Source organism: Lentibacillus sp. CBA3610 (assembly GCF_013373365.1).
Classification (GTDB): domain Bacteria; phylum Bacillota; class Bacilli; order Bacillales; family Amphibacillaceae; genus Lentibacillus.
The window spans coordinates 1-922,746 of record NZ_CP035925.1; the positions used below are offsets into that span (position 1 = coordinate 1).

The following is a 922,746-nucleotide window of genomic DNA, read 5'->3' on the forward strand; positions in this document are numbered from 1 at the left end:
TGGAGTGTAACATATATGAGAAAAGTCTTGCAGTCGGTGTGTATAAATAAATCCTAGCCGTTATATTTTTTGGGTGTTAGGCCCGCCTTGGCACGCTATATAATATCTCAGGGGAAGAATAGCAGTGGAGTAAGAATGATTCTCACGATTTCTAACACCAATTTCAATAATATGGGGTTGGTCAAAATCAGCATTCCAGGAGCAGGTGACTCGTTGTTAGGATACGAGGTTTCTGGAACACACTTATTGCCGATCTTATTATTTTGAAGGTGATGAGGAAAATGAAGATGCCCTAACTGGTTTATGAGGTGGAAGTGGCCCGTAAAATTGCAGAACGTTTAAATCTCGATATAACATTTGAAATTATCGGCTTCGATAGTGTATTAGCCGCCGTTGAAAGCGGACGAATTGATATGGCAGGTATGGGTATTACGGACAAACGGGAAGAGAAATTCAATTTCAGCAGTCCATTTAAACACTCATATTCGACAATGGTTGTCAGGGAGGATGACCACTCAGGTGTTGAGAAATTGGAGGATTTGGAGGGAAAAGATGCCGGTGGTGCTGCTTCCACTGTCTACAGTGAAATCGCGCGCAAATTCGGAGCAGAAGTCGTTACATATGGGAATGCCCCAAATGAGGCTTATCTTCGCGATGTAAATAATGGCAGGACTGATGTTGTGATAAATGACTACTATCTATCAAAATTCGGTGTTGCTGCGTTTCCGGAGTTTGATATCACCCTTCATCCGGAATTGAAGTTTCACCCGACACGAAAAGGAATGATTATGGCGGAGGGCGCCGACAAATTGCAGACTGAAGTTAATCAGGCTTTGGAAGATATGCGGGAAGATGGTACATAACCCATGACCACTCAGGTGTTGAGAAATTGGAGGATTTGGAGGGAAAAGATGCCGGTGGTGCTGCTTCCACTGTCTACAGTGAAATCGCGCGCAAATTCGGAGCAGAAGTCGTTACATATGGGAATGCCCAAATGAGGCTTATCTTCGCGATGTAAATAATGGCAGGACTGATGTTGTATAAATGACTACTATCTATCAAAATTCGGTGTTGCTGCGTTTCCGGAGTTTGATATCACCCTTCATCCGGAATTGAAGTTTCACCCGACACGAAAAGGAATGATTATGGCGGAGGGCGCCGACAAATTGCAGACTGAAGTTAATCAGGCTTTGGAAGATATGCGGGAAGATGGTACACTAACGGCACTCGCTGAGGAATTCTATGAAGAAGATGCCTCCCGGAACCGGAAGAAGATATTCGTGAAATTGAAGGATTGGATTTTTAAAAGATGAACGGATTTGATTTTGGCGGTATTTTTGATGTGAAGCTGGCACTGGAAAGTCTGCCGTTTGTGCTTGGCGGACTTCCTGCCACGATTGGCGTCGCATTAGCTGGTATGGCAATCGGGATGATACTGGGTCTGTTTCTCGCATTGGCACGCTCCTCAGACAGGATCATATTGAGGTGGCCTTCAAGGGTTTATATTTCCTTTATGCGCGGGACGCCCATTCTCGTCTTTCTATTTATTTTATATTTTGGCCTGCCGTATATTGGATTGGAACTGACTGCATTTGTCGCTGCATCTGTTGGGTTTGGATTGAACAGTGCTGCTTATATAGCGGAAATAAATCGCTCTTCACTGAACAGCGTTGATATTGGACAATGGGAAACAGCCAAGTCACTAAATATAGGGTACTGGAAAACGTTGCAAATCATTATTTTACCGCAAGCGACCAGGATTGCAATACCACCGCTCACGAACGTATTTATGGATATTGTGAAAGCAACATCTTTGGCAGCTGTTATTACGGTCCCGGAATTGTTTCAGCGAACACAAATCGTCGTTGGCAGGGAATTTGATGCGATGACATTGTATATATTGGTTGCCTTGATCTATTGGCCTGTTTGTGTGCTTATTTCGTTCATGCAGGACCGGCTGGAAGCAAGGTTCAGCAGGTTTTTATAAAAGAGAAATCCGAACTAAACCGAAGTCTATCCGAAGAATTTCGGCTCATTGTTCGGATTTTTCTTTTGATTTATACCTTATCCCACCCGTGTTTGTAAATTATTTGAAAAAAACCGCTGTAAACTGAGCCGGAACCGCTGTAGATTACAGCGGTGCGCCATAGATCATGCCCTAATCGCTGTAGTTTAATTGATAATTGCTATAGCTTCGGGTGAAGTCGCTGAAGATTGAGCGGAAATCGCTGTAAATCATTATACAGAGTTTTTACGAATTAGAGCGACTTCCCTGTATCTTTTTTGAAAAAGATGGTTGCCAGCATAAGTATCAGCACAGCAATAATCATATAGAAAAAAGAGACCCCGGGAAAGTATTCGATAAATAGTCCTCCTAAATAAGGTCCCATCAGGCTTCCCAGACTGAATGAAATGCCTGTCATCAGATTTCCCGCCGGTAAGAGTGAGGTTGGCACCAGGTCGGTCATATAGGCAATACTTAATGAATATAACGAACCGACGAGCATACCTGAGGCGGCAAACGAAATAAACAGTGCCGCGGTGGATGTCTCAAATGACGCTGCAAACAGAAAACAAATAATTCCGCCCGCTATGACCGTCATTAAAATTCTTCGTCTTCCCACCCGGTCACTTAACATGCCTAAAGGAATTTGTGTAATAATGCTTGCACCTGCAAAAAATGGGATGATTAACGACAGGATGTTCACATCATGCCCGATCCGCAACCCATATATCGGGAATATACCGTGCAAGGTTGCTTCTAAAAAACCATAGCCGAATGCCGGTAGCATTGCAACCCAGGCAATTTTGCCGGTTTGGATAAACCGCTGTATTGAACTGGAACTGCTGGTGGTATGGATGTCCCCATTATCAGGCATTCTGTTTCGGACAAAAAACATTGATGACCAGACAATCATGCTAAGCAATGCAGAAATGAGAAACGGCAAAGCCTCGTTTATTTCCAGGAGCCGGGTCATCAGCGGTCCCACTGCAAACCCTAACCCAAATGATAAGCCGTAAAATGAAATGTTTTTCCCGCGTATTTCTTTGGGGCTGGTTGTTGTGATCCACGTTTGGGTACCGAAATGGAGCATATTATCACCAATCCCGATCATGACACGCAGGATAAACCAAAACCATAAAGCCTTCCAAAAAGGGAATAACGCTAATGAAATGAATACAAGCATACCGCCTATCATAATAACCGGTTTGAAACCAAATCGGCGCATTGGTTTTTCCATAAAAGGCGATGCGATCAGGATACCAATATACAATCCCGTCGCGTGGAGTCCGTTGACAGAAGAGGGGACACCATTTTGCTCAAGAATAATGGATAATAATGGGAGGATCATTCCTTGTGAGAATCCTGATATGAATACGAGCGCAATTAATATCCAAAATCTTGTTTGTGCTGATACCATTGTTTGTCCCCTCCCCCGTTCATGTTGCTGCATTTAATGTAATTCTTTTCAGAACCAAGGTCAATTCAAAACATTTCATTCAAAAGGGCGTTATGATATAAGATTAAGGGTAAATAATAATAAAGGATTATGATGAGGGAGTGACAATTATAATGGAATTTCATTTAAAAGAAGAAGGTATACGTATTGATTTAGATTATGGTCAGCTGGATATATCGGGGAACGAGGAATTTGGTTTCCGTCCGTTTCAATTAATGGTTGCCTCTATTGCAGGCTGCAGCGCGTCAGTCTTTCGCAAAATTTTAAAGAAACAGCGGACAGATGTATCGGATATGACCATAACAACAAACGTCGAGCGCAACCCTGACGATGCAAATCGGATTGAACGGATTGATTTGCATTATATCATCAAAGGTTATCGTTTAGATGATGAGAAATTGTATAAAAATCTTGCAGTGGCCAGAAAAAATTGTTCCATGGTCCGTTCGGTTGAAGACAGTATTACGATTGAGGAGACACTGGAAACAGTGGAACTGAGCCGTTAAAAAGAGGGTATAATATTCATGTGTCCGAAAAAACTACACTTAAACGGTGAAAAGCAATTGGTTTAAGCAGAATGAAAGGAATGGGACACATGAATAAACGAATTTACATCAGCGTATTAATGGTATTTGTTTTACTGATTCCCGTTAGCGGCCTGGCTGAGGAAAATGAAGACACGGAATCAGAGGAAAAGGATGAATATGAGGTACCGAGTCATGTCTTGAACATATCAAAAGAAAACACTTACCCTAACTCGACGGAGGATCAGGAAGTTGTTGAGCCGAGTGAATTGACTGAGGAATTGATTAACGATGTCGAAATTACAATCGAGAATCCCGACCTGATTAAAATGCTCAACGAAACATCCATTAACCCCTCACCGATTTCGTTTGGCTACCGTGGCATGGTGTTCTTAGGCAGATGGCCGCTGAACTACAAATCAGATGAAACAAATATCAATTGGGAGTATCAGAACATTAATACAAATGAGCTGAATAATATCGGCGGCGACTCAGAGAAGAAAATGCAATATAATCAGCAGGAGCAGAAGGAGATTAAAGGCGCATTAACGAACAAAATCACAAACCCCGATGATGTTAAAAAAATGATGCTGCTGCAGGCAAAGGATAAACTTGAATTGCCATTGGCCTATACGAGTGTGATCGGTCAAAACACAGAAAAAGACAACACGTATAGTGTACCGGCGAAAAAATACGGGGAGCTCGAAGCATATGCACCGGCAGTAAATGAGCGTGGACAAGTGACTTTTGGCGAAGTGTATGTTCAACTGAAAGGCAACAGTAAATCGATTGTGGTCAAGAATGTTACCAAACAAGGAATAGGTGCCTGGATACCAGTACAGGACCACGTATCATTTTCCTTCCAATTGAAATAGGAATAACTGGTGATACCCCCTCCGGAAATCTTTCCGGAGGGGGTATTAATCAGATCACGAAAAGGTGCCCTCGTTCGGCCAAACATGGGCTCGAGAATCAAAACATGTTCCCGAGCGGCACAAACATGGGCTCAAAATCGTAAACATGGGCTCGAGAGCGCAAACATGGGCTCAAAATCGTAAACATGGGCTCGAAATCACAAATATGGGCACGAGAGCGCAAACATGGGCGCAAAAACGGAAATATGGGCTCGGAATCACAAATATGGGCTCGAGATCGCAAACATGGGCTCAAAATCGGAAACATGGGCTCGAAATCACAAATATGGGCTCGAGGGCACAAACATGGGCTCGAAATCACAAACATGGGCCCGAGCGGCACAAACATGGGCGCAAAATCGTAAACATGGCTCGAGAGCGCAAACATGGGCGCGAAAATCCAAACATGCTCCCGAACAGCCCCCAAGCAGCAAACCATGACGAACCTTCAACTGTATTACCCAAGGACATCCCCTTATTTATCAGCCCGATTGACATTAGAATAATTTCCCAGATCAAAAATAGGGTTGATTTTTCAGCTTTAATGCTTTATCATAATAAAGTGTTAAAGCTGAACGAAAGAGATAGAAATGGAGAGGGGAAACGAAAATGGAATGGGTTGTGATCGTATCTGTATTAGTATTGACCATTCTTAGTTTGTTAAAGGTCAATGTCATTATTGCCATCATTGCAGCAGCTCTTACAGCAGGACTGATGTCCGGACTGTCTGTTATTGAATCAATTGAATTGATGGTCAGCGGGATGGGTGGTCAGGCAAACACGGCATTAAGTTATATTTTGCTTGGTGCTTTTGCTGTTGCCATTAGTTATACCGGAATTACGTCCATTCTCGTAAACTTTTTAATCAAAGTACTAACCGGCAGAAAAACGATGATGGTGCTGGCAATTGCCGGTGTGGCATCTCTATCACAAAATGCGGTGCCGGTTCATATAGCATTTGTACCAATCTTGATTCCACCATTACTCAAATTGTTTGATGAAATGAAGGTGGACCGCCGTGGTGTGGCAGCTGCATTGACATTTGGGTTAAAAGCGCCATATGTCATGATTCCAGCCGGATTTGGTCTGCTTTTTCACAACACGATTGTGGATGGGATGGCCGAAAGTGGCATTGATGTCACGACCGGGCAGACGGCAATGGCGATGTTGATACCAGGTGCAGGGATGGTTATTGGTTTGTTAATTGCTGTCTTATTCACTTACCGTAAAGATCGTGAATCCATTCCAGGGGCAGGCGGCAGCGAGGCCAATTTTACAGCGCCGCCATCGGAAAACGTCAGATTTAATCAGAAACACGCCCTGACATTAGTTGCGATTGCAGGCGCATTAATTGTTCAGATCATCACCCAAAACCTGATTGCCGGGGCGTTAACAGGCCTGGTTCTAATGTTTGCACTTGTCGTTGTTCCATTTAAAAAAGGTGATCAAATAATGGCAAACGGTATTGCGATGATGGGACAAATTGCGTTTGTTATGCTGGTTGCCTCCGGGTTCGGCAGGGTTTTGGAAGATACTGGAGCCGTGAATGCTCTCGTGGAAATGTCATCCGGATTTCTTGACGATAACCAGGCATTAATTGCTCTCATATTGTTGCTTGTCGGGCTGATTGTCACAATGGGCATTGGCTCCTCGTTTGGAACCATTCCGATACTGGCAGCGCTGTTTGTTCCAATTTGTCTGTCAGCAGGCTTTTCAACGCTGGCAACCGCTTCACTGATCGGGACTGCGGGTGCATTGGGTGATGCAGGGTCACCGGCATCAGACAGTACACTCGGTACCACTTCCGGATTGAACGCTGACGGCAAACACCATCATATTTGGGATACTTGTGTTCCGACATTCATTCACTTTAATATCCCACTGATTGTGTTTGGATGGATTGCCGCGATGGTACTTTAGGTGTTATGAATAAATGAATAGGATTATGGAAAAAGTAAGGAAAAAAATAGGTGGGGTATGCTATGCGAAAATACATTGCTGCAGCCTTGGCGGTTATCCTGTTTTTCCTTACTTATATGCCTTATCAGGATATCGCCCATGCTGCCAGTGGCTATGGATGGGGATTCAAAAAAAATGATGAACATGAAATTCCGGATGTCGGTAAGTATAAGCAAATTCTCGAGGAACATGGCGCCTACTACGCAGATCATTCCGGAGAAAAAGTAGTATACCTGACGTTTGACAACGGGTATGAGGGTGGCTATACCGATGATGTTCTCGATGTTTTAAAGAAGCATGATGTTCCGGCTGCTTTTTTCCTGACGGGCCATTATGTGAGAAGTGAGCCTGACCTTGTCAACCGGATGGCTGATGAAGGGCATATTATCGGCAATCACTCCTACCATCACCCCGATTTCACCATTGTCACGAAAGATACGATGCAGGAAGAATTGGAGACATTGGAGGAAGCCGTTGCAGAAGTATCCGACCAGGAGGATATCAAGTATGTGCGTCCGCCAAAGGGTATGTTCAGCGAAAAAACATTGGATTGGGCGAATGAACTGGGTTATATCCATATATTCTGGTCTTCGGCGTTCGTTGATTGGGAAACACAGCAAGGCTGGGAGCACGCGTATGAAAATATTATGGACAATATCCATCCGGGAGCGATTATCCTGCTTCACACTGTTTCGTCCGATAATGCCAAAGCACTGGATAAAATGATAGAGGAAATGAAAAATCAAGGTTACCAATTCAGAAGCCTGGACCATCTTGTCATGAAAAACAAATTGCCGGAGCCGATTTATGGCTATTGATAATTACACTGGTTATGATGCATACGAAAGCTGTCTTTCAATATGAAAGGCAGCTTTTTAAATGGAAATGGACAAGAAACCAATAACTTATACAAATTTTATATAAATTCTGATATAATGAACGAACATCCTAGTATTGGAGTTGATTTAATGAACAAAGAAGATTTAATTGCTCCGAAAGACTATAATATTGTAATGGAGATGGAGCACTTTGCATCAAAAAACCCGACGAGGAATGCGATTGTCTGGAAAGATGACAATGGACAGGCAAAAGAAATCACCTATGATCAATTGCTTAACAATGTAAATAGAATTGGTAACGCTTTCAAAGGGACTGGCCTGGAAAAGGGCGATAAAATTCTCGTTATGATTCCGCGATTAATCGAAGCGTATGAAACATATCTGGCGGCGTTGAAGACCGGAATTATTGTTATACCGGGATCGGAAATGCTGAAGACAAAGGATCTGCAGTATCGGATCAGCCACGGTGAAGTCAGCGCGGTCGTCAGCTATTACCCGTTCGTTGATCAATTTGAAGGCATCAAGGAATTTGATCAGCTGACCTTATTTTCAGTAGGCGATTCCGTCGATGGCTGGCACAACCTGGATGAGTTGAAGGAACAAGCATCAGGTGATTTGGGTATGGCTGCCACCACAAAAGACGATATTGCCTTTTTATCGTATACATCGGGCACAACCGGTAATCCCAAAGCGGTCGTACATACACATGGCTGGGGGTATGCCCACCTGAAGACAGCGCCTGAAAATTGGCTTAGTATAAATGAAGGTGATAAGGTTTGGGCAACAGCGGGTCCGGGCTGGCAAAAATGGATCTGGAGTCCTTTCTTATCGGTGCTTGGTTCAGGCGCCACCGGGTTTGTCTATCAAGGCAAATTTGATCCGAATACCTATCTCGGACTGCTGCAGGATGAAGATATTAATGTGTTATGCTGCACACCAACCGAGTATCGTTTGATGGCTAAAGTCGACAATCTCGAGGACTATCAATTACCTGCGCTCCATAGTGCTGTCTCGGCGGGTGAGCCGCTTAATCGGGAAGTCATTGATACATTCCGGGAATATTTTGATTTGACAGTTCGTGATGGCTATGGACAAACAGAAAATACATTATTGCTCGGGTTTATGAAAAACACAAAAGTGAAGCCCGGGTCGATGGGAAAACCAACGCCGGGTAACGATGTGGAAATAATTGATGAAGACGGGCAGCCGCTTCCTGCGAATGAGATTGGTGATATTGCGGTCAAGCTGGACAGTCCGGCATTATTCCGTGAATATTATAAGGATCCGGAGCGCACGAAAATGTCCCACCGCGGTGATTATTATGTAACAGGTGATCAGGCATCAAAGGATGAGGAAGGCTATTTCTGGTTTGAAGGGCGCAGTGATGATATTATTATCAGTTCCGGCTATACGATCGGACCATTCGAAGTAGAGGATGCATTGGTCAAACATCCATTTGTCAAGGAATGTGCTGTCGTGGCAAGCCCTGATGAAGTGCGTGGTAATATTGTCAAAGCTTTTATCGTTCTTCAGGATGTAGCAGATCCCGATGATCCTGATTTAATCAGACATTTGCAGGATCATGTTAAAGAACTAACGGCTCCGTATAAATATCCGAGGAAAATTGAATTTATTGATGAACTGCCAAAGACAACCTCAGGAAAGATCAGAAGAATTGAATTGAGGGAAAAGGAAAAGGTCAAAAATTAAAAACGTATATTTTCGAAAGGGCTGCTCTATGTTTAGGGTAGCCCTTTTGACGTGAAAATGAATAAGTGGAAGGTTTTATTAAAATGATGAAGTACAGCAACGGCCGCATGCGATGGTCTTTCAGGAAAAATAATTTTTCCATAAAAATTGAGCAAAACCACTTGAAAGTCAAAGAAGGTCAGAGTATAATAAGAATCAGAAAGGTCAAAGATAGTCAAAGTCAAACCTTTTAAAAATACATTTGTTATTAAACAAGGAGGATTCACATTATGCAATGTCAAAATTGTGGTATTCGTCCAGCAGCAATAAACGTCTCAATGCAAATCAACAATGAACGTATGAATATGCACCTATGTAATCAATGCTTCCGGGAAGTTCAGGGAAGTATGATGAATGGCGACTTTAATCAAGGTCAGCAAGGCGATTTTGCCAATAAATTTTTCCAGGGTAATAGTCAGCAAGGTCAAGGATTCACCGGAACCAAAACACAGCAAGGATCCGGTAACAATGGCTTGCTTGATCAACTTGGCAAAAACGTAACAAATGCAGCACGTGCCGGACTGGTAGATCCGATTATCGGACGTGATAACGAAGTGAAGCGCACCATTGAAACGCTGAACCGCCGGAACAAAAACAACCCGGTGCTGATAGGTGAAGCCGGTGTCGGTAAAACGGCCATTGCAGAAGGTCTTGCACTGAAAATTACGGAAGGCAAAGTACCGGCAAAACTGATGGATAAAGAAATTTATCTGTTGGATGTCGCATCCCTCGTTGCCAACACCAGCATGCGCGGTCAGTTTGAAGAACGCATGAAACAACTCGTACAGGAATTGCAGGAACGTCAAAATGTCATCCTGTTCGTTGACGAAATACATCTTTTAGTTGGCGCAGGTACTGCAGAAAGCTCACAAATGGATGCGGGCAATATTTTGAAACCTGCACTGGCTCGTGGTGAACTGCAATTGATCGGTGCCACAACACTGAAAGAATATCGTCAAATCGAGAAGGATGCCGCATTGGAGCGTCGTTTCCAGCCAATCATGGTTCAGGAGCCGTCACTGGAAGATGCTGTAAAGATTCTTGACGGTATTAAAGACCGTTATGAAAAATTCCATGAAGTCCGTTATTCCGATGAAGCTATCCGAGCGTTCGTCACATTGTCACAACGCTACATTCAGGACCGCTTTCTGCCGGACAAAGCGATTGACCTGATGGACGAGGTTGGTTCACGCTTGAATCTCGACAATGCGGAAAAAGACTCGGATTCAATTCAAAACCGTCTGGATGAAATTGTCCGTGAAAAAGAAGCAGCCGCTGAAAAAGAAGATTATGAACAAGCGGCACACTTGCGTTATCAGGAAATCCAGCTGCAAAAACAACTGGAAAAAGCCAAAGACGAAGAACAAATTGTCGATGTGGCTATTTCCGATATTCAATTGATTGTTGAAGAAAAAACCGGTATTCCGGTTACCAAACTGCAGGCTGATGAGCAAAAACAAATGCGTGACCTGGGTGAGAATCTTGAGAAGAAAGTCATCGGTCAGGACGAAGCAGTGCAAAAAGTTGCCAAAGCCGTCCGCCGCAGCCGTGCAGGACTGAAATCCAAATATCGTCCAATCGGATCATTCCTGTTTGTCGGGCCGACCGGTGTCGGTAAAACAGAACTGACAAAAGCACTTGCTGAAGAATTGTTCGGTTCACGTGACAGCTTAATCCGACTTGACATGAGTGAATATATGGAAAAACATTCGACTTCCAAAATTATTGGTTCACCACCGGGATATGTCGGCCACGAAGAAGCAGGCCAGCTAACGGAAAAAGTCCGCCGCAATCCTTATTCCATCCTATTGCTGGATGAAATCGAAAAAGCACACCCTGATGTGCAGAACATGTTCCTGCAAATCATGGAAGACGGACAACTGACCGATTCGCACGGCCGTACCGTAAGCTTTAAAGAAACGGTTATCATCATGACAAGTAACGCCGGAACCGGTGAAAAGCAAATTAATGTCGGTTTCAACCGGGATGAACATGAATCGGTGCAAAATCTTGAAAACCTGAGCGCCTATTTCAAACCTGAGTTTCTGAACCGTTTTGACAGCATTATCACATTCAATGAGCTGACTGAAGATAGTCTTCTGCAAATTGTTGATCTGATGCTGACAGAACTGGAAGAAACGATTGAAGAAAATGACATCGCCATCTCTGTTACCGACGAAGCGAAACATGAGCTTGTCCAGCTTGGATACGACCGCCGCTTTGGCGCACGACCATTACGCCGCGTTATCCAGGACAAAATAGAAGATCAACTGACCGATCTGATTCTTGAAGAAGAAACAATTGGTGCTGTTCAAGTAGCCGTTCAAGATGGCGAAATTGTTGTTGGAAAAAGTGAATAAACATTGTGCTGGTAAAACGGAAAGCCGCTGACTTTGTTCAGCGGCTTTTTGTTTGCTTGAAATTTTAGTGTGGAATTTTAGCAAACAAACATGAGCGAGAGGGGAAATATTTGCACGAAACCGAAACATGGGCCGGAGAATCGAAACATGGGCCAGAAAACCGAAACATGTGCCGGAGAACCGAAACATGGGCCAGAAAACCGAAACATGGCCGGAGAACCGAAACATGTGCCGGAGAACCGAAACATGTGCCGGAGAACCGAAACATGTGCCGGAGAACCGAAACATGGGCCGGAGAACCGAAACATGGGCCAGAAAACCGAAACATGTGCCGGAGAACCGAAACATGGGCCAGAAAACCGAAACATGGGCCAGAAAACCGAAACATGGGCCGGAGAACCGAAACATGGGCCAGAAAACCGAAACATGTGCCGGAGAACCGAAACATGTGCCGGAGAATCGAAACATGTGCCGGAGAACCGAAACATGGGCCAGAGAACCGAGAACATGGCCGGAGAACCCGAAAATATGAGCGTGAGACTCCCAAAACAAATCAATTCCCGACATGCACTACCGCGTTATTTCCACCAATCATGTCGCATAATAGTGCCCTCAATTTGAACAAACTATAAGCACTCACAGCTAAGAGGATGTTTATTATGCAACGGCAAAGAAGTATTTGGTTTATATCTGTCATCATATCCGTTTTTATAATCGCACCAGGTGTTTATAATGCTGAACAGCAGCCTGACATGGATGTTCATTTTATCGACGTAGGTCAGGGGGATAGTATTCTGGTTCAAACGCCTTCCGGTAAAAACATTCTTATCGATGGCGGGCCCCCCAGCGCAGGCAAGAAAGTTGTTTCCTTTCTTAAAGAGCAGGATGTAAAGAAACTCGATTTAGTGATTGCGACACACCCGGACATTGACCATATAGGCGGGCTGACAGAGGTTATGAAATCGTTTGAAGTGGATAGAATTATGGATACAGGTAAAATTCATTCAACGAGAACGTATGCACATTATATCAGCCAGGTTTTAAGGCGGAATATACCGATTGAAATTGCTGGCCGGAATGAACTGATTAACATTGATCCATTATTAAACGTACGGATTTTAAACACACATAACGGATCCAAAACGAATAATCAATCATCCATTGTTCTGAAAATCAGTTTTAAAGACATGGATTTTTTACTAATGAGTGATGTTGAAAAAGAACAGGAGAAAAAATTGGCCGAAAAGTATGATCTGGATTCGGAAATAGTGAAAGTTGCCCATCACGGGTCACATACAAGTACATCACTGGAATTTTTGGAAGAGGTCAGTCCGAATGCCGCAATTCTGACATATGGACAGGAAAATGAATACGGCCATCCGGTTGACCGGGTCATGGAAAATTTGCACAAAGTTGATACAGCCATTTATCCGACAGCAACGTTTGGTGATATAACGGTTCGCACAAATGGAAAAGGATTTGTCCTTTTCCATGAGAAAAGACCTGAAAGTCGGTTAAAAGCAGGATAATGTTTTACAAAAATATACAATGATGATATCATAATAATATAAAATTGAAATCGGGGAAGGTGTGTCAATGTGATTCGTGAAAAAGATGCATGGATGATGAATGGGTATGTCGGGATTCTTGCTATTGCTGTGTTGGTGGCCGTTACTGTTATGAGCTTCATGGAAAGTCATTTTATTATCGGTGGCATTGCATTGGTGATTGCTATTGTACTGGGAAGCGGTATTACGATTGTCCAGCCGAATCAGGCAGCGGTTGTGATTTTTCTGGGAAAATATATGGGCAGCATCCGCAAAGAAGGGGTCGTCATAACCATTCCATTTTCAAGCAGAAGGATGGTCTCATTACGCGTCCGGAATTTTAACAGCAGCCAGCTGAAGGTGAACGATGTCAACGGAAATCCGATTGAAATTGCGGCTGTTATTGTATTTAGAGTGGTCGATGCCGCTAAAGCGGTATTTGAAGTGGATCGTTATGAAAAATATGTGGAGATCCAGAGTGAAACGGCTATCCGCGCTGTCGCCACTCAGTATCCGTATGATACATTTACAGCCGATGAAATGACGCTGCGCGGGAATGCAGAAGAAGTATCGGCACAATTGGCGAAGGATCTTCAGGAACGGCTGACAGTTGCGGGTGTAGAGGTTCTGGAAACACGCTTGACACATCTTGCCTATTCGACTGAAGTTGCCCAAGCAATGTTGCAGCGTCAGCAGGCAAGTGCCATCATTGCTGCACGTAAACAAATTGTCGAAGGAGCTGTCGGAATGGTCGAGGATGCCATCGCCCAGCTGGAAAAAGACGGCATCGTTGAATTGGATGAAGAGCGGCGTGCCACCATGGTCAATAATCTGATGGTGTCAATTGTGTCTGAAAATGGTTCACAGCCGGTCGTCAATACCGGATCACTTTATCAGTAAAAAGAGGGTTTCGATGGCTAAAAAAAAGAATTTCCCATTGAGGATAGACCCGAAACTATATGAGATTTTACAAGTCTGGGCCAAGGATGAATTCCGAAGCGTCAATAGTCATGTGGAATTTTTGCTCAGGGAATCAGCCAAGAAAGCAGGTCGATTACCGAAATCACAGGATAAAAAAATAGGGGAAGATTGATATAGGCTCCGCACTTTAGTTAAGGTGCGGAGCTTTTTTGCTTTTACATAAAAATCAGGTCGCGCCACATGTATTTAGAACCGGTGGAAATGTGACAATTTAAGCGGAAAAATCGTGAACTTGGGCCGAAATTGTGACAACTTGAGCCGATTCTATGTGAACTTGGGCCAACTCTGTGACATCTTGGGCCAATTTACAAATTACAGTTTCATTTGACCATGCACAAATTAATTTTTCAAAAAATGATTGACAATCAGCACTTTTAGTTATATGGTTAGTTACATAAGTAATTAACCAATTAGCTAAGGAGCCTCATTATGAAAATGCAATTGGATGAAAATAAGCCCATCTTTATGCAAATTAAAGAACAGCTGGAAGATTCAATTATTAATGGAACGGTTAAACCGGGTGAACGTGTCCCGTCTACAAATGAGTTTGCCAAGCACTTTCAAATCAACCCGGCAACGGCAGCGAAAGGGACCAATGAGCTGGTGGATGAAGGTATTTTAGTCAAGCGGAGGGGTGTCGGCATGTTTGTGACCGAAGAAGCCGAATCAATTTTAATAGAGAAGCGGAAGCAGACGTTTTATGAACATTACGTATTGCCATTAAAAGATGAGGCGGCTAAATTAAAAATTAATAAAGATGAACTGATGGAAATGGTGAACAGGGAGGAGAAAAGCGATGAAAATTGAAGTCAAAAATGTTTCGAAAAACTACAAGGAAACAAAAGCGCTGGATGATGTATCGTTTACGTTATCAGAACCGAAAATCTATGGGCTTCTCGGACGTAATGGGGCAGGGAAAACGACCTTTATGGAAATTCTATCGGGCCACATTTTAGCCTCTGAAGGCGAAATTCTGATCGACGGTGAAAATCCGTTTGACAATCAGCGCCTGACTGAATCGATTTGTCTGATTAAAGAAGGAGATAATTTCAAAAAGGATTTGAAAGTAAAAAATGTGCTGCGCATTTATGCTTATTTTTACCCGACTTGGGATCAGAAACTGGCTGATGAGCTAATACGCGAGTATAATCTGAATCTCAATGCGAAAGTCAAAACATTATCAAAAGGGATGGCATCAGCACTCGGTATTATCGTCGGGCTGGCAAGCAAGGCACCCATCACGATTTTTGATGAACCGTATATCGGACTTGATGCAGCCGCACGCAAGAAGTTTTACGATATTTTACTGGAGGAATATGAAGCTGAAAAACGGACGATTATTTTTTCCACACACCTGATTGATGAAGTGAGCCTGATGTTTGAGGAAGTTCTCATTTTACAGGACGGGAAGCTTGTATTAAAAGAGGAAGCGGAAGTTCTGCGCGATAATGCTTATGGGGTTTCCGGACCTGTTCAGGATGTTGAGGGGTTTATCAAAGACAAGGAAGTCATCCAGAGCAAACAGTTTGCCGGCATGATGACAGCATACGTCTATGGCAATATAGACCAGGCCAAATCAGCTGGTCTGTCTGCTGAAGGCATACCGATTCAGGAACTGATGATTTATTTGACGGAAAAGAAGGGGGCGTAGCGGATGGGCAGACAAATGAAAGGCCTGCTTTATTTTTACGGATCGGATCTGCGTTACTCACTCATGATTTTTTGGACGATTTTACTGGCAATCTTAGCCGTTTCGCTGGCTTTTGCGTACTTCCTGGAAGGATTGAATGACGGCGACACATTTTTCACTTTCAGCCTGACAGGACCCATGTATGTCTTTTGCGCCATCGTAGGATTTTTGTCAGTGAAGGATTCTGTGCCGTTTGCCATTAAAATGGGAGCAACACGCAAAAATTTATTTATCAGTCTGGGAATATTTTTTCTCATTCTGTCAATGGCACTGGCACTGGCCGCGACGATGCTGCAGGAGCTAGTGCTGGCATTGTTGAATGCAACAGGGATCGATCTGTTCTACTTTCTCCATCCGGCATATTTTGTGGATGATACCTGGTACACACGCATTCTCATTGATACGTCGGTTATGTTCTTCTTTTTTGCGGTTATGTTTATTATCGGCTTGATGTTTTATAAATATGGTCTGGCAGGCGGAGGCAGTTTCCTTGGTGCCCTGGTGGTTGTTGGTTTGTTAGGAATCGCACAGGGCTGGATCATTGATTTCGTTACAGACTTAGTGGCGGGAATTGATCTTGAATTCTTTTATCAGCTGTTGGGAATCGGCTTGGTGATTTATGCTTTATCTTATCTGTTTTTGCGAAGAATTACGACGGTCAAAGTTAGATAACAAAAGGACTGGGGCTCCCAGTCCTTTTCTACTCCGCCATATCTTTTGTTTTAAATATAAAGACTGAACCTCCAACCAGCAGCACAATCATGATAAGTGTAACGAGGCTTGCCCCAATTAAATCAGATGGCACACTTCCGGTTACGAGCATTTGCTGAATATAGTTTGATATATTGTTCGGGCTCCATTCGAGTACATGGGCAAAAATAGACGTGATGACACCCATCAGGATGACGGTTGCAAACGTTAAAAACGCTACAAGACCGGGTATCTTAAATAGCGTATTATAAAAAATCGAGATGGATACGACCAGTAGTATCCACAATCCATAAAAGAATACGACCTGCAGCAGTGCTCCAAATGATAAGTCACCGAATAATAAATTGATATAGTACCAGCTGGCAATCATGCCGAGTGTAATGGAAGTTAAAGTCAGCAACGATAATGATGCCCATTTGGCTGTTATGTAGTTTGTATAGGAGACGGGTTTAACCAGAATTAATTCGGCGACACCGCTTTTGCGTTCACCGGCAATCGTGCCCATCGACATGAGTGCAATGACTAATACACCGAGGCTATTAAATTGACCAAGACTCATCATGACGACATCACTCGGCTGATATTCCGGCAGCTGGATTTCAGTCCCGTCAGGCATTCCGCCGGCAGCGTCAATGATTTGCGGCAAAAAATAATTGGTGAGTGGATCCACGATGGCAAGCAGTATCATGACCAAAGGCACCCATATCCATTTAATGTTCCGGACATTTTCAATCAGTTCTTTTTGAAAAAGCGTCCACCATTGCATCAGCTATTCACCGCCTTCATGAACATGTCTTCCAATGATGCGCGATTAATGGAAAAAGATGTAAGTGGCCATTCTTCAGCTGAAGCAGCAGCTAAAATATGACGCCGCGCTTCAGCCATATCTTCTACCGTCACATGCAGGCGACTCTGGTCAGTATAACATGCTGTGACAGCTGACAAGGCTTCCACTTTCTTTTGGTAATCACGTAAATTCCCGTCAAAACTGAGCTCAATTTTGGCGATTTGGTATTTTTCACGAAGCGCTTCCATCGAGCCCGACTCAATAATCCTGCCTTCATGCAAAAGAAGCAGTTCATCACTGACTTCATCGGCATCACCTAAAATATGGGTGGAAAATAATAGCGTTATATCTTCTTTCAGCTCTTCCATTAATGTCAGCACTTCACGACGGCCAATTGGATCCAATGATGATACCGGTTCATCAAGGATCAGCAATTTTGGCTGGTGAATCATGGCCTGGGCTATCCCGAGCCGCTGTTTCATCCCACCGGAGTACTTACCGATTCGCTGATTTGCAGCATCGGTAAGTCCAATGCGTTCCAACAGTTTTTTGGCACGTTTTGTTGCTTCTGATTTTGAGAGATGCGCCAGCCGCCCGACATGAACAAGAAACTCCTGTCCGGTCATCCATTTATAGAAGACAGGGTGCTGCGGCAGATAGCCAATTGACTTGCGTATATCACGATTTTCTTTCATATCGGTAAATGAAATGGTCCCGCTTGTCGGTTTTAACAGTCCGGAAAGCATACGTAATGTTGTCGTTTTGCCGGCACCGTTTGGACCAATCAGGGCAATACATTTTCCGGATTCAAATTGGAAACTGACGTGATCGACGGCAGGGTTGCCACCGTATTTTTTACTTTAATTGTCTGCGCTAAGCAATGCCATTTAGTCGTTTCTCCTTCCGAAAATGAAATATATAATAGGGCCAATAATATTAATGAAAACAATAACAAGTGCCCACGCCCATTTTGGTCCGTTCGTTCGCTCAATTCGGATCAGGTCAATAATGGCTGCGATCAGCAAAATAGCTTGGATGACAAGCATTGGCACAATCACAGTCAACATATCAGTCCAGTCGATTTCATTGATTGAGTTGATTTCCTCCATTATGATTCCTCCATCGTAATGTATAGTCATTATACGGAATCAGTTATAAGAAGGTTTCATTAACAACAAAACACTGGCACTTGTCATATAGTTCAATAATCAAGTGCCAGTGTTTTAGCTATCCATGATTTTATTAAGGTCAGTACAATAAACAATTCCGCTTATAGTTGATCGTCAATGATATCAATAAAGTGTTCCAGCATATCATGTACGGCCTGCTGCTTCCGGACGGGGATATTTCGCAGGCGGAAAATCTGCTTTTTGAGAGAGGGGTTTTCCATCAGATATTGAACAAGCTCTACAGCTTCCTCGTCAAATGACGTCGTGTTGGAACTGTAAATCCGTTTGAAATCTTTCAGCAAGTCTTCCCGGAAAGTATGATTACCAACAATATGATCAATGGTCACGTCGAAAAGTTCGCTTAATTTGATCAATGATTCCAAATCCGGGGTCACTCTATTTGTTTCCCAGCGGATGACCACATAGCGGGAGATGTTTAATTGATATGCCAGCTTTTCTTGTGTCCAGTTATGCTGCTCACGCAAAAATTTAATATTGTAAGCAATCTTTTCCAAATTCATGATTATCACACTCTGTCTTGTAATGGACAAATTATCCGGATTTTTGATCGATATTTAAATCCTACCATGATTCAGAGTGTGAAAAGGGTTTATTGTTGTGCTCTATATGCACATATTGTATGATGTTTTAAAATAGAACATGTAGGGAGATGGTCCCATGATGGGATGCTTGGTTTTGTATCATAGAACTATCACAAGTTTGACAAAAATTATGATACTGAGGGCAATGTTTCATGAAGAGGATTTTGAAATACATGTTGTTGAAGCGGCTACAGTGATTATGTACTTGTGGAATGTGGATAAAGAAAGTATTTTGCAGGCAGCACTCATTTTTGAAACGGAAAACATCAATACAGGTTTTGGGTTTGGCGATTGTAAAATGGATGCACTGGACGAAGCACGCATGATACTATCTCAATCAACAAAATTATCAACAACCTCATGGGCCGCCGCAAAGTAATCAACAAGATTATCCCCATTATCCACAGCCGATCAGGAGATTATCCACTGATCAGCTGTGAATAAAAGGGCCTTTAGTGGCAGGGGTTCACAGACTTATCAACACCGTAAATGATTTTTGTGGATAAGTGAAGAGGAAATCGCCATATTAACTGCGATTTCCTCTTTGGGTTAACCGGTTGTACTCCCGATCAGCTTTTCTGAATTCTTTTTGATAAAGGACTTCCTGTGTTTTGGACAAAAATTTTTCCTGCTCAATGGGTTTTTTCGGCATAGATAATCCCTCACTTTAGAAAGGTCGTTCAAAAGTCAGGTACATGACACATCCTTTTGAACGATTTTTTAATAGGATTAACCTAATCTGAGAAAATATACAAAGGCTGTTTTCTAAAAGATGTGTTTTGGATTAGATTTAAGGATATATTACCTTACTAGCAACCCGAATACACGTAGACTCCTGGGGGAGCAGAGGCATCGGTGAGACCCCGGAGCGACGAAGCGAAACTTCCACCGATCAGCTGCGAGTTGCGAGAACGTAGGCTTCGCCGAAATGACTTGCAACGTGACGAGCACGTGTATTCGGGTTGCGGGGTCCATAGCAACAATAATGTGAAGACAGCCTATACAAAATCGCCCTAACCTCTGTTTCCTGCAATGCCTCCTGCAGATACGGGTAGACAAAGGAAAAATCATTCTCTTTGGCCTTTTGCGGAAACGCGTATTGTCCCTCCAGGATTAACAGGCTCATTTGGCCGAGAACTGTACGAATCGGCAAGGAAGGCGCAGGAATCCAGTCGGGGCGGCGCAAGACTTTTGCCAGTACGTGGGTAAAATCCTTGTTCCGCTTCGGATGTGGTGCGGTTACATTCACAGGTCCATTGATATGCTGATTAAACAGACAAAACTGAATTAGTCCGACGACATCTTCTACATGGATCCAGGAAATCCATTGTTCACCATTACCGATTCTTCCGCCTGCGAACATTTTAACCGGCAGCTTCATCAGAGGCAGCGCGCCTTCTTTTCCCAGTATGATTCCAAACCGCATGAAAACGGTCCGGATGCCAAGCTCCTCCGCCTGTTTTGCCGTTTGCTCCCATTCCATGACAATTTCCGCCAGAAAGTCGTCACCAGACTGTGTCGTGTTTTCGGTGAATATAAGATCTTCGGACGTTCCATAAAATCCTACCGCCGAGCCGCTTATGAAGACGTCGGGCTTCGTCTCCATTTGGTCCATCATCTGGACAACCTGCCGGGTGGTGTTAATCCGGCTTGTGCGGATGGATTCTTTTTTCTTTTCAGTCCAGTAACCGAATAATGATTCCCCGGCCAAATTAATGACCGCTTGTATGGCCGGCATGCCTTCAACGGAATGGTTATAGCTGATGAAAGTTTTTTTCTCGGTGTTCGTATGCTTTTCCGGGGAGCGTGTCAGTATGTAAACATGATGGTCTTCTTCGGTCAGCGCTTTGGTCAGATGCCTGCCGACAAATCCGGTCCCGCCGGTTATCATAATATTCATGCCAATCACTCCAATCATTAACTCTCAACTATCAGCAGTGCTGTCTTTGAGTTTATTCTACTATTTTTCACTAAGTATTTCATTCTTCGGTCCGCTATCATGTTATAATCGTCTAAAAAGGGGGAAGTCATGTTGTCGAAAATTTCCCGGATTACAACACAAAAGAAACATAAAGACCGTTACAATATCTTTCTGGATGACGGGCAAGGAGAGAAGTATGGTTTCAGTGTTGATGAAGCCGTATTAGTCGAGTACCGTTTGCGTAAAAATATGGAACTCGATGACGCAACCATTACGGCACTCATCCAAAAAGATACGTTACATAAATCATATACACTCGCGATCAATTTTCTAAGCTACCGAATGCGCACAAAAAAAGAAATCCATGGTTATTTGCTCAAAAAAGAAGTAGATGAGGAGCATATCGCTAAAATAATGGACAAATTATCGGAGGAAGGGCTGGTTAACGACAACGAATTTGCACAAGCGTTTGTCAGAACACGTATTCAAACGGCAGAGAAAGGGCCAATGCTTGTTAAACAAGAGCTGATGCAAAAAGGCGTTGATAACGCGATTGCCAGTGAAGCGGTGGATATGTACACATTTGATGTTCAATTTGACAAAGCCATGAAGCTGGCGGCGAAAAAACTGAGAACTGACAATAATAAATCCTTCCAGAAGCAAATCCAGCAACTGCAGGGCACATTGATGCAAAAAGGGTTCTCCGGCGAAGTTGTCCAAGCTGTCACCGCAGAGTTCCGGAATGAAAAAGATGATGATGCTGAATGGGCAGCACTCGTAAAACAGGGTGAAAAATTGCTGCGGAAACATCAGCCGAAATACAGCGGTTTTGAGCTTGAGCAAAAAATAAAAGAAGCCTTATATCGCAAAGGCTTCACAATTGAATTAATCACAATCTTTTTGGATGAGAAACGTGAAGAGTAGAAGTTGACTTTGAAATGCAATCAGTTACCGATCGATAACAATTTCATTTCGCCCATCATCTTCATTAAAAATCTGTTCAGCCACAACTTCCGGTCCCTTTAAAACCGATGGGTCATCCACATGTGTCGAATGATCCCAGAAAGGCGTGTTCATGCCACCCATGTAGACAGCTGTTATCGCAATCGGCTCATTTTCCCATTCCTTTTGTAAACTTTCCGTAAAACCTTTAATGGCAAACTTGCTGGCACTATAGATGGATTCATGCACTTTTCCGCGCAGGCCGGCAGTGGAAATGATGGTTAAAATACGCCCATTGCTTTCGCGGATCAGTGGGAGTGCTGACTGAACGCTTAATATAGTCCCTTTGACATTAGTATGGAGTGTTTGATCGATATCACTGCTGGTATAATCCTCCAGCGGCCCAAAGATCCCTATTCCGGCGTTATTGATGAAAACATCCAGCTCGCCAATTTGCTGAAAGGCGATACTGACCGAAGCCGGCTCCTGGACATCACAAAGGATGACTTCGGCTTGTCCATTATTTTTCTGAATTTTCTTTTGGACGAGGTGAAGTTTCGTATCGTCACGCCCCAATAAAAATACTTTATAGCCATTGTCGGCATATCCCAGTGCCAGTGCACGTCCCAGACCACTTCCTGCACCTGTGATTGCAACCGTAGACATTCTGTATCCCTCCAAAAATAGGTTATGGTTATTTCTATTTTGCTAAACTATTGGTAAAATGTAAACTGATAGAGAAGGGAGCATTAAAAGATGGATTTCAGATATAGTGATTATACAGTTGAGCAATTGCGGGAAGAAGTGGGAAAGCTAAAGGAAAAAGCCCAAAAAGCGGAGCAGCTGGGGAATATCAGCGAAGTGGCGATTAATGAGCGTAAAATGCAAGTCGCTATTGCCTACATGATGAATCCGGACGACTTCTCAGCACAGGATATACATGAATTGAATGGTGACCCCGGCTATAAATTTAAAATTAATTATATCAACGGTGTGTTTGCCTGGGGCCATCGTGTTAATTTATTGGATGAAGTGCATGAAAAAGAAGAAGCCCTTCCGATTTCACTGCTGGGGGATAAGGCCTGAGTATGAATAGAAATGGCGGCTGACGTTTCAGATGCCAGATCAGCTTGAAATAAATCGACAAGGTAACCGATTTTCATATCGAAAACGTTATCCGAAATTTTTTTGATTAAAAAACAACAGCCGGGTAAGTCCCGTGCTGTTGTTTAAACCGGATTGTCACCGACCTCAAGCTTATGCTGCAGCTTTTGTTCGGAAAAAATCCAGCCCGTATAAGACGTTAAAATACGCATATTATCATCAATTTGCACGACCGCAACAAACGGGTAGCGCTCATTTGACCGGTACCGTAAATCAATAAATCGAATCTCGGTAAAATCATCAAAGTCATGTACTTCCCAGCGGTAAACCGGGGAGAATGACAAAAATGCATCGATATTTTTATCCTGTTGTGCCAGGTGAAAAAGTTTGTTATCCGGCAAAGGGATTTTCTCAAATTGGTCGACAATATCAATATGGCCATCTTTTACCGATCCGACATAAAAGTAATCTGTTGTCGTAATAGCTACACGCCAGCGATTTTGCTTAATGGTTGGCGAGGTTGCAATCTGTTCGGTATTCGGATAAAATTCCTTGATCGTCCGCACAATCTCCCGTTTATCTATATACCGTTTTACATAATAAAGTGCAATGACGGCATAAATGATCAAGAACGTATAGCCCGGATTCGCTCCAAGCAGCCAGGCGACAATCCCGCCGATATGGAGCATGAAAATATACGGATCAAACGTATTAATCACCCCGTGCGCAACCCATTTATTGAAAAACGGCCGGTATGCTTGAGTGCCATAAGCATTGGGAATGTCAACAAGAACGTGGATAATCACCGCGAGAGCAGTCCATGCCCATAAATGCAGAAAATTGGCCTCTGGCACGATTGCATGAATCACACCAGCTATCAAAATTCCCCACATAAGAACAGCGGGGATGGAGTGGGTAGCTCCACGATGATGCCGTATATAAACAGCATTATTACGCAATTTTAAAAGGGTATCAAAATCCGGCGCATGCGAACCTATAACTGTACCGGCCAATACAGCGGCAAACAAACCAGGATCATTGTGCACAACGGGATCCAATGTTGACAGTCCGCCGATTGCAACCCCCATAACAATATGGGTGCCTGTATCCATAAGTTAGGTTCCTCCTAATATTAAGTTATGGTATATAGTGAATGTAAAGAGCGATAAGCTCCGCGTATTTATTCCGTTTGTAATTTTTCGTAACCCCGCTTCAAAACGATGAGATAATTGATCAGGGGATTAAACAAAAAGTCATAAGTCAATACAAGTGTAACATAAAGGATGTAGCAAAATGACTGATAAAATTTTACAGAGTTTTGACATTCACGGTTTTCAAAAACAATTAATCGAATGGTATCAAAACAATAAACGGGATCTGCCGTGGCGTCATGATCAGGATCCCTATAAAGTCTGGGTTTCTGAAATCATGCTGCAGCAGACCCAGGTTGATACCGTTATTCCGTACTTTCAACGGTTTATGTCAAAATATCCAACTTTATATGATTTAGCATATGCAGACCAGCAGGATGTATTAAAAACGTGGGAGGGACTTGGCTACTATTCCCGTGCACGGAATCTGCAAAACGCTGTTCGCGAAGTTGTTTCTGACTATAATGGTGAAGTGCCGGATAATCCAAAGCAATTAGGGAAACTTAAAGGAATTGGCCCATATACGAAAGGTGCCATATTATCGATTGCATTTGATCGGCCACAACCGGCTGTTGATGGTAATGTGATGCGGGTGCTTTCGCGCGTTTTAAGAATTGAGGATGATATTGCACAGCCTAAGGTAAAAAAACAATTTGAACGTTTTGCTGAAGCTCTCATTTCACATGAAGATCCTTCTTCATTCAATCAGGGCGTCATGGAGCTTGGTGCGCTGATATGTACGCCGAAAGAGCCGATGTGCATGTTTTGTCCGGTTCAGGAATATTGCCGTGCGTTTCAGGCGGGAATGGAACAGGAGCTTCCGGTCAAGTCAAAAGCGAAAAAACAGAAGAAAATCGCCTACACTGTCCTTTTAATTCGCAATGACAATGATGAATATGTGATCGAAAAACGGCCTGAAAATGGTTTGCTCGCAAATATGTGGCAATTTCCGATGGCTCCGGTTGACGAAATCGGGAAAGATCATATAAAAAATTGGGTACAATTGGAATACGGTATCGATGTTGAATTATCATCCAAGCAGGGTGATCTGAAACATGTATTCTCCCACATTATCTGGCAATTGGAAGTCGTGGCCGCAACCTCAACAAGTGATGAAGCAGCAGATGACCGTTTGCGCTTTGTGAGACGTGATGAATTGGAAAACTATCCCTTCCCGGTTTCCCATCAAAAAATGATGCAGTATCTTTCATGAAATGGAGGACTTGTCCTTATTGTATGCAGGAATCGACTGTTATATTTTTCGAAAAGCCATGACATTTCGGATGATGTTTTTAATACGGAAATTAGCTGTTACGCCGATTTCTTCCAATCTGACCTCTGATATCTAAAAAGACGCGGCAGTTTTTTCTTATTCCCATTATATACCTCTGGCAGTTAATTTTAACTCCGCATATGGCGGATAACTGTTTTTAAAATGGAAAAAGTAATGACTGCGGAGGTGATAGTGATGGGCTACAGAAAGCAGAATCAAAAGTCAAAGCAAAATAAGAAATCGTAACCACCCCCAATGTTAGAAATGAAAGAGCTCCCTTCCCCAGGGAGCTCTTTTTAAGTGCGTTGGAAATGTGCCAAAAATGCCGTGAAAATGGACCGAGAGAGTGTTCAAGTCACGTAAAGTAAGCGCTAAAAGAAAGCTTTCAAACCACGAAGAGAGAGCCTGTCACGATCAAAGCGGTACGCCCAAACACAGGCTTCAACCCGCACGAGAGGATGTCCATCACGATCAAAAGTGAGCACGACAAGCTTCAACCGCACGAGAGACTGTGCATCACGTTCAAAATGCAAACCAAACACATCTCAACCGCACGAGAGACTGTGCATCACGTTCAAAATGCAAACCAAACACATCTCAACCGCACGAGAGACTGTGCATCACGTTCAAAATGCAAACCAACCATCTCAACCGCACGAGACTGTGCAACGTTCAAATGCAAACCAAACACACCTCAACCGCACGAGAGAATGTCTGTTACGTTCAAATTACGTTAAAAAAGCCGCAAAAAACACGAGATACTCTTCACTTCAAGACGATAACCTGAAACAAAGAGGGAAAGAAGTTTTAAATCCGTCTCCAGCCCTTTTCTTTTGTAAATTCTGTCATGGCACTTATAATGAAATAGTAGGGTTTCAATATAAGTGTACGCTGGCGACATAAAGATAATCTTGGTTAGGAGAGATTGGATGACTGCTCCAAGTGCCGGGTCAACCATACAAATACATAGTTATAAACATAATGGCAGCCTGCACCGCGTGTGGGAAAATACGTTAGTGCTGAAAGGAACCGAGATGGTCGTTATCGGCGCGAATGATAAGACACAGGTAAATGAAAGCAATGGCCGCAGCTGGATAACAAGAGAACCCGCCATCTGTTATTTCCATGCAGAGTATTGGTTTAAATGTTTTTTGCATGCTGCGAATGATGGGATTTATTATATAGTATATCAGCTCACCCTTTGTTTTTATGACGGAAGAGCATTTAAAATTATATCGATTAACGATCTCGATGTCAAAGTATAATCCGGATATGACATTTGATCTGCTTGATGAGATGATATGACGAGCATAAAAAGCAAATGAATTACCCCAGTTCGCTGGATCGCATATTATACCGCCACATCGATTATTTGCTGGACTGGGTCAGGCAGCGGAAGGGACCTTTTTCAGGCGAATTTATCGACCAGTGGTATGAACGGTATTTAACGTATTAAGAAAAAACGCTGACACGTTTTTTCAGATGCCAGAGGCCGGAAGTCGGATTGGAAGAAATCGGCGAATTAGCCGATTTCAAGATTGAAAGTGTCCCTCTGAAGTGATATACCTTCTTAACTTCTAAGAAAAATTTCGGCTGCCACCTCGTCTTTCCAGAGGCCGGAAGTAAGAGGTCGGATTGGGTGAGATCGACGAGTCAGCCGATTTCTGTATTGAAGACGTCATTTAAAATTTGAAGCATAAATCAATTGATTGCTTAACAACACGGAATCGTTTTATAATCAAATGAGTGTGGCTTTATAGATCCTTGTTACAACCCGTAGCAAGGCTTTTGTTTTTAAGTATGATATAAGGAAGCGAAGATAATGAGCAGTATTAGACAATATTTACAGTTTGTTAAACCGTATAAATGGAAAATTTTAATAACCGTTTGTATCGGAATCCTGAAATTCGGTATCCCGCTCCTGATCCCATTGATTTTAAAGTATGTTATCGACAACATCATTAATGCTGATGATCTGGGCGATGCAGCTAAGGTTGAGCAATTACTCTGGCTGATGGGCGGAGCGTTTGTCATCTTTTTGATTTTGCGTCCGCCGATTGAATACTTTCGACAATATCTGGCTCAATGGGTAGGGAACACAATTCTGTATGATGTCAGGGATAAGCTGTTTGATCACATCCAAAAGCTGAGTTTGCGATTTTATTCTCAGACAAAAACCGGGGAAATTATTTCCCGGGTAATACATGATGTCGAACAAACGAAAAACTTTGTTGTGACAGGTTTAATGAATATTTGGCTCGATATGATTACGATATTGATTGCAATCGGCATTATGCTGACAATGGATGTCGGTCTGACAATTGTCGCCATCATTTTATTCCCGATATTTGGATTCTGTGTGAAGTATTTTTATGGCAGACTCAGAAAACTGACACGGGAGCGTTCGCAAGCACTTGCTGAAGTGCAGGGGCATTTGCACGAGCGGGTTCAGGGTATTCCGGTGACGAGAAGCTTTGCATTGGAAGACTACGAACAAGGGCAATTTGATTCCCGCAATGCCAACTTTTTGCACAAAGCGCTTAATCATACTGACTGGAATGCCAAGACATTTGCTGTCATGAATACTATCACCGACTTAGCACCGCTATTGGTGATTGCCGTTGCCGGGTATCTGGTCATTCAAGGTGATGTCACAGTTGGAACGATGGTTGCTTTTTCCGGCTATATGGAACGAGTCTACAGTCCATTACGCCGACTGATCAGTTCCTCGACTGTTTTGATTCAGTCAATTGCGTCGATTGACCGTGTGTTTGAATTGATGAATGAACAATACGACATTACTGATAATCAGGATGCCAAACAGCTTGGACGTGTCAACGGAAAAATCGACATCGACCATGTATCATTTAAGTATGAAGATGAGGAAGCGCAAGTATTAAACGATGTCTCGCTTCATGTTGAAAGCGGTGAAACAATCGCTTTTGTTGGTATGAGCGGCGGTGGTAAGTCAACATTGATCAGCCTGATTCCGCGATTTTATGATGTAACAGGCGGGTCAATCAAAGTGGACGGCACCGATATCCGTGATGTGAAAGCTCGCTCATTGCGTGATAATATCGGCATGGTTTTACAGGATAATATATTGTTCAGTGAATCAATTGCCATGAATATCCGAATGGGCAATCCTGATGCGACAGATGAAGAAGTGGTTGCTGCTGCTGAAGCGGCAAATGCCCACGACTTTATTCAGGGGTTGCAGGATGGTTACGATACATTAGTCGGCGAACGCGGTGTCAAACTTTCCGGCGGGCAAAAACAGCGTATCGCCATTGCCAGGGTATTTTTGAAAAACCCGCCTATTTTGGTTTTCGACGAAGCAACTTCAGCACTCGACCTGGAAAGTGAACATATTATTCAGGAAGCTATGGAGCGGCTTGCTTCTGATCGGACGACATTTATCGTCGCTCACCGTCTGGCAACCATCACACATGCTGACCGCATTGTTCATATTGAAGATGGCGAGATTAAGGAAATTGGTTCACATGCTGAATTAATGGCACGAAAAGGGCATTATTACGATCTTTATCAAGTGCAAAATTTGGATGATTCATGATGTTGCACTGCGGGGTCTTATCTACACTGGTTATAACACTTTAATAGAAAAATCCGAACTGGTTCGAAATTTATCTGAAGAATTTTGGATCACTGTTCGGATTTTCTTTTTGATTCCATCCTTTTGTCTCAGCCTTATTCACTCATTTGGAAATTACTTGAAAAAAGCCGCTGTAAATTAAGCTGAATTCGCTGTAGTTTATAGCGGTGCGCTATAGATCATGCCATAATCGCTGTAGTTTGATCAATAATCGCTATAGATTTGGATGAAATCGCTGTAGTTTAGGCGAAAATCGCTGTAGATCATTATTCAGAGATTCTGCGAGTTAATAAGAGAGCTATCAGGACGGCCTCCCTGCCGACAAATATCGGCTCGCTGCACTAAGGGACTTATCTTGCCCCCCTGGCATAAAATTGCTCAAACTCATACCGGGGGCGTCACCTAGTCGGGCAGCCTCAGGTCCAATACCCCCTTCTCACTACTACAATCGTGCCGAAACCTGAAAAAGGGGCATGATAGTCAAAAAATTTTTTTGAAAACATGCCCCTTTTTTGGGATAACTTTCGATTGTAATTAAAAGAAGGGATAATGCACTCTTCCATAATGTGTGGGATACCGTAAGCTGCTTATCTTGATCAGCCGGTCAGCAGCGCATCAGCAAATATGGGATCCACAGCAATTCTAGTTTGTCTCATCTTTCGAAATGGCAGCAAATGCTTTGCCGGCGGCTTCAATGGTTGTATCAATATCGGCTTCAGTGTGTTCGGTTGTCAAAAACCATGCTTCAAACTTGGATGGGGCTAAATTAATCCCTTGTTTGAGCATCAGATGGAAAAACCGGGCGAATGCGTCATGATCACTGGCTTCAGCCTGTTCATAATTTTCAACAGTGTCATCGCCAAAGAAAACAGTGAGAGCACCGCATACGCGATTGATTGAAACTGGAATACCCGTTTCGGATGCTTTAGCCAGGATACCATTTTCGAGACGCTCACCCAGCTGGTCCAGTTTGTCATAAACACCGTCTTCCTGCAGCACTTCCAGACAAGCGATCCCTGCTGCCATTGATGCAGGGTTCCCGGACATGGTGCCGGCTTGATAGGCGGGTCCGAGTGGTGCAACATGCTCCATAATATCCTGACGTCCGCCGTATGCACCGATTGGCAGCCCGCCGCCGATGATTTTGCCCATTGCGGTCATATCCGGTTCGACGCCATAAATTTGCTGTGCGCTGCCATATGTAAAACGGAATGCAGTAATCACTTCATCATAGATAACGAGCGCGCCGGCATCATGCGAAATATCTTTAACGGATTGCAAAAACCCTTCATGCGGTTTGACAATCCCAAAGTTGCCGACAATTGGTTCAACCAAAACAGCTGCAACTTGATCACCCCAGCGGTCGATTGCTTGCCGGAATGTGTCCAGGTTATTAAATGGGACGGTAATCACGTCTTCTGCGGTTGATTGCGGAATACCTGCTGAATCGGGCGTTCCCAATGTCGCCGGTCCTGATCCCGCTTCGACCAGTACGGAATCAAAATGGCCGTGATAGCTGCCGGAGAATTTAATGATTTTATTCCGGCCAGTGTAGGCGCGTGCTACCCGGACTGTTGTCATGACAGCTTCTGTGCCGGAATTGACAAACCGCACTTTCTCCAGCGATGGGATGGCTGTTTTAAGGGTTTTGGCGAATTGATTTTCAAGCTTGGTCGGTGTACCATACAAGACGCCGTTGTTAGCGGCATATGTAATCGCCTCTGCGATATGCGGGTGAGCGTGGCCGGTAATGATTGGTCCAAACGCTCCCAGGTAATCAATATACTTATTGCCGTCGACATCCCAGAAATAGGCGCCTTTTGCATGGTCCATATAGACGGGTGCACCACCGCCGACACCTTTGTAGGCACGTGATGGTGAGTTTATGCCGCCAACGATATGATCCAGCGCTTCTTCATGCAAAGCTTTTGATGTAGAAAAATCCATAAAAAATGCCTCCTATAATGATTACGCTCTGTACAAAAAATATAAATATCCATTCTGATTATACCGCATCGGGCGGGTCACGAAAAATAAATGGCAATTAACCGGATGGATAAGCATATGATGAGTGTAGAGCGAGGGATATTATGGACTTTATTTCGTTGATTGTCATCGTCGGAATTGCTGCGGTTCTCATCACCAGTATTATCGACTTCATTCGTGGCGGAAAACTTCGCGAACGCATGCATATGCGGGAAAGACGGTTTTCTGCTGAAATTTTTTATACATTATTAATGTTATACCTGATCGTCATTCTGGGTTTCGGATTTATCTATTTTATGCTCTCAATGAATGATGTTTTATTAGTTGAAGATGGTGAACTGCGGGAAGTAAGTGTTATCGGTTCAATGATCCATTCGTTTTACTTCAGCGGTGTAACCATGCTCACGGTTGGCTACGGGGATATTACACCGATTGGAATCGGCAGGCTGATTGCACTTGTGCAGGCGCTGATTGGTTATATTTTGCCGACAGCCTTTGTATTAAAGCTTGTACAAAACAATCAGGAGAATAGAGATAGGGAAAAGGATATGCTATAGTGGACATATCAGGTGTTTGAGAAGATTGGTTTATCTTTTTTGAATCGAAAAGATAGTATAAATGTTTTCAATACAGAAATCGGTTAACTCACCGATTTCTTCCAATCCGACTTCTGACTTCCGGCATCTGAAAAAACGCATCACCGTTTTTTCTCAACACAACACAATCGATTAATTAAATGGAGGGATATCAATGCGTGCTGAAGTAGGTAAACAAGCACCCGATTTCACATTGCAAAACCAGGACGGCGAACAAGTAAGCCTGTCAGACTATAAGGGTAAGAATGTCGTTCTCTATTTTTATCCGAAAGATATGACGCCGGGCTGTACTAACGAAGCTTGTGACTTCCGGGATAATAAAGAGAAATTCAGTGATCTTGACGCGGTCATTATCGGTGTAAGTCCGGATCCGGTCGAAAGTCATCAGAAGTTTATTGACAAACATGACTTACCATTTATGCTTTTGGCGGATGTGGATAACAAAGCTGCAGAAGACTACGGTGTCTGGAATGGCGGCATTGAACGCTCCACTTTCATCATTGACAAAGAAGGCAATCTGCAGAAAGAATTCCGCAAAGTGAAAGTCGACGGGCATGTGGAAGAAGCCCTCGGTTATTTGCGGGAAGCCAGTTAACGAATGAAACAACAGTCCATCTAGAGGTGGGCTGTTTTTAATTGGAAAACGTATAGAATTTCGGATGACGTTTTCAATCCTGAAATCGGCTAATGCGCCGATTTCCCCAAATCTGATTTCCGGCATCTGACCTCTGGAAAAACGAGGCCAGGCCTGAGTTTTTCTAATATTACAGTTTTATTATATTTATGTTTTCTGCGTTATATAGGCTCATCCCCAGGAATAAAATTTATTAACTAAAACATTAAAGGGGTGTGCTTTTATGGAGGCGCGTCAACATATCCGTTTGCAATCTGTTTCCGTTCGCCATAAGCAGCTGTTTTTAATCGTCAAAAGGTTATTCGATATCATAATCAGTCTGGTATGTCTGATTGTTTTGGCACCGGTATTGCTTTGGATCAGTTATCGGCTATTGAAAAAGGAAGGGCGGCCGGTATTTTTCCGGGAGGCACGCGCTGGAAGAGATAAACGTCTATTTATCAGATGGCGGTTTCGTACGATGACAAATGCTTCGAAAGTTATTCGTGCCCTGCCGCCGCATCCTTTCCCTAAAAGCTGGTCTAATGGTGTGCCGGATGCCTTTCACTTTAATCGTGAATCACAGCGGACGGTTACCCCAACAGGGAAATGGATTCAAAAGTATCGTCTGGACCGGATATCGGAACTTTTTAATGTATTAAAAGGCGATATGTCTCTTGTCGGGCCAAAGCCGGAGATTCCGGATATTGCGGATTATTACAATCAATATCAAAAGCAGCGTCTGCAGGTGCGGCCGGGGCTAACATGTTTCGCCCAACTGAATGGCCGCACAAATAAAAACCATGCCAAAAAAATCAGGGATGATCTTTCCTATATCCGGAATTGTTCCATGAAATGGGATATTATCATCATGTTTCGTACACTGAAACAGGGCATTCGTAATGGAAATTTCAGCCGTAAACGGTTACGATAGAGGTAAGAAAAAGCCAGGGAGGCATTAGATTGATTACCCTTTTTTCAGCAAAAATTTCAGAAAAACACCAAACAAGACTGCGTGAACGCTATCCTGATGTTACCTTTATTTTTTGCAAAAATATGGACGAGGCTGAGCAGCATATAGACAAAGCGGGCACTTTAGTCACTTATGGCGAGGATCTGACTGCCGGTTTGATTGGCTGGGCCTCCCAATTGAAATGGATTATGGTATTGTCTGCCGGTATTGACCGTATGCCGTTTGAAGCAATCAGCACACGCGAGATTCTGGTAACCAATGCGAGGGGAATCCATAAGTACCCAATGGCGGAGTATGCGTTTGCCATGCTGCTGCAGGTCAACCGCCAGGCTAAACAATTGATGGCGAATGAAACGGCAAAAAATTGGGACCGTTCTGTACGGATGGAAGAATTGACGGGGAAAACCATGCTTATTGCCGGAACCGGGGCAATTGGCCAGGAAGTGGCACGGCTGGCAAAGGCTTTTCGAATGACTGTATATGGTGTTTCCAGAAGTGGACGGCCGGTGGGTTATTTTGACTGGAACGTTAAACAGGACGATTTGGAGAACCTTTTGCCTGAAGCGGATTATATCGTGTCTGTCCTGCCGAGCACACCGGAGACGAAAGGATTTTTCACCACTGATGATTTTCGGAAAATGCCTTCTCATGCTGTGTTTTTAAATATGGGCAGAGGTGATGCAGTCAGTGATGAAACCATTTTAAATGCCGTTCGCAAAGGCGAAATTGTCCATGCAGTACTGGATGTCTTTGAAGAAGAGCCGCTTCCGGAAGAGCATCCGTTTTGGACAGAAGAAAATATCACGGTAACACCGCATTTGTCAGGTGTTTCATCGCACTATCAGCGTCGTGCGCTTGATATTTTTGATCAGAACCTGCAAATATATTTGAATAACGGAACAGATTACGTGAACAAAATTGATGTAACCAGGGGGTATTAACGATGCGAATTTATACGAGAAAAGGTGACAAAGGGGAGACATCATTAATCTCCGGAAAACGTGTACCGAAAAATGACCTGCGTGTGGAAGCTTATGGTACGTGCGACGAGGCCAATTCATTCATTGGTCTGGCTTTGAGTTTCCTTGATCAGGAAGAATTACCGGAAAAGGAAGCGTTCTCAGAGCAAATGCACCGCGTTCAGACGATTTTATTTCATGTGGGAGCAGAGCTTGCTACGCCAAATGATAAGGAAGTAGCCTGGAAACTGAAGCAGGCGCACATTGATGAACTCGAGGAAACAATGGATGCGTGGGATAAAAATCTGGAAATGCTGCGGAACTTTATCCTGCCATCGGGACATTCCGCATCAAGTGCCCTGCACACAGCACGAACAATAGCAAGACGTGCAGAGCGAACGGCTATCGCTCTGAATGAACAGGAAGAGGTCAATCCGCTGGTCATATCCTATTTGAACCGTCTGTCCGATTTCCTGTTTGTAGCTGCGAGATATATCAACCAGGCTTTGAAGGGGACGGAAATACCATTAAAAGCGGATATTTAATTAAGTCAAATGAGCGATTATCAAAGAATGGTATCGCTCATTTTTTATCACTAAGATTCCCCCCCCCCGATTGAAGGGCCATTATATGCAGACTGTGGCTTTGAAAGTAACAAATTTTGCAAAAGGTTAATAATATAAACAAGTTGGCAATATACTTATATTGACAGAACACAGTAAAACCGAGTACACTTTAATTAGAAGAATTATAATATAATAATACAACTGGATTGAATATACTATTGAAAGTGGGGTGCATGGCGGTGTCTGATCAGAAACTGCAGGAAGCGATCAACACACTCAGAGATTCTGGCGTACGCATAACACCACAACGTCATGCGGTTCTTGAGTATCTTCTAAACGCAATGGTTCACCCGACAGCTGATGAGATTTATAAAGCGCTTGAGGGAAAGTTTCCAAACATGAGCGTTGCAACGGTGTACAATAATTTACGTGTGCTCCGCCAAATCGGCCTTGTCCGGGAATTGACCTATGGTGATTCATCAAGCCGTTTTGATTATAACTCAAGTGAACATTATCATATTATTTGTGAGGAATGTGGTAAAATTGTGGATTTCCATTATCCGATATTAGATGAGGTTGAATCATTAGCCGAACAAGTGACAGGTTTTGATGTCAGCCATCACCGGATGGAAATTTACGGGAGATGTGAAGACTGCCAGCAAGTGGAAGCAAAGCAACAACATTAATGTAGCTTAATGTTGTCATTCGGGAATTAATTAATCCATCATTTTTCTTATAATAAAAACGTCAGCTGGTAAAGCAGCTGGCGTTTTTATCATAGGTCGTTATTCATCTTTTATTTGAGCTTTTGCCTCTCTCCGGTATTTTCGCTTATTGTATTTCTCATCGAATTCCATGCCTTCCAGATCTTTATCAAGTGTCAGCGGTTGTTTGCAGTGCATGCAGGCATCAACATGCCCGAGCATTTTTGTTGGCTTTTCGCAGGTAGGACACATGATTGGAACAGCTTTTGTTGAGAGCATTCCTATCCAGAAATAAATAACACAGCTTAAAATGATAAACAAAAGGCCAAATAAAAATAACGTCAGCATGAGCCATTCAATATTTCTGGACAACAAACCTCCGTACATAACAGCAAATCCGACAAAAATCAGGATGAGAGCAAATGAACGGATTTTATTTATTTTACTGGTATAGACCAACTTGTCAGCCATGAATAGTCCTCCTTATGATGTTACAGAGCCAGTATAGCATATTTTATGTCGTCATAAAGTATAAAACGACGTGAGTATAGGGCTGATGTCACTTTATATGAATATTTCGTGACAAGTAAAGTTTTTCCAAAAAGGTTTTTTGACTTTGGAAGAGGATTTCATAATAATGATAACGAATTATATAGTATTGAAGCTATATGGAGGATTTGAAAAATGGAAGATTTATTAAGACCGATTTATCAGGAATATACAAGTGACTCTGATACATTAGGGGCTATTTTAATTGAAAAGAAGAAACCGGACAGCCCAATAACCGATAACTTTGATGTGATCTTACTGATTATTGTTAACAACCTCGAGACGAATTGGCAGGAAAAACATTATGAATTTAACGGAAAAACAGCCGTCATGCATGCAGTAACTGAAAACTTATTATTGAAATGGATTGACACAAATGGCTATCGGAAAGCACTCGAATGGATCATGGCGGGGAAAACTATTTTTGACCGTGATCAGTATGTAGCCCGGTTAAAAGAACAATTAAGAAGTTTTCCCCATGATAGAAGGGATTTACGTAAAGTAATTGAATTCGGGAAGCTGCTGAAAAGTTATACGGAAGTAAAAGATCTGTATGGCACCGAACAGTATAAGGATGCTTTCAGCCGGATGGTTCATTCGCTTCATTATTTAGCAAGACTTGCGGTCATCGAAAGAGGGTATTATCCGGAAGTGACATTATGGAACCAGGTCAAGAAAATCGACCCAGAGGTGTACAAACTTTATGAAGAATTGATTGAAAGCAATGAGGATGTAGCTAAACGGGTACACCTGATGATACTGGCTGCGGATTTTGCGATTAGCCGAAGAGCAAAGGTTTCCGCAAAGCATTTACTGGATATTATGGCCACAAAACAAGATGCCTGGTCATTCGAGGAAATTAAGCAGCACCCCGGTGTTAAGCCATATGAATTAGACCTGGCTGCAATATTGAATTATTTGATCGAAAAAAGAATCATAACCACCGAAAAAATTGAAACAAAAGCTGAAAGTGTGTATAAGCGAAAGTATAAGATGAATACAGAAGAACGTTAGGTATTTAGAGGCATGTCATCAGTAATTGATCGACTGGCAAGAAGCGATGACTGTCCATTTTGTATGGCAGCAGGAACCTGCTTTTAGCTGATGCGGTGAAATAGTGGAGGGTAAAACCGCCCGCATCTATTTGATTCCGATCAACTAATCAACCAAGGGAAGTGAAAAACCTCCTGCTGATTGAATAATAGTGACTTATATATGGAAGCTTTTCGGACAAAGATGTGAATCATCATTATTTAAACACTATAAGCTGAATCAGTATTAGGTTGGTATAGAGGACATGTTTTCAATATGCTGTTAGACGAATTTCAAGCTGATTGTTTTTGTTGTTTACGTAGTCAGCCATTCAAGTGATTTGTTGATCAGTCTATATTATCGAAAAGACTAACTATGATAGGAGGTTTAAGATAGCGGATTATTTGTTCATCAGTATGCAGGCTGCCATTTTACTCTTTTGGAAAAACTTATTGACTTTCATTATGATGCATGGTACATTTGAATGCGTCGCAAAAATTCATACCGAATTTGGCCGGCGAAACATTATAAATTTCCTCTTGATAAACATGAGGATATCATGTTATCTTAAATATCGTCGCCTTAACGGCGCGATTCACTTCTTTAAAAAATCAATTAAAAAAACCATTGATTAAAGTGAAGAATCATGATAAAGTATTAAAGGTCGCGAAAAGAGATGCGAGCAAACAACGAAATCAATTTAAAAACTTATTGACTTTGCTGTTTGAAGGTGATATACTAATTAAGTCGCTTTTTGAGCGCGACATTGAATTTGCTCTTTGAAAACTGAACAAAACAACCTGTATGAAACAGATGTCAGAGGTAAGAGGTCGGAAGTCGGATTGTTTTAATCCGAATGATGACACTTTAACCCCTGGAATCAATTTTTGAAGCTAAGACACTTATAAGGTTGATCGGTGTCGACCTTATGGCAAACTTTTATTGGAGAGTTTGATCTTGGCTCAGGACGAACGCTGGCGGCGTGCCTAATACATGCAAGTCGTGCGCGGGAAGCAGGTGAACGCCCTTCGGGGCGCTTCACCTGTGGAACGAGCGGCGGACGGGTGAGTAACACGTGGGCAACCTGCCTGTGAGACCGGGATAACTCGCGGAAACGCGAGCTAATACCGGATGACACTTTCGGTCGCATGACCGGCAGTTGAAAGACGGCATTAAGCTGTCACTACAGATGGGCCCGCGGTGGCATTAGTTAGTTGGTGAGGTAAGAGCTCACCAAGGCGACCGATGCGTAGCCACCTGAGAGGGTGATCGGCCACACTGGGACTGAGAACACGGCCCCAGACTCCTACGGAGGCAGCAGTAGGAATCATCCGCAATGGACGAAAGTCTGACGGTGCAACGCCGCGTGAGTGAAGAAGGTTTTCGGATCGTAAAACTCTGTTGTCAGGGAAGAACACGTTCTGTTCGAACAGGGCAGGACATTGACGGTACCTGACCAGAAAGCCCCGGCTAACTACGTGCCAGCAGCCGCGGTAATACGTAGGGGGCAAGCGTTGGTCCGGAATTATTGGGCCGTAAAGGGCACGCAGGGGTCTTTTAAGTCTGATGTGAAATCCCGCAGCTTAACTGCGGGTGGTCATTGGAAACTGGAGGACTTGAGTACAGAAGAGGAGAGTGGAATTCCACGTGTAGCGGTGAAATGCGTAGAGATGTGGAGGAACACAGTGGCGAAGGCGACTCTCTGGTCTGTCACTGACGCTGAGGTGCGAAAGCGTGGGTAGCGAACAGGGATAGATAACCCTGGTAGTCCCACGCCGTAAACGTTGAGTGCTAGTGTTAGGGGGTTTCCACCCTTAGTGCTGAAGTTAACGCAATAAGCACTCCGCCTGGGGATTACGGCCGCAAGGCTGAAACTCAAAAGAATTGACGGGGGCCCGCACAAGCGGTGGAGCATGTGGTTTAATTCGAAGCAACGCGAAGAACCTTACCAGGTCTTGACATCCTCTGATGGCGGTAGAGATACCGTGTTCCCTTCGGGGACAGAGTGACAGGTGGTGCATGGTTGTCGTCAGCTCGTGTCGTGAGATGTTGGGTTAAGTCCCGTAACGAGCGCAACCCTTGATCTTAGTTGCCAGCATTAAGTTGGGCACTCTAAGGTGACTGCCGGTGACAAACCGGAGGAAGGCGGGGATGACGTCAAATCATCATGCCCCTTATGACCTGGGCTACACACGTGCTACAATGGATGGAACAAAGGGCAGCGAAGCCGTGAGGTGAAGCAATCCAATAAAAACCATTCCAGTTTCGGATTGCAGGCTGCAACTCGCCTGTATGAAGCCGGAATCGCTAGTAATCGCGGATCAGCATGCCGCGGTGAATACGTTCCCGGGCCTTGTACACACCGCCCGTCACACCACGAGAGTTGGCAACACCCGAAGTCGGTGAGGTAACCTTTCGGAGCCAGCCGCCGAAGGTGGGGCCAATGATTGGGGTGAAGTCGTAACAAGGTAGCCGTATCGGAAGGTGCGGCTGGATCACCTCCTTTCTAAGGATTTTCAAGGAAGTCATACATGGTTGTTTGGTTCAGTTTTGAGGGAGCAAAATCCCTCGTGTGGAAGCGAAGTTTGGACCTTGAAAACTAAATAAGAGCAAGACATTCAACGACATTGATTTAAAAACGTTCGTCAAACGAACGCACGTATTAGTTAAGTGAACGATGGCGCACGGTGAATGCCTTGGCACTAGGAGCCGACGAAGGACGGGACTAACACCGATATGCCCCGGTGAGTCGTAAGTAGACTGCGACCCGGGGATTTCCGAATGGGGCAACCCGCTGTCCGTAATGGGGCAGTACTTGTGTCTGAATTCATAGGGCACAAGAGGCACAACCGGGAAACTGAAACATCTCAGTACCCGGAGGAAGAGAAAGCAAACGCGATTTCCCGAGTAGCGGCGAGCGAAACGGAAACAGCCCAAACCGGAAAGCGATGCTTTCCGGGGTAGAAGGACACGCCATGGGAGTTATCAAGAAATGGCTTAGACGAATCGATCTGGAATGATCAGCCGAAGAAGGTAAGAGCCCTGTAGTCGAAAAGCCATTTCCTCCGGCGTGGATCCTGAGTACGGCGGAACACGGGAAATTCCGTCGGAATCCGGGAGGACCATCTCCCAAGGCTAAATACTCCCTGGTGACCGATAGTGAACCAGTACCGTGAGGGAAAGGTTGAAAGCACCCGGAAGGGAGGTGAAACAGAACCTGAAACCGTGTGCCTGCAAGTAGTTCGAAGCCCGTTTAATGTGACGGCGTACCTTTTTGTAGATGGACCGGCGAGTTTGCGATTGTATGCAAGGTTAAGTGGCAAACACGGAGCCGAAGCGAAAGCGAGTCTGAATAGGGCGTAAACAGTATACGGTCGCAGACCCGAAACCGTGTGATCTACCCATGTCCAGGGTGAAGGTCAGGTAACACTGACTGGAGGCCCGAACCCACGTATGCTGAAAAATGCGGGGATGAGGTGTGGGTAGGGGTGAAATGCCAATCGAACACGGAGATAGCTGGTTCTCTCCGAAATAGCTTTAGGGCTAGCCTCAGGGAGAAGCGTTCTGGAGGTAGAGCACTGATTGGACTAGGGGCCCTCACCGGGTTACCGATTCAGTCAAACTCCGAATGCCAGTAACGCAACCCTGGAGTCAGAACTATGGGTGATAAAGGTTCATAGTCGAAGGGAAACAGCCCGGACCGCCCAGCTAAAGGTCCTAGTATACGTTAAGTTGGAAAAGGATGTGGAGTTGCCCAGACAACCAGTATGTTGGCTTAGAAGCAGCCATCATTTAAAGAGTGCGTAATAGCTCACTGGTCGAGTGACTCTGCGCCGAAAATGTACCGGGGCTAAACGTATCACCGAAGCTGCGGATTGTTCGTCGAACAATGGTAGGAGAGCGTTCCAAATGCTGTGAAGTCAGACCGTGAGGACTGGTGGAGCGTTTGGAAGTGAGAATGCCGGTATGAGTAGCGAAAAAGAGTGGAGAATCTCTTTCACCGAAAGCCTAGGTTTCCTGAGGAAGGCTCGTCCACTCAGGGTTAGTTCGGGACTAAGCCGAGGCGAAAGGCGTAGGCGATGGCCAACAGGCAGATATTCCTGGTACACCTCGTGAGCGTTTGAACGATGGGGGACGCAAGCAGGATAGGGAAAGCGCACTGTCGGAATTTGTGCGCCCAGCAGTGAGGAGTTGGACAGGTAAAATCCGTCTGACAATCCCAAGCTGTGACGGGGAGGGAAATTGAAGTAACCGAAGTCCTGATTCCACAACTGCCAAGAAAAGCCTCTAGTGAGTTCACAGGTGCCCGTACCGCAACCGACACAGGTAGGCGAGGAGAGAATCCTAAGGTGATCGGAGAACTCTCGTTAAGGAACTCGGCAAAATGACCCCGTACTTCGGGAGAAGGGGTGCTCCCGAGGAGAGCCGCAGTGAATAGCCCAAGCGACTGTTTACCAAAACACAGGTCTCCTGCGAAGCCGAAAGGCGAAAGTATAGGGCTGACACCTGCCCGGTGCCTGGAGGTTTAAGGGACGCGTTAGCGTGCTTGTCACGCGAAGCGCCAAACCGAAGCCCAGTAAACGGCGGCCGTAACTATAACGTCCTAAGGTAGCGAATTCCTTGTCGGGTAAGTTCGACCGCACGAAAGGTGCAACGACTTGGGCACTGTCTCAAACGAGAGACCGGTGAAATATACTATGCGTGAGATGCCATTTACCCGCGACTGGACGGAAAGACCCGTGGAGCTTTAACTGCACCTTGATATTGAATGTTGGTACAGCTTTGTACAGGATAGGTGGGAGCCGTCGAAACGTGAGCGCCAGCTTACGTGGAGGCCACCGTGGGATACACCTGGCTGTACGAACATTCTAACCCAGGGACGTGATCCGGTCCCGGAGACAGTGTCAGGCAGGCAGTTTGACTGGGGCGGTCCGCCTCCCAAAGGTACGGAGGCGCCAAAGGTTCCCTCAGAATGGTTGGAAATCATTCGCAGAAGTGGCAAAGGCAGAAGGGAGCTTGACTGCGGAGACCTACAAGGTCGAGCAGGGACGAAGTCGGCTTAGTGATCCGGTGGTCCCGCATGGAAGGGCCATCGCTCAACGGATAAAAGCTACCCCGGGGATAACAGGCTTATCTCCCCCAAGAGTTCACATCGACGGGGAGGTTTGGCACCTCGATGTCGGCTCATCGCATCCTGGGGCTGTAGTCCGGTCCAGGGTTGGGCTGTTCGCCCATTAAAGCGGTACGCGAGCTGGGTTCAGAACGTCCGTGAGACAGTTCGGTCCCTATCCGTCGTGGCGTTTGGAAGTCTGAGAGGAGCTGTCCTTAGTACGAGAGGAACCGGGATGGACACCGCTGGTGTAACCAGTTTGTTCCGCCAAGGAGCACAGCTGGGGTAGCTACGTGTGGCAAGGATAAGTGCTGAAAGCATCTAAGCATGAAGCCCCCTCAAGATGAAACTTCCCATCACTTTAAGTGAGTAAGATCCCTCAGAGACGATGAGTGGATAGGTCCGAGGTGGAAGCGTGGCGACACGTGGAGCTGACGGATACTAATCGATCGAGGACTTAACTAAACCATATGTGGTTGAATGGAACTCTTATTTAGTTTTCAGGGTGCAAAATTTTAATATAATCCTTGATTTTTTCACAAAAACAATTATAATATTTGCTGGTATAAAAATTATGCGATCACTTGGTTTTGCTTAGAATATATTGTTGAAGTATTCACGGGATGTGAATGACATTTTACAACATGCATTCTAAAGGTCTGGTGGCAATAGCGGAGAGGTCACACCTGTTCCCATGCCGAACACAGCAGTTAAGCTCTCCAGCGCCGATGGTAGTTGGGGTTTAACCCCTGCAAGAGTAGGACGCCGCCAGGCAAATCCATTCCACAGCAGCTGGCCGCAAGCAGTGCAACCGCATCGAAACGGCTTGCAATACGACGGGCACAATTATATTGGGCTATACTGCAATGAAATTCATTTTGGATTATTCCACAGTAGCTCAGTGGTAGAGCTATCGGCTGTTAACCGATCGGTCGCAGGTTCGAATCCTGCCTGTGGAGCCTTGGAGAGCTGTCCGAGTTGGTCGAAGGAGCACGATTGGAAATCGTGTAGGCCGCTATCGCGGTCTCGAGGGTTCGAATCCCTCGCTCTCCGCCATTTTCACAGATTGGCCCGTTGGTCAAGTGGTTAAGACACCGCCCTTTCACGGCGGTAACACGGGTTCGAATCCCGTACGGGTCACCAGTTTTATTTTAAGAGATATTAATTAAACCATGTTAAATTCACATTGAATTTATCGCAACACATGCATTAACCCATCTCATTCTTGGAGGATTAGCTCAGCTGGGAGAGCACTTGCCTTACAAGCAAGGGGTCGCTGGTTCGAGCCCAGCATCCTCCACCATTAAAATAAATTAATATTTACCTCACATCGCGGGGTGGAGCAAGCCGTAATCACCATTGAAATTGCTCCTATGTGCAGGCTTGCGAGGAGTGCATCTCCATCGAAATAGCTTGCAACACGACGAGCAGTTGGGTTAAAATGTCTAAGGAATTATGAACAATTTTATATTTCATTTATATCGCGGGGTGGAGCAGTCTGGTAGCTCGTCGGGCTCATAACCCGAAGGTCGCAAGTTCGAATTTGCCCCGCAATCAAATTGGTCGGTAAGTTCAGTTGGTTAGAATGCCTTGCCTGTCACGCAGGGAGGTCGCGGGTTCGAGTCCCGTCCGGGACCGCCCACTTTAAATATAGTATATAGTACACAGCTGGCTCGGTAGCCTCAGTCGGTAGAGCAAGCCGCTTGCATCATCGAATAATCATCTATGTGCAGGCTTGCGAGGAGTGCTGCTTCACCGAAATTACTTGCAACACGACGAGGATTGAAAATTAGAAGCTAGCATTGAATTGGAGTTATAAACTTTTTGCGGCTCGGTAGCTCAGTCGGTAGAGCAACGGACTGAAAATCCGTGTGTCGGCGGTTCGATTCCGTCCCGAGCCACCACTTTGGATGAATTTAATATGGAGGGGTAGCGAAGTGGCTAAACGCGGCGGACTGTAAATCCGCTCCCTCAGGGTTCGGGGGTTCGAATCCCTCCCCCTCCACCATTTTAAAAGTAGGGGTATAGTTTAATGGCAAAACGAAGGTCTCCAAAACCTTTGATGTGGGTTCGATTCCTACTACCCCTGCCATAATTTTATTATGGCGGTCGTGGCGAAGTGGTTAACGCACCGGATTGTGGCTCCGGCATTCGTGGGTTCGATCCCCACCGGTCGCCCCATATCATTATTGAGATGTTATTGGGCTATAGCCAAGCGGTAAGGCATCGGGTTTTGATCCCGTGATTCGCTGGTTCGAATCCAGCTAGCCCAGCCATTAAAAGCGGAAGTAGTTCAGTGGTAGAACACCACCTTGCCAAGGTGGGGGTCGCGGGTTCGAATCCCGTCTTCCGCTCCATTTTCTTTCCTATTGGCGGTGGCGGTATAGCCAAGTGGTAAGGCAGAGGTCTGCAAAACCTTTATCACCGGTTCGAATCCGGTTACCGCCTCCAAAGTTAACGAATATGCCGGTGTGGCGGAATTGGCAGACGCGCACGACTCAAAATCGTGTTCCTACGGGAGTGTGGGTTCGAGCCCCACCACCGGTATCGACATAGAACGTGAAAAAATTTTAGACTGAAGGGTTCTCACAGTTGTGAGGACTCTTTTTTTATTATCCATTTTTTGGGATTCAGGCAGAAAAATCGTGTGCATCAAGTCGTGTACAGTGAGGTAGACAAAAAAGGCCAGAAGGAAAATTAATAAACTGCAGAAAATAGCAAGAAGGTGGATTTTGAGTGGTAGATTAGTTTAATTATACAAATGCGTCAAAGGTTCCCTGGTTAAATACACTTTCTTAAAACTCGATGTCGTGAAAACGACTAATCCCGATTTCTAACTCTTTTTATACGTCGTTATAGAGAAATAGGTTATATTATCATTATTTCGCAGCTTCACCAGCAGATCCGTAATAATTCATCAATTGCCATATGGTAGAGGCCTTTCCTATCAGAACAGTATTCGCATACATTGTCAATATATCAGGAAAGGAGAAATGTGATATGTGGAAGAAATATGATGATAAAGGAAATCAGGAGGTCAGTTTTTCAAAGGCTAAGGCGAAATCTGATGCCGATTTAAAGTCAAAAGTTGATTTCGACAGCGATATAAAATTTGATAATGAATTTGAAAATGACAACGAAAACGATCTGAAAAACAGAAACCGGAATATCAATATCGCTAGAGTCGTCAACAGTGGAAACTCTTATGTGGATATGGAAGTTGATGTTGAGTGCGAAACTGAATTCGGCGAAGACTTTCAAGATGACGACGAAGTAGCCGGCGTACAGGACGATGAGAACGGTCGGTGCAATTGCAAAAAACGGAAAAAGCATAAAAAAGGTAAACATTAAAACAACCATTATCAAAGTGGGATGGTTTATCCCACTTTGATTCTGAAAGTGAGGCAATAATTATGGAAAGCCTGGATAATTTGTATTCGTTGGATGAGAGGAGAAAAGCCGAGGTTGAAAAATCAGTTGAATCCATTATCAAGGACAGTGGCAATTCTGATGTTGATATAAGCATACTGATTGATACGACACCCATGGCATATGCAATGCTATGCTCATTACTATCCACTCAACAACTAACAAACCATGAATTTGATAAAGCTGTTCGGAAATTAGAGGATTTAACGAAAAATAATGATCACCATTTTAAAGGAAAAAACGATGTTTCGACAGTAAGACTAATGGAGAGGGGGATGAGAAGGTAACCACTTACCTTCTCATTCTACATAACATCAATGAAGAGGTGATTTAAAAGGCCACAAATGTCAGTAACTCCACGTTTGTGAGCATTTTATGATTCGTGTATACCCTGTGATTTTCGACAGACTTTTTCTTATTCCGATATGATATAATTAGTTCTGATTTAATTTGACTTATTAATGGAGCTTGCAGCAGATTTTATTGGCTATCACATCAAGGGTGGAATAACATTGGAACTTAAACCCGTACTCCCCATTCTTTTTACGATAATGTTTCTGGTCATGGTTGGATTTGGGATCATTATACCAGTGCTTCCTTTCTATGCAGAGGAACTGGGAGCGTCGCCAGTTGAACTTGGATTATTAATGGCTGTTTATTCATTAATGCAGTTTCTATTTGCGCCAATGTGGGGGCGGATTTCTGACAAAATCGGTCGAAAGCCGGTGATTATGGTTGGTATTTTTGGCCTTTCATTGTCTTTTTTCATGTTGGCACTTTCTGCAAATTTATGGATGTTGTTTGCCGCTCGTGTCATTGGCGGTGTATATCAGCCGCCAACATGCCAACAGTCCCAGGCTTACGTGCAGATTATAACGACAGAAGGAAGAGCGCGGTAAGGGAATGGGATCATAGGAGCGGCTACCGGACTTGGTTTTATTTGTGGACCGGCAATTGGCGGTATTTTTACAAATATTAACTTACAAGCACCTTTTTATATTTCAGGGATTTTATCATTCCTCACGCTGATTCTCGTATTTTTTGTGCTGAGAGAATCGATACAACTGGCTTCAACTAAAGCTGTTTCAAAACAAAAAATTCTCATGGCGAAACGTTGCAGGCGGACCATTAGCGATGCTGTATTTTCTGCAATTGTTTATTTCACTGTCGTTATCCGGCCTGGAAGCAACATTCGCTTATTTTGCCGCAGCAACGGCTGGGTTGGATGCTGTTTCATTAGGTTATATTTTTATAATTATGGGACTGGCCAGTGCAGCTGTCCAAGGATCGATGGGAAAATTGACAAAAAATATGGGGAAGCCGCTATCATTCAAGCAGGTATTGTCATGTCAGCGATTAGGTTTTGGACTTATTTCTTTTACACAAGACTTTACACGCCGCTATTTTTCTTTGCTGTTTTCGGTGTCGGTAACGGTGTTATCAGGCCAAGTGTGTCCCTATTATTAACGAAAAAATCTAATACAGGTTACGGCATTGTGACAGGATACTTATCGTCATTTGATTCATTGGGGAGAATTATTGGACCGGTACTGGGAGGTTTCCTGTATTCCATCAGCATTGGCCTGCCTTATATTTCAGGTATTTTCTTATCCATGCTGGCATATATGCTGTTTCGGGTTTATGCGTCAAGATCAGATTTCGGAAGGTATCAAATATCCTCGAAAAATTAAGCAGAGTATTAACGATCACTTTTTAAACATGGATATGCTCTAATTATGAACTTATAGAAGCAACATAATGAAACAACTCCCTTCACGAGAAAGGGAGTTGCTGCAACATTAATGTCTTATAAATAATCTCTTCTTAATTCCTCTGCTGATTTTGGTGAAATATAGCCTGGTGCAATATCATAAACCGTTTTGGCACCATATTGCTTTTCCTGGCTTAATCTGTAGGCTGCTCTCGCATATGCGACTAATACACTTGCGGTGAATTCAGGGTTACTGTCTAATGTGAGCGAGAACTCATAAATTTGTTTGTTATCGTGACCTGTATTTCCGCTTTGTATAACGAAACCGCCATGAGGTGCTTTTGAATGGTCGCGTTCCAGATCTTCCTCTGAAATGAAATTTACTTCGGTATCATAATCAGCGAAATAGTTCGGCATGGTTTTGATTTCATTTTCAATGGCTGCTTTGTCAGCACCCTCTTCAGCTACAATATAGCAAACGCGGCGATGTTTATCTGCTTTGGTTAATTCCGGATTAAGACCATTGCGTACTTTTTCAATTGCTTCCTCAGATGGAATAGTGTATTGCACACCACTTTTTACACCTTCGACCCTTCTGACGGCATCAGAGTGTCCCTGGCTGAGTCCTTTACCCCAGAATGAATAGTTTCCGCCATTAGGCAAAATCGCTTCACCCATAACACGATTAATGGAGAATAAGCCCGGATCCCAGCCAACTGAAATAACAGCGGTTGTATTATGTTTTGTTGCTGCTTCATTAACCGATTGATAAAACTCAGGAATTTTAGCATGTGTATCGTAGCTGTCCACAGTATTGAACATGCTTGCAAAGTGCGGGGTTTGTTCAGGTAAGTCTGTTGCAGAACCCCCGCAAAGCAGCATCACGTCAATATCATTTTGGTAGTCACTTGCTTTATCAATATGTACAGCTTTAACACTTGAGTCATCAAGGTCGAGTGTTTGCGGATCTCTTCTGGTGAAAACGGCAACTAACTCCAAGTCAGCAGTCTCTTTGATAGCTTTTGCGGCACCTTTCCCGAGATTACCGTAACCAACGATTCCGAGTTTGATGTTTTGGCTCATATACAAATCTCCTTAAGTCATGAAAATATATTACCTTCTCATACTACCTTAAATAATTTTAAAAGGAAAATCAAATGTAGAGCAATGGCTGATTTCTAAAGCTGTCCCGGTAGATAAGATAGAAAAGCAGTGGGTCTGAATGGAAAGTACCATTATGGCCCCACTGCTTTTTCTTGTAAGAAGGGTTATTCATTCAAAATAGCAGATACCCGGATCACCGGTATTGAATTGTCTCGGAAAAAGAAATCCTTCTGTGTATGGTGATGATTGACCCATTTTGAGATACATATAGGCTGTATCTGACAGAAATGCTTTGGCACTCTGCACATCACAACGTCCCATGACGATATCGTTCATGATATTTATAGACAACAGGTTCATCGCTTCCTGGTCACACATGGAGGTAACCTCACCTTTTGTACGGTCAATGGTCAGACTGCCATCAAATATGACAATATCGTCATACAATTGTGGTGGGACCTGATAGTCAATCGTTTGTTCCAAAAAGTCAGGATGCGGGTGGGGAAAATTATGCGGAACCGTCTCCCGGTGCACGATTGTGCGTTTCCACGCCCCGTTATGATGCCAGACCAGTTTGCTCTCTGTCGCTTCTTGAGGATAACCATCCTTTTGGATGATTTCTTTTGCTCCCTTTAGAGGGTTGCCTTCCCAATTCTTCAAAATTTGCTCTGGGTGTTTATCCATTTCATCGCCTCCAAGCCATTTGCCTAGAGGTATTGTATGGTTTCGCCTAATCTTATGTGACTGGTTTAAATAGGAGAAGTTTTTAATGGAATTTAAAAATAATGTTACCGGAGTTCATTGATGGTCCGGTCTTTTTATAATACGATGAGGGAATAGATAATTAGAAAGGCAACGTTACACAACAAACGAAGGGGGATGGCGTTTCAATGATCGTATTATTTCAGGTAGTCATCCCGATTTTTGCGATCATTTTATGTGGCTTTTTGGCTGGAAGGCTTTCATTATTGTCATTTAACAGCACATCATCGTTAAACAATTTTGTGTATTATTTTGCACTGCCGGCACTATTGTTCTTTTCGCTGGCCACTGCACCGGTGGATCGAATTTTAAATGTGAAATTTATTCTGGCTAATCTATGCATCATTTTTAGCTGCTTTGCTTTAACAGTCCTGATATTTAAATACATATTTAAAAAAACATTTCCCGAAGTCAGCATGTACGGAATGGTTACTACATATGGCAATACCGGTTTTATGGGCATCCCGCTGTTGGTTGCAGCATTTGGGCAGGAAGCCGCTGTGCCGGCAGCGATTGTTACGTTTATTTATGATCTGACCATCATCACGCTGGTTGTCGGATCATTTGAAGCAGCCAAAGCGATGAATAAAAAACATGACGGACAGACAAGCTTTTTATCACTGTCCGGAATGATCGCAAAATCGGTACTACTGAATCCGATTAATGCGTCACTGTTATTAGGGATTATTGTCGCTGTTTCACAAATCCCGCTTCCCGATCCGGTTTATGTATTTACAGATACATTAGGCCCTGCAGCAGGTCCGACTGCCTTATTTGCATTGGGATTGGGGTTAACCGGCCAGCGAAGTGTATTGAAAAACAAAACTTACCAGTTGCCTGAGATGCTTACATTAATTGGCTTAAAATTAATCGCTTTGCCTTTATTCGCGATTTTATTTGTCTATGTTGTGTTCCCGCTGGATGATGACTTATGGGCAACGTCCGTTGTCATACTGTCAGCTCTGCCAACCGGTGCGATTGTTTACGTATTTGCTGAAAAATACCAGACACTCGTGAAGCAAATTCCTTTGTACATATTGGCGACAACCGTCGTTTCGGTTATGACCATCTCGATTTTTCTTGTTGTAATGATTGGATGAGCGTAAACTTTTAACAATCAAGGAAAATCCAAGTCCGGATTTCCTTGATTATTAAAATCTGTCATCCTCTAAGAACGATTACGGCGATGTCTTTCTTTACCGCCTTTCATAGCATTTAATTCTTCTTTGTTTTTGTTCTTTTTCTTTTTCCCTTTATCAGTGCTCATTGGAAACCTCCTTTTCCCATAGTTTGAGCTAATCAAGATAAATCATGTGAAGAATGGTATAGTTGCTTGTATTTCCATGCTGATATTCCCACAGCTAAAGCAGTGGGGTTCTGAATCTATTGTCCTTCTTCGGCCGCGGCCAGCCACAGACACATTTGCATGTGCTCGACATTTAGGCTGTTCAGATACTTGGGACCTTTCCTTCAGAAACTTTCACGCAAAGCAGCCTTCTGCTGCATTAACGACCGCATTTTTGACTTTCGCAAGCCGGTGGTATCACACCGCTGTATGTGTGCATTAGTTTTTTTACACTGATTCCCGAATTTTAAAATCATCTTTTGTCCTTTACAATGTTTGTATTGCTTGGTCATGGCAACTTTAAACAATGGAAAGTGCCTTACATTTGCTTCGATTTGGTTTGGTCCCGATTCATTGGCATTCATCATAAATAAAAAGGCTGAATATAAAGTGAAACTTCATTCAGCGGTGCGGTTCTTACGCTGAATGTTAGTTGAACAGATCGGACCTTTACGGGCAGCTGGCCCCACAAGTCTTTCTTAATTTAATTGTAATATTGAAGTGGGGTCTTGCTGCCCGTTAAGGCGGGGATAAATCACGCTGCAAGCTTTGTATGTCATCAATCACATGCCAGCGCTGTGACAATGGCTTTTTGCTGTATAATATTTTTAAACATGGCAGTACTGGCTGGCTTTTGAACTTCTGAGTATGTACCTCTACAAAAGTACCGCCAAGGCGTATCACTTTTTCGCGCAGTATGGTGATAAACATAGCAGGTGCCCGATGGCCGAATGTTTTTCCAAAACGTTTTTTACGTACATTTTTTTTCCTGTTTTCCCGGATATTTTCGGTTTTCTGTTTTCGTTTTTTGCAGGGCTTTAAAATGCATGGTTTCCGTATAAAAGTGATCACCCAAGCGTGAGAAGTTCATTTGCTAAAGCACGGTGGATAATTTCCGAATCACTGCTGTTTGCGATGCAATTCTTTTAATCTTACACGATGTTTCCGATAACGATTGGAAAATACCCAGGTTTTCTTGCCTTGTTTGATCGTGCCATCTCTATTGAAATTTGCGGGTTTGTCGCGCGTCTTGAAACGGTCCATTTTGCGTTGACCAATCGAATATCACGTGATATTTCTTGAACCTGTTCCGCTAAATTGAATAAGGCAGTTTTTGCTAATGATGAGACAGCCAGGGTTGATGTGCCAATATCCAATCCAACATCTCCTTTTCCAAGCTTTCTGTTTTTGGATGGTGGATACCCGCTGATAACCAAATCAGCAAAATAGCGTATGCGCCCTACTTCTTTTTGAACAATCCGCACAAATTTTAACCCTGTAATTGATCATGTACCGTTTTCTCTTTTCCGTCTGATATGATTGTATAGGAGAATGGTGTCTGTTGATCCAAGTGATGAGGATTTAAGAAAGCATAGGCATCGTTCTTTTTGATTTTCAGTGGCGTTGTCAAATCTTATAAACGAGAATCCATCTATAAACCGCCCAGCCTGTCGTGTTCGTTTTCCCTTCAAACTCTCCATGTCTTTTCGAACAAAGCGGAACATGCTTAGCTTTGCCGAATAGTTTTTTTACTGAATGTCAGCCAGGCGCGGAGGGCTATTTTTTGCGCAAACAGCTGCATCACTTTATTATATGAAAGTGCTGACGAACAGGCTTTACCCACGCGTGTGAAGCAAACTCGGTCAGTCCATATTTTTTTTCTTAAAAGATGAAGCTTTGATTGATTATTTTCTTTTCCTGATAGCGAGGCATCATGGTCATCTTTTGCCAATTTCTTATTAAGGCCCTGCAGTTGCCGAATTAATCGCTTGTATGCCTTTTCCGCTTCATTTGTTTTTCACGTTTCAAGTATTCCAGAACGGTATTATATATGATGCGGCAAATTTCCAATTCATCAGTGATGGCAGCAAATATTCTGTGTTATAGTCTAATTCAAGGGTTACACAAACGTTGGGATGTTGTTTTAGCCAATGTGAACACCTCTTTAAAGGGAACGTATGTTTCATTTTTAGTATACCTATGACAATCAGAAAGCAAGAAATCGGTTACTAAATACACTTAATCTTTTTAAACTTAATTCATTTCAGATACTTCAAGTACACAATCCTTCTTTTTGTGGTGCTCCGTATCTGACCTCACTTTCATCCCATGTCTCAAGACGATGGGCTTTCTCGTTTGGAGAATCTGTAAATTGTACAATAATCAGAAGAAAGAGGACAGGAGGGGATGACATGACCATTCAAACAATATTAGATGAAGTCAGCCATGAAATAAGTAATGTTCCGGGAGTTGTTGGCGTTGTTTTAGGCGGCTCACGGGCAAGAGGGACTCATCATGAAACGTCGGATATTGATATCGGCATCTATTATGATGAAGCAACTGGTTTTGATGTGAAGGCAGTTGAAAAAATAGCTCAACAATTGGATGACAAACATCGGGAAAATCTGGTCAGTTCATTAGGAGAGTGGGGGCCATGGATTAACGGCGGCGGATGGCTTGGTGTTGAGGGATATCATGTTGATTTGATTTTCGGGACATTCACAGGGTCTCACAAGTTATTGATGATTGTTTATCAGGCAATGTTTCATCGCACTATCCACACTGGACATCCACATGCGTTCCTGAATGTCATGTATATGGGCGAAATTGCGATTTGTGAATTTTTAACTGACCCAGAAAAACAAATCGCAGACCTGAAAGCCAAAACGATGCCTTACCCAAGGCATTAAAGATGCGATTACCGGTTATTTCCTGTTTGAAGCGATTTTTTCCCTCATGTTCGCGAAAGATAATGCGGGAAAAGATGATATGACATATGTGGCCGGTCACTGTTTTCGAAGCATAGCCTGCCTGAATCAGGTGTTGTTCGCCTGGAACAAAACCTATTGCATCAATGAGAAAAAAGCAGTACGCATGATTGAAGGATTTCCTGACAAGCCAGAAAATTATAAGAAAAGGACAGATGAGATCTTTTCGCTGATTTCGACCAATCCGGAGAGTACACGCAGCGCTGTAAGCATACTTCAGGAGCTGATTCGTGAAACGGAAGGCTTGGTTGATCGTTCAATTGTTTAACTAAAATTTGATAAATTGGGCGAAGGGATCAACATTTAGCCGAAACTTTACAAGCAGACAAATTTCGGCAGCAGTAAAGAGCGAATTTATGCACGAGAGAGTTGTTCTCACGATTGATCATAGCAAAAAGAAGCGCATTATGCACGAGACAGTTGTTCTCACGAATGATCACAGCAAAAAAGAAGCGAATTATGCACGAGACAGTTGTTCTCACGATTGCTCACAGCAAAAAAGAAGCGCATTATGCACGAGATAGTTGTTCTCGCGATTGATTACAGCAAAAAAGAAGCGCACTTTGCACGAGACGGTTGTTCTCACGATTGATTACAGCGAAAAAGAAGCGCATTATGCACGAGACAGTTGTTCTCACGATTGATTACAGCAAAAAAGAAGCGCACTTTGCACGAGAGAGTTGTTCTCACGATTGTTCACAGCAAAAAAGAAGCGCATTATGCACGAGATAGTTGTTTCTCCGCGATTGATTACAGCAAAAAGAAGCGCACTTTGCACGAGACAGTTGTTCTCTCACGATTGCTCACAGCAATGAAGAAGCGCATTATGCACGAGACGGTTGTTTCCGATTGATCACAGCAATGAGGAAGCGCATTTGCACGAGAGGTTGTTCTCACGATTGATCACACAATGAGGAAGCGCATTATGCACGAGACAGTTGTTCTCACGATTGCTCACAGCAATGAGGAAGCGCATTATGCACGAGAGAGTTGTTCTCACGATTGATCACAGCAATGAAGAAGCGCATTATGCACGAGAGAGTTGTTCTCATGATTGCTCACAGCAAAAAAGAAGCGCACTTTACACGAGACAGGCCTTCTCTCGATCAAAAGTCGCAAATTTAGAGCACAATTTGAACGTGACGAATCTTTATGCTCCCGTTATGAACATAAAAGCTAATAATATATTGCCGCATGCAACTGACAGGCCGACAAAACGCTATGTAGGTCGGATTGTCGGCACTAGATACCCTGTTTTTGGAATCCCCCACCTCAAGACGATAAGGTAAATCCAAGAAGAAAAGAGGGATCCAACTGCCACTCAATCTGTTCTGACATGTACAATGCACTCACAAGCCCGGTAAAAATTAGAATGCAGCAGTCCACCCGCCGTCAGCTGTCAGAACTGTTCCGTTTAGAAAGCTTGAATCCTCGGATGCCAGAATAATGCTGCTTTGCAACTTCCTCGGTTGTTCCGACTCTCGGCATCAACAGCCTGTACTGGTTTGGTACGCTCCATTCCAAACTGACTGACATTTTCCATCGATGATGAAATATTCGTTGCGACACCGCCTGGCGCGATGGCATTACAACGTATACCTTTCTGTGCATACATATAACCCGTGTTTTTCGTGAGACCAATGACTGCATGTTTTTGATGCACCATATGCTGCGCCTGCATGAGCCCCGTTGAATCCGCCGGTTGAAGCAGTATTCACGATAACGCCCTTTCGTTTTCCAGGAAAATGGGCAGGGCTTTACGTATAGCTCTCATAACGCCTTTTGTATTCACATCAAAATGAGACCCCCAGCGTTCATCAAAGAACTTCCCTGCTGGTTCAAACCGTCCATGATCCCTGCATTATTTACTAAAATATCCAACGTGCCAAAATTTTATTCACGGCAGTATCGACCATGTTATCAAATATCTTTGTTTCGCAACATTCACTTGAACAGCCGTAGCTTGTCCATTATTTTTGTTCAATTTCTTTAACGACTGCTTCTGCACCTTCTATGTTAAGGTCAGCAGCCACTACTTTTGCGCCTTCCTTAGCATACAAACCGGCAATTGCTTTTCCCATACCCGAAGCTGCACCTGTTACAACTGCAACTTTGTCTTTTAACTTCATCCTTTTCCCTCCTGAAATGATGATAAATATTGAACATTGTGTACAATAAAATTATACTCGAGGAGGAAAAGAAGCACAAACAACGAAAAATGCGATAAACGTTCAGTAATTGACTTATTTATAAAAATGTTCAGCAATGGAGTGAAAAAATTTGAAACAGGATCTGCGGGTTATTAAAACGCAGGAAAATTTACGCCACGCTTTATTGACCCTATTAAAATCGAAGCCTTGGATCTATAACAAGTAGCCGAACTATGCCGCACTGCAACATCAATCGTGGCACATTTTTATTTACACTACAAAGACGTTCATGGCGTTTTTACACTATTAGTAGGGAATTGTGGAAGATTTAAGACAATCTATGAGGGACCTTATTATAAAGACGAACTTTGCGATTCAGGATATTGAGGCAGATATGATTAAAATATTTCATCATGTCAAGAAATATCAAGGTTTCTATCGGATCGTCTTTGATGAACGTATACCAATGGTGTACTATCATTTGCTATTTGATACCGTGCGCTCAATTATGAAAAAGTCCGTGGATGAAAGGGAATTGGAGGCAAATCAGGATATAAATACGGATTATCTTGTCAGCTACCAGACGAATGCCATTCTCGGTATTTTGATTGAATGGCATCGTGAAGGCTATAAGACTTCAGCCGAGGAACTAAATGAGCAACTCATAGCTATTTTATCTATCAATAGCCCTTTTCGAAAGGATGACAATAGATATTACCCAAAAAAGCAAAGCCGCCCAGTCTGGCGGCTTTACTTTTCGAGTATTATGCACTATGAAATAAATTCTGATTATTTCTTGTTTAATGTCATCGGTCGACGTCTCGAGCACGATGGACAGTTCTTTAAACAAAATGGTTTGTATGTTTGTTAAAAGTTTACTGTCCTGTTCAAAAAACTTTCGGCCTTCTGCTTGATAGACATGTTTTTTCCGTATCAGGGTGTTGGCTGTTTTGGCAATCTCCATCCGGTCTCCGGAGTTGAGAGCAGCATTATAGGTCTTAATCCGGGAATTGCTATTGTCAATCCAGTCAACACCCTTCGATTGGAACGATTCCAGGATTTTTTTTGCTTCATCCTTGTTCATCAATTTCCGCATCATAACGTTTTTGTTTTCTGCAGGGGCGTTTATCGTTAACTGGTGCTGGTTATCTTCAATCGGATGCAGCACATAATAAGTTTTGACAGCTCCATTCACTTCCTTATCAGAGATGTCCTCCACCCGGCATATGCCGTGTCCGGAATAGATAATCAAATCGCCAATATCATGCATTTAGGTATCTCCTTTTAACCACTATTGTAAACCAAGTTGACTATTTCCGTTATATATCTTTTTTGGAAAAATGTCAACTTAATTGACAATGAGGGATGGATTGTATATATTACCAATAGTTAAGGAGTGTTAAAAATGAATTTGGAAAGTCTGAATTTAATTGATATGATCAGCGAACGTCATCTTCAGCTTCGGAAATTATCTGAGAGTCTTTGGGATGAGAGAAGTGACATTTATCTGGCAAAATCAGAGCGGTTTATTCTGGCAAGAATTTATCAGAAGGGAGAGACAACCATTTCTTCGGTGACCAAAAATGTGGATATCTCCCGCCAGGCGACACATAAATTCATTAAGCAGCTTGAGCAAAAAGGGCTGGTGCATATAAAAGCCATGGAACATAATAAAAAAGAACGATCCATCACATTAACGAATTTTGGGAAAGAATGCTATAGAAAAAATGAATCACTGGAGTCAATGCTTGAAAAACAAATTGCCGAAAATATCGGTACCGAAAAAGTGACACAGTTGAAAGAGATTTTAAAATTGGACTGGGGGTTATAATATAGGGCTCAACAAACTTTTGGCATAGGTACGTTTGCTTCGGGGTGTTGCAATCTTGATTTGATGACTTAGTCTATCATCACTAAGTTCTAAAATCAGAATAGTTGTTATTTTATACCAAAAGCGTGAAAATAGACAATATAAGAATAGACAAGGAGGAATGACATTGGCTGGCAGTTTTTATGAGACAAGTCAGGCGCAGCATTTAAGTAAATTGAAAGATCTTGCGCCGGAGCAGACGAAGGCTTTTGCAGCGTTTAACGATGGTGTTTTCAAGGACGGTGCCCTGACCAAAAAGGAAAAGGAAATCATCGCGGTTACAGTTGCACATGTCACCGAATGTCCGTATTGCATTGATTCGCACACTAAAAAAGCGAAAAAAGAAGGAGCAACACTTGAAGAATTGGTTGAAGGCGTTTATGTGACAACAGCCGTTGAAGCAGGCGGTGCCGTTACACACAGCACCAATATGCATAACACGCTGTCGGATGATGCGGGTGATGTATTGTACGAGCGTTCCAACCTGAAGAATCTCAATCAGCTGGGCAAGCATGCGAAAGATGCATTTCAAGGCTATTCCGGATTCAATGAAGCAGCAATGAAAGAAGGGGAATTGAGTACGAAATTCAAGGAAATCGTCGCAGTGGCTGTCGGTCACGCAACCCTTTGCCCTTATTGCATCGATGTTCATACAAAAAATGCCGATAAGCTGGGCGTATCGAGAGAAGAGCTCAGTGAAGCCGTGTTGGTTGCTTCCGCGATGTTGGCAGGCGGTTCATATGCCCATATGGCGAATATGATTGAGAGTTATGGTGAAGCATAAAGGGGTTTTAACTTGTCAGATGCTGATTGGATGATTCAAAACAGTTATCGGACTTTTAACATAAATAAGTCAACTTTGACCCCGATTTAAAAGCAGAATAGTTGTTTATCAATTTTGAATGGATGACAATGTAAGTAAGAAAAGTATATGATTTAGACAGAAAGGATGGATTGCATGAAAGTTCTTGTCGCTGGGGCGAACGGTCAAATTGGAAAACATCTCGTGACATTTATTCAGAACAGCGATGGTCTGAATGCGAAGGCAATGATTCGCAATGAAGAGCAGGCGTCCTTTTTTGAAGACTTGGGTGCGGAAACGGCTATCGTGGATCTCGAAAAAGATATCGACGCGATTGCGGAAGCTGCTGAAGGCGTCGATGCGATTGTATTCACTGCAGGTTCCGGGGGACATACAGGAAAAGACAAAACGATTATGGTGGATTTGGATGGGGCTGTTAAAACAATTAAAGCGGCAAAAACTGCCGGTGTGAAGCGGTTTGTTATGATCAGCTCATTTGATACCACACGTGAAGCGATCCAGGAAGCTCCAGAGTCCTTTGCACCGTATGTGGCAGCCAAGCATTATGCGGATGAATGGCTGAAAGACTCTGATTTGAATTATACGATTATCCATCCAGGCCTGTTAACAAATGAAAAAGGGACTGGTCAAGTCAATGCAGGAACCAAAGTTGAAAGGGATGAGATTCCACGGGAGGATATCGCCAGTGTCATCCTTGCAAGTCTGGAAAATAATTCAACGATTGGAAAGGAATTTCAGGTAGTAGGTGGAACGACAGCTATTAAGGAAGCGATTAATTCAATTTAAGTGAAGGGAATAGCTGTTTGACTTGATGGACACTTCACTAATGAGGTGAAGTGTCTTTTTTGTGCCGGTATGTGTTGCAAGTTTTGTGCCTAATCGGAAGTTAAATGAACTTTTTGCCAAACGGTGGGTGCATATATCCAAGGGATTTTGTGCAAGAATTACGGGTTGGGCTGTTTTTAAAATAGAATACGATAATATTGTTAACATGTGGTATAATTAAATATAAGAATTTGTTCATACATAAGGATTGATATAAAATCGAACAGCAAATAATAGAATTGGCAAAATACTATTCTGCCAAACTAGATCAACAGGTTCTCAAAAGAATAAAAGAAATGAAAGATGATAATAAAGTCATTATTTTAGTATATCAGGCTTTAAAGGGTTACAGAAGAAGAAGGTGAAGCAATCGATATATACCCAGAATAAAGGGCGTTTCCTGTATAAATGTGGCTCTTTTCTTGAAGAAGCAACGATTCTTTGTTTTGAACATAAATATGGCGAACGTGCTGAAAAAAAGGTTAGGATACCAAATACGATCGGACAACGGCCAAAAAAGTTCGAGATAGATTGTTTGGTCGGTCAAGATGCCTATGAAATTAAATGGCGTGATGCTACACAGATGGAGACATATACGAAAGGAACATACAAGATTCAGGTCAATCAAAGATAAAGGATATACACACATAGACTAATGTTTTACTATCCAAATCGTAAAACAGGCCGTCAAAATACAACAGGAATTGGAAGCCCTTTACAACGGTGTGGACGGACATTATCATCATGGTGATGGGGCGTGGGATTTTGTTCATAAGGAAACCGGAGTTGATTTAAAAGGAATCCTTTTAAAAATAGTTGGGGAAAATTCGGGATAAAGGAGCGATTTTTTAAATGTCAATATTACTGGGACTGTAAAAAACAAAAATGTCGAAACTGGCAGTGTTGATCTCATTTATTTGGATCCGCCATTACCCAAAAACCAGAAACTGAAAACAGAGATAATGCAAAGGAATATTCATTTAAGATAGCTGGGAGTCGATGAATGATTACTATGTGTTTATTAAGGACAGGCTAATTGAGTGCCATAGGGTCTTAAAAGCAAAGGCAGTCTTTTTACATTGTGACAAGTATGCCTCCCATTATTTAAGAATGGCACTTGATGAAGTTTTCGGGATGGAAAATTTTCAAAGTGAAATCGTATGGTCCTACAAAAGATGGTCTAATTCAAAATCCGGCCTGTTGAATAATCACCAGACCATTTATTTTTATAGTAAAACAAGAAATTTTAAATTTAATAGAATCTATACGAGTTATTCGGAGACAACAAACGTCGATCAAATTCTACAGGAACGTGTCAGAGATGAAAAATAACAGAGTCCAGATACCAAGCAGGATGAAAATGGAAATATACTGTTACTGGGTAAGCAAAAAAGGTGTCCCCTTGTCAGACGTATGGGAAATACATTTTTAAATCCCAAGGCTAAAGAACGTACCGGTTACCCACGCAAAAACAATCCTGTTTGCTGGAACAAATCATCAGAATAGCAAGTGATGAAGGTGATTTGGTATTAGATCCTTTCTGCGAGGGGCGAAACGACTGCAGTAGCGGCTGAATTAATGAATAGACGGTCTATTGGCATTGACGTTTCAACAGGATGCTGTTGAATTAACGAAACAGCGTCTTGAAAATCCGGTTAAAACGTCATCGCATTTGCTGCAAAAAGGTAAAGAGAAATATATCAATAAAACAGATAGGGAACTAGCATTACTAAAGTCAATAGATGCTGTCCCTGTTCAAAGGAATAGCGGAATTGATGGCTTTTTAAGTGAATACTATGAGGATAAACCAGTACCTGTCAAAATACAGTCAGACAATGAAAGTTTGGACGAAGCGATCGAAAAATTACGGCATGCAAGCAAAAAACGAGGTTGTCTTTTAAGTGTCCTGGTCCGGACGAAACATGACCACACACTCTTCATTGATGATATAAAACAAAATAATCATAACAATATCTTAGTTGTCGATAGTTACGACTTGCAGATAAATGACTGGATAGCTGATAATAGGAATACAATCTCTTTTAAATAATGGATGTTCGAAATATAATTGCCGGTAATATTAAGAGTAACCCGAGTCAGCTGGATCATTTTCCACATGACGAACACTCTTTACTTCTGATCCCATTTTAGGCATCTATCGAGGCCTTCCAGCCATCACTATAAAGATGACATCCTGGAATGAACCAGGATGTCATCTAGTTTGGCAATCAAACAGTACTTCTTTTAGCCGATAACCATTTTTCTTTCGTATAGGCCATCTCCCAAAATGCCAGCTCGTATTCTTTCGCCATAACAAATTGCTCCTTGATCTTTTCTTTCTCTTTGTCACTTGCTTCCTCAGCTATCTGGTCCAGCAAATCGATTTGCTCCTGTGTTGATGTTTGGAACCAATCATCAGCATACATGTTGATCCAATTTTGATAGATGGTTTCCCCGGGCTTTGCATCCTGGTTTTTCTTTCCGATATCAGCGTATAGCCAGTAGCACGGAAGCATCGCGGCAACCGTCTGGCCGGTTTGGCCGGAAAGTGCTGCCCTGTACAGATGTGATGTATAGGCATAGGCTGTCGGTGCCGGTTTGAAGTTGTTCATGTCATCCTCGGTGATGTTCAGCAATTCCGCATGTTCGCGGTGAACAGTCAATTCTGCTTCAGCCGTCATTTTGGCTTTTTCCGTAAGCATCGCTGTCACTTGAAAATCATTCGACTGGGCAGCGGCGATGGCATGCACTTTGCCAAAATGCTTCAGATAGTAGATGTCCTGCAGAATATAATACTTAAACGTATCAAGCGGCAGGTCTCCCCGGACAATCCCCTGGACAAACGGATGATTCAGACTCTGTTCCCAGCTTTCTGTCGTTGTTTCACGCAATGACTCCGTAAAACGCATAAAAAATCCTCCCCTTCTTGATTAATGTTGACCCGACACGGGCGCACACGAAGAAAAGGGAGGTCATTAAAAGATAGATCGAACATTTGCACATGCCTAATACTTATGGTTGAATTCGCCTATTTTAAATAATGCTATAATGTCCACTTTCCTCCGCTGGCGCTAACCAGGTCAGGTTCAAAGGGTCTTAGAGTACACTCTAATCTCAGCCTTTAAAAGGCACCCCTAGTGAAATAATGTTGTATTTATATGGTAGCATAACTTATGATGAAAGAAAACAGCCGGCAAAAATAAGGATTAACTTAAAATTTGCAAACGGTATTATTCTTAATAAAATATATCTTGTATTGTATAATTATTAAGTAGGAATTTCTTTATGAAAGAGATTATTTTGCAGAGGGGTGTGCCATACGGTTGGTACGAGTCATTTGTTAAAACTGGGCTTTCACTGATGTGAATTATTTTCTCTTACGTTTAGCTATGCCGGGATTAGTGGAAACTTAATATATATAGAAATTTAAGTAACGATACCTTGAAATACAATCATTGTTGGCATATAATGAAAGTAGAAAGCATAATACTAAAAAGAACCCCGACAGTGGGAGTCGGAGTTCTCTAAGCTACGCCGCAAGAAGTTGCGGTGGAGTGGGTTAGAGGTAGTCCCAACGTGTCCATTTTTTACAGGTGGGATTACTTTCTTAAATCAAAACAATTTAGCGTCATGACCAGCATGAGTAATGACCAAAGCTGATCATGAGCATGATGCCTTGATAAAGCGTAATCAATATAATATATCACTCCTCTCGTTTTGACATATTCCATTGTCAAAGTGACGAGCAGCAAAGGCTCCACCGCCAACTGCTTATGTAGCTCAGTTTTTATTATAGCAAATTATGAATCCTTTTGTAGTTAAAATAGAAGTTAAGGTGAACTTCAACCGCCAAAATAAGGCTACCCAACTATCAATAATGGCTGGCAGCCTTATTGTCATTTAACAAAGCTCAATTATTTAACAAACTCTACAAAAGTTGTATTAATACCAGTGTAGCTTTCTCTTATCTCACCGTCATATTCGACTTTAAATCTTGTCACCGATTTGCCATGCTATATCGCCGGCAACTGAAAGATTCACAGTTGCTTCGCCTCCTGATTTAAGTATATTCACCCTCATCTATTGTAACAAGAGCATTCTGACCATTTATTTCTTCAATGGTTCCTGTGAAAGTTGCTTTGGTTTCACTGTTATCCGTTTTGTCAATATTAGAGGAATCAGAGGAATTACATGCAAATATAAACCGATTAATAAAATTGTGCATAACGCGATAAATGTTTTTCCTCAAGATACACCCCTACAATCATAACCATTCGATCACCGACTTGCCCTGCAGACAAATTGAGGTTTCTCTTTATTTTAAAAACTTGCCAGCATTTCATTAAATTGATCCGCATGCTCCCAGAACATCATATGTCCGCCGAGCACTTCGATTTTTGATTCAGGCGAAACCTTTTTTATATAAGAAGAAGCTGTATCTGCCCAATGTTCTGCAACAACTGTTAAGGTTGGAACGGAATTGCTTAGGGAATGCGTTTCATCTCGGTAATCGGAAAACATACCTGATGCAAAAACGTTCGCCGCAATATAGTATGGTGTTTTGAGCAATTGTTCAACAAGCCAATTCAGTTCTTCTTGCTTTACTTCCCGCTGGATCATGACTTGATTAATATAGTCTGTGATGAATGCCCGCTGACCTTGTGGGTTCCGCAAATGTGACGTATAAATCGCCGCAATATCGTCCAGTGTTCCTTCTACCCAATCATCGCTATGGACAGATAATGATTTCGGCGGCATATCAACTAAAACAGCTGATTTGATATTCTCGTATCCATATTGTTTGAAATACTCCCAGACCGTCAAGCAGCCAAAGGACCACCCGACAAGTGTGACGTTCTCCACATCTAATTGCTTCAAAACTTGGCCAAATCCGTACCATGTGTCACATAATCATTGCCATGTACGGTCAATGTGGATCTCACGTGGCTCCTGGGGTCAAGGACAATGACGTGATTCGTTTTTGAGAAATAGTCCACCTGTTTTGAAATACCTCAGTTGTGAATGTAAAATCCCGGAATAAAAACAATTGGTTCACCCTGTCCAACATCCTGAACGAATAATTCGATTCCAGAATCGATTTCAATGTACTTTCCGTTTACTGACATGACTATCAGCCCCTTAGAGTTATAGTAAGTTGGTACTTATCAGTTTAATCTATTTCCGAAAAGTCCGCAAAATAACAACTCCCGCCACTTGGTTTTCACGTTCACCTGTATAACTACTGCTATCATTTCATCCCAACGTATCAAAAAGCACCTTTCTCACTCCTATAATCGAAACGAACCCGGGAAAAGTGGCATCTTTCGGTTAAAAAAATAAAAAATATTTTTCATTTTGGTGCCCCCAAATGCTAAAATGTTTCGATTAAAGAGGTAAAGGGGGGGCTATTAAGATTTGCTTATGGACATTGTGTGGAATGAGAATGGAAAAGGAAAGATCATAAACAGACAAGCAGTATTGTAAATGCTAAACTAAAATAGACGGTTTTCGCTAAATAAAAATGAACACTTTGGGGCAGTCTTCGTATTGATATTAAAAATGAGTCATTAAGCTGCAGTCGATTTGTCTATCTTGCATATTACAACAACCCACAATCAATAAACCACTCTATACAACCGATCCACTGCCTCAGCGATGTCTTCTTGTTTAATACTGGCAAAGCCAATGACGAGCTGAATATTGCTCGATCTTTTAACCTCACCTTCCAGCATAAACCGTTTTATTGTATAGATTTCCAGTTTCTCTTCTTGTGCTTTTTCATTGATTTTTTCATAGCTTTTTTCTGCATTGAATGTCGCAAGAAAATGGAGACCAGCTGGTACATCTTTTATGTGTATGTTACCTTGAAATTTTAATCGAAGTGCATTAATTAGGTGTTTACGTTTCTTATTATAATGTTGATTCATTCGTTTAATGTGCCTGGCATATTCACCCCTTTGTATAAAGTCATGTAACGTATATAAATGGAGCGAGTTACTTCCCTGAATCCAATCCGAATAATGGTATTTATACTTCTCCAGTAATTTAGGTGGCAATACCATGTAACTGATTCGGAAGCTCGGTAACAGTGTCTTAGAAAAAGTTCCAACATAGATAACACGACGATTTTGATCAAGACTTTGTAAGGAAGGAATGTTATCTGTACCATATTTAAATTCGCTGTCGTAATCATCTTCTATAATATATCGATCTTCTTTCATAGTAGCCCAACTCAATAGTTCAACTCTTCTGGATATTGGCATAATCGCTCCAGTCGGAAATTGATGTGACGGTGTAACAAACAAAAAATCAGGCTTCGTTCTTTTTAGTTCTCCAATATCAATACCTTCTTTGTCTAATTCAATAGGAAGTACATTAAGATTCAAGGTCTTCAGCAATTGAAAAATACGTGAATAGCCCGGGTTTTCGACAGCTATTTTTATGTTTGAAGATTGCATAGCCATTAACTGATGAACTAAAGGCTGAGTGCCGGAGCCGATAACAATTTGCTCAGGTTCACAAGTTACACCGCGCGTTAAAGCAATCATATCCGAAATTGCCCTCCTTACGGTAAAAGGGCCTTGAGGATGTGTGATTTCAGCAAACTCCCTTTTATGCTCCTTGATCGCTTTCTGTTGACTTTTCATCCATTCGTTAAAAGGAAACCTAGAACTATCCGTTGCGATATGAGAGAAAGACAGCCAACCTTTTTTATGGTTGGAAGTTTCTTTTAAATACTTTGGTAATTTATATTCCTTCAGGGAGGGAACGTTAATAAAATGACCAACAGTTTCAACGAAATATCCTTTTCGTTCAATTGTATAAATGTATCCTTCTGCAAGTAATTGATCGTAAGCAGTTGCAACTGAATTGATACTTACCCCCAATTCATTTGCAAGTTGTCTTTTTGATGGCAACTTATCACCTGCAGTAATTTTATGTTCTAAAATGAATCCTTTCAGTCTTTCATAAATTTGCTGATAAATATAATTGGCGTTTTCACTTTGATTGATGTGGAATTTGATCATTTGATTGCCCCCTGGTACCTAAATTTTTTCAATTCTGGTACTTTTCATTATAAAAAGAATATATCATACTAGTCTATAAATTCACAGTATATAGTAAAATGGGGTTCCATTTTGGGAGCCGTTACCACTGATTCAAATCAGTTGCAGGTGAAAAGGTAGAAGTATCTACTTAAGGCTGCCTGTCAGTAATGGTAATTTAAACTTAGCAAAGAGAGCAAAAGAAACCACGATTAAAGATGTAGATTAGAAGTAATGGACCAGTTCTTCAAGTGTAACCGCCGTAGCATCTATCAACCATGGTCTAATAAAAATTGTGTGTATGGATCTTACGAAAGGATTTCAAACATAGATTTTTATTGATCATTAGATTTGGAACAAAATGATGAAAGTTTAAAGTAGCCTTAATTGAAAGAAGGAGGGATATGGAGAAATTGGTACATCAGAAAATGATATCGGTTACATTTGTGGTTTCTAAAATAATAAAAAGGGGAGATATTTGGTGAGTATTGTAAAGAAAGGGCTTATTCTTTTTAGTTTTGTATTTATCGTGTTGATTATCTCAGGGTGCAATTCAGAAAATGCTTCATCTGAAGGTGACACCATTAAAATTGGTGCAGTACTACCAATGACGGGTGGTAATGCAGTGTTTGGGGAAAAATTTGAACAAGCTTATACTATGGCTGCTGAAGAAATTAATGAGGCTGGTGGGGTTAATGGTAAGGAGATAGAGATTGTAATTGAAGATTCTGAGGGAGACGCACAAAATGCTAGGTCTGCGACTGAAAAATTGGTTTCGGACGATGGGATTCTAGCTTTAACAGGTGGACGTTCTTCGGGGGTTACTTTAGTTGAAGCGCAGGTAGCAGAGGAAAATCAAATCCCATACTTAATTGATCATGGATCCAGTGATTTGGCAACTATGGAAGGGTACACATATGTTTATCGTTTAAATCCAACGGCAGGCATGTATCCAAATGCATTATTAGATTATTTTAATGAGAATCCTCCAGAATCTATTGCTCATATCAACGTTGATAATGCTTTTGGAGAAGCAGTTTATGACTATGGTTTACAGGGTTATGTAGAGAACTCGGATGTTGAGTATGAAATGTTCGAATACACTGCAGGGGAATTAGACTTGAAACCGATTATGGAACAGGCAAAAGGTTTGAATCCAGAGGTGGTTTTGATGACTTCAGGGAATGATAATGATGCTGCACAGTTGATGATGGCTGCAAACGAAGCATCCCTCTCACCAGAGTTATTTGTTGGGACAGGTGCTGGGCATTCTATTATGGGGTTTGCAGAGCAGGCAGGTGATTTATCTGAAACGGTTTTAACAGCAGGGCCATGGCACGGTGATAAAAACGACGAAGAGTACCAAGCTTTTTTCGATAAATTTACTGAAACTTATGGTAATGAACCGGGAGAACATGAAATTGAGGGTTATACAGCAATATATGTCTTAGCCGATGCTTTTGAAAGAGCGGAAGAGCTTAACAGAGAAAGTGTGTTATCTGCTTTGGATAGTACAGATTTGGATACAATTTTTGGACCAATTAAATTTGAGGATTTTGACGGCTATACAAATCAAAACAGAGCCATTACGGATGTTTCACAGTGGATTAATGGAAAAATGGTTACAGTTTACCCGGAAGATCAGGCACAGCAAGAATTAGTACCATTTCAAGGTTGGGATTAAAAACAAAACTGGAGAAGGCGAATCCTTCTCCAGTTTATAGCAAATTATTCTAGGAGGACCATTATGGTACAAACATTATTTGACGGACTAATGATTGGTGGAGTATATGCCATAATAGCACTTGGCTTGACTCTAATATTTGGAGTTATGCGTGTGATTAATATGGCACATGGTGAATTTGTAATGATAGGTATGTTTGTAAGCTACTTTCTCTTTACCAGTATAGGATTGGATCCATTTATAAGTATTATTATTTCTGCACCTGCTTGTTTTCTTGTAGGTTATCTCTTATACCGGTTTTTTGTAGAAAAAGCTAAAGAGGGTGGAGAGGAGAATACCCTTTTATTGACCGCTGGCGCAAGTATTTTTTTAATTAACTTTATGGCACTTCCATTTCTTTTGGGACCGAATTTCTCTAGGTTAACAGGAGATAATTTGTTCTGGCAAAACAACGTGCTTAATATAGGGAGTGTTTCATTTAATTCTGCTTTATTAATGGGATTTTTTGTTACAGGTATATTAATATGTCTCCTACACTTATTTTTAACTAAAACAGATATAGGACTGGCAATGAGAGCTTCGGCACAAGAGCCACAAGCGGCACAAATCGTTGGTATAAATGTTTCATCTATTTCAGGTTTAACATTTGGCTTAGGTGCAGCTTTTGCGGGGGTTGCAGGAAGTATCCTGGCTACAACATACCCTATTTATGCTAGTATTGGATCACTTTATCTAGTGAAATCGTTTATCATTGTTGTTTTGGGAGGGATGGGTAGCATTCCTGGAGCTGCTATTGGAGGATTAATACTAGGGGTAACTGAAAGTTTTGGAGCTACTTATATTCCTGGGGGGACGGGTTATAGAGATGTGTTTGGGCTCATAATATTTTTAATAGTTCTATTATACAGGCCCCAAGGATTATTTGGGAAAGGAGTGTAATTGATGAAACCTGTCATTTATGTAATGATCGTAACCGGTATAATTGCTGTTATTGTTCCTTTATTTGCAGATTTATATTTGTATTCTATATTAACAACCGTCTTAATTTGGATTATGCTCGGGCAGGCATGGAATCTTCTAGGTGGATTCACGGGGCAAATCTCCTTTGGTCATGCGATGTTTCTAGCAATTGGAGCATATAGTTCTATGATTATCACCAATAGCCTTAATTTAGATATGATTCTAACTTTGTTGGTTGGAGGTTTATTTGCTGGGCTATTTTCTTTTCCATTAGGTTTATTGATCTTTAGATTAAAAGGGCCATACTTTGCACTTGCTACATTGGCGTTTGCTGAAATACTACATATTGTTGCAAGAAATTGGAAAGGGCTTACTAATGGTGGAGAGGGAATGATGCTTTCGAATAATGCAACTTTCTTAGGGATTGAAATATTCTCAAATGACGAATATTTCTTTGTAGCTTTGTTATTAGCTGCTATAGTATCTTTGTCCTGTTATTATCTTATGAAAACTAAAGCAGGTTACAGTTTTATTGCAATTCGGGAGAATCAGGATGCAGCAGAAGCAATGGGCATTAACTCAACTAGGACTAAGAGTACAGCTCTTTTTTTCAGTGCATTTTTAGCTGGAGTTGCTGGAGGATTCTATGGGCTTTATAACAAATTTATTGATCCTGAAATGACATTAACCGTTCATATGTCAGCAGAAATGATATTTGTAACTGTATTGGGTGGGATTGGAACAATACTCGGTCCTGTTATAGGGTCCACAATTTTAATTACTCTTCAGGAATATTTAAAAGAAGTGCCAATGTTCCAATCTTTTTCATCTCTTTATTTAGTAATCTATGGATTATTTATTATGATTATCATTGTATACCTTCCTGGTGGTATTATAGATGGAATCAAAAAAATACGTCAATATTTTTCGAAAGGAGGAGATGAGAGTGACTATTCTAAAAGTGGATAATTTGAGTAAAAAATTCGGTGGATTAAATGCTGTTAAAAATGTCTCTTTTTCAGTTGGAAAAGGAGAGATTTTGGGATTAATTGGGCCGAATGGAGCTGGAAAAACAACATGTTTTAATATGATTGCTGGGGTATTCTCTCAATCAGAAGGAAAAATTATTTTTGAAGGGAAGGAAATTAACGGAAATCCACCTTATGTTTTAAATAATCGTGGTCTTGCCCGTACTTTTCAGATTGTAAAACCTCTTGCAAAATTAAGTGTTTTCGATAACCTTATGGTTGCATGTCTTTCGAAAAGTAAAAATATAAAGGATGCCAGAAAAAAGGCGAAGGAAGTCATAACAAAAACTAATCTCGAGGAATTAAAAAATACTACGGCAGGATCACTTTCTATTGGAAACCTGAAGCGTCTTGAAGTTGCACGTGCACTCGCAACTGATCCGACACTTTTGTTAATGGATGAACCAATGGGTGGTTTAACACCTTCTGAAGTGGATGGATCTATTCAACTGATCAAAGATATAAATAAAGAAGGCGTTACTATTGTACTGGTTGAACATATTATGAAAGCAGTAATGGCGGTATCAGATTCTATAATCGTCCTTCAAAATGGTAGTCTGATTTCTAAAGGTGAACCTAATGATGTAGTAAATGATAAAAATGTTATAAAAGCGTATTTGGGGGATGAGTATGTTAAAAGTTAAACAATTAAACAGTTTTTATGGAAAAATACAAACAGTCTGGAACTTGTCATTAGAGATTGACGAAGGAGAAATTATTGCCATTATAGGGGCAAATGGAGCAGGAAAAACAACAATTTTAAAATCAATTGTGGGATTAGTCGAAAAAACAGGCGCCATTGAATTTGAAGGAAAAAACATTTCATCAGTTTCTGCGCATAAAATGGTACAAATGGGGATATCGTATGTTCCAGAAGGAAGAAAAGTTTTCCCAGAAATGTCCGTTCGGGAAAATCTAATCTTAGGTAGTTATAACAAAAGGGCAAAATTAGAGAGAAGTAATTCTCTTGAATATGTACTTGATATTTTTCCAAGATTAAAAGAAAGAATTGACCATTTGGCCGGGAATTTATCTGGTGGAGAACAACAAATGCTAGCTATTGGGAGGGGGTTGATGGCTAGGCCTAAACTAATTCTATTAGATGAACCATCCTTAGGTATAGCGCCCGTTTTAACCGATGAAATTTTTAGAAATATAGAGGAGATAAAAAAGGAAACAACAATTGTACTTGTTGAACAACATGTTCACAGGGCATTAGCAATCTGCGACAGGGGATATGTAGTAGAAACAGGTCAAATTCATCTTACTGGTACAAGAGATGAATTAGAAACAAGTGAAGATATTAAAGAGGCTTATCTGGGAATATAAATAGCTTAATTGAAATCAAGAATAAAGTTTTATGGCTCAACACCAAAATCTATGGTTGAAGCAGTCTCTTGCATGTAAGCTAAGTTACACTCGACTAAGATACGATCTTTGTATACATTCCGATTACGAGTGAAACAATGGCGCCGTTGTAAAGCTTTTATTTTATTATGGCGTCCTTTCACAACCGCATTTATAAATCGCAGTCGATGATAGTTGATAATTTCTGTCTCCCAGTTCTGAATGGTTTTGATACAGGTTCAACGGCTGCATGGTTATTGTAACGAATTGATCTTTTGTATTTTCTTTAAATATAAGGGTTTATGCTTTTTCGCAGAGTAAATAACATCGTAATTATTACCATTTTTAACAAAAGGACATTCATTTATGAACTAGAAAAATTTACTATGCTTTAAAAGGCCTCGATACTTTATATCGCTTAAATTAAAATATAAGGTGTCTTTTTGGAAAACATGATGGATACGTCAATAATTTTTGTATTACTCAAATTAGATTTAATTCCATGAATTATTTATATTTTAAGGTAATTTTGGTAGTGTGGGAGACAGGATAAGAGTTAAAATAGAAATAGTGAAAGCTGGGAGGTGATAACATTGGTAAAATGAAATAGTCCACTTCCAAATGAACGATTCGTCTTTTTACCATGTCGGATACCTTGATTTATGATACAAATCCAGGTGACGGCCAAAATTGATCCACATCAGCATTATTACGCAAATTACTAGCTATTAACATAAGGAGGATTTAACCATAATGAGCATGTCATTGAAAATAGGTGACACAACTGAGCAAATTCGTGAACGGTTGAATAATGACGCTGAGTTTGCCTTAAAAGCACGGAAGTGGGAAGGTAGCTTCAAAATTATCATTGGTGAAGAAACCTACGTATTTCAAATGCATGAGGGTGATATTGAGCGCATCAAACACAACCCTCCCTTGTTTACTGAATGTGATTTCTTGATTTACGCCCCAACTGAGGATTGGGATAAGATTTTAGGAGATAACCCTCCACCATTCTATCAAGATATTTTTTCAGCATGGCTTCATCACGATGTAACAATTGAGGGAGACTTAGAACAGTTCTTTGGTTTTCACATGGCGCTTCGTCGTCTGTTTCAAATGGCTCGCAACAGCAAATAATAAAGAAAGGGGATAATATCATGTCAAAGAAAACCAACATAACCGGAAGATATGTATTCATAGAAGTCGAAGGAATTGAATATAGGGTTTACTTCGAAGAAAGTGGCGAAGGAATACCAATATTATGTCAACATACTGCCGGATCTGACGGTCGTCAATATCGTCATATCTTAGATGACCCTGACGTTACTAAGAACTTCCGGGTCATTGCCTATGATCTTCCCTATCATGGAAAATCACTTCCCCCTGAAGGAGTAGAATGGTGGAAAGAAGAATATAAGCTTACCGAAAGCTTTTTCAGGGAATTCGTAATTAATTTAAGTCATGAATTAGGACTTGACGAACCTGTGTTCATGGGGTGTTCGATGGGCGGTCATTTAGCCGCTGATCTTGCCTTAAACCATCCTGATGAATTTAGAGCTTGTATTGCCCTTGAAGGTGCTATGGAAAGCCACGATATACAGGATATTATGCCGTGGTGGCATCATCCTCGTCTTAGCAATGACTCAAAACCCAGCTTGATGTACACGATGATGGCTCCACAGAGTCCAGATGCAAACAAGAACGAAACTATTTGGATGTATAGTCAAGGCGCTCCTCCAGTATTTTACGGTGATCTCAACTATTACGGAATTGACTACGACACTACGGAGACCGCCAGAAACATCGATACTAATAAGGTTGCCCTTCATATTTTGAGTGGGGAATACGATTGGTCGGCCACCCCTGAGAAGTGTAAATTACTGCATGAGCAAGTTCCAGGATCAACTTATACACAGATGGATGAGGTTGGGCATTTTCCGATGTCTGAAAACCCAGCAAAGTTCAAGACCTATTTGCTACCGGTATTGGATAAATTACTAAACGAATCATAATTGCGATAGAGAACGGCGATTCCATTTATACTCCTTTTAAATTTATTCAAGTATACAGTTTAGTAGGCAGACGAGATCCCGCAAGCTCCTTTGCGGGATTTTTGTGTACAGGTAATGTTATCTTAACCGCAATCGGTTCATTATGTCGTTGAAGAAACATATTGAATTCTTAAAGCTTACATACCACGTTATTTTTGATTATCTCTTTCAGAATGGTTTAACTGATAAATTAGAGTAAATAGTTCCTTGAAGAAGTCTGATTGGCATTTTTTGTTAACCCGCCTGGAATGACAAAAAATTTTTTCATTATTTAAACACCCTTTGTTCCCCTTAAATAAAATGTTTCAGGATGGAGGAGCTAAAAGAAGATTAATATAAGGTAAGAGTTGGTAAGATATTATTTATTTAAATTACTGACTCATTCAAATAATTAGAATAAAATTGGATATAGGATAAAAATATACATTTAGACTACGGTAAAAGTCAAGTAGTTGGTGTTAAAAATTTATGAACCGTAATTTGCATTTTGGGGTATATGAAAACCGGCTCTACCTAAAAGGCAGGAATCATATGGAAAACCTTAAATTTATGGAACAAATTACTGTATCAACACGTCTTCATTTGTATAATAATTTATAAACAGCCAGATGTGAACTGAGCGTCATAAAGAACTATTATATGACAGAGCTGGTATTGAAGGACTCCCATAGATTTTACGCAGATTCTGTTGTATATTGATCATATACATGTAAGGGGTAACATACGTTCAAAAATCTGGTTTAATGCCAAAGTCATGGCATAAAACTTCAAGGTAAGGTTGTTTTCTACGAAATTTGATTTTATACATAATTAAATTTTGTGGAAAAGCAATAGTGACATTGAATACTTTTATTTTGACATGGTTAACAAGACGAAATAATTCACTACGCTTAAACATATTATGAATACACGTAGGAAATGCATAGACTTTTGGACTCATACTTTTGTATCCTATTTTTCTCGGAAACATTCAGAGATTTACTGATTCAGAAAATACATAATAAAAAATTAAATTTTAATATTGGGTTTACAAACTTTCTGAAGTTTGCTAAAATAAATTGTATCCAATCTACAAAATCCAAGAATTATGAAATCGCTTTCGTAAATTGAGTATTGAAAGTAGAGGTGATATTATGAGTGATTTTGGCAGTTGATATCGGGTAAAGAAACTATTAAAAACTTATATGGAAAGATGACAGTTTTGATGTAGCTAAATTGACTGACGAGCAAAGAAAAAGCAGTTAAGGGAGAATCCAATGAAATATCTGACGGAATTGATAACGGAGTTCATGCCTTAAGAATAATCTTCGGTGGTGTATCAGGTGTAAATAATATCTTTATTTTGCCCTTGATTGTTGAGCATGCTCTTAAGATTCTGGATTTTATTAGTTAATTATTAAGTACACCGTTTTGGTGGAAAAACAGTTTGGAGTGAAAATAGTGTTGGAATTAAAAATGTTTATAAATGGTGAATGGGTAGATAGTGAATCAAACGATATAATAAAATCTGTTAATCCTGCAAATATGAGGGAAATTGCTAATTTCCCCCGAGGTAATGAGCAAGATATAAATAAAGCTGTCAAGTCTGCCAAAGAGGCTTTTGAATCAGTTGAATGGAAAGAGATGGTGTATGCTGAGCGGGGAAGAAAGTTACTTCATATGGCTGATCTTATTAGGGAAAATAAAGAGCACTTAGCTGAACTAGAGACTGAAGATATGGGGAAACCGTTGACCCAAGCCAGAACCGATGTTGAAGTGGCTGCCAGATATTTCGAGTATTTTGGGGGTGCAGCTGATAAAATTTTGGGTGAAACAATTCCCATCAACCCTGAAATGTTAGATTATACAGTACGTGAACCGTTTGGGGTTACCGCACATATAGTGCCTTGGAATTATCCGATTCAAATGACAGCACGGAGTCTAGCTCCAGCATTGGCTGCTGGGAATACAGCTGTGGTTAAACCCGCTGAAGATACATCTGTTACATCGCTTCATCTCGCAAAACTCAGTGAAAAAGCGGGTTTTCCTAAAGGGGTTATTAATATAATAACAGGTTATGGGGGAGAAGCTGGTTCGGCTTTGTCATCACATACGGATATTGATCATATAACGTTCACGGGTTCAGTTCCTACTGGTTCTTCAGTGATGAAAAATGCAGCTGAAAATATAAAATCTTTAACATTGGAGTTGGGTGGCAAATCGCCAAACATTGTATTTGAGGATGCAGAATTTGAAGAGACAGCTCAATGGGTAGTCAAAACCTTGATTCAAAATGGTGGTCAAACATGTACAGCGGGTACAAGGTTAATTATCGAGGAAGGTATAAAGAATAAGTTCTTAGATAGAGTAAGTGAAATAATGAAAAATATCACTGTAGGCCCTGGTTTGGATGATTATGATATGGGCCCTATTGTTTCTGAAAAACAAATTAAAAATTTAGAGAAATATATGGATATTGCAAAAGAAGAGGGAACTAAAATTCTACAAGGCGGTAACCGTAAAAAAAATATGCCAAGCAATCTATTTTTTGAACCTACGATTGTGGTGCCGGATTCTGAAAAAAGTCGATTAGCTCAGGAAGAACTGTTCGGTCCGATAGTCACTGTTTTAACATTTGAGTCTAAGGAGGAGGCATTGGCATTGGCTAACAGTACTGAGTACGGACTAGTTACCGGTATTTGGACAAAGAATATAGATAAAGCACTTTGGTTATCTTCCAGAGTAAAATCAGGCCAAGTTTTCATTAATAATTATGGAGCTGGTGGTGGAGTAGAAATGCCATTTGGTGGTCAAGGTAAGAGCGGTTTTGGAAGGGAGAAAGGCCTTGAGTCGCTTAAGCATTATACACAAGTCAAGAATGTAGCAATAAAGATTAAAAATTAATGAAATAATCGAATGATTTTTTCGGAAAAAATGCCAAGCTTGTATCAATATGATAGGAACATTGTTGTTAAAGGTTATTGAAAGCGCATTCCTAGTAAGTGCGAATATTATAGAGGGAGGAAATAAATATGCAAGGAAAAGTAGCGGAAATGAAACAACCCGAAGTAATGGCCTTTGAAAATTATGAATTACCCACTCCTGAAAAGGGATCAATCCTGCTAAAGGTTAGACGATCAAATGTGTGTGGTTCCGAGATACACATATGGAGAGGGGAGCATCCTACAAAGAAAGCAGGAGTACTTGGTCATGAAATGGTAGGAGAAGTAATAAGTGTAGGAGAAGGCGTAGATACTGACTTTGCAGGAGCCAAACTGGATATTGGTGATAGGGTCGCATCAACATATTTCCAGGTATGCCGAAAATGTAAGATGTGTCAAAAGGGTGCATTTAATTTATGTGAAAATGCGTATGAGTTCTGGAATAAACCGGCTGAAGAATCACCACATTTTCATGGTAGTTTCGCTACTCATTATTATGTTCATCCTGATTTCTATTTTTATAAAGTTCCTGAAAATGTGCCAGATGTTATTGCAGCCAGTGCTAACTGTGCGTTGTCACAAGTCTATTTTGGAATTGAACAGGCTAATCTGCAATATGGCGAAACAATAGTGATTCAAGGGGCTGGCGGCTTAGGATTGAATGCTGCAGCAATTTCAAAAGAAAAAGGGGCAACAGTAATTGTAATTGATGGGGTGGATAATAGGTTGAAGAATGCTTATAAATTTGGTGCAGACTATACTATCGATTTTAAAGAGTATGAAACAGTAGAGAAACGGTCGGAAAGAGTTTATGACCTAACGAATCAAAAAGGTGCTGACGTTGGTATGGAATTAAGCGGAGTCCCCGATGCCTTCAGTGAAGGTGTTCAGTTGGTTGCTGGTAGTGGTAGGTATGTCTCTATTGGTAATGTTTCGCCAGGTAAGTCAACTTCTTTTGACCCAGGCTTACTTACTAGAAAGTCAATCAATATTATCCCAATTGTTCGATATCATCCATGGTACTTGAAGAAATCGTTAGATTTTGTTTCAGACAATATTAATAAATACCCATTCGCAGATATGATTGATGGAGAATTCACATTTGAAGAAATAGAAGCGGCTCTGGATAGCTCTGTTAAAAGAGAAGTCAACCGAGCCTCTATTGTGTTTTAAGGTGAGTACTTAAATGATAATAAATACAATTATGGCTGAACACAAAGAAGGTTTATTTAATTGTTATTATCCTAAATATTATGCGGAATGGTTCATTAAATTTCGTACTCTTTTTGGGATAAGAAGAGAGAAAATCCTTACGTTAGGAGATGGTGTCACAAACCACTCGAGTATAATTGACACAGTACCAGTTTGTGAATCCAAGGAAGTGAAAAATGAGGAATTGATTGCTTATAAAATTGATGAAAATGAGTTTTATAAAAGCAGTTTTGAAGCTTTGAAAAAGTATTTCATTTATCGTCGGAGATCCTGGAAAATCCCAGAATTAAAATGTACAAATATTTCTAAAGTATACATCCCATATCAAATTGAAAACAAAAGACAGACTTTCGGTAAAAAGGAAGTGAGTTATCTATATGAGCCTAGTTCTCAAAGTTATGATAAGTTGAAGAATTATGTTATTATACAAAGTTTTTATAGAGAAAGGGGGGATATAAGTTGAATTTCTTACTCATTATGGCCGTTTGTATACTTGGTACTTGGGTTGGCATGGCAGTCGTTCTTTTTAAAACAAATCTCCTCAAAGATTAACCTTATCTATTTTTGGAATTTTGGTTATGAAGATTTAACTAGCTGATGAAGACTGACAGATGGCATAGAAAAAAGGTTCTTCACTGTCTGGATTTAAAATGGTACAAGGCTGATTTTTTGTAAACTAAGGAGGGAAAGAAAAGGTGGATGCTCAAATTGTAACTTATTCATGGATCTTTATGGGATTATTTATCTTTGGTATGTTATTTTTTGGTTGGATAGGAATGAAGCGAACGAAAACTGCCGATGATTTTGCAACTGCGAGATCAAGCTATTCTCCTATTGTAATAGCTTTAGTTATCTCAGCTGGTATGGCAAGTGGTTCAACTTTTATGGGAATGCCTGGTCTTGCTTATGATATAGGGACCCCTAGTCTTTGGTACCCATTATTATATCCAATTGCGACTGTGATAGGTATGTTATTTATAGCAAAAGTTATTAAAAAATACGGGGATGAGTTTGGAACCAGAACTATTCCTGAGTTCATTGGAGAACGATATAAGAGTGAGTTTTTAAGAATTGCATTAACTGTCATTTCAGTTCTCCTTATTTTTTATGTCATATCACAGTTTGTAGCTGCTGCAACAATGTTCCAAACAATGATGGGAATTGATTATGAACTAGGCTTGATTCTTACAGCTGTTGTTATCGGGATTTATGTATTTATGGGTGGTTCACATTCAGATATTATTACTGATGGCTTTCAAGGTCTGTTAATGCTGTTAGTGGCTATTACTGTTTTTCTTTGTTTTGTCGTAGGTGCCGGAGTAAACGGCGGATTTTCAGCAATGTTAGAAACCATTAGTGCGGAGAAGCCACAAGGGGATTTTAACCATCTGTTTCTTCCTGGAGACGATACCTATGGATCATTTTGGTTGGTGGCCTTATTATTTATCGCCCATTTGCCATTTGCTATTCAGCCTCATTTGGGTAATAAGTTCATGGCTGTTAAAGGTGGAAAAGATATTCGTAAGTTAATAATGTACTGCACTATTTTTGCTACAACACTACCATTAATGGCTTTGGGAGGAATGTTGGGAATCGCTGTGATAGGTAGTGATGCGGGCATTCATCCAGACCAAATTATTCCGGTTCTTTTCAGTGAAGTCTTTCCTCCGATTATTGCGGCGTTTTTCTCAGTCGCGGTGTTGTCTGCTGTTATGTCAACTTCAGATGGGTTGGTGGTTTCACTATCACAACTGTTAGCTAATGATTTATATAGAAAAACTATTGTTCCACGAATAAATGTTTCAAAAGAAAAAGCGGAACGTAATGAATTGATTATCAGTAGATATAGTACAATCGTTGTGCTTATTGTTGCAGTATTGCTAGCATTGTCCCCCCCCGAATCTTTGTCGGTTTTCTTATGGATTGGGATAGGTGGAATAATGGCCGCCACCGCTGGACCAATATTATTAGGTGCTTTGTGGGAGAGAGCTACCAAAAAAGCTGCAATTTGTTCGCTTTTGGCAGGGAGTATCGTGTATTGGGTAGTTTATTTACCATTTGGTTTTGATTTCTCTAATCCTTTTGGGGCTTCAGGTATCAGTGTTTTAGTTGGTTTATTTGTCATGTACGTAGTCACAATAACTACTACAGATTCTTATGGTGATATTAAGAAGGATGATTGGTTTGAGTCAAATAAAACAGAAAATCCTTTGTAAGATTTTTATATGCTTATGAGTATTGTCCATTTATAAACCGTCGAAATCCCCATCTGTTTTCAGAAGGGGGTTTGCGCCATTTATTTTTGAAGGGTATTAGAGAAAACTGAAGAAACATATTTATAATGGTGACACAAATTGGCGAGAGTGAGTCAACTGTTATTATTCGGACTTTCTTATATATAGGGATTGGACGTTTTTTTGATAATACTAACCAGTTATAGCAAATTTCAGGCTTCAACTAAATCTATCGCAGAGGGGAGCAACATATTTGCCAATATTTTAGCGGAAGTACTGAGAATTTCAACAATATATATTTTGAACATTATGGTTGTGTACTTGAAAAATAAACAATAATGAGAAGAAGGGTTAATAATGGAAATATTGAATTACTTAAATAAAAATCAGAGAGCAATTGTAAAAGATATAGAGGATGTAGTTATTCATGATTCGCCATCTTTACATAAAGAGATGGTTGATGAATGTGGACAATATTTGAAACAACTTATCTCTGAACGTTTGGGCTCTGTGTCAAAGGAATATCCGAACAGAGATGTCGGTAACCACTTAAAATTTGACTTTGGAGAAGGGGCCGAACAAATTTTAATTCTTACCCATTATGATACTGTATGGGAGAAAGGCACACTAAGTTTTCAAATCGAAGGCTCACGTGCATATGGACCAGGTATTCATGACATGAAAGGAGGAATCATCCAGGGTATATGGGCGTTGAAAGCAATTAAAGATTTACAGTTAAGCACAAACAAAAAAATTGCGTTTTTATTAACTGCTGATGAAGAGCTATTTAGTCCAACATCAAGAGAATTAATTGAGAAGGAAGCAAAAAAAAGTGCAGCAGTTTTGGTGCTAGAACCGCCAAATGCAAAAACAGGAGCATTGAAAATAGCCAGAAAGGGAGCGGCCAAGTTTAAAATGTCTGTGAAAGGCATTTCCTCTCATGCTGGGAATAATCCAGACGTAAACGCCAGTGCTATCCATGAAATCGCTCACCAAATAAGAATTTTGGAAGGGTTTTCTGATCTGGACCAAGGTACTACAGTTAATGTTGGGGTAGTAAAAGGCGGAACAATGAGTAACGTTGTGTCTGACAATGCTGAAGCAGAAATAGATGTTCGTTTTTTTACAAAAAGTGAGGGAGAAAGAATTGAACAGGAAATATTGAATTTGCAGCCGAAATTCTCCAAAACAAGAGTGCAAATTGAAGGTGGAATTAATAGGCCTCCTATGGAAGGAAATGAGGAATCAGCACGTTTATTTGAACTCGCCAGTAAGAGCGCTAACGAATTAGGCTTTAACATAACTGGTGAATCGGTCGGAGGAATTAGTGACGGAAACTTAACTGCAGCTATAGGCGTAGCGACCTTGGATGGATTAGGTTCAGTTGGAGAGGGTCCACATGCTTTCCATGAACATATTAAGATTGATGAAATTCCTAATAGAACGGCCTTATTAGCACGCTTACTATTGAAGTTATAAGAATTAAAAACGAAAAAAACACCAAATGTGCTTTTTTTTGCCTTTTTAAAGGATTTGAAAAGTAATTACAGCATGTAGTTGATCTACGCTATCAAAGTCATATCGACCATGGGGTGCGATATCCTTCATGATTATCTTGAAAAATGCTTGTGATTTGGAAAGTATGCGTACGGTAACCTAAAAATTATTGTCAATATTAAAAAGGTGTGGTATTAATGTCTCTTGACAATGAGTTTTTCGTTAGGCAAACCAATATTTAAATATTTTAACTACTCCGCAAGCAACACTCATTTACGAAGCTATGTCCTTCACCTCCTATTAAAGGAAGGGTGAGCTTATATTCAATTTTCAAGGTTCAAATCTAGCTTTTAGAGACCTGAAAATTAGGTCTAAACATAATATACAAGGAGGTAAGTAGTATGAAAAAAAAACAAACAAAAACTGGTTTAAAAAAACGCTTTACTATGCCTGATGCATTTATAATTATTTTTGGGATCGTGTTACTGGCATCTATTGCCACTTATTTAGTTCCTGCCGGTTCTTATGAAAGAGAGACGGTCGATAATATTACACAGGTAGTTCCTGACAGTTATTCATCTACCGAATCAAACCCTACTAATTTAGTGGAACTATTTCGTTCTATACCAGTCGGGATGGTCGAATCAGCAAATATTATATTTTTAATCTTTATAATAGGTGGGGTTGTGGCCTTAATTGAATCAACGGGTGCTATTAATTCAAGTATCAATACGTTAATTGACAAAGCAAAAGGTCGATATATGCTGCTGATTACAACTGTCTCCGGTATATTTGGCGTAATGGCTTCTCTTGGCATTGCACCAAATGCTGTCATTGCTTTCATACCCATAGGCATAGCGTTGGCACGTTCGCTTAACTTAGATGCAATAACTGGTGTGGCAACTGTGTATTTAGGTTATTACGCAGGTATGATTGCCGGGATTTTTGATCCGACTATACTTGGTCTGGCTCAAACTATTGCAGAATTACCACTTTTTTCCGGAATTTCCCTCCGTATCTTTATGTTTTTAGCCCTTATTACAGTAACTATTATTTACATTAACTTTTATGCTAAGAAGGTTAAAAATGATCCGGCGAAATCTCTAATGGGGCCGCAATTATTTGCAGATAGCGTAGAAGAAGAGTCCGTTGAGAATGTTGATACAGTTTTAACAGGAAAACAAAAGCTCATTATATTAGTTTTCTTTGTATTTATAGCCTTCTTTGTATTTGGTGCTTTTAATTATGGCTGGAGTATAAATGAATTATCAGCGATTTTTATAATGATGGGTGTAGTGGTTGCTTTTATTGCCAGAATAACGCCCAATCAATTCATTAGCACATTTATGGACGGGGCAAGATCGCTTGTTTATGGTGCTTTGGTCGTTGGAATTGCGCGAGCAGTAATTGTTGTTTTAGAAGAAGGAGCGATAATTGATACAATTGTTCATGCTGCTATTGGTCCACTGGAAGCGACATCCGTATTTATTGGTGGCCAGTTGCTATTCGCATTTAATTTAATCTTTAATCTATTGGTCACTTCAGGTAGCGGACAAGCGTCAATAGTGATGCCATTGATGGTCCCACTGCTTGACTTATTAGGTTTAACAAGACAGACAGGTGTCCTGATATTTAAATTGGGGGATGGATTTACTAATATTATAACGCCTACCTCAGGTGTACTTATGGCAGTTTTAGCTGTGGGTAAAGTACAGTGGATAAAATGGGTGAGATTTGTCTTTCCATTATTACTAATGTGGGTGGTTATTGGTGTCCTAGCTATTAGTTATGCAATATTTAGTAATTATGGTCCTTTTTAGAAATTTTAAGTGTCTGCCAAACTATACTGGTTTCCTTTAAGAAAACCTTTACTTTCTTTTGTTCACTTCGTGCCAACATAATGAACCGTACATGACATCCAAGTTATGACATCCTTGCAATGTATATGAAAATTAATATCCCCTTTTCAAGTGTAATCAAATAAGAATAAAAAGGATGTGAAATAATTGGAACAGAAAATCCAACAGACAGTAGATAAAATGGATAACGAAATTATTAACTTTCTTCAAAGGTTAGTTCAAATTCAAAGTGTAAACCCACCAGGTAATTATGATGAAATAAGTGATTTTTTAGAAAAAGAATTAACAGAACTGGGATTTGAAGTGAATGTTATAGATGTTCCTGATGAATTGATTCAGAAGGTGGGTAAAACTACAGCCCGCAGGAATGTAATAGCTACCTTAAAGGGAACTGGCAATGGTAAAAATTTAATACTAAATGCACATCTGGATACAGTTCCTGCTGGTGATCCGAATAAAGTGGATCTATCCTCCTTTCTCGGGCCGGATAGAAAATGGGCGTATCTATGGAAGGGGTGCGTTTGATTCGAAAGGACGGATCGCCTCGTACGTTATGGCGGCACTGGCATTAAAAAGATCGGGAATCCCTTTCCGGGGTGACATTTCTATTGTTTTGACTTGTGATGAAGAAACGGGAGGAATGCTTGGCGCTGGGTATATTTTGGAGAATAAGTTTATTTCAGGAGATATGGTTGTCGTAGAAGGTTATAGTGATCAAATTGTACGTGCAATGCCTGGAGTTCTTCAACTTAAAATTATTTCTAAAGGGATTTCCTCACATTCGGCATGGAAATGGAAAGGGGTAAACTCTGTTGAAAAAATGGCTAAGGTGATAAATGGCTTATCAGGACTGCAAAAAGAGTTGGAAAAAGAAACATACACCTTTCCAGGAATGGATTATACGACTGTTAATATTGGTATGATTGAAGGAGGGACAAAAATAAATGTTGTACCCGATTTGTGCGAGATTGAGGTAGATTTTCGAGTCACTCCTGAACATACAATTGAAGAAATTTACAACCGGGTTGAAAACTTGATAAACCAATTAGAAAAAGAGGACGAACAAATGGAAATAGTCATTGAAAATATACCAGAAATGCAAACAGAACCTACGATCATTGATGACAAATCGCCTTTTATTTTAGAAATCCAAAAAGCATGTAATGAAGTAATCGGTCAATCGCTCCCGGTAGTAGGTATGCTCGGTCAAACAGATCTTCGTTGGTTTATCAAAAATGGAATTCCGGGGATTAATTTTGGACCTGGTAATCCTGAAAAAAACAACCCTCATAATTATGATGAGAATATGGGAATTGATGATCTTATACAAACAACGAAAGTTCTAGCTACTTTTGCCAGAAATTATTTGAGTGGATATTGACAACGCGTATAGGGCAAGTTACTGAGTCCTAACTCAATGACATTTAGAGCTTGGCAGCTATAAAAAATTCCAAGTCTGTATATTTGGTTAGATGAGTGGACGAAAGGGTTCAGGAAAGGATAAGTGAAAAGGAGATATTATGATGAGGGAATATATAGAAAAAGATTTTGATGCTATGTTAGGTATGTTAGAAGAATTGGTGAATATCGATAGTGGTTCTTATAATAAAGAAGGAATTGATCAAGTCGGCCATGTTTTAAAAAATAAATACGAAGAGCTTGGGTATTTAATAACAGAAAAAGAGATTCAAAGCTTCGGGAATAATTTAGTTATTCGTCACAAAGAGGCTGTGAAACCTGAAATCTTAATTGTAGCTCATATGGACACTGTTTTCCCGGAGGGCACAGCAAAAGAGAGACCTTTTACAATTGCCGACGGGAAAGCATATGGTCCTGGTGTCATTGATATGAAATCCAGTCTGGTCATGCTGTATTTTAGTCTGAAAGCGTTAATAGAAAATAATATTTCAGGTTATGAGAATGTAGAAATTGTGTTAAATAGTGATGAAGAAATTGGTACCGAGTCATCACGAGAGTTAATTGAAAATGCAGCTGAAGACAAAAAATGTGTTCTCGTTCTGGAACCAGCTCGAGAGGATGGTTCGATTGTTAGTGCAAGAAGAGGGATGGGATACTATTCGCTTAAAGTTAAAGGGAAAGGCGCGCATTCTGGTATTGACCCGGAAAGTGGAATTAGTGCAATAGAAGAATTGGCACATAAAATAATTGATTTACAAGCGTTGTCAGAACCTGAAGAGAATTTAAATGTTAACGTTGGTTTAATTAAAGGTGGAACTTCAGTGAATACCGTCGCTCCAGCTGCAGAAGCAGAAATCGACGTTAGAATTAGCACTGTAAATCAAGGCAAAATTATTGATGAAAAAATCAAAAAAATCGGCAGTAAAACAACTATTAAAGGAACCATTTTGGATTTAACAGGGGGAATCAATAGACCGCCAATGGAGTTCAATGAAGGGGTACAAACGTTAGTTAAGATAATACAACATGAAGGGAAAAAACTTGGGTTAGACATAAAACACACAGCAACTGGAGGGGGATCTGATGCGTCATTTACAGCAGCTATGAATGTTCCAACTGTTGATGGTATGGGTCCAGTTGGTGGAAAACAGCATAGTAAAGATGAATATTTACTAGTAGATAGCTTTAAAGAGAGAACCATATTATTTATTAATGTTTTAAAATATTTAAGTAAGCCAACAAAGTAAAATATGAAAATAGATAATCTATGGTGCATCTGGTAACGATATTTGATTTAAGTGAATGATCTCTGCTGTTCTCATGTTGATCAATTGCCATAAAAACGTTAGATCGACAATGACGACAAGTTCAGCGTTTTGTATACGTCTTATTCGAGTTTGCGACTTACGTGTGTGACCTTTTTTGCTTCTAAAATAAGCGTGGCACCCTCACCAGTTCATAATGGTGGGCACCACGCTTGTTTTTTTAAATTTACTGGGGTTTTATCCCAGCCCCTTTTACATCACAATTCAAATTGATTAGTGAGCATATACTTAAGTGTCTCCATGCTCATCATTTGCAGCACGTACCGCTTCGTATACATCAGAGCCGATTTCATCTTCATATTCATCCCAAATTGGCTCGAGGTAATCACGGAATTCTTGAACTTGCTCAGAACTTAATTCTGTAATTTCTACATTGCCCCGTTCTTTGATGATTTCGAATCCTTCATCATTCAAAGCTTTCGCTTGTTCCCGGGCAACCTCGGTTGCTTCTTCGACACCGGCTTGGACAATTTCTTTAGTAGGTTCGTTCAAGCCGTCCCAAAACTCTGTATTGGTGAAGAGTCCATAATCCACACGTGTATGATTCATCACCGTCAAGTGTTGTTGAACCTCGTCGAACTTCTTGGATTCAATATTGCTGAAAGTATTTTCTTGTCCTTCTACAACACCTTGGTCAAGGGCATTATACAATTCGCCGAATGGGATTGATTCAGACCCAGCTCCCATTTCATTGTAAATGGATTCAAGCACTTGACCTCCTTGTGTACGGAATTTCAATCCTTCAAGGTCCTCTGGTGAATCAATCTTGACCTCGTTATTCGTGAGATGTTTTCCGCCGTTTGGCCATACATAGAGACCGAGAACTCCGTCATCGGTAAGACTGGACATGATCTCTTGACCTTTTTCCCCATCCCAAAATGCTAACGCTGCAGCATCGTTGTCAAATGCGAAAGGCAAAGAAGGTACGTTGAATTGTGGGTTATTACCGACAAACTTGGAAATATCGGGTGCAATAAACTGCACATTGTTTGAAGCTAAGTTTTGATACTCATCCTGGTCACCAAAAAGTGAGCTGTTCGGATAAATTTCCACCGTGATTTTACCGTCGGATTCTTCCTCAATATACTCTTTCATAGCTAAAGCACCTTGGTGTTTAGGTGTATTCTCGGCAACCACATGGGAGAATTTGATTGTTGTTTCTTGAATTTCTTCACCGCCGTTATCATCACTTTCACCAGATGCGCTATCATTACCACCACATGCTGCTAAAACCAATACAAACATCAAGAATAATAAACCAAACTGTGTTTTCTTCATGAACTTTCTACCCCCTATGATTTGTAAAGTTACTTTGGAAAATTTACTCATTGTAGATTACCTAATCAATCCCATTTATCACCTCCCATAAAAATTTAGTTGAAAGGGTTTTCAATTCATGGCAACTTCACCTCCAGGATTCTGGATACAATTGATTGTAACTAAATTATCATAGTTCACAACCAAAGTAAAGAATAATTAATAAATTTTCACATTTCATAAATTTGCACTTGTCATAATTATTAAATTGTATTATCATATCCTTACTCAGTATCCAAAAAGTTTGTATCCAAAATACAAGAAAGGGGAATGATTATTGACATTTTAAAAATTTGTTGCAATAAGCATCTATTAGAGAAGTTAATTTTGGTAGTAAAGAAAGGGGTTCTCAATGAAAATACTGGATAAGATTGAAAATACCATTTCTATTATTTTTTTCCTTGTCGGGATTTCAATCAGTTTATACGCTGTTTTCATGCGTTACGTGATGAACAGTTCACAGTCCTGGGCAACTGAATTTTTCACCATGTTTCTTGTGTGGGCGATATTTATCGGCTTTTCAACCGCTTTACGCGATGATAAGCATATTACGATAGACATACTTTATGAACGGTTTAATCCCGTTATGAAAAAAATCTCGGAATTACTTACGCTCATTGTTGGAATCGCTTTCAGTCTTTTTTTCATATGGACAGGGACCGATATGGTTCTTACAGCATATGAACAGGAAATCACGACACTCGATGCTGAGTTTCCGATTTGGATCAATTATTTGATTATGCCGATAGGCGGCTCACTACTACTCATCCGCTTTGTCGAAAAGGCCTTTCGCTTTTTTGTTAAAAAAGAGGAACTGCATGAAGGGGGTAATACAGAATGGAAACAATAATTTTGATCGTATTATTATTCGTATTAGCTTTCCTACGGGTCCCTATTGCAATAAGTTTAGGGGTTTCCAGTATTGTCGCCTTATGGTTAGTTGGTTTTTCGTTAGATACAGTTATCCAAAAAATGTTCACAGGTGTCAACAATACGACCCTTATGGCGATTCCTGGCTTTGTGTTTGCGGGGTTATTAATGGCTCAAGGTGGTATATCCAAATACTTGATAGAGTGTATTAGAGCTTGGATTGGTCATACGAAGGGTGGGCTTTCTGTTGTAACAATCGTCGCTTGTATGATTTTCGCGGCAATTTCCGGTTCAAGCCCGGCTACTGCTGCAGCTATTGGGGCAATCATGATACCGATGATGGTGAACGCGGGATATGATAAAAAATACTCGATGGGTCTTGTTGCTACGGCAGGGACATTAGGGATTTTAATGCCACCATCAATTCCGTTGATACTTTATGGATCGGTTGCTGAGATATCGACAGGTCAATTATTCACTGCGGGCATTTTACCCGCACTTGTGCTGGTTACTGTGCTGATAATTGCAGCTATAATTGTTGCCAATAAAAATAATTACGGAGGATTGGAAAAGGTCCCGATGTCCAATCGTTGGAAACCTACCCTTGAAGCAATATGGGGTCTCGTCATGCCAATCCTCATACTTGGAAGCATTTATATGGGAGTTGTCACTCCGACCGAAGCTTCGTTTTTGGCTGTATTATATTCGATTATCATTTCAGTTTTTTGTTTATCGCGAAATGAACTGGAAAAATTTCATCAGTATTACGAAACAATCAATAAATACGACAGCAATGATTTTTCTGGTGATCGCTGCTGCGCTTGTTTTTGGTATGTTCCTGACGACAGAGCAAGTACCGCAAGCTTTTGCACAATGGGTGACTGACAGCGGATTTAACAAGTGGACATTCTTGCTGATTGTAAGTATTCTATTTTTTATGCTTGGGATGTTCCTGGAGCCGACTGCGATCATTCTGATAACATTGCCGATCTTCCTACCAATATTACAAACGTTGGATATTAATGTGTTTCATTTTGCAATCATTATGGTTGTGAATATGGAACTTGGTATGATTACACCGCCGGTCGGGTTAAATCTATTTGTGGTAAGCGGGATTGCTAAAGAAAGAGTCGAACAAGTTATACGAGGGGTTGTACCTTTTTTTGGGATATTCGTTATAGTCTTGATTATCATCGTCGTATTCCCGCAAATCTCATTGTTTCTTATTGAATGATCATTAGTTTAGATAGGGGGATGTTTGCAAATGAATGTTTGGCGTTCTTATTTATTTGTGCCTGCCAAAAAGCAGTCCATGATAGGTAAGGCTGTAAAATCTGATGCCGACAGTATTATCGTAGATCTTGAAGACGCGGTAGCTCATTCAGAAAAAGATACTGTCAGAGAATCATTAGAGGAAGCTTTGAATGAATTTGCAGGTGGGAAACCAATTTATGTGAGAATCAATGATACGTCCACGTCGTACTGGAAAAAAGATTTATACACAGCGGTAGAAAGTGGCGTGGATGGTATTATCATTCCAAAATCCGAAAGTAAAGAAGAAGTTGCCCAAGTTTGCGACGAAGCAAAAAATATTTTTGAAAAAACAGCGTCGAATGAGAATGAAATGGATCTTAAGGTCATTCCGCTGTTGGAAACTGCAAAGGGAATTGAGTTTGCATATGAAATTGCTAATTCGCACACTTTTGTATCTAATCTTGCTTTAGGCTCTATTGATTTATCTCTGGATATAGGTTGTGAGCTGACTGCAAGCGGTAATGAACTCCTTTATGCTCGTTCCAGAATCGTAATTGCTTCCAGAGCGGCAGGGATAGGTAAGCCTATTGACACTGTTTATATTGATTTGAACAATCCAGAAGGACTAAGTAATGAGGCGATGATGGCCAAAAGAGTTGGTTTTGGAGGGAAACTGATTATCCATCCAAAGCAGATCGAAGACGTACACCAGGTCTTCACACCCAAGGAAGAAGAGTTACATGAAGCAAAACAAATCGTTGAGGAATTTGAAAAAGCCGAACGGCAAGGCTTAGCCTCCATCTCTGTCAATAATAAACTTGTGGATTATCCTGTATATAAAAAGGCTAAAGAAATGTTGGACTTGGTTAGAAAAAGCTAATTCGCTGGCATATAAGTCAATCACAACACTATTTTGGTTTTTTTAGTAAATGTTTGTTTCACTGGAGAGGACAGAATATGAGTGATGTTTCTCAGAAAGAAAGCGTGTACACTGGCGAAAAAACCAATTATTCGAATAAAAGAAGATGGCTAAGGCAAAAAAAGCAGATAATAGGGATAGTGGGAGCGGTTGCAGCTTTTTTATCAGTTTATTACGGATTGCCGGGTTCATTTGATGTAGATTCAAGAAAAATGGTAGCAATTGTTACCGGGTGCCTTGTGCTTTGGGTGACTGAAACAATACCGATAGGATTAACGGCTGTATTGGTACTCTTGTTGATGTTGTTACTTAATCCCGTATCTGTTGAGGTTGTCTATAGTGGGTTTGCTTCGCCTGCTGTATTTTTGATTATCGGTGGAATGATGCTTGCTCAAGCTGTAAATGAAACAAGGTTGGCACAACGTATCACCTATCTTATATTGTCTAGGTGGGGAGGGAATGCAAAGGGCCTGCTTGGGAGTGTTTTGGTCATCCCCCAAGTACAGGCATTCTTCATTCCTGCTACCGCCGTCCGGACTAGTCTGCTACTTCCTATAGCAATCAATGTGCTTGATACGGTTGGGGCAAAAAGGGATAGTCCCTTGAGGAAAATGATCTTACTTGCAGTCGCTTACGGATGTACAATCAGCGGCACTGCTGTTATGACAGCTGCAATCGGAAACATTTTAGCAGTGGACATACTTAATCAAATACTTCAAGTCAATATCACTTATTTTGAATGGTTCATTTATTCATTACCACTGTGGCTAGCATTGATCCCGGGCAGTTGGTTTCTGTTATTGAAAAGCTTTCCTTTAGGAGAAAGGGAGTCCTCCTTTCCACATTTGAAACAGGAAATGCAACAGAAAATAAAACAATTCGGCCCGCTGGACAATAAAGAAATAAAGTGCTTGGTTATTCTATCGTTCACGGTTATGATGTGGATGTCTGAGCCACTTCACGGACTACATCCGAGTATTCCTGCTTTAATTGGTGTGTTTCTGATGACGTTTCCTGGAATTGGTTGTGCTGATTGGGCAAGTGTTGTAAAGATAAACTTTAATACCGTTTTATTGTTGGGTGCAACACTCTCGATGGGCTACGCCTTGAATGATTCGGGTGCTGCAGAACAAATTGGTGAGGTGCTTGGGGATGCCTCCTGGATTTTATATTTAATGCAAGAGCCATTATTGGCATTGATTTTTGTATTGGTTGCTACGCAGGTCATTCACTTGTTGATTTCAAACGTCTCCACAGCTGTCGTCACGTTGATACCGATTTATATTGGCCTTTCCATCGAGGCAGGAGTTAATCCGGTTTTAATTGCTTATACAGCAGCCATTACTTGTTTACACGGTTATATCCTTATTGTGGAAACCATGACGAACATGATTGTATATAGTTCAGGACAAATATCCCAACGTGATTACTTAAAGCCTGGGGTTTATATGACACTATTAATGATAGGGTTGACCATTTTGATAGGGCTGACCTGGTGGAGATGGTTAGGCCTTGTTTCATAATAAAAAATGGGGGATTAAATATGGGTAAAATATTGGAGCATTTCGGTAAAAGCTTACTCCGGGAAAATGGTGTGAAAACCCCGGATAATTGGGTTGTTGATACTGGTATTAAATCCAGAAAAATAGCTGATAGACAAAGAGTCGTATTAAAAGCTCTGATCCCTGCTGGAAAACGGGGGAAGGCCGGTGCTGTTAAATTTCCTGGAACGGCTGCGGAAGCTCACCGGAAAACTGAGGAACTCTTAGGAATGACTGTTTATAATTTCCCAGTAAAGCAGGTGTTAGTTGAAGAAAAACTTGAAATTAAGGAAGAATGGTACGTTTCCATTAGTATTGATAACCAAAAGCAAAAGCCTGTTATTATGGTCTCAACACACGGGGGTGTTGATATTGAACATTCAGCGAAAAACGACCCGGAAAAAATGGCCATTATTCATGCTGATCCTTTTGAAGGGGTACAGCCGTTTCAAATCAAGGAATTGTGGAGTTCCCTTGGTGTTACGGGAAAAGCACTTGTGCGTGCCACACAGACGCTTTCCAAGCTCTACGGCGTCTTTTTAAAATATGATTGTTACCTTCTTGAAATTAATCCTTTAGCCCTCACAAAAGACGAAGACCTTGTTGTGGCCGATTCGGTTATGGGGGTGGACGACACAGCCCTTCGCCGTCAACAAGAATTAGCAGGGATGGTCGAAGTGGGTAGTGAAAGGTCATGGCGGCCATTGACAGAATTGGAAAAACAAATGATTGAAGTCAATGATGCAGATTACCGTGGGACTGCACGTTATACCGAAATGGAGGGAGGAGAAATCGGATTCATGTGTGGAGGTGGCGGTGGGAGTCTTTTAAGTTTTGACGCCCTGACGCGTCACGGGGGTAGACCTGCGAATTATACCGAAACAGGTGGTAACCCCCCGGTTGAAAAAGTATACGGGTTGACAAAAGGGATACTGTCGAAAGAAGGAGTTAAAGGGTTATACGTGGCTCATAACATTTCTAACAACACGCAAATTGATGTGATGGCCACAGGGGTCGTCAAAGCATTGAAAGAGTTGAAAATCGATCTCGACACATTCCCGGTGATTGTAAGGGAAGCAGGTGTGAACGATGAGGAAGGGAGAAAAATTTTCGAGGATGCCAATGTGACATACTACGGTGAGGAAATAACAATTGAGCAAGCTGCTTTAAAGATGGTTAAGCGTATGGAGGAGGTATATGGATGGCGATCTTGATCGGAAAACATTCAAGAATTGTTGTTCAGGGGATCACTGGACGGGAAGCGGCTATGATTGTCGATCACACCATTAACTATGGAACAGATATCCTTGCTGGTGTCACTCCCGGTAAAAAGGGGCAGATTGTAAGCGGTGTCCCTGTTTATGACACAATGAAAGAGGCGGTGGAGATGCATCAAGTGAACACAAGCCTAATTGTCGTCCCACCATTCTTTGCACTTGATGCAGTGCTTGAAGCAATTCATAACGGGATCAAGGTTCTGGTGGTGACTACAGAAAATATTCCGCAAACAGATGTTTTAAAAATGCTTGCAGCCGCAAAAAAACATGGGGTTTACATTATTGGTCCAAATACCGCTGGCATGGTGAATCCTGATGACCGAATCAAATTGGGATCGATCGGAGGGGAATTCCCCGAACGTACCTTTGCTCCTGGTAATGTAGGTGTCATATCCAGAAGCGGGGGGATGGCCAATGAAACATCATGGATGGTCAAACGGGCCGGATATGGTGTCTCAACGACCATCGGTATTGGTGGGGATAGTTTAATAGGTACCAACATCAAAGATTTACTCTGCTTATTTGAACAAGATGATGATACAGAGGCGGTTGTCACTTTTTCAGAACCCGGTACATCTTTTGAAGAAGATGCAGCAGAGTTCATAAAAAGTGGAGGATTCACAAAACCAGTCATTTCATACGTTGCCGGACGCTTTACGGAATCGATGCCGGAAGGGACAGTATTCGGGCATGCCGGGGCCATGATTTCGGGTGATTTTGGTAGGCCATCCATAAAAATGAAAAAATTAAGAGAAGCCGGCGCGTCCGTTCTGGAAAATTATGATGATATGATCGATGTTTTGCAACAAGCTTTAGGTTCTGACAAGAGGGTAAATCAGCAACAATAAGGTATTGATTGAATTTGAACCCAATAACACTTGATTTTTTGAAAGAAATCTATTGGAAAAGGAAGGGTTGTCATATGAAAATAGTGAATATTAAAGAAAAAGTGGTTCCTATCAAATCAAGCATAAGCAACGCCTATATTGATTTCAGCAAAATGACTGCCTCGGTTGTAGCTATCACCACGGATGTGGAAAAGAACGGAAAACGGGTGGTTGGTTACGGTTTTAATTCAAACGGCCGCTATGCACCTAGTGGTTTATTGCATGACCGCTTCATCCCCCGGTTGCTTGAAGCAGAATCAAAGGAATACTTAAATGATGATGGGTCAAACCTTGATCCCCATAAAATTTGGGGTATTTTGATGACAGGAGAAAAACCGGGAGGCCATGGTGAACGTTCGGTGGCTGTGGGTACACTTGATATGGCTGTTTGGGATGCTGTCGCAAAAATTGAAGATAAGCCTTTATATCAATTGCTCTCCGATCGATATGGCGATGGGAACCCAGATGACAAGGTCTTTGTTTATGCGGCAGGCGGATATTATCAACCAGGGAAAGGGCTTGTCAAGCTACAAGATGAGATGCGCAGCTATCTGAACGAAGGCTATTCGGTCGTAAAAATGAAAATAGGGAACTCGTTGGAGGAAGACCTACGCCGAATCGAAGCGGTGCTGGAAATCGTTCCGGATGGAAAGTCACTCGCTGTCGATGCCAATGGACGATTTGATTTGGATACAGCTATCAAATATGCTGAGAAATTGGAACCCTATGATCTATTTTGGTACGAGGAAGCGGGAGATCCGCTTGATTATGAACTCCAATCGGAATTGTCAAAACACTATAAAAATCCGATGGCAACCGGGGAGAATCTTTTCTCAATGCAGGATGCACGTAATTTGATTCGATATGGTGGTATGCGGAAGGACCGTGATTACCTGCAGTTCGACTGCGCTTTAAGTTATGGCCTTGTTGAGTATATGCGCACTTTGGATATGCTGAAGGAATATGGATGGTCCTCCCGCCGCTGTATCCCGCACGGCGGCCATCAAATGTCCCTTAATATTGCCGCTGGTCTGGGATTGGGCGGTAATGAATCATACCCAGGTGTCTTTGAGCCGTTCGGGGGATTTGCGGATGATGTACCGGTCGAATCCGGTTATGTTCGTATGCCTGAAGTTCCTGGGGTCGGATTCGAAGCAAAATCGGATTTGATTCAGTTACTTCGTTCTGTGGCTGAATAACGGCCGAAAACTAAGTCAATTGAATTACTGTTATCAATAAAATTAATTTTTGAAAGGGGAATAATGATGGATAATAAAAAATTTGATGCTGGTTTAGAGGTTCGTCGGGATGTTTTGGGGGCAGAGTATGTTGATAAATCGCTTGCAAATGCGGATGAATTCATACAACCCATGCAGGAGTTGGTTACTGAGTACTGCTGGGGTGAAATCTGGACAAGAGAGGGGCTGCCGAAAAAGACACGCAGTATCATTAATCTTGCCATGTTGACGGCTTTGAATCGTCCGAATGAACTAAAACTTCATTTGCGTGGAGCACTCCGGAACGGGGTTACAAAAGAAGAAATCCAGGAAATCTTCTTACAGACTGCAATTTATTGTGGTGTTCCTGCGGCCTTGGACAGCTTCAAGACCGCTCAACAAGTTTTTGCGGAAGAGGATGAATAAGACAGCATTTTAAGGAGTGTACGAGATGAAAATCGGTTTGATCGGTTTAGGAAATATGGGAGGACGTGTGGCTAAACGGTTGATGAGGCAAGGACATCAACTATCCGTTTATGATATTAACCCCGAACTGCTTTCGGAATTTGCCAAATTAGGCGCGAAAACGGCAGATTCACCACTTGATCTCGCGAAGAGCTGCCATTATATTGTAACGGTCTTGCCAAATGCTGATGTGGTAAAAAACGTTGTGCTGGGAAAAGAAGGTCTTATTACCGTAATGGAACCTGGGAGTGTGTTGATTGACGCCACAAGTTCTGTTCCAGACGTTACAACAGAAATTGGTGCAGCATTGGACAAGCAGGGAATCAGAATGCTGGATGCTCCAATAAGTGGTGGCTTGCAGAGGGCCGAGGAAGGGGATTTAGCTGTGATGGTTGGTGGAGATGAGGCTACCTTCACGGAATGTATGGTGATTTTCAATGATATTGGATCGACGATCACCCATGTTGGAAAACTAGGATCCGGACATACCATAAAGGTGTTGAATAATCTGATTTCTGCGACAACATTTGCCATTACTGCAGAAGCACTTTCCATTGGCATTAAAAAAGGACTTATCCCGAGTAAAATGCTGGAAGTCATCAATCATAGTACCGGGAGAAACAACTCAAGTGAAAATAAATTTCCGCAGCACGTATTGACGAGAAAGTTTGACGTCGGCTTTACAATGGATTTGATGTGTAAAGATTTGACGATTGCAACAGATATCATTCGGAATGAAAAATCGCCAGCCTTTATATCGAATACAGTTTATCAGTTGTGGCAATATGCCCAGTCGAGAAGTGAGGAGGGCGCGGATCATTCCGAGTATGCAAAACTGATAGAAGAAATGTATGGTTCTGAGATTACAGATTAGAATAGTGTTATGGAATTATCCCTATTGGTCAGGCTTTGATCAATAGGGATAATTTAATTTCCTCAATTCTGCTGAGTGAATTCATTCAAGAATCGCATTTAAAAGCTCAAATGCTCAGTTTTCCTACATCTAAAGATAATTGCTGTTCTAACACATATCCTATTTGGTAAAGTTTTGCCTCTTCCATTTCCCTCCCTATAAGTTGAACACCAATCGGCATATCCTCCGAGGAAAAACTACATGGTAATGTTAAACTTGGAAAACCATTCAAGTTGGTTGGTGCAGTAAGTTTAATGTTGGCCCAACGGATATGGTCATCATCCGTTTTATTATGACTTAAATACCGTTCATTGATTTTTGGTGGTAATATTGACATGGTGGGAGTGACCAATGCATCAACGTTTTCCAAAGCGTCATTGAACACCTTTTTTGCTGAATCCCGCAATCTCAATGCATTGGCATACTCAAAACCTCTGTCTTGAAGAGCAGTCATCAACCTTTCTTTTACCTCATCATCCCAGAGGTCCGGAAAATCATTCAAGTTCTTTTCGTGTGTAGCGTATGCTTCACTACGCAATATGATTTTTTGGGCATCTGAAAGTTTTTCCATGTTTAATAGATTGACTTCTTTCATCTCTGCCCCTGACTCTTTAAGGTGAGAGATTGTTTTATTGAACGCTACTTTAACTTCTTCATTAAGTTTATCAAGATAAAACTGTTTCGGTATACCAATTCTTACTTTATTGATGTTTTTTCCTATAAGACGTGAATAGTCTTCATTTTTTCTGCTCAGCGCATCGCAATCTTTTCTATCATACTCTTGCAATATATTCATCAAGATGGCATTATCTTTAATTGTCCGTGTCATTGGTCCAACGTGATCCAATGTCCAAGATAATGGATAAACCCCATGCTTACTTACTGTACCATATGTTGGTTTCATGCCTACAATCCCACAAAATGACGCCGGGATTCGAACAGAGCCGCTTGTATCTGTTCCTAATGCACCGTAACATAAACAGGCCGCAACAGCAGCACCTGATCCACTACTAGAACCTCCAGTCATTTTTGACAGATCATGTGGATTTCGCACAGGTCCATAATACGAGCGATCGCCGGTCGGCCCATATGCCATCTGATGTGTATTCAGCTTTCCGATAATGATGGCACCTGATTTTTTCAATTGTTCAACAACTGTTGCATCTTCACTTGGTATATTGTTTTTGTATATTCCGGAGCCCATGGTCGTTTTAATGCTTTTCGTGTCAATCAGATCTTTCAAACCAATTGGGATTCCATGAAGCGGCCCTCTATATTTACCGAGGCCAATTTCCTCATCCGCTTTTTCTGCCATTTCCAATGCTTCAGGGTTAATGGTTATAAAAGTGTTAAGATGTTTATCCAACCTGTTTATTCTGTCAAGCAGCCCACTGACAATTTCAAAAACTGACAACCTTTTATTTCTAATTTCATTTCCTATTTCAGATATACTTTTTGACAAAAAGTTTTCCAGAGGTTCCATCCAATCCCTCCATTTAAATTTGTTGATAGTCTATGAATCATAATTATTTTCATGACACCACAATATACAAATATTTTTTGTTTCAATACATATTTATGTTTTTGACTAATAAGATTATAGAAAATTTAAAATTAATCAAGGAGGAGGAGGAGATTGGTCAACATTTACCTTTGGGTATTATTTTCCATTTTCTTGTTAGCCATGATAGGTGTGAGTTATTATGCAGCAAGAAAAACAAAGACAATCGAAGACTTTGCCATCAGTGGTGCAAAATTGGGTCCTTACGTTCTAGGTTTATCATTGGCAGCCACCCTATTCAGTGCGGCCACATTTATGGGATATCCGGGATACTCTTATGCATGGGGATTCAGTAATTTATGGCTTTATTTATCACTTATGGTTGCTGCGCCACTTGGTGTTATTACGATAGCAAAAGCGGTTAGAAAAAGAAATGCGATTCAAAAATCATTGTCTTTGCCGGATTGGCTAGGTGACTATTATAATAGTGATTTTCTCCGTGTGGGCTCTGGGCTTATCATGTTATTCAACCTTTTTTATATCGCTGCACAATTTTCGGCAGGTGCACAAATCTTCCAGACGATGCTTGGATTAAGTTATTCAACAGGGCTTATAGTGATTGCCGGAATCGTCATCATTTATGTGTTTGTTGGCGGATCCTATGCCGATGTTTACACAGATGCTATACAAGCAGTTCTAATGGTGGCAACTGGAATTTTCGTCTTCATCTCAGGTATTTACTTTTTCGGTGATGGAAATATTAATACTGCCTTCAACAATATATCAGAGAATCTAAGTTCACAAGATGGTGCTTTAGTTGCAATTCTAAACCCTGATTCAAACTACTATGCTGTTTCTGCTGTTATTGGTTTAATGATTATTCAATTTGCATTTGCAGCACAACCACAACTGTTTAATAAAGTTTTATCGTTAGAAAAACAAAAAGATTTAAGAAAAATGATTATTGTCTATATTGTAGCTTCTGCATTGTGTTTACTAGTTTTATTCGGTGGACTTTATGCTCGGATGGCAGTACCTGGTCTAGATAATCCTGATCTTGCTTTAATTGAATATGTGACGTGGGGACTTCCTGCTATTCTTGCAGCGTTTGTCGCGGTCGTTATTTTAGCCGCCGCTTTATCAACGACAGATGGGCTATTTGTAGTGATGTCAACAGTTTTTGCAAACGATATCTTTAGAAAGGTTCTAGTAAAACGTGGGATTGTAAATGTAAAAGAAGCAGATGTTAATAAAATTGCTTTGCGTATAAGCCGGATTGCAGTTATTGGTGTGGGTATCGCTGCGTCATTACTTGTTCTTAACCCACCTCCTTTTCTGGGTGATCTGATGTGGATTGGAATCTCAGGTGTTTCGGCTGGAACACTTGGACCAATCATGTATGCAATATTTGGCCGCAAAAAAGCTTCGCCACGTTCTGCAGAGGCATCAATGGTCATTGGTTTGATTTCTTATTTGATTATCGTCTTTACCGGGATTGAATCAAGTCCTTTGGCGGCCGGGGGATGGGCTACTTTGGTCGGGATAGTTACGATGTGGATTTTGGCTTATACAATAAAAATCCCATCCCATCACTAGTTGGATGATAATTAGAAATTCAGTATGAAACTGGAAGGAGGGTTTTATTTGTGGATTAATCCAATGCTGTCCATTTGGCTATATTCAACACTTGGATCTTTTATAGTATTTGGCTTTTTATTGTGGAAGTATTACTCTGGCGATCAGGAAAATGATGAATGATTGGATCATATAAAAACGAAGATGAAAAAAGAAGTGAGGTTGATCGTACCTCATTTCTTTTTTCAAGATGTAATTATCCATCATCAGTGTCTTTATCTTTATCCCCACGTGAGAAATCTGCTAAGTAATCGATGTGTGCTACATAATTTTAGAAAGTTAGAAAAAACTTGACTTTTTATAAAATATGAAATAAACTTATATTGATATTGGATACAATATTCACTATTCTTTATGCAGAGTATATTTTGGATATGGCAAATGATGCCCAATTATAAATCATCAGTAATCATGAAAGTGTGTAAGCGCTTAATAAAATGCGAGGTGTTATCTGATGGAGTACAGAATAGAGCAGGACACCCTTGGTGAGATGCAAGTACCTTCTGAAATGTTTTGGGGCGCTCAAACCCAAAGAAGTCTGGAGAATTTTAAAATTGGCACCGAGCGGATGCCGGAAGAGATAATCAGGGCATTTGCAATTTTGAAAAAGGGTGCAGCTCTTGCGAATCAAGAAATTGGTCAATTGAGTGCTGCAAAGGCTAGAGCGATTTCTGATGCAACAGATGAAATTATTGAAGGGAAACTGGACCGACATTTTCCATTATTGGTATGGCAAACTGGAAGTGGGACTCAAACCCATATGAACATCAATGAAGTGATTGCAAACAGAGGAAATCGTGTTTTGAAGGAAAAAGGGAGTTCGGAATGGATTCATCCCAATGATGACGTGAACATTTCACAAAGCTCAAACTGTAATTACCCAACTGCGATGTATATTGCAGCCGTGACCGTCATCGAGGATCATGTGCTTCCTGCCCTTTCCAAATTAAAAGAAACATTTTCAAAAAAATCAGCAGACTTCGATCAGGTTTTGAAGGTTGGGCGTACGCATTTACAGGACGCTGTTCCCATTACATTGGGCCAGGAAATCAGCGGCTGGCATCGGATGCTTGAGAAATCAGAGATGATGATTAAAGAAAGTTACAGGAAGATGGAAGAATTGGCTTTTGCAGGAACAGCTGTTGGAACAGGGTTGAATACATACAAAGGGTTTGCCGAGGTGGCATTGGAGAAGATTAAATCCTTTACCGGGAAATCGTTTATCCCCGCTTCCAATAAATTTCATGCTCTTACCAGTTATGATGAAGTTGTCTATACACATGGTGGATTGAAAGCATTGGCTGCGGATCTGATGAAAATTGCCAATGATATACGTTGGATGGCGAGTGGCCCCAGAAGTGGCATCGGTGAAATCACCATTCCGGTTAATGAGCCAGGGAGTTCAATGATGCCGGGTAAAGTCAATCCTACACAGTGTGAAGCGTTAACAATGGTCACTACCCAAGTGATGGGAAATGATACCACGATAGGCATTGCTGCAAGTCAAGGTAACTTTGAAGTCAATGTGTTCAAACCAGTGATAGCTTATAATTTTTTACAATCGGCAAGGCTATTGGCCGATGGTATGAATTCATTTAACGATAACTGTGCAATAGGCATTGAGCCGAATCATGAAGTGATTGAACGAAACTTGGAAAATTCTTTGATGCTTGTCACTGCTTTAAATCCGCATATCGGGTATGAAAATGCAGCTAAAATCGCTAAAAAAGCACACGATGAAGGACTGACATTAAAAGAATCAGCTTTAAATTTAAATATGCTTGATAAAGATGAGTTTGAAAGGATTGTCAATCCATCAAACATGGTACACCCAATCAGCTGAGTTTCCTATTAAAGTAAAAGCACTCACTTAATATTTTATTTTCAAAAGCCTATATCAGTAAAAGTTTTATACACTCAATTCATTAATTAACCACCACTAAAAGGAGGATGTTCATATGACTGTAAGCGCTGATGAAGAAATTAATTTGATCCGCCAAAGTGTCCGTTCACTTTGTGCGGAATTCCCTGAATCGTATTGGAGAGAGACAGACGAAAAGAACGCTTATCCGGAGGAATTCATCCAAACATTGACAGAAGAAGGATGGCTGTCTGTACTCATTCCGGAAGAATACGGTGGGGCGGGACTTGGCATGTATGAGGCGAGTGTCATATTGGAGGAAATCAATCGCTCCGGGGGGAATGCCGGTGCTGGGCATGCACAGATGTATACAATGGGTGCGATATTAAGACATGGCAGTGAGGAGCAGAAACAGCGATATCTCCCAAAAATTGCCAGTGGCGAATTGCGGCTGCAGGCTTTCGGCATTACAGAACCAACAGCAGGTAGTGACACAACGAGTATAGAAACGACAGCAGTCAGAGAGGGGAATAAATACATTATTAATGGCCAAAAAATCTGGATATCCCGTACGCAATATTCGGATTTGATGCTTCTGTTGGCACGTACAACACCAAAGGATCAGGTAGCGAAGAAAACAGACGGGTTGAGTTTGTTCATTTTAGATATGAAAGACCAGAAAAATAATATCGCAATCCGGCCGATAGACACTATGATCAACCACGCCACTACGGAAGTGTTTTTTGAGAATGCGGAAATTCCCGCAGAAAATTTGATCGGCAAGGAGGACAAGGGCTTTAAACAGGTACTCAGCGGGATGAATGCCGAACGTATTTTAATTGCCTCTGAAAGTATTGGAGATGGAAAGTATTTTATTGACAAAGCTGTCCAATATGCCAATGAACGTGAAGTGTTTAACCGTCCCATCGGTCAGAATCAGGGTGTCCAATTTCCCATCTCACAATCGTACATGGAAATTGAGTCAGCAGCGCTGATGAGAGATAGGGCAGCAAATTTGTTTGATGCCGGAGAAAATTGTGGCGCAGAGGCTAATATGGCTAAATACCTTTCAACGGAGTCGACCTGGAAAGCTGCTAACGCAGCGATGACCACATTTGGAGGATATGGATTTGCTTCTGAATACAACATAGAACGAAAATTCAGGGAAGCCCGCTTATACATTGTTGCTCCTGTAACCAATAATTTGGTTACAACTTATATAGGACAGCACGTCTTAGGTCTCCCGAGATCTTTTTAATATTTTTTAAAGGAGAGGTTTCATGGAATTAAGTGAAAAGCTGGCCAACTATGTCATAGATACAGATTATGATGATTTGCCTGAGGAAGTTGTGGATTTCACGAAACTATGCATTTTGGATTATTTCGCCTCAGCCATAGCGGGATCCAAAACGGAACCGATTCAGAAAATTGATGAATTGGTCAGGGAAATGGGAGGCGAGTCACAGGCATCCTTGATTACCGGAGGCCATTCCTCAGTACCCCAGACAGCATTGCTTAATGGCGCATCGAGTCATATTGTTGAACAGGACGATATCCATAAGGGATCAATCATTCATGCGGCCACAGTTGTGATTCCAGCAGCTTTGGCTGTTGCTGAATGGAAAGACCTGTCCGGTAAAGAATTGATTAATGCAGTTGTGATTGGGTATGAGGTTTGTTACCGAATCGGTGAAGCGGTATCGCCATCACACTACTATTATTGGCATAACACTGCAACTTGCGGCACTTTTGGAGCGGCGGCTGCAGTGGCTAAATTGTTGAAGTTAAATGAAAATCAAATCATCAATACACTGGGAAGTGCTGGAACCCAGGCTGCGGGTCTATGGGAATTCATTGAGGACGGAGCGATGTCAAAACAATTGCATCCAGGGAAAGCGGCGATGAACGGTGTCATTAGTGCATTATTAGGAAAAAAAGATTTTACTGGCGCTAAAAAAATACTTGAAGGGGACCGTGGCTTTTTTGAATCCATGAGTGAGAATTATAAGATATCTAAAATCACAGATGGTTTGGGTGAAGAATATAAGATCTTGGAAAACTCCTTTAAAGTACATGCTTCCTGCCGTCACACGCATTCGGCCATGGATCTTATGATCGATTTGGCAAACGAAAGGGACATAGATATCAAGGATATTGATCGTATTAGTGTGAAAACCTATCAGGTCGCTATAAATATTACTGACAATAATAAGCCGGTTACTCAATATCAGTCAAAATTTAGTCAACAATTTTGCACTGCACTAGCCTTGTTGAAGGGACATGGGAATCTGGAAATCTTTAATGAAGATACTTTGTGGGATGAGAATATACGTGAATTGATGAAGCGCGTAGACGTAGTAACAGATCAAGAGATTGATGCCCAGTATCCATCGAAGTGGGGGGCAATTGTAGAAGTATATATGAAATCGGGAGAGGTCATAAGAAAAGAGACAGATTCTCCACGTGGCGACCCGGAAAATGCTGTTTCAAATAATGAACTTCGGCAAAAGTTTATGAGTCTTACAAAAATATGGTCTGAGGAAGACCGTGAAATATTATCAGAAAGGATTCTGGACTTAGAAAAACAGGAGACTGCAAGAAATCTTCTTGGTTTAAGCAAAATATCTCTGGATTAAATCAATTTGAGAAGTTTAAAGTATGAAAATCATTGTGATGTACCCCTTCAATTTAAACCAGTCATACGATATAATAAAGTATACAATATCCACTTATAATGAAATGGAGACTGAATTATGACTGAGAAAATAGATTTAAGGATAGGCGACCGTGAAATGCTTCATAATCAAGTATGCAGTGTGCTGAGAAGCGCAATTTTGAGAGGTGATTTTGAGCCGGGTCAGCGATTAGTGCAAACAGAGCTGGCTGAAATGACTGGTGTCAGCCGAATGCCCATTCGAGAAGCCTTGAGGACACTCGAAACAGAGGGATTAGTTAAAATGGAACCACACAGAGGGGCAGTGGTCCGACCGATACAAAAAAAGAAGGACATTCAGGGAAATTTTATGAACTGCGATCGGTTTAGAACCATTGGCTCTGAGAAAAGTATGAAAACTTTAACTGAAGATGACAATTGAAGCATTGAAGTCTTATCATAAATCCATGAAGGAGGGTACAAACGGGGAAGAATACGTGGAGTGGAATGCAATGTTTCATCAGCTGCTTTCCAGCCGTTTGTCAAAGTCCCCGGCTTCTTGGATTTTATCGGACCGTTTCACGCGGGTTTGCCGCAGGACCATCCCGCAAGTTATTCCCGGGCAAATCCAAAGAATAAGGAGATGAAAGATATTTTTAAATGCCGTTTTAAATGGAGATGAGGAAAAAGCGGTGGAATTTTTGACCACCATAATCAGCAGGACCGGCGAAGAATTGCTCATTTCCTTGATAATAAAGATTTTAAATGAATTCGTAGATGTAATCAGACTCTTTCTAATTTTCCCTGAGGGTCTGATTTATTTTTTAAAAGTAGTGGCTTACATATGGTTAAATGTCAAAAAAATATTAAAATTGGGTTTACAAACAATGTTAAATACACTAAAATATATTGTATCCAATATTACAATATCCAATAAATATCACTTTATTCTCAGCACTTTCTGCAAAGTTTTAAAATTTAGGAGGAATAGAATGTTACCATTAGAAGGTGTTACTGTCATTGCCTTGGAACAAGCAATTGCCGTCCCATTTGCAACTCGGCAATTGGCTGATATGGGAGCACGTGTCATAAAGGTAGAAAGGCCGGGCGCGGGAGATTTTGCCCGTAATTATGATACGACAGTTAAGGGCATGTCCAGTCATTTTGTCTGGTGTAATCGCTCGAAGGAATCTATTGAACTTGACCTGAAATCAGAGCAAGGAAAAGAGGCACTCAGTCGTTTGCTTGAAAAAGCTGATGTTCTTGTACAGAATCTGGCGCCTGGTGCTTTGGAACGCATGGGTTTTGACCCACAGGAACTTACCCAAAAAAACCAGGAATTGATTGTTTGCAGTTTATCTGGATATGGAAATAATGGGCCTTATGAGGAAAAAAAAGCATATGATTTATTGGTCCAGTGTGAAGCGGGACTTGTTTCCGTAACTGGAAGTGAAGAGACACCTTCTAAAGCTGGCATTTCCATTGCCGATATAGCTGCTGGTATGTATGCCTATACCGGGATTTTAACAGCGTTGCTAAATCGGACGAAAACGGGAGAAGGTACAATTATTGAAGTCTCTATGTTGGAAGCACTCGGAGAATGGATGGGATACCCGGCTTACTATGCTGCGTACGGAGGGACGGAGCCTAAACGGACCGGTGCAAGTCATTCAACTATTTATCCATATGGCCCGTTCAAATGTGGTGATAACAAAACTGTATTTATCGGATTACAAAATGAGCGTGAGTGGAAGGATTTTTGTGAACGTGTACTGAAAAATCCAGAGCTTGCTGAGGACGCAAAGTTTGAAAACAATTCACAACGATCTGCCAATCGGACAGAATTGAAAGCACTGATAGAAGATAGTTTTAAAGATTTAAGTTCTGATGATGTTATTGAACGTGTGGAGGACGCAAAAATTGCAAACGCGCGTCTAAATAATATGAAGAATTTTTTTGATCATCCGCAATTGTCTGCACGGAATCGTTGGCAAGAGGTACAAACACCTGAGGGAGCGATTAACGCCCTTATACCGCCGGTTACGATGAAGGGGGTTGAATCAGTTATGAAACCGGTTCCTGCTCTTGGTGAGCATACCGACGACATTTTAGACGAAATAGGCATGAGAAAGGTTAATAAATAATTTGTCCAAAATGAGGAGGTACATTCAATGAGTGTAAAAGAAGGCTGGAATGGGCGTTTTTATGAGGATTTTGAAATTGGGGACATTTATTCACACCCACTCGGAAGAACTGCAACAAAAACAGATAACATTTATATCACGTTGCTGACTCAAAATACGAATCCCATTCATTTCGATAGTCATTATTCAGAACAGACCGAGTTTGGGGAGCCGCTGGTTGATTCAACGTTCACAATTGCTTTAGTGACAGGCCAGTCTGTCACAGATCTATCCCAGAATGCCATGGCCAACTTGGGGTGGGATGAGGTTCGCCTGCCGAATCCGGTGTTCGAAGGGGATACCATTTATTCCTTTTCGGAAGTACTGAATAAACGGGAATCCAAATCAAGACCGAATGTCGGTATTGTGAATGTCAAAACAAGCGGTTATAACCAAAGAGGCGAAATTGTGATCACATTTAAGCGGACTTTCATGATTTACAAAAAGGATTATGCACCTAAAAAAGAGAATAAGTTATTAAACAAAGTCCTGGAAAAAAGTAAGCCACAAGACTGAAAAAAACAGGAGGGTGGTTCGAATGAAAGAGATTCATTATAATGATATTGTTCAGAATGTGGCACGTCTGTGCGAAGAGGCAAATTATGACTTGGGGGAGGATGTTGTAACAGCATTTGAGCAAGCAGTTCAAACAGAGTCTTCTGAAGCCGGTAAAGAAGTGCTGAACCAATTGATCGACAACGCCAATATTGCAATTCAGGACCGGGTTCCAATGTGTCAGGATACCGGTGTATCCGTTTTCATTGTGAAACTGGGACAGGATTGTCATATCACCGGTGGCAGCTTGCAGGAAGCAATCAATGAAGGTGTTCGTACTGGATACGAGGATGGTTACTTGCGTTATTCAATCGTGGATGATCCTATTAATCGAAAAAATACGGGAGATAATACGCCTTCTGTCATTCATACAGAAATAGTATCGGGAGATCGTCTTGAAATATATATGACCGCAAAAGGCGGCGGGCGGAAACATGAGTGCTCTCAAAATGCTTAAACCGAGTGACGGACTTGAAGGTGTGAAAAAATTCATTTTGGATACAGTTCGGGAAGCAGGTCCAATGCTTGTCCTCCACTTGTAGTCGGCAAGGATAAGGCGGCAATTTTTGATTCTTGTGCCTACTTGGCCCAAGAAATCACTTTTTTCAGACCGGTTGGGGAACGACATGCTAATGAGGAGATTGCTAATCTTGAGAAAGAATTGACCCAAGAGATTAATAAATTGGGGATCGGGCCGCAGGGATGGGGGGAAGCACCACGGCACTTGATATAAAAATAGAAATTTCCCCATGTCATATTGCTGCCCTACCAGTGGCAGTCAACTTAAATTGCCATGCGAGCCGGCATAAACATGTCATACTTTAACCTAGTTTTTTTTGGAGGGATTACATGGCTCAAATAAAATTAAATGTGCCGTTTGAGGACGAAGCAACTGTTAGATCATTAAGGGCAGGGAACCAAATCCTATTGACAGGAACTTTGTATACTGCCAGGGACGCAGCTCATAAAAGAATGGTAGAACAGATAGAAAATGGCGAAGAACTTCCATTTGAATTAAAAAATCAAATCATCTATTATGTGGGGCCGACACCTGCCAAACCCGGGGAAGTGATTGGCTCGGCAGGCCCGACGACAAGCATCAGAATGGATAAATATACGCCCACTTTACTTGAACGGGGATTAAAAGGAATGATAGGTAAAGGTTACAGGGTCAAGAAGAGTCATTCAGTTGCTGAGATAAGTGCCGTTTATTTTGGCAAGCCATTGGTGATCGGGAGCGCTATTGGGCGAAAAAAATTAAATCGGTGGAGTTAATGGCATAAAATCTGAGCACTGAGGCCATACGAAAATTAACAGTTGAAGAGTTCCCTTGTATGGTGATTAATGATTCAGAAGGCAGAGACTGGTATAAGGAATCCCAGAAAAAATTTAAATAGCCTTAATATTGAAAAACAAACGGCTATAAATAAGGAAATACAAAAAGGGGAATGGTAATGGTTCAGACAATTGATGAGAAGACACCAATTAAGTTAAGTGAACAAGAAAGAAATGAACTTCGGCAGGGTGTTCGTGAATTATGTGCTTCATTTGGTAATGAATATTGGAGAAAACTAGATCCCCCAAGAGAATACCCTCATGACTTTGTGGACGCTTTAACCGAAGCAGGTTATTTATCTGTGCTGATACCAAAAGAATATGGTGGCAAAGGGTACGGTTTGGTGGAAGCAACCATAATCCTGGAAGAGATCCACCGCGCCGGTGGCCATGCAGCTGCTTGCCATGCCCAAATGTATACGATGGGTTCGTTGCTTAGACACGGAACCGAAGAGCAAAAGAAAAAATATCTTCCCGGGATTGCTGAAGGAAAAATCCGTTTGCAGGCTTTTTCCATCACCGAGCCTGAAGCGGGATCAAACACGACATCAATTACAACGTTTGCGGAAAAAACAGAAGACGGCTATATCATCAATGGCCATAAGAACTGGACCAGTCGTATTCTACAGTCAGATTTACTCCTTCTTTTGGCACGAACGAAGCCTTTAGAGGAAGTTACCAAAAAATCAGATGGGATCAGCCTGTTTTTGGTAGATCTGCGGGAAATCAGAGTAAGCCAACCTGATTCACTGGAAGTTGAACCGGTCCGTACAATGTTTAATTATGCAACGAATAAAGTGTGGTATAAAGATATGAAAATACCACTTGATAGTGTTATAGGAGAAGAAGGGAAAGGTTTTAAGTATGTTTTAGATGGTATGAATGCTGAAAGAATTTTGCTCGCTTCAGAAACGATTGGGGATGGATACTTTTTTATTGATAAAGCAACAAAATATGCAAGCGAACGGGAGGTATTTAACCGTAAAATTGGGGAGAATCAAGGAGTGCAATTTCCAATCTCACACGCTTATGCTTCCATAAAAGCTGCAGATTTATTGCGCTACGAAGCTGCAGAAAAGTTTGATGCAAATGAAAAGTGCGGTGAAGAAGCAAATATGACGAAGCTTTTATCAAGTGAAGCCAGCTGGGAAGCCGGAAATATCTGCATTAACACATTCGGTGGGAATGGATTTGTAGATGAATATGATGTAGAACGTAAATTCAGGGAAACACGCATGTATCAAGTGGCGCCAGTGAATAACAATATGATTCTATCCTACATTGGCCAGCATGTTTTAGGTATGCCGAGATCTTATTAATGTTATGATTCAATTGTTTTGTTGTTTTTGTGTTATAAATATTGAGCTGATGCAAGATTCAAGATCCTAAGGCTGCCAACCACCAACAAAAACGGTGGAAAGCAGCCTTTTGTTTTAAATAACGCATTTAAAACTCCTCATAAACCGCCGGATCCTGATCCTTCATACGCCCATCCGTCCTACTCAACTCATCTATTGCCTCTATATCTTCATCATCCAGCACAAAATCAAAAATCGAAATGTTTTCCAGTTGACGCACAGGTGATGCTGATTTCGGAATGGCAACAGCATCGTGCTGATAATGCCAGCGCAAAATTATCTGTGAAGCCGTTTTGCTGTGTTTGTCCGCAATGTCTTTAATCGTATCATTAGTGAAAACATCACTGGCACGGGTTAAAGGGCTCCAGGATTCAGTGACAACACCATGCTCTTCATGCCATTTGCGCTGTTCTGCCTGGTTAAAGAATGGATGAAGCTCGACTTGATTGATGCTTGGCAAGACACCCGTTTCTTTTTCCAGACGTTCCAGATGCTCGGGCAGGAAATTGCAAACACCGATTGAGCGGATCAATCCCCATTTTTTTGCATCAATTAAAGCCTGCCAAGCTTCCATATAGATATCCTGTTTCGGGTTTGGCCAGTGGATTAAGTATAAATCATAATAGTCCAAATCGGCGCGATAGAGTGATTCCTGAATGGTTTTCACTGCCTTGTCGTACGTATGGTAACGGCCGGGAAGCTTTGATGTGATGCGCAATTCCTCACGTGGTACGGATGTCCGCTTCAATGCGGCTCCGACTGTTCCTTCATTTTCATAGTTGTAGGCTGAGTCAATCAAGCGGTAGCCATGATCAATGGCACTTGCGATGGCTGCTGCACCGTCATTTCCCCACAGTTTGTATGTCCCAAAGCCGATTGCCGGGATGTTTGTCCCGTCATTCAGTGTGATTTCGGGTATTTGGTTCGTCATCGTGTCACTCCTTTTATATTTTTGTTTTATTTAATCCATTAAGCTATTCGTATTTAATAGTAGTTTATCATAATCTATCACTGCACATCATGGGATAGCGTTTTCCACTGTCAAAACTAATCAGCAAATAACACGATACAACCGGTCAATCGCCTCAGCTATTTCATCTTCCTTAATACTTGCAAAGCCAATAACGATTTCAATATTTTTCGGTTTGCTATCATCATCCCCCAGTAAAAAATGTTTCATTGTATAGATTTCCAGCTTTTCCTGTTTGGCTTTTTCTTTTACCTCTTCATAGCTTTTGTCTGTATCAAATTCCGCAAGAAAATGGAGTCCGGCCGGGGCATCTTTAATTTTTATCCTGTTCTGAAACCTTACAGCGAGTTCCTTTATTAATTGTTTCCGTTTCTTATCATAATGCTGATTCATTCGTTTAATGTGTTTGGCGTAATCCCCATTTTGAATAAAATAATGTAACGCATATAATTGAAGCGAACTGCAGCCCTGTATCCGGTCAGAATAATGAAATTGATATCTTTCAAGTAACTTAGGCGGCAATACCATATAACTAATCCGGAAACTTGGCAGTAAAGTTTTAGAAAAGGTGCCGAAATAGATGACGCGCTGATTTCGATCAAAACTCTGCAGGGAAGGGATATTATCCGTACCATACTTGAACTCGCTGTCATAATCATCTTCTATAATATATCGATCGTCGCCGGTTGCAGCCCAATTCAACAGCTCAACACGTCTGGAAATCGGCATTATCGTTCCAGTTGGAAACTGGTGCGAAGGTGTCATAAACAAAAAGTCAGGATTGGTTGATTTGATTCCGTTAATATCGATCCCATCCCTGTCCAACCCAATAGGCAATACGTCCAGTTTCAGGCTTTTTAGTATTTGGAAAATCCGTGAGTATCCCGGGTTTTCGATAGCTATTTTGGTATTTGAGCCTTGTATTGCCATTAATTGATGAATTAATGGATGTATACCGGTACCTATAATGATTTGTTCAGGCTCACATGTTACACCGCGTGTTAAGCCTATCATATCGGAAATCGTCTTTCTTACGGTAAATGGGCCTTGTGGATGGGCGATCTCGGAAAGTTCTGTTGTATGTTGGGATATCGCATTTTGTTGACTCTTCATCCATTCATAAAAAGGAAACATGGAATGGTCTATTTTGATATGTGAAAAGGAAAGCCAACCTTTTTCATCACTGGGAGTTTCCTTTAAATGTTTAGGCAGTTCACGTTCTTTAGCAGAATTGCCATTAACAAAATGCGCAATATCTTCAACGAAATATCCTTTACGTTCCACCGTATAAATGTACCCTTCCGCAAGCAATTGTTCATATGCCGTTGCGACTGAATTGATGCTTACTCCCAATTCATTGGACATTTCTCTTTTTGAAGGGAGTTTGTTGTTTGCAAGAATTTTGTGATCCAGTATGAATTCCTTGAGTCTTTCATAAATTTGTTTATAAATATAATTTGATTTTTGTCTTTTATCGATATGGAATTTAATCATCTGCCTTCACCCTGGTCCCATAATTTTCTTAATTCTGGTACTTTTCATTATACCAACAAAGTATCATACTAGTCTATAAATTCACAGTAAACAGTTAAACAAGGGGGTTATGCAACATAAAGCTGAGATTATGATTTTTACGAGAATTTGAAAGCGATTACCTATAGAAAGGATGATTCCATTGTCAAAAAACTTATCCGAATTGGATCAGAAACATTTTATTCACCCGACATCATCCATCCAACAGCAGCAGGAGCATGGGCCGGCTTATATTTTTGAAAAAGGTGAGGGCATTTATTTAACCGATATCAAGGGAGAAACTTACATTGATGCGATGTCGTCGTTATGGAATGTCAATATCGGTCATGGGCGCAGTGAGTTGGCAGAGGTTGCTAAAGAGCAAATGGAGAAACTGGCATTCAGCTCTGCATTCTCAACGTTCAGTCACGAACCGGCCATACTGCTCGCAGAAAAAATAGCCTCTATAGCGCCAAAAGGATTAAATGCTGTGTTTTTCACGTCAGGTGGTTCTGAATCGAATGATACAGCCTTTAAACTGGCACGGCATTACTGGAAGCTGAAGGGTGAACCGGAGCGCCGGAAAATCATTTCCCGTAAAAAGGCTTATCACGGTGTTGCTGCAGCTTCAACAAGCGCAACGGGTATTCCGCAATTTTGGGATATGGCCGGAACATTTATGCCTGATTTCGTTCATGCGGATACACCATATGAAAAAGACACAGCAGAGGCAATCGAATCGATACGCCAGGTGATTGAGCAGGAAGGACCGGAAACGATTGCGGCATTTATTGCAGAACCTGTACAAGGTGCTGGCGGGGTCATCATTCCACCTGATGATTACTTCCAGGAGATCCGCAAGCTTTGTGATGAATACGGGATTTTGTTCATCGCCGACGAGATTATTACCGGTTTTGGACGGACTGGGAAAATGTTCGGCATGGAAAATTGGAATGTTGAGCCTGACTTGATGACGTTTGCCAAAGGTGTCACAAGCGGCTATCTCCCATTTGGCGGGGTAGTTGTTTCCGATGAAATCCACGACATGCTGAAAGAACGTTCAAGCGGCACATTGTTCCATGGATTCACGTATAGCGGGCATCCAACGGCCAGTGCGGTCGCGTTGAAAAACATTGAAATTATGGAAAATGAAAATCTCGCAGCAAATGCACAAAAAATGGGTGAACGGCTGCTGAAAGGTTTCAAACAGATCAAAAAAGACACGCAAATTGTTGGTGACGTCAGGGCACTCGGTCTTCTTGGGGCTGTGGAACTCGTCAAAGATCCGGACACCAATGAACGTTTTCCTGCTGAATGGAAGGTGGCTGGAAAAGCAATCAATGCACTATACGACCGTGGTGTTATTTGCCGGCCTGTAACATTCGACAGCACGGACATTATTTGTTTTTCACCGCCATTAATTATCAATGAAGAACAGATTGATAACCTGGTTGAAAAAGTGCATGATGCTGTGCTGGCGGTAGAAAAAGAGATAGGTATAGGAAGTCAAAATATCTACTAAAATTACAATAATTGATTACAAGTAATTTAAAGGGAGTGGAATCATATGAGCCAATATCGTGTAGCCGTGGATGCCGGTGGTACATTTACAGATGTGTTTGTATTCAATGAACAGACGAATGAAATCGAAGTCGCGAAAACACCTTCAATGCCTGAAAACCCTGAAAGAGGGGTCGTTAATGGTGTTGATGCTGCAAATGTATCAGGTAAAGATATAAGTCTGTTATCACACGGAACAACAGTCGGAACAAATGCATTAATTGAAAGAAAATTACCTAAAACCGCTTTGATTGCGACGAAGGGTTTTCGGGATGTAACAGAAATTCGCAGGGGGACTAAATCGGATCTGTGGGATGCTTATAAGGACGTTGCCCCGCCTTATATTGAAAGAAGAAACCGTTTTGAAGTTAATGAGCGGGTTGATTATAAGGGAAATGTCTTAACAGAGATACAGGAGGAAGAGGTTAAGGCGTTGGCGAAAACGTTAAAACAAAAAGGAATAGAATCAGTTGCTATTTGTTTTATGAATGCCTATGTAAATGGCGAAAATGAAAGAAAAGTTAAAGCTGTATTAGAAGAAGAATTAGATGACGTATATGTGTGTACATCCAGTCAGGTTTTGCCGGAAATATTCGAACATGAAAGAACGAGTACCACAATTATTAATGCAGTTCTTGGTCCAATTATGAGCCAGTATATGGGACGACTAGAAGATCACATGAAGACAAGAGGATACAAGGATGATATTTTGGTGCTTCATTCAGGGGGCGGTGTCATGACATCAGAAATGGTTCCGCGTCTGGCTGCAAGGGTTGCAAGTTCAGGCATCGCAGCAGGAGCAATCGCTAGTAAACATATTGCCCAGCTATGCGGTTTTAATAATGCTATAGGACTGGACATGGGTGGAACAAGCTGCGATATATCACTTATGTATGAAGGTGACCTTCCAGTAACGAAAGATTGGTATATTGAGTATGGCTATCCGATTGGCTTCCCTAGTGTGGAAGTACGGACTATTGGGGCAGGTGGAGGAAGCTTAGCTCGTATTGATGATGGCGGCTCACTGCGAAATGGCCCCGAAAGTGCAGGAGCGGACCCAGGCCCGGCTTGTTATGGCTTGGGAGGCGAAGAACCAACAAACACCGATGCCAACCTTATATTAGGGCGTTTAAATGATAAGTTATTAGATGGACAATTGACATTGGAAAGGGAAGCTGCTGTAAAATCAGTTCAATCTATTTGCGAGAACTTTGGCTTTAATGAATATGAAGCGGCTAATGCTATATTGAAAGTAGCTAATGCAAATATGTCTGATGCCCTGCGCTTAATATCCGTACAAAAGGGATATGATCCGAGAGACTTTGCATTAGTGGCGTTTGGAGGTGCTGGTGCCTTACAAAGTGCATATCTAGCCAAAGAATTAGAAATCCCAAGTGTCATTGTTCCAAAATATCCGGGAGTTTCTGCAGCACTAGGGTGTTTGCTTGTGGATGTCCGACATGATATTACACAGACCTTTGTCGCCAACCTAGATGATATAAAAGATGATGAATTGGAAGAAAAATATATCGAAATGGAGAAAGAGGCTATTGGACTTTTGGAAAAAGAAAAGATAAAATCTGAAAACATGACGCTTATTCGACACTTGGAAATGCGCTATAGTGGCCAATGGCGGTCATTAGAGGTGACTATCAATCGGCCTTTGGATTCCTTGGACCAAGCCGTTGCTAAATTTCACCAGGAGCATGAACGGGCATACGCATTTTCGGATATTGATAAAAGTATAGAGATTTATGGTTTGAGAGTGGAAGCTGTTGGGAGCGTATCAAAACCTCAGCTGCCTAAGGAAGAACCGCAAGGCACTCTAGAGGATGCTTTGAAAGAATACAGGGATGTTTACTTTGAGGAATCAAATGGAATTGTTCAAACGCCAATCTATAATCGTGCAGATGTGCCAGTTGATTCCAGGATTAATGGTCCTGCGGTTGTTGAACAATTAGATTCAACGGTTGTTATTCCTCCTGAATTTCAGGCTTATATAGACAAATATAAAAATATTATAATTTCTTTAGTAAAATGAGGTGATTTCTGTGGAAAAAACGTTTGAAAGTAAACTGGATCCAGTAACATTTGAGGTTTTGAAGAATGGATTCTCGAATTTAGTCGATCAAATGGCGGAGCAAATTTTAAGGACTTGCTATTCGTTTGTTATTTATAATCGTGATTTCAGCAATGCTTTGTGCGATGCGGAAGGAAACACGATTATGCAGGGAACACAGGATATCGCGGTTCATGTCGGAACATTGCATTTCACAGCAAAAGCAGTACTCGAAGATTTTAAGGATGACATACATCCAGGCGATGTATTTTTAATCAATGACCCTTATCGTGGTGGGACGCATTTTAATGATGTCCGTGTTTTGCGACCTGTATTTTATAATGGAGAGATGATAGCAATTATGCAATCCTGTGGCCATTGGGCAGATATGGGAGGTTCTGTGCCCGGATCCTTTGATGTAAGTTCCAAGGATCATTATGGGGAAGGAGTGCTTATCCCGCCAACGCGCATATGGCATAAAGGCGAGTACTTAGAGGATGTAGCTAATTTGCTGGTCTCTAATATGCGTGTACCTGAAGAGCGTCTAGGAGATTTGCGAGCACAGGCCGAGGCAACGAAAGTGTCAGAAAAGGAACTACTAAGATTGGTCGAAAAGTACGGGGTTGACACAGTTTTAACAGCTTTTGATGAAGTGCAGGATTATGTTGAGAAACTTGCAAGAGCTAAGCTGAGGGATCTTCCTAATGGTACGTGGGAAACGGTTGATTATATTGATATGGATCCGGAAGTGGGGGATGGCTTGATCCCAATTAACGTTAAAATGACAATAGAGGATGATCAGATCTATTATGACCTTGAAGGGACACATGATGCTATAGGATGTTTTTTGAATTCTTCGTTTGGATCAGCCTATTCAGGGTTGTTTGCCGGAACGAAAACTCTCTTCCCTGATATCCCATTAAATTCAGGTTTTTACCGTGTAATTAAAGCTAAATTGCCTGAAGGTTCAGTTGTCAATGCAAAGTGGCCTGTAGCTGTAACTGGCTTTTGTTCAGGACCTTATGAAAAAATTATGAATGCATGTTTCGAGTTATGGTCGCATGTTCTGCCTGAACGGCTTGCTTTAATCTGGAATACTTATTAATAGGAGGGGAAGATAAGCGGAGTAAAGAGGATAGCTTTTTTATGTGGTATGACTGGATGGCAGGAGGACATGGCGGTCGCATTGACCGGGATGGAGCTAATGCCATTTCGCCGGTATTTGGTATAGGTTTAAGTGTTCAGCCATGCGAAGGTCAAGAACGATTAACTCCCGTAGTGACTTCTAAACATGAAATAATTACAGATTCAGGAGGGCCTGGAAAATACCGTGGTGGATGTGGCATAGAAAAAGGTGGTACATTAACCAATGTTGATAATAGCGTCATATCCGTTTGTTGTGATCGGTCACGTTCAGTTCCATGGGGTCTCTTTGGTGGATTGCCTTCATACCCACACGGTACTTGGCTAAAACCTACAGGAGACGATGAACGTTTCTTAGGAGCCTTTTTTTCTGGTGTTGTCATTAAAGAAGGAGATTCATTCACACGGCCTTCTGCCGGAGGAGGCGGACTAGGCGACCCGCTCGATCGCGAACCAAAAAAAGTATTGCATGATGTTATCAATCGATATGTATCTATTGAACGAGCCATAAAAGATTATGGTGTAGTTATTAATGAAGTTAACGCGGAGCTAGATCAATATATCATTGATGATGCAGCAACAGAAGAAATGAGACAATACATTCGTAATCATAGAAAACAATGGCTTCAGAAAGATATGCACTACGTTGGTAATCTGTTTGAAAAAGGTGAGATCAATCAGTTGGATTTAATTCGTCAATATGGCGTGCTGGTTGATTTATCCACAGGTGAAGTGTTGGAAAAATCAACGCAACAATTCCGTGACATGCTCCAAAAACGGTCTGTCACCTACTGGGACTGAAAACTTAACAATAACCAGTTATAAATTTCAAAAAGGATTGTTGATTTCGATGCTTAGCAAAGAGAAGTCGTGAGGATTAAATATCAAAAATTACAGCCAAACCAGATAATTCATAGTCCAGCAAGCGTACTTCCTACATTGCTATCATCTCTGTTCTTTATGAACAGGTTATGTCGACAGTGAAAGTACACAAAACAGCCGTACGAGTTTCAGAAAGTGGTTGTGTGTATTATCTTTAAAATTAAATCATATTTGTGTAGTGAGCTTATATAGTTATGAAGCAGATTATGAAGTGATTGTAGTCGTTCGCAATTAATAAATAAAGATATATTGATAGGTGTATTGAAGAAAATAATGAACTTATGAAAGTAATATTCTATATGAAAATTTGGAAGCGATTACTTATCAAGAACTTAGCTGAATTGGATCAGAAACATTTTATTAACCCGACATCCTCCATCCAACAGGTGAGGGCATTTATTTGACCGACACTTATATCGATCTGTGATGGCAGCGGAAAAGCAAATTGGCTAAAGAAATGTGAATCCTGAATATTACCATAAAATGAACAATATAATCTGATAAACCTTCTATGTCAAAACCAAAACAAGGAGGATAACAATGCGTGACCGCAAACTATTAAAGATTTTGGGCAATAAAGATGTTATCGCACTTGCATTTGGCGCCATGATTGGCTGGGGCTGGGTTGTCACAGCCGGATTATGGGTGACTGAAGCTGGGTCATTGGGAGCGATTCTGGCATTCCTGATCGGCGGTTTACTTGTGGTTCTGGTCGGGCTCACGTACGCAGAATTGGCCTCTGCTCTGCCGCTTGCTGGTGGTGAGCTTGTCTATTCATTTAAAGCGATGGGACGAACAGTTTCGTTTATCGCCACATGGGCAGTTATACTTGGCTATGTGTCGGTTATTGCATTCGAAGCCGTTGCGCTGCCAACAGTCTTTGAGTATCTGATACCGAATTACAGCCAAGGCTATTTATACACGTTGGCCGGCTGGGACGTTACCATGACATGGGCAGGAATTGGCATCATAGGATCAATCATCGTTGCCTGGGTCAATTACCGCGGCATTAAATTAACGTCCTCGATTACGGTTATTTTGACCGGGCTGATTCTTGCGGCAGGCGTTTTACTGATCACCGGTGGAACGGCCAGTGGCAGTGTTGAAACAATGGAACCGTTTTTTGCAGCGGGTTCTGCAGGCATTATGTCAGTCATTATTATGACACCATTCATGTTTGTCGGCTTTGACGTCATCCCGCAGGCAGCAGAAGAAATCAATGTTCCGCAAAAGCGAATTGGCCAGCTGCTGATTGTATCAGTTCTTCTCGCTGTACTTTGGTATGTGGCCATCATCTTTGGTGTTTCCAGGATGTTGAGCCCGGCCGAACTGAATGAATCAAATCTTGTAACCGCAGACGCAATGGCAAAAGCGTTTGGTGATAGCAGGCTGATGGGGAACTTCCTCGTTCTGGGCGGTATTGGCGGTATTTTAACGAGTTGGCTTGGCTTTTACGTTGGTGGCAGCCGTGCCATTTACGCTATGGCCAGAGCAGGTATGCTTCCTAAATCATTGGGAGAACTGCATCCAAAATATAATACACCACATAAAGCCATTTTGCTGATTGCTGTTTTGTCCACTGCTGCACCGTTGTTGGGCCGCCCTGCACTTCAATGGTTTGTCAATGCGGGCGGACTTGGTCTTGTCGTTGCATGGCTGATGGTGGCGATTTCCTTCATTATTCTCCGTAAAAAAGAACCGGAGATGAAGCGCCCGTTTAAGCTTTCCGGCGGTACTGTCATTGGCTGGATTGCCGTCGTTATGTCAATAGGTATTGGGATTTTGTATTTGCCGGGCATGTCCTCAGCACTTGTTTGGCCGTATGAATGGGCTATCATTGGGATATGGGCTATACTTGGCTTTGTTTTGTATAAAGTGTCAATGAAAAAATATGGCACGGCATATGCCGATAAACGGATGAAAGAAGAAATAGACCGGATTGCATAGGCAGACTGAAAAATCTATTTTTGATACTGGAAACAGCGTTAACCTAAAAAGGAAATGCTGTTTCTTTTGTTTGCGGACATGTCTCAGGAAACGGAAAAAGCGGTAGCCCTCTACGGTAAAATACTTCTCCCTGAAAAACCGTAAAGTTATACAGCCTCTGCCACTCGCTTAACATGTTTTCTGGCCTTTCAAGATTGGGAATAATATCAAATACAAGACGCTATTATTATCCAAACAACATAGAAAGGAAATGATTATGCTGACATTTGATGCCATCGTAATTGGATTTGGAAAAGCCGGGAAGACCATTGCCGGTGATTTGGCAAACAAAGACTGGCAAGTGGCGATGATTGAAAAAGATCCCAACATGTATGGCGGAACGTGTATTAACATTGCCTGCATTCCCACAAAAATGCTGGTCCACGACGGGATGCAAAATGTACCGTATGGCGAGGCAATTGAGCGAAAAGATGACGTTGTTGATAAACTGAACGAAAAAAATTATAAACAGCTTGCTGATCATGATAATGTCACGATTTTCGATTCGGGGGCCACATTTCGCTCGGATAAAGAAGTGGCGGTTGAAACAAACGGGAAAAAGGAAATTCTGACAGCTGAGCACATATTTATCAATACTGGTGCTGTCAGTAATATCCCGCCAATGGAAGGGGACATTAACTCGGATAAAGTCTATACCAGCACCACATTGATTAACCGGAAGCAGCTGCCGAAGAAACTTGCGATCGTAGGCGGCGGCTATATCGGTTTGGAATATGCCTCGATGTATCGCAATTTCGGATCGGACGTAACCGTCATAACACCTGAAGAGAAGCTCCTTTCAGATGAAGATTCGGATATTGCCGAAGAAATCGAAAAGGAGTTTCAAAATAAAGGCATTAATATAATCAATGGGACGAAAGCTGAGAAAATTGAAGAGAACAATGAAGATGACGTGACGCTAACGTTATCCAATAACGACCAGGTGACAGCAAATGCCGTCCTGCTTGCAACCGGCCGCAAACCGAATACGGAAAGCCTCGGTCTGGAAAACACCTCGATTGAGTTGACGGAAGATGGCGCCATTAAAGTTGGCGATAATCTTGAAACTACCACTGATAACGTTTGGGCTCTTGGTGATGTCAGAGGCGGTTTTCAATTCACGTATATTTCGCTTGATGATTACCGGATTGTCATGAGTCACTTACTCGGTGACAAAAGCTATTCGCTGAAGACGCGTGAAAATGTGCCGTATACCATGTTTGTTGAACCGCCTTTTTCCAGAGTTGGCTTGACCAAGGAAGAGGCTGACAAGGAAGGGTTTGAAGCTGCTGAAGGTAAAATGGCGGTTGCATCACACCCCCGTGCCCACGTGCTTAATGATCTTCGCGGGCTGTTTAAAGTCGTCGTTGATAAGCAAACAGACAAGATTTTAGGAGCCAGCCTGTTCGGTCCGGTATCAGAAGAATTAATCAACCTGGTCAAGCTTGCCATGGACTTGGACGCGCCTTATACGTATTTGAGAGATCAGATGTATAATCACCCGGTTATGAGCGAATCGTTCAATGGGTTGTTTGCGGTTGAGGATTAATTGGGGTGGAATGTTATTGTAAACTAGCGTCATATAGAGACTGTTCATTGAGTTCATATACTTAATGGACAATCGTTTATTTTTTCGGGGAAAACTAGGGATATCACAGCTTTGCCGTACCAAAAATCACCGCGATTTGGTACAATAGTCATAGTGATTATTTAGGTAGCGAGGTGGCAAAGCATGGGGCAAAATCTATCAGAACGTGATGTCTGCAGTAAATTTATCACGCCTGCCGTTATAGATGCCGGCTGGGATTTACATAAACAAATTCGTGAGGAAGTCAGTTTTACGGCAGGTCGTATTATTGCACGCCATAACGGCTATATTCGCAAACAAGGGAAACGAGCCGATTATATCCTTTATTATAAACCGAATATTCCCCTTGCCATTATCGAAGCCAAGGATCAAAATCATTCGGTCGGGGCCGGTATGCAGCAGGCCTTGGATTATGCTGAGATATTAGATATTCCGTTTGTTTACAGTTCAAATGGAAATGGATTTGTTGAACATGACCGGACGGGTTCCGGTGAGCAAATTTCACGGGAATTGCCGCTTGAAGAATTCCCATATCCTGCAGAACTGTGGAATCGATATCGGAAATCTCAGGGTTTTACCGAAGAAGAAGAAAAGATTGTTGCTCAGGATTACTTTATGGAACCGGGTGGTAAGACCCCTCGCTACTATCAGCGAATTGCCATTAATCGAACAGTAGAAGCCGTTGCGAAAGGCGGGGACCGTAATTTATTAGTCTGCGCAACTGGTACAGGCAAAACGATGATTGCGTTTAACATTATTCATCGACTCTGGAAATCCCGTGCGAAAAAACGTATCTTATTTTTGGCGGATCGGAATATTTTAGTAGATCAGACAATGGCCAATGACTTCAAACATTTTGGCGATAAGATGACCAAAATTACCAATCGAACCGTTGATAAATCTTATGAAATTTATTTAGCTCTTTATCAGGGCGTATCAGGTGCTGAAGACTGGAAAAATATTTATAAAGAATTTTCCCCTGATTTCTTTGATTTAATCGTGATTGATGAGTGCCATCGCGGCTCAGCACGGGAAGATTCCGCATGGCGGGAGATACTGGAATATTTCAGTGATGCGACACATATCGGACTGACCGCAACACCGAAAGAGACAGAAGACGTTTCGAACATCCACTACTTTGGCGAACCAATTTATACATATTCACTCAAGCAGGGTATCAATGACGGTTTCTTAGCGCCTTATCGTGTAATTCGTTATACGTTTGACCGTGATGTGGAAGGCTGGCGTCCGCGGAAAGGTGAAAAAGATCGTTTTGGTAATTTAATAGAAGACCGGATGTATAACAAGAAAGATTTCGACAAAGGCTTGGTCCTGGAAAACAGGACGGTTCAAGTTGCTAAAAAAGTAGCTGAATATATGGCGCATACGGATCGTTTCCAAAAAGCGATCATCTTTTGTGTAAATGTTGACCATGCCGAGCGAATGCGTCAGGCAATTGCCAATGAAAATCCGGATTTGGTGACGGAGAATCACAAGTATGTTATGCGCATTACTGGGGATAACGAGGAAGGGAAAATGGAGCTGGATAACTTTATTGACCCTGAATCTGTGTATCCGGTTGTGACAACGACATCTAAGTTAATGACAACAGGCGTTGATGCGCAAACATGCAAGTTAATCGTTTTAGATTCGAACATTAATAGTATGACCGAATTCAAGCAAATCATTGGGCGGGGAACGCGAATCAATGAAGAATATGGCAAGTATTCATTTACGATCCTTGATTTTCGAGGTGTCACTGATTTGTTTGCTGATCCGGACTTTGACGGTGATCCTGTCCAAATCTATGAACCAAAAGACGGTGACCCTACTGTGCCGCCAGAGCAAGACGGAGAGGATGAACCGGTATATCCTGATTTCCAGGATGATGGCTATCCGGAAAGAGGCCCGGGTGGTGAGGACATTTTTATTGATGACAAAGATGATGAGAACAAAACTTATTATGTGAAAGACGCGAAAGTCAAAGTTGTTTCTGAAAAAGTTCAATACTACGGTGAAGATGGTAAATTAATTACCGAGTCACTCAAAGACTATACAAAGAAAACGGTCCGGAATGAATATCAGACATTAGATGAATTTCTGAACAAATGGAATGAATCGGAGCGGAAAGAAGCCATTATTCAGGAATTGCTGGAACAGGGTGTCATGCTGGACGAACTGGAGCGGACAGTCGGGCGTGATTATGATCCGTTTGATTTAATTCTTCATGTGGCATATGATCAAAAACCTTTAACACGACAAGAACGAGCGAATAATGTTAAAAAGCGGGATTACTTTACCAAGTATGGTGACAAAGCCCGTGCCGTGTTGGAAAAGCTTCTGGATAAATATGCGGATGATGGCGTTGAAAATATTGAAAGCATGGAAGTGTTGAAATTAGATACCTTCAGCGAGCATGGATCGGTTATTGAAATCATAAAAGAATTCGGCGGAAAAAATAACTATTTAATGGCCGTACAGGAATTAGAACAGGAAATTTATGCGTCTTAATTAGTATAGGGAGAGGTAACAAGCATGAGTATTACGTCTGTGATTAAAAGTATTCAGGATATTATGCGCCAGGACGTTGGTGTTGATGGGGATGCCCAGCGAATTGGCCAGTTAGTCTGGATGATTTTTCTAAAAATATTCGACGATAAAGAAATAGAACTGGAGCTGCTGGATGATAGCTACCAATCCCCGATCCCGGAACACATCAGGTGGCGAAATTGGGCAGCAGATGATGAGGGGATGACGGGAGATGAATTACTGGCGTTTGTAAATGATGAATTATTCCCAGCATTAAAAGAATTGGAAGTAACCGAAGTCCATTCACGTGCCAATATGGTTCGTTCGGTCTTTGATGATGCTTATAACTATATGAAATCAGGGACGTTGATTCGTCAAGTTGTGAATAAAATTAACGAAATAGATTTTAATAGCTCTGAAGATCGTCATCTGTTCAACGATTTCTATGAAACATTCCTAAAAGACCTGCAAAGCGCCGGCAACAGTGGCGAGTACTACACACCACGTGCCGTAACCCAATTTGCCGTGGATATGGTCAATCCGAAATTAGGTGAAAAGATACTTGATCCTGCCTGCGGGACAGGTGGTTTTTTAACCAGTTCAATCGATCACTTGAGAAAACAGGCCCAAACAGTCGACGAACGCCAAACCTTTCAAGATACAGTCTTGGGAATTGAAAAGAAACCATTGCCGCATTTGCTCGGTGTTACGAACTTGATATTGAATGATATTGAAGTGCCTAAAATACGTCGTGATAATTCTTTAGCGCAGCCATTACGTAATTATTCCAGAAAAGATAAAGTCGATATTGTCGTCACTAATCCCCCATTTGGCGGGACAGAAGAAGACGGCATTCAAGCGAACTTCCCAAATAATTTTCGAACCAAGGAAACAGCCGATTTATTCATGGTGTTGATTATGACGTTGTTAAAAGATAATGGACGTGGCGCCATTGTTTTACCTGATGGCTTTTTGTTTGGCGATGACGGTGTTAAGTATCGGATAAAGGAAAGGTTGCTGACAGAATTTAACCTGCACACGATTGTCCGATTACCGCATAACGTATTTTCACCGTACACAAATATTCGTACGAATGTGTTGTTTTTTGAAAAAGGGAAACCGACAGAGGAAGTTTGGTATTATGAACATCCTTATCCTGAAGGGCAAAAAAGCTATTCCAAAACTAAGCCGATTCGTATCGAGGAATTTGACCGTGAAAAAGCCTGGTGGAATAACCGCGAAGAAAATGAATACGCCTGGAAAGTGTCAATCGACGGAATAAAAGAACGTGATTATAACCTGGATATCAAAAATCCTTATACGGAAGAAGAGGAATATTTAGATCCGGAAGAAGCTTTAGCACGTTATCAGAAAGCGAAAGCGGATGTGAAAGAAACCAAGCAAAAATTGGCAGATGAACTCGCTTCCATCATGAAAGAGGTGTTTTGATGGAACTTCTTTTAAAACACTTTGAAGAGATGGTTCAGACGGAAAAAGATGTGGAAGAATTGAAACAGAAAATTTTGGACTTAGCGATAAGAGGGAAATTAGTTCCACAGAATAAAAATGAAATGCTTGCTTTAAAGCAATTGGAAAATGAGGAAAAACTCAGTGAAAAAGTACTTCAAATAACAGAAAAGCCTTTTGATTTACCAAGTAACTGGACTTGGGTACACATGGGAGACATAATGAATATTGGTTCTTCAAAAAGAGTTAGACAAGCTGATTGGAGAAATTCAGGGATACCTTTCTACCGGGCTCGAGAGATTGTGAAATTATCAAAAAATGGCTTTGTTGACAATGAATTATTTATTTCTAAGGATCATTATCTTAAATTAAAAGACACTTTTGGAGTACCAATGAAAAATGATTTAATGGTAACTGGAGTAGGTACAATAGGGGTTACCTATGTAGTAAAAGAGCCTGATGAATTCTACTATAAGGATGCAAGTGTACTATGCTTTAGTAATATTTATAATATTAATCCAGAGTTTGTAAAATTATTTATGCATTCAAACTTTGCTAAAAACCAGATAACCAAGGATGCAATGGGAACAACTGTTAGTACTCTAACAATTAAAAGAGCAAAAAATTTAGCTTTTCCTTTGCCACCATTCAATGAACAAAATCGTATAGTTAATAGGGTAAACCAATTGTTTGCTATTTGTGATCAACTGCATACACAAATAGAATTGGAAAAACAATCATCAGACAAATTTAATACTAATCTTTTTTCACGTATACAAGATGCATCCAATCCTTCTCAAAAAGAAGATTTGGCTTTTGCGATTGAACATATGGATGATTTGTGTCAAACAAAAGAAGACGTCGATTTGTTACGACAGAGTCTGTTGAGTTTGGCCGTTCAAGGTAAATTGGTTAAGCAAGATCCAAACGATGAACCGACATCTGTATTGCTTGAAAATATTGAAGGCGAAAAAGAACGTTTAGTGGTAGAAGGCAAGATTCGAAAACCGAAGAAATTACACGATATTACAGCAGAAGAAGAGCCATATGAGTTACCACAGGGATGGGAATGGATCAGGTTAGGAACTATATCGAATAAAATTCATTATGGCTATACAGCTTCTGCAAAAGATACAGATACAGGTACAAAGTTACTTAGAATCAGCGATATACAAAAAAATAAAGTGAATTGGAATACTGTCCCCTACTGTGATATTGATGATGACAATTATAAAAAGAATTCGCTGCAAGAGCGAGATATACTTATAGCTCGAACGGGTGGAACAATTGGAAAATCCTTTTTAATTGAAAATATATTATATCCTTCTGTATTTGCATCTTATTTAATTAGAGTTCAGTTGAATAAAACATTAAATGAAAAGTTCTTTAAATATTTTTTAGAAAGTAGTTTATATTGGAATCAATTAAAATCTTCTTCAAAAGGGACAGGTCAGCCTAACGTTAATGCAACTTCATTAAGTAAACTAATAACACCTTTGCCACCTCTGAAGGAGCAAGCTCGAATAGTAAATAAGATTGAGCAAATCTTTGATAAATGTGATGCATTAGAACACAACATTGAATTAAAGTCGAATTATGTAGTGAAATTCCGTAATTCTGTTTTAAATGGTTTAACCGATAATAAGAAGTTACATGAGGATTATTAAAAATCAAGATGATGACGTCGATGATGAGGTTCGGAATCAAGATGATTAAATACAGACAACCGTAATATCATAATAGATACACATAACATTCCAAGGAGAATCAATATGGCAAACAACAAGAAATTGATATTAGATTGTGACCCGGGTCATGATGACGCAATTTCAATTATATTAGCAGCCTCAAAAATAAGTAACCTCAACATCGAAGCCATTACGACCGTTGCGGGAAATGTTGAAGTAGAAAAAAATACAGTCAATGCGCTCAGAGTGTGTGACATTGCAGGATTAGAAGATGTCCCGGTAGCTCAAGGTGCTTCCAAGGCATTGTTCCGAAAACCGGAAATTGCCGAAGAGATTCACGGTGAAACAGGATTGGGTGGACCTGAGCTGCCTGATGAACCGAATACAAAACCGGTTGATCAGCACGCTGTCGATCTGATCATCAATAAAGTTATGGCCTCAAACGATGATATAACGTTGGTCCCGACTGGCCCACTAACGAATATTGGATTAGCCATGATCAAAGAACCAAAAATCATACCCAAAATAAAAGAGGTTGTTTTAATGGGCGGCGGCACATTCGGCAATTGGACACCGGCTGCCGAATTTAACATTTATGTGGACGCAGAAGCTGCAAAAGTTGTATTTGAGAGCGGCGTGCCTATTACCATGTTTGGCTTGGATGTGACGCATCAGGCTATTGCAACCAGGGAAACGGTAGAAAGGCTTTCCGAAATCGATAATCATGTTTCCAATTTTGTTGTTGAACTGCTCAAGTTTTTTATCAAAACAAATGAGGATGTTTTCGATATGGATGGCGGCCCGGTTCATGATGCGTGCACCGCTCTTTACTTAATGGACCCCACAATTTTTGGTGTCAAACATGTACGCGTCGATATTGAAACAAAAGGAGAGTTCACTTACGGCATGACGTGTGTGGATACACTTGGCGTAACCAATCGAGAACCGAATGTGAACTTCGCCTATCAATTGGACCATGAAAAATTTTGGGGATTGTTTGAAGACGCATTATCCTCCTATTCAGATTGACTATAGAGGCACATCCTTTGAGAAACCTCTATAATTCTGGTGTTGAATGATAATAAAGATGTTTTTACTTCAATAAAGTCGTTTCTTTTACAATATAGTTGTTCCAGAAAAGGGCCAGATTGTGGAATAAAATAATTTATCTAAATTATTTTTTTATCTGGTCATTATGTTAGATTCCCATTTTTAGTATCTGAGAAAATATGATCTTCCTCAAACCGGCGCTTTTCTTTAATAAGGATTTGCGCCAATATTTATTATGAAGTTCTATGGTGAATGTCAAAATAGTGATATAATAATGTTAAATGAAAGGGGCGGTAAAATTGAAATGGCCAGAAGTTAGAAATATGTACCCGGATCAATTTGTTAAACTGAAAGTACTATCGTCTCATATTGAAAACTATCGAGAAATCATTGAAGATATGGCTGTTATAAGACCGGTGCCGGACGAATCAGCAACAAAAGAACTTTTAAAATCAAAAGATGAAGATTTAGTTTATCACACTTCCCATGAAAATATTGTACTTGAAGTCCGGCAAGATGTAGGGTTGAGGAGATTCTACTAACATGGAAATAAAATACAAACATGGATTGCTACTAGTGGATATGACGCTGGGGTATAATGGGAAAAATAAAGTGATCAAAAATTTGGTGGTGGATACAGGGGCTGCTCGGACACTTATTTCTCAAAATGCAGTAGATGATATTGGTATGCAGGTTGATTTACATGATAAGATTGTCACTTATTATGGAATTGGTGGAAAAGAGTATGCATTTAGAAAAAATGTAGACAGTATCCAAATCAGTGATTATACGATTGAAAACATAGAAGTCGATTTTAATGATTTTGGATATGAGGATATTAACGGATTGCTTGGATTAGATTTGTTAATGCAAGCTGGATTTACTATAGACTTATTACAGCTTGAAATGAATAGAAAGAGTTGAGGGGAATCCTAAAGGGTTCCTTTTATCTTTATAAGTGATGATTATTACAGATTAAAGTAAATAACTTTATTTGCCCTAATCATCTGGAGCTTATTTAACATTAATATGCGCCCCAATCTGAATATTGCTTATGTTAAAATGAAAATAGATATTTTGACGCAGGGAAGTGTCTTAAAAGGAGAGACGGGCGCATGTTATTGAAAAAGAAATCCTCAATGAATGAAGCCAGTGATGTTCAATTGGTAAATGGGTCGGTGTCATTCAGGAATGTTAAGATGAATGTTTATTGTTTTGCGGTTGATGGTGTGTTAATCGATACCGGTTCCAAGTCATTGTTAAAAGCGTTTAAACCATTTTTTGCACAAGCGGATGTTGACCAGGTTATGATTCCCCACTTTCATGAAGACCATACAGGTGGGGCAGGGTATTTACAAACAGAATACGGTCTGCCTGTCTATATGAACGCCATGACAATCAACGAATGTATGGAAAAGGCGGATTACCCATTATACCGCCAAGTATTCTGGGGAAGAAGACGCCCTTTTCAAGCACAGCCAATCGGGGAATCATTTATAGATTTTCCGAACAGGAAAGCCCACTACGGTGCGTTAGCGCCCCCTTTAGGGGTGGGATGAGAGTGAGGTCGGATACAGAGTGCCACTGAAAATCGTAAGGTTTGTGGCGCTTCAAGTATCCGAAAACCGCACTCTTTTAGTTGTATATCTGTTGTAGTTTGTTAATAAAACTGACACAATAATATATGACCGATATAGAAGAAACAAGACAACCGTATCCTTAATCAACTATCATTTCGTTTTTTGCCCTCGATATAGAAGGAAGATATTCCTTCGCGGTGATATAGAAGAACGCTTAAGCAGTTGGTACAAGAAATATGTGAAGGTTTAGAAATTGCCATTCTTGCTTTAGAATGTGACAAAGACCATACACATATGTTTCTAAATGCATCGCCAACACTTAGTCCTGCTAATATTATAAAAAAATCAAAAGAGTGACTTCTAAAAAGTTGCGAGAGGAATTTCCTCATCTCGGGCATTTGCCAAGTCTTTGGACACGTCCCTATTTTGTATCAACCGCATGAAATGTATCACGTACAACGATTAAACGCTATGTTGAACAGCAAAAAACAAGGGGGTGAGGATTATGTCGCAAACGATAACCGTTAAAATCAAACTACTTCCAACAAAAGAACAGGCTTCTATTTTGTATGAGATGAGCCAAACATACATCTCTGTCATCAATACACTTGTATCTGAAATGGTTGCTGAAAAGAAAAGTACAAAGAAATCAAGCAAGGATATTCCTGTTCATTTGCCAAGTGCAGTTAAAAACCAAGCCATCAAAGATGCTAAAAGTGTATTTAAGAAAACAAGGAAAAACCAATTCACTTCTGTGCCTGTTCTGAAAAAGCCTGTCTGTATATGGAACAATCAAAACTATTCGTTTGATTACACTCATATTTCGATGCCAATTATGGTTAATGGGAAAGCGACCAAAATACCTATTTGTGCTTTATTGGCTGATAAGGACAATCGTAATTTTGACCTTCTTACGTACAAACTAGGTACGCTTCGTATCACAAAGAAATCGAACAAATGGATTGCTCAAATTTCTGTCACTATCCCTACTACTCGAGGAACGGGATTAAAAATCATGGGAGTAGACTTAGGCTTAAAAGTACCTGCTGTTGCTGTAACAGATGATGAAAAGGTATGCTTTTTTGGTAATGGTAGACAAAACAAGTTTAAAAAGAGAAAATTTCGTTCTGATCGCAAAGCTTTAGGTAAAAAGAAAAAGCTAAATGCTATTCGTCGTTCAAAAGACAAGGAACAGCGTTGGATGAAAGACCAAGATCATAAAACCAGTCGTGCGATTGTTAATTTTGCTAAAGGAAATAAAATTTCTGTTATTCGCTTAGAACAATTAGCGAAGATTAGACAGACGACAAGAACCAGTCGTAAAAACGAAAAGAACTTGCACACATGGTCATTCTATCGTCTATCGCAATTCATTGAATACAAAGCAAATTTAGAAGGTATCAACGTTGAATATGTGAACCCTGCATACACAAGTCAAACATGTCCGAAGTGTTCTGAAAAGAATAAGGCACAAGGTCGAAAATACAAGTGTAAATGCGGCTTCGAGAAACACAGGGATATAATCGGTGCTATGAATATTCGCTATGCACCTGTGGTTGATGGTAAAAGTCAATCAGCCTAAGATGCTATAAGCACTGTCTTAGGAGGGGTAATGAGATACCCTCATCTTGAAGGCTGTTCAAAACAGAAATGGATTGCGAACGTGTAGTCATTCAAGAATCCCACCCGTCACATCGTAAGGTGTAGGGCTTGCGGCTTTAGCCGTGGGAGTCTCAAATCGCGGAATGCCACCTGGGATGTGATTCAGACACCCGGGCATGCAAAAGATCATTTATCATTTCTGAATCGCCAAGCGGGACAACTCTTTTCAGGAGATCTGTACGACAGCCCAAAATCAAAGTTATATTGCGGGAAGAAAATGTCCCCATGATCATTCATTCCATCAAAAGACTATTGAACTATGATTTTGGCGAATTATTCTGCTACCATGCGGGTTATATGAAAGACGGCCGTCAAGCCAAGTAAATAAATCTTAATTCAGCTGATTTAAAAATAGCCGCGGGTTGGTGTTCCCGGCTATTTTTTGTATAGTTAACTAATTTGGTTAAGCTTCTCCGGCGTTTTATTTATCACAATCCAGCGATTATATATATCGATTAGAAGCCCCATTCCAAACATAAACATCAATGTTCCTGGGCCGATACCGTTTATACTTTGCCGATAAATAATAATGATAATACTTATCGACAGCGGAATTGCCGTACACAAAATGGTGCCTGTTGTATAATTGTTCATCAGTTTCCCAAATGCCTTCAACAAATAATCACTTGGTAAGTATATTGAACTTGCTTGGAAATAAATGCATATAGCGACTGCAATTAAGTTGAGTCCAATGAATAAGTATATATAACGAATGCCTAAATCATTTGGTACATAAACCATTTGATGCAGGTACAAAAACAAATCAATGAAAACCCCAAAAATGACAGAAAGCGCAATGGTTTTGACAATCATTCCCACGGTGAATTTTATTTTCATAAAATAGCTGAGCAACATCGCAAAGAAATACAAAATAATGATGCAAACACCAACGCTAAACGGTAATAAATATTCAAGATTTTCCGCAGCAGATGTCCAGGGTGCACTCCCTAAGTTACTGATTATCATAAAACTATTGCCTAAAGCATTTAAAGTAATAGCTATTACAAACCATAATGAATTTAAAGATAGTACTCTCATCCAGACCTCCAATTACTCCTGCTCGCTAAAATAGACTGCCACTCACCTAATGAGACAGTCAAATACTTCTGCCAATCGTTTGGCCCAGTCTACTTAAATGTTAATACCTGAATCTGATTAAATCAATTGTATTCATATAAGTTTCCAGACTTCTATCCAGTTGATTTTCGGCAGTGGCCGAAAATCTTTTGATTGAACAAAGGTAGACAAAACGACACGCCTGGCTGAAGTTTCTATTCGCGCGATAATGACTCAATTTCGCGCGACGCTCCCTTGAATTCGCGCGGCACTGCCCCGAAATCGCGCGGCGATCCTTGAATTCGCGCGACACTACTTCAAAATCGCGCGACGGTCCTCTGAATTCGCGCGGCACCACCCCGAAATCGCGCGACGGTCCTCTGAATTCGCGCAACACTACTGCAAAATCGCGCGACGATCCTTGTTTTTGCGTGACACTATCCCATTTCGCGCAACCCTCAGCCAATACCGAGCGCCCCCTTACCCTAATTTCTGCGACTAAGAATCTGGAGAATGGAAACGGGATGTAATGAAACAAAAAAAGTTAAATTTTCCCTTTTGCAACACGATACGTTTTCCAAACATAATAAAATGTCACGACAATCGTGAGGAAGATAAAAAACATAAAGCCTGACGACAGACCATTCGCCTGCTCCACAGCGGTTTGAATCATGCCAAAGAGTATCCAGCTGAACATGATACTCATAAACAGATTGATCATCGCCATCATTCTGACCGTATTCTGCTTAATCAGCTGCACCTGTTCTTCCGTCAACTCTTCTTTTTTGATGGTGGGAAAATTAACAAAGTGCAAGGCTTCTTTTGCATCCTGTTTGATAAATAAAAAGTAATTAAGAACGAATACCTGGATTAAAATAAAGCCGTATAAAATGAGCAAACCGATGAGCAGCCCTTTTCCTCCCCAAGCGTCAGGCTCGCCGCTTGCATTGAAATGCTGAGGAATTTCATCCGGCAGCTGGCCGTACTGGAGCAGGACATAAATTGCTGTCAGAACCAGGAGAGTAAAGGAAAGTACATCCACAAATGGGGAGTAATATTTACTGATTTTTTTCCACAAACTTTTTCACCTCCAATTATTAAAAGACAGTGAATTTCATCAATACCATTATACAATAATGACTGTCATTATGGAGGTATATTTTTCTGCATTGCAAACATCTTTCATCGTCAACTGCCGAAATCCTATCAAGAAAAAGCAGACGGATGAAAAACTAAAAGTAATTAATCGGCAATCCTCGTTAAACAAGCTCCGTCCTGTGATATAATAAGATAATAAATATATAAATGGAGGCGATTGGCATGAGTCTTCCCGAGGAAAAGAAAGTAAGTATCGAAACGTTTTATAAAATGCGCGAAGAAACTGATCACTTATTGGAGTATGACGATGGGATTGTTTTGATGTCGCCATCCCCATCGACTCGGCACCAACAGGTTTCTGCCAGGCTGCAGGCAAAATTATTTAACTTCCTTGATGGCGGAAAATGCCAAGTGTTTAGTGCCCCTTATGATGTTCATTTGTACAGAGATGATCTTGACGATGCAAAAATATTCATGCCGGATTTATCTGTTATCTGTGATGTTGAAGGGCTGGAAGAAAATAAATTTGTAGGTGTTCCTGAAATGATTGTTGAAATTCTCAGTCCTTCCAATCAAAGTCATGATCTTGTAACAAAAATGGAAGCTTACATGAAATATGGTGTTAAAGAATACTGGGTTGTCAACCCCATGCTGAATGCGATTCAAGTATATGCATTAACGGATAAACAAGTATACCAGCAAGTTGATATACTGAAGGGTGAAGGTATTGCGAAATCAATTGTATTGACAGGGTTTCAGGTTGATCTGGAAGAAATTCTTTGGTGATTCTCAATCCTTTGTGAATCTATATGAATGCGAGTCCACAATAAATACCCTTTCTCATCCCTACAATCGAAACAAATCCGTAAAAAGAGGCATCTTCAGGCAAAAATAATTTTAAAATATTTTCATTTACATGCCCCCAAATGATGCATACTTTCGATTATAGGAGTGAAAGGGGGCTTCTGTAATAAGCCTTATCATACCATTCTTGGATAGGAAGTTCTCTAAAAAGATCGACAGTTTTATGAAACGATTCTCGAATGAATAACGTATATCATGTATAACCAAAAAGGGGAGAGGATTCGGATGAAACGTGTCACGAAAAAGCGGACGAAGGCTTTCTTGATTGATGCGGCAATCTCGGCTGCGGTTACATATGGGGTGGAGTATTTTCTGAGAAGAAGAGTGAAGAATGAAACAGTCCATGCAGTGGTCACGCCGACAGTCGTTTTGTGGACGCTGGAATACGCTCAAATGCGCCGGAGCGGTCAAACCCTCGGCTATAAGCAGCAAAAGCTCATCCTGGAAGATGAAAACGGTTCAGACCCATCGACGTCGCAAATTTTCAAACGGATGGCACACCGGGATACAATTGCCGGCTTCAGTTATCTGAAAAACCCTAAAGGCTTTACTGAAGAGGAAGGGGCGGTTATGCCGCACGATCGTTATTCGGGTACGCGGGTGAGGGAAAGTTAATTATGCAGGTCAACGTTTTTGGGAATAAAACAGCACGCTGCCCATTTTTGGTAAACTTGGCCGGCGTGCTGTTTCACTTTTCTGCTGACAATCTGCTGATATTAGCAACTACAGCGATTTTACTCCAAACTACAGCGGTTTTGGCTTCAACTACAGCGAATTTTTCTCAATTTACAGTGATTATTAGCCAATCTACAGCGCCGCGCTGCAAACTACAGCGATTTTGCCGGAATCTGCAGCGCGTATTTTTACAAGTATTACCACTGCGCACGAATTCAGAAAGGTTCAGGTAGCTTTACGTGTTCCTTTCATAATCAGACTGATGATGAAAATCAGGATAATCGCGCCGATCAAAGCTGGGATGATGGCAAAACCGCCAATGACGGGTCCAAATTCACCGAAAAGCCCGGAACCGATCCATGCACCGATAATACCGGCGACGATGTTACCAATGATTCCGCCTGGCACATCTTTTCCTACAATTAAGCTGGCTAGCCAGCCTAAGATACCTCCGACAATGAGACTCCAAATGAAACTCATATGATTTATTCCTCCTATTTTAAACCTATTATGGCGTTTCGGTATGAATCATAACCTGATAATCCAGTTGTTAAACAACGCTTATAATTGTCCTCCCAAAAAGACTGAATTTATGCACGAAATGTGCTAAAATAGATATTTCGCATCTGTACACAGAAAGAAGGGCAAAACGTAATGGCTCATGTATTTCGCTGGTTCATTTATTTTATTGGGATTATGATTTTCAGTATGGGGATCACGATTACGGTCAATGTGCAGCATTTGGGAATTCACCCATGGGACGTATTGAATGTGGCTTTATTCGATTTAGTCGGGTTGTCCGTTGGCTCATGGGCAATGATCATTTCATTTTTGCTGATTATTGTTTCCTGGATTCTCGACAAATCCTATATTAAAATCGGCACATTCTTGAATGCGGTGCTGGTCGGTGCGTTTGTCGATTTATATATGTGGCTTGATTTTCTTCCGCATGCGACAAACACTTGGATTGATATCGTCATTATTATGGCCGGTATTGTCGTCATGGGATTGGGCGGCGGCATTTATAATGCGGGCGGTGTTGGATCGGGCCCGCGCGATGGCTTTATGCTGTCAATTTCGGATAAAACCGGTGCGTCAATTGGCAAGGTGCGGATTATTGTTGAAAGCGGCGTATTAGTGATTGGACTTATTTTAGGCGGACCTGTCTTTATTTTTACATTTATTTTCACATTTATTCAAAGTCCGATATTCCAATATACGTATTTGCGAATGGGCCGGTTGGTGAAACAAGTTACAACTCCACGGATGAAAAACTATCGTTCGGATTCCGGTCATACCGGCTGAGTTTTCTAATTTCGGATGACGTTTTCAATTCGGAAATCGGCTAACTCGCCGATTTCTTCAAGTCTGACTTCCGGCATCTGACCTCTGAAAAGACGAGGCTAGGCCTGAGTTTTTCTCAAGGCTTAAATCAGTATTCATATATGTTACAATGGACAAAAAGGCTAGGGGGACTAACCTATGAATTCAGATCAGTTTCACATTTACGGAAGCGGTCAAAAGCCAATTAAATTGCGTGCCGGCAGAATTGCACTGTATCTTGGTGCCGGGATTATAGAAGCCTGGAATAAAAAGAATGAAGCGTATTACTTATTCTTTTACAAACATGACTTCCTCACCGCTGCAAAAGCCAAAAAGCTCAGACGCCATTCATTCATCGAGTCAGCCTTTAAACAAGGGCTGGTGTTCAGTGCACCGCATCCGTTTATTGATGAATTGTTATCTGCAAACCGTCAATGTCGCATCACCCAATTCGACCCGCTCTTAAAAAAGCTTGATAAGCAATATACCCCTCATGAAAAAGCATTTATCTTAACATTTTTTGAATCATTCATTTCCAAAAAACGTTTATTCAATGAAATCAAATCGATCTTTTATGTTTATCGCCGGAATGGGCAGAACTTTTTAGGCTACAAGATTGTCCGGATTCTAATGGACTTTGCACCAGACAACAGTTTAGTCAGACAACTTGCCAGTGATTGGAATTTCAGGCAATATGCCGATTGGTATCGCGATCAATCTGAAAACGTGATGGCGAAAGATTTCATTTTTGCCGAGAAAGTGCTCTATTTTGAGAAGGATAAGGACAACTGTTTCTGGCAGCTGCTAACCTTGCTGCATGAACAATCGCGCTGGATGGATAGGATGGCCTTGTATGGCGACAGGCTAATTGAAAGCCCGTCAGATGACAGGTATGATTCCCTTTTTAAACTTCTGAACCGGTATTTTAACAACGAGCAAATCATGCGTTACCTCGAGAGTATTTACCGCCAACTGCCCCGCTATGCACCACTCAAACAGGATCTTTTGCAGAAATATATTGAAATGAATAACATGGAAGATGTATTGAATATGTACAGTGATTCCGATATCAGTCTCACGATTCAAGATACTGAATCAATGGCCGAAATGCTTGAGCACTTAGATCCGGAGTCCCGATCATTTTCCCCGGAACAGTTGCATACCTTAATTGAAGTAGTCATCGATGTGAATCCGAAAACAGCTGAAAGTCTTATACATCAATACACTGCTGCACTTCTGAACACACACGAGCCATCGTTTATCAAAGAGCTGCTGACGCCCTTTATAGAGTCCCGCGCAGTCCACCCGGTCTATTTAAAAATTGATGCGCTTGTGAAATTCAATGATGACCTTGATCAAATGCAGTTGCTTGGGGAGTTGTATTATGAATTCAGACAGTTTAATCAAGCGATCGAGTGTTTCAGTTGGGAGACCGAATTGAAACCCGAGGATCCGAAACCAATCAAATGGCTGTCGAAAACCTATCAGGAGCTGGGAATGAAACAGGAGTCAGAGGCCTATCGGCAATTGCTTGTTAACCTGCAAAAAAAAGCGTAATATGAATTGTAAAGGATACGAGCGATGGACAACCTTCGGGGAAGCGTCCAATAGCGCCTGTACATACATACTTATGCGATTGAAGAAAATGGATTGAACAATTACATAATGTAAAAATGACATAAAGAAATATCGATTGGTATGGAAAAAGAGGTGAACATTCTATTATAATGATTCGTATAGACTGGAAAATTCGCTTGCTTCATTTGTAAACAGGCGAATAACATGATAATTTTTAATATGGATATATATTCGTTAATGGAGTGTGTCATTATACTCCTTTGTGAAATCAAGATAGAAATCCGAATATAAAATCCCGTAAATTGGAGGTAAATAACGTGAAAATTATAGTAGCTGGTGGAGACGGCTTTTGTGGCTGGCCGACAGCCCTTTATTTATCAAAACAAGGCCATGATGTCGCAATCATCGATAATATGGTCAGACGAAAAATCGATAATGAACTGCATTCAAATTCGATTACACCGATTGCCACACTGGAAGAGCGGGTGGCGAAGTGGAAGGAACTGACTGGAAACGAAATCCGTACTTATGATGGGGATTTGACCCATTACGATTTTCTCCGTGAAGTTTTGAAACAGGAGATGCCTGATGCGTTTGTGCATTTTGCTGAACAGCGCTCGGCTCCATATTCGATGATTGACCGGGAACATGCGGTTTATACCCAGGAGAATAATGTTTCCGGCACATTGAATGTTCTTTACGGCATTAAAGAATTCGTGCCGGATTGCCATTTAATTAAGCTGGGAACGATGGGCGAATACGGAACCCCGAATATTCCGATTGAAGAAGGGTATATTGAGATTGAGCACAAAGGCAGAAAAGATGTCCTGCCATTTCCAAAACAGCCGGGTTCTTTCTATCACCTTTCCAAAGTGCATGACAGCCACAATATCACATTTGCATGCAAAATCTGGGGTATCAGGGCAACTGATTTAAATCAGGGTGTTGTATACGGATTGGATACTGATGAAACGCAAATGGATCCGGTGCTTACTAATCGTTTGGACTATGATGATGTATTTGGCACAGCACTGAATCGGTTCATTATCCCAGTCTGCAATCGGCCATGATGTGACAGTATATGGAAAAGGCGGCCAGACACGCGGGTTCCTGAACATTCAGGACACGGTGCGCTGTATTGAAATTGCAGCAGAAAATCCGGCAGATAAAGGTGAATTCCGGGTATTCAACCAATTTACCGAGCAGTTTTCTGTCGGCGAGCTTGCAGAAAAAGTGAAAAAGGTCGCACAAGAAGAAGGCTATGAAACGACCATTGCCAACCTTGATAATCCAAGGGTCGAGCAGGAAGAACACTTTTTCCAGGCAGAAAACACCAAACTGCGAGATCTTGGGCTTGAGCCGCACTTGCTTGATGATGATGTCATTCGTGAAATCTTCCGGACGGTTGTCAATCATAAAGACCGGGTCATCACAGAAAACGTGCTGCCTCAAGTGTCGTGGAAGTAACAAGAGTGCCTTTCACATGTTGATTTTTACTAATTGAGGAAGTGTCGTCATTGAAAATTGCCATAATAACAGAAACATTCGTACCTTCAACAGATGGCGTTGTTACAAGACTGAAAGCATGCATCCGCTATTTTAAACGCAATGGGCATGATGTTCGGGTCATCGCACCGGATCTTGGTGTGGATGAGTTTGAGGGGGCGAAAATAGAAGGAGTTCCAGCTCGGACTCTCCCCCTTTATCGTTCTAAAAAATTCTCATTGCCGACCCGGAAAGTCAAAAAAATGCTTGAAGCCTATAATCCCGATGTTGTGCATGTTGTGAATCCGGCGCTGGTGGGAGCAACGGGCGTTTATTATGCGAATAAACTCGGGATTCCGATGCTGGCTTCATATCATACACAAATTCCGAAATATGCGGATTATTACAATCTCCCCATGTTTAAAGGATTTTTGTGGTGGTATTTCCGCAAACTCCATAATCAGGCGGAATTGAATCTTTGCACATCCGAGGCTGTGAAGGAAGAACTGCTAGAACAGAATTTTCATAATGTCCATGTCTGGAAGCGTGGTGTGGATACGGAATTGTTCCACCCGGATAAGTATGATGAAAAAATGCGCGAGAAGCTTTCAGACGGCCGGACGGATAAAAAGCTGCTGTTGTTTGTCGGCAGACTGGCACCGGAGAAAGAGATTGAAAAAATCAAATCCGTCCTGGATGCATCGGATGAATTCGCGCTGGCTATCGTTGGTGATGGACCGCACCGCCAGACCCTTGAGAAGCATTTTGCCGGGACCAATACCGTGTTTACCGGATTCATGCACGGCGAAGAGCTCGCCAAAGCATATGCATCCTCGGACGTTTTTGTTTTCCCGTCAACAACGGAAACACTTGGTCTTGTCATAACAGAAGCGATGGCATCGGGATTGCCGCTGGTTGCAGCTGAAAGTGGCCCAACGTGCGAACAGATTGAGGACAATCGCACCGGTTTGCTTTATGACAAGGACAAGCAGGGTGATTTCACACAGACTGTTTTACGTTTTGCGGATGAAACATTGCGAAAACGGTTAGCCAAAGATGCGCGTCATGATATAGCCGAAATGAGCTGGGATACCCAATCAAAGCAGGTGCTTGATTATTACAAGGAAATCGCGGGAGTAGAAGAAAACGTGTTAAGCCATAATAATGTTAAATCATCCAGTCTAAGAACGGAAAATAAATAATCGCTATTTCGGATATTAAGAAAGACAGGAAACACTAGAGGCGTTCTATGGCACAGCAAAAACAAAAAAGAGGTCCTTTGCAATTTCTGCAGTTCGGTGTGATCGGCTTTGCCAACGCAGCGATTGATATTGGGACACTCAACGTATTACTCATATTATTTCATACTGATGACAGAATGCTGCTTTTATTATATAACTCACTTGCTTATATGCTGGCTGTGGGCAATAGTTATTTTTGGAATACAAATATTACGTTTAAACGCTCGGCGAAAGGGAGCAACCGTCAGCGCATTTTGTTTATCGTCCAGGGTCTGATCAGTCTGGGTGTAAGCAACCTTGTTTTCCTGGGCATAAGTGATTTGCTGGGTTTCATCACTATTCCAAATTGGCTGCGTTTTAATATAGCAAAAGGATTGGCCATGTTTTTATCATTCCTCGCCAGCTTTTTCATGGTGAAGTATTTTGTGTTCAGGGATTACGGAAGACGATTTATTAAGGATAAATCGTAACGGAAAAAGCTTGGATGATTCCAAGCTTTTTTCGATTCAATGACGTTTCACCTATACGCTTATTTCAATACTGTGATTGATTTCGGGCTGTCCAAACTCGGATGTATCGCGGTCCACATCAAAATTGTTCATGACATTTTGTAAAAAGTACCAGCCAAAGATTAAAACGGCGATTGTTAAAGCAACAACGAGCAGAACAACTTTTTTACCCATAGCGTTTATCCCCCTTATTATCCCGCATGTAAGGGCCAGTAACCCGGCAAAGAGCGGCGGCTAACTGTCCCTATGAAGTTTCACTTTATCCCTGCTATAAGATTAGCAAAACCCTTTGCAGCTGTAAATGGAGGATTGGTTTCAACTGCTCACTGCACCGGAAACACTGTAGTCAGCCAAGTCAATTTCTAATTCCTTTCCAAGGGCCAATTTCGCCAGCTGGTCACCGACAAATGGACCTGTTGTCAGACCTGAGGAACCAAGACCGTTGCCAATCAGAAGTCCTTCATAGCCCGGGAACGGCCCAATGACCGGCAGGAAACCGGGGGTATGCGGGCGAAAACCAACGCGGGCCTCCATCGCGGTACTATTCGCCAAACCCGGGGCAACCTCCAATGCTTTGGATAAAATTTCGCTAAGTCCGCCGGCTGTAACGCGGGTGTCAAAGCCCCCATCATCTTCGTGGGTGGCGCCAATAATAACCCGGTCGTCCCACGTTAACATGAATTGATCGTTAGGCGGCATAACAACAGGCCAATCGGACGTGTCTACGCCAGGTGAATGCAAATGCAGAATTTGTGCTTTTTGTGATGTGTTATGAAAATGAACGTTTAGAGGCTTTAGCAGTTCATGCATCCAGGCACCGCATGCGGCAATAACCTGATCAGCTTCAATCGTTTGGCCGTTAACTGTCACCCCTGTTATACGGGAATCTTCATGGATAAGGTCAGCACTGCCTTGGATTACGGTTGCACCATGTTTTTGTGCGCCACGTATAAACGCATTCCGTAATGCACGCCCATTAATGCGAGAAGCACCGCTTACATGAACAGACGCATAATGATCAGCGAGGTGGGGGAATAATGTTTTCGTCTGTTTCGTATCCAGAAGTGTAACCTCACCAATCTCCGGCGCATCTTCACGGCGTTTCAGGGCCCGGTCTTTCATGGTTTTAAGTTTTTGCTCATCGGTATGAATGCTGATTGCTCCGGTTTGCGCATAGCCTGTTTCGGTTTCACCATCGTCAGCCAGCTCCCGGATTAAATCCCGATAAATGCGTGCACCGCCTTTTGCCAGCTTGTACCATGCTTTATTCCTGCGCTGGGAAAGCCAAGGACATATAATCCCGGCAGCTGCATCGGTCGCTTGTCCACTATCATGCCGGTCAACAATAATAACTTCCACGCCGGATTTGGCTAGTTTATAAGCAGTGGAAGCCCCCAATATACCGGCTCCAATAATAATAGATCGATTCATATAAAAACCCTTTCTGATTCTCTTCATCAACTATAAGAGAAATAAAGCGAAACTTCAATCAGTGGGGAGAGAAAAGATTAGCTGCATTTTTCAGGTAAAGGGTGCGATTGCGTCATTAACGAGTAAGTTTTAGAAAAATACAACCCTGTTTTAAGCGTAATAAAAATTAAAGTAAGAGGAAGGTTAAAGATGAAGCTGTTTGACATTAGGAGGATTTAATCCATGACGACTTCAGACAATCTGTCAATTTCAGGGGCAGAATTAGGAACACTTTGGATGGGGTATCAAAATAAGACGATGAATATGCGGTTTTTGGAATATTACATTGAAAAAGCAGAGGATCCGGAAGCCAAAGATATTTTAGAATCCTACTACAACAAGGAAAATGAACATGTCGAGACACTGATAAAAATATTTCAGGACGAGGGGGCTGTGTTGCCTGTAGGGTTTACTGGAAAAGATGTTACACCGGGAGCACCGCGTCTGTATGATGAAATGTTTGATATCATGCACTTGCGTTTGATTGCAGCTATCAATATGGGGCTTTTCACAGTACATCTATCCATGGCTTATCGAGATGACATAAGAGAATTGTACCAGCGTTTTACGGTTGATGCGCAAGAAACATATGACCAAACAACAAGTTTTCTGTTAAAACATTCGGCGATCCCTCGCCCCCCATATATCACGATGCCAAAGGATGTTGAGTTTGCAAAAAATAAACAATATTTGTCCGGATTTAATCTGTTATCTCATAAACGACCTTTAAATGCGGTTGAATTGATGTTCTATCATAAGCACCGTTGCCTTTGTTTAGATAGATCTATAGGTTATACTAAAGGAAACAGATTTATTTCTACCCTTTTCCAATTGTTTTGAAATCACCATAGACATGCATTTGATCATAGCTGGAAGAAATAATAAAGATTAACAAGGGGGGTAATTAGAAATGAATGAAAATGTAATTGCTAAAATACTATTTATTATAGGCGTTGCACAAATGGCAGCTGGATTGATTATCGGTCTGATAACAGTGACCGCCAATTTTTATATGATGAACTGGCAGGTATTTTTCGCATGGACGCTCGGCGGTTTTGTATCCGGCATGTTATTCATCGGATTTGCCGAAAACATTCGCCTGCTGCACAGCATTAATGAAAAAATGCGACCAGCTGGTAAAAAACGTGGTCCTGACCTGCAGCAGAGCCAAACAATGGAAGATTCACAGCCAGGATGGGTATTGGGCGAAGATGAAATGGCAAAAATTCATGACCGCTATTCAGAAGAAACGATTGTTGAGATTGTTCCCTCACCCAAGGAAGACTACTGTTTGGTGAGATTTAAAAGTGGCAATGAATATTATGTAAGAGTTGTTTATATTGGCGGATTTGGCGTACAGGAAACAAACGATGCAACGATCAGACAATCTGTGATCCAGTGGTACAATAAAAATAATTAACAGATGTTTTAGTACATAAAAATGTACAACCTTTGTTTTAACATATAATGACAAGATTCGATGTTAGGGGTGTCTTTTTGGCTAATCGGAAGTTTTTGAAGATGGGCAGGTTTGGATGGACTCTCATAAGTACTGTGACTGTTGTGTTAGTGGCTTCGGCATTATTCTTTTTTAATTTATTTGATTTGAATCCGCTCGCCTTATTTGGCGGCGATGACAGCAACGCAACAGAAGCAGACGATATGTCAGAGGAAACCGCCCAACAGGTAGAAGAAGTGCGGGAAACCGTTGGAGAGGAGAATCAGGATCTGGGACAGTTTGTCTCGGACACTCATGATTTCTATAATGAAACAACCGGCTATGGCGGTATATCATCACTTGATTGGGACCGGCAAAGGGAAGAGGCCAACTTAATCCTGAATACGCTGGAGGACAAATTGCCGGAAGTGGAAGATAATGTACTGCAAGCTGATTTGGAACGGATTCGGGAATTGGCGAATGGTGTGATAAATGAAAAGGAGTCAGGTCATGTACGCACGTTACACCGCATGTTTCATGACCTTGATATTGCCATGAATGACTATAACACCTATGATAAAATTTGGAATGCGACCTGAGACGGTTAACAGACAACAAATAGTATTCATAATCGACATAATTTATGGTCCTGCAGATTTGAAAAACGCACTTGGTGTGGAAGCGACTCCGGCAAGACTTGGTGAAGTGAATAAAGAAACACAGTATGCGCTTGATTATTTTGGCGTCGAAGCACCGGAGCTTATCGCGAAAGTGGACGACGATTGTTAGTATTTTTTTTGTATGCCAGCAAAGTGTCGATAATATTGAAGATGTGCGGATTACAGAGGTTATCGACCCATCATAAGGTTTCCAATTTTGAAACAAAAGAACCGCTCTATTTCCGTGCAGAGCCTGTCGGATGCACAGCGACAATATTAAATAAAATGCACAAAGAACATGGTGTCGTTCTTACTAAGGAAAACGCCGGATTGCTGTTGTCGGCAATTATTTCCGATTCATTGCTATTGAAATCACCGACATGTACAGCGGAAGACACAGAAGCGGCCTATGAACTGGCTGAAATTGCCGGGGTGGACCTTGACACATACGGTCTTGATATGCTGAAAGCTGGTGCTGACTTGAGTGATACAACAGCACTTGAACTGGTTACAATGGATGCGAAAGAATTTACCATGGGCGATGCAAAAGTACAAATTGCACAGGTCAATGCGGTGGACACCGATCAGATTTATGAATCACAGGACGCAATTGAAAAAGAAATGGAACAGTTAATCAGCGATAATAATCTGGAATTATTCCTGTTTGTTGCGACTGATATTTTAGAGAATGACTCGGACGTTCTGGCACTGGGCAATGCGAAAGACAATGTTGAACAAGCATTTGATGTTAAACTGGATGACCGCAACCGCGCACTGCTGAAGGGCGTTGTCTCCCGTAAGAAACAGATTGTTACGAATCTGACAGAAGCATTTACCAAATAATGGACGTGAAAAAATCCCTGCAAGCGTGATTAGTGCAGGGATTTTGTTTAAGAGAGACAAGTATGAAATTCAGAGAAGTTTTGAAGGCAGAAATCGGCTGTCTCGCCGATTTCATCCAATTCGACCTCTTATTTCTGACTTCTGGAAAGACGAGGCTGGGCCTGAGTTTTTCTAACATAAATAAAAAGTCTCTTTGCTTATCGTAAATCTCTCCAATGCCTCATCATCGATTTCAAAGCCGATACCAGGTTTGTCGGGAACGGTAATCATACCGTCATTAACAACGACTTCAGGTTTGATGATGTCTTTTTCCCAATACTGCGATGAGCCGGCTGTATCACCGGGCAGTACAAATTGCGGCAATGTTGTTAGTGCAATATTATGAGCCCGGCCGACACCTGCTTCGAGCATACCGCCGCACCAGATGTCAATGGTGTTTTCCCGGCATAGGTCGTGAATTTGTTTGGCTTCAGAAAGACCGCCGACACGTCCGATTTTGACATTAATGATCCTGCAGCTATTTAATTCAATCGCTTTTTGGACATCTTCAAGTGAATGAATGCTTTCGTCCAGGCAAATCGGTGTCTGAATCGCAGCCTGAAGTTTGGCGTGATCGACAATGTCATCATGTGCCAGGGGCTGTTCAATCATCATCAGATCAAGCTCATCCAATTTTTGCAGTTGGTCAATATCTTGAAGCGTGTAGGCTGAATTGGCATCGGCCATAATCGGTGTATCGGGAAAATGCTGCCGGACTTGACGAAGCATTTCATAGTCATGCCCCGGCTTAATTTTGAGTTTGATTCGTTTGAAGCCCTGGTTAATATGATGGTCAATTTTTTGCAGCAGATCGTCAATGGTCGGCTGGATTCCAATGCTGATGCCAACATCAATTTCCTTTTTATTGCCTCCGAGCGCTTCCGAAAGTGTGATAGTTTCCGATTTAGCGTAAAGATCCCATATGGCGCCTTCCAATGCAGCTTTCGCCATATTATTGCGTTTAACCGGTTTGAATACTTCTTTGACATCATTCGGATGCTGGATGTCATTTTCCCGCAGCAATGGTATTAAAAAATCTTTTATCATATGGTGGGTTGTTTCAACGGTTTCCTCGGTATACCAAGGGCTGATGAAAGCAACTGATTCGCCAAACCCGCGAATTCCGTTGGCGTCAATGGCTTCAGTGATGAAGAATTCTTTTTCCTGCATTGATCCGAAACTGGTCGTGAAGGGATTATTCAGCATCATTTTCAGTCGGTGGAGTTTGATTTGCCTGATTTGTAATGTCATCATTTCTGCCTCCGTTAAAGAATGATGTATGTTTTCAGTTTACTATATAACCATCTGTTTTTCATGGTATCAGAACAAGGCCGATTTGTATTATTTATTTTCTATCAGGCATAAAATCAGTACAAACCCTGCAAAAAGGATGGTATACATGTGGGCGGATTTTAAAGCATTCGCGCTGAAAGGAAATGTTCTGGATCTTGCAGTTGCGGTCGTTGTCGGGTCAGCTTTCGGAAAAATTGTCACATCGCTTGTCGAAAACATTATCACGCCATTGGCAAGTGTTTTGGGGAGCGGGGTGGACTTTACGAATTTAACGTATACAGTCCGGAATGTGGACGTGCTATATGGTGAATTCTTGCAATCTGTATTTGATTTTGCGGTTATTTCAGTATCCATCTTTATTTTCATACGTTTAGTCGGAAAGGTAAGACGTGAGGAGGATTCGAAAAAGACACCCAAACCGGATGAAAAAGAAAAATTGCTCTCAGAAATCCATGATCTGTTAAAAAATGGTAATCAACAAAAAGCTAAAAAGAAAATGGTCGTTAATGTAGGCACAAGGAAAGACAGGGAAGAGTAGTTTTTGATAAATGTCTGTGCATCACGTAATATGATATTGAGTGATAAATTGGGGGAGGGGATCGAATGGCTAAAAAGATAGCTCTATCATTCAGCGGCGGGAAGGACAGCTGCCTGGCGCTTTATTACTTGCTTGAGCAGGGCGTTGATGTGCGCTGCCTGCTGACGACTGTATGGAAGGGGAAGGGCGAAACGGTTGCACACGAGGAAAGGCGCGATCGTGTTGAGAAACAGGCTGAGCGGCTGGATATTCCTGTTCATTTTATCGAGACGGATTTTAATGCATACACGAATGATTTTATTTTTCATATAAACGAGATGAAGCAGCATTATGGCATTGATGGGATGGCGTTTGGTGATATTTATCTTGAGGGGCACCGCAAGTGGGGTGAACAGGTCGCAAAAGAAGCAGGCGTTGAGGCTGTCTATCCACTGTGGTCAGATCAACAGGAAGTGGTCCGCTTGCTGCGCGAATTTATAGCGCTTGGTTTTGAGGCGGAAATAATCAAGGTTGATGCAGCGAAATTACCGGATAGCTGGGTTAGCCGGATTGTTGATGATGGATTTGTGGAAGATATTTTAGGGTATGATGATGTTTGTCCAATGGGTGAATCCGGTGAATACCATACATATGTGCACGATGGACCGATTTTTCGGGCGGTACCAGACAGATGATAAGGAATGGAGGCGGCGAGCGCTTTGAAAGTATTGGCAGTGACAGGCTATAAACCAATGGAGATTAACATATTCAAGCCGGATGACGAGCGGATTCAATTTATAAAAGCAGCAATCGAGAAGCGGCTGATCGGATTTGTTGAGGAGGGCCTGGAGTGGGTGATTATTTCCGGCAAAATGGGCGTTGAGCTGTGGGCCGGTGAAGCAGTACTGGAACTGCGTGAACAATATGGGCTTAAACTTGCTGTGATTCCGCCATTTGAAAACCAGGAAGAACGCTGGCCCGAACCAATACAGCAGGTTTATCAGGAATTGACGGCAGCAGCGGACTTTTTTCGACCGCTTTATAAAGGTGGCTACAGCGGTCCCTATCAGTATCAGGCTAACAACAAATGGCTGATTGACAAAAGTGACGGTTGCCTACTGCTTTTGGATGAGGCGTTTCCCGCGAGCAATCGTTATTTTCATCAGGAGGCACAGCAGGCTGCAAAGACAGGCGATTATCCGGTTTATTTGATTACCCCGGCTGATCTCGAGGACACGGTGGAAGAAATGCGGATGATGGACCCGGATTATTGGATGTAGCGTGGTGGAATTGCCTGATTGCGGTGGTGAAATTGGCTGTTTGGCTGAAGTTGTCACACAATTGGCTCAAGTTTACGAGATATCGGCTCAAACTGTCACAATTCCGGCTCAAGTTCACATTTATTTGGCTCAAATTGTCACATATTCTTTTCAGCACACATGAACGGGGCACTAATTCTATCTGAAAATCATACGCAACATTATTTTAAAAATTACAGCGATTATGCAGGATTTTCATGAATCGTGTCGAAATAAGGTAAGAGAATGAAAAACTAAATAAGAAAGGCTGTGCTCCATGTTTATTAAACCTCTTGAAATCCCCGAGCATATACTGTTTGCAAAGTCAATGGACCGCCGAACTCCCGCCAGCCATTCCTCCAAGAAAACCATCAGTAATCGGGCTGTGAATCTTCTCTCAGGCTACAAAGGCGAAAGCTCCATGAAATATCATCTCCAATTTCTTCCGGAAGACGAATTTCACATCCTTCATTATGTGAGAATTCCCGATCTCTATGGACATTTTCAAATTGATTTTCTTATATTATCCCGCTGGTTTCATCTGATAATGGAAGTGAAAAATATTTATGACAATATGAATTTTGACGATATGGGGCAGACTTACCGGGAAATTGATGGGAAAGTGGACGTTTTTGCCAACCCCGTTGAACAGATAAACATGCAGCAGAGAAGGTATCTGGATTGGCTCCGCAAGCATGGTTTTCCGCTTCTCCCAATCGAAAAAATTGTCGTCTACAGCCGTGATGACACCTACCTCCGAAACCTCACCAACGATAAAATCATTTCTGATATCGTGATGCATCGCGACAAAGTACTCTCCAAAATTGAAACATTGATGAATAAACATCAATCTCCACTGATTTCTGAGGACCATTTAATGGAGATTTCCTGGCGGCTTCTTAATGAGCATGTACCTGAAGACGCTGATGGGATGGAGAAATTTGGTATTGACTATAGCGATCTGATAAAAGGTGTTATCTGTCCAGCATGCAGTGCGGTACCAATGCGTTGGAAGAGCGGGAAATGGTGGTGTCCGTCGTGCAGTTGTGTTTCTAAAACGGCGCACCGGCCAGCTTTGGCTGACTACGCGCTGTTGGCCGGAGATTATATTAATAATCGGCAGGCGAGGGATTTTTTGCAGTTGAAATCCATCCATACAGCTAAGCGATTAATTCAGCAAGAAAATTTTCAGGAATTTGGAAAAACAAGTGGGAGAAGGTATAAAATTGACATTGATAAACTGGTGAATGATAAAGTTCACAATGAAAACGCTAAAGTTCATACTTAAAATGCTGAAGTTCACAGTAAATCCGCTAAAGTTCACAATTAAAATGATAAAGTTCACAAATTCCAAGCGTGTCTGGCGCCATGATCATAACCTGTTGCTTCATTGAAATGATTGTAAATAACTAAGATGCGTACATCATTGTCATGCAGAAGATTGACTTCGTTCGTATCCATTCCGGCTGAAACACCTTCTTTATCCCCGAGGTACCGTCCCCAGACTTCCGGCTCACCGAAGTTTTCATTGACACACTGGTATATGTTTTCATCGGTATAACTGGCAGAGTCGACACCCCAGTAAATTTCCTGCTCATTGTCACCGTTCTGACCGTTTTCGTCTCCGTTTGATGGTGAATCAGGCTGGTCGGATGAAATGTTCAATAATAAGGCCAAAATTAAAGGCGCTGCAATCAAAAGTCCTAATCCAATGATATAATAAATTTGGGATCTCCCCATATAAGACCTCCCTTAAAGCTCTATAGCAGTGTATTAATGAAAAGAAAAATTTGTATAGGCTTGAGAGAAGTCTATGTCGAAAAAAGGCACGTGTCAGTCCGTGCTGTCATTAAGAGCAATTTTGCGACATTTATAGAAGAGTTAAAACGTTTCTTCTTTTGATAACCTTTGTTACACTACAAGAACGGTCTTAAATTTGAGGCAGTTAAATAAAGTTTTTGCCGGTACACACAGGCTGAAATTTAATTTTAATATAGATGTTTAGACGCTAAATAGGAAGGGAGTGGTATCATGCGGCTGATTCGTGCAGGCGTACATTTTTATCTTACAGGGCTTATTATTCTGACGTTTGGCATTGCATTGACCATCGAATCAACAATGGGCGCTTCGCCGTTTGATGCGCTTCTGGTCGGGCTGCACCGTACGTTTGGGCTGACGGTTGGCAGTTTTGAAATAATTGTTGGTTTGACGATGATTTTGTGTAATGCCCTGGCAGCGAAAAAAAGGCCGGAATTCTTTGCCCTGATTACGTCCTTTGTGACCGGAATCGGCATTGATACATGGCTTTTCTTGCTTGGCGACATTGTGACACCTGTCACGTGGTATGGGGAATGGGCAGCGCTTTTAATTGGGACGATTTTAATGGCACTTGGCGTAGCATTTTATCTGCAGTCAACTATTGCTCCAAACCCGATGGACCGCTCCATGCTTGTCATATCAAATCTGACCGGCTGGAATGTGTCCTATTCGCGCGCAGCCATTAGCATCGTGCTTGTCATTCTGGCTGTCAGTTTTGGAGGAGCAGTTGGCATCGGCACATTAATCAACGCATTATTTTCCGGGGTCATTATCAGTTTCTTTTTACCATATGTGAACATGTTAAAAAGAGGTAATCGGAAGCGCGGTGAAAATTTGGTTTCCTGATTGCGGCAAGTTTTTCGCTGCGGTATAGAATTCTTTTTCTCGTCAAAACCTATGCGTGAAATCGCAAAGGAGGAAAAGATTATGGGCGGAAAACCCAAAGGACCAAAACAGCAGGAAAAACCAAATCTGCCAAAAAGCCCGAAACAGCCATATGGCGAACCGATGCAGGGCTCCCACAAAGTGAAACAGCGGAACCATTCACGGCAAAAACACAATCCGCATCATGATATGTAGCACGCTGATAAAAATAGCACGCAAATTTATTTGTGTGCTATTTTTAATGTGGTAGGATAATGTCAACAGTCATATGTTTAAATGAGGGTGTGGTACGATTGAAAAAACTTTTTATAATGATGGTTGTCGGATTAATTTTAGCAGGCTGCGGAAATGCGGATTCAGAGCACAACTCAGGATCGGCTGTTAAACAGACAGAAGCAAAGTCTGACGTAGCGGATCGGGAGTTTATTATTCGGGATTCTGTTGATGAACCACTCCCACCGGAAGCACAGGAGATCGAAGCAATGCCGGAAAAATTCGAACCGCAGCAAATACCAAACGCGAATTTGAACGATCCGATTGTGATAACAAAAATGCCATATGGTGACGAAGAAAAACCCTGAAATGTTTGCGGCAATTTATGCGCTAGCGTTTCAGGGCTTTTTAGTACGAACTTAGGTACGGGATAGCGAATATTTTGGACAATCTGTGATAGAGAAGATTTACTGGCGTTTTCATGAGAGAATTATGTTAAAAATTACAGGATGCGCTGTAGTTTATTCCAAAAACGCTGTAGTTTGCAGCTCCCCGCTGTAGATTGGAGTGTATTCGCTGTAGATGGACCGGAAAACGCTGTAGTTTGAAAGAAATGCGCTGTAGTTGGAGGGAAAATCGCTGTAGATCATCATTACACCTGTTACAGTATAATGGGAAGAATCTTGTTAGATGTCATATAAGTGGGGTATTCCCGATTTAGAATACCCCATTAAATGTTTCAATAAACAATCCGGTTATTCTTTTGCTCATTAGCCCGCTCTATCTCACATATTTTCGTCGGAATCCAGACCGTCCTTTTAAACGTAAGAACATGCAGCAGCTTAAATAAATAAAGATCGAACCTGGATGCTCTATCTATAGTTTCATTACTGGCGATGAACCGCATGACATCACGCCTTACCATTATTTTACCCCGTCAGTCCCATTATGACAATCATTCCGACAAAAAACACCGCTATCATGAGCCAAAATTTAATATGTTCTTTTTTGTTAGTTTCTTTAAAGTTAATCGAATTTTCTGTTATTTAGCTTGACACCCTAAACGTCACTTTTAAAAATCGGGGCATTAACAACCGTAAATCTCTGCTATAATGAACGCAGGATCTGTATCACAAGTTACGGACAATAAACTCTCAAAAAACGGGGGTTACCAATCCGCGATACTGTTTAACTAGCATTAAGCGCGGAAATACGCCTCGCTGAATGAAGTGTTGCTGACTATATGAGGGGGAAGACGATGGAAGGCGAATCAATCAAATTAACTAATCTGACAAAATCATATCGAAAACATGAAGCAGCCAAAAGTCTTAATCTTGAAGTAAATAAAGGCGAACTATTCGGGTTTCTTGGGCCAAACGGGGCAGGGAAAACGACGACGATTAAAATGCTTACCGGGCTGCTGGAGCCGACGAGCGGATCTGCTGAAATCAACGGCATCGATATTTGGCAACATCCGCTCAAAGCGAAAGAAAAAATTGCTTACGTGCCTGACCAGCCGAATCTTTACCCCAAATTGACGGGATGGGATTATCTCGAGTTCGTTGGGTCGGTTTTCCGGCTGCCAAAAGATCAATTCCAAGCTAAAGCAAATGAGCTTTTACAGATTTTCAGCTTGACTGAACAGGCGAATGATTTAATTGAAAGCTATTCACATGGAATGAAGCAAAAAATCGCCATTTGCGGTGCACTGGTGCATGAACCGGATGTATTGTTCATGGATGAGCCGACAGTCGGACTGGATCCGAAGAGCGCACGCAATCTGAAAAATCTGCTTCGTGAGTTTTGTGATAATGGCATGACAGTCTTTCTCTCCACGCATATTCTCGAGATTGCTGAGCAAATGTGTGACCGGGTGGGTATTATTTTCGAAGGTGACATTATAGCACTTGGAACTATGGATGAATTGAAAGCAGGAGAGGACGCTGAACAAAGTCTGGAGGATATCTTCCTTGAGTTGACCGGCGGCGAGGATCAGCAGGCCATCATCAATGAAATGTCCGACGATGACGGTGATGCCAAATGATGAAGGCTCTGTTGCGAAATCAGTGGAAAATTTTCATCAACACGCTGAAATCACAGCCAGGCAAAAATTATTTCGGTTATTTTGTGATGTTTGCGGTATTCGGGATTCTGCTTTATTGGTTTTCGGCAGGGATCTGGGCGCTTAGTGATGTCATAACAGAACCGGTATTTGCCGGTATACTGACATACGGATTTTTAATCGTTATTGGATTTATCATTCTGCTTGGACTGCCGCAAGTGTTCAAGCATCTGTATTCGGCGACCGATCTTAATTTGCTGTTTACGATGCCGATTCCGACACGCCATATTTTCTGGGTCAAATATTTGCAGAGCTTCGTTGGCATTCCGTTATTGGTATTCGTTCTTTATATCGTTCCATTATTCGTTTATGGTGCTTTTATCGGTGCAAATTTGCTGTATTACCCGGTCGTTTTGATTGTCCTTTTGTCTGTCATCGTCATCGGGCTTTCGATCGCTTATTTATTTAACCTGCTGCTTGTGCAGGTCGTTCCGGCAAGCAAAGTAAATGAATTCATGACGGTCATGAGTTTCTTATCCGGTATTTTTGTCTATTTATTATTCATGATGCCGACCATGGTAAATGATCGTCCGTTATCTGAAATGATTTTAGCTGGATTACCGCTGTTTCCGGAATGGGTACCGGTCACATGGGCGAGTGATGCCATTATTGGTGCTGTTTCGGGATCGATTGGTTTCCTGCTGCCGCTAGTCATGATTGTGGTGCTGGCAGTCATCTTCTTCATTTTGACATCAACACTGGTAGAACGTGGTTTCCGGACCGGCTGGGTAAAATTGAGTGAAGGTGGCGGGAAGAAGCGAAAGAAAGGTGCCGTAAAAAAATCGGGTCCAAAACTGAATCATCCGGTCATCGCTGTCGGAAAAAAAGAATGGTATGCGATCAAACGCGACGTACGGGAATGGCTCGTGTTCATGCCGCTAATTTTCTTTTTTATATTCGGGTTTGCCGGGTTCCTTGCAAGTGGTGGCGGCCTCAGTGATTTGCGCGGCCCGAGTGAAGTGACCTGGCCGATCACGCAGGCAATTCTGTTATTCATCTATGCCATGTTCAATGGGCAGATTGCCAGTTCAACCATCGCCAGGGAGGCAAGGTCAGTCTGGATTTTGCACATCCTGCCATTATCCGGAAAAGATATCGCATTCGGCAAACTATGGATCAGCTGGCTGCTTCCGTTTGTCATTTTGACTGTTGTTGAGATCGTGATTGGCCTGTTCTTCGGATGGTCAGCAGTTCAATTTATGGCCGGTATCGCCATGAAAGCTGTTATCACGGTTGGTATCAGTGGAATTGGGATGTGGCTTGGTACACTTGGTGCAAAATATAACCCGGATAATCCGCAAAACAGACTGAAATTCGGCACAGCTTTCATTCTCATGATTGCTTCCTATGTGTATCTGTTCTTTGCGTTGATTCCGTTTGTGATGCTTTTGATTCCGGTTGAGGTAATGGATTTTGCACAAATCCTCAGCCAGGATATTGATGGTTTCTTTGGCTCTGTAGCCGGGTTTGTTTATACAGTGTTGAGCTGGAAGGCTGCCAGTCCGGTCATGGTCTCCATTGCCGGTATTCTGCTCATGCTCATTTTTTCATTAGGTATTTCGTATCTATTCACCATGATGAGCGCCCGTAAAATTGATCAGGGAATCGAAATTGAAATGGTACAGAGTACGAAATCAAAACCGTCACTAAAAAATAGGGGGGGTCTGTCCCCTACCATGCTAAAGCGTTAATGTGGTGAGGGACAGACCCCTTTTAAAATAAAAAAGAGGGGGATTTTATATGTCTACTATTTCCGGAATCGGGATACTTTTTACTGTACTTATATACGCTCTCGCTTTATACATCGCCTACCTTGTCATTACTGTTGCAGTCAGGCATGGAATCGATAATTCAGAAGTGGGGAAGATGCTGAAGAAGAAGCATAGGGAAAAATCTAACACTAAGGATGATTTGGATGAAAATTAGAGGCATGGAAAGGCGAGTGGCATGAAACGCGTTCAGAAAAAGGATTAACAGCAATTGTCACTGAAGGAAACGCGCTGGATCCATCCACGTATATGAATCATTCTGTAAAGGAGGCTTCCGATCAATGAAAATCAGAAAAGCAACCCGGCAGGACGCACCAAGTATTGCCAAAGTCCACGTCGACAGCTGGCGGACGACCTATAAAAACATTGTTCCTGATGCGTTTTTGAACAGTTTAAACTACGAGGATCGCACAAAACTTTGGGAGCGAAATGTGACGCAAATGAGTGTCTTTGTCGCAGAAACCGAAGACGGAGAAGTTATCGGATTTTCAACAGGCGGCAAGGAGCGAGAAGGAAAATATGATGAATACGAAGGGGAACTTTATGCGATTTATATTTTTGAGGGATATCAGGGTAAAGGAATCGGTAAAAAACTGGTTAAGCCAGTAGCTGAGGAACTTTTACAGAATGGGATCAATTCCATGCTGGTATGGGTGCTGGAAGATAATGATGCCACATACTTTTATGAAAAGCTTGGCGGGAAATATGTTGATACATCGGACATGACGATTGCCGGTGTGAAGTTGAAAGAGATTGCATATGGCTGGCAGGATCTTGATAAACTTGCGAAAGAGGGCTAACATGAATTTCAAGGAATTTGGAACGATTCGTTGTAGTTGAAAGAAGCGGTAAGCACCTGGAAAGTCGTGGTGCTCATTTTATTGAAAAACGTCTCGAATTTGATTGGGGTATCATAGCGGTTTTACTGGATACGGATGGCAATCAGACTGAGTTAGGTGAAATATGGTAGCGCAAATTCAAGTGGTACTTGTCGAGGGAGTCCTTAATTATGTGAAGGGGGCATATAATGTTATTTTCGGTTAGTATGTTTCACGTCCCTGATTGGTATTTAGCACTGATGGTGATAGTCGTAGCTTTATTTATAGCAATCGGTTCATGGTGGCTGAAGTAACATAATTGTTCCCATACATAAATGATACAAAATGCTGCCCTGCCATTCAGATGCGAGAACACTTTTATTGACAACATTGTATAAGTCGTACCAGTTGATAAAAAATTGCATCACATCATGGTAAAATGAAGTCAGGAGGCGGTTTTGCATGAAAAAGATTGATGCCCAAACGGCTAAGGTATTGGAAGATATTATTCAAGATAACGATGAGTTATTTGAATTTAATGGACGCCAATATAAAATTGTAGCATTAGATAATAAAGACGATACGGAAACAACTGTAGCAGAAGATGTTGAGAAATATCCTGAGTTAAAACAAAAATTGCGGCAGGCTAAAAAAGATATAGAAGAAGAAAACTACTTTACTTCAGATGAAATGAAAGAAAAGATTCGGAATGGCCAAGTATAATGAAGTTTAAAACTATATCACTACATCGGAAATATGAAAAGACCTCTTAAATAAAATCATGATTAATCACCGTGTGAAGATCAATCAGAGTGATCGCCATAAGGTAAAACGTTAGGAGCTGATTTGTTATGTGTGGGATTTGATTCAAAACACAAAAATAGAGATCTCGAAATTCCGAAGCATCGCCAGGCATTAATAAATGCAATTGAAAGAGACCTGATCAATGATGAAGCTGTTTTGGCTGTTTTTACGGAGGTTCAATAGGAGAAGAAAATACCGATTTGTATTCTGATATTGACCTACGTATAGTGGTTAAAGATGAAATGTATGAAGAATACAGGTTGAATAAAAAACAAAGGGCCAGAAACTGGGGCCGAGTTTTGTTTTTCGAGGACCTTCCATGGACATCATTTAGTATTGCTCACTTCGACACCTTTATAAAAGTGGATACTTTTTATTACACAACGAAGGATATTCAGCCATCAATTTGGCTTCAAAATATCAAGGTTGTCCACGATCCTGCCGGCTTTGTCAATGAAGTGAAACAACAGTCACTGAATTTATCCTACTTCCCAAGTGTTCAAGAGGTTGAGTTGTGGAGAGCAAATTTTTTTGCTAATTTTCACGAGGCTTATAGAAGAATAATGCGGGAAGAGATTTATTATGCTTTGCATTGTTTGGATAATTTACGAATGTCAATGGCGATCGCTTGGTATATGAAATCAGAAATTCAACCCAATACCTTTGGCGATTGGGCGAAAATTGAGGGTAAAAGAAGTGAACTGAAGGATTGGCAATTATCTCTTCTTGCGCAATGGCACAGCAGCAGAGATCCAAACGAAATTTTAAATGTTATAAAGGAGATTGTTCCTGAATTTAAGAAAGTTCATAAGTATTTATGTGAAAAGGTCGAGATTGAAGAACAGCCTCAATGGGTGGAAGAGATTTTAAAAATGGTTCTGTGATGATGGGATGCTTTGGAAAGCAGGAAAATTTCATAAATTGATTTTCCATAAAAGGATGCCATTCTGGAATAAAAGGCAGGGTTATTTCTTAGTCAGTCGACGTGAAAAGAAAACCCGGCGATAAGGGGGTAAAACATTTGGCTCAATTTGTCATATTCATCATATTTGTTTTCCCAATTGTTTCGCTGATATTAGGCGTTCTTGGGTATTATATCTTTAAAAACATTTATCTAACACCAATAATAATCGCGATTATAGCAGTTATTGCAACCTTTACAGTATATAACACCTCATTTTGGTTTTGGGCAGTCCTGTATACATTGTTGTCATTTTTATCCGGCTTCTTAGTTAAGTCGTTATCTTCAAAAAAGCAAGGTAAGAATAATGGCATTCACTTATCCAGGTAACTGACAGGAATAGTTTAATCGGATTCATAAAAAAGCATTAGTAAACTAAACAATGGAGGAATCACAGTGAAAGTCAAAATATTGGACGCGATGACGTCAGGCGGATTGGAAAAGAAAATCAATCGTTTCATTGAAGAAGAATATGTTACGATTATCGACATTCAAATTGCTGCCGGGTTTGGAAGTGTTGTGGCTATGATTCAGTATGAGGAATAGTGGAAGGTCAAAACTGTATTAACTACAGCGGATTTATAATAATTTATGGAATACGGCTTATCTGCACTCCATGTCGGAAGAATAATTGGGGTTCAGCAGTGAGTCTTAGTAGGCGGACACGATTCGTTGCTGATCTACAGCGATTTTATTCCAATCTATAGCGAATTTCACGCAAACTATAGCGATTTACGCCTAAGTTATAGCGGAATTAGAGCAATCTATAGCGGCCCCGCTGCAAACTACAGCGGATCATTCCATAAAATGACAAATCAAAAGTCGTTCGTTCTTAGCTAAATCATCAAATTTGTCAAGTCCTGGGTTGGGAGCGTTGGCAGCATTCGGGAATAATGGCTAGTTATTTTTACCTTATGGATTTGTCAGTAGATTGATTATCACTCGGACCAAGGAAAAGGTGGTTATTATGCGCATCATCCTCGAACTCTTACGGATCATTCTAATATTTGCACTATTTGGGGGCTTGTTATGGTTAATACTCAATAATATTTACGATGGTATAGCCGCAGAGCAGTATCAATGGATCGGCGGCCTGGGTATATATGTGTTTCTTTTTATACTGTACCGGAATCGCTGGCAGTTTTCCGGCTGGTATACGGGTGAAGGGCGTCAAAAGCTTCCAAAAAAAGCAGTACAAACACTGTCAGCCACAGCCCTATTATTGTTAGCTATACCCTTCATTTTAAGTATGATCGATTAATTTCTCTATCTTGTTTTAATTCTAAATCAATAAGGAATAATACGTTTAAACGATCATGTAAGTGGAGGAGATCTTGTGAAGAAGCTGATTAAGCGGCTAATCAAATATGGGCCAATTATCTATCCGATGATTAAAAAGTTTATCGACAAGCGGAGAAATGATCGAAATTATCGTTGAATTTGTTGAGCTGCCTGAATACGGGTGGCTTTTCTACCCGGAAAGTGAAACGGATTCATAAGCGCCGCAATCTTAACCAAACCTCCTTTCACTCCTACAATCGAAAGAAGCAGCAAAAAAGGGGCATGTATTTAAAAAAATTTATACCAATTACGACACTTTTTTTAATTGCATTTCGATAGTAGTAAAAAGAAGGTTTATCAAAAAAGCTTCATTCCAAAAAATGCCAAAGATTGGGAGGGGTACAATGCAAATCAACCATTTGCTATTCTCTGTGTCAGATTTGGAAAAATCGATTGAATTTTACCAGGAAGTTTTTGGTGCGAGGTTATTGGTCAAGGGAAGAAGTACAGCATATTTCGATTTGGATGGTTTGTGGCTGGCGTTGAATGTGGAAAAAGATATTCCGCGGAATGACATACATGAGTCCTATACACATACGGCTTTTTCGATTGATGAGGCGGAATTTGATGATATGTATGACAAATTGGAGCGGCTTGATGTGACTATTTTAACCGGCCGGCCGAGGGATGAGCGGGACAGGCAATCAATCTACTTCACGGATCCGGATGGACATAAATTCGAGTTTCATACAGGGACATTGCAGGAGCGGCTGGAATATTATAAAGCGGACAAGCCGCATATGGAATTTTTCAAATAAACGGATGGATTCCGAAGTTTGGCTAGAATTTCCCAAGGTCTACATTAAGAATCCCGAAATTCACAATTTATATACTGGAGTTCACAATGAAAATCCCGAATTCAAACTGCATCTGCATAAAAATGCACACGTAAATCGGTATATACAGTTTTCAACCGACGTGATACTATAAACCTATCATGTAAGCAGAGGTGACACACATGCTCAAAGCAATTATGTTCGACTTGGATGATACGTTGATTTGGGATGAGAAAAGTGTTGATGAAGCATTTGCAGCAACTTGCCTTCTGGCGGCACAAAAATCGGATGTACGTCCGGATTTGCTGGAAGAAAAGATCCGAAAAAATGCGCAGGAACTGTTTGCCACTTATGATACGTACGAGTTTACTGAAATGATCGGAATCAGTCCGTTTGAAGGTTTGTGGGCTGATTTTGATGATGAAGGGAAGTCATTCGAGCGATTGAGAGCAATTGCTCCGGAATACCGGAAACAAGCCTGGACAAGGTCACTAAAGGAAGCGGGTGTCGATGATCCGGAACTGGCAATCGAGCTAGCGGAAAAATTTCAGGCCGAGCGCAATAAAAGTCAGTTTGTTTATGAGGAAACATTTGATGTGTTGGATACATTAAGTGATAACTATCGGCTGCTTATGCTGACAAATGGATCGCCTGATCTGCAGCAGACAAAATTAAATATAACACCGGAATTAACCCCCTATTTTGATCAAATTGTCATCTCGGGCGCATTTGGAAAAGGGAAACCGGATCCATCGATTTTTGAGCACGCGCTCATGCTATTATCTGCCCGGAAAGATGAAGCACTCATGGTGGGTGACAATCCGAATTCGGATATATTGGGAGCATCGAGAGCAGGGGTTTCATCGGTCTGGATTAACCATCATAACGTTGAAGCTCATGATATCAGCCCGACATATGAAATATCACGGTTAAAAGAACTTTTGAACGTATTGAAACGAATCGATTGATAGATGCCAAAATTTGTTCAGTACAGTAAAGATTCAAAAGGAATTTCAGTTTTGAGAAAATTAATGATACAGGGGCGGGAATGGGGAAGGTTATGAACAGATTTTTGTTGCATATTGAAGGGTTTATGGTCTTATTGCTGACACTTTCCTTATATGCATTTTTTGAATTCAGCTGGCTGTTATTTTTCGTTTTACTATTGGCACCGGATATCTCAATGCTGGGTTATCTGATCAGTAACAAAGCTGGGGCATGGATATACAATTTATTCCATACGTATAGCATGGCAATAGCGGTCGTGCTTTGCGGCTTACTGTTTGTAAACGCAATTGTGCTGGCGATAGGTCTGATATGGACTGCCCATATTGGTATGGACAGGATGATTGGCTACGGCCTGAAGTACCCATCCGGCTTTAACGAAAACCATTTAAATCGGCTGTGAAGCCAAGAAAATCATCCAGAAAAGTTAAAAACGCTTGGGTTTATTCGTTAATCCAAGCGTTTTATGCGTTCATTCGATTGTTATGTCTTTTTAAATCTAATCATTTTTCAGGCAGTATCCAATCCATTACATTATCCTTCATGTCCTTCTCACAAATCCATAGCTGTCACGGCGTTAATTTCCTCGAGCTCTTTCAAAGCTTCCAATTCCTGTTGTTCCGCATATTTATCAATGGTCAAAATCATAATGGCATCACCGCCGATATTGGAGCGGTCAACTTGCATGGTGGCAATGTTGATGTCGTGTTCGGCCAGAAGACTTCCCATTTTGCCGATGACACCGGGCAGGTCTTTATGGTGGATGATGACAATGTGTCCCTCTGGCATAACGTCCACGCTGTAGTGGTCAACCCGGACAATACGGGCTCCCAATCCATTCAGCAGCGTTCCGGAAACACTGCGCACACCTGATTTTGTTTTCACTTCAACTGTCATTAAGTTGGTAAAACCCTTCGTGGTTGAGGTCCGGTTCTCATGGATACTGATATCTTTCTTCTCGGCAAGATACAGGGCATTTACATCATTCACACGACTGCCGAGGTGCCGCTGCAGCAAGCCTTTGACAGCATTTCTTGTAATCGGTGCTATTTTCACGTCTGAGAGAGCACCGGAATAATAGATGTTCACTTCTTCCGGAACATCATCTGTCAATCGGATCAGGAACATGCCCAGTTTTTCAGCCAAATTAAAATAAGGCTCGATCTGACTGAGAACATCACTCGGAACAGCCGGCAAGTTGACCGGGTTTTTGACCATGTCACCTGTCAAATGCCTTAAGACGTCATGGCAGACATCAATGGCGACATTTTCCTGTGCTTCAACGGTGCTGGCGCCTAAATGCGGTGTGGCAACCACTTGCGGCAATTCAAGCAGTTTATGATCCTGGAATGGTTCTTCTTCCAGCACATCAATTGCAGCGCCGGCTACCTTTCCGGAGCTAAGCGCATCATATAAAGCATCCTCGTCAATAATTCCGCCGCGTGCACAGTTGATGATATATACGCTATTTTTCATAAGGTCAAACGCTTCCGGTCCGATCATGTGCCGTGTTTCTTTCATGAGTGGGGTGTGGACGGTAATGTAATCAGCTTCTTTTAAAACATTTTCAAGTTCACCGTATTCAATGCCCATCGTGTCGGCTTTTTCTTCGGTCAAAAATGGATCATAAGCGATGACATTCATCCGCTGTCCCTTGGCTCTGTAAGCGACTTCCGTACCAATACGGCCGAGGCCGACAATACCGAGTGTTTTATTTTTAAGTTCAACACCGACATGCTCCGACCGTTCCCACTTGCCATTTTTCAACGCCAAATGGGCCTGGGGGATTTTCCGGGAAAGGGCCATAATCATCGCCATGGTATGTTCTGCCGCCGAATTGGTGTTGCCGTTCGGTGCATTAACGACAATAATCCCATTTTCAGTGGCTGCATCGAGATCGATGTTATCGACACCGACACCGGCACGTCCGATGATTTTCAGGTTTTCAGCTTTTTCAATTATACTGCGTGTTACTTTGGTCTGGCTCCGCACCAATAATGCATCGAATTCCGGAATCCGGCTTTCCAATTCGTCCGGTTTCAAGCCGGTATCTTTGACGACTGTTACATTTTCGTTGGTATACAAAACATCGAGGCCTTCATCACTGATGGGGTCTGCTATTAATATATGAAACATTTACGAACCTCCTGAAAGCATAATTTCCTGGGCTGCCCGTGTCCCTTTTCCAAGCTCAATGGGTTTGCCGATTTTATTTAACGCGATTTCAATGATGCTGATTGTCTGCAAAATATCGGCAGGTGAACAATAGCCCATATGACCGATTCGGAATATCCTGCCTTTCAGATGCTTCTGCCCGCCGGCTGTTAACAGGCCAAATTCATTTTTGAGAACGTTCCGGAGTGTATCCGGGTCAAAATCATCCGCCTTGATAGCAGTCACTGTGGGTGAAGCGGCTTGAGCATTCGTTAAAAGCGGAATACTGAGTGCCTGAAAAGCCGCTCTTGTCATGTTCATCATTTGCCGGTGTCTGGAAAAAGTTGTTTCAAGGCCTTCCTGGTCCAGAAGTTCAAGCACCTGTTTCAAGCCAAACAACAGCGATAAAGCAGGTGTGAACGGTGTTGAGTCATTCGCCAGCTGATCGCGATATTTCGTTAAATCAAAATAAAAGGATGGACGGTCATTTTTTTCAATAACATTCCAGGCGCGTTCACTCACAGCCATAAATGTCAATCCTGGCGGGAGCATCAGGGCTTTTTGCGAACCGGTTATGAGGATGTCAATTCCCCAGGCATCCATTTCCATGTTCACACCGCCAATACCGGAAACACCATCGACAATAAATAAGGCATCTGAATGCTGCTGGATAACCTGGCCAACCTCCTGAACAGGATTCAACACGCCAGTGGATGTTTCACAAAATGTAGCAAAAACCGCTTTAATGTCAGGGTGCTTTTTCAGGTATTCCTGAATTGATTCCGGTTCTATGGCTTCCCCCCATTCAATATCAATACGGTGGGTGGCAATCCCGTATTCCGTACAAATTTGGGCAAAGCGGTCACCAAATGCACCTGTCACAATAACGAGCACTTCATCACCCGGCTGGACGGCATTGACGACTGCAGCCTCCAAGCCAGCCGTTCCGCTCCCTGAGATAATCAGGACATCCTGATCTGTACCAAATACAGGTTTTAATTTTGGTTTTATGGTATGTAATAAATCGTTTGTTTCCTGATCGCGGTGACCAATCATCGGCTGGCTCATCGCGCCGTTGACACTTGGTGGAATCGGGGTAGGGCCAGGAATGCGCAAAAATTGTTGATCCGGCAGCATGCTATATCTCCTTTCTATCATGAATACGGTTGTTTGATTTATCTATCATAGCAAATATGCCGTTATTGTCAATCAGTTTAATTAATTCCGATAATTCGGTTCTACCGGATAGACATATTACGCAATTAGGCGTATTCTTAAAATTAACAACTGACCATATAGAGGAGAGGGATTATTTTGCGTATTGTGGTATTGGGTGCCGGTGCTTTAGGTGTTTATTTTGGCGGGCGCTGGATTGAAGCCGGAGAGGATGTAACATTTTTAGTCAGGGAGAAACGAGCGGCCGAAATTAAAGAAAACGGATTGAAGATTAATAGTACACACGGCGATTACGAACTGAAAAATCCACAAGTCGTGACGGATGTCAATGAGATTCAGTCTGCAGATGTTGTGCTTGTCAGTGTAAAGGGATTTCATTTGGAGGGCACACTGGACGCTTTGAAATCATTAAGGGCTAAAGGTGCCTATGTGCTCCCGGTATTAAACGGCATCGAACATATCAGGATTTTGCAGGAAAAACTGGGCAAGGAATATATACTTGGTGGTCTGTCATATATTTTTGCCACGCTGAACGATAAAGGCCACGCAGAACAGTCAGGGGATATGCATCAGTTGATTTTTGGCGAGCTTGAACCTTCTCAGGATAAAATCTGCAAGAAGCTGGCGGAAATCTCCGAGAATGCCGGATTTATCTCCAAACATAGTTCCGACATTACGTTGGAGCTCTGGAAAAAATATATGTTCATCACAGCCTTGTCAGGGGTGACGACAGCTGCCAACCTGCCAATAGGTCCAGTCCGTGAGCATCCCGAAACACTTCATATTGGCGAAATGATGCTTCGTGAAATGCAAAACCTGGCAAAAAAATATGGAGCAGATATTACTGACTCCGATGTTGAAGCGGCTCTTCAAAATGTACATTCACTGGATCCTGAAGCGACTTCATCCATGCATAAAGATCGAAGGAAAGGACTGCAGCTTGAGGCAGATCATTTACAGGGTGGTGCGGTACGTTTAGCCGAGGAAGTGAACTTGAATGTGCCGTATACCAGGGCTGTTTTAGGGATGATCAAACCATTTGAACAGGGCTTATAGGATTTAATTTTTCAGATCAGTTATATGCATCATTTTTTTGGATATAATTTTAGATTGAAGTCCGAGAGAACGCTTATCACTGACAAAACGAAGGGAAAAACCAGCCGAAACGTCCGAGAGAACGCTTATCACTGACAAAACGAAGAGAAAAACCGGCCGAAAAGTCCGAGAGAATGCTTATCACTGACAAAATGAAGGGATAAACCAGCCGAGATGTCCGAGAAAGCGCTTATCACTGACAAAACGAAGGGATAAAACCAACCGAAATGTCAGAGAGAATACATCATTCGGCAGCCGAGTAGTTTTTTCTAAGTAACACCATTACGCTGACATAAATGAACGATGTGATATGTGCCCGCTAAAGATTAACGCAATTTCTTGGAGCCAGTTTTGATTAATAGTTTTTAAAAACAGACTCTGACCTTTTTACTGTTTTAGAATCCCATTTTTACCCCCTGCACCCAGCATGCAGGGGGATTTTGTTCATAAAAATTTTCCTATTCCCGTCCTTTGATGATCCGAGATTCCTTGTCCAATGCCTTAAACAACGCAATGACCATGAGTATCATCACAAACGAGAAAGGAAGTGCCGCGACAATAATCGTGTTCTGAATGGCTTGCAGTCCGCCGACATAAAGTAAAATCAGTGCAACAGAGGATTGTGCGATCCCCCACGCAATTTTCACCTTGTTTGGCGGCTCCAATGAACCATGTGTCGATTGGATCCCGAGAACGAATGTTGCCGAGTCTGCCGATGTAATAAAGAATGACCCAATCAGCAGAATCGCGACAATCGATAGGATGATCCCCAACGGTAATTGATCAAACATATTAAACAATACCAGTTCGGTCGTAAATTGTGTCAGCTCAATGCCACTGTTTTGCACGTCACCGGCTGTCGTACCGAATGCTGCATACCAGATGGAAACAAGCAGTGTCGGTAAAATCAGGACACCGGTCAAAAATTGGCGGATTGTACGTCCGCGTGATACCCGGGCGATAAACATACCGACAAACGGTGCCCACGATATCCACCATGCCCAGTAGAAAATGGTCCATGCATCCAGCCAGCCGCGATTATCGCTTTCAAGTGGTGCGGTCATAAAACTTGTTTGTATCAGGTTTTGCATATACATACCGAATGTCTCAGTGAACATATTCAAGATGAGCAATGTCGGTCCTACAATCAACACGGCAATCAGCAGTATAATGGCAAGTACCATATTCGTATTGGATAAATATTTGATGCCTTTGCTCAAACCGGACCATGCTGAGATGAGAAACAGCAGTGTCACAATAGAAATAATAACGAATTGTGAGTTGAAACCAACGTCAATACCGAACAGGTGAGACAGTCCGCCGTTAATTTGCACGGCGCCAAAGCCGAGTGATGTAGCCACACCAAACACTGTTGCGAAGACGGCAAGCACATCGATCAATGTACCAAGCGGCCCATTCATTTTTTTGCCGAACAATGGCTTCAATGTTGAAGAAATCAATCCGGGTTCACCTTTACGGAACTGGAAAAATGCCAGTGCCAGTGCGACAATACTGTACATGGCCCAAACGTGAAGACCCCAGTGGAAATAGGCATAGGACAGCCCTTCCTTGAATGCTTGATCGGATCCTGCTTCAGCGGTCGGCGCATCTGACATATAATGGGATAATGGTTCAGCTGCACCATAAAATACAAGCCCGATACCCATACCAGCCGAAAACAGCATGGCAACCCATGTTGGTGTAGAGAAATCCGGTTTGTCAGTATCTTTGCCGAGCCGGATTTGCCCATATGGACTTATAGCGATAAAAATGGAAAAGATGACAAGTGCGGACATGAGGAGCATATAATACCATCCAAATGTTGTAGCAACAAAGGATTGGATGTTTCCGGTTATTTGTTCAAATTGAGCCGGGAATAACGCCCCGAATATGACGGTTATGATGACTAAAGCGACAGTGATGTAAAAAACACGTGATACTTTCTTCATGAAGCCCCCTAAAATTTTTTGACGTAATGACGATTACAATATCAACTAATCCAAAAACCTGAGATTCTCCCCCTTTGTTAAATAATGCTATTTTATTATTATACGGAATTCTACAGGAATTACAAATATTATTCTTAGGACAATGCCACACATAAATGGTATATTAACAAAAAAGCGGCCATTCCAAATTGAATTGGGAACGGCCGCTTAATATGGAGTACCAAGGGTTTTTCCGGCGTCAGATTTTGTATATAAATTAAAATTGAGACACCATCATAAGGGGACCTCCAGTTACGTTCAGTTATCCATCATCTTTTTCCGTCGCTGTTCTTCTGACAGGAAGTTAAAAAAGGTCTGCAAGCTGAATTTTGGTTTGGCTTTAACGTTATTGATGTACTCATTTTTCTTATAATCATTCACATGCTCGCTGTCCTTAATCCGTTTAATAATATGATCCATGCCGATTTGTCGGATTTCTTTATTTACATGCCTGGATTCTTTAAACAGCGCAGCTCCAATGGCACCTAATAGTGCGTAGACACCGAGTGCGATCAACATATCCTGATTGTAACCCGTAATGACCAGCATGAAAAATAGATTGATAATCGAAATGCTCAGTAATGGAATGGCGATGAACATATATTTGGAACTTTTCTTAAGTTTTGGTTTCACCAGTTCATCAATAATTTCGAGTTCTCTCTCAATAAATGTTGGCATACCTTTTGACATAAATTGGTTCATACGTGATATCCGCTCCTCAAAAATTTATGAATCAAGTTTATCGTGAATCAACTGTCCAGTAAGTTGATCAAAATGATTGAATTGGTATGAAAAAAGACCTGACCACTTTGGCAAGGCCTGCTAACAACTATTCGCTGCCAGCAAAGCCGAAAATATAAAACTGTTTCGACATGACGACTTTGCTGAATAAGAACATTCTGAAGACTATTCCTTATCTTTATTATATAATGATAACCACTATTTGTCATATTAAAAGCTTGGAATAAGAGATTTTTGCATTAAAAGTGAAAAGGCAGGATTACGCGCATCATTTGGCGAAATAATAATTTGTATACACTTTTAGCTTTTGTTTTAAACGGCCATATTGAAAGATAGATCATTACAAAATATTGGAGGGAGTTAAATTGGCAACCATTGAAGACTTTATGGAACTGGATATGCGTGTCGGAACGGTTATGAAGGCTGAGCCATTTCCGGAAGCTAAAAAGCCGGCCTTTAAATTAGAGATTGATTTTGGCAAAGAGATAGGTATGAAGCAGTCCTCAGCACAAATTACGAAACGTTATGAACCTGATCAGCTTATTGGCAGGCAGGTGGTTGGCGTGATCAATTTTCCGCCGATGCGGATAGCCGGTTATAAATCAGAAGTACTCGTGATTGGCGGTGTTCAGGAAGAAAACGATGTCGTATTATTGAGCCCGGATGAACCGGTGAAGAATGGCACACGGATTTCATAGGAGATGATGAAATAGAAGAGGGGGAGGAGAATGCCTGCATGTCAGAATTGCGGGAAAGAATGGTCCTGGGGAACAACATTTAGAGGTCTGATACGAGTCAGTATGGCGATGAAATGTCCGTATTGCGGGGAAAGACAATATGGAACAGCCTCATCGGGAAGAAGAATGATGGTAATCGGTCTGATTCCGATACCGCTTGTTTTCATCATTCCATATATCAGTGGTATGACGGTTTGGATCGCTCTTGCCCTGGCAATCGTGATAAGTGTCGTTTTGATCATTATCATGCCCTTTTTTCTGAAACTATCAAATGAACAAGAGCCATATTGGTAGGGGGAGTATTATGCGGAAAGTTGACGTGGTTCCTTATGACGCGCTTTGGCCGCTGCTGTTTGATATTGAAGCGGGAAAGCTGCAAGAGATTTTTGGAGGCAGGGTGCTTGAAATCCACCATATTGGCAGTACATCTGTGGAAGGAATGCATGCCAAACCGGTTATCGATATAATGCCGGTCGTCAGGGATATCGGCATGATCGATCGATTGAACGTCAGCATGGAACGAATCGGTTATGAAGCAAAAAGGGAACATGGGATACCTGGGCGCCGCTTTTTCCAGAAAGGCGGGGACGACCGTACGCATCATGTTCATGTGTTTGAAGCAGGTAGTGTCCATATTGAGCGGCATTTGGCGTTTCGGGACTATTTGCGTAATCATCCCGATGAAGCGTCCAGCTACAGCCGGCTGAAATTGGGTTTAGCTGCACGTTTTCCTGCTTATATGGATGCCTATATTGAGCGAAAGAACCAGTTTGTCGAGGAAACTGAGCGGAAGGCACTGGCGTGGCATCGGGGAAAAAGCATTGGCTAAGGGGGTGGCGTTTTTTGGCAAAAATGTTAACACTTCAGCCGGAAGCAGAACTAGCCCGGATGCTGGAAAACCGGGCAGAATAACTACCCTGAGATTCGCTCCTGCTCTTGCGGCTGCTTCATAATCGATGCCATGAGCAGAACACCAACCATTCCCAGCACCAGAAATCCTAAACTCATCATGTAGCCCGGCACGATTCCCCCGATTGTAATGGCGGCACCACCAATGATCATCATGCCCTGCTCCATGAAACTGTCAATGGCCAGGTAGGAACTGCGCTGTGAATCGGGTGTGAGCTCTGCCAATAAGCTTTGCCTAACAGGTATCAGGATGAGTTCACCGAGGGAAATCAGCACCATAAACCCGACCAGAAGTGATGGCGAGACAGTATAACTGAGCAATGCATAACTGACGACATAGACCGTCATCCCGTAAATCAGTCTGCTGTAATCAGATGTCCTTCGAATGAACCATGTGACAACCCCCACCGCAAACACCACAATTAATGTGTTTTCTGCTTGCAGGATGCCTGTCATATTGATACCGCTAATTGTAAATGAACCGAACCAAGTCGTTTCTGCCATATTTCGTTCCAGGTTAACCGCAATATAATTGGTCAAATGACTTTCAAGCGACAGGACAAGCATTGAAGCGATCATAAACATCATGAACGTCCGGTCTTTAAAAACAGCTCGATAATTGGCGAATATGGAAGCAGGTTTCATGGTATTCCCGGTATCGACTGCTACAAATGTCTCACTGATGAAGAAATAGGTGATGACTCCGGATATGATGGTGACCGCTGCGACTGTCAGAAACAGATAAAAAAGATAGTCTTCAAACAGGAATGCTCCGGTTATGCTACCGATTGCAATGGCCAAGTTGGAAATCCAGTACTGGGCAGTAAAAACAAAATTCCGCTCATTTTTACCGACAAGATCGAAAATCATTGCTGTCGACACAGGAATGTACAGACCGCTAAAAAACATGTTGATCATGAAAAGCACAAAGCTGACATATGGCATGACGGTCCAGGGGGAGTTAAAGAAAGCAATTGCCAGATATGAAAGCCCCATTGCCGTTTCGGACAGCACCAGCAGTTTTTTGCGGCCAATCCGGTCAGACACGTAACCGCCGAAGAAACCGCCAACAATTCCCGAACCAATGACCAGGATGACGAGAATACCGGTAATGGCTGCTCCGACGAGCTGACTGAAATAGATGGCAATAAACGGCATGATCGCCATCGTTGCCATCGTGGTGACGAATTGCAGATAAAGACGTATTCTGATGGAGCGATGGAGCTGCCTGAATTTTTTCATTGATGTACCTCCTGGATCCCAAATAGGCGAAGTGCCTGATTCTTAAATGTACTGGTTTGATGGGACTTGGAGTGGTCGGTGAAACTCAGGCGCATGCCCATAAGAAACGCCAGATACCCGTAGCTTACCTCTTCTGGATTACTTTCCGGTAAAAACCCCTTATCCATCCCGGTTTCAACAATACTTTTAGTGAAAGAACGGAACTCATCTGCAAATTCGTCCAGTACTTCCATTTCATCAAAGCGTTCCGGCTGGCCGATAACATACTGGACGACCCGTAAGTATTGCTCTTTTTCCATAAAGAGTCCAATATGCCGGTCTACCAGATTGTTAAAAGTTTCAAACGTCATAGATTCAAGCTCTTCGCGTGCGGCTAGCATATGTTGTCTAAATTCCTGAAGCGGTTCGGTTACACATGCCCGGAGTAGTGCTGCTTTGTTTTCGTAATAGGTAAAAACTGTCCCAAAGCTGACACCGGCCTCTTGGGCAATGTCTTTAATCGTCGTTTTGGAATAACCGTTTTCTGCAAAAAGCTTTAATCCGGTCTGGAAAATTGCTTCACGTTTTTCATTGGATTTTGGTTTCGCCATTTAAAGGGCTCCTTTAAATGATTGATTAATCAATTATTTATTATAGTTAAATTATTTCGTATTTGCAATAAAGGATTTATTAAAGTGGATATCGAAGTGAAGAAAGAGGAGGAGAACATCATGCAGTTTAAATTATTGACTCAGAAGCAGGCTGAATCTACAGCTTTCCGCTAAAGTCATTCGGAAGACCGAAAAGGTAAGTGAACAATCTTATTAAGCTATCCCATATGAAAAGGAGTCTGAAAATATGGCATTGGTCCTTAAAGAAAGAAACAACATAAACCCGGATCAATTGAAATACTTATATAGCAGTGTTCAGTGGACAGCCTATACAAACGATATGCCGCGATTGGTAGAGTCGATAAAAAACTCACTGAAAGTCATCACTGCCTGGGATGGTGATCAGCTTATTGGATTGATCCGGGCTGTCGGTGACGGGTGTACGATTATCTATATTCAGGACATACTGGTTTTACCGGATTATCAAAATACTGGTGTCGGCTCACAATTAATGGAAAAACTCCTGCTGGAATATCAGAATGTGCGGCAGAAGGTTCTTTTGACACATGATGAATCGGTTACAAGAGCCTTCTATGAAAAGCACGGATTCGAATCATGCGATCAGGGGGATGCGGTTGCCTTTGCCAGGTTGGAATGAGGCAGTTTTCAAATTGAATTGAAAACGATATATTTAAAATTTCTGCCGAGTATGTTGTCCTTTTCAGACATATATAACACAATACATTAAAATAACCCATCATTCCTGCTATAATAGACGTAACAGAATGGAGGATTACAATGCGGATTAAAATCACGAGTGTATTCGTAGACGACCAGGATAAAGCGCTTCAATTTTACACGGAAGTTCTTGGCTTTCAGAAAAAAATGGATATGCCGGCAGGGGATTTCAAATGGGTGACCGTTGTATCACCGGAAGAGCCGGATGGTGTGGAGCTGCTGTTGGAGCCAAATAATAACGATGCGGCGAAAAATTACCAGGAGGCCATTTATGAAGAAGGGATTCCAATAACATCTTTTGTCGTGGATGACATCCAAGCGGAATATGACCGTTTAACGAAACACGGCGTCGAATTTTCGGTGGAACCGACAGAAGCAGGTCCGGTAACATTTGCGATTTTTGATGATACGTGCGGGAACCTGATTCAGATTTCACAAGCAAGATAAAGAGGGAGGACGTTTTATATGGAGGGGACACAAACGAAAACGAAACTGGTGGAGGAACTGCGGGAAGTGTTGGCAAACGAACGTGTGACGACAAATGAAACCATATTGGAGCAGCACAGTTCGGATGAATCGTACCACACACCACAGTTGCCGGACATTGTCGTGTTTCCGGAAAATGCCGATGAAGTGAGTAAGATAATGAAATTGGCAAACGCGTACGATGCACCTGTTGTGCCATATGGTTACGGATCCAGTCTTGAGGCGAATGTTATTCCGGAGCAGGGCGGCATTGTGATTGATTTTGCCAACATGAACAAGATTTTGGAAGTACGGGAAGATGATTTTCTTGTCAAAGTGCAGCCAGGTGTTACCCGTTCACAGCTGGAAAAAGAGTTGAAAAAGTACGGACTGTTTTTCACGGTTGATCCTGGTGCGGATGCGACACTTGGCGGAATGGCGTCAACAAATGCCAGTGGCACAACGTCAGTAAAATACGGCATCATGCGTGATAATGTGCGTGATATGGAAGTTGTGATGGCGGACGGTTCGATTATACATACCGGCAGCATGGCAGCTAAGTCATCGTCCGGTTATAATCTGAATGGACTGTTCATCGGTTCAGAAGGGACATTGGGCTGTTTCACTGAGCTGACATTGAAAGTCATTGGCATTCCTGAGCACATTATGGCTGCAAGAGCTGAGTTTGATAGTGTTGATGATGCCGTAAATGCAGTGATTGCTGTTATGCAGGCTGGAATTCCGATTGCCCGCGTGGAGCTGGTGGATCAGGAAGCCATTAAACAGATGAATTTATATAGTGAAACCGGTTATCATGAAGTGCCAACATTGTTTCTTGAACTGCACGGGAATGAGGCGGGCTTGAAGCATGATATCGAGTTTATGGAAGAAATTGTGAATGATATGCACTGCAGGCAAATTGAATTTGAAACGGAGACTGCCGGGCGCAATAAGCTGTGGGAAGCACGTCACAATGCAGCATACGCATTCATTCACAATCATCCGGGCAGAAAGCAGATGGTCACAGATGTTTGTGTGCCGATTTCCGAACTGGCCGGTGCTGTGAAAGACGCGCGGGTTGCTATTGGTGAATCCGGGCTTTCCGGCGGTATTGTCGGGCATGTCGGGGACGGCAATTATCATATTTTATTGATGCTTGATCCAGGCAATCCGGATGATATTGAGCGTGCGGACCAAGTGAACGAGCGAATTGTCAGCTATGCACTTGAACGTGGCGGTACATGTACAGGTGAACATGGCGTCGGAACAGGAAAACAAAAATACCAGGAACGCGAACATGGCGAGGCGCTCAGTGTCATGCGCAAAATCAAGCATGCTCTTGATCCTGATGACATGCTGAATCCAGGAAAAATTATAAATTAAGTGAAGCGCTGATATTCGGGTCGAAACGCATGATAAGCTCATTCTGTATAAATTTTCTGCATCATTTGGTAAACTATAAGAAATACAAGCCTAATGGCGGCAGAATGGTGGTGATTCAGAATGAGTTCTTTGTTAGCTGATCATGCATGGTATGAATTGGTGGGCCCCGTTACGCTGGCGGCAGCAGTGCTTCTCTGTTATTGGTATATTCAAAACCATTATCAAATCACCCTATTATAATGTAACAAACACACAAATGATGTATTTTTTCATAGCGGTCAGTTTGTTTGTTTTGGTAAAAGGGACGCCTTTTGCTGTCATTGCCGGCAACTATTTGTTCAGTGCGCTTATACTGCAGCTTTCCGTCACGTTTTTTATGACAGTGCCGTTGTTCATCCTTAGTTTGCCGGAGCAATATCTGGCAGTCTTTTTCTGGCGCCACAGACGGTCAAAAATAGCAAAAATGCTATTTAAGTACCCTTGGCCACTGGCGATCATGTTTAATGGACTTGTCACACTATTTTTTGTCCCGTCAGTTTTTAATTTCATTCACGGGAATATACTGCAGTTTTTCTATGAGGTGCTGCTGGTTACGTTTGCTTTTCTTACATGGTGGGTCATTATCGAGCCTTCGGAGGAAGTGGCTGATCATAGTTATTTCAAGCGACTCGTTTATGTATTTTTTATGGCGTTGTTCCTCATGCCGATCGGAATCTTTCTTTTGGTTTTGCAGGATCCGGTCTACACCTCGTATACGGCGGTCTCAGGTGAACTGATTCCTGCGTTGACGGCTGTTTATGATCAGCATCTTGCAGGCGGGGTACTGAAATTCATGCAGTTGACAAGCTATTCGTTCGCCCTGTTTTACCTGCTGAAAATGTGGGGATTGCGTGAGGAGGAAAACGAAGGGAAAGTCGATGATGACACAGTCGTTGTTCAAGGCATTCCCATCAAATTGAATGAACACAACAAGCGAAATAGATGGAAAAAACGATAAAGAAAAACTCAGGCCCAGCCTCTTCTTTCCAGAGGTCAGAGGCCGGAAGTCAGACTTGAAGAAATCGCTGAATTAGCCGATTTCAAAGTTGGAAACTTCTCCTGAAATTAAATTTAAATAAAACAGCTTGCGGCATCAATGGCTGCAAGCTGTTTTTTTAGTTGTTTGCTATCCCCAAACTTCTTCAGCTACGTCCACGATAAATTTCAGCTTGGCCCACTGCTCTTCCTCGGTCAGTTCATTGCCATGGTGTGTTGAAGCAAATCCGCATTGCGGGCTTAAACAGAGCTGTTCCAGTGGCACGATGTCAGATGCACGTTTAATTCGCTCAACAACGTCCTGTTTGTCTTCCAGTTCGCCCGACTTCGATGTCACGATACCAAGCACAACGCGTGGTCCATTTTCCGGAATGTATTTAAGGGGATTGAAGCTTCCAGAGCGTTCATCATCATACTCAAGGAAAAACCCATCGACGTTGCCTTTTGCAAACAGCTTAGGCGCTATGCGGTCATATCCGCCCTCGAACGCCCATGTAGAGCGATAATTGCCCCGGCATAAATGCACGGTCACCGTTAAGTCATCCGGTTTTGTCGCCAGACTTTCATTCAGGACACGGACTGCCAGGTTTATCCGATAATCACGTTCTTCACCCGGATCCTCGTTCCATGGTACGTTGTCAGAACCCAGACCGGCAATATAAACATCATCAAACTGCAGGTAGCGCAGGCCGGCATCGTAAAAAGCCTGGACTGCATCCTGATAAGTTTTGATGATATTTTCCGCATACGTCTCCAAATCCGGATATATGTCCGGGTTACGGATGCCATCATTGAAGAACATATTCGGACTAGGGATGGCAAATTTCACATCCGCCCTGGCGTCAACAGTGTCAATCAGATATTTGACATCCTGCAAAAACGGGTGGTCCGGATTAAAGGAAATGTTACCGGTGTTCCACACATTGCGTTTTTCCGATTCCTCACCTTTAAACGCATAACCTTGTTCAGGAACGTAGCCTTCAAATCCGTTTAAATGCTCCATGAAATCAAGATGAAAAAATGTGCGGCGAAACTCGCCATCGGTTACAGCCTGTAAGCCGGACTCAATTTGCTTTTCGACGACGCGTTTAATCTCTGTATTTTCCGCCTCTCGTAACTGATCAGCGGTAATATTGCCCTTTTTGAATTCACTTCTTGCTTCGTGCAGGCGATCAGGGCGCAGCAGGCTGCCGACGTGGTCTGCACGGAATGGTGCTTTTGTGAGTGTTTTAGTCATTTTAATCCTTCTTTCTGTGTGTATAGTTTTCATAAATATTTTAAGGCAAAATAGCAAAGGAACGTACCGGAAATCCGGTTGCACCTTTTGCTTTTGGCACAATGTTGAAAATTATGGCACCTTTAGCGGGGACTTTATCAAGATTGGTCATGACTTCCACCTGGAACGTGTCCTGGTCGAGCACATAATATTCGGCTACGAGTGCGCCGTTTTTCTGGAAATCAACGGCTGAGTCGGTATCGAATGTTTCGTGACCGATTGCCTTGATATTCCGCTGTTCAAATAAGAATTGCAGTGCTTCCACCGACCAGCCGGGTGCGTGACTGTTACCTTCATCATCTTTGTTGTCGAATGATTCCTGATTCGGCCACCGTTTGCTCCAGTCAGTACGCAGCGCAACAAACGAACCCGATTCAATCTCGCCGTGTTCTTCCTCGAATTTCAGAATATCATCTGAATCGAGTGTGAAATCATGGTTTTCGGCGGCTTCTTTTGATTTGTCAATAACGATCAGCGGCAGCACTAACTCCTGAAGCTCTAATTCATGCACATAACGTTGATCACCAGGGACAAAGTGAATGGGGGCATCGATATGTGTCCCATATTGCCCCGGAAACGTAAATTGCTGGGCAAAAAACCCGTCATCATGGTCGAAAAGTGTCTTGAAATCTGCCGGATCAAAAGCTGAAAAATGGGGTGAATCTGGTCCGAATGCATGCGTTAAATCAACCCATTCCTTTTCCTTTAATAAATTGATTGCTTCGATCAATGTGTTGCTCATATTCCCACCTCATCTAAATATTTATTGAATTCATAACGAACATGACAATGCAAAAAGCCCCTTCCTATAAGAAGAGGCTTGAATTCATAGTCATTCACTCTTCTTATCTGTAAGCATAACGCTTTCTGGAATTAGCACAGTCATAGACCGATGCTGAGGCTTCAAAGGGCCAGTCCCTCCACCTCTCTGGATAAGAACGATTTATTCAGTTATGTATTAATGAACAGATTACACCCGTTATGGTTGAATGTCAAGAACAATCTTCAAAAGGAGTGTGTGAGCTCTATTATGTTAAAATATTTATAAGCTAATGACAAAGACGGGGAGGACAATAATTGAGCGGGGAAGCAAAATTTGAGATTGGTTTTCATATTTTCATATTACTGGTTTCAGTCGGAATCGTTTTTTCATACGCCATGAGTGACTTCCAGGTTTTTTATATGACTCTCGGTGTCATTATTGGGGCGATTAGTCTTATTCGACTTGTGAAGCTGCTGAAAAAACCGGAAACGAAGAAATAAAGTAAACCCATACATTTTTGTGTATACCCTCCTTGTTAAGATTAGAAATGTAAGAACTTATTAAAACAAGGGGAGGAAATCCGAATGAAAAAGCCGTGGTATAAGAAGATTTGGGTTTGGGTGGTTGCTGTTATTATCATAATAGCAATTGGGACAGTAAATTCTGATGATGTAGAGGAAGATGAGGCTGCCGCGGAAACAGATGCAACGGAAACAACAGAAGATAATGATACAGATACGTCAGGGAATACCGATGAAACAGATACAACAGAAACAAATACATCTGAAGCAGATACAGAAGTGGAAGAAACTGACGAGTCAACAGAAGAGAATGTCGAGGAAGAAACTGTTGAAGAAACACCTCAGGAAAAAGCACTCAGAGAAGTTGTTGAGCTGATGGATGAAGGATTAGCTTTTGATACGGGCTCTTACGTTGAAGGCGACATTCCAGAAGGGGAATATGCGTTCATTCCATTTGATGGCAGCGGCAAATATTATAGCGAAACGGACAGTGCCGGTAACATTATCGATAATGAAAATTTTGATAGCTTCGGATACGTATATGTGCATGGCGCTGCGAATTTGGAAACACATGGCGTATTAGTCAGTGTCGATGCATTTGAAGAGTTGAATGTCAGCGGGGCCAAAGAACTCTATGAACAGATGAATGGTGCTGAAGACTATAAGGAATCCGGAATGTATAAAATTGGCGATGATATCGAACCAAACCAATATACGATTGAAAGCATGGGTGAAGGCTATACAGCCATATTATCCGGTCCTGTCGGCGATAATGAAATTGTTGACAATAACATTTTCAATGGAAAATATAATGTTAATGTCTCAGATGGCCAGTATTTAAAAGTTTCGAAAGGCAAACTTGCTGATTAAGTGAAAAGATAATTGTGAAGAGATTGGGACAAAAGCGCTTTTACTAGAGGAAAATCCGAACTTAAGTTGGTGCATATATACCGCTACGGAAATATACTTAGTGCTCGTCGTGTTGCAAGGGAGGTCGGAGAAGCAGCACTCCTCGCAACTCGTAGCTTACTCGGTGGGTGTTTCGCTCGTCGCTTTCCGCGGGCGGCTGGTGAGCCTCCTCGTGCTCGTCGCGTTGCAAGTAATCTCGGCGAGGCATACGCTCCTCGCAGAAAAGATTGCTTGCGCACTGCGGGGTCTCACCTATGCCTATCCTCCCGCTGGAGTCTCCGTATATTTCCTCCGCTAAAGTAATTTATTGTTCATCTTTAGAATTGATCATTTTGGTTATGTCCCAACCTCTTTTAATACCCTAACCAGTGTGCAGTTCTGATTTTTTCTGTTAAGTTGAAGGAGAGGGTTTTCAAATATTTTTAACAGATTTGCCAGGAAGTCCCCTTCACTGTGATTTAGGTGGAGGGTTCACAAGGATGAGCATTGCTGTTGCTGTATAAAGGGTGAATTCCATGGTCCATGCGTATATCATGATGTTTTTTGTTGTGATTTTTTATGCAGGCAATATACTGACTGGAAGAGCTATTAACGAGCTGCCGCCATTTACGATTGCATTTTTCCGTTTGGTGGTTGCGTTTATTGTTATGTTGCCATTTGGCCTTCGCAGTGCTTGGGAATATCGGCATAAATTTTTCGACTATAAGAAGCCATTTTTGATCATGACACTGACAGGTATCACGTTTTTTAACACGTTCATCTACGGGGCACTGCAGTTTACAACATCCACGAATGTATCCGTGCTGGAGACTGTCATACCTGTCGTGACTATTGTGCTAAGTGCAGTCCTGTTAAAAGAAAGACTGCGGAATGTGCAAATCATCGGGGTGTTGGTGTCGCTTATCGGTGCTGTTTGGGTTGTATTGGATGGCAATATTTTTTCGATTACCAATATGAACTGGAACATAGGTGATGCGATTATGATTGGTGCCATTGGCTCATGGGCAGCCTACTCCATTTGGGTCAAAAAATATATGCCTTTATTCCCGCAGTTTGGTGCACTCTTGACGATGAGCGGGATTTCCATCATTGTGCTTCTGCCGATTGTCGTTGTGGAATGGCTTATTGTCGGAATACCGGGTGAATTAACAGCGCCATCGAACATCACGGGGTTAGCTTATCTCGGTATTTTTCCATCGTTCATTGCATTAATTTTTTACAATCGCGCTGTCGGCATTTTGGGTGCTTCACAGGCGCCGGTATTTTTAAACTTCCTGCCGATCGTTACGATGATTGGAGCGTACCTTTGGCTGGGCGAAATGATCACGCAAATGAAGGTTATTGGCGCTTTGGCGGTCATTTTTGGTGTTATGCTGACGACAAAACAAAGCAGCAAAACGGGAAAATCAGCAGTTCGGAAAAAGGCAAATTGACGCTTGCATATGGCGCGTGCCAGTCAAAACTGAAGGTAAAATCTCAGCTGAAAAACTTTTAATATAACCGCATATTTTGGGTAAACTAATAAGACCCATTTAAATATTCAGGAGTGAAATCATGTCATTAAGCGGAGAGATAATATCCGGTGAATTCGATCAACAGACTGAGGAATTTATACTACAACAAGTAAAACATCTTTCAACAGAAACAACCCTTAATGAAAAACAGTTGACGAACCTGTCTGATTATCTGAGTAAAAAAAAACATGACCCTGATGGTCAAGTTCTTACCTTGTATGATCAAATACTTATCCGTTTAAACCAGGAAGAAGTTGAACAGTTTTTAACTGATTTGGATACTATTAAATCCCTTTATTATTAATCCTGATTCCAGCAATTTTTTTATGATGTAACATCCTTCATCGATATCATCCAGTTGGTTCAAGTTTGTTCTCTTTACTATATAAGTTCAATAGATAATCGAGCTGCTGACTGCATTGTATCGTTCTTTGGTCAGTTAAGCCATACTTCATCCCCAAATCAATCATCTCTCTCTTTTTGCAGAGGATTTGGAATTTTAATATTTTCCGAAATGGCTTTGGTTCGAAAGCTTGCATGTTAACCTTCCTTTCAAGATATGTAAAATGACTAGGACCTTTGCCTTAATCGCACAAAATCTATTATGCCATTAGTGAAATAAAATGCAATAGATTCTGCAAAGAAAGTCAAAACCTTACAAAAAACGACATACACCTTCATTTTAAGATAAAATGCAGCGTTAGATTAGATCATGATATGTCATAAAAAGACCGGCGGAAATAGCAAAAAAGACTGTCTTTTAAATAAAAGTTATATAACAGTTGGAAATGATTTAAAATTACGAATAATTCATAATATAATGGAAATATATTTGTATAAAGGAGGCGTTTTGATCGATGTCCAATTTTGGTAACCAAGTGCAGTTTCAAATCTACCAAACGATGCAAAATCCTAATCCTGACAGGCTTCCCGTCGTCTATGAAGAGTGGGAGGCGTTCAACAAGTGCTGCAAAATATGATTGCCGATATGGATCTGACAATGGGACTGGCCGGCCAAAAATCGGCCGCAGAATTTGACCGGTCAATGGTGCAAAAAGCAACCTGAACATCGATGTGCGGCAGTCCGTTTTCTCTGGAGAACTGCCGCATGCCACGTTAACTGTTCCATTCCGCGAGCACCTTACCAATTTCCCGGCCGTGAATGACGTGATCTGCGTACCTGTCAAGCTCAGTCGGTTCCCGGTTGACAATGACCAGCCGGGCGCCATTTTCCTTGGCAATGAGCGGGAATTGGTTGGCCGGTGTTACACTAAGTGAAGAACCCAGTACGATAAACAAGTCGGCTTTTTCCGCTTCAGACAATGCAAATTGAAACGTTTCCTGTGGCAGCATTTCCCCGAATAAAACGATAGAAGGGCGCAATATACCACCACATTCACAATAAAATTCCTTGTTGACGTATTCCTCACTATTATATTCTTTGCCGCATGATTGGCAGTGCAATTTTGTTAAAGTTCCATGAAGCTCAGCAACATTATGACTGCCAGCTTTCTGATGAAAACCGTCAACATTTTGTGTGATGATTGACTTGATCAGGCCCTGTTTTTCCCAATCCGCTAAAATATGGTGCCCTTTATGCGGCTTGTAATCCTTTACGCTGAGTACCCGTGTCCGGTAAAAATCGATAAACGCATCTACATTGTTGTTCAAAGCGTCAGTACTGGCGATTTTGCTTGGATCCTCCTGCTGCCACAATCCGCTGCCAGAGGAACGGAAATCAGGCAGGCCGCTTTCGGTTGACATGCCGGCACCGGTATAAATGACCGTATGATTGGATTCGTTTAACCAATTTCGCATACTGGTGCATACCTCCTTAATTTTAAGCTCTCCTCGTTAATGAAGCTGTGATCAAAGGGAACTTGTTGACATAATTTTTATGAGGAACATTGGCGTTCTCGCATGAAACTTTGGCGAAATCATAGGATACTTTGGTGTTTTCACAACAAACTTTAGCGTTTCAGGCAACGAAGGTTCGGTAAACGCTATGATTCCATCCAGTGAAGTCTGAACTCAGATGCTGAGCATGCACAGTTGAGTTAATCTCTTCCAGCAACAGTATCCTGCCGTCATAGTTATCACCTTTACTGAGCAGTTTAAAAGAATCATAGCCTGTATGCAAATTTTGGTGGGTGCAGAAAAATTTTCTCAAAAACGGTACCTGCTTTAAAAAAGTTCACCCACGCAATTTTTAAACAGATTTGCCGTAAAAGATTCACAATGGTCAGTTTATAAAGTTTATTGCTGTTCTCATCTCTACAATCGCAATGAATTGCATTTAGGGGGCGGGAAAAAAATAAATTTTTTCATATGGCCCCTTTTTAAGTTTCGTTTCGATTGTAATAATAGAAGAAGCACTAAATATTACGGAAGGGACGACATAGCAAATGAAGCGATTATTGAATTGTACGGCATCAGATTTTGATGAAATGAACGGGGACCAGCTGCGACAAGCGATTGCGGCTTCTGAGGGGAGGGTCATGCTGTCGGAGGTGATCTGTGCGACAACGCCACTTTATCCCGGTTTAACCAATGCGGAATACGCTGCTGCTTTCGGGGCAGATATGATTTTATTGAATGTATTTGATGTTGATCAACCGACTATCGAAGGGCTGACTGTTGAAAATCCAAAAAATGTCATCACTGAGTTAAAAAAGTTAGTTGGCAGGCCGGTAGGGATTAATCTGGAACCTGTTGATCCTGATGCAGATAATACAGAAACACTGGTTAACTTACCAAAAGGGCGTACCGCTATCACTTCATCATTGGAAAAAGCTAAAGAGCTGGGTGTGGATTTTGTTTGCTTCACAGGCAACCCGCAAACCGGTGTGACGAACACGGCTATCTTAAAATCAGTGAAACAGGCAAAAACTATTTTTCAGGATGAGATTATGATTATCGCGGGAAAAATGCATGGGGCAGGTGTCAGGAATGAAGCAGGCAGCACGATTGTAAGTCAAGACTTCGTATCGGAATTTGCTCGGGCCGGAAGTGATGTTGTTTTACTTCCGGCGGTCGGCAGTATTCCAGGTACGACACCTGCCAAAACGGAGCAACTGATTCAAGCCGTTCACGAACAAGGCGCCCTGGCATTAACGGCAATCGGCACAAGCCAGGAAGGAGCGCGTGCAGAAACCATTCAACAAATGGCTTTGCAGAATAAAATGGCCGGCGCGGATATTCACCATATTGGTGACGCTGGAGAACACGGTATTGCTGTCGTGGAAAATATTATGGATTATTCGATTGCCATACGCGGCAAGCGGCATACGTATATCAGAATGGCGGCGTCAATTAACCGGTGAAAAAATGCCCAGCTTTGAACTCACAGCATGTTTGGCTGGCTGAGGCACATGCCAACTCATCAAGTTATCAATCATTTTCCCTTTTATTCAATAATTTGTGTAACCTTTTCCACTAAATTCCGTCTGTATTTAAAAACAGAGGAAGGCAGGGGGTCATGATGGCAAAAAGGTTATGTGTTTTAATGATTGTATGTGTTGGGATTGTGGTGACGGCTTGCAGCAATGAAACGGAGGACAATAAGTCAACTGCTGATCAGGCTGATATAAGTACAGAGGAAAAGGCAACAGAGAACAGCAGAACACTTACTGATGCAGACGATGCAGGCAGTGGGCAGGATATGGCCTCGACTGAACAGCAGGAAGATAATGCCGGTGGAGAAGAAGCCGCATCCCAAGCAGATGAAAGTACACAGGCTGATCGGAAAGTCATTTATAACGCTAATCTTCGTATTGAAGTGACGGATTATCAGGAAACGGTTGATAGTATACAAGCTGAAGTATCAGAACGCGGCGGGTATATCGTGGACTCGAATATGCATGAAGATGATGAGGAAGGGTCGATTAGCGGTAGAGTCACCGCACGGATTCCTCAGGGAGAGTTTGAAGAATTTGTTCAAATAGTGGAAGACGGCAGCAGCACTGTTATGGAGAGTTCCGTCTCAGGACAGGATGTGACAGAAGAATACGTTGATCTGGAATCACGCCTCGAATCGAAACGTGTGGTGGAAGAACGACTTCTTTCATTTATGGAAGAAGCGGACAAGACGGAAGATCTGCTCAACATTTCTGATGATCTTGCTACCGTTCAGCAGGAGATAGAGGAAATAACCGGACGAATGACTTATTTGGAAAACAAGGTCGATCTGGCTACTGTGACGATCAATATCCAGGAAAACAATGTAGCCATAGCCGGTGAGGAAGATTTAAATACGTGGGAAAAAACAAAACAGCAGTTCATGCAAAGTATTAACTTTTTGCTCTCTGCGTTTTCAGGGTTGTTTGTTTTTATAATCGGAAATTTGCCGGTTCTGATCATCTTAGCGGTTATTGCTGTTATTCTGTTTTGGGTGATAAATAAGCGAATCCGCGGAAAATGGAGAAATGAATGACGGACGGTTTCGCGGTGGTATGTTGCCCAAAGAAATAGAAAAAAGCTGGCTGACAATAAGCAGCCACAGGTCTGACCAGGTTGCTTATTCATGTGATTTACCCGGAAAATTTATTTTGCCAGCCATTTCGACAGTGGTGAAACACCAAGACTCTGGATAATTAGTGAAACCAGAACTGTGGCAAAAGCCAATGATAAAATCATATCATTGTCACCCGAATTCTTCGCTTGGAGCTCGAGATGAGGTAAACCGACATGGAACCTTTTAAGCCCGACCATGTAATCAAGGTCGATTCCCGCCAGCTCATTCTTTTTCGCCAGTCCGTGAAGATTCGTGTTGTTCCCGAAATGATGACAAAACGTACCAATAACGAAGCAGCGAAAATGATGAACACGAAACCCCAGGCATTGAATTGCAGAAACTCAGCACCTTCAATGCCAATTAACAAAAAAAGCAGTGATAAAACAGATACTTCAGCGATATTCCAAAAACTGTTCAATGTTTCCCGTAAATCATTTTCTTTAATGATGCGGCCGTATTCAAACGAAAGCATGATCCCGGAGAATACGGCGGCCAGTACGCCTGATACCCCTATGAACTCGGCAAGGTTGAACGATCCGTATGCAATCATGATGCTAAGCATAATCTGGTATTCGCGGTTAAAGGTATAATGGACTGCTTTACTCAACAGCCAGCCGAATACAACGCCAAGAAGCGCACCACCAATTGATACAAACAGAAAATCACTGAAAAAATTCATGACCGTGAATGATTTGCCCTGCGCCAGCATACCTGCAAGAAACGAAAAAATAACAATGCTCGTCCCATCATTGATCAGCGACTCCCCTTCAACAACCGAAGAAATTTTCTTGCTGTCTGCGGACTTCTCCAATATGGACACGACTGAAACGGGGTCTGTCGGTGTCAAAATTGATGCGATAACGAGCGCACCAATGAATGAAAGTGAGACAAAGGGACCGCTCAGGGCGTAGATGACCGAACCAAGAATGGCGACGGTTGCCATAATGCCAATGGTGGCGAGAAATGTAATGATGCCGGCATTCTTTTTGAAACTATCTGATGAAAAACGATAAGCGGACGTAAACAGAATCGCCGGCAAAAAGACGTGATAAAGCATTTTAGCAGTCACATTGATAGATGAGAAGTAAGGAATGAACGACAAACCAAGACCCAGCAGCACCAGTATAACGGGGACAGGGAAGTAGGTTTGTTTTTTATCCAATATAAAAATAAGATAACCGAACAAGAGTAATATAATCACGTGTAATGACGTCATGGTGATTCTCCTCTGCGTTTAAATACTCCTTGGCGATTCCCTGTGTGTGTCATACTAAACGATGTGTTGGATTCCTGAAAGAAGTACGTATACATTTATCATCTGTGTGACGCAGAAAGCTTTCACGAGACAGGTGAATTATTTGTTTCGGTGCCCTAACAAAACTGGAACAAAAGATTGTAGAAGTTTAAAGCAGAAAAACCGTTTCCCGATTGTAACGGGAAACGGTCATACAGTATTGTATGTCTGGTTTTTGTCAGAATCTCCCACTACAAACAGCCTCTAAGGATGTTAAGCAGCGAAGAGTTACTGGCTTTCGTTTTGTCCTTGCTGATCCTGGTCCTGATTTTGACCTTGTTCCATTTGCTGCAGCTCTTCTAAGCTGATGACTTGAGCATTATTTTTAACGTCATCCGGAACGGTAATTTCCTCTTCAACTTTGCCGGCGATTTCCGTTGTCATATCCATATCAATGCTCATCGTCACATCTTCAATTGGCATCTCAATTTCCATTTGTTGCTCAATTTTTGATTGTTCGAAGGATTCCTTGTCAACATAGTATGTTTGGTTCATGTTCTTGATTTGCATATCCTGCAGTGCATTTTCAGCACCCATTTGCTGTAATTGCTGCCCCATGGTTCCTTCAAGTTGTTCCATGGCTATATCCATAATTTCAGCGGAAGCTTCCTCATTCAGATTTAGTTCGACAACATACTCGTTATTTTCTTCTGTCATAGAGATATAGTCACTGTCGTCTTCACTTTCCGGGAGCTCCTCAAAAATAGCCATCATTTGTTCCATTTGCTGAGCCGGATTTTGGCCCTGGCTTTGTTCGGTGAACTGATCGAGATTCATCCCTTCAATACCAATCCATTGGCCTTGAGTTTGAGAGTACATCACATCATCAACATAATAGGTTTCGAGCGGCATTTGCATATCCTGCATCGTGGTTTCGCCTGACATTTCCATGGTCATAGGATCAAGCGTCATGCGTGCATCCATAGTCATTTCCTGATCAAAGGATTCTTCCTGGTCACCTTGTGTTACCGTCATATTTTGCTGGGTATTGGATGAGTACTCCATTCCCGGCCAATCTTGCATGGCTTCGCTGGAGTTAATGATGACATCCTCAGGTGCCAGTTTTTCCTCTTCTTGTTCCGTTTCTTCTGTTGCCTCAGCACTTTCATTTGAATCACCACTTCCGGATGATTCAGAGTCTGATTGTCCGCATCCGGCTGCCACCAGCATGATTGAAAACATAACTAATAATATGTACAGACTTTTTCTCAATGTACAAAACCCCTCTCCGAAATAATTTATGCAACGCCGCTTCAATGTACAAGGAAAGACATGTATAGCGGTTATTGCCAGTGCTGAATTGCATTATACAATAAAGTGCTGTCATTTCATATGAACCTTAAATTTTTCTTTTAAAATAATACGTTTGAACTAGTATTTTAGAATGATAAAAATAAGCCTCTGCACAACCAGTAAAACCATATCACTGTGGTTTATTTTATTCTTCAGCTTTCTGAGGCAGGTGGATAAATATTAAGTCTTAAGTCCTAACCATGAAGTGAAGAGGAGTCCAGCTCATTCTATTGTCTTTCCACTGTGCTAAGTTTAAAATGGATAATAGATTTTATTTGAGAGGACTGTAACAATGGATTTGACCACAAGAGGTCTGCGGTTTTCCATCCTTTTATATGCCCTGCTGCATTTCACAACCTATTTTTGGAATATCGAAATGTTGGCAGGTTTGCATGCCATCATTGGTTTCATCATGGTTGTTTTAGCCTTTGTACATCTGAAAATACATCGTTTCAAGCTGCCGCTGTTTCTTTTTTTGACGGGGCTCACAATTATAATCATGACAGGCGGATCATTCCTGGAAAATATGCAAAACGGCATAAGGCAAATGAGCAATATCGTCGGATTGTTGGCTGTCGTTCCGGTTATCGGCTGGGTGCTAAGGTCAGAACCGTATATTGATGACCTTATTGGTCTTGCTCACAAAATGCTTAATACCAGCCGCAAGTTTTTTTCTGGTGTGATGATGTTTACACACCTCATTTCTTATTTCCTGCTGTTCGGCTCAATTCCGCTGATGTACGGGTTCGTCAATGACCTGTTGCAACACCAGAAAGGCGAGGTATGGGAAAGATATAAAGCGACGGCGCTGTTGCGTGCGTTTGCGCTCTCAAGTTTATGGGTTATCAGTATTCCCAGTTTTGCGTTCGCAGTAGAGGTGCTTGATGCCTCACTATCCGTTGCCATCTTTCAAGGTTTTATAGTTACTGCGGTTGCAATGATTGTTGCTATTATTTTTTCTTATTTTGAAGAAAGACGTCATGATATTGATATGACAGCCGAAATAAAAACGGAAATCGATTCGGTGCTTGAAAAGGCCACGGATAAAAAGCTGCAAAAGCGCCGGACGTGGGAATTTGCTGTTTTGTTCATCACGCTGTTCGGTTCTATTTTTCTGATGTATGAAGTGCTCGGCCTTGAACTGATGGTGCTGATTCCTATCATGATTATCATTTGGGCTGGTCTTTATTTTCTGGTCAAGAAAAAACCGTATAAACTGCTGTTGGAAATAAAAGATTATTATATAAACGGCCTTGCAGGGCAATCCTATCAATTCAGCGTTCTGACCTCGGCCGGTGTCATGATATACGGCTTGAATCAGACCGGGCTCGGGGAAGCGATGGTTAACGGCGTTTATTCGCTTCAGGAAGTTTTCCCGTTTATTAATATATTATACTTTCTGCCGCTAATCGTTATCGTGCTTGGCTTTATGGGGCTTGGACCGCTGACAGTCATGGTTTTGGTTGCCGGTATACTCGAGAGCATTTCATTGCCTTATCCGCCTGAATTGGTTGTCCTGGCGGTCACGTCCGGAAGTGCCATATCCATTCTGTTGTCACCGCTAATCATGCCGGTTATTGTGCTGAGCGGCACGAATGGCTTAAGTCCGTTAAAAAACGGACTCAAATTCAACTATAAATATGCGATTGTCCTGTATGTGATGGTTCAGGTGTATGTGCAGTGGATGGTGTACCTTTGAAATGGGACACAGGGTCAGACCCCTTGTCCCGACTTATGCTACATTTAAAGGAGTCTTACCATGAAAATCGTCGTAACAGCGGATACTCATTTAAAAGAAGCAGGAAAACTCCCTTCACGCCTCATCACAGAACTTCAATCAGCTGATGTAATCGTGCATGCAGGAGACTGGAAATCATACGATGTCTATGAAGAGCTTTCCCGATATGGTGATGTAATAGGCGTCTACGGCAATATCGATGGTGATGATATAAGGGAACATTTGCCGGCGAAACAAGTTTTTGAGATAAAGGGTTTCAGAATCGGCGTTATCCATGGTCACGGGGACAAAAAGACTACCGAAAAGCGGGCTCTTGAGGCGTTTGCTGATGATCAGCCGGATGTCATCATTTTCGGTCATTCACATATTCCCTTGATCCGGTATTTCAAGAAACAGCTGCTGCTCAATCCGGGATCACCAACGGATAAGCGGACGCTGCCATATTATTCATTTGCCATCCTTGAAATCACCGGGGAGATTCATGCGGAGCTTATCTTTTTTGACGATAAAAACTGATGTGATTCAGAAAAAATCTTTTAATAAAATATGAACGTTGTGTGACAAAAACGCGAATAATTTGTTAAAATAATATTAAGAATCCGCTTACACATTTTATAGGAGATGATCAAAATGGGTGTTACGTTAATGTTTATGGTTTTGGGAACTGCGACACCATTCATTTTCCTGTATTTGAACAAAAAAACGCTTGCGATTGTGCAATCAATTCTGCTTGCAGGCATGTGGGTTTATTTTATCCAAGTGATGTTTCTGGCTGTGGTTCCCGCCGTATTCTCCATTACGTGGATAATGTTCTACACAAGCATGATGCTATCCGCGGTAGGCTGGGTGATGTTCATTATCGACATGATCAACACGTCAGAAAAATACGGTGGACTCACCATTAAAGAAATCCGTGAATTATAAAACCTCTTTCCGCTATTGGGAAAGAGGTTTTTTTGCAGTGTTTAAAATCATGTTCTTACATAAAGCCGAATGACATCGTGAACAATGAACCTGCAATGAGTATGGCAAAGATGATGGTGCCATGGAACATCATATTCCATGGTGCGTTGCCCATTCCACGTTCAATCAAATGCATGAACAAAAAGAGCTGAATGGCTGCCTGGATAATCGCCAGTAAAAAGATTGAAATAATAATCCACATGACCGGCAAATTAGAACCCAGCGCCGCCCATATTGCCACAAATGTTAATATAACAGATGTCACGTACCCAATGATGTGTTTAATTGGAAGTTTTTTGGATTGCTTTTCCATACTAAATCACCATCCCTAACAGGTAAACACCTGTAAAAATGAAAATCCAAATGACGTCTAAATAGTGCCAATACAGCCCGAAAATAAATAATTTATTGCTCGTGACAGATGTTATGCCTCTTTTTGCAAGCTGTATCAGCAGCAGGATCAGCCAGCCGATTCCGAATGTCACGTGCAGGCCGTGTGTGCCCGTGAGCACGAAAAACGCTGACCAGTATGCGCTGGACTGAAGGGTAGCACCTTCCGTGGCGTAATGGTAAAATTCATATATCTCAAACCCCAGAAAGGTTAAGCCGAGAGCCAATGTGATCAGCAGCCACGTCATCATACCTTTGACTGAACCACGCCGCATGTCATTAATGGCAAGCCCACCTGTAAAACTGCTCGTCAGCAGAATGAGCGTCATCACAATTGCGATTCCCGGTTCAAACAGCTCCCCGGGGGCAGGGGAATCTGCCGTTCGGCCAAAAAGCACAGCGTACGTCGCAAATAATGTTCCGAACAGCGCCATTTCTGCAGCCAGAAAGATCCAAAAGCCAACAATATTCATTTGGCCTTGTTCGGTCTGATATTCAAGTGGTTTGCTGTTTTCTTCAGATGCATTCATGCTATAACCCCCTTGCCGAGCGTTCGGTCCGCTTGATTTCGTCTGCGTCAATGTGGTGACCTTTATTGTAGTCAAATGAACGGATGATCATCATCACGATTGTACCGATTAGTCCGGCGACTGCCAGCCAAATCCACTCGAAAACTAAAGCAAAACAGGCAAAGAACATGATGGCTGACATGATAAACGGTTGTCCTGTGCTGTTCGGCATATGAATTGGTTCTACTTTTGACTCATCGTAGACCGTTTCACCTTTTTGCTTCATGTTCCAGTAAGCGTCGTGTGACGTTACATGCGGCACAACGGCAAAATTGTATTCCGGTACCGGTGTCGGGGTTGCCCATTCAAGCGTTCGGCCGTCCCAAGAGTCACCGGTTTGCTCACGTTCGCTGTGCCGGTAGCTGTAATAAATGTTATACACAAATACGGCGAAACCGAGTCCCATGCTGAATGCACCGACTGTTGAAATTGGGTTTAATGGCAGCCATTCCGGAACGATATGGAAAACTCTTCGCGGCATGCCGTCGAGTCCCAAAAAGTACTGTGGCAGGAAGGTGATGTGGAAACCAATGACAAACAGCCAGAAACTCCACTTTCCAATCCGTTCGTTAAGCTTGTGGCCGAACATTTTCGGATACCAATACACAAGTCCGGCAAAACAACCGAAAACGGTTCCTGCAATCAGGACATAATGGAAGTGTGCAATCAGGAAATACGAATTGTGGAACTGGTAATCGGCGGCAGCCATGCCAAGCATAACCCCTGTTATACCGCCAATTGTAAAACTTGGGATAAACGCCAGTGCCCACATCATCGCTGTTGTTGTTCTGATTCTGGATTTATATAAGGTTGCCAGCCAATTGAATATTTTCACGCCGGTCGGTACAGCAATCGCCATCGTTGTAACCGAGAATATGGAATTGACAAATGCTCCCGCGCCCATTGTAAAGAAATGGTGCACCCATACAAGGAAACTCAGTCCGGCAATGATAATAATCGACCAGACCATGACGGTGTAACCGAATAATTGCTTCTTGGCAAATGTGGCAATAACCTCGGAAAAGATACCGAAAGCCGGAAGTATTACAATATAGACTTCCGGATGGCCCCACATCCAGAACAGGTTTGCCCACATCATCGGCAGCCCTTCACCGGCCAGTGTAAAGAAGTGTGATCCGAAAATCCGGTCAATCGTCATGAGTGCCAGCGCAACGGTCAGAATCGGAAAGGCAAATACGATAATGAACGATGTAATAAACGTGGACCAGGTAAAAATAGGCATTTTAAACATGGTCATACCCGGTGCACGCATTTTCAGGATTGTCACCATCAAATTAATGCCTGTTGCCAGTGTTCCAATCCCTGACAGCTGCAGTGCGAGCAGGTAAAAGTTCTGTCCCGGATCAGGACTCATCACATCACCGGCAAGCGGTGTATAACTTGTCCAGCCGGCATCAGGTGCGCCGCCAATGACAAATGATACGTTGAACAGCATGGCCCCGAAGAAAAAGGACCAGAAACTCAATGCGTTCACATAAGGAAAAGCAAAGTCACGCGCTCCGATTTGCAGCGGCACGACAATGTTCATCAAACCAATCAAAAACGGCATTGCCATGAAAAAGATCATGATCGTTCCGTGTGTGGTAAAAATTTCATTGTAATGCTGGGCGTTCAGGAAGTTCATATCCGGAAAGGCCAGCTGTGTCCGCATCATCAGTGCATCAGTACCTGCGCGGAACAACATTGCGAGCGCACTTAAGATATACATGATGCCGATTTTTTTATGGTCGACGGTCGTCAGCCACTCGCGCCAGAGCCATTTCCATTTTTTAAAATAAGTTAGCAGGAAGATGATGGCGCCTGTAACAAGTGTAATGGCAACCATCCCGGCATATATAAGCGGTTCGCCCGTTACAAAAAATTCATCAAGCTGCATTACTGTCCACCTTCTTTCTCCGATGGTCCATGTTCATGATTTTCGCCGTTTTCAAGATGCAGCTGCTCTGCAAATTCAGCCCGATGGCGTTCAATGGAATAGTCCATGCCTTCTTTTGTGCCATGGTCGACCCACTCAAGGTGTGTCGATGAAAATGCCATCGTATCCACGATTCCAGGTTCCAGCAATGCATCATATTGATCCTGCGTCAATTCAGGCGCTGTGTTTTGTGTTGATTCCACCCAGTCCTGGAAGTCACTGCTGTTTTCGGCATGTACTTTAAACGTCTGTTCAGCAAAGCCTTCACCGTTAAAATTGGAATTGCGGCCCTGGTATACACCGGGTTCATCAGCCTGCAGATAAAGCGTGGTGTGCATGCCGGCCATATTATATTTTTGACCGCCTAAAGCAGGAATCCACAAGGCCTGCATTGAATCAGCCGAGGATAACCGGAATTCAATGGCTCGGTCTGTTGGGATGTGCAGGTAATTGACCGTTTCAATACCCTGCTCCGGATAACTGAAAAACCACTTCCAATCAGCAGCCGTCGCATGAATGACAAGCGGGCCTTGTTCAGCTGAAGGTTCCGGCGGTTTTTCCAAATCAAATATTGTTGAGATGGTTGGTATGGACAGGGCAGTTACGATCATAACCGGTATGATCGTCCATATCGTTTCCAGTTTACGATTACCGTGAAGATCCGGTTTATATTCGGCCTTCCGGTTGGGTTTATCCCTGTATTTCACAACCATGATGGTGAAGAGTGTGAATACGACCACCACAATCCCCAGCATGAATATGAGTGCATAGAGAATCAGATCCCGCTGACTTTCCGCAACCGGACCTTTGGGATCCAATACAGTCAGCTCACTGCATCCACTGAGCAATAATGTAAGGCCAATGAGCATAAAGGCAACCCATTTGTTCAGATGCTTCAGTCTATGTCTCATGAAATAACACCTCTGCAATTCGTTGGAGATATGTTTTTCACTATGAATCTAGTGTTAACCTATGAACAATTTTATTAGACGCCTTCCCGTTTTTGTTGACAGTCAATCATTCGTTGATAATTGGTCATGAAATTGTGATATATTTTATTAAAAATGCTTTTGTGAAAGTGGGGATGAGAGGAAGCCTGTGTGCGTATTGTGTGGGTGGGGGTCGGACATGGGTGCGAGAGACGAAGCATGGGCGTGAACTCCGGAACATGGGCCAGAAAATGAAAACATGGGCCGTAGAGTCAAAATATGGGCGTGAGAATTGGAACATGGGCCGGAAATCCGAAATATGGGCCGGTAACTCGTGAACGTGGGCGCAAAACTGACAACAAGTGTGGGCGGAAGTAGTGATAGCTCGGCTTAAAAGTATCAAAAGCGTAACCTTCCACACGACAAGAAAACTCCCTGTACTTAAATAGGACATTAAAACAGTCGCATTCTCATCCGAAAATGCGACTGTTATCCAGATTAATCATCTGTCACTGTCCTTTTAAAACAAATGAACATAAATAGTGCTGCGGCAGCGACCCAAAGTGTTATGATGCCGATGGGTGCCCATGAGCTGTTTTCGTGCGCCTCGATCGCCTGCATGACTGGAAATGTATCGAAAATGGTCATGACGATACCGTCTTCAGAAAATCCGAGCTGTCCAACCATCGGTGTAAAGCCGAACAAAAACATAACCGGCATTAGATAGACAGATGTGGATGCAATCGATTTTGAAAATAGGCCGATACCGATACCGAGGAACAGGAAGAATAGGAATTGCAATATTAATCCACTGATGGGTATGGTGTTCAAAAACGGGTCAATGCCAAGGATCATCAGTGATACAACGAGTGATACGAGTGTTATAAGGCCTGTCACAAGACTTTTTCCGATAATGATATCTACAAAAGAGGCTGGTGACAATATCAGTCCGCGCAATGTTTTCTTTTCATTTTCCTCTGCCATCATTGTCATCATAGTGCTTGATGTGACCGCCGAAAAAGTCACCCCGACAATTAAATAGAGCAGCGTAAGTGGAAATTCCTCTGTGCCCATCCGGTCATAAATTAAAGCAAGTACGACAGGAATCAGCGGCATCGTCAGCAGCATCATATTTTTCATGAAGTCTTTGATATCTTTTTCAAAAATGGCACTTATGCGCTGAACGTTCATTATACCAGCTCCTTTCCGGTCACTTTTAAAAAGATTTGACCAAGTGTTGGATTATCCGTATGCATTGTCTTTACTTGTCCGTTTGCAATTAGTTCCCTGATTTGATCAGCATTACCGCGCTTGTTTTCAATGACTAATTTGTCACCGGTAAATGTTTCCACATGAAATGCATGTGTCGAGTATTTGTAGCGGAGTGCATTCGGGCTGTCCAATTCCTGCAGCTCGCCGTTATGCAAAAAGGCAACCCGGTCACATAATACATTTGCCTCTTCCATATTATGGGTTGTCAGGAAGATTGTTGTCCCGGCTTCATTCAGCTTTTGCAGTCCGCGATGAATTTGTGCCATATTACCCGGGTCCAAAGCAGACGTCGGTTCATCAAGAAAAACCAGCTTCGGTTTATGAATGAGTGCTTTTGCAAGTAACACACGCTGCTTCATACCTTTGGACAGCTTTGAGACCGTTTTTGTCCGCTCGTCTTCCAAATTGACTTCCCTTAATATCACATCAATTTCTTTGAGCGGGGCATGGTATAATTTACAAAATAATTTCAGGTTATCATAAACGGTCAGCCGCTCATACAGCGAACTGTTATCGGACAAAATACCGATTTTGGATTTGAAATCAGCCGTTCCGAATTGTTTCGCATCAATCCCGAGCACGTTCACGTTACCCGAGGTCTGACCGAGCTCTCCGGTCAAAATTTTAATCGTCGTGGTCTTGCCTGATCCGCTTGGTCCAAGCAGTCCGAAAATCTCTCCCTCTTCCACATTAAAACTGAGTTGTTTGATGGCCGTTTTTTGGCCAAACACTTTTCGCATTCCGTTTACTTCAATTGCATTTTCCAACTGAAAACCTCCTTCGATGTGCTGCTTCAATCATAGCGGATAGAGGCTGCGGGCGCAGTCAAATCCGAATGGAATGTACCAGAAGAAGAGTGAATTGTACCGGATTCAGATTTAAAAAAAGCATTTTTAAACCGTATGTGTCCGCTGACGGGATGAACTGTACCGATTCCGGGGGGATGTCCGGAATACTGGAAGAGCAGGTCTCGAGCGGAAAATTCCGTGAACTGTACCTATTTCAGGCTGAATTTCTCCTGGATATCCTGAATTTTCGTCCTGGACAGAGGGATGGTCGATTGTATTTTATTGTCAATTTTAAGTGAATAGGTGTTTTTCGACCATGTGATGATCTCACGTACTTTTTGCAGATTCACAATATAAGAGCGGTGGCAGCGGTAAAAACCGTAAACCTCCAATTTCTTTTCGATTTCAGCGAGCGTGGAATCTAATGTATATGATTCATCATTAATTACAATCATAGCTTTTCCGTCCTGACTTTCAATGTAGTCGATTTCAGGCGGATCAAATAAAATCATTTTATCTTCCACTTTAGCCGGGATCTTGAATAGGTTGGTGGTCACCGGCACATCAGAACGCTCAGCTTCGGCAGTATTAGCGTCTTCCTCATCAACCTCAATTGGCTGCATACCGTGTTCCTGCAGTTTGTATGCTGCGTCACCCAAGAGCAGCGCGTGCTCCATATTAGATACCAGGACAAGTACAGGTATGCCGTCGTCCTTGATCTTTTCAAGCATATTGATGAACGTGTTGATTGTCTTGATATCCACGCCATGAATCGGCTCCCGGAATACGATTGGCTCGGTACCACTCATATAGTACTTGGCAAAGTAAACCCGGCGGATTTCCGAGTGCGAGCACTTTGAAAGTGGGGTTTTGGCACAACTGTGCAGTTCAAATAGAACAAGAATTTCCGGCAGCGGTTTCCGGCATCCGAACCACTTACGGAAAAAGGCGATATTATCTTCCACTGTCAGACGGTCATATAGCCCTTCCTGTTGATCAAAAACCGTCATTTTGGCATCACTGCGGAGAACCTCTACCAGCTCAGCCTGCCTGTCGGTATCACTGTAAACCGCCGTGACATACGAATCATTGATGGTAAGGGAAAATGAAGGAAGTGATTCATTGTTGGTAAAGTCGTGATCAATTTTGAAATGTGCCATTCATACAAACTCCTGTTTGAAAAATCATTTATAGGTTTGTCCCGCATGTAACGGACAGTAACCCGCCAAAAATACGGCGGCTAACTGCCCGTAAATTTCCGATTCGGCTCGGGCTAACATTCAGCGGAAAAAGGCACTCCGCTGAATGAAGTTTCGCTTTATCCCGCATGTAACGGACAGTAACCCGCCAAAAATACGGCGGCTAACTGCCCGTAAATGTCCGATTCGGCTCGGGCTAACATTCAGTGGAGAAAAGCACTCCACTGAAGTGAAGTTTCGCTTTATCCAGTATAACATTAAGAGGTTTCGGCAGGAGTTGATATTTAAAAAATTAAATGTATGCTGATCCTTTAATTATTAACCGCCATCCGGCCAAGCGGCCCATCTTCATTGATGATATCCATAATGGCATAGACCGATATCGGAAACATCGGGAACCCGAAAACATATGGCGTTATGTCATAAAGCTGAAAATAGATGACAAGTGTTTTGTCAGCAATATAAAAATCCTGTTCAGGCCGGACTTCAACATGCTCATTAAATGTTTGAATATCACGCTGTTCAATCTGCTCATTAACCAGTTCTGTCAATCGCGCAACATAATTGCTTCCCGGCTTAAACAAATCGCTCAAACGGCATTGTCTCCGTTCCTCGAGATCAAATGTCAATGATTCAATATAAGTCATGCCATGTGCAGCCTGATAATGGTAGGCATAGTTGTTCAGCAATAAACTGAGAACGTTCCGCTGATTATTTTTGATTTCAAAAGACCCATCCATTTCTATGATGGGTGTTGCCATTTCGTCAGCTTGTTGATCGATAAGTCCCTGCGTTTCATCAATGATTTGCTGGTTGATAGATCTTTCCATTTCTTTGTCACGCATATCGAATACTCTCGGGTAAATGACATTTTTCTGTTCTCCACTGCTGATTCTGACCGGTTTAACACGAACAGGTAATGATTTTGGCATTTTAGTCACCTTCTTCTGGTTTTATGCCTAATATATTCGATCGACGCGGAATTTGTGCGTTATGAAACGGTATTGAAAGGAAGTTTCATATATTAAAAGGCAAAACATTCAACCGAAGTGCAGAAAAGCTTATCGATCGACAACAATTGTCTATTTTTGTTTTAGTTTGACTGTTATGTTAATATCATAGGAATACATCGTATGGCATTACATAGTAATCTAATGATCTATTTCTTTAGAAGGGAGGTTTTGTTATGCAATGGTACACAAAGGTTTTGAGAAATTATGTTACATTTACCGGCCGTGCACGACGTACAGAATACTGGATGTTCGTCCTTTTTAACTTTATTATTTTGTTATTGATATCCATTCTGGAGGCTATAATGGCACTCCCTGGCGTATTATCAACACTGTATTCGTTAGCTGTTTTCTTACCGGGATTGGCAGTTGTGGTTCGCAGGCTGCATGATTCCGGACAATCCGGCTTGTGGGTTTTGATAGGGTTTGTACCGGTTGCCGGGGCTATTGTCCTATTAGTATTTATGTGCCTTGACAGTGATTCAGGCCAAAATAGGTATGGTCCCAACCCAAAAGCAAGTATCTAAAGTTCACATAAAAGTGGTGCATCTGATTAGGTGCACCATTTTTGTATGTCCTTCATAATTTCTTACAATGTATATTCCTGACGTTTGTATGATTTAGCCTTATCGGTGTCAAAATAAAGTCAATCCATACTAAGGAAATTATAAGGTTAACGAGCCTTGATTTTAGAAAGGAAGATTTTTCAATGGCAGATGAAGTTGTAATTGATGCAATTATCAATGGTGAAAAATACAAAGCTGAAAAACAGGAACCAAGGGAAAACCCGACATACCCTGATGAAGTCGTCGGCTATGCACCGGTTAATACGAAAGAAGATACAATCAAGGCGATTGATGCAGCAGACAACGCATTTCCTGAATGGCGGCGGTCATCGATTGATGAGCGTGTGGAACGCATGAGAAAAGCGATTCAAGTCATTAAGGATAAGACGCCAGAGATTGCAGAACTCCTTTCCAAAGAACATGGCAAACCGCTTTATGATTCGGAGGGCGAAATTGGAGTCTCCCTGGCCTGGATGGAATTTGCTTGCGATAATGTTAAAGATGTTTTAGACAATGAGATCCAGGAACATGATGACGGCGGAAGGACAATTATTGCAAGGGATGCGATCGGAGTTGTTTCCGCGATTTCCCCGTGGAATTATCCCATTTCGCTGTCAACGATAAAAATGGCACCAGCACTATTGGCCGGCAACACTATGGTGCTCAAGCCAAGCCCACTAGCACCACTAGCTGTCAGTAAAGTGGCCGGGATTATTGCTGATGAATTTCCGCCCGGTGTCCTGAATGTGGTGCACGGGGATGCAGATGTTGGCGTTGAACTGACTTCCAATGAAAAAGTGGCTAAAATTGCGTTCACAGGCGGGACCGAAACTGCGAAAGACATCATGAAGTCCGCTGCGGAAACCATCAAGAACATGACGCTGGAATTAGGCGGAAATGATGCTGCTGTCGTGTTAGATGATTTCGATGTTGATGACAAAGAGGCGATGCGCCGGTTAGTCATCTCAAACTTTCTGACAGCCGGGCAGATTTGTATGATTGCCAAGCGCATTTATGTTGACCGTAAGATATACGATAGGTTTGTGGAAAAGTATATTGAAGCAGCGAATAAATGGATTCGTGTTGGTGATCCATTTGATGAAAACGTCACGATTGGCGCTGTCAACAACAAAAAGCAAATTGAGGTTGTTCAAGATTTGGTTGACGATGCCGAAAGTAAAGGTGCAGAGGTTGTGAAGCTTGGAAAAGTGCTTGATCAGGATTTATATGACGAAGGTTATTTTATGCAGCCAACCGTTGTATTAGGCGCTGATTATAAAGACCCGATTGTTGTGGAAGAGCAATTCGGACCAACCGTACCTATTTTGCCATTTGACGATGATGAACACGCTCTTGAATTGGCCAATGATAGTATTTATGGCTTAACAAGCTCTGTCTGGGGGAAGGAAGAGCATGCTGTTAGAGTTGCGGAGCGTATACAAGCTGGTACTACCATGATTAACACAGCAGCTGTTCAAGGTCTGGATGTCCGCTTTCCGTTCGGTGGAGTAAAGCAATCCGGTACTGGACGTGAATATGGCAAAGAAGGATTGCTGGCCTATACTGAAACGCATGTGATCAATTTACCGGATGAATTAGATTTACCTTATATTCCAAAGGGCGATTAAGGCGGATAATGGCAAAGGGACTGGCTGGAGGACAGCGTGTGAAGATCTGACTTGGCAGGGAATACCCTTCCTGTCAAGCCAGATACATACTGATCCCAAATGGTTAAATTAATTAACCTCAATCTCATGTTCTTCATGCTCATGCAGACCGTCATCATTTTTAACATGAATTGTCATGTTATACGTTCCGGCTTCCTCAAACGAATAAGAGCCAGTGTATTCACCAGCTTCAGTTTCGTCTGTTTCAGCCCATTCATGAATATCCAAATCATCATTTGTTATTTCATACTGGACATTGGCTTCTTCAAGCGGTTCATTATCCATTTGCAGTTGAACTGTCAAGTCGGTTTCCTTACCTGAACTGACATTCTCGGACTGGGCAAAATCCATACTGAATCCGTCCGCATGATCACCATGTTCATGACCGCTCGCATCCTGGCTTTCGTCACCGTTTTCCGATTCCTGACTGCCCCCGTCACCTATGGTTATAGACTTTTTGGGCATTGTATGCATTTCCCGTGCAGTGGTGTGGGCATACATTTCATATACACCATCTTCATCAAATGAAACGTCAGCGGTGTATGTTCCGTCCTCATTGTTGGTGGCTTCAACCATTGTACTGTCGTCTTCATTTCCTTGTTCCCAGTGTTCAAACACGACTTCATCGGCGTCCTCGACCAGCTCATCACCGTACGTAACGGTTGCTTTTAGTTCAACTGTTTCACCCGCTTCAGCTGATTCAGGCAAATCAAATTCAACTTCAAGGACGGCTGGTTCCTCATTTTCGGCGTTCTCGTCTGCAGTGCCACCATTGCTATTGTCACCGCATGCACTGATAAATAGCAGTATGGCGGTTCCGATCAAAACTGTCCAAATACATTTTTTCATTGTCATTCCTCCATATATTGGAAAATCGTCCATTATTATTTCTATATCATTCCATTTATATAAACTAATTCAGCATATACTCTCATCGTATAGAATGACAGACTGTTTATCAACGGGTATTATGTGAAATAAAAGTGAATTATTTGTGAATGATTGCATATAAATTATATGAAGCTTATACCTCTTTGAATGAAACATTCATGAAGGGAGCGATCACTTGCTTTATGGCGCGTTATTTGGAAATTTAGAGGCTTGGAATATTTCTTTATTAGCAGGACTCGTTTTTACAGCTGTTTTATATGCATGCTTGATTAAACATTTTGGAAAATTGAGGGATTATTCCAAACAAATTCTTCTGTTTTTTCTGGCTTTAGGGTTATTTTATGTTGTCGTGGGAACCCCCTTATCAACCATCAGTCATTTTTCCTTCAGCTTACATATGATGCAAATGAGTATTCTTTATTTTATTATCCCGCCGCTATTACTGTTGGGAATTCCATATCGATTGTATCAGCAAGCATGGAAAAATACGGTTCTAAAAAGATTCAGTAAACTGAACTTTTCCCCGAAACTGTCGCTGTTTATCTTTTCCTTATTATTCCTGTTATATCATCTACCGGTAACGTTAAATATCCTTGCACAAAATACATATAGTCACAATATCTATTTACTTCTTCTGTTTGTGTTAGCTTTTTTCATGTGGTTACCCATTGCATCGCCAAATCCGAAGCAACGATTTAGCAGATGGCATATGAAACGTTACACTTTCCTGAGCGGGGTTGTTATTATGCCGGCTTGTATGTTATTCATCGTGAATGCGTTTATCGACGGAATGAACAATCCCTTTGCCAGCCAACTCACGGCTCAACTTTGCGTTCCCCCTCAAACCGGTTCTGTCAATATATTGCTTCCTTACCCTTTCAATACCGAATATGATCAGATTGCGGCTGGAATATTAATGTTGGGTGTGCATAAATTTGGCCTTAAGCTTTCGTTTCGCCTCGGAAATGAAGAAAGGTGGAGCTAGTATGTAAAGAGGTTTTGATTGTTCTAAACCGATTCATTTTTAAATAAAATGGATTAAAAAGAACGAAGGTGGTGACAATTAAAATGAATGAAACAAATGATTTGGCTATTAAAGGTATGCACTGTTCCAACTGTCCAACGAAAATTGAAAAAGCCGTCTCGGAAATGCCGGGTGTAAAAGACATAAACGTCAATTTATCAACCGAAAATGGTCGTGTAACATTTAATAACAATCTGACAAAAATCACTGATATTATTGATAAAATTAATTACGTCGGATTTGAAGCGAAAAAAATTTAAGAAATAAATAAACATCATAGAGTATATGAAGTAATCGCCATCTGTTGATCGGAGCGGTTACTTTTTTATTTGCTGGATCCGATCGCATAAGCCTGGCAATTTTTAAAGATTTGTTAGAATAGAAGTGATAGTTTTCCAAAGAGAATTCCAGGTAATAGTCTAACTAAAATGTTTCCAGAAAGGAGCAATTTTATTTATGGATACGTTTCAAGCGTTGGTGCTTGATGAAAAGGATGAGCAAACGAATTTGGACATCAAACAATTACACAAGGATGACTTGCCGGAAGGGGAATTAACCATTCGTGTTGCTTATTCGAGTGTGAATTTCAAAGACGGGATGGTGGCCATCAATCAGCAGCTTGCCGAATCCTATCCGTTAATTCCGGGAATTGACTTAGCCGGCGCGGTTGTTGATTCCAAGGATGGCCGGTTTAATGCAGGCGATGAGATGATTGTGACCAGCTATCAGCTAGGCACAGGACATTCCGGTGGGTTCAGCGAAGTGGCACGCGTGCCCGCAGACTGGGCGTACCCCTTCCAGAAGGCTTGTCCCTTAAAGAAGCAATGATTATTGGAACAGCAGGCTTTACAGCAGGATTGTCCGTGCAAAGGCTTGAAGATAACGGTTTGACAGTTGATCAGGGTCCTGTCCTGGTGGCCGGTGCTACTGGCGGTGTGGGCAGTCTTGCTGTCAATATACTGGTTAAGCGGGGTTATGACGTTACAGCCAGTACGGGTAAAGCTAATGAAGCAGATTATTTAAAAACGTTAGGTGCCAAAGATGTCATTGACCGTCATGAGGTTGAGGACACCGAGCAAAAACCAGTGCGCGGTAAAAGGTGGGCCGGTGCTGTTGATCCCGTTGGAGGTCAAACACTTCAGTATATTCTGAGCACATTGAATTATGATGGGTCTGTCGCGACAAGTGGTCTGACAGGAGGGACAGAGGTTTACATCCGTGCTTCCTTTCATTTCAAGGGGAATTAACTGGCTTGGTATCGACTCAGTCAAGTGCCCAATGGAAAAACGCGTGAAAATCTGGGAACGTCTGGCGGATGATTTCAAACCGGACATGCATGAAGAAATGGTTAATGAGATATCGTTGGAAGAGCTGCCGGATGTCCTGAGGAATATCCTGGATGGCAATGTGCGCGGCAGGACGATTGTAAAATTGTCGTAGTACATGTCATTAGCAAAGCATTGTGATTAAAAGAGGCTGGGACATAAAAACACTTTTGTCCCAGCCTCTTTGATCCCATTTCAGTGTTACCGTTAAGTTATGAAGATCAAACATAACACCTTGTTTTATACGCCATTTCACATTATTTGTTCTCTGCTGCCTTCCATTCACAAACGATGGCTAATTGCCCATCTTTCAGGTTGGCCGTAACAGTCCCATTCATTTTATCCATAAAGCTTTTCACAATCGACAGGCCTAGCCCGGTGCTTTTTCCTGACCGGGATCTGTCCGCCATATAAAATCGGTCAAAAAGGTGGACAGCATCATTTTCGGTTAATGTATGCGCATCATTTTTCACAACCAGTCTAACCGTTGAATCTGCTTCCTCAAGGCTTATCATGATATTTCCGTTTGAATGGGAAACGGCGTTGGAACACAGATTCTCTATAATTCGTGTTATTGCAGATTCGTCAGCGATAATGTACACATCATTCTCAGGCATAGTGATGATGGGTTCGATGTTTCGCTCGTTAAAATGACCATAAAAATGCATTAAGCCATCGATTGTTAAATTCCTTATATTGATTCGCTCGAATGTCAGGTGATGATCCGTGGATTCAATCACACTCAGCTCAAAGAAGTCATTCAACAATGATTCCAGTCTCTTGGCTTTTTTGGAGGCAATGCTTAAATACGCGTTTTGCTCTTCTGTAACACTATCTGATTCAGCCATCTGAATATAGCCCAAAATAGAAGTCAGTGGTGTTCGAAGGTCGTGGGACATATTGGCAATTGTCTGTTTTTGGTCTTTTTCAAAACGTATTTTTTCCCGGCTTTCTTTCACATGCAAGTCAATAAGCTTATTGATTTCGAGACTCAGATTTTCAATATCTTTATCCAGCAGGGCCCCATTTATTTTTTTATTCGTTTTTCGGTTGTTATACGTCTGCAGCTGCTTACTGATTTTTCTTACTTCTTTTTTAAACGATAATAAGCGGGTGAGAAGGAAAACAGCTGCTATGGTCATGACAATTGCTAGATAAAGCATTTTTCTCACCCGCTTCTGATTGTTAAATTTCTTTCCTATTAAAAACCAAAATGCCACAAATGGAGATGATGATGAATGTCAGTGATCCAATTAGAATGGATTCTATCATTTCACCGCTCGTCATGGTATGGTTGAATACTTCACTAAATTGAAAGAAGACTGAATGCTCGTTTAATAGCCTTACAAATGGTGCGGTGATAAGATTTTCGATGGCAAACATCACAATCGAGAGTAAAAGCGTGAAAAGAATGGTCTTCCCGCTGTCTTCTGTTACAATAGCAATCAATAATACGATCGTTGCAAAACCCAAAAATTGTAATGTGAATAAACTATATGCTCTGCCTAAATACGTTAGATTGGAAGTTGTCAATAGATCCCCTTGCCCGTACAGGAAGGCGGCGATAATTGCTGTCAGCAAGGGAATGACAATCGTGACAAAACCCGCGCCAAGCGAAAAAACAAGCAACTTCGCCATAAAAATATAAGACCGTTTATGGCCGCTGATTACCTGATTTTTGATGACACCGCTATCTGAAAACTCATTGGCGATAAAAAAGGCGGCAGGCGTACTGACAATTAAGTTAAACAGTAATGGTATGGTGAACGCTGATAAAGCATTCAATTCGCTTAATCCGGCACTGTCAAATGGTGTTCCGCTCACTTGCCACCATCCAATCATAATGAGGTAATGCAATAGCGCACTTAATCCGGTAATCGTTACTATCAATACCCAAAATGTCTTGTTCCGTCGTAATTTAAACGCTTCTGCTTGGACGAGATTATTCATTGTTGGCACCTCCTACAAGCTTTGAAAAATAGCTTTCGAGGCTGTCACCATTTTGGGCGAGATGCTCAATCACAAGACCGTTGTCGGTTAAAGTTTTCGATACATAATGAACTCTATCAAGGTAACTGTAAAGTTTAATCGTGCCATCCGGTAACACCTCAAAATCGGCAGTGCCCAGCTTTTCTTCCAGTAATGTTGCTCCCATCGCCGGGTTATCGACTTTTATCCGTAAGTGCTGTCTGCATTTTTCATTCAGTTCCTTTGACGAGATTTTTCCAGCAGCTCCCCTTTATGGATGATGCCGTATTTGGTTGCAAGCTGGTGAAGTTCACTTAATATATGGCTTGATATTAAAACCGTGAGTCCTTTTTCCTGATTCAGTTTTTTAATCAGCTCCCTGAGTTCAACGATGCCCATTGGATCCAAGCCATTTGTTGGTTCATCAAGAATCAGGAATTCCGGATCACTTAACAGCGCAATTGCCAGTCCAAGACGTTGTTTCATACCGAGTAATTTTAGCCTCCTTATTTCGTCATACCTTAGTATGGGACATGAATCATAAGAAAGGCTTAAGCGAAAACTTAAGAAAACCTTAAGATTTCATACGATACCCCATCCCCCAAACAGTATCTATATAGTCTTCACCTGGATTTGCTCCTGCGAGTTTATGCCGCAAATTGCTCATATGAACATTTACCGTATTATCATCCCCGTGGAAAGGTTCATGCCATACACTTTCGAATAGATTGGATTTTGAGAAGACTTTTTTGGGTGATGACACAAGAAGGACCAGTATAGCGTATTCGCGGCTTGTCAGTGTAAGCTCTGAACTATTCACATAAACGCTTTTTGCATCCAAATCAATATGAATATCTTTATACGTTAACTGATTTATCTTCGCAGGTTCATGGCTGCGTTTGTATCGTCTTAGAAGGGAATCAATATGTGCAGAAACCTCTTCCACGTCAAAAGGCTTTGAAATAAAGTCATCAGCGCCTGATCGTAAATTATCAATTTTTGTCTGTTGTTCGTTTTTGGCCGAAATAATAATGACTGGAATAGAGCCTTTCGAAGTAACTTCCGCAAGAATTTCCTCTCCATTCTTGCCTGGCAAAACCAAGTCCCACATCTGCTTTTCCAAATAAATGAGTGCTTCTGTTCCGGAATAGGCAGGCTGTGGGATGTAGTCGCTCTTTTTAAGGATTCTGCATAACAATTGATTAATATCATCGTCATCTTCAATGACTAAAATATTTATTGGCTGTTCCACTTTGTTTACTCCCTTTCAAAGGAACCTATTTATAGTAAAAGGATAAAGAAACGTGAATCACATTTCAACAGGGCAATGAAGGATGTCATTGGCGGAACAATATTACTTAGGAAGAGAATTATTTTTGTGTGCAAATTTATTATTGACTTTGTCTTTCACGGCCCCTAAAATTTATCGGGTGTTTACTTATATTAACGTCCGGATTGGAGGGGCATGCAATGTATCATCTATATAAATATGCTGTACTTTTTGTGTTTTCAATTGTTTTAGGGTTCGCGTTCAATATGTTTCTGCTTCCCCATGAAGTCTTATCGGGTGGTGTAACAGGGATTGCTATGATATTCGGCCTGCTTTCACCCATAAATTCCGGTATTTGGCTTGTCATATTAAATATCCCGGTTTTCATGATTGGATGGATGAAACTGGGTAAGGAATTCATAGCGAACAGTGTCTTTTCAGTATTCGTCACGTCGATGTCGATGCAGTATATCCCCGTCATGAAGGTAACCGATGATGCATTGCTGTCTGCCGTCTTTGGCGGTGTTATTGTTGGTGTTTCCATCGGGTTTATTGTCAGGTTTTACGGTTCAACCGGGGGAGCTGATATTATTGGTCTTGTTGTGACCAAAAAATATGATATGCCTTTGGGTGTCTTAATTTTTGTGATTAATAGTGTCGTTGTCTTTATATCCGGCTTTTTCTTCTCCTGGGAGCTGGCACTCTATACGATGGCTTCGATTTATATTACCGGTGTTGTGATCGATCGTGTCCATACCCGCCATGTGAAGTTAAGTCTGATGGTGGTTACGAATAAAGGTGAAGAGCTTAAAGATGAGCTGATTGCAAATTTGATCCGGGGTATCACCGTTATGAACGGCTATGGTGCTTATTCAAATAATGAAAATAAAGTGCTGTATACTGTCATCACCCGCTATGAATTGGCATTAGCGATTATCGATCAGTGTCAGTGAAACGGCTGAAGTGGTGGGGAATTTCAGGAAATCGTAATGATGATTATCAGTGAAACACGTAAGGAGAGCAGGGTTATCAACCGAACCCTGCTCTTTTTGCATTGTTTGCTACTTTCCCGGGCTGTGGTTTGGTGTTTTTGTGATTATTCCATTACTATTTATACAGTTTGCGCAGTTCCTGACGGGAAGCCTCAGAAAGCGAACCGCCGATATCCATTAATTCAACAATGTCTTTAAAGGCTCTTTCGGGAATTGCCAAATCGGCCAGCTCTTCCGGAGAAAACCCTAAGTTAATTGCATCTTCCCGGCCTTCTTTTAATTTGGTAACAAAGTCAGGTTCAGTCACGAAAGGTGTCGACATACCAACCATGTCGGAAAATTGGAGCGCTTCCTGTGCTTTTTCGGGTGAGTTGATGCCACCGGTGGCCATAATCGGAACACGTCCGGCGATATGGTCGTACACAACGTGATTCATGAATTCATCTTTAAATTTACCCTGGCGAATCGTTTGTTTATAAATATTCTTTCCCCAGCTTGCAGTCGCTAAATATTGGATATTTGCCACTTCCATGGTCCGATCCATGAAATAAAGGAAGTCCTCTGCACTGTAGCCAATTTGATCGCCACGCGTCTCTTCCGGCGTGCCTCTAAACCCGAGAATAAAGTCAGCAGGTGCTTCTTCATCGATAACATTCTGAACGGCTTCCATCACTTCGATGCCAAAACGTGCACGGTTTTCAATATTTTCCGCACCATATTCATCATCACGCTTATTTGAAAAAGTGGATAAGAACGTTTGAATTAATAAGCGCTGAGCACTTGAAATTTCAACGCCATCAAAACCGGCTTTAATCGCACGGCGAGTAGCGTCAGCATATTGGGTAATGACATGCCGTATTTTGCGTTTGGTCATCGGTATGACGGTATGCTCAACGGGTGTTTTCAAGTGCATTTCACTTGGGCCATAAACGACACCAAAATCCTTAAGCGATATTTTGGAAAAACGTCCGGCATGCGTTAATTGAATGATAGCCTTAGCGCCGTCTTTTTTCATTGCCTGTGCAAGTTTTTTGAGCCCCGGGATGCTGCGGTCATCATCGATACTAAAGCCGTATTCAAATAATTGTCCGTATGCTTCAATGTAGGCAGCGCCTGTAATTTGCAGCGGTGCTGAAGGAGCACGCCGCTTTGCATAAGCCAAATCTTCCTGTGTAACATAGCCTTCACTGGTTGAAGAATTCGTAATCATCGGGGACAGGACAAAACGATTATCCAGTTCAATACCATTTGGCAGGATGAGCGGTTTAAACAATGGTCTGTATTGTTCTGTTGTTTTCATTTGTATAGTATCCAATCCCTCCATAGTATTATAGTTGTTGATAACTAAAAGCTACCAACTATGGTGGGGAGTGTCAATTTAAGAGAGTCGTTGTGGTGCAACTTAACAGTTTTATTAATAAATAAGCTACTCCGTTGGCGGTGTTGCTGATAGATGATATACTTAAATTTATTACGATAATATTTAGAGAAGAAAGAAGGGTTAGTTATGAAAAAACGCGCAAATTTCTTATTCATCGAAAAAAATGATGATGTTTATACCGTAAGCATGACACCGGAATTGCAGGATGATATTGGGACAGTTGGATTTGTGGAATTCACTGTTGGGGATGTGCTGAACGCAGATGATGCCATTTTAAACCTGGAAGCTTCAAAGACTGTTTTTGAAATGGCTTCTCCGGTAGCCGGTAAAGTTGTTGAGCGCAATGAAGCAGCAATCAGTGAACCAGGCCTTCTGAACTCAGCCAAAACCGAAGAAAATTGGGTCGTTAAATTAACAGAAGTAGATGAAGATGCATTTAATCAATTAGAAGATGCTTAATGAATGAATCGTCGAGGGACCTATTCATTTCTGTTTATCAGCGTGCTGATTAACAGTCGTAATAGATCTGTTTTCATTAGTATATATCGCAAGGAGCAGCTTATGGATCAAGAAGCCAGATTGGATTATCTCATTGATTATTTATTGAACGAGAACCCAAATGCTGACAAACAAATGATTCTGGACAAAACGGATACCCTGGAAGAAAAAACAGCGTTGTTTCGGGGGCTGTGTAATATCCGGCAGCCTGAACCGGTCCCAAAAAAATTTCTTGAGGTTCAGGATGCTTTCTTAACACAGTGGAATAACGAACGAAATATAACCTCTTTGCATGATTTACAACCTGTTCAGCAGCAGCTTTATTTATGGCAGGGTGATATTACTACCCTTGCAGTTGATGCAATCGTTAATGCAGCCAACAGTGAGTTACTGGGCTGCACCCAAGCAAATCATGATTGTATTGACAACAGTATTCATACGCGTGCGGGTGTAGAGTTGCGGTTAGCCTGTAATGAGCTGATAAAAGCACAAGACCGCAAAGAGCCGATGGGAAAAGCAAAAATCACGGAAGCTTACAATTTACCGTCGAGTTTTTGTATCCATACCGTTGGGCCATTTATCGACGAACGCGGTGTCTCACCGTTAAAAGAACATTTATTGGCTTCGTCCTATTATTCATGTTTAGCATTAGCGGATAAGTATCAACTGGACACCATTGCATTCTGTTGCATTTCGACAGGTGAATTTAACTTTCCGAATCAGCGGGCAGCTGAAATTGCGGTTCAAACGGTGGAAAAATATATACGAAATACGCAAACAAACCTTCATATTATTTTCAATGTGTTTAAAGATGAGGATTTACAAATTTACCAGTCATTATTAGCGGGAAAAGAATAGGGGATTATTATGCAGCAATTTAATAGACCATGGCAAACCTTGAGGATGGAATCATCTTTGTCACAAGCCGATTTATTAAACCAGCTAATAGAAGAAGCTGAAGCAATTGTGATTGGGATTGGTGCAGGCATGTCTGCAGCAGCCGGATTTACATATGTGGGTAAGCGATTCACGAATGCTTTTGGTGATTTTATTGCAAAGTATCGCTTCTTCGATATGCTGCAGGCAAGTCTTTTCGATTTTGAAGATGAGCAGGAATATTGGGCCTTCCAGAGCCGCTTTAGTTTGCTTAATTATTTTGACCAGCCAGTTGGACAGGCGTATGTTGATTTGCGGCAGATGCTGGCTGGTAAAAATTATCATGTGATAACAACGAATGCCGATAATGCGTTTTATGCAGCGGATTTCGATATGGATAAAGTATTTCGCATTCAAGGCGAATACGGCCTGTGGCAATGTTCTGAACACTGCCATCAAAAGACGTATCAAGATGAAGCCTTGATTCGCCAAATGGCCCGAGAACAATCGGATATGAAGATACCTGCCGATCTGGTTCCGTATTGTCCGAAATGCGGAGCCGGTTTGGAAGTAAATAAACGCAATGAAGAAAAAGGTATGGTTGAAGATGCCCATTTCCATGAACAGAAAGAACGCTATGAACAATTTCTAAAAGAAAATCAGGATAAGAAAGTACTATTTTGGGAGATTGGTGTAGGACATACCACCCCGCAGTTTATTAAACATCCTTTTCAGCAAATGACGGAAGAAAATGCGAAAGCACTGTTTGTGACCATGAATCAAAAAGAATATTTCATTCCACATGCAATTCGGCCGCAAACAGTGCAGATTGATGAAGATATTGCTGACGTGTTACGTGTCATGCAAGTGAATAATGGGGGACATTAAATGTATTTAATAGATTCGAAGCGAAATGGCGAATGGATTTATGACCCGGGAATGACAATGGCTTTGCAGGAATTTGTGAAAGACCATATTTTCCTGGATGACGATGTTTTGTTCCCATACATGATGCACCCGGTTGTTCAAATCGGGAAATTTCAGAATGCATACGAGGAAATCAACCAGCCTTATATGGATGAACATGATATTAAAATCCTCCGCCGGGAATCGGGAGGTGGTGCGATTTATCTTGATGACCGCAATATGAGCTTTTGTTTCTTATTTGATGGGAGTAACGACATTTTTGGGAATTTTGCACGTTTGTACGAACCGGCGATTAAAGCACTTGAAAAGTTAGGAGTGGATAATCCGGAATATCAAGGCCGCAATGATCTGGTTTTAGATGGGAAGAAAATTTCCGGTGCAGCAATGACCATGCAGCAAGGGCGCGTTTATGCCGGGTATTCGCTGCTGCTTGATCCGGATTATGAAGCTATTGCTTCTGTTCTGAATCCAAACCAGAAAAAAATTGAATCACATGGCATCGGGTCCGTCCGCAGCCGGGTGGGTGCAATCCGACCTCATTTAGCACCTGAATACCAGGATATGACGGTGTGGGAATTCACGGATTATATGATTTGTGAATTGCTGGGCGTCAATGACATCAGTGAAGCAAAGCGTTATGAATTAACACCGGAAGATTGGGCGGGTGTCGATAAAATTGCTGCTGAGAAATACCATAATTGGGACTGGAACTATGGCCGCTTTAATCAGTTTGAATATCGGCTGACAGAACGGTTTCCAATTGGAACGATTAATGCCGGTCTTACGATTGAGCATGCCAGAATTGCTGAAATCCAGATTACGGGTGACTTCTTCGGAACAAACGATATAAAGGAAATAGAAAAGGCCCTTACCGGCGTGCGGTTAAGAAAAGATGACTTATTAAACGCGATGAAGCGGTATGATTTAACTGGTTATTTTGGAAATCTCACGAAGGAAGAATTTGTAAGCTTTATTTTAAGTGAAAATGCATAAGCGCGATGGGGGACATAGAAAGAAGGCTGAAATTGGTTAAATTAGTGATTTTGGATTACATAATAAGTAAACGAGGAAAGAAACACAAATAGCAGGATACGGCGGGTCTCCCTGCTCTAAAAAATTAGTTTCCCCATTTAAGTGTCATCGTCAAAGTACAACAATTAGCGCCTTGACTTGCAGCAGGTGATTCAAGGTCAAAGATAACCCCTGATGGCGTATAGGTTGTTTGAACAGGTACGTATAATCCCTCGATTGAATAAATTAAACGGTCCACTTCAGACTGGTTTCCATGCTGTGCAGCCTGCATGAGAAGTCGGGCAAATTCGGTGTCATTTAATCTTTCCAGTAAAATTTCCTCTTGCCGGATTAAAATCTGAAATTCATGGATTGATTGAGTAAGTATTTCTGTATCCACGGGCGGATATTGACGAGCAGGCGGAAAATGGTTGTAAACGGCATTTGGATGATACTGTCCTTGATGATATGGAGGATGGTTATATGGGGGATAGTACATCACTAGCACCCTTTCTTTTATTGTATCGATTTCATATCATCGTATGCCTAAGGGCCTGCCATGGTTACGGGATTTTGCTGGACCTGGATCCAAGGGCTGGAGGAATTACCACCGCGGTCGGAATACCAAAAACTATACAAAAGAACTTTACTGAAGCCAGCCTTTTTCCTTCGCTTTGGATATGGCTTCAATCCGGTTCGTCACTTCCAGTTTATCGAGGACCACGGAGATATAGTTACGGACCGTGCCATTTGTCAAATACAGCTGACTGGCAATTTCCTTGGTGCTTTTGCCGTCAGCAATCAGCTTGATGACCTGTTCTTCCCGATCGGTCAGCGGATTATCATGATCGTATGCCATATCAACCAGTTCCGGAGCATAAATCCGGTTTCCGTTCATAATCAGACGTATCGAGTTGGCTAAATCTTCGCTCGGACTGTCTTTCAGTAAATAACCGCTCACACCGGCTTTTCTCGCGCGTTGGAAATACCCTGTTCGCGCGAAGGTTGTTAATACAATTATTTTACAATGGTCATCCTTCAATTCTTCGGCTGCATCCAGGCCGCTTTTGATCGGCATTTCAATATCCATAATGCAAATATCCGGCTGATGCTGCCTGACAAGCGATAATGCTTCTTCACCATTCCCGGCTTTACCGACAACTTCCATATCATCTTCCAAATCAAGCAGCGATCTCAGTGCCCCTAGCAGCATGCGCTGGTCTTCTGCTATCACAATACGTATCACATCAAGCCCTCCTGTTTTGTTCGCTGAATGACTTTTGGCACCCGAATCGTCAGTGTTGTACCGCTCTCTGAATTAATAGCCATGCTGCCATTGACAAATTCCAGGCGCTCTCTCATCCCCTGAAGTCCGTTTTCTGTGTATGTACCATGTTTATTCACCATACCGATCCCATTATCCTGTACTTCAATAACTATCTCTTCTGCTGATGGTGTAATGATGACAGTACAGGAAGACGCCTCACTATGCTTGACGACATTGGTGACAGCCTCTTTCAAGCACATGCTGAGGACATTTTCAACAAATAAAGGTGTATTGGTGAGCTCCGGATTCCCTACCACATGAAAATCAATCCGGGCAGTTTTCAGCATTTCCCGGACACGGGTGATTTCGTCTTCCAGTTTTGCACCTTTCATACTCGAGACCATCTCCCGCACTTCTTTTAACGCCATTCGTGCTGTTTGCTGGATATCATTTATTTCATTTTTTGCCTTATCAGGTTTTAAATCCACCAGTTTCCCTGCCAGATCACTTTTAAGACCAATCATAGACAGTTTTTGTCCAAGTGTATCATGCAAATCACGGGCGATCCGCTGACGTTCTTCCAGGACAACTAACTGGGAAATCTTTTGATTGGCAGCGTGTAATTGGTTTTCCAATGCTTCTCGCTTGTTCCGAAAATAAATCGTTAGCGGCAGCAGGATAACGCCAATTACGCTAAAGACGATAAATGGCAGCTGGGACAGGAAAATTTCATTCTGGGTAAAAAAACCGATCGTGACTGCAGCAATCGTTGTAACCAGATGGACCACGTACAGTGTTATAAACCCGGCTTTATGCTGAATATTACCGATGTAAAACGCCAAAAACAGCGCGAAATAAACATACCCGATAAGCACTGTCATGACAAGGCTTATGATCATTTCGGTTCCCACTGACAGGTAAACCGTCCAATCTTTTGACAGAAAAGATACGCGATATGCAGTGAAAAACAGGAATATCATTAAAATACCGAAAATAATTTCCCATGTTCCAGCTGTCCGGAATATGAAATAAAAGGGGAGAATACAAAAAATAATCCACGCATAAATACTAAGCCCTGTGTTTTTGGGGATAATGTGATACCATTTTTGCATACCGGGCCTCCTCACTGCTTTCGTTAAGTATAACAAAAAATTAAACCCTCCAATACAATCGTTGGAAGGTTTTTAAAATTAGCGTCCTTATTTTTCTTGCACAGATGATTGTCCCGGGTTCACCTGGATGCCATATTTCCTCTTTCGCAACAGTGCTTTAACTTCTTTAAAACTGACAAACGACTTGCTCGCTTCATCATACAGCCGGAAGCGGATCGACTTCAGGCTGGAGAATAGCGTTATCGTTGTGGCCTGTTGTAATGGCGGTGTCGATTCATGGGCTTTTTCCAAATGATAATTCGGTACTCTTGGGCTTAAATGATGCACATGATGGAAGCCAATGCTGCCTGTCAGCCATTGCATAACTTTTGGCAGTTTGTAATAGGAGCTTCCGTCAACAGCAGCTTTGACAAAATCCCACTCGTCTTCATTTTCGAAATAAGAATCCTCAAACTGGTGCTGCACATAAAACAGCCAAATCCCCGCTGAACCTGCCATAAAGATAACGGGCGCCTGGATCATGAGAAACGCCTGCCAGCCGATTGCCCAGATTAACAGGCTATAGATGGCTGCAACAGAAGCATTGATAACGTACGTGTTCAGCCGTTCCTTCCGTTTGGCGCCTTTTCGGTTAAAACGATTGGATAGGAGAAACAGATAAAACGGGCCTAATCCGAACATTACAATCGGATTGCGGTAAAGCCGGTAACCCAGCCTGCCCCAAAAGGAAGCATCAGCATATTCATCAACCGTCATCACCCACACATCACCTGTTCCACGCTTATCGAGGTTACTGCTTGTCGCGTGATGAATCGCATGACTTCGTTTCCATTTTTCAAAAGCAAACAGCGTGATGATTCCCGTTATCGTTCCAATAGTCCGATTAGCTTTGCCATTTTTAAAAAATGATCCGTGTGTACAGTCATGGAAAATGATAAAGATCCGAACGACAAACCCTGATGCCACCACCAAGAGTGGGAGTGTCAGCCAGATAGAGACAGATAAGCTTTGATAGGCCAGAAACCAAATCAGGAAAAATGGCGGAATCGTGTTTATGAGCTGTATTATGCTAGCTTTTGTATCTGATTTAGCAAAGGCCGCGACGCTTTTTTTCAACTGTGCTTGTTTTTGTCTGCTCATAAAATCACTCCTGCAAAAATTATTTTCGTTAATATGTCTAATTTATATGCTAGAGAAAACCTATGAGCAATAAAAGTCATAAACGTCAAGTGGTGGGTATGACAAATGTCATATATGTTGGAATATGCCTTAGGATGCAGGATTTTGAAGCTGTTTCTCTACTTCTTTGGTATTATCGCTCGTATATATTAAAGTGGTGTATGCGTTTAATGATTTGGCTCAGCAATTTTCGGTCGCTCTCCAACTAATGATTTATGGCTCGGCCGGCCTGATTTTCTGATGGAGGTGCTCTTTGATCAAAAACTGGACACTTAATGAGACTTGTTATTGGTGAAATGAAAAACACGGCCAGTTGAGTATATGCTATGACCGGATTGGAAGACCTTCTGGATTATGTGCACTTTGTGAAGGATCTGAGGGAAGAGTATATGCTTCGGACAAACATAATAAAGCGCAGAATGAAATCAATCATCCTGCACTTTAGAAATTCTGCCGGACTAATCCTCAATATAAAATATTCGCGTCTCTCTTGTGACTTTGCCTGCCCTGTTCTTTGCTTCAAAGGTCACAACATGGAAACGTTCTTGGAGTTCTTCTTCAAGCTGCAGTGATAATGTTGATGTTTCGTTATCATAGCTAGGTTCGTAGGTAATACCATCTACAATAACTTTAAAACTGTCCTTATCAACAGGCGCTCCTCTTTTTGTTTCAATTTCCGCCTCAAGCAGTGGTGTTCTGCTATCAATAATTTCACCCATTTCGTCGGATAAGGGACCTATGTCAACTTATTTCAACTATGTGATCCGCAATCGCTTGATTGACTTGATTCGCAAAGAGACGAAAGAGCAGGAAAAGCAGAGGATGAGTTTGCAGAAACACCAAGCAGAACTGGAAGATGGGAATTATTATCGGGGCGGCAGCACGACTGATCGTAATAAGCTGACGCGAGTTGCTGAAGATAATGGGATGTATCATAGTGATTTTTGGGAGGATGTAAAGAAGGACTTGTCGGAGAAGCAGTGGAAATGGGTGAAGTATTTCATTATTGAGGACATGTCTGTTCAGGAGATTGCTGAGCAGGAGGGTGTTTCGGTGGAAGCGGTGAAGAGCTGGGGTAAGGCGGCAAGGCGGAAATTGCGTTGGGAAGTGGCTGAGGATAAGCTGGAATTCAGCTGATAGGCCATCCAATGAAGTTTATTGATACACGAAAGCATTAAAATTCTTAAAGGCAGGCGATGACCATCCTGCCTAAGCATTCGTATTTATGAGTAGAAGAAAATAATTCAATATTCAAAATGTAATAGACCCTATAATATGTTAAAATAGAAAAGTGAAGAGAGAATGAAAAAATGATTGTGATACTATTAATGATAAGTTAGTAGATTGCTATTTTAGAAAAGTGGAACGAGAGGAAATAATAGAAAAGAAATACAATCCTGAGGGTGGCTGGAGTTTTCACTGGCTAAAGCCTGTAACTCATTTTTTTAACGTTTATGGATTAGTAACTGCAGAATATCCTAATTCAGTTCAAGGGTTGATTGCTCTAAAACCAAATTATGATGATGCCTTTCGATGTGTAGATATAGATATTATTGAATCATCACCACACAATAAAAAAATGGTTCACGGTGTCAATAATGAAAAGAGGAAGTATGTTGGAATAGGAAGGTGCTTAGTTGCATTTGCTTGTGAATACAGCATAAATCAAGGATTAGAAGGAATTAACATCAAAGACATCTAAAATAGAGTATTATCCGGGTTTAGGTGCCTTTTCAACATATGGTCATAACATGATGATTACGGAGAAGGCAGCTGTAAAGTTGGCATTAGAGAAAAAATAGGGGGCCCTTCTTGAGTTTTGGGTCTGTTGCTACCGGCTTTAATCTATTTGTCGGATGAAATAATTATACAGAGGCTGCTGGTTTGAATAACTGGTGTTTTTCTCGAGGAAGCCCTCGGTGTTTTCCATGAAGATGATATTAAAGGGGCCATGCATGAGATTAACGAGGAGATACCACGGCTTGAAACCCGTCATCGTCAGGCAATGCGATTTTTTGACTATATCAATAAGGAAAATCTGGAAGTGTGTTTGAAGGTGCTGGAACCGGAAGCAAAAGCTGCTGAAATGGAACATGCGATCAAGCATGAAATACGGGTGAAGCTGGATGAAAATCCGGTGTTGTACACGTCATTGAAAGAGCGGCTGGAAGAGCTGATTGAGAAACGCAAAGAGCGCCAAATGACGATTGAGGAACTGCTGGAGGAATATCATGATATAATTGATAGGATGCGCAGCAACGCCGAGGAAAGTGCGGCACATGGTTTTGAACCGGAACAGTATCCATTTTATCAGATGCTTGCAAGTGAACTGGACGGTTTTGAAGAAGATAATGTGAAGGAATTGACGCACATTATCACAGAGATTATTCAGGAAAATGCGGTCATCGATTGGACATTCAAGGATGATGTGAAGCGCGAAATGCGCAAACGAATTAAACGACAGCTCCGCACAAACGACTGCCCGTCGAAGGAGGTGGAAAATCTCGCGCGGCAGCTAATGGAACTGGCGGAAGCGCATTATAAGCAGATAGCGTATTAATGGTGAGAGCATGGCATCGAGTAAAGATGTTATGTTCTTTTTTGTGTGAGAATACTGCAAACAGAGTTGAAATGAAAACAGTGTTTCATCACTCATATTTTTTACATCTATTACATATTTTTTCCGAATTCATTTTTTATCATGAGGATGAAAGGTATAAATGGAAAAGGGAGACGATGAAACATTGGAATTTTTTAGTATAGAGAGTTTGAGTCATATTATCGGGGTTCACAAATACACGCTGAAAAAATGGACTCAGGATTTTAATGTTTATATCCCGAAAACAAAACTGAACAACGTCACCTGTTATCGTCCGGATGGAATCGATGTGTTGACGTATATTAAGCAATGCAGCGATCAAGGTTATGACAGGATGCAGATCAAGGAAATGCTGGCAAAGAGTACCTTTCCCGTAAGATTGGAGAATATGCAAAGTGCTTCTCATCAATCCAACGATGGAGGCTACAAAGAAAATGTGGTGACAATGATGCAGACGATTGGAAAAGTTGTCAGCAATGTTGATCATCAGCAGCGCATGGTGGAAATCATTAAAGAAAAGCAAAAAAATCAAAACAAATTAATCAAGGATATAAAGAAACAGACAGATGAAATCGATCACTTGAAACGGGAAATTGAAACGTTAAAGCAAGCTTGCTTCTTTAACAGAACGTGATTTACAACAGAAAGCAAATCCATGAAGTACAAATAATTGGCGCATAACATCAACATTCAGATGTTATGCGCCAATTTTTCTTCAATAATAACCGATACAGTGAAGCCCCATACCGTTAACCCGCAGCCATTCTTTTCGTTCTTCAAAGTCCGGCAGAATGGATTTGACGATTTTCCAGAATGCCGGTGAATGATCTTTAATTTTCAAATGTGTGAGTTCGTGTACAATCACATAATCAAATACCCTTAATGGCGCCATAATCAGCCGCCAGTTGATGTATATATACCCATCAGGGGTGCACGTGCCCCAGCGTTTATGCTGTGTTCGGATATTTGCGGATGCTGGATTGGTGTTTATGAGTTCTTAATAACGCTGAATACGTTCGTGCAGTTTTCTGGCAGCCTGCTGTCGGTACCATTGCACAAGTCGCTCTTCAAGTGCTTCCGCCGTTTGTTTTTGCGTCCTTTTTTTCGGGACGGTTGCGATGAATTTGGCCTTGGTAAAACGTTAATGTTGGGCGATCGACAGGTTCACGATGAATTTTTAGGCGATAGTTACGGCCAAGGTATGGCAACTTTTCACCACTTACAAATTCCTTTGGCTGAATGGATGCTTCAACCTGATTGAGTTCGTTTAGTTTATTGATAATCCAGGGCGCTTTCTTTTTAAGTTCCGTACTGATTTTGGCATCTTCAGCTGTAAATGGTGCATAAACTTCAACGCCATTTACCAATGTGACGGTTATTTTTAAATCTTTTCGTTGTTGTTTGTAAAGTATGTATTCGATGGTTGTGTTCCCGTATTCAAGTTTTGGCATTGCGTTCACGTACCTTTAATCGGATTGTAGATTAATGATAGCACGACGGGTAATGATTGGGAAGGTCTGAATCGTTTCCTGAAGTTTGGGTTTATTTACGCGGGCTGACTTTTTTCAAAATCACACGCTCGATCCATCTCCATGGCAGCAAATTTTTCAGCCGAGTCATGGTTTTGACGTTTTTACCGACGGGGTAGCGGAGATCGGGCTTTTCTGCTTGAGTGACTTTGACAATCAGGCGTGCCACTTCTTCGGGGGCGTCGGCTGTTTTAGCGATGTGATTCACGATTTTCATTAAGGTTTCGGTTTTCTCGTTATATGGCGATTCTGGAGCGACATTAATATTGTCCATTCCTTTTTCCCAAATATCTGTCTGATAAGAGCCCGGTTCAACCAATACGACATGAACTCCATAAGGCAGCATTTCGAGCCTGAGCGCTTCACTGAAGCCTTCGACAGCATGTTTGGATGCGGAATATGGAGCGAGACCGGGAAGTGCCATTCTGCCGCTGATACTGGACAGGTTAATGATCGTACCGCGCTGCTTGTTTCGCATATGGGGAAGAACAGCTTTGGTTACAGCAATCAAGCCAAAGACATTCGTTTCAAATTGCTGCCGCCACTCCTCAAGTGGCAGTTCTTCCGTAAACCCGCCGGCGGCATAGCCTGCGTTGTTGATCAATACATCAATGCTCCCGAAACGTTCGATGACATCCGGTATTGTGGAATCAACATCATTCTGTTTAGTAACGTCCAAGCCAATGCATTCGATGTTGGTTTCAATACCCTGTTCATGAGCTTTTTTCAGCAATGTTTCTTTTTTTGATAAATCCCGCATGGACGCCAGAACAATATAACCGGATTCAGCAAATGCGAGGCTGATTAACAGGCCGAATCCACCTGATGCCCCTGTAATGAAAACAACCGGCCGGTGCTGATCGGAGACTTTCATGTGCCGTCACCCCTCTCGTGTCCATTCTAGCAATCACTTAAGGAGCAAGCAATGGGACAAAGGGTCTGACCCTTTGTCCCCCTTATCCTAAATATTTCTTTGTAATTTGTTTATAGAGTTGAATGCTGTTGAAGAATTCATCGACTTCAACATATTCGTCGGGCTGGTGGGCGACGGATGTGTCTCCGGGTCCCAGTACAATAACTGGAAATGTCTTGTTCGCTTGTGTGAATTGTGAGCTGTCCGTATAGCCGGTCATCCCTTCAAGTGTTGCTTGGCCATCTAAAGATTCAACAGTGTCTTGAACAAGTTTGACAAAAGGATCTTCACTTGAAGTCTTTACAGGGTTCTGATCGTTCAATATACGGATATCCGCTTTTAGTTCAGGATATTTTTCTGTCGCAGATTGTATGACCTGTTCAATTTGCTCGGTGATTTGTTTGTGATCTTGAGAAGGGACCGTTCGAATGTCGATATTCACGAAACATCGATCAGGTACAACGTTCGTATTGGATCCACCCTTGATGACGTTGATGCTGTATGTGGCGCCACCAAGCAGGTCATCTTCCTCATAGTTTAATTCAAATTCTTCTCCTGATATTCGATGGATAATTTCATTCATATGCGCAACAGCATTCGTTCCCTTATCCGGCATTGAGCCATGCGCGGTTTTTCCGTATGTGATAATTTGTGGCCACAATGCTCCTTTGTGAGCGATTTTAATCTGGTTTTGCGTTGGTTCTGCGACGATCAGGGAATCTAACGGCTCGGCATAGTCTTTTTCCGTCAGCTGACGGGCACCAACAGCTCCTGCTTCTTCACCAACCGTTGCCAAAAGGGTGACCTCGCCTTTTTTCGGCAGGCCTTCTTCTTTAAGTGAAATCATAGCTAACACACAGGCAACAAGACCACTTTTCATGTCACACGCCCCGCGCCCATAAATTTTGCCATCTTCTTCTTCGGCTCCAAACGGGTCATGCTCCCATTCGATTTCACCGGGAGGGACAACATCCATGTGCCCCGTTAGTCCAAGAATGGGTCCATCTTCTTCACCTTTTAAACGAGCAATTAAATTGGCCCGGTTGTCATCGTATTCCACAAGTTCGGTCTCGATGCCATGCTTATCAAAAAGGGCTTTTAATTTTTCAGCGACTGCTGTTTCATTTCCGGGTGGATTGACACTTTTAATTTGAATGATGTCTTTTAAGAATGATTTGGCTTGTTCTTGATTCATATTATCACCTCTGATTTCAGTTTACCCTTTTTTCGTGTTAATCAGCAACATAATCCCATTAAAGTATAACATGCGGTGGTTGGTTGGAATCTAAACTTGCTATTCAGATCGAGGTGTGAGGTTGTAATAAAAGGAATAAAAAAGAGCTGGTTTCTTCCAAGTTAAAAAGGATAAGAAACAGCTCTCATCGGAAGCATAATTTATAAAGGTATTTTCGTTAGAGCTAATGAATATATCAATAACAGGCCGTTTTTTCATGATATTTTTGCAGTTGACGGCTCATCCATTTTTGCCTTTATCGAATGTTTCATGAAGCGTTTCAATAACATCCTCATCCTTGTCATTTCGGTTTATCATGTTAAGGCTAACCATTTTCATCATCCTTTATTTGTTTGACATTAGTCTTGTCCATTCTTGAGGTGATTTATACATGAAGGAAATAACCATTCAGATCAAAGATGACACGTATGAACAGCTAAAAGAACTGACTGAACTTGAGAATTTAATTAACCGTCATCGGGATACAAACCGGGATGACAACTACCGGATTGAAGATTTTGTCGTTGGCTCCATCATCGACAAAATGGAGCAGATTAACCATTTCAATCAGATTAATCCTTCTATTGAAAATGATCAGCAACCGGTTATTAAGAATCGTTTTAAAGAAATTGCAAAGCAGAAAGGTATTTACATCAAAGATATTGCCGATCAACTGAATATGAAGCCGCCTAATATCAGTAAAATATTCAATAACGCTTCACAGCCCAGATTGGAATTGTTCGTCAAAATCTGGATGGTGCTCGGTTGTCCGCCATTGCATCAGTGCCTGTACCTGGAAGAGGATTAAGTTTCGCTTGATCCTCTTTTTTGAGAAAAGAGTATAAAAATTCTTTCCGGCGCAATATACGGTACTAATAAGCTTAATTTATTGTCTTTTTCGGAAAACAGCGTAGAAAGCGGATGAACCGCACGAGAAAGAGGTTGTCACGTTTGGAAGGCTTCATATAATCGCTTGAACCGCACGAGAGAGCATCTGTCACGATTGGAACGACGGCTCATAATCGCTTGTACCGCACGAGAAAGAGGTTGTCACGTTCGGAAGGCATCACATAATCGCTTGAACCACACGAGAGAACAGCTGTCACGATTGGAAGACAGCTCATAATCGCTTGAATCGCATGAGAAAGAGGTTGTCACGTACGGAAGGCTGCACATTAGTGCTTGAACCGCACGAGAGAGCAACTGTCACGATTGGAAGACAGCTCATAATCACTTGAACCGCATGAGAAAGAGGTTGTCACGTACGGAAGGCTGCACATTAGTGCTTGAACCGCACGAGAGAGCAACTGTCACGATTGGAAGACAGCTCATAATCACTTGAACCGCACGAGAAAGAGGTTGTCACGTTCGGAAGGCATCACATAATCGCTTGAACCACACGAGAGAACAGCTGTCACGATTGGAAGACAGCTCATAATCGCTTGAACCGCACGAGAAAGAGGTTGTCACGTTCGGAAGGCATCACATAATCGCTTGAACCGCACGAGAGAGCATCTGTCACGATTGGAAGACAGCTCATAAGCGGATGAACCACACGAGAGGTGGCAACTTTACGGCAAATATTAGAATTAGAACACTTAAATAGTCGGTTTGACAAATGACATATGCTAAATTTTTCTTTCCTGGTCATAGGACAAGCCGTGTCTCACATATTCTTAATTATAATAAAATGAAGAATCAGTTATCAAAAACCATTATGGCTTAGTCTCAGAGGTTGATTCTGCGAGTTGACTTGGTATAGAGTTCGCAGCGGGAGATGTGAAATTCCTGATTCAAAAGGAAGGATGACGCTATATGACAGTGTTTGAGTCACTGATTCTGATGCTTACGTTCGGATCATTGGTGGCTGCGATTGTGTCAGATCATAAAAAATAAAGATAACAGGGTGACGGTACAGATCGCAGTTAAAGTGCTGCCGGTAAGTTTGAGTCAACAGTTCGAGCATCATCGGTCGGCTGAGGAAGAATAAGTCCTATGGAAAGTGTTAGAGACGTTAAATGTAGTATCATGTTTGTAGGAAAAAATATTTATTATACAGCACTGATTGGAGAGTAGACATGGAAAATGATTGGACCAAAGCGCATGATTCACTTTCCCGAATAACTGTTTTTTCAAATCCAAATAATGAACCTGTGACAATATCCGGCCATTCAGATGATTTGAAGTGTGTTGGTGTCGGTACGGATGCGGCTGTTTTCCATTATCGGTACGCCTCTTCTTATGCATTTAAAATCTATGCGGAGGACAAAACAGACAAAATCCAAACTGAGCGAAATATTTATAATCTGTTGGGGGATTCCGCTTGTTTCCCGGTATGTTTTGCTGCTGATGCTCATTATCTTGTTTTAAGTTATGAGTATGGCGTAACCCTTCAGGACTGTCTCCTGCAAGGCATCCATATTCCTGAACAGGTTGTATGGGACGTGGAGGTTGCGAGAGAGCACGTGCGCGAAAAAGGATTGAATCCGCGTGATATGCATTTGAAAAATATTTTGCTGCAGAATGGCAGAGCAAAAATAATTGATGTATCTGAATATATGCAGCCGGGGAATGACTTGCGGTGGGAGCATTTAAAAAGTGCGTATGAAGCATATTACCATTTAATTGATGGAAGGGTTGTTCCGTTTTGGCTGCTGGAAACGGTTCGAAAGTGGTACAATCAGCGCAAAAAAGACTTTTCATCATTCGATGAATTTATGAAATCCGTTTTGAAGCTCTTCACATTCAGGAAGTAGGTGAGAAATGGGACAGAGAGCCCAGCCCTCTCTGTCCCCCGTTATTTTTCTGGGTGTGGTGTGCCAGGAGGCTGGTAATAGGGTGGGGTGATAAGCCACCCTTTCTGCTTCATTAGATCTTTGGCCTTGTAACCTAAGGATAACTTTTCAGTCTGGAATTTGATAAACATTAATCCGAGATCTGTGCGAAGACACTGACTAGCAGCTGCTGCACACATATCGGCTGCTGCCACAAAGTTGATATTAATCGTATTTGCCAGTTCGAAATCTGTGAATTTCGTGCCGATTGGTATTGCACTCGGATCGGAATATGGTTTGCTTTCCGGGGAAGATGGCATGCCCACGCCTTCTTCCTGCATCAGTTTTTTTAATTGTTTTTTGTGGTCATTTGCCATTTTTAATCCGTCCTGATAGAGTTCTTTCACACCAGGGTCTGTTGTTGTATTAAGGCCTATTTCTTCATATGTTATGATATTATTCACGAATGCAAGGTATGTCCAGCAAGCCATGGCTTCACCAATGTGTAATGGGTCTTTTTTGTTATCTGTCAGTGATTGAAGTAATTTTGATGAAGCTTCAAAGAGCTGTGCAAAATTAGGCACTATTTAACCTCCGTTAAGTCTTGTTGTTTGTAACTATTTTGGTTAAATTGCAGCGAAATATGCATAAAAAAGCCTTTATCCTGCATATAACTGGCAGATATTCGTAAATCGGGAGCAGCAATTAGATTGAAAAACAGTTTTTCATGGGATTAAGACCTTCACTGATGGAAGTGTCGCTGTATGTTAGGATAAGGGGAGAAATGGCATATGAATTGGCTATCAAGCTTTTTGTATAAATTCACATGGCCAACCTAAGTTTATAAATGAAATCACGTGGTAATAGATACAATATATTTCCTTCTATATTATTAAAAACGGGTTAAAGGGGGAGGGTTAATGACTCATGCAGGACTGGGACAAGAAACCCGACCCCCTGTCCCTGATTGGAGGTTTCACAATGAAGGGAAATGGTAGTAGAGGGTTAAGCAGCAGGTTAATTGACCATAGGATTTTTGCGCCGTCCTTAATTATTATTATTTTAATTTGTATTCCATTTGCGATGTATGAGGATGAATCGCTGGAACTCTTGAATAGCATTTTTGATCGGATTGTTGGAATGTTCACCTGGGGCTACATATGGTACGCGATTATTCTGGTCGCGGCTGGTTTATACCTATCATTTTCCAAATATGGAAATGTTGTGTTGGGTGATCCGTTAGAAAAACCACGCTTTAATTTATTTGAATATGCTTCCATTTTAATTGCCATGGGGCTTGGCTCAACAATCATGCGAACGGGTATGACCGAATGGGCGAATGTGGCGGTTGATCCGCCGTTCGGTGCTGAGGCCGGGTCAGCTGAAGCACTGCTTTGGGGAAATGCCTACAGTATGTTCATGTGGAGCGTACAGGTATTTGCTATCTTTGTTATGGCGGCGCCTGCAATGGGTTATATTTTGCACGTACGAAAGAAACCATTTATGCGAATATCCGAAGCATGCCGCGATATTTTTGGTGATAAGTTCGTGGATGGTCTTGGCGGCAAAATATTGGATATTATCTTTCTCGTCAGTATACTTGCAGGCGCAGCGGTCACATTAGGTCTAGGCGCACCGATTGTTACTTACAACCTGGCTGAACTGTTAAACATTGAGCAGTCCTTCACTTTAACGCTGATTGTGACGATTGTCTGGGTCTTTTTATTCTCGATAAGTGCCTATTTGGGCATTGAAAAAGGAATTAAACGCTTAAGTACCCTGAATATGTACTTGGCTGGCGCATTTGCCATATTTATTATGATTATAGGACCTGGTATTTTTATTCTTAACTTTTTTACAGACAGTGTCGGTCATTTACTGGCAAATTATATCGATATATCCATCTACACGGATTCGACCAATATGGAGGGCTCCACATATATTGTCAGCAATACGGTCTTCTGGTTTGCCTACAGTGCTACATGGGCGATGCTGCATAGTGTGTTTGCTGCCAAGATTTCAAAGGGCAGAACCATTCGAGAAATGATTTTAACGTACCTATTAGCGCCTACGCTCCTATCCTGGGTAGCAACAGGTGTCTTAGGAGGTCTTGGTGTACACCAATATCTCACTGGCGAAGTTCCTGTTCTGGATATTGTGGAGGAAGATGCGATGGCGGTCATACCGGCAATTCTATCTTCATTGCCTTTAGCGCCTATTGTGCTTATTATCTTTATCATCATTGCAACAATCTTTTTAACGACGACATTGGATTCGACAACGTATACCATTGCATCGTACACAGGCACACGAAACATGAGTCAGGCAGAACCGTCAAGGGCATTAAGAATAATTGTAGCAGCAATCATAACAGTGCTGGCACTGCTCCTGATGCGGATAGGTGGTTTGCCGCCTCTGGAAGTTCTGTCAGGACTTATGGGCATACCGATCATCCTCATACAGTTCTTGACCATTTACGCTGCCAAGAAAATGATGGATAACGACAGAGCCTGGATTCATAATGTACGCGGAAGAAAAGGGCGACAAGTTAAACTGAAAGGTAAGCGGCTTAGGGATTAATGAACCTGAATAACAGGAGAAATGTGGATACAATTTTTATAAAAAAGAGCATGGCCTTTTATAAGGTTCATGCTCTTTTTATTCTGTATCCATGTGTAAGGGCGTGGTTTATTCTTTCTTTTTTCCGAAGTACAACAAGCCCACAAGTAAACCAGCTGCCAGCATCACGGTTGCAAAAATGAGGAATGGTACCGGACCAAATTGGAATACGAGTGGGGCGGATAATGCTGTAACGAGACCGCCACCTAAAAATGGTTCAAAGACGAGCTGTTTATAGCCGAAACCTTCATATGCAGGTGATTTCATTTCCGGGTCTGCCACACGCATCAATAGTAAACCGGTGGCCGTAATACCCATTGATTGGCCAAAATCACCGATACCTCTTTCCAACCAGTATGTCGGTATCATGCGTGGTGCCAAAACAAAGAAACCAATGACATTCCAGGCAATCCCAACAATGGATAAGAGCAGGAACGGCACGATATATTCACCAATGACATCGAGTGAAACGGTACCAATAGCGGTTATAATTAGGATATCAAGTGCAAACCCTTGTATTCTCATGACCATTTGCCTGTCCAGAAGATTTGCTTTATCAACCTTGCTGGCAATGAGCTGAACAATTATTCCGCCGATCATAGCTAATGGGAACAACGGAATATAGGTCATAAAATCGGATCCGATGATGGCACCTTCCAGCCAGGTGATTCCCTGCAATAGGATGTAACCGGTCAGAACGGCAAGGCCAACCATTCCAAAATGAAAGGACAGCGGTTCGATTGATTCCGGTCTGACGGTCATTTTCGCTGCTTTGTCACGATTTTCAAATTCGACAATGCCTGCTTTCTTCACCGACGACATCTCTTCTGTATCGGTTATCACGTCTGTTTTTTTCTTCCGTATACCCCAGTTGATAGCTGCAATACCAATAATTACACCAGATAAAATACCAACCGTGGCTAATCCGATAGCGAGATCGTAAGCACCGGCAAATCCAAGTTCTTCAAATGTTCCCTGCAGACCGCCAGCTGTTCCGTGTCCGCCTTCAAAGCCTATTTCAATGAGGGCGCCGACAAATGGCGGCATGTCATAGAATGGTACGAGTACGAACAGAGCCAGCAACAGACCAACAACATATTGGCCCCAGCCGAGCGTCCACCCGAATGAAAGCTGTGGACCACCGACGTGCCAGACTTTTGATAAGCTTGGGAGCACCGTGCCTAAAAACAATGTGGCAAAGACAACATTAATCATTAATCCTGGAAGGGGCTCCCAGACGTTCATTACCTCAGGAGACAAAAGCCCCGTGGCCCAAAACGAATCTCCTCCCGTGTAAGGTTCCAATAGTCGTCCAAGTACTTGCGGGCCTAAAAAAAGAGCGAAGAACCCGCCAATAACAGAGGAAGGCAGAAATAAATTCTGCATCCATTTTACACGTACCCGAATCCACTTTCCGATTAATAGAAATAATCCCAGATATAATAATGCAAAACCTATTTGGTCAGGTGTCATGTTAGGTCTCCTTTCCGTCTTAGTTTAAATAAGTTATTCTTTTCTATTCCCCTTTGTCCAAGGGTGTAAACAGTTGCTATAACATTATCCTTTCACTATTTCTAACATTACTTTTGAAAATTCACAGTATGTTTGGAAGTGTTCCGGGATGCGCGACATATCAATGATATAATAGAAGCAGGAAAAGCGTTATTGTTTTCCGAATCTAAAAAGGGAGTGCTTATGATGAAACGAAAAATTCTCGTGGCTTATGACGGATCGGATTTGAGTAAAGAAGCGCTTCAGGAGGCTAAATTTCAGGCTAGAGGGATTCCGGAAACAGAAGTATATGTGGTGTCGGTTGTGACTCAAGCTGGACCAAGCACCAATACGGCGGTCGCACGAAGCATTCAGTGGGAGCTGGCGGAAAAAATCAAGCCTGATATGGAAGTAATCGAGGAAGATTTTAAACAAGAAGATATCACGATAAATACAGATATTATCATCGATGCCGTAAATCGAAATGCAGGAACCAGGATTTGTAATCATGCTGATGCGTATGATATAGACTTAATCATTGTAGGGAGCAGGGGTCTCGGTGGCGTGAAAAAAATGATTTTGGGCAGTGTCAGTAACCGGGTCGTGCAGGAATCTGACTGTCCGGTATTGGTCATTAAATAAATACTTAAGCTCTTATTAGAAGGAGCCGGTCCATAATGGATCGGCTATTTTTAATAAGATAAAAAAGTATAAATTTCGGATGACGTTTTCAATTCGGAAATCGGCTAACTCACCGATTTCTTCAAGTCTGACTTCCGGCATCTGACCTCTGGAAGGACGAGGCTAAGCCTGAGTTTTTCCTATGTTTCTGCATATCGTTCTATCTTTCGGTAAAAATATGCGTATTGATGTGTTAGGAGGTGCAGGACGTGAATATGGAGAACCAATCACTGACATCAGCAGAAATAACACAGCTTTGGGCAGCTTACATGAATGACAATGCGCTGGAATGTCAATTGCAATATTTTTTGATGAAAGTTAATGATGAAGACATTCAGCTGATTTTACAAAAATCTCTAAATGTAGTCCAATCGCATATATTGCAAATCACCGAAATATTTAATAAAGAGAGTTATCCAATTCCATATGGATTTAGTTTAGATGACGATGTGGATGTCAATGCGCCGAAATTGTTTTCCGATGCTTATATTCTGAATTACCTCCAGCAAGGGTTCAAAACAGCTTTAGAGGCATTCAGTATCAGTTTGTCATTGGCTGGAAGGGAGGATGTCTATAACTTCTTTTCGGAGTGTCTGCGGGAACAGGACGAACTGCTTAAAATGAGTAATTCAACTTTGCAATCCAAGGGTCTATATTCGGCACTTCCACAGCTTCCAACACCGGAAAGCTATGATTTCGTGAAGAATCAAAGCTTTTTGACGGGGTACTTTGGGGAGAGACGTCCATTAGCAGGTTCGGAAATTAATAATTTATTTGGAAATTATCACCGAAATGCTTTGGGATCGGCTACGTTGGTCGGATACAGTCAAGTGGCCAAAAACACGGATGTTCGAAAGTTTTTGGTCAGAGGAAAGGAAATCGCACAAAAGCATTGTGAAGTTTTTGGTTCGATCTTGCATGAGGACGATATCCCCGCTCCGACAAAGATGGAAGATTCCGTAACGAATTCTACGACCTATACATTTTCCGATAAGTTAATGATGTTTTACAGTACTGGACTCATTGCATTGAGTGTCGGTTACTATGGAGCAAGCATGTCTATGAGCCCAAGACGAGACATTGGAACAGCTTATAACAGGTTATTGAACGAAATTCTGAAGTATGCAGAGGATGGCGCCAATATTATGATCAAGCATGGCTGGATGGAAGAACCGCCACGAGCACTTGATCGTGATGAACTGGCCAAGAAGAAAAACTGAGAGTGGGACAAAGGGTCAGACCCTTTGTCCCAGCTTACAGAATGTTTACAGGCATACCGCAAATTTTCCACCAATTTCTCAGTGATTTCTAATGATTCTCCAACCTATTTTTCAAAAAGTTTCATTATGCTAAGGCTAGCCCGAAAATAGAAAGGGGTATCAAAATGAAATCAATGTTTGTGAATAAATTGGCTAAGACGATGGCTTCTGCATCAGCAGCCTATGCCGAATCAACTAATTTTACAGGCTCAGCAGCGGGATATCGGACAAAGGCAAAGGCAAAGATGACACAGAAGAATAAGAAGACACAAAACATTTCAAATGACGATGTCACTGCCGGTATGTACCCTGAAAGTGACATATTGGATGAGCAGGTGGACGCTGATAGTTATCAGATGCAGGTCGTTGAGAACAGTCATAACATACGGATTATTATTTTGAAAGATGAAAGTGGATATGCGCAATATAAAAGTGTTTTTGAAAAGGATAAAAGTATGATTGAGGTCATCGATTTTGACCAGGGGATGGTTTTTAAAGGTGTGATTGACGTTTGATGCATGTGTACAGCAAAAAGATACTGTGCACATTTGCGTAAATATTAAAATCAGAATAAATGTTTCTTGAGTCTATAAAACTCATCATTTTTGAAAGATAATGTTTATGAAAAGTGAATTAGCAAGGATTTATGCGTCCTTTTGCGGTTTGACAGCGAGGAAAAATTAAATTTTAGCCATTTCACCATTCTAGCTGCCCTGTGCTATAATTCTATTAGAATGCAAAGGGTGGTGATATGGTGGATATGGATGAACTGGCGGGGATTGTTCAGCAGGGGTTCAAGGAGATGCATGAAGAATTCGCAGCAGTAAATGGACGAATCGACAAGCTTGAAATTCGAATGGACAATCTTGAACACCGCATGGACGGTCTGGAACACCGCATGGACGGTCTGGAACATCGAATGGACGGCCTGGAACACCGCATGGGCGGTCTCGAACAACGTGTTGGCGGGTTGGAAACGCGAATGGACAGGATGGAAGAACGGATTATTAATATCGAAAATGATGTTGGCTTTCTTTCTCAGAAATATGGTGAACATAGTGTCATGCTGAATAGACTTATTAATTAGTTATATGAATAGCCGGTGTGTGAGTCCTTACTGACAAGCAGGGTCATCAAGCATCGGTTTTTTGTTGGAATCGTATAAATTGACATACATAAGGTGGTTGTATTATATTTATTTTGAATTCAAATTAAATTAATTCAGATTAATTATTTTAATAAAGTATGGAGGAATTTTTATGAATGGTATAAAGGGAATGCATCACGTTACTGCCATCACAAGCAGTGCAGAAAAGAATTATGAATTTTTCACGTATGTACTGGGCATGCGATTGGTCAAAAAAACGGTCAACCAGGATGATATCCGGACATATCATTTGTTTTTTGCGGATGATGAAGGCAATCCAGGAACAGATATGACATTTTTTGATTTTCCCGGAATTCCACAGGGAACGCATGGCACGAATGAAATTGCCAAAACGGCATTTCGCGTACCAAGCGATGAGGCGCTGGAGTACTGGGTAAAACGTTTTGACCGGCTTGAAATTCAGCACGATGGCATCAAAGAAGAATTCGGGGTTAAAACACTTTCGTTTTCAGATTTTGATGATCAGAAATATCAATTAGTCTCGGATGAAAATTTGGATGGTGTGGCACCGGGAACACCATGGCAGGATGGCCCGATTCCATTGGCGTATGCGATCACCGGACTTGGCCCGATTCATGTACGTATCGCCAATTTTGACTATTTCAAAGAAGTGATGGAAAAAGTTCTGCAGTTCAAAGAGATTGACCAGGAAGGCGATCGCCATCTGTTTGAAGTGGGTGAAGGCGGAAATGGCGCACGGGTTGTTGTTGAGTATAACACCGTCATGCCAAACGCACAGCAAGGTTATGGAACAGTTCATCATTCAGCATTCCGTGTTGAAGACCGTTCTGTTCTGGAAGAGTGGATTAAACGAATGGACGATTTCGGATTCCGCACATCCGGTTATGTCAATCGTTTCTATTTTGAATCATTATACGCACCAGTGGCTCCGCAAATTTTATTCGAATTCGCAACAGATGGTCCTGGATTTATGGATGACGAGCCGTATGAAACATTAGGTGAGAAATTAGCATTGCCGCCGATGCTTGAGGCGAAGCGTGAGCAGATTGAACAATTTGTCCGTCCGATTGATACAGTGAGAAGTACGAAGGCGTTTGGGAAGGAGTATGAGTAGAAAGTTATGAACAGAGTGATCTAGAGAGGCCAACCAATGTTGGTCTTTTTTATTTTGCATGGAAAATTGTTGCATCTACACGTATAATAGAATAAAACTCTAGGGAACTGACCAGTCCTTTATGACACAACTTGCTGAACATCAAAACTAGGGGAGTGCCAATAGATTTTCCTGATACCTTATATCATAACCCATACCAGCCGACATCATACAGAGCGCGGGATGCGTTATTTCAGGGTTATCATTTGAAAACCGGTAATCAGGTTATTGATTTTGGCTACGGAAAAGGACGGTTGAGCTTTTATATTTATTATTTCACAATGTTGCTGTAACCGGTGTCGAAATGAATAGATCACCCTATGATGAAGCTGTCAGAAATCGCATGCGGTATTTGAATCAGACACAGAAGCAAATGAACAAGATTCATTTTCATCACTGTATGACGGAGGACTATCAGATCAATCAATTTGATAACCAGTTCTATTTTTTCAATCCCTTTTCGATTAAGACATTTATGAGCGTCATTCACAACATCCTGCTTTCGGCAAAGCAATATAAGCGAGGTATTGAACTACATTGTCTATTATGGATCGGATAATTATATTCATTTTTTGGAAAATGAAACCCCTTTTGAACTAAAAAAAGAAATCACCCTGTCACATATATTTGATGGTGATCCATATGACCGGTTTTTGATTTACAGGCTGGAAGGTTAATCTATTTGAGATTCTCAAAACGATATGTGCTGATGTCTGCCTCCGTTAATAATATGAATCCTGTTATATTATGTTAAAAAAATTGATTGCTTGAATTAGTTATATTTATTGATGCGAGGGGAGGTATATACACTGTTAAAACGTTTAACCAATGTATCTTTGCAAACGAAAATAACCGGATTGTTATTAGGCGTCATAATAAGTCTCATACTTATTCTTTCCGGATTCTTTACCTATTCTAACATTCAACAAATTATTTCAAATAAATATACATTAAGCCTGCAAACTGCAAGGACTGTATCTGCACTCCCTTCAATAACAGAAGGGTTAAATGAAAATCAAACCAGACAGTCATTACAATTTCTGACTGATCAATTCAGTTTGGAAAATGATGCAGATTTTATAATTGTACAAGATAAATATGGCAGGGTTTTAACTCATCCCGATGATGAGTATCTTGGCAGGATCCACAAATTTTCGTGATGGGTACAAGGCTCGCGTTTTTGGAGGGTATTATAATTTGGAAACAGATGAATTTACTGGTCCTGCTATAGTCGGTATTGCCCCGGTCCTATCATCGTCCGAAAACGTCCTGGGAGTAGTAACAGTCGGTTATTTAAAAAAGGAGCTATGGTCTTTAATTTTTGAACGAATAAGGATTATTATGTATTTCTCGATTATTGTCATTGTTATAGGAATAGGATTGGGCTATTTATTAGCTCGTCACATAAGAAAAGAAACATTGGGCTATGAACCGCGGGAAATTGCTGAATTGTACAGAAATAGAGATGCATTGCTTACTTCTTTAAATGAGGGTGTCGTTGCAACAAACGAAGATAGGATGGTAACACTTATTAATAAGTCAGCCAAGAAGCTGCTTGGTATAAATAATTCTTATACTAAGAGGCATATTACTACCTTATTGCCAAACTTAGATTATCAAAAAGTATATGAGGATAGGAAAGGAAAACTAAACCAGGAAACAGTGATCAATAATAAGACGTTAATTGTTAACCTGGTCCCTACACTAACAGATCAAAATACTACAGGGTTAGTAGCAACACTAAGAGATAAAACCGAAATCACAGAATTGATAAACACGTTATCCGAGGTTAAAAGGTATTCTGATGATTTGCGTGCTCAGACACATGAACACTCCAATCAAATGCACCTTATATATGGTATGTTACAGTTGGGGAAATATGATGAGGTGCTGAGTTTGATTGATAAAGAGATAAGTAATCTTGAGATGATAAATCGAAGCATTTTTGAACAAATAAAAGATTCAAATGTTCAAGCTGTCTTAATAGGAAAAATAGGAAAAGCCTCAGAAAAAAAGATTGATTTAATTATTGATCAGGAAAGCTATCTAAGCCCATTACCACCCCATATTGAATCCAGTGATTTGGTGACAATTATTGGTAATTTAATAGATAATGCTTTGGATGCTGTGGTTTCTCAGCAGAACCCAAGTGTATCCTTCTCTGCAATTGATATAGGGAACGATATAATATTTGAGATCGCCGATAATGGAAACGGTATTGAAGAACAGAAAATAAAGAAAATTTTTCAGTCCGGCTATTCAACTAAAAAGCAAGGTGAAGAGAAAAGAGGTTTCGGTTTGGCAAACGTTAAATCAACTGTAGAGAAATTGAACGGGGTAATTCAAGTTGATTCAACCTCACAAGGGACAACAGTTACAGTATATATCCCTAAAAATGAAAGGAGGCATATCTATGATTAATATTGTTATTGCAGAGGATGATTTTAGAATAGCAAATATACATGAAGAGTTTATTAAGGAAATTGAAGGAGTAAGTGTGATAGGAAAAGCAATAAATGGTGAACAAACATTATCCTTAATCAAAGAATGGAAACCAGAGTTATTGCTTTTGGACCTTTACTTGCCTGATTATCTTGGAACAGACCTAATTCAAGATTCCAGAAAAATACACCCTGATCTGGATGTCGTTATCATTACTGCCGCAACGGAAAAAGAACTGCTCGAGAATAGTTTGCGTAAGGGTATTACAAATTATTTAATCAAACCAGTTAGTATGGAAAAGTTCAACATAGTAATCAATGAATATAAACAAAAGAAAAACTTGTTGCAATATAAAGAACATATTAATCAGGATGTTGTGGATGAATTATTACTCTCTTCCCGGTTAAATAAGCGAGTAACAGAAGAATCATTGCCTAAAGGTATAGACAAGATCACCCTTTCAAAAGTTAAATACAATATGGAAAAAAATAAAAAATCATGGTCAGCTGAAGAAATGGGAGAGAAAATAGGTTCATCCAGAACTACAGCCCGCCGTTATTTAGAGTATTTGGTTCAATTAGGCTTAGTAAACGTTGAACAGGAGTACGGTATCATAGGAAGACCTGAACGTAGGTATTATCTTGGTTAAATTTCGTGAACAAAATGAACACAACTAATTTAAGATACTTTATGTGACTTATTATGAAAACGTATACATTAGGGAAAATTCAGTATATTGTATTAACCAAATCTATAGCAAGGAGGAGAACTATGAAAAAGCTATTCGGAGTAGTGTTGGTCCTTTTGGCACTAATTATGGCTGGTTGTTCTAGTGAAAGTGATGGAGAAGCGCAAAATTTTCCTGATGGGGATATTGAAATTGTCGCACCTGCCTCTCCTGGTGGAGGATGGGATGCAACAGCAAGGGCTATGCAAAATATTTTTGATGAAGAGGGACTCATAGAAGAAAACATGAATGTGACGAATCAACCAGGCGGTGGAGGTGAAGTAGGCTGGCAATATTTGAAAGACCAGGATGCACATACTATTTCAATTAATTCCAGTTTGGTGATTACGAATAACCTGCTGGGACAGAGTGATTTAACTTATGAGGAATTTACGCCGTTAGCCATTTTAAGTACTGAATGGATTTCAGTTGCAGTTCCGCCTGATTCTTCTTTTGAAACAGGTGCTGAAATAATGGAGCAACTTGAAGAAGATCCTACCTCGTTGACAATCGGCGTAGGACCTGCTCTGGGAAATAACGACCATTTATCTTTTGTTCAGGCGGCTCATGAATTTGGCGTAGATGTATCACAAGTTGAGTTTTTGGTTTATGAAAGTGGAGGGGACGTACTGACAGCATTATTAGGTGGTCATGTTGATGTTGCGACTATGTCAGTCTCCGAATCTAAAGAACAGCACGTTGCTGATGAGATAGAAATTGTAGCGGTGAGCTCGGAGGAAAGAATAGAAGGACTGGATGAAGTAAGTACCTGGCAGGAGCAAGGTGTCGACATGGTCTTCCCGCATTGGCGAGGGGTGATGGGACCTCCTGATATGACTGAACAAGAAGTTAATTATTGGAATGAAAAAATAAGTGAGATGGTGGAAACAGATGCATGGCAAGAGGTTATGGCAAATAATGAGTGGCAGCCATTTTATCATAATAGTCAAGAATCAGAAGAATTTTTAGCAGAGCAGACCGAAATGTACGATGAGTTGATACAACAAGCAGGACTGGTAGATTAGGAAATATAGGGGGTATTTAATGATGCCCCCGGCCTCATCATCTTATTTTAGGGAGGAATGATACATGGCTAGATTGGTTGTACCCTCAATCTGTATAGTGGCAGGAATAATATATCTGGTACTGACTTTCAATTTAACACGCTCCAATGTAGGGGATCCAAATGGTCCACTCTACTTTCCGATTTTGATTGGAGTAGTATTAATGGTATTCAGTATAGTTTATTTTCTGCAGGAATGGAAAAAACGGGGAGAGAAATTTGAGGAGTTTAAAGCACTATTTATAGGGAGAACTCCTTTTTTAATTGTTTCAACATTAATCATGATTTTTGTATATACAATCCTATTTGAGAGGATAGGCTTTTTATTTTCAACTATGATTTTTTTATCAGGGTTGTTATTTATTGTTAATGGAAGGAAGTCTTGGATTAAGAATATAGTAATAGCCGTTTTATTTTCAGTCGTTGCTTGGTATTCATTTTCCGAGTTATTAAACGTAAGTCTTCCATAGAAAGGAGAGAAGAATATGGGGGTGGATTTTCAAAGCTTTATATCAGGTCTGACAACAGCATTCCAGCCTATGAATTTATTGTGGGTTTTCATTGGCGGATTTCTTGGTACAGTTGTTGGAATGTTGCCAGGTTTGGGTCCGGCGACTGCAGTTGCAGTATTAATACCGATTACTTTTGGAATGGACTCAACCAGTGCATTAGTTCTTATGGCGGCTATTTACTACGGGGCTATGTACGGAGGTTCAAGAAGTTCCATTTTACTTAATACGCCTGGTGATGGGTCAGCTATTGCAGCTACATTTGATGGATATCCGATGACACAAAAAGGGCAGGCTGGACAGGCGTTAACAGTAGCAGTTATTGCCTCACTTATTGGCGGAACAATAGCGATTGCAGGGTTTATTCTGCTTGCTAAACCTCTGGCATCCTTTGCACTTAATTTCGGTCCGGCTGAATACTTTCTTCTGTTTTTATTTACTTTGTCGGCAATTGTATCTTTGTCAAGAGGAAATATGGTAAAAGGCTTTATTTCCATGAGTGTTGGCCTAATATTAAGTACTGTCGGTATTGATACTCAGACTGGGGTGTATCGTTTTACGTTTGATATTCCACAATTAAGTGAAGGTATCGATTTCTTGTAATCATATAGGGGTTTATGCAGCAAGTAATACAACCTATTAATTGATGATTAGTAAAAAAGAAAAAAAGAAAGTTGGCAAAAAAAGTATTACAAAAGAACAATGGAAGACAACAAAGTGGCCAATAATTAGGCAGGCACCTATTGGATTTTTGATAGGTATTCTTCCTGGGGCTGGTGGTTCTATTGCTTCAATGCTCAGTTACACAACAGAACAGCAAATCTCGAAACAACCTCAAAGATTTGGTAAAGGGGCAATTGAAGGAGTGGCTGTTCCGGAATCATCAAATAATGCTGCATCAGTTGGTGCGTTTATCCCTCTTCTTACAATGGGGATCCCTGGTTCGGGAACAACGGCAGTTATTTTAGGTGCACTAATAATGCTGGGGTTACAGCCAGGTCCGCTGTTATTTGAGAATGACCCAGAAACAGTATGGACGTTGGTTAACAGTATGTTCATAGGAAATTTATTTCTGGTGATCATTAATATTCTTATGATTGGTCTGTTGATTAGGATTTTGGATACTCCACCCAAGATTCTTTATCCATTAATTTTAGTACTGGCGTTCATTGGGACCTATACACTAAGTTATAGTGTTATCGATTTCTATATTTTAGTCATTTTTGGACTGATTGGCTTGGTAATGAAGCTTCTCAAATTTCCTGTTGCACCTTTAATTCTTGCAGTTATAGTGGGTTCAGATATGGAACAGAACTTCAGGAAAAGTATAGTTGCACATGACAATTTCTTTAATGTCCTATTTGCTTCCCCTATTACGATTACCTTGCTTGTTCTAACGGTTTTATCCATTGCTTATCCATTTATAGTCGGATGGATAAAAAATGCTAAACAGGGGAGAGCATAACCGGTCCTTTCCTATTTATGGGAGGGAAATTTAATGAAAAAAAAGATATTGTTAGGTATAGCATTTACTCTATACATTTTGTTTTTTTGGGTAGGAGACTCAGAACCGGAGCTGAAAGCTGGGGGAACACTGCTTATTATTCAGATACTTTGGATAGGAAGGGTGTTCCCACTTGCCTATAGTTCTGTCCTTCTTGTGTTGATTCTTTCCTTCCACCTTTCTTCTTATGAGGAGGTTTTGAGTTATCTAGGAGCCTTGGACAGAAGTATGCCGTAATTTATGTAAAATAATGTATATTCGATATTGATTAAAAATTGCTTTAAATATGCTTTGGATGAAATCGCCTAATACCCTTTCAATGCAGGGTTTATAAGGTTTTAACCATAGAAAAAGCACTCTTTTAATGGTACAATGTTTTTTGAGAGAAAAACAAACCAACGAAGAGTGCTTTGATTTCATTGTACCTTATTTTGTTTAAAAACGCCACAGTTTAGCCACTCTTCGTTGGAATCTCAAAAACGAGGAGAGATTAAATGGCACAACGAAACCCTGATGCCCCTAATCAGATTGTTCTTTTCCAGGAATTATTACAGGACAAGATTGAACATAAGCCACATGCTTGCCCGTTCTTTTCGTACTTGGCAGAGGAGTTGGATCTGACCTACTATGAACGCTACGAAATGGGGGCGCCACCTTACACCGCCGTTATCGTAACGGCTGTTATTTTTTTACGCCATGTACCATGGACATATGCAGCTCAGAAGAATCTGTCGGGTTTGCCGAGGACAGTATTGGCGCACAGTGGATATTATCCGGCATGCGTATGCCAAGTTTAATAAACAGTAGAACGAACGATAGATGCTCTTTTGGCTGAAGTGGACCGCCTTTTCATTCAAGTCATTGGAATCTGGTGAAAGGGTTGTCCCTGATTGGCCGACAACGCATGCATTATTTGATGTACAAAAGTCAAAGCCAATGCCTCGAAGCACAAAGCGATGAGTTATGAGCACCTGACAAAGAAAATCGATCGCCAAACAAACGATATGGAAGCATTATATGACGTTATTAAACCATACATAGATGAAGTGGAGCAGATGCCGGACCATAAGCTGAAGGCTTGTATACATGAACAGGCGGAGCAAGTGGCAGCGTCTTTTTGCGGAAACAGCATCAATCAGAATTACAACAAAAGGACAGCAGGTATTCAACCTCGATTCAGAGGTAGAGGAAACCGAAAACGAAGCATGGTTACGATGAAGAAGTGTTAAATCCAGTTGCCCTGTTTAAATGATGTGCCAGCGGAATCATTTGACTGACAGTGGATGTCTTGAACGACGTCGCATTTACACAGGATCGAATTTCACACGATGGACAGGCAAAAACAACACTGGAGCAAAAGTGGCAAAGAGGAAAATGGGAATAAAAAGATCCCACCAGGAAAACAAATCATTTTACCAGATCCAGATTCAAGTATCATGCTTACGAAACACCCATGGTGTGCAAGCAATGTTACAACCATCTCGCCTGGGTTGATGTCAAAGCGGCATATATCCTTGGTGCACATACAAGCAACAATGCTTCCGATCAACTTGGTTACAACCAACGTTGGAACATGCGGAAAAAAATGTGCGGCTCGTTAAAAACATACAAGCCGGCGCCCGATGGCCGTTTTTCTCAGCCAATAATATTGCTTTCATGAGAAGGAAAGGGACGGACTTTTATGCCTCGTACGCCGTAGCGAAATCCCCCGTATGCCAAGGATAAGTTTGCGTATGAATGCACAGAGTGATACCTACACATGCCCAGAGGGCCAAGTGCTTTCACGGCAGAAAACAAAGAAATCAGGAAGATTGGAGAATACAGCAATAAAGAAGCCTGCCAGTCCTGGCCCGCTAGCCCGCACTGTACGAAAGCAAAATGACCCTATTCAGGGAGAAGCGAAAAGCGAAGGCTGACAGTGAGAAAGGTAAAGAAATTCTGAAACAGAGAAAAAGCGTCCCGGAACCTGTATGGGGCAACATTCAAGTGCAGGATGAGTGGAAACAGATGCATGGACGTGGGATGGACAATGCTTCACGTGAATTCAAATTGCACTGCGTCATGCACAATATCCGGAAATCGTGAAAGTCTACTTTAACAGTCGTCGTATCATGAAAACCGTCCACCAGAAAGGAACAATTATAACAAGGGATACCGGCTAATAAAGCAGAACTTAATGAGAGGAGGTGAAATAACGTTTCGCTCAGAAATAAAAAATAACATAGTGAAGCTTATTTGGTGTGCCTTTTTTAAATGTCCTCTAATTCTTACATTAAACAAGCCAAAATGAAAACCCGGGCGTTTTTTTAAAGAAAACTTTTGTCCAAGACTCCTAGGCTTCTATATTAAATCTTGCAAAAGGATCAGGGAGATTGTTGCTCTTCCTATCCTTTATTATGATGTTTGTGTTAACAGTATTTATACCTTCAAATATTGGAAAAGGGAAATTGATTAGCGATATATTGGATAATCTAATAACAAAATTACAGGCCATTCAAACTACATTTCTTTTTTTTTATCATTTTTTATGGATTGCTTTATCAGTGCAATTCTGCAGCCTTGTCCCAACTGGAGCTAGTCAACTATTTATGCATTCGTATGTTTCTCTGTCTCTGATGAAATGAGTTATATAAAATGGTAATAATACTTTAGTTTTCCGATGTTTACTTTTGTGTTAGTACTTTGGATCATTTTTTATATAATCTTTCCCAGTGAAAAGGTTAACCGAAAAATGGTGAAGGATCTTATATTTTCAGAGAAAGAGAAGCTGGGAAATTGGAGCTCAAAAGAAATAAAAATGACCGTTATTATAACTATTACATTGAGCTTATGGGTAACCCAACCGTGGCATGGTTATTCTATACCTTTAATTGGTATGTTAGGGGCTGCTATGGTTATATTCCCGTATGTTGGTGTAATGGATTGGGACAAAGCAAGAGTAGGCGTGGATTGGGATATGATGATTTTTTTCGCAGCTACCTTAATGTTATCAAATATTTTAATTGATACCGGAGCAATGGATGTCGTTGCAGGTTGGCTAATCAATTCAACTGAAAATCTTCATCCAATAATGGTTGTAATCACTTTATGTTTGATTATAGCAGTAGCTAGAGTCTTATTTGTTAATGTCCTGGGTTTCTTAACAATTGTATTGCCTTTAGCTCTTATTTTAGGAGAACGAATATTAATGTTCAGTTCATTAGAGTTGGCAATGTCTGTTTACTTGATAGGGGTTCCCGGATTTTTATTAATTACGCAGTCTCCGGTACATTTGATTACCTATGCGTATGGTTATTATAATCAGCGTGACTTATTTCGTGTGGGGATTATCTCGATGGCGGCTTGGCTCGCTATTGTTTTTCTAAGCATCTTTTTTTATTGGAAAATCGTAATCTAAGAGGAGGGTGTAGTTTATGATGGAACAGAAAGCAGATGAATTGTTTCAAAACATAAGTGACTATACATCAAATAGCGCTATCGGCGATGAGGAGTCATGCGGAGTAGCAACTGAAGTTTTAATGGACAGTTTAGGCTGTGCGATGCTTTCGCTAAGGTATCCGGCCTGTACGAAGCTTCTTGGTCCATTATTACACGGTCAGTCGACAAGTGAAGGAAGTTGTGTGCCAGGAACGGATTACTATTTGGATCCAGTTCAGGCAGCGTTTAACCTTGGTACCATGATCCGCTGGCTGGATTATAATGACTGTTGGCTTGCCAAGGAATGGGGTCATCCATCCGATAATTTGGGAGGAATCCTGGCTGTTGCTGATTATGTCAGCAGAAAAAATAAACGGGAAAGAAAAGCTGCATTAACCATTAAGGATGTCCTGCAGGCTACAATTAAAGCACATGAAATTCAAGGCATCCTTTCCCTAGACAATAGTTTGAACCGTCAAGGACTTGACCATGTCCTTTTTGTTAAAGTTGCCACAGCAGCTGTTACGACGTATTTACTGGGAGGGAAAAATGAAGAAATTGTGAATGCGGTATCCAATGCTTGGATAGATAATGTTAGCTTAAGGACATATCGCCATTTTCCCAATGCAGGTTCCCGAAAATCATGGGCGGCAGGAGACGCAACGAGCAGAGGGGTATGGCTGGCTATTATTGCATTGAAAGGTGAAATGGGCTATCCCACTGCGCTAACCGCACCAGAGTGGGGGTTCGAAGATGTTTTGATGAATGGACAAAGACTTACTTTATCCCAGCCGTTAAACGATTACGTCATGAAACATATTTTATTTAAAATCTCATTTCCAGCAGAATATCATGCGCAAACAGCCGCAGAATGTGCGTTTGATTTGCATATGGAAGTTGTTGATAGATTGGATGAGATAGAGGAAATTATCATTGATACCCATGAATCTGCCATCCGTATTATCGATAAGGAAGGGCCGCTAAAGAATCCTGCAGATCGGGATCATAGTTTACAGTATATTACGGCTATCGGGTTAATCTATGGAAAAATTACCGCTGATTATTATGAGGATGAAATTGCTGCTAACCCGCTAATCGACAAGCTGCGTTACAAAATGACCGTTCGTGAGGAACCAAAGTACTCCCGCGACTATTTAGATCCAACAAAACGCTCGATTCCCAATGCAGTACAGGTGATTTTTAAAGGCGGTGATTATACAAAAAAAATTGAGAGGGAATACCCAATAGGACACCGCTTCCGTCGAGGTGAAGGTCGACCTTTGCTTTATAGAAAGTTTGAAGCGAATATTAAAACTCAATTTTCCGAAAAGAAAAGTAAGAAATTAATGGCATTGTTTGATGATAAAGAACAACTGTATCAAATGGACGTAGACGAATTCTTAGATCATTGGCGAAAATAAAAGATTCTTCAGCGAAATTCGGTAGCGGTAAAATGGTCAATGTAAAGGAGGACTGACAATGAGCTGGATAGCAGATCAACAATTATCACAAAAGGAATTAGCACAACATTTTCGCACAAAAATGACTGAAGAAAAAATTTTGAAAATACCTGGAACGCACGATGGCATGGCAGCACTTATGGCTAAACAGACAGGTTTTGACATTCTTTATTTATCAGGTGCCGCTTATACGGCAAGTCGAGGGCTGCCTGATTTAGGGATTATTACATCCGCGGAGATGGCAGCCCGCGCCAAAGCTATTGTTCGTGCAGTAAATTTGCCAATTCTTGTGGATATAGATACTGGATATGGCGGGATTTTAAACGTTGCCAGAACTGCCAGGGAAATGATGGAGGCACGAGTTGCCGCCATTCAAATTGAGGACCAGGATTTACCAAAGAAATGCGGGCACTTAAACGGTAAAAAACTTGTCAGCAAGGAGGAAATGGGACAAAAAATCAAAACGATTCGAGAGGTAGCGCCGTCAATGGTCGTAATCGCCAGAACAGATGCAGCCGGTGTTGAAGGACTTGACGAAGCAGTCGAACGTGCCAAATTATATATAAATGCAGGTGCTGACGCTATTTTTCCAGAAGCATTAAGATCGGAAAGTGATTTTAAAACGTTTAGTTATCAGCTTGATGCACCACTTTTAGCCAATATGACTGAATTTGGGAAAACACCATATTACACAGCAGATGAATTTGAATCATTCGGGTTTAATATGGTGATATATCCAGTGACATCATTACGTGTGGCGGCCAAAGCATATGAGCAAGTTTTTCAGGAAATAGCGAACAAGGGGACGCAACGGGATTATTTAGACCAAATGCAGACGAGAGAAGAACTATACGATACTATCAGTTATTACGATTATGAAGATTTAGACAAGAAAATAGCAAAAACTATTTTACCGGAAATAGATAAGAAGAATGCGAGCAATGAAAAAAAATAATCTGCTTGTAACGAATTAAAGAGAGCTACTCACATAGTTCGTGTATTTCTTGAAGGGTGGATTATATGTGGAAGGGCGGATCACAGGGAATCATTTTCTTAACAAAAAGTGGTTACAATTATTTTTGGTCGTTATTTTATTCGCAACAGGTTTATTTATTCCTGCACCGGTCTCCGGTTTGGATGATCAACAGTGGAAAACACTTCTGCTGTTAATCGTATCTATTTTTCTATGGTCAACCAAACTCCTTCCGTTGGGCGTTAGTTCACTGTTTATTATTGCTGTTATGATGACTTTCAACCTTGCAGATTCCTTTTCATCAGCCATATCAGGGTTTATTGCATCTGCTCTTTATTTTGTTTTAATCGTTTCGATGATTAGCAAGGTGATGGTGAAAGTCGGGTTGGATCAAAAGATTGCCGGCTTTATCCTGCGTCTTTCATCAGGCAATATCGTAAGGGTGCTGTTCGGATTTATATTGGCGGCAATGGTATTACCTATACTGATGCCATCCGCTGTAGCCCGGTATCGAATGTTTCATCCTTTAATTGACTCTGTTAATCTTTTTTATGAATTGTCGGAACAGAGCGCATTCAGACGCTTTTGTAATTGGCTGTTCAGCGGGGTCAATCAATTTTTAACGATGATCGTTTTAACAGGTGGCGGTTACCCCATATTGGCATCGGAGTTACTGGCTGAGGCCGGTTATACACTGACCTGGGTGTCCTGGTTTTTGTACATGATGCCACCTGTTTATATCGCGACGGTCATCGTCATTATATACGCATTTTTTTATTTTCGTGTTGGAGATGAGTTGCGTCAAATATCCTATCAACAAAAAGCGCCATCTGAGCTGTCCGATACAATCAGGCGTGAGTTTGCTGACCTTGATGTTGATAAGCGGGAAATGTGGATTGTATTAATCCTGATGATTTCGATGTTAGTGGCATGGCTTTTGGGGAGCGGGACCGGCTTGCCAACCATTTTGCCTCCAATTATTGTACTGACAATTCTTTCATTGCCAGGAATCCGATTATTTTCGGATCTGGATTTTCGGAATTTCGAGTGGGAGACATTTTTGTTAATCGGTTCAGCGATATCTTTGTCTAATATTGTACAGACAACCGGAACAGCAGACTGGTTGGCCAATTTATTATTCGGCTGGATTTCTCCGGATTACCCAAGTTTCCTGGCTTTGTTTCTATTAATGGCCATGGTTTTATTATTGAGAATGTTTTTCACAAGTCCGACCGGTGCAATTGCGGTCATACTGCCGTTAGCGGTTTCCTTTGGCCATTCTTTAGGACTGCCCGTTTTATCTGTTGCGCTCTTGACGATTCTTGTGATTGGAACTTTCATGGTATTGCCGATTTATTCCAATACCACGATTATTGCTAATCAGTCCGGTGTTTTGGTAATGAAGGATTATGCTGTATTGGGGACTGTATTAATGATTGCGATTATGGTTAGTGGATTATTAGCTGCATATTTTTTATGGTAATATTATATTACAGATTTTCCGAACGAGAAAGCCCATCGTCTTGCATAAAATGAAGCAAATACACTTGCGGCTTCGGCTTATCGGCGAGGCTGCTTTGGCCGTGAAAGTTCTGAAGGAAATGGTCCCAGTATCCTGAACAGCCCTAAATGCCGAGCACATGCAAATGTGTCTGTGACTGCCGGCCGGAAGAAGGACAATAGATTCAGAACCCCACTGCTTTAGCTGTGGGAGTATCAGGTTAAAGGTCTAAGCTATAGTGTGGGAGTGTACATAAATGAAAAGCAACAAGCTGGAGAGTCGAACAGCAGGGGACAGACCCAATTGCTGAATACCCGAATCTCATCCAATGTGTGCTTTTGCTTGCTATACATGAGCAGCATCATTTTAAGATTACAAAAAGGTATTTGACATTATAATAACGTGTTCAAATCTAAGAGGTGCGCGTGTTAAGGAGCATCCCCATGAAAGAATACTATTATGACAAACTCTTGAATATTAAAACCCGGGGGACGCAAAGGACCTTTCCCGACTCGTCACATCATAACCCTTATCAGCCGACTTCATATCGAGCGCTGGAGGCGTTGTTTCAGGCGTATCATTTGAAACCAAGTGATCATGTTGTTGATTTTGGCTGTGGGAAAGGCCGGTTAAGTTTTTATATCTATTATTTTTATCACGTGACTGTTACCGGAGTTGAAATGAACCGCTCACTCTATAATGAAGCCATCAGAAATCGCAGGCGTTATCTGGATCAGACACAGGAGCATACGGACAAGATTCATTTTCAGCACGGAATGGCGGAAGCGTATCGGGTTGATCCATCAGATAACCGTTTCTATTTTTTTAATCCGTTTTCGGTCGAGATATTTATGAAAGTCATTCACAACATCCTGCATTCGGCAGCGGAATATAAGAGAGATATCGAGTTGATTGTCTATTACGGGTCAGATGAGTATGTTGACTATTTGGAAAACAACACTGCTTTTGAATTGAAAAAGGAAATCACCCTGTCCCACATATTTAATGGCGACCCATATGACCGGTTTCTGATTTATCGGCTGGGTACTGAGATGGATCCTTGGTCCGACCGGTTGAGATGATAAAAAGGGTACATGGGCGCGAAGGCTGGAACATGGGCGGGGGAGCCGGAACATGGGCTGGAGAATGGAAACATGGGCCGGAGAAACAAAATATGGGTGCGAAGAAGTGGAACATGGGCCGGAGAACAAAAACATGGGCTCAAAATTCAAAGTATCTTCAGGAGATGGCCGCTTCAGCCCAGTTACAAAAACCTCATCCCAACGGCATAAGTTCCATCTCGAAAACCGACTCCAGTCCGAGAACCAATCTTCAGCCTAAATTCAACATATCTTTCTTCGCCTTTTTTTACTACATCGTGCGTGAAAAAGACGACAAAAATTAAGGATAGGTTTACTTACCCTGACTCGGGGAACCCTTACACGGCAGCGGAATCCTTATTTCAACCCAAACAGGATTCCGCTACCCTTACACTATCACTTAAATACCGTGTTAAACGTCTGGAACAATCGCTCAAACTGATTCAGAATATCGAGTGCGACAACGCCATTTCCTTCTGCCGATTTTGGATAGCCGAGTGGAACAGTGCGTCTTACCAATTGTGCATATAGTTCCGCTTCGGTCAGTTTCCGGTCAAATTGTTCTTCTGCTACATTGCTAACTAACGCCAGTGCTCCGGATACGTGTGGTGTTGCCATTGATGTGCCGGACAGCCTCGCATATTTCTGATCTGTGTAAGCTGACAGAATATCCACGCCCGGCGCAACGATATCAATTTCGTTGTTTGTGTTACTGAAATGGGCGATTTCCCGGTCAAAATTAATAGCACCGACCTGTACAACTTCATTATAAGCACCTGGAAAAGCATATTCGTCTGTTTCGTGACGGTCATCGCCTTCATTGCCGGCAGCACAAACAACCGGAATACCTGCATCAATCGCTCGTTTAACAGCATGGTATAATTCCTGAACATCTTCCGGGCCGCCGAGGGACATCGAAATTGCCCGCACCTTTTCACCATTTGGACCTTCCCAGTCCGTTGCATAGTTGATACCGTCAATAATCCACTGATAGTCGCCACTGCCATTACTATCCAGCACTTTAACAATTAGCAGCTTGGCCTTTGGTGCAACACCTGCAATACCTTCATCGCCCGCAGCTGCAGCGGCTGTTCCTGCGACATGAGTGCCATGTCCGTTCTCATCACCGTATTCCGCTTCATCACCATCATTCGTGAAGTTTCTGCCATCAATGATTTGACCTTCCAAGTCGGGATGGTTCATATCACAGCCAGTATCAATGATTGCAATCACATTGCCGCTGCCTTCATCGGATTGTTCCCATATGTCCGGAGCCTGTATCATTTGAACGCCTTGGGGAATGTCGGTTGACGTATCCTCAATTTCGTTCACCTGATAAGGAATTAAATGCATTTTTGCCACTGTTTCTCCCTCCTATAATGAAACATCTATTTTCATTATAGTTTAAATCTTTTATATATGGAGGGGCTTTGACACAAAACAGGTCAAATTTCCTGAAAAATCAGGCGGAAGGGACTAGTCTCTGCTGACTTATTTGATTACTTATGTATGAGCATTTAATTTATTGTTTTTTAGGTTTAAGGCGTGGTATACTGGCGTAGATAAAAGATGAATAAGCATTACATGTTACTGACATGATCAGGCATGGTGGTATATTAAAAAGGGGCAACTAGCCTCTTTATACCGCCATGCCTTTTTATCTGGCAGTCTTTTGTGCATACTATCGCATGCAGCATGTCCACAACATCAAAAAGGAGTTTTATTATAATGTTCAAAAATTTATTTAAAAAAGGCAGTTCCAAAACAGAGATATATGCACCGGTGAGTGGCGGGATTGTGCCGCTCGAGGAGGTGCCTGACCCGGTATTCAGTCAAAAAATGATGGGCGATGGCATCGCAATCAAGCCGTCGGAAAGTAATATTTATGCACCGCTTGATGCGGAAGTTGTTCAATTGCCGGACACGAAACATGCCATCGGACTGCGAACAGACAACGGCATTGAAATCCTGATTCATATCGGACTTGAAACCGTTTCGCTTGAAGGTAAAGGCTTCACCGTTCATGTCAATACAGGTGATAAAGTTTCACAGGGTCAGCAATTGATGGAATGTGACTTTGATTATATTCGTAACAATGCATCAAGTGATGTGACGCCGATTGTGATCACAAATGGGCAGGAGACCGGTAAAACGTTTACGATGACAGACGAAAAAGAAGGCAAAGCGGGCGAAACAGTTGTGATTACAGCTTCAGATAAGTGATTTTTCTTAAGTGAAGGGGAGAGGTCCCGGATGAAAATCAGAAAAATATTAAATAATAATGCTGTCATTATTGTTGATGATGGTGAAGAAAAAATAGCGATCGGTTCAGGCGTGGGTTTTGAGAAGCAAAAAAATGACGTGATAAATCCAAAAAAAATTGAAAAACTGTTTGTCTTAAAGGAAAATGAAAAACTGCAGCAGCTTTTATTGCGAATACCGGAAGAACATTTTACCCTATCCGAAGAAATTATCACTTATGCCGAGCAGCAGCTTAATACTGAATTGAATGAACATATCCGGGTACAGATTGCCGATCATATTTCGTTCGCTATTGAACGGGAACAGAGCGGGATTCAGCTGAAAAATGCTTTACTGCGGGAAATTAAAGTACTATACAGGCAAGAGTTTGAAATAGGTTTGTGGGCAATAGAGCGGATTAAGGATGTCATCGGTATTGAGATGCCTGTGGATGAAGCAGCGTTTATTGCCCTATACATTCATACGATGAAAGTTCAAGGGGGTGATATACACGAAACAGTCAGACAGACGACAATGGTGCAGAAAATGGTGCAGCGAATCAGGGACTATTTGAACATTTCGATTGGTGAGGCAGATATATCCTATGAACGGCTGGTAACACACCTGCGATTTACCTTAACACGGGCCAGGTACCACGACAGTCATGTAATGGATAAAGACATGTTTGACATGATCAAGCAGAAATATGACGTTTCATATCAATGTGCTAAACAAGTAGCAGAAGAAGCATCTGCCTCGTATGGCATTAATTTGCCAGAGGAAGAACTGGGATACATTACGCTTCATATTGAGCGATTGCGGACACATTCATAGGACATGCCTAGTAATGAGCAATATGAACTTATTTTGTAATCGAATTCAGGATGTTCCTGGCTCGCCTTATGAAAATAATGGATTCCGGAAAAAATTTTGACTTGGAGGGAAACACTATGATGAAATATTTACAGGATCTTGGCCGCTCCTTAATGCTGCCGGTTGCAGTGCTGCCGGCTGCGGCGATTCTGATGGGTATTGGGAATTGGATTCTTAACCTTATTAGTGAAGACAGTGTCATCGGCAATTATCTCACAAGTGGCGGCGATGCCATCCTCAGTAATCTTGGCGTACTGTTTGCGGTTGGTGTTGCCATCGGGATGTCAAAAGAGCAGGATGGTGCTGCCGGATTAAGTGGTCTTGTTTCCTGGCTGGTGGCAACCACTGTTCTCAATGTCAGTGGTGTTGCCGGGCTTCAGGGTATTGAAGAAAGCGCGGTTGATGGTGCTTTTGGAAATATTGAAAACGTGTTTATCGGTATCATTTCAGGTATTGTTGCGTCGATTATGTACAATCGATTCAGTCATGTGAAATTACCTGATGCTTTAGCTTTCTTTAGTGGTAAACGGCTGGTTCCTATTATGAGTGCAGCAGCCATGATGGTTGTTTCAGCTGTTCTGTTCTTCGTTTGGCCTCTTGTCTATAATGCGCTGGTCTCATTCGGTGAAGCCATTGTCGGTTTGGAAGCTATTGGTGCCGGTTTATACGGCTTTTTTAACCGTTTGCTTATTCCAACCGGTTTGCATCATGCGTTGAACAATGTTTTCTGGTTTGATCTTGCCGGAATTAATGATATTGCCAAGTTCTGGGCAAGTGAAGGCGAACAGGGCGTTACCGGCCGTTATCAGGCAGGTTTCTTCCCGATTATGATGTTTGGATTGCCTGCAGCAGCTCTAGCGATGTATCATACGGCCAAAACAAAACGGAAAAAGCAAGCTGCATCGCTCTTGATGGCAGCCGCTTTCGCATCATTCTTCACCGGTGTAACGGAAGCACTTGAATTCTCATTCATGTTCCTGGCACCTGTACTATATGTTGTCCATGCAGCATTGACAGGACTATCACTTTTCATTGCTGCTACATTTGAATGGACAGCCGGTTTCAGTTTCAGTGCCGGTCTGGTTGACTATACCTTGAGTCTTCCTGTGCCAATTGCCAATCAGCCACTCATGCTGATTTTGCAAGGACTTGTATTTGCGGTTATCTATTATTTCGTGTTCCGCTTCCTGATCGTGAAACTTAACCTGAAAACACCAGGCCGGGAGGAAGATGAACCGGGTGAAGGTGAAGTTGATGAAAGCTATGCTATGGAAGAGAGGACACCTGCCGACGAAGATGAAACAACCGTTATGGCAAAGGAAATTTATGCAGGCCTTGGCGGAGATGAAAACGTTCGGACAGTCGACAATTGTGTATCCCGTCTAAGACTTGAAGTCGACGATATGGATAAAGTTGACCAGAATAAAATTAAAGCAACAGGCGTTCCGGGCGTCAACGTTGTCGGAAAGCATAGTATCCAGGTTGTTGTCGGTACTCAAGTACAATTTGTAGCTGATGAAATGCGAAAGATGCATAAAAAAGATGATTAAACAAATGAAAGGCGACCGGCACCCATAAAGTGCCGGTCGCCTATTTCATTATGTCATAACCGGTGTTCAAACAATGTTAAACGAAAAGCGGTTTTCATCCTCAAACTTACCTTTATTAAACCGCCGTTCCACAAATGTCACCTGGTCATGCCTGTCTACCAGAAGAACGGTGGAGCAGCGGGTGCCATATTCCGGCGTTTTGATGAATAAGGGTGACAGTTTCCGTTCAAAATCCAGACCAACCCCGGTGTCAGGCAACTCCTCATCTGGTGCTTCTTCCGCGTCCGTGATGATATCAAATAGCGGCTCGGTTTCAATGGTGGCGTTCTGACGGACATAAGCAGCTAAGCGTTGTTTACCTTTGACGACTTTAGGCCATGGTGTGTCCAGGAATTCGTTGCTTAATCCGTGAGTTCCCATGGAGACTTTAGAAATGTTGTCCTGGATGTTGCTGTAATAATATAACGCTTCCGGAGTCCCGGCGATGAAATTGAAGCCCGAATAGGCATCTTTGTGGTTCTTCAGCTGGTTGAAAAAGTCTTTTGCAGGCACGTCAGATTCCAGGAAACCTTTCACAATTTGGCCGCGTGAATGTTTATTGCTGCTGCCTTCCTCCGGGTCCCGGTAGTTCGTCAAAGCTGCCATCCGTCCGCTTTTCGTAATGCCGAGCCATGTACCCATACCAACCAGGTCCCTGCCTGCAAGGATCTCAGGGTTGTCCTCCCAAAACCCGGCAGGTGCAGTCGGACGTTTATAAAATTCATCCCGATTGGCAGCAATGATCAATTTGTAATTTGGGTGATTATGGAAATGAAAGTTAATCAGACACATGATGATTTTCAGTCCTTTTTAGTTCCATTATACGCTGTGACTATATCAGCTTCCAATTAGGCGACTTATTTGACGAATTGGCGGGAGACAGCCAAAAGAGCAGTCAGTTTCAAAGAGAAAAAGGAAACATTCATCTTCTGAATAATAAAGTAATCGGCGTGATTGCCGATTACTCTAAGGTGGCGTATTCGTTTTTTTAGTGGTTCATATGGTTAACGCGTTCACCAAAGGTATCCAGGTCTTCTGCAGCATCGTTGCCCATTTTTAATCCCTTGCTAACTGTTACAAGGAGTTGGCCGGATTTTATTTCTTCAGCATATTTGGCTGCCTGTTTCTCTGACAGTCCTTTTTCTTGCAGCTGTTCAGTAAGATTTGTTGTTTCCTCAACACCGTTGAAAATGATTGCAGAGATTTTATCACGGATTGTCCCCTCACGTTTTTGGGATGTTTCAGTACTTGTGACACTGGCATCTGTTCTATTATTTATGTCATCCGCATATTCGCCATGTGAGAAAATTGTTATCGACGAATTACCATATCCTTCCAATTCGAGGACATCAACTGTCTTTACGGTTTCTTCAACTGAGGCAAATGGTCCATAGACTTCTTCTGCCAATTAAAGCACCTCCATAATAAAAATCTATCTAATTTTCTTTTCCCTTTGAATATAATCTGAAACTTGCGGGATAAAATTATGTTTGCAGGGTTTTATTGTATATTTGTCGAATATTGAAGGGGGAAATTAATAGATTGAATGATGAGATTGAACGGCCTCAATACTGCTGTGACAGGGGATTGTTAATCAAGCAAATAAGATTTAATAAAATTTTGCTGAATGATTCCATAACCGGATAATATATGGTAAACTATAAGAATATGTCTAAGAAAAGGTAAGCCCTTTATATTTGGCGGGGCTCTTTTTCATTAAACGGAAAGTAGGATCATTAGATGACTGAGAATCACGATTATCAACATACAGAAAATAAAGCTAAACGGACAACACTCATGCTCGTATTGATATCAGGGGCGTTTGTTGCGATTTTGAATCAAACCTTATTGGCAACCGCATTGCCGAAAATAATGGAAGACATGAATCTTGGAGAAAGTACGGCTCAATGGCTGACATCCATTTTCATGCTGGTTAATGGAATTATGATACCGATAACTGCCTTGCTGATTAATCGTTTTACAACCAGAGGGCTATTCCTCACCGCGATGGGATTGTTTGGAGCAGGGACCGTCATTTGTGCATTCGCACCGACTTTTCCGGTGCTGATGACGGGTAGAGTCATCCAGGCTTCCGGCGCCGGGATTATCATGCCGCTGATGCAGACAATATTGATGCTTGTTTATCCAATCGAAAAACGCGGCTCTGCCATGGGCATGTTTGGCCTGGTTATTGCCTTTGCCCCGGCGATTGGGCCAACATTATCCGGCTATCTGGTTGAGCATTTTCCTTGGAGAAGCCTGTTTTACGTCGTCTTTCCGATCGTTGTCATCGATATCGTCATTGCGTACTTTTTGCTGCGGAATGTTACTGAGCGCACGTTCCCGAAAGTGGATGTGCTGTCAATTATTTTGTCGACATTCGGTTTTGGCGGTCTCTTATATGGATTCAGTGTCGCTGGATCAGCTCAGGAAGGTTGGGGCAGCTCTCAAGTGATGATTTCGATGGTTGTAGGTGCCATCTCGCTGACGTTCTTTATTCTAAGACAGCTGAGCCTTGAACAGCCGATTCTGGAATTCCGGATTTTCAAGTATAAAATGTTTACGCTGGCTACAGTGCTGGGTATGGTCGTCTTTATTGCCATGATTGGTGCAGCGACTGTTTTGCCTATTCTGATGCAGGATTACCTTGGGTTCAGTGCGCTTGAATCAGGCTTGGCGCTGATGCCTGGTGCAGCCGTCATGGGAATTATGAGTCCAATAACAGGCAGATTATTTGATAGATTCGGTGCCAGATACCTGGCGATTACCGGTCTGACAATCGTTACCGTCACAACATTTATGCTCGCTGTTCTGACAACGGAAACAACATTTGCCTACATTGCGACGGTGAATGCTGTTCGGATGTTTGGTGTAGCAATGGTCATGATGCCGATAACGACAGCTGGTCTGAATGAATTGCCGAACAAAATGATGCCGCATGGCACGGCTATGAATAACACCATGCGTCAGGTAGCCGGTGCTATGGGTACAGCTTTGCTTGTAACGGTTATGTCCAATGCCGCCATTCCTGAACAAGGCCAGCAGGGTCTCGTCCATGGTTCCAACATGTCATTTGTTGTGGCTGGTATTACAGCGGTTATCGGCATTGTTCTCGCCTTTTTCGTAAAAAATCCCAGGCATAACAGAAATGCTGTTTAGAATAGGTAAGGGGGCTTTCGTCAGTTCGGATGGCGACGGCCTCTTTTTTTCTGTCAACAGGAGGATTTTGTGTCCAAAACAAAAAAATCTTTAAAGACACAGATACGAAAAAAGTGAAACGCCGTGCTTCATTTATCCGTATTATTATTCGAAATGGGGGAAGCTGCATGCAGTTTGTATCAATAGATTTCGAAACCGCGAATGAAAAACGGAGCAGTCCGTGTGCAGTCGGCATTGCTGTTGTGGACGGAGAGAAAATAGTAGATGCGTATTATAGCCTGATCAATCCGATGGCGTATTTCAGCCCGTTTAACAGATTCGCCGAGAAGTCCCCTTCAAAACCTGTGATTTAGTGGGGGATGAATCGACGCTTTATGGTTATAAAAAAATAAAAATCCTAGACACGGGAACGTTTGTTTGGTATAATATGAATTAAGCAAACGTTCGGATGGTGACAACAAATGCTGGTTCGCATGAATTATAAATATGAGATGTATCCAAACGAAGAACAGACGCAAACATTGGATAGCTGGCTATCCATTTGCCGTCAGCAGTACAATTCCGCCCTTCTGGATAAACAGCGTTTTTACCAAAAGAACCAGACAGGATTATCCCGAACTCAATTACAAAAACAGCAAAAGGCGGATAAACAAAAGATCCCGTTTCTTAAAACGATACCGTCGCAGCCTTTTCAGGAAGTGTTCTTTCCTCTGGAACGAGCGTATAAGAACTTTTTTGAAGGACGTGCACGTTATCCAAAACTCAAAAAACACAAAGATTATAACTCACTGACATTTACACAATTTGGAGTCGACAAACGACATGTGAAAAACAAGAAAACCGGTGAAGTCAAACGGCGTGATGTGCGTTATGCTGCTTCGCTAGACGACAATAATCATCTTCTTATTTCAAAGCTCGGGGCAGTGTATGTGAATTTTCATCGTCCATTGGAAGGCAAAGTGAAACAAGTCACCATCAAACGTCAGGGCAGCCGTTGGTTTGCGATATTCAGCGTCGAAAGACACGTAAACGAAACGGTTGATTTCCCTGTTCAATCAACAGGCATTGATGTTGGTATTCAAAAGTTTGCCGTCTTATCCGATGGGACGACAGTCGATAATCCAAAGTTCCTCCTGAAAGAAGAAAAGAAACTGCATCGAGCGCAAAAGAAACTTTCCCTCATGAAAAAAGGCTCAAACAACTGGAAGAAACAGCTTCAAAAGGTGCAGCAGCTGCACATAAAAATTGCGAACCAGCGCCGTGATTTTCTCCATAAGCTAAGTTACCGGCTTTCGAAAACTTATAAATTTGTTTTTGTGGAAGACCTGATCATCCGAAATATGGTGAAAAATCGTAATTTGGCAAAGTCAATTCATGAGGCTGGCTGGGGTACTTTTAGTAATATGCTCACATATAAATGTAACAATAATGGTGGAAAGCTTGTAAAAATTAAACCGCATTATACCAGTCAAGACTGTTCCGGCTGTATGGCTCGTGTGAAAAAATCTCTGTCTGTTCGCACGCATGTATGCAAGTCATGCGGAACTATTCTTGACCGCGACCATAATGCTGCCATCAATATTGAAAAAGCTGGATTGGCCCTTTTGAATCTCAGTCCAACGGCGTAAATAAATGGTTCCAACTGTAGGGCAAGGTCCTGTCCGAACAGTATAAACAAAGCCCTTGGAGATGATGTAAGTCTCGGTTCAATAGAACAAAGCAATCGTCTGTGAATAGGGAAGCTCCATCAAAATCCTGATTTAGGTGGAGAGGTTCACTTCAGGCATTTGGGACATATGGTACGGATCAAATGGATATATTTTTAAAGAAGTGTCATATATCAAAAGGCAGAATTTATAATCATGGTTATGTTCCACCGAAAATGAAACGTAGAAAACAAAGCAGGAAAATTTATTTTTAAATGTTGACTGGCCTTTTGATGTTTTAGAAAAAATAAAAAAAAGGGAGATGAGTGCGTGCGAATACTATTGTTGGGCAAGTGAACGATCGGAAGTGAAGTGCGAAAAGCATTGGAGACGGATCATGAGGTATACGTGCGGGAGAAACGGGGCGGATGTTTCAATTGATATAACATCGCCGGGAGTATAACAGCTATGTAATGAAACGACTGGTCGTGGATGCTGTCCGTGAACGTCCGGGGAGCAAATTTCAAAGCAGTTCCGGAGCTGACACCAGAGCTGAACGAAAAAGGAATCGAGAGTAAGCTGAAAGGGCAAATCAACCTGGTGCTGTTGGGGCAGGAATATATGAACGATGGCGGCAGTTTCACACTGACAACGGGTGTCATGATGGATGATCCCATACCAATGGGCGCCTCAGCTGCCATGGCGAACGGTGGTGTCAAAGCGTTTGTGAAAGCAGCGTCGATTGAAATGCCAAGGGGAATCAGGATAAATTGCGTCAGTCCTAATATCGTACAGGAATCCTGGACAAGATAGGTAACCTTGCCGTTTACACCTGTGCCGGCCGAGCGTGTGGCAAGGTCTTATATTAAGAGTGTAGAAGGTGCACAAACCGGGCAAAATTATAATGTTTACTGAAGTTTATGGCATGCTGCGGCGCACTCTATAAATTTTATAGAGGCGCTGCTTCAGCCTTAATATTTTCATAGGGAGAATTGTGTGGCTGATATAAAATACGAAAATTATCGAACATATTGCAGTACTGTCCGATCACCAAAAAAGGTTGGACAAAAGAGCTGAATCTGGTCAGCTGGAATGGACGTGATCCCAAGTATGATCTTCGGGACTGGTCTCCGGATAAGGCGAAAATGGGAAAAGGTGTCACGTTGACGGACGCAGATCTGACTAATCTGAAAACTGCTTTGGACAAGCTGGATCTTTAATATAGTGTTTACCCGCCTCTCGTTTAAGATTTGTCAAAAAATGTAGTATCATGGGCGTATACATATAACATTAAACTGAATGGAGGACATCGAATTGAATAGAAAACGTTGGTTCGCATTAGGGATTGCGGTCATATTATTTGCAGTTTCCATCGGTTTCAGATTTATGAGCTCGTTGTTTGCAACCGATGTGGAGGCTTTGTTTGATGCACCGCAGCAGCAATATCAACAGGAAGTTATCGAACAAGGTACCGGAAATAAAATTGCCGTTGTTGAGCTTGACGGGGTAATCCAGGATATTTCCACGTCTTCCATGCTTAATTCGGGCGGCTACAACCACGACCGGTTTTTGAAAAAATTGGAGGATGTCGGTGAAAATCGTACGGTGGACGGGATTATTTTACGTGTCAATACACCTGGTGGTGGTGTTGTCGAAAGTGACGAAATCCATGACAAAATTGTTGAAATACAAGAAGAACAGGATAAACCCGTATACGTTTCAATGGGTAACCAGGCGGCATCCGGCGGTTATTATGTTTCCGCACCTGCCGATAAAATCGTTGCTCATCCGGCAACATTGACCGGCTCAATTGGTGTGATCATGCAAAGCATTAACTTTGCCGAGCTTGCTGAAGATATCGGAATTGATTTCAATACGATTACGAGTGGTGAGTTTAAGGACATTATGTCCCAGACAAGGGAAATGACTGATGAGGAGCAGGATATTCTGCAAAACATGATTGACGATATGTACGCTGATTTTGTCCAGGTCATTGTCGACGGCCGGGATATGTCCGAGTCTGAAGTGCGTGACCTTGGTGACGGACGGGTTTATACCGGAAGACAGGCGGCTGACAATGGGCTTGTCGATGAACTTGGCTCATTGGAAGAAACAGCTCAGGTCATGAAGGAAGATTTTGACTGGCCAAATGCACAGGTTGTTGAGTACAAATCCGGCTTTGAATTTAACAACTTCTTAGGCGGTTGGGCACAAAGCATGTTTAAAAATGAAGAAGCTGATCTCACAGCAATTCAGGAACTGATTCAGCAATCAGATGGGCCACGTGCCATGTATCTATATACGAAGTAGGGGGTGCTGTTATGAACGAAATTCCGGAAACATATTCAGAAACAATCAATGACCGACGATTTGCCGGATTCTGGATGCGCTTTTGGGCGTACCTGGCCGATTTAGTTATCGTATTCAGTATTAACGGCATCCTTCTCAGTCCATTTAAATTTATTAACGATGGCGACCCGACCGATATCGGATTTTGGACGGTGACCGGTATTATTGGAGCGATTGTGTTTTATCTGTACTTTTTGCTCATGACAAAATATTATGGGAAGACACTGGGCAAGATGATTTTGGGCTTGAGGGTAGTCCGTGAAGATATGGAGCCGCTGCAATGGAGTGATCTGATTTTCCGGGAAGTGGTTGGACGCTTTATTCACCGTGTGTTTTGGTTTACAAACGTGTTATATTTATTTGTGGCGTTCGATACACAAAAACGAGGAATCCATGACATGTTTGCCGGCACACGGGTTGTGTTTGACAGATGATGATAGAAGGTGGCGCTGTTTACAGTGCCATCTTTTTTTTGAAAAAAACTCATTCATATATAATCCAAACTGTATATTTCCGAAAAACTGTACTATCGTCCCAATTATCTTCAGGCGAACATAGGATAACTTCATAGAAGACGTTTAATGCTTGGAGGTTTCGTTATGTTAAATTTGGATTACGGTGTACCGGAAATTTATGAGAAAGAGGCAAAAGAAAGTCTGGGAATGCTATATCAGGATATACAGACGGTTTTAAAGGTGCCAATTGTTAATTTTATGTTTAGAACACTGGCGCTATATGAAACATTTTTAGGCGCAGCATGGACTCAGGTTCGTCCAAATATGCTGACGGTTGAGATGGAAAAAGCTGCTGATAAACTCAGATATCCGGATATCAGTGTGGATGTTCCAGGGATGAATTGGGATACAATTTATGATGTGTCAACGATTGAGAAAATTAAACGCGTCATTTTTACTTTCAATTATGTCAATCCAAAATTATTACTAATTGCCAGCGCATGGGCGGAAAGTTTAGGTAATCGGCCAATTCAAGGTACGCAGCATTCTAATGGATATATAGCTCCTGGCGTTTTTCCAGGATTGGAAGCCATTCACTTAGTGGATATATGTCATACAACACCTGATGTAGAAAACTTACTCTTAAATATTATTAGAAAGCATCGTGCCTATGACGCTGCAAGTGATTACCGTGCACTTGCTAATTACCCGATCTTTTTGGAAAAAAGCTGGGGGAGCCTGAAATACTATGTCGGATCGGATGATTATAATCTGCTGAAAGCTAATCTTAAGAAGAAGTCCATTAAACTGGTTCATGAACGCATGCCTTTTCCGGTTACAATAAATACTGATTTTTTATATGAGGTTTATAACCCAAGAGATATTGCAGGCATGATGGGGATTATTTCCATGTTCCAGAATATACTTCCCGAACTAATCATTGAGGGTGAGTTTTTCAAACGGATGATTGATTGATGGAACGTGGGACAATAACTTATTTATCCCTTAAGCTTAAAAAAGTGTTATAACGACTGAGTCATATTAAAAAAGGATCCATCTTCATTTTGAGGGTGGATTTTTTGTAACGTCAGAAAGTATAACATTTCAGATGAAGACTTCAATCTTGAAATCGGCTGATTCGCCGATTTCCACAAGTCTGACTTTCGGCCTCTGACCTTTGGGAAGGCGAGGCTAGCCTGAGTTTTTCTAGTGTTATTCAGTTATGATCAGCCATTTAGACAAACTGCGATGATTGCAGCTATTTTTCGGCAAAAGAAGACATTTTTCACACTTGTTATAATATTATATCTGAATTAAACTAAAACAAAGAAGATTCAGTATAAACCATCGAAAATTCATTTAAGGAGTGGCGTTATGAGTGTTGAAACAAATGTATCGGGTGATCTTGGCAGAATGTTGGACAGGGCGCGGCGGAATACGTTAGGGGATTTACTGGCACGTACGCGTGACCGGATGCCTGAAAAATTTGCATTTGTCTATGATGGACAGCGGCTGAATTATGCAGAATTGGATGACTTAGTAAATCAGACAGCACGTGCGTTTCTGAAAGACGGTATGAAAAAAGGTGACATGGTAACGGTGATGTCCAGGAACAGTTTGGATTTTGTTGTCGTCAATTTTGCTTTGGCACGTATGGGCGCGGTCATGATCCCCATCAATTATATGCTGTCGGGTGAGGATGTACAGTATATTCTGGAACATGCAGAAGTCAGTGCGTTCATTGCTTCAGAGGAATATGCGTCAGTATTGGATGAGTCAGCAGGGAACTTGGACATCAGGCAGCGTTACTTAATGGATACATTGGGGACGTTTGATGGCGTTCTTGCAGAGTGGGTATCGTTATCTGATGCGCGTGAAGGACAGGCATCTGACCTCGTTGATGTTGCCACCAGCGATGATGACCTTGCGCATGTGCTGTATACGAGTGGAACGGAATCACGGCCAAAAGGGGTTATGCTTTCTCATAAAAGTCTTATAAGTGAATATGTGAGCTGTATCGTTGATGGGAAAATGGCAGCAGAAGATGTACTCGTGCATGCCTTGCCGTTTTATCACAGTGCACAGCTGCATGTGTTTTTAGGGCCGAGTGTTTATGTCGGGGCTAGTGGTATTATTCTAGGAGGAGCAAGTCCGGAAGTTATTTTAAAAACAATTGAAGAGGAAGGTGCAACCCAATTATTTGCACCGCCGACGGTCTGGATTGCACTGTTAAGGAATCCTGATTTTGATAAGCGGGATTTGTCAACACTGAGAAAATGCTATTATGGTGCCGCTATCATGCCCCGGGAGATTTTAAAAGAGCTTGCGGAGCGTCTTCCGAATGCACAATTCTGGAATTTCTACGGGCAGACAGAGGTGGCACCGCTCGCCACAGCATTGCAGCCGGAAGATCAGCTGCGTAAGCTTGGCTCTGCCGGAGTACCGACACTTAACGTGCAGACGAAAATTATGGATGATGCTGGCAATGAAGTGCAGCGCGGTGAAGTCGGCGAGATTGTTCACCGGACACCGCACACAATGAAAGGTTATTTGCATGATCCGGAAAAAACGGCTGAAGTGTTCAAGAACGGATGGTTTCACAGCGGAGATTTGGGTGTGATGGACGAAGAAGGGTATGTTACGATTATTGACCGCAAAAAAGATATGATCAACACAGGCGGGGTTAACGTATCGAGCCGTGAAGTCGAGGAAACGATTTATCAGATGGATGCGGTGTCCGAAGTTGCAGTCATCGGGATTCCGGATGCCTATTGGATTGAAGCCGTTACCGCTGTCATTGTGCGGAAAGACGGAGCGGAATTGACTGAGAAGACTGTTATTGAATTTTGCCGGGAGCGGCTGTCAAATTTCAAAGTTCCGAAGTATGTGGAATTTTCGAATGAGCTGCCCAAAAATCCGAGTGGTAAAGTTCTGAAACGTTCTTTGCGGGATCAGTATGAAAATCCGGGAGAGGTGTAGGCCACTTAATGAAAAACGCCAAAGATTAGGAGAAAAACGCCAAAGTTAACATCGGAAACGCCAAACATTGATATAAAATCGCCAAAATCAGGGTTGAAAACGCCAAAGTTTCCCCATCGGTATTCAGCATAAAACACTTCCATCTTGAAATAATAAAGCTTGGAGGTGGTTTTATGGCTGAGAAAAAAGATAAGAATCAAGTCAAAACAAGTGTTAACAAGCAAGGGCTGAGTGAAGATGTGGCGGACCAGCAGCCGGACAGTCAGCTTGAACAGCGTGCGAAAAAGAAAAACACAAAAATTTAAACGTGCTATCTGATGAAAGGACGAAGGTGAGAATCATCGATAATACATTGAGCTACTTGCGTGAATCACTTGTGAACCATCAAGAAAATGATATGACCAAACAAATTGCCGATAAGCTTGAGCGAAATGGTTATAAGAATGAAGAGGAATTTGTCAGAAACCTGAACGAAGAAGAAATGGAATATCTGGATCAGGTAGTCAAGAAGGAATTGAATTATGCCAGAAATGCAGAAGATGAAGTGCGAGCCGGGCAATTAAGAGAAATTTATGAATTACTTTTTTAATTAGGCAAAAAATACCATTGATTTTATTACCCTCAAGATGTATTATAAATTTACAAGCTGCGATGTTCGTATTTAAATTAAGTTTTAACCTCTAACAGATGAATAGGGAGTTTTATATCGGGACTCAAATGTCGTGCCTCCAACGAGTGGAAGACAGGAAGGTTCCTGCAAACACCCACTTGGTGAAGTGGTGGTTTTAAAACTTTTTATTTAAGAAATACGGCACTTGTGGCTGCTAATTAATTAAGTGATAAGCCAGTTTCCTTCAGGGAGCTGGTTTTTTGTGTTTTTCAGGGATCTATAGTAGTACCGGTATAGAACAAGAATAGATGAGCTGGCAGGTATTGCACGAAAAATATGCGCTTCAATCTTCACGATATTATGGAAATTTTTCGTAATATCGTCTATAATTTGTGTATCGAGGAGGAGCGTTCTGTTATGAAAACAAGCCGGTTTATGAAATTTATTGGCGGCCGTGATTTGTTTTACGGTTTGATCTTATTAATACTGATTGGAATCGCCATCTTCATCTATACGGAAGTATCGTTTATTTTTAATCCGATTATTACCATTATTTCAACCGTATTGCCGCCGGTTATATTAGCCTTTATTGCTTTTTATTTACTGAATCCGATTGTTGACCTTTTGGAGCGGGTACATATTAATCGCATATGGGGGATTGTCATCATTATCCTCGGCATCAGTGGCTTATTGACCGGATTGATTTTACTGACGGCACCGGCGATTGAGTCGCAGGTGAAGGATTTGGCCGCCAGATTCCCGAATTATTTGCAGCAAATGGGTGAAGGGATTGAAAACTGGATTCAAACTTCTTTCCTGGCCCCATATTATGAACAGGGTTACGAATGGTTTACATCGAATTTAAGTGATATAACGAGCAGAGTAGGCGAATACCTGGGTGGTGCCGTTGAAGGTGTACAAAACGTTGCCAGCACCATTACAAGCGTTGTGGTCGCCATTATTACTTTCCCGATTATTTTGTTCTTCTTGTTAAAGGACGGAGACCGTTTCAAGCAATTTTTCCTGAAATTGCTGCCGCCTAAATACAGAAATGAAGTTAATCAAATACTGCACAATATGGATGTTCAAGTCGGCTCTTATATTCAGGGTCAGATTATTGTCGCAACGTGCATTGGTATTATGCTGTATATCGGCTATTTGATTATTGGTCTGGATTATGCCATCACACTGGCTATTATTGCTGCCGTAACGAGTGTCGTGCCATATATAGGGCCAACGATTGCCATCATTCCGGCCATTATCATTGCGATTGTTGATTCGCCGGTTATGCTGCTGAAATTGGGAATTGTCTGGGCTGCGGTACAGTTTCTCGAGGGAAATTTTGTTTCGCCGAACGTTATGGGAAAGACAATGCAGGTCCACCCACTTACGATCATTATCATATTATTGGTCGCAGGGAATCTGTTCGGTGTCGTCGGTGTCATCCTTGGTATCCCCGGATATGCCATTTTGAAGGTGCTTACCGTTTATTTGTTTCAAAAATTCAAGGCACGTTACAACCGATTTTACGGTGAAGACGATGGCGCTTATGAAGAATAGAATACTGTCTAAGCTGGATAAAACTGCTATTCTTTAGGAAATAGCAGTTTTTCCATCATATCCTCATGAAATGAATCATGTCGTTCATATAATGATGGCAAGGACAACCCTTTTGACAAATGGCCAGAAAAAGGAGATGGTGATGATCGATATCCGTTTGCTGGAACCGGGGGATGCAGAGGTATATAAAAAATTGCGGCTGGAGGCACTCTTGAATAGTCCCGAAGCATTTTCAGCGAGTTATGAGGAAGTACAGGCTGACTCGATTGGTGAGTATCAAGCAATATTTCAGTCGCAAAACATTCATACGTTTGGTGCTTTTGAATCGAATGAATTATTTGGCGTGGTGACACTCATCAGGGAAACAAAAATGAAAGCCGAACACCGTACTACGATCTCCGGGCTTTATGTAACACCGTATAAGCGGGAAAACGGAACAGGCAAGACATTAATGCACACAGCAATTGATTGTGCAAAGTCATTGGATGGTGTGGAGCAGGTTTGTCTATCCGTCATCATTAAACGCGATACTGTAAAAAGCCTCTATTATGCACTGGGGTTTGTTCCGTTTGGTGTACATAAACAGGCCGTCAAGTTAGGTGATACTTATTTCGACGAGGAGTATATGGTTATGACTCTGGGATAGTTCAGGTATTCAGGGACACTGATGAATGACGTTACATGTTGGAGGCATCAGATATTGCATATAAATGTAAAACACTCACTAATCGATCCGGAAACAATCAAGCAAATGATGGCAGATTATGATATGGAGGGGGATTGTCACTGTGATTTCTTAGCCCGTGGATTGAATGATACGTATTACATAACGGATGATAAGGATCATCAATATATTTTCAGGGTTTATCGGTCAGGCTGGCGTGATAAACAGGCCATTTCATTTGAATTGGACAGCCTTCTTCATTTGTATGAACAGGATTTTCGTATATCCTATCCGATTAAAAAAAGGGATGGGCTATTTTTGAATGAAATAGAAGCCCCTGAAGGTTTGCGTTATGGTGTGCTGTTTTCCTATTCGGCAGGGGTGCGTCCGCTGATTAATGTGGACAATTCGGAGGAAATCGGTGCAGCGCTTGGACGTATGCATGAATTGACATCTGGATTCTTCCCGATACATGAACGCGGATTTCAGCTGGATACAACGCACTTACTTGATGAACCGGCAGCTGTTATATCCCCGGTCATTGAAAGATATATTGGTCATGAGGCCGTCGAAGTTTTTCAAACAGTCGTGGAAAATACGAAGGCTGACCTATGGGAACTCGATCTCGAAAAGGGCTTTTGCCATGGTGATTTCCATAACCATAATATGCATATTCATGATGGTAAATTAGAAGTGTTTGACTTTGACTGCTGTGCTATCGGGTATCGCGGCTATGATATTGCAGTGTCCTGGTGGAATTTGAAAAATAACTATCGAAATATGGAGGAAGAATGCTGGGATGCATTTTTGAAAGGCTATTTAGCTGAGCGTGATTTATCAGGAGCCGAGATGAAGAGCTTGCCGCTGTTTATTACTGCCAGGAGGATTTGGCTGATGGGAACCATGATCGCCAATGATGATGTGTGGGGAACGAATTGGATTAACGAGCAGACATTAAAGTTATTTATAGGGCAGTTAAGGACAGACAGACTGGGCGATGAAAATCTTAGAGAGATGGATGACTACACCAGAATAAATGGTTAGTGCAAATAAACCGCTCCGGAAATATACTTGGTGCTCGTCGTGTTGCAAGTTATTTCGATGAAGTCGCACTCCTCGCAGAAAAGCATTGCTCGTCGTGTTGCAAGTGAATTCGGGGGAGCAGCACTCCTCGCAACTCGTAGCTAATTCGGTAGATGTTTTGCTCGTCACTGCGGGGTCTCACCTATGCCTCTTTTCCCGCAGGAGTCTACGTATATTTCCTTCGCTAAATCTGGGCATTGTTCGTCTTTAGAGTTGATAATTATAGACATGTCCCAGCCACTTTAAACTAAGCTGATTTTATTTAAACGTTTATCAGTGGGGAAAACACATCTGATACTCCCACAGCTAAAGCAGTAGGGTTCTGAATCCATTGTCCTTCTTCCGGCCGGCAGCCACAGACACATTTTCATGTGCTCGGCATTTAGGGTTGTTCAGGATACTGGGACCATTTCCTTCAGAACTTTCACGGCCAAAGCAGCCTCTGCTGCCATTAACGACCGCATCTTTGACTTTCACAAGCCCGGTGGTATCACACCGCTGTATGTATTGCATTAGTTTTTTACAATAATTCCCGAATTTAATATCATTCTTTTGCTATTTACAATGGCTCTTATTACCTGGTCATGCAACTTTTTAAACAATGGAAAGGCTGCCTCACATTGGCTTCGATTTGGTTTGGTTCCTGACCTATTGGCATTCATCAATAAGAAGGCTGAATACAGATCACGCTGCAGCTTCGTATTGTCATCAATCACATGCCAGCGCTGTGACAACGGCTTTTTGCTGTATATATTTTTAACATGACAGTACTGGCTGGCTTTGAACTTCTGAGTATTCACTTCTGCAAAGGTGCCGCCGAGGCGTATCACTTTTTCACGCAGTATGGTGATAAACATGGCCGGTGCCCGATGGCCGAGTGTTTTTCCAAAACGTTTTTTGCGTATATACTTTCCTGTTTTCCCGGATGTTTCAGTATTCTGCTTTCGTTTTTGCAGGGCTTTAAAATGCATGGTCTCCGTACAAAAGTGATCACCAAGCGTGAGAAGTTCATTTGCTAAAGTACGGTGGGATAATTTTCGAATCACTGCTTGTTTGCGATGCAATTCTTTTAATCTTACACGATACTTCCGATAATGATTGGAAAATACCCAGGTTTTCTTGCCTTGTTTGATTGTGCCATCTCTATTGAAATTTTGCGGGTTTGTCGCCCGTTTCGAACGGTCCATTTTACGTTGAATCAATCGAATATCACGTGATATTTCTTGAACCTGTTCCGCTAAATTGAATAAGGCAGCTTTTGTTAATGATGAAACAGCCAGGCTTGATGTGCCAATATCCAATCCAACATCTCCTTTTCCAAGCTTTCTGTTCTTGGATGGCGGATACCCGCTGATAACCAAATCAGCAAAATAGCGTATGCGCCCTCTTACTTCTTTTTGAACAATCCGCACAAATTTTACCCTGTATTGATCATGTACCGTTTTCTCTTTTCCGTCTGATATGATTGTATAGGAGAAGGTGTTTGCTTATCTAAATGGTGAAGGATTTCAGAAGTATAGGCATCGTTCTTTTTGATTTCAGTGGTGTAGTAAATTCTTTATAGACGATCAATCCGTCTCTAAAACGCCACGCCAGCGGTCGTGTTGGTTTTCCTTCAAAACTTCCATTTTCTCTTTCGAACAAAGCGGGACATGTTTGGCCTTCCAAATAAGTTTTTTTGCTGAATGCCAGCCAGGCGCGGGAGGCTGTTTTTTGCGCAACAGCTTGCATCACTTTATATGGAAGTGCTGACGAATAGGTTTTACCACACGTGTGAAAGCAAATTCTGTCAGTTCATATTTTTTTTCTTTAAAAGATGAAGCTTTTGATTGATCATTTTCTTTTCATGAATAAGCGAGGCATCATGGTCATCTTTTGCCAATTTCTTATTGACGCTATGCAGTTGGCGGATTAACCGCTTTATATGCCTTTTCCCGTTTTTGTTTTTTCACGTTTCAGTACTCACAAGACGGTATTATATATGATGCGGCAAATTTCCAATTCATCAGTGATGACAGCAAACATTCTTGGTGTTATAATCTATTCAAGTTAACACAAACGTTGGGGATGTTGTTTTAGCCAATGTGAACACCTTTTTAGAAGGGAACGTATGTTTCACTTTTATTATATCCTATTGACTATCAGAAAGCAAGAAATCGTTTACTAAACACACTTAATCTTTTTAACTTAATTCATTTCAGATACGGAGCACCACAAAACCTTCTTTTGTGGCGCTCCGTATCTGACCTCACTTTCATCCCAAGTCTAAAGACGATGGGCTTTCTCGTTCGGAGAATCTGTAATCAACATTGATGTCATTAAATTGCCATCCATCAGTCCAATTCCGGGACGTTATACGAAGAGTTTTAACGGGAAGGTAGAAGAGTGGAGCGAAATTTAGAGGTACCTTTGATGGATTTTGGGTATTAAGAATGGTATAATATGATTGAGTCAAAAGTATGATAACCATGCAAAGCATTACCCCACATGCAACGGGTTTCAGAGAGCGAAAAGAATCAAATATTTAATGAATAATTGGTGTTAAGGTTAAATAGAATGGAATTGGTTGTTTTTTCGAAAGAACGCAAACGAGCCGCAAGCTGCAACTTGCGACTCGTGACAGTTATTGAAAGGAATGGCGGCTTTTAACCAGAAACCGAAAAAAAGTAATGCCCCTGACTTATTTAATTTTGGCTGGGTATTACTTATTTTTCATTCGAGCCAGAAATTAACAATACGAGCGTCCCAAACATCAACATCAGCTCGAGCGTCTTGTCAATTGGGATCACTTACTTCAGCCCCTTTCATATAAAGGAGTGAAGCCGCCAGCCGGAGAAATGATTCTCCTGCCACTCTAATGCAAAGCGTTCCCACAATAAGCTGTCCCATTCATTATACTATAAAGATGCTGGAAAAGCTTGTCATTTTCAAAAAATAGTAAAATATTCTTATAACTTTGCTGATTAAAGGTTATACAATTGATATATGTTTGCTGCTGTCGTGTTTATATTTCCGATAAAATTGTATCATTGAATGGATGCTGTCTTTAAAATCAGGACAGGTGATTTTTGATTCGGCCAGATCCGCTGCTGCAATTGAATTATCGAAACTTGCATCGATTATAAAATAATCCATCGCTTCCTGTTCAGCGTGCAGCCATTTGCGCAGTGGTGCAGAAGATAAGGAACGTTTTGGCCATGACAATGGGATAGTGCCCTTAGGTGTTTTCCCCAGATATTCTTCTGCAATCATCCGGTACAATTCACGCATTGTATAAGGACTTGGATCTGTGAGATGGTATGTTTTTCCTTCACCGATTGGTTCCATCCCGAGGTAACTTGCGGCTTGCAGCAGGTAATCATATGGTATGAAATTCCCCTCTGGTTTGCCCTCACCGATATATGGAATAACCGGTAACCAGGCTAACCGGTCAAACATATTCAGCATTGAAAATAAAATACCGTCGAATTTGAGTGTTTCCAGTAGTGGAATGGCCCTTGTTACGCCGGGACGGATAATTGGTTATTGGAACTTCTTTTTCAAAATCATCCACTAAATACTTCCGCATGATATTTGTCTCTTCATAATGGTCTGAATGACTGTCCTCTGATAGCTCAGTTTCGTAAATTTTACCTCGCGTTTCCGGATACATAGGCGGTACTGGAAATAGACGTAGCGTCAAGTTTTGTTAATTCTTTGACCCAGTCATTCATATTGCGGGTTCCGTTGACATTGACTTTGAATGCGGAATCTTTCGGAACAGCCAGGTCATAAATAGCTGCTAAGTGAAAGACGTGCGTGACTGCTGATTTTAGTTGTTGATTCATGTCTTTTTCAATCGAGAGTTCATGCTTTGTGATATCACCTGAAACAATGGTAAAAGTGGCCGGATCAATAGCGTTGTTTTCCGCAAGCAGGCTGATTTCCCGGGAGGCTGTCTCATGGAGGCTGGGCAGTACCAGTACATAAATATGATCTATATGTTGCCTATGGTCATGGATGAGCTGTGATATGAGATTTGTTGCAAGAAATCCCGGATAGCCAGTCAGAAAATAGATGTGACGCATTCAACTTCCTCCTTTTTTAAATCTTATAAACTATTATATTATAAAGCGCTTTCAAAAAGAAGGTGTATTTAGATGTCTGTTTATTAAATAATTATTGTTCTTGTCACAAAAATTGATAAACTGCGACATAGAGTGCTTTGTTGATTTCCGTTTCGGGCAGTCACACCTTAGGGCAACGCTTCAGCCTCCTCGGAAGAAAACCGCTTCCTGCTCAGGTCTAGCTGCCCGCTTTCCCGCAGGAGTCTCCTGCCCTCCACTCCAATCAACAACCACAAGAGAGGTTTGATTACACGATAAATGAATTTGATTTAAAGCACCAAACAGCGGAGCGTATTTCCGGAGCGATGTCATAGCACACAAATTTTTCATTGTGTCAATTTGTATCGGCTGCGAGGTTAATCAATGTGGATTTTATTTCCCGATTCTTTATATTTTCCAGATTTAGGTCATTTCTAAGAAGTACCATTAAATAAAAGGCCAAAGCATACGTGATTTTGTATAATGGGGGAAGAGAAATAGATTTGGAGAGGAGATATGATGTGAAACGAAGACATGGCTAAAAATTTGGTATCGGGATTCTAGGCATCCTGTTTATAAATATTATCGCCAGTTTTATTTTTACAACCTGGCAATTGACCGCGGCGAAAAAGATTTTCTGCAGGGGAATGAGGACCTGGAAGTATCCGCTGAAACAATGGAAGAATTGCTGGAAGGTGACTGGCGGACATGGGTTGACAACCAGGAATTTGATGAATGGACGAATGTATCCGATGATGGGATGAATTGACAGCTACACTTTTAGAACGAAGAACATCCAATAAAGTCGTGGTGATGGCACATGGCTATCCGGCAATTGCGATGGATATGGGCTGTTGGGTGAATATTTATGAAACAAAAAGGCTACAACATATTTACGGCCGATTGCACGCGGACACGGTGCAAGCGGCGGTGACTACATCGGTTTCGGCTGGCATGACGCCTGGATTATTGGGACTGATTGACCAAATCATAGAAAGATATGGAGCAGATACAGAGATTCATTTACATGTATTTCAATGGAGCCGGCTGCTTGTTTAATGACTGCCGGTGAAAACTCCGGATAACGTGAAAGCCGTTGTTGCAGACAGTCCATATACAAGTTGAACGATTGTTCGCCTATCAGATGGACGGCATGTTTAACTCCCGTCATTCCCGTTCTTGCCATCAACGAGTGTTGTGACGCAATTAAGAGCAGGTTATCGCTGACAGAGCTTCAGCGCTGATCAGTGAAAAAGGCGGAGGTACCGATACTGTATTTTCATGGAATTGCTGATACGTTCGTCCTTGCCAGCATGTCACAAACATATGAAAATACGAAAAGTGAAGCAGAACTCATTGACTGTGATAATGCTGATCATTGGTGAGCCTTATGTGGTAGCGAAAGATAAATAATTTTGATAAAGTCAATGCATTTCTGAGAGAACACGCTGGATGAAAAAGGGACACCTATAGCCAGCGGTGTCCATTTGTGTTTATCGAAAAGAAAGAATAAAATTTCGGATGACGTTTTCAATTCGGAAATCGGCTAACTCGCCGATTTCTACCAATCCGACCTCCGACCTCTGGCATCTGAAAGACGCGTCAGCGTTTTTCTTACAGGTGTCGTCAAACCAGCGTGTAAAAATGGTTTAATCGTTCGATGCGCATTTCCGGTTTGCCGCTCCGGCTTAATTCATGGTTGGCGTCAGGGAAGCGGACAAATTCAACATCTTTTTGTAAATGCTTCAAAGTCACAAACAGTTGCTCACCTTGTTCAATCGGACAGCGGAAGTCTTTTTCGCCGTGAACAATCAATAATGGCGTTTCAATATTTTCAGCATACTTTAATGGGGAAAAATCCCACAGTTTTGCTGGATCTTCCAGCAAGTTTTTGCCAAGTTCCCATTTGGTGAAGAAATAACCAATATCACTGACACCATAAAAGCTAAGCCAGTTACTGATGCAACGCTGCGTGACGGCTGCTTTAAATCGATTGGTATGGCCGACAATCCAGTTTGTCATGAAACCGCCATAACTCCCGCCGGTTACACCAAGCCGGTCTTTGTCAATAAACTCAAATTCGTCCAGTGCATAATCGACGGCACGCATCAAATCGGTGTAATCCTTGCCGCCATAATCCCCGCGGCAAGCATCCACAAAAGCTTGACCGTATCCATGGCTCCCCCGCGGATTGGTATACAAAACGACATAGCCTTTGGCAGCGAGGAGCTGCATTTCATGGAAAAATGTCTGACCGTACATCATATGCGGGCCACCGTGTATTTCTAAAATGAACGGGTATTTTTTATCTTTCTCAAACCCGTATGGACGGAGCAGCCACCCCTGAATCTCCCCCAGCCGTCTTCTGCTTTAATTGTCAGTGTTTCCGGCTCGCTTAATGCGACATCATCTAAAAATTCCTGATTGGCATTGGTTAGTTGGTTTACTTGTCCGCCATTAGCCAACTGATAGAAATTGCAAGGATTTGTTGGCGTGCTTATACCAAGAATAAAATCACCGCCGCGATAGGAAAATCCAAAAACGTGGTTGTCCTCTTTGTACAGCACAGTCAGTTCGCCGTTCAGGTCTGTCTGGTATAAACCGGTTGCCCCAAAATCAGTGCCAATGAAAAATAAATACTTTTCGTCGTCACTCCAGACAGGACCATTTTCAGACTGTCCCATTTTTGTATCACCAACCATAGCATCTCCTAATTGGAAGTCCCATTGATCGCTAAGACAAAACCTTTCACCAGAGGCAGCATCAAATACGTATAAGTCATTAAATGTTGCGCCCTGGTAGGCAAATTCATGACCGAAACAGGCAATTTTTGCTCCGCTTGGTGAAAAACGTGCATTGCCATATTGGCCTTTTCCATCCGTCAATGGTGTTATGTTTTTTGTAGACAGATTCAATAAATGAAGATCGTTCGTCAGTTCATAATCACTGTCTTCGTTTAGATTGGCGCTGAATAAGAGATATTTCCCGTCCGGTGATACGTCTTCAAAATTGTGATTTTGATCAGCAGACGTCAACTGTTCAAATGTGTTGTTCCCGACATCATACAGGACGATTTGTGTGCGTTTATCGTCATGGAACCCGTTTACGTCTGACTTATACTTTAAACGGTTGATGGTGAGTGGTTGTTTGTTTTTTTCGTCTTGCTCTTTTTGCCGTTGTTCCTTGGATGCTTCATGTTGATTGGTTACATCATCGCCTTGTTCCAGCGGTGCACTGAAAATGATATATTTTCCGTTTTTGGTCCATTCAGGGTTGACAGCACCATGTTTGAATGTTGTCAGTTGTTTCGCTTCACCGCCATCAGTATGTATGAGCCATAATTGCGGAACACCGCTTCTGGTTGATTGGAAAACGATTCTTTTGCCATCAGGTGAAAAACGCGGATGACTGTTTTTTGCTTCGTCAAATGTCCACTGTCTCGGCTTTTGTTCATTTAAAGACTGAAATAAAAGCTGTGATACATAATCGTTATCATCGCTGGCCCTGGTGGACACAAATACGTAGGCCTTTCCGTCAGGTGTGAATTGCGGATCGCTGTAAACACTAATATGTTTCAGGTCTTCTGCAGTCAATGGACGAGCTGTTTCATTGTTCATAGTGGTTCCTCCTTAATTAATTCCGAAAATATAAGTTATGGTCAATTTATGGATATCCCGGTTTTCATTATATGAAGGCCACGTTATTTTTATATTAAACTATTTCGTATCACGAATCAAAGAGGCACTTAACCAAATACCCTTCTCACTACTACAATCGTATTCAGGACCTGAAAAAGGGGCATGAAAAAAATAAAAATTCATGCCCCTTTTTTACGATTTATTTCGATTGTAGTTAAAACAGGGGGGTGCTACATTCAAGTGTGTGTCAATGATTTACCGGCGCCTATGGTTTTTGAAAATGTTATAATGGCTGTTATCTCAGGAAGCTAGGTTACGATTTTGTTGATGTTGGCATCTTTTTCATAGGCTTCCTGCAACTGTCTGGTGACTTTTCCGGGTTTTCCATCGGCAATCATCTTTCCATCGACTTCAACGATCGGCATCACTTCAGAAGTGCTGCTCGACAGGAATAGTTCATCAGCAGCGAAAATATCTTCAACGGCAAAAGCCTCTTCGACAAACGGGATATTGTCATTGCCGGCAAATTGTTCCACCCGCATACGGACACAGCCGTGAAGTATAGTCTTTGTGGCAGGGTGAGTATATATGTTATCGTTTTTTACAAGATAGATGTTGGATGAACTGCACTCGGTTACTATCCCGTCACGCTCTAGTATTGCCTCATAACTGCCGTTTTCTTGTGCTGCTTGTTTTGCCAGTACATTCGGAAGCAGGTTTAAGCTTTTAATATAGCAGTTTTCCCAGCGGGTATCCCGTTGTGTAATGGCTGAAACACCGTTTATCAGGTTATTCGTTTTACGTGGCATATCTCGAATGTAGGCATAGACGTTTGCCTGAGTATCTGTTGGAAAGGCATGGTTACGTGGTGCTGAGCCACGTGTTGCTTGCAGATATACAATGCCGTCGGAAACCATTTCATTTTGTTCCAACAGATCGAGCAGTCGTTTCGTAATGTCCTGGTTGGAAAAAGGCAGTGACAGTTTAATTGCCTCTGCAGAACGGAATAATCGTTCAACATGTTCAGTGAGCAGATAATATTTACCACCATAAATACGAATCACTTCATAGACACCATCGCCAAATTGCAGCCCCCGTTCTTCAAAAGGGTATGTCAATTCGTCACGATGGGCGAAACCTGTTTGTGAAAGAATAATAGGATAAACAGACACCTTATACGCCTCCTTGAGATGCTATTTTATAATGATATTCCTATTCTGTAAAGTGTGATACAAAAGTGACAAATATCACAGAATAATAGTTTAAACCCTATTATAATGTGATATATAATGGTTAAAGGGGAGGAATATGACATGGAACCAATTTTGGAACGAGTAAGTGCTCAGGACAGAGATAAACTCATGGATGTTTCAAAGAAGCTGTATATCCCTAAAAATTCTCTTATCTTTGAAGGTGGCAGGCCGGCAGAATACTTGTACTTGATACATAAAGGAAAAGTACGTATTTTTAAACAAATTGAACCGAACAAAGACTTAACGATTTTCACGCGCGGTGTTATGGATGGTTTCGGTGAGATTGGCGTCTTTGGGGCCAGGTATTATTCAAATTCAGCAAGAGCCATGGAGGATAGTGTTCTGTATGCGGTGAAACGCGAAACGATAGAAGAAACATTAGCACAAGATGGCCGGTTGAGTCTTCATTTCACACGCTGGTTAGCTGAGTCACTGGAAGCAAGCAAAGCAAAAATGCGGGATTATATCGCTTTTGGTTCAGAGGGCGCGGTTGCTTCTATATTTGTGCGTTATTCAAACATGCATGGTGTGGTAACCCCCGAAGGCATACGTATTACCGAACCGATTATGATTCAGGATGTCAGCAGGCACATTGCGATTTCCAGGGAAACGGTCAGCCGGATTGTAAACAAGTGGAAAGAACAAGGGGTTATCGCGAAGAAAAATAAATATTTTTTGATTAAAGACATGAATTACTTTAGAAAAATGCTCGCCTGTGAACAATGCAACGTTGAAAATTGTGTGTTGTAGCCTTGCTTTACTTCTATAATTGTATGCAAACAGATAAAGGTGGGGTGGCATGAAATATTTTTTCTGTGATGCCCCTTTTTTCGGTCTTGGGTTTGATTGCCGCAAAAAAAGTGACTTAATTCCTTCTGTAAGGGTTGAATTCATTTTGCAGTGTTGGTATAATACATACTGTTGCAAAAAAAGACATCACATTACATATTTTGCAGGTGCGGATGCAGAAAGAATAACGCGGGTGTAGTTTAGTGGTAAAACCTCAGCCTTCCAAGCTGATGTCGTGGGTTCGATTCCCATCACCCGCTCCATACATATGTCACAACGCAGTGTTTCGCTATATCACGAAGCATTGCGTTTTTTCTTGTATGCCCCCGCTGTATACTTGAATGTGTCTATTCTTCCATGTATTCTGAAATTAAAACTACAACATTTGAGGGATTTTTTATGAAGGAACTGATGCAGACACTGAAACAGATCGATGGAAAAGGGTATAAAGCCTATAAAAGTGTGCAGGGTCACTACACATTTTCTGATTTTGATTTATATATAGATTATGTCCAGGGTGATCCGTTTGCAGCACCCTCAAAAATCCGGGCAGTTGTACCGGCAGGGAAGCGAGCTTTGAAAGATAGCTGGCTTGAGTCATACCGGCGCAGAGTAGCAACCGAGGACATTCTTGCCCGTAAAGTTGGTGCCGCGATTGCAACTGGCAATTTTTCCATTAAAGGATCGGGGAAAAGTGGCAATATCCAATTTGACCGTCCGGGACAGGAAGTACTCGAGCGGAGTGCCGTGCAAGCTGACTCCAATTCGATTACGGTATGCATTTCGGTCGGACTGCCGGCAAATGGGCGTAAAATAAATGGCAGAGAGGCAGAAAAGTTATTTATCAACGCTGTTCCCGCTATTCTCAGGAATTCCATTTTCCTGGTAACCGATAATGAAATTGAACAAGCTGTCCAATTGGCGGATCAGCAGGAAGCCATTAGGAAAGAAATGCGTAAAAATAACTGGATTTCCTTTGTCGCCAACGGATCTGTACTGCCGAGGGCAAGCGGTATCAGCAACCGGCCACTGAAAGATGCTGTACCGTTTCAAAGCCCACAGGAAAATGAAGTGGAAATTGAGATTCCGCATCGAAGCGAGCCGGTCAAAGGTATGGCGATCAAGAAGGGTATCACGTTGATTGTTGGCGGTGGCTATCACGGCAAAAGCACGATTTTGGAGGCAATTGAACGCGGTGTCTACTCCCATACAAACGGCGACGGTCGTGAATATGTAGTGACGGATCAGGATGCCGTGAAAATCCGTGCTGAAGATGGCCGCAAAGTAACAGGTGTTAATATTTCACCGTTTATCAATAACTTGCCGCACAAACAGGATACGACCTATTTTTCAACAGAAAATGCCAGCGGGAGTACATCACAGGCAGCGAACGTGATGGAAGCCCTGGAAGCTGGTGCCGGAACATTACTGATTGATGAGGATACCAGTGCCACTAATTTCATGATTCGGGATTACCGGATGCAGAAGCTGGTTCATCGCGATAAAGAACCGATCACACCATTCATTGATAAAATCAAACAAATGCGTGATCAGCTTGAAGTGTCAACCATTTTAGTCATGGGCGGCTCCGGTGATTATTTTGATGTTGCCGACTCAGTGATTATGATGGAAGCCTATGAACCCTATAATGTGACGGGCGAGGCCAGAGCGATTATGTCGGATCACCCGATCAATCGCGAAACGTCAGATGAATCTTTTGGTCATGTCAGCGGACGTAGCTTCCAGCAGAATTCATTGCAGACCCAAAAAGGGAAAAAATCCAAAACACAGGCTAAAGGATTGACAACCATTTTAATGGGGCGTACGGATATCACCTTTGCTGAGACAGAGCAGCTTGTTGATACGTCCCAGACACGGATGATTGCCGAAATAATCCAGCATTTGGACCGGACAAACGCGCTTGGCGATAAATCACTGTATAAGCTGCTCGATGATATTGAGGCGCAAATGGACCAAAAAGGATTGGCTTCCTTTACTGTGTTTAAGGATCATCATCCTGGTGATATTGCCCGGCCAAGACGATACGAGATTGCTGCAGTGCTGAATAGAATGCGCACGGCAAAAGTCAATCAAACGTAAAACAAGAGAGGAGGCAGACCGGATGAATACAGATCAGCTGAGACAGGAATTAATCGATTACAGCAAGGAAATCGGCATTGATAAAATCGGGTTTGCTTCTGCAGATGTATTTGAAGGGTTGAAAGAACGACTGAAACGACAGCAGGGACTCGGGTTTCAGTCAGGTTTTGAAAAAGGATCGATTGAAGAACGGACGGAACCGGATCGGCTGGTACCGGAAGCTAAATCAATCATTTCAATCGCCTTAGCCTATCCATCCCGTATCAAAGATGGCCCGAAAAGCACCAAAGAAGAACGGCGGGGCGTGTTCTGCCGTGCTTCATGGGGAACTGACTATCATGAGGTTCTGAGGGAAAAGCTGGGTAAACTTGGTGAATTCATCAAGGAACGAATACCAGAAGCAACCACCAAAGTGATGGTCGATACAGGTGAGTTGTCTGATCGGGCTGTAGCTGAACGGGCCGGAATTGGATTCAGCGGAAAAAACACAGCTATTATTACACCTGAGTTCGGTTCATATGTTTACCTTGGGGAGTTGATAACGAATCTTCCTTTTGTTCCGGATACACCACTTGAAGATGGCTGCGGTTCCTGCACCAGATGTCTTGACGCCTGTCCGACCGGTGCACTCGTTCAAGGCGGGCAGCTGAATGCACAGCGCTGCCTGGCGTTTTTAACGCAGACGAAAGATTTTATGCCGGATGAATTCCGCTCGAAAATTGGTAACTTTATCTATGGATTTGATACGTGCCAGGTAGTTTGTCCGTACAATAAACATGTTGATTTTCATAATCATCCGGAATTCGAACCGGAACCTGATGTGGCCAAGCCGAAGCTGAAGCCACTTCTCAGAATCTCTAACCGCGAATTTAAAAATACATTCGGGCATATTGCCGGATCATGGCGGGGCAAAAAACCGCTGCAGCGCAATGCATTAATTGCCCTTGGTCATTATAGGGATGCGACAGCTGTTGACGAAATAATTGCCGTCATGAACAACGATCCAAGACCGGTTATTCGCGGGACAGCAGCCTGGTCACTCGGGAAAATCGGTACAGAGGAATCCTTTGCAGCCATCAAAGATGCAATGGAGAAAGAAAATGATGAACAAGTACTGGCTGAGATGGAAAAAGGCCTGGCGTTTCAGGAGACTGTTTTCTAGAAGGTTTATGTTTTGATACAAAAACCATAAACTGCGAAACAGTGAAAATTCTCATTAGTGAGGCTTCCTCCTGTTCTAATTAGCGTTGAGTGCTTAGCGACGCTCCGGCAATATACTTCGCTTTCCATGGGCACGGCCTTAGCCTCCTCGGAAAGCAAAGACCGCTTTCCTCCGGGGTCTTCGGACACGTGCTTTTCCCATAGGAGTCTTCGTATATTGCCTCCGCTGTCAGGGACTTTCTGCATTTCGAAAGGATGAAGTCCGAGAAAAAAAATTGTTTAGCAGTTTTCTCTCACTTGGACTGAACACGACACTAAGCTGCGGAAAAATGCGAGACTCCTGCGGGAAAGGAACAGTCTGAAGACCCCGCAGCGAGCGGTTTTTGCGAGCGAGGAGGCTGAAGCGTTCCCCGCGGAAAGCGAGTATTTTTCCGCAGCGACGAACTAGCACTCAGATCCGATAGAATTGGAGTAAGACATTCCAAAAGTTACCTCGCATTTTATATCAACTACGAATAAAATTCACGAAAAGGAACTCTTTAAAGAAACATCTGTCAATTGATTGAAAACTAATTGAAAAGAGGCGTTGATGATGGATCTGTATTACGATGAAATGGAATCCCCGGTTGGTCCGCTTACGATTGTGAGTGATGGGAAAAGGGTGATCAGGATCGATTATGGAACGTTTACTGATGTCGAAATGAAGTTACAAAAGTTGTGTGTGCGTTATTTTAATCAGTCCGCATTTATTCAAAAGCCCAATAAAGTTGCTCATGCTGTAACGGAACTGCGTGAATATTTTCAGGGAAAACGCCGGGAATTCACATTTGACGTTGCATTTAACGGCACACCTTTTCAGCAGAAGGTCTGGCAGGCGTTGAACGATATTCCATATGGTGATACCAAAACCTATAAAGATGTTGCACAAGCTATAAACAACCCAAAAGCTGTTCGTGCAGTTGGCGGGGCGGTTAATAAAAACCCATTTTCGATTGTTGTGCCGTGTCATCGGGTCATTGGGGCGAACGGAAAAATGGTCGGCTATGGCGGCGGTCTGGATAAAAAAGAATTCCTGCTGGCTCACGAGGCTAATTGAATAGGATTTGGACAGGTATTCTCTCCATACACTAGTGATGGAGGGGATTTTTTATGGAAAAATTAAAAAATAACTGGCTTCATTTTTTTCGGTCTGGTCGAGAGGAGGATAATTGGTGGGAACGAAAAAAGGATTTATACCGTGCACGGGAAGCTGAAATTGTCCGGATCAGCGGGGAAGGCCATCTATTTGAGGAGCTCAGGTACTCCGGTCAAACGATTCATCAGTATTTATTACACCTATCTTTTTTAGTCAGGCAGCGTGATCAGTTGTTTAGGGAGGAACAGGTCATCCCATTTCAATTCAAATTGGAAAATGACGAAATAGTCGAGCACAAAATGGTGGAAAGACCGTTGCCAATGGAAGAGAAACCAGCAATCGAAACAGCGTCACTGCGAGGATCGACTAAGGAGCGCTTTTCCTACGACAGGCGTTCAGCTGTGCAATATGCAGAGCGGTGGTGGAACAGTTACAATCCGGATTACCGGAAATTCGATGTGGATTGCACCAATTATGTCTCACAGTGTATGCGGGCCGGTGGAGCACCAATGCGAGGGATGCCTGAGCGGGAAAATGGATGGTGGTACCAGCAGGATAATTGGAGTTATAGCTGGGCAGTTGCCCATTCATTACGCTGGTATTTAAGCGGCTCAACTTCGGGTTTAAAAGGGAAAGAGGTGGACTCGGCCCGTGAGCTTATGCCGGGGGATATTATTTGTTATGATTTTGAAGGTGACGGCAAATGGGATCATAATACGATTGTCGTTGCCAAGGATGCGGGTGGGATGCCGCTTGTAAATGCCCATACCGATAACAGCCGTAACCGTTACTGGTCGTATGAAGATTCAACTGCATGGACACCCGAAATTCAGTATAAGTTTTTCCGAATTGGGGAGTAGTGGTATAATAGTTAAGTTGTAAAAGAGTTTGTTCAAAAAGTCCGGTAAAAATGACACGTCGACAGAGGAACTTCTGCTAAAACCGCCCACGTCCTGTGGGCAACGCAGAAGTCACCACATCCTGTGGAAGCTCGTTGGCTTGTTTCTCCGCTGCTCATGTATCTAAATGCATACATTCCGCTGCTCGAAACGACGCCGCCTCGAACTTCTTGGTCCTTTTTATCCTCCTTTTTGAACACCTTGTAAAATGTAAATTTGGAAGAGGAGAATGGAACAGTGAGTCTGCATGTCGTATTATATCAACCTGAAATTCCTGCAAATACAGGTAATATTGCCAGAACATGTCTATCAGCAAATGCAACATTGCATTTAATTCGTCCACTTGGATTTTCTACTGATGATAAAATGGTGCGCCGGGCTGGTCTGGATTATTGGCCTTACGTGGATGTCCGGGAATATGACGCCATAGAAGAGCTGTATAGGTCTTATCCGGATGGTTCGTATTATTATATTGAAAATGTCGGTTCCAATTATTATACAGATTATGATTTTACGGATATGGATCAGGATTTATTGTTTGTATTTGGCCGTGAAGGAAGCGGCTTTCCTGCCAATTTTTTGGAGGGAAAAGAAGACCGGTGTCTGCGGGTTCATATGGGTGATATGGTACGGTCACTGAATTTAGCAAACACAACAGCGATTATTATTTATGAGGTATTAAGACAGCAAGGTTTCCCGGGTATGAGATAATAAGAAAAAACGCTGACGCGTCTTTTCGGATGCCAGAGGTCAGAGGTCGGATTGGAAGAAATCGGCGAATCACCGATTTCAAGATTGTCATCGTTCGTTGAAATGATGGGTTCTTAACGGTTAAAAAAGCCGCCATGCACGAGCATGACGGCTTTTTACCCGGGAAGTCTTATTACTGATCGTTTTTCGGTACGCCGGGTTTAGCATCATATCCAGAAGTAAAGCAGGAAACTAAAAAGGTTACAGAAACGCCTAATATCAATGCCAGTTTCATCGGACTTCCTCCTTATATTATATGTATACCACTTTTTCAATTTATTATGCCTCTATTATATCGAATAATCCTACCGTTGTGAACTGTAAACCCAATTAAACATTCCCCTTTGTTTTAATCGAATTATTTTAGTTTTCAAACAGTAGTCTCTCTTATTGTATCGAGTGATAAAATAGAGTATATTAGTTGATGAAGCGAACGCTAAAGTTCTATAATGAAACCAGAGTGTAAAGAGCCGTTATAGTCATGTTAAGAAAGAGGTGGATTTCTGAATTGCCTCTTATTATAACGGGGTAAAGTTGACTACTAATGGGGGTATAAGACGTGGCACAAAATGAAGAATCTCATGAAAGATTCTGGAGAAGTTTTCATGGGCCGAACATGGGGTATATTGAAGAGCAATATGAATTATACAAGGAAAACCATGAGGCAGTTGATCCTTCTTTAAAAGAACTTTTTGATCAATATGGCGCCCCTGACTGGGTACGTTCACCACAAGGAGCCAGCACGGAAACGGCTCAATCGGCATCTTCAATAGGTGATGTTAAAAAGTTAACCTCAGCAATGAAACTTGTTGAGGCAATTCGTCGTTTTGGTCATCTTCAAGCGGATATCTATCCGGTAGGGTATACCAATGAGCGTGAAACAAACCTGGTCAATCCGGAGACATACGAATTAACCGAAGAGGATTTACGGAGTATACCTGCTTCATGGCTATGGGAACAAGCACCTGCTGGAGTAGATGATGGATTTGAAGTTGTCCGGGAATTGAAGAAGTTATATTCCGGCACCATCACGTTTGAATATGATCATGTCAACAATGAAGATGAGCGTTTATGGCTGCTGGAATACATTGAATCCGGTAAATACGATACAGCGTTTTATGATGAAAATAAAAAGAAGTTACTCGAGCGTCTTGCACAGGTGGAAGGGTTTGAAGAATTTCTTCAGAAAACGTTTGTCGGACAGAAACGGTTTTCCATTGAAGGTTTGGAATCCATGATACCGATGCTCGATCGTATTGTTACAAATTCAATCAAGGATAGAATCGAACACATCATGATAGGAATGGCTCACCGCGGCCGTCTTAGTGTGCTGTCACATGTTCTGGGGAAACCATTTGAAAATATATTCTCCGAGTTTCATCATTCACCGGATAAAGAATTAATTCCGTCTGAAGGTTCGACGGGAATTAACTATGGCTGGACAGGAGATGTTAAGTATCACTTTGGTGCGACGAAAGATGTCAGAGAAGGTGATGAGACGACAACACGCATTACCCTTGCCAACAACCCGTCCCATTTGGAATTTGTAAATCCGGTTGTAGAAGGATTTGCACGTGCAGGCCAGGATGACCGGTCGCAAAAAGGCTATCCTGAGCAGGATTTCAGCAAAGCGTTGCCTGTATTGATTCATGGTGATGCGGCATTCATCGGAGAGGGTGTCGTTGCTGAAACATTGAATTTTAAAGGGCTGCCGGGTTATCAAACAGGCGGAACCCTTCATATCATCGCGAATAACTTGCTCGGTTATACGACCAATCAGGAAGATGGCAGATCAACACGTTATGCCAGTGATTTAGCAAAAGGATTTGAAATTCCGATTATTCATGTCAATGCAGATGATCCAATTGCGTGTGTTTCTGCTATTAAAATGGCCTATGAATACCGCCAGAAATTCCAAAAAGACTTTTTGGTTGATTTGGTCGGTTATCGCCGTTACGGTCACAATGAAATGGATGAGCCCAGGGCAACACAGCCTTCCTTGTATCGGGGTATTGATAACCACCCTACTACTGCGAATGTTTATGCTGAAAGATTGCAAAAAGAGGGTATTGTCGAAAAAGATGCACTGGAAACTTTTAAAGATCGAAACGAGTCAAATCTGCGGGAAATATTTGAAAACATGAAAGAAAATGAATCAGGCGAGGCGGAAGCCAAACGAATGCCTGAAGCTTTAACAAATGGTCTTGATAAATTTGAAACGGCTGTACCGCTGGAAACATTGAAAAACTTGAATGAAGGACTGCAATCACGTCCGGAAGGGTTTACTGTTTTCCGGAAGTTGAAACGGATTTTGAGCCGACGGGAAAATGTCCTGGAAGAAGGGAATAAAGCTGACTGGGGTGCAGGAGAAGCCCTGACATATGCATCGATTTTAAATGATGGTATCCCGATTCGCTTAACAGGTCAGGACACTGAACGCGGAACGTTTGCTCACAGGCACTTGGTTCTGCATGATGCCGAAACCGGTGAAACGTATTGCCCAATGCACGGACTTGAAGGTGTGGAAGCATCGTTTGATATTCGAAACAGCCCGCTCTCAGAAGCTGGTGTATTAGGTTTTGAATATGGTTATAGTGTTCAGGCACCGAATACGCTCGTTATTTGGGAAGCACAATTTGGTGATTTTTCGAATGCGGCTCAGGTTATATTTGACCAGTTCATCTCAGCGGCACGCGCTAAATGGGGCGATAAATCCAATATGGTTATGCTGTTGCCGCATGGGTACGAAGGCCAGGGACCTGAACACTCCAGTGCACGTCTCGAACGCTTTTTACAGCTTGCAGCAGAGAACAACTGGATTGTTGCCAATGTGACATCGTCTGCCCAATACTTTCATTTACTCCGCCGGCAGGCAGCTATGCGCGGAAAAGGAGAGGCACGTCCACTGATTTTGATGTCACCTAAGAGTTTGCTCCGTAACCAGCGGGTTGCTTCAAGTCCGGAAGAATTCTCAGAGGGCAAGTTCGAGCCGTTAAAACAGCAGCCTAACCTGAAAGTAAGCAAGAAAAACGCAACACGATTATTAATCGGAAGCGGTAAAGTTATGGTGGATATTGAAGAAGAAATTGTTAATTCAGAGGAGAAGTTTGATTGGCTTCGCGCATTACGACTGGAACAAATTTATCCATTCCCGGCTAAACAGCTTGAAAAGGAATTGAAAGAGCTGCCGAACCTGAAAGAAATTGTTTGGGTGCAGGAAGAACCACAAAACATGGGCAGCTGGGATTTCGTGGATGATTATTTAAGGGAATTATTAACAGAAGGTCAGACGTTAAGATATATTGGTCGTCCGCACCGTGCATCACCAGCTGTAGGCGAACCAAACGTGGACAAAACAGAACAGCGGCAAATTATTGAACAAGCGATTAACCCGTCAGAAGGAGGAGATTCCAGTGAGTGAAATTAAAATCCCGGAACTCGCAGAATCGATTACAGAAGGAACGATTTCCGAATGGCTCGTAGGTAAAGGTGACAAAGTTGAAAAAGGCGATGCAGTCGTTGAATTGGAAACGGACAAAGTAAACGTTGAAGTTAATTCGGATTATGCAGGCGTTATAACCGAGATTATTCAAGAGGAAGGCGCTGATGTTGAAGTCGGCGATGTCATTGCCAAAGTGGATGAAAACGCTGAGGCAGGCGGAAGTGCGTCCGGTGAGGAAGAAAAAGAAGAACCTGCTTCGGATTCAAAAGAAGAGAAAGCATCTGAACCGGATTCTTCCAAAGAAGCAGAAAAAGAAGAAAAACCAGAGAAACAAGATGATTCCTCTGAGAGCAGTCAGGATGTCATTGCATCCCCGGCAGCCCGTAAGCGTGCCCGTGAACTTGGCATTGACTTGAGCGACGTGCAGGCACGTGATCCGTTAGGCCGTATTCGTCCGGAAGATGTCGATTCCGCAGCTAAGGGCGGAAGTGAACAGAAGGAATCCAAGCCAGCTAAAAAAGAAGAGCCAAAACAATCTGAGAAAACCGAGTTCGATAAGCCGGTCGAAAGAATTAAGATGTCCCGCCGCCGCCAGACAATTGCCAGGAACCTTGTAGAAGTACAGCAGGAATCCGCTATGCTGACGACCTTTAACGAAGTCGACATGTCAGCTGTTATGGAATTGCGTAATAAGCGGAAAGAGGACTTCAAAGAAAAACACGGCGTCAAATTAGGTTTCATGTCCTTCTTTACTAAAGCCGTTATCGGTGCGTTAAAAGACTTCCCGCTTCTGAATGCGGAAATACAGGGCAAAGAAATTGTCAAGAAACATTTCTATGATATCGGTATTGCTGTTTCAACCGATGAGGGACTTGTTGTACCGGTTGTACGAGATGCAGACAAGCTGGATTTTGCCGGAGTTGAAAAGGAAATTGGAAATCTCGGTCAAAAGGCAATCAATAAGGAATTATCCTTGAAAGACTTACAGGGCGGTTCATTTACCATCACAAACGGCGGAACATTTGGATCAATGTTGTCAACACCAATTCTGAATTCGCCTCAGGTCGGAATACTTGGTATGCACAATATTCAAAAACGTCCTATGGTTATGCCGGATGATTCGATAGAAGTACGCCCAATGATGTATCTTGCTGTATCATATGACCACCGGATTGTTGACGGTAAGGAAGCAGTCCAATTCCTTGTACGGATTAAAGAACTGCTGGAAGATCCATATGATTTATTGCTGGAAGGCTAATAGATAGGATAAATTAAAAACCCTCGCTGTGACTCCGTTATCATGGCGGGGGTCTTTTAAAGAGAAAATGAATTGGAAAGTTTTGACATGTTGTGGGTATTAAATGAATTCGTTTCAGTGGATGACTGCTTTCTTTAACAGTTTGATGTCTGATTCCATCTCCATTACTTTATCATTAAATGTACGCTCTATTGCAGTCTGAAACTCATAATTTTTAGCAGTTTGCTCTCTGACAATACGCAGCTGGTCCTCGAGGTTCATGAGTTTATCATCCATCTCATCGAACCGCTCGTCTATAGCAACGAATCTGTTGTCAATCTCATTGAACCGCTCGTCTATAGCAACAAATCTGTTGTCAATCCCATCGAATCGTCTATCGAAATCCTCCTGCATTGTATCTAGTCGATTGTTCATTTTTTGAATTTCAGTTAAGATTACCTTCATTTCCTCACTCATCATCTCACCTCCCTTATGGGTATTATATCATGTTTTTTGAAAAAATCATCTGTTGAAAAAGTAACTTTGAGATGAGAAAGAATGGCAAAAATTCAAAGCTTCCCCTTTAAAAAATGCAGGTTACAAGGCTTCTTATGTTAAATTTTGATTTTACAGGGAAGTACTAATATAGCTTTATATTTAATGGAAAAAATTTGGATTGCCAGACGTCTGATGACTTGTTAAAATCGAATTTGGTAAAAGTGGTGATGAAAGCGGTTATACCCGAAACTGCTGTGTACACTCCTGCCTCGAAACATGAAGTAAAAGAAATATCAGGCAGGGAATAGCGGACGCTAACAACTGATTCATGTACCTAATCATCAGTTGGGATGAAAAGAACCCGCTGATGGAAGTTTTACTGTAATTTTACTTTAACATCATAAGGGAGGCTTCATAAGTGGGTATTCTACTGGGGATTTTAGCAATTATTATCGTATTAGGTCTGGCATACTTGATGTCAAATGATAAGAAAAACATTAATTTTAAAGGCATTGGCATCATGATTGCTGCTCAGCTTGTTATTACATGGTTTATGTTTAATACCGATATAGGCCGTGCCATTATTAATGGTATTTCAGCCGGGTTTAATAAATTAATTGAATTCGGTACAGAAGGTGTTAATTTTGTCGTCGGCGGTATTCTAGTGGAAGAAGGAGGAGATGTCTTCTTTTTCAATGTGCTGCTGCTGATCATCTTTTTCTCAACATTACTTTCTGTTCTGACATATTTACGGATTTTGCCACCGGTTATTAAATATTTTGGCGGATTATTATCGAAAATAACTGGACTGCCAAAAGTGGAATCGTTTAATGCTGTTAACAGTATGTTTTTTGGTCAGTCAGAGGCGTTATTGGCTGTCAAAACGCAATTTCATCATTTGAATAACAACCGGCTGTATATTGTGAGTGCGTCGGCTATGGGGTCTGTTTCAGCGTCAATTGTTGGTGCGTATCTGCAAATCCTGCCACCGGAATATGTACTGGCTGCCCTGCCTCTTAACATGTTCAGTGCGTTAATTCTTGCATCGGTGATTGCGCCTGTTAATGTATCAAAAGAAGAAGATCAGGTTGATGTTCAAGAAGTTTCGAATGACAAGAGTATTTTCGAAGCGATGGGTAACGGAGCTTTAGAAGGCGGGAAAATCGCTCTTATCGTCGCGGCAATGCTCATCGCATTTATTGCTTCGCTGGAACTTGTTAATTGGCTGATTCAGCTTATATTTGCCGGTGTCACCTTAGAGGACATTCTCGGGTATATTATTGCACCAATCGGTATTCTAATGGGTATTGCACCAGGTGAAGTTATTGAAGCTGGCGGCGTCATGGGAACGAAAATTGTAACCAACGAGTTTGTCGCTATGCTGGAATTTGAACAGAAGCTTAGCTACATGTCGGAAAAAACAATCGGCATTGTTTCCGTGTTCCTGACAAGCTTTGCCAACTTCTCGTCGATTGGTATCATCGCAGGAACGGTACAAGGAATTGACAGCAAAAAAGCTGTACAAGTCTCCGGTTTCGGTATGAAACTGCTGATCGGAGCGACGCTGGCTTCCATTCTGTCCGCTACGATTGCGGGCCTGTTCCTTTAAACTTATTTAAGCATAATATGTCCTGCGGGAAGAACAAATACAAAAACAGGCGTTAATCTGAGGACGATTTCTGCCTGTTTTTGTTTTGCCCGCATCTCTTTACTTGTTTGTAGAAAGGTCAGAGAGAAGGCGTTTCAGAGCCAAAATGGAGCATGAAGGCAGCAAAAAGGTCAGAGAGAACGGTTCTCTCTTCCAAAATGAAGCATGAAAGCAGCAAAAAGGTCAGAGAGAGCGGTTCTCTCTTCCAAAATGGAGCATGAAAGCAGCAAAAAGGTCGGAGAGAGAGGTTCTCTCTTCCAAAACGAAGCATGAAGGCAGCAAAGAGGTCAGAGAGAGCGGTTCTCTCTTCCAAAACGAAGCATGAAGGCAGCAAAAAGGTCAGAGAGAGCGGTTCTCTCTTCCAAAATGAAGCATGAAATCAGCAAAAAGGTCAGAGAGAGCGGTTCTCTCTTCCAAAATGAAGCATGAAATCAGCAAAAAGGTCAGAGAGAGCGGTTCTCTCTTCCAAAATGAAGTATGAAAGCAGTAAAAAGGTCAGAGAGAAGTCTTTTCAGCAGATATAACAGGCAAGTTAGCAATGCAACAGTACCGGCACCCAAGCCAACGGGGTGATACCGTCCAAATAGACAAACGGTTCCAGAACTGTATAATTTGCTAAAGTGCAGCTGCTCAGAAGACCAGTCACCCATCCATTTTCCAAATATAAAAATCTAGTTGAAAAAGATATTTAATGGTAATGTAGTTATATAATTAACGGGTAATCCGGTCTCACGCTAGCGAATCAATGAAACTGTGCAATGTATTAACAGTGGGATGAGGGAAGCTCAACTAATTAAAGATTCATTTTATACATATGAGTCATTTTATCGTTAGGATTGAAGAAGGCGTTATACATGTAAGAATCATGATACCTATTTATTTCATGCAGCAAAAAAGGAGTGCTTCATTTATGAGTGCAGATCGAATTTTATTTACAGGCGGTGGTACTGCCGGTCATGTGATTGTTAACCTTGCTTTAATTCCTGTTTTTCAGCAGGAAGGCTGGGAAATTGATTATATCGGTTCTAAAAATGGGATTGAGCGTAAGTTGATTGAATCAATTGATGGGGTGACGTATCATCCTATTTCCACCGGTAAACTGCGCCGTTATATATCAAAAGAAAATGTTAAGGATCCGTTTAAAGTGCTGAAAGGAACGATGCAGACATGGCGTATTATCGGTAAACGAAAGCCGGCTGTCGTCTTTTCCAAAGGTGGCTTTGTTTCCGTTCCGGTTGTGATGGCGGCAAAACTGCGCGGGGTGCCGGCAGTTATTCATGAATCGGACTTCACACCAGGTCTCGCCAACAGACTTTCAATCCCGTTTGCAAAAAAAGTCCTGGCAACCTTTCCAGAGACCATCGACTATCTGCCGGAAAAGAAAGCGGAGTATGTTGGTGCAGTGATTCGTGATGAACTTTTCAAAGGTAATAAGGAAAAAGGACTGGAAATGTGCGGTTTTACAAAAGAAAAGCCGGTTTTGCTTATTATGGGCGGAAGCGGCGGATCCGAAAAAATAAATCAAACGGTGCGGGAAAGTCTTGAAGCGCTTTTATCCGAATTTCAGATTGTTCATATTTGCGGTCAGGGAAAAACAGATCCGTCAGTTGAGCAAAAAGGCTATACACAATTTGAATATGTCAATGAAGAATTGAAAGATTTATTCGCATCTGCTGATTTTGTACTATCAAGGGCGGGCGCAAATGCGATTTTTGAATTTCTGGCACTTCAGAAACCGATGCTGCTGATTCCATTGTCGAAATCAGCCAGCAGGGGAGACCAAATCCTTAACGCTAATTCGTTTAAGGAAAAAAACTATGCCCGTGTTATGGAGGAAGAAGCCGTAACAGCGGAATCATTAGCAGAGGAACTGTATAATTTGAAAAAACAAGCACCGGTTATGATTGACCATATGAAAAATTACCAGAGTGAAAAAGCACGCGACCGGGTAATTGAGATTATCAAGGATGCAGGGAATTCCGAATAATGAAGACGTCAATAGACTTGAAAAGTACCCGGGAGATCTCTGTTTAGACTGACTAATCAAAAATCCGAGCCGGCGTATACTGTGGCTAAAAAATGTCGAAAACGGGCGAATAAAAAACTGTCTCCAATTTTTAGGGGGGGGAGTTTTTCATTCTCCGCATAATACATAGAAAATCATAGTTAATGGATATAAGAAAACTGGCGGCAGCAACCGCCAGTTTGTCTTTTCTCAGTATCTTTAGCCTGGACTTTCACCATAACTTAGCCGTTTGTCACCAGGTCCACCTTGCCTGTCTCCGGGTCAATGACTAAGCCATGAACATCGGCATATGATGGCAGAAGCGGGTGGTTGCGAATAACGGAAGCACTGTCCCTGACAGAATCCTCCACGTCATCAAACCCTTTGAACTCGTTTTCCAGGTCGACTCCGGCATTTGCCAGTGTCGCGAGCGTTTCTTCTGCAACCCCTTTTTCCAAAAGGCTTTGTTTAAATGCTGCAGGATCCGCATGTGACATCCCGCAATCATGGTGACCGATAACCATCACCTGTTCTGCCTTTAATTCATAAATCGCAACGAGAATACTCTTCATAACGCTGTCAAACGGATCACGAAGAATCGCACCGGCATTTTTGACCATTTTGACATCACCGTTTTGGATGTTCAATGCTTTTGGCAGCAGTTCAACCAATCGGGTATCCATACAGGTAAAAATGACAGTCCGTTTATTGGGGATGTTATTTGTTTGATAAGGTTCGTATTTTTTTCCGTTAACAAATTTTTTATTGTATTCAAGCATGTCATCAAGAAGCATTTTCACTCATCCTTCCTTTCGGGGTATATCATGAATGATAAGTTTTTCGTTATATAATTCGATAAGCCTTGCCTTAATAAAGATGGCAATCTCCCAAAGTATGGCTATCAGAACAACCCATGCCCAATAGTCCATGAACGTCCGCTGCAGATTATAGAGTGACTCTGAAATTGGATAAAAGGGATTTTGCTGCATAACCAATGTAAATGTATAGAACATGCCAAATGTAAAGATTCGGGACCATTGCGTAACATCGTATGTAAAGATCGCCTTATTCCAGCCGTATTGCTTGATGCGCTTTACGGCCCGGGCAACTTCAACTATCTCAACAATGATTAGTAATGCGAACACTAATAACCAAAAATAAGTGACAAAGCCCGGTGCAAAAGTGTTTGTTGTGACAATTGCCAGCCCCGTAATCGACAGCGCGCCATGAATAATACAGTTCGTATTTGCCCAATCGTCAGCAAGGGTCCAGTTATTGTGTCTTATATACCTGTTAAAAAGCAATATGATTCCGGCCAGATAAAAAATGATTCCTAATATGATGATACCTCGTGAAAAATAAACCGGAAACTGAAAAAAGACGTTGTTCAATAAAACAATAATCGACTGTGTGCCGACGGTTGACAGTAATATGGCTCCATGAACCGGAAAGTCTCTGTGGTCAACTAGTAATTGTTTAAAATTATACAAGCAATTGGCCAGAAAGAAAAGCCATAAAAACGTATTAAAAATCGCCATGGCCTGTGTCAATAATAAAATTTCCGGGAAATATCTCAGGAATACATTACACAGTACCGACACACCTGCAATCCATGTTCCAATAACAAATGAATTGACCGGGTTTTGGATGAACGGAATCAGAAAATCCCGATGAAAAAACTGGATTGATAAATCTTTGTAAATAATCACCCAGGCTACAAGCAGAAAAAATGCCAAATATCTCCCGTATTCAACATCGAGAACCGGGAATGCCTCAACTGCCCCGATCAGAAAAATTCCACCGCCCATAATGATGGCACCGGATGCGGGTTCGATTTTTTTGTAGTATCCTTTAAGTAACATAACTATCCACGTCCATATTAGATTAAGCTCCACTGAAGATTCATTATTCACTTAGCATTATATCATTTTTTTGTAATTTTTCATTTTGATGTTAAGTAAAACGTGATAAGTATCACAAAAAAGTGTGGCGATTTTATGGACAATAGTTGTGTTTAATTCTATGTATGACCGGAATGGCATAATTGCAGCCAACGGATCAAATTTCTTCAAGTAAATGGTACAATATAAAGACAACATCATCGTTATTCTTTCTTAAATGAAATATAATCAAAAACAGGCAGCTGTATTTTGCCATATAGGCGGTGACTTATGAATAACGATAGGAGAAATCATGACATTATTGATGACGATTTATATGAAGAGCTCGATGAGGAAGAGTTGTATGAGCTTGTTGAACAAGAACGGCAAAAAGCGCTGGCAAGGTCAAGGGAGGAAAAAAATAACCCAAGACCTAAGCGTCCATTCCCCAAATGGCTGTTTTGGCTGATTGCGGCTGTTATGGTGTTAAATGTTGTATCGCTTATTCCACGAACATTTTCTATTCCGGCGATTGATTTTTTAATGACTTCCACCAAGCTCTCGACTCAGGAAAACATTCAGACTTACAAGGAAGCTGTTGTCGTTATCGAAACAGATGACTCCAGGGGGACCGGATTCGCCATATCACGTGACGGTACGATCATAACCAATCACCATGTCGTTGAAGGCGAAGATGAGGTGACTGTGGGCTTCCCTGAGGAAGGGCTGTTTTCCGGAAATGTTGTTGAGACATATCCATCCGTTGATCTGGCCGTATTGGAAATCAGCGGAAATAGTCTGCCTCATCTTGAGCTTGCGGATGAAACCGCGTTTGAATCTGGTGAAGAACAGGTTTATTTCATCGGTAATCCAACCAATTTCAACGGCATAGCGAATGAGGGAAGCGTTATTGATGAGATTCGTTTAAATGGTTGGGAAGAGCCGGTTATTATGATGGACGCACCAGTCTTCCGTGGCAATAGCGGAAGTCCGGTCATTAATATGGATGGAGAAGTTATCGGTATTGTGTTCGCCACGCTTCATCATGATACCCATGGCCGTGTTGGTCTGTTTATCCCAATCGACTATTATTATGATTACCATCATAACTGACCTTGTTGTTTAGCCCGCATAACCACAGGGAATAGCATTGTAAAATCCACGAAACGCAGGAGGTGCTTGACAATGCTGTTTTTCGCATCAGATCTCAATGAATATAATATTGATGCTTCCGATGGTCAAATGGGAAAAATACAGGATTTATATTTTGATGATGACAAATGGGTTGTGCGTTATGCCGTATTGGATGTCAGAAAGTGGCTGCCATCAAGACGGATTTTGCTCTCACTAGGATCGTTCCAGTCGATTGATAGTCAAAATCAGCGTATCAATGTTGAACATGATAAAGAAACTGTCCGGAACAGTCCGTCCATACCTGCTGATGCACCATTTTCCAAAGATTTGGAAATAGCATTGACAGGATATTACGGCTGGAGCAGGTATTGGCTCGGTGGTATGCTGTGGGGCACGGAAGATATACCCGGAACCAATACTGATGAACAGCTGTCAGATGAGGACAGGTTTATGCAGGAGTCAGAGCATTATTTGCGAAGTGAAGTGGAGACAAGGGCGTTCAGAGTACATGCAAATGATGGCAAGGCCGGTGCTGTAGCGGATTTCCTGATCGATGATGTCTACTGGAAAATCCGTTATGTTGCCGTTCAAAAAGGTGATTTTGCTGCCGATGATAAATTGCTCCTGATAGAACCCGGAGAAATACAATCAGTTGATTGGATGGACGGGCATATATACATTAATAGCTCTCTTAAAGAGTTGAATGAACTAACAAGTTACGGATCAAAAGATGAAGTTACCCATGCATCGTGACAAATTATGACACGTGATAAAAGATGTCTGAAACAGGGCATCTTTTTTGACTGGCTGTTTTCTCAAAGGTTGTTGTTTTGCCACAAAACCGATAAACTGCGAAACAACTTTTGGAATGTGTTTCTCCAATTCTATCGGCATTGGGTACTCGTCCGTCCACTGCGGAAAATACTCCCTTTCGCGGGAACGCCTCAGCCTCCTCGCTCGCGGCCAACACGATTGTTGGTCGCGGAGGCGTTGGCTATTGACGTGGCGATTTAGCCTTTGTTCCTTGAACGCTCGCTGCCGGGGTCTTCAGACGTTCCTTTTCCCGCAGGAGTGTCGCATTTTTCCGCAGCTTCGAGTCGTGTTTCTGTTCTAGTGGAGAAGATTCAATCTACAGAAAGTCACACGAGCGGAGGAAATACACGGAGACTCCTGCGGGAAAAAAAGTGATCAATGTGAGACCCCGCAGCGACGAGCAAAACATCACGAGTAGGCTGCGAGTTTGCGAGGAGTGCTTGCTTCGCCGACACACTTTGCAACACGACGAGCACACAGGAACGAGCGAGGAGGCTCACGGGTCACCCGCGGAAAGCGACGAGCAAACATCCACCGAGTAAGCTACGAGTTTGCGAGGAGTTGCTGGCTCCGCCGAATTCTCTTGCAACACGACGAGCACCAAGTGTATTTCCGGAGCGGTGTCATTGCACACAAATTTTTCAGTGTGTCGCATTTTATATCGACTACGAAAATATAATCGAAAAGTAATGGTTTTTTAAATGAAATGTAATGAACCTGTGATAGCAACACATGACATGGTGCGTTACGATTGGTGATATCAGTCAGATTATCATATAAAGATGGTGAATATAGTGTATATTAACGATTTAACCATAAATGTGTCAATAGATTGCGATTCACTGAAACCCACACCCAAAAAATGCTTTTTGAGAACGAACGTTGTATTGGCTGGGGGTGTTGCATGTTGATGAGCGATCAGCCATTAACAGAGATACCTCTTGAAGATATGATCGTCTCGGCACAGGAGGGCGATTATATGATTCAAAATTATCTCTTGAAAAGCTATCAGCCATTTATCGCTAAAAGCGTTTCAGAAGTGTGTAAACGTTATATTGATCCTAAAACAGATGATGAATTCAGTGTTGGATTAAATGCCTTTAATGAGGCTATCATGTCGTATTGCCCCGGAAAGGGAAGTTCCTTTTTGGCATTTGCTAAACTGGTTGTGAAGCGGAAAGTCATTGATTATATCCGCTATGTTCAGAAAACACCAGTTGCCGTATCTTTGGATGAGAACTATGATGAGGAACAGATGGAAAATCCGGTGGAAGTTGTTGCGGTAAAGGCATATTACCGTGAGGCACAGAATACTTGGAATCTCAGGGAAGAAATCCTCGATTTTAAAGAAAAACTGCGGAGCTATAAATTGTCATTAATTGAGCTGACAGAGGTTTCACCTAAACATAAAGATGCTCGGGAAACAGCCATTTCAGTGGCGAGAATCCTGCATAATGATGAAAAATTAAGAGCATTTGTACAAAAAAAGAAAAAGTTACCGTTGAAGAACTTAGCTAATCAGGTTAATGTCAGCAAAAAAACGCTGGAAAGAAATCGTAAGTTTATTCTGGCGATTTTCATTATCCTGGAAGAAGATTACACATATTTAAAGGAGTATCTTAAGGGGGTGGGTTAGTGAAAAAAGGAATTGTGATGGAAAAGCATCGTGATTTCATCATTGTTATGCGAAAAGATGGTGCATTCCAAAAAGCATCTCCGCTGGAAAACGAAGATGCATCCGTTGGCATGGAAGTCAGTTATAAGCCCTTCGCCGGTAAACGCCGCCCCCTGTTTTACTACATAACCAAAAAGAAGTTTATCTCGTTTCAAATAGCAGCCATCTTCTGCCTGTTATTATTATTAATGCCATTTTATTTTATGGTGGACGAGAATCAAACATATGCATATGTTAATATTACCGTCAATCCAAATTTGGAATTAGAAATTGACGATGAATTAAATGTAAAATCGATTTCTCCCTTAAATGATGATGCAGAGGATGTTTTACAGAAGCTGGCAGGTTTTGAAGGTGATCATTTGGAGAACGTCATTCAGCAAATTATGAACGAAAGTGAAGAAACGAACCTGTTACAAAATGGAAAAAGCTTGCTTGCAGGCGTAAGTTATATCCAGGATACACATACTCTTTCAGTTACCCAAGCGATTGATGATTACTTTATGGAGCAAGATGAAGGATGGCGCATCGTAACATTTCAGATTCCAAAAGACATTCGGAAGGCTTCCCGGGATAATGAGCAATCGATGAATGAATTGATGGCAGTAAATCTCATTGAAACCGATGCTTACGCAGAGAGTGCAGACGCGGATATATCTGTTGATGATAACGAAAAAGAAATTATACATTCATTTTATAACAATCATCACAGTGATTCGGAGTCTGCCGCCAAAGAAAAAGTGACACAAAACAATGGTAAAGCGCCAAAATAATATATGAAGAATGCACCGGACAATGGTGCATTCTTCATATTTCAGGTTGATGGTATATCCTGCAAGGTGTTTTGTGCTTTATTTACACTTCCATAGCAACCGGTGGGGTGTATTTCATGGCATGGTCAATATAATACAGTAACTCATCATGTGTTTCGATAATTTTAACTTGTTCAGGTGAGTAGTGGTAAGCATGCAGGAAGAGCTGGATTTTTTTGGACAGCATGTCATCATTTGTGCGGACCATCAGCACAAGCAGTTCATCCCACTGTCCCCATAGCGTATAATATAGCGCTTTGTCGTAATCAGGAATTTCCATTTTTTGCCCTCCTTCATGTTGAAAAGGATTCAGTTATAGTCTCCCCAAATATTATTTATATTGTCTGCAAGAAAAATGGTGTCTCTGCTATTTTTTGTAAAACGTATAAATTCATCTTACTGTTACATACTAACCCCAAAACAGTAAGGAGGATTTAAATAATGAAATGGAAACTTTTTAGCATGATGCTGGCAGCGACACTTGCTCTTGCTGCTTGTGGCACGGGCAATGACGGGAACAATGGAACCGACGAAGGGCAAAATAATAATGACAATGTTGAACAAACACGTTTTGGTAATGATGACCAGGGAACAGATAACATGAACAACCGGAATAACAACAATGAGTTCAACAATGGCAATCGTACACGGAACACGGATGAACAGGGAAACAATCAAAACAATAATAATGAGAATCAATATGAATTGGCCGATGAAGCTGCAGAGAGAATCAGCGATCAAGTGGACGGTATTGACAATGCCTATGTGGTAAAAACAGATAATAATGCATATGTAGCTGCCGAATTGGACCAGGATAACAACAATGGCAACAATAACAACAATACGAACAACAATAACAACGCGAACATTAATGGAACAACCAACAATAATGACAATAACAATGAAGGCGGCGAATTAACGGACGCCGTAAAAGAGGAAATCTCCGGAATTGTGAGAACGGTTGATCCGGATGTTGACAATGTATATGTTTCAACAAACCCTGATTTCTTTGATTTAGCGAACAATTATGCTGATGATGCCGATAGTGGTGAGCCGGTTGAAGGGTTATTCGATCAAATGGGTAATATGATTGAACGCATTTTCCCGCAGCAAGGAAATAATAATTAAACAACAAACAGCTTATTAAATGAATGGGTGGCACACATGATGTGTACACCCAATTTTTTTGCGATTTTATTCAACATTTGCTATTCTATACATAGAATCCATATTAAACATAGTCGTATACTATGAAATAATAACCATTGGGGATGACAATAGATGGGACGTGAGTTTTTAGACTTATTTGATGATTGGGCAGACTCATATGAAGACAGTGTCGCAGGGGTTGATCCGCAATATAGAGCTGTTTTCAAAAATTATGATATCATTCTAAGTGAAGTGGCAAAATGTGCTTTCGGAAATACACTGGAATTTGGTGTCGGAACCGGGAATTTAACAAAAAAGCTGCTGGATTCCGGGTGCCAGGTGACAGGAATAGAGCCATCTTCGGCTATGCGGGAAAAAGCTTCGGCCAAACTTCCGTCTCTTTCCCTGGTTGAAGGTGATTTCATTGATTATCCGACACCCGTTGAACCTGTTCACACGATTGCAAGTTCTTTTGCCTTCCATCATCTGACAGATATTGAAAAGAATGAGGCTGTTATGCAATATGCTGAGCTTCTGCAGCCTATGGGAAAAATTGTGTTTGCAGACACGGTATTTGAAACAGATGAACATAAGGAACGGGCGATACACAAAGCACGGAATCAAGGGTTTACGGATTTAGTGGAGGATTTGCAGCGCGAGTATTATACGACATTGCCAGAAATGAGGCGCATTTTTACAGCGAACGGCTTTCATGTTACGTTTGAACAAATGAATGATTTCGCCTGGTTGATAATGGCAGTGAAAAAATAAAAATAACTTTAAAGAGGGAGCGATTGACGATGGCAGAGAAAAATGAATGTGGAGAGTTTTAACCTGGACCATACAAAAGTTGCAGCACCATATGTTCGTCTTGTTGGGGTGACAACGGGGTCAAGCGGTGACAAAGTGTACAAATATGATATTCGCTTTAAACAGCCGAATAAAGAGCATATGGATATGCCTGGATTGCATTCAATTGAGCATCTGATGGCCGAAAACATCCGGAATCATATGGATAATGTGCTGGACATCGGCCCAATGGGATGCCAGACAGGATTTTATTTGTCCATCCTGAATAATGACAGTTATGACGATGTACTGGAAGCACTCGAAAAAACGCTTCAGGACGTAATGGAAGCAGATGAAGTGCCGGCATGCAATGAAGTCCAGTGCGGCTGGGCAGCCAACCACAGTCTTGAAGGCGCACAATCAATCGCAAAAGATATGCTGGATAAAAAAGATGAGTGGCAGCAAGTCTTTGCAGAGTAAGAGGTGCCTGAGACGATGGCGATATATCATTCTACTAAAGCGTTAATTGGGGACACACCGTTATTAGAGATAACCCATTTCTCCCTTCCAGAGGGCGTTCGTTTGTATGCGAAGCTGGAATTTTATAATCCGGGCGGCAGTGTGAAAGATCGCTTGGGGCTTGAATTAATTAATAATGCATTGTCCAGCGGGAAGATCGAACCCGGTGGAACAATTATTGAGCCGACTGCTGGAAATACAGGTATTGGGATGGCACTGGCAGCAATGAATCAGGATTTATCGGTTATCTTTTGTGTTCCGGAGCAATTTAGTATTGAGAAACAGCAGCTTATGACAGCGTTGGGCGCAACGATTGTTCATACACCGAGTGATCAGGGTATGGCGGGTGCGATTGAGAAGACTGAGCAGCTGCTGGATGACATTCCAAACAGTTTTTCACCACAGCAATTTGCAAACCCGGCAAATCCGTACGCATATTATAAAACAATCGCACCTGAATTATGGCATGACCTTGATGGTGAGATTGATGTTTTTGTGGCAGGCGCAGGATCCGGGGGTACTTTTATGGGAACATCCAAATATCTGAAGGAGCAAAAACCGGATATCCGGTCTGTGATTGTGGAGCCCGAGGGATCAATTATTGCCGGTGGAGAGCCTGGTTCACATAAAACAGAAGGAATAGGCATGGAATTTTTGCCTGATTTTTTTGACCATTCATTGGTCGATGACGTTTATACGGTAACAGACCGGGATGCATTTTCACTGACGGCACAATTGGCGAAAGAAGAAGGGTTGCTTGTCGGAAGTTCATCCGGATCAGCAATGTATGCTGCCCTGGAGGAGGCCAGACATGCAAAACCGGGAACAACTATTGTCACCATTTTTCCGGATGGCAGTGATCGTTACTTGAGTAAGGGTATTTATTCTGATGGGCAGTAGAAATCTCACAGTTCGAATTTCACTTTATCCCAATTAGGGTGAATGGAAGGGAGAATGGCATATGCGTGCGAAAACGAAGATGATTCATGGTGGTGTAACAGGGGACGACAAAACAGGTGCTGTATCTGTTCCAATATACCAGGTCAGCACATATAAGCAAGATTCAGCAGGAAATCCGGGAGATTATGAATATTCCAGGACCGGCAATCCAACCCGTCATGCGCTGGAAAACGTTATTGCTGAATTGGAAAACGGCGAGTCAGGTTTTGCATTCGGTTCCGGAATGGCTGCCATTACATCGGTCATGATGCTATTTGAAGCGGGTGACCATGTTGTTATGACTGACGATGTCTATGGCGGCACCTATCGCCTGATGACCAACGTATTGAACCGATTTAATCTGAGCCATTCCTATGTGGATACAAGTTATCCGGACGATGTCGAAGCAGCCATTCAAGAAAATACGAAGGCACTGTTTATTGAAACGCCGACAAATCCACTGTTAAAAATCACGGATATTGCAAAAATGAAGGAAATCGCCAAAAAGCATAACTTGCTGCTGATTGTTGACAATACCTTTGCAACACCGTATTGGCAGCAGCCGCTGAATCTGGGTGCAGACATTGTACTGCACAGTGCAACGAAGTATATAGGTGGTCACAGTGATGTTGTGGCAGGGCTTTTAGCAGTGAATTCCGATGATTTGGCAGAAGAGATCCATTTTATTCAAAATTCAGCCGGAGGAGTACTAGGACCACAAGATTCATGGCTCCTTATGCGTGGTATCAAAACGCTGGGCATTCGAATGGAAGCCATTGAACGGAATACAGTGAAACTGGTGGAATTTCTGCAAGGACATGAGAAGGTAAGCACCATCTACTATCCTGGGCTTGAATCACATAGAGGCCATGATATTGCTAAAAATCAGGCAGCTGGTTTTGGCGGGATGGTCTCATTCGATGCAGGAAGCGGAGATGAAGCCGAAAAGGTTTTGAGCCGTGTGCACTATTACACACTTGCCGAGAGTCTGGGAGCGGTTGAAAGTCTTATCTCGGTTCCGGCAAAAATGACACATACTTCGATCCCAGCAGGAAGACGCGCGGAACTGGGGATTACGGACGGGTTGATTCGTATATCAGTCGGGATTGAAGATGCGGATGATCTGATTGAAGATTTGGCACAAGCGTTGGCATAATATTTTGCGGGCAGTCTTTTGAAAGGCTGTCTTTTTTCTGGTGAAAAGTTAAGATATGAGCAGAAGAGAGGGAAATATCACCAGAAAAAAAGCGATATCGACAGAAGAAGGAAAATATCAGCAGAACAGAGACTATATCGACAGAAGAAAAGAATTATCAGCAGAACTCCGATTCGTTTTTATTCTAAAATTTATGCTAAAATGGAACAAAACGAATGGGAGGAATGAGTCGATGAGTAAGCAGGCACTACAGTATTTATCCGAAAACCGTGAACAGCTGCTGGACAAGCTAAATCAGTTTTTATCGATTCCAAGCGTCAGCACGGATAGTGTACATAAAAATGATATTAAAGAAGCGGCAAACTTTTTGGAATCCTATCTGAATGATATCGGATTTGATCAAGTTGAACAGCAGGATACTGGCGGTCATCCGCTGGTATATGCTGAATATAACCAGGCTGGCCCTGAAGCACCGACTGTATTATTTTACGGTCATTATGATGTGCAACCTGTCGACCCGATCGATCAATGGAAGAGTGACCCGTTTAAACCCGAAGTCCGGGATGGGCGTTTATATGCTCGTGGTGCAAGTGATGACAAAGGACAGGTATTCATGCATCTGGCTGTTTTTGAGGCTTATATGAATACGGAGGGAAAACTGCCGTTAAATGTAAAAGTCTGTATTGAAGGTGAAGAAGAGATCGGCAGTGAAAACCTTTACGATGTGCTGCATGATAAAAAAGAACAGTTTCATGCTGATTTTGCCGTCATTTCAGATTCAGGGATGGTTGCCGAAAATCAGCCGACGATTCTATATGGACTGAAAGGATTCACAGGCATCGAAATCAGTGTGACCGGACCTGATCATGATTTGCATTCAGGCATGTATGGCGGTGCAGTCCGCAACCCAATCATGGCACTGAATCACATTTTGGCATCCATGAAGAACGAGGAAGAAGTTGTTACGGTTGATGGTTTTTACGATAGTGTTGAACCGCTTTCCGATGATGAACGGGATTTGATCAGAAATGTAGAGGGCGAGGATTATCCGAAAGCAACAGGCGTAACGGAAACCGCCTCTGAAAAAGGCTACACGGCGAAAGAACACACCATGGGCCGGCCGACATTTGAAATAAACGGCATGTACGGTGGGTATCAAGGAGAAGGGACAAAGACGATTATCCCGTCAACTGCAACCGCAAAAATCACCTGCCGGCTCGTTCCCGGTCAGGACCCGGAAAAAATTCAGGAACTGCTGGAAAAACATGTCCATAAGGTTGCGCCATCCGGTATAACGGTTGATGTCAAGAAAGAAAAATTGTCAGCTAAAGCGTATAAGGTTGAACCTGATAATCCGCTAATCAAAAAAGCTGCCAAAAGTTATACTGAATCATTTGGAAAAGAGACGGTCTATGTTCGAATGGGAGGGTCTATCCCGGTTGTTGAATGGATCGAGGGTATTTACGATATTCCGATTGTTTTACTCGGATTCGGTACACCGGATGACCGACTGCATTCACCAAATGAAAGTTTCCCTTTGGACAGTTTTGATAAAGGTATGGAAACACTGGTACGCTACTGGGCAGAAGTCAATGCATAATGTTATTGTTTTTATCCTGCATCGCGGATTGAATGGTTATTGTAAATATAAGCTGTTTTGATGTAAAAAAATCGGGTAACACACAATTAGATACGAAAGTGTAGGGGGTTATTATATGCGATATGCAGTCGTTACCGGTGTCTCGAAAGGGTTAGGGGAATCCCTTGCTAAGCTATTGATGGACTCAGGCATTCATGTAGTGGGGGTCTCCCGCAGCAAGAATGACAAACTGACGGCATTTGCAACTGAAAATAATGTTACTTACCAGCATTATTCCGTTGATTTGGGTGATCTGGAAACAGCAGAGCAAACCTTTCAGGAAATCAGCGAGGATATATTTTCCCGGCAGCCTGATACGGTTTATTTAATAAACAATGCAGCGGTGGTGGAACCGATTGATAAATCCATGAATACAAAAAGTGCTGATGTAGCACATCACATCCAGGTGAATACGACCGTGCCAATCATATTAACGAATTTATTTCTGAAACAAGCTGCCGAGCAGGATGTCAGATTTATTGGGACAACCATTTCCTCAGGTGCAGCGGAAAGACCTGTATATGGCTGGAGTGCCTATTGTTCCTCGAAGGCCAGTATTAATATGTATACGAAAACGGCAGCGTTGGAACAGGATCAATTGAAAACCCAAAGTAAAGTTATCGCATTCAGTCCTGGGATTATGGACACCCAAATGCAGGAGAGAATTCGTCAGAGCGATGAGGATGCATTTAGAGATGTTGATCAGTTCCGTGGTTATAAGGAAAATAATAAGCTGAAGGATACTGATACAGTAGGTGGCGTGCTCGTTGATACTTTGACAGATGAGACCAGTATCGTTAATGGAAAAATCTATAACGTCGCCGACTATTTTTAAATATTGGGTGAAATGATTACTCGGTCTCAATTGCTTGGTGGCTCAGTTGTTCTTATTCCTCTTTATCATGAGCACAACCAGGAAATGCAAAGTAATCATATAGCAGCCGAAATGATATGCAGCTGTTTGCACTGCAGGCGCTCAAATTTGAGGAAGTCCGCTGAACTGAGCAAAAACGCCCGGCACAAGCTGCTGTTTGGCGTTTTTGCTCTGAATTTCACCGATTCCCTGTCGTTGCGTTTAGCTCTCTAAACTTCGGTGATTCCTTGTCAACGTTCGGCATTTTTGTTCAGAACTTTGGCGTTTTCACTCTGAACTTCGGCGTTTTTGCAAGATTGTTTGGCGTTTCCAGCTAAAACTTTGGCGTTTCATTGAAAAGAGTTCGTAACTGACCCTAAATCCCCGATTCTGTTCAACTAACATTCAGTGGGTTAAAAGCGCCCCACTGAATGAAGTTTCACTTTTCCCCGGATATAAAGGTCAGTAATCCGCCAAAATACGGCGGCCAACTGACCCTAAATCCCCGATTCTGTTCAACTAACATTCAGCGGAGAGACCCGTTCCGCTGAATGAAGTTTCACTTTATGGTACAATTGTTGAAGTGAATTGGATGGAACGTGCAATTTTTGCATATTCATATCATAAGAAGATTTTGCAGAAGGGGACGAAAGATATGATTACACGTAAAAGTCAACGCGAAATTGAGAAAATGCAGGCTGCGGGTGACATACTTGTCAAATGTCATAAGGAAATAGCTAACATAATTAAACCGGGAATCACCACAATGGAGATTGACACGTTTGTAGAAAATTTCCTGGCTGATCATGGCGCAACACCTGAACAGAAAGGCTTTAGCGGTTATCCATATGCTACATGCGCCTCGGTGAATGATGAAATATGCCATGGCTTTCCCCGGCAGGAAAAGCTCGTTGACGGCGATATTGTCACGATTGATATGGTTGTCAACATGAACGGGGGACTGGCCGACTCTGCTTGGACGTATAAAGTTGGAGCACTTGATGAAGCAGGCGAAAAACTTTTGGATGTTACGAAAACGTCACTATACAAAGGGATTGAGCAGGCCCAGTCAGGCAATCGAATCGGGGATATCGGGCATGCAATTCAGACATATGCTGAAGGAGAAGGCTTTTCGGTTGTACGTGATTTTACCGGACATGGTATTGGACCGACTTTGCATGAAGAACCGCATATTCCTCATTTTGGGCTGCCAAATAAAGGAACACGGCTTAAAGAAGGTATGGTCATTACAATCGAACCGATGATTAATGAAGGCAGCTGGCAAAGCAAAATGGATTCCAATAATTGGACAGCTCGCACAGTTGATCAAGGACGCTCAGCACAATATGAACATACGGTAGTTATTACAAAAGATGGCCCGTTATTGACAACGGATCAGGATAAGTGAGTTTAAGGTTTGGGGAAATGTATTCAATTTTCTTTAGTGTTTTATCTTAGGTAATATTATGCTGAATACTCAGCTTTTGCAGGAAGGGGAGCTGCAAGTGCGTGTCGTTTCAATTTGCCCGAGTAACACGGAAGTAGTGGAATATCTTGGTAAGACTGATTTGCTGGTTGGTGTTGATAATTATTCCGACTGGCCCTCAGACGTTCTCGAATTATCGAAAGTCGGCCCGGATCTCTCAATTGATATGGATAAGGTGGAAGCATTAAATCCTGATTTAGTACTGGCATCACTGAGCGTTCCTGGCATGGAAAAAAATATTGAAGCCCTCGATGAACGGAAATTGCCTTATATTATATTAAACCCCAGTTCATTGAATGATATTGCTGATGATATCGAGACAGTCGGTATTGCATTAGGTGAAAAAGAACGAGGTAAAAAGAAGGCGGCTGCTTTTCGTGAAGAAATTGAACGCTTACGTGAACAGGCTGCAATGAGGAAACAAAAACCTTCTTTATATTGGGAGTGGTGGCCAAAGCCAATATTCACCCCGGGTAATAGTAATTGGCTGACTGAAATCAGCCGTTTGGCAGGCGGCAGAAATATCTTTGATACGGAAGATGAAGCGAGCGTTCAGACAGGTTGGGATGATGTAAAAGAACGGGATCCCGACCATATTTGTATGGTGTGGGTAGGTGTGAAAGAGTCGAAAATGCGGCCGGAGCTTGTACGAAGGAGGCCTGGTTGGGAGGATATGAAAGCTATTCAGGAGGATAATATTCATGTTCTCGAAGAATCGCTTTTTTGCAGACCGTCACCAAGACTGCTGGAAGGGCTCCATAAATTGATAGCCATATTGGACTAAAAACCCCTGAACTTGGGGTTTTTTAAATTTTTTCCGAGATATTGGCAGAGGTATAGTAATATCACCGGAAGAGCTGGGGTATCGGCAGAAGAGAGAAAGAATCAGCACAAAGGGAGAAGCATCTCCCTTTGATTGTTCTAATTACTTTTTCAATGCTCTTCCGCTAAAAACCATCGTAATGAGCGGACTCAGCAGGCAGAAGAATGCAAACGGCAAGTAGGTCAGTACCGGGACCCCCAGAACGTCAGCGATAAAGACGCCACAGACACTCCAGGGGACGAGCGGGTTGATAACTGTTCCGGCATCCTCCAATGTTCGGGAAAGAACTTTATTGGATAGACCTGCTTTCTGATAAACGCCTTTAAATGTTTCACCGGTTAACATAACAGAGAGATATTGTTCACCAATCAACACGTTGACACCAATGGCTGTTCCGGCTGTTGATATAACAATTGTCCGTACTTTTTGCAGTTTTTCCTGGAATGAAGACAAAATGGATGGGATGATGCCGGTCACGAATAATAATCCGCCAAACCCAAGTGCCAAAATGACAAGTGAAATCGTGAACAGCATGCTGTTGATGCCGCCTTTTGTTAACAAGCTGTCAACAGGTTCAAAGCCGGTTGCAGCTGTATAGCCGTTGAACCAGATAGCCCAAATATCCGTCCAGGAAAGTCCGCTCGTTATACTTGCAATTAACGTCGCTATCACACTGCTGATAGCCAGCGAAATGAATGCCGGAATACGAAAAATAGTTGCCATAACCAGGATGATGAGCGGTATCCATGATGTCCAGTGTATTAATCCGGTTGTTTCAAGGCCTGCCATATACATATCAAGATTTCTCACTGATATAGCTTCGTCAGGTGAAAGAATGGCAAACAATATAAATGAAATTAAGAATGCCGGGATTGTTGTCAGGCTCATATGCTTAATGTGGTCGAATAAATCGACTCTCACAATCGTAGAAGCCAGGTTGGTTGTATCCGATAATGGCGACATTTTATCACCGAAAAATGCTCCGGAAACGATTGCGCCGGCCGTGATCGCCATCGAGGCATCCATGGCGCTCCCCATTCCGATAAATGCAACCCCGATTGTTGCGGTAGTTGTCAGTGAGCTGCCCAGTGAGACCCCAATGACTGCTGTAACAGCAAATGTAATCGCATAAAACCATGTTCCGCCAATTAACGTAAAGCCGGTACTGATCAGGACAGGTATTGTTCCACTGATCATCCAGCTGCTGATTAAAATCCCGATTAATAAAAAGAGGAAAACGGCAGCCATACCTGATCTGGCACCAGCAATCATCCCCTCTTCAAGATCTTTGTACGAAATACGCCGGAAAAGCCCGTACGCAACTGTCAGCAACAAGGCAATCAAGATTGGAACATGCGGCTCTGTTCCTAAGCCAATAAGAAAATAACTGATAAGACCTACTGTTAAAATAAAGAATAAAATCGATTCACTTAGAGCTGGATGATATTTTGGCTGTATTGGAAACATGATGAAACCCCCCTTTAGTGTTAAGAAAAACTCGAGTGCCGCCCCGTCTTTCCAGAGGTCAGATGCCGGAAGTCAAACTTGAAGAAATCGGCTCCTGAAATAATAAACTTTCCTGACTTTTAAAAATAAAAAGCTTCATCCCCAAGTAGGGACGAAGCTTTACTCCGCGTTACCACCCTGATTGATGAGTATCACAACACAGTGCCAAAAACGCCTGATCTGTATTGGAGAAGCCGGGTTTTGCACACTGATTAAAGGAACTCATCCACTCAAAAAATATCCGCCAAGCCTGAATGTGTAATTCGAATCAAATCCTGCCGGGCCTTTCACCAGCCGCCCCGTCTCTTGTAACTGCCAGGCAATGACTCTACTTCGCATTCACGGATTTATATTCAGCTAAATGATTAATAATGACTATACATGTTATGATAATGATTTGTCAATGTGAAAATTTTTTCTGAAATCAATTACTTTTTCTTCAATATAAGTTAAGTTATAATGGTCTAAATCTTACTTGGGGGGACGGGAATGGATACTGAAATACTGGATAAACAAAAATCATCCCCAGCAATACAAATGGTTCGGAGGGGAATTGCAGTTGGTTTTCCGATCATGCTTGGTTATTTGCCGATTTCGATTACATATGGCGTGCTGGCAAAACAGGCAGGAATGTCAGTGACGGAATTAACATCAATGAGTGTGATGGTGTTTGCCGGTGCCAGTCAATTGATGGCTGCGAATATGATTGCGGTAGGTGCGGGAGCTGTCGAAATTGTCGTTGCAACTTTTGTCCTTAATTTCCGCCATTTTGTCATGAGTCTATCATTTATGAATCGCTTACGGGGTTTTGGAATCAAATGGAAATTGCCTTTATCGATGGGATTAACAGACGAAACGTTTGCCGTATCGTCTTTACATAAAAATGAGGCAAAAATGGAGAAAGGTGCTTATTTTTATTTAGCACTTATACTGACAGCCTATTTCGCCTGGGTAGCCGGCTCCTTTTTAGGAGGAATTCTTGGAGAAGTTATTCCGGAACAATTAAGTCAAAGTATGGGTATCGCTTTATATGCGATGTTTATTGGATTGCTTATCCCGTCGGTGAAAAAGGAATGGCGTGTTGGGGTAGTTGCCGTTATCGCCATGTTAATTAATCTCATGTGCAGTCAGTTTATGAGTGAAGGATGGGCAATTGTGTTTGGAACGGTGCTGGGCGGATTAAGTGGGGTATTTTTACTTAAGGGGGAAGAGTCATGATTATTGCAATTATTATAGGTATGGCGCTTGTAACGATGATTCCCCGAGTCATTCCGGCATTCATTGTTGATAAAATGCAGTTTCGCGATTGGATAAATCGCTGGTTAAATGCGATTCCATTTGCAGCACTTGGGGCGCTGATTTTTCCAGGGGTTTTAAGTGTGATTCCTGATCAGCCGCTAATAGGCCTCCTTGGAGGGGCCGTTGCTGTTGTTCTCGCATACTTTGGCCTGAATGTCATTTTAGTCGTTATCGGAGCTATTTTGACAGTTTTTTTGCTGACTATGTAACAAAGGTCCTCACTTAAGTGGGGACCGAAATGCTAAAAACCGCACTGAATGAAGTTTCACCTTATTCATAGGGTTCGATATGGATGTGTGCGTACGTTATGTTGTGTTGTTCCCGGAGAAATGTCTCAATGTTTTCTGTTATGGCATGGCTTTCTTTGACATTTAAATCGGGGTTAACGCGGATTGTAATATCGATAAATGCCTGATTGCCATGTCTTCTTCCCTTTATATCCACTACTTCCTTGACCTCAGGCACCTTGCCAATGCTCGTCTTTATTGTCTTGATTTGGTGTTCATCAAATCCATCCGTTAAGTTGTGTGTTGCATCTCTAAAAATATCCCATGCTGTTTTACAAATAATAATGCCGACAACTAATCCGGCAAATGGGTCAAGCCAGAAAAGCCCGAATTGTGCACCAATGATGCCGATAAACGCTCCAATACTGACATAGGCATCTGAGCGGTTATCCTGGGCGGCGGCATAGAGTGAGCTGCTGCCAATTTTTTCCGAAAGTGACAGATTATAGCGATATACGCAAAACATCACAACAGCTCCTCCAAGTGCGGTCCAGGCGGTAAGCATGCCTGGCTGGGCACTTTCACCAGCAATTAATTGTTCAAATGTGTTTATAATGACTTGGATACCGACCGTTACGATAATAAATGCTGCAAACAGAGACGCAATCGTTTCTGCTCTATAGTGACCATAGTGATGATCGGCATCAGGAGGTTTCCGTGAAATTTTAAGACCGACTAATACCGCAACGGAGGCGACGATGTCAGTTATGTTGTTTAACCCGTCTGCCCACAAGCTTTGAGAGTTTCCAACCGAGGCAATGATCAATTTCACTGCTGCCAAAACAACATAAGCACAGATGCTGAGCCAGGCACCTTTTTCTCCTTTTTTTAAATTATCTGCCTGTTCCATGAAATAGCCTCCATCTGAACAACTATTTTAACTGGCAAGTCAAGCTAGAGTCTAACAGAGTTATAACTGATGAGTCCAGAAAAACGTTAAGGTTCCCGTCTATATATTGTGCCTGATTTTCTTTTCCGCTTATTAAAAGACAGGAATAAATTTGGCGCACAAGTAAATAGTAATTTTAGGATTATATATAAGAAGGAGAAAGATTATGGTCGACCATCAAGAAGAGCAGGAAAAACGTTGGGCAGTTATATCTTTGGCATCAATACCACTGATTATGACACTGGGAAATTCAATGCTCATTCCTATTTTGCCGGTTATGGAGCAGGAACTGGGTATTTCGAAACTTCAATCAAGCTACATTATTACGGCCTACTCAGTAGTGGCCATTTTTTTAATTCCAGTAGCAGGATTTTTATCGGATCGGTTTGGGCGGAAAAAAATCATCATTCCTTCTTTAATTATTACTGGTGTGGGAGGATTGGTCGCCGGATTGGCATCACAAATGATGGATGATCCATTTTTGCTTATTTTGGCCGGAAGAATATTGCAAGGTATAGGGTCATCAGGTGCTTTTCCAATTGTGATTCCATTTGTTGGCGATCTATTCAAAGATGATAAGGAAGCGAGCACAACACTTGGTATAATTGAAACCTCTAATACAGTGGGGAAAGTGTTAAGTCCAATACTCGGGGCAGCACTCGCGGCGATTATTTGGTATCTGCCATTTTATGCGATTCCGGTGTTTTGTACAATCTCTGTTTTACTGGTCATTTTTCTTATTAAAAATAAATCCGGTGAAAAAAGTGAAACCCGCTTCAAGGAATACATAGGTCTTGCAAAAGATACTCTGAAACAGCATGGCAAGTGGCTGGTTGCTGTATTTATCATCGGTGCGGTATTAATGTTTATTTTGTTTGGATTTCTTTTTTATTTGTCCAGTATTCTGGAAGAGAAATATGACTATGAGGGTGTTTGGAAAGGGATACTTCTTGCTATACCGTTACTGGCATTGTCGGTCGCTTCATTTATTACCGGCAGGAAGATAAAAGATAATCTGAACGTCATGAAGTGGGTGACATTTACAGGCATTATGCTGACTGGTGCTTCGGTAGCTGTTATTCCATTTATGGACCATCCTGTCTATTTGTTATCCATCTTCTTTGTATGTGGAACCGGTATAGGTATGGCACTCCCATGTTTGGATGCGATGATTACGGAAAGCATGGATAAAACTGTACGCGGTGTGATGACGTCAATATACAGTGCCATGCGGTTTATCGGCGTTGCAGCAGGGCCTCCTGTTATTGCAATTTTGATGAAGGGCAATATTAGCTGGATGGCGAGTGTTTTGGCTATATTTGCGTTAGTTGCCGGATTTTTGGGATATCGTAATATAAAACCCTAGCTGAAAGAACCATTCAACTATCATTAGGAAGTGCTCCACTGATTTAAAATTCATTTTCCAAAAAGTTTTCCTTGCAAATATTTAAATAATTTAGGATAATGGAAAAAAGGAACAAGGGGGAATGTTCCATTGAAGAAACAAAAAATGGTCTACCAGCTTTACCGTTATGCTGGAGCAGTTATTGAAGCAAAACGCGAAGTCCCATTTGAATTGAAGCTATCAGCACAATTAATGTTGGATGAAATATGCTTTAGCTGGAATAAACAGCAACTGGAATCTGCTATAAATCATGCGATTGATACAGGCGATAAAGAAAAATTCGGACAGCTATGTGAGGAATACAGAAATTACATCTGGGAATAACCCGGACTCAACAAGAATGCCTTGCCGATGTTTGGTAAGGCTTTTTTCATGTGATGTTACAGAATTTCCCGAACTATTATTTAGAACTGAGCTCTATAATATTTATTTAAAAAGCCATAATTCTTAACAAAAAATTAAACTTAGCAAATCGAATATCTGATATGCTGTAGGAAAAGGGGGGGAGGACCCATGAATAAAAAGACGAATTTAAGCTGGATGCTATATGACTTTGGGAATTCTGCATTTGCAACGACGATTATGGCTGCCGTTCTTCCGGTTTTTTATTACGATGTGGCTGCTGTCGGTCTGGACGAAAGTTTGGCGGAAAGTTATTGGGGATATTCACAGTCGATTGCGGTTTTAATTGTTGCTATTTTAGCACCGATACTGGGGGCAATCAGTGACTTTTCTGCGGCAAAAAAGAAATTCCTGCGTTTTTTTGCCTATATGGGAATCATTGCAAGTGTCTTGCTGGCATTTGTCGGTGAAGGTGATTATCTGTTTGCTTCTCTTTTGCTCATTATCGGTAATATTGGCTTTTCGGGTGCGAATGTGTTTTACGATGCGTTTTTGCCGGAGATTGCCAAAAATGAAGACGAGATGGATAAATTATCATCCGGCGGTTTTGCATATGGTTACATAGGCGGCGGCGTATTACTGGCGATTAACATTTTGATGATTACGAATTATTCCTGGTTTGGCATACCGGATGTCACGACGGCCAGCCAGCTTTCATTTGCATCTGTTGGCGTATGGTGGTTCATTTTCTCGATCCCGCTTTTTAAGAATATCCAGGAAGAGAAAAAAACAATGGTTAAACGGGACAAACCTTATGTAGCAATCGGTTTCTCCAGAGTGGTCAATACATTTAAAGAAATAAAGCAGTTTAAGTATTTATTGATTTTTCTTATTGCATTTTGGCTTTATAATGATGGTATATCAACGATTATCAGAATGGCGACAATCTATGGCCGCGGTATTGGCATTGATTCTAATTCGTTGATTATTGCCCTCTTAGTCACACAATTTGTCGGTATTCCGTTTACGTTCTTCTTTGGGTGGCTGGCGACAAAAATAACAGCGAAAAGAGCGCTGTATATAACGTTATATATTTATCTTGGCGTTGTTATTCTCGGTTATTTCATGGCGACTGCTCTGCATTTTTATTTACTGGCTATTTGTGTCGGAATGGTACAGGGCGGGGCACAATCGCTCAGCAGATCGATTTACGGACGGATGGTGCCGGTCAACAAAAAAGCAGAGTTTTTCGGCTTTTATGGTATTTCGTCAAAATTTGCAGCTGTCTTTGGACCATTCCTTTTTGGGATTGTTGGCCAGCTGACTGGATCAAGCAGACTTGGTATCATATCATTACTTGTATTTTTTATAGCAGGTATCATTTTACTAAGATTTGTGAATATCGAAAAAGGTGTCCAGCAGGCGAAAGAGTATGCTAAATAATGGTTGAAATCAATGGGATCTTCCTGCCAGTTACATACGAGAGGGTGAGGTAAATGCGAATTAATAATATACGAAAAGCATTATATACGATTTCCAAAATTCTGGGTGATGTCAATGCAGTCAAAAGAGGGAGGGTCGGCAGAAGAGTCGGCCGCAGAGTTGCTGGCAAAGGAACAGGGAAATTACTTGGCAAATTGTTTAAATAGTTTTAACCAACGAAAGCTTTCACCGTATGATTTCAGGGTGAAAGCTTTCGTTTTTTTGTGGCTAAACAATCGGCTCGCTGTATCTGTTCTCAAGGTTCAGTGTAAGTGGTTTACCGGTATCATATGAGATATGGCCTATCAAATCAGGCAATCTGGTTTTTTGAATCGAATCCGCTTTATTCCAATAACGAATCACTTCTGTCATGGTTTCGATACCTTCTGTCCAAGCCTGATTGTATAAATCGACAAAACTTTTTGAACTGGGTTCCTTAGTAGCTGGATGATACCAGGTTGTATGATCCAGGTTCAAATAATCAACGTCATCATTGATGGGCTGGTGTGAAAAGGGTGAAATTAATTGCTTGAACAGTGCATTTTTCCAGCCGTAAGGATCAGAAAGCAATTTTAAAGCTAATTTCATATCACGATAAGCTTTTTGAATATATGCTGAGGTTTCCTGATCCACCTCGGGATAATGGTCTGCGATTGTTTTGTGCAGTGATTCAGCGGTATCCTTATCGAGCCTGCTGCCAACATCAATCTCGTTGAATACATGTCCTTTCCATGTCTTTAAATGATGGTATTTTGACATCATCAATGTATCAATTATAGTTTCCAATTTTTGGTGTTTACTGCCTTCGTATCCGGCCCTATAATGAATATAGGGATGAGCATTGCGATCAAGTATATGGTGGGTCACGAATCCGAACACATACGCCTGCACAATATCGTTCATATTCCTGGCTTTTTCAATGATATCCAGCAGGAATTCACCGCATTTCTCCCGATGCAATTTTAATCCGATATCATTTACGGGCTCATGTTTAATCCATGGCCAAAAATTATAATAAAAAAGAGGATCCGGTCCTTGAGCTCCCAATTTCATGTCTGCTTCATAATGTAAAAACGAATTAGGGTTTTCAATTGAATCCACCACATTTTCACAAAAAAGTATATGTGTCCAAATATTTGGCATGATGAGAATCCCCCCTGCCTATACGATCCTTTATCCCGCATGAAATGGTCAGTAACCCGCCAAAACACGGCGGCTAACTGACCGTAAATGTCCGATTCGGCTCAACTAACATTAAGCGAATAAAACCACTCCGCTAAATGAAGTTTCGCTTTTCATATAGTATAAAAGAAAATGGGTGAGAAAACATCCCGTAATACTTACTATTTTGTGACCAAAATTCATCACTTCTATTAAAAAACACAAACATTGCAATCGAGGTAACTTGCTCTGAAGACTTAAAGCAAAATATCTTTAAAATGTTATAATCATACCAAAACATAGTGTGAAATGAGGGTTGGTCGTGGAAAAAATTATGATTGTTGAAGATGACCCAAAATTAGCCGGTTATTTGTATGATTTTATCGAAAAATACGGATATGATGTTTTCACCGTTGATGATTTTGAAAATCTTATGCGTGATTTTAACCAATTTTGGCCGGATTTGGTGCTTCTTGACATCAATCTGCCCCGCTTTGACGGTTTTTACTGGTGCCGGCAAATTCGTCGTGAATCGATTTGTCCGGTCATTTTTATCTCCGCCAGAACCGGAGAGATGGATCAGGTGATGGCGTTGGAGAATGGAGGGGATGATTTTATCACCAAACCATTCCATCCGGATGTGGTTATGGCAAAAATCCGCAGTCAATTACGGCGGGCTTATGGAGAATATGCTGCGGGATCAAAAGAACGGATCATACAAAAGAATGGACTGAAGTTATTTCCGGAACGTATGGAGCTCAGATTTGGAACGGCTGCGGTATCGCTTACCAAAAACGAAGCGGATGTTATTGAAAGTCTAATGGATAGATACCCTCGTGTGGCTGGTCGTGAGGATCTTTTAGAGAAGTTATGGGATGAACATACATATGTGGATGAAAACACGCTTAACGTTAATATGACACGTGTTCGGAAAAAGTTTCAGGAGCTTGGAATTACTGACGCTGTGGAAACAGTCCGGGGAGCAGGCTACCGGCTTCATGTGACATGGGACGGGGCGGAGCATGCATGAAGCTTTTCCTGAAAGATCACCAATTACTTATCGGGTTACAAGTTGTTCAGTTTGGCCTCATTTTGTTAATACTTTGGCTGAATGGCTACCAGGATATCAGCATTGTGCTCTATGCTATTTTTCTGGGGTTCTTTTTATTGGGCGGTTATCTTGTTTACCGTTATGTGTCAGGGCGCAATTTTTATAAAAGACTTGAGAGACCAATGGCAACACTTGATGAATCATTGCAGGAAACGGATCAGTTACCGATTGCTGAAGCACTTAATCGATTACTGAAGTCGCAGTACAGGTTGTACGAGCAGCGGATTGGTGAAACAGAAATACAGAAGGAAGAGCATATGACGTTCATTGATCGCTGGGTTCACCAAATGAAAACACCGCTGTCGGTCATCGAGCTGACTGCCCAGGATTTTGATGAACCCGATTCATCGAACATTCGTGAAGAAACAGAGCGTATCAAGACGGGGTTGAATACCGTACTGTACATGGCACGTCTTCGTACGATTGAGCAGGATTTCCGAATCAAGCCGGTCGTATTGGAAAACCTGATCCATGATGTTAACCAGGACAACAAACGTTTCTTCATTCGCAATGAAGTATACCCGAAACTGGAAAAGGAGCAAGACGGTATTACAGTTGAATCGGATGAGAAGTGGCTGTTATTCATGATGACACAGATCATTCAAAATGCTGTAAAATATTCAGCCGGAAAAAGTAAACAAATTATGATTTCCTTGTACGAACGACATGGAGCGGCTATTTTTGAAGTGAATGATTTTGGCATCGGTATCCCCGAAGAAGACAGGAATCGGATTTTCAATGCGTTTTATACCGGTGAAAATGGACGCAATTATCGGGAATCCACTGGTATGGGTCTGTTTCTCGTTAAAGAGGTGGCTGGTTACTTGGGGCACGGCGTCGAAATGGAAAGCAATGCCGGTAAGGGAACAACATTCCGTATTATTTTTTCACCGGCCCAAAACATTACAAAAATGTAAGCTAAATGAAAGACCAATCGATCGTTTGTAAGGGTAGTGAGCGATACACTAAAGTCAGATATAATCCGGGTGTTGCTGGAGACCCGGTGAAAGGGGTATGAACATGCTTCAAGTTAAAAATGTAAGTAAAGTATATGAAGGCAAAGTAGCGTATCGCGCCCTGTCAAACATCGATTTGTTCATTCGTAAAGGAGAGTTTGTCGCCATCATGGGGCCATCGGGGAGCGGAAAAACAACACTTCTGAATATGGTGGCCACAATTGATGAACCGACAACTGGTGAAGTGCTGATAGAAGATGACAATCCGCATACCCTCAGCCGGAATGAACTGGCGAAGTTCCGCCGGCGTGAACTTGGGTTTGTCTTTCAGGAATTTAATCTTCTTCATACATTGACCGTGGAGGAAAACATGGTCCTCCCACTGACATTGGACGGTAAGCGTGTAAAGGAGATGAAACAGAAAGCTGAGGATATTGCTGAGAAACTGAGCATTCCCGATATCATGGGCAAGCGAGTTCATGAGATTTCCGGCGGGCAGGCACAGCGGGCAGCAATTGCCAGAGCGATGATTCATCAGCCCAAATTGCTTCTTGCTGATGAGCCGACAGGAAACCTTGATTCCAAGGCATCCAAAGATGTCATGGGTATGCTTGAGACGCTGAATAAAAAAGAAAATACAACGATGATGCTTGTCACGCATGATCCGCAGGCGGCAAGTTATGCGGACCGGGTTGTATTTATCCGGGATGGAAAATTTTATTCGGAGATTCACCGCGGGGAAAGCCGGCAGACGTTTTTTCAGAGCATCATTGATACGCTTTCCTTGATGGGAGGGGATGACAGTGACTTTTCGTCAGTTCGCGATTAATAATGTCATTCGCAATAAGCGTCTGTATGCTGCTTATTTTTTTAGCAGTCTGTTTACAGTGATGGTTTTCTTTACATTTGCCATTTTTGCTTTTCATCCTGCGTTCTTTGAAGGATTCTCTGAAGGATCGATCAGGTTCGAAGTATTGTATGGCATGTCAATCGCAGGCGGGATCATTTATGTTTTTTCCTTTTTCTTTGTGCTGTATTCGATGAGCTCATTTTTACAATCCCGGAAAAAGGAATTTGGTCTCTTGATGATGCAGGGGATGTCCACAAGGCAGATTCGTTTGATGGTATTTATGGAAAATATGCTGATCGGCTTTTTCGCGACCTTAAGCGGGATTTTGCTGGGCCTTGTGTTTGCTAAGGCAATTCTTCTGCTTGCGGAAAATGTACTGGTGATTGATGAAACACTAAATTTCTATTTTCCATTGTGGGCCATTGTCGTAACGTTTGTGTCGTTTATTGTGCTTTTCTTGTTCATTTCGCTGTTTGTCTCATTTATTCTCCGGACCCGGAAATTAGTCGATTTGATCAAGGGGGACAAACAGTCGAAAGGTGAACCGAAAGCGTCTGTCACGCTGGGGATTGTGGCTGCGGTGCTGCTTGCTGCCGGTTACGCTACGGCTCTGTATGTGAGAGGTCAGGGCGTTATCATTGCCATGCTGCCGGTTATTGTCGTGGTGGTAATTGGAACGTATTTATTGTTCACCCAGCTGAGTGTTTACGTGATCCGGCGGCTGAAGAGCAGCAAGGGTGTTTTTTGGCGGAAAACCAATATGGTGCTTTTCTCGGATCTGTCATTTCGGATGAAGGACAATGCCCGGACATTTTTCATGGTGGCGATTATTTCTACTGTTGCGTTTAGTGCGATTGGGTCGTTGTATGGGTTTCAGTCGTATTTGACCAAAGAAGTCAAAGACATGAATCCATATACGTATACGTACTCACCTTTTAAAGCGGATGAATCCCAGTTGCAGAAACATAGCGAGACGGTTGATGAAACACTGAACAACTATGATGTTCAGGCTGAAAAGGCTTCAGTTGAATTGGATTATTTTGAAGTGGACAACAGCGGACGGCCACAAGTTTTGATTGCCAAAGAATCGGATTTTAATCGTTTTGCCGGGCTTCTTGGTGAGGAGAAAGTTGATGCAGGTGAAGGTGAAGCGATTGTCGTCTCGGATAGTTCAAAGATTTGGATAGGTGCATCACCAAAGGAACGACTGATGGATGTTCCGATTGGACTGGCGGGTGGACGGAACATTCAGCCGGAACGATTGATATCGACGGTTGTAATGCCTGAAATGTATTCCTATTATATTGTTGATGATGACACATTCGAATCGTTACCGGCACCAGTTGAAACAAAAACGCACATAGTCTGGCAGGCGACGGAAGGATCCGAGGATGCGATCATCGAAGCCGGGGGAATATTGCAGAATAAGTTCCAGCCAGGTTTATTCCAAGCGATTGATTATCAAATTTATACCATCAATAAGAGTTTTGGACCTGTATTGTTTATCGGTCTGTTTATCGGGATTGTGTTTTTTGTATCGGCCGGAAGCTTCCTGTATTTCCGGTTATACTCAGATCTTGACCAGGATAGGGCGAAGTTTAAGACGATTGCCAAAATGGGCTTAACCGAAAATGAACTGAAAAAAGTGATCAACCGTCAGACAGCGCTTCTGTTTTTTGCACCGATTGTTGTCGCTTTGATTCACGGAGCCGTTGCCCTGACCGCGCTGTCAAATTTATTTGATTACAATCTTGTCACCGAATCGGCGATGGTGCTTGGTTCGTTTACACTGATCCAGATCACCTATTTCCTTGTTGTACGCTATTATTATACGAAGCAGATAAGAAGAGCAGTGTTATAGTGCTCCTTTGCATTATATAGCTCATTTGAAACGGATATCATAAAGGAAGGTTATTTTGTTGGAACAAGCTGCGTTGATTATCGCTATGCGTCTTTTTTCTTAGCGGTTGTCATTTTGATAGGGAGTGTACTGAAGTTTGGATTTAATGGTTTTTCAATTAAAATAAGAGTTGCTAAAATATAGCTTAGTTTAATGGGGGTTTATGCACTTTTTATATAATATTTTTGGTGTTAGCAAATTAACTAAATATAGTGTTGGTGGGACATGGGTCTGCCCCCGAGAGAACCCCTCTCTGACGTTCCAGCTGATTATGCACCGCGTTATGGCAGAGAAAACCCCTCTCTCTGACGTTCTAGCTAATTATGTGTTGCGTTATGGCAGAGAGAAGGCCCCTCTCTGACGTACCAGCTAATTATGTGTTGCGTTATGGCAGAGAGAAGGCCCCTCTCTGCCGTTTTAACTGATTATGTGCTGCGTTATGGCAGAGAGAAGGCCCCTCTCTGACGTTCTAGCTGATTATGTACCGCATTTGGTCAGAGAGAAGGCCTCTCTCTGCCGTTTTAGCTGATTATGTGCTGCATTTTGGCAGAGAGAAGGCCCCTCTCTGCCGTTTTAGCTGATTATGTGCTGCATTTTGGCAGAGAGAAGGCCCCTCTCTGACGTTCTAGCTAATTATGTACCGCATTTGGTCAGAGAGAAGGCCTCTCTCTGCCGTTTTAGCTGATTATGTGCTGCATTTTGGCAGAGAGAAGCCCTCTCTCTGCCGTTTTAACTGATTATGTGCTGCGTTATGGCAGAGAGAAGGCCCCTCTCTGACGTTCTAGCTGATTATGTACCGCATTTGGTCAGAGAGAAGGCCTCTCTCTGCCGTTTTAGCTGATTATGTGCTGCATTTTGGCAGAGAGAAGGCCTCTCTCTGCCGTTTTAACTGATTATGTGCTGCGTTATGGCAGAGAGAAGGCCCCTCTCTGACGTTCTAGCTGATTATGTACCGCATTTGGTCAGAGAGAAGGCCTCTCTCTGCCGTTTTAGCTGATTATGTGCTGCATTTTGGCAGAGAGAAGCCTTTTCTCTGACGTTTTAGCTGATTTCGTACTGCATTTGGGCAGAGAGAAATCCGGACCTGCCCATTTGCCCCACTTTTTGTTACAATAAGGTCAGTTAGTTTATATTTATACATAGGGAGGCAACAGATATGGACTACCGGATTGAAAAAGATACACTAGGTGAAATGAAAGTTCCTGCCGATAAGTACTGGGGGGCACAGACACAGCGAAGCAAACAGAATTTCCCGATTGGCGGCGAAAAGATGCCAATTGAAGTTATCAGGGCATTTGCAATTCTTAAAAAAAGTGCTGCCAAGGCGAACAGCGATCTCGGCTTATTGGACAAGAAGAAAGCAGAGGCAATTGCTTATGCCGCTGATCAGATAGTTGACGGTAAGCTTGACGAACACTTTCCGTTGGTTGTTTGGCAGACCGGAAGCGGAACCCAGTCCAATATGAATGTGAATGAAGTTATTGCATATGTCGGTACAGAATGGCTGAAAGAGCAGGGCAGTGAGGTGACGCTGCATCCGAATGATGATGTCAATAAATCCCAAAGCTCTAACGACACCTATCCGACAGCTATGCATATTGCTTTCGTTTTAAAATTGGAAGATCATGTTCTGCCTGCTGTAAAAACACTCAAAAATACCATGAATGAAAAGATGGAAGCCTTTCAGGAAGTGGTCAAAATTGGCCGCACACACTTACAGGATGCGACACCTCTGACATTGGGGCAGGAAATCAGCGGCTGGCATCGCATGCTGGAAAAATCAGAGACGATGATTTCTGAAAGCCTTGACTATGTCAGGGACTTGGCGATCGGCGGTACTGCTGTCGGGACAGGCCTGAATGCCCATCCTGATTTTTCAGAAGCCGTGACAAAAGCCATCATTGAAGAAACCGGCAAAACCTTTAAATCCGCACCGAATAAATTTCATGCCTTAACAAGCCATGACGATGCGGTTCATGTTCATGGTGCGTTGAAAGGCCTTGCAGCTGATTTGATGAAAATTGCCAATGATGTGCGCTGGCTGGCAAGTGGCCCACGCTCAGGCATTGGTGAAATCACCATACCGGCAAATGAGCCTGGAAGTTCGATTATGCCCGGAAAAGTCAATCCGACACAGCCTGAAGCAGTTACGATGGCAACAACACAAGTGATGGGAAATGATGCGGCAATCGGATTTGCGGCCAGTCAGGGTAATTTTGAACTGAATGTGTTCAAACCGGTTATTGCCTATAACTTCCTGCAATCATGTCAATTGCTGGAAGACGCTATGCTTTCATTTGATGAGCGTTGTGTAAAAGGCATCGAACCAAACCTTGAACAAATTGAAAAATACTTACGTGATTCGTTAATGCTGGTCACTGCTTTAAATCCGCATATTGGTTATGAAAATGCAGCCAAAATTGCTAAAAAAGCATTTGAGGACGATACGACCCTTAAAGAAGCTGCCATTGAACTTGAATTGCTGAGCGAAGAGGAATTTGAAAAATACGTGAATCCGAAAGAAATGACATATCCGAAATAATACTAAAAAGCTCACTATCTGATTAGGTAGTGAGCTTTTTTATCAACCAACCAGTTAACGTTGCTAATGCTGCCGCTTCCCGTATATAAGCAACAATTACCAGCGATATTTCATGATAAGTTTTCGGGATCTGTTCACAATAATGCGTACAGGAGGTGATAGACATGGCAAATAACAATAGCGGAAACTCAAACCAGCTAGTTGTTCCTGGCGCAGAACAAGCTCTAAACCAAATGAAAACTGAAATTGCATCAGAGTTTGGTGTTAACTTGGGCGCTGACACGACTTCCCGTGCAAACGGTTCTGTCGGTGGTGAAATTACCAAACGACTTGTTCAATCAGCTCAATCTCAATTCAGTGGACAACAATAATAATGAATGGCCTCACGAGGGGATAAACCCCCATTACTAAAGAGTAGAGGGAAGTTTCAAAGCTTCCCTCTATTTTAATATCCAAATACATTGGTATTTTTTGCATTTAATTGGATTTTATACTAAATCAATGTTCTTCGTTACCTGATTCTTTTTTCTGTTTCCGGATCAAAGAAAAGTGCTTTGTTCATGTCAAAGGCAAGCTCGATTTGTTCGCCGCCGGTAATATCAGAGCGTGAATCAACGCGTGCAACAAAGTCTTGTTCATTGAATTTCGAGTAAAGGTAGGACTCAGCACCCATAAGCTCTGCAACTTCGATCATTGCGGTTATTTTTGTATCAGGTGATGCTTCAATGAAAGCAGGCTCATCATGAATATCTTCAGGACGTATCCCCAAGGTCAGGTCCTTATCGACATATCCTTGATCGCGAAGTGTCTTCATTTTGCCTTCAGGAACTTTTATCTTCGTTTCGTCACTTACAAAGAAGCCATCTTCCAATGTTCCGGTTATGAAGTTCATCGATGGTGAGCCGATAAAACCGCCTACGAAAATATTTTCCGGTTGGTCATATACTTCTTTTGGAGCACCTACTTGCTGAATAATACCATCTTTCATGACGACCAGCCGTGTCGCCATTGTCATTGCTTCTGTCTGATCGTGTGTAACATAAATCGTTGTTGTTTGCAGCCGCTGATGCAGTTTCTGAATTTCCGCACGCATTTGTACACGCAGTTTGGCATCGAGATTGGATAGTGGTTCGTCCATTAAGAAGACTTTTGCGTCACGGACAATTGCCCGGCCTAAAGCAACACGTTGCCGCTGCCCGCCGGATAATGCTTTTGGTTTGCGATCCAAATAGCCTTCCAAGCCTAAAATATTAGCAGCGTTTTGAACCCGCTGTTCAATTTCGTCTTTTTTGAATTTCCGGAGTTTTCAATCCAAAGCCATGTTTGTCATAAACATTCATGTGCGGATAGGAGGGCATAGTTTGAAAACCATTGCGATATCACGGTCTTTTGTGCGATATCATTCATTCGTTTGTCGTCAATGTATATCCCATCAGTTATTTCTCCAATTCCTGCCAATTCATCCCGTAAAAGTGGTTGATTTCCACAGCCGGATGGACCGACAAAAACAATGAATTCCTTGTCAGTAATATCCAAATTAAAGTCATCAACGGCAGGGACGTTTTTGTCGTATACTTTTTGGATACTTTCCATTCGCATTTCAGCCATTTTTTCTCTCCTCTCAATATGTAAGCGGTTTATAAGTTCATTTTAGTTAATTGGAGGAGGCTTCGTAAATGGTAATCATGCACAAAGAAAACAAGCCATTTTGTGCACATTGTTATTTTTCAAAAAAATGATGAGTCAGTATCACGGTGAAAAGCCGGATCTTAACTGGCGCAAATATCCGATTCTGTTCAACTAACATTCAGCGGAAAAAACCGCTCCACTGAATGAAGTTTCACTTTATCATCCGTAAGGCCAGGTAAACAGTCACTGCCTGGTGGAATTCGCGTATTTCGATACCTGTTTTTCCTTGAATTTGTTCAAGGCGGTATTGCAGGCTTGTTCCGGTGGAGATATAGCTCTTTGGCGGTGACGGATACATTTATTACACGTGATAAAACGTTTCAATTGTTTGAGAAGTTCATCATCATCTGCCGTATCGGCTAGAACAGTCTGAACAAAGTCAGCCCGAAAATCATTTTCCGCTTGGTCAATAAGTATATAGGGGAGAGCTTCAAGATAGTTGACGACAGCCTTATCGGAATATTTGCCAGCGATTTCGGCACCTTTTATCAGTGTTTGATACCCTTTTCCTGCTTCTGATAATGACGTTAAAAAAGGTCCAACGAAAAAGTGCAGATTAACGGACAGATCACTCATAAAGACGTCAATAATCGCTTCATATGAAATAGGGTCATCAGGGTTTTCCTCAACAATAACCCCTTCATGATCATTTTCCCACAGTACGGGCACCTGTTTTGCGAAAAATTCATTTACTGCCTCTTTAAATAATGATGGTTTAATCTGATCCGGTTGAAAAGAAAAGTAAATAAAGCGTATGTATCGGCTTGTCATCACTGTTGTGTTTCGTTGCCGATGTTATGTATGCCAAGCTTTTTCCTCAGGTGTGATTGCCGGCGTAAATATATTATGAGGCCGCAAAAACGTACTTAACAACTGGACATCTTTGCCTGTCAGTTCTTTTTGATGGACGCCAATCAGCTCACTATCCATTGTCATAAACCACCTGTAGTTATCTTTCTCATTTTCAGTTATATCTTGATATAAAATTAGTGTAGAAAAAATTTTGCGCAATTGGTCTATCATAAAAATGCCTCTTTTCCTGGTACTTTTTTCATTATACCAGTGTATAGGAGGTGAAAACATCAATTTTTGCATTTTCTGGCCTTTTTCCTAAAGGTATACAGTGGTTGAAACGTCTGTTATAGTAAGTTTAGACGAAAATGAAGGAGGATCTATCGTGTCTAATATTTATGATAGTGCATATGATTTAGAAAAAGCAATTCGCAGCAGTGATGAATTCAAAGGCTTAAAAGAAGCGTATGATGCCGTAATGGCTGATGAATCCACAAAGAAAATGTTTGATAACTTCCGGAATACACAAATGCAATTACAGGAAAAACAAATGCAAGGTCAGGAAATTTCCGAAGAAGAAGTTGAAGAAGCCCGCAATGTTGTTGAGCTAGTGCAGCAGCAGGAGGATATCTCCAAATTAATGGAAGAAGAACAGCGTCTGAATGTTGTCATTAATGACGTGAGCCGTATTATTACAAAACCGTTAGAAGAGTTATATGGTAATCCGGAAGAAGAATCAAATGAATAAATACTAACACGCTCCCGCAGTCTCATGTACTGCGGGAGTTTTACTTATTGGGAAATATAGTGGTATTTTTAGTAAGATAAGTAAGTATAAATTTCGTATGGCATTTTCAATCCGGAAATCGGCTAACTCGCCGATTTCTACCAATCCGACCTCCGACCTCTGGCATCTGAAAAGACGCGTCAGCGTTTTTTCTAGGATAACTTAGGAACAAAAGAAGGATTTTTAACAAGAATCGCGAATTATGTCATGTATAAATTATTGGAAGAGGTTGATATGATGAGTACTGTATTACTGGAGAGCAAAAATAATGTCTCTTATATTTATTTAAACCGGCCTGGTCGGTATAACGCCATGGACGGGGACATGCTGAAGGAATTGAGTAATGTGTTGGATCAAGTCGAGCAAAACGATGATAAAGTTGTCATTTTAAGCGGAAAAGGAAAGGCGTTTTCCGCAGGCGGTGATATTGGTATGATGACTGATTTAGCAGGAAATGATTATTATAAAGAGGTCATGGAGCAAATTGAAAACGCTGTCCTGAAATTATATACGATGCCTAAAATTGTAATTTCAGCCATTCACGGGTCTGCTGCCGGATTGGGGTTAAGTCTTGCGCTAACAGCCGACTATGTTGCAGCTCATCAGGAAGCCAAATTAGGCATGCTGTTTATTGGTATTGGACTGGCACCGGATGGCGGCGGACATTTTTGGGTGCGTGAGCGTCTGGGGACACAGCGCGCAAAGCAGTTCATTTGGGGTAAACAGCAAGTTAAGGGAACGGAAGCTGAAACAATGGGGCTTGTCGATTTCCTGAGTGAAACGGACGTTACAGAACAGGCCGCACAAATGGCTGAGCAAATACTGGCTTCACCAATTAATTCCATGCTAAAAACGAAAAAAATTTATCATGATCATAATATCGACACACTTAAATCCTATTTAAAAGCAGAACGGCAAACACAGTGGGAGCTTCTGCAGACCAAAGATCATCGGGAAGGTGTGCAGGCGTTCCGGGAAAAGCGTCAACCCGTGTTTAAGGGTATATAGTAAGCCCTCTCACTATTAATATCGAATATGGCGTTAAAAAGGTGGCTTTAATTTAAAATTTTATCATACATGTATGGCAATTAGTCCCACACTTCAAAACGTTAAGATTATATAAAAAAGAAAAAGTGGGACAGCTGCCAAGCCGATCATTCAGTTGAGAAAACCATTCCGCTGAATGCTTTTCGCTGACTGTACGCCCCTGTTGTCTGTTTCGTTTCGATTATATTAGTGAGAGACCGTTTTACTAGCGATGAAACAAGACCAGTTTTGCTTCCGGTGAGACACAGCGGTGGGTATACTCACCGTATCCTTCTTCGTCGAGTCGCGCTTGACCAACTTTTTCCGCTTCATGATTGTCACTTGCTTCAAAAGACTCGTTAAGCAATCTTTCTCCGGTTTTATCAAAAACAGTTAAAAAATACGTTTTCATAAGTGTGAGTCCCCCTTAAGATAATTTTAGCTGTATTTTGATTCAAACATATCATAAAAGCGGAACCAAGAGAAGGATTTCCTGTAAACATATATTCGCTTAAGGAGTTTGTTATAATGGTGACAGGTAAGAATGAATTCAAAGAAGCTGCAGGTCATGTTATTTCAACAGAATCAGCAAATTCTGTTCGCATTCCGTAAATATTAATGATAAACTATTTTCAGGTTAGAACAAAGGCGTAGATGCTGTATATACAAAGGACGGCCGGCTAAAACGACACACTCTGTGCCAACACCGGCATAATCTGTGTGCCGAAGTCCCGGGAATCAGCGAATCGATGCTGCCTTATCGTATTGTGGTAAGGAAGATTTCACCGGTTGCCGGGCGTTAGAGCCGGACTTCGTTTAGTTCACTTTGTAACCATGGTAAATACTGCTTTAATTCTAAACTTTTTACCTCGTTTGGTAAAAACCAACCTCTTATAAAAGTGTATGGAGGGATTCCATTGCCTAACGATAAACACACATCAAATGAAGAAGAAAAATATGAAGAAACGATTGAAAAATTCATCCAAGTAATTGCTAAAAATATGAGCCTATATGGTATTACATCCTCTGTAGGTCGGTTATATGGTGTCCTGTACTTTTCAGATGAACCGATGACACTTGATGGTATGCGTGATGCCCTGGAAATGAGTAAAACCAGTATGTCAACAGGTGTACGGTCTTTATCGGATATGAAAATGGTCGAATCGACTTTTAAAAGAGGCATCCGAAAAGATTTGTATCGATCAGAGGAGGACTGGTATAAATCATTCACATCATTGTTTGGAAACCGTTGGCGCCACCATACTGAGACGAACATTGAAGAGGCTGAAGAAACCATCATGGAACTCAGAAAAATAGCTCAGGAAACGAGTGATGAGAACCTGAAAAACAGAATTGGCCGGGACATTGATCGTCTCCGTTATGCCAAGGATTATTACAAGTGGCTGATGAAGTTTATTCAGGTGGTTGAGTCGGGCGAAATATTTGAATATGTACCAAGAAACGATATAGAGACAGGTGATGAGAAGTATCGAAGGGATAACCGATCATGATAAAAAAGGGGGAGGAAGCGATTTGAAACAGGGGATAGGACATTACACTATTGGTGATGCATTCGACAGTTTTATTTTGATCAAAACAGCCACAAGGGGAGTTGCCAGCAATGGAAAGCCATTTTTAACACTAATATTGCGCGATGCGACAGGTGAAATCGAAGCAAAATTGTGGGATGCGACGAAAGAAGATGAGGAAATATTTGTTCCCGAGCAGATTGTGAAGCTTTCCGGGGAAGTTAATCAGTTCAGGGGAAAGCCACAACTGAAAATCTTTTCCATTCGCCCCTCCCAAACAACAGATGGTGTCCAGGTTTCCGATTTTGTTGAGAAAGCCCCCATTGATAAAGACGTGCTGATGGAAAAGTTAACGGAAGCCATTTTTGAGATGGAGAACCCGTCATTACAGCGAATTGTACGAGCTCTCATCAAAAAGTATCAGGAAGCTCTGCTGACTTACCCTGCAGCAACGAAAAACCATCACGAATATGTATCAGGGCTGGCACACCATATTGTCAGCATGCTTGCGTTGGCTAAAGAACTGCATCAACTCTATCCGAATACGAATAAGGATTTATTATATGCAGGCGTCATTTTGCACGACCTTGGGAAAGTTAAAGAGCTATCAGGTGTTGTAACGACATCGTATACATTGGAAGGAAAATTGGTTGGACATATTCCAATCATGGTTGAGGAGATTGGAAATATGGCTGAAGAACTGCAAATTGATGGTGAGGAAGTATTGATTTTACAGCATTTGATTCTATCCCATCATGGTAAAGCAGAATGGGGAAGTCCCAAGCCGCCATTAATCCGGGAAGCAGAATTACTGCATTTGATTGATTTGATTGATGCACGGATGAATATGCTGAACCGTGCACTGGATAAGGTCAAGCCCGGAGAATTTACAGAACGGTTATTTGCACTTGATAATCGGTCATTTTATAAACCGCTCTTTGAAGAGAATTAGGCTGATTTCTTTAAAAGGTTATTTTCCCCCTTTTTTAGTCATATATATGAAGCAGATTCATTCATGGACAAGGGGGGCATAGCATGATTCTTGGAGTGCCTTGGTGGGTTTTTATGATGATCCTTTTCATTTTTTTGAGCGGTTACATGGCTTTTAGAGCAATGAGAGCAGAACGCCGGATCGAACAGCAATATATTGAGCAGGAAGGTAAAGTATACATCGATCGAATGGAAAAGGAACGCCAGCAAAAACAGCAACGGAGACAGCAATTGTCACATTAAAAATGATTAATAAAAACTGCTGATCCGTTTTATGCGGATCAGCAGCTTTTTTTAACCTTGAGGCTGCCCTTGAGATTGCCCTGGATTTGTTTGTTCAAAGATATCTTCCAGACCTTCTGCTTGAATGTTGTAGTCAGAATCCTCAATCAGGCCGTTAACTTTTTCCTGAAGTGCTTGAATATCGACACGATCATTTATAATATTCCGGCGTATGGTATCTTGATTGTCTTCAAATGAACCGATATCCTCTTCAGTTTCACGCTTGTCCGTTACTTGAATAACGTGAAAGCCATGTTGGGATTCAACGGGATCGCTGATTTCATCTACTTCCATATCATAGGCTGTATCCTCAAAAGCCGGTACCATGTCACCAACAGAGAAGTAGCCTAAGTCGCCGCCATTCTGGGCAGATGCATTATCATTTGAATATTCTTCTGCGAGGTCGGCGAAATCATCACCGTCATCAAGTCTGCTTTTCACTTCATTAGCCGTTTCCTCATCATCGACTAAAATGTGCCGTGCCTCAATTTCTGTTTGCATGCGGTCGTATCTATCCTGCAAATCCTCTTCGGTAATGTCCATATCCTCAGCTGCTGCTTCCAGCTGGAGAAGACTGAGATGGATTGTGTTGCGGTACGCTTCTTCGCTCTGGATTCCCTGCTGCTGCAGGAACATTTCAAATTGTTCACCCAGTTGGTCCTTTGTATTTTGCACTTCCTGATCCACTTGTTCCTCTGTTACCTCATAGTTATCGCTCAGTACCTCAATCGTAATAAGCTCACGAAGGACACCTTCACCAGCACGATTTTTCATCTCCTGATAAAATTCTTCCTTGGTGATATCACCGGCATTTGTTTCGGCTACGACCTCCGAGTCACCATCATCCGTACAGGCTGATAATGTCAAAACACCGGCAGTTAAGGTTGCAGCGATTGCCAATTTTTTCATTTGTGCACACTCCTAATCGATTTGTCGCTTTAGCAATTAGTCAGCTTACTAATATAGCATATATTTTATTTGTTTCAGTTTAAAGAATCCCTGAAAAGTCGGAATATACTTCCTAAACGGTAGCATTTAATACTTTCACATAAGAGGATATGAGTAAGACCAGCACCATAATATTAATAACACGAAACATGGACGACTGTTTTTTCTCCTTCATTTCCATTTTCGTGCAAAACTGCTGTGTTAATGAATTAAATATCAGTAAGACAAAAATTGCATAAAACGCAAAAATAAACCCCATTTAAAAACCCCCTTAAAAAAGGATACCACATCATCCATATTTAATACTTTATCAAAAGATTCCTGTCATGAACAGTATAAATTTAATTTTTCGATGTTGGAAATCCGGTTTCATTTATAAAATCAGGAACGTTTAAATCCGTAAAGAATTTGGTTACGTCATCGCTGCATGAACAGATAGCCAGTTATGAAACTTTTTCAGTTAACTGCTTTTTTTAGTATAATAATTTAAAATAGGGAACATGAATAAATCGGTTCGGGGGGGGTTATGTTGTTGAGGAATAGAGAGCAGAATGAAACATTGCGTTTTTATTTTCAACTGTTATCGAAAACAATCGATGTAAATCAATATCCATTCACAAAAATGATTATTGAAAACAGCATAACAAAGGCTGAATATGAGAGGATTTTGCAATTGCTGGAAAAATTGCATCATCAATACATGAACCAAAAAGATGATGGCTTTCTGGATTTTTCGTCACTTTTAGTACAGTTTGCCGGTATGCTTAACGAAAAATTGGATCCGAATACAACGGTTTATGCATTAAAAAAAGAAGGATATTATCCCTCTTTAATGCAAGAATTCATAAAAATTTTGGAAAGGTGAAACCAGGCTATCACGAGAAAACACCAAGCATCAGGTCGAAAAACCAGGTTTCGGTCTTAATCAGACTCTAAATGGTGAAACGAGGATTCAATTTGCTTGTGGAAATCAATAATTTTATTTAGGTTGTTCAAAAGTTCGGAAGGTTGTTCTGTTCCCTGATTTTCAAGGTCTTGCTGTAATTTCTGCAGCGATTCTTTTTGGTGGATGGATGCGTCAATCCACTTATTAACATAATTATTCATAAATGTTTTAAATAATTGATTGTTAGCTTCATATAAATCTTTCCTTACACCTTTTCTCCATACAAGTGTCACCAGGCTGCTATCGGATAAACTGCGTATACTTGTACTCATCGATGTTTTACTTTTTCCCAGTGCTTCACTCATGTCATCTAACGTCTTTGGCTGATCCTGCAAATATAAATAAACAAATAACCGTGCTTCCAAGGGGCTTAAGCCGAACATTTCAAGTGTTTTTGCAAATTCTGAAATAATTTTATATGTAACATCTTCTGTCGTTGACTTGTACATGAAATCCTCCTAAAAAGGCTGCTAAATAAAGGTTACATGAAAATTAAGCAAAATAAAAATTTGGAGTATACAAGTAAATCAAAGAAAATGAGAGGAAATTAAAGAATGTGTCTATATAACTTTGTACAGAATAAACTGTACAAAAAATATGTACAAAATTACCGGTATTTAATGTTTGAAATTTAAATGTAATAGTCTTATAGTATTAAGAGTGAACGAGATGAGGTCAGTTAAATTTAAGCTCAACCGAACCAAATCGTTTTGGTGTCGTTTTATAAATTTAATCTGATAAAGAAGTTGCAGGACTTTTATCCTTGTCATTCATATTTGATTTGAAAAAGGACAATAGAAACGTGATGGAATGCTCACTGATTATGGGCAATTCAATCAAGTTGTTCTGAATCAACACTAAAAAATTAAAGGACTATCGTTAAGTGAGGTGAAAAAATGAGTAAAATTAAAGTCGATAGATTAACAAAAATATTCGGCAGGCGACCGAAACAAGCTGTCAAATATCTCGAGGAAAATAAATCAAAAGATGAAATTCTGGACTTAACGGGTATGACAGTGGGTGTTAATCAGGCTACATTCGAAGTAGATGATGGCGAAGTCTTTGTTATCATGGGTTTATCCGGAAGTGGTAAATCAACACTCGTTCGTATGCTGAATCGCTTGATTGAACCAACCTCAGGCGATGTATGGCTCGACGATGAAAATATAACAGAGATGGATAAGGACGATTTGCGAAATTTGCGCAGGAAAAAAATGAGCATGGTTTTCCAAAATTTCGCATTGCTGCCACATAAGACAATTCTCAAAAATGCCGAATACGGCTTGGAAATTCAAGGCATTGACAAAGAAGAACGGGAAAGAAGAGCGGGTGAAGCATTGGAACTCGTTGGTTTAGGCGGCTATTTTGAAAAATATCCAAGTGAACTATCCGGCGGTATGCAACAGCGCGTCGGCTTGGCCAGAGCGCTCACCAACGACCCGGAGATTCTCTTGATGGATGAGGCGTTTAGTGCACTGGATCCATTGATTCGTAAAGATATGCAGGATGAACTCATGGATTTGCAGCAGCGGGTACATAAAACGATTATCTTCATCACACATGATTTGGACGAGGCCCTCCGAATTGGTGACAGGATTGCACTGATGAAGGATGGCAGTATCGTGCAAGTCGGGACAGCTGAAGATATCCTGATGGATCCCGCCAATAATTATGTTGAGCGTTTCGTTGAAGATGTCGATCTTGCCAAGGTTCTCACAGCTGGACATGTCATGAAACGTGCTGAAACGGTGACGGTCGATCGGGGTGCCAATGTTGCGCTAAGGTTAATGAAGGAAAATGGGGTTTCAACCATTTATGTGGTTGACAAAAAACAAAAATTACTCGGCTATGTAACGGCAGATCAGGCAGCAGAAGCCGCTAGGGAAAATAAGGCACTTGAAGATGTTCTGGTAACTGATATTCCGACGGTTCATCCTGATACATTGCTGTCTGAACTATTCGAGCCAATGGCTGATGACAAGGCGCCACTGTCTGTTGTGGACGAATCAGGTAAGCTGGTCGGCATTGTTGTCAGAGGATCCATTATCGGAGCACTTGCAGGTAACGATAAAGTGCTGAATGGAAATGGGGGTGACGAAGCAAATGGATGAGAATACAGGATTTTTCCCCGCCATTCCATTGGCTGAGTGGGTTGAATCGTTTGTTGATTTTTTGACAAATTATTTCTCGATTGTGTTTGATACGATTTCGAACGTCGTTGCATTCATTACAGAGAATTTTGTGTTATTAATGGAATTTGTACCCCCACTTTTGCTGATTGTCATAATAGCTCTCTTGGCATGGTGGGTAGTCAATTGGAAAATTGGTCTGTTTGCTCTCCTGGGTCTTGGACTTATTAATAACCTCGGGTACTGGACGGAGACTATTGAAACGATATCCCTTGTTTTAGTTTCAGTTGTTATTGCGATGATAATCGGGATTCCGATTGGGATTTGGATGTCGCAAAAAAACACTGTCCAGACGGTTATTACGCCGGTACTTGACTTTATGCAGACGATGCCGGCATTTGTTTATTTGATTCCGGCGGTTGTGTTTTTCAGCCTTGGAATGGTCCCTGGTGTTATTGCAACCATCATTTTTGCCATGCCGCCGACTGTCAGGCTGACAAACCTTGGCATACGGCAGGTTGACCAGGAACTGATTGAAGCATCCAACGCCTTTGGTTCCACTACTGGGCAAAGGCTGGCAAAAGTTCAGATACCACTGGGAATGCCGTCCATCATGGCAGGTATTAACCAGACGATTATGCTGTCCTTGTCAATGGTTGTCATCGCGTCCATGGTCGGGGCGCCTGGTCTTGGTACAGTTGTTTACCGGGCTGTTACACAGGTTGATATCGGATCAGGATTTGAAGGTGGTTTATCACTTGTTATCCTTGCGATGCTGCTTGACAGGATTACACAGGGGGCAAGTAAAAATTAAGGATGTTCACGGGTTATCTGCATCATACATGATGCAGAGATCCGAACATATATATATTATTATTTTAAGGAGGGTCATTTCTTATGTTTAAGAAATTTAGATTATTAGGCTTAGCTGCAGCTCTTATGCTGGCTATAACACTCGCTGCATGTGGCGGCGGTGGCGATAGTGAAGGCGACGGCGGTGAATCCGCTGACGACGGCAGTAATGGTAATGGCGGTGAAGCTAGTGGTGACACCATTGAACTTGGTGAAACTGATCTGACTGTCCCATATGTTGCTTGGGCAGGTGCACTCGTACGTACACCACTATTACAAATAGCACTGGAAGAAGCGGGCTATAACGTTGAGGCAACTCAAGTTGATGCGGGTCCGATGTGGACGAGTGTCGCTGATGGTTCGGCTGATTTCATGACAGCTTCCTGGTTGCCGGCGACTCACCAAAACTATTGGGAAGAATACCAGGATGATGTTGAAGTGATCGGTGAGTTTGTAGCGCAGGCGCCGCTTGGATTAACCGTTCCATCTTATATGGATGTCGAGTCAATTGAAGACCTGAAAGGCAATGAGGAACTGGGTGAAGAAGTCGATTGGACCATTACTGGTATCGACCCAGGTGCAGGTGTTATGGCGAGCACGGAAGAAGCAATTGAGAACTATGGACTTGAGAATTGGGAACTGTCATCAAGCTCTGAAGGGGCCATGCTGTCAGAACTGCAGACTAAAATCGATAATGAAGAACCAATTCTTGTTCCGGGTTGGAAACCACATTGGAAATTTGCCGAATTGGATCTGAAAATGCTGGAAGATCCTGACGAGTTTACGGCGGTGAAGGGTGACCGTATCGAAGCTGTTTGCCAACCCTGACTTCGAGGAAAATTCTCCAGGCGCTTTTGAAAATCGTACAACGCTTCACAGAAGATTATGTGGTGAAGAAATGGAAAATGGAGTTGCTGGTAGCGTTAACGACGGTGCAAGTGAAGAAGAAGCAGCACAGCAATTCATTGAAGACAATCCGGATCTTCTGGAAAGCTGGACAGAAGGTATTGGTGAATAAATCTCGAGCCTATTAATAAAAGCTGTCTCATGACAATGAGGCAGCTTTTTTATTGCCGGATGGAAACAAAAAACCCCCGTATCAGCGTGCAGCAGATACGGGGCGATTCATGATTGTATTTAATTTTTTGCTTTATCTTCCAATTCTTTCAAACTTACTTCGATTTGCTCAAGATAGTCATGAATGTTTTCCTGGTGTGGTTCCACTGTTTTCTTCCATTCTTCTACAGAGTTTTTCATCTCCTGTGTCAATTCCTTAACGAGGACGGCGCCTTCTTTGGATGTTTCAGTAATTTGATTTTTTAACTGTAAACCATCTGTTTTCAACTTATTCAACAGGCCATTTAGTTCGATGCTTTGTTCTTTAACACGGTTTCGGATGCTGCTGCCTGATTCAGGTGTGCTTAATAAGGCCACGGCAGCACTTACTGTTCCTCCTGCCAAAATTCCAAGAACGAGTGATTTCCCTTTACCCATAGTGGTAAACGCTCCTTTCGAATTCTCCATTATATCTTTTACCTGTGTCGCACTCAGAAAAACATCATTTCATAACATTTCATTTTAAAAAACCCTCTGACAACTAATTGTGCCAGAGGATTGTCGATACAAGTCGTCATATGTCACACGGTTGATAGTGGACGTGTCTGTTTAAAAATGTTTTGGACGATTGGGTAAACAATAATCATAAATGCTGTATTCAATGCAGTTGCCGGCAACACGATTGTTCCGAATAATATCAAAAATGCGCCTTCCATCAGTCCGACAATATAAAGCGCTATGGTAATAAATATTGAGCCGCTGATCATAGTACCAACAGCCGTTAATACCGGAACATTTATTTTAACATCCAGCCTGTCTTTAACGAGTAATAACAATCCGAAAAACAGTATACCAGTGATTGGTTTATCAATCATGTTGGCGATTTGTCCTCCGGGTGTTTGGGTCGTTAAAGCCGAAATAACACCGGCTGCCAGTGATAACACCATGACATATTTCGTTTTCGGAAACAGCATGATGCCTAAAAACATCATGGACAGCAGCATGTCTGGTTTCATTCCGTAAATAAAAGGCGGGATGATAAAATGCAGTACAGCACCAATCCCCAATAACAGTGATAAAAGTACTAAAACCCTCGTATTCATTTTTACCTCTCCTCTTCTCGGCTAAGCTATTTGAGTTTCCAGTTGTGCACTGATTGCCGACTGCGAAACGTAACTTAATTATAACAGAAAAACACCTGAATAAAAAGTATTAATTTTCTGACCCTTTCTGGAGAAGTCAGATGAAAGTCAGTTAAAATGCTTCATTAATTTCTTTTGCGATTTGCTGCAAATCATCTTGTGAATAATCATCAGTATGCACCTGCCAGTTAAATGAGAAACCGTCATCCTCGCCATAACGTGGCAGAAGGTGAATATGTAAATGGAATACTGACTGATCAGCGAGCTTTTCATTGTTATTCAACAAGTTCATTCCAGCCGGCTGATATGCTTTTTTGATTGCATTAGCGATGGTCGGGATACGTTCAAATAGCTTGCTTGCAACTTCTGGTGGTGTTTCATAAATATTTTTTGTATGCGTCTTCGGGATAACCAAAGTGTGCCCTTTCGTTACTTGGCTGATATCCAGGAATGCGTAAACAGCTTCATCTTCATAAACTTTTGCTGATGGAAGTTCACCATCAATAATTTTGCAAAAAATGCAATCTTCATGAGCCATACCAATCACTCCTATACGTGTTTACATTCATTGTATATAGAAATGGGGTGGAAAGTAAAGCCAGGAGCATAAGTATCCTGTAAAGAAAAATTGAAATTAATTGTGGGGAAAAATCACCAAAAATAAAAACAGGTCAGGCTCACGTTTTAAGTGAACCTGCCTGCTGTGTGAAGCAAGAGGATGACAAAACATCTAACGTTGGGGACTTTGTAATTTTAGTTAAACCGCATATTGCTTTTTAACGCGATTACAAAAACCGGTTTGTCAGCATCCCAAATCATTGGGGTGATCTGGCAAAAGGGTTTAAAGCATTAGATGGTCAAATACAGATCGGTGCTTTAGCATCAATAGACGCGTGTTGATCTATATCTTGTCAATCACCTAATTATCGATCGCAAACACCTCATTTGTGTCTAAGACGTAATTACATGATTTTGTTCATCCTCTTAACTTCATTTCCTAGTCTGTAACGGCGAGTCATTTTTTATACAATTTTTGATTATAATTTCGTGTGATAGCGGAAAGTTCCCATTTATAAAGAGAACTATAGGTCATTTCACTGAATCAATATGACTGTGCAAGGTGCTTCGTTTTATGGTGATGTTTAATACGGAAATCGGCTTACTCGCCGATTTCTGCCAATCCGACCTCTGGTATCTGAAAAAACGTGTCAGCGTTTTTTCTTACGGCTGTTGTCGAATTCGGGCGATGAGTTTACTTTGGCTTCACGTCTTAAACATGGTAAAATTTTAAATAAGTGAAAATTGGGAGGAACGCTTGTGGAACCTTTGTTACATATAGATGATTTGTATGGTGGTTATACGCACAAAAATGTGCTGCACGGTATTTCGTTTGATGTTTTTCCAGGTGAGATTGTCGGCCTTATCGGATTGAATGGCGCCGGAAAAAGTACAACAATTAAACACGTTATCGGACTGATGCAAGCCAAGAAAGGTACGGTTGCAGTAAATGGGAAAACATTTGAAAATAATCCGGATACGTATCGAAAACAGATCGGATATATTCCGGAGATGCCGATATTATATGATGAGTTGACACTGTATGAGCATCTCCGTCTGACGGCGATGGCTTATGATATTTCAGAGGAAGCATTTGAAAAAAGGCTTCCGCCGCTGCTCAAAGAATTTCGGATGGATAAACGGCTTAAGTGGTTTCCAACACATTTTTCCAAAGGGATGCGGCAAAAGGTTATGATTATGTGTGCATTTTTGATCGAACCACCGCTATACATTGTGGACGAGCCATTTGTTGGCCTTGATCCGCTTGGGATAAAATCATATTTAGAGCGCATGGATGATATGAAGGCGGGCGGATCAGGCGTTTTAATGTCTACCCATATTCTTGCGACAGCTGAGCGCAATTGTGATCGATTTGTCATTTTACATGAAAGGTCAAATCCGGGCAGTAGGTACATTGGAAGAACTGCGGAAGAACTTTGATATGCCTGATGCAACCCTTGATGATTTATATGTGGAATTGACGAAGGAAGATAGCCATGTTTGACGCGCATAAGTTTTTTAAACAGCGCTTTGCTGCTCATATAAAGGAGACAAGCCGTTATCTGCGCTATATTTTTAATGGGCATATTGCTTTTGCGATGCTGTTTTTTATTTCAGCGGGGGCGTATTATTATCAGCAGTGGCTTGAGGGACTTCCGGAAGATTTTCCGACAGCATTGATTATTGGCGTGACATTTGGTCTTCTGGTCAGTTACAGTCCCGCCAGAACCCTTTTGAAAGAGCCGGATTTGGTATTTCTGATTGCCGCGGAGAATAAAATGTGGCCTTATTTCAGAAACGGACTGGTCTATAGCTTTGTTATTCAACTTTATATTATCCTGCTTGCCGGCGCCGCGTTTGGTCCGCTTTATTTTGAATCTTATCCGGACCGTGCGGGGAATGTTTATTTATTGACACTGCTGGTTGTTCTGATATTTAAAGCGGGTAATTTGATCGCCAACTGGTGGATACTTAAAATCAGGGAGCCCGGATTGCGCGGGATTGATCAGACTGTACGGGTATTGCTCAATTTAGCTGTGTTTTATTTTATTGTTCAAGGTGAAATGGTCTGGGCCGGCGTTACGACTGTTTTGTTTACGCTCGTATTTTTATACGATCTGAATGTTTCCCGAAAACAGCCGGGTATCATTTGGGATCTTCTGGTGGAAAAAGATCGAAACCGGATGCAGACGTTTTACCGTATTGCTAACATGTTCACGGATGTGCCGCACTTGAAAAATCGGGTAAAAAGCAGACATTGGCTTGTATCGCTCATCAGCAGGGTGCCATTTGCCAATAAACATACGTTTGATTATTTGTACCGCATTTCCTTTGTCCGCAGTGGAGATTATTTGGGAATGTATGTCAGACTTATCGTAATTGGTGGGTTATTCATCTATTTTATCCCAAACATATGGATGAAATTACTTTTTGCATTGCTGTTTTTGTACATGAGCGTCTTTCAGATGATGACATTGTACCATCATCACCGGACTGTCATGTGGCTTGATTTGTATCCGATTGCTATTGAGGTAAGACAAAGATCATTGTTTAAGCTGCTGTTTCAGCTGACACTGATTCAAACCATCATTTTTGCATTGCTGTTCACAGGGATGCAGGAGTGGATTTGGTATGGCAGTCGTACTCGTGGGTGGTACGCTGTTTAATTATTTGTTTATTCAAGGTTATGTGAAGAAAAAGATAGAGGGGTAAACAAACGGCTGATCTTTTCTGAGATCAGCCGTTTTCACGCTGGTTAATTCTGATATTCAAAATAGGCTGAGATAAGGGTTTTGGCTGCAACGGGCAATGCACGCTCATCGATATCAAATTTCGGATGGTGGTGCGGGATACGTGCTTCCGTCTTTCTGTGCTCCGGTGAAAAAGTATGCACCAGGCTTTTTGAGCGTGTAATAAGCAAAATCCTCGCCGCCCATAACCGGTCTGACAACCTCAGTTGTATGAATTTCGTCAACCTCACTGCCTGCCTTCATGACAAGTTCCGCTTCTTCAGCATGGTTAACCAATGGTGGATAGCCTTTTACATAATCGAACGTGTAAGAAGCACTGTTGGTGACACAGACACCTTGAATAACTTTTTCCATTTCTTCAATAATTTGATCTTGAATATCCGGGTTTAAGAATCTTACGGTGCCGACTAATCTTGCTGTATCAGCAATGACGTTAAATGTCGTCCCTGCTTCAAAAAGACCAATTGTCACGACTGCTGTTTCCAAGGGATCCAGCCGTCTGCTTACAATTTGCTGCAGCTGCGATACGACTTCAGAACCGAGTACAATGGCATCTTTTGTTTCATGCGGGTATGCACCATGGCCGCCCTGCCCCTGAATGTTAACTTCAAAACGGTCTGTTCCTGCCATGAAAACATCTTTTGTTGTTTGCAGCACACCAAATGGGGTAGTGGCCCATAGATGTGTTCCGAAAACAGCATCGACATGGTCAAGCGCACCGGATTCTACAATCGGTTTTGCCCCGCCTGGTGCATATTCCTCTGCGTGCTGATGGACAAATACAATGGTGCCAGGCAAATCATCCTGGAAAGAATTCATCGTTTTAGCGAGTGTCAGCAGTGAGGCAGTATGACCGTCATGGCCGCATGCATGCATAACACCCGCCACTTTTGATTTATAGGGAACTTCTTTTTCATCCTGGATCGGCAGTGCATCAAAGTCAGCCCTGAGTGCAACGGTTTTGCCCGGTTTGCCGCCTTTTAACGTGGCAATCACACCATTGCCGCCGACATTTTTTTGATATGGAATCCCCAGATTGTCGTAAAAGTCAGCGATATATTGTGCTGTCTTCGTTTCCTGAAAAGACAGTTCCGGATATTGGTGCAAATAGCGCCGGATTTCAACCATTTCAGGGTACAGTTCATCAAGCTGTTTATGTATAGCTTGTAACAACGAAAGACCTCCTTTAACTTGAACATTTTCTAACTATTATAACATTTTTTGAGATAGCCGTGTTGGTTTGAATGTATAAAGGTTCAACATCGGCAAGGCGGGAGACAGACGGAAAAGAGCAGGGAAATCAGCAGAAGAAGAGAAATATCAGCAGAAGGGAAGGCGTCCTAACAAAAGAATGGAAGATTTTCATGGAGGGGTGTGCACATATGCTGACTCCCGGTTATTCCTCAAAGACAGAAAAAAGACTATTCCAATCTAAATGCAGGAACAGTCTTTTAACCATAACATTTTGATTTATCCAGTACTGTCCGATTCTGTTCAACTAACATTCTGCAGAGAAAACCACTCTGCAGAATGAAGTTTCACTTTACCCCGCATATAAAGGACAGTATACCGCCAAAGAACGGCGGCTGACTGTCCTTAAATGTCCGATTCGGCTCAACTAACATTCAGTGAAGAAAACCGCTTCACTGAATGAAGTTTCACTTTATTGCACTCTTGGATCTGTGAGGAGGCGTTGAATTTCTTCTTTATGGCCTGTTTCATCTGCAATAAAGTCTTCAAGTTTCACGACCAGTTCAGTGTGGCCTAATTGTTCAGCCTGTTGTTTGCGTTCTTCATACCGGTTAATCGTTTCAATTTCAGCTTCCAGGGTAGCTTCCAGCAAATCTTTGACCTCTGTCGGTTGTGGAACACCAGCGGATTCTGTAGTCGGTGTTCCGCCTAATGATTTGATTTTTTCGGATAGATAGAGTGCATGACCCATTTCGTCGTTGATTTCTTCTTCAAAAAAAGGCTTTAACGCTGAACGGTACAATCCCGAAACGACTGAGGCGCTATAGGTGTATTGAATCGCTGCAGCATATTCATTGGGACAAATCGAGATTTAATCCGTCAACCAGATTTTTGGAGATTTGTTCCATATATCCCAACCTTTCTATTATAATAGAGCACATAATTTATTCCCTGGTTTATTATTTGAAAAACATAAAAGTATAAAGGTTTCACGTTTTCCGGAACTTTAAAAATGGGAAAAAATTATGCCTGTTATGGCAGAATCAAATAGGGTAGGATGGAAGTGGGAGGTTTTGAACGTGATAAATAAACGCAATTCTATCATATTGCTGTTATTATCGCTGGTCGGATTTTATTTTTAACATGCCTGATTTATTTGTATGAATGGCTACAGTCGTTGAGGGGGGACTCTTCGTCTTAAAGCTGATATGAGAAGTTTTATATTTTAAAAACGTTTCAAAAAAGCTATCAGCAGACGTCTTTTTTGATTTTTTGATGCGTTTACTTGTATAATACATTAAGAAATAAAATGAGAGGACGACCATATGGAAAACACAAAAACAAATGAAACATTGCTTATGGTCATATGGACTCAGTCACTTATAGCTACATTGGGGAGCTTGTTTTTTTCGGAAATAATGGGCTACGTACCGTGTGAACTGTGCTGGATACAGCGGATTTTCATGTATCCGTTAGTGATTATTTACGGGACCGCCCTGATTAAAAAAGATATGTCGATTGCATTGCCGGGCTTAATATTAAGCGGAATCGGAATGTTTGTTTCCATTTATCATTATTTGGTGCAAAAAATAGCTGCGTTACAGAATGCCGGTGATGCGTGTGGCGTTGTTCCATGTAATACGGAATATGTGAACTATTTCGGCTTTGTGACCATTCCTTTTTTGGCGGGTATAGCATTTATGATTATAGTCGTATTGCATATTATGATATTAAAATGGGGGAGAAATTAATCTATGCGAAAGAAAATGCTGCTAATTATCGGTTCGATTGTTGTGCTGTTTGCTGCTCTTTATTTTGTGATTGATTATAAAAACCAGCAAGCGATTGGCGATAATGAAAATCCATACGGTAAAGACGACTTGCATCAGGCAACGGTTGATCAGCTGGATGATGAGAACTACCAGAATCAGATTTTGCCGGATGAATTGGAATCACTGCTGAACGATGGCGAGGATATGGTTGTTTATTTCTATGATCCGACATGCCATCACTGTCAGGAGTTAACACCAAGATTGGTTCCAATTGCTGAAGAAATGGGTGTTGATATGAAAAAACTGAACCTGCTGGAATTCGAGAGCGCTTGGGGACAGTATGGTATCCAAAGCACACCGACACTCGTTTACTTTGAAAATGGTGAAGAAGTTGATCGGGTTAATGGCGCGCAGCAGAATGAATTATTCAGAGCCTTTTTCAATGAATATGTCGTTAATGATACAGACAATGAACAAGCAAGCTAGGGAGGTCATCCCGGCTTGCTTGGTTTTTATAAATGTAAAGTTGTCCATGAATCAATGATCCATCAAATGGGGTATGTTTTTTATTCTTCAAATTCAACCATATGGTAGCTGTTCACGAAAGGTCTGTCCAAAAAGTAGGCAGGCAGTTTCACGTCGCTGCTGTCTTGATGTGCTTTGTTTAAATTGATCCGAGTTTTTCCAGTTTTCAAAAGTCGGCTTCTGAAGCCCATTGCGTCATGACGATATAAGTGTTTTCCTTGTTTTGGTCTTAATAAGCGGAATGCCTGAAATCCTGGCATTGATTCAACACTTTGCTGACGCTGTTTGAATTTATTCTCAAACGTTGCTTTTAGCTTCATCAGCTACCGGATGTTATTATGACCGATAAAGCCATTTTTCCCCGAATCTGGCCATTTTCAGTAATGATTCAAAACCCCTTCCGGGAGCAAAGATGTTTTTCTTGTTTCCTTCATAATAAACAGTGTGTTTGAGCTTGCCTGCATAAAATAAAAATCAATATCCGGATGCTTATCCGGGAGCTTGCTCAAGAAGTCGAGTGTTCCATTTGTCATGTAGGCATTCATATCTTTCACCCCAATTTATTGCTTTTCTCTCAGTTTAACATACCCGTTCCGTCTGAGTGTTACTCTTTTACCACTTCTTAGCAAGCTGTTCCCTTGTGAACCACTATTTAGAACAATTATCATATAACATTGTGTATTATTCTTTCGTCACTGCAAAAATTGTCGTATACTATTACTTGAGGTGAATTTATTACACGATGAAGAAACTAAAATGGCTGTTGCTTTCATTTGTCTTTGTTCTGGCATTGGGAGCAATCGGATATGGTGTTATTTTATTCGGTGGTGCGTTGATTGTTGATGAAGAAGGACTGACTCTTGATGTCACAACAACAATCGAAACAAGTGATGGAACGGTCATCGGAAAATTATATGAAGAGAATCGCATACCAATCGCGCTTGAAGCTATTCCTGAGCATGTCCAGGAAGCTTTTATAGCTGTAGAGGACAGGCGTTTCTATGATCATTCAGGCGTTGATTTTATCTCGGTGGTCCGTGCCGTTTATCGAGACATTATTGCTATGGCTAAAGTGGAAGGTGCCAGTACAATAACCCAGCAGCTGGCCAAAAATCTATTTCTGACGAATGATAAAACATGGCTGCGCAAAACGAAAGAGGTTATGGCTGCGATTCATTTGGAGCGCAATTTATCAAAAAATGAAATACTTGAATTGTATTTAAACGAAATCTATTTTGGACAAGGTGTATATGGGCTTGAAGCTGCTTCCCAAAAGTTTTTTAACAAATCAGCTGAAGATTTGACACTTTCTGAGGGGACTCTCTTGGCAGGGATGGCAAAAGCTCCGAATGGCTATTCACCGATTGACCATCCTGAAAAAGCAGAGAACCGGAGAAATGTCGTGTTGCAAGTAATGGAGGATACAGGCAATATCTCTGCAGAGGAACGATTAGAGGCACAAGGCAAAACGCTTGGTCTGGATGTGCAGGAATATGAACCAAAACCGTGGGCTGCGAGTTATATTGATCTTGTTTTGAAAGAAGCAGAGGATAAGTACCATATATCAGTCGATGAACTGCAGCGCGGTGGCTATCGGTTAGAAGTTAACATTAATCCCCGCATCCAACAAATTGCCTATGATAAATTTCAGAATGAGGATTATTTCCCGGGTAATACCGAGGGTGCTGAGGGTGCCTTTGTGATGCTGGAACAAAATTCGGGAAAGGTTGCTGCTGCACTTGGCGGCAGAGATTACAAAATAGGTGATTTGAATCGTGTGATGGTAAAGCGTCAGCCAGGTTCAACCATAAAGCCTGTTGCTGTGTATGGTCCTGCCATGATGCAGGAAGCCTACCAGCCCTATACACTGATTCCCGATCAGGAAATGGAGATTGATGGCTATACGACCACGAACTATGATGATCAGTATAACGGAGCAGTCACCATTTATGACGCGCTGGTGGAGTCGAAAAATGCGCCAACAGTATGGCTTTTGAATGACATAGGCATCCCTTATGCAAAGGATTATTTAAATAAATTAAATTTGCCGGTTGAGGATGAAGGTCTGGCTATAGGTTTAGGCGGGTTGTCAGAAGGTTTAACACCTTTGCAAATGGCAGAAAGTTACCGGCCGTTTGCAAATGGTGGTAAAACAATCGAGGCGTTGACAATCGATCAAATCTATAATCGGGAAGATGAGGTTATTCATGAAGGAGAAACAAATACTGCTGATGTCTTCAGTCCGCAAGTAGCCTGGAACATGACAACCATATTGTCGGATGCTGTCACAGAAGGTACAGGGGGTGCAGGTGATTATACAAAAGCATTGGCAGGTAAGACGGGCACCACCCAGCATCCGCATGTTGATGGTGTGGCGAAAGATGCCTGGTTTATAGGGTTTACGCCGGAATATGTGAGTGCTGCATGGATAGGCTATGATACATCAGATGAAAATCATTATTTAACAGCTGGAAGTGAGATGCCGACCCGGCTGACAAAGAATATTTTATCGGAAATTGATAAACAAAAATCACTCGCATCATCATTTGATAAGCCGAAAAATGTTACGGCATTGCCGGAACCGATTGACCTTCCCGAAAATATAACATTGCATGGAAGTTATTCGTTTGCCGGCTTTTCCCTGTTCAACGGAAAACTTGAATGGACCGAGGCAGAAGATGATCGGATTGTTTATCGCATTTATCGGGAAGAAGAAGGCATTGATGAGCGGATAGGTGAAGTGGAAGGAGAGAATGAATTTACAATTGACCGCCTCCAAATATTCGGTTCATCCAGTTATTATGTTGTACCATACGACCCACTGACTAAGTTAGAGGGACAGAGGTCAAATACGGTTGAACTTCCCACGTAATGTCAATGCTTGAATTAAACGGAAATTGATGGAATCACATTGTAATTGAGACAAATTGATGACAATCGCTAATGGTTTCTATACAACGGAAATGAAATTCGCTATAGTAAAGAAGAGACTAATACGATAGAAGTTGGAATAAAGGGTGAAGTAAGTGACAGAACATTTTAATGATACAATTTTGAAAGCATACAATGGAGAGCAAATTAACTATACACCTGCATGGTTCATGCGCCAGGCAGGCAGGTCACAGAAAGAGTATCGTAAGCTGAAGGAAAAATACTCGTTATTTGAAATTACCCATCAGCCTGAGTTGTGCGCTTATGTCACGCGCCTGCCTGTTGAGCATTACGGTGTGGATGCGGCTATTTTGTACAAAGACATTATGTCGCCGCTTCCGGCCCTCGGTGTCAATGTAGAAATTAAAAAAGGTGTCGGACCGGTCATTGACAATCCAATCACCAATTTTCAGGACGTTGAACAATTGGGAATGATCAATCCGAAAACGGACGTACCATATGTGCTCGATACCATCCGCCTGCTGACAGAGGAACAGCTGAATGTACCACTTATTGGATTCAGTGGCGCGCCGTTCACATTGGCAAGTTATATGATTGAAGGCGGACCTTCAAAGAACTACAGTAAAACAAAAGCACTCATGTACAGTCAACCGGACGTATGGTTTGCGTTAATGGACAAACTGGCAGATATGACAATCACGTATGTGAAGGCCCAGATTGATGCCGGTGCGAGGGCTATACAAGTTTTTGACTCATGGGTAGGGGCCTTGAATGTTGAGGACTACAGGTATTATATCAAGCCGGTCATGAAGCGGATTTTTTCTGAACTACAGACGAAAAATGTTCCATTGATTGTTTTTGGCGTTGGTGCACGGCATCTGCTGCTGGAATGGAACGATTTGCCTGTGGATGTCATTGGTCTTGACTGGCGGACGTCGATTACCGAGGCACGGCAAATGGGCGTGACGAAAGTATTGCAGGGTAATCTTGATCCGACAGTACTGCTCGCCGACTGGAGTACGATTGAAACAAAAACAAAGGCGATTCTCGATGAAAGCATACAGCATGGAGGACATGTTTTTAACCTTGGTCACGGTGTCACACCGGACATAAAGCCGGAGACACTTAAAAAATTGACCGAGCTTATCCATACCTATTCGAAACGATAATTTGAAACTGATGAGGTGTTACAAATGGGAAAGAAAACATTAGGATTACTGGTAATGGCGTATGGAACGCCATACAAAGAAGAAGACATTGAACCATACTATACGGATATCCGCCATGGGAGAAAGCCGTCTGAAGAAGCACTCCAGGATTTGAAAGACCGTTATAAAGCGATTGGCGGCATTTCACCTCTGGCAAGAATTACTGAAGAACAGACGAAGGCATTGGAAGAAAAAGTGAATGCTGAACAGGATGACGTTGAGTTCAAAGCTTATATCGGCCTGAAGCATATTCATCCATTTATTGAGGATGCGGTTCAGCAAATGGCGGAAGATGGCATCGAGGAAGCTGTTTCAATCGTCCTCGCACCACACTATTCAACGTTCAGTGTCAAATCGTATAACAAGCGTGCCAATGATACTGCAGCAAAATACGGTATTTCCATTGAATCGGTGGAAAGCTGGTATGATGAACCAGGCTTTATCACGTATTGGTCCGATCAAATCAGTGCCGTATATGATGAGATGCCTGCAGACGAACGGGAAAAAGCTGTTTTGGTCGTTTCCGCGCACAGTCTGCCGGAAAAGATTTTACAGGACGGGGACCCATATGTTGACCAGTTGAAAGAAACAGCGCGTTTGATTTCCGAGCAGACAGGCATCAAGAACTATGCGATTGGCTGGCAGAGTGAAGGCAATACACCTGATCCATGGCTCGGCCCGGACGTGCAGGATTTGACACGTGATTTGTATGAACAGAAAGGCTATCGTTCTTTCGTTTATGCACCGGTCGGCTTTATTGCTGATCATCTGGAAGTGTTGTATGACAATGACTACGAATGTAAAGTCGTTTGTGATGAACTCGGTGCGAATTATCATCGTCCGGAAATGCCGAATGCCCATCCGCAATTCATCGCAACGCTTGCTGATGTTGTTTTGAACAAAGTAAAGCGTGAAGCACAATGAGCGAAACGAAAAAGATTCTGATAGCGGGCGGTGGCATAACCGGTTTAGCTGCTGCCTACTATTTGCAAAAAGAAATAGACGAAAAAGGTTTACCGTATGAAATCAAGCTTGTCGAGGCAGGCAGTCGCCTTGGTGGTAAAATCAAAACAACAAGACGCAATGGATACATTATTGAGCAAGGCCCGGATTCATTTCTATCGCGGAAGGAACCTGGTGTTAAATTGGTCAGGGAATTGGGGTTAAGTGATCAACTGGTTCGTAACGGTACCGGCCAATCCTATATTCTGGTCAATAATAAACTGCATAAAATCCCTCAAGGGTCCTATATGGGAGTTCCGATACGTGTTCGACCATTCCTGTTTTCCGGTATTTTTTCACCCCTAGGGAAGCTTCGAGCAGGAATGGATTTGGCCATGCCAAAAGGAAAGACTGGGGATCAGTCACTGGGCAGCTTTTTCCGCCGGCGCTTTGGCAATGAATTAGTGGAGAATTTGATTGAACCACTCTTGTCCGGAATTTACGCCGGTGATATCGATCATATGAGCATTCAGGCGACATTCCCAAATTTTTATCGTCTTGAACAGGAGCACCGCAGTCTGATCAAAGGTCTGCGAAGAACAATGCCGGATAAATCGAAGCCAAAATCCGGTGGTAAAAAACAGGGTGTGTTTTTCTCGTTAGAAAATGGACTGGAATCGTTGGTTGAGCGGCTTGAGTCCGTTCTCGGTGATGTTGTTTCACGGGGTGTCGGGGTTGATCATGTTGAGAAGAAAGAACAAGGCTACCATGTTTTGCTGAGTAATGGTGACGTGTACAAGGCAGATGCCATGGTGATGGCGACACCACACAATACATTGCCGAAAATGTTCAGCCAATTCGATGTGTTTGACGACTTCAGAGACATCCCGGCCACATCTGTTGCAAATGTTGCGATGGCGTTTGACCAGTCAGCCATTAAACAGGATATTGACGGAACAGGATTCGTTGTGTCACGAAACAGTAACTTCCGGATTACAGCATGTACTTGGACGCATAAAAAATGGCCAAATGCCGTGCCTGATGGAAAAGCGCTGGTGCGATGCTACGTCGGGAAACCAAGTGACCAATCAGTGGTGGATTTAACGGATGACGAAATCACTGAAATCGTCATGAACGATCTGAACAAAACGATGAATATTACAGATAAACCTGAATTCAGTGTCATCAGCCGCTGGAAAAATGCCATGCCGCAATACACGGTCGGACATACCGAGCGGGTGTCAAACGTACGTGAAAATATGCAGAACGAACTTCCTGGCGTGGTTTTTGGCAGGCAGTTCGTATGAAGGCGTTGGCATCCGGACTGTATCGGGTCAAGGTGAAAAGGCGGTTTGTAGACGTCCTTGAAGTTTTTGGGATGATTAAAGTTTTGGACGGCATCAAGACTGTGAGTTGGTGCCGTTTTTTTCGTTTTGACGAGATGAAGAGAGAACATCGCGTAAGATAGGGAGATCATCAGAAGTACGGAAATATCAGCAGAAGCGGGAAATAATCAGCGGAAGGGCGAAAATATCAGCAGAAGCGGGAAAGAATCATCGGAAGAGCAGGAATATCTGCGGAAGCGTGAAAGAATCATCAGAAGAGCAGTGAATATCTGCGGAAGCGGGAAAGAATCATCGGAAGAGCAGGAATATCTGCGGAAGCGGGAAAGAATCATCAGAAGAGCAGTGAATATCTGCGGAAGCGGGAAAGAATCATCAGAAGAGCAGGAATATCTGCGGAATCGGGAAAGAATCATCAGAAGAGCAGTGAATGTCTGCGGAAGCGGGAAAGAATCATCGGAAGAGCAGGAATATCTTCGGAAGAGAGAAAGAATCATCAGAAGAGCAGGAATATCTGCGGAAGAGAGAAAGAATCATCAGAACAGCAGGAATATCTGCGGAAGCGGGAAGAATCATCAGAACAGCAGAAATATCAGCAGAAGCGGGAAAGAATCATCAGAAGAATAGGAATATCTGCGGAAGCGGGAAAGAATCATCAGAACAGCAGGAATATCAATAAAAAAGACTGCAGACGTTTAGAAACATCTGCAGATAAATCGGTCTATTTTAGTCAAACTGTAGTATGTGTTTTGAAGTATTTTTATAGGGAAATTTTGAATGCTGTGGAAAATCGTTAATGTTTGGCGATAAGTATTTTCTTGCTCTATTCTGTCCTTTATGTTGCAGATGCATGCTATTCAAAAGGGTATGAGCCGTTTTTGGTGAAGCAATCTGGAGCAGGTTCCGGCATTCCTTATTTGTAATGGTTGGCCCATTGAGGAGAAAATAGTCCAGAATCATCCGTTCATGAATTTTAAAGGATGCAGCAGCATGAATGAGGGGTGTCTGCCTGCAAGTAAAGGTTGGAGAATAATTTCTTTAAACTGGGGGCATTCGTGAATATATTTTGCGAGTAGTTATGATTTTAGTCTGTCTAAATGGCTTGTTGCAGGTTAGTTATTATAATTTTATAAGAATCTGGAATTTTTCCAAACATTTTTTCAATATAGTTGGAGGGGTAAGCGACAACAAACTAGAGTCGATCGGGGATATTAAAAAAAATCCGTGTTTCTTAGCCATATTTGCAAATGCGGCTTTTTGTGCCCTCGGCTTGCAAAATTGGATCTTTGAATGACTTTATTTGTCCGTCAACTTCCTGGGTTAACTGTCTTTGTTTTGAGTCATACTTAAATGTTCCCTGTTTGTTTTTAACTTCAAGTATGAAAATGACCTTTTTTGATAGGATGAGCGTGTCAATCTGAAAATAAAATGGAGGATTTTGCAGTCGGATGCCTTGAAATACGAAGAAATCTTTTTGCGGGTATGTGGAAAGTTTGTAGTCAACATTTTTCTCACCATCATAACCTGCCTTTTCCCGTTTGTACTCTGAAACGATGGCTTCATGCTGCCGGTATTGCGCTAATAGCCATCTGAACAGTGCTTCATACGAATAACAGTTTCGTGTGATTTTTTTCTGTGCTTTATAGTCGTTGGACTCATGTTTGAACCAACTCCTTTTATATTTTTATCTTATAAAATTCGACAAAAGGATTCATTTCCTGCTGAAAATCATGAAAAATTAGTGAATTAAATAGATGGTTTGTGACATTCAAAATCCGAAAAAGTGGATACGGAAGAAAGAATCAGCAGAAGGGCAGAAATATCTGCGGAAGAGAGAAAGAATCAGCGGAAGCGTGGAAATATCTGCAGAAGCGGGAAAGAATCAGCAGAAGGGCAGAAATATCTGCAGAAGCGGGAAAGAATCATCGGAAGGGCAGAAATATCTGCAGAAGCGGGAAAGAATCATCGGAAGGGCAGAAATATCTGCGGAAGAGGGAAAGAATCAGCGGAAGAATAGAAATATCTGCAGAAGATAAGCAGAATCTGCAGAAGATTATAACCATCATTCCGATTCTGTTTTTTGTAGTTGAAAATCAATAAAAAAGCGCCGCGGCTAAGGCCGGGGCGCACTGATTGCTAGTCATAACTTTTTTCTAGTTCATCAACGAGTTCACCGACGTAGGCAACAGCTTCCTTAATGGCATCGGGCTGCGACATGTCTACACCGGCCTTCCGGGCAAGATCCAGTGGTTTCATTGTTCCGCCGGCTTTTAACACGGATAGCCAGCGATCTACGGCTGGTTGTCCTTCTTTGCGGATCATTCCTGCCATAGCAGTGGAAATCGTCAGACCGGCTGAATAGGTATATGGGTATAAGCCCATATAATAGTGCGGCTGCCGCATCCATGTCAGACCTGCTCCGTCATCGATGGATGCTGCGTCACCCCAAAAGTTTTCAAGTGCTTGCTTTTTTTGCTTGGTCAGTACATTTGCTGTCAGCGGTGTTCCTTCTTCCGCCAGTGCATACACACGGCGCTGGAATTCACCTTCAAGCAGGTGCGTCACAAAGTTATGGTAATAGGTACCGAGCAACGAGCTGATGACCCAGCGTTTCATCCGTTTATCGTCCGTTTTGGACATCATATGATCTGCCAGCAATAACTCGTTCAAGGTTGACGGCGCTTCGATGAAATAAGTTGATGGCCGCGTGTTGACGAGTGACTGATTTTCACCGGCAAGATAAAAATGGCCTGCATGTCCCAGTTCATGCGCCAGTACAAATGCTCCTCTCATCGTGTCTGTCCATGTTATTAAAATGTATGGATGGACATCATATGGCGGTGAGCAAAATGCCCCGGTCTGTTTTCCGACATTGTCAGCCCGGTCAACCCAGCGATTATTAATCCCTTTTCGCATAATCTCACTGTATTCCGGTCCCATGACCTGAAGCGCCTCGAGAATTGTGTCGGTTGCTTCTTTGTATGTTGTCGCCGGATTAAATTCCGGATCAAGTGGTGCTTTCAAATCGGCGAAGTGCATCTTTTCAAGTCCGAGTTTTTCCTGTTTCAGCTTGGCATACCGGCGCATATGCGGTGCCAGTTCCTTTTGAATCACATCAAGCTGGTTATGATACATATCTTTTGTAACCTGTTGTGGCTGCAGCAGCATATCCGTAACGGAATCATAGGTACGCAAGCGGGACGTCGTGACCTGTTTTGTCACTTCGGTAGCATATATTGCTGCATAAGTGTTTTGATACTGATTCAATGTTTTTATAAACGAGTCGTATGCGTTTCTGCGTATAGCTGTATCAGACGACAGTTCATAGCTGTCCTCATAAAGCGCGGCTGACATAGGCAATTCTTCACCATTGCTGCCTTCAATTGATTCAAATTGCATATCGGATGATTTGCTCCGTTGATAAATCATATATGGCGCACTATGTACCTCATCAAGCGCTGCAAGAGTCTCTTCAATTTCAGGTGCCAACGTAAACGGTTTTTTCTCCAAAACGTCATCAAGCATTTTCCGGTATGTTTCCAATTCAGGTTCTTCACTCATAAAATACTCAATGGCATCGTTTGATAGTTGCAGCAGTTCATTTTCAACAAAGGCTAATTTCGCACCAATCTCAGCCAGAACGGATGATACTTTGGCAGAATCGGCTTGGTTTTGCGAATCTGAACCATCAGCGCTCGATTTCAGGTTGGCATATGTCGCGACACGAATCAGCCGTTTTTCAAAATTCTCCTGTGCCTGCAAACCATTTAACAGATTTTCGGTACTGGATGTCAGTCTTCCTTTATATTGGGTAACATCACTGACATTTGCCTGAATGGCGCTTAATTCATTCTCCCATTCTTCTTTGGTTGCAAATAGATCGGTTAAGTCCCACGCCTGTTCTTCCGGTACTTCAGAACGTGTGAGACGTTTTGCTTTTGTGGCCATTGCAATATTCCCTCCCATGTTGTTTCGTTTCTCTAATTAATTATAAAACAAACATCTCTGAAATAACATCATTTTCGGATATTGTTTAAAAAGTAATGATGTGGTCTATAACTGACATGTTCAGTTATACAGGGGAAAACTACAAATAACACGATAACTAAGAGTACAAAAATCATTTTGGTTTTATTGCTATCTTTAAAGATACGGAAAAAATGCACTTGCAATTTTAGCAATAATCATATGACCCCGTTACAATTTAGGCGTTGCTCTTTCTACTAAATTAAATGGAGGCAGAACTTATTCCCAATTCCAAAATTCAACTTCATCCACTTTCAGCCCTTCTACCGATGATTCATCCTGCAGCTTCAATATTTCCTTTGTGGGCCCGGTAATAACTGCACCATAATGCAGTATTCCGTTATTTTCGAGATAGTCAATTCGATCTTCGAGGTGTAAGTCTCCAAAGGACAATTGATCAGCTTTATTCCCGTGGCCCTGCAGGAAGTGTAATGTTTTCATAAATTGGTCATGGAGCATGTCTTGATCACCTTCAGTATAGCCTGGTGATGAAGAACTTTCTGACACCGTTTTGCTGCCAAACAATCCTTCCTCCTCTTTACGCGATTGTGTAATCATGTCATCTTCATGCCATATAGGTTGACTTGGAAAACCTATAGGGTCAAAAAACATGCCATGATTCTTATCTGATTCGATGCCGGTATCAACAGCAAACCATAAAAGGCGCATATCCTTCTCAGAAAACAGTTGTTCCACATCTTTTGATTCCATCAATTCATCAAATGATACATAAGCAGAAACGACTGTTCCTTCTGGAAGTTTCTCTAATTTATCCCAATCTGAGTTAAACCTTACGTCAGATTTAGGATGGGAAAAAAAGGCCGGCTGGTTTTGTGATTTATTTCCCATATATGATTGTTCTGGAAACGTCATAAAGGAGAATAGAAAATTTACTTCTAAATCGCCAACTTTTATTGTTTCATTGCCAATTTTCTTCTTAATATCTCTTGTTGCTTCTAACCCAAAATAGGGTTTAGTATTTGTGCTTGTTCCACCGAGATAACCATAAGGATTTGTAATTGTTAACGTGTGATCAATAACCTCTCTAAATTCATTCACTCGGTCCGGATTGCCCCACGAATAATATGCTGCAGTTATTGCACTGGATAAAATCGTAATAATAATAAATATTCCAATGGCGGTAAATGCTGTTTGCACTCGTGCCTTCCATTTGCCTTTTCTGACAATTCTTTTTTGCCTTTTGTTGCTTATAGTAGATCCCGGTTGTTCATCCGGTTTATCTTCCAATATTTTTTGGTAGTTTTCCAGTTTTTCTAATTCCTTTTCAAATTCTTCTAATTCCTGATCAGTAAGTTCTCCTTTTTCATATGCTTCCAGTTTTCTGCTAAATTCATCGCTCACTTTTCTCCCGCCTTTCTATTTCTTATCGCCTGTCTGCCACGGAATAGTAGAACCTTAAAATAGGGTTGCCTTACATTCATGACGAGGGCCGCTTCATGATAGGATAATCCGTGAAAATCATGTAGGAGTACAGCATATTTATGTTTTTCTGGTAAGTCTTTCAGCATCTCGATAATTTCCTGTATTTCATCATGAATAACGACCGTTTCTTCCGTTGTTCTTTTCCTATCAAATAGAGATGTGAAGAAGTTTTGTTCTTTAACATTTGTTCGCTTATGCTTTCGGTAATAATCAATGAAAGCATTATGTGCTACGGTAAAAAGCCATGTTTTTATGTTCTCCCCTTCATAGTTCTCAATGTTAAGGTGAGCACGAAAGAAGGTTTCCTGTACAAGGTCCTCTGCCGTATGATGATTGTGACAAAGGGAAAGAAGGAAGCGATATAGGTCATGAAAATACATATTATAAATGCCGTCTAAATTATTTCCCACGATGTTTCTTCCCCCTCCACACATAACACGGATAAGAAATAAAAAGGTTACAGTGTTTTAATTATAAATTTTATTTGCTATTGTATCAGAATGAAGCGATTCAATTGATGATTAATCGAATCATTAGGATTATGGAGGTTTCAATGATAAAAGAATATTTCTACTGTTATTAGTCTTTTTCTCTCCCAAAACTGCCCCCCGTTAGTATCAAATGCTCTTTTAAACAAAAAAATACAGCTGTATGCATAGCTGTATCAATGGAAAGGAAGTATAGACTTAGCGTACAATGAAAATGATGCGGTAACTATCTGGCCGGATGGTCACATTCGTCACATAGATTACCGTAACAATCGGCTTTCTCATACATTTCGTGACCACAATTGTGGCATTTTTTCCGTGGCAGATTTCTGAAAAAACTCAACAACGTTCATCATCATGTTAACATCCCCTTTGAGTTATTAATAATATTGTATTATAACAGTATGTCGTGTGTCAATGCTGTGTTACAACATATTTTAAAATTGAGGTGATTTATTTATGAAGTTAACGATAATCGGTTATTGGGGCGGTTATCCTGCCCCGGGTGGTGCAACGTCGTCATATATGGTGGAAAAAGACGGTTTCACCTTGCTGATGGATGCAGGCAGTGGGTCGTTATCAAAATTGCAAAACACAAAACCTGTGATGGATTTGGATGCGGTCATTCTTTCCCACTATCATAATGATCATGTGGCAGATATTGGTGTTTTGCAGTATGCATGGCTGGTTCAGTCTTATGTCAAGGATCGACAGGAAATATTGCCGATTTATGGTCATCAGGAAGATCAGGACGGATTCAAGTCATTGACGCATAAAAATACAGAAGGCGTCGCGTATGATCCCGATGCAACATTGGAGGTTGGACCATTCTCAATCACCTTTTTGAAGACTGCCCATCCGGTTCCATGCTATGGTATGCGGATTACCGATGGGGAGACGTCAATTGTCTATACGGCTGATACTGCTTTTAAGGAAGCATGGTATGATTTTGCAAAAGACGCTGATCTTTTGATTACGGACTGTAATTTCTATGAAGATCAGGATGGTTCATCAGCTGGCCATATGACAAGTAAAGAAGGGGCTACGATTGCTGACAAAGCAAATGTTAAAGAACTGATCCTCAGCCACCTTCCGCAATACGGAGATATTCAGACCCTAGTCAAAGAAGCTGAGCAATATTTTACCGGGAATATTCAGCTGGCCAAAGACGGTCTTACTTGGGAAAAAAGTCGTAATTTTTGATAGCTTACGGTATTTCATTTAGACTAAAAGATGGCAAATATTATTCTATGGGGGGGCCTATTTCATGAAATTCATTGATAATCAGGGCATTACCGATCCGGCGATTAATTTGGCAATTGAAGAGTATATATTGCAGAATTTCGGGGAAAAAGATACATATTTATTATTTTATATCAATAAACCCTCGATTATTGTCGGCCGGAATCAGAACTCAGTTGAAGAAATTAACACCGAATATGTGGACGAGAACGGTATCAAAGTTATCCGGCGTCTGTCCGGCGGTGGCGCGGTGTACCATGATGAACAAAATCTCAACTTCAGCTTTATCACAAAAGATGACGGCAATAGTTTCCAGGATTTTGAAAAGTTCACCCAGCCTATTGTTGACGCACTGAATGAAGTGGGAGTACCCGCTGAAATGAAAGGTCGAAATGACTTGGCGGTTGAGGGCCGGAAAATTTCCGGGAATGCTATGTTTTCAACAAAAGGCCGTATGTTCAGTCATGGAACACTAATGCTTGATTCCGAAATTGAAAATGTTGTGTCAGCATTGAATGTCAACAAAGAAAAAATCGAATCGAAAGGTATCAAATCGATTCGCAGCCGGGTTGCCAACATTTCCGAGTACTTGGATGAAAAAATTTCGATGGATGCGTTTAAAGAAATGATCCTGAAACATGTTTTTGATGTGGAAGATGTCAAAGATGTACCACGTTACGACTTGACTGAAGCGGATTGGGAAGAAATTCACAAGATTTCCGAGACCCGTTATCAAAAATGGGAATGGAATTATGGCAAATCGCCTAAATTTAATGTGCAGCAATCACATAAATTTGACGCAGGGTTAGTTGATGTTCGTCTGGACGTCAACAACGGCACTATTGAAAACTGCAAAATTTATGGAGACTTTTTTGGTATGGGAGAAATTAGTGATCTTGAAAATGCGTTGACAGATGTACGCCATGAGCGCAAAGCAATTGAGGAAGCATTGGCGGATGTTGATGTGCCGCATTACCTCGGCAAGATTCCAAAAGATGAATTTATTAAGTTGCTGTATTAATACAGTAAAAGAGCCGGCTGACTTAAATAAGACAGCCGGTTTATTAATAAGTTCTGAGTATAACATTTTAGATGAAGACTTCAATCTTGAAATCGGCTAGTTCGCCGATTTCTTCCAATCCGACCTCCTCTGGAAAGACGAGGCGGGAGCCGAGTTTTTCTCATGTATCGTTTGGCATCGCTTTCACTTGAATTTTTTAATTTTTTCCTCTATAATAAATGAATGATTATTCATTCAATAGATAGGGGGAAAGTATGGATATAACAAAACAGCTGTCGATTACTGCCAGGAAGAACCGCGATAAAACGGCATACATTTTTCAGGATAAAGAAACAAGCTATATGGAACTGGAAAATGCTGTAACGAAATTTGCTTCCCGTTTGCAGAAGCTTGGGTATAAGAAAGGCGACCACATAGCACTCGTCGTGGGAAACAGTCCATATTATATTATCGGGTTATATGGGGCATTACGAATGGGGGCAGTGGTTATTCCGATTAATCCATTGTACACATCACATGAATTGTCTTATATTTTGAAAAATGGTGATGTGAAAGGGGTTATCACCATGGATGTATTATTGGAAAAGTTTGAAGCGATTCAAAATCAGCTGCCGGATGTGCAACATTACATATCGTGTGAAAGCGGGGCTGATATAGCACTGGAAGAAAGCCCATTATCAGCAAAATTGAAATCGTTTACGCAAATGGTGTCAGGAGAAGACAGCCTGGGGTTTAATGACCCGGGCACAAATGATGAGGATACGGCCATTATCCTATATACTTCCGGAACAACAGGCAAACCAAAGGGTGCCATGCTGTCTCATAAAAACATTTTTTCGAATGCGAAAGATGTTGCCGATTATTTGACGATCGGCGCTGACGACCGTGTGATTGCTGCATTACCGATGTTCCATGTATTCTGTCTGACGGTTGCGCTGAATGCACCACTGATGAATGGCGGAACAGTATTGATTATGCCAAAATTTTCACCGCAGGAAGTTTTCCGGATGGCACCGGAGCATAAAGCGACAGTTTTTGCGGGCGTCCCGACCATGTACAATTATCTGCTGCAAAGTGCTGACGGTAATAAAGGGAGTTTTGGCGGGGTTCGTTTATGTATCTCCGGCGGATCAGCGATGCCTGTTTCATTGTTAAACGAATTTGAAAGGGCTTTCGATGTGACACTCTCTGAGGGATACGGCTTGTCAGAAGCCTCACCAGTCACATGCTTCAATCCGCTTGATCAACCACGGAAAGCGGGTTCAATCGGGACGAATATTGTCAACGTGGAAAACAAAGTTGTCGATGAGTTTGGCGAGGAAGTTTCGCCCGGTGAAGTCGGTGAATTGGCCGTTCGCGGGCCGAATGTCATGAAGGGCTATTATAAATCAGAGGAAGAAACAGCCGTTGCCCTAAGAGGCGGTTGGCTTCACACCGGTGATATGGCACGAATGGACGACGAAGGGTACTTTTATATTGTTGACCGGAAAAAAGATATGATTCTTGTGGGTGGTTATAATGTTTATCCCCGCGAGGTAGAAGAAGTGCTGTATGACCACCCTGCCATAGCGGAAGCAGCCGTAATTGGGACCCCGCACCCGGAATCAGGCGAATCCGTTTTTGCTTTTGTCGTAGCAAACGATTCCTCATTGGATGAAACAGCTTTATTGGAATTTTGTAAAGGACATTTGGCCAAATACAAAGTTCCATCGAAAATTGAGTTTCTGGATGAACTGCCGAAAAACACAACCGGGAAAATATTGCGCAAAAACTTGCGTGAACAGGTAGCACAATAGAAAAAACGTGTTCCGGTATTCCGGGACACGTTTTTCCTTAAAGGCTCTTTTCGTAGATTTTGTTACACTTTAACCCTCTCAGTAGATACAAACTACGACGTAAGTGCTTTGTTGATTTCCGTTCCGGGCAGTCGCGCACCTTAGGGCAACGCTTCAGCCTCCTCGGAAGAAAACCACTTCCTGCGGGGTCTTCAGCTGTTGCTTTTCCCGCAGGAGTCGACTGGCCTCCACTCCAATCAACAATCACAGGAGTGGTTTTATTTGAAGTGAGCACAAACCAGCGGAGGAAATATGCGGAGACTCCTGCGGGATGAGAGGCATAGGTGAGACCCCGGAGCGCGTCAGCGCGAGGAGGCTCACCAGCCGCCCGCGGAAAGCGAAGCGTATTTCCGGAGCGGTGTCATTCCACTCAACTCTTAGCTCTTTACGTTACAGTTTATCCTGCATCTAATGGTCAGTAGCCTGCCAAAATATGGCGACTAACTAACCCTAAATGCCGATTCTGTTCAACTAACATTCAGCGGAAAATGCGCTCCGCTGAATGAAGTTTCACTTTATGGATTTTGTGTCAAATTTAGAAAATATGCTTCATAAAATTTTAAAAAAACAAAAATTATGTTGCTTTTTTCCTAATAAATTGGTAATTTATACATATGCCTCTTTCTTTTCATGTTTACATGAAAGGATGAAAACGAATGATAGACAATTTTTACTCTCCATCATATGAAGTGACTCCCCTGACAATGGCGGTTATCGCACAGCAAGATGAAAATGGAAATACCAGCTCACGTGTGTTGGAAGAACAGGAAGAATATGTTATTCTTCATTCCCCAAGTAAAATGATTGATAACGCATGCAAGTTCTTCGGAAGCAGCCTTCGCGGCAGACAGGATGGCACACGTGATATTTGCGGTATTACACATAAAGCCCCCATTTCCATTGATCCAACCAGCGGCATGTATTTTTTCCCGACAACTTCCCCAACCAACGCTAAATGTTCGTGGATTGCCCATTCGCATATCGACCAGGTAACCCAGGGACCGGGAAGGCAGGCGGAAGTTATCTTCAAAAACAAGAAGTCCGTTCTTCTTTCCGTTTCATTTGGCTCGATGCTTAATCAGGTGCAGCGGACTGCCCAGTACCGATATTTACTGGACAACCGTATCAAGTATCTGCAGAGGCATAATTCGGATATGGTGGCAGAGCCTTTTGCATAAGTTCCCGCATAATCGTCTCCACTTTTTTACGGATCGCGGGGTTGAAATAATTACGTTTTTCTTCACGTCCCCTGCAAACAAATAAGTAGGATGAAAATGAATCATTTTTATTCAATGTAACAACTTGAATCTTTTTATCTTTCATCGCCTTTCGCAGCTCTTTTCGTTCATTTGCAGCTTCGGTATTCATTTTTTCCAAAAGTTTTATATAAGGTTCCTTAATTTTAAATGTTCCTTGCCGGATGTTCTGGATATCCTGCTGAATAACGACCATTGCCATTGAAAGAAACAGAAAGCGTGAGGCCAGTTGTAATTCATCGTCGTTCAGATAACGCATATAATCTCCTCCATTAACGAACATTTGTTCCATGACTATTATATGATAAATTGATTAAAAATACACTAAAAAAATTAATTTGAGGTAAAATGATAAGAAAGAGGCTCATGTTATTTTACTCCACAGAAATCGAAAATGGAGGAATTTTTCTGAATAGGCTCTGCTATGCATATCCGTATGATTCCTTTAAAATAAAGTTATACTATATAGCATATGCAGAAAACGATCGATGAGTAAGGGGACAATGAACACATGAAATTGCTTAACACCAGCATTATGGATTGGCGAATGTGGTTTGAACAGGACAAAATGGATGAATTTATTCTGGAATTACTGAATGAATATGAAAGTCTTGGACCGCTTCCAGGCATTTTATTACCATTTATAGAAGCATTTCTCCCATTTTTGCCATTAATTGTATTTGTGTTTGCCAATGCAGCAGCATATGGCTTATGGGAAGGATTCATATTATCGTGGATAGGAGCTTGTGTTGGCGCGGTACTGGTCTTTTTGCTCATCCGGAAGTTGGGGGACAAGCGTATATTTAAGGCAATCCGCCGGAATAAACAAGTGAGCCGGGTAACCAAATGGGTCGAACGGCATGGCTTCGGTCCGCTTTTCCTATTAATGTGTTTCCCGTTTTCCCCGTCCTCGGTGATTAATGTGGTGGCAGGGCTTTCGAAAATAAGTATTCAGCAATTCATCTTGGCCGTACTCATGGGTAAGTCGGTCATGATCTTTTCGATAGCTTTTGTAGGGTCAAGTATCTTTGAATTTGCTCAAAACCCGGTAAGAACAATTGTTGTCGGGGTTTGTATCGTATTATTCTGGTTGTTTGGAAAATATATCGAACGACGGCTGCAGCGAAAAATGATCATAGAGGAGATTTCCGACAGAGAACAGGTTAAAAAATAGATAATCAGGGTATGCTAGTAAAGCGAAACGTCATTCAGTGAAGTGCTTTATTTCACTGATGATAGTGAGACTTATCGGACATTTATGGACAGTTTACCCCCGTTTTTCGAGGTTTTACTGACCATTACATGCGGGATAAGACAGAAATCAGAGGTCAGATGCCGGAAGCCGGATTTGAGGAAATCGGTGAAATAGCCGATTTTTCCTATGTTTCTGATACTGGTAAAAAGTCATCGCTAAGCAAATTACCCTGGAGGAAACCTGGAATGAAAAAAAGATATATTCGCACATTAACCCCAGTCATAATAGTCGCTGTTGTGCTGGCAATTATTTTCCGAACCCATTTATTTGCCAGTTACGTTGTGAACGGAGAATCGATGGAACCAACCCTGTATGACGGGAATCTGTTAATGGTCAATAAAGTGGTTTATAATCTGACAGATATTGATCGCTTTGATATTATTGTGTTTCATGCGAATCAACAAAATGATTATGTGAAACGTGTTGTCGGCCTGCCTGGAGATGAACTAGTTTACGAAAATGATAAACTGTATGTTAATGGTGAATACGTGCCGGAAGAATTTTTGGAGCCGTTTCAAAACGTAAACGAACATCAGCCATACACAGAGGATTTCACCCTGGAGGGCATTACGGGCTCAGCGAAAGTCCCTGAAGGAAAACTGTTCGTATTGGGAGACAATCGCGGCGATAGTCTCGACAGCCGTAATATCGGTTTCATTAATATTGAACAACTTGTCGGGAAAGTAGATATCAAATACTGGCCATTTTCTGAAGTTTCGGCTAACAGTTAGCATACATTTGGAAAGTGTATAAAACCTATTTCTCTGGTAAAATGAGAAATAGGTTTTATTTTTGATATTAGCTTTGAAATTATAAATCAGGGAATAAATTTAGGTTCTTTTGTGAGGCTGTTTTCTAAAAGATTGTTGTTCTTGCCATAAAATCCATATACTGCGACGCAACCAATGTCTTCCTTCAATCCATCGGGGACGTGTGCTCGTACATCGTTGCGGAAAAATACTCGCTTTCCGCGGGGAACACTTCAGCCTCCTCGCTCGCGGGCCAACACGATGTTGGTCACAAAGGCGTTGCCACAGGACGTGGCGTTCTTAGCCTTTGTTCCTTAGCGCTCGCTGCGGGGTCTTCAGACTGTTCCTTTCCCGCAGGAGTCTCGCATTTTTCCGCAGCTAGTGTTGTGTTTTGTCCTAGTGAAAGAACATTTAATGTACAGAAAGTCAAGAACAGCGGAGGAAATACACGGAGACTCCAGCGGGAGAATAGGCATAGGTGAGACCCCGCAGTGCGCCAGCGCGAGGAGGCTCACCAGCCGCCCGCGGAAAGCGGAGTGTATTTCCGGAGCGGTGTTATTGCACACAATTTTTCCAATGTGTGTCGCAGTTCATATCGACTACGAGGTTGGAAACAAACATTTTTCCTCAGGGGGGGTAATCTAATGGGCGTGCAATTTTTATTAGGAAGAGCCGGAACCGGTAAAAGTGAGTGGATTTTAAATGAGATCCGGAATAAGTTGACCGATAACCCGCAAGGACCGCCAATCTTTTATATCGTTCCGGAGCAAATGACGTTTCAGCAGGAATATGCATTATTTCAGGATGAGATCAAAGGAAGTATCCGTGCTCAGGTTGTCAGTTTTTCACGTTTGTCATGGCGCGTGCTGCAAGAAACCGGTGGTGCTACAAGGCAATTTATCACCTCGGTCGGTACCCAGATGATGCTTCGTAAAATTATTGCGGAGAAAGAAAGTGAATGGAATATTTTTCAAAAGGCTTTGGAGAAGCAAGGGTTTCTGGAACAGCTCGAGAGCATGATCACTGAGTTCAAACGTTACCTTATCACCCCGGAAATGCTCTATATGCAAATCGACCAAATGGAGCAATTTGTACATAAAGAGCCTGGTGAAGAAGCATTAACGGGTAAATTAAATGATCTGGCTTATATCTATGAAAATTTAATGCGTGTTCTGGAAGGTAACTATATTGATAGTGAAGATCAGCTGCAGATGCTTGCTGATAAAATAAAGGATGCGCCATTGTTAAAGGATGCGGCTATTTATCTGGACGGGTTTCACCGGTTTTCCCCGAAGGAACGCCTTGTTGTCGAGGAGCTGATGAAAAAATGTCATTCAGTGACGGTTGCATTGACAACAGATATTCCGGATGACGATGCGCTTTCCGAACTGGATTTGTTTTACCAGACAAAAGAAACCTATTATGCATTGCAAACAATCGCTAAGGATCATGGTATCCCAATCAATGAACCAGTTCTATTGAACCCGGAAGATGGCAGGCTGGGTGATCGGCCGTATTTTGCACATTTGGAAAAGCATTTTGATGTTAGACCTGCCCCTGTGTATAACGGTGAAGTCCCTATCCAAATAGCTGAAGCAGTCCACCCGCGTGCAGAAGTGGAAGGAGTGGCTCAGGAAATACTCCGATTGGTGAGAGAAGAGCATTACCGTTTTCAGGATATAGCTGTATTCATCCGGCAGACCGATGTCTATCATGATTTGATCGATACGATTTTCAATGATTATGATATCCCGGTTTTTATCGATGAAAAACGCAGTATGCTGAACCATTCACTGATCGAATTTATTCGTTCCGTCATGGATATCGTCGCGGGAAATTGGCGTTATGATGCGGTGTTTCGCGTATTAAAGACCGGATTTATCCCGGTGTCTGACTCAAAGTATCCGCTCAACGATGATGCGATTGATGAGCTCGAGAATTATGTACTTGAGTATGGGATTCGGTCACGTACGCAGTGGCTCAGTGATGACGAATGGGTGTTCCAGCGGTTTCTCGGTTTTGACCGATCAGGACAGACGGATGCAGAAAAAGAAACCCAAAAACGGATCAATGCGTACCGATATCAAGTTGCGAAGGGCTTAAAGGCATTTGATGAAGATATCAGACAGGCCGAAACGGTGCGTGAACGATGCGAAATCATTTATATGCTGCTGGAGGAGCTCGATGTACCCGGCAGGCTCGAGAAAATGCGGGAAACATACGATAACCAAGGTCAACTGGAAAAGGCACGGGAACAGGAACAAGTGTGGAATGCCGTCATTCAGTTGTTTGATGAGATGGTTGAAATGGCCGGAGACGAGACGATGACGATGGAAACATTCCGCGCTGCCATTGATGCCGGTTTCGAGTCGATGACATTTGCACATGTACCGCCAAGCATTGATCATGTGATTGTCGGTACGATTGATCGCTCCCGGATAAGCGGCGTGAAGTGTTCGTTTTTACTTGGTGTGAATGAAGGCACATGGCCGATGAATCAGGCAGAAGATGGCATGATCAATGAACAAGAACGAAACACCCTGGCAGAGCATGGGATCCAGCTGGCCGAAAGCAGCAAGCGACAGCTTTTGGATGACTGGTTTTATATGTATCTCGCGTTTACCTCGGCAAATGACTATTTATGGGTCAGTTACCCGTTGAGTGATGAAGAAGGCAAATCAAAAATGCCATCACAGCTCATTAAGCGAATGGAGGACTTATTCCCTGAATGCTCTGATCATATGTTATTGCAGGAACCTGATGAGCTGGTTGATGCTGAGCGGTTCATTACCACGCCAATCAAGACAAGGGCAGCGCTGACGGCCCAGTTGGCGCGCCACCGGAAAGGGTATCCGATTAAGAAGGTCTGGTGGTATGTCCTGGATTGGTATATTCATAACCATCCAAAATACAGCACGACTTATACCATTTTGCAAAGCCTGTATTATCAGAATCAGCCGGTTAACCTGACAAAACAAACAACTGAAGAGCTTTACCCGAAACAGGTTAAAGCAAGTGTATCAAGGCTTGAGTCCTATTATCGCTGTTCCTATCAGCATTTTGCCCAGTATAGTCTGCAGCTTCAGGAACGAAAAACGTACAAGCTTGATGCACCGGATATTGGTCAGCTTTTTCATGAAGCATTGAAAAAAATCACCGAATGGATCCAAGCGGAGGGCCGGGATTTTTCCCACTTAACAAAACAGGAAAGTGCAGGTTATGCCCGGCAGGCTGTGGAGAATCTTGCCCCTGTTCTGCAGCACCAAATCCTGCACAGTTCCAACCGTTATAAATATATTCAGCAAAAATTGCAGGATGTTATAACAAGAGCAACCTATATTCTAAGTGAACAGGCCCGAAAGAGTGACTTCTCACCGGTTGGACTCGAACTTGGATTTGGTGATAAACAGACGCTTAATCCGGTTACACTGCAGCTGCCAAATGGGTATGAACTGATGCTCAGGGGACGGATTGACCGTGTCGATAAAGCGGAAAGTGCCGAGGGGTTATTTTTACGGATCATTGACTATAAATCGAGTGAAAAAGGACTCGATCTTTTGGAAGTGTATTACGGGCTGGCACTTCAGATGCTGACGTACTTGGATGTCGTGCTCTCCCAGTCTGAACAATGGCTCGGAGTGAAGGCAACCCCGGCCGGTGTCCTTTATTTTCATGTGCACAATCCGATGATTTCAGGAAACATGAACATGTCTGATGATGAGATTGAAAAAGAATTATTTAAAAAGTATAAGATGCAGGGGATGCTGCTGTCGGATGAAGAGATTGTCAAACTGATGGATACATCGCTCGAATCAGGCAGGAGTCAAATTATCCCTGCCGGTGTGAAAAAGAATGGGGGATTCTATAGCGGCTCCAGGATTGCTGACCAGGAAACATTCCAAAGCCTGCAAAATCACATTCACCACTTAATGATGCAAGCGGGAATCGATATGACATCGGGTGGTGTGCATTTGAATCCATTTCAGCATAAACAGCAAACGGCGTGCACCTTCTGCCCGTTTCGATCCGTTTGTCAGTTTGACCCGAGTCTTGAGGAGAATAACTACCGCAAGCTGACAGATATGAAAGATGAGGAAATTCTGGAAAAGCTCCGTATAAGGGAGGAATCATAATGGTCAACTGGACAAGAGAACAGGAAGAAGCCATTTTCACGGATGGCCGTGATGTGCTGGTTGCCGCTGCGGCCGGATCAGGTAAAACAGCTGTCCTTGTGGAGCGGATTATCCAAAAACTCGTACGGAAAGAAAATCCGGTTGACATCGATTCGCTGCTCGTTGTGACCTTTACAAATGCAGCGGCACAGGAAATGCGCAATCGTGTCGGGGAGGCATTGGAGGAAAAACTGGCGGAACAACCTGCCTCCATCCATTTGAAAAAGCAGTTATCACTGCTGCAGCGTGCTTCCATCTCAACATTGCATTCCTTTTGCCTTGATATCATCAGACGTTATGCCTATTTGCTTGATATGGATCCCGGCTTTCGAATCGCTGATGATATGGAAGCTGACTTAATCAAACAGGAGGTTATTGATGATCTGTTTGAAGAATGGTATGGAAAGGAAGGCGAAGAACAGCAAAACTTCTTTTCGGTAGTTGATCGCTTTTCCAGTGACCGCAGTGATACAGATGTCGAAAGTCTTGTGCTTGATTTATATACATTTGCGATGCAAAACCCTTGGCCGGATGAATGGCTTGATGGGCTCGCGCGTGTGTATGACGTCCCGGAAGACTGGCAGGAGAGCGATTTAGGCTGGCTTAAAATCATTAAAAAAGAAGTAACAAGTGAGCTTGATGCCATCAGCCAGGAAATGAACCTGGCGATGGATTTGATACGGGAAAATGATGGCCCCTATCATTATGCCGATACAATTGAATCCGACTTTGCCAATTTGCATGAAGCACAGGCACATCAGGATTCATGGGATGATTTACAGGCGTTTATGGCAGCCAGCTCATTCGCTCGGTTATCCGGCAAAAAAATTGATTGTGATGAAGCGAAAAAAGATAAAGTGAAAAATCTGCGTGACAGTTATAAAAAACGCTGGAACGATATGAAAGAAGGATGGTTCAGCCGTAATCTGGAGAGTCATATTGCCGATATGCAGGAATTGGCTCCTGTCATCAGACAGCTGACAGAGTTAGTAAAGCAGTTCAAAGCGCGTTTTGCCGAACAAAAACGGGAACGGGCAATTGTTGATTTTTCCGACCTCGAACATTACTGTCTGCAGCTGTTAATGGATGAAACGACAGAGGAAAAGACAGTGAAACCATCCGATGTGGCGGTCAACCTGAGGGAGCAATTCACTGAGTTGCTGGTTGATGAATACCAGGATACCAACCTTGTCCAGGAAACCATTCTGACATTAATAAGTGATCAGGATGGCCCCGGCAATATGTTTATGGTGGGTGACGTGAAACAAAGCATATACCGGTTCCGTCATGCTGAGCCATCCTTATTTATCGACAAATACAAACGGTTTACGAGTGATGCACTGTCGGCGAAACGGATTGATTTGGCAAGCAACTTCCGCAGCAGGGAGCACATCCTCACAGGCACCAACTATGTCTTCCGGCAGATTTTGGACGAGGATTTAGGTGAAATCAGCTATGATGCAGATGCTGAATTAATCTATGCCAATAACAGATATGATACACTACCGCATTCGGAACCAGAGCCGGAGCTTGTTATTATCGACCGTGAATCACCGGAAGAAAAAGAGGACCTTTCACCGGAAGAAGAGGATTATCAGGATTTGGAGAAGGCACAGCTTGAAGCACGGGCATACGCCGAGAAAATCAAAGGCTGGATTGGACAGAAGGATGATGTCCCGCTGCAGGTTTATGACAAAACAACCGATACACAACGGGATATGCAGTACCGCGATGTGGTGATTTTACTCCGGTCAATGACATGGGCCCCGACCATTATGGATGAACTGAAAAAACAGGGGATTCCTGTTTATGCCGAACTTTCAACCGGTTATTTTGAAGCGATCGAGGTCAAAATTATGATCAACCTGCTGAAAGTGATTGATAACCCAAGGCAGGATATCCCACTGGCTTCTGTTCTAAAATCCCCGATTGTCGGATTGAATGAAGAAGAACTGGGGCAAGTACGCTTGGCTGATAAACGCGGCGGTTATTATGACGCGTTGAAAGCTTTTCATCAGCGCAATACCGGTGATACGGCGATTAAAGCTGCCAACTTCCTGGAAAAGCTGGAGCGCTACCGTCTTGCTTCACGCCAAGGGGCTTTATCAGAACTGATTTGGCAAATTTATCGGGAAACCGGCTACTATGATTTTGTTGGTGGCATGCCGGGTGGCCGGCAGCGGCAGGCTAACCTGAGAGCACTTTATGATCGTGCCCGGGGCTATGAAACAACCTCATTCAGGGGATTATTCCGCTTCCTGCGATTTATCGAACGAATGGAAGAGCGCGGTGATGATTTAGGAGCTGCGCGGGCACTCAGTGAACAGGAAGATGTTGTCCGGATTATGACCATTCATAAAAGTAAGGGGCTGGAGTTTCCGGTCGTTATTCTCGGTGCCATGGATAAACAGTTTAATATGCAGGATTTGAATCAGCGTTATTTGCTGCATAAAGATCTTGGTTTTGCCAGCAAATATATTGATCCCATTAAGCGTGTTATGTACCCGACACTCTTTTATCATGCTTTAAAACAGGAAAAACGACGTGAATTACTGGCAGAAGAAATGCGTGTTTTATACGTTGCATTAACACGAGCAAAGGAAAAATTGCTGATGGTCGCGAGTGTGCCATCCTTTGCCAAAAAACAGGAAAAGTGGGAGCAAATCATTGATCATTCCGACTGGGTATTACCGGCTCATTATCGTGTGAAGTCGAAAACATACCTGGATTGGATCGGGCCTGCGTTAATACGTCATCAGACAAATGATGCATTGCGCACGGTGGAAGTGACCGATCAAGTACTTGAAGCCATCCGTATTGATCCATCTGAATGGAACGTGTCTGTTGTACATGGAAGCTCTTATACGAATTTGGATGAAACGTCTCTGAGCGAAGCGGATGAACTGAAGGAAAGCATTGTGAACTGGGAGGCACTCGACATAGACGATAATGCCTATCATCAAGCTATCGACAATCGGTTATCATATAGCTATCCATACCAGGAAGCTGCCCGTTCCCGTGCTAAACAAACCGTTACAGAAATTAAACGTCAGCGTGAAATAAAGGATGAATATAGTGGTGATCAGTTTGTACAGACGTTTCAGCCACCCATTGTAAAACGTCCGGCCTTTATGCAAAAACAGCAGACAATTTCGGCTGCGGAGCGTGGTACCGCCATGCATACCGTGATGCAGCACATACCACTTGCAAAACCGTTGCTTCGTGAGGAGATTGCGGAATTTGTGGAGTCCTTGGTCGAACGTGAATTGCTTACGAGACAGGGGGCAGACGTTATTGATTTAACTGCTGTTGAAGCATTTTACAAAACAGCTGTCGGTCAATCGGTCATGAATGCACCAGTTGTCTATCGTGAAGTGCCGTTCAGTTTAACATTGCCGGCATCAGAAATTTACGCCGATTGGACGAGTGAAACAGAGGAACTCGTGCTGATTCAAGGGGTTATCGATTGCGTTATCCCAAAGGATGAAGGCTGGCTTATTTTGGACTACAAGACAGATACGATTACAAAAGACGTGACTGAAACGGTAAAAAACGACCTGCGTAAGCGTTATGACGTGCAAATGAAACTTTATAAAGAAGCTCTGCAACATATCTGGAAAGAACCGGTGACAACAGCTCATCTTTATTTCTTCTCCAGACAGCTGGAATTGGAAATTTGATTAAACAAATATGGCAAAATTGTTACAGAATACAGCGTGGCACTTTATCGGCCAAACCCTTTTATATCAAGGGGTTTGGCATTTTTTTATGCTGAAAAAATGTGGCTTGATAAAAAATGTAATAAAAATCACATTTACCTGTGATACAGTTCACTTTGGTGAGAGCCTTTCTCAAATAGGATATAAGTAAGAAATCCAAAGGGAGGTTGATTTTCATGAAAATGGATAACGTTAATCCTGAAGAAAAGGAAGATAACCTTGAAGTTGAAGAGCGGGAGCATTCTGAAAAAGGTGCATTTGCTTCTTCGATGATCTTTGTTGGCGGATTTATTTTTGCGCTGTATATAGCGATCTACTGGTTATATATGTTCCGGGTTGACATTTAATAAGGGAGGTAAATGTGATGCATAAACATGAAAAAATATGGCTGACAATAAGCAGTATTATGATTATTGGTTTTATGTTATTCACAGGTTATCAGACGTTTGCATTAGAGATGGGACCACCAAGTAATACGGAAACCCTCGATCCGCAAAAAGTGGATGAAACCGAGCCATTTGACGAACCTGGTGTTTATGAAGTGGGTGAAAATCAATATGAAGTGGTCATGACACTTGAAGCGTTCATGTTCACACCGGCTGATATTGAAATTCCGGCAGGTTCTGAAGTGACTTTCATTATGACGTCAAAAGATGTGACACACGGGTTTCAAATTGCTGGAACGAATGTGAACGCCATGGTCATGCCAGGATATGTTCAAACGATCACGCAAGCATTTGATGAACCGGGCGAGTATTTGATTTTATGTAATGAATATTGTGGTGCCGGTCACCAAATGATGTCCACTACAATCACTGTTAAATAAAGGAGGGAAGGTCAATGGCATTAGCTGAAAAGATTAAAGATAAAGCGAATCAGGCGATGGGATTAAACGAAGAAGATGCTCGAATATCAAAGTCATATTTTACCGTTTCGTTTATTGCCTTGTTATTTGGAGGAGTCTTTGGCTTGCTGCAGGGTTTAAATCGTGCAGGACTTCTGGAACTTCCATCATGGTATGATTATTATCAAGTATTGACATCACACGGCCTATTATTAGTTCTTGTATTTACATCATTTTTTGCCATTGGTTACTTTTATGCGGGTATGTCCCACACATTAGGGGGCTTGATTCCAAAAGTCAGGAAGATGGTATGGATCGGCTTTGGCATGAAGCTGGTAGGTTTTGTGTTTTCTGCAGTTCCAATTGTGATGGGTGAAGCAAGCGTCATGTACACATTTTACCCGCCACTGCAGGCATCACCATGGTTTTATATCGGATTGGTATTAATTGTGTTAGGTGTATGGATGGCTGCATTTGGCGCATTTATCCAAGTGGCAAATTGGCGTAAAAATCACAAAGGCCAACATTTGCCAATTCTATCATTCTTTGCAACAGGTGTTTTTGTTCTATTATTCTTTGGCAGTATTCCAGTAGCCATTGAGGTGTTCATGATTATCCCGTGGGCATTCGGCTGGGTGGAAACGATTAATGTCATGCTGAGCCGGACCTTATTCTGGGCATTCGGCCACACATTAGTCAACATTTGGTATTTAACAGCCCTATCAGCATGGTATGTCATTGTACCAAAAGTCATTGGCGGCCGTCGTTTCAGTGATACGTTAACACGCGTTGTCATTATTCTGCTGGTTATCCTGAATATCCCCGGCGGATTCCACCACCAAATCGTTGACCCGGGTATTACCGAATCGGTTAAATATCTGCATGTATTCATGAGTTTGGCCATCGGATTCCCATCATTAATGACAGCATATGCCATGTTCAGTGTATTTGAACGTACAGGCAGGGCAAAAGGTGCGAAAGGGTTATTCGGTTTCTTTAAAAAGCTGCCATGGGGAGATGCACGTTTCCTGGCACCAATGATTGCCATGATTGCATTTATACCAGCCGGTGCTGGCGGAATTGTACAAACAACAAACCAGTTAAACCAGGTTGTCCATAACTCACTGTGGGTCGTCGGACACTTCCACTTAACATTAGGAATGACTGTAGCCTTAACCTTCTTTGGAGTCAGCTACTGGTTGGTGCCATATATTTCAAAACGTGTGTTAACGCCGGCCATGAACAAATTTGGCGTCATTACTACAATTCTTTGGACAATTGGTATGTCGTTGATGTCGATTTCGATGCACCTGGTCGGATTACTGGGATCACCAAGAAGAACATCCTACTCAACATATGGCGACAACGCTACCGCATTAGGCTGGGACCCATATTTAATCTTCCTGGGAATTGGGGGAACCATCCTGATTATTGCAGTCATCATGCAAGTGTATGCGGTATTCCATCTGATGTTCCGTGCTCCTAAGGGTGAGGAAGAATTCCCGATTGGCGAAGTAGAAGACAAAGCAAGTAAAACACCATTCTGGACCGAACGCTGGAGCCGCACTATTCTTATCATGCTGGTGGTTGTGGCGATGGGATATGTTATTCCACTGGTTGACTTTATCGGCTATGCACCACCGGGATCACCACCATTCCAATTGTGGTAAGAGTGGGTTAAATAGGGATAGCTTTTCTGATTGGCTATCCCTTTCCAATTATAAAAAGGCTGATTGACCCGGAAATATTCTTAAATGATAAAGATTTGACGTCGATATCAGGTGATAAAATTTAGGATGATGTATAATGAAGTCGGCTAATTCGCTGATTTACACAAATCTGACCTCTTACCTCTGGAAAGACGAGACAGAGGCCGAGTCTTTCATAAGGCGTGATTGTGATGAGGAAAAATAACACAATAGCGACAACTGTTGTTATCCTGTTTGGCATTCTACTATTTGCTGTTGGCACAGATGGTTTCACTGCTTTCACAGCTGAAACAGCAAGAACAAACGATTTACTTGAAGCTCAGCCACAGTTTCCCGAAGTAACATTAGAGGATAGCAAAGAACGTGTATATCCTATTTCTGATTTTGAAGGAAACTACTTGTTTATTACGTTCATGTATACGTCCTGTGAGGATGTCTGTCCTGAACTGGAGATGAATATGCTGCAAGTTTATAAGCAACTTCCTGAAGAATATATAGGAGAGGATATAACATTTTTAAGTATTAGTTTTGACCCAGAACGGGATGATCCGGAGACCCTGACAAAATATAGGGGTTATTTTGAAAGTGATGGTGAAACATGGCGCATGGCACGGATTCCGGACCAGGCTGAATTGGATGCATTGCTGGAGGAATTTGGCGTCATTGTTATTCCGGATGATCATGGAAACTTCACTCATAACTCTGCATTCTATTTAGTCGACCCGGACGGCTATTTAATTGATGTGATGGATTATACTCAGCCGGATGCAGCTGCTGATCGGGTCAATTCGATTTTAGATCAGGAAGTGGGGGGCTAACGAATGACTCAGGTAATCGCTGGACTTGTTTTCTATCTATTTCTCATGCTCCCTCCCGTCGTTGAACTGTTAGAATCAATCATGATTATTCATATGCATATGCAAATGCCATTGCTTGTTGTTGCTGGATTTTTAATGGCGCCTCTTTTCCAAAAAAAATTCCCATCGTTTTTTGCGAAATATAACATGAACGGGATTCCCGGAATTTTGCTGTTTATGATCATTATGTTTTTTTGGAATATCCCGCGAGCGATGGATGAGGCACTGACAATACCACTTGTTGAAATCTTCAAGTTTATCAGTCTGCCATTTTTGGCTGGTGTGCCACTACGGGATAGCTGGAACAAACTGACGACAAAATGGAAAAACGGAACATTGCTCATGTTCTTGATTGTTTATACGGGAACGGGTATATTATATATTGCATCCCCGGTTCAATTATGCAATAACTATCTGGTCAAAGAACAAATAACCCTTGGATGGGGTTTTATTACGGTCGCTGCAGCCATTTTAATTTATTTAATTCAATTATTTTTCGTTAACCCGTCTGATTATGAATAGCAAGGTATATACCCAATGGGAAGTATCACTGCCGCAGTGCCCGACGCTGTGGTATTTTTTTGTTTTACGCTTATATGAACTGGAAAGGCGTATCAAGAATTTGCGTGAACTGGTCAAGAGAGGATCTGTCACGATCGTAATGTGCTATAAAAAAGGATGAACCAATCGAGAAAGGGTCTGTCACGATCGTAATGTGCTATAAAAAAGAATGAACCAATCGAGAGAGGATCTGTCACGTTCATAATGTGCTATAAAAAAGGGTGAACCAATCGAGAGAGGGTCTGTCACGATCGTAATGTGCTATAAAAAAGAATGAACCAATCGAGAGAGGATCTGTCACGTTCATAATGTGCTATAAAAAAGGGTGAACCAATCGAGAGAGGATCTGTCACGATCGTAATGCGCTATAAAAAAGGTTGAACCAATCGAGAGAGGGTCTGTCACGATCGTAATGCGCTATAAAAAAGGGTGAACCAATCGAGAGAGGGTCTGTCACGATCGTAATGCGCTATAAAAAAGGGTGAACTGATCGAGAGAGGATCTATCACGTTCGTAATAAGCTATAAAAAAGGATGAACCGATCAAGAGCAGATCTGTCACGATCGTAATGCGCTACAAAAAAGGATGAACCGATCAAGAGCAGATCTGTCACGATCGTAATGCGCTACAAAAAAGAATCAACCGATCGAGAGGAGATCTATTACGATTAAAAAAAAATCCGGCCGTCTTACCATGATGACGGCTGGATTTTTGTAAGAGAGGGAGTATTGTATGAGAGATCTTTATTTGTTGTCCTGGATAAATCCTTTTACAGGACTGGTTCACACCGTCTGTAGAAAATTTCTAAGCGTTTGCGGAGAGATTTTGGTCGTTTATATCAGGGTCGACCGGATTGGTTGAATTGACACCGCTATTGGTGTTCAGGAAGTCACCGGTATTAAATGAACCCGAACCGGAACTTGTTTTTGACGTGCTTTTAGGTGATAGGTAAAAGGAGTCACCAAAGTTTATGACGCCTCCATCCACACTATTTATTTTAATGGGTCCTACAATTGATGGCATGAAAACACCTTCTTCGGATAGTTGGTTATGATAGTTTATGAACATCATGTGTTTTTGTGTGAAATCAAGCGTTTAAATATCTGCGAAGATGCTTAATTCTCGCTTCACTATCGACTTTGTCAATACTGCCAACCTGAAAAATGGCCGTTTGGCTGACACCAATCATTCTCACGCTGTCCACTTGAATGGTATCACGGTGATGAACCGTATTTTTTTCTACAGTCGGAGCGATTGGCGGCCAATTTGCTTCCCGATGAAACAGCGAATAATCCTTAAAATAAATCCCATCATCCTCATGAAAAGCTGCACCTTCCTTTTGTACAGCAATCCCTTTTGATTGTGGTCCGGCATATGTCGTATCGCCTATATTGAAAACAGCAGAGTATGTTAAGCCGTTAAGGTTGATTTTACTGACAGCAGCTGTTCGTTTTTGCATGATTAACCACCTGCTAATGGTACAATCGATCCTAAAGCAGCGGCTTCAGGTGGGGTATCAAAAAAAGATGACAAGACAAATGCATCATTATCACCGATTAAAAAGACAGATGATGCTGTGACCGTCGTGACTTCAATGTTGCTGACATGCAAACCCCAATTATGAACTTCCATATTCATTGGATTGATCATTCCCCTCCATGTATTTAGTTAATGAGTGATAAATTTCATGTTTAATTTGCTCACCTATATGAAATGTTAACTGTTCCTGGCTAAATTCCTGCCTATTTTGTCCGGCCTCCGCTTCGTAATGTGCAATTCGTTCAGGCAGCTGTTTTGCCATATCTTCTATCAGCAAATTCGAATCGATATGATCCATTGGGACATGATGCTGAACGGCAAGATCACGAATAAGCTGTTCGCCATTTTCCCGTAAATATGTGTCCAGTTCAGGCAGTAATTGTTGTTTGACCATTGAATTATTGGCCTCCGGGACAGAAAAATCGTCTATGTTGTTCAAATCTTCCGGTGTTAAACCGATGTGCAGGGTTCCGTTAAGGTTTTCGATTTTCAGTTGATCGAAGTGATATTCAACTTTTTCCAAACCTTGGTGACTTTGCTGATTTGTATGGTTTTCGAGCTGCTGTATTCGCGTTTCCAGTGACCGGATGGTTCGATCCTGTTCATCGATACGCTGATAGAGGTTGTAAACATATTGATTCCAGCCATTCATATAAGTGTGCCCTCCTTACGATTCGTAAGTTGTCATTTTCACCGCATTTTTTGAACACCATTATTAGGCAAAGACCTATACATAATATATGCACATCGTGTTCAGGTTGTGATACTAACCGGGCTGCCGGAGTCTGATTACCGTATGTTCACCCACAGGTTCAGCAGGTTCAGCGGGTTCAGTAAAGCCACCCGTATTATGAATATCTGATTGCGCCTGAATGCTTCCGGTGCTGCCTATCTGAAAAACAGATGAGTTGGATATCGCTTCTACTCTGATTGAATGGATGGCTATTGACTGATGAACGATCAAATTCATACGAAACACTCCATATTACGTTATAGTTTGGTCAAATTTGTCTTTGTCCGACACGTATGTCATCGACTGACCCAGTCTGATGCGGGTTCTGTCTCCAGTGTTGAAAGAACCGCCGCCAGCATAGGTTTTTGCAGTGCTTTCCGGGCACATGGAATAGACATCCCCGATATTGAAGATGCTTGAATTATCGATTGTATTCACTTTTACTGCACCCACTTTTGCTGGCATTGTAACGTCCTCCTTCTCTATAATTTATGTATGAATACGGATTTGTGAAACCAGTGAACAGGAGTGGTCGTATGTATAGAACAGTATGGTGGGAAGCTGGTCTAACGGAAAGGTTGTTATATTCATGAACACTACTGTACCTTTACAAAAATCTGAACGCATGATGTGGATTGACGCAGCCAGAGGGTTTGCGATTCTGGGAATTTTCGTTGTCAATATCGGGGCATTCTCTGCACCGTATTTTTTATATGGCGGGGAAATGGATGCATGGCCATCAGAACTTGATCAATTTATACAAATAGTGATTGATATTTTCTTTCAGGCAAGTTTCTACACATTGTTTTCGATTCTGTTCGGTTTTGGTTTGCAAATTTTAAAAGAACGACTTGAGGAAAAAGATATTGCAGTTATTCCATTTTTATTTCGAAGACTTGTTATATTAATCGGATTTGGCTTGGTCCATGCATTTTTAATATGGCATGGTGATATTTTATTATCATATGGAATGATCGGTTTATTTCTATTGGCGTTTATCAATAGCAGTGATCGCGTGATTTTAACTTGGGGATCGCTCATGCTCGGTATCAGTGTCTTTTTGTATACTGCAATGTTATACAATGTTAGAGATTTCCTCGGGACTTCTGATGCGGCGGGAATTTCGCTTGCAAAAGAGAATTATAACAGTGATGATTTGTCTGTTATTTTAGGACAGAATTTGAATGACTGGCTCTATTCCAATGGTCTGTTTTCTTATGTACTCCTGGGAACTACTTTATTGCCCTTATTTCTGTTTGGAGCGTATCTTGGACGGAAACGCTGGCTGCATAAACCGACGGAGCACAGACAAAAGTTAGTGGCAGGGTGGATCATTAGTTTGATTTTTTTCATTGTGCTGAAAGCGGGGCCATATTTATACGGTAATCCGGAATGGTTTTCGTACGCGCAGGATAATGTCGGCGGAGCTGCCTCGGCATTGTTTTACCTATTTTCAATTACATTACTTGGGCAAAGCCGGTTTGGCAAAAAGGTTCTGAAGCCGTTCAGCTATGTTGGGCGCATGTCGCTGAGCAACTATATACTGCAATCGGTCATCTGCTTTGTGTTATTTTATGGTATCGGATTCGGCCTGTATGGTTCAGTGAGGCCGATTGAAGCAATGGGGATCGTTCTGATTGTTTACAGTCTGCAGATTGTCTTGAGTAAATGGTGGACGGCCCGGTTCCGTTATGGTCCGCTTGAATGGGCCTGGCGCAGTCTGACATATAAGAAAAGGCAGCCGTTGCGAGAAAAAGGATGACTCGGTATAAGGTTATGATTGTAAATACTTTTTAATTTAAATGCAATTTTAGTGTGTAGCAGTAGGTATTGGATATATATTACCCTTTATATTTGGGTCAACACTAAAATCTATGGTTGATATTAGTGGATAACTATGGTAAAAAGACTGACTAGCGGAGGAATATGAACGAAACTGTCAAGGACCTCCGCACAATTTTTTTGAATGTGATTTTTGGACAACTTTAAGCGAAGGGTCTGAATTGGGCCCTTTGTTCAGATATAGGAGATACTCATACAAAGCTAAGAAGAATGGAAGTTCCTCCTCTTCATAGGTTGTGAAGAAGAGAAATACACGGCATGAAGGCAAAAATCTCTGCTCCGGTTAAGAGACTGATATCCGTGGGTTCTCACATTATATCTTTCCGTATAAGGATCTGTCACGAACTCCTGGCGTGCGTTCACCAATGGCTGGCTAGCACAAGTCTCCGTCGTGCGTTATTCCTTTTACGGTTTATCTTTGCCTCCAAGCCCTATATTCCTTTCCTTTTCCCATTATCCTGCAGTTCAGTTTCCGAATAATATGCCTTTATACGTAACTTAATGCGCTTGAGTTTCAGTATCCGATTCATTGGCTATGGCCCAAATGAATCCTGCCAGTTCTCTTGCAACGGCCGTGATGGCTTTTCCGCTTTCCTTCCCACGTCCTAATAGGCGGAAGTAATTTTTGTGCAGGCGGTTTTGTGCTTTCCATGAAATATTCAGGATATTCGTTGGCTGTCCTTGTTGCCTCTTTTTTAGCTCACCTTTCACGGCAGGCTGGTAACGATAGCTCCACGCCGCCTCTATTAATAATTTCCGTACATGACGATTTCCTGCCTTGGTGATATTTCCTAATCTGCGTAAGTCACCACTGGAACTTTCACTGGGGACCAGTCCATTGTAGGCCATAAATTGGTTAGGCGTTTGAAACCGTTCAAATGACATGATTTCCGCAACCAAACTGGTAGCTGTAATGACTGCCACACCTCGTAAAGTCATGAGTTTTTGAATCATTGGCGCATGGACGCCTTCGTTGGCTTGTTCCTTAATCTCCTGTTCTAACACTTTCAATCGTTGCTGACATTCCTTCACCTGCTGCAAATATTCTTGGAATGCCACGCGAGAGGCAGAGCGGTTCCAATTTTTTAAACTATCCAGCCAATCCCAATACTTTACTGTCCACCTTTTCGTACCTTGAGGCGTTTTAATCTCTTTTCTGAGAAGAAATTTGATCAATCGCTGTTTAGCTCTTAATTCATCTTCCTTCACATCCTCACGTGCCCGAACCAGGTCGCGCAAAGCTTCATCATCTTCTGTTGGTACATAGATAGGTGTTAACTCTCCCGAACGATAAAGCGTCGCTAAGTTCAAGGCATCCCGCTTGTCTGTCTTAACACGATCACCGGGCTTCTGAGGAATTAACGATGGTGCAACCACGTCACATTCAATATCCATACTCTTCAGGAGACGATAAAGTCCATACCCGGTTGGGCCAGCTTCATAACAAAATTGAAGTTGTTCCGGCATCCCTAATTTGCTTATTAATTTCCTGATTGCCTCTACTGTATAAGGAATCATTCCAATATACCTTGCCTTTGAGCGCCCTTCTTCCGCAACACCGACTGCAATTTTTTCCTTTGACACGTCTAATCCCACATATTTTGTGATATACTCCATCATACTAGCTCCTTTCGTATTATAGCTCTGATTTGGTTTGGCTTTACTAGTAATACAGTATGACCAAATTAATCTACGTTCTTACGATTAAGGGGCTAGTTTCGTTCATGATAACTCCTGCGGGAAAGCGTAGTGTTTTTCCGCAGCGGTCACTTAAATTCATAATTACAACTAGTTTGTCAACCATAGGTTTTGGTGAAGAGCCTTATATTTATATTACTTTTTTTATGGGTTTGCCCCATAATAAGACGCTTTCTTAACTGATTCAATCATATAGGTAGTAATTAATAAACTTTGCCATTAACGAGGCGCAGTTACGGAATAAAGGGGGAAATGATTAGATGCCAACCTTGCCAAATTGCGGGTGAAAAGTGGACTTGGAAACAGAGACTATCAAAAACAACTACATGGATCAGGCAAATGACTTGTCCTATTGCGGAGAAAACCCAATATCAAACACAAAAAAATCAAGAATGAAAACGGTGCTTTGACATTGTCATCTTACTGGCCACTTTATCTTTGATATCCAGGGTATCTCTTGCTTAGCTTATTCTCTATTTTATTTGTTTTCATTATGTCACTTTTCCATTTGTAGTGGAGGTAAAGCAGGGAAGATTATATAAACTTTTTAAATCTTAAACAGTGTTTATTTATACAGCTATAAATAATAGTGTTTAGCAAATCTAAGGTAAGCAACAATCGGCGCCTATCCGGAACAATGCAGTAGAGGGAGGGTTTGTGTGGATCAACAAGTCTGTCTCAAAGTTTTAAAAAATTTGCTGAGAAGAGAATGCAAAGTACAAGGTATGTATGAAATTTCTATCCTTAACAAGTAGCTTCCTTGATTGAGCAACTACTTGAAGTTATCCACTTATGTAAGAGAAGGACAGCCAGACCAAACATGTTATTTGGGGCTGTTCCATACTTTAACTATTACAAGGATTAAAATCATGAGTTGAAATATTATTATCCAAGTATAACTAATCCGCCAAAAAATAAGAAAGACGCTTTTCCTTTATTCAAAAGATTTTGCCTTAAAATAGGGACAAATTATAGACATTCTAAAAGTTAAATTAAGTGCAGACAATGAAGTGGAGACGGTGCGCTTACCTTTGCCCCAAATTTTGTTATGCTATAAGCAAGTGAACAAACCCCCTGGCTAATGATCGAAAATCGGCACAAGTGCAGGTTTACAATTTGATGTGGGATCAATATAGCTATTCATATGGGACTGACAAGGTATTCGGAGATGTTAATTCAAAAGTACATATCACTTCAGAAGTTAAAGGTGAACTACCGGAAATCCCAAGTTCAGCCCCTCCTGTCACTCACAAAGCAGGTTTAGACTTAAATATCCCTAATCTTAATGATAATGAAGAATATAGATGGCTGAAATCACTCATTTGGCCAGAACATAAGGAAAGATTAAGGCTTTTTGATGATGCGGTTGAACTTTTTAAAAAACAACCACCAAATCTTATAGAAGGTGATGGCGTTTCATTGATTGAGGGAATCGCAAAGGAAATACCTTCTGATCAAGCAATATGTATTTTCCATAACGCATGTAGCGAACACATAAGATGTGAAATTAGATTTATTAAATAAAATCGAGGTCATAGGTAAAGAAAGAGACGTTATTCACGTCTACAATAATATCTGGGATAAAGCATTACACCTTGATTATTGGATTGATGGTAAAGAAACCAAGTTAATAATTGGCGATACGGATGGTCATGGACGGTGGTTCCAATGGAATCTAGTCGATCCCCTCATGTCTTACTAAAGTTTTCTGTACAAACTTTGATTTGACTATGCCGTTAACGGGCGGGCGCAGTAGTTGCTGTATTAACACGTGTAAAGTGGTGGTATTAAAAAGAAATGAGGGATTTCAAGAAGTGGCTCAAATTAAAGAAATAGGATCTTTATGCTCTGTAGACAAAACAAGAGATTTATACCCGGCATGTAAACTTTTTTTAAAGGATTATCCCGAAAAACAATGAAGAACTGCGCTTTGGTAAGCAATCAATCCTATCGGATCCAGAAAGAATATTGGACTTCCTGGACTACTTTGGGAGTTGGATGAAGGAAGAAGCAGAGAATTGGCTTAAGGTTTATAATCCCAAAAAAGAAGTACATCTACCACTATAAAGACAGTTCCGCAAACGGGTGCACTTCTGGAATAAGATTCGCGCTACATTTACTTTAATATGATGGGCCATTTTGTCGAAAAAATTCTCCAAAAACAATTGGATATTTATGATAAAGTAGATATAAATGATAGTGAGAATGTTTTATATTGGAGGTAAAATGGAACGGGTATATTAGGAATATTTGTTTTTTTTCTATCGGCGCGCCCGTTACATAACATATCAAAAGAAAAACTGAAACACTTATTTTTGGAGAAGAGCAAAATTGTTTTATAAATGTAATACATTACCCAACTAGGAGGATTTTTATGCCAAAACGTATTTTTCTTTTGTGTTTAACGTTCATTTTCACAGTATCTGTCGCTGTTGCTTGCAGCAGTCAAAGTAATGAAAATGATGCACAAAATAATGGAGAGGAATCAGCTCAATCCAATGAAGATGAAAATGAGATGCGTAATCAAGATAACGAGGGAACTGAGGGAAATTCAGGTGACACACAGAATGATGATGAAACGGGTCCTGGTGACGATCAAAGTGCAAATGAAACAAATGACGCTAGCGAACAACAATCAAGCTCTTCTGATGATAATGCGTCCGCAAATAGCAATGAGCTGCCGAAAACTATTGAAATAGGTGAACAAATTCAGCACGAAGATGGTGTTACTCTGACGCTTGAGCAAATCTCTTTTGAAGAAGATCATATTACAGTAGATTTTAATGCCGAGAATCATTCTGGTTTCAGCGAGTATCTGGCGAGTGGAGGCAGAGCAAAAGGTTCAAATTTAGGTGGTATCACGTTACAGGATGATACGGGTTATGATTATCGATATGTTGCTGATGACGACTCTGATAGAATAAAGCTTGAGGATCAGGAAAAAGTTACTGGGACGGTTAGTTTTGCGGGAAGAATTCAAGATGACGCCCAATCACTGACGTTAATATTTAATCCTGATAATGTAGAACCTCAATTTAATTTTGAAGATATTGAGATAGAATGGTAGTAATTAATTCATATGTGGAGAGGAGTATCCTCATTGCATTCCATTTATAAAAAGATTAATTTAAGTTTTATTCTTATTGTATGTGTGATATTTTTTTCCGCTTGTATGAACGCTGAAGAAAATAATCATGAATCAGCGAATGAGAAGGCTGCAACAAACGATGAAAATGATACGGCAATGGTTGACAATGCAGAGATTGACAAAAACGATTCTGATCAGGAAGAGAATGTACCGAAGTCGGAATTTAATATAACGCAAATGTCATTTGGATCCATTTTTTTCAAAAGCAGCATGGATATTGACTCCAGTTTTGAAAAAGAAGTGATGGAAACGTTAACGGAATTTAATGCTGTGGGAACGGAGGATGGCGCAAAGTTAACGTTGCCTGAAGATATTTTGTTTGCTTTTGATTCGAGTGAATTACGTTCTGAAGCTGATGAAGCGATTGGTCAACTCGTGCAGGTGATAGACACAACCGATGATGAAGTAATAATCGTTGGACATACAGACAGTAAAGGCGAGGATAGCTATAACCAGGAACTGTCCGAGGATCGGGCGAATGCTGTTCTTGACGCATTAGCCGACAAAGGCGTTGAAGAGGGACGTATGACCGCTGAAGGAAAAGGTGCATCAGAACCAATTGCCCAAAATACAAATAATGATGGTTCGGATAACCCTGAAGGCAGACAGAAAAATCGCCGGGTAGAAGTGACCGTCCATGGCTTTAATCAATGATATTTCAAAGTTTAAAGTGATATTTATTATGAGGTGAATGCCAAAAAGTCACGGAGTTTATTTGACAAGTAAAAAATATGTGTAATGACAATTAAAATTTAAATAAGTACAATGATAATCAGAAGGTTTTATAATCCGATAGGGTGCCATTCTTGAGCAATTTTGGCGCCCATTCCATACATAAGTGCAATTCTGTTTAGCAAAATTGATTTAATTGGAGTTGGGTATAAAGAATAGGTAATATACTGTTTTTTTGCGGGGCTATTATTGCTTATAGTAGGTAAATATTTGTTTACGCATTGGATAGTTACTGGAACTTTTATGGCAGCAATATTTGGCATTCCGAGTTCATTTCTTATCAATAGGATATATTAGCGACTTTAGAAAAGCTGCCAGAAGAAGAAAAAAGCCGATTAAGATTGAAGATTTCTGCATTCGGGCGCAGTTCCTGAATAAGTATTATACTTCTCCCGTTTTCGTACGAGTGGTTTTTATTTTATTTCAGCCAGTATTTCTTTGGATCTATATTATTCTGGCTTGGCTATTAAAAAGCATTCCTGTAATGAAAAAATTTGAGGAAAAATGGACGTAGAATCGATTGTACAAAAAAAGAGCCCTCTTGGTACGATAGAGAGTGTCATCGATGACCTCGAATTAAGTACCTAAGGAGGACTCCTACAATGGATTTTACACAAAATGGAACGCTTAGCAACAAATCAACAGAAAAACACTTATTATCGTATCGATGTGGCTAAAAAGAAACATGTAGCTCGTGCCATTGACGACCGCGGTCGTGATTTAGCGAAACGTTTGGTGTTTGAGAATACCTTTACAGGATTTAAACAATTGCTTAAATGGGCTCAGAACCTTGCTGATGAAACGAATAAATCCAACTTTATTTTTGGAATGGAGCCAACAGGCCATTATTGGCTGAATCTAGCTTATTATTTAAGGGCTCAGGAGCTACATGCCGTCGTCGTTAATCCCATGAAGGTGAAACGCACGAAGGAATTGGATGATGATTCACCAACCAAAAATGATACAAAAGAATGCGAAAGTTATCGCTCAGGTAATGAGAGCTGTCGATATCATGAACCAATCTTACTTGAAGGCATCTAATGCTGAACTTGCGGGAAGGCATGAAGCTTCATGACATGATGCAGGAGGATTTTGTCCTCTATCAAAGCACCAAATGCATAATGCGTTAGACCGCTATTTTCCAGAGTTTCTAACCGTATTTAAAGATTGGACCGGAAAAGCTGCTCTTCACTTTCTCAAAGAGGGCTATCTTCCAGAGGACATCCAATCAAGTTCGGAAGAGGAACTGATGGGTGAAGTAAAACAGGCAACTAAGCGTGGCGTTGGAAATCAAGCGCATCCAAGAGCTTAAACACGCAGCTGAAACAAGTGTAGGGCTAACAGTTGGTTTGACGATGGCACGTCAGGAGATTCGTTATTTATCGATCAATATCAGCTATACAGGAGCGCATCCAGGCCTCACGAAGCACGACTCGAAGAACTTGTTCTTCAGGTTCCTGGAGCCAGTCAAATGATAGCGATCAAGGGCGTTAGTACGATTACAGTCGCTGGTCTTTTCGCGGAAGTCGGGGATTTATCCAACTATCGAGATCCACGCCAAATTATTAAGTTAGCGGGACTCAACCTTCAGATGAACCAATCCGGATATTTCAAAGGACAGACGACGATCACGAAGCGTGGCCGCCGTCGGTTAAGATCCCTGTTATACCAAGTTGCGCGCCCTTTATCGATTCATAATGAAGGATTTAAAGAACTGCATCATTATTATAAAAACCGAGCAAACAATCCACTTACAGGGAAGCAATCCTACGTGGCTCTTAGTCGGAAGTTGATCAAGATATTTTTTGTGATAGGTACACGCAATTGCTCATTTGATGAAACACGTATGTTGAGGGACATCCCTCAATTGAAACCTTTACAGGAAGTCGCTTAATAAACACACAGAAATATAATACGTTGTCAATTACCCAGATTTATGTCTATTACAATCGAAGCACGGATTAGCCGGTCGATATTACCTCCATTAGGGCATAGACCCACTTAAAAAGCATTTCCGGCATCCACACATGGTAAGGTCGAACGAAGGAATGTACGCGCACATGACGCCGAGATAAATGGGAGGGTCCACCACCATGTTCAATGTGGAGATCCAAAGTGCGATTATATTATTTCCTATTTTTGGAAAATAAGGTACCAAGCTTATTAGGCTAAATGGTATACTTCCATATTAATCCAATATTGGCGGTATTTTCCTTGACTTTACCGAATAGCTTCGATATCAGTAAGAGGAAATCGGAGAAAAACAACGATATTTTAAGATAATCGAAATATATTGAGGGAGTCAGGAGACTAAAAATTTCAGTAATGTTACTTGATAGGTCGAACTTCATTACCACAGTGATTACTGATTTATATGATGAATAACGGCTGAATTTATTCTTTCCGCAATACGAACGGGCGCAGGAACTGAATAATGAATGCGGCTTTTCTTGGTTAAGAGATCCATATTATCGCGTAAGATAGAGGTGTTAATGTGTTTAAGTTTTTATTACAGGCAGGTATTGCATCTATATTGCTGCTGTTTTCTACTGTTGCGGCTTGGTACGAAGGGAGCGCGATTTTAACTGACCCTTGGGAATGGAAACATTCAACACCATTTTCCCAATTGCTCTATGATGAAATCCAAAGCAGTAACCAAATTTTACAACTTGACCATTTTATATACGCTGCGAAATTTCAGCCAACTTTTCCAGTCATTATGATAATAAGTAGTTTATATTTGTTAATTCTTACTGGGTATCGCTTCTTAAGGAGACAGCATAAATTGTTTACGTATTATCTTTCATTTCTAGGTGGAGGATTATTTCTGCTAAGCTATTTCAGCTTTAATTCCCCTGCGCCAGGAGGCCAAATCTTATTTTACATTTGGTTATTAAGTGGTGGGTTTTGCACTATAACTGCCATACTTTTTTACTTTCAAATTTTAAACCGGCATTCTAATGAAGTTGTAAGCTAATTTTCAAACAATCAGGCGTAACTCCAGAATAGAGGTTGCGTCCTTAATTAAGGGGTATAGTAATATCCTCTGAGGGGAGTATGTTCGAGAAATGGTTAGGTAATCAATTAAGAAGACCAAGTGGATTTTTATCACGATGGGTAAGTAGGTCTATGGAAAAAGGAAATTATGAAATAAATGACTGGACTATAAATTTATTGAAAATTAAGGGTGGTGAAGAAATATTAGAAATTGGAATTGGAAATGGCTCTATCTTAAACAAAATATCACGAAGAAATATGAATGGAAGAAATATTGGAATTGATATTTCAAAAGATATGATTAAGGAAGCAAAAAAGTATAATGAGAAACTCATTAATAACGGTGTTGTTGATATACAAGAGGCAGGGATCGAGTCATTGCCATTTGATGGTGAATACGTTGATAAATTATTCACAGTTCACACAATATATTTCTGGAAAAGTATGGATCAAGGCTTTCACAAATCATATAGGGTCTTAAAACCAGGTGGAATGTTATATGTCTCCATTATGAATAAATCGACTATGCAAAAGATGAAACGAAGGATTTACTCAACTTTATCCGACATTTTCATCAATATCCATGAAAAGAGCATGGATATTAAATGACTTGTATATAGATGTATAAGCAAGAAAACAAGGAATAGGAGCAATGCTCTTAAATAAAGCAAAGGATTTTGCTATTGAAACAGGTGCTAAAAGTATTAGTTTGGAAACAGCACCCGATAATTATGCTTCTCAAAGATTATATGAAAAAGATGGATATATCCGAGACTCGCAATTTTATCATTATGAATTAAATTTGACTTAATAATGTTTGATTCAGTATTCAATTATAGGGCGCCTTTCTGGAATAAGTGTTGACACAAGGAGGGATAAATTAATTGAAGATATCGTGGATTTTCTGGTGGATAATAAATATTTTTTGGATGATTCTTTTTGTTGTGGGTACAGTTTTTGTTTGGACGAGAGAAGTAGATGGTTCGGGTGCTGTTCAAACGCCCGAGACTAAACTACTATCATTTATTGTTTTATTGTTTGCATTTACATTCCCAGCAATAATTCAAGGTATATGGCTAATCAATCATTAATTTGGTAATCAACCATAACAAAAAAACTAGTATTCAACAGTAAGCAAAAAGTATTTACAAAGTATAAATTTTAAGTTGCCGCAATCTGGCGCTATTCCCTAATAAGGATTAGCGCCAATATTGCATCAATACGAAGGGCATAATTTCTTATTCAATTGAAGAAGGAGTAATACTGTGAAAAACAAAGAAAATGTAATGAAATATTTATATTTCTTAGCTTATGTCATCCTAATTGGTATAGTTATACTACTGATAATGGATATTACCCTTAACCGTTTTTTCGTATTGGTTTTATTAATATTTTCAATAACAATTATATATATGTCACTTATTAGAGAACACTTAAAGTTTAACTTGAAAATTATAATAGAGTTATTATTCTTTATTACTATATTTCTGTTGTTTTTAAATGTGCATTTTGAATACAGTAGATTAGTTTTCATTTTTGCCGCGGTTGTAAATTACTTCATTTTTAGAAAAATCAATTCATATCTGAGACTAAGCTAAATGGTACTATTCCTCAATAAGATTAACATTGGTGTCATATATAAAGGACAAATTATGGGATAATTGGGGACAAGGGCGTCAGGGTTTGGAGGTAGTCCTACTTTTCTTTTAATGAGCAGATTCTAGAAAAGAGGATGAACAACAAAGAAAGATAGATAGTAAAATTCAAAAATACATTTTTAAAGAACACGGAGAAGATCTTCTTTTGTATTTACGTCAATTAGACTATTAAGCAACGGGCGCAGTTGTTGAAGAAGCATTGCGCCTGAATCGGGCCATTTAATTGAGTAAATTCACACTTTAGGGGGGATCAAAATTAAAGGAATTGGAATGTTAAAACAAAGCAGAGCATTTTTATATTAACTTTATTAGTTCTGAATATAGGTTATGTATCAATAGAAATTAATCAATCCTTTTTGAGCCTTTAATAGGACAATCCAATATAACTCAATCAGAGTTTTCCAGTATAAAGACATTATCTAATTATGTGTATTTTTTTGAAGTTGCCTTTCTAATTGCATCCATTATTTGGACTTTATTGTTGTTCTCAAGAAAATACAGACCTCAATTTAAAAAATCAATCACCATTCAGTTATCATTGCTAATATTTGTATTTATTCTTAACGGCACTTTAAGTTGGGTTTTTGATGCTACTATTGGGAATTTAACACAGTTGTTGTTAGGTCCTTTAGTAATTTGTGATTGGAGCAATTATTTATTTTTTAATGCAAAATAAAAATAGGGATAACAAAACAAATTATTAAAATTGTTCCTTTAACGGGCGCTTTTCCCTAATAAGGAATGGCGCCAATATTGCATCATAGATTCATTATCCGGAATTATCATAGCATTAATTGTAAAATTTAACTTATTATAGTGGCGAGGAGGAGTTTGATGGAAAATTCATTGTTAATGAAAACAGAGGCATCCTCTGCTTTGAACTTTTTGGTTTATATCCAAAATATATTTCTTAATCAAAATAGAAGTGAAGAAGAGTACAGATTTCCTTATATCCCTTCAAAGTACATAGTGAAGGAAGAATTTGAATTACGGTTTAAAGAATTATGGGATGAAGTTATACAAAGAGTATCTGAACATCCTAAGAATGATATGAAAATTTTCTATGAAGAAAAAGATTTATTTCACCAACGATTGTTCGTGGATGGTAACGACAGCTTAAAGGAATATAGTGAAATTCATCAAACATTTAAGGTGTGGTGGGACAGCTTTGCGGGGCGATTCTCAGTAGAAAGAGCTATCGATGAGAAAGGTCAAAAATTATATGAGGAATTGGCAAACTTTCTTACACAAAGGGAAATTGCACCTCAAAAAGAGTTAAATATAGGTTTAGTTTATGATGAATTTCCATTAGGTAATTTCGAGGTGTCTTCTTATTTTGCTGTCGTATCCATAAAAGAGGTTTTTGTTAAATACAAAGAATTAATGGCCAAATTACAAAAAAGTATTTATTAAATAATCGGTCGCTTTATCAGGAACAAAAATCCTCCTATTACTGGCTCAAGGGCCATACCACGGATAACGGAAGGTATTTTCATTTGTATTTTATTAAATAATGGGTGTTATTAATTGTCATGAGATAATTAACAAATTGGTAATCAGTTATGAGGTGTTTAATGAATCAAATAAAAGAAATGGGCTATTTATGTCATATTGATGACAATGGATATATTACGAATGAATCTGATTTGAAGAATGTAGGTACTGAATTTAGAAGAGCGCTCCACTCCATTCAAGACTACCTCTTGTCTTTTTTGCCAAAGGAGATTCACAGCATCTATATCAGAGGATCAGTTCCCAGAGGATTAGGAATTGAAGGTGTATCCGATATTGATGTATTGGTTATTACTCATTTCAAGCCTGAGAATTTAACTTTGGATTGGGTGGAGAAAGCAGAAAAAGAAATCAATAAGGAAAACAGTTCTCTAAATGGGGTTGAGCTAGGTTTTTATCATTTAAATGAGGTCATGGAATCAAAATACTTTTTCATCATTTCTTTTATGCTGAAAACCCACAGTATTTGTATTTACGGCAAAGATCTGAGACCCAGTCTTCCTAACTATAAAGCTGGTCATGCATTAGCTAATGATCACATTATCAAAATAAGAAGCCAAATCGACAGTGCAAAAAGTGATTTGGAAGGAAATGAAGACGTTGAAGACATTAAGGACTGTTGTATCTGGATTATGAAACTCATAGTCCGATGCGGATTGGCATTGGTCATTATTGATGAAGGGACATATACAAGGGATCTTTATCCAGCTTACAAATTATTTTCAAGGCATTATCCTCAAAAGAAGAAGGAGATGCGACAAGCGCTTGAATTTGCGATTAACCCGTCTTTAAATCCAAGGGAACTATTGCCGTTTCTAGATACTTTCGGAGGGTGGATGGTTCGGAAAGCTGATGATTGGCTAAATGTTCATAATCCAACTGAAATTAAAAACCTACCAGTTGTATGACTCTTAAGTAAACGGGCACTTTAACGGAATAAAAAGCGTCCAAATCTGCATTATCGGGCCAGTTTGTGGAGGGATAAAATGGGCAGTGTAACGAAACTCCTGAAGAAAGAAGAGAAAGACTAAGGCAAGAAGAATGGAAAAACAATAACCCAGGTGGTGTTTTGAATGATGCAACAAATAGGGCAAGTAATGGAAGTCTTGTTGATTTAGTTGGAGGACTTGGTTGGAAAGGGACTTGAATACTAATCCTTATACTCATTGTAGGTTTAATAATATATGCTGTTTTCTTTTGCTAACGGGCGCAAATCAGGAATAAGGATTCGGTCTTTATTGGCGTATCAGCTCGGATAATTAGGGGGTCATAAATGAATGGTTTTTGGAAATTAAATGTTATAAGTATCTTGTATGCTATTATGATTTTTATACCTATTGAGCTTTACTTAAATGTTTCAGATTAATTAGGTTTAACGGGATGGAATTGTGGTCATTGGCATGTAATAGGTGTTTATCACAATCATTTCCGTTATTCTTCTTTCTGCGGCCATTATCTATCTAACAAATAAATGGTTGAAGAATCGTAAATCATCTTTTTGGACTGTTCTTCTTTGGCTACCATATGTGATTCTTTTCAGTTTTATATTTGTTTCTTTATTTCCTATTATCCACCCAGCAGATGAAGGCGGGCCTGGGGACGGCCTGATAATTTTGGGATTTTTATTTTTTTATCCTTTATTTGTTTTATTACTAAACTCATTTAGCATATTATACAACAAGAATAAATCATATAAGTCAATGATTATTCAATGTTTTTTGACGATACTCAGGGATTGTCACATTGCCTGTTTAGGTTTATTCATAATAGGACGGCCTTTTATATGCCAAACAGTTAAAAATCTCAAATGAAGAAGAATCTTGAATTAACGGGCACAGTATCTAATAGATGACGTCATTCTGAAAGGGATAGGTTAGTTGAATAGAATGAATCAGACATAGTTTCTGGGAGAGTTGGAGGTGGAGAGTTGAGTTTTTGGTTTTATATAACAATTATTATAGGCTTTTCTCTTATTTATTATGGATATGATAAAAAGAAAAGCTACGAATTAAAGGGAAAAGAGATAGAGTTGGAACAAAAAAAGCTAGATTTAGAAATAAAAAAATTTGATTGTGGTATAACTGAAGATAAAAATGAATAGCTGAAACAGTAAAGGGATAAATCTTCTTTGGATTTTAAAGAACATATGGTTAATGGGAATGTTCAAGAACGAATTGATTATATCAAAAGACAGAAACATTAAGACGACGATATACAGCAGACCTTTCAGCGATCGGGCGCGTTAGTTGAGCATCTTAAGCAGGGAGCCAATATAATTGAATGAAGTTTATTTATACTTAGTCATTTGTATTTGATAATGCTTTATTCTTATTTATAATGTAGATAAGGAGGGATACAAAATGAAATGGAAAGAAGCTCGTGAACTATTTCCTAATCAATTTCTTTTGGTTTCCATTTTGGATTATCATTACGAAGGTGACAAGAAGATAGTTGATGAAGTAGCCCCAATACGCCCAATCAAAGATGAAGATGCAAATAAAGCGTTTTTTAGTGCAGAAGAGGGAACAATGGTTTATCATACGGGAAATAAAAATTTTGTTATCCATATACGTAAAGATCCCTTAATGAAAGTGAGAAGGATCTAATGAATCTGTTTTATGATGGACAACTTATTACGACCAGTTTAACCGTCATATTCCGTGGAAAAGCAATAAATATAGACGATGTCGTTGTGGATACTGGGTCATCCCATACTGTTATTTCACCAGATATTTTAGAATCAATTGGAGTTAGATATGAAAATGGCGACGCAATTTACGAAGCGTATGGGATTGGTGGTAGTGTTCCATTTTACACAAAAAATATGGATCAAATACAGATAAACTCATTTACCATAAAAGACTTCCAAGTAGATGTAGGAATGTTACCCCAAGAACATAGTGCATTGCTAGGATTAGATATTTTAAAACAATATAATTTCATCATTGATTTGGATAAGTTAGAATTGTATCCATCAATGCGAAAAAAGGGGGACTAGCACATCATATTTTACTAGTCCTCTTTTTGTATTAGTTAAAGTCACTAAATAGTGTTTCGTTTAAAAGGGAGGATTAGTTCAATTAGCTATTGCAGTAGTATACTCCAGAATACGAACGGGCGCTGTAACTGAATAAGGTGAACTCCTTTTGAACTGGTCCTTTGAGGAATGAAGGAATCCAACAATGGAATGTCGAATAGGACAATGAGTTGTAATAATTAAAAAAGGAGTTTGGCAATGAATACTTTAACTATCAAAGAACTTCGATCCCGGGAGGAATTCCTTGAAGCATTTCCAATAATGAATCAATTACGAACTCATCTTGATGAAGCTACTTATCTTGATTTAGTGACAGAAGCTAAAGAAAAGGATATGTACAGGTTATTTGCTTTGTATGATCAAGAAGAAATTGTTGCAGTTACTGGGTTTAAGCCTATGATAACTCTTTATTATGGGCATTTTGTTTGGGTGTGTGATTTAGTTACTGATAGCAGTCAACGTTCAAACGGATATGGTGAACGACTCCTTTCTTATGTACATAAATGGGCAAAAGAAAGTGGCTATGAAAGTGTCGCTTTATCATCAGGATTAAAACGTATAGATGCTCATCGTTTTTATGAAGAAAGAATGGATTATGACAAGGTGAGTTATGTGTTTAAGAAACCATTGGATTCATAATAAATTCCGCAATAGGGCGCTTTCGCGGAATAAGAAATGCGTCCACTATTGCTGTCTTTGGCCAGTTAACGTAAAAAAACAAAGAATTTAAAAACAGGTGGGGTTATGGAAAAACAAAATCAAAATTATGAAAAGCTAATCAAAAAAGTGACCGCATGGTGTAAAAATCAAGATGATATCCGCATCGTAATAATCGTAGGGTCGAGGGCTAATGATTGAAAGACCCGGATGAATGGTCAGATTTGGACATAGAGTACTTGATGAATTAAGCAATATACTTGCATATCCTCCAGAAGTTAAGGACGCATATATTTGGATGCTTATAAACGATTGTCATATATGTCTGTTTTGACTGCAAAACAAATACCCTATGGGAAATGATATTCTTTTAATAAAGGCAGTTAGCAAAAATTAAAGAACGGTGATGACCTTTTCGTGTTATTCAATCTTCTGTAATCGGGGCGCGATTATTGAATAATTTTAAAAAAAGAAACAGCTCAGTAACTTATTCACAGAGCTGTTTCTTCTTTCATACCAAAAGCCTTTAAAAAGCAATGTTTTTTTTGCATAATTGTCCTGTTAATTAACCTGTTAATAACAGTCTAAAAGCGTTGCTATTTCATAAGAAAATCATTCTGATACTTTAAATTTTTTCCATGGTAAGTGAACTACTTACCCACACTGGTGCAGCCTGCAATTCAACTATGCTTTCAATACGTCTTTAAGATGGTCTATAGCCCAGTCAAGATCTTCTTTCTCGATAATCAGCGGCGGGGCGAAGCGGATGACATTGTCATGGGTTTCTTTGCAAAGCAGGCCTTTTTCTTTAAGCTCTTCACAATAAGGGCGTGCTGCTTCAGTCAGTTCAACTCCAATGAACAAGCCTTTGCCGCGCACTTCTTTAATTTTTGCGTTGCTGATTTTTTTCAATTCATCCATCATGTAATTGCCGAGTTCAAGTGAGCGATCAGCCAGCTTTTCTTCTTCAAGGACTTCCAGTGCTGCTGTAGAGACCGCGCATGCGAGCGGATTTCCGCCAAACGTTGACCCGTGTGAGCCCGGATTGAACACACCGAGAATATCTTTATTAGCTACAACACAGGAAATTGGCATGACACCACCGCCTAGTGCCTTACCTAGAATCAGTACATCCGGGGTGACATCTTCCCAATCGCAGGCAAACATTTTGCCGGTACGTCCAAGTCCGGCTTGGATTTCATCAGCCATATAGAGGACATTATTTTCAGAACAAACATCGTATGCCTCTCTCAAAAATCCTTCAGGCGGTATGTTGATGCCAGCCTCACCCTGGATTGGCTCAAATAGAAAGGCGGCTGTGTTTTCGTTAATGGCTTCTTTTAGCGCATCAATATCGCCGTATGGCACTATTTTGATGCCAGGGAGAAGTGGGCCATATCCGCGTTGATATTCCGCTTCTGATGACAGGGATACAGCTGTCATGGTACGGCCGTGGAAGTTGCCTTCAGCTACAATGATTTCAGCTTTGTCTTCCTGAACACCCTTGACATCATATGCCCAGCGACGGGCGGCTTTGATTGCTGTTTCGACAGCTTCTGCACCGCTATTCATCGGAAGTGCCATTTCTTTGTTGGTCAGTTTGCATACTTTTTCATACCAAGGACCGAGCTGATCATTGTGAAACGCTCGAGACGTTAATGTGACAGCATCAGCCTGCTGTTTCAATGCGTCAATGATTTTGGGGTGGCGGTGTCCCTGGTTGAGGGCAGAATATGAACTAAGCATATCCATGTACCGATTGCCCTCGGGATCCTCGACCCACACACCCTCTGCCTGGGATATCACGACAGGAAGCGGATGATAGTTTTTGGCACCATATTCCTGTGTCTGATCAATAATTTGCTGGCTTGATTTAGTCATACAATCCCTCCGAATTAAAAAATGCAACTCATCATCAGTATAACAGTTTTTATTTTAGTTTTCTTCCTTAAACCTGTTCAATAAATTATCAAATGATTTTCCTTGCAGGACATGTTAAGATAGGTACTATGAAAATAGGTAAAAGATGTTTCAAGGAGGAACGATAGAAAAATGAATACACATTTGCACGTAACCTCATGGGTTCTGGCATTCATCCTTTTTGTTGTTGTTGTCGCCCTCAATAAATCAGGTAAAGCAAAAGCCGCTAAAATCGTTCAAATGATTCTCAGGCTGGATTATTTATTGATATTATATTCCGGCGGTGACTTGCTAGTGGCCTATTTTAATGGTCCACAAATGGGCGAAGCTATCTTTAAAGGGCTCGCAGGTATTTGGGCTATATTCGCCATGGAAATGATCAGTTTGAAATCAGGCAGAGAAGAGCCGACGAAAAGCTGGTGGATCCAGCTTGTCATTGCTGTACTGCTGACACTGATTTTAGGCTTTGGCCGGTTAGGTTTAGGGTTTTTGCCATAAGCTATGTGATACAGAGACTTCTCCGCGGGGGAGTCTTTTTTATAAGATCAGAAATATAACATTTCAGATGATGACTTCAATCTTGAAATCGGGTAACTCACCGATTTCTTCCAATCCGACCTCTGACCTCTGGAAAAACGAGGCTGGGCCTGAGTTTTTCTGAGCTCAAATTGTCACAAATGCTGAAAAGAAAACCTTCTCAATTATATTAAGACAAAAAGCGCCATGAAATTTCAAATAAATACATGGCACTTTTTACGCGACTTATAATACCACCACTATTCAGTCAGTGTTTCAAGTACGTCATCAATTGTTTTTTCAAATGCAATCAAGCCCTTGTTTGTCCAGTGACTTGGATCATTCATTGTATAGACATTGCCGTTTTGAGCCGCGGGTGTGTTTTGCCAGACCGAACTGTCCTCCAGTGTCTCGAGTCCCTGTTCATTCTCCTGGGCCAGCAGGAATACATGGTCCGCTTTTAATTCGGAAAGCTTTTCAAGCGAAATCGGATTCCACTGCGGCTTGGCTTCACCAAGTTCGCTGACTAATTCAGGCTGATTGATTCCCAGTTGAGAATAGAGTACTTTTGCACTGTGCCGATTGTTTTCAAACAGATAGAATTGATCGCCCTGTGCCCAAATCAGTGCAACTGTTTCTTCTCCGATTGCATTGTTCAGTGTTTCTTTTGCATTTGCTGTCTTTTCGTCAAACTGATTGAGCACTTCTTCAGCTTTGGCTTCCTTGCCAAGCATTTCACCGAATGTTTCGATCTGCTTACGCCAATTATTTGTCGTTTCCTCAGTCATGACATAGGTTGTGGCGATTTTTTGATAGTCTTCGTACGAGCCTTCATAACTGTCAATGGCATTTTCCAGAATGATTAAATCCGGCTCATGATTCAGGACCTGTTCCAGTGGAAGGTTCCATTCAATTTTTGGGACATCCTGCAGGTCATCAGCAAGGTAATCCTGTACTGTTTCACCGATTGCCCATTTTGCTGTTGGTGTAACGCCTAAAGCTAGCAATGCATCCTCATGGTATGGTGCGATGATACGCTCGGTGTCAGCGGGAATGGTCACCTCGCCCATTTCACTGTCCAGTGTCACGTCGGAATCCTGACTGCCAGCCTGTTCACCGGAAGACGATTCTTCATCCGAATCACTGCCGCCGCATGCGGTCATTAAAAGTATTAAAGCGATTAAGAGAGTAATGACCAGGCTGTATGGTCTGTTCAGCTTACGCATATGTAAAACTCCTCTATCTGTAAAATGAACTTCCTGCCGATAATGATAATCATTTTCAATTAAAATGTCAATTTATTTCTAAAAATATTGCAGTGTACGTTATAAGCTATTATACTTTTTTATGGATTAATTTGTTTTGACAGGAGTAATATATGCTATCCACTATTCAGCATTCCAAGCTATGGAGAATAGCAATCATTATGTTAACGGTAGTCGCACTGGCTGTTTCGATGGGGTTTTCGGTTGCCTTTGGGGCAGTTGATATTAATCTGTCAACTGTTTGGCAGGCAATTGTTCATTTTAATGAAAATCTTACATCCCATCAGGTCATTCAGGAGTTGCGGCTGCCGAGAGCTACGGCTGCGGCGATGGTTGGCGCCTCTTTGGCAGTATCCGGTGCTATTATGCAGGGAATGACGCGCAACCCGCTGGCATCACCGTCCATTATGGGGGTTACACAAGGTGCGGCATTTGCCCTTGTTATCACAATGGCTTTTTTCCCAGCGGCATCCAGCCTTGCTATGACGTTCGCTTCATTTGCGGGTGCCGGTATGGCCGTTGTACTTGTTTTTATGGTTGGTTCATTTTCGAAAAGTGGATTGACACCAGTTAAACTTGCGCTCGCCGGTGTTGCAATTGGTACATTATTAACGTCGCTTTCATCGGTTATTGCCCTCTATTTTCAGCTGGAAAAGCAGCTGGGTTTCTGGCAGGCCGGTGGATTAGCAGGAGCAGATTGGACGTCAAATAAAGTTCTGCTCATTTCCGGCGCTGTCGGGATAATCATCGCATTAATGATTTCCAAATCCATAACCGTCATTAATTTAGGTGAAGATGTGGCAGCAGGGCTTGGACAAAATAACGTCCTGGTAAAAGCCCTCGGTATTCTGGCAGTCCTCATATTGACCGGAGCGGCCGTATCAGTAGCGGGTGCTATTGGTTTCCTTGGTCTCATTATTCCACATATCACACGATTTATAATGGGAACGGATTACCGTTGGATCATTCCTGTATCGGCCTTGTTCGGTGCATTATTGCTTGTTTTGTCCGATATTGTTTCAAGGCTGGTCAATGCACCGTTTGAAACCCCTGTGGGCGCTATCACATCATTGATTGGCGTCCCGTTCTTTCTTTATCTTGCACGTGGCGGGGGTGGCCAAACATGAATCAGACTGAAAACCATCGGACAGGACGATTTGTGTCTGTCTCGGTATTGCTGATCGTGCTGATTGTGGTCATGTTCTTTATAGCCTTGGCCACAGGTGTTGTTTCCATATCGCCTTTGGGAGTGATCCAAACGATCTTTGGACAGGGAACCGACAGACAGGAACTGGTACTTTTAGATTTCCGGCTGCCGCGTATCGTACTGGCATTGCTTGTAGGTGCCGGGCTTGCGGTTTCCGGCGCTATCCTGCAGGGCGTGACCCAAAATGAGCTGGCTGAACCGGGTATTTTGGGTATTAATACCGGAGCCGGCTTTGCTGTTGTATTGTTTATATTCTTTATTCAGGATTCACTCAATGGCACGTTTTCCATTTTTATGATGCCCTTATTTGCGTTACTCGGAGCGTTATTGGCAGCATTTCTTGTCTATACCCTGGCATGGAAAAACGGGGTGAATCCGATACGGCTCGTTCTTGTGGGAATCGGTATCAACGCAGGCTTCAGTGCGGCATTGATTATCCTCCAGCTGAAAATGAACCCACAGGACTTCCGGCAGGTGACAGTATGGCTGTCCGGTGATATTTGGAGCGCCAGCTGGCCATTTGTTTTGTCGCTATTGCCATGGATACTAATACTGATCCCTTTGGCACTTGTGAAGGCGAATGCTTTAAATGTATTAAATCTCGGTGACGATATAGCAGGAGGACTGGGTTCAAAAGTTGAAGGCAGTCGTCTTGTGCTATTACTAATCGCTGTTGCACTGGCAGGTGCAAGTGTTGCTGCCGGTGGTGCGATTGCCTTTCTTGGACTTGTTGTACCACATCTGGCACGAAAGATTATTGGCCCAATGCATCAATATACCATACCAATATCAGCGCTGATTGGTGCATTGCTTTTGATGGTTGCTGATATGATTGGAAAAAATGTATTGGCACCAATGGAAATACCAGTTGGGGTGGTTGTTTCCATTCTCAGTGCACCTTATTTTATCTATTTGCTGATCAAAGCCAATTAATCGGAAGGCAAGTTTCCCAAGACTTCAGGACTTTCCCGTCATGGAGGAGTCCAACTGGCACTGGCAGTTCGTAACGTATAAACCTTCTTTCATATCTATAATCGAAAGAAATCACAAAAAGGGGGCGTGATTTTTTAAAAAAATTCATGCCCCCTTTTGCCTGTTGGTTTCGATTATAGGAGTAAGAAGGGGAGATTTTGAAGTATTTTCGACAAATTAACGTTTTGTATTGACTGCAGGTGTGTAGTGTTAATAATAGAGAGAGATGATTTTATCCCGCATGTAACGGTCAGTAACCTGCCAAGGAACGGCGGCTAACTGACCCTAAATGTCCGATAAGTTTCACTACCATTCAGTGAAGAAAGGCACTTCACTGAATGAAGTTTCACTTTATAATTGGAGGAGCGCACATATGAAACGCTTATTATTATCGATCATATTCGTTATGATACTATTCGTGAGTTTTTCACAAACGGCTTTTGCAGCTGAACAGGAAACGGCAATCAATAGTGAAATTGGTTATCATATATTAGTTGACCGCTTCAACAATGGTGATTCGTCACGAGATGAGCAGGTAGACCTTGAGGATCCATTTGCTTATCATGGCGGTGATTTACAAGGTGTTACCGACCAGCTGGATCATTTACAGGATTTTGGTTACACGACCCTTGTTTTATCACCAATTATGGAAAACGCCCCTAATGGCTATCACGGCTATTGGATTGAGGATTTTTATCAAGTGGACGACCAATTTGGAACGATGGAAGATTTGCAGGAACTTGTGGACGAAGCGCACAGCCGTGATATGAAAGTTGTACTGGAGTTTGTAACGAATTATGTTTCAGAGACGCATCCGATAACAAAGGATCCGGATAGAAATGACTGGCTGAAGGAAAATGATGGACCGGAGTCTTTGCAGTGGATGAATAGCACGGTTATGCTGGATCAAACAAATTCGGATGTCCAAAACTTTATCAAAGATGTGGCTGATTATTGGATCGATGAAACCAATATAGATGGCTTTAAACTTCACGCAGCCGATCAGGCCAATCAGGAATTTTTAGATGAATTAACAGCTGATATACACGAAAATAACCCGGATTTTTACTTACTGGGCGATATTTTAGATGGTGAATCGTACACGGGTGATCTCACAGAAGATACTGCTATACAGGCAGCGGACAGTAATGAACTATACACCCCGATGACCGAAGTATTCGCGGAGGCAGGTACACCGCTCACACAAATTCATGAAACGCTGCAAAATAATGATATGCAAGGCGGATTAAATTATCTGGATAATCCGTATACAGAGCGATTTACCAATAAGCTTCTGGAAAATGGACGAAAACCATTAACGGGGTGGCAATTGGCATTAACCTATTTATATACCGCACCTGGTGCACCAATGATTTATCAGGGATCCGAAATTCCAATGGGTGGTGGAAGCTTTCCGGAAAATCAGCAGTTAGTTAATTGGAATAGTGGAGACGAGGAACTTGAAGAATTCACGAATCGGATGGCAGCACTCCGAGCGGAATTTCCGGTATTACAGCATGGCGATTATGCATTGGTGGATTCAAGTGGTGCCATGAGCTTATTTAAGCGTTCTTATGATGGTAACGCCATGTATATTGCAATTAACAATGACACACAATCACAAGTTACACAGGTTGATGACATCAGTGCTGACAAACAAATGAGAGGGTTGCTGGAGGATGATATTGTAAGAGATAATGGCAATGGGCAATTTACTATTGGCTTGCCACGTGAATCAGCTGAGGTTTATATTGTTGAAGACAATACCGGGCTGAACTGGTTCGTAATTGCTCCGATCGCCGCAATATTCATCGTGTTTGTGGCAGGGATTATTTATTTGACGAGAAAGCAGAAAAAACGGGAAGCTAATGCGTAGTGCACAGCTTCCGTTTTCATATGAATATAATGGCTCGAGACCAATATCAAAAATTGAAATATATAAATAAATATGTATCAACTAGCTGGCGGAAAAAAGCACAGAATAGACCTGAGCAGAAAAACGAGTTTCTTTTTTTCGAGGCGGCTCGAGCTCGGGGCACACGGAAAGCGTTGTGTTTTTCCGCAGCGGTTGCCAAGATTAATTTACTGATCTTGGCTACAGCATTTTTCAATATTTGTGATGTTTTTTTGAAACAGAAGTGGACTAATCAGGGATTGTATTAGCGCTTAAACTGAATATGATGAGTATTTCTAAGATCAATAAAGAAGCTGATCCATTTTAAGATCAGCCTTTCTGTTTGTTCTTAGCTAATTTTTTAGGATCTTTTACTCCAGGTGGTTGTTCCAGCCAATTATGCTTAATCATGATGTCAGCTCCGCTTTTGGCGAGCCGGGAAATTTCAAATGATAATCGTTCATAATTAATCATCAAATCACTGCGTTGACTTGCAGATGCTGCAGTAGAATAATTGCCCATTCCTGAAGATATAAGCAAATTCATGTGAAACATCATTAATTTATCTGAAAACGTTTGAGTTATGGAGCCACTTACACTTACGTTGGACTGTGCAGTTTCAACATCATCTTTCAAAAGTGCATCTGTGAAAATTTTTAAATGCTTTTTCGAAATGTCCCTTCCACGAAGCATGTAATTCTGTACATCTTTAGATGGTGACGTTTGGGCAAATGCAATGCATAAGTGCATCCCCGTTGAATTTGTTAGTACGTTCTGATACAAATGGGAAATCTCAACAGCATTTAATGGCCGTTTGTTACTGAAAGGATTTAAGCCGCTAAGATACTTTTTGCTGTCCACATAATCTGTTTCTTTGGGAACTTCAATATACGGATGTCTGGCAATTATTCCCTTGGAAAGGCCAATTTTGAGTGATTGTTGATAAAGGTTACTGGTTTCATTTAGCGCCTGCACAAAATAGTTACATACATCTTCCCGGTAACTCATAGAAACAAAACCGCCGTATATTAACATTCCCGCCTTTGCCATATGATTCACATACATTAAACAAAATGTGTCTGAAAAGAGCCATGGTGCATTCATGTTGACATCTTGTTCAGTGAAGCCCCTTGGAATGGCGTATTGTTCATTTTCAAACATATATGTTAGTTGCTCAATATGATTAGCTGAAATATCATAGGCATGTTGCACAACAGGTTTTATATCCGCATCTTGAATGTGCTTCAGCATAAAACCCAAAATACATGTCGACATACTATCATTCATATACCCGGTCCAAAGCGAACCAATTTCTGAAGATGTCAGTCGAATGTTCTCTTCATTCATCGTGTAACCTCCTTAAGAGCATGTTTAAGGTAGGTTTATTGTTTACATTAATGCGGATTTTATTAACAAATTGGATAAACAGGGTTCACTATTGCGACTAAAAAATAACAGGAGCCAGTGTTATTCATTAAATTGTTATGCAGTCGGGAGCAAGAATTGAATAACACTTGTGCCAATTTTGCTTTCAAAGGGGGCTATGTTGTGCTAAAAAGGTTTGTCATACTTGCTTACTTGTTATTCCTTGCACCTCTTATATTCATTGTAAACTTTATGTTTGATATTATTACGCTTGAAAATATACAAGGGTTGCCTGTATTTTCTCCTTTAGTTTTTTGTTCTTTTGGTTTATTCTTTGCATCAAAAGCGTACCAAATCCAAAAGAATGCATTGACAATTGGTGCAGTAACTGCAAATTTAGTCTTATTCTTATTTCCATTTATTTATATGATTGGTGGTACAGCGATATTTGGTGTGTAGTAAATCATGTTATATGAATTGGTGACATTGTTGTCTGAACCGTGGGGATACGTTCATCACGGATGGTGGAGTGTTTGGTGTGCACACATCATCAACCCTTTATTACTTAGCATTGTTTTATTTTACGATAAATGGATACGTAGAATTGAGGCGTCAGTTCATAAGTTATATGACCTTCCGGAAACGGCCGCACTAGCGTAATTAAGGGAAGTATCGTTTGAGCGGCTTAACCAAGTAATCATTGGAATCTAAGAACCGAGCCTTAAGATGGCCCGGTATTCCCTGTTCCTTGAAATAATGCTTTATCTTCAATGTTATGCATGACAATCGTGAGAAGCACTCCAAACATCATCATACCAGCGGCTACAAAGGTGATCATGGTATATGTCAAGCCGGTGTTCAGTAAAACAGTTCCCAATGTTGCACCGATGGAATTGGCCAAATTAAAGACGGATGCTGCAATGGTTCCTGATAAGGATGGTGCCTCGGGTGCACCGATAATAATCTTGGAATTCAAGATTGGTACGACTCCAAACGCTCCTGCACCAAACAAGAAGCACATCACAAAGGTTAAGGGAGCGTAAGGGAGTAAGAAAGTGAACAGCGCAAGTATAACGGCAAATATGCCTAAGGCTGCCATAAGTCGCTCTGTTAGACGAGGTGGTTGAACTTTGCCGGAAATAAGGTTTCCAATGACACCGCCAAGTCCGAAGAAAAATAACCCGGTCGTAACACCAATCACGCCAAAATCAGCAAATTCCTGCATCATGGGTTCTATGAACGTATATGCGGTAAAATTCCCGGAAAAACCAAACACAATAATGGCAATCACCATGAGTGCATTTTTATTTTTAAAAATCCCAAGTTCCTTTTTCAATTTTGGAGTTTCCGTTGGTTTGACATTCGGTGTAACGAACGAAAGACCAATAAACGTCAAAACCCCAAGGATAGCTATAAACCAAAAAACGAGTCTCCAGTCAAGCGCTCCACCGAGAAAAGAACCAAAAGGGACACCAAGCATGACGGCGACTGTGAGCCCACCTTGAACGGCGACGACTGCTGTTGTCCGTTTTTCCGGTTCAGATATATTAACAGCCAAATTCATACATAAGCCGAAGAATGGCGCGTGCATGGCTGCCGATAATAACCGGGATAGTAATAAGATCTCGAAGTTTGGCGCGGTGGCAGCAATGATGTTGCTAATGATAAATACACCCATCAGCCCCAGGAGAAGCGGCTTAGGTGAAAACTTGATCGTTGCTATGCGAAGGAGTGGCCCAAAGATGGCTACGCTAATGGCGTAGACACTCAGCAGCAATCCTGTTGTTGACACATCTACGTTTAAATCTGCAGCAAACTGTGTCAGTAAACCTGTAACGACATACTCGGTCATGCCAATGGCGAATGTTCCAAGCATAAATACGGTTAGAATCATGTTTCTTGAGAAGTTTAAGTGCTTCATGGCTCACACCCCTTTACTTTTTTTCAATCACGAGTGAACATATTACAACATTCATAAAGGGTTGTCCAGGTGATTTTCAGAAAAAATTAAAGTACTATTTTTGGCAACAATCGCTGGTGGGAGATAGTATTGAGACTGAAGATGAATTCCTTGGCGTGTGTTGAGTGAAAAAAATCAGCGGGACTCCTATATTGGACAAATGGTCACGTTTATGTAACACGATAAGGTGGAAAAGAACAAGTACCCGTCCTTAGAGCAATTTGTTATTTGGTTCGTGCATAATCCGTATCATGAGCATAATGCTTAATAAGGATATGGGCAGTTTGTTAGAATAAATTCGAGAATGATAAAAGGAGGAAACGTTATATGAGTCAACACATTGCAGTTCTCGTTACAGACATGGTAGAAGAAATTGAATTAACTGATCCTGTGAAAGCTTACAAGGAAGCTGGGCATACGGTGGATATCATCAGTAATGAAGGAAATAAAACCATCAATGGCAAAAATGGGGACGAAATAAAAGCAGATCGGGGCATCGATGAAGTAAATGCGAGCGATTATGATGCATTACTCGTACCTGGCGGGTTTTCTCCTGACTTACTACGTATCAACCAGAAGAATAGTGAGTTTGCAAAAACATTTTTCCAGGACAATAAACCCATATTTGCAATTTGTCATGGTCCTCAGTTTCTCATTAATACAGACCAACTAAAAGGAAGAGAGTTAACAAGCTTTGTTTCCGTAAGAAAAGACTTGGAAAATGCAGGAGCAACTGTAAAAGATGAAGAAGTGATTGTAGATGGAAACCTTGTAACAAGCAGAACACCTGATGATCTTCCTGCATTCAACCGTGAATCCCTGAAGCTTTTAGAAAAATAATTTGTCAAATCCGTTTAGGGGAGGCTGTTCATCATGCAGCCTCTCCTTATTTTTTGTTTGATAATAGACAAAGCGCTCATGCTCATCTGCCATGATCTTCCTCAAATGGGCGATGATCAGGATTAGCATGAGCGCTAAAACTGAAATATCTGCAGAAGAGAGGGAGAATCGAGAATCATCGGAAGCGCGGGAATATCTGCAGAAGAGCGGAAGAATCTGCAGAAGAAAATAAGAATCAGCAGAAGCGCGGGAATATCTGCAGAAGAGCGGAAGAATCTGCAGAAGAAAATAAGAATCAGCAGAAGCGCGGGAATATCTGCAGAAGAGAGGGAGAATCATCAGAATCCACCAGGATATAAGGGCCAGGTTGTGGAATAAGTGGTTGTTCGTCTATAATTGAATTTGAAATTATTTTAATAGAGGGAATTTGGGTCGAACACTTGAACTGGGACATCCATCCAGCGTACTGTATAGAGATGTTGTGTATGACCAGAACCGCAGTAAAGCTGTGGAACTTTTATTTCGCGTGAAAAGGGGATCATACCAACAGCGGTTATGTCAAAGGGTTTCCCATGCTCATGTTGGGGTTATCGGACGCTGCCACATTTCTACCGCTTGCCTTTTCAATGTTGAGCTTGAAAAAAGCAAAAACTGCTTTCGGACACAATCAACCCGGCTATCGATAAGCGGACAATCGGCTACCCTCGCCGAAAGGGAGCATTAAGAAAAAGGAGCTGAAACCACGTTTTCGCTGTTGGATGTGATTAACTCTGAGAAGCTTGGAGCCAAAACGCTTTTCTTTGACAGCTGGTTCGCGGTATCTCAGTATGGATTATTGTTGCAGTGGTGTGCATGATCAAGCATTCACTAAAGATCCACTACACCTGCGAGGGAAAGTCCTATACGCTCAACCAGGTACCATAAAAGTAGCAAGATCGTTATTTATGTTTATGATAAGGGGGAAGTAAATTGAAATATCGAGGAATTGCGCCGAACGAACGGATCCATACGCTGGATATTATCCGCGGGATTGCGGTTCTGGGGATGTACTTGCGAATATGATGCATTTCAAATCATTGTCACAGATGGATCCTTTTATTCTTGTAGATGGCTATCAACTGCCGGATGGGCTCTTTAATCAAATCAGTACATTATTTATTACGTTTTTTGTTGAAGGTAAGTTTTATCCAATGTTCTCGCTCCTTTTCGGGTTAGGCTTTTATATTTTTTATGATCGCTTGCTGCAAAAGGACTTGCGTGCTGGGCGGGTGTTCTCGCGCAGATTGACCTTTTTAATCATTCTGGGGTTGATTCACCTTATTTTCTTTTGGCAAGGGGATATTTTATTTACATACGGCATAACGGGCTTTCTTCTCTTGTTTTTTATTTCAAGACAACCGAAAACAATTATGATTTGGTCCGTGGTTTTGCTTGCGGTATCCAGTTTGGTTGTAAGCCTTTTATATGCGATTATTGGATGGTTCATGCAATTTGGCATGCAAACAGGGGCAATACCCCTTTCTGAATTTCAAGCGATGAATGAAACGACGCTTACAGTGATGGCTGACGGAGGTTATTGGGAAATTGTCGGGTTTAGACTTGCCGATTCAATCTTTGCGGTTTTTGGAAATATCCTTTTGATACCGACAATTTTACCGCTGTTTCTTATCGGTTTATATATGGGTAAAACCGGCATGTTCCATGATATTGGTGCACATATCAGCCGTTGGAAGAAACTATGTGCACATAGTTTGTGGATCGGGATACTATTTTCGGTATTGACGACAGCTATGATGCATGACCTTACCCCAATTCCGGCTTATATTGCATATGGATTAGGTTATGGTATACGCATATTCACCGGACCGATTCTTATGCTGTTTTATATATCCGCACTGTTGCTGGTGCTGCGTAAGGAAACAAGACAGAGCATCATGAAACCATTTGCATCTGTCGGACGAATGGCGTTAACGAATTATCTTATGCAGACGCTCATTTTGGTCTTCATTTTCCACGGCTATGGTTTAGGACTTTACGGTCAAGTCACGAGCGGAGCCGGAATCCTCATATCCGTCGGGGTGTACGTGTTCCAAGTCATTATAAGTACATTGTATTTGAAGAAATTCAAACAGGGGCCGATGGAGTCACTATGGCGGAAGTGGACATATAAAAATGTATAACTGTGATGATGTAAAACGATTCTCTTCAAGAGAACGGTTCTCCTGCTTCTTTGTGAAGCAAGAGAACCTATGTTACGCAATGTGTTGGTTAACAAGTTAATGAACCTGTTAATATCGGCGAAAACGTTGTTATTTAACAAGATATCATATCAATCATTTAAAGCTCTCCATGGTAGTGCTCTTACGGCAGCAATGGCACCTTCGTAAGAAAAATGTTTTCCCTTTTCCATCTTATACCATGTTTGCGAGCTTTTCTCACTTTGGTGACCTGCCTTTTTTCTTATGCAGATTCATGGGATGAAATAGCACCCTGGCGATCCAGGTAGTGATAAATTTTCCGATAGTAGGTTATGTCAATTTCACCAGTGATGTATTTTTGCTGATAAAAATCCAACAAAGCGTTAATAGATTCCGGTGGCTGATTTCGATCCATTTCAAAAATGGTAATTAGTTCAAAAATACTCACGTGACCCCTCCTTATCATTCCCGGTTTAGGTTGTCTTACAGAAAATATATGCAAGACCCGTTCCAATCATGATTGTTAATCCTGCATAAACAGATTATGGAAAAAAGATCCTCATTTTCGGTATAGGAAAATTTATGACAGGTAATATTAGGTAAAAAGGAGGGTGATGACATGGCAGGTCCAGCACTTAGAAAGGTCGAAAGTCATGCTTCCATCCACGAAGCAGCATTGCAGGAGGCCAGGGAGCTGACAAATATATTAGGGAATCTGTTAAAAGAACATGAAACAGATAGCGCTTTAGAAACCGCTTATATTTTGGTGGAACATTGGGAAACGCGGACGCTTGCACACGCAGATGCGGAGGAAAGAGGCTTATATAAGGAAATGGCTGAAACAACGCCTGAATTAAAAGATAATATCGTTGCTTTAACAAGGGATCATAATTTGATGCGGCATATCGTTTCTAACATTAAAAATAGCCTTGAAGACAGTGGTGTCGGGTACAATGTTCTTGAGCGTTTTCAGGCGATGATTCTGGTGGATGAGCTGCACAATGAAGAAGAAGAAAGAATCTTACCGGAGCACTGATAACTGGAGGTGATTGGATTGAAAACGACAGCATCACAAAAAAGCAAAAAGTTATTACGTACCATCTACCCTGACGCTTACGGTTATTTAATGGATAAGCTGAAGGAAAACAATATTCATTCGTTTGATGTCCAGATAACCGGCAAAAAGGTCGGTTCCTCAGTTGAGGTTAACGTACGTTTTGGCGAAACATTTTCACAGGAATTGACCCGCACATTTTCAGAAGACGTATTGCATAACCCTGACGACTCATTTGAGGATTTTTCAGAGGAAATAAAGAATAAGTGTCAAGAAAGACTGATAGCAGATTATTTCAAAATGCTCAGACCATAATCGGAAGGTGAGGGAATGGGATGTTTCAATATGAACAAGAAGCTGCAATGCAACAAGACCGTGAAGATTTAATCGGGCTTTTGAAGATGCGGTTTGGCTCGCTTGAACCTGATGTGGTTGAGGCGATTTACCAATTGGATGACTTTGATACGATTGAACGGTTAATTTTAGTCGGGGCGAATGCGCCGGATTTTAAGACATTTTTGGAAGAGCTGGAAGAAGGGGAAGGGACGTTTAGAATCGTTGGTGAACGATTTAACCCGCTGGAGTATATGTCCCACCATGGTGATGCTGATGAAAGGTAATAAAAACAAATTATTCAAACATCTAAAATTTTTGAAACCCGGCAAGCGTATTGATGACGGGTGGGCCGAAGAGAGTCCCAGACAGCGTGATTGGGAATCCGTGTACCGAAACAGGTGGGCACATGACAAAGTTGTCCGGTCAACGCACGGTGTAAACTGTACCGGTTCATGCAGTTGGAAAATTTACGTAAAAGACGGGATTATTACATCGGAAACCCAGCATACGGATTATCCGTCAACCGGTGATGACTTCCCGGAATACGAACCAAGAGGCTGTCCAAGAGGTGCCAGTTTTTCCTGGTACACATACAGTCCTGTTCGTGTGAAATATCCGTATGTACGCAGTGATCTTTACCGGCTTTGGAAAGAAGAACGCGATGCAGGACACGACCCTGTCACATCGTGGAAGAATATTACCAGTGATCCCGACAAACGGCAGCAATATGTACGTTCGCGGGGTAAAGGCGGTTTTGTCCGGGCAGACTGGCGGGATGTCTGTGTCATGATTGCCAGTTCTTTGATACATACGATAAAAAAATATGGTCCGGACCGTATCACCGGGTTCAGTCCGATTCCGGCCATGTCGATGGTCAGCTATTCCGGCGGGACACGATTTTTATCACTGATCGGCGGCAATATTCTCAGTTTCTACGACTGGTATGCTGATTTACCGCCAGCTTCTCCGCAAGTATGGGGAGAACAGACGGATGTACCGGAAAGTGCTGACTGGTATAATTCGAAATACTTTATCATTTGGGGTACGAATTTACCGCAGACCAGAACTCCGGATGCCCACTTTATGGTTGAATCACGCTATAACGGAACAAAAGTGGTTGGTGTGAGTCCGGACTACTCCGATTATGAAAAGTTTGCCGATATTTGGCTGCCGGCCAGAGCAGGCACGGACGGTGCACTGGCGATGGGGATGACACATGTCATATTGAAAGAGTTTTACGTGGATGACCCAACGCCTTATTTTATAAATTACGCCAAAAAATTTACTGACTTGCCGTTTTTGATTACGATCGATCAACAAGATAACGCGTATCGCTCAGGCCGGTTTTTGCATGCTGATGATATGACATCTGATGAAGAGCTTGGCGAGTGGAAAACGGTTGTCTGGGATCTTAATACAAACAGCACAGCGGTACCCAATGGGACGCAGGGACACCGCTGGGACGGCGATAACAAATGGAACCTGAACCTGGAAAAAGAAGATGGCACCACGATCAATCCTGAACTCAGTTTCCTGAACATGGCTGATGAGACGATACAGGTCGAGTTTCCATATTTCGCAAAAGAACATGGTGATATTGTGAAACGCGGTGTACCTGTGAAACATATGCAGGACAGAAATGGAAACCACCTCCGTGTGACAACGGTCTATGATTTAATGATGGCCCATACAGGGGTCAGTCGTGGGCTGCCAGGGAATTATCCAAGCGATTATCAGGATCCGAAACCATATACGCCGGCTTGGCAGGAAAGTATCACAGGTGTCAATCAGCAGCACGTGATTCAAGTAGCACGGGAATTCGCCGATAATGCTAAACGCACAGAAGGCAAATCCATGATTGCAATGGGTGGCGGAACAAATCACTGGTACCACAGTGATCAAATCTACCGGTCGATTTTGAACCTGGTATTGCTGACAGGTTCGCAAGGTGTCAACGGCGGTGGCTGGGCGCATTATGTCGGACAGGAAAAGGTTCGTCCCGTTGAAGGCTGGCAGACGCTCGCTTTCGCAAAGGACTGGGGCAGTGCTCCAAGACAGCAAAATGGAACGTCTTTCTTCTACTTTGCCACCGATCAATACCGGTACGAAGAACAAGATGTCATGAAAGATACAGCATGGGACGGCAAATACAATGACATGCATCCTGCTGATATCAATGCGCTGGCGGCACGGCTCGGATGGCTCCCGTCCTATCCGCAGTTCTCCCAAAACGCGATCGATCTGGTTAAAAAAGCAAGAGAAAACGGGGCGGAAACCGAGCAGGACGTTATTGATACAATCGTCAATCAGCTGAAAAACGGTGATATTGACTGGTCCATCGAAAACCCGGATGACCCCCGTAACTTTCCGCGCGTTTTCTTCAATTGGCGCTCGAATTTGCTTGGTGACAGCGGAAAAGGACATGAATTTTTTGTAAAGCATTTAATCGGCGGGGATGACCAGGTCATGGCGGCTCCTGAATCATCATGGCGGCCTGAAACAATCAATGTTAAGGATAAAGGAGCAGAAGGCAAGACAGATTTATTTGTCAGCATCGACTTTCGGATGACAAGCTCCGGGCTGTTTTCGGATATTGTGCTGCCGGCTGCAACCTGGTATGAAAAGTACGATATCAGTACGACGGATCTGCATCCATTCATCCATCCATTTAACGCAGCCATATCACCACCATGGGAATCCAAAAGTGACTGGGTGACATTCCGTGAAATCAGTAAAGTATTCTCAGAACTTGCGGAAGAACATTTACCGGAGGAAATAGAGGAGATTCAATCGTCGCCATTAGGCCATGATACTCGTGACGAAATTGCCCAGCCAAGCGGCAAAATTCTGGACTGGCGAAAAGGCGAAGTTGAAGCCATTCCGGGCAAAACGATGCCAAATCTCTCTGTTATTAAACGGGATTATCCGAACGTTTATCAGAAAATGACGACAATCGGTCCTGCTTTGAAAAAAGGTTACGGCATGAAAGGTGTTAAATTGCCGGGCGATAAAGTATTTGAGGAGTTAAAGCAACGCCTGGGTGTCTCGAAACGGGAAGGACTTGGCAATGGTAATCCGGACCTTTACACAGATATTCAAGCAGCGGAAACGATTCTTTTGATGTCCGGCGCTACAAATGGAAGACGTGCCGTGGAAGGCTGGCAGTCAATGGAAGAAAAGACCGGACAAAATCTGACTGAAATTGCCAAAGGACACGAAGAGACATCTTATACATTAGCTGATATTACCGCCCAGCCGCGTCATACGATTTCCACACCGGTCTGGAGTGGCCTTGAGAAAGGTGGGCGACGCTATTCACCGTTCACAGTGAATACGGAGTACAGTATTCCATGGAGGACACTGACAGGCAGACAAAGCTTTTATCTTGACCACGAAATGATACGCGATTTCGGTGAAGGATTGCCGACTTATCTTCCGCCGGTTAATAAAGGTCCTTATGTCAAAGGAGAAGATGAGCCGGATCATGATGATAAGTCGATTACCGTCCGCTATTTGACCCCGCACCAAAAGTGGGGCATTCACACGATGTTTACTGAAAGCTCCCCGATGGTCCAGCTGTTCCGCGGCTGGCAAGTGGTCTGGATGCACGAGGAAGACGGGGCGTCAATTGGCGTGAAGGATAATGACTGGATTGAGGTCTATAACCGGAATGGCGCTATTTCCGCAAGGGTCGTGCTAACCTATCGGTTGCCAAGAGGGACGGCATATATGTATCATGCCCAGGACCGGACAATGGGTGTACCGGGAACCACTGTCACGAAAAAACGGGGCGGGACCCATAACAGTGTGACCCGGATTACGACGAAACCAACCCACATGATCGGTGGTTATTCACAACTGAGCTATGGGTTCAACTATTACGGTCCGACCGGAAGTCAGCGTGATACCATCGCAATTATTAAACCATTGAAGGAGGTCAATTGGCTTGAGAGTTAAGGCACAGGTAGCAATGGTTATGCATCTGGATAAATGTATTGGCTGTCACACCTGTTCTGTCACATGCAAAACGACGTGGACAAATCGTCCGGGAACAGAATATATGTGGTTTAACAACGTGGAAACAAGACCAGGTGTCGGTTACCCGCAGGAATGGGAAAATCAGGAGTATTATAAAGGCGGATGGGAGTTAAAAAAAGGGAAGCTTCGGTTACGGGCAGGTGGTCCGGTAACCAAGCTGATGAATATTTTTTATAACCCCAACATGGGAACAATGGATGATTATTATGAGCCATGGACATATGATTATGAACATTTGATTGACAGTCCAAAATCGGAAAATCTTCCGGTTGCAAGGCCAAAATCATTAATTACCGGCAACTATATGGATAAACCGGAATGGGGATCCAACTGGGATGACGATCTCGCTGGCGGAAGTGAAGTCGTCAAACGTGATCCGACTGTCAAAAAGCTGCAAGATCATATTGCCACTGAATATGAAAAAACATTCATGATGTATTTGCCGAGAATTTGCGAACATTGTCTGAATCCGTCGTGTGTGGCATCTTGTCCATCCGGTGCGCTGTACAAACGGGATGAAGATGGCATTGTACTGGTTGATCAGGAAGAATGCCGCGGCTGGCGGTTCTGCATGAATGGCTGCCCGTATAACAAAGTTTACTATAATTGGAATACACACAAGGCGGAAAAGTGTAACTTCTGCTATCCAAGAACTGAGGCGGGACTTCCAACCATTTGCTCCGAGACATGTGTCGGTAAGATCCGTTACATCGGTGTTGTTTTGTATGATGCCGACAAGGTAAAGGAAGCGGCATCGGTTGAAGACCCGCAGGATTTATATGAAGCACAGCTTGATTGCTTTCTTGACCCATTTGATCAAGAAGTGATGAAGGCGGCAAAAGAGGCCGGGGTCAATGATGAATGGATCAAGGGGGCACAGGAATCACCCATTTACAAAATGGCGATGAAGTGGAAAATTGCCCTTCCGCTGCACCCGGAATATCGCACATTGCCAATGGTCTGGTATGTGCCGCCGCTCAGCCCGATTATGAATCATATTACAAATGAACAGGAATTGAACACGGACGGCTATATTCCGGCAGTTGACCAGATGCGGATACCAATCGAATATCTGGCATCCATCCTCTCAGCAGGTGACACGCGTGTTATCCGTAAAGTTTTGCTGAAAATGACAGCTATGCGTGTCCATATGCGTTCTGTTAATGTTGGCGGAATTGATGATCTGTCAAAAAGTGAATTACTTAAAGAAGCCGGAGTAGACGTTGAGACGATTGAAGAAATGGTCCGGCTATTGGGTGTGGCCAAATATGATGAGCGATTTGTTATTCCAACCGGACGCAGGGAGATGGACGATGACCTGCATTACAGACAAGGGGCGTGCAGTCTTGAAGACCTTGCGCCACCTGAAGGCATGGTAACGTATCCGTTTGAAAGGGGGAGCTGAAATGAAGACCTATCAATCTGAATTGTTAATGGTTGCATCGCGTCTGCTCAGTTATCCATCCGGCAATGATGAAAATGATGTCATGAATTGTGTGGAAGAGATGAACGTGTCAGAAACCCTTAAACAAGAAGTGTGGAATGCGGCAAATGCAGTTTACCGCATTCCACTGCATGACTTACAGGAAATATATGTTTCGACGTTTGATTTAAAGGAAAAATTGGGGCTCTACCTTTCAGCACATGAATTCGGTGATAGTCCGAAACGCGGTGCAGCTTTAATTAAACTTCAAAAAGCAGTGAATCAAGCAGGCTATGAGCGTGTTGACGATGAATTGGCTGATTATATCCCGATGTTGTATGAACTGGTCGCGATCACAAGTGACAAGGTGAATCATGAACGTCTTATCAAAAGACTGTCTGCCGTTACACAGCGAATTATGGACCATTTGCCTGAGACAAGCCCCTATTATCCAATAATGCAGGCTTTAATGGAAAATGTCTTTGAAGCACCGTCCAAAGAGGATTTGGAAAAAATGGAACAGCAGCGGGAAAAAGCCGATCTGGAAGAATTGCCATACCCGATTATGTATACGTGACACGGATATCGGCAAAAGAACGGGGTAATCAACAGAAGAGCGAGAATATCGACAGAAGAACAGGATAATCAATGAAAGCGCAAGAATATTGATAAAAAATCGGAAATATCAGCAGCAGAAGAGGAATTAGCAGCAAGAGGGGGTGTAATAGTGGCAGAGATATTTTGGTGGGTTATTTTTCCATATGTAACGCTGGCTATCATGATCTTCGGAAGTATTTACCGCTTCGCCTATCGTCAGATGACCTGGGTTGCGCCATCAACTGAGTTTTTTGAGAAAAAAAGGTGGCTGCGGATTGGATCGCCATTGTTCCACTATGGGCTTCTGTTTGCGTTTATCGGTCATTTAATGATGTTGATCCCTATGAAATTTTATTATTGGGTTGGTATACCAGACCATTTGTATCATTTATTCGCAATTGTTGCGGGAGGTATGGCGGGATTGATGGTTGTGGCAGGTGCTGTCATTTTGCTGATCCGCAAAATGGTCATTGACCGTGTACGGGTGCATGCAACGTTTGCGGACTTCTTTAGTGTCATCAGTCTGATTATCGTTGCTGGTATTGGTGTGTATATCACGCTGATCTACAATACAACAGTTGAAGCTTATGAATACCGGGGAACGATTGGACCATGGTTTCGGAGTTTATTTGCTTTCCGTCCGCAATATGAACTGATGACCGGTGTCCCGTTTATATTCCAATTACACGTGATTACGGCTTTTGCTTTATTTGCATCCATTCCGTTCACACGATTAGTTCACCTTTACAGTGCACCAATCCATTATCTGAATCGGCCGTACCAGCAATACCGGTCACGGTCAGCTTATAAACGAAAAGGGATTTAACATCTGCAGAAAAGGGTATCCAATAACGCTGGGTACCCTTTTCTGTATATCAAACGATGATTACTTATAATCATTGCCTAAAAAGAAAATAGCAAGTGTGCCCGGACCGGCATGGGCGCCGATTGTTGACCCGACCATTTCAATCAGGATATCTCCGGGATTGAATTTTTCTTTGATGGCCTCTGCCATTTTTTGAGCGGATTCATAATCATCGCCATGACTGATGCCAATCGTTTGGTTGGAAAAATCGGCTCCACGTTCTTCTATAATTTCGAGCATTCGGTTCTGCAGTTTTTTTGACCCGCGGATTTTTTCGAGTGGTATAAGTTTTCCATCATCCACATGCAGAATTGGCTTGATTTTAAGAAACGATCCGACAAAGGCAGCCGTTTTACTGACACGACCGCCGCGATACAGGTATTCAAGGTCATCGACGGTGAATATATGTTCCATGTTTTTGGCGTGGTATGTGGCTGTTTCAATGATTTCATCGCTTCCTGCTCCTTCTTTGGCCAGCTGGGCAGCACGAAGGATCACAAGACCGTATCCGATTGAAGCACATTTTGTATCGATTACATGAAGTTCAGCTTCCGGGTAGGTTTCCTTGACTTCCTGTTCCATCATTTTGGCTGTCTGGTATGTACCTGACAGTTCAGAAGAGAAGGCTGGATACACTAATGGTTGATTTGCTTCGGCATAGGATGTAAAAATAGTTTTAAAGGTTTGTGGTGAAACTTGGGATGTTTTGGGGCTTTTGCCTTCCCGCATGGCATCATAAACAGATTTTGGCTTTATTTCGATGCTGTCTTTATATTCTTTATCGTCCAAATGAACCGTTAATGGTACCATTTCAATGTCATATGTTTTATAATGATTCTCGGACAAATCACATGCAGAATCTGCGAGGATTTTAATATTCATTTTTTCACCTTCATTCATTGGAATTATTATCTACTTTAGTTTAAAACTATATAGAAGAATAGTCAAAAAATAGTGATAATCGTGTCGGTATTAAAGGAGGGAATTCAGTGTTTTTAGTTGAAGCTAAGCGGATAATTATTGTGATCTTTGGTGCTATATTAAATGCTTTGTCGCTAAACTTTTTCCTGATTTCAGCAAATGTCTATGCCAGCGGATTTACTGGTGCGGCACAGCTTGTTTCCAGTATTTTTAGAGACTTTCTGGGAATTGGCTTAACAACCGGTATTATTTTATTTGTATTGAATATTCCAGTTGTGATATTAGGCTGGTATAAGGTTGGAAAAGGCTTTACCATTTACAGTGTCGTTTCGGTTATTTTTATGACATTCTTCCTGGAGATCCTGCCAGTTGTACAGCTCTCTGAAGATATTATTTTAAATGCTGTATTTGGCGGTGTTCTCGGCGGTGCAGGTGTTGGTATCACTCTAAAACATGGTGCATCTACAGGTGGAATGGATATTATAGCTATGGTGTTGTCCCGAATGAGAGACAGACCGATTGGGACGTATTTTCTTATTTTGAATGCAGTTATTATTGCAATGGCCGGTATTCTCTATGAACCGGAAAACGCATTGTATACACTGCTGACATTGTATGTGACAACGCGTGTGATTGATGCCCTTCATACCCGTCATGAAAAAGTGACCGCCATGATTATTACCCACAAAGCAGAAGAACTGCAAAAAGCCATTCATGAAACAATGGTTCGCGGAATCACGATCCTTCCGGCAAAAGGGGCATATACACGGGATGATAAAAGTATGATGTATCTTGTTGTGACCCGGTATGAGCTTTATGACCTGGAGAGGATCATCGGTGAAGTGGACCCGAATGCATTCACCAATATTGTTCAGACAACCGGCATATTCGGATTCTTTAGAAAGGATTAAACCAGTTGCTGCGGTTAAAGGAAACTCTGCCGCCGACATAAAAAAGACAGCAACTGATAATTGCTGTCTTTTTTCAACTATGTATTTTTTATAAGGTAGGACAGTGTATAATTCAGGGTGATGTTTTAAACGCTGAAATCGGCTGTCTCGCCGATTTCACTCAATCTGACTCCGACCTCTGGCATCTGAAAAGACGCGTCAGCGTTTTTTCTTAGTATCCATATTTTTCAATGACTTCAATGACTTTTGGTTGCAGCTCGTCCCATTCAACATCAAATGCTTTGTTAACGGTAATGAAGTTTTGATAACCAAACACATTATCAACACCGTTTACTTGCATCAGGTCATTTAAAATATCATGTTCACTGGTGTCACCGGGCATTACGGAGATACTGCTGTCACCTTCAAAAATCAGGCTGTCGGTTGTGAATTTCAATGCATTAGGGTTAGGTGTCGCTTCAGCTCTTACTCCCATTTTAATATCCTCCCATCACTATTCATACTTGTCCCCATTCTAACAGAAAAACGGATAAAAGGGAAACACCCTTATCCGTCTGTCGGATAAGGGTGTTCATGCATGTTAGAATCCCGAGCTTCATCCGAGATCAATGAATGGTGGATCGTTAACATACAATGATTGTTATTTGCTGAAAAACGTGTGATACGTCAGCTTCAGGCGGAGGTTACTGCAACTGGTTGTTTTGTCTTAACTGCTGCTCAAGCTGTTGAAGCTGCTGCTGCTCTTCAGGTGATGCCTGGTTTTTCGCATTCTGTATCGCGTTTTGTGCAGCTTGTTTCTCCTGCTGATTAGCATTGGCAGGATTGTTTGCTAATTGGTTGACGGCTTCTCTGGCGCGTTGCATGAAATTGTTATTCTGCTGCTGTGCCATTTTTAAACCCCTCCTATTGTGTTCGGGTCAGTTTGTTCCTCTTTGCGTTTTGCCTCAGAAAAACGCAATCTGTACGGAAATACGTCGTCATGTTTTTTGACAGAGTCAGCACTGTGCTGGCTGAAACGTCTTGACTTGCTTTGTTTTCCCATCGGCAATTCCTCCCTTGGAATACACCTTGTTCCAACTGCAATATTCCCGTCGTGCCGGAAACACATCAAAACAAAATAAGAAGTGAACGCTTCAAGCGCTCACTCCTAGTTTGGTCTGATATTAGCCGGATATGAAAGGAAATTTTTAGAGGTTGTTCAAAGATGCTTAACGTTTGGCTGGATGACTTTGGATTTAAGTTTTAAATAATCTTCCAGGAAAGTTCCGATTCCATCATTTTCGTTCGTTTCGGTTATATGTTTGGCAACTGATTTCAGTTCGTCGATGGCATTGTCCATTGCAACCCCGACACCGGCATAATCAATCATTTCCAAATCATTATCTTCGTCACCAAATGCAATAATTCGCTCATCCGGGATATGATAGTAATGAGCAATTTTTTGCAGGCCGACAGCTTTGTTCAGTCCTTTTTTGACAATCTCGATAATGTTCCATGGTGCTCCCCAATTACGGTGTTCGATCAGTTCAGCATGGTAATCATCGAGATGGTTCCGTAATTGGTCGATATTGTCTTTTTTCGGGTGAATCATTAATGAAGTCGGGTCTTCCTTCAGCTTATTTTTAAGGCTTCCAATGGTAAAAGGGGATTCCTGACGGGTTGCCTTGAAAATTTCAATGATCTTTTCATCATATTGATCCAGATAAACATTGTCCATCACTTCAGCCACGATGTTATTGACATTCAGGTCATAGCACGCACCAGCGATTTGGTGGGCCGTTCTGACCGGCAATGGGTTATGCAGTACATCCCATTTATCATCGGTTGGGTGATGGATTAATGCGCCATTGAAATTTACCATAGGCGTATCAAGTTCGAGCAAGTGATAATAATCGATGCTGGCGCGATGTGGTCTTCCGGTTGCGATTACAACGATATGCCCTTCATTGATAGCCTTTTTTAATACCTGTCTGTTACGCAGACTGATTTCCTTATCATCCGTCAGTAATGTTCCATCCAAATCCAAAGCAATCAAATGTTTTGCTTCCATATATTTTCACCTCGTCTGCTACTTAGTTTATAAGTGATGATGTTATATGTAAAGTGAAATTTCTGGCGGGTTACAGTCCGTTACATGCGGGGTAAAGGATTCGTTTGCAATTTGCAAAAACTTCATATTATGATATTCAGTACAACCAGATTACAGGAAAGGGATTGCTATATATGATAGGAGTATTTCACAAAACGATTGCAAGCGTTCCATGTTTAGTTATTGCCGATCATGCAAAAGAAAATGATACCTTGCCAACGATTACATATTTTCACGGGTTTACGAGTGCAAAAGAGCATAATTTGCCGCTCGCTTATTTGCTGGCTGAGGAAGGTTACCGGGTTATTCTGCCGGATAGTATGCTGCATGGCGAACGTGAACAGGAAATATCCAGCAAAAAAAGGCAAATCTCATTCTGGGATATTGTGATACAAAATGTAAGGGAATTGAAAGATATCAGGGAGGAATTGGATTCGGAAAAACTTGTGCTAAACGACCGGTTTGGAATTGCCGGAACAAGTATGGGCGGGATTACAACGGCAGCAGCCCTGACACAGTATCCATGGATTAAAACGGCAGGTATTTTGATGGGATCACCGAAAATTACGACATATGCCAAAACGCTAGTGGATAGTTTTAAAAAAATGGGCGATTTGCCTGTTGCGGACGATGAAATCGAGTACTTATACGTTCGACTTGAACAATATGATTTATCAAAGCAGGGCGATAAGTTAAATGAACGCCCGGTTCTGTTCTGGCACGGTGAAGATGACCCGGTGGTACCGTTCGATCATTCCTATACATTTTATGAAGATGTGAAACAGCATTATACGGATCAGGGAAATATACGCTTCATCAAAGAAGCACATCGGGACCATAAAGTAAGCCGATATGCTATACTGGAAACAGTGAAATGGTTTAAACAGCATTTATAGGGCGAAATAATTGTCCTAGAATTGACAAAACACTTTAGTGTGATGGAAATCATTTAAAAATGGGTCTGAATATGTTTAAATAAGATTATGAACAGTGAAGGAGGGATTGTCATGGAAGCAGCTCTCGAAGAAAATATCATGGGTGCACTTGAGAATGTTATCGACCCGGAGCTGGGTATTGACATTGTCAACCTTGGCCTTGTCTATGGCGCTGATCTCGATGATGAGGGCGTTTGTACAGTTACCATGACGCTGACAGCAATGGGTTGTCCTCTGGCAGGCCATATTGAACAAGACGTCAAGCGTGCACTTTCAGATATTCCTGAAGTTGAACAAGCAGATGTGAATATCGTCTGGGATCCACCATGGGATAAAGATAAAATGTCACGTTATGCCAAAATCGCACTTGGTATTCCTGATTAAGTTTTGAGATAAGGTTGATTCATCACAATGGATCGGCCTTTTTTTATAACGGCAGTGAATCAGAACGCAACAACTTCAGCGAAATCAGCCAATTGTAAAGATGGGGTTATCATGCATATTTGTCAAATTACCGGTTATAAATCTTCAGGAAAAACAACGATCATGAATCAGCTGATCCGGTATTTTTCCGGCATAGGACTGAGAGTTGGCTCATTAAAACATCATGGTCACGGTGGTGAGCCGGATATGGCAGAAGGAACAGACAGCAGGCAGCACTTTGAATCCGGTTCAATGATCAGTGGTGTTGAGGGAGCCGGCGTGACACAGCTGATGCTGCAAATGCCTTTTGAGCTGGATGATTTAATTCAGATGTACAGTAAGTTCCCGCTTGATTTATTACTGATTGAAGGTTATAAAAAAGCGGATTATCGTAAAGTCGTCCTGATTAAAAATGAAGCTGACCTGTCGCTTTTGCAGGAACTTTCCAATATAATAGCAATAGGCACTTGGGATATGAATTTGCTTGAAGACCGGGGATGCCCCGTATTTGACATGAGCAATCTGCAGGAAGACATATCAGCACTGGCTGAATATATAAGAAGGGGTTTTAATGGATAAAACATTTTGGATTACACAAGAGGCGATTAATCCGAACGAATGTATTGAAAAAGTCGTTCGCAATGAGGCAGGCGCTGTGAACACATTTATTGGAATTGTCCGTGAATTTACAAAAGGCAAACGAACATTGTTTCTCGAATATCAGGCTTATGTGCCAATGGCCGAAAAAAAACTGGCCCAAATCGGTGATGAGATTCAGGACAAGTGGGGCAATGCCGATGTCGCTATCGTACACCGAATCGGGCGGCTCGATATTACGGATATAGCGGTTGTTATTGCTGTATCGACACCGCACCGGGCTGATGCGTTTGACGCAAGCCGCTACGCAATTGAACGGATTAAAGAAATTGTACCGATTTGGAAAAAAGAACATTGGGAAGACGGAACGAAATGGATTGGGGATCAGAAAGAAAATACCTCTTATGATAAGAAAATTCCTTCCGAGGAGGAGATGCGCAGGTGATTAACGTTTTGTTTTTTGCTGAACTGCAGGAAGCTGCCGGGAGCGAAACAATAAATGTGGAAGCAGATGGGTTATCATTGGGCGAACTCAAAACAAAACTGGTGTCGTCGTATGATCTGAACAGTCTGGACCACGCCATGATCGCAGTAAATGAAGAATATTCCAGGGAGGATACGGTGTTAAATAATGGAGATACCGTAGCATTTATTCCGCCGGTCAGCGGTGGATGAGATACACCAGTTGTACCATCCCATAATGGATTTTAAAAAAACATTGAGCCGGAAGAAGAAATATTTTCTCTTCCGGCTCATTTAACTATTGACGCTTTGCCCTGAATTGGTGTAATATATTCATAATATTTTCATAAGGCCTTTATCACAGGTGAACGACAGCTGAATATCGTATGATTGTGGTCGGCAAACAATCAGGCAAGTCACTTGTATATATTTATGCTTTAGGTATTTAAAGCATAAAAGATTTAAAGTGAAAAAGTAATACATAAGTTATTTTTAAATAATTAATAACGAGGGGGAAATGAGATGAAAAAATGGCTTCAATTCATTATAGGTGCAGCAGTTATAAGTTTATTGGCTGCTTGCGGGTCTGATGATGCCTCGTCGGAGGAAAACGGATCATCTGAAGGATCGGATTCATATCAGATAGGTGCTACACAAATTGTGGAACACCCGTCATTGGATCAGGCATATGAAGGATTCCAGGCTGCATTGGAAGATCAGGGATTGGATGTGGAATACGATTTCCAAAGCGCACAAAACGATCAAAATAATGTCAAACCGATTTCCGATAATTTTGTTGCTGATGGTGTTGACCTGATATTTGCCAACTCGACACCAAGCGCACTTGGGGCATTGCAGGCAACGAATGAAATTCCCATCCTTTTTACATCGGTAACCGATGCCTCAGGAGCGGGATTAGTAGAATCTATGGATGAGCCGGGTGAGAATATTACAGGTGTACTTGACCTGCATCCCGATGCCATTACCAAAATGGTGGAATTTATAGCTGATAACTTCCCGGGTGCTGTTGTAGGTACGGTCTACAATGCGGGTGAGCAAAACTCGGTTGCCCAAGTCGACTCCGTCAAGGAAGCTATGGAGGGTACAGACTTAAGTTTAGCAGAGCGGACGGTTGCTAATTCATCAGAAGTAAATGATGCAGCCACGACATTAGTAGAGGAAGTGGATGTATTCTATATTATTACTGATAACACAGTTGTTTCCGCTTTAGATAGTGTTGTGGGTGTTGCAAATGAACAGGATATTCCGTTAATGGTCGGTGAGCCTGATTCTTTGGAAGGTGGAGGCTTTGCCACTTACGGAATTGATTATCACACCATTGGTTATCGTACGGGTGAAATGGCTGCAGAAATATTAACAGGAGAGAAAACAACAAACGATATCCCGGTGGAGTATCCGCCAGAGATTCAATTGTTTATTAATAAGCAGGCTGGTGAAGAACAAGGGATTGAATGGAATGATACCTGGGATGAGGAAGCGGAATTGGTTGAAACGGAATAGAAAAGTGACAATTCATAAGCCGAGCGGAGCGGCATTTCCAGCCGTCTTGTCATAAGGAGGCAACCATGGTTATATCATTATTTGGAGCTATTGAATCAGGACTAATCTATGCCATTATGGCCCTTGGTGTTTATTTGTCTTTTCGTATCCTGGATTTTCCGGATTTAACAGTTGATGGGAGCTTCGTTACCGGGGCCGCAGTAGCAGCGTTGTTAATTGTAAATGGGGTGTCTCCTGTCATAGCATCGATTATGGCTGCAGTTGCTGGTTTCATAGCGGGATGTTTAACAGGCATCCTGCATACGAAAGGAAAAATTAATGCCTTATTATCAGGGATTATTATGATGACAGCTCTTTATTCAATTAATTTGCGGATATTGGGGCAGCCCACTTTATCCATGCTAAACGAAACAACGTTGTTTCAACAGTTGGAATCCTTATGGGCAGCAACAGGTATCGACGCCTTTTTCAATGACATATTAACAGCAATGGGTTTGGACCAGACGCCCTCAACATGGGTTATTGTTCTCGCTATGATAGTTGTTACCCTCATAATCAAAATTTTGACCGACTATTACTTGAAAACAGAAGTTGGTCTGGCACTGAGAGCGACCGGTAATAACAAAAAAATGATCCGCAGTCTTTCAGCAAATACGGATTACCTGATTATCAGCGGTATTGGCATATCAAATGCCTTTGTGGCTTTTTCAGGCGGATTGGTTGCTCAGCATGGCGGATTCGCCGATGTGAACATGGGTATCGGAATGATTATTATCGGCCTGGCCTCTGTTATTATCGGGGAATCAATATTTGGCGTCAAAACAATTGCGAGAGCAACGTTGGCTGTTATTGGCGGTGCCATTGTTTACCGAATTTTTGTAACGATGGCGCTACGTGCTGATTTTTTGGAGACAGGCGATATGAAACTGATTACAGCATTGCTTGTCGTAGCAGCACTGATCACGCCAAAAATAGTTCAAGCGCGTCATGAGAAGAAAAGGCGCATGAAAAAACAGACTGAATTACTGCAGCAGAAAGCGAGCGAGGTGTAAGAAATGCTTCAGTTACAGGACATATCCATTACCTTTAATGAAAATACACCGGATGAAAAACGGGCATTGCGCTCGATTGATCTTGAGTTGCATAAGGGTGAGTTTGTGACGGTTATCGGAAGTAATGGTGCGGGCAAATCCACGCTGATGAATGCTGTATCCGGAAATCTCATTCCGGATGTCGGTAGTATCGCTGTGAATGACAGAGAAGTCGTCAATCTTCCGGAATATAAACGATCGCATTTTATCGGTCGTGTATTTCAGGACCCTATGGCTGGAACGGCGCCGGCCATGACGATAGAAGAAAATTTAGCAATGGCTTATGCGAGGAATAAAAAAAGGAAGCTCAAACCGGGTGTAACGAAGAAACGGAAAAAATTATTTAAAGCGTACTTAGCCACACTTAATTTAGGGCTGGAAAATCGTTTGACGGCAAAGGTTGGTCTACTTTCCGGTGGTGAACGTCAGGCCCTTTCCTTGCTTATGGCGACTTTCACAGAACCGGATATTTTGCTTCTGGACGAACATACAGCTGCACTGGATCCATCAAGAGCTGAGTTGATTATTGATATTACACATGATGTCATGGGTAAATTTGGACTGACAACACTTATGGTGACACACAATATGCAGCAGGCACTGGACCTGGGTGACAGGTTGCTTATGATGGATAAAGGGGAAATTATTTTAGATTTAGCCCAAGATGAAAAACAGAAGCTCACGATTGAGGATTTAATGCAGGAATTCCAGAAGAAACGAGGAAGTGATTTTGAAAGTGACCGGGCGATATTGGGCTGAATTGCAGGGATGTCCTTGTTAGGTCTCTATAGCACGCGACCAAAATAAAAGGGTGATACAAATCAATTTCGTATCACTCTATTTATTGATTGCCAGGATCAGCCAAATCCAAGTCGCTCCTTGGCACGGTCACTAATTTTGTCCGGCGTCCATGCCGGCTCCCATACCAAATCGATTTCAATATGACCGACACCTTCTATCTGATTGACGCGATGTCTTACACCGTTCATAATACTGTCGTGCATTGGACACCCGGGAGTTGTGAGGGTCATGACAATTTTTACGTTATCTTCAGCATCAACGGCGATACCGTAAACGAGCCCCAAATCCATAATATTAATTCCGAGTTCAGGGTCGATAACTTCAAATAAGGCCGCACCGATTTTTTTCTCAAGTAACATAGCTGCCAGCTCCTTTCTGTGAAATATTCTTCGCCCTCATATCATTCAGTGAAGAAAAGCACTCCACTGAATGAAGTTTCACTTTACCAAAACCCGAATAATTGACAATGTGTATAATAATGATGTGAATGCAAGCAGGCCCTGGAAAATAAATACCATCACGTTGATATAGAGCAGTCCGCTTATCGTCAGGCCGGCTACACTGATCATAAAGAGTGTGAATAAGATGACACTATTTTTTTCATTGATCATGTCTTTTAGTGTTGGCACGTTTTCTTTACCGATTTTATTTGAGTATTTATGTGTCCACCACAGAAATGGGACAATTTTATAAAGGTAGCCAAGGATACTGAATATAATCCAGGCCATTGTATATAAAAAGATGAGCCAGCCCCAGACAGACATTTCTTGAATGCCAAAAATACTAAACACGAAAGCAAGCACATGTACACCAAGGCCGTTCAGGATGGCAACAAGTGAGAAAGAAAAAGGTTTATCGAGCTTTTTTTTCAATCGCTTGGCAAGAATTTCCCGTATATCAAGTACAAAAAAGAAGAATCCGGCCATCAGCACAAACCAGCCGATGGTTTCGAGCAATGCAATATCTGTCCAAAATGAACCAATCAACATGATCAAACCTGCCATATAAGTTATGAACGAAGGCTTTGCCCATTTCATTGAATACCCGTGGGATAGGCTGAACATGGGTACAAGCTTATAGGAAAAGCCAAAAATCAAAAGTGTGAACCAGCCGGAAACACCAAGTGCAATATGGGATGAAAGAATTGTTCCATGGCTGCTGATTCCGCCTTCAGCGAGGTTCCATGCGAGCAAAAAACCGGCCGCAATTGTCAGAAAGAGACATGTTATCGCTCCAAGGATAAAGCTTGTCATCATATTTTTGTTTTCCTGTTTGGAAATCGTGATGACCATTTGAATAATGAACATGATGATTCCAATAATGGCTATAATGCCGCCATATAATGCCTCGTTAGGTGCGATTCCCAGCATTATGGAAAAAAGCGTGACGCCAATAGCAGTGATAATAAACTGGATATAGCCGAATGTCTGGTTCCAGATCGGTGTCAATAAGGCAACTGGTACAAGCTGATACATCGCACCCATTGCAATCATGGCTGCGTAGCCCAGGACCAGAAAGTGGGCGCCCATCCAAATATCCGGGATCCGGAACTGCCCCGTAGCCAGAATATCATTGTGTATAAAAAGGACAATTTGAGATATGACAAAGGCTGCAAGGGCATACAGAATAAACGCCAGTGGCAGCTTAATGTTTGTGTTTGATTGCATGCTTCCGCCAGAGGCCATATTAATCACCAGATTTCGTTATCGTTATTTTGAAGCTGCCATCCTCCTGAGCTTCTGTTTCATGAGCATACCCGCGATCATCGAGTTCTTCATATAAAAACAGCGGACGGCGGTCATTAATGATGGCCAGTGATTCACCATTTTTCAGTTTATCCAGTGCTTTCAGAGTGCGCATCATCGGCTGTGGCGGTTCAAGCCCGCGATTATCAATCGTCATTCTTCATCACCTTCTTTCTTGGTGTACGTTACTTTCCAATGCTTTTTCGCAATCTTTTCGGTTTCATATACAAAGCCGCGTCGTTTCAGTATTTTATGCAATGGAAGGGGGTTAAACGGCGCATGCAGGATAAAAGCTTCTCCGTCATTTAAGCTTTTAACTGTCCCCATGATTTTGTCAAACGGTTCTTTTTTCATGGCCAAATCCTCACGAACGTCAAGCTCCACAATATTCTCTTGCTTCTGCATAACATCACCTCGTCTATATTCTGAAGTCTACCTATATGATAATGATTTTCAATTAGGAAAGAAGTGATGTGTGTCACATTTTTAATGTCTTAACACTTTTGTCATGGTGGAGATGAAGGATTGCTTTAGCTTAGTGAAAATCAGAAGAAGCGCAGGAATATCGTCAGAAGAGCAAGAGTATCAGCAGAAGAATGGAGATATCGTCAGAAGAGCAGGAGTATCAACAGAAGTGAAGAAATATCAGCAGAAGAAGCCAGATAATATAGGAAAAGCGAAATTCGGGAAACCTTTCAGGAACGTTTTTCCCTATTGGGGTTTTACGCCAGTTGCATGCGGATAACGAAAGGGCCGTTAATCAAAAAAGACCACCCAGGCGGATGATCTTTCTTAAAACAGTTCGTCCTCCAATGCATCGATATCTAAAATAATAGCACCGGAATTGTCGGTTGCAATAAGGCTTTGTTTTTTCAGCTGGGTCAGTGTGCGGCTGACGGTTTCCCGGCTGGATCCGATCATGTTGGCAAGCTCACGGTTGGTGAATTGGGTTGTGAGTTTGATCATGCCGCTGCTTGTTTCTTTTCCATATCCTTTGGAAAGGCGTAATAACAACATAATAATTTGTTCATATGTGTTATGCAGAATTTTTTCTTCCAGACGTGCTTGTAAATCAACAATAATATCACCGAGCACACGAAACAATTTTATACTAATTTCCGGGTGGTTAATCAGGTAATTTTCAAATGATTCAATTGGAATATAAATTAAAATCGCATCTTCCAGGATTTCAGCATGTGCGGGGTAATTGTCCTGCCTGAAAAAGCCCTGATGCGGAAACATGTCTCCCGGCTGAAGGACATTTACAATCTGTTCTTTTCCATGGAAGTCGGTTTTATAGATTTTAACTTTTCCCTGGTGAATAAAGTAGACATTAGTCAGTGGATCAGCTTGCATGAATATATGTGTGCCGTGCCGATACATACGGTGCTTAGCCAGGTCGATTATCGGCTCAATCTCATGGTCGGTCAGATCTTTAAACAATGGAACTCTTTGAAGCAGTTCCTGTATAGTACCTGTATTCATTGCGGTTACTCCTTTCGCAGGGAATTAGCGGATAATCATCATATTACCCCATTCTATTTAACCTTATCATATAATAAACGTCCTGATGACTGCAATTTGGTGAACTTTTGTGAGTGTGTGATGAATATCATATGCAGAGGGTGCCCCTTGTCACATCATCATGGCTGATCACTGCTTATGATAAAGGTGCGAGAAGAAAGAATAATGATTCCATTTGGAGGGATTTAGGAATGAATGATACACAATTTGCTGCCAAAATACATGCACCTGAAATCGATCCGCGCAACAGGCATCCGAAAATCTTTGAAGTGTTCGATGGCTTGAATTCAGGAGAGTTTATGGAACTTTCCAATGATCATGATCCAAAACCGCTGCATTATCAATTTATGATTGAACGTGAAGACACGTTTTCATGGGAATATTTAGAGCAAGGACCATCCATGTGGCGTGTAGCAATTGGGAAAAAATAAATATTGGAGCAGCTTTTTGGAGCAATTTCGATGACTTTATGTACTGAACAATTACCCCTCATAAAACGGGGCATAATTGTCCGTGTTTGCCGGTCATTAAGCGTTGTGACACGTTAAGCCTTTGAATTTTATTATCAGCGGAAAAGCCCTTTTCGCTGATTGAATCTATTATGTCTATTTTATGACAGATGCCACATAAGTGAAAGAAATCACATCCTCTATCTATCCAAAAGGCGTATAGTGAATCCAGCAATCATTTTCAGGAGGGGTATCATGTTTCCAAGAGACTACAATGAAAATCCATTTATCGTCATTTGGGAGTTAACACGTGCCTGTGAATTAAAGTGTCTGCACTGCAGAGCTGAAGCACAGTACCACCGGCATCCATTGGAACTGTCATTTGAAGAAGGCAAAAAATTAATTGACGATATTTATGAAATGGATAATCCGATGCTTGTGTTTACCGGTGGCGATCCGCTGATGCGTCCGGATGTATTCGATATTGTGGAATATGCCGTCAAAAAAGGTGTGCGTGTTTCCATGACACCGTCTGCTACACCAAACGTAACAAAAGAAGCCATGCAAAAAGCAAAGGACGTTGGGTTGTCCAGATGGGCTTTTTCCATTGATGGCCATTGTGCTGAGGTTCATGACCATTTTCGTGGTACGTCGGGTTCGTTTGATTTAACGATGAATGCGATTAAGTATCTGCATGAGCTGGAAATGCCTCTTCAGATTAATACGGTTATCTCCAGGTATAACGTGGACTACCTGGAAGAAATGGCTCAAATGGTTGAGGATTTGAATTGCGTTCTCTGGAGTGTCTTTTTTCTCGTACCAACGGGAAGAGGTAAAGAAAGCGATATGATTTCACCTGCTGAACATGAAAAGGTATTACGCTGGCTTTATAAACTATCCAAACGTGTGCCATTTGACATTAAAACAACAGCAGCCCAGCATTACCGGCGTGTTGTTATCCAGGGTAAAATACGTGAAAATAAGAACAGCGCTGATACGATTCGCTATGAAGATGCCTTGATGAAAGGAAAAACCGGTCAAATCGATGGGTTGGGACGTGCACCAAAAGGCGTCAACGATGGAAATGGGTTTGTGTTCATTTCCCATACGGGTGATGTTTACCCAAGCGGACTCCTGCCGATAAAAGCCGGCAATGTACGTCAGAATCCACTTCCAACGATTTACCGCGAATCTGAAGTGTTCCAGAATCTCAGGAATCCGGATAAATATAAAGGCAAATGTGGTGTGTGTGAATTCCGGCATGTGTGCGGAGGCTCAAGATCCCGCGCGTATAATGTGACAGGCGACTACATGGAAAGCGAACCGTATTGTGTTTACGTTCCAAAAGCATGGCGTGAACAGCATAGACGCGAAAAAAGACAAAAAACTTCTAACTGATCTGCGGTTAGAAGTTTTTTCAGTATCCTTCGAAAACCAATAAAAGGTGTTTTCTGATAAAAAATACATCAAATGTACCAACTTGGATATCCAAAAAATTTTAGTCATAAATTCTAAAACATTGTTGTTTATGACATTAAATCTTTACATTACGACGTAGAATATATTTCGAGTGCAATGACACCGCTCCGGAAATACGCTCCGCTTTCCGCGGGTGACCCGTGAGCCTCCTCAGGCATTCGCCTTGCGGGGTCTCACTTTGGCCACTTTTCCCGCAGGAGTTATCATGAACGAAACTAGCCCCTTAATCGTAAGAACGTAGATTAATTTGGTCATACTGTATTACTAGTAAAGCCAAACCAAATCAGAGCTATAATACGAAAGGAGCTAGTATGATGGAGTATATCACAAATATGGATTAGACGTGTCAAAGGAAAAAAATTGCAGTCGGTGTTGCGGAAGAAGGGCGCTCAAAGGCAAGGTATATTGGAATGATTCCTTATACAGTAGAGGCAATCAGGAAATTAATAAGCAAATTAGGGATGCCGGAACAACTTCAATTTTGTTATGAAGCTGGCCCAACCGGGTATGGACTTTATCGTCTCCTGAAGAGTATGGATATTGAATGTGACGTGGTTGCACCATCGTTAATTCCTCAGAAGCCCGGTGATCGTGTTAAGACAGACAAGCGGGATGCCTTGAACTTAGCGACGCTTTATCGTTCGGGAGAGTTAACACCTATCTATGTACCAACAGAAGATGATGAAGCTTTGCGCGACCTGGTTCGGGCACGTGAGGATGTGAAGGAAGATGAATTAAGAGCTAAACAGCGATTGATCAAATTTCTTCTCAGAAAAGAGATTAAAACGCCTCAAGGTACGAAAAGGTGGACAGTAAAGTATTGGGATTGGCTGGATAGTTTAAAAATTGAACGCTCTGCCTCTCGCGTGGCATTCCAAGAATATTTGCAGCAGGTGAAGGAATGTCAGCAACGATTGAAAGTGTTAGAACAGGAGATTAAGGAACAAGCCAACGAAGGCGTCCATGCGCCAATGATTCAAAAACTCATGACTTTACGAGGTGTGGCAGTCATTACAGCTACCAGTTTGGTTGCGAAATCATGTCATTTGAACGGTTTCAAACGCCTAACCAATTTATGGCCTACAATGGACTGGTCCCCAGTGAAAGTTCCAGTGGTGACTTACGCAGATTAGGAAATATCACCAAGGCAGGAAATCGTCATGTACGGAAATTATTAATAGAGGCGGCGTGGAGCTATCGTTACCAGCCTGCCGTGAAAGGTGAGCTAAAAAAGAGGCAACAAGGACAGCCAACGAATATCCTGAATATTTCATGGAAAGCACAAAACCGCCTGCACAAAAATTACTTCCGCCTATTAGGACGTGGAAGGAAAGCGGAAAAAGCCATCACGGCCGTTGCAAGAGAAACTGGCAGGATTTCATTTTGGGCCATAGCCAATGAATCGGATACTGAAACTCAAGCGGCATTAAGTTACGTATAAAAGGCATATATTCGGGAAACTGAACTGCAGGATAATGGGAAAAGGAAAGGAATATAGGGCTTGGAGGCAAAGATAAAAACCGTAAAGGATAACGCACGACGGAGACTTGTGCTAGCCAGCCATTGGTGAACGCACGCCAGGAGTTCGTGACAGATCCTTATACGGAAAGATATAATGTGAGAACCCACGGATATCAGTCTCTTAACCGGAGCAGAGATTTTTGCCTTCATGCCGTGTATTTCTCTTCTTCACAACCTATGAAGAGGAGGAACTTCCATTCTTCTTAGCTTTGTATGAGTATCTCCTATATCTGAAGGATCGTCAAGGAGAGCACTTGACAATCCTTCAGATATAGGAGGAGGGTTTGGCAAGCTAAGAAGAAGGCATTAGTTTGCACATTTCTGCTTATGGCATATTACTTATTGAACAAAGGGCCCAATTCAGACCCTTCGCTTAAAGTTGTCCAAAAATCACATTCAAAAAATTGTGCGGAGGTCCTTGACAGTTTCGTTCATATCAGTCTCCGCGTATTTCCTCCGCTGGAAGTGATGTTCTGCATATTGGGTGTTGAAGCCCATGACATTAGTATTAGGCTGAAGCGTTCCCCGCGGAAAGGGAGTATTTTTCCGCAGCGACGAACGAGCACCCAACCTCGATAGAATTGTGTCGCAGTCTATAGATTTTATGTCAAAATCAGCAAACATGTGCTATCGGAATTCTACAGAAACAGGATGACAAGAATGCCGACAGCGAAGCAATAATAGGCGAAATATTTCAAATTACCCCGTGCCATAACATTCATGAACCACCGCAAGGAATAGTAGGTAGCAATGATTGATGCTGCAAATGCCAGAATTGCAGGAATGGCAACAACACTGAAATCACTATCACTGCCAATTAAATCACCCACTGATAATACTGTTATACCGAGGCTGACCGGTATATACAATAAAAATGAGAAGCGCAGTGCTGTCTCTGTTTTCATTCCAACAAGCATGGCGGCAACGATTGTGGCACCGGAGCGGCTGATGCCGGGTACCAGTGCGACCGACTGGGCCAGTCCAACGATAATAGCGTCACGGACAGTAATTCCACCATCATTTTTACGGCCTCTAAGATTTCGAATAATCCATAAAGCTGCTCCGGTTATCAAGAGTGTAATCCCGACAACAGCAACCCCGCTTAACTGACTCTCAATATAATCTTCAAATAGCAGTCCAATTATCCCGGTTGGAATTGTTGCGATCACCAGAAACAGGATAAATTGAAAATCACTTTTCGCGTCCTCGGCCCGTGTCGTTATGTAGCGCATGCCATTTTCCACAAGCCGATAAATGTCTTTCCGGTAAATTACCAGAACAGCCAGAAGGGATCCGAAATTCACCATAATTTCAAACGAAAGACCATCAATCCCTACATCAAAAAGATCCCTTATAATAACGAGATGCCCACTTGAGGATATTGGTATCGGCTCTGTGAAGCCCTGAATCAGACCAAGCACAATATATTTAACGAGCAGCCAAAATGCTTCAATTGTTTCCATAATACTTCCTCCGATTCGTTAATTTTAACGCTCCTTACGTGTCACTAACCTATAGGCTTATGAATAGCCTGATTGGTGAGGAGGTTGAAAACATGAATTATAATCATCAACATATGTATGAATTGTGCAAACAGCATATGCATTCCTATGTACTTGCCGAAATGAATGACGGAACGCAAGTCGATGGCATTATTACCGGTCTCGATAGCGAATATGTCTATATGGCTGTACCGATAGGCCAGGATACTCACATGTCGGGGCATGATCAGCATCAAAATTGGCACCATCGTCCAGGTGATTTTGGCGGCTTTGGTTACGGATACCCGGGTTACGGTGGTTTTGGCGGCTATGGCGGTTACGGCGGCTATGGAGGTTATCCAGGTTATGGCCGTCCAAGAAGAAGATTCAACCGTCTGGTACTGCCATTGGCCGGCCTGACTGCACTGGCTACCCTTCCTTGGTATTAAATTAATTGCAGAAGTGACTTCATTTAACGAAAGCCTTGGAAACCCATAAACACAAAACCCTTGCCATCACCTTGAAGGCAAGGGTTGATTCATATGCAGTTATATTATTCGCCGGAAATGAATCGTAAATTCAGTAATCCAGCAGGTCCCCATTTCTGTCATTCGGTTCCTGGAGGAAATTGTCATATGCCCGATTCTGCTTAGTTATTGTTCATTTTTCACTTTTCAGTATGCCTTCACCAAGTATGTACGTGGCAAGTGTAAGTATGACTGCCATCGCTAAGGTATCTGCTATAGCAAATGCATTGCCTGCCATGCTTACTAATATAAATGAAATAACTAAACTAATTAATAGTGCCCAAAAAAATGACCAAAAATATCGCATATTCATTACACCTCATTATTTTAAACTTTCCTTATCCAGTTTACCAAATCAGATGGAAAAATAAAAGGATTGTCCATATAAGGAGTTGTACAGGATGGTTTTTTTAATCGAAAATTGCTTTCATTGGCTTGGTTTTCATATTGTCAATCATTTACTGGAAAATGGTTATCACATTGATGGAGTGGATGACATTAATACAGGGAAAAAGGAGCATCTGTCAATGTTTGTTGGGCGAAATGAATTGTTTCGCCATGTATCATCGCAACGAGACAAAGAATACGATGCGACAATTGGTGTTTATGATCGGGAATTGATAGTGAAAACAAATCGCCCGGTAACCATTAAACTCCCGCTCGTGTTTGGTGAATGGATGCCAATGAATCAGGAAGGCATGTATAGCCAACATGAATTTATTCGGTTTGACACACAGCAATTTGCTTCAGAGGGTGTCTACATCGACAGTTTTTTAAAGAGTCTCCTGCAATGGCTTCATTCATCGGACCTGCCATCAACTTTAGAGGTCAAATCATCCCACGACAGGCAGAGAACAAAAATAAAACTTGAAAATACCGTTTATATCCGAAACAATAGACCTATTAATCAAAGCTTGAATACCGTCAAACATCACTATGAAATGTATAAAAATATTTACGAATTGTTATGAAAATGTAATGGATGAGAACATTTACTGGGGTTTTTTAAATCGATAAAATGTCAGGTACAAACTTATTAAGTTCCGGGAATGGAGTGGACATAGTGAAAAAGTTAGCGATCAGCGTATTGGCAACTTTCATATTGATTGTTTTATCCGCCTGCAGCAATTATTTCGACACGGGTAACTTGCAAAATGCCGGGATGCTGGTAGAGTCGTCCATTCATGATCAGCCATGGGATAGAAAAGGGTATGAAGGGCTGCTTGCAATTGAGGAGGAATTCGACATTGACGTATTTTATAAAGAAGGGGTTAAATCAGAGCATGATGTGCGGGAAGCTGTCGATGAATTAGTCGATGACGGTGTGAACTTAATATTTGGGCACAGCAGCTCGTATGGTCAATTTTTTGAAGAGATTTCAGCATCGTATCCCGACGTTCATTTCGTCTATTTTAATGGCGGGCAATTCGCTGAAGATGTGACAAGCCTGAATTTTAATTCACATGCTATGGGCTTTTTCGCTGGTATGATGGCAGGTGAAATGACCGAAACCAATCATGTAGGGGTAATTGGTGCATTTGAATGGCAACCGGAAATAGAAGGTTTTTTTGAAGGTGTTACATATCAGAACTCAGAAGCAGAAGTGCATTTTAATTACGTGAATGACTGGAATGGCGAGAGAAAAGCGATGCAAATGTATGACACGATGCGGGATGATGGTGCAGATGTTATTTATCCTGCAGGCAATGCATATAGTAACACGGTTATTGAACAGGCGCGTGCTGATGGGATATATGCGATTGGTTATGTAGCTGATCAATCGGAAATTGCCGAGGATACGGTTTTGACGAGCACGATACAGCATGTTGAGAAATTATACATACTGGCAGCAGATAATTTCAATGAAGGTGACCTTCGCGGTGGCGTTACGACATATGATTTCCAGGATGATATGATTTCGCTCGGGGAATTCAACGCGGACGTACCTGATGAATTTCAGCAGGTAATGAATGAAGAAGTAGAAGCGTATAAAAATACCGGCTTGCTCCCGCATGAAATGGAAGAAGAATAAATAAAATCTTGCACAATCGTTATGTTTGCATTAAAATTAGTACCAAGTCATAAGAATTGATATTAACAATAGTTGATAAGGAGATGGGAATATGGGCGTCGGACTGTTAGGTACCGGGCATTATGTTCCGAGTAACGTTGTTTCAAATAAAGACCTTGAAAAAATAGTTGACACGAATGATGAATGGATCAGGACAAGAACCGGAATTGAAGAAAGACGTATCGCTGATGATGACATGGATACATCGGATATGGCTTTTTATGCTGCACAAAATGCACTGGAAGTAGCAAACATGACGGCAAGGGATCTTGATATGATCCTGGTTGCCACAGTTACTCCTGATACACCTTTCCCCTCTGTTGCCAATATGCTGCAGGAAAGATTGGGGGCCAGAGAAGTTGCTTCAATGGATATCGGTGCTGCATGTGCCGGCTTTATGTACGGGGTGATTACGGCCAAGCAATTTGTTGAAGCAAATGCTTATCAAAATATTTTGGTGGTTGGCGTAGAAAAGCTATCCAAAATTACCGACTGGACTGACCGGAATACGTGTGTCCTGTTTGGGGATGGTGCAGGAGCTGCTGTTATCGGCTCTGTTTCAGAAGGGAAGGGCATTCTTTCGTTTGAACTGGGTTCTGACGGATCAGGCGGAAAATACCTTTATCAAAGTCAAGAAACCGACTCTCTATTCATGAATGGACGGGAAGTCTTCAAGTTTGCTGTCAGACAGATGCCGGAATCATCAGTAAATGTTGTTGAGAAAGCCGGGTATCATAAGCAGGATGTCGATTATTTAATTCCGCACCAGGCAAATATCCGAATTATGGAAGCAGCCCGCGAGCGATTAGGTATTGCAGAAGACAAAATGGCTACCTCGGTCAAAAGGTATGGAAACACATCTTCGGCTTCTATTCCAATTGCTTTATCAGAAGGAGTCAAAAGTGGTAAAATAAAGGATGATAATTTACTCGTTCTTGTTGGTTTTGGTGGAGGGCTAACATGGGGAGCTGTTGCCTTACGCTGGGGCCTGTAATGATTTAAATATCTATAGGAGGAAGCAAATATGGCAGAAAGAAGAGTCGTAGTTACCGGCCTTGGGACCATATCCCCTAATGGTAACGATGTCGACACAATGTGGAATAATGTTGTTTCCGGAAACAGCGGAATAGATTTTATTAGTCGGATTGACCATAGTGAATTACCAGCATCTGCAGCTGCCGAAGTGAAAGATTTTGATCCGACAAATTATATGGAAAAGAAAGACGCCAGAAAGATGGATTTATTTACACAGTATGCCGTTGCTGCAGCACGAATGGCGGTTGATGATGCCAACCTGACAATTGATGAAAATAATGCTGCCCGTGTTGGTGTCTGGGTTGGCTCCGGGATTGGCGGCATGGGAACACTGGAAGATCAGCATACGAAACTGATGAATAAAGGACCACGCAGAGTCAGTCCGTTTTTTGTACCGATGATGATACCCGATATGGCAGCCGGGCAAGTGTCTATCCAGTTGGGTGCTAAAGGGATCAATTCCTGTACCACGACAGCCTGCGCATCAGGCGCCAATTCGATTGGTGATGCGTTTAACGCCATTGAACGCGGTGATGCTGACTATATGATTGCCGGCGGCACAGAAGCGCCTATTACGAATATGGCATTTGCCGGTTTTTCCGCCATGAAGGCATTATCGACAAATGAAGACCCGAAGAAAGCGAGCCGTCCATTCGATAAAGAGCGTGATGGTTTTGTCATGGGTGAAGGTGCCGGTATTTTAGTCCTGGAAACACTTGATTCGGCCATTGAACGTGGCGCCCACATCTATGGTGAAATCATCGGTTATGCCGCAACCGGTGATGCCTATCATATCACTGCACCGTCAGAGAATGGTGAAGGAGCTGCACGTGCGATGCAGCAGGCAATTCAGGATGCCGGCATTTCATTTGAAGAGGTTGATTATATCAATGCTCATGGTACGAGTACGTCTCTAAATGATAAATATGAAACCCAGGCGGTTAAAGATGTCTTCGGTGATCATGCAAGAAATTTGGCCATTACATCAACGAAAGGTGTGACCGGGCATTTACTTGGTGCAGCCGGCGGATTAGAGTCTGTGATTTCAGTTAAAGCAATTGATGATGACGTTATTCCGCCAACCATGAATTACGAGACACCTGATGCTGATTGCGATCTTGATTATGTGCCGAATGAAGCAAGAAAGCAGGATGTTAATGTAGTCTTGAGCAACTCGCTCGGGTTTGGTGGCCATAACGCCACACTTATTTTTAAAAAATATCAATAAGCAAACAAGCTGACTGCTCCGGTAGTCAGTTTTTTTGTTGAGTCAAGTAATAATAAATAGTCATGAATGAGATGATCATGACATAAAATGAACTAAATAGACATGGACAAGCAAGCAGAGTGGACAAGCGCTAGGATCTGCTGTACCAGTTTACTGACTAGGTGGGTGGGAGCAGTTGGTACTTATATTTCTTTTTTTGGTTGGCTTTGGGCTTACGGTATCAGGAGGCGTCACAATCATCGCTTATATGAATTTTTTGCCTGTGGGTGTGTCATGGTTGGATTACTTAATTTTCATAGCTGGTCGTCCCGAGTGCTATTTTTTTCCTGTTGGCATTATTTTGATGGCGATAACGTTATTTCGCTATCCAAACAACCTTTAATTTCCGGTGAATCGAATAATTTTTTCCATCATGGTCATAATGTATTTTAAATACATTTTCTTTAAATGATTCATTCAAAGTGAGGGTTGTTTATGCTATATTTACACGATGTCTGGGTGAACTGGTTTGAAGGTGAGGAAAATGGTTATAGTGTCTGCTACTTTCATGAATGGCGAAAAAATGATGGAATCGAGCTGCTTGATCAAGTTCCATTGTTATACATAACTGAAGACCTCTATGACCATATTGAAAATGACATGCACGATTTGCCGGAAGACATGATGGATAAGATATACAAGCGCGCTTATATCCGTAAAGGACAGGAGCGAAATAGTCTTGAGTTTGCAGCTGTTGTAACAGATGGTAATGACATTATCGCATTCGATTCAATCGGTTATCAAATACCAGTTCGTAAAAGCCGCTTGATACCAAGACAGGAACAGCTTGTGTTTGACATGATTAAAACGACCAAACCGGAATCGTTTAACTTTAAGGGCAAAGAAGTCGAAAAGGAATATCACATGCTGTCAATGGAGCCGAAGCTTATTCATGGCCTGACGCGGCGGGAGCGTCAATTGAAGCAGCTGCTGATGATCGCTCTGGATCAGTTAAGGACAGTGAATAATCCTGAAGAACTCCGGTATTGGTTAACGGAATGGGATCCGAAACAGTATCCTTATATACGGTATATGGATAAGGAAACCGTTTGGGATGCATTATATGAGGGCGTTAAATATGGCTGGAGTCAATCACACGAAGATTTATGCCTCAAAATGATTAAAGGCCAGCCATTTCTGGAAAAAATGTGGGAAGCAGAGCAGACGCAGGAGCAGAACACATCTAAACTAAGGTAAGTGAAAAAAACCGTTCACCAATTGAATTGAAAAGAGTAAAAAGGGTGGGATTGCATTATTCGCAAACCCACCCTTTTAGTGTCTATTGTTTTTTCTTAATTTAAAAGGCAGTATGGAATTCGGATGACGTTGTCAATATGGAAATCGGCTGCATCGCCGATTTCTTCCAAACCCTCTGACCTCTGGCATCTGAAAAAATGCGTCAGCGTTTTTTCTTAACACGTCCGAGTCCCATAGCTTTTTTAGCTTTTCGGATCATTTTATTTGCTTCAAAGGCCGCTTTATCTGCCCCTGTATCCAAAATGTCATCCAAGCTTTTAGAATTAATCAGTTCATAATACCGGTCCTGGATTGGCTTTAGAACATCTATAACGGTGTTGGCAACCGCTTGTTTAAATTCACCGTAGCCTTTTCCTTCAAATTTCGCTTCCAGATTTTCAACCGATTCTCCGGAACAGCTGGCGTAAATCGTCAACAGGTTTGAAATACCGGGCTTATTTTCCTGATCGTATTTTACGATGCCTTCAGAATCCGAAACAGCACTTTTAATTTTCTTTTCGATTTTTTTCGGTTCATCAAGCATGGAAATAAACGCCTTTTCATTTTCATCCGATTTACTCATTTTTTTGGTCGGATCCTGCAGTGACATGATGCGTGCACCGACTTTCGGGATGCTGATCTCAGGCACGGTGAAAATATCATTGAATTTGTTATTGAACCGCTCAGCCAGATTACGCGTCAGTTCCAAATGTTGTTTTTGGTCTTCCCCTACAGGAACGACGTCTGTTTTATATAACAAAATATCGGATGCCATTAATGGCGGATAGGTCAATAATGCTGATGACACAGCTTCTTTTCCGGCCGATTTATCTTTGAATTGAGTCATTCTCTCCAATTCTCCGATATAACTGATCGACTGCAGCATCCAGCCCAGCTGCGTATGAGCAGGCACTTCCGATTGAATGAACAATGTCGATTTTTCCGGATCTATACCGGAAGCAAGATACAGTGAGGCCAGCGAGCGGATATTTTTTCTTAATTCCAGCCTATCCTGTGGTACGGTGATGGCATGCTCGTCAACAATGCAGAAATAGCAGTCACTCTCCTCCTGCAGCTCAATGAAATGCTGGATCGCTCCTAGGTAATTACCAATTGTCAATGTTCCACTCGGCTGTATGCCTGAGAATATCGTTTGCATGTTTTGTCACTCCTTCATTTTTCCAAACAATAAAAAAGATCCATTTATCCCATTTGAAAGGGACGAATGAACCGCGGTGCCACCCTATTTATCACACAGAAAAATGCATGATCACTTTTTTAAGAATAAGCTCCAAAGCCCAATTCCAATTAACCATGGTGCTTGTTTTCAGCGACCACAAGCTCTCTGTAAATCCAGCGGGTCATTGTACTCAATCTTTGTCATTGCAAGATAATCGGTTTTGTGAACATTATATATTGCTACACCCTGAAATGCAAGGAGAACAATTTATCTGGACAGATGTAAGTGTTTGCGACAATTGAATAATAGAATAAACGTGATAGAAGTTGTCACGATTGGAAGGGAGCGAAATCAGGCAGGGAAAGCACGAGAGAGGTGTCGTCACGTTCGGAAGGGAATGGAATCAAGCGGGAAGAGCACGAGAGAGCTTTGTCACGTGCGGAAGAAGCAAAAATCAAGCAGGGAAAGCACGAGAGAGTGCATCACGTCGGAAGGGAATGGAATCAGCGGAAGAGCACGAGAGGTGTCGTCACGTTCGGAAGGGAGCGCAATCAGGCAGGGAAGAGCACGGGAGAGGTGTCGTCACGTTCGGAAGGGAGCGAAATCAGGCAGGGAAAGCACGAGAGAGGTGTCGTCACGTTCGGAAGGGAGTGAAATCAGGCAGGGAAAGCACGAGAGAGGTGTCATCACGCTCGGAAGGGAATGGAATCAAGCGGGAAGAGCACGAGAGAGGCTTTGTCACGTGCGGAAGGAAGCAAAATCAAGCAGGGAAAGCACGAGAGAGGTGTCGTCACGTTCGGAAGGGAGTGAAATCAGGCAGGGAAAGCATGAGAGAGGTGTCGTCACGATTGGAAGGAAGCGAAATCAGGCAGGGAAAGCACGAGAGAGGTGTCATCACGTTCGGAAGGGAATGGAATCAAGCAGGGAAATCACGAGATGAGGTTTGTAGTGAACCTGCGCCATAAAAAAAGCCCTTCATTAAGTATTTGAAGGGCTAATAACCTGAATTCCTCTTATTTATTCGAAGTAAGACCAACGATGAGCTCCTGATCTTGTAAAATTATTCAGGAGTACATTTCTGATCCTCTGTTTGGATGGCACCACCTGACACCAGTTATGAATGATATTGGTTGTAATTTTTTCATTTGGAAAGAGAATTTTAAATTCCTTCGTGCTTCTCAATATAGCGTTCGAAGCGAGTTCAGAATATCCACAATCCTGACAAATACATTTTCTTCTAACTACGTTTATAGAAAATGAGCGACAGTTTGGACAGATAATTCCTTTTCGCAGCTGGTCATAGTCATAGGAAGGCAGCTGTTCAAAGGGAGAATCCGACATATTTAATGACACTAATTGCTCTGCAAGTTTTACGTCATTTTTTGTCAATTTTGCAGGCAGTGCATTTAATTCATTCATATAACGGTTAAGCTGGTTGGGAAAAATGATCGGTTTATCAAGAGGCGCCTGGTATAAGGTGAATTCCGGATTAATAAAAATGACAGAAGAGTCAATTGAAAGGTTGAATCCGGAGCTGAGGAGCAGCTGACGTAACAAGGTCTCACTTCTGCTCAATTGATGAAGAGGGTTAACGACTTGTAAATTGGGTTTTTTAAAAAGTTTATCTGATTCGTAATAATAGTCACCTGTATAATTTTTCACTTCATAAAAACTGGCATTGCCATGTGTGATAATCAAAGAATCGATTTGAAAAGTCGTGTTATTCACTTCCAGCAGTAAATCATCTAAAATCAGGCAATCACACTGCAGTTTTTCGGTTAAGGTGTCAAATTGCTTTTCTCCTTCATAGCCTTTTTTCAAACTCAAATAATGACGTTTTTCTTGGCTGGTGAAATTCATCCGGCAGTTTAATAATTCGAGGGTTATTAATTCGGGTGGCTTTGTACGCGGTTTATAAGGCACAGCATCGTCCACATCCTTTTTATGTAATATAATAAGATTATTATACATCAAACGAAAGAAAATTGGGAACTGAAAGAACTGCGGGTATAAATTATCGTGTGAAGCACAGAATACATAGGAAATTAGTCACTTTTAACAGAGATATTTGACGTTACTTTCAGCAACAGATAAAATTGGCTAATCATTCCTGAATTATTTGCGTAACCATTTCGACAAAAAATAACTATTGCATTTTTATTTTTAAAACGGCCTGGACAGCTTGTAAAATGAATAAATAACGACATTGATTTCAGGGGAGTCAGTCAACAGTGAAACTACAGGATATATTACATAACGTTCATGTGGAACAGAATTTAAGCCGGGATATAGTGGATTTGGTTATCGATGGGATAGCTGAAAACTCAAAAGATGTCGGAAAGGGCTATGTATTTGTAGCGATACCCGGTTACAGTGCGAATGGTCATGACTTTATTCAAAATGCTATTGAGAACGGAGCCTCCGTCATAATCGGTGACAAGGATATATCAGGTTTGTCCGTACCCTTTGTAAAAGTGGCGAACAGCCGCAAATCGCTTAGTATTTTGGCAAGTAATTACTATCAAAACCCGGCAAGCCGCAAACTTATGATTGGCATTACCGGCACGAACGGGAAGACTACAACTAGTCATTTACTAAAGCATATTTTGGACAGTAATGGGATAACATGCTCGGTTATCGGAACCAACCAGACGATTATTAATGGTGAATCTTCTCAATACGATAATACAACCCCAGGCTCGCTCGTTTTACAAAAACTGATGGCTGACAGTAATGATGACGTCATCATTTTGGAAGTATCATCCCATGGGCTGACACAAGGGCGTGTTGACGGAATTGAATTTGATTTTTGCCTGTTCACCAATCTTCAGCATGATCATTTGGACTATCATGATTCAATGGAGACCTATTTTGAGGCAAAGTATTTGTTATTTGATAAGCTGAAAAAAACCGGACAGGCTATCGTTAATATTGATAATACATGGGGGAATAAATTAGCAGCATTGTTATCAGATAAAGGAAGCCGGTGCGTTACAATTGGACAGTCGGCGTATGCGCACGTACGATTGGAAGACTTTAATGGAAGCTGCTCAGGTGTAAAGGTTATTGAAGAAAATGATTCAACATATATTCATTCGCCGCTTCCTGGCATGCACAACGTCTATAACACAGTAATGGCGTTTGTAACAGCAGGACGATTCAATGTAAGCAACGCCCATATTATCTCTGCCCTGGATGACTTTGATTATGTGGAAGGCAGGTTTGAAATGTTCAAGCTGGAATCCGGTGTGACAGTTGTGATTGACTATGCCCATACGGCTGATGCACTGTACCATTGCCTTGAAACGGTGAAACAGAACGGGAGCGGTCAAATTATTCATGTCTTCGGTTTCAGGGGTAACAGAGACATGAGCAAACGTCGGGACATGGTTGTGACAACAGCTGAATTAAGCGACTTGTATATATTAACACTTGACGATCTTAATTCTGTTTCATATGAGAAAATGGAGGAGACAATAGCGGCTCTGAACAAAAACTTCGGAAATGAAAAGGGGACTGTTATTACAGATCGTACGTTGGCTATAAAAAAGGCGGTTGAACAGGCAAACCCCGGTGATTGGATTGTTATTACCGGAAAAGGTCATGAGAAATATCAGCAGGCTTATGTGTTACCGGTTGCGTTTGATAAAGATACGATTCTTTATCTTGAGGAAAATCTGATGAAAGACAGCCAATAATTGGTTAAGACTGGCTGCATGGGAACGAGAATAATTGTACAATATTTCAATCACAGCCGCATAATCTAAAATGAGGAAACATGACCAGTTATTTTTTCAGGATTTTTGTCGCATTTTGAAATTTGATGTTCTATTAATTGTCGGTTTCCTTTATAATAGAATCAAAAGGAAATAGGAGATTGATAGATAATGAAGAGAAGATACTTCATGATTACTGCGACAGCCATTATTCTCCTTCTTATCGTTACGATTATACCGATTACATCACAGCAAACGAGTGGCGAGGAGACATTGACAGCAAGTCCGCATACGGAAAGGCAAACGAATCTATCCGCAATTGATAACGAGCAAAAGCTGCAGCGTTTTACATATGATTCCGGTCTTGATTTTGACTATCCGGATGCCGTTAGAGGCGTATATGTGACAGGCCCTTCAGCCGGAGGAGAGAAATTCAATGACCTTGTCAATCTGATCGACTCATCTGATTTGAACAGTATGGTCATCGATATTAAAGAAGACCACGGAAATCTGACAGTGAGTGTACCGGAAGACTCACCTTATTCAGATGCAGCTGTTAATTATATTGATGACCCCAGGGCAATGCTGGAATACCTGGAGGAAAAAGGGATTTATCCAATTGCCAGAGTCGTCGTGTTTAAGGATTCAGTACTAGCTGAACAACGGCCTGACCTATCGTTCACAAAAAATGGGGAAGTATGGAAGAATAATAAAGATGAAGCGTTTGTGAACCCATTTCATAAAGAAGTTTGGGAATACAATCTGGAGGTAGCTAAAAAAGCTGCCGAGCTGGGCTTTCAGGAAATCCAATTTGATTATGTTCGTTTCCCTGAAGGTTTTGAGACCAGAGACAGTGAACTGGATTACACGCAGGGCGATTATGAAGATGAAGATATGAGTAATGTGAAGCGGCGCGTTAAGGCTGTTACCGATTTTGTCGAATATGCCAGGGAAGAGCTGGATTATTACGATGTGGATGTATCTGTTGATATATTCGGGTACACGGCAACAATTGAGGAAGCACCGGGAATCGGGCAAAATTTCCCGCAAATCGCCAGCAATGTTGATGTCATTTCCTCTATGATTTATCCGAGTCATTGGACATCCTATTTCGACATTGAATTCCCGGATAAAGAGCCATATAGAACGGTAAACGAATATGCGAAAGTCGAAAATAAAATTCTTGATCAATTGGATGAAGATGAAAAACCAATATCACGTCCCTGGCTCCAGGATTTTGAGGCGCCGTGGCTTTATAGCGGATCACCGACTGAATACGGGAAAGAGGAAGTTGAAGCACAAATCAGAGCATTAAATGAAAATGGCATCGACGAATTCCTGCTTTGGAATGCAGGGAATAACTATACTGAAAATGTTGATTATACACCAATTGACTAAAGCGGTATTACCTTAAATAACTGTGATTTATAAAAAAACCGGGCTTTTCTGAATAAAAGCCGGTTTTTTTAATTATAATAAGTTCATATACACCAAAACAGGGTACAATAAGGGCTGATGGCCATTTAATCGATTTAACATACATCATTGTTGCCGTTATAATGGAAAAGACTACTAAACGAAGGAGTAGGTCTATGAATTGGTATGAAAAATTAAACAAATATTTCCCTGTTGAGGAGATGAAATCCAGAAAGCATATGGAAATGCTGCTGAGAGAAAAAGGAGATGTGTACCATAAGGATGAAGGGCCTTACCACGTTTTAATGTATGCTGAATTCGACACATTCCTCTTTATTGACTATGTTTGGGTTTCTGCACAATCAAGAGGACAGGGAATTGGTCATAAACTGATTGAAAAACTGAAAAAGCGTCATAAACCGATTATCCTTGAAGTGGAGCCAGTTGATTACGATGATACGGATAACGGGAAACGGCTTCATTTTTATAAACGTGAAGGCTTCACCCATGCACAGTACATTGATTATAATCGCCGCTCACTGGCGACAAATGAAGATACACCAATGGAAGTATTATACTGGTCTCCTGCTGATGAATCTGAACAACAGATTTATGAGAAAATGAAAAAAATGTATGAGACAATCCATACGTACAAAGACATGGAAATCTATGGTGAGTCCTATCAGCCGGTCGATGAAGTGTTGAGTTATGACGAAGAACGTACGTCAGAAGATATATTTGAAAACCTGACGGAAAGAGCATAAAAGCTTTACCACATGTTATCAGTTGGCCTCTTGGTTTTCTCAGGAAACAAGAGGCTGGAATTTTTACTCAATGGTTTAATTAAAAATAAATTGGGGTATAGTACAACTAAGTTCGAACATTTTGTGAACACATATATTTTTTACCATTTTTTTTACGAAATCCTCTACCTTTTGATTGACAACTATAGTATAATTATACATATAAGTTATTTAAACTTATTTTAATTTAATAATAAGTTATTGTTCATTAAATGTTTATATATTCTAAATTGAGGAGTGATTGTTACGTGGTAACACTTTTTACCTCACCGAGTTGCACATCTTGCAGAAAGGCAAAAGCATGGCTGGAAGAGCATGATATTCCGTTTATCGAGCGTAACATATTTTCTGATGCATTAACACTTGATGAGATCAAGGAAATATTGCGTATGACGGAAGATGGTACCGATGAGATTATATCAACCCGCTCGAAAGTGTTTCAAAAGCTTGACGTTGATATTGATCAGTTGCCGATGAAAGACTTGTTCAATTTGATTCAACAAAATCCGGGACTCTTGCGCAGGCCGATTATTCTCGATGAGAAGCGGCTGCAGGTAGGATACAATGAAGATGAGATACGCAGATTCCTGCCGAGAACGGTACGGACTTTCCAATTGCGCGAAGCACAGCGAATGGTTAACTAGTCAAGCTTCATTCAGCGAAGTGATATCGTTCCCGCAGCTTTCCAGTTACAAGTTACATGCAGCATAAAATTAAAAACGCGGATCCTTTAAATCCAGGTCTGCGTTTTTTCTTTACAGCGTCAGAAACAGTCATGTGAGATACCTTCCAGCGGAGAGTGCTATTCCAAAATGATAAATGACGTCATTGTGTCGGAATGGCGCCCTTGCTGTCTATAATATGCACGGCCGGATGAGGCGAATGCCGGGTCTTTGAACTGTCTATCCTCATAAATAATTGAATATTTTATAACAGCTAGTGACAATGTGAATAAAATCAGTTAAAATATGAAATCAATCCTCTGTATATAGGCATATAAATTTTCAAAACGGATGCTTATATCATACAATGAGGATAAAGAAAATATGAATGGTTATAAGTGTTAACAGATAGGGAAACGTATACTAAAGTATAGTCAATTTGACTCTTCCACCATTTGGATTTGCCCCTAATGTTATGATTTTTAAAGGAAGGGAGAGAAGCGGGATGGAAATAGAACGTATTAACGAAAATACGGTAAAGTTTTATATTACGTATGTCGATATTGAAGACCGCGGATTCCAGCGTGAAGAAATCTGGTATAATCGTGAGCGGGGAGAGCAATTATTCTGGCAAATGATGGAAGAACTTAACTATAAAGAAGACTTTAATGTTGATGGTCCGCTATGGATTCAAGTCCAGGCCATGGATAAAGGAATGGAGATTGTCGTAACCAAAGCACAAATTTCCCAGGACGGTGAGAATATTGAGCTTCCGGATGAGGACGGCAAAACGGTGGACGTTTCAGTTAATGAGAAAATAGAAGATGTCCTGGATGATAAATTTGGAAAAGAAAAAGCGGGCAGTAAAGATGAGGAGGATGGCACCCTTTCATTGATTGTTCGTTTCAATGACTTTGAGGATGTTATTCAATTAAGCCATTATTTCCAGGGTAACGATGAAGAATTAGACAATATGCTTTATCATTATAAAGGCAATTATTACTTGTATATTGTATTTCCACAAGAAGATGATGACAGACAGGAAGATTTACTCAGTCAAATATTTGAATTTGCGAATGATACGGATGTAACCATTCACTTTCTTGAGGAATATGGAAAGCAGATATTTGAAGCCGATACGTTTGGTCAAATTCGCTCCCATTTTCCTGCGACGATTCGACGCTCTGAATAAGGGAGTGTCCTTTTTTTGAAAAAAATTTATTTTGCAGGATTTTGTTCATCTCTGTCGAATATTAGTAGCGGAGGTGATTTTTTTATGCTGCAAGCAAAAACTGAATATGGCAATTTGGTAACATTAGCATCCTGCACCAGGAAGGAAATTTCAGCATGGAAGAAAAAAACACAATTCTTCTGCCCGGCATGTCACGAACCGGTCATCGCAAAGGCTGGCCCCAAAACAATTCCACATTTTGCCCACAGTAGGCGGCGTAACTGCCCGTCGCAGGAAGGTGGCGAGGGTACCTATCATGAGAAGGGGAAATTGTTATTGTATCAGTGGCTCAGGCATCAGAAACTCGATGTTCAGCTTGAGGCATATTTGCCGGAAATCAATCAGCGGCCTGATATTCTGATCAAACTTAAAAATAAGACGCTTGCGATTGAATACCAATGTGCAAGAATTCCGCCTGAACAAATCATCAGCCGGAATGCGGGCTATGTAAGTCAGGGGATTGTACCAATTTGGATTTTGGGAGGGAACCGGCTGGATCGCCGTAACCGGTATAAACTAAAAATTGATTATTTCCAGCTTCATTTGATTCACCAATTTTCTTCTGATTTTCCACTTACGTTATATTACTTCTGTCCGGATTCACTTCAATTCATTTCTTTTCAGAACATATATTTCGCATCATTACAGCAAGCAGCAGGTAAGTTAACGGTCAAAAAATTAAGTGACATGATTTTTACCGATTTGTTTTATGTATCTTTTTTAAATCAAAAACAACTTGCTCAAATTTGGAAACAGGAAAAGCGCTTCTTCCGTATGAAACCTTCCAGACAAGTCTATGGGCGTGATTTGGCATGGAAGCAATGGTTGTATATCAATCAAGCTCACAGAGAGACACTTCCCGCCATCGTTCATCTTCCTGTTTCTGCCCAATATAAGATGAAAACACCACCGTGGGACTGGCAGAGCCGATTATGCCTTGAAATCATTCACCCATTAGCGATTGATAAAACATTTAGTCTCCAGCAATGCATACACCTTTTACGCCATCATCTTCAGAGCCCAAAATCTTTTCCGCTTATCAACTCACATGCAAACCCAATTTATGAGTACCTTAAATTATTAGAACAGCTCCGTGTTATTTGTGAAATTTCCCCCAAATGCTTTATTAAGCAAAAGTCGTTGCTTTTTTACCAGCATATAGAAGCAGCACTTGATGGGGATTATCAGCTGATGGATCAGCTCAACAGGCAAATTACGGGCATGAAACCGGAATAATTCGTTATACTAAATGAAATGAAGGTTTTTTTGGACTAAGCTAGAATAAAGTGATAGAAAGAATATAAGGAGGATTTGATTATGGCGAAAGCAACAAAGGAATTACCGAAAAGAAGTGAGATTCCGGAAGAACGTAAATGGAAACTGGATGACATTTTTGCAACGGATGAAGATTGGGAACAAGAATTGAAATCATTGCAGAACGATCTTCCGGCAATTGAGAAATTTCAGGGTAAACTCGCTGACTCAGCACAAAACCTGTATGATGCTTTGCAGCTTCAGGATGAGCTCTCGGAACGATTAGGCAAACTATTTACATATGCACATATGCGTTCTGATCAGGATACGACGAACTCGACTTATCAGGCGATGGATGCCAAAGCGGAAAATGTATTGACGGTTGCATCCAGTACGATGAGTTTTATTGTTCCGGAAATTCTGGCTATGGATGAATCCAAATTGCAAAATTTTCTGGAAGAACATGAGGACTTAAAATTTTATGAACACGTATTGGATGAGATTAGCCGCCAGCGCCCACACGTATTAAGTGAAAAAGAGGAGGCATTGCTGGCCGAAGCATCTGAGCCAATGTCATCAGCATCCAATACGTTTGGTATGCTCAATAATGCTGATTTAACATTCCCTTCAATTAAAAATGAAAACGGGGAAGAAGTTGACTTAACGCATGGCCGGTATATCGGGTTTATGCAATCAACGGATCGTAATGTACGGAAAGCGGCCTTCAAAGCCATGTATGAAACGTACGGCAAGTTCATTAATACGTTTGCATCCACACTTGCAGGTACAGTTAAAGCGGATAATTTCGATGCGAAAGTGCATCATTATGATTCTGCACGCCAGGCTGCATTAGACAGCAATAATATTCCGGAAGAGGTTTATGATAATCTTGTTGAGGCTGTCAATGAAAGACTGCCACTGTTGCATCGTTACCAGCGCTTGCGTAAACAAGTACTCGCTGTTGATGAGCTGCACATGTATGATGTATATGCTCCGCTGGTAGAAAATGCCGATATGACATTTTCATATGAGGAAGCCCAGAAATATGTACTTGAAGGATTGAAACCGTTGGGCGATGATTATGTCAATGTCCTGAAAGAAGGCTTCGGCAGCCGCTGGATCGATGTGGAAGAAAGTAAAGGTAAACGCAGCGGGGCGTATTCATCCGGTGCATATGGAACGCATCCGTATATTTTGCTGAATTGGCAGGATAAATTGGATGACCTGTTCACATTGGCACATGAATTGGGGCATTCGCTGCACAGTTACTACACCCACAAACATCAGCAATTCCGGTATGGCAATTATTCGATTTTCGTTGCTGAAGTTGCTTCCACAACGAATGAAGCATTATTAAACGATTACTTGCTGAACAATGTTGACGATGAGAAAGAAAAATTATATTTGCTTAACCACTTTTTGGAAGGATTCCGTGGAACGGTTTTCCGGCAGACAATGTTTGCGGAATTTGAACATGAGATTCATAAACGTGCCCAAAATGGTGAAGCTCTGACGGCTGAAAATTTAACTGCCATCTATCATGATTTGAATAAAAAATATTATGGTGATGATGTGGTTTCAGATGACGAAATCGGCAAGGAATGGGCAAGGATCCCTCATTTCTACATGAATTATTACGTCTATCAGTATGCAACAGGTTACTCTGCAGCCACGACACTTGCTGATAAGATTTTAAACGGTGAAGAGGGAGCTGTGGATCGCTATCTGGACTATCTGAAAGCGGGAAGCAGCGACTATCCGATCGAAGTTCTGAAAAAAGCCGGTGTCGATATGACATCAAAAGAGCCGATACTTTCGGCACTCGACGTGTTTGAGGAAAAATTGAATGAAATGGAGAAATTGCTTTTGAATGAGTAAAAGAGAAGGCTGCTGCCGTATGTTCCGGCGGCAGCCTATTTTATAAGGTCAGAAAGTATAACATTTTAGATAAGACTTCAATCTTGAAATCGGCTAGTTCGCCGATTTCTTCCAATCCGACCTCTGACCTCTGGCATCTGAAAAGACGCGTCAGCGTTTTTTCTTAGGCTCTACAAACCTCGGCCACGCATTCGCCCCCTATACACATTCCGGTGTGTGAATGTATAGATCGTTAAATAAATCGCGATAAACAGCAGGGGTAATGTAATGTACAATGGTATTAATTGCATTAATCCGAGCAAATTCAAAAACGCAGCCAAACCAACGTATCAAGAGGAAAATAAACGGAGGAGTTCTTTCCATAATATCGCTCCTAATTAAATTAGTTTTCATATAAAAGTCTGCTAAAATAGGTCGATCGCCAATATCAGCCTTTTGTGCACCAGTGCATGGCTCTTTGATATCAAGATATGTTACAAATCTGTGAAATAGAAGTGTGACATTTTTGTGAAAAGGTGAACACGCTAATTGATAAAGTAAACACTCACTGATATCATTAATAATGTGAGATGAGTCACAAACAAAACCCCTTTGTTTTTGATCATGAAACTTTCTCCCATCCCCCTTTGTTTATACAGAGACGGAGAACGACAGGATGCACGCTGCCCCGTGCATCCTGTTTTTTTGTGTAAAGCAATTCCCGGAATGAAAAAACGGGTATCCGGATTATCGTCTGGAAAGTATAATAAATTAATTTAAAAGGCCTCCCTTGGAATTCATTCTCATTTTGGGGAATTTATCTGTTTAGTATAGCTGTACGTTCTTATGGACAAAACTGGCGGTGAATGCCCCTGAAATGTCCGAGAGAGCGCTTATCAGTGACAAAACGAAGGGGAAAACCGGCCGAAATGTCCAAGAGAACGCTTATCACTGACAAAGCGAAGGGGAATACCGGCCGAAACGTCCGAGAGAGCGCTTATCAGTGACAAAACGAAGGGATAAACCGGCCGAAACGTCCGAGAGAGCGCTTATCAGTGACAAAACGAAGGGGAAAACCGGCCGAAATGTCCAAGAGAACGCTTATCACTGACAAAGCGAAGGGGAATACCGGCCGAAACGTCCGAGAGAGCGCTTATCAGTGACAAACGAAAGGGATACGGCCGAAACGTCCGAGAGAGCGCTTATCAGTGACAAACGAAGGGATAACTGCGAACTCGAGAGAGCGCTTATCAGTGACAAAACGAAGAGAAAAACTAGCCGAAATGTCCGAGAGAACGCTTATCACTGACAAAACGAAGGGGAATACCGGCCGAAATGTCCGAGAGAGCGCTTATCAGTGACAAAACGAAGGGGAAAACCTGTCGAAACGTCCGAGAGAGCGCCTATCAGTGACAAAACGAAGGGGAAAACCTGTCGAAACGTCCGAGAGAGCGCTTATCAGTGACAAAGCGAAGAGATAAACTGGCCGAAACGTCCGAGAGAGCGCTTATCAGTGACAAAACGAAGGGATAAACTGGCCGAAATGTCCAAGAGAACGCTTATCAGTGACAAAACGAAGGGATAAACCGGCCGAAATGTCCGAGAGAACGCTTATCAGTGACAAAACGTAAGGATAAACCGGCCGAAACGTCAGAGAGAACGCTTATCACTGAGAAAGCGAAGAGGAAAACTAGCCGAAACGTGCGAGAGAATACATCATTCAATTTTATTTTCCATGTCGATGCAGTGGCTGGCTGCATAAACTATTTTTTGAATGCCCAAAAAAACTCAGGAGTTATGTTATAGGACCCCCTGAGTTTCATTTATGAATATATTTCCAGAATGCTCCGTATTTTACCGGGATTTTTTCAACTGACTGGCGCAGCTGCATTTTCTTCATTTCTCTATCAGTCTTAGCTGCTGACCAATTGTAAACAACCGATACTTCTTTACTTCCGACAACCTGATAATGCTGAACAAAGGTTTCAAGTGGTGGTTTGCTGGATGGGACAGGATCCTTCTGCAGAATCTGCTTCAATATCTGTACATAAATGTCATAGGGATAGAGACCGGATATTTTGATTCCCTGCTCATCTGTCTTTTGATTGAAAAAGACAATCGTCGGGATATAGTCTACATCCATTTCGTGCGTCAATTTTAAATCGGATTGAAAAGCTTTTTTGGCTGTTGGCGAGAATAAATCATCTTCAAATTCCTCTATATCCAGCTTTGCTTCCCTGGCACACCTTATTAATACGGACACATCAGATATGTTCTGTTTGCTGAGAAATGCACTTTCCTGTATTTTTCGCAAAAAGGTTTTGCCGGCTCTTTTGCCTTGCAGTTCAGCTGCTTTAATGGCAAGTGATGCAATCCAGGGTGCTGAGATTTCATTTTCTGTCCACAAATCACCATCACAGGACATACCTGTTCGGGTGGCTGTTTTTTCCCATATTTCTTTCAGTTGTTTTGGTTTATCAAAAATATCCTTATTTAATGAATTCAGTTGACCACTGAGAATCGGCCGTAATGTGAAAAAACGTCCATATTCAACGGACAGCTTTTTTAAATAAGGCTCCAGTGACCAGCATTCCGGGCATAGTGGATCGATAAAGACGTATATTTCAACCGGTTTTTGAACAAAATCGATATAGCTATATTTTGACGATGTGTTTGTACTATTGGAACTTGAAAGCTCTGGTTGTTTCCAACTCACATCGATTCTCCTTTCCAATGCTTAGTCAAAAAGCAAACAAATGATTTAGCGGTTTTCAGTTTACCTGAAAATTTGTTAACTCATTGAACTTCTTATTTCAGTTACTTTATTCTATTTTTCAGGTGTATTCATCATATGATGCGCAGTCATGGTTAATTTATCAAATATAGCTGTACGATATGGTTCTTCGATTTTGGTTTCATCAAGAGCTGCACCCATACATTCCAGCCATGCATCCCGACGTTCAGGTGTTATTTCAAACGGGAGATGACGCCGGCGCATCATTGGATGGCCGCGATCCTCGACATACCATCGTGGTCCGCCGAAAAACTGTGTTAAAAATAAGCGCTGTTTTCGGGCGGTTTCGGTTAAATCATCCGGAAAGATAGGAATTAATTTTGGATGATTGCCGACGCGTTTATAAAAAGCTGTTACTAATTTGTCAATTGTTGGGAAGCCGCCAATAGCTTCATATATTGTTCCAGGTTGATTCATCGGTAAATACTCCTAGTTTGTTTGTATATATTTTAGCAACGTCCCTATCTAAGAGCAACTAATCTGATTTACCGTTCCCGTTTAAGAGCGTGCTGCCGCAAAAAAACGCTGGATCTTATTGGGGGTGTCCCGCTTTTCAATATTAAAGCCGGTCAAAATGTCTTGCATTATTTCGCGCCCGTGTCTTTCGGATGATGTTTCCAATTCCAGTTCATAATCGTCATAACCGTAGTATGTGCTGTAATCCAGTACCAATAACGTATCTCTGTAATTTAATTCGCGACGCTCCGTTGTCAGGCTGCCAAAATAAATCAGGTTATCCGGGGAAATACCTTTATCAGCAATCCGCTTTGCCGCATCTTTTTCATGTAGTACGTCTCCATTTATCCATGCAGTTGCTTCCTGTTCTGTTAAGGTGTCGTGCGTTTCCAGCAAGCCACTCGGGTATGGTTCTTTCAATGTTAATGTATATGTTCCATTTTTTTCTCTGATTCTTAATGCACACCCCAGTTTCTTCAGGGCAAAATCAGCTGATTCAAAATAATGATTTGTTTGCGTATCGCTCTGATCCGGAAATGGCAACTCCTGAAGAAGGCGATCGAACTCTTCTTTTATTAATAAATTTTTATATTCAATTTCAATCTCCTGCGTCAAATGGCATTCCTCCATTTACTGTCTTAATGGTTATCCTGGCCCGCATGTAACGGACAGTAACCCGCCAAAAAACGGCGGTAAACTGTCCCTAAATGTCCGATTCGGTTCAACTAACATTCAGTGGAGAAACCCACTCCACTGAATGAAGTTTCACTTTATTATGGCGAATGATACGTAAATATGCAAAGAATAGCTGTTGAATATGTTATGATATGTGATGGAAAGAGATGATGTACAGGTGGTGTAAACGATGAATTGGGACGCTTTACTTGCTCCATATGCACAGGCGGTCGAGGAATTAAAGATAAAGTTAAAAGGCATCCGCAAACAGTTTGAATTTGAATCCAAGCAGTCACCGATTGAATTTATAACCGGACGCGTTAAACCGGTACCAAGTATTCTGGAAAAGGCAGAGACCAGACGCATACCACTGGACCGGATTGAGGAATTGCAGGATATTGCAGGTGTTCGTGTGGTTTGCCCATTTGTTGATGATATATATGCCATTGTCCGCATGATTCGCTCGCGGGAAGATTTGCACATTGTTGAGGAAAAAGATTATGTTTCTCACAAGAAAGAGAGTGGGTATCGTTCTTATCATATGATTATTAATTATCCGGTCGAAACCATTAATGGCGTTAAAATGGTCATAGCAGAAATTCAAATCCGTACACTTGCCATGAATTTTTGGGCAACAAATGAACATTCGTTAAACTATAAATATAAGGGAAACATTCCGTCTGATATTAAATCAAGGTTGCAGCGGGCAGCTGAAGCGGCTTTTAAACTTGACGAAGAAATGTCTATCATTAAAAATGAGGTACAGGAAGCAAAGCGGATATTCCATCGAAAATAAGGAGGCTCATACGTGAAATTTGCAATTGTGTCTAAAGGTGATGAACGATCCAATAAAATACAGGCAACGATGAAACAACATTTAATAGATTTCGATTTGGAGTATGATGAGACAACTCCTGATTTGGTGATATCCGTTGGCGGGGATGGAACTTTTCTGGAGGCATTTCATCAGTATATACACTGTCTTAGCAGAACATCATTTATTGGGGTACATACAGGTCACTTAGGTTTTTACGCGGACTGGACACCGGAAGAAGTGGAGAAATTAATAATTGAAATCGCAAAAACACCTTTCCAGGTAGTTGAATATCCGATCCTTGAGGTAACGATACGTGATCAGGACGGTGGCGAGGAGAACCGGTTTCTTGCCCTAAATGAAGCAACGATTAAAACTGCTGAAGGATCGGTTGTGTTTGATGTAGAAATCAAAGGGTCCCATTTCGAAACGTTTCGAGGGGATGGCTTATGCATCGCTACGCCATCTGGCAGTACAGCATATAACAAAGCATTGGGCGGCGGGATTATCCATCCGTCACTTGAAGCAATCCAGCTGACCGAAATAGCATCCATCAATAACCGGGTTTTCCGGACAATCGGTTCACCGCTTATTTTACCTAAGCACCATACATGCATGCTGAAACCGATTGGTCAGAAAAAAACGTTTTTAATAGCCGTCGATCATTTTACAAAAAATTATTCCAACGTCAAATCAATTCAGTGCCGGGTTGCTAAAGAACGTGTGCGGTTTGCCCGCTTCAGGCCATTCCCGTTCTGGGATCGGGTCCGTGACTCCTTTGTTGCTGATGACGATGTTTGAGGCTGGTGCAGCATGAATTGGACGGTAACGAAACAACATGAAGAATTAACTATACGAAAATATTTACAGCGGAAGCATAAATTTTCGAAACGTATGATTAAACAAATCATCCATGGTGACGGTGAATTCCGAGTCAATGATATAAAAACCAATGCCGGTTATAAACTTAAATCAGGGGACGTGCTTGCTGTCACGTTTCCTGAAGAGAAAAAGGGCGCCATGATGGTTCCTGAAAAAATGCCATTGGCTATTGTATATGAAGATGATGCCGTTCTTATCATTAATAAACCGGCGGGACGTGCAACCATTCCGTCTTTTCACCATTCGTCCGGCACGATAGCCAATGGCGTGCTGGCACATTACCAGCAGCAAGGTCTGCCTTATACGTTCCATGTGGTTACCCGGCTTGACCGGAATACATCCGGTCTCATGCTGGTTGCTAAACATCGCTGGAGCCACTCGATTTTATCGGAATCGCAAAAGAAGAGTAAAATCACGCGTGCTTATGATGCGATTGTAGAAGGTCATCTGTCGCAAAAAAAAGGAACCATCAATGCTCCAATCGGGCGCAAAGAAGGTTCGATTATTGAACGGACGGTCACGGATCAAGGGAAACATGCCATCACACATTATAGCGTTTTAAAGGAATCAGATGACCATACATTGATTCGTGTCCAATTGGAAACCGGCCGGACACACCAAATCCGGGTTCATTTTTCCCATATTGGCTATTCCTTGGCCGGTGACGACTTGTACGGCGGGGGAACGATTCCTATCGACCGCCAGGCTTTACATTGCTGTCATTTATCGTTTGAACATCCAATCACAGGGAGGTGGATGGATTTTACTGCTGAAATGGCAGATGATATGAAGATGATTGTGAAAGCTTAATCATCATGACGGAACTGCTCTTTTACAAATGGCTGCATAGATGGTACCGATACCGTTTTTTCTTCGGGCAAGCGAAAGGCCGTTAACGTATTTCCGAACACACATCCTGTATCAATATTAATGGTTTTATGAACAATACGCGGTTCTCTGACCGGCGTGTGACCATAAACAATCCATTGCCGGCCTTTATAATTCTGCGCCCAATCACGCCTGATGGGCCGGCCTTCATTGTCAAAACGGCCGCTGATATCCCCGTATAGAACGAACGTTTTTACTTTTTTGTCGTGTCTTCCGATATAACTTTCTTTTATACCGGCGTGTGCTATAATCGCATTCACTTCAGCAAGCTCCAGGTAGAGCGGGGCCTGTTCATAAAGTTCCATGAATTCCCTTTTGACAGTGTGCCGTTCGGATTGGGACAGCGCTTTGTATTCCCTGACAGTCGTTTCAAGTCCATGCCGCTGTTTCACATTGTTCCCTGAAAAGTAACGATACAGTTTATTGCAATGGTTGCCGGGCACGTAATGCGCTTTTTGATGATTCACAACCATATCATAGACGAGACGTATCATTTCCACTGAATGCGGTCCGCGATCAGTAATATCACCAACAAAAACAGGAATTCTTCCATCCGGATGGATAAAAATGTTCGCCTTCTGCTGGTATCCCATGATTGACAAGAGGGCATCCAATTCGTCCAGACACCCATGGACATCACCGATAACATCAAATTTCATTAATTTTTCCACCTTGTTTCAAACATATATTCTTTCGTTCGGGAATGAACATTAAGCACAATACCGATTGCCAGCATATACGTCAGTGTTGAGCTTCCGCCATAGCTTAAGAACGGAAGCGGGAGCCCGGTGATTGGCAGCAGTTGCACCGACATGCCGATATTCTGGAAAATCTGATAAGCAAACATGCCAATAATACCTGTAACGAGATAACTTCCATAATCGTCGTTGCTCTGGATGGCTATGTGAATCAGCCGGTATATCAATAGGAAAAACAATGTCACAACAATACTTGCCCCGATAAAGCCAAACTGTTCAGCGATAGCGGTAAAGATCATATCTGTATGCCGCTCAGGGATATAAACTTCCATATCACTGATCCCTTTCCCGAATAGTTGTCCTGATCCGACTGCGAGCATGGCTGTAAGCAGCTGATAACCGGCATCAGGGTTTTCATTCGGGTTCAGCCAGCCTGTAAACCTGCTGGCAACGTGACTCAGACCGGAGTTATCAAGAAAAGCCGCAACATAATCCGGGAAGAAATACCATAAGGCAACGAAGATTAAAGCAATACCTAAGATCATGAATAAAATGGAAAACAGAATCCGCCATCTGATCCCTGATACGAGAATCATACTGCCTGTAATCGCAGCAAGCACCAGAAAACCGCCCAAGTCAGGCTGTGTTACCAGAAAGAACATGGGAGGAAGCGATAGGCCGACTATTTTAGCAAGCAGTCCAAGATCTCTCTTAATTGTTTTATCGACGTATTTGGAATTGTGTCTGACAATGACATGTGCAATCGTCAGGACAAGGATTACTTTGATAAATTCCCCCGGCTGAATTGTACCTATTACAGGAAATTGGAACCAGCTCACGGCACCGTTGGCCTCATGGACGATTCCAGGAGGAAATCCAACAAATAGCATAAACAATGACAATACACCAATGCCATATAAAAACCATGTGATTTGATGGAACCGGTCATAATCTATCAACATGACCAAAGCAATCAGTATGCCGCCAGCGATATACCAGGCTCCCTGTCGCAGCCAGAAATTGGATCCCTCATATTTGGCTGGTAATGAAGGTTCGATAATATTAAGTGTAAAGATACTTACCAGACCCAGCAGTATGAGAATGGATAATAATGTATAATCTATATTAAATGATTTATTTTGCATTATTTAACCTAACTTTCCATAAAAGTCATTGTTGTTTTCCCCGCATCCAATGGTCAGTAACCCGCCAGAAAACGCCGGCTAACTGACCTTAAATGCCCGATTCTGTTCAACTAACATTCATCGGGGAAAAGCATCCCGATGAATGAAGTTTTACTTTACCCCGCATCCAATGGTCAGTAACCCGCCAGAAAACGCCGGTTAATTGTCCGTAAATGTCTGAAGTTCAGATGTAGTGTTTAAAAGTGAAAATATCCCATTTAACCGGACTTTTTGAACAGCCGATTACAGGGAATAATAGATTTAGTTCAAAAATGCATATGAATCCATTATATCTTTAGTTTACACGAAAACAATCGATAAATTAAGTATTCCTGTGAAAAAAACAAATGCATGCTATAATAATACCATTGTGAAAGGACGTGTTCATATGGAAAATAACAATGTCGGGCAATTTTTTGAAGATGAATTGCAGATGCTTGTCATAAACGAACAAATGGAATCGTTTCGTGCAACATTTTTGGCTATGCATCCATATGATCAGGCATTGTATTTCATAGAATTGCCGAAAGAAACACGGTTAAAAATTTATACATACTTATCCCCGGAAGAAACGTCGGGTATCATGGAGCATATTGAAACGGACGATATCAAACCGTTGTTCACAGAAATGGATCCGCGTTTTGCTGCAATGGTTATAGCGGAAATGGCAACCGATGATGCAGTTGATATCCTGAATGAACTGGAGAAGGATGTTGTCGTCAGTTTGCTGACAATTATGGATGATAAAAACGCCACTGAAATCAAAGAACTGCTTCACTACGAAGAGAAAACAGCCGGCAGTATCATGACAACCGAATTTGTGGCGGTTTATCAGTCGAAAACGGTCAAAGAAACGATGAAATATCTGAGAGCTGAGGCCCCCGAAGCAGAGACGATTTACTATTTATATGTAATCGACGAAGATAAACATCTCGTTGGTGTCTTGTCGTTGCGTGACTTAATTGTTGCTGAAGCGGACGAACAGATTGCTGATTTGATGAGCGAAAACGTATTAGCTGTATCAGTGGCAAAAGACCAGGAAGAAGTTGCTCAAATGATTCGCGATTATGACTTCCTGGCACTCCCGGTCGTTGATTTTCAGAATCATTTACTTGGTATTATAACCGTTGATGATATATTGGATGTTATGGATGAGGAAGCAAGTGATGATTACTCCAAGCTGGCTGGTGTTTCGGATATGGATCGGCCGAAAGACAGTGCATTTATCTCAGCAAAAAAGCGTTTGCCCTGGCTTATTATCCTCTTATTTTTGGGCATGCTGACCGCGAGTTTGATCGGACAATTTGAAGAGGCGCTTGAACAGGTCGCGGTTCTCGCGATTTTTATTCCGCTGCTTGCCGGGATGGCCGGTAACACGGGAACACAAGCCCTGGCAGTTGCCGTTCGTGGTCTGTCATCAGGTGATTATGGTAATCAGGGGAAACTGAAACTCATGGTCCGAGAAGCTGCGACCGGGTTAATTAACGGATTCGTCTGTGGTACCATGCTAACAACGATTGTATATTTCTGGCAGGATGACTTTTTCCTTGGACTCCTTGTCGGATTTTCCATTATGGTGACATTGGTGGTGGCAACCTTAGCAGGAGCCCTTGTCCCTATGATCATGGACAGATTAAATATTGATCCGGCCGTTGCTTCAGGGCCATTTATCACAACGATCAACGATATTATTTCGATCTTAATTTATTTCGGGCTTGCAACAACGTTTATGCAGTACTTGGTATAGACGCCGTGACGTTTGACGATTGAAATCGACTGCCTCCTGATTTCCCTAATCTGACTTCCGGCTTCTGACCTCTGGCATCTGCTTAGGCATACGCACATTTTAAGCGAGGATTCATATAATATGCTGACGAATGTTATAAAAAGGAGCGTATAACATATGGGGGACAAAAAAGTTGCCAGAAGCCCATTACTTTACATTCAACAGCCGGGTATCCGGACACCCGAAGCACCAATGCAAAGTCATTATAGAACACCGAAACGAAAGCGGGACAATAAAAAAGCGGAATCGAGTACGCTAAAAAGACAACCTGCTAACCGTAATTTTTTTAATAAGCAAGCTGTAAATGATGAAGCAGAAGAGGAAGTTGAATCGTCAGAAGAAAGTTCCGATCATTATCAGCCAAATCACACAGATACAAAGTCTGATCAGGAGCGAAAAAAATTTAAAGATATGTCGCTTAAAGAGCGTGTTGATTACTTCTTGAATTCTCCTAAACATGTACCTGTCATGCGGTGTGAAGTGAAGACGGATGAACGTAACTATCGGGGCAGGATTACCGATTATCAGGATGACAATGTCCACATGCGTGTCGGCAGACGAACAGCTGAAATACCGTTTAATACGATTAAGGAAATACGCATGATCGGTTTCTAGATTGAGTGAAACTTCCAGACATTTGGGGTGGAAACAAGGTGCTCCTTGCTGCTGACTGCGGGCATCTTGTTTTTTATAGGGCTATATTCTGTGTTGCCTTTTAACCTTGTAGTCAATATAAACAGTGACACAGTGAAAAATTTGTGTGTAATGACACCGCTCCGGAAATACGCTCCGCTTTCCGCGGGCGGCTGATGAGCCTCCTCGCGCTGACGCGCTCCGGGGTCTCACCGAGGCCTTTCCTCCCGCTGGAGTCTCCGCGTATTTCCTCCGCTGAATGAAGTTTCACTTTATGGATTTTGAGGCAGGGGCAACAACTTTTATAATAAAACCTGGAATCATACTGCCAGTTACGATAAAAAATACGGCACCCGCTGTGGTTAAGCGAGTGCCGATTTCTTCATAATTTATTTGTGTTCAATTAGTTAAATGCGTTTACGGCTGGCAGGCATGTGACATGGCAGAAGCAGTCTAAGTCAACTGTGATGCAGATACCAGTAGCACACAAATGTTTTGTGTATTGGTCTACAGGGTCTTTCGGCGTGTCATCATCATCATGCGGATCTCTCAATAGCTCAACGACTGCGCAGCAATCATCATCAACCTTCTTAACACGGAAGTAAAAGCTGGATGTCATATCACCAATGTCATCCGGGTTTGCACCGAAGCCTTTGAATGGTTTACAGCCGTCTTTGCAATAGAGAATTACCGGTACTGTGTCAAGACCATTTCCTCCATCAGTCTCACCAAGCAAATCACTGATTGATTGTTCACAGCTTGTTGAGCAGCAATTTTCAACGACATCCTCTTGCGCTTCTACAATTTCTCGCAATACATCGCAGACACAGTTACCTGAATGATGTTCTTTTCCACAACCCATGAATTATTACCCCTTTCTTTGTGTTATTGACCTGATGTCCCTAATAGACTATGTAGCAATGGGTATATGGTGTGGGCAGACGTCAGCATTACACGAAGATTTTCTGAGGCAAACATTGAGAGAAGCTTCTAATTTAAATCAAACCGGCTCAGCCAAAGAATCAGAGACTTTTCTAAATAGAAACTTGAATCTTCCTGGGACATCTGTCTATACTTCATGAAAATAAGAGCATAGACTAATAACGATTATGATTCCAATTGTAAGGAGTGTTGATGTCGTGTCTGATGATAAAAAAGTTATTCATGTAAAGGATTTGGTGATTAAAGCGGATAACGTCCATATACAGCCAAGCCAACCAAGCCGCCCCCACCCGCGCAGAGACCCTTTCTTTGGCAGATGGGACATGGGTCGCCATGAAGAATCGACTGATAAAGAGTCAGTCGATAAAGAATCAGCTCATGATAAAGAAAGCAGTTCAGAAGAGAAGCGGGATAGGAAGCCATTTTCCTGGTTTTAAGGATTACGATATCTAAAGACAGCTGTTGGCTGTCTTTTTCTTTAGCTTAGGGGGAGTTTTATGCACAGTAAAGCGGATAGACGTTTGATTGAAACAGTAAAAGTCATCGAAAAGCATTTGGAAAAGAACGAAAAATGGTTTCAATATCCGGAGAAAAAAATGAATGAATTGGATGCGGAAATCCAAAACTGGGACAAGGAATTTTTACAGGGGATGGCGAAGTTTGAAGAAGTTATGGTTGAAATTGAAAAAATAATGGAATAATTTTTAGGAGATACGGGTAAAGATTAGCAGGGACACATGAAAATCGTGTGTATGAGGAGGTGATGTGATGGGATATATATTACCAATCAATCATTATCAGTATTCTGATTACCAAAACCGGGTGAGGGAGAAAACTGACCCTTTCCACATCGAGAAACCATACAAAACGATTTTGAGAACCGACTACTACAATCATCACAGAAATCAGGCTGCTGTAACGCCGAGTGAGGATGCTGAATTAAAACTGAGCACACCCAAACCTCCCACAGCTGATAAACTATATGCCGAATTAACAGGAAAAGGGCGACATTTCAGCAGTACTATTTAAAACAGGTCATGAAGATGGCTTGAAGGGGAGGGGGACGGTGAAACCTTGGGTCGCCTCTCCTTCAAACAGCAATGAGAATCAAAGCAACGATGGGAAGATCTAATTTTTATTATGATAAAGCGCCACGAATAACTTCTGCTGATTTTCCTGCCATTCGGCATAAAAGACATCTTCAGCCGACTGAACATTTTGTTTGTGAAGTTCTTCATTCAGCCACTTTTTGGTCAATTTTGCCTCTTTCAGGTTGTCCCAAATCACTTCACCATCACTGATGACGGTCCTGCCGAGTTTAACCGGCGTTGGTGGGATGTTGAGGTCTGACGTTGTAGGTGTTTGATATTCCGGTTTTTTCAGCACGGAGATGGTTCCATCGACTTCGAGAATGGCAAACTCTACTTCTTCCATCGAAAAGACATCTTTAGCACGAAGTAAGTGCTGCAGCTCATTGATATCCAAACGATTTTCTTTGAGAACATCATAAATGAGGTGACCTTTATGAATAACGATGTCAGGTTGGCCTTCCAGCATATTCCGGGTCCTTTTGTATTTTTGGGTAGTTTTTTCCGTAGCGTATATCAGGAGGCCCCATACCGTGACCAAAAAGGCAATTTGCGGTATTCCTGATTCTTCTTCAAACAGGGCATTACCAACAAGTTCACCTAAAATGACTGCAGAGATAAAGTCAAATGGTGTTAAAGATGAAATCTGTGTTTTTCCAAGCAATTTGACGAGCACAAATAAAGCAAAAAATCCGAACACAGCATCAGCAAGCATCAGCAAATAATCATTCACGGCAATTCCCCCTTTTATTTCATTTATTTAATAGCATAACCGTCTGATTGACATGTCATGCAAATAAATAAGGGGTGCCGGAATGATGCAGCATAAGAAAAACTCAGGCCTGGCCTCGTCTTTTCAGAGGTCAGAGGCCGGAAGTCAGATTGGAAGAAATCGGCGAACCAGCCGATTTCAAGATTGAGTCTTCATCTAAATGTCATACTTTCTGACCTTATAAAAAAGGTATCCTTTGTGAAAAATAGGATACCTTCTCATTCCAGTTGTTTATTCATGGTCACATGTGGGATTCCCGCGTCCATAAATTCATCTGATACCACGCTGTAGCCCAATCTTTGGTAAAAATTGATGGCATGTGTCTGAGCGTTTAATTTGGCCAGGGAATAGCCTGCGTTCTTTATAATGTTTTCCATTGCCTTAATCATTTCGGAACCACGGGATTTCCCGCGCAGCTCTTTGAGGACACAAATCCGCTCCAATTTGCCGTAATGATCGACAAACCGGATACGGGAGGCAGCAATCGGCAAATCATTTTCATATCCGATTAAATGAATCGCCTGATCATCAAACGCGTCTATTTCGATATCCGGCGGGACATTCTGTTCATCAACAAATACTGTTGTGCGAACGCCAACAGCTTCTTCTTTTTCTTTTGGTGTTTCGACTTTCTTGATCATCATGTCATACATATTCCTTGCCAAATACAAAAGATTCATAAACGGTCCATACATCATTATCCAGTTGATATACGAGGTGGAAGCGGTCAATTGGGTCTTCAAGTTGCATGTCCTTCATACTCAGGCTGCCGTAGACATCGGAATACTCGTCCTGTGAAAGTTTTTGGGCAATGGTTATATGCGGTACAAATGAATACCTCTGATTTTCAGGAAATTTCCCTGTCTGCATTCTGTCAGCCAGATCATATAATTGCTGGATTTGTTCGACTTTTAAATAAATCGTATTGGTAACAGGTGCAAACGTGCTTACCTTGGTAATGTTCATGTTAAATGGTTCTGAATCATTTGCGATATGCTTTAATTCCGTTATAAGTTCCTCGATTTTTTCATCGTCAACTTCAAACGCCTCTTTCAGTGTCAGATGCGGCGGAATCAATGCATAATGCGGGTCATAACGTTTCCTGTACGAATTAATCTCATCCTGAACCGGCTTTGACGGAAAAATGACAATACCGTATTTCATTGTATAACCTCCTTGTATATGTTGTGATAAAGCTTTTCTCTTAAAGTATACCCACTATTATAACAAAAGATGGAGCGAATGGGAAAATAAAATGTAAAAAAATTTCAAATTGGGTCAAATATACTGATGAATGCCCGACCTAAATCCTGTTGCCAATATTTCCACGTATGGCTCGCATCTTCCAGCTCATGATAGATGTAATGCATGTCCTTGTCATGTAAAAGTTTACTCAATTCGCGGTTAGGTGTCAGAAAGTCCGATGTGTGTCCATCTGTTGTCTCCACGGCTGTTTCATAAGAGCCAATGGTATGATAAATCGCGATCGCGTGAATTCCTCTCGCCTCCGGGACAGCTTCTTTCACAGTTTGATTCACATAGGGTGACTGCATAATAACTTTTCCAAATGTGTTCGGATATTTCAATGCAGTCATCAGAGCCAGTGTGCCTGCCAGCGAGTCACCTGCCAGAGCACGGGACTGCCCCATATGATAAGTAGGAAATAAGTCATCTAAAAATGGCACGACTTCATGGACGAGAAATTTGCTGTATGCTGCACGCTGGTCGCCGTCCGGATGATATTTATTCCGGCGGTCAACTTTATCCCGGTAATGGATCCCGACTAAAATGGTGTTGGAAATGTCGCTGTTATCATGCAACCTGTCAGACCATGTTGCAGCCCGGCCCAGCTGATAATAATCATCACCATCTTGCATAATACAAATTTGGTATTTATAAAGAGGCGAAAAGGATTCCGGCTGATAAATTTTCAGCGTCAGCGTTTCATTCAAATAGTGGCTGTTAATCTGTTTTTCGGTCATCGTTCCTTTGCGTCTGATAGTGTACACCTCATTCTTATACCATGCTGAATACCCCTTTGATAGGCGTGATAAACCAATCGCTTCCAGTTTATCATGTTTCAGATGGATATTCTATGCATGATTCCTGAGCTGTTCTTTATATAAGTGGTAGTAGTGGCCCTGTTGCTTTATCAATGATTCATGGGAGCCTTGTTCGATGATCTCACCATTTTCAAGCATAATAATTTTATCCGCTTCCTGAATCGTGTTGAGCCGGTGAGCGATAACAAAACTCGTTCTGTTATGCATCAATCGTTTCAGTGCATCTTGGATTTTCAATTCTGTGACCGTATCAATGTTACTCGTCGCCTCATCTAAAATAAGCATCGACGGATCGGCCATTATTGCCCGGGCAATCGTGATCAGCTGTTTTTGCCCTTGGCTGATGCCGCTCCCATCCTGGTCGAGAACCGTATCATAACCATTCGGAAGCCGTGAGATAAAATCATGGGCATTCGTATTTTTGGCCGCCTCGACAATCTCGGCATCAGTCGCATTAAGTCTCCCATAGCGAATGTTTTCCCTTATGGTGGCATGGAATAGAAATGCATCCTGCAGCACAAATGCCATATATTTGCGGAGGCTGCTGCGTTTAATATGTTTTACGTCTATTCCGTCCAGTTTAATCGAGCCGAGATCATAATTATAAAAACGTGAAATCAGATTGATGATAGTCGTTTTACCAGCACCGGTATGACCGACAAAAGCGACCGTTTGTCCCGGATCAGCCGTGAAACTGATTTGTTTTAATATCGGTGTTTCATCATAGGCAAAGGAAACCTTGTCGAATGTCAGCCTTCCATCAGTTGATTCAAGTTCTATGGCTGTTGATTCAGCGGTCTCCTCCTGTTCTTCATCAATAATGTTAAAGACACGCTCAGCTCCGGCGACCGCTGACAGCAATATATTAAACTGGTTGGACAATTCGTTGAGCGGACGGGTGAACTGCCGGGCATATTCGGTGAAAATGACGATGACACCAACCGTGATGATCCCCTCAATCGCAAAGATACCTCCCGCAAGTCCGATCAGGCCGAAGCTTAAAAAGTTCAGCATGTTCATCACTTTTGGAATGAAGCCGGCAAATGTTTGAGCCCAGAATCCCGAGTGCTGTAAATTTTCATTATGCGTTTTGAACTCACGGATTACCCGTTTTTCCTGTGAGAATGTTTTAATCACGTGCTGGCCTGAAACGGTCTCTTCCACGTATCCGTTCAGTTCTCCTAAGTGTTGCTGCTGCAGTTTGTACAAAGGGCCGGTTCTCCTGGTGATCCAGCGAATCGCCATAAACATCATGGGTATAATCGTCATCGTGATTAATGTTAACAGAGGACTGAGCGCCAGCATGACAACGACCGTGCCAATTAGGGTTAGAATACTGGCGAAAATCTGGATAACGGACTGATTCAATGTGGTGTTAATATTATCGATGTCATTGGTGATTCGGCTCATCAGTTCACCGTGCTGACGCTTATCAAAAAAAGCTATCGGCAGCCGGTGAAATTGACGGAACAGTTCCTCCCGCAGTGAATAAACAGTATTTTGTGCAATGCCGACCATCCAATAATTTTGCAGGAATACGGCTAATGAATGAAAAACATAAATAATGAGCAGCCAGATAAGCAGCATGCCCAGACCGGATACTTCCCTGGTTACGATGAAATCATCAATGGCCATGCCAACCATATACGGGCCGGCCAGGCTCATCGCTGAACTGATGAGTACCATGAAAATGACCAGCAAAAGCATCATTTTTTCCCGCGCCAAATAGGACCAGATGCGTTTGATTGTACCGGCTGTATTCCGGGCACGATCTGTTTTGTCCTTTTCCTGCTGGATGCGAAGGTCATCAATAGGTATTTTTTTGTATTGAAAAGGGCGTTTAAATTGATCCGTCTGCATCGGCAAACTCCTCTCCAAATTGTGACGCATAAATCTGCCGGTAAAGGGCAGCGTCTTTCAAAAGCTCATTATGTGTTCCGATAGTCAGTGTTTCCCCGTAATCCAGCAGCAAAATCCGGTCAGCGTTCATGGCCGTTGAAATTTTTTGTGTAATGATCAATGTCGTACAGTTATACGCCTGCAAAGCTTCAAGCAGCCTTGACTCGGTTGTGAGGTCCAGTGCACTTGTACTGTCATCAAGCATTAAGATCTCCGGTTTACGGATTAACGCTCTGGCAATGGATATCCGCTGTTTCTGCCCGCCGGATAAGTTGACACCTTTCTGGCCTATTTTCGTATTGTAATCATCCGGCAGATCCATGATTGTTTCATGGATTTGTGCATCTTTTGCTGCCTGAATAATCTCTTCTGTGGATGCATTTTCTTTTCCCCAGCCGATGTTGTCGGTAACAGTCCCGGTGAAAAGAAGCGGACTTTGCGGTACATAGCCGATACTCTGTCTTAAATGTTCCAATTTGTAGTGATTGATCGGTTGATCGCCGATATAAATCGTGCCTTCATTCACATCATATAAGTGCGGAATCAGCTGGAACAGAGACGTTTTGCCCGATCCTGTCGCACCCATCACTGCCAGTTTTTCATTGGGGTTTACGGTGAATGAAACAGATTTCAGTGCATATTCCGGCATTTTCGGATAAGCAAACGATACATTGTCAAATACGATTTTTCCGTTCTTGACTGTTGGTTTGTCATCGGCATTCGCATTATCTATCAGATCGGATCTGACCCTGAGGACCTCATCGAGTCGTTCAGCTGATGCTTTGGCACGGGAAAAACCCATAATAATGAACGTGAACATTGAAATCGACATGGCCACCCGCATCGCATAATTGACGATTGCCACGACATCACCGGTGTTTGTTTCACCGGCTATTGCCAGCGTATTGCCGTGCCAGATGATAAAAATAAGACTCATATTCATCACCAACAGCAAAATCGGCATGGATGCCTCGATGAAGCGGAATGTTTTGCGCATCATATTGGCCAGGTTTTCGTTTGCATCCATAAAACGGCTTTCTTCATGATCCCGCCGCAAAAATGCTTTAATCACCCGTATTCCCGCAAGATTCTCCTGCATGACCTGGTTGACGTTATCCACATTGCGCTGAACACGATCGAACAACCGGGTTGCCACTTTCAGCACCCAAAGAATAAATCCGATAAGAAGTGGCACCGTGACGAGGAAAATCAGTGCAAGCCGCGGACCGACGATAAATGACATAACGACCCCGCCAACTGCAATCAGCGGGGCTTTAGCCATGATTCGGAGCGCCATGAATATGGTATTCTGAAGCTGACGGACATCATTGGAAAATCGTGTAACAAGCCCTGATGCCGGATACTGATTCAAATTGGCAAACGAAAAGTCCTGTATCTTATGGAAAAGCTGTCTGCGGATATCATAGGCAAATCCAAGTCCCGTGTGTGCGGCATAGAAGGAATTGAAAATCCCGGCAACAAACGCTGTAAACGCCATCGCAATCATAATGCTGCCCCACATGATAATGTTGCCCGGGTCCTGATTGACAACCCCGTCATTAATCATCTTTCCCAGGAAAAAAGGCAGTAGCAGTTCAACCATCAGCTCAATTAAGGTCATCGCATAAGCGACAGTAATCGGGATTTTATAGGGTTTCAAAAAAGAAAAAATACGCTTCAAGCCGGTGACCTCCAATTGGTTTTTGCAACGCCAGAAAGTATATCATTTCAGGAGACGTTTTTAATCTTGAAATCGGCTAACTCGCCGATTTCTTCAAGTCTGATTTCCGGCATCTGACCTCTGGAAAGACGAGGCTGAGCCTGAATTTTTCTAACAATCGTTCTTATATTATTATAAAGGTTAACCGTTCATTAGCCAATCATATATTTCGGGAATGGAAATAATTCCAGGTTTATAGTTTTGGATTTTTCTATTGCTGTGGGCCAGGGGGGATTGTGAACACTTCAGCCGGAAATTGTGAACTTCAGCCGATTTTGTGACAACATCAGCTGGAATTGTGACAGGATCAGCTGATTCTGTGACATCTTCAGCCGATAGCCAAACAGCACCTCATAATTCCAACAGAACAAGCAAATACTATCGTCAAATTGAGGGTTAATGTGAGGTAAGCAGATGCTTTTGTTCATAGGAAAAACGATTCTGTTATATGTCATCATCATTATCATCATCCGATTGATGGGAAAATCGGCTTTTGCCCAGCTGACCGCGCATGATCTGGCTGGTATCTTTTTTGTGATTACACTTGCGACGGGCCCGGTCGTAACCACTAACGTTGTTCATACGATTGTTGGAATGGTGGTTATTGGTATTGTCCATATCGGATTTTCCAAACTTATGCTATTTAACCGGTTAAAGACCATTGTTATCGGACAGCCAACCATTGTTATTAAACATGGAAACATTATGCATCGGAATTTAACAAAGTCCCATTTCACACTATCCGAGCTATTATCCGAACTGCGGGAAAAAGGACATCCCGATATGGCTTTGATCGATTTTGCCTTTATTGAGCCAAGCGGTGATATAAGCATTTTTCCAAAACCGGAAGCATCTCCTGTAACGCCTGATCAATTAGGCATCGAGACAATACATCGGGGACTGCCGGTATCTGTGATTATCGAAGGAGAGATCCAGCAACACAATTTACAACTGATCAACAGGGACGAACAATGGCTGGAACATGAAATGGCAAAAGCAGGTTTCCCGAATATATCCAGAGTTTTCTATGCTGCCGTCCGCGAACAGGATCATTCTCTGGTGATTGATGGTGGACCGGCCAACACGAATGATGGATAATATAATGATTAAGCGTCAATTATTATAGTGCGAAATAAATCCCAGCAAAAAAATCCGCGAAATTTATTGACAGAACAGCACACTTCATATATATTATTAGTTGTCGATAAATTAATATAAACATGATTCCGTAGCTCAGCTGGGAGAGCGCATGCTTGACAGGCATGAGGTCGGTGGTTCGAGCCCACTCGGAATCATACCTGAGAACTCTTGATATACAGGGGTTCTTTTATTTTGTTCAAAGATAAGAAAGTATATAATTTTAGGGGACATTTTCAATCTTGAAATCGGCTAACTCGCCGATTTCTACCAATCCGACCTCTGACCTCTGGCATCTGAAAAGACGCGTCAGCGTTTTTTCTAATCTAGGGGACAGGCCCCCTCTTGACAACACTTTCCAATCGTAGTAAAGTACAAAGCATACTAAATTAAATAATCAAACTTCTTATCCAGAGAGGTGGAGGGATTTGGCCCTTAGAAACCTCGGCAGCGGACTTTACTAAAAGTACTGTGCCAATTCCAACAAGCACTTGCTTGGCAAATGAGAAGAATTGCAAACGTTATGCAAATCTCTTCTTATTTGATGATAAGAAGAGATTTTTAATTTTATAAAACCGAATAACCTTGGACTTCTTATCCAGAGAGGTGGAGGGACTGGCCCTTAGAAACCTCGGCAGCGGACTTTATTAAAAGTACCGTGCCAAATCCAGCAGGCAACAAGCTTGATAGATAAGAAGAGGACAGCAGTCAATGCCTCTTCTTTTCTATTAAGGAGAGGCATTTTTTTACTTCAAGGAGGGAAATCATTGATTACGTTTGAGCAAGTGACGAAGATTTACCAAAGCGCAGAACAGGAAGTTAGGGCATTGGATGAGGTTGATTTGCATATTGAACAGGGTGAAATTTACGGCGTTATCGGTTTCAGTGGAGCAGGTAAAAGCTCACTGGTACGTTGTGCAAATTTACTTGAACGCCCGACTTCAGGGAAAGTGATTGTCAATGGTCAGAATCTCTTAAGTCTTTCTCCTAAAGACTTAAGAGAAGCAAAACGACATATCGGAATGATTTTTCAGCATTTTAATTTGCTTAATTCGAAAACAGCTTTTACGAATGTGGCAATGCCTTTATTGCTCATGGGGAAATCAAAGAAAGAAGTGGAACAACGCGTCTATGAGCTACTGGATTTCGTAGGTCTCCGTGATAAGGCGGATAATTATCCGGATCAGCTATCGGGAGGTCAAAAACAACGCGTCGGGATTGCCCGTGCATTGGCTACACAGCCTTCTGTATTATTATGTGATGAAGCAACGTCAGCGCTGGATCCGCAAACGACTGAATCCATTTTAAAGCTTTTAAAAAAAATTAATCGAGAGTACAACATCACGATTTTAATGATTACGCATGAAATGGGCGTTATTCGGGAGGTTTGCGATAAGGTGGCAGTGCTAGATCAAGGGTCAATAATTGAATCAGGATCTGTTTTTGAGGTGTTTGCCCAGCCGAGAACAGAAATTGCCCATGACTTTGTCAGCACCGTGATGCATGATGAAATACCGGAATCTGTTCATCAATTAATCCAATCACAACAATCAACGAACCAAATTTTCCGTATTGTATTTGTCGGTGATTCTGCCGGCACGCCACTGCTTTCTCAAATCGCTAAACGTTTTGATGTGGAAGTGAATGTTTTATTTGGCAGTATAACGGAGCTGCAGGGGACTCCGTTTGGAAATTTGATTGTGAAATTTGATGGTGAACCAAAAGAGATCAATCGCGTTATTATGCAAATAAATCAACACGAAGTAACGGTGGAGGAGGTGCTGGGAAATGTTAGTTGATTGGAATCAAATTCTTGTGGCATTGGGAGAAACCATTACAATGGTCAGCGTTTCACTGCTTTTTGCTGCTATCATTGGTTTGCCGTTAGGAATTTTGCTTGTTGTGACACGTAAAGGGCATTTATGGGAGAACATAGCGGTGTTTAATGTCTTGAATGCCATTGTGAACACATTTCGCTCGGTACCATTTATTATTCTGATGGTTGCCGTCATCCCATTTACGCGATTGATCGTTGGAACGTCCATTGGAACAGCGGCTGCTATCGTTCCCATGGTTCTTTTTTCAGGACCATACATGGCAAGATTAATCGAAAACTCATTATTGGAAGTTGATCCGGGCGTGATGGAAGCAGCACAGGCAATGGGAGCAACGCCACGGCAAATTATAATCCGATTTCTAATACCAGAGGCATTAAGCTCGCTTTTATTAGGATTAACCATTGCAACCATTGGACTGGTTGGTGCTTCAGCCATGGCTGGCGCAATTGGTGGAGGTGGTCTTGGTGATTTGGCCATTACGTATGGTTATCAGCGTTTTGACACGGTCGTCATGATTATTACCGTTGCCATTCTTGTTGTCATGGTTCAAGGGTTGCAATCGGCAGGAAATAGTTTATCCAGAAAAGTTAGAAGACGTTAAGATCAAAAGCTATCCATTTATATAAAGGGAGAGAAAATCAACATGAGGAAATTATTATTTTTAGTTTATTTGACCGGCTTAACAGTGATGATTAGTGCATGTTCAGTCAGCGGTGAATCGACAGTGAAGGTTGGAATCAGTGGTTCTGATACGACAGTCTGGGATTTTGTAGCGGAAAAAGCCAAAGAGCAGGGCATTAACGTCGAGATAGTACGTTTTTCTGATTACGTGCAGCCAAATTTGGCATTGGCTGAAGGTGAGCTGGATGCGAATGCATTTCAAACCGTATCCTACTTTGACGCATTTATCGAAGAACATAATTTGGATCTGGCGCCGATTGCTACAACGGTTATAGCACCAATGGGGCTTTACTCGGAAAAATATGAATCACCGGAAGAACTGCCGGATGGGGCGACAATTGCTTTGCCGAAAGAAGCAACCAATATGGGACGCGGGTTGCTGCTGCTGCAGGATGCCGGTTTGATTGAATTAGAAGAGGATTTTGATGGCAACGGGTCTTTAGACAAGATTGTTGAAAACCCGAAAAATCTTCAGTTTGAAACACTTGTGGCCGCACAAACGCCGCGTGTTTTGCCGGACGTGGCAGCTTCTATCGTTAATAATGGTATCGCGGTTGATGCAGGATTCAGTCCACTAAATGATTCGATTTTCCATGAAAATGAAACGGCAACACCATATATCAATATTATCGCTGTCAACGAAGAAGACAAAGATGATGAAGTATTGCAACAGTTGGCAGATATTTATCAATCAGAAGATGTGAAGGAAGTGATTGAAGAAGAATACGAAGGGAATCAAATACCAACGTTTGTACCGTTAGAGGAAATCGGCTGGTAGGCATTATCTGAAAAATAATTATGATGAGGTGATTGAATGACAGTTATACAAAGCAAATTAGAAGGATTACAAAAACAAATTTCTGATAACATTGAAGCAAATCAAGAGCGGTATATTGAGACAAGTCATGCGATTCATGATAATCCTGAAATCGGTAATGAAGAATATTATGCATCACAATTATTAACGGATATACTTATTAAAGAAGGTTTCGCCGTTGAAAAAGGTGTTGCAGGTCATGAAACAGCATTCCTGGCGCAACGAAAAAGCAAAAAAGAAGGATTGCGAATTGGATTTTTAGCTGAATATGATGCACTACCGGGGATAGGTCATGCGTGCGGGCATAATATTATTGGAACGACAGGCGTTGCGGCAGCTGTCGCTGTAAGTAAGGTGATTGATGACATTGGCGGGGAGCTCGTTGTGCTTGGAACACCCGCAGAAGAAGGTGGTCCAAATGGCAGTGCTAAAGGCAGTTTTGTGAAAGCTGGTTTAGTGGAGGATATTGATGCTGCCATTATGCTTCATCCGGGAAATGAAACGACGTTAACCAGCCCGACTCTAGGTGTGGATCCACTTGATTTTGAGTTTTTCGGCCAATCCGCACATGCCTCGGCAAACCCGGAAAAAGGAATCAATGCGTTGGATGGGGTTATTCAATTATTTAATGGGATTAATGCGTTGCGTCAGCATTTACCGGCCGACGTAAGAATTCATGGTGTCATTACCAATGGCGGTGAAGCACCTAACATTGTACCGGAATATGCGAAGGCCAGATTTTTTATACGGGCTTCCACCCGGACGGTATTAAACGATGTAACGGAAAAGGTAAAAGGGATTGCAAATGGGGCAGCCTCAGCTACCGGGGCGCGTGTAAACGTAACGCCATTCCAAAATGAAGTCGATAACTTTATTGTGAACAAGCGATTTGATCATGTCTTTAAAGAAATCATAGAAAGGTTAGGTGAGACAGTTAATACGGAGAAAAAAACGGCTTTAGGGTCGACTGATGCGGGGAATATCAGCCAAGTTGTCCCGACGATCCATCCACATATTAAAATAGGCGGATCTGATTTAGTCGGACATACGGTTGAATTCAGGGAAGCGGCAAAATCTGAAAAAGGAGATCAGGCACTTATAACCGGGACAAAGGCAGTTGCTTTAACCATACTGGAACTACTAACGAACAGACAGGTCTATGATGCTATTTATGAAGAGTTTTTGGAAGATACAAAGACTGCTAAATAAGCAAAGAAAAGACTGTCTTCTGAAAGATTGTTGAATTTGACACAAAACCCATAAACTGCGATATAGAGTTCTTTGTTGATTTCCGTTTCGGGCAGTCGCGCACCTTAGGGCAACGCTTCAGCCTCGGGCCAACACGATGTTGGTCTCGGGAGGCGTTGCCACAGGACGTGGCGTTCTTAGCCTTTGAACCTTCGCGCTTCCTGCTCAGGTCTCAGCTGCCCGCGGAAAGCGGAGCGTATTTCCGGAGCGGTATCACAGCACTCATATATTTTTCAGTACGTCGCAGTTTATATCAACAGCGAGGTTAACGAGCAACGAAATTGTCGAAAAGCGCTTAAGAAAATGACTAAATATACATTTATATCTATCGGGAAAATTTATAGTTTTAAGGTGATTTTTTATACACATACATCAAAGGGAGAGTGACACATATTGAGATATGGTTTTTGGTTACCAATATTCGGCGGATGGCTTAGAAATGTAGAGGACGAGGGAATGCCGCCAACATTTGATTATGCAAAGAAAGTTGTTCAGTCTGCTGAAAATTGGGGTTATGATACGACATTAATTGCTGAACTATACTTAAATGATATTAAGGGAACAGACACTGATGCACTGGAAGCATGGTCAACGGCAGCAGCCCTTGCAGCTGTTACAGAAAAAATTGAAATTATGTCTGCGGTACACCCTGTGTTTCATAACCCTGCCGTAACCGCAAAAATGGCAGCAAATATTGACCATATCAGTGATGGACGTTTCACGTTAAATATCGTTTCCGGCTGGTGGGCTGAAGAGGCGAAACAATATGGCGGCGAATTCACGGAACATGATGAACGCTATGACCGCACAGCGGAGTTTCTGGAAATTTTAAAAGGACTATGGGAAGAAGAGACGTTTTCATATAACGGGAAATTTTATCAAATTGAGAACACACAACTGTCACCAAAACCTGTTCAGCGTCCCAATCCGGTCCTGTATGCTGGTGGGGAAAGTGAAAAAGGAAAACAGGTTATATCGTCACTTTGTGATGCTTATATTTTGCACGGACATACAGTAGAAGAAGCTCGAGAAAAAATAGCTGGTATGAAAGAACGAAGAGAAAAAACCGGTAAAGAGCCATTTAAATCGATTGGTATGGCAGCGTACGTTATTTACCGTGATACTGAAGAAGAAGCACAAGCAGAGTTAGAACGGATCACAACTGTCAAAGATACAAGCGGTTATGCCGGATTTAAAGATTTCACATCCAAATCACAACTTGAGCAACAAATTCAATGCCCCCAAATGACTTTTTCTTTCGATTATAGTAATGACACCCCCTTTATTGCGGGTAGGAACGACTTCATTTAACTACAATCGAAGTGAATTGGTATTTGGGGGCATTATATATGAAAAAAGTTGTCATGTGCTCAGCAAAATCTCGTGAGACCAGGCCTTATAGTGAAAACAAGATAACAATAATGATTCAGAATCAGGATTTTCTTGATTAAATAAATCGTATAATGGTTATATACAAATGATTTTAAAATATTATTAAACTAAAAAGGAGCGATGGAGGCGATAGCATGTCAACGGTTACAGGCTTCATATGTGACGAGAGTTATTTTTGGCATCAGACGGGAAATGGTGCCTTGAATTTAAGCTCTGGAGGGTGGATTCAGGCGGATACCCATGCGGAAAACCCGGAAACGAAACGTCGGGTTAAAAATTTACTTGACCGATCAAAATTTATGGATGAATTGCAGCAGATTGCCCCAAGGTCGGCGACACGTGCAGAAATCGAAATGAATCACAGCTCGCCGTATATTGACCGGATTAAGGAATTGAGTGATGCCGGTGGAGGTGATGCGGTTGTTCATGCGATTGTCGGGCCTGACTCCTATAAGATTGCCTTGAAGTCAACAGGCGGGTTGCTTACCTCAGTTGATGCTGTGATGGAGGAGAGGGTTCAAAACGCTTATGCGCTTGTAAGGCCGCCTGGTCATCATGCTGAGCATGACGAGGGAATGGGCTTTTGTCTGTTTAACAATGTGGCGATAGCAGCCAAGTATGCTCGTGAAAAATACGGTCTGAAACGTATCGTGATTTTAGATTGGGACGTTCACCATGGCAATGGAACAGAAACGGCGTTTAAAAATGATTCAGATGTTTTGTTCATTTCCGTTCATCAGGAGAATATTTTTCCTGAGAATCGTGGTGCAGTGACATATACGGGGAAAGGATCTGGCGAGGGTTATAATGTCAATATTGAACTGCCGGCCGGGACCGGGGATGAAGGTTATTTTTATACGTTTGATAAGTTAATTGAGCCAATCATTGATCAGTACGAGCCGGAGTTGATCTTTGTTTCCGCCGGTCAGGATGCAAGCCGGTTCGATCCGATAGGGAGAATGCTTGTGACCGCTGACGGCTATTTTCAAATGAGTAACCGGATTAAAAAATTGGCTGAGAAACATAGCAATGGCCGGTTGATTGCTTGTCACGAGGGCGGATATAGTACAGCTTACGTTCCATTTTGTACACTTCGGGTCATTGAAGCATTGCGCGGCAAGGAAAGCCCGGTAGAAGATCCGTTTGACTTGGGATTTCATGAAGGACCGATGTATCCGCATCAAAAGGAAGCTGTATACCGGGCGGTGGCGATTCAATCAGCTTATTGGGATGTGGGATAGTCAAAAATATTTTTCACAGGTGAATTCATATTTAACAGATTCGCCGAGAAGTCCCCTTCAAAATCTGTGATTAGTGGGGGATGAATCGGTGCTTAATTGTTATAAAAAAACTAAAAATTCTAGACAATAGAACTTGTGTTTGGTATAATGAGAATTAAAGCAAATTCGGGCGGTGACAACAAATGCTGGTGCGCATGAATTATAAATATGAAATGTTTCAAACGAAGACAGATGGCAATATTGGATAGTTGGCTATCGATTTGTCGTCAGCAGTACAATTCCGCTCTTTTTGGATAAACAGGCATTTTTACAAAAGAACAGAATGAGGCTGTCCCGACGCAATTAACAAAACAGCAAAAGCAGAATAAAAACAAAGATCATTTCTAAACAATGCCGTCACAACCTTGCAAGAGTATTCTCCGTCTGGACGCGCATACAAGACTTTTTTGAAGGCGTGCACGTTATCAAACTCAAAAAACACAAGATATACTCACTGAACATTTACACAATTTGGGATGAAAAACGACATGTAAAAAACAAGACAACCGGTGAAGTCAAACGACGTGATGTGCGTTACGCTGCTTCGTTAGACGAGAGTAATCATCTTCTTATTTCAAAGCTTGGCGCAGTGTATGTCAACTTTCATCGCCCGTTGGAAGGAAAAGTGAAACAGGTCACCATCAAACGGCAGGGTCACCGTTGGTTTGCGATATTCAGTGTTGAAAGACACGTAAACGAAACGGTTGAGTTCCCTGTCCAATCAACAGGCATTGATGTTGGTATTCAAAAGTTTGCCGTACTTTCCGATGGGACGACAATCGAAAATCCAAAGTTCCTCTTAAAAGTAGAAAGGAAATTGAAGCGAGCGCAAAAGAAACTTTCCCGCATGAAAAAAGGCTCAAATAACTGGAAGAAACAACGTCAAAAAGTGCAGCAGCTGCACATAAAAGTTGCAAATCAGCGTCGTGACTTTCTCCATAAGCTAAGTTACCGGCTTTCGAAGACTTATAAATTTGTTTTTGTAGAAGATCTGATGATCCGAAATATGGTGAAAAATCGTCATTTGGCAAAGTCGATTCATGACGCTGGCTGGGGTGCTTTTGGTAATATGCTCGACTACAAGTGTAACAATAATGGTGGCAAGCTCGTAAGAATTAAACCGCATTATACCAGTCAGGACTGTTCTGGCTGTAAGGCGCGTGTGAGAAAGTCTCTGTCCGTCAGAACACATGTATGCAAGTCATGCGGGACCATTTTAGACCGCGACCATAATGCGGCCATCAATATTGAAGCAGCCGGACTGGGTCTTTTTGATCTGAGTCCAACTGCATAAATAGATTGTTCCAACTGTAGGGCAAGGTCCTGTCCGATCAGTATAAACAAAGCCCTTGGAGATGATGTAAGACTCGGTTCTTTAGAACAAAGCTATCGTCCGTGAATAGGGAAGCTCCATCAAAATCTTGGATTTAGGTGGAGAGGTTCACGGCATTTCACTTTATGTTATAATATAATAAAGATGTTTGTTATTCAGATGAGAGTTGAAAAAAACAGGTCATTCTTGAGGTGTATCATGGATGGGGTGATTTTGTGGTCATGCTGGATAGAAACAAAATATATACCTATGCAGACTATCTTGCGTTGGACGATGATGTTGTCTTGGAAGTTATTAATGGAGAAGTTATTAACATGTCTCCTCCCCCGACACCAAAGCATCAGGATGTTGTAGATGAATTGACCGCGGAGTTCAAGATGTTTTTGCGTGATAAAGAATGCCGTGCTTTTTCTTCTCCAATGGATGTTTGCTTGTTCGCTGATGAAGGTACAAAAGCGGCTGATATTCAAAATTGGGTGCAGCCTGATTTAATGGTTATTTGTGATTCCACTAAAATTAAAGATAACAACATCATAGGTGCACCGGATTTGATTGTGGAGGTTCTGTCCCCATCAACTGCAAGAAACGACCGCTGGATTAAACTTAAGAGCTACGAGGAAGCTGGCGTTAAAGAATATTGGATAGTCGATCCATATAATATGTCTGTCGAGGTCTATATTGTTGACCGGCATGCGTTTAAACAGACAAAAGTGTTTGGTAAAGATGATGATCTGACCGGAGAAATCTTTACCGAATTAAAAATTGATTTAAAAAATATCTTTAAAAGCTAAATTTCTCACGATAAAATTATGAACTTGATAAGAAAAGGAGCAGGAATGTTGGACATAGGAATTGACAAAATAGGTTTTTACGCACCGCATTTATATCTGGATATGACCAAACTGGCTGCAAGCAGGAACGTGGATCCGGATAAATTTACAATTGGTATTGGACAGGAAAAAATGGCGGTTACACCGGTGACACAGGATTCAGTGACACTGGCGGCAAATGCGGCATGGGAAATTTTGGATGACGCGGATAAGGAAACGATTGATTTTGTTATTTTTGGAACAGAGACAGGTGTTGACAGTTCCAAGTCCGCAGCGGTTTATGTGCATGAACTTCTGGGCCTTAATCCATATGCCCGGGCAATTGAAGTGAAACAAGCTTGTTACGGAGCGACTGCCGGCATTCAAATGGCAAAAGGGCATATTGCCATGAATCCGGACAGCAAGGTGCTCGTGTTGGGTTCCGATATTGCCAGGTACGGCCTGAATACACCGGGTGAAGCAACACAAGGGGCAGGAGCGGTCGCATTGCTGATCAGTGCTGAACCCAACATTATGGCACTTGAAGATCAAAGTGTTTATTTTACTGCCGATATTATGGATTTTTGGCGTCCTGTTTACTCGGACAAGGCTTTTGCGGATGGCAAATTATCCAATGAACAATACATCGCGTTCTTTTCTGAAATCTGGAGCCAATACAAGGCGAAATCCGGTCTGGGGCTCAAGGATTTTGAAGCGATCACCTTCCATCTTCCGTATACGAAAATGGGCAAAAAAGCGCTCAAACCTGTTCTTGGTGAAACGACAGAAGAAGTGCAGGAACGTTTGAAGACGAACTATCAAACCAGCACTGAATACAACCGAAGTGTCGGTAATATTTATACCGGTTCATTGTATTTAAGTCTGCTTTCACTAATTGAACAGGCAAACGCTTTTCCGGCAGGTTCCCGAATCGGCATGTACAGTTATGGCTCCGGCGCAGTAGGGGAGTTCTTTACAGGTCTTTTGCAAAACGGCTATAAAGAACATCTTCATATTAAACAGCATGATGACCTGTTTGCATCACGAAAAGAAGTAACAGTTCCTGAATATGAAACGATTTTTGAAGAAACCCTGCCAACAGACGGCTCCGAAGTCGCATTCGACGTTCAGGACGACCCCGCAACAATTTGTCTTGCAGGTGTAGCGGATCATAAGCGCCGGTATGTGAATAAGAAGAAGTGAAAAAGTGGGATATTGGGACAGACCCTTTGTCCCATTTTTCGTATCTATTGACGTGGTACGTTAATTTAACTGATTTTGGACACGCTAATAACGGGTGATAAAGATGAAAGCAAGTGAATTGGAAACGAAACGATTTGATAAAGCATTGGATGAAATCCTTGATTTGTTCAACAATCTTGAGGAAGATAAGCCTGTTATTCAGTTTGATGCGGAGGTCCTTGAAAATATTGAACGTGCCAAGATTAAATACGGCAGTGATATGGTCGATGAGAAAATCAATACAGTTGTTCACGAAATGCTCTCCTGGCTTGACCTTGACGAGGTGCAAACGGAGGAAGAAGAAAATTCAGAAGCGGATGATGATAGCGAGGAGTAACTTTTGATGATAGAGCTGTATGGTTGATTTTCCGGATGGCGATGTGTCACGCTTAAGCTATCATGAAAGTATATGGGGGCGTTTTGTATGAAAGGTGTCGTCGTTAAACAAGGGGACACGCGAAATGAATTGGAATTGGCAACCATGTCACAACCAGAGCCTGCCCATGATGAACTGCTGATCAAGGTTCATCATGCCGCAGTGAACAGGACAGATATCCTGAACCGGGAAGGCAAGTCGGGCTATGCCGTGAATCCCATTTTGGGCGTTGAAGTGGCCGGAGAGGTCGTGGATACGAATGGCAGCGAGCTTTTTGCTGCCGGTGACAGCGTAATGGGACTTGTCAATGGCGGCGGGTATGCTGAATACGCGGTGATGCCGGCCGATCGGGCGATGAAAATCCCTGAATCGTTATTGTTTGCTGAAGGGGCTGCCATTCCCGAAGTATTTCTGACAGCCTACCAAACATTGTTTTGGATCGGTAAATTACAGCATCAGGAGACGGTTTTAATCCATGCCGGTGCTAGTGGTGTCGGAACAGCTGCCATTCAATTGGCTAAACAACTTTGCAATGCACAGGTGATTGTGACGGCCGGATCGGAAAGAAAATTACAGTTTTGTCGAGAGCTTGGCGCAGATATTCTAATCAACTATAAAGAGCAGTCGTTTGATGAGGAAATTTTGACGAAAACAGATGGTGAAGGTGTGGATCTGATTCTTGATTTCATCGGTGCTGATTACTGGGATAAAAACATAAACAGTATTAAACATGGCGGCCGTTGGGTTCTTATAGGCGTGCTTGGCGGGGGCGAACTCTCAAATGTCAATTTAATGTCAATCATGTCCAAGTATATACAGCTGACAGGAACCTTGCTGACACCAAGAAGTGATGCCTATAAGGAGGAACTGAGCCAGGAATTTTCCCGGAGAGTGACTAAGTATTTTGAGCGAGGAAAAATCCGTCCGATTATTGACCGCGTCTATTCAATTGAAGAGGCAAACGAAGCCCATAAGTATATGGAGGATAACCGAAATATCGGAAAGATTATCCTGGATATGAATAACGCGTGATGAATATGTATGTAATCCGCAAGCTTTTTTAAAAAAGTTTGCGGAATTTTTGGCTTGGAATAAGAACGTTTGTTTCATTTCCGGATATTTTGTGGTATAATGCGAACAAGAGTTCTTTAAGGGGGTTGTCTGTTATGGATCGTTTGCTTCAAAAGGCCGTACAAACCGGACAGAAGCTTGAAATGATATATCTTGATGCTGACAATCACGCAAGTCAGCGGGTGATTCGTGTGCTCGGAGTCAATCAGGACACAATAAAAGCGTTTTGTTTCACGCGCCGGCAAATCAGAACATTTAAAACAGACAAGATTTTATCAATCAGTCCAGCCCCTCATAAACGAATGGGAGCATAGACATTTGAAAATAAACCGGCAGTACTGTTGCTGAAAATTGGCCGGTTTATTTTTAACCATATCTAACTGTCAGCATTTTGCAGTAATTCTTATCATATGCTTGTATAAACACCTGTAAGCAATTGTATTTCTAATAGAAGCAGGAATATCAACAAATAACAAATTTTCTTAATAGTACGTTTACTGGTAATATTGCTTTATGGTAGAATAATAGAAACCTTTAGGGAGGGGACTTTTAGTGACTCGAAAAACATGGAAACAGATTAGTATTGTTTTACTCTTGATTGGCCTGATCAGCTTGTTGGCAGCTTGTGGCTCCGGTGGTGAGGCTGATGGTTCAGAAGGTGGTGAAGGTTCAGGTGATGGCGGTGAATTACAGGACTCATATACTGTGGCTACCGATTCATCATTTGTACCATTTGAATTTGAAGAAGATGGTGAGTATGTCGGGTTTGACATAGATTTAATCAATGCTGTTGCAGATGAAGCCGGATTTGACATTGAATTGGAAATAACCAATTTCGATGGTATCATCCCGGGTCTGCAAACAGGCTCGTTTGATATTGCGATTGCCGGAATAGGTATCACTGAAGAGCGGGCAGAGAAGATTGATTACAGTGATCCGTACTATGAATCTGGTCTGGCTATAGGGGTACAGGCAGATAATGACGATATTAGTGGTATTGAAGATCTTGAAGGCAAATCAATCGCTACTCGCCTTGGTTCCACAAGTGCGGAGTATATTGACGAGAATATTGAGGATGCCGAGGCGAACCAATACGAACAGCTTGACCAGGCTTATTTAGCTGTTGAGAACGGCAGTGATGACGCCGTTTTGTATGATGCGCCGAACGTTAACTATTATATTCAGACAACAGGCGATAACCTGAAAGTAGTCGGGGATTTATATCAGGCTGAGAATTATGGTATTGCGATTTCCCAGGGGCAGGAAGAATTGGTGACCGCCATTAATGATGCTTTGGCAACCATTCGAGATAATGGCACATACGATGAAATTTATGAAAAGTGGTTTGGTACAACACCTGAATAATCATAGTGAAAGACATGTGCCATAATCAAAATCCGGAAAGCTAAGGCTTATCGCCATTAGTATTGATAGGCCTTAGTTTTTTCATTTACGGAAACAGGAAAAGTGTAAAAATCATCTATCTGCATAGGTACAGATAAGGCTATCGCCACAAAAGTTGGCGAAGAGCCAAGTTTTCGGGGAGAGGTGGTTGAATGATAGGAAGATTTAATTGGGCTGGTGTTGTCGAATTTTTACCGCAGTTATTTACCGGTTTGTATTATACATTATTAATATCTGTTGTCGGGCTTGTAATCGGCTTTGTTCTGGGCGGAATTTTCGGCCTTGGCCGGATTTCAAAAAGCAAAATTATTCATGGTATTTCTGTCGTATATATTGAAGTGATCCGGGGAACCCCTGTCCTGGTACAGGCTATTTGGATTTATTTTGCACTCCCGCTTATTATCCAGTTTGAGATAGGGTCGATAATAGCGGGTATTATTGTTATTGCCTTAAACTCCGGGGCTTACATAGCAGAAATTGTACGAGGAGCCGTTCAATCAATTGACAAGGGGCAAATGGAAGCAGGTCGTTCACTTGGTCTTAACCATGGACAAACCATGCGCTATATCATTTGGCCTCAGGCATTCAAGCGGATGATCCCGCCGCTTGGCAACCAATTTATCATTAGTATTAAAGATACATCGCTTTTATCGGTCATACTTGTTCCGGAACTGATTTTCCAGGGACGTCTGATTGCAGCGAACCATTTTAATGCCGTTGAAATTTACACGACGGTTGCTGTCTTCTATCTGGCGATTACACTAACATTATCCTTTGTTCTGCAGCGAATGGAAAGGAGGTTGGATATTCAATGATTGAAGTAAAAGATTTGCACAAAAAATTTGGTGATACAGAAGTTTTAAAAGGCATCGATTGTGAAATCAAACCATCTGAGGTTGTTTGTGTAATTGGTCCAAGCGGCTCCGGAAAGAGTACTTTCCTGCGCTGTTTAAATATGCTGGAGCCGATTACAAGCGGTGAAGTGATTGTTGACGGTTTTAATCTGAATGACCCGAAGACCGATATCAATATGGTGCGCACAGAGGTTGGAATGGTTTTTCAGCAATTTAATCTTTTTCCGCATAAAAAAGTGATCGAAAACTTAATGCTTGCTCCTCAAAAAGTACGTAAAATTTCGGATGAGGAAGCACGTGAACGCTGTTTGAAATTGTTGGAAAAAGTCGGACTGGAAGACAAAGCTGATCAGTACCCGCAGCAACTATCAGGCGGTCAGCAGCAGCGGGTGGCGATTGCCCGTGCGCTGGCGATGGAGCCTAAGATGATGCTGTTTGATGAACCGACATCGGCATTAGACCCTGAATTGGTCGGAGAAGTGCTGGAAGTGATGAAACAGCTGGCCAATGAAGGAATGACGATGTTTGTCGTGACACATGAGATGGGATTTGCCCGTGAAGTTGGTGATCGGGTTCTGTTTATGGATGACGGGATCATTGTTGAAGAAAATGTTCCGGAAGAATTGTTTTCCAATCCACAGTCAGAGCGCACACAGGAATTTTTGAATAAAATTTTATAGCGCCATAATTGCTAAGGCAGGCCGCATCAGCCTGCCTTTTTCAGATGCCAGAGGTCAGATTGGCAGGAATCGGTGAGTTAGCCGATTTCCGTATTGAAAACGTTATCCTAAATTTTATACTTTCTTTTCGATTAATAAAACAAGCTGACTTGAGCCTGCTTATTTCGAAATGGCCGTCAATTTCCATTTATTTGGGAGCATTTTTTAAATTGCCTTGGTTTATTTTACTCAGACAGGGCTTCAACATGTTTAAACATGCTCAACGATGATTAATCCGTTTTGACGAATAGAACTATTCTCTTTATTCTTAAAAAGAATGCTTTTTTAAATACCTTAGGAGGTGGAATCATCTTAAACAGCAGTAACAGTAGTGTCATGACTAAAACAAAGGAAGATGAGGGAGAGCTTGTTTTTCGCAAGCCGACAAAAGATGATGGAGCAGACGTGTGGGAGCTGATTAATAATACAGGCGTTCTGGATCTTAATTCGTCCTACAGCTACCTAATGTGGTGTGAAATATTTTCCGAAACATCCATCGTCGTTGAAAGAGAGGATAATACGGTAGGCTTTATTTCAGGGTTTATTCATCCTGACCAGCCTGATACGCTGTTCATTTGGCAGGTGGCTGTCGATGCATCAGAGCGTGGCAGCGGACTCGCAACCAGGATGTTGTATCAGCTGCTTAAACGCGAAGGCTGCGGCGAAGTCAATCATGTGGAAGCAACGGTTTCCCCATCGAATACAGCATCACAGCAATTGTTCAGAGGACTTGCGAAAAAGTTGCGTACAAAATGTGTTATTCATGACTATTTTACATCTGATGATTTCCCGAAAGAAGGTCATGAAGATGAGCTATTGTTTAAGATTGGACCTATTCAAAAAGAAAAAATTTTAGTGGAAGGGTGAAATGGTGACAACAACAGTAATTGAAGATAATAAGATGAAAACATTTGAGGAACTGGAATCAACCGTAAGGAGTTACAGCCGTGGCTGGCCGGCCGTTTTTGAACAAGCAAAAGGCTACAAAATCTGGGATACGGATGGAAATGAATATATCGATTTCTTTGCAGGTGCCGGTGGATTAAATTATGGACACAATGATGACAACATGCAGGCAAAAATGATTGAATACATTCAAAATAACGGTATCCTTCATAGTCTCGATATGGGAACCACGTCAAGGGAAACGTTCCTTAAACGGTTTAACGAGGTTATTCTTAATCCCCGTAACCTTGATTATAAAGTGATGTTTCCGGGACCCACCGGAACAAACGCGGTGGAAAGTGCACTGAAAATTGCCCGTAAAGTAACCGGCCGCGATACAGTCATCAGTTTCACAAATGCTTTTCATGGGATGACAATCGGTTCACTGTCTGTAACGGCCAATTCATTCAAACGTCACGGTGCAGGTGTTCCACTCCATCATTCGGTATCAATGCCATTTGATGATTATGTGGAGAACCAGGATACAATCGCTTATCTGGAACGCTTTTTGGAAGACAGAGGAAGCGGTGTTGCCCTGCCGGCAGCTATCATTCTGGAAACCGTTCAAGGTGAAGGCGGCATTAATGCAGCCGGAATGGAATGGTTGAGGAAAGTGGCTGACCTTTGCAAACAGTGGGATATTTTGCTGATTGTCGATGATGTCCAGGCGGGATGCGGAAGAACAGGAACATTCTTCAGCTTTGAACCGGCCGGAATTGACCCGGATATCGTCTGCCTGTCAAAATCGATTGGCGGAGCTGGTTTGCCAATGGCCCTTACACTGATCAAGCCGGAATATGACCAATGGGGACCAGGTGAACATAACGGCACATTCCGCGGTAATAATCTGGCGTTTGTTGGTGCAACCGAAGCGCTCGCTTATTGGGAAACAGATGCGTTCACGAAATCCATTCAGGAGAAAGGTGTTGTGTTGCGTGAAGGCATTGAGTCCCTGGTTAACAAATATCCTGAGCTTGAAGCCCATCACCGCGGCAGAGGCTTGATGCAAGGTATAGCAGTCGACAAACCGGAACTGACCGATCAGATTTGTTTTGAGGCGTTCCAGCGCGGTTTAATTGTTGAGACATCCGGTCCGGAAGATGAAGTTGTCAAATTTCTCCCTCCGCTTATTATAGATAAGGAAGGTATCAAAAAGGGACTTGCGATTTTAGACGAAAGCATAAAAGCAACCCTTGGCTAATAAAGTAAACACTATTGCAGAAAAAAATGAAAGAGGGGACAGCAAATGATTGTAAAATCACTTGAGGATTTAATTGGAACAGAAGACGAAACTTACGATGAGAATTGGTCCAGCCGCCGCTTCATCCTTAAAAAAGATGGTGTTGGCTTCAGCATGAATGATACGATCATCAAAGCCGGCACAGAAAATTATTTCTGGTATAAAAATCATATCGAAGCCGTTTATTGCATCGAGGGAGAAGGCACCATCGAAAAGGTGGAAAACCGGCGACGTCTATGATAATTAAAGCTGAACAATGGTATCTGTAGAACGAAACATGATAAGCATATCCTTTGTGCCAAGACACAAATGCGCATGATATGTGTCTTCAATCCGCCACTCGTCGGAAAAGAAACACATAATGAAGAAGGGTATTACCCGCTGTTGACGGAATAACAGGATCGGTGCATTTGCCCGGGTTATGGTGTATGAGCCATAATCCGGGTTTTTAAATTGGGTTGTTATGAAAAAGCAGCGAAACACCTAAAAGCGTGAAGGAAACCTATAGCCAGACGTAAACCCGAATAGCCGACGCAAACATCATTTCTCAAGTCCGAAACGTCCTCCGAAAGCGGCCAAATCGTCACAGAGAAAGCCTCTCAAGTCCAAAACGGCCCCCGGTAGAGCTCAAAACGTAAGAGAGAAAGCCTCTCAAGTCCAAAACGGCCCCCGGTAGAGCTCAAAACGTAAGAGATAAGGCCTCTCAAGTCCAAAATGGTTTCTATTACAACGATGCCACACAAGCCAGTATTTTATACGAGAATCGTTTTATATCAAGACGCTATCGATACGGATATTTACCATCTTTAATATCAGCAAATCATGCCAATGCACTTGCCTCTGCCCATGTTGCTTTGTCCATGCCGTGTAAAATCCATGGGGTGGGCAGTTCAAAAGGATGTCCGGCGGGAAGTGTCTGTATCTCTTCCTTAGTTAAATCCATCCATATGTATGTTTCATCATCGGTAAGGGTTTTTAATTTTCGGTAGTCTGCTGCAATCGTTTCCCATAATCCACGCTGTTCTGCCATATCGTGCCATGGGTAGACTGCATGCAAATAATGGTACTTTTTCTGGTCGTACTTCGTGATTAGAAATCGTGTTCCAGACGCGTTTTCGTAAAAAGACCACTGCTTTAAATCGTCGTCCTGAAACAAATCAGCTGACCCCGGAAACGGATAATAGCACTCATAAGGGAAAATGGCACCGGTTTGGGCGTAAAGCTTGTTCACCCATTCCCGTTTACGTGTCAAATCAGTGACTGGCTGCCACGGACGTGCGTTTGATTCCATGACAGAGGTATCCTCGGTCTGCGCCCCATGCAAGGCGATGTATGGTGCCAGGCTAACTTTTTCCAATACGCGTCGTGCGGGGAGATTATCCTCCTCTGTATTCGCTCCCACCCAATGAATGTTACTGAGTTTAAATGCTTCATTCATTACATAAGCCACTATCTCTGTCGCATAGCCGTTCCCCTTAAAACGCCGGTCGCTTCTCAGTCGTCCAAGCATAGCGTAATGGTTCGCATAAATCGTATAACCACTCATGCTTACCATTTGACCGTCAAGAAATAAACCGTATAACCGGTTATTGCCCGTTATGAGCTTGTCAAATATGCGAGGGATATAGTCAAACTCAATACCTGTGTCCATTGCTTCCAAGTGTGGATAGTCCCTGCTGTCAAGCATTCGAATGGTCTTGTTCATATGATGCACACTCCCTGCGTTATTTTCCTGTTAATAGAGTATCATGTCATGATGTGTCGGGAAAGCATTTAACTTTGATAGGATCACTGTACAAAATTTTCTGTCAGATGGTTGCCACCTCGCCGCCTAAGTTCTATAATGGTACTTATTCAACTTAATTATGGAGTGATGTCAGTTGCCAATTAATGTATCAAAGGAATTACCTGCAAGCGATGCGTTAAAGCAGGAGAAAATTTTTGTTATGGATGAGGATAGAGCCCGGACGCAGGATATTCGTCCGCTTAATATATTAATCTTGAATCTAATGCCGGAAAAGGAGCGGACGGAATTACAGCTGCTGCGGTTACTCGGTAACACACCGCTTCAGGTCAATATCAGTTTTCTCAGAACCGCGACACATCGCCCGACGCATGTGAGCTCCCATCATCTGGAAAATTTTTATACGACGTTTAATGAGGCCAAAAATCGCCGTTTTGATGGGCTGATCATCACTGGCGCGCCAATTGAACATCTGGCATTTGAAGATGTTGCTTACTGGGATGAACTGACAGAGATTATGGATTGGGCGGCTGCAAATGTCACCTCGACCTTTCATATATGCTGGGGAGCCCAAGCGGCCTTGTATTATCATTATGGTGTGGGAAAATATGAACTCACCGAAAAATGTTTCGGTATTTATGAGCATCAAATTTCCGATCCGACTGTAAACCTGGTCCGCGGCTTTGACGATATTTACCATGCCCCGCACTCACGGTATACCAGTGTGCCGAGAGAGGCGATTGAAGCCAATTCGGATTTGACGCTGTTATCTGTTTCCGAACAGGGCGCGCCATTTATCATCATGTCCAACGATGCCAAGAACATCATGATTACCGGCCATATGGAGTATGATGCGACAACCCTTGCCGAGGAATATGAACGTGATCATACGAGAGGCGTGAAGACGGCTATACCGGAGAATTATTTTCCAAACGATGATGTCAATCAACAACCACCTCACAAATGGCGTTCACACAGCCACTTACTGTTCTCAAACTGGCTGAATTATTATGTTTATCAGGCTACGCCGTTTGAATGGGATTAGAATCCAAGTGGTCTATGAGCTGCAAGCCTTATTATGAGGTTTGCGGCTTTTTAATTTTTGGTATCTAATCAATTGAATGATCAATTTTTATGGACGGCTCGTTTATGGAATTATTTTTACCGTTTAAGTTGACAAAATGACAACAATTGTTGACATAATGTCATGATATCGATATAGTTTAAATAGTGCTTAGTCGGAAACTCGCTTTTAGTCTAAAGGAAGGTGCATAAGAGTTGGAGTACGCTTCGAATGATTTAGGTAACTTGATCAAAGGTCTTATGAACGAAAAAAAATTATCGACGAGGAAACTTTCGGAACTATCGGGCATTCATTCTTCTACCATTTCTCGCATCATCCGTGGGAAACGAAATGCAAACCTGCATCATTTAAGCAAATTTGCCGAGAATTTGGATGTTCCTATCACAACTTTATTGAATACGGAAGGTTACACCAGAAGTACAGAACAACAAGAGGAAACACGGGTTAATGTATCAGAGGATCGTATTAAAAAGATGCTTGAAGCGTTTAATATGTCACAATATAACTTTTCCAGACTGCGAATTGATGAACACTTAAAAGCTTATGAAACATATTGTGAAACGGATGAAGGGCAGCAATCTATTCATCGTGATTTTAATATGAAATTATCAACAATAGGCAGTATTGGTCCTTATGTAGATCAGTTGAAAGAAATATATAATCGTTATGTCTTAAAGAAAGGTTCTATTAAAGAACTTTCGATAATGGGGATCGCTCTTTTATATTTTATTATCACAGTGGATGTGATTCCTGACTATGTGTTACCTGTCGGATTTTTGGATGATGCGTTTGTCGTTCAATCCGTGTTGCAGTCAATTCCCGGAAAAAAATAAATGGAAAGGCCGAAACCAATGCAACAAGATCGTAATAGACTGCAAATGGATACCAATCTTCTAGTGTTAATAGGGATTTTATTTATATTTAGTTTGCTGGCCATTTATAGCGGATCTGGTCAATATGTGCAGGAAGATCCACTTTTCTTTGTCAAGCGGCAAGTTATGTGGTATGTCGTTGGCACAGCGCTTATGCTACTTGTGGCATATTTTGATTATGAATTATTGGATCGTCTGTCAATTTTCTTGTATGTTGGGGGAATTGCTTTTCTTTTTCTTGTCCATTTTTTTGGGGTAACGAAAAATGGATCACAACGTTGGATCGATTTAGGCGTTATGGAGCTGCAGCCCTCTGAATTTATGAAGATTTTTTTAATTCTTTTGCTTGCGAGTCACCTAAGCAGAATGGGCAGTGAACGTATTTCCTTTAAGGCCAGTATTCCGGTTACTTTAAAGATAGCTGGTTACAGTCTTCTGCCATTCTCACTCATTTTAATTCAACCGGATTTAGGGTCCTCACTGATAATCGTAACTATTACACTTACGTTAATCCTTGTCTCAAGTATATCCAGGAAAATGATAGGTATATTGGTTACTGGTATGATTAGTTTAGTTGCTGCTTTTTTAGTTATATATCAATCTTATTATGATGTCCTTACAAAAGTATTCAAACCCCATCAACTGGGAAGAATTTATGGTTGGTTAAATCCGAATGAGTTTTCTTCTGATTATGGTTATCAATTAAAACAAGCGGTGACGGGAATTGGTTCGGGGCAATTGACAGGCTCAGGATATAACCAGGGTGTTCAAGTACAAAATGGCAGTATCCCAGAGGTGCACACCGACTTTATTTTTGCAGTTATTGGGGAGGAGTTTGGGTTTTTGGGCACAAGTCTATTAATCTCTATTTATTTCTTACTCATTTATCGCATTATTATTATTGCACTTTCTGCTAATCATTTGTTTGGTATCTATATTTGTGTTGGAACCATTGGCTTACTGACGTTCCAGGTGTTTCAAAACATTGCCATGACCATTGGCTTAATGCCCATTACAGGTCTTGCTTTACCACTTGTGAGCTATGGTGGAAGTGCGTTATTGACCAACATGATTGCTTTAGGTTTAGTATTCAGTGTCCAAATGCGTTCTAAAAATTATCTGTTCAGTAACTAGTGAGCTGGGAGCCGAGGTGTTATGATACGTCAAAAAGTGAAACAGATGGACCTGCCATTAATTATATGTATACTGATTTTAATCGTGTTTGGCACTATGATGGTTTATAGTGCCAGTTATGTACAAGGTGATATTCATTTTAATGACTCCCGCTATTTTTTTACTAGACAAGTGATATGGTTCGGGATTGGGATTCTATTCTCCCTGATAGCTGCGTTAATACCCTACCGGTTATATAGCAGACTAAGCCCTGTTTTTGTTTTGTTATCGATTTTATTGTTGGTGCTTGTGTTAGTGCCAGGAATAGGTGTTGAGAGAAATAATTCACAACGATGGATACAGGTTGGCACCTTTCTATTCCAGCCGACTGAAGCGGTGAAGCTATGTATGATTATTTACTTTGCTGCCATTTATGCTAAGAAGCAGTCTTATATTACTCAATTTAAACAAGGCGTCATGCCCCCGCTTCTTATATTGGCTGTTGTATCTTTGCTGATCTTGCAACAACCGGATTTAGGTTCGGCATCTTTATTAATCATGGCTTGCGGTGTTATTGTGTTATGCGCCGGTGTTCGGTTTCCTCATATTGGGATATTACTAGGCGTTGGTATAACCAGTTTTAGTTATTTTTCTTTAACATCGACCTATCGTTTCAATCGATTAACATCCTTTTTGAATGCTTTGGAAGATATGGCCGGAGAAGGTTATCAGTTGGTTAACAGCTATGTTGCCATTGCTTCGGGAGGATTTTTAGGGAATGGACTTGGCAATAGTGTACAAAAAACCGGTTTTTTACCGGAAGCGCATACAGACTTTATAATGGCGATTATTGTAGAGGAATTAGGGTTTTTCGGCTTGGGCATTGTCATATTCTCTTATATATTTATTATGTTTCGGGGCGTGAAAATTGCTAAAACAATGGATGATATGTTCCCGAAATTACTGGCAATAGGATTGACATTTCAATTGATGCTTCAGGCTATCATTAATTTGGGTGCAGTGTCCGGAATGTTACCAATAACTGGTATAACCCTTCCGTTTATAAGTTATGGTGGATCTTCATTGGTTTTTACAATGATTACGGCCGGTATTTTAGTAAATCTTTCGTCACAGGTTCCTAAAAAAGTGTAAGTCAGGACGTATCACCATCCCGCATTGGTGAACCATGGGGTTTCCATCCAATAACCTATTATTTTCTTATCCTATCTAACACGCAGCGATCATTTTATATTATAATAGAATAATAACATCGTGCGGAAAGGAGTCAAGCCTATGAAATTATTCCATACAGCGGACTGGCATCTGGGAAAGCTCGTCCAGGGTGTGTACATGACGGAGGATCAGCGTTTTGTTCTGGATCAATTCTCGAAAGCCGTTGAAGCGGAAAGGCCCGATGCCGTGATTATTGCCGGTGATTTGTATGATCGTGCGGTACCGCCGACTGAAGCTGTCCATTTATTGGATGAGGTCCTGAGCAAAATCGTGCTTGAGTTAAAGACGCCTGTATTGGCAGTTGCGGGGAACCACGACAGTCCGGGCCGTCTTAACTTTGGAAGTCATATTATGAAGCAAAACGGTTTCCATATCGTTGGTAATTTTGATGCGGATTTGAAGCCGGTTAAGCTGCATGATGAACATGGTCCGGTGCATTTTCACCCCGTGCCATATTGTGACCCGAGCGTTGTGCGGACCAGGTTGGAAGACGATGACATTCGGACACATAATGATGCGGCTCGGGAAATTGTGGAAAACATTCGCCGGCAGATGGATCCGGACGCCCGGCATGTGTACATAGGCCATGCGTTTATCACCCCGTTCGGTGAGGAGAAAGAAAATACGAGCGATTCCGAACGGCCGCTTTCTATCGGAGGAGCGGAATATGTTGATGCCCATCACTTTTCACCATTCCACTATACAGCATTAGGACACTTGCATCAGGCACACCATGTCAGTAACGAATCAGTTCGGTATTCCGGGTCGATTCTCAAATATTCTATTTCCGAAGAACACCATCAAAAAGGCTATTCGATCGTTGAGCTGGACGCCAATGGAAAAGTGTCGATTGAAAAGCGTACACTAACGCCAAAACGGGATATCCGAACAGTGGAAGCGACAATGGAGGATTTACTGACCCATCCGGTTAATGACGATTATGTGTTTGTTCGTTTACTTGATGATGCACCTGTCTTATCACCAATGGAACGCATCAGGTCGGTTTATCCAAATGCGATGCATGTTGAGCGAAAGCATTATGGACCTTCCCCTTCATCAGCGGAAAGCAAGAAGAAGATGGACCGCACCAATATGAGTGATGTGGATCTTTTTAAAGCTTTTTACAAGGAAGTGAAGGGGACCGATGTAACGGAGGAAACAGAAGCGATTTTCAAAGAAGTTCTTGATAAACTTTTAAAAGATGAACAGGAGTCGGCACAAACCGGACAGGAAAAAGCGGTATCGAAATAAAACTCTGGGGGGGTATACACGTTGAGACCACTTAAATTGACCATGACGGCATTTGGCCCGTACAAGAAGACAGAAGTCATTGATTTCGCGGAACTCCAGGAGAATAAATTGTTTGTCATTTCCGGGAATACAGGTGCCGGAAAAACAACGATATTTGATGGGATCTGTTTTGCCTTGTATGGAAGCGCGAGTGGAACAGACAGGGAAGATCACCGGATGCTGCGCAGTGATTTTGCTGATGATGATACCCATACATCGGTTGAATTGGAATTTGAACTGAACGGGCACTTTTATCGGATTTTCCGCCAGTTAGGCCACGTCAAACAAGGGAACAAAACAAAGACAGGTGAACGATATGAGTTTTATGAAAAAGTGGACGGAAAGGAAATCCCTTGTGTTGACAGGCAAATGGTTTCCGAGATTAATAAGAAAGCAGAAGCGATCATCGGTCTCACGCAGGATCAGTTCAAACAGATTGTCATGCTGCCCCAGGGTGAGTTTCGCAAACTACTAACGTCAGAAACGGAAAATAAGGAAGCGATTTTGCGCAGGATCTTTAAAACAGAATCGTACAAGCAATTGAACGAGTTGCTGAAACAGAAGAAAGATAGCGTCCAGCAGAATTTTAACCGGGAAAAACAAATGCGTGACCATTATATCCAAACGATTTCGCAGGCACTGCCGAATCGGGAGGGCTCCCCGTTATTTCAGATACTTGATGAGGAATATTATAATACCAACCAGGTCATCACCGGGCTGGATGATGAAATCCAGTTTTATCACGACCAAATTGCCATCGACCGGCAAAAATATGAACAGGCGTACAATACACATAGCAGAAAGCAAACCGAATTCCATCAGGCAAAGGCATTGAATGACCGTTTTCAGGAATTGGAGCAGAAAGAAAACCAGCTGAAGCGGCTGCAGGAACAAGTACCGGAATTTGCCGGGAAGGAAAAACAGCTGGAAGCAGCGAATCGGGCAAGCAATATTGACGTATATGAAAAACAAGCTTCCGATTGGCGAAAAGAAGAGAAAGTAAAAACAAGTGCTTTAAAGGATGCGGGAACTCTCAGTAAACAGGCGGCAGTAAAATTGGAGCATGCCCGGTCTATCCATGAGCAGGAAGAAAACAATAAACAAAAAAGGGAAGATGTCAGTAAAAAACTGGACCAGCTTCAAGAATTTCTTCCGGTTGTCAAAGATATCGATGAACAAAAACAGGAAATAGAAAGACAAAGGAAACAGACGAATCAAGTGTATGATAATTTGGAAAAAGCAAAAGGTCAGTTGAAAGAAAAAAATGAGGCGGCAGAAAATCTGAATAAACAGATTACCCAGATGGATCAAGCGGTCAGTCAATTGCCTGAAAAACAAGAAGCGCTTAATCACATGCGCGAACAGGTAAAGGTGCTGATGACGTTTCTTGATTTGCAGGCGAAGCAAGTGCAAATTGATCAGGATTTGCAAACGAAAGAAACCGCTTTTCTTGAAACGAAGCAGAAGTACGATCAATTGGAACAGGATTGGATGCACAACCAGGCAAGCTTTTTAGCGGCACACCTGCATGATGGTGAATCCTGCCCAGTCTGCGGCAGCTCGGAACATCCGCACAAGGCTGGTCAACAGGAAAAAGATTTGACAAAAGAGCAGCTTGAAGCATTAAAGAAGGAGCTGGACGAGAACGATCGTGATTACCGGAATGCTGCTGCCACACAAAAATCAAATGCCTCCCAATTGGACGAAAAAAAGGAAGAACTCAAGCAGTATCAAATCGGTCCTGAGACTGCACAAGCCGTGAAGGAGCAGCTCACTGACAAAGGAAAACAGCTAAACGAAGAAGTTGAGTCATTAAAAAAACAGAACGAAGACCTTAAAAAGGCAAAGGAAATATATGAAAAAGAATCCGGCGAACTGAAAAAAATAGAAGCGGACAAAGAGCGCCTCAATAAAACGTATCAGGAGCAAAATACATCATATGAAAAAGCAAAGGCAGTATATGATGAACGCTTGCGCAACATCCCTGAAGAAGTGCGGACGTTAGCAGAACTGGAAAAACAAATTAAGGAAACGACAGATCAAAAAGCCAAGTTGGAAAAAGCTTGGGAAGATGCCCAAACAAAGCTGCAGCAGGCTAAAGAGGAACAGGCAAAAGCAACTGCCGATCTGACGAATAAACAAAAGCAGCTTGAGGAAACAACCGGCAAACGAAAAAAGGCTGCGCGAGAATTTGAAGCATCTCTTGATAATGCCGGTTTTGAATCTGAAGAAGCGTACCAGCAAGCAAAAATACCTGCTGCTGAACGCGAAAAACTGAAGGAATCGATTCAACAGTTTTATGAGCAGCTTTCAGCATTAAAACAAGTCGTCAGTGATTTACAGGAATCATTGAAAGATAAACAAAAAATGGATTTAACAGCAATTGAAAGCGAGCTGGAAAATTTAAGGCAGGCCTATGAATTGGCGCTCAAGCAATTAAACCTGTCTAAAGACTATTATCAGGATGCTTCTGATTTGAAAGTGAATATAATGGAGGCAAACGAACACGTTATTGTAAGCGAAAAAGAACTGGCGACCGTCACCGATCTTTACGATGTTCTAAGAGGGCAAAACGATCAGAAAATCTCGTTTGAACGCTATTTGCAAATTGAATATTTGGAGCGGATTATTGAGGCAGCCAACGGACGGCTTAGAGATCTGTCCAAAGGCCAATTTTACTTGATGCGAAGTGACCGGCAGGAATCCCATGGCAAACAAAGCGGTCTGGCACTTGACGTTTACGATGCCTATACGGGTCAGACACGTGACGTTAAAACATTATCAGGCGGCGAGAAATTTAATGCTTCATTATGCCTGGCCCTCGGCATGTCAGATGTTATTCAGAGCTTCCAGGGCAATATATCTATTGACACGATGTTCATCGATGAAGGATTTGGGTCACTGGATGAGGAAACATTGAATAAATCAATCGAAACATTAATCGACTTGCAGCAGTCCGGCCGCATGATTGGGGTTATTTCACATGTTCAGGATCTGAAAGCCATGCTTCCTGCAAGACTGGATGTTGTGAAAACGAAAGAAGGATCGAGCAGGACAGAATTTGTCGTGTCGTGAGAGTAATTGATAGGCGTCCCGGGATGATATTGTCAGTTTCTGAGCTGACCATTTCGTTCACGGGACGATATTTTTATTTTACGGAAGAAGCAACGAGTCAATTCACTGCCCAACATAGACACTTTTTTGTATGGTCTATACTGTATGATGAAATTTAATGGAATCGCATATATGAGGTAACATGTCTTAATCAAACATTCCACAAACATGAAGTTTGAATAATCATATATTTCTGTTATTATAAGCATATAGACTTAATATATGGAAAGAACTAACAATTAAATAGTGCAAATTTCCAATTACATACATTTTTTTTGCGTACCCTGTGCTTTATAATGAATTTATAGTCAAGGGAAACAGCTAAGATTGCATGTCGTGATTGGCAGTGTGGGCTTTGATAGGATATGTGTCAGGATTTACCAACCATTGCCAGTATCCGCAAGAAAATAACCATATGGTCAGAAAAAGGCAAACCCATCGAAAGTTGGGGACGCAACGTTACAGGTCTTCCATGGCAGCATGATGACGGCTGGACTGCCTGCGGTACGCATTGTACCAGAAGGGGGAGCATATGATTGAAAGGGTTCATGTAAAACATGATCACGAATGGGTCAACCTGATGAGGGAAGCAAAGGAACTGGGGTTAAGTGTTGAAGAGGTAAGGCAGTTTCTGCAGAAGGAGAGGGAGGAAGTCATAAAACAGGGCGATGTTCAGAAAGATTGAATATTCACGAATGATGGGGGAATCGTATTCCAGGTGTGGATACGATTTTTTGTTTATTTTTGAATGACCAAATGCCAAATTCTATTCATTTATTATTTTTTTCACCGGCGGGGTACGGTCATGAAGATTTGTCTTTGTTAAATACTTCACTTATTATTGTTAATAGATGCTGACTTTCAAATTTGCAGTGAAAAAATATTTAAGCAGCAATTCGACAACACTATACGTGTTTAACATCAGATAAAAAAAGGAATAAATCATTATCTGTGAAGCGTTTCAATCATAGGATAGCTAGGGGGTGTTCATGAATGTTAGGAAAAAGAATCAAACATACAAGGCGCTATCAGGAAATTATCAATGTACTCATGAAAAATGGATTCAGTCATTTTCTATTCTGGGTCGGTTTAACTGACCGCAGAACGGCAAAAAAGAATGCATCAGAAGAGATCGATATAGATAAGCAAAATATCGGAAAACGGCTTCGTTATTCTTTACAGGAATTGGGGCCAACTGCTATTAAATTGGGCCAGATTGCAAGCACACGCTATGATACACTCCCGGATGAAATCACAACAGAGCTTGAAAAACTGCAGGATCATGCACCTGTTCTCGACTTCGATCATGTACGTCACACCATCGAGACGGAACTGGATGACAGGATTGACAATTTATTTGATCATGTCAATCCCGAGCCCCTTGCTACGGCCTCGATTGGACAAGTGCATACCGCTCGTCTGTTCAGTGGAGAAGAGGTAGCGGTCAAAGTACAGCGTCCCGGTCTTAAACCTAAGATGGAGACAGACCTTGAAATCCTGCGCGGTATCGGCCATATGCTTGAAGAGAGGACAGGCTGGGCACAACGTTACCGGCTTTGCGACATAATCGATGAATTAGCCGATACACTGACAAACGAGCTGGATTACATACTGGAAGGCCGCAGTGGTGAGCAGGTGGCGTCACAATTTGATACGCAGTTTTACATTAAGTTTCCGGAAATATACTGGGAATACACCACACAGAAAGTCATCACAATGGAAAAAATCGATGGAATTAAGATTTCGGAAAACGAACAGCTTGACGAGGGAGGCTATGACCGGGAAACGATTGCCAAACGTCTGGCGGACTCGATGCTGAGGCAAATTCTTGAAGATGGTTTTTTCCACGCAGATCCGCATTCAGGCAATATTTATATTTTGCCTAAAAATACGGTCGCGTTTTTGGACTTTGGCCAGACCGGTCATGTCGGCGACAATCTGAAACGTCATTTTGCTTCGATTATTGTTAATCTGCAGCAGGGTGACACGATGGCCTTGATTAAAACATTTTCCAAAATGGATCTGATTGAAGAAGAAACGGATATCGAGGGGTTAAAGAGGGATCTTGATAAACTTCATCAGCAATATGAAAATGTTAAGATAAAAGATCTCAGTCTGGGCCGGATCATTATTGGGATATTTAATGTTGTTTATCACCACCATATTAAGGTGCCGACGGAAATGGTCATCATCAGTAAAGCAATTCTGACGCTGGAAGGTGTGCTCGGCAGGCTTGATCCGGAGTTCAGCTTATCGCGCGCAGCCGAGCCGTATGCCCGGAAAATACTGCTCAAACGCTATCATCCAAAGGAAATTATCCGGAACGCAGTATATGAAATTGGGGAGAATATTGAAATTTTGTCAGGTTTGCCCAATGACGTCAAGGAAGTATTATCCGTTGTTAAAAAAGGCAAGGTCGGCTTGGACATTAATTTAAAGCATAGTGACCTGATCATGCGCCGGCTTGACAGGATCAGCAATCGCATTGCATTCAGTATTTTGATGCTTGCCTTCAGTATCATTATGGCAGGTCTGATAGTCGGATTTGCCATTTTAGGTGAAAGCAGCATGATCTGGGATGTGCCCATCATCGAAATCGGTACAGTCATTGCCTTGTTTATGTTTCTCCTGATGGCATTTATTATTATTCGTTCCGGCCGGATGTGAAGGTAAAGCTGCCTGAGATGAGATCGGAATGTTTAGGCACTTATATTCCTGGCAAAGCAGAAATATTAACAGAAGAATAGGAGCAACATCAATTAACAAACAAAACCAGTGCCCACTATGTGGACACTGGTTTTAGTTCTAGTTTCTCGGGCCATTTCCATTATTCCCGTTTCCATTGTTCCCATTATTGCCTTTGAATTTTCCTTTAGCTTTTCCTTGGGGCCCCATAACAACATCTTCCGTAACATTACCGGCATTGTCGGTAGCTGTAACGGTAACAACTTGGCTAGGGTGGATTCCGGTCAGTTCAAGTTCGTTTTCATCTGTCATAACGATTGGGTCTTGTCTATCAATTTGAACTTCCCATTCAGAAATGCCATTTTCATCGGCAACTGCCAGATCCATTTCTCGCTGACCACGATTAATGTCTGCTTCAATTTCCGGACCGGCTGTATCCAGATAGATTGGCAGTTCAATAGATTGCTGTTCTGCACCGTCAAAGTCGATCGTTGCTTCAGCCTGCAAGAAGTATTGGCCATCGGAGGCATTTTCACCATCGATCGTTCCATCCCACGTACGCGCCGGATCCAGAGAATAGGTTGGTGCCAGACCAGCATCATAGTAGTTTTTCCTTACGTTGCTTTCTTCTGACAGCGTTTCGACGACTTCCCCGTCAGCGTCCAATACATTAAAGGTGACCTCTTTGGCGTTTCTCAGGAACGAAACAACCAGCAGAGCATCATCGGTTTCGCCATCACTATTTGGCGAGATAACAGCATCTTCTTCAAAGAATCCATATTCACCATCACCAAGGTCTGTGGCGATACCGGTCATTCCGTAATAAGAATTGTCGTCTGCTGTATCAAATATTGGTGCATCATCCCATTCACCTTTGAAACCGGCATACGGAACAGTCAAAGTTGGGTTAACATCATTCGGATCGTTTAATGTGACAAAACCTTCCAGCCAGTAGCCGTTTGTGAACATTGAATTTAATTCTTTATCCCATTCACTGACATCAATGGTGACCTCAAGTGATGTGGAACCATTTGCAGGAACTTCAATCGTATTATCAACTGTTGCTGCACCATCAAGTTCCATGGCTGGGAATTGGTTTGGCGCCGTTACCAGAACGCCGCCGCCATCGACAGGTGAGTCTGTCTGTGCGTTTGCCTCAACGTCATACGTAACAGCTTCATCTGAAAAGTTTTCAGCTGTCAATTCAAAGCTGACAACATCTTCTGTTATTTCTTTCAATGCGACTTTCGCTTCACCGGTTTCAGATTCGGTTACAACAACAGGCGTTGACAGCGCTGAGTGTAATTGCATGACACCGGCTCCCTGGCGGCGAGGTGAGACAGGCGCGTTCTCAAAGTCTACTGTTTCGCCCGTGTTCATCATGATATTTTTCGCCAGATTGATGCGATTAGCATCTTCATAGCCGAATTCCTGATCAACACGTTCCAGTACTAATGCCCCGCCACCTGAAATATGCGGAGCTGCCATCGACGTCCCGCTCTTAATACCGTACTCACCATTATTTAAAGTCGAATAAATTTGACCGCCCGGTGCTGAAATTTCCGGCTTGAACTCAAGGTCCGGTGTTAAGCCCCAAGATGAAAAAGAACTCATTTGGCCCGCTTCAGGGTTTACAATCGATGATGTTTCACCATGGAATGAGACAGTGGGATCTTGTCCATTGGCAATTGCCTCAGCGAGCAGATCACCATCTGTTTTTGATAAGAACAACTGCGGAATGACAATTTCCGGATCAGTTGCTATATTAATCATACCGTCTTCATTGTTATAAACAAACACACCAGCTGCTCCGGCATCTTGTGCATTTAAAGCTTTTGTAATAAAGTCCAATTCGCCACGCTGTACAAGTGCATATTTTCCATCAACATCTTTGCCTTCATAATCTTCCGGATAGCCAAGGCCTGCATCAACTAATTCAAAAGTACTTCCATCAGCCGGTGGATCTGTTTCGCTGGCAGATAAGAAACCGGCAGACCCAGTTTCACCATCAATCGTATAGTCAAGTTCATCGACGGTCATGAGGCTATTTTCATATGATGCCACTTGCAATGAATCATAGGCTGTGCCTGGTGAACCGGTTACACCATAATCCGGGTTGGATGCATATGGATAGAAAAAGCCCTCACCAAACTTGTTGGAATTACCGGCTGAAATAGACATTAACACGCCATTATCAACGGCTCTTGTGACTGCGTTTTGTTCCGGCGACTCATCACTGACAAAACCGGCAGGCGAACCGAGACTCATGTTCAACACATCGGCGTCCAGTTTAATCGCATCATCAATCGCTTTTATGTAGACATCTCCGTAAGTTGACTGGAATTCCGGATCATTGCCAAAAACTTTCAGGTTCAATAACTGTGCTTCAGGCGCAACACCCTTGATGCCGCCATTAGCTTCATCCCCGTTTGCACCAACTGAACCGGCCACATGTGTTCCGTGCGAAGATGCACCTGGAAAATCATCAGTATATTCATGGTTCTCATCCATGTAGTTATAGCCATACGGCACCTTTTCAGTATAATAACGTCCAGGCAGTTCTTCGTCATCAATCGTTTCATTGACAAAGTCTTCCGTTAACGCTGCCGAATCGTTATCGGAAAGGACCATATCCTGATGTTCATGATCAATGCCTGTGTCGATGACACCAACAACCATGCCCTCTCCTTTGAAACCATAGTCACGCCAGGCTTGCTGTGCTTCAACCAGTTCTTTACTGTTTACCATGTCAGGCTCGGCGATCGGTCGTTTGTATTCATTAGCAATTGAAACTTCTTTGACGTTAGGAATTTCTTCTATTGATTCAAAATCTTTATATTTTACTTCGACACTGAACCCGTTTACAACGGCGTCAAATTCCTGCAATTCTTTTGAGTTGACATTTTTGCCCTTCATAGCATTTTTGACATTTTGTTTCTGTGCCTTTGCTTCATTTAAATACTGTTTCTTTTCGGTAACACCCAAGTTACCGAACTTAACGCCTTTTTTCGTTGCCTTTTCAATGGGCGCTTCACCTTCAATTTCAACAATGGCTCGTACTTCTTCTTCCGGATCGATCGTTGGTTCAAGATTCTCAGCTTTCAGGTTTTCCCACTGTAAATCCTGTTTCGGAGCCAACTCCCCTGATGCAAAGGCAACTTGACTAAACGCCATTAAAAAGATTACCAGAAAGACTCCAATACGTTTAAACATTTGCTTCCTCCTCGTGTTTGTTTTGACTAACGTAACTTTTTTGATTCGCCCCTTTCTAACAATTCTATTAAAATTCTATGAGTAAACACTACTCATAATAGATAATTCAAAAAATTTATACAAGGGTAAAAAGTATTAGGTATAAAATCCCAGTTAATGATAGTTTATTATTCCTGGTTGCTGGCTGGATTTGTAATTATTTTGATCACTGCATTCTTGACCCATAAAAAGGATTCAAAACAAACGACTGACAAAAAAGATATTTCTTCGAGCGGAAGTGTTTAAATTTGTTTCCGTCAGCAAAAACCACCGGGAAAAACATTATGTAATCAAACTGTGTTCAATTGGTTTTCAGGAAACCTATGTTTCAGCTGAATAGCTTTACAAATCATCCAAATTCGATTATTATAAAATAGACATAATTTACAGATTTTACTTATTTTTAGCACATCGTTTATACCCGATGCTTTCAAATCAATATGATACTATTGTTACCATTAATTTAGCCGTTCCAATGTAAATCATAATCTCATACATGGAAAACAAAAGTGAACAGGTTGTTTTAGTAAAGTAAGCGCTTTCCAAAAACGCAAGGGAATAGATCGCTTTTCAGTTTTTGAAAGGGCACCATCTTCACTGTAATAGTGAAAGCCGCTTTTCCATATATATGAATAAAGGGATAAGGGCAGGCGGAATAAATGAATTCCGGAGTCCCATTCAATAGATATAAGGGGAATGAGGAGGAAAGCGAATGGATAAGGATTCAATTGTACTGGATGAAGCAAAATTAGCGAGCTACCCGCAGCAGCCACATGGCAAGAAATTAGTCAATCGTGTTCTGACGGGAAAAGAACGTGATGAGGCAATGGAGAAAGCAAAACAGCTGCCAATGATCATGGTAGACCTGGAAGCCGTGATTACGCTTGAGATGATCGCAACTGGTGTCTTGTCACCGAATGAAGGTTTTATGGTGGAAGATGATTACAAGTCTGTATTGACAGATGGCCGATTTAAAAATGGCGTCATATGGCCGGTGCCTTTGAGTTTTGCACCAGTCGGCGAGCGGAACGAACAGATCATTCAAACATTATCCGTTGGCGATGAAGTAGCACTTGCGGATGAAACGAAAGAGCCGGTTGCTATTCTTAAACTGGATGATATCTTTCATTATGATCGAGAGTACCGTGCTTCACATCTTTTTGGTACCACTGATCGCAGTCATCCTGGTGTGGATTCCATTTACCGGCGGATGGGGGATACGGCGCTGGTTGGCCCGATTCAATTGCTGCGCCGGGTCCATTGGGGTCCATTTGAGAACATAAGAATGGAACCGAAAGATACATGGAAATTATTTTATGAGGAAAAGAAATTTAACTCGGTTGGCGGCTTTATAACCGGGGCTAACCCGATGCACCGCGGACATGAGTATATTCATCGTAATGCGTTGGAGGAGTTGGATGGTTTGTTTGTCCAGCCGCTGGTAGAGATGGCAAAACGCGAATACACAAGACACGAGTTCAGGATGCTGTCTTATCGCAGTGTTTTGGATAATTATTATCCAAAAGACAGAACGATGCTTGCACCGCTAAGAGTTACGTATATATTTGCAGGTCCCCGGGAAGCCGTTCTTCATGCAATCATTATGAAAAACTATGGTTGCACCCATGCACTCATTGGCCGGGATCACGCGGGTATTGGTGATTTTTATGGTAAATATGAAGCCCATACCATTTTTGATGAATTTACATCCGATGAATTAGGCATTGATATACGGTTGTTCCATGAGGTTTTCTATTGTACGCGTTGTGATCACCCGGCAACAGAACTTACGTGTCCGCATGATGAGCAGTATCGGATTAATATTTCCGGTACAGGTATCCGGGAATTGTTGCGCTATGGCGTTTTGCCGCCTAAGGAAATTGTTCGGCCTGAATCTGCCCGGATTGCGATGCAAGGCATTCAGCCAAAAGGTGTCGATGAAAACAACCTGGCCGTTAAACCAGTCGGCAAGACGATTAAAAGCATTTTCCCTTATTATTTAAGCAGATCCAGACTGGGCGGACCGGAGCGGAATAAAGCACTTGAAGCGGACGAATTGACGAATGACGATTTGGAAACAGCCATACTGGATGTGCGTGCGAATGCTGATCGTATTTATAAGGAAATTTTTGATGAATTCAGTCATGCTTCGGATACACTGCGGTCAACCCAAGCTGATTGGGTAGCTGAAGCCCGTGAGTCGCTCTATAAACAACAAGAAATGGTTGTGGCGTCTTTAGAGGAAAAGGTGGATAATGCATCTGAAAAAGCATCCGATGAATTTATGTATCAGGACAAAGGGGAAGCAGAACGTGAATTGGAAGTCGCCCGAAAAATGTTCGATGATATCCCGTCTGCACTGCGGCCCGAAGAACTAAAATACAGAACATGGAACCCGCTGCCGTATGAACGGTATCGAAGTTAAGGAACGGCAAACGGTGGTTTTGCAGTACGAAAGTGGTTACAACAAAAATAAACTAAATGTTATAAAAAGAGATAGCGCCATGCTATCTCTTTTACTCGTTTTCAAACAAGAATATATAGTATTTTTGATATAGTAAATATGCAAATGATTTTTGTTGTATTCAGGGGAATTCGGGGGGGTGTGTTTTTGAGACATGATACAATACCAATGCAGAAACAAAATAAAATAGCCGGATGGGGGCTTTTGATCGGCGTCCTGTTAATCGCCTCAAGCTTGCGGGCGCCTTTAACGTCAGTGGGGGCACTGCTGCCTTATATCCGTGATGATCTTGGCATCAGCAATACCGTAGCAGGCAGTTTGACCACACTGCCTTTGCTGGCCTTTGCGGCAGTTTCACCGTTTGCCTCAGTCGTTGCAAGTCGCATCGGCATGGAGTGGACACTTTTTTATGCATTCATCCTATTGACCATCGGACTTGTTGGCCGGACGTTATTCGGCATAACGCTATTGCTTGCTGGGACAATCATTGTGGGGTTGGCCATCGCATTTGGCAACGTGCTATTACCGGCCATAATCAAAATGAAATTCCCATTGAAAATTGGGTTGTTCACCGGGCTGTATGCGGTTTTTATGAACATCTTTGGTGCTTTGGCATCGGGCGTTAGTTTGCCGCTCTCACGCATTTCTGGGTGGGGATGGCAAGGGTCATTGGCATTCTGGGCAGTATTATCGATTGTGGCTTTAATCGTATGGTTGCCGCAGCTCAGGAAAAAGAGAGGCACACAAAAAAGTACAGATGAAAACGGTGAAGCAATAAACAATAATATTTGGAGATCATCGTTGGCATGGAATATTACGGTTTACATGGGTACACAATCGATGGTTTTCTTTACGATGATCTCATGGCTGCCGGATATTTTGAAAAGCACAGGCTATTCATCTGATGCGGCTGGCTGGATCCTTTCATTAATGCAATTGGCTTTCATTCCATTTTCATTTATCACCCCGGTTATTGCGGAAAAAATGAAGAATCAAAAAGTGTTGGCTGCCATTACAGGAATAATGGTTATGATTGGTGCAGGCGGACTTCTTATCGGGAATGCCGTCACGATTATTATTGCTGTTATATGTATTGGCGGCGCGTGTGGTGCTGCGTTCAGCCTATCAATGATGTTCTTTAGCTTACGTTCAAACGACGGGCAGGAGGCATCCAGAATATCCGGCATGGCCCAGTCGTTTGGTTACCTTATTGCAGCGATCGGCCCGGTCCTATTAGGCTTTATGCATGACCTGACTGCTAATTGGGTTCTGCCGATTATTGTCGTGGGATTTGTTGGTGTTATTTTGATTGTTACAGGGATAAAGTCTGGTGCGGATGGGAAGATAGGAAAGTTTAAATATTCTTAACCGCATAATGGTAATTTCAGTTTTTCGTTGCTAAAGTGTGACAATAGGCTAAATAACATTTTATATAAGGAAGGGGAAAGTCTATGAAAGTTAACAAAAAACATGTCGTATTGTTTATCAGCGGTGCTATATTTGTGGTAGGCATGCTGGATATTAAATATCGTGGATTGTTCTTTCGAATGTTACCATACTCAATTCGGAAGTAGGATGAGGTTTGAAGTTTCTTGCGTGATTAGTTGTCTTGCAACATTATGAACCTTTTTTAAAAGGGCTATTTCATCCCGAGGAAGAAACAGCCCTTGTTTTTCCTATTATAAATGTATGATCAACAGTCAACCCGGATCTATAATAACCGATTTATAACCAGAGATCAGCGAGCATTTCCATCGATCGCTTCCTATCTTCCGGATCATAGGCATATGTCACAACAATCAGTTCATCGGCCCCACTGTGCTCCGTAAATTCTTCCAATTTCTTACGTACTGTTTCCGGAGAACCGACCGCTTTGACGCTGAACATTGATTCTATAAGTGCCCTTTCCTGTTCTGTTCCTATTTCTTCAGGATCCACAGGCGGCTGCATTAATTGCTGTCTTCCAGTTTGCATGTCCAATAACATCATCTGTGTCGTGGTCCAAATTCTCTGCGCTTCCTCATCCGTTGGCGCAACAACTACGTTAATTCCGGCCATGACATAAGGCTCTTCAATTTGTGCCGTTGGTGCTGTTGATTTGAATGTCGAACGATACAGATTAACCTTCTCTCTATAATTGTCCGGGGTGAAATGCGAGGCAATGGAAAAAGGCAAACCCAGTTGACCAGCAATCGAGGCGCCATTCTCGCTTGAACCTAATACCCACATTGGTACATTCGTTCCTGTCCCTACATTAGAGGTTATTGGTGTACTATGCGCCAAGCCCTCATCACTGAACCATCCAGTGAGATCAAGAATAGAATTAGCAAACGATTGCGGGTCACCACCTGAACGAGTAAGCAGCTGAGCAGTCCGAGCGTCTGTTCCCGGAGCCCGTCCAAGGCCCAGATCAATTCTATTAGGAAACAATTGTGCAAGTGTCCGTAAAGGATACTAAAGATATAGTTTCGATTATAAAAAGTTATATAATATTGTAAAAGTAGCATAGATCGTTATTATGTTCTATTGGTAGGGATGGAGGAAATATGAAGTATCTGGATTGCGGCTGCCGAACGAAACGGATCCATACGCTGGATATTATCCGCGGGATTGCGGTTCTGGGGATTGTGCTTGCGAATATGATGCATTTCAAATCATTGGCACAGATGGATCCTTTTATTCTTGTTGACGGACATCAATTGTCGGATGGGCTCTTTAATCAGATCAGCACATTATTTATTACGTTTTTCGTTGAAGGTAAGTTTTACCCGCTGTTCTCACTCTTTTCGGGTTTAGGCTTTTATATTTTTATGATCGGCTTGCTGCAAAAAGGATTTGCGTGCCGGCCGGGGTGTTCTCGCGCAGGTTGACCTTTTTGATTATTCTGGGGTTGGTTCACCTTATTTTCTTTTGGCAAGGCGATATTTTATTTGCATACGGTATAACGGGCTTTTTTCTCTTGTTTTTTATTTCAAGACATCCGAAAACAATTATGATTTGGTCCGTGGTTTTGCTTGCGGTATCCAGTTTGGTCGTAAGCCTTTTATATGTTGATGATTGGGATGGTATGCAATTTGGCGTGCAAACAGGGCACAATACCCGTTTTCTGAATTTCAAGCGATGAATGAAACGACACTTACGGTTAATGGCTGAAGGAGGTTATTGGGAAATTGTCGGCTTTAGACTTGCCGATTCAATCGTTGCGGTTTTTGGAAATATCCTTTTGATCCCGACAATTTTACCGCTGTTTCTTATTGGTTTATATATGGGTAAAACCGGCATGTTCCATGACGTGAGTGCACATCTCGACCGTTGGAAGAAGCTGTGCATGCATAGTTTGTGGATCGGGCTATTGTTTTCGGTGTTGACAACAGCTTTGATGCATGACCTTACGCCAATTCCGGCTTACATTGCATATGGCTTAGGTTTTGGCATCCGCATATTCACCGGACCGATTCTTATGCTTTTTTATGTATCCGCACTCGTGCTGGTCTTGCGTAGGGAAACAAGACAAAACATCATGAAACCATTTGCATCTGTCGGACGGATGGCGTTAACGAATTATCTTATGCAGAACGCTCATTTTGGTCTTCATTTTCACGGATACGGATTGGGGACTTTACGTCAGGGTCCACGAGCGGGCGCCGGACTTCTCTTATCGTCGGGGTATACGTGCTCCAAGTCATCATAAGTACATTGTATTTGAAGAAATTCAAACAGGGACCGATGGAGGCGCTATGGCGTAAGTGGACGTATAAGAATGTGTAGCTGCGATGATGCAAAGCTACTGGCATAGTGGGAACTTATTTATGGGGGTAAGTCATTGGCTGAATAATTTTTTAGCGCGGAGGAAAAATATGGGAGGTGAAAAAGATAAAGCAAACAATAAGAACGATGATGCTGGGCATTTATGATTTGTTTTTGGCGACAGGTGCAATTTGGATAGGGGTTAAAATGGTCAAGTCAAGTAGTGGGATTTTTGTCGAATATCCTGATAGGTGGGCATCCAGACTACCCTTTGATAGTTGGGTTATGCCTGGGATTCTTGCAATTGTCATATTTGGACTGGGTAATATTATAGCGGCGGTGTTTAGTTTTAAAAAAAGGCATAACAGTTCGTGGTATGCATCGACCATTATGGGAGCGATTTTCTTAATTAGCTTGATTTTTCAGGTCATTATTATAGAGAAATCATATATAGTAACTAATCCATTTTTAGCCATGAGTGTTATTCAATTATGTCTAAGTGGATATGTGTTTTTGGGTTATAGAAAAGGCCCCCAATTGTGACCAAAAAATAAAATCATAGGTTTCCGTAAACGGGCGCATTTTCTAAATAAATGTCACGCCCTGATTGGTGTCATATGGTAAAGAAAAATATTCAAAATATAGTTACACATACATTATAAGTTGCGTTATAAACTCATATCCAAAATAAACACTAAATCCAAATAAAATAATCGCAGCCACAACTGCAGCCCATTTTAATACCGTCTGGCTTAAAAATTTTCTTGAAAAATGAATAATACTCATTAACCCTATATCATGGATTAATATTCCAAGTAAAATCCCCAGTGCTACTATTATAAACTGTGCTTGGTTCTCTCCGTTAATCGAGGAGACCAGTAGTGGACCGAATATCCCAATCCAAAATACTATGTTTCCGGGTGAGATTGCCATTAAAAAACCTGACGTATAAGCTTTTGTCAATGACTTTTTTGAGGCAGCTCCACTAAAATCAACGTTATTTTTGGATTCTCTTAAGCTGTCAACCCCAATAATTAATAAAAATATACTTCCTATGAACCACATAATAAGTTCAACCATTGGATGGGCTAAGAAATGTGAAAATCCAAAGTAAACTAATATAATTAATGCTAAGTCTATTGTCATACCACCCAATCCTACAAACCATCCACTTAAAAACCCTTTTCTTAATGCCTGATTAACCATTTGTACAGTCATTGCTCCAGGTGTTATCGATATGACTAAACCTAATAGAAAATATGTAATAAAAGCTGTTATCATCTTTGTACTCCTTCGCAAAAAGTCACTAATAGTCTAATTATAATAAAAAATGTGAGGATTATTAATGATCACTTATACCAAATCTGAAAAGATGCCTAATGAATATTAATCTTCCTCAAACGGGTGAGAGTTTTTTGCATCCTACGATTCCACTTAATTGTCAAACTTCAATTCATCAGGTCTCTTCAAATGATTTAAGGATTGATCCGATAATCCATATTCACAGGGAATGCCGCATAATAAGTGTCTAGCCTGGAAGTATTTTGAGATAAGTAGTGGTTAGCTCAAAATGTTTGCTGACACATTATTGGAATCCCCTGTAAACATGTGTAATACGCTAATTATGCTTCAATTTCACTAATGGAAGTCAGTTTATCGATGATTTGTTAAAATTTCAAGGACGTTTGAGACAAAAACATCCTGATTAATTTTTAGGGCAATACGTGTACAATTTGGTCCAAAACAGTTACTTGACCCTGGTCGGAAGTCAGCGATACTTTTACCGTCTGCAATTTTGCCTTGATATTCAACTTTAACCTCTCGTTTTTTGTACTCATACAACCCGTCAATATCAAGAGCAGCCATTAAAGCGGCCAAATCGTGTTGCGGTGTTCCGGGAATACCTGGCTCTTCTTGTTGATAGTATTCATAATAGAAATCCAAGATCGGTTTGATTATCTCTTCTAAAGATGAATCTGAACGCGTATCGATGAGATTGACAACGCCTGGGGTCAATAAGGCATCTCGTGTTACATCTAAAGGTATGATTGTCAGATTAATGACATTTTGACAAACGAAATTAGCTGCAATTGGATCACCGTAAAAGTTAGCCTCTGCTACTTCGGTTGCATTGCCAGGCTCCATAAAAGCTCCACCCATCACATAGGTTTCTTTTACATCCTCCATGACTTCAGGACTTAAATAATGGGCAATGGCCAGAGAAGTGCATCGTCCGACATTAACAATCGTTACTTCATTACGGTTGTTTTTGATTAAATTAAACAGCTTACTGAAATTCGTCCGATTTGCATAACGTTCTTCTGGAATTGGAGGGTTAATTGGACCTAATCCCTCTATGCCATGGATTTCAGGAAAAAAGGCAGGTTCTTCACCGCTCAGGGGACGTGTAGCACCAGCGATGACAGGAATATCTGTACGGCCTGCCAGTTCCAGCAAGTACTCGACATTCCGATATGCCTTTTCCCGATCGATGTTACCGTAGCCGCTGACCACTCCGATGAGATCCACCTCGGGATTCTTCAACGCGTAAGTCAACGCGATAGAATCATCTATACCTGTATCGGCAAATAAGATTATTTTTTTCATTTCATCACCTCAATCTACCTTATGAAAAAAGATAGTGTTTGCTTGTATGTTTGTCCGGATGAGAGTCTTCTGTAAGAGCCGTCATCGCGACAGGACACCCGGGAACTTAGCCGTCTGGTCTTTTTTGTCCTTAGTCACTTAAAGCAGGCTTTTTCATACACTATTTTCGGGGTGAGAAAATGGCAATCGTAAAATACACAGATTCAGACGTTGACGTAATGGCAAGGATGATGAGAGCAGAGGCTGTAGGTGAAGGAAAACAGGGAATGCTGTATGTTGGAAATGTCATTGTTAATCGGGCTAGAGCGGATTGTTTAGATTTTACCGATGTAAGAACCATTCGAGAGGTCATTTTTCAGGTGCAAGGAGGAAATTACTCGTTTGAAGCTGTCCAAAAAGGTAATGTATTTTATCAAAGAGCGAGATCTGCTGAAAAAAGATTAGCAAGAAAGAATTTGAATTATTGGAGACAACATCCAGCGAAATATGCGCTTTGGTATTTCAATCCATATGCTCCATGTCCTCCAACATGGTACGGTCAACCTTTTTCCGGTCAATTTAAAAATCATTGTTATTATGAACCAGAAGCCGGGACATGTGCCAGTGTTTATTGAATCAGAAGGAATGCGCATTATGAAAAAGACCTAAAACTTTGAAAGATCCTTGAAATTCAGATGTATGACGCATCAATTTCGGATGACGTTTTTCGGAAATCGGCTAACTCGCCTATTTCGAGTCAGAATCCTTCTCTGGTTGGCGCGGAGTTGGATTCTTTTCTTTTCGGCTGCGTTAATCCCGATACGTCGTTAGGATTGCCGTATCAAAATCTATGAAAATTGACAGAAGGCCAACCTCGACCATATTATTCCAAAACCAACCGACAATTTATAAACGTTATGGTTTGTCCCTAAAAGCATACATGATTTGTCCAAGCTCTGAATAGCTATAAAGAAAGAGCGTATGGCAGGGGGAGAAACTATGCTGCAATTCATTCTGGAGTTAATGACAAGCGAGCGTATAGCTGAAGATATTTTATCCAATCCAACCACCGAACTTATTTTCATGATTCTGTTCATCATCTTTTTCCTCACACTTATCATTCATCTGGGCCTGTTTACGAAACTTAGACAAATCAGAAACTACCTGAATACAACAAATCAAATGGATATCGAGCCACTGAATACGATTAAAGCGCAGTATGACAGGAGCAGGCAGGAGGAATCTGTAAAACCGGAAACGTTTGTCCAGGAGAAATTTTCCGGCTGGCGTGTATTTAACGTGCCTGTTGTCAATCTCATCAAACTGGTGCAGATGACCGTCTCTATCTTTATATTGATAGGGGTATTAGGAACATTTATCGGGCTGACCATTGCGCTTGGAAATATCGATGCAACAGGGACACAGCTTGTTGAGAATATAGCTGCCGTCTTGTCGGGTATTGATGTGGCGTTTTATACAAGTATTGCGGGGATGGGGCTATCCTTGATCATGACTGTATTGATTAAAATTTTTAATACGGAATACATGCTGACGGATATCATGTTAAAAGTTGAATCCAATTTAGAGGAAAACGAACAGGACGGGGTAAACCGGCTTATCGATGTGTCTGAAGCTATTAACCAATCCATTCAGCATCTGCAGGAAACGAATCAGCAGTCACTGACAGGGATTGAACATGCATTCGCAGGCTTTCAGGAATATACAAGTGGGCTGCAGCAATCCGCAAAAGATCTGGCGGCGTTTAACGATGGGCTTTCCAGCAACCTGGAGAAATTTCAGGAACTATTCGACCATATGAAAGAGGTGACGGATGGATTTGGTGAGTCCACGACAAAACTGAACAATAACTTTGATTCGCTGTTTTCCTATTTTAAGAAGATGGATGGCAAAAATGAGCGAATGGCCAAAGCTTTTGAAAATACGTACGAGCGCGTTAAGGATGTTTCGCAAGCCCAGATGGATACCCTGAATCAATTCGAGGAATCAGCTTCTGAATTAAAATCCTTTACGTCATCCATCATGGAGGAGCAGCAAGCCATTCATAGTAAATTTGAAAAAATAACGCAGCAAAGTCATGACCTGGCGGAAACAATGGCAGCACATAATAAAGAATTTAAACAGATATTCGGGACGGATGTCAGCTCCAAACTGACCGGAATTATCTCGCAAATCGGTGAACTATCAAAGGACTTTGAAAGGATTGGCGGTCCGATCAGCCAATTGCCACAGGCGCTTGACGTTATCAATCAAACACAAGCTGAGTATAAGTATCTATTAGCCGATCGTTTTGACGAGCTTAAGGAATTTAACCGAACGTTTAACAATCATCTGAAAGCTCATTCCGAGGAATCGAAGGCATTTGAACGTCAGGTGCAGGAAGCAACCCAAACGTATGAAAAACTCGGGATGCAGAATAACCAGCTGATTCAAGACATCAATAAGACAATCTCACAGATGAACAACACGTTTAATCAGCGCGAAAATCAAGTCGAAGCAAGTGTTGATATTTTAAAAAATACACTTTCAAATTATGTAGCTGGACTGGAAGGCACGCTGGGAGACAAGCTTGACAAGGTTGCCCGGAACATCAATGACTCCGTGGAAAGAACGAATGATGGCATCAAGAAGGAATTCCAGGAAATACGGCGTTTATCGGAAGACATACACCAAAGCAATTCCCGTTATATCCAGCAATTGCTTCAGGATCTCAGCAGGGAAATACAAGGGCTGAACCGGCAGCTGAATGGGATCGGTCAGACCACTCAAAATATGAACGATACAGGGTTGAGACAGAATGGATACTAAATACCAGCGACTTTTTAAAAAGGAGCAGGATGAAGGGCATTTTTGGCCATCTTTTACCGATCTGTTGACCATCATTCTATTATGCTTCATTTTAATTTTCATTGCGATGATGATTATTAAATCGTTGCAAATTGAAGAGATGGAGGAGACAATCGACCAACTCATGGGGGTACGGTCAGAGCTGGTGAATGACTTGCAGGCGGAATTCAGCGATTCATCCCTTGGTGTTGAAGTGGATGAGGAGACAGGCGCTATGATTTTTAACACAGAAATTTTATTTAACTATGATGAGTCCGAATTAAAGCCAGATTCCTTTCAGTTTTTGGATGAATTCGTTCCTAAATATCTGGATATTCTGCTCGAGAGCGGTTATGAAGAATATATTGCTGAAATCATCATCGAAGGTCATACAGATCGCGATGGGAGCTATATGTATAATATGGAGCTCTCACAGGAGAGGGCATACAGTGTCGCGGAATACATTCTCAGCGATGATTTTCCGTATCAAAATATTCAAGCGCACCTTCAGGATAAATTAACCGTGAACGGCAAATCTTATACCGAGTTCCGGACGGATGATTCAGGTAATTACAGTGCAGAAGACTCCAGACGAGTGGAATTTAAATTTCGGTTGAAAGACGAGGAAATTCTCGAAAGAACGCGGGAGATTTTGCAGGAGTGAGTGCAGCGTTTACCGAAAGATTTGCGAAACAGGCCGGATATCTTGACGCACGCTGCTTTGCTCTCTTCGTTTTATGTGAAAATCCCATTCGACATTTATTGACAAAATTCGGGAAGTCACAGTGACCAACCTCAAGTGGATTTTACCCGTTTCAGTTCCTTTTTTCATCCCTAACTGTTTTCACAAGCATTCATTCTAAACTCCATGTGTATCCTTTTACAATAACTTTATACTGCATTTAAAGTGACTTAACATCCAAATGGTAAGTTTAAGCTGACACTATTTACATGGAGGGGAGAATATGAAAAGGAAAAAAAGAATCATGCGTTCTTCTTTTTCCATGGTTCTGGTTATCGTACTTTTAGTAACAACAATTTTTCCGGGACCATCAGCAGTCTTGTATGCAGATGAATTGGATAAGGAAGAATCGACGCAAACAACACAAGAAGATGAAGTGGACGAGAATGCAGTTCTGGAAGTTGATCACGAGAATCCCGATCAACTAACTGACAATCAGGACGTTACCATCGAGGCATTTAACGAGAATGCTGAAGCCATGACCTTACATTACAAGTCAGATGGAAACAAGAAAGAGCTTGAGATGGAGCAGCTTAAGGATGGTACATATACGGCAACCATTCCAGGCTTAGATGTCATCCCGGAGACAATTGAATACTGGTTTGAAGCAGAAATGACGAACAATGAAAACCAAACATCACTGTCTTATATCGCAGAAGTTATTGAGCATACAGAGGAAGAGGAAAACTCCCAAGATACAGCGCTTGAGGACGCACAACAAGAAAAACCTGCACAGAAAAAACAGCAACCCGAAGAACCTTCCACAACTGATACAGAAACACCCGAAGACAAAACAACTGAAACAACAGAGCCGGATACAGATAGAGAGCCACAGGCGGATGCAGAACCTGAACAACAACAGGAAACATTCACTATCGAACACAGTCCAATCACTGAAATTAATGGCGATGAAGATCTTACCATAAACACAACCGTTCCAAATGCCGAAAACGTTATGTTAACCTATCAAACTGGCGAAGAAATGCAGCCTCAGGAGCTTTCGCTTTCACAGGAAGATGGAACAGATACGTATAACGTCGAGGTTCCAAGTGACAATTTTTGGTCACCTGTCTTTCGTTATCAGATCACTGCGGAAGATGCGAATGGAAATACCGAAACAACCGATTACATAGAAGCGGGTGTGACGTTTTCAGAAACACCTGATCCGGAAAGCATGCCGACGCTTCTTATAACAGAAATGACACCAGATACGGATAATGTTGGCGGTTCGGATGCCTATGAATTTATCGAAATCTATAACAATACCAATCAGCCAATTAATTTAAAAGACTATCAACTAACGTATGGCTATCCGGATGGCAGCGAAGCGGAATGGAATCTGACCGATGATAACGAAATCCGTTCCCAGGGAAGCCTGATCGTTTGGATCCATAACGGAGCAAACAATCATTTGACCATTGACGATTTTAATGGACACTATGGAACGGATTTAACCGAAGACCAAGTCACCATTATCGAAAATAGCGGCATGGCTAATGGTTCGGAGCGCACACTAAGCATTACCGATAATTACGACAATGTCATTTCAAAAGCGGTATATAATGAAACAGAAACAGATGATACGCTGCCAAATCAGGGAATTATCTATCAGTATCCAGCTGAAGGTAACAGCATGGTGAAAACCGGGGTCAGTGAAACGGTGACACCGGCTGCGGTTGTACCTGGACAAGTTCCTGATGAGCCAATCAAAATTGGTACAAACATAGAAACCCCGGCAATTGGGGATCCTGCCATAAACGTTACCGATGATGCTATTACTGTGGAAGTGGACGTCACATCAGAACAGGATATCTCCGGTGTGAACTTGTTTTATAAACAGAGTGATACGATCGGATTTGAATCGTTGTCGCTGGAAAATGAAGATAATTCCACTGTTTATACGACCAATATTCCGCTTGATGCTATTTGGAGTAATCAGGTTGAGTATTACGTTACAGCGGCCAACCAAGCCGGCGAAACGAAAACTAAAACCAAAACGTTTGATCTTACGGAATCAGATGTAGATTTTCAGGCAGTGCCGCCACTATTAATGACAGAAGTGGTACCTGATACAACGAATGCCAACGGTGCGGATGCTTATGAATTCATTGAGATTTACAACAACTCAACCGAGGATATTGATTTCAAGGATTATGTTACCCGTTATCGCTACCCCAATACGGGTGCGGAAGGTGACCTATTATGGGGGCCGCCTCTGGATCAGGAGAATATCACTATTCCTTCCGGCGAATCAATTGTGTTATGGGTTATTAATGGCGGCAACCCGCATATGACAGGGGCAGATTTTAACGAACATTATGGCACGGATTTAACGGAAGGCACCGACTTAATTAAAATTTATAATAACGGCATGTCGAACAGTTCTGAGCGTACATTAGTCATGGCAACAAAAACGGGATATGAACTTTCCCATGTAAACTATAAAGCAGAAGATACGGCACCAAATAAGGGAATTCTTTACCGATTCCCGAGTGATGGCAGTACAACATCAGAAAAAATCAGTTCCGGGGATGTTGATGCAACACCTGGAACGGTCATGCCGGAACAAGTACCAGCCGAGAAAGTGGAAATGCCGGCAGATATTACCCCTCCCGTTGTAGAGGATACAACCAATCAAAAGAAACTGACATCCGAAGAACCATTCCAAATCTCGGCTAACATTACGGATAATCATCAGGTCAAATCGGTTTTCCTTTATTACCGCACCATAGCAGGCAACGATTTTTCCAAAGTCAGCTTAGAACGAGATGAAAATGGCGTCTATCAGCATACGATTTATGAACCTGAGTTAATTGGGCAAGAAAATCTTGACTATTATTTTGTTGCAAGCGATGGGCAAAATCAGCATACAACCGAAACGCGAACACTGTCCATCACTCATCCAAATGCGGAAACAGGATTACGGTTGAATGTCGGGGAGAATGAATTGCTTTCCGGTGAGAAGGTGATTAAGGCAACAGAGGATGACTACACAGAAGATATCGAGTTATTCCTTGATGATGATCAAGTGACCGATACGTTTATGGCTATGGAAAATGAAGCCTATTTTGCGTTTGATGTCTCGGAAACGAATATCTTCTTCCAGAATGGTGTCACCATGGGAGACGAAGTGCTGGAAATATTTGATGATACGTATAACGATTTTACGACACTCACCGTCCCGATTCCGGCAGATAAACTGGAGGACGGGGACAACACCATCACCATTCGTGCCGGAAACAAAGTTGGGCCATTTGATGAAACATCGAGCGAAAACCGTGATGATTTTACCATAAAAAACGTTCGGCTTGTCTTATCGGATGGAACCATTATCCGTGACCCGGAATACAGTGATCCGACCACCAGTCATGCTGTTGGGGACAGTCCCGGGAAAGAATCGGTGTATGATTTCACATTCACACTGGATCAGGAAAAATTTGCATCTGAATCGTTCCTGTTTGATACAACCATTGTAGAAGATGGGGAACATGACATTAAAGCTACTTTAGACGATGAGGAAGTTACGACCACGGTCATAACGGATAATACGGCACCAGACATTAGCCCTTCTGTTGAAGAAGGCAAGGAATACAAAGGGGAATTTACGATTGATGCAGATGTGGAAGATGCCAATGAGGTGGAAGAGCTTTCCGCCGAATTGGATGGCGCGTCAATTGATTTGCCTTATGAAACATCCTCTGCCGCGCTTTCACCAGGGGAACATGAAGTCATCTATACAGCAGAAGATGCTGCCGGAAATGTTGGAACGAAAGCCGTCACTTTTTCCGTCGTGGCGGAACATCCCGGGCTGCCGGACCGGATGGATGATGAGCCGGGAAGCACAAGTGCCGATCTTTCCGTACGTGTGAACGACCCAACAGGAGATGCCATGGATGTTGGATTTTATCAAGCTTATCAATATAGAGCAGAAGACACGGAAAACCTGAGCATTTCACAGAATAACGTTGGAACTGAACCACCGCAAACAATGGATCCTTACGGCGAACAAACACTGAGCGCAGAAGAAAGAAATCAGCTCTTGCAAGTAGATGGAGAGAAATTTACGACTGAATCCAATACGGAATTCCCATACCATCGATTTGACATCACGGTTGATGAAAATGTTGGTCCGGAAGATGAAATCGAAGTCGTTTGGGACGGTTCTTCCATAGAAGGCCGGAAAGTAACGATGTATGCATGGAATTACACTTCCGGTGAATGGGATGAATTGACATCAACCATTGCCGGTACCGGTGCATTTCAATTAGTCGGATCCGTGACAGGTGCAGACTACTTAAAAGATGGCAAAGTCAGTGCCATTGTCCAGGACCAAATCGCAGCGCCGGGTGAGGACTTCTCCTTTGTATGGATGACAGATACCCAGTATTATTCGGAAAGTTACCCATATATTTATGAGGACCAGGTCAATTGGATTGCCGAGAATCAGGATGCCTTGAACATTGAATATGTTTTCCATACCGGGGATCTTGTCAATATTTACGATGACTTTGATCAATGGGCTGTAGCAGACGAGAGTATGGAAGTTCTGGACGAAGCAGGTATTCCATATGGTGTGCTGGCCGGTAACCATGACGTTGATATGAAAAATAACAACTATGTCAATTACAGTAAATACTTCGGCGCAGATCGTTTTGAAGACCGTGCTTATTACAGTGGTTCTTACAAAGATAACCGCGGGCATTATGATCTCTTGTCCGTAAACGGTAACGACTTTCTCATGTTGTATATGGGCTGGGGTGTTGACCAGGCAGGGATTGACTGGATGAATGAGGTTATCGCGGCACACCCAAACCGGACAGTGATTCTGAATTTCCATGAATATTTGCTGGCAAGTGGTTCAAGAAGCCCGATTGGCGATGAAATTTTTGAGAAAGTTGTCGTGCCAAATGATAATGTGAAAGCAGTCCTTTCCGGTCATTATCACAATTCCCAAACCCTTATTGATGAGGTTGATGATGATGGGGATGGTGAAGCCGACCGAACGGTTTATCAAATGCTTGCCGATTATCAAGGCGGTCCGGAAGGCGGACAAGGCTATTTACGCATTTTGAATTTTAATATGGATTCGAACAGTGTTGGCGTCCAGACTTATTCACCTTATTTGGATGATTATAATTTTTATGATCCAGAAGAATTTCCGGGAAAAGATGAATTCACACTCGACTGGAACTTGGAAGCAGAGAAAAAACGTGTTGCGACCGATTATGTCGAGGTCAATGTCTATACTGATGAACAAATCGGTTTTTCTGAAAATGTGCCAAGCGGTCAGGATGCAACGGTTACATGGGATGGACTTGATCCGGAAAGTGAGTATTTCTGGTACACTCAAGCATCCGATGCATATGGGGGCAGCACACGTTCAGATATTTGGAACTTTACGACTGTTGATGGTGAAGTGGTGCCGGAAGACCCTGAGAAACCTGAAGTTCCTGGAGAGCCGGATGATTCAGATGAACCGGATGACAAACCAGGAGACCCTGAGGATAAACCGGGTGACCCGGAAAGCCCTGGGAATCAACCAGGACAACCACTTCCAAATAACCAGAAACAAACGGTTGATGCAGATGTCACAGACGGCAGAGCTGCCATTCAGGATGATGTATTTGAAGCAGTTGATCAAAATGGCAACATCATTATCGAATTAAATGCTGAAACAGCTGTTCTTGAACTAACTAAAGAACAAGTGGGAACATTAAAAGATAAAAATATTGTCCTTACGATTACCAACAGTGACATCACACTTGATATCCCGGCTACCGTATTTACGGGGGCAGAAGCAGCTGAAATTGACATCGAAAAGCTGAATGATATCGAAAATGCTTTAAGCCCCGTTTACGACTTGTCAATTACGCAAGGTAATGACCTGCTTCGTGAGTTTTCAGAAGGTATCACGCTGACCTTTAATGTAGACGAGGAGCACATTAATAATTCAGCAAGCGTTAAACTTTATAACTTAAATGAAGAGACCAGTGAATGGGAAGTTATTGGCGGCGAATATGCAAACAGCAAAGTAACAGCGCCGGTAACACATTTCAGTACGTTTGCTGTTTTTGAACAGGAAAAATCCAGTAACAATACGGCAGATAATGTGCTGGGGCCATCCGCTAACGGTGGGAATGAAAATGTTCTGCCGGATACCGCAACAAATATGTATCATTATCTGCTGGCCGGCATCGTGCTGACAGTCATTGGCGGTGCATTGTGGGCAGTATGGTATGTCAGAAGAAAACGACAGGCAGGTTAATAAAGTTTAGAGGTTTGGAAAAAGGGCTCCATGGAGCTGTAAGTAGTTACAGTGGAGAAAAAATCAAAACACAATACATTTAGCGTACTAAATCACATAACATTTAGTGCGCTATTTTTTTTTTACTGTCACAACAACCTTTTCAAGGAAAAAATTGATGTTTTATCATTCGTATTAGCACAATAAATAACAAAGTGACAATATATTGAAAAAAGGGTCAAAATTGCTTTGCGAAAATACCTTTTAATTTAAATGCTATTTTAGTGTGTAGAGATTTATTTTGAAAATTTTACCCAGGTTTTCTGAATATTTATGTTAAAATAAATCTAAAGATTATAATAAAATGGTCTTAAGATAAACATCTTTGGATTCAAACTTTATTCAACAATCGGGCCAGATTGTGGAATAAAAGTAAAGGCTATCCTGACTAGGATAACCTTCATTTCTTACTCTTTTTTCTTGTGAAAAGCAGTATTTGGGAGACAATGGCAAGAACGGGTAATTCAATCAAAGGACCAATAACCAAGGCTAGGGCAATGAGTGGCTGATCTGGAAATACTGTGACAGCTATAGCCAAGGCGACCGGTGAGTTTCTGGCAATGGTCGTTAAACTTAAGCTAACGGAATCTTCATAGGAAAACTTTAAGAACCTTCCAACCAGTCGTGCTATTACATAATTAATCAAAAAAAACATTAATATTGGTATGATTAAAATGTAAATGACTTCTAGGTTTTCAATTAAGTAAGAACCTTGGGAAGCAAACATTGACATAATGGCCAATGATAAAAAGAAAATTTGAGCATTGGCGAAGAAGGGGATAATTTTCTTCTTTAAAACAGACTCTCTTCTTCTTAATAAGAATCGCGTAAAGTGCGCAAGTACGAAGGGAATAACCAATACAATTAATACACTCTCTACAAGCGTTGATATGGCTATTGTTTCAATTGTTCCAGCAAATAGGAGTAAATATACCGGCAGAAGCACCACCTGCAGAATTAAATTAATCGGTAAAATTGATGTTGAAAGAGACATATTTCCTTTTGCTATGCCAGTGAACGCGAGATACCAATCTGTACAAGGTGTCACCATAAGCATGATAAAACCAATCCATAAAGCTGGATAATCAGATAAGAATATAGCTCCCAATCCCCAAGCGAGTATTGGTGTCCATATAAAATTAATGATCGTGCTGGATCCCAGGAATTTAATATTTGAAAAAGCCTTCTTTAATTGCTGCAAAGGAATCGTTAAAAATAATCCATATAGCATTAGGAGCAGAAACGGAATAACTAGAGTCTCCGCATATTGTTCAATTATGTCTGCTTGTCCTAATAAAAGACCTAAACCAACAGCAAATAGTATGATAAAGGTTTGTAGTTTATCTAGTGTTCCCATAAATGAATCTCTCTTTCTTTTAAAAAGGTGGCTGTGAATGATTACTTTCTCACATAATAATTATAATACAATGCATTAATTATTTCTTTTATTTCCAATTAAAGTTGTAGCTTAATCAGGCGCTTAACTTGAAGGGTTAGCGCCTGTTTTCCTTTTTAGAGCCATTTCGTATATTTGAGGAATTTTTTATTAGAGTTGGGAAATCCCAATTCTTTTTTTATTTCTCATTAAAGTAATTAATTGAATGAAAAATAAAAAAGAGTTATACTTTATTCAAGCAAATATTTGAATGAGGATGAGATGATGTTATGAATAAGAAAGGTACTTGTGAGATTTATTGTTATGACGAAGAAAAGGTCAATCGAATACAAGGGGATTTACAGACAGTAGATATTTCTAGTGTTTCTCAAATGCTAAAAGCTATTGCTGATGAAAATAGAGCAAAAATTACCTATGCTTTATGTCAAGATGAAGAGCTATGTGTGTGTGATATAGCAAATATTATAGGTATCACAGTTGCAAATGCTTCTCAACATTTACGAAAACTTCACAAACAAAGAGTTGTGAAATACCGAAGAAAAGGCAAACTTGCATTTTATTCTTTAGATGATGAACATATCAAGGAGATAATGAAGATTGCATTGACACATAGGGAAGTGGGAGAGGTTAATGTTTAATCAGTATAAAATGACTACAGAGAATATTTTGGAGATGAAAAAATGATTACAACGATACTTACAGCTGCTGCGGTTTATGTAGCGACAGGAATTGATTATCTTGTTATATTAATTCTTTTGTTTTCGCAAATAAAAAAAGGCCAGGCAAAACATATTTGGATAGGACAATATATAGGGACTGTAATTATTATAGGAGTAAGTCTTTTAGTTGCCCTGGGGGTTGCAAATTTAATTCCTCAGCAATGGGTTGTAGGACTACTTGGACTTTTACCACTTTATTTAGGTGTAAAAATATGGATTAAAGGGGAAGAGGATGAAGATGAAAGTAACATTTTGTCCTTATTTTCCTCAGATAGGTTTAATCAATTATTTTTGACGGTTACTTTTATTGTATTGGCTTCCAGTGCGGATGATTTTTCCATTTATATACCGTACTTTACGGCGTTAAATATGTTTGAAATCATTGTTGCTATTATTGTCTTTTTAATTATGGTGGCGGTTTTATGCTATGTCAGCTATCGCTTAGCTTCCTTAGATTTTGTATCGGAAAAAATTGAGAAATATGAACGTTGGATTGTCCCAATTGTTTTTATAGGGCTAGGAATTTATATTATGTTTGAAAATGGCACATTCAACGCTTTATTCTCATTCCTGCTTTAACGGGCGCCATTCTTGAATAGAAGGTGTTCTTTTCCGAATCGAACAGTATAGTTGATAAAGAGGTGAAAAATGAATAATCGTTGGAACGAAATAATATATAAATGTTGGTCTCCAGTGTACGATAAACTTTTCAATTCGAGGAAATTCCTTGAAGCGAGAAAGTTGATATTTCAGGAGAAAAAGTTTATTAAAAATCAAAGTATACTATTCGTTGGTGTAGGAACAGGTGCGGATTTGGAACTAATTAATCATCGTGATTTAAATATTACAGGAATAGACTACTCTAACGAAATGCTTGAGAAGGCTAAAATTAAATTCAAAAGTTCATCAATACAGTTTTTGAAAATGGACACTCAGGATATGAGCTTTAAAGATAATCATTTCGATGTAGTGATTGGAAGTCTTGTTTTATCAGTTATTCCTAATGCAGATAAATGCATCAAAGAGATAGTAAGAGTATTAAAACCAAATGGTGAGATTATCATCTTTGATAAATTTTCACCTAAAGGTAAAGAACTTTCTCCTTTGAAAAAAGCAGTTAGACCGTTATTCAAGTTATTAGGTACTGACATAGGTATGAACTTTGAGACATTGTATGAGAAAAACAAAGAGGCTTTATCTATTAAAGAGGATACACCTTTAATGTTTAACGGTATGTACAGAAAGATAGTCATCAGCAAAACGAACACTTAACGGTATTCCGTAATAGGGCGCTTTTATTTAAATGATGTTGAACATTTAGGGGGATATACTATTGGATAAGCGTGACTACTTAGTTAAGACCTTTTCACGTACTAAAAGAAAAGATTATGAGAACTATATTTTAACTGCTATATGGCATAAATTGGATAACATGGATCTTAAACCTGTTAGCCAACAATACGTTAAACGTAAAAATGGTACGCATGCTTTAATGGATCTATATTTTCCACAATTAAACATAGAAATAGAAGTGGATGAAGCATACCATCAAGACAACCAAAAAGCAGATAAACTTCGTATGGATGATATTATTTCTGCTGTTAATGAGAAATCTGTTGAAGACTTTTTATGTCTTAGAATAGATGCCACCAAAACAATAGAACAGATTAATGATAGAATTAATGAAGTTGTATCAATTATCAAAAGTAAAGCTTCAAAAGTCCGTTTTAAGTGGTTATCATACGAAGAAGAATTAGAACAAGTGAGACAACAAAAATTTCTATCAATTTATGATGATGTCTCGTTCAAGTACATAAAAGATATTGCCAATATCATATTTGATAAGAATGTTAAAAGTCTTCAACATGCTTTCTTCAAGGCAAAAGGTAATGTGTGGGCATGGTGTCCTAAACTATCCATTAATATAGACGGGGATGTCAAATCAATGGCTGGTGGTTGGATTAATTTCTTAGCAGAAGACTGGACATACATTGATGAATCACACCTAGATGGAAAAATAGTTGAAGGTAGAAAAAGTACATATATGGAGGAAATGAACTCTGATCGTGAAAGGGCAGTATTTGCAAAATATAAAGACAATCTTGGTTATAACAGATATAGGTTTGTAGGAGTTTTCAAAAGTTTTGGTTTATCTCCCGAAAACGAAAGCTGTATCAGGTATTCACGTATAGCTGATAAGATAAAATTAGTGAAGTAAGATATGCAGGTACTTTATTTACGATTAAATCTTATAGTTGTAATAATCTTAGTCATAAGAACAATCCCTTTATTCTTATGATAATTGCTCTTATTACTTTTAATGGACACAGGGAATCGTATCAAAAAGTATTCAATAATCGGGCGCTTAACTTGAATAAGGAATAGCGCCAATATCGTATATAAGGGCTAAATTTTCGAATAAAGAAGAAATAGAAAGCAGGTTGATATATATGAATAATGATTCAATTAACCAAATGTGGGAGGCGTATAGAAAGGCAAACCCGAAGGCACCGGAAAATTATGAAGCGTGGGCATTTGGTGATTCTAAGGAAATGGCAGATGAACTTGCTGAATTGGTATTGAATGGCAACAAAACAGCGACAGCTTCCAATTATACGATGTATGAGGAAGATGAGCCGTTACCGTACGTTGGTCTTCATAATATTGTTTTGGACGGCGATGGAAGAGCCGTAGCTATTGTCGAAACCACTTCTGTTGAGACAGTGCCTTTTGACGAAGTAACTGAAGAACACGCTTATTTAGAAGGTGAAGGCGATCGCACATTGAGATATTGGCGTGAAGCACACGAAGACTTTTTTAAGAAAGAATCTAAAGAGGTCAATCAAGAATTTCATAATAAAATACCAGTGGTATGTGAAAGGTTTAAGGTAATATATAAGAAGTAATTTTACGATCATTATTCCGGAAAAGGGCGCAATTATGAAAAAAAATGTAAAATATTTTAGGTGGTGTTTTTTTGGAAAAAGAAGTGAAAAAAGATTTAACTAAAATTATATCCCTGACTGTTGTAGGTGTAATTTTGATATTAATGATTCCTTTTCTTTTTCTTAATTTAAGGTAGTAGTAGTTTCATACGATCGGGCGCATTTCCGGAATGAAATCAGCGCTCATGTTTGAAAAAAGGCCATTTAACGAAGTAATTGAAAGGTGGTATAAAAGCATAATGACAACAAGTAATTCTGTAGAAAAACGTCCTTGGTATCTAAAAAAAGGATGGGTAATAGCAATGTGCTTAATTACACACCAATTGGTTTTATAAATGTCTTACTGAATCGGAATCGTTGGCAGCGTGATGAAAAGCTATTATTTCTAGGCATTGCTATAATTACGGGAATGTTTTGGTTTCTAGAATTTTTCCACTTCTGGGTTTCTATAGTATTTGCTATTGTCGCATATTTAGTTATCCATATATGGCCTGAAGAGCCTGAAAGAGAGGCGTAGCCAAATATTAAGCAATCCGGGCGCAAATCTGGAATAAAGCTGCGACCGATATTGCTTTAATACGAAGGGCCATCCTATTGAACAAGCATACAAAGGGGAGTATGTATGTCAAAGTATTTCAAAGGGGAATTTTTGAGACAAAGAATTATTTTAACTGTTATACTTCTAAGCATAATAACACTTTCTGAGTACGGATTAATTTCAAATACATTAAATTCATTTTTTGCGGGAGTAGCTCTTATTGTATTTTTTATTGTGGATAGTGATTTGAGAAAAAATGAACCACATTACTAATAAAACGGGCACTTTCACGAAATGAAAAATGTGTCACTGTAGCTTTCTAGGGCCATATTGCTGCTTAATTAGAGACTAAAAAGCATTCCTGTAATGAAAAAATTTGAGGAAAAATGGACGTAGAATCGATTGTACAAAAAAAGAGCCCTCTTGGTACGATAGAGAGTGTCATCGATGACCTCGAATTAAGTACCTAAGGAGGACTCCTACAATGGATTTTACACAAAATGAACGCTTAGCACAAATCACAGAAAAAACACTTATTATCGGTATCGATGTGGCTAAAAAGAAACATGTAGCTCGTGCCATTGACGACCGCGGTCGTGATTTAGCGAAACGTTTGGTGTTTGAGAATACCTTTACAGGATTTAAACAATTGCTTAAATGGGCTCAGAACCTTGCTGATGAAACGAATAAATCCAACTTTATTTTTGGAATGGAGCCAACAGGCCATTATTGGCTGAATCTAGCTTATTATTTAAGGGCTCAGGAGCTACATGCCGTCGTCGTTAATCCCATGAAGGTGAAACGCACGAAGGAATTGGATGATGATTCACCAACCAAAAATGATACAAAAGATGCGAAAGTTATCGCTCAGGTAATGAGAGCTGGTCGATATCATGAACCAATCTTACTTGAAGGCATCTATGCTGAACTGCGGGAAGGCATGAAGCTTCATGACATGATGCAGGAGGATTTGTCCTCTATCAAAGCACAAATGCATAATGCGTTAGACCGCTATTTTCCAGAGTTTCTAACCGTATTTAAAGATTGGACCGGAAAAGCTGCTCTTCACTTTCTCAAAGAGGGCTATCTTCCAGAGGACATCCAATCAAGTTCGGAAGAGGAACTGATGGGTGAAGTAAAACAGGCAACTAAGCGTGGCGTTGGAATCAAGCGCATCCAAGAGCTTAAACACGCAGCTGAAACAAGTGTAGGGCTAACAGTTGGTTTGACGATGGCACGTCAGGAGATTCGTTATTTAATCGATCAATATCAAGCTATACAGGAGCGCATCCAGGCTCACGAAGCACGACTCGAAGAACTTGTTCTTCAGGTTCCTGGAGCCAGTCAAATGATAGCGATCAAGGGCGTTAGTACGATTACAGTCGCTGGTCTTTTCGCGGAAGTCGGGGATTTATCCAACTATCGAGATCCACGCCAAATTATTAAGTTAGCGGGACTCAACCTTCAGATGAACCAATCCGGATATTTCAAAGGACAGACGACGATCACGAAGCGTGGCCGCCGTCGGTTAAGATCCCTGTTATACCAAGTTGCGCGCCCTTTATCGATTCATAATGAAGGATTTAAAGAACTGCATCATTATTATAAAAACCGAGCAAACAATCCACTTACAGGGAAGCAATCCTACGTGGCTCTTAGTCGGAAGTTGATCAAGATATTTTTTGTGATAGGTACACGCAATTGCTCATTTGATGAAACACGTATGTTGAGGGACATCCCTCAATTGAAACCTTTACAGGAAGTCGCTTAATAAACACACAGAAATATAATACGTTGTCAATTACCCAGATTTATGTCTATTACAATCGAAGCACGGATTAGCCGGTCGATATTACCTCCATTAGGGCATAGACCCACTTAAAAAGCATTCCGGCATCCACACATGGTAAGTCGAACGAAGGAATGTACGCGCACAATGACGCCGAGATAATGGAGGGTTCCACCACCATGTTTCAATTGTGGAGATCCAAAGTGCGATATATTTATTTCCTATTTTTGGAAAATAAGGTACCAAGCTTATTAGGCTAAATGGTATACTTCCATATTAATCCAATATTGGCGGTATTTTCCTTGACTTTACCGAATAGCTTCGATATCAGTAAGAGGAAATCGGAGAAAAACAACGATATTTTAAGATAATCGAAATATATTGAGGGAGGACGAAAAGGGTGTTTTTTTATGCAGACAGATAATTTAAGGCTAAATAGTATAAGCCGTAGTTTTGTCATTTGTTTCATAATGCTTTTGTCTTTATTAATCCTCGATGCATATATTTTTCCTGAGAAGTCAGTATTATCAGAAATGCTAATTACAGGATTGGCTTGTATTTTAACAATTTTGTTGATAGTTCCTAGTTGGGTACAAGTATTTAAGTCCATTAAGCAGAGTCACAAAAACAATTAAACAATAGGGCGCAGTTGTCGAAGAAGTGCTGCGCCTGAATTGGGCCATATTGTTGAGTAAGGAAATAAATAAACTGCTAATCAACGAAGCATTTCTTTTGTAATCGTACTAACGTGAAAACAGAATTAAAATTATAGGTGGGAAACATGAGAAAAAGATTTAAACGTCTTATGCTGATAATATTTACGGGTATTATTTCAATTTTTGTGTTGATTCTTTCTGTGAGCTTTATTAATCATAAAATACAGTTATCAAAAGAAGAGGAACTATTTGCTCCGACTGGACAACTTGTAGAAGTAAATGGTCGTCAAATGCACGTTTATACAGAAGGAAATGGAGAAGAAACACTAGTTTTTATGTCTGGTGGTGGCACGAGTTCACCTGTATTAGATTTTGTTGTTATTGAAAAGGCAGGTTATGGATTTAGCGAAGTCACAGATACTGACCGAGACATTGATACAATTCTATCCGAAACAAGAGAAGTTCTTTTAAAGTCAGGAGTTGAAGGTCCTTATATTTTATTTCCTCATTCTATGTCTGGCATTGAAGCCTTAAACTGGGCGCAAGTTTACCCCGATGAAATAAAAGCAATCATTGGATTAGATATGGCTGTTCCAGCTGCGTATGAGAATTTTGATATTAATATGTCGCTTGTTCGGTTAGGTGCTTTTGCTGCAAATACAGGATTAACTAGATGGATTACGAACCTATCTGAAAGTGATGCAATAAAATATGGGACGTTGACAGATGAGGAGCAAGAATTATACAAAGCCATTTTTTATCGAAGAACATCGACTAAAAATATGATCAATGAAATAAAAAATATTAAAGCAAATGCACAAAAAGTCAAAGAAGCTGGAACACCAAATGCACCTATACTTTTGTTTTCATCAAATGGTCAAGAAACAGGCTTTGATGAAAAAAAGTGGATTGAAATCCAAAATAATTTTAATAATAAGAACGATAACGCGAGCCTAATCGAGTTAAATTCGTCTCACTATATTCATAATATTGACTATAGGCAAATAGCAAAGGAATCGGAAGAATTTATTGAAAGCTTAAATCGTTAATAAAGGTGAAAGTCTAATTTCTATGTAGAGCTAATTTTCACCAAACGGGCGCTTTCCTTGAATAATAGACGAGTGTTACTAAGCGAAAGGAACGGGTCTGTTGAATAGTAACGTAATTTGGTCTGAAAGGTGGCTAATGTTTGAAACATAGGGTAGCGATTGTAACCGGAGCGAATTCTGGAATGGGTCTCGCCACCAGCATGGAATTAGTCCATAGAGGTTTTCACGTGATAATGGCATGCAGAAACAGTGAGCGTGGAGAAAAAGCATTGCAGCAAGTCAAACAACAAAGCCAAACGAATGATATAGAAGTAATGAAATGTGATCTGGGGTCATTGGGAAGTATCCGCACCTTCGCTGATCAATTCAAACAGCGTTACCAAACACTTGATGTGCTGATTAACAATGCTGGGGTTGTTAGCTTGAAACGAGAAACCACGTCTGATGGATTTGAGAGTATGATTGGCGTTAATCATCTCGGTCATTTTCTTCTGACTAATCTTCTTCTTAAACAGTTAAAAAATGCTGAACAAGGAAGAATTGTCACGGTTTTCTCGGGTGCCCACAAGGCGGGTAAAATTCACTTTAATGATCCTCATTTAACCAAAAAATTTAACGTAGTAAAAGGTTATAGTCAATCCAAGCTGGCAAACATTTTATTCACCCGTGAGTTGGCAGCCCATCTAACAAACACTACGGTGACAGCAAACTGCCTTCACCCTGGAGCTGTTTCGACAAATCTTGGTGTTAACCGCAAGACCGGATTTGGTAAAGCCATCTATGCTGCATTACGGCCATTTTTTCTTACATCTGCAGAGGGGGCTGACACGACTATTTATTTAACTACAAGTCCGGATGTTGCTAAAATTAGCAGTGAATATTTTTATAAAAGAAAAATTATATCTACATCAGCTAAGGCAAAAGATAAAGCTCTTGCTGAAAAACTGTGGAAGTGGAGCGAGCAAGAGGTCGGCGGATTGGTTTGAAAATCAATCGTGAAATAAATAAGCAGGAGGCATACATATGAAATTGTTTTTTAGAACACTATACTCGATACTTTTATTTGGAGCCGGTGTCTTGCATTTTGTCCATGAGCGAGGTTTCCGTAAGATTGTCCCCAAAACACTGCCCTTACGAAAGACCATTGTGCTAGTTTCAGGTGTTTTTGAAATGCTTTTTTCCGTCTTGCTCTGGATGAAAAAAGGGCAACATATTACAGGAAAACTTTTAGCATTTTTTATGATCGCTGTTTTTCCAGCAAATGTGTACATGGCTGTGAATAGAATATCATTCCGGCCGGGAAAACAAGCGAATCCTTGGATTCTATGGTTGCGTTTACCCCTGCAACTTCCACTGATTTTCGGGGCGTTAACGTTGGGAAGAAAAGAGAACGATTAGAGTATTCCAGAAACGGGCGCTATTCTTAAATAAGGATCAGCGTCAGTGTCTTATATGAAGGGTCACTTTGCGGAATAGCATATGCTAAGATTGAATCATGATATTGCTTAACGGGAGAGGCTTTATTTTGCAAAAATGCGAAAACTGTAATGCAGCATTCAGTTGGAGTGAAATTTATAAATCGCTTTGGGCGGGTTATAAACCTATTAAATGTAACGAATGTGGTACAGGGCATAAAATAACAATTTCGGGTAGAATAATTTTTGTTTCTTTGACGACCTTATCAATGGTGATCTTTGGTCTTTTTCTTTCGCCATTTAGGAGCATTTTAGTAACAATTGGAATAGCACTTTTTATTTTAATCATTGGCTCTTTGTTGACCCCATTTTTTGTTACATATAAAAAATTTTCATGAAGAAAGTATTTAAGTTATCGGATACACAAGATTCCTTGAAGTTGGCATATTAAGCAATCGGGCGCGCTAACCTAATAAGAATTGCGCCAATATCGCATATGAGGGTCAGAAGGAGTTGATATCCTTGGTCATTTTGGCAGAAGTATTACGTACAATTTCTTACGTAATACTTATTATTAGTGCTGGTTTCTTTTTACGACATTTGGAAAAGATTAAAAAGCAAAGAAAACTTTTAACCTTTGAATTTATAATGTACATAATCATACAGGTTGCATTTGTCCTCTTTGCAATCAGTTTATTGATTTCGATATTTGTTAATTGATTTCAAGACAGCTCTTATTTCAGTAATCGAGCGCAAGAACTGAATAATACTTGTGCTACTTTTGCTTGCAAGGGGGAGATTACGCTGTGCAAAAAAGGTTTATAATACTTGCCTATTTGTTATTCTTTGTACCTCTTATATTCATTGTAAATTTTATGTTTGATATTATTACGCTTGAAAAGATACAAGGATTGCCTGTATTTCTTCCTATAGTTTTTTGTTCTTTTGGTCTATTCTTTGCATCAAAAGCGTATCAAATTCAAAAGAGTACTTTGACGATTAGTGCTGTAATTGCAAATTTAGTCTTATTCTTATTTCCGTTTATTTATATGATTGGCGGAACAGCAGTATTTGGTGTGTAGTATTCAATTATAGGGCGCAGTAATCGAACAAGAGTACAGTACGTCTGGCTGAATTAGAAGTGTATGAATTAGGGAGATGAATAAGTTGGAAATATTTATTTGGATGATAGTAATTGTGGTATTAGTCAGTTTAATTATGGGCATTTATTCCACTAACAAACATTTTAAAGTAAAAGAGCGTGAGATCAAATTGGAACAGGAAAGATTAGAGTTGGAACGAAAAAGATTAGAATTAGAAGAGAAAAAATTTAAATGATTTCTTCAATCGGGCGCGAGTCTGAAATAAGCCTTATAAGAGCCTGATAATTGGATAACACTTAAGAATTCAAGAGGTGAAGGTGGATGATTGTTTTAGCTGCATTATTGGTTATAGTCCCGTATTTAGTAATTACTAAAACTCAATTTTTTAATAATAAATATTCAAATAACAAATTGTTGACACAACTGGGAATGGCTATATTAATGGCAACCATAACTATAAACACCCTTTTTACAAGTAATGTTGGAATGGCGTTGAAATATACCGTTGTAGGAGTAGGTATAATGTCATTTATTGGTATTATAATTGAAATATTGATTTCAAAAAAACAACAAACTACATCATAATGTAACTAACTGCTTTATTCATTAATCGGGCGCGTTAACCAAATAAATGTTTGCCGTAATCGGGGCAGATTGTTTAAGATGAAATTTTAAAAGGGAGTGATTAGATTGGATATTATTCATAGCGAAAGTCCCTCATATAGTGCTTATCTTTTAATGATAGTGTTATCCTTGATTACTTTTAGAAAAGTTCAATGGGTGGAAACGAGAAAAGGTACTTTGAAAAAAGAAATACAACATTATAGAAATTACAAAGATGGTGTGTAAGTATTCTTCAAACGGGCGCTTTTCTTTAATAAGGATGAGCGTCTATATCGCATATAAGGTCGAGGATATAGAGTAAGGAAACTAATTTGTTAAATTAAGGGTAATAGATAATGGCAAACTTCTCGAGAATAAAATGTTCTCACGATTCCTATACGATGGAAGCGGACCATAGCGCTGATCCTCTGTGGTGTTCAAAGTGTGGCTGTAACCTTGATATTGATGATTTTCCTCTTTCTGATAAATTGAAATCTGAGTTAATAAATTGGGTCACCGAGTATGGGAAAATTTTAGAACAGACCGATTATGGCGAAAAAGTAAAACGTGATACGGCAATATTAGTTAAATCTCATGATGAAAAAGGATTGAGTTTGTATCAAAAGTTAAAATTCGAGCTCGGAGATGGATATGAGGTAAATTATGTACATACATCACTTTGAACTCATCAATATGGGGAGTTTTATTTGTTGATCTTAAACATAATAATAGGTGTTTTGGCCATTTCACGGTGGATTGCTGGTAGGATTCAGTATTAAAGTTACTACTGGTCCGATTCTACAACAATCAGGCGCTTATCCTTAATAAGGAAAGCGCCAACTTGCATTTAACAGAATTTCTTGAATTAATGAGCAGGTTAAACCGCTGTCCGGAATCGCACATATATGAGATGACAATCATATCCAGGCGATCCCTCTTACAACAATACTTCTAATAGACAGATTGACATCATCATTTTACAATAGAAATAAGTTTCATAAGCAATATGATTAAATGTACACGGTTTGTTTGGCATAGCGCAATATAAAAATTGACATCAAACTGCATGATGAGGGATAAATCATGAACGATTTGGAGCAAAATTTGCAAATTGCATTAAAGGAAATCAACCGGCTAAAAGATGAAAATCAAAAATTAAAAGATTTGCTGGCAAAGCATCACATTCCCGTTTCTAACAATCAAGCTAAACATGGCCAACGCATTGCGAGAACTAAAATTTTACAGAAACGCATCGCTATTTTTAGAAGTCTGTTTAAAGGGCGGACAGATGTATATGCGGCTCATTGGAGATCTAATGGGGAATCCAACTATGCGCCTTCTCGTAAATATGAACCCAATAAGAAATATAAAGAACGTGAATTATTGCCGCTAACGGACAATGTCATTGAGAATCACTTGCGTGGCAATAAAACTATTGGCATCTATCCTCTGTTAAAAGATGAAACGTGCTGGTTTTTGGCAGTTGACTTTGATAAAAAGGACTGGCAAAAGGACGCGCTCACATTCATGGGTGTTTGTAACGATGTAGGTGTACCTGCAAGCATGGAAATTTCCAGATCCGGAAATGGTGGCCATGTCTGGATTTTTTTCAGTGATAAAATGCCAGCGAAAACTGCTCGTAAATTAGGGAGTCTTCTTATGGACAAGACTCTGGAAAAGCGGTACGAGACAGGTGTTGATTCGTTTGACCGGTTTTTTCCCAATCAGGATACAATGCCAAAAGGTGGATTTGGAAACCTGATTGCACTACCTTTACAGCAACTTCCCCGAAAGAATGGCTATAGTGTATTTGTTAATGAAAAATTTGAACCATATACTGATCAATGGGCGTATCTGTCGTCTGTAAAAAAAATCAGCAAAGAAACTGTGGAATCAATTCTGGGAAAGTATAACCATTCCAACAGTTACACCGTAAAAAGTAAACAGGCATCGTATGATGCGAAGATCCCCTCTGAAATAACCATCATAAGAAAAAACGGCATACATATTCCCAAAAATAAGCTGCCTTCAAATATATTGAACGAGTTAATCAAGCTTGCGGTCATCAATAATCCTGAATTTTTTAAAGCTCAATCCAAAAGGCTGTCTACGCATAGGATTCCCAGAAAAATTGACTGTAGTTATGAGACGGAGGATTCTGTGGTTATCCCGCGTGGCTGTCTGGCAGATATAAAAGCCATTTTAGTCAGGAACGAAATCAACTTCTATATCGATGATCAAACCATCAAAGGCAACAGTATCAATATCCATTTTCATGGGAGTCTTCTGCCAAAACAAAATGAAGCGACCTACGCTATGAAAGTAAATAGTTGTGGTGTCCTATCAGCAGCAACTGGTTTTGGTAAAACTGTTGTGGCGGCAGCGCTGATTGCGGAGAGAAATATCAACACGTTAATCATCGTGCACACTAAGCAGCTGCTTACTCAGTGGAAAGAAAGTTTGCAGGCTTTTTTTAATTTGGATGGAAACCAGGTAGGTCAAATCGGTGGGGGTAAAAAGAAACCAACAGGTAAAGTGGATATTGCTATGGTTCAGACGTTAAGCAGATCAGAAGATGTGCGCGAAAAAGTCAAAGGCTATGGACAGGTAATTGTCGATGAATGCCACCACATTTCAGCGGTAAGCTTTGAAAAAGTATTAAGGGCAGTAGAAGCTTCCTGCGTTCACGGACTAACTGCAACACCAACTAGAAAAGACGGGCTGCATAAAATAGTTGCTATGCAATGCGGGGAAATCTGTTATAAGGTTTCCGCCAAAAGTCAGTCAAAACTCCATCCGTTTGACCATGTGCTTATTCCTCGGTTAACAAGTTTCAAGAATAATGGTGACAACATCCAGAAGGTTTATGCAAACTTGGCTATTAATGAACAACGGAACAAAATGATATTCAATGATGTATTAAAAGAACTTGAGAATAATGCGTATCCAATTATTTTGACAGAGCGGATTGAACATGTACATGAATTGGAGAAGGCTTTTAAAGGATTTGCTAAGAATATAATCGTATTAACAGGTAAACTGAGTAAGCAGGAAGAGAAAGACCGTTTAAAGTTTATGAAAAGCCTTTCAGATAATGAAGAGCGGCTTGTTATTGCCACCGGTAAATATATCGGAGAAGGATTTGACAATGCTCGATTGGACACCCTATTCCTTGCTATGCCAATTGCCTGGAAAGGAACACTCCAACAATATGTCGGCAGATTGCATCGCGTTCATACGGATAAGAATGTTGTAAAAGTTTATGATTATGTTGATTATCAGGTTCCTGAGTTGAAGACCATGTACGAAAAGCGCATGCAGGGATATAAGTCGATGGGGTACCACGTTCAAGGCAGCGGTGAAGAAAATAGTAGTGGGCAGCAGATGAAGTTATTTTGATAGACAAAATTATGGTCTGAACGAATAGTTAAAATACATGAATGAACTTCATATTCATACCCTATATATATATTACTATTATATGGATTTGCACCTGCCGAACACCGCAACAAAAACGTTATTCGACAAATTTCGGGGCGTCACTGTGACCGTAATAACCGTAACAAATCCACTTGTTATTTCGAATGATTTAATGGTGAACTTTATATACTTAGCCTATAAAATGACAATAGCAGAAATTGACATAGATAAATTGGTTGTTTGGCGGTTTGAACCGCGAATACAAATTATATGAACACGAGTGGGGGATTATCGTGACAACTGAGATGGAACTGATTAATAAAACGTATTATCAAACTCTGGTAGATGATTATAAAAAAAAGCACCCAATTAACGTTTTGGGTGAAATGCATTTGGAAGAGATGAAGAAGGAGCGGCCGGATTTATCCGCTATTCGCTACGCACAAGGAGAAGTTTATTTCCTGAATAAGGATTATGAAGCGGCTATTTATAAATGGGGGCATCCTATAGAGGATAATTTGTTTCCATGGGCACAAAAAAATATAGCAGATTCTTATTTTGAAATGGGTTTATTTGCGGAAGCGGAAGAATTCTATAAAGAAGTTGAGACCCAATCGGTTAGTTTAAATGCAGAAGTCCTTCTGCAGCTGTTTTCTTTGTACATTCAGCAAAACAGACTGGAAAATGCAACGGATGCCATTAAAGAAGCGGTTAAATTAGATCCCGATTATTCTGATGTGACAGAGGTCGCCCAATCTTTCTTTGAGAACTACGAGGATTGGGATAACGCGATTGATCTTGCAGTAAATGAGGCAATTCGAACGAAGTCACTGTCATGGTTTGAAGTTTTAGAAGGATATGCAGAACAGGGACTTACAATCAGTTACGATCCAATTTATTTTAAGGAAACGTTAGTTACCTTATTGCACATGGATAAATTACGCTTTGAGAGCCTTACAGAACAATTGTGGAAGAAGTATAAACAAAATGACTATTTTATAAAATGGCTGGAAGAATTTAACCAGCTTCTTTTAACAAATCATGTGGAAGAATCCTATACGTGGAAGAAGCTTCCGGATTTATTTAAAGAATCTTACTTTGAATTGATTAGTGGAAGATTTCTAATCAGGGACATAGCACCGCTAATCCCAAACCATTTAACGAATTGGCTGGAAGTATCATCTGTTTCAGATACCTTAATTTCTTCAACAGCCATACTTGCTTGGGATACGATTTTTCAATCCGATTTAAATGAAAACCTGGTTCGTGAAGCACAATACCATTTCGAACAATCAAATGCCACCTCATACGGCAGACAAGAAGGGAAGAAGCTATTTGAGTCGATTAAGAGGTGGGCGGAGCAAGAAGGCCTGATAGATGACTTAACTGAATTTATGGAACCAGTGCTGGAAGAGTACAATATCGATGTGGCAAGTCCATCTAAAATCCAAAGTGTTATTAAAACCTCAATCGAGTTTTTAGTAGAAAAACGGGCAGAGGTGGAAAATGGCATTATGGATAGAATTAATTGGAACGAAGAAGTCATTGCGGGTATAGAAGATATAGATCATCAGTTAAAGGAAATGGAAAAAGCAGAAACAGATGTCGTGAAAGATTCTTTCAGTCAAATAAAAAATGATTTTTTTGAAGGTATCATGAGTAAGTTGTCTGAGGAGCTTCAAAGTTGTTCCGAAATGGTTCATGAAGACAGCGATTTTGGCAAACTCCATATTGAAATTAATGATGAAATGAATCGTCGAATTGCAGGATATATGGAATATACGGCACAACATGACTTTAAAAATGCCGTTAACGAGTGGCTGGAGAGTTGTAATAAAGGGTTACACGACAGCCAAATTAAAATGAATGAAATGACCGAAAGCTTTAATCAGCAATATGGGGAAGAGAAGATTGTATTAGACGGTGATTCTAAGATATTAGATGATTGGCTGAGGGATTTGGAACGAATATCAAGGGGCATGATGCACATGGAAAACGTTAATATCATGATGCGCAATAATCCTGCCCAGTTGTTGCTAAAAGGGACGGGGAAACTCTTGGGATCGGTACCTACAAATAAAGAAAGACTCCATTATAGATATAAAGATTATATTGAAAATGAAGACTATCGTCCAATTATCCAGGAATTAATAAATCCGTTTCAACAACAATTAGAATTATTTGAACGATCATTAGAGTGGGATGTAAGTAAGTTTTTTTCAACCCCGTTTGAAGAGTTGAATCAGGTGAGCGAAGAACTGCAAGGTACGATTGAAAAACATCAGGACTCCCTGAATACCATGCGTGAAAAACCGGAAATCTACCGTGATCCTCTCACTTTATTCGAATTGCAGCTTCATCAATATGAGCTAATGAATGCATTAAGTTAAAAATGAAAAGAACGAATGCAGTAACCGGAAGGATCAGCCCCCTCCTGTGCCAGCTCAGGGGGGCTGACCCTTTCACATGATCAGTTCTCTTGCAGCATTATGAGCGGCTTTTAAGAAAGGGTTATACCTCTTTTGATTCCTTGTTAGCGGTGAGATGTTTATTTCGAGATCTGGGTATTTGAGACATGTCTGTTTAAAGGTGAAAACTAATTCTTTCTGTATTTCTTTTAGGTGAGTGTGTTTGAATGTGGAAGTCTGTGACAGGATATCATCAATATAGTCCAGGTCACTGTAAATCAGGACACTTGAATAATTATCTTTGACATTATGACGGAATTTTTGAAGCGCTCCAATGATCGCAGTTATCTCAGCAAATACGGACATGGCAAAATCACCGGTTCCGGATATTAATTGATATTTTTTAGAGACGCTGCCATTATAGACGTAGCAAAAGCCGGCCGCCATTTTGTTGTTTTTATTTATCGATGCGTCACAATAAATCGTTAGGACTTCCTGGCTGAGATATTGATCATAAATCCAGTCCTTATGTTCTTGCTCTACTATTTCTTTTGACTTCCCCCAAAAATCAGGCAAGGCTGATACAGACTTTGTATAGTTTTTTTGTCTCATAACTTTTTCTCCTGTACGATAAATTGAAAAGAGCAAACAGGGGTGAACAGAGGCAGGCATGTTCACCGCTTATTGGTTATGTCGCTTCTCTTCTTTAACCTGTTCAAGCCATTCATCAATCTGTTCTTTTGTCCATCCGGATTTGTCACCAATCATGACAGTTGGATCCGGCAGTTTATCCCTGCCTTTGTAAACGGATAATTGTCTTGTGTTGTATGTTATTCCCTGTTCTCTGGCAATATCAGCGAATTCTTTGAGTCCGTAGTATTGAATTGGTTTTTTTGAAGTCATGTTAGCCACCTCGTTACATTAACTTTTTTGTTTCTCTGCCAGCGTATTTGATACACAATCACAAGTGTCGACAGACTGATGATCATTGAGGTAATGGAAATAATAATGGTCGCCGTGAGCATCGGATTAACCTCCTTGACAAAATTGGTATGATAAGGGTATGATAAGTTTATAATAGTGGGTGAGGCAAGGGGGTTAACCCCTTAACCTCGTTGTTAGTTTTTTGAATCCTTCTCCGGTTGGTGCGGAGTTGGATTCTTTTCGGCGGCATAGCCCCCGATACGTTGTTACGATTTCCGTAACAAAACCAACGAATGCCGTAACAAGACCTATGGTAGCCGTTAGAAGCATAATCTCATCCACTATTTTCACCCCCTTTCTCAAAGAGGGCAGGGCATTTATCATACCCTTACGGTAAAGATATACCATACCGTTGAATAAGTCAACAGAAATGTCGGAAAATTATCACGGAAAAATTAATTTCGGCTGAAAGATGAGGCGTTTCTTGAGAAGACCGGGAAATCCACGTTAAGCAAGCACAGTAAACCATTCAATGATCAACATGCATTATCAGCGACTGCTCCAGCATTATGGGCAGTCGTAATTTAGTACTCCGGCATGGGAATAAGTGCCACAGCAGCCCCTCTACGGTAGAATTCAGCAAGTTTATAGTACAAAAAAATTAGCTGACAGAATTTTTCTTTGCAAATAAAATAGCTTAAATTTGTGACAGATTTCGCAGCGTTATGTATAATTGAATACAGCGAATAACTTAATAGTTTTGGGTACAGGTGATTTCAAACGCTGAAATCTTAAAAGGGAAGCTGGTGAAAGCCCAGCGCGGTCCCGCCACTGTAATTGCGAGCTAGCTGCTATGACCACTGTACACGTGAATGTATGGGAAGGGTAGATGCAGTATGTGATGACCATGAGCCAGGAGACCTGCCTGCTGCCTATTGTGCATCAATGCCTGCGAGGAATAGGATGGTGTAAAAGGACAGGTTTATAATGACTGCTCTTTTACATAATCATCTTCATTTCCGTGAAGATGTTTTTTTTATTTTAAACGACTTGTATTGGGGGGGTATCGAAATGAAAAAAGTTTTATCTTTCATTCTATTATTAATGCTTACACTGGGTCTTTTAGCTGGCTGTGGTTCTGATGGCTCTGGCTCGGAAAATGGTAACGAGAATCCAGATGAGAATACGGAACAACAAGCGTCGGAGGAAGCAGCTTTTCCATTAACGGTAACAGATGCGCTTGATTATGATATAACAATTGATGAGAAACCGGAGCGCATCGTCTCATTAATCCCGAGTAATACGGAAATTGCGTTTGCACTAGGGTTAGGTGAGGAAATCGTTGGTGTTTCTGACAATGACAATTACCCGGAAGAAGTTGAGGAAAAAGAAAGAGTCGGCGGTATGGAGCTGAATGTGGAAGCAATTATTGGTTTGGAACCCGACCTTGTGCTTGCGCATGCTTCCGGTGCACATAACTCCGAAGCAGCATTAAAGCAGATTCGGGATGCTGGCATCAATGTGTTTGTGGTGCATGATGCACAGGATATTGAAAGTGTTTATGAATCGATTGAACAAATTGCTCAGGTCACAGGTACACAGGAAAAGGCAGAAGAAATTGTCAGTAATATGAAAGACGAATTTGCAGCATTAAGTGAAAAGACCGAGGCAATTAGTGATGATGAGCGCCAATCTGTCTTTTTTGAAGTAGCACCTGCACCGGAAATATATACGGCGGGGAAAAATACATTTTTTCAGGATCTCCTAGGAATCGTCAATGCAGATAATGCGGCACAAGAACAAGATGGCTGGGTTCAAATCGATCCTGAAGCCATTGTGGAACTGAACCCGGATGTCATCATTACAACGTATGGCCATTATGTAGACAATCCAGTCGAACAAGTCACTAATCGCGATGGCTGGGGAGATATGACGGCGGTGGCAAATGAGCAAGTTTACGATGTGCATTCCGATCTTGTCAGTCGTCCAGGTCCTCGTTTAGTGGAAGGAGCGAAGGAGATCGCTGAAGTTGTTTACCCGGAACTTTTTGAAGAATAATCATCTGGCTGCATATTTGCTGGCATTTGCCTTTTTGCTTGTATCGATGCTTGCTGCCATATCCGTCGGCAGTGTATCAGTTCCTGTTTCAGATATCGTCAAAATTATTGGTGCACAGTTTTTTCGCTTACCGATAGCTGATCAGGTTGATTCGACATATGTGAATATCGTGTCACAAATCCGTTTACCGAGAGTGCTGCTTGCCGGTTTTGTCGGAGCCTCTCTTGCAATTGCGGGAGCGGCATTCCAGGGACTTTTGCGAAATCCATTGGCAGATCCATATATTTTAGGTGTCTCTTCCGGAGCATCTGTCGGGGCAGTGGCGACATTGTTTTTTAACATTTCGATTCCATTTCTTGGACTTTATACCCTGCCGCTCATAAGTATAACAGCTGCTTTATTGACTATTTTGCTTGTGCTGTTTTTTGCCAGAAGAGTTGACCGGACGATGCGGGTCGAGACAATTATTTTAACGGGTATTATTTTCAGTTCCTTTTTGGGAGCCTTTATATCCTTGATTATTGCACTCACGAGTGATCAGCTGCAGCAAATTATGGGCTGGCTGCTTGGCAGTGTATCGATGCGGGGATGGAATTATATCGGGATTATTGTACCGTTTTTCATTCTGGGATCATTGCTGCTTTTAATGAATACAAGTGAGTTAAATGCGATGTCGTTTGGGGAAGAACGGGCACAGCACCTTGGTGTTGATGTCGAAAAGCGGAAGTTGATGGTTCTTGTCGCCGGGTCAATTCTGACTGGTGCAGCAGTAGCGGTTTCCGGGGCAATTGGCTTTGTCGGACTGGTAATACCTCATTTAACAAGGCGTTTATGGGGGCCGGACCATGTTCACCTCCTCCCATTGTCCATTTTAACCGGCGCCGGCTTTTTAATGCTGACAGACCTTGTATCGCGAACCATTATTTCACCACAGATTCTGCCGATTGGCGTGATCACGGCGTTAATCGGTGCACCGGTATTCGCACTTATTTTAATGAAACAACGAAAGGGTATTTGAGTTAGCGAGTTTTGCATCGAGTAGCACGACGATGCAAAAACTCGCGCGACATCAGCAAAAACTCGCGCGACATCAGCAAAAACTCGCGCGACATCAGCAAAAACTCGCGCGACATCAGCAAAAACTCGCGCGACATCAGCAAAAACTCGCGCGACATCAGCAAAAACTCGCGCGACATCAGCAAAAAAGTCGAACACCAAAGAGGGGGTGAGTGTCATGCTGAGCCTGGATCATGTGTCAGGAGGTTATGACGGAGAACCGGTCATTCGAGATATCAGTTTTTCCGTTTCGTCAGGCGAGTTTTTTGGTATTTTGGGACCAAATGGAAGCGGCAAAACAACTATGCTGAAAATGATTAGCGGCTTAATTCCCTGCACTTCCGGGTCGATTAAGTTGAACAACCAAAATATAAGCTTTTTTTCACGTAAAGCATTAGCGAAAAAAATGGCTGTCCTTCCACAGCTGACGGCACATGCGTTTTCATATACGGTCAGGGAGACGGTGGCACTTGGGAGATATGCCCATCACAAGGGGCCCTTTTCAGAACTTGACATGAGGACGAGCGTACTTCATACTGTCATGGGACAGAACGAATATTACGGCATTTCAGCATCAGACTGTTCAGGAATTGTCAGGCGGGGAGCAGCAGCGGGTGTTTCTGGCTCAGGCATTAGCCCAGCAGCCCGATTTGCTGCTGCTTGATGAGCCGACCAATCATTTTGGATTTTGGCCTATCAAAGATTTGCTCGACTTACTGAAAAAAGGAGCGGAACAAGAACGGCTTAACCATCGTGTCTATTTTCATGATCTGAATCTTGCAAGTCTATACTGTGACCGCTGTTGCTGCACGATGGACAAAAGCGGGCTATCCATTCACCGGATGGCGTTTTGACAGAGGATTTGATCAAAGAAGTATATCAGACGGAAGTGACCAGACATCCACATCCGACAGTCGCTAAACCGCAAATGCAATTACTGCCTGCTGCGACTGAAACATCAGCAGGGAAGACAATGATCGGTCCATCGATGCTGAACATTAACCGGGAGCATATTACCCTGATTTCACCCAAACCGCTAAAAACATTGTCTTCCGGCGTGTGTGGCGCTGGAATTGGCTGGAATACGCAATTTATCAATCGCCATGTTCCAAATGATTATGACTGCTCTGATCCAAAAAGGGAAATGCAAGGTTATCTTGAAAAAAACGGATTCGACACGTCACGCACAGTGGGCATGATGACCGCGGTCGAGCTGGAAAATGCTGCCTACAGTCTTTGGGATAATGAACAATTCTCCATCTTTACTGTCGTAACTGCCGGAACCGGTAATGCAACAGACAGTTCACGATCGGTCGGAGCGGCTTATTCAATGACTCAGGGAACGATCAATATATGGTTGTTTGTCAATGGACACTTAACAGAAGAAGCATTCATCCAGGCAATCATGACGGCCACAGAGGCAAAAGCACAAGCATTAAGGGAGCTGAACATCAGGGATAAGCGGACGGATACAATTGCAACCGGTACCTCAACAGATAGTGTTGTAGTGGCTGCCACGCAATTGGGTGAAACATTGCCGTATGCAGGCACAGCAACACCGCTTGGTCAACTGATCGGACAAAGTGTTTATACCGAAATTATAAAAACCGTCCAGCGTTATCCCGCATCTAACGGACAGTAGCGAGGTAATTATGCTCATTTACCATATAGTCAGTATTACATTGGCCCTTTTGATTGACCGGATTATTGGTGATCCGCCTTCATGGCCGCACCCGGTACGCTGGATCGGAGCTCTCATTTCCTGGCTGGACCGTCGCCTGAATAAAGGCATCCAAAGAAAGGCTAAAGGCGTTATGTTGTTAGTTATGGTGATGTTGGCAGTATTCTCTGTGACGTGCCTGCTTGTGTGGGTCGCCTATCAATTTCATACCATCACCGGGATAGCGGCGGAATCAGTAATTATTGCGACAACGATTGCCCAAAACGATTTGAAAAAAGCAGCAATGGACGTATATCAGCCATTAAAAAACGGCGACATACAAACGGCAAGACAAGAAGTTTCGATGATTGTCGGCAGAGATACGCATAACCTGAATGAAAGCGGGATTACCAGAGCAACTGTCGAAACCGTCGCCGAAAATGTCAGTGACGGCATTACCGCACCATTGTTCTGGGCGTTGTTTGGCGGTGCTCCGCTGGCGATGGTTTATCGTGCTGTTAATACGTGTGACGCGATGGTTGGTTACAACAACGAACGCTACTGCCATTTCGGCTGGGCATCAGCCCGGTTTGATGACATCATTAACTGGCTCCCAAGCCGCATCACGGGTGTTTGTATGATTGCTGTCTGCCCGTCGCCTTTTATGACGAAAAGCCAAACATTTCATGCGTTGAAAATCGAAGCATCGAAGCATCCAAGCCCGAACAGCGGCTGGGGTGAGGCGGCCGTTGCACTTCTTCTGGGTGTACAACTCGGCGGCACGAATTATTACCAGGGCAAAAAGTCGGAACGGGCTATTATGGGCCTGATGCAAAGAAAATTGCAAAAGGGACATATTAAAGCAGCCATCTCAATCATGGTACGCACAAATCGCTTCTTTTTAATACTATTATGGTTAGGGGGAGCTTGTTATGCAATTGCCGGCACATGGCTCTAATCCGGATCATCTGTTCAAAGCTTTAGAGGTGGAACCGCCGGAAATAATGGCAGACTTCAGTGTCAATATTAATCCACTGGGTGCACCACTGCCATCAAACACCACTGGCCAAGCTGGCTGGAGGCTATGAAGATTATCCCGATCCATCAGCTTCGGAATTGAAAAAAAGGACGATTGCCGATCAGGAAGGTGTGGCAGAAACGCAATTACTGCCCGGAAATGGTGCATCTGAACTCATTACGTTAATCGCCCGTTATCTCCACGGAAAAAAGGTGCTGATCATCCATCCGGCTTTTTCGGAATATGAGTCTGTCTGCAGGAACGAGAACTGCACGATTTTTCATCATATTGTTCATCCGCCGCACTGGCAGTTGGCGAAAGCAGCGCTGCTGGAGGAAATGGACGCAGTTGATGCTGTATTCTTTTGTCATCCCAATAATCCGGCAGGTGTCCAATATGACAGGTCGACAATCGATTGGCTGATTGATTCGTGTGAGCAGTCAAAAGACGCTATTAATTCATGACCTTATGATTTTTGCACATTTCAGTTTATTCAAAAAACGCCCCGGTCCCCATTTCTGCTGGTACTGCGTTCTTTGACAAAAATGTACAGTATTGCAGGACTGCGCTTGGATTTTTTGTTCGGAACCGGCCGGAGCTTCTTGACAGGATTCAAAAACACAACCCAGCCCATTGGAGTTCCATGCCCATCGCATTAAAGGCAGGAACGCTCTTGTTTGAATGATCAACAAGCACAGCAAACAGACACGATCGTATATTGAGGCTGAAAGGATGCGGTTATTTTCTTTCTTCAGGGAAAACGGGTTTCTGCATAGCCCGTCAGCGGTTAATTTTTACTTGATCAAAGACCTGCACTGGACGATCAAGCGGGGAATTTATTCATGTATTTATTGCGCAAAGGGCTTGTGTATTTGCGGCACACTATAACTTTCCCCGGGTCTTGAAGGAACGTGGCTTCGTGCAGGCTGTTAGAGGGAAGGAACAAACTATTATGGAGGCGCTATCCGAATGGGAACAGGGGAAAACTGATTTTCGTCACAGGCGGGGTTCGGGCGGAAGAGCTCATATGCGGAGAAGATAAGCTATGGATTTAGGCAGGACCTGGGAAGCAAAATCTGCATTATATTGCCATGTGGTGATCCCTAATTGACGCGGGGATGTCGGCACGATACCGCCACCGGAGAGACCGGGAAAAACGCACCCGTTCAATTGGGAGACATGGGAATGTCCGAAACGTGCAGCGTAATTGCCAAGCATTTTTTCAAAAGCGGATATACTCGTTCTGGATTTGCGTGACAACGCTTGAAACAAATTATTTATTATGATAAATGATGAAGGAATCTGGAATGTTGGTTAATTGTCTATTCGATGAAATAACCAGTCTTCAGGAAGCTTCCTCAGTGTTAGTTGTTGTTTCTAATGAATTGACACCAAGGGCTTCCTGTTGAGGGACAATTAATAAGAAAATTTCAATACATACTTGGTAACCTTCATCAAAAGATCGTTTACCGGGCGGATACGGCCTATTTGGTCGATAACGGGATTCCAGTTTGCAAGAAAGGAGCAGCGCAATGAAAGGGGTTATGATTCAAGGAACAGCTTCAAATGTTCGGAAAAAGTCTTCTCACAACAGCTCTGTGCCGGTTGTTTGCTGAAAAAGGCTATGCCGCTGCGCCCATTAAAGCACAGACATGTCTAAATCGTACAATTCCAAACGGAAGATGGAAAAGAAATGAGTATTGCACAGGCACAGCAGGCTGAAGCAGCTGGTCTTATGCCATACGTATGCATGAATCCGATTGTCTTTATACTTATCTGAGAGTTTTATGGGAAACCATCAGTACAATCAATGGCGGTGATTATCAAAAGTGCTGGCACAATAAAGCAAAACAAACGATTCAATCGGCACTGAAGCAGTTAGACCAGCAGTATGATCTCATTTTCCTCGAAGGCGCAGGCAGTCCCGTGGAGATGAACCTGAAGGAGCGTGATTTGGCCAATATGGCTGTAGCAGAGATGGCAGACGTACCTGTCATCTTGGTTGCAGACATTGACAGGGGAGGTGCTTTTGCAAGTATTGCCGGGACATTGGCATTACTCGATCAGGAAGAAAGAAACCGGGTGAAGGGGCTGATCATTAATAAATTTCATGGCGACGTCACCTCGTTTGCCTTGGGCAGCGAGTGGCTTGAAACCTATACCAGGCTTCCTGTTTTGGGGGTTATTCCGTACATCGAACATGACCTTGCTGAAGAGGACAGTTTAAGTACACAGGAAGTGCTCACTGCCAATGTAATAGAAAAAGATGCTAATTATGAAAAACTGGCAAAGCGTTTGGAAAAACATTTGGATTGGCGAAAACTGTTAACAATCATGCTGGGTGAAGCGCATGTTCACTAGATTGAAAGGCATTTTTTCAGGAATGGGCATTAACCTGCAGTTTTTCACAAGCATTCCCATAAAAAGTGAGATCCCAATGAACCGTTTCCATCTGTCATATGCGTTACGGACATTTCCGTTGCTTGGATTGCTGCAGGGTGTTATCTATGCATCCGTTTTGTTTGTGCTGCTGTCCTTTACGCCTTTTTCTGACGTTATGACGGCACTTTGTTTATGGCTTATATTGATTTTTCTGTCGGGCGGTATTCATCTGGATGGTCTTATAGATACAAGCGATGCCTATTTTTCGTACCGGGATCCTGAGAGGCGGCTGGCGATTATGCAGGACCCCCGTGTTGGTGCATTTGGTGTGCTGTCTGTTATCGTTTTTCTTGGTGTGCGTTTTGTTATTCTTTATGAATTAATTACCATGGCGGATGTCTGGACATATGTATTGGTCATGTTGGTTCCGTTTTTTGGGAAAATGCTGATGGGCACCTATCTGCAGGTTTTGCCAACAGCTCGAAGTCATGGGATGGCCCACTTTTTTAAACACGGTACGAGCAGTTCATTCTGGATGGTTTACGGTTTCTATTTGATCATCATTGGTATATTGATAGGGCTATTAAACTTTGAATTATTAGCATGCTATTTGATTCTTGTAAGCTGTATGATCGTTATAGGATATATAATCGCCGGGAGAATAAAAAAGCATTTCGACGGTATATCGGGTGATACATTAGGAGCGAGTTCAGAAGGGATGGAGCTGGTGTTATGGATCGTCATGTGGCTGTTACACTCTTTCGCCATGGTGTAACGAAAGCAAATCTGGAAAGGAAATATGTGGGGTGGAGTGACCCGCCGATAACAAGTGACGCCCGAAATGCGTTAAAAGCGCTGCAAAGCGACTTGCCAAATTATGATCTCTGTGTATCAAGTGATTTAACACGCTGCAAGCAAACAGCTACAATCCTTTGTTCAAGCCTAAAGCCTGTGTTAAGGGAAGCATTTCGCGAAATGCATTTTGGCCAGTGGGAATTGAAAACATATGTGGATCTTTATCAGGACGAAGCATATCGAAACTGGCTTTCTGATCCTTTTTCCGAGCAGCCGCCTGTTTGCCCATATGGAGAAAAGGGTGATGAGCGGCTGGACGTCACTCAAGAAAACAATACATGATCAAGGTTATCGGGAAGTTTTGCTGGTAACGCATGGCGGGGTCATCCGCTCTTTATTAACAAAGCTGGCTGATGAGACGAGAAGTTTTTGGCAATGGCAAATCCCACACGCGAGCGGAATCAGACTTTGCTGGACATACCATGACTGGAAGGAGGATGACCGATGCACTTCATTACGGGTGGTGCCTTCAATGGAAAACGAAAATGGGTGAAAAAACACTATGCTGCGGATCATCACTTATGGCTGAGCGCCTATGAATCAGCTGACCTGATTAAATCATCCCACGAAGATTTCCCGGCTGTTGCGGTATTGGAAGGGCTCGAAAAATGGATACATACAAAAATAGATCCAGCGCTTCCACCTGATACACACCGTCAAAACGTGATAAATCAAATCGTACCTTGGCTGGAGTGGGAAAAAGCGGACAGCCACCGAAAACTAGTTATCATCGGTACAGACATTTCAAAAGGAATTGTGCCGATAGATAAACGGGAGCGGCTATGGCGGGATATCACCGGGTGGATCTATCAGGATTTGGTGGCACAAGCTGAGCGGGCTGATGTGATCTGGTATGGCATTGAACAAACGATAAAGTGAAGCTTCATTCAATGGGTGCTTTTTCCCATTGAATGTTAGCTGAACCGAATCGGGCATTTAGGGACTTATAGGGGGTCTGTCCCCTACCATGCTAAAGTGTTAATGTGATGAGGGACAGACCCCCACAGTTAGCCGGCGTACTTTGCCGGTATACTGTCCATTACATGCGGGGAAAGGTGAAGCTTCATTCAATGGGGTGTTTTTCCCGATTGAATCCGGGGAAAAGCATGATTAAATTTAATAGGAGGTTATTCGGATGAGACTTTATACAAAATCAGGTGACAAAGGGCAGACAAGTGTTATTGGCGGAAGATTGGACAAGGACGACAATCGCGTTGAAGCATACGGTACTATTGATGAGGTGAATTCGTTTGTCGGAAAAGCGGTTTCAGAATTGGATAAGGACATATTCCCGGATATCGTGGCAGATCTTGAGAAGATTCAGCATGAGTTGTTTGACTGCGGTTCAGAATTATCGAATATTAAGACGGAACGCGACCATAAATTGACCGAAGAACCAATTACTTACCTGGAAGATAAAATGGATGAATTGATTGATGAGGCACCGGAACTCGAACGTTTTATATTGCCGGGCGGTTCCGATGCATCGGCATCAATTCATATCGCCAGAACAGTGACACGCAGGGCTGAACGCATGATTGTGTCACTCATGAAAACAGAAGATGACATCTCATCCGTCCCGTTAAAATATGTTAATCGTCTGTCGGATTATTTTTTCGCAGCTGCCCGGGTCATCAATGCCAGATTGAATGTACCTGATGTTGAATACGCACGCAGCGCAAAGGTTTTTCGCGGGTCCAACAAGAAAAAACGTGATTAAAAAGGGGCAAAACTGTTATGAGCAATGTTGTCGTACTGCCATTATCATCTGATCAGGAGCTCGTGATTACTTCGGATAATAGTGGCGCTATTGGTGAAAAACCGCACGATGCAGTCAGTACATCAAATGCTGTTGTGGGCCGCTTTGCCTGCCGTGTTGCAGTCATGGAGTGCCTTGCTGCAGGTGGTGACGTGCAGGCAGTCGTCATGCAGAATTTTACCGATGATGAAGCTTGGTTGGACTATAAACATGGTGTGGAGCAGATATTGGATGAATTAGAGTTGGATCATATTCCCATAACCGGCAGTACCGAGAGCAATTTTGCAAGTCTACAATCGGGTCTAGGACTGACGATTATTGGAACGAGAACAATCGTGAAAACAAGTGACTTCTTAGGCGAAGAAGGCTTTGCGGTTATCGGGAAACCTTTAGTTGGTAGTGAAGTGCTTGAACAACCTGATGAGGTCGCACCACTTTGGTTATTTCAGCGTCTGTGCCGGCTGGAATCAGTGAAAGCATTGCTTCCAGTCGGTTCAAAAGGAGTTGCTGCAGCATGGAGAAGCTGGACAGAACGAACGAATAAACTGGAATGTAGGATTGATTTGGAAAAATCCGCCGGCCCCGCTACCTGTTTCCTGATTGCCTATGATAATCAAAATGAAGCAGAAATAAGAGAAACAGCCGGTTCTCTTTTTCATAAACTTATACCGATTGACGAAGCAGAATAGACGGCATTCGACAAAATTCGGGGCGTCACTGTGACCGTAATTCGATATAGACGTTCGGACATGAATCTATTATAATGATGTTAACAATCAAAGTCGTTAGTAAAATGGATAAATGGGGAGGGGAGCATATGAGTGATAATCAAGTGTTGCAGGCCATTAAAGAATTGCAGGATCAGATGAATGAGGGGTTCGAAAAAGTAGATAAACGCTTTGAGCAGGTTGATAAGCGCTTTGAATCGCTTGAAAAACGAGTTGATCAAATGGATACTAAAATTGATGGGGTACAGGCCGGTGTGGATCTGCTTGCAAGGAAAACATGGAAGAATGAACAGGAAGTCTTTATTATGAAAAGAAGCATGGGTTTGGATTAAGGGTAATGGCAGTCTAAGAGGCTGCTTTTTTTATATCTATGGAAGCGGAAAGCCCCTCCTTCAGTGCGACTTAAAATTTGGAGGATATGCATATGACAATCTCACAATTAGAAAACGACATAAACAGCCTTTTAGACGGAATGGATTCACCTGTAGGGCTGTCTATCAAAGAAGGTGACCACTCCATAACCGTCAATGCAAACATGTCGATGCCTGCTGCAAGCGTCATCAAAATCCCCATTATCATGGAAGCGTTCCGTCGGGCTCAAAATGGTGATTTGAACTTGTTTGAAACAATCAGTGTCCCAGCCGATGCTATAGTTGGCGGTTCCGGTTTCTTACAAGCTTTGTCCGAAGATGTTTCGATGACACTGCTCGATGTATTGACACTGATGGTTATTGTCTCGGATAATACTGCCTCCAATCTGGTGCTTAAGCGGGTTGGGATACATAGTGTGAACACACTTTGCCGTCAACTGCAATGTCATGATACCAAAATTCAGCGTTATTTCATGGACATGAAAGCAGCTGAAGACGGTCCTGAAAATACGACAACAGCAGATGATATGAATAAGTTTCTTGAGGAAATTTCAACACCCAAACTGTTAAGCAAGAAATCGGCCAATCACATCTTACAAATAATGACTCACCAGCAACTCACCGCCAAATTGCCTGCCTATCATACCAACAACGAGCTTATTATTGCCAATAAAACCGGAGAACTTATGGATGCCGAGCATGACGTCGGGATTTTCCGTTATCAGGATAGGACAGTTTTAGCTTCCGTTATGATAAGTGGTATCAATGATCGCGTCGCTGCTCAACTGTTAATCGCCGGTGTTGGTAACCGATTATGGCTTATATAAGCGCTTAAATATGCATTCGTTTACTGTCAGGGTAGGATGTTCTGGCACCACACTGATTGACGAGGCAGAACAGACGGTATTCGACAAATTTCGGGGCGTCACTGTGACCAATCAACCCCAGAAAAACCCAGGCAAGTACGAATAACTGTATCTGGAACACAATATATTAATTGCTGAACTGTACGGTACGTTGTTCAAGTATCGTTTGGAAAATAGATTATTTGGGAATGGACAAAAAAATTCGCTATGACTCTTCTAGTAACCTGAAATTATCTTTTGTGGTTATGGAAAGGAGATCAACATGAAAAGAAGAACTGACATGAACATGCGCAGGCGGAAAAGCAAACGGAACATTATCCTTAATTCCTCGATTGTTGTTGTCTTTGCCCTCATTTTAGTTGTTGGAGGGAATATGGTATTTGGCAGCGACACTACAAGCGAAGATGAGCAAAACAGCGCCGGCAACGAGGAAGAAGATATAAAAATCACTGAAGATGAAAGTGAAGATCAGCAGTCTGAAACAGCAAGCTCTGATCAGGAAGAGAACAACAATCAAGGAGAAAATGAATCCGAGCAGCGTGAGAACGCGATTGACCGGCTGGAAGTTGAAGACGGCAATGAATCCGGTAACGATGAAAACAACGATGACTCCCAGCAAGGCAGGGAAGAAAATGAATCTCAGGACGAAAACGGCATTAATTTAGACAACATTGGCGAACCTATTGGTACTTCTCAGACAGGCGAGCATACGTCCAGTTACGATGAAGGTACAGTCGACTGGAATGAAAAAATAGAAGCGATTCAAATGGTAACCGGACTGGATGACAGCATGACGCTTTGGCGACTGGCAAGTGACGGCGGCCCGCAACAATCAGTCGGAAAAGTCAGCCCTGATGGTGTACAAGATTGGATGTATGTCGTGAATCTCGAGTGGGTCGATCAAGAAGGATGGAAAGTGACGAACGTTGATAGGCAAAGCCGATAATAGAAAAGTTTTTTGAGAAATAAAGAAAAGAGCCGTATCGCTTCCATAAAGGGATACGGCTTATTTTTATCCGATTAACCTGCCAAATCCCGTCGCTGATAACCGATAAAACCGGCAGCAATCAGCACAATGGCGATTCCAATCATCCAGATAATGCTTTCCGGTTCCACATCAGAAGCCAGCAAACGGGGGATATGTTCAAAGACGGACAGGCTATTCAGCCATTCAGGAAGCTCGAGCAGGCCGCCGATATAGACTGTTATAAATCCATGGAATAAATACAGCAAATATCACTTGCAGGTGATCGGAGAAACAGCTTATGATGAATGAAATCGCTTATGCGAATCGTGTTATGCATGATATTCAGAAAGGATGTTTTGATGACACCCAGCAGTGCCAACGAATGGATTACAAAATTGGACATGGAGCCACATCCGGAGGGCGGCTATTACAAAAGAACGTTTGCCTCGGATGATTATACAGCAACAGATGATGAACGGATGCTGTATACAAGCATTTACTTTTTGTTGCGGGCGGGTGATATATCCCATTTTCACCAGCTGCAATCGGATGAATTATGGTACTTTCACGCTGGCAGTCCGCTTCACATTCATATGATTGATGAGCAGGGGGAATACACGATGAAAAAACTTGGCGTGAACCCGGATAACGAGGAATCCCTGCAAGTGCTCGTTCCTAAAAATACCATCTTTGGCTCTTCTGTTGAGGCAGACGGGGACTACGGGCTTGCAGGCTGTATGTGGCGCCCGGCTTTGATTTTGCGGACTTTAAGCTTTTTACACAAGAGGAGCTGCTTGAAAAATACCCGCAGCACCGGGAAATTATCCAAAAAGTGGCCTATGAAACGATAGATGGTGGTTAACTGAGTGTCAACAGTAGTACAACCGGGCGGGCTGCCTGTAAAAGACCGATTCGTTTAACTAACATTCAGCGGGGGTGGAAGGGAAACCTCCCCACTAATGAAGTTTCTACTTTATTCAATATGAAAAGTCTCACATGAATCGATGCAGATCTGCAAAATCATACAATCAACTACTGTTCAAGCATCACAACTGGCTAACTGAATCTTATAGTCAGTATGTCACTATCTACTGTTAATAGTTAAAGCTTCTCAATCTTCCCGGCAAGGTTGAAATCTTTGCTGGTAATGCCCTCTTCATCGTGAGTCCGTAGTGATAAGTTAACCTTATTGTACTGAATGACAATATCAGGGTGGTGGTCGGCTTCTTCCGCCAGCTCACCCACGCTGTTTACAAATGCAAGCGATGCATTAAAATCGGCAAATTTATATGTCTTTGTCAGGTAACCCTCGATATGCTCCCATCCAGGCACTTGATCGAGGTTTGTTTGAATTTGCTTTTCGTTTAATATCATACTTATACCTCCTCAAATTAAAACTTCCCCAAACTTTCACCGTTTAAACCTGTTCTGTTTATCTTCCAATGTATCGTGGTCTAAGGCGTAAAGCTTCCACATACAGATTTCAGCGTACTGATTATTTTTAAAAGCTGATAAAAACCCCTTTGCCTATTCTCTGTTTCAAGGTATAATTAATGTGTTTGGGAAAGATGCCCAAACCGTGGTTCGAAACCATCCCACGATAAAAAACTAAGGAGTGAAATCATTGAATATCAAAACACTTACCGTCAATGCGATTATCGCTGCTGCGTATGTGGCGTTGTCATTAGTCGCCGCCCCGATCGCATTCTCGAACATTCAGTTTCGGATCCCCGAAATGTTTAACCATCTCGTTGTCTTTAACACAAAATATTTTTACGGGATTGTCCTGGGCGTTTTTTTGACCAATTTATTTTCCCCGACCGGCATGTACGATTTGACATTCGGTGTCGCGCATTCGGTGCTGTCGCTTGGAATCGTCATTTTCCTGGCAACGTTTATTAAACATAAATTAACCCTGCTCATCATCAACACGGTCGTATTTTCGTTCAACATGTTTATCATTGCATTTCAGCTTTATATGGTCGCCGACTTGCCATTCATGTTCACATGGCTGACGACAGCTCTGGGTGAATTCGGCGTCATGGCTATCGGGATTCCGATTATGTATATGCTGAACAAGAAACTGAATTTCAATGAACTTATGGAGAGCCGTTAAGTAAGTTACACCGATTCGATAGTGCACCCTGTCTCTCGTACTATTCTGAATCGTGTCAAGTGCTAGGGACCCAGTTCACCGAATGGGCACTAAGCGGTGAGGAAGAATCTTACGCGAAAATATGATTATGATTTGCCAATGAGCCGCTGACTGAAACAGAAAAGCCAATAATAAAAAAACATAAAAGCGGCAGTGAACAAGAAGGGAAGTGGGTTTGGCCACTCCCTTTTCGGACACGATTCTACTCTGAACCCGGCAAGTGACAGACTATGCCACTAAACTTCCAATCCTGCAATCCCAAAGCCGCCGGGGCCTGAGTGAGTCGAAATCATCGCACCAGCCTGCATCCATTTGACGTTTTTGAATTGGTTTTCTTTTGCGATGTCGTCCATCCGTTGCTTAATACGTTCATCAAGTCCGATCGAGTATAGAAAATAGAGCTGTTCTCGATCAATGTCGTATTGATTTAAATAATCCTGCATGAGTTTTTCCGCAACACTGCTCATTTTCCCGCGATACTTCTTTGTCGAAACAAGTTTTCCGTCAACTAATTCAATGCGTGGCTTTAATTTCAATAAAGCCCCGCCGAGATAGGCCATATTGCTGACACGTCCGCCTGCTCTTAAAAATTCCAGGCTGCCGGGAACAAACGCAAGCCGTGATTTCGGAATAATGGCTTCGATTTTTTCAATCAATCTTTCAGGTTCAATCGCAGGATTTTTCTCCAACTCATTAACCGCATACATCACAATAGCAGCTAACCCGCCAGTAACATTCAAAGCATCTATGAGAAAAAGATTATCAAAGTCCTCTGAGGTGATGACCGCATTTTGGAAGGAAGAAGATGCCTTTGATGTATAACCAATATGAATAATGGTGCAATCCGGAAAATCCGCTTGTATCTTCGAGAAAAAGTCGTGATACTCATTGGCATTTGTCGATGTTGTGGAGGGTATCTTTTTGGTGCGATCATAGTAGTCATAAATATCCTTTACAGGCAGCGTGCCATCTAAATAATCGTGTCCATCCATCACGACGTGCATCGGAACCACCTGAACTGCATGCTTTTCAGCCAAATCTACCGGTAAATCCGCTCCGCTCTCTGTCGATAAAATAATTCTGCTCATTCTACATCCCCTTTATATAAAGTGAATCTTCAATCAGTGGGGGGGTTCTTTCTTCTCCCACTAAAGAACTGGACAATAGCATTGTGATTATATCACATCAAGGTTCACAGGGGAATTATGGTCGTCGCAATTTGAGGTCATCATATTTTGCATCAATTGTTAGAGGCGTATCTAAAGCACGAGAAAGGGAGAGAAGCGTTTGATAATTTGGCTGCGTTAACCCAGCCTCTAATCGCCCAATTGTAGACTTAGCAACATTGATGGCTGTGCCAGTTCTTGTTGGGTCATTTGTTTTTTATGACGATGACTCACAATTTGCGCTGCTAAATAGCCTCGCTGCTCGATTTCTTCAACACGATCTTTACCAACGATTTCCGCCAACTTCTTATTAAAATCATCATTCACTGTAAAAGACAACAAGATCACTCTCCTTTTTGGATAGGATAAAAGGAAATTATAAAACATGTTCGCCATTAGAAAAGTGAATAAAATACTTTTATACTGCTAAAATTGCTCGCAACCAAAAGTGAGCATTTTTTATGTCTAATTATGACAAAAATGCCAGGCAACATCTGCAAATCTTTGCGTATCCTTACATGATATCATAGACATAAACTGGCCCAAGGGAATGGGATAATTTGGTGAACAATTGGCAATATAGCACAATAAATAAATCTAGACCTTTATATTGAAACAAAAAAGCCGGCTGACCTTGTATTACAGGGTTTATAACGAATCGGAGCTAAGAGAACGAGTTATCAATCATAATCTTTTCCAAGTAAAAACTGAGAGTCGGAAAGAGAACTGGCGTCAACAATTCTGTTCAGACTCTATCCCCATGGTCCACTTAGACCTATTCCGCTGTATGCCGTCTTTCGATTTTTGTTTTTCCATCAGGTAACGCAACTTCAGTCATGTTATCCAGATCACAGTTTTTCCTTGCGTTGTTACATTTCTCTTGCCAGTGTCTGATGGCGACTTTTTCACCGGTCAGTTTTGCTTCCTCTATCTTAGCTTCTTTTTCGGCTTCTTGCTGCTCTCTTTTCTCCAGTAATGGTTTTGCATAAGCGGCTGCTTGCTGATATGTAAATTCCTCACCCAATGCTTCAATGAATTCTTCATCAACCAACGTCTGCCATCCGCCTGCTGTTTTAGCTACACCCAAATCTTTAGTAACTTCAGCTTCCATGGCCGAAAATGACATAGCCGTTTAATGCCTCCACTGCGAATTACTGACTTTGATGTGTAACGCCATAATCAAGTCCTCTTTTCGTTTGGCATCCTGATCAATTGCTTTCTGCTTAAATTCCTCTTCAATTTCATCAATTACCTTCAGCTGTTCATCTGTAATCCCTAATTTTTTAACCATCATGCCAGCTATTTTGTGGGGTTTAAAAAAAGTAATAGCGTTGCGTTCCCTTGACAGTTCCCTGACAATTATTCCATCATCAAATTTTTCTGTTTTGATTACATAGTCATTTCTGCCATTCACAATAAGGTCAAAACTGACTTCTTGATCGTTTATTTTGTTTTTTATGTTTAATGTATTTTCCATTTTCCTCACGACCTTTCTACCTCGGTGCATTATTTATAATCATATCACATCAAGGTTTACAGGGTTAAGCAAACCAAAAAAGGAAAATAGTACGCTGTTTTTTTGCCGTTAAAAAGCGCCAAAAACACTGACCTTGCAATGTCTTTGGCGTTTTTCGGTGTCAAACTTGAGGTTATGACACGAAAAACTTATTTGATTGTTGTACTTAGGTGTTGAATCCCTCGCTCGTTACATAATTTTTCTAACTAAATACATGTGCCGTATAAGAAATTTTGTACTTGTTCATGATCGAATCCCTCCTTCGTTTTCGGCATACAAACGCTATCCGATGTATTCTGTGATGTATTAGAGGGTTAAATCAAGTGTAAATACCCGGAAAAGGTACGTGCATGTGGCTGGTAAGCAACAATAGTGCTATACATTTTCTTGCCTACCCTTTTGAATAGAACGCTATTTAATGTCTCAAAAAATGGCCCAAGGAACCTGTCCCCTTGGACCGTCGAACCACTTTCAGCTGTTTTAACAACAGTCATTTGGCTGAATGAACCGTTTGGATATTTTCAATGGATCGGGACGGCTTGTATATTGGGATGACTTTATTGCTGGCAGTTCATTCAGGATCTTCCCGAAAGAAAAAGGTAGATAAAAAGTTCCCTCGAGTTGGATGATTTCCATTAACTCGAGGGGACCTTTATGTATAAGGACTTAAATACTATATTCTCCACAAATATAAGTGATTTATGTTGGTTTTGTTGAATATATTGAATTTAAATAGTAAACTATAAGTATAAAGGGGGCGATTCAAATGGCAACTACAATGGACCGTGAACAAGAAACATTATGGGATACGGTGAAATTTTTAAACCAATTACACGATAAAGAAAAAGCTGAAATCCTTTTAAAAACAACGATTGAAAAATCATTGAGACTGATGAATGTTTATACACCTGTAGTATTACAATTACATTTCCCCATTCCAAGTGATAACGATTTGGATGAGTTGAAACAATTGGATGCAGCTATACGGGGGAAAATGGAAACATCCCAGTCTGAACAAGCATTTGAAGAAGTACTGGATTATATCGATATGATCAGCAAAATGACAAAAAAACCTCAAGAAACGAACAAGAAAATGTTGGCATCAATTCTTGAAAAAAAGACAAAGAAAACTGCCCGCGTTGGGAAAAGAGCTCACGCACCATTGGATAAATTAGCTGCAGCAGAGGCGAACAAAGAAAGCAATCAGCAATTCTATACAACCAGTGAGGCAGCCCATAAATTAGGACTCAGTGATCAAACAATAAGGAGAATGTGTGAAAATGGGAAGTTTAAAGGTGCCTACCGTTCAGAAGGTGGGCATTGGCGGATTCCTGAAGATAACTTTATAACATCGAAGAAACAGGATAAAAAAATTGATGAATTATTTGAACAAATAGATAGAAAAAATAGAGAAGCGGGGGATGTAGATGAGTTCGATCTTTAAACGAAATAGTCCCCCGAAGGTATTTTTGGATACCACGGTGTTGTGTGGCGCTTTACGAAAAGATGGTATCAACCGCAAAATCCTCAGAGCTGCGCAATTTCCCCATTTTTACCGACCTATCATTTCAAAAGTATGTTTATTTGAATTTGTCCGAAATGCTTCAAACGGACTTGGAAAAGGAAATCGTATGCTAACATATGATGGTCAGGAGATTGAATTCTTTTTAAACGAATTCTTGAGTCCAATAACAGCGTATTACGCGGAGCTTCCTGTTAACAGTATTGTTGGCCGTTATAGTGTGGAAACGATTATGAGAGAAAATCGTCCGATTGGAGCGGTACTAACTGAGCTAAGTGGTTGCAGTAATGAAATGGCGGAACAAATTGCCTCTTCTTTGGAAATGAGTAAACCACTTTATCGCTTTGATCAAGAGATTTTCATGTGTGGATAACAGCAATTCAGGAAGAATGTGATTACATAGTCACCGCTAACAGCAGACGATTCCCTGCAAAAATAGGAAATATAGAACGAATTCACCCCATCGAATTTTATGATTTTTTAGATTCAGCTGCAGAGTGAAATATTCTAACGCGTGACTACTTCACACCCGTCCGCAACCGCTTCTTAGCAGTCCTTACCTCAGCAGTCACCGGCATATGTCCGGATGCCTTAGCCAGTCCATAAACGGGCATGTTTCCATAAATTGCTTCATAATACCCTTGTGGCACGACATACGTTTCATGATAAACCCCAACAGCATTGGTATCGCCGATTTTTCGGTTGAAATTCTTCCATGCTGTCAGATGCTTCTGCCCTCTGGAATAGGCAAGCAGATCCTCCTTGGACCGCCAGTACGTGATCATCACCGTCGTGCGCAGCCCGAAATAGTTTTCCATCGACAGAAAACCAAGCTCCTCCTGATTTTCATACAACTCCCGAATCATGCCTGGCATTGCGGTAAACACCTGTAGATGGGACAACAGGAAAAATCACAACAAGAGCAAATGAAAGTGATGCTGGATAATACACTACTGCAACGAGAAGGGGGACCCATTGAAATTGCCAACACCATTGAATTTTTGATCAGTGATAAAGCATCCTGCATAACCGGTACCGATATTCTGGTGGATGGCGGCACCACAGCAAATATGCGTAAGGTGCAAGCGTTTGAGGGAGAAAACAATAATTAGACGATTAAACGTATTAATGGATCCGTTTGATTTAAGGATTATTGGTCACAAGGCCGCTTGGCGTATGCGCACCATGCGTTTTTTGTTTATATAGGTATTATTTGTTTGAATTGAAACACTGAAAAATCAGCAAACAATTTGAACCATATTATCCATTGATTGAGCCGGCTCGATTTTTGGATGAAAAAGGCATCTGACCTCATTGGCTCGCGACGCACTACATAATGTCAGACAACGGAGAAATCAAGCAGCACATAATTCGGGAGGTGGTGTCACCAAATTATTATGAAGGGTTAATTAACCTCAGTAAAAGTAAGTTTTTTATTATGCGAATCAAAGTGATATCGAATTAACTTCAGGTTATCCCATTCCATAGAAATAAGGGGTCTTCTACCCTTGACAAAATTTCTGTGTGCAATTTTATTTCTTTGTTCTATAACGTCTGTTGGAAATTCAAATGCAACCAAAAATGCTTGAATCATATTATAATCACCAAAACTATATTCTTGGTTTATCCAATCAACATATTTCATTGCTTGATTTATATCCTCGGATGATGCTGAGTCTTTTTTTATTTCAATCATTAGATATTTAGAAATTGTCTGGAAACCATAGATGTATTTGTAGCCGAATATATCCATTTTATCCATGTAATCAATTGGTTTAAAAGGAGAAGCGATTACTTGATGCGAAAGATAATCCCATTCACCAAATTTATTAGTTTTATTATTTGATATATAATCTAGTATACCTGTCTCTAAAGCCATTTCGTGTCTTACACTACCATCATTATTGGAGCAGGAGGCAAGGATGTTTTCTGATTTAACAATGAATTTATCGTCAACTAGGTCAGCGATTTTCTCATGGGTGTTCTCCTTCTCCATGAAAATGCCTTCTTTTGTGACTAAACTTGCTTCGTTGTTTTTTAAAATAACATCAATTAGAGCTTTGTTTTCTTCATCATCTATCTTTATAAATGAGAGTTTCCAAAAAGCGCGTAACATCTTGAAACGCTCTGGATTTGAAGATAGAACATCATCCATATCCACTCCATTCTTGAAAAAATGTGGAGCCCCCTTGAAGGTACAAACCATTCTATGTTTCTTGCCATGGAGGTTATTAACAATAATTCGGTTTTTTAAGGAGGCATGGTTATATTCATAGGGGAAATCTGCTTCCGGGAAGTTTAAGTGTTTACAATCCCCCTTTATATTAACGAGCTCACCTATCCCGTAGAGTTTTCTTTCGTGGAAAAAGTATATATTATCTCCTTCTTTCATTGTAATATAATCACCAAATGTTCCTTCATGATGAGCACCCCAAATCCTATTTTTGGGGATATTTAATATAGTACTATAAATGCCATTTTTTATAGAGTCGCTTAAAGAATTTAAGTTGTTCAGACTAAAGATATAGCCAGCCAATTATATTACTCCTTACATATTCATTATAATTTTTGCAATATAAGTATTATCTAACCAAAAAGCTTGTTTTGTAATAGTTTGTCCGTCAGGTAGCATAATCTTATCTTTACTATCTCTAGCTTTTGGTCTAATATGACAAACATTATTATTACCGGGTTTTGGAAGATTGTTTTTTACAATTGTTCTATTTTTTTGTTTTACAAGCTCCAATTTAATGCCATTTTTGATTAGCGATTGGACATGTAACCAGAAGTTTTTAAGAGTGTCCTCGATATCGTTGTTGGACATATTCCAAAGCGTAATGCCTCGAAAATACAATTTCCTGTTAGGATTATCCTTTTTACTCTCTTTATAGTGAAATACAACAAACAAAAATTTGGTTTCTTCAAAATGATTTTTCAGCCAGCTTTCATCCCAAGTTTCTTTTTCCCATTCAAAAAAATCTATATTCTTAAAAGACATATGCTCCTTGGGTACTCCGTTTGGCTCAAGCCGAATAGTTTTTAATTGAATGTTTGCTTTTGCGAATTCTTCAATTTGGTCTAGTTTCGTACCTCGGATACCTAACAGCTCACTAACAAACTCTTGCAGAAAATTTTTGGATTTGCTATTCACTTTTAAACCAGTTTTCTTACAAATTTGTTCAATTGACATTCCCTGGTATGGTTTAAACCTATCTAATAGTAGTTCGAACATTGATTTCTGTTTAAGTTCCCCTGGTCCAGCAAATCTTATTAGATCCTCTTGTTTTATTTCCTTGCGAACAAGGGCTGTCATATAACTCTGTTTTAATGAGTATGCTCTTTGCATGGCTTCTTCATCGCTGTAAGGCTGAGTTCGTAATGAACTTTTACTTGCTCCCTTTGTACACGCAGCCAAGTAGTTTGTGTCAGCTTCTGAAAGTTCGTGGGCCAAACCATTTTTTATTTTTTCTACAATTATTTTCCAGTCGTGTTTTATTATTTCAAGGTCTTCTTCCGGATATCTATGTAAGTAGGATTTTATGACTTTATAATCGGCCCTTGCAATGTTTGATACCCACTGATAAAAGAGTATTAATATTTCACGGTTTTTTCTCCAAAAACTAGATGTTTCAAATAGTTGATGGACTTCATCATGGTAATTAATAATATTCAACACTAATCTCTCTTTGGCAGATAACGTTCCATTTTTATTCTTCTTAATAGGGGTGACTTTTAATTCGATTCCTAAATCAGAGAAATCGGCTTCACTTTTGGAGTTAATTTCATATTCAAAAAAGCTTTCTTCTATTATTTGTCCCAATTGCCCCTTTGCTTTACCGTCTTCTATTCTGCCGCTATTATCTATCTCACCAAATGTTTTACCTTCTGCCTGTTTTGCTTTATATAAAAGCTCCTTTTCCGTTTTGTATTCCATTAAGTAACCTCTTTCATACGGTAGTTGTATTTATTTTAACACAAAAAACTGACACTTGAGTGTCAGCTTATACATGTAAGTTCAATTGTACTTCCTCATTTGTAACTGTTTCGCTATCAATTTCTTGGATTCTATTACCCATCTTTTCAATTAAACCTACAATGAGTGCGTTACCCATACAAAAGTATCTCATTCTATCTGTCATTCCTGCAGTCCAATTGTCCTCGAACCCGTTGAGTCTCTCGCATTCCACAGGAGTGAGGAATCTCTTTCTGCCGTTTACTTCCACAATATGAGTGCTGCGGTTTGTGGTGCCTTCACTAGTTAACATAGTGCGGCCAGGCTTGTCCAAGTCGTCAGTAGGGGACATACCGCCCTCGGAGAAATAATACTTATGTCCAGTGGCTGAAGTGCGCTCTATTTTTTTTGAACCTCTAAGATACTCAAATTTTTCTTCGATTTCTTTCGATAAGTAATATTTTTCATCAACTAGCTCTTCGTCAGTTAATATATCTCTTAAAGGCGTTGCTTTCTTTTCAACCGGAGAAGTATGGGCAGTGTATATTTCCCCATCTCTCATAACTCCTGAATTGTGAAATATAAATTCAAAGTTGTCGGAGATTTCAACCCGATCAATAGGTATTTTGGTTATTGATTCTCTGTCTTTGTATGGGGTTGAATATACCGGGAATTCCTTTGCAAAAAAGCCTTCTTTAAATACTACATCCTTAAAGTTTGAAGTCCGCTGTTCTTGATCAAAAGAGATCCCATTTTTGTAGCCGAAAAGAAACACTCTTCTGCGCCTTTGAGCAAATCCATATTCTGCTGCATTTATTACACGCCACTCAACTGTGTAATTTAAATTTCTAAAAGTTCCTAGCATTACTGCGAAATCTCTACCTCTTTGAGAAGATGGTGATTTAAGTAGTCGATCAACATTTTCTAGTAGAACATATTTAGGGTGTGTATTTTCCAATACTCTCTCTATTTCCCAAAAGAGAACTCCTTTTTTTCCCTGAATCCCTTTTTCTCCGGAAAGTGATCGAGCTACAGAATAGTCCTGACAAGGAAATCCACCTACAACTAAATCAGGTTTTACTTGTTGAATTTCTTCGTCTGGAATCGTGGCTATGTCCTCGTTCACATGGATACCATCTTTAAAATTTTTTACATAGCAATCAAACGCATGCTGGGTTTTTCGAGCTGGTTCCCATTGATTAGCCCAAGAAACATCAAAAAAGTCTTTATTAGCTTTTTCTAAACCGAGGCGGAAACCACCGACTCCAGCAAACAATTCCATAACACGAATAGTTTTATCTCGCTTCATTTGCGAACATCCTTTCGCCTTCTTTTTATCATTATAACTTATTTTGATAAAAAGATGAAGATCAATGATGAAAAAATTTCTTTTAAGCTAAATATTGAAGTGTATACTTTATCATATCAGAAAATCTTTGTTGAAATCTATGAGTAAGATTTATAGAATAGCTGGGACAAAATGTTGACAAAGTGATTGGAGGTGTCGATAACTGAACAATTATTGCGAGAGAGGTTTCGTTAATTATAAACCTAAAGCTACTCCATAATCTGTTCTTACAAAATAATAAGGAACAGGGCGTTTTTTAAAGCCCTGTCATTCCTGGTAGGGAAACTTCAATTCATATAATCCGCCTTGTATCATTCATCATCATCATCTTCAATCCAATATCGAGAATTAGGATGTGTCGAATCTATATTAACCAAACTGGATTCTGTAGTTTTCGCGCAAGTACCATTTTCACAAATAATAAAAAGGTAGTTTTTTAATTTTATACGGGCCCTAAATTGCAATAGTAAATGCAACACCCTTCGTGAAACCACTATGTAAGGTTTTCTGTAATTTGTTGGTGTTGGGGCCTAGGCCCCAACACCAACAAATTTTGCGAACGCTTCGGCTGGGGTCTGATAATTTAATATTTTCCGGGGAAGCGTATTCATCCAATCGGCTGCTTTGTCTATTGTTTCATCGGCGTATGTACGGACAGGCTGGCCTTTCTTGATAAACCTCCGAATGAGTCCATTGTGGCGTTCATTTGACCCTCGCTCCCATGAAGCATAGGGATGGACAAAATAAACGTCAATTTGCTTCTCTGTGCCCTGACCAGCCAGTTCGCTGAATTCCGATCCATTGTCCGCTGTAATGCTTTGAAAAACATGCTGGCTGTCCGGAAACGCCGCAATCACTTCCTCTAAGCCCACTGTAACAGCCGGGGCGCTTTTACTAGGAATGCGCTTGATGATCTCCATACGTGTCTTCCTTTCCACCAGGGTCAGTAAAGCGTCGTCTTTAGATTTATGCCCCAGAACGGTGTCAATTTCCCAGTGACCAAATTCCTCCCTGTTATCTATGGATTCGGGGCGCTCTTCAATGCTCGTCCCAAGAAGTTTTTTATTTTTACGGGGTTTTGTCTTCTTCGTTGAGCGGCGGAGTTTTTCAGCTCCCAAATCATATTTGATCACCGACAACTTAACCTTCGTCTATCCAGTTGTAATATGTCTTTCGGTCGAAGGACATAGTCAAATTGCTTCTGCCTATTCGCATACCCACGATTACATCAGGGGACCATTCGTCTCCCAGGATTTTTTCTTCTGCAAACTCAATAAAATCCCGCGCAGCCGCCATAGTAGAATGCCCACAACAATTCTCACGGTTTTCCTCGTAAACACGGACCCCGGCGTCTGGGTAGTATGTGGTATAGGTTTTGCAGTTAGTATCAATCTGCTGTACGCTTCCGCGGTTCTTTTCACGTGAAATCGTACTCGCATCGCGTCCCATTCTTCTGCCAATTTCCCTTAGTGAAACGCCTTCATCCAAATAGGCGGCTATTTGTCCTCTTTCCATTTCTGTTAAATGTGTAAATGTACGTTCTTCCGTGTTAGAATAGGGTTGAGTCATCGTGAATTACCTCCGTATCTTTTGTGTTTTAGTCAACCTTAATTATACGTGGTTTCACGATGGCTTTCTATTTATTTAGCTGTTGCATTTCATTTTACAATGAACCATTTTATACGGGCTTATTGTACCATTATTTTTTTAAGAGGTGGAAAATAGACGAACGTTACCGATTATTGTACAATAAATTTAGTAGGTAAATTTAAAGGAGTCCCAATGATGCTAAATAACTATCTACTGGGTATACTGTATGGTGACGGTTACATACAAATTATCAATAATCGTGAAACAGTCTTCTTTTCCACTACACATAAGGAAATTGCTGATAAATTAGTATCTAAGTTAACAAACTACGGTATTATACATAATCATTATACAAGAAATCACGAGGCTAATTCGCAAAAAGAAAACTATGAAATACTAGAGGTTATCCAAATTACCGACCAGGAATTTTTGTGGAAACTGAAGGAGAGTGGTTATGATTCATCAGCAGCAGAAGTACGAATTAAATCTGATTCAGATTTTTTAAGAGGTTATATGGAAGCAAAAGGAACACTTTTCAAATCGCAATCACGTGGTAGCGAATTCTGGAGAATCTCAATTAGTGGTAATTATGAGGATTTGATATACATAAAAAAACTTTTTGAAACGCACCTTGGTATCAAAGTTGGAGAAGTGTTGCAAAGGAGAGAACGTTGATAAAGTGTTTGAAGGAAGTATCGCCCTTGATACAGAAGAAGATCATAAATTGAAGCCAACTTCCTTTGGGGCCGGTTCAACGCCTGAAGAGGACATGGAGCGTCTATCATCGATTATCGAGCGGTTGAACGATCGGTTTGGCACGGAATTCACAGATACTAATCGTTTGTCATACGAACAGGTGAAAGAAGACATTGTAAATAATGAAGATTTGGCACAAAAGGCAAAAGTCAATACGAAAGACAATTTTAAATTCAGTTATGAAGAAGCGTTTTTGGATATCGTCATTGACCGCATGTCGCAAAATGAGAATTTCTTCATGAAGATGATGGAAGACAGTGATTTTAAGGCAACGGTCATGAATGCTATGTTTGATGAGATTTATCATGAAATGACGGGGGAATAGAGTGTAGAATCAAGTATGGTTAGCCCCCCACTCGACTGGATTTTTGTCGCGGGAAGGTTTATAATCGCATTAACAACAAGTTGTACGTTGAAAAAGCATTCCTGTAATGAAAAAATTTGAGGAAAAATGGACGTAGAATCGATTGTACAAAAAAAGAGCCCTCTTGGTACGATAGAGAGTGTCATCGATGACCTCGAATTAAGTACCTAAGGAGGACTCCTACAATGGATTTTACACAAAATGAACGCTTAGCACAAATCACAGAAAAAACACTTATTATCGGTATCGATGTGGCTAAAAAGAAACATGTAGCTCGTGCCATTGACGACCGCGGTCGTGATTTAGCGAAACGTTTGGTGTTTGAGAATACCTTTACAGGATTTAAACAATTGCTTAAATGGGCTCAGAACCTTGCTGATGAAACGAATAAATCCAACTTTATTTTTGGAATGGAGCCAACAGGCCATTATTGGCTGAATCTAGCTTATTATTTAAGGGCTCAGGAGCTACATGCCGTCGTCGTTAATCCCATGAAGGTGAAACGCACGAAGGAATTGGATGATGATTCACCAACCAAAAATGATACAAAAGATGCGAAAGTTATCGCTCAGGTAATGAGAGCTGGTCGATATCATGAACCAATCTTACTTGAAGGCATCTATGCTGAACTGCGGGAAGGCATGAAGCTTCATGACATGATGCAGGAGGATTGTTCCTCTATCCAAAGCACAAATGCATAAATGCGTTAGACCGCTATTTCCAGAGTTTCTACCGTATTTAAAGATTGGACGGAAAAGCTGCTCTTCACTTCTCAGAGGGCTATCTTCCAGAGGACATTCCAATCAAGTTCGGAAAGAGGAAACTGATGGGGTGAAGTAAAACAGGCAACTAGCGTGGCGTTGGAATCAAGCGCATCCAAGAGGCTTAAACACGCAGCTGAAACAAGTGTAGGGCTAACAGTTGGTTTGACGATGGCACGTCAGGAGATTCGTTTATTTAATCGATCAATATCAGCTATACAGGAGCCGCATCCAGGCTCACGAAGCACGACTCGAAGAACTTGTTCTTCAGGTTCCTGGAGCCAGTCAAATGATAGCGATCAAGGGCGTTAGTACGATTACAGTCGCTGGTCTTTTCGCGGAAGTCGGGGATTTATCCAACTATCGAGATCCACGCCAAATTATTAAGTTAGCGGGACTCAACCTTCAGATGAACCAATCCGGATATTTCAAAGGACAGACGACGATCACGAAGCGTGGCCGCCGTTCGGTTAAGATCCTGTTATATACCAAGTTGCGCGCCCTTATCGATTCATAATGAAGGATTTAAAGAACTGCATCATATTATTAAAAACCGAGCAAACACTACAGGGAAAGCAATCCCTACGTGGCTCTTAGTCGGGAAGTTGATCAAGATATTTTTGTGATAGGTACACGCAATTGCTCATTTGATGAACACGTATGTTTGAGGACATCTCAATTGAAACCTTTACAGGAAGTCGCTTATACACACAGAAATAATTACGTTTACAGATTTATGTCTATACAATCGAAGCACGGATTAGCCGGTCGATATTACCTCCATTAGGGCATAGACCCACTTAAAAAGCATTTCCGGCATCCACACATGGTAAGGTCGAACGAAGGAATGTACGCGCACATGACGCCGAGATAAATGGGAGGGTCCACCACCATGTTCAATGTGGAGATCCAAAGTGCGATTATATTATTTCCTATTTTTGGAAAATAAGGTACCAAGCTTATTAGGCTAAATGGTATACTTCCATATTAATCCAATATTGGCGGTATTTTCCTTGACTTTACCGAATAGCTTCGATATCAGTAAGAGGAAATCGGAGAAAAACAACGATATTTTAAGATAATCGAAATATATTGAGGGAGGAATGAAACTGGGAGGAGAGGGTGTACCATGACGAACGAGCAAAATGAGCAGATAATGCAAGCCATAAAGGAACTGCACGATCAGATGAATGACGGCTTTGCAAAAATGCAAGATGAGATGAATACCAGATTCAAGGAAGTAGATAAGCGGTTTGATAATATGGATGAAAATATCGCAAGACTGCAAGACGGTGTCGATTTGCTTGCTAAGAAAACGTTTGACAATGAAACGGATATTTACAGGATCAAAAAATCAGTCAATCAGGCATGAACTTAGGGCAGTCCAAAGCGGGCTGCTTTTCTTATAAATCAAAGTATTAATATGGTGATCCTGGATGCATGCGCATGGCAAGGAAATGGTAATCAAATCTGTAATTCGTCTCCGGATGATTTATCAACCAGCCGTAACATTGATGAATTCCACTCCCCAATGAACGATCCCAACTTTTGGAAGTATTTAAAATCTCAAGTGACCGACAATCATTGGAAATGGGGCATACCACATTATTCAGGACAAGCCCTACAAAGACATCGCAAAACAGGAAAACACAACCGTTGATGCCGTCAAAAGCTGGGGACAGCAGGTTAAGAAAAAATTGAAAGATCTCCAATTTCACAAAACCATCCAATGGAACGATACGGTTTAATAGACATTCGCATTAATATCTTTTTATGGTCAGATTCTTATAAATATATGAATCCAAAGAACATCTTTTTTCTTTAATACTTAGCACCCATGTGTTATTTCCCCTTCATTTGGGAATATATAAAACGAGTCACCATTATCCGGGACAGCTTCCCCTTGCTGAAGAAGGGAGGAGCAAATGCTATAGTCTCCGGTGTGATATTGAGGTACTTTATACATCTAGCCCATTCGATGTTTAATAACTGTTTACCCCCGCTCACAATTTGGAAGCGGGCGTATTAATCCAGTTAAACAGGGAATAATTTTCACACATATAAAAGGAGTGTTGCAGCATGAGTGAACGCATATTTATAAGCCCTGCCAAATATGTTCAGGGGAAAAACGTCATCCAAAATATCGGCGAATACGTGAAAGACCTTGGTGATCAAAGCGTTGTCATAGCGGATGAAACGGTTTGGGACATTGCCGGTAATGATGTCGTCAAGCAGCTTAAGCAGGAAAACATAAAAGCCGAGGAAGTTATTTTTAACGGTGAAGCTTCCAAGCAAGAAATTAACCGGATTACGGAGGTTGCAAACAAAGCGAATGCGTCCGTTGTTATTGGTGTCGGCGGTGGTAAGACGCTCGATACCGCTAAAGCTGTATCAGATGAGCTGAATGGCTATACCGTCATTGTCCCAACAACTGCATCAACTGACGCGCCAACAAGTGCGCTATCTGTCGTTTATTCGGATGACGGGGTCTTTGAAGGTTATCGTTTCTACAATAAAAATCCGGATCTCGTTGTAATTGATACAAAAATTGTTGCAGACGCACCACCGCGTTTTCTGACTTCAGGGATTGCCGATGCTCTGGCAACATGGGTTGAGGCCCGGAGTGTCATCCAGGCTGGTGGCGACACAATGGCAGGTGGCAGCACAACGATTGCTGGACAAGCGATTGCTGAAAAATGTGAAGAAACGCTTTTCAAATATGCCAATCTGGCTTATGAATCCGTACAAGCCAAAACCGTAACACCAGCGCTTGAATCGGTTGTGGAAGCCAATACGCTCCTCAGCGGTTTAGGCTTTGAAAGCGGTGGTCTTGGGGCAGCACACGCCATCCACAATGGCTTCACAGCTTTACACGGTGACATCCATAATATGACACATGGTGAAAAAGTCGCGTTCGGCACACTTGTTCAACTCGCGCTCGAAAAACATGATTTAAAAGAGATTGAGCGCTACATTGAACTGTATACAAGCCTTGGCTTGCCGGTAACACTGGAGGATATCAAGTTGAAAGACGTCTCACGCGACGACATCATGAAAGTAGCCGAAGCAGCAACCACTGAAGGTGAAACGATCCATCAAGCTTTCAATGTCACAGCAGACGATGTCGCCGATGCCATTTATGCAGCCGATCGCTATGCAAAAGCTTATAAGGAAAAACACAATAAATAACGATATAGGCCGGGTCAAAATCCGGTATAAGGTAAGCGTGGAATCCATCATCATTGGTGGAGGGACCACGCTTATTTTTGTTTTTAACAAAATATCGTGTAAACTGCTTCCACGGTACATCTCGTGTGAAGCAATATTTATCATGCCTGAGGACTTAACCTTTGTGCTTTTTTTCAGTAGGGGTGAGAGAGAAAATCCCAACTGATTGACGTTTCGCTTATTATTAGCTCACCGAGAATACCCCCCCTTTATAGAAACCCCTAACCAGCTCCGACGTTCCTTTCCGAATACTCCGCCAATAATCGCTCAAACTCTTCCCTTTCCGCGGAACCAGGCAAATAAGTCTTCGCTCTCTCCTGCTGTTTTCGCTTCTCTTCCAATGCCTGTTTCTGTTTGCGCTCTTTGAACCATTCGGGTACAACGTCACCTGTGGTTGTGGCGGATTGAGTCGATTTAGAATTTTGCTGGTTGCGGAATGCTGTTTCGTCGGCAGCGGCTTGTTCAACGGTCGTTATGCCTTTTCTTGTCCAAGCTTTAAGGATGCCTTTCACATAACGCCAGGTGGCTTTATTTTGCTCCAGAGCGCGTTTCATGGCATCAAGAATAAGTGGGTCGCCAAGGTCAGTGATCCAGTTGGTGATGTCTTCAGCCACATAGGAACTGACCACGCCAAAATTTTCCTGGTAAAACCGGATAGCATCTGACGTTGTCGTTGTTGTTGGTTTATGTTTTGTTTTATTTTCATGTTTCGTTTTGTCTGTATTTTGTTTAATTAATGGGACCGTACTGTGGTCCGCTTTGTAGTCCGTATTGCCGACCGTCGACTGGTCCATACACTGGTCCGGGTTGTTGTCGGGAGTATGGTTCATATTGTGAGTGGTGTTGCTTTCCTGTATGTAGTCTGTATGTTGGCCTGCCATTTGCTGTTCCGTTGGTTCACTTGCGGGCTGTTGGGTGGTGCTTGTGTATGTATCAGACATTACCGCTTCCTGTTTTACGTCGCTGGAGGGCTGTTCGGGTTGCATCTGGATGGTTTGAACATTCACGGGCTGCTGTTGCCTGGCTTGCGGGATGCTATCAACCTGGTACATTGGTTTGACTTGCGAAATCATTTGATAGACGGCTGCCTGGTTGGCCGTCTCTGGATGTAACGGTTATGTAGCCTTTTTCCTGCAGTTCGCTGCGGGCGCGTTTGAAGGAAGTTCCTTTTATGCCGGATTTCAGCTCAATGACCGAGGCAGGGACGGAAAAGCCCTCCTGCCAGCCGCATAGATTGTTGAAATGCATCAATGTATTCCAGAGCGCAACGGCTGAGCCCGAAAGCGGATTAAAAATAATTTGCTGGTAAAATGCGTTCAATTCTTTTAAATAGTTCACTGAATGTCTCCTTATTCGATATTTTAATAGTACTGTGGACGTCCGCCGGTTATACGTCATACCCTTCGAACGACAGCAATTCACGGAAGTACGGTTTTTTCAATTTTTTCTTTACTTGCCGTCCCCAGCTCTTTACCGCCTCAACCGTCGTGTTTTCTTGTTGGGCGATTGTTTTGTAAGGCATCTCCTGAATAATAGCATAATCAACCCATTTCCATTGTTTATCCGTTAACTGGGGTTGGATATGTTTCCAAAAACCAGCGTCATTCAATGGTAAAGACTGATTGGCTGCAATTGAACGGGGGCCGTCTGCAGAGCAGTGGTAATTACCGTCTGTGAGTTGTGTTCTTTGTTCATGCGCAGCCTGTTGCTGGATCTCATGTTGCCGGTTGTTGCGGCGCATGCGGTCAATCAGGCGGTTCCGTATCATATAATTGAAGTACGTAGCCATCGGGCCTTTATCCGGCTGATAGGTTTCATAGGCATTCCACAAAGCGACTAATCCTTCCTGAAAAAATTCCTGATGCGGATCGTGGATATGCATCTTGTGAATCTGATAATGAATCCGCAGCTCGTTTTGTTCGAAAATCTCTTCAAACGTCAGTTTTTTCTCCATGTGATAGCTCCTTTACAATTTGGATGGTCCTTCTACCCCTATAATCGAAAGAAATGTGGAAAAGGGGGCATGATTGAGGGAAATTTTTTTATTTTTTCTTGGAAGAATATTATTTGCCATTTTCAGTTTTTTTGGTATACTGATAGAAATTTAACTGGAAGGCTGTATACGTATCAAAATCCCAGTATGAAGGTGATTCCAACTACGTTATTAAAGACGAATGTTCTTGAAAGGGAGCATCTTCAATTGCAATTAAAAATAATATACCAGATTGTTTAATAGCTTGGAAGTGCCGGTTTGCGGAAGAATCTTTCTAAATAGTTATGTTATGCTATTAAAAAATGGATAGAGTCCAATACTTTGTATCCTAGTATCAGGGAGGGTTGAGGCGAAATCATGTTTCGTGCAAATGTTATAGAAATACCAAATGCAGCAGAGAAAATTCAAAGGGAAGTAAGAGATGCTGATTTCACGATGTCTTGTGACAATGAGACTGCAGCATTATTGAGAACATTGGCTGCGTCTAAAAGGAACAGTCGATTTTTAGAATTAGGTACAGGTGCAGGCTATTCCACAAGTTGGATCCTAGAAGGAATGGACAAAGAGTCAAGGTTAACCACGGTAGAATTGGATGGAACGTTACATCAAATTGCTAAAAAGCATTTAGGCAAGGACCCTCGAGTTGAATTTGTTACGGGTGACGGTAAGGATTTTATTAATTCAATGTCCGGTCAAACATTTGATTTTATCTTCGCTGATACTTGGCCTGGTAAACTTAATACGTTAGATGAAACACTGCAATTATTAAATAAAGGTGGATTCTATATAGTTGATGATTTACTCCCGCAAAAGGATTGGCCCGAAGAACACGGTGAAAAAATAAAAGACTTTATTGCCTATTTGGATACAAAAAATGAGTTATCCATTACAAGACTCAATTGGTCAACCGGATTAATTATTGCGACTAAAAAATAGTATAGACCAATGTATTCAATAAATTGTATGCACTTGGGCGCGAATCCGGAATAAGGCTGCGTCTTTATTGGCTCATCGGATTTTTATTTTTTTAAACCGAAATCCTAATGAAGTTGTAAGCTAAGATTTAACAGATTCGCCGAGAAGTCCCCTTCAAAATCTGTGATTTAGTGGGGGATGAATCGGTGCTTTGCTTAATGGTTATAAAAAAATAAAAATCCTATACACAAGAACATTTGTTTGGTAAAATGACAATAAAGTAAACGTTCGGGCGGTGACAACAAATGCTGGTGCGCATGAATTATAAATATGAGATGTTTCCAAACGAAGAACAGATGCAAACATTAGATAGCTGGCTATCGATTTGTCGTCAACAGTACAATTCCGCCCTTCTGGATAAACAGCGTTTTTACCAAAAGAACCAGACAGGATTATCCCGAACGCAATTACAAAAACAGCAGAAAGCGGATAAACAAAAGATCCCGTTTCTTAAAACAATACCGTCACAGCCTTTGCAAGAGGTATTCTTCCGTCTGGACGAGCGTACAAGAACTTCTTTGAAGGGCGTGCACGTTATCCAAAAAATAAAAAAACACAAAGATTATAACTCACTGACATTTACACAATTTGGGGGCGAAAAACGTCATGTAAAATCCAAGACAACCGGTGAAGTCAAACGACGTGATGTGCGCTACGCTGCTTCGTTAGACGAAAACAATCATCTCCTTATTTCAAAGCTCGGAGCAGTGTATGTGAACTTTCACCGCCCATTGGAAGGAAAGGTGAAACAAGTCACCATCAAACGTCAGGGCAGCCGTTGGTTTGCGATATTCAGCGTCGAAAGGCACGTAAACGAAATGGCCGAGTTCCCTGTTCAATCAACAGGCGTTGATGTGGGCATTCAAAAGTTTGCCGTCCTATCCGATGGGACGACAGTCGAAAACCCGAAGTTTCTCCTGAAAGAAGAAAAGAAACTGCGGCGAGCGCAAAAGAAACTCTCCCGTATGAAAAAAGGCTCAAGTAACTGGAAGAAACAGCTTCAAAAGGTTCAGCAGCTGCACATAAAAATTGCGAACCAGCGCCGTGACTTCCTCCATAAGCTAAGTTTTCGCCTTTCAAAAACGTATAAATTTGTTTTTGTGGAAGACCTGACCATCCGAAATATAGTGAAAAACCGTCATTTGGCAAAGTCGATTCATGACGCTGGCTGGGGTACTTTTTGTCATATGCTCAAATACAAATGTAAAAACAATGGTGGAGAACTCATAAGTGTTAAACCGCATTATACCACTCAAGACTGTTCCGGCTGTGAGACGCGTGTGAAAAAGTCTTTGTCCGTTCGTACGCATGTATGCAAGTCATGCGGAATCGTTCTTGACCGCGATCATAATGCTGCCATCAATATTGAAAAAGGTGGACTGGCTCTTTTGAATCTCAGTCCAACTGCATAAATCGATTGTTCCGACTGTAGGGCAAGGTCCTGTCCGATCAGTATAAACGAAGCCCTTGGAGATGATGTAAGACTCGGTTCAATAGAACAAAGCAATCGTCTGTGAATTGGGAAGCTCCATCAAAATCTGTGATTTAGATGGAGAGGTTCACACAGCCTATTTTAGTAAATGAAAATATAAATGAAGTACTAATATTTAACTATTTTCATATTTCCCAAGAAGGAAGAGGAAACGGTGAAAGGTGGTTAAAAAAAGTAATTATGCCTTATTATAAATTAAAAGAGTATAAAGCAATTTATTTAAAATCAAGTCATCCAAAATCATTTTCGCTGTACAGTCGTTTAGGTGTTGAAATAGGAAGTTATGAAAGTAATAGTGATAATCATTTGATGACAAGAAAAGGCAAGATTTTTAAGATACCCCTTTAGACATTCTTGTGTTTCCCCTCAACTAATGGGCACAAAGCTGGAATATATGAACCGCGTCCTTACCTATTAAACGTGTTATTTGATTAAAGAGAATATATAATTCCAATATGCGAATTATTTTATGGCGGTGATCAAATGCTTGGACTGCCAAAAGGAATCGGAGCAGGTTATTTAGTAGGGAATTTGTTTAGTAGTTGGAGGAATTATTCAATATGTTAACAAGAGAAGATATCTTTAAGCACGTCAAAGAAAACTACGGTACATTGCCCGATTACCCGTTTAGGAAGTTTCCAAACTATGCTGCTTTGAGACATACATCTAACGGAAAATGGTATGGTCTTGTGATGAATGTCCTTCCAGAGAAATTAGGATTAGTTGGAAAAATAGAAATCGATATTCTAAATTTAAAATGTCCGCCCGAATTAAATGATATTTTGAGGAACGAACGAGATATTTTACCTGCATATCACATGAATAAGGAACATTGGATCACACTTGTTTTAGAACGTACCGATTCAAAAGGAGAGATTTATAACTTAATTGAACAAAGCTTTAATTTAACCAGGTAAAAATAAAGAGATAGAAGCAGGCTATTGGATAGCTCGCCAATATTGGGGGGCGGGTTATGCAAAAGAGGGCTGCTAAGGCAATTAAAGCGTATGGTCTGCAAAAGTTAAGTGAAGAAAATTATAATAACCATTAAAGTGTGGTGATACATATGGATGCAACCATAGAAAAAGCGGAAGATCTTGCGGAGTTATCTCATTTTTTATCTGAAATCAACAAACAAAAGAAATATAACATTGGTTATTGTGGTGAAAAGCCAGAGGAAATTTACCGGACATTGAAAGAGGACTTTACCGGTGATGATGGTGATGTTAATTTTTTTATTGGAAGAAATAATGCAGGAAAGATCTTAGCAGCTATTGGCTTGGACATAGACGAATCAACTGCGGAAGTGTGGGGACCGTTTAATCAGACTACCTCTGTTAAGCTGCAATATGAACTATGGAATCAGTTATTAAATGCGAATCCAACAGTTCGATCATTTTATTTTTTTATCAATCAAGAAAACGTACAGCAACAACTATTTATGCATGAAATAAAAGCAAAAAAGACAGGCGAACACCTGAACCTGGAAATTAAAGAACAAGACGTTGACAGAGTCAGCGAGATACAAAGTACTTCGTTTGTACAAAGTGATTTTCAAGCATTTGAAGAATTACATAATAAAACGTTTCCGGATACGTACTACGATGCAAAAGCAATTAAAGAGAGACTTAGTAATGAAAATGTCTTAAAAGTGCTTAAAACGGAATCTGACGCGTTGCAAGGTTATGCATACTTTGAAATTGATACTGAAATGAAAGAGGCTTCCCTGGAATACATTGGTATTTCGAAAGGATTCCAAAATAAAGGTTTAGGTACGATGATCTTAAAGGAAGCATTGACAGAAATGTTTTCATATCCGCAAATTAGTGACATTACCTTGACTGTAGATAATACAAATAGTCAGGCCAATCATGTTTATATGAAAGCTGGTTTTAAACCGAAAGCTATTTTACTAAGTTATCTTTTTAAATTACAGGACGCAGGAATGGAATAAGAATTGCGCTTTTTTATTTGTCATGCCCTTTTTAAATAAACGGTTTTTTTGTCCTTTAGAATTTTGACCCTTCATCGGTGTTTCGTATGATCAGGAGCCTGAGGGGGTTCCTCTAGCCAACCATTATCGATCATGAGATTTTCCCCATCCTCTGCAAAAAGTGTGACAGCCGCTAATAGAAGGCCATATTTTATACCGATATCTTTTCTTGGGCTTGCTCCCATCGCCAGCCCATATTTTGAAACACCTGTTGCAGACCAGGCAGATACCAGAAATAACATCAACTTGTCGGAAAACGGAGCCACTTTGGAATCCGTTATGGGGACATCCCATGGCATAGGGGCTGGGAGGTCGTTTTCTAAAAACAGCTTGCTCAATTGTTTCGTATGCTTATTAGCCATGTTTTTCCCACGTGTGAAATAGTGTCTTAATTTCTTATTCTCAGCTACCTGCGCAAATGCCATCATCATATCTTTGCCAATAATATTGGTTTCCATGTTCACGTACATGTGAGCGATTTCAGCAGTCGTTACCGGGCGTTGATGACCTATAACGGTTCCTAAAAAACGCTGATCTGTTACAAATTCTGTCTCAGCTGGCATGGGAATATATGGCGGACGAATATAAATACCTTTGTCCAATTGCACATTCTTGATGGTTTCATGTAATTGAACTGTTTCCATCAGCGTATTATCATGAAAATTAACCACGTCTGAACGCGTGCTAAGTCCTATGGCTAACGTACTTGCCGTCATTTGAGCAACCGTCATATACTTTAAATAAGCAAGACAGAACATGTCCGAAAATAAACGGGGTGTATGTGTATCCGCGTCTTCCTGAGTAAACCCGACAGGTATCGGAAAATTTTCACCTTCAAATAAAGTCGCCAGAAATGAAAGATTTCCTTCTGCAATTTGCAGACTTTTCTCAACGACAGGACGTATAGCGTCATCCTTCATATGAGCTAAAAAGTAAGGTAATACATGGGTTGAGGCGCTATCTGTCATGTATTGCGTCCATAACCCGGACATTTCAGCTGATGTTAAGCGCGTTTTATGGTTTCCCATTTACGATTCACCCCTTGCTAACTGATTGCGATCAGGCGTTTGCGGTGCTTTCTCAAGCCAGCCATGGTCAATCATGATGTTGGCACCGTCTTCCGCATAAAGCCAAATTTCCGTTAACAGCCGCGAGTATTTTAAACTAATGTCTTTCCTTGGACTTGCGGCGATCGCGGACCCGTAATTCCCAACCCCGGCAGCAGCCATGGCGGATACATGGAACATAATTAATTTGTCTGAAAAGGTCTGGTCAGTTGATGCGGTAGGCGTTGCATCCCATGTCATAGCAGCCGGAATGTCATTATCCAATAAGATGTCGCTGAAAACAGTTATATGTTTAGTGGAAATTTGTTTTCCGCGGATAAGATAATCTTTTACTTCTTTTCTCCTGGCAACCTGAGCAAACGCCATCATCATTTCTTTCCCGATTAAATTTGTCTCGATATTAAGCCTGAGATTCGAAATTTCAACCGCAGTTAACGGTCTTTTCCCACCCATAACGTTTCCCAAAAAGGATTGTTTTGTGACAAAATCAACATCAGTCGGCGTTGAGATATAAGGATGGCGAACATAAAGCCCCTTATCCAATAGCACGTCCGAAACGACCTTTTGTAAATGGACTGCTTCTGAAAGGACTTTTTTATGAAAGATGACGAGATCAGACCGTGATGCAAGTCCTAATGCAAGGGTACTTGCACTCATGCCAAGGACAGACATTAACTTTAGATACTGCGGGTAAAATGCATCAGAAAACAAGGGACGGGCATCCAATTGGACATCTTGTTTCGTGAATCCGGCAGGTGTTGGAAATCCTTCTTGCTCAAAAAGTCCCTTCAAGTACTGGATATGTTCTTCAGAGGAGGATAAAGCCAGTTCAAGAACAGAACGAATTTGCTCGTCCTTCACTTTGGTCATAAAATATGATAAAACACATACGGCTGCTGTATCGTTCATATATTGCCCCCAAAGACCAGCCATTTCCGCAGACGTTATACGCGTATCATGATTCGTCATCCGATCACTCCATTCCACCAATTCGTTAGAACAATGCTCCCTAATAATACTTCCCATTTGCGGCTTTTTTTCCTGCATACAATCCACATCGTGGCCTTATTTCGCCAGCTTTTTTCGATCAGCTGCCATTGGCGGTTGCTCCATCCAGGCATTATCAATCATAATATTCGCTCCCTTATTGGAGTATTTGGCTATTTCCGCTATCAGCCGGGCATAATGAACACCTAAATCATGTCTTGGACTGACAGACATGGACGTTCCATATTGGCCCGGTAAATGTTGTGACAAGAAACATCATTAATTTATCCGAAAAAGGTGAAGTTGTTGAATTGGTGACTTCTGATGTCATAATACGGGCCCCATCAGAGATATATTCATCATTTAAGATGGATGAGAAAACTTCCAGATGTTTTGCGGCAATGTCACGTCCTTGTTCAAAATATTTTTTAACCTTTTTTGATTTTGCAACTTGAGCGAATCCGGCAACAATTGCCTGACCAAGTGCATTCCTTCTTGTGTTTAATACAAGTGCTGTAATCTCTGTACCCAGTAATGGTCTGCGTTCGCCCAGCCAGCCTGTCAAAAAGCTATTATTCGTGACAAAGTCGATTTGCTTCGGCTTCGGAATTTGCGGATAACGGATATAAAGGTCTTTTGCTTTGGCTGTATCTTTTGTTATTTTGTACATTTTCTGTGTTTCGTCTACAGCTTCTGAATAAAACTGAATGATATCATCCCGCTCAACTTGGGATAAGGCTAATCCGTAAATAGCTAAACTAAAATTACATACATTTAACATCAAATCAAGGTAGATGCGATCGGAAAAAAGTCTTGGAGCTTCCAAATTAACATCCTGTTCCGTAAATCCCTGGGGAACCGGATAGTGTTCAGCATTAAAAATGTCAGTTAATTTTTTTTGATGCTCGTTTGATATCGCTAAAAATTGTTCAAGTATGGAACGGATTTCGCCATCGGTAACATTTGTTAAAAAATGACGTAATCCACAAATCATCATGGTGTCATTTTGATACGATGTCCAAAGCGTTGAAACCTCTGCTGCCGTTAATTCATCTTGAAAAGGATCATTCGTTTCCAATTTTAAAACCTCCGCTACAGCCTTTTACTTTCCAGTATTATTTGGATTTATGGAATAGATTATTCATTTTATAGCTTCCTCTTAATATTATTGATAAATTAGATGAGGAAGGAGACTTAAATTCTAAGGCAGTAGTAGTTGTGATGAAAAAATCGAAAGTGATGCGGTTAATCCCCATAAAATTAAAATAGACGGACAGTATACTGCCCGTCTATGCTGATTCCTGAATAAGTCCCGCTATTTTTCTTGTTCTGTGTCACCCTTCTTACCTTCTTCATCATTCATGATGCTGTTAGTGGATTTCTTGAACTCAGACAGTGTCTGGCCAAAAGCAGACCCGATTTCAGGAAGCTTTTTAGGTCCGAAAATAATCAACGCTAAGATTAAAATGAGAATCAATCCCGGTATACCTATACTGGAAATACCCACTTTGACAACTCCTTTTTGTTTTGACATACATGCCGTTAACAATTAACCGTTTTAAGCCATCCTATTTTTATTTTTCCCTTTTACGAGCTGACCATTATTTTCTCTGAATTTTAATATCCCCTCTGCAGCCCTGTAGGCGAATGCTCCCACAGTGCCTGTTGGGTTGTATCCGCCATTATGAGCAAAATTGGAAGCTCCTATTACGAATACATTATCAACATCCCACATTTGTAAATAATTATTCACTGCAGAGGTTTCCGGATCTCCTCCAATAATGACACCACCTGTAATATGATCATTCTGTGCAGGCTCGATATCAAAGTGATCCGTCATCTCTCTCGGTTCAACAATTTCAGCACCCATCTCATCTAATATTTCAGCACTTCGATCCGAAATATATTTAAATAAACGATTATCCTGTTCGGTGAAATCGTATGTTAAACGGAGCAGCGGATTTCCAAAACTGTCTTTATAAGTTGGATCAAGGCTCAGATAATTATTGCGATGGGGCATGGATGCACCCTGGGAATCGACGGATAGCCACCGGTTTTGGTATTTAATGGACTGTGCTTTGAACTCTTTTCCCCAGCTGGGAGTACCGCCGGGAACAGTATTATTTTGAATCGGTCTTCTCCCATACTGTTTCGTGGAGATTGATCCGCCATGAATGAAGTCCAATTCGGAATGGTCAAAATTGTCCCCGTTATAATCGTCCACTGTAGCACCAAGTGAACCTGCTCCCATATACGTATTGAATTTCTCGTTAAAAAATCCGGTAGCACCTGCAATGATTTGATAACAATAATTTTTCCCAATCACGCCGTCTCCGGTTTCCGGGTTATATGGACGCCCAAGGCCGGAATGCAATAATAACTTTGTATTATTGAGAACATAGCTTGTCAGGACAACAATATCTGCAGGCTGTTCAAATTCTTCTCCGGTCTGAAGGTCGACATATCTGACACCGGTAGCCCGATTGTCATCATGCAGAATTTCGGTTACGTTTGCATGTGTTCTAAGCTCAAAGTTGCCTGTTTCCTGTGCAGTGGGAATGACAGTGACATTTGGCGTAGACTTTGCCCCGTATTCACAGCCGAATTTTTCACAAAAACCGCAGTACTGACATTGTGCGATAAATTGCCCGTCAGGATTCTCATAGTTTTCCGACAAGTTGCCTGATGGCAGCATAAATGGGTGAAGTCCCAGGTTATTTGATGCGTCCTTAAATCGGTCAAGGATTGGCGTGCTTTTCATTGGCGGGGTTGGATAGGGGTTTTTTCTTGGCGCCCCCATTGGATTTTCCTCACCGCTTATCCCGGCTGTTTTTTCGAATTTATCGTAGTATGGCTCCAGTTCATCATAGGTGATGCCCCAGTCCTGGAGTGTATGGCCATCAGCAAGTTTGTTCGGGCCATACGTCTCATCGGTCATCGATTTTATTTCAAAGTCATAGGGGAGAAAACGCCACGTATGCCCATTCCAATGAACGCCTGCTCCTCCAACACCGGACCCTATGAGAAATGCACCAAATTGACGCATCGGCAATGCATCTTCATTCGGTCTGTTTCGGAATGTAATCGTTTCTTTGGAAAGGTCCTGCATTAATTCATAACGTACGGCATAACGATACTCATCATGCACCATCTGGAAATCTTGTGTATCTCTGTGACCGCCTCGTTCCAGTCCAACAACCTGTACGCCGGCCTTTGCCAGTTCGGCAGCGATAATGCCTCCTGCCCAGCCAACCCCTACAGTTACGACTTCTGCTTTATCGAGTTTTGTAACCAATTCTATGTCCTCCTTTGTTTCATCATTTTAGTGCGATATATGGGATCGTAATGCGTTCGGTTCCATTTCGATAAAATCTTCACTGTCAAGTTCGTCTATAAAACTCATTTGGCTGCCGGGAAATTCTTTCATTCGCCAGCCATCCATATTCGCATTGCCGCCGTACAGTGGATCTGAATAGGCACCTTCCAACGTGGCTGATCTCATTGTTTCGAAAAAAGTTGCCGACGTCGCGCCTTTTATGCCAACACCATTATTCTGAAAAGCTTGTAATAATTCATCCTGCTGTTCGCCTTCCAATTCAGTGAATGTGGTGTTGTAATTATTCATACTTTCATCTTCCAGTGCTTGAATGCCAACCAGAAAGAGTTCATTGCGTTTTAGCGGTGATTGATACCCTTGATAATCTGTTCCGGGTGAAAAAGGTCCCTGCATATATTCCTTTTCATTATTCCCGTATGATCCAGCCAGTTGATGGTCAATAAAATAGGGAACGCCCAAGGCAATAGCCCCCGGTCCATTTTCATCTTCCGGAAAAATTCGTTCCGTAGCCGCACTGAGAATATCAAAATCTTTCTGTCTGGTAAAAAACATCAGTGCACGGTTATAGTCGTTTGTTTCTTGTGCCGTCTCTTGGTTTGTATCGAGTAAATTTGTGCCCAGCAGTGAACCAAGAATACCACCGCCAATTGCCCCGCCGGCTACATAACCGGAGTTGCGCATGAATCTGCGGCGGGACATTTTCGACTGTTCTTTTTCATCTGCCATTTTTATTCCTCCATTCATCAATGATAAGGATAATTTTCATAGTTCTAACTAAGGCTGGCCATCAACCTATCGAATACGCACGTTTAGTATGCGTGATTATTTGATAAGTATACAGTTTTTTCCACATGAATTTAGCGAATCCTCTTACATTAAATATGTATGGGTTTCAATGGAATCTTTTAAGGCGTTATTTTGGGGATACGCGTATGAATGAGCTTACCCGAGAAAACTTAAAACAATACTATTCTATTCCACATAATTGAATTACCTATTGACAGTATTTGATAATGCTGATACGCTAAAAAACAGTTAAAATAATACGAATTCAAAATAAATTAAGTAATAATAAATTAATTAATTTGATCTTAATAAATGGAGGTGAGACAAATAATTATGGTCAATAATCGTCTAAAAGCATTTACAGTTCTAAACAGGGCAACGCAATCGGTACAGGATGCTGTCAGGAGAGATGTGACCCGGTATGGTCTGAATCTGAATGAGTTTGCTGTTTTGGAATTGCTTTATCACAAAGGTGAACAGCCTATACAATCGCTCGGAAAGAAAATTCTGGTCGCAAGCAGCAGTATTACGTATGTTGCCGATAAGCTTGAAAAAAAAGGATATATACGCCGGAGACCATGTACGGATGATCGCCGCGTCATGTACGCAGCTATAACCGATTCAGGCAAGGACTTTATGGATGCGGCATTTCCGGAACATGAAAAGAAAATTGAGTCCATTTTTAATGAATGGTCGGACGAAGAAATTGAAGTCGCGATTAACTTACTGAAAAGACTCGGTTATCACGTGGAAAATTTATAAATACTGGTTTAATATATTTATTAACATATATTTCGTATTCGAGATATATGAAATGACAATATACAAATTAAATTTAAAAGGTGCAAGTAGACCAAACAAAATTAAGGGGTGGTTTTATGGTAACACTCTATACAACACCAAGTTGTACATCCTGCAGAAAGGCAAAAGCATGGCTTCAAGAGCGGGAAATCCCGTTTACAGAACGAAATTTGTTTTCGGAGCCATTAAATTCAGACGAAATTAAAGATATATTACGCTTAACTGAAGATGGAACTGACGAGATTATTTCAAGGCGTTCTAAAATATTTCAAAACATTGACGTTAATATTGATCAGCTGCCGATAAGGGATTTATTCAATTTAATTCAGGAAAACCCCGGCATTTTAAGAAGGCCAATGATTGCTGATGAAAAGCGGCTGCAGGTAGGCTATAACGAAGATGAGATCCGCATGTTTCTGCCCAGAACCGTTCGAAAGTGTCAATTGCAGGAAGCTCAAGAGCAAATTGCTAATTAAAAAGTGAAAGAGAGAAAATTTAAATGACAAGGGTTATGGTGTTACACCTGTTCAGGATCGGAACAGATCTTCTGATTGGAAAGGTTGTTCGGTTTCATGTAGATGAGAAAATATACGAAAGTGGGCGAATAAACCATCAAACGCTTGCTGCGGTCAGCCGATTAGCCGGTTCGAACTACGCGAAGATAGGTGACGTATTTTCCATTGAAAGGCCAAAATAGATTGGAATTTCTGCCAAGCTGGTTAGAATCAAAAAGAGAAAAATTTGAAGCAGCGTTACCATCAATTGATGTCAATTAAGAGGAAACGTGAGGAAATTGAAAAGTTGGTTCGACCATTTGATACAGTAAGAAGTATAAAAGAATTTGAAAAGGACATAGAGGACTATAATCAAATCGCATTTTCCTCGTCGTACTAAGATAAGATAGTTGATAAAATATATAGCAATATAGAAACATATATATTGAATTAAAGATATATTAACTGATAATATACTGAATGGAAATATTGTTCATTAAAGATAAAGAACAGAAATTCGAATCTAAATCACCTCAAATATCTCGAAACTAGGAAGTATTAAATCGTTAAAATTAAAGTTTCGCCAAAGGGAGCGAGAAAACTTGAAAGTCATTAATTTTCAGGAGGTGGTTCTTATAAAGGATATTCATCATTAAACAGAAAGAAGGGAATAAATTATGGGATTTTTAGATAAATTATTTGGTAAATCAAAGGAGATGGAAAATATGTCAAACGTTAAATTAGCAATCGTTTATTATAGCCAAACAGGAACAAACTATCAATTAGCAAAATGGGCGGAAGAAAGTGCGAAGGAAAATGGCGCAGAGGTAAGACTCGTTAAAGCCGCTGAACTTGCTCCAGAAGCCGCAATCGAATCAAACCCTGCATGGAAAGAACATATACAAGCAACAAAAGATGTACCAGAGGCATCTTCAGATGATATTGAGTGGGCAGACGCTATTATCTTCAGTATGTCTACGCGTTTCGGTGGTATTCCGGCACAAATGAAACAATTTCTTGATATGCAAGGTGGCTTATGGGGATCCGGTAAAACAATAAACAAAGTGGTGAGCGCCATGTCATCCGCAGGGAACCCACACGGTGGTCAAGAGGCAAGTATTCTTTCACTGTATACTTCACTCATGCATTGGGGTGCTATTATTGTACCACCTGGATATTCCGACTCAAGCATGTTTACTGCTGGCGGCAACCCATATGGTGTAAGTACAGCAATAGATGGTGAAGGCAATATGGTTGATGACGTTGAAGGCGCGGCAAAACATCAAGCTAAACGGACGGTTACCATTGCTTCCAGTGTGAAACAGGGGCAACAATAATTAGTCCTGCATTCTTTGAAATGTGGAGATCCCTTTATCTCCACATTTCTTGTTTATAAATAAACAATAATTTTATAAGAGTATATTATTCATGGCTGACAGGTCAATGATCGGTTTGGTATATCATGGCATCTTAACTTTCAATTGATTGAAATAAATTATAAAATTCAGCAGACGAACGCTTTACCGAAATAAAAAAGTGACCAAATCTGCATTACGGTAGAGAAAAAATAAAAACACAATACATTAGCATACTAAATCGCATAACATTTAGTATGCTATTTTTTACTGTTATGATAACGTTTAATAAGATCTTTCTTGAGCAGTCCCTATTTATAAAACTTAACGATTATTTTACTATTTGATTGTTCCACTGATAACCTCGTCTTTGTGAGCCGTGAAGGCATCGAGAACTTCATTCTTTTCGTTCTCTGACACATCGAAATGCTCGAGTGTGTCAGCCAATACTTCACCCGCTGCATCAAATTCTTCTTCAGTTAGCTTCATATCGTAATGAGTTGGTTCTAGATCCAGACTATCGTCATTAGGGACGGTGCTGACGTACTTATAAGGACAATCAGCCTGGTTTGGTTAAGAACAATCCTTTTAAGAATAGGGTTTATTCCTTTACCAAGCATATAAAAAGAAGAAATTAACTGCATCTATAAAAGGGATCCAGTTTTTTAGTTTACTTTGAATAACAGCAGATCGCTGGATTTTGGAGGGAGCGAAAAGGGCTAGGTTCTCTCTGCTTTCGGAAGTATCGGAGAAGAGACGCTTTCTCTCTGATATTTCGATCACATCCCGAGTGTGCTTCGGCAGAGAGACGCTCTCTCTCTGACATTTCGATCACATCCCGAGTGTGCTTCGGCAGAGAGACGCTCTCTCTCTGACATTTCGATCACATCCCGAGTGTGCTTCGGCAGAGAGACGCTCTCTCTGACATTTCGATCACATCCCGAGTGTGCTTCGGCAGAGAGACGCTTTCTCTGCCTTACTCCCTTTCTCTGACATTTCGATCACATCCCGAGAGCACTTCGGCAGAGAGACGCTTTCTCTCTGACATTTCGATCACATCCCGAGTGTGCTTCGGCAGAGAGACGCTTTCTCTCTGATATTTCGATCACATCCGGGTGCGCTTCGGCAGAAGACGCTTTCTCTCTGACGTTTCGATCCATCCGAGGCACTTCGGCAGAGAGACGCTTTCTCTCTGACATTTCGATCACATCCCGAGTGTGCTTCGGCAGAGAGACGCTTTCTCTCTGATATTTCGATCACATCCCGGGTGCGCTTCGGCAGAGAGACGCTGTTTCGATCACATCCCGTGTGTGCTTCGGCAGAGAGACGCTTTCTCTCTGACATTTCGATCGTATCCCGAGTGTGCTTCGGCAGAGAGACGCTTTCTCTCTGATATTTCGATCACATCCCGGGTGCGCTTCGGCAGAGAGACGCTCTCTCTCTGATGTTTCGATCACATCCCGGGTGCGCTTCGGCAGAGAGACGCTCTCTCTGACATTTCGATCACATCCCGAGTGTGCTTCGGCAGAGAGACGCTTTCTCTCTGATATTTCGATCACATCCCGAGTGTGCTTCGTCAGAGAGACGCTCTCTCTCTGACATTTCTATCACATCCCGAGAGCATTTCGGCAAAGAGAAGCGCTCTCTCTGACGTTCTAAAAGCTGCATGGTGCACTTTCGGACTTAATTGGCAAAAACACAAAATGACGATACCATCCCCAGTATCGCCATCCTCCTTCAATCCCGTTTCTCATTTTCAACCTTTTTCTGATCCACATAGCACGTCAACGGCTGATCGGAACCCCCTCACCGCGCTGCTATGTCATAAGAAAATCATGCTGATATTTTGAATTTTCTCCATGGTAAGTGAACTACTTAAAGTAAATGTACACCTTCTAACAATTTACTCTAATCCAATTTGAGATTTTGAACTTAACTCTCCACCTTGGAACATCAACGTTGCATTTGCCCCCATACCACTTTCGCCATAATAGGTGTAAGTTACAGTATGGTATTGGGATCCTTCTTCTCCCGTTTGTGATGTTATTTCACCTTCACCACCAATGATTTCGAAAACCTCATCGGTCGTCATGCCGTTCTCCAATTGGTTGAACTCGTCTATGGTAATCGTGACATCCGATTCGGATTCATTACCTACGCCAGCCTGAGATTTGCTTTGTAATTGACCATCCTGGAATGTCAGCATAGCATTAGAACCCCAACCATCTGCACCGTCCCATGAATAAATAATTGTATGGAATTCACTGTCTTCTTCACCAGTCTCGGATTGAACTGTTCCTTCGCTCCCGATTATTTCAACAACTTCTTCATACGTCATGCCGTTTGAAATCTGTTCAAACTCTTCTCCTGTTATGGTACTGTCATCTTCTGTTTCAGATGCTTCTCCCGAGTTCTCTTCCTCAGCATTTCCTTCTTCGGCGTTTCCTTCCGAAGTGTTTTCTTCGTCAGCATTATTGTCATCACTATTCTCTGTCTGCGACGTATCATTAGAAGCTGTATCGTCAGTTTCTCCACCTCCGATAGCAACGACTGCTATGATAATAATTGCAATAATGCCTATAAATCCTAAGCATCCAAATTTCATAAGTTTCCTCATAATCAATACCCCCTAAAAATTTTATGATCTAATCTACATAAATCATTATATAATACAGGGTGTACAATAAAATGTATTCCCTGGCCTGTTCAATCGCCAATGTTTCCAAGGCATTGACTTTTAAACCGAATTCATATGAGATAAAATTAAAAGTAATATAGCACTTGAATCATAGGTTATTTATTGGAAAATAAAAGGAGTTTTACCATTGAATGAATTAAAACTTGGCTGGATTGATTACTCAAGTGAACACAGGGAAAAGGTTATGGCAGTATTAGATGCGCTTTCCGCTCCTGGGGCAGTGGATGAGCTCGGTATAGGCCGGATTCGTGATGGATTTGCGGATATTCTTTTCCCGGGTACATCGACTATCCAGACAAGGGCGAAATACTTCCTGATTGTTCCATATTTACTGATGGAGCTGGAGAAGGAACGATATGCAAGGCCTGAGGATCTATTAAAGAAACTTGGGGATCAAGAGGTAGCTTTAATTGATACGCTGAATCAGGAAGGAAAAAGTGGTGTGATTGGCGGTCGTGCAGGGACAAGCCTGAAGCGTAAACCTTCCAATATCTATTGGAATGGTCTGCGGACATATGGGATTTTCCGGCATGAATCACTTTCACTGACAAATTATGCGAAAGCAGTTTTCCGGATGAAACATAACAAAGAATTAGTGAATACTTACGGTAATGAGGAACGGGATGATACAGACAATAAAGATGGTGCATATAGCGGTACATTTTGGAAATGTATTTTGCCTGAGTCAGGGTGGAAGCATAACTTGTCGATGGAACTTTCCTATGATGAAGCGCATTAGATGGTCCGAAAGATTTAATGACAATATTGCGTTTCATAGAATATAGTAGATATATGCAATATTATTATAAATGAAGCATCATTTAGCGAACAGTGCCAGGCACCGTTCGCTAAGCAGCCCAATCATTACATATTCGATATACCCCTGATTGTCTCAATTTCCTTATCATGGGCTAATATTATAATAGTGTACATTATGGCATACTGTAATCTTTCTTATGTTCAGTTATTTTGGTATACTAAATGCAGATACCTCACCCAAGTCATGCCTCCTCATAAAACCACAAAGGAAGTGCACAAATGCCCCAATTAGCACTGGTTAAGGAAAGGTCTTCCTCAGACTATATCCATCATGACCAACTATTCAAAGATTTAATTCATACCTTTTTCGAGGAGTTCCTCGATGCGTTCTTTCCGGAAGTGCATGATATGATTGATTTTCATGCTGTCAAGCCATTATCGGAAGAATTTTTTACCGACTTGATGGAAGGAGATACCCGCAGACTTGATATTGTTGTAGAAACCACTCTGAAAGAAACTGAAGCCGTTATCATTATTCATGTAGAACCCCAAAGTACGAAGCAGACTAATTTCCATGAGCGCATGTATCAGTATTTTAGTTTGCTGTATCACAAATATCGCAAGCCGATTATTCCAATAGCGGTATTCAGTTATAATGAAAACTGGGAAAAGAAACAGTATACCATGACATTTCCTTTTTTAAATGTACTGACATTTAACTATTTAACACTGCATTTGCGAAAAAAGAACTGGCGGGAATTTATAAAGTCTAATAATCCTGCGGCAGCAGCGTTAATAAGCAAAATGGGCTACACGGATGATGAAAAGGTTCAAGTGAAAAAAGAATTCCTCAGGATGCTTGTGGAAATGGAGTTGAACCCCGCAAAACAGCGATTGGTATACGGGTTTTTCGAAAAGTATTTAATATTAAATGAAACGGAGGAAATACAATTGAACGATGAAATCAAACGTATGGATGAAGCGGACAAAATTATGGAAATCCCGATTTCGTATGAAGAGAAGGGGAAAGAAAAGGGAAAAGAAATAGGGAAAGCGGAAGAAAAAAAAGAAGTAGCTTTCAAAATGCTGAATAAAGGATCATCGATTGATTTTATCGCAGAAGTAACTGGGTTAGATCATGAAGAAATTGAGGCATTGAAAGAAAGATGAATCGCATGGAATTTAGATAAGATTACCCCGGCCGGTTCGAAAACAAGTGAGTACCGGCCTCCAGCAGTCACTGCCAGAGACCATTCACCATCATTCCATATCCGAATAGCCTTTAAACATGTCCATTTCTTTTTCAAGGGTATTTTTCATTTTCTCGCCGCATTTCTTGGTGCAGACTGCAAATAAACCGTCTTGTCCATGTTTTTTGGCTTCAGAATCAGCTGTTGTCACAATCATTGGAACGCTTGTCTGCCTTGAATTCAAGTAAACCTGAACAATTTCACCTTCCTTGTCAGAGTAGTCAATCCACTCATTAAACTTAACATTAATGGCGTGTAATGGCTCGTTGTCGCCGATTTTCTTCATACACCATGCACATCTGAACATTTGAAGGTCTCCTTCCGTATCAAAACGTCATTATGAATTACTATTATTTTATGATGTGTCAGCGTATTTTTCAAATCTCTTCTTAACCCCCCAAGCAAACCATCCATCTTCTATGATAGAATAAGAGAATGTGCGCACGAAAAACGCACCCGACTATCACACTGGGAGTGGAACAACATTGGATAAAAATGATATTGCCAATATCCGTAAACAATTCAAGGTGGATAATGATTTATTGACCATACATGATATTTTCAATGTATACATCATGAAAGAATCGAGCGAGATTTATCACCACCAGAGTATGCCGTTTGAAATGCTGGAACAGGAGCAGCAGGAATTATTCATGGAAAATTTTAAAAAAGTGCTCACAGGCCAATTGGATGAAAAGTTATTTGAGTTAAAGTTTCAGCGTGATGTAGACAACAACAGTCAGCTCATTCTCCATCAGGCCCTCTTAAGCAATGATACAGAAGAATGGAAAGCGCAAATGCTTCAGCTTGTGGAAAAAATGCTGAAGGACAAGCAATACGAAATGGATATTGTCGTCACGTTTATTCGCGGTGAATATATGAAGCCGATGAAAAACATGAGCGAAGAGTCAGAAGAAAGCGAGCGCGACACCGTTTATTCCCATCCGTTTCTGTTATGCAGTGTGAACAAAACACAGGATCCGAAAAAAGAATTGCTGTTTGATTATGTTGAAAAGGAATTTAAGTATAATATCGTCGTCGATCCGATTATCAATTTGAAAGCACCAATGTCAGGTTTTTTATTTCCATCGATCACGGATAATGCTTCAGACGTCAACCATATCCTGTATGCAGCAGGGAAGAAGAATGAACCGGATTATCATTTTATCGAAAATGTCTTAAATGCGGAAGAAATCATGACGGCTGCACAGGACAAATTGGTTTTTGAGGAAATTGTAAAAAATGTTGCTGGTGATCAGGCAATCAATACGTCCACACTTTCGAACGTATACAACGAGATTCATCAGGTTGCGGAAGAAAATGAAGGGGACGATCGGCCGACATTGGACGTTAAAGATGTCGAGAACGTTTTATCAAGCAGTGGAATTGAAGATGTCAACACGGAAAAGGTGGCGTCTGCTTTTAAAACGGTCATTGATGACGAAACATATGAATTTAAAGCAAACAACGTTGTCCCGAAATATGATTCAAAATCTATTAAAATTGAGACGAAAATCGCGAATATATCGATTAGCCCGCAAGATTTAAGCCATGTACGCCAGGTTCATTTAAATGGCAAACGTTTCTTAATGATGGAAGTGGAAGAAAATACGGTTATCGAGGGCTTTGAAATGATTCCAGAAGCATTGTTTCAAAAAGCGCCTGAGGAAGATGAATGATACGGTGAAGCGGCTGGGAAACTATGATAAACTTGTTGGCCCATATGAGAACAAACGTTTGCATTCAGGTTATTTTTATAGTACAATAATTAATAGGATAATCATTCAAGAGTAAGCGCATTTAGGACGGTGGAGGGATGGAAATGACTAATGAAACAGACATCCTGATTTACCAAACCGAAGACGACAACACAAAAATCGATGTCAGACTGGAGAATGAAACGGTCTGGATGACGCAAAAGGCAATTGCGGAATTGTATCAATCAACAAAGCAGAATGCAAGTCTTCTTCACATTAAAAATATTTTGAAGAAGGTGAGTTGGAAGAAGAATCAGTTGTCAAGTTTTACTTGACGACTGCAAAAGACGGGAAATCATATAAAACCAAACACTACAACCACGAAATGATTATCGCAATCGGCTACCGCGTTCGTTCCCATCGTGGTACACAATTTCGACAGTGGGCAACTGAGCGCCTAAACGAATATCTTGTAAAAGGATTCACAATGGATGATGACCGTCTGAAAGAGATGCGAAACTTTGGTGAGGATTATGTCGCTGAGGTCTGATCCGGTGCAGGAAGAACGACCACGCTGTTTGGGATTCCACTTATCACGCTATATACACTAAATGTTTTATCGTATATTATGAAAGTATAAATCATCATTTGGCACGATTTCTATCTAATTAGGTTATTTGCCCGAAAGCAGTGTATCACCAAAATGTGGCTAAGGGGAGATAAAGATGGACAAGTCTGAAATCGAGGTCATGAAGCTGGACATATCGACTGACAAAGAAGCACTGAAGTATATGGGTGATTTCCTGGTGTTTCAGGGAATTGCGAAGAAAAATTTTCCGGAAAAAGTCATGGAACGGGAGATGGCGTTGCCTACCGGGTTGCCGGTGCATCCCTATGGTGTTGCCGTTCCGCATACAGATTCGGAATATGCTATCAAGCGTCAACTGCTGGTTGCTCCGCTGAAGAATCCTGTTGTTTTCGCGCAAATGGGAGACCCTGATCAACACGTGAAGGTCTCTTTTGTCTTTATGCTGGCAGCCCCGGAGTCCAGTGAACATCTAACATTGATACAGAATTTGTTCACTTGCTTTGAGGATGACAGGTTCAATCAGGGACTGGCCAGTTGGGACGGAAAGAAGTCTTCATTGAAACAGCTCATTCAAAGACATGGATAGGTAAATAAAGGGGCAGGCGTCCGATGGAAGGGGCCTGTCCCTTTATTTCAGTTCTTTTGTTTCCTCAGCATACAACGCCGTACGTTTGATATTCACGCCGACAAATGATTCAAGTATCGCCTGACCGCCGGCAATGGCCAGGATAAAGATCACATATTGGGCGATATTGGGAATCCACAGATATATCAAACAAAGAAATATGGCACTCCATATGCCAGCACACCAGTAACAGGTCAACAGATAGCCGATATTCGATTTGGGTACCGTTTTCGTTTCATCTTTTGAAACTTTCTTTTTTGTTAAAAAGGGTTTGCGGATAAATTCAGTTATTTTATCGAATACAATTAGGTGGGTCAGCCGGTAGCTGGCAAGTATCAGCATGATTAACGCCATCCAGGTTAATTCCAGTTCCATAAGAAATATCCTTCCGAGTTTTTCCCTTAGTTTTACCTTATTTAATTATCTTAAACAGAGAGTCTGACCCTGAGTCTGCACAAATAGAAAGATACGGCTTTTCTCTACAATCTGAATAGCACCTCTTTTGTAGTTTGAGGAATTTTATGGAGCCGAAGATGACAGACTGCTTGTATAATCCAATGGTAGATAATGATAATGGCTGTGTCATTAATAATTGCAAAAATCGAATATGTCAACTATTCGTGACAATGACTTGCCGCGGCTAGTTGGCACTGGTAGTTAAATATGAAATAGTGTTTTAATCGATTTATAACTCGCACGGTCTACGTTGGCTACTATTGCTTCCCTATACTCGTGTAATGAATATTCATGCGTAACCAGCTGTTCAAGTGGATAGTCCTGATGCTGTTGGATTAAATTGAATAGCAGTTCTTGTGTGGATATTGTTACTCCTTGCCAATACTCCTTCTTGGAATATGCATGTGTACCTAATACGGAAAGCTCGTTAGCCCATACAAAGGACCAATCTAAATTTTTAATTTCTCCTGCACAGCCCACCAGTGTCACTTTCCCACGTTCGCGTGCCAGTCTAAGGCTATCATCAAGGCTCTCTTTACTACCAATACAGTCATAGATGCTGTCAAATCCTCCCATAAAAACATCTCTTCCAATAGTAGGTTTATGTTTTGAAGTTTCGGGCATTTTTAACACGGTATCTTCTAGGAGTCTTGGACAAAAGTTTTCTTTAAAAAAACGCCCGGGTTTTCATTTTGGCTTGTTTAATGTAAGAATTAGAGGACATTTAAAAAAGGCACACCAAATAAGCTTCACTATGTTATTTTTTAATTTCTGAGCGAAAACGTTATTCACCTCCTCTCATTAAGTCTGCTTTATTAGCCGGTATCCTTGTATAATTGTTCCTTCTGGTGGACGGTTTCATGATACGACGGACTGTTAAAGTAGACTTTCACGATTTTCCGGATATTGTGCATGACGCAGTGCAATTTGAATTCACGTGAAGCATTGTCCATCCCACGTCCATGCATCTGTTTCCACTCATCCTGCACTTGAATGTTGCCCCATACAGGTCCGGGACGCTTTTCTCTGTTTCAGAATTTTCTTTACCTTTCTCACTGTCAGCCTTCGCTTTCGCTTCTTCCCTGATAGGGTCATTTTCCATATCCCTTTCTTATTTTCCGAATACCGTCTTTTGCCTTTCGTACAGTGCGGGCTAGCGGGCAGGACTGGCAGGCTTCTTTTATTGCTGTATTCTCCAATCTTTCCTGATTTCTTTGTTTTCTGCCGTGAAAGCATCTGGCCCTCTGGGCATGTGTAGGTATCACTCTGTGCATCATACGCAAACTTATCCTTGGCATACGGGGATTTCGCTACGGCGTACGAGGCATAAAAGTCCGTCCCTTTCCTTCTCATGAAAGCAATATTATTGGCTGAGAAAAAACCGGCATCGGCGCCGGCTTGTATGTCTTTTAACGAGCCGCACATTTTTTCCGCATGTTCCAACGTTGGTTGTAACCCAAGTTGATCGGAAGCATTGTTGCTTGTATGTGCACCAAGGATAATATGCGCTTTGACATCAACCCAGGCGAGATGGTTGTAACATTGCTGCACACCATGGTGTTTCGTAAGCATGATACTTGAATCTGGATCTGTAAAATTGATTTGTTTTCCTGGTGGGATCTTTTTATTCCCATTTTCCTCTTGCCACTTTTGCTCCAGTGTTGTTTTTGCCTGTTCCATCGTGTGAATTTGATCCTGTGTAAATGCGACGTCGTTCAAGACATCCACTGTCAGTTCAAATGATTCCGCTGGCACATCATTTAAAACAGGGCAACTGGATTTTAACACTTCTTCATCGTAACCATGCTTCGTTTCGGTTTCCTCTACCTCTGAATCGAGGTTGAATACCTGCTGTTCCTTTTGTTGTAATTCTGATTGATGCTGTTTCCGCAAAAGACGCTGCACTTGCTCCGCCTGTTCATGTATACAAGCCTTTCAGCTTATGGTCCGGCATCTGCTCCACTTCATCTATGTATGGTTTAATAACGTCATATAATGCTTCCATATCGTTTGTTTGGCGATCGATTTTCTTTGTCAGGTGCTCATAACTCATCGCTTTGTGCTTCGAGGCATTGGCTTTGACTTTTGTACCATCAATATGCATGCGTTGTCGGCCAATCAGGGACAACCCTTCACAGATTCCAATGACTTGAATGAAAAGGCGGTCCACTTCAGCCAAAAGAGCATCTATCGTTCGTTCTACTGTTTTATAACTTGGCATACGCATGCCGGATAATATCCACTGTGCGCCAATACTGTCCTCGGCAAACCGACAGATCTTCTGAGCTGCATAATGTCCATGGTACATGGCGTAAAAAATAACAGCCGTTACGATACGGCGGGTGTAAGGTGGCGCCCCCATTCGTAAGCGTTCATAGTAGGTCAGATCCAACTCCTCTGCCAAGTACGAAAAGAACCGGGCAGCATGTGGCTTATGTTCAATCTTGTCCTGTAATAATTCCTGGAAAAGAACAATCTGATTAGGGGCATCAGGGTTTCGTTGTGCCATTTAATCTCTCCTCGTTTTTGAGATTCCAACGAAGAGTGGCTAAACTGTGGCGTTTTTAAACAAAATAAGGTACAATGAAATCAAAGCACTCTTCGTTGGTTTGTTTTTCTCTCAAAAAACATTGTACCATTAAAAGAGTGCTTTTTCTATGGTTAAAACCTTATAAACCCTGCATTGAAAGGGTATTAGGCGATTTCATCCAAAGCATATTTAAAGCAATTTTAATCAATTATCGAATATACATTATTTTACATAAATTACGGCATACTTCTGTCCAAGGCTCCTAGGTCTTCCCGGCTAATTAACCCTTCATTGACACCGAGTTTTAATCCCATTTCCTTCTGGTACGACAGCAGACTCAACTGTGTAATGTGACAGTCTATTTCAAGCAGGCGGATGGCCGCAATGACAGAATAAGCAATCATACCGCCACCTATTACTAGCACGTGCTCGCCGTTTTTTGGCGGCTGGCGAAGTACTGCATGTAAGCCAACGCTTAATGGTTCGGACATAGCTGCCACCTTGTCGGATACCGTATCCGAAATGGGGATGGCCATGGATTCGTGAATGACTAGTGACTCACCCCATCCGCCGGGGAGATCTTTACAAAATCCAAGAATCATCCCGGGGCCCAATTTAGCTGAACCGGCTTTATATCGACATAAGCTATGCATTCCCTGTCTGCATGCTGGGCAAAGGGTTTTTCGTCCGCGAACTTCACAATTGATATAGGGATCAATCGTAATCCGCTGCCCAACTTCTACCTTTCTTACATCACCCCCAACTTCAGTCACCAAGCCTACCACTTCATGCCCTAAAACAGACGGGAATGAGTTAAATGGGGTGAGTGATGGAGAAGTTTTATAGAATATTGCACCCATATCTGACCCACAAACACCAGATAAAATCGGCTTTATTTTCACCCAGTTATCGTTTGGCAGTTCCGGTTCTTCAACATCCCTTAGTGATAGCGCGGAAGGCTTCCCATAATATAAGGAAGGGAAGTGTTTGCCAAGTGCTTTTGCGGTAATGTATTTCGGAATAGTAAAATCATAAACGATTGCTTTCATGTTTAATCTCCATCTTCCGGCCTTTTAATCGTACCAAATGCTACCTTTTTGTGCATAAAAGAGGGTTTGGTTCCAATTGAAAAAATACTGGGAGTCAGCTCCGAGCTTGGAAAAAACTGTGGAATCTTCGGGTTTTTCCGGTTTGGGTCAGCCATAAGTTTTTCTTGCACCAGGGAATTGTATTGCCGTGATGTATTCTCAAGCGTGTTGCCGTTTATAACGATGTCAAATTTGGTATGTTTGGCATAATGCTTTAAACCGGGTATGCCACTTTCTTCCGGTACAAGACATTCGGCCGCAATCGCGTTTTCACTGCTCACCCATATGCCTGTATCTGTGTTGACTACGAGTGAGTGATTACCTTGTGTATGTCCGGGGGTATACATAAGAGCCACACCAGGGCCCAGCAGTACATCCCCATTTGTAAATAAAATTCGATCCATCGGGATATCTTCATATGTTTCAGGCTGATACCATATTTTTTGTAATGGATGGAGACATGGCAGGATGTCCCATTCTTTTTGTTGGACGATAAGCTTTGCGTTCGGAAAATAAGCTTCAAGGGGCTTATTTGGACTTAAATCCTGCTGGGCTTTGGTCGTACCTAACCAACGACGAATATCCTGGGTGTGGAGATGATCGAATGTGATAAAATCTACGTCTTCCGGTTTGAGAGCAACTTCATTTAAATAACCCTCCACCGTTCCATACCTTTTGGTTAAGACGCTTTTGCTCAAAAAGTCGCCATATTTTTCAATTAAAGCGGAATAGAAAGGCGTTCCTTCATCTAATTCCGTTTCAGATGGTTCATTCAATAATGTCCAGGTACGTCCCTGTGCCTCCCATTGGACAATAAACATTCTATTGGTAAACCATATAAAAGGTGCCGGACTCCTTCCCGCGCGCCAAAGCCCATATTTTTTAGGGTAAGGTATTTTAATCAGGTCAAATGATTGAAATGCCGACGCCTTACCGGTTGCTTTAAACCATTCTTTAAAATCTGGTACAGTCTCTTTAATTTTTTGCAATTGTCTGCCCGGGTTGTGGTCCTTATGGGCTTCTTCAAAATGCGTTATTTGCTGAAAAATGGTCTGTTCTTCAAGACTTTCCGTTATTTTCATGATATCCCCTCCTTGTTGATGATGCAGTATGTAAGCAGATTTTTTCAGAAGTTTCTAATTACATTATACAAATCATTTTCTTTCATGTATATTTAATTATAATGATGCTTCGTTAAGTATTATTAATGGAAAGAAGGTGTCTATATGAAAATTGAACAGTTGGAATACATCGTTGAGGTAGCAAAATTGGGTTCACTATCACTTACTTCCCGGAAGCTGCATATTACACAGTCAGCTATAAGTCAAGCGATTACGAGTTTAGAAGAAGAATTAGGCGTGAAAATATTTAAACGTTCACGACTTGGTACTACTCCTACAGATAGAGGTAACAAGATCATCAAAAAGGCGTTAGAAACATTGGAAAAGCTAGAAGAACTAAGAATGGAGACCGATATGAACCTTAACTTAGTGGACGGTAAATTAAGAGTAGGAACAATTCCGAGTCCATTGATGTATCTGCCTAAAACCTTATCGGCGTTTAAAAAAGATTATCCAAATATGCGCATTGAGATTTCAGAAAAAGCATCACAGGATATTGTGGAAAATATTAAACAAGATCAGCTCGACATTGGACTTATTGGTCTAAGTATGGAAGGGGAGGAAATGAGAGACCAAAATATTGCTTTTGAAGTAGTGCTTCGAGGACAGATGATCGTGGCTGCAAGTATAAATTCGCCTTTAGCTTTCGCCAGCGCTGTTACACCACAGGAAATTCGGAGGCACCCACTTGTTATATATAATGATGATCGGATGTGGGAGTTTGTTAACAATCTTACGGCTCGATTTGGCCCAGTAGATGTTTTGTTTTCAACAAACAATCAAGATGCAATCCGTAATGCTGTCATAGAAAATTTGGCTATAACAATAGCTCCGGATTATACCGTTATAAGTGATTCCAATGTTGTAAATGGAAAGGTTGTTCCGGTCGAAATTTCTAATCTTGAGCAGAATTATCCGGGAATGGCTTTGGTTTGGTCAAAAACAAAACGTAATACAACCATTATAAGAAATTTTGTTTCAAGGCTGACGTTAGATATGATCGAGCTAAAGAATCATTCATAAAATTTGCTGCTAAAGATAGTGGAGCCATCAAAAGGATTCCCAGTTGAGCTTTATTGTATACATGGCCAAATTTAGAGAGAATTTGTCTGAGAACGAAACATTACAAACAAAAACAGTTTTTTAGCAATTTCAGTAATGATGATTCTTATATGACAGTCCTATCCGCTTGTGTCACTACCAGTCCTCATTCTTCATATAGTAAAAGATATGGGTGAATATGAAGAAAAGGAGGTTGGTTCGAATATGTATAATCGTTATGGCAATTCCTGGTGGCATTGGAATGATCCCTATAGGCAGATGACGCAAAGCCAGCCAGAGGGAGGACCAGAAAGTATTGGCAGAGAGCCTGATCCAGTTGCGAATTCAATCTTGCAGCGTGAATACCCCAACATTGTTGTTTTAAGAGGTTCACTTGAGGAAAATAAAGTAGCTTTAACGTTTGATGATGGTCCGGATACCCGCTTTACACCACAAGTGCTGGATGTTCTGAATCAATATCAAGTCAACGCTACTTTTTTCCTGATGGGTGCCAGAGCGGCTGAATATCCTGATATTGTGCAGAGAGCTAATGCTGAAGGACATGCGATCGGAAATCATACGTATTGGCACCCCAATTTAACTGAAGAAAGTCTGGGAAGAGTTCAATGGGAAGTAACGTCAACAGAGGAAACGCTTGAACAAATTCTGGGTTTCCGTCCCAGATTATTCCGGCCACCTTATGGCAGTTTAAACCGGGAAATTGTCGAATTGCTGGGACAGATGGGCAACACGGTGGTTCTCTGGAACGTTGATTCCATGGATTGGAGGCAATTGGGCGCTGATGTCATTGCCGACAATGTTTTAGCAAATACCATGCCGGGCTCCATCATACTCATGCATGATGGCGGTGATTGGACAATGGATTTATCAGGTACCGTGAATGCTTTACATGAAATTATTCCCCGTTTACAGCAACAAGGAATAGAATTTGTGACAATTCCTGAATTAATCAATATCAGTGAAGCAAAGTGATAACATCAGCTAATCAAGCCAAAATCGATTTACTGGAAGTAGAGAGTCGGTTTTGGTTATGTATTTGGTGGCCGGAAAACGCAACAGAGAATTCCTTTTATTTTCCAATAACTTCAATATCATGCTATACTCGACGATAGAATTAAATAATAGCTTACTAGGGGAGCTGCGGCTGAGAGGGGAAAACCCTGACCCTTGGAACCTGATACAGTTAATGCTGGCGCAGGGAAGTGACTTCATTGATGATTCTATTTGCATAGATCAATCATGATCACTCCGTGGGGTGGTCTTTTTTTATTTGGTTCTGATCATACAGAGCTGAAGTTTAAAGATTCTGTGTTAACTGCTTTGGATAAAGGTCGTGTTGAAATTATAAGAAGGGTCTTTTAGAAGCATTTTAAGAAAAATTCCGTTTAGTAATTCTGTTAAGTATTCTTATTCCAGGATTGTTGTTAGATTGGACGATATTCGAATTTTATAGAGGTGAGTCATGATATGTTTAGTGGAGAAGAACGGGTTTTATTAGCAGTCATTGTCTTAGTTTACTTTATTTTTCTGTTTGTACTGGCTTTGTACATGAATCGGAAAACGAAAACATATGAAGATTATAATGTTGCCGGCAGATCAGTTTCACTTTTCCCCATCATTTTAACATTTATCGGAACAGGTGTCGGCGGATCAACATTATTGGGTTATATGGAGAATGGTTACATATTAGGGATGGGGGAGCAGTGGATCAATATCACGATGCTTTTTTCCGTCATTATTTTTGCATTATTTCTGCTCAAGCAGATCAGACGCCTGGGGGAAAATCATAACATGGTCACGGTGGGTGACTATACGTCCTTGCGTTATGGTAAACAAGCTCGTATTCCGACTGTCATTAGTTTTTTATTTTCATATTGTGCCATGACCGGTATGCAGTTTGTTGCGATTGCCACGATACTGAATTTGACTATCGGGTTAAATATGACGTTAGGTATTTTTATCGGTTGGGCATTGTTAACATTAAAAACTTATTTTGGCGGATTGAAGGCTGTTATTTGGCAAGATGTTATTCACGGGACAATTCAAACATTGGGCATCATCCTCTTGTTTATAACAATACTTATAGCCGCTGGAGGCTGGGATGAAATTTCCGGATTTGCCAGTTCTGTTAATCAGGAAAATATGATGAGCATTATGAATATTGAAACAAGTGAAATTCTCGTCTATCTTTTGACGTTGGGCGTTTATCAATTTATCAGACAAGATCTTTGGCAGCGTGTTTGGGCAGCTAAAAATGTCAAGACAGCGAGGAATGGCTATTGGATTTCCATGATCATTGCTATTTTAACAGCTGCGTTTGTTGTTGCAATCGGTGTAATCAGTCGATATGGTTTAAGGTTGGAAAATATTGATCCGGCACTCATTTATTATGGCGTTATTGAAGATGTTTTTCCATTCTCTATCGTTGTTGTGATGCTTGTTGTGCTATTGGCAACCGTTATATCAAGTGCAGACTCCTTCTTTATAGCAGGTTCATCCTCTATCGTAAATGATATGATCAGACCGAACGTTAAACAGTTTGATAATCAAAAAATGTTGTTTTATAGTAAAATTTCCGTTTTGATCGTATCAGTTGTTGCACTTGTGGCAGCCCTGACAATTCCGGAATTGGTTAACTTGATGGTAACTGGTACTGCGATGTCGGTCTCAGGTCTATTGGCGCCCGTCATGTTTGGTTTGTTTTGGAAAAGCGTGACGAATGCCGCTGGTGTTGCCTCAATGTGGGGAGGTCTCGTTACAGCCGTCATTTGGCAGGTTTTAGGCCATCCGTTTGGTTTACATCCTATTTTTATCGGTTTACCGTTATCAATCGCAATACTGCTGATTGTAACGTTTTTCACAAAACAGAATGACCAAAACGAAACGGTATAGATGGAGACGAAAGTAAAATAAGGTCAATACTCAGGCGGAAATTGGGGCTTCGGATAATCATGCGGAAACCTCAATAAAGGTCACTGAGAATCCGGATTTTTTGCTATACTGGATGGCATGTAAGTATATGTATGGAAGGAAAAATGAGGTGACCCTGATTGGTGAATGCTATGAAAATAGCCCTTCATATCGGAGTGCTATATGTCATTTATATAATGGGAACGTGGGTCCAGCGGGTATTTGACCTGTTTATTCCGGGAAGTGTCATTGGTCTGATTCTTCTGTTTATCCTGCTGATGACAGGTATCATTAAAGCTCCTTGGGTGGAGAATGGCGCACGTTTTTTCATCAAGCATCTGGCATTGTTTTTCATTCCGGCAACGGTTGGTGTTATCAATTATCTGGATTTGTTTTCAGGGGAAGGCTTATTGCTGGTCGTCATTGGTCTTGTAAGTACACTGATGGTGATGGTATCTGCGGGGCATGTGAGCCAGTTACTGATCGAGCGTAAAGAAAGGAGTCACAGTCATGAATAACCTTATCATCGGCTTAGCGGCAGTGATTGGGACGATTGTCTGCTATTTCATTGGGCTGAAGGTTTACCAGCAATGGCGCTACACGTTCATGGCTCCTGTCATTATTGCGACAGTGATACTGGTTTTCAGTTTGCTCTTCTTTCAAATCCCGTATGAGACTTACATGATTGGCGGGGGCTGGATCAATCATCTTCTCGGACCCGCCGTAGTCGCCTTGGCGTACCCTTTGTATGTGCATCGGGATACGCTGAAGCAGCTGACCTTCCCTATTCTGACAGGAACCGTTATCGGTGCAGTAATAGGCATCTCCAGTGGCATCCTGCTAAGCAAATGGGGAGGTGTGAGTGAGGAAATCATCTATTCGCTTATCCCAAAAAATGCAACGACCCCAGTTGCAATGGAAGTGGCATCCGAAATGGGAGGAATCGAGTCTTTGGCTGCTGTGTTTGTTATGATTGCAGGCATTGGCGGTTCTATGCTCAGTTCGATTGTTCTTAAATTTACCCGTGTCCATCATTATATCGGGACCGGTGTCGGTATCGGAAGTGCGAGTCATGCTATCGGGACGGCCATTGCCATGGAGCGTGATTCGTTGGAGGGTTCGGTGAGTACCATCGCCATGGTAGTGAGTGCAATTGCGGTATCGGTGATGGCGCCATTGTTTGCTGGATGGTGGATCTAGGCGCTTTTATCCGAAAAATGTAAGGAGAATTAATACGATATCGAGTACAGAAACATTTTGGAAACAAGCACATGTTGTTAAATAGCCTCCATTTAGGTCAAACTATGCGCGGAGGTGTTTGAAATGGCAAATGATAAAAAGAAAACGAATGATGAACAGGCGGTGCGGAAGAATCTCACGAGACAATATGATCATGAATTTGCCAATGAGCCGTTAACTGAAATGGAAAAGGCAAACAACAAGAAAACGAAAAAGCGGCAGTAAAACATGTAGAGGAGTGGTTTCAGCCATTCCTCTTTTTTGCAACGTCAGAAAGTATAACATTTTAGATGAAGACTTCAATCTTGAAATCGGCTAGTTCGCCGATTTCTTCCAATCTGACTTCCGGCCTCTGACCTCTGAAAAGACGAGGTTAGGCCTGGTCTTTTCTGAATTTTTACTATACCCCCTTAAAATCACGGGATAGCCAAATCACCACAAATGGTGTTTAATAAAAAGTGCTATAGAGAGTGAAATGAAACTCTCTTTTTTTGTTGCTGTATTAGTATAATTTTCCAAACACGGACAATGTTCGGAATCGATATTAGCGGCCGCGGTAAATACCCGACATAATACGGATTGTTTCATCCAGAGTGAGGACATATGCTGTATGTAAGTAGTCTTCACAACTCTGATTCATGAAAATTTAAAGGAGGAAAACAAATGGCAGATGTAAAAAATGTTTTCAAGGAGATCGATAAGGCACTGCAAGCCGATCCGAGCCTTACCAAAGGGGTTGAAGCGGTATATGAATTTCAGCTTGATGGTGATGAGTCGACCAAATATCAGCTCATATTGAAGGGGAAAAACAGCAAGACAGCAGAAGGGGCGGAGGAATCATCCGATTGCACGCTTCATATGAGTTCAGACGACTTTGAAAAGATGGCCCGCGGCGAACTTAACGGAACTCAGGCATTCATGAGCGGACGTCTGAAGATTAAGGGGAACATGGGCCTTGCTTTGAAATTACAGGATATACTCGCATCGTATAATAAACAGAAGAGCTAGTCCGGACTGGAAATGGCAAGAGAAACGGGCGCGTCTGGCATGAGGCTATATCGGTGCGCCCGATCTTGATAAGGGAAAATCAGCCACAATTTTATTCAGTTTCGTCACGTAAGTTGGAAATTTTTTTAAAAGCCCAGAAAGTAAACATTTCAGATGAGGAATCTTGAAATCGGCTAGTTCGCCGATTTCGTCCAATCTGACTACCGGCCTCTGACCTTTGAAAAGACGAGGATAGGCCTGAGTTTTTCATGAGATTTGTCTGCTAAAGGAGGTACATATGTGATTTCATTTCATCCAACTGAAGAAGAAACAGAATTTTCGGCTGTTGCCGGTAGACTGGCAAGGGAAAAAATTCGGCCGGAAGCAAATACCAGCGAGGCCAACAGGGAAGTTGAACCGCCAATCATTCAGGAAGTAGCTGAACTGGGATTTTTAGCTCTTGAATTACCTGAAGATTGGATGGTTGGAACTCCCGCTCATTTCTCAGGTGCAGATGATGTCCGCATTAAGCGGCGGACCTTGGCATCGTCCAGGCTGCCGGAGCGGTGATGTAGCGTCATTTATCCTTAAACCTGAACACCCATAATAGAGAATTATAAAACTGTAGACCGAATTTGAAAACGCAGCATTTCGAGATCCCGCCCCGGATAATCCATGGACGGCTGGACAATGCGTCGCAGGCAGACCGGGATATATGTCCTGCACGGAACATCACCCCCTGGCCCGTTGCCACGTATTTTGTAGCAGCCGGATTGACAACGAGATGGACCGTTGGGCCCTGGGCTCTGGCTTGTAAATACAGATAATTGGCAAGTTGAGGAAGATGGACGTCAGGCTTGTTTTTTGGCATCAGGCGTCGGCCGGATTTGACATTTGATCATATACGTTTGTTCAGAAAGAACCATGTTGCTCGGGTCAGGAAGCGGCAGACTGGAATCGTGACGCCCGTACTCGGATTATTCTGCTTCAGCAAGCAAAAGGAAGTTCGGCTCATGCAAACGCACTCGATTATGCTACAGCCTATACCCCCGAGGAAAAGCCTTTGACCAGAGATTGCCAAATTCCAGGGTGTTTCGTTCCGTATTCCCAAATGGCGATCGAAAAACGTATTGCGACCATCTTGTCTGAAGCAGCTGTAAAGGCTGATGAGTAGCGGCCGAGGCTCCGTTTAGCCTAAAGAGCATTGTACCGGGGGCGCACCGGTCTGTCCGCTATGTGACCGGATTCACTGTTCAGCTTTCCTGGAGGTCACGGTTTGTTCAGGAAGTACCCTCCAGGAAAAAATTGGATGCTGATGCCCAGGCGCAAAAACAGCCTGTTATGGCCGGAAAGAATTGTTAATACATCCGCCGCGGCGAACAGATTCTGACCGGGAAAAGGGAGTGTGTCACATCATGATCGACTAACTTATCCGAACAGCAAAATCAGATCAGGGAAAATGACACATTGTTTGCTGCAAATGAAATCCGACCGATCGCCATGGAGGCTGACAAAACTGGAAAGGTTCCTGGACGATTGGCTTGAAAAAGATAAATAAAATGGCATTACATTTGAACACCATCATCGTTCGGCGGTGGCGGCGGAAGTTCTAAAAACAGCAAAAAAAGTAAAAAGAAACGTGGAAGGGGAACCGATGGGCGTTTTAGCTACCGAGGAAATGGCCTGGGCGACCCTGCAGTACAATCTTTACCGGCCGGTCTTGGTGGCCCACCCGTCCATCAGGCGCACGCCGGAGCAAAAGGAGCGGTTTTATCCAATTTCACGCCGGATAAAGCCCGCTGGGGCGCAATATGCCCTGACTGAACCCGAAGCAGGGTCTGATGCGTCAGCGGTTCGGACAACGGCTGAGAAAGTGGATGGCGTATGTGCTGAATGGTCAGAAAATATTATCACGAATGGTGCGCGCGCATCTTGTGTCGGTTGGTTTCGCCCACACGGTGGATGCATCGGTTCGGAAAAGCCGGACAGGGCCATTTGTCGTGGAAAAAGGCAACACCCCGATTTACAGCACCGAACTGTGAAAAAAATGGGCCTCCGCGCCAACGAACGGCGGAACTCGTGTTTGGAGAATTTGCTTCGTCCCGCAGGAAAATCTGCTTGGCGGTGGAAAGAACTCTAAGAAATCAAGGCGGATCCAAACCATCCGGGCTTCGGTCGCGATGAAAACGTGACAGCACGCGTCCATCGTTCTGCATGGCCATCGGGTATAGCCCGGGCCGCCTATGAATATACATGTGATATCGTCCGGACGGAATACCCGAAAAGTGGCCGTTTTTTCCATATGGCTTCGGAAATTTTGGCTGAAGCGGAACAGGATATCACAGCGGCTCGGTTGTTGACGTGGGAGGCGGCATGGAAGGCAGATGCCGGTCAGGAAAATGCCAAGGAAGCGGCTATGTGTAAAGCGTATGCCGGACAGATGGCATTGGATGTCTGCTCAAAATGCTTGGAACTTCTCGGTCCGATCGGATTGGACGGACATATCGTTGAAAAGTTATACCGTGATGTGAAAGTGTTCGATATTTTTGAAGGGACGAATGAGGTTCAGCACCTTGTCACAGCACGCCGGCAATATGCACCATACGGCGTCAGGGTATAAAGAATTGGCTTTCAGGCGCACGGTTGCCGAATGTTACCGTACCGACTGCATGTGGCTGAATATAACAAAAGTGTTCTGCCGGAAGCATCCGATCGATTATAAAAGCTTTCCGATATCAATCGGCAACCGACTGATCCGGATACTGAGCCACAACAAAATTCCCCATTATAACTGAACAAAAAGAAGAGGTGAGACAACATGCCCTATGAAACGATAGCAATCGAAAAACGAAATAAAGGCATTGCCTGGCTGACGATTGATAATCCGCCGGCAAATGCCATCAATGAAACACTTATGCAGGATTTGGAAGCAGCAGCGGATGAGCTGACAGCGGACAAATCGGTTCGTGTCGTTGTAATCGCTTCAAATCATAAAAAAACGTTTGTTGCCGGCTTGGATTTAAAAAATGCCATGTCACCGAGCACTGATCATGGCGATGACGACAATATGATAGCCAAGGAAAGTGCCCGGATGCAGGCGTGTTTTCAAAAATTTGCCGAAATGCCAAAACCGGTCATCGCGGCTATTAACGGTTATGCGCTTGGCGGTGGTTGTGAGCTGGCACTTGCATGTGATTTTCGCATCATGGGCAAAGGAAAAATCGGTCTGACGGAAGTGTCACTCGGACTTATTCCAGGTGCGGGTGGCACTCAACGCATGACCAAGCTCCTGGGCCGTGCGAAAGCGGTGGAATTGATTTTTGGCGCCAAACGACTGAAAGCCGAGGAAGCAGAGGCGGTGGGGCTTATCCACCGGCAAGTTGATCCGGAAAATATGGAGGCGAATACAACGGCGTTTGCCGAGGAGCTGGCGGAAGGGGCCGTCCATGCGATGGGGCTGGCCAAACGGGCGATCAATGCGGCAGAAGGCTCACTGGCAGAAGGACTTGAAATTGAAGCCAATGCTTTTAGTGAGACGTTCGAAACCGACGAACCGGGAATTGGTCTGGCCGCCTTTTTTCAAAAAGAAAAACCGAAATTTTTGAATGATTCATAACGGCTGACGTATGTCAGAGTGACAACAGCAATCGTCATCGGTTACTAGAAACATAGTCTTTACAAAAAAGGTGGGATAAGATGTCTTCATGGAATGACTTATTGGAAGGAAAAGTGGCTGTCGTGACCGGGGCTTCCCGGGGCATTGGCCGCCAGGATGCACTAACGCTTGCCGAAGCTGGAGCGGATGTCGTGATTACCGATATTTTAATCGAATCAGATGAAGAAAATGAACAGGCGGCGGAAAAATACGGACCGATTGCTCAAGTGATGCAAAGTACGGATGTGATGTATGCGGAAAAAACGGCCAAAGAGATTCAGGATATGGGTCGTCGGTCATTTGCGATAAAAATGGATGTGACCGACCGCGATCAGGTGCGTGACGTATTTGCTAAAGTGATTAAGGAATTCGGCAAGATTGATATTCTTATCAACAATGCCGGAACACTTGACCACGTGTCGCAACTGGAAAATCAGAACGATGAATTCTGGGACCGGGACCTGAACGTCAACCTGAGCGGCACTTACAATTGTACAAAGGCGGTCTGGCCGTACATGAAAGAACAGGGTGACGGGCGGATTATCAATATGTCGTCGGTCGCCGGAACATTGGGCGGTTTTGGCCAGGCGAGCTATTCAGCGACAAAAGGCGGTATTCTCAGTTTCACAAAAAGTATGGCGCTGGAAGGTGCACGGCACGGAATTAATGTCAATGCGATTGTACCGGGCATCATCGGGACGGAAGCTTTCAACATGGGTAACGCCAAAATGAATGAGCGGATGAAGGAGCGAACGGCTTTTAAGCAACCGGGCGAGCCCGAAGATATTGCCAATGCGATTACGTTTCTCGTATCCGACAAGGCCAAGTACATTACCGGTGTCGGCCTTAACGTCACGGGTGGTATCGAATTATTTACTTTTTAGAAGAAAGGAGGAACAACGATGTCTGAAGTCGTTATAGTTGATGCGGTACGGACAGCAACAGGAAAACGGAAAGGCGCTTTTGCGGGTACGCATCCAGTTGATATACTGACACCGGTTTTGAAAGCGCTTGTTGAACGAAACAACATTGAGCCGGAAGCCATTGAAGATGTTGTAACAGGTAATGTAACGATGACTGACGAACAGGGTGGAAATATTGGGCGAATGGCCGTTCTTGGAGCCGGTTTTCCTGTAGAAGTCCCTGCATTTTCCCTGAACCGGATGTGCGGATCCAGTCAGCAGGCGCTCCATAATGCTTCACAGGCGATACTTGCGGGTGACATGGATATTGCGATTGCCTGCGGGGTGGAAAATATGACGCGGGTGCCGATGGGAAGTGACATGGGCAGTTTCAGCGATGATGTAGTGGATCGCTACAACATTGTGCCTCAGGGATTCTCTGCGGAAATGATTGCCGATAAATGGAATCTTGAACGCGAAGAGCTGGATGCGTTTTCTTTGGAAAGCCACCAACGTGCAGCTGAAGCAGCTGATAATGGCAGGTTCGACAGGGAAATTTTACCCGTTACCATAAACGATGAAACATTCCAGCATGATGAAGGGATACGCCGGAATACATCCATGGAAAAACTGGCAGGCCTTACACCTTCTTTTCAGCCGGATGATGGGGTGGTTACCGCGGGCAATTCCAGTCAGATGAGCGACGGGTCAGCAGGGCTTCTCCTCATGTCCCGGGAAAAAGCGGAGGAACTGGGAGTAAAGCCGCGTGCCCGGGTAACTGCCCGAAGCGTTGTCGGTGAAGATCCGGTTATGATGCTCACTGGGGTTATTCCGGCCACGCGGAAAGTACTTAAAAAAGCAGGACTGAAGCTGGATGATATCGACAGCATCGAAATCAATGAAGCTTTTGCCTCAGTCGTAAAAGCATGGGAAAAAGAGCTTGAACCTGACATGGCAAAAGTGAACCCACGTGGCGGGGCAATTGCGCTCGGACACCCGCTTGGCGCGAGCGGAGCACGACTTACGACCACCTTGCTCCACGGATTGGAAGATACCGGCGGCAAGTACGGGCTGCAAGTTATGTGCATCGGCTTTGGAATGGCGACAGCAACGATTATCGAATGCCTGTAGCACCGGGCAGCCGTACGCTTTGGAAATGAATCAAGCAGTTTTTAAAATGTAGGAGGGATTTTCATGGCGGATGTTGTTAAGCCCAATTCAGTTGAAGTGTTTGAGATGATTGATGCAGCGCTCAAGTATGGTCCATCAGCAACGGAGGGGAAGGAGGGTGTGTATCAGTTCAATTTGCAGGGAGATGACCGCGGCACATTTCAGATAATCATCGATGAAGAGGGTCCGCGTGCGGTTGAAGGGGCGAAAGCAGATCCGCAGTGCACGCTGGAAATTAGTACGGATGATTTCCGTAATATGGTTGGCGGTACCTTGAATCCGACATCAGCCTTTATGGGCGGCAAACTTAAAATTAAAGGCAACATGGGGCTGGTGCTGAAACTGCAGACGGTGCTTAATTCGTTTTCGTTTTAGGATTGAGAACTAAAAAGGAGGAAAGCACCAATGAAAAATGAAAGGCTGGGGATAAGCGAATGATGAGATATGAACGATTCGGGAGGTTTTCTGATGAAACCGAATAATCTTGTGGAAATGCTTCATCGGACGGTGGAGCGGTTTCCGGATAAAAATGTGTTTATGTGGAAGGAAAAGGGCACGTATCAGCACATGACGTACGTGGAATTTTGGGAAAAGATATTCTGTGCAGCATCAGGTTTGGCTCAGCTTGGAATTGGTATGGGCGATAAAGTGGCCATTATATCCAACAGCAACCCGATGTGGGGGACGACCGACTTTGCCGCGGCAAGCATCGGGGCGGTCAGTGTGCCGGTGTACCCAACGCTTCCGGCTGATCAGGTTGCCTATACACTGAAAAACGGCGATGTTCGGGTGGCGGTAGTTGAAGACAAAGAGCAGTATGAAAAAGTAAAGGCCGGCGATGCCGAGCTAGAAGCAATTGTTATGATGTATCCCGGTGAAAGTCAAGAAAGAGCGGAGGAGAACTTTTCATTTTCCGAACTGGAAGCCATGGGTAAAGAACATCCACTCGAGGATTGGGAAGATACATGGCGTGCATTCGGTCGCGATCAGCTGGCCACGATTATCCATACGTCCGGCACAACGGGAAATCCAAAAGGCGTTATGCTGACACACGGCAATTTTCTTTCCAACGTGGAAGCGGTACAGTTTTGGCTGATCGAGTTGCTGCCTGATGATTTAACTTTATCATACCTGCCGCTTTCCCACGTATTTGAACGGATGGCAGGTCATTATATGCCGTTGTCTGTCGGAACTACGATTGCTTACGCGGAAAGCATTAATACGATACAAGAAAACCTGGTTGAAGTCCGGCCGACAGTCTTAACAAGTGTCCCAAGGCTTTTTGAAAAAGTGTATGCCATGGTCTGGGATGAAATCAATCAGGGAACAGCGATAAAGCAAAAGATTTTCAAATGGGCGGTATCCGTCGGTGAAGAACGTTATGAGCATTACCTCAATGCAAGGACGGATGAAATGATCAAGCAAACCGCCATGCCGAAAGATTTATTCCGCAAATGGAAGTGGGCCGACCGCCTTGTATTTCAAAAGGTAAAGGAAAAACTTGGCGGCAGACTGCGCGGAATGGTATCCGGCGGTGGAACACTCAATCCTGAATTGGCACGGTTTTTCTGGGCGATTGATCTCCCGCTTCTGGAAGGATACGGTTTGACGGAGACTTCGCCGGTCGTTACAACCAATCCAATGACCCACGCCAAAGCCGGAACCGTCGGAAGAGTATTGCCCAACCTCGATGTCAAAACGGCTGATGACGGTGAAGTACTTGTCCGCGGGCCGAGTATTATGAAGGGCTATTACAAGAATCCGGAAGCAACAGAAAAGGATTTTGACGGGGACTGGTTCAAGACGGGCGACATCGGGCGTCTTGACGAGGAAGGCTATTTAAAAATCATTGACCGCAAAAAGCGTCTTCTTGTATTATCAACCGGAAAGAACGTTGCGCCGCAGCCGATTGAAAATGCAATCAGTGAGAGTATGTATATTAGTAATGCGGTTATATTCGGTGAAAAACAAAAATATGTGATCTGCCTTGTGAATCCGGATTTCGAAAACCTTATCCCCTGGGCCAAACGACAGGGAATTGAGACGGATTCAACTGAAGAAATCTGCCGTTATCATCATGTTAAAGAATTGATTGAACGTAGGGTGGAACAGCATAGCGAGGGGGTTGCCAGCTTTGAAAAACCGAAAAAGGTGGTCATTGCCGGTAAGGAATGGACGGTTGATGACGGGGAACTGACCCCGAAATTATCGCTCAGGCTGAATGTCATTAAAGAAAAGTACAGAGAGTTGATTGAAGAGACCTATGGTGAGGACTTTGTGGATGACCGAAAAGAGACTGTAACGGCCGGGGATGGATAAAACAACAGCAGAATCATTTCTCATTATTCATAATATCGTCGTTTGCGGCTTCTCGCTGGCAAAAAACAAGGAGCATGCGTCATCTGAACAGACGTGCTCCTTTGTGGTCCGTCAGACTTCCGGTCAAAACCATAAGGGGCATTGCCTTCTAAAACCAGCGATATTCGGCTATCAAAGGGTATTTCTTATATCATACCCTCCCGGATAGCCCTGGCAACTGCCTCTGTCCGGTTGCGAGCTTTCATTTTTTGCATAATGGCAGACACGTAATCGCGGACGGTATACTCGCTCAAATGGAGATTTTCGGCAGCTTCATTTGTTGATGCGCCCTCTGCCATTAGCTTGAGGACGTCAATTTCCCTTGGCGATAAGTGCACAGTATCTGTTTTTTGTTGTTCGATTTTATCCGATGTGTATTTGGACAACAATTCTCCGGCACTCTGCCCAAAACGGATTAAGGCAGAATAGGTTTCCTGCGCCAATTTGAATTGATTGTCCGGTCCTTGGTCAAGGATGGCCGCACCGAGCAATTTATTATCCGATGATGTGAATATCGGAGCAATCACAACCGTACGCAATTCAAATTGATTTACATATTGATCGGGAAAACCGATCGCTGCATCTTTGATGTAAATCGGCTGCAAATAACTCATATTCTTTCCGAAAAGGTTCAAAAAGTCCAGGTTATTTTGGATGATCGGCAGGTTGCTGATATCCTCGGTAATATTCTGGATCGCTTCATTATCGAGACGATGGCCGTAAAGCCCAAAACCCATCTGGTCATTCATTGAGTAGGAAAAAAGCGCACAGCGATCGAACGGTAAATAGTTAACAAACCCGGCCGTGATATTTTCGACAGCCTCCTGGTATGTCCGTGATCGCATAATCATTTCATTGAAGAGGATCACAGAATCTTTCCATTCCTGCTCCTGCCGTGCAACTTTCACCATATCATGTCCATCCTGAAAAAGCTGCAGTGCATACGTAATAAACGGTATGATGTGGGATGTGTCCTTGTTATCGATACATACGAGCAATGTCGAATCAGCATGGGGAATCGGAAGTACCTGATATTCCTTTCTGTTGTTCTGTTCCATCTGTCGTAAAAGCAGTTCGGATAATCCAAAAATTGTATTCGCTTTCAAAAAATCATTGCCAAGCAATAAGTCCTGATTCAGGTGGTTAAACCATTTTTCGATTGTAAAAGACTCACCTCTTTTAATGGCAATTGCTGTCCATTCAATCGGCAGCTGATTGGAAGATACGAGATCCTGTAAAAACGTATCGATGGTAAAATGATTATGATGCGGATGTGTCAAAATCCGCTCACCAATTTTGTCGAAAACGAACTAAATTGACTGATGGTCCGTATAAGATTTAGTGGTTGTCGTTTGGACGACTTTATGTACTGCATTTTCCAGCAAGGTAATAATCGATTGATTGATGTCAAGTGATACCACCGGCTGGGCAGGCGGTGAAGCCATTTTCCCATTGTTGAAATTGTCCTGAGGATGAAAGAAGTAGTCTGTAAAGAAATTGATGACTCGTTCCATATTTTTGATGGAATGTCTATTTGTTTTTTGCATGTGTGAAAGGAGTTCCTTCCACTCCCGCAAAACAGGTTTTTCATGTTTTTGAATCACGTGAAGGCCATGATTAAATACCGAATCCATTTGATGCGTCAGTGACAGCGTCATGACGAACACCTCTTTTTAAGGGTAGTTTTGTGATATATAGACAATCATTCAAATATACTGAGAAACTGCGAGAAGTCATATTTTGCTAATGTCCCGCATTAACGGTTAATATCCATTTCGACAAAAGGGTTAAAAGTCCTGCTTTGATTTTCTATCCGACAAATGAAGTGAATAAACCCTTTTATTCCGATTAAATTAATAAGAAGGTTGATAAATTTTAAGAAAATGAATGTATATTCATTCATGTGTGTATATTCATTATAATTTGTTTAGTAAGTAAATTCAATCCTAAAGTCAGGTTTTGTAAATGGAGTGTCCGGTCTAGGCGGGACTCGTATACTTTATGATTATTTCTTTTTCTCGGTGTTTATGATTTAAATGGGAAAAGTGGGTTATTTTAGACTAAGGGCATTTAGAGGTAAACGCCATTTCAATTCGACGACTTTTACCGGTAAGACGCTATATTGCATTTGGCGGATATTTAACTAAGCTGCCGGTATCTATCATACACATACAAATGTCGGGTTGACGGAAATATGACCTAAATATTCCTATAATTCTATGAATTGGGACAAGCGTGAAAAAAATGTAAACTGAATCCAGGTTGGTTGATGTATGGGATTTGTGTATGTTCCAGAATGTACACGCCTTCAAGTGAAGGATGAACCTAACCATTGTCGGGTGGTTCCATCTTTTATTGAAGAACCATTACCATTCGGTCCAATCGAAATAGGTGAAGAGCAACAAGAAGTTGAATTTAGAGTTCCGGGTGAAGGCGGAATTAATGTTGATTTAACTGCTGGTGAATCTGGTGATGCTGTGGTTACAGCAGGAACAATCGTAACTGGTATCTCTGCTTCAGGGACGACTGTAGATGTTACGTGCACTCCTGTTGAAGGACAAGATCTTGTGTTAAATGCAATTCCAATCGAAGAATCTGAAGACACAGAAGCACCGGTAATCACATTAAACGGTGACAACCCAGTGGAATTGGAAGTTGGGGAAGCATACGAAGAACCAGGTGCAACGGCTGAGGATAATGTCGATGGCGATTTAACGGATGCTATTGATATTACCGGTGAAGTGGATACTTCAACTCCTGGCGAATACACTGTAACATATAGCGTATCAGATGAAGCTGGGAATGAAACAACGGCTGAGCGTATAGTAACAGTCGTGGAACCTGAGGAAGAGGATACAGAAGCACCGGAGATCACATTAAACGGCGACAACCCAATGAAACTTGAAGTTGGGGAAGCATATGAAGAGCCAGGAGCAACTGTAACAGATAATGTAGATGAGGATTTAGAAGCTGACATCGATAGTGATGAAGTAGACACATCTACACCTGGCACATATGATGTTACTTATAATGCAACTGATTCAGCTGGTAATAATGCAGAAGAAGTAACACGTACAGTTAATGTTGTGGAACCCGATGATCCTGCTGAGGAAGCGCTTCAATCAGTAAATGACGCAGACAGTGTCGATGCTCTGTGGAATGCCTTGGAAAACGAAACTCTCGGCTTAAACCTTACAGCTGTCGATGATTATACCACTTATCAGAAAACAAAAGCAGGTGAATGGATATTAGAGAATCGCCCAGAAGAAGGGTATGCAGCAGGGTATGCAGAAAACGGTGATGATGATTATGATGTTAGTGTTCAAAAAGCCGTAAATAATGCGAATGGCAAGTTTCTGCCTCCATTTGGAGATTGGCTCGATGAGTATAGAGCATTTAATGCTGTAAATAATGCAGACAGCGCTGAGGCAATGCAAACTGCCTTGGAAAACGAAGATCTTGGACTGAACCTAGATGACTATAATGCACTGTCCGAAGACGACAAAGCAGAAGTAGCTGCACTTGCTTTAGAGAACCGCCCTGAAGATGATGAAGGGTATCCTCTTCCAAGTGATATTCAGGACGCCTTAGATAATGCGGTGAATGAGATTAGTGAAGACCCAGAGGAACCTGGAATTCCAAGCGGTACTTGGTTTACGGGCGAGGGAGCACCTCAGTCAGATCAAGGTAATGAAGGAGATCTCTATCTGGATGAGATAACAGGTGACTTCTATAAGAAAACATCCGATGATTGGGAGCTTAGAGGCAATCTGACAGGCGAAGAGGGCCAAGACGGCGTAACTTGGCTGACCGGTGAAGGCGAGCCTGCTGTTGATTCAGGCAGTGAAGGTGATCTGTATCTGGATGAGAATACCGGTGACTTTTATGTCAAATCATCTGATGGCTGGGAGCATCGGGGCAATCTTCAAGGTGAAGATGGCCAAGATAGTGAAGACGGTGAGGACGGCCAGGACGGTGAAGATGGTCAAGATGGATCTGCATGGTTGACCGGTGAAGGCGAGCCTGCTTCTGATGCAGGCAGTGAAGGTGATCTGTATTTGAATGAGAATACTGGTGACTTTTATGTCAAATCGTCTGATGGCTGGGAGCATCAAGGCACTCTGCAAGGTGAAGACGGCAAAGACGGCGAGGACGGTCAAGATGGCCAAGACGGATCTACATGGCTGACCGGTGAAGGCGAACCAGCTTCTGAACAGGGCGTAAACGGTGACCTTTATCTTGATACTGCCAGTGGTGACGTCTACATTAAACAAGAATCAGGCGAATGGGAACTTGTAGCCAGTTTGCAAGGTCCAGAAGGCGAACAAGGACCACAAGGTGAATCAGGTGAAGATTGCGACTGTGAAGAAGGTAATGACGCCAAGAGTGACGATTCAGATGAACAGTCCGATGAGTCGGCCACCGGTACAAATGGAGATAATGGAGATGGTGGTGCATTGCCTGATACGGCTACCAACAATTCACTGCTTATGCTGATTGGTTCCTTGATGGCAATCGCTGGCGGCGCCCTTGTCTTCATTCGCAAAAAAATAATGGCATAAGGTGATATCTATATGAAAAAGCTGGGGATCGTCTTGATGGTGACGGGTGCTATAATGGTTGGTTGGTTTGGCTATCAACATTGGAGTGGTATGCAGTCAGTGTCAGAACTCGATGGGAATGTCGTGAAGACGCCGGTATCCAATGACGAAAATAACTCGCATGAAGAAGACAAATCGTCTGAAGCGGATCAGACATGGAATACGCAATATATCGCACAAGCCAGCTACCATGATGGTGATGAAATCGCAAAGCTTGTCATGCCGTCCATTGACCTGTCGTTTGATGTTTTCTGGGGAACCGGAGATGAGGCACTTGCCAAAGGAGTGGGTATGTATGACAGCCAGTTGACGACAACACCTGATATGGGAGGACATACGGTGTTATCCGGGCATCGGGACAGTGTATTCCAGCCTGTTGGTGATTTGGAAGATGGTGATTCCCTTTATGTCCGATACGGTGATCAGGACTACGAGTACAGGGTCAATAAAACATGGATTACCGAAGCAGAAGATCGGAGTGTCATCGTTGAAAAAGACGATCCGACATTAACATTGTCGACATGCTACCCGTTCCAATTCATCGGCAGTGCACCTGACCGGTACATTGTGGAGGCAGAATTTATCCAGAAAGGCGATCTCCTGGATTTGGATTGAATTTAACAACTTAGATGGAGACACATGGCCATAATTCAGGCACTTGTGTCTCCTTTTACTTATAGTCTCATCATTATAAAAAAGCATATCTGGAGGTGTTTTTTTGAAATTAATGAAGAATGTATTTCTTTATTCTTTACTGCTGCTTTTATTCATTTTTACCTTTTCACCAATTCAGTCATTTGCGGCCGGCAGCGATGAACATTCATATACATATGTGGCGCTTGGAGATTCCCTGACAGCAGGTTTTTTAAATGACTCCGTACCACCGGATTACAATATTGGTAAAGGGTACCCGGATTTTATCGAGCAAGAAATTGAAGCGGGATCGGCATATCAGATCGAATTAATCAATGGCGGAATAGGTGGTTTTACGACCGAGGATGTATTAAGTCAGATGCTGAGCAATGATCAAAATATTATGGAGCACTTGGCTAATGCGGATATGGTCACGATCGGCATCGGTGCGAATGACTTATTGGGCGCGATGGATCTTGAAGATTTGAATCCGGGCGTTATTGATGATGTAAGTGCAGTACTGGAGCAGGTGGAAGCCAATCTAAATATTATCCTTGAAAAAATAGGGGACATCAACCCTGATGCACCGGTTTATGTGATGGGGTATTACAATGCTCTGCATTATATGGATGATGATATGCAAGGAATCATCGAGATTGTACTGGATGATATGTTGAATGTGAGCATTGAAAACACAGCAAATGCGAATGATGCATTTTATGTCCCAACTATCGACTTTTTTGACGGGAAGTATGAAGACTATTTACCAAACCCGGACATACATCCAAACGAACAAGGTTATCAAGCAATTGCAGACGCCTTCATGGAACATATCCCAATACCGATTGATAACGTAATCGAGGCGGAAGACGTTGAAACGATGCAATCAGCCCTGGAAAATGAAAATCTTGGACTTGATTTGAACCTGTTCCATGAACTGAATGAAGATAATCAAATGGCAGTAGCCGAAGCCGTATTGGATCAAAGACCGGAAGATGGTTATGAATCTACTGCGGCAGTTCAAACTGTTCTGGATGAAACTGTAAACGATCTAATAGATTCTGAACCGACGCCAATGGATCAAGTCAATGAAGCAAGTCAAGCTGAGGATATGCAGGACGCACTTGAAAATGACGATCTCGGGTTGGACCTCAATCGATACAACAAGCTTTCCGATGACCATAAATCAAGCGTAGCCAAAACCGTGTTGGACAATCGTCCTAGCGCTGGTTATGCCGAGGTCGACGATGTGCAGGATGTGTTCGAGGATGCTGTACAAAAAGCAGCACCCGATCCCGAAGAACCTGGGGATGATGGTCATGTAAAAGTTACACCGGGTGAAGAAACAGCTGTACAGGGAGGTGAAGCGGTCATTGTTGATGGAACGAACACGTCCCTGTCACTTCCTTCCAATCTGCGGGAAGACACCATGCTGACCGTTACAAATGCAAATGATGAAGATTATGTATCAGAAAACGAGGGCCTGGAACCTGCGGGAAGTGTATTTCATTTTGACTTCGATCATTTGTCTGACAATGGACAAACGTTTGAACTCACTTTGGACTATAATTTAGAAAAATATACAGCTGACGAGGTGGCTATTTATTATTACAACGAAGCGTCAGGTAAGTGGGAAAAACAAAACGGCATTGTGGACGAGAAAGCTGGAACCATCACGATCGAAACAGCACATTTTTCAACTTATGGTGTGTTTGCCGTGACGGATAAGGACAAAGAAGATGACGTTCCGGTTGCTGGCGAAAATGAAGAAAAAGGTTTTTCCGGTTCTGATGATGACTCAAAAGGCGTTGTAAAGAATCATGAAAAGTTGTCTGACGCAACAACAGAAAGTGGAGGGGAGTTACCGGACACAGCCACAAACAATCCGCTGTTCATCCTGATTGGAGCTATAATGACTATTTTTGGGGGTGCAATCATCATTATCCGAAAAAAATCGGCAGCCGAAAGACTATGATTCAAAATAACTAGAACGTGTGTAAAGGTATTTATTATGACACATAGGGACAGGGCCATTATTCAGGGAGAATGCCCGGTCCTGTTCACTTAGTTTAATGGAAACTGTTAACGACGAGGTTTTGAGGGAGGCAAAAACTATACGAATTTATTCGGTTCCCGACAATGATAAATCTCACGCCTGGTTACAAAAACTGGATATAAAATACCTATAATTGTCGGGTATGAATTTGATATGGTGTTATTTATAATAGACTCATATTTATGGAATTTTCATATAATTGATCTTGCTTTTCCACGCTCATGCAAAGGGGGGAAACACGGTTGGATAAAACGGAAATAACCATTGGAACAACGGTCAAAAAAAAGTTCTTAATCACAGTAATGAGCAGTTTTACGCTTTTTGGCATTTTGCTTGCAACGATGGGGTTTACCGGAACAGCTTTTGCTGTGCCGTTAGGGGGGATGGGCGACTTCTACGTCGAGTTCGACAGTTTGGAAGGTGAAGGATTTGAACTAAACCCGCATATCGGCGAAACAGGTAATGCCGATGAAGCACCACTCGTCCGCAATCAGATGGATCAGGCAACCATTGAAAATCTGCATATTTATAAAGATTTAAGAATGCCAACGGGAGGCTGGGTCCGTGTTAATATTACAGCGAGTGAACCGACAGAAATAGATGGGCTGATCCAGGACGCCCGTTTCATTGATGCCAATCTGAAGTTTGATGATATGGCTATTTTGCAAACGAATACATCCGGGATGACGCCGGAAGAAGTCTTTCAGAATAATTGGAGTCATGATGCCGAGACAGTAACAATCACGGACGCCAAAATTGTAACCGATTATTTATTTCAAAATATGGTTGCATTAAATGGGGCCGAGATTTCGCTTGAACACATCAGTGAACCGGAATATATAGAAGGTGTAAGCGCTGACAATCAATCGGATGATAGTATAGCAGCCGGTTCATCGGACAACGACAGCAACGGGAGCGGACTTCTTCCGGAAACAGCGAGTCATTTATTTTTGCCAATCGTTATCGGCACAGCTCTTATGATGATTGGTGGTGTGATTCTTTTAGTCAGGAAAAGAAGGAGACCTATAGAAGAATAAAGGAAAGTCCAATAAATTAATTCGAGGTGAGAGACTTGAAAAACGAAAATCATGTCGTCGTTGGACGTACGGGTAGGAAGAAAATTTTAGTTGCTTTATTATCCGGATTTTTGGCACTTGGAGGGCTGGTATCAGCTTTTGGCTTTACCGGTACTGCATATGCACTGCCATTGGGCGGAATCGGTGATTTTTATGTCGAGTTTGACGAACTGAATGGTGAAGGATTTCAACTGATGCCGCAGATGGGTGAGACCGGGGAATCGGATGCCGAGCCAATGGTACGTAACGTCATAGACGAAGTGGAAATCGACAACCTGCATATTTTCAAAGATTTACAGATTCCGGGAACAGAGCAATGGGTACGATTCCACATCGAAGCAGATGGCAAAACGAATATTAGCGGACTTATCCAGGATGCCAGGTTTATTGATGCTAACTTGAGCTTTGACAACTTGGCCATCGAGCAACAAAATACGGATGACTTCAGCGAAAATTGGTCACAAAATGCGGACACGATCACCATTACAGATGCGACATTGGTAACGGATTATTTGTTCCAGGAAGTTGTCAGTCTTGAAGAAGCTAAAATCTCAACTGAAATGATCGATGAGCCATTGATAACGGATGACGGGAACTAATCCTTGAGGAGGGAGCCTTTTGGATAAAAAAGAAGCGAGGGCTTTAAGAAGACAGCAGAAAAAGGATGAAAAATGGCAGCGCAAATACACAAAAGTTGCCGAGGGCAATAAATTTAAAAAATGGCGGAATAAACGGCCGTTTTGGGGGGCAACATTGACCCTCCTGGCAAGCCTGTTGATTTTATATATTCCTTTGCACTTATATGCCATTGCGTTTATCCCTGGAAGTTTTGTGTTTATCGGTTTTATATTTGGGGGATTAACTCTGATTATTGGCATTTTGGGCTATATTTACCCACAGTTCTCGACTGTATTTGGTGTCATAACGATATTTTTATCCGTCCTTTCGGTGATGGGAGCGCTGGGCGGCTTTATTGTCGGAACAATCATGGGTATTATTGGCGGTTCACTCCTCATTGGCTGGGAAAAAGAAGAGGTTACGCTTGATCATGATAAACGCAGCAAGAAAAAGCCAAATAAACATCAAAAACAAGTGGTGGAAGAGGAAACAGCCAGTACAGCCCAAAGTTAATTTCCCGGTACAGGTTTTGCAAGTTTGATACGAGGAGAATTCATATGAAAAATAAGCGACAATGGAATAAGGTGATTTACCTTTGCCTAGTTTTCATCCTGACAGCCGGTCTTATCCTGTCTCCAGCAGGAAAAACAAGTGTTTATGCTGAGGAACCAGCGGAAGAGGAAGACAATGTGGAAGAGCCGCAAAACGCTGAGGAATCGCGTGAAGACTCTGAGAAACCTGATGGAGAGACTGATGCGTCAGAGGAAGAATCCGGGGAATCGGATGAACCGGAAGAAGGAGGAAATAACGGCGGTTTCATCATTGAATCCGATAAAGTGGAAGGACAAATGGATCTTGCGGGTGCACTTGTTGGTCAAATCAGTATAACAGAAGGAACGATTGAGGGGTTAACGATCACGAAACGTCTTGAAACAGGTGATGAACGCGATCCGCTCGTCATTCAAATCACATCACCGGGTCCGGTTGAAGTGACAAATCTGGAAACAGAAACACTGGATGGGGGTCCTCCGCATTTTGATGGACTATGTGGTTTGGCCCCGCCTTGCATGACAGGTGTCGAAATGGAAGTTGACCACCAGGTTGTTGAGGATATTTCTTTGCCGGAAGCACAAATCGAAACATGCTTTGAAGCGGAATGTGACAATTTGACTGATCAGGCACCGTCCACAGATGGAGATGAAGTCCAGACCATGATGGAAAAAATGGAAGAACAAGAGATGGCCCTGGAAGAGATTTTAGAAGGATTGGAAGACGACCGGGAGAAGCTGGATGAGATCGAGAATCTGTTGCAGCAGGCCGGTGATACTTATGATCAGATTCAAGATGAAGAGCATGTTGAAGAACTGGCGAATGTAATTGAGGAGATTGCGGAACTTTTGGGTGATCCGGAAGAAGACCAGGAAAACGACGAAAGTGATAATGAGGAAGAGGGCGAAAATAACCGAAATGCTGATGAAGGCACATCTGCGGATGAACCACAATCTGAAGGTGAAAACGCAGACGACAATCAATCTGAAAATGAGGCTGACGAAGAATCCGCTGCCAATCAGGAAAAATCCGCCGAAGCAAACAATGACGAAAACCCATTGGTCAACTTAACGGCAAAAGCCGAAGAAAAACATCAAGCTTTAGATGATATTAGTTCTAAATTCTTCACGACGCTGAATGACGCATTGACAGCTATGAATGAATTAGAGGAGAGCATTAACGAAAAAGAAGAGACATTAGCAGCAATAGAAGAAGAAAAAGCTGAAATGGAAAACAATGAAACAGCAGAACAAGCAGAAAAGTTTGCTGCATTGCAAGATAGAGATGAAAATAATGGAGAAGGCGATGAGGAAACGGCCGAATCGTCTAATGAAAATGCTTCTGAATCCGATGGAAACGAAGAAAACAATGATTCCAATCAAGAATCTGTGACTGATCAATCTGAACAAATCGAAACGACAAAAGAGAACCTGGAAGGATTGAATAATGACCTTGAGGCCGCTCGTGAGACAGCAGATGCATTAGAAGAGAAAGAAAGTGCATTGCGAGAGAGAAAAGAAACGATTATCAGTTCACTTGGCGACCTGAAGAAAGTTATACAAAAATCACAGGCAGACTTGGCTGAAGATCATTATGACATCATAATGGAAAATCTCACCTTTGTTCCGGTGGAGGAGACCGATGATGATACAGGCAATGAATCCTCCAATACCAACGATGAAGATACATCCCAGGAGGAATCGGAAGAAGAATCTGAGAAGCAAGAGGATAATGGCTCCGCCGAAAGTGACAATGGCGATAATAATGAAAATGCAACTGAAGAAAGTGATGAAGATACGTCTCAAGAGGAATCGGAAGTAGAATCTGAGGAGCAACAGGATAATGCCGTTAATGATGATAAAACAACTGAAGAAAAAAATGAAGCCAGCAAAGACAAGGAACTAAGTGAAGCTGAAGGTGATGGGGAGCAATCAGAAAACGATGACCCCCAAAACGAAAGGGATGAACAAGATCAGCGGCCGTCGCTGATAAAAGGTGTATTAGAATCAGTACGGAATATCCTGCAATAAGCTGAGGGCTTGGGCATACGGCTCAAGCCCTTATTTATAAGGTCAGAAAGTATAACATTTTAGGTGAAGACCTCATTCTTGAAATCGGCTGGTTCGCCGATTTCTTCCAATCTGATTTCCGGCCTCTGACCTCTGAAAAGACGAGGCGGCAGCCGAGTTTTTCTTAGGCTCATTGAAAAAATCGTGTCTACATCCATTTTAACCAAAGTAATTTTCAGTTCTGCAGGTGACGTGATATGATAATTTATAAATGATTCTACTGGATTTGGGAGCTGAAATTGTGGCGATATTAACGAATGATTGGGCACCGATAATGGAAAGTGAATTTAAAAAAGATTATTATCTGAAGCTGCGTTCATTTTTAAAACAGGAGTATGGCAGCCAAACGGTTTATCCGGATATGCATGATATTTTCAACGCACTGCATTATACAGACTATGAAAATACGAAAGTAGTGATTCTTGGACAGGACCCATACCATGGTCCGAATCAGGCGCATGGTTTAAGTTTTTCGGTTCAGCCGCACGTCTCGATACCACCATCTTTAAAAAATATTTATAAAGAACTCAATGATGATCTCGGGATTGACATTCCAAATCACGGCTGTCTGACCGATTGGGCCAAGCAAGGCGTTCTTCTGTTAAATACGGTTTTGACCGTAAGTGCAGGTCAGCCGACGTCCCACAGAGGAAAAGGGTGGGAGTATTTTACCAACGAAGTCATCCGTCAAGTGAATGCCAAACAGGACCCGGTTGTTTTCATCCTTTGGGGACGGCATGCCCAGGCAAAAGAGGCATTCATTAAGGAACGTCAGCATCTGATTATTAAATCGCCTCACCCGAGCCCATTTTCCGCACATAAAGGATTTTTTGGCAGCCAGCCCTTTTCACGTGCCAATCAATTTTTAAAAGAAGCAGGTCGTACACCGGTTGACTGGCATGTGCTGGGACGCGGGGTCTGACCCTGTGTCCCAGCCTGGATTCAGCTGTCTTCACGTGTAATATAAGCATCACTGACACCGGCGTCCTTCACTTCCTGCAAATGTGCTGCCGCATTCTGCCAATCGGAAAAGGCCCCGGCTTGAACGCGATACCACTCTTCTCCGGAAATGTTGACCATCATAATATAGGCGTCAATGCCATTTGATTGCAGGTGATCTTCCCGGTTTTCCGCATTTTCTTTTGACTGGAACGAACCTGCTATGACCTTATACAGTGTTCCGGAGTTGTCTTTTTCCTCTAGATTGAAAGCTTTTGCCAATCCATTCACGTGCCCCCGTGCTACCGTTTGCCGCCATGATGGATCTCCCATTAAATCAGCATCATTTGCGTTATCGATAAAGCCATTTTCTGTTAAGAGCGCTGACATCGTTGTTTCCCTTAATACGTGAAAGTTTGCTTTTTTCTGTCCGCGGTTTCTGAGCTGATTGACATTAACAATTTCCGCATGCATCGTATCCTGATAACCCGCTGTTGTCGATGAATCGGATAAACTGCTGTGGATATAATCTTCATACCCTTGTGCAGAACCATTAAACGCATTGCAATGAATGGACAAATAATAGTCCGCTCCCCAGGAATTTGCTTCATTTGTCCGCTGAGTCAGACTTTTGGTACTGTCATCTGTACGGCTCATTCGCACATCAGCATTACTGTATTCATTGGTTAAAATGTCTCGTATTCTAAGCGCAATATCCAGATTTATATCCTTTTCATTTAAGCCATTTCCCTGTGCACCGGAATCTGAACCGCCATGTCCCGGATCTAAATAAAGTTTCATCAAAAAACTCCTTTCATTTTTATTTCTTGCAATATATCGTATTGATTGATTGCGAATCACAATTGGACAAATTAGTCAGATTGAGACAAATTGAGAAACGTGACAGAGGGTAAACGTTGGAATAACAGCTTTCCACGGGGGATGTGGCTGGGCAATGTGTCAAATTATATTGCCAACGCCCCCCTTTCTCTTGTCCGGATTCGATTGTATTAGTGCCCCCCCTTCCTATAACTACAATCGAAAGTTTTTCAGAAAAGGGGGCGTGGTTGAGGTATTTTTTTAAAAGGTGTCTGATATTTGCAAATTATTGAGAAACAATTAAAATGGTATTATGAATGCTCTTGTATAAACTTGAAAGGGCGCTATCAGGAGGGCGAAACAATTGGAAATGATCAAACAGTATACTGCCGCTGTTATCCAAGCAGGTTCGGAAATGATGGATAAAGATAAGGGCGTTGATAAGGCCATTCGTTTAATAAAAGAAGCAGGGGAAAACGAGGCAAAAGTCATTGTCTTTCCGGAAGCGCAATTTGACTTCGATCCTGTGGGGCATTACGCCAGGAAGGATATATTTAAGTTGGAAGTTGATGAAACAAAACGCGAGTGACTTTCGAGAAGAATCAGGTGTTTTTAATTATTGATGGAAATAGCTGGAGAGTTTCAAATACTATTTTGAAATTACGAGGAGGGATCAATTTGAAAGTTTCCCTATTCATAACCTGCTTATGCGACATGTTTTCCACGGATGTCGGCAAGGATACGGTGGAAATTTTGGAACGGGTCGGGTGTGAAGTTGATTTTCCGGAAGCACAGACATGCTGTGGCCAACCGGCATATAACAGCGGTTATTTAACGGATGCCAAGGAATCTATGAAACAAATGATGAAGGCGTTTCAGTTTTCCGATTATGTTGTTGGGCCTTCGGGTTCGTGTGTTGGCATGCTGAAGGAATACCCGGAAATATTTAAAAATGATCTGGTCTGGAAAGAGGAAGCGGAAAAACTTGCAGCGAAATCATTTGAGCTCACGCAATTTCTGGTTGACGTTTTGGGGGTTGTTGATGTTGGTTCAACCTTTAAAGGCAAAATAACCTATCATCCTTCGTGCCATATGATGCGGATCTTGGGCGTTAAAGAAGCACCTATGACACTATTGAGGCATGTGGAAGGCGCTGAACTGGTTGAACTTCCGATAAAAGAGGATTGCTGTGGTTTTGGCGGGACATTTGCTGTTAAAAATTCCGTGATTTCAGGGGAGATGGTGAAAGAAAAATCGGCACATGTCGCTGAAACGGGCGCTGAATATTTGGTTAGCGGCGACATGGGCTGTCTGCTTAATATAGGCGGACGAATGAAGCGCGAAGGTAAAAACGTTAAGGTGGCACATATAACCGGGATTTTGAATCAGCATTAAGGGCGATTTCCGAATAGCATTAACAAGCGAAATGGAGGGGAGAACAGGTGAGTATTAGACTTGGTGACATGCAATATGAAGAACGCGTTCAGGAAGGCGTGGAGAACGATTTTATGCGTCAAGCGGTTGCTTCTGCCCAGGGGCGGTTCAGAAGCGGCAAAGAAAAGCAGGCTGATAAGCTTGGTAATTGGGAAGACTGGCGTACGCTCGGGGAAGAAATCCGCACACATACGATCGAAAATATTGATTATTACTTGCAGCTGTTGAGTGATAACGTATCGAAACGCGGCGGAAAAGTCTTTTTCGCACAAACAGCTGAAGAGGCGAATGACTATATTCAAAACGTTATCAAGGACAAGAATGCGAAAAAAGTTGTGAAATCAAAATCGATGGTAACCGAGGAAATTGGCATGAACGAAACACTGGAGGAAGTTGATGCCGATGTTGTTGAATCCGACCTGGGGCGAATGGATTTTGCAGTTGGATGAAGATCCGCCATCCCATATTGTCGCACCGGCTGTTCATAAAAATAAAGAACAGGTAAGGGACACATTTACCGAAAAGAAAGGGTATGATCAATCGGAAAAACCGGAAGAACTGGCAAGTTTCGCTCGGGAGCAATTAAGGGAGGAATTCCTGTCGGCTGATGTCGGGATAACCGGCTGCAACTTTGCGGTGGCAGAGTCCGGTGCCGTCACGTTTGTTACCAATGAAGGCAATGCCCGAATGGTCACGTCAATTCCGGATACACAAATTTCGGTTATGGGGATGGAGCGGGTTGTCCCGACTTATGAGGAATTGGATATCCTGGTGAGTCTTTTGACACGCGCAGCTGTCGGTCAGGATTTAACAAGTTATGTCACATCAATTACCGGAACACGTCTGGAAGGTGAAACGGATGGCCCTGAAGATTACCATCTCGTGATTGTTGATAATGGCCGTTCAAATATTTTGGGTACGGAATTTCAATCGGCCCTGCATTGTATCCGCTGCGCTGCATGTATTAATGTCTGTCCGGTTTATCGTCATGTTGGTGGGCATGCGTATGGCTCCGTTTACCCGGGTCCGATTGGTGCTGTGCTGACACCACTTTTGGACGGTTATGAAGATCACAAAGAACTCCCATATGCTTCATCATTGTGCGGGGCCTGCACTGAAGTTTGTCCTGTTAAAATCCCGCTTCATGAGCAGTTGATCCGGCATCGTGAAATTATTGTCGAGCAGGAAAGAATGTCACCAAAATCGGAACAATTGGCGATGAAAGGTTTTGCCAAATGGGGGTCGAGTCCGGCGGCGTATAAAATGAGTACAGCTGTGGCGCGTTCTGCCATGAAACCGTGGACGAAAGATGAGGCGTTAGAGAACGGGCCGGGTCCGCTCAAAGGCTGGACAGCTAACCGCGACTTTCCGGCACCGGCCAGGCAGACTTTCCGCGCATGGTTTAAGGAACGGCAAAAAGGAGGCGAATCCCAATGACAATCATGAACAGGGAAGCCTTTTTGAATAACGTGACAGCCAACTTGCATCGTCCTCGCAGAACGAAGGAAGTTGAACGCCCGGAGTGGAGCGTGAGTCCTCAATACGACGTGTTAGCCGGCTTGTCACAGGATGAACTCCTTGATGTTCTGGAAAAACAATGTGAGGTCATTCATACAGATTTTAAACGGACGGATCGGTATGGTCTTACAGCAGTTTTAAATGAGGTCATTGAGGGCTATCGAGCAAAAGCAATTGTCGCATCCAGTGATTCACGCAATGCCGAATATGATTTGGATAATTTTTATCAAAATTTACAGGACAATGGACGTGAGGTTCATTTATGGGACGAAACAAAGGGGAAAGAAAATCAAATATTTGCCGAGCGTGCGGATGTCGGTATTACGTTCAGCGATATTACCCTGGCAGAATCCGGGACCGTCACGTTATTTAACAATAAATATAACGGCCGCTCAATCAGTCTGATGCCGCGAAACTACATTGCCATTATCCCGAAAAGTACAATTGTGCCAAGAATGACACAAGTAACAAAACAGATCCACAATGCAAATGAAGCAGGTTATGAGGTTGCGTCATGTATCAGTTTCGTAACAGGTCCAAGCAACAGTGCAGATATTGAAATGAATTTGATTGTCGGTGTGCATGGCCCTGTGGAGGTGACGTATATTGTTGTGGATGATGGATGAGGTTTAGCTGAGGTAGAATAGTATTGACATAATCGGTATTATATAGAGTATACAGATGTACAGCAAATCAGTACAATTCCGTCATTTTATCCAGGAATTCGCGTCCTTGTGTCGAAATAATCATGTAGAGAAAATACTTAGCTTACGGGAAAACGTATTTTTAAAGGAGCGGGCTCAATGAAAGTCATCATTATTGGAAGTGGCATTGTGGGTGCAAGTGCCGCTTACCATTTAGCGAAAAATAATATCGAGGTCGTGATGGTCGATAAACAACACCAAGGGAATGCAACAGCAGCCGGGGCAGGGATTGTCTGTCCGTGGATTTCCAGGCAGGAGGACAACAATTGGTATGAAATTGCCAAACGCGGCGCAAAATTTTACCCCGAGTTAATAGCGCAATTAAGCAATGATGGTGTAACAGGTGCAGGTTATAAGAAAGTTGGTGCATTGCGAGTCAGCTCGGATTCGGATGTATTGGATAAACTGGCCGGTCAATTAAAAGAAAAACAGAAGGACGCACCTGAAATGGGAGACTTTGAAAAGGTCGATTCGGAAAAGGCACGTGAACTATTTCCGCCTTTAAATGACAATTTGGAGGCAATCTATCTCTCCGGAGCGGCCCGTGTTGATGGGAGGATGCTCAGGGATGCTTTAAAACGTGCTGCACAAAAGCATGGAGCAACATTAGTGAATGGTGCCGCTGAGTTGATTTCAAGGAATAACGATATTAAAGGTGTCACCGTGAATGGAGAAGACATCTATGCCGATTCAGTTATCATAGCGGCGGGTGCTTGGTCGCCAGCATTATTGACCCCCTTAGGTCTTGATTTGAAAATCGAGCCACAGCGTGGGCAAATCGCCCATATTAGCATGACGGAAGCGGATACTTCCAACTGGCCGGTTATTTTACCGCAAACGGGACACTATATGCTGGCCTTTGATGATTCCAGAGTTGTCGCCGGGGCAACACGAGAGACAGGATCAGGTTTTGATTACCGCATGACTGCAGGCGGTGTTTCTGAAGTGATGGATGAAGCGCTAACTGTAGCACCGGGTTTGAATGATGGAACGCTCCAGGAAGTGCGGATTGGCTTTAGACCAATGGGACCGGATATTTCGCCGCTGCTTGGTTTTGTGGAACCGTTCGATAACATGGTTATGGTAAACGGCCTTGGTGCTTCAGGCCTCACAATCGGACCATACGCGGGAAAGCTGGCGGCATCTATTATGATGGAAGAAGGGTTGGATTTTAATCTATCACCGTATGACCCAATGCGGGCAATCGCTGTTGAAAGCAGTTTTCATTGAGAATTATAGGAACACAATAATCAGAACATTTGTTTGTGTTATGCGGGTATGGTATACTAAATTCAGAAAAACTTCCTTGTTAAGTCCTCATATAACCCAAAGAGGATGTGTTGACGTGGCATTGACTAAACCAGTGGAGGAGACGGCTGATTTTACCAAATTTGTTAAAGTAAGAGAAGAATCGGATGGTTATAACGGACAAAAGGAAACTGAAAAGCGCGGTAAACTGCTCAAACGAATACCTCTTGAAAAGTTAATGGATTTAAAAGTTGATTACGCTTTCAAGCAACTTTTTGGCAATGAAAAGAACAAGGAGATCACAGTCGTATTTTTAAACGCGATTCTGCAGCGAACGGGGCGGAAGCGAATCACGGATATTTCCTTCGATAATACTGAAGTGGGCCGTGAATACGACAATGATAAAAAATCACGCTTGGATTTGTTGGTTCGGACGGAAGATAATGAATGGGTCAATGTCGAAATTCAATTCACAAATAAGTACGATATGGTTAAACGATCCTTATATTATTGGTCCAAAATCTACTCTGCCCGGCATGAAAAAGGCATGAGTTATACTTTATTGCGTCCGGTTATCGCGGTTAATATTATGAATTTTAATCTTTTTACTGAAACAGGGCGTTTCCACACATCTTATCATTTGTATGAAGATGAAGAACGGTTCAAATTAACCAATATGATGGAATTCCATTTCATCGAGATGCCCAAATTAATCAAGGAATGGAAAGCGGACAAACTGGACCCATGGAATAACGTGTTAGCGAGATGGCTCATGATGCTCGGTATGGTCGATTCCAGAAATGATGAAATCTATAATGATATTTATAAAGAACTGGAGGTGATTGCCATGCATGATGATCAGCTGCGAAATGCCTTTGAAAATTGGGAAGAGTTGAGCATGACGCAGGAACAACGGCTTGCATATGAATCCCGTCTCAAGCAAATTATGGACGAGGAATCATTTAAACGGGACATGGAGGATTTGGCGAAAGAAATTGAGAAAAAAGAACTGGAAGTCGAGCGAAAAGAACAAGAAATTGCGAAGAAAAATCAAGAAATAGTGAAGAAACATCAGGAAATAGCGAAAAAAAATCAGGAAGCAGTGAAGAAAAACCAGGAAGCAGCGGAGACAAACCAGGAAGCAGAAAAGCAACGCCAGGAAGCTGAGAAAATAAAACGAGAAGGCATTCAATTGAAAAAGGAAACCGAAAATAGACTGGAAGAAACAGCACGCAAACTATTGGAAAAGGGAATGGAACTGGAATTTGTTACAGAGTCGACTGGTCTGACTTGGGATAGAATTACCGAGATCAGAAAAGAAATGCGGAAATAAAGTTTTTTTATCCCGCATCAGTGAGTGGTCAGGCCTGCAGGATGTCGTTCATGCAGGCCCAACTTTAACAACCTAATGCACGTGGAGGCGATTTATTTGAACTATTATGCTGTCTTGTTATCAATGAAAGATGAAGAAAAAAGCAAGGAATTACGTCCGCAGCACTTGGCATTTCTGGAGCAAATGAGAAAAGAGAAAAAGGTGTTTATGAACGGGCCGTTTACAGATGGAGCAGGGGGTCTGGTTATTTATGCAGCGGACAACCTTGATGAGGCCGTGTCCTTTCTTAAACAGGACCCTTATGTCATAAATGGCGCCAGAGACTGGGAAATTCATGAATGGGCTATGCAAACGGATGTTGATTTTGAATTTTAGAATATTTCAATAAGCATCAATCTAACAACAATACAAGGAGGTTATACCATGAAAATTGGCTTTATCGGACTGGGCATAATGGGGAAACCGATGAGTAAAAATCTGCTGAAAGCCGGTTATAACCTGGTGATCTCCAGCAGCAAGCCTGATACAAACAGGGAAATGCAGGAACATGGGACAGAAGTCGTCGATACATACATCGAATTAGCTGCAAAATCAGATGTCATCATTACCATGCTCCCGAATTCACCTGAAGTGAAAGAAGTGATTTTGGCAATGGGCGGGTTAATCCAAGGTGCGAAGCCAGGATCTACTGTTATTGATATGAGCTCAATTGCACCGATAGCCAGTCAGGAAATTGGCAAGGAACTGAAGGAAAAGGATATCGGGTTTCTGGATGCCCCGGTAAGCGGCGGTGAACCGAAAGCCATTGACGGCACCATTTCCGTGATGGCAGGAGGCGATGAAGAAGTCTTCAATAAGTGTCTGCCAATTATGCAGGCTATGGCCGGCTCGGTTGTCAAAACCGGTGAAGTGGGATCAGGTAATTCAACGAAATTGGCCAATCAAATCATTGTCGCGCTTAATATAGCAGCCGTTTCAGAGGCATTGGTGCTGACAGAAAAAATGGGTGTTGACAACCAATTAGTTTACGATGCTATACGAGGCGGGCTTGCCGGCAGCAATGTGCTGGATGCAAAGGCACCAAAAATGCTGGATCGAAACTTTGATCCAGGTTTTAAAATTGATCTGCATCTTAAAGATTTGAATAATGTGATGGAAACATCCACGGATATTGATGCCCCGTTGCCTTTAACCGCTTCAATCAGGGAAACTTTGAAAACCTTATCGGTAAATGGCAATGGTGAAGACGACCATGCTGCGATTCTGAAATACTATGAAAAGTTAACGAATGTCCGTATTTAGCACAAAAAAGCCGAGTCCCGAATATGAAAGGATTCAGCTTTTCAAAAAAATCTAATTTAATCTGAAGCGGCGCCAGCGATTGCAATAAATATATCGGCTGGGTCAACAAGGGGAAACGATTTGAGCGGTTTTTCTGGATTTCAATGATTTTTCCCGGATTTCCGGATGACTTTATTTGTCTGATTGCCGGACTTACCAAAATGACCCTAAAAAAATTTATCGTTTACTTTTTGCTATGTAAGCCGGTCACCTTGTTTATCTACACATTATTTCCGCTTTACGGTATGCATTTTATCTATGATGTGTTCCAGTCGTTTTAAATGTACGCTATTAAGAAAAACTCAGGCCCAGCCTCGTCTTTCCGGAGGTTAGAGGCCGGAAGCCGATTTCAAGATTGAAGTCTTCATCTAAAACGGTATACTTTCTGACCTTTTTAAAAAGCTGAAGACTATCTTCAGGGTAGCCTTCAGCTTTTTTATTATTTAGCAAAACGATGGTCACCGATTTTCACGATGGTGTCGCGTGAAAGGACCCAATCACTGTCAACTTTGTCCGGATTGTAGAAGTATAATGATCCGTTTCCTTGTCCTCTGAAAGCGACTGCTTCATTGACGGCTTGCATATCTTCATCAGTGTACCCCTGATTGATTGCACCATTCTTTACAGGTGAAAATGCATAGTGGCCGCCGACCTTTTCATAGATAACACCTTTTACTGTGTCAGGAAAATCATTTGAATCAACCCGATTTAATACGACCGTTGCAACAGCAACTTTTCCTTCATAAGGCTCTCCCTTTGCTTCCGCATGAACGAGTTTAGCCATCAGTTCCTTATCTTCATGGGAAACTGAATCCGGAATGCGAATAGTTTCACCGGCCATTAACTGACTGCCGGAGTTCTTGTTGGCAATTTGCAAGTTTGAAAGTGTTATGCCATGTTCATTTGCTATCGAATGGAATGATTCACCTTGTTGTACAGTATATGAAGATGCGCCCACTGAAGCCGGAACTGCCATTATACTTAACGAAAGGGCTCCTGCTAAAAATAATTTATTTAGTTTACGCATATTGTAACCTCCCAGTTAAAAAGTTCTCAATTAAGAGATTACTAGATGTAATATAGTTTGGCATGTACCAAAAAATGGCTTTTCCAGCGCGTGGTCTTTCATCTTAGGTGTCATCTGTATTTGAAAAAGCAAAGGGAAAATATGCCACATCACAAAAAAATACAGATTTTGGCTGGAGAGGCAAATTCAAGCTGCAATGTGACAAGTGTTACAGCCATGTTACAAAAAGAAATTGAAGGCGTATGAATAATTTTCATACGCCTTCAATTTTTTAGCCTGCTGTGGAATCTGGATCATCTGTCTTTTCATCCAGGCCGCGCTCGGATGCATTGATCACAACTGTACCTGAAGCGTCACCCGTAATGTTGACAGCTGTCCGGAACATATCCATAAAACGATCAACCCCGGCAATTAAGGCAAGCGCCTCGAGTGGCAGGTTAAGTGTTGTCAACAGGAGCGTTAACATAACAAGTCCGGCTCCCGGGACACCTGCTGTTCCGATTGAGCCCAGTGTACCAATGAGTATGATCATCAATATTTGACCAATGGATAATTCGATTCCATAGGCTTGTGCGGTAAATAGGGCAGCTACACTCAAATAAAGTGATGTCCCGTCCATATTGACGGTTGCCCCTAATGGCAGAATAAAACTTGATATTTTTTTCGATACCCCTAGATTATCCTCCGAGCTCTTAATGGTGACCGGCAGCGTCCCTGAGCTGCTTTGTGTACTGAAAGCGACAAGAGTGGCCGGCAGAATCCCCTTGAAGAAATGCAGCGGATTCATTTTGGCGAATGTTTTGACCGCTATCGAATACGTTACAAGGGCGTGTATGATACAAGCAATTGCAACAACCGAGACTAACTTAATTAACGGCATTAAGACAGACAAACCTTGCTCGCCGATAATGGGTGCCAGCAAACCGAAAACACCAATTGGGATTAATTTCATGATAACCCAAGTAATTTTGTACATTATCTCAGCAAAGCCATCAAAGAAACGATGGACAGGTTCAGCTTTTTGCCCAGCCATGGTAATACCGATCCCGACGAAAATGGAAAAGAAAATAATTTGCAGTATGTCACCGTTTGACAGGCTTTCAATTGGATTTGTCGGAATGATGTTCAGCAAGATGCTGATGACACCGTCTGTTTCCGTTGCTTCAGGTGCCTCACCGGCAGAGGAAATATCGACACCTGTTCCCGGTGAAAACAGAAATGCAGCTATCAGTCCGATGGTGACGGCAACAAAGGTTGTGCAAATATAATACAGAATGGTTTTTCCGCCGATTCGGCCAAGGGTTTCCATACTTCCGGTGCTGGCCACACCCGCAATGAGCGATGAAACGATTAACGGTACGATAATGAATTGAATAAGACGTAAAAATAAATCACCCAACGGTGCAATGACGGCAATATCAGGACCGAATATAATACCGGCTAAAATAGCAAGAACAAAGGCAATTACGATTTGTGATAGTAAGCTTATTTTAATTTTAGAAGCCATGACAGTTATCCCTCCTTTCATCGTATTATTAAATGGATATGTTTTGTCCACAAAATTGATAACCTTTATCATCAAATAATTATAAAATTTCAAAATATACCTGGTTTAAATTTTTTCAGTTTGTTTCTCAAATATGTCATGATAGAAGCAGCATGGTACAGATGTGAAAGGAGAGGTATCCGGAATGAAGCTTAGCGTACTTGATCAGTCGCCGATTTCACGAGGTTCCAGTCCTGAACAGGCGTTAAACAATACATTAAAGCTCGCTGAAATAACCGAGCAATTGGGTTATACGCGTTATTGGGTCGCGGAACATCATAACACCAATGGCTTGGCCAGCGTATCCCCTGAAATACTCATAGGACGGATTGCTTCCTGTACTAATAAAATTCGTGTCGGATCTGGTGGGGTGTTGTTACCACAGTACAGCCCATATAAAGTCGCAGAGAATTTTAAAATGCTTGAAGCACTGTTTCCGGGTCGAATCGATTTAGGGATTGGACGGTCACCCGGGGGATCCCAGGATACCCGGATGGCTTTGCTGGACAGCATTCATAAAGACATGTCCGAATTTCCGCGTCAGTTGCATGACCTACAGGGGTTTTTACATAACACGCTCCCACAGGATCATCGTTACCGGCTCGTTAAAGCAGCCCCAAGAACCAAAACAGTACCGCCGATGTGGGTACTCGGGCTATCAGAAAGAGGTGCAGAAAATGCTGCAGAAATCGGAACAGGGTTTATGTTTGGACATTTCATCAACCCTGATAAAGGTCAAGCAGCTATGGAAGCCTATCGGGAAAAATTTCAACCATCATCAGACTTCGAGCAGCCGGTCAATGCCGTTTGTATTTTTATTGTCTGTGCGGATACTGAAGAAGAGGCAGAAGAATTGGCGCTCAGTCAGGACAAATGGCTCCTGAACGTTGGGAAAGGATCTGATATTAAGGTCCCGTCGATTGAAGAAGTCAAAAAAAGGTCGTACCGTCAGGAAGAGCTGGATATCATTGAGAAAAACCGCAGACGGACCGTGATCGGAACACCAGAACAGGTGAAAGCGGAACTGGAGCGGCTGGGCGACTATTACCAGACAGATGAATTCATGATTATTACCAATATTTACGATTTCGATGCGAAGGTGCATTCATACCGGTTGCTAGCTGAAGCGTTTGAACTTTAAATTAAGCCAAAAACCTGCTTTGTGCGGATATTTGTGTCATACAATCTATTTTTTCTTTCATAGAAATTTTATTTTGAAGAATGGGGAGCAGGGGGAATTTCAATTTCCTTACATCGACACTCTATAGGACATCATTTAAAAAATATATATCCTATCCAGCAAAGCTTTTAAATGAAAATTTGATTAATAAAAGGGAAGGGGAGGTGTTTCTGTGAATCATGAACAAAATCACCAGTTAATGCAAGCTATTAAGGAATTGCAGGATCAGATGAATATGGGATTTGAGCGAATGGACAAGCGGTTTGAGCAGGTAGACAGGCGATTTGAAGAAGTAGACAAGCGGATCGATGCGATAGACGCGCGATTCGAGCAAGTAGACAAGCAACTCGATGCGATGGATAAGCGGTTTGAAGTGGCTAATGAACGCTTTGTCAAAATGGAAGAATCCATGAATGCCGGGTTTGATAAATTGAAAGACGGCCTTGATCTCCTTGCGCACAGAACATGGAACAATGAACAAGAGATTTACAGAATTAAAATAGGTAAAGAATAAGTTTTCCGGCAGGCTGAATTGGAAAATAAATGATGATGAATGCCGGAAAACGCGCCGGAGCCAAAACGATCAGGTTTTTTCCCTGATCGTTTTGTGTCTGATGTGAATTTATGACTATTTCAGCCTGGAAATTGTGAACTTCAGCCGGATTTGTGACAGTATCAGCCGATTTCTTGTTGATTTCAGCGGATTTTGTGACAACTTCAGCCAAAATGGATCAAAACGACATTCTAGTAAATGTGATCCCCGTTAAAAATCGAATTTTTCACCACGACATAATCAACATGGCGGATTGCCTGCAGTTCTTTGCCGCCTGCATAGGAGATGGCGGACTGGAGATCCTGTTTCATTTCCGTCAAGGTATCTTGAAGCGACCCTTTATGTTCGATATACATTTTCTTGCCTTCCACGTTTTTCTTCTCACTTTTTTGGAATTCCGAGGCCGAGCCAAAATATTCCTTGTATCGTTTGCCGTCTTCTTCATATGTCTGGCCTGGTGACTCTTCATGACCGGCAAATAGGGATCCGATCATGACCATTGATGCACCAAAGCGTACTGACTTTGCGATATCACCATGTGTCCGGATGCCCCCGTCGGCAATGATCGGTTTGCTTGCCGCTTTGGCACACCATTTGAGTGCAGCCAGCTGCCAGCCACCGGTACCGAAACCTGTTTTCATTTTGGTGATGCAGACTTTTCCTGGACCAATCCCCACTTTCGTTGCATCTGCACCGGCATGTTCCAGCTCCCGCACCGCTTCAGGTGTACCGACATTACCGGCAATGACAAAGCTTTCCGGGAGGTGTCTTTTAATATACCGGATCATATTAATGACGGCTTCGGAATGGCCGTGTGCAATGTCAATGGTGATATAATCCGGTGTGAGTTTTTTATCTGTTAATTGTTGAATGAAGTCGTACTCTTCGTCTTTAACACCAACACTGATAGAGGCGATCAACCCATTTTCGTGCATGTCTTTAATAAAATTGATTCTTGTTTCCGGTTCAAAACGGTGCATGACATAAAAGTAATTATTTTCTGCCAGGTAGCGTGCTATTTTTTCGTCAATAATCGTCTGCATATTGGCAGGCACGACAGGCAGATTAAATGTATGGCCGCCAAAAGTGACGGTTGTATCACATTCTGATCGGCTGCTCACAACACATTTGGCAGGTATTAACTGAATATCTTCATAATCAAATACATTTTCCATCTTTACACTCCTAGAAACGAATTATATTTTAAATAACAACTATAATGTTCGTATATTCATAATGTACATGACTTTTGTTAATGTGTCAATCAGTATAAAAGATAAAGGTCAATTAAAGGCGAAATTTTCAGAACTAAAATGAGGGTTGTTTTTTCTGCGTCACATGCTATAATAGACACCAATTAAATAGCCTGTTTCATATAATCGCAGGGATATGGCCTGCAAGTATCTACCGGTTTACCGTAAATGAACCGACTATGAAAGGGAGCAGAACAAAGGGCAACACCTGTAATCGGAGTGAATGCTCTTTGTGGAATGTTCGGATTTTCGTCGTAGGGTAGAGAGGACGTTGACAATTAACGTCATTAACTTACCCTGTCGCGTGCGTCGTATTATTGATGACCCGAAAAACATTGCTTTCCTCATAGTTTGAGTGGAAGCTTGTTTTTCGGGTTTTTTATTGGATCAGAAATTATAACATTAGATGAAGACGTCTATCCTGAAATCGGCTAATTCGCCGATTTCCACAAGTCTGACTTCCGGCCTCTGACCTCTGGAAAGACGAGGCAAATGCCGGGTGTTCTAATATGAAGGAAGGGGATTAGGAATGGAAGCACTTAAACAAAAGATTTTAACAGATGGAAAGGTACTATCGGATTCGGTCATAAAGGTGGATGCGTTTCTGAACCATCAGGTAGATCCTTTATTCATGCAGACCATCGGAGAGGAATTTGCTTTCCGCTTTGCAAACTCAGGCATTACTAAAATCCTGACACTCGAATCGTCCGGAATTGCACCAGCTGTCATGGCAGGATTGAGTTTGCAGGTGCCGGTGATATTTGCCCGGAAACGCAAGTCACTAACACTAAATGAGTATCTTTATTCAGCCGAGGTTTATTCATATACCAAAAATGAGTCGAATGAAATATCTGTTTCAAAAGATTATATTGACAGTCATGATGTTGTGCTGGTTATCGATGATTTTTTGGCAAATGGTCAGGCAGTACTGGGGCTGATTGATCTGGCTGAACAGGCGGGTGCGGCACTGAAAGGTGTTGGGATTGTGATTGAAAAAGGATTTCAGAAAGGCGGCGAATTATTGCGTGACCGCGGAATTCATGTCGAATCACTGGCCACTATTGCATCGCTGGCTGATGGTCACGTCACATTTCAAACAGAGGAGGCTGTCCTAAGATGAAAACAGCTGCCTTAAGTTTTCAGCATTTACTGGCGATGTATGCGGGTGCGATTCTGGTGCCGCTTATTGTTGGGGAGGCTCTTGGACTGACATCAGATCAATTAACGTATCTGGTTGCGATTGACATATTAATGTGTGGTGTCGCGACAATCTTGCAGGTCGTCCGCAACCGGTTCTTCGGGATTGGGCTTCCGGTTGTGCTCGGATGTACATTTACCGCAGTGGGGCCGATGATTGCGATTGGAAGTGAGTTTGGCATAACAGCCATATACGGTGCTATTATCACGTCTGGTTTAGTCGTTTTGCTGATCAGTCGATTCTTCGGCAAATTAGTTCGCTTTTTCCCGCCGATTGTGACAGGTACTGTGGTAACGATTATTGGGATCACGCTAATTCCAACTGCCATCAACAATATGGGCGGTGGTGAAGGTTCTGAGGATTTTGGTTCCATTTTAAATCTTTCACTGGCATTCGGAACGTTATTATTTATTATTTTTATGTACCGTTTTACAAAAGGCTTCATCCGATCCATTTCGATCTTAATCGGCCTTGTTGCCGGTACGATTGCAGCAGCTTTTATGGGAAAAGTTGATTTTTCGGCCGTCGGGGAGGCATCATATTTCCATATCGTTCAGCCATTCTATTTTGGCATGCCGACGTTTGAATGGTCCGCCATATTAACGATGATTTTGGTGGCCGTGGTATCACTGGTGGAATCGACTGGTGTCTATTTTGCGCTGGGGGATATGACCGAAAAAGAATTAAAAGAGGAGGATCTTTCCAACGGTTATCGTGCGGAGGGTTTTGCCATATTACTCGGCGGTGTTTTCAATGCTTTTCCGTATACAGCATTTTCGCAAAATGTCGGCTTGATGCAAATGACGGGCGTTAAATCTGTCAGGGTGATTCTGGTTACCGGGATTATGCTTGTGACGCTTGGCTTCATCCCTAAGATAGCAGCTGTTACAACGGTTATTCCTACTCCAGTTCTGGGCGGTGCGATGGTTGCGATGTTCGGGATGGTGATCGCTCAAGGGATTAAAATGCTGAGCGGCGTGATCTCGGATTCACCCGGCAACTCAATGATTGTCGCTTGTTCAGTCGGAATGGGTATGGGGGTTACAGCCGTCCCTGAATTATTCGCTCAATTCCCATCAGGCATTCAGATTTTGACAAGTAACGGCATCGTGGCAGGGAGCATGACGGCAATTGCTCTGAATATTGTGTTCAATATGTCACCGGTAAAAGCTAAAATCCGAACGACTGCTGTACATCAGGAAAATGCGTGACTATAGGAATGATTTTGTCCGTTCATGTCTTCTCTCGTTCGTTTTAGGGCTCTTTGCGGGTTGATCAGACCGAGAGAAGCGTTCTCTCGTTCGTTTCGATGCCACATATGGATTGTTCAGGCCGAGAGAAGCGTTCTCTCGTTCGTTTCGAGTCCATATGGTGATTGTTCAGGCCGAGAGAAGCGTTCTCTCGTTCGTTTCGAGTCCATATGGTGATTGTTCCGGCCGAGAGAAGCGCTCTCTCGTTCGTTTCGAGTCCATATGCGGATTGTTCAGGCGAGAGAAGCGTTCTCTCGTCGTTTCGAGTCCATATGGTGATTGTTCCGGCCGAGAGAAGCGTTCTCTCGTTCGTTTCGAGTCCATATGCGGGTTGTTCAGGCCGAGAGAAGCGCTCTCTCGTTCGTTTCGAGTCCATATGGTGATTGTTCCGGCCGAGAGAAGCGTTCTCTCGTTCGTTTCGAGTCCATATGCGGGTTGTTCAGACCGAGAGAAGCGTTCTCTCGTTCGTTTCGAGTCCATATGGTGATTGTTCAGGCTCTCTTGCAGTAATGGGGGTTGTTCAGACCGAGAGAAGTGTCTCTCGTTCGTTTCGAGTCATGGGGTTGTTCAGGCCGAGAGACGCTCTCTCGGTCGTTTCGATGCCACATATGGGTTGTTCCGGCCGAGAGAAACGCTCTCTCGCTCATATGAAGCCTATTCAGAGATCGTTCAGACGGAGAGAAGCGCTGTTTCGTATCATCGGTCTTAAAATAGCCGAGTGGAAAGTAACAGTTCGAGTCAGCGGGAAGTGAAGAGTCTTCCAGCTGCGTGTTCTTTAGGTCCATATGAGATAGTAATGAATTAACGTTAAAGGTGTCTTATAGGGCACTTTCTGTCATCTTCTGAAATCTGGGTTTACCGGTATAGGGTCTAATGGTGAATCATGCGAGCCATAAAATTTTCAAAAATTAAAAATATGCACTTGACATTATAAAATATACATTTTTAAATAGGAGAAATAAAAACGTACAGGAGGTGACAATCCATTATGAAAATAGCCATTATTGGAGCAACCGGTTATGGAGGGACAGAGCTTATACGCCTATTACAGCAGCACCCGAAGTCACACTTCAGTCAATCATTCATCAAGTCAAAAGGGCGAAATCGATTACAGAAAGCTATCCACATATGCAAGCCATACCGGAATGGACTCCAGCCATTACCCGGGAAAATTGCGCAGGATGCTGATTTGGTATTCACGGCAACCCCATCCGGTGTGTCATCTGAGCTTGTTCCGGAATTACTTAAACACGGCAATCGCGTTATTGATTTGTCCGGTGATTTTCGGTTGAAAGACACCCAGGAATATGAAGATTGGTATAACAAGAAAGCACCTGATGAAGCTGTTTTGGAAAATGCAGTTTACGGACTGACCGAATGGCTGGATACTGATCTCACAGAGACGCAGCTGGTATCCAACCCTGGCTGTTATCCGACTGCGGCATTGCTGGGCTGGCACACTTGTTAAACATCGGTTAATTGACACTAATCCATTATATTAGATGCTAAACCGGTGTCAGCGTGCGGGTAAAAAGCCACACCAGTGACACATTTTACCGAAATGAACGATATCTAAATCTATAAGTTCTTGCACATCAGCATACACCGGAAATTGAACAGGTGCTTGCCGGGTGGAGTGCAAACACAGATCGATCACATTCAGTACACATCTCGATACCAATGACACGAGCATTATGACAACGATTTATGCAGATGCACGGATGGTATGACTGCGGAGAATTGATTGATTTATATCATGAAAGCTACAAGATTCCTATTTGTCAGAATAGAGAACAAGTACATACCCAAGCACGAAAGAAGTTTATGGCTCGAACTTTTGTGATCTGTCATTGGCATTGGATGAACGGACAAACCGGATTATGATTGTTTCTGTGATTGATAATCTTGTTAAAGGGGCAGCCGGGCAGGCTGTGCAAAATATGAATCGGATGTTCGGCATGGAAGAGAAAACTGGTTTGGCATTTGCACCTGTTTACCCATAAAGTGAAACGGATTCAGTGGCGTGTATTTCTCCACTGATACTAAGAACAAAGGCTAAGAACGCCACATCGTGTGGCAACGCCTTTGTGACCTGCATCCTGCAGGCCCGAGCAGAATTCGGACATTTTAGGAAGTTAAACCGCCGTGTTCTGGCGGTTTATACTGCCCCTTATGCGGATAGAATTTCCCTTCAGCGGGTCGGTTTAAATCGGACATTTAGAAGACAGTCAGCCGCTGTATGTAAGTGTTGTAGATTGCAAGATAAGTTCCATGAAAGGAGGAGAAACGAATGTGCTGACAAAAGAAGCCAGCATAACAAGATGGAAAAGGTCGATTGTGACGCCGGGAGGATTTCAGGCAGCGGGAATGCATACAGGTGTGAGCGTAAACGACATGATCTTGATGATTATTGTGATGTGCCGGCAAATGCTGCTGCGTTATATACACTGAACGCTATTCAGGCAGCACCATTACAGGTAACGAAGGAAAGCATTGCCAAGAGAAACTGCAGGCTGTGATGTTAATAGTGTATGCCAATGCCTGTACGGAAACAGGGTGAAGCGACGCATAACACCATGCGCCGGACTGCAGCTGAGCAATTGGCAATACCGGAGCACACGGTTGCTGTTTCCTCAACCGGTATTATCGGTCTTGATATGCCGATGAATCATATCATCCCAAATATTCCAAAGCTGAAACTTGAGGCTGGTGAAGAAGCGGTTGCTGCATTCAATGAATCTATTTGACACCGATACCGTGACAAAATCCACGTGTCACAGACAACGATTGACGTAAAACAGTGACAATGGCTGGTCGGCAAAGGATCCGGCATGATTTGAGCCGAATATGGGTACGATGCTGGCATTTGTGACAACCGATGCTGTGATTGAACCGGAAATGCTGAACCTGGCACTTAAAGACGTCACCAATAAAACGTTTAACTGTATTACGATTGATGGTGATACCTCGACTAACGACATGGTGCTTACAATGGCAAGCGGAAAAGCAGACAATGAAAGCCTGACACCTGATCATCAGGATTGGGAGAATTTTGTCGAACTTTTAACGCAAACTTGTGAGGATTTGGCCAGGATGATTGCCCGGGATGTGAAGGGCAACAAAGCTGATTGAAGTGGCTGTATCCGGTGCACATAATAATGACAGGCTACCATGGTGGCAAAAAAACAATTTGTTTGGCTCCTCACTCGTTAAAACAGCCGTCTATGGAGCTGACCGAATTGGACGGATTATCGCCGCCATTGGCCGGAGTGGTGCTGACGTAAATGCCGGCACCATTGATGTCGCAATTGGATCCATTCAGGTATTGCAAAACAGTCAGTCACCGCTTTCATTTTCCGAAAAAGACGTGTCCAATTATATGCTGAATAAAGACGTCACGATATCGTTGATTTAAACGTTGGTGATGGTGTACGGCAAAGCGTGGGATGTGACTGACATATGACTATGTTCGCATCCAATGCCAGCTATCGGACATAGGAGTGTGACAATGCTGGAGATGCAGTGATTAAGTGCGGCGGCAGTATATAATGATTTATCAGATCGGTTTTTCACTAACATAGCCAAACTGCAGCAAAACGGCATAAAGCCGGTTATTGTACATGGCGGAGGGCCGGCTATTAAAGACATGCTGGAAAAGCTCGATGTGCCGTTTACATTTATTGATGGGCTACGGACAACATCAGCTGCTGCCATGGATGTTGTGGAAATGGTGTTGTCGGGTCAAATCAATAATATCATGACACGGAAGTGATTCATTCGGTATTCAGGCAGCCGGTTTTCCGGGTCTGATGCCAATCTGATGACGTTGTGTGCCAAAAAGATTTTCCAGAACGTATGGCTATGTCGGTGATATTGTGGATGTTAATGCGGCATTTTTGAACGCGTTCTTGAGCAAGATTATTGTGCCGGTGTTGCTCCGATAGCTGTTGTAAAGAGGATGACAGATACAACGTGAATGCCGATACGGCTGCTGGTGTGATTGCACAGGCAACAAATGCCAATCAACTTTTTTCATGACCGATGTGCCTGGCGTCATGCAGGAAGGACATTAATCCATTCAGCAACAGAAGCTGAAATTGAGGAACTCATCGTCAAAGGGATCATTCAAGGCGGAATGATTCCAAAAGTGAAAGCAGCGATGGCCTGCTTAAATGATGATTTGCAACATGTCATGATTGCTGATGCGAATCAGGCAATCAGTGACGATGGATTTACCGGAACGATTATTAAGCGCTCAGGGGAGGCTGCATCATATGACAACACTTTTTCCAACCTATAAACGTTTTAATCTGTCAGTAGAACGGGCTTCAGGAACCATTGTTGAGGATACAAACGGGAAAACTTATCTGGATTTCGGGGCAGGAATTGGTGTGTGCAGCCTTGGGCACCGGCATCCGGATGTTCAGCAAGCATTGGAAAGTCAGCTTAACACCTATTGGCACGTATCAAATCTGTACCATAATCCGATTCAGGAAAAGGTGGCTGACGCACTTATCCGGAATAGTTCAGGTGATCAGGTATTTTTCTGCAACAGCGGGACCGAAGCAAATGAAGCAGCCATTAAATTGGCACGCAAGGCAACCGGTAAACATAAAATCATTTCATTTGAACAGTCTTTTCACGGTCGCACATTTGGGGCCATGGCAGCAACCGGTCAGGAAAAAATTCATTCGGGTTTTGGCCCGATGCTTGAAGGGTTCAGCTATGCCCCATTTAATGATATCGATGCGGTTAAACAAGCAATTGACAATGATACTGCTGTCGTCATGATGGAAATGATTCAGGGGGAAGGTGGTATTCATATTGCTGATCCTGAATTTGTGCAGGAATTGGTGCAATTATGCCGGCAGAATGATGTTTTGTTAATGGTTGATGAAGTTCAGACAGGCATCGGCCGAACAGGGAAGCCGTTTGCGTATCAGCACTATAGTGTTTCCCCGGATATTATCACGTCAGCTAAAGCGCTTGGCAATGGGGTTCCGGTTGGAGCTATGATTGCGAAAGAGAGCCTCCATGATGCGTTCGGACCGGGCAGCCATGCAGCAACATTCGGCGGGAATCCACTGGCCATGGCAGCAGCTCAGGCCGTGTTAAAGCACGTTTTCCAGGATGATTTTTTGCAGGAAGTAGCGGAAAAAGGCACTTATCTGAGTCAGCGGCTTTCTGAATCGGTAGGCAATTTTTCCGGCGTATCAGCAATCCGGGGCAAAGGGTTGATGATTGGCATTGAATGCCATCAGGATGTATCCCCCCTGGTTGGCAGACTGCTTGATGAAGGCCTGCTTGTTCTGAGTGCCGGTTCAAATATAATCCGCCTTTTGCCGCCATTAACGGTGAGTGAAAAGGAAATAGATACCGCAATACAACTGATCGGGGATGCTTTGATGGATTGAATGCGTAATGCTTTTTTGTGGCGGAAAATTATTGAACCAGGGAATCAATCTGTTTTTGATATGAAAGAGGATGATAAGGACCTGAACCAATGCAGTAATCGATTGATCAGCGAATAGAAAAAAGCGCTCCTTCATTGAGGAGCGCTTTTCTTTAAAATCATATATCAAGAAGAAATGTTTTTTAGAGGTTTTTGTGAGCTTAGGAAATTCTGCAATGCGAGGTGTTTCCTTTCAGCTTCCTGATAACCCTGATAATATAGTGCTTCGAGTTTGTGATGACTTTTTTCAATACGGCTTGCTTCCAGCGGTTCTTCCGGCTGGATGATAAAAACTTCGTTGCGCTGTTCCATTGCACGTATTTTTTTCATTATTTCATTATAGAGCAGATGTCTGTCATGTAACAATTTTATAAGTTCGGGTTTTTCCTTGAAAAATCGTTTAAAAAACCAGTTTAGTTTGGTTGGTTTTTTGACATAACCTTTATGTCGGGTAAGGACGACAACGTGCTTTTTTAGTCCCCGTTCGATCAGGGGGGTGATTGGTATTGGATCAGATACACCACCATCGATTAATTGCTGTCCGTTATATTCAATACCGGGGGCTAAAACGGGTAATGAACAGGAGGCTCTAATAATTGTTGACAAATCCTTCTGTTTTTTGAATGTATCATGAAAAACGGGCCTGCCGGTATTGATGTCGGTCGTTCCGATGATAAATCTGGAACTGGCATTTGTAAAAGCTTGAAAATCAAGCGGGAATGTATGATTCGCCAGCTTATCAAAAATAAAATCCATACTGAATAGTTCTTTATTTTTCAAAAGCCGTTTGATTGAAATGGCTTCCTGATTTTTACCAATCGCATTAAGCAGTTTGGTGTTTCGCTCACGCTGCTTGGCAATATAGGAACCTCCGATTAATGCACCGGCTGATGCGGTGGCGACAGCAGGGAATTCGATTTGCTGATCAAGAAAGTAATCAAGCACTCCGACTGTGAATGCACATCGCATCCCTCCGCGCCTTCCAACATGAGACCTGTCTCGTATTCCAAACTTCCACACTTCCTTTTCGTTATATAAGAGTATTATATCAGTCATCTGTCCTGCTAACAATTTATCAGATTGAATTCGCTTAACAAGCGGAAAAATAATGGCGTAACCTATTGAATATAATAAAAGCCAAAGTTGAGTGAAAACAGTGTATCAGGGAAATACTAAACAATACAATGCATCGCGATTCTCCGCTGCCTAACGGTCGTGGGTTAATGATGCAGCATTGGGAACATTATTGTTTCTGCACTATCGTCTTCGCAGCATGTGCTGGAACCGCTTCTTCCGCCTGGCCTTGAACTGGATACATACGATGGCGATGCCTGGATAAGTATCATTTCCATTCAGAGTCAGTACATTACGTTTTCGTTCCTTGCCGCAAATGCCATTTCGGACTTCATTTTTAGAGGTGAACGTCCGGACTTATGTTGAAGCGTCATGGCAGAAGAGGTGTTTATTTTTTTAGCCTGGATGTCAATCACCTGCCCACAGTTGGTTGTGCACGAGCAGCAACATTACCTATTTCATGCAAACATTTCGATGAAAAAATGGATGAATGGATTCATGTTAACAGTGCAAGGTATGGAAAAACAGACGGTCGTTTGAAAGTGGTGTATAAGGCAACCGGTGAACGGATTGAACCGAAGAAGGAAAGTCTTGAAAACTGGCTGCTTGAACGAATATTTTCTCTCGACGGTATAAGTATGGGGTGCTTTTTCGGGGAGCGATTCATAAAAATGGCAAATCACCAAAGCGGAAGTTCAAAATATACAGCAGCAGTTGTTGACCGGATTTTTACACGAAAACGTGCCTGGAGAAAATTCACTTGCACATTATGCTCCGTCACAGGTTGCCTTGATTTGGATGCTGCGAAAAGAGAAATAAAAGCTGTCTTTAGGTATTCACTCTGTATCTTCTGAATTAACATGGCCTATCAATGAATGTATTATTCTGATTATTCATATGTTTATTAAAAGACTCCTTTAGCCGATGCAACCATTCGCAAAACTTCCACAATGGGTGCATGAAGTGAAGTAATATGAAGACCATTATTTAAATAGGGGCGAATGCGATGGATACGGATACAGTAATTTGCTGGTGTGAAGAGGTCATGCTGAGTCAGATTTTGAGCGCCATCAATGCCGGAGCGGTCTCATCAAAAGCAATAAAACTGGAAACGAGGACAGGGATGGGAATATGTCAGGGAAGGATTTGCCGGCCGTTAGTGGAGCAGGTTATTTCTTCTTATACATCCCGACAATTGCATGAGAGTCCGCAATTGAACAGTAACCATCCGGTTCGTCCGCTCAGTCTGAATGAATTAGCCGGAAATAGAAAGGATGTTTGATGGTGCGAATCAATGAACATCCGATACTCGGCAAACAAGAAAAGAAAACGGTCACGCTGACGTACAATGGTGTTGATTATGAGGCGAATGAAGGTGAGTCAATAGCGGCGGCATTGCTTGCTAATGGCATTCGTATTTTACGTTATTCGGAAAAAGGCCATGAACCGCGCGGCATCTATTGCGGAATCGGTCATTGTTATGAATGCCGGGTGAACGTTGATGGCGACAGAAGTGTCAGGGCATGTATTACGAGTGTGAAAGATGGCATGCGGGTCCGAGCCCAAAGTGGGGAGATTTTATGACGTTTGATTTGGTTGTTATTGGATCTGGTCCTGCCGGTATGAGTGCTGCGATAAACGCAGCATCGTATGGCGCGGCCGTAGCAATTGTCGATGAGAATCCGGTTGCTGGAGGAAAACTGCTGGGACAGTTGCACGAAGAACCGAACTCCGGATGGTGGATCGGCGAAAAAATTTCCCGGGAAATGATGACACAAGCTAAAAAATTTGATGTCCATTTTTTTCAGGAAAAAGTGGTTTGGGGGATTTTTCCGCAATGGAAAGTGATGCTTCACAGCGGGGAACAATTGCAGGCGGAGAATGTGCTGATTGCAACGGGAGCGGCAGAGAAACCAATTCCTGTACCAGGATGGACAAAACCTGGCGTCATGGCGATTGGTGCGGCACAGACGTTGACGAATTATTATCGTGTTAAACCCGGCCGTAAAGTTGCAATTGTCGGCGTGGATCCGCTGTCATTAGCAGTTGCCCACGAACTAAAAATGGCAGGTGTTGAGGTTGCGGGTGTTTTTCTCCCGCCATCAAATGAATTTACTTCTGACAAATCATCGCCATTGCAGATCATCGATGATTTATCACGTATGACGCATCTGGCTCCAAATCAGATAATGAAGATTGCTGGAAAAATAGTGAAAAATCCAGTTATGAAAAATGCTGCAGCAAAATTTTACCCTGGTTTTGGTATAAAAGTGTGGGGCATTCCACTTTTCTTAAGAAAAACTGTTCTTGCAATCGAGGGGGGAGAACAAGTTGAGTGGATAAAGACAGCTAAAATCGATCAAAACGGTCATTTGAAACAAGAAAGCGTGAAACCACTTGATGTGGACTGTGTCTGCATTTCAGGAGGTCTTTATCCGCTGTCGGAACTTGCGGCCTCGGCCGGATGCAGGTTCACCTATATTCAAGAATTGGGAGGCCATATTCCGTTGCATAGTCCGGAAATGGAAACGTCTCAGGACGGCATTTTTGTTGCAGGCAATATTACCGGCATAGAAGGGGCAGAGGTAGCAATGGCACAGGGAAAGCTTGCAGGGACGGTGATCAGTGACAGACTGGGACTGTTGAATAATCCCAGGAAGACTATCAGAACGGCACAGGGAGAGGTGGAAGAGGTCAGAGAACAAGCGCTCATTAAATTTCAGCAGCATATTGGGGATGGCAGGGAGAAATCATCACAAAAATGGCAGGCGCATGTGAGCAAATGATGAGGGGGTGATTGGTTGGAAACAGCGGATGCTGTTGTGATTGGCGGAGGTGTGATTGGAACCTCAATTGCTTACCGTCTATCAGAATATCGAAAAGTGTTCCTGATTGAACAAGGGGAGATTGGTGCGCAAACATCCGGATCATGTGATAAAGCGATTTTTCTGCAATCCAAGAAACCGGGGTTTCCAATTAAACTGGCAAAGGCAAGCAGAGAAATCTATGAAAATCTTGAAGGCGAATTGGATACATCGGTTGAATTTAAAAAAAACGGCGGCATGATTGTCATCGAGTCAGAAGCGTATATGGATTCCATGAAAAAATTTGTGAAGGAGCGGGAGAAAGCGGGGATTGATGTAAAATTATTGGATCATAAAGAAGTTCGAGCGTGGCAGCCGGGTTTGTCCTCTGACATTGCAGGCGCCTCCTGGTGTGCAGAGGATGCAGAAGTGAATCCGCTATTATTGACTCAGGCATTTGCTCAGGCAGCCAGACGGCGTGGAGCGGACATACGGACACATACAGAAGTGACGGATATTCTGTGTGAACGCGGGAAAGTGGTTGGCGTACAGACAACACACGGCAGAATCGCAACAGAGACCGTTATAAATGCAGCAGGGCCATTCGCTTTCAGAATAGCTGAAATGGCTGGGGTGGGTCTCACAATTATGCCGCGGCGCGGGGCTGTTCTCATTACTGAAAAATTAGATCCGCTGATTCATGGCAACATATTATGTTCGCAATATATAGCAGCCAAGCATGCCGCCGGTGATACAGGCAATGTTCCGCCTTATGGCATCGGGCTTTCGTTAGGTCAGACGGACAGCGGGAACCTGTTGATTGGCGGGAGCAGGGAATTTAAAGGGTTTGATAAATCAGTTGGACCTGACGTGCTTTCAGGGATTGCCAAGCATGCGGTGCGAATTGCACCAGTATTAAAAGATGTCAACATTATTCGTTCGATGGCAGGTTTCAGGCCCTTTACCGGTGATGGTCTGCCGGTAGTTGATAAGGCAAAAGAGGTAGAAGGATTTATTATAGCGGCTGGTCACGAAGGAGATGGCATCGCCCTAGCCCCGATTACTGGTCAATTAGTTGCGAGTTTAGTAGAGAATAAGGATGACTATAACGATTTATTAAAGCCTTTGCGTCTGGATCGTCCGCAAGCAGTGTAGTTTATTCATATTCAGAAAACACAAGGAGTTGGTAGGCTTGATTGAAATTGTCGTACCACTTGTGCTTTTGTTCGCCATTGCTTTAGTGAAAAAGATTCCATGGATAGGGGGTGAAATACGGGTTGCACTGCTTGTCGCTGCGGTTTCTTCAGCAGTCATATCGGGGCTGAATCCGGGTGAAACATTACTTGCATTTATCGATGGTATTGACCGTTTATCCTGGGTTATTATGCTGTCTATTTTCGGAAGTCTTTATGCGGAAGCGCAGGTGAAATTGGGCGCCATGGACACAACATTGAACACGCTCCGTGCATCGTTTGGCAATTCACCGAGAGGCTTGATTATTGCTATATTTATAACGTTGATTATTGGTGGTTCTTTTCTCGGTGACGCCATTGCTGCAGCCACAGTCATTGGATTCCTCGTCATTCATTCATTGACTGAGTTAAAAATAAAACCGGAACAGATCGGGATGATTATTTTACTGGGTGCCTCGATTGGCTCCATTATGCCTCCCATTACACAAGGTGTCTATTTGTCAGCTTCTCTCGTTGGTGTTGAACCCAATCCCGTTATGCAGATGGCATTTATAACCGTTACAATCGGTGCCATTTTTGCCATTCTGGAATCATTTCGCTTTGTGCGTGGCAACAAAATGCCTTCCGAATTAATTCCGCAACAATCCGTATTACAGATTTTAAAAGAAAGATGGAACACGCTTATTCCGCTTTTTGTTTTAATTGTCATCGTGATGGCCAATACACTGTTTGATTATAACATCTTTACGGAATTTGCTTTTTTTGCTGTCATTACAGAACCGCTGATGGACATTCCTATTTTGCAAGGCATTACGTTTCAAGTTGTAAGTGCCATTATTATAGCTATTTTCGTAAGCTTTTTGTTTCCTTCAGTTCGGCAGGAAACAAAAGGTGTTCTGAAAAATGGACTGGAGAAAGTGAATAAAACGGTACAAATACAGATAGCTGCGGGGATTATGGTCGGTGTGTTTTACGCATCGGGTCTGGTTGATAAAGTTGCCCTTATGACTGAGAGCCTGGCATCATCCATGGTTAAAGCGGGCGGTGCTTTTGCGATGGTTGTTATCGGTATGCTGACAGGATCACAAACCACGGCACAATCGGTCATTATGACGTTTCTCGGTCCCATGCTGGAAAACTTGAATACCGACCCTACACTTATCGCTCTGGGTGCATCTCATATCGCCGCAGCCGGACAGAACATGCCGCCGGTCGGACTGACAGCATTTGTTGTCTGCGGACTGATTGGCGGGATTTTGAATCAAAAGGTGGACCCGCTTAAAGTCATGTTTCTGGCATTACCCAATTCATTGTACTTTTTGGCCATCGGATTGCTGGTGTGGTTTATTTAAAACTGTTGCGAAGGTTACTTTATTTTAAGATTTGAAATTATTCTGATATCTATTGAAAGTATGGACTAAATTTTCGTACAATTAACACATAGAAATTTAATGAGAAAGAAAAATCCTGAAACGATGGCGAAAATCAAAGCAGGAAAGGAGTCTTATCATTATGTTGACGACACTGACCCCATTAGACTGGAAGCGCAGGGCGGTAAAATACTATCCGCAAAAAACAGCTGTCATTGATGAAGAGAAGCAGTTTACGTACAAGGAATTTGGTGACCGAACTGACAGACTTTCAATTGCGCTGCATGAGGCAGGAATCAGCAAAGGTGATCATGTTGCGGTAATGCTGCCCAATACGCATTATATGCTGGAATGTTTTTATGGTATTTGTCAGCTTGGTGCTGCAATGGTGCCTCTGAATTATCGTCTGAAGGCTGAGGATCTGGAATACATTATTCATCACAGTGATGCCAAAATGCTGATTGTGGATGCGGAATTCAGCGGTCCGATTGAGGAGATTGCGGACAATCTTTCTCTTGAGCAAATTGTCGCTGTTTCCGTCCCTGCTCACGACACAACGTTAAACGCTGTGGATTATGAGGGATTTATCGAGCACATCCCGGATGATGCAGTTTTACCTGAAGTCGAAATTGATGAAAACCAGCTCATGACATTGAATTACACAAGCGGTACAACATCAAATCCTAAAGGCGTAATGTTAACGCATCGAAGCAATTATCTTAACGCGGCCAATTTCATGTATCACCTCGGTCTCAGCCATGATGACGTCTACCTTCATACCCTGCCAATGTTTCACGCTAACGGCTGGGGAGGCGTTTGGGCCATAACAGCAGCTGGCGGCACCCATGTATGTTTGCGGAAGGTTGATCCGCCACATATCCTCGACTTATTTGAAGAACGGCAAATTTCACTTTTGTGTGGTGCACCGACAGTTATTAATATGCTGGTCAATGAGCCAAAAGCAAACGAAACGAATATCAACTCAAAGCCGCGTATGGCTACAGCTGGAGCCCCGCCGGCAGCAGCACTTATTCATAAAGCTCAGGAAATACTTGGATTAAATATGATTCATGTTTATGGCCTGACCGAAACGTCGCCATTCATTCTTTACTGTGAGTGGAAAAAAGCGTTTGATTCCAAATCAGATGATGATCAAGCAACGATTAAAGCGAGACAAGGAATTGAACTGGCTTTTAACGGAGAAACAAAAGTCGTTCATCCGGACGGGGAAGAAGTCTCCTGGGATGGGGAAGTACTGGGAGAAATTATAACCCGTGGAAATGTTGTTATGGAAGGCTATTACAAGGATTCGGAAAAAACGGCTGCTGCCATTAAAGACGGATGGTTTTATACCGGTGATTTGGCGGTTACGCATCCGGATGGATACGTTGAGATACGTGATCGTGCCAAGGATTTGATTATCTCCGGTGGTGAAAACATATCATCTACAGAAGTAGAAGGTGCTCTATATAAACATCCTGGTGTGATGGAGGCTGCGGTTATTTCCATTCCTCATGAAAAATGGGGCGAGGTACCTAAAGCAATTATTGTGTTAAACCCTGACATAAGTGTAACTGAAGAAGAGATCATTGCACATTGCAGGTCCAAATTAGCTCATTTTAAAGCACCTAAAGCGGTTGAGTTTGTGGATTCACTGCCAAAAACAGCAACAGGCAAACTACAAAAGTTTCGTTTAAGGGAAATGCACTGGGAGGGATCAAAAAAAGTGAATTAGTTCGAGGATACCGGCAGGGCGGGGTTTCCGTTCTCCGGTTCTTCTTGCCATACAACGGTACTCTACCATTAATTAAATTGTCACAATCCCGGGAAGCACCGAAACCTGGAGGATATACAACTAAAAAGGTGCAACGGAAAGATCTGAGTTGCACCAAACCATAAGCAGCCCTCGTTCAGGCTGCTTAATATTTGTCACTTCCAAAAAAGCTTTTAAATGATTGTAGCGTTGCTTCCCGGTTGACGGCTCCAATTGAAGTGGTAATCGGAATACCTTTTGGGCAAACTTGAACACAGTTTTGGGAGTTACCACAGCCTTGCAGACCGCCATCCTCCATAAATCCGTCAATTCGTTCATCTCTATTAAATTCACCGGTCGGATGGACATTTTTTAAACGGACTTGCGGAAAAACAAATGGACCTAGAAATTCACTTTTATCGTTAACATTGGGACAAGCTTCCAGACAGATGCCGCATGTGAAACATTTCGAAAGTTCATAGGCCATCAAACGTTTTTTCTCATTCATTCGGGGGCCCGGACCGATGTCATATGTCCCGTCAATTGGTATCCATGCTTTAACTTGTTTCAAGGAATCAAACATGCTCTCCCGGTCAATAATGAGATCACGCACAACGGGAAACGTACGCATTGGCTGAATCCGGATGGGCTGTTCAAGGTCATCGATAAGCGTGGAACAGGCCTGACGGGGAACATCATTGATCACCATCGAACATATGCCGCACACCTCTTCCAGACAGCTCATTTCCCATTGGACGGGCGAGGTATTTTCACCATTCTTATTCACCGGATTTTCCTGGATGGACATGAGTGCTGAAATGACATTCATATTAGAGCTGTAGGGTATCGAAAATTCTTCTTTATAGGCCTCCGAGTCAGGATCATTTTGCCTTTCAATAATTAAATGAATCGTTTTTTCATCAGTAGCTGCAGGCATTTTATTTCTCCTTTCTGAATAGAAATGGCCGTTTTCGATTGTAAGTACTAGCCGTAGTATTGGAATGTATTTTTAAATTTATACAATAAGAGGAGAAGTATGGTAAAATGATTATAATTTGAGTTTACCGATTAGAATACTAAGAAAAGGATGGGATATGATGAAACGAGCAGGAATTGTCGGTGGGTTGGGACCTGAATCAACGGTTGATTATTATCAATCATTCATCGGGAAATATCAGGAACAGATGAACAGTAAGCAGACGCTGCCGGAATTGTTTATTAACAGTATTAATATGTATAACATTTTTAAATTTATCAGCGAAGACCGGTTTAATGATCTGGTTGACTATGTCGGCGGTGCGGCACAAAAGCTGGAAGAAATCGGGGCGGATTTTGTGATAGTTTCAGCCAATACGCCGCATATCGTGTTTGACGAAGTACGGGAGAAAGTTCATGTGCCGATGATCAGCATTGTTGAAGCGACGTATGATAAGGCAGACGAATTGGGTTTAAAGAATGTTGGTTTGCTGGGCACGAAATTCACGATGGAGCATGATTTTTTTAAGAAACCTTTTTTGGCAGGGGATAAAAAAATCGTCGTCCCAAGTGAAGAAGACCAGCTATTTATACATCAGCGAATCGTGGATGAATTGGAAAATGGCATTGTGAAAGAGGACACGAAGGAAGCTTTTCTGAAAATCGTCAATAACCTGATTAAGGAAGAGCAGCTTGACGGATTGATTCTGGGTTGTACGGAATTGCCAATGATTCTGACTGAAACGGATGTTGACATTGCGCTCTTGAATACGACTGAAATCCATGTTGATAAAATGGTGGAAGCGGTATTTTCGGATTAATATAATGGGAGCAAGCCCAACTTGGTTTTCAACATGAATGTGCGGTAAGTTTTCCGGCTGAGAATGGCAATAACGAGGCGCGGCCATGCTCCGTTACATCATTTATACTTTCCTTATAAAAATACGACAGTGGCTAAATCCACTGTCGCAAGTACAATTAACTATATTAAAGCCATATTCACAAATGGTGCATCATAGTCAAGTTCACCTTTAATGCGTTTGATGTTAATGTTTTCCCCTTGGAGCCATTTGTTAAAGTCAAAGATAACCGGCTTACGGTCAGGACCGATAGCGAACCAGGCTTTCATCTGGTTAGGGAAGTAGGCAGCGGTATGCAGTGTTCCTGCAGCTGCATCATATTTGTACGAGAAAACATCTTTATCCGAAGCATTCATCACCTTAAAAGCCTGATATGGGTCAGTTGCATACCGCTGCTGTTCCTGGATGGTTTCTTCCCGGCGGCGTGATTCTTCCTGACGATAGCGATTTTCCTCATCCAACAGGTAAAAATGATTGGTGCATACATTGGACTTCCGCGCTGCGACCTCGCGTGGAGAAGCTTCAACCACATAGGATTCACCGCTTTTATCCAGTAACACATAACTGAAAGAATGGCGATGCGGTATTTCTTTCAAGAGGGCGATCGCTTCCTCAACACTTGCACATACCTCCAGAATCATCCGCCCGATCATGTTACAGATAAAACCATCGCCGGATTGTTTGCGGTGGGTAAAGTTATATCCCATCACAAGCCCTTTTTCGTTCATACCATCGATCCGGCCGGTTATTTGCATGGACGGACCAATGACAGCGTAACCCCCGTCAGTTGGCTGATAAAACATATAACGCCCTTCATAGGATTTTGGATGGCTGTCATAATTGCGGATCATGTAATCTGTATCGGTAAAAATGGAACATCCGCTGCGGCCGTATTCAAGATAATAGCCGCCAAACATCCGAACGGCATCCTCCATATTCATGCCAAGTGCATCCGCAAGACCGCGAATTTCATCCCATATCCGGGGTGCAATCTTCTTAATGGCTTCTTTTACTTCTTCCTGGTTGATCAGGAAGTGACGATCTTTTTTTGGCCCCCATTGTTTTTGGCGGTTGGGGAGAATGGGGGAGTTCCTCAGATGCTCGCCTAAGACATAGCCAAAATCGTAATGCGTTCCCCTATATTGAAAAACGTCGCTGTAGACTTGTTTCATAGACGTCAGTCCTTTTTATTTCGTGCTAATGACAGTTTACGTTATTTGCTGATGAAAACAACCAATATGCTTGAGACAGTGATTGGAAAACGCTCGGGGTGCATAACCATTTTGTCCTGTTAAATCCAATACCGTATAGAATGACGGCTCAAAGAAAAACTAACGATATATGGTGAATCATCTTAACAGGGAGGTTGAATGATATGAAAAAGGTAACGGCCGTTTTTTGGATTACGCTGGCTATTACCGTATCGTTATCAATAGTTGGAGCTATTGCCCCCAATAGCTTTGAACGTATTTCAGCTTCAATCATGAGCCTTATTTCCGCCCATTTTGGCTGGTTCTATTTATTGATTGTAACGCTGTTTCTGTTGTTCTGTATATATTTGGTATTTAGTTCATATGGGAAAATCAGACTTGGGAAGCCGGGGGAGAAGCCGGAATTCAGTTATCCGTCATGGTTTGCCATGCTGTTTAGTGCTGGCATGGGAATTGGTCTTGTGTTTTTCGGTGTTGCATCCCCAGTCAATCACTATATTAACACGCCTCCCATAGCTGAACCTGGTACAAGAGAGGCACTTGAAGATGCATTGCGGGTTACGTTTTTCCATTATGGTATTCATGCGTGGGCGATTTATGCAATTATTGCGCTTGTCCTTGCTTATTTTATGTTCCGTCATGAAAAGCCGGGACTGGTCAGTGCTTCACTGGAAAGCCTGTTCGGTGATCGAATGAAAGGTGCTTGGGGAAAGGCAATTGATGTAATAGCTGTGTTTGCGACGATTGTTGGAGTTGCGACGACACTTGGTTTTGGTGCTACGCAAATTAATGGTGGTGTTGCTTTTCTGTTTGATATTCCGATTGCGTTTTGGGTTCAGCTCACGATAATCCTGATTGTCACGGTTTTATTTATGATTTCGACGTATACCGGGCTCAGCAAAGGCATCAAGTATTTGAGCAATGCCAATATGGGATTGGGAGCGGCACTGTTTCTGGCGACGTTAATTTTGGGCCCAACTTTATATATTTTAAATTCGTTCACAGATACGATCGGTTCTTATATACAGCAGTTGCCTTACGAGAGTTTTCGCTTATCACCAAATGATGAAGGTGAACGGCAATGGGTATTGGATTGGACGGTTTTCTTCTGGGCGTGGTGGATTGCCTGGTCACCATTTGTCGGGATATTCATTGCCCGGGTTTCAAAAGGCCGTACAATACGAGAATTTGTGTCGGGTGTTTTGATCGTACCTTCAGTCGTCAGCTTTTTATGGTTTTCGGCATTTGGCATTTCAGGTATTGATGCGCAAAATAATGGTGCCGATGTTGCCGGACTTCCTGATGAACAGGCATTATTCGCGATGTTTGATCAATTGCCGTTTGGGATGATTCTATCCATTCTCGGCATCCTGCTGATCAGTACGTTTTTCATCACGTCGGCAGATTCGGCAACCTTTGTTCTCGGCATGCAGACGACCAATGGATCCATGTCACCACCAACAACGGTAAAGTTCACCTGGGGAATCATCCAATCGGCAATCGCAGCTGTCTTGTTATACACCGGCGGACTGCAAGCCTTGGAAAATGCCCTGATATCAGCAGCACTTCCATTTTCTATCATTATGCTGCTCATGATTGTTTCATTTTACAAAGCGTTGAAGACTGATAAAGAGAAATCACAGCAAGAGCCGTAAATTTATCAAAAAACACCGCAATGGTGGAGTTTGCGGTGTTTTTTTATCCGGCAATTTTTATCTTATGTTTAATCATTTGCAATTACGGGCATTGAATTGTACAATAATTTTAAATGATTTTTATATTAGGGTTTTTAGGCGTTAAATAAATAAGTGAGGTGTCGTTAAAAAACGCAGGAAAGTTTCCCGGCGAACCGCTTAACAGCATATACAGCTTTAGTGAAAATGAATAGGAGTGTTTATAGTATGGAAGATCTTTATCCTTCGCAAAAAAGGACCAGCCGGAATTTTGAACGAAAGGACCCTGTCATACACACGGATCGATCCAAAGATAAGGGGCTCCTATTTCAAAGAACAGCTTGATCCTATGAGAAAATGGGTTTTGCAGATTGAGAATTTCTTCTCTGATGATGAGGTTAATGATATGCAGAAAGCCATTTTTGAATTGCAGGATCGAATAAGATGTCACGTCCGAATAAAGTGATCCGTGAACGGAAAGCGATGACATCCGTTCTATTTCACGTGCACAAAGACGACAACTACTTCAAAGACGTTACAAACGACCAGCGGATACTGGACATTGTGAATCATTTGCTGGGAAGTGATGTTTATATCCATCAATCCCGCATCAATTATAAGCCCGGTTTCAAAGGGAAGGAATTTGATTGGCATTCCGATTTTGAAACATGGCATGTCGAGGATGGAATGCCGCGGATGAGAGCAGTCAGCCTATCGATTGCCTTATCTGACACTATAACATTTAACGGCCTTTGCTATACCGGGTCCAGAACTTACTTATGTCAGCTGTGGTAGTGAAACACCGGACAATAACTATAAGGAATCATTGAAAAAGCAAAAATTCGGTGTGCCTGATGAGGATAGTCTGCGCTGGCTTGCTGAACAAGGCGGCGGTATATCCGTCCCAACCGGCAGAGCAGGCTCTATTACGTTATTTGAATGCAATACGATGCACGGTTCAACAAGTAATATTACACCATACCCAAGGAACAATTTATTCATGGTGTACAATAGCGTCGAGAACCGTTTAGTTGAGCCGTACTCGGGAGGCAAAAAGCGCCCCGAATATATTGCTGTGCGGGATAGCGGTATCCCGGCCATGAGCTGACAAATACAGAAATGACCGGGAAACTTTCCTGATTTTAATAATCCTGGCATTAAGCAGCCGCCCCAAAAAGTGAACGTTTGGGGCGGTTGTTTTTTATTTGTCGAACACCGTGTCAGTGAACTTCAGCGTGAAAAAGGGAACTTCAACTGACATTGGAAAATGGGAACGGAAATATGGGCGCGAAAATGCAAGTATGGGCTGGAAAACGCAAACATGGCTGAAGAGCAGAAACATGGGCGCGAAAACGCAAATATGGGCTGGAGAACGGAAACATGGGCGCGAAAATGCAAATATGGGCTGGAGAACGCAAATATGGGCTGAAGAGCAGAAACATGGGCGCGAAAATGCAAATATGGGCTGGAGAACGCAAATATGGGCGCGAAAACGCAAATATGGGCTGGAGAACGGAAACATGGGCGCGAAAACGCAAATATGGGCTGGAGAACACAAATATGGGCGCGAAAATGCAAATATGGGCTGGAGAACACAAATATGGGCGCAAAAAATAAAACATGGTCCTGAGATTGAAAATATAGGTGGGGCCAATGTCATCCCAAAACGCTCTGGAAAATACAGTACTGCAAACAGAAAAACACACAGTATTTTCTGTGTGTTTTGCCTGGTATCACATTAAGTTGTCTGGTCATACTGATTCACATCAAACAGATCAATCAACTCGATATCCGGGTGATTGTCCTTAAACCAGTTCAGGGAAAAGTCGTTCTTGAACAGCACGACATAATTATCAGAGCGGTCCCGGACAAGCATATTGCGCTCGTCATACATTGACGGATCAACCTGGTCAGGCTTGATCCACCTTGGGACACGCTCACCAATTGGTTCCCAGCATCCACTTCACATTGTATTCATTCCGCATCCGGTATTGGAAACTCATATTGCAGTTCAACCGACCGCACCCCAGAATATATGATTCAGAGCGGATAATGTTTATACAATTGATCGCGCCTCCTGACGAGCTGCTCGATTCCTTTTTTAAATTGCTTTGCTTTCATGACGTTTTTGGCTGTTACGCGCTGGAATTGCTCCGGCGGGAACTGTGGCAGCTCCTGATATTCAAAAAGGTCTTTTCCCTCCACTAGCGTATCCCCGATTTGATAAGCGTTCGGGTCGTAAATACCGATAATATCACCGGCATATGCTTCCTGAATGGTATCACGGTCTGAAGCCACAAACTGCTGCGACTGTGCCAGCTTAATTGGTTTGCCGGTACGCGCCAGTTTCACACTCATTCCGCGTTCGAATTTCCCGGAACAAACCCTTAGAAAAGCGACTCTGTCACGGTGATTTGGGTCCATGTTGGCCTGGATTTTGAAAATAAAACCGGAAAAATCAGGATTATCCGGTGAAATGACACCTTCCGTTGATTTCCGCGGTGCCGGTTCGGGTGACATGGAAATGAACGTATCAAAGAAGTTTTGGACCCCGAATGGTGCCAGTGCACTCCCGAAAAAGACCGGTGTCTGCTCCCCGGAAAGAACGGCATCCAACGAAAACTCATCACCCGCCTCTTCAACGAGAGCCAATTCGTCATTGGCGGCCTGATAAGTCGGATCGGAAACCAGTTCTTCATGCTCCGGATTGTCCAGTTCTTCATAGGGAATATATGTCTCGTCTTCGTTCCCGTTATATTGAACAAATTGTTTTCCGTGCCGGTCAAATGTACCGAGGAATCGTTTACCCATGCCGGCTGGCCAGCTCATTGGATACGTTTCAATATTAAGAACTTCCTCAATTTCCTCAAGCAATTCAAGCGGCTCGCGTCCCTTCACGGTCCAATTTATTGATAAACGTAAAAATCGGAATTCCGCGCATTTTACACACTTTGAATAATTTGATGGTTTGCGCCTCGATCCCTTTTGTCGCATCAATAATCATGACAACGCTGTCCACTGCTGTCAGCGTCCGGTACGTATCCTCGCTGAAATCTTCGTGGCCGGGTGTATCCAGAATATTGACCTGATACCCCTGGTACGGAAAATTCATCACACTTGACGTCACTGAAATGCCGCGCTGTTTCTCAATTTCCATCCAATCTGACGTGGCAAATTTACCCGATTTTTTCCCTTTAACAGTACCGGCCGAGCGGATTAGATTCCCGAACAGCAGGAGTTTCTCGGTCATCGTTGTCTTCCCGGCATCCGGATGGGAAATGATCGCGAATGTTCGCCGTTTCGTTACTTCATCATGTATAGCCATAAATCGTTCCTCCCATATTCGTGATATTGTTTTTGGCAGTTCTGATGGGAGATTTAGTTTACATTGGTATGATTCTCCTTATGATTTGTTAAAAAAGTCGTTTGATACCTACAAAAGATAGCATGCTGACTGGTTTTAGTCAATTTAAAATCGGTTATAGATGACGGTGATTTTTCTAGGTGTATCGTTAAACGTATATATGGATATGTAAAGTTGACAAAGTCGGTTAACTTCATTTAACCTTTGTTTAAGACTTAATGATAAACCACCTGGTCAGGTGTTCCTATTTAAAAAGACTAAGAACGGAGGTTAACATATGAAAGAAATTACCACGCAAGAACTGGCGGAAAAATTTAAAAACAATGAGAACGTCAATGTCGTTGATGTTCGTGAAGATGATGAAGTCGCAAAGGGCAAAATACCTGGTGCCAAACATATTCCATTGGGAGAGGTACCGCAACGTCTTAACGAATTCGATAAAAATGAACACTATTATATGGTGTGCCGTTCCGGTGGCAGAAGCGGCCGGGCAAGTGAATATTTGGAAGAACGAGGCTATGATGTGACCAATGTGGATGGCGGCATGCTCGCATGGGATGAAGACGTAGAAAAATAGAAAGTGAACACTTGAGACATATTAAAATGTCACAAGGGATGGTAAGCGTTCTGATGTTAATCAGCCGCTAAAACTGCCTTTAAACGCCCTGATAAAGCCATGAACGTTTAGTGATAAATGTTCATGGCTTTTTGTGCTCTCAAACAAGGCAATGCCGGGTTTATTTCGAATATGGTAAAATACAATTGAAAAGCATCAGATGAAGACGTCTACATTTCTTATCCATGATCATAAAAAATTCATGCTAAAGAGGACTGCCTATGTTTAGTAAACTATCAATCAAAATCGGCTCATTGTTTTTTATGTTTATATTAATCATTGAAGTGTTGTTGTTTTTTATCCTATACACGAATCTGGCAAATGACCGGATTGATGAGGTGATGGATGATTTACTGGCACGCGGCAATACACACGCTGAGGTTTTGGAGCGAAATTATCATGATACGACATTGGAGCACGTCGGGATTATGGAATCAACGTCAGATCTTGCTGTCGCCGTCACCAACCCTGAGGGACGTGTTATTGTCAATTCCAATCCGATTGATGCAGACATGCAAAACATCATTACTCAACATAGTAACTCGACAGATACGGGTCAGGTCATAGAAGATCAATGGAATGATGAAAAATATATTGCGGCAGCCAGTCCGATTTTGATTGATGGTAACAACAGGGGCAGTGTTTTCATGTTTGCGGATACAAACCATGTCAAACGGGTTGTTGATCAACTGGGGAATCAATTTATCGCAGCCGGTCTGATCACAATGACGTTTACGGTCATTGCTATTCTAATATTATCCAGGCTCATCACTCAACCTTTAATTAACATGAAACACGCGACTGAACAACTGAGCAAGGGGCAGCACAGTGTTGAGCTGAATACTGCACGCAAGGACGAGCTTGGCGAATTGGCTGATGCCATCACCAAATTGTCTGATGATCTTACCCAGTTGAAAAGGGAACGCCATGAGTTTTTGGGCAGTATATCGCATGAGCTCAGAACCCCGCTGACTTATATCAAAGGCTATGCGGATATTATCGGAAGGCAGAACCTCCCGGATGCTGATGTGCAGGAATATACGGCCATTATCCGGGAGGAAACGGAACATTTAGCGTTACTGATTAAGAACTTATTTGACCTAGCAAAGATTGATCAGAATAAATTTGTCATTGAGCAGAAGAAAGTGAGGCTGAGTGATCTTATCCAAACAGTGGAAGACCGGACAACGCCTGTTTTTGCTGAAGAAAACATCACGTTTACCGTTCATTATCCGGCAGAAGACGTTAAATTCCATTGTGATCCGGAACGACTCCAGCAAGCTCTATTAAATCTTCTCGATAACGCCAAAAATCACACATATGAAGGCGGACAAGTCGTATTGGAGGCCGCGCATACAGCGGAAGCAGTCCATATTTCCGTTTCTGATGACGGGGAGGGCATACCTGAAGAAGATCTGCCGTATATCTTTGATCGGATGTACCGTGTCGAAAAATCACGCTCCAGAGAAAGCGGCGGGTCAGGACTTGGACTGGCTATTGCCAAAGAGATTATAGAGTCTCACGGAGGAACCATTCACGTCGAAAGCGAACGCGGAAAAGGGACGCGTGTTTTGATGACGTTAAAACGGGGGAATAAAGATGTATAATGTTTTGCTGGTGGATGATGAAAAGCGAATGCTGGATTTATTGGCGCTGTATCTGAAGCCGTATGATTACAATTGCAGGAAGGCGCAGGGGGCTTATGAAGCGCTTGCTTATATGGAAGAGGCGTCATTTGATATCGTGCTTCTGGACATTATGATGCCGGATATGGACGGTTGGGAAGTTTGCCGGGAAATCAGGAACATATCCGATGTGCCGATTATTATGGTAACTGCCCGGGAACAAAAAGGGGATATCGTGAAAGGACTGAAGACGGGAGCGGATGACTACATAACGAAGCCGTTTGATGAAGACGAGCTGCTGGCCAGAATGGAGGCATTGCTGAGGCGGCGAACACCGGCAAATCTTATTGAAAACAACGGTTTGTGCTGGAACGAGGACCGGTATGTACTTACGTATCAAAACAAACCCGTCAAATTGACGCCTAAAGAATTTATGACGATTGGCCATTTAATGAAGTACCCCAACCGGGTTTTCACAAGAGAGAAGCTGATTGATTTAATCTGGGGCTTTGATTCCAATACTACCGGAAGAACAGTTGATTCCCATGTCCGGAATATGCGGGAAAAAATCAAACAAGCCGGTTTTCCGATTGAAGACCATTTGAAAACAGTCTGGGGCGTCGGGTATAAGTGGGTTAACTAGATTTTAGGGGAGCGGTGCGATTCTGAGAAAAGCAGAAAGATAGGTACTATAATTTTATGTTTAAAATTACCGTGCCGGGGTATAGTATGGTATAATGAAATAAGAAAAGGAAACTTTGTGCAAAATAGGTATGGTCAACCAAAGAAGGAGTGATATCAATGGCAAAACATGAAGACGACAAACATAAACATGAGCATCATCATGAACACCATATGCATCATAACGAAGAAAATCATTCAAAACATGACCATCATCATAAGCAACATAGTCGGGATGACCATCATAAACATGGGCATGAAGATCATGATCACGGTGGCCACGGCAGTCACGATCATGGTGGACATGGACATCACGACCATGGCGACATGGTAGACGATTTTAAGAAACGTTTTTTGATTTCTTTAATTATTACCATTCCGATTCTGGCTTTATCACCAATGATTCAGGATTTCATCGGGGTTGACTGGCGTTTTGCGGGTGATATGTATGTTCTATTCGCTTTATCATCCATTGTATTTTTCTATGGCGGCTGGCCGTTTATAACCGGAGGAATTAGTGAATTAAAAGATAAGAACCCTGGAATGATGACACTGATCGCCCTGGCTATCATCATTGCCTATGGATACAGTACCATGGTTGTATTTGGCTGGGAAGGCAGTCAGTTATTCTGGGAACTCGCAACCCTGGTTGACATTATGTTACTCGGTCACTGGATTGAAATGCGTTCAGTGATGGGTGCTTCCAATGCGCTTGAAGAACTGGTTAAACTCATGCCAAACGAGGCACACAGATTGGATGAGAACGATCAGGTGCAGGATGTTCCATTGTCTGATTTAAAAAATAATGACCGGGTTCTCGTCAAACCGGGTGAAAAGATTCCTGTTGATGGCACAATCGTTGATGGGAAATCAGCCATTGATGAGTCCATGCTGACAGGGGAGTCTGTGCCGGTTGAAAAATTTAAAGGTGATGAAGTCATCGGCGGGTCCGTGAATAATGAAGGCTCATTGACAATACAGGTTGAAAAAACCGGAGAAGATTCGTATTTGCAACAGGTTATCACGATGGTTAAAGAGGCGCAGGAATCAAAATCCAGAACACAGGATTTAACTAATCGTGCGGCTAAATGGTTATTTTATTTGGCGTTAACGGCTGGATTTGCAACCTTATTTATTTGGTTATTACTCGGGTATTCATTCGACGTAGCTGTCGAACGCATGGTAACCGTTATGGTTATTACCTGCCCGCACGCACTTGGACTGGCGGCCCCGCTTGTTATTTCGGTTTCGACTGCCATTTCCGCTAAAAAAGGTTTGCTGGTACGCAACCGGGCTAATTTTGAGGGAGCACGCAATCTTAATGCGGTTGTTTTCGACAAAACCGGAACGCTGACAAAAGGGGAATTTGGTGTAACAGACATCGTTCCTGATGAAGGCTATCGTAAGGAAGACATTTTAAAATTTGCTGCAAGCGTGGAACAAAACTCTGAACACCCGATAGCATCCGGAATTGTGAACGCAACAAAAGAAAAAGAGGTTCAATTAGGAAAGTTAACTGAATTCGAATCGATAACCGGTAAAGGTATTCAAGGAAAAGTCGATGGTCAAAAAGTAAATGTTGTGAGTCCGGGCTATGTCGATAACCTTAATTTAACGTACGATCAACAACTGCTTAATCAAATGTCGGAAGAAGGGAAAACGGTTGTCTTTGTCCTGTTGAAAGATGAATTAATTGGTATGATTGGACTTGCAGACATGGTTCGGGATACAGCGAAAGAAGCCATTGCGACTTTGAAGGAAAATGGCATTCATTCGATTATGCTGACAGGTGACAATAAAAAAGTCGCCAATTGGGTCGCCAAGCAGTTGGAAATAGATGAGGTATACGCGGAAGTATTGCCGGATGACAAGGCAAATCAGGTGAAGCAAATAAAGGCAAAAGGATGGAAGGTTGCCATGACTGGTGACGGTGTAAATGATGCGCCGGCATTAGCAACGGCCGACTTAGGAATAGCAATTGGTGCAGGAACAGATGTCGCAATGGAAACAGCCGATGTTGTTCTGGTCAAAAGCAATCCGAACGATGTGGTTGCCCTCATGGATCTGTCACGAAAAACCTATCGTAAAATGGTTCAAAATCTTTGGTGGGCAACAGGGTATAATATCGTTGCCATTCCGCTCGCTGCCGGTGTCCTGGCTCCAATAGGCATTGTGTTAAGCCCTGCCGCCGGTGCTGTTTTGATGAGCTTGAGTACCATTATTGTTGCCATTAACGCCAAATTATTGAAGGCATAAGCGCGTAAGACAAACGAATGGTGTGAAAGACGTGTCATTTTTACCGGACTTTTTGGACAACCTCTTTAAGATTAAAGGTCCATTATTTCTCGCATATAAGTAAGATTAGAAGCTGCTCTATGCGAACAGCTTCTAATCCGATATTAACCTGATATATGTTTACTCAACAACTAACGTTGATACCATATCGTCATGTCCGTTTCCGCATGGGATGCTGCAATAAATCTCATACTCACCTGGTTCCTCAGGTGTAAAAGTTGCTGAATCGCCGTCTTCCACTTCTATAGCAAATTCGTCAATGGCCGCTCCGTGCATACCATCTTCATTGGTAAGCGAAATCGTTACTTCCTCGCCGGCTGGTACAGTGAATTCATCCTGTCCGAATGAAAAGTTGGTTCCAGTCAGATTTATTTCATTGCCGGATGACGCCTCAGTATCGTCAGAACTTCCTGAATCACCGCTGTCATCACCGCCACATGCCGCGAGAAATAGAGACAACCCCATTGCCAGCAAAACCAGTAAGCCTTTTTTCATCATGGACCCCTCCTTGAAATTTACTTAACTTTGGTTCCTACAATGCTTATTGTAAATACTGAATATCCATTTTTTGTGGAGAAAATGAGTCGAAACGATGAACAATTAAAAACGTGTATTTCATTAGTTGACAAAAATACGCAAGGGGGGTATCCTATAATTAGAAGATGAAAGGAGTGAGGCAGTTGGGTGAACATTTGCGCGACCATCCGGTGACACCACGGACTGAAGCTGAAAAGCAAGCTGTTATCAATCGGCTGAAGCGAATTGAAGGACAAGTTCGGGGTATTGAAAAAATGGTGGAGGATGATCGTTATTGTGTTGATATTTTAGTGCAAATCAGTGCGATCAATGCTGCCCTGAAAAAAGTGGGCTTCTCCATCGCTGAACGGCATACGAAGCATTGTGTCAGTGATGCGGTCCAATCCGGCGAAGGGGACGAAGCCATTGATGAGTTAATGGAGATCATGAAGCAGTTTTCCAAGTAGGGGGGATAAATATGCGTGAAACAGAACATACAACGCTTGGTGTAACAGGGATGACCTGTGCTGCCTGCTCGAATCGGGTTGAAAAAGTATTGAATAAGATGGATGGTGTGGAAGCTCAAGTCAATTTAACAACGGAAAAAGCATCCGTTGATTATGATCCTTCTGCAGCATCCATTGACGATATCTCTGCTAAGATTGAAAAGTTGGGTTATGGCGTTCAAACCGAGAAAGCGGAGTTTGACGTTTACGGTATGACGTGTGCTGCCTGCTCGAACCGAATTGAAAAAGTGCTCAATAAGCAGAGCGGTGTCAAGCTGGCAAATGTTAATTTGGCAACTGAAAGCGCTGCTGTCGAATATAATCCGGGTCTGATGGAAGAAGCGGATATCATTGGCAGAATCCGGAAACTTGGCTATGACGCCGAAATAAAAGCGGAGCAGGAAGAAAAACAGACACAAAAGGAAAAACAAATTCAGCGAATGAAAACGAAGCTGATTATTTCCGCCCTGTTGTCAGTTCCACTCCTGATGACGATGTTTGATCATCTGCTCGGCATGAATATACCGGATATCCTGATGAATCCATGGTTCCAGTTTGCTCTGGCGACACCTATTCAATTCATCATCGGCTGGCAGTTTTATGTCGGCGCTTATAAAAATTTGCGCAACGGCGGGGCCAATATGGATGTGCTCGTTGCCCTTGGTACGAGTGCCGCGTATTTCTACAGCTTATATGAAGCATTGCAAACAATAGGCAACCCGGGATATATGCCGCATCTCTATTTTGAAACGAGTGCGATTATCATCACGCTCATTTTGTTCGGAAAGTTTTTGGAAACAAACGCAAAAAGCAAGACGACGGTTGCCCTGTCAAAACTCTTGGATCTGCAGGCAAAGCAGGCACGTGTCATCCGAAATGGTAATGACGTTATGATCCCGGTGGAAGATGTGACAGTCGGTGATCGGCTGATGGTTAAACCGGGTGAAAAATTTCCGGTAGACGGAGCGGTTGTTAAAGGGAAAACATCGGTTGATGAATCGATGATTACCGGTGAATCAATTCCGGTTGAAAAAGATCTGCAATCAAATGTCATCGGATCAACCATCAATAAAAATGGAACGGTTGAAATGGAAGCAACGAAAGTCGGAAAGGATACTGCTCTGGCATCGATCGTAAAAGTGGTGGAAGATGCACAAGGTTCCAAAGCACCGATTCAGCGGCTGGCTGATGTGATTTCCGGTTATTTCGTCCCGATAGTCGTTGGTATCGCCATTTTGACATTCATTATTTGGATCGCGTTTGTTCAGCCGGGAGCGTTTGAACCGGCATTGGTCGCTTCAATTGCGGTGCTTGTCATCGCATGTCCATGTGCGCTCGGTCTGGCAACACCGACATCGATTATGGTCGGAACCGGTAAATCTGCGGAAACCGGCATTCTGTTCAAAGGCGGTGAACATCTGGAACGCACACATCAATTGGATGCCGTGATTTTGGATAAAACAGGTACCGTTACAAAAGGTAAACCTGAAGTGACGGACTTCACCGGCGATGCGGAGACATTAAAACTGCTGGCGAGTGCGGAAAAGGGTTCCGAACATCCTCTCGCAGAAGCGATTGTTGCGTATGCGACCGAGCAGGACGCAGCAGTAGTTGATGCTGAATCGTTTGAAGCAATACCCGGACGGGGCATTAAAGCAGACGTTTCCGGTGAACAAGTGCTCGTTGGAACAAGAAAATTAATGAATGAAAACGACATTGTCATTGACGGTGCTGAAGACGATATGGCCGGCTTCGAGAAGGATGGCAAAACCGCTATGCTGATTGCTGTTAACGATGAATTTCGCGGCATCGTTGCAGTGGCCGATACGATTAAAGATACGGCTGCCAGAGCAATCAATCAGCTGCATGACCAGGGACTGGAAACGATCATGCTGACAGGCGATAATGAACGCACTGCACAGGCGATTGCCAGACAAGTTGGAATTGATCAGGTCATAGCACAAGTTTTACCTGAAGAAAAAGCGGATAAAGTAAAAGAGATACAACTTCAAGGAAAAAAAGTTGCCATGGTTGGTGATGGCATCAATGATGCGCCAGCACTGGCCGTAGCAGACATCGGGATTGCTATCGGAACAGGTACTGAAGTGGCCATCGAAGCAGCGGACGTAACAATTCTTGGTGGTGAACTGTTGCTGCTACCGAAAGCAATCGGCATCAGTAAAGCAACCATCAAAAATATCCGGCAGAATTTGTTCTGGGCTTTTGCCTATAACAGTGCCGGCATTCCGATTGCAGCAGCCGGACTTCTGGCACCATGGGTTGCAGGCGCTGCCATGGCATTAAGTTCCGTCAGTGTTGTGTCCAACTCACTTCGCTTGAAGCGAGTTAAAATATAGCGCTTCTGTGGAGCGGTTCCCTCCACAGAAGGTTAAGGTTAGGAGCCTTGATTACAAAACTTATAAAAAGGGGAGATTTATCATGCAAACAACTCTGGATGTCAAAGGAATGACGTGCGGTCACTGTGAAAGTGCTGTTAAAGGAGCACTTGAAGAGATAGAAGGTGTTCACGGTGTTGAGGTGACACTCGATACAGGTAAAGTCAATGTTACTTACGATGAAGCCATCGCGAACATCGAATCAATGCGCGAGGCGGTTGAAGAGCAAGGCTATGATGTCGTGGTATAAATACAGAATAACCGGTTCCCATGATTGGGATCCGGTTATTTTTTTTGCTTATTTTAAATTAGAAAAGGGGTCCCGGGAGTAGCAGGGATATCAATGTCAAGATCTCTGAGACATGATATTCATGCCAAATATGCAAAATTTATCGGTGAAATCGGATTATATTCCAATCAAGGACAGAAAATGATGATTGGAAACGGTTGGTTTGAAAAGTCCTCATTGGCTTTTGACCGGAATAAAGCTGTCAGGAACCCGCTCGAGTAGACGATTTTGAACATTTCTACAATATAGTCGGACGCCACTGTCTTGTTTTGTTTAAAAGTCTCTCGCATAAAAAATCAAAAATGCCGCAAAACTATACTGGATAAATTAATTTGGGAATCTGGTATATATCAGGTACCACGAGAATGGGAGGAACATATATGGCAAAAGACAATCAAAAGAAGCCTGCAAACCAGCCTCATCAGCAGAATGCGAAGTCCAAGCAATTGGATCAGTACCGTAAAGACCACAAGAACTCCACACTCACTACGAATCAGGGAATGCCTGTTTCGAACACAGCTGATTCATTGAAAGCCGGAGAACGTGGTCCCACATTAATGGAAGACTTTCATTTCAGAGAAAAGATGATGCATTTTGACAACGAACGCATACCTGAACGTGTGGTGCACGCGCGGGGGTTTGGTGTGCATGGTTATTTTCAGGTCTATGAACCACAGACAGAGTTGACAAGTGCCAAATTTCTGCAGGACCCATCCGTGAAAACACCCGTATTTACCCGCTTCTCAACCGTTGTTGGACAAAAAGGTTCTGATGATACGGTTCGTGACGTCCGCGGGTTTGCGACGAAGTTTTATACAGAGGACGGCAATTATGATCTGGTTTCCAACAATATGCCGGTCTTCTTCTTTCATGATGCGATGAAATTTCCGGATTTTGTGCATTCGATTAAACCGGAACCGCACAATGAAATGCCACAGGCAACGGCGGCACACGATACGTTATGGGATTTTGTGGTCAGTAATCCGGAAAGTGCCCATATGATGATGTGGCTGATGTCAGACCGAGCCATACCTCGAAGCTTCCGGATGATGGAAGGGTTTGGCGTTAATACGTTCCGGTTTGTCAATGCCGAGGGGAAAGGACGATTTGTCAAATTTCACTGGAAGCCCCTGCTTGGTGCACATTCACTTGTCTGGGATGAATCCGAAAAATTGAGAGGCGCAGACCCTGATTTTCTCCGCAGGGATTTGTGGGATGCAATCAATAATGGTGATTATCCCGAATTTGAATTGGGCGTACAGATCCTGGAGGAAGAAGATGAGTTTGCGTTTGACTTCGATATTTTGGATCCGACCAAATTATGGCCGGAAGAACAGGTTCCGGTCAAGAAAATCGGTAAAATGACACTGAACCAGAATCAGGACAACTTTTTCGCTGAGACGGAACAGGTAGCCTTTCATCCGGGTCATGTTGTACCGGGAATTGATTTCAGCAATGACCCGATGCTGCAAGGACGACTATTTTCGTATTTGGATACACAGCTTCTGCGTTTGGGCGGCCCGAATTTTGCTGAAATCCCAATCAACCGTCCGATCGTCCCGGTGAAAAATAACCAGCGTGAAGGTTTCCATCGTATGTCGATTGATAAAGGAGCTGTCTCTTATTCAGCCAACTCGATGAGAGGAAACTCACCAGAGCCGGATCCCGAAAATGGTTTTAAGCATCATGCTGAAAAAGTTGAAGGACGAAAAACACGCAAGCGGAGTGACAGCTTTAACGATCACTACAGCCAGGCAACGCTTTTCTGGAATAGTATGTCATTTCCGGAACAACAGCATATTATCAAAGCCTTCCATTTTGAAGTTGGCAAAGTGAAGGATAAAACAATCAGACAGCGTGTTGTGGACATGTTCAATAATGTCGACGGACAACTGGCTTCACAAATTGCTATGGGGATAGGTGTCAACCCACCGGAAAACCCTGGAGGCAGTGGTGAAACAACATCTTCACCGGCTCTCAGTCAGGAAAACACCATTAAATCTGCTACCACAAGAAAAGTCGCCATCCTGATTGAAAACGGATTTGATTTGAAGGATGTCGACCAGGTGACAACAGAACTTGGCAGCGCCGGACTCCAATATGACATCATCAGCAAACATCAGGGAATGATTACGTCCGCGGACGGGAAACAGATCGAAGCCAATAAAAGTTACGCTATCAGTAATTCCGTGATGTACGACGCTATTTATATTCCGGGCGGCAAACAGTCAACCGATCAGCTGATGTCGCACAATGACGCGAAAACATTCGTCAACGATGCGTTCGTTCATGCTAAAACAATTGGAGCCGCCAATTCCGCTGTTGATTTACTCATGATCTCGGAAATCAAGCAGATCACCCTGGCTGATAAAAATACACCAAACACAGTCGCAACGGATATGGGTATTGTTTCGATCCGTGATTCACGCGATTTGAGCGCATTTTCGCATGAATTCATCACCAATATTGCCCAGCACCGCCATTGGGCAAGGGAAAATAAAGATGGAAAAATGAGCGGTTAACAGTATTAAGCACCCTGAGCACCCTTTGGCGTGATGGTCAAAGGGTGTACTGCATTCAACGGTTTAATCAGAAATCAAACAAACCCTGTCGCAGCTAAACCGGGAATACCGCACGCACTACATTCCACTGATTAACCAGGAAGTTATTTTACATATAGGGGAATTCATATGCATATCTTGATAATTATTTTGGTTCTCATAGCGGTATGGCGCAAGTCAGATTGGTCCCGCTTTCATCAATTCCATGCGACGATGATTTATATGGGAACCATGAATTTATTATATATCTACTTCACAACAGATTATCCACTGTGGACGCTCCACTCAAACATAGGCTTGCCCGAACCAATTCTCAACCTGCTTTACACATTTATCGTTTTTCCATGTACAGTTATCATGTTCTTATCAAGGTTTCCGGGTGGATGGCTGCATCAAGTGTACTATGCTGGAAAATGGGTTTTGGTATATTTTGTATTTGAGTGGATCGGGTATCACGCCGGGGCCATTGACTACAATAATGGCTGGTCACTCATCTGGTCATTCCAGTTTTTGATCGTGATGTTTCCGATGCTGCGGCTGCATTATGTGCGGCCATTTCTCACTTATGGACTGTCCGTTATTATTATTGCCATTTTACTTTCCATATTTGAGGTGCCTTGGTTGAATAATTAATTGTTACGGGAGGTGTTAGCATGGAAATGGTTTTACTTTGGCTGTTTTTCATTTCAGGCTTAATCCTTTTATACATAGCATTAAAAAAACCACCGCTCAGGAGTTGGCTGTTATGTCTGTTGACTGCAGCATTTTTCACCACATTTTTAGGAGATTTAGTTGTGAAGTATAACTTGCTCTCTTATCCTGTACAACTGTTGCCCAAATTTCAGTCCAGTGTTCTTTACGAGTATTTGCTGCTGCCGCTTATGTGTGTGTTTTTCTATCAGACGAGTTACCATAAAAATGTGCTTAACTGGTGCTGGCAGGCACTCGTATATAGCAGTGTTTTAACTGCGGGTGAAGTGTTACTGCAACAAAACACCGATCTTGTCCATTACATCAACTGGAGTTGGTTTCACTCACTGTTGAGCCAGTTTTTGCTGTTATTGTTTATCCGCTGGCTGATGTGGCTGATTAATGATGTTGCGCAGAGGAGAGGGAGGAGCCGGGGAGCGTAATTGTCTGACACTTAACTGTTTGCTCGCCTGAAACTTAAGGTGGCAAGCAAAATCAGCAGCGCAGTGAACCCCAGCAAAAAGAAAACTTCGCCGGTCATGGTTACAGGCTGGCCAAAAAATGTAAGATTAAGGCCCATTTCCTCCCTGACGGCCGCATTCAGGCTCTCCACATCAATCATAATATGTTTCATCAGGTCAACGCCATAGGTGACCGGGTTCAGTGTCACAAGGAAACTGACCCATCCGGGCATATTATTTAGCGGGAATAAGGCACCGGACAGAAAGATCATCGGCATAACAAGGATGTTTACGACCAGCTGAAATCCTTGCATGGAATTAAGCAGGCTTGCCACAAGCAGACCCAGTGACGAAAAGGCGCAGGCAATCATAAACATGACGGGTAGTATTTGGAAAATCGAAACCAGATCAATTCCTATGCCAAGCACAGGGAGGAGCACAAACATCATGACACCCTGCAAAAAAGCGACAGAGGCTGAGCCAAGCATTTTGCCAATTGCGATATTTACCCGGGACACCGGTGACACAAGAATTTCGCGCATATAACCAAAATCACGATCCTGTATAATTGAAAGCGATGAAAAAATGGATGTCATCAGCAAGGTCATCGCCACGATTCCCGGGAAAATAAATTCTGTGTAATTGAAGTTCTCTGTATTGGTTCCCGAACTAACTAATGACTCCATCGAACCACCCATTCCGATGCCAAATACCACCAGAAACAAAATAGGCATGGAAAAAGATCCGACCATCCGCGGACGGTCTCTGAAAAACTTGATAATATCACGCTGCCAAATGGCGATAATTCCTTCCACCAATCATCCCTCCTCTTAGTCTCTGATTTCACGACCCGTAAATGACAGAAAAACATCGTTTAGTGTAGGTTTTCGGATATCCAGTCCGGTTAGCGGTGTCTTTAGTGTTTTGATAAAATTGGAAACAAATGCATCGCTGTTTTCCACTTTGCAATAGATGACATCGTCTTTGAGCGATAAATCCACCACATTGAAATAATCCCTGATTTCCTTCATGGCCGCTTCATTGTCGCTTGTGGTGATTTCGATAATATCGCCGCCGAGCTGCTGTTTTAACCGTTTGGGGGTATCAATCGCAATAATTTCCCCATGATCCATAATAGCAATACGATCGCTGATTTCTGCTTCATCCAGGTAGTGGGTTGTCAGGAACATCGTAATATTTTCTTTTTCTTTCAGCTTTAAAATATATTCCCAGACATGAGCACGCGTTTGTGGATCAAGCCCGACTGTCGGCTCATCAAGAAACAGCACCTTTGGATAGTGGAGCAGCCCGCGGGCAATTTCCAAGCGACGCTGCATGCCGCCGGAGAATTTCTCTACCAACGTGTTGATGCTTTCCTGTAAATCCACAATTTCCAGCACCTCATCGATCCGGTGTTTACGGGAAGCGTGAGGCACCCCATAGAATTTGCAATGCAGCATTAAATTTTCCTTGGCGGTCAGCTTTTCATCCAGCGTATTTTGCTGGAAAATGATTCCGATGCTCTCCCGCACCTGGTTCTGCTGCTTTATGACATCATAGCCATTGATTGTGACTGTCCCACTCGTAGGCTGCAACATAGTGGATAAGATATTGATTGTCGTGCTTTTCCCTGCTCCATTCGGTCCAAGAAACCCGAAAATTTCGCCTTGTTTCACATAAAAGCTGCTATTGTTGACAGCCTGGAAAGATTTATAACGTTTATTTAAATTATGAACCTCGATCAATGCGGATCCCCCCTTTTTGCTATGCTTCCTTATATCAGACTCACATGGACAGACCTGATTACAAGAGTAGAAAGTTATTATCTACAGGATAAACTTTTCAGGTCCAGCATGCTACTTTTCCGCTCTCATTAACGGCACAAGATAAGATTTTTGTTATGTTAAAATTGCCCCTTGGAACAAGTATTCCAAAGGGCAATGAAGTAAAGAAACTGCAATTAGATTCTACTGTTCATGTAAAGCTGCGTCAACCTTATGTGCTAACTTTTGCAGTAAGGGAACACGGGTTTCAGTTCCGGGAGAGATTACTCAATAGATTCCTGCAAATTGTAAACCGTATCTAACAAATCCCTAATACATACCGAAAATGAACGAAACGTCAGAGAGAAGAGGTCTCTCGGCCGAAATACATACCGAAAGTGAACGAAATGTCAGAGAGAAGGGGGTCTCTCGCCAAATACAACCGAAAGTGACGAAACGTCAGAGAGAAGTTCTCGGCCGAAAATACAACCGAAAAGTGAACGAAACGTCAGAGAGAAGGGGTCTCTCGGCCGAAATACATACCGAAAATGAACGAGACGTCAGAGAGAAGGGATCTCTCGGCCGGAATACAGGCATAATGATGAATCCGGGTAATTGTAATTTTCCACCGTATTTATTCCATACAGATCTACAATTGCAATTTGGGCGCTCACGATTTCGAAAATTCCTTCTTGCCCTTATCTATCAAAAAAGTTAATATACTCTTCCTTATTGCTTATCTCCACTAAAAACGGAAAAAGTGACATAGCCAACAGGAAGAAAACAGCAAGTGAGATCAGCACGTGAATTCCTGGTTCAAAGAAAAGGTTCAGCAATAAAGGCAGCAGGATAACAGGCGTTAATAAAGCGCATTTTGTTTTTGATTTTTGTGTTTGGTATTGTTTTTCTCCACAGTAAGGGCAAGTTAATGCAGGGTCTAGTGTGGTTGTTTTTTTGATCGTTTGTTTCCATCCCCGTTTATGATTATAGTTTTCACAAGTTGGCATTTAAATTTCCCCTTCCCCGCGAATTGATTTGTACTGGTTCAATTTTAACATAATGACTTTCCTTCATTTTAAATCCCGGAAATTTTTTTATTTTTCAAATTTAACACTTCGATATCACGCTAAATAACATTGAAAATAACAAGCATTTTACAGATGGGAAAGTTTCGTTCAAACGCCGATAAGGTTTCCACATTGATACATATCGACCAGCATCCGAAGAATAATATATATAACCTTTCATTCAACTAAAAAACCACGGAGGTGACATATATGGTACAGCAGAATTTACGTGAGCAATTACAGCAGGCAAGCCGGAAAATACACGATGCTCAGGAGTCCGCACGTCAGGCACAAGGCTCAGATGAAGAATTTCTGGACCAGGCTGAACAGCAGCTTCAGCAAGCTGAACAGCAATTACAACAAGCTCAGCAGGTGGGAAGAGAAGCGACTGAAAACCCGCAATTTCAGCAGGCGTATGAACAGCTGCATGACACGCGCCAGCAAGTACAGGAGGCGCAGCAGAATAATCATGATGTATTGTGAAAATGGTTAAGGGATATCATCGGGGATATCCCTTAAATTAATGTATCATATAAAATAATAGTCAAGAATCTTCGGCGCGTTTTTTCCGCAGATAATAAATATATGAGTACGGTGCAAGAAAGCAAACAAATGTGATACTACCAACTATCAGCGCTCCACTGATACTGTTATTATCCGGCCCAGACTGTGACAGAAGTGCTAAAACAATACCGATTGCCATTGACACGAGTACACCCCAATAATAAGGCTCGGGCTTTTTCTTCTTTGCATCATCATACACATCCACTGAAATCCTCATATTGAGCCATGTCAAAATGATGACGGTCACCATAAAGACAGACCACAACGGATTATCTGTCATGGCGCTTAAACCTTTCGTTATGACATCGTAAAGTAAAATGGCAATAATCCCGACACTTTGCACCAAAAAAGCGACCCGAATATTTTTCAGGTTTTGCAGGATCAAACGTTCATCTTTAATCTTTCTCATGTAACTGCTCCTTTCCAATCCAAAATAATTCATCCAGCGACTTATTCACTGCATAGCAAATTTCCAGGCACAATTTCAGCGTCGGATTATATTTACCCTTTTCAATCAAGCTGATGGTCTGCCGGGTGACACCGACTTTCTCCGCTAATTGTGCCTGAGTCAAATCCATTTCGACGCGGGCTACCTTTACTTTATTTTTCACGTTGTCGATCCTCCTTGAGATTATAGTAACATATATATTACATTTTGTGTGTTATACCTCCTCCTACCCCTACAATCGAAACAAATCCGAAAAAGGGGGCGTCTTCACAAAAAATTTTCCCGATGTAATCCTGCCTGAAATGTATTATAATAGAAGGAAAGTACCTGTTGTGGAGTGTATGGGGATGAGCAATTTTTCATTTTTACAGGCATATTCGCCGCTCTTGGCAAACCTCGGGCAAACGGCGGAGCGGAATATTCATGAGGACCCGAACACGACGCTGATCAAGCTGCGTCTGTTTGGGGAGACGATGACAAAATTTATGTATGCGCTGGAAGAACTGGATGAGGACGAAATCATTCACGAGCCGTCAGACAATAGACATCTTGATGAATACCATTTCCATATAATAAACGAAAGGAGTTGAATCAATAATGCCAAATGAATCGTTCAGTTGATTTGCCTAAGGAATTCCTGCCAATTATCAACACCATGGAAGGAACCGATACTGATAATAAAATTAAAGAGACACTTGCAATTGGTTTATTTGTTGAAAAACAGGTGACGCTTGCAAGGGCAGCTGAATTAGCGGGGAAACCTATGACTGATTTTATTGAATTGTTGCGTTCAAAAAAAATACCATGGATGGAATATACGGATGAACACTTGGAAGATGATAGACAGGTGATTCAGGAGTTATCACGGGATTATGACGATGAATAGAATACAGTTATCGTCAATCACACCAATTATTGGTTTATCGATTTAGTGATAAAGTTGCTGACTGATTTTTATTTGATAAAGTTTTATGCTCCTGAGGCAGTTTATCAAGAAAGTTATAGAGGTGAAAGCGTCTAACGATATTGGCAAGGATGAATTGAAAAATGAAATTAGAAGTGGAATATTACATTTGTATTATGTTGAAAATAGTACGTTGGTAAGAAACTATATGGCAAACTTCATATGGGAGAATTGGAGGTAAATTGTAGGGCGCTAAGGACTTGATGTTGATTTGTTATCATAGAATGTGCAGCCAGAAAAGTAGCAAAAGTCATTCCTTTTACGGCCTTAATAGGGTTAGTAGGTATTTTCTGATTTTAGCCAAAATAGGGAATAAGATAAGACTAGTGAAACCTACCTGATACTTTACAAAGTATGATTTATAATTTTTCAAAGAAGCTATCGAAAGCACTGAGCAGCCAGGTGAAAATATTGAGTAAAAAATTTCGTTCACATTATAACATCATGTTTAGATGATGAGAAGGCTGACAAAACGAAGAAGTCGTTTTTTTCAATTTAATATGAAATACATGACGGAGCTAAACACGGAATTCCTCTTATTGATCCGCTTTTAAATTGCCGGATAAACTCATAACTTTTGGTATCGTTTCGTAGTTGTGATTTGCAAAAGGAGCAGGAAAATAATTTTAATTAAAAAGCTAACGTAAAAATTTAGATGGAGAATGCATGATAAACTTTAACTTACTTTTGTATTATTATGAATAACAGTGCTATGCGTTAATAATTATATTTGGCCGCATTTGGAGCCCTGATGTTTTTGATGAATTTTCTTTTTCCAGTTGCAGCACTTGCTATTTTTTTATCTTGAGTAAAAAATTAGCTGTCAAAGAACGTTCCTATCAACCAAAGGATATTGAATGCTGGTCATTTTACAATATTCAAAAATCATGATTCAAAAGCCGCTATTTAAAGGTGATGAGCAGCGGGGTTATGTGAAACGTTATTTTCCACAGAAATGGCAGTATGTATTTGGCAGATATTTTTGGTTCCAGTTGGGTACTTATTACTGGATTCAAATTGACCGGGATTGTAATATGAAGTTACGTGGGTATCATGGAAAGTGGTTTACGCAGCAGGATAGGTGAAGAATTTATAAAAAACGGGGAGCAAATAGGTGAAGGCATATACACAGATTAATAATCTGAAAACACGACAAATTAAAGAAGCTATTGAACATAGGTTTTACGAGACAACGTATTTATCACACGCATCGACGATACACTCACTCAAAATGAAGCGTTACTTGGTTCATTAAAACGTAATCAATATCATGAGTGGTGTACAAGTAATCAACGCACAAAGAGACCGACCGAATATATTGGTCGCATTAATGCTTCATTCTTATTATTTCAAATAAAAGAAGTGCTTAAATTATTTCCCCGATTCAATTAGCGAGAGTTTCCTGACAATGAAAATGAATTGTGCTGAAAATAAAATGCTGAATACATAAGCACATAATGAAGCAAGAATTTTAAACCTATAAAAGGAGTGTTCATCATGGTTGGCGTAGAAATTGATATGATTGTTACAGACAGCTTGAAGGCACTGGATTATACGAAAAATATTTGATATCGAGCGTGTTGAGGTGACCATTTTCAAAAGGTGAAAATGAAAGTCATTTTTCTTCTGTATGGCGTGCGCTTTCATATGCTGATGAAATCCGCAATTTGAAATGATCGCCAAGCCGGATAAACCGCAAACAATTTGTTCAACATATGGTCCCTGACATCACGGAAACTTTTTCAAAAGCCATGGGTGCTTGGCTGCACTGAGAAACAACCAGTAACTGAACTGTCTGATTTCGGAGTGTCCAATGCTATTTTCAGCGATCCTTTCGGCTATCAATGGATGCTGCACCAAATACATGAAGAAGTAAGTTTTGAAGAACGCGTACGGCTTTGGGAGGAAAAAAGGGAGGATTAATAATTGGCGCATTATTACCTCCGTCCATGAAAATGCTGTATTTGTAAACAGTTTCGTATGCCGCAATTTGGATCAGTGAGCGGTAAAAGCACGTTCTTCTGAAACGACTTAAGTGGCTTCAGGAAAAACTCACATGTTAGATAGTAAAGTAGATTATTTGGTCAGAAAGTTGGTAGAAAATATGGGAATCAATTCTGTCAGCCAGTATGGGAGGACTCGAAACACACCCAAGCGCACCAACAGATTATGAGCATGGGCCTTTGGTGACTCCAAAGAAATGGCTGATGAACTTGCTGAATTGGTGTTGGAAGGAACGAAAACAGCAACAGCATCCAATTATACCTTGTACCAGTTGGAAGAAGAGCCGTTACCGTTTGTTGGCCTTCACAATATTATTCTCGACGGGGAAGGTGAAGCTGTTGCCATCGTTGAAACCACGTCCGTGGAAGTTGTTCCGTTTGATGAGGTCACCGAAGAATTTGCCTATCTGGAAGGAGAGGGAGACCGTACATTAAGGTATTGGCATGAGGTTCATGAAGCTTTCTTCAAGAAAGAATTGGAGGATGTTAATCGAGCGTTTCATTATAAAATTCCGGTTGTATGTGAAAAATTTAAGCTGATTTATAAAGGGGAAAGTGAATAAATAATACGAGTGGATATTTGATCAGGGGTTCTTAAATGGGTGTTTTTTAGGGAAAGATGTTGTTGATATTCCTCTAAGAGCTATTATTGAAAGTGATAAAGAAGTTAATGTAACAATTTACTTTAGCAAAATATTAGACCAAAGAAAATAGACTTCCCTGAGTTTAGCAGCCGGGTGAGGTCTATTCCTTATTGCGCTTACCCCTCTTAATGGGGAGCGGCTGATTGCTGACCGGAGATATTGACGTATCTTCGGTCTTTATTATTTTATGAACTTTCTAGTTTTATTATAACATAAAAAGCACTTTTGCAAACCAAAACGCTTGAATTGATGAAAAATTGCCATAATAAATCATAACCAGAGAGAGTCGTGCGTCAATAGCCATACGTACTCAACTTCCGGTTTATGACACCGCGCCTTGCAAACACCAGCAGGAAAATTGCCGTCATTCCTTCAGCAACCGGAAGCGCAAGCCAGATACCCGTTGTACCGAAAAGGAACGGGAGAATGATGAGTGCAGCAATTAACAGAATAAAACCGCGGAACAGAGTGATGCCAATGGACGGCCGTATATACGCAGTTGACTGGTAGTAGGTCATGTAGGTGAAATTCACACCCATGAACAAATAACCAATGAAAAACAATCGAATCCCTTTAATGGCAAGCTGACGTATTTCTACGGATTCCACCCCGAAAATCGAAACGAGCCACCCGGCACCGAACCAGCCAATAATAAGAAAAGCAGCCCCCAGTGCAAACCCCGTTATTTCAGAAATCCTCACTGTATTCCTGATGGCTTCATGTTTCTTTGCACCGTAATAGAAACTGATCATCGGCTGAATGGACGTGCCAATCCCGATAAATGCCAGGAACATAAAAGTGTGCAAATAATTAATGACCGAAAATGCTGCCAGTCCGGTCGTGCCCGCATAATAAGACAATGCAATATTGTACCCGATCACAAAAACACCGGTTCCAGCCTCTGATAAAAAGTTGGGAAAACCTAATTTCCCCGTCAACAGAATGTCATTTTTTTGCCACCTCGGCCGGACAAATTTTAACCCGGCGTCTTTCTTGAGAAAATGAAGGGTATAGACCAGAAGACCGGCTGCTGTTGCGATCATCGATGCAAGTGCTGCCCCGACCACTTCCATTTCCAATATAAAAATCATCCAGTAATTCAAAACGATATTGAGCAGTGCTGACACTACAAGCCCTGCCATGGCAAGCTGCGGACTGCCGTCATTGCGGACAAAAATGCTTAAGGTGTTTTCCCATGCCACGATGGGCGCCCACATAAAAATGATCTGCATATAATCCATGGCATAACCTAATGTATCCGCGTTTGCACCAAACAATCGGGCGAGCGGTTTAGAGGTGAGATAACCTGCTAAACCGATGATAATCATTACAATGGTCACAAGTACCATAGCAAGTGTGAACACCCGTTGTGCTTTTTCAGTATCCCCTTCACCCGTCGCCATTGAATACAGGGTGCCGCCGCCGATTCCAATTAATAGCGAAATGGATATGATGATCGACCAGACGGGGACGGCGATATTGACACTGGCCAGCGCTACCGATCCGATGCCATTACCGACGAAGATGCCATCAATGACAATGTTTGCTGACATCAGCATCATTCCGACAAGGGTTGGGACGAGATATTGAAAGAAACTTTTTGTTACACTTTGGTTTAAGAGTCGTTGTTCTGCTAGGCCCATATAGTTTCTCCTGACGTTTATACTCCATGTTCATTGTATAACGTTGCTGCAGGAAAATCCATTATAGAGGAAAATGTGTTAGACATCCATTCCTATGTTTGTTTATATGTGCTCAATATGAGAAAAATACGAGGGGAGATGATAACATGGAAATGAATAAACAGAACTGGCCTGAAAAATATGACATTGCTAAACTCGTCACGATTCAGAAAGATATCCAAAAAATCATTCGTGGTGATAAAATGTCTGTACGGCGCAATGACCGGTATGCTGATCCTGGAGACAGATTGGAACTTAACGGGAACACCGTTATAGTTGAAAATGTATATCCCCAAAAACTGGGAGAAATAACAGAGCAGGATGCACAGCAGGAAGGTTATGGAAGCCTGGAAGAATATAAAAATGGCATTACCAAAATCCACGGTGAAAAAGTCTGGAATTCCGACTTGATTGTATGGGTTCATATATTGAAACCAGTTTGAGAGGGACAAGGGGTCTGACCCTTTGTCCCAGTTAAGGAGGTTGGGTTATAAAATGGAAAACTATCGGATTGATCGGAGTAAAGGTTTGGAATTTGGTCTTTATACATTAGGTGATCATCTGCCGGATCCTGGAACGGGGGAGCGTATTTCAGCTCGGCAGCGTATTCGTGAGATCATTGAACTGGCACAGCTGGCTGAAGAGGCAGGTCTTGATTTTTACAGTGTCGGGGAAAGTCACCAGGACTATTTTGCAACACAGGCACATTCGGTTGTTTTATCAGCGATTGCTCAGGCGACTGAAAAAATCAAAATATCCAGTTCGTCGACGATCATCAGCACACTGGATCCGGTACGTGTTTATGAGGACTTTGCAACGATTGATTTGATTTCTGAGGGGCGTGCCGAAATTGTTGCCGGACGTGCATCAAGGGTTGGCGTTTATGATTTACTGGGGTATGATCTTCGTGATTACGAAGAACTGTATGAAGAGAAATTTGATCTCTTGAATAAAATTAATGAAGAAGAGGTTGTCAATTGGAGCGGTGAATTCCGTGCACCGCTACGTGATGCGAGGGTTCTTCCGCGTCCGCTGAATGGCTCGCTTCCGATTTGGCGTGCTGTCGGCGGAACACCCGCCAGTGCCATTAAAGCAGGTTTTGCCGGGGTTCCGATGTATATGGCGCACTTAGGCGGGCCGGTTTCTGCTTTTAAACAAACGGTTGATGCTTACCGTGAAGCCTTACAGCAAAGCGGCTATGACCCGGCGGAGCTGCCTGTATCAACGGCAGGATTTTTCTATGCTGCTGAGACAACGCAGGACGCTTTGAGGGAATATTATCCGCATATAAATGAGGGCATGAAGCGAACAAACGGCCAGGGATTTCCGAAACAAGGGTTTGCGCAGGCACAGGATAATCGCACCGTCATTAATGTCGGCAGCCCGCAGCAGATTATTGAAAAAATCCTTTATCAGTATGAACAATTCGGTCACCAGCGTTATATTGCGCAAATGGATTTTGGCGGTGTGCCGTTTGATAAACTGAAGAAAAATATTGAGTTAATCGGAACGGAAATTCTGCCGGCTGTCAAAAAGTATACGGCGGAGTAGGATTAATGGGGTCTGTCCCCCACTGCGGTAGTGTGTTAACGTAGTGAGGGACAGACCCCTATTTGACTAACAATATGGATAATAAAAAACGCAAACTTGTTGTGATGTCTTATCACACGTCTGTAATCAGGTATTAAATCATATATCATTCAGCCATTGTTTTAGTACGTTTAACGTTTGGTCTTTTTCTGCTGTATCTTTTAAGTAGTCAAGATCCAAGCGTTTGAAATGAATTGAAAAGAGCCGTTTTCCCCATTCACAATCTGATGACGATTGCCAATGAACACAAGCACGTAATCGATCCAAAATAATATCTTCTATCCCGATAACATAAACATGAAGACCATTATCTAACAGTAGTTCTGTCACTTTTGTATCATCAGCATCTTCAAGCATGTCATTTGGTATTTCGACGCTTATCAGTAACTCTTTGTGATACCAATGACGTCCCTCACTCACAAATCCGAGCAATTTCAAATATTTATCGGCTATACCGTACTGGCTGAATATGATGTCTATATCTAACGTAGTATACTCACTCCTGGTATAGATTTCGACAGCCAAACCGCCAACAATAATGGGTTTTAAATTTTCCCGTTCGAAAAGACTGGTCAATATAGCAGTTGTTTGAACCATTTTTTCAAATTTTGGCTTTTCTTTTAATGAATCGATTTTTGATTTGGCCTCTTCAATCGAAATCATAGAACCACTTCCGTTTTGAAAGATATTTTATTTTACCTTCTTGTTCAGCTCTTTTCCATTTCTCCATACAAAGTTTATCAAGAATGACCTCTTCTTCTTTATCCCTTTGGCGGGTGCGGATAATTTTTGCAGAGTTGCGGTTTCTGACTATCTGTTGCTCTGCTTTGGGCTTTTGTTCAGTAATCCATTGGTTGAGGTCATTCATGTTTATTTTCCTCATTGCGATCACCTCGGAGAACATCTTTCATTTAGTATATCATGTTTAACTGGAAAGTAAGATAGGAAACATACAGTATCAATAGAAAAAGGGCAAAAGACGTTAAAAAATTCTCCCCATTTTCCTCTTATGGTCCAAGTTGATGGGGAGGCACATCGGGTACGTAGGGGGGTCTGTCCCCCACTACGGTAATGCGTTAACGCAGTGGGGGACAGACCCCCTATTGACCCCCTATTCTAGAGTTTATAGCCTGTCCTGCTTTTAAACCGCTTCAGGATGACACTGCTCTCGACCCTTGTAATCCCTTTAACGGAATACAATTCACTGTTTATAAAGTTTTCCAGTTTCACAAAGTCTTCCACCAAAACGTGCATATGTAAAGTGCTGGGGCCCGTCATTTGGTAGATACTTGCCACGTTTGGGTGGTCTGCCAGGTTTTGGGCTACCTCTTGAAACTGGTAGGGTTCCACGTCAACTTCAAAAAATGCCGATACGGTTTTCCCGACTTTCTCCGAGTTAATGACCACGGAAAATTTTTCAATGATGCCTTTCTCTTTCATGTTATTGATTCGATCCTTCACAGCCACCCTTGATATGCCGACCTTTTCTGACAATTCAACATATGACGCTCTGCCATCTTCAACTAATTCTTCCAATAATTTTTTGTCTATGTCATCTACCTTCATGGCACACCTCCAGAATACAATCGATTATGAATAATATAACACGACTTCATTAAATGTAACTAGTTTGATGTTTTTTCTTTAAGAATGAAAGTAAAATTTTTATTGTGCATTATTTTTGTTTAATAATTTAGTTGACAGACAACTAAGTGTGAAGTAAAATAATATTTAATTTAGAAAATTTTTAAAGGTGGGGGAATATCACAATGAAGAATCTTAATCACCTTAATTATCCATATGCTTCGCCAAGACTATCGACCTTTGCGAAGAACGGGATGGTTGCGACGTCACAGCCGCTCGCATCCCAGGCTGGGCTGGATATATTACGAAAAGGCGGGAATGCTATTGATGCCGCCATTGCCACCGCGGCATGTCTGACAGTTGTGGAGCCGACATCGAACGGAATCGGCGGTGATGCGTTTGCGCTTGTTTGGACGAAAGGTAAGTTACATGGACTGAATGCAAGTGGACGTGCGCCTGAATCCATTTCAATTGAAGCTGTTAAAGATAAAGGATACGAAGAGCTCCCCAAGTATGGGTGGGTTCCGGTGACGGTGCCGGGCGTTCCGGCAGCCTGGGCTGATCTTTCCAGGGAATTTGGCAAGCTACCGTTTCAGGAAGTTCTGCAGCCCGCCATTGATTATGCGCGGGAAGGCTTTCCGGTTTCACCGACATTAAGCCGTTTTTGGAAAAAAGGCTTTAACATGTTTAAGGAAAAACTGACAGATGATATGTTTTCGGAATGGTTCAGGACATTTGCGCCGGACGGAAGGCCTCCTGAGCCCGGTGAGATTTGGTTTTCGGAAAATCACGTCAGGACCTTGGAAAAAATCGCTGAGTCGAATGCAGAATCATTTTATCGTGGGGAGTTGGCTGAAGAGATTGCTGCATTTTCTGAACAAAATGCTGGCTTCTTGGCAGCTGCGGATTTAGCGGCTCATAAGTCGGAATGGGTGGATCCAATCAGTGTGAATTACCGGGGTTATGATGTCTGGGAAATCCCGCCGAATGGCCAGGGAATGGTTGCGTTACAGGCCCTTAATATTTTACAAGAGTTTAACTTTGCGGAAAAAGAAAGCATTGATACATACCATAAACAAATTGAAGCGATAAAATTGGCATTCGCCGATGGGCAGGCGCATATTACAGACCGCAGCCATATGCGGTATACCACAGACGAATTGTTGAATGAAGCGTACGCCAGGAGCAGAAAAGAGCTGATTGGTGAAACCGCCGGGCTCCCTGAAGCGGGTGAACCGTCTCAGGGCGGAACGGTTTATCTGGCTGCAGCGGACAGTGAAGGGAATATGGTATCGTTTATCCAGAGCAATTACATGGGCTTTGGCTCCGGTCTGGTCGTCCCGGGCACCGGAATTGCCCTGCAGAATCGCGGTCATAATTTTTCCATGAATCCGGAACATGTTAATGCCCTGGAAGGTGGTAAGCGAAGTTATCACACAATCATACCGGGCTTCATGACACACGGTAACCAGCCGGTCGGTCCGTTTGGTGTTATGGGCGGTTTTATGCAGCCGCAAGGGCACGTTCAGGTTGTGATGAACACCGTTGATTTTGGTCTGACGCCACAGGCTGCACTGGATGCGCCACGGTGGCAATGGTTTAAGGATAAAAAAATAGAAGTGGAAAACCGCTTCCCTCATCATTTAGCCCAAGGACTGTCGGAAAAGGAGCATGAGGTAACAATTCAACTTGAGCCAAACGGTTTTGGCAGAGGTCAGATTATTTGGCGTGATCCTGATACCGGCGTTCTTGTTGGCGGTTCTGAGACACGCACAGATGGCGGGGTTGCTTGTTGGTGACGAATCAAACGACAACACATGAGAATAAAGGAAAACAGCAATGGCACCTTTTTTTGGCCTTTTTCCGGGTCGGCATCTTCGGTTATGGAGGTGGACCCGGATCAATTCCACTGATCCATAAAGAAGTCGTGGATAAATATGGGTGGCTGAATGATGAGGAATTTGGCGATGTGTTAGCATTGGGCAATACACTCCCGGGTCCGATTGCAACCAAACTGGCCGGCTATATCGGGAATCGTGTGTCCGGTTTGCTGGGCATGATCAACGCGATTCTGGCTGTCATATTACCGACCATCGTTTTAATGATCGTCCTCTTAATGTCGTTATCATCCATCAGGGATTTTGATTGGGTGAATGGCATGACGGCTGCAGTCATGCCGGTTGTCGGGGTGATGCTGGCCGTTTTGACATGGCAGTTTTTCGAAAAAGCAGGTAAAGGCATGGGATGGATACAAACGATTGTCATGAGTGCCATTATTTTGGTTTTGTTGGAATTCACGGGGGTCCACCCGGGGATTGTCATAGCTGTATTGATCGCTGTGGCACTCGTTAAAAGAGATGGAGACCGTTCAAAGGAAGGTGAAGGGTCTTGATACTTTATTGGAATATTTTCGTTGCGTTTTTCATCCCTGGCATCCTGGGTTATGGTGGAGGTCCTGCATCAATTCCGCTGATTGAAAATGAAGTGGTCCAGCGCTATGGATGGATGAGCGTACAGGAATTCAGTGAAGTGCTGGCACTCAGTAACGCACTTCCGGGTCCGCTTGCTACGAAAATGGCCGGCTATATCGGATTTGAAGTGGGCGGAATTCCCGGTGCGATTGTGGCTGTCTTTGCCACGGTTGCCCCATCACTGATCCTGATGATTTTGTTATTAGGCATTTTATATAAGTATAAAGATTCGCCTAAGGTTAAACGTCTTACCCTGTATGTCCGGCCTGTCATTGCCATTTTGCTCGGCCTGATGGCATGGCGATTTTTTGCTGATTCGTATGAAGGGATTGGCATATGGCAAACAGCTTTTCTGATAGGTGCCAGCTATTTATTGCTGGAGCGCTTCAAAATTCACCCCGCCTTTGTGATTGCAGGGACGCTGGTGTATGGCGGGTTTGTTTTGTGAGACCCTGATACTTTTAATGAGAAAACATTTTATAGACCTCCCGCGAGTTTAGCTGTGGGGGTCTATTTTTCACTTGTGCTGAATGGTCTTGAAGGGGGCGACTTATTAATGACCGAAGCCATTAAGGTATCTGGGCCTGTGCTTTAAGTACGAGGTCGTTTAATAAGAGCCCAGACTGTCAAACCAATACCTGCAGCTACCGCGGTTGAGCAGATTGGATGCTTGCAAGCTTTGACATAAAGACTTCGTGATCGCCTCCAGCCTTCATTCGTTCCCCTTTCATGCATGCCATAACCTGCTTGATGGAGAGCACTTTCTTCACGCGGTTTTGACGGACGATCTGCCTGTTGGGTCGGGTACATGATTAGTTCCATCAACTTGTCTGTACAGCGGGGGAAAAGCGTTCCAATCAGTTTTAAGGCTTTTGCCTGCGAACCGACATACATATCGCGTTTCGGGTTTTCGGCTGAAAAGAGAATAGCTTCGGCTACAGCTTGGGGCGGATACAGCATTCCTATGTGTGCCGGCTGCTTCGCCATATAACTTGTGGCATGTTCATTATAGGGTGTATCGATTCTGCCCGGATGGATAAGGGTAACCGAAACCGGTGCTTTTTTCTTTTCCAATTCCATTCGGAGGCTTTCGGTCCAACCGTGTACAGCAAATTTGGAGGGAGCATATGTGGATTGAATGACTGTCCCTCTGTCGCCAAACAGGCTGCCGACATTAATCAAAGCACCTGGAACACCTCTTTCCTTGAAATGATTGACAGCGATTTTGGATCCGTATACCACGCCCCAAAAATTTGTATCAAACATGCGCTTGATGTCTTCATTATCCACATCCATCGCATGGCCAAAGATAGCGACGCCGGCATTATTCACCCATGTATCAAAACGCCCGAACGCATTGATAGCCGTTTCTGCAATTTTCTTGATGTCTTCCTCACGCCCTGCGTCTGCTTTGACCCACGTTGCCGTTCGTCCTTTTGCCCGTAATTCATCAACCAGTTCCTGCAGCGCATCTTCATTTCTGGCCGCTGCAACCACTTTTGCTCCTTTTGAACCCGCCATTCTTGCCGTCACAAGACCTATCCCGCTCGATGCCCCTGTAATCACAATGACCTGGTCTTCTAATTTCTTTAAGGTTTTATTATTCATCCCATTAAATGCTTGATTTGTTAAAGCAGTCATATTGTCCAAAATTTGGACGGCTTGATTGAGTTTGTTTTGTTTCATGTTGTATGCCTCCTTGAAGTTGGCTCAATTACTCGGAATTCTGCATCTGGATTGCTAAGCTTTTTTATTATTTACTCTAACTATAAAAAAATGCAGGCTTTGATTAATCAGCGTGAGATGGGGGTTGGGCGTTTCTTAAATTGAACTTGGCATGCTTGTCGCGCGAAATCAGGGTGGTGTCGCACGAAATCAGCGGATCGTTGCGCGAAATTGGGGTGGTGTCGCACGAAATTGGTGGATTATCGCGCGAATAAGAACTACAGCCAGGCGTGCATTTATTTATTCTTTGTTCTTAAAAGATTTTCGGCGGCTGCCGAAAATCAATAGCACAGAAGGTTGGTTTGGGGTATCTCTCGCACGATTTGAGGCGTTCTCGCACGGTTGGGACAGTCTCTCGTTCGATTTGAAGATTCTCCGCTGCTCCGTTCCGCCGTCCCACGCATTTGGGATGCTCTCGACCTGCTTTGCTTCCCACACACGAATTTGAGCAATTATATTCAAAAAGACTTGTTTTCACATATACTATCATGTATACTGTGTATATCATATAGACACAGTTAAGATGATTTAGGTTGCATGCGCTTTGTCGCACCGAGGGGGTGTCCTAATGTGCTGATACATATTTCGCAAACAAGTTCGACTCCGATGTATGAACAGGTAATCTCGGAAATACAGCGGCTGATTGCCATGGGGTATATGGAGCCGGATGAGATGCTGCCTTCGATCCGTGAGTTGTCGAAAGAGCTGATGATGAGTGGGATTACCATTCGCAGAGCCTATCAGGAATTGGAGCGAAGCGGGTTTATTTATACACGGAAAGGTAAGGGCAGTTTCGTAGCACAATTAAGTGAGGAAAGGCTGGCACAATGGAAAATGGAACAAGTACGTGGACCGCTTTTGGAATCGGTTTTGCAGGCAAAAAAACTGAACCTGGAAGAAGAGCAATTCCAGAAGCTGATTAAACACATATGGCAGGAAGCAGATAATGATACACAACGTCAGCAGGAGGGGGAAGACAATGTATAACAATGGTGAACAGCCTTTATTGGAAGTGAATGGGTTAAGGAAAGCATATCCGGATTTTCAATTACAGGATGTTAATTTCATATTACCCGCAGGCACAATCATGGGTTTTCTCGGCCGGAATGGAGCGGGAAAAAGTACGACGATGAGAGCGATCATGGATTTGATCAAACCGGATGACGGCGATATTCGAATCCTTGGTATGTCCATGCCGGAAGAGGAAGTTGCCGTGAAAGAACAGGTGGGCTATGTCGGGGATACACCGCTTATGAACAATGCATGGACAATGGAACGGACGTTGAATTTTGCCCGGCATTTTTATCCGGATTGGGATCAGGAAGCTGTTGAGCAAAATTTAGAGCGTTTTGAGATTCCGCGGGATAAAAAAATCAGTGAGCTTTCCAAGGGGATGAAGGTGAAGGCATCGCTCATACTGGCAATGGCTCATCAGCCGAAGTTACTGCTTTTGGATGAACCAACATCCGGATTGGATCCTGTCGTACGGACGGAAGTGTTGGAGCTGTTATTGGATTTTGTACAGGATGAAAGCCGCGGCGTTTTGTTTTCGTCACATATTACGTCCGATGTGGAAAAAATCGCGGACTGGGTGACAGTCATTGATGATGGTAAGATCTTCTTCAGCGAAGACAAGGAGTCCCTGTTGGATCGTTATCGGCGAATCGTGATCCCAGGAGATGGGACAAAGGGTCAGACCCTTTGTCCCACTTCGGATAAAGACAAAAAAGCAACGGATATATTGTTTAACTGTCAGCAGGCGATGGGCGGTTATGTCGGGTATACTGAGCGTTTTGATAGATTCCAAAAAATAGCAACTGGAAATTGGTATTCAGAACGTCTGACTTTGGAGGAACTTTTCGTGTTGTTGACAGGGAAAAAGGAGAGTAAGTGAAATGCGGGCTCTGATTCGACGTGAACTTGAAGGCATGGTAACCATCAGTATAAAAAGGAGTTTGCAGACATATATCGTTTTTGGACTCGTATTAATTCTGCTTATGTGGCTTTTAGGACCAAACATAATCGGTTATTTGGCAACGGACCTTATCAGTCTGTTCATATTTTTAATCGGTATGTTAGCGGCCGGGGTAAGTATGTTATCCGTAATGGAAGATGACGCCGCCAGCAGACAAGCTGGCATTTCTGCAAACATTACGGTCCGTAACAGACATCGTTCATGCGAAGTTTTCTTAGTACGCTCGTATTGTGCGGTTTCTATTTGTTTGGGGTATCTGCACTTATTTTCGGCAAATTTTGCTCATAAATAATGTCTGGACAGTTGATCGTGGGCAGTTGTATTTTTGTTTCTTGCCGTCCTTATTTTACTGGTGGCCGGGAATCTCTTATGGTATTTTTTGCGGGGAAGTTTGTACGGCGGTTGGATTAATTATGCCTTACTGCTTAATGGGGCAATGCTTTTGCTTTTTCTTGGTTTTTATAAGCCATTTGAAATATCATACCCCCTTTTGTACGGACTATCACTCGCATTATCTGTCCTGGTTTATCTAAGTTGCTGGCTGATCATGGTTGGAAGGGGAAAGAGCAAAGGATTTCCACTTGAGGTGGACGATCCAAAATGGGAAAAGATGAAAAACCACGCTGAGGAATTGAAAAGGCGCCAAGCCGAGCGTCAGTCTAGAAAGAACCAGATGTAAGGAGGGGTTGAGGTGAGGACGTTAATAAAAAGAGAACTCAGAGTGCTAAACATTGCTGAGGGCAGCAAAAACCCAGCACTGTTTATGGATGTCTTGAATAGGGATCCTCTCATAATAATCTGCTCGGTCGGGGTTTGCAAGGATTTTTGATGGTGAGGTTTTTAAAAAACATCTCTGTCCGTTGTTGAATGGTCCTTGTATGCAAGTGGTCTCCAATAGTCTGGAACGCGAAGGTACTAGCCGTCAGATGATTTTTCTGCAAACACTGCCTGAAAGAGCCACATTGTGGAGTGCCAAGTTTATAAGTTGTTATTAGTTGCGTGGTCATTGTCTGGATGAATGCAGTCATGTTTTTTACCATCTTCATAAGCAGCATCGGTATGGATGATTTCGGTTACTCTCGGGCTTTTTTTTTTCGTCGCTGATTATTTTTCTGGCTGCTGTTATAGTATTAACATATTTTTATAATGGCCCACGGAGCCTTTTTTTGATATCAATACTTTCCATATTTATCTGGGGCGGTGTGTGTGCTCTTACAGGATATTGCCTTGGGTTTTACCTGACAAGTCTCGGAATAGTTCCTGGAGGTTTAGTTTTTGCCATTTTTATGAGTATGGCACTGGTGGTCTATTTGATTTGCTGGTGGCTATCTGTACGAAGCGTTACGAAAAAAGGCTTTCCTTTAGCTAAAGGGCATAACGCAGACAGGATGAAGCTATTGCAAGGGGGGTCAAAATGAGGACAGATATGATTGCGGATTTCATCAAAGAAGAATGGTATAGTCAACGTCGGTTACTGTTTTGGTATTGCCTGACGTCCCTGATTCTTGGGTTATTGTTCATTTATGCCAGTCGTAATGGCTGGGTTTTGAACCAGGTGGAGAACCACGCGGGACTAAGTCTAGGGGAATTTTCGTTGACGGCTTTGGTGCTTCTTTTTATAGCTTATGTGATCAGTTGGGTGTTCTTGTCCACCAAGACTGACATGGAGATCCGGTCAGGGTTCTATCCGTTTTTACATACGTTGCCGATTACCATCAAAGAAATTGTCACAGCCAAATATATGGCAAATTTTTTGATGAATGGCCTCATGATCGCTTGGCTGTGTGGTATATGGTGGATTTATGAGCTGAGTTTTCCGGATGCTGCATCACTGACGGCCTGGACAGTGTTATGTACATTGGGTTTGTTTTATGCATTCAGTGTTTTGGCTGTTCATATGGCGTTTTTCTTTCGATGGGGGAGCGGATCGGTGATTTATGTCTTTCTACTATTACTGATTGTTGTGAGTCAATTTGAATTTGCCGATCAACTGTTTGAGCAAATCGTCAGTTGGATGGACCGGTCTCCTTTCTTGTTTTCGGGAATAGCTATTCTTTTAACGGCATGCATTTGGATTACTTGCTGGAACTGGTCGGTTAAGGCTTATCGGAAATATTAAGATGGGTGGAAAAGCTTTTCGATGTGTCCCTATTTAAGCAGGCCCTATGTTTATTCGTTTTTTGCCTGGTATGATAAGATAGCACAAACACAATCTTGAGAGGTGAATAGCCATTGTTAATAAAACCAGACAAATTGCAGCCGGGAGATAAAGTTGCGACCGTTAGCCCTTCTTCAGGAGTGGCTGGTGATCCGGATACCAGATGGCGTTACGATCAAGGTGTCAGGCGATTGGAAAATGACTTTGGTCTTGAGGTAGTGCCAATGCCGAATAGTTTAAAGGGAACAGACTATCTGCATGAAAACCCAGGGGCACGTGCTGAGGATCTAATGACTGCATTTAAGGATGAGCGTATCAAAGGAATTATTGCGAATGTTGGCGGTAAGGATTGTATTCAATTACTTCCCTATATTGATCTTGATGTTATCAGAGAGAATCCGAAAATATTTATGGGTTATTCTGATATAACGATTCCCCATTTGCTTATGCTTAAGGCAGGGATTTCTTCTTTTTATGGACCGAATGTTCTAACCGACTTTGCAGAAAATGTTGAGATGGCTTCATATACCGCTGATATGGTGAAACGTGTCCTCTTTTCGAATGAAATAGCCGGAGAGATCAAAGCTGCGAATGAATGGGCAATTGAGGTTTTGGAATGGGATGAAGCGGATAAAGATAAACCACTCAAGATGCTTGAGAATTCCGGCTATGAATTGCTGCAAGGCTCGGGTATTGTGCAGGGCCGGTTGATTGGTGGCTGTATGGATGTGCTGGAAACCGCGAAAGGTACAAAAATTTGGCCTGAGGCGGAAGATTGGGAAAACAGCATCCTTTTCCTGGAAGTTGCGGATGGAACACTGGAACCAACGCGTATAAAGTCATGGCTTCGAAACTATGGTGCGCAGGGTATTTTGCATAAGGTGAATGGCGTTATCTTTGGTAAACCACAGGATGAGATGTATTTTGCTGAATATAAAAAGGTCATTCAGGAAGTGATGAAGGAAAATGATCTGGAAAACTTGCCGGTTCTTTTTAACTTGAATTTTGGCCACACAAAACCAAAAACGATATTGCCATACGGTATACCAGCAAAAATTAATTGTCATGACGAAACGTTTTCGATATTAGAAAGCGGCGTGAAATAAGGATATGATTATCTTTAGTGAAATTTTTGAATATCCGCCTCGTTTCGATAAGTAACGGTGTCATGTGCCTTTGTTTGTGGTAATATAATGGTAAAGAAAAGGCGAAAGGGATGATTGGATGGCCATTCCAAACAGAAAAAAGAAATATTCGTATGCCGATTATCTGACATGGGAAGAGGGTAAAAGACTTGAGTTGATTGCAGGGGACATTTTCAATATGTCGCCTTCCCCTTCACGCAGACATCAACAAGTTCTGGGGGAATTATTTACAGCGTTCTCTGTTTTTTTACGTGGTAAGGAATGTGCCGCTTTTTTTGTCCCATTTGATGTACGGTTATTCTCGGAAAACAAGTGGGATGATGAGATCGATCATGTGCTCCAGCCTGATTTGTCGATTGTGTGTGACCCAAATAAACTTGACGACAAAGGATGTAATGGATCACCGGACATGATTATAGAAGTTCTCTCCCCATCATCCGTTAAAATGGATCGCTGGACGAAATATCAACTTTACGAGAAATCAGGGGTAAAGGAATATTGGTTGGTTGATCCGGTTCTGGAATCGGTAGAGATTCATTGTTTAAGTGATGAGGGCTATGAATTCCAAGGGGTCTTCACAAAAGAGGATACCATTTCCGTTTCGATTTTAACCGGAATGGAATTGGATCTGTCGCAAGTATTTGGATAAAGGAATCAAACTTGGTGTTCCTGGAAAAGAATGATTTCAACATATCTTTGGAAAGTTGACAAGCCCTGTTAACGTTTTTTATAATATGAACATATGCTAATATAACCATACATCACTTAATCAATAAATTTTTCCTTAATAAGCCGTGTGATTAATTTTTTCAAAGTGAGGGAATTTTAATGGATGACTATCATGTAAATCCGGAAGACGATCTGTATGAAGATTTGGATGAAGAAACGTTATTTGTCGTATCACAAACATTCAAGGCGTTAGGGGATCCGACAAGAATTCGAATCCTCCATTTACTTTTTTATCAGGAGTATTCTGTCAATCAGATTGCTGAGAACCTGCATCTCAGGCAATCAACCGTTTCACATCAGTTACGGTTTTTGAAAAATCTGCGGCTTGTAAAATACCGCAGAGAAGGTACAACACTGTATTATTCCCATGATGACGAGCATGTTATGAACTTGTTGGAAGAGTCCATCGAACACGCCAAACACAATTAGGCATATCATTAATATTAGTATATGAACAGATACTAGTTGATAAGGTTGGAGGGTTTTTAATTGGGACACGATCACAGTCATGATCATACACATGGTGCCAACAAAAGAGCATTATTGATCAGTTTTATCATTATAACCGCATACATGATTGTTGAAGTGATTGGGGGGCTCCTGACCAATAGCCTGGCACTATTATCGGATGCAGGGCATATGTTAAGTGATGCTGTTTCGCTCGGTGTCGGACTTTTAGCCTTCAAATTTGGGGAGAAGGTCGCCAGTTATCAAAAAACATATGGTTACAAACGATTTGAGATTTTGGCAGCGGTTTTTAATGGTGTAACACTTATAGCTATTTCATTATATATTTTTTTTGAAGCGTATCACCGTTTTATGGATCCACCCGAAGTTGCATCAACCGGCATGTTAATCATTGCTTCCATTGGCCTGATTGTGAACATTGCGGTTGCCTGGATTTTAATGCGCGGCGACACAGAAGAGAATTTAAATCTTCGGGCAGCTTTCCTGCACGTTATAGGGGATTTGTTTGGTTCGGTCGGAGCAGTCACCGCGGCACTGTTGATTATGTTCTTCGGCTGGGGCTGGGCTGACCCATTAGCGAGTGTACTCGTTGCCATTCTTGTACTCGTAAGTGGATGGCGTGTGACAAAAGATGCTGTTCATGTATTGATGGAAGGGACGCCTAAAAACGTTGAACTCGACGATATTATAAAAACGGTCGAAAATATCCCTGAAATTATCGCGATCCATGACCTGCATGTGTGGAGTATCACGAGCGGGCAAAATGCATTATCCTGTCATGCGGTGGTGAACGGCAACTTATCCGTCCATGAAAGCCAGCAGCTTTTGCGAACGATTGAGCGTGAATTGGAGAATAAAGGAATTGGCCATGTGACGATCCAGATGGAAAGTGAAGAACATCCGCATGAAGATTCTCTGTTTTGTCAAATTGATCATGACACCGGCACCAGTTATAATCACTCGAATTAAACACAGCAGCTGTTGCCCCAGGATATGCCATGTCAATCGAAAGTCGCTGATAGAAGCTCTGGATGTGCAGTAAAAAATCCGGCATAATCTGCTCACTGCACGGCATCATCCTTTTTATCGACATAAAGTGTGCCATCCGGCAGAACTTCTGCATAAAAGATCTGTGAAAAGGTTGTTGCCCCTGCCTGCTCTACTTGCTGTTCGAGCCAGTTCATATCAAGATTTAATGCTGCAAGGTTGTTTTGGTTAACGACGCCATCTGATATGACTTTTGTTGCAATCGGATAAACATTGGGAGTTGTCCCAGCCAAATTCATATCGCCCTTTGTTACACTTTGATTGATTTCCTTTTTCAGAACTGAGAGTTTGCCGCTGGTTTCAAAAATGGCATAGTCCACATCTGACATAGCAAAAATATTCTTTTGCCGCAGTAATGCACTAAGCTCGTCAATATCCAGACGAGCTTTACGGAGTGCACTCTCCATAATCTTCCCATCCTTAACAACTATCAGCGGCTGTCCGGTCGTTATTTTGCGTGCATTTAACGATTTAATATCTAAAATTCCTATAATAATTGTGATTAAAGCCCATCCGACAAGAGCAATGAGTCCATTTCGAAGACTTAAACTTTGACTTACAACGAGGTTAGCTGAAATAGAACCGATCGCAATCGCGGAAACAAAATTGAAAAATGTCATCTGACTGATTTCTTTCCTGCCCATAATTCTTGCCAAGGTAAATAATACAAGAAATGATAATACGATACGGAGCAAAAGTTCTGAAATGCTCATTTACAGCCCTGCTTTCGTCAAATTTATAAGTGTGTGTTCAAACAGAAGATCCTCTATTCGCCGTGTCATTTTCACCGGACTTTCTGAACAGGCTTTATAAGATTATTAATCATCATTCTCACTTGGTTCATACGCATCATATCTCAGTCGTGTTACTCTGGTAGACTCGCCCTTTTCGATTTCAGCTCTGGTGGCCGGTTCACCGTAGGAATCATCCGGGTCGATGCCTGGTGCTGTTACATCGTTATCTCTCTCATTCTTCCGCTTTCTTTTTTCCATGGGAAATACCTCCTTTGATTGTTATTGTTTCTGAAAGATCACATTTCATTAAAGGTGTTTTTTTCCTGCACCTTCTTAGTCAATCAGACGGCGGAGCCGGAATTAGGCTAAGCGGGCCCCTATTATTTATGCACCGCTGTCGAAAACGAATAAAAGTCAAGCATTAAAAAGTATTTATACTCGAAAAAATATATGGTAATCTATATTATATACCTGAATTTTTTAATAATTTGATATTTACCAAAATGGAGAGAGGTGATTTTGATGGCATCACGATCCAAATTTAAGGATCCAGGGTTTATTCTGACGGTCGTTCTGGTTATTTATGCCGGGTTTGTTTTCATCTGGTGGCCGACTGACATTTACATGCTTGGGATTTCACTGGTTGCCTGGCTGATGTTTATTGGATTGTTTTTCTGGTTCCTGCTGGCCGTGATTTATGCCGTGTGGATCGAAAAATTAGAAGGAAGTTGAATGTGATTTTTTAGGGGAGGGGCTTGATAGCATGCAGGTAACTGAATCGATTATTTTACTTATCTACCTGATTGTCATGACAATCATGGGTATCTATTTTTACAGGCGAGCACGGCAGTCAGAAAATGATTATTTCACTGCCGGACAGAGCATTAATACGTTCGTTGGGGCGTTTGCGATTTTTGCCGCTGTGGCGAGTTCCAGTTCCTTGATGGGGGCAGTCGGATCAGGGGTAGCGCTTGGTGTGCCTTATTTTTTCACATACGCTTTTGGTGTCATTGCAATTCTTCCATTTTCGATGTTTTTAGTGTCAGGTCAGATTCGCAGGTCCGGTGTAAAAACGCTTCCCGAATTTTTTAAGCAGCGGTTTGGGAAATCGGTGCAAATTGTTGCGGCGGCTATTGTTGTAATCGGTATGACATTTTACATGGTGCCGCAGCTGACAGCATCCGGGCTGATCGGGTCGCACGTGTTGGGGATTGATTACCCGATGGCTGTTATCATTTTGGGATTGGGTTTTACACTTTATGCTGCCCTTGGTGGCATGTGGGCGATCACATATACCGATCTTATTCAGGGTGCCATCATGCTCATTGGAATCATTATTTTGGCTTTATTTATAGTGGTTGATCATAATGGAATTGTTTCATTGATCAACGATGCATTGGCGGTGGATCCTGCATTCGGTGATATTACACAGCCTTGGATGTCTTATTTCGGTTTATTCATTGCATTTCTATGGTTTGGCATTATTTCACCATCGGTTGTTATGCGTAATTTTGCCTCCCGTGATGCAAAAACAGCCCGTCGTTCAGCCATGTGGGCATGTCTGCTTTATTTGGCATTATTTGTAGCCGGATTTTTCGTTACGGCTGCCGGTGCAAGCATGGGGATCATTGATACGTTGGATAATACGGATATGATATTTGTTTCGGTTATTGAGCAATATTTCCCGGCTATTCTGGGTGGTGTCATGCTTGCCGGTCTGATGGCAGCGATTATGTCATCGGCTGATGCCATGTTGCTCGCCATTTCTGCCGGTATTGCCCATGATATCTATAAGGAGCATATTAATCCAAAAGCCAATGAACGATTTGTAACCGGACTGGGTCTTGTTGTCATGATTGTCGCAAGTATTGTCGGTATTCTGATTGCCATCGAGCCACCGGGACTCATCGCGATCATGGTTGGCTGGGTCGGCGGATTCCTGCTATCGGCTTTCGGTTTTCCAATCGTCCTTGGTATATGGTGGAAACGTGCTAATACGCTGGGCGCGTTATCAGGTATGGTCGGCGGTTCCATCGTCTTTTTGATCCTGATTATTGGACAGTGGTTTCCGACCAATGCTGAGCCAATCATCGCAGCACCTGTATCATTAATTTTGATGATTGTTGTCAGTTTGATGACCGAACCGCCGTCAGATGAAACAAAAGAATTGGTGGATTATTATCATACTCATTTAGAAGAATAGTTAGGGTGATGCAACCATGCAGACGACTGATAGATCCATTAAACTGATAGGGGATAAAGTTGCAGTTTCAGAAAATAATTTATTCAAGCACGTTTATAAAACAGCCGGCATCAAAGCCAGGTTGAATAATATGATAGATGAAGATTATTTAAGGCAAAATACAAAGGGATGTGAATTAATTTATCATCCATTCTGGCTTGCGAAAACATTGGTTATTGCTGATAGACCGCCATTTCCGTCGCGCACGCAGCCGAATATGGTTTTCGTTGACGCTGTGTCAGGTTATCGGGGGGTATTTTCCCGTATCCCCCCGATAAGGGAACAGCAAATTAGCCTTAGTCATCTGGCTCAGCTGCGAATTTCGGAAAAAGATGATGCTATCAGGTATGTAAAAAATGTCCAGGAAAAGCAGATTAACCGCTCATATATTTTGAAAAAACCGCGGCATGAGATAAAAGAAATTTCTGTTGCATATCTGCCACTGTGGAAAGTCGCTGTTCGGAGTGGCTTAATCAATGAGACGTTTTATATTAACGGCAATACAGGCGAGTCGGAAAAATTCATGGCAGAGCGCTGGCAGAATGGAAAGGACTTGTTGCAGCATTCTGTTATGGGCTAAAAGTATAGTTAAACAAAGCATACTCATAGTTCAGTTTTGTGGAGAAAAAATTAGAGAACAGACAAACAAGGAATCTGTTCTCTTTTTCATGCCATTCTTCATTCAGATTTCAGCAAAAAAGTTTCACTTATTTCCAGCCGATGACAATCATTAATCGTCAACTTTACTTTGATGCAGCGGGGGAGGCACCAGCCAGCCCTTCTCTTTATTAAGTCTGAGGGCTTTTGCTCCTAGTGATGCCTTTTGAGTATGGAATTGTCCAAACATCATGGCAATATCCTCCCGCGTTGATTCACCTATTATCTTACTGCAAGACACTAAGCCCGCTGCAATCTCGCCGGATAGAGCGACTGCAATTTCCTGGTCCTGAAAACGAGCTCCCGCTGGAATATCCTCCCGGGAAGCTTTCGGACGTTCTGCAGGTGTTGGCGGCAGACCGACGCCATTATCTTTTAGGATTGTTTCAATCTGTTTGACCTCTTGCTGTGAAGCTTGAATTGCCTCTTCAAGCAATTTCCTCAAGTCCTCATCTCCTGCATGGTTGAGATGCGTCTGATTACCTGCAATCATTCCCTTGGCCGCCGTCAGAAAAGTCCATATACCGAAGACTTCGCCGTAGTGCATGGGTTCTTCTTTGGGATTTCCACCTAAAACTCCCATTGTCATCCTCCTTAACAAACTCATAGTAACGTCCTTTCAGTTTTTAGAATGCCCTGCCTTCATTGGTTCATTCAAAGATGTATATTAAATGAGGCACAGTCACTTTGTACTATATGTTGTTGAAGTCGCTTTTCTGTAACCATGTCCATCTTTTCAGAAATGATAAAAGGCCTATGGAAAACCTCCATAAGCCTTCCACCATATGAGAAAGAACATGTCAATTGAGAAGGTGGTCGTGCGGTTAAAAGGCTCTCACCTTAGTAATACCCGCCGCCGAAGCCTCCTCCACCAACGTAGGCACTGCCGACGATGATGAGCAGAATGAACAATACGACAATTAGGGCAAAGCCACCGCCGCCCCCTGCATATCCTGCACTCATTAAAAAGCACCTCCTTAGCGTGGATAGTGCCATACTATGCATCAATGAATATATAGTGTGGACAGGAGACTACCAATGGTTGAAAAAGCATGGAATATCATCGCATGTACCATAAAAATGCAAGTAATCGATAGGGTTCGTATCCTGGTCGACAGGTAATCCTGATTTTAAGAATTGCCGACAATATATATAATAGCCTGCTCCGTAAAAGTTCCTCAAACTAAGGCACCGATTCCACCCTTCCTTCATAAACTGACATAGCAGTTAACAAGGTGGAATAACATTGGAAAACAATCGATATCTTAAGGCACTAGCATTGATGGGAGTCGGTGGTGCGCATCCCGGTGGCTTGCACTTGACCAAACATATATTGGCAAGGGAAGAGATAAATGCTAATATGACTATTCTTGATGCAGGCTGTGGGACGGGGCAGACAGCTGCATATATAGCCGATCAATTCCAGTGTCGTGTTACAGCCCTTGATAATAGTGAAATGATGCTGGAGAAGGCGCGGGAAAGGTTTTCAGGAAAAAATCTGCCAATTGACATCAGACAGGGAAATATCGAAAACCTGTCATATCGAGATGATCTGTTCAACATGGTTGTCTTTGAATCAGTGTTAGCCTTCACTGATATTTCCCGGTCGATTGCAGAATGTAAAAGAGTTCTAAAGCCGGATGGCGTATTTTATGCGATTGAAATGGTACTTGAAAAGAAGCTGCCGGAACATGAATTAAAACCAATCATTGACTTCTATGGGATTGCTCGTTTACTGACTGAGGCTGAATGGCGTGACCTTTTTTCCGCTGCCGGTTTTTGGAATGTACGGGCGGAAGTCTTCAATCTGCCATTTGGAGACGTCGATTTGGATAACACACGGGACTTTTTACTATCGGAAACTATTGATGATGACATGTTTGACATTCTTCAGGAACATGAACAGTTAACAGCGTTGTATGCGGAACAGCTAGGTTTTCGTATATTCAGATGTTCGGTTTAAATCAGGGAGGATGATTTGGGAGGGAGATGTATTGGTATAAGCGATTGTACTATTAGAAGTTATTCAAAAAGTCCGGTAAAAATGATACATCGAATTTCTTCGTTGGCTTGTTCCTCGCTGCTCATGTATCTAAGTGCATACATTCCGTGCTCGAAACTGCGCCGCCTCGAAACCTTTTTATCCTCCTTTTTGAACACGCTCTATTAGCAGATTTGGAAGTTTTTCCGCATGTCGCTTTAGCAAGATCTTTCTGCTGATTGAAGTTAAAAGCCGGCTATCCGATCAATAGGATTGCCGGCTTTTAAAGTGTGTAAGCATCCCACATTAACTGTTTTCGTCAATAATATCGATATATTCCCGATTAATATCTTTTTTAGGAATCGTGACTTTTAATAACCCATCATGAAAGGACGCTCTTGTTTTCTCTTTTGGAATTGGGAATGGCAAAGTAATCGACCGTTCCATTTGCTGATAAGATTGGCTTTTGTTATTGTTATTTGTTTCGTTGTGAATTGAACCGGCCTCTGCAGCAATCCGTAATCGATTTCCGATCATCTCCAGTTCGATTTCATCACGTTTATAGCCCGGCAATTCAGCAGTCACAATAAATTCAGATTCGTTTTCATTTACATCAACCCAAAATGGCCTCAGGTTAAATACTGAATTCATGTGTTTGAATGATTCATTGAAAAACGAATCCATTTGTCCCATCAGATCCCTGAATGGCGACATATCAATATCAAACTTGCCTGGCCGGTTATTCTTGTTTGACTCCACTTTCACTCACCCCTCTAATAAAAGGTTTCATTACTAAAATATGCAAACGTCCGCAAGAGTGGTGGGCAAATGCTTGATTTGAACTCTTTTTTTAAAGTTCTTTTACCAATTTTTGCTAAATACCCGGGTTAGTGTAAGCGATTTACATCAAAAACTCAGAAATCGCTTACGTTACCAATCATTTGCATTTTTATTCATCATTCATGTGTCCCTCTTCACAAAATGATTTAAACTAAAATATTGAAATTGTATCAAAAAATAGAAAAATGACGGTAGACAAGCCTTGAACAGCATGATATAGTATTGATTAAATTTTCTGAGGAGGGATGACTTATTCTTAGCAACCCACTTATTGCCACAGTTTTAGTTTTTGCACTCATTGCACTGGGAGAGTGGTTGTCGATCATCTCTAAAGCCAGAATCCCGATGCTTCTCACGGCAATGGTTGGATTTCTGGTAATGGTGTGGACTGGCATTTTTCCGGAAGATATTCTGGAAAAATCGACATTTGCAGCACTGGGGTCCATTTTAATAGGGCCTGCGATTCTTCATATGGGTACCATGATTCCCTTCTCAATTCTTAAGCGTCAATATAAGGCGGTATTGATCGCTTTGGGCGGTATTGTTACAGCAGCTGCTTTGGTATTGGTGATTGTTCCGATTCTTTTTGACTATGCGACCGCCGTTGCAGGAATCGGACCGGTCAGCGGGGGTGTTGTGGCGCTCCTGATTACGTCCGAACGGTTAACGGAGATTGGAATGACGAGTCTTGTTATAATTCCGGCATTGATCGTTGCATTTCAGGGTGTAATGGGAATGCCGCTGGCGCTGAACTTTTTGCGAAAGTATGCCAAAAGATTTCAGAAGAATTTGGATAATGAATCATTTGTTGCTTCTGATCCAGCAGAAGAAGCTGCGGCGTCAACTGAGACCGGGAAAAAGTCAAGCCCAATTAAATCAAATGCAACCATGAAATTATTCTTCGTGTTTTTCGGAGCAGCTGTTGGGGTTGCACTGGGTGAATTGACACCTGTCCATTACAGTCTGTGGTGCCTGGCAATTGGTATCGGAGGTCTCAAATTAGGGTTATTTGAACCGAAAGCTCTTGAACGATCCAATTCATTCACACTGACAATGGTAGCGATTATATTTGTTGTGATCGGTACAATGGCGGATGTGACCCCACAGGATGTCTTGAACAACTTGCCTGCTATTCTGACTATCCTGATTCTTGGTACGTTCGGCCTTGCATTTGGTGGTTTTATTGTTTCCAAACTGGTCAAATGGCACCCATATAAAGGAATGCCTGTCGCATTGACAGCTCTGTTTGGATTTCCCGGTGATTATATATTGTGTGAGGAAGTCAGCCGCAGTGTTGCCGGAAATAAACAGGAAGAAAAGGCCATTTTTAATGAATTGATGGCACCGATGCTGATCGGTGGTTTTACAACTGTTACAGTCGCTTCTGTTGTGGTAGCCGGTATATTGATCGGAACATTATAAGTTATAGGGGAGGAATTGAAATGGTAAGAACAGTAGTCAAAAATGGATTACTAGTTGATGGTTATGGTGGTGAGCCGCAAAATGGTTCGATTGTTGTGACTGAAAATGACCGATTGGTTTATGTTGGTCCCGAACAGAACTATACACTAAAAGGTGACGAAACAGTCATCGATGCACAAGGCGGAACCATCCTGCCGGGTTTGATTGATTCCCATGTGCATATGATGATGGAATATACACCGGTTTCGGAAAAATTAACGACACCATTTTCCTATATGTATTATCAGGCAGCACAGTATTTGGAAACAACATTAAACACCGGTATCACTTCTGTCCGGGATGCGCTTGGTACTGATCGCGGTGTGAAAAAGGCGGTTGAGGACGGGCTTATTAAGGGGCCCCGTCTGCAATTAAGCATTAATGCATTAACGACTACCGGTGGCCATGGTGATGGCTATCAGGTTTCAGGTGATGTGATGGATATTTTACCGTCAGGATACCGCGGTATGCCGGATGGACGGTGTGATGGTGTTGAAGAGGTACGCAAAAAAACACGTGAAATGCTGCGTGCTGGTGCGGAAGTGATTAAAGTGCATGCAACCGGCGGCGTGCTAAGTGCAACTGACCACCCTGAATTCACCCAGTTTTCTCCGGAAGAATTGGCTGTAATTGTAGAGGAAGGGCGTTTCCGCAAAGGGACTAGAGTCATGGCACATGCTCAAGGAGCAGAAGGGATTAAAAATGCAGTCAAAGCAGGCATCCATTCGATTGAACATGGTATTTTCCTGGATGATGAAGCGATTGAACGAATGCTTGAAAATGGCACTTATCTTGTCCCGACATTGCTCGCGCCGGTAGCCGTACTGGAAACAGCTGACGAAAAAGGTATGCCGGCAACAGCTATCCAAAAGTCCAAAGAAGTTATTGAACAGCATAAAGCAAGTATCGCAAAAGCTCATAAAGCAGGTGTCAAGATTGCAATGGGGACGGATGCAGGTGTCATGAAACATGGTACCAATCTTCGTGAACTCGGTCTGATGGCGGATATCGGTATGAGCCCGATGGAAACCATTGTAGCGACAACAAAAACAGCTGCGGAATGTCTGGGCTGGGATGATCAAGTGGGAACATTGGAGAATGGAAAACTTGCCGATGTTGTTGTGGTGAAAAGCAATTCACTTGATGACATTCATTCACTTGCAGACCATGATGCGGTCCAATTTGTTATGAAAGATGGCAACGTAGTGAAAAATTCGTTAGGCTGATTTACATTAGAATGCGTGCGTGTTTAACAAAAGGACGGGACAGCTTGGATATCTTTTTAATATGTTTGTGGTCAATCATGCAGGGACGACAAAAGCATGATATCATTTGAAACAGGTGATATCATGTTTTCATTATGGGGAGGTACTTGTATGGGAATTTTATATGATAACTTAATACAGGGTTATGATTCAGCACATGACACAGACGGTATTTCTGGTGAGCGACTGGCTAAACGGTTGGATGCAATTTCTGAAATAGGTCTCACTGAAAACAACGGTTCACATCGTCCAGGATTTTCCAAGGAAGAAAAGGCTGCGAAAGAATTGGTTTCAAAGTGGATGCGTGAAGCCGGATTGGAGGTCCGTCAAGATGGTGCCGGAAACATTTTTGGGCGCCTGGCAGGTAAGAAAAATGATCTGCCAGCTATTTTGAGCGGATCACATTTGGACAGTGTTCCAAATGGCGGACATTTTGACGGGGTACTGGGTGTATTGTCTGCGCTCGAAGTGGCTGAAGCCTGGCGCGAATCCGGGTATCAGCCCGAGAAACCATATGAAGTCGTCGTTTTTTCCGATGAGGAAGGTGCGCGATTTAATGGCGGTCTGCATGGAAGTGAGGCCGTCGTCGGCAAAGGTGATATTGAAGAAAAATTAAAGCTTATCGATCAGGATGGCATGAATTTTTCAGAAGTATTGGAAGACATTGGCTTAAGTGTTGACAGTTATTTGGGGGCAAAGCGTGATCCTGAAGAAATCGAAATGTTTGCCGAAGTACATATTGAACAGGGAAAACAGCTGGAGCGTGAAGCCTTGCCATCCGGAATCGTCACTGGCATTGCCGGACCATGCTGGCTTGAGTTTACATTCACGGGTGAAGCAGGGCATGCAGGAAACACGCCAATGAATGACCGGAAAGATGCACTCGTGGCCGCGAGCGCGTTTATCGGGGGCGTAAATGAACTGCCTGCCTCGATCAGTGATTCGGCAGTAGCAACTGTCGGGAAAATGCAAGTTGATCCAAATGGTGTCAATGTAATTCCGGGCAGTGTCACCCTCTATGTCGACATTCGCGACATATTTGAAGAAACCCGCGACAAGCTTGTTGATCAGGTGCTGGCACTGGCGGAGAAAATTGCTGCTAAACATCAGATTAGCGTCAATCATGTCGAAAAAATGCGTGTGTCACCGGTACCGATTAAAGAAGAAAAACAACAGCTGCTGGAGGCATCATGTCATGAGGCAAACATCCGGCCATATCGGCTGCCAAGCGGAGCGGGACATGACGCGATGATCATTGGTGAGAAATGGCCGGTCGCTATGTTGTTTACACAAAGCAAAGACGGCATCAGCCACAATCCAGCCGAATGGTCTGATTTGAATGATTGCGTACAAACTGTTCATGTACTTAAAAATTTTTTGGAGAAAATGCAGGAATAAAATTCAAATATCCAAAAGGAATGCTTGGATACCGAAATGGTTATTCAAGCATTTTGTTTGTGTAATCCCATCAGGAAATCGCGCGGCACTGATCCCAATTCGCACGATGATCCCGCAATTTCGCGCGACACTATCCCAAATCGCGCGGCGAAGCTCCAAATTCGCGCAACAATTGCACGATTTCGCGCGACAAAGTCTCAATTTCGCGCGATATCACTCCTGAATCGTGCGACGAACCTCTAGTTTCCCGCGGCAGCCCCAATATCGCACGACACCACCGTTAAGATTGGTGGATTTGTAGTAAGTGCAAGCTTGAGCGAGAGAACCCACTCATTATGAATCAGTTGTAACATAATATAACGTCATGTTAATATATAAAGGTTCGAATTTTTTACAGTTGCAGGAATTCAATCAACAATAAAAATGCTGCGAAAGATACTGTGCCTTATATAATTTTTTATCGCTGAATAAATAATCCTGACAACGTAGAAAGGGGATTTTACATGAGTGATACAACAACCTCCTGGGATTTGCCGCCCAAACAAAAAGCTTTAATGATAGCAGCATTGTTGACAGGCGCCTTTATGGGAATTATTAATGAAACATTATTAGCTACGGCACTTCCAACGATTCAGGATGCGTTTTCCATATCACAGGGAGAAGTGCAATGGATGACAACCGCTTTTTTGATGACAAATGGGATTATGATACCTGTGTCCGCATTTTTAATTGATCGGTTTAGGACGAGAGGGTTATTTTTGACGGCAATCGGCTTATTCGGTGCAGGTACAGCGATTGCAGCTATAGCAACTGCGTATCCTGTTCTCCTGTTGGGACGTGTCGTGCAGGCTTCCGGCTCTGGGATCATGCTGCCGTTATTAATGACCGTTCTCTTGGCTGTTATTTCGGTTGAACGGCGTGGTACCGCAATGGGGCTGATCGGGATTGTCATTGCATTTGGCCCTGCCATTGGCCCGACACTCTCCGGATGGCTTTTGGAACATTTCAGCTGGCGATCATTATTTTATACTGTCCTGCCAATTGTTGCCGTTACAATGACAGTTGCGGCGCTCTTTCTGAAGAATGTGACTGACCTTCGAAAACCAAAAATTGATGTGCTGTCGATTATTTTGTCTTCTGTTGGATTCGGTTCATTTCTTTATGGATTCAGTATTGCTTCCGAGGCCGGCTGGGGAAGTGCTGTCGTCATCGGATCTATTGTAACCGGCTTACTGGTTATTGGCTTGTTCATTTGGCGCCAGCTTGTCCTGAATACGCCGATGCTGGAATTCCGTGTGTTCCAATTCCGGATTTTTACGTTGGCTATTGCGATTACGATGGTCGTTTTGGTTTCGATGATTGGGGCGGAAACGTTGCTGCCGCTGTTTATGCAAAATGTCCTGGGATTTACACCACTTGAATCCGGGATGATGCTGCTTCCGGGTGCCATCGTGATTGGCATTATGTCGCCGATTACCGGCAGGCTATTTGATAAGTATGGAGCTAAATGGCTGGCACTGATTGGTCTGACTGTTGTGACCGTCACAACGTTTATGTTTACACGTTTGTCATTGGAGACATCATTTACGTATTTGACGATAATTTATGCTATTCGCATGTTTGGCCTTTCATTTGCGCTGATGCCGGTTATGACGTCAGCATTGAATCAGCTGCCGCCAAAATGGTATGCACATGGGTCTGCTATGGCTAATACATTACAGCAAATTTCTGCATCGATTGGAACGGCGATACTTATCACATTGGTGGCTATGGGAACCAACAGCTTTGTGCCGGACGCCAATGCGTCTCCGGAACTGATTGGCCGGATGGCACAAGTCACAGGATTCGAATGGGCGTTTATGGCCAGTACCATCCTTGCTTTTATTGCGCTCATTTTGGCCATATTTCTTCACCCGCCAAAAAAAGAAAAAGAAATCGTACGACAGATTCATGGCCAGGATGCTACGCTGAGCTGATACTCCCACAGCTAAAGCAGTGGGGTTCTGAATCTATTGTCCTTCTTCCGGCCGGCAGCCACAGACACATTTGCATGTGCTCGACATTTAGGGCTGTTCAGGATACTGGGACCATTTCCTTCAGAACTTTCACGGCCAAAGCAGCCTCTGCTGCCATTAACGACCGCATTTTTGACTTTCGCAAGCCCGGTGGTATCACACCGCTGTATGTGTTGCATTAGTTTTTTACACTGATTCCCGAATTTAAAATCATCTTTTTGTCCTTTACAATGGTTTGTATTGCTTGGTCATGCAACTTTTTAAACAATGGAAAGGTTGCCTTACATTTGCTTCGATTTGGTTTGGTTCCCGATTCATTGGCATTCATCAATAAAAAGGCTGAATATAAAGTGAAACTTCATTCAGCGGTGCGGTTCTTACCGCTGAATGTTAGTTGAACAGAATCGGACCTTTACGGGCAGCTGGCCCCACAAGTCTTTCTTAATTTAATTGTAATATTGAAGTGGGGTCTTGCTGCCCGTTAAGGCGGGATAAATCTCGTTGTACCTTTGTATTGTCATCAATCACATGCCAGCGTTGTGACAATGGCCTTTTTATGTATATATTTTTAACATGGCAGTACTGGCTGGCTTTGAGTTTTCTGGATTGGTTTGCGGTTTGCTGCTTTCGTTTTGCAGGGTTTAAAAAAGCCCATGGTTTGTTCCGTTATAAACGTGCGATCGAGGCGTGAGGAAGTTCGGTTTGCTAAAAAGCATTCGATGGGGATAATTTTCGCGAAATCACGCTTGTTTGCGATGCAATTTTTTCAATTTTAACACGATTTTTCCGATAACGATTTGGAAAATACAGTCTTCTTGCCTTGTTTGATCGTGCCATCTCTATTGAAATTTTGCGGTTTGTCGCGCGTCTTGAACGGTCCATTTTGCGTTTGGGTCAATCGAATATCACGTGATATTTCTTGAACCCTGTTCCGCTAAATTGAATAAGGTGCTGCTTTGTTAATGATGAGACAGCCCAGGGTTGAATGTGCCAATATCCCAATCCAACATCTCCTTTTCCAAGCTTTCTGTTCTTGGATGGCGGATACCCGCTGATACCAAATCAGCAAAATAGCGTATGCAACCTCTTATTCTTTTGAACAATACGCACAAATTTTACCTGGTATCGATCATCTACCGTTTTCTCTTTTCCGTCTGATATGATTGTATAGGAGAATCGTGTTTGTTGATCCAAATGATGAAGGATTTCAGAAGTATAGGCATCGTTCTGTTTGATTTTCAGTGGCGTTGACAAATCTTTATAAACGAGAAATCCATCTATAAATCGCCAGCCTGTCGTATTCGTTTTCCCTTCAAAACTCTCCATGTCCCCTTTTCGAAACAAAGCGACATGCTTAGCTTTGCCGAATAGTTTTTTTACTGAAATGTCAGCCAGGCGCGGGAGGCTATTTTTTGCGCAACAGCTGCATTCACTTGGTTATGAAAGTGTGCGCGAATAGGCTTTACCCACGCGTGTGAAGCAAACTCGGTCAGTCCATATTTTTTTCTTAAAAGATGAAGCTTTTGATTGATCGTTTTCTTTTCATGAATAAGCGAGGCATCATGGTCATCTTTTGCCAGTTTCTTTTTGACACCATACAGTTGCCGGATTAATCTTTTATATGCCTTTTCCCGTTTCATTTGTTTTTCGCGCTTCAGGTATTCACCAAGAACGGTATTATATATGACACGGCAAATTTCCAATTCATCAGTGATGACAGCAAACCATTCCTGGATTATTGTCTAATTCCAAGGTTAACACAAACGTTGGGGGTGTTTTAGCCAATATGAACACCTCTTCAGAAGGGAACGTATGTTTCGTTTTTATTATATCCTATTGACGATCAGAAAGCAAGTAATCATTTGCTTAATACACTTAATCTTTTTAACTTAATTCATTTCAGGTACGGAGCACCACAAAACCTTCTTTTTTGGCACTCCGTATCTGACCTCGCTCTCATCCCATGTCTCAAGACGATGGGCTTTCTCGTTCGGAGAATCTGTAATATACACGAAAAAGCTGTCTCATTTTAATGGAAATGAGGCAGCTTTTTTTACATAAATTGTTCTTCTCAAATATAAAATTATTATCCATTCGTTCTTAATAAAGTATAAGATAAGTGATATTCTCAGATACCAGAGTAATATCACTATACCCATTTGGTTTTCTAAATTGAATTTTAGTTAATCCAATTTGGTTCCGTAAAAACATAGCAAACGAAACTTAGGCTCCCGGATTCCCCGGAAGCCCATATTATTCATCTATGAAATTTTTTATCTATTAGCACCATGCCGCGCCTACGATAATAAGCAGGATGAATAAAACGACGATCAGCGCAAAACCGCGGCCGCCGCCACCGAATCCAGCGCCGCCATATCCGGCTCCGCCTACTGGTGCGCCGTATCCGTATCCAGCGCCACCGAATCCGGCACCGCCGTATCCAGCTCCGGCTACTTGACCGCCGTAGCCACCGCAGCCACATCCAGATCTAGGTCCAAAACCCATTTATAACCCTCCTAAGCGTTTTTTGTTTGATTACAGATTAATATCCAACGTAAGCAACGCCTACAATAATTAACAGGATAAATAGAACTACGATTAAGGCAAAACCTCCACCGTAGCCAGCTCCACCTACATATTCACTCATTCCAAAACACCTCCATAACTGTTTGTTAATAATATATGTAGGTCATTTGATATTGATATGGGTACTCTCCCAGATTAGAGAAATTGGGCTCTTGTTTAAGCGCTTGGTTCTGAATTTTGTTCATCGAAAAGAATCGGATGACGTTTTCAATACGGAAATCGGCTGGTTCGCCGGTTTCATCCAATCCGACCCCTGGCTTCCGACTTCTGAAAAGACGCGTCAGCGTTTTTTCTTATAACCGATTCATTTGCCCTTACTCGATATCTGCTACCTTCATACAATGGTGTATGTTCTGAATGGATTTGGAGGTGAGAAAATGTCGGCTGGATATTTTTATGATCTTTGCTGCCGTTATAAAGGAAGGTCGGTCAAAATAACAACCCGAGATGGAGGCGTCCATCGTGGTATTATAAAGCATGTTGATCGCCACCGTGTGTATATACAGCCGCTTAATCAGTGCAAGGGATTGGGCGGTTTCGGCTATGGCGGCTTTTATGGACCGGGATACGGATACGGTCCCGGACTCGGTTATGGGATAGCATTAGGTGCGATTGGTACACTTGCTTTGGCACCGCTTTTCTTCTGGTAAAGGACCATTTAGTTATTTCCCCCATTAAACGAAAAAACAGACGGGATCAGGTTTCGTCTGTTTTTTCGATGATTTTTTGAGACGGGACATGCAACAAATCCTTTAAGTTTAAGTCATTTGATTCCATATAATGTTTAACGAAGTAATAGCCTGCGCAATAGCCTGCCATTTTAGGATAAAATCCAAGGCCATAAAGGATTTGCAGATGGATGCGGCTGGATTTTGGGGCATTTTGATTCGGCAGTACCAGATTCCTGCTAATTCTCTCTAATCTCACATTCGAATAATATGACGTCCAGTTTGCCGTATAGTGCTTACCGAATCTTTCCCGGACGGCGTTTTCCGCTAAGCCTTCCAAAATGACTGTATCCAATAAAACGTAATCTGCTTCTTTTTTGCTGTACTTGGCTAATCTGCAGGCGTGATTATATTCGTGGGTAAACAGCGCGCGGATTTCCTTATCCGTGTTATCTTCAGTAATGAACAAAAAAAGTTTGTCAGAGAAGGTCAGCCCTGATTTTCCGTTCAGTTCCTGTCTTAACTGTCGATTATCAGCGTCGGCAGGGAGGATGAAGATAGGGATATCGGGTCCGTCCCATTCCGTTTGCAAGGCTTTCTCTTCCTGTTCCACAAGTTTCCAAATGTTGCGCTTTTGTAATGCTTTAATCAATTTAGTCCCGTTTTCACGTGGTTGGTGATACATGCCATGCATGACCATGTGCTGGTGGATGTCACTGGCCGACACATTTTCATCAAAATAGCTTTTAAGTTTTTTACAAAGTTCCACCGGATTGTCATAAGTATCTAATAACCATTTGTCGGTTCGAACGACGCTCATAGGCATACTCCTAACTTTTTATCTAATACAATATGTCAATCGTTCTGAGTATGTTACGAATCATCCTATTGAAAGGATGTTAGACAGATACCTTTTCATTTCGGGAACGGCTTGAATAGACTATAACAAAATGATTGTAAGGAGGTGTTATGATGATCCATTTCGGAGGACCAAGACCCCCGATGCCGCCGCAACATCCACCTATGCGTCCGCCGCGACAGCCAATGCATCCGCCTCAAGTACCGATGCAAAGACCCCGGCAGCAATCGCCCGGACAAAATATATTAAATCAATTTCGTGATACGGACGGAAATATAGATATTGACAAAATCACCACAACCGCCCAGCAAGTCGGTCAATTGTATGGTCAGGTAAGTCCGCTGATTACGAAATTTATGAAACGGTAATAAGAAGAGTCAGTTTTTGGCTTATTGTCAAGTTATGCAGGCAGGAAATATTACTTTCCTGCCTGCCAAAGGGGGAAAACCTGTGACCATTCGAAAAGCAACGAAACGTGAAACACAACAAATTGTCGCCCGTTCGCTGGATGTATTAAAAGAAGCAAGTGTTGGACATATTCCGCCTAAACAGGAAAAAGCGCTGCAAATGGTCACGCCATTTTTAGCTGCTGGCGGGTATTATCTGGTGTTTGTGAAAGATGATGTGATGCAGGGATGGATCGGAATCGGCAGTACCACAGACTATTATACGGACAAACCGGTTGGGATCATCCCGGAACTTTATGTGCTGCCGCGCTACCGACAGCAGGGAGTTGCGGAAGCATTATGCACAGAGGCTTTGAAGAGGCTGGAGGAAGCAGGCTTTACTGCTGTTCAGCTCAACGTGTTTGCAGGTAATGCGATCAAAGCATTTTACCAGAAGCTCGGTTTTAAAGACGTCACGACATTAATGGAATTAAAATTGGATTAAAGCTGAATCATTTGTCATCTGTCTTGTTTACATGTTATTTTTAATTAACAGATTTTTGAAAATATATAGATTAAATGATTATAATAGGTTTAGAAGGTGATTGAATGGACTATACGGTTCATGATGGCTGGCGGGTGATCCGGTTTAATGGATCTGATCCGTCACCGGTAAATGATGAAGTTGCCACTGAGTTTCCGTTGACGGTTATGATCAACGGTGAAGAATTTGCCACGATGGTATGTTCACCAACTGACTTAGAAGAACTTGTCATTGGATTTCTCGCCTCAGAAGGAATCATCCGTTTTTATGATGAGATTAATCACATTTTACTCGATGAAGCTAAAGGGTTTGCTTATGTTGATATCAACAAAACTATCGATTCCATTCAACAGGACCATTCGAAGCGGTTTATCGGTTCCTGCTGCGGAAAAAGCCGGCAATTTTACTTTAAAAGTGATGTGAATACGGCTAAAACGATTTACAGCCGGCTTTCCATATCTGTTGACCAGTGCTATGCATTAATGGGGGAACTGCAAGCAGCGTCAGAACAGTTTCTAAGGACTGGGGGGGTTCATAATGCTGCCCTGGCGACACCAGATGAAATGCTCGCTATTCGAACCGACATTGGAAGGCATAATGCACTTGATAAGATTTATGGTCATATTTTTCAGGAACGGCTGCCGGTAAAACATAAATTAATTGTATTCAGTGGCCGTGTTTCGTCTGAAGTCCTGCTGAAAATCTCCAAAATTGGTGCAGGCATATTGCTTTCCAAGTCGGCCCCAACTGATTTAGCACTGCAGTTAGCAGATGATTTAGGCATAACTGTCATTGGTTTTGTCAGACAAGGGAAGATGAATGTATACACTCACCCGCAACGGATTTTGGAAGTGAATAGTCCGAATTCGGTGGAGAGAAAATCATGATGACTGGCAGCACCCCTTACATTTATCGTCATGCGATATGGGCTCTTACTGTCAGTTAAAAAGTCGTTAATCCATTAATAAGTGGCTTAACGGCTTTAATGATATAAACTGCCCTCTTTGTTCAACAAGCTTGCCCTCCGAATTTTCCGACCGGCTTGAGGTGACTGTATATGAAGTTTTCAGATCATAGGCAAGACGTGAGGGCTCCGGATTAAGAATTATTTTTTCTTTGCTAATTCATCCCGATCGAGTGCGCGAGGGGGTTCTTCCATCCAACCGTTTTTAATCATAATGTTTGCGCCATCCTCAGCAAATTTGACAATTTCACCTGATAACCTGGAATATTGCGTTCCTAAATCTCTTCTGGGAGACATAGACATGCTCGTACCATAAAATCCAACACTTAAACCGATTAAGGCTGTTGTCAGGAACATCATAAGCTTATCGGAAAAGGTGAATGCAGTTGAGTCGGTAACTTCAGTATTCCATGTCATGGGCACGGGTATATCATCCTCAACCAAAATTGAGCTAAAAACCTCACAGTGCTTCTGGGCTATTTCCTTCCCTCTGACGAGAAACTGTCTCACTTCTTTAGATTGTGCGACCTGACTGAATCCAATCATGACTGCAGTACCTAAGGCATTTCGTTGATAATTCATGTTGAGATTTGTTATCTCTGTACCTGTTAATGGTCTTCTTTCTCCAAAATAACCAGTGAGGAAACTTTTATTTTTAACAAAATCATAACTTTCCGGAATGGGGAGATTCGGCGTCCTGATAAAAATCCCTTTAGATAGCAGCAATTCCCTCATTTCTCTAAGAATTTCTGTAGCTTCTTCAAGACATTCGGTGAAGAAACTGTAAATATCTGCCCTGACTGCCAGTTGTACACCAACTGCATATGCCTGCAAAACAAATCCACCCATTGTATGGAGGTAATGCAATATGAATGTGTCAGAATAGAGCCTTGGAGCAGTTATATCAACATCTTCCTCCATTTTAAATCCATATGGGACAGGGTACTTTTCCTTGTTAAAAAGCGCAGTTATTTTTCTGATATGTGTTTGAGTCAATTCTAAAAAATACTGAACAATAGGTTTGATTTCTTCATCCTCAACCTTGGCCAAAAAATATTCCAGTTGACATATATTAACATTTTCATTCATGTAAGTGGTCCAAAGCTGTGTAATTTCTGATGATGTCAGTTTAACATTCTTTGCAGAGTCCAATTTTTTCCCTCCAATAACTTCTAACATTACTATAGGAATCCCCAATAATTACCTGTAATATGTATGATGGGATGTGTACCCATTGACTGTGTTGTGGAGTGCCCAGTAACGAACCCCGTTAGGCAGAAACAAAGATGTTTTTAGTTGCTAAATAAAGGAAACAGTAGAAGTAGCAAAGTTGTGCAAACTAACTATCAAATAATTGAATGGAGGGTCATCAATGCCGAAAAAACAAAACAAGGTTAACCCTGAAGACAGCCGCAACATCGCCGAAAGAAATTTCGAACCTGAAAATTACAGCGGCAACACGCAGTTTGATCAGGGAATGGCTGAAACACATGAGCAGGTATCGGATGATTATCATGAAGGAACGATTGATCGAAAATTAAAGAATAAAAAATAGCCTTTGACATATGAACACGTAAAGAGTCTCCCGAAAGGCTCTTTTTTTTATATCTGAAATAAGTTTTGAAATGTAAGCAAATAGCCTTTTTTTAAGTTTTGTAAGAATTTTGCCCTGACACAACCAGCAGCATTGCGTATTGTATATTATCCGGCCAAGCCGTATGAGGTGCCTTCGCTCATTCGCATTTCACCTTTCGAAATAAAAGAGCCTTCTTACAAAAAGAGGCTCTTTTTATATTGCATATATCTGGCAGTCATCCCTCAAAGGTCCCTCGATTAATGAAAACATTTTTCATGAAAGCGTATAAGAAGCGTATTTTGAACGAGACGGTGCTTCTCTCGATGGAATCCAGCACTTATGAAGCGCACTTTGAACGAGACGACGCTTCTCTCGATGGAATCCAGCACTTATGAAGCGCACTTTGAACGAGATGGCGCTTCTCTCGCTGGGAATCCAGCACTCATGAAGCGTACTTTGAACGAGACGGGGCTTCTCTCGCTGGAATCCAGCATTTATGAAGCGCACTATGACCGAGACGGTACTTCTCTCGATGGAACACAGCACTTATGAAGCGCACTTTGAACGAGATGGCGCTTCTCTCGCTTGGAATCATCCTAAAAGAATCTTACTTTAAACGAGACGGATTTCCCTGACTTCGTTACGAATTTTGGATTAGGTCCACACTGATTGATTTTTTACTATATTTGACCCCGATGTTAGACGATGGCATTCGCACATTTCCCGCAAACCCTCACAGATGCCTTTTCCCTTAATAAACGTATTCATAGAATAATGTATAACCTGATTAGGGGGTGACAATTCAGGGCGTTTCGCAGGTGGCAGCCACGGTTATCGACAAAAGCTGATGCCAGTCATTTGCTTTTTGTACGATCCCCCGTGTGAAGCCATAATCGTGAAACGGCGCTATAACCCATGATGTGACGCTCTTTTTATATATTGAATACCTGTCTGTAAAAGGATTGGGTTTCCTCAGGGATTAATAAAATCATCACGGAGGTGACTATAATGGATGATATGGTGAAAAAAGTTGAACGGAAAACAGGCGTCAAAAGCAATGATATTATGGACCTCGCTCAGTCATTGAATGGTACCGATCTATCAGACGAAAAAAATATACGAAAACTTGTCAAGCAAGTATCAAGGATGGCTAATAAAAAAGTTCCCAAGCAAACAGAAGACATGATTGTTGAAAGCTTAACGAAGAAAAAAGGCAAGGTAGATCCTTCAACCATTTCCAAAATGTTATAGCCGATAAACGGCATCCTAAAATTCCCCTGGCCATAATGGTTTCAGGGGAATTTTAAGTCACTGTTTAAAATTATTCATGTAAAACCTTTCAACAGGATAATGGCCGGTGTACTAATACACTATCTTGAAGATATTAAATTTTTCATTCCCGATTCCGTTCTTTATCAAAAGGTATAAATCATCACGGCCCGGTCCATCATTTTGAGAGGTTCAAAGAAGGATTTCTTACCATTCTTAACGAAATATGTTGTAAGAGCCGGGGTGTTTGCAATGAACGTAAAACATTATAGATTTGGGATTATTGTGCTCGTGTTTATGTTATTGATGACATCAACTGCTATAAATAAATCAGGTGATTCAGCTGCTGAGAGAGGGGACGAGTATATGATGGCTGAAGAACTGGAACGTTTTATTAACAATGAACCAAAACTGCAGGGCGCCATCACGGGGATTAGCATCCGAAATGCAGCAACAGGGGAAAAAATTTATGATCATATGGGCGATACCCGGTTGCGGCCGGCTTCCAATATGAAATTGCTGACAGCTGCAGCGGCGCTTTCCGTATTGGGAAAGGATTATACGCTTTCGACACAGCTGCTGACAGACGGATCTGTAACAGCTGGCAGGCTGAACGGGAATCTTTTTCTGAAAGGAATGGGTGATCCAACACTGCTGCCTGAAGATATAGATATGTTTGCGAAAAAACTGAAAGAAGGTGGCATCGATACGGTTGATGGCGATATCATAGCTGATGATACATGGTATGATGACCAACGTTTGTCTTCCGGATTAATCTGGGGTGATGAACAATGGTATTATGGTGCACAAATTTCTGCCTTAACTGTATCGCCTGATAAGGATTATGACGCCGGGACAGTTGTTGTCGAAGTGCAGCCGGGTGATGCAGGTGAAAAGCCCAATATAACGGTGACCCCAGATACAAATTATGTACAGGTTTCAAATAACGCCAAGACGATTGCTTCCGGCGGGGAAGAGGATTTGACTGTGGAGCGCGAACATGGCGGGAATACAATTGAGGTGGAAGGCACGATTCCATTCGAGTCAGCCAATGTAAAGGAATGGATAGCTGTGTGGGAGCCGACTGGTTATGTGCTTGATTTGTTCAAACGAGCAATGGAAGAGCAGGACATCACGTGGACTGGTGACGCTAAAACCGGGATAACACCACAAAACAGCGAAACATTATATACGCATAACGCAATGCCACTATCCGAGCTGCTCGTTCCATTCATGAAGCTAAGCAATAATACGCACGCGGAAATGCTCGTAAAAGAAATGGGGAAGGTTATGCATGATGAAGGCAGCTGGGAAAAAGGTCTGGAAGTTGTTGAAACAGAAATGAAGAAACTAGGACTGGACACCGAAAATTTAAACATCAAAGATGGATCGGGCATTTCACATATGAATCTGCTTTCACCTGATGAGATTTCCAAACTGTTACATAGCGTGCAGGATAAGCAATGGTTTGACGTCTTCCTGAATGCACTGCCGATAGCAGGTGAGACAGATCGGATGGTTGGTGGAACGTTACGATACCGGATGGAAAACCAAAACGTTCACGCGAAAACCGGGACGATTGATGGGGTCAGCACACTTTCAGGTTATACCGAGACTGAAAAAGGCGATAAGCTGATCTTTTCCATTATGCTGAATAACCTGCTGGACGAAGAAGACGGGCCCGTAATAGAAGATAAAATCGTGGAGATGATAGCAACTCACAAATAAAGGATGATCAAAAGCCAAGCAGCATTATTGGTTGCTTTCCATAACAAAAGGGAGCCCTCTCATGAGGACTCCCTTTTTTAATGCAAAATAACATTATTGACTGTTATTTTGCTGCTGTTGTGCTGATTGAGCTTGCTGGCGAGCTTGTTGCAGCTGCTGCTGTGCTTGCTGAACTTGTTGGTTTTGTTGTGCTTGAGCACCAGCTTGTTGTTGTGCATTCTGCAATTGCTGCTCAGCTTGCTGAACTTGTTGTTGAGCCTGCTGAAGCTGTTGCGGATCAGCACTGGATTGAGCTTGCTGTACAGCCTGTTGAGCCTGCTGTGCTTGTTGTACAGCTTGTTGAAGTTGTTGCTGTTGGTTTTGTTGTGCCATTAGACATAACCTCCAATTAAAATTTTTGAGCTGCATAACGCTCCGTATTTATCATGCCGCAAGTTTAAGAAAATATGTATTTGATATATAACTTTTTTCCATTTTGTAGAAGCGGGAAGAAATAAAGGTGGTTTGAATCGGGATGTGAGCGGCAGGAATGGTTATGAAATTTTTTAATGTCCCCGTTGTTATGGAGAAGTTGTTAAGACCGTTCACCAACTCCAATGCATAATAAATCTATTGTTATTTCATACTACAACTATGATATCTGTCTACTCCAAGAGGTTGTTCACATGAATAAAAAAACATCACAGAAAAAAGTGCAAAGGGACTTTGAAAAGCTGTTAAAGGAATTAAAGCAGAAAGATGGGTTCATTCATTATCAGCATGAACATGGAAACGGTACGATTCATTTGGGTTATTTAAAAACCGGAGTTGACCCGGAAAAGCTGGAAAAGTATATCCTTCCACGTATACAGGATTATGTGTACAATGATTTAACCGAATTGAATCAGCATATTCCGTTCACTAAGACGGAATTGACCGATGATCAAAGTCAGATATACGAAAAGCTGATGAAAGGCTTTGTGTTCATTCATATGGAGAATGTCATCCCATCGTATCTGCTGATTCCGCTCCCGCTTGATGAAAAGCGTCAGGTACAACCTCCTGAAATTGAATTCAGTGTTGTCGGACCTAAAGAGGCGTTTGTTGAAGATATTGACACGAACCTGAATCTGGTCCGGAAAAGGCTGGCCATTCCTGAGTTAAGTGTAAAAAAATTAAAAGTCGGTACCCTGACCAAAACAGAAGTTGCAGTTCTCTCGATCGACGGGATAGCCGATAAAGAAAATGTTGAAACAGCGGTTCAGCGTATCAAAGATGTGGAAATTGATCAAGTGGTTGACAGTTCGTTTATTCAGCAGACCATTGCTGATAATGAAAGTTCACCATTTCCCCAGCTTTTGGATACGGAGCGGCCTGACCGGATAACCTCTATACTCGCAGAAGGGAAAATTGCGATTGTTGTTGACGGGTCACCGCATGTTTTACTCGGACCGACCACATTGATTGAATTTTTTTCGGCGTTTGAGGATTACTTTTTAAATTGGCTGACTGCGTCGACATTCCGGGTGATTCGGTTGATTGCCGTCTTTTTCTCCATTTTGATCACGCCCTTATATGTTGCGGTACTGACCCATCATTTTGAAATCATACCACAGACAATGCTTATTACACTCGTCCATTCCAGAATGCAAGTCCCTTTTCCGCCGATTATGGAAGCGCTTCTCCTCGAGTTCACCATTGAATTGCTGCGCGAGGCAGGGGCCAGACTGCCCACTAAAATCGGCCAGACGATCGGTATTGTCGGCGGTATCGTGATCGGAACCGCGGCTGTTGAAGCGGGAATGACGAGCAATGTGCTTTTGATTGTTGTGGCACTGGCTGCATTGGGATCATTTACAACCCCGGTGTATAAAATGAGTAACACAATCCGGCTTATCCGGTTTCCGTTAATCATCTTTGCGGGCATTTACGGTTTGATTGGTCTGACAATTGCCATCGCCTACATTATGGTGCACCTGCTGCGGCTGACATCGCTGGGAAGACCTTTTTTTGCGCCGGTTTTTCCGTTCCGTTTCCAGGATTTCAAAGATTCATTAATCCGGCTGCCGTTTGATAAGCAAAACAAACGCCCGTTTCAAGTGCGCCCAAGTGACGTAAAACGGCCTATAGCAAATGATAATGATAAGTAGAGGGATGACGATGATTTCAGTCAACGATAAAGTACCACCGCTGATGGTGTTTTTTCTCATCTCAGCTTCACAAATAGGTGTTGGGTTTCTTGGATTTCAAAGTATCATCAATCAATACGCCGGCCATGATGCCTGGATCTCCGTCATCGTTGCCGGTCTTGGTGTCAGTGCCATCATATGGATCATGTATCAAATATTGAAGCATGATGACAAAGGAGATATTATTGCGGTCCATCAGTTCACATATGGTAAATGGCTTGGAAATTTTTTGACGCTTTTATTCATCATGTATTTACTGTTAATGGCAACTGTTGTGCTGCGGACGTATATTGAAATTATCCAGGTATGGATGTTTCCGCATTTAAAAGTCTGGGCGTTCTTATTACTGCTGATTCCGCTGATTTATTACACAATTTCCGATCAATTCCGGACTGTCGTCGGGGTGTGTTTTCTCGGTATTGTTTATCCGTTTTTTTTAAATCTGTCACTGCTTTACCCGTTAACGTATGCGGAATTTACGTATATAATGCCAATCATGGACCATGCCATTACGGACATTATGCAATCGTCTACTTTGGCTGTTCTTAATTTCATGGGCTTTTCAGCACTCTTCGTCTTTTATCCGTTCATACGGGAATCCGGCAAATCACAAAAATATGCCCATTACGGCAATCTCTATACAACGGTGTTATATGTTCTTGTTTGTCTGATCGCATATGTGTTTTACAGCCAGCGTGAATTGGATGAAGTCATCTGGCCAACATTAGAGCTCTGGAAAATCCTCGAAATGCCGCTTATGGAACGTTTTGAGTACTTCGGGATTGCTACAATGTTCTTTACGATTTTGCCGAATGTTGTACTGTTTATGTGGGCGGCCACACGTACAGTTAACCGTGCCTTTGGTTTTCAGCATAAGAAAGTGGCTGTTGTTCTGCTGATTATTTTATATATAGCCTCTGTCATTTCCACGGGCAGAGAAGGTGTTAATATACTGAATGATTCGGCTGGCCGGATTGGACTCGTGTTTCTGTTCATTTATATACCTGTTCTGTTTATCATCCATTTCATTCGCAGAAAGGTGCGGAAAAATGTATCTTAAATATATTCTTTTTTTCGTGATGTTGATTGCCGGTTTGCTGTTTAATCTTCAGATGCCGGACAAAGTGATTGATAAGGTTCAAATGATAACGGTGGCGGGGTATGAAGCGACTGACCAGGATATGATCCGGGAAACCGTTGTGTCACCGAAATTTCAGCAGGAAGGTCAGGTGGGAAATTTTATCTACACCGATACTGCTGAAACGGTATATGAGAATCGGGTCAACTTAAATGCAAAAGCAACCGAACGGCTGCTGAATGGTAAGTTGAGGGTTACGTTCTACAACCGGGAATTAGCCGAACAAGGGATTGAACATTTTATCGAATATATGATGAGGGACCCCTCTATTGGTGGTCACTTAAACCTTGCAGTAGTAGAAGGCTCAACACGTGAACTGATTGATTCGGTAACAACCGATAAAGGGGTGGGTGTTTTTTTAAGCGATCTATTCGAACATAATATACAGCACGGTAATTTGCCGCAAATAAATTTAAAAGTATTTGAATCGGCCTTGCATGCTGAAACCAGTGACCCTTTTTTACCGATGCTCAGTGTTACAGACAATCGTGCGTCATTAACGGCCATCGCGTTGTTTGACGATGATCAATATGTTGATAAAATACCAATCCATATAGCCGATGTGTTTAAAATGCTTTATGAAAATGTCAGTGATGGACACTATCAGTATAAAAGTGACGCTTATAATGCAGCACTTGAAAATATCGAGTCAAACAAAGATATGGTATTTGAAACAACGGGGGGAAGTGCCGAAATGACGGTTAATCTGGAGCTGCGGGGCGTTATCAGGGAGTTCACCGGGAGCGGAGTGATAAATCAGCTGTCAGCGATTGAAAAAGATGTGGAACAGGATATCAAGCAAAAAGCAGATAACTTAATCAGCCGGTTTCAGGAATTGAATATCGATCCCCTTGGTATTGAAGAGATTGCCAGAAGCAGCAACCGGAATTATGACCAGGACCAGTTTAAATCAGCCTATCCTGATATGCCCATTAATGTCAATGTGGATCTCAGAATTACGGGATCTGGTACAGAACGTTGATGTATTGTGAGACTGTATCGGATATTTCGACCCCGTAGTTCAAAATTAATCCACTGACGTTCACATTTCAACGGTTCAGGAGAGTGGTTGATTTCAGCCACTCTCTTTATTCGACACATTAAATGATCTCATCAATTGACTGGTATTTTTTATCAAACCCTAAATGGACGACCTCCCATAAATAAAACGAAGCAATGGTGAAGTGGGGATGCCAGACAGGCCGTTTATCCAGTAAAATTTGCCGCCGTTCGGATTTGTCAACCTCATAAAGCCATTTCGCCCCACGCTGAATACCGATATCATCAACAGCGAGCACATCCATTCTGCCGAGTGAAAAGATCAGAAACATCTCGGCTGTCCACTTTCCAATCCCTTTAATATTCGTCAGCTGTTTGACAATAGCCGTGTTAGCCATGTCATGCATTTGATCAAAGCTAATGAATTGATCATGTACTTTGGCAGTCAAATCGCGTAAATAACCGATTTTTTGGCGCGATAAGCCGATTTCCCGGAGCTGTTCATCGGATGTATGCAAAATGGCTGCCGGTTCAACACGATTTTCAAGCAACACTTCGAGACGTCCGAAAATAGTGCTGGCAGCTTGTACCGAAATTTGCTGGCCAATGATTGAGCGGACCAGTGATTTGAAATAGTCCGGTCTTCCTGAAACGGTAATATCCCCAATGATTTCAATCAGTTTTTTCATTTGTTTATCAGCGCCCGCAAGTTCCTTAACAGCATCATTATGATGATCGATCACGAATTTTTCCATAGTTCACCTCAATGTCAATATACTTTCACTTTAAATGTTTTTAGGTTTTTTGACAAAATACCCGTTTAATATATTGAATTGTTAGCCTAAATGAGATAGTTTTGATATGATAATCGTGATATCAATTATTTGCATCTTAACAGAAACGCTTTAAACCAAACAGGAAAGGTGGATATTATATGAGTAAACCAAAAATAGTCATTCTTGGCGCGGGTTATGCCGGCATGATGACGACAAAACGTTTAATGCAAAAATTAAGCCCCGAAGAAGCGGAGTTAGTGCTTGTTAATAAGCATAACTACCATTATCAGACAACATGGCTTCACGAGGTGGCTGCCGGGACAAGAAATCAGAATCAGGCACGCATGATGATCAGTGATGTCATCAATCCGAGCCGCGTCAACCTTATTTATGATGAAGTTGTCGAAGTGAAAAAGGACGACAACCGCGTAGTGCTGAAAAATAGTGAGATTACATACGACTACCTGGTGATTTCGCTCGGTTTTGAAACGAATACATTCGGCATTAAAGGAATGGAGAAAAATGCGTTTTCCATTACTGACATCGACTCAAGCCGCATGATTCGCGAGCATATTGAATATCAATTCGCCAAATACAGCACTGCCAGCAATCCAAAAGATGAAGATCTGGCCATCCTTGTTGGCGGCGGCGGATTTACCGGTATCGAATTCCTCGGTGAACTGGTTGAAAAAGTACCGGAGCTTTGCAAAAAATATGATATTGACCGCAGCAAAGTTCGTATTATTAACGCGGAAGCGGCACCGCGTGTCCTGCCCGGATTTGATGATGACCTTGTGGCATATGCCAAGGAATCGTTGTCCAACCGTGGTGTTGAATTCAGAGAAGGTGCGAAAATCTCCGAGTGCAAGAAAAACAGTTTTGTTATTGGTGAAGGTGATGATACCGAAGAAATTAAAGCCGGCACAATCGTATGGACTGGTGGTGTAACAGGCAACTCCGTACTGTCGAAATCCGGTTTTGAAATTACAAAAGGTAAAGTAACCGTTGATGGTGACATGCGTGCTCCGGGCGAAGATAATATTTTCATTCTTGGTGACTGTGCATGGGTGATGAACGAGGAAGAAGGCAAGCCGTTCCCGCCAACCGCACAAGCAGCCATGCAGCATGCCGATACATGCGCGGGCAATATAAAAGCCCTGTTGCGTCATGAACCATTAAGCAAATTTGTATTTGATGACAAAGGAACGGTAGCTTCCCTTGGTGCGACAGATGCTATGGGAACGGTGTTCAATGAGAATAAACTATACGGCAAACCGGCAGTATCCATGAAAAAGGTCATCGACAACCGCTATCTGTTCTTGCTTGGCGGACCGAAACTTATCTTGAAAAAAGGCAAATTACGTATGCTTTAATAAATCAAGGAGGGACATATTCATGAAAAATGGACTTTTATATGTATGTTTGGCTGCACTGGCAGCAATTGCAGGTTATACAATAGCAACACGTACGCTTGAGGATTCAAGAGATTTCCGTTAATTAAAGAAGAAAATAAACATGACAACCATCCAGCCGGTACACTGGGTGGTTGTCTATTTTTATATAACCCGTGTGATGATTGTCATTGTTTATATAGCGAAAACCAATTATAATGGAGATAAGGGGAGGTAAGTGTATTATGGGGATTGAATTATTTATATTATTGGGAGTTCTGTTTATCGCAGCGTTAGGTGGAACTTATGTCGCTTTTAAACAAGAAGAAAATAAAATGAAAAAGTATGAGGAAGAAGGAGACACGGTTGAGGACGAGTTGAGGCGGTCACATGAATATGAAAGCTCATCATTGAAGTCGAATGTACCTTTGCAGTTGGTTATTTACGGGGTGACGATTGTCATTTCTCTTATCGTCTTCGCAATTTATGTATTTTAAGGCTGGATCCATATCCTATTTGGAACGGTGCATATAATCGAAATAAACGACAGTACGTATGACTCATGTTTTTATCTTATTGTCGAATACTAAGGGACAGGAGGTGGTTAGGTGCTAACCGTTATCTTGTCTTTTTTATTGACATCGGTTCCATTGACCGTTACATATGATGGTCAAGTGGTTGATGAACTAATGCGAGAAGATTTTGAACTGCACTATGTTGATCCATTATTGATTGATGAGACGAAACTGGAATTGCAGATGGATGTTCTGAATGACAAAATGTATAAGGAGCCGACTGATGCAAAGTTGGCTGATAATGGAAATATTATAAAGGAAAAGCCTGGTATTGCACTTGATCGGATGGAATTCAAAAACGGCTTCAGGGATTATTTTTATGGGAGAGATACAGCTGAAATAGCCTTGCCCGAGCGAACGATCTACCCGCGGGTTGACAGTGAATTAATTGCAGAAATCCGGGAACAGGAAATAGGCAGTTACGCTACTGATTTTAAAGAAAATAATGAAGAACGTTCACGTAATATTGAGTTGGCATCCGAAGCCATCAATAATCATGTCGTATTTCCCGGAGAAGAATTTTCGTTTAATGAGGTTGTTGGGAAACGAACGGAAGAAAAAGGTTACAAACGGGCGCCGGTTATTGTGAAGGGTGAGTTGTCCGAGGATATAGGCGGGGGTATCTGTCAGGTTTCGTCCACTTTATATAACGCAGTCGATTTAGAGGGGATTGAGATGACGGAACGCTATTCGCACAGCCGCAGTGTCCCTTATGTACCGCCCGGACGTGATGCAACTGTCAGCTGGTATGGCCCTGACTTTGCCTTTACGAATCAGCTTAAACACCCGATTTTAATTCGCGCTTCGGCAGAAAACGGGAACATGGATATAAAAATACTATCCGCAACTGACGGGCAGTAACCATTACACGGGGACACTGTCCGTAAATGATGTTCAATTCTGTATCGCCATGAAAATGTCACAGTTAAAATCGCTTTTCTATCCCTTCAGCTTTATTTTAACAGGCGTTTTGGTTAAAATTTATGTTAGGAGGGAATTACTTATGGATATATTGGATTTGAATGAACATTTTCAGGATAGTATGTCCTCTGATTATAGCGTACAGCTTGAAGAAATATTAGAAGAGTTTAAACGCGGTCACTACCCGAATGTATTGTCAAAATCAGCAGAATTGCGGTCGGAAAAGAATCCTGATCAGGAACTCACCGACAAATTGAAAATGGTGGAAGCTATCTGTCACTCGGAAATTGGTGAAGTTAAAGCATCGCAGGCGATCATTTCTGAGTTATTTCAGGACTCAAACCTCGAATGGATGCTGCTTGGTGAACTTGCGTTTATGTGTGACTTTAAACTCGCCCGCCGAATACTGAGTGCAGCTGTTAAAGAAATGGAAGAAAACGATGAAACCGATCGGATTAAGCTGGCACGCGGTTATTTAGTTCTGGCCGAGGCAGAGGAAAATTTGGAAAAATACGTTCGTGCCATTAAATATTTTAAAAAGGGTCTTACATATTTTCAGGAGGACGAATCCCCGGATCAATATATGATTCTGTACCTCCATTTCAAAATCGGCATGATGTATTCCATGAAAAACGAAGCAGACGAATCGATGCAATATTTAAGTAAAGTGATTGATATGGCTGGTGATTCGAATTCGGATTTGAAAATCAACAGTCTGGTGACAATCGCTAAAACGTTTGGCAGTAAAAATGAAAATGAAAAGGCATTCCCGTATTTGCAGGAAGCGCTGGATTTGCTTAAAGGCTCATCATTGGAAAACCAAATGACCCATGCTGAAGCACTAACTGAAATGGCGTTTTATTATTTTGATCAGTCCAAGCTGTCAGAAGCCGTACCGTATTATCAGAAAGCGATTGATATCTATAAGCGTTTGCCGCAGACATCCCATCGTAAATTGGGTATGATTTATATGCAATATGCGTACTGTCTTGAGCACAAGGAGGAGCAGAATATCCGAAAAGCAGCCAATAGTTACGAAAATGCCATTGAACGGCTGGAGTTAACGAAGGACGGGGAACTGTTGGAGAATGCGCTTGCTGATGTCATTGCGTTTTTTGATAATACCGATAATCAGAAGAAGAAACGGGTATACGAAAATAAATTTGTTAAAATGACAAATGCCAAACGATCATCTTGACAGGCATTGGTATGCCACTTATCATTATGAATGATAATGAGAATCCTTTTCATTTAGTATGTATGTAATCGGTATCCGCCACATTCATCATTGAAAATATTTGAAAAAATTACAGAGGAGATAACGTCATGAAAAAACTAACGATTGTGCTGCTACTTATACTGCTGTCATTCCTGGCTGCATGCGGTGGTAATGATAGTGGCAGTGGCGACAATAATGAAGATCATGCAGGTGATTCCAATGAAAGTGAGCGTACAATAACGATTGAAGATGCAATGGGTGAACAAACGATTGAAGGGACCCCTGAGAACATCGTGGCATTGGAATGGACTTATGCTGAAAACCTGCTTGCGCTTGGTGTTCAGCCGGCGGGTGTCGCTGACCTGGATGGCTTCGGCCAATGGGTGAACATTGGTGAGGAATTCGATGAAAGTGTAGAAGATGTCGGTACACGTCAGGAGCCGAATCTTGAAGCGATAAGAAGGCAGGATCCCGATTTGATCATTGCCGTTCAATTCCGTCATGAACAGTATTTGGATCAATTGAAGGAGATTGCACCAGTGGTCACGTTTGCGCCTTATGGTGAAGAAGCCATACAGGATCACTATCAGAACATGATTAACGAAATGGAAACACTTGCTGAAATTGTTGATAAGCAAGCAGAGGCTGAACAGGCTGTTGCTGATATGGAGTCATTCATTGAAGAACAAAAACAGCGTATTGAAGATGCAGACCTGGAAGGATCGCAATTTCTGGCCACACAGGCATTTACAGCTCAAAACACGCCGACTTTGAGATTGTTCACGGATAATTCCATGGTGGGCAAAATCATGACTAAACTTGGGTTTGAAAATGTGTATGAAACAGACGAACCTGAAATATATGGATACTCTGAGGTGACATTGGAAGCATTACAGAGCTTTCAGGATATAGAAGATTTACAATTTCTGTATATCGTTCAGGAAGATGATAATATTTTCGAATCAGATTTTAAAGGCAACCCGGCCTGGGAAAACCTGAACTTTGTACAAAACGGCAATACACATCAGCTGCCCGGTGATACGTGGACATTCGGGGGTGTACTGTCAAACAAGGTACTGGCAGAACAGCTGGTAGATGCTATGGTAAATGAGTGATTGGATGACGAGCAGTTTACGAAAACTATTGATTGCGGTTCTCACCTTTGGGGGTGGAACCGCGCTTTTGTGCCTTTTAACTTTCATACATATTAATCAGGGCAGTGTGTCGATTTCCGTGGGTACGGTGATTGATGCGATTTTTGCACCTGAGGATACGCTTGAACACCATACCGTAAGAGTCCTGCGTATGCCGCGGGCCGTGATGGGGATAATTGCCGGCGGTGCCCTGGCTGTTGCCGGTGTTGTTCTCCAGACAGTCACCAAAAACCCGCTGTCCTCGGCAAGCACACTCGGTATTCATTCCGGTACATATTTTGCCGTTGTTTTCAGTACGGTATTTTTTCCGGCGGCATTAATCGGAAATGGTATTATTGTTGCTTTTATTGGTGGTATCACTACATTTCTGATTGTGTTCAGTTTGTCAGGCGGAAATAGGGCATCACCGGTTCGTATGGTTCTGGCAGGGATGATTGTAACGTTTCTGTTTTCATCTCTGACAAGTCTTTTGCAGATTTTTTACGAAAACGAGACAGCAGGACTGTTTTTATGGGGATCCGGTACGCTTGTGCAAAACGACTGGAGCGGTGTTCAATTTTCGTTACCGATTGTTGCAGTCGGACTAATGATTATATTCATCATGACCTTCAGGATGGATACGCTCACGTTGGGCGACGATGTTGCCACTGCGCTTGGTCAGAACGTACATCTTGTTAAATTTATATCGATTACAGCGGCGGTGCTGTTGACGTCTGTTACGGTCAGTGTGGTCGGGCCAATCGGTTTTGTAGGGCTTGTGGCGCCACACATTATTAAGCTGATTGGTTACCGGAAACATTTACCGCTTGTCATTGCGTCGTTTATTTGGGGCGGTAATGTGCTGCTGTTCGCCGATGTTCTGGCACGTGTGATTGACCCGTCGTTTTCCGAGCTGCCTGTTGGTGCCATTACAGCATTGGTCGGTGCACCATGGCTCATTTATCTGGTACTGCGGATGAAGCGGAATAAATATGGCGAGGAAAATACATCAGTTATTGCCGGAAAAGCATCTGCCGGTTTGTCGCTGAAAGTAGTTATTCCAGTCTTGCTGGGTATTATTATGATCACCTTGTTCGTTAGCTCTGCATCCGGTAATTACGGGTTTGAACCTGTTCTCTTATGGAATAGCATATTTGGGGAATCAAATGATTTTATGCTTGGTCTGATTATGGATTTACGTCTGCCGAGAGCGCTGGTTGCTCTGGTTAGCGGGATGATTCTTGCTGTCAGCGGGCTTATTTTCCAGGGCGTTCTGCGCAATCCATTGGCTGACCCGTCTGTTATTGGCATTACGTCCGGAGCAGGGGTTGGTGCGTTGCTAACCATGTATGTGTTTAGTGCAGCAGCTGTCTGGATTCCGGTCGGGGCAATCATTGGTTCATTCATATTTTTCGTATTTGTTATGGTTATGGCGATTCGTGCACAATTTCAACCAACGATTTTGGCATTGCTCGGTATTGGGGTATCCGCTTTCGGACAAGCGATTATTCAAATATTGGTCGTTCGGGCGGATTTGAATGTTGCCTCCGCACTAACGTGGCTGTCAGGGACAACGTATGCTACCGGATGGTCGGAATTACTGAATTACCTGATTTGGCCAATTGTCATTGTGCTTCCATTCGTATTAATCCGAATTCGTGATCTGGACACGTTATCTCTGGGGGATGATACTGCGAAGGGACTTGGGCTTAAGGTCATGCCGGTTCGTTTTCAATTGGCACTACTGGCCACATTGCTGGCGGCTTTCGGTGTAGCTGCGGTTGGCACAATCGGATTTGTCGGTCTGATCGCTCCGCATTTATCCCGTTTGCTTGTTGGACCGTCCAATCAGCGTCTGCTTCCGGTCACGATGCTGGTGGGCGGTGCAATGCTGGTTGTTGCCGACGCCCTGAGCCGCACGCTGCTTGCTCCTAATGAAATCCCATCCGGCATACTGGTTGCCATTATTGGTGCGCCATACTTTTTATGGTTAATGCGAAAACGGTCCTAAGAAATTAACAAGACAAATTGATAATATGTTGTTATATTTGTTATCAAAGTCCAATAACGATATCGGGAGCAGAAGGTGAAAGGGAGGTTTTTAAAATGTTATCCAAGGAAAGTAATGAGGTCGCCATTAACGGGATATTGACGTATGAGGATTTCAAAAAATATACCAAATATCACCAGCAAAAAATTGTTGTTAATTATTTTTTCGTTTCGATTATCGTTTCAATGGCTGTGTTCTCTTTAATACTGCCTGTCTCTTTGTTTTTACTCTTTTTGGTTTATCTGCCTCTATCTTTGCTCATTTCAGGAGCAGTGACGTTGACGTTTATGTTGATGGCTCGTCTGCTTAGTCGCAGAGAGTACAAAAGTGACAGGGCGGCTAAATCTGAAATGTCATACGTTATCAACAACCAAGGTATTTTGCAAAAACGGGGAAAGTCAAGCACCTACTTCGAGTGGGATGACATAATTAAAGCTTATGAAAATAAAGAACTGTTTCGTTTATATGTTTCTAAAAGTAAAGCAATTGTTCTGCCTAAAAGATTTTTCAGTACAAAAGATGATATTGAATCATTTAAAAGTATTCTGCGTGAAAACTTAGATACCAAAAGGGTCTTAATAGATTAAAATCTAATGTTAAGCATATTTCGTTCGGATTTACCTTTTGATTCCATTTGTCTGGAAATTATTTGAAAAAGCCGCTGTAGATTAAGCCGAAATCGCTGTAGTTTACAGCGGTGCGCTGCAGATCATGCTGGAATCGCTGTAGTTTGATCTACAATCGCTATAGATTCGGGTGAAACCGCTGCAGATTATTATACAGAGATTCTTCCGGGTTCATAGGACAACAATTTGAGCGACTTCTTTGCCCTCAAATCCTGGTTGAGTACTGCTCGTTGCACTGCAGGGGTCCCATTTAGTTCAACAGTCCCCAAAAGTCTCCGTATGTTTCGCTTATTTAGGTGAAAACGCATAAAATAAAAATCCGAACTGATTCGAAGTTTATCTGAAGAATTTTGAATCATTGTTCGGATTTTTGCTATGGTTACCTTTTAAAAACCTCGGCACTCGCTATAGGAAAGGCGAACGCCGAGTTTTCCAATATACTTTTATCGCAGCCTCTGAGCTGATTAACTGACTTTGATTTAAACATGTTGTCTCGCTTTAGTCCAATTAATCAATCCGCCGCTTACGATGATTTCACGCTGGCGGTCAGACAGATTATGCTCTGTGGTAATTTCATCTCCGCTGCCTGAGGTCAATTTTATGATGTCATTATTTTTCACTTGATTACGCAGATCCGCAAAATGGAGCACTTCCTCATTTTCGAGTTTGTCGTAATCCTCTTCGTTCGTAAACTTAAGTGGCAGGACACCGAAATTTACAAGGTTCTGCCAGTGGATGCGGGCGAAATCTTTTACAAGAACCGCGCGCAGCCCAAGGTAACGGGGAGCAAGTGCAGCATGTTCGCGGCTTGAACCCTGTCCGTAGTTGAATCCGCCGACAATGGCATGGCCGGATTTTTCTTTTGTTACATTTGCCCGGTCAACATAAGTCGGGTCGACGTCTTCGTAAGTGAATTTGCTGATTTCCGGCAGGTTACTGCGGTATGGAAGAACCCGTGCACCGCCGGCGAGAATTTCGTCAGTGGATATATTATCGCCGACTTTCAACAGAACCGGTATATCCAGCGTATCCGGCAAAGCATCCATTTCCGGAATTGATGCGATATTAGGTCCTTTGACAAGCTCTTGTTTCTGCGCTTCTTCAGGCGGAAGCGGTTTTTCAAGCAGGCGATCATCCACATTTGGTGCACTTGGATCACTTACTTTCGGATAAGGAAAATCCATTGTTCTTGGATCAGTGATTTCACCAGTCAATGCGGATACTGCTGCCGTCTCAGGACTGGACAGAAATACACTGTCTTCTTTAGTGCCGGACCTGCCCGGGAAGTTGCGCGGTGTTGTCCGCAAGCTGTTCCGTCCTGATGCAGGTGCCTGACCCATGCCGATACAGCCGTTGCACCCGGCCTGATGGAGTCTGGCGCCCGATTGCAGGAGACTTGCAATATGCATTTCTTTAACAAGGTTTGTAAGCATTTGTCGCGATGTCGGGTTGATATCGAATGATACGCCATTGGCTATGTTGCGGTTCTTTACGATTTCAGCTGCTATGGCAAAATCCTGGTATCCCGGATTTGCTGATGAACCAATATAAGATTGATAGATTGGAGTACCAGCAAGTTCACGGGCCGGAACGACATTTCCGGGACTGGACGGTTTGGCGACTAATGGCTCCAATTCGGAAAGGTTGATTTCTTCATGTATGTCATATGTGGCATCATTGTCTGCCGTTTAATTCACCCCATTCATCTTCCCGATTCTGCATGGATAAATAGCGCTTGACTTCTTTATCAGATGGAAAGACAGTTGCTGTTGCGCCAAGCTCAGCTCCCATATTCGCTATGACGTGCCGGTCCATTGCTGATAAGTCATCAAGCCCCGGTCCATAGTATTCGATGATTTTTCCAACGCCGCCTTTAACACCATGTCGTCTGAGCATTTCCAGAATAACATCTTTGGCACTGACCCAATCAGGCAGTTCGCCGGTTAATTTAACCCCCATTACCTGGGGCATTTTGATGTAGATTGGTTCACCGGCAATGGCCATGGCAACGTCAATTCCGCCTGCTCCCATCGCAAGCATCCCCATACATCCATTAGCACATGTATGACTGTCAGATCCGAGCAGTGTTTTACCAGGAATAGCCAACCGCTGCATATGCACCGGATGACTCACCCCATTTCCAGGTCTTGAAAAGTATAGACCAAAACGCTGTGCCGCACTTTCCAGAAACAGATGATCATCAGGGTTCTTATTGTCTTCCTGTATTAAGTTATGGTCTACATACTGTGCTGAAGCTTCAGTCTTGGCATAATCCAGTCCCATTGCTTCAAGTTCCAGCATCACCATGGTTCCTGTCGCATCTTGTGTCAGGGTTTGATCGATTTGGAGGCCAATCTCCGCACCAGGGTCCATTTTGCCTGAAACAAGATGGTCATTGATCAATTTTTGCGTAACGTTCAAAGCCAATATTAATCCTCCTTTGAAAATATGTCTATATTAGTCCATACCTCAAATTAGGGTAAATCAAACTAGAAAGCCGGGATGTTACATATGAAATCAGTCACAAAATCCATAAACTGCGACATAGGGTATATGTTGAGTGCAATGACACCGCTCCAGAAATACGCTCTGCTGAATTTTGCTCACTTCCGAATTAAATATATAATTCTTTTCTGCGAGGAGTGCAGCTTCACCGAAAAACTTGCAACACGACATATCACCACGTATATTCAGCTGCGGAGTTAGAGAGTCTCACTAAAATGCTGCCAACACACTTACTCAGACTACATCGCATTTTATATCTACTATGAGTTCAAAAGCAGGAAAATTTACAAAAAGAGTCTAAAAAATGCCACCATAATGGTGACATTTTTTCTAAGTCATATGATTACTCCGCTTTGTGTGCTTCGATTTCGAAAGTGATTTTAACTTCATCGCCAACCAATACGCCGCCTGTTTCCAATGCAGCGTTCCAGGTCAGACCAAAGTCTTTACGGTTGATGGTTGTTTCGCCGCTGAAACCGGCTACGATATTGCCGCTCATTGGATCTTTGCTTTGTCCTTCAGAAACAACATTAAATGTAACTGGCTTTGTTGTGCCAACCATTGTGAAGTCGCCTGTTACCTCATAGTTGTTATCTGATTTTTTCTTAATGTCATTCGCAACAAATGTCGCTTTTGGATGATTTTCAACATCAAAGAAATCTGCTGAGCGCAAATGATCATCACGATCGTTATTTTTTGTATCGATACTGGAAACATCAATGGTTGCTTCCACCTTTGCATCTTCCAGGTTTTCCGGATCTGCCTCGATGACCGCATCAAAGTCGTTGAAATGACCTTTTGCTTTCGAAATCATCATATGTTTGACTGAAAATCCTACTTCACTGTGTACTGTGTCGACATTAAATGTTTCTCTTGCCATAAATATCCCTCCAATAGTTACTTTACGTAACCCAGTATAAAATGATAAATAAATAATGTCAAGTAGTTTTAATATATTTATTTTGAATTAAGAATATCTACCCGTTTATTTTGTTTAATAAACTTTAATGGTATACTAATACTAGATTTGGAGTGAATGGTATGAGGGAGCTAAGCATTGTTCCATGCGGAAGGAAAAAAATCTGGGATAATTATCCTGAGCTGGGTGCAGTACCGGCAAAAGATGCGTATACAGGTACATTGCATCAGCGTTCACGGCAGTATGCGGAAATGTTTACCGATCAGTGGGTGATATTGTCAGCCAAACATGGATTTCTGTTTGCAGATGATGTCGTCGACGGTCCATATGATGTGACATTCAATCAGAAAAGTGACGAGATTATTACATTTGATAAATTAATCAGGCAAGTAAACGATAAGCAGCTGGATCAATTTGACAGACTTGTTGTTCTTACAGGGAAAAAATACAAACCTGTTATTAATGGGACCTTCAACGGAGATATCCCCAGGGCATTTCCTTTATTGCAATTCGGCGGGATTGGCTACATACTACAGGCGCTGAAGCACGCAGTTGAAACAAAAACCCCCATACATTCATAAACGGGAGCAGATATTATGACGCAATCATTATTTATTATACTTCTTTTCATCGCTTATATCATCTATGTTGCTTTTAAGTATAAGAAGACCTGGAAAAAATTATCAATAACTCAGATTGCCGGTGTATTCGTGACGTTTGCAGCCATAGCCGGTATTGCTGGAATCGTCCTTTTTTATGGCATAAATCACTTTGTTGAACCTGTTGTTTCGGGTTACATCCTCAGCTTTATAATCAAGTTTTTTGCAATCATCGTTATTATCACAATTGCAGGTCTGGCATTTGCGTCAATAGCCAGTAAAATAACAAACGGAATCATTCCAAATGAATGGCGGGATCAGAATGTTCGGCAAAAATGACGTTTAGTGCAGGTAACTGTCCGTTGCAATCATAGCCAGCCAGTCGTTTTATCCATAATCCTTTGCTTTGACGTTTCACTTATGTTTTAAGTGCTTTTTATGGACCAAAGCCGTTCCGAAAAGCCGACTGTCTGAACATATATAATGCAGAATGAATATATGAACAGAACCAGGGGGGCACAGCCATGGATAAAGGCACTGTGATTCGAACGGCAGCACTTGCTGTAGCGCTTATTAACCAATTTCTCGTTGTGTTTGGAAAATCACCACTTCCTATTGACGCTGAAATAGCCGAACAGACTGTTTCGTTTTCATTTACGCTGACAACTTCCACATGGGCATGGTTCAAAAATAACTATGTCACCAAGACGGGCAGAAAGCAGAAGCAAGTTTTAATGGAAAATGATCTTTTAGAGAGAGGGGAATCTTAGTTGACGTTTCACCAACGCCTGAGAGAATGACAGCTTGGGCGTTTGGATAATCTAGCACGAATTGCCTAATGTAAATTTTCTAATTTGTCGCTATAATAGTAAAATACATAATTTTAATTAGATCAGGGGGAGATTGGATGCAAAAAACAGTGTATAACCCTAAATGGAATTTGGATAGTATTTTTCCGGGAGGCAGTACATCAGAAACATTTCATTCCTATTTGGAAAATGTTCAGACGACTATTCGGCATCTGGATTCAGAAGTTGATCAGTTTAACCCGGCAAATGGTGATGTCAACAAGGAGCTCACGGGTATTGTAAATCAGCTTGAGGATTCTCAGAACAAGATGAAGGAAGCATTTGCATTTATTAGTTGTCTTAACGCACAGGATATGAATGACAAGAAGGCTGATCTGCTTGTTGCCAAAAGAAGTTCGCTAAAAGCAGAAATGGATGCAGTCAGGACAAAATTAAATCAAAAACTTATTGAAATAAATGATGTGGAATGGCGTGAACTTCTGGAAACCCCGGAACTGAATAAGCTCGGGTTTGTATTGAATGAACAACGGGAGAAAGCCCGGGAACTGCTTCCACAAGAACAGGAAGTGCTGATAAATGATTTGGCAGTTGATGGTTATGAAGCATGGAATCAGATGTATAACACCATTATCGGAAATATGCGTGTTGAGATAGAAGAAGATGGGGACGTGAATGCTTATTCTGTTGGACAGGCATCGAATAAGTTAAATGATCCTGACCGATCCGTCCGTCAGCATGTTTTCAGTCAGCTTAATGAGGAATGGGAGCGGAATGCTGATTTTTTTGGTCAAACATTAAATCATCTGGCCGGATTTCGTTTGCAAAAATATAAGCACCGTAATTGGCAGCACATTTTAAAGGAACCACTTGCCATCAACCGGATGAAACAAGAAACGCTTGATGCCATGTGGGCAGCGATTAACCGTAACAAGAAGTATTTTGTGAAATTTTTGGAGCGGAAAGCTGATCTTTTGGGACAGGAGAAATTAAGCATTTATGATGTGAACGCACCCATATCAAAGTCGGTGAAAACATCGACATATACGGAAGGTGCGCACTTTATTGTTGAAAATTTTCGGCAGTTTAGTCCCAAAATGGCTGACTTTGCCAGGATGGCTTTTGAAAATCGCTGGATTGAAGCGGAGGATCGTCCCGGCAAACGCCCGGGCGGATTTTGCACAACTTTCCCTGATAGTGAGCAGACGCGTATTTTTATGACCTATTCGGGAACGTCCGCTAATATTGCCACGTTAGCACATGAATTGGGACATGCTTATCACCAGCATGTTATGAATGACCTTCATGGATTAAACCAGGGTTATGCCATGAACGTTGCCGAGACCGCCTCGACATTTGCGGAGATGATTGTTGCGGATGCATCCGTCAAAAATGCACAAACCAACGACGAAAAACAGGCATTGCTTGAGGATAAAATCAAGCGCAGCATTGCGTTTTTTATGAACATTCATGCCCGGTTTCTTTTTGAACAGCGCTTTTATGAAGAACGGAAACAGGGGATGGTGCCGGTTGAGAGGTTAAATGAGTTGATGATTGAGGCACAAATAGAAGCGTATTGTGGTACATTGGATGACTATGATCCAAACTTCTGGGCTTCTAAATTGCATTTTCATATTACCGGTGTTCCATTTTATAATTTCCCATATACATTCGGTTATTTGTTCAGTCTGGGAATCTATTCATATGCACAAAGTCTGGGAGGTGACTTCGAGGAGGATTATATTGCGCTATTGCGGGATACGGGAAGCATGACAGTGGAAGATCTGGCAGCGAAACATTTGAATGTTGACTTGACGAAACCGGACTTTTGGGAAAATGCTATTAAGCTGTGTGTGCAGGATGTTGAGGAATTTCTTTCACTGACGGAAGAATAAAGACCCTGGGGTTGCAAGTACCAAAGCATGTTTGCTCCGGGAAAAATTTGTTTATTTTCCGTCCATAGGTTATAATAGATTCAACAAAAAAAGCATATGTAAGAAGCCTGCAGGGGGAGCCGTCTGGCTGAGAGTGAACAGGTTGCTGTTCTGACCCTTCGAACCTGTTAGTTAATACTAGCGTAGGAATGGTGGCTTTTTTGATGGAATAGATAGCAATGTGAGCGGATTTCCCCATCAGGAAGCTTCCCCTTGGCATTGCTTTTTTTGTGTGCAAATTTAGCAGGTGGAGTCATTCCGCCGGCAAAGGGGAGGATTTAATGCGTTCAAACCGTACGTTATTTTTGATTGAGGTGGCTATTTTTACAGCCTTGGCACTGATGCTGGATATTATTCCGTTCTTATCGATAAAGCTTTGGGTACAAGGTGGTTCTGTATCACTGGCAATGATTCCGGTGTTTATCGTTGCATTTCGCTGGGGGCTGAAAGGTGGTCTTTTGTCAGGATTTTTATGGGGGGTTCTGCAAGTTGCTGTAGGCACTGGTTATGTACTGCATCCGCTGCAGGGGTTCATTGACTATGCACTGGCCTTTACAGTAATCGGATTGGCCGGGATCTTTGCAAAACGGGTTCAGGAAGCGGTTAAATCAGGTGAGACCAAAACTTATCTTACTTATATAACGCTTGGTGTCATCCTGGGCAGTATGCTGCGCTTTGCGGCTCATTTTGCAGCAGGTGTTGTATTTTTTGAATCTGCTGTGGAAGGACAATCAGTCTGGGTTTATTCATTCCTGTATAATGCATCCTACATCATTCCATCATTAATTATTAGTGCGATTGCTGTCTTCCTGTTATTTCACAAACAGCCCAGAACGTTATTACAGGCAGCCTGATTTGTTCACTGTCCGCTCACAATCACTTAACTAAAGTAGCCCTATTCAAATGCACAGGGCTATTTTTGTATACTGGTATAAAGGAGGGATTGGCATGCGGGAACTTATTGGTGAATGTCGGTCATGTGGAAAAAATGTTTATTGTGAGAATGGTTTTTTTGATGGGGTTCATGAAGATGGTAAGCTGCTATGTTATGACTGTGCTGATGAGAAAGAATCGAAATAATCAGCAATTGATGATCTGAAATCGCTAAGTTAATTCACGTTATCACAGGCGGTTTCTTTCACCGCTTCTTTTCGAGGTGCATAGGCTATAGCACACCTCAGAAAAGGAAGTGTTTGACGTGGAAATAATGCTATCCCATTGGTTATACGGTATATTCACATTACTGATTATTTTAACGATGATTTTCCGAAAAGGTGTTGTTCTGCCGGCATTACTGGGAACATTTGTGATTGCCTGGGTTTATCAGGGCAGTCTAATTGATGGTTTCACAGCCATATTCAATGCAAATCTGGTGGCAGCAAACGAACTTTTCAATATCTTTTTGATCATTACATTCATGATGGCTTTACTGCACTCTTTACGTGACCTTGGTGCAGACCGCAAGATGATTCAGCCGGTTCAGAAGCTTATGGTCAATGGGCATGTTTCGTTTTTTGTACTGGTTGGTGTTACCTATGTCATTTCACTGTTTTTCTGGCCGACACCAGCTGTACCGCTCATATGTGCGCTGCTTGTTCCGGCAGCTATAAGGTCCGGTCTGCCAGCGATGACTGCGGCAGTGGCTGTTGCGTTAGCGGGGCAAGGGATGGCATTGTCGTCTGACTATATCGTACAGGTGGCACCGAATTTGTCAGCAACTTCAGCAGGGATTGATACAGCACTTGTTGCTGATAGAGCACTTGTCTTATCGTTAATCGCAGGTGGTGTTGCCATAGCACTCGCATATTTGTTTTATCGAAAAACAATTCGTTCAAAAGACAGTGAGTTGAATGAGATCGAAATGAGACAGATGCAGACGGCAAAGGAATCTGAAAACACTGCAAAGTCTATCCATCTGAATACGTGGAGTAAAGTATTTGCCGTATTGGTTCCGATTTCGCTTCTAACAGTTGTTATTTACATGATGTATTCAAAACTGAACGCCGGTCGAATGAGTGGTTTTGAAGGCGGAGATGGCGCTGCTTTTGTTGGTGGTGTGGCCGTTATATTGCTGTTATTATCGACCGTGGCATTTGGCCGTCAAAAAGCGTTGGATTATATCAGTAATCACATTACGGAAGGGTTTGTTTTTGCATTTAAAGCGATGGGACCGGTCATTCCAATTGCAGGGTTCTTTTTTCTCGGCAGCTCGGATTTTTCCGGTGACATTCTAGGTATTGAAGAAAATGCACCTGGGTTACTGTTCGATCTTGTTGAAGCATCACAGCAGTATGTTCCGCAGAGTGCGATACTTGCTGCATTCAGTGTCCTGATCATCGGCATTATTACGGGGCTTGACGGATCCGGATTTTCCGGTTTGCCGCTGACCGGTGCCCTCGCTGCATCATTGGAAACCGGTGCAGTTGATGCGGGAACACTTGCTGCACTGGGACAATTAGGATCGATTTGGACCGGTGGTGGTACCATTGTTGCCTGGTCATCATTGATTGCCATTGCCGGCTTCTGTGGTGTATCTGTTATGGATCTGGTCCGGAAAAACTTTCTGCCGGTCATACTTGGGTTATTTGCCGCGGCACTTATGGCTTTGATTATCTTCTAAAAAGCCTCTGTTTGTAAACTGTATTACATTTTAACCTTGTAGTCGATACAAACTGCGACATACTGAAAATTATATGAGTGCTGTTATACCGCTCCGGAAATACGCTCCGCTTTCCGCGGGCGGCTGGTGAGCCTCCTCACGCTGGCGCGCTCCGGGGTCTCACCTATGCCTCTCATCCCGCAGGAGTCTCCGCGTATTTCCTCCGCTGGTTTTGACTTTCTGTACATTTGAATGTCTCTCAGTAGGACAGAACATGACGAAGATGCGGAAAATGAGACACTCCTGTGGAAAAGACAGTATGAAGACACCGCAGTGAGCCGACCTAAGGAACAAAGGCTAAGAACGCCCGCGTTCTGTGCGGGCGCCTCCGTGACCAACATTCGTGTTAGCCCGCGAGCGGAGGAGGCTGAAGTGTTCCCCGCGGAAAGGGCGTATTTTTCCGCAGCGACGAACGAGACAGCCACTCTCACGTGCTCTTCTTGCCTGATTTCGTTTCCTTCCGAACGAGACAGTCCCTCTCTCGTGCTTTTCTTGCCCGATTTCGTTTCCTTCCGAACGAGACAGCCACTCTCTCGTGCTTTTCTTGCCTGATTTCGTTTCCTTCCGATTGAGACAACCTCTCTCACGTGCTCTTCTTGCCTGATTTCGTTTCCTTCCGAACGAGACAGCCACTCTCTCGTGCTTTTTCTGCCTGATTTCGTTTCTTCCGATTGAGACAGCCCTCTCACGTGTTTCTTGCCTGATTTTTTCTTGAACGAGACAGCTACTCTCTCGCTCTTCTTGCTGATTCGTTTCCTTCCAACGAGAGCCACTCCACGTGCTTCTTCTTGCCGATTTCGTTTCCTTCCGAACGAGACACTCTCACGTGCTCTTCTTCTGATTTGTTTCCTTCCGACAGACAGCCCTTCTCTTGCCGATTTTTTCTTCCGAACGAGACGCCACTCTACGTCTTTCTTGCCTGATTTCTTCCGAACGAGACAGCCACTCTCACGTGCTTTTTGATTTTCCTTCCGAAGACAGCTACTCTTCGTGCTCTTCTTGCTTGATTTCGTTTCCTTCCGAACAGCAATTGTAAAATGTTTAATAACCCGCTTACCGTTCTTCCAGGAAAATAGACACTGAATAATCAGGCTTAAACATGTTAATCCTTCTGGTAAAATGGTTATATAAATAATAGATAGATTAAAGCAATTTACAAAATAAAAGACGGAGGTACCAATATGGCAAACAGTACTGAAAAAATTGTTCAGGAATCATTGGACGCTTTGATGGATGATGACTTCATTTGCCGGAAATTAAGGGTCAGGCACGAAAGAAAGCTTTTTCTCCTTGCACTCAATTTTGTCGACCCGAATCATGTTCACAAATCATTTTTTACGTGTAACCCTTGAGAATGGAAAGGTTGAGCGCATTCCGTCATTCCGGGTTCAGCACAATAATATGTTAGGTCCGTATAAGGGCGGTATTCGTTTCCATGAATCCGTGTCTGAAGATGAAGTGGGTAATTTAGCGGCGCTCATGACTTTGAAAAATGCCTTGCATGAAGTTCCCTTTGGCGGCGGAAAAGGCGGGGTCATAATAGATCCGAGAGAATACTCAGTCAAAGAATTGAACCTGATATGCCGGAAATATGTTCAATATTTCAGTGAAATTCTGGGTCCGGATAAGGATATACCGGCACCGGATGTCGGTACTGGCGACCGGGAAATGGATTGGATGATGGGCGAGTATAAAAGTATCCATCCCGGTAAGCCATATAGAGGAAGTTTCACAAGGTAAAAAGCGTCCTGAATGGCGGTTCTTTGGACGGAATGAAGCAACAGGTAAAGGTGTTTATTATTCATTCCGATATATGCTCCACGACTTGCCAAAGATCAGGAAAAATGGCTTTCGGAGAGGGATAGTATATTTGCCGAAAACGCCCTGGAACATGTTGACACAACCTTATCAATCGCTATTCAGGGGTTTGGCAATGTTGGTTCAGTTGCAAGCACTTGAGCCTATCAATGTAACGATTTGAAAAAATAAAATAGTGGCAGTCAGTGATCGAAAATGTGACATTGTATAATTCGGATATATCCGAACCTGATTCAATACACACAACATAATGATGGTGACTTCCGATAGACGAAGACAGCTGAATAAAGCCGATATCAAGGCAACAGTCCGGGACCGTGACGACCTGTTGACACTTGATGTCGATGCGGTTAATTCTGGGCAGCACTTGAAGACCAGATTCATCAGGAAACATGAAAAGACGTGAAGGCACGTATTCATCGTTGAAGGCCGCCAACGCACCGGATTACAGGCGGAGCGGATAAATACTTGAGTGAAAATGGTGTCATTATCATTCCGGATATTCTCGCCAATGCCGGCGGTGCTATCGTATCCTATCTTGAATGGCTGCAAGGAAGGGAAACACAGTTCTTGAGTGAAGATGAAGTATTCGACCGGTTGTTTGACCAAATGAAAGAAACCTTCGATACCATTTATCCGGAATTTTTTGGTGACCCTTTTCCATTGCGGCAAAATTGTTATATCCACGCGGTCATGAAAATTTCGACGATCATTTATCGGCAGGGAAAATTATATTGAACATCATTAGCATAGAAAAGGGCATTCTTTTACAGGATGTCTTTTTTAATGGGTTATTATCAGTGCTGAAAGTTAAAAATGATCATTGACAACTTTAAATTATTTATGATAGCTTTATTTTTAAATATTTCTGAATTATACATAATTATGATAAATGCAGTTGAGATTACATACGTATCAGTGTTGTGTCCTGCCGGGATATTATGTAACTGCTTGCATAATGTCTCAGGGCCTATTTATTAGGAGGGGAAAAATGGAGAAAGTGAAAAATCGCTGGTTAATTGCTTTGTCGGGTTGGCATACATATTGTATCGGATCTGCATATGCCTGGAGTGTATTCACAAAATCCGATGGCTGATGCGTTTGGCTGGAGCAACAAGCCAGATTTCATTAGCATTCAGGTATTGCCATCTTTCTGCTTGGTTTTCCTGCAGCTTTATGGGCAAGTTTGTTGAGAAAAAGGGGAACCGCGAATTTCCGGTATGTATCCGCCGTGTTTTTTTTGGCGTTGGGGTAATGGGGACAGGACTTGCAACGGCTTTTGAATCATTAGCTTTGATGTACTTTTTTTATGGTATCGTTGGCGGAATTGGACTTGGAATAGGCTATATAGCCCCGGTTTCAACGCTTGTAAAGTGGTTTCCTGATCATCGGGGGCTGGCAACGGGGCTGGCCATAATGGGTTTTGGCTTTGCATCGTTGATCAGCGGTCCTGCCGGAGAGGCTTTGGTCAGTTCAGTCGGTATTTCAAATACGTTTTATATTTTGGGTGCAAGCTATTTGATTATTATGCTGGCAGCATCACAGTATCTGGCTCCGCCTCCTGAGGGCTGGCAACCTAAAGGGATGCAGGATGAAAAAAGTGATGAACCAAAGAAAAGAAAGAGGATCTCAAATGACAGCCAATGAGGCAAATTAAGACAAAACTTTTGGATGTTATGGATGATGCTGTTTTCTTAACGTACAACGGGTATTGCCATCATCTCTCGTCGCATCCAATCGGACAGGAATGACAGGGATGTCAGCCCGTTACCGGCAACCCATGGTAGGAATCATGGGACTTTTAACGGTGCCGGAAGACTTGGGATGGGCCACTATCTCGGATTATATTGGCAGGCCGAATGTGTATACCATATTTTTTGTGATTGGCACTGTTTCATACTTTTTGATGCCGGTTTTAACATCTGTTATTTTATTCCAAATTCTCGTCTATGCGATCGTTTTCCTGTATGGTGGCGGTTTGCATCCGTTCAGCTACATTGGACTATTCGAACAAGGCAGGCTGGGTGCTATACATGGTTATATTTTAACTGCTTGGGCAGTCGCCGGCATTGTTGGTCCCATGTTGTTGTCATTGATTTATGATAATACCAATAGTTATCAGCTGGTTCTAATTATTTTTGGCGGAATGCACGTTATTTCTTTGATCATTTCTCTTTGGATAAGAGGGGTCATGCGAAAAATGAAAGAAGGAAAAATATACACAAACAATACGCAGGCTGCAAATAGTTAAATCAGCTCAGATAAACCTGTTTTAAAAAAGATATTTTCAGTATAAATCATTTGCTTTGCTTTTCCTTTTGCCTTAGTGTGTTATAATATTTGAAAAATACAAAAATGTTTTGTGATATTTGTAAAGGATTTCATTATACTTTTTCGGGAGGGGATTACATGCAGAATCAGGACATGCCGTTGTACCATTAATGGGGAGAATATTTGGCTTCCCGGACAAATCTGCTCGATTTGATTACACAACCGGCAAGTTTGTACCGCAAATCTGCTATAATGAGTCACTTGGTCCTGTACAGACATGTGACACGTGTATGATCATGGTTGACGGGGAGTTTGCGCGTGCTTTGGTGGAAACAACGGTTAAGGGTGGGATGGGAGTAAATACCGAATGGAAATTGTCAATGCAGCCAAAAGGAAAGCGCTTGACCGAATTCTGGAAAATCATGAGTTGTATTGTACTGTTTGCGACTATAATAATGGATCCTGTGAAATTCATAATACAGTCGCGGAATTTGGGCTTGAACACCAATCTCGTCAATTTGAGCCGAAGCCGTATGAAATTGACAACTCGAGTCCGTTTTACCGCTATGACCCGGATCAGTGCATCTTATGCGGACGCTGTGTGGAAGTCTGTCAGGATGTTCAGGTGAATGAAACGCTTCTGATTGACTGGGAGCGCCAGCAGCCGCGTGTTATTTGGGATAATGATGTGCCAATCGATCAGTCCTCATGTGTCAGCTGCGGGCAATGTGTGACCGTTTGTCCGTGTAATGCCCTGATGGAAACGTCAATGGTTGGAGAGGCAGGCTATATGACCGATCAGAAACCGGGACTCCTGCGCTCGATGATTGATGTGACCAAGAAAGTGGAGACAGGTTATGGTGCGTTAATGGCTGTGTCCGACACTGAGGCTTCAATGCGGGAGGAACGCATTGAAAAGACAAAAACCGTCTGTACATACTGTGGTGTTGGATGCACGTTTGATGTCTGGACAAAAGACCGGAAAGTATTGAAAGTCGAGCCGCAGCAGGACTCGCCGGCTAACGGTATTTCAACATGTATAAAAGGAAAGTTCGGCTGGGATTACGTCAATTCAGATGAACGGCTGACAAAGCCACTGATCAGGGAAGGCGATTCATTCGTAGAGGTTGAATGGGAAGAGGCACTGGATTACACAGCCAAGCGTTTTTCCGAAATAAAAGATGATAAAGGTGCCGATGCTTTAGGATTTATTGCATCATCAAAGGCTACAAACGAAGAATCATACGTCATGCAAAAATTAGCACGCCAAGTTATCGGCACTAATAATGTTGATAATTGTTCACGCTACTGTCAGTCACCGGCCACAAAGGGACTTTTCCGGACGGTCGGCCATGGCGGGGATTCCGGTTCCATTGATGACATTGCTGAAGCTGATATGGTTATCACAATCGGATCGAATACCGCTGAATCGCATCCGGTGCTGGCTTCCCGGATCAAGCGCTCACAGAAATTATTCGGGCAGAAGCTTTATGTATTTGACTTGCGTAAACATGAAATGGGTCAGCGTGCAGATCGCTTTTTCCAGCCAAAGAGCGGAACAGATCTCGTATGGCTGTCTGCGGTCACAAAATACATCATCGATCAGGGATGGGAAGATCGTGACTTCATTAATAATTGGGTGAATGACTTTGATGCGTACAAACAATCACTGGAAAAATTCACACTTGACTACGCGGAGAATTTAACAGGTATTACCAGCGACGATTTGATAGCGATTGCTGAACAGGTTGTCAGTGTCGACAAAGTTGCGATTTGCTGGGCAATGGGGGTAACACAGCACCAGCTCGGCAGTGATACAAGTACTGCTATTTCCAATTTGCTGCTTGTTACCGGCAACTACATGCGCAATGGAACCGGAGCCTATCCTTTGCGCGGTCATAACAATGTTCAAGGGTGCAGTGACTTCGGAAGTATGCCGAATTTCTTCCCGGGCTATGAAGAGGTTGCCGACGATGATGTGCGCAAACGTTATGAAGATGCCTGGGGCGTAGACATTCCAGCTGATCCGGGGAAAGATAACCACGAAATGATCGGGGCGATTCATGAGGGAAGTCTTCATTCGTTGTATATTCTCGGTGAGGATACCGGAATTGTTGATGCCAATATTAATTACGTCACCGCCGCTTTTGAAAAACTGGAATTTATGGTTGTTCAGGATTTATTTTTAACTGAAACAGCGAAGTATGCCGATGTTATTTTGCCTGCCGTGCCAAGCCTGGAGAAGGAAGGAACCTTTACAAATACTGAACGTCGAATCCAACGTTTGTACAAAGCACTTAAGGCGAAAGGTGGCTCGCGCCCGGATTGGGCAATCATTATGAATTTGGCTGAAAAACTCGGCTATGACTGGAAATACAACAGCCCATCGGACATTATGGATGAGTCAGCATCTCTTGCACCGTTATTTGCCGGTGTCAGCTATGATAGATTGACAGGTTATAATAGTCTGCAATGGCCGGTTGCAGCAGATGGCACTGATTCACCACTTCTGTTTGTTGACGGGTTTCCGTTTGACGATAACAAAGCAAGACTGTACCCGCTGGATTATGAACTTGTTTACGACACAAACAATGAATACGATTTGCATGTGAATAACGGCAGGGTATTGGAACATTTTCACGAAGGCAATATGACCTATAAATCAGAAGCCATCACTAGTAAAATGCCGACAGCGTTTATTGAAGTATCACCTGAATTGGCGGAAGAGCGTGGTATCAACGAGGGGGCTGAAGTGAAATTGATATCGGAAGCCGGTGACGTACCGGATCCGTTCACATACAGATAGAGTGAGCGGCAAAGAAGTGTATTTGCCATTGAATGATAACGGCAAAACGGCTGTCAACTATTTAACTGATAACAGCGTTGATAAAGATACTGATACACCGGCATTCAAGGAAATAGCTGTTAAAATGGAAGTGCTTAAGAAAAAAGGTAAAAGTCCGCTGCCGCCGAATAATTACCGGCGGGGAAATCCACAGCCGCAAATTGGTGTTAATCCGGAGCGGAAATGGAATCGCAGTGATTATGTTTTCCCGGGAAGCCAGGTGAAACAGCATGGCTGAAAAAATATCGAACATCAAACGCATGGAAATCTCTGAGGAAACGATTCGAAAGCAACATCTTGATGAAGTGATAACTGCCCTCAGCGAGAATAAGGAAGCGGTTATTAAAGGAATCGATTTGCTGGCAACACTGCATTCAAGTGGCACACTGATATGGTCAATGCCTTTGTTAAACATCGTGAGACGCATTGAAAATATTTATGGCCGAGATAAATAAACGCAGTATTCCCACTACACTGGAGAACTTGCCCAGGCTGCTTTTGCTTATTGGTGAGCTGAACGTCAAAGATTTGGAACAGTTTGCCGCCCGATTGAATCATGGTGTCAAAGAAGCCGCAGCTGCAGAGACATCGGATAAGACGTCCTATATGGATCTGATCAAAGCATTGAAGGATCCTGAAATAAATCGGAGTGTCACCATGCTGCTGCAATTATTGCGCGGGATGGGTAAAGAATAAGCAGACCAAACCCCGAAAACTGGTAAAACAGTGATCGGGGTTTTTGACTACCGGAAATATTTCTATCCGGACAATAATTCTTAATATTTACATTTTACTTTTATTGAATTAGAATAGACTTGTATTATTCAAAAAAGTCCTACATATATTATTATTGGAACGTTTTATAGTTGCAGGCGTTCTAAATCAAATTAAAAGGAGGCCGTAACATGAGTGGTATTTTAGTAGCGGTTATTGGCCTGGCTGTTTTTGCGCTCGGCTATCGTTATTATTCAAAATTTGTTGCAGAAAAAATATTCCGGCTTGACCCTGATTATGTAACACCGGCACACCGCTATAAAGACGGTGTCGATTTTGTACCAACCAACAAATTTGTCTTATGGGGGCACCATTTCACATCGGTTGCCGGTGCCGCACCGATCATGGGTCCGGCGATAGCTGTCTATTGGGGCTGGCTCCCTGCGCTTTTATGGGTTATATTGGGAACTGTATTCGCTGCCGGCATCCACGATTTTGGAACACTGGCGCTGTCAGTACGAAATAAAGGCCAATCAATCGGTACATTGGCCAACAAATTGGTTGGGCAACGGGCAAAAATATTGTTCTTATTTATTATTCTTATTCTCGTATTGATGGTTAACGCCGTATTTGCCTGGGTTATTGCGAATCTGTTTATTTCGTATCCATCGAGTGTCGTGCCGGTGTTTATTCAGATACCGTTAGCGATTTGGATCGGTTATGCTGTTTACAAGCGCAAAGCGAAAATGCTTATTCCGTCATTGCTTGCGCTTGGTGTCATGTATCTGACAGCAATTATTGCCAGCCAGGTCGACTTCCTGCAAATTGATATTGTTCAATACTTCGGTGGTGAAGGCAGTGAAGGGTTATTCGGGCTTGGCGCCGTTAATAGTGCTTTTCTGATTTGGATTATTATTTTAATGACTTATGTGTACATCGCTTCAACGTTACCGGTCTGGAAACTGCTCCAGCCGCGTGATTTCATTAATTCACACCAGCTTGTTGTCGGTCTGTCCATTCTGTATTTGGGGCTCTTGTTTACCAATCCGGAGATTACCGCACCGGCTACAAATTCGGATGCTGATACATCATGGTTCCCGCTTTTATTCATCACAGTCGCTTGTGGTGCGATATCAGGATTTCATGGTTTGGTTTCGAGCGGGACATCATCGAAGCAGCTTAACCGGGAAACTGATGCTCGTTTTGTTGGTTATTTTGGAGCGGTTGGTGAAGGTATACTGGCGCTGGTTTCAATACTGGCAGTGGTCACGTTCTTTGGCAGCACGAGCGAGTTTTTGGGAACCTACGACAGCTTTGCGACAGCCAATGAAATCGGTCTGAATATGTTTGTAGAAGGTGCCAGTGTATTGGCGTCCGGCCTGATGATTCCGACTGAAGTTGCTACGACTATTGTAGCGATCATTGTTGTCAGTTTTGCCGCTACGACATTGGATACCTGCGTGCGTCTGATGCGTTATATTATTTCAGAACTCGGTGTTGAATATAATGTGCCAGCACTTTCCAAAATGCATGTCGCTACATCAGTTGCCATTGTCTCCAGTGCGGTTCTGGTATTGATGCCTGAGGGGTCAAGAGGTTTTGGTTCAGGCGGCTATTTGCTTTGGCCATTGTTTGGTACGTCGAATCAGCTGCTGGCAGGGATCAGTCTTCTGCTCGTGTCCATTTGGCTTAAAAAACGGGGCAGCAACTATCTGGTAACACTCATCCCGATGATTTTCGTCATGTTCATGACCTTGTGGGCCATGTTCGAACAGGTGTTGTTTGAATGGTCGTGGTTTGGTACTGATCCATCAGTGTTATTGTTTGCATTGGGATCCATCATATTTGTTTTTGCGGTATGGATTGTCTTGACAGCATTCAGTACGTTAACACGTAACATGAATCAGCCGGATGACTTGGATGAGAACGTGAAATAGTGATTTTAAAAGGGGATCATGCGTTAAGCTGATCCCTTTGGCATTATCAAGAGGTGATCATATGATTGAACAACTGAAGAAATTGGTGGCATTTTATGAAGAAGTCTTAAGTATGCCGCATCGCCAGGAAATTGCCAGGGAATTGCGCGATCAGGACGATTTGTTTTTACTGCTTTTATATTCCGAAATGATCGGAATTCCCAATCCGGTTTATTATTACACACTTGAATTGTACCCTTATATGATTGAAGAATTTCATGACTGGCATCTGCGCATGGGTATGGACAAATCACCATTAACGGGAATTCGCTGCTGTTAGGTTACATGATCCAAGGCACGGAATCCGAAATTGAAAACACAAGAAAGGACGTTACCGGATGCAAGTTTTAGAGAAAAAAATTATATTTGTCGGCGGAAAGGGCGGTGTCGGGAAGTCCACTTCTGCTGCAGCAATAGCCTGGAAATCTGCCAATGAGGGCAACCGCACACTATTAATATCCACAGATCCCGCACACAATTTAGGTGATATTTTTGACAGATCAATTGGCGGCAGCATAACAAATGTTTCAGAAAAGTTATTTGCGCTTGAAATCGATCCTGAGAAAGAGACTGACGACTATATAAAAGGTGTGAAAGACAGTATCAAAAATGTCGTTCATTCAAGTATGATGGAAGAGGTTCATCGTCAGCTTGATACAGCTAAGTCGTCACCCGGAGCAGATGAGGCTGCATTATTCGATAAACTGATTTCCATCATATTGGAGGAAAGTGATAATTACGATAAGCTTATTTTTGACACAGCACCAACAGGTCACACCATTCGGCTGTTGTCACTGCCAGAATTAATGGGGGTCTGGATTGAAGGCATGCTGAAAAAACGGCAGAAGACAAATGACAATTACACACAACTGCTTAACGATGGTGAGCCGGTTGAAGATCCGATCTATGATGTATTGAAAGTACGGCAGGAACGGTTTTCCAGGGCGCGTGAAATTTTATTGGACGGCAATATGACGGGGTTTGTTTTTGTGATCAATCCGGAACGTTTGCCGATTACAGAAACTGAAAAAGCGATTAAACTGCTTGATCAATACCATCTGCATGTGAAAACACTAATCGTAAATAAAATTTTGCCTAAAAATGCGGATGGTGATTTTTTATTGCAGCGAAAAGGGCATGAGCAGCAATATATGGATATGATCGAGGAGACATTTGCAAAACAAGAAAAAATTTACGTTCCATTGTTTCCTCATGATATAATTAACAGAGAACATTTGGAAACATTCAGTCATTATTATGGGGAGGCGCAGACAGAATTATGAAAGCATTTGTGCATGAGTATGGAGAACTGAAAATAAAAGATATGAACGAGCCTTTTGCCGATCATGGACAGGTCGCTGTTTCGATCAAATTTGCCGGATTGAATCGCCGGGATGTAGCTGTTCCGGGTCGGAGAGGGGATGAAGCAGGTGCCTTAATCCTCGGTTCAGACGGTGCTGGTGTAATTGAATCTATCGGAGAAGGTGTATCCGAATTTTCAATTGGCGATGAAGTGATTATCAATCCTTCGCTTGGCTGGTATGAAAACAGTGAGGCACCTCCGAAACAGTTTGACATTCTCGGGATGCCTGATAATGGGACATTCACCGAATCAGTTGTTTTACCGGCGGAACAAATTGAAAAGAAACCGGAGCATTTGTCCTGGGATGAAGCAGGGGTACTTGCATTGTCAGGTTTGACCGGGTATCGGGCATTATTTACAAAAGGCAATTTACAAGCAGGCGACACATTGTTTATGCCAGGAGCCGGCAGTGGTGTGGCGACATATTTGATTCAATTTGCCAAAAAAGCCGGTGCACGTGTGATCGTTACGTCACGAAGCGAGGCTAAACGTAAACAGGCACTTGAGCTTGGAGCCGATCGTGCTTTGGATACAAACAGCAGCTGGCCGGAAGAATTGAAAGAGGAAACGATTGATATTGTCATTGACAGTGTTGGTCAGGCTACATTTAATCGCTCGCTGGAAGTGCTGGAAAAAGGCGGACGTTTTGTGACATTTGGTGCTACGACAGAAGATGCGGTTGAGCTGAATCTCCGCAAGTTTTTCTATGGACAATACAAGCTGATTGGCTCAACAATGGGCAGTCAGGAAGAACTCCGTGACATGCTGACATACATTACTGAACATCAAATTCATCCAGTCGTCGACCAATCATTTTCTTTGGATGAAGCACAAAGCGCGATGGAATATCTGAGCGAATCGAAACAATTTGGGAAAGTTGCATTACGGATCAGTGAGTAAGTAAAGAACAGGTTCTCTATAGTTTTGGGAACCTCTATTCGTAAATTTTGTTGCTTTTTGACCTCGTAGTCGATATGACTGCGACACAAGTACTATGTTGATCTCGGCATCGTTTGTTGCTTTCTGCCCCCGCAGCCCCTACACACTTCGCTTTCCGGGGGCGGCTGGTGAGCCTCCTCGTGCTCACGCACTGCGGGGTCTCACCGATGCCTCAGCTCCCCCAGGAGTCTTCGTGTGTACGGGCTGCTAGTAAGGATTTGTACACTTTAATAACTCCTTAAAGCAGGAATAAACAAATGTATGCGAGATTATATAGCGCAACACGAGCGAAGGAAATACGCGAAGACTCCTGCGGGAACAGTGACCAACGTGAGACCCCACAGGGCGGATGCCCGAGGAGGCTCACGGGGCACCCGCGGAAAGCGGAGCGTATTTCCGGAGCGATAGGTGATGCACTCAATTACACCTAAAGTTATGTCGCAGTATATGGATTTTGTGTTATAAAAACGCCATGACTTACTGCAAGTATGGCGTTATTTTATCGATGGCTTGCTGCATTCGCTCACTATTTTTTTGATATAACTGTTTGGACTTCTGATTTTCCGTGGCCAGGGCAAACAACTCGAGATCGGCCTGGCATTTTTTCATGGTGGCCAGAAGCAGCGGCTTCTCAGTAGGTTCAGCAGCGGTCAGTTTATCATCATACAGGTCAACCGTTAATTGCCCATCGCTGTCTACTTGACCAAGAAATACATTTTCGATACTGACATTCATTTTATCCAGTTCTGTTTCCAGCCAGTTTGTGTTCAATGAGGCATTCGCCAAAGGTTCCAACAGAGCTTTTCCATCCATGACAACTGTTTGGGGTTCTTTTTCCGGTGCAACTTTTTGACCAAGAATTTTCGGTGTTACCGGCTGGTTTTCTTTTTTTGGAAGCACATTCACTTGACCGGTTGGTTCCAGAACGGCAAACTCAACATCGGCTGCTTTGAATACCTGGTTATGACGTAATTCGCCGAGAAGGTCATCCGTGGAAAAATCGTTCCTTCTTCATGTTGTCTTCCATAATCTTTCCATTTTGAATTAATACCGTTCCTTTACCCTGGGTCAAATTACGGAATCGCTTGCTTCTTATAGCAATAAATTTAATGGCAACAGGAATCAAAAACCAGACGGCCAACGAAAGAAATCCATAAGCCGCATTTGTTGTTACATCAGTCACATGTATGGCGATAATGCCGCCTATAACAATCCCCGTAATATATTGAAACGGATCCAGTTGTGCCATTCGCTTTTTGCCGAAAGCTTTGGCTATCAGGAATAAAACGATTAAAAATACACCTGAACGAATTAAAATTTCTACCCAGCCTGGCATTGTATCATTCCTTTTTCGAGTGATTTTGTCGTCTACATGCAATAGCCTTTTCTGTGGGGGCCCCGTTAGACCCGGGGACACACATTCAGTTTAAATTTCTAGCTCTTATACTGGGGTTCTTCTTTGGTCAGATACAGCACCTGGTTTTCCAAATCACTTTTAATGGTTCTCATTGTATTTTGAACTTCTTTCAGGGCTTCTTCCGCCTCCTGGTCGGCAGTTTTTTCTGATAACGTTTCAAGTGTTGCTTCGATACTTTTAACAGACGAAAAACATCCTTTTACTTGTGAACTGACAGTCATGTTATCCTATCCTTTCGGTTTAAAAAGTATAGCGCCAATAACGCCGAAAATGATAGCAGCTGAGATACCGGCGCTTGTCACTTCAAATATTCCTGTGACAACACCGATAATCCCGTGTTCTTCTGCTTCCTGCATGGCACCATGGACAAGCTGATTTCCAAAATTCGTTATTGGAACGGTTGCTCCGGCGCCGGCAAAATCAATTAACGGGTCATATAAGCCAAAGCCGTCTAAAATGCCCCCGGCCACAACAAAAATGGTCAGGGTGACACCTGGATTAAGTTTAAACACATCAAACAGAATTTGCCCAATGACACATATCGTGCCGCCGACGACAAATGCCCAGAAAAAAATCATGAATTATCACGTCCTGACTCAATCGAAACTGCATGTGCGATACAAGGGATGGAATCGTTTTGATTGATGCTTAACGGTGAATGAAGAGAGCCAGTTGCGACAACAAGAATACGGTTCAATTGCCCTTCCTCAATCAATTTCAAAAAGTGCCCATAAACCCCAACGGCTGAGCTTGCTGTACCGCTGGCGCCGGAGAGAACCGGTTGTCCTTCACGGTAAATGGTAAGTCCGCATCTTTGTACATGTCTTCGGTTATATTGATGTTTTTTTCTTGTAAAAGATCCAACGAAACGTCACGGCCAATATGACCAAGATCACCTGTAATAATTAAATCATAATAGGATGGATCAACATCCCGTTCCCTTAAATGTGTTTCAATCGTATCAACTGCTGCCGGTGCCATGGCTGCTCCCATATTAAACGGGTCGGATATGCCCATATCAACAACTTTGCCAATCGTTGCTGATGTCACTTTTGGACCTTCTCCATTTTTGGCCACTAAACCACATCCGGCACCTGTGACTGTCCATTGGGCTGTCGGCGGCTTTTGTCCGCCATATTCCGTCGGGTATCGAAACTGCTTTTCCGTGGCAGCATTATGGCTGGCAGTACCGCTTAAGATATAGTCCGCCCCGTCGCCGTTAATAATGAACGCAGCAAGTGCGAGACTTTCCATTGATGTTGCGCACGCACTGAATAATCCCAAATAGGGTACATCAAGTGTCTTAGCCGCAAAATTGCTTGGCGTTATTTGATTGATTAAATCGCCGCTTATAAAAAACTTCACTTGTTCTTTTTGGATCAGACTGTTTTTAACGGCAAGCTGGCATGCTTCCTCCATCATAATCCGTTGTGCTTTTTCAAATGACGATTGTTTCAGCCACATGTCATCATGCAAAATGTCAAAAGCTTCCGGAATGTTTCCTTTAGCTTCAAAAGGGCCGCCGACTGTTCCGGTTGAGATAATAACGGGTTGATTGTTAAAAACCCAGGTACGGTGTCCGGTTAACATTATAAGCCACCCCATTCAATTAAAATTGTTTTAATTAAGGCTATGACAAACGCTGAAAAAACCCCAAACGCGATGACAGGCCCTGCCAATTTGAACATATTGCTGCCGACACCTAATATAAAGCCTTCTGAACGATGCTCGATAGCTGCAGAAATGACGGAATTACCAAAACCGGTAACAGGTACGGCTGTGCCGGCACCTGCAAATTGACCGATTCGATCGTAAATGCCAAAGCCGGTTAAAAACATGGTTATAAAAATGAGTGTCGCAACTGTCGGATTGCCTGCAGTCTGCTCAGTAAAGCCAAAAAAATAAACATATATCGTGGAAATGATCTGGCCGATAAAGCAAATAGAACCACCAACCAGAAAAGCCTTGATGCAATTTTTAAGTAATGGGCGTTTTACTTCTTTATGTTTGGCAAAGGCCTGATACCTTTGAGCATTTGGCGGTAAATTTTTCTTTTTATTATCTGCCATTAACGTCACGCTTCCTTTACGTTTTGTCTTTCATAAGTTCTATAAGCCGGTCCACTTCTTTTTTTAATTTCTTTTTTGAAATGTCCTGCTTGCCGATTTTTTCTTCAAGGTCACTGATTTCGAGGACCAGTTTTTTATCGGAGGATACGTCAACATTCAGGTTTGGAAACTCTTTGTCCATTTTCTTTTGGAAATCTTCCGTAATATTAGCTAATTGAAATCGCTTGTGATGTTTAATTTCAAATGCAATGATCATTTTCTCATCCGTATTTGCGGCATTGACCGCAGTAACTGCTTCATGCTGGCTTATGCTTTCCTTAGCCTGATTTGAAGCTCTTTGATCAATGGAACTATTGGTGGAAATCATGTTGAAATTAACGTTTTCGTTGGTTTCCGGTGAATCATTATCGGTTGTGCAGCCTGTCAGCAAACAAATCAACCCAAGCGCGAGCAAAATTCTTAAGGCCTTCATTTTAAAACCTCCAGATTGAGGGAGGTTGGCTTAGCGGCCAACCTCACCATTTAAAATCCTTTGTACTGTGGTTCTTCCTGTTCAATTTGTTGAACGCGTGGTTCGACATTCTGCAAAATGGTTTGTGTTTGTTGTGCTGCATCCTCATACATTTGCTTCGCTTGTTTGTTTTGTGTTGCCAGTGCGAACTGCTCGAAGCTTGCCTGGGCACTTTTCAGGCCGGCGATTGTCTGTTTAATGTCAGATGAAACAGTCATTGGATTGATCCTCCTTTACCTAAATCAGCAGTAAAGTCTATAGAAAAAAACATTTTCCTATGCACTTCACTATTTATGATTTTGATGAACGCCCTTAATTATGCTTTCTATTTTTTGCCTTTTTTTATAACGAATGATTAATTCTGCAAAATTCCGGAACTTTTAAACGGGGAAATTCGTCATATAAATAGGGAGGGGCTGGATATGAAAAAGAAGTTGATTGCGGTTATCGTTCTCGCAGTTACTTGTATTATAGCTGTAACGTCTTATTTATTTTATGGTCAGGCTACGGCGGAATTAGCCAGTAATAAATCCAGAGAGATACAACAGGATGATTTTATTTTACATATTCGTGTTGAACGTATGAATGAGGGATTTCAAGTGTTTAGAGCTATTCAGTATGTGGGGGATGAACAAGTGGAAATAAAACACCAGACACCGCTTATTTCGATATCATTCAAACATCAGAACCACGATTATACCGGCAGTAGTGTTTTGAATACGTTACATACAGGAAATAGCTATCACCCGCAAAACGCAAAATCATTTGATTCACCTGAAGAAGGTCAGTATTTGTTGTTTTGTGAAGCGAGATTCCTGGTGAATGGGGAACAAATGACGATTAGCCATCAGGAAGAATTGGTTTTTGAATAAAAAAGCATCCTTTGAATATAGGATGCTGCTATGCTACAGTCATTATTCAGTTGAATCAGCCGTGTTTAGTGTGAATTCAATTTCTGTTGTCGGCTTTTCAGTATTTTCCCATTGATTTAAATAATCAGGGGACGGTTCTATAATATCAGGTACAGTTGCGGTAAGGCTGATATCTTCATTCCACTCAACCGTTAAGATTGGCCACGTATAATCCAGCATGACCTCATTTTCTGTTTGATTATGAAGTGTTACATGTTCCCATTGTTCCAGGTCCATCACAACGATATCGGAAAGAGGAGGTTGTGATGAGTGTTTCCTGTCAAAGTGAAATAACATTTTCGTATTGTCAGGGGCCATTGTCTTTTGCGTCAGTTTTGCCAAATCAGCCATTAAATATGCCCTGTTTTCCTCCGTTTGGTCCAGCAATAAATACGAGCATAATGCTTCCTGGCATGAAAATTCCAGTAAGTAAAGGGTTTTATCCGCTGCATGGATGGGGATGAGGGTCATTTGCTCAATCGCCTGCTGTTTATTTTGAGCAGCCTGCAAATAACTATCCAAAATGGGTACCAGCTTCAGGTTTATCATGATTTCTTCCTCCGGGAGTGCAAATTCTATAAATTCTTCAACCTCTTCATTATCGTCATTTTCCTCTTCAATTATTTCCGGTTCCCGGTCAGGGTCTTCCGGTGGTGAATCCGATTTCGTAATCACCGGTTCTTCGGTGCATGCAGTCAACAAAAAAAGTAATATGAGGGCAAATATCTTTCCCATATCAGCACTCCTCTACTCATGTATGCTATAGCTATTATACTTTAAAAAGACACTTAAAGAAATTGAAAAATGACAAAAATTCATAACCGAACTGTATGCTGTCACGATTTTCCCTTAGAATATGGCCGCATATAGCTATAAGAAATGATCTCCCTATATGTAAAATTCCTAACATTTCATGACAAAGTAATCCCTGTCATATCAATTTGCTGGCAATTTTGTTAAACTTAATTATAGGAAGAGACTTGTTACGGAGGGTTTGATGCTAAATGGCAGAAATGAGGAAGCCGATCCCGGTGGAAGAAGCGATTGACCATGTATGGAAGCATCGCCTGAATGGGGAAGTGGCGTCTGTTTCCATAGGGGATTGTGACAATCGGCGGCTGGCTGAGGATATTATTGCCAATCATGCCGTCCCGCCGTTTCCTAAATCACCGTATGATGGGTTTGCGTTTCGTGCGGAGGATACACAAGGAGCTAACCGCAACAATCCGGTGACATTTGAAATTGTTGAACATATCGGGGCTGGTCAAGTTCCGGGGAAAAGTTTACATAAAGGTGAGGCAACACGAATTATGACCGGAGCCAAAATTCCGGAGGGTGCCGATTGTGTTGCTATGTTTGAAGTTTGTCAGACTTATGAAAAAGATAATCATTCCTATATGTCCATTAAACGAACGATGGATTCGGGTCAAAATATTATCCAGGAGGGTTCAGAAGTTGCTGAAGGTGAAAAGCTGATTGATAAGGGAACCATGATTAATCCCGGTGTCAAAGCACTTCTGGCCACGTTTGGTTATAGTCATGTCAAAGTTGCTAAAAAACCGGTAATTGGTGTCATTGCAACGGGCACTGAATTACTGGATGTAGATGAAGAGCTCAAGCCGGGCAAAATCCGCAATTCCAATGCTTATATGATCACATCACAAATAATCAGAGCCGGAGCGGAATATAAATATTTCGGAAAGCTTGAAGATGAATTGGAGGCAAGTTATGAAACGATTAAGCAAGCATTGGCTGACGTCGATATTTTGATAACCACAGGTGGTGTTTCGGTAGGCGATTTCGATTTGATGCCGGCTATCTATGAGAAACTTGGTGCCAATGTTCTTTTTAATAAAGTGGCAATGCGCCCCGGGAGTGTCACAACCGTTGCGGTACACGGAAACAAAATACTATACGGGTTATCAGGTAACCCTTCTGCATGCTATGTAGGTTTTGAATTGTTCGTCAGACCTGTCGTTCAGCATTGTCTATTTAATAAGAATGCTTTTTTGCGACGGATCCAAGCGATACTGGCAGATGATTTCCCGAAGCCCAATCCATTTACACGGTTTGTACGAAGTTATTTAATGTATGAAAATGGTAAAGTGAATGTTAAGCTGGCAGGAATAGATAAATCCAACGTCGTCACGTCACTGGCATATTCAACAAGTCTGATGGTCCTGCCCGGCGGAACACGTGGTTTTAACGCAGGTGATGAAGTGGAAGTGATGCTTTTGGATGATGAGAAAGGTCAGAGTGAATTTCAGCTTTAGATTTGTTACTGCAAATAGAAGAGGCAAACGTCCTACCTGCAGCCGAGCAACGAAGGCTTTTGCGGTAATGTCGGCGGCAAGGCTGGTTTTCCAACAATAAAGGAGTGGTTCTGTGAATAACGAAACAGCCCCGATTAAAGATCATTTCGGCAGGGTCCTGAAAGATCTGCGGATATCGGTAATTGATAAATGCAATTTCCGCTGCACCTATTGTATGCCTAAAGAAATATTCGGTGAGGATTATGTCTTTTTATCAGAAAAAGAGTTACTGAGTTTTGATGAAATTATACGGCTGGCCAAAGTGTTTGCTGATCTTGGGGTCGAAAAAATCCGCATTACCGGCGGTGAGCCGCTGATGCGCAGAAATTTGGATCACTTAATTGCTGAACTGGCCGATATTCCGGGCATAAAGGATATTGCACTGACGACAAACGCTGTCATGTTGACAAAAATGGCTGAAAAACTGAAAGAAGCAGGGTTGAAACGTGTCAATGTCAGTCTTGATGCTATTGAAGATGACGTTTTTAAGGCGATTAACGATAGAGGTGTCGGGTCCAGTCCTGTATTGAAGGGGATAGAGGCTGCAAAGCAAGCAGGTCTGGGTGTCAAGATTAATATGGTCGTCAAAAAAGGTATGAATGACAGCCAGGTTTTACCGATGGCCCGTTACTTCAAGGGTAAAGACGTCATTTTGCGCTTTATCGAATTCATGGATGTCGGAAATCATAATGGCTGGGATTTTAAGCATGTCTTCTCCAAAAAAGATATCGTTAATATAATCAATGAAGAGATGCCAATAGAGCCGGCGGAAGAAAATTATTATGGCGAGGTTGCATCCAGGTACCGCTATAAAGATGGCGGGGGAGAGATAGGTGTTATATCCTCGGTTACGGATTCCTTCTGTGGTACATGTACAAGAATACGCTTATCAGCAGATGGAAAACTGTATACATGCCTCTTTGCTTCAGGCGGTTTTGATGTTCGGGACAAAATGCGTGAAGATGAATTATCTGACAATGAATTGGAACAAGAACTGACAGGTTTGTGGGCCAGACGGAGAGATCGGTATTCGGAAGAACGCACTGAAGAAACACATCGTAACCGTAAGAAAATTGAAATGTCCTATATTGGCGGCTAAAACGAATTTCTGAAAATAGGGGGTGATTGTGTGAAAACATTCAAGCTGCGTTCTTTAAAAATCATTGATAATGAAGACGCTGATGTATTACAGCAAACGATCCCTCTATTGGATGGTCTGATAATCAACCGTGAAGATGACGAAAATCGCTGGCTGGTTGAAGCCTATCTTGAACAGCGCTATTATGATTTCTTTAAAAATTTCAGCCATAATAAAGAAGAGGTATTAATCGAGGTAAAAATCACGAAAGAAAGCAACAGACCAGCGACTTTTATTACAGCAGTCATTGATACGAACATCATTGGCGAACAAATGAATGTCATTTTCATAGGAACAATTGTCGATCAGCGAAAAGAAATTATTGAAAAACAGCTGAAGTCATTAATCGAACAAGGCTATCAAGGTGAAGAATTGCTGGAAAAATTTAAAGAGCAGGTTTAAGGAACAGCATTCCCCATTATTGCCGAAAGCGTGAAATCATAAGTGAAAAGCCGGCTAGTTAAAGCCGGCTTTCAAATGTCTGGCCAAAAATTGTCGAAATTAGAAGCATTAAATAGAATTGACTGCTATAATGTTATTAATAATTTTTGAAACGAGCCGATAATATTATGGAGGCTCACAAGGAGCACGTTATGTTTAACCATTCCTTTATTCGCTGGGTCAACCGGCTATCGCCCGTCCAATTGGTTTTTTTGTTTTATTTTATAGCTGTTATCATTGCCACTTCTGTCCTGGCCTTGCCTGTTGCTCACCAGGACGGTGTTCATCTGCCATTTATCGACGTTTTATTTACAGCTGTCAGTGCACTCAGTGTAACCGGACTTAGCACCGTTACAATTGCAGAGACGTTTAGTACAACAGGTATCATTATGCTGGCTGTTATTCTCCAATTAGGCGGAGTAGGCGTTATGGCTGTAGGAACGTTCATCTGGATGATAATTGGAAAAAAAATCGGGCTTAGGGAACGCCGGTTAATCATGGCTGATCAAAACCAGACATCTTTTGCAGGTATCGTCCGATTAGTTAAAGAAATCTTACTGGTGATTTTAATCATTGAGCTGATTGGCTTTTTGATACTTGGAACTTACTATTTACAGTATTTCCCAACGGCAAAAGAAGCCTATTTTCAAGGGTTTTTTGGAGCTATCAGCGCAACAACAAATGGCGGCTTTGATATAACGGGGCAGTCTCTTTTGTTGTTTAAGGATGATTATTTTGTCCAGTTTGTTAATATGCTGCTGATTATTTTTGGCGCGATTGGCTATCCGGTTTTGATTGAAACAAAGGAATTTTTATTTGCAAAAGGTGGCAGAGAGAATTCGTTCAGGTTTTCGCTGTTTGCAAAAGTAACGACATTAACCTTTTTTGTATTTGTTTTCAGTGGCGCGATTTGTATCATGCTTATGGATATAAACGGTTTTTTCGCCGGAAAATCCTGGCATGAAGTGTTATTTTATTCCCTGTTTCAATCCGTGACAACGAGAAGCGGCGGGTTAAGCACAATGGATGTGAGTCTTTTGTCAGAGCCGAATCATTTGTTCATGTCAGTGCTTATGTTTATCGGTGCTTCACCGAGCAGTGCAGGCGGGGGAATTCGGACAACCACATTTGCATTAGTGATCATATTCATATTTACATATGCAAGAGGAAAAGGCAGCATACGACTCTTTAATCGTGAAGTGTATGATGATGACCTGATGAAAGCTGTAACGGTTACATTAATGGCACTTATATTTGTGTTAACAGCAACGATTATTATTTCAATCGTTGAACCATTTGACCTGATACAAATCCTGTTTGAAGTAACGTCGGCATTTGGAACGGTCGGGTTATCACTTGGAATAACAGGCAGTCTATCAACCTTCAGCAAAGTTGTCCTCATGTTTTTAATGTTTATCGGAAGAGTAGGGATCATTACGTTTTTATTTATTTTCAGAGATAATAAAAAAAGCGGGAAATACCACTATCCAAAAGAGAAAATCATTATTGGGTAGCTGCTGTCCATTGGGGAGGAAATCGATGTTCAAGGAAGTGAAACTACCAATCAATGACCAAATTTTAACACGGTTGAAAGAGGCCGTTATATTTGTCCGGCAAAACGGTGAGATCATTCGCGGTAATGACGCTGCCTATTCCTTGCTGAAGGTGGATGAAGAAAATGAAAGTACCATTCATGAATCCCTTGATTTCAGTCTGCTGCACCAGAGCAATGACACCCATGTTTTAATGGAGCTAAAGAAGCAAAACGGCACATTGGCAGAAGTGAAATCGATTCGAACAGGAAAAGATATGTTTTGCTTGATCATCAGCGAACTTTCGATCAATGACAAAACAGATGAAGTGAAAAATTACATTAATAATCAGGTTTATGCTGATTCCGAGGGCATCGTTATGTATGAGGGAGATCGTATCATTGATTGTGATCAGACATTTGCAGATATGTTCGGTTACACAAAAGAAGAGATGAAAAATTTGTCTATATCCCGGCTTATTGATGAGAGAAGTTTCCCTCAGTTGTCCAATCTCCATAACTATCCGGACAGCCCGCACGAACTAACGGGAATTCGGAGGGATTCATCAACTTTTTACTTTGAAATGGTTGGGCATCCATATAATAACTTTGGAAATATTATCAGGGTTGCTGTTATTAAGGATATTACCAATCGGATTGAAAATGAGAAGCGGATTGAATACATGGCTTATTATGATGAGCTGACGGATCTGCCCAACCGGAATTTTTTCAATAACATATTAAATGATGCGACCCTCGAGGCAGAAAAGAATCAGGAAATAATGGCCGTTTATTTTATTGATCTGAATTACTTCAAGGAGATCAATGATACGCTTGGTTATGCCTTTGGTGATAAGTTATTAAAGGCATGTGCCGAACGTTTTAAGACATTTCTGACTCCGAACATATTTATTGCCAGGATGAGCGGGGATGAATTCCTTATTCTCAAGCGTTGTTCCAATGAAAATACTGTGGCTGCATTTGCTGATGAATTAATGACGGCTTTTGAAAGGCCCATTAAAATTGATGATTATGAAATTTTTACATCAATCAGCATCGGGATCAGTATTTATCCGGAAAATGGGAAAACGGCAAACGACTTGATAAAGCACGCTGATTCGGCTATGTATGTTATCAAAGAAAAGCATGGGAGCAACTATAATATATTTGAATCATCTATTTCGGAAAATTTCAAAGCTATGTTAACCATGGAGAGCGAATTGCGCAAAGCTGTAAAGTATGGGCAATTTGAACTTCATTATCAGCCGCAGAAGTGTCTCAGTTCAAATAAAATTGTCGGGATGGAAGCATTGCTGCGCTGGAAACACCCTGTGAAAGGGTATATACCGCCTGATGAATTTATTGGTCTCGCCGAAAAAACCGGACTGATTATCGATATTGGTGACTGGGTCTTGAAGGAAGCCTGCAGACAAAATAAGGCATGGCAGGATAAAGGACTTCAGCGAGTAATTGTTAGTGTTAACTTATCCGCTAAGCAATTTTATCAAAGGGGATTAGTGGAAAAAGTTGAAGAGGTCCTTAAGGAAACGGAAATGGAACCAGACTATTTGGAGCTGGAAATAACCGAAACCATGGCCATGACTAATGAGGAAAATATTCTGAACACAATGCATCGCCTTCGCAGTCTTGGTGTGAAAGTATCCATTGACGATTTCGGTACTGGCTATTCTTCGTTCAAGTACTTAAGTGTTTTTCCGGTAACAAAATTAAAAATTGATAAAATGTTTATTAATGAAAACAGGGAACAGAATAAGGCCATTGTTAAATCAATTATTCACATGTCCCATTCACTGGATATGAAGGTGATTGCTGAAGGTGTTGAAACAGTGGATCAGTTACAGTTTCTGACAGCAGAAAGATGTGATGAAATGCAAGGTTTTTATTTCAGCAAACCATTACCGCCGGAGAAACTGACGAATTTATTCAAGACAATGGCGTAGAGGATTAAAAATCACTCGGTGTCTGCTGTAGCGGAGTATATTTCGGGAGCGGTTTTTATTTCATAACCACCTATGATTTGTCAGCGATTTTTTCTGCGAGGAGTGCTGCTTCACCGAAAACACTTGCAACACGACGAGCACGAGGAGGCTCACCAGCCGCCCTAAGGTGCGCGGAGCGTATTTCCGGAGCGGTGTTATAGCACTCAAATTTTTCAGTGTGTCGCAGTTTTTATCAACCAGCAGGTAAATTCAGTTATCCAAACGCTCTCAAGTTAATTATCCTCAGCCGATACATTCAGGATTTTTAATTGGTCATTTTCATATCCAATTGTGAGCTCGTAGGTCATTTGCTGTGTTTCTGTTTCCTCTTGTTCCGGTGTTTTTGACTCGGCTGTTATGCTGGCAGTTGTCTTAACCTGATCGTTCTCAGTAACACTGCTTGATAAATCGGAATAATTCAAGTCAATGTAATCGATGTATCCTTCACGGAAATCAGGGTAGGAATTGGCTGACTGCATGGAGCTGCCCAGTAACGTGTAAGCACCAACATAATCCCTGATACTGATACTTTCAAAAAAATATTCTGCTACGTACTCAGCATCTTCAATAAGCTGGTCGGGGTTGCTCGTATCAGTAATATCCTCAGTGTGCTTGAAATCCAGCTGATCATTTTGTGCTTCGTTTGACCATGTTGTAACTTGCTGATAAATATCATCAGCCGGAATACTGAATCCAATTGTCCCATCATTTGTGCCAACAGCATTTATCCCTATGACATTTCCGGTTTCTTGGTCAATTAATGGTCCTCCGCTATTGCCCTCAGTTATTTGTGCGGATATTTGGTAGGCATCTTCGTAATTGTATCCATCAACAGTAAAATTCCGCTCTGTTCCGGATATAATACCCAGTGTAACCGTGTTTTGAAAACCGTGCGGACTGCCCAGCGCAATGACTTCATCGCCGGTTTCTGCTTTTTTCTCACCCTCTAAATTCAAAGCACTTTGATCTGCCAGTTGTGGTACGCGAATGACGGCCACATCTGTTTCTTCACCTTCACCGATAACTGCGCCTGGATAAATATGACCATTGGCTGTCCGTACATTAATGATATCTGCATCTTTTATAACGTGGGCATTTGTAATAATATCACCTTGTCCATTATATAAAAACCCGGAACCGGTCATGGTATTCTGGTCATGTTGCCCTTCTATTTGCACGACACTTTTTTCAGCATTATGAATGATTGTCTTGAGATCAAGGTTTTCGGTGGTTGATTCTACCTTGTTGATCATTGGATTATTGACTGAAACGGGATTAGTCTGCCATTGATTATTCATCACAGTCAGAATCGTAATTCCAGCGGCAACAAGTATTATAGAAACAATCACCGGCGTTCTTTGTTTCTTCTGCATATGTTCACCTCATTGCTTAAGTACCTATTGTTGTTGATCAGTGTACCACCTGATTGTATCCACATTTATGCTGATATCTTTCGCTTCCTGGTCAATATCAAAGTGGGTGAACTCAAACTCGCCGGCTTCATCCGGAAAAAGTGTGTCCGGATAGACATAGACTTCATTCGATAAAAGCGTTTCGTCATTATTCGACAAATTATATTCGACAAGAATGGAATTAATCGGGATGGTGGCGACGCTTTTTACTTCTCCTTTTATGACCAAATTCCCTTGATCATTTCGTTCGACATCGGCTGAAACAAGTTCTATTGCATCATTTTCATTTAATTTTCGTTCCTCTTCAGCGGAATTTATGGCTTGCTCAATCCGTTGCTGCTGAGCTGTTTCAAAGGCAGTTTTTTCTTTGTCGATTGTCGTTTTCAGGCTTTGCAATTTTTCGGATTCCGGTGCGTATTTTAATCCGTCTTCCACCAATATTAGGGCATCTGAGAATTGTTTCTCATTCAGCTGTTCACTTGCCTGTGAAAACGTGTAGTCAACAATCTGGCTGCGAATAGTACCCGCGATGTCGGAAGCTTCATCATTTTGGATGGCATCAGCTTCCCATAACAGGGTTTTTATTTCATTGATACCAGGATCTTGATCCAGTTTATATTTCAATTGTTCCAGTTTTACCGAATTGCGTTTGCCAGTCACTTTATTGACCAGCGGACTGACTGCATCACCATTATAATTGGTTAAACTGTTTTCAGCTTCATTGATAAGTGATAAGGCATCCTGGAACTCCTGTTCATCCAAATGTTGTGCTGCCTGTTCGATATTTTCTTCAATAGTCATTGCTGTTTCCACAAAATTCAATGCTATATCGGCTTGAGAAAAAGATTGCTTGTACTCAAGGGCAGCTACCAGATGTTCGCTGGCTTCCTGATATTTACCCTCTGCAGCATGTTCCTCGGCCTTGTTATATAATTCCTTTGCTTCGGTCGTCTGATGCTGCAGGAACATATGATATAAACCAGCAGACAACAGAATAAGTGCCAATATGGCTATTGGTATATACCAGTATTTATTGAATGTTTTTTTATTCTCAATTCGCTCATACATATCTTCAGGCAATTCTTTGCCGCATTTTATGCAGTAGGACTCATTATCGCGTACATTTGTGCCACAATAAGGACAGTGGGTCATGATCATACCTGCTTTCATAGAACTTTGGAAATACGTATGGTTTTTCCCTTCCAGTTTATCATATTTTCACGATCCCGCACATGTCACTAACTGTAAAATTATGATTTGAGCAGAGCAGTATGAGTGAGGAGACTGGATTAGCCAACAATATGCAGGGGAAAGGCACACCACTTTATTTAGGGCCGGGAAATTGATATAATACGGGAGAAAGGATTGGATTTATACATAAAATGCACGAAGGAGGTAAACAAATGGGTGTATGGGAAACAGCTCTCGGAATAGTATGTTTTGGAATACTTGCGCTTAATATTGGGTATTGCATATTTGATAATGAATAATATTCTAAAGTAAAAATGGGGCCCCGACGTATATCTTTGTAAGAAAAAGTGCTGTCCTGTTTCAAGGACGTACTCTGCGTTGACTTGTTATATTAAACAAGGGCCGGACAGCACGGCTGTCTGACCCTATTTTCAAAAGTCAGGAAAGTATATCATTTCAGGGAACATTTTCAATCTTGAAATCGGCTAACCCGCCGATTTCTTCAGGTCTGACTTCCGGCCTCTGACTTCTGGAAAGACGAGGCTGGGCCTGAGTTTTTCCTACCTTGTCATAGACCATTCGTTCAATGGGAAAATAATGAATTCCGATTTTCCTGCGATATTTTCTTCACTAATAAAACCGAGCCCATTTCTGCTGTCTTTACTTAGCTTTCTGTTGTCACCCATTACAAAATAACTGCTTTCCGGTACTTGGATGGGGCCAATTTCTCCGGTATAGTTTTGTATTGTTTCAGTAATAAATGATTGCTCATATTTTTCTCCGTCAATATATAAGGTCTGGTTCTTGACTGCAATGGTTTCTCCGGGTAATGCGATAATCCGTTTGACATAATTTTTCTGCGGTCTGTTGATAATGACAATATCACCACGTTCAGGCTCATTGAATAAATATGTAAATTTATTGAAAAGGACTATTTCACCATTTTCGAGCGTTGGCTCCATGCTTTCCCCCTCAACGACTGATGTGACTAACACGAATGAACGAAGGAAAAAAGCAATAAGAACAGCAATTAGAATAGTCTTTGCCCAACCCATCCATTCATTTTTCTTTTTCGATTTTCCCACTGATTACATCCTTTCTGGTTGTTTCGCCTTTCTGGCATTTAACAGTCATTTATCTTCTGTTTCCATGACCCTGGACCAAATCTCCAGTGGGCTGAATTTCGTAAACCTTGGCCACTGTATTTCACGTTGCAGATCAGGTTCTTCGTTGTTTTTATCTTTCTTGTCTGGCTATTTTTTTAAGCTCTTTTGTCATGGTTTCCCGATAAGTGTCATCTGTATGCAGGTGTACGCCAAGCTCAGATGTTTGGGGATACTTTTTGATCCACACAATGTTCCCTGTAGCATCAAAGGAAGTCATGTTTAGCCGAAACGAGAGGGAGATGTTTGTATTTTTCTTCAGGTCGACAGTGTTTTGACAATAAAGCTTAGCCCCCTGGCGGCTGACATCAAGTACATGTACATCAGCTGTTATTTTCCTGTTCGGCTCTCTTTTTGTTAATTTTCCAGCAACAGGCTGATTAAATACAAAACGGTAAGATTCATTTCGTTTATAGTACATGCTCATCTCCCCTTTAAAATAAAAGATTTTTTCCAATAATTTCAATTAAAACTTGTCATTTTTTGTTGAAGTGTGCTAAAGTTAAGTAAGCTGTAAAAGGAGGCTATTAAAAACATAATGTGTGCTACAGACAAGCTTTTGGAACGTATTGAATTTTTGCGGAATAAAATGACTGATATTGCTTTAAAAAAAGGTTTCACAAGTACGGAAGCTATTACCACCAGTCAGGAATTAGATAAATTGTTAAACCTTTATGAATCTATGAAGCAAACGAAAAGCCGGAAGAAAGTGGAATAAACGGCGGCTGGATTATTTCCCCCCTCTTCTTTAAAATGTCTTAAGCTAATCAGGACATGTTTTAATGTGTTCGTATTATATGCGTTGGACAAATATCTATAGTCTTCTCCTATTTTAAAAAAGCGAATTTCCCGGTAATCGTTTCAACTTTGCTCCTCAGCTTCATGTCTATTCCAAATCGTCACGAACAAAACGCCATTATGGCAATTGTCTAATTCCTATCTTCATTATAAATTGTATCTTGGATAAAATCTCCCAAAAGTAAAATGTTATAAAATGTTCAAATAATTTTGATTTAAACTGTGTAAAATAGGGTATAATAGAATTAACACCAGTAAAGGAGTGTACAAAATATGCGTCCAAGATACCAAAGCTTTGAAGATCTGGTTAATCAAAATAAGCAAGAGCTGTGGGAAGACGAATATAAAATAAAACAGATTGAACAACGTCTTGATAAAAAAGTAACCAGTCAGAAATCCGATAAAATGGATCAATTACAATCATAATCCTATGATATCATAAAGATACGGTCTGAACCATTCAGATTAAAAACAAAGCGAGGGAGCATTCCGGAATGCTCCCTCATTCTCGTTATCACCTGAGTAATGGCACTCACATATCCGCTTCTGTTCAGGCTGAAATTTAAGAAGGGAATGATGCTTCATTGGTTTACTTAAGGCGTTTGAACAGTACATGGTTTTCAAGGTGAATATGCTGGAATGTATCACTTTCCAATTCTGCCAGCCGTGCATAGGTGATGCGATAGGAATTACAGGCATCACGCGGTGGCTGAAATCCATTCGTGATATCCCGCATGCGTTTCAATAAGTCACCGGAAGCATCATGATCATCTTCCAGTCCGCCATTTGCCTCCCTGATCCGCTCAAGAAGTCCCTCACTCGGATTTTGTTCATATTCCTGAATCAATGGGAAAACTTCTTCCTCCTCATTCACTGTATGTTCTTCCATATCAACTTTAAAGTCATTATATAAACGGTGCAGCTCTTTTAAATGCGGGTGATTTCCACCATGCACACGGAAAATTTTTGATACAAATTTTCCTAAAGCAGGCAGTTCTTCATTTAAATAGGCATGGTGTTGATGGACAATATGATCCATGACGTCGGTCAATGGTTTAGCGTCCCAGTCAACCACTTCATGATCTTCCTTTTGCCAATTTTGGTAGGTTTGATTGAGCTCTGTCATGACTGAAGCTTCATCTATGTTTCGTTCCTTGAATACATCTCTAAGCGGCCGATCCCCTCCACAGCAAAAATCGATACGCCGCTTTTTGAATAAATCACTCGCTTTCGGAAAAACCTTCACAATGTCAGCAGGTGTATGTTCGGCAGTAAATTGGGTCATAAATGTTACCTCCTATTATTGAACTTACCCCGATCATAATGGGTTTTGATCCGATATGTCGTGATGAATATCACTTATTCAGGAATTGTCCCTCTTGCTTTTGAACGCGAGCTTAATTGGATGATGATGACTGCCCCTATAATGCATGCCATCCCCAACATTTGGATTTCGGAAAATGCCTCCTGAAAAATAAAAACGCCGACCAACATAGCGACAATCGGTTCGACTGTCGTCAGGATGGAAGCCTTGGATGCCTCTGTTTGATTGAGTCCGTATGTATAAATGATATAGGCGAATGCCGTTGGAAGAAAACCCAATCCAATTGCATAAAATAAAACAGCCGGTTCTGCAAGCAGTGATAATTTTTCCTGGTAAGGGAAAAACGGGAGCAGTGCCACAGCGGCTACGATAAATGTATAGGCCGTAATGCTGATGCTGGTGTATTTGTTTAAAGCGAACTTGCTGAAAATACTGTAAAGGGCATATCCAAAACCTGACCCCAACCCGAATAAAATACTTGTCAGCTGAAAAGTGTTGAGATCCAGAGGAATCAAGCCAACAACGAGGGCACATCCAATCAAGGTAATGATTAATGCGGTTATTTTTGGTTTTGTTAATGGTTCCTGAAAAAAGATAAATGATAATACAGTTACAAATGCCGGTCCAGTGTAAAGCAGGGCAGTGGCTGCAGGAATTGTTGATAAATCAATGGCGGTAAACATGCAAAAATTGAAGAAAACAATACTGAAGACACCGGTTCCGATGAAATATTTGAGATCGGTCATGGCATTCAGCTTCAATGTTTTTGGTGAAGATATGAATAGAAAAAGGATAATTAAAATGGCTGCGGAGGACACACGAAGCGTCACCACTTCCATAGGTGTGAAACCATAAGCATACAAATTTTTGACATACCAGCCAATGGTCCCCCAAAGTGAAGCCCCCAGAATAATGAAAAAAAATGCTCTGTTCAAGACAATACCTCCCCCAAAAATCATACAATACGGTTATTATATCAAAGAGTTGATACGTATAATATAGAATTGTTCGGTTTATATTGAATAATAGGATAATTTAAGAAGGTGTTGATGAAGGTGTTTGATTGGTATGGTTTGATTGAATCATTGTCATTGTGGTGGGAGCAAATTGATTATTCTTATATGTTAATTTTTATAGGAATTACTGTTGCGTATATCGCGATACGTCCGTTTATCAACTGGATTGTATCATCAAAGTCGGTTAAGTTACTAAATTATGTTATGGTCAGTCTGCTTTTCCTCGTATTCTTTTTAGGGGGGATGATCCTGACAACCATGTTCCGGTTATCCTTACTTGAGGTTACATTACACAGTCTCGCGGCTTTTGGCGGCTGTCTGATCATTGTTCATGGCCTGCAGTGGTTCCTGGTGCGCAAAAAAAAGCGCGTATAGTGACTACGCGCAGCATGCAGGGGGAGGACCGCCCCATTTCATTGCCCATCGGTTATCCCGAGTTCTGTTTGCATTTGTTCTAACCATTCAAATATTGCTTTGTACTGTTCAAATGGCATCGGGTAATTGGAAGGAGCCAGCGAGGCAGCTTTTTCCTGCTCATCTGGTGACAGCGCTTCGTAAGCATCTTTTAATGTGTGTACCTGTCCAGCGTATTTGTTGAGCTCATATAAAAAATTCTCCATCTCAATGGTCATATGCGGTGCCTCCTTTTTTATTATTCTATTACCCTTTATGATACCGTCAGTAAACCAGGAAATCCCATTGGGGCAACAGATTAACGTGATCCCCGTTTTGGTCTGGTGGGAGGCCACTCCATTTTTCCCAGTGAGGAAGGTGTGAAATAAGATGATCTGTACTTCTTTCTTGGCGGCGTCTTCTGTTGTTTTTGCGTGGGCTGCCAGTTTATGTGACGATAGACTAATCTTTTGGCCTGTGAAAGTGACATCTTTGTTGGAGGATTCCGGTAGTTTTGATCCAGTTCACCTAAATGCTCAAGTTCTTTGAAGTCATTTTTCGTTGGAGGTATATGAAAAAAATACTTGTCCACTTTGACTAAAAGGGTGGAGTGCTGATTACTGAATTTGGGGTGGTTTGAGAAGTGCAAACCAATTTTTTCGGCACGTTTTTCTTTTAACAAGCGATTAATGATTCTTTTAATTCATAAAGGTGTTTTGGGTTTCGAGCTGTTTGGCGTGACGATTTATTGGTAAAAGTGCTCTGGCCAGTTCGTCAGTGGAATCGATCTTTTCACTCATGCAATGAACGCCCCTTTCTAAAAAGTGTTTTGTTATGAGGGAAGAAATTTCGGATGACGTTTTCAATTCGGAAATCGGCTAACCCGCCGATTTCTGCCAATCCGACCTCCGGCATCTGAAAAGACGCTTCAGCGTTTTTTCTTTAGATGTTGCTCACTTCTATCGTACCGTATAGCCCGTCCTATTTCAATCAAAAAAAAGAGCGGGGCAAGCCCACTCAGACGCCTTATATCATTTCCTGAATATCTTTAACGATCTTTTCCATGTTGGAACCATCACGTCCATCATAGTTTTTGATAGCATTTCCTTCCGGCGTAACGATGAAAAAGCTTGTTCCGTGCATTATCTGGTCTGAATCAGGAAGTTCCTCAACAGCAGATTTAAAAGATTTGATTGAGAATTCCTTGATTGTTTCAAAATCATAACCCGTGAGTAAGTCCCAATTTTCAAATGTTCCGCCGCGGGCTTCAGCATATGCTTTCAATGTTTCCGGTTTATCACGTTCCGGATCCACACTGAATGATACAAGCTGAACCTCATCTTCAAGACCGGCTTCTTTTAATTGATCCTGCAGAGTAGACATATTAGCAGTCATTGGCGGACAGACAGTGGTGCAATTGGTGAAAATAAAATCAGCAACCCAGAACTTACCATCCAAGTCACTTTTACTTACTTCTTCCCCGTCCTGATTCGTAAATTCAAAGTCCTGAACTTCATATGAAAAATCACCATCATATTGGTCACCGCAAGCAGATAAAAACACCACAAATAATAATAACGGAATAAACCATATATACCTTGCCATTGTTTACCTCCTAGTTATACTTATTATCGAGTGTAGCATGTTTCTTTTTAAAAAACTATGAACAAACTGTTACGAAATTAGGCGGTACAGCGATTCTGAACTCACTCTGCATCTCTGTTCAATGTATAGACGTGAATTTCCGGCTGGCAAAGAAACCTGTATGGAAGGCGTGTTGTTCCGATACCCTGGTTGACATAGAGCGTCAGCTTGCCGTTTTGAAATTCGTGTTTACCCTGGACATAATTTTGTGCATAAAGTGGTGTATACAGATGTCCGATAAAAGGGAGACGTACCTGGCCGCCATGACTGTGCCCGGAAAGTTGAACATCAACGGGAAAATGGACGGTGTTATCCGCATAGTCAGGTTCATGCGCAAGTAAAAGTGTATACAAGTCGGGATCTGCATTGGTTAAGGTGCTTTCAAGGTCCGGTCTGCCCAGCATGACATCATCAATCCCTGCCAGGACAATTTGTTGGTTATCAATCTCAATTTCAACGTGTTCATTTTGCAGGAGATTAAAGCCTGCCTTTTCCATAACATTTTGCACGATATCCGTCCCATAACCGCCATGGTCATGGTTTCCGTAAATCCAGTATTTTCCGTAGTCTGATTGAAGTTTCTGAAGGATTTGGATTAGATTATTATCCCAGTGATATGTGTGTGGCTCATCGACAAGATCTCCGGTAAACAGAATCAAATCCGGATTTTGCTCATTTATGGTATCAATGAGATCGGATAATTGTTCGAGTGAGTAATGATGGCCTATATGCGTATCGGAAAACTGTAGGATTTTAAAATCGTTGAATGCTTTTGGTATTTTATCTGACGTTAACTGTTCATGTTTAATATCAAGCATATTGGGTTCTATTTCCCGCGCATAGTAGTAAGTACCGCCGCCAAGACCAATAAGAGCAAGCAAACTGCCAATCGATCGTTTTAAAAACGTCCGTCTATTCATATATGTCTACCTCTCCGAATTGTTGGACTTTATTCTTTTATCATACCTCATTTTTAAATCAAACGAAATATCATACCAATGAAATGGTCAGTCTATTACTTAGGAAATAAACTGTTAACATTTTGACTTTTTTGTCATGAAAAATTATGATAGTAGATAGAGCTGGAAAAGACTAGGGGGATATTATGAAAGATGAAACTGTCATTGTAACCGGTTCCTCAAGTGGTATGGGCAAATATATGGCGGCAAAATTTGCCGATGAAGGCGCCGATGTTGTCATAACAGGCCGGGATATGGAAAGGCTTCAGGCAACAAAGGAAGAACTGATGAAAACGGCCAGTGGAAGTGTCTATACGATTTCAATGGATGTCCGCAAACAGGATGATGTTAAGCGGATGGTTACGGAAACGGTTGATCAATTTGGGAAAATTGATTACCTGGTCAATAACGCTGCCGGTAATTTTATCGCGCCTGCTGAAGATTTGTCTGTTAATGGATGGAATGCTGTCATTGATATTGTATTGAATGGAACATTTTATTGCACCCGTGAAGTAGGTAAATATTGGATAGACAAAGGAATAAATGGATCTATTCTTAACATGGTTGCTACATATGCGTGGAATGCGGGAGCTGGTGTGGCACATTCATCTGCAGCAAAAGCAGGCGTACTTAATTTGACACGAACGCTGGCTGTGGAATGGGGCACCAAGTACGGCATTCGGGTTAATGCCATCGCACCCGGTCCAATTGAACGAACTGGTGGAGCAGGTAAATTATTCCAATCAGAGGAGGCTGCCAAGCGCACCATTAATTCTGTCCCATTGAAGCGATTGGGTAAACCGGAAGAAATTGCAGAACTCGCACATTTTCTGTTATCTGAAAAAGCGGCATATATTAATGGAGAGGTCGTGACAATGGATGGCGGACAATGGCTTAACGCATACCCGTTCTAGTCGCAATCAGCGGAGAAAATCGTTCCGCTGAATGAAGTTTCGCTTTACCTAAAGGACATAGTAAAAAACAGAGAAGAAATGAAAGGTTGAGCCGGCGATGACGAACAAGTGCCAGATTGCATGATGATACAGAAATCCGCGCCATATGTAAAAAATGGTGCCAATTGTATAAAATAGTCCACCAATAATTAGAAGCATGATGCCTGTTCCATGCATCACCGAAGTGAGCGGCTCCCATACAAGCAGAACGAGCCAGCCCATGGCAACATAGAAAACGGTGGAAAAGACAACAAACCGCTTTACGAAAAAAATTTTGAAAACGATACCAATTAAAGCGATCCCCCAAACGATACCTAAAAGGGTCCATCCCAAATCACCGCGGAGATGTACCAGCAAGTAGGGTGTGTAGGTTCCGGCGATAAACAGGTAGATGGAAGAATGATCAAAAATCTGGAAAACATCCTTCCACCTTCCTTCAGGCAAGCTATGGACAATGGTTGATGAAAGATACATCAAAAGCATCGTTGTTCCGAAAATCGTAACCGAAATAATTTGCCAGGGGTCCTGATTGAATGACGCAAAAACAATGAGCAGGGCAAGTCCTGCTATACTTAACAATGCACCTATGCCATGTGTGATGGCATGAACGCATTCCTCTTTTTTTGTAAATGTATGGATTTTCATGGCGGACATCCTATTTTCAGTTCGTTGATGCATATTATACATTAAAGGATAAAACTGTTACAGGTTTATGTTTTAAACGGATTGCTTGCGCCCCAACATTCAATAGGCTGTGGAAGTTTTTTTAACGATATACGTGTATAAAGATGTTTCGATGACTTGACCTATGGTAAACTGTATATGTAGTCACTATAACTGACTCCTTAGTGTTCAGGGATTTCGAAAAGGAGTGTTTTTATATGAGTGCAACACAAGATAAGAAATTAACAGATATTGTCATTAGTGATTTGATGATTTCCTCAGAGAAAGTAGCTCATGTCCAGATTAACAATCCTTTGGAACATGCTCTCCTGATACTTGTGAAATCGGGGTATTCGGCTGTCCCTGTGTTGGATTCATCGTATAAGCTTGTTGGTACAATAGGCAAGACAAGGATTTTAAATTCGGTTCTGGGTCTGGAACGTTTCGAAATGGAAAAGTTGTCCGACATGAGAGTACACGAGGCGATGAATACCGATATCCCTTGTTTATCGAAAACAGATACATTTATGGAAGGTTTGAAAGTCGTTATTAATTATCCGTTTGTATGTGTTGCTGATGCTGACGGCTATTTTGATGGTATTTTGACCAGGCGCGCTATCTTAAAGCAATTGAAACGGGATCATTATACATTTCAATCTAATGCTTAACACTAAGTCAGATGCCCTAAGGTGCGTGACTGGCCGGAACGGAAATACAACATAGCACTTATGTTGCATTTTACATCGACTAAGCAACAAAGTTTATGAAAAGCGCCTTTTATGAAAAAAGGAATTCCTACAGTTTTGGAAGACTTGCCCCTGCATACCTTTTTTTCTTTTGGAAAAACTGGCTATTGAAGGCTTTGTACCAGAGGAGGTATGCAAAATGGCACGAATCGGGGTTGAGGATGCCATGACTGATGTGAAGGAAACCCTGGCTGAGATGGGGCATGATGTTGTCGACTTGCAATCAGAGGATGACACTGCTTATTGTGATTGCTGCGTCATAACCGGTCAGGATAAGGATGTCATGGGCATGTCAACAACAAGCATTGCAGGTTCTGTTATTAATGCGTCCGGTTATAGCGCACAAGAAGTTTGTGACATGGTGCAAGACAAGCTAAATGAACAGCAATAATAAAAAAGCTTCGGTTAACATTATAAACCGAAGCTTTTTTCGATTTATTTGTTGTGAACGGTAACCTGCTGTGGAAAAGGTGTTTCAATTCCTGCATGATCAAAGGCTTCCTTAATTTGTTTTCGCATCGCACGCTCACATTCCCATTGAAGACCATTTTCAGTCTGTCCAACCACACGCAGGACGACATCAGATGAACCGAGACTTTGAACCCCGATGGCATCCGGCCCTTCCTTGAAACGCTCATCATCCTTGAACGCAGCACATACTTGCTCCAGAATGGTGATGGCTTCATCGATATTCTCATTGTAGCGGATACTGATATCAACGAGTGCTCGCATATTGCCGCGGGTATGGTTGGCCACGCCTTCAATATAGCGGTTTGGCACATAATTTAATGTTCCGTTGAAACTGCGGATCTTTGACGTACGGAGGCCAATTTCTTCCACAATTCCATCATAGCCTGCTGTTGTTACATAGTCATCAATTTCAAGTTGGCGTTCCAGCAAAATGAAAAAGCCAGTCACGATATCGCTGACAAGCCCTTGTGCGCCAAAACCGATAGCAAGACCAATAATACCTGCACCTGCCAGCAGCGGACCAAGTGGTATGCCAAGTACCCCAAACATCATTAAAACTAATACAAAAATCATGACATAGGAAAACACGTTCAGCAACAATTTTTCCAGTGTTTTCACCCGTGACGGGGAGATTTTCTGATTCGAGCCCGCCTTGTTTATGGCTTTTTCAATTATTTTTTTGCCAATCGGCAGCAATATGATAAATGCTAGAATCAGTAAGCCTATTTTTAGAACTGCTGGTACGACAGTCTCCATTATGTTGGCTAAACTTATATCAATTCCAAAAAACTCCATATGTATTCTCTCCTTTCTAATAGACATCATAATAATTACCCCAACTTTAGTAAAGTAAAACATGTGGACAGCTCGTATATATCAGTTACAGGAATAAGCTTTCCGGCATATATAATATTGGATACCATTAAAAGAATCCTTTGCATTATTAATCGATGGAGGTATAAGGATGAAATTAAGAGACAGAATGCCGGAACTGGATGGTGCCACAAAATGGCTCAATAGCAAACCATTAGCACGAAAAGATTTAATCGGTAATAAGCCAGTTTTAATCCATTTCTGGTCAATCAGCTGTGATACATGCAAAAAAGCAATGCCAAACGTGAATGAGTTACGCGATATGTATCAAGGGAAATTGAATGTTGTTGCTGTTCATATGCCGCGATCCGAAAATGATACTGATTTAAAAGAGATACGCTATGCTGCCAAAAAGCATAACATAACGGAGCCAATCTTTGTCGATAATGAAGACAATTTAACAAACGCCTATAAAAATAGACAGGTTCCGGCATATTATGTGTTTGATGCAAACGGAAAGCTAAGACATCGGCAGACCGGCAGCGGGGGATTCAATATTCTTCAGAAGCGGATTCACAGAGTTGTGAATGAAGTGTGAAGTCAGGTAACGATATGCGGCGACAAAACAGGCAGGCGTATTTTTAAACTAAAAAATTGGTAGCGCAGGATTTAAGCTTTCACTGTCAGTTTGCAGTGAAAGCTTATTTTCAATTAAAAAATTTTAAAAAAGTGTGTAAAAGGTATGGCATTTTATTTCGGGACCCGTTATATTAGATATTGTGAAAAGTCATCGGGGAGGGAGAGGGCATTGGAAATTTTTAAAAAGTTAAAGCAATTTTATTGGCCATATAAAAAATATTTCCTGACATCATTATTTTTCCTGTTTTTTGTTGTGGCCATCACAGTTGTTTATCCGATTGTTCTGCAGTTAACGATTGACGAGGTGGTGCTGGAAGAACGTTACGCTTTGATTCCGTATATAGCTGCAGGGTTTTTTCTTATTATGCTTATAAAAGCTATCTCTTCTTTTTTCCATCAATATATGGGGGATTTGTTTGGCATAACAACTGTTTATAAGCTTCGGGAAGCATTGTATGAAAAGCTTCAGGTTTTATCGTTTAAATACTTTGATAACGCCAGAACCGGCGATCTTATGTCCCGTAAGACGACAGATGTGGAAGGTTTCCGTAATTTTATTTCCTTTGGCATTTCGGATCTTATTGAAATGACAATGCTCATGTTATTCAGTCTGGCGGTTATGTTTTACTATTCTATACCACTGACACTGATCACGATGGCAGCTATGCCTTTTTTGGCAGTCGTTGTTTATAAATTTGACAAACGGGTCCATCCGGCATTCAGAGGGATTCGTAAATCATTCGGTCGTCTCAACACACGCGTACAGGAAAATATAAGCGGAATGAATACGGTGAAATCATTATCGAAAGAGGACTTTGAAGTTGGACGGTTCTCTGACAGCAATGATAACTACCGCCAGAATTATTTATATACATCCGGTATCTGGTCGAAATACTTTCCGGTCATGGAGTTTATCGGTAATGTGTGTGTGGTTCTGCTGTTGGCCTATGGCGGATATCTGGTCATCACTGATGAACTTAGCCCCGGAGCGCTCACAGCCTTTTTCAGCCTTGTCTGGTATATTATGGGACCGCTGATGAATCTGGGGTTCGTCATTAATATGTTTTCACAGGCCAAAGCATCCGGTGAACGTGTGCTGGAGATTTTGGAAGCAAAAGAAGATGTTACAGAAAAAGAAGGTGCAATCGATACACCAATCAACGGCCATGTCACATTCAAAGATGTTACATTAACGTATATCAAAGATGATGATAAAGCCTTAAAAGATATCAGTTTTGATGCCCCCGCCGGCAAAGTAATCGGTCTGAGCGGGCCGACCGGATCAGGAAAAACAAGCATTACACAACTGATTCCCCGTTTTTATGAACCGGAAAAAGGTGAGGTGCTGGTTGATGGGAGACCGGCAGACGATTACCAGCTGAAAACATTACGCAAGCATATCGGGTTTGTGCTGCAGGAGTCGTTTCTATTTTCAACGACCATCAGGGAAAATATCCGCTATGGTAACCCGGAAATACCGGAAGAAAAGATAATCGATGCTGCTAAGCGGGCACAGGCACATGATTTTATTATGGAAATGCCTAAGGGATACGATACCATGCTGGGCGAACGCGGGATGGGTTTATCCGGCGGTCAGAAACAGCGTATTGCCATTTCCCGGGCCATTTGTATCAATCCGAGTATCCTGGTGCTTGATGACGCGACATCGGCAGTTGATATGGAAACAGAATTCAAGATTCAAAAGGCTTTAAAAGAGGTTATGAAAGGGCGGACTACCTTTATCATTGCCCATCGTATCTCATCGCTTAAGCACGCTGATGAAATTCTGGTTCTCGAAGACGGGGAGATTATTGAACGTGGCAGCCATGATGAACTCGTCCGCAATAATGGTCTATATAACCGAATCTATCATATCCAGTACCAGGACAGAGAACAAATTATGTCGACAACAACATAAAAGGGAGGGAGAATGACATGGCAGAACAAACATCTAAAGCGAACCGGCATTTAAACCGGTTTTATTATACCGTTGACCATGCAGTGGAAAAACCGTTCAACTGGAAACAAATGTGGCGGCTCTTGACTTATTTGAAACCATATGCCAAAACGTACCTTCCTGGAGCTGTTATAGCGATGTTCATTTCAACAGCGGTACGTTTAATTGTGCCTATCCTGATTGGTAAGGTTGCTTTTGACGTCGTTATCGCTAATGGAAATACGACGATGCTTACTTATCTTGTCATCGGTATTGCGCTATTATATTTGCTGAGTTATATCGGAAATGTTTTTCGAATAAAATGGGTAAACATATTAGGGCAAAATGTTATCTATGACTTGCGACAGCATTTATTTTCGCATATTCAGAGGTTGTCACATCGTTTTTTTGATTCGCGTTCGGGCGGGTCGATTATTGTTCGGATTATGAATGATACGAACTCTTTGCAGGAATTGTTTACGAACGGGATTATCAATCTGCTGATGGATGTTGTAATGCTTACCGGAATCGTTGTTACATTATTGGTGTTAAGTCCGAAGCTGGCACTGGCGATTATGGTCATCCTGCCGATCATGTTCTATATTTCAACAAAACTCAGGCGGAATATCCGGCGTTCATGGCAGGACGTACGAATTCAGCAATCACGGCTGAATTCGCACCTTAATGAGAGTATACAGGGCGTCCGTATTACCCAGTCATTCTCACAGGAAAAGGCGAATTCGGAATACTTTGAAGGGCTTAATACGGATAATTTCAATAGCTGGCGCACAGCCACGAAAAAGAGTGCCATGTTTGGTCCGTTTGTGGAAATGAGCAATGCACTCGGTTCAATTATTCTCATAGCCTATGGAGCCTATCTCATTTTGCTGGGAGAGGGAAATGGCGGTATTGCCATTGGTACCTTTGTATCATTCGGTTTTTATATCGGTATGTTCTGGGAGCCGATTTCACGTCTTGGACAGATGTATAACCAGCTGCTGATGGCGATGTCTTCTTCCGAGCGTATTTTTGAGTTTCTTGACGAACAGCCGAATGTCGTTGATAAACCGGATGGCGTTGACTTAACCGATATGAAAGGACATATTGAATTCGATCGGGTTCAATTTTCCTATGATGAAGACCGGATTGCTTTGCATGAAATATCATTGGATATTAAGGCGGGTCAGACGATTGCTTTGGTCGGCCATACCGGAAGCGGGAAATCCACCATCGCCAATCTGATCAGCCGTTTCTATGACCCGACGAATGGTGCTGTCAAAATTGATGGGCATGATTTACGTGATGTCAGGCTGAACAGTCTGCGCCGCGGTATCAGCGTCGTGCTGCAGGATACGTTTATTTTCTCTGGTAACATTATGGAAAATATCCGATTCGGCCGTCCGGATGCAACTGATGAGGACGTCATTGAAGCATCCAAAGTAGTTGGAGCCGATGACTTTATCCGGCGGCTGGCAAATGGATATGAAACAGAAGTGGAAGAACGCGGCAATATCCTGTCAGCAGGTGAACGGCAATTATTATCATTTGCAAGGGCACTGCTGGCTGATCCGAAAATTTTAATTTTGGATGAAGCAACGGCAAGCATTGATACAGAGACAGAAGTTAAGATCCAAGCTGCGTTGCAACGGTTATTGGAAGGCAGAACTGCGATCATTATTGCCCACCGTCTGTCAACAATCAGGGAATCGGATAATATTTATGTGCTGGAAAACGGAAAAGTATTGGAGAACGGCAGTCACGATGAGCTTATGAAACGGCATGGCGAATATTTCGGACTGGTTAAGTCACAATTTGAAATGCTGGATGCGATGTAGGGGATAATACGACGCCTAATCCCAAAAATGGCAACCGCCTATTGTATAGAGGCAGTTGCCATTTTTAAATTTTTGAAAACAGCGTTAAGAGATCAGGTGAAAGAATATATGTCTGCAAAATCGTAATAAATTCCATAAGGGGATGTGCTAGAGCGTTCCCCGTCCAAGAGTCCATAGCCGACATACTTAAAAAAGCAGCTGTCCTAAAGCGGTGAGCTGCTTCTTTTTTTATAATAATTCTTTTTCAATCTGTTTCATTTCATAAAAGTAACCTTTTTGCTCCATCAATTCAACAAATGAGCCGGATTCAAATAATGGTGCCATGATCCATCACGATATCTGGTCATTTTCCAGGTTGGTCAGGCGATGACTGACGAGGAATAAGTGTTATCGTCTTTTTGGCTTGCTCGAAAAGATGCCTGTAGATGGCTTCTTCAGTCGGGGCATCAACAGATGATGTCGGTTCATCCAACAACCAGAGATGGTCATTCTTAAGCATCACCCGTGCTACGGCCAAACGTTGCTTTTCTCCGCCGGAAAGATTTTCGCCTTTTTCATAAACGGCATCATCCAGGGACAAATAGTCAAGTTCGACATTGGCGAGTGCTGCCTCCATTTCTTCATCCGTTAATGAATCGCCGGCAAGCAGCAAATTGCTTCTGAGAGTCCCATAGAAGAAATGGTTTTCCTGAAGGACGACATTCGTGTTTGCCCAAATGGATTCCTGGTCGATATTATCGATTGACAGACCATCTAAATGAATATCGCCCTGGTCGGCATGATTCAATTTCAATAGCAACTGGAGCAGAGTTGATTTACCTGAGCCGCTTGGTCCGACAATCGCTGTTTTTGAACCAGCCTGTAAGTTTAAATTTATATTTTTCAACGTTTGCCGTGGTTCGTCCGGGAATGAAAACGATACACCTTTCATATCAATTGTGACTGCCTGCCGGGATTGTAATTCTTTCATATCAGACGTACCTGTATCCGTTTCATCGCCTCCTTCAACGACAGCAGATAAACGGCTCGCGGCGCGTTTACTGTCTTGAAAGTGAATGGGGAATGCAGCCATGGGAGCAGCATCTTCAAAAACGGTTAACGAGATCATAACAAGCATCGCCAGAAAAATACCCTCCAGCTGTCCTTCGGTGACCAGAAAAGCCCCCAACGCCAGCACAAACCAGGAAACAACCAGTGACACGAATGAATTCACAGATTGACTATAGAGCTTATTGATGTTTTCCCGTTCCTGTTCACTGATATATGAATCGGATGACTGGATTAACTGTTGTTCTTTTTCATCCAGCTTCTGATAGATTTTCAGATCGCGAAAACCATGCAGAAACTCAGTCACTTCAGTGGATAATGTCCCCCTCTCAGTTCGCACATATTGCGTGATTCTGGCTTGCCTTAAAGCAAATATCGCCGGAACGACAAATATGGTGAGTAAAAGGCCTGCCAAGAGGACAAATGCGACATAAACGGAAAAGAACGCGGTAAACAGAATCGTGCTTAAAAATACCAATGCTAAGACAATAGGCGGATAAAAGACCCTTAGAAAGAAGTTTTGCAGTGTTTCAACATCACCGACTATCCGGGACAACAGATCACCGCTTCTGTATTTATGAAAAATTTCCGGAGCTAACGGTTCCAGTTTTTTGAAAAAGTTAACACGTAAATTGCTTAAAATGGTAAATGTTGCCCTGTGTGAAAAATAGCGTTCAGCATAACGCGCTATCGCTTTTGTAATCCCGAACAGTTTAACGGTTGATGTTATCAGAATCAACGTATAGAAAGGAGGTGTCAAGGCAGCTTTTGAGATTAGGTATCCGCTTGCTGCGAAAAGGCCGACAGACGTTATGCCGGCAATAAAACCAAAGATGATCGCATAAAGTATATCCCTTTTCTCAGCCATCATTAACCTGATGATCACCATTAAATCCTTCATTCTGCCTTCCCTCCTCGTTGAACGGATACCATTTGCCTATATTCCGGAACATGTTCAAACAGCTCGCCGTGTGTCCCTTCAGCCATCAGCTTGCCATCCTCCAGGAAAAGAATGTTATCAGCATGTTTTATGGTATGAAGGCGATGGGCGACAGTAATGACAGTCGCTTTTTCGGCCAGTTGTTTGATCGATTGCTGCAGAATCTTCTCAGTATAAAGGTCAAGTCCGGTGGTGGGCTCGTCAAACAGGATAAGCGCCGGTTTTTTCAAGAAAGCTCGTGCAAGGGCAAGGCGTTGCATTTCGCCGCCTGAAAGCCCTCGTCCAGCCTCACCAATAGGCGTATCATAACCTTCATCCAACGTTTGAATTAATTCAGCTATGCCCGCCAGTCCAGCAGCTTTTTCAATCGCTTGGCGGCTGGCATTGGAATTAGCGCCAATGGCTATATTTTCGGCGATCGTTCCTGAAAAAATATAAGGTTGCTGCGAAATATAACTTAACTGTCCAAACCAGTCGTGTTCACTGTAGTGTGTCAGCGGCAACTCATTAACGGTGATTTCCCCGCTTTCGGTAGGGAGGAGGCCGGCGATGAGATGCAGTAGTGTCGTTTTACCGGAACCGCTTCTGCCGACAATTGCCACCTGTTGATAGGGGGCGATAGTTGCTGTGATTTGCTTTAACGAAAATTGTCCTTCATCATAATTGAAATTGGCATTATTTAGCTGGATAACACCTGGCATTGAATCAACGGGCAGTACCTGGTCTCCCCATTGAACCGGTTGTATTTCCTCATTTAATGATTCGGTTACTTTTGTTGCCGCTCCTATGCTGGTCCGCCCGTTGTGAAATGTACTTCCGAGCTGCTTTAACATCGAATAAAATTCAGGAACAAGTACCAATAAAAAGAAGGCAGTAAAGAAGGAAATACGCTCATAGATAATTAGCTGAATAGCAAGTTCAAGGGCTACAATACCGATGCTGAGCATTGAAATCAATTCGAGCATAAACGAAGACGTAAAAGCAACTTTCAAAATTTCCATCGTAGCATCCCGAAAACTCAGGCTGCTTTTTTCAATGGCTTCTTGCTGTGTCTTGGCCCGTCCGAACAATTTAAGGGTGGTGAGCCCTTGTAATGTGTCCAGAAAACGACCGGAAAACGCAGCCAGTTTTTCCTGTTGTTTTTCTGATTTATTTTTTGACTGCATACCGATAATGACCATAAAAATCGGAATAAACGGAGCTGTTATAATCATAATTAAACCAGTGTTGATGTGCTGAGTAAATGCAACAATTAAAATAACCAGCGGAATAACTGTTGTCTGGATAAGTTGTGGAATATACTCACTGAAATAGCTGTCCATATCATCGACAGTATCCAGCAGAACGCTTACTTTTCCGCCTGATTGACCTCCCGCTGATTGTTTGATCGGTGTATCTGCATATTTACGCAATAGTGATTTCCGGTATTTTGCTTTGACGTTCGCGGCCATTTTGATGCCGATACGTCCATTTGCATAAGAGGACATTGTCCGGATCAGCAGTACGGCCAATAGTCCCATCAGCATCCATACGATGTCAGAAATACCTTGCTGATTCAGAAATACCTGATCAACGGCTGCCACAAGAAAATACGCCTGTAAAATAACCGCAAATGCCGTTATGAGAGACAGGATTAACAGGAATATGATTGATCGTTTATAATTGAATGTCATTTGTCCTAATCTGTTCATAGCCCTCAGGTCCCCTAAGAATAATGAGTAGTCAGTCCCGAATGATATGGACACTCCCCCAAAAACGGGGGTAACTGGCTTAAAATTGTCCAATCTGTTCAACGCTATTTCTTGCCTTTGACATACTCCGCATCGAATAAAAAGAGTTTCATTAACAAGAGCAGCGAAGGAATCAATAAGAGTAAGCCGCCGATGAATGCCACAACAAGTGCTATTCCCATTGATTCGTGTGTGGCACTGTCATAAACCGTGATAAATGGATCAAGGATGTACGGGTAATGGCCAATGCCATAGCCGAAAAAAGCAAAGAAATATTGCAGCATGACACTGATAAATGCGAGTCCGTAATTCCTTCGCCAGTATATGAGCCATGCTGCTATCATAAAGAATCCGACCGAAAGTCCGAACACCCACCATAAATCCAGCATGTTTTCATAGTGTCTCGGATTATGCTGACTCAAAAAGATAAATGTTGTCAGGGCAGCAATGATTGTTGGTGTGCTCCAAAACAGAGCAAAGTTGCGTACAAGATTTAACGCCGGATAGTCTTTAGCACGATCGGCATAAAATGTTAAAAAGACAGCACTGATAAACAGAACCGAAACAATTGCCAATGCAACGATACTCCATGATAGCGGGCTGGTGAACAATTCAAGGTATTCAAGTGAGACGACACCATTTTCTTCTGTTATAAACCCGCCCTCAGATAATGTTAAGGCAACCGATAATGAAGCCGGAATCAGCAAACCAGTCGCCCCATATAAAAACGTATAAACCATACTTTGTTTGGATCCATAGTTTTCAAACGCGTAAAACGATCCCCGGATAGCCAGTAAAATGATGGCAATGCTGCCGGGTATCAACAGCGCAGATCCGTAATAATAGGCTGTATCCGGAAAGAACCCGACAATACCGACAAAGAAAAAGACGAAAAAGACGTTTGTCACTTCCCAGACAGGCGATAAATACCTTGCGATCAGCTGGTTGATGACGTGGTCCTGCCTGGTGTATTTAGCATAAAAGGCAAAAAACCCGGCACCAAAATCAATCGAAGCGACAATCATGTACCCATACAGAAAGATCCATAATACAGAAATGCCGATTATCTCATAACTCATGATTCATCATCCTTTTCAACAGATGGATACTGTTTTTCCAATTCTTCCTCAGCAGGATTATCCCGGAATACTTTACGCAATGTTATGATGCACAATGTACCCAGCACAATATATAATGCGAGGAAAAGGAAAAACGCCAGACCGATATAAGGTGAGGAGGTAGCAGCTTCCTGAACCGTCATGTATCCTCTTATAATCCATGGCTGACGTCCCTCTTCGGCATAGACCCAGCCAAATTCAATTGCCAGCATTGCCAGAGGCCCCATCAGCACAATAAGTGACAGCATTCCCTTGTTATGTTGATTGCGTTTTTTCAGTTTACTTAAAATAAAATACAACAAAGCTACAGCAGGCAGGAAGAACCCGATTGTAACCATCAAGTCGAACATATAATGCACCCACAGCGGCGGCCAATATTCTTCAGGTGTTTCTTCCAGTCCTGTCACTTCAGCATTGAAATCAGCGTAGGCAAGAAAACTTAAGAAATTGGGGATGCGAATCTCACCAATTACCTCATGTGCATCATTCAGCCATCCAAATAGTATCAGGTCAGCACCTTCCTCAGTTTCAAAGTGCCATTCTGCTGCAGCCAGTTTTTCGGGCTGATGCTCAGCTAAGAACTTAGCGGATGAATCACCTGCTATTATCGTTACGACAGAAAATATAAACACCAATGTTAATGTAAGCTTCAACGCCTTTTTGTAGTAGACAGTCATTTTCTTTTTCAAAATCATGAATGCCGTTATAGCAGCAAGTATAGCTGCACATGTCAGATATGCAGAAGAGAGTACGTGGAACACTTTTGTTGGCGTTGCCGGGTTCAGCATGGCAGCCAGCGGGTTAACGGCTGTAAACGCTCCATCCTCGACGGCGAACCCATCCGGCGTGTTCATAAAAGCATTCACAGTGGTTATAAAAACAGCAGAAAGACCGCCCCCAATTATAATCGGCAGTGAAAATAGCCAATGAATATATTCGTTTTTAAACCGGTCCCATGTATATAAATAAATACCAATAAAGATTGCCTCAAAGAAAAATGCGAAGACTTCCATAAACAGCGGCAAGCTAATGACGTTGCCTGCAACCTGCATGAAATTAGGCCATACGAGTGACAGCTGTAAACCAATGGCCGTCCCGGTAACAACACCGACGGCTACCGTTATGACAAAGCCGCGGGCCCAGCGTCTTGCCAGCATTTTGTAATGCGGATCATTCTTTTTAATTCCGATAAACTCAGCGATGGAAATCATCAGGGGCACACCGACGCCGAGTGTTGCAAAGATGATATGAAAACCGAGCGTCATAGCTGTTAGCAATCTGCTTATTAGGACTGTATCTATTTCCATTACGTGCTCCTCCTTAATTGGAACATGAACTTGAATGAAAAAAATTATGTTTCTGACTAATATAGTTACCACTATATGTATAGTATAAACCACCACAATCCTTTGTTATATGGGGGGGTGTGACAACGGATTGAAAACTTTGTAGCAGAATCGTTACAACCACCCGAAACCACTCACGGTTCATTAATGTCAGATTTCACACAGTATGGTAGACTGTGAATAAATATAATGGAATATGGGGGAACCTGGATGAAACGTGACTATGCAGTAATCGGATTAGGCCGTTTCGGCGGCAGTATCTGTAAAGAACTCAGCTCAGAAGGCAAGCAGGTATTAGCTATTGATTTAGATGAGGATCGAATAAATGAATTTAAGAATATTGCCTCTCATGCGGTTATTGCTGATTCGACAGATGAAGCTACATTAAAAGAATTAGGCATTAAAAATATTGATCATGTGATTGTCGCTATTGGTGACAATATTCAGGCAAGCATTTTAACGACGGTTGTTTTAACAGATCTTGAGATTAAAAACATTACAGTAAAGGCACAAAATGATTATCATGAAAAGATTGTAAATCGTATTGGTGCCGATCAGGTCGTCCATCCGGAAAGAGATATGGGAAAACGGATTGCACATAATATTATCTCCAGCAATATTCTTGACTATCTCGAACTTTCTGATGATCATAGCATTGCTGAAGTGAAGGCCGGCGAAAAGATGCGCGGAAAAACGTTAGTCGAATTGATACCGGGCAAATATGGCTGTAACGTTGTTGCCATTAAAGGCGTGATAAAGATATCAATGTCTCCCCGGCAGCAGATGACGTGCTTAAAGAGGAAGATATCTGATTGTGATTGGCGCTGACAAAGACTTATCACGATTTGAAAAACGCTTGGTCATCGATTGAAAGGTATAGGGTTTTTAAGTCCATTTCAAAAATAACCTACCTTTTACCCCTACAATCGAATTGAAAATGGAAAAGGTGGCATGAAAAATTATTTTTTTCATGCCACCTTTTTTAAACTTTTTTCGATTGTAGTAGTGAATCGTTCATTAAACTTCCATAATGATCGGCAAAATCATTGGTCTGCGTTTTGTTTTTTCAAAGAGGAATGGTGCAATTGTATCGGTTATTTCATTTTTAATTTCAGACCATTGGCTTGTTTTGCGTTCCATTACTTTGTCCAAATGTTTGGCAACAAGTTTTTGGGCTTCATTGATCAGGTCTTCGGATTCCCGCATGTAAACAAATCCGCGGGAGATTAATGTCAGGACCCGATGCAATCCCTGAATTCTTTCATGTAATACTGACCACATCATGACAAGTCCTTCTTCAGAAAGGATACGACGGTCACGTAAAACGATATTGCCAATATCGCCGATTCCGCTTCCATCAACATAAATGGAACCTGATGGGATTTTCCCGGCAATCATCGCATTGTCACTGCCTAATGCCAATACATCGCCGTTATCCATGACAAATGAGTTGGTTGGATCAATGCCGCACGCTTCACCTAGTTTGAGATGTTCTTTCAACATACGGTATTCACCATGAATCGGCATAAAATACTTAGGCTTCATCAGTCTGAGCATCAGCTTTTGTTCATCCTGGCTCCCGTGACCGGATGTGTGTATATCACTTAGTGGACCATGAATCACATCTGCTCCGGCACGATACAGTTTATTGATTGTCCGGCTGACGCTTACAGTATTTCCAGGGATTGGTGATGATGAAAATACGACCGTATCACCAGGGATAATTTGTATTTGACGGTGTGTACCATTCGCTATTCGGGACAGTGCTGCCATTGGTTCACCTTGTGAACCCTGTACACAGGATAGTCACTTTATGTGCAGGCAGGCGGCTGATTTGGTTCGGCTCATAAATGTATCTTTGGGTGCCTGGATATAGCCCAATTCCTGGCCGATACGAATAGACGATTCCATACTGCGTCCGAATACAGCTATTTTTCGATCGTGTTTGACAGCCGCTTCAACGACTTGCTGCAGACGATATATATTTGATGCAAATGTTGCAAAAATCAACCGTCCTTCTATCTTGCTGAATATATCATGGATATTCTGCCCGACAACCCGCTCGGACATTGTAAAACCCGGAACTTCACTATTAGTACTATCTGAAAGCAGACAAAGTACGCCTTCTTTGCCGATTTCAGCCATTTTGGTCAGGTTTGCAGGCTCGCCAACTGGTGTAAAGTCAAATTTGAAATCACCCGTATGAACGATATTTCCCGGCGGTGTTTTAACTACGATACCATATGAATCAGGAATACTATGGGTTGTACGGAAAAAGGAAACGGATGTTTTACGGAATTTGACAACATCGTCCTCTTGAATTGTGTTTAGCTTGGCATTTCGCAACAAGCCATGTTCTTCCAATTTGTTTCGAATTAAGCCAACTGCAAGTTTTCCGGCATAGATAGGCACATTTATTTCACGCAGCAGGTAAGGGATCCCTCCGATATGATCCTCGTGCCCGTGCGTTATGAATAACCCTTTGATTTTATCCTGGTTTTGTGTCAGATAGGTGTAATCAGGAATGACATAATCGATACAAAGCTCGTCCCGGAAAATTTTTAATGCCGGCGTCGACCAGGATAATTTCATCCTGGAACTGGATACCATATGTGTTTTTTCCGATTTCGCCCAATCCACCTAATGCAAAAACCGCTGTTTGATCATTTTTAACAAACTTCATTCGTTAGACGTTCTCCAGCTCAAAATGTTCGGATTGCTTCTCATAAGCTAAATGTGCATCATCCAATGCCTGAATAAATTCAATGTTATAGTTGCGGTCGGCCAGTTTGTGTCGTACTTCTCTTTCGGAGTCAGCTTCAATATATGCGCTATTGGTTCGTTCGCGCACAGGTATTTCATCAGGTAATTCCTGATATAATACTTTAAAAATCAATATTATCTCTCCTAACGTTCAATTCTTCATTTAAAAACTGTTATATTCCGTATTCCTGTTCAATGTGGTATTTTTCCATTAAAAAAATAGCTGGTGCCGGCGGATTGAGCAGGAGATTGCGAATTTATACCTGCGTGTATGATCCAGCCGCACAGTATATTTATGCATGGATTTTCCGCAGCAAGCTTTCTTGCTTAAAACCTTCTTCAGCAAACGAGAAGGTAATGGATTTACACCCGGTCAATCCACAGGTCTGTCAACCGCTATTTTGATCTTTAACCTTGGAATGACAGGGTGAGTTTCGAGTCCCGGGTCCCTGTATGATTGGTTTATTCAAGGTAGTCCTTTTCAAACGTCGTTGGTACACGTCCTCTGCCAAGAAAATCCTTCCAGCGTTTTTTCAGCTTTTCTCTTAGGCGTTTTAGCATGAGATATGCATCTCCTTTCAGTCTTTTAAGAAAAGCAATAAAAACGTTCTACCGATCCAATCCCTCTTACTTATAGTATAATACGGTTTGAACAATTTTGAAATAAAAACACTGCATTTGTTTAAAAAAGATTTGCTTTTTGCATTTTAAAAACTGGTTTAGCGTTATTTTCTTATCAATTATTTTTTGCTGCTTATGTAAAATTATACAGGAACCTATGAATATAGATTCCTGCAGTCATGAATGATCTCACATATAAATGAGCAGTACCTTTCGGGATAGAGCACCCTGCTGAATGACGTTTGACTTTATCCAATTGGTTTGGAATTGTCCGGAATAGCGAACGGATTTTCCTGGTTAATGTGGTCATAGAACATGACGCCGTCCAAGTGGTCAATTTCATGCTGCACGACGATTGCGGCATAGCCACGTAAGCGTAATTTAATTTCATTGCCATCGATTCCAAAGGCTTTAACGGTAACGCGGGCATTACGGGGCACATAGCCTTCCACGTCACGGTCAACAGAAAGGCAACCCTCACCTGAAGACAAGTATGCTTGTTCAACTGAATGGCTGATTATTTTAGGGTTAATTAAGCCATAGCTATACAGTTTTCCTTTTAAATCCTCAAAATGAACGGCACACATTCGTTTATTAATGCCAAGTTGTGGTGCAGCTAACCCGACTCCGGCCCTTAAATTATACTCACCCGCAATTTCTTCATTCTGACTGTTTTTAATAAAGTCCAGCATGTCGTTTAATAGCTGTATATCCTCTTCAGAAGGAGGGACTGGTACTTCCCTGGTTTTTTCACGTAAAGACGGATGTCCCTCACGAACAATATCATCCATTGTTATCATTGTCTGACACTCCCTAGCTTATTCACAAAGGTTGTTCAAAAAGTCCTGAGAATAATCCCCTTCAACTTTTCAATTAATTCGCTGTCCAAATGGATATGGGACTTCCTGAACACCTTCCAACAGTAGTATTTTAACATAATATACGTCGATACATCATAAATTTGCTGCAGGACAAGAAAAAATTTATAGGTAAAAACCGTTTTGCAACTGTGATATGTTATACTAAATTGTAAAATTCGTAATAAGTCTGAGAGGAGATATGTTAAGTGATATGGAAAAAGTCATCATTCATAAGTTTATTCGTCCTAATATTGATACTGTCTGCCTGTAACGGCACAGCAACATCTGAGCAAATTTATAATCATTTGGAAAAAGCCGTTGAACATGAACAGACGTTTGAAAAACAGCAAAATCAAATTGTCGAACTTGAGCAGGAAGAACAGGAAATATACAGTGAAATTATTGATTTGAGTATGGAGGAGTTCGATCAGATAGAAGAATTGGCCAATCAGGGACTTGACAATATTGAAACAAGAAGTGAAAAAATTGATCTGGAAAAAGAAAGTATCGATGCTTCCAGAGAAGAGTTTTCAAACATTGAGGATATGATTGGTGATTTGGAGGAAGAATCGGCAAACGAAAAAGCGGATCAAATGTACAGCACTATGATGGAACGCTATAATGCTTATGATAAGCTGCATGAGTCTTATTCTGAGTCGTTGACACTGGAAGAGGAGTTATATACGATGCTGCAGCAGGAAGACCTTGAGCAGGAAACACTGTCAGATCATATAACAAATCTTAACGAGAGTTATCAAAACGTTATCGAATCCAACGAAACGTTTAACCAGCTAACGGATGACTATAATGGGTTGAAAGAGGAATTTTATCAAGCTGCCGGGATTGAAGTGGAATATGAAGAAAACCCTGGATCCGGGGAACAGGAAAGCAATTCGGATGAATCAACTGAATCAGAACAAGAAGCAGAATCAGATGAATAACTCATCTGGTTCTTTTTTTTGTTGTTCAGGTTCCATTTTATTAATACAGATTCACAAACCTGTTATAACAGTTCATTTAATCGGGGAGTGAAATAGCCCGTGGAATCCAATGTAAACGCTGCCAACACTGTGAAAAAATGAAAAAACTAAAACAAAACAATTGACCAAATGAGTCTGTATAGGCTACACTTTAAACTGAATCATGAATTGTACCAGTAATTTTTGCTTTCAGGATGTAACAGTTTCCTGTCTTTGTGTGCAACATGATTAATGCTGATTAAAAAAGGGAACACGTTTTAAAGCAAATCGGGTACAGTTTTTTTCATATTTTGGGAAGGCTAGAAAAGAATATAAATAGTCAAACAGAAAGGAAGAGGTGAAGATTTTGAAAGACGTACTTGAAAGTATCGAGAGTCAGTTCGAAATGTTCCAGGTTCTTGACGAAAATGGTGAGGTAGTTAATAAAGACTGGATGCCTGATCTTTCAGATGATGATCTGAAGGAACTGATGCGTCGGATGGTCTATACAAGAGTGCTTGATCAGCGTTCTATCGCGTTGAACCGTCAAGGGCGTTTAGGCTTTTATGCCCCTACAGCCGGTCAGGAGGCATCTCAACTGGGAAGCCACTATGCACTTGAGGAAGATGATTTTATACTTCCGGCATACCGTGATGTGCCGCAGCTTATTTGGCATGGTCTTCCGTTATATCAGGCTTTTCTTTTCTCCAGAGGACACTTTCATGGTAATCAGTTCCCTGAAGGTGTAAATGGTTTGAGCCCGCAAATTATTATCGGAGCCCAAATAACACAGGCGGCTGGTGTTGGATTAGGACTTAAAAAACGCGGTAATAAAGCCGTCGCTGTTACATACACCGGTGACGGCGGGACCTCCCAGGGTGACTTTTATGAAGGCGTCAATTTTGCAGGTGCTTACGGTGCTCAAACGATTTTCTTTGTGCAAAATAACCAGTTTGCTATATCAGTTCCGGTTGAAAAGCAAACAAATGCAAAAACGCTTGCACAGAAAGGTGTCGCGGCTGGTGTCGAAAGTTATCTGGTGGATGGCATGGATGTTTTTGCGGTTTATGCTGCGACAAAGAAAGCCCGCGAACGTGCTCTTAACGGTGAAGGGCCGTCACTGATTGAAACGATGACTTACCGTTATGGCCCGCACACCATGGCCGGAGATGATCCGACACGCTACCGGACAGAGGATATGACGAATGAGTGGGAAAAACGAGATCCGATTGTCCGTCTTCGCAAGTTTCTTGAAGGAAAAGATCTCTGGTCAGAAGACGAAGAAAATAAAGTGATTGAGGATGCCAAAGAAGATATTAAGAAAGCTATTAAAGAAGCGGACGATTATCCAAAACAAAAAGTGACCGATTTAATTGATATCATGCATGACGAACTTCCAAACAACCTGCAGGAGCAAATGGAAGAATACAAAGAAAAGGAGTCGAAGTAAATGGCACAAAAAACAATGATTCAAGCAATCACTGATGCAATGTATCATGAATTAAAAAATGATGAAAATGTGCTTGTATTCGGTGAAGATGTTGGGCAAAATGGTGGCGTATTCCGCGCAACAGAAGGATTACAGGATGAATTCGGGGAAGATCGTGTATTTGATACGCCTCTTGCCGAATCAGGAATCGGCGGCCTTTCACTTGGTCTTGCACTGCAGGGATTTCGTCCGGTACCGGAAATTCAGTTTATCGGCTTTACTTATGAAGCAATGGATGCCATTAACGGTCAGATTGCACGGATGCGCTATCGTTCAGGTGACAGCAAGTCCGCACCGATTACGATTCGTACGCCTTTTGGCGGCGGTGTTCATACGCCGGAGCTGCATGCAGATTCTCTGGAAGGACTCATTGCACAGCAGCCGGGCATTCGAGTCGTTGTTCCATCAACACCATACGATGCCAAAGGACTCCTGATTTCTTCAATCCGGAATAATGATCCGGTCTTTTTCATGGAACATATGAAATTGTACCGTTCATTCCGTGCTGAAGTACCGGATGAAGACTACACAGTAGATTTGGATAAAGCGGATATTAAACAGGAGGGCAAAGATGTAACACTCATTGCATACGGTGCTATGGTTCACACAGCGCTAAAAGCTGCCGAGGAACTGGAAAAGGATAATATTGAGGCTGAAGTAATTGATTTACGCACGATTTCTCCTGTGGATATGGAAACGATTGTTGAATCGGTGAAGAAAACAAATCGTGTTGTTATGATCCAGGAAGCACAACGTCAGGCAGGAGTTGCTGCCCACGTGATTTCGGAAATTCAGGAACGTGCCATCCTCCATCTCGAGGCTCCGGTTCTGCGTGTGACTGCACCTGACACTGTGTATCCATTTTCTCAGGCAGAAGAAGTATGGTTGCCAACGCATAAAGATGTGATTGATAGAGTAAACGAGGTAATTAACTTTTAAAGAATGATTGGAGGTTGTCATAATGGCGTTTAATTTTAAGCTGCCTGATATTGGTGAAGGTATTCATGAGGGTGAAATCGCCAAATGGTTCGTCAAAGAAGGCGATGAAGTACAAGAGGATGATGTACTATGTGAAGTGCAGAACGATAAATCCGTTGTCGAAATCCCTTCACCGGTTGAAGGAACAGTTACAAAAGTCCATGTTGACGAAGGAGAAGTAGCGGTTGTAGGCAATACACTTATTTCATTTGATGCTGAAGGCTACGAATCAGACGATGAGGAAGAGGAAGAAGACGAACAGGAAGATACAGGAAAAACCGAAGAAGCTTCAGAATCAACAGATGAATCAAAAGACGATGATGAAAAATCGGCTGATGAATCGAAATCCGAAGAGACGGATTCTGATGATAAACGCGTTATCGCAATGCCATCCGTCCGTAAATATGCCCGTGATAATGATGTAAAAATTCAGGAAGTGCAAGGTTCAGGTAAAAACGGCCGAATTTTAAAAGAAGACGTTGACAGTTACTTAAGCGGCGAAGGACAGGCTGAAGAACCTGCAGAAGCAGAAGGAGAGACAGAACAGCCGGCTGCAGCGCAGGCATCTAAAGGCGATTATCCTGAGACACGTGAGAAAATGAGCGGCATCAGGAAATCAATTGCCAATGCAATGGTCAATTCCAAAACGAAAGCACCACATGTCACGCTTATGGACGACGTGGATGTTACCGAGCTTGTCGCACACCGGAAGAAATTCAAAGAAGTTGCTGCTGAACAGGACATTAAACTGACCTACTTGCCATACGTAGCGAAAGCATTGATTTCAGCATCGAAGAAATACCCAATATTAAATGCTGCGGTGGATGATGATACCAACGAAATCATTTACAAGCATTATTACAACATTGGTATTGCCGCGGATACAGACAGAGGCTTGCTGGTCCCTGTTGTCAAAGATGCAGATCGCAAATCAATCTTTGCCATCTCACAGGAAGTCAATGAATTGGCAGAAAAAGCTCGCAGTGGTAAACTGGCTCCTGAAGAGATGAAAGGTGCTTCCAACACGATTACAAACATCGGGTCTGCCGGTGGTCAGTGGTTCACACCGGTTCTTAATTATCCGGAAGCCGTCATTCTTGGTATCGGGCGCATCCAGGAAAAACCGATTGTTCGTAATGGGGAAATTGTTGTAGCACCAGTATTGGCAGTATCCTTAAGTTTTGACCATCGTATTGTCGATGGGGCAACTGGACAGCTGGCACTTAATCAGATCAAACGGCTGTTGAACGATCCACAATTATATGATGGAGGCGTGAATTATGGTGGAGATTTCCAATTGAAACAGACACACTTGTAGTGAGCAGGACCTGGCGGCTTGTAGCTGCCATCCGTGCTGCTCCAAAAGGACCAAAAAGTGACATAGTGGAGAAGGGATTTAGGCGGCGTTTGCCTGAATGTCGGCTGTATTCCTTCAAAGGCCGTTATTGAAGCCGTCACAAGACACAATATGCGCATGGTAATGAAGAATTGGGCATTACAACTGAAAATGTTTCGGTTGATTTTTCCAAAGTCCAGGAATGGAAAGGGCAGGTTGTCAATAAGCTGACCACAGGCGTTGAGAGTCTGCTGAAAGGCAATAAAGTGGATATTGTGAAAGGCGAAGTTTACTTTGTTTGATAAAAATACAGTTAAAAGTCATGGATGAAAAGATCCACAGTCGTACAAATTCAATACTGCATTATTGCAACCGGGTCAACGCCAATCGAGATTCCGAACTTCAAATTTTCAGATCGCGTACTTGATTCGACAGGCGCGCTGGATCTTAAGGAGATCCCTGAAAAAATGGTTGTTGTCGGCGGTGGCTACATTGGTATTGAATTAGGCACTGCCTATGCAAACTTCGGCACGGAAGTAACGGTTCTGGAAGGTACAAAAGAAATACTCGGTACATTCGAAAAACAACATAAGCAGCCGGTCAAAAAAGGCTTGAAAAACAAAAATGTTAATGTTGTTACAGAAGCCATGGCTAAAGGTGTTGAGGAATCTGAGGATGGCGTGAAAGTTACTTATGAAGTCAATGATAAAGAAGAAACAGTTGAAGCGGATTATGTTCTGGTAACCGTTGGCCGCCGTCCAAATACAGATGAACTTGGACTTGAACAAGTTGGTATCGAAGTAGATGATAAAGGACTTATTAAAATTGATAAACAATGCCGTACAAGTGTTGATAACATTTATGCTATCGGTGACATTGTTGAAGGACTTCCGCTTGCACATAAAGCATCTTATGAAGGAAAAATTTGCTGCGGAGGTCATCGGCGGTGAAAAATCTGAAATTGATTATCTTGCCATTCCTTCTGTTGTTTTCTCTGACCCTGAGCTTGCCAGTGTCGGCTATACAGAACAGGAAGCAAAAGATGCCGGTTATGATGTGAAAGCATCGAAATTTCCATTTGGCGCAAATGGCCGTGCATTATCATTGAACGACACAGATGGCTTTATAAAACTGATCACCAGAAAAGAAGACGACTTGGTAATTGGCGCACAGGTTGCCGGACCAAATTCCAGTGATGTTATTGCGGAAGTAGGCTTGGCAATCGAAGCAGGCATGACAGCTGAAGATATTGCACTTACCATTCATGCACATCCAAGTCTGGGTGAAACAGTCATGGAAGCTGCTGATGTCGCATTGGGAACACCAATTCATACAATGTAAAAAACAAAAATGGAAAACACAGGTTGAAAAAGATCTGATAATTAAGCCACGTCCCCGTTTATTACGGACGTGGCTTAGCTTTTATTCTGAATGTCTGATTCTCCAGTCGTGCATCCAGAGAAAACCTAAAAGCCGGTACATCCAGACTGTAGTGCATATGCCTGCATTCACTAAAAAAACTGTCCAGAATTGAATGTTCATTCTGGACAGTTTTATGCATTATAATTCTCTGTCATCCTCAGCATCAGGAAGTGCTTCTTCAAATCCTTTGCGCATTCTCCTGAGTTCTTTTCGCTGCTTTTCCCGGAACTCCGGATCATGTTCGCGCTGTTTCCTTTCCATTTGCAAAATGCCATGTTCGCTTCTCAGTACTTTAATGAGCGAAATGCACATAAAAATCATTAAAATCGCGAACGGGAATGCTGCAATCAGCATGGCCATTTGGATGGCTGAACAGCCCGCCGGGACCACAATAGAACGCAGCAGTCCGGCAAGGACAATCCCCCAGATAATTCTTTACGCCCGTTCCTGTTTAACCCTGCCTCCAGTTGTCAGCATGCCAAGCACAAAATGTACCGGAATCGGCAGACGATGAAGAAGGATGCAATCAAGAGCACTGCGATACCCATACAAACGGCTGCGATTGGCTGTGACTCAAGAAATGCAAATAACGCGACTTCATTGCCCGCCTCGTTCATTAACTGATGGATAATGCCGCCTTGGGCTTGATCCATTTCTAATCCGGCAATACCGAAAACGGAAAACCAGAAGGCACTGAATATGACCGGAACTAAAGTTACCCCGATAACAAATTCACGAATTGTCCTTCCTCTGGAAACCCGGGCAATAAAGGTTCCGACAAATGGCGACCAGCCAATCCACCAGGCCAGTAGAAGAGTGTCCATGAATTAAAGGAACTCTCTGTCACCGGGTAAAGGTATCATGCCCAGTCATGTTTGGAAGTTTGTAATTAATTACCCACTGTTGTTGTAAATGACTCGACCATCCGTACAGAGTTGCCGAGAAAGAAAACAAAGAGCATCAATACGACGGCAAACAATATTTGTCAGCTCAAATAACGATTCCCCGGTAATCCCTGTAGAAGCAGAAAGCATAATAATACGTGATAACGAAAAATGACAATCAGATTGGTCATCAGGTTATTGGAATGCCTTCAAAGGTATAGTTCAAACCTGCTGTAATCTGTGTTGCACCAAGTCCAAGCGATGTTGCTATACAAAGACCGTAGCAAAAACGGCCAGTGTATCGATGGCAACCCCAAGCCGCCTTTAGATGTCGCCGATCAGCGTGCAAAAGCGGAACTGATCAACGCACGGGCCACGATGGCGGAATTTAAATAAGCAAAGTGCCAATGCAAGCACCGCATATGTAGCCATGGATGAATCCCAGTGGAATAGGTGTGCCTGCATGGACTCTTCCTCAGCTGCTACTGTTTCAGGATCAGCAAGAAGGAGGAATAATAATGTGTCACAGGTTCAGTCACACCATAGAATACGAGACCAACCCCATGCCGGCGGTGAACAGAAATGCAAACCAGTAAAAGTAACTATATTCCGGTTTATCATCCGGCTTGCCAAGCTTGATACTCCATAAGGCCCAAAGATCAAATACAATGCAAGCACAACAAATCCTGTCATAACCATCAAATAAAACCAGCCAAATGTGTTCGAAATAAAGCTGTCGACTATGCCTAATACATAACCCACATTATCAGGGAAAAAAGCTCCCCAAATAATAAATAAAGATATTATCGGAATTGATACCCAAAAAACAGATGTAATCGTTTTGGATTTAATAGTAAAACCTCCCTATATTTTTTGCCAAAACTCTTATAGTATAACAATGAACATAGACATTGGCAAACCCTGAACTTAAGCCTAACACTCTTCATAAAGGGCTTCCCGATGGATCGTTGCCTGAGATCAGGCTCCAATTTTCACCTCCTGTTTATTGCATCCTTTCTCAATTTTTGCTTTTTTTCTTAAACATTAACCGTTGTCACGGGTGAACTATACTATCTGTACTGCTATTTATCGATTCGTCGACATTACTTCCTAACTTTCATTGCAATCGTTATTTCCAGTACTTTCGATGGGTAACAATTTTCAATCTATGTACATTTATTTTGTCCCGGTTGGTAAATAATAACCACTTACCTCTAAATGTTTGCAATATCCCAGGACCGCCCCGCAAAGCAGAGTATGGTCGAAATTAAGCGAATGACTGATACAAATCCACGTTTAATTTCATCCCGGGAAACCCGGGCAATGAATGTTCCAATAAATGATGATTCGACAAATCCGGCACACTCTATTATTTAAACATAACATCCACTGAAGTTAAACCAAAACCCTATTTTTTATACTGTTAACTTATACCCAAATAATCGTCATATAACCTGGATTCCCGCCTACTCATAACGAGGTAGGCGGGTAACACTAATTTCCATAAAATCTCTTTTTGCTTGCTAAGGAAGTTCGCCAATACGCGTTCTTCCCTGGCGCTCAAAGTATTCTATAACATCCAGTTGATCCAGCACGCTCTGTAACGGTATATTTTAATAAATCGTATCTTGCATTTGTTTTTTGATATAAGAAGATAGATGAGCGCCACAAACCCACCAAAAAAGTTCCCCATCAAGACTCTGTTCGGATGATACCAGTGTGCGGCGCATGTTCAGCCGTCCTTTCAGATCCCGAACGCTTTTTCAACAACGTCCTATTGCGGTAAAGCTCCAAATGCAGCGATGGCGCCCATCGTTTCATTGTCATCAGCGCAAAATATCCAAAATATCGCTTGGCTTTGTGACAGCCTCTTTCTTTGACGGTGACTTTGTCCCGCGTCGGTGTTTTGTCTCAAAATACGTTTGATACTGCTTTTTCATGTCCGGAGCCTTTTCCCCTGATTCCAATTCACGAGCAGGTTGATTAACTTGCGTCAATGCTTTTTCATCCTCCGCGGCCCGGTCAATTGTAATAAAAGTGAATGTACATAACGCCTGGACTGTGTCAGGGCGTCTCCTTATAAAGGACGTTGCTGCGTATAATGCCACGTTGTCCGGACCGTGCGGCATATAACTCGTATTTCTCACTGTAGTGTTCAAACGATCGAAAGCCGTCATAGATGGCATCCAGTTCTTTCGGACGAAAGTAAGAGACATTTACGGAGACCAGGAACTTCAGATGGTTTTCAACAAAGCGTGATATTTCCTGACTGGTAGAAGCCTCTGTCCATGACCAGCTTCACCTTGGAGAAGCCAAGCATATCCAAATCGGCAAGCAGTTTCTGACGGTCTTGGAATCCGGATATTACCGCCAGTTTGCGATAATAAAACGGCAGGTTGGATGTTCGCCGAACACCAACGCCAGTTTAGCTGAGGCAGTGGTCGTTTTCTTTATTCAGCCGTATTGGACCTGTCTCAAAAGTCGGACTGGCTGGATATGTGTGATATCATAGGCCCAAAATCCTTTTCCGTCCGCCGTCCCTGCAGCTGGAAGAACTATATTTCGCGTCTTCGTGATGGACGCGAACAGGTCGGCGCTCGCTGAGACGTGATGTTTGGACCGTAAGGATGTTTATGTAAATGACTCCATTTTCAAAACGGTAGAGGCGGGGAGCGCTGTCCCCAGGACAGATAGTATGCGATGATAGAATCTTGCGATACTCGGGAAAACACGCTTTAGGTCTTCTGTAACCGGTATTGGCACCGATTTGATCCAGAAGATAAGTAGCGCCGTAAAAATAACGTGACGTTTGCACAGATGGACAGGACCTCTCTTTGCCACGGTATGCGCCTCTTTATTTTTTCCGTCCTCTGCCGTCTGTCGGGACAATTTCCGGTTTACTGTCCACCCCGTCCGATTAAGGTTCCTTTGATCGGGATTGGCGCTTGTCTTTGTCCCAGTATGAAATGGACTCATACCGCATAGTATCCCTGAAACGCTTATCTGTTTGATAGACGATAGCCATTTTTCCGCCTCCTCGTTATGTATATTGTAACACATAACGAGTATAAAAACAATAAAAATGGGCATGAAGCCCACCATTATCGGATTTTCACCTGATATCGTATGTTATGGCGGGAATCCAGGATATAAACAAAAAAAGCATAGTCAAGCCAGTGTACTTTACTATATAATGAAACCAGCAGCAGAGAGCATAAGGAGGACAAGACATTGAAAAACATTATTTGGGTTTTATTTGCCGCAGCTCTGCTGATGACTGCTTGTGCAGATGAAACAACTGATGTCGAAAAAACTGAAGAGGATACGACCGAACAGGAGAAAACAGAAGAATCAACAGCAGATACCTCTGATGCCAAACAGAATGAGTCTGAGGATGAAGAAAAGGCCAGCGGGCAGTCAGATAAGGGGGAAACGGTTCAGGAGAATATTTCAGAACCAGAATATAAAATCGATGAAAATGATTCTTCAGTCGTGCCAATCAGTGAAAAGGGCAATGAAAAAGCAGTATTACTGACAATCGATGATGTACCTGATGGACATGCCTTAAATATGGCAAAAACGTTAAAAGATTTGGACGCAGGTGCCATATTTTTTGTTAATGGTCATTTTCTTGAAACCTCTGAAGATAAGGAAACAGTGCAGCAAATTCATGATATGGGATTTGCAATAGGCAATCACACTTACAATCATGAGCTATTGCCTGATTTGTCAACGGAGGAGCAAGAAGAAGAAATTGTCAGTCTGAGTGATACGATTGAAGATATTATTGGGGAACGCCCGCAATTTTTCAGAGCCCCTCATGGTGCTAATACAGATTTCACGAAACAGCTTGTTGAGGATGAGGGTATGGTTTTGATGAATTGGACGTATGGGTATGACTATTTTGAACCATATATGGATGCCGAAAAGCTGACAGAAGCAATGGTTACAGGTAAAGGACCGGAAGCGGATGTTCCTCACAGCCTGCTGAAACCGGGCGCCAATCTGCTGATGCATGACCGTGAATGGACTGCTGAAGCTTTAGAAGATATTGTAATCGGTCTCCGTGACAAGGGATATGAAATAGTAGATCCTGAATTAATTCAGACAGTAAATTAAAGCAAAGTTTTCAATGATACAGATTTAACTATAAATAGTAAGCGAAACAGATTAAAACAGCCGGCTGCAGGTATCAGCTGGCTGTTTATATACACAAAAACTTAATCTTTCAATATGTTATACTAATTAACGATTGACACACTATTATTCATACTATAATTAAATATAATAAACAAACGAACAAAAGATGTGACAAGTGGTACTATCGTATGTCAGGACTGTCATGAAATTATAGGGCATTTAATGATGAAAAAGTAAACGACATTTTATGGAACTTGTCAAACATGCGAACAAAAATGAAGTCGTTTTCAATTTCACGCTGCAGGTATTCTTGCAGCTTTTTTTAAATCATTAATCAGTTGTATTAGCCATGACCAATTATTATTGATAGGATAAAGGAAATAGGGGAGGGGTTTCAGTGAAATGGGAGACAGAGATAACTAAACTGCTACATATTAAATATCCGATTGTTCAGGGCGGGCTTGCTTATCTGGCTTATGCCGATCTGGCTGCTGCTGTTTCAAATGCCGGGGGATTAGGACAAATTACAGCTATGAGCCTGGATGGGCCGGAAGCATTGCGTTCAGAAATCCAAAAAGTGAAAACGATGACCGACCAACCATTTGGTGTCAACTACGCCATCGGGCAGCATGGCAGACGTTACGACCACATGGTCCAGGTGGCCATCGATGAAGAAGTACCTGTTATATCGGTCACTGGCGGAAATCCAAAAGGTGTTCTTGATATGGTCAAGGATTATCCGATTAAAAAACTGGTTCTTACAGCAGCACGGAGACAGGCTGAAAAAGCTGAAGAACTCGGGGCAGATGCTGTTATGGTTGTCGGGCAGGAAGGTGGCGGTCACCTTGGCCGCGGTGATGTCGGCACATTCGTACTGACGCCGCAGGTTGCTGATTCGGTATCCATCCCGTTGATTGCCTCAGGCGGTATCGTGGATGGCCGCGGTATGATGGCGGCGCTTGCACTTGGGGCTGATGGCATCGAAATGGGCACACGGTTTATTGCCACCAAAGAATGTGTTGACGCGCATGAGAAATACAAGCAAGCTTTAGTGGATGCAGATGAGAATTCAACTGTCGTGATCAAGCGCTCTCTTGGGACACCGGCCAGAGCATTAAAAAACCCCTGGACAGATGAAATATTGAAACTTGAAGAGCAATATGGCGATTATGAATCACTGAAAACACATATCAGCGGTGAAGCTAACCAAGCCTATATCCACACCGGCAGTGAAGATAAAGGGTTCGGCTGGGCGGGACAAGGCACTGCAGGAATCAAGGATATTCCGACAGTGGATGAACTCATTCATAACATCATTGAAGAGGCAGCATCCATCCGAAATAATTGGCTATAACTGAGTGAATGACAACGATGAATACCAATTATCCATTGGACGATTCCTGGTCGACACAAGAAGTGATCGACGTTGTAATTTCTTTTCCTGTGTTGAAAAAGCTTTATGAAAATAAAGTCAGCAGGATGAACTGCTGGCTGCATACCGGAAGTCAAGCAGTAGTACCGTAAAAGTGAAAGAAAAGAGCTATTTCAGGGATTTTGAAAAGGCTTCAGGGTATGCCTGCTATCCTGTTGTTAAAAAAGCAAGAAGCAGTGAACAGACGACAATTAATATGAAATAAGAAAAGACCTTTCGTCGCGGAAGGTCTTTTCTTACGGCTCTTTTCGTATACTTTGCGGGTTTTTAACCTCACAGTTGATATAAAATGCGAAACACTGAAATATTTGAGTGTAATGACACCGCTCCGGAAATACACTCCGCTGGTGTTGACTTTCTGTATATTGAATCTTCTCCACTAGGACAGAACACGACACGAAGCTGCGGAAAAATGCGAGACTCCTGCGGGAAAGGAACAGTCTGAAGACCCCGCAGCGAGCGTTCAAGGAACAAAGGCTAAATTCCGCCACGTCCAATAGCCAACGCCTCCGCGACCAACATCGTGTTGGCCCGCGAGCGAGGAGGCTGAGGCGTTCCCCGCGGAAAGGGAGTATTTTTCCGCAGCGACGGACGAGCACTCAGGTCCCGATAGAATTGGAGAAACACATTCCAAAAGTTGTTTCGCAGTTTATGGATTTTGTGACAAGATCAGCAATCTTTTAGAAAACAGCCAGCCTTTCTGCATCCAATTATCCCATTGATATTTTATACAAGGGTGCGAGTGTTTCGAATGTGTTTTTAGCTTCGTTTAAAAATGCTTGTCCATCCTGTAAAATGGGATCGTCCGGTTTAAAGTTGCGCCCGATTAGAAATTCGGCTTTTTTCACATTCTGAAGTCTTGTCAGGGTGTTTTCTAAATTGGCTTTACTCGTCTCCACTGCATCCTTTTTGGTATGATCGTGTGAAATGACATAGTGATCAGGAATAGATTCCCGGATATCGTCTATGTTGGCCAGAAATGATTTGGCTATCTCCTGTTTATCCGGCATTTCGTAAATGTAGGCAAGCCACATAAATAAATGATCATCCCATAGCCCAATCTGGAAGTGCGGATGTTTTTTATAACCGCGTTTATTATGACAAAATGCCATCCATGTATCGTTCGGCGGGTTTTTTGTTCGTCTTGCGTGCTGCGCAATATGCACGTACATATCTTGTCCGGTAATATTGGATATGTCTTCTGCAAGTTCTTCACCAATTGCCTTGAACTTCGGCTGGATATTTTCCCGTAAGGCCGCCATGCGTTCATCCAGGCCATCGATGGAGAACACTTCAAAATCTTTTTTCGAAAATCCTGTGAATGTCATCAAACCATCCTTTCAATCGTTCTCTAACCGATTACAGTCATTATTATTGTTCAAAAACACAGTTTGGTCAAGTTATATCTTCCGAATATGTTTAAAATTCACAATAAGGGAATTCAATAACAAAATTGAATCTGCGGTAAAGATCCGATTCTGTTCAACTAACAATCATCGGATAAAATCGTTCCGATGATTGAAGTTTCACTTTATCCCGCATGTAAAGGACAGTAAACCCGCCCAAAAACGGCGGCTAACTGTCCGATTCTGTTCAACTAACAATCATCGGATAAAACCGTTCCGATGATTGAAGTTTCACTTTATGAATTCTATGAACAATGGACAATTAAGAAGCATATAAATATTAAAAGCTACCCGAAAGGTTGTGGAGATGACATGAAATACGTCATAGAAGATCTGAGAAAAGAAATAGATCGCAAAAAGTTGCCTGTTATTCGTATTGAAATTGATTATGAACTCATGACGTTATATGATGCTATGCAAGCAAATGATAACGTTCAGATCATTAAATCCAAAGAAAAACTGAAAAAATTACGACGTCAGTTATTGGAACTTTCCAGGAAAGAATAAGGTGTTTTCAAAAGGCATGCCTTTTTCATATGAGTATATGCCGGCCAAATGTGCCATCCTCATCAAATTACATATGAAGACGACTCATTTTGCTTGTTTAGGTTTTTACTGCCGGAATTTGCAAAATCAGGGGTATGAATGTGCTTATTGCCTTCCAATTTGGTATGATGGTATCAGACTGACAAACTGGAGGGATACAGATGAACTTGACATTTCGTGACGAACTTTTTCAGCAGGCAAAAGATTGGGTCCTCGAAGCCGGCGAAACAATCAGAAATAAAATTTATGACCCTCTGACCATCAGCACAAAAGCAGACCGGAATGATCTTGTAACGACAATGGACAGAAATACAGAATATTTTTTTATGGCAAATATCAGGAAAACCTACCCGGATCATTTCATTCTCAGTGAAGAAGGGTATGGTGATGCATTGGAAGCACTTGATGGAACTGTCTGGATAATTGATCCTATTGACGGGACGATGAATTTTGTTCATCAGAAAAGGAATTTTGCCATATCTGTGGGGATTTATCATGATGGGATTGGCGAAATCGGCTTTATATATGATGTTATGGCTGATGTATTATATAGTGCAAAGCGGGACGAAGGAGCCTATAAAAATCACACAGTGTTACCGCAACTTTCCATGCAAAAAAATATTTATGAATCAATTTTAGGGTTAAATCATTTTTGGCTTTGTGACAATCGTTTGGTGGATGAAAAAGTGATACAAGACCTGGTTAAGACTGTCAGGGGGTCAAGAACATATGGGTCAGCAGCGTTGGAGTTTGCGAGCGTTGCAGAAGGTATAATGGATGGCTATATGACAATGGATCTTGCGCCATGGGATATCGCAGCAGGAATTGTTATTGTTAATGAAACTGGCGGCAGGACAACGAATGCTTTCGGTGAGCCGATTAATCTTCTGCAAAAGAATTCTGTTTTGACCTGTAACCCGGCTGTTCAGGAGAAAATAATCAACGACTATATGGAAAAAGGAAGAAAGTGACAACTGAGTGATGTCACTTTCTTTTGCGTTTCCGGGACAAGCCGAATCCCATAAAAGCGAATCCGAGTATGATAAATAATAAGACCAGCCAAATGTTCCGAAACGCAATTGCGATTCCGACTAAGACAAACATTAAAATAACTAATGTTGCCAACAGCAGCATGGGAACGTCAATTTTTTTCATAAATAGCACCTCAATTTCCATGACCCAGTATATACTAAATGGATTTTATGTTCAAAAGTTGTCGATTTTTAACTGGCGTGGTGACTAAAGATTTAGTATGATGTATAAAGAAATGAAATAAAGCTTTTTCGAATGTGATATACGGGGGATAGTGATGGAGACAAGTTTTAGTTTGATATATGAGTTAATCTTAAATTATCAGGACAGTATTAACGTTTTTTGGACATTTTACATTATCAATCTGGTTCTGGCAGCTATTGCGTATAAACTTGGATTCGCTAAGCAGCTGCCGACTTTAAAATCAGTTCTTGTTTATATCATGCTGACAGTTGGTATGCTTGTTTTGAATTTATTCAGTATTGTCGGCTATCCGGTAACAGACAGTTTAATCGTGATTTGCGCTGTTCTGGGGTTATATCGTTTCAGACTTCACAGGGAGCGAAAATCAAAACATGCTTAAAAAAACTCCCTGATTCGGGAGTTTTTTAGATTAGGCTCTTTTCTTAAACTCTTCTGCTTGTTAACTTCGTAGTCGATATAAACTGCGACACTGAAAATTTTTTGAGTGCAATGATACCGCTCCGGATGTACGGGCTGCGGGGGAGAAAGCAACAAACGATGCCGAAATCAAAAAGCACTTACATCACAATTTATGGATTTAGTGGCAATGAACTACAATCTTTTAGAAAGCAGCTTTAAATTAAATCGCGTTTCTTTTCTTTCGGATCATACAACCGGAAGCTTCCAGTGGCATGTCTTTTTTTGGTATTATTATCAATACGTTCGTAACATTCCGGGCACAAATACATATGGATTCTGCGGTTTCGTAAGCGTTTGGCCTGCAGTGCGTTATCTTCTAGTTCATGTAATACATCACATAATACGCATTGTACTTTCATAATTTTTTCACCTCAAATAATAGGCTTCATTCAATAACTATAACATGACAGGGCGTTATATAAAAGCGAATGTTTCAATGTCAAAACACTTGGGAAAAGATAATTAATATGACATTAATCGGGAAGGGTGATTTGATGAAAAAACGTTATATTGCTTCAGCAGCTGGAGCAGTTGGAGCGGGAATCACCGGGTATATTCTAAGAAACGCTGAAAACCGGGATAAAATTAAATCAAAATTAAAAACGGCTGCCGAAAAAATCAGGAACGGTGAAAACGATCATGAACGTGATACAACATTTGAGGATGCAGGTGCACCAGACCAGGCCAAGCAAAAAGACATGGCTCAATTGGAAAATTCCAAAATGGTATCTGAGGGGTCCCAGTTTGGCGTGGATTACTATAATAAGGTGAAGGAAGACAAGAATGAAAAGTTGAATCGTTAATAAAATGGAAGGTGCTATCCCAACAAAATGGGGAGCACCTCATGTTTTAACGGTGAGAAATCAGGAAATACGATTGTGATCAAACTCCCGCTTTTGCTATTCTTCATTATGGTGATTGGATTGTTCTTCTTCCACATCATCCAATTGCTGTTCTTCGTCTTCCGGGATAGATTCTTTATTTTGATCGCCTTCTTTTGGCCGGTCCTCATTAATTGGGGCTTCCGGCATATATCTTCCAACGATTGCTGATAGTTCATCGACAATTCCAGTTACAGGATAACCTTGTGCCATTTTATCGCCCATTGAACGGATTCTTTCAACAACGTCCCCATCAGCTACAACGACCGCTGTTTTTCCATAGGGGTCCTTTTGCAGTGCTTCCAGAACAGAATATTTGATGGAGCCGACACGCGAACGGTCCAGATCCTTATCCACGTCGATACCGACAACAGCATATGGTCCCGCAACAACAGAGGTTGCATTTTCCACGTCAGGGACATCACTTGCAACATTTGATAAATGGGTGGCAATCTCGTTGTTTGTTAAACGTTGTTGTTCAACAGGATCCGAATCTTCAACCTGAATAAAACGGTCGTTATTCTCCGTTTCTTCCGGCAATGATTGTTCATCCTGATTTTGCTGACATCCAATTAAAAGTGTGAAACTCAAGAAAGACAGTATTCCTAAGCGTAGCAGCATTTATACTCCTCCTTTGTTATGAATACGGAAGGGACTGTCTTATTAGTTTGGTTTATCAAGGATAGATTATACGAAAAAAGACTGTCCACCATGAAAATGTGAACAGCTTTTTTAAATCACTTAATAATTATTTTTTGAATACCTTTTATCGGGTTTTCACGGTTGGATCCGTCCTTGTATAATAAATGAACCGGTCCGTCTTCTTTCAGTGGTTTTCCGTCCAGGGCAAATAATAAGTAACTTTCTTCAAGTGCTTTAAGTGAAATGGTTTCTTCACCATTTAACGTTTCAAGTGTGGCACTGTCAGCGTCTTCTTTAGCTTTACTATAGTTTAAAAATTCTGCTATTGGCATAACATAGGAATTTTCCAGGAATTTTTGCCCTTCCATCCGGGAGACACTTTTGTTAACAGGCGGATTTATCTTCTGTTGGTATACTGCCTGATCCCATCGCCTGGACGCTTTTACAAGTTCATCCTCGTCTTCTTGCTTATGTTCCCCACCGTTAAACGCTTCATCAAGTAATATTTTTCGGTCATCAAAAATCCATACAGTTGGATCTAATGTTATGCTATATGTGACATTTCCGGTTATTGGTACTATCATGGTTCGACACCTCACAAATTATGTATTCTCAGGTAAGGATAGCAGAAATGAAGCGAAACTTCCATCAGTGACAATGATAAAATTTCTTTTATTTAAAAAGGCCTATATGCTGAATTTCATTTGCATTTTCACAGTACAAACGATAATATTATTTATAAGGAAGTGTTTTAATGGAGGGATATTATTGATTCCAGAGGTGACAGAAACACATCGTGAAAAAGCTTATGCCCTTCTGAAGGCTGATGCAGCTAAAATACACAAGCTTATAGAAGTGCAGATAGAGAATCTGACAAAGCCGCAATGCCCTCTATATGAAGAGGTTTTGGACACGCAAATGTTTGGTCTTTCAAGAGAAATTGATTTTGCTGTACGGTTAAACTTAATCGATGAGAGTGAAGGTAAAGCGCTTCTCGAAAATTTGGAAAGGCAGCTCAATAGATTGCATGAGGCAGCACAAAATTCTGTGTGATGATTTATTTAGTGCAGTGAAAACTTTGCCTGATTGGACAGCGGCAAGGTTTTTTTATTTAAACGTTGCAGCCATTAACAAAGCAGATGATTGACATTATTTGAAATATTGGTTGAAAATATATGTTATACTTAAAAATATTCTGTTTCATCTGCTGTTACATATACTGGGGAGAAATAAGATGGTCAAAAAATTAAAAGATTATGATTTTACGCTAATGATAACGCCAGTCCTTTTAGCGGCTTTTGGAATTGTCATGATCTATAGTGCCAGTATGGTCTTAGCAGTAGTCGAAGGTAATGAAAGCACGCATTATTTGGTAAGGCAAATCCAATGGTTTTTAATGGCGATGACGGGGTTTGTTCTGACAAGTTTAACTCCGTACAGGCATTATCAAAAATTAATTAAACTGATTATTATATTTGTTGTTGTAATGCTGGGTGCGGTACTTATTTTTGGCAGTACCGTCAATAATGCCAGGTCATGGTTTGATTTTGGGCCGATCAGTCTTCAGCCGGCAGAGTTTGCTAAATTGGGATTGATTATTTACCTTGCTTCTGTGTATTCAAAAAAACAAGCTTATATTAATGAGTTTAATAGAGGTGTATTGCCTCCATTAATCTTAACAGCAGTCATTTTAGCTTTAATTGTGCAGCAGCCTGATATTGGAACAGCTGCGATTATATTTTTAATTGCCTGTTCTGTCATCTTTAGCTCTGGTATTCGCTTCAAGCATCTATTCATCCTCATATTTGTTGGACTGGCACTGGTTGCATTTGCAATCCCGAGTATGGTAACTGACGAACGTATCAGCAGATTTGCAGGTGCTTTCCAGCCATTTGAAGATCCGGATGATGATGGCTATCATTTGATTCAGTCATATTTAGCTATTGGTGGCGGCGGTCTGTCCGGAGAAGGACTGGGACAGAGTGTTCAAAAGCTTGGGTTTCTTCTGGAGCCGCATACTGACTTTATAATGGCCGTTGTTGCGGAAGAATTAGGGTTTGTTGGTGTGATTATTGTCGTCGGGATGTTATCCATTATTGTTATACGGGGACTGTTTATCGCCAGGAAGTGTTCCGATAGTTTTGGGTCATTACTGGCAATTGGCATATCATCAATGGTAGGTATTCAGGCATTCATTAATTTAGGGGCCATTACCGGTATCCTTCCCATTACAGGTGTTCCGCTTCCGTTTGTCAGTTACGGAGGGTCATCCCTTCTTGTTATGATGATTGCTATGGGGATTATGAATAACGTTGCGAAGTCAGTTAAGCAGCAAGAACAGGAACCCGTCCCAGTTAATAAAGAGGTATCTGAAAATAGAGAATTCCGTAATAGAGGAGGAAGAACATGGGAGAGAGAAAACAGATCAATAAGGTTCTAGTAGCAAATCGTGGAGAAATTGCTATACGTGTTTTTCGTGCATGTACTGAACTTAATATTCGTACAGTTGCCATCTATTCACAGGAGGATATCAGTTCCTATCATCGATATAAAGCTGATGAGGCCTACTTGATCGGTGAGGGAAAGAAGCCGATTGATGCATACCTGGATATTGAGGGGATTATTGAGCTTGCCAAAAATAAAGGCGTTGATGCCATTCATCCGGGTTACGGTTTTCTGTCTGAAAATATCGAATTCGCTAAACGCTGTGAAGAAGAGGGCATTGTTTTCATTGGGCCGACCAGTGAGCATTTAAACATGTTTGGTGACAAAGTGAAGGCGAGAACTCAGGCTGTTAATGCAGGATTGCCGGTTATCCCCGGAAGTGATGGCCCTGTTTCATCATTGGATGAGGTTAAAGCGTTTGGCAGACAGCACGGTTATCCAATTATCATTAAAGCTTCACTGGGAGGCGGCGGCCGAGGTATGCGGATTGTCCGAAATGAGCAGTCGCTTGATGAAGCGTTTGACCGGGCAAAATCCGAAGCGAGAGCAGCCTTTGGCAGTGATGAAGTATACGTGGAAAAATTAATTGAAAATCCGAAACATATTGAAGTTCAAATAATCGGCGACTCACACGGAAATACGGTTCATTTGTATGATCGTGATTGCTCGGTCCAGCGCCGGCATCAAAAAGTGGTTGAGGCCGCACCAAGTGTTTCACTGCCGGAGAATTTGAGAGATGATATCTGCCAGGCAGCAGTTGATCTTATGCAGAATGTGGATTATTTGAACGCCGGTACAGTTGAATTTTTAGTGACAGAAGATGCTTATTACTTTATAGAAGTTAATCCGCGTGTACAGGTTGAGCATACCATTACAGAAATGATAACAGGTGTCGATATTGTTCAGACACAGATTAAAATAGCTGCAGGGCAAAATATTCATGATTCTTCCATTGGGATCCCTGAGCAGGAGGACATGACAACACTGGGCTATGCTATTCAGTCACGTGTCACAACAGAAGATCCGCTGAATAACTTTATGCCGGATACCGGAAAAATCATGGCATACCGGACAGGCGGCGGCTTTGGTGTGCGTCTTGATGCCGGTGATGGATTTCAAGGAGCGGTTATTTCACCGCACTATGATTCATTATTGGTCAAGGTTTCGACATGGGCGCTGTCTTTTGAACAGGCTGCACAAAAAATGGTCAGAAATTTGAAAGAGTTCCGCATACGTGGTATTAAGACGAATATTCCATTTTTGGAAAATGTTATTTCACATGAACAGTTTTTAACGGGTGAATACAGTACAACGTTTATTGACCAGTCACCGGAATTATTTGTATTCCCGAAACGAAAAGACCGTGGCACAAAAATGCTGACGTATATCGGGCATACGACCGTGAATGGCTTTGAAGGCCTTCCTAAAAAAGAAAAGCCTTCTTTGATTTCACCACCGGTCCCTGAGGTTAATCAGCAGGAGAAAATACCTGATGGAACGAAACAGATTCTTGATGACCACGGACCGGAATATTTGGCAGCTTGGCTGAAAGAGCATAATAAAGTCATGCTTACAGATACAACATTCCGTGATGCGCATCAGTCGCTGCTCGCTACACGGATCAGAACTAAAGATTTGGTACAGATTGCCGAACCGACTGCCCGCTTGCTGCCACAGTTGTTCTCTGTGGAGATGTGGGGAGGTGCGACATTCGATGTTGCCTACCGCTTCCTCAAAGAAGATCCATGGCAGCGGTTATTAAAGATGCGTGAGAAAATGCCGAATGTATTATTGCAGATGCTCCTCCGTGCAAGTAATGCCGTCGGATATAAAAATTATCCGGACAACCTGATTAATGAATTTGTTGAAAAAAGTGCCACAGCAGGCATTGATGTCTTCCGTATTTTTGATAGTTTGAATTGGGTTGAGAGTATGAAACCGGCCATCCAGTCAGTAAGGGAAAATAACAAAATTGCAGAAGCATCCATGTGCTATACCGGCAATATTCTGGATGTAGGGCGATCAAAATACGATCTTGACTATTACAAAAATCTGGCAAAGGATCTGGAACAATCAGGTGCACATATCCTTGGTATCAAAGATATGGCAGGGCTCTTAAAACCGGAAGCAGCGTATCAGCTTATTTCCACGTTGAAGGAATCAGTTGATGTGCCGATTCATTTGCATACACATGATACGAGTGGCAATGGTATCCATATGTATTCACGAGCCATTGAAGCTGGGGTTGATGCGGTCGATGTTGCCAATGCACCAATGGCGGGCATGACGTCCCAGCCAAGTGCCCAATCACTTTACCATGCATTGGAAGGGACGAGCCGCCAGCCGGACTTGAACATTGATTCCTATGAACAATTATCCCATTACTGGGAAGGGATCCGGAACCATTATCAGGATTTCGAAAGCGGCCTGAAAGCACCGCATACTGAAATATACTTTCATGAAATGCCTGGTGGTCAGTACAGTAACTTACAGCAGCAGGCAAAAGCGGTTGGGCTTGAAGAACGCTGGAATGAAGTGAAAACCATGTTCAGACGGGTTAATGATATGTTTGGCGATATCGTTAAAGTAACACCTTCTTCAAAAATCGTTGGTGACATGGCGTTGTTCATGGTGCAAAATGATTTGAATGAAGATGATATATATGAACGAGGCGAATCGATTGATTTTCCTGAATCCGTTATTGAATTTGTACAAGGGTTGATTGGCCAGCCGTATCAAGGTTTTCCAAAAGAGCTGCAGCGGATTATCTTAAAAGGCAAAGAACCGATTGACGTACGACCGGGTAAATTGCTTGACCCGATTGACTTTACGCAAATGCGTGATTCCCTTTTCAAATCACTTGACCGGCAGATTACCGACTTTGATCTGATTTCTTACGCGCTCTACCCGAAAGTATTTATGGATTACCATAAATTCCATGAAACATATGGCGACATTTCGGTGCTGGATACGCTAACCTTTTTTTACGGTATGAAATTGGACGAAGAAATTGAAGTGGAAATTGAGGAAGGGAAGACATTATTTGTCAAATTGATGTCGATTTCCGAACCGCGTTCAGACGGTACACGTGTTATCTATTTTGAATTAAATGGTCAGGCAAGACAGGTTATTGTGAAAGACGAAGGTGTCAAGTCCAAGGTTGAAACGAGACCGAAAATTGACCAAAATAACGAAAAACAGATAGGTGCTACCATGCCGGGAACGGTTGTGAAAGTGGTTTGTGATAAAGGCGATGAAGTCCAGAAAGGTGACCACCTGCTAATAAATGAAGCCATGAAGATGGAAACAACTGTTCAAGCGCCATTTTCCGGTGTCATAAAAGACGTATATGTAAAGAGTGGGGACACCATTGCAGTCAATGACTTACTGATTGAATTTGAATAAACAAAAAAGGCTTTTTACGTAAACCGTGTTGTTTCATTTGATAAAGAATGCGACCATAGTGAAATATTTGTGTGCAACAATACCGCTCCGGAGATACGCTTCGCTTTCCGCGGGCGGCTGGTGAGCCCAGTGGCTAAAGAAACTTCCTAATATTGCTAGCTAATGACGTCATTTTACGTCGAAGTATATGGATTCTGTGCCGTTAACAACAATTAAAAAGTTAAAAAGAAAGGGTAACGGCTATTTGCCGTTACCCTTTCTCGTATTTTGCACTTCTTGATGACAGTAAAACAAAATAACTGAGCATTGCAAAGTAAATGGAGATGACGAGTGCGTGCATTAAGGCAATTCCGAGATCCAGCATTGTGAAAATGATCATTGCCCCGAAAAATACTTGCAATGTTATAAGTGAGGCGGTCGTAATCCACCCCCAAAACATGATGCGATTGCTCCGATACTGTCTTATCAGCTTAATAGCCAGGACAATTGTCCATATTAAGAGGACTGCGGCAGCCAATCTGTGTCCCATTTGAATCCATTGATCGACGCTGTAATTTGAGAATGATAATGGTGCATTGTTGTTGCAGAATGGCCAGCTGCCACATACCAAATTCGCTTCAACGTGCCGGACCAGTGCACCAGTATAAACGACAATCATCGTGTATACGGTGATGGCATATATTTCAACCCGGTGTTTCTTTTGGATGATCAACGACGGTGCATCAAATTTTGTATCAATCTCAAATATTAATAGCATCAGCAGAAATATTGTTGCAAAAGAGATAAGTGAAATCCCGAAATGTGTTGCCATCATAAAGTCGGACTGATTCCATATAACGGCGCCAGCTCCGATTAATGCTTGTAAAATCAGGAAAAATGATGACATGAATGCAAGAAATTTCACTTCCCGTATATGCCCCAGAAATATCCATGATAAAATAGATAATGCTAAAACAACAACCCCCATGATTCCCGAAACAAGGCGGTGACTCAGTTCAATGACCAGTTCAGGTGTTATCTCTGACGGAAAAAGCTGTCCTTCACAAAGCGGCCAGCTTGCACCACAGCCCATACCTGAATCAGTTTTTGTGACAAGTGCACCACCGATTAAAACAAATACCATCCCCAATGAAGCAACTACAGAGAGCCATTTTAACATTCTAATCATAAGATTGCCTCACTTTATGTCTATTTATATTGCCACGTTTATATCATAATACGCTGGTCCAAATGCTTCAACTAAAATTCATTTACTTTTATTTTAAATTTTACCCGTTTCCACTGTAGAAATGTAGAAAACTCTTGCATTCTTGGCCGTTGTTTGCTAGAAATATTGTAGGGGATATTGGCTTACATTCATACTTTCGTGCCCGCCCTCAAGGCAAACTACATATATTGGATGTGATCTGTCAAAGGCTCTTTTCAGCCTTTCATTTTATTTTAGGTGTGCATTTCACAAATTTGTCACATCTAAACGATTGTCAAAAACGCGTAACACAATGTAGTTAAATAGAATGTATGTGAATTCCATGATACAATCGGGTTAGTTTAGGGGATATTCCTGGGAACAGTTAGGTATGATAAGTCGTAGGCCTTCTGATTATTAAATGTCTTTTGTGGGGATGAAAAGGGGGGATAAAGGAAATGGATAAAGTAGAGACAACTTCTTCGCCAATTCTTGATAAATCCGCTGTGGCCAGGAAGAATGCTGCGACATTTTTAGCAGACTTTAAAGCTTTGATAAAAGTAGGGATTGTGAACGCAAATCTAATCACAACATTTGCCGGTTTTTGGCTGGCAATTCACTTCACTAACGCTTCTTTTATGGCTAATTGGGATGTTTTTCTGCTGACAATGGCTGGGAGTGCACTGGTGATTGCAGGTGGATGTATCATGAACAATTGGTATGATGCTGATATTGACCCTGTTATGTCGAGGACCAAAACACGACCGACCGTAACAGGCAGCATACCGCTTAATCGTGCTCTCGTGATGGGGATTTTGTCGACTGCGCTTGGTATTGCTTTTCTTCTGATGACAACCATCCAGGCAGCTTTAATTGCTCTATTTGGCTGGGTTGTTTATGTGTTTTTGTATACGATGTGGTCCAAACGCAGGTATACGCTCAACACCGCAGTCGGCAGTTTTTCAGGAGCAGTTCCGCCATTAATCGGGTGGGCCGCTGTCGATTCGGGTCTTCACATGATAGCTTATGTATTATTCCTTATTATGTTTATTTGGCAGACACCGCATTTCCTTGCGCTGGCCATGAAGAAAAAAAAGGAATATAAAGCTGCTTCCATACCAATGCTACCTGTAGTACACGGTTTTGCCATAACCAAACGTCAAATCGTTGTGTACATTACATGTTTATTGCCACTTCCGTTTTTAATGGCATCATTGGGTACAACGTTCATGATTATAGCGACATTACTCAATGTTGGATGGCTGGCACTGGGCATCAGCGGTTTTTTCACAAAGAATGATTTGAAATGGGCAAACAGGATATTTATCTACTCATTGAACTATTTAACGATTATGTTCTTAATGATGGTTCTTGTAACACTTGAATTCCCCTTCAGTTAAGGTGATTCATATGATTATAACAAATTTATAATGATCTATAAGCAGAAAGAGAGGTATGAATACATGAAAGGTTGGACGGGAAAACTCCGTGCTTTTGCTCTGTTAGGTTTTGTGGCACTGGTGCTTTCAGCTTGCGGCAAAGAGAACCTGACTGCTCTTGATCCAAAAGGCTATGGGGCAGATCAATCACTATACTTAATTATTCTGACTACCATTATTATGCTGTTTGTACTGGCCGTTGTTATGATTGTGTATACAATCGTACTGATCCGGTATCGTAAGAAGAAAGGCCAGGAAGACTATATACCAAAACAAGTTGAAGGCAACAGGACACTAGAAACTGTCTGGACGGTCATTCCGATTATTTTGCTCTTGATTATCGCAGTACCTACTGTTACTGCTACGTTTGATTTAGCTGATGAATCGGCGGCAAGCGACAGTCTGAACATCGATGTAACCGGCAACCAATACTGGTGGCATTTCAATTACGATGGACAGGAAGTTCAAACAAGTCAGGATCTCTATATTCCGGTTGGTGAAAGAGTTTATTTAAACATGATGTCCTCTGATGTTATTCATTCATTCTGGGTACCAACGATTGCAGGTAAAATGGATGTGAACCCGGAAAACGAAAACACAATGTATATCGAGGCACATGAAGAAGGCGTTTATTGGGGGAAATGTGCTGAATTTTGCGGTCCTTCCCACTCACTCATGGACTTTAAAGTTATAGCGGTAAGCCCTGAGGAGTTCGACCAATGGCTGAACGATATGCAGAATGCTGATCCGGAACCAGAGCCGGAAAATGCTGTAGCACAGGAAGGACAGTCACTTTTCGAGGAAAATAACTGTATGTCCTGTCATGCGATTGGTTCTTCATCTGCGTCAATCGGTCCAAATCTGACCAATTATGGGAACCGTTCCACACTCGCCGGTGTTGAAGACTTGAACAAGGAAAACCTTGTTGATTGGATTATGGATCCGGAAGCTTTGAAACCGGGGAATAAGATGACCGGTCAATATCCGGAAGTATCAGAGAATGAAGCAGGGAAGATTGCAGAATATCTATTGCAATTAGATGAAACAGACATTACACCTGAAAGTGCAGGTAATGAATAAAAGGGATGGAAGATTTTAAAGGGAGGTTAAAATTTTGAGTACAGTAGCTTCTCAAAAAAGGGGTTTCGGTGCTGTTCTGTGGGATTATTTAACGACTGTCGACCATAAGAAAATTGCTCATTTATACTTGTTCGGCGGCGGATTTTTCTTCCTGCTCGGCGGGCTCGAAGCCATGATTATCCGTATACAATTAGCTGTACCTGAAAATGACTTTGTCAGTGCAGGTTTCTATAATGAACTTTTGACAATGCATGGAACAACAATGATATTTCTTGCAGCCATGCCATTGCTTTTTGCCTTAATGAATGCAGTCGTCCCGCTGCAAATCGGGGCCAGGGATGTTGCTTTTCCTTTTCTGAATTCATTAGGATTTTGGTTGTTTTTATTCGGTGGTCTCATCCTGAACTTGAGCTGGTTTTTGGAAGGAGCCCCCGATGCAGGCTGGACTGCGTACGCACCACTGTCGGTAACGTCACCGGGTCATGGCGTTGACTTCTATGTTATCGGGCTGCAGATAGCCGGGGCAGGTACACTTATAGCGGGGATTAACTTTCTCGTAACGATCATCAACATGCGTGCTCCAGGTATGACATATATGCGCATGCCGCTGTTTACATGGACAACATTTGTAACAAGCGTATTGATCTTATTTGCTTTTCCGGCGTTGACAATAGGACTGTTCCTGCTAATGTTTGACCGCATGTTTGGTTCAGCCTTTTTCGATGTCGGGCTGGGTGGTAACTCCATTATCTGGCAGCACTTATTCTGGATATTTGGACACCCGGAAGTTTATATTTTGATCCTCCCGGCATTCGGGATATTCAGTGAGATATTTGCAACGTTTTCAAGAAAACGCCTGTTTGGTTACACAGCCATGGTGTTTGCCACCATACTGATTGCCTTTTTCGGATTTATGGTTTGGGCACACCACATGTTTACAGTCGGTTTAGGTCCTGTGGCCAACTCCATTTTTGCTATCGCTACGATGGCGATCGCAGTACCTACAGGTATAAAAATATTTAACTGGCTTGCAACGATGTGGGGTGGACGAATCACCATCAATACATCGATGCTTTGGGCATTAGGGTTTATCCCTTCGTTTACAATTGGTGGTATGACAGGTGTTATGGTTGCAGCGGTTGTAGCTGACTATCAGTATCATGATACCTATTTCGTTGTTGCCCACTTTCACTACGTTATTGTTGGTGGTGTGGTATTTGGAATTCTGGCAGGCTTACATTATTGGTGGCCGAAAATGTTCGGGCGTGTTCTGCATGAAGGCATGGGTAAGCTGACGTTCTGGACATTTTTCATCGGTTTCCACTTAACATTCTTTATCCAGCATTTCCTTGGTTTAATGGGAATGCCACGTCGTTACTGGGTATTTCTGGAAAATCAGGGTTTGGATACAGGTAATATGATTAGTACAATCGGTGCTTTCTTCATGGCATTTGGTGTCGTTGTTATGCTCATCAACGTTGTTTATACAGCGCTTAAAGGAGAGAAAGCAGCAGATGACCCATGGGATGGCCGTACACTGGAATGGACGATGGCTTCTCCACCTGCCGAATATAACTTTAAGCAGGCACCACTCGTTCGTGGTCTGGATCCATTATGGATAGAAAAAACGGAAGGTAAAGGTCAGTTGACACCTGCAGAACCACTGGGCGATATTCATATGCCGAATGCGTCATTTCTGCCGTTTTTGATGTCCCTTGGCTTATTCATCGCAGGTTTTGGTTTTATTTACCAGGTTGACTATGATTGGGCATACATTTTATTGTTTGCCGGAATGGCGATGACATTAGGCTGTATGTTAATTAGATCGTTAAAAGACGATCATGGTTATCATATACCAAAAGATGAACTTGAAAGGGAGGCTGACTAATATGAGTCATGATCATTCCTTGAATCCGGAAACGATGCCGAACGAACCGGAAAAGGCCACCGAGGAAGGCAAAAATAAATTTCTGGGTTTCTGGTTTTTCCTGGGCGGAGAAACAGTGCTTTTCGCTTGTTTGTTCGGGACATATATTGCATTAAGAAATTCGACGGCTGGCGGTCCGACAGCAAATGAGCTGTTCGGACTGGAACTGGTCTTCATGATGACGATTTTGCTTTTGACAAGTTCGTTAACAAGCGTTTATGCAATGTATCATATGAAAAATAATGATTTTAAAAAAATGCAATTGTGGTTGGGTATAACTGCAATTCTGGGTTTTACTTTTCTGGGATTAGAGATTTATGAGTTCACACACTATATTGTTGACTACGAATTTACATTCCGGTCATCTGCGTTTGGATCTGCTTTCTATACGTTAGTCGGTTTTCACGGCGGTCACGTTACGTTTGGTCTGGCATGGCTCATCGCCATCATGATCCGTAATGCGAAACGTGGATTGAATCTTTACAATGCTCCTAAGTTTTATACATGGAGTTTATACTGGCACTTTATTGATGTCATTTGGGTATTTATTTTCACAGTTGTATATCTGATGGGAAAGGTGGGTTAATCCATGGCAGAGAACACCAATTCCAATGAAACAAATACATTTCAGAAACAAAAGAATAAAGAAGAAATGCAAAAACAACTGATTACGTTTGCGTTAATGATCCTGTTTACGATTATAGCTTTTGCCATTGTCGCAACAGGTGCGATGGAAAGCATGTACGTTATTCCTGTACTGTTAATCCTTGCAATTACACAGGTAGGCTTCCAGTTATACTATTTCATGCACATGAAGGATAAAAATCATAATATGCCTGCTGTTATGATGTATGGTGGCCTATGGGCTGCACTTCTAACATTGGCAGGATTAGGAGTCATTACCTGGTGGTAATTACCTGAAAAAAGATCGGGATTTGTTCCCGGTCTTTTTTACACTTTAAGACTTTGATAACCTTTCATTTCCCTTCAAAAGCACTTGTTTTTAAATTGTCACATTATGACTGTGTGTCTTACCGAAAAATACGTTATAATATGATGTACTATATAATACATCCGTATATGGAGTGAGTTTGTATGTGGCTCGAACTGCAAATATTTGGTTTCCGCGCACTATGGAGTCCCTATTTTCTATTATTTGTCCTGGGACTTGCCTTATTATATTTCTTAATTACCGGTCCGCTTCGCCATAAATTTGGCGGTGAAGGTCAAGCGAAACCATCCTGGGCCCAGCAGTTCTTTTTCTATGGGGGCTTGCTGCTGTTATACGCTGTGAAGGGCGCCCCGGTTGATTTGTTATCCCATATAATGCTGACGGCTCATATGATTCAAATGGCCATTTACTATATTGTTTTTCCGATTTTCATTATAAAAGGTATCCCAACCTGGTTATGGGAGAAGATTGTCTATCGGCCGGTTGTTAAACCTGTTTTAAAATTTCTCTCAATACCTTTAATTTCATTATTGTTATTTAATGTACTATTTTCACTTTATCATCTGCCGGTTGTATTTGATTTCTCAAAAACATCACAATTAGCACACACCTCAATATCGCTGATCATTTTAGTGGCAGCATTTATTGTGTGGTGGCCAATCATGTCGCCATTAAAAGAATTTGATCGTATGTCACCTTTAGGGAAAATATTTTATATATTTGCTAATGGCGTCTTAATAACGCCTGCATGTGTCTTGATTATTTTTGCTGATACAACCGTTTATGCTGCTTATACACAGGATGGTGCATGGCTTCAGGCAATGGCATTGTGTGTTCCAACAGGCGTATTGCAAGGACTGACACCTGCTATTTCCGGTCCGGAGATGTTTTCACCTATGTCACCGCTGGAAGACCAGCAATTAGGCGGTATTTTTATGAAGATAATGCAGGAAATCACCTATGGAATTGTGTTGGCAAGAGTTTTCTTTAAGTGGTTTACAAGGGAATCCTTTAAGGTGGATCCATTGCCGGCAAATGCTGGTGAGCAAGGATAAAAGCAAAACAGGGACTTCTTGGATCCCTGTTTTAAAATAACGTGATTTATCATAATTATGGTTTAGATAACGTGTATCGATTAACCGATACAGACCAGTTTCTGAAGTAAAGAAAGGGATTGTTCACATATGCCGATTTTACCGACAATAAGTACGGTATTCATCGTAATAAGTGCCATCCTGGTTGCTGTCGGATGGCGCCTGATTGTTAAAGGAAAAGCAAAAGCCCATAAAAAAACAATGATCTCTGCTGCTATCAGTGCATTATTATTTTTTATCATTTATGTATCCAGGACAGTCTTCATTGGGAATACAAGTTTTGGCGGCCCGGAAGATATTGAAACATACTATACCATCTTTTTAATTTTCCATATTATCCTGGCAACAACAGGAGCCATATTCGGTGTTGTGACACTCACATTGGCATTAAAGCGGAAAATAACGATACACAGGAAAATTGGTCCGATCACAAGTGTTGTTTGGTTTTTCAGTGCAGCTACCGGCGTTATGGTCTATCTCCTGTTATATATCTTTTATGATCCCGGTGAAACGACGAGTATGATTAAAGCAATATTGGGCGGTTAAAGAAAAAGTGTGCGGATGCCCGCACACTTTAAATTTTTATATTTAATTTTATAATTCCCGCTTCTCTTGCCGAATTAAATGCAATCAAAACTAATGGTCCGAGGATAAAGCCGAGCAACCCAAGTAATTTAATGCCTAAAAACATGGCAATCAAGGTAGCAAGTGGTGAAAGACCGATATGCTGTCCCATTACCTTTGGCTCAACAGTTCTTCGGATCGCCAGCAGTATAATGGCAAGAACAGCCAACTGTATACCAAGCAGTATGTCGCCTGCAATGAATGCAAAAACTGCCCATGGCCCGAGCACTGCAATTGATCCGATAATCGGAATGAAATCAATTAACCAAATAATAATCGACATAATGATGGCGACATCCGGTGTAAACAGAAGTAATCCGATCAGTGAAACAACAAAAATGATGATACTGACAAGGAACTGCGCTTTGAAAAACCCTAAAATGACATCAGCGAGCCTTTTATTCATAAATGAAACTTTTTCCGCAGTCTTTTCTGTCATAAAATTGTAAAGCTTGGATCTGAGTAGTGGCAGTTCGAGCATAAATAAAAATAAGGCGATTAAATAGACGATAAAACTGATCAAATATTGAGGGATTCCGGCAACAAATTGTGCAATCCGCTCTATCGTAATGGTTTCTGTTAATGTTTCACTTATTGATGTGAGCTGTGATTCAATTGTATTGGTAACCTGATTATAAAATTCGTCAGGAATGTTTTCGGTATATTGATCAAGATTTGATTCCCATGTTTCATAAATATTATTTAATTCCGTAACATAGGCAGGAATGTCTTCAACAAAGTTAACGACCTGTGTTACTGCTTTTGTGACAACGAATGTTCCACTGATACCTAAAAAGATCATAAAAAGAAGAAAAACAACGATCACAGATGCCTTTCTATTTATTTTCATTCGTTTCTGAGTAAAGCGGACGAGCGGATTAAGGACCAAGGCTGTAACTAAAGCAATAACTAAAGGAATGGATATGGGTAATACAAAGAAAAATACGAGCAGAAGGAAAATGGTCAAAAAAATAAGTGTCCATTGGCGCTTAGTGATCGATCCAAACAAGATAAGTGGATGTCTCCTTTCCTTTATACGCACATAATCATTGAGCATGTATTTAATGAATAGAACTCGTGTCGAAATCAGATATCACGTCAGTGCTAGATAAACTTTTCATGAAAAAACCAGCCAACTGCTTACTTATCTGTTGAAGCAGTTGGCCTGGTAAGAAACAGTTGTTTTATCCCTTATCTAACTGGCAGTAAGCCCGCACTTCAAGACGTTGGGAAAACCGAAGAAGATAGGCGGGGAATCGAAATTGCCAGTAAATATCAGGCTTTGTTCGGGCCTGCACAAAGCAGGTTACAAAGGCGAAAGCACAAGACGCAGCGAACTTAGCCTTTGTTCCTGGTTATCAGGTGGGGGAGCAAGTACCACACCACTGATTGACGTTTCACTTTATTTTTTATACTGATCGATATCTTCCTTAACTTTTGTGACCAGATTAGCCGCACGATCCACGAGATTTTCCGGAAAATTCTCCTGTTCACCGTATTCTACACCATGTGGATAATAATGCTTGCCGAGAAGCGGTGTTTTTAGTTGAATTACTGCATCACCGCGGTCTACATCGCCTTCGATGGCATACCCCTGAATACGAATATAATATGTAATGTTCGTTTCTTTGGATCCGATTTTATAATCATATGTCACACGTTCATAATCCCATTGGCCTGCACGAATGAAAGCGTGATTTCCCATCAGGCGGTCCAATGGTTTTACGTCTACTATTGCTTCTTCAATTCCTGTGTTTTCCAGATACATTTTATCCACCTCGCAAAATTATCCTAACAACTTAATAATAATAAAAAAGTTTTTAACTTGCAATCGAAAAGGATGAAATTCACACGCAATATATTGTCTGATTTGGGAAAGATTAAAAATGACTATACTTTATAAGGAGGTAGTGATATGACAAATGTCCAGGATGTCATGAGTAAAGATATTGCTGTTTGTCGCAAGGAAGATACGCTGCACGAAGCTGCGTCTAAAATGAAAGAACGAAATGTCGGTGTAATTCCGGTTTGTTCAGAAAATAAAGAGTTGATGGGTGTTATTACTGACCGGGATTTGGTTTTAAGGGGCTATGCTGAGAAGAAAGCTGATACAACATCAGTACAGGAAGTGATGAGTGACCGGCTGTACCATGCATCTCCCGAGACATCAGTACAGGAAGCAGCTGACATGATGGCTCATGAGCAAATACGGCGTGTGCCAATTGTTGAAAATGGAAAACTTGTTGGTATCGTTTCTCTTGGTGACTTGTCACTTGAGGACAAATCAAACGAAGCAGCCGGAAGTGCGCTTGAGGACATTTCAGAGAGACCCGAGCTGCATTAATATAGTATAATGAAAGCAACCGTTACTTCGGTTGCTTTCATTATGCCTTTTTCCAGACGTTTGTTACTCTGCGTCCGAATCGCTTGAAAGAGAGAAATCTTTTCTACAAAACCAGGAATTTTTGTTAAGGCTCTTTTCGTAATCTTTGTATTTTTTAACTTCGCAGTTGATATAAACTGCGACACACTGAAAAATTTAAGTGCAATGACACGGGTGCCCCCGTGAGTCTCCTCGGGCATTCGGTGTGCTCGTCGTGTTGCAAGACTTTTCGGTGAAGCAGCACTCCTCGCAACTCGTAGCGTATTCGGTGGATGTATTGCTCGTCCCTGTGGGGTCTCAGGTTGGTCACTGTTCCCGCAGGAGTCTCCGCGTATTTCCTACGCTGGTATTGACGGTCGTTCTGCATTTTGAATGTTGAAACTCAAAATAAAGTGTCTAGTGGGCTTTTTCTCACTAGGATAGAACAGAACACTGAGCTGCGGAAAAATGCGACACTCCTGCGGGAAAGGAACAGTCTGAAGACCCCGCAGCGAGCGCTAAGGAACAAAGGCTAAGAACGCCACGTCAATAGCCAACGCCTCCCGAGACCAACATCGTGTTGGCCCGCGAGCGAGGAGGCTGAAGCGTTCCCCGCGGAAAGGGAGTATTTTTTTCCGAAGCGATGAATCAGTACTCAGTCCCGGTAGAATGGGATGAAGACTTTCCGATAGTTATGTCGCACTTTATGGATTTTGTGGCAAGAACCACAGTCTTTTAGAAAACAGCCTTTGTTAAAACGTTTTATACACTATGTTATATTAATTCATACTAGCCAATAGAAAATATTATCTGAAAGTCTTGGCCTTTCTGCTAAATAAAAGCATGTATTGGCCTTTTCATACATACAAATATTTTACATAGCTTTTTAAGATTTAATAGAAGGGGAAGAAAACATGCGTTTATTACGAATAATCGTTGTATTGTTACTGGCAGTTACCGGTGTCTATTATCTATTAGAAACGAATGATTTTCTGGAGGAAGACTCAATAGAGAATTCCAGTCAGGTTCTGGAACAAAAAGATAATAAACTGGAATCAAAAGAAATACCGGAAACTCGGACGACTGTCCCCTTGGAAGGCAGTACTTATCAATGGATGAATAAGTCGACAAGTGAATTGACGGAAAATTTTGGTGAACCACAAAGAAAGGATTTAAGTGCGTATGGCTATGAATGGTGGGTCTATACAGATGGAGGAGAACAATTGATCCAATTTGGAATTGATGACAATCAGGTGAAATCCATTTATGCACTTGGCAACGATTTATCAATTGAGCCTGCTGAAATCGGACAAGCTTATGATTCAACCTCCGAAGCATTTTCATTTTCGAGTGACGTAACATACAGCAAAGATCTATCCTCTTATACTTTCAAGCTTAGCGATGAGGAATTGCAGGAACGTCCTTTGGTAAAGGTGACGGATAATATTTTTTTGCAGTTATATTTTGATACATTTACAAATGAACTGTCGGCTATCCGTATGTTATCGGCCGATATTCTTCTGCTGCATCAGCCGTATGAATTGCATTATCGGGGCGAACTGCCGGAAAACGCGAATTTCACTGATGAACAGTGGGCACAGGTCGAAGAAGGGGCAGAACAGCAAATTTTTCAAATAACCAATGTTCTGCGCAGCCAATATGGAAAATCAGCTTTGGAATGGGATGATGCTGTAAGTAAGGTTGCCTACCAGCATAGTGAGGATATGGCGGAGAATAATTATTTTTCCCATTATAGTCAGAATGGTGACGGTTTAAAAGAGCGATTGGCGGCACAGGAAGTGTTTTACCAGTCTGCCGGTGAAAACATTGCTGCTCAATACCCGGATGCACAAGCTGCTCTTCATGGCTGGTTAAACAGTGAAGGTCACCGCGAAGCATTGCTGAGGGACGATTTTACACATCTGGGTATCGGCGTTCACCGTTTTTATTACACACAAAACTTTCTTAAAAAATAATAAACAGGAAAAACGCATAGGGTGTATGCGTTTTTCTTGTTATGAGGCACAAAGTTTGCCCATTTCTCATAAATTAATGAGTAATAGATAATCGTTACTGAGGTGAGTCGTCATGAGTGATAAACTTCACCCGAGTGTCAGGGAATTTAAAGCATTTTTACAAAAGCATCCCGGTCTGGTGGAAGAAGTGAGAAAAAGTGGAAAAGGTTTTCAGGAGTATTATGAAAAGTGGGCCTTACTTGGGGAAAATGATCAGTTCTGGGATCAATATAAAGAGAGGGGCACTGCTAAACCTGACAGCAAACCTAAACAGGGAAAGGCGGAATTGTTAGAGCGGCTTGCTCAAATCTCAGAAAATGTTGATTTGGATAAATTCCAAAAACAAGTGGATAACATTAATAACACAATTACGACTGTTCAGGGGTTGCTGGGTCAATTCCAATCATCCCAAAACACGCCCCGGCAGCCATTTGGTAACCAAAACTTATTCAAAGGCTTCAAGGATTAGGGGGTGATATGATGCAGGCATCCACATATCACTTTTTACAGCAAAACCCGAAATTTGCCCATTTCGTTCGGTTTAATCCTGTATGGTATCGCTATCTGACAAGAGATCCATATCGGATAATGGAGTTGGAAAAGGCATCGAAACAATTTTATGGTAAAACATTTTCACAACAAGTTGATAAAGTCGGGAATCATGTACAGATGGTCAATATGCTTATCAATCTTTCCGAAGTTATGAGAGACTAGTCGTATGACTGTTTTAATCTGTACTATTACATGATAAGATAAAAGTGGAGGTGAGATGATGATAGCAACATTGGAATACGCAGATATCCTGGATCATTCTGAGTTAGTCAGTGAAATGGTCTTGAAGTCTGACGTCATGGAATCTTATCAAGAGGCGCGGAATGCCCTTAATGAAGATGCGGAGGCACAAAAGCTGATTAAAGCTTTTAATGATATAAAGGAACAACACGAGGAAGTACAGCGATTTGGCAGGTACCATCCTGATTATAATGTCATCATGAAAAAGGTGCGCTCTACAAAACGGGAAATGGATATGCATGAAAAAGTAGCAGCATTTAAAGTGGCGGAGCGTAATTTACAGCAGATGCTTGATGACATAAGTGAATACATTGCTTTTAGTGTAAGTGATGAGATTAAAGCACCAAGGGATGGAGCGGCATTAACTGACACTGGATGCGGCCATGGTGGAAAATGCGGATGTAATGCATCTTGATGTTCAAACGGGATTCTGATATACTATTCCTAAATTAAACGTTAGTGAGGATAGGCGATGAGACCGAAACGTCAAGGGCTGATTGTCTGGTTTCAGCATATGAAAAATGTTCGACATATTAAGCGTTATGGGCATTTGATTTATTCGTCCAAAAAACTCAAGTACGCCGTCATCTATGTAGATCAGGAGAATCTGGACAGTGTGGAATCCAAATTGCTGAAACTGCCATTTGTTTCAAAAGTGGATCGTTCCTATAAACCTTTTTTACAGACAGACTTTGAAAATCCTCAACCTGATAAGGCCAAACAATATGATTATAAAATAGGTATTTAACCTTTGCGGCGCATACATAATAAGGCTGCAAAGGTTTTTTATCAGTGGAGAGTGGCTTGGACTGCATGCTTAATAGATAAACTATGTGAAAATAGACAAAAGAAAAAACCTGCAGAAAAACGTTTCTGCAGGTCCCTTTGTTTTCTTGTCAGAAAACAAAAAGGCAAAGGGAGAGGAGAAACCGGAGGAAGAACTTATGGGGAAGTGTAAGTCTTCTCCGTGTTTTTGAAACAGCCAAGCATTTTTAAGCTGTTTCATTATCTTATTATGGACATGATAAACGTTTATATACATATTTTTTCTTTGAAAATAGATATTTTCTGAAACGATTATAACAGATGCCTTGCGATTTTATTTTGATAAGCTTATTATAATTTAATGAGGTGGTTTTATGCGTGTTATCGCCGGGCTCTATAAAGGACGTCATTTGGAAGCGGTCCCGGGTAAATTTACGAGACCTACTTCGAATAAGGTGAAAGAGGCGGTCTTTCAGGTTTTAGGGCCCTTTTTTGAAGATGGCATTTGCCTTGATCTGTATGCGGGCAGTGGTGCGCTGGGGATTGAGGCATTAAGCAGAGGTATGGAGCAAGGTATATTTGTAGACAAACATCCAAAAGCTATACATACCATTCATAAAAACATCCGCACACTTAACTTAGAGAACAATACTGAAGTATTTCGTACAGATTCATATCGAGCATTGAATGCCACTGCAAAAAGAGGGGTGCAATTTGACCTGATATTGCTTGATCCCCCTTATCAAAAGGTAAGCTACGGTAAATTGCTCGATACGATCAGTGATCTGCAGCTGTTAAAAAGGGATGGTCTGATTTATTGTGAGCATGAAGTCTCTGAACAATTACCGGACCAACTTGATCGTTTTCATGTCATGAAACAGGAACACTATAACGACACGACTGGAATCACCATCTATCAAAATAAATAAAGGGGGGTTTCCATTGAATCGATTAGCAATCTGCCCGGGGAGTTTTGATCCGGTTACATATGGACATCTTGACATTATCGAACGGGGTGCCAAAATTTTTGATGAATTAATCGTTGCTGTTTTTAATAATCAGTCCAAGGCGCCATTATTTTCGGTTGATGAAAGGGTGGCTTTACTGCAGAAAAGCACAGCACATCTGCCGAATGTCTCGGTTGATACAAGCGCGGGGCTATTGATTGATTATGCAAGAAATCATAAGGCGGATGCAATATTGCGCGGGTTGCGTGCCGTCAGTGATTTTGAATATGAAATGCAAATTACAGCTATGAACAGGAAACTTGATGACAACATTGAAACATTTTTTATGATGACCAATAATCAGTACTCATTTCTGAGCTCAAGTATCGTCAGGGAAGTTGCCAAATATAAAGCGGATGTTTCGGATTTAGTCCCTGACCCTGTTGAAGCAGCCTTACTGGAAAAATTCAGCAGAAAATAGAATAAAGGTACAAGGGGTCGTCCAGTGACGTATGGACGATCATTAACTCCTGCCACTCCGCTGATTTAAGTGGAAACGTATTAAACGATAAAAATCCGAACTGATTCGAAATTTTACGAACGAATTTTGAATCATTGTTCGGATTTTACTTGTAATTCTATACTTTTGTCCCAGCCCTTTTATATTTTTCGAATCCGTCTTAGCATTATAAAGGCAGCAACGAATAGAGCGGCAAATGTGATGACTGGTCCAATCTCGGCTAAACGAAATAAAAAATTCATCCACGGTTCTTCCTGGATATTCGTTGATACGGGTGCGCCCTTAAAATCAAATGATGTACGGTTTAAATACAACGGTGTGTAAAAGAAAACGGTCAAAATTGCTGCAAAAACACCATGGAGTATTCGTGCAAAAAAGTAAGGTGCAAATCGGATATCGGTTGGAGCAAGGATACTTGCGACCTGCGCCTGAACTGATAGGCCATTAAATCCTAATATAAAACTGACAACAATAATTTTTTCCATCAAATTAGCACTTTCTTCTTGCGAAACCTGGCTGGCGCCCAGAGTGATTTCGAATAGCCCGGATAATAACGGCAAGGCCAAATCAATTGGCAGCGTAAAGATTTGCAATATATATTGAAACCATGATGCAATGGCAGGCGTTACCCCGACAATATAGAGCAGTTTAGTGAAAACGGAAAACAAGATAATGAAACCCCCGACCATCATCAGTGTCTGAATTGAATTCACCACAGCATCACCGATAATTTTTCCGAAAGGCCGCGGGTCATTGAGCCTGGTACGATGCATTTCCTGGAAAGCTCTGATAATTGATACTTTTTTCTTAGCCGATTTTGTCGTGTTCTTTTCAGCTTTCCGGCCGTAAAATCGCATACAAATGCCAACCAGCGCATTACCTATGTAGTGAGATGCAGCGAAAACGATACCGAGCTTTACATCGTAAAAGAAACCGACTGATATCGCACCAAAAATGAATAACGGACTGGAAGCGTTGGTGAATGATACAAGCCGTTCAGCTTCAATCCGCGTCAGCTGTTTTTCTTCACGCAGACGTGCTGATATCTTAGCCCCTGTCGGATAACCACTTGTCATTCCCATCGCCCACGCAAAACTTCCAGCACCAGGCACATTGAATAACGGTCGCATGATCGGCTCACAGAGGACACCTAAAAATTTCACAAAACCGAAACTGATTAATAACTCGGCTGTTATAAAAAATGGTAATAATGACGGGAAGACCACTTCCCACCACATGTTTAATCCGCGTATACTGGCTTCCAGTGACTGATCGGGATATTTAATAAGGGAGATGGCAATAGATACAGTAATCCCGGCAAGGAAGATTGTTTTGAATTTATGTTTCAATGTTATGCCCCCTAGTGAATGATGGGTGATCCTGTACTTCTCTTTTGGTAAGTAGTAAAATAATATTGACCTTATTTATATAGATTGAACGAGTCATGCTGGAAGGATTGCTCAAACGTTTATTGGATATTTAGTGTTCAGGAACAATTTGTACAAGTCTATACCAATATACGCACATACATCATGGTTTTATGACATACACTTTTTAGACACGTCCTGAATGGGGCATTAGAGGAATGGAAAGGGGATTGGCTTTACCTTGAGATTTACAAAGAAGCATATTATTTATTTAATTATAGTCATTGGCATTGCATTTTTTATTTCAGCTTATAAGCTCCCATTTTATGTCTATAAACCGGGCGGTGCTGATCCCCTTAATCCGATTGTAGAAGTGGAAGATGGTTATCAAAGCGAAGGAGATATGCATCTCGTTACAGTTCGTGGGGGACAGGCAACACCGGTTCAATATTTATGGGCGCAGGTCCTGCCTCACCAGGAAGTCATGCCGCTTCGCGAGGTTAGACCAGAAGGAGTGTCTGAGGACGAATATTTTCATGCTCAACTGCAAATGATGGAAAGTTCTCAGGAGGCTTCCACCGTTGTCGCTTATGAAGCGGCAGGTGAAGATATTACGATTGATTATAATGGCGTTTATGTCGTTTCTGTTATAGAAGGGATGCCGGCAGATGAGATTTTAGAGACTGGTGACCGAATCATTGGTATTGATGGGAATACGATAGAAGAGTCGAATGATCTGATAGAATATGTTGAAAATAAACAACCTGGCGAAACCATTACGGTTAATGTTGTACGCGAGGAAGAAGAACTTGAAAAGGATATCACATTGGAAGCTTTTCCGGATGTGGATGATAAAGTCGGAATTGGTATCCAGTTAGTAACTGATCGCAGTGTAGACGTTAATCCGCCAGTGAACTTTTCCAGTGGAAGTATTGGCGGGCCAAGTGCAGGCCTCATGTTTTCATTGGAAATATATGACCAGCTGACCGAAGAGGAATTGACAAATGGGTATGAAATCGCCGGTACTGGTGAGGTGGATTATCAAGGGAATGTACTCCGGATTGGCGGCATCGATAAAAAAGTGGTTGCAGCAGACCAGGAAGGGTGTGATATCTTCTTCGCCGCAAATAATAACGGCGAAGAAGGTTCAAACTATGAGGACGCCGTACAAGCAGCGGAGGAGATCGGTACCGATATGGAAATTGTACCTGTAGATACGTTTGATGACGCACTGGAGTACCTGCAAAACCTTGAGCCTGCATAGGCGGGATATTCAGAAATACTTTTTGTAAGACTTGAAGCTTTTATCCTGCAACCCGACTACACAAATACTTGTTACAAGATATTTTGCAGCAGAAGATACTCCCCTCACAACTCAGAGCTTACTCAGCTATGTATTACTCGTCGGTTTTCGTGGAAGGCCGGCGGTCTCGTGCTATGTCTATACCCTGATTGGTGGCTCAAGTTCCTGATGATGGAAGGCATTTTTCTTTTCAGGCGGAAGAATGCTGTAATAGGCATGACTTGCTTTTTCTTCGATCGACAGCATCGGATCTGTTCCTTGGGCAAGTGTTGAAATCAACGGTACATTCATTTCCTTCTTCTGGCTGTTTAAATACATTTGTCCGGTTTCTGTCATACCCAGTAGTCTTACATATGGAACTGTAGAGGTATTCCTGATCGTATTGGTGTCTGTTTTCTTTGTATTCGTTAAAATATGGGCAAATATGCGTTGAAGCCTGGTCCATGTATAACGTTTCGTTTTTATATTGTTCATCCATTCATGGAAGGAATGAGCATTATGGGCCGATTTTTTGATGCGGTATTCCAGACCTTCATCAACACCGTTGATAGCAGCAAGTTCATCTTCCGGCATCGTCATCACCCGGTAATGAAGAAGATGGAAATAGCACTCCCATGAATGCCAGGAAGTGGCTTGTTGCTGATAATTGTGCAATTGATCGATAGTTTCTTCTGGAAGTGTACTGACTGCTTCTCTCGATATGCTGTGTGTCTTTAAAAGTTCATTCCGGATGCTTGTGGCACTTGCGATAGAGCCAGTGATGGTTCTGTCGTGATAGCCGCTTTTTGTTCGGGTAATAGTTAAAGGTTGGATTGGCAGGTTTTGATCCATAATTGATTTAACATAGCTGAACCCGAGAATATTATTGGGCTTTGCCAGGTCCATTTCATCCGTCGATAACCCAATGCTTTGGTAGGCATAACGACTGGCTTCCGGGAAGGATAGACCCTGATTCAATTTTTCCTGGAGTGTTGTTTTGTAGTTTGACTGATTGTGTTTAAACACATCATAACCTTCAGTGAAATGGGAGATGTCGCCTGATTCACTCCCGAAACAAATACTGGATACACCTATTTCATTGAGTGTTTGCACAGAACCTTTGGCAAATAGGTCACTGCTTTGGACAGCATATACATAAGGGAGTTCCAGTACGATATCAACGCCGGCTGACAAAGCGGATTTTGTCCGGTGAAACTTATCCATAATAGCCGGTTCGCCGCGCTGCAGGAATGACCCGCTCATGACAGCAATTAAACAATCAGCACCGGATGCTTCTTTGGATGCCTGTACATGAAAGGCATGTCCATTGTGAAAAGGATTATATTCAACAATTATGCCACAGGCTTTCATATTTTCAGTCCTTTCTAAAACTAAGATTCATCTCAGTCCGCATGTAACTTGACGTGTACTATAAAAATCAGAGATTCGATTATCCCGTATCTTTCTTTTAGTACATGATCTGATGCGGCTTAATTAACATTCAAGGAATGCGTCCCACCGAATGATGTTTCACTATATTGTATCAAAAAAGGTGTCAGGATGCATGGTTTGATATGCGTTAACAGGGAATACTGTTAATAAACATTTGTAATGTTCTTTTCATAAATTTTGTTGCTTTTAAACCTCGCAGTTGATATAAACTGCGACACAATGAAAAATTTGAGAGCGATGACACCCGCTCCAGAAATACGCTCCGCGCACCTTAGGCGGCCTGGTGAGCCTCCTCGTGCTCGTCGCGTTGCAAGTAATCTCGGCGAGGCATACGCTCCTCGCAGAAAAGATGCTGGCGCACTGCGGGGTCTCACCTATGCCTATCCTCGCTGGAGTCTCCGCGTATTTCCTCCGCTGGTGTTGACTTTCTGTACATTGAATGTTCTCCACTAGGACAGAACACCGACACTAAGCCTGCGGAAAAATGCGACACTCCTGCGGGAAAGGAAACGTCTGAAGACCCGCAGCGAGCGGTTTTGCGAGTGAGGAGGCTGAAGCGTTCCCCGCGGAAAAGGGAGTATTTTCCGCAGCGATGAATCAGCACTCAGGTCCGGTAGAATGGGATGAAGAACTTTTCGATAGTACGGTCGCAGTTTATGGATTTTTGCAGCAAAACAGCCTGGTGTAAAAGAGAAACATGTTGACAAAATAATCCATTTTCCTTTTAAAATAACTCTTGTTGCCTTGAGGTGATAGCATGAAATTTCCATTAGGTCAAATTAAAAAAAATACAGACAGCAATCCGTTTACGTTTGATGAACATGTGGATGTTTCCGAGCTGGAATCAATGAATAACGATATACGGGAAGTTGGTTCTGTTCACGTACATGGAACTGCTGTGGATCAGGGTGATGACATCATTTTCACATTTAACATTGATGGCAGGATGATAATGCCATGTGCCCGTACTTTAGTTGATGTCCCCTATCCGTTTAACATTAATACGGTTGAAATTTTTTCAGAATCACCTTATGAAGATGATGATTCAGATGATGAAATTCATCCAATCGATGGGGAAGTACTTGACTTAACCCCATTAATAAAGGAAAATATCTTACTGGAAGTTCCTTTTCGTGTGTTTTCAAATGATGAAAATGCCACAAACCAAGCCCCATTTGAAGGGGATGGCTGGGAATTTAAATCAGAAGACAAAATTGAGCGCAAGCCAGATCCACGTTTAAAAAAACTGGAGTCTTTACTGGACGATAAAAAGGAATAGGAATATGCATTTCTGTTTCCTTCATAGTTGAAGGAGGTGTAAGTGATGGCAGTACCAAAAAGAAGAACATCCAAAAAGGTGAAAAACCAACGTCGTACGCATAAAAAATTGCACGTGCCTGGTATGGTGGAGTGCTCAAATTGCGGTGAACTGACAAAACCGCATCATGTATGCAAATCATGCGGACATTATGATGGAAGAGAAGTTGTAGCAAATGATTAATTTGGACTGATAGGCTAACCCGAACAGATCACTGATGAAAGTGATCTGTTTTTATTTTTAGGTCATAAAGGATAACATTTTAGATGAAGACTTCAATCTTGAAATCGGCTAATTCGCCGATTTCGTCCAATCTGACTTCCGGCCTCTGACCTCTGGAAAGACGAGGCTGGGCCTGAGTTTTTCTTAACATGGACTAGATTTGCAGAAGGGTTGATATTAAATGAAAGAAGGGGCACAAGCAAATGACAGAGTTGGTCCAATACAGAACAGCTGCACAAGGTTATGGTGAAATAAAGCTTAATCGGCCGGACAAAATGAATGCCGTATCAAATGAGATGGCGGCATCATTCAGAAAAGCGATCGAGACTGCTAAACAACAGCCGATAAAATTTTTGGTCATTACCGCTTCCGGGGAGCTCATGTTTTGTGCCGGTGGAGACTTAAAGGATTTACACGGGGACATGAATTCTGACGAAGCATTTGCCACTTTATATCCTATGAAAGAAGTGCTGTACGAAATTGTATCTTTTCCCGTTCCAACCGTTTGCCTGCTGAATGGAGATGCAATGGGAGGTGGCTGTGAAATTGCAACAGCGTGTGATTTTCGCATTGCCAGGGAACATGCCCGGTTCGGATTTGTTCAGACAAAACTGGGAATCATACCAGGCTGGGGCGGCGGGGTACTTTTATATGAAAAAGTTCATCCTGCTTTTGCATTTCAGTGGCTGATGGAAGCGGAAAAGCACGAAGTCAGTTTTCTGCATGATCGATGCTGGATCCAAAGAGTTGCTGCTGATAATGAATGGAATGACCGGGATACGCTTTTAAGACCATATCTCTCAAAGTCACTCGAGCAAATGAAAATATTAAAAAATCAATATAAGAAAAAAATATCAAGCTTATCGCTTTCTGCTCAGATGGACGATGAAGTGAGAAATTGTGCTGAGTTATGGGAAACAAAGGAACATAAGGAAGCTGTCCGACAATTTTTTTCGCGAAAATGAGGTTTTACAACATTTTACGTTACTGCTATATGTTAAGCTAACCTAATCGGCATGATAGTGAATGGCTGGTTTTCCTGAAAATTTTGGCTGTGATCGATTCTATCACACCTACCTTTTGCATACATTGATAGCAAATGCATAAGGAGGGATGTTATGAATGCTACACGCCAGGATGCATGGACGAAAGATGAAGATATACTATTGGCAGAAACTGTTCTTCGCCATATAAGAGAGGGAAGGACACAGCTTGAAGCGTTTAAAGAGGTAGCTGAACAATTATCGCGAACCTCAGCAGCATGCGGTTTTCGCTGGAATGCATCTATCCGGAAGCAATACGAGGATGCGATTGAGAGCGCCAAAGAAGACCGCAAACAAAATAATCGTCAGAAGACAATGATTCACTATGATTCAAAAAACATGAACAGCGAGGATCCACTTACAGATGCCATTTCTTTACTTGAAAAAATGCGGAATCATTCCCCTGGAGAAAAGCAATTATTCCATTATGAGCAGGAAAGCATACGTCATCAGCTGGTGAAGGAAAATGAGGCACTGAAACAACAACTGAGCCGATATGAACAGGCTTGGGAAGAGATGGGAAAGTTATGGGCTTGGGTCAATGAACAAAAGAAATGAAGAAACAAGACATGAATGTTGGTGTCAGGCCATTCATGTCTTTATTTTTAATAAGGCAGGCGTTTTAAATACAGAAATCGGCTCTCTCGCCGATTTCATCCAATTCGGCCTCTTACCTCTGTCCTCTGGAAAGACGAGGCAAGACTTTAGTTTTTCTTATTCATGTATGGCAGCATGGCCAACAACCACCTTACCGTTCTCACGGGTTACGATTCTTCAAGATTCTTTTCTTTCACACCTGCAGGCATCCAGATGAGCGGATTTTCACCCAGGTCTCTCTCCATTTCATATTTAGCTTTTCGGAAACCCATCTTTTCCCAAAAACCATGTGAGTTAATCCGGGGATTTGTTTTAATCGGCAGTTGAAAGCTTTTCGCAAAATCAACCAGGGCTTTTCCGTAATTTCTCCCCCGGTAATCAGGCAAAACTTCCAGCTTCCACAGTTCCAGGTAATCCTGAGGCGGTTCGAAATACGCATCATATTTCTCTCTGACACGATACAAACTCATGCGGGCGATCAGGTTATGTCCCATATGAATGCCATAAAACGGGGATTCACTGTCATTTTCAATGATATTGTTCTGTAAATCCTCTAACATGGACAATTCCTGATTGCCGTATTCTTTAAAACGCTTGAATTGCTCCAATGTTTTATAATTGATTAAAAGCTTCTCTACCTTTATGTTGTTCATCATTATCCAGCCCCCTAAGAGACAAAAGTATTTAGAATTTCTCTATTATTAATTATAATATAAAAAGACCAGGAATGGAATGGAAGAAACAAGAATCATGGGGGATTTTAGTAAAAGCCTTTTGTTCGGCCGCAATTATATCTTTTAAAAAATACTTGAATGGCAGAAGGGAATTAATGACCGTAAATGTTATTGGATTTATTTGCTTATATTATTGGAACCATGATTACTATACCAGTCATGATAACTTTGGCTGTCTATTTTGTGAGTAAAAATATATACGGGCGAAAATGGCGAGCTCTTCATGCCGCTGTAAACTGGACGACACTACTTTATATCATTAATGTGATGATAATGTTCAAAACGATTGTCGGAAGTGCGTTTCCAGGTATCATTCTTGCTGTACTGCTTACGATGTTTGCAGTTATAGCCGTGGTTCAGTGGAAAATGTATACTGAAGTTGTGTTTAGAAAAGTGTTTAAAATTTTTTGGCGTGCCTGCTTTTTGATATTTATCGTGTTATACGTTTTACTAATTTTAATTGGAATTATACTGAATATAGTTTAAAGCTAAATGTTTATAAACAGTTTGAGTGCAAACAGCTCCCGATTTATGTACAATACGTAATGGATATATATGATTACGGTAAAAGGAGCATATGATCAATGCGGATCACGCCAATTAAATTACAAAAACAGAACGCATTAATAGATGATTATCGGAAACAACATCCAAGTATTTCGGAGCATTTTGACTATGATCCATATTCGGAAGCGACCTACCATACAAGAGCGCAGGTATTACAACAGAAATACATCGATCGCGAACAACTGACGGAGGCATTAGCCGGGATGAATAAACGATGGGATGCTCCTGAAGCTGTATATCGGAATATTAACAGGCTGAAAAAAGATAATAGTGTTGTTGTTATAGGGGGACAGCAGGCAGGTCTTTTGACGGGTCCGATGTATACGATTAATAAAATCATATCAATCATTCAATTTGCCAAAGATCAGGAGTCGAGACTTCAGATACCTGTTATACCAGTATTTTGGATAGCTGGTGAGGACCATGACTTTGATGAAATAAACCATATTTATGTCCCGGAAGAAAACAGTTTGAAAAAACATAAATTACAACAGCAGATAACTGATAAATGCCCTGTATCAACTATTTCAATTGATCAATCCGCGGCCGCACAATGGGTGGATAACCTATTTGAACGGCTGACCGAAACTGAGCACACCCAAAGTTTATACAGGACAATTCAGAATTGTCTGCATCAATCAGCTACATATGTTGATTTTTTTGCAAGAGTTATTTATCAATTGTTCGATGAAGAAGGAATTGTTCTTGTTGATTCTGCTGATTCCGGACTGCGTGAGTTGGAACGGGAGCATTTCACCACGCTAATCAAAAAACAACGGGAAATCAGTTCGGGGGTCCATACGTCATTACAACAGCTGAGTCAAAAAGGTTATTCTGTTTCTCTGGACACGGAATCTGATGATGCCCATCTTTTTTATCATGAAGGTGACAATCGAATTTTATTGACGAGGGACGATGAAGGCAACTGGGTAGGCAAACAGAATGAAGTTCAGTTGACAACGGAGGAAATGCTGGAGGCGGCAAACAACCACCCGGTACTTTTAAGCAATAATGTTGTCACAAGGCCGCTCATGCAGGAATGCTTATTTCCGACGCTAGCTTTTATTGGAGGACCCGGCGAGGTTGGCTACTGGTCTGCTTTAAAGCCCGCGTTTCAGGCAGTTAATATGGAGATGCCGCCAGTGCTCCCGCGTTTATCATTAACATTAATTGATCGTCACGTTGAAAAAATAATGCTTAAGTATGGTATCACTGGTGATGATGCAGTTAACTATGGCGCGGAAGCTGATAAAATCAAATGGCTGACTTCCCAAAGTTCACCACCAGTCCAGCAAATTGCTTCTGAAGTCCGACAGGCTGTTGCAGGCGTCCACAAACCATTACGTGATATCGCCAGGGAAACACGGACCGATTTAGGCGAGTTAGCTGATAAAAACCTCTACTATTTGAATGAACATATTGCGTATCTGGAAAATCGGATTATGAAAACATTGGAAGAAAAGTATGTTGGCGAGTTGCATGAATTTGATTTGATCCATAATAGCACCCATCCACATAATGGATTGCAGGAACGGATCTGGAATCCATTATTTTGGCTGAATGATTACGGCGTTTATTTCATTAAACAACTAGCAAGGAAAACGTGCTCATTTGAGTATGACCACCACATTGTTTATCTGTAAACAAATATCCCCCACCTTCTACCACTTTCGCTGAATGAGTGGCGGAAGGTGGTTTTTTTATGCCAAAAAATCCCCCTTGTTACAGTGTTTTCGGGATATTGGCATGTCTTATTTATCACCGGCTCTCATGAAGCCATAGGCCTAATTTATAATATCACGGAAAAAATTTTAGAAATACGGTGGTGAATTGTGGGGGAATGTGGTAACATGTCTATAAGAAAGTGGGGCGTACTCTATGTTCATGGGTGAACACCAGCACAATATTGATACAAAAGGAAGAATTATTGTGCCTGCCAAGTTTCGTGAAGGGCTTGGGGATACCTTTGTTGTTACCCGTGGACTTGACAAGTGTCTATTTGCTTACCCAATGGATGAATGGAAATTGCTTGAGGAAAAGCTGAAAAAACTCCCACTTACTAAAAAAGATGCCCGTGCTTTTACAAGGTTCTTCTTCTCTGGAGCAGTTGAATGTGACGTGGATAAACAGGGAAGAATAAACATTCCGCAGCCATTACGCAATTATGCTGCTTTGGATAAGGAATGTGTTGTCATTGGCGTGTCCAATCGGGTTGAATTCTGGGCTAATGAACACTGGGAAGACTATTTCAATGACTCAGAAGAATCGTTCGGTGAAATTGCCGAAAACCTGATGGATTTTGATATTTAAGCTTTTGGAGAGAAAACGGGTGTAATTCATGTTTAATCATTACAGTGTTTTAGAAGAAGAAGTGCTCAAAGGACTGGCCGTTAAGCCTGATGGTACATATGTGGACTGTACAGTTGGTGGTGGCGGTCATGCCGAACGAATTGCTTCACATTTGAACAGCAATGGCCTGCTGATAGCTTTTGATCAGGATCCCGAAGCTCTTGAGGCGGCTAAGAACCGTCTTCACCCATATCAGGACCGAATTCTTTTTATTGAGGCAAACTTCAGGGAACTTGCGTCACAATTAGCCGATCATCAAATCGCGCACATTGATGGTGTTTTGTTTGACTTAGGTGTCTCTTCCCCACAGCTGGATCACGGGGAAAGAGGCTTTAGTTACCAGCATGACGCAACACTGGATATGCGCATGAATCAGTCCCAGCAACTGGATGCGTATAAAATCATAAATGAATGGTCATATAACCAATTAGTGAAAATATTTTTCAGTTATGGTGAGGAGAAATTTTCCAAACAAATAGCTCGAAAAATTGAGAATACCAGAAAAGAAAAACCGATTGAAACAACCTATCAGCTGGTGGATATTATCAAAGAGGCAATTCCCGCTCCGGCCCGCAGAAAGGGCGGACACCCGGCGAAGCGGATTTTTCAGGCTTTGCGGATTGCTGTCAATGATGAATTAACCACATTTAATGATGCGCTCCATCAAGCGGCACGATCGGTTGCCATTAACGGCAGAATCGCTGTTATAACCTTTCACTCATTGGAAGACAGGATATGTAAGCAAGCATTTAAAAAATGGACGACAGCAAAACAGGTTCCGCGAAACTTGCCGGTCATACCAGAAGATCATCAGGCGCCATTTAAGTTGGTCAATAAAAAACCAATTGTGCCCAGTGAGGATGAACTTGATGAAAATCGTCGATCTCGCTCAGCTAAATTACGAATTGCTGAAAAAATAGATCAGTGGCATGCAGATTTCACATATGAAGAAGGGTGGAAAAAATCATGAATGATAATCTTGCTCGAAGCTGGGAACGATCCTATGCATCAAATGCACCAAAACAGGATAAACAAACAGTCGTCAAAGTCCGGAAAAAAAGCTGGATCACAAAGGGCGAAAAGATTCTGTATTCAGTGGTCGCTGTTATATTGATCGCTGCAAGTATTTATGTTGTTTCCTTTGCGTCTTCAACAGATTCGCTCAACAGAGAATTGGAATCACTTGAACAAAATGTACAGCACCAGAAAGTCACCAATGAAGGATTGGTTTATGAGAAAAAACAATTGGAGAGGCCTGAACGAATAACGCGAATCGCAAAAGAGAATGGTTTAAAAATACAGGATGCCCAGGTAAAACAAGCAACAGCTTATAATAACAACTAAGCAAGGCGGATGCGTTATGAAGAAAAACAAAAATACTCAGGTTATGTCCGGGATTCTGATTATTCTGTTTGTTGGGCTATTTTTACTTATATCCGGAAGATTCCTGTATATCCAGGCTACGGGAGAGATTGATGGTGTTTCACTGGAAGCACTAGCTGAAGAAAAGCGGACTGCATCCTACACCCTTGATGCAGAACGCGGGAATATTTATGATCGAAATGGAATGACATTAGCATACGATCGTCCTACATATCGAATTCAGGCAATTGTAAGTGAATCATATACGCAAGATGAAGAGGAGCCAATGCATGTTGTGAATCCGGAAAAAACAGCAGAAGAACTGGCTCCTTTATTGGAGGCGGATGAAAGTTATCTGCTTGAACAGTTGCAGGAAGGTATCCAGGGAGATCAGTTTCAAGTGGAATTCGGTAATTCAGGTAAAGAAATTTCACAGGAAACCAAGGAAGAAATCGAGGCATTAGAACTTCCTGGGATTGAATTTGTTGAAGAACCCATCCGTTATTATCCTAATGGTATGTTTGCATCACATATCGTTGGGTTTGCGCAAAAGGATGATGCGGTCATTAATGGTGTTACCGGAATAGAAAATGAGATGAACGGCCTGTTGGGCGGAGAAGATGGGTATATCTCGTATGAACGTGACCAGTATAACACCAGATTATTGAATCCGAATGAAGTGATTAAGCAGCCGGAAGATGGCGGAGATGTTTACTTAACCATTGACCAAAAGATACAAACATTATTGGAAGATGCCATGACACAAATGGATAACGAATACGATCCTGAGCGTATGTCCGCAATCGTAATGGATCCCGAAACCGGCGAAGTATTGGCCATGAGTAACCGGCCAAGTTATAATCCGAATAATCCGGCAGATGTTGAAAACTGGTACAATGATGCGATAGCGACACCAGTTGAACCAGGGTCGACCATGAAGATGTTCACATGGTCAGCAGCCATGGAAGAAGGTGTCTATCAAGGTGACGAATGGTTTGAATCAGGCACATATGAAATCAGCGACCGTGTGGAACCGGTCAGGGACCATAACGGCGGCGATGGCTGGGGGTCGATCACCTATGATGAAGGTTTCGTCCGTTCTTCAAACGTTGCCGCTGCCAAACTTTTATGGGAAAAAATCGGTACGGAAGAATTCCTGAATTATTGGGATACATTTGATTTTGACGAAAAAACTGCTATCGATTTGCCTGGTGAAGATACGGGACAACTCGTCTATGATTACCCGCGTGATAAAATATCGACAGCCTTCGGGCAAGCGAGTACTGTCACACCTATTCAGCAAATGAAGGCTGCAAGTGCCATTGCCAATGATGGCGAAATGATGAAACCCTTTGTCATTTCGGAAACAGTGGATTCTACCACCGGAGAAACACTCGAAAAAAATTCTCCGGAAGTCGTATCAGAACCGATTTCACAGGAAACCTCCGATAAGATGCTGGATCTTATGGAATCGGTAGTCTCGTCTGAAGACGGCACAGGACAGCAATATAAACTTGAAGATTACTCAGTTGCAGGTAAAACCGGCACATCACAAATCTATGAAAACGGTGAATTATTAACTGGCCACGGGAACAATATGTTTTCGTTTCTTGGAATGGCACCAAAGGAAGATCCCGAACTGATGATGTATGTGTCCGTTAAACAGCCTGATATTGATTATGACGAAATTGGCTCAGCTCCAGTCTCATTCATTTTTAACAATGTCATGCAGAATAGCCTGCATTACTTGAATATTGAACCTGACAAAGAAGCATCCGAGCAAATTCAGCCGGTTCAATTGCCGGAAATCGTTGAACGGGAAACGTCACAAGTCCAAACTGAACTGGAAGATAGTGGTTTGAACGTGTCCGTAATCGGCTCCGGCAATACGATTACAAACGCAAGTGCGGCTGAAGGTGACGAATTGCTTCCGGGCGACAGAATTATTCTTGTAACAGATGAACCGGAAATGCCGGATATTACCGGTTGGTCATTGCGGGATATTCTCCAATTAGCCGGCTTAATTGAATTGAGAGTTGAACCGATTGGGAATGGTTACGCCGTGACACAAAGTATTGAGGAAGGTACGCCGCTTCAAAAAGATGATTATTTAGGCGTTGAACTGAATCCCCCTGAAGATACTGAAGGAGAATCCGGGGATACAGACGAATAACAGGAGCAAAAGAGACAAGCATGCCACGTCCTGTTTAAATTGCGGGACGTGGCTGTTTTTGCAGCGTCAGAAAGTATAGAATATGGTTGACCTTATAAGAAAGTATATTATTTCAGGGGCCGTTTTCAATCTTGAAATCAGGGAATTTGCCAATTTCTTCAAGTCCGATTTCCGGCATCTGACCTCTGAAAAGACGAGACCAGGCCTGAGTTTTTCTAATCGTGTAAAAATGTTCTATTCGATTTTTCATGCTCATATAGTGGATACAAGCCTACCTATGAATATGAAAAGGGGATCGAATATGAAACGTGTATCTTCTGTTACTGTACGAAAACGAATCATCGCGGTTTTTCTTATCGGGCTCTTGCTTTTTTTAATTATTGATGTGCGGCTTGGATATGTCCAATTTGTGATTGGTGATGATCTGATGGATCTTGCTGATGAGTCCTGGAGCAGAGATATTACTTTTGAGCCTGAGCGCGGGAAAATATTGGACAGGCAAGGTGAGGTACTGGCTGAAAATGTTTCGGCACCATCCGTTATTGTTGTACCCAAACAAGTAGAAAATCCCCAGAATACTGCAGGCAAAATGGCCGACATATTGAATATTTCTGAACAAGAGGCGTACGACTATGTCACAAAAGATGCAGTCTATTCACGTGTGCATCCCGAGGGAAGGAAGCTATCAGAGGAACAGGAAGAGGCCTTCCGAACATTAAACCTTGATGGAATATATCTGGCGAAGGATTCCAAACGCCATTATCCCTTTGACGACTCTTTGTCGCATGTTTTAGGGTTTGCTGGTATTGATAACCAAGGTTTAATGGGACTGGAACTTTTTTATAATGAGCAATTGAGTGGCGAAGAAGGAAGTTTATCCTTTTATTCTGATGCTAAAGGTCAGGAACTTGAACAAATTGCGGATGATTATAAAGCTCCCGAAGATGGACTGAATTTGAAAACAACAATCGATTCCAGGGTACAGACTATTATGGAACGTGAACTGGATCTTGCTGTATCACAATATAACCCGGACGGTGCAATGGCGATTGCAGTTGATCCCGACACGGGAGGCGTTATGGGAATGGCGTCACGACCAAACTTTCATCCCGAAGATTATCAGAATGTCGATTCGGAAATATACGATCGTAATTTACCAATATGGAGTACATTCGAACCAGGATCGACCTTTAAAATTATCACCCTGGCAGCTGCTCTCGAGGAACAAATGGTGGATCTTGAGGATGATGAGTTTCATGATGACGGGGATATTTCTGTAGGCGGTACAGAGCTGCACTGCTGGAAAAGTGGCGGGCACGGTCACCAATCCTATCTGGAAGTTGTGCAAAATTCCTGCAACCCCGGATTTGTACAAATGGGCTCCGAACTTGGTGAAGAAAAACTATTCAGCTATATTGAAGACTTCGGGTTCGGGGAAAAAACAGGTATCGATTTGCGTGGTGAAGGGAATGGGATTTTATTTGAACCGGAAGATGTCGGCCCGGTTGAGCTTGGAACGACTTCATTTGGACAGGGCGTTTCCGTAACACCTATCCAGCAGGTAATGGCTGTTTCAGCGGCTGTAAATGGTGGAGAATTATATGAACCTTATATTGCCGAAGAATGGGTTGATCCAAAGACAAATCAGACAGTAGATAAAGTTGAGCCAACACTAAAAGAAAACATTATTTCGGAGTCCACCTCAGAGGAAATCCGCTATGCCCTTGAAAGTGTTGTCGCTGAAGGAACCGGACGTCCGGCATACGTTGATGGTTATCGTGTTGGCGGCAAAACAGGTACAGCCCAGAAAGTGGGTCCGGATGGCAACTATATGGCGGATAATTATGTTGTATCGTTTATGGGATTTGCACCGGCTGATGACCCCGAAGTTGTTGTTTATGTTGCCATAGACAATCCGAAAGGTACAGTACAGTTCGGCGGACCTGTTGTTGGACCAATCGTCGGAACCATTATTGGAGATAGTCTGCGTGCCATGGGTGTTGAGCCAAGCGAAGGCGGGCCGGACAAAGAATATACCTGGCCCGAACAGCCACCGGTTGAAGTACCGGATCTGATCGGTCTGAGGAAAGAAGATTTAATTGAATATCAGACGAACCTGTCAATTGAAACAAGCGGTTCCGGAAATTATATTGTTGACCAGGCGCCAAGCCCAGGAGCAAAAGTCGAACAAGGTGAAAAAGTAAGAATTTATTTATCTGATGAAAATTCATCGTGAACAAGTTAAAAGTTTGCTATAATAAAGTGAAACTTCATTCAGTGAAGCGCATTTCTTCACTGAATGTTAGTTGAACCGAATCGGGCATTTACAGGCAGTTAGTCGCCGTATTTTGGCGGGTTAATGACCTGTTACATGCGGGGAAAAGTGAAACTTCATTCAGTGAAGCGCATTTCTTCACTGATATAAAGAACAAAGGCTAAGTACGCAACGTCCTGTTGCAACGCCTTTGTGACCTGCATCCTGCAGGCCCGAACCGAATCGGGCATTTACAGGCAGTTAGCCGCCGTATTTTGGCGGGCTACTGACCTGTTACATGCGGGGAAAAGTGAAACTTCATTCAGTGAAGTGCACTTCTTCACTGAATGGTAGAAGAACGTTTTATGCTCTATATCAAAAAAAGAATGTAAAAAGGCTGCAATCAGTCAAGCGTCCGGTTGCACCTAAAATGTATAGTTTAGTTCAGAACAGGGTGTTTGAAATGAATTTGTCAAAATTGCTATCTATTTTACCATTTTATGATGTTTCAACAGAGACTGACGATATAACGATCAGTCATGTAGTAGCTGATTCCAGACATGCAGGCGATGGGAGTCTGTTTGTTTGTGTGGAAGGTTTTACGGTTGATGGCCATGAATTTGTTGAACAGGCTGTTAACAATGGAGCTTCTGCTATACTTGCAGAAAAAGATGTGAATGCTTCCGTTCCAGTTATTCGTGTTCCGGATACTACCAGAGCGATGGCGATACTAGCTTCCAGGTTTTATGGTTATCCAACGCAGGAATTACCGCTTATTGGCGTGACCGGTACGAATGGTAAAACCACGATCACCTATTTGCTGGAATCGATTTTTAATCAGTTAAATCGGAAAGCAGGAATTATCGGGACGATTCAAATGAAAATCGGTCAGGAAACTTATCCGGTACAGAACACAACACCTGATGCATTAAATTTACAAAAGTCATTTCATAAGATGATTCAAGAAAATGTCGATACGGCGATCATGGAGGTATCGTCCCATGCATTGGATATGGGACGTGTTCAAGGATGTGATTTTGATATCGCAGTGTTTACAAATTTATCTCAGGATCATTTGGACTATCACGAGGACATGAAAGATTATCTCCATGCGAAAAGTCTTTTGTTTGCACAGTTGGGGAATACCTATAATGAGGAGAAAAAGAAATTTGCGGTCATTAATAAGGACGTTCCCGAATATACCGTACTGGAAAAAAGTACAGCACAGCATGTTATGACATATGGCTGTCACGGTGATGCACAGGTTAAGGCAACTGACATCAGTTTGGAGATAACGAAAACGACATTTACGATGGATACCCCAGTCGGATCAACTCGGATAAACAGCAGACTGATTGGAAAATTCAATGTGTACAATATGCTTGCTGCAAGTGCAGCCGCCATCTGTGCAGGTGTGCCGCTTGACGTTATCAAAGACGCACTCGAAAGTGTTCAAGGTGTTGACGGGCGTTTCCAGCCTGTTGATGATAACCAGGAGTTTGCGACAGTCGTTGACTATGCACATGCACCAGATTCATTGGAAAATGTACTGCAAACGATTAAAGAATTTGCTGAAAATAATGTTTATGTAGTGGTTGGCTGTGGCGGTGACCGGGATAAATCAAAGCGCCCGTTAATGGCTTCAATTGCACTGCAATATGCAGATCAGGCTATTTTCACTTCTGATAACCCACGTACAGAAGATCCGCAAGCCATTCTGGACGATATGACGGATGGACTTGATGCTGATCATTATACGGTTATCGAAAACCGCCAGGATGCTATATATCATGCAGTTTCTCTCGCTGAAAAAGGTGATATTGTATTAATTGCCGGAAAAGGACATGAAACTTACCAGGAAATCGGCAATACCCAATATAACTTTGATGATCGTGAAGTAGCAAAAGAAGCAATACAATTTAAAGTTCAACATAAAAAATAGGAGAACCGGCCGACATTCGGGATAATGATGAAACAAACGTGTCACCGGGAATCCAAGTATATGTTATCTTCATTAAACTTTTCGAACGTCTTTTAAGATAAGGAAGCTAAGGAGAATCAGGAATGCTATTTACAATCGGATGGCTGGCAACTGTTTTCACGGATTTTAAAGGATCTGCACATGATTCAGCAGAGATTGCTGAAGTGACAACAGACAGCCGGGTAAAAGCAGATCAATCCCTGTTTATTCCATTAACAGGTGAAAACTTTGATGGTCATGATTATATGAAAGAAGCCTTTAACCAGGGAGCTATTGCTGCCTTATGGGATAAAAAGAAAAAACTGCCGGATTTTTTGCCGGGTGATTTTCCGGTGTTTTTTGTCGAGGACACGTTGCGAGCGCTGCAGGAACTGGCGCAGGCGTATCGGGAAAAGACAAATCCGGTCGTTATTGGTGTAACCGGGTCGAATGGTAAGACGACAACCAAAGACCTGATTGCTTCAGTTGTTGATTCATCTTTTAAAACACATAAGACACAAGGCAACCTGAATAATCAAATCGGTGTTCCACTTACGATTTTGTCAATGCCGCCGGATACAACAGCACTGGTAGTGGAAATGGGCATGAATCACTTTGGTGAAATTGAAACTTTGAGTCATATAGCGAAACCCGATTATGCGGTGATAACGAATATTGGTGAATCACATATTGAATATTTAGGCTCAAGAGAGGGGATTGCCAAAGCAAAGCTCGAGATTACCAAGGGATTGAGTGAGGATGGACACTTAATAATTGATGGTGACGAAACACTGTTAAGGCAGATTCATCAGCGTCACCATGTTATCACATGCGGATTTGACGTGAGCAATGATGTTTTCATAAAAAAAGTAAAGCTTTTTCAGGAATATACACAATTTGAACTCTCAGATGATGATGCCTATACGATATCATTGCTCGGGAGTCACCATGCGTTGAACGCAGCCTTTGCAGTAACGATAGGAAAACTGCTTGGTATAGCAAGAGAGAATGTAAAGCAGGCTTTAACAGAATTGAACCTGTCAGCGATGCGGTTTGAAATGCTGAACGGTAAAAATGGTTCATCCATAATCAATGATGCATATAATGCTTCACCAACGTCCATGAAGGCAAGCGTGAATGTTGTGAAGCAATTAGAAGGATTTATGCAAAAAGTTCTTGTTTTAGGGGATATGTTTGAGCTTGGTGAAAAGTCAAAAACTCTTCACCAAACGGTTGCAGACAATATCGATGATTCGGTGGATGCCGTTTTCACTTTAGGTGATGACGCAGATGAAATAACCTCTATTGTGAAAAAACGGTATCCATCAATCGATTGCAGGCCCTTCAATTCCAGGGAAAAATTATCTCAAGCCCTTGAGGAATATGTTTCAAACGATACGTTAATCTTGTTTAAAGCTTCTCGGGGTATGCACTTTGAATCATTCGTCAAGCAAGTTATTGATCCATCGTAAAAAGCATGGGCGGTTGTTGCAAGAGGAGGAAGAATAGTGAATATATACGTATTAATGATGACCATCGCAATAGCATTTCTGATTACCGTCCTTCTATCACCAATTTTTATTCCATTTTTGCGACGTCTGAAGTTCGGGCAAAGTATACGGGAAGAAGGTCCGCAGTCACATATTAAGAAAACAGGGACACCAACGATGGGCGGAATTATGATCGTAATTAGTGTCACAATCACTACGATCATTATGGTAAGCAAATATAACGCCGGCTCCATCGGTTATGAAATGTGGCTGCTTATTTTTGTGCTGGTGGGATACGGTTTTTTGGGGTTTTTGGATGACTTTATTAAGGTTGCCATGAAACGGAACCTTGGTCTGACATCCAAACAAAAAATGGTTGGGCAATTGATGATTGCATTTATTTTTTATTTTATTTTACATTACAATGATTATGCTACTTATATCCAGATTCCGGGTACATCGATCCAATGGGAACTGGGCTGGGGATACGCACTGCTGACCGTCTTTATGCTGGTCGGTGCATCCAACGCCGTGAACTTGACAGATGGCCTGGACGGACTTTTGGCTGGAACTGCTGCCATAGCATTTGGCGCATTTGGTGTTTTGGCCTGGTATGGATTTCCGCAAAATGAGGTAACGATCTTTGCATTAGCAACAGTCGGTGCTTTATTAGGTTTCTTAGTATTTAATGCGCACCCTGCCAAAGTATTCATGGGCGATACAGGATCATTGGCCTTGGGCGGAAGCATTGCTGCTATAGCCATTTTAACGAAACTGGAAATCATTTTGATCATTGTCGGCGGTGTATTTGTCATTGAAACACTCTCGGTGATCATTCAGGTCATTTCATTTAAGACAACAGGTAAAAGAATATTTAAAATGAGTCCGCTGCACCATCATTATGAATTGCTTGGATGGTCGGAATGGCGTGTCGTAACCACATTCTGGCTTATCGGCCTGATTTTTGCAGCGCTCGGTATTTATATTGAGGTGTGGATAGCTTGAAGGAACTAACGAACTTCCCTTATAGTCATGTACTCGTGCTGGGTCTGGCGAAGAGTGGTACCGCTGCTGCCAGGCTTTTATTGCAAAACGGCAAAAACGTTCGGGTGAATGATCAAAATGCGGATGAAACAGATGCAATTGTTGATGAACTGAAGTCAATGGGAGCAGAAGTGATCACCGGTTCCCATCCAATATCAGTACTGGATGGGGTGGAAATCATCATTAAAAACCCGGGTATCCCTTATGATACACCATTATTGCAGGAAGCCTGCAAACGGGATATTCCCATGATTACTGAAATCGAACTTGCCGGCAATTTATCGGAAACCGCGACAATTGGTATAACCGGTTCAAATGGCAAAACGACGACAACAACATTAACCGCTGAGATGCTTAAGGAAAGTAGCGAACCGGTCAAAGTCGCGGGGAATATTGGTTATGTTGCAACAGAGGTTGCCCAGACATTGGAAAAAAATGAGAAAATGGTTCTTGAACTCTCCTCATTTCAATTGATGGGTGTTAAAAGATTTAAACCGAAAATAGCTGTTCTTTTAAATATTTTTCACGCCCATCTTGACTATCATAAAACATTTGAGAATTATAAAAATGCTAAATGTAACATATTTGCCAATCAGACAGCTGATGATTTCTTAATTTATAATGCAGATGATAAGACTGTGAGAGAGGCTGTTACGTCTGCAAGGTCGGTCAAAATACCGTTTTCCTTAAGAAAGCGGGTTGAAAACGGGGCGTGGGCGGATGATACCAGCATCTACTTTAAAAATGAAAAATTAATGGATAAGCAGGACATTGTACTGGCAGGCGATCATAATCTGGAAAATGTCCTTGCTTCCATTTGCGCAGCCAAGTTAAGCGGTGCTTCCAACCAGGCAATTCATAACGTGCTGACAACGTTTGCGGGCGTGAGGCACAGGCTTCAATTCGTCAACAGGATTAATGATCGTCTGTTTTATAATGATTCCAAAGCAACAAATATACTGGCAACACAAAAAGCATTAAGTTCCTTCAAACAGCCCGTTATCCTGCTTGCGGGCGGTCTTGACCGCGGTAATGAATTTGATGATTTAAAGCCGTTTTTGAAGAATGTGAAAGGGATTATCCTGATTGGTGAAACGAAGGATAAGATGAGCCGGGTTGCGCGTGAAGCAGCCATACCTTTCATAGAAAGGGCTGAAAATATGGAAGATGCTGTTGAGCAGGCTTATAATCTATCAGAACGCCATGACGTGGTGCTGCTATCCCCTGCATGTGCCAGCTGGGATCAATATCAAACTTTTGAAGAAAGAGGTAACATGTTTATACAAGCCGTGCATACATTATTGTAGGGGCTTGTATAAGCAGAAGTCAGATGTCGGAAGTCAGAAGTCGGAAAAATGCTGATAGCCCCTATTCCAAATCGGGAAACGGGGTGTTTTTTTGTTTCGCAGGATTAAATCCAAATATGCACCTGACTATACATTATTGGCTGTGATACTGTCATTGCTTTTGGTCGGTGCAGTCATGGTTTACAGTTCTTCATATGTGTGGGCTGAATATAAGTATGCCGATCAATTTTTCTATCTAAAACGGCAGCTCTTGTTTTGTGGTATTGGTATTGTCGGGATGTTCTTTTTTATGGCTATTCCCTACAGTACGTGGAAAAAGTATAGTAAAATCATTTTGTTTACGTGTTTTTTTCTGCTGTTGATTGTGCTTATTCCCGGTATTGGTATGGAACGTGGCGGGGCACAAAGCTGGATAGGGATTGGCGCGTTCAGTGTTCAGCCATCTGAGTTTATGAAACTGGGTCTGATTATTTATTTGGCAGCCTATCTATCAGTTCAGCAAAAGCATATAACATCTTTTAAAAAAGGGTTCCTCCCATCACTTATTCTGGTGTTTGCAGCATTCGGACTCATCATGCTGCAACCGGATCTCGGTACTGGTGTCGTGCTGGTGGGGACATGCATGGTGATGATTTATATTGCCGGGGCAAGATTGCTGCATTTTTTGGGCCTTGCCGGTGTTGGTATCATCGGATTTCTATTGCTGATATTATCAGCTCCATATCGGATAAGCCGGATAACTGCTTTTATCAATCCGTGGGAGGATCCATTGGGGGATGGCTTTCAGATTATCCAATCATTATATGCTGTCGGCCCGGGTGGTTTAATGGGGCTTGGTTTAGGTGAAAGCATACAAAAGTATTTTTATTTGCCGGAGCCTCAAAACGATTTTATTTTCTCCATAATCGGAGAAGAGCTGGGATTTCTGGGCGGCACCTTTATGATTGGCTTGTTTGCGCTGTTATTTTGGCGTGGTATTAAGGCGGCACTGGAGGCGCCGGATGCTTATGGAAGATTTTTGGCGCTTGGTATCGTCTCAATGCTGACAATACAGGTCATGATAAATATCAGTGTTGTCATTGGTTTGATTCCTGTAACAGGTATTACCCTTCCATTTTTAAGCTATGGCGGTTCATCGTTAACATTAACGCTATGTTCTGCAGGCATGTTATTAAATATTAGCAGGTATTCAAAATTATAGGCAGTTTTCTGGTAAATATTTATTGAATCTGATACAAGTTTACTACGTATTCAACTGAAAGATATGATATAATTTAATCAAGTATAGTGTAACGGCATCCTAATAATGCCGTTTTATTCTTTGCATTTGGCTGTTTCTAAAAGTCTTTTAAATAAGATAGAAAATTTACTATTAGCTCTTTGCAGCTCTGATTACACTGACACCTCGATAAAAGAAAGTACTTTTTCGAACGAGTTTGTAATGCGACTGGGTATCATAGTGAGTTCAGGCTGCGGATTGAATAAAAAGCCATATGCCTTGAAATGACAATGATTAGACAAAGGAAGAAATAGAAATGGGGAAAAAAAATGTAGTTTCAATTGAAGATCGGATCCCAACGTTAAAGCAGGAGCGAAAAAAGAAGGCAAATCGCCGTCTTATATTTTATCTTTCTATTTTTTTCTTTCTGATTTCCATTATTGTTTATCTTCAATCACCCCTAAGTCATGTGAGAACGATTGAAGTTTCAGGAAATTCGTTTGTGGAAAATGATGAGGTAATTGAGCAAAGCGGCATTACAAAGGGAACGAATATCTGGACGGTCAGTGAATCGAATGCAAAGCAAACGATTAACGAAAATCCGGTTATTCAAGACGTTGAAGTGAATCGGCAATTACCTTGGACAATTGAGATTGATGTTAATGAATTTGGTCATGTCGGTTATGTTCAGCAAAATGAAAATTATTATCCGGTCCTGGGCAATGGTAAGGTTCTTGAAGAATTACAGCAAAATACTGTCAGCGGAAAAGCACCGCTCCTCCTTGGGTTTTCTGATGAAGAGTATTTAACACAAATGACCCAGGAGCTGAAAAATCTATCAGAAAGCATTTTGGAGCTGATATCAGAAGTCCACTGGCAGCCAAGTGATGGTAATCAGCACAAAATTCTTCTTTATATGAATGATGGTTATATCGTCGACGGAACCATCAGAAATTTTGCTGATAAAATGAGTATTTACCCTTCAATTGTTTCCCAGCTGGATCCGGAAAGTAAGGGGATTATACATATCGGGGCAGGTGCCTACTTTGAGGAATTCAATACAACGGCAGAAGAAGATCCCGATGGGTCGGAATCCAGTGATGAAACTGAACAATAAGTAAATATTTCCTTGATAAAATTATGAAATTAAAAGGATTTTACTGTTTTTTTGTAGAAATAACTATTATATATTTTCTTTTTCTGCCTGTTCCTTTAAAATAATAGACTAAAGGCTTATACACATCAGGAGAGGGTAAGCTCCACAGCGAAAATTGCTTCGTAAGTGTTTCCTTTTTGTAAAGCAGGAAATGATAAAGTTCAGGGTGACATTTTAACACGGAAATTTTGCCCGATCCGCCCCCTTATGTCCGGCTTCTGGAAAGATGAGGCGGCAGCCGGGTTTTTCCTGAAAGACGTGTCATCATATAATTGAAGATTTAAGATGCGTTATTTTTACGGGATGTTTTGAACAATCTCATTAAGGTAATATATATCAGATGCTTCTGAATCAGGAGGTGCCTTTCTTTGAACAACAGCGAAATACTAGTAAGTCTTGATATAGGTACATCAAAAATTAAAGTAATTATTGGAGAAGTTTTAAACGATTCCCTGAATATCATTGGGGTTGGCACTGCAAAATCGAATGGCATGAAAAAAGGTGCCATTATTGATATTGATCAAACCGTACAGTCCATTCGAAGTGCTGTCGAACAAGCAGAACGAATGGTCGGTATGCAAATTGACAGTGTGGTTGTTGGTGTGAACGGGAACCATATACAGTTGCAGTCTTGCCACGGTGTTGTAGCAGTCCAAAGCGAGAATCGCGAAATCGGTGATGAAGATATCAAACGCGTGATTGATGGTGCGCAAGTCGTTTCCATCCCCCCGGAACGCGAAATCATTGATGTCATACCGAAACAATTTATTGTTGATGGTTTGGACGAAATTACTGATCCACGTGGGATGATTGGTGTCAGGCTGGAAATGGAAGGAAGCATCATAACGTGCTCCAAAACTGTTTTACATAACCTGCTGAAATGCGTGGAACGTGCGGATCTGCACATTTCTGATATCTGTTTGCAGCCCCTTGCAGCCGGGACAGTCGGTTTATCAAAAGATGAGAAAAATCTGGGTGTCACATTAATTGATGTAGGTGGGGGTTCCACAACTGTTTCTGTATTTGAAAACGATCATTTAGCCGGTACAAGTGTTGTTCCGTTAGGCGGTGACAACATCACGAAGGATTTATCAATTGGACTGAGAACCTCCACTGAAGAGGCGGAAGATAATAAAGTGAATTATGGCCATGCTTTTTATGATGATGCCCAGGAGGATGAAACGTTTGAAGTATCAATTATAGGCAGTAATCAAAGGAAAACGTATAATCAAGCTTGCAAAATTTGCTGACCATGATCGAAGCCAGAATTAGAAGAAAATCTCGCTTATGCAGAGACGTGAAATCAGAACGAAATGGGTTCCAGCCAAATTACCTGGGTGGATACCGTTCTGACAGGTGTACAATGAAAATACCGGGAGTATTGAACTGGCACAGGAATTTATTTCAAACCAATGTCCGGGTAGCGATTCCTGACTACATAGGTGTAAAGGAACAGTTTAACTTGCCCGGAATTGGTATCTTGCAATTTTGCTTATCGTAATGCGAAAATACAAGGAAAAGAACTTTTACCTTCAGTCGCTGTCAATCAAAATGAAATGAAACCAAAACGTACGAAAAACTCAGGAAATTGGATGCACCGGCTAAAGGAAAAAAGAAAAAAAGAAATCAAAATCGCGAATTTGTTTAAAATATTTCTTTGAATTAACAGATGAGATTACTAGAAGTTTTACTTATGAATCTTAGTTTCGGATATGTCGACTATTAGAAGAAACGTATTAATGCGTTGTATCCAAGCATATTAGGAAGGAACGGATATAATGTTAGAAGGTTTGAAACAAATATGGATCACTTCAACGATAAAAAGTAAATTGGTGTAGGCGGTGGCGGCAGTAAATGCGGTTTACCGCATGATTGAACATGGTGTAAGGGTGTTGAAATTCATCGCTGTCAACAACTGATGCTCAGGCTTTGAATCTATCAAAAGCAGAAACGAAATTAACAGATTGGCGGAAACTGAACACGCGGTTAGGTGCAGGCGCAAATCCGGAGTAGGCAGAAAAGAGCTGAGGAGAATAAAGAACAATTGGAAGAAGCATTACAGGGTGCCGATATTGATTTTTTGTGACAGCCGGAAATGGGAAGGAGTACGGAACAGGTGCAGCCTCGGTGATTCCCAATAGCTTAAAGAATCGGTGCTTTGACAGTAGGGCGTTGTGACCGCCCTCCATTTGAGGGTAAAGAGTCAACCCAGGCTGTCTCGGGAATTGATTCTTGAAATCGAGTGTGGATACGTTAATTGTTATCCCGAATGATCGTCTCCTTTGAAATCGTTGATAAAAAAAACACAAAATGCTCGAGGCATTCCGTGAAGCGGACAAATGTATTACGGCAAGGTGTAACAAGGTATTCCGACCTGATTGCAAAAGCCTGGTTGATTAATGTGGACTTTTGCCGACGTGAAAACAATCATGTTGATAAAGGCTCGCATTAATGGGAATCGGATTGCAACTGGTGAAAATCGAGCGGCAGAGGCGCCAAAAAAGCTATTTTTCATCACTCTTCTGGAACATCAATCGAATGGGGCTCGGAATTCTGGATGAACATAACAGGCGGTACCATCTGAGTCTTTATGAGTTCAGGAAGCAGCCGACTCGTGAACATCAGCCTGCCGATAACGAAGTGAATGTTATCTTTGGTTCAGTTATTAATGAAAACCTGAAAGATGAAATTATTGTAACGGTGATTGCAACCGGTTTTGATGAAAGTCAGAAAGAAGATAATCAACCGCGCCAGCGTCCGGTTATTGAGCATAACCAGCATGCAGCGACAAAGGCTCCAGATGAGACGTCGCATGAGCAAGGACAAAACCAGCAAAACAACCGCCCTAATACACAGGACGATGAACTTGATATTCCTACATTCTTGCGTAATCGCAACCGCAACCGCTAAACACCATTCAACACAGGGGCAATCAGATTTTAGTCTGGTTGCTTTTTTTTATTTCTCATGACTATATAGTACTATTCCTGACTGCTTAAACTTTAAACGACAAGTTATTCGATAAGTAGTTAAAATTAGCCCATTAAGCCTACATGAAGTGACAGACTTTGCTGTCCAATATACTACTTCATTTTCCAGAGGGATTTTACCAAGGAAGAAAGAAATAGCGTGTGGACCATTTATCTGATGCTGTCTGGCTACTAAAATTTTTTTTGGATATGATGTTATTCTTTGCTCACACAGGCATTGGCGAAAGACAGCACAAGAAAGCTCAGATCATGTTTGGTGCGTTTATCGCTTCTTTATTGGTTCCACTGTCCATTTAATTATCCCGATCTTTTTTACGAGGTCTGATAGGTAAACTGATGTATTCCGTCATCATTATTTATGCAGCTTTCGATATATTCAATCTATCACAGATGTTGAATTTGGCTGCTTTTATTTATTTTTACAACTTTTTCTATAGGGGGTGGATTGATCGCAATACACTTTCTATTTCAAATCCGATTGGTCTGACTTCAAAGTGGGATTCTCACATTTGATAGCGGTTATGGTGACCGATAAGCTGGCTGTTTGTCGTACCTGCTTCCCGCTCGTTTGGTATTTCACAAAATCGCGTATGGACAAAGCATGCAGCAAAAAAAATCGATATGACAGTTATGTCCGGTCAACGATTCAAATTCGGCAAATCAGTAAAATCCACAACAGCTTATATTGATAGTGGCAATCAACTGACAGATCCACTGACGAAAAACCGGTTTACATTTGTGATGAATTTTTATTAAAGCAATGGTTTTCGGAGCAATGAAATGGGAAATGCTGAGATTGCTCATGACAATTTGGACTTTGAAAACTCCAGGTGATTGGGAAAGAGGATTCAGAATCGTCCGTTTCAAGGTGTTTGAAGGCAATCGTACTTCATGATGGCTATTAAACCGGATAAATATGTCGATTGTTTACATGATGAGAAAATCGTTACGCACAAATTCCTGATTGGAATTCAATTTGCGGACTGACAAAAGATCAGTCTTCATTGCCTATTACAATCCAAAATTAATAAAATGGCTGTACTGCCTCGGCTTAATCTAAAAACGATGCATGACGATTGACCAATGTAGCTTATACTGCCATTGGCTGTAATAAAAAGCTAAAAGGAGCGACTTAATTTGAAAACTCATAGACTTCGTATAACGTTTATGGTGGTAATAAAAAAATACTGTTTAAGCTAGGTCTCAAAACGGATGAGATTTATTACATAGGCGGCAGTGAAGCACTTCCGCCGCCATTATCCAAAGAAGAAGAGAAACGCTTATTGGAACTGCTTCCTGATGGGGATCAATCTGCAGGGCAAATGCTGATTGAACGTAATTTACGATTAGTCGTCTATTATCGCCAGAAAGTTTGAAAAATACGGGGGATCAATATAGAAGATCTGATAGTATTGGTACATCGGCTTGATCAAGGCGTCAAATACCTTTAAATCCAGAAAGAAAAAAATTAAACTGGCGACGTACGCATCACGGTGTATTGAAAATGAAATACTAATGTATCTGAGAAGAAATAATAAACTGAAATCCGAAATCTCCTTTGATGAACCATTAAACATTGATTGGGACGGCAATGAATTGTTGCTCTCGGATGTAATGGGAACAGATGAAGATATTATAACCAGAGATATTGAAAACAAATGTGGATAAACACTTACTGAGAATGCACTTTCACAGCTGAATGCACGTGAAAAAAAAAATCATGGAACTTCCGTTTGGCTTGTTGGTCAGGAAGAAAAAACACAAAAAAAAAGAATGTAGCTGATATGTTAGGGATTTCCAAAAATCTTATATTTCCGATAGAGAAAAATCATACGCCGGCTGCAAAAAGAATTTAATAAATGGTTATGAACTTACTCTGGCATGATTTGAAGGCGTTTTAGCATCGTTTATAGACCAGAACAGGCTTGCATAAAAACCTCCTATGGGGAGATACTGCTCATGAACAGCATCTCCAACGGGAGGGTAGAATATGACAAAACATAAAGTAGAAATCTGCGGCGTTGATACATCAAAATTACCTGTGTTGAAAAACGATGAAATGCGTGAATTATTTAAACAAATGCAAGATGGTGATATAACCGCACGCGAAGAACTGGTGAATGGAAATTTGCGTCTCGTACTAAGTGTTATTCAGCGCTTTAATAATCGCGGTGAATATGGTGATGATTTATTCCAGGTTGGTTGTATCGGACTCATGAAATCAATTGATAATTTCGATTTAAGTCATAATGTAAAAGTTTTTCAACTTATGCTGTACCGATGATCATAGGCGATAAGACGATAATCTTCGTGACAACAACCAAATCAGGGTATCCAGGTCTTTAAGAGATAACGGCAATATAAGCCTTCAAGTCAGGAAGAAAATTAAATCAGCAAAACATCCAAAGAGCCAACTGCAATGGAAATAGCAGAAGAAATGGATGTCGATCATTCTGATATTGTTTTTGCAAATGGATGCCATAACGGATCCGTATCACTATTCGAAACCAATTTATAATGAACGGTGGCGACCCGATTTATGTTATGGATCAGCTGAAGCGATGATAAGATAAAGACTCGCTTTGTTGATAAACATCCTTGAAAGAAGGCATGTATCAGCTCGATGATCGTGAAAAATGATTCTGAAATAACCGTTTCTTTTCAGGGAAAGACCCAAATGGAGGTTGCTGATGAAATCGGTATATTCAAGCTCAGGTTTCCCGTCTTGAAAAAGCAGCGATTGACCAGTGAACAAAGAAATGTTTCGAAGTGAAATCAGGAAATATTCGGACTTAACCTTCAGTCCGTGAGTGATAAAACAGTCAATTTCAACCAATTTTTCCAGAAATGAGGGATTAGGCCATTACGCCAAAACAATTGAAATATCTTTCAACTACTATAAATCGACGCCAAAATTCAAATTTGGGGTCGTTTTTATGTAAAAATTTTTTTATTAAATTTTTGTTTTTGACGACCCCTTTTCCAATTTCGATACGATTATAAATAAAAAAAGCTGTTTTCCCAAAGATTGTCGTTTTTGCACAAAATCCATAAAGTGAAACTTCATTCAGCGGAGCGCAACTTTTCCGCAGCTCGTGTCGTGTTCCTGTCCTAATGAAGAGAACATTCATGTACAGAAAAATCAAACACTAGCGGAGCGTATTTCGGAGCGGTGTTATTGCACACGAATTTTTTCAGTACGTCGCAGTTTACATCAACTGGGGTTAAGAACTTATAGAATTTACGAGAGAGCCTAAATAAAAAGGGAATCAATAATATTTTAGGCATCTGTCTGCATATAATAATTTAACATAAGGCAGGTGATTCCCAGTGATAACATTATCCGACTTGCAAATAAAAGAGGTTATTATGATGAATGACGGCAAGAGGCTTGGACACATTTCCGATCTGGAAATAGACGGGGACAATGGCATGAATAACGGCGTTGGTAGTTGGGTAATTAAAAGATAAAAGTCCGGTTTTAATTTGGCAAAGCTGATGAACTTGATTATTCCCTGGAACCATAATTGGTTGTGATAGGAGGACATCATTTTGGTCAGGGAGCTAACATCACCTTCTCTTTATCCGGATCAGAAAATTGCTCGATATCGTGTAATATGATAGAAATGGTACAGCATATTCAGTTGATTAAGGGGGGAGACAATGACAGAACCATTTCAGCAGCAGACGACAGCTAATATGGTGATTGACAAATGGCAACAGCTGAATCCCGGTTTGGAAAGCAGGTTTTACACGCGAAAGGGCGGTTAACAGCGAAGCCCCCGTTTGATACAAATGACCTTGTTTGGCATGTGCCGGAATTTCAGAAAGGTGATCACCAATCGGACGAGTGCTGGGGACACTGTTCATAATGCCATTGGAATCGTGGGTCTCCGGAGAACAGTCCCATCAGACAAATGTCCATGTCGTGACAAGTCAGGACAAAGGAAAAGGGGCTGCAGAATACGGTACATCGCTAAAGAAAACAGATGGCTTGATTACTGATCATAAAGGCATATTGTGTACAGCGTTTTTTGCTGATTGTGTTCCAAATCTATTTCTTTGATCCTCCATCCGAATATATTGGTATTGCACAGCCGGCTGGAAAGGACCGTTCACCGTATTGGCCAAAAAATGGTTGAAGCGCTGCAATCGGCTGGTGCGGATCCGGCTGATGTTTTAGTAACAATTGGCCCATGCATATCCGGTGATGTCTATGAGGTCGATGATCAGGTTGCCAGTCAAATTCCGGATGAATTATTCGATAAAGCAGTTATGTCACAGGGGAATAACCGATTTCTGCTTGATTTAAAGCAATTAAACAAAGAAATCCTTTTACAACATGGTATTTTACGTCATAATATAGATGTAACAAACTATTGCACATTTCGCGATGAAGCACTGTTTTTTTCGCATCGGCGCGATCAGGGAAAAACGGGGAGAATGCTGGGCTACATTGGTTATGAAGAATGATTGAATCGGGGAGGACGATGGGTATAATGGATGTAGCAACTAATTTGCGTCATATCAAACAAAATATAGAACAAGCCAGTAAAAAAAGTAATCGAAATCCTGAAGAAATTACCATAATTGCTGTCACGAAATATGTTACAATTGAACGAACGGAAGAAGCGATTGAGGCAGGAATCTCAAATCTTGGCGAAAATCGGCTTGACGGCTTTCTCGAAAAACATGAATACATACAGGATAAAGCATCATGGCATTTTATCGGTACATTGCAATCCAGAAAAGTTAAAGAAGTGGTCGGTAAGGTTGATGCCATTCATTCGCTGGACCGTTTTTCGCTTGCTAAAGAAATTAATAAGCGTGCAGCTGAACCGGTTGATTGTTTTGTCCAGGTGAATGTCAGTGGAGAGGATTCGAAACATGGTGTATCTCCTAATGACACGCTTTCGTTTATTAAGGAATTGGAAGCTTTTGAAAATGTTCGGGTGGTTGGACTTATGACGATGGCACCACATATTAAGGATGAGCATCGGCTGCGGCGTATTTTCAAGCAACTGGCATCATTGAGAGATGACATAAAGGCGAAAAAGTTGCCATATGCTCCATGTGACTATTTATCCATGGGCATGAGCAATGATTATCAGCTGGCTGTAGAAGAGGGAGCGACACATATCCGAATTGGATCAAACCTGGTAGGATCCTAAAAAACGGGGTGAACTGATGAGCATTAAAAATAAAATCAAAACATTCTTCACAATGGAAGATGATTATGAGTATGTGGAGCAGCAAGAAGAAACGGATACTTACGAAACACCGGCTGTTTCAAGGAGCAGAAATGATAATGTTGTCAATTTAACTACGATGCAAGGACCAACATCGAAAGTCGTTTTATATGAACCGCGCAATTACAGTGAAGCCCAAGAAATTGCCGACAATGTTGTCAATAAACGAGCAGTCATTATAAACCTGCAGCGGGTTGATCACCAACAGGCCAAACGGATTGTTGACTTTTTAAGTGGTACGGTATATGCCATAAACGGTGATATCCAGAAACTCGGTGACGGGACATTTTTATGTACACCTGATAATGTCGATGTGTCAGGTTCCATAACGGATTCAATTATTGAAGAAGACGAATACAGTAAAGGATGGTAGCAGATTATGCAATCATTACTCAGTTTATTATATTTGGCATTGGAGCTTTATAGCTTTGCCCTGATTATTTATATATTCATGTCCTGGTTTCCGGGCGCGCGCGAATCTTCATTTGGTGTCTTTTTAGCCAAAATTTGCGAACCTTACCTCGAACCATTCAGGAAAATTATACCGCCGCTTGGCATGATTGACCTTTCGCCGATTGTGGCTATTTTTGTCCTGTATTTTGCGAGAGTGTTCGGTCTTCCTGTACTAATCGGCTGGTTCTAGAAGGTTTCATGCAATGGCTATTTACCAGCATTTCAGAAAAGACGAACATCCTTTTATTGACCAGGTTTTTTCATGGATCGAACATGTTGAAAAAACATACCAAATGAAGCTAACCGATTTTCTTGACCCGAGAGAACAGCAAATTGTTGATATGCTAATCGGGACAAGCATGGAAGACTTGAAGGTTCATAAGCATGGCGGCAGCAAAAATGCTGAAAGAAGGCGCATTATTATTGCGCCAATGTATGAAGATGTTACAGAAGATTCGTTTCAGCTGTCTCTGCTGGAGGCATCCTATCATGAAAAGTTTGTATCACTGGGTCATCGTGATGTGATGGGGGCGTTTTTATCCTTAGGAATTAAACGTCAAAAGCTTGGTGATATCAACGTTGAGGACGGGCTGATTCAAATCGTTATGGCAGGTGAAATTTCTCCCTACGTGCTGACCAATTTGACTGCCATCAAAAGGGCAAAAATAAAGCTGGAAGAGCAGCCGCTTTCTTCAGTTGCCGAAAAGGAAGTCAATTGGTTTGAATCAGATCTGGTCGTCTCTTCATTACGATTGGACGCCATTGTAAAAGCCATCTACAAATTGTCCCGGAAAGAGGCAAGCGAATTTATTACAAAAGGACTTGTGAAAGTGAACTATAAAGTGACTGATGATCGCAAACTGATTCTGGAAGCAGGCGATATGCTTTCCTTGAGGGGAAAAGGCCGAAGTAAAATTATCGGAATGAATGGCCGTACCAAAAAAGACAAGTTCAGCATTACAACCGCTGTTTTAAAATAATTTTTATAAATTTGCAGGATTGTTGGTTTTTGTGTCGAAATATTATATAATATGGATTCGTATAAGTCTTGAGAAATCGGTGAAACCACTTAAGGAGGTGACCTGTGTGTCATTAACACCTTTGGACATTCATAATAAAGAATTTACAAGAAGCTTCCGCGGCTATGATGAGGATGAAGTCAATGAATTCCTCGATCAGGTTATCAAAGATTATGAAATGACAATCCGCGAGAAAAAAGATTTACAGGAAAAAGTTGATCAGTTAAATGAAAAACTGGGACATTTTACAAATATTGAAAGCACATTGAATAATTCAATTCTGATTGCACAGGAAACGGCAGAAGAATTAAAAGGCAATGCGCAGAAAGAATCCAAATTAATTATAAAAGAAGCCGAAAAGAATGCTGACCGGATTGTGAATGAGGCATTAAATAAATCACGCCGTATTGAGATGGATATTGAAGAATTAAAAAAACAGGCAAAAGTATTCCGCACCCGTTTGAAAATGCTTGTGGAAGCCCAATTGGATGTCATTGATGCAGGTGACTGGGACGATTTATTTGATGAGGAAAACGAAGAAGAAGCAGATGATGGCGATACGGCTGAAGTTCCTGACTACGCTGAATCCAAGGCATAGCTCTTGACGTGTAATTGTTATTTACATATAATGCTCTTATATTAATAAGTTATATGATGACGGAGCCCAGTATGAATGTATTTCTGCCCAGCGAATCAGGGGATGGTGGGAGCCTGATACAGTAAAGCATTCAGAACATCACTCCCGAGTATCCATTCTGAACCAGAGTAGGAATGGACGTCTGTTCACGTTACGAATATCGAGTGAATTTAAATGAATCAATGGATGATTTTAAATTTATAAGGGTGGTACCGCGAGTCTTCTCGTCCCTTGTGGGGATGAGAAGGCTTTTTTTAGTCTCACATGATAAGGAGGAAAACAGCTTGGATTATAAAGAAACGTTACTAATGCCAAAAACGAAATTTCCGATGCGCGGGAATTTGCCGAATAAAGAACCTGAGCGTCAGAAAAAATGGGATGAAAACCGGATTTATGAAAAGGACATGGAACGAACCAAGGGACGCCCGCTGTTCATTCTGCATGACGGCCCGCCATATGCCAATGGTGATTTGCATATCGGGCATGCTCTCAACAAAATATTGAAAGATTTTATCACACGCTACAGATCAATGAGCGGCTATCATGCGCCATATGTCCCTGGATGGGATACGCATGGATTACCGGTTGAGACGGCATTGACCAAAAAGAAAAAAGTTGACCGCAAAAAAATGAGCATCGCCGAATTCAGGCAAAAATGTGCTGAATATGCCATGGGGCAGCTCGATAATCAACGTGATCAATTTAAAAAGTTTGGTGTCCGCGGTGATTGGGATAACCCGTATATCACGCTGACAAAGGATTATGAAGCGGCTCAAATCAGGGTGTTCGGTGAAATGGCGAAAAAAGGTTACATTTACAGAGGGCTTAAACCTGTTTATTGGTCACCGTCTTCTGAGTCAGCACTGGCAGAAGCGGAGATTGAATATCATGATAAACGCTCGCCATCCATCTATGTCGCTTTTGACGTGACAGACGGTAAAGGCGTTCTTGATGGCGATGAGAAAATTATTATCTGGACAACAACACCATGGACCATTCCGGCAAACCTTGGCATAGCGGTTCACCCGGAATTGGAATATGCAGTAGTTGCTGTAGGTGGTGAGAAATATGTCATCGCCCATGAACTCCTGGAAACCATTACCGAAGAACTGGAATGGGAGGACCCGGAAGTCGTCAAAACCTTCAAAGGCGAGGAAGCCGATAAAGTAGTCGCGAAACATCCGTTTTATGACCGTGACTCGCTTGTAATGCTGGGTGAGCATGTCACGACAGACGCCGGTACCGGATGTGTCCATACGGCACCGGGGCACGGGGAAGATGATTTCTATATGTCACGGGAATATGGCCTTGAGCCACTGTCACCGGTTGATCATCAGGGTTATTTCACCAGTGAGGCACCGGGCTTTGAAGGTGAGTTTTATGATAAAGCCAATAAAGCGATAACTGAAAAAATGAATGCGAACGGATCACTGCTGAAACTGATGTTTGTTACGCATTCGTACCCGCATGACTGGCGTACGAAAAAGCCGACGATTTTCCGTGCAACATCCCAATGGTTTGCATCCATCAAAGATTTCCGCCAGAACATTCTGGATGAAATCAATCGTATTAACTGGTATCCAGGATGGGGTGAAACACGCCTCTATAACATGGTCCGTGACCGCGAAGATTGGTGTATTTCCCGGCAGCGTACCTGGGGTGTACCAATCCCGGTATTTTATGCTGAAGATGGCACACCGATTATTAATGACGAGACAATTGATCATGTATCAACATTATTTGCTGAGCATGGTTCGAACATCTGGTTTGAACGGGAGGCAAAGGATCTGCTGCCGGAAGGATTTACGTCTGAACATAGTCCAAATGGCCAATTCACCAAAGAAATGGATATCATGGATGTCTGGTTTGATTCCGGTTCCTCGCATGAAGCTGTCTTAATGGGGCGGGAAGACCACAAACGCCCGGCTGATGTTTATCTGGAAGGAAGTGACCAGTACCGCGGCTGGTTTAATTCATCCATCTCTACAGCGGTAGCGGTTACCGGCAAGGCACCATTTGAAGCGATTGTCAGCCACGGGTTCACATTAGATGGCAATGGCCGTAAAATGAGTAAATCACTCGGCAATGTCATGGATCCGTTAAAAATCCAAAAACAGCTGGGTATTGATATTTTGCGTCTGTGGGTTTCCTCTGTTGACTATCAGGCAGATGTCCGCATTTCACAGGAAATTCTGAAGCAGATTTCAGAAGGATACCGGAAAATCCGCAACACAGTCCGGTTCATGCTTGGGAATTTAGCTGACTTCGATCCTGAAAAAGATGCGGTGCCCGAAGCAGAAATGGAAGAAGTCGACCGCTATATGCTGCATCGTCTGCAGAATTTAGTGAAAAACGTGAGGGACAGCTACGATATTTATGAATACTCACCGGTTTATTCACACATTCATAATTTCTGTACGATTGATCTGAGTTCATTCTATCTCGATTTTGCGAAAGATATTTTATATATTGAAGCAGCGGATAATCATCGACGCAGAAGCATCCAGACTGCTTACTATGAGATTGTGACAACATTAGTGAAACTGCTGACACCGATTATTCCGCATACGACTGATGAGATGTGGGAATACATTCCAGGTGCCCGCGAAGAAAGTGTTCAATTAACGGATATTCCGGAACCAAGGAAAATTACCGGCTTTGACACACTTTATGAAAAATGGGACCATTTCATGAATATTCGCGATGACGTTTTGAAAGCATTGGAAGTGGCAAGAGAAGATAAAGTTATCGGGAAATCGCTGGAAGCCAAAATTACGTTAGTTCCGAAAGATAATCAGACAAAAGAAGTTCTTGAGAGCATTCCTCATGTTCATCAGCTGTTCATCGTTTCAGGTGCAGACGTGGCAGACGATATATCTGATGCGAATGACTATCAGTATGTGGAAGTTAAGGTTGATGAGCATCCCGGTGAAAAATGTGCACGTTGCTGGACATCCGCTGAAACGGTTGGCGAGGACCAGGACCATCCTGATTTATGTTCACGGTGTGCGGATATTGTGAAAGAGCATTACAGCGCATAAAGCAAAAAGCGTCTATCCCTTTATTGGATAAGGCGCTTTTTAATTATTTGTGGTAAAATACGTAAGAAACCCTTAAAATGTAAAAGAGACGTGCTTTATCCTGATATAATAATACACTTTAAGGTAAGGGATAGATTAAACGGAGGAAATGGAATGGTTTTATATTACATATTGGCACTGATTATTATTGCGATTGATCAGCTGACCAAATGGATCGTTGTCAGAACGATGGAACTTGGTGAGCAGATTACCATTATCGGGAATTTTTTCTACTTAACATCACATCGTAATAGTGGGGCGGCCTGGGGAATCCTGCAGGGACAAATGGGCTTTTTCTACGTCGTCACAGTTATCGTCGTTATCGGCCTTATTTATTATATGCAAAAATATGCCAGGGAGAGCAAGCTGCTGGCGGTCGCCTTAAGTCTTATTCTTGGCGGCGCAATCGGGAATTTTATTGACCGGCTTTTCCGGAAAGAAGTGGTCGATTTTTTTGACTTCATTATTTTCGGTTATGATTATCCGATATTTAATATAGCGGATTCAGCTTTAGTGGTCGGTGTTATTTTAGTGATTATTGTAACCATCATTGATGAAAGAAAGGAAAAGCAAAAAAATGACGCAACAACACACAGTAACGGAACCTGAACAAAACATAAGAATTGATAAATTGCTGGCAGGCATGATCGCTGATGCGTCACGTTCAGAGATTCAAACATGGATAGCAGATGGTCATGTTTACGTCAATAAACGACAAATAAAGGCAAACTATAAATGTCAGACCGGGGATACAATTGAATGGAGAGAACCTGAGCCGGAACGTTTAACGATCGAACCGGAGAACATTCCGTTGGCGGTCGTTTATGAGGATTCCGATCTGCTTGTGGTCAACAAGCCAAAGGGAATGGTTGTCCACCCGTCTGCAGGTCATCAAAGCGGGACTCTTGTTAATGCGCTGCTTCACCATTGTGATCGCTTGTCCAGTGTCAATGGCGAGGAACGGCCGGGTATCGTTCACCGACTTGATAAAGATACAAGTGGTCTATTGATTGTTGCCAAAAATGACGCGGCACATAACCATATTGCTGAACAGCTGTCTGCAAAAGCTATTGACCGTCGCTATGAAGTGATTGTTCATGGTGTGATTGAGCACGAAACAGGGCTGATTGACGCTCCGATTGGCAGGGATCCGAATGACCGTAAAAAGATGGATGTTGTAGACAATGGAAAACCAGCCATTACACATTTTCGTGTCATGAACTGTTACAGAGATTTCACCCATGTTGAATGTCAGCTTGAAACAGGCCGTACACATCAGATTCGTGTTCATATGAAATATATTGGTTTTCCGATTGCCGGTGATCCTAAATACGGTCAGCGGAAGACACTTGATATCGGTGGTCAGGCACTGCATGCAAAATCGCTTTCATTCAGGCACCCGACAACAAATGAAGAGCAGCATTTTGAAGTGGAAGCACCGGCTTATTTTCAGAAACTGCTGGCTCAATTTGAAGGTTAATGGAAATGGCGTATAAATAAGGGGAAACGAACATGAAGGAGGGAAATAAAATTAGCGGTAAAAAAGAGTTATCACTGGACCAACGCGAAGAATTACTCAGAGAATTGGAAACTCGTTTTGAGAAAAACATGCATCGTCATGAAGGATTTGAATGGGCTGATGTCCAAGCAAAACTGGATGACCATACTGAAAAACTGTGGTCGCTCAATGAGATGGAAAGAACTGGTGGAGAGCCGGATGTCGTTGATTATGATAAACAGCAGGATCAATACATTTTTTATGACTGCTCAGCGGAAACGCCAAAAGGTCGCAGAAGTGTTTGTTACGATCGTGCGGGGTTGGAGTCAAGAAAAAAACATAAACCGGACAATAACGCTATTGATATGGCAGCTGACATGGGAATTGAACTTATAACAGAAGAACAATATCGAACATTACAGACACTTGGAAAATTTGATATGAAAACGTCGAGTTGGGTGAAGACCCCATCTGATATTAGAGAACTCGGTGGTGCCCTGTTTTGTGACTACCGCTATGGTCATGTTTTCATGTATCACAACGGTGCGTCCTCTTACTATGGTGCCAGAGGGTTCCGTGGTTTGCTGAGGGTCTAAATCTCAAATTAGTTAAACAGATGGGAAGGTGGAGATTATAAAAAAATAATTTCCACCAAATTTAACACTGAAATTGGCAGTTTTAAATTTTTTGTTGAAACAAAAAGCTGATCGATTTAATCGACCAGTTTCTTAAATTTCCCCTCAGGATTCGCTGGTAAGTCCGATAGACATTAAATCGACTCGGAAACCATCAAGTATTTTAGTGACACATTACCTTTACTGATTTGCACATCATGCTGCTCATACATATTTTCATCATTGAGGGAATACACCGTAATTGCATTCAGCATCGGATGACTATCCAATACTCCTTGACGCCATAATTCATATAAAGATTTAACTTTGTAATAAGATCATGTGATTGATTGGAAGGACTTAAGATTTCAACGATCAGGCTGGGGACGCCAACATATCTGGCATCTGTAAATCCACTTTTATCACATATAATGCTAATATCCGGAATGATAATTTTCGACCCTTCCATATTTTCTTTTTTTAATTCGATGTCATAAGGCGCAGGGAATAATTCACAGGACTTTCCTTCAAGAAAATTTCCAAACTTAATTTGCAACTTGCTGGATATGCGCTGATGTTTCGTCGATGGAGATGGCGACATATAAACGAATCCATCAATATATTCCAGCAGTGCATCAGAGCTTTCACGAATTTAAAAGTAATCATCTATCGATATGGAATCATTACGATATGGACGCATTTCATCAGCCCCTTTTGCTTAAATCGTTAATGTTATTTTAACATGAGTTGCAGCGTTAAGGATGGGTTTTTTGTTGCAATGTTAAAAAAAGCATTGACAGGCAGCAGGAAGTCTGTCAGAATAAGTTCAAATGAATATGAACCTTTAACATAGTCCAGTGAGGCTAAAAAGGTACCTGAATATTTTGTTTACGTGAATTAAGTATGTTCAAATCCCTTTTTGCCTTATTGGTGAAAAGGGATTTTTCAGTTTCGGGAGGTGATACGTTGAAGAAAAAAACGGTTCTTTTGGATCAGGCAGCAATGGGAAGAGCGTTAACACGGATTGCCCATGAAATCGTTGAGAAAAATAAAGGCGGTGACAACCTGGTACTGGTTGGGATCAAAACGAGAGGTGTACCGCTGACAAAACGGATCCAGGAAAAGATCAGACAGATTGAAGGTGTAGAGGTGCCGACGGGTGAATTGGATATCACCTTGTACCGGGATGATTTGGAAACGGTAACCTCCACAGATGACCCTGAATTAAAAGAGACCAAAATTGATAGTGATTTGAAGCACAAAAAAGTCATTTTGATCGATGATGTTCTTTATACCGGAAGGACGGTCAGAGCAGCAATGGATGCGGTTATGGACATTGAACGACCGTCACAGATTCAGCTAGGGGTCCTGGTTGACAGAGGCCATCGCGAATTGCCGATAAGGGCGGATTATGTCGGTAAAAATATCCCGACGTCCGAAGAGGAAATCATCGTTGTTCAACTCGAGGAAGTGGATGAGCAGGAAGAAGTGAGTATTTACGAAAAATAAATCGATTGACCTTTAATTAGATCCAGAGAGATTTAAAAGGTCGCTTCAGGAAACGTGTGTCATAACAGGACACGTGTACCTCTTTGCGGCCTTTCGCAAAGAGGTTTTTTTGTGGGGTTGTCTTTTTGATCCATTTCGTAAATTTTGTTGCTCTTAAAACTTCGGGAGTTGAGATAAACTGCGACACACTGAAAAATATATGAGTGCTGTGATACCGCTACGGAAATACGCTCCGCTTTCCGCGGGTGACCCGTGAGCCTCCTCGCTCGTTCCTCGCTGTGGGGTCTCACTTTGGCCACTTTTCCCGCAGGAGTCTCCGCGTATTTCCTCCGCTCGCGTAGTGCTTTATAGTATCGCAATACATTTGTTTATTGCTGCTTGAAGGAAATATTAGAGCGTATAAATCCTTGCTAGCAGCCCGTACACACGAAGACTCCTGGGGGAGCAGAGGCATCGGTGAGACTCCGGAGCGCGTCTGCGCGAGTAGGCTCACCAGCCGCCCCCGGAAAGCGAAGTGTGTACGGGCTGCGGGGCACAAAACAGAAAACTATGTCGAAAAGCAATTATGTCGTAGTTTATGGGTTCTGTGTCAATATACAATAACAATCTATTAGAAAAAAAGAACGAATGGGAGGAAATCGATATGAGTAAACAGGAAATGGTAATGGACGTACAGGAAATGCCAAAACTGCAAAAATGGGTTGTGCTGAGTTTGCAGCATTTATTCGCCATGTTTGGGTCGACTATTCTGGTTCCGTTCCTGACAGGATTATCACCTGCAGTAGCATTGATATCCAGTGGTCTCGGAACGTTGGCTTATTTACTGATCACCAAAGGAAAAATCCCGGCGTACCTGGGCTCCAGTTTTGCATTTATTGCACCGATTATTGGCGCCAGCGCTGCCAATGGTCCTGCCGGGGCAATGATCGGAACATTTTTGGCAGGGGTTGTTTACGGGATTGTTGCCTTGTTCATCCGACTGTCAGGCCTAAACTGGCTAATGCGGATTTTGTCGCCGATTGTTGTTGGCCCTGTCATTATTGTCATCGGTCTTGGTCTTGCTTCAACGGCGATTGATATGTCCATGTATGTACCTGGTCTGGATGAAAATGTATACAGCGGCACACACTTCAGTGTTGCGTTGTTCACACTGGCTGTAACCATCGTAGCATCAATCTTCTTCAGAGGGTTTTTTGGACTGATTCCCATTTTAATTGGCATTGTTTCCGGATATACATTCGCGCTTTTCCAGGGTGTTGTTGATACGTCAGACGTCAAAACGGAATGGTCGGAAATTGTTTCAGCCAATTCGATCGGTGAGTTCTTTACAGCCATTTTTAAAGCACCCGACTTTATTGTGCCATTTGTGCATTATGCGCCTTTCGAAATAATCAGTGGTGAAATTGCCCTCCTGATGGTGCCGGTAGCACTTGTAACGATTGCTGAACACATCGGTGATCAGATGGTGCTTTCAAAAGTTGTTGGACGAAACTTCATTAAACAGCCCGGTCTGCATCGGTCCATTTTGGGGGATGGTTTAGCAACCATGATTGCCTCTTTCCTTGGCGGGCCGCCGAATACAACCTACGGTGAAAATATTGGCGTCTTGTCGATTACCAGGGTATTCAGTGTTTTTGTCGTAGGGGGTGCGGCTGTCTTCGCAATTTGCTTTGGGTTTGTCGGGATTATAACAGCAACGATCAATTCCATTCCATCAGCTGTTATGGGGGGTGTCTCGATTCTATTGTTCGGGATTATTGCCTCAAATGGGCTCCGTATGCTGATTGATAACCAGGTGGATTTAAGCGATAAACGGAATCTTGTGATTGCTTCAGTCATACTTGTGATTGGTGTTGGCGGGGCATTTATCCAGCTATCTGATAATCTGCAAATCGCCGGAATGGCACTGTCAGCCATTATTGGTGTATTACTGAATCTGGCATTGCCCGGTAAAGAAAGCGGCTATGGCAATGGTGCAATGTTTGATGACAGTGACGTTCAGAAAAACAAGAATCGGGATAATGCCGCCTAGTCTGATAACTTAGATGGGAAAGGATGATGAGCAATGCGTCATTTCATTTCAACACGTGAGCTTTCGGCTGCTTCAATTTTTAACATTTTGAATACAGCTGAAGAAATGCGTGAAAACCCTGACTTATTTTCAGGGAACTATTTTGCAGCTAACTTATTCTTTGAACCTAGTACACGAACAAAAATGAGTTTTCTTATGGCAGAAAAGAAACTGGGCATGGAAGTCCTGGATTTTCAAATGGAAAGTTCCAGTATGGCTAAAGGCGAGTCTCTTTATGATACGGCTCGGACATATGAAGCTATCGGAGCAGACCTGTTGATTGTTCGTCATAAGCATGATCGTTGGTTTGATGAGTTAGCACAGAAACTATCAGTCCCGATGATCAATGCCGGGTCCGGTAAACGTGACCATCCGACGCAGTCGATGCTTGATCTTCTGACAATCTATCAAGAATTTGGATCTTTCAATAACCTGAATATCGTTATAGCAGGGGATATAAAGCATAGCCGGGTGGCTCGGTCCAATGCTTATGCACTTAGGACGATGGGTGCTAATGTCTATTTTTCTGCAGCACCGGGGTTTGAAGATGACTCATTAGGAATTCCATACATGTCGATTGATGAGGCATGTGAGATGTGTGATGTCCTCATGCTGCTGCGCGTCCAGCATGAACGGCATGCAACAACCTCACATGATACGTCTTCATATCTGGTTAACTATGGTCTCACGCCAGAGCGTGAACAGCGAATGCAGGACCATGCTATTATTTTGCATCCGGCACCTGTCAATCGCGGTGTTGAAATTGATACCGGATTGGTGGAGTGTGAACGTTCCAGGATTTTTAAGCAAATGGAAAACGGTGTTTATACACGAATGGCCATTATATCAATCTTGTTAAATGAATGGGGGTTCGATCATGAGCATATTACTGAAAAATGCCAGACACTTAAAGTCTGACCAGAAAAAAGAGAATTGTGATATTTTAATCGAAAACGGCAAGATAAAGGATATTGCAGGAAGTATCAATGTTGAGGCTGATGACGTCATAGATTGCCGGAATAATTTTGTTTTTCCCGGTTTCCTTGATGTCCATGTTCATTTGCGTGAACCTGGCGGGGAGCATAAGGAAACCATTGCAACCGGGACAAAAGCAGCTGCACGCGGTGGTTTTACAACAGTTTGTGCAATGCCAAACACAAATCCTGTGCCTGATAATACGGCAACCCTTCAAACATTGCTGGAAAAAATCGAACAGGATGCCTCTGTCCGTGTGCTCCCATACGCATCCATCACGAAAAATTTAAAAGGTGAGGAGCTGACGGACATAACAGAACTTGCCGGCTCCGGCGCATTTGCTTTCACCGATGATGGTGTTGGTGTGCAGACAGCTGATGCGATGCTCCGTGCGATGCAAGAGGCGGCTGCCAATGGAAAGCCGGTTGTTGCGCACTGCGAAGATAATTCACTTATATATGGTGGTGTTGTTCACAACGGGGAGATAAGCGAGCGTCTTGGTCTGCCGGGTATTTCCTCACTGAGTGAATCGGTGCAAATTGCCCGGGATGTGCTGTTGGCTGAAGCAGCCGGCTGTCATTATCATGTCTGCCATGTGAGCACAAAGGAATCGGTACGGGTCATTCGTGATGCCAAACGTGCGGGTATCCATGTGACCGCTGAAGTGACTCCGCACCATCTGTTATTGAACGAAGGTGCGATTCAGGACAATGATGCCAATTTAAAAATGAATCCACCATTGCGCAGCACTGAAGATCAGGAAGCATTATTGGAAGGCTTAATGGATGGCACCATTGATTTGATTGCAACTGATCACGCGCCACATGCAGAATCGGAAAAAGCAAATGGATTCTTAAATGCACCATTCGGAATTGCCGGTCTGGAAACGGCCTTTCCGCTTCTTTACACATATCTGGTGCGAACGAAAAAAATAACGCTGAATCAATTAATCAGCTGGCTGACTGTGAAACCGGCTGCTGTTTTTCAACTGCCATATGGCATGCTGCAGGAAGGTGCAATAGCGGATTTGACAATCGTGGATTTGAATAAAAGCGTCAACTTTAATAAGCAAAACTTTTATTCAATGGGCAAAAACACACCGTTTCATGGCTGGGAGGTACAGGGGATTCCACTGGCTACCATTGCAGAAGGAAAAATCGTATACAGGAGCAGTCAGGAAGCGAATTGAATATATATTAATTAATGTGTATAATTATACAAATAACAAAGGTCAAGGAGGCGTCATCATATGGTTAAACGCCAGCTTATTCTTGAAGATAGTTCCATTTTTACCGGTGAAGGGTTTGGCGCTGACATCAGCACAACAGGTGAGGTTGTTTTCAATACCGGTATGACCGGCTATCAGGAGGTTATAACAGATCCGTCCTACTGCGGGCAGATGGTTGTTATGACCTACCCCCTCATCGGAAACTATGGGATTAACCGGGATGATTTTGAAACGGTAACACCATTTATCCATGGGTTGATTGTTAAGGAATTAAGTGAATTCCCGTCAAACTTTCGCAGTGATGAAACATTGCACGATTACCTGAAAGCAAATGGCATTCCCGGACTTTCAGGGATTGATACACGCAAGCTGACGAAAATCATCCGTAAACATGGAACCATGAAGGCGATGATGGCTGATGCGGATCAGCCGGCGGAGGAGCTCATTGCAAACCTGAAAAATCAGCCGGACCAAACGGATCAGGTTAAACAAACGTCAACCATTAAACCCTATGTCGTACCTGGAAGGGGCAAACGGATTGTGTTAGTTGACTTTGGCATGAAACATGGTATCCTGCGCGAATTAACGAAACGGGATTGTCATGTGACGGTTGTTCCATATAATTACAGTGCTGAAAATATTTTACGCTTAAAGCCGGATGGCATTATGCTGACGAACGGTCCGGGTAATCCGAAAAGCGTACCTGAATCGATTGAGATGGTTCAAACGGTGCTTGGAAAAATTCCGCTGTTTGGCATTTGTCTCGGACATCAGCTCTTGGCACTTGCCTGTGGTGCGAACACGGAGAAAATAGCATTCGGACACCGCGGTGCCAATCAGCCGGTTAAGGATACGGAGAAAAATAAAACGTTTATGACGTCACAAAACCACAGCTATGCAGTCACTCATGATTCATTGACCGGGACAGACCTGGACTTGATCCAGTTTTCCCTGAATGATAATTCGGTGGAAGGTATCAGACACAAAACATATCCGGCCTTTTCGGTTCAATACCATCCGGAAAGCTCACCAGGACCGGAGGACACACCACAATTATTTGACGAATTCCTGCAAATGATTTCAGAATCCAGACAAAAGGAGAATATTTATGCCTAAAAATACCAGCATTAATAAAGTTCTCGTTATCGGATCAGGGCCGATTGTCATCGGACAGGCTGCTGAATTTGATTATTCCGGATCACAGGCATGTCAGGCACTGAAAGAAGAAGGTTATACAGTTGTCCTGGCCAACTCCAATCCAGCGACGATTATGACTGATGAGACTATAGCAGACCAAATTTATATGGAGCCATTAACCGTTGACTTTCTGACTAAAATTATCCGGAAAGAAACGCCCGACGCAATCCTTCCGACACTCGGCGGACAAACGGCCCTCAATCTGGCCGTGGAATTGGAAAAGACAGGTATTCTTGGTGAACATGATGTCGAGTTGCTGGGAACCCCGCTCAATGCCATTGAGCAGGCGGAAGACCGGGAAAAATTCCGTGCTTTATTGGAAGAGCTTAATGAACCTTCCCCGGACAGCCAGATCGTCCATTCAGTAGAAGAGGCGTGTGATTTTGCAAGTAATATCGGCTATCCGGTTATCGTACGTCCCGCCTATACACTGGGTGGTACCGGCGGCGGTATGTGTTATGATGAATCAGAACTGAAAGAGATCACCCGCAACGGATTGGCGTTATCGCCTGTTCAGCAATGTTTAATCGAAAAGAATATCGCCGGGTTCAAGGAAATCGAATATGAAGTGATGCGTGATAAGCATGACCAGGCGATTGTGGTCTGCAATATGGAAAATGTTGATCCGGTAGGCATTCATACCGGTGATTCGATTGTTGTTGCGCCATCTCAGACACTAAGTGACAGGGAATATCAGCTGTTAAGAAACGCATCACTGAAGATTATACGGGCACTGGATATCGAGGGCGGGTGCAATGTACAACTGGCACTTGATCCTGACAGTTTTTCCTACTATGTGATTGAAGTGAATCCGCGGGTGAGCAGGTCTTCCGCACTTGCCTCCAAAGCAACCGGCTATCCGATTGCCAAAATGGCTGCTAAAATAGCAGCAGGTTTAACGCTGGACGAGATTGTCAATCCCATTACAGGAACAACGTACGCCTGCTTTGAACCTGCCCTGGATTACGTGGTTACAAAAATCCCGCGCTTTCCATTTGATAAATTCGTGAGTGGCAATAGACATCTCGGTACACAAATGAAAGCAACCGGCGAGGTAATGGCAATCGGCCGCAATTTCGAGGAATCATTGTTAAAAGGTATCCGGTCGCTTGATATTGGCACGGAAGAATTGTGGCTTCCGGATGTGGCACAAGTCTCTGCCCGGGAGCTGAAAAAACGTCTGCATAAAGCGGATGATGAGCGGCTGTTCGTCCTGGCCGAAGTTTTCCGGCGCGGATTAACGGTTGACGAGGTATGGGAGCTGACGAAAATAGACCGATTCTTTTTAGTCAAAATTGAACAGCTGATTGCACTGGAAACAAAATTAACTGAAAACGGCTTTCTGCCCGAAGGATTAGAAGAAGCAAAGCTTTCAGGGCTCTCAGATACGCATATGGCGCGGATCTGGGATACAACTGTTGATGACATCTATGAATTACGCATGAAACATAGTATCGCACCCGTCTATAAAATGGTTGACACATGTGCGGCGGAATTTGAATCTGAAACGCCTTATTTTTACAGCAGCTATGAAGATGAAAATGAGTCTCTGAAATCTGACCGGAAGAAAATACTTGTTCTGGGATCAGGGCCAATCCGGATTGGTCAGGGAATTGAGTTTGACTATGCGACCGTCCATTCTGTATTGGCAATCAAAGAGATGGGCTATGAAGCGATTATTATGAATAATAATCCCGAAACGGTCTCAACTGATTTCAGTATTTCAGATAAGCTTTATTTTGAACCGCTCACGCTGGAAGATGTCATGCATGTAATTAATCTTGAGGCGCCTGAAGGGGTGATTGTGCAGTTTGGCGGCCAGACAGCCATCAATCTGGCAGATGGGCTTGAGCGCCGCGTGTGAAAGTATTGGGGAGGATCTGGATGCATTAGAAAAAGCAGAAGACCGGGGACCTGTTCGAACAGCTTCTGAACCCGGATTTGGGACTTACTTCGCCCGCCCCAAGAAAAACTGTTTCCGAAACTTGATCAGGCCGGAGGAGGCGGCGCATAATATCGGCTATCCTTTCTGGTAAGACCTTCATATGTTATTGGCGGCAGCCTATGGGAAATCGTTTATGATGATGTGAGCTTTACCACTATTTGGCCTAAATCCAAATGGAGCGATGATGCACACCCCCATCCTGATTGATAAGTATTTAACCGGGCATTCGAAGTCGAAATTGATGCCATCAGTGATGGCGAAACGGTCATCGTACCGGGGAATTATGGAGCATATTGAACGGCAGGTGTTGTTCATTGGTGATTCCATAGCTGTCTACCCCCACAGCGCCCCAGTGATGCTGTAAAGCAGAAATGTTGGATGCCGACGAAAAAATAACCCGTGAATTACGTGTAAAAGGACTGATCAACATTCAGTTCATCATAAAGGAATGATGACGTATGTGCTCGAAAGTCAACCGCCGGTGCGAGCAGAAACGATTCCGTTCCTGAGTAAAAAATAACCGGTGTCACGATGGGCTAATCTGGCAACCCGGTGCATTTAGGGGAGACTTTAGAAGAAATGGCTACAATTCCGAATTTTGCCTGAAAACGACAAGGTCCTCAGTCTCAAGGTGCCTGTCCTTTTTCCCTTGAAAAACTGCGCAGTGTTGACACCCATACTCGGACCTGAAATGAAATCGACAGGTGAGGCAAATCGCCTACGGACAAAAAACGCTGGAAAAAGCGCTGGTATAAAGGTTTGATTTCTGCCGGCTATCCGTCCCTCAGGAAGGTGCGATACTTTTTGGACCGTAGCGGGATAAGGATAAGGCTGAAAAACACTTGAAATAGCTGAAGCGTTTCCATCAGCTTGGCTTTCAAGCTCTATGCGGACTGAAGGAACAGCGGATTATATGAAAAAGGCCGAGATCCCGGTTACACACAGGTAGGCAGATCGGGTCTTCGGAGCGTAATGTCTTGTCTGTTATCGAAAATGGGGATGTTCAGATTGTGGTGAATACCCTGACATCAGGTAAAAGCCGCGTTCTGGAGGATTTATGATCCGGCGTGAGTCAGTGGAGCACGGCATTGCATGTTTGACAAACCTTGATACGGCGGGCCATACTGAATGTAATTTGATCGACAAATTCAGTCCAACAGATGAATGAATAACCGGGGGGTTCCATATGAAAGCGTGTCGAGATGACGGTAAAGTCAGTGAGCGAAATAGCACTGGATACATTTGAAATGACGCTGGAGAATGCTTTTGCTGCAAAAACGGCTGTACCGGGTCAGTTTCTGCATTTACTCGTGGATGGTCATACCCTGAGAAGACCAATTTCCATAGCGGATATCGACCGGAATAATGGAATGGTTACGATTTTATTTAAACAGATCGGCGATGGAACAAAGCGATTAGCTTCCTTTCAGCCAGGCATGAAAGTGAAGTGCCATCGGTCCGGCGGGGAATGGATTCGCATATGATGCATCCATTGGACCACAGCATTGGCTGGTCGGTGGCGGCATGGCATTCCCCCTTGTATTGTCTGGTAAAGAACTCAGACAACACGGGATACAAGGTTCAAATCGTTCTCGGTTTTCAGACGGAAAAATTATGGTTTTTTACGGACGAAAAGTTCCGTGAGGCTTGGGGAAACAAACAGACCGATGATGCGAGCATGGCTATCAAGGTTTGTGACAGATGTGTTGGACCAGGCCGGATAACTTTGATCATTTTTTTTTTTTCTTGCGGCCGATTCAATGCTCCGGGCTGTAAACGAAAGACTGGGACATCATTCAGGTTCGATTTCGCTTGAAGAACGTTTGGGATGCGGGGTTGGCGCTTGTTTTGCCTGTGTCATTCCCGCAGATTCTGAAGGTGGTTACCGTAAAATTTGCTCCGACGGGCCGGTCTTTGCAGCAGATGAGGTGATGTTATGAAGCAGTTGTCTGTTAAGCTGCCCGGCCTAAGCTTAAATAATCCCTGTCATGCCTGCATCAGGATGGCTTTGCATTCGAAGGGAGTTATAGTGAATTTTATGATTTGAATAAGCTTGGAGCGTGATCATGAAGGCGGCAACGGGAGAGGCGCGCTACGGTAATTAAACACCGCGGGTTGGCTGGAAACACCATCAGGCATGCTTTAAAACGCCATTGGTCTGCCAAAAATCCGGGTGTGGAAAATATTACAGCGGAATGAGTTCTTTCTGGCGGCTTATGATGTGCCGATCATTGCCAATATAGCGGCAGTACAGTAGAAGAAATATTGTCGGTGGCATCAGCATTTTAACAGGCTTTGCACGTGAAAGCATTGGAATTAAACATCTCATGTCCAAATGTGAAAGAAGGGGGCATCCAATTTGGGACTGACCCTGACATGGCAGCTGAAGTTACTGAAAAGGTGAAAGCCGCCAGCGATCTGCCGGTCTATGTCAAGCTGTCACCGAATGTATCAGACATTGTCGGGATGGCAAAAGCTGTTTGAAGCAGCAGGCGCCGACGGTCTGGTCCATGATTAATACCGAATAACCGGCATGCAAATTGATCCTGCCAGCCGACAACCGCTATTGGCTAATGAACCGGGCGGCTTTCCGGCAGTGCCATCCAAACCAAATTGCGATTTCGCAATGATCTATGAGGTGAAGCAGCATGTCTCGATTCCAATTATTGGCATGGGCGTATTTCAACGGCAAAGATGTATTGAATCCTGCTGGCAGGAGCGAATGCTGTTAGCTGTTCGGGACGGCGGAATTTTCAAACCCCTTATGTATGTCCCGGAAATCATTGCGGAAATTGCCTTATGTTTTAGAAAAATATGAGTTCGATTCGGTAACCGCAGCTATCGGAAGGGGGCATTGCTGTATGAAGGAAATATATCTGGCACTGGATTTTCCGGCATGGCAGGAAGCACGGAATTTATTGAGCAGAACGAACTGTAACGGCGTCCTGTCCAAGGTGGAATGGAAACTTTTCTACCGTGAAGGTCCCCGGCTGATTGGAAACGCTAAAAAGCAGCATAATCATGACGTATCCTGGATTAAAGCTTCATGACATTCCCACGACGGTCAATGAAAGACCATGAAAAACATTGCGGGAACTGGTGTTGATATGGTAATGTTCATGCCCTGGTGAAGCCACATGAACCAGCGTGGCAAAAGAAGATTAACGGCTGGTTCATCAGCCGGCCGCGAGCCAAAGTTAATGGCCGTTTACCATCCTGACATCAAAGGGATAAACAATGCCCATGAATGATTGAGTTGGGATACAAGGAAGCGTAACAGGACAACAACCCGTCCATTTTTTTCTGAATTCGCCTTTAAAACGGGCGGACCGTGTTGTTTGCTCAGTCCATGAAGCGAACAGGATTAAGGAAGTTTGTGGTTCATCCATTTTTAACCGTCACATCCAGGATCAACCGTAATCGCCACACCGGGATTATGCCCGGCGAAAATAATGGGTGCTGAATATTCTGTTTTGTGGGGGCGGACCATTACAAAAATGCCGGGGATCCCAAAGGCTGGCGTATGAAAAAAGTGCAAAAGGAGTGGGCACATGGGATTAAGTCATGAAATAGCCAACGATCTGCTTAATATAAAAGCTGTGCAGATCAGGCCTGATGATTATTTTACCTGGGCTTCAGGAATCAGATCACCAATCTATTGTGATAACCGGCTAACGATGTCATACCCGGAAATACGGGACAAAATTGCAGGCGCATTTGTTCAAATGATTGAAACGATGGACCGGAAACCTGACGTTATCGCCGGCTGCGCAACAGCAGGAATTCCGCATGCTGCCTGGGTTGCGGATAAACTTGATCTGCCGATGGTTTATGTTCGGTCTAAACCAAAAGGACATGGCAAAGGGAATCAAATAGAAGGTAAGCTTGAATCAGGACAGCATGCAGTCGTCATTGAGGATTTAATTTCGACCGGCGGATCCTGCATCGAAGCAGTGAAAGCATTGCAGCAGGAAGGTGTGCATGTCATTGGTGTTCTGGCGATTTTCACATATGGATTGGAGAAATCGAGGGAGCTATTTTCTGAAGCCGCACTGGATTATAAAACCATCACCAATTATGATGACATATTGCGGCTGCTAAAGCGTGACGGTATGATTAATGAAAATGAAAGCGAGGAGCTTAAGGCATGGCGTGATGGACTTTAGGTTGGCGGGATCATCTTCACTGGATAGAAGATGATCTCACATTTTCATTGGAAGTGTATTGTAATATATTTTTTGAGTGTGTTATCCATATGGTGAACTGTTTTTCTCAATTATCTCCGCTAATTCCTCAAAGCTATATTTTTTATTGACCACATTGACTGTAAAATCGGCTTGCAGTGTTTGGTTTTCCATATGAAATGCATAGCCGTTATAGGACAAGAACTGTATTAACGATAAAAAAGCCGTTCGCTTATTGGCATTGTGAAAAGCATGGTTTTGAGCAATGGATTCAAATAACGCTGCAGCTTTTTGAAACACTGTTTGATAGGCATCAGCACCAAAGGCGGATTGTTGTGGACGATGTACAGCAGAATCCAATAGCTCAGGTGATTTAATCCCAATTTGTTCACCAGGGCTGAATTTTTCAATGGTATACTGGTTAATCGCTGCGACTTCTGTATATGTTAAATATCTCATTTATCTGTCGACCAGTTCCTGAATTGTTTTTTCATGTTTTTTGGTATTCCGTTCCAAAACCTCAAAGAAATCATCACTAACACCTTCAGGAAGCTGTACCTGCTGGCTTTTCTTTAAGACAATTTCACCATCATGTGATTCCAATTGAATATTGTCTCCATAGGAAATCCCGGCTTCTTTCATTAGTTCTTTGGGGAACGTAATACCATAACTATTTCCAACTTTAGTGACTTTCCTGTTTATTTTATCCATAAAGCACCGCCTTGTTATAAATGTTATAACAATTATAACAGATTTACTGAAAAAAACAATCATATGTATTCGAAAAAAGGTTTAATGCCTTAGAAAATGATACCTTGATTTTCCCCAAAAAAATTATATTATGCAATTTATGCGTTATATAGAACTATTCATTCTTAAAAAACATAGAATTGTACGAAATAATGAGTAAATAGGCGATAACGAGCGCAAATTGTTCTTAATAACGTATTTTTGACCGAATTTGAAGTTTTGCAAAGATGTATTAATGGCTTATGCTCACAACAGTTAATTCTTAGTAACGAACAATTCAGGAAGAGTTTGGACATTACTCAAGGATGATACAGCCATACGATTCACCTTTGTTGTTCGTTATTAAGTACGAATGTTTCATACATATCGGTTTTGTCTCTCTCAGAAGAGTTCAAAATAAAAAATTCTATCTCAAGGAGGAAACAAAATGAGTTTCAAAAAGAAGATTGGTCTTGGCGTTGCATCAGCAGTACTCGGCATTTCGTTAGTGGGAGGAGGGACATTTGCGTATTTTAACGATGTTGAAACTACGGAAAATACATTTGCATCGGGTACATTGGATTTAACAGTCGATCCAAGTACAATCATTGATGTCGAGAACATTAAACCGGGAGATAAAATGAATCGTCACTTTGAACTCGTGAATGATGGCAGCCTTGATATCTCAGAAGTACTTCTGACAACTGATTATTCTGTTAACGATGATAATGGTGATGCAGACTTCGGCGATCATATTCGAGTGAATTTCCTGAAGAATGCTGATAAAAACGGTTTGATCCAGGATCCCGAAAATGTAATTACTTCCGCTTACTTATCTGATCTTAAAGGTGAAATGCCAGATGCTGTTAAAAATCAAATTGAAGCATGGTTCGGTTGGGGCGATGAAGACAGTGGTTTAAAATCCGGTGATACTGATGATTTGTACGTCCAATTTGAATTCGTGGATAATGGAGAAGATCAAAACGTATTCCAGGGTGATTCTTTAGAACTTGAGTGGTCATTTGATGCTAAGCAAACAGATGGCGAATTAAAATAACGGCATAATAGGGAAATAATAGGGAAGAGTTAAATTCTCTTCCCTTCGTTTTAAAAATACCGACAAAGAATTTTGAAATGGAGGTAATTATTGTTATGGGAATAAAAAAGAAATTAGGAATGGGTATTGCATCTGCCGTTTTAGGAATAAGTTTGATTGGCGGAGGAACCTTTGCCTACTTTAATGATATCGAAACAACGAATAATACATTTGCGGCAGGAACTTTGGATTTAAACCTTAAAGGTGTCGATGATAAAGAAAACGTTGATTTAAACCTGGAAAACTTGAAACCGGGCGATTGGAAAGTTCATCAGGTGCGTCTATATAATGATGGTTCCCTTTCGTTTAAGGATGTAACATTAAATACGGAATACAAGGTTAAAGATGTACAAGGAGATAACAATGGGGAAGATTTTGCAGATCATATTGTAGTGAGCATAATGGATTTAGTATCAAAAGAAATATATGCGGAAAATGTTCCTTTAAGTGAACTTGATGAAATTGTGCTATCGGAAAATCAAGAACCAGGTGATAGAACACGATTCAGAATGGATTTTAAATTCCATGACAACGGAAAAGATCAGAACAAATTTCAGGGTGACACTTTGAATTTGGACATGACGTTTGAAGCAAGTCAACAAGACGGGGAACTGAGATAAAAAGTTTAGGAGGGGATATAACTCTCCTCCTTATGTACATTTATAAATATAGAACGGAAGTTTTGTATTTATAAATGTATATAAAAATGCTGGGAGGGATTACGTTGCGTATGAGCCGTCTGCGGAAATTCAAAAACAGAAAAAAGCTGATAGTGACAAGTAAATTACTGATCAGCTGTTATATTTTAATCTTTACATTCGGTTATATGACATCCGGAACTGGTGCTTATTTTAATTCTTCAAGTAATGATAAGCAGGTGATTCAGGCCGGCACATGGTGGGATGGAAGTGAACTTGTATTTCCGGGACCAGATATACAGAATGTTGAAGCATGCCCTCCTGAAGAAATAAAGGTGGATGTCAAAAATGAAGGATTCAGCATGATCAACGCCACTGAATATGTGATTTATTACGCTGAAAATGGAAATCCGAAGAATAATGGTGAAAAAATAGCGGATGGAACGATTGAACCAATTGAAAAAGGGGAAACTGTCTCCCTCACATTTGAAGCGGAACAAACCGGAAGTTATATATTTAAAGCTTCGCAGCATCCCGATTACAGCGGAAATCATCAAAATCCGTGGAGCGAAAAAGTCGTGGTGACGTGCATCGACGATAACCAAACAAATGAACAAGAAATCGAAAAACAGCAGTCAAAGTCAAATGAAGCACAACAGGAACAAGATGAAACAAGTGGAGATGCTGAGGAAAAATCTGAAAATACGGAAGATAAAAATGAGCAAAACGAAAAAGCCGGTAACAAAGGTAATCAGGAAGAAGATAGTGACAATCAGGAAGAAGGAACAGATGATACTAATAAACAAGAAGGCATAGAAAAAAGCAATTCCAAAGAAAACAATAAGGGTAACGCAGACAACAGGAAGACAAATGACAAAACTGATGAGGTAAACGGTGCAGCAAAAAAGAAAGACAGCAGGGAGGATGAAGCTGATGACGAAAATCAATAGGAAAAAATTATTAAAATGGCTGAATAACTTGGCAACCACCATATTGTTTGCTGTTTTAATCGGAATGCTTTTCATTGTTGTATCTGCCAAAGCATCCGGGGGTAAACCTGAAATATTCGGCTATCAACTAAAAACAGTCCTCTCTGGATCGATGGAGCCTAATATACAGACAGGATCGATTATCGCTGTAAAACCCGGTGGTGATATGACACGCTTTCAGAATGGTGATGTCATAACGTATATGGAAGAAGCGGAAAAGCTGGTTACCCACCGTGTTGTTGACGTTATGAACAACGGGGAACATGTTATGTACCAGACGAAAGGGGATAATAATGATGCCCCTGATTCCAACCCGGTTCTTTCCGAAAATGTGGTAGCGGAATATACCGGTTTCACGATCCCGTACCTCGGTTATTTGGTCAATCTTTCCCAGTCACAGAATGGCGCATTTTTACTTCTGGTGCCAGGACTGCTGCTTCTGGGTTATTCCGGGTTTATCATTTGGAGAGCATTGAAGGAAATCGATCCGGACAAAATGGAAAAACAGCAACAGAACGGAGAAAACGGAAGCCTGTCATCTTAAATAACGGCCTTGAACGGATGGAGGGGGAATAGGATGAAAAGAATGGTCTGTTTCATATGTTTGCTGGCCGTTTTCAGTCCGGTATTTTTATCGGAAGGAAGCCAATCGGCAGCAGCTCAATCAAATGCTGTAATCGATATCAATGTAAAGCCTGAAGACTATCTGTTTGACCTTACCAATATGAAACCGGGTGACTGGGCGCCCAGGACGATTAAAGTACAAAATAATGGAACAAATGCATTCGAGTACGTTACAACTTTTAAAAATAATGGTGGTTCGGAAAAGTTATTTCGTGAACTGTTGCTGGAGGTAACCGATTCTGACAATGCATTATATACCGGGAAACTAACGAATTTTAACGGCCTTTCCCCAAGGTATCTATCAGCATCAAGTGAGGAGGAATTAACGTTTACCATAAGATTCCCGGAACATTTGGGAAATGAATTTCAAGGACTTGAAACCAACATCCTATTAACCTTTCAAGCAGCAGGCAATACTGATACTGATCAGGCTTTCAGTGGCGGAACTGTAGGTGGTGGCTCGCCATTACCGGATACGGCGACGGATAAGTTTACTTATCTGCTAATAGGAATCGCACTTATGACAGTCGGTGGAATAATTTATTTTCTTTATCGTATCAGACAAAATTATCAAAAGAATCTAGGAGTCTTGGACATAACTAAATCAATCAGTTCTAAAGATGAACGTTAAACGACTTTAGCGGAGGAAATATACGGAGACTCCTGGGGGAGCAGAGGCCTAGATGAGACCCCGGAGTGCGTTAGCACGAGGAGGCTCATCAGCCGCCCCCGGAAAGCGGAGTATATTTCCGGAGCGGGTTATATACACGACCTTAAGTTCGGATTTTCTGTAATAAAAATACTTTTGTCCAAGGCTCCTAGCTGATCTTGATATTTAATTGTCAGGTTAGCTTTATTTTTGTTTAAACCTTAAACATCCATAGCAATAAGCATAATTTTACGTTATAATAAAAAGAAATAATAATAACTTATCGAACGAGGGTATTTTACTATGAAAATAGATGACTATGAATTGCTTTTAAAACTGAAGGAAATCGGTACTATCCGCGGTACGGCAAAGGCTATATTGATTTCCCAGCCAGCTGTAACGCAGCGTCTGAAATATATTGAAGATTATTTTGGTGAGGCGATCTTTATTCGCACCTCAAAAAGCCTTGTGCTCACACCTGCTGGTGAATTGATTCTGGATCATGCTAAAAAGGTTATACAGGAAGAAAAGGCAATTAAGAATGCACTCGCCCAGTCAAGCGGTGAGGTCCAAGGCTCATTGTCAATCGCATGTTCATCCTTAGTCAGTCAGCGCTTTTTGCCATCAATTCTAGGAGATTATACAAATGAATTTCCAAAAGTTGCGATTGACTTGGTAACCGGAATCAGTGAAGACATCAAACGGGAACATAAAAACTATCATGTGTGCATTATTCGCGGCGAAAAGTTAAAAGAAACGGTAAGCGAATTGTTATTTGAAGATCCGTTATATATGTTTGATACTGAGCCATTTCCAACCGATGAACTGAAGGAGCGGCCGCTGATTTCATTCAAGAGTGATGACAGTATGCATGAGCTTGTTGACAATTGGCTTTACCATCATCAGAAAGAGATCCAGCCAATTAAAATGCTTCATGTTGATCAGATTGAAACGTGTAAGCAATTTATGCAGCAAGGGCTGGGTATGGCTGTGCTTCCGAAAAGTGTTTCTGAGGGCATGATGGAAGATTACCCGCATATTCCGCTCCAGCTTGACGGCAATTCTGTCACCCGTGATACGTGGGTCTGTTATCAGGAAGGTGTACGGAATTTGCCGCAAGTTGACCAATTTTTATCGGCAGTGTTGGACCAAAAATTCCTTTAAGTGTTTAAAACCTGTACAAATAAGGAAAATACCTTATAAGAGATACTTAAAGGAGTGATAAGACATGAGTGACGTTATTTTCACATCAAAAGCGACAGCAAAAAACGGACGTGACGGACACGTGAGATCATCTGACGGGATAATCGATTTTGATTTGGTTAACCCTTCAGACAATAAAGATGCGAAGGGTACCAATCCTGAACAACTGTTCGCGGCAGCATATTCAGGATGTTTTGACAGTGCCATTCATCTTGTGGCATCAAAACAAAATAAAAAGGTTGATTCGGAAACGACTGCGGAAGTCAGTTTTATGAAAGACCCGGAAGATGACGGCTTTAAGATAGCGGTCACCCTGAATATAGAGATTGAAGGAGTTAACCCGGAAGAAGCAGAGGAACTGGCTCAGGATGCACATCAAGCTTGCCCATATTCGAAGGCAACACGCGGGAATATCGATGTAACGTTAAATCCTAAGGCAGTCGAAAAACCCAGCTAAGGCAATAGGATATAAAAAAGACGGATGATCTATCAAAAGGTCATCCGTCTTTTAATTTTTCAGCTAACGCCTTCTCAGGCGTCACGAACAATGTTTTCTGGTTGTCGTAGGTGACAAACCCCGGTTTTGCACCATTTGGTTTTTTTACATGTCTTATTTTTGTGTAATCAACAGGTACAGATGATGATTGGTGTGATCGACTGAAATAGGCTGCCAGTCGGGCTGCTTCCAACAATGTCTCCTCACTTGGATCTTTGGAGCGGACAATGACGTGAGAGCCCGGTATATCTTTCGTATGAAGCCAGACGTCATCGCGATTAGCCAATTTCATCGTGACGTATTCGTTTTGCTTATTATTTTTGCCGACTAGAATAACCGTGCCATCTGAAGATATAAATTTTTCCGGACTTGGCTTGGCTGGTTTCTTTTTATGTTTGCCTTGCTTTTGTTTCTTTAAGTAGCCTTCTTCCCGCAGTTCATCCCGGATTTCTTCTATATCTGCTTCACGTGCTGTATCGATTTGCTGCAGCAGTTGTTCGAAATACGTAATTTCGTTATTGGCTTTGGTTATTTCAGTTTGGACTTTTTCCTTTGATGTCTTTAGTTTCTGGTACGTTTTAAAGAAACTTTGTGCGTTCTCGCTTGGCGTCTTATTCGGATTCAGTTCAATGGTGATTTCGTTCTGTTCGGGATCATAATAATCGATGACTGTTGCTGTGTCATCCCCATGCTTGACCAGATGCATATTAGCTGTCAACAGCTCACCCAGCCGTTGATATGTTACCGCATTATCCGCTTTTTGAAGTGTTTTTTCGTGTTTCTTCAGTTTTCGTGTGTTTTTGTCTTTTTCATTTTTAATAAATTGGTATAAATCTTTTGCTTGCTGCTTCACCCGGTCACGTTCAGCTTTACCCGAATAAAAGGCATCCAGCATGGCATTTGTATCAGTGAACGTTTCCGGTTCACCGTTTGTGTGCGTAACCCCCAGGACATGAAAGTCTTCTTTTCCATTCTGGTAAATGGCAGGTGTGTAGTGGTGTTCTTTAATAAGTTTTTGTAAGTCTGCAAATTTTTCCTGATACGTTTCGATTGCTCCCAGCTTAGCCTGATGGACGATTTCTTTGGCAATAAAAGGTGAGAAACCAACCAACGTACCGACGATTTGCATGGCCAATTTCCCGGTATTGAAGTCCAATTTACGTATCAGCGTTTCACTATCAATTTCCAGAGGGTCCAGTTTGTTCTGGCTCGGCGGAAGTATATATTGGTGACCCGGCAAAATGGTCCGGTGCCGATTTTGTGAAATCGAAACATGTTTCAGGCTATCCAGAATATGCCCCTTCTCGCCATCAACCAGCATCACATTACTATGCTTGCCCATAAGTTCGATAACCAGCTTTCTAGTTGCCACGTCCCCGATTTCATTGCGCGATTGAACCGAAAACGTCACAATCCTTTCCATACCATATTGCTCAATCGAATCAATGACCGCACCTGATAAATATTTCCTTAACAGCATGCAAAACATGGGTGGCTCTTTCGGGTTTTTATAGGTGTTTTCGGTTAAATGCATACGAGCATATACAGGGTGTATGGATAACAGAAGTGAATGATTCTGCCCTTGGCTGCGTATCGTGAAAACCAGTTCTGTTTCTGTAGGCTGATATATTTTTGTGATTTTTCCGGGTATCATTTTTTCATTTAGCTCGTGTGTAACAGCTCGGGTAACAATTCCATCGAATGGCATACAATCACTTCTCCTGCTTTTTGTTTCCAGCTCAGGTGCCCTGCAATTCATGGGACTAACCTCATGCGAGCTTTCATTTTTTCGTACACTTATCCTTTTTGGGTTTCATTATAGCATTTTTCCGGACAAGTCTGCATAGATATTGGTATATAGGTGACGTTCAAATTGATTCTTTTCGGCAGATAGCAAGCCGTGACATATTCCTATCTGCATCAGTCAGCATAGACTTTTGACATAAGGATCTGACGATAAGCCAAGTTTTCTAAAAGAATCTGGAGGGAATGCTGGATGAAATGGTATCAGATGGACGTAGATGTGGTCGAACAAAAATTGCATGTTACAACAAAACAGGGCCTGACAGATAAGCAAGTGAATCAGCGCTGGCAGCAATATGGACCAAACCGTCTGGAATCGGAGAAAAAGACATCCAAGTGGCTGACTTTTTTGAAGCAATTTCAGGATTTCATGGTGCTGATTCTGCTTGCCGCTACTTTAATCGCAGGTATGCTGGGGGAATACATCGACGCCATAGCGATTATGATCATCGTACTTGTGAATGGTTTTCTCGGGTATTTTCAGGAGCAAAAAGCAGAAAACTCACTTGCAAAATTGAAAGAAATGTCGGCACCGGTTGCTAACGTCTTAAGAAATGGGGCATGGGTGAAAATCCCGTCACAGGAAGTGGTAGTAGGGGATGTTGTACGGTTAAACAGTGGTGACCGGATTCCGGCAGATGTTCGAATAACCAGGTCCAACAGTCTGGAAACAGAAGAATCAGCACTAACCGGGGAATCATTACCGGTTATGAAACATGCCACAAGCATTACACGGGACAAGCTTGATGCCCAGGATCAAGTGAATATGGGGTTTATGAGTACATTAGTCACACGCGGTTCCGGGACAGGTATTGTCGTCGGTACCGGTATGAATACAGTAATGGGACAGATTGCTTCGTTAATGGTTACAACGAAGAAAACAACCACACCGCTTGAGCATAAGCTTGCTGAGTTGGGTAAAATTCTGATTGCTGTGGCGCTGCTCTTGACTGCATTAGTTGTGTTGGCCGGTGTCTATCAGGGTCATCCGGTGTACAATATGTTTCTCGCAGGTGTGTCACTGGCAGTAGCTGCAATCCCTGAAGGACTGCCGGCCATTGTAACAGTTGCGTTGTCATTGGGCGTTCAGCGGATGATCAGGAAGAAAGCACTCGTCCGAAAACTATCGGCCGTCGAAACGCTGGGGTGTGCATCGGTTATTTGTTCAGACAAGACAGGCACGATGACGGAAAATCAAATGACGGTGAAAGAAGTGTATTTGAATGGAAAGACATTATACGTTACAGGTGATGGCTATGATGTGAGCGGTAACGTTTTTTTAAATAACGATAAAGTGGACAGGGATTTTCCCAACCTGGATAGGATGTTTTTATATGGAATGCTATGTAACAATGCGTCCCTGATGGTCAAAAAGGGGAAGTATTCAGTTGATGGGGACCCGACAGACGGGGCGCTGCTCGTTGCTGCCCGAAAGCTTGGCCTGTCGCATCAGATACATGAAAATTACCATGTTATAAAAGAACTGCCGTTTGATTCCGACCGAAAGCGGATGAGCATGGTAATAGAAGATGAAAATAAAATGCGTTTTTTGATTACAAAGGGGGCACCGGACGTTCTGCTGCCACGATCAAATTACATCATGAAGGAACAAGGAAGGCAGTTGATGCGGTCTGACGATAAACAGGGAATGGATCAGGCTGTTGATATTATGGCGGATAAAGCGCTTAGAACATTGGCAATTGCTATGAAGCCATTGGCAAAAGATGAATCACTGAATCCGGCAACCCTGGAAAAAGACTTAACACTGATTGGCTTGTACGGCATGATGGATCCACCAAGAAAAGAAGTTAAATCGGCTATACAGGAATCTCGTGAAGCGGGCATAAAATCAGTCATGATTACCGGTGATCACGAAAAAACCGCACGTGCAATCGCAACAGAACTGAATCTGCTTCCTGAAAACGGGATGGTTTTGAATGGACAACAATTAAATCATATGTCAGTTACAGAGCTTCGCGAAACAATAGATCAGGTTTATGTTTTTGCAAGAGTTACGCCGGAGCATAAATTAAAAATTGTGAAGGCATTCCAGGATGAAGGTCATATTGTAGCCATGACAGGTGATGGTGTTAACGATGCCCCGGCTATTAAAGCAAGTGATATTGGCATAAGCATGGGTGAAAGCGGAACGGATGTCACGAAAGAAGCGTCATCGCTCGTTTTAATGGATGATAATTTTGCCACCATTAAATCAGCGATTATCGAAGGCCGTAACATCTATGAAAATATCCGGAAATTTATCCGTTATTTATTGGCATCCAATGTCGGTGAAATTTTAGTAATGCTGCTGGCTATGCTAATGGCCATGCCTTTGCCGCTTGTGCCTGTTCAGATTTTGTGGGTGAATCTGGTCACCGACGGATTGCCGGCCATGGCACTTGGATTGGATCAGTCAGAAGATGATGTGATGAAACGAGGCCCGCGGAATCCAAAAGAAGGCATTTTTGCCAGAGGGCTTGGATTTAAAGTCATCAGCCGAGGCATTTTGATCGGTGTTGTGGCACTCATCGCATTCATGCTGGCTTATCAGGGAAATCCGGAAAATCTGATTTATGCCCAAACCATTGCGTTTACGACATTGGTTATCGCTCAATTGATTCACGTATTCGACTGCCGGAGCGAACATTCCATTTTTGCCCGGAATCCATTTGAAAATAAATATCTGGTGCTTGCTGTTCTGTCGTCTGTTTTATTACTGCTGGTTGTCGTTTACTGGGAACCATTACAGCCTATTTTCCATACAACGGCCTTAGGGTTCAGGGATTGGATGCTTGTTCTGGCCTTAAGTTTCCTCCCAAGCGTTTTCTTTGGCTTTTCCAAAAAATAATTATGACATTGCCCTTCTGCGATAGAAGGGTTTTTATTTTTTAACTTAAATTGTTATAATTAGGCTGCTTGCCGTTGTCACAGCTTTTTATATGCTTTGGCTGAAGCGGCCTTGAAAAATGAGGCATATGAGTGAACGACGGGGACGTTTTCTAGTATATTGATCTTTTTGACACAAAATCCGATATAGCGCGACATAACCAGGCTACCTCCAGCCTATCGGAGTTGGGTGTTCGTTCGTCGCTGCGGAAAAATACTCCCTTTCCGCGGGGAACGCTTCAGCCTCCTCGTTCGCAAAAACCGCTCGCTGCGGGGTCTTCAGACTGTTCCTTTCCCGCAGGAGTGTCGTATTTTTCCGCAGCTTAGCGTCGTGTTCTGTCATAGTGAGAGAACATTCAATGTACAGAAAGTCAACACCAGCGTAGGAAATACACGGAGACTCCAGCGGGAGGATAGGCATAGTGGAGACCCGCAGTGCGCCAGCATCTTTTCTGCGAGGAGTGCTGCTTCTCCGCAAAGTCTTGCAACACGACGGAGCCACGAGGAGGGCACAGCCGCCCGCGGAAAGCGGAGTTGTATTTCCGGAGGCGGTATCACAGTACTCAAATATCTTAGGGCAAACAAAATTTACGAAAAAAGCCTTTCGGAAAGGTCCGAAATCAAAGAATAAGTCCAGATTTAGAAGTAAACGGTTGTATTCGGGTGTTTATTTAATCTATAATGGATTCTATAATTACATAGAATAATAGTGAGTCACATAGGGGGAGCCAATTTGAGTTTACGATTAATTAATATAGGTTTTGGGAATGTCGTTTCGGCCAATCGGGTTATTTCGATTGTGTCACCGGAATCAGCTCCGATCAAACGAATTATTACAGTAGCACGTGACATAATAAATTAGTGGATGACTTATGGACGGACGGACACGGCTGTTATTATAACGGATTAGTGATTATTGTTGTGCTGTCAGCTGTTACAGCCGGAAACTGTGGACAGCGTGTCATCAGTCACGAAAGAAGTTTTAGATGAGAATAACTTAGGAGGAAAACGTTTTTTGATTGATTGAAAATGGCATTCTATTCATATTATCCGGGCCCTCAGGTGTCGGTAAAGGAACGGTCAGAAAAGAACTATTCAACCGGGCAAACGACTTGGCGTATTCAATTTCCATGACTACCAGGGAAAAACGTGCCGGTGAAGCTGAAGGTGTTGATTATTTTTTACAAAACAAATGGAAGAATTGAGCGTAATGATTGAAGCGGGTCAGCTTTGAATATGCTCGTTTTGTCAATAATATTATTGGCACACCGCGAAAATATGTGGAAGATACACTAGCTGAAGGCCAGGACGTATTTCTTGAAATTGAAGTGCAGGGAGCAATGCAAGTGAAAGAGAATTTCCGGGAAGGGGTTTTTAATCTTTTTGTTCCCGCCCAGTTTGGATGAGTTGAAAGACAGGATTTTAGATCGGGGGAACGGAATCACAGGATTTAGTGCTGGGAGCGGTTGAAAGAGGCCAACATGAGATTGACATGATGGATGCATTATGATTATGTTGGTTGTCCAATGATGATGTCGATGCTGCCGTCACCAAAATTCAATCAATCATTCAAAGTGAACACTGTAAGCGTGAGCGAATTGCAAATCAATATAAACAGTTATTGAAGGAGGAATAATATGTCAATGCTGGAGCCATCCATTGATGATCTACAAACAAAAATTAAATCCAAGTACACACTCGTCACAATATCTGCCAAACGGGCCCGACAAATCAGGGAACAGGATAAAGAAGTACTTGTGGATGAACCGAAATCAAACAAATATGTCGGGTTGGCCCTTGAAGAAATCATGGCGGATAAGCTATATGTAAAAGAAGATAATGATTAATCCTGATGACCCTCGCGCCTTCTTCACCTGCGGGGGTCTGATTTTTAGGTTTTCAAAGGTATCGTTGATAATATTCAAATAATCTGGGGGAAGCCATATGATTCAGAATAAAAATATACTACTGGGTGTTTCAGGTGGGATAGCAGCATATAAGGCGTGTGCTTTAACGAGTAAGTTAACGCAGCAAGGTGCGGACGTGAAAGTCATTATGACAGAAAACGCAGCAAAATTTGTATCCCCGCTGACTTTCCAGGCTTTATCACGAAACCCGGTCCATATCGATACGTTTGATGAAAAGGACCCGAGTAAAGTTGCGCATATTGATTTGGCCGATTGGGCTGATATGACAATTCTTGCACCGGCAACAGCCAATCTGATCGGAAAATTAGCGGGCGGAATAGCTGATGATATGCTTTCAACTGTGCTGCTTGCGACACAATCCAGTGTTTATATTGCGCCGGCCATGAATGTTCATATGTACGCACATCCAGCCGTCATGGAAAATATGAAGCAGCTGGATTCGTGGGGCTACCATTTCATTGAGCCCGGAGCCGGCTATCTGGCATGCGGATATGTCGGTAAAGGGAGATTGGAAGAGCCGGAAACCATTATTGAAGTAGTTGATCAGCACCAGGATCGTAATGCTTTATTTTCAGGCAAAAAAGTCCTGATTTCTGCTGGTCCCACACAGGAACAAGTTGATCCTGTGCGGTTTTTTACGAATCGGTCGTCAGGCAAAATGGGCTTTGCACTGGCTGAAAGAGCGGCTGAATTGGGAGCAGAGGTTACCTTGGTGGCAGGTCCGGTCAGTCTGGAGATCAAAAACCAACAGATAAAACGGATTGATGTTGTAACCGCCAAAGACATGTATGAAGCGATGCATGAGCACTTTCCGGCAAATGATATTGTTATTAAAGCTGCTGCTGTTGCTGACTACCGCCCGAAGCAAATTCATGAGGAAAAAATGAAGAAACAGTCTGATGATTGGCATGTGGAGATGGAGAGGACACAGGATATTCTGCAGTCACTCGGTGACATAAAAGAGCACCAATTTCTGGCGGGATTTGCAGCTGAGACAACGGATCCTGTCGAGTATGGCATAGCCAAATTACAGAAAGAAAAACCTGGGATGCCATCATTGTTAATAAATGTCGCAGCTGAGGGCTGGATTTGCCGGTGATACACATGGTGACATATATCAATAAATCACAGGAGAAAGAGGACATTACACTGAGGTCAAAACAGGAAATCGCTGACGAAATATTTTTATTAATATCCCGTGATATGAAGGATGAGGCTAAGTGAATATTGCGAAAGTGATTGTGGATGTTCCCGCCAGTTCGATTAACCAGACATTCGATTACCGGATACCTGAGCGGTTTCAGGAGATGCTGCAGCCAGGAATGCGTGTCATTGTTCCCTTTGGTCCGAGGAAGATAATGGGCTATGTCGTTGAGCGGGTCAGCGAATCTTCCTTCGATCATTTAAAAGATATCAGCGACATACTTGATTTGACCCCAATTTTGACTGGAGAATGCTGGATTCTGGGTAAAATGGCTGGCAGAGGAGACATTAAGTTTGTATATTACCGCTTATCAGGCCATGCTCCCCAGGTACTGAAGGCCAAATTATAAAAAAGAAACTGGGAGCGGTTGACAAGTGATCTCCTTCCCGGGCAGCTTGAAGCACTTTTTGCCGGAGGGATTTTGTATCATATTGAAAGAGCTGGCGAATGCCAGGTTAGTTTTTATCAGGTACAAAAGGCGATCCAGGATGGTGATGTTGCTGTTCACTATCTGGTTAAATCACGCGTTACGACAAAGTACGTTACTTATCTGAAACCTGCATGCGAGGTACATATGCTTGCAGAAGCACTTGAAGATATGTCCAATAAAGCCCGCAAACAAAAAGAAATTCTTGCTCACTTTGTTGATCAGCCGGATGAAATAGAGCTTAATGATATTCTGAAAATGTTCGGGACAACAAGGTCCACTATCAACGCATTGCTGGATAAAGGACTGCTTGCATCATTTAAAAAGGAAGTTTACCGAAACCCGTATGATGATAATGCATTTGAACAAACAACGGCTTTGGAGTTGACACAGCAGCAACAGGAAGTTATTGAACCGATAAAAGAAGATATAAAGGAGAACCGGCATGATGTGTTCCTGCTGCATGGTGTAACCGGCAGCGGAAAAACCGAAATCTACTTACAGGCAATCCAGGATGTTATCGATAAAGGGGAAGAAGCCATCGTGCTGGTCCCGGAAATTTCGTTGACACCGCAAATGGTCAAACGATTCAAGGGAAGATTTGGATCCAATGTTGCTGTCTTACATAGTGCCTTATCATACGGGGAAAAATATGATGAATGGCGGCGGGTCCACCGTAAAGAGGTACAAGTCGTGGTAGGTGCCCGGTCAGCTGTTTTTGCCCCGTTTGAAAATCTGGGTATTATCATTATTGATGAGGAACACGAAAACAGCTATAAACAGGAAGACCAGCCACGCTATCATGCGCGTGATGCAGCTATTCACCGCGGGGAATACCACCAATGTCCTGTTTTACTCGGCAGTGCTACACCGACATTGGAGTCCTATGCAAGAGCACAAAAAGGTGTCTATAAGCTGGGCACCTTGACTAAACGGACTAATGAGAAAGCGATGCCTGAAGTTGATATTGTAGATATGCGACAAGAGTTGCATGCGGGAAACCGTTCGATGTTTTCCCGAAGTCTAAAAGAAAATATGGAGCAGCGCATCAATCGCGGTGAACAGGTTGTCCTGTTATTAAACCGGCGCGGGTACTCAACGTTTGTCATGTGCCGGGAATGTGGTCATGTGAAAGAATGCCCCGCATTGTGATATCGCCCCTGACATTTCAAAACACATAATCAGCTTAAATGTCACTAACTGCTCCTATTGAAGAACAATGCCGATGTATTGCCCTTCCTGCAGCAGTGATCTGATCCGCTTTTTTGGGACAGGTACACAACGTATAGAGGAAGCGTTAACGCAGCTCCTTCCCGAAGCAAGGGTTTTGCGAATGGATGTTGATACGACACGACGAAAAGGAGCACATGAAAAACTGCTTAACCAATTTGCCAATCAAGAAGCGGATATATTGCTCGGGACTCAAATGATTGCAAAAGGGCTTGATTTTGAAAATGTAACCCTTGTCGGTGTGTTGACGGCTGATTCTATGCTGCACCTGCCGGATTTCCGCTCTTCTGAAAAAACATTTCAGCTCCTGACACAGGTGAGCGGACGGGGCAGGAGACATGAATTGCCCGGTGAAGTCATCGTCCAGGACTTATACACCGGAACATTACAGGTATTGACTTGCCAGCAGGTAATGATTTTTTGCAGTTTTATAAGCAGGAAATGCAAGTGCGCAAAAAATTTCAATACCCGCCATTTGTGTTTTTGACATTAATAACGGTTTCTCATCAGAATCATGTCACAGCAGTGCAATCGACACAACAGATCGTGAAAAGTTTATGGAAATATGTTCAGGAGGATACAGTTATTCTCGGACCAACACCGTCACCAATCGCCCGGATGAAAGATAGATATCGTTATCAATGCATGATAAAATACAAGCACGAACCCAACTTAAGACGACTAATCAAAAAAATCATCCAGCAATTTGATGATGAGGTACGTAAAAACGATTTACAAATAACAGTTGATATGCAGCCATATCAGTTAATGTAGCCATATAGTGTGACATAACCAGCCTACCTCCAGTCTATCGGGGTTGGGTGCTCGTTCGTCGCTGCGGAAAAACACTCCCTTTCCGCGGGGACGCTTCAAGCCTCCTCGCTCGCAAAAACCGCCGCTGCGGGGTCTTCAGACAGTTCCTTTCCTGCAGAAGTGTCGTGTTTTCCGCAGCTTAGCGTCGTGTTCTGTCATAGCGAGAGAACATTCAATGTACAGAAAGTCAACACTAACGGAGCGTATTTCCGAAGCGGTGTCATTACACTCAAGTTTTTCAGTATGTCGCAGTTTGTATCAATTATGAACAAAGCAACAAAATTTACGATAAGAGTCATGTGAAAACAACCAAAAAGAAGGGAGCGGCAAATGATGAAACGAATTGTTTTTATGGGGACACCTGATTTTTCAGTGCCAATTCTTGAATCACTTATGCAGACAGAGCATGAACTTGTTTTGGTTGTAACCCAGCCGGACCGTCCTAAAGGCCGGAAAAAAATCATCACCGCGCCGCCTGTTAAAGAGACGGCGGAAAAATATGATATTCCTGTACTGCAGCCGAAAAAACTGAAAGATGAATATAAAAAAATTCTTGCTTATGAACCTGATATCATCATAACAGCAGCCTATGGTCAAATTTTGCCAAAGGAACTGCTTGACACTCCTGAATTCGGCTGTATTAATGTTCATGCATCACTATTGCCTGAGCTCAGAGGCGGTGCTCCGATTCACTATGCCATTTTGGAAGGGAAACAGGAAACGGGTATTACGATTATGTATATGGCTGAGAAACTCGATGCCGGTGATATTATCGCACAGGAGACTGTGTCAATTGCTGCCAGTGATCATGTTGGGACGTTACACGATAAATTATCCCAAACCGGAGCCAGTCTTTTGACCGGCACATTACCTGACATTTTTTCCGGGGAAATCGCACCTGTCAGTCAGGATGAAAGTCTTGCAACATTTGCTTTTAATATAAAACGTGATCAGGAAAAAATAGATTGGCATAACGCACATAATGATATTTATAATCATATTAGGGGACTTCATCCCTGGCCGGTTGCCTTCACGATACATGATGGTAATGTCATGAAAATCTGGTGGGGTGAAATGGATGATAACACCTATCAGGGCACACCCGGAGAAATTGTTCAAATCATTGATAATGAAGCTTTTGTGGTTGTTTGCGGTAACCAAAAAGGAATCCGGATAACAGAGATCCAGCCGGCAGGCAAAAAGCGGATGACAGTCAAACAATATTTGCAAGGATCTCCTGATAGGATTAAGACTGGTACTGTAATGGGTGATTAAATGGAAAATTTTCAGGTAAGAGAAGCAGTCGTTGATTTGCTTGTACGTATTGAACAGGACAGCGGTTTCAGTCATTTATTGATTGATCACGAAATCAAATCACGAAACATACCACCGAAAGATGAAGCACTGATGACAGAGATCGTTTATGGCACTATCCAGCGCAAGTTAACCCTGGACTATTATTTGGAGGGTTTCGTGGATATAAGGAAAAAGATAAAGCCCTGGGTACGTATGCTGCTCCGGATGTCTGTCTATCAGATGCAATACTTGGACAAAGTACCGGATCACGCTGTCATACATGAAGCGGTTGAAATTGCCAAACATCGTGGACATAAAGGAATTGCTTCGTTTGTTAATGGTGTTCTCAGGAGTCTCCAGCGAAAAGGCATTCCGGATACAACGGTTATTCCCGATAAGGCAGAACGGCTTGCGGTTGAAACAAGTCACCCTGAATGGCTTGTCAAACGCTGGATAGACATGTATGGTTTTGATATAACATATGATATGTGTCATGCAAATCTGGAAAGAAAACCATCATCCATCCGAATCCAGCCGCTAAAGATCACCCGCGAAGCAGTCATGGACGAGCTTCACGAACTAGGATTTGAAACAAGAAAATCTGATTTTTCCAATCAAGGCGTTGTTATTGATCACGGGAATATTTTGCGGACAAGACTTTTCGAGCAAGGTTATGTGACCATTCAGGATCAAAGTTCAATGCTGGTAACAGAAATGCTTGATGCAGATCCCGGTATGACTGTGCTGGATGCCTGCAGTGCGCCAGGCGGTAAAGTGACACATACCGCGGAGAAAATGGAAAATGAAGGCTCCATCAATGCCTATGACCTTCATGCAAAGAAAGCCAAACAGATCCAAAAGAAAGCTGCGGAACTGGATTTAACCATTATTGATGCTAAAGTTGGTGATGCGCGGAAATTGCAGGAACAACATGAAAAGGAAACCTTTGACCGGATTTTAATCGATGCCCCATGTACAGGCTTCGGTGTCATACGCGGGAAACCGGACATTAAATATAATAAGCAGAAAGATAATGTTGGACGTTTAGCTCGGATTCAGGCTGATATACTGGATCATGTGGCCCCTTTATTGAAAAAGGGCGGATTGTTGATATACAGTACTTGTACTGTTGATAAAACAGAGAATGATGACATAGCAGAGAATTTTTTAGCACGAAACCCGAATTTTATTGTAGACCCAGGCTTTTTTGAACAATTACCGGCCATGATTCAAGCTTCACCAGGATGTTCTGAAATCGGTTTGCAGTTATTTCCACAAACGTTTTCGACTGACGGGTTTTTTATGACTAGGATAAAACGCGTATAACCATTTGTACACGTTATAAACGAACTGTTTACCGTTGAGAGGTGAAAAGATGAGAGGACATTTTCAGACAGACCAGGGACAAATCAGGGATCATAATGAAGATGCCGGCGGAATATTTTATAATCAGTCAGGTCAGATGCTGGCAGTTATTGCTGATGGTATGGGCGGTCATCAGGCTGGGGATGTAGCCAGCCAAATGGCGACATCGTTTATTCAGGGTAAATGGGAGGAAGCGGACACCTTCGATTTAGCTGACACAACAGAAACCTGGTTAAAAGAGAATATGCAGGAAATGAATCGCACGTTATTGGAGCATGCTCAGGAAAATGAAGAATGTGCAGGTATGGGGACAACAGTCGTAGCCGCCGTTTGCACGGAAACGTTTACTGCTGTTGCGCATATTGGTGACAGCCGATGTTATCTTCTGAATGAAGATGGATTCAGACAAATTAACGGAAAGATCACTCACTTGGTGAATGAAACTCGTTCGAATCCGGCCCAGAATCAGTAAAGGAGATGGCAGAACAGCACCCCCCCAAAAAATGTTTTGCTGAAGGCACTTGGAACAGGAAACGGATATAATCGCCGATTGTCCAGTCAATCGAATGGAAACCGACAGCAAAACTTCTGTATGCTCTGATGGTTTGACCGATAAATTAACGGATGAAGAGCTTTTATCATTTATCCAAAAAGACCAGGATATCGCAGCAACCGGTAATGAAATGGTTGAACTTGCCAATGAACGGGGCGGCGAGGATAACATATCCCTTATTATTGTACATCATGAGGGTCGAGTGGAAGAGGGTGATGGATAATGTTGAATGGTCATCTGCTGAATGAGCGTTACAAGATAAAAGAGTCTATCGGCGGTGGAGGCATGGCTGACGTTTATTTGGCAACAGATACGATTCTGGATCGTGACGTGGCCATTAAAGCATTACGCATGGACTTTGCTGATGATGAGGAATTTATTGCCCGTTTTGACCGCGAAGCACAATCTGCGGCAAGTCTGGCTCATCCTAATATTGTTAACATTTATGATGTCGGTGAAGATGACCGGGTTTTATTTATGGCAATGGAATACGTTGATGGGATGACTTTGAAAGAATACATACAACGTTATGCACCGATTGATACACGGGAAGCCCTGGATATCATGAAACAGATCGCATCCGCAATTGCCCATGCACATGCTAACGATATCATTCATCGGGACATAAAGCCGCAGAACATTATGATAGATACATATGGACAGGTTAAAGTCACTGATTTTGGAATTGCAGTGGCATTAAGTGCAACGGCCCTCACACAAACTAATTCCATTCTTGGGTCTGTACATTATTTGTCCCCTGAACAGGCACGTGGCGGCACAGCAACCAAAAAATCAGACATTTACTCGCTGGGAATTGTCCTGTTTGAATTATTGACGGGCCGGTTGCCTTTTTCAGGTCAATCGCCTGTTTCAATCGCGTTAAAACATTTACAAAATGATACGCCATCTGTAAAACGTTTTAATCCGAATATCCCGCAAAGTGTGGAAAATATCGTATTGAAAGCTACTGCCAAAGACCCTTTTCATCGTTATGATACGGTTTATGACATGGAAGATACCCTGGAGTCGGCACTTAGTCCTGACAGGCTCAATGAAGAAAAATTTATTCCGCCGGCTGAAGAGGGAGAAGAAACAAAGGCGATTCCCATTATAACCGACAACCAGCTGGATCAGAATACGGATGATGATACAATCGTCAATCAACCTAATGAAGCAACCAAACCTTACATGAATGAAGAGACAGACGAAAATGATAAGGGCACTAAAAAAGGTAAAAAGAAAAAAAATAAAAAGAAGAAGACTGGTAAGCAGAGACGCAAAAAATGGCTGCTCATACTTGCCTCCCTATTTCTATTGCTGGGGGCAACTGCAGTGGCATTATTTATTTTTCCGGGCTGGCTTCAACCGAACGATGTGGATGTTCCTGATGTGAGTGGTATGGCATATGAGGAAGCTATGTCCGAATTACAGGAATTAAACTTGGAAACTGAGCGGGATGAAGCGTATTCTGATGACGTAGAGGAAAATACGGTCATTGGAACGGAACCGGAAGCCGGCAGTACGATAACAGAGGACGATACAGTTACACTAATCGTCAGTCAGGGACAAGAGGAAGTGGCGTTTGAGGACTATGTTGGTGAAAATGTTGATCAGGTCAGACGCATTCTGGAGAATAAAGGGTTTGAAACGATTACAACGGAAGAAGAATATTCAAATGAGTATGCAGCGGGAGAGATTGTTTCCCATGTTTATCCGTCTCCGGGTACAGAGGTTATTCCAGAGGAGACTGAAGTTATTTTTGATATCAGCATTGGACCTGCGCCAATCAATGTGAACAATTTGACGGGCATGAGCGAACAACAGGCGATTAACTCTCTGGAGGAACAGGGATTGAACGCTGCCATCAGGGAAGAAAATTCGGAAAACACACCTGAGGGCAATGTCATACGTCAGGACCCGGAGCCTGGCACCGAGGTGGAAGCAGGTAATACAGTTGATGTCTTTATTTCCACGGGTCCTGAAGAAAAGCCGCCCGTTAATCATGAGGAAACTTTTACGGTGTCCTATAATCCGAGTCAGGAAGAAGATACGGATGACCCGGTTGAACAGACTGTTTCAATTTATATCGGGGATAACAACCGTTCGATTTCAGAAGTGCATGATGAGTATACGATTACTGAAGACAGAGAGTTTACAATTACGTTAACGATTGCTCCTGACAGTGTTGCCGAATACAGGGTGATGCGCAATGAGGAAGTGATCATCGACAAATCGATTCCATATGAAGAAGCGGCAGGTGACTAAATGGCTGAAGGCAGAATCATAAAAGCAATAAGCGGATTCTATTATGTGAAATCAGGAAACGGTGTGTTTCAGTGTCGGGGGAGGGGTGTTTTTCGCAAACAGAACATCACACCCCTCGTCGGTGATTTTGTTGAATTTGATGAGCAGAACCCTGGGGAAGGCTATATTCTTTCGATTAAATCAAGGCGAAATATGCTTATTCGCCCGGCGGTTGCAAATATTGATCAGGCAATCATTGTCAGCTCGATAGCAGAGCCTGATTTTAACCCGCTATTATTGGATCGGTTTCTTGTAATGATTGAATCGAAGGAAATGACACCAATCATTTTAATGACGAAAAAAGATCTGAAGACTGAAACGGATCTGGAATCGATTCACCATTATAAAACGGTATATGAGCAAATCGGGTATTCGGTTAAGCTGATTTCCGCTGTTCAGCCGGGGGATTTAGACGATTTGATGCATGAACTGGCTGATCAGGTATCTGTTATTGCCGGACAGTCCGGTGTCGGTAAATCATCGTTACTGAATGCGTTGAATTCTTCGCTGCAATTAAAAACGGGTGATATATCCGCTAGTTTAGGCAGGGGCAAGCATACAACAAGACATGTTGAACTGGTTGAAGTTGGTGGCGGATTGGTTGCCGATACGCCCGGTTTCAGCACACTCGATTTCAAGGAAATGGCAGCTGATGAATTAGCGGATTGTTTCCCGGAAATACGAAACAGGCAGACAGATTGCAAGTTTCGTGGATGCTATCATAATAAGGAGCCGGAATGTGCTGTGAAACAAGCAGTAGAAGATGGGGAAATTGCCGAAATCCGTTATGACCACTATCTACGTTTTTTAGACGAAATTAATTCACGAAAGCCGAGGTATTAATATGACTAAAATAGCACCTTCCATTCTATCAGCTGATTTCTCACAGCTTGGTAACGAAATTAAGGATGTCGAACAAGGTGGCGCAGATTATATTCATGTTGACGTCATGGATGGGCATTTTGTCCCGAATATCACGATCGGGCCACTTATTGTTGAAGCCATCAAGCCACATACTGCGTTGCCATTGGATGTGCATTTGATGATTGAAAACCCTGATCAATACATTCCAGCTTTTGCTGAGGCAGGCGCATCAATCATATCGGTTCATCAGGAGACCAGCCCGCATCTGCACCGTACGATTCAACTGATAAAGGATCATGGGATGAAAGCAGGTGTCGTCATTAACCCCGCAACACCGGTTGAAATGATTCGGGATGTATTACACGAAGTCGATCTTGTATTGCTTATGACCGTGAATCCGGGGTTTGGCGGCCAGTCGTTTATCCCGGAGGTAATTCAAAAGATTGAACAAATAGCCTCATGGCGAGAAGAACGTCAATTAATATTTGAAATTGAAGTTGACGGCGGGGTGAATCGTAACACGGCCAAATTGTGTACGGATGCTGGAGCAGATGTTCTCGTTGCCGGAAGTGCCATTTTTAAACAGGATGACCGCAAGCAGATAATCCAGGAAATTGCCCAAGCCGCTGGAAAGGCGGAGTAACACCGTGACAAATGTTGCCATTATGGGAAGCGGCCCGCAGGAATTGATTCCGGACTTGTCCCAATACGAAGCTATGATAGACATTTGGATAGGCGCTGATCGGGGCGCCCTGACATTACTTGAAAATAATATAACACCAGACTATGC

General features: G+C 42.0%; 909 protein-coding genes, 16 tRNA genes, 3 rRNA genes, 1 other RNA gene, 55 pseudogenes, 10 riboswitches and 2 other annotated features (1 of these 996 only partly in view). Of the genes and pseudogenes, 708 read left to right on the forward strand and 276 right to left on the reverse strand.

The window, feature by feature from the left end; genetic code table 11:
- Positions 1-314 precede the first annotated feature (314 nt).
- The 4 genes from Len3610_RS00005 to Len3610_RS00015 all read left to right on the forward strand — a co-directional run bounded on the left by Len3610_RS00005 (position 315) and on the right by Len3610_RS00015 (position 1,987).
- Positions 315-863, forward strand: a complete 549-nt coding sequence (locus tag Len3610_RS00005; RefSeq protein WP_369693617.1) for a transporter substrate-binding domain-containing protein — start codon at positions 315-317, stop codon at positions 861-863.
- Between the two features lie 26 nt (positions 864-889).
- Positions 890-1,018: a hypothetical protein gene (locus tag Len3610_RS21500; RefSeq protein ID WP_369693618.1), complete on the forward strand. Its 129-nt coding sequence runs from the start codon at positions 890-892 to the stop codon at positions 1,016-1,018.
- A 76-nt stretch (positions 1,019-1,094) separates the two neighbouring features.
- A complete protein-coding gene (locus Len3610_RS21505; RefSeq protein ID WP_369693702.1) occupies positions 1,095-1,313 on the forward strand; it encodes a type 2 periplasmic-binding domain-containing protein in 219 nt (72 codons plus the stop codon).
- Positions 1,310-1,987, forward strand: a complete 678-nt coding sequence (locus tag Len3610_RS00015; RefSeq protein WP_176446158.1) for an amino acid ABC transporter permease — start codon at positions 1,310-1,312, stop codon at positions 1,985-1,987. The genes Len3610_RS21505 and Len3610_RS00015 overlap by 4 nt, the downstream gene beginning before the upstream one ends.
- 271 nt (positions 1,988-2,258) lie before the next feature.
- On the opposite strand, the gene Len3610_RS00020 is transcribed toward Len3610_RS00015, so the two are convergent.
- Positions 2,259-3,422 (reverse strand): MFS transporter, encoded by a 1,164-nt coding sequence (locus Len3610_RS00020; protein WP_176446159.1) that lies wholly within the window; start codon positions 3,420-3,422, stop codon positions 2,259-2,261.
- Positions 3,423-3,574: 152 nt separating this feature from the next.
- Between Len3610_RS00020 and Len3610_RS00025 the strand changes: the two genes are divergently transcribed.
- The 13 genes from Len3610_RS00025 to Len3610_RS00085 all read left to right on the forward strand — a co-directional run bounded on the left by Len3610_RS00025 (position 3,575) and on the right by Len3610_RS00085 (position 16,696).
- Entirely contained in the window at positions 3,575-3,967 is a 393-nt protein-coding gene (locus tag Len3610_RS00025; RefSeq protein ID WP_176446160.1) for an OsmC family protein, read from the forward strand.
- A gap of 89 nt (positions 3,968-4,056) precedes the next feature.
- Positions 4,057-4,860, forward strand: coding sequence for a YfkD famly protein (locus tag Len3610_RS00030; protein ID WP_176446161.1), 804 nt, complete (start codon positions 4,057-4,059; stop codon positions 4,858-4,860).
- A 648-nt stretch (positions 4,861-5,508) separates the two neighbouring features.
- Positions 5,509-6,819, forward strand: coding sequence for a Na+/H+ antiporter family protein (locus tag Len3610_RS00035; protein ID WP_176446162.1), 1,311 nt, complete (start codon positions 5,509-5,511; stop codon positions 6,817-6,819).
- A gap of 62 nt (positions 6,820-6,881) precedes the next feature.
- Entirely contained in the window at positions 6,882-7,676 is a 795-nt protein-coding gene (gene pdaA, locus Len3610_RS00040; RefSeq protein ID WP_176446163.1) for a delta-lactam-biosynthetic de-N-acetylase, read from the forward strand.
- A 150-nt stretch (positions 7,677-7,826) separates the two neighbouring features.
- Positions 7,827-9,407 carry an acyl-CoA synthetase MbcS gene (locus tag Len3610_RS00045; RefSeq protein ID WP_176446164.1) on the forward strand — a complete coding sequence of 527 codons (1,581 nt, stop codon included), beginning with the start codon at positions 7,827-7,829 and terminating at the stop codon, positions 9,405-9,407.
- Positions 9,408-9,676: 269 nt separating this feature from the next.
- The gene (locus Len3610_RS00050; protein WP_176446165.1) at positions 9,677-11,806 is read left to right on the forward strand and encodes an ATP-dependent Clp protease ATP-binding subunit; all 2,130 of its coding nucleotides are present in this window, start codon (positions 9,677-9,679) and stop codon (positions 11,804-11,806) included.
- A gap of 127 nt (positions 11,807-11,933) precedes the next feature.
- Positions 11,934-12,338 carry a hypothetical protein gene (locus Len3610_RS00055; RefSeq protein ID WP_176446166.1) on the forward strand — a complete coding sequence of 135 codons (405 nt, stop codon included), beginning with the start codon at positions 11,934-11,936 and terminating at the stop codon, positions 12,336-12,338.
- Positions 12,339-12,465: 127 nt separating this feature from the next.
- The gene (locus tag Len3610_RS00060; RefSeq protein WP_176446167.1) at positions 12,466-13,335 is read left to right on the forward strand and encodes a ComEC/Rec2 family competence protein; all 870 of its coding nucleotides are present in this window, start codon (positions 12,466-12,468) and stop codon (positions 13,333-13,335) included.
- A 72-nt stretch (positions 13,336-13,407) separates the two neighbouring features.
- Positions 13,408-14,253 carry an SPFH domain-containing protein gene (locus Len3610_RS00065; protein WP_176449501.1) on the forward strand — a complete coding sequence of 282 codons (846 nt, stop codon included), beginning with the start codon at positions 13,408-13,410 and terminating at the stop codon, positions 14,251-14,253.
- Positions 14,254-14,266: 13 nt separating this feature from the next.
- Positions 14,267-14,446 carry a type II toxin-antitoxin system antitoxin gene (locus tag Len3610_RS00070; RefSeq protein WP_176446168.1) on the forward strand — a complete coding sequence of 60 codons (180 nt, stop codon included), beginning with the start codon at positions 14,267-14,269 and terminating at the stop codon, positions 14,444-14,446.
- 317 nt (positions 14,447-14,763) lie between these two features.
- A complete protein-coding gene (locus Len3610_RS00075) occupies positions 14,764-15,141 on the forward strand; it encodes a GntR family transcriptional regulator (RefSeq protein WP_176446169.1) in 378 nt (125 codons plus the stop codon).
- The gene (locus Len3610_RS00080) at positions 15,131-15,985 is read left to right on the forward strand and encodes an ABC transporter ATP-binding protein (protein ID WP_176446170.1); all 855 of its coding nucleotides are present in this window, start codon (positions 15,131-15,133) and stop codon (positions 15,983-15,985) included. The genes Len3610_RS00075 and Len3610_RS00080 overlap by 11 nt, the downstream gene beginning before the upstream one ends.
- Before the next feature lie 3 nt (positions 15,986-15,988).
- Positions 15,989-16,696 (forward strand): hypothetical protein, encoded by a 708-nt coding sequence (locus tag Len3610_RS00085; RefSeq protein ID WP_176446171.1) that lies wholly within the window; start codon positions 15,989-15,991, stop codon positions 16,694-16,696.
- 28 nt (positions 16,697-16,724) lie between these two features.
- Here the strand turns inward: Len3610_RS00085 and Len3610_RS00090 are convergent, their stop codons facing one another.
- The 5 genes and pseudogenes from Len3610_RS00090 to Len3610_RS00105 form a co-directional block, all read right to left on the reverse strand.
- Complete coding sequence (locus Len3610_RS00090; RefSeq protein WP_176446172.1) at positions 16,725-17,501, reverse strand: ABC transporter permease; 777 nt, start codon at positions 17,499-17,501, stop codon at positions 16,725-16,727.
- Positions 17,501-17,770: an ATP-binding protein DrrA1-3 family domain-containing protein gene (locus tag Len3610_RS21510; protein ID WP_369693703.1), complete on the reverse strand. Its 270-nt coding sequence runs from the start codon at positions 17,768-17,770 to the stop codon at positions 17,501-17,503. Before Len3610_RS21510 ends, Len3610_RS00090 begins: the two co-directional genes overlap by 1 nt.
- A gap of 84 nt (positions 17,771-17,854) precedes the next feature.
- A pseudogene (locus tag Len3610_RS21515) lies at positions 17,855-18,340 on the reverse strand (ABC transporter ATP-binding protein); the annotation flags it as partial.
- A gap of 69 nt (positions 18,341-18,409) precedes the next feature.
- On the reverse strand, positions 18,410-18,631 hold the full coding sequence (locus tag Len3610_RS00100; protein ID WP_176446173.1) for a PLD nuclease N-terminal domain-containing protein: 222 nt from the start codon (positions 18,629-18,631) through the stop codon (positions 18,410-18,412).
- A 161-nt stretch (positions 18,632-18,792) separates the two neighbouring features.
- Positions 18,793-19,212 (reverse strand): helix-turn-helix transcriptional regulator, encoded by a 420-nt coding sequence (locus Len3610_RS00105; RefSeq protein ID WP_176446174.1) that lies wholly within the window; start codon positions 19,210-19,212, stop codon positions 18,793-18,795.
- A gap of 175 nt (positions 19,213-19,387) precedes the next feature.
- Between Len3610_RS00105 and Len3610_RS00110 the strand changes: the two genes are divergently transcribed.
- Positions 19,388-19,672: a hypothetical protein gene (locus tag Len3610_RS00110; protein ID WP_176446175.1), complete on the forward strand. Its 285-nt coding sequence runs from the start codon at positions 19,388-19,390 to the stop codon at positions 19,670-19,672.
- A 147-nt stretch (positions 19,673-19,819) separates the two neighbouring features.
- Here the strand turns inward: Len3610_RS00110 and Len3610_RS00115 are convergent, their stop codons facing one another.
- Both Len3610_RS00115 and Len3610_RS00120 read right to left on the reverse strand, forming a co-directional pair.
- Complete coding sequence (locus Len3610_RS00115; protein WP_176446176.1) at positions 19,820-19,945, reverse strand: YfhE family protein; 126 nt, start codon at positions 19,943-19,945, stop codon at positions 19,820-19,822.
- Positions 19,946-20,185: 240 nt separating this feature from the next.
- The gene (locus Len3610_RS00120; RefSeq protein ID WP_176446177.1) at positions 20,186-21,193 is read right to left on the reverse strand and encodes a TIGR01777 family oxidoreductase; all 1,008 of its coding nucleotides are present in this window, start codon (positions 21,191-21,193) and stop codon (positions 20,186-20,188) included.
- A 129-nt stretch (positions 21,194-21,322) separates the two neighbouring features.
- Between Len3610_RS00120 and recX the strand changes: the two genes are divergently transcribed.
- Positions 21,323-22,138, forward strand: coding sequence for a recombination regulator RecX (gene recX, locus Len3610_RS00125; protein ID WP_369693619.1), 816 nt, complete (start codon positions 21,323-21,325; stop codon positions 22,136-22,138).
- 24 nt (positions 22,139-22,162) lie between these two features.
- On the opposite strand, the gene Len3610_RS00130 is transcribed toward recX, so the two are convergent.
- Entirely contained in the window at positions 22,163-22,822 is a 660-nt protein-coding gene (locus Len3610_RS00130) for an SDR family NAD(P)-dependent oxidoreductase (RefSeq protein WP_176446178.1), read from the reverse strand.
- Positions 22,823-22,912: 90 nt separating this feature from the next.
- Here Len3610_RS00130 and Len3610_RS00135 point away from each other — a divergent pair, with 90 nt between their 5' ends.
- Positions 22,913-23,242 carry a YfhH family protein gene (locus tag Len3610_RS00135; protein ID WP_176446179.1) on the forward strand — a complete coding sequence of 110 codons (330 nt, stop codon included), beginning with the start codon at positions 22,913-22,915 and terminating at the stop codon, positions 23,240-23,242.
- A gap of 143 nt (positions 23,243-23,385) precedes the next feature.
- Here the strand turns inward: Len3610_RS00135 and Len3610_RS00140 are convergent, their stop codons facing one another.
- The gene (locus Len3610_RS00140) at positions 23,386-24,372 is read right to left on the reverse strand and encodes a metal-dependent hydrolase (RefSeq protein WP_176446180.1); all 987 of its coding nucleotides are present in this window, start codon (positions 24,370-24,372) and stop codon (positions 23,386-23,388) included.
- A gap of 181 nt (positions 24,373-24,553) precedes the next feature.
- On the opposite strand from Len3610_RS00140, the gene mutY reads away from it, so the two are divergent.
- The 3 genes and pseudogenes from mutY (at position 24,554) to Len3610_RS00155 (ending at position 29,258) form a co-directional block, all read left to right on the forward strand.
- Positions 24,554-25,624 carry an A/G-specific adenine glycosylase gene (mutY, locus tag Len3610_RS00145; protein ID WP_176446181.1) on the forward strand — a complete coding sequence of 357 codons (1,071 nt, stop codon included), beginning with the start codon at positions 24,554-24,556 and terminating at the stop codon, positions 25,622-25,624.
- A 989-nt stretch (positions 25,625-26,613) separates the two neighbouring features.
- Positions 26,614-27,140, forward strand: a pseudogene (locus tag Len3610_RS00150) (hypothetical protein).
- Positions 27,141-27,506: 366 nt separating this feature from the next.
- Entirely contained in the window at positions 27,507-29,258 is a 1,752-nt protein-coding gene (locus Len3610_RS00155; RefSeq protein WP_176446182.1) for an ABC transporter ATP-binding protein, read from the forward strand.
- A 681-nt stretch (positions 29,259-29,939) separates the two neighbouring features.
- Here Len3610_RS00155 and Len3610_RS00160 read toward each other — a convergent pair.
- The gene (locus tag Len3610_RS00160) at positions 29,940-31,244 is read right to left on the reverse strand and encodes a glutamate-1-semialdehyde 2,1-aminomutase (RefSeq protein WP_176446183.1); all 1,305 of its coding nucleotides are present in this window, start codon (positions 31,242-31,244) and stop codon (positions 29,940-29,942) included.
- Between the two features lie 143 nt (positions 31,245-31,387).
- On the opposite strand from Len3610_RS00160, the gene Len3610_RS00165 reads away from it, so the two are divergent.
- The 6 genes from Len3610_RS00165 (at position 31,388) to perR (ending at position 35,676) form a co-directional block, all read left to right on the forward strand.
- Complete coding sequence (locus tag Len3610_RS00165) at positions 31,388-31,840, forward strand: potassium channel family protein (RefSeq protein ID WP_176446184.1); 453 nt, start codon at positions 31,388-31,390, stop codon at positions 31,838-31,840.
- 193 nt (positions 31,841-32,033) lie between these two features.
- Positions 32,034-32,474: a thioredoxin-dependent thiol peroxidase gene (gene bcp / locus Len3610_RS00170; protein WP_176446185.1), complete on the forward strand. Its 441-nt coding sequence runs from the start codon at positions 32,034-32,036 to the stop codon at positions 32,472-32,474.
- Positions 32,475-32,736: 262 nt separating this feature from the next.
- The gene (locus tag Len3610_RS00175) at positions 32,737-33,426 is read left to right on the forward strand and encodes a sugar transferase (protein ID WP_176446186.1); all 690 of its coding nucleotides are present in this window, start codon (positions 32,737-32,739) and stop codon (positions 33,424-33,426) included.
- 29 nt (positions 33,427-33,455) lie between these two features.
- Positions 33,456-34,406, forward strand: a complete 951-nt coding sequence (locus Len3610_RS00180) for a D-2-hydroxyacid dehydrogenase (protein WP_176446187.1) — start codon at positions 33,456-33,458, stop codon at positions 34,404-34,406.
- A 2-nt stretch (positions 34,407-34,408) separates the two neighbouring features.
- On the forward strand, positions 34,409-34,969 hold the full coding sequence (locus Len3610_RS00185; RefSeq protein WP_176446188.1) for a cob(I)yrinic acid a,c-diamide adenosyltransferase: 561 nt from the start codon (positions 34,409-34,411) through the stop codon (positions 34,967-34,969).
- A 260-nt stretch (positions 34,970-35,229) separates the two neighbouring features.
- Positions 35,230-35,676, forward strand: a complete 447-nt coding sequence (gene perR, locus Len3610_RS00190) for a peroxide-responsive transcriptional repressor PerR (protein WP_303699855.1) — start codon at positions 35,230-35,232, stop codon at positions 35,674-35,676.
- Positions 35,677-35,775: 99 nt separating this feature from the next.
- Here the strand turns inward: perR and Len3610_RS00195 are convergent, their stop codons facing one another.
- Positions 35,776-36,165: a DUF2614 family zinc ribbon-containing protein gene (locus Len3610_RS00195; RefSeq protein WP_176446190.1), complete on the reverse strand. Its 390-nt coding sequence runs from the start codon at positions 36,163-36,165 to the stop codon at positions 35,776-35,778.
- 213 nt (positions 36,166-36,378) lie between these two features.
- Here Len3610_RS00195 and Len3610_RS00200 point away from each other — a divergent pair, with 213 nt between their 5' ends.
- The 23 genes and pseudogenes from Len3610_RS00200 to Len3610_RS21530 all read left to right on the forward strand — a co-directional run bounded on the left by Len3610_RS00200 (position 36,379) and on the right by Len3610_RS21530 (position 47,281).
- Positions 36,379-37,257, forward strand: coding sequence for a nucleotidyltransferase-like protein (locus Len3610_RS00200; protein ID WP_176446191.1), 879 nt, complete (start codon positions 36,379-36,381; stop codon positions 37,255-37,257).
- A gap of 957 nt (positions 37,258-38,214) precedes the next feature.
- Positions 38,215-39,781 (forward strand): 16S ribosomal RNA (locus Len3610_RS00205).
- A 158-nt stretch (positions 39,782-39,939) separates the two neighbouring features.
- Positions 39,940-42,850 (forward strand): 23S ribosomal RNA (locus tag Len3610_RS00210).
- Positions 42,851-43,043: 193 nt separating this feature from the next.
- Positions 43,044-43,159 (forward strand): 5S ribosomal RNA (gene rrf / locus Len3610_RS00215).
- Together the 16S, 23S and 5S rRNA genes with 14 tRNA genes alongside form the textbook arrangement of a ribosomal RNA operon.
- A 113-nt stretch (positions 43,160-43,272) precedes the next feature.
- Positions 43,273-43,344 (forward strand) — tRNA-Asn (locus Len3610_RS00220).
- A gap of 4 nt (positions 43,345-43,348) precedes the next feature.
- Positions 43,349-43,441: transfer RNA gene (locus tag Len3610_RS00225), tRNA-Ser, on the forward strand.
- A 12-nt stretch (positions 43,442-43,453) separates the two neighbouring features.
- Positions 43,454-43,528: transfer RNA gene (locus tag Len3610_RS00230), tRNA-Glu, on the forward strand.
- A gap of 84 nt (positions 43,529-43,612) precedes the next feature.
- Positions 43,613-43,688 (forward strand) — tRNA-Val (locus Len3610_RS00235).
- Between the two features lie 179 nt (positions 43,689-43,867).
- Positions 43,868-43,939 (forward strand) — tRNA-Met (locus Len3610_RS00240).
- Between the two features lie 6 nt (positions 43,940-43,945).
- Positions 43,946-44,027, forward strand: a tRNA-Asp gene (locus Len3610_RS00245).
- A gap of 186 nt (positions 44,028-44,213) precedes the next feature.
- Positions 44,214-44,289, forward strand: a tRNA-Phe gene (locus tag Len3610_RS00250).
- A gap of 19 nt (positions 44,290-44,308) precedes the next feature.
- Positions 44,309-44,393: transfer RNA gene (locus tag Len3610_RS00255), tRNA-Tyr, on the forward strand.
- Between the two features lie 10 nt (positions 44,394-44,403).
- A tRNA-Trp gene (locus Len3610_RS00260) sits at positions 44,404-44,477 on the forward strand.
- A 13-nt stretch (positions 44,478-44,490) separates the two neighbouring features.
- Positions 44,491-44,566: transfer RNA gene (locus Len3610_RS00265), tRNA-His, on the forward strand.
- Between the two features lie 20 nt (positions 44,567-44,586).
- Positions 44,587-44,661: transfer RNA gene (locus tag Len3610_RS00270), tRNA-Gln, on the forward strand.
- A gap of 6 nt (positions 44,662-44,667) precedes the next feature.
- Positions 44,668-44,742 (forward strand) — tRNA-Gly (locus Len3610_RS00275).
- Between the two features lie 20 nt (positions 44,743-44,762).
- Positions 44,763-44,836 (forward strand) — tRNA-Cys (locus tag Len3610_RS00280).
- Positions 44,837-44,850: 14 nt separating this feature from the next.
- A tRNA-Leu gene (locus Len3610_RS00285) sits at positions 44,851-44,932 on the forward strand.
- 453 nt (positions 44,933-45,385) lie between these two features.
- Positions 45,386-45,736: a hypothetical protein gene (locus Len3610_RS00290; protein ID WP_176446192.1), complete on the forward strand. Its 351-nt coding sequence runs from the start codon at positions 45,386-45,388 to the stop codon at positions 45,734-45,736.
- Positions 45,737-45,798: 62 nt separating this feature from the next.
- Positions 45,799-46,101, forward strand: a complete 303-nt coding sequence (locus tag Len3610_RS00295) for a hypothetical protein (RefSeq protein WP_176446193.1) — start codon at positions 45,799-45,801, stop codon at positions 46,099-46,101.
- A 225-nt stretch (positions 46,102-46,326) separates the two neighbouring features.
- Complete coding sequence (locus Len3610_RS21520) at positions 46,327-46,713, forward strand: MFS transporter (RefSeq protein WP_369693620.1); 387 nt, start codon at positions 46,327-46,329, stop codon at positions 46,711-46,713.
- A gap of 63 nt (positions 46,714-46,776) precedes the next feature.
- Positions 46,777-46,917: pseudogene (locus Len3610_RS21525) on the forward strand (tetracycline resistance MFS efflux pump); the annotation flags it as partial.
- Positions 46,918-46,948: 31 nt separating this feature from the next.
- The gene (locus Len3610_RS21530; RefSeq protein ID WP_369693621.1) at positions 46,949-47,281 is read left to right on the forward strand and encodes a hypothetical protein; all 333 of its coding nucleotides are present in this window, start codon (positions 46,949-46,951) and stop codon (positions 47,279-47,281) included.
- A 340-nt stretch (positions 47,282-47,621) separates the two neighbouring features.
- Here the strand turns inward: Len3610_RS21530 and Len3610_RS00305 are convergent, their stop codons facing one another.
- Positions 47,622-48,608, reverse strand: a complete 987-nt coding sequence (locus Len3610_RS00305; protein ID WP_176446194.1) for a diaminopimelate dehydrogenase — start codon at positions 48,606-48,608, stop codon at positions 47,622-47,624.
- 189 nt (positions 48,609-48,797) lie between these two features.
- Complete coding sequence (locus Len3610_RS00310; protein WP_176446195.1) at positions 48,798-49,313, reverse strand: hypothetical protein; 516 nt, start codon at positions 49,311-49,313, stop codon at positions 48,798-48,800.
- Positions 49,314-49,519: 206 nt separating this feature from the next.
- Between Len3610_RS00310 and Len3610_RS00315 the strand changes: the two genes are divergently transcribed.
- Positions 49,520-50,491 carry an AEC family transporter gene (locus tag Len3610_RS00315; RefSeq protein ID WP_176446196.1) on the forward strand — a complete coding sequence of 324 codons (972 nt, stop codon included), beginning with the start codon at positions 49,520-49,522 and terminating at the stop codon, positions 50,489-50,491.
- Between the two features lie 764 nt (positions 50,492-51,255).
- Here Len3610_RS00315 and Len3610_RS00320 read toward each other — a convergent pair.
- The 3 genes from Len3610_RS00320 to Len3610_RS00330 all read right to left on the reverse strand — a co-directional run bounded on the left by Len3610_RS00320 (position 51,256) and on the right by Len3610_RS00330 (position 52,468).
- Complete coding sequence (locus tag Len3610_RS00320) at positions 51,256-51,447, reverse strand: hypothetical protein (RefSeq protein WP_176446197.1); 192 nt, start codon at positions 51,445-51,447, stop codon at positions 51,256-51,258.
- 221 nt (positions 51,448-51,668) lie between these two features.
- Entirely contained in the window at positions 51,669-52,001 is a 333-nt protein-coding gene (locus Len3610_RS00325) for a hypothetical protein (protein WP_176446198.1), read from the reverse strand.
- A gap of 242 nt (positions 52,002-52,243) precedes the next feature.
- Complete coding sequence (locus Len3610_RS00330; RefSeq protein ID WP_176446199.1) at positions 52,244-52,468, reverse strand: hypothetical protein; 225 nt, start codon at positions 52,466-52,468, stop codon at positions 52,244-52,246.
- Between the two features lie 460 nt (positions 52,469-52,928).
- Here Len3610_RS00330 and Len3610_RS21535 point away from each other — a divergent pair.
- Positions 52,929-53,772: pseudogene (locus tag Len3610_RS21535) on the forward strand (nucleotidyltransferase domain-containing protein).
- Between the two features lie 1,099 nt (positions 53,773-54,871).
- Here the strand turns inward: Len3610_RS21535 and Len3610_RS00340 are convergent.
- Positions 54,872-55,633, reverse strand: a pseudogene (locus Len3610_RS00340) (SDR family oxidoreductase).
- 415 nt (positions 55,634-56,048) lie between these two features.
- Here Len3610_RS00340 and Len3610_RS20350 point away from each other — a divergent pair.
- Positions 56,049-56,318: pseudogene (locus Len3610_RS20350) on the forward strand (TetR-like C-terminal domain-containing protein); the annotation flags it as partial.
- Between the two features lie 9 nt (positions 56,319-56,327).
- On the opposite strand, the gene Len3610_RS20355 reads toward Len3610_RS20350, so the two are convergent.
- Positions 56,328-56,924, reverse strand: coding sequence for a CarD family transcriptional regulator (locus Len3610_RS20355; protein WP_255259717.1), 597 nt, complete (start codon positions 56,922-56,924; stop codon positions 56,328-56,330).
- A 135-nt stretch (positions 56,925-57,059) separates the two neighbouring features.
- Here Len3610_RS20355 and Len3610_RS00350 point away from each other — a divergent pair, with 135 nt between their 5' ends.
- From Len3610_RS00350 to Len3610_RS20230, 9 genes are all read left to right on the forward strand, one after another.
- The gene (locus Len3610_RS00350) at positions 57,060-57,485 is read left to right on the forward strand and encodes a MarR family winged helix-turn-helix transcriptional regulator (RefSeq protein ID WP_176446200.1); all 426 of its coding nucleotides are present in this window, start codon (positions 57,060-57,062) and stop codon (positions 57,483-57,485) included.
- A 160-nt stretch (positions 57,486-57,645) separates the two neighbouring features.
- A complete protein-coding gene (locus Len3610_RS00355; protein WP_176446201.1) occupies positions 57,646-58,308 on the forward strand; it encodes a carboxymuconolactone decarboxylase family protein in 663 nt (220 codons plus the stop codon).
- A gap of 174 nt (positions 58,309-58,482) precedes the next feature.
- Positions 58,483-59,133 (forward strand): SDR family oxidoreductase, encoded by a 651-nt coding sequence (locus tag Len3610_RS00360; RefSeq protein WP_176446202.1) that lies wholly within the window; start codon positions 58,483-58,485, stop codon positions 59,131-59,133.
- Between the two features lie 269 nt (positions 59,134-59,402).
- A complete protein-coding gene (locus tag Len3610_RS21540; protein WP_369693664.1) occupies positions 59,403-59,537 on the forward strand; it encodes an ApaLI family restriction endonuclease in 135 nt (44 codons plus the stop codon).
- Positions 59,534-59,806 (forward strand): ApaLI family restriction endonuclease, encoded by a 273-nt coding sequence (locus Len3610_RS20215; protein ID WP_217994046.1) that lies wholly within the window; start codon positions 59,534-59,536, stop codon positions 59,804-59,806. Before Len3610_RS21540 ends, Len3610_RS20215 begins: the two co-directional genes overlap by 4 nt.
- Positions 59,807-59,843: 37 nt before the next feature.
- On the forward strand, positions 59,844-60,008 hold the full coding sequence (locus Len3610_RS21545) for an ApaLI family restriction endonuclease (RefSeq protein WP_369693665.1): 165 nt from the start codon (positions 59,844-59,846) through the stop codon (positions 60,006-60,008).
- A gap of 163 nt (positions 60,009-60,171) precedes the next feature.
- Positions 60,172-60,504 (forward strand): DNA methyltransferase, encoded by a 333-nt coding sequence (locus tag Len3610_RS20225; RefSeq protein ID WP_217994048.1) that lies wholly within the window; start codon positions 60,172-60,174, stop codon positions 60,502-60,504.
- A gap of 149 nt (positions 60,505-60,653) precedes the next feature.
- Positions 60,654-60,746, forward strand: a complete 93-nt coding sequence (locus Len3610_RS21550) for a hypothetical protein (RefSeq protein WP_369693622.1) — start codon at positions 60,654-60,656, stop codon at positions 60,744-60,746.
- Positions 60,747-60,772: 26 nt separating this feature from the next.
- A complete protein-coding gene (locus Len3610_RS20230) occupies positions 60,773-61,222 on the forward strand; it encodes a hypothetical protein (protein ID WP_217994049.1) in 450 nt (149 codons plus the stop codon).
- Positions 61,223-61,400: 178 nt separating this feature from the next.
- Here Len3610_RS20230 and tenA read toward each other — a convergent pair whose 3' ends face one another.
- The 3 genes from tenA to Len3610_RS00385 form a co-directional block, all read right to left on the reverse strand.
- A complete protein-coding gene (gene tenA, locus Len3610_RS00375; protein WP_176446203.1) occupies positions 61,401-62,081 on the reverse strand; it encodes a thiaminase II in 681 nt (226 codons plus the stop codon).
- Positions 62,082-62,212: 131 nt separating this feature from the next.
- Positions 62,213-62,318: riboswitch (TPP riboswitch) on the reverse strand.
- A gap of 1,174 nt (positions 62,319-63,492) precedes the next feature.
- Positions 63,493-64,050, reverse strand: coding sequence for an alpha/beta fold hydrolase (locus Len3610_RS00380; RefSeq protein WP_369693623.1), 558 nt, complete (start codon positions 64,048-64,050; stop codon positions 63,493-63,495).
- Positions 64,051-64,787: 737 nt separating this feature from the next.
- The gene (locus Len3610_RS00385; protein ID WP_176446204.1) at positions 64,788-66,200 is read right to left on the reverse strand and encodes a MocR-like transcriptional regulator GabR; all 1,413 of its coding nucleotides are present in this window, start codon (positions 66,198-66,200) and stop codon (positions 64,788-64,790) included.
- 499 nt (positions 66,201-66,699) lie between these two features.
- Between Len3610_RS00385 and Len3610_RS00390 the strand changes: the two genes are divergently transcribed.
- The 5 genes from Len3610_RS00390 to Len3610_RS00410 all read left to right on the forward strand — a co-directional run bounded on the left by Len3610_RS00390 (position 66,700) and on the right by Len3610_RS00410 (position 71,219).
- Complete coding sequence (locus Len3610_RS00390) at positions 66,700-67,902, forward strand: ABC transporter substrate-binding protein (RefSeq protein ID WP_176446205.1); 1,203 nt, start codon at positions 66,700-66,702, stop codon at positions 67,900-67,902.
- A 63-nt stretch (positions 67,903-67,965) separates the two neighbouring features.
- Complete coding sequence (locus Len3610_RS00395) at positions 67,966-68,841, forward strand: branched-chain amino acid ABC transporter permease (RefSeq protein ID WP_176446206.1); 876 nt, start codon at positions 67,966-67,968, stop codon at positions 68,839-68,841.
- A 3-nt stretch (positions 68,842-68,844) separates the two neighbouring features.
- Positions 68,845-69,831 (forward strand): branched-chain amino acid ABC transporter permease, encoded by a 987-nt coding sequence (locus Len3610_RS00400; RefSeq protein WP_176446207.1) that lies wholly within the window; start codon positions 68,845-68,847, stop codon positions 69,829-69,831.
- Positions 69,809-70,534: an ABC transporter ATP-binding protein gene (locus Len3610_RS00405; protein ID WP_217994050.1), complete on the forward strand. Its 726-nt coding sequence runs from the start codon at positions 69,809-69,811 to the stop codon at positions 70,532-70,534. Before Len3610_RS00400 ends, Len3610_RS00405 begins: the two co-directional genes overlap by 23 nt.
- The gene (locus tag Len3610_RS00410) at positions 70,521-71,219 is read left to right on the forward strand and encodes an ABC transporter ATP-binding protein (protein WP_217994051.1); all 699 of its coding nucleotides are present in this window, start codon (positions 70,521-70,523) and stop codon (positions 71,217-71,219) included. The genes Len3610_RS00405 and Len3610_RS00410 overlap by 14 nt, the downstream gene beginning before the upstream one ends.
- Positions 71,220-71,248: 29 nt before the next feature.
- Here the strand turns inward: Len3610_RS00410 and Len3610_RS00415 are convergent, their stop codons facing one another.
- Complete coding sequence (locus Len3610_RS00415; RefSeq protein WP_176449504.1) at positions 71,249-71,470, reverse strand: transposase; 222 nt, start codon at positions 71,468-71,470, stop codon at positions 71,249-71,251.
- A gap of 520 nt (positions 71,471-71,990) precedes the next feature.
- Between Len3610_RS00415 and Len3610_RS00420 the strand changes: the two genes are divergently transcribed.
- From Len3610_RS00420 to Len3610_RS00470, 11 genes are all read left to right on the forward strand, one after another.
- The gene (locus Len3610_RS00420) at positions 71,991-72,377 is read left to right on the forward strand and encodes an SCP2 sterol-binding domain-containing protein (RefSeq protein WP_176446209.1); all 387 of its coding nucleotides are present in this window, start codon (positions 71,991-71,993) and stop codon (positions 72,375-72,377) included.
- A gap of 20 nt (positions 72,378-72,397) precedes the next feature.
- Positions 72,398-73,252 (forward strand): alpha/beta fold hydrolase, encoded by an 855-nt coding sequence (locus tag Len3610_RS00425; RefSeq protein WP_176446210.1) that lies wholly within the window; start codon positions 72,398-72,400, stop codon positions 73,250-73,252.
- A gap of 1,479 nt (positions 73,253-74,731) precedes the next feature.
- Positions 74,732-76,174 (forward strand): aldehyde dehydrogenase family protein, encoded by a 1,443-nt coding sequence (locus Len3610_RS00430; protein ID WP_176446211.1) that lies wholly within the window; start codon positions 74,732-74,734, stop codon positions 76,172-76,174.
- Positions 76,175-76,302: 128 nt separating this feature from the next.
- Complete coding sequence (locus Len3610_RS00435; RefSeq protein ID WP_176446212.1) at positions 76,303-77,385, forward strand: zinc-binding dehydrogenase; 1,083 nt, start codon at positions 76,303-76,305, stop codon at positions 77,383-77,385.
- 13 nt (positions 77,386-77,398) lie between these two features.
- Positions 77,399-77,887: a hypothetical protein gene (locus Len3610_RS00440; RefSeq protein WP_176446213.1), complete on the forward strand. Its 489-nt coding sequence runs from the start codon at positions 77,399-77,401 to the stop codon at positions 77,885-77,887.
- A 232-nt stretch (positions 77,888-78,119) separates the two neighbouring features.
- The gene (locus tag Len3610_RS00445) at positions 78,120-79,640 is read left to right on the forward strand and encodes a sodium:solute symporter family protein (protein WP_255259718.1); all 1,521 of its coding nucleotides are present in this window, start codon (positions 78,120-78,122) and stop codon (positions 79,638-79,640) included.
- A 375-nt stretch (positions 79,641-80,015) separates the two neighbouring features.
- The gene (locus tag Len3610_RS00450; protein WP_255259719.1) at positions 80,016-81,137 is read left to right on the forward strand and encodes a M20 family metallopeptidase; all 1,122 of its coding nucleotides are present in this window, start codon (positions 80,016-80,018) and stop codon (positions 81,135-81,137) included.
- A 419-nt stretch (positions 81,138-81,556) separates the two neighbouring features.
- On the forward strand, positions 81,557-82,975 hold the full coding sequence (locus Len3610_RS00455; protein WP_176446214.1) for a YfcC family protein: 1,419 nt from the start codon (positions 81,557-81,559) through the stop codon (positions 82,973-82,975).
- Between the two features lie 186 nt (positions 82,976-83,161).
- Positions 83,162-83,539 carry a zinc-binding metallopeptidase family protein gene (locus Len3610_RS00460; protein ID WP_176446215.1) on the forward strand — a complete coding sequence of 126 codons (378 nt, stop codon included), beginning with the start codon at positions 83,162-83,164 and terminating at the stop codon, positions 83,537-83,539.
- Positions 83,433-84,395: a M20 family metallopeptidase gene (locus tag Len3610_RS00465; RefSeq protein WP_255259720.1), complete on the forward strand. Its 963-nt coding sequence runs from the start codon at positions 83,433-83,435 to the stop codon at positions 84,393-84,395. The genes Len3610_RS00460 and Len3610_RS00465 overlap by 107 nt, the downstream gene beginning before the upstream one ends.
- 139 nt (positions 84,396-84,534) lie before the next feature.
- The gene (locus Len3610_RS00470) at positions 84,535-85,680 is read left to right on the forward strand and encodes a M20 family metallopeptidase (protein WP_369693624.1); all 1,146 of its coding nucleotides are present in this window, start codon (positions 84,535-84,537) and stop codon (positions 85,678-85,680) included.
- Positions 85,681-85,986: 306 nt separating this feature from the next.
- On the opposite strand, the gene Len3610_RS00475 is transcribed toward Len3610_RS00470, so the two are convergent.
- Positions 85,987-87,036, reverse strand: coding sequence for a DctP family TRAP transporter solute-binding subunit (locus Len3610_RS00475; protein ID WP_176446217.1), 1,050 nt, complete (start codon positions 87,034-87,036; stop codon positions 85,987-85,989).
- A gap of 391 nt (positions 87,037-87,427) precedes the next feature.
- Between Len3610_RS00475 and Len3610_RS00480 the strand changes: the two genes are divergently transcribed.
- From Len3610_RS00480 to Len3610_RS00520, 10 genes and pseudogenes are all read left to right on the forward strand, one after another.
- Positions 87,428-87,925, forward strand: coding sequence for a TRAP transporter small permease (locus Len3610_RS00480; RefSeq protein ID WP_176446218.1), 498 nt, complete (start codon positions 87,428-87,430; stop codon positions 87,923-87,925).
- Positions 87,913-88,593: pseudogene (locus Len3610_RS21555) on the forward strand (TRAP transporter large permease); the annotation flags it as partial. The gene Len3610_RS00480 and the pseudogene Len3610_RS21555, both read left to right, overlap by 13 nt.
- Before the next feature lie 91 nt (positions 88,594-88,684).
- Positions 88,685-89,179, forward strand: a complete 495-nt coding sequence (locus tag Len3610_RS21560) for a TRAP transporter large permease subunit (protein ID WP_369693625.1) — start codon at positions 88,685-88,687, stop codon at positions 89,177-89,179.
- A gap of 30 nt (positions 89,180-89,209) precedes the next feature.
- Positions 89,210-90,079, forward strand: coding sequence for an HpcH/HpaI aldolase/citrate lyase family protein (locus Len3610_RS00490; protein WP_176446219.1), 870 nt, complete (start codon positions 89,210-89,212; stop codon positions 90,077-90,079).
- Positions 90,080-90,156: 77 nt separating this feature from the next.
- The gene (locus Len3610_RS00495; RefSeq protein WP_176446220.1) at positions 90,157-91,641 is read left to right on the forward strand and encodes an SLC13 family permease; all 1,485 of its coding nucleotides are present in this window, start codon (positions 90,157-90,159) and stop codon (positions 91,639-91,641) included.
- Positions 91,642-91,661: 20 nt separating this feature from the next.
- On the forward strand, positions 91,662-92,873 hold the full coding sequence (locus tag Len3610_RS00500) for an ATP-grasp domain-containing protein (RefSeq protein WP_176446221.1): 1,212 nt from the start codon (positions 91,662-91,664) through the stop codon (positions 92,871-92,873).
- A complete protein-coding gene (locus Len3610_RS00505) occupies positions 92,861-93,784 on the forward strand; it encodes a succinate--CoA ligase subunit alpha (protein WP_176446222.1) in 924 nt (307 codons plus the stop codon). The genes Len3610_RS00500 and Len3610_RS00505 overlap by 13 nt, the downstream gene beginning before the upstream one ends.
- Before the next feature lie 74 nt (positions 93,785-93,858).
- Complete coding sequence (locus tag Len3610_RS00510; RefSeq protein ID WP_176446223.1) at positions 93,859-95,022, forward strand: mandelate racemase/muconate lactonizing enzyme family protein; 1,164 nt, start codon at positions 93,859-93,861, stop codon at positions 95,020-95,022.
- Between the two features lie 63 nt (positions 95,023-95,085).
- On the forward strand, positions 95,086-95,466 hold the full coding sequence (pcaC, locus tag Len3610_RS00515; protein WP_255259721.1) for a 4-carboxymuconolactone decarboxylase: 381 nt from the start codon (positions 95,086-95,088) through the stop codon (positions 95,464-95,466).
- A 25-nt stretch (positions 95,467-95,491) separates the two neighbouring features.
- The gene (locus tag Len3610_RS00520; RefSeq protein ID WP_176446224.1) at positions 95,492-96,379 is read left to right on the forward strand and encodes an NAD(P)-dependent oxidoreductase; all 888 of its coding nucleotides are present in this window, start codon (positions 95,492-95,494) and stop codon (positions 96,377-96,379) included.
- A gap of 106 nt (positions 96,380-96,485) precedes the next feature.
- Here Len3610_RS00520 and Len3610_RS00525 read toward each other — a convergent pair whose 3' ends face one another.
- Positions 96,486-97,901 carry an amidase gene (locus Len3610_RS00525; RefSeq protein ID WP_176446225.1) on the reverse strand — a complete coding sequence of 472 codons (1,416 nt, stop codon included), beginning with the start codon at positions 97,899-97,901 and terminating at the stop codon, positions 96,486-96,488.
- Between the two features lie 153 nt (positions 97,902-98,054).
- Here Len3610_RS00525 and Len3610_RS00530 point away from each other — a divergent pair, with 153 nt between their 5' ends.
- The 11 genes and pseudogenes from Len3610_RS00530 (at position 98,055) to Len3610_RS00575 (ending at position 109,460) form a co-directional block, all read left to right on the forward strand.
- Positions 98,055-99,515 carry a sodium:solute symporter family transporter gene (locus Len3610_RS00530; RefSeq protein WP_255259722.1) on the forward strand — a complete coding sequence of 487 codons (1,461 nt, stop codon included), beginning with the start codon at positions 98,055-98,057 and terminating at the stop codon, positions 99,513-99,515.
- Between the two features lie 493 nt (positions 99,516-100,008).
- Positions 100,009-101,397, forward strand: a complete 1,389-nt coding sequence (gene fumC, locus Len3610_RS00535; RefSeq protein ID WP_176446226.1) for a class II fumarate hydratase — start codon at positions 100,009-100,011, stop codon at positions 101,395-101,397.
- Positions 101,398-101,512: 115 nt separating this feature from the next.
- The gene (locus Len3610_RS00540; protein ID WP_176446227.1) at positions 101,513-102,673 is read left to right on the forward strand and encodes an acyl-CoA dehydrogenase family protein; all 1,161 of its coding nucleotides are present in this window, start codon (positions 101,513-101,515) and stop codon (positions 102,671-102,673) included.
- A gap of 22 nt (positions 102,674-102,695) precedes the next feature.
- The gene (locus Len3610_RS00545) at positions 102,696-104,051 is read left to right on the forward strand and encodes an MmgE/PrpD family protein (RefSeq protein ID WP_176446228.1); all 1,356 of its coding nucleotides are present in this window, start codon (positions 102,696-102,698) and stop codon (positions 104,049-104,051) included.
- A gap of 117 nt (positions 104,052-104,168) precedes the next feature.
- Positions 104,169-104,510 (forward strand): GntR family transcriptional regulator, encoded by a 342-nt coding sequence (locus Len3610_RS00550; protein WP_176446229.1) that lies wholly within the window; start codon positions 104,169-104,171, stop codon positions 104,508-104,510.
- Positions 104,511-105,060: 550 nt separating this feature from the next.
- On the forward strand, positions 105,061-106,212 hold the full coding sequence (locus tag Len3610_RS00555; protein WP_176446230.1) for a CaiB/BaiF CoA transferase family protein: 1,152 nt from the start codon (positions 105,061-105,063) through the stop codon (positions 106,210-106,212).
- Positions 106,213-106,239: 27 nt separating this feature from the next.
- Positions 106,240-106,767 (forward strand): MaoC family dehydratase, encoded by a 528-nt coding sequence (locus Len3610_RS00560; protein WP_176446231.1) that lies wholly within the window; start codon positions 106,240-106,242, stop codon positions 106,765-106,767.
- Positions 106,768-106,789: 22 nt separating this feature from the next.
- Positions 106,790-107,631 (forward strand): annotated as a pseudogene (locus tag Len3610_RS00565) (fumarate hydratase).
- A gap of 24 nt (positions 107,632-107,655) precedes the next feature.
- On the forward strand, positions 107,656-108,081 hold the full coding sequence (locus Len3610_RS00570) for a fumarate hydratase C-terminal domain-containing protein (protein WP_369693626.1): 426 nt from the start codon (positions 107,656-107,658) through the stop codon (positions 108,079-108,081).
- Between the two features lie 26 nt (positions 108,082-108,107).
- The gene (locus tag Len3610_RS21565) at positions 108,108-108,203 is read left to right on the forward strand and encodes a hypothetical protein (RefSeq protein ID WP_369693666.1); all 96 of its coding nucleotides are present in this window, start codon (positions 108,108-108,110) and stop codon (positions 108,201-108,203) included.
- A 57-nt stretch (positions 108,204-108,260) separates the two neighbouring features.
- Positions 108,261-109,460, forward strand: coding sequence for an acyl-CoA dehydrogenase family protein (locus tag Len3610_RS00575; RefSeq protein WP_176446232.1), 1,200 nt, complete (start codon positions 108,261-108,263; stop codon positions 109,458-109,460).
- A gap of 127 nt (positions 109,461-109,587) precedes the next feature.
- Here the strand turns inward: Len3610_RS00575 and Len3610_RS00580 are convergent, their stop codons facing one another.
- Entirely contained in the window at positions 109,588-110,430 is an 843-nt protein-coding gene (locus Len3610_RS00580; RefSeq protein WP_176446233.1) for an aldo/keto reductase, read from the reverse strand.
- A gap of 120 nt (positions 110,431-110,550) precedes the next feature.
- Entirely contained in the window at positions 110,551-111,963 is a 1,413-nt protein-coding gene (locus Len3610_RS00585) for a MocR-like transcriptional regulator GabR (protein WP_176446234.1), read from the reverse strand.
- Positions 111,964-112,135: 172 nt separating this feature from the next.
- Between Len3610_RS00585 and Len3610_RS00590 the strand changes: the two genes are divergently transcribed.
- The 16 genes and pseudogenes from Len3610_RS00590 to Len3610_RS20370 all read left to right on the forward strand — a co-directional run.
- Positions 112,136-113,503, forward strand: a complete 1,368-nt coding sequence (locus Len3610_RS00590) for an aminotransferase family protein (RefSeq protein ID WP_176446235.1) — start codon at positions 112,136-112,138, stop codon at positions 113,501-113,503.
- A 45-nt stretch (positions 113,504-113,548) separates the two neighbouring features.
- Positions 113,549-115,582, forward strand: coding sequence for a hydantoinase/oxoprolinase family protein (locus Len3610_RS00595; protein WP_176446236.1), 2,034 nt, complete (start codon positions 113,549-113,551; stop codon positions 115,580-115,582).
- 10 nt (positions 115,583-115,592) lie between these two features.
- Entirely contained in the window at positions 115,593-116,705 is a 1,113-nt protein-coding gene (locus tag Len3610_RS20360) for a hydantoinase B/oxoprolinase family protein (protein WP_255259723.1), read from the forward strand.
- A 41-nt stretch (positions 116,706-116,746) separates the two neighbouring features.
- Positions 116,747-117,544, forward strand: coding sequence for a hydantoinase B/oxoprolinase family protein (locus Len3610_RS20365; protein WP_255259724.1), 798 nt, complete (start codon positions 116,747-116,749; stop codon positions 117,542-117,544).
- A gap of 621 nt (positions 117,545-118,165) precedes the next feature.
- Positions 118,166-119,572 (forward strand): APC family permease, encoded by a 1,407-nt coding sequence (locus tag Len3610_RS00605; protein ID WP_176446237.1) that lies wholly within the window; start codon positions 118,166-118,168, stop codon positions 119,570-119,572.
- 256 nt (positions 119,573-119,828) lie between these two features.
- Positions 119,829-121,160 carry an FAD-containing oxidoreductase gene (locus Len3610_RS00610; protein WP_176446238.1) on the forward strand — a complete coding sequence of 444 codons (1,332 nt, stop codon included), beginning with the start codon at positions 119,829-119,831 and terminating at the stop codon, positions 121,158-121,160.
- Positions 121,161-121,343: 183 nt separating this feature from the next.
- Complete coding sequence (gene hsdR / locus Len3610_RS00615) at positions 121,344-123,710, forward strand: EcoAI/FtnUII family type I restriction enzme subunit R (RefSeq protein ID WP_176446239.1); 2,367 nt, start codon at positions 121,344-121,346, stop codon at positions 123,708-123,710.
- Between the two features lie 24 nt (positions 123,711-123,734).
- Positions 123,735-125,177 (forward strand): type I restriction-modification system subunit M, encoded by a 1,443-nt coding sequence (locus Len3610_RS00620; RefSeq protein ID WP_176446240.1) that lies wholly within the window; start codon positions 123,735-123,737, stop codon positions 125,175-125,177.
- Positions 125,177-126,862, forward strand: a complete 1,686-nt coding sequence (locus Len3610_RS00625; RefSeq protein WP_176446241.1) for a restriction endonuclease subunit S — start codon at positions 125,177-125,179, stop codon at positions 126,860-126,862. Before Len3610_RS00620 ends, Len3610_RS00625 begins: the two co-directional genes overlap by 1 nt.
- 105 nt (positions 126,863-126,967) lie before the next feature.
- Positions 126,968-127,912, forward strand: coding sequence for a nucleoside hydrolase (locus tag Len3610_RS00630; protein WP_176446242.1), 945 nt, complete (start codon positions 126,968-126,970; stop codon positions 127,910-127,912).
- Between the two features lie 320 nt (positions 127,913-128,232).
- A complete protein-coding gene (locus tag Len3610_RS00635) occupies positions 128,233-128,475 on the forward strand; it encodes a hypothetical protein (protein ID WP_176446243.1) in 243 nt (80 codons plus the stop codon).
- A gap of 1 nt (position 128,476) precedes the next feature.
- A complete protein-coding gene (locus tag Len3610_RS00640) occupies positions 128,477-128,857 on the forward strand; it encodes a retropepsin-like aspartic protease (RefSeq protein WP_176446244.1) in 381 nt (126 codons plus the stop codon).
- Between the two features lie 191 nt (positions 128,858-129,048).
- A complete protein-coding gene (locus tag Len3610_RS00645; RefSeq protein ID WP_176446245.1) occupies positions 129,049-129,492 on the forward strand; it encodes an MBL fold metallo-hydrolase in 444 nt (147 codons plus the stop codon).
- Between the two features lie 121 nt (positions 129,493-129,613).
- A pseudogene (gene tnpA, locus Len3610_RS00650) lies at positions 129,614-129,956 on the forward strand (IS200/IS605 family transposase).
- A gap of 62 nt (positions 129,957-130,018) precedes the next feature.
- Entirely contained in the window at positions 130,019-131,095 is a 1,077-nt protein-coding gene (locus tag Len3610_RS00655; RefSeq protein ID WP_176446246.1) for an RNA-guided endonuclease TnpB family protein, read from the forward strand.
- A gap of 156 nt (positions 131,096-131,251) precedes the next feature.
- A pseudogene (locus Len3610_RS20370) lies at positions 131,252-131,493 on the forward strand (MBL fold metallo-hydrolase); the annotation flags it as partial.
- Between the two features lie 72 nt (positions 131,494-131,565).
- On the opposite strand, the gene Len3610_RS00660 reads toward Len3610_RS20370, so the two are convergent.
- The 3 genes from Len3610_RS00660 to Len3610_RS00670 all read right to left on the reverse strand — a co-directional run bounded on the left by Len3610_RS00660 (position 131,566) and on the right by Len3610_RS00670 (position 133,309).
- Positions 131,566-132,213: a DUF6198 family protein gene (locus tag Len3610_RS00660; RefSeq protein WP_176446247.1), complete on the reverse strand. Its 648-nt coding sequence runs from the start codon at positions 132,211-132,213 to the stop codon at positions 131,566-131,568.
- A 100-nt stretch (positions 132,214-132,313) separates the two neighbouring features.
- Complete coding sequence (locus Len3610_RS00665; protein ID WP_176446248.1) at positions 132,314-132,697, reverse strand: hypothetical protein; 384 nt, start codon at positions 132,695-132,697, stop codon at positions 132,314-132,316.
- A 78-nt stretch (positions 132,698-132,775) separates the two neighbouring features.
- Entirely contained in the window at positions 132,776-133,309 is a 534-nt protein-coding gene (locus Len3610_RS00670; RefSeq protein WP_176446249.1) for a DUF1648 domain-containing protein, read from the reverse strand.
- Between the two features lie 242 nt (positions 133,310-133,551).
- Here Len3610_RS00670 and Len3610_RS00675 point away from each other — a divergent pair, with 242 nt between their 5' ends.
- Both Len3610_RS00675 and Len3610_RS00680 read left to right on the forward strand, forming a co-directional pair.
- Positions 133,552-134,115 carry a Uma2 family endonuclease gene (locus Len3610_RS00675; protein ID WP_176446250.1) on the forward strand — a complete coding sequence of 188 codons (564 nt, stop codon included), beginning with the start codon at positions 133,552-133,554 and terminating at the stop codon, positions 134,113-134,115.
- 303 nt (positions 134,116-134,418) lie between these two features.
- Positions 134,419-134,808: an RDD family protein gene (locus Len3610_RS00680; protein ID WP_176446251.1), complete on the forward strand. Its 390-nt coding sequence runs from the start codon at positions 134,419-134,421 to the stop codon at positions 134,806-134,808.
- 285 nt (positions 134,809-135,093) lie between these two features.
- Here the strand turns inward: Len3610_RS00680 and Len3610_RS00685 are convergent, their stop codons facing one another.
- Positions 135,094-135,348 (reverse strand): GlsB/YeaQ/YmgE family stress response membrane protein, encoded by a 255-nt coding sequence (locus Len3610_RS00685; RefSeq protein ID WP_176446252.1) that lies wholly within the window; start codon positions 135,346-135,348, stop codon positions 135,094-135,096.
- 174 nt (positions 135,349-135,522) lie between these two features.
- On the opposite strand from Len3610_RS00685, the gene Len3610_RS00690 reads away from it, so the two are divergent.
- From Len3610_RS00690 to Len3610_RS00710, 5 genes and pseudogenes are all read left to right on the forward strand, one after another.
- The gene (locus Len3610_RS00690; protein WP_176446253.1) at positions 135,523-136,173 is read left to right on the forward strand and encodes a YczE/YyaS/YitT family protein; all 651 of its coding nucleotides are present in this window, start codon (positions 135,523-135,525) and stop codon (positions 136,171-136,173) included.
- 177 nt (positions 136,174-136,350) lie between these two features.
- A complete protein-coding gene (locus Len3610_RS00695; RefSeq protein WP_176446254.1) occupies positions 136,351-137,748 on the forward strand; it encodes a hypothetical protein in 1,398 nt (465 codons plus the stop codon).
- Between the two features lie 338 nt (positions 137,749-138,086).
- Positions 138,087-139,236 (forward strand): annotated as a pseudogene (locus Len3610_RS00700) (NAD-dependent epimerase/dehydratase family protein).
- A 50-nt stretch (positions 139,237-139,286) separates the two neighbouring features.
- Positions 139,287-140,456 (forward strand): glycosyltransferase family 4 protein, encoded by a 1,170-nt coding sequence (locus Len3610_RS00705; protein ID WP_176446255.1) that lies wholly within the window; start codon positions 139,287-139,289, stop codon positions 140,454-140,456.
- A 47-nt stretch (positions 140,457-140,503) separates the two neighbouring features.
- Complete coding sequence (locus Len3610_RS00710) at positions 140,504-140,965, forward strand: GtrA family protein (RefSeq protein WP_176446256.1); 462 nt, start codon at positions 140,504-140,506, stop codon at positions 140,963-140,965.
- 51 nt (positions 140,966-141,016) lie between these two features.
- Here the strand turns inward: Len3610_RS00710 and Len3610_RS00715 are convergent, their stop codons facing one another.
- Both Len3610_RS00715 and Len3610_RS00720 read right to left on the reverse strand, forming a co-directional pair.
- Entirely contained in the window at positions 141,017-141,178 is a 162-nt protein-coding gene (locus tag Len3610_RS00715; protein ID WP_176446257.1) for a hypothetical protein, read from the reverse strand.
- A gap of 141 nt (positions 141,179-141,319) precedes the next feature.
- Positions 141,320-142,435, reverse strand: coding sequence for an NAD(P)/FAD-dependent oxidoreductase (locus tag Len3610_RS00720; RefSeq protein WP_176446258.1), 1,116 nt, complete (start codon positions 142,433-142,435; stop codon positions 141,320-141,322).
- A gap of 222 nt (positions 142,436-142,657) precedes the next feature.
- Here Len3610_RS00720 and Len3610_RS00725 point away from each other — a divergent pair, with 222 nt between their 5' ends.
- From Len3610_RS00725 to Len3610_RS00740, 4 genes and pseudogenes are all read left to right on the forward strand, one after another.
- Positions 142,658-143,314 (forward strand): DUF3231 family protein, encoded by a 657-nt coding sequence (locus tag Len3610_RS00725; protein WP_176446259.1) that lies wholly within the window; start codon positions 142,658-142,660, stop codon positions 143,312-143,314.
- A 70-nt stretch (positions 143,315-143,384) separates the two neighbouring features.
- Positions 143,385-143,894: a hypothetical protein gene (locus Len3610_RS00730; protein ID WP_176446260.1), complete on the forward strand. Its 510-nt coding sequence runs from the start codon at positions 143,385-143,387 to the stop codon at positions 143,892-143,894.
- A gap of 77 nt (positions 143,895-143,971) precedes the next feature.
- Positions 143,972-144,511, forward strand: a complete 540-nt coding sequence (locus tag Len3610_RS00735; RefSeq protein ID WP_176446261.1) for a hypothetical protein — start codon at positions 143,972-143,974, stop codon at positions 144,509-144,511.
- Positions 144,501-145,414: pseudogene (locus Len3610_RS00740) on the forward strand (manganese-dependent inorganic pyrophosphatase). Before Len3610_RS00735 ends, Len3610_RS00740 begins: the two are co-directional and overlap by 11 nt.
- 171 nt (positions 145,415-145,585) lie before the next feature.
- On the opposite strand, the gene menC reads toward Len3610_RS00740, so the two are convergent.
- Positions 145,586-146,704, reverse strand: coding sequence for an o-succinylbenzoate synthase (gene menC, locus Len3610_RS00745; RefSeq protein ID WP_176449510.1), 1,119 nt, complete (start codon positions 146,702-146,704; stop codon positions 145,586-145,588).
- Positions 146,705-146,852: 148 nt separating this feature from the next.
- Here menC and mscL point away from each other — a divergent pair, with 148 nt between their 5' ends.
- The 5 genes from mscL to Len3610_RS00770 all read left to right on the forward strand — a co-directional run bounded on the left by mscL (position 146,853) and on the right by Len3610_RS00770 (position 149,849).
- Positions 146,853-147,284, forward strand: coding sequence for a large conductance mechanosensitive channel protein MscL (mscL, locus tag Len3610_RS00750; protein WP_176446262.1), 432 nt, complete (start codon positions 146,853-146,855; stop codon positions 147,282-147,284).
- Positions 147,285-147,349: 65 nt separating this feature from the next.
- Positions 147,350-147,958, forward strand: coding sequence for a Dph6-related ATP pyrophosphatase (locus tag Len3610_RS00755; RefSeq protein ID WP_176446263.1), 609 nt, complete (start codon positions 147,350-147,352; stop codon positions 147,956-147,958).
- A gap of 24 nt (positions 147,959-147,982) precedes the next feature.
- Positions 147,983-148,543, forward strand: coding sequence for an SLOG family protein (locus tag Len3610_RS00760; protein ID WP_176446264.1), 561 nt, complete (start codon positions 147,983-147,985; stop codon positions 148,541-148,543).
- A gap of 4 nt (positions 148,544-148,547) precedes the next feature.
- Positions 148,548-148,706 (forward strand): hypothetical protein, encoded by a 159-nt coding sequence (locus tag Len3610_RS00765; RefSeq protein ID WP_176446265.1) that lies wholly within the window; start codon positions 148,548-148,550, stop codon positions 148,704-148,706.
- Between the two features lie 183 nt (positions 148,707-148,889).
- Entirely contained in the window at positions 148,890-149,849 is a 960-nt protein-coding gene (locus Len3610_RS00770; RefSeq protein WP_255259869.1) for an NERD domain-containing protein, read from the forward strand.
- 53 nt (positions 149,850-149,902) lie between these two features.
- On the opposite strand, the gene Len3610_RS00775 is transcribed toward Len3610_RS00770, so the two are convergent.
- The gene (locus Len3610_RS00775) at positions 149,903-150,301 is read right to left on the reverse strand and encodes a glycoside hydrolase family 25 domain-containing protein (protein WP_176446267.1); all 399 of its coding nucleotides are present in this window, start codon (positions 150,299-150,301) and stop codon (positions 149,903-149,905) included.
- A 291-nt stretch (positions 150,302-150,592) separates the two neighbouring features.
- On the opposite strand from Len3610_RS00775, the gene Len3610_RS00780 reads away from it, so the two are divergent.
- The 3 genes from Len3610_RS00780 to Len3610_RS00790 all read left to right on the forward strand — a co-directional run bounded on the left by Len3610_RS00780 (position 150,593) and on the right by Len3610_RS00790 (position 151,845).
- Positions 150,593-151,225 (forward strand): YczE/YyaS/YitT family protein, encoded by a 633-nt coding sequence (locus Len3610_RS00780; protein WP_176446268.1) that lies wholly within the window; start codon positions 150,593-150,595, stop codon positions 151,223-151,225.
- Between the two features lie 81 nt (positions 151,226-151,306).
- Positions 151,307-151,459 (forward strand): small acid-soluble spore protein P, encoded by a 153-nt coding sequence (locus Len3610_RS00785; protein ID WP_176446269.1) that lies wholly within the window; start codon positions 151,307-151,309, stop codon positions 151,457-151,459.
- A 98-nt stretch (positions 151,460-151,557) separates the two neighbouring features.
- Positions 151,558-151,845 carry a hypothetical protein gene (locus Len3610_RS00790; RefSeq protein ID WP_176446270.1) on the forward strand — a complete coding sequence of 96 codons (288 nt, stop codon included), beginning with the start codon at positions 151,558-151,560 and terminating at the stop codon, positions 151,843-151,845.
- A gap of 371 nt (positions 151,846-152,216) precedes the next feature.
- Here Len3610_RS00790 and Len3610_RS00795 read toward each other — a convergent pair whose 3' ends face one another.
- Positions 152,217-152,402 carry a hypothetical protein gene (locus tag Len3610_RS00795; protein WP_176446271.1) on the reverse strand — a complete coding sequence of 62 codons (186 nt, stop codon included), beginning with the start codon at positions 152,400-152,402 and terminating at the stop codon, positions 152,217-152,219.
- A 333-nt stretch (positions 152,403-152,735) separates the two neighbouring features.
- Between Len3610_RS00795 and Len3610_RS00800 the strand changes: the two genes are divergently transcribed.
- The 13 genes from Len3610_RS00800 to Len3610_RS00860 all read left to right on the forward strand — a co-directional run bounded on the left by Len3610_RS00800 (position 152,736) and on the right by Len3610_RS00860 (position 161,476).
- Positions 152,736-153,521 carry an ABC transporter ATP-binding protein gene (locus Len3610_RS00800; RefSeq protein ID WP_176446272.1) on the forward strand — a complete coding sequence of 262 codons (786 nt, stop codon included), beginning with the start codon at positions 152,736-152,738 and terminating at the stop codon, positions 153,519-153,521.
- Entirely contained in the window at positions 153,518-155,290 is a 1,773-nt protein-coding gene (locus Len3610_RS00805; RefSeq protein WP_176446273.1) for a putative ABC transporter permease subunit, read from the forward strand. The genes Len3610_RS00800 and Len3610_RS00805 overlap by 4 nt, the downstream gene beginning before the upstream one ends.
- Before the next feature lie 49 nt (positions 155,291-155,339).
- Positions 155,340-155,525 (forward strand): hypothetical protein, encoded by a 186-nt coding sequence (locus Len3610_RS00810; RefSeq protein WP_176446274.1) that lies wholly within the window; start codon positions 155,340-155,342, stop codon positions 155,523-155,525.
- Positions 155,526-155,649: 124 nt separating this feature from the next.
- Positions 155,650-156,168 carry a GNAT family N-acetyltransferase gene (locus tag Len3610_RS00815; RefSeq protein ID WP_176446275.1) on the forward strand — a complete coding sequence of 173 codons (519 nt, stop codon included), beginning with the start codon at positions 155,650-155,652 and terminating at the stop codon, positions 156,166-156,168.
- 17 nt (positions 156,169-156,185) lie between these two features.
- Entirely contained in the window at positions 156,186-156,338 is a 153-nt protein-coding gene (locus Len3610_RS00820; RefSeq protein ID WP_176446276.1) for a hypothetical protein, read from the forward strand.
- Positions 156,339-156,648: 310 nt separating this feature from the next.
- The gene (locus tag Len3610_RS00825) at positions 156,649-156,909 is read left to right on the forward strand and encodes a hypothetical protein (protein ID WP_176446277.1); all 261 of its coding nucleotides are present in this window, start codon (positions 156,649-156,651) and stop codon (positions 156,907-156,909) included.
- Between the two features lie 341 nt (positions 156,910-157,250).
- A complete protein-coding gene (locus Len3610_RS00830) occupies positions 157,251-157,874 on the forward strand; it encodes a hypothetical protein (RefSeq protein ID WP_369693627.1) in 624 nt (207 codons plus the stop codon).
- 137 nt (positions 157,875-158,011) lie between these two features.
- On the forward strand, positions 158,012-158,281 hold the full coding sequence (locus tag Len3610_RS00835; RefSeq protein WP_176446278.1) for a DUF2651 family protein: 270 nt from the start codon (positions 158,012-158,014) through the stop codon (positions 158,279-158,281).
- Between the two features lie 66 nt (positions 158,282-158,347).
- The gene (locus tag Len3610_RS00840; RefSeq protein WP_176446279.1) at positions 158,348-158,497 is read left to right on the forward strand and encodes a hypothetical protein; all 150 of its coding nucleotides are present in this window, start codon (positions 158,348-158,350) and stop codon (positions 158,495-158,497) included.
- A gap of 421 nt (positions 158,498-158,918) precedes the next feature.
- Positions 158,919-159,212: a hypothetical protein gene (locus Len3610_RS00845; protein ID WP_176446280.1), complete on the forward strand. Its 294-nt coding sequence runs from the start codon at positions 158,919-158,921 to the stop codon at positions 159,210-159,212.
- 424 nt (positions 159,213-159,636) lie between these two features.
- Complete coding sequence (gene fosM / locus Len3610_RS00850; protein WP_176446281.1) at positions 159,637-160,050, forward strand: FosM family fosfomycin resistance protein; 414 nt, start codon at positions 159,637-159,639, stop codon at positions 160,048-160,050.
- 200 nt (positions 160,051-160,250) lie between these two features.
- Complete coding sequence (locus tag Len3610_RS00855) at positions 160,251-161,036, forward strand: HAD family hydrolase (RefSeq protein WP_176446282.1); 786 nt, start codon at positions 160,251-160,253, stop codon at positions 161,034-161,036.
- Positions 161,037-161,128: 92 nt separating this feature from the next.
- On the forward strand, positions 161,129-161,476 hold the full coding sequence (locus Len3610_RS00860; RefSeq protein ID WP_176446283.1) for a DUF4260 domain-containing protein: 348 nt from the start codon (positions 161,129-161,131) through the stop codon (positions 161,474-161,476).
- A gap of 149 nt (positions 161,477-161,625) precedes the next feature.
- On the opposite strand, the gene serA is transcribed toward Len3610_RS00860, so the two are convergent.
- Complete coding sequence (gene serA / locus Len3610_RS00865; RefSeq protein WP_176446284.1) at positions 161,626-163,209, reverse strand: phosphoglycerate dehydrogenase; 1,584 nt, start codon at positions 163,207-163,209, stop codon at positions 161,626-161,628.
- Positions 163,210-164,364, reverse strand: a complete 1,155-nt coding sequence (locus tag Len3610_RS00870) for a pyridoxal-phosphate-dependent aminotransferase family protein (protein WP_176446285.1) — start codon at positions 164,362-164,364, stop codon at positions 163,210-163,212. It lies immediately after the preceding gene.
- A gap of 186 nt (positions 164,365-164,550) precedes the next feature.
- On the opposite strand from Len3610_RS00870, the gene Len3610_RS00875 reads away from it, so the two are divergent.
- A complete protein-coding gene (locus Len3610_RS00875; protein ID WP_369693667.1) occupies positions 164,551-165,459 on the forward strand; it encodes a ketopantoate reductase family protein in 909 nt (302 codons plus the stop codon).
- A gap of 497 nt (positions 165,460-165,956) precedes the next feature.
- Here Len3610_RS00875 and Len3610_RS00880 read toward each other — a convergent pair whose 3' ends face one another.
- The gene (locus tag Len3610_RS00880) at positions 165,957-167,447 is read right to left on the reverse strand and encodes a glycine betaine uptake BCCT transporter (RefSeq protein WP_176446287.1); all 1,491 of its coding nucleotides are present in this window, start codon (positions 167,445-167,447) and stop codon (positions 165,957-165,959) included.
- A 297-nt stretch (positions 167,448-167,744) separates the two neighbouring features.
- A complete protein-coding gene (locus tag Len3610_RS00885; RefSeq protein WP_176446288.1) occupies positions 167,745-168,188 on the reverse strand; it encodes a DUF5392 family protein in 444 nt (147 codons plus the stop codon).
- Between the two features lie 404 nt (positions 168,189-168,592).
- Between Len3610_RS00885 and csaA the strand changes: the two genes are divergently transcribed.
- From csaA to Len3610_RS00900, 3 genes are read left to right on the forward strand one after another with little or no spacing between them, the layout of a single operon-like run.
- Positions 168,593-168,925: a chaperone CsaA gene (csaA, locus tag Len3610_RS00890; RefSeq protein WP_176446289.1), complete on the forward strand. Its 333-nt coding sequence runs from the start codon at positions 168,593-168,595 to the stop codon at positions 168,923-168,925.
- Positions 168,926-168,955: 30 nt separating this feature from the next.
- Positions 168,956-169,258, forward strand: coding sequence for a TIGR04104 family putative zinc finger protein (locus tag Len3610_RS00895; protein WP_176446290.1), 303 nt, complete (start codon positions 168,956-168,958; stop codon positions 169,256-169,258).
- 10 nt (positions 169,259-169,268) lie between these two features.
- Entirely contained in the window at positions 169,269-169,793 is a 525-nt protein-coding gene (locus Len3610_RS00900; protein ID WP_176446291.1) for a GrpB family protein, read from the forward strand.
- Positions 169,794-169,876: 83 nt separating this feature from the next.
- Here Len3610_RS00900 and Len3610_RS00905 read toward each other — a convergent pair whose 3' ends face one another.
- Both Len3610_RS00905 and Len3610_RS00910 read right to left on the reverse strand, forming a co-directional pair.
- Positions 169,877-171,115 carry an MFS transporter gene (locus Len3610_RS00905; RefSeq protein ID WP_176446292.1) on the reverse strand — a complete coding sequence of 413 codons (1,239 nt, stop codon included), beginning with the start codon at positions 171,113-171,115 and terminating at the stop codon, positions 169,877-169,879.
- Positions 171,112-171,705, reverse strand: a complete 594-nt coding sequence (locus tag Len3610_RS00910) for a TetR/AcrR family transcriptional regulator (protein ID WP_176446293.1) — start codon at positions 171,703-171,705, stop codon at positions 171,112-171,114. Before Len3610_RS00910 ends, Len3610_RS00905 begins: the two co-directional genes overlap by 4 nt.
- 247 nt (positions 171,706-171,952) lie before the next feature.
- Here Len3610_RS00910 and Len3610_RS00915 point away from each other — a divergent pair, with 247 nt between their 5' ends.
- From Len3610_RS00915 to Len3610_RS00930, 4 genes are all read left to right on the forward strand, one after another.
- Complete coding sequence (locus Len3610_RS00915) at positions 171,953-172,363, forward strand: GNAT family N-acetyltransferase (RefSeq protein WP_176446294.1); 411 nt, start codon at positions 171,953-171,955, stop codon at positions 172,361-172,363.
- A gap of 140 nt (positions 172,364-172,503) precedes the next feature.
- Positions 172,504-172,890 carry a VOC family protein gene (locus Len3610_RS00920; RefSeq protein WP_176446295.1) on the forward strand — a complete coding sequence of 129 codons (387 nt, stop codon included), beginning with the start codon at positions 172,504-172,506 and terminating at the stop codon, positions 172,888-172,890.
- An 18-nt stretch (positions 172,891-172,908) separates the two neighbouring features.
- Entirely contained in the window at positions 172,909-174,291 is a 1,383-nt protein-coding gene (locus Len3610_RS00925) for an FAD-binding oxidoreductase (protein ID WP_176446296.1), read from the forward strand.
- A 151-nt stretch (positions 174,292-174,442) separates the two neighbouring features.
- Entirely contained in the window at positions 174,443-175,288 is an 846-nt protein-coding gene (locus Len3610_RS00930) for a cytochrome c oxidase assembly protein (protein ID WP_176446297.1), read from the forward strand.
- A 168-nt stretch (positions 175,289-175,456) separates the two neighbouring features.
- Here the strand turns inward: Len3610_RS00930 and Len3610_RS00935 are convergent, their stop codons facing one another.
- Together Len3610_RS00935 and Len3610_RS00940 are read right to left on the reverse strand one after the other, a co-directional pair.
- Entirely contained in the window at positions 175,457-176,563 is a 1,107-nt protein-coding gene (locus Len3610_RS00935) for a 5-methyltetrahydropteroyltriglutamate--homocysteine S-methyltransferase (protein ID WP_176446298.1), read from the reverse strand.
- Positions 176,564-176,603: 40 nt separating this feature from the next.
- On the reverse strand, positions 176,604-177,344 hold the full coding sequence (locus tag Len3610_RS00940; protein WP_176446299.1) for a cyclase family protein: 741 nt from the start codon (positions 177,342-177,344) through the stop codon (positions 176,604-176,606).
- A 100-nt stretch (positions 177,345-177,444) separates the two neighbouring features.
- A riboswitch (SAM riboswitch) is annotated at positions 177,445-177,541 on the reverse strand.
- 138 nt (positions 177,542-177,679) lie between these two features.
- Here Len3610_RS00940 and Len3610_RS00945 point away from each other — a divergent pair.
- The 4 genes from Len3610_RS00945 to Len3610_RS00960 all read left to right on the forward strand — a co-directional run bounded on the left by Len3610_RS00945 (position 177,680) and on the right by Len3610_RS00960 (position 180,613).
- Positions 177,680-177,865: a hypothetical protein gene (locus Len3610_RS00945; RefSeq protein ID WP_176446300.1), complete on the forward strand. Its 186-nt coding sequence runs from the start codon at positions 177,680-177,682 to the stop codon at positions 177,863-177,865.
- An 84-nt stretch (positions 177,866-177,949) separates the two neighbouring features.
- On the forward strand, positions 177,950-178,756 hold the full coding sequence (locus tag Len3610_RS00950) for a hypothetical protein (RefSeq protein ID WP_176446301.1): 807 nt from the start codon (positions 177,950-177,952) through the stop codon (positions 178,754-178,756).
- Between the two features lie 554 nt (positions 178,757-179,310).
- Positions 179,311-180,228, forward strand: coding sequence for a DMT family transporter (locus tag Len3610_RS00955; RefSeq protein WP_176446302.1), 918 nt, complete (start codon positions 179,311-179,313; stop codon positions 180,226-180,228).
- A 121-nt stretch (positions 180,229-180,349) separates the two neighbouring features.
- The gene (locus Len3610_RS00960; protein ID WP_176446303.1) at positions 180,350-180,613 is read left to right on the forward strand and encodes a hypothetical protein; all 264 of its coding nucleotides are present in this window, start codon (positions 180,350-180,352) and stop codon (positions 180,611-180,613) included.
- A 46-nt stretch (positions 180,614-180,659) separates the two neighbouring features.
- On the opposite strand, the gene Len3610_RS00965 is transcribed toward Len3610_RS00960, so the two are convergent.
- Together Len3610_RS00965 and Len3610_RS00970 are read right to left on the reverse strand one after the other, a co-directional pair.
- The gene (locus tag Len3610_RS00965; protein WP_176446304.1) at positions 180,660-180,848 is read right to left on the reverse strand and encodes an aspartyl-phosphate phosphatase Spo0E family protein; all 189 of its coding nucleotides are present in this window, start codon (positions 180,846-180,848) and stop codon (positions 180,660-180,662) included.
- A 577-nt stretch (positions 180,849-181,425) separates the two neighbouring features.
- A complete protein-coding gene (locus tag Len3610_RS00970; RefSeq protein ID WP_176446305.1) occupies positions 181,426-182,127 on the reverse strand; it encodes an NAD-dependent protein deacylase in 702 nt (233 codons plus the stop codon).
- A 587-nt stretch (positions 182,128-182,714) separates the two neighbouring features.
- Between Len3610_RS00970 and Len3610_RS00975 the strand changes: the two genes are divergently transcribed.
- Both Len3610_RS00975 and Len3610_RS00980 read left to right on the forward strand, forming a co-directional pair.
- Positions 182,715-183,632: a DUF7916 family protein gene (locus Len3610_RS00975; protein WP_176446306.1), complete on the forward strand. Its 918-nt coding sequence runs from the start codon at positions 182,715-182,717 to the stop codon at positions 183,630-183,632.
- A 155-nt stretch (positions 183,633-183,787) separates the two neighbouring features.
- Positions 183,788-184,741 carry a DUF4349 domain-containing protein gene (locus Len3610_RS00980; protein WP_176446307.1) on the forward strand — a complete coding sequence of 318 codons (954 nt, stop codon included), beginning with the start codon at positions 183,788-183,790 and terminating at the stop codon, positions 184,739-184,741.
- Between the two features lie 199 nt (positions 184,742-184,940).
- On the opposite strand, the gene Len3610_RS00985 is transcribed toward Len3610_RS00980, so the two are convergent.
- Positions 184,941-186,038, reverse strand: a complete 1,098-nt coding sequence (locus tag Len3610_RS00985) for a cation:proton antiporter (RefSeq protein ID WP_369693628.1) — start codon at positions 186,036-186,038, stop codon at positions 184,941-184,943.
- A gap of 306 nt (positions 186,039-186,344) precedes the next feature.
- Positions 186,345-187,328, reverse strand: coding sequence for a DUF6612 family protein (locus Len3610_RS00990; RefSeq protein WP_176446308.1), 984 nt, complete (start codon positions 187,326-187,328; stop codon positions 186,345-186,347).
- Positions 187,329-187,701: 373 nt separating this feature from the next.
- Here Len3610_RS00990 and Len3610_RS00995 point away from each other — a divergent pair, with 373 nt between their 5' ends.
- The 3 genes from Len3610_RS00995 (at position 187,702) to Len3610_RS01005 (ending at position 190,071) form a co-directional block, all read left to right on the forward strand.
- A complete protein-coding gene (locus Len3610_RS00995) occupies positions 187,702-189,108 on the forward strand; it encodes a hypothetical protein (protein WP_176446309.1) in 1,407 nt (468 codons plus the stop codon).
- A gap of 60 nt (positions 189,109-189,168) precedes the next feature.
- Complete coding sequence (locus Len3610_RS01000; RefSeq protein WP_176446310.1) at positions 189,169-189,663, forward strand: metallophosphoesterase family protein; 495 nt, start codon at positions 189,169-189,171, stop codon at positions 189,661-189,663.
- Positions 189,664-189,777: 114 nt separating this feature from the next.
- A complete protein-coding gene (locus Len3610_RS01005) occupies positions 189,778-190,071 on the forward strand; it encodes a spore morphogenesis/germination protein YwcE (RefSeq protein WP_176446311.1) in 294 nt (97 codons plus the stop codon).
- Positions 190,072-190,126: 55 nt separating this feature from the next.
- Here the strand turns inward: Len3610_RS01005 and Len3610_RS01010 are convergent, their stop codons facing one another.
- Genes Len3610_RS01010 through qoxA form a run of 4 tightly spaced genes read right to left on the reverse strand, consistent with a single transcriptional unit; the run spans position 190,127 to position 193,916 of the window.
- A complete protein-coding gene (locus tag Len3610_RS01010; RefSeq protein ID WP_176446312.1) occupies positions 190,127-190,423 on the reverse strand; it encodes a cytochrome C oxidase subunit IV family protein in 297 nt (98 codons plus the stop codon).
- Between the two features lies 1 nt (position 190,424).
- On the reverse strand, positions 190,425-191,030 hold the full coding sequence (gene qoxC, locus Len3610_RS01015) for a cytochrome aa3 quinol oxidase subunit III (protein WP_176446313.1): 606 nt from the start codon (positions 191,028-191,030) through the stop codon (positions 190,425-190,427).
- A gap of 1 nt (position 191,031) precedes the next feature.
- On the reverse strand, positions 191,032-192,966 hold the full coding sequence (gene qoxB / locus Len3610_RS01020) for a cytochrome aa3 quinol oxidase subunit I (protein WP_176446314.1): 1,935 nt from the start codon (positions 192,964-192,966) through the stop codon (positions 191,032-191,034).
- A complete protein-coding gene (gene qoxA / locus Len3610_RS01025; RefSeq protein ID WP_176446315.1) occupies positions 192,966-193,916 on the reverse strand; it encodes a cytochrome aa3 quinol oxidase subunit II in 951 nt (316 codons plus the stop codon). The genes qoxB and qoxA overlap by 1 nt, the downstream gene beginning before the upstream one ends.
- A 221-nt stretch (positions 193,917-194,137) precedes the next feature.
- Here qoxA and Len3610_RS20375 point away from each other — a divergent pair, with 221 nt between their 5' ends.
- Positions 194,138-194,272, forward strand: a complete 135-nt coding sequence (locus Len3610_RS20375; protein WP_255259725.1) for a hypothetical protein — start codon at positions 194,138-194,140, stop codon at positions 194,270-194,272.
- A 160-nt stretch (positions 194,273-194,432) separates the two neighbouring features.
- Here the strand turns inward: Len3610_RS20375 and Len3610_RS01030 are convergent, their stop codons facing one another.
- The 4 genes from Len3610_RS01030 to Len3610_RS01045 form a co-directional block, all read right to left on the reverse strand.
- Complete coding sequence (locus tag Len3610_RS01030; RefSeq protein ID WP_176446316.1) at positions 194,433-195,125, reverse strand: ABC transporter permease; 693 nt, start codon at positions 195,123-195,125, stop codon at positions 194,433-194,435.
- Positions 195,125-195,973, reverse strand: coding sequence for an ABC transporter ATP-binding protein (locus Len3610_RS01035; RefSeq protein ID WP_176446317.1), 849 nt, complete (start codon positions 195,971-195,973; stop codon positions 195,125-195,127). The genes Len3610_RS01030 and Len3610_RS01035 overlap by 1 nt, the downstream gene beginning before the upstream one ends.
- Before the next feature lie 230 nt (positions 195,974-196,203).
- Positions 196,204-197,154: a response regulator transcription factor gene (locus tag Len3610_RS01040; RefSeq protein WP_176446318.1), complete on the reverse strand. Its 951-nt coding sequence runs from the start codon at positions 197,152-197,154 to the stop codon at positions 196,204-196,206.
- Positions 197,155-197,504: 350 nt separating this feature from the next.
- The gene (locus Len3610_RS01045; protein WP_176446319.1) at positions 197,505-198,125 is read right to left on the reverse strand and encodes a DUF3298 and DUF4163 domain-containing protein; all 621 of its coding nucleotides are present in this window, start codon (positions 198,123-198,125) and stop codon (positions 197,505-197,507) included.
- 254 nt (positions 198,126-198,379) lie between these two features.
- On the opposite strand from Len3610_RS01045, the gene Len3610_RS01050 reads away from it, so the two are divergent.
- Together Len3610_RS01050 and Len3610_RS01055 are read left to right on the forward strand one after the other, a co-directional pair.
- Entirely contained in the window at positions 198,380-198,730 is a 351-nt protein-coding gene (locus Len3610_RS01050; protein ID WP_176446320.1) for a DUF805 domain-containing protein, read from the forward strand.
- 182 nt (positions 198,731-198,912) lie between these two features.
- Positions 198,913-200,397 carry an aldehyde dehydrogenase family protein gene (locus tag Len3610_RS01055; RefSeq protein ID WP_176446321.1) on the forward strand — a complete coding sequence of 495 codons (1,485 nt, stop codon included), beginning with the start codon at positions 198,913-198,915 and terminating at the stop codon, positions 200,395-200,397.
- 108 nt (positions 200,398-200,505) lie between these two features.
- Here the strand turns inward: Len3610_RS01055 and Len3610_RS21570 are convergent, their stop codons facing one another.
- Both Len3610_RS21570 and Len3610_RS21575 read right to left on the reverse strand, forming a co-directional pair.
- Positions 200,506-200,937, reverse strand: a complete 432-nt coding sequence (locus Len3610_RS21570; RefSeq protein WP_369693668.1) for a FixH family protein — start codon at positions 200,935-200,937, stop codon at positions 200,506-200,508.
- Positions 200,938-201,162 (reverse strand): annotated as a pseudogene (locus Len3610_RS21575) (FixH family protein); the annotation flags it as partial. It abuts the gene before it with no gap.
- Positions 201,163-201,177: 15 nt separating this feature from the next.
- Here Len3610_RS21575 and Len3610_RS21580 point away from each other — a divergent pair.
- The 4 genes and pseudogenes from Len3610_RS21580 to Len3610_RS01075 all read left to right on the forward strand — a co-directional run bounded on the left by Len3610_RS21580 (position 201,178) and on the right by Len3610_RS01075 (position 203,791).
- On the forward strand, positions 201,178-201,240 hold the full coding sequence (locus Len3610_RS21580) for a hypothetical protein (protein WP_369693669.1): 63 nt from the start codon (positions 201,178-201,180) through the stop codon (positions 201,238-201,240).
- Between the two features lie 373 nt (positions 201,241-201,613).
- Positions 201,614-202,312: a cytochrome c oxidase assembly protein gene (locus tag Len3610_RS01065; RefSeq protein WP_255259870.1), complete on the forward strand. Its 699-nt coding sequence runs from the start codon at positions 201,614-201,616 to the stop codon at positions 202,310-202,312.
- 83 nt (positions 202,313-202,395) lie between these two features.
- A complete protein-coding gene (locus Len3610_RS01070) occupies positions 202,396-202,611 on the forward strand; it encodes a cation transporter (RefSeq protein ID WP_176446323.1) in 216 nt (71 codons plus the stop codon).
- A gap of 196 nt (positions 202,612-202,807) precedes the next feature.
- Positions 202,808-203,791 (forward strand): annotated as a pseudogene (locus Len3610_RS01075) (acryloyl-CoA reductase).
- Positions 203,792-203,933: 142 nt separating this feature from the next.
- Here Len3610_RS01075 and Len3610_RS01080 read toward each other — a convergent pair.
- From Len3610_RS01080 to Len3610_RS01095, 4 genes and pseudogenes are all read right to left on the reverse strand, one after another.
- Positions 203,934-204,839 carry a sensor histidine kinase gene (locus tag Len3610_RS01080; protein WP_176446324.1) on the reverse strand — a complete coding sequence of 302 codons (906 nt, stop codon included), beginning with the start codon at positions 204,837-204,839 and terminating at the stop codon, positions 203,934-203,936.
- A 22-nt stretch (positions 204,840-204,861) separates the two neighbouring features.
- Positions 204,862-205,626 carry an ABC transporter permease gene (locus tag Len3610_RS01085; RefSeq protein ID WP_176446325.1) on the reverse strand — a complete coding sequence of 255 codons (765 nt, stop codon included), beginning with the start codon at positions 205,624-205,626 and terminating at the stop codon, positions 204,862-204,864.
- Positions 205,619-206,136 (reverse strand): annotated as a pseudogene (locus Len3610_RS21410) (AAA family ATPase); the annotation flags it as partial. The pseudogene Len3610_RS21410 and the gene Len3610_RS01085, both read right to left, overlap by 8 nt.
- A gap of 82 nt (positions 206,137-206,218) precedes the next feature.
- Positions 206,219-206,896, reverse strand: coding sequence for a response regulator transcription factor (locus Len3610_RS01095; RefSeq protein WP_176446326.1), 678 nt, complete (start codon positions 206,894-206,896; stop codon positions 206,219-206,221).
- 218 nt (positions 206,897-207,114) lie between these two features.
- Between Len3610_RS01095 and Len3610_RS01100 the strand changes: the two are divergent.
- Positions 207,115-207,904, forward strand: a pseudogene (locus Len3610_RS01100) (YitT family protein).
- A 117-nt stretch (positions 207,905-208,021) separates the two neighbouring features.
- Here the strand turns inward: Len3610_RS01100 and Len3610_RS01105 are convergent.
- Positions 208,022-209,206: an NADH-dependent flavin oxidoreductase gene (locus tag Len3610_RS01105; RefSeq protein ID WP_176446327.1), complete on the reverse strand. Its 1,185-nt coding sequence runs from the start codon at positions 209,204-209,206 to the stop codon at positions 208,022-208,024.
- A 207-nt stretch (positions 209,207-209,413) separates the two neighbouring features.
- On the opposite strand from Len3610_RS01105, the gene Len3610_RS01110 reads away from it, so the two are divergent.
- The 4 genes from Len3610_RS01110 (at position 209,414) to Len3610_RS01125 (ending at position 212,581) form a co-directional block, all read left to right on the forward strand.
- A complete protein-coding gene (locus tag Len3610_RS01110) occupies positions 209,414-209,746 on the forward strand; it encodes a glycine cleavage system H family protein (RefSeq protein ID WP_176446328.1) in 333 nt (110 codons plus the stop codon).
- A 102-nt stretch (positions 209,747-209,848) separates the two neighbouring features.
- A complete protein-coding gene (locus Len3610_RS01115; protein WP_176449512.1) occupies positions 209,849-210,643 on the forward strand; it encodes a protein-ADP-ribose hydrolase in 795 nt (264 codons plus the stop codon).
- Positions 210,644-210,652: 9 nt separating this feature from the next.
- Positions 210,653-211,549 carry an SIR2 family NAD-dependent protein deacylase gene (locus Len3610_RS01120; protein ID WP_176446329.1) on the forward strand — a complete coding sequence of 299 codons (897 nt, stop codon included), beginning with the start codon at positions 210,653-210,655 and terminating at the stop codon, positions 211,547-211,549.
- Positions 211,550-212,581 carry a lipoate--protein ligase gene (locus Len3610_RS01125; protein WP_176446330.1) on the forward strand — a complete coding sequence of 344 codons (1,032 nt, stop codon included), beginning with the start codon at positions 211,550-211,552 and terminating at the stop codon, positions 212,579-212,581.
- A 124-nt stretch (positions 212,582-212,705) separates the two neighbouring features.
- Here Len3610_RS01125 and Len3610_RS01130 read toward each other — a convergent pair whose 3' ends face one another.
- The 5 genes from Len3610_RS01130 to Len3610_RS01150 all read right to left on the reverse strand — a co-directional run bounded on the left by Len3610_RS01130 (position 212,706) and on the right by Len3610_RS01150 (position 216,876).
- Complete coding sequence (locus Len3610_RS01130) at positions 212,706-213,098, reverse strand: YuzC family spore coat inner layer protein (protein ID WP_176446331.1); 393 nt, start codon at positions 213,096-213,098, stop codon at positions 212,706-212,708.
- A gap of 147 nt (positions 213,099-213,245) precedes the next feature.
- A complete protein-coding gene (locus tag Len3610_RS01135) occupies positions 213,246-213,845 on the reverse strand; it encodes a response regulator transcription factor (protein ID WP_176446332.1) in 600 nt (199 codons plus the stop codon).
- Positions 213,842-214,978: a sensor histidine kinase gene (locus Len3610_RS01140; protein WP_176446333.1), complete on the reverse strand. Its 1,137-nt coding sequence runs from the start codon at positions 214,976-214,978 to the stop codon at positions 213,842-213,844. The genes Len3610_RS01135 and Len3610_RS01140 overlap by 4 nt, the downstream gene beginning before the upstream one ends.
- Positions 214,979-215,065: 87 nt before the next feature.
- On the reverse strand, positions 215,066-216,118 hold the full coding sequence (locus tag Len3610_RS01145) for a Delta(5) desaturase DesA (RefSeq protein ID WP_176446334.1): 1,053 nt from the start codon (positions 216,116-216,118) through the stop codon (positions 215,066-215,068).
- Positions 216,119-216,615: 497 nt separating this feature from the next.
- A complete protein-coding gene (locus Len3610_RS01150; protein WP_176446335.1) occupies positions 216,616-216,876 on the reverse strand; it encodes a hypothetical protein in 261 nt (86 codons plus the stop codon).
- Positions 216,877-216,895: 19 nt separating this feature from the next.
- Here Len3610_RS01150 and Len3610_RS01155 point away from each other — a divergent pair, with 19 nt between their 5' ends.
- From Len3610_RS01155 to Len3610_RS01170, 4 genes are all read left to right on the forward strand, one after another.
- Positions 216,896-217,294, forward strand: a complete 399-nt coding sequence (locus Len3610_RS01155; RefSeq protein ID WP_176446336.1) for an RNA polymerase sigma factor — start codon at positions 216,896-216,898, stop codon at positions 217,292-217,294.
- 223 nt (positions 217,295-217,517) lie between these two features.
- Positions 217,518-217,859, forward strand: coding sequence for a hypothetical protein (locus Len3610_RS01160; protein ID WP_176446337.1), 342 nt, complete (start codon positions 217,518-217,520; stop codon positions 217,857-217,859).
- A gap of 249 nt (positions 217,860-218,108) precedes the next feature.
- On the forward strand, positions 218,109-218,717 hold the full coding sequence (locus tag Len3610_RS01165) for a type I restriction enzyme endonuclease domain-containing protein (RefSeq protein ID WP_176446338.1): 609 nt from the start codon (positions 218,109-218,111) through the stop codon (positions 218,715-218,717).
- Positions 218,718-218,877: 160 nt separating this feature from the next.
- A complete protein-coding gene (locus tag Len3610_RS01170) occupies positions 218,878-219,390 on the forward strand; it encodes a MerR family transcriptional regulator (RefSeq protein ID WP_176446339.1) in 513 nt (170 codons plus the stop codon).
- 81 nt (positions 219,391-219,471) lie between these two features.
- On the opposite strand, the gene Len3610_RS20390 is transcribed toward Len3610_RS01170, so the two are convergent.
- From Len3610_RS20390 to Len3610_RS01185, 4 genes are all read right to left on the reverse strand, one after another.
- Positions 219,472-219,747 carry a M48 family metallopeptidase gene (locus tag Len3610_RS20390; protein WP_369693670.1) on the reverse strand — a complete coding sequence of 92 codons (276 nt, stop codon included), beginning with the start codon at positions 219,745-219,747 and terminating at the stop codon, positions 219,472-219,474.
- 76 nt (positions 219,748-219,823) lie between these two features.
- Positions 219,824-220,207, reverse strand: a complete 384-nt coding sequence (locus Len3610_RS20395) for a YgjP-like metallopeptidase domain-containing protein (protein WP_255259727.1) — start codon at positions 220,205-220,207, stop codon at positions 219,824-219,826.
- 91 nt (positions 220,208-220,298) lie between these two features.
- A complete protein-coding gene (locus tag Len3610_RS01180; RefSeq protein ID WP_176446340.1) occupies positions 220,299-221,159 on the reverse strand; it encodes an SDR family oxidoreductase in 861 nt (286 codons plus the stop codon).
- Positions 221,160-221,241: 82 nt separating this feature from the next.
- Entirely contained in the window at positions 221,242-222,393 is a 1,152-nt protein-coding gene (locus Len3610_RS01185) for an ArgE/DapE family deacylase (protein WP_176446341.1), read from the reverse strand.
- A 430-nt stretch (positions 222,394-222,823) separates the two neighbouring features.
- Here Len3610_RS01185 and Len3610_RS01190 point away from each other — a divergent pair, with 430 nt between their 5' ends.
- The 3 genes from Len3610_RS01190 (at position 222,824) to Len3610_RS01195 (ending at position 225,188) form a co-directional block, all read left to right on the forward strand.
- Complete coding sequence (locus tag Len3610_RS01190; RefSeq protein WP_176446342.1) at positions 222,824-223,240, forward strand: helix-turn-helix domain-containing protein; 417 nt, start codon at positions 222,824-222,826, stop codon at positions 223,238-223,240.
- Positions 223,241-224,247: 1,007 nt separating this feature from the next.
- The gene (locus tag Len3610_RS21585; RefSeq protein ID WP_369693671.1) at positions 224,248-224,328 is read left to right on the forward strand and encodes a putative holin-like toxin; all 81 of its coding nucleotides are present in this window, start codon (positions 224,248-224,250) and stop codon (positions 224,326-224,328) included.
- A 182-nt stretch (positions 224,329-224,510) separates the two neighbouring features.
- Complete coding sequence (locus tag Len3610_RS01195) at positions 224,511-225,188, forward strand: serine/threonine protein kinase (RefSeq protein WP_176446343.1); 678 nt, start codon at positions 224,511-224,513, stop codon at positions 225,186-225,188.
- A gap of 41 nt (positions 225,189-225,229) precedes the next feature.
- On the opposite strand, the gene Len3610_RS01200 is transcribed toward Len3610_RS01195, so the two are convergent.
- Positions 225,230-225,790 carry a DUF3231 family protein gene (locus tag Len3610_RS01200; RefSeq protein ID WP_176446344.1) on the reverse strand — a complete coding sequence of 187 codons (561 nt, stop codon included), beginning with the start codon at positions 225,788-225,790 and terminating at the stop codon, positions 225,230-225,232.
- 397 nt (positions 225,791-226,187) lie between these two features.
- Here Len3610_RS01200 and Len3610_RS01205 point away from each other — a divergent pair, with 397 nt between their 5' ends.
- Complete coding sequence (locus Len3610_RS01205) at positions 226,188-227,786, forward strand: BCCT family transporter (RefSeq protein ID WP_176446345.1); 1,599 nt, start codon at positions 226,188-226,190, stop codon at positions 227,784-227,786.
- Between the two features lie 108 nt (positions 227,787-227,894).
- On the opposite strand, the gene Len3610_RS01210 is transcribed toward Len3610_RS01205, so the two are convergent.
- Positions 227,895-229,298, reverse strand: coding sequence for a sodium/glutamate symporter (locus Len3610_RS01210; RefSeq protein WP_176446346.1), 1,404 nt, complete (start codon positions 229,296-229,298; stop codon positions 227,895-227,897).
- 222 nt (positions 229,299-229,520) lie between these two features.
- Here Len3610_RS01210 and Len3610_RS01215 point away from each other — a divergent pair, with 222 nt between their 5' ends.
- The 23 genes and pseudogenes from Len3610_RS01215 (at position 229,521) to Len3610_RS01325 (ending at position 248,539) form a co-directional block, all read left to right on the forward strand.
- Positions 229,521-229,958 (forward strand): universal stress protein, encoded by a 438-nt coding sequence (locus Len3610_RS01215; protein ID WP_255259728.1) that lies wholly within the window; start codon positions 229,521-229,523, stop codon positions 229,956-229,958.
- A 254-nt stretch (positions 229,959-230,212) separates the two neighbouring features.
- Positions 230,213-231,217, forward strand: a complete 1,005-nt coding sequence (locus tag Len3610_RS01220; protein WP_176449514.1) for a DUF3231 family protein — start codon at positions 230,213-230,215, stop codon at positions 231,215-231,217.
- Between the two features lie 164 nt (positions 231,218-231,381).
- Positions 231,382-231,771: a hypothetical protein gene (locus Len3610_RS01225; RefSeq protein WP_176446347.1), complete on the forward strand. Its 390-nt coding sequence runs from the start codon at positions 231,382-231,384 to the stop codon at positions 231,769-231,771.
- A 236-nt stretch (positions 231,772-232,007) separates the two neighbouring features.
- A complete protein-coding gene (locus Len3610_RS01230; protein ID WP_176446348.1) occupies positions 232,008-232,343 on the forward strand; it encodes a hypothetical protein in 336 nt (111 codons plus the stop codon).
- 172 nt (positions 232,344-232,515) lie between these two features.
- A complete protein-coding gene (locus Len3610_RS01235; protein WP_176446349.1) occupies positions 232,516-233,499 on the forward strand; it encodes a ring-cleaving dioxygenase in 984 nt (327 codons plus the stop codon).
- A gap of 343 nt (positions 233,500-233,842) precedes the next feature.
- Positions 233,843-234,097, forward strand: coding sequence for a hypothetical protein (locus Len3610_RS01240; RefSeq protein ID WP_176446350.1), 255 nt, complete (start codon positions 233,843-233,845; stop codon positions 234,095-234,097).
- A 229-nt stretch (positions 234,098-234,326) separates the two neighbouring features.
- Positions 234,327-234,698 carry a hypothetical protein gene (locus Len3610_RS21590; RefSeq protein ID WP_369693629.1) on the forward strand — a complete coding sequence of 124 codons (372 nt, stop codon included), beginning with the start codon at positions 234,327-234,329 and terminating at the stop codon, positions 234,696-234,698.
- 37 nt (positions 234,699-234,735) lie between these two features.
- On the forward strand, positions 234,736-235,959 hold the full coding sequence (locus Len3610_RS01250) for a sensor histidine kinase (protein ID WP_176446352.1): 1,224 nt from the start codon (positions 234,736-234,738) through the stop codon (positions 235,957-235,959).
- The gene (locus tag Len3610_RS01255) at positions 235,952-236,629 is read left to right on the forward strand and encodes a response regulator (RefSeq protein ID WP_176446353.1); all 678 of its coding nucleotides are present in this window, start codon (positions 235,952-235,954) and stop codon (positions 236,627-236,629) included. Before Len3610_RS01250 ends, Len3610_RS01255 begins: the two co-directional genes overlap by 8 nt.
- Before the next feature lie 122 nt (positions 236,630-236,751).
- On the forward strand, positions 236,752-237,732 hold the full coding sequence (locus Len3610_RS01260; protein WP_176446354.1) for a tripartite tricarboxylate transporter substrate binding protein: 981 nt from the start codon (positions 236,752-236,754) through the stop codon (positions 237,730-237,732).
- Between the two features lie 64 nt (positions 237,733-237,796).
- Positions 237,797-238,240, forward strand: coding sequence for a tripartite tricarboxylate transporter TctB family protein (locus Len3610_RS01265; protein WP_176446355.1), 444 nt, complete (start codon positions 237,797-237,799; stop codon positions 238,238-238,240).
- 15 nt (positions 238,241-238,255) lie between these two features.
- Positions 238,256-239,744: pseudogene (locus Len3610_RS01270) on the forward strand (tripartite tricarboxylate transporter permease).
- Between the two features lie 33 nt (positions 239,745-239,777).
- Positions 239,778-240,020 (forward strand): hypothetical protein, encoded by a 243-nt coding sequence (locus Len3610_RS01275; protein WP_176446356.1) that lies wholly within the window; start codon positions 239,778-239,780, stop codon positions 240,018-240,020.
- Between the two features lie 257 nt (positions 240,021-240,277).
- Positions 240,278-240,580: a hypothetical protein gene (locus Len3610_RS01280; protein WP_176446357.1), complete on the forward strand. Its 303-nt coding sequence runs from the start codon at positions 240,278-240,280 to the stop codon at positions 240,578-240,580.
- A gap of 159 nt (positions 240,581-240,739) precedes the next feature.
- Positions 240,740-241,012 (forward strand): hypothetical protein, encoded by a 273-nt coding sequence (locus Len3610_RS01285; RefSeq protein ID WP_176446358.1) that lies wholly within the window; start codon positions 240,740-240,742, stop codon positions 241,010-241,012.
- Between the two features lie 649 nt (positions 241,013-241,661).
- Positions 241,662-241,868 (forward strand): transposase, encoded by a 207-nt coding sequence (locus Len3610_RS01290; protein WP_176446359.1) that lies wholly within the window; start codon positions 241,662-241,664, stop codon positions 241,866-241,868.
- A gap of 574 nt (positions 241,869-242,442) precedes the next feature.
- Positions 242,443-243,180 carry an SLC13 family permease gene (locus tag Len3610_RS01295; RefSeq protein ID WP_255259729.1) on the forward strand — a complete coding sequence of 246 codons (738 nt, stop codon included), beginning with the start codon at positions 242,443-242,445 and terminating at the stop codon, positions 243,178-243,180.
- Positions 243,181-243,196: 16 nt separating this feature from the next.
- The gene (locus tag Len3610_RS01300; protein WP_176446361.1) at positions 243,197-244,621 is read left to right on the forward strand and encodes a bifunctional 2-methylcitrate dehydratase/aconitate hydratase; all 1,425 of its coding nucleotides are present in this window, start codon (positions 243,197-243,199) and stop codon (positions 244,619-244,621) included.
- A 58-nt stretch (positions 244,622-244,679) separates the two neighbouring features.
- Complete coding sequence (gene prpB / locus Len3610_RS01305) at positions 244,680-245,615, forward strand: methylisocitrate lyase (protein ID WP_176446362.1); 936 nt, start codon at positions 244,680-244,682, stop codon at positions 245,613-245,615.
- A gap of 67 nt (positions 245,616-245,682) precedes the next feature.
- Complete coding sequence (locus Len3610_RS01310; RefSeq protein ID WP_176446363.1) at positions 245,683-247,116, forward strand: SLC13 family permease; 1,434 nt, start codon at positions 245,683-245,685, stop codon at positions 247,114-247,116.
- A gap of 314 nt (positions 247,117-247,430) precedes the next feature.
- Positions 247,431-247,532 (forward strand): annotated as a pseudogene (locus Len3610_RS01315) (DinB family protein); the annotation flags it as partial.
- A 45-nt stretch (positions 247,533-247,577) separates the two neighbouring features.
- Positions 247,578-248,216: a class I SAM-dependent methyltransferase gene (locus Len3610_RS01320; RefSeq protein ID WP_176446364.1), complete on the forward strand. Its 639-nt coding sequence runs from the start codon at positions 247,578-247,580 to the stop codon at positions 248,214-248,216.
- Between the two features lie 92 nt (positions 248,217-248,308).
- Positions 248,309-248,539 carry a hypothetical protein gene (locus Len3610_RS01325; protein WP_176446365.1) on the forward strand — a complete coding sequence of 77 codons (231 nt, stop codon included), beginning with the start codon at positions 248,309-248,311 and terminating at the stop codon, positions 248,537-248,539.
- A gap of 91 nt (positions 248,540-248,630) precedes the next feature.
- On the opposite strand, the gene Len3610_RS01330 is transcribed toward Len3610_RS01325, so the two are convergent.
- Positions 248,631-249,596, reverse strand: a complete 966-nt coding sequence (locus Len3610_RS01330; protein WP_303699856.1) for a S8 family peptidase — start codon at positions 249,594-249,596, stop codon at positions 248,631-248,633.
- Between the two features lie 366 nt (positions 249,597-249,962).
- Between Len3610_RS01330 and Len3610_RS01335 the strand changes: the two genes are divergently transcribed.
- From Len3610_RS01335 to nagE, 3 genes are all read left to right on the forward strand, one after another.
- Complete coding sequence (locus tag Len3610_RS01335) at positions 249,963-250,457, forward strand: PTS sugar transporter subunit IIA (protein ID WP_176446366.1); 495 nt, start codon at positions 249,963-249,965, stop codon at positions 250,455-250,457.
- A gap of 30 nt (positions 250,458-250,487) precedes the next feature.
- Positions 250,488-251,309: a PRD domain-containing protein gene (locus Len3610_RS01340; protein WP_176446367.1), complete on the forward strand. Its 822-nt coding sequence runs from the start codon at positions 250,488-250,490 to the stop codon at positions 251,307-251,309.
- A 116-nt stretch (positions 251,310-251,425) separates the two neighbouring features.
- Positions 251,426-252,898: an N-acetylglucosamine-specific PTS transporter subunit IIBC gene (nagE, locus tag Len3610_RS01345; RefSeq protein WP_176446368.1), complete on the forward strand. Its 1,473-nt coding sequence runs from the start codon at positions 251,426-251,428 to the stop codon at positions 252,896-252,898.
- A 66-nt stretch (positions 252,899-252,964) separates the two neighbouring features.
- Here the strand turns inward: nagE and Len3610_RS01350 are convergent, their stop codons facing one another.
- Together Len3610_RS01350 and Len3610_RS01355 are read right to left on the reverse strand one after the other, a co-directional pair.
- Positions 252,965-253,729, reverse strand: a complete 765-nt coding sequence (locus tag Len3610_RS01350; protein ID WP_176446369.1) for an NRDE family protein — start codon at positions 253,727-253,729, stop codon at positions 252,965-252,967.
- A 196-nt stretch (positions 253,730-253,925) separates the two neighbouring features.
- Complete coding sequence (locus Len3610_RS01355) at positions 253,926-254,345, reverse strand: general stress protein (RefSeq protein ID WP_176446370.1); 420 nt, start codon at positions 254,343-254,345, stop codon at positions 253,926-253,928.
- A gap of 332 nt (positions 254,346-254,677) precedes the next feature.
- On the opposite strand from Len3610_RS01355, the gene Len3610_RS01360 reads away from it, so the two are divergent.
- From Len3610_RS01360 to Len3610_RS01430, 15 genes and pseudogenes are all read left to right on the forward strand, one after another.
- Positions 254,678-256,096 carry an MDR family MFS transporter gene (locus tag Len3610_RS01360; RefSeq protein WP_176446371.1) on the forward strand — a complete coding sequence of 473 codons (1,419 nt, stop codon included), beginning with the start codon at positions 254,678-254,680 and terminating at the stop codon, positions 256,094-256,096.
- A gap of 167 nt (positions 256,097-256,263) precedes the next feature.
- On the forward strand, positions 256,264-256,449 hold the full coding sequence (locus Len3610_RS01365) for a 3'-5' exonuclease family protein (RefSeq protein WP_176446153.1): 186 nt from the start codon (positions 256,264-256,266) through the stop codon (positions 256,447-256,449).
- A gap of 108 nt (positions 256,450-256,557) precedes the next feature.
- A complete protein-coding gene (locus Len3610_RS01370) occupies positions 256,558-257,724 on the forward strand; it encodes an RNA-guided endonuclease InsQ/TnpB family protein (protein WP_176446372.1) in 1,167 nt (388 codons plus the stop codon).
- A 378-nt stretch (positions 257,725-258,102) separates the two neighbouring features.
- Positions 258,103-258,657: pseudogene (locus Len3610_RS01375) on the forward strand (short chain dehydrogenase).
- A 116-nt stretch (positions 258,658-258,773) separates the two neighbouring features.
- Positions 258,774-258,962, forward strand: coding sequence for a YdbC family protein (locus tag Len3610_RS01380; RefSeq protein ID WP_255259730.1), 189 nt, complete (start codon positions 258,774-258,776; stop codon positions 258,960-258,962).
- Between the two features lie 94 nt (positions 258,963-259,056).
- The gene (gene sppA / locus Len3610_RS01385) at positions 259,057-260,052 is read left to right on the forward strand and encodes a signal peptide peptidase SppA (RefSeq protein WP_176446373.1); all 996 of its coding nucleotides are present in this window, start codon (positions 259,057-259,059) and stop codon (positions 260,050-260,052) included.
- Positions 260,053-260,063: 11 nt separating this feature from the next.
- Positions 260,064-260,525, forward strand: coding sequence for an RDD family protein (locus tag Len3610_RS01390; RefSeq protein ID WP_176446374.1), 462 nt, complete (start codon positions 260,064-260,066; stop codon positions 260,523-260,525).
- Between the two features lie 165 nt (positions 260,526-260,690).
- Positions 260,691-261,521, forward strand: coding sequence for a halocarboxylic acid dehydrogenase DehI family protein (locus Len3610_RS01395; protein ID WP_176446375.1), 831 nt, complete (start codon positions 260,691-260,693; stop codon positions 261,519-261,521).
- 399 nt (positions 261,522-261,920) lie between these two features.
- Positions 261,921-263,525: a fatty acyl-CoA synthetase gene (locus tag Len3610_RS01400; protein ID WP_255259731.1), complete on the forward strand. Its 1,605-nt coding sequence runs from the start codon at positions 261,921-261,923 to the stop codon at positions 263,523-263,525.
- A 173-nt stretch (positions 263,526-263,698) separates the two neighbouring features.
- The gene (locus Len3610_RS01405; RefSeq protein ID WP_176446376.1) at positions 263,699-263,830 is read left to right on the forward strand and encodes a small, acid-soluble spore protein L; all 132 of its coding nucleotides are present in this window, start codon (positions 263,699-263,701) and stop codon (positions 263,828-263,830) included.
- Positions 263,831-263,865: 35 nt separating this feature from the next.
- Positions 263,866-264,114: a sporulation protein gene (locus Len3610_RS01410; protein WP_176449517.1), complete on the forward strand. Its 249-nt coding sequence runs from the start codon at positions 263,866-263,868 to the stop codon at positions 264,112-264,114.
- Between the two features lie 51 nt (positions 264,115-264,165).
- A non-coding RNA gene (gene ssrS, locus Len3610_RS01415) (6S RNA) lies at positions 264,166-264,353 on the forward strand.
- 199 nt (positions 264,354-264,552) lie between these two features.
- Positions 264,553-265,695 carry an AI-2E family transporter gene (locus tag Len3610_RS01420; RefSeq protein ID WP_176446377.1) on the forward strand — a complete coding sequence of 381 codons (1,143 nt, stop codon included), beginning with the start codon at positions 264,553-264,555 and terminating at the stop codon, positions 265,693-265,695.
- Between the two features lie 142 nt (positions 265,696-265,837).
- On the forward strand, positions 265,838-266,341 hold the full coding sequence (locus Len3610_RS01425) for a GNAT family N-acetyltransferase (protein WP_255259732.1): 504 nt from the start codon (positions 265,838-265,840) through the stop codon (positions 266,339-266,341).
- Between the two features lie 54 nt (positions 266,342-266,395).
- Positions 266,396-267,403, forward strand: a complete 1,008-nt coding sequence (locus Len3610_RS01430) for a phosphotransferase enzyme family protein (protein WP_176446378.1) — start codon at positions 266,396-266,398, stop codon at positions 267,401-267,403.
- A gap of 551 nt (positions 267,404-267,954) precedes the next feature.
- Here the strand turns inward: Len3610_RS01430 and Len3610_RS01435 are convergent.
- The 4 genes from Len3610_RS01435 to Len3610_RS20405 all read right to left on the reverse strand — a co-directional run bounded on the left by Len3610_RS01435 (position 267,955) and on the right by Len3610_RS20405 (position 271,509).
- On the reverse strand, positions 267,955-268,854 hold the full coding sequence (locus Len3610_RS01435; protein ID WP_176446379.1) for a hypothetical protein: 900 nt from the start codon (positions 268,852-268,854) through the stop codon (positions 267,955-267,957).
- Between the two features lie 79 nt (positions 268,855-268,933).
- Positions 268,934-269,176: a hypothetical protein gene (locus Len3610_RS01440; protein ID WP_176446380.1), complete on the reverse strand. Its 243-nt coding sequence runs from the start codon at positions 269,174-269,176 to the stop codon at positions 268,934-268,936.
- Positions 269,177-270,412: 1,236 nt separating this feature from the next.
- Positions 270,413-270,889: a hypothetical protein gene (locus Len3610_RS20400; RefSeq protein WP_255259733.1), complete on the reverse strand. Its 477-nt coding sequence runs from the start codon at positions 270,887-270,889 to the stop codon at positions 270,413-270,415.
- Between the two features lie 182 nt (positions 270,890-271,071).
- Positions 271,072-271,509, reverse strand: coding sequence for an SDR family oxidoreductase (locus Len3610_RS20405; RefSeq protein WP_255259734.1), 438 nt, complete (start codon positions 271,507-271,509; stop codon positions 271,072-271,074).
- Between the two features lie 783 nt (positions 271,510-272,292).
- Between Len3610_RS20405 and Len3610_RS01450 the strand changes: the two genes are divergently transcribed.
- The gene (locus Len3610_RS01450) at positions 272,293-272,586 is read left to right on the forward strand and encodes a hypothetical protein (protein ID WP_176446381.1); all 294 of its coding nucleotides are present in this window, start codon (positions 272,293-272,295) and stop codon (positions 272,584-272,586) included.
- 567 nt (positions 272,587-273,153) lie between these two features.
- On the opposite strand, the gene Len3610_RS21595 is transcribed toward Len3610_RS01450, so the two are convergent.
- From Len3610_RS21595 to dat, 3 genes are all read right to left on the reverse strand, one after another.
- On the reverse strand, positions 273,154-273,885 hold the full coding sequence (locus Len3610_RS21595) for an alpha/beta hydrolase family protein (protein ID WP_369693672.1): 732 nt from the start codon (positions 273,883-273,885) through the stop codon (positions 273,154-273,156).
- Positions 273,813-275,144 (reverse strand): DPP IV N-terminal domain-containing protein, encoded by a 1,332-nt coding sequence (locus Len3610_RS01455; protein ID WP_369693630.1) that lies wholly within the window; start codon positions 275,142-275,144, stop codon positions 273,813-273,815. The genes Len3610_RS21595 and Len3610_RS01455 overlap by 73 nt, the downstream gene beginning before the upstream one ends.
- Positions 275,145-275,473: 329 nt before the next feature.
- Positions 275,474-276,337, reverse strand: a complete 864-nt coding sequence (gene dat, locus Len3610_RS01460; protein WP_176446382.1) for a D-amino-acid transaminase — start codon at positions 276,335-276,337, stop codon at positions 275,474-275,476.
- Positions 276,338-276,478: 141 nt separating this feature from the next.
- On the opposite strand from dat, the gene Len3610_RS01465 reads away from it, so the two are divergent.
- The 9 genes from Len3610_RS01465 (at position 276,479) to odhB (ending at position 287,952) form a co-directional block, all read left to right on the forward strand.
- Positions 276,479-277,168, forward strand: a complete 690-nt coding sequence (locus tag Len3610_RS01465) for a Crp/Fnr family transcriptional regulator (RefSeq protein ID WP_176446383.1) — start codon at positions 276,479-276,481, stop codon at positions 277,166-277,168.
- A gap of 228 nt (positions 277,169-277,396) precedes the next feature.
- A tRNA-Gly gene (locus Len3610_RS01470) sits at positions 277,397-277,470 on the forward strand.
- A 136-nt stretch (positions 277,471-277,606) separates the two neighbouring features.
- On the forward strand, positions 277,607-279,307 hold the full coding sequence (locus Len3610_RS01475) for an ABC-ATPase domain-containing protein (protein WP_176446384.1): 1,701 nt from the start codon (positions 277,607-277,609) through the stop codon (positions 279,305-279,307).
- A 22-nt stretch (positions 279,308-279,329) separates the two neighbouring features.
- Positions 279,330-280,469 (forward strand): tRNA epoxyqueuosine(34) reductase QueG, encoded by a 1,140-nt coding sequence (gene queG / locus Len3610_RS01480; RefSeq protein WP_176446385.1) that lies wholly within the window; start codon positions 279,330-279,332, stop codon positions 280,467-280,469.
- A gap of 588 nt (positions 280,470-281,057) precedes the next feature.
- A complete protein-coding gene (locus Len3610_RS01485; protein ID WP_255259735.1) occupies positions 281,058-281,564 on the forward strand; it encodes a methylated-DNA--[protein]-cysteine S-methyltransferase in 507 nt (168 codons plus the stop codon).
- 53 nt (positions 281,565-281,617) lie between these two features.
- Positions 281,618-282,463, forward strand: a complete 846-nt coding sequence (locus tag Len3610_RS01490; RefSeq protein ID WP_176446386.1) for an amidase domain-containing protein — start codon at positions 281,618-281,620, stop codon at positions 282,461-282,463.
- Positions 282,464-282,739: 276 nt separating this feature from the next.
- Positions 282,740-283,213: a tRNA (cytidine(34)-2'-O)-methyltransferase gene (locus Len3610_RS01495; protein ID WP_176446387.1), complete on the forward strand. Its 474-nt coding sequence runs from the start codon at positions 282,740-282,742 to the stop codon at positions 283,211-283,213.
- 598 nt (positions 283,214-283,811) lie between these two features.
- Positions 283,812-286,673, forward strand: coding sequence for a 2-oxoglutarate dehydrogenase E1 component (locus Len3610_RS01500; RefSeq protein ID WP_176446388.1), 2,862 nt, complete (start codon positions 283,812-283,814; stop codon positions 286,671-286,673).
- Positions 286,666-287,952: a 2-oxoglutarate dehydrogenase complex dihydrolipoyllysine-residue succinyltransferase gene (gene odhB, locus Len3610_RS01505; RefSeq protein ID WP_176446389.1), complete on the forward strand. Its 1,287-nt coding sequence runs from the start codon at positions 286,666-286,668 to the stop codon at positions 287,950-287,952. The genes Len3610_RS01500 and odhB overlap by 8 nt, the downstream gene beginning before the upstream one ends.
- Before the next feature lie 114 nt (positions 287,953-288,066).
- On the opposite strand, the gene Len3610_RS01510 is transcribed toward odhB, so the two are convergent.
- A complete protein-coding gene (locus tag Len3610_RS01510; protein ID WP_176446390.1) occupies positions 288,067-288,411 on the reverse strand; it encodes a hypothetical protein in 345 nt (114 codons plus the stop codon).
- A gap of 436 nt (positions 288,412-288,847) precedes the next feature.
- On the opposite strand from Len3610_RS01510, the gene Len3610_RS01515 reads away from it, so the two are divergent.
- Positions 288,848-290,038, forward strand: a complete 1,191-nt coding sequence (locus Len3610_RS01515) for a NupC/NupG family nucleoside CNT transporter (RefSeq protein WP_176446391.1) — start codon at positions 288,848-288,850, stop codon at positions 290,036-290,038.
- Between the two features lie 949 nt (positions 290,039-290,987).
- Complete coding sequence (locus tag Len3610_RS01520; protein ID WP_176446392.1) at positions 290,988-292,064, forward strand: undecaprenyldiphospho-muramoylpentapeptide beta-N-acetylglucosaminyltransferase; 1,077 nt, start codon at positions 290,988-290,990, stop codon at positions 292,062-292,064.
- 260 nt (positions 292,065-292,324) lie between these two features.
- Here the strand turns inward: Len3610_RS01520 and Len3610_RS01525 are convergent, their stop codons facing one another.
- Both Len3610_RS01525 and Len3610_RS01530 read right to left on the reverse strand, forming a co-directional pair.
- Positions 292,325-292,876, reverse strand: a complete 552-nt coding sequence (locus Len3610_RS01525; protein ID WP_176446393.1) for a beta-class carbonic anhydrase — start codon at positions 292,874-292,876, stop codon at positions 292,325-292,327.
- A 6-nt stretch (positions 292,877-292,882) separates the two neighbouring features.
- Entirely contained in the window at positions 292,883-293,944 is a 1,062-nt protein-coding gene (locus Len3610_RS01530) for a TDT family transporter (protein WP_176446394.1), read from the reverse strand.
- A gap of 309 nt (positions 293,945-294,253) precedes the next feature.
- Here Len3610_RS01530 and Len3610_RS01535 point away from each other — a divergent pair, with 309 nt between their 5' ends.
- The 4 genes from Len3610_RS01535 (at position 294,254) to Len3610_RS01550 (ending at position 298,357) form a co-directional block, all read left to right on the forward strand.
- Complete coding sequence (locus Len3610_RS01535; RefSeq protein ID WP_176446395.1) at positions 294,254-295,075, forward strand: S1C family serine protease; 822 nt, start codon at positions 294,254-294,256, stop codon at positions 295,073-295,075.
- Between the two features lie 72 nt (positions 295,076-295,147).
- A complete protein-coding gene (locus Len3610_RS01540; RefSeq protein WP_176446396.1) occupies positions 295,148-295,849 on the forward strand; it encodes a PRC-barrel domain-containing protein in 702 nt (233 codons plus the stop codon).
- Between the two features lie 964 nt (positions 295,850-296,813).
- Positions 296,814-297,545, forward strand: a complete 732-nt coding sequence (sigI, locus tag Len3610_RS01545; protein WP_176446397.1) for an RNA polymerase sigma-I factor — start codon at positions 296,814-296,816, stop codon at positions 297,543-297,545.
- On the forward strand, positions 297,545-298,357 hold the full coding sequence (locus Len3610_RS01550; protein WP_176446398.1) for an anti-sigma-I factor RsgI family protein: 813 nt from the start codon (positions 297,545-297,547) through the stop codon (positions 298,355-298,357). The genes sigI and Len3610_RS01550 overlap by 1 nt, the downstream gene beginning before the upstream one ends.
- 82 nt (positions 298,358-298,439) lie before the next feature.
- Here Len3610_RS01550 and Len3610_RS01555 read toward each other — a convergent pair whose 3' ends face one another.
- Positions 298,440-298,676 carry a YhdB family protein gene (locus tag Len3610_RS01555; RefSeq protein WP_176446399.1) on the reverse strand — a complete coding sequence of 79 codons (237 nt, stop codon included), beginning with the start codon at positions 298,674-298,676 and terminating at the stop codon, positions 298,440-298,442.
- A 161-nt stretch (positions 298,677-298,837) separates the two neighbouring features.
- Between Len3610_RS01555 and Len3610_RS01560 the strand changes: the two genes are divergently transcribed.
- The 9 genes from Len3610_RS01560 to Len3610_RS01600 all read left to right on the forward strand — a co-directional run bounded on the left by Len3610_RS01560 (position 298,838) and on the right by Len3610_RS01600 (position 307,710).
- On the forward strand, positions 298,838-299,524 hold the full coding sequence (locus Len3610_RS01560) for a YhcN/YlaJ family sporulation lipoprotein (RefSeq protein ID WP_176446400.1): 687 nt from the start codon (positions 298,838-298,840) through the stop codon (positions 299,522-299,524).
- A 153-nt stretch (positions 299,525-299,677) separates the two neighbouring features.
- The gene (locus Len3610_RS01565; RefSeq protein WP_176446401.1) at positions 299,678-300,316 is read left to right on the forward strand and encodes a class I SAM-dependent DNA methyltransferase; all 639 of its coding nucleotides are present in this window, start codon (positions 299,678-299,680) and stop codon (positions 300,314-300,316) included.
- 42 nt (positions 300,317-300,358) lie between these two features.
- The gene (locus Len3610_RS01570) at positions 300,359-300,814 is read left to right on the forward strand and encodes an S-ribosylhomocysteine lyase (protein ID WP_176446402.1); all 456 of its coding nucleotides are present in this window, start codon (positions 300,359-300,361) and stop codon (positions 300,812-300,814) included.
- Between the two features lie 15 nt (positions 300,815-300,829).
- On the forward strand, positions 300,830-301,753 hold the full coding sequence (locus tag Len3610_RS01575; RefSeq protein WP_176446403.1) for a PLP-dependent cysteine synthase family protein: 924 nt from the start codon (positions 300,830-300,832) through the stop codon (positions 301,751-301,753).
- A gap of 61 nt (positions 301,754-301,814) precedes the next feature.
- Complete coding sequence (locus tag Len3610_RS01580) at positions 301,815-302,948, forward strand: bifunctional cystathionine gamma-lyase/homocysteine desulfhydrase (RefSeq protein WP_176446404.1); 1,134 nt, start codon at positions 301,815-301,817, stop codon at positions 302,946-302,948.
- 232 nt (positions 302,949-303,180) lie between these two features.
- A complete protein-coding gene (locus Len3610_RS01585; protein ID WP_176449520.1) occupies positions 303,181-304,548 on the forward strand; it encodes a dipeptidase in 1,368 nt (455 codons plus the stop codon).
- 115 nt (positions 304,549-304,663) lie between these two features.
- Positions 304,664-305,422, forward strand: coding sequence for a (S)-benzoin forming benzil reductase (locus tag Len3610_RS01590; protein WP_176446405.1), 759 nt, complete (start codon positions 304,664-304,666; stop codon positions 305,420-305,422).
- Between the two features lie 673 nt (positions 305,423-306,095).
- Complete coding sequence (map, locus tag Len3610_RS01595) at positions 306,096-306,848, forward strand: type I methionyl aminopeptidase (protein WP_176446406.1); 753 nt, start codon at positions 306,096-306,098, stop codon at positions 306,846-306,848.
- A gap of 97 nt (positions 306,849-306,945) precedes the next feature.
- Positions 306,946-307,710, forward strand: a complete 765-nt coding sequence (locus tag Len3610_RS01600) for a cobalamin-binding protein (RefSeq protein WP_176446407.1) — start codon at positions 306,946-306,948, stop codon at positions 307,708-307,710.
- A 141-nt stretch (positions 307,711-307,851) separates the two neighbouring features.
- Here the strand turns inward: Len3610_RS01600 and nhaC are convergent, their stop codons facing one another.
- Entirely contained in the window at positions 307,852-309,216 is a 1,365-nt protein-coding gene (gene nhaC, locus Len3610_RS01605) for a Na+/H+ antiporter NhaC (RefSeq protein ID WP_176446408.1), read from the reverse strand.
- 528 nt (positions 309,217-309,744) lie between these two features.
- Here nhaC and Len3610_RS01610 point away from each other — a divergent pair.
- Together Len3610_RS01610 and Len3610_RS01615 are read left to right on the forward strand one after the other, a co-directional pair.
- A complete protein-coding gene (locus tag Len3610_RS01610; RefSeq protein ID WP_176446409.1) occupies positions 309,745-310,473 on the forward strand; it encodes an AzlC family ABC transporter permease in 729 nt (242 codons plus the stop codon).
- Complete coding sequence (locus Len3610_RS01615; RefSeq protein WP_176446410.1) at positions 310,470-310,763, forward strand: AzlD domain-containing protein; 294 nt, start codon at positions 310,470-310,472, stop codon at positions 310,761-310,763. The genes Len3610_RS01610 and Len3610_RS01615 overlap by 4 nt, the downstream gene beginning before the upstream one ends.
- Before the next feature lie 61 nt (positions 310,764-310,824).
- On the opposite strand, the gene Len3610_RS01620 is transcribed toward Len3610_RS01615, so the two are convergent.
- A complete protein-coding gene (locus tag Len3610_RS01620; protein WP_176446411.1) occupies positions 310,825-311,691 on the reverse strand; it encodes a cation diffusion facilitator family transporter in 867 nt (288 codons plus the stop codon).
- Positions 311,692-311,896: 205 nt separating this feature from the next.
- Between Len3610_RS01620 and Len3610_RS01625 the strand changes: the two genes are divergently transcribed.
- From Len3610_RS01625 to Len3610_RS01640, 4 genes are all read left to right on the forward strand, one after another.
- Positions 311,897-313,096: an MFS transporter gene (locus Len3610_RS01625; RefSeq protein WP_176446412.1), complete on the forward strand. Its 1,200-nt coding sequence runs from the start codon at positions 311,897-311,899 to the stop codon at positions 313,094-313,096.
- A gap of 129 nt (positions 313,097-313,225) precedes the next feature.
- Positions 313,226-313,459: an IDEAL domain-containing protein gene (locus tag Len3610_RS01630; protein WP_176446413.1), complete on the forward strand. Its 234-nt coding sequence runs from the start codon at positions 313,226-313,228 to the stop codon at positions 313,457-313,459.
- 189 nt (positions 313,460-313,648) lie between these two features.
- Entirely contained in the window at positions 313,649-314,920 is a 1,272-nt protein-coding gene (locus tag Len3610_RS01635) for an MFS transporter (protein WP_176446414.1), read from the forward strand.
- A 53-nt stretch (positions 314,921-314,973) separates the two neighbouring features.
- Positions 314,974-315,126: a hypothetical protein gene (locus tag Len3610_RS01640; protein WP_176446415.1), complete on the forward strand. Its 153-nt coding sequence runs from the start codon at positions 314,974-314,976 to the stop codon at positions 315,124-315,126.
- 61 nt (positions 315,127-315,187) lie between these two features.
- On the opposite strand, the gene Len3610_RS01645 is transcribed toward Len3610_RS01640, so the two are convergent.
- Positions 315,188-316,102 carry a zinc dependent phospholipase C family protein gene (locus Len3610_RS01645; RefSeq protein WP_176446416.1) on the reverse strand — a complete coding sequence of 305 codons (915 nt, stop codon included), beginning with the start codon at positions 316,100-316,102 and terminating at the stop codon, positions 315,188-315,190.
- 340 nt (positions 316,103-316,442) lie between these two features.
- On the opposite strand from Len3610_RS01645, the gene Len3610_RS01650 reads away from it, so the two are divergent.
- The 6 genes from Len3610_RS01650 to Len3610_RS01675 all read left to right on the forward strand — a co-directional run bounded on the left by Len3610_RS01650 (position 316,443) and on the right by Len3610_RS01675 (position 323,850).
- Entirely contained in the window at positions 316,443-317,150 is a 708-nt protein-coding gene (locus Len3610_RS01650) for a response regulator transcription factor (RefSeq protein WP_176446417.1), read from the forward strand.
- Complete coding sequence (locus tag Len3610_RS01655; protein ID WP_176446418.1) at positions 317,147-318,148, forward strand: sensor histidine kinase; 1,002 nt, start codon at positions 317,147-317,149, stop codon at positions 318,146-318,148. The genes Len3610_RS01650 and Len3610_RS01655 overlap by 4 nt, the downstream gene beginning before the upstream one ends.
- Before the next feature lie 103 nt (positions 318,149-318,251).
- Positions 318,252-319,016 (forward strand): ABC transporter ATP-binding protein, encoded by a 765-nt coding sequence (locus Len3610_RS01660; protein ID WP_303699857.1) that lies wholly within the window; start codon positions 318,252-318,254, stop codon positions 319,014-319,016.
- Positions 318,991-320,898: an ABC transporter permease gene (locus Len3610_RS01665; protein ID WP_176446420.1), complete on the forward strand. Its 1,908-nt coding sequence runs from the start codon at positions 318,991-318,993 to the stop codon at positions 320,896-320,898. Before Len3610_RS01660 ends, Len3610_RS01665 begins: the two co-directional genes overlap by 26 nt.
- Positions 320,899-322,093: 1,195 nt before the next feature.
- Positions 322,094-323,479 carry a class II fumarate hydratase gene (gene fumC / locus Len3610_RS01670; protein WP_176446421.1) on the forward strand — a complete coding sequence of 462 codons (1,386 nt, stop codon included), beginning with the start codon at positions 322,094-322,096 and terminating at the stop codon, positions 323,477-323,479.
- 164 nt (positions 323,480-323,643) lie between these two features.
- Positions 323,644-323,850, forward strand: a complete 207-nt coding sequence (locus tag Len3610_RS01675; RefSeq protein ID WP_176446422.1) for an alpha/beta-type small acid-soluble spore protein — start codon at positions 323,644-323,646, stop codon at positions 323,848-323,850.
- A gap of 140 nt (positions 323,851-323,990) precedes the next feature.
- On the opposite strand, the pseudogene Len3610_RS01680 reads toward Len3610_RS01675, so the two are convergent.
- From Len3610_RS01680 to Len3610_RS01690, 3 genes and pseudogenes are all read right to left on the reverse strand, one after another.
- Positions 323,991-325,087, reverse strand: a pseudogene (locus Len3610_RS01680) (ABC transporter ATP-binding protein).
- Between the two features lie 264 nt (positions 325,088-325,351).
- The gene (locus Len3610_RS01685; protein WP_176446423.1) at positions 325,352-325,942 is read right to left on the reverse strand and encodes a hypothetical protein; all 591 of its coding nucleotides are present in this window, start codon (positions 325,940-325,942) and stop codon (positions 325,352-325,354) included.
- 21 nt (positions 325,943-325,963) lie between these two features.
- Entirely contained in the window at positions 325,964-326,191 is a 228-nt protein-coding gene (locus tag Len3610_RS01690; RefSeq protein ID WP_176446424.1) for a hypothetical protein, read from the reverse strand.
- A 154-nt stretch (positions 326,192-326,345) separates the two neighbouring features.
- Here Len3610_RS01690 and Len3610_RS01695 point away from each other — a divergent pair, with 154 nt between their 5' ends.
- Both Len3610_RS01695 and Len3610_RS01700 read left to right on the forward strand, forming a co-directional pair.
- Complete coding sequence (locus Len3610_RS01695) at positions 326,346-326,708, forward strand: YlbF/YmcA family competence regulator (protein WP_176446425.1); 363 nt, start codon at positions 326,346-326,348, stop codon at positions 326,706-326,708.
- 273 nt (positions 326,709-326,981) lie between these two features.
- Positions 326,982-327,755 (forward strand): enoyl-CoA hydratase, encoded by a 774-nt coding sequence (locus Len3610_RS01700; protein WP_255259736.1) that lies wholly within the window; start codon positions 326,982-326,984, stop codon positions 327,753-327,755.
- Between the two features lie 244 nt (positions 327,756-327,999).
- Here Len3610_RS01700 and Len3610_RS01705 read toward each other — a convergent pair whose 3' ends face one another.
- Positions 328,000-328,185 (reverse strand): YhzD family protein, encoded by a 186-nt coding sequence (locus Len3610_RS01705; RefSeq protein WP_176446426.1) that lies wholly within the window; start codon positions 328,183-328,185, stop codon positions 328,000-328,002.
- Between the two features lie 505 nt (positions 328,186-328,690).
- Between Len3610_RS01705 and Len3610_RS01710 the strand changes: the two genes are divergently transcribed.
- The 3 genes from Len3610_RS01710 to Len3610_RS01720 all read left to right on the forward strand — a co-directional run bounded on the left by Len3610_RS01710 (position 328,691) and on the right by Len3610_RS01720 (position 330,535).
- Positions 328,691-329,284: a GbsR/MarR family transcriptional regulator gene (locus Len3610_RS01710; RefSeq protein WP_176446427.1), complete on the forward strand. Its 594-nt coding sequence runs from the start codon at positions 328,691-328,693 to the stop codon at positions 329,282-329,284.
- 22 nt (positions 329,285-329,306) lie between these two features.
- A complete protein-coding gene (gene yhaM / locus Len3610_RS01715; protein ID WP_176446428.1) occupies positions 329,307-330,254 on the forward strand; it encodes a 3'-5' exoribonuclease YhaM in 948 nt (315 codons plus the stop codon).
- 83 nt (positions 330,255-330,337) lie between these two features.
- Positions 330,338-330,535 carry a sporulation YhaL family protein gene (locus Len3610_RS01720; protein WP_176446429.1) on the forward strand — a complete coding sequence of 66 codons (198 nt, stop codon included), beginning with the start codon at positions 330,338-330,340 and terminating at the stop codon, positions 330,533-330,535.
- A 51-nt stretch (positions 330,536-330,586) separates the two neighbouring features.
- On the opposite strand, the gene Len3610_RS01725 is transcribed toward Len3610_RS01720, so the two are convergent.
- Together Len3610_RS01725 and Len3610_RS01730 are read right to left on the reverse strand one after the other, a co-directional pair.
- Complete coding sequence (locus Len3610_RS01725; RefSeq protein WP_176446430.1) at positions 330,587-331,483, reverse strand: peptidylprolyl isomerase; 897 nt, start codon at positions 331,481-331,483, stop codon at positions 330,587-330,589.
- 112 nt (positions 331,484-331,595) lie between these two features.
- A complete protein-coding gene (locus Len3610_RS01730) occupies positions 331,596-331,781 on the reverse strand; it encodes a hypothetical protein (protein WP_176446431.1) in 186 nt (61 codons plus the stop codon).
- A gap of 267 nt (positions 331,782-332,048) precedes the next feature.
- Between Len3610_RS01730 and Len3610_RS01735 the strand changes: the two genes are divergently transcribed.
- A complete protein-coding gene (locus tag Len3610_RS01735) occupies positions 332,049-332,387 on the forward strand; it encodes a DUF1878 family protein (protein WP_176446432.1) in 339 nt (112 codons plus the stop codon).
- A 56-nt stretch (positions 332,388-332,443) separates the two neighbouring features.
- Here Len3610_RS01735 and Len3610_RS01740 read toward each other — a convergent pair whose 3' ends face one another.
- Entirely contained in the window at positions 332,444-332,917 is a 474-nt protein-coding gene (locus Len3610_RS01740; protein ID WP_176446433.1) for a GbsR/MarR family transcriptional regulator, read from the reverse strand.
- Positions 332,918-333,364: 447 nt separating this feature from the next.
- Here Len3610_RS01740 and Len3610_RS01745 point away from each other — a divergent pair, with 447 nt between their 5' ends.
- The 4 genes from Len3610_RS01745 (at position 333,365) to Len3610_RS20410 (ending at position 336,467) form a co-directional block, all read left to right on the forward strand.
- Positions 333,365-334,579, forward strand: coding sequence for a quaternary amine ABC transporter ATP-binding protein (locus tag Len3610_RS01745; RefSeq protein WP_176446434.1), 1,215 nt, complete (start codon positions 333,365-333,367; stop codon positions 334,577-334,579).
- Positions 334,572-335,411, forward strand: coding sequence for an ABC transporter permease (locus tag Len3610_RS01750; protein WP_176446435.1), 840 nt, complete (start codon positions 334,572-334,574; stop codon positions 335,409-335,411). Before Len3610_RS01745 ends, Len3610_RS01750 begins: the two co-directional genes overlap by 8 nt.
- 83 nt (positions 335,412-335,494) lie before the next feature.
- The gene (locus Len3610_RS01755) at positions 335,495-336,277 is read left to right on the forward strand and encodes a glycine betaine ABC transporter substrate-binding protein (RefSeq protein WP_255259737.1); all 783 of its coding nucleotides are present in this window, start codon (positions 335,495-335,497) and stop codon (positions 336,275-336,277) included.
- On the forward strand, positions 336,246-336,467 hold the full coding sequence (locus tag Len3610_RS20410; protein WP_255259738.1) for a hypothetical protein: 222 nt from the start codon (positions 336,246-336,248) through the stop codon (positions 336,465-336,467). Before Len3610_RS01755 ends, Len3610_RS20410 begins: the two co-directional genes overlap by 32 nt.
- 119 nt (positions 336,468-336,586) lie before the next feature.
- Here Len3610_RS20410 and Len3610_RS01760 read toward each other — a convergent pair whose 3' ends face one another.
- The 3 genes from Len3610_RS01760 to Len3610_RS01770 all read right to left on the reverse strand — a co-directional run bounded on the left by Len3610_RS01760 (position 336,587) and on the right by Len3610_RS01770 (position 338,185).
- Positions 336,587-336,943 carry a YtxH domain-containing protein gene (locus tag Len3610_RS01760; protein WP_176449522.1) on the reverse strand — a complete coding sequence of 119 codons (357 nt, stop codon included), beginning with the start codon at positions 336,941-336,943 and terminating at the stop codon, positions 336,587-336,589.
- Between the two features lie 143 nt (positions 336,944-337,086).
- Entirely contained in the window at positions 337,087-337,608 is a 522-nt protein-coding gene (locus Len3610_RS01765) for a tryptophan transporter (protein WP_176446436.1), read from the reverse strand.
- Between the two features lie 151 nt (positions 337,609-337,759).
- On the reverse strand, positions 337,760-338,185 hold the full coding sequence (locus tag Len3610_RS01770; RefSeq protein WP_176446437.1) for an HIT family protein: 426 nt from the start codon (positions 338,183-338,185) through the stop codon (positions 337,760-337,762).
- Between the two features lie 779 nt (positions 338,186-338,964).
- On the opposite strand from Len3610_RS01770, the pseudogene Len3610_RS01775 reads away from it, so the two are divergent.
- A pseudogene (locus tag Len3610_RS01775) lies at positions 338,965-339,709 on the forward strand (ABC transporter ATP-binding protein).
- Positions 339,702-340,871, forward strand: coding sequence for an ABC transporter permease (locus Len3610_RS01780; protein WP_369693631.1), 1,170 nt, complete (start codon positions 339,702-339,704; stop codon positions 340,869-340,871). Before Len3610_RS01775 ends, Len3610_RS01780 begins: the two are co-directional and overlap by 8 nt.
- Positions 340,872-340,960: 89 nt before the next feature.
- Here Len3610_RS01780 and Len3610_RS01785 read toward each other — a convergent pair.
- Both Len3610_RS01785 and Len3610_RS01790 read right to left on the reverse strand, forming a co-directional pair.
- Positions 340,961-342,128: pseudogene (locus tag Len3610_RS01785) on the reverse strand (M20 family metallopeptidase).
- 490 nt (positions 342,129-342,618) lie between these two features.
- Positions 342,619-343,054 (reverse strand): annotated as a pseudogene (locus Len3610_RS01790) (ferritin-like domain-containing protein).
- 417 nt (positions 343,055-343,471) lie between these two features.
- Here Len3610_RS01790 and Len3610_RS01795 point away from each other — a divergent pair.
- Both Len3610_RS01795 and Len3610_RS01800 read left to right on the forward strand, forming a co-directional pair.
- Positions 343,472-343,897, forward strand: coding sequence for a disulfide oxidoreductase (locus tag Len3610_RS01795; protein WP_176446438.1), 426 nt, complete (start codon positions 343,472-343,474; stop codon positions 343,895-343,897).
- Between the two features lie 3 nt (positions 343,898-343,900).
- On the forward strand, positions 343,901-344,404 hold the full coding sequence (locus Len3610_RS01800) for a thioredoxin family protein (RefSeq protein ID WP_176446439.1): 504 nt from the start codon (positions 343,901-343,903) through the stop codon (positions 344,402-344,404).
- Positions 344,405-344,484: 80 nt separating this feature from the next.
- Here Len3610_RS01800 and Len3610_RS21600 read toward each other — a convergent pair whose 3' ends face one another.
- Positions 344,485-344,763, reverse strand: a complete 279-nt coding sequence (locus tag Len3610_RS21600) for an antibiotic biosynthesis monooxygenase family protein (protein WP_369693632.1) — start codon at positions 344,761-344,763, stop codon at positions 344,485-344,487.
- 57 nt (positions 344,764-344,820) lie between these two features.
- Positions 344,821-344,988 (reverse strand): hypothetical protein, encoded by a 168-nt coding sequence (locus Len3610_RS20415; RefSeq protein ID WP_255259739.1) that lies wholly within the window; start codon positions 344,986-344,988, stop codon positions 344,821-344,823.
- 197 nt (positions 344,989-345,185) lie between these two features.
- Here Len3610_RS20415 and Len3610_RS01810 point away from each other — a divergent pair, with 197 nt between their 5' ends.
- From Len3610_RS01810 to Len3610_RS01830, 5 genes and pseudogenes are all read left to right on the forward strand, one after another.
- A complete protein-coding gene (locus tag Len3610_RS01810) occupies positions 345,186-347,315 on the forward strand; it encodes a transglycosylase domain-containing protein (protein ID WP_176446440.1) in 2,130 nt (709 codons plus the stop codon).
- A 154-nt stretch (positions 347,316-347,469) separates the two neighbouring features.
- Positions 347,470-348,504, forward strand: coding sequence for a uroporphyrinogen decarboxylase (gene hemE / locus Len3610_RS01815; RefSeq protein WP_176446441.1), 1,035 nt, complete (start codon positions 347,470-347,472; stop codon positions 348,502-348,504).
- A gap of 24 nt (positions 348,505-348,528) precedes the next feature.
- On the forward strand, positions 348,529-349,467 hold the full coding sequence (hemH, locus tag Len3610_RS01820; RefSeq protein ID WP_176446442.1) for a ferrochelatase: 939 nt from the start codon (positions 348,529-348,531) through the stop codon (positions 349,465-349,467).
- Positions 349,464-350,853: pseudogene (gene hemY, locus Len3610_RS01825) on the forward strand (protoporphyrinogen oxidase). Before hemH ends, hemY begins: the two are co-directional and overlap by 4 nt.
- Before the next feature lie 239 nt (positions 350,854-351,092).
- Entirely contained in the window at positions 351,093-351,455 is a 363-nt protein-coding gene (locus Len3610_RS01830) for a hypothetical protein (RefSeq protein ID WP_176446443.1), read from the forward strand.
- Positions 351,456-352,059: 604 nt separating this feature from the next.
- Here Len3610_RS01830 and Len3610_RS20420 read toward each other — a convergent pair.
- A complete protein-coding gene (locus Len3610_RS20420) occupies positions 352,060-352,455 on the reverse strand; it encodes a nuclease-related domain-containing protein (RefSeq protein ID WP_369693673.1) in 396 nt (131 codons plus the stop codon).
- 134 nt (positions 352,456-352,589) lie between these two features.
- Between Len3610_RS20420 and Len3610_RS01840 the strand changes: the two genes are divergently transcribed.
- Positions 352,590-352,928: a hypothetical protein gene (locus Len3610_RS01840; RefSeq protein ID WP_176446444.1), complete on the forward strand. Its 339-nt coding sequence runs from the start codon at positions 352,590-352,592 to the stop codon at positions 352,926-352,928.
- A 36-nt stretch (positions 352,929-352,964) separates the two neighbouring features.
- On the opposite strand, the gene pepF (Len3610_RS01845) is transcribed toward Len3610_RS01840, so the two are convergent.
- The 4 genes from pepF (Len3610_RS01845) to yhfH form a co-directional block, all read right to left on the reverse strand.
- Positions 352,965-354,776: an oligoendopeptidase F gene (pepF, locus tag Len3610_RS01845; protein ID WP_176446445.1), complete on the reverse strand. Its 1,812-nt coding sequence runs from the start codon at positions 354,774-354,776 to the stop codon at positions 352,965-352,967.
- 297 nt (positions 354,777-355,073) lie between these two features.
- Positions 355,074-356,216 carry an anti-sigma factor gene (locus tag Len3610_RS01850; RefSeq protein ID WP_176446446.1) on the reverse strand — a complete coding sequence of 381 codons (1,143 nt, stop codon included), beginning with the start codon at positions 356,214-356,216 and terminating at the stop codon, positions 355,074-355,076.
- A complete protein-coding gene (locus Len3610_RS01855) occupies positions 356,213-356,707 on the reverse strand; it encodes a sigma-70 family RNA polymerase sigma factor (protein WP_176446447.1) in 495 nt (164 codons plus the stop codon). Before Len3610_RS01855 ends, Len3610_RS01850 begins: the two co-directional genes overlap by 4 nt.
- Positions 356,708-357,011: 304 nt before the next feature.
- Complete coding sequence (yhfH, locus tag Len3610_RS21415; RefSeq protein ID WP_176446448.1) at positions 357,012-357,131, reverse strand: protein YhfH; 120 nt, start codon at positions 357,129-357,131, stop codon at positions 357,012-357,014.
- A gap of 113 nt (positions 357,132-357,244) precedes the next feature.
- Here yhfH and Len3610_RS01865 point away from each other — a divergent pair, with 113 nt between their 5' ends.
- The 4 genes from Len3610_RS01865 (at position 357,245) to Len3610_RS01880 (ending at position 362,061) form a co-directional block, all read left to right on the forward strand.
- Positions 357,245-357,988: an MBL fold metallo-hydrolase gene (locus Len3610_RS01865; RefSeq protein ID WP_176446449.1), complete on the forward strand. Its 744-nt coding sequence runs from the start codon at positions 357,245-357,247 to the stop codon at positions 357,986-357,988.
- A 64-nt stretch (positions 357,989-358,052) separates the two neighbouring features.
- A complete protein-coding gene (locus tag Len3610_RS01870) occupies positions 358,053-359,048 on the forward strand; it encodes a lipoate--protein ligase (RefSeq protein WP_176446450.1) in 996 nt (331 codons plus the stop codon).
- Positions 359,049-359,302: 254 nt separating this feature from the next.
- The gene (locus Len3610_RS01875) at positions 359,303-360,844 is read left to right on the forward strand and encodes a fatty acid--CoA ligase family protein (protein WP_176446451.1); all 1,542 of its coding nucleotides are present in this window, start codon (positions 359,303-359,305) and stop codon (positions 360,842-360,844) included.
- Between the two features lie 695 nt (positions 360,845-361,539).
- On the forward strand, positions 361,540-362,061 hold the full coding sequence (locus tag Len3610_RS01880) for a competence protein ComK (protein WP_176446452.1): 522 nt from the start codon (positions 361,540-361,542) through the stop codon (positions 362,059-362,061).
- On the opposite strand, the gene Len3610_RS01885 is transcribed toward Len3610_RS01880, so the two are convergent.
- On the reverse strand, positions 362,009-362,398 hold the full coding sequence (locus tag Len3610_RS01885) for a YhjD family protein (protein WP_176446453.1): 390 nt from the start codon (positions 362,396-362,398) through the stop codon (positions 362,009-362,011). The two genes, Len3610_RS01880 and Len3610_RS01885, sit on opposite strands and share 53 nt — an antisense overlap.
- Positions 362,399-362,650: 252 nt before the next feature.
- Between Len3610_RS01885 and Len3610_RS01890 the strand changes: the two genes are divergently transcribed.
- The 9 genes from Len3610_RS01890 (at position 362,651) to Len3610_RS01930 (ending at position 375,966) form a co-directional block, all read left to right on the forward strand.
- Entirely contained in the window at positions 362,651-363,313 is a 663-nt protein-coding gene (locus Len3610_RS01890; protein WP_176446454.1) for a TVP38/TMEM64 family protein, read from the forward strand.
- A gap of 266 nt (positions 363,314-363,579) precedes the next feature.
- Positions 363,580-364,125 (forward strand): signal peptidase I, encoded by a 546-nt coding sequence (gene lepB, locus Len3610_RS01895; protein ID WP_176446455.1) that lies wholly within the window; start codon positions 363,580-363,582, stop codon positions 364,123-364,125.
- A 662-nt stretch (positions 364,126-364,787) separates the two neighbouring features.
- The gene (addB, locus tag Len3610_RS01900; protein ID WP_176446456.1) at positions 364,788-368,276 is read left to right on the forward strand and encodes a helicase-exonuclease AddAB subunit AddB; all 3,489 of its coding nucleotides are present in this window, start codon (positions 364,788-364,790) and stop codon (positions 368,274-368,276) included.
- Complete coding sequence (addA, locus tag Len3610_RS01905; protein ID WP_176446457.1) at positions 368,276-371,995, forward strand: helicase-exonuclease AddAB subunit AddA; 3,720 nt, start codon at positions 368,276-368,278, stop codon at positions 371,993-371,995. Before addB ends, addA begins: the two co-directional genes overlap by 1 nt.
- A gap of 215 nt (positions 371,996-372,210) precedes the next feature.
- Complete coding sequence (locus tag Len3610_RS01910; RefSeq protein WP_176446458.1) at positions 372,211-372,381, forward strand: hypothetical protein; 171 nt, start codon at positions 372,211-372,213, stop codon at positions 372,379-372,381.
- A gap of 17 nt (positions 372,382-372,398) precedes the next feature.
- Positions 372,399-372,860: a cytochrome c oxidase subunit II gene (locus Len3610_RS01915; RefSeq protein ID WP_176446459.1), complete on the forward strand. Its 462-nt coding sequence runs from the start codon at positions 372,399-372,401 to the stop codon at positions 372,858-372,860.
- A 14-nt stretch (positions 372,861-372,874) separates the two neighbouring features.
- Complete coding sequence (locus tag Len3610_RS01920) at positions 372,875-374,548, forward strand: cbb3-type cytochrome c oxidase subunit I (protein ID WP_176446460.1); 1,674 nt, start codon at positions 372,875-372,877, stop codon at positions 374,546-374,548.
- Positions 374,549-374,778: 230 nt separating this feature from the next.
- A complete protein-coding gene (locus Len3610_RS01925) occupies positions 374,779-375,405 on the forward strand; it encodes an SCO family protein (RefSeq protein ID WP_176446461.1) in 627 nt (208 codons plus the stop codon).
- 3 nt (positions 375,406-375,408) lie between these two features.
- The gene (locus Len3610_RS01930; RefSeq protein ID WP_176446462.1) at positions 375,409-375,966 is read left to right on the forward strand and encodes a hypothetical protein; all 558 of its coding nucleotides are present in this window, start codon (positions 375,409-375,411) and stop codon (positions 375,964-375,966) included.
- An 843-nt stretch (positions 375,967-376,809) separates the two neighbouring features.
- Here Len3610_RS01930 and Len3610_RS01935 read toward each other — a convergent pair.
- The 6 genes from Len3610_RS01935 to Len3610_RS01960 all read right to left on the reverse strand — a co-directional run bounded on the left by Len3610_RS01935 (position 376,810) and on the right by Len3610_RS01960 (position 378,742).
- Positions 376,810-377,028, reverse strand: coding sequence for a spore germination protein (locus Len3610_RS01935; protein WP_176446463.1), 219 nt, complete (start codon positions 377,026-377,028; stop codon positions 376,810-376,812).
- 64 nt (positions 377,029-377,092) lie between these two features.
- On the reverse strand, positions 377,093-377,464 hold the full coding sequence (locus Len3610_RS01940; RefSeq protein WP_176446464.1) for a spore germination protein GerPE: 372 nt from the start codon (positions 377,462-377,464) through the stop codon (positions 377,093-377,095).
- Between the two features lie 2 nt (positions 377,465-377,466).
- The gene (locus Len3610_RS01945; RefSeq protein ID WP_176446465.1) at positions 377,467-377,643 is read right to left on the reverse strand and encodes a spore gernimation protein GerPD; all 177 of its coding nucleotides are present in this window, start codon (positions 377,641-377,643) and stop codon (positions 377,467-377,469) included.
- Complete coding sequence (gerPC, locus tag Len3610_RS01950) at positions 377,624-378,196, reverse strand: spore germination protein GerPC (protein WP_176446466.1); 573 nt, start codon at positions 378,194-378,196, stop codon at positions 377,624-377,626. The genes Len3610_RS01945 and gerPC overlap by 20 nt, the downstream gene beginning before the upstream one ends.
- A gap of 114 nt (positions 378,197-378,310) precedes the next feature.
- Positions 378,311-378,514, reverse strand: coding sequence for a spore germination protein GerPE (locus Len3610_RS01955; protein WP_176446467.1), 204 nt, complete (start codon positions 378,512-378,514; stop codon positions 378,311-378,313).
- A 15-nt stretch (positions 378,515-378,529) separates the two neighbouring features.
- Positions 378,530-378,742, reverse strand: coding sequence for a spore germination protein (locus Len3610_RS01960; protein ID WP_176446468.1), 213 nt, complete (start codon positions 378,740-378,742; stop codon positions 378,530-378,532).
- Between the two features lie 124 nt (positions 378,743-378,866).
- Here Len3610_RS01960 and Len3610_RS01965 point away from each other — a divergent pair, with 124 nt between their 5' ends.
- Entirely contained in the window at positions 378,867-380,039 is a 1,173-nt protein-coding gene (locus tag Len3610_RS01965; RefSeq protein WP_176446469.1) for a DUF418 domain-containing protein, read from the forward strand.
- A gap of 578 nt (positions 380,040-380,617) precedes the next feature.
- Here Len3610_RS01965 and Len3610_RS01970 read toward each other — a convergent pair.
- Complete coding sequence (locus tag Len3610_RS01970; RefSeq protein WP_255259740.1) at positions 380,618-381,739, reverse strand: IS110 family RNA-guided transposase; 1,122 nt, start codon at positions 381,737-381,739, stop codon at positions 380,618-380,620.
- Positions 381,740-382,936: 1,197 nt separating this feature from the next.
- On the opposite strand from Len3610_RS01970, the gene Len3610_RS01975 reads away from it, so the two are divergent.
- From Len3610_RS01975 to Len3610_RS02045, 17 genes and pseudogenes are all read left to right on the forward strand, one after another.
- Positions 382,937-383,341 (forward strand): DUF2332 family protein, encoded by a 405-nt coding sequence (locus Len3610_RS01975; RefSeq protein ID WP_255259873.1) that lies wholly within the window; start codon positions 382,937-382,939, stop codon positions 383,339-383,341.
- The gene (locus Len3610_RS21605) at positions 383,319-383,519 is read left to right on the forward strand and encodes a DUF2332 family protein (RefSeq protein ID WP_176446471.1); all 201 of its coding nucleotides are present in this window, start codon (positions 383,319-383,321) and stop codon (positions 383,517-383,519) included. Before Len3610_RS01975 ends, Len3610_RS21605 begins: the two co-directional genes overlap by 23 nt.
- 672 nt (positions 383,520-384,191) lie before the next feature.
- Complete coding sequence (locus tag Len3610_RS01985; RefSeq protein ID WP_176446472.1) at positions 384,192-384,884, forward strand: hypothetical protein; 693 nt, start codon at positions 384,192-384,194, stop codon at positions 384,882-384,884.
- A gap of 33 nt (positions 384,885-384,917) precedes the next feature.
- The gene (locus tag Len3610_RS01990) at positions 384,918-385,619 is read left to right on the forward strand and encodes an OmpA family protein (RefSeq protein WP_176446473.1); all 702 of its coding nucleotides are present in this window, start codon (positions 384,918-384,920) and stop codon (positions 385,617-385,619) included.
- 696 nt (positions 385,620-386,315) lie between these two features.
- Positions 386,316-386,738, forward strand: coding sequence for an IS110 family transposase (locus Len3610_RS20425; RefSeq protein ID WP_255259741.1), 423 nt, complete (start codon positions 386,316-386,318; stop codon positions 386,736-386,738).
- A gap of 430 nt (positions 386,739-387,168) precedes the next feature.
- Positions 387,169-387,591 carry a transposase gene (locus Len3610_RS20430; protein ID WP_255259742.1) on the forward strand — a complete coding sequence of 141 codons (423 nt, stop codon included), beginning with the start codon at positions 387,169-387,171 and terminating at the stop codon, positions 387,589-387,591.
- A gap of 600 nt (positions 387,592-388,191) precedes the next feature.
- On the forward strand, positions 388,192-388,674 hold the full coding sequence (locus Len3610_RS02000; RefSeq protein ID WP_176446474.1) for a YjdJ family protein: 483 nt from the start codon (positions 388,192-388,194) through the stop codon (positions 388,672-388,674).
- A 152-nt stretch (positions 388,675-388,826) separates the two neighbouring features.
- On the forward strand, positions 388,827-389,303 hold the full coding sequence (locus Len3610_RS02005; protein WP_255259874.1) for a class I SAM-dependent methyltransferase: 477 nt from the start codon (positions 388,827-388,829) through the stop codon (positions 389,301-389,303).
- Positions 389,239-389,505 (forward strand): annotated as a pseudogene (locus tag Len3610_RS02010) (GNAT family N-acetyltransferase); the annotation flags it as partial. The gene Len3610_RS02005 and the pseudogene Len3610_RS02010, both read left to right, overlap by 65 nt.
- Before the next feature lie 73 nt (positions 389,506-389,578).
- The gene (locus Len3610_RS02015) at positions 389,579-389,785 is read left to right on the forward strand and encodes a DUF3923 family protein (protein WP_176446476.1); all 207 of its coding nucleotides are present in this window, start codon (positions 389,579-389,581) and stop codon (positions 389,783-389,785) included.
- 1,401 nt (positions 389,786-391,186) lie between these two features.
- Positions 391,187-391,765, forward strand: coding sequence for an L-rhamnose mutarotase (locus Len3610_RS02020; protein ID WP_176446477.1), 579 nt, complete (start codon positions 391,187-391,189; stop codon positions 391,763-391,765).
- Between the two features lie 161 nt (positions 391,766-391,926).
- On the forward strand, positions 391,927-392,772 hold the full coding sequence (locus tag Len3610_RS02025) for a nucleotidyltransferase domain-containing protein (RefSeq protein WP_176446478.1): 846 nt from the start codon (positions 391,927-391,929) through the stop codon (positions 392,770-392,772).
- A gap of 92 nt (positions 392,773-392,864) precedes the next feature.
- Positions 392,865-393,011: pseudogene (locus Len3610_RS20435) on the forward strand (DUF6366 family protein); the annotation flags it as partial.
- Between the two features lie 780 nt (positions 393,012-393,791).
- Positions 393,792-393,965, forward strand: coding sequence for a hypothetical protein (locus tag Len3610_RS02030; protein WP_176446479.1), 174 nt, complete (start codon positions 393,792-393,794; stop codon positions 393,963-393,965).
- A gap of 259 nt (positions 393,966-394,224) precedes the next feature.
- On the forward strand, positions 394,225-394,470 hold the full coding sequence (locus tag Len3610_RS02035; RefSeq protein WP_176446480.1) for a hypothetical protein: 246 nt from the start codon (positions 394,225-394,227) through the stop codon (positions 394,468-394,470).
- The gene (locus Len3610_RS02040) at positions 394,470-394,862 is read left to right on the forward strand and encodes a retropepsin-like aspartic protease family protein (protein ID WP_176446481.1); all 393 of its coding nucleotides are present in this window, start codon (positions 394,470-394,472) and stop codon (positions 394,860-394,862) included. Before Len3610_RS02035 ends, Len3610_RS02040 begins: the two co-directional genes overlap by 1 nt.
- A 237-nt stretch (positions 394,863-395,099) precedes the next feature.
- Entirely contained in the window at positions 395,100-395,540 is a 441-nt protein-coding gene (locus Len3610_RS02045; RefSeq protein WP_176446482.1) for a GNAT family N-acetyltransferase, read from the forward strand.
- 702 nt (positions 395,541-396,242) lie between these two features.
- Here Len3610_RS02045 and Len3610_RS02050 read toward each other — a convergent pair.
- Positions 396,243-397,439 carry an ornithine--oxo-acid transaminase gene (locus tag Len3610_RS02050; RefSeq protein WP_176446483.1) on the reverse strand — a complete coding sequence of 399 codons (1,197 nt, stop codon included), beginning with the start codon at positions 397,437-397,439 and terminating at the stop codon, positions 396,243-396,245.
- Between the two features lie 171 nt (positions 397,440-397,610).
- Between Len3610_RS02050 and Len3610_RS02055 the strand changes: the two genes are divergently transcribed.
- Positions 397,611-397,976: a YisL family protein gene (locus Len3610_RS02055; protein ID WP_176446484.1), complete on the forward strand. Its 366-nt coding sequence runs from the start codon at positions 397,611-397,613 to the stop codon at positions 397,974-397,976.
- 278 nt (positions 397,977-398,254) lie between these two features.
- Here Len3610_RS02055 and Len3610_RS02060 read toward each other — a convergent pair whose 3' ends face one another.
- A complete protein-coding gene (locus Len3610_RS02060) occupies positions 398,255-399,220 on the reverse strand; it encodes an iron-hydroxamate ABC transporter substrate-binding protein (RefSeq protein WP_176446485.1) in 966 nt (321 codons plus the stop codon).
- Positions 399,221-399,372: 152 nt separating this feature from the next.
- Between Len3610_RS02060 and Len3610_RS02065 the strand changes: the two genes are divergently transcribed.
- The 3 genes from Len3610_RS02065 to Len3610_RS02075 all read left to right on the forward strand — a co-directional run bounded on the left by Len3610_RS02065 (position 399,373) and on the right by Len3610_RS02075 (position 403,314).
- A complete protein-coding gene (locus Len3610_RS02065) occupies positions 399,373-400,386 on the forward strand; it encodes a FecCD family ABC transporter permease (RefSeq protein WP_176446486.1) in 1,014 nt (337 codons plus the stop codon).
- A complete protein-coding gene (locus tag Len3610_RS02070) occupies positions 400,383-401,399 on the forward strand; it encodes a FecCD family ABC transporter permease (RefSeq protein ID WP_176446487.1) in 1,017 nt (338 codons plus the stop codon). The genes Len3610_RS02065 and Len3610_RS02070 overlap by 4 nt, the downstream gene beginning before the upstream one ends.
- 412 nt (positions 401,400-401,811) lie before the next feature.
- Positions 401,812-403,314, forward strand: a complete 1,503-nt coding sequence (locus Len3610_RS02075; RefSeq protein ID WP_176446488.1) for an alpha-amylase family glycosyl hydrolase — start codon at positions 401,812-401,814, stop codon at positions 403,312-403,314.
- 348 nt (positions 403,315-403,662) lie between these two features.
- On the opposite strand, the gene Len3610_RS02080 is transcribed toward Len3610_RS02075, so the two are convergent.
- Complete coding sequence (locus tag Len3610_RS02080; RefSeq protein ID WP_176446489.1) at positions 403,663-404,679, reverse strand: DUF3231 family protein; 1,017 nt, start codon at positions 404,677-404,679, stop codon at positions 403,663-403,665.
- 201 nt (positions 404,680-404,880) lie between these two features.
- On the opposite strand from Len3610_RS02080, the gene Len3610_RS02085 reads away from it, so the two are divergent.
- A complete protein-coding gene (locus Len3610_RS02085) occupies positions 404,881-405,156 on the forward strand; it encodes a hypothetical protein (RefSeq protein ID WP_176446490.1) in 276 nt (91 codons plus the stop codon).
- Positions 405,157-405,418: 262 nt separating this feature from the next.
- Here the strand turns inward: Len3610_RS02085 and Len3610_RS02090 are convergent, their stop codons facing one another.
- Positions 405,419-406,618 carry an MFS transporter gene (locus tag Len3610_RS02090; protein ID WP_176446491.1) on the reverse strand — a complete coding sequence of 400 codons (1,200 nt, stop codon included), beginning with the start codon at positions 406,616-406,618 and terminating at the stop codon, positions 405,419-405,421.
- A 366-nt stretch (positions 406,619-406,984) separates the two neighbouring features.
- Here Len3610_RS02090 and Len3610_RS02095 point away from each other — a divergent pair, with 366 nt between their 5' ends.
- Positions 406,985-407,497, forward strand: a complete 513-nt coding sequence (locus tag Len3610_RS02095) for a type 1 glutamine amidotransferase domain-containing protein (RefSeq protein ID WP_176446492.1) — start codon at positions 406,985-406,987, stop codon at positions 407,495-407,497.
- Here the strand turns inward: Len3610_RS02095 and Len3610_RS02100 are convergent.
- Positions 407,486-407,836 (reverse strand): hypothetical protein, encoded by a 351-nt coding sequence (locus Len3610_RS02100; RefSeq protein ID WP_176446493.1) that lies wholly within the window; start codon positions 407,834-407,836, stop codon positions 407,486-407,488. The two genes, Len3610_RS02095 and Len3610_RS02100, sit on opposite strands and share 12 nt — an antisense overlap.
- Positions 407,837-408,555: 719 nt before the next feature.
- On the opposite strand from Len3610_RS02100, the gene Len3610_RS02105 reads away from it, so the two are divergent.
- Positions 408,556-409,677: a DUF418 domain-containing protein gene (locus tag Len3610_RS02105; protein WP_176446494.1), complete on the forward strand. Its 1,122-nt coding sequence runs from the start codon at positions 408,556-408,558 to the stop codon at positions 409,675-409,677.
- Positions 409,678-409,957: 280 nt separating this feature from the next.
- Here Len3610_RS02105 and yppF read toward each other — a convergent pair whose 3' ends face one another.
- Positions 409,958-410,143: a YppF family protein gene (gene yppF, locus Len3610_RS02110; RefSeq protein ID WP_176446495.1), complete on the reverse strand. Its 186-nt coding sequence runs from the start codon at positions 410,141-410,143 to the stop codon at positions 409,958-409,960.
- Positions 410,144-410,314: 171 nt separating this feature from the next.
- Between yppF and Len3610_RS02115 the strand changes: the two genes are divergently transcribed.
- The 7 genes from Len3610_RS02115 (at position 410,315) to narI (ending at position 417,969) form a co-directional block, all read left to right on the forward strand.
- Positions 410,315-410,731 (forward strand): hemerythrin domain-containing protein, encoded by a 417-nt coding sequence (locus Len3610_RS02115; protein WP_176446496.1) that lies wholly within the window; start codon positions 410,315-410,317, stop codon positions 410,729-410,731.
- Positions 410,732-410,749: 18 nt separating this feature from the next.
- Positions 410,750-411,064, forward strand: coding sequence for a hypothetical protein (locus Len3610_RS02120; RefSeq protein WP_176446497.1), 315 nt, complete (start codon positions 410,750-410,752; stop codon positions 411,062-411,064).
- A gap of 20 nt (positions 411,065-411,084) precedes the next feature.
- Entirely contained in the window at positions 411,085-411,369 is a 285-nt protein-coding gene (locus tag Len3610_RS02125; RefSeq protein WP_176446498.1) for a hypothetical protein, read from the forward strand.
- The gene (locus tag Len3610_RS02130; protein ID WP_176446499.1) at positions 411,359-415,042 is read left to right on the forward strand and encodes a nitrate reductase subunit alpha; all 3,684 of its coding nucleotides are present in this window, start codon (positions 411,359-411,361) and stop codon (positions 415,040-415,042) included. Before Len3610_RS02125 ends, Len3610_RS02130 begins: the two co-directional genes overlap by 11 nt.
- Complete coding sequence (gene narH, locus Len3610_RS02135; protein WP_176446500.1) at positions 415,032-416,528, forward strand: nitrate reductase subunit beta; 1,497 nt, start codon at positions 415,032-415,034, stop codon at positions 416,526-416,528. The genes Len3610_RS02130 and narH overlap by 11 nt, the downstream gene beginning before the upstream one ends.
- Before the next feature lies 1 nt (position 416,529).
- Positions 416,530-417,123, forward strand: a complete 594-nt coding sequence (locus tag Len3610_RS02140) for a nitrate reductase molybdenum cofactor assembly chaperone (RefSeq protein ID WP_176446501.1) — start codon at positions 416,530-416,532, stop codon at positions 417,121-417,123.
- Between the two features lie 150 nt (positions 417,124-417,273).
- Positions 417,274-417,969, forward strand: coding sequence for a respiratory nitrate reductase subunit gamma (gene narI / locus Len3610_RS02145; RefSeq protein ID WP_176446502.1), 696 nt, complete (start codon positions 417,274-417,276; stop codon positions 417,967-417,969).
- Between the two features lie 60 nt (positions 417,970-418,029).
- On the opposite strand, the gene Len3610_RS02150 is transcribed toward narI, so the two are convergent.
- The gene (locus tag Len3610_RS02150) at positions 418,030-418,890 is read right to left on the reverse strand and encodes a DegV family protein (RefSeq protein ID WP_176446503.1); all 861 of its coding nucleotides are present in this window, start codon (positions 418,888-418,890) and stop codon (positions 418,030-418,032) included.
- A 107-nt stretch (positions 418,891-418,997) separates the two neighbouring features.
- On the opposite strand from Len3610_RS02150, the gene Len3610_RS02155 reads away from it, so the two are divergent.
- Positions 418,998-419,840, forward strand: coding sequence for a YitT family protein (locus Len3610_RS02155; RefSeq protein WP_176446504.1), 843 nt, complete (start codon positions 418,998-419,000; stop codon positions 419,838-419,840).
- A gap of 211 nt (positions 419,841-420,051) precedes the next feature.
- Here the strand turns inward: Len3610_RS02155 and Len3610_RS02160 are convergent, their stop codons facing one another.
- From Len3610_RS02160 to Len3610_RS02175, 4 genes are all read right to left on the reverse strand, one after another.
- Positions 420,052-420,315 carry a NifU N-terminal domain-containing protein gene (locus Len3610_RS02160; protein ID WP_176446505.1) on the reverse strand — a complete coding sequence of 88 codons (264 nt, stop codon included), beginning with the start codon at positions 420,313-420,315 and terminating at the stop codon, positions 420,052-420,054.
- 208 nt (positions 420,316-420,523) lie between these two features.
- Positions 420,524-420,730, reverse strand: coding sequence for a DUF3813 family protein (locus tag Len3610_RS02165; RefSeq protein WP_176446506.1), 207 nt, complete (start codon positions 420,728-420,730; stop codon positions 420,524-420,526).
- Positions 420,731-420,732: 2 nt separating this feature from the next.
- Positions 420,733-420,882 (reverse strand): hypothetical protein, encoded by a 150-nt coding sequence (locus Len3610_RS02170; RefSeq protein ID WP_176446507.1) that lies wholly within the window; start codon positions 420,880-420,882, stop codon positions 420,733-420,735.
- Positions 420,883-421,038: 156 nt separating this feature from the next.
- Positions 421,039-421,890 (reverse strand): Cof-type HAD-IIB family hydrolase, encoded by an 852-nt coding sequence (locus tag Len3610_RS02175; protein WP_176446508.1) that lies wholly within the window; start codon positions 421,888-421,890, stop codon positions 421,039-421,041.
- A 173-nt stretch (positions 421,891-422,063) separates the two neighbouring features.
- Between Len3610_RS02175 and Len3610_RS02180 the strand changes: the two genes are divergently transcribed.
- The 8 genes from Len3610_RS02180 (at position 422,064) to Len3610_RS02215 (ending at position 427,717) form a co-directional block, all read left to right on the forward strand.
- Positions 422,064-422,825 (forward strand): prolyl oligopeptidase family serine peptidase, encoded by a 762-nt coding sequence (locus tag Len3610_RS02180; protein ID WP_176446509.1) that lies wholly within the window; start codon positions 422,064-422,066, stop codon positions 422,823-422,825.
- Positions 422,826-422,936: 111 nt separating this feature from the next.
- Positions 422,937-423,248, forward strand: a complete 312-nt coding sequence (locus tag Len3610_RS02185; protein ID WP_176446510.1) for a metal-sulfur cluster assembly factor — start codon at positions 422,937-422,939, stop codon at positions 423,246-423,248.
- 27 nt (positions 423,249-423,275) lie between these two features.
- Positions 423,276-423,866 (forward strand): molybdopterin-guanine dinucleotide biosynthesis protein B, encoded by a 591-nt coding sequence (gene mobB, locus Len3610_RS02190; RefSeq protein ID WP_176446511.1) that lies wholly within the window; start codon positions 423,276-423,278, stop codon positions 423,864-423,866.
- Positions 423,859-424,329: a molybdenum cofactor biosynthesis protein MoaE gene (locus tag Len3610_RS02195; RefSeq protein ID WP_176446512.1), complete on the forward strand. Its 471-nt coding sequence runs from the start codon at positions 423,859-423,861 to the stop codon at positions 424,327-424,329. The genes mobB and Len3610_RS02195 overlap by 8 nt, the downstream gene beginning before the upstream one ends.
- Entirely contained in the window at positions 424,326-424,559 is a 234-nt protein-coding gene (gene moaD, locus Len3610_RS02200) for a molybdopterin converting factor subunit 1 (protein WP_176446513.1), read from the forward strand. Before Len3610_RS02195 ends, moaD begins: the two co-directional genes overlap by 4 nt.
- A 309-nt stretch (positions 424,560-424,868) precedes the next feature.
- The gene (locus Len3610_RS02205; RefSeq protein WP_176446514.1) at positions 424,869-425,867 is read left to right on the forward strand and encodes an ABC transporter substrate-binding protein; all 999 of its coding nucleotides are present in this window, start codon (positions 424,869-424,871) and stop codon (positions 425,865-425,867) included.
- A gap of 65 nt (positions 425,868-425,932) precedes the next feature.
- Positions 425,933-426,919 carry an ABC transporter permease gene (locus tag Len3610_RS02210; RefSeq protein ID WP_176446515.1) on the forward strand — a complete coding sequence of 329 codons (987 nt, stop codon included), beginning with the start codon at positions 425,933-425,935 and terminating at the stop codon, positions 426,917-426,919.
- Between the two features lie 3 nt (positions 426,920-426,922).
- Entirely contained in the window at positions 426,923-427,717 is a 795-nt protein-coding gene (locus Len3610_RS02215) for an ABC transporter ATP-binding protein (protein WP_176446516.1), read from the forward strand.
- Positions 427,718-427,815: 98 nt separating this feature from the next.
- Here the strand turns inward: Len3610_RS02215 and Len3610_RS02220 are convergent, their stop codons facing one another.
- The 4 genes from Len3610_RS02220 to Len3610_RS02235 form a co-directional block, all read right to left on the reverse strand.
- The gene (locus Len3610_RS02220; protein WP_176446517.1) at positions 427,816-428,118 is read right to left on the reverse strand and encodes a metal-sulfur cluster assembly factor; all 303 of its coding nucleotides are present in this window, start codon (positions 428,116-428,118) and stop codon (positions 427,816-427,818) included.
- A 78-nt stretch (positions 428,119-428,196) separates the two neighbouring features.
- Entirely contained in the window at positions 428,197-429,426 is a 1,230-nt protein-coding gene (locus Len3610_RS02225; protein ID WP_255259743.1) for a hypothetical protein, read from the reverse strand.
- A 19-nt stretch (positions 429,427-429,445) separates the two neighbouring features.
- Entirely contained in the window at positions 429,446-429,661 is a 216-nt protein-coding gene (locus Len3610_RS02230) for a DUF2249 domain-containing protein (RefSeq protein ID WP_176446519.1), read from the reverse strand.
- A complete protein-coding gene (locus tag Len3610_RS02235) occupies positions 429,658-429,909 on the reverse strand; it encodes a DUF2249 domain-containing protein (RefSeq protein WP_176446520.1) in 252 nt (83 codons plus the stop codon). Before Len3610_RS02235 ends, Len3610_RS02230 begins: the two co-directional genes overlap by 4 nt.
- 133 nt (positions 429,910-430,042) lie before the next feature.
- On the opposite strand from Len3610_RS02235, the gene Len3610_RS02240 reads away from it, so the two are divergent.
- Entirely contained in the window at positions 430,043-430,249 is a 207-nt protein-coding gene (locus Len3610_RS02240; RefSeq protein WP_176446521.1) for a hypothetical protein, read from the forward strand.
- A 47-nt stretch (positions 430,250-430,296) separates the two neighbouring features.
- Here Len3610_RS02240 and Len3610_RS02245 read toward each other — a convergent pair whose 3' ends face one another.
- Positions 430,297-430,989 (reverse strand): Crp/Fnr family transcriptional regulator, encoded by a 693-nt coding sequence (locus Len3610_RS02245; RefSeq protein WP_176446522.1) that lies wholly within the window; start codon positions 430,987-430,989, stop codon positions 430,297-430,299.
- 230 nt (positions 430,990-431,219) lie between these two features.
- On the opposite strand from Len3610_RS02245, the gene Len3610_RS02250 reads away from it, so the two are divergent.
- The 4 genes from Len3610_RS02250 (at position 431,220) to Len3610_RS20445 (ending at position 434,397) form a co-directional block, all read left to right on the forward strand.
- On the forward strand, positions 431,220-431,459 hold the full coding sequence (locus tag Len3610_RS02250) for a DUF2249 domain-containing protein (RefSeq protein WP_176446523.1): 240 nt from the start codon (positions 431,220-431,222) through the stop codon (positions 431,457-431,459).
- A gap of 273 nt (positions 431,460-431,732) precedes the next feature.
- A complete protein-coding gene (locus tag Len3610_RS02255) occupies positions 431,733-432,875 on the forward strand; it encodes a TIGR04053 family radical SAM/SPASM domain-containing protein (protein ID WP_176446524.1) in 1,143 nt (380 codons plus the stop codon).
- 491 nt (positions 432,876-433,366) lie between these two features.
- Positions 433,367-434,089 (forward strand): IS110 family transposase, encoded by a 723-nt coding sequence (locus Len3610_RS20440; RefSeq protein ID WP_255259744.1) that lies wholly within the window; start codon positions 433,367-433,369, stop codon positions 434,087-434,089.
- Positions 433,996-434,397: a transposase gene (locus Len3610_RS20445; protein WP_255259745.1), complete on the forward strand. Its 402-nt coding sequence runs from the start codon at positions 433,996-433,998 to the stop codon at positions 434,395-434,397. Before Len3610_RS20440 ends, Len3610_RS20445 begins: the two co-directional genes overlap by 94 nt.
- 718 nt (positions 434,398-435,115) lie before the next feature.
- On the opposite strand, the gene Len3610_RS02265 is transcribed toward Len3610_RS20445, so the two are convergent.
- Positions 435,116-435,931 (reverse strand): undecaprenyl-diphosphate phosphatase, encoded by an 816-nt coding sequence (locus Len3610_RS02265; protein WP_176449524.1) that lies wholly within the window; start codon positions 435,929-435,931, stop codon positions 435,116-435,118.
- Positions 435,932-436,032: 101 nt separating this feature from the next.
- Here Len3610_RS02265 and Len3610_RS02270 point away from each other — a divergent pair, with 101 nt between their 5' ends.
- Positions 436,033-436,407: a hypothetical protein gene (locus Len3610_RS02270; RefSeq protein ID WP_176446525.1), complete on the forward strand. Its 375-nt coding sequence runs from the start codon at positions 436,033-436,035 to the stop codon at positions 436,405-436,407.
- A 211-nt stretch (positions 436,408-436,618) separates the two neighbouring features.
- On the opposite strand, the gene Len3610_RS02275 is transcribed toward Len3610_RS02270, so the two are convergent.
- On the reverse strand, positions 436,619-436,798 hold the full coding sequence (locus Len3610_RS02275; RefSeq protein WP_369693633.1) for a DUF2929 family protein: 180 nt from the start codon (positions 436,796-436,798) through the stop codon (positions 436,619-436,621).
- Positions 436,799-436,886: 88 nt separating this feature from the next.
- On the opposite strand from Len3610_RS02275, the gene Len3610_RS02280 reads away from it, so the two are divergent.
- The 5 genes from Len3610_RS02280 to Len3610_RS02300 all read left to right on the forward strand — a co-directional run bounded on the left by Len3610_RS02280 (position 436,887) and on the right by Len3610_RS02300 (position 442,055).
- Positions 436,887-437,456: a hypothetical protein gene (locus tag Len3610_RS02280; RefSeq protein WP_176446527.1), complete on the forward strand. Its 570-nt coding sequence runs from the start codon at positions 436,887-436,889 to the stop codon at positions 437,454-437,456.
- 92 nt (positions 437,457-437,548) lie between these two features.
- Positions 437,549-438,517 carry a BMP family ABC transporter substrate-binding protein gene (locus Len3610_RS02285; protein WP_176446528.1) on the forward strand — a complete coding sequence of 323 codons (969 nt, stop codon included), beginning with the start codon at positions 437,549-437,551 and terminating at the stop codon, positions 438,515-438,517.
- Positions 438,518-438,608: 91 nt separating this feature from the next.
- On the forward strand, positions 438,609-439,550 hold the full coding sequence (locus Len3610_RS02290; RefSeq protein ID WP_176446529.1) for a beta-ketoacyl-ACP synthase III: 942 nt from the start codon (positions 438,609-438,611) through the stop codon (positions 439,548-439,550).
- Positions 439,551-439,580: 30 nt separating this feature from the next.
- Positions 439,581-440,819 (forward strand): beta-ketoacyl-ACP synthase II, encoded by a 1,239-nt coding sequence (gene fabF, locus Len3610_RS02295; RefSeq protein WP_176446530.1) that lies wholly within the window; start codon positions 439,581-439,583, stop codon positions 440,817-440,819.
- A 474-nt stretch (positions 440,820-441,293) separates the two neighbouring features.
- Positions 441,294-442,055 carry a YjbA family protein gene (locus Len3610_RS02300; protein ID WP_176446531.1) on the forward strand — a complete coding sequence of 254 codons (762 nt, stop codon included), beginning with the start codon at positions 441,294-441,296 and terminating at the stop codon, positions 442,053-442,055.
- Between the two features lie 202 nt (positions 442,056-442,257).
- Here the strand turns inward: Len3610_RS02300 and trpS are convergent, their stop codons facing one another.
- Complete coding sequence (trpS, locus tag Len3610_RS02305) at positions 442,258-443,253, reverse strand: tryptophan--tRNA ligase (RefSeq protein ID WP_176446532.1); 996 nt, start codon at positions 443,251-443,253, stop codon at positions 442,258-442,260.
- A 55-nt stretch (positions 443,254-443,308) separates the two neighbouring features.
- Positions 443,309-443,487: a binding site (T-box leader), on the reverse strand.
- A 122-nt stretch (positions 443,488-443,609) separates the two neighbouring features.
- Here trpS and Len3610_RS02310 point away from each other — a divergent pair.
- Positions 443,610-444,239 (forward strand): hypothetical protein, encoded by a 630-nt coding sequence (locus Len3610_RS02310; protein WP_176446533.1) that lies wholly within the window; start codon positions 443,610-443,612, stop codon positions 444,237-444,239.
- A 52-nt stretch (positions 444,240-444,291) separates the two neighbouring features.
- Here the strand turns inward: Len3610_RS02310 and Len3610_RS02315 are convergent, their stop codons facing one another.
- Complete coding sequence (locus Len3610_RS02315; RefSeq protein WP_176446534.1) at positions 444,292-445,197, reverse strand: nuclease-related domain-containing protein; 906 nt, start codon at positions 445,195-445,197, stop codon at positions 444,292-444,294.
- A gap of 308 nt (positions 445,198-445,505) precedes the next feature.
- Between Len3610_RS02315 and Len3610_RS02320 the strand changes: the two genes are divergently transcribed.
- The 7 genes from Len3610_RS02320 to pepF (Len3610_RS02350) all read left to right on the forward strand — a co-directional run bounded on the left by Len3610_RS02320 (position 445,506) and on the right by pepF (Len3610_RS02350) (position 454,234).
- A complete protein-coding gene (locus Len3610_RS02320; RefSeq protein ID WP_176446535.1) occupies positions 445,506-446,972 on the forward strand; it encodes a UDP-N-acetylmuramoyl-L-alanyl-D-glutamate--2,6-diaminopimelate ligase in 1,467 nt (488 codons plus the stop codon).
- 189 nt (positions 446,973-447,161) lie between these two features.
- Positions 447,162-448,388: a putative glycoside hydrolase gene (locus tag Len3610_RS02325; protein WP_176446536.1), complete on the forward strand. Its 1,227-nt coding sequence runs from the start codon at positions 447,162-447,164 to the stop codon at positions 448,386-448,388.
- Between the two features lie 194 nt (positions 448,389-448,582).
- A complete protein-coding gene (locus Len3610_RS02330) occupies positions 448,583-449,170 on the forward strand; it encodes a GNAT family N-acetyltransferase (RefSeq protein ID WP_176446537.1) in 588 nt (195 codons plus the stop codon).
- A gap of 287 nt (positions 449,171-449,457) precedes the next feature.
- Positions 449,458-449,853 (forward strand): transcriptional regulator SpxA, encoded by a 396-nt coding sequence (gene spxA, locus Len3610_RS02335; protein ID WP_176446538.1) that lies wholly within the window; start codon positions 449,458-449,460, stop codon positions 449,851-449,853.
- Positions 449,854-450,376: 523 nt separating this feature from the next.
- A complete protein-coding gene (gene mecA / locus Len3610_RS02340; protein WP_176446539.1) occupies positions 450,377-451,063 on the forward strand; it encodes an adaptor protein MecA in 687 nt (228 codons plus the stop codon).
- Between the two features lie 84 nt (positions 451,064-451,147).
- Positions 451,148-452,338, forward strand: a complete 1,191-nt coding sequence (locus Len3610_RS02345) for a competence protein CoiA (RefSeq protein ID WP_176446540.1) — start codon at positions 451,148-451,150, stop codon at positions 452,336-452,338.
- An 81-nt stretch (positions 452,339-452,419) separates the two neighbouring features.
- Entirely contained in the window at positions 452,420-454,234 is a 1,815-nt protein-coding gene (gene pepF, locus Len3610_RS02350; protein ID WP_176446541.1) for an oligoendopeptidase F, read from the forward strand.
- Between the two features lie 1,798 nt (positions 454,235-456,032).
- Here pepF (Len3610_RS02350) and Len3610_RS02355 read toward each other — a convergent pair.
- From Len3610_RS02355 to Len3610_RS02365, 3 genes are all read right to left on the reverse strand, one after another.
- Positions 456,033-456,929 (reverse strand): ClpXP adapter SpxH family protein, encoded by an 897-nt coding sequence (locus Len3610_RS02355; protein ID WP_176446542.1) that lies wholly within the window; start codon positions 456,927-456,929, stop codon positions 456,033-456,035.
- Positions 456,930-457,040: 111 nt separating this feature from the next.
- Positions 457,041-457,424, reverse strand: coding sequence for a globin domain-containing protein (locus Len3610_RS02360; RefSeq protein WP_176446543.1), 384 nt, complete (start codon positions 457,422-457,424; stop codon positions 457,041-457,043).
- 81 nt (positions 457,425-457,505) lie between these two features.
- A complete protein-coding gene (locus tag Len3610_RS02365; RefSeq protein WP_176446544.1) occupies positions 457,506-458,078 on the reverse strand; it encodes a CYTH domain-containing protein in 573 nt (190 codons plus the stop codon).
- A 250-nt stretch (positions 458,079-458,328) separates the two neighbouring features.
- Between Len3610_RS02365 and Len3610_RS02370 the strand changes: the two genes are divergently transcribed.
- Genes Len3610_RS02370 through Len3610_RS02380 form a run of 3 tightly spaced genes read left to right on the forward strand, consistent with a single transcriptional unit; the run spans position 458,329 to position 460,644 of the window.
- Positions 458,329-458,934, forward strand: a complete 606-nt coding sequence (locus Len3610_RS02370; protein ID WP_176446545.1) for a GTP diphosphokinase — start codon at positions 458,329-458,331, stop codon at positions 458,932-458,934.
- Positions 458,935-458,946: 12 nt separating this feature from the next.
- The gene (locus Len3610_RS02375; protein WP_176446546.1) at positions 458,947-459,753 is read left to right on the forward strand and encodes an NAD kinase; all 807 of its coding nucleotides are present in this window, start codon (positions 458,947-458,949) and stop codon (positions 459,751-459,753) included.
- A 12-nt stretch (positions 459,754-459,765) separates the two neighbouring features.
- Positions 459,766-460,644 carry an RluA family pseudouridine synthase gene (locus Len3610_RS02380; protein ID WP_176446547.1) on the forward strand — a complete coding sequence of 293 codons (879 nt, stop codon included), beginning with the start codon at positions 459,766-459,768 and terminating at the stop codon, positions 460,642-460,644.
- Here the strand turns inward: Len3610_RS02380 and prpE are convergent.
- A complete protein-coding gene (gene prpE, locus Len3610_RS02385) occupies positions 460,641-461,381 on the reverse strand; it encodes a bis(5'-nucleosyl)-tetraphosphatase PrpE (RefSeq protein WP_176446548.1) in 741 nt (246 codons plus the stop codon). The genes Len3610_RS02380 and prpE overlap by 4 nt on opposite strands.
- A complete protein-coding gene (locus Len3610_RS02390; protein ID WP_176446549.1) occupies positions 461,381-462,565 on the reverse strand; it encodes an FtsW/RodA/SpoVE family cell cycle protein in 1,185 nt (394 codons plus the stop codon). The genes prpE and Len3610_RS02390 overlap by 1 nt, the downstream gene beginning before the upstream one ends.
- Before the next feature lie 427 nt (positions 462,566-462,992).
- Here Len3610_RS02390 and mgtE point away from each other — a divergent pair, with 427 nt between their 5' ends.
- Together mgtE and Len3610_RS02400 are read left to right on the forward strand one after the other, a co-directional pair.
- Positions 462,993-464,351, forward strand: a complete 1,359-nt coding sequence (gene mgtE, locus Len3610_RS02395) for a magnesium transporter (protein WP_176446550.1) — start codon at positions 462,993-462,995, stop codon at positions 464,349-464,351.
- Positions 464,352-464,507: 156 nt separating this feature from the next.
- Positions 464,508-465,005, forward strand: a complete 498-nt coding sequence (locus Len3610_RS02400; RefSeq protein ID WP_176446551.1) for a CotO family spore coat protein — start codon at positions 464,508-464,510, stop codon at positions 465,003-465,005.
- 421 nt (positions 465,006-465,426) lie between these two features.
- Here Len3610_RS02400 and Len3610_RS02405 read toward each other — a convergent pair whose 3' ends face one another.
- Positions 465,427-465,885, reverse strand: coding sequence for a CotY/CotZ family spore coat protein (locus Len3610_RS02405; protein WP_176446552.1), 459 nt, complete (start codon positions 465,883-465,885; stop codon positions 465,427-465,429).
- Between the two features lie 277 nt (positions 465,886-466,162).
- Between Len3610_RS02405 and Len3610_RS02410 the strand changes: the two genes are divergently transcribed.
- The 3 genes from Len3610_RS02410 (at position 466,163) to Len3610_RS02420 (ending at position 466,994) form a co-directional block, all read left to right on the forward strand.
- The gene (locus Len3610_RS02410) at positions 466,163-466,402 is read left to right on the forward strand and encodes a hypothetical protein (RefSeq protein WP_176446553.1); all 240 of its coding nucleotides are present in this window, start codon (positions 466,163-466,165) and stop codon (positions 466,400-466,402) included.
- 60 nt (positions 466,403-466,462) lie between these two features.
- Positions 466,463-466,666 (forward strand): hypothetical protein, encoded by a 204-nt coding sequence (locus Len3610_RS02415; RefSeq protein WP_176446554.1) that lies wholly within the window; start codon positions 466,463-466,465, stop codon positions 466,664-466,666.
- 67 nt (positions 466,667-466,733) lie between these two features.
- Positions 466,734-466,994: a hypothetical protein gene (locus Len3610_RS02420; protein ID WP_176446555.1), complete on the forward strand. Its 261-nt coding sequence runs from the start codon at positions 466,734-466,736 to the stop codon at positions 466,992-466,994.
- Positions 466,995-467,093: 99 nt separating this feature from the next.
- Here Len3610_RS02420 and Len3610_RS02425 read toward each other — a convergent pair whose 3' ends face one another.
- The 6 genes from Len3610_RS02425 to Len3610_RS02450 all read right to left on the reverse strand — a co-directional run bounded on the left by Len3610_RS02425 (position 467,094) and on the right by Len3610_RS02450 (position 473,468).
- On the reverse strand, positions 467,094-467,786 hold the full coding sequence (locus Len3610_RS02425) for a DUF421 domain-containing protein (protein ID WP_255259747.1): 693 nt from the start codon (positions 467,784-467,786) through the stop codon (positions 467,094-467,096).
- A 257-nt stretch (positions 467,787-468,043) separates the two neighbouring features.
- Positions 468,044-468,469 (reverse strand): GNAT family N-acetyltransferase, encoded by a 426-nt coding sequence (locus tag Len3610_RS02430; RefSeq protein ID WP_176446556.1) that lies wholly within the window; start codon positions 468,467-468,469, stop codon positions 468,044-468,046.
- Between the two features lies 1 nt (position 468,470).
- Complete coding sequence (locus Len3610_RS02435; protein ID WP_176446557.1) at positions 468,471-468,989, reverse strand: YjcG family protein; 519 nt, start codon at positions 468,987-468,989, stop codon at positions 468,471-468,473.
- A 104-nt stretch (positions 468,990-469,093) separates the two neighbouring features.
- Positions 469,094-469,825: an alpha/beta hydrolase gene (locus tag Len3610_RS02440; protein WP_176449526.1), complete on the reverse strand. Its 732-nt coding sequence runs from the start codon at positions 469,823-469,825 to the stop codon at positions 469,094-469,096.
- Positions 469,826-469,918: 93 nt separating this feature from the next.
- Complete coding sequence (locus tag Len3610_RS02445; RefSeq protein ID WP_176446558.1) at positions 469,919-471,748, reverse strand: ABC transporter ATP-binding protein; 1,830 nt, start codon at positions 471,746-471,748, stop codon at positions 469,919-469,921.
- Complete coding sequence (locus tag Len3610_RS02450) at positions 471,729-473,468, reverse strand: ABC transporter ATP-binding protein (RefSeq protein ID WP_176446559.1); 1,740 nt, start codon at positions 473,466-473,468, stop codon at positions 471,729-471,731. Before Len3610_RS02450 ends, Len3610_RS02445 begins: the two co-directional genes overlap by 20 nt.
- 453 nt (positions 473,469-473,921) lie before the next feature.
- Between Len3610_RS02450 and Len3610_RS02455 the strand changes: the two genes are divergently transcribed.
- From Len3610_RS02455 to Len3610_RS02550, 20 genes and pseudogenes are all read left to right on the forward strand, one after another.
- Complete coding sequence (locus tag Len3610_RS02455; RefSeq protein WP_176446560.1) at positions 473,922-474,605, forward strand: DUF421 domain-containing protein; 684 nt, start codon at positions 473,922-473,924, stop codon at positions 474,603-474,605.
- Positions 474,606-474,729: 124 nt separating this feature from the next.
- A tRNA-Val gene (locus Len3610_RS02460) sits at positions 474,730-474,802 on the forward strand.
- A 245-nt stretch (positions 474,803-475,047) separates the two neighbouring features.
- Positions 475,048-475,153: riboswitch (SAM riboswitch) on the forward strand.
- An 82-nt stretch (positions 475,154-475,235) separates the two neighbouring features.
- Positions 475,236-475,341: riboswitch (SAM riboswitch) on the forward strand.
- A gap of 70 nt (positions 475,342-475,411) precedes the next feature.
- Positions 475,412-476,443 carry a methionine ABC transporter ATP-binding protein gene (locus Len3610_RS02465; RefSeq protein ID WP_176446561.1) on the forward strand — a complete coding sequence of 344 codons (1,032 nt, stop codon included), beginning with the start codon at positions 475,412-475,414 and terminating at the stop codon, positions 476,441-476,443.
- The gene (locus tag Len3610_RS02470) at positions 476,433-477,083 is read left to right on the forward strand and encodes a methionine ABC transporter permease (RefSeq protein ID WP_176446562.1); all 651 of its coding nucleotides are present in this window, start codon (positions 476,433-476,435) and stop codon (positions 477,081-477,083) included. Before Len3610_RS02465 ends, Len3610_RS02470 begins: the two co-directional genes overlap by 11 nt.
- Before the next feature lie 42 nt (positions 477,084-477,125).
- Positions 477,126-477,941 (forward strand): MetQ/NlpA family ABC transporter substrate-binding protein, encoded by an 816-nt coding sequence (locus Len3610_RS02475; RefSeq protein ID WP_176446563.1) that lies wholly within the window; start codon positions 477,126-477,128, stop codon positions 477,939-477,941.
- A gap of 36 nt (positions 477,942-477,977) precedes the next feature.
- Positions 477,978-479,189 (forward strand): M20 family metallopeptidase, encoded by a 1,212-nt coding sequence (locus Len3610_RS02480; RefSeq protein ID WP_176446564.1) that lies wholly within the window; start codon positions 477,978-477,980, stop codon positions 479,187-479,189.
- 432 nt (positions 479,190-479,621) lie between these two features.
- Positions 479,622-480,539: an LLM class flavin-dependent oxidoreductase gene (locus Len3610_RS02485; protein ID WP_176446565.1), complete on the forward strand. Its 918-nt coding sequence runs from the start codon at positions 479,622-479,624 to the stop codon at positions 480,537-480,539.
- 215 nt (positions 480,540-480,754) lie between these two features.
- Positions 480,755-481,861, forward strand: coding sequence for a class II histone deacetylase (locus Len3610_RS02490; RefSeq protein ID WP_176446566.1), 1,107 nt, complete (start codon positions 480,755-480,757; stop codon positions 481,859-481,861).
- A 454-nt stretch (positions 481,862-482,315) separates the two neighbouring features.
- Positions 482,316-483,194, forward strand: coding sequence for an RNA-guided endonuclease InsQ/TnpB family protein (locus Len3610_RS02495; protein WP_255259748.1), 879 nt, complete (start codon positions 482,316-482,318; stop codon positions 483,192-483,194).
- Positions 483,195-483,454: 260 nt separating this feature from the next.
- A complete protein-coding gene (locus Len3610_RS02500; protein ID WP_176446567.1) occupies positions 483,455-484,024 on the forward strand; it encodes a Uma2 family endonuclease in 570 nt (189 codons plus the stop codon).
- 48 nt (positions 484,025-484,072) lie between these two features.
- Positions 484,073-485,245 (forward strand): hydroxymethylglutaryl-CoA synthase, encoded by a 1,173-nt coding sequence (locus Len3610_RS02505; protein ID WP_176449527.1) that lies wholly within the window; start codon positions 484,073-484,075, stop codon positions 485,243-485,245.
- Between the two features lie 103 nt (positions 485,246-485,348).
- Positions 485,349-485,621 (forward strand): hypothetical protein, encoded by a 273-nt coding sequence (locus tag Len3610_RS02510; protein WP_176446568.1) that lies wholly within the window; start codon positions 485,349-485,351, stop codon positions 485,619-485,621.
- Positions 485,622-485,708: 87 nt separating this feature from the next.
- On the forward strand, positions 485,709-486,692 hold the full coding sequence (locus tag Len3610_RS02515; RefSeq protein WP_176446569.1) for an NAD(P)H-quinone oxidoreductase: 984 nt from the start codon (positions 485,709-485,711) through the stop codon (positions 486,690-486,692).
- A gap of 134 nt (positions 486,693-486,826) precedes the next feature.
- Positions 486,827-487,045: a WYL domain-containing protein gene (locus Len3610_RS02520; protein WP_176446570.1), complete on the forward strand. Its 219-nt coding sequence runs from the start codon at positions 486,827-486,829 to the stop codon at positions 487,043-487,045.
- A gap of 238 nt (positions 487,046-487,283) precedes the next feature.
- Positions 487,284-488,096: a transporter substrate-binding domain-containing protein gene (locus Len3610_RS02525; RefSeq protein ID WP_176446571.1), complete on the forward strand. Its 813-nt coding sequence runs from the start codon at positions 487,284-487,286 to the stop codon at positions 488,094-488,096.
- Positions 488,097-488,287: 191 nt separating this feature from the next.
- Positions 488,288-488,950 carry an amino acid ABC transporter permease gene (locus Len3610_RS02530; RefSeq protein ID WP_176446572.1) on the forward strand — a complete coding sequence of 221 codons (663 nt, stop codon included), beginning with the start codon at positions 488,288-488,290 and terminating at the stop codon, positions 488,948-488,950.
- Positions 488,947-489,669 carry an amino acid ABC transporter ATP-binding protein gene (locus Len3610_RS02535; RefSeq protein ID WP_176446573.1) on the forward strand — a complete coding sequence of 241 codons (723 nt, stop codon included), beginning with the start codon at positions 488,947-488,949 and terminating at the stop codon, positions 489,667-489,669. Before Len3610_RS02530 ends, Len3610_RS02535 begins: the two co-directional genes overlap by 4 nt.
- A 375-nt stretch (positions 489,670-490,044) precedes the next feature.
- Positions 490,045-490,575, forward strand: coding sequence for a diaminobutyrate acetyltransferase (gene ectA, locus Len3610_RS02540; RefSeq protein ID WP_176446574.1), 531 nt, complete (start codon positions 490,045-490,047; stop codon positions 490,573-490,575).
- Between the two features lies 1 nt (position 490,576).
- Positions 490,577-491,854 (forward strand): diaminobutyrate--2-oxoglutarate transaminase, encoded by a 1,278-nt coding sequence (gene ectB, locus Len3610_RS02545; RefSeq protein WP_176446575.1) that lies wholly within the window; start codon positions 490,577-490,579, stop codon positions 491,852-491,854.
- 45 nt (positions 491,855-491,899) lie between these two features.
- Positions 491,900-492,289 (forward strand): annotated as a pseudogene (locus Len3610_RS02550) (ectoine synthase).
- Positions 492,290-492,713: 424 nt separating this feature from the next.
- Here Len3610_RS02550 and Len3610_RS02555 read toward each other — a convergent pair.
- Positions 492,714-493,598 carry a GNAT family N-acetyltransferase gene (locus Len3610_RS02555; protein WP_176446576.1) on the reverse strand — a complete coding sequence of 295 codons (885 nt, stop codon included), beginning with the start codon at positions 493,596-493,598 and terminating at the stop codon, positions 492,714-492,716.
- 175 nt (positions 493,599-493,773) lie between these two features.
- Between Len3610_RS02555 and metA the strand changes: the two genes are divergently transcribed.
- From metA to Len3610_RS02595, 8 genes are all read left to right on the forward strand, one after another.
- Positions 493,774-494,682: a homoserine O-acetyltransferase MetA gene (gene metA / locus Len3610_RS02560; protein WP_176446577.1), complete on the forward strand. Its 909-nt coding sequence runs from the start codon at positions 493,774-493,776 to the stop codon at positions 494,680-494,682.
- Positions 494,683-494,915: 233 nt separating this feature from the next.
- Positions 494,916-495,554, forward strand: coding sequence for a helix-turn-helix domain-containing protein (locus Len3610_RS02565; RefSeq protein WP_176446578.1), 639 nt, complete (start codon positions 494,916-494,918; stop codon positions 495,552-495,554).
- Positions 495,555-495,599: 45 nt separating this feature from the next.
- Positions 495,600-496,727 (forward strand): rod shape-determining protein RodA, encoded by a 1,128-nt coding sequence (gene rodA / locus Len3610_RS02570; protein ID WP_255259876.1) that lies wholly within the window; start codon positions 495,600-495,602, stop codon positions 496,725-496,727.
- 21 nt (positions 496,728-496,748) lie between these two features.
- The gene (ftsW, locus tag Len3610_RS02575) at positions 496,749-497,858 is read left to right on the forward strand and encodes a putative lipid II flippase FtsW (protein ID WP_176446580.1); all 1,110 of its coding nucleotides are present in this window, start codon (positions 496,749-496,751) and stop codon (positions 497,856-497,858) included.
- A gap of 141 nt (positions 497,859-497,999) precedes the next feature.
- A complete protein-coding gene (locus Len3610_RS02580) occupies positions 498,000-499,190 on the forward strand; it encodes an exonuclease SbcCD subunit D (protein WP_176446581.1) in 1,191 nt (396 codons plus the stop codon).
- Between the two features lie 21 nt (positions 499,191-499,211).
- Entirely contained in the window at positions 499,212-502,304 is a 3,093-nt protein-coding gene (locus tag Len3610_RS02585; RefSeq protein ID WP_176446582.1) for an AAA family ATPase, read from the forward strand.
- A gap of 457 nt (positions 502,305-502,761) precedes the next feature.
- Positions 502,762-502,846: riboswitch (cyclic di-GMP riboswitch) on the forward strand.
- A gap of 29 nt (positions 502,847-502,875) precedes the next feature.
- Positions 502,876-503,028 (forward strand): anti-repressor SinI family protein, encoded by a 153-nt coding sequence (locus Len3610_RS02590; protein ID WP_176446583.1) that lies wholly within the window; start codon positions 502,876-502,878, stop codon positions 503,026-503,028.
- 308 nt (positions 503,029-503,336) lie between these two features.
- Entirely contained in the window at positions 503,337-505,010 is a 1,674-nt protein-coding gene (locus Len3610_RS02595; protein ID WP_176446584.1) for an ABC1 kinase family protein, read from the forward strand.
- 138 nt (positions 505,011-505,148) lie between these two features.
- Here Len3610_RS02595 and Len3610_RS21420 read toward each other — a convergent pair whose 3' ends face one another.
- Positions 505,149-508,241 carry a S8 family serine peptidase gene (locus tag Len3610_RS21420; protein WP_176446585.1) on the reverse strand — a complete coding sequence of 1,031 codons (3,093 nt, stop codon included), beginning with the start codon at positions 508,239-508,241 and terminating at the stop codon, positions 505,149-505,151.
- 751 nt (positions 508,242-508,992) lie between these two features.
- Between Len3610_RS21420 and Len3610_RS02605 the strand changes: the two genes are divergently transcribed.
- Both Len3610_RS02605 and Len3610_RS02610 read left to right on the forward strand, forming a co-directional pair.
- Complete coding sequence (locus Len3610_RS02605) at positions 508,993-510,705, forward strand: sulfate adenylyltransferase (RefSeq protein WP_176446586.1); 1,713 nt, start codon at positions 508,993-508,995, stop codon at positions 510,703-510,705.
- 186 nt (positions 510,706-510,891) lie between these two features.
- Complete coding sequence (locus tag Len3610_RS02610; RefSeq protein WP_255259749.1) at positions 510,892-512,112, forward strand: CynX/NimT family MFS transporter; 1,221 nt, start codon at positions 510,892-510,894, stop codon at positions 512,110-512,112.
- Between the two features lie 357 nt (positions 512,113-512,469).
- Here Len3610_RS02610 and Len3610_RS02615 read toward each other — a convergent pair.
- Positions 512,470-513,180, reverse strand: a pseudogene (locus Len3610_RS02615) (MsnO8 family LLM class oxidoreductase); the annotation flags it as partial.
- Between the two features lie 110 nt (positions 513,181-513,290).
- On the opposite strand from Len3610_RS02615, the gene Len3610_RS02620 reads away from it, so the two are divergent.
- From Len3610_RS02620 to Len3610_RS02635, 4 genes are all read left to right on the forward strand, one after another.
- Positions 513,291-513,614 carry a DUF418 domain-containing protein gene (locus tag Len3610_RS02620; protein ID WP_176446588.1) on the forward strand — a complete coding sequence of 108 codons (324 nt, stop codon included), beginning with the start codon at positions 513,291-513,293 and terminating at the stop codon, positions 513,612-513,614.
- A gap of 254 nt (positions 513,615-513,868) precedes the next feature.
- Positions 513,869-514,435 (forward strand): DUF418 domain-containing protein, encoded by a 567-nt coding sequence (locus Len3610_RS02625; RefSeq protein WP_176446589.1) that lies wholly within the window; start codon positions 513,869-513,871, stop codon positions 514,433-514,435.
- Positions 514,417-514,512 (forward strand): DUF418 domain-containing protein, encoded by a 96-nt coding sequence (locus Len3610_RS21610; protein ID WP_176446590.1) that lies wholly within the window; start codon positions 514,417-514,419, stop codon positions 514,510-514,512. Before Len3610_RS02625 ends, Len3610_RS21610 begins: the two co-directional genes overlap by 19 nt.
- Before the next feature lie 96 nt (positions 514,513-514,608).
- A complete protein-coding gene (locus tag Len3610_RS02635) occupies positions 514,609-515,034 on the forward strand; it encodes a hypothetical protein (protein ID WP_255259750.1) in 426 nt (141 codons plus the stop codon).
- Positions 515,035-515,136: 102 nt separating this feature from the next.
- Here the strand turns inward: Len3610_RS02635 and Len3610_RS02640 are convergent, their stop codons facing one another.
- Positions 515,137-515,772: a LysE family translocator gene (locus tag Len3610_RS02640; protein WP_176446591.1), complete on the reverse strand. Its 636-nt coding sequence runs from the start codon at positions 515,770-515,772 to the stop codon at positions 515,137-515,139.
- A gap of 372 nt (positions 515,773-516,144) precedes the next feature.
- Entirely contained in the window at positions 516,145-517,098 is a 954-nt protein-coding gene (locus Len3610_RS02645; RefSeq protein ID WP_176446592.1) for a nucleoside hydrolase, read from the reverse strand.
- A 179-nt stretch (positions 517,099-517,277) separates the two neighbouring features.
- On the opposite strand from Len3610_RS02645, the gene Len3610_RS02650 reads away from it, so the two are divergent.
- The 4 genes from Len3610_RS02650 (at position 517,278) to Len3610_RS02665 (ending at position 526,928) form a co-directional block, all read left to right on the forward strand.
- On the forward strand, positions 517,278-517,712 hold the full coding sequence (locus Len3610_RS02650) for a cell wall hydrolase (RefSeq protein ID WP_176446593.1): 435 nt from the start codon (positions 517,278-517,280) through the stop codon (positions 517,710-517,712).
- Between the two features lie 364 nt (positions 517,713-518,076).
- The gene (locus Len3610_RS02655) at positions 518,077-519,903 is read left to right on the forward strand and encodes a MotA/TolQ/ExbB proton channel family protein (RefSeq protein WP_176446594.1); all 1,827 of its coding nucleotides are present in this window, start codon (positions 518,077-518,079) and stop codon (positions 519,901-519,903) included.
- Positions 519,893-520,585, forward strand: a complete 693-nt coding sequence (locus Len3610_RS02660) for an OmpA family protein (protein ID WP_176446595.1) — start codon at positions 519,893-519,895, stop codon at positions 520,583-520,585. Before Len3610_RS02655 ends, Len3610_RS02660 begins: the two co-directional genes overlap by 11 nt.
- Before the next feature lie 301 nt (positions 520,586-520,886).
- Positions 520,887-526,928 carry a lamin tail domain-containing metallophosphoesterase family protein gene (locus tag Len3610_RS02665; protein ID WP_176446596.1) on the forward strand — a complete coding sequence of 2,014 codons (6,042 nt, stop codon included), beginning with the start codon at positions 520,887-520,889 and terminating at the stop codon, positions 526,926-526,928.
- 439 nt (positions 526,929-527,367) lie between these two features.
- On the opposite strand, the gene Len3610_RS02670 is transcribed toward Len3610_RS02665, so the two are convergent.
- Complete coding sequence (locus Len3610_RS02670; protein ID WP_176446597.1) at positions 527,368-528,324, reverse strand: arsenic resistance protein; 957 nt, start codon at positions 528,322-528,324, stop codon at positions 527,368-527,370.
- A gap of 308 nt (positions 528,325-528,632) precedes the next feature.
- Between Len3610_RS02670 and Len3610_RS02675 the strand changes: the two genes are divergently transcribed.
- The 16 genes from Len3610_RS02675 (at position 528,633) to Len3610_RS02750 (ending at position 544,990) form a co-directional block, all read left to right on the forward strand.
- Positions 528,633-529,001 (forward strand): ArsR/SmtB family transcription factor, encoded by a 369-nt coding sequence (locus tag Len3610_RS02675; RefSeq protein WP_176446598.1) that lies wholly within the window; start codon positions 528,633-528,635, stop codon positions 528,999-529,001.
- 42 nt (positions 529,002-529,043) lie between these two features.
- On the forward strand, positions 529,044-529,661 hold the full coding sequence (locus Len3610_RS02680; RefSeq protein ID WP_176446599.1) for a CadD family cadmium resistance transporter: 618 nt from the start codon (positions 529,044-529,046) through the stop codon (positions 529,659-529,661).
- A 69-nt stretch (positions 529,662-529,730) separates the two neighbouring features.
- On the forward strand, positions 529,731-530,354 hold the full coding sequence (locus Len3610_RS02685; RefSeq protein ID WP_176446600.1) for a class I SAM-dependent methyltransferase: 624 nt from the start codon (positions 529,731-529,733) through the stop codon (positions 530,352-530,354).
- A gap of 61 nt (positions 530,355-530,415) precedes the next feature.
- The gene (locus tag Len3610_RS02690; protein WP_176446601.1) at positions 530,416-531,300 is read left to right on the forward strand and encodes an AbaSI family restriction endonuclease; all 885 of its coding nucleotides are present in this window, start codon (positions 530,416-530,418) and stop codon (positions 531,298-531,300) included.
- A gap of 232 nt (positions 531,301-531,532) precedes the next feature.
- Positions 531,533-531,988 carry an ASCH domain-containing protein gene (locus tag Len3610_RS02695; RefSeq protein WP_176446602.1) on the forward strand — a complete coding sequence of 152 codons (456 nt, stop codon included), beginning with the start codon at positions 531,533-531,535 and terminating at the stop codon, positions 531,986-531,988.
- Between the two features lie 1,061 nt (positions 531,989-533,049).
- Positions 533,050-534,336 carry an IS110 family RNA-guided transposase gene (locus Len3610_RS02700; protein ID WP_176446603.1) on the forward strand — a complete coding sequence of 429 codons (1,287 nt, stop codon included), beginning with the start codon at positions 533,050-533,052 and terminating at the stop codon, positions 534,334-534,336.
- Positions 534,337-535,135: 799 nt separating this feature from the next.
- The gene (locus tag Len3610_RS02705; protein WP_255259751.1) at positions 535,136-536,059 is read left to right on the forward strand and encodes an alpha/beta fold hydrolase; all 924 of its coding nucleotides are present in this window, start codon (positions 535,136-535,138) and stop codon (positions 536,057-536,059) included.
- 140 nt (positions 536,060-536,199) lie between these two features.
- Positions 536,200-537,045 (forward strand): SDR family oxidoreductase, encoded by an 846-nt coding sequence (locus Len3610_RS02710; RefSeq protein ID WP_176446604.1) that lies wholly within the window; start codon positions 536,200-536,202, stop codon positions 537,043-537,045.
- A gap of 37 nt (positions 537,046-537,082) precedes the next feature.
- A complete protein-coding gene (locus Len3610_RS02715; RefSeq protein ID WP_176446605.1) occupies positions 537,083-537,457 on the forward strand; it encodes a DoxX family protein in 375 nt (124 codons plus the stop codon).
- 127 nt (positions 537,458-537,584) lie between these two features.
- Positions 537,585-537,872, forward strand: a complete 288-nt coding sequence (locus Len3610_RS02720) for a TIGR04104 family putative zinc finger protein (protein ID WP_176446606.1) — start codon at positions 537,585-537,587, stop codon at positions 537,870-537,872.
- Positions 537,873-538,280: 408 nt separating this feature from the next.
- Positions 538,281-538,556, forward strand: a complete 276-nt coding sequence (locus tag Len3610_RS02725) for a hypothetical protein (protein ID WP_176446607.1) — start codon at positions 538,281-538,283, stop codon at positions 538,554-538,556.
- 85 nt (positions 538,557-538,641) lie between these two features.
- Complete coding sequence (locus tag Len3610_RS02730; protein ID WP_176446608.1) at positions 538,642-538,812, forward strand: hypothetical protein; 171 nt, start codon at positions 538,642-538,644, stop codon at positions 538,810-538,812.
- 86 nt (positions 538,813-538,898) lie between these two features.
- The gene (locus Len3610_RS02735; RefSeq protein ID WP_176446609.1) at positions 538,899-539,162 is read left to right on the forward strand and encodes a hypothetical protein; all 264 of its coding nucleotides are present in this window, start codon (positions 538,899-538,901) and stop codon (positions 539,160-539,162) included.
- Between the two features lie 419 nt (positions 539,163-539,581).
- Positions 539,582-539,863, forward strand: a complete 282-nt coding sequence (locus Len3610_RS02740; protein WP_255259752.1) for a hypothetical protein — start codon at positions 539,582-539,584, stop codon at positions 539,861-539,863.
- 400 nt (positions 539,864-540,263) lie between these two features.
- The gene (locus Len3610_RS02745) at positions 540,264-542,579 is read left to right on the forward strand and encodes a TOTE conflict system archaeo-eukaryotic primase domain-containing protein (RefSeq protein ID WP_176446611.1); all 2,316 of its coding nucleotides are present in this window, start codon (positions 540,264-540,266) and stop codon (positions 542,577-542,579) included.
- A gap of 314 nt (positions 542,580-542,893) precedes the next feature.
- Positions 542,894-544,990, forward strand: a complete 2,097-nt coding sequence (locus Len3610_RS02750) for a tetratricopeptide repeat protein (protein WP_176446612.1) — start codon at positions 542,894-542,896, stop codon at positions 544,988-544,990.
- A 72-nt stretch (positions 544,991-545,062) separates the two neighbouring features.
- Here the strand turns inward: Len3610_RS02750 and Len3610_RS02755 are convergent, their stop codons facing one another.
- The 4 genes from Len3610_RS02755 to Len3610_RS02765 form a co-directional block, all read right to left on the reverse strand.
- Positions 545,063-545,620, reverse strand: a complete 558-nt coding sequence (locus Len3610_RS02755) for an RNase H family protein (RefSeq protein WP_176446613.1) — start codon at positions 545,618-545,620, stop codon at positions 545,063-545,065.
- Between the two features lie 69 nt (positions 545,621-545,689).
- Positions 545,690-545,911: a hypothetical protein gene (locus Len3610_RS02760; RefSeq protein ID WP_176446614.1), complete on the reverse strand. Its 222-nt coding sequence runs from the start codon at positions 545,909-545,911 to the stop codon at positions 545,690-545,692.
- Positions 545,908-546,033, reverse strand: coding sequence for a hypothetical protein (locus Len3610_RS20465; protein ID WP_255259753.1), 126 nt, complete (start codon positions 546,031-546,033; stop codon positions 545,908-545,910). The genes Len3610_RS02760 and Len3610_RS20465 overlap by 4 nt, the downstream gene beginning before the upstream one ends.
- Positions 546,034-546,106: 73 nt before the next feature.
- Positions 546,107-546,274 carry a hypothetical protein gene (locus tag Len3610_RS02765; RefSeq protein ID WP_176446615.1) on the reverse strand — a complete coding sequence of 56 codons (168 nt, stop codon included), beginning with the start codon at positions 546,272-546,274 and terminating at the stop codon, positions 546,107-546,109.
- A 409-nt stretch (positions 546,275-546,683) separates the two neighbouring features.
- Positions 546,684-546,876: riboswitch (cobalamin riboswitch) on the forward strand.
- A 127-nt stretch (positions 546,877-547,003) separates the two neighbouring features.
- Between Len3610_RS02765 and Len3610_RS02770 the strand changes: the two genes are divergently transcribed.
- Both Len3610_RS02770 and Len3610_RS02775 read left to right on the forward strand, forming a co-directional pair.
- Complete coding sequence (locus tag Len3610_RS02770; RefSeq protein ID WP_176446616.1) at positions 547,004-547,990, forward strand: ABC transporter substrate-binding protein; 987 nt, start codon at positions 547,004-547,006, stop codon at positions 547,988-547,990.
- Positions 547,962-549,008: a FecCD family ABC transporter permease gene (locus Len3610_RS02775; protein WP_176446617.1), complete on the forward strand. Its 1,047-nt coding sequence runs from the start codon at positions 547,962-547,964 to the stop codon at positions 549,006-549,008. The genes Len3610_RS02770 and Len3610_RS02775 overlap by 29 nt, the downstream gene beginning before the upstream one ends.
- 1 nt (position 549,009) lies before the next feature.
- Here Len3610_RS02775 and Len3610_RS02780 read toward each other — a convergent pair whose 3' ends face one another.
- Positions 549,010-549,192 carry a hypothetical protein gene (locus tag Len3610_RS02780; protein ID WP_176446618.1) on the reverse strand — a complete coding sequence of 61 codons (183 nt, stop codon included), beginning with the start codon at positions 549,190-549,192 and terminating at the stop codon, positions 549,010-549,012.
- 32 nt (positions 549,193-549,224) lie between these two features.
- On the opposite strand from Len3610_RS02780, the gene Len3610_RS21615 reads away from it, so the two are divergent.
- From Len3610_RS21615 to Len3610_RS02840, 14 genes and pseudogenes are all read left to right on the forward strand, one after another.
- The gene (locus tag Len3610_RS21615) at positions 549,225-549,710 is read left to right on the forward strand and encodes an ABC transporter ATP-binding protein (RefSeq protein WP_369693634.1); all 486 of its coding nucleotides are present in this window, start codon (positions 549,225-549,227) and stop codon (positions 549,708-549,710) included.
- Positions 549,637-549,900 carry an ATP-binding cassette domain-containing protein gene (locus tag Len3610_RS21620; protein ID WP_369693635.1) on the forward strand — a complete coding sequence of 88 codons (264 nt, stop codon included), beginning with the start codon at positions 549,637-549,639 and terminating at the stop codon, positions 549,898-549,900. Before Len3610_RS21615 ends, Len3610_RS21620 begins: the two co-directional genes overlap by 74 nt.
- Positions 549,897-550,688 carry an adenosylcobinamide amidohydrolase gene (locus Len3610_RS21625; RefSeq protein ID WP_217994052.1) on the forward strand — a complete coding sequence of 264 codons (792 nt, stop codon included), beginning with the start codon at positions 549,897-549,899 and terminating at the stop codon, positions 550,686-550,688. The genes Len3610_RS21620 and Len3610_RS21625 overlap by 4 nt, the downstream gene beginning before the upstream one ends.
- Before the next feature lie 10 nt (positions 550,689-550,698).
- Positions 550,699-551,664 (forward strand): adenosylcobinamide-phosphate synthase CbiB, encoded by a 966-nt coding sequence (cbiB, locus tag Len3610_RS02790; protein WP_176446619.1) that lies wholly within the window; start codon positions 550,699-550,701, stop codon positions 551,662-551,664.
- A 59-nt stretch (positions 551,665-551,723) separates the two neighbouring features.
- Positions 551,724-552,188 (forward strand): aminotransferase class I/II-fold pyridoxal phosphate-dependent enzyme, encoded by a 465-nt coding sequence (locus tag Len3610_RS20480; RefSeq protein WP_255259754.1) that lies wholly within the window; start codon positions 551,724-551,726, stop codon positions 552,186-552,188.
- 1,282 nt (positions 552,189-553,470) lie between these two features.
- The gene (locus tag Len3610_RS02800; RefSeq protein WP_255259755.1) at positions 553,471-554,085 is read left to right on the forward strand and encodes an AAA family ATPase; all 615 of its coding nucleotides are present in this window, start codon (positions 553,471-553,473) and stop codon (positions 554,083-554,085) included.
- A complete protein-coding gene (gene cobS / locus Len3610_RS02805) occupies positions 554,075-554,881 on the forward strand; it encodes an adenosylcobinamide-GDP ribazoletransferase (RefSeq protein WP_176446620.1) in 807 nt (268 codons plus the stop codon). The genes Len3610_RS02800 and cobS overlap by 11 nt, the downstream gene beginning before the upstream one ends.
- A pseudogene (locus Len3610_RS02810) lies at positions 554,839-555,454 on the forward strand (histidine phosphatase family protein). Before cobS ends, Len3610_RS02810 begins: the two are co-directional and overlap by 43 nt.
- The gene (locus Len3610_RS02815) at positions 555,406-555,840 is read left to right on the forward strand and encodes a bifunctional adenosylcobinamide kinase/adenosylcobinamide-phosphate guanylyltransferase (RefSeq protein WP_176446621.1); all 435 of its coding nucleotides are present in this window, start codon (positions 555,406-555,408) and stop codon (positions 555,838-555,840) included. Before Len3610_RS02810 ends, Len3610_RS02815 begins: the two are co-directional and overlap by 49 nt.
- Positions 555,841-556,096: 256 nt before the next feature.
- Entirely contained in the window at positions 556,097-556,681 is a 585-nt protein-coding gene (locus Len3610_RS02820; protein ID WP_176446622.1) for a cob(I)yrinic acid a,c-diamide adenosyltransferase, read from the forward strand.
- Positions 556,682-556,698: 17 nt separating this feature from the next.
- Positions 556,699-557,409, forward strand: a complete 711-nt coding sequence (locus tag Len3610_RS02825) for a hypothetical protein (protein WP_176446623.1) — start codon at positions 556,699-556,701, stop codon at positions 557,407-557,409.
- Between the two features lie 128 nt (positions 557,410-557,537).
- On the forward strand, positions 557,538-557,780 hold the full coding sequence (locus Len3610_RS02830) for a hypothetical protein (RefSeq protein ID WP_176446624.1): 243 nt from the start codon (positions 557,538-557,540) through the stop codon (positions 557,778-557,780).
- Between the two features lie 92 nt (positions 557,781-557,872).
- Complete coding sequence (locus Len3610_RS02835) at positions 557,873-558,646, forward strand: serine hydrolase (protein ID WP_176446625.1); 774 nt, start codon at positions 557,873-557,875, stop codon at positions 558,644-558,646.
- 301 nt (positions 558,647-558,947) lie between these two features.
- Entirely contained in the window at positions 558,948-559,631 is a 684-nt protein-coding gene (locus tag Len3610_RS02840) for a YrrS family protein (RefSeq protein ID WP_176446626.1), read from the forward strand.
- A gap of 74 nt (positions 559,632-559,705) precedes the next feature.
- On the opposite strand, the gene Len3610_RS02845 is transcribed toward Len3610_RS02840, so the two are convergent.
- Positions 559,706-559,918, reverse strand: a complete 213-nt coding sequence (locus Len3610_RS02845) for a hypothetical protein (RefSeq protein ID WP_176446627.1) — start codon at positions 559,916-559,918, stop codon at positions 559,706-559,708.
- 93 nt (positions 559,919-560,011) lie between these two features.
- On the opposite strand from Len3610_RS02845, the pseudogene Len3610_RS02850 reads away from it, so the two are divergent.
- Positions 560,012-560,514 (forward strand): annotated as a pseudogene (locus Len3610_RS02850) (cupin domain-containing protein).
- A gap of 239 nt (positions 560,515-560,753) precedes the next feature.
- Here the strand turns inward: Len3610_RS02850 and Len3610_RS02855 are convergent.
- Positions 560,754-561,026, reverse strand: coding sequence for a 4a-hydroxytetrahydrobiopterin dehydratase (locus tag Len3610_RS02855; RefSeq protein ID WP_176446628.1), 273 nt, complete (start codon positions 561,024-561,026; stop codon positions 560,754-560,756).
- Between the two features lie 199 nt (positions 561,027-561,225).
- Positions 561,226-561,270: riboswitch (PreQ1 riboswitch) on the forward strand.
- A 6-nt stretch (positions 561,271-561,276) separates the two neighbouring features.
- Between Len3610_RS02855 and Len3610_RS02860 the strand changes: the two genes are divergently transcribed.
- Positions 561,277-561,768 carry a QueT transporter family protein gene (locus Len3610_RS02860; protein WP_176446629.1) on the forward strand — a complete coding sequence of 164 codons (492 nt, stop codon included), beginning with the start codon at positions 561,277-561,279 and terminating at the stop codon, positions 561,766-561,768.
- Positions 561,769-562,043: 275 nt separating this feature from the next.
- Here the strand turns inward: Len3610_RS02860 and Len3610_RS02865 are convergent, their stop codons facing one another.
- The 5 genes from Len3610_RS02865 to Len3610_RS02880 all read right to left on the reverse strand — a co-directional run bounded on the left by Len3610_RS02865 (position 562,044) and on the right by Len3610_RS02880 (position 564,450).
- Complete coding sequence (locus Len3610_RS02865; RefSeq protein WP_176446630.1) at positions 562,044-562,895, reverse strand: DegV family protein; 852 nt, start codon at positions 562,893-562,895, stop codon at positions 562,044-562,046.
- 115 nt (positions 562,896-563,010) lie between these two features.
- Positions 563,011-563,157, reverse strand: a complete 147-nt coding sequence (locus Len3610_RS20485) for a helix-turn-helix domain-containing protein (protein WP_369693674.1) — start codon at positions 563,155-563,157, stop codon at positions 563,011-563,013.
- Entirely contained in the window at positions 563,124-563,312 is a 189-nt protein-coding gene (locus Len3610_RS20490; protein WP_255259756.1) for a hypothetical protein, read from the reverse strand. The genes Len3610_RS20485 and Len3610_RS20490 overlap by 34 nt, the downstream gene beginning before the upstream one ends.
- A gap of 436 nt (positions 563,313-563,748) precedes the next feature.
- Entirely contained in the window at positions 563,749-564,099 is a 351-nt protein-coding gene (locus Len3610_RS02875) for a hypothetical protein (protein WP_176446631.1), read from the reverse strand.
- Positions 564,100-564,105: 6 nt separating this feature from the next.
- On the reverse strand, positions 564,106-564,450 hold the full coding sequence (locus tag Len3610_RS02880) for a hypothetical protein (RefSeq protein ID WP_176446632.1): 345 nt from the start codon (positions 564,448-564,450) through the stop codon (positions 564,106-564,108).
- Between the two features lie 805 nt (positions 564,451-565,255).
- On the opposite strand from Len3610_RS02880, the gene Len3610_RS02885 reads away from it, so the two are divergent.
- Positions 565,256-565,933, forward strand: a complete 678-nt coding sequence (locus Len3610_RS02885) for a helix-turn-helix domain-containing protein (RefSeq protein ID WP_176446633.1) — start codon at positions 565,256-565,258, stop codon at positions 565,931-565,933.
- Positions 565,917-566,384: a PIN domain-containing protein gene (locus tag Len3610_RS02890; RefSeq protein WP_255259757.1), complete on the forward strand. Its 468-nt coding sequence runs from the start codon at positions 565,917-565,919 to the stop codon at positions 566,382-566,384. The genes Len3610_RS02885 and Len3610_RS02890 overlap by 17 nt, the downstream gene beginning before the upstream one ends.
- Positions 566,385-566,529: 145 nt before the next feature.
- On the opposite strand, the gene Len3610_RS02895 is transcribed toward Len3610_RS02890, so the two are convergent.
- A complete protein-coding gene (locus tag Len3610_RS02895; RefSeq protein ID WP_369693675.1) occupies positions 566,530-566,898 on the reverse strand; it encodes a DUF4188 domain-containing protein in 369 nt (122 codons plus the stop codon).
- A 6-nt stretch (positions 566,899-566,904) separates the two neighbouring features.
- Here Len3610_RS02895 and Len3610_RS02900 point away from each other — a divergent pair, with 6 nt between their 5' ends.
- A complete protein-coding gene (locus Len3610_RS02900; RefSeq protein ID WP_176446635.1) occupies positions 566,905-567,123 on the forward strand; it encodes an SDR family oxidoreductase in 219 nt (72 codons plus the stop codon).
- 293 nt (positions 567,124-567,416) lie between these two features.
- Here the strand turns inward: Len3610_RS02900 and Len3610_RS02905 are convergent, their stop codons facing one another.
- The 5 genes from Len3610_RS02905 to Len3610_RS20250 form a co-directional block, all read right to left on the reverse strand.
- On the reverse strand, positions 567,417-568,547 hold the full coding sequence (locus Len3610_RS02905; RefSeq protein WP_176446636.1) for a hypothetical protein: 1,131 nt from the start codon (positions 568,545-568,547) through the stop codon (positions 567,417-567,419).
- A gap of 12 nt (positions 568,548-568,559) precedes the next feature.
- A complete protein-coding gene (locus tag Len3610_RS02910; protein ID WP_176446637.1) occupies positions 568,560-569,945 on the reverse strand; it encodes a Sau3AI family type II restriction endonuclease in 1,386 nt (461 codons plus the stop codon).
- 67 nt (positions 569,946-570,012) lie between these two features.
- A complete protein-coding gene (gene dcm, locus Len3610_RS02915; RefSeq protein WP_176446638.1) occupies positions 570,013-571,272 on the reverse strand; it encodes a DNA (cytosine-5-)-methyltransferase in 1,260 nt (419 codons plus the stop codon).
- Positions 571,273-571,841: 569 nt separating this feature from the next.
- Entirely contained in the window at positions 571,842-572,429 is a 588-nt protein-coding gene (locus tag Len3610_RS20245) for an IS30 family transposase (protein ID WP_217994053.1), read from the reverse strand.
- Between the two features lie 22 nt (positions 572,430-572,451).
- Positions 572,452-572,880 (reverse strand): helix-turn-helix domain-containing protein, encoded by a 429-nt coding sequence (locus tag Len3610_RS20250; protein WP_217994054.1) that lies wholly within the window; start codon positions 572,878-572,880, stop codon positions 572,452-572,454.
- A gap of 213 nt (positions 572,881-573,093) precedes the next feature.
- Between Len3610_RS20250 and Len3610_RS02925 the strand changes: the two genes are divergently transcribed.
- The 6 genes from Len3610_RS02925 (at position 573,094) to Len3610_RS02945 (ending at position 577,971) form a co-directional block, all read left to right on the forward strand.
- Positions 573,094-573,576, forward strand: a complete 483-nt coding sequence (locus Len3610_RS02925; protein WP_176446639.1) for an LAGLIDADG family homing endonuclease — start codon at positions 573,094-573,096, stop codon at positions 573,574-573,576.
- A 4-nt stretch (positions 573,577-573,580) separates the two neighbouring features.
- A complete protein-coding gene (locus Len3610_RS02930) occupies positions 573,581-573,982 on the forward strand; it encodes a hypothetical protein (RefSeq protein ID WP_176446640.1) in 402 nt (133 codons plus the stop codon).
- A 224-nt stretch (positions 573,983-574,206) separates the two neighbouring features.
- The gene (locus Len3610_RS20495) at positions 574,207-574,722 is read left to right on the forward strand and encodes an IS110 family transposase (protein WP_255259758.1); all 516 of its coding nucleotides are present in this window, start codon (positions 574,207-574,209) and stop codon (positions 574,720-574,722) included.
- A 349-nt stretch (positions 574,723-575,071) separates the two neighbouring features.
- Positions 575,072-575,299 (forward strand): IS110 family transposase, encoded by a 228-nt coding sequence (locus Len3610_RS20500; protein WP_255259759.1) that lies wholly within the window; start codon positions 575,072-575,074, stop codon positions 575,297-575,299.
- Positions 575,300-575,911: 612 nt separating this feature from the next.
- Positions 575,912-576,154, forward strand: a complete 243-nt coding sequence (locus Len3610_RS02940) for a hypothetical protein (RefSeq protein ID WP_176446641.1) — start codon at positions 575,912-575,914, stop codon at positions 576,152-576,154.
- 707 nt (positions 576,155-576,861) lie between these two features.
- Complete coding sequence (locus Len3610_RS02945; RefSeq protein WP_176446642.1) at positions 576,862-577,971, forward strand: glycerol dehydrogenase; 1,110 nt, start codon at positions 576,862-576,864, stop codon at positions 577,969-577,971.
- A gap of 260 nt (positions 577,972-578,231) precedes the next feature.
- Here Len3610_RS02945 and Len3610_RS21430 read toward each other — a convergent pair whose 3' ends face one another.
- From Len3610_RS21430 to Len3610_RS02955, 3 genes are all read right to left on the reverse strand, one after another.
- A complete protein-coding gene (locus Len3610_RS21430; RefSeq protein WP_303699929.1) occupies positions 578,232-578,951 on the reverse strand; it encodes a DnaD domain-containing protein in 720 nt (239 codons plus the stop codon).
- A 97-nt stretch (positions 578,952-579,048) separates the two neighbouring features.
- Entirely contained in the window at positions 579,049-579,348 is a 300-nt protein-coding gene (locus Len3610_RS20515) for a hypothetical protein (RefSeq protein ID WP_255259760.1), read from the reverse strand.
- A 49-nt stretch (positions 579,349-579,397) separates the two neighbouring features.
- Positions 579,398-579,964, reverse strand: coding sequence for a sigma-70 family RNA polymerase sigma factor (locus Len3610_RS02955; RefSeq protein WP_176446643.1), 567 nt, complete (start codon positions 579,962-579,964; stop codon positions 579,398-579,400).
- A gap of 396 nt (positions 579,965-580,360) precedes the next feature.
- On the opposite strand from Len3610_RS02955, the gene Len3610_RS02960 reads away from it, so the two are divergent.
- The 5 genes from Len3610_RS02960 (at position 580,361) to Len3610_RS02980 (ending at position 584,424) form a co-directional block, all read left to right on the forward strand.
- Positions 580,361-580,939, forward strand: coding sequence for an O-methyltransferase (locus Len3610_RS02960; RefSeq protein ID WP_176446644.1), 579 nt, complete (start codon positions 580,361-580,363; stop codon positions 580,937-580,939).
- Positions 580,940-581,223: 284 nt separating this feature from the next.
- A complete protein-coding gene (locus Len3610_RS02965) occupies positions 581,224-582,390 on the forward strand; it encodes an RNA-guided endonuclease InsQ/TnpB family protein (RefSeq protein WP_255259761.1) in 1,167 nt (388 codons plus the stop codon).
- Between the two features lie 137 nt (positions 582,391-582,527).
- The gene (locus tag Len3610_RS02970; protein ID WP_176446645.1) at positions 582,528-582,818 is read left to right on the forward strand and encodes a hypothetical protein; all 291 of its coding nucleotides are present in this window, start codon (positions 582,528-582,530) and stop codon (positions 582,816-582,818) included.
- A 212-nt stretch (positions 582,819-583,030) separates the two neighbouring features.
- A complete protein-coding gene (locus Len3610_RS02975; protein WP_176446646.1) occupies positions 583,031-583,387 on the forward strand; it encodes an MmcQ/YjbR family DNA-binding protein in 357 nt (118 codons plus the stop codon).
- Between the two features lie 149 nt (positions 583,388-583,536).
- On the forward strand, positions 583,537-584,424 hold the full coding sequence (locus Len3610_RS02980; RefSeq protein WP_176446647.1) for a GNAT family N-acetyltransferase: 888 nt from the start codon (positions 583,537-583,539) through the stop codon (positions 584,422-584,424).
- A gap of 71 nt (positions 584,425-584,495) precedes the next feature.
- Here the strand turns inward: Len3610_RS02980 and Len3610_RS02985 are convergent, their stop codons facing one another.
- The 6 genes and pseudogenes from Len3610_RS02985 to Len3610_RS03015 all read right to left on the reverse strand — a co-directional run bounded on the left by Len3610_RS02985 (position 584,496) and on the right by Len3610_RS03015 (position 590,580).
- Positions 584,496-585,491 carry a DUF3231 family protein gene (locus tag Len3610_RS02985; RefSeq protein WP_176446648.1) on the reverse strand — a complete coding sequence of 332 codons (996 nt, stop codon included), beginning with the start codon at positions 585,489-585,491 and terminating at the stop codon, positions 584,496-584,498.
- A complete protein-coding gene (locus Len3610_RS02990) occupies positions 585,492-586,577 on the reverse strand; it encodes a DUF3231 family protein (RefSeq protein WP_176446649.1) in 1,086 nt (361 codons plus the stop codon).
- Between the two features lie 18 nt (positions 586,578-586,595).
- Positions 586,596-587,514, reverse strand: a pseudogene (locus Len3610_RS03000) (DUF3231 family protein).
- Between the two features lie 318 nt (positions 587,515-587,832).
- Positions 587,833-588,024, reverse strand: coding sequence for a twin-arginine translocase TatA/TatE family subunit (gene tatA / locus Len3610_RS03005; RefSeq protein WP_255259762.1), 192 nt, complete (start codon positions 588,022-588,024; stop codon positions 587,833-587,835).
- A 51-nt stretch (positions 588,025-588,075) separates the two neighbouring features.
- Positions 588,076-589,812, reverse strand: coding sequence for a GMC family oxidoreductase (locus Len3610_RS03010; RefSeq protein ID WP_176446653.1), 1,737 nt, complete (start codon positions 589,810-589,812; stop codon positions 588,076-588,078).
- Between the two features lie 27 nt (positions 589,813-589,839).
- Positions 589,840-590,580, reverse strand: coding sequence for a gluconate 2-dehydrogenase subunit 3 family protein (locus tag Len3610_RS03015; protein WP_176446654.1), 741 nt, complete (start codon positions 590,578-590,580; stop codon positions 589,840-589,842).
- A gap of 393 nt (positions 590,581-590,973) precedes the next feature.
- Here Len3610_RS03015 and Len3610_RS03020 point away from each other — a divergent pair, with 393 nt between their 5' ends.
- The 4 genes and pseudogenes from Len3610_RS03020 (at position 590,974) to wrbA (ending at position 593,272) form a co-directional block, all read left to right on the forward strand.
- On the forward strand, positions 590,974-591,402 hold the full coding sequence (locus Len3610_RS03020) for a MarR family winged helix-turn-helix transcriptional regulator (protein WP_176446655.1): 429 nt from the start codon (positions 590,974-590,976) through the stop codon (positions 591,400-591,402).
- 116 nt (positions 591,403-591,518) lie between these two features.
- Entirely contained in the window at positions 591,519-591,917 is a 399-nt protein-coding gene (gene spxA, locus Len3610_RS03025) for a transcriptional regulator SpxA (RefSeq protein ID WP_176446656.1), read from the forward strand.
- Positions 591,918-591,976: 59 nt separating this feature from the next.
- Positions 591,977-592,138, forward strand: a pseudogene (locus Len3610_RS03030) (flavin reductase family protein); the annotation flags it as partial.
- A gap of 474 nt (positions 592,139-592,612) precedes the next feature.
- Positions 592,613-593,272, forward strand: coding sequence for an NAD(P)H:quinone oxidoreductase (gene wrbA / locus Len3610_RS03035; protein WP_176446657.1), 660 nt, complete (start codon positions 592,613-592,615; stop codon positions 593,270-593,272).
- A 357-nt stretch (positions 593,273-593,629) separates the two neighbouring features.
- Here wrbA and Len3610_RS03040 read toward each other — a convergent pair whose 3' ends face one another.
- Complete coding sequence (locus Len3610_RS03040) at positions 593,630-593,779, reverse strand: globin family protein (RefSeq protein WP_176446658.1); 150 nt, start codon at positions 593,777-593,779, stop codon at positions 593,630-593,632.
- Between the two features lie 1,414 nt (positions 593,780-595,193).
- A complete protein-coding gene (locus tag Len3610_RS03045; protein ID WP_176446659.1) occupies positions 595,194-595,907 on the reverse strand; it encodes a DUF3862 domain-containing protein in 714 nt (237 codons plus the stop codon).
- Between the two features lie 208 nt (positions 595,908-596,115).
- Between Len3610_RS03045 and Len3610_RS03050 the strand changes: the two genes are divergently transcribed.
- Together Len3610_RS03050 and Len3610_RS03055 are read left to right on the forward strand one after the other, a co-directional pair.
- Complete coding sequence (locus Len3610_RS03050; RefSeq protein WP_176446660.1) at positions 596,116-596,727, forward strand: DUF6361 family protein; 612 nt, start codon at positions 596,116-596,118, stop codon at positions 596,725-596,727.
- A 299-nt stretch (positions 596,728-597,026) separates the two neighbouring features.
- The gene (locus Len3610_RS03055) at positions 597,027-597,917 is read left to right on the forward strand and encodes an RpnC/YadD family protein (RefSeq protein ID WP_176446661.1); all 891 of its coding nucleotides are present in this window, start codon (positions 597,027-597,029) and stop codon (positions 597,915-597,917) included.
- 90 nt (positions 597,918-598,007) lie between these two features.
- Here the strand turns inward: Len3610_RS03055 and Len3610_RS03060 are convergent, their stop codons facing one another.
- Positions 598,008-598,304, reverse strand: coding sequence for a hypothetical protein (locus tag Len3610_RS03060; protein WP_176446662.1), 297 nt, complete (start codon positions 598,302-598,304; stop codon positions 598,008-598,010).
- A 178-nt stretch (positions 598,305-598,482) separates the two neighbouring features.
- On the opposite strand from Len3610_RS03060, the gene Len3610_RS03065 reads away from it, so the two are divergent.
- From Len3610_RS03065 to Len3610_RS03075, 4 genes are all read left to right on the forward strand, one after another.
- On the forward strand, positions 598,483-599,676 hold the full coding sequence (locus tag Len3610_RS03065; protein WP_176446663.1) for a DUF4317 domain-containing protein: 1,194 nt from the start codon (positions 598,483-598,485) through the stop codon (positions 599,674-599,676).
- A 143-nt stretch (positions 599,677-599,819) separates the two neighbouring features.
- Positions 599,820-600,029 carry a virulence RhuM family protein gene (locus Len3610_RS20520; protein WP_255259763.1) on the forward strand — a complete coding sequence of 70 codons (210 nt, stop codon included), beginning with the start codon at positions 599,820-599,822 and terminating at the stop codon, positions 600,027-600,029.
- A complete protein-coding gene (rhuM, locus tag Len3610_RS20525) occupies positions 599,996-600,244 on the forward strand; it encodes a RhuM family protein (protein ID WP_255259764.1) in 249 nt (82 codons plus the stop codon). Before Len3610_RS20520 ends, rhuM begins: the two co-directional genes overlap by 34 nt.
- A gap of 175 nt (positions 600,245-600,419) precedes the next feature.
- The gene (locus tag Len3610_RS03075) at positions 600,420-600,869 is read left to right on the forward strand and encodes a PTS sugar transporter subunit IIA (protein WP_176446664.1); all 450 of its coding nucleotides are present in this window, start codon (positions 600,420-600,422) and stop codon (positions 600,867-600,869) included.
- Between the two features lie 42 nt (positions 600,870-600,911).
- On the opposite strand, the gene Len3610_RS03080 is transcribed toward Len3610_RS03075, so the two are convergent.
- The 7 genes from Len3610_RS03080 to Len3610_RS03110 form a co-directional block, all read right to left on the reverse strand.
- Positions 600,912-601,283, reverse strand: a complete 372-nt coding sequence (locus Len3610_RS03080; protein ID WP_176446665.1) for a DUF1360 domain-containing protein — start codon at positions 601,281-601,283, stop codon at positions 600,912-600,914.
- A 282-nt stretch (positions 601,284-601,565) separates the two neighbouring features.
- Positions 601,566-601,940 carry a zinc-binding dehydrogenase gene (locus Len3610_RS03085; RefSeq protein WP_176446666.1) on the reverse strand — a complete coding sequence of 125 codons (375 nt, stop codon included), beginning with the start codon at positions 601,938-601,940 and terminating at the stop codon, positions 601,566-601,568.
- Between the two features lie 239 nt (positions 601,941-602,179).
- Positions 602,180-602,353, reverse strand: a complete 174-nt coding sequence (locus Len3610_RS03090) for a hypothetical protein (RefSeq protein ID WP_176446667.1) — start codon at positions 602,351-602,353, stop codon at positions 602,180-602,182.
- On the reverse strand, positions 602,343-603,269 hold the full coding sequence (locus Len3610_RS03095; protein WP_176446668.1) for a transposase: 927 nt from the start codon (positions 603,267-603,269) through the stop codon (positions 602,343-602,345). The genes Len3610_RS03090 and Len3610_RS03095 overlap by 11 nt, the downstream gene beginning before the upstream one ends.
- 13 nt (positions 603,270-603,282) lie before the next feature.
- The gene (locus Len3610_RS03100; RefSeq protein ID WP_176446669.1) at positions 603,283-603,873 is read right to left on the reverse strand and encodes a transposase; all 591 of its coding nucleotides are present in this window, start codon (positions 603,871-603,873) and stop codon (positions 603,283-603,285) included.
- A gap of 257 nt (positions 603,874-604,130) precedes the next feature.
- A complete protein-coding gene (locus Len3610_RS03105) occupies positions 604,131-604,943 on the reverse strand; it encodes a zinc-dependent alcohol dehydrogenase (RefSeq protein ID WP_176446670.1) in 813 nt (270 codons plus the stop codon).
- 2 nt (positions 604,944-604,945) lie between these two features.
- On the reverse strand, positions 604,946-606,064 hold the full coding sequence (locus tag Len3610_RS03110; protein ID WP_176446671.1) for an MBL fold metallo-hydrolase: 1,119 nt from the start codon (positions 606,062-606,064) through the stop codon (positions 604,946-604,948).
- Positions 606,065-606,208: 144 nt separating this feature from the next.
- Between Len3610_RS03110 and Len3610_RS03115 the strand changes: the two genes are divergently transcribed.
- The 15 genes from Len3610_RS03115 (at position 606,209) to Len3610_RS03180 (ending at position 620,347) form a co-directional block, all read left to right on the forward strand.
- Positions 606,209-607,126 (forward strand): LysR family transcriptional regulator, encoded by a 918-nt coding sequence (locus Len3610_RS03115; protein ID WP_176446672.1) that lies wholly within the window; start codon positions 606,209-606,211, stop codon positions 607,124-607,126.
- A gap of 243 nt (positions 607,127-607,369) precedes the next feature.
- Positions 607,370-608,137, forward strand: a complete 768-nt coding sequence (locus Len3610_RS03120; RefSeq protein WP_176446673.1) for a polysaccharide deacetylase family protein — start codon at positions 607,370-607,372, stop codon at positions 608,135-608,137.
- Between the two features lie 149 nt (positions 608,138-608,286).
- Positions 608,287-608,383, forward strand: a riboswitch (TPP riboswitch).
- Positions 608,384-608,632: 249 nt separating this feature from the next.
- Positions 608,633-610,057 (forward strand): sodium:solute symporter family protein, encoded by a 1,425-nt coding sequence (locus tag Len3610_RS03125; protein WP_176446674.1) that lies wholly within the window; start codon positions 608,633-608,635, stop codon positions 610,055-610,057.
- Positions 610,058-610,227: 170 nt separating this feature from the next.
- Complete coding sequence (locus Len3610_RS03130; RefSeq protein ID WP_176449532.1) at positions 610,228-610,593, forward strand: CidA/LrgA family protein; 366 nt, start codon at positions 610,228-610,230, stop codon at positions 610,591-610,593.
- On the forward strand, positions 610,586-611,275 hold the full coding sequence (locus Len3610_RS03135; protein WP_176446675.1) for an LrgB family protein: 690 nt from the start codon (positions 610,586-610,588) through the stop codon (positions 611,273-611,275). Before Len3610_RS03130 ends, Len3610_RS03135 begins: the two co-directional genes overlap by 8 nt.
- Positions 611,276-611,398: 123 nt before the next feature.
- The gene (gene sspO, locus Len3610_RS03140) at positions 611,399-611,539 is read left to right on the forward strand and encodes a small acid-soluble spore protein SspO (RefSeq protein ID WP_176446676.1); all 141 of its coding nucleotides are present in this window, start codon (positions 611,399-611,401) and stop codon (positions 611,537-611,539) included.
- A 438-nt stretch (positions 611,540-611,977) separates the two neighbouring features.
- Positions 611,978-612,322: an SCP2 sterol-binding domain-containing protein gene (locus Len3610_RS03145; protein ID WP_176446677.1), complete on the forward strand. Its 345-nt coding sequence runs from the start codon at positions 611,978-611,980 to the stop codon at positions 612,320-612,322.
- 279 nt (positions 612,323-612,601) lie between these two features.
- The gene (locus Len3610_RS03150; protein ID WP_176446678.1) at positions 612,602-612,871 is read left to right on the forward strand and encodes an acyl-CoA dehydrogenase family protein; all 270 of its coding nucleotides are present in this window, start codon (positions 612,602-612,604) and stop codon (positions 612,869-612,871) included.
- Between the two features lie 1,271 nt (positions 612,872-614,142).
- Entirely contained in the window at positions 614,143-614,343 is a 201-nt protein-coding gene (locus Len3610_RS20530) for a hypothetical protein (RefSeq protein ID WP_255259765.1), read from the forward strand.
- Positions 614,344-614,489: 146 nt separating this feature from the next.
- Positions 614,490-614,921 carry an acyl-CoA dehydrogenase family protein gene (locus Len3610_RS20535; RefSeq protein WP_255259766.1) on the forward strand — a complete coding sequence of 144 codons (432 nt, stop codon included), beginning with the start codon at positions 614,490-614,492 and terminating at the stop codon, positions 614,919-614,921.
- A gap of 198 nt (positions 614,922-615,119) precedes the next feature.
- Positions 615,120-615,917: an enoyl-CoA hydratase/isomerase family protein gene (locus Len3610_RS03160; protein ID WP_176446679.1), complete on the forward strand. Its 798-nt coding sequence runs from the start codon at positions 615,120-615,122 to the stop codon at positions 615,915-615,917.
- An 80-nt stretch (positions 615,918-615,997) separates the two neighbouring features.
- Entirely contained in the window at positions 615,998-616,840 is an 843-nt protein-coding gene (locus Len3610_RS03165; protein ID WP_176446680.1) for an SDR family NAD(P)-dependent oxidoreductase, read from the forward strand.
- A gap of 18 nt (positions 616,841-616,858) precedes the next feature.
- Entirely contained in the window at positions 616,859-617,989 is a 1,131-nt protein-coding gene (locus Len3610_RS03170) for a thiolase family protein (RefSeq protein ID WP_176446681.1), read from the forward strand.
- Positions 617,990-618,052: 63 nt separating this feature from the next.
- Complete coding sequence (locus Len3610_RS03175; protein ID WP_176446682.1) at positions 618,053-618,403, forward strand: SCP2 sterol-binding domain-containing protein; 351 nt, start codon at positions 618,053-618,055, stop codon at positions 618,401-618,403.
- Between the two features lie 93 nt (positions 618,404-618,496).
- Entirely contained in the window at positions 618,497-620,347 is a 1,851-nt protein-coding gene (locus Len3610_RS03180) for an AMP-dependent synthetase/ligase (protein ID WP_176446683.1), read from the forward strand.
- 185 nt (positions 620,348-620,532) lie between these two features.
- Here the strand turns inward: Len3610_RS03180 and Len3610_RS03185 are convergent, their stop codons facing one another.
- Positions 620,533-621,666 carry a response regulator transcription factor gene (locus tag Len3610_RS03185; RefSeq protein WP_176446684.1) on the reverse strand — a complete coding sequence of 378 codons (1,134 nt, stop codon included), beginning with the start codon at positions 621,664-621,666 and terminating at the stop codon, positions 620,533-620,535.
- A gap of 30 nt (positions 621,667-621,696) precedes the next feature.
- On the reverse strand, positions 621,697-622,044 hold the full coding sequence (locus tag Len3610_RS03190) for a hypothetical protein (RefSeq protein ID WP_176446685.1): 348 nt from the start codon (positions 622,042-622,044) through the stop codon (positions 621,697-621,699).
- Positions 622,045-622,659: 615 nt separating this feature from the next.
- On the opposite strand from Len3610_RS03190, the gene Len3610_RS03195 reads away from it, so the two are divergent.
- From Len3610_RS03195 to Len3610_RS03230, 8 genes are all read left to right on the forward strand, one after another.
- A complete protein-coding gene (locus Len3610_RS03195) occupies positions 622,660-624,948 on the forward strand; it encodes an immunoglobulin-like domain-containing protein (RefSeq protein ID WP_176446686.1) in 2,289 nt (762 codons plus the stop codon).
- A 12-nt stretch (positions 624,949-624,960) separates the two neighbouring features.
- Positions 624,961-625,602: a class D sortase gene (locus Len3610_RS03200; protein ID WP_176446687.1), complete on the forward strand. Its 642-nt coding sequence runs from the start codon at positions 624,961-624,963 to the stop codon at positions 625,600-625,602.
- A 112-nt stretch (positions 625,603-625,714) separates the two neighbouring features.
- Positions 625,715-627,595 (forward strand): GDSL-type esterase/lipase family protein, encoded by a 1,881-nt coding sequence (locus Len3610_RS03205; protein WP_255259880.1) that lies wholly within the window; start codon positions 625,715-625,717, stop codon positions 627,593-627,595.
- A 323-nt stretch (positions 627,596-627,918) separates the two neighbouring features.
- Positions 627,919-628,713, forward strand: a complete 795-nt coding sequence (locus Len3610_RS03210; RefSeq protein ID WP_255259767.1) for a DUF6230 family protein — start codon at positions 627,919-627,921, stop codon at positions 628,711-628,713.
- A gap of 35 nt (positions 628,714-628,748) precedes the next feature.
- A complete protein-coding gene (locus Len3610_RS03215; protein ID WP_176446690.1) occupies positions 628,749-629,351 on the forward strand; it encodes a DUF6230 family protein in 603 nt (200 codons plus the stop codon).
- 19 nt (positions 629,352-629,370) lie between these two features.
- Positions 629,371-629,883 (forward strand): DUF6114 domain-containing protein, encoded by a 513-nt coding sequence (locus tag Len3610_RS03220; RefSeq protein WP_255259768.1) that lies wholly within the window; start codon positions 629,371-629,373, stop codon positions 629,881-629,883.
- Positions 629,884-629,927: 44 nt separating this feature from the next.
- Positions 629,928-631,949, forward strand: a complete 2,022-nt coding sequence (locus Len3610_RS03225) for a hypothetical protein (protein ID WP_176446691.1) — start codon at positions 629,928-629,930, stop codon at positions 631,947-631,949.
- 280 nt (positions 631,950-632,229) lie between these two features.
- Positions 632,230-632,910, forward strand: a complete 681-nt coding sequence (locus tag Len3610_RS03230; RefSeq protein WP_176446692.1) for a uracil-DNA glycosylase — start codon at positions 632,230-632,232, stop codon at positions 632,908-632,910.
- A 20-nt stretch (positions 632,911-632,930) separates the two neighbouring features.
- On the opposite strand, the gene Len3610_RS03235 is transcribed toward Len3610_RS03230, so the two are convergent.
- Positions 632,931-633,728 carry an N-acetylmuramoyl-L-alanine amidase gene (locus Len3610_RS03235; RefSeq protein ID WP_176446693.1) on the reverse strand — a complete coding sequence of 266 codons (798 nt, stop codon included), beginning with the start codon at positions 633,726-633,728 and terminating at the stop codon, positions 632,931-632,933.
- 388 nt (positions 633,729-634,116) lie between these two features.
- On the opposite strand from Len3610_RS03235, the gene Len3610_RS03240 reads away from it, so the two are divergent.
- The 9 genes and pseudogenes from Len3610_RS03240 to Len3610_RS21630 all read left to right on the forward strand — a co-directional run bounded on the left by Len3610_RS03240 (position 634,117) and on the right by Len3610_RS21630 (position 641,605).
- Entirely contained in the window at positions 634,117-634,335 is a 219-nt protein-coding gene (locus Len3610_RS03240) for a nitrilase-related carbon-nitrogen hydrolase (protein ID WP_176449533.1), read from the forward strand.
- 89 nt (positions 634,336-634,424) lie between these two features.
- A complete protein-coding gene (locus Len3610_RS03245) occupies positions 634,425-635,141 on the forward strand; it encodes a (Fe-S)-binding protein (protein WP_176446694.1) in 717 nt (238 codons plus the stop codon).
- 47 nt (positions 635,142-635,188) lie between these two features.
- Positions 635,189-636,617: pseudogene (locus Len3610_RS03250) on the forward strand (LutB/LldF family L-lactate oxidation iron-sulfur protein).
- A complete protein-coding gene (locus Len3610_RS03255; RefSeq protein ID WP_176446695.1) occupies positions 636,614-637,324 on the forward strand; it encodes a LutC/YkgG family protein in 711 nt (236 codons plus the stop codon). The pseudogene Len3610_RS03250 and the gene Len3610_RS03255 overlap by 4 nt, the downstream one beginning before the upstream one ends.
- Before the next feature lie 177 nt (positions 637,325-637,501).
- A complete protein-coding gene (locus tag Len3610_RS03260) occupies positions 637,502-638,632 on the forward strand; it encodes an NAD(P)/FAD-dependent oxidoreductase (protein WP_176446696.1) in 1,131 nt (376 codons plus the stop codon).
- A gap of 115 nt (positions 638,633-638,747) precedes the next feature.
- A complete protein-coding gene (locus tag Len3610_RS03265; RefSeq protein ID WP_255259769.1) occupies positions 638,748-639,983 on the forward strand; it encodes an Rpn family recombination-promoting nuclease/putative transposase in 1,236 nt (411 codons plus the stop codon).
- A 96-nt stretch (positions 639,984-640,079) separates the two neighbouring features.
- Positions 640,080-640,358, forward strand: coding sequence for a YciI family protein (locus tag Len3610_RS03270; RefSeq protein WP_176446697.1), 279 nt, complete (start codon positions 640,080-640,082; stop codon positions 640,356-640,358).
- 48 nt (positions 640,359-640,406) lie between these two features.
- Entirely contained in the window at positions 640,407-641,285 is an 879-nt protein-coding gene (garR, locus tag Len3610_RS03275; protein WP_176446698.1) for a 2-hydroxy-3-oxopropionate reductase, read from the forward strand.
- A gap of 92 nt (positions 641,286-641,377) precedes the next feature.
- Positions 641,378-641,605 (forward strand): TVP38/TMEM64 family protein, encoded by a 228-nt coding sequence (locus Len3610_RS21630; RefSeq protein ID WP_369693676.1) that lies wholly within the window; start codon positions 641,378-641,380, stop codon positions 641,603-641,605.
- 158 nt (positions 641,606-641,763) lie between these two features.
- Here the strand turns inward: Len3610_RS21630 and Len3610_RS03280 are convergent, their stop codons facing one another.
- Positions 641,764-642,351 carry a cell wall hydrolase gene (locus Len3610_RS03280; protein ID WP_176446699.1) on the reverse strand — a complete coding sequence of 196 codons (588 nt, stop codon included), beginning with the start codon at positions 642,349-642,351 and terminating at the stop codon, positions 641,764-641,766.
- A 271-nt stretch (positions 642,352-642,622) separates the two neighbouring features.
- Positions 642,623-643,858 (reverse strand): dicarboxylate/amino acid:cation symporter, encoded by a 1,236-nt coding sequence (locus tag Len3610_RS03285; RefSeq protein WP_176446700.1) that lies wholly within the window; start codon positions 643,856-643,858, stop codon positions 642,623-642,625.
- Positions 643,859-644,042: 184 nt separating this feature from the next.
- On the opposite strand from Len3610_RS03285, the gene Len3610_RS03290 reads away from it, so the two are divergent.
- Both Len3610_RS03290 and Len3610_RS03295 read left to right on the forward strand, forming a co-directional pair.
- Complete coding sequence (locus tag Len3610_RS03290; protein WP_176446701.1) at positions 644,043-645,038, forward strand: LLM class flavin-dependent oxidoreductase; 996 nt, start codon at positions 644,043-644,045, stop codon at positions 645,036-645,038.
- A gap of 211 nt (positions 645,039-645,249) precedes the next feature.
- Complete coding sequence (locus tag Len3610_RS03295) at positions 645,250-645,591, forward strand: hypothetical protein (protein WP_176446702.1); 342 nt, start codon at positions 645,250-645,252, stop codon at positions 645,589-645,591.
- Between the two features lie 230 nt (positions 645,592-645,821).
- Here Len3610_RS03295 and guaC read toward each other — a convergent pair whose 3' ends face one another.
- The gene (gene guaC, locus Len3610_RS03300) at positions 645,822-646,805 is read right to left on the reverse strand and encodes a GMP reductase (protein ID WP_176446703.1); all 984 of its coding nucleotides are present in this window, start codon (positions 646,803-646,805) and stop codon (positions 645,822-645,824) included.
- A 176-nt stretch (positions 646,806-646,981) separates the two neighbouring features.
- A riboswitch (purine riboswitch) is annotated at positions 646,982-647,083 on the forward strand.
- Between the two features lie 329 nt (positions 647,084-647,412).
- Here guaC and Len3610_RS03305 point away from each other — a divergent pair.
- The 10 genes and pseudogenes from Len3610_RS03305 (at position 647,413) to Len3610_RS03335 (ending at position 654,745) form a co-directional block, all read left to right on the forward strand.
- Positions 647,413-648,003 carry a xanthine phosphoribosyltransferase gene (locus tag Len3610_RS03305; protein ID WP_176446704.1) on the forward strand — a complete coding sequence of 197 codons (591 nt, stop codon included), beginning with the start codon at positions 647,413-647,415 and terminating at the stop codon, positions 648,001-648,003.
- Positions 648,000-649,292, forward strand: coding sequence for a nucleobase:cation symporter-2 family protein (locus Len3610_RS03310; protein WP_176446705.1), 1,293 nt, complete (start codon positions 648,000-648,002; stop codon positions 649,290-649,292). Before Len3610_RS03305 ends, Len3610_RS03310 begins: the two co-directional genes overlap by 4 nt.
- Positions 649,293-650,319: 1,027 nt before the next feature.
- Entirely contained in the window at positions 650,320-650,799 is a 480-nt protein-coding gene (locus Len3610_RS20540) for a hypothetical protein (protein ID WP_255259770.1), read from the forward strand.
- Positions 650,800-651,181: 382 nt separating this feature from the next.
- Positions 651,182-651,334, forward strand: coding sequence for a hypothetical protein (locus Len3610_RS20545; protein ID WP_255259771.1), 153 nt, complete (start codon positions 651,182-651,184; stop codon positions 651,332-651,334).
- Positions 651,335-651,623: 289 nt separating this feature from the next.
- On the forward strand, positions 651,624-651,782 hold the full coding sequence (locus Len3610_RS20550) for a hypothetical protein (RefSeq protein WP_255259772.1): 159 nt from the start codon (positions 651,624-651,626) through the stop codon (positions 651,780-651,782).
- Between the two features lie 80 nt (positions 651,783-651,862).
- Complete coding sequence (locus tag Len3610_RS20555) at positions 651,863-652,078, forward strand: bifunctional ornithine acetyltransferase/N-acetylglutamate synthase (protein ID WP_255259773.1); 216 nt, start codon at positions 651,863-651,865, stop codon at positions 652,076-652,078.
- Positions 652,079-652,229: 151 nt separating this feature from the next.
- Positions 652,230-652,746 (forward strand): annotated as a pseudogene (locus tag Len3610_RS20560) (bifunctional ornithine acetyltransferase/N-acetylglutamate synthase).
- 198 nt (positions 652,747-652,944) lie between these two features.
- Positions 652,945-653,103: a hypothetical protein gene (locus Len3610_RS03325; RefSeq protein ID WP_255259881.1), complete on the forward strand. Its 159-nt coding sequence runs from the start codon at positions 652,945-652,947 to the stop codon at positions 653,101-653,103.
- A gap of 243 nt (positions 653,104-653,346) precedes the next feature.
- Entirely contained in the window at positions 653,347-653,631 is a 285-nt protein-coding gene (locus tag Len3610_RS03330) for an amino acid kinase family protein (protein ID WP_176446706.1), read from the forward strand.
- Positions 653,606-654,745: an acetylornithine transaminase gene (locus Len3610_RS03335; RefSeq protein WP_176446707.1), complete on the forward strand. Its 1,140-nt coding sequence runs from the start codon at positions 653,606-653,608 to the stop codon at positions 654,743-654,745. The genes Len3610_RS03330 and Len3610_RS03335 overlap by 26 nt, the downstream gene beginning before the upstream one ends.
- Positions 654,746-654,909: 164 nt before the next feature.
- Here the strand turns inward: Len3610_RS03335 and Len3610_RS03340 are convergent, their stop codons facing one another.
- A complete protein-coding gene (locus Len3610_RS03340; protein ID WP_255259774.1) occupies positions 654,910-655,752 on the reverse strand; it encodes a patatin-like phospholipase family protein in 843 nt (280 codons plus the stop codon).
- Positions 655,753-656,058: 306 nt separating this feature from the next.
- Between Len3610_RS03340 and Len3610_RS20565 the strand changes: the two genes are divergently transcribed.
- The 8 genes and pseudogenes from Len3610_RS20565 (at position 656,059) to Len3610_RS03375 (ending at position 662,959) form a co-directional block, all read left to right on the forward strand.
- Positions 656,059-656,223, forward strand: a complete 165-nt coding sequence (locus Len3610_RS20565) for a DUF2071 domain-containing protein (protein WP_255259775.1) — start codon at positions 656,059-656,061, stop codon at positions 656,221-656,223.
- Positions 656,174-656,711: pseudogene (locus tag Len3610_RS03345) on the forward strand (DUF2071 domain-containing protein). The gene Len3610_RS20565 and the pseudogene Len3610_RS03345 overlap by 50 nt, the downstream one beginning before the upstream one ends.
- 152 nt (positions 656,712-656,863) lie before the next feature.
- A complete protein-coding gene (locus tag Len3610_RS03350; protein WP_176446708.1) occupies positions 656,864-657,139 on the forward strand; it encodes a (2Fe-2S)-binding protein in 276 nt (91 codons plus the stop codon).
- The gene (locus tag Len3610_RS03355) at positions 657,136-657,441 is read left to right on the forward strand and encodes a (2Fe-2S)-binding protein (RefSeq protein ID WP_176446709.1); all 306 of its coding nucleotides are present in this window, start codon (positions 657,136-657,138) and stop codon (positions 657,439-657,441) included. Before Len3610_RS03350 ends, Len3610_RS03355 begins: the two co-directional genes overlap by 4 nt.
- Positions 657,438-658,643 (forward strand): NAD(P)/FAD-dependent oxidoreductase, encoded by a 1,206-nt coding sequence (locus Len3610_RS03360; RefSeq protein ID WP_176446710.1) that lies wholly within the window; start codon positions 657,438-657,440, stop codon positions 658,641-658,643. The genes Len3610_RS03355 and Len3610_RS03360 overlap by 4 nt, the downstream gene beginning before the upstream one ends.
- A 15-nt stretch (positions 658,644-658,658) precedes the next feature.
- On the forward strand, positions 658,659-659,816 hold the full coding sequence (locus tag Len3610_RS03365) for an NAD(P)/FAD-dependent oxidoreductase (protein ID WP_176446711.1): 1,158 nt from the start codon (positions 658,659-658,661) through the stop codon (positions 659,814-659,816).
- A gap of 37 nt (positions 659,817-659,853) precedes the next feature.
- Positions 659,854-661,206 carry a TRAP transporter large permease subunit gene (locus Len3610_RS03370; RefSeq protein ID WP_176446712.1) on the forward strand — a complete coding sequence of 451 codons (1,353 nt, stop codon included), beginning with the start codon at positions 659,854-659,856 and terminating at the stop codon, positions 661,204-661,206.
- Positions 661,207-661,366: 160 nt separating this feature from the next.
- The gene (locus tag Len3610_RS03375; RefSeq protein WP_176446713.1) at positions 661,367-662,959 is read left to right on the forward strand and encodes a long-chain-fatty-acid--CoA ligase; all 1,593 of its coding nucleotides are present in this window, start codon (positions 661,367-661,369) and stop codon (positions 662,957-662,959) included.
- 184 nt (positions 662,960-663,143) lie between these two features.
- Here the strand turns inward: Len3610_RS03375 and sdhB are convergent, their stop codons facing one another.
- Entirely contained in the window at positions 663,144-663,914 is a 771-nt protein-coding gene (gene sdhB, locus Len3610_RS03380; protein ID WP_176446714.1) for a succinate dehydrogenase iron-sulfur subunit, read from the reverse strand.
- Between the two features lie 157 nt (positions 663,915-664,071).
- On the opposite strand from sdhB, the gene Len3610_RS03385 reads away from it, so the two are divergent.
- Positions 664,072-664,773: an aspartate/glutamate racemase family protein gene (locus tag Len3610_RS03385; protein ID WP_255259776.1), complete on the forward strand. Its 702-nt coding sequence runs from the start codon at positions 664,072-664,074 to the stop codon at positions 664,771-664,773.
- A 161-nt stretch (positions 664,774-664,934) separates the two neighbouring features.
- Here the strand turns inward: Len3610_RS03385 and Len3610_RS03390 are convergent, their stop codons facing one another.
- A complete protein-coding gene (locus Len3610_RS03390; RefSeq protein WP_176446715.1) occupies positions 664,935-665,984 on the reverse strand; it encodes a C45 family autoproteolytic acyltransferase/hydrolase in 1,050 nt (349 codons plus the stop codon).
- Between the two features lie 203 nt (positions 665,985-666,187).
- Between Len3610_RS03390 and Len3610_RS03395 the strand changes: the two genes are divergently transcribed.
- The 4 genes from Len3610_RS03395 to Len3610_RS03405 all read left to right on the forward strand — a co-directional run bounded on the left by Len3610_RS03395 (position 666,188) and on the right by Len3610_RS03405 (position 669,438).
- On the forward strand, positions 666,188-667,678 hold the full coding sequence (locus tag Len3610_RS03395; RefSeq protein ID WP_176446716.1) for a BCCT family transporter: 1,491 nt from the start codon (positions 666,188-666,190) through the stop codon (positions 667,676-667,678).
- A gap of 462 nt (positions 667,679-668,140) precedes the next feature.
- Complete coding sequence (locus Len3610_RS21635; RefSeq protein WP_369693636.1) at positions 668,141-668,491, forward strand: phytanoyl-CoA dioxygenase family protein; 351 nt, start codon at positions 668,141-668,143, stop codon at positions 668,489-668,491.
- Between the two features lie 31 nt (positions 668,492-668,522).
- Positions 668,523-668,804, forward strand: a complete 282-nt coding sequence (locus tag Len3610_RS21640) for a phytanoyl-CoA dioxygenase family protein (protein WP_369693637.1) — start codon at positions 668,523-668,525, stop codon at positions 668,802-668,804.
- A 127-nt stretch (positions 668,805-668,931) separates the two neighbouring features.
- The gene (locus Len3610_RS03405) at positions 668,932-669,438 is read left to right on the forward strand and encodes a hypothetical protein (RefSeq protein ID WP_176446717.1); all 507 of its coding nucleotides are present in this window, start codon (positions 668,932-668,934) and stop codon (positions 669,436-669,438) included.
- Here the strand turns inward: Len3610_RS03405 and Len3610_RS20570 are convergent.
- The 3 genes from Len3610_RS20570 to Len3610_RS20580 all read right to left on the reverse strand — a co-directional run bounded on the left by Len3610_RS20570 (position 669,435) and on the right by Len3610_RS20580 (position 671,021).
- On the reverse strand, positions 669,435-669,590 hold the full coding sequence (locus tag Len3610_RS20570; protein WP_255259777.1) for a hypothetical protein: 156 nt from the start codon (positions 669,588-669,590) through the stop codon (positions 669,435-669,437). The genes Len3610_RS03405 and Len3610_RS20570 overlap by 4 nt on opposite strands.
- A gap of 146 nt (positions 669,591-669,736) precedes the next feature.
- Complete coding sequence (locus tag Len3610_RS20575) at positions 669,737-670,570, reverse strand: EF-Tu/IF-2/RF-3 family GTPase (protein WP_255259778.1); 834 nt, start codon at positions 670,568-670,570, stop codon at positions 669,737-669,739.
- Position 670,571: 1 nt separating this feature from the next.
- Positions 670,572-671,021 carry a GTP-binding protein gene (locus tag Len3610_RS20580; RefSeq protein ID WP_255259779.1) on the reverse strand — a complete coding sequence of 150 codons (450 nt, stop codon included), beginning with the start codon at positions 671,019-671,021 and terminating at the stop codon, positions 670,572-670,574.
- A 316-nt stretch (positions 671,022-671,337) separates the two neighbouring features.
- Here Len3610_RS20580 and Len3610_RS03415 point away from each other — a divergent pair, with 316 nt between their 5' ends.
- The 4 genes from Len3610_RS03415 (at position 671,338) to Len3610_RS03430 (ending at position 676,238) form a co-directional block, all read left to right on the forward strand.
- Entirely contained in the window at positions 671,338-671,637 is a 300-nt protein-coding gene (locus tag Len3610_RS03415) for a rhodanese-like domain-containing protein (RefSeq protein ID WP_176446718.1), read from the forward strand.
- A 260-nt stretch (positions 671,638-671,897) separates the two neighbouring features.
- Positions 671,898-673,283, forward strand: coding sequence for a sensor histidine kinase (locus Len3610_RS03420; protein ID WP_176446719.1), 1,386 nt, complete (start codon positions 671,898-671,900; stop codon positions 673,281-673,283).
- On the forward strand, positions 673,276-673,944 hold the full coding sequence (locus tag Len3610_RS03425; RefSeq protein ID WP_176446720.1) for a response regulator transcription factor: 669 nt from the start codon (positions 673,276-673,278) through the stop codon (positions 673,942-673,944). Before Len3610_RS03420 ends, Len3610_RS03425 begins: the two co-directional genes overlap by 8 nt.
- A 158-nt stretch (positions 673,945-674,102) precedes the next feature.
- The gene (locus Len3610_RS03430) at positions 674,103-676,238 is read left to right on the forward strand and encodes a heavy metal translocating P-type ATPase (protein WP_176446721.1); all 2,136 of its coding nucleotides are present in this window, start codon (positions 674,103-674,105) and stop codon (positions 676,236-676,238) included.
- Between the two features lie 159 nt (positions 676,239-676,397).
- Here Len3610_RS03430 and Len3610_RS03435 read toward each other — a convergent pair whose 3' ends face one another.
- Complete coding sequence (locus tag Len3610_RS03435; RefSeq protein ID WP_255259780.1) at positions 676,398-676,775, reverse strand: cupredoxin domain-containing protein; 378 nt, start codon at positions 676,773-676,775, stop codon at positions 676,398-676,400.
- Positions 676,776-676,957: 182 nt separating this feature from the next.
- Here Len3610_RS03435 and Len3610_RS03440 point away from each other — a divergent pair, with 182 nt between their 5' ends.
- From Len3610_RS03440 to Len3610_RS03470, 7 genes are all read left to right on the forward strand, one after another.
- Positions 676,958-677,260 (forward strand): metal-sensing transcriptional repressor, encoded by a 303-nt coding sequence (locus Len3610_RS03440; RefSeq protein ID WP_303699961.1) that lies wholly within the window; start codon positions 676,958-676,960, stop codon positions 677,258-677,260.
- Between the two features lie 11 nt (positions 677,261-677,271).
- Entirely contained in the window at positions 677,272-679,656 is a 2,385-nt protein-coding gene (locus Len3610_RS03445) for a heavy metal translocating P-type ATPase (protein ID WP_176446723.1), read from the forward strand.
- A gap of 82 nt (positions 679,657-679,738) precedes the next feature.
- Complete coding sequence (copZ, locus tag Len3610_RS03450; protein ID WP_176446724.1) at positions 679,739-679,945, forward strand: copper chaperone CopZ; 207 nt, start codon at positions 679,739-679,741, stop codon at positions 679,943-679,945.
- 93 nt (positions 679,946-680,038) lie between these two features.
- Positions 680,039-680,206, forward strand: coding sequence for a DUF3231 family protein (locus tag Len3610_RS03455; RefSeq protein WP_176446725.1), 168 nt, complete (start codon positions 680,039-680,041; stop codon positions 680,204-680,206).
- Positions 680,207-680,364: 158 nt separating this feature from the next.
- Positions 680,365-682,506: a catalase gene (locus tag Len3610_RS03460; RefSeq protein WP_176446726.1), complete on the forward strand. Its 2,142-nt coding sequence runs from the start codon at positions 680,365-680,367 to the stop codon at positions 682,504-682,506.
- Between the two features lie 168 nt (positions 682,507-682,674).
- Positions 682,675-683,178 (forward strand): CBO0543 family protein, encoded by a 504-nt coding sequence (locus Len3610_RS03465; protein WP_176446727.1) that lies wholly within the window; start codon positions 682,675-682,677, stop codon positions 683,176-683,178.
- A gap of 20 nt (positions 683,179-683,198) precedes the next feature.
- A complete protein-coding gene (locus tag Len3610_RS03470) occupies positions 683,199-683,678 on the forward strand; it encodes a CBO0543 family protein (protein WP_176446728.1) in 480 nt (159 codons plus the stop codon).
- An 11-nt stretch (positions 683,679-683,689) separates the two neighbouring features.
- On the opposite strand, the gene Len3610_RS03475 is transcribed toward Len3610_RS03470, so the two are convergent.
- From Len3610_RS03475 to Len3610_RS03485, 3 genes are all read right to left on the reverse strand, one after another.
- Positions 683,690-684,511 (reverse strand): ABC transporter permease, encoded by an 822-nt coding sequence (locus Len3610_RS03475; RefSeq protein ID WP_176446729.1) that lies wholly within the window; start codon positions 684,509-684,511, stop codon positions 683,690-683,692.
- 15 nt (positions 684,512-684,526) lie between these two features.
- Entirely contained in the window at positions 684,527-685,441 is a 915-nt protein-coding gene (locus Len3610_RS03480; RefSeq protein WP_176446730.1) for an ATP-binding cassette domain-containing protein, read from the reverse strand.
- Between the two features lie 716 nt (positions 685,442-686,157).
- Positions 686,158-686,466 (reverse strand): TIGR04104 family putative zinc finger protein, encoded by a 309-nt coding sequence (locus tag Len3610_RS03485; protein ID WP_176446731.1) that lies wholly within the window; start codon positions 686,464-686,466, stop codon positions 686,158-686,160.
- Positions 686,467-686,736: 270 nt separating this feature from the next.
- Here Len3610_RS03485 and Len3610_RS03490 point away from each other — a divergent pair, with 270 nt between their 5' ends.
- Positions 686,737-687,009: a hypothetical protein gene (locus Len3610_RS03490; RefSeq protein WP_176446732.1), complete on the forward strand. Its 273-nt coding sequence runs from the start codon at positions 686,737-686,739 to the stop codon at positions 687,007-687,009.
- Positions 687,010-687,070: 61 nt separating this feature from the next.
- Here Len3610_RS03490 and Len3610_RS03495 read toward each other — a convergent pair whose 3' ends face one another.
- Together Len3610_RS03495 and Len3610_RS03500 are read right to left on the reverse strand one after the other, a co-directional pair.
- Positions 687,071-687,499, reverse strand: coding sequence for a hypothetical protein (locus Len3610_RS03495; protein WP_176446733.1), 429 nt, complete (start codon positions 687,497-687,499; stop codon positions 687,071-687,073).
- On the reverse strand, positions 687,486-687,701 hold the full coding sequence (locus Len3610_RS03500; RefSeq protein WP_176446734.1) for a helix-turn-helix transcriptional regulator: 216 nt from the start codon (positions 687,699-687,701) through the stop codon (positions 687,486-687,488). The genes Len3610_RS03495 and Len3610_RS03500 overlap by 14 nt, the downstream gene beginning before the upstream one ends.
- Positions 687,702-687,885: 184 nt before the next feature.
- Between Len3610_RS03500 and Len3610_RS03505 the strand changes: the two genes are divergently transcribed.
- The 4 genes from Len3610_RS03505 (at position 687,886) to Len3610_RS03520 (ending at position 691,068) form a co-directional block, all read left to right on the forward strand.
- Positions 687,886-688,128 carry a hypothetical protein gene (locus Len3610_RS03505; RefSeq protein ID WP_176446735.1) on the forward strand — a complete coding sequence of 81 codons (243 nt, stop codon included), beginning with the start codon at positions 687,886-687,888 and terminating at the stop codon, positions 688,126-688,128.
- Positions 688,129-688,142: 14 nt separating this feature from the next.
- Positions 688,143-688,424 carry a UPF0175 family protein gene (locus Len3610_RS03510; protein ID WP_176446736.1) on the forward strand — a complete coding sequence of 94 codons (282 nt, stop codon included), beginning with the start codon at positions 688,143-688,145 and terminating at the stop codon, positions 688,422-688,424.
- Positions 688,425-689,359: 935 nt separating this feature from the next.
- Entirely contained in the window at positions 689,360-689,587 is a 228-nt protein-coding gene (locus Len3610_RS03515) for a hypothetical protein (RefSeq protein WP_176446737.1), read from the forward strand.
- Between the two features lie 1,115 nt (positions 689,588-690,702).
- Complete coding sequence (locus Len3610_RS03520; protein ID WP_176446738.1) at positions 690,703-691,068, forward strand: ASCH domain-containing protein; 366 nt, start codon at positions 690,703-690,705, stop codon at positions 691,066-691,068.
- A 374-nt stretch (positions 691,069-691,442) separates the two neighbouring features.
- On the opposite strand, the gene Len3610_RS03525 is transcribed toward Len3610_RS03520, so the two are convergent.
- Positions 691,443-692,792 (reverse strand): MATE family efflux transporter, encoded by a 1,350-nt coding sequence (locus tag Len3610_RS03525; RefSeq protein ID WP_176446739.1) that lies wholly within the window; start codon positions 692,790-692,792, stop codon positions 691,443-691,445.
- Between the two features lie 146 nt (positions 692,793-692,938).
- Between Len3610_RS03525 and Len3610_RS03530 the strand changes: the two genes are divergently transcribed.
- Positions 692,939-693,274, forward strand: coding sequence for an ASCH domain-containing protein (locus tag Len3610_RS03530; protein ID WP_176446740.1), 336 nt, complete (start codon positions 692,939-692,941; stop codon positions 693,272-693,274).
- A 52-nt stretch (positions 693,275-693,326) separates the two neighbouring features.
- Positions 693,327-694,382, forward strand: a complete 1,056-nt coding sequence (locus tag Len3610_RS03535; RefSeq protein WP_176446741.1) for an LLM class flavin-dependent oxidoreductase — start codon at positions 693,327-693,329, stop codon at positions 694,380-694,382.
- A 138-nt stretch (positions 694,383-694,520) separates the two neighbouring features.
- Here Len3610_RS03535 and Len3610_RS03540 read toward each other — a convergent pair whose 3' ends face one another.
- The 3 genes from Len3610_RS03540 to Len3610_RS03550 all read right to left on the reverse strand — a co-directional run bounded on the left by Len3610_RS03540 (position 694,521) and on the right by Len3610_RS03550 (position 695,987).
- A complete protein-coding gene (locus tag Len3610_RS03540) occupies positions 694,521-695,084 on the reverse strand; it encodes a hypothetical protein (RefSeq protein ID WP_176446742.1) in 564 nt (187 codons plus the stop codon).
- The gene (locus Len3610_RS03545; protein WP_255259781.1) at positions 695,071-695,289 is read right to left on the reverse strand and encodes a hypothetical protein; all 219 of its coding nucleotides are present in this window, start codon (positions 695,287-695,289) and stop codon (positions 695,071-695,073) included. The genes Len3610_RS03540 and Len3610_RS03545 overlap by 14 nt, the downstream gene beginning before the upstream one ends.
- A 248-nt stretch (positions 695,290-695,537) precedes the next feature.
- Positions 695,538-695,987 (reverse strand): Lrp/AsnC family transcriptional regulator, encoded by a 450-nt coding sequence (locus Len3610_RS03550; RefSeq protein ID WP_176446744.1) that lies wholly within the window; start codon positions 695,985-695,987, stop codon positions 695,538-695,540.
- Positions 695,988-696,190: 203 nt separating this feature from the next.
- Here Len3610_RS03550 and Len3610_RS03555 point away from each other — a divergent pair, with 203 nt between their 5' ends.
- From Len3610_RS03555 to Len3610_RS03565, 3 genes are read left to right on the forward strand one after another with little or no spacing between them, the layout of a single operon-like run.
- Positions 696,191-697,804 (forward strand): gamma-glutamyltransferase family protein, encoded by a 1,614-nt coding sequence (locus Len3610_RS03555; protein WP_176446745.1) that lies wholly within the window; start codon positions 696,191-696,193, stop codon positions 697,802-697,804.
- Positions 697,798-698,397 carry a chromate transporter gene (locus Len3610_RS03560; RefSeq protein WP_255259782.1) on the forward strand — a complete coding sequence of 200 codons (600 nt, stop codon included), beginning with the start codon at positions 697,798-697,800 and terminating at the stop codon, positions 698,395-698,397. The genes Len3610_RS03555 and Len3610_RS03560 overlap by 7 nt, the downstream gene beginning before the upstream one ends.
- Positions 698,397-698,924: a chromate transporter gene (locus Len3610_RS03565; protein WP_176449539.1), complete on the forward strand. Its 528-nt coding sequence runs from the start codon at positions 698,397-698,399 to the stop codon at positions 698,922-698,924. The genes Len3610_RS03560 and Len3610_RS03565 overlap by 1 nt, the downstream gene beginning before the upstream one ends.
- Before the next feature lie 143 nt (positions 698,925-699,067).
- Here Len3610_RS03565 and Len3610_RS03570 read toward each other — a convergent pair whose 3' ends face one another.
- Positions 699,068-700,117, reverse strand: coding sequence for an SDR family oxidoreductase (locus Len3610_RS03570; RefSeq protein WP_176449540.1), 1,050 nt, complete (start codon positions 700,115-700,117; stop codon positions 699,068-699,070).
- A gap of 654 nt (positions 700,118-700,771) precedes the next feature.
- Here Len3610_RS03570 and Len3610_RS03575 point away from each other — a divergent pair.
- The 8 genes from Len3610_RS03575 (at position 700,772) to Len3610_RS03610 (ending at position 707,645) form a co-directional block, all read left to right on the forward strand.
- A complete protein-coding gene (locus Len3610_RS03575; RefSeq protein WP_176446746.1) occupies positions 700,772-701,188 on the forward strand; it encodes a GntR family transcriptional regulator in 417 nt (138 codons plus the stop codon).
- The gene (locus tag Len3610_RS03580; RefSeq protein WP_176446747.1) at positions 701,181-702,095 is read left to right on the forward strand and encodes an ABC transporter ATP-binding protein; all 915 of its coding nucleotides are present in this window, start codon (positions 701,181-701,183) and stop codon (positions 702,093-702,095) included. Before Len3610_RS03575 ends, Len3610_RS03580 begins: the two co-directional genes overlap by 8 nt.
- Before the next feature lies 1 nt (position 702,096).
- The gene (locus Len3610_RS03585; protein WP_176446748.1) at positions 702,097-702,468 is read left to right on the forward strand and encodes a hypothetical protein; all 372 of its coding nucleotides are present in this window, start codon (positions 702,097-702,099) and stop codon (positions 702,466-702,468) included.
- A gap of 1,122 nt (positions 702,469-703,590) precedes the next feature.
- Complete coding sequence (locus Len3610_RS03590; RefSeq protein ID WP_176446749.1) at positions 703,591-704,295, forward strand: ABC-2 transporter permease; 705 nt, start codon at positions 703,591-703,593, stop codon at positions 704,293-704,295.
- 113 nt (positions 704,296-704,408) lie between these two features.
- Positions 704,409-705,440, forward strand: a complete 1,032-nt coding sequence (locus tag Len3610_RS03595; RefSeq protein ID WP_176446750.1) for a S66 family peptidase — start codon at positions 704,409-704,411, stop codon at positions 705,438-705,440.
- Between the two features lie 118 nt (positions 705,441-705,558).
- Positions 705,559-706,128, forward strand: coding sequence for a Uma2 family endonuclease (locus Len3610_RS03600; protein WP_176446751.1), 570 nt, complete (start codon positions 705,559-705,561; stop codon positions 706,126-706,128).
- Positions 706,129-706,307: 179 nt separating this feature from the next.
- Complete coding sequence (locus tag Len3610_RS03605; protein ID WP_176446752.1) at positions 706,308-706,637, forward strand: ArsR/SmtB family transcription factor; 330 nt, start codon at positions 706,308-706,310, stop codon at positions 706,635-706,637.
- Positions 706,638-706,697: 60 nt separating this feature from the next.
- The gene (locus Len3610_RS03610; RefSeq protein ID WP_176446753.1) at positions 706,698-707,645 is read left to right on the forward strand and encodes a cation diffusion facilitator family transporter; all 948 of its coding nucleotides are present in this window, start codon (positions 706,698-706,700) and stop codon (positions 707,643-707,645) included.
- 92 nt (positions 707,646-707,737) lie between these two features.
- Here Len3610_RS03610 and Len3610_RS03615 read toward each other — a convergent pair whose 3' ends face one another.
- Complete coding sequence (locus tag Len3610_RS03615; RefSeq protein WP_176446754.1) at positions 707,738-708,436, reverse strand: DUF421 domain-containing protein; 699 nt, start codon at positions 708,434-708,436, stop codon at positions 707,738-707,740.
- A gap of 105 nt (positions 708,437-708,541) precedes the next feature.
- Positions 708,542-708,715: a hypothetical protein gene (locus Len3610_RS03620; protein WP_176446755.1), complete on the reverse strand. Its 174-nt coding sequence runs from the start codon at positions 708,713-708,715 to the stop codon at positions 708,542-708,544.
- 264 nt (positions 708,716-708,979) lie between these two features.
- Here Len3610_RS03620 and Len3610_RS03625 point away from each other — a divergent pair, with 264 nt between their 5' ends.
- The 3 genes from Len3610_RS03625 to Len3610_RS03635 are packed head-to-tail and all read left to right on the forward strand — an operon-like array spanning position 708,980 to position 711,279.
- Positions 708,980-709,189, forward strand: coding sequence for a hypothetical protein (locus tag Len3610_RS03625; protein WP_176446756.1), 210 nt, complete (start codon positions 708,980-708,982; stop codon positions 709,187-709,189).
- Positions 709,190-709,220: 31 nt separating this feature from the next.
- The gene (locus Len3610_RS03630) at positions 709,221-710,660 is read left to right on the forward strand and encodes a sodium:solute symporter family protein (protein ID WP_176446757.1); all 1,440 of its coding nucleotides are present in this window, start codon (positions 709,221-709,223) and stop codon (positions 710,658-710,660) included.
- 16 nt (positions 710,661-710,676) lie between these two features.
- Positions 710,677-711,279, forward strand: a complete 603-nt coding sequence (locus Len3610_RS03635) for a hypothetical protein (RefSeq protein WP_176446758.1) — start codon at positions 710,677-710,679, stop codon at positions 711,277-711,279.
- A gap of 150 nt (positions 711,280-711,429) precedes the next feature.
- Here the strand turns inward: Len3610_RS03635 and Len3610_RS03640 are convergent, their stop codons facing one another.
- Both Len3610_RS03640 and Len3610_RS03645 read right to left on the reverse strand, forming a co-directional pair.
- Positions 711,430-711,939, reverse strand: a complete 510-nt coding sequence (locus tag Len3610_RS03640) for a DUF3231 family protein (RefSeq protein ID WP_176446759.1) — start codon at positions 711,937-711,939, stop codon at positions 711,430-711,432.
- Between the two features lie 257 nt (positions 711,940-712,196).
- Complete coding sequence (locus Len3610_RS03645; protein WP_176446760.1) at positions 712,197-712,319, reverse strand: YjcZ family sporulation protein; 123 nt, start codon at positions 712,317-712,319, stop codon at positions 712,197-712,199.
- A 283-nt stretch (positions 712,320-712,602) separates the two neighbouring features.
- Between Len3610_RS03645 and Len3610_RS03650 the strand changes: the two genes are divergently transcribed.
- Positions 712,603-713,319, forward strand: coding sequence for a class I SAM-dependent methyltransferase (locus Len3610_RS03650; RefSeq protein ID WP_176446761.1), 717 nt, complete (start codon positions 712,603-712,605; stop codon positions 713,317-713,319).
- Positions 713,320-713,643: 324 nt separating this feature from the next.
- Here Len3610_RS03650 and Len3610_RS03655 read toward each other — a convergent pair whose 3' ends face one another.
- Positions 713,644-714,096: an Hsp20/alpha crystallin family protein gene (locus Len3610_RS03655; protein ID WP_176446762.1), complete on the reverse strand. Its 453-nt coding sequence runs from the start codon at positions 714,094-714,096 to the stop codon at positions 713,644-713,646.
- A 333-nt stretch (positions 714,097-714,429) separates the two neighbouring features.
- Between Len3610_RS03655 and Len3610_RS03660 the strand changes: the two genes are divergently transcribed.
- From Len3610_RS03660 to Len3610_RS03675, 4 genes are all read left to right on the forward strand, one after another.
- Positions 714,430-715,599 carry a hypothetical protein gene (locus Len3610_RS03660; protein WP_176449541.1) on the forward strand — a complete coding sequence of 390 codons (1,170 nt, stop codon included), beginning with the start codon at positions 714,430-714,432 and terminating at the stop codon, positions 715,597-715,599.
- 20 nt (positions 715,600-715,619) lie between these two features.
- The gene (locus Len3610_RS03665; protein WP_176446763.1) at positions 715,620-716,864 is read left to right on the forward strand and encodes a metal-dependent hydrolase family protein; all 1,245 of its coding nucleotides are present in this window, start codon (positions 715,620-715,622) and stop codon (positions 716,862-716,864) included.
- Between the two features lie 150 nt (positions 716,865-717,014).
- A complete protein-coding gene (locus Len3610_RS03670) occupies positions 717,015-718,301 on the forward strand; it encodes a M20 family metallo-hydrolase (RefSeq protein ID WP_176446764.1) in 1,287 nt (428 codons plus the stop codon).
- Between the two features lie 503 nt (positions 718,302-718,804).
- Positions 718,805-720,277 (forward strand): MDR family MFS transporter, encoded by a 1,473-nt coding sequence (locus tag Len3610_RS03675; protein ID WP_176446765.1) that lies wholly within the window; start codon positions 718,805-718,807, stop codon positions 720,275-720,277.
- A gap of 1,101 nt (positions 720,278-721,378) precedes the next feature.
- Here the strand turns inward: Len3610_RS03675 and Len3610_RS03680 are convergent.
- The 4 genes and pseudogenes from Len3610_RS03680 to Len3610_RS03695 all read right to left on the reverse strand — a co-directional run bounded on the left by Len3610_RS03680 (position 721,379) and on the right by Len3610_RS03695 (position 722,963).
- Entirely contained in the window at positions 721,379-721,642 is a 264-nt protein-coding gene (locus Len3610_RS03680) for a hypothetical protein (protein ID WP_176446766.1), read from the reverse strand.
- A 50-nt stretch (positions 721,643-721,692) separates the two neighbouring features.
- Entirely contained in the window at positions 721,693-721,956 is a 264-nt protein-coding gene (locus Len3610_RS03685) for a hypothetical protein (protein ID WP_176446767.1), read from the reverse strand.
- A 640-nt stretch (positions 721,957-722,596) separates the two neighbouring features.
- Positions 722,597-722,680 (reverse strand): annotated as a pseudogene (locus Len3610_RS21645) (YjcZ family sporulation protein); the annotation flags it as partial.
- A 178-nt stretch (positions 722,681-722,858) separates the two neighbouring features.
- Positions 722,859-722,963: a YjcZ family sporulation protein gene (locus Len3610_RS03695; RefSeq protein ID WP_083838364.1), complete on the reverse strand. Its 105-nt coding sequence runs from the start codon at positions 722,961-722,963 to the stop codon at positions 722,859-722,861.
- Positions 722,964-723,279: 316 nt separating this feature from the next.
- On the opposite strand from Len3610_RS03695, the gene Len3610_RS03700 reads away from it, so the two are divergent.
- On the forward strand, positions 723,280-723,552 hold the full coding sequence (locus Len3610_RS03700) for a hypothetical protein (protein ID WP_176446769.1): 273 nt from the start codon (positions 723,280-723,282) through the stop codon (positions 723,550-723,552).
- 46 nt (positions 723,553-723,598) lie between these two features.
- Here the strand turns inward: Len3610_RS03700 and Len3610_RS03705 are convergent, their stop codons facing one another.
- Positions 723,599-724,390, reverse strand: coding sequence for a DUF2268 domain-containing putative Zn-dependent protease (locus Len3610_RS03705; protein WP_176446770.1), 792 nt, complete (start codon positions 724,388-724,390; stop codon positions 723,599-723,601).
- Between the two features lie 149 nt (positions 724,391-724,539).
- On the opposite strand from Len3610_RS03705, the gene Len3610_RS03710 reads away from it, so the two are divergent.
- From Len3610_RS03710 to fdhD, 3 genes are all read left to right on the forward strand, one after another.
- Complete coding sequence (locus Len3610_RS03710) at positions 724,540-724,797, forward strand: YppG family protein (protein ID WP_176446771.1); 258 nt, start codon at positions 724,540-724,542, stop codon at positions 724,795-724,797.
- Positions 724,798-724,879: 82 nt separating this feature from the next.
- Complete coding sequence (locus tag Len3610_RS03715; RefSeq protein WP_176446772.1) at positions 724,880-725,320, forward strand: GNAT family N-acetyltransferase; 441 nt, start codon at positions 724,880-724,882, stop codon at positions 725,318-725,320.
- Positions 725,321-725,424: 104 nt separating this feature from the next.
- Entirely contained in the window at positions 725,425-726,246 is an 822-nt protein-coding gene (gene fdhD / locus Len3610_RS03720) for a formate dehydrogenase accessory sulfurtransferase FdhD (RefSeq protein WP_176446773.1), read from the forward strand.
- 218 nt (positions 726,247-726,464) lie between these two features.
- On the opposite strand, the gene Len3610_RS03725 is transcribed toward fdhD, so the two are convergent.
- Complete coding sequence (locus tag Len3610_RS03725) at positions 726,465-727,475, reverse strand: DUF3231 family protein (protein WP_176446774.1); 1,011 nt, start codon at positions 727,473-727,475, stop codon at positions 726,465-726,467.
- 220 nt (positions 727,476-727,695) lie between these two features.
- On the opposite strand from Len3610_RS03725, the gene Len3610_RS03730 reads away from it, so the two are divergent.
- From Len3610_RS03730 to Len3610_RS03760, 7 genes are all read left to right on the forward strand, one after another.
- Entirely contained in the window at positions 727,696-727,878 is a 183-nt protein-coding gene (locus Len3610_RS03730; protein WP_176446775.1) for a YozQ family protein, read from the forward strand.
- Between the two features lie 1,029 nt (positions 727,879-728,907).
- The gene (locus tag Len3610_RS03735; RefSeq protein ID WP_176446776.1) at positions 728,908-729,150 is read left to right on the forward strand and encodes a stage VI sporulation protein F; all 243 of its coding nucleotides are present in this window, start codon (positions 728,908-728,910) and stop codon (positions 729,148-729,150) included.
- Between the two features lie 270 nt (positions 729,151-729,420).
- Complete coding sequence (gene dacB / locus Len3610_RS03740; RefSeq protein WP_176446777.1) at positions 729,421-730,896, forward strand: D-alanyl-D-alanine carboxypeptidase/D-alanyl-D-alanine endopeptidase; 1,476 nt, start codon at positions 729,421-729,423, stop codon at positions 730,894-730,896.
- A gap of 80 nt (positions 730,897-730,976) precedes the next feature.
- A complete protein-coding gene (locus tag Len3610_RS03745; RefSeq protein ID WP_176446778.1) occupies positions 730,977-731,288 on the forward strand; it encodes a hypothetical protein in 312 nt (103 codons plus the stop codon).
- A 273-nt stretch (positions 731,289-731,561) separates the two neighbouring features.
- Positions 731,562-733,025 carry a spore germination protein gene (locus Len3610_RS03750; RefSeq protein ID WP_176446779.1) on the forward strand — a complete coding sequence of 488 codons (1,464 nt, stop codon included), beginning with the start codon at positions 731,562-731,564 and terminating at the stop codon, positions 733,023-733,025.
- A 10-nt stretch (positions 733,026-733,035) separates the two neighbouring features.
- Entirely contained in the window at positions 733,036-734,124 is a 1,089-nt protein-coding gene (locus Len3610_RS03755) for a GerAB/ArcD/ProY family transporter (protein ID WP_176446780.1), read from the forward strand.
- Positions 734,114-735,184, forward strand: coding sequence for a Ger(x)C family spore germination protein (locus Len3610_RS03760; RefSeq protein ID WP_176446781.1), 1,071 nt, complete (start codon positions 734,114-734,116; stop codon positions 735,182-735,184). Before Len3610_RS03755 ends, Len3610_RS03760 begins: the two co-directional genes overlap by 11 nt.
- Positions 735,185-735,302: 118 nt before the next feature.
- Here Len3610_RS03760 and Len3610_RS03765 read toward each other — a convergent pair whose 3' ends face one another.
- The gene (locus tag Len3610_RS03765) at positions 735,303-735,956 is read right to left on the reverse strand and encodes a DNA-3-methyladenine glycosylase family protein (RefSeq protein ID WP_176446782.1); all 654 of its coding nucleotides are present in this window, start codon (positions 735,954-735,956) and stop codon (positions 735,303-735,305) included.
- Between the two features lie 179 nt (positions 735,957-736,135).
- Between Len3610_RS03765 and Len3610_RS03770 the strand changes: the two genes are divergently transcribed.
- From Len3610_RS03770 to Len3610_RS03800, 7 genes are all read left to right on the forward strand, one after another.
- On the forward strand, positions 736,136-737,350 hold the full coding sequence (locus tag Len3610_RS03770) for an NAD(P)/FAD-dependent oxidoreductase (protein WP_176446783.1): 1,215 nt from the start codon (positions 736,136-736,138) through the stop codon (positions 737,348-737,350).
- Between the two features lie 263 nt (positions 737,351-737,613).
- Positions 737,614-737,865 carry a hypothetical protein gene (locus Len3610_RS03775; protein ID WP_176446784.1) on the forward strand — a complete coding sequence of 84 codons (252 nt, stop codon included), beginning with the start codon at positions 737,614-737,616 and terminating at the stop codon, positions 737,863-737,865.
- Positions 737,866-737,976: 111 nt separating this feature from the next.
- Positions 737,977-738,804 (forward strand): VanW family protein, encoded by an 828-nt coding sequence (locus Len3610_RS03780; protein WP_176446785.1) that lies wholly within the window; start codon positions 737,977-737,979, stop codon positions 738,802-738,804.
- A gap of 142 nt (positions 738,805-738,946) precedes the next feature.
- Positions 738,947-740,062, forward strand: a complete 1,116-nt coding sequence (locus Len3610_RS03785) for a tetratricopeptide repeat protein (RefSeq protein WP_176446786.1) — start codon at positions 738,947-738,949, stop codon at positions 740,060-740,062.
- Between the two features lie 128 nt (positions 740,063-740,190).
- Positions 740,191-741,198, forward strand: a complete 1,008-nt coding sequence (locus Len3610_RS03790) for an ABC transporter substrate-binding protein (protein WP_176446787.1) — start codon at positions 740,191-740,193, stop codon at positions 741,196-741,198.
- Between the two features lie 4 nt (positions 741,199-741,202).
- Positions 741,203-743,227 carry an iron ABC transporter permease gene (locus tag Len3610_RS03795; RefSeq protein ID WP_176449542.1) on the forward strand — a complete coding sequence of 675 codons (2,025 nt, stop codon included), beginning with the start codon at positions 741,203-741,205 and terminating at the stop codon, positions 743,225-743,227.
- 95 nt (positions 743,228-743,322) lie between these two features.
- Positions 743,323-743,853, forward strand: a complete 531-nt coding sequence (locus Len3610_RS03800; RefSeq protein ID WP_176446788.1) for a YcxB family protein — start codon at positions 743,323-743,325, stop codon at positions 743,851-743,853.
- A 518-nt stretch (positions 743,854-744,371) separates the two neighbouring features.
- On the opposite strand, the pseudogene Len3610_RS03805 reads toward Len3610_RS03800, so the two are convergent.
- A pseudogene (locus tag Len3610_RS03805) lies at positions 744,372-746,319 on the reverse strand (aconitate hydratase).
- A gap of 421 nt (positions 746,320-746,740) precedes the next feature.
- The gene (locus tag Len3610_RS03810) at positions 746,741-747,277 is read right to left on the reverse strand and encodes a YceI family protein (protein WP_176446789.1); all 537 of its coding nucleotides are present in this window, start codon (positions 747,275-747,277) and stop codon (positions 746,741-746,743) included.
- Positions 747,278-747,438: 161 nt separating this feature from the next.
- Here Len3610_RS03810 and Len3610_RS03815 point away from each other — a divergent pair, with 161 nt between their 5' ends.
- The 19 genes and pseudogenes from Len3610_RS03815 to Len3610_RS03880 all read left to right on the forward strand — a co-directional run bounded on the left by Len3610_RS03815 (position 747,439) and on the right by Len3610_RS03880 (position 765,201).
- On the forward strand, positions 747,439-747,897 hold the full coding sequence (locus Len3610_RS03815) for a DUF6884 domain-containing protein (RefSeq protein WP_176446790.1): 459 nt from the start codon (positions 747,439-747,441) through the stop codon (positions 747,895-747,897).
- Positions 747,898-747,912: 15 nt separating this feature from the next.
- Positions 747,913-748,254: a hypothetical protein gene (locus tag Len3610_RS03820; protein WP_176446791.1), complete on the forward strand. Its 342-nt coding sequence runs from the start codon at positions 747,913-747,915 to the stop codon at positions 748,252-748,254.
- A gap of 185 nt (positions 748,255-748,439) precedes the next feature.
- Positions 748,440-748,685: a phage holin gene (locus tag Len3610_RS03825; RefSeq protein ID WP_176446792.1), complete on the forward strand. Its 246-nt coding sequence runs from the start codon at positions 748,440-748,442 to the stop codon at positions 748,683-748,685.
- Between the two features lie 137 nt (positions 748,686-748,822).
- Positions 748,823-750,616 (forward strand): M3 family oligoendopeptidase, encoded by a 1,794-nt coding sequence (locus tag Len3610_RS03830; protein ID WP_176446793.1) that lies wholly within the window; start codon positions 748,823-748,825, stop codon positions 750,614-750,616.
- A gap of 102 nt (positions 750,617-750,718) precedes the next feature.
- Positions 750,719-750,822, forward strand: a riboswitch (TPP riboswitch).
- Positions 750,823-750,936: 114 nt separating this feature from the next.
- Entirely contained in the window at positions 750,937-751,509 is a 573-nt protein-coding gene (thiT, locus tag Len3610_RS03835; protein WP_176446794.1) for an energy-coupled thiamine transporter ThiT, read from the forward strand.
- A 94-nt stretch (positions 751,510-751,603) separates the two neighbouring features.
- Positions 751,604-751,735 (forward strand): hypothetical protein, encoded by a 132-nt coding sequence (locus Len3610_RS20590; protein WP_255259783.1) that lies wholly within the window; start codon positions 751,604-751,606, stop codon positions 751,733-751,735.
- Between the two features lie 118 nt (positions 751,736-751,853).
- Entirely contained in the window at positions 751,854-753,275 is a 1,422-nt protein-coding gene (locus Len3610_RS03840) for a hypothetical protein (protein ID WP_176446795.1), read from the forward strand.
- A gap of 1,220 nt (positions 753,276-754,495) precedes the next feature.
- Positions 754,496-754,666, forward strand: coding sequence for a hypothetical protein (locus Len3610_RS20595; protein ID WP_255259784.1), 171 nt, complete (start codon positions 754,496-754,498; stop codon positions 754,664-754,666).
- Positions 754,632-755,054: a Glu/Leu/Phe/Val family dehydrogenase gene (locus tag Len3610_RS20600; RefSeq protein ID WP_255259785.1), complete on the forward strand. Its 423-nt coding sequence runs from the start codon at positions 754,632-754,634 to the stop codon at positions 755,052-755,054. Before Len3610_RS20595 ends, Len3610_RS20600 begins: the two co-directional genes overlap by 35 nt.
- A 546-nt stretch (positions 755,055-755,600) precedes the next feature.
- A complete protein-coding gene (locus tag Len3610_RS20605; protein WP_303699993.1) occupies positions 755,601-755,870 on the forward strand; it encodes a Rossmann-fold NAD(P)-binding domain-containing protein in 270 nt (89 codons plus the stop codon).
- Positions 755,871-756,233: 363 nt separating this feature from the next.
- Positions 756,234-756,779: an MFS transporter gene (locus Len3610_RS21650; RefSeq protein ID WP_369693638.1), complete on the forward strand. Its 546-nt coding sequence runs from the start codon at positions 756,234-756,236 to the stop codon at positions 756,777-756,779.
- A gap of 109 nt (positions 756,780-756,888) precedes the next feature.
- The gene (locus Len3610_RS21655; RefSeq protein WP_369693639.1) at positions 756,889-757,383 is read left to right on the forward strand and encodes a hypothetical protein; all 495 of its coding nucleotides are present in this window, start codon (positions 756,889-756,891) and stop codon (positions 757,381-757,383) included.
- Positions 757,384-757,633: 250 nt separating this feature from the next.
- Positions 757,634-760,486: pseudogene (fdhF, locus tag Len3610_RS03855) on the forward strand (formate dehydrogenase subunit alpha); the annotation flags it as partial.
- The gene (locus Len3610_RS20610; RefSeq protein ID WP_255259786.1) at positions 760,479-760,703 is read left to right on the forward strand and encodes a helical membrane plugin domain-containing protein; all 225 of its coding nucleotides are present in this window, start codon (positions 760,479-760,481) and stop codon (positions 760,701-760,703) included. The pseudogene fdhF and the gene Len3610_RS20610, both read left to right, overlap by 8 nt.
- The gene (locus Len3610_RS20615) at positions 760,675-760,944 is read left to right on the forward strand and encodes a DUF1641 domain-containing protein (protein WP_255259787.1); all 270 of its coding nucleotides are present in this window, start codon (positions 760,675-760,677) and stop codon (positions 760,942-760,944) included. Before Len3610_RS20610 ends, Len3610_RS20615 begins: the two co-directional genes overlap by 29 nt.
- 209 nt (positions 760,945-761,153) lie before the next feature.
- The gene (locus tag Len3610_RS03865) at positions 761,154-762,899 is read left to right on the forward strand and encodes a carbon starvation CstA family protein (protein ID WP_176446796.1); all 1,746 of its coding nucleotides are present in this window, start codon (positions 761,154-761,156) and stop codon (positions 762,897-762,899) included.
- 61 nt (positions 762,900-762,960) lie between these two features.
- Entirely contained in the window at positions 762,961-763,218 is a 258-nt protein-coding gene (locus Len3610_RS03870; protein ID WP_176446797.1) for a cory-CC-star protein, read from the forward strand.
- Between the two features lie 58 nt (positions 763,219-763,276).
- The gene (locus Len3610_RS03875) at positions 763,277-764,221 is read left to right on the forward strand and encodes an ArsA family ATPase (RefSeq protein WP_176446798.1); all 945 of its coding nucleotides are present in this window, start codon (positions 763,277-763,279) and stop codon (positions 764,219-764,221) included.
- Entirely contained in the window at positions 764,218-765,201 is a 984-nt protein-coding gene (locus tag Len3610_RS03880) for a zinc-binding dehydrogenase (RefSeq protein WP_176446799.1), read from the forward strand. Before Len3610_RS03875 ends, Len3610_RS03880 begins: the two co-directional genes overlap by 4 nt.
- Before the next feature lie 516 nt (positions 765,202-765,717).
- Here the strand turns inward: Len3610_RS03880 and Len3610_RS03885 are convergent.
- The 7 genes and pseudogenes from Len3610_RS03885 to Len3610_RS03915 all read right to left on the reverse strand — a co-directional run bounded on the left by Len3610_RS03885 (position 765,718) and on the right by Len3610_RS03915 (position 769,455).
- A pseudogene (locus Len3610_RS03885) lies at positions 765,718-766,576 on the reverse strand (DUF421 domain-containing protein).
- 98 nt (positions 766,577-766,674) lie between these two features.
- Positions 766,675-766,878 carry a DUF1657 domain-containing protein gene (locus Len3610_RS03890; RefSeq protein ID WP_176446800.1) on the reverse strand — a complete coding sequence of 68 codons (204 nt, stop codon included), beginning with the start codon at positions 766,876-766,878 and terminating at the stop codon, positions 766,675-766,677.
- A gap of 6 nt (positions 766,879-766,884) precedes the next feature.
- Positions 766,885-767,235, reverse strand: coding sequence for a stage V sporulation protein AE (spoVAE, locus tag Len3610_RS03895; protein ID WP_176446801.1), 351 nt, complete (start codon positions 767,233-767,235; stop codon positions 766,885-766,887).
- Positions 767,232-768,247: pseudogene (gene spoVAD / locus Len3610_RS03900) on the reverse strand (stage V sporulation protein AD). The gene spoVAE and the pseudogene spoVAD overlap by 4 nt, the downstream one beginning before the upstream one ends.
- A complete protein-coding gene (spoVAC, locus tag Len3610_RS03905) occupies positions 768,247-768,726 on the reverse strand; it encodes a stage V sporulation protein AC (protein ID WP_176446802.1) in 480 nt (159 codons plus the stop codon). Before spoVAC ends, spoVAD begins: the two are co-directional and overlap by 1 nt.
- A gap of 16 nt (positions 768,727-768,742) precedes the next feature.
- A complete protein-coding gene (locus Len3610_RS03910; protein ID WP_176446803.1) occupies positions 768,743-769,198 on the reverse strand; it encodes a hypothetical protein in 456 nt (151 codons plus the stop codon).
- Positions 769,199-769,248: 50 nt separating this feature from the next.
- Positions 769,249-769,455 carry a DUF1657 domain-containing protein gene (locus Len3610_RS03915; protein ID WP_176446804.1) on the reverse strand — a complete coding sequence of 69 codons (207 nt, stop codon included), beginning with the start codon at positions 769,453-769,455 and terminating at the stop codon, positions 769,249-769,251.
- 204 nt (positions 769,456-769,659) lie between these two features.
- On the opposite strand from Len3610_RS03915, the gene Len3610_RS03920 reads away from it, so the two are divergent.
- Positions 769,660-770,109: a hypothetical protein gene (locus tag Len3610_RS03920; protein ID WP_176446805.1), complete on the forward strand. Its 450-nt coding sequence runs from the start codon at positions 769,660-769,662 to the stop codon at positions 770,107-770,109.
- A gap of 42 nt (positions 770,110-770,151) precedes the next feature.
- Here the strand turns inward: Len3610_RS03920 and Len3610_RS03925 are convergent, their stop codons facing one another.
- Complete coding sequence (locus Len3610_RS03925) at positions 770,152-770,883, reverse strand: hypothetical protein (protein ID WP_176446806.1); 732 nt, start codon at positions 770,881-770,883, stop codon at positions 770,152-770,154.
- A 269-nt stretch (positions 770,884-771,152) separates the two neighbouring features.
- Between Len3610_RS03925 and glp the strand changes: the two genes are divergently transcribed.
- The 5 genes from glp to Len3610_RS03950 all read left to right on the forward strand — a co-directional run bounded on the left by glp (position 771,153) and on the right by Len3610_RS03950 (position 777,531).
- Positions 771,153-772,421, forward strand: coding sequence for a molybdopterin molybdotransferase MoeA (gene glp / locus Len3610_RS03930; protein WP_176446807.1), 1,269 nt, complete (start codon positions 771,153-771,155; stop codon positions 772,419-772,421).
- A 112-nt stretch (positions 772,422-772,533) separates the two neighbouring features.
- Positions 772,534-773,559: a GTP 3',8-cyclase MoaA gene (gene moaA / locus Len3610_RS03935; RefSeq protein WP_176446808.1), complete on the forward strand. Its 1,026-nt coding sequence runs from the start codon at positions 772,534-772,536 to the stop codon at positions 773,557-773,559.
- 30 nt (positions 773,560-773,589) lie between these two features.
- Positions 773,590-774,000: a YwpF-like family protein gene (locus Len3610_RS03940; RefSeq protein ID WP_176446809.1), complete on the forward strand. Its 411-nt coding sequence runs from the start codon at positions 773,590-773,592 to the stop codon at positions 773,998-774,000.
- A gap of 191 nt (positions 774,001-774,191) precedes the next feature.
- Positions 774,192-775,553 carry a TrkH family potassium uptake protein gene (locus tag Len3610_RS03945; protein ID WP_176446810.1) on the forward strand — a complete coding sequence of 454 codons (1,362 nt, stop codon included), beginning with the start codon at positions 774,192-774,194 and terminating at the stop codon, positions 775,551-775,553.
- Between the two features lie 25 nt (positions 775,554-775,578).
- Positions 775,579-777,531: an EAL domain-containing protein gene (locus Len3610_RS03950; RefSeq protein ID WP_176446811.1), complete on the forward strand. Its 1,953-nt coding sequence runs from the start codon at positions 775,579-775,581 to the stop codon at positions 777,529-777,531.
- 272 nt (positions 777,532-777,803) lie between these two features.
- On the opposite strand, the gene Len3610_RS03955 is transcribed toward Len3610_RS03950, so the two are convergent.
- The 4 genes from Len3610_RS03955 to Len3610_RS03970 form a co-directional block, all read right to left on the reverse strand.
- Positions 777,804-778,943, reverse strand: coding sequence for a S1C family serine protease (locus tag Len3610_RS03955; protein ID WP_176446812.1), 1,140 nt, complete (start codon positions 778,941-778,943; stop codon positions 777,804-777,806).
- Between the two features lie 24 nt (positions 778,944-778,967).
- Positions 778,968-780,134, reverse strand: a complete 1,167-nt coding sequence (locus Len3610_RS03960) for a zinc ribbon domain-containing protein (protein WP_176446813.1) — start codon at positions 780,132-780,134, stop codon at positions 778,968-778,970.
- A gap of 599 nt (positions 780,135-780,733) precedes the next feature.
- Entirely contained in the window at positions 780,734-781,258 is a 525-nt protein-coding gene (lepB, locus tag Len3610_RS03965; RefSeq protein WP_176446814.1) for a signal peptidase I, read from the reverse strand.
- Positions 781,259-781,409: 151 nt separating this feature from the next.
- Positions 781,410-781,757, reverse strand: a complete 348-nt coding sequence (locus tag Len3610_RS03970; protein WP_176446815.1) for a PilZ domain-containing protein — start codon at positions 781,755-781,757, stop codon at positions 781,410-781,412.
- 117 nt (positions 781,758-781,874) lie between these two features.
- Here Len3610_RS03970 and Len3610_RS03975 point away from each other — a divergent pair, with 117 nt between their 5' ends.
- A complete protein-coding gene (locus Len3610_RS03975) occupies positions 781,875-782,054 on the forward strand; it encodes an aspartyl-phosphate phosphatase Spo0E family protein (RefSeq protein ID WP_176446816.1) in 180 nt (59 codons plus the stop codon).
- A 353-nt stretch (positions 782,055-782,407) separates the two neighbouring features.
- Positions 782,408-782,560 (forward strand): FbpB family small basic protein, encoded by a 153-nt coding sequence (locus tag Len3610_RS03980; RefSeq protein ID WP_176446817.1) that lies wholly within the window; start codon positions 782,408-782,410, stop codon positions 782,558-782,560.
- Between the two features lie 163 nt (positions 782,561-782,723).
- Here Len3610_RS03980 and ric read toward each other — a convergent pair whose 3' ends face one another.
- Together ric and Len3610_RS03990 are read right to left on the reverse strand one after the other, a co-directional pair.
- Positions 782,724-783,419 (reverse strand): iron-sulfur cluster repair di-iron protein, encoded by a 696-nt coding sequence (gene ric, locus Len3610_RS03985; protein WP_176446818.1) that lies wholly within the window; start codon positions 783,417-783,419, stop codon positions 782,724-782,726.
- A 74-nt stretch (positions 783,420-783,493) separates the two neighbouring features.
- Positions 783,494-784,393: a DMT family transporter gene (locus Len3610_RS03990; protein ID WP_176446819.1), complete on the reverse strand. Its 900-nt coding sequence runs from the start codon at positions 784,391-784,393 to the stop codon at positions 783,494-783,496.
- A 114-nt stretch (positions 784,394-784,507) separates the two neighbouring features.
- Here Len3610_RS03990 and Len3610_RS03995 point away from each other — a divergent pair, with 114 nt between their 5' ends.
- On the forward strand, positions 784,508-784,849 hold the full coding sequence (locus Len3610_RS03995) for a hypothetical protein (protein WP_176446820.1): 342 nt from the start codon (positions 784,508-784,510) through the stop codon (positions 784,847-784,849).
- Between the two features lie 38 nt (positions 784,850-784,887).
- Here the strand turns inward: Len3610_RS03995 and Len3610_RS04000 are convergent, their stop codons facing one another.
- From Len3610_RS04000 to Len3610_RS04015, 4 genes are all read right to left on the reverse strand, one after another.
- Positions 784,888-785,106, reverse strand: coding sequence for a hypothetical protein (locus tag Len3610_RS04000; protein ID WP_176446821.1), 219 nt, complete (start codon positions 785,104-785,106; stop codon positions 784,888-784,890).
- An 80-nt stretch (positions 785,107-785,186) separates the two neighbouring features.
- A complete protein-coding gene (locus Len3610_RS04005) occupies positions 785,187-785,549 on the reverse strand; it encodes a YkyB family protein (RefSeq protein WP_369693640.1) in 363 nt (120 codons plus the stop codon).
- 344 nt (positions 785,550-785,893) lie between these two features.
- Positions 785,894-786,472 (reverse strand): SCO family protein, encoded by a 579-nt coding sequence (locus Len3610_RS04010; RefSeq protein ID WP_176446822.1) that lies wholly within the window; start codon positions 786,470-786,472, stop codon positions 785,894-785,896.
- A 101-nt stretch (positions 786,473-786,573) separates the two neighbouring features.
- Positions 786,574-787,431, reverse strand: coding sequence for a metallophosphoesterase (locus tag Len3610_RS04015; RefSeq protein ID WP_176446823.1), 858 nt, complete (start codon positions 787,429-787,431; stop codon positions 786,574-786,576).
- 185 nt (positions 787,432-787,616) lie between these two features.
- On the opposite strand from Len3610_RS04015, the gene fadH reads away from it, so the two are divergent.
- Complete coding sequence (gene fadH, locus Len3610_RS04020; RefSeq protein WP_176446824.1) at positions 787,617-788,384, forward strand: 2,4-dienoyl-CoA reductase; 768 nt, start codon at positions 787,617-787,619, stop codon at positions 788,382-788,384.
- A 48-nt stretch (positions 788,385-788,432) separates the two neighbouring features.
- Here the strand turns inward: fadH and Len3610_RS04025 are convergent, their stop codons facing one another.
- Entirely contained in the window at positions 788,433-789,068 is a 636-nt protein-coding gene (locus tag Len3610_RS04025; RefSeq protein WP_176446825.1) for a PAQR family membrane homeostasis protein TrhA, read from the reverse strand.
- A gap of 236 nt (positions 789,069-789,304) precedes the next feature.
- Here Len3610_RS04025 and cbpB point away from each other — a divergent pair, with 236 nt between their 5' ends.
- Both cbpB and Len3610_RS04035 read left to right on the forward strand, forming a co-directional pair.
- Complete coding sequence (cbpB, locus tag Len3610_RS04030; RefSeq protein ID WP_176446826.1) at positions 789,305-789,754, forward strand: cyclic-di-AMP-binding protein CbpB; 450 nt, start codon at positions 789,305-789,307, stop codon at positions 789,752-789,754.
- A 217-nt stretch (positions 789,755-789,971) separates the two neighbouring features.
- Complete coding sequence (locus Len3610_RS04035) at positions 789,972-790,223, forward strand: YkuS family protein (protein ID WP_176446827.1); 252 nt, start codon at positions 789,972-789,974, stop codon at positions 790,221-790,223.
- A 44-nt stretch (positions 790,224-790,267) separates the two neighbouring features.
- Here the strand turns inward: Len3610_RS04035 and Len3610_RS04040 are convergent, their stop codons facing one another.
- A complete protein-coding gene (locus Len3610_RS04040; RefSeq protein WP_176446828.1) occupies positions 790,268-791,098 on the reverse strand; it encodes a mechanosensitive ion channel family protein in 831 nt (276 codons plus the stop codon).
- Between the two features lie 169 nt (positions 791,099-791,267).
- Here Len3610_RS04040 and Len3610_RS04045 point away from each other — a divergent pair, with 169 nt between their 5' ends.
- The 3 genes from Len3610_RS04045 (at position 791,268) to Len3610_RS04055 (ending at position 795,526) form a co-directional block, all read left to right on the forward strand.
- Positions 791,268-791,714, forward strand: coding sequence for a redoxin domain-containing protein (locus Len3610_RS04045; protein ID WP_176446829.1), 447 nt, complete (start codon positions 791,268-791,270; stop codon positions 791,712-791,714).
- A 210-nt stretch (positions 791,715-791,924) separates the two neighbouring features.
- On the forward strand, positions 791,925-793,673 hold the full coding sequence (locus tag Len3610_RS04050; RefSeq protein ID WP_176446830.1) for an ABC transporter ATP-binding protein: 1,749 nt from the start codon (positions 791,925-791,927) through the stop codon (positions 793,671-793,673).
- Between the two features lie 17 nt (positions 793,674-793,690).
- Positions 793,691-795,526 (forward strand): ABC transporter ATP-binding protein, encoded by a 1,836-nt coding sequence (locus Len3610_RS04055; RefSeq protein ID WP_176446831.1) that lies wholly within the window; start codon positions 793,691-793,693, stop codon positions 795,524-795,526.
- Between the two features lie 228 nt (positions 795,527-795,754).
- On the opposite strand, the pseudogene cydC reads toward Len3610_RS04055, so the two are convergent.
- The 4 genes and pseudogenes from cydC to Len3610_RS04075 form a co-directional block, all read right to left on the reverse strand.
- Positions 795,755-797,474: pseudogene (gene cydC, locus Len3610_RS04060) on the reverse strand (thiol reductant ABC exporter subunit CydC).
- Entirely contained in the window at positions 797,471-799,204 is a 1,734-nt protein-coding gene (gene cydD, locus Len3610_RS04065) for a thiol reductant ABC exporter subunit CydD (protein ID WP_176446832.1), read from the reverse strand. The pseudogene cydC and the gene cydD overlap by 4 nt, the downstream one beginning before the upstream one ends.
- 104 nt (positions 799,205-799,308) lie before the next feature.
- Positions 799,309-800,322, reverse strand: a complete 1,014-nt coding sequence (locus Len3610_RS04070; protein ID WP_176446833.1) for a cytochrome d ubiquinol oxidase subunit II — start codon at positions 800,320-800,322, stop codon at positions 799,309-799,311.
- A complete protein-coding gene (locus Len3610_RS04075; RefSeq protein WP_176446834.1) occupies positions 800,319-801,668 on the reverse strand; it encodes a cytochrome ubiquinol oxidase subunit I in 1,350 nt (449 codons plus the stop codon). The genes Len3610_RS04070 and Len3610_RS04075 overlap by 4 nt, the downstream gene beginning before the upstream one ends.
- A 249-nt stretch (positions 801,669-801,917) precedes the next feature.
- On the opposite strand from Len3610_RS04075, the pseudogene Len3610_RS04080 reads away from it, so the two are divergent.
- Positions 801,918-802,578 (forward strand): annotated as a pseudogene (locus Len3610_RS04080) (TrkA family potassium uptake protein).
- Between the two features lie 146 nt (positions 802,579-802,724).
- Here Len3610_RS04080 and rnjA read toward each other — a convergent pair.
- From rnjA to def, 3 genes and pseudogenes are all read right to left on the reverse strand, one after another.
- A pseudogene (rnjA, locus tag Len3610_RS04085) lies at positions 802,725-804,390 on the reverse strand (ribonuclease J1).
- 3 nt (positions 804,391-804,393) lie between these two features.
- The gene (locus Len3610_RS04090; protein ID WP_176446835.1) at positions 804,394-804,603 is read right to left on the reverse strand and encodes a DNA-dependent RNA polymerase subunit epsilon; all 210 of its coding nucleotides are present in this window, start codon (positions 804,601-804,603) and stop codon (positions 804,394-804,396) included.
- Between the two features lie 736 nt (positions 804,604-805,339).
- Positions 805,340-805,891, reverse strand: a complete 552-nt coding sequence (gene def, locus Len3610_RS04095; protein WP_176446836.1) for a peptide deformylase — start codon at positions 805,889-805,891, stop codon at positions 805,340-805,342.
- Positions 805,892-806,157: 266 nt separating this feature from the next.
- Here def and Len3610_RS04100 point away from each other — a divergent pair, with 266 nt between their 5' ends.
- From Len3610_RS04100 to lpdA, 5 genes and pseudogenes are all read left to right on the forward strand, one after another.
- Positions 806,158-806,892, forward strand: coding sequence for a YkyA family protein (locus Len3610_RS04100; protein ID WP_176446837.1), 735 nt, complete (start codon positions 806,158-806,160; stop codon positions 806,890-806,892).
- Positions 806,893-807,277: 385 nt separating this feature from the next.
- A complete protein-coding gene (gene pdhA, locus Len3610_RS04105) occupies positions 807,278-808,360 on the forward strand; it encodes a pyruvate dehydrogenase (acetyl-transferring) E1 component subunit alpha (protein ID WP_176446838.1) in 1,083 nt (360 codons plus the stop codon).
- Positions 808,361-809,338 carry an alpha-ketoacid dehydrogenase subunit beta gene (locus Len3610_RS04110; RefSeq protein ID WP_176446839.1) on the forward strand — a complete coding sequence of 326 codons (978 nt, stop codon included), beginning with the start codon at positions 808,361-808,363 and terminating at the stop codon, positions 809,336-809,338.
- Between the two features lie 22 nt (positions 809,339-809,360).
- Complete coding sequence (locus Len3610_RS04115) at positions 809,361-810,695, forward strand: dihydrolipoamide acetyltransferase family protein (RefSeq protein ID WP_176446840.1); 1,335 nt, start codon at positions 809,361-809,363, stop codon at positions 810,693-810,695.
- Positions 810,674-812,054: pseudogene (lpdA, locus tag Len3610_RS04120) on the forward strand (dihydrolipoyl dehydrogenase). Before Len3610_RS04115 ends, lpdA begins: the two are co-directional and overlap by 22 nt.
- 219 nt (positions 812,055-812,273) lie before the next feature.
- On the opposite strand, the gene Len3610_RS20620 reads toward lpdA, so the two are convergent.
- The 4 genes and pseudogenes from Len3610_RS20620 to Len3610_RS20255 form a co-directional block, all read right to left on the reverse strand.
- A complete protein-coding gene (locus Len3610_RS20620; RefSeq protein WP_255259788.1) occupies positions 812,274-812,525 on the reverse strand; it encodes a BCCT family transporter in 252 nt (83 codons plus the stop codon).
- 80 nt (positions 812,526-812,605) lie between these two features.
- Complete coding sequence (locus tag Len3610_RS20625; RefSeq protein ID WP_255259789.1) at positions 812,606-812,959, reverse strand: BCCT family transporter; 354 nt, start codon at positions 812,957-812,959, stop codon at positions 812,606-812,608.
- Between the two features lie 595 nt (positions 812,960-813,554).
- Positions 813,555-813,871 (reverse strand): annotated as a pseudogene (locus Len3610_RS21660) (BCCT family transporter).
- 974 nt (positions 813,872-814,845) lie between these two features.
- Positions 814,846-815,196: a hypothetical protein gene (locus tag Len3610_RS20255; RefSeq protein WP_217994055.1), complete on the reverse strand. Its 351-nt coding sequence runs from the start codon at positions 815,194-815,196 to the stop codon at positions 814,846-814,848.
- Between the two features lie 1,054 nt (positions 815,197-816,250).
- Here Len3610_RS20255 and Len3610_RS04135 point away from each other — a divergent pair.
- From Len3610_RS04135 to Len3610_RS21665, 3 genes and pseudogenes are all read left to right on the forward strand, one after another.
- On the forward strand, positions 816,251-817,138 hold the full coding sequence (locus Len3610_RS04135; RefSeq protein WP_255259790.1) for a polysaccharide deacetylase family protein: 888 nt from the start codon (positions 816,251-816,253) through the stop codon (positions 817,136-817,138).
- A gap of 418 nt (positions 817,139-817,556) precedes the next feature.
- Positions 817,557-818,513 (forward strand): NAD(P)H-dependent flavin oxidoreductase, encoded by a 957-nt coding sequence (locus Len3610_RS04140; protein WP_176446841.1) that lies wholly within the window; start codon positions 817,557-817,559, stop codon positions 818,511-818,513.
- A 17-nt stretch (positions 818,514-818,530) separates the two neighbouring features.
- A pseudogene (locus Len3610_RS21665) lies at positions 818,531-818,796 on the forward strand (UPF0223 family protein).
- Between the two features lie 505 nt (positions 818,797-819,301).
- Here Len3610_RS21665 and Len3610_RS04155 read toward each other — a convergent pair.
- Complete coding sequence (locus Len3610_RS04155; protein WP_176446843.1) at positions 819,302-819,919, reverse strand: YktB family protein; 618 nt, start codon at positions 819,917-819,919, stop codon at positions 819,302-819,304.
- 390 nt (positions 819,920-820,309) lie between these two features.
- On the opposite strand from Len3610_RS04155, the gene Len3610_RS04160 reads away from it, so the two are divergent.
- Together Len3610_RS04160 and Len3610_RS04165 are read left to right on the forward strand one after the other, a co-directional pair.
- Complete coding sequence (locus tag Len3610_RS04160) at positions 820,310-820,504, forward strand: hypothetical protein (RefSeq protein WP_176446844.1); 195 nt, start codon at positions 820,310-820,312, stop codon at positions 820,502-820,504.
- A 200-nt stretch (positions 820,505-820,704) separates the two neighbouring features.
- Complete coding sequence (locus tag Len3610_RS04165) at positions 820,705-821,514, forward strand: inositol monophosphatase family protein (RefSeq protein ID WP_176446845.1); 810 nt, start codon at positions 820,705-820,707, stop codon at positions 821,512-821,514.
- 13 nt (positions 821,515-821,527) lie between these two features.
- Here Len3610_RS04165 and Len3610_RS04170 read toward each other — a convergent pair whose 3' ends face one another.
- A complete protein-coding gene (locus tag Len3610_RS04170) occupies positions 821,528-821,698 on the reverse strand; it encodes a DUF5325 family protein (protein ID WP_176446846.1) in 171 nt (56 codons plus the stop codon).
- A gap of 154 nt (positions 821,699-821,852) precedes the next feature.
- Between Len3610_RS04170 and Len3610_RS04175 the strand changes: the two genes are divergently transcribed.
- A complete protein-coding gene (locus Len3610_RS04175) occupies positions 821,853-822,158 on the forward strand; it encodes a YlaH-like family protein (protein WP_176446847.1) in 306 nt (101 codons plus the stop codon).
- A 235-nt stretch (positions 822,159-822,393) separates the two neighbouring features.
- On the opposite strand, the gene Len3610_RS04180 is transcribed toward Len3610_RS04175, so the two are convergent.
- Complete coding sequence (locus tag Len3610_RS04180) at positions 822,394-822,597, reverse strand: YlaI family protein (protein ID WP_176446848.1); 204 nt, start codon at positions 822,595-822,597, stop codon at positions 822,394-822,396.
- A 135-nt stretch (positions 822,598-822,732) separates the two neighbouring features.
- On the opposite strand from Len3610_RS04180, the gene Len3610_RS04185 reads away from it, so the two are divergent.
- Positions 822,733-823,041 carry a hypothetical protein gene (locus Len3610_RS04185; RefSeq protein ID WP_176446849.1) on the forward strand — a complete coding sequence of 103 codons (309 nt, stop codon included), beginning with the start codon at positions 822,733-822,735 and terminating at the stop codon, positions 823,039-823,041.
- Between the two features lie 96 nt (positions 823,042-823,137).
- Here Len3610_RS04185 and Len3610_RS04190 read toward each other — a convergent pair whose 3' ends face one another.
- Both Len3610_RS04190 and Len3610_RS04195 read right to left on the reverse strand, forming a co-directional pair.
- Entirely contained in the window at positions 823,138-823,740 is a 603-nt protein-coding gene (locus tag Len3610_RS04190; protein WP_176446850.1) for a YhcN/YlaJ family sporulation lipoprotein, read from the reverse strand.
- Between the two features lie 116 nt (positions 823,741-823,856).
- Positions 823,857-824,345, reverse strand: coding sequence for a hypothetical protein (locus Len3610_RS04195; RefSeq protein ID WP_176446851.1), 489 nt, complete (start codon positions 824,343-824,345; stop codon positions 823,857-823,859).
- 187 nt (positions 824,346-824,532) lie between these two features.
- Here Len3610_RS04195 and Len3610_RS04200 point away from each other — a divergent pair, with 187 nt between their 5' ends.
- From Len3610_RS04200 to pyc, 3 genes are all read left to right on the forward strand, one after another.
- Entirely contained in the window at positions 824,533-824,814 is a 282-nt protein-coding gene (locus Len3610_RS04200; protein WP_176449545.1) for an Fpa/YlaN family protein, read from the forward strand.
- 181 nt (positions 824,815-824,995) lie between these two features.
- Complete coding sequence (gene ftsW, locus Len3610_RS04205) at positions 824,996-826,201, forward strand: putative lipid II flippase FtsW (RefSeq protein WP_176446852.1); 1,206 nt, start codon at positions 824,996-824,998, stop codon at positions 826,199-826,201.
- Positions 826,168-829,611: a pyruvate carboxylase gene (gene pyc / locus Len3610_RS04210; protein WP_176446853.1), complete on the forward strand. Its 3,444-nt coding sequence runs from the start codon at positions 826,168-826,170 to the stop codon at positions 829,609-829,611. The genes ftsW (Len3610_RS04205) and pyc overlap by 34 nt, the downstream gene beginning before the upstream one ends.
- Before the next feature lie 250 nt (positions 829,612-829,861).
- Here pyc and Len3610_RS04215 read toward each other — a convergent pair whose 3' ends face one another.
- The gene (locus Len3610_RS04215) at positions 829,862-830,779 is read right to left on the reverse strand and encodes a COX15/CtaA family protein (protein ID WP_176446854.1); all 918 of its coding nucleotides are present in this window, start codon (positions 830,777-830,779) and stop codon (positions 829,862-829,864) included.
- Positions 830,780-831,255: 476 nt separating this feature from the next.
- Between Len3610_RS04215 and cyoE the strand changes: the two genes are divergently transcribed.
- The 7 genes from cyoE (at position 831,256) to Len3610_RS04250 (ending at position 837,835) form a co-directional block, all read left to right on the forward strand.
- A complete protein-coding gene (cyoE, locus tag Len3610_RS04220) occupies positions 831,256-832,197 on the forward strand; it encodes a heme o synthase (RefSeq protein ID WP_176446855.1) in 942 nt (313 codons plus the stop codon).
- Between the two features lie 63 nt (positions 832,198-832,260).
- Positions 832,261-833,316 (forward strand): cytochrome c oxidase subunit II, encoded by a 1,056-nt coding sequence (coxB, locus tag Len3610_RS04225; RefSeq protein ID WP_176446856.1) that lies wholly within the window; start codon positions 832,261-832,263, stop codon positions 833,314-833,316.
- A 34-nt stretch (positions 833,317-833,350) separates the two neighbouring features.
- A complete protein-coding gene (gene ctaD / locus Len3610_RS04230) occupies positions 833,351-835,204 on the forward strand; it encodes a cytochrome c oxidase subunit I (protein ID WP_176446857.1) in 1,854 nt (617 codons plus the stop codon).
- Between the two features lies 1 nt (position 835,205).
- On the forward strand, positions 835,206-835,829 hold the full coding sequence (locus tag Len3610_RS04235; RefSeq protein ID WP_176446858.1) for a cytochrome (ubi)quinol oxidase subunit III: 624 nt from the start codon (positions 835,206-835,208) through the stop codon (positions 835,827-835,829).
- Between the two features lie 3 nt (positions 835,830-835,832).
- On the forward strand, positions 835,833-836,156 hold the full coding sequence (gene ctaF, locus Len3610_RS04240; protein ID WP_176446859.1) for a cytochrome c oxidase subunit IVB: 324 nt from the start codon (positions 835,833-835,835) through the stop codon (positions 836,154-836,156).
- Positions 836,157-836,338: 182 nt separating this feature from the next.
- Positions 836,339-837,250, forward strand: coding sequence for a cytochrome c oxidase assembly factor CtaG (gene ctaG / locus Len3610_RS04245; RefSeq protein ID WP_176446860.1), 912 nt, complete (start codon positions 836,339-836,341; stop codon positions 837,248-837,250).
- A 129-nt stretch (positions 837,251-837,379) separates the two neighbouring features.
- Positions 837,380-837,835 carry a DUF420 domain-containing protein gene (locus Len3610_RS04250; protein ID WP_176446861.1) on the forward strand — a complete coding sequence of 152 codons (456 nt, stop codon included), beginning with the start codon at positions 837,380-837,382 and terminating at the stop codon, positions 837,833-837,835.
- Between the two features lie 28 nt (positions 837,836-837,863).
- Here Len3610_RS04250 and ytvI read toward each other — a convergent pair whose 3' ends face one another.
- Both ytvI and Len3610_RS04260 read right to left on the reverse strand, forming a co-directional pair.
- Complete coding sequence (ytvI, locus tag Len3610_RS04255; RefSeq protein WP_176446862.1) at positions 837,864-838,922, reverse strand: sporulation integral membrane protein YtvI; 1,059 nt, start codon at positions 838,920-838,922, stop codon at positions 837,864-837,866.
- A gap of 393 nt (positions 838,923-839,315) precedes the next feature.
- Positions 839,316-839,681, reverse strand: coding sequence for a YugN family protein (locus tag Len3610_RS04260; RefSeq protein WP_176446863.1), 366 nt, complete (start codon positions 839,679-839,681; stop codon positions 839,316-839,318).
- A 147-nt stretch (positions 839,682-839,828) separates the two neighbouring features.
- Between Len3610_RS04260 and Len3610_RS04265 the strand changes: the two genes are divergently transcribed.
- The 8 genes from Len3610_RS04265 (at position 839,829) to coaD (ending at position 845,275) form a co-directional block, all read left to right on the forward strand.
- Positions 839,829-840,257 (forward strand): CBS domain-containing protein, encoded by a 429-nt coding sequence (locus Len3610_RS04265; protein ID WP_176446864.1) that lies wholly within the window; start codon positions 839,829-839,831, stop codon positions 840,255-840,257.
- Between the two features lie 932 nt (positions 840,258-841,189).
- Positions 841,190-842,251 carry a CAP domain-containing protein gene (locus Len3610_RS04270; protein WP_176446865.1) on the forward strand — a complete coding sequence of 354 codons (1,062 nt, stop codon included), beginning with the start codon at positions 841,190-841,192 and terminating at the stop codon, positions 842,249-842,251.
- A gap of 112 nt (positions 842,252-842,363) precedes the next feature.
- On the forward strand, positions 842,364-842,759 hold the full coding sequence (locus Len3610_RS04275; RefSeq protein WP_176446866.1) for a YlbD family protein: 396 nt from the start codon (positions 842,364-842,366) through the stop codon (positions 842,757-842,759).
- An 8-nt stretch (positions 842,760-842,767) separates the two neighbouring features.
- On the forward strand, positions 842,768-843,004 hold the full coding sequence (locus Len3610_RS04280) for a YlbE-like family protein (RefSeq protein ID WP_369693641.1): 237 nt from the start codon (positions 842,768-842,770) through the stop codon (positions 843,002-843,004).
- A gap of 58 nt (positions 843,005-843,062) precedes the next feature.
- Complete coding sequence (locus Len3610_RS04285) at positions 843,063-843,497, forward strand: YlbF/YmcA family competence regulator (protein WP_176449547.1); 435 nt, start codon at positions 843,063-843,065, stop codon at positions 843,495-843,497.
- A gap of 57 nt (positions 843,498-843,554) precedes the next feature.
- Positions 843,555-843,830, forward strand: a complete 276-nt coding sequence (locus Len3610_RS04290; RefSeq protein WP_176446867.1) for a YlbG family protein — start codon at positions 843,555-843,557, stop codon at positions 843,828-843,830.
- Between the two features lie 391 nt (positions 843,831-844,221).
- On the forward strand, positions 844,222-844,776 hold the full coding sequence (gene rsmD, locus Len3610_RS04295) for a 16S rRNA (guanine(966)-N(2))-methyltransferase RsmD (RefSeq protein WP_176446868.1): 555 nt from the start codon (positions 844,222-844,224) through the stop codon (positions 844,774-844,776).
- Positions 844,777-844,789: 13 nt separating this feature from the next.
- Complete coding sequence (coaD, locus tag Len3610_RS04300) at positions 844,790-845,275, forward strand: pantetheine-phosphate adenylyltransferase (protein ID WP_176446869.1); 486 nt, start codon at positions 844,790-844,792, stop codon at positions 845,273-845,275.
- A gap of 179 nt (positions 845,276-845,454) precedes the next feature.
- Here coaD and ylbJ read toward each other — a convergent pair whose 3' ends face one another.
- Positions 845,455-846,663, reverse strand: a complete 1,209-nt coding sequence (ylbJ, locus tag Len3610_RS04305; protein ID WP_176446870.1) for a sporulation integral membrane protein YlbJ — start codon at positions 846,661-846,663, stop codon at positions 845,455-845,457.
- A 259-nt stretch (positions 846,664-846,922) separates the two neighbouring features.
- Between ylbJ and Len3610_RS04310 the strand changes: the two genes are divergently transcribed.
- Complete coding sequence (locus Len3610_RS04310) at positions 846,923-847,945, forward strand: SepM family pheromone-processing serine protease (protein ID WP_176446871.1); 1,023 nt, start codon at positions 846,923-846,925, stop codon at positions 847,943-847,945.
- A 177-nt stretch (positions 847,946-848,122) separates the two neighbouring features.
- Here Len3610_RS04310 and Len3610_RS04315 read toward each other — a convergent pair whose 3' ends face one another.
- Complete coding sequence (locus Len3610_RS04315; protein WP_176446872.1) at positions 848,123-849,334, reverse strand: nucleotidyltransferase; 1,212 nt, start codon at positions 849,332-849,334, stop codon at positions 848,123-848,125.
- An 838-nt stretch (positions 849,335-850,172) separates the two neighbouring features.
- On the opposite strand from Len3610_RS04315, the gene Len3610_RS04320 reads away from it, so the two are divergent.
- The 4 genes from Len3610_RS04320 to Len3610_RS04335 all read left to right on the forward strand — a co-directional run bounded on the left by Len3610_RS04320 (position 850,173) and on the right by Len3610_RS04335 (position 852,556).
- A complete protein-coding gene (locus Len3610_RS04320; RefSeq protein WP_176446873.1) occupies positions 850,173-850,694 on the forward strand; it encodes a YceD family protein in 522 nt (173 codons plus the stop codon).
- Between the two features lie 45 nt (positions 850,695-850,739).
- A complete protein-coding gene (gene rpmF, locus Len3610_RS04325) occupies positions 850,740-850,916 on the forward strand; it encodes a 50S ribosomal protein L32 (protein WP_135108195.1) in 177 nt (58 codons plus the stop codon).
- A gap of 242 nt (positions 850,917-851,158) precedes the next feature.
- Entirely contained in the window at positions 851,159-851,920 is a 762-nt protein-coding gene (locus tag Len3610_RS04330; RefSeq protein ID WP_176446874.1) for an enoyl-CoA hydratase/isomerase family protein, read from the forward strand.
- Between the two features lie 153 nt (positions 851,921-852,073).
- On the forward strand, positions 852,074-852,556 hold the full coding sequence (locus tag Len3610_RS04335) for an RsfA family transcriptional regulator (protein WP_176446875.1): 483 nt from the start codon (positions 852,074-852,076) through the stop codon (positions 852,554-852,556).
- A gap of 206 nt (positions 852,557-852,762) precedes the next feature.
- Here Len3610_RS04335 and Len3610_RS04340 read toward each other — a convergent pair whose 3' ends face one another.
- Positions 852,763-853,248: an N-acetyltransferase gene (locus tag Len3610_RS04340; RefSeq protein WP_176449548.1), complete on the reverse strand. Its 486-nt coding sequence runs from the start codon at positions 853,246-853,248 to the stop codon at positions 852,763-852,765.
- 222 nt (positions 853,249-853,470) lie between these two features.
- Here Len3610_RS04340 and Len3610_RS21670 point away from each other — a divergent pair, with 222 nt between their 5' ends.
- From Len3610_RS21670 to Len3610_RS04480, 30 genes and pseudogenes are all read left to right on the forward strand, one after another.
- On the forward strand, positions 853,471-853,815 hold the full coding sequence (locus Len3610_RS21670; RefSeq protein ID WP_369693677.1) for a DUF3397 domain-containing protein: 345 nt from the start codon (positions 853,471-853,473) through the stop codon (positions 853,813-853,815).
- A 98-nt stretch (positions 853,816-853,913) separates the two neighbouring features.
- Positions 853,914-855,539 (forward strand): bacillithiol biosynthesis cysteine-adding enzyme BshC, encoded by a 1,626-nt coding sequence (gene bshC, locus Len3610_RS04350; protein WP_176446877.1) that lies wholly within the window; start codon positions 853,914-853,916, stop codon positions 855,537-855,539.
- 235 nt (positions 855,540-855,774) lie between these two features.
- Positions 855,775-856,206: a division/cell wall cluster transcriptional repressor MraZ gene (gene mraZ / locus Len3610_RS04355; protein WP_176446878.1), complete on the forward strand. Its 432-nt coding sequence runs from the start codon at positions 855,775-855,777 to the stop codon at positions 856,204-856,206.
- A 28-nt stretch (positions 856,207-856,234) separates the two neighbouring features.
- A complete protein-coding gene (rsmH, locus tag Len3610_RS04360; RefSeq protein ID WP_176446879.1) occupies positions 856,235-857,215 on the forward strand; it encodes a 16S rRNA (cytosine(1402)-N(4))-methyltransferase RsmH in 981 nt (326 codons plus the stop codon).
- On the forward strand, positions 857,212-857,589 hold the full coding sequence (gene ftsL, locus Len3610_RS04365; protein WP_176446880.1) for a cell division protein FtsL: 378 nt from the start codon (positions 857,212-857,214) through the stop codon (positions 857,587-857,589). Before rsmH ends, ftsL begins: the two co-directional genes overlap by 4 nt.
- A 16-nt stretch (positions 857,590-857,605) precedes the next feature.
- Positions 857,606-859,780 carry a penicillin-binding protein gene (locus Len3610_RS04370; RefSeq protein WP_176446881.1) on the forward strand — a complete coding sequence of 725 codons (2,175 nt, stop codon included), beginning with the start codon at positions 857,606-857,608 and terminating at the stop codon, positions 859,778-859,780.
- Between the two features lie 301 nt (positions 859,781-860,081).
- Positions 860,082-862,016, forward strand: coding sequence for a stage V sporulation protein D (locus Len3610_RS04375; protein WP_176446882.1), 1,935 nt, complete (start codon positions 860,082-860,084; stop codon positions 862,014-862,016).
- A gap of 481 nt (positions 862,017-862,497) precedes the next feature.
- Positions 862,498-863,976 carry a UDP-N-acetylmuramoyl-L-alanyl-D-glutamate--2,6-diaminopimelate ligase gene (locus tag Len3610_RS04380; protein ID WP_176446883.1) on the forward strand — a complete coding sequence of 493 codons (1,479 nt, stop codon included), beginning with the start codon at positions 862,498-862,500 and terminating at the stop codon, positions 863,974-863,976.
- Between the two features lie 122 nt (positions 863,977-864,098).
- Positions 864,099-865,466 (forward strand): UDP-N-acetylmuramoyl-tripeptide--D-alanyl-D-alanine ligase, encoded by a 1,368-nt coding sequence (gene murF / locus Len3610_RS04385; protein WP_176446884.1) that lies wholly within the window; start codon positions 864,099-864,101, stop codon positions 865,464-865,466.
- Between the two features lie 36 nt (positions 865,467-865,502).
- Positions 865,503-866,489, forward strand: a complete 987-nt coding sequence (mraY, locus tag Len3610_RS04390; protein WP_176446885.1) for a phospho-N-acetylmuramoyl-pentapeptide-transferase — start codon at positions 865,503-865,505, stop codon at positions 866,487-866,489.
- Positions 866,486-867,835, forward strand: coding sequence for a UDP-N-acetylmuramoyl-L-alanine--D-glutamate ligase (gene murD, locus Len3610_RS04395; protein WP_176446886.1), 1,350 nt, complete (start codon positions 866,486-866,488; stop codon positions 867,833-867,835). Before mraY ends, murD begins: the two co-directional genes overlap by 4 nt.
- 91 nt (positions 867,836-867,926) lie before the next feature.
- Entirely contained in the window at positions 867,927-869,036 is a 1,110-nt protein-coding gene (spoVE, locus tag Len3610_RS04400; protein WP_176446887.1) for a stage V sporulation protein E, read from the forward strand.
- 334 nt (positions 869,037-869,370) lie between these two features.
- Complete coding sequence (locus Len3610_RS04405; RefSeq protein WP_176446888.1) at positions 869,371-870,171, forward strand: cell division protein FtsQ/DivIB; 801 nt, start codon at positions 869,371-869,373, stop codon at positions 870,169-870,171.
- Positions 870,172-870,578: 407 nt separating this feature from the next.
- A pseudogene (gene ftsA, locus Len3610_RS04410) lies at positions 870,579-871,871 on the forward strand (cell division protein FtsA).
- 167 nt (positions 871,872-872,038) lie between these two features.
- Positions 872,039-873,120, forward strand: a pseudogene (locus tag Len3610_RS04415) (cell division protein FtsZ).
- 620 nt (positions 873,121-873,740) lie between these two features.
- A complete protein-coding gene (locus tag Len3610_RS21675; protein ID WP_369693678.1) occupies positions 873,741-873,956 on the forward strand; it encodes a hypothetical protein in 216 nt (71 codons plus the stop codon).
- A 411-nt stretch (positions 873,957-874,367) separates the two neighbouring features.
- Positions 874,368-875,069, forward strand: a pseudogene (locus Len3610_RS04420) (sigma-70 family RNA polymerase sigma factor).
- A 121-nt stretch (positions 875,070-875,190) separates the two neighbouring features.
- A pseudogene (gene sigG, locus Len3610_RS04425) lies at positions 875,191-875,951 on the forward strand (RNA polymerase sporulation sigma factor SigG).
- Between the two features lie 579 nt (positions 875,952-876,530).
- A complete protein-coding gene (locus tag Len3610_RS04430; RefSeq protein WP_176446889.1) occupies positions 876,531-876,671 on the forward strand; it encodes a PRC-barrel domain-containing protein in 141 nt (46 codons plus the stop codon).
- A gap of 400 nt (positions 876,672-877,071) precedes the next feature.
- Positions 877,072-877,266 carry a laccase domain-containing protein gene (locus Len3610_RS20640; RefSeq protein ID WP_255259791.1) on the forward strand — a complete coding sequence of 65 codons (195 nt, stop codon included), beginning with the start codon at positions 877,072-877,074 and terminating at the stop codon, positions 877,264-877,266.
- Positions 877,242-877,673, forward strand: coding sequence for a laccase domain-containing protein (locus Len3610_RS20645; protein ID WP_255259792.1), 432 nt, complete (start codon positions 877,242-877,244; stop codon positions 877,671-877,673). Before Len3610_RS20640 ends, Len3610_RS20645 begins: the two co-directional genes overlap by 25 nt.
- A 26-nt stretch (positions 877,674-877,699) precedes the next feature.
- Positions 877,700-878,371: a YggS family pyridoxal phosphate-dependent enzyme gene (locus tag Len3610_RS04440; protein WP_176446890.1), complete on the forward strand. Its 672-nt coding sequence runs from the start codon at positions 877,700-877,702 to the stop codon at positions 878,369-878,371.
- 16 nt (positions 878,372-878,387) lie between these two features.
- Positions 878,388-878,822: a cell division protein SepF gene (locus Len3610_RS04445; protein ID WP_176446891.1), complete on the forward strand. Its 435-nt coding sequence runs from the start codon at positions 878,388-878,390 to the stop codon at positions 878,820-878,822.
- Between the two features lie 6 nt (positions 878,823-878,828).
- A complete protein-coding gene (locus tag Len3610_RS04450) occupies positions 878,829-879,092 on the forward strand; it encodes a YggT family protein (RefSeq protein WP_176446892.1) in 264 nt (87 codons plus the stop codon).
- 13 nt (positions 879,093-879,105) lie between these two features.
- Positions 879,106-879,882 (forward strand): YlmH family RNA-binding protein, encoded by a 777-nt coding sequence (locus Len3610_RS04455; protein WP_176446893.1) that lies wholly within the window; start codon positions 879,106-879,108, stop codon positions 879,880-879,882.
- 106 nt (positions 879,883-879,988) lie between these two features.
- Positions 879,989-880,519 (forward strand): DivIVA domain-containing protein, encoded by a 531-nt coding sequence (locus tag Len3610_RS04460; RefSeq protein WP_176446894.1) that lies wholly within the window; start codon positions 879,989-879,991, stop codon positions 880,517-880,519.
- A 47-nt stretch (positions 880,520-880,566) separates the two neighbouring features.
- Positions 880,567-880,793: a binding site (T-box leader), on the forward strand.
- Between the two features lie 49 nt (positions 880,794-880,842).
- Positions 880,843-883,599, forward strand: coding sequence for an isoleucine--tRNA ligase (gene ileS / locus Len3610_RS04465; RefSeq protein WP_176446895.1), 2,757 nt, complete (start codon positions 880,843-880,845; stop codon positions 883,597-883,599).
- 153 nt (positions 883,600-883,752) lie between these two features.
- The gene (lspA, locus tag Len3610_RS04470) at positions 883,753-884,247 is read left to right on the forward strand and encodes a signal peptidase II (RefSeq protein ID WP_176446896.1); all 495 of its coding nucleotides are present in this window, start codon (positions 883,753-883,755) and stop codon (positions 884,245-884,247) included.
- Positions 884,216-885,118 (forward strand): RluA family pseudouridine synthase, encoded by a 903-nt coding sequence (locus Len3610_RS04475; RefSeq protein WP_176446897.1) that lies wholly within the window; start codon positions 884,216-884,218, stop codon positions 885,116-885,118. Before lspA ends, Len3610_RS04475 begins: the two co-directional genes overlap by 32 nt.
- 32 nt (positions 885,119-885,150) lie before the next feature.
- A complete protein-coding gene (locus Len3610_RS04480; RefSeq protein WP_176446898.1) occupies positions 885,151-885,732 on the forward strand; it encodes a DUF4256 domain-containing protein in 582 nt (193 codons plus the stop codon).
- A gap of 173 nt (positions 885,733-885,905) precedes the next feature.
- On the opposite strand, the pseudogene Len3610_RS04485 reads toward Len3610_RS04480, so the two are convergent.
- A pseudogene (locus Len3610_RS04485) lies at positions 885,906-886,402 on the reverse strand (Uma2 family endonuclease).
- Positions 886,403-886,716: 314 nt separating this feature from the next.
- Here Len3610_RS04485 and pyrR point away from each other — a divergent pair.
- The 11 genes and pseudogenes from pyrR (at position 886,717) to pyrE (ending at position 898,841) form a co-directional block, all read left to right on the forward strand.
- The gene (gene pyrR / locus Len3610_RS04490) at positions 886,717-887,259 is read left to right on the forward strand and encodes a bifunctional pyr operon transcriptional regulator/uracil phosphoribosyltransferase PyrR (protein ID WP_176446899.1); all 543 of its coding nucleotides are present in this window, start codon (positions 886,717-886,719) and stop codon (positions 887,257-887,259) included.
- A gap of 643 nt (positions 887,260-887,902) precedes the next feature.
- Positions 887,903-889,291 (forward strand): solute carrier family 23 protein, encoded by a 1,389-nt coding sequence (locus tag Len3610_RS04495; protein ID WP_176446900.1) that lies wholly within the window; start codon positions 887,903-887,905, stop codon positions 889,289-889,291.
- A 33-nt stretch (positions 889,292-889,324) separates the two neighbouring features.
- Positions 889,325-890,248, forward strand: a complete 924-nt coding sequence (locus Len3610_RS04500; protein ID WP_176446901.1) for an aspartate carbamoyltransferase catalytic subunit — start codon at positions 889,325-889,327, stop codon at positions 890,246-890,248.
- Positions 890,208-891,494 (forward strand): dihydroorotase, encoded by a 1,287-nt coding sequence (locus Len3610_RS04505; protein ID WP_176446902.1) that lies wholly within the window; start codon positions 890,208-890,210, stop codon positions 891,492-891,494. The genes Len3610_RS04500 and Len3610_RS04505 overlap by 41 nt, the downstream gene beginning before the upstream one ends.
- A gap of 60 nt (positions 891,495-891,554) precedes the next feature.
- The gene (locus tag Len3610_RS04510; protein ID WP_176446903.1) at positions 891,555-892,649 is read left to right on the forward strand and encodes a carbamoyl phosphate synthase small subunit; all 1,095 of its coding nucleotides are present in this window, start codon (positions 891,555-891,557) and stop codon (positions 892,647-892,649) included.
- Positions 892,642-895,843, forward strand: a pseudogene (gene carB, locus Len3610_RS21680) (carbamoyl-phosphate synthase large subunit). Before Len3610_RS04510 ends, carB begins: the two are co-directional and overlap by 8 nt.
- A 49-nt stretch (positions 895,844-895,892) precedes the next feature.
- Positions 895,893-896,159: a ferredoxin reductase domain-containing protein gene (locus Len3610_RS04520; RefSeq protein WP_176446904.1), complete on the forward strand. Its 267-nt coding sequence runs from the start codon at positions 895,893-895,895 to the stop codon at positions 896,157-896,159.
- A gap of 276 nt (positions 896,160-896,435) precedes the next feature.
- Positions 896,436-896,615 (forward strand): iron-sulfur cluster-binding protein, encoded by a 180-nt coding sequence (locus Len3610_RS04525; RefSeq protein WP_176446905.1) that lies wholly within the window; start codon positions 896,436-896,438, stop codon positions 896,613-896,615.
- A pseudogene (locus Len3610_RS04530) lies at positions 896,612-897,506 on the forward strand (dihydroorotate dehydrogenase); the annotation flags it as partial. The gene Len3610_RS04525 and the pseudogene Len3610_RS04530, both read left to right, overlap by 4 nt.
- Before the next feature lie 30 nt (positions 897,507-897,536).
- Complete coding sequence (locus tag Len3610_RS20650) at positions 897,537-897,725, forward strand: beta/alpha barrel domain-containing protein (protein WP_255259934.1); 189 nt, start codon at positions 897,537-897,539, stop codon at positions 897,723-897,725.
- A gap of 501 nt (positions 897,726-898,226) precedes the next feature.
- A complete protein-coding gene (gene pyrE / locus Len3610_RS04535) occupies positions 898,227-898,841 on the forward strand; it encodes an orotate phosphoribosyltransferase (RefSeq protein ID WP_176446906.1) in 615 nt (204 codons plus the stop codon).
- Between the two features lie 81 nt (positions 898,842-898,922).
- Here the strand turns inward: pyrE and Len3610_RS04540 are convergent, their stop codons facing one another.
- Together Len3610_RS04540 and Len3610_RS04545 are read right to left on the reverse strand one after the other, a co-directional pair.
- Positions 898,923-899,318 carry a type II toxin-antitoxin system death-on-curing family toxin gene (locus Len3610_RS04540; protein ID WP_176446907.1) on the reverse strand — a complete coding sequence of 132 codons (396 nt, stop codon included), beginning with the start codon at positions 899,316-899,318 and terminating at the stop codon, positions 898,923-898,925.
- Positions 899,319-899,570, reverse strand: a complete 252-nt coding sequence (locus Len3610_RS04545; RefSeq protein WP_176446908.1) for an AbrB/MazE/SpoVT family DNA-binding domain-containing protein — start codon at positions 899,568-899,570, stop codon at positions 899,319-899,321. It abuts the gene before it with no gap.
- Between the two features lie 466 nt (positions 899,571-900,036).
- On the opposite strand from Len3610_RS04545, the gene Len3610_RS04550 reads away from it, so the two are divergent.
- The 7 genes from Len3610_RS04550 to Len3610_RS04580 all read left to right on the forward strand — a co-directional run bounded on the left by Len3610_RS04550 (position 900,037) and on the right by Len3610_RS04580 (position 905,244).
- On the forward strand, positions 900,037-900,645 hold the full coding sequence (locus tag Len3610_RS04550) for a TasA family protein (RefSeq protein ID WP_176446909.1): 609 nt from the start codon (positions 900,037-900,039) through the stop codon (positions 900,643-900,645).
- Between the two features lie 95 nt (positions 900,646-900,740).
- Positions 900,741-901,304 (forward strand): TasA family protein, encoded by a 564-nt coding sequence (locus tag Len3610_RS04555; protein WP_176446910.1) that lies wholly within the window; start codon positions 900,741-900,743, stop codon positions 901,302-901,304.
- Positions 901,305-901,414: 110 nt separating this feature from the next.
- A complete protein-coding gene (tapA, locus tag Len3610_RS04560; RefSeq protein ID WP_255259884.1) occupies positions 901,415-902,272 on the forward strand; it encodes an amyloid fiber anchoring/assembly protein TapA in 858 nt (285 codons plus the stop codon).
- Positions 902,256-902,855 carry a signal peptidase I SipW gene (gene sipW / locus Len3610_RS04565; RefSeq protein ID WP_176446912.1) on the forward strand — a complete coding sequence of 200 codons (600 nt, stop codon included), beginning with the start codon at positions 902,256-902,258 and terminating at the stop codon, positions 902,853-902,855. The genes tapA and sipW overlap by 17 nt, the downstream gene beginning before the upstream one ends.
- A 33-nt stretch (positions 902,856-902,888) precedes the next feature.
- Complete coding sequence (locus Len3610_RS04570) at positions 902,889-903,566, forward strand: TasA family protein (RefSeq protein WP_176446913.1); 678 nt, start codon at positions 902,889-902,891, stop codon at positions 903,564-903,566.
- A 321-nt stretch (positions 903,567-903,887) separates the two neighbouring features.
- Complete coding sequence (locus Len3610_RS04575; protein WP_176446914.1) at positions 903,888-904,748, forward strand: LysR family transcriptional regulator; 861 nt, start codon at positions 903,888-903,890, stop codon at positions 904,746-904,748.
- A 64-nt stretch (positions 904,749-904,812) separates the two neighbouring features.
- Positions 904,813-905,244 (forward strand): organic hydroperoxide resistance protein, encoded by a 432-nt coding sequence (locus Len3610_RS04580; RefSeq protein ID WP_176446915.1) that lies wholly within the window; start codon positions 904,813-904,815, stop codon positions 905,242-905,244.
- A gap of 40 nt (positions 905,245-905,284) precedes the next feature.
- Here the strand turns inward: Len3610_RS04580 and Len3610_RS04585 are convergent, their stop codons facing one another.
- Positions 905,285-906,991: an Rqc2 family fibronectin-binding protein gene (locus Len3610_RS04585; RefSeq protein ID WP_176446916.1), complete on the reverse strand. Its 1,707-nt coding sequence runs from the start codon at positions 906,989-906,991 to the stop codon at positions 905,285-905,287.
- A 288-nt stretch (positions 906,992-907,279) separates the two neighbouring features.
- Here Len3610_RS04585 and Len3610_RS04590 point away from each other — a divergent pair, with 288 nt between their 5' ends.
- The 17 genes and pseudogenes from Len3610_RS04590 to Len3610_RS04650 form a co-directional block, all read left to right on the forward strand.
- On the forward strand, positions 907,280-909,934 hold the full coding sequence (locus Len3610_RS04590) for a cation-translocating P-type ATPase (RefSeq protein WP_176446917.1): 2,655 nt from the start codon (positions 907,280-907,282) through the stop codon (positions 909,932-909,934).
- A 771-nt stretch (positions 909,935-910,705) separates the two neighbouring features.
- Positions 910,706-910,962: pseudogene (locus Len3610_RS04595) on the forward strand (extracellular matrix/biofilm biosynthesis regulator RemA family protein).
- A 29-nt stretch (positions 910,963-910,991) separates the two neighbouring features.
- Positions 910,992-911,608 (forward strand): annotated as a pseudogene (gmk, locus tag Len3610_RS04600) (guanylate kinase).
- 7 nt (positions 911,609-911,615) lie between these two features.
- Positions 911,616-911,819, forward strand: a complete 204-nt coding sequence (gene rpoZ / locus Len3610_RS04605) for a DNA-directed RNA polymerase subunit omega (protein ID WP_176449549.1) — start codon at positions 911,616-911,618, stop codon at positions 911,817-911,819.
- Between the two features lie 97 nt (positions 911,820-911,916).
- On the forward strand, positions 911,917-912,999 hold the full coding sequence (gene coaBC, locus Len3610_RS04610) for a bifunctional phosphopantothenoylcysteine decarboxylase/phosphopantothenate--cysteine ligase CoaBC (RefSeq protein ID WP_369693642.1): 1,083 nt from the start codon (positions 911,917-911,919) through the stop codon (positions 912,997-912,999).
- A 121-nt stretch (positions 913,000-913,120) separates the two neighbouring features.
- The gene (locus Len3610_RS20655; RefSeq protein WP_255259793.1) at positions 913,121-913,453 is read left to right on the forward strand and encodes a primosomal protein N' family DNA-binding protein; all 333 of its coding nucleotides are present in this window, start codon (positions 913,121-913,123) and stop codon (positions 913,451-913,453) included.
- Positions 913,454-913,471: 18 nt separating this feature from the next.
- A complete protein-coding gene (gene priA / locus Len3610_RS20660; protein ID WP_255259794.1) occupies positions 913,472-914,683 on the forward strand; it encodes a replication restart helicase PriA in 1,212 nt (403 codons plus the stop codon).
- A 73-nt stretch (positions 914,684-914,756) separates the two neighbouring features.
- Complete coding sequence (locus tag Len3610_RS20665) at positions 914,757-915,248, forward strand: helicase-related protein (RefSeq protein WP_369693643.1); 492 nt, start codon at positions 914,757-914,759, stop codon at positions 915,246-915,248.
- Positions 915,209-915,535, forward strand: a complete 327-nt coding sequence (locus Len3610_RS20670; RefSeq protein WP_255259796.1) for a hypothetical protein — start codon at positions 915,209-915,211, stop codon at positions 915,533-915,535. Before Len3610_RS20665 ends, Len3610_RS20670 begins: the two co-directional genes overlap by 40 nt.
- A 372-nt stretch (positions 915,536-915,907) precedes the next feature.
- Positions 915,908-916,849, forward strand: coding sequence for a methionyl-tRNA formyltransferase (fmt, locus tag Len3610_RS04620; RefSeq protein ID WP_176449550.1), 942 nt, complete (start codon positions 915,908-915,910; stop codon positions 916,847-916,849).
- Entirely contained in the window at positions 916,850-918,196 is a 1,347-nt protein-coding gene (gene rsmB, locus Len3610_RS04625) for a 16S rRNA (cytosine(967)-C(5))-methyltransferase RsmB (protein WP_176446918.1), read from the forward strand.
- A 49-nt stretch (positions 918,197-918,245) separates the two neighbouring features.
- Positions 918,246-918,707, forward strand: a complete 462-nt coding sequence (locus tag Len3610_RS20675) for a protein phosphatase 2C domain-containing protein (RefSeq protein ID WP_255259797.1) — start codon at positions 918,246-918,248, stop codon at positions 918,705-918,707.
- 49 nt (positions 918,708-918,756) lie between these two features.
- Positions 918,757-919,011 (forward strand): PP2C family protein-serine/threonine phosphatase, encoded by a 255-nt coding sequence (locus Len3610_RS20680; RefSeq protein WP_255259798.1) that lies wholly within the window; start codon positions 918,757-918,759, stop codon positions 919,009-919,011.
- On the forward strand, positions 919,011-921,053 hold the full coding sequence (gene pknB, locus Len3610_RS04635; RefSeq protein WP_176446919.1) for a Stk1 family PASTA domain-containing Ser/Thr kinase: 2,043 nt from the start codon (positions 919,011-919,013) through the stop codon (positions 921,051-921,053). Before Len3610_RS20680 ends, pknB begins: the two co-directional genes overlap by 1 nt.
- Positions 921,054-921,935 (forward strand): ribosome small subunit-dependent GTPase A, encoded by an 882-nt coding sequence (gene rsgA / locus Len3610_RS04640; protein ID WP_176446920.1) that lies wholly within the window; start codon positions 921,054-921,056, stop codon positions 921,933-921,935.
- Between the two features lies 1 nt (position 921,936).
- Positions 921,937-922,599: a ribulose-phosphate 3-epimerase gene (gene rpe, locus Len3610_RS04645; RefSeq protein WP_176446921.1), complete on the forward strand. Its 663-nt coding sequence runs from the start codon at positions 921,937-921,939 to the stop codon at positions 922,597-922,599.
- A gap of 4 nt (positions 922,600-922,603) precedes the next feature.
- Positions 922,604-922,746, forward strand: partial view of a thiamine diphosphokinase gene (locus Len3610_RS04650; protein WP_255259799.1) — the 5' portion only. Its footprint extends 358 nt past the window's final position; only the first 143 of its 501 coding nucleotides appear in the window; it begins with the start codon at positions 922,604-922,606; the stop codon falls past the right edge of the window.

Coding starts and splice junctions, on each gene's coding strand:
- Len3610_RS00960 (WP_176446303.1), top strand. CDS start 180,350: ATGTCATTAAGCGGAGAGATAATATCCGGTGAATTCGATCAACAGACT.
- fmt (WP_176449550.1), top strand. CDS start 915,908: ATGAAACGAATTGTTTTTATGGGGACACCTGATTTTTCAGTGCCAATT.
- Len3610_RS02130 (WP_176446499.1), top strand. CDS start 411,359: ATGAAAGGTAATAAAAACAAATTATTCAAACATCTAAAATTTTTGAAA.
- Len3610_RS00480 (WP_176446218.1), top strand. CDS start 87,428: ATGAAAATACTGGATAAGATTGAAAATACCATTTCTATTATTTTTTTC.
- Len3610_RS00855 (WP_176446282.1), top strand. CDS start 160,251: ATGCTCAAAGCAATTATGTTCGACTTGGATGATACGTTGATTTGGGAT.
- Len3610_RS02090 (WP_176446491.1), bottom strand. CDS start 406,618: ATGAAGCACTTAAACTTCTCAAGAAACATGATTCTAACCGTATTTATG.
- Len3610_RS01635 (WP_176446414.1), top strand. CDS start 313,649: ATGAATAAAAAGACGAATTTAAGCTGGATGCTATATGACTTTGGGAAT.
- Len3610_RS03390 (WP_176446715.1), bottom strand. CDS start 665,984: ATGAAACAAGTCTACAGCGACGTTTTTCAATATAGGGGAACGCATTAC.
- Len3610_RS01765 (WP_176446436.1), bottom strand. CDS start 337,608: ATGAATACGAGGGTTTTAGTACTTTTATCACTGTTATTGGGGATTGGT.
- Len3610_RS03550 (WP_176446744.1), bottom strand. CDS start 695,987: ATGAAGGTAGATGACATAGACAAAAAATTATTGGAAGAATTAGTTGAA.
- Len3610_RS02835 (WP_176446625.1), top strand. CDS start 557,873: ATGACAATCTCACAATTAGAAAACGACATAAACAGCCTTTTAGACGGA.
- Len3610_RS04375 (WP_176446882.1), top strand. CDS start 860,082: ATGAAACGTGTATCTTCTGTTACTGTACGAAAACGAATCATCGCGGTT.
- Len3610_RS04335 (WP_176446875.1), top strand. CDS start 852,074: ATGAATGCTACACGCCAGGATGCATGGACGAAAGATGAAGATATACTA.
- Len3610_RS03800 (WP_176446788.1), top strand. CDS start 743,323: ATGTTATCCAAGGAAAGTAATGAGGTCGCCATTAACGGGATATTGACG.
- Len3610_RS01810 (WP_176446440.1), top strand. CDS start 345,186: ATGAAGAAACTAAAATGGCTGTTGCTTTCATTTGTCTTTGTTCTGGCA.
- Len3610_RS03640 (WP_176446759.1), bottom strand. CDS start 711,939: ATGGGAGTTTTAGGTGGAAATCCCAAAGAAGAACCCATGCACTACGGC.
- Len3610_RS01970 (WP_255259740.1), bottom strand. CDS start 381,739: ATGATGGAGTATATCACAAAATATGTGGGATTAGACGTGTCAAAGGAA.
- Len3610_RS01690 (WP_176446424.1), bottom strand. CDS start 326,191: ATGATAGACCAATTGCGCAAAATTTTTTCTACACTAATTTTATATCAA.
- Len3610_RS02220 (WP_176446517.1), bottom strand. CDS start 428,118: ATGTTACTTGAGAAAAAAATCGGTGCGGCCTTATTTGAAGTTATCGAC.
- Len3610_RS02900 (WP_176446635.1), top strand. CDS start 566,905: ATGGGACAACAGGAAAAATCACAACAAGAGCAAATGAAAGTGATGCTG.
- Len3610_RS03425 (WP_176446720.1), top strand. CDS start 673,276: ATGTATAATGTTTTGCTGGTGGATGATGAAAAGCGAATGCTGGATTTA.
- Len3610_RS04075 (WP_176446834.1), bottom strand. CDS start 801,668: ATGGAAATAGATACAGTCCTAATAAGCAGATTGCTAACAGCTATGACG.
- Len3610_RS21560 (WP_369693625.1), top strand. CDS start 88,685: ATGAACTGGAAAAATTTCATCAGTATTACGAAACAATCAATAAATACG.
- Len3610_RS01760 (WP_176449522.1), bottom strand. CDS start 336,943: ATGGGTAAAGGGAAATCACTCGTTCTTGGAATTTTGGCAGGAGGAACA.
- Len3610_RS03665 (WP_176446763.1), top strand. CDS start 715,620: ATGGTAAGAACAGTAGTCAAAAATGGATTACTAGTTGATGGTTATGGT.
- Len3610_RS01145 (WP_176446334.1), bottom strand. CDS start 216,118: ATGAGCAGACAAAAACAAGCACAGTTGAAAAAAAGCGTCGCGGCCTTT.
- Len3610_RS03705 (WP_176446770.1), bottom strand. CDS start 724,390: ATGAGCGTCGTTCGAACCGACAAATGGTTATTAGATACTTATGACAAT.
- Len3610_RS02275 (WP_369693633.1), bottom strand. CDS start 436,798: ATGAATATGCGATATTTTTGGTCATTTTTTTGGGCACTATTAATTAGT.
- Len3610_RS01960 (WP_176446468.1), bottom strand. CDS start 378,742: ATGCCAGCAAAAGTGGGTGCAGTAAAAGTGAATACAATCGATAATTCA.
- Len3610_RS03695 (WP_083838364.1), bottom strand. CDS start 722,963: ATGAGTGAATATGTAGGTGGAGCTGGCTACGGTGGAGGTTTTGCCTTA.
- Len3610_RS01865 (WP_176446449.1), top strand. CDS start 357,245: ATGAAGTTAACGATAATCGGTTATTGGGGCGGTTATCCTGCCCCGGGT.
- Len3610_RS00555 (WP_176446230.1), top strand. CDS start 105,061: ATGTTACCATTAGAAGGTGTTACTGTCATTGCCTTGGAACAAGCAATT.
- cbiB (WP_176446619.1), top strand. CDS start 550,699: ATGCTCATTTACCATATAGTCAGTATTACATTGGCCCTTTTGATTGAC.
- Len3610_RS00905 (WP_176446292.1), bottom strand. CDS start 171,115: ATGAAAAAATTCAGGCAGCTCCATCGCTCCATCAGAATACGTCTTTAT.
- ftsW (WP_176446852.1), top strand. CDS start 824,996: ATGGTCAAAAAATTAAAAGATTATGATTTTACGCTAATGATAACGCCA.
- Len3610_RS02675 (WP_176446598.1), top strand. CDS start 528,633: ATGAATAAGAAAGGTACTTGTGAGATTTATTGTTATGACGAAGAAAAG.
- Len3610_RS02605 (WP_176446586.1), top strand. CDS start 508,993: ATGGATAAGGATTCAATTGTACTGGATGAAGCAAAATTAGCGAGCTAC.
- Len3610_RS00500 (WP_176446221.1), top strand. CDS start 91,662: ATGGGTAAAATATTGGAGCATTTCGGTAAAAGCTTACTCCGGGAAAAT.
- rsmH (WP_176446879.1), top strand. CDS start 856,235: ATGTTTAATCATTACAGTGTTTTAGAAGAAGAAGTGCTCAAAGGACTG.
- Len3610_RS03730 (WP_176446775.1), top strand. CDS start 727,696: ATGCCGAAAAAACAAAACAAGGTTAACCCTGAAGACAGCCGCAACATC.
- Len3610_RS01585 (WP_176449520.1), top strand. CDS start 303,181: ATGAGTAAGCAGGCACTACAGTATTTATCCGAAAACCGTGAACAGCTG.
- Len3610_RS20395 (WP_255259727.1), bottom strand. CDS start 220,207: ATGCCAAAACTTGAATACGGGAACACAACCATCGAATACATACTTTAC.
- Len3610_RS00935 (WP_176446298.1), bottom strand. CDS start 176,563: ATGACTAAAACACTCACAAAAGCACCATTCCGTGCAGACCACGTCGGC.
- Len3610_RS00810 (WP_176446274.1), top strand. CDS start 155,340: ATGTCTACTATTTCCGGAATCGGGATACTTTTTACTGTACTTATATAC.
- rpe (WP_176446921.1), top strand. CDS start 921,937: ATGACTAAAATAGCACCTTCCATTCTATCAGCTGATTTCTCACAGCTT.
- Len3610_RS03485 (WP_176446731.1), bottom strand. CDS start 686,466: ATGCCAACTTGTGAAAACTATAATCATAAACGGGGATGGAAACAAACG.
- Len3610_RS20250 (WP_217994054.1), bottom strand. CDS start 572,880: ATGACTCAACCCTATTCTAACACGGAAGAACGTACATTTACACATTTA.
- Len3610_RS03975 (WP_176446816.1), top strand. CDS start 781,875: ATGTGTGCTACAGACAAGCTTTTGGAACGTATTGAATTTTTGCGGAAT.
- Len3610_RS02270 (WP_176446525.1), top strand. CDS start 436,033: ATGAATTATAATCATCAACATATGTATGAATTGTGCAAACAGCATATG.
- Len3610_RS00185 (WP_176446188.1), top strand. CDS start 34,409: ATGCGAATTTATACGAGAAAAGGTGACAAAGGGGAGACATCATTAATC.
- Len3610_RS02580 (WP_176446581.1), top strand. CDS start 498,000: ATGAAATTATTCCATACAGCGGACTGGCATCTGGGAAAGCTCGTCCAG.
- Len3610_RS02060 (WP_176446485.1), bottom strand. CDS start 399,220: ATGCGTAAGCTGAACAGACCATACAGCCTGGTCATTACTCTCTTAATC.
- Len3610_RS02325 (WP_176446536.1), top strand. CDS start 447,162: ATGAAGAGAAGATACTTCATGATTACTGCGACAGCCATTATTCTCCTT.
- Len3610_RS02925 (WP_176446639.1), top strand. CDS start 573,094: ATGATGCTAAATAACTATCTACTGGGTATACTGTATGGTGACGGTTAC.
- Len3610_RS00805 (WP_176446273.1), top strand. CDS start 153,518: ATGATGAAGGCTCTGTTGCGAAATCAGTGGAAAATTTTCATCAACACG.
- Len3610_RS02500 (WP_176446567.1), top strand. CDS start 483,455: ATGCTGGATAGAAACAAAATATATACCTATGCAGACTATCTTGCGTTG.
- Len3610_RS02620 (WP_176446588.1), top strand. CDS start 513,291: ATGAAGTATCTGGATTGCGGCTGCCGAACGAAACGGATCCATACGCTG.
- Len3610_RS03755 (WP_176446780.1), top strand. CDS start 733,036: ATGATTTCAGTCAACGATAAAGTACCACCGCTGATGGTGTTTTTTCTC.
- Len3610_RS03200 (WP_176446687.1), top strand. CDS start 624,961: ATGAAAAAGCTGGGGATCGTCTTGATGGTGACGGGTGCTATAATGGTT.
- Len3610_RS02160 (WP_176446505.1), bottom strand. CDS start 420,315: ATGGGAGTAAGAGCTGAAGCGACACCTAACCCTAATGCATTGAAATTC.
- Len3610_RS01405 (WP_176446376.1), top strand. CDS start 263,699: ATGGCTGAGAAAAAAGATAAGAATCAAGTCAAAACAAGTGTTAACAAG.
- Len3610_RS02075 (WP_176446488.1), top strand. CDS start 401,812: ATGAAACGCTTATTATTATCGATCATATTCGTTATGATACTATTCGTG.
- Len3610_RS01610 (WP_176446409.1), top strand. CDS start 309,745: ATGGATACTGAAATACTGGATAAACAAAAATCATCCCCAGCAATACAA.
- Len3610_RS02825 (WP_176446623.1), top strand. CDS start 556,699: ATGAGCAATGTTGTCGTACTGCCATTATCATCTGATCAGGAGCTCGTG.
- serA (WP_176446284.1), bottom strand. CDS start 163,209: ATGTTTCATATATTAATAGCAGACCCCATCAGTGATGAAGGCCTCGAT.
- pdaA (WP_176446163.1), top strand. CDS start 6,882: ATGCGAAAATACATTGCTGCAGCCTTGGCGGTTATCCTGTTTTTCCTT.
- Len3610_RS02370 (WP_176446545.1), top strand. CDS start 458,329: ATGAATTGGGACGCTTTACTTGCTCCATATGCACAGGCGGTCGAGGAA.
- Len3610_RS04160 (WP_176446844.1), top strand. CDS start 820,310: ATGAAATACGTCATAGAAGATCTGAGAAAAGAAATAGATCGCAAAAAG.
- Len3610_RS02990 (WP_176446649.1), bottom strand. CDS start 586,577: ATGCAGGAAAAAAAGCCGCAAATGGGAAGTATTATTAGGGAGCATTGT.
- Len3610_RS02105 (WP_176446494.1), top strand. CDS start 408,556: ATGATGCATTTCAAATCATTGTCACAGATGGATCCTTTTATTCTTGTA.
- Len3610_RS00085 (WP_176446171.1), top strand. CDS start 15,989: ATGGGCAGACAAATGAAAGGCCTGCTTTATTTTTACGGATCGGATCTG.
- Len3610_RS02645 (WP_176446592.1), bottom strand. CDS start 517,098: ATGAAAAAAATAATCTTATTTGCCGATACAGGTATAGATGATTCTATC.
- qoxA (WP_176446315.1), bottom strand. CDS start 193,916: ATGAGACATAGACTGAAGCATCTGAACAAATGGGTTGCCTTTATGCTC.
- Len3610_RS00620 (WP_176446240.1), top strand. CDS start 123,735: ATGAGTATTACGTCTGTGATTAAAAGTATTCAGGATATTATGCGCCAG.
- Len3610_RS01740 (WP_176446433.1), bottom strand. CDS start 332,917: ATGTACAAGTCAACGACAGAAGATGTTACATATAAAATTATTTCAGAA.
- Len3610_RS04510 (WP_176446903.1), top strand. CDS start 891,555: ATGGTTAAACGCCAGCTTATTCTTGAAGATAGTTCCATTTTTACCGGT.
- Len3610_RS00690 (WP_176446253.1), top strand. CDS start 135,523: ATGGCTCATGTATTTCGCTGGTTCATTTATTTTATTGGGATTATGATT.
- Len3610_RS00560 (WP_176446231.1), top strand. CDS start 106,240: ATGAGTGTAAAAGAAGGCTGGAATGGGCGTTTTTATGAGGATTTTGAA.
- Len3610_RS04450 (WP_176446892.1), top strand. CDS start 878,829: ATGCAATCATTACTCAGTTTATTATATTTGGCATTGGAGCTTTATAGC.
- Len3610_RS02695 (WP_176446602.1), top strand. CDS start 531,533: ATGAATAATGATTCAATTAACCAAATGTGGGAGGCGTATAGAAAGGCA.
- mecA (WP_176446539.1), top strand. CDS start 450,377: ATGGAAATAGAACGTATTAACGAAAATACGGTAAAGTTTTATATTACG.
- Len3610_RS00950 (WP_176446301.1), top strand. CDS start 177,950: ATGAAAAAGCCGTGGTATAAGAAGATTTGGGTTTGGGTGGTTGCTGTT.
- Len3610_RS02755 (WP_176446613.1), bottom strand. CDS start 545,620: ATGAGACAAAAAAACTATACAAAGTCTGTATCAGCCTTGCCTGATTTT.
- Len3610_RS20500 (WP_255259759.1), top strand. CDS start 575,072: ATGATAGCGATCAAGGGCGTTAGTACGATTACAGTCGCTGGTCTTTTC.
- Len3610_RS03285 (WP_176446700.1), bottom strand. CDS start 643,858: ATGGCTTCTAAAATTAAAATAAGCTTACTATCACAAATCGTAATTGCC.
- Len3610_RS20570 (WP_255259777.1), bottom strand. CDS start 669,590: ATGTATGACGAGCGCAATATGCTTGTCCGGGACCGCTCTGATAATTAT.
- Len3610_RS02530 (WP_176446572.1), top strand. CDS start 488,288: ATGATAGGAAGATTTAATTGGGCTGGTGTTGTCGAATTTTTACCGCAG.
- Len3610_RS02735 (WP_176446609.1), top strand. CDS start 538,899: ATGATTGTTTTAGCTGCATTATTGGTTATAGTCCCGTATTTAGTAATT.
- Len3610_RS03520 (WP_176446738.1), top strand. CDS start 690,703: ATGGCTGATGAACTTGCTGAATTGGTGTTGGAAGGAACGAAAACAGCA.
- Len3610_RS01130 (WP_176446331.1), bottom strand. CDS start 213,098: ATGTACTATCCCCCATATAACCATCCTCCATATCATCAAGGACAGTAT.
- ric (WP_176446818.1), bottom strand. CDS start 783,419: ATGACCCAATTTACTGCCGAACATACACCTGCTGACATTGTGAAGGTT.
- Len3610_RS02055 (WP_176446484.1), top strand. CDS start 397,611: ATGAATACACATTTGCACGTAACCTCATGGGTTCTGGCATTCATCCTT.
- Len3610_RS04070 (WP_176446833.1), bottom strand. CDS start 800,322: ATGAGTTATGAGATAATCGGCATTTCTGTATTATGGATCTTTCTGTAT.
- Len3610_RS01215 (WP_255259728.1), top strand. CDS start 229,521: ATGATGAAACGAAAAATTCTCGTGGCTTATGACGGATCGGATTTGAGT.
- Len3610_RS03085 (WP_176446666.1), bottom strand. CDS start 601,940: ATGGGAGGATTTGACAGCATCTATGACTGTATTGGTAGTAAAGAGAGC.
- Len3610_RS03060 (WP_176446662.1), bottom strand. CDS start 598,304: ATGTTCAGATGTGCATGGTGTATGAAGAAAATCGGCGACAACGAGCCA.
- Len3610_RS01985 (WP_176446472.1), top strand. CDS start 384,192: ATGCCAAAACGTATTTTTCTTTTGTGTTTAACGTTCATTTTCACAGTA.
- Len3610_RS02940 (WP_176446641.1), top strand. CDS start 575,912: ATGACGAACGAGCAAAATGAGCAGATAATGCAAGCCATAAAGGAACTG.
- Len3610_RS03615 (WP_176446754.1), bottom strand. CDS start 708,436: ATGAGCATTTCAGAACTTTTGCTCCGTATCGTATTATCATTTCTTGTA.
- Len3610_RS20445 (WP_255259745.1), top strand. CDS start 433,996: ATGTCATTTGAACGGTTTCAAACGCCTAACCAATTTATGGCCTACAAT.
- Len3610_RS02875 (WP_176446631.1), bottom strand. CDS start 564,099: ATGTCATTTTCGGCCATGGAAGCTGAAGTTACTAAAGATTTGGGTGTA.
- Len3610_RS01325 (WP_176446365.1), top strand. CDS start 248,309: ATGGGTGCGAAGAAGTGGAACATGGGCCGGAGAACAAAAACATGGGCT.
- Len3610_RS02700 (WP_176446603.1), top strand. CDS start 533,050: ATGGATTTTACACAAAATGAACGCTTAGCACAAATCACAGAAAAAACA.
- Len3610_RS02740 (WP_255259752.1), top strand. CDS start 539,582: ATGGAAGCGGACCATAGCGCTGATCCTCTGTGGTGTTCAAAGTGTGGC.
- rodA (WP_255259876.1), top strand. CDS start 495,600: ATGGATACCAATCTTCTAGTGTTAATAGGGATTTTATTTATATTTAGT.
- thiT (WP_176446794.1), top strand. CDS start 750,937: ATGCGTTCAAACCGTACGTTATTTTTGATTGAGGTGGCTATTTTTACA.
- Len3610_RS02880 (WP_176446632.1), bottom strand. CDS start 564,450: ATGGAAAATACATTAAACATAAAAAACAAAATAAACGATCAAGAAGTC.
- Len3610_RS02910 (WP_176446637.1), bottom strand. CDS start 569,945: ATGGAATACAAAACGGAAAAGGAGCTTTTATATAAAGCAAAACAGGCA.
- Len3610_RS20595 (WP_255259784.1), top strand. CDS start 754,496: ATGGCAAACAGTACTGAAAAAATTGTTCAGGAATCATTGGACGCTTTG.
- Len3610_RS01400 (WP_255259731.1), top strand. CDS start 261,921: ATGAGTGTTGAAACAAATGTATCGGGTGATCTTGGCAGAATGTTGGAC.
- Len3610_RS02100 (WP_176446493.1), bottom strand. CDS start 407,836: ATGATTCTCCCTCTCTTCTGCAGATATTCCCGCGCTTCTGCTGATTCT.
- Len3610_RS03420 (WP_176446719.1), top strand. CDS start 671,898: ATGTTTAGTAAACTATCAATCAAAATCGGCTCATTGTTTTTTATGTTT.
- Len3610_RS00410 (WP_217994051.1), top strand. CDS start 70,521: ATGTTAAAAGTTAAACAATTAAACAGTTTTTATGGAAAAATACAAACA.
- Len3610_RS21570 (WP_369693668.1), bottom strand. CDS start 200,937: ATGTATGCCCACACCACTGCACGGGAAATGCATACAATGCCCAAAAAG.
- Len3610_RS00045 (WP_176446164.1), top strand. CDS start 7,827: ATGAACAAAGAAGATTTAATTGCTCCGAAAGACTATAATATTGTAATG.
- Len3610_RS03135 (WP_176446675.1), top strand. CDS start 610,586: ATGAATAACCTTATCATCGGCTTAGCGGCAGTGATTGGGACGATTGTC.
- Len3610_RS02820 (WP_176446622.1), top strand. CDS start 556,097: ATGAGACTTTATACAAAATCAGGTGACAAAGGGCAGACAAGTGTTATT.
- Len3610_RS03120 (WP_176446673.1), top strand. CDS start 607,370: ATGTATAATCGTTATGGCAATTCCTGGTGGCATTGGAATGATCCCTAT.
- Len3610_RS04440 (WP_176446890.1), top strand. CDS start 877,700: ATGGATGTAGCAACTAATTTGCGTCATATCAAACAAAATATAGAACAA.
- Len3610_RS03470 (WP_176446728.1), top strand. CDS start 683,199: ATGGAAATGGTTTTACTTTGGCTGTTTTTCATTTCAGGCTTAATCCTT.
- Len3610_RS01475 (WP_176446384.1), top strand. CDS start 277,607: ATGAAGGAACTGATGCAGACACTGAAACAGATCGATGGAAAAGGGTAT.
- Len3610_RS03605 (WP_176446752.1), top strand. CDS start 706,308: ATGGATGACTATCATGTAAATCCGGAAGACGATCTGTATGAAGATTTG.
- Len3610_RS00105 (WP_176446174.1), bottom strand. CDS start 19,212: ATGAATTTGGAAAAGATTGCTTACAATATTAAATTTTTGCGTGAGCAG.
- Len3610_RS02180 (WP_176446509.1), top strand. CDS start 422,064: ATGATAGGAGTATTTCACAAAACGATTGCAAGCGTTCCATGTTTAGTT.
- Len3610_RS02065 (WP_176446486.1), top strand. CDS start 399,373: ATGCTATCCACTATTCAGCATTCCAAGCTATGGAGAATAGCAATCATT.
- Len3610_RS03745 (WP_176446778.1), top strand. CDS start 730,977: ATGCAAAATAACATTATTGACTGTTATTTTGCTGCTGTTGTGCTGATT.
- Len3610_RS01425 (WP_255259732.1), top strand. CDS start 265,838: ATGATCGATATCCGTTTGCTGGAACCGGGGGATGCAGAGGTATATAAA.
- Len3610_RS03510 (WP_176446736.1), top strand. CDS start 688,143: ATGAATCGTTCAGTTGATTTGCCTAAGGAATTCCTGCCAATTATCAAC.
- Len3610_RS20675 (WP_255259797.1), top strand. CDS start 918,246: ATGAGAGGACATTTTCAGACAGACCAGGGACAAATCAGGGATCATAAT.
- pyc (WP_176446853.1), top strand. CDS start 826,168: ATGGGAGAGAGAAAACAGATCAATAAGGTTCTAGTAGCAAATCGTGGA.
- Len3610_RS01255 (WP_176446353.1), top strand. CDS start 235,952: ATGATTAATATTGTTATTGCAGAGGATGATTTTAGAATAGCAAATATA.
- Len3610_RS20650 (WP_255259934.1), top strand. CDS start 897,537: ATGAAGGAAATATATCTGGCACTGGATTTTCCGGCATGGCAGGAAGCA.
- Len3610_RS20665 (WP_369693643.1), top strand. CDS start 914,757: ATGTATTGCCCTTCCTGCAGCAGTGATCTGATCCGCTTTTTTGGGACA.
- Len3610_RS01880 (WP_176446452.1), top strand. CDS start 361,540: ATGATAGACAATTTTTACTCTCCATCATATGAAGTGACTCCCCTGACA.
- Len3610_RS03875 (WP_176446798.1), top strand. CDS start 763,277: ATGCAAGTTTTAGAGAAAAAAATTATATTTGTCGGCGGAAAGGGCGGT.
- Len3610_RS00630 (WP_176446242.1), top strand. CDS start 126,968: ATGGCAAACAACAAGAAATTGATATTAGATTGTGACCCGGGTCATGAT.
- Len3610_RS00100 (WP_176446173.1), bottom strand. CDS start 18,631: ATGGAGGAAATCAACTCAATCAATGAAATCGACTGGACTGATATGTTG.
- Len3610_RS01140 (WP_176446333.1), bottom strand. CDS start 214,978: ATGCAAAAATGGTATCACATTATCCCCAAAAACACAGGGCTTAGTATT.
- Len3610_RS03555 (WP_176446745.1), top strand. CDS start 696,191: ATGAAGAATCTTAATCACCTTAATTATCCATATGCTTCGCCAAGACTA.
- Len3610_RS03100 (WP_176446669.1), bottom strand. CDS start 603,873: ATGGCACAACGAAACCCTGATGCCCCTAATCAGATTGTTCTTTTCCAG.
- Len3610_RS03590 (WP_176446749.1), top strand. CDS start 703,591: ATGAGGACAGATATGATTGCGGATTTCATCAAAGAAGAATGGTATAGT.
- Len3610_RS00435 (WP_176446212.1), top strand. CDS start 76,303: ATGCAAGGAAAAGTAGCGGAAATGAAACAACCCGAAGTAATGGCCTTT.
- Len3610_RS02195 (WP_176446512.1), top strand. CDS start 423,859: ATGGATAAAACATTTTGGATTACACAAGAGGCGATTAATCCGAACGAA.
- hsdR (WP_176446239.1), top strand. CDS start 121,344: ATGGGGCAAAATCTATCAGAACGTGATGTCTGCAGTAAATTTATCACG.
- Len3610_RS01570 (WP_176446402.1), top strand. CDS start 300,359: ATGAATGTGGAGAGTTTTAACCTGGACCATACAAAAGTTGCAGCACCA.
- Len3610_RS03415 (WP_176446718.1), top strand. CDS start 671,338: ATGAAAGAAATTACCACGCAAGAACTGGCGGAAAAATTTAAAAACAAT.
- coxB (WP_176446856.1), top strand. CDS start 832,261: ATGAAAGGTTGGACGGGAAAACTCCGTGCTTTTGCTCTGTTAGGTTTT.
- Len3610_RS03920 (WP_176446805.1), top strand. CDS start 769,660: ATGAAAAAGAAGTTGATTGCGGTTATCGTTCTCGCAGTTACTTGTATT.
- Len3610_RS01565 (WP_176446401.1), top strand. CDS start 299,678: ATGGGACGTGAGTTTTTAGACTTATTTGATGATTGGGCAGACTCATAT.
- Len3610_RS03430 (WP_176446721.1), top strand. CDS start 674,103: ATGGCAAAACATGAAGACGACAAACATAAACATGAGCATCATCATGAA.
- Len3610_RS01340 (WP_176446367.1), top strand. CDS start 250,488: ATGAAAATCAGAAAAATATTAAATAATAATGCTGTCATTATTGTTGAT.
- Len3610_RS00305 (WP_176446194.1), bottom strand. CDS start 48,608: ATGAGCCAAAACATCAAACTCGGAATCGTTGGTTACGGTAATCTCGGG.
- Len3610_RS01360 (WP_176446371.1), top strand. CDS start 254,678: ATGACTGAGAATCACGATTATCAACATACAGAAAATAAAGCTAAACGG.
- Len3610_RS01070 (WP_176446323.1), top strand. CDS start 202,396: ATGAATGAAACAAATGATTTGGCTATTAAAGGTATGCACTGTTCCAAC.
- Len3610_RS02650 (WP_176446593.1), top strand. CDS start 517,278: ATGGCAATCGTAAAATACACAGATTCAGACGTTGACGTAATGGCAAGG.
- Len3610_RS02230 (WP_176446519.1), bottom strand. CDS start 429,661: ATGACGATTGATAATCGCGGGCTTGAACCGCCACAGCCGATGATGCGC.
- Len3610_RS01265 (WP_176446355.1), top strand. CDS start 237,797: ATGGCTAGATTGGTTGTACCCTCAATCTGTATAGTGGCAGGAATAATA.
- sdhB (WP_176446714.1), bottom strand. CDS start 663,914: ATGCCTGCAGCTACTGATGAAAAAACGATTCATTTAATTATTGAAAGG.
- Len3610_RS00590 (WP_176446235.1), top strand. CDS start 112,136: ATGATTCCATTGTCAAAAAACTTATCCGAATTGGATCAGAAACATTTT.
- Len3610_RS01080 (WP_176446324.1), bottom strand. CDS start 204,839: ATGCTTTATCTAGCAATTGTCATGACCATAGCAGCTGTTTTCCTTCTC.
- Len3610_RS04445 (WP_176446891.1), top strand. CDS start 878,388: ATGAGCATTAAAAATAAAATCAAAACATTCTTCACAATGGAAGATGAT.
- Len3610_RS01030 (WP_176446316.1), bottom strand. CDS start 195,125: ATGAACGTTCAGCGCATAAGTGCCATTTTTGAAAAAGATATCAAAGAC.
- Len3610_RS03110 (WP_176446671.1), bottom strand. CDS start 606,064: ATGAAAATAACGGAAAGTCTTGAAGAACAGACCATTTTTCAGCAAATA.
- Len3610_RS03785 (WP_176446786.1), top strand. CDS start 738,947: ATGGATATATTGGATTTGAATGAACATTTTCAGGATAGTATGTCCTCT.
- Len3610_RS00425 (WP_176446210.1), top strand. CDS start 72,398: ATGTCAAAGAAAACCAACATAACCGGAAGATATGTATTCATAGAAGTC.
- Len3610_RS00800 (WP_176446272.1), top strand. CDS start 152,736: ATGGAAGGCGAATCAATCAAATTAACTAATCTGACAAAATCATATCGA.
- Len3610_RS00970 (WP_176446305.1), bottom strand. CDS start 182,127: ATGCGAAATTGGTTAAACGAATCCAATCATACGGTCATTTATACCGGT.
- Len3610_RS00060 (WP_176446167.1), top strand. CDS start 12,466: ATGCAACGGCAAAGAAGTATTTGGTTTATATCTGTCATCATATCCGTT.
- Len3610_RS00885 (WP_176446288.1), bottom strand. CDS start 168,188: ATGAACCAATTTATGTCAAAAGGTATGCCAACATTTATTGAGAGAGAA.
- Len3610_RS02150 (WP_176446503.1), bottom strand. CDS start 418,890: ATGAATATTAAAATCCTCGCAGATTCTGCATGTGATTTGTCCGAGAAT.
- Len3610_RS04175 (WP_176446847.1), top strand. CDS start 821,853: ATGGAGACAAGTTTTAGTTTGATATATGAGTTAATCTTAAATTATCAG.
- Len3610_RS00920 (WP_176446295.1), top strand. CDS start 172,504: ATGCGGATTAAAATCACGAGTGTATTCGTAGACGACCAGGATAAAGCG.
- Len3610_RS00070 (WP_176446168.1), top strand. CDS start 14,267: ATGGCTAAAAAAAAGAATTTCCCATTGAGGATAGACCCGAAACTATAT.
- Len3610_RS00785 (WP_176446269.1), top strand. CDS start 151,307: ATGGGCGGAAAACCCAAAGGACCAAAACAGCAGGAAAAACCAAATCTG.
- Len3610_RS00495 (WP_176446220.1), top strand. CDS start 90,157: ATGAGTGATGTTTCTCAGAAAGAAAGCGTGTACACTGGCGAAAAAACC.
- lspA (WP_176446896.1), top strand. CDS start 883,753: ATGGTTTTATATTACATATTGGCACTGATTATTATTGCGATTGATCAG.
- cyoE (WP_176446855.1), top strand. CDS start 831,256: ATGGATAAAGTAGAGACAACTTCTTCGCCAATTCTTGATAAATCCGCT.
- Len3610_RS00020 (WP_176446159.1), bottom strand. CDS start 3,422: ATGGTATCAGCACAAACAAGATTTTGGATATTAATTGCGCTCGTATTC.
- Len3610_RS21615 (WP_369693634.1), top strand. CDS start 549,225: ATGCTGAGCCTGGATCATGTGTCAGGAGGTTATGACGGAGAACCGGTC.
- Len3610_RS01465 (WP_176446383.1), top strand. CDS start 276,479: ATGGAACCAATTTTGGAACGAGTAAGTGCTCAGGACAGAGATAAACTC.
- Len3610_RS04330 (WP_176446874.1), top strand. CDS start 851,159: ATGACAGAGTTGGTCCAATACAGAACAGCTGCACAAGGTTATGGTGAA.
- Len3610_RS02960 (WP_176446644.1), top strand. CDS start 580,361: ATGTTTCGTGCAAATGTTATAGAAATACCAAATGCAGCAGAGAAAATT.
- Len3610_RS03125 (WP_176446674.1), top strand. CDS start 608,633: ATGTTTAGTGGAGAAGAACGGGTTTTATTAGCAGTCATTGTCTTAGTT.
- Len3610_RS01040 (WP_176446318.1), bottom strand. CDS start 197,154: ATGGCACATTTCAAAATTGATCACGACTTTACCAACAATGAATCACTT.
- Len3610_RS02025 (WP_176446478.1), top strand. CDS start 391,927: ATGAATCAAATAAAAGAAATGGGCTATTTATGTCATATTGATGACAAT.
- Len3610_RS03175 (WP_176446682.1), top strand. CDS start 618,053: ATGGCGGATGTTGTTAAGCCCAATTCAGTTGAAGTGTTTGAGATGATT.
- Len3610_RS01645 (WP_176446416.1), bottom strand. CDS start 316,102: ATGCCAAATATTTGGACACATATACTTTTTTGTGAAAATGTGGTGGAT.
- Len3610_RS03600 (WP_176446751.1), top strand. CDS start 705,559: ATGGCCATTCCAAACAGAAAAAAGAAATATTCGTATGCCGATTATCTG.
- Len3610_RS03160 (WP_176446679.1), top strand. CDS start 615,120: ATGCCCTATGAAACGATAGCAATCGAAAAACGAAATAAAGGCATTGCC.
- Len3610_RS03700 (WP_176446769.1), top strand. CDS start 723,280: ATGTCGGCTGGATATTTTTATGATCTTTGCTGCCGTTATAAAGGAAGG.
- Len3610_RS02125 (WP_176446498.1), top strand. CDS start 411,085: ATGTTTCAATATGAACAAGAAGCTGCAATGCAACAAGACCGTGAAGAT.
- Len3610_RS01540 (WP_176446396.1), top strand. CDS start 295,148: ATGCTGTTTTTCGCATCAGATCTCAATGAATATAATATTGATGCTTCC.
- Len3610_RS04025 (WP_176446825.1), bottom strand. CDS start 789,068: ATGAAAATCCATACATTTACAAAAAAAGAGGAATGCGTTCATGCCATC.
- fabF (WP_176446530.1), top strand. CDS start 439,581: ATGGCAGAAAGAAGAGTCGTAGTTACCGGCCTTGGGACCATATCCCCT.
- Len3610_RS02400 (WP_176446551.1), top strand. CDS start 464,508: ATGGGGGACAAAAAAGTTGCCAGAAGCCCATTACTTTACATTCAACAG.
- Len3610_RS01625 (WP_176446412.1), top strand. CDS start 311,897: ATGGTCGACCATCAAGAAGAGCAGGAAAAACGTTGGGCAGTTATATCT.
- Len3610_RS02175 (WP_176446508.1), bottom strand. CDS start 421,890: ATGGAAGCAAAACATTTGATTGCTTTGGATTTGGATGGAACATTACTG.
- Len3610_RS00995 (WP_176446309.1), top strand. CDS start 187,702: ATGGATTTGACCACAAGAGGTCTGCGGTTTTCCATCCTTTTATATGCC.
- Len3610_RS04165 (WP_176446845.1), top strand. CDS start 820,705: ATGAACTTGACATTTCGTGACGAACTTTTTCAGCAGGCAAAAGATTGG.
- Len3610_RS01725 (WP_176446430.1), bottom strand. CDS start 331,483: ATGAAAAAATTGGCAATCGCTGCAACCTTAACTGCCGGTGTTTTGACA.
- Len3610_RS01390 (WP_176446374.1), top strand. CDS start 260,064: ATGAACGAAATTCCGGAAACATATTCAGAAACAATCAATGACCGACGA.
- Len3610_RS04475 (WP_176446897.1), top strand. CDS start 884,216: ATGACGCAACAACACACAGTAACGGAACCTGAACAAAACATAAGAATT.
- Len3610_RS00120 (WP_176446177.1), bottom strand. CDS start 21,193: ATGAATATTATGATAACCGGCGGGACCGGATTTGTCGGCAGGCATCTG.
- Len3610_RS03465 (WP_176446727.1), top strand. CDS start 682,675: ATGCATATCTTGATAATTATTTTGGTTCTCATAGCGGTATGGCGCAAG.
- Len3610_RS04285 (WP_176449547.1), top strand. CDS start 843,063: ATGATAGCAACATTGGAATACGCAGATATCCTGGATCATTCTGAGTTA.
- Len3610_RS03795 (WP_176449542.1), top strand. CDS start 741,203: ATGACGAGCAGTTTACGAAAACTATTGATTGCGGTTCTCACCTTTGGG.
- ctaF (WP_176446859.1), top strand. CDS start 835,833: ATGGCAGAGAACACCAATTCCAATGAAACAAATACATTTCAGAAACAA.
- Len3610_RS01795 (WP_176446438.1), top strand. CDS start 343,472: ATGGAAAACACAAAAACAAATGAAACATTGCTTATGGTCATATGGACT.
- Len3610_RS03710 (WP_176446771.1), top strand. CDS start 724,540: ATGATGATCCATTTCGGAGGACCAAGACCCCCGATGCCGCCGCAACAT.
- prpE (WP_176446548.1), bottom strand. CDS start 461,381: ATGAAATTTGATGTTATCGGTGATGTCCATGGGTGTCTGGACGAATTG.
- Len3610_RS01320 (WP_176446364.1), top strand. CDS start 247,578: ATGAAAGAATACTATTATGACAAACTCTTGAATATTAAAACCCGGGGG.
- dcm (WP_176446638.1), bottom strand. CDS start 571,272: ATGAAGCGAGATAAAACTATTCGTGTTATGGAATTGTTTGCTGGAGTC.
- Len3610_RS04405 (WP_176446888.1), top strand. CDS start 869,371: ATGGGGAAAAAAAATGTAGTTTCAATTGAAGATCGGATCCCAACGTTA.
- Len3610_RS00450 (WP_255259719.1), top strand. CDS start 80,016: ATGGAAATATTGAATTACTTAAATAAAAATCAGAGAGCAATTGTAAAA.
- Len3610_RS03190 (WP_176446685.1), bottom strand. CDS start 622,044: ATGACGCTGTCACTGACGCATCAAATGGATTCGGTATTTAATCATGGC.
- Len3610_RS02815 (WP_176446621.1), top strand. CDS start 555,406: ATGCACTTCATTACGGGTGGTGCCTTCAATGGAAAACGAAAATGGGTG.
- Len3610_RS02490 (WP_176446566.1), top strand. CDS start 480,755: ATGTCAACGGTTACAGGCTTCATATGTGACGAGAGTTATTTTTGGCAT.
- Len3610_RS03455 (WP_176446725.1), top strand. CDS start 680,039: ATGTCAAGATCTCTGAGACATGATATTCATGCCAAATATGCAAAATTT.
- Len3610_RS03620 (WP_176446755.1), bottom strand. CDS start 708,715: ATGGAAAAAAGAAAGCGGAAGAATGAGAGAGATAACGATGTAACAGCA.
- Len3610_RS03205 (WP_255259880.1), top strand. CDS start 625,715: ATGAAGAATGTATTTCTTTATTCTTTACTGCTGCTTTTATTCATTTTT.
- Len3610_RS01230 (WP_176446348.1), top strand. CDS start 232,008: ATGGTGGATATGGATGAACTGGCGGGGATTGTTCAGCAGGGGTTCAAG.
- Len3610_RS04455 (WP_176446893.1), top strand. CDS start 879,106: ATGGCTATTTACCAGCATTTCAGAAAAGACGAACATCCTTTTATTGAC.
- Len3610_RS00155 (WP_176446182.1), top strand. CDS start 27,507: ATGAGCAGTATTAGACAATATTTACAGTTTGTTAAACCGTATAAATGG.
- Len3610_RS00160 (WP_176446183.1), bottom strand. CDS start 31,244: ATGGATTTTTCTACATCAAAAGCTTTGCATGAAGAAGCGCTGGATCAT.
- Len3610_RS02555 (WP_176446576.1), bottom strand. CDS start 493,598: ATGAACAAGACCATTCGAATGCTTGACAGCAGGGACTATCCACACTTG.
- Len3610_RS01735 (WP_176446432.1), top strand. CDS start 332,049: ATGTTGTTGAGGAATAGAGAGCAGAATGAAACATTGCGTTTTTATTTT.
- Len3610_RS02435 (WP_176446557.1), bottom strand. CDS start 468,989: ATGAAATACGGTATTGTCATTTTTCCGTCAAAGCCGGTTCAGGATGAG.
- Len3610_RS00550 (WP_176446229.1), top strand. CDS start 104,169: ATGACTGAGAAAATAGATTTAAGGATAGGCGACCGTGAAATGCTTCAT.
- Len3610_RS03585 (WP_176446748.1), top strand. CDS start 702,097: ATGCGGGCTCTGATTCGACGTGAACTTGAAGGCATGGTAACCATCAGT.
- Len3610_RS03395 (WP_176446716.1), top strand. CDS start 666,188: ATGAAAAAGGTAACGGCCGTTTTTTGGATTACGCTGGCTATTACCGTA.
- Len3610_RS00710 (WP_176446256.1), top strand. CDS start 140,504: ATGGCACAGCAAAAACAAAAAAGAGGTCCTTTGCAATTTCTGCAGTTC.
- Len3610_RS03305 (WP_176446704.1), top strand. CDS start 647,413: ATGGAAGCACTTAAACAAAAGATTTTAACAGATGGAAAGGTACTATCG.
- fosM (WP_176446281.1), top strand. CDS start 159,637: ATGCAAATCAACCATTTGCTATTCTCTGTGTCAGATTTGGAAAAATCG.
- Len3610_RS04260 (WP_176446863.1), bottom strand. CDS start 839,681: ATGTATCTGGAAAACACAGGAATTGAAGAAGCAATAGTAGACGTAAAA.
- Len3610_RS21585 (WP_369693671.1), top strand. CDS start 224,248: ATGACAGTGTTTGAGTCACTGATTCTGATGCTTACGTTCGGATCATTG.
- qoxC (WP_176446313.1), bottom strand. CDS start 191,030: ATGAATGCATCTGAAGAAAACAGCAAACCACTTGAATATCAGACCGAA.
- coaBC (WP_369693642.1), top strand. CDS start 911,917: ATGATTCAGAATAAAAATATACTACTGGGTGTTTCAGGTGGGATAGCA.
- Len3610_RS00055 (WP_176446166.1), top strand. CDS start 11,934: ATGGGCCGGAGAATCGAAACATGGGCCAGAAAACCGAAACATGTGCCG.
- Len3610_RS00695 (WP_176446254.1), top strand. CDS start 136,351: ATGAATTCAGATCAGTTTCACATTTACGGAAGCGGTCAAAAGCCAATT.
- Len3610_RS03105 (WP_176446670.1), bottom strand. CDS start 604,943: ATGAAAGCAATCGTTTATGATTTTACTATTCCGAAATACATTACCGCA.
- Len3610_RS01555 (WP_176446399.1), bottom strand. CDS start 298,676: ATGGAAATTCCTGATTACGACAAAGCGCTATATTATACGCTATGGGGA.
- Len3610_RS01615 (WP_176446410.1), top strand. CDS start 310,470: ATGATTATTGCAATTATTATAGGTATGGCGCTTGTAACGATGATTCCC.
- Len3610_RS01335 (WP_176446366.1), top strand. CDS start 249,963: ATGTTCAAAAATTTATTTAAAAAAGGCAGTTCCAAAACAGAGATATAT.
- Len3610_RS03830 (WP_176446793.1), top strand. CDS start 748,823: ATGCAAAAAACAGTGTATAACCCTAAATGGAATTTGGATAGTATTTTT.
- Len3610_RS03290 (WP_176446701.1), top strand. CDS start 644,043: ATGAAGCTTAGCGTACTTGATCAGTCGCCGATTTCACGAGGTTCCAGT.
- Len3610_RS00770 (WP_255259869.1), top strand. CDS start 148,890: ATGGACCGCCGAACTCCCGCCAGCCATTCCTCCAAGAAAACCATCAGT.
- Len3610_RS00490 (WP_176446219.1), top strand. CDS start 89,210: ATGAATGTTTGGCGTTCTTATTTATTTGTGCCTGCCAAAAAGCAGTCC.
- Len3610_RS03545 (WP_255259781.1), bottom strand. CDS start 695,289: ATGAATGACCTCAACCAATGGATTACTGAACAAAAGCCCAAAGCAGAG.
- Len3610_RS02640 (WP_176446591.1), bottom strand. CDS start 515,772: ATGATAACAGCTTTTATTACATATTTTCTATTAGGTTTAGTCATATCG.
- Len3610_RS00930 (WP_176446297.1), top strand. CDS start 174,443: ATGAATTGGTGGGCCCCGTTACGCTGGCGGCAGCAGTGCTTCTCTGTT.
- Len3610_RS00465 (WP_255259720.1), top strand. CDS start 83,433: ATGCACATCTGGATACAGTTCCTGCTGGTGATCCGAATAAAGTGGATC.
- Len3610_RS00610 (WP_176446238.1), top strand. CDS start 119,829: ATGCTGACATTTGATGCCATCGTAATTGGATTTGGAAAAGCCGGGAAG.
- ftsW (WP_176446580.1), top strand. CDS start 496,749: ATGATACGTCAAAAAGTGAAACAGATGGACCTGCCATTAATTATATGT.
- Len3610_RS00420 (WP_176446209.1), top strand. CDS start 71,991: ATGAGCATGTCATTGAAAATAGGTGACACAACTGAGCAAATTCGTGAA.
- nhaC (WP_176446408.1), bottom strand. CDS start 309,216: ATGTTTCCAATACAGCCAAAATATCATCCAGCTCTAAGTGAATCGATT.
- Len3610_RS00400 (WP_176446207.1), top strand. CDS start 68,845: ATGAAACCTGTCATTTATGTAATGATCGTAACCGGTATAATTGCTGTT.
- Len3610_RS01455 (WP_369693630.1), bottom strand. CDS start 275,144: ATGAACAATGAAACAGCTCGTCCATTGACTGCAGAAGACCTGAAACAT.
- Len3610_RS00575 (WP_176446232.1), top strand. CDS start 108,261: ATGGTTCAGACAATTGATGAGAAGACACCAATTAAGTTAAGTGAACAA.
- Len3610_RS01285 (WP_176446358.1), top strand. CDS start 240,740: ATGAGTTATGAGCACCTGACAAAGAAAATCGATCGCCAAACAAACGAT.
- garR (WP_176446698.1), top strand. CDS start 640,407: ATGAAAATTGGCTTTATCGGACTGGGCATAATGGGGAAACCGATGAGT.
- Len3610_RS00195 (WP_176446190.1), bottom strand. CDS start 36,165: ATGGCTGACAAGTTGGTCTATACCAGTAAAATAAATAAAATCCGTTCA.
- Len3610_RS02300 (WP_176446531.1), top strand. CDS start 441,294: ATGCTATATTTACACGATGTCTGGGTGAACTGGTTTGAAGGTGAGGAA.
- Len3610_RS02095 (WP_176446492.1), top strand. CDS start 406,985: ATGAGTCAACACATTGCAGTTCTCGTTACAGACATGGTAGAAGAAATT.
- Len3610_RS01945 (WP_176446465.1), bottom strand. CDS start 377,643: ATGAATATGGAAGTTCATAATTGGGGTTTGCATGTCAGCAACATTGAA.
- Len3610_RS01125 (WP_176446330.1), top strand. CDS start 211,550: ATGTATTTAATAGATTCGAAGCGAAATGGCGAATGGATTTATGACCCG.
- Len3610_RS03490 (WP_176446732.1), top strand. CDS start 686,737: ATGGTACAGCAGAATTTACGTGAGCAATTACAGCAGGCAAGCCGGAAA.
- Len3610_RS20640 (WP_255259791.1), top strand. CDS start 877,072: ATGCCATTGGAATCGTGGGTCTCCGGAGAACAGTCCCATCAGACAAAT.
- rsgA (WP_176446920.1), top strand. CDS start 921,054: ATGGCTGAAGGCAGAATCATAAAAGCAATAAGCGGATTCTATTATGTG.
- Len3610_RS02890 (WP_255259757.1), top strand. CDS start 565,917: ATGAGTTCGATCTTTAAACGAAATAGTCCCCCGAAGGTATTTTTGGAT.
- Len3610_RS00880 (WP_176446287.1), bottom strand. CDS start 167,447: ATGAAGAAAGTATCACGTGTTTTTTACATCACTGTCGCTTTAGTCATC.
- Len3610_RS00660 (WP_176446247.1), bottom strand. CDS start 132,213: ATGAGAGTACTATCTTTAAATTCATTATGGTTTGTAATAGCTATTACT.
- Len3610_RS03225 (WP_176446691.1), top strand. CDS start 629,928: ATGAAAAATAAGCGACAATGGAATAAGGTGATTTACCTTTGCCTAGTT.
- Len3610_RS01590 (WP_176446405.1), top strand. CDS start 304,664: ATGCGATATGCAGTCGTTACCGGTGTCTCGAAAGGGTTAGGGGAATCC.
- Len3610_RS02405 (WP_176446552.1), bottom strand. CDS start 465,885: ATGGGTTGTGGAAAAGAACATCATTCAGGTAACTGTGTCTGCGATGTA.
- Len3610_RS01780 (WP_369693631.1), top strand. CDS start 339,702: ATGTTTGACGCGCATAAGTTTTTTAAACAGCGCTTTGCTGCTCATATA.
- Len3610_RS01170 (WP_176446339.1), top strand. CDS start 218,878: ATGGAAAAGGGAGACGATGAAACATTGGAATTTTTTAGTATAGAGAGT.
- Len3610_RS02445 (WP_176446558.1), bottom strand. CDS start 471,748: ATGCAGACGGATCAATTTAAACGCCCTTTTCAATACAAAAAAATACCT.
- Len3610_RS20225 (WP_217994048.1), top strand. CDS start 60,172: ATGAATGATTACTATGTGTTTATTAAGGACAGGCTAATTGAGTGCCAT.
- Len3610_RS01295 (WP_255259729.1), top strand. CDS start 242,443: ATGTTTACTTTTGTGTTAGTACTTTGGATCATTTTTTATATAATCTTT.
- Len3610_RS00715 (WP_176446257.1), bottom strand. CDS start 141,178: ATGGGTAAAAAAGTTGTTCTGCTCGTTGTTGCTTTAACAATCGCCGTT.
- Len3610_RS01770 (WP_176446437.1), bottom strand. CDS start 338,185: ATGGCTCATGAAGATTGCATTTTTTGCAAAATTATTGATGGTGAACTT.
- Len3610_RS00165 (WP_176446184.1), top strand. CDS start 31,388: ATGGACTTTATTTCGTTGATTGTCATCGTCGGAATTGCTGCGGTTCTC.
- Len3610_RS04035 (WP_176446827.1), top strand. CDS start 789,972: ATGGCACGAATCGGGGTTGAGGATGCCATGACTGATGTGAAGGAAACC.
- Len3610_RS04585 (WP_176446916.1), bottom strand. CDS start 906,991: ATGCCATTCGATGGAATTGTTACCCGAGCTGTTACACACGAGCTAAAT.
- Len3610_RS01185 (WP_176446341.1), bottom strand. CDS start 222,393: ATGAATCAAGAACAAGCCAAATCATTCTTAAAAGACATCATTCAAATT.
- Len3610_RS01750 (WP_176446435.1), top strand. CDS start 334,572: ATGGATGAGAATACAGGATTTTTCCCCGCCATTCCATTGGCTGAGTGG.
- Len3610_RS03445 (WP_176446723.1), top strand. CDS start 677,272: ATGCGTGAAACAGAACATACAACGCTTGGTGTAACAGGGATGACCTGT.
- Len3610_RS02455 (WP_176446560.1), top strand. CDS start 473,922: ATGCTTTTGTTCATAGGAAAAACGATTCTGTTATATGTCATCATCATT.
- Len3610_RS03790 (WP_176446787.1), top strand. CDS start 740,191: ATGAAAAAACTAACGATTGTGCTGCTACTTATACTGCTGTCATTCCTG.
- Len3610_RS03530 (WP_176446740.1), top strand. CDS start 692,939: ATGGAAATGAATAAACAGAACTGGCCTGAAAAATATGACATTGCTAAA.
- bcp (WP_176446185.1), top strand. CDS start 32,034: ATGCGTGCTGAAGTAGGTAAACAAGCACCCGATTTCACATTGCAAAAC.
- Len3610_RS04015 (WP_176446823.1), bottom strand. CDS start 787,431: ATGAATAGACGGACGTTTTTAAAACGATCGATTGGCAGTTTGCTTGCT.
- Len3610_RS01290 (WP_176446359.1), top strand. CDS start 241,662: ATGACCCTATTCAGGGAGAAGCGAAAAGCGAAGGCTGACAGTGAGAAA.
- copZ (WP_176446724.1), top strand. CDS start 679,739: ATGCAAACAACTCTGGATGTCAAAGGAATGACGTGCGGTCACTGTGAA.
- hemH (WP_176446442.1), top strand. CDS start 348,529: ATGGGAAAGAAAACATTAGGATTACTGGTAATGGCGTATGGAACGCCA.
- Len3610_RS02215 (WP_176446516.1), top strand. CDS start 426,923: ATGCTTCAGTTACAGGACATATCCATTACCTTTAATGAAAATACACCG.
- fumC (WP_176446226.1), top strand. CDS start 100,009: ATGGAGTACAGAATAGAGCAGGACACCCTTGGTGAGATGCAAGTACCT.
- Len3610_RS03115 (WP_176446672.1), top strand. CDS start 606,209: ATGAAAATTGAACAGTTGGAATACATCGTTGAGGTAGCAAAATTGGGT.
- Len3610_RS21600 (WP_369693632.1), bottom strand. CDS start 344,763: ATGAAGCTAAAAGCAACGTTTGAGAATAAATTCAAACAGCGTCAGCAA.
- Len3610_RS04265 (WP_176446864.1), top strand. CDS start 839,829: ATGACAAATGTCCAGGATGTCATGAGTAAAGATATTGCTGTTTGTCGC.
- Len3610_RS02070 (WP_176446487.1), top strand. CDS start 400,383: ATGAATCAGACTGAAAACCATCGGACAGGACGATTTGTGTCTGTCTCG.
- Len3610_RS04235 (WP_176446858.1), top strand. CDS start 835,206: ATGAGTCATGATCATTCCTTGAATCCGGAAACGATGCCGAACGAACCG.
- Len3610_RS01535 (WP_176446395.1), top strand. CDS start 294,254: ATGAATAACGATAGGAGAAATCATGACATTATTGATGACGATTTATAT.
- Len3610_RS00975 (WP_176446306.1), top strand. CDS start 182,715: ATGAAGCGATTATTGAATTGTACGGCATCAGATTTTGATGAAATGAAC.
- Len3610_RS01210 (WP_176446346.1), bottom strand. CDS start 229,298: ATGACACCTGACCAAATAGGTTTTGCATTATTATATCTGGGATTATTT.
- Len3610_RS02005 (WP_255259874.1), top strand. CDS start 388,827: ATGGAAAAAGGAAATTATGAAATAAATGACTGGACTATAAATTTATTG.
- Len3610_RS02945 (WP_176446642.1), top strand. CDS start 576,862: ATGAGTGAACGCATATTTATAAGCCCTGCCAAATATGTTCAGGGGAAA.
- Len3610_RS03080 (WP_176446665.1), bottom strand. CDS start 601,283: ATGGAACTGGAATTAACCTGGATGGCGTTAATCATGCTGATACTTGCC.
- Len3610_RS03045 (WP_176446659.1), bottom strand. CDS start 595,907: ATGAGGAAACTTATGAAATTTGGATGCTTAGGATTTATAGGCATTATT.
- Len3610_RS03235 (WP_176446693.1), bottom strand. CDS start 633,728: ATGAAACTTTATTTAGATCCGGGACATGGCGGTTCAGATTCCGGTGCA.
- rsmD (WP_176446868.1), top strand. CDS start 844,222: ATGCGTGTTATCGCCGGGCTCTATAAAGGACGTCATTTGGAAGCGGTC.
- Len3610_RS03240 (WP_176449533.1), top strand. CDS start 634,117: ATGATCAAACAGTATACTGCCGCTGTTATCCAAGCAGGTTCGGAAATG.
- Len3610_RS03145 (WP_176446677.1), top strand. CDS start 611,978: ATGGCAGATGTAAAAAATGTTTTCAAGGAGATCGATAAGGCACTGCAA.
- Len3610_RS01510 (WP_176446390.1), bottom strand. CDS start 288,411: ATGATGAGTGAGGAAATGAAGGTAATCTTAACTGAAATTCAAAAAATG.
- Len3610_RS01395 (WP_176446375.1), top strand. CDS start 260,691: ATGTTAAATTTGGATTACGGTGTACCGGAAATTTATGAGAAAGAGGCA.
- Len3610_RS00175 (WP_176446186.1), top strand. CDS start 32,737: ATGGAGGCGCGTCAACATATCCGTTTGCAATCTGTTTCCGTTCGCCAT.
- Len3610_RS01240 (WP_176446350.1), top strand. CDS start 233,843: ATGAATAGATCACCCTATGATGAAGCTGTCAGAAATCGCATGCGGTAT.
- Len3610_RS04580 (WP_176446915.1), top strand. CDS start 904,813: ATGAGTGACGTTATTTTCACATCAAAAGCGACAGCAAAAAACGGACGT.
- Len3610_RS03775 (WP_176446784.1), top strand. CDS start 737,614: ATGGGGATTGAATTATTTATATTATTGGGAGTTCTGTTTATCGCAGCG.
- Len3610_RS03460 (WP_176446726.1), top strand. CDS start 680,365: ATGGCAAAAGACAATCAAAAGAAGCCTGCAAACCAGCCTCATCAGCAG.
- Len3610_RS00510 (WP_176446223.1), top strand. CDS start 93,859: ATGAAAATAGTGAATATTAAAGAAAAAGTGGTTCCTATCAAATCAAGC.
- Len3610_RS00355 (WP_176446201.1), top strand. CDS start 57,646: ATGACATTGGCTGGCAGTTTTTATGAGACAAGTCAGGCGCAGCATTTA.
- tenA (WP_176446203.1), bottom strand. CDS start 62,081: ATGCGTTTTACGGAGTCATTGCGTGAAACAACGACAGAAAGCTGGGAA.
- Len3610_RS01520 (WP_176446392.1), top strand. CDS start 290,988: ATGAGTGCAGATCGAATTTTATTTACAGGCGGTGGTACTGCCGGTCAT.
- Len3610_RS03825 (WP_176446792.1), top strand. CDS start 748,440: ATGGATAAAGGCACTGTGATTCGAACGGCAGCACTTGCTGTAGCGCTT.
- Len3610_RS02045 (WP_176446482.1), top strand. CDS start 395,100: ATGAATACTTTAACTATCAAAGAACTTCGATCCCGGGAGGAATTCCTT.
- Len3610_RS01365 (WP_176446153.1), top strand. CDS start 256,264: ATGCAGTTTGTATCAATAGATTTCGAAACCGCGAATGAAAAACGGAGC.
- Len3610_RS02715 (WP_176446605.1), top strand. CDS start 537,083: ATGAAATTGTTTTTTAGAACACTATACTCGATACTTTTATTTGGAGCC.
- Len3610_RS02420 (WP_176446555.1), top strand. CDS start 466,734: ATGGGATATATATTACCAATCAATCATTATCAGTATTCTGATTACCAA.
- Len3610_RS01935 (WP_176446463.1), bottom strand. CDS start 377,028: ATGCCATCAATTGTAGGACCCATTAAAATAAATAGTGTGGATGGAGGC.
- Len3610_RS00310 (WP_176446195.1), bottom strand. CDS start 49,313: ATGGATAAACACCCAGAGCAAATTTTGAAGAATTGGGAAGGCAACCCT.
- Len3610_RS02685 (WP_176446600.1), top strand. CDS start 529,731: ATGAATAATCGTTGGAACGAAATAATATATAAATGTTGGTCTCCAGTG.
- guaC (WP_176446703.1), bottom strand. CDS start 646,805: ATGGAAAATGTATTTGATTATGAAGATATTCAGTTAATACCTGCCAAA.
- Len3610_RS03670 (WP_176446764.1), top strand. CDS start 717,015: ATGGGAATTTTATATGATAACTTAATACAGGGTTATGATTCAGCACAT.
- Len3610_RS00545 (WP_176446228.1), top strand. CDS start 102,696: ATGGAATTAAGTGAAAAGCTGGCCAACTATGTCATAGATACAGATTAT.
- Len3610_RS00900 (WP_176446291.1), top strand. CDS start 169,269: ATGCGGAAAGTTGACGTGGTTCCTTATGACGCGCTTTGGCCGCTGCTG.
- mraZ (WP_176446878.1), top strand. CDS start 855,775: ATGTTCATGGGTGAACACCAGCACAATATTGATACAAAAGGAAGAATT.
- Len3610_RS01730 (WP_176446431.1), bottom strand. CDS start 331,781: ATGGGGTTTATTTTTGCGTTTTATGCAATTTTTGTCTTACTGATATTT.
- Len3610_RS04570 (WP_176446913.1), top strand. CDS start 902,889: ATGAAAAGAATGGTCTGTTTCATATGTTTGCTGGCCGTTTTCAGTCCG.
- Len3610_RS01720 (WP_176446429.1), top strand. CDS start 330,338: ATGATTCTTGGAGTGCCTTGGTGGGTTTTTATGATGATCCTTTTCATT.
- Len3610_RS02140 (WP_176446501.1), top strand. CDS start 416,530: ATGAAGACCTATCAATCTGAATTGTTAATGGTTGCATCGCGTCTGCTC.
- Len3610_RS01485 (WP_255259735.1), top strand. CDS start 281,058: ATGATGGATCTGTATTACGATGAAATGGAATCCCCGGTTGGTCCGCTT.
- Len3610_RS01115 (WP_176449512.1), top strand. CDS start 209,849: ATGGATCAAGAAGCCAGATTGGATTATCTCATTGATTATTTATTGAAC.
- Len3610_RS03505 (WP_176446735.1), top strand. CDS start 687,886: ATGAGCAATTTTTCATTTTTACAGGCATATTCGCCGCTCTTGGCAAAC.
- Len3610_RS03040 (WP_176446658.1), bottom strand. CDS start 593,779: ATGAAGCTAACTGAAGAAGAATTTGATGCAGCGGGTGAAGTATTGGCT.
- Len3610_RS00470 (WP_369693624.1), top strand. CDS start 84,535: ATGATGAGGGAATATATAGAAAAAGATTTTGATGCTATGTTAGGTATG.
- Len3610_RS01225 (WP_176446347.1), top strand. CDS start 231,382: ATGAAATCAATGTTTGTGAATAAATTGGCTAAGACGATGGCTTCTGCA.
- Len3610_RS04270 (WP_176446865.1), top strand. CDS start 841,190: ATGCGTTTATTACGAATAATCGTTGTATTGTTACTGGCAGTTACCGGT.
- dacB (WP_176446777.1), top strand. CDS start 729,421: ATGAACGTAAAACATTATAGATTTGGGATTATTGTGCTCGTGTTTATG.
- Len3610_RS01655 (WP_176446418.1), top strand. CDS start 317,147: ATGAAGCTTTTCCTGAAAGATCACCAATTACTTATCGGGTTACAAGTT.
- Len3610_RS01560 (WP_176446400.1), top strand. CDS start 298,838: ATGAAATGGAAACTTTTTAGCATGATGCTGGCAGCGACACTTGCTCTT.
- Len3610_RS01010 (WP_176446312.1), bottom strand. CDS start 190,423: ATGGAAAAGCAATCCAAAAAACTTCCAATTAAACACATCATTGGGTAC.
- Len3610_RS01885 (WP_176446453.1), bottom strand. CDS start 362,398: ATGCGTTATCTGAACGACGATGAATTACAACTGGCCTCACGCTTTCTG.
- Len3610_RS02855 (WP_176446628.1), bottom strand. CDS start 561,026: ATGATATTAAACGAAAAGCAAATTCAAACAAACCTCGATCAAGTGCCT.
- Len3610_RS00140 (WP_176446180.1), bottom strand. CDS start 24,372: ATGGATACAGGCACCCATATTGTTATGGGGGTTGCAATCGGCGGACTG.
- Len3610_RS03890 (WP_176446800.1), bottom strand. CDS start 766,878: ATGACTGTCAGTTCACAAGTAAAAGGATGTTTTTCGTCTGTTAAAAGT.
- Len3610_RS02745 (WP_176446611.1), top strand. CDS start 540,264: ATGAACGATTTGGAGCAAAATTTGCAAATTGCATTAAAGGAAATCAAC.
- Len3610_RS04525 (WP_176446905.1), top strand. CDS start 896,436: ATGCTCCGGGCTGTAAACGAAAGACTGGGACATCATTCAGGTTCGATT.
- Len3610_RS03075 (WP_176446664.1), top strand. CDS start 600,420: ATGGACAAGTCTGAAATCGAGGTCATGAAGCTGGACATATCGACTGAC.
- Len3610_RS00295 (WP_176446193.1), top strand. CDS start 45,799: ATGGAAAGCCTGGATAATTTGTATTCGTTGGATGAGAGGAGAAAAGCC.
- Len3610_RS04590 (WP_176446917.1), top strand. CDS start 907,280: ATGAAATGGTATCAGATGGACGTAGATGTGGTCGAACAAAAATTGCAT.
- Len3610_RS04010 (WP_176446822.1), bottom strand. CDS start 786,472: ATGGCAAGGTATATATGGTTTATTCCGTTATTATTATTTGTGGTGTTT.
- Len3610_RS00090 (WP_176446172.1), bottom strand. CDS start 17,501: ATGCAATGGTGGACGCTTTTTCAAAAAGAACTGATTGAAAATGTCCGG.
- Len3610_RS00795 (WP_176446271.1), bottom strand. CDS start 152,402: ATGGTAAGGCGTGATGTCATGCGGTTCATCGCCAGTAATGAAACTATA.
- Len3610_RS02390 (WP_176446549.1), bottom strand. CDS start 462,565: ATGCAAAATAAATCATTTAATATAGATTATACATTATTATCCATTCTC.
- Len3610_RS04280 (WP_369693641.1), top strand. CDS start 842,768: ATGATGCAGGCATCCACATATCACTTTTTACAGCAAAACCCGAAATTT.
- recX (WP_369693619.1), top strand. CDS start 21,323: ATGTTGTCGAAAATTTCCCGGATTACAACACAAAAGAAACATAAAGAC.
- Len3610_RS00680 (WP_176446251.1), top strand. CDS start 134,419: ATGAAACGTGTCACGAAAAAGCGGACGAAGGCTTTCTTGATTGATGCG.
- Len3610_RS03950 (WP_176446811.1), top strand. CDS start 775,579: ATGTTCAAGGAAGTGAAACTACCAATCAATGACCAAATTTTAACACGG.
- Len3610_RS00475 (WP_176446217.1), bottom strand. CDS start 87,036: ATGAAGAAAACACAGTTTGGTTTATTATTCTTGATGTTTGTATTGGTT.
- Len3610_RS02050 (WP_176446483.1), bottom strand. CDS start 397,439: ATGACTAAATCAAGCCAGCAAATTATTGATCAGACACAGGAATATGGT.
- Len3610_RS00755 (WP_176446263.1), top strand. CDS start 147,350: ATGGCTAAAAAGATAGCTCTATCATTCAGCGGCGGGAAGGACAGCTGC.
- Len3610_RS02510 (WP_176446568.1), top strand. CDS start 485,349: ATGAAAGCAAGTGAATTGGAAACGAAACGATTTGATAAAGCATTGGAT.
- Len3610_RS04315 (WP_176446872.1), bottom strand. CDS start 849,334: ATGAAAGCCTGTGGCATAATTGTTGAATATAATCCTTTTCACAATGGA.
- Len3610_RS03675 (WP_176446765.1), top strand. CDS start 718,805: ATGAGTGATACAACAACCTCCTGGGATTTGCCGCCCAAACAAAAAGCT.
- ftsL (WP_176446880.1), top strand. CDS start 857,212: ATGAATGATAATCTTGCTCGAAGCTGGGAACGATCCTATGCATCAAAT.
- Len3610_RS00015 (WP_176446158.1), top strand. CDS start 1,310: ATGAACGGATTTGATTTTGGCGGTATTTTTGATGTGAAGCTGGCACTG.
- Len3610_RS02380 (WP_176446547.1), top strand. CDS start 459,766: ATGAATTGGACGGTAACGAAACAACATGAAGAATTAACTATACGAAAA.
- Len3610_RS03880 (WP_176446799.1), top strand. CDS start 764,218: ATGAAAGCATTTGTGCATGAGTATGGAGAACTGAAAATAAAAGATATG.
- Len3610_RS20555 (WP_255259773.1), top strand. CDS start 651,863: ATGCCAATGCCTGTACGGAAACAGGGTGAAGCGACGCATAACACCATG.
- Len3610_RS02590 (WP_176446583.1), top strand. CDS start 502,876: ATGATTGAAAGGGTTCATGTAAAACATGATCACGAATGGGTCAACCTG.
- Len3610_RS00625 (WP_176446241.1), top strand. CDS start 125,177: ATGGAACTTCTTTTAAAACACTTTGAAGAGATGGTTCAGACGGAAAAA.
- Len3610_RS20400 (WP_255259733.1), bottom strand. CDS start 270,889: ATGCTGAATATGTTTGACCGGTTAGCCTGGTTACCGGTTATTCCATAT.
- Len3610_RS04180 (WP_176446848.1), bottom strand. CDS start 822,597: ATGAAAGTACAATGCGTATTATGTGATGTATTACATGAACTAGAAGAT.
- Len3610_RS01975 (WP_255259873.1), top strand. CDS start 382,937: ATGTGGGATCAATATAGCTATTCATATGGGACTGACAAGGTATTCGGA.
- pepF (WP_176446445.1), bottom strand. CDS start 354,776: ATGGCCACAAAAGCAAAACGTCTCACACGTTCTGAAGTACCGGAAGAA.
- murF (WP_176446884.1), top strand. CDS start 864,099: ATGCTATTTACAATCGGATGGCTGGCAACTGTTTTCACGGATTTTAAA.
- Len3610_RS02280 (WP_176446527.1), top strand. CDS start 436,887: ATGGTTTTTTTAATCGAAAATTGCTTTCATTGGCTTGGTTTTCATATT.
- Len3610_RS02970 (WP_176446645.1), top strand. CDS start 582,528: ATGGAGAGGTTCACACAGCCTATTTTAGTAAATGAAAATATAAATGAA.
- Len3610_RS01165 (WP_176446338.1), top strand. CDS start 218,109: ATGCATGAGATTAACGAGGAGATACCACGGCTTGAAACCCGTCATCGT.
- Len3610_RS04540 (WP_176446907.1), bottom strand. CDS start 899,318: ATGAGATATTTAACATATACAGAAGTCGCAGCGATTAACCAGTATACC.
- Len3610_RS01260 (WP_176446354.1), top strand. CDS start 236,752: ATGAAAAAGCTATTCGGAGTAGTGTTGGTCCTTTTGGCACTAATTATG.
- Len3610_RS03630 (WP_176446757.1), top strand. CDS start 709,221: ATGCAGGTAACTGAATCGATTATTTTACTTATCTACCTGATTGTCATG.
- Len3610_RS03770 (WP_176446783.1), top strand. CDS start 736,136: ATGAGTAAACCAAAAATAGTCATTCTTGGCGCGGGTTATGCCGGCATG.
- Len3610_RS03915 (WP_176446804.1), bottom strand. CDS start 769,455: ATGACTGTTTCATCTGACATTAAACAGACAATCGCCGGCCTGAAAAGT.
- Len3610_RS04215 (WP_176446854.1), bottom strand. CDS start 830,779: ATGATTAGAATGTTAAAATGGCTCTCTGTAGTTGCTTCATTGGGGATG.
- Len3610_RS00815 (WP_176446275.1), top strand. CDS start 155,650: ATGAAAATCAGAAAAGCAACCCGGCAGGACGCACCAAGTATTGCCAAA.
- mgtE (WP_176446550.1), top strand. CDS start 462,993: ATGGAAAATAACAATGTCGGGCAATTTTTTGAAGATGAATTGCAGATG.
- Len3610_RS03750 (WP_176446779.1), top strand. CDS start 731,562: ATGAATAAAAAAACATCACAGAAAAAAGTGCAAAGGGACTTTGAAAAG.
- Len3610_RS00915 (WP_176446294.1), top strand. CDS start 171,953: ATGGCATTGGTCCTTAAAGAAAGAAACAACATAAACCCGGATCAATTG.
- Len3610_RS01370 (WP_176446372.1), top strand. CDS start 256,558: ATGCTGGTTCGCATGAATTATAAATATGAGATGTATCCAAACGAAGAA.
- Len3610_RS03255 (WP_176446695.1), top strand. CDS start 636,614: ATGACAATCATGAACAGGGAAGCCTTTTTGAATAACGTGACAGCCAAC.
- Len3610_RS03815 (WP_176446790.1), top strand. CDS start 747,439: ATGAGGGAGCTAAGCATTGTTCCATGCGGAAGGAAAAAAATCTGGGAT.
- Len3610_RS21420 (WP_176446585.1), bottom strand. CDS start 508,241: ATGTTTAAACGTATTGGAGTCTTTCTGGTAATCTTTTTAATGGCGTTT.
- ectB (WP_176446575.1), top strand. CDS start 490,577: ATGGTGACAACAACAGTAATTGAAGATAATAAGATGAAAACATTTGAG.
- Len3610_RS00135 (WP_176446179.1), top strand. CDS start 22,913: ATGGATTTCAGATATAGTGATTATACAGTTGAGCAATTGCGGGAAGAA.
- Len3610_RS02830 (WP_176446624.1), top strand. CDS start 557,538: ATGAGTGATAATCAAGTGTTGCAGGCCATTAAAGAATTGCAGGATCAG.
- Len3610_RS03525 (WP_176446739.1), bottom strand. CDS start 692,792: ATGGGCCTAGCAGAACAACGACTCTTAAACCAAAGTGTAACAAAAAGT.
- Len3610_RS20530 (WP_255259765.1), top strand. CDS start 614,143: ATGCGTCAGCGGTTCGGACAACGGCTGAGAAAGTGGATGGCGTATGTG.
- Len3610_RS02165 (WP_176446506.1), bottom strand. CDS start 420,730: ATGGCACAGCAGCAGAATAACAATTTCATGCAACGCGCCAGAGAAGCC.
- wrbA (WP_176446657.1), top strand. CDS start 592,613: ATGGGATTTTTAGATAAATTATTTGGTAAATCAAAGGAGATGGAAAAT.
- Len3610_RS00395 (WP_176446206.1), top strand. CDS start 67,966: ATGGTACAAACATTATTTGACGGACTAATGATTGGTGGAGTATATGCC.
- Len3610_RS02185 (WP_176446510.1), top strand. CDS start 422,937: ATGGAAGCAGCTCTCGAAGAAAATATCATGGGTGCACTTGAGAATGTT.
- pcaC (WP_255259721.1), top strand. CDS start 95,086: ATGATGGATAATAAAAAATTTGATGCTGGTTTAGAGGTTCGTCGGGAT.
- Len3610_RS01875 (WP_176446451.1), top strand. CDS start 359,303: ATGGATATAACAAAACAGCTGTCGATTACTGCCAGGAAGAACCGCGAT.
- Len3610_RS01045 (WP_176446319.1), bottom strand. CDS start 198,125: ATGCCAAAATCATTACCTGTTCGTGTTAAACCGGTCAGAATCAGCAGT.
- Len3610_RS03310 (WP_176446705.1), top strand. CDS start 648,000: ATGAAAACAGCTGCCTTAAGTTTTCAGCATTTACTGGCGATGTATGCG.
- Len3610_RS01300 (WP_176446361.1), top strand. CDS start 243,197: ATGATGGAACAGAAAGCAGATGAATTGTTTCAAAACATAAGTGACTAT.
- Len3610_RS00540 (WP_176446227.1), top strand. CDS start 101,513: ATGACTGTAAGCGCTGATGAAGAAATTAATTTGATCCGCCAAAGTGTC.
- Len3610_RS03435 (WP_255259780.1), bottom strand. CDS start 676,775: ATGATGAAAAAAGGCTTACTGGTTTTGCTGGCAATGGGGTTGTCTCTA.
- Len3610_RS02470 (WP_176446562.1), top strand. CDS start 476,433: ATGTTAGTTGATTGGAATCAAATTCTTGTGGCATTGGGAGAAACCATT.
- Len3610_RS04055 (WP_176446831.1), top strand. CDS start 793,691: ATGGCAGAACAAACATCTAAAGCGAACCGGCATTTAAACCGGTTTTAT.
- Len3610_RS00825 (WP_176446277.1), top strand. CDS start 156,649: ATGAAAAAGATTGATGCCCAAACGGCTAAGGTATTGGAAGATATTATT.
- Len3610_RS00360 (WP_176446202.1), top strand. CDS start 58,483: ATGAAAGTTCTTGTCGCTGGGGCGAACGGTCAAATTGGAAAACATCTC.
- Len3610_RS00940 (WP_176446299.1), bottom strand. CDS start 177,344: ATGAGCAACACATTGATCGAAGCAATCAATTTATTAAAGGAAAAGGAA.
- Len3610_RS00655 (WP_176446246.1), top strand. CDS start 130,019: ATGTCGCAAACGATAACCGTTAAAATCAAACTACTTCCAACAAAAGAA.
- gerPC (WP_176446466.1), bottom strand. CDS start 378,196: ATGAATGGCTGGAATCAATATGTTTACAACCTCTATCAGCGTATCGAT.
- cydD (WP_176446832.1), bottom strand. CDS start 799,204: ATGAACAGATTAGGACAAATGACATTCAATTATAAACGATCAATCATA.
- Len3610_RS00685 (WP_176446252.1), bottom strand. CDS start 135,348: ATGAGTTTCATTTGGAGTCTCATTGTCGGAGGTATCTTAGGCTGGCTA.
- Len3610_RS00780 (WP_176446268.1), top strand. CDS start 150,593: ATGCGGCTGATTCGTGCAGGCGTACATTTTTATCTTACAGGGCTTATT.
- Len3610_RS03170 (WP_176446681.1), top strand. CDS start 616,859: ATGTCTGAAGTCGTTATAGTTGATGCGGTACGGACAGCAACAGGAAAA.
- Len3610_RS01275 (WP_176446356.1), top strand. CDS start 239,778: ATGAAAAAAAAGATATTGTTAGGTATAGCATTTACTCTATACATTTTG.
- Len3610_RS02415 (WP_176446554.1), top strand. CDS start 466,463: ATGCACAGTAAAGCGGATAGACGTTTGATTGAAACAGTAAAAGTCATC.
- Len3610_RS02770 (WP_176446616.1), top strand. CDS start 547,004: ATGAAAAAAGTTTTATCTTTCATTCTATTATTAATGCTTACACTGGGT.
- Len3610_RS01745 (WP_176446434.1), top strand. CDS start 333,365: ATGAGTAAAATTAAAGTCGATAGATTAACAAAAATATTCGGCAGGCGA.
- Len3610_RS01005 (WP_176446311.1), top strand. CDS start 189,778: ATGGGTGTTACGTTAATGTTTATGGTTTTGGGAACTGCGACACCATTC.
- fadH (WP_176446824.1), top strand. CDS start 787,617: ATGAAAGATGAAACTGTCATTGTAACCGGTTCCTCAAGTGGTATGGGC.
- Len3610_RS00075 (WP_176446169.1), top strand. CDS start 14,764: ATGAAAATGCAATTGGATGAAAATAAGCCCATCTTTATGCAAATTAAA.
- Len3610_RS04505 (WP_176446902.1), top strand. CDS start 890,208: ATGAGCATATTACTGAAAAATGCCAGACACTTAAAGTCTGACCAGAAA.
- Len3610_RS01150 (WP_176446335.1), bottom strand. CDS start 216,876: ATGGGTGAAATTATTGATAGCAGAACACCACTGCTTGAGGCGGAAATT.
- Len3610_RS03765 (WP_176446782.1), bottom strand. CDS start 735,956: ATGGAAAAATTCGTGATCGATCATCATAATGATGCTGTTAAGGAACTT.
- Len3610_RS00585 (WP_176446234.1), bottom strand. CDS start 111,963: ATGATTAAATTCCATATCGATAAAAGACAAAAATCAAATTATATTTAT.
- Len3610_RS00955 (WP_176446302.1), top strand. CDS start 179,311: ATGGTCCATGCGTATATCATGATGTTTTTTGTTGTGATTTTTTATGCA.
- qoxB (WP_176446314.1), bottom strand. CDS start 192,966: ATGCAGCTTGATGAATTTTTTGTAACGGGCGAACCGCTTATATATGCC.
- Len3610_RS04185 (WP_176446849.1), top strand. CDS start 822,733: ATGAAAAAACGTTATATTGCTTCAGCAGCTGGAGCAGTTGGAGCGGGA.
- cobS (WP_176446620.1), top strand. CDS start 554,075: ATGTTCACTAGATTGAAAGGCATTTTTTCAGGAATGGGCATTAACCTG.
- Len3610_RS04045 (WP_176446829.1), top strand. CDS start 791,268: ATGAAATTAAGAGACAGAATGCCGGAACTGGATGGTGCCACAAAATGG.
- Len3610_RS01195 (WP_176446343.1), top strand. CDS start 224,511: ATGGAAAATGATTGGACCAAAGCGCATGATTCACTTTCCCGAATAACT.
- rpoZ (WP_176449549.1), top strand. CDS start 911,616: ATGCTGGAGCCATCCATTGATGATCTACAAACAAAAATTAAATCCAAG.
- Len3610_RS02225 (WP_255259743.1), bottom strand. CDS start 429,426: ATGCAATCAAACACAAACATTAAGCTGCCACTGGCGTTTATTCTGTAT.
- Len3610_RS03680 (WP_176446766.1), bottom strand. CDS start 721,642: ATGGAGAGTTTTGAAGGGAAAACGAATACGACAGGCTGGCGATTTATA.
- Len3610_RS03130 (WP_176449532.1), top strand. CDS start 610,228: ATGAAAATAGCCCTTCATATCGGAGTGCTATATGTCATTTATATAATG.
- Len3610_RS01055 (WP_176446321.1), top strand. CDS start 198,913: ATGGCAGATGAAGTTGTAATTGATGCAATTATCAATGGTGAAAAATAC.
- Len3610_RS04195 (WP_176446851.1), bottom strand. CDS start 824,345: ATGATAGTACCAATAACCGGAAATGTCACATATAGCATAACATTAGAT.
- Len3610_RS01280 (WP_176446357.1), top strand. CDS start 240,278: ATGGCACAACGAAACCCTGATGCCCCTAATCAGATTGTTCTTTTCCAG.
- Len3610_RS00080 (WP_176446170.1), top strand. CDS start 15,131: ATGAAAATTGAAGTCAAAAATGTTTCGAAAAACTACAAGGAAACAAAA.
- Len3610_RS04290 (WP_176446867.1), top strand. CDS start 843,555: ATGAGACCGAAACGTCAAGGGCTGATTGTCTGGTTTCAGCATATGAAA.
- Len3610_RS00730 (WP_176446260.1), top strand. CDS start 143,385: ATGAATGAAAATGTAATTGCTAAAATACTATTTATTATAGGCGTTGCA.
- Len3610_RS00440 (WP_176446213.1), top strand. CDS start 77,399: ATGATAATAAATACAATTATGGCTGAACACAAAGAAGGTTTATTTAAT.
- Len3610_RS03760 (WP_176446781.1), top strand. CDS start 734,114: ATGTATCTTAAATATATTCTTTTTTTCGTGATGTTGATTGCCGGTTTG.
- Len3610_RS01890 (WP_176446454.1), top strand. CDS start 362,651: ATGAAATTGCTTAACACCAGCATTATGGATTGGCGAATGTGGTTTGAA.
- Len3610_RS02955 (WP_176446643.1), bottom strand. CDS start 579,964: ATGGAGAAAAAACTGACGTTTGAAGAGATTTTCGAACAAAACGAGCTG.
- Len3610_RS00580 (WP_176446233.1), bottom strand. CDS start 110,430: ATGACGAACCAAATACCCGAAATCACACTGAATGACGGGACAAACATC.
- Len3610_RS03820 (WP_176446791.1), top strand. CDS start 747,913: ATGACGCAATCATTATTTATTATACTTCTTTTCATCGCTTATATCATC.
- Len3610_RS03995 (WP_176446820.1), top strand. CDS start 784,508: ATGAAGGTGTTTGATTGGTATGGTTTGATTGAATCATTGTCATTGTGG.
- Len3610_RS03945 (WP_176446810.1), top strand. CDS start 774,192: ATGTTTAACCATTCCTTTATTCGCTGGGTCAACCGGCTATCGCCCGTC.
- Len3610_RS04320 (WP_176446873.1), top strand. CDS start 850,173: ATGAAATTTCCATTAGGTCAAATTAAAAAAAATACAGACAGCAATCCG.
- Len3610_RS00640 (WP_176446244.1), top strand. CDS start 128,477: ATGGAAATAAAATACAAACATGGATTGCTACTAGTGGATATGACGCTG.
- Len3610_RS02235 (WP_176446520.1), bottom strand. CDS start 429,909: ATGCAGAAGCAAGAGAATATTGTGGAGCTTGACGTTCGTGAGGATTTG.
- Len3610_RS20580 (WP_255259779.1), bottom strand. CDS start 671,021: ATGGCTATACATGATGAAGTAACGAAACGGCGAACATTCGCGATCATT.
- Len3610_RS01675 (WP_176446422.1), top strand. CDS start 323,644: ATGGCAAATAACAATAGCGGAAACTCAAACCAGCTAGTTGTTCCTGGC.
- Len3610_RS02965 (WP_255259761.1), top strand. CDS start 581,224: ATGCTGGTGCGCATGAATTATAAATATGAGATGTTTCCAAACGAAGAA.
- Len3610_RS01525 (WP_176446393.1), bottom strand. CDS start 292,876: ATGCTTCTTGATGACATGCTTGAATACAATAAAAAATTTGTTAACGGA.
- Len3610_RS01085 (WP_176446325.1), bottom strand. CDS start 205,626: ATGAATAATCTCGTCCAAGCAGAAGCGTTTAAATTACGACGGAACAAG.
- Len3610_RS03020 (WP_176446655.1), top strand. CDS start 590,974: ATGGTCAATAATCGTCTAAAAGCATTTACAGTTCTAAACAGGGCAACG.
- Len3610_RS03970 (WP_176446815.1), bottom strand. CDS start 781,757: ATGTACTATAAACGAAATGAATCTTACCGTTTTGTATTTAATCAGCCT.
- Len3610_RS00290 (WP_176446192.1), top strand. CDS start 45,386: ATGTGGAAGAAATATGATGATAAAGGAAATCAGGAGGTCAGTTTTTCA.
- Len3610_RS02205 (WP_176446514.1), top strand. CDS start 424,869: ATGAAAAAATGGCTTCAATTCATTATAGGTGCAGCAGTTATAAGTTTA.
- Len3610_RS00570 (WP_369693626.1), top strand. CDS start 107,656: ATGGCTCAAATAAAATTAAATGTGCCGTTTGAGGACGAAGCAACTGTT.
- Len3610_RS00455 (WP_176446214.1), top strand. CDS start 81,557: ATGAAAAAAAAACAAACAAAAACTGGTTTAAAAAAACGCTTTACTATG.
- Len3610_RS02035 (WP_176446480.1), top strand. CDS start 394,225: ATGAAATGGAAAGAAGCTCGTGAACTATTTCCTAATCAATTTCTTTTG.
- pyrE (WP_176446906.1), top strand. CDS start 898,227: ATGGGATTAAGTCATGAAATAGCCAACGATCTGCTTAATATAAAAGCT.
- rsmB (WP_176446918.1), top strand. CDS start 916,850: ATGGAAAATTTTCAGGTAAGAGAAGCAGTCGTTGATTTGCTTGTACGT.
- Len3610_RS03055 (WP_176446661.1), top strand. CDS start 597,027: ATGCCCCAATTAGCACTGGTTAAGGAAAGGTCTTCCTCAGACTATATC.
- Len3610_RS01490 (WP_176446386.1), top strand. CDS start 281,618: ATGGAAAAATTAAAAAATAACTGGCTTCATTTTTTTCGGTCTGGTCGA.
- spoVAE (WP_176446801.1), bottom strand. CDS start 767,235: ATGATTTTTTTCTGGGCATTTGTCGTCGGCGGCACGATATGTGTCATT.
- Len3610_RS03330 (WP_176446706.1), top strand. CDS start 653,347: ATGCCAATCAACTTTTTTCATGACCGATGTGCCTGGCGTCATGCAGGA.
- Len3610_RS04575 (WP_176446914.1), top strand. CDS start 903,888: ATGAAAATAGATGACTATGAATTGCTTTTAAAACTGAAGGAAATCGGT.
- Len3610_RS03980 (WP_176446817.1), top strand. CDS start 782,408: ATGCGTCCAAGATACCAAAGCTTTGAAGATCTGGTTAATCAAAATAAG.
- Len3610_RS20600 (WP_255259785.1), top strand. CDS start 754,632: ATGTTCACAAATCATTTTTTACGTGTAACCCTTGAGAATGGAAAGGTT.
- Len3610_RS00965 (WP_176446304.1), bottom strand. CDS start 180,848: ATGCAAGCTTTCGAACCAAAGCCATTTCGGAAAATATTAAAATTCCAA.
- Len3610_RS00385 (WP_176446204.1), bottom strand. CDS start 66,200: ATGATCAAATTCCACATCAATCAAAGTGAAAACGCCAATTATATTTAT.
- Len3610_RS03925 (WP_176446806.1), bottom strand. CDS start 770,883: ATGGGAAAGATATTTGCCCTCATATTACTTTTTTTGTTGACTGCATGC.
- Len3610_RS02245 (WP_176446522.1), bottom strand. CDS start 430,989: ATGAATACAGGTACTATACAGGAACTGCTTCAAAGAGTTCCATTGTTT.
- pknB (WP_176446919.1), top strand. CDS start 919,011: ATGTTGAATGGTCATCTGCTGAATGAGCGTTACAAGATAAAAGAGTCT.
- Len3610_RS01205 (WP_176446345.1), top strand. CDS start 226,188: ATGAAGGGAAATGGTAGTAGAGGGTTAAGCAGCAGGTTAATTGACCAT.
- Len3610_RS20255 (WP_217994055.1), bottom strand. CDS start 815,196: ATGACGGCTTTCGATCGTTTGAACACTACAGTGAGAAATACGAGTTAT.
- Len3610_RS20355 (WP_255259717.1), bottom strand. CDS start 56,924: ATGCATGATATTGGCGATTTGATTATCTATTCCGGACACGGCATATGC.
- Len3610_RS02115 (WP_176446496.1), top strand. CDS start 410,315: ATGGCAGGTCCAGCACTTAGAAAGGTCGAAAGTCATGCTTCCATCCAC.
- Len3610_RS20610 (WP_255259786.1), top strand. CDS start 760,479: ATGGCTGAAAAAATATCGAACATCAAACGCATGGAAATCTCTGAGGAA.
- Len3610_RS21670 (WP_369693677.1), top strand. CDS start 853,471: ATGATTACTATACCAGTCATGATAACTTTGGCTGTCTATTTTGTGAGT.
- Len3610_RS00350 (WP_176446200.1), top strand. CDS start 57,060: ATGAATTTGGAAAGTCTGAATTTAATTGATATGATCAGCGAACGTCAT.
- Len3610_RS02515 (WP_176446569.1), top strand. CDS start 485,709: ATGAAAGGTGTCGTCGTTAAACAAGGGGACACGCGAAATGAATTGGAA.
- Len3610_RS00595 (WP_176446236.1), top strand. CDS start 113,549: ATGAGCCAATATCGTGTAGCCGTGGATGCCGGTGGTACATTTACAGAT.
- Len3610_RS01105 (WP_176446327.1), bottom strand. CDS start 209,206: ATGAAAACAACAGAACAATACAGACCATTGTTTAAACCGCTCATCCTG.
- Len3610_RS00645 (WP_176446245.1), top strand. CDS start 129,049: ATGTTATTGAAAAAGAAATCCTCAATGAATGAAGCCAGTGATGTTCAA.
- mutY (WP_176446181.1), top strand. CDS start 24,554: ATGACTGATAAAATTTTACAGAGTTTTGACATTCACGGTTTTCAAAAA.
- Len3610_RS04190 (WP_176446850.1), bottom strand. CDS start 823,740: ATGCTGCTACGCTTAGGAATACTGTCTTTCTTGAGTTTCACACTTTTA.
- Len3610_RS21655 (WP_369693639.1), top strand. CDS start 756,889: ATGTCAGCCCGTTACCGGCAACCCATGGTAGGAATCATGGGACTTTTA.
- Len3610_RS01965 (WP_176446469.1), top strand. CDS start 378,867: ATGAACACTACTGTACCTTTACAAAAATCTGAACGCATGATGTGGATT.
- Len3610_RS02840 (WP_176446626.1), top strand. CDS start 558,948: ATGAAAAGAAGAACTGACATGAACATGCGCAGGCGGAAAAGCAAACGG.
- Len3610_RS20520 (WP_255259763.1), top strand. CDS start 599,820: ATGACTAATGAAACAGACATCCTGATTTACCAAACCGAAGACGACAAC.
- Len3610_RS04110 (WP_176446839.1), top strand. CDS start 808,361: ATGGCACAAAAAACAATGATTCAAGCAATCACTGATGCAATGTATCAT.
- Len3610_RS00525 (WP_176446225.1), bottom strand. CDS start 97,901: ATGGAACCTCTGGAAAACTTTTTGTCAAAAAGTATATCTGAAATAGGA.
- Len3610_RS01530 (WP_176446394.1), bottom strand. CDS start 293,944: ATGTTACTTAAAGGATACTACAAAAAAATCGAACCCGCATCCGGTGCC.
- Len3610_RS01190 (WP_176446342.1), top strand. CDS start 222,824: ATGAAGGAAATAACCATTCAGATCAAAGATGACACGTATGAACAGCTA.
- Len3610_RS02980 (WP_176446647.1), top strand. CDS start 583,537: ATGGATGCAACCATAGAAAAAGCGGAAGATCTTGCGGAGTTATCTCAT.
- Len3610_RS02475 (WP_176446563.1), top strand. CDS start 477,126: ATGAGGAAATTATTATTTTTAGTTTATTTGACCGGCTTAACAGTGATG.
- tapA (WP_255259884.1), top strand. CDS start 901,415: ATGAGCCGTCTGCGGAAATTCAAAAACAGAAAAAAGCTGATAGTGACA.
- Len3610_RS00725 (WP_176446259.1), top strand. CDS start 142,658: ATGACGACTTCAGACAATCTGTCAATTTCAGGGGCAGAATTAGGAACA.
- Len3610_RS00720 (WP_176446258.1), bottom strand. CDS start 142,435: ATGAATCGATCTATTATTATTGGAGCCGGTATATTGGGGGCTTCCACT.
- Len3610_RS21590 (WP_369693629.1), top strand. CDS start 234,327: ATGCGAGGGGAGGTATATACACTGTTAAAACGTTTAACCAATGTATCT.
- Len3610_RS01955 (WP_176446467.1), bottom strand. CDS start 378,514: ATGAATTTGATCGTTCATCAGTCAATAGCCATCCATTCAATCAGAGTA.
- Len3610_RS02670 (WP_176446597.1), bottom strand. CDS start 528,324: ATGGGAACACTAGATAAACTACAAACCTTTATCATACTATTTGCTGTT.
- Len3610_RS02040 (WP_176446481.1), top strand. CDS start 394,470: ATGAATCTGTTTTATGATGGACAACTTATTACGACCAGTTTAACCGTC.
- Len3610_RS02250 (WP_176446523.1), top strand. CDS start 431,220: ATGAATGATACACAATTTGCTGCCAAAATACATGCACCTGAAATCGAT.
- Len3610_RS01870 (WP_176446450.1), top strand. CDS start 358,053: ATGAAATTCATTGATAATCAGGGCATTACCGATCCGGCGATTAATTTG.
- Len3610_RS04250 (WP_176446861.1), top strand. CDS start 837,380: ATGCCGATTTTACCGACAATAAGTACGGTATTCATCGTAATAAGTGCC.
- Len3610_RS01925 (WP_176446461.1), top strand. CDS start 374,779: ATGAGGAAAAATAACACAATAGCGACAACTGTTGTTATCCTGTTTGGC.
- Len3610_RS03955 (WP_176446812.1), bottom strand. CDS start 778,943: ATGCAGAAGAAACAAAGAACGCCGGTGATTGTTTCTATAATACTTGTT.
- Len3610_RS01580 (WP_176446404.1), top strand. CDS start 301,815: ATGCGTGCGAAAACGAAGATGATTCATGGTGGTGTAACAGGGGACGAC.
- Len3610_RS03340 (WP_255259774.1), bottom strand. CDS start 655,752: ATGCGATGTGCATTCACAGTCGGAGTGCTTGATTACTTTCTTGATCAG.
- Len3610_RS20590 (WP_255259783.1), top strand. CDS start 751,604: ATGCGGGAACTTATTGGTGAATGTCGGTCATGTGGAAAAAATGTTTAT.
- Len3610_RS01350 (WP_176446369.1), bottom strand. CDS start 253,729: ATGTGTCTGATTAACTTTCATTTCCATAATCACCCAAATTACAAATTG.
- Len3610_RS02665 (WP_176446596.1), top strand. CDS start 520,887: ATGAAAAGGAAAAAAAGAATCATGCGTTCTTCTTTTTCCATGGTTCTG.
- Len3610_RS02975 (WP_176446646.1), top strand. CDS start 583,031: ATGTTAACAAGAGAAGATATCTTTAAGCACGTCAAAGAAAACTACGGT.
- Len3610_RS01660 (WP_303699857.1), top strand. CDS start 318,252: ATGCTTCAAGTTAAAAATGTAAGTAAAGTATATGAAGGCAAAGTAGCG.
- Len3610_RS00035 (WP_176446162.1), top strand. CDS start 5,509: ATGGAATGGGTTGTGATCGTATCTGTATTAGTATTGACCATTCTTAGT.
- Len3610_RS03865 (WP_176446796.1), top strand. CDS start 761,154: ATGAGTGGTATTTTAGTAGCGGTTATTGGCCTGGCTGTTTTTGCGCTC.
- Len3610_RS01155 (WP_176446336.1), top strand. CDS start 216,896: ATGTCAACTTATTTCAACTATGTGATCCGCAATCGCTTGATTGACTTG.
- addA (WP_176446457.1), top strand. CDS start 368,276: ATGGTCAACTGGACAAGAGAACAGGAAGAAGCCATTTTCACGGATGGC.
- Len3610_RS02170 (WP_176446507.1), bottom strand. CDS start 420,882: ATGGGAAAACAAAGCAAGTCAAGACGTTTCAGCCAGCACAGTGCTGAC.
- rpmF (WP_135108195.1), top strand. CDS start 850,740: ATGGCAGTACCAAAAAGAAGAACATCCAAAAAGGTGAAAAACCAACGT.
- Len3610_RS01180 (WP_176446340.1), bottom strand. CDS start 221,159: ATGAAAGTCTCCGATCAGCACCGGCCGGTTGTTTTCATTACAGGGGCA.
- Len3610_RS01000 (WP_176446310.1), top strand. CDS start 189,169: ATGAAAATCGTCGTAACAGCGGATACTCATTTAAAAGAAGCAGGAAAA.
- Len3610_RS00130 (WP_176446178.1), bottom strand. CDS start 22,822: ATGTCTACGGTTGCAATCACAGGTGCAGGAAGTGGTCTGGGACGTGCA.
- Len3610_RS03385 (WP_255259776.1), top strand. CDS start 664,072: ATGATGAAACGAGCAGGAATTGTCGGTGGGTTGGGACCTGAATCAACG.
- Len3610_RS01940 (WP_176446464.1), bottom strand. CDS start 377,464: ATGCAAAAACGAACAGCTGCTGTCAGTAAAATCAACCTTAACGGCTTA.
- Len3610_RS04000 (WP_176446821.1), bottom strand. CDS start 785,106: ATGACCATTGAGATGGAGAATTTTTTATATGAGCTCAACAAATACGCT.
- Len3610_RS02255 (WP_176446524.1), top strand. CDS start 431,733: ATGTTTCCAAGAGACTACAATGAAAATCCATTTATCGTCATTTGGGAG.
- Len3610_RS04340 (WP_176449548.1), bottom strand. CDS start 853,248: ATGAACAACATAAAGGTAGAGAAGCTTTTAATCAATTATAAAACATTG.
- Len3610_RS03810 (WP_176446789.1), bottom strand. CDS start 747,277: ATGGCAAGAGAAACATTTAATGTCGACACAGTACACAGTGAAGTAGGA.
- Len3610_RS02885 (WP_176446633.1), top strand. CDS start 565,256: ATGGCAACTACAATGGACCGTGAACAAGAAACATTATGGGATACGGTG.
- Len3610_RS03540 (WP_176446742.1), bottom strand. CDS start 695,084: ATGATTTCGATTGAAGAGGCCAAATCAAAAATCGATTCATTAAAAGAA.
- Len3610_RS01420 (WP_176446377.1), top strand. CDS start 264,553: ATGAAAACAAGCCGGTTTATGAAATTTATTGGCGGCCGTGATTTGTTT.
- mscL (WP_176446262.1), top strand. CDS start 146,853: ATGTGGGCGGATTTTAAAGCATTCGCGCTGAAAGGAAATGTTCTGGAT.
- Len3610_RS00870 (WP_176446285.1), bottom strand. CDS start 164,364: ATGCTGCCGGATCAACAATTTTTGCGCATTCCTGGCCCTACCCCGATT.
- Len3610_RS04545 (WP_176446908.1), bottom strand. CDS start 899,570: ATGGATAAAATAAACAGGAAAGTCACTAAAGTTGGAAATAGTTATGGT.
- Len3610_RS00025 (WP_176446160.1), top strand. CDS start 3,575: ATGGAATTTCATTTAAAAGAAGAAGGTATACGTATTGATTTAGATTAT.
- Len3610_RS03685 (WP_176446767.1), bottom strand. CDS start 721,956: ATGAAACGGGAAAAGGCATATAAAAGATTAATCCGGCAACTGTATGGT.
- Len3610_RS02345 (WP_176446540.1), top strand. CDS start 451,148: ATGCTGCAAGCAAAAACTGAATATGGCAATTTGGTAACATTAGCATCC.
- Len3610_RS03495 (WP_176446733.1), bottom strand. CDS start 687,499: ATGAGAAAGATTAAAGATGAACGTTTGATCCTGCAAAACCTGAAAAAT.
- Len3610_RS04040 (WP_176446828.1), bottom strand. CDS start 791,098: ATGGAGTTTTTTGGAATTGATATAAGTTTAGCCAACATAATGGAGACT.
- Len3610_RS03625 (WP_176446756.1), top strand. CDS start 708,980: ATGGCATCACGATCCAAATTTAAGGATCCAGGGTTTATTCTGACGGTC.
- Len3610_RS02080 (WP_176446489.1), bottom strand. CDS start 404,679: ATGAATGAAGAGAACATTCGACTGACATCTTCAGAAATTGGTTCGCTT.
- Len3610_RS02210 (WP_176446515.1), top strand. CDS start 425,933: ATGGTTATATCATTATTTGGAGCTATTGAATCAGGACTAATCTATGCC.
- Len3610_RS04170 (WP_176446846.1), bottom strand. CDS start 821,698: ATGAAAAAAATTGACGTTCCCATGCTGCTGTTGGCAACATTAGTTATT.
- Len3610_RS03260 (WP_176446696.1), top strand. CDS start 637,502: ATGAAAGTCATCATTATTGGAAGTGGCATTGTGGGTGCAAGTGCCGCT.
- Len3610_RS03335 (WP_176446707.1), top strand. CDS start 653,606: ATGACAACACTTTTTCCAACCTATAAACGTTTTAATCTGTCAGTAGAA.
- fumC (WP_176446421.1), top strand. CDS start 322,094: ATGGACTACCGGATTGAAAAAGATACACTAGGTGAAATGAAAGTTCCT.
- lepB (WP_176446455.1), top strand. CDS start 363,580: ATGAAAAAAAGATATATTCGCACATTAACCCCAGTCATAATAGTCGCT.
- Len3610_RS20540 (WP_255259770.1), top strand. CDS start 650,320: ATGAAAATAGCCATTATTGGAGCAACCGGTTATGGAGGGACAGAGCTT.
- Len3610_RS01800 (WP_176446439.1), top strand. CDS start 343,901: ATGCGAAAGAAAATGCTGCTAATTATCGGTTCGATTGTTGTGCTGTTT.
- Len3610_RS03735 (WP_176446776.1), top strand. CDS start 728,908: ATGGATGATATGGTGAAAAAAGTTGAACGGAAAACAGGCGTCAAAAGC.
- Len3610_RS00860 (WP_176446283.1), top strand. CDS start 161,129: ATGAACAGATTTTTGTTGCATATTGAAGGGTTTATGGTCTTATTGCTG.
- Len3610_RS00030 (WP_176446161.1), top strand. CDS start 4,057: ATGAATAAACGAATTTACATCAGCGTATTAATGGTATTTGTTTTACTG.
- Len3610_RS00505 (WP_176446222.1), top strand. CDS start 92,861: ATGGCGATCTTGATCGGAAAACATTCAAGAATTGTTGTTCAGGGGATC.
- Len3610_RS00925 (WP_176446296.1), top strand. CDS start 172,909: ATGGAGGGGACACAAACGAAAACGAAACTGGTGGAGGAACTGCGGGAA.
- mobB (WP_176446511.1), top strand. CDS start 423,276: ATGGATCGGCCTTTTTTTATAACGGCAGTGAATCAGAACGCAACAACT.
- Len3610_RS21530 (WP_369693621.1), top strand. CDS start 46,949: ATGCTGTATTTTCTGCAATTGTTTATTTCACTGTCGTTATCCGGCCTG.
- Len3610_RS02480 (WP_176446564.1), top strand. CDS start 477,978: ATGACAGTTATACAAAGCAAATTAGAAGGATTACAAAAACAAATTTCT.
- Len3610_RS01110 (WP_176446328.1), top strand. CDS start 209,414: ATGAAAAAACGCGCAAATTTCTTATTCATCGAAAAAAATGATGATGTT.
- Len3610_RS01120 (WP_176446329.1), top strand. CDS start 210,653: ATGCAGCAATTTAATAGACCATGGCAAACCTTGAGGATGGAATCATCT.
- Len3610_RS01910 (WP_176446458.1), top strand. CDS start 372,211: ATGAAAATGGATAACGTTAATCCTGAAGAAAAGGAAGATAACCTTGAA.
- Len3610_RS00845 (WP_176446280.1), top strand. CDS start 158,919: ATGCGCATCATCCTCGAACTCTTACGGATCATTCTAATATTTGCACTA.
- prpB (WP_176446362.1), top strand. CDS start 244,680: ATGAGCTGGATAGCAGATCAACAATTATCACAAAAGGAATTAGCACAA.
- spoVAC (WP_176446802.1), bottom strand. CDS start 768,726: ATGGCAGATAATAAAAAGAAAAATTTACCGCCAAATGCTCAAAGGTAT.
- Len3610_RS20415 (WP_255259739.1), bottom strand. CDS start 344,988: ATGAATGCCTACATGACAAATGGAACACTCGACTTCTTGAGCAAGCTC.
- Len3610_RS04555 (WP_176446910.1), top strand. CDS start 900,741: ATGGGAATAAAAAAGAAATTAGGAATGGGTATTGCATCTGCCGTTTTA.
- map (WP_176446406.1), top strand. CDS start 306,096: ATGATTACACGTAAAAGTCAACGCGAAATTGAGAAAATGCAGGCTGCG.
- Len3610_RS03570 (WP_176449540.1), bottom strand. CDS start 700,117: ATGACTGCTTTAACAAATCAAGCATTTAATGGGATGAATAATAAAACC.
- Len3610_RS02800 (WP_255259755.1), top strand. CDS start 553,471: ATGCATGAATCCGATTGTCTTTATACTTATCTGAGAGTTTTATGGGAA.
- Len3610_RS03165 (WP_176446680.1), top strand. CDS start 615,998: ATGTCTTCATGGAATGACTTATTGGAAGGAAAAGTGGCTGTCGTGACC.
- Len3610_RS02020 (WP_176446477.1), top strand. CDS start 391,187: ATGGAAAATTCATTGTTAATGAAAACAGAGGCATCCTCTGCTTTGAAC.
- glp (WP_176446807.1), top strand. CDS start 771,153: ATGGCAGAAATGAGGAAGCCGATCCCGGTGGAAGAAGCGATTGACCAT.
- Len3610_RS00115 (WP_176446176.1), bottom strand. CDS start 19,945: ATGCCGAAAAAACCCATTGAGCAGGAAAAATTTTTGTCCAAAACACAG.
- Len3610_RS04550 (WP_176446909.1), top strand. CDS start 900,037: ATGAGTTTCAAAAAGAAGATTGGTCTTGGCGTTGCATCAGCAGTACTC.
- Len3610_RS00910 (WP_176446293.1), bottom strand. CDS start 171,705: ATGGCGAAACCAAAATCCAATGAAAAACGTGAAGCAATTTTCCAGACC.
- Len3610_RS04275 (WP_176446866.1), top strand. CDS start 842,364: ATGAGTGATAAACTTCACCCGAGTGTCAGGGAATTTAAAGCATTTTTA.
- Len3610_RS02655 (WP_176446594.1), top strand. CDS start 518,077: ATGCTGCAATTCATTCTGGAGTTAATGACAAGCGAGCGTATAGCTGAA.
- addB (WP_176446456.1), top strand. CDS start 364,788: ATGGGCGTGCAATTTTTATTAGGAAGAGCCGGAACCGGTAAAAGTGAG.
- Len3610_RS20405 (WP_255259734.1), bottom strand. CDS start 271,509: ATGCGTCACATCTATTTTCTGACTGGCTATCCGGGATTTCTTGCAACA.
- Len3610_RS00520 (WP_176446224.1), top strand. CDS start 95,492: ATGAAAATCGGTTTGATCGGTTTAGGAAATATGGGAGGACGTGTGGCT.
- Len3610_RS20430 (WP_255259742.1), top strand. CDS start 387,169: ATGATAGCGATCAAGGGCGTTAGTACGATTACAGTCGCTGGTCTTTTC.
- Len3610_RS02760 (WP_176446614.1), bottom strand. CDS start 545,911: ATGACTTCAAAAAAACCAATTCAATACTACGGACTCAAAGAATTCGCT.
- cbpB (WP_176446826.1), top strand. CDS start 789,305: ATGAGTGCAACACAAGATAAGAAATTAACAGATATTGTCATTAGTGAT.
- Len3610_RS01050 (WP_176446320.1), top strand. CDS start 198,380: ATGCAATGGTACACAAAGGTTTTGAGAAATTATGTTACATTTACCGGC.
- Len3610_RS02520 (WP_176446570.1), top strand. CDS start 486,827: ATGGATCGTTTGCTTCAAAAGGCCGTACAAACCGGACAGAAGCTTGAA.
- Len3610_RS04155 (WP_176446843.1), bottom strand. CDS start 819,919: ATGACATTCACAGGATTTTCGAAAAAAGATTTTGAAGTGTTCTCCATC.
- Len3610_RS00200 (WP_176446191.1), top strand. CDS start 36,379: ATGGAAGATTTATTAAGACCGATTTATCAGGAATATACAAGTGACTCT.
- Len3610_RS02535 (WP_176446573.1), top strand. CDS start 488,947: ATGATTGAAGTAAAAGATTTGCACAAAAAATTTGGTGATACAGAAGTT.
- Len3610_RS02360 (WP_176446543.1), bottom strand. CDS start 457,424: ATGAATCAACCTGGAACAATATATGAAGCTATTGGCGGCTTCCCAACA.
- Len3610_RS21430 (WP_303699929.1), bottom strand. CDS start 578,951: ATGTCTGATACATACACAAGCACCACCCAACAGCCCGCAAGTGAACCA.
- Len3610_RS01700 (WP_255259736.1), top strand. CDS start 326,982: ATGATGAGTACTGTATTACTGGAGAGCAAAAATAATGTCTCTTATATT.
- Len3610_RS04480 (WP_176446898.1), top strand. CDS start 885,151: ATGAAGGAGGGAAATAAAATTAGCGGTAAAAAAGAGTTATCACTGGAC.
- fdhD (WP_176446773.1), top strand. CDS start 725,425: ATGGACTATACGGTTCATGATGGCTGGCGGGTGATCCGGTTTAATGGA.
- Len3610_RS00675 (WP_176446250.1), top strand. CDS start 133,552: ATGAGTCTTCCCGAGGAAAAGAAAGTAAGTATCGAAACGTTTTATAAA.
- Len3610_RS02660 (WP_176446595.1), top strand. CDS start 519,893: ATGGATACTAAATACCAGCGACTTTTTAAAAAGGAGCAGGATGAAGGG.
- Len3610_RS03580 (WP_176446747.1), top strand. CDS start 701,181: ATGTATAACAATGGTGAACAGCCTTTATTGGAAGTGAATGGGTTAAGG.
- Len3610_RS01620 (WP_176446411.1), bottom strand. CDS start 311,691: ATGGAACAGGCAGATAATTTAAAAAAAGGAGAAAAAGGTGCCTGGCTC.
- sigI (WP_176446397.1), top strand. CDS start 296,814: ATGTTGATGAGCGATCAGCCATTAACAGAGATACCTCTTGAAGATATG.
- Len3610_RS21510 (WP_369693703.1), bottom strand. CDS start 17,770: ATGGAAGCGCTTCGTGAAAAATACCAAATCGCCAAAATTGAGCTCAGT.
- pepF (WP_176446541.1), top strand. CDS start 452,420: ATGGCGAAAGCAACAAAGGAATTACCGAAAAGAAGTGAGATTCCGGAA.
- Len3610_RS21635 (WP_369693636.1), top strand. CDS start 668,141: ATGTCACGTCCGAATAAAGTGATCCGTGAACGGAAAGCGATGACATCC.
- Len3610_RS00985 (WP_369693628.1), bottom strand. CDS start 186,038: ATGACGTCATTACACGTGATTATATTACTCTTGTTCGGTTATCTTATT.
- Len3610_RS01575 (WP_176446403.1), top strand. CDS start 300,830: ATGGCGATATATCATTCTACTAAAGCGTTAATTGGGGACACACCGTTA.
- menC (WP_176449510.1), bottom strand. CDS start 146,704: ATGACATTACAAATCAGGCAAATCAAACTCCACCGACTGAAAATGATG.
- sspO (WP_176446676.1), top strand. CDS start 611,399: ATGGCAAATGATAAAAAGAAAACGAATGATGAACAGGCGGTGCGGAAG.
- Len3610_RS00775 (WP_176446267.1), bottom strand. CDS start 150,301: ATGGGGAGATCCCAAATTTATTATATCATTGGATTAGGACTTTTGATT.
- Len3610_RS03350 (WP_176446708.1), top strand. CDS start 656,864: ATGGATACGGATACAGTAATTTGCTGGTGTGAAGAGGTCATGCTGAGT.
- nagE (WP_176446368.1), top strand. CDS start 251,426: ATGATGAAATATTTACAGGATCTTGGCCGCTCCTTAATGCTGCCGGTT.
- Len3610_RS20495 (WP_255259758.1), top strand. CDS start 574,207: ATGGATTTTACACAAAATGAACGCTTAGCACAAATCACAGAAAAAACA.
- Len3610_RS00315 (WP_176446196.1), top strand. CDS start 49,520: ATGATCGTATTATTTCAGGTAGTCATCCCGATTTTTGCGATCATTTTA.
- Len3610_RS02330 (WP_176446537.1), top strand. CDS start 448,583: ATGAATTGGTATGAAAAATTAAACAAATATTTCCCTGTTGAGGAGATG.
- Len3610_RS02625 (WP_176446589.1), top strand. CDS start 513,869: ATGAAACGACACTTACGGTTAATGGCTGAAGGAGGTTATTGGGAAATT.
- Len3610_RS03535 (WP_176446741.1), top strand. CDS start 693,327: ATGGAAAACTATCGGATTGATCGGAGTAAAGGTTTGGAATTTGGTCTT.
- Len3610_RS01220 (WP_176449514.1), top strand. CDS start 230,213: ATGGAGAACCAATCACTGACATCAGCAGAAATAACACAGCTTTGGGCA.
- Len3610_RS20365 (WP_255259724.1), top strand. CDS start 116,747: ATGTGGTATGACTGGATGGCAGGAGGACATGGCGGTCGCATTGACCGG.
- Len3610_RS01705 (WP_176446426.1), bottom strand. CDS start 328,185: ATGAAAACGTATTTTTTAACTGTTTTTGATAAAACCGGAGAAAGATTG.
- Len3610_RS02595 (WP_176446584.1), top strand. CDS start 503,337: ATGTTAGGAAAAAGAATCAAACATACAAGGCGCTATCAGGAAATTATC.
- Len3610_RS01235 (WP_176446349.1), top strand. CDS start 232,516: ATGAATGGTATAAAGGGAATGCATCACGTTACTGCCATCACAAGCAGT.
- Len3610_RS02705 (WP_255259751.1), top strand. CDS start 535,136: ATGAGAAAAAGATTTAAACGTCTTATGCTGATAATATTTACGGGTATT.
- Len3610_RS03180 (WP_176446683.1), top strand. CDS start 618,497: ATGAAACCGAATAATCTTGTGGAAATGCTTCATCGGACGGTGGAGCGG.
- Len3610_RS03360 (WP_176446710.1), top strand. CDS start 657,438: ATGACGTTTGATTTGGTTGTTATTGGATCTGGTCCTGCCGGTATGAGT.
- trpS (WP_176446532.1), bottom strand. CDS start 443,253: ATGCAAACGATATTCTCAGGCATACAGCCGAGTGGAACATTGACAATT.
- Len3610_RS02865 (WP_176446630.1), bottom strand. CDS start 562,895: ATGAGCAGAATTATTTTATCGACAGAGAGCGGAGCGGATTTACCGGTA.
- Len3610_RS03015 (WP_176446654.1), bottom strand. CDS start 590,580: ATGGCAGATGAAAAAGAACAGTCGAAAATGTCCCGCCGCAGATTCATG.
- Len3610_RS03195 (WP_176446686.1), top strand. CDS start 622,660: ATGGGATTTGTGTATGTTCCAGAATGTACACGCCTTCAAGTGAAGGAT.
- Len3610_RS01920 (WP_176446460.1), top strand. CDS start 372,875: ATGGCATTAGCTGAAAAGATTAAAGATAAAGCGAATCAGGCGATGGGA.
- Len3610_RS02430 (WP_176446556.1), bottom strand. CDS start 468,469: ATGATGATCAAGAAAGTCGAAACACCAAAAGAAAAAGAAGAAGCTGTT.
- Len3610_RS04500 (WP_176446901.1), top strand. CDS start 889,325: ATGCGTCATTTCATTTCAACACGTGAGCTTTCGGCTGCTTCAATTTTT.
- Len3610_RS03910 (WP_176446803.1), bottom strand. CDS start 769,198: ATGAAGGCCTTAAGAATTTTGCTCGCGCTTGGGTTGATTTGTTTGCTG.
- Len3610_RS03870 (WP_176446797.1), top strand. CDS start 762,961: ATGATTGAACAACTGAAGAAATTGGTGGCATTTTATGAAGAAGTCTTA.
- Len3610_RS04370 (WP_176446881.1), top strand. CDS start 857,606: ATGAAGAAAAACAAAAATACTCAGGTTATGTCCGGGATTCTGATTATT.
- Len3610_RS03635 (WP_176446758.1), top strand. CDS start 710,677: ATGCAGACGACTGATAGATCCATTAAACTGATAGGGGATAAAGTTGCA.
- Len3610_RS20465 (WP_255259753.1), bottom strand. CDS start 546,033: ATGCTCACGGCGACCATTATTATTTCCATTACCTCAATGATCATCAGT.
- Len3610_RS01915 (WP_176446459.1), top strand. CDS start 372,399: ATGCATAAACATGAAAAAATATGGCTGACAATAAGCAGTATTATGATT.
- Len3610_RS03375 (WP_176446713.1), top strand. CDS start 661,367: ATGTTGACGACACTGACCCCATTAGACTGGAAGCGCAGGGCGGTAAAA.
- Len3610_RS20425 (WP_255259741.1), top strand. CDS start 386,316: ATGGAACGCTTAGCAACAAATCAACAGAAAAACACTTATTATCGTATC.
- Len3610_RS00895 (WP_176446290.1), top strand. CDS start 168,956: ATGCCTGCATGTCAGAATTGCGGGAAAGAATGGTCCTGGGGAACAACA.
- queG (WP_176446385.1), top strand. CDS start 279,330: ATGAATACAGATCAGCTGAGACAGGAATTAATCGATTACAGCAAGGAA.
- Len3610_RS03960 (WP_176446813.1), bottom strand. CDS start 780,134: ATGACCCACTGTCCTTATTGTGGCACAAATGTACGCGATAATGAGTCC.
- ectA (WP_176446574.1), top strand. CDS start 490,045: ATGACTAAAACAAAGGAAGATGAGGGAGAGCTTGTTTTTCGCAAGCCG.
- Len3610_RS04115 (WP_176446840.1), top strand. CDS start 809,361: ATGGCGTTTAATTTTAAGCTGCCTGATATTGGTGAAGGTATTCATGAG.
- Len3610_RS00605 (WP_176446237.1), top strand. CDS start 118,166: ATGCGTGACCGCAAACTATTAAAGATTTTGGGCAATAAAGATGTTATC.
- Len3610_RS01755 (WP_255259737.1), top strand. CDS start 335,495: ATGTTTAAGAAATTTAGATTATTAGGCTTAGCTGCAGCTCTTATGCTG.
- Len3610_RS00050 (WP_176446165.1), top strand. CDS start 9,677: ATGCAATGTCAAAATTGTGGTATTCGTCCAGCAGCAATAAACGTCTCA.
- Len3610_RS01930 (WP_176446462.1), top strand. CDS start 375,409: ATGACTCAGGTAATCGCTGGACTTGTTTTCTATCTATTTCTCATGCTC.
- ctaG (WP_176446860.1), top strand. CDS start 836,339: ATGTGGCTCGAACTGCAAATATTTGGTTTCCGCGCACTATGGAGTCCC.
- Len3610_RS03515 (WP_176446737.1), top strand. CDS start 689,360: ATGCTGGTCATTTTACAATATTCAAAAATCATGATTCAAAAGCCGCTA.
- Len3610_RS20440 (WP_255259744.1), top strand. CDS start 433,367: ATGATTCCTTATACAGTAGAGGCAATCAGGAAATTAATAAGCAAATTA.
- spxA (WP_176446656.1), top strand. CDS start 591,519: ATGGTAACACTCTATACAACACCAAGTTGTACATCCTGCAGAAAGGCA.
- Len3610_RS20625 (WP_255259789.1), bottom strand. CDS start 812,959: ATGGACACTCTTCTACTGGCCTGGTGGATTGGCTGGTCGCCATTTGTC.
- Len3610_RS03280 (WP_176446699.1), bottom strand. CDS start 642,351: ATGCGTAAACTAAATAAATTATTTTTAGCAGGAGCCCTTTCGTTAAGT.
- Len3610_RS00980 (WP_176446307.1), top strand. CDS start 183,788: ATGATGGCAAAAAGGTTATGTGTTTTAATGATTGTATGTGTTGGGATT.
- Len3610_RS04380 (WP_176446883.1), top strand. CDS start 862,498: ATGAATTTGTCAAAATTGCTATCTATTTTACCATTTTATGATGTTTCA.
- bshC (WP_176446877.1), top strand. CDS start 853,914: ATGCGGATCACGCCAATTAAATTACAAAAACAGAACGCATTAATAGAT.
- Len3610_RS04495 (WP_176446900.1), top strand. CDS start 887,903: ATGAGTAAACAGGAAATGGTAATGGACGTACAGGAAATGCCAAAACTG.
- Len3610_RS02985 (WP_176446648.1), bottom strand. CDS start 585,491: ATGGGAAACCATAAAACGCGCTTAACATCAGCTGAAATGTCCGGGTTA.
- Len3610_RS02290 (WP_176446529.1), top strand. CDS start 438,609: ATGGGCGTCGGACTGTTAGGTACCGGGCATTATGTTCCGAGTAACGTT.
- Len3610_RS03645 (WP_176446760.1), bottom strand. CDS start 712,319: ATGAGTGCAGGATATGCAGGGGGCGGCGGTGGCTTTGCCCTAATTGTC.
- Len3610_RS01640 (WP_176446415.1), top strand. CDS start 314,974: ATGCGAATTAATAATATACGAAAAGCATTATATACGATTTCCAAAATT.
- sipW (WP_176446912.1), top strand. CDS start 902,256: ATGACGAAAATCAATAGGAAAAAATTATTAAAATGGCTGAATAACTTG.
- Len3610_RS02680 (WP_176446599.1), top strand. CDS start 529,044: ATGATTACAACGATACTTACAGCTGCTGCGGTTTATGTAGCGACAGGA.
- Len3610_RS00320 (WP_176446197.1), bottom strand. CDS start 51,447: ATGTTTATCACCATACTGCGCGAAAAAGTGATACGCCTTGGCGGTACT.
- def (WP_176446836.1), bottom strand. CDS start 805,891: ATGATAACAATGGATGATATTGTTCGTGAGGGACATCCGTCTTTACGT.